The sequence below is a fragment of the Haloarcula litorea genome, assembly GCF_029338195.1.
In the GTDB taxonomy this organism is placed as follows: Archaea; Halobacteriota; Halobacteria; order Halobacteriales; family Haloarculaceae; genus Haloarcula; species Haloarcula litorea.
The window spans coordinates 1,758,707-2,629,647 of sequence record NZ_CP119779.1; the positions used below are offsets into that span (position 1 = coordinate 1,758,707).

The window sequence follows — 870,941 nt, forward strand, 5'->3', positions numbered from 1 at the left end:
CGAGGCCGTGCGCCACCACCTCCACGAGGCCGAGCGCGACGACCTGTTCCAGTTCTTCTAAACGACCTTTTTCTGCGTCGGGTTCGAGTCGCGGCTTCGCCGCGCTCGAACCGCTCCTTGAAAAACGTCGATGAAAAAGGCCGGACTCGCCGCGCCGCGGCGAGTCCGGGGAAACGGCGCTCGCTCCGCTCGCGCCGTATGCTGGCTGTTCTTACCGTCCTGCTCCCACACTGCACCGCACCGCTACCTCACCCACCACATCGCCTCAGTCCCTGGAGTCCTCGTACTCGTCGAACAGCGCCGTGACTCGGCCCTCGATGTCGTCGCGGATGCGCCGGACCTCCTCGACGGACTGGTTGTGGGGGTCGTCGAGGTCCCAGTCGCGGACTTCCACGTCGGCGTCGAGTTCGAGAGTCGAACAGCCCATCGTCGCGACGACCGTCGCGCTGTCGAGTTCGGCCCGGGAGACCTCGCGCGGGACCCGGTCCGAGAGGTCGACGTCGAGTTCGGCCATCGCCTCGACGACCTCGGGGTGGACCTCGTCGGCCGGGTGGGTCCCGCCGGTGACGATCGCGACGCTGTCGGTCAGTCCGCGCCGCTCACGTTCCCGTTCCGCGAACGCGGTCGCCATCTGACTCCGCCCGGCGTTCTGGACGCAGACGAAGCCGAACGTGGTTGGCTCGTCGCTCATACCCCGGCGGATGCGGGGTCGACGGATAACCGTGTCTAAGTGAGCTATATAGCCGTCCGTACCCGGGCTGGTGGCGACGCTCTTTGCCCGTCTCAGTCGGCGGCGACGTCGCCGTGTCCGGTCGCGCCCGTCACGCCGGGCAGGGTGTGGAGGTAGTCGTCGAGGTCGAGCGCGAAGTCGGCGTCGGTCGGCAGGTCGATCCAGGCGAACTCGAACTCGGCCCCGCGTTCCTCACCCGATCCCGTGACGGTGTGGGTCCAGGCGTCCCGGGACTCGTGGACCGGGAGGTGGTAGAACGCCCTGACGTACCGCTTGGGCGGGGACTCGTAGCGGGTCCACACGTCGGTGACGAGGTGCCGCAGGTCCGTGAACGTCGCCAGTCCGCTCTCCTCGACGACCTCCCGACAGGTCGCCGCACGCAGGTCTTCACCCCGCTCGACCGTCCCCTTGGGCACCTGGAGGTCGTCGTGTCCCGGTCCCTCGAACACCAGCAGTTCCGATCCGTTCCGGGTGATGTACGCGCAGACTTTCTCGACGTGCGTGATGTTCTGTTCCACGGTATTGGTTGATCGAACGACCGGACGTATAGTAGTGGGCAAATAGCTCCCTCTAGGAATAATAAGTGGACATACGCTCTCGGACACCGGCGGGGGCGGCGGTCGGGGACCACCTCGCACCGCAAACAGGGTACTTACACGACCACGCACACAACGACCGACAACCGCTGTCCAACCGTGACCGCACAAGCCAACGATTCCACCGAGGACCGGCAGGCGACGGGCGACGAACAGACCGGCGACGACGGCGGCGAGACCAACCCCGAGTACGCACCGGTCTCACAGGAGGCCGCCCTCCGGACGCAGCTGGCGCTGGGTCGGGAGGAACTCGACCGGCCGACCCGCGGCCTGGCGCTGTCGGGGCTCTCCGCCGGATTGGATATCGGCTTCGGCCCGCTGTTCATGCTCGTGCTCCTGAGCGTCGCGGCCGGCGTCTGGGGCGAGCCGACCCTGCGGCTCGTCACGGGTGCCATCTACTCCGTCGGGTTCGTGTTCGTCGTCCTCAGCGGGACGGAACTGTTCACCGAGCACACCACGCTCGCGGTCCTCCCGGTGCTGAACGGTGACGCCGGCGTCGCCGACCTCGGCCGGCTCTGGGGTGTCGTCTACGCGACCAACATCGTCGGCGGGATGGCCTTCGCCGTCGGGATGGTGGTGTTCGGCCCGGCCTACGGCATCATCGAGCCCTCGGCGTTCGCCCGCCTGGCCCGTCCGCTGGTGTCCCACTCCGCGCTGCCGACGTTCTTCGCGGCGGTGCTGGCCGGCTGGCTGATGGGGCTGCTCTCGTGGATGGTCACGTCCGTCGAGGGGTCGATGGCCCGCATCGCGCTGGTCGTCGCCGTCACGACCATCATCGGCTTCGGCCACCTGCCACACTCCATCGCCGGCAACGTCGAGGTGTTCGCGGGGCTGGTGGCCTCCTCGGCGATCACCGTCCCGGACTACGTTCGCTTCCTCGGGCTCGCGACGGTCGGGAACGTCGTCGGCGGCACCATCTTCGTCGCGCTGCTGAAGTACGGCTACGTCACGAGCGGGCTCACGGAGTGACCGCCCGCCACGCCCGCCGCGACTGTCGGCACTGGCGAGCCGACTACCGCAGAACCGTCAGGGGAGGAGATCAGGCGACGTTGAAGCCCTTGTCGCGGAGGAAGTCCTCGACGCGACCGGTGTGGTTGCCCTGGAGCTCGATCTGTCCGTCCTCGACCGTCCCGCCGCAGGCGAACTTGGACTTCAGGTCCGACGACAGCGAGTCCATGTCGACGTCCTTCGGGTCGAACCCCTCGATGATCGTTACCTCCTTACCGTAGCGGCGCTCGTCGATGCGGATGTTGATCTCCTGAGACTCCTTGGCGACGTCCTCGCAGACGCAGAGCTCCTCAGGCAGCCCGCACGTCGAGCAGACTTCCGACATTACAACACGGGCGTACGAAACCTTCGTATTAAACACTGTCGGGCGAAAGCGCCGCCTACCGGTTCGAGACGACGTCGTCGGCGATTCCGACGGCCTCGTCGGCCAGCTCGGCGGACACCTCGCCGCCGTAGCGCAGGCGCTCCCGGAGGTCTGCCACCCGGCGGACCTCGTCCGGGGCGTCGATGGCGTCGAGGTACGCCCGGACCGTCTCACCGGCCTCCCGCTGGCGGTGTTCCTGCCCCATCACGTACAGCACGCGCTGGAACGCCCGCTCGACGTCCGTCTCGGGGTCCTCGCGGCGCTGGTAGCGGAGCCAGATCGCCCGCTGGACGCGGTCGGTCACGCCCGCCCGCCGCAGCCCCGCGGCCGTCCCCAGCAGTGCCACGAGGCCGAGCGTGGCCTCCTCCCGGGAGGGCAGTTCCGGCAGCGAGAGCCCGCCACTCTCCGTCGCGCCCCCGCCGCCACCGCCGGCCGTCAGCGGCGTCGGCGTCTCGCCGGTCTCGGTCGTGTTGTTGGCGGCCGGCGTGGCGGTCGTCCCGTTGGCCTCGGTCAGCGGTGGCGGCGTGGGGGTCGTCTCGGTGAACCCCGAGCCGTTGCCCGTCTCGTCCGTGTCCACGAACCCCTCGCCCGACTCGCGGGCTTCCTCCAGGCGGGCCCGCTCGGCGGCGTTCCGGGGGTCGCTGGGGGTCGGGTCGAACTCGATCCAGCCGTGGTCCGGGAAGAACACCTCGACCCAGGCGTGGGAGTCCAGGCCGCGGACGACCCACCGGTTCTCGTCGACGCGCTCGCCGGGCGTGTAGCCGACGGCCATCCGCGCGGGGACGCCCTGCGTCCGCAGCATCACGGCCATCGTCGTCGCGAAGTAGACGCAGTACCCCTCGTTCATCGCGTGCAGGAACCGGTCGGCGACGTCGCGCTCGGGCCGGTCCACGTCCAGCGAGTAGCCCCGGTTGTTCCGGAGCCACTGCTGGACGACCAGCGCCGTCTCGTAGGGGTCGTCGGCGTTGGCCGTCAGCGTCGCCGTGGTCTCGCCGACCCGGTCGGGCGTGCTCTCGGGTAGCTGGAGGTAGCTGTCGGCGATCCGGTCCGGGTAGGCGGTGCCGGCCGCCCGGAGCTGTCGGGGCGTCGTCACCGGGACCTCGCTGATCACGTCGTAGCTGTCCCCCGAGGAGACGCCGACGGTCGGCTGGAGCCCCCCGTGTGAGGTGACTTCGACGGCCGGGTCGCCGTTGTAGCGGACCGGCCTCCAGGCGGCCGGGACGGTCCCGATGTCGGTCTCGGCTTCGAAGGACTGCCGGAGCGTCCGGCTGTCGCCCGGCGGGCCGGCGAGGCGACCGCCCTCGTACTCCCGAGTGTTGCCCGTCCGGACCCAGCCGTCGCCGGTGTAGCGGTCGTAGGCGGCGACCCGCCAGTAGCGTGGCTCCTCGCTCCGGACCGTGTACCGGACCGTCGGCGTCAGCGAGATGTCGCCCTGGATCGTCACCGCCTCGTCGGCGTTCACGAGGCTCCCCTCGACGGTCGGACCGTCGGCCTCGGCGAACGACAGCGAGGTCCCGCTCACCGACGGGGTCCGGGAGAGCAGCGACGGGATCACGACGATGGCCGCCAGCTGTTCGAGGACCGCCCGGCGGCCCGAGTCCACGCCCGCGTCTGCGTCCGTGGCCGTCCGCTCCGTCGTCGTCCCGTCGCCGTCCGGTCGCGCCGCCGTCCCGCTCTCGATCCGGTCCAGCGTCCCGAACCCGACGGCCGCGACGGCCCCGACCACGCCCAGCAGCGTCGTCACCACGCCGGCGTCGGTCGTCAGGACGAAGAAGGCCAGCGTCGTCCCCGCGGCCAGGGTCGCCGTGACGTACCACCGCCGGAGCGCGAAGTACGCCGTCAGGAACACCGGGGCCGGCGTGAACGAGATGACCCACAGCCGGACGTTCGCGATCTGGAGCAGGCGGCGGCCGGTCAGCAGCGCCACCGTGTCCCGGATCAGCGCACCGAACTGGGGGTCCGTCGAGAGGTTCGCGACGTACCACCCGAGGCCGGCGAGGAAGAGGACCGCGCCGACGGCGATCGCCAGCGTCGGCCGGAGCGCCCGCGCCAGGACGACGGCCGCCGCCAGCGCGCCGGCGACGACGACCAGGAACAGGTCGGGCGAGCCGACGACGTCGATGAGGTGGAACATCGTCCGCAGCGGTGCCCCGAGCGCCAGCGCGACCGCGAGCAGCGCCAGCGACCGCGACTGGGACGGGAGGCGCGCCCGCGCCCCGTCGGCGAGGCTCACGCGCCGACCTCCCCCGCCAGTGGGTTGTCCCGGCTGGCGGTGACGGCCCCGAACTCCCGCTCGCGGCCCTCGACGGTGACGGTGACGCCGGTGGCGTCGGCTCGGACGTACACGTCGGCGTCGCGCTCCCGACCGGTCTCGCCGCCCGGGGTGCGGGCGAGCGCTTCGAGCAGCCGCGTCCGGTGGGTGTCGCCGTAGCCCGGGCCGACGGACTCGCCGGGCGTGACGAGTTCGACGGCGAGCCCGCTCTCCAGTGCGCCCATCGCGACCGTCGCCGCGGCGGCCGCCATCTCGTCGGCGTGGTCGTCGGTCCCCTCCGCGACGACGAGCAGGCCGCGCTCGCTGTCGCGGTCGGCGAACTCCTTGACCAGCAGGTCCTCGCGCTTGGCGCTGGACTTCCAGTGGACGTCCCGCAGGGAGTCCCCGGGGACGTACTCCCGGAGCCGGTCGAACGCCTGCCGGTCCTCGGCGTCCGGGACCAGCGTCCGCACGAACGTCTCCGGCCCGCCGACGCGGTAGACCTCGGGGTAGACCAGCACCGTCTCGGTCGCCTCGACCGTGGCCGTCGAGACCACCAGCCCCAGCGCGTCGGTCACGCGGACCTCGACCGGCCCGAACGTCTGCTCGCCGCGGCGCTCGTAGGTCACGTCGTACCGGACCGTCGCCGGCAGCGACCGGGTGGCGGTCCCGTCGCCGTCGACGCCCGCCGGCAGGCGGTCGGCGATCCGAGCGACGCCGCTGCCCTCGACGCGGAGTTCGACGGTGCGGCGCTCGCCGGGGAAGCCCCGCCGGGGCTTCGACCGCTCGATCGTCGGCGTCCCCGCCAGGTACACCTGGGCGGCGGCGACGACGAACGCCACCAGCAGCGGACCGGCGACGGCCGCGAGCGCCTGCTGGCCGAACTGCGAGGCGACGGCGACGGCTCCGGCGGCGATCACCAGGACGCCGGCACCGCGACGGGTCGGTCTCATTCGACGGCGACGGTGTCCAGCGCCTCTGCGACGAGGGCGTCGGCGGTCTGTTCGCTGGTCTCGGTCCGGATGCGGTGGGGGAGGACGACGGGGGCCTCCCGCTGGACGTCGTCGGGGACGACGTACTCACGCCCCTCCAGGACCGCGCGGGCCTGTGCCGCCCGCAACAGCGAGATGCTCCCGCGCGGGCTGACGCCCAGCTGTGCGTGCTCGCGCGTGTACCCGGCCAGCCGCGTCGCGTACGCGCGGATGGGTTCCTCGACGGTCACCTCGGCGGTCGTCTCGCGGGCGGCCCGGAGGTCCTCCAGCGTCGCCACCGGCGACAGCTCCTCGATGGGGTGTTGTCCGACGACCTCGCCGAGCATCGCCGTCTCCTCGTCGGCGTCGGGGTACCCCAGGTGGAGCTTCGACATGAAGCGGTCGAGCTCGGCCATCGGGAGGTCGTAGGCCTTGTTTCGCTCGACGGTGTTCTGGGTCGCGATGACGGTGAAGGGGTCGGGGACGTCGTAGGTGGTGCCGTCGACGGTGACCTGGCCCTCCTCCATCGCCTCCAGCAGCGCCGACTGGGTCTTGGGCGGCGCGCGGTTGATCTCGTCGCCCAGCACGACGTTGCCGAAGATGGGGCCGCGCTGGAACTCGAACGTCTGTGTCTTCTGGTTGTAGACGTTGACGCCGGTCACGTCCGTCGGCAACAGGTCCGGCGTGAACTGGATCCGCTTGAACTCCCCGTCGAAGGAGGCCGCGACCGACCGGGCGAGCATCGTCTTCCCGACGCCGGGGACGTCCTCCAGCAGGATGTGGCCCCGTCCCAGCAGGGCGGTGACGATGTGTTCGATCTCGTCGTGGTGGCCGACGATGACCTCCTCGACGTTCTCGATCACCTGTGTCGCGACGCGGCTCGCGTCGCGGAGGGCGCTGTCCGACTGTCGACCGCGAGTGGTGTCCGTGTCAGTCATGTATGGCGGGTCCGCACGACGGGCGTCCGGGACGGATGGGTGGTCCTGACCCACCCTCGAACAAGTGTCTTCTGCCCGCTACAGTCCGCTTCCTGCATTCCGTGCCCGGAGCGTTGGTGGCGGATACACGTAACTCTGCTGGGTGTGTTCCCCAGTGGCACGCGGCCGTCAGCGGTCCCAGTCCTTGCAGTCAGGACAGACGAGCGAGCCGTCCTGCTCCCACCGCCGACTCGCCACGGTCCCGCACTCGGCACACGCCTCGCCGTCGGGCGACCACGCGTACGTGGTCGCGGCCGGTTCGACGCTCCCGTCGCTCGCAGTCGGGGTGTCGTCCCCGTCCGAGGCGGCTGCCGCGTCGGCACCGCTCGCGGTCGCGTCGCCTCCCTCCGTCTCCGTGTCGCCGCCGGCGTCGCGGAACTCGTCGAGCGACGCGTCTTCCGTCATACCCGCCTCTGGAGCGTCCAGCGGGAAATAGCTGTCCGCGGCCAAGCGAGCGCAAGCGGGAAGTGGGGGCACCGCAAACGGCGTGATATGCAAGGCCTGCTCACGGAACTCGTCCAGAGTGTCATCGACGCCCCCGGGAAGTTCGTGGACATAATGCTGTTCGATCCGCTGTCGGCGGTCCTCGTCCTGATCGGAGCCCTGCTGGTGGGCGTCTCCTCGGCGATCTTCGGCTACCTCTCGCTGGGTGCCGCCGCGTCGCTGTTCACTCGCGGCGGCGGTCGGTCGCCACCGTCCCGAGCAGATCGATAGCCGACTCGACGTCCGGCCCGAGCGGCGAGGCGTAGACGACGCTGTCCGCGTGTTCTTCCAGCGCCTCGGTCCGCTCGCGTACCTCCGCCGGGGTGCCGGCGATACAGAAGGCGTCGAGCATCGCGTCGGTCACCAGCCCGAACGCCGTCTCGAACTCGCCGGCGGAGATGGCGTCGCCGATCTCCGCGGCGGTCCCGCGGTCGATGTCGTGGCGGTCCAGGACGGGCGGCGGCGAGCCGGCCGCGACGTACGCGACGGGTGGCCGGGCGGCCTCGCGGGCCGCCTCGCGGTCCTCGGCGACGGAGACGCTGGCGTAGGCCGCCAGGTCGAACTCGGCGTCGGCGACGCGGTCGTCGGCCATCTCGTCGACCCGTTCGCGGGCCCACGCGAGGTCCTTCGGGTGCGAGCCGTTGTACAGCGCGCCGTCGGCGTGTTTCGCCGCCATCTTCGTCATGTGGGGACCCTGTGCGCCGACGTACACCGGGATCTCGCCGGCCTCGTAGTTCAGGCCGGCGTCGTCGGCCCGGAAGGTGCCGTCGTGGTCGACCCGCTCGCCGTCCCACAGTCGCTGGGCCACCTTGAACGCCTCCAGGGTCCGCCGGAGCGCGTCGTCGTGGTCGAACCCGAGGTTCCGGATGGTCGACTTGTCGCCCGGCCCGACGCCGAAGACGGCGCGGCCGTCGCTGAGTTCCGAGAGGGTCGCCACCCGCGAGGCCAGCGTCACCGGGTGGGTCTCGTAGGGGTTGGCGATCCCCGGCCCCAACAACAGATCGTCGGTCCGGGCGGCCATCCGGGTCAGCGCCATAAACTGGTCGCGGTTGTTGTAGTGGTGGCTGGCGAAGACGGCGTCGAAACCGCTGTCTTCGGCCGCGGCGGCGAACGATGCGAGCTGGTCGACCGGATGTTCCGGGGTGAGTTCAATCGCGTACATAGCTCCACTCTCTGAGCGCCTGCCGGACGACGTCGTTCTCGGGGTCGCGGTAGAGGGCGTCGCGCTCCCCGTGGTCGCCGAACTCGAAGCCGCGGACGACGGCGGCCGGGGTCCCGCCGTCGCCCTCGCCGGTGACGAGGTTGGCGGCGGCCGCGAGCTCGTCGACGACTGCCTGGACCGTCACGCCGAGCTCGCGGCCGTCGCGGTCGCGTTCGCCCCGCCAGTCGCGGGCGGCGGCGACGCCGGCCCAGCCCAGCGCGACGCCGCGCTGGCCGAGCCGGAACGGCCGGCCGGACGTGTCGGTGACGATCACGGCCACGTCCCCGCCCGTCCGCTCGCGCAGGCCCGCTCGGATCGCCTCGGCCTCGGCGGTCGGGGCCTCCGGCAGTAACAGCAGGTCGGCGTCGGGGACGTTCGAGCGGTCGATGCCCGCGTTGACCGTGATGTGGCCGAACCGCGTCACCGCGAGGATAAAGGGCGACTCCGTCAGCAGTTCCTCGCTCTCTTCGAGGACCGCCTGCGCGAACCGGGGGTCCTTCTCCTCGCCGGTGACCTCCCCGATGCGGGCGGCGATGCGCTCCGCTCGCTCGTCCGCCGGGAAGTCCGCGAGATCGGCCTGCCGGCCGGCCGCCTTCGAGACGACGGTGCTGGCGACACAGACCACGTCGCCGTCCCGCAGGTCGGTCTGCCCGGCGATGAGTCCGGCAACGTCGTCGCCCGGGCGCACCTCCGGGAGTCCCTCCACCGCGAAGACGTCCATACCCGCCCTCCGGCCTCCGCGGGAAAAAGGCCGCCGTTAGGTGCAAGCCCCGCCATCTCCGGCAACTGCTGCCGCGTCCCGACGGTCCCGTCTCCCTGCGGGCGCTGTGGCCGCGAACCGAAACGACCGAGAGCCAGCGTCGTGACCACCGACCGTGACCGAGGACTTCGCCACCGTCGCCCGGACCGCCGCGGAGGCAGCCGGGGGGTTCCTCCGCGAGCGGTTCACCGACGGCACGACCGACGCCGACTACCGGACGACCGACGTGAAGGCCCACGCCGACGAGGAGGCCGAACGGCTCGTCGTCGAGACGATCCGGGAACACTACCCCGACCACCCGATCACGGCCGAAGAGGCCGGCCACCTCGACGGCGACGGCGACCACCGCTGGGTGGTCGACGCGCTGGACGGCACCAACAACTTCGTCGCCGGCCTCCCGACCTTCGGCGCGGCCGTCACCGTCGTCGACGACGCGGACGACCCGGTCGCGGCGGCGGTCTCGGTGCCCGCCGTCGACGACCTCTACGTCGCCCGGCGGGGGGACGGGGTCCGGTACAACGGCCGTCCGGTGCGGGCCGACGACGGCGAGACGCCGCCCGTCGAAGCGGGAACGGTCGCGTTCGTCATCGGTTCGCCGGTCGTCTACGACGGTCCCGGACGGGAGAACGCGGACGAGATCCGCTGGGAACTGGGGCAGACCGCGAAACGGTGTATCCAGACCTGGGCTCCGGTGGTCCACTGGGGGCTGCTCGCCCGCGGCGCGATGGACGGCTACGTCTGTCTCCACCCCGACGAGCGCGAGCAACTGGCCGGCGCACTGCTCGCGACCGAGGCCGGCTGTGCCGTCCGCCGCGAGGGGCCGCTGTCGGCGTTCGCCCCGACCCAGGACGCCGCCGACGCCCTGTTCGAGACGGCGGCTACAGTTCGTGAACCGATACGCTGAGGTCGCCGTCGCCGACCGTCGCGGTCAGCATCGTCGCCCGTTCGGCCGGCGACGCGCCGGTCGCGCTGCCGGGGTTGAGCAGCCGGACGCCGCCGTGGACCGTGTCGACGACCTCGTGTGTGTGACCGGCGACGCCGACGGCGTCCCCCTCGGCTTCCTCGCGGACGACGGTCGCAACGCGGTCGTGCCACCCGGCGTGCGAGCCCGTGCCGTGGGTGACGACGAACGTCACCCCACCCAGTTCGACGGTGGCCGTGTCGGGCAGGCCGATCCGCGGGTCCGTGTTGCCCGCGACGCCGGTGAACCGCGCGCTCATCGCCCGGACGTTCGACAGTGTCCCCTCGCTGTCGAAGTCGCCGGCGTGGATCACGTGGTCGGCCGTCTCGATACGCTCCCGGAACGGCGCGGGGATGTCGGTGGCCCGCGACGGAACGTGCGTGTCGCTGACGAGTGCGACGTCCATACGGCGCGTTCGACCAGGCCGGGGAAAACGGTTCGGCTACTCGGGGGTCTCGGGCGTCGGTGCCAGCCCCTTCAGGTCGTCGAGCCGATCGACCAGCTCGTCGATGCCGTCGTTGATGTCGGCGACCCGCTGGTCGATGTCGTCGGCCGGGATCGCTCCCTGGGGCGTCGGGTCGATCAGTTCGTCGTCCTCCAGCATCCGCAGCGAGTACCGCACCTTGTGCTCGGGGATGCCGGTCTCCTCGGAGAGCTTGACGATGCCGATGGGGCCCTGGTCGATGACGACGTCGAGGATCGCGAGGTCGCGACTCTCCTTCTCTACCTGGTTTCGCAGTCTCTCGATGCCCATAATCGTACCCGACCGTATCGGCCGACGCCACATAAACGCTCCAGTTGTGGCACGGGCCGGTCGGCCGCCCGACAGGTCATACCGGTGGCCGTAACAGACTGACGTAATTCGCCACTCCGGGGTGGCGAATACCCTCACGCACCGACAGCCACCAGTATCAGTCCTCGACCGGCGTCCGGCGCAGTTCGTCGAGCTGGTCCCGGAGCCGCGACAGCTCCGTCTCCAGCTCCTCCCGCCGGTCGATGAGCGTCGAGAGCTCCTCGGTGTTGACCGAGAAGTCGTTCTCCAGGGCCACGTCCAGCGCGTCGGTGGTCGCCGCCGCCAGGTCCGTCGACACCCGGAGCACCTCGCTGGGGGTCCCCCGGGACTCGTACAGCTCCTGGTCGCCCGACTGCGGGCTGTAGGTGATCATCGGCGACTCCACGCCGTGGTGGTACGTCACCGTGTAGCTGGTGTCGGTGACGGGGTTCAGCCGGTTCTCCGCCCGCTCCGTGCGGACGATGTTGAACGGCTCGGCCAGCGACGGGTACGTCTCCGCCAGGTCCCGCAGCCGGTCGGCCGCCGTGACGTCTAGCTGGGCCTCCACGTCGCCGAAGAACTGCCGGGAGTTGGTGAGGCTGAACGCGACGGTGTAGAAGACGGACTCGTCGCTGTCGGCGAGGTTCCGGACCCGCTCGCGGACCGCCTCGTGTCGCCCCTCGATGGTCAGCTTCTCCAGTTCCTCCAGCAGGGCGCGGACGCCCTCCTCGCGCTCGAGGAACGCCTCGACGATGGCCCCCGGCATCTCCTCGCCCTCGACGTCGTCCATACCCCCCGTTCGCACACGGCGACTAAACAGTCTGTCGACCCACCACCTTTTTCCCGGGAGGGTTTCCTCACTCGCTCCGCTCGCTGCGGGAACCCTCCCGGCAAAAACGTGGGTGAAAAAGGCCGACGGCTCGGCCTCCGGCCTCGCCGTCGGGGGAACCGCGCTCGCTCCGCTCGCGCGGATGCTCCATTAGATTCACCACTTTTTCAGACACCTGCCAATTTCGGTAACGAAACACACTGCTTGTCGAGTTAGATTCGAAGAAGCGCCCGGAGCGGGATTTGAACCCGCGTCACGACCGTGACAGGGTCGTATGATGGGCCACTACACCATCCGGGCGCGCTGCCTCGCTGCACTCGTTCGTATCCCGGTGGCAGTATTAAGGCTTTCCAAAGGAGGCGGCCCTGTGACGGGTCCCCGTGACAGACCCAAACTTCTATATCCAATCTCGCCGAACCGAGTGGTACGCGAGTTCGTCCCACGGGCGGGACGAGTAGCTACAGCAGGCCTACTTAGTAAGTGTTATACAGGTGCCGCCAATAACGACCTGTAGTATCTCGTGACAGCCACCTTCTCCAGCAGCAGGCCCCACGCACACCCATGGTAGATGTAAGCCAACACGAACTCGTCCCAGACCACAGCGTCGTCGACGAGGCAGACATCGACGCGGTACTCGAGGAGTACGACATCAAGAAGACCGATCTCCCGAAGATCAAGCGGACCGACCCGGCCCTCCCCGAGGAGGCAGAGGTCGGTGACGTCATCCGGATCGAACGCGACTCACGGACGACCGACACGGCGGTCGTCTACCGACTGGTGGTAGAATAATGGACACACAGGACCGACGAGAGATCTCGCGCGAGTACTTCGGCAAGGAACGGCTCGCAGAACACCACTTCCGCTCGTTCAACGCGTTCCTCGATCGGGGAATGCAGCAGGTCGTCGACGAGAAGGAGACGATCGACACGGACATCGGCGACAAGGAGGGTCAGGAGCCGGTGTGGGTCGAACTCGGCGACGTCCGGGTCGTCACCCCCCGGGTCCGCGAGGCCGACGGCAGCGAGGAGCTGCTCTACCCCCAGGAGGCCCGCCTCCGGAACATCACCTACTCCGCGCCGGTGTTCATGGAGATGGCCATCGTCCGCGGCGGCGAGGAGGAGCCCGAGGAGGTCGTCGACCAGACCGAGACCAAGATCGGCCGGATGCCGATCATGGTCGGCTCCGACAAGTGCAACATCGCCGGCTTCTCCGACGAGGAGCTCATCGACATCGGCGAGGACCCCGCCGACCCCGGCGGCTACTTCTGTGTCAACGGCTCCGAGCGGGTCCTGATGACCAGCGAGGACCTCGCGCCCAACAAGATCCTCGCGGAGTACGACACCAAGTACGGCGACGAGGTCCAGGTCGCCAAGACGTTCTCCCAGCGGCGGGGCTACCGCGCGCTGGTGCTGTGTGAGCGGACCCGCGACGGGCTGCTCGAAGTGTCTTTCCCCTCCGTCTCCGGCAGCATCGACTTCGTGACCCTGGTCCGGGCGCTCGGGCTGGAGTCCGACGAGGAGATCGTCCACCGGGTGAGCGAGGACCCGGAGATCGTGAAGTTCATGCTGGAGAACTTAGAGGAGGCCGACGTCCAGACGACCGAGGAGGCCATCGAGACGCTCGGTCAGCGCGTCGCCTCCGGACAGGGCAAGAACTACCAGCTCAAGCGGGCCAACTACGTCATCGACCGGTACCTCCTGCCGCACCTCCACGAGGACGGGGTCGACGAGGAGGAGGTCCGGATCAACAAGGCCTACTACCTCTGTCGGATGGCCGAGGCCTGCTTCGAGCTGGCGCTGGACCGCCGCGAGGCCGACGACAAGGACCACTACGCCAACAAGCGGCTGAAGGTCAGCGGCGACCTGATGACCGACCTGTTCCGGACGGCGCTGAACAAGCTCGCCCGGGACGTGAAGTACCAGCTCGAACGCGCGAACATGCGGAACCGCCAACTGTCTGTCTCCACGGTGGTCCGCTCGGACGTGCTGACCGAACGGCTGGAACACCCCATCGCGACGGGGAACTGGGTCGGCGGCCGCTCCGGCGTGAGCCAGCTGGTCGACCGGACCGACTTTATGGGGGTGCTCAGCCACCTCCGCCGGCTGCGCTCGCCGCTCAGCCGCTCGCAGCCCCACTTCGAGGCGCGTGACCTCCACGCGACCCAGTGGGGACGCATCTGTCCCTCCGAGACGCCGGAGGGGCCCAACTGTGGGCTGGTGAAGAACTTCGCCCAGGCGATGGAGCTGTCACAGGACGTCGCGGACGACCAGGAACTGAAGCAGGAACTCGCGGACATGGGGGTTCAGGGCATCCCCGGGATCGAGTCGATCGAACAGCAGCCCGCGGACGACTAACATGAGTCAGGGACGCGAAGCCAAGGTATACGTCAACGGTAGTCTGGTCGGGACACACCCCGACCCGGAACAGCTCGCAGAACAGGTCCGACAGGCGCGCCGACGGGGGGACGTCTCCGAGATGGTCAACGTCTCGGTCAAGGACCGGACCGACGAGGTCATCATCAACGCCGACGCCGGCCGCGCCAGGCGACCGCTGCTCGTCGTCGAGGACGGCGAGCCGCTCATCTCCGAGGAGGAGGTCGAGGCGGTCAAGGACGGCGACCTCGAGTTCGAGGAACTGGTCGAGCGCGGCGTCGTCGAGTTCATCGACGCCGAGGAGGAGGAGGACATCCTCGTCGGCGTCGACGAGGAGGAACTCACCGAGAACCACACCCACCTCGAGGTCGACCCCCAGCTGATGTTCGGCATCGGCGCGGGGATGATCCCCTACCCCGAGCACAACGCCAGCCCGCGGATCACGATGGGCTCGGGGATGATCAAGCAGTCGCTGGGCCTGCCGAGCGCGAACTACCGCATCCGCCCGGACACCCGCCAGCACCTGCTGCACTACCCCCAGCTCTCGATGGTCAAGACCCAGACCACCGAGCAGATCGGCTACGACGACCGCCCGGCCGCGCAGAACTTCGTCGTCGCCGTGATGAGCTACGAGGGGTTCAACATCGAGGACGCGCTGGTCATGAACAAGGGGTCGGTCGACCGCGCGCTGGCCCGCTCGCACTTCTTCCGCACCTACGAGGGCGAGGAGCGGCGCTACCCCGGCGGTCAGGAGGACCGCTTCGAGATCCCCGACGACGAGGTCCGGGGCGCTCGCGGCGAGGAGGCGTACACCCACCTCGACGACGACGGGCTCGTGAACCCGGAGACGCAGGTCGGCGAGAACGCCGTCCTGCTGGGCAAGACCTCCCCGCCCCGCTTCCTCGAGGAACCGGACGACATGGGTGGACTCAGCCCCCAGAAGCGCCGGGAGACCAGCGTGACGATGCGCTCGGGCGAGTCCGGCGTCGTCGACACGGTCACCCTGATGGAGGGCGAGGACGGCTCGAAGCTCTCGAAGGTCTCGGTGCGCGACGAGCGCATCCCGGAACTGGGCGACAAGTTCGCCAGCCGGCACGGCCAGAAGGGCGTCGTCGGCCACATCGCGCCCCAGGAGGACATGCCCTTCACCGAGGAGGGCGTCGTCCCGGACCTCATCATCAACCCCCACGCGCTCCCCTCCCGGATGACCGTGGGCCACATCCTTGAGATGATCGGCGGCAAGGTCGGGGCCTTGGAGGGTCGCCGCGTCGACGGGACCGCCTTCACCGGCGAGGACGAGGACGAGCTCCGCGAGGCGCTGGAGGACCACGGCTTCGACTCCTCCGCCAAGGAGGTCATGTACTCCGGCGTCACCGGCGAGAAGATCGAGGCCGACATCTTCGTCGGGGACATCTTCTACCAGAAGCTCTACCACATGGTCTCGAACAAGCTGCACGCCCGCTCGCGCGGGCCGGTGCAGGTGCTGACCCGCCAGCCCACCGAGGGCCGCGCCCGCGAGGGCGGCCTGCGGATCGGGACGATGGAGCGGGACTGTTTCATCGGCCACGGGGCCGCGATGGCGCTCAAGGAACGGCTGCTCGACGAGTCCGACCGCGAGTGGATCAACGTCTGTGGCGTCTGCGGGATGACCGCCGTCGAGAACGTAGAGCAGCGCCGTGTCTACTGCCCCAACTGCGACGAGGAGACGGAGGTCCACGAGATCGAGATGTCCTACGCCTTCAAGCTGCTCTTGGACGAGATGAAGGCCCTCGGTATCGCCCCCCGACTCGAACTGGAGGACGCTGTCTAACATGAGTGCACAATCGACACCCAAGGAGATCAACGCCATCACCTTCGGGCTGATGGACCCCGAGGAGTACCGCGACATGTCGGCCACGAAGGTCATCACGGCCGACACCTACGACGACGACGGCTTCCCCATCGACATGGGGCTGATGGACCCGCGGCTGGGGGTCATCGACCCCGGGCTGGAGTGCAAGACCTGCGGCAAGCACTCCGGGTCCTGTAACGGCCACTTCGGCCACATCGAGCTGGCCGCGCCCGTCATCCACGTCGGGTTCGCGAAGCTCATCCGCCGCCTCCTGCGGGGCACCTGCCGGGAGTGTTCCCGGCTCTGTCTCGACGAGACCGAGCGCGAGGAGTTCGAGGGCCGCCTCGACCGGACCCGGGAGCTCGGGCTCGACCTCAACGACGTGACCAAGGCCGCCATCCGGCAGGCCCGCAAGAAGGACCGCTGCCCGTTCTGCGGCGAGAAGCAGTACGACATCAAACACGAGAAGCCCACCACCTACTACGAGGTCCAGCAGGTGCTCGCCTCCGATTACCCGGATCGGCTCGCGGCCGCGATGGAGGAGGCCGAGGACCCCATCTCGCCGCCGGAGCTGGCCGACGAGACGGGCATCGAGGGCAGCCGCGTCCAGCAGATCCTCAGCGGCGAGTTCCGACCGCGCAAGGAGGACCGCAAGGCCCTCGAGAAGGCGCTGTCGGTGGACCTGACCGAGGAGGACATGAACAAGCTGATGCCCTCCGACATCCGGGACTGGTTCGAGGACATCCCGGACGAGGACATCGAGGTGCTCGGGATGAACCCCGACCGCTCCCGGCCCGAGTGGATGATCCTGACGGTGCTGCCGGTGCCGCCGGTCACCGCACGTCCCTCGATCACGCTGGACAACGGCCAGCGCAGCGAGGACGACCTGACCCACAAGCTGGTCGACATCATCCGCATCAACCAGCGGTTCATGGAGAACCGCGAGGCCGGCGCGCCCCAGCTCATCATCGAGGACCTCTGGGAACTGCTCCAGTACCACGTCACGACCTTCATGGACAACGAGATCTCGGGGACGCCGCCGGCTCGGCACCGCTCCGGCCGCCCCCTCAAAACGCTCTCGCAGCGCCTGAAGGGCAAGGAGGGCCGCTTCCGTGGCTCCCTGTCCGGGAAGCGCGTGAACTTCTCCGCCCGGACGGTGATCTCGCCGGACCCGACCCTCTCGCTGAACGAGGTCGGGGTCCCCGAACGGGTCGCCCGCGAGATGACCCAGACGATGAACGTCAACGAGCGGAACTTAGAGGAGGCACGCCGCTACGTCACCAACGGGCCGGAGGGCCACCCCGGAGCCAACTACGTCCGGCGACCGGACGGCCGCCGGCTGAAGGTCACCGAGAAGAACTGCGAGGAGCTGGCCGAGAAGGTCGAGCCCGGCTGGGAGGTCTCCCGGCACCTCGTCGACGGCGACATCGTCATCTTCAATCGACAGCCGTCGCTGCACCGGATGTCGATCATGGCCCACGAGGTGGTCGTGATGCCGTACAAGACGTTCCGGCTGAACACCACCGTCTGCCCGCCGTACAACGCCGACTTCGACGGCGACGAGATGAATATGCACGCCCTCCAGAACGAGGAGGCGCGCGCGGAGGCCCGCGTCCTGATGCGCGTCCAGGAGCAGATGCTCTCCCCGCGGTTCGGCGAGAACATCATCGGCGCGATCCAGGACCACATCTCCGGGACATACCTGCTGACCCACACCAATCCGAAGTTCAACGAGACGCAGGCGCTGGACCTGCTGCGGGCGACCCGGATCGACGAACTGCCTGACCCGGACGGCGTCGACGAGAGCGGCGACGACTACTGGACCGGGCGGACGCTGTTCTCGCAGCTGCTGCCCGACGATCTGGACCTGGAGTTCACCTCCTCGGCCGGCGACACCGTCGTCGTCGAGGACGGCGAGATGACCGAGGGGACCATCGACGAGGACGCCGTCGGTGCCTTCGGCGGCGAGGTCGTCGACACCATCGCAAAGGACTACTCGAAGACCCGCGCCCGCATCCTCGTCAACGAGGTGTCGGCGCTGGCGATGCGGTCGATCATGCACTTCGGGTTCTCGATCGGGATCGACGACGAGTCCATCCCCCGGGAGGCCGAGGAGCAGATCAACGACGCCATCGACAACGCCTACGACCGCGTCGAGGAGCTCATCGACACCTACGAGCGGGGCGAACTCGAGTCCCTGCCCGGCCGGACCGTCGACGAGACCCTCGAGATGAAGATCATGCAGACGCTGGGCAAGGCCCGGGACTCCGCAGGCGACATCGCCGAGGACCACTTCGACGACGACAACCCGGCGGTCATCATGGCCGAGTCCGGTGCCCGTGGGTCGATGCTGAACCTGACCCAGATGGCCGGCTGCGTCGGTCAGCAGGCGGTCCGGGGCGAGCGGATCAACCGCGGCTACGAGGGGCGGACCCTCTCGCACTTCGAGGAGGGCGACCTCTCGGCGGACGCCCACGGCTTCGTGGAGGCCTCCTACCGCTCGGGGCTGGGACCAAAGGAGTTCTTCTTCCACGCGATGGGGGGCCGCGAGGGGCTGGTCGACACCGCGGTCCGGACCTCCAAGTCCGGTTACCTCCAGCGCCGCCTCATCAACGCCCTCTCGGAACTGGAGACCCAGTACGACGGCACCGTCCGCGACACCACGGACACCATCGTCCAGTTCGAGTTCGGCGAGGACGGCACCTCGCCCGTCGAGGTCTCCTCGGGCGACGACGAGCCCGGCGTCGACGTCGACAGCATCGCCGACGCCGTCCTCGACGAGGAGTTCGAGAGCGAGCAGCAGAAACAGAGTTTCCTCGGACAGCGCACCGAGCGGACCAACCTCTCGGAACACGCCGACGACTGGTGGATGGCCGAGGGTGACGACTAACCATGACAGCACACGACGTCTCCGAAGACATCGAGGCCGTCGTCGAGGACACCGAGCTCCCCCGGCGGCTGAAAGACGAGGTGTACAGCACCGTCGAGGACCGTGCCCTCGGCGTCGAGGACGCCGACCGCGTGGCACAGGCCGTCGAGTCCCGCTACCTCGACACCCGCGTCGACCCGCTTGACCCGGTCGGGACCGTCTCGGCCCAGTCCATCGGCGAACCCGGGACCCAGATGACGATGAACACCTTCCACTACGCGGGGGTCGCGGAGATCGACGTCACGCAGGGGCTCCCCCGGCTCATCGAGCTGGTCGACGCCCGGAAGACCCCGGACACGCCGATGATGACGGTCCACCTCGAAGACGAGTACGCGACCGATCGCGAGCGCGCCCACGAGGTCGTCTGGAACATCGAGGCGACGCGCATCCTCGCGCTGGGGGACATCTCGACGAACGTCGCGGACATGCTCGTCCAGATCGACCTCAACGAGGAGACCCTTCAGGAGCGGTGGCCGACCGTCGGCGACACCGAGGAGATCGCCGAGCGCATCGCCGAGACCATCGAGTCGAACCTCGGCGTCCAGACCCAGCAGGTCGGGACCGTCGTCGAGTTCGGGCCGGAGGAGCCGTCCTACCGGGACCTCCTCCAGCTGGTCGAGGAGCTGCGCGACATCGTGTTCAAGGGGATCGAGGAGATCTCCCGGGTCGTCATCCGCAAGGAGGAGACCGACGAGGGCGAGGAGTTCGTCCTCTACACGGAGGGGTCGGACTTCGGCGAGGTGCTGGACATCGAGGGCGTCGACGCCTCCCGCACCACCTGTAACAACATCCACGAGATCCACCGCAGCCTCGGCGTCGAGGCGGCCCGCGAGACGCTCATCAACGAGACGATGAACACCCTCGAGGAGCAGGGGCTTGACGACGTGAACGTCCGGCACCTGATGCTGGTCGCGGACATCATGACCAACGAGGGGACCATCGAGTCCATCGGCCGCCACGGGATCTCCGGGTCGAAAGACTCCGTGCTCGCGCGGGCGGCCTTCGAGGTGACGGTGAACCACCTGCTCGACGCCGCCATCCACGCCGAGGTCGACGAACTCGACGGCGTCGCCGAGAACGTCATCGTCGGCAAGCCGATCAAGCTCGGGACCGGCGACGTGGACCTCCGGATGGGCGCGAGTCAGGACTGACACTGATGGCCATCGAACTCTCGGACGAGGAACGCCAGCTGGTCGCCCTGTTCGAGGACGAGGCCGGCGTGACCGTCCGGGACTGCGTCGTCGACGAGTCCCACGACCAGGTCGTCTACCTGATCAAGCGCGGTGAGATCGCCGACGCGATCGGCCCGGGCGGGCAGACGGTCGCGGCCGTCGAGGAGCGGCTGGGCCGGGACGTGAAACTCGTCGAGGACGCCGACACGGCCGAGAACTTCGTGGCCAACGCCCTGGCACCGGCGGCGGTGTACAACGTCACCGTCTCCGAGAACGACGACACCGTCGCCTACGTCGAGGTGGCCCAGGAGGACCGCGGCGCGGCCATCGGCCGCGAGGGGCGCAACATCGACGCCGCCCGCGCGCTGGCCGAGCGCCACCACGACATCGACGGCATCGAGCTGACCTGACCGGAGGTAGTTTTACCCGGTCGCCGGTCGCAGTCCCGCGCTGTCCCGATGAGCGACCCGCTGGAGTACCACGAGCAGGCGGCCCGACAGGAGGAGCGCATCTATCGGACGTCGGCGGCCGCGGCCCGTCGACAGCGGGTCCGGGACCTGCTAGAGCCGACGGCCGGCGAGACGGTCCTCTCGGTCGGCTGTGGCCCGGGGTTCGAGCCGGTCGAACTCGCCCCGTCGGTCGGCGACGACGGGTGCGTCCTCGGCGTCGATCGGAGCGAGGCGATGCTCGCGCTGGCGGCCGACCGCTGTGACGGGCACGAACGGGTGTCGCTCGCGGCGGCCGACGCCGCCGCGCTCCCGGTCGCGGACGGGGCGGTCGACGCGGCGACGGCCGTCCAGGTCTACGAGTACGTGCCGGACGTCGCCGCGGCGCTGTCGGAGCTTCACCGGGCCCTCGCTCCGGCCGGCCGGGCCGTGATCTGTGACGCCGACTGGGACGCGACGGTCTGGCGATCGCCCGACACCGAGCGGACGGCCCGCGTGCTCGACGCGTTCGACGACCACTGCCCGCACCCGCGACTCGGATCGCGGCTGGCTCCCGAACTCCGGGCCGCGGGCTTCCGGATCGAGTCGGTCGTGCCCCACACGATCGTCGAGATGAGCCTCGACGAGGACGCCTTCGTCACCCACCTGCTGCCCGCGGTCAGGGAGTTCGCGGCGGCCCACGCGGCCGTCGGGCCCGACGAGGCCGAGGCGTGGGCCGACGACCTCCGGGAACAGGACCGGCGGGGCGAGACGTTCTTCAGCTACACGCAGTACTGCTATCTCGTCCGGCCGGCGCAGTGACTGGACCGCGACGGGAGTGGCACCGTCTCACGTGCGGGAGACCGCCACGTGCGGGCGGTTCGGCGACGACGAAAGAGGAGTCTTAAGTAGCTCGGCAGGATAGCCGGACGTACTATGGCAAACGGCAAATACGCCGCGCGCAAGCTCAAGAAGGACCGCCAGCAACACCGGTGGTCCGACTCTGACTACGCGCGCCGCGAACGCGGGCTGGGCAAGAAGTCCGACCCGCTCGAAGGCGCGCCCCAGGGTCGTGGGATCGTCCTCGAGAAGGTCGGCATCGAGGCCAAACAGCCCAACTCCGCCATCCGGAAGTGCGTCCGCGTCCAGCTCATCAAGAACGGCAAGCAGGTCACCGCGTTCTGCCCCGGTGACGGCGCTATCTCCTTTATCGACGAACACGACGAGGTCACCATCGCCGGCATCGGCGGGGCCAAGGGTCGTGCGATGGGCGACCTCTCCGGCGTGAACTACAAGGTCGAGAAGGTCAACGGCGTCTCGCTCATCGAACTGGTTCGCGGCAACGCGGAGAAGCCGGTCCGATAACCATGAGTGCCGAAGACCAACCCGAACCCGACGCGCCGGCCGGTAGCGACGACGAGGGCGCTCGCGCCCAGCTGTTCGGCGAGTGGGACGTCACCGACATCGAGTACACCGACCCCTCGACGGAGCGGTACATCACGGTCACGCCCATCGCCCACACGCAGGGCCGTCACTCGGACAAGCAGTTCAAGAAGTCCGAGATCAGCATCGTCGAGCGGCTGATCAACCGCCTGATGCAGACCGACGAGAACACGGGCAAGAAGCAGCTCGCCACCTCCATCGTCCAGGACGCGTTCGACATCGTCCACGAGCGCACCGAGGACAACCCGGTGCAGGTGCTCGTCAGCGCCGTCGAGAACAGCGCCCCCCGCGAGGAGACCGTCCGCCTGAAGTACGGTGGCATCTCCGTCCCGAAGGCCGTCGACGTCGCGCCCCAGCGCCGCGTCGACCAGGCCCTGAAGTTCCTCGCCGAGGGCGTCTACGGCGACTCGTTCAAGACGACCACCAGCGCCGAGGAGGCGCTCGCCCAGCAGCTCATCGGTGCCGCGCGGGACGACGTCCAGACCTACGCCGTCAACCAGAAAGAAGAGAAAGAGCGCGTCGCGGCCGCCGCTCGCTGACGCTCGCCACCCGTCTCGCCGCCCGTGGACCGGGCGGCACCCACACGGCAGTGGAGACCTTTTTCCTGCCGACCGCCGTGGAGTCGGTATGACCGACGAGCGAACCACCTGGGAGTACGAGACGCTGCGACCGGTGCGTGGCTCGACGAAGAAGGAGCCGGTCGACCCGGCGGAGGAACTGAACGAGCTCGGGAGCGAGGGGTGGGAGCTGGTCGACACCGTCGACTACGTCGGCGGCGGGACGAAGTTCCTCGTGTTCAGGCGGCCCGCGGAGGACGAGGGATGAGCGCCGGCGCGAACAGCGAGGTCGACGCCGACGCCGAGTCCGACACGGAGATCGAGACCAGCGGGGACACCGACATCAGCACCGCCAACACGATGCGCGAGCGGGCCGGCGAGAGCCGGCTGAAGCTCTGGGTGATGCTCAGCGCCGACCGGCTGGTCATCACGGGCGCGCTGGCGGTACTGGTGTTCGGGGCGTTCGTCCTCGGGGGGGCGGTCCTCTTCCCGGAGGTGAGCGCGAACCTCAACAGCGGCGACACGAAGTCGACGATCTTCTCGACGATGCTGGGGGCCATCATCACCGGCACCACCCTGATCGTCACCATCAGCCAACTGGTGATCTCACAGGAGAACGGGCCGCTTGGCGACCAGCACGAGCGGATGAGCAACACCCTCGACTTCAGGGACTACGTCGGGGACCTCTACGACGAGCCGACGCCGGTCGATCCCTCGGCGTTCCTCCGGAAGATCGTCGCGGAGAGCCAGCGCCGGGCGAAGGCGCTGCGGGACTCGGTCTCCGAACACGACGACGACGACCTCCGCGAGGAGGTCGACGAGTTCACCGACAGCCTCACCGGCAACGCCGACGAGGTGACCGACCAGCTGGAGGGGGAGGCCTTCGGCTCCTTCGACGTGCTCTTCGCCGCGTTGAACTTCAACTACGGCTGGAAGATCTTCCAGGTCGAACGGATCGGTCACGACTACGCCGACGCCATCGACGACGAGACCGAGACCCTGCTGGGCGAACTGAAGACGACGCTGTCGATGTTCGGCCCGGCCCGGGAACACATCAAGACGCTGTACTTCCAGTGGGCGCTGATCGACCTCTCGCAGCTCATCCTCTACGCGGCGCTGCCCGGCCTGCTGGTCGCGGGTTCGATGATCGGGTTCTTCGGGAGCGGTCCGATCCCGGGGACGACGGCCGGCGTCTCGAACGTCCTCTGGGTGGTCGGGGCGGCGTTCACGGTGACGCTGGTGCCGTTCCTGTTGCTGGTGTCGTACATCGCCCGCATCGCCACCATCGCCAAGCGGACGCTGGCGATCGGCCCGCTCATCCTCAGGGACTCCCAGCGGTAGCGCGTGAACCGTCGGTTATATTCCGGTTGACGCGGGAGGTGACGGTATGTCACAGCAACACGAGTCCGTCGACTTGGTCGGCGACGAGACGGCCGGGTACTTCGCGCGTGCGGTCCTGATCGCGGCGCTGACGGCCGCGCTCGCACAGGTGTCGATCCCGCTGCCGGGGACGCTGCCGCCGTTCTCCCTGCAACCGTTCGGGATGTTCTTCGCCGGCCTCCTGTTGGGTCCCCTGTGGGGCGGGCTGGCGCTGGCGCTGTACGTCCTCGTCGGCGTCGCCGGCGCGCCGGTGTTCTCGAACGGGAACGCCGGGCCGGGGTACGTCCTCGTCGGGCAGGGGACCGGCGGGTTCCTGATCGGCTTCCTCGTCGGGGCGGTCGTCTCGGGCGCGGTCGTCCACAGGGGGGTCGAACCGCGCGACCTCGGCGACGCGTCGGTCCCGGTCCAGATCGCGGGGCTGTTCGCCGCGGTGGTCGTCGTCTACGCGATCGGCGTCCCGTGGCTCTCGGCCGTCACGGGACTGCCGCTCCCGCGGGCCGCCGCGGTGATGGCACCGTACGTGCCGCTCGACCTCCTGAAACTCGGCGTCGCGGTCGCGATCGTCGAGGGCGGCCACCTCGTCCGGGGATGATCGCCGCCGCGGACCTCGTCTTCCGCTACGACGGCGAGCGGGTCCTCGACGGGCTCTCGCTGTCGCTCCCCGACGGCGAGTTCTGCCTCCTGGTCGGCCCCAACGGCAGCGGCAAGACGACGCTCGTCCGGCAGTTCAACGGCCTGCTGACCCCCGACGAGGGGACCGTCACCGTCGACGGGACGGACGTCAGCGAGTCGCCGGTCGCCGCCCGGACCAGCGTCGGGATGGTGTTCCAGCACCCCCGCGACCAGTTCGTCGCCGAGACCGTCGGCGCGGACGTGGCCTTCGGCCCCGAGAACCTCGGGCTGGACCGTGACGAGATCGACCGCCGGGTCGAGGCGGCGCTGTCGGCGGTCGGGCTGGACGGCCGGGCGGACGAGCGGCTGACGGCCCTCTCGGGCGGCGAGCAGGCACGGGCGGCGATCGCCGGCGCGCTGGCGATGGAACCGGACCACCTGGTGCTGGACGAACCGCTGGCCGGCCTGGACTGGCCGGCCCGGCAGCGGGTCCTCGCACACCTCGACGACCTGCACGCCGACGGGACGGGCGTGGTCGTCGTCACCCACGACCTGCGGGACCTCCACGAGCGGGCCGACCGCGTCGTCGGCCTGCGAGACGGGCGGGTGGCGGTCGACGGCGACCCGCCGGCGGTGCTGGACGACGTGGCCGCCCTCGGCGTGCGGGACCCGCGATGCTGAGCTACCGGCCCGGCGACACGCTCGCCCACCGGCTGGACCCGCGCTCGAAGCTCCTGGTCCAGTTCGGGCTGGCCGTCGCCGTGGTCGGCTACTCCTCCTGGGCCGGGCTCGCCGGCGCGACGGCGGTCGGGCTGCTCGCGGTCGGGACGGCCCGGCTGTCGCCGCTCGCAGTCCTGCGATCGTACCGCGTGGTACTGGGCGTGCTCGCGCTCGCGCCGCTGGTGGCGGGGGGCGCGCTCGGCCCGCCGTGGTTCCGGGTCGAGCCCGCCGTCCGCTCGGCGCGGCTGTCGGCCCGTGTCGTCCCCGTCTTGCTCGTCAGCGCCGCCTACCTCACCAGCACGCCGGTCCGGGAGACGCGGGCGGCCGTCCAGCGGACGGTGCCGGGCAAGCCCGGGCAGCTGCTCGGGGTCGGGATGGCCCTGGTGGTCCGGCTGTTCCCGGTGGTCCTCGAGGACGTGCGGGAGGTCCGCGACGCGATCCGAGCCAGGGGCGGCGAGCGTCGCCCGGCCCGGACCCGGGCGCGGCTGCTCACGGTGCGGTCGCTGGCGCGGGCGCTCGACCGCTCGGACCGGCTCGCGGTCGCGCTCCGGGCGCGCTGTTTCGCGTGGAACCCGACGCTGCCCCCGCTGTCGTTCGCGCGTCGCGACTACCCGGTGCTGGCCGTCGGCGTCGCGCTGACGCTGTCGCCGCTGCTCTAGTCCGCGGCCGACGAGCGGCCGCCGCTGGCGTAGGCCCGCGTCACGTCGACCAGCGCCTTCCGGAACTCCGACTCGTCGGGGTCCGGCGCGAGCGACTCGAAGTGGCGCTTGAACTCCGCGAGGTCGACGTCGGCGGCGTCGTGGGCGGCGACGTGTGCGAGGTCGTACAGCCGGTGGTCGGGGGTCACGAGGTCGTGGCGCTCACACAGCGCCAGCGCGAAGGCGGCGTTGACCGCGGTGATGTCGGGGTCCGACGCCGGCGTCAGCCGCTCCCAGCCCGGCGTCTCGGTCGGGTGGTCGGCGACCGCCGCCGCAAGGCTCGCCTCCAGGAAGGCGACGAGCTTGTCACCCGGGGCCAGCGCCATCCACACGTCGTCCGCGTAGACGTCTTTCATGTGGTTCGCGATCTGGTAGCAGTGGGTGAGCTTCCGGCGCTCGACCGACCGGCCCGCGAGCGCGAGGTAGATCGCCTCTTCCGTCGACTGCGTGTGCGAGGGGTGCCCGCGCTCGTGGTGGTGCATGTGCGCGTACTCGTGGAGAGCGAGTTCGCGGGCCATCGCGGAAGTGGCGGCCTGCCGCGAGATCGTCAGCCGGTGCCCGTCGTCGTCGTGGCTGACGCGGGTCCGCTCGTCGGGGTCCGCCCGTATCCGGACCTCGACGGGGCGGTCGAGGTCGTACTCCGTCTCGAAGACGTCCCGTGCGCCGAGAAACGGTTCCGCCGGCCCCGGACCGTCGACACCAACGTCCATGTGTGTCCGTACCACGCGGTTGGCGCGTAATACTCTTGTGCCGGTCACTGCAGCGTCACGTACGCCAGGAAGGTGATGGCGAGGAACTGCAGCGTCCGCATCACCAGCACCACCTGTCCGACCAGCGGGTCCGCGGCGTACAGCATCGTCATACTGTCGAAGAAGAAGTACACCGCGACCAGGTTCTCGAGCAGGAGGACGGCGCTGAACGCCACCAGGCCGAGCACCATGTTCGAGCGGAACTGCCGGTAGTTCCGCAGCCAGACCCCGCCGACCACGAGCAGCAGGACGCTGTTGACTACCGCGAGCGCGGTCCCGGCGACGGCGAGGGGTCCCATCGCCATCTCAGTCCACCTCCTCGCTGATCTCCTCGAACGTCTCCCAGTGGCGCTCGAACCGGTCGGTCAAGAAGTACAGCCGTCCGTAGTCGTTCCCGCCGGGTTCGACGACGTCGTGCTCCTGTAACATATCGAGGTGGTGGGTGATGGTGTTGTAGTCGAGGTCCAGCCGCTCCGCGAGCTCGTTCGCGTTCCGTGGTCTGTCCGCCAGGTCGCGAACGATGCGTACCCGGTTGGTCCCGCCGCGGCTACCGGCGAACAGGTACCAGAGGGCCTTCTCCATCCGTGTCCCCCTGCTCGCGGCCCCGTGAAAGACGTTCCGCTACCGTGCGCGCCGGTTACCGGGGCGTGACCGACACCGCGATCACCTCGTCGGTGTCGGGGTAGTCGTAGCCGTCGGTCACTTCGCGGACGACCCCCTCCGGGGTGCCGGTGTCGGGACCGGACTGGCGGGGGGCCTGGTTCGGCCCCTCGCCGGGGGGCTCGTTGACCTCGGTGCCCGCGTCCCAGAGGCGGAGCGCGTCCGTCAGCTCGCCCTCGACGGGATCGCCGTCGTCGAACAGGGGAATCCCGTCGGACGGGGGCGCGTAGAAGAGGTCGTTGGACTGGACGAACATCGTCGCCAGCGAGAGGCGGGCGTCCGCGTCCCGGTCGGCGGTGAACTCGAACCGGTAGCGGTCGCCCGGGCCGATGGGGGCCGGTCCGTCGGCCATCTGCGGCGTGGTGAACGCGCCACCGTCGAGCACGGGGTCCATCCCGCCCAGCGACCGAGCGAGCGCCGTCGGCGTCCCGTCCTCGGCGATGTCTTCCAGCCCATCGCTGGCCGGTTCCCCGGCGGTGAAAAGCGACACGTCCGGCGTGTGGACCGCGTACGCGCCGGGCGACAGCGGAACCGCCGTCGACCCCATCGACGTCGAGAGGGTCTCCCCGTCGGAGGCGTTCTCGACCGTCGCGGCGAAGGTCACGGCCTCCATCCCGCGCTCGACCACCGACAGCGAGAGCGAGACGACGTCCGCGGTGTCGGGGTAGTCGTAGCCGTCGGTCACTTCGCGGACGACCCCCTCCGGGGTGCCGGTGTCGGGGCCGGACTGGCGGGGAGCCTGGTTCGGTCCCTCGCCCGGGGGTTCGTTGACCTCGGTGCCCGCGTCCCAGAGCCGCAGGTCGCCGGTCACGTCGCGGTCGACGGGGTCGCCGTCGTCGAACAGGGGAATCCCGTCGGACGGGGGCGCGTAGAAGAGGTCGTTGGACTGGACGAACATCGTCGCCAGCGAGAGGCGGGCGTCCGCGTCGGGGCCCGCAGTCACCTCGAACGAGTAGCTGTCTCCGGGCGTCAGCGGGGCGGGGCCGTCGGCACCGTCGGGCGTGGTGAACGCGCCACCGTCGAGCACGGGGTCCATCCCGCCCAGCGACTGAGCGAGCTCCGTGGGCGTCCCGTCCTCTGCGACGGCCTCGAGGCCGTCGCTGGCGGGCTCCATCGGCGTGAACAGCGACACGTCGGCCGTGTGGACCGCGTACGCGCCGGGCGAGAGCGGGACCGCCACCGATCCCATCGACGTCGAGAGTGTCTCCCCGTCGGAGACGTTCTCGACGACCACCTCGAAGGTGGTCTGGCCCATCGTCGCTTCGGTCATCGACTCGTCGGTGGGCGTCTCGGTCATCGATCCCGTCATCTCGCTCTCGGTGGTGTCGGTTCCGCCGCCGCTGCCGCCGTCGCTGCCGCCACAGCCCGCCAGCGACGCGACTGCGACGCTTCCGGCACCGGTCAGGAACTGCCGCCTCGTTCGTCGGTCTGACATACGGACGGTGCCTGACCGGCGGCAGAAAAGTAGGTTTTTCAACAACCGGCCGGCGTTCACCCGGCGTTGCGTCGGAGTGTGGTCCGTCTCCGTCCAAACTTCGACCGGTCTCGCGTCGCTCTCCCGTGGCCCGCCCTCACACGGGTTCCAGCCGCTCGCGGCCCCGTCGCCGTCGGGAAACACTATCCTTTTGACCCTGCTGTCGATACGTCTCTGTATAATGGGCCGACGCAAAAAGATCGTACAAGAGTGTGAGACACTGATGGACGACCCGGAGCACATCCGGAACATCGCCATCGCCGCTCACGTCGACCACGGCAAGACGACCCTGACGGACAACCTCCTGGCCGGTGCGGGCATGATCTCCGACGACACCGCCGGCGAGCAGCTCGCGATGGACACGGAGGAAGACGAGCAGGAACGCGGGATCACCATCGACGCCGCGAACGTCTCGATGACCCACGAGTACGAGGACCAGAACCACCTCATCAACCTCATCGACACCCCCGGCCACGTCGACTTCGGCGGGGACGTGACCCGCGCGATGCGGGCCGTCGACGGGGCGCTCGTGGTCGTCGACGCCGTCGAGGGCGCGATGCCCCAGACCGAGACGGTGCTGCGCCAGGCGCTGCGCGAGGGCGTCAAGCCCACGCTGTTCATCAACAAGGTCGACCGCCTCATCTCCGAGCTCCAGGAAGGACCCGAGGAGATGCAACAGCGCCTGCTGGCCGTGATCCAGGACGTCAACGACCTCATCCGCGGGATGACCGAGGAGATGGACGACGTCGAGGACTGGACGGTCTCCGTCGAGGACGGCACCGTCGGCTTCGGCTCGGCGCTGTACAAGTGGGGCGTCTCGATGCCCTCGATGCAGCGGACGGGGATGGACTTCGGCGACATCATGGAGCTCGAACGCAACGACAAGCGCCAGGAGCTCCACGAGCGGACGCCGCTCTCGGACGTCGTGCTCGACATGGTCTGTGAGCACTTCCCCAACCCCGTCGAGGCCCAGCCCCGTCGTATCCCGCGCATCTGGCGCGGCGACGACGAGTCCGAGCTGGCCGAGGGGATGCGACTGGTCGACGAGGACGGCGAGGTCGTCTTCATGGTCACCGACATCGGGATCGACCCCCACGCCGGCGAGATCGCCGCGGGCCGCGTCTTCTCCGGCACGCTGGAGAAGGGCCAGGAGCTGTACGTCTCCGGGACCGCCGGCAAGAACCGCATCCAGAGCGTCGGCATCTACATGGGTGGCGAGCGCGAGGAGGTCGAGCGCGTCCCCGCCGGCAACATCGCCGCCGTGACCGGTCTCAAGGACGCCATCGCCGGCTCGACCGTCTCCAGCGTCGAGATGACGCCCTTCGAGTCCATCGAGCACATCTCGGAGCCGGTCATCACGAAGTCCGTCGAGGCACAGAACATGGACGACCTGCCGAAGCTCATCGAGACGCTCCAGCAGGTCGCCAAGGAGGACCCCACCATCCAGGTCGAGATCAACGAGGACACCGGCGAGCACCTCATCTCCGGGCAGGGCGAGCTCCACCTCGAAGTGATCGGCCAGCGCATCGAGCGCAACCAGGGCATCCCGATCAACACCGGCGAACCGATCGTCGTCTACCGGGAGGCACCCCAGAGCGAGTCCCGCGAGATCGAGGGGCGCTCGCCGAACAACCACAACCGGTTCTACATCACCATCGAACCGCTCGGCGAGGACATCGTCGAGGCGATCAAGCTCGGCGAGGCGTCGATGGACATGCCCGAACTGGAGCGCCGCGAGGCCCTCCAGGAGGCCGGGATGGACAAGGACACGTCCCAGAACGTCGAGCACATCCACGGGACGAACGTCCTCATCGACGACACGAAGGGGATCCAGCACCTCAACGAGACGATGGAGCTGGTCATCGAGGGGCTCGAGGAGGCCCTCGACGACGGGCCGCTGGCGGCCGAGCCGGTCCAGGGCTCGCTGATCCGCCTCCACGACGCCCGCCTCCACGAGGACGCCATCCACCGCGGGCCGGCACAGGTCATCCCCGCGGTGCGCGAGGCCGTCCACAACGCGCTCATCGACGCCGACATCAAGCTGCTGGAGCCGATCCAGGAGGTCCGCATCGACGTGCCCAACGACCACATGGGTGCGGCCTCGGGCGAGATCCAGGGTCGCCGTGGCCGCGTCGACGACATGTACCAGGAGGGCGACCTGATGGTCGTCGAGGGCGTCGCCCCGGTCGACGAGATGATCGGCTTCTCCAGTGACATCCGGAGCGCCACCGAGGGTCGCGCCTCCTGGAACACGGAGAACGCCGGCTTCCAGGTGATGGCCGACAACCTCCAGCCCGAGAAGATCACCGAGATCCGCGAGCGCAAGGGGATGAAGACCGAGCTGCCGGAAGCGATCGACTACTTCTAACCACCCCGCTTTTCCTGTCGCGCCGCGCGCCCGTCTGCTCGGGCCCACACGCTTAGGCCGCTGCGTGGCCAAGCGGGGCCATGACCCGTCGTCTCCACCAGCTCGTCGACCTGCTCGTCGCGGCGCTCATCGCGGGCACGTCGACGGTCCTCTGGGGGCTCGTCGCCCCGCCGGTCGTCGCCGTGTGGCTCGCGTCGCTGTTCGCCGCCATCTACTACTTCTCCCGGAACCCGTGGGGATCGCCCCGCGGCGAGCGGTACAACGAGTTCATCGACGACCTCTACGACCGGTACCTGCCCTGAGACGGTTCGCTGTAGCGATCGACCGGTACCCGGGATCGGCGCTGCCCGGGAGCAGTCCAGGACAGTCCGTGCGAGGCCCGGGCCGCGAACGGACGGTTTCTTATACGTCCCACGTCTGGTGGTCGGTAATGAGCGGTTGTACTCCACAGGAGGTGAGCGGGCGATGAGCGACTCGACCGACGAGGTTCGGTCCTACACAGTTCGGCTCGAACTGGTCGACGAACCGGGCGAGCTGTTGCGGGCGCTCGAACCCATCGCCGACAACGGCGGGAACCTCCTCTCTATCTTCCACGAGCGGGGGAACGTCACGCCCCGCGGCCACATCCCCGTGGAGGTCGACCTCGAGGCGACCCCCGAGCGGTTCGACGGCATCGTCGAGGCGCTGCGAGCGGCCGGCATCAACGTCATCCAGGCGGGTGCCGAGCGCTACACCGAGACGCTGACCGTCGTCATCTCCGGGCACCTCATCGACTCGGACCTCTCGGACACTCTCTCCCGGATCCAGGAGTCGACGAACGCGACGGTGACGGACCTCTCGCTGTCGGCCCCCGAGGGGACCGAGGACGCCTCCAGCGCGCGCATCCGACTGGCGACCGAGCAGGGGGCCGCCGAGGGCGTGATGCACACGATCCAGGGGATCGCAGACGACAAGGACCTGCGCGTCATCGAACCCCTGGCCGCGGGGGGTGACCTATGAGACTCGCCGTGCTGGGTGCCGGCGCGGTCGGCTCGTCGGTCGTCGAACTCGCGGGCGACTACGGTCACACCGTGACGGCGTTCGCGGACTCACGCAGCGCCGTCGTCGACCCCGGCGGGATCGACCGCGAGGCCGCGCTGGCGCGCAAGGAACGCGACGGGATCGTCGGCGACGACGACCCCGACGAGGCCGTGACCGCCGACTACGACGCCCTCGTCGAGGCGACGCCGACGACGCTGGGCGACGCCGAGCCCGGCTTCGGCCACGTCGAGGCCGCGCTGGCCCGGGACAGCCACGTCGTCCTCGCGAACAAGGGGCCCGTCGCCGAGCGGTACGCCGACGTGCGAGCCCTGGAGGCCGAGAGCGAGGGGTCGGTGCTGTTCGAGGCGACCGTCGGCGGCGCGATGCCGGTGCTGTCGACCATCGCCGACTTCGACCCCGAGCACATCACCGCCGTCCGCGGCGTGCTCAACGGCACCGCGAACTTCATCCTCTCGCGGATGGCCGCCGAGGGGCTCGGCTACGAACACGTCCTCGCCGAGGCCCAGGACCTGGGCGTGGCGGAGGCCGACCCAACGTTCGACGTCGACGGCACCGACGCCGCGCTCAAGGGTGTCATCGTCGCCAACGTCCTGGCCGGCGAGGGCCGCGAGTACACGCTCGCCGACGCCGACGTGGCGGGCATCCAGGACATCGAGGGCAGCGCCATCGAGCTCGCCACCGAGGACGGGCGGACGGTCCGGCTCATCGCGGAGGTGGCCGACGGCGAGGTCCGGGTCGGGCCGCGGCTCGTCCCCGAGAACGCCCCGCTCGCGCCGACGGGCACCCGCAACATCGTCCAGCTGGAGACCGAACACGCCGGCCGGCTCAACATCTCGGGCCGCGGCGCGGGCGGCCCGGAGACGGCCAGTGCCGTCCTCGCGGACGTGGGTCGACTGCCCGAACTGTAAGCCGGCGATCCCGGATCGCCGCCGTGGTGTGGTTCCGGCCCGTGCCACCGCGTCCCAAATCGCCGGACAGCGACGGTGTGCCCGGCGAGGACTTTCGAAATCGTTTTATGAAACACCGGCCAAAGACTCCGATATAGCGCCCCTGCGCGTGAGACAATAATGAGCGACGAACAACATCAGAACCTGGCCATCATCGGCCACGTTGACCACGGGAAGAGCACGCTCGTCGGCCGACTCCTGTACGAGACAGGATCGGTACCGGAGCACGTCATCGAACAGCACAAGGAAGAGGCCGAGGAGAAGGGCAAGGGCGGCTTCGAGTTCGCCTACGTGATGGACAACCTCGCCGAGGAGCGGGAACGCGGTGTCACCATCGACATCGCCCACCAGGAGTTCAGTACCGACGAGTACGACTTCACCATCGTCGACTGTCCTGGTCACCGCGACTTCGTGAAGAACATGATCACCGGCGCGAGCCAGGCCGACAACGCCGTGCTCGTCGTCGCCGCGGACGACGGCGTCCAGCCGCAGACCCAGGAACACGTCTTCCTGGCCCGCACGCTGGGCATCGGCGAGCTCATCGTCGGCGTCAACAAGATGGACCTCGTCGACTACGGCGAGTCCGAGTACAAGCAGGTCGTCGAGGAGGTCAAGGACCTGCTCAACCAGGTCCGCTTCGACACGGAGAACGCGAAGTTCATCCCGGTCTCCGCGTTCGAGGGTGACAACATCGCCGAGCGCTCGGACAACACGTCCTGGTACGACGGCGACATCCTCATCGAGGCCCTGAACGACCTGCCGGCTCCGGAGCCGCCGACGGACGCGCCGCTCCGCCTGCCGATCCAGGACGTCTACACGATCTCCGGCATCGGGACCGTCCCGGTGGGCCGCGTCGAGACCGGCACCCTGAACACGGGCGACAACGTCTCGTTCCAGCCCTCGGACGTCGGTGGCGAGGTCAAGACCATCGAGATGCACCACGAGGAGGTCCCCAAGGCCGCCCCCGGTGACAACGTCGGGTTCAACGTCCGCGGCATCGGCAAGGACGACATCCGCCGTGGCGACGTCTGTGGTCCGGCCGAGGACCCGCCGTCGGTCGCCGAGACCTTCCAGGCCCAGATCGTCGTGATGCAGCACCCGAGTGTCATCACGGAGGGGTACACCCCGGTCTTCCACGCCCACACGGCACAGGTCGCCTGTACGGTCGAGTCCCTCGACCAGAAGATCGACCCGTCCTCGGGCGAGGTCGCCGAGGAGAACCCCGACTTCATCCAGAACGGGGACGCCGCCGTCGTCACGGTCCGACCCCAGAAGCCGCTCAGCATCGAGCCGTCCTCCGAGATCCCGGAGCTCGGTTCGTTCGCCATCCGCGACATGGGTCAGACCATCGCCGCCGGCAAGGTCCTCAGCGTCGACGAGCGATAACACATGTCCCAGCAGGCACGCGTTCGGCTGGCGGGCACGAGCCCCGACGACCTCGACGACATCTGCGCCGACGTGCGGGAGATCGCCGAGAAGACCGGCGTCGAGCTCTCGGGGCCGGTCCCGCTCCCCACGAAGACGCTGGAGGTCCCCACGCGGAAGTCCCCCGACGGTGAGGGGACCGCGACGTGGGAACACTGGGAGATGCGGGTCCACAAGCGGCTCATCGACATCGACGCCGACGAACGGGCACTGCGCCAGCTGATGCGCATCCAGGTGCCCAACGACGTCTCCATCGAGATCGTCCTCGAGGACTGAGCGGGCACGCGAGTTCCGCGACGGCCGCCGCTCCCGCCGTCCGGAACCGAGCGGCACCGACCGCTCGCCTCGGGTCGTCGCTGCCGATCCGCCCCGAATCGCACGCCGGGACACACACCACACATCGTGTGAATCGCTATCGGAGGTCGCCCTCACGCGCAGGGTTTTTACGACCCCGCGTTCGAGAGGGATGCACGCGGGCTCGTAGATCAGCGGCAGATCGCTTCCTTCGCAAGGAAGAGGCCCCGGGTTCAAATCCCGGCGAGTCCACTCCCGGGTCGCGCGGTGTGCGACCACGTTCGTTCCCTCGCCGACTGCCCGTTCGCTTCGCTCACGGGAATCCCGGCGAAGTAGCTTCTGACTGTCCCGTCCACTGTCCACTTCTTCAGAGCTCCAGGACGAGCTAGTGGCCGTCGTGTTCGTCCCTCGGTGAGCGCCGGCGCACCCGCCAGGTGATAGATCACAGCCTCTGAGACGCCACAGACGGACGTTCGGTGACCGTGCTACAGTGCCGCTCCCGGTGACGGGTACGTCGGCCGATCTCTGGCACCGTCACGGGACCTCACTCCGCCCGTTCGTCCCCGTCCTCCGTCAGGGACGAGACGACGAGTCGCTTGATCCCGCGTCGAAGGAGCCCACTGGCCGCAGGCTGGGAGATCCCCAGGTCGGCGGCGACTTCACTGAGGGTCGCGTTCCGCGGCTCTTCGAAGTAGCCCCTCTCGACTGCGACGAGGAGCGCCTCCCGCTGGCTGTCGGTCAACCCGGCGTCCGTGTCGCCCAAACTGGCGTACTCGTTCACCCGAAGTAGGTCGATCTCGATCCCGTGCTGTCGTGCGTGGTCCCACAGATTCGCCAGCCCCGCTCGCTCGGACATCCAGACGGTCAGGATCCACGCGTCTCCCTCGTTCTCCATATCGAGGACGACGCCGTTCGCGGTCGAGACGACCGGCGAGAGGACCTTCGCCTGCTCCGTGTACTCGAAGCTGTAGATCGCCTCTCCGTCTCCGGTCTCGATCACTCGCTCGAACTCGCCGACGGTGTCGTCGCGCCGCAGCCCCTCCTCGAACCGGCGGAAGTCAGCCGACGCTATGTGATAGAAGAACTTCCCCGAGGTCGGGTCAGTACCCGCCTCCGACACCGACCTGACCGTCGAACTTCCGTCGTGGGCGACCGTCTCCGTGAGGACGATGTCGGGATGTCTGACCCGTACGGTGGCTTTAATATCGCTCATTGTCTGGCTGTCCGGTGGCCTGCGTCGTCGCGACGCTCGCACCGAGTGGTGTTCGGGCTGCTCGACCGGGGGTCCGTGACACCACTCGGGACCACCACTCTGACACTGGTCGCGTGGTGGGATACAGTACTCGGTCGTCGGGGGCTCCGAACACGCCGACGTCACCCAAGTACTCACTTCTCACACGTGCGGGTCGGACCTGGCGAGACACGCGGAACCGCCGCGACCCGATCGAAACGACTGTCTCGGTGTCGCCGTCCGAAGCTATCTCGACGTGTTGATGCCGTGACTGAACAGCGTCGTCCAGACCCCCTCCAGCCGACTGGTCAGGGACGAGGGGTCGGACCCTGCCGGCAGGTAAAACTTCGAGTGAGTCGTACTGGTCTGCTCGTCGGAACGGTCTCGCTGTGGCATACAGTCGAACGGAGGACCCGTGGCAGTATCGGCTCCTGGCTTAACCGTATAACCGGTTTATATGGCGTCCGGAAACTCTGGGCGGGGTCGGTGTGGTTGCCGCCGTTTCTCGTCCCGTCCCATCGCGCTAGTCGTGTGCGTATCGCTCTGAGACCATTCAACACCGAAGCACGAGCAGCGCTCCCGAGAGGGCCGCGAGGCCGACACGCTCCAGCCGGTCCCGACCGATCTGTGCGAGCGGTGTTGGGACCCGGTTCGCACGGCTGGGGACGCTGACGGTCACCACGTCGACGACGCTCCGCGCCGACCGGACTGCTTCCGACAGTCGTCGGCGGACTTCCTGCGGGACGCGGTCGAACACGGCGACCTACCTCGGCGGGCCGCTGGGACGCTCCGGCCTCGCCGTGGTCGTCGGTCTCTCGGCGGTTGCGAGCGTCACGCTCCTCGTCCGTCGACGGTGAATCGTGGGCACGACGGGGGTTCGACCGTCGGGTCGGCAGTGACCCGCGCCGCTCGGCAGCGGCACGTGGCTGCGAGCGAGTCAGTGACTGCTGGCTCCCGTACTCGCTGGCGAAGAAACGACCGTTGCGGGGTTATCGTCGGTCCGACTCGGGGTTGTGCTTCCGTCGGTAGGTTCCCACCATCTTCCAGATCGTGTCGTCGATCTCGTCGCCGTCGGCTTCCTGCTCGAGTTGGCGGTACAGGTTCTCCGAGACTTCGATGCGAGGCATCGGGTGTGGATAACGGCCGGCAGTACATAAAATCTCGCTGACACGGAACCGAGTAAACGCTTCGTGTCGGGCGATTCACTCGTCGTAGAGTAGTCGTGCGCCGGCGGCGACGAACCACGCCATCCAGACGCAGAAGACGACCAGCCACGCGCCGTACTGGACGGTGCGGTCGGGGACGAGGACGTACCCGACGAACAGGGCGAGCACCGCGGTCCCGAGGGCGGCGGCCTCGGTCCGAGTCGGCGCGGGCAGACGCCCCATCTCACTCGGCGATGCCGTACGTGTCGCCGGTCCAGTCCCGCGCCGGGTGGTCGTAGACGGGCTGGTGGCGGTCGATGTCGTCGATGCGCCGTCTGTCTTCCGCGGCCAGCTCCCAGCCGAACAGGTCGCAGTTGGCGCGGACGTGCTCGGGCGAGGTGGACTTGGGCAGCGGGACGACGCCGTTCTCGACGGCCCACTTGAGGACGATCTGAGCGGGCGAGCGGGCGTACTCGTCGGCGACGGCCCGGACGGTCTCGTCCTCGAACACCTCGGTCCGGCCCAGCGGCGCGGCGGCCTCGACGACGGTGTCGGTCTCGCGGCAGTAGTCGACCACCTCGTCCTGGGTGTTCCAGGGGTGGTACTCGATCTGGTTGACGGCGATGGGGACGTCGCTGACGTGGCGGGCACAGCTGAGCTGGTAGGCGCTGAAGTTCGAGACGCCGACGTTGCGGACCAGTCCCTCGTCGCGGAGGTGGGCCATCGCGTCCATCGTCTCCCGCAGGGAGATCGCGGGGTTGGGCCAGTGGACGAGATAGAGGTCCAGGTAGTCGGTGCCGAGCCGGTCCAGCGACGCCTCGCAGGACTCGATCACCGACTCGTAGTCGAGGTGCTTCGGGAGCACCTTCGAGGTGAGGAACACGTCCTCGCGGTCGTAGTCGGCCAGCGCCTCGCCGATGGCGGCCTCGTTGCGGTACCCCTCGGCGGTGTCGACGTGGCCGTAGCCGGCGTCGAGGCCGGCCCGGACGCTCTCGCCGGGGTCGTCGAGGTTCCACGTTCCGAGACCGACCATCGGGAGCTCGTCGCCGCCGGGCAGCGTCGTCGTGGGGACGGACATAGGCGACCGCAGGCCCGCCGCGGCAAAAACGGTTTGGCCGGCACCGCCGATCGGGGTCCGCTCGCGTCCCGCCGCCGGCGGTCCGGCGACGCTCAAAGTCGGGTTGTAGCCTCCGCCGCGGCTTTTGTCCGGGGACCGGTAGCCGACGCTATGGACGCCCGACTCGCCGTCGGACTCGGGCTCCTCGTCGTGCTCGGCGGTACCGCGACCGCCGTGGGGGCGACGACGGAGCTTCCCTTCGCCACCGAGGAACCGGCCTTCGAACAGACGTCGCTGCGCTCGGTCGAGACGTTCGGGCCGCGCTGTGCGAACCGGTCCGAGATCGGCCAGTCGACCGTCAGCCGCCCGGTCGACGGCGGCCGCCTGCTCTCGTGGAACGACACGATCGCGGTCGACAGCCACGACACGACCGTCGCGGTGTCGCTCCGGCAGTTCGGTCCCGCCCGGTTCGTCCTCGACGTCGACCGCGATCCCGGCGTTGCCGACGTCGACTGTGACGCCCGGCTGCGGTACAACGCCACGCTGAACGTCTCGACGCCCGAGGACTTCACGCTCGTCGTCACCCACGACGACCGCCTCGTCGGGAGCTACTACAGCGACGAGTCCGGGAGCGGCGGCGCTGCGAGCGCCGGCGCGAGCGGGGCGCGTCCCGGCGGCGGGACCGCCGGGACGTCGAGCGAGGCCGGTGACGGCGGGGCCGCGACCGACGGCGAGGGCTGAGTGACCGCCCGCGCGCGTCGCCCGGGCCGGGCACGGGCCGATCTCGGCGGCCGCCGACGGATTTCGGTGCTTTCCACGAACTGGAAATCGGATACATCCCTATTTGCACTCGCCGTGATCACTCGGGTGCCCTCCACGATGACCGAGAGCGAACCCGAGACCGACGACGAACCGCGACCGGACGGTGGCATCGTCGCCCCCGACGGCGACGCGCCGACGTGGTCCGAGCGCAAACAGCGAGCGCAGGGACTCCCGCGGCTCACCTACGAGTACTTCGAGCGGTCCCGCCGCGAGGACCAGGACCTGCGCCGGCAGTCCGACTACGTCGAGCGCGACGTGCTGGGGTTCCCGGCCTGGCCCCACGAGACCGTGCGAAACCTCGCCATCACGACCTTCTTCGTCGGGATGGTCCTGTTCGTGGCGGCCGCGCTCCCGCCGGAGTTGCCCAACCCCGCGAACTCGACGGTGACGCCGGCGATCATCTTGCCGGACTGGTACCTCTACTGGTCGTTCGGCCTGCTGAAACTGGGGCCGCTCAACCCCGAACTGGGCGTCCTGGGCGGTCAGAAACTGATGAAAGACCGCCCGTACGGCGTGCTGGCGAACGTCGCCGTCGTCGGGGCCGTCACCGTCGTCCCGTTCCTCAACAAGGGGTCGGCCCGTCGCCCGGTCGAACAGCCCTTCTGGGCGGCCGTCGGCGTCGCCGGCGTGGTCTTCAGTCTGACCATCGCGGCACTGGCGATCAAACCCCTCGTGCCGATGGACTCGCACCTGCTGTTCGACCTGACGTTCCTCGTCCCCGTCGTCAGCGCCACGGTCACCTACGCGGTGTTGAAGACGATGCGCGAGGGGTACATGTTCGACCTCAACCGCCGGTACTACCGGCTCCGGCCGCCGAAGTGAGCGGTCCCGGACGGCACGCCCGGCGGTTCACTGGCCGGGCACGTCGACCGGAGCGCCGCGGTCGGCGCTCCGTGCCAGCGCGTCGAGTGCCCGCATGTTCCCGAGCGTCTCCGCGCGGTCGACGCGCGGGGGCTCGCCGGCGGCGACGGCGTCGGCGAACGCCTCGACCTGCAGGGTGTACTGGTCGACGGGGTCGAACGTCTCCGTGACCTCGCGGCCGTCGACGGCGTAGGTCAGCGAGACCGACTCGTCGGGGGCCGGACCGAACGGCGTCCGGGCCTCCAGCCACCCGTCGGTCGTCTCGACGCGGTAGCGCTCGAACTCGGGGGTGTCGAAGCCACAGGCCACCCGGGCGGTGGGGCCGTCGTCGTAGGCCAGCACGCCCGCGAGGTCCGTGTCGACGCCGGTCCCCCGCGGGTCGGTGGCCCGGGCGAACGCGCGGTCGGGCTCGCCGAGGAAGCCCCGCACCGCGCTGACGGCGTAACAGCCCACGTCCAGCAGGCTGCCGCCGCCCAGCTCCGGGTCCAGCCGGATGTCGCCCTCGTCGTCCAGCCGGAACTTGAACGACGCGTCGACGGCGCGGACCTCGCCCAGTTCCTCGGCGACGATCTCGCGGGCGCGCTCGGTCCGCGGGTGGAACTGGTACATGAACGCCTCCATCAGCGTCACGCCGCGGTCCTCGACGTAGTCGAACAGGTCCGCCGCGGCGGCGGCGTCGAGGGTCAGCGGCTTCTCACAGAGGACGTGCAGGCCGGCGTCGGCGGCCCGCTCGGTCCACTCGGCGTGGGCGGCGTTGGGCAGCGGGTTGTAGACGGCGTCGACGTCAGCCGCCGAGAGCAGCGTCTCGTAGCCCTCGTAGGCCGCGGGGATGCCGAGGGCGTCGGCCGCCGCGCGCGCCCGCTCGCCGTCGCGGGACGCGATGGCGACGACCTCGTGGTCGCTCTTCTCGATGGCCGGAATCACGCTCTCGCGCCCGATTCGCGCCGTCGATAGCACACCGAATCGCATAGCCGGACCGACGACCAGCGCGGGCAAAAACACCACGGTCACTGGACCGAGCGCACCGCTCGTCGGCCGGGTGTCGACGGGTCACCGGAGTCAGTAGGCCCGGGTCTCCTCGACGGACTGCCGCCGCGGCGCGCTGCTCGACAGGTCGGCGACGCACTCCCGACAGAACTGGTAGGTCCGGTCGTTGCGCGTCCCACAGTACGCACACTCCACGGTCCCACCGCCGTCGTCGCCCCCGGTGCCCCCCCTCGTCTCCGGATCCGACTGGGTCGGGGCGCTGGCCGGCTCGCTGCGCCTGTTGTAGGCGTACAGCATCGTCAGGACGTGGAGCCCCACGAGCAAGGCGATGGCCCCGTACAGCCATTCGCTCCCCAGCATATCTGATAGTACGGTGACGCGACACTTGAGGGTTGTGGGTAGTTCACACGGGGCGCTCTCGGAGCGGAGGGACCGTCCGGTCCGGCTCGCCGGCGAGTCGCGCGGGGACAGCGCGACGGACGTGTCACCGAGTCCGTCCAATAGTTTATGCGCAGGTGGTCGAGAGAGGGTGTATGGGGTTCTCTGGGGACCGCGGCCGCCTCCTCGACTGTGCCCGGGACAAGGTCGCGGTCGTCGCGGCCGACGGCGAGATCACGTTCGTCAACGACGCGGTCGAGCGCATCCTCGGATACGAGCCGGCCGACTTCGTCGGCGAGAACGCCTTCGAGTACATCCACCCGGCCGATCGGGCGGAGACGGTCGCGGCGTTCGAGCGGACCGTCGCCGCGGAGACCGAACAGTTCGAGACGATCACGTACCGCCACTTCACCGCCGACGGGTCGTGGGTGTGGCTGGAGAGCCGCTTCTCGAACCGGACCGACGACGAAGTCGACGGGTACGTCGTCTCCTCGCGCGACATCACGCCCCGCATCGAGGCGCGCCGGGAGCGGGACCGGACCGAGGGACACCTCCTCCAACTCGCCCGGACGGTCGACGAGGTCCTCTGGCTGTTCGACCGCGACTGGACGGAACTGCTGTTCATCAACGACGCCTACGAGGAGATCTACGGCCAGCCGGCCGGCCGGCTCGAAGCGGAGCCGACCGCGTTCCTCGACACCGTCCACCCCGACGACCGGACGGACGTGCGGGCGGCGATGGACCGGCTCTCGGCTGGGGACCCGGTCGACATCGAGTACCGAGTGAACGCGCGCCGCGACTACGGCGTCTGGGTCTGGGTTCAGGGGACGCCGGTGTTCGAGGGCGGCGAGGTGGTCCGCATCGCGGGGTTCTCGCGGGACATCACGGACCGGCGTCGTCGCGAGCGCCACCTCGCCGTGATGGAGCGACTGCTGCGGCACAACCTCCGCAACGACATGACGACCCTCCTGGGGAACCTCGACATCCTCCGCGGGGGCGTCGGGGACGACCTCGCCGCCCGCGTCGAGACGATCGAGCGAGTGGCGACGGACCTCGTCGCGACGGCCGACAAACAACGCGAGATCGTCGGGCTGCTGACCGACACGGACCGACCGACGACCGTCGACGTCGTGGCCGCCGTCGACGACGCGCTGGACGACGTGCGAGCGGCCGGGTCGTCGGCGTCGATCGAGGTCGACCGCCCGGCGCGAGCGACGGCACGCGCGGTCCCGCAGATCCGTCACGCCGTCCGGGAGCTCGTCGAGAACGCGGTCGAACACGCGCCCGGCGACGACCCGACGGTCCGCGTCGAGGTGCGGGCGTTGGAACACGGCGTCGAACTCCGCGTCCGCGACGAGTGTCCGCCGATCCCCGAGTCCGAGGTGGCGGTCCTGACCGGCGACCGGGAGATGGACGACGTGTACCACACGACGGGGTTGGGCCTGTGGCTGGTCTACTGGACCGTCGACCTCTCCGGCGGGATCGTCGAGTTCGAACGGACGAGCGACGACGGAAACACGGTGACGGTCCTGCTGCCCAGCGAGTCGTAGCCCCAGCGTTCAAGTGCGGAGACGCGCCCAGCCCGTGCCATGTCCTCCGACGACGGTGGTCGCTGATGGGGCGGCGCACGCTGATCGCCGCCGCACGCGCCGACGGCCGGTTCGACTGCCGTGTCGCCCACTGGGGGTCTGACCCGGGCCGGCGGGCCGACGCCCGGCCGCTCGAGACCGGTCTCGCAGCGACGGCGGTGCTGGCCGAACTCGACGCTACCTACGACCTCCTGGTCGTCACCGACGGCCGCGAGCGGCGGTACTGCGTCTGCTGGCTGGACCCCGACCTCGACGACGTCGACGACGTGGCGTTCGCGCGGACGGACGACCCCGACACGCTCCGTGACTGGTGGACCCAGGCGAAGAGCCGGGCCTGTGACGCCCGCGCCCGCGGCGTCGACGCCCGGACGGTGCGAGCGAGTCTGCTGGCCGCGCTCCGTCGGCGAGCCGACGCCGTCCACGTCGACGACGCGTCCTTTTTACGCGCCGACCGCTAACCGCCGTGCGTGACCGCCGACAGCGCCGTCGAGACGCTCTCCTATCCCGGGCCAGCCACCGCGCTGGATCTCGTCGAACGGGCCATCGACCGCGGGGCGATGGTGACGCTGTTCGGCCCCTGCACCGTCGAGTACGAGGGGCGGGCGGCCAGTTCGCTCGGCCCCGGCGACCGACACGTCACGCTGAAGCCCGACGGCGCGGCGCTGGTCCACACCGACGAGGGCCAGCAGCCGGTGAACTGGCAGCCGCCGGGCTGTGAGCACGCGGCCGCCGTCGCCGACGGCTCGCTTGTCGTCCGCTCGGAGCGGACCAACCCCGACGAGGAGCTGGAGGTCGCGTTCGAGACGGTGGCTCACGCCGCCGCCTTCGACGTGAGCGACCCCGAGGAACTGGCCGTCACGGGCACGGAGGCGGACCTGAAAGAGCGGATCCTCGATCAGCCGGACCTCGTCGAGTCCGGCTTCACGCCGCTGGCGACCGAGCGGGAGACCCCCGCGGGTGCCGTCGACATCTACGGGGAGGACGCGGCGGGCCGGACGGTCGTCGTCGAACTCAAGCGCCGGCGGGTCGGACCCGACGCCGTCGGCCAACTGGACCGCTACGTCACCGCCCTGCGGCGCGACCTCCACGCGGACACGGAGGTACGGGGCATCCTCGTCGCGCCGTCGGTGACCGACCGCGCGCGCCAACTCCTCGCCGAGAAGGGGTTGGCGTTCGTCTCGCTGGAGCCGCCGAGTCAGTAGACGGCCACCCCGCCGTCGGCGTCGACGACGACGCGGTGTCCGCTGTAGGTGAAGGCGACGTGTCCGCTGGCGTCCGACGAGAACAGGGCGTCGACGGCGTCGGGATCGACGGACTCCGTCAGCGGCGGGAGGGCCGCGATCCGCTCGTCGTCGACGGCGGCGACGGCCCTGACGATCGTCGCGGCGAGGGGCTCTGATGGGTCGGCCGTGACGGAGACGAGCGGCGAGTCGGGGGCTGTGTCCGTAGCTGGAGTCATAACCGACGAACGAACGTGACAGATAAAATGGTGTTGCCAAACTAGTTAGTGGCTTTACCTCTCTACGCGCCGTCCAGCCGCTCTTGCAGGTCCGCGAGCGTGTTCATCGCCTCCAGCGGCGTCATCGTCGCCACGTCGGCCTCGCGGAGCGTGCGTGCCACACCGTCGGGCAGTCCGTCGGTCGCCGATCGGTCCTCGGGACCGTGGCCGTCGGTCGCGTGACCCGCCGCGCTCTCTGCGGGGTCGCGGTCGTCCGTCGCCGCGTGGTCGCCGGCGTCGCCGTCCGCCCGGTGTGCGGCCAGCAGGTCCCGCGACCGGTCGACGACCGACTCGGGGACGCCGGCCATCTCGGCCACCTCGACGCCGTAGGAGGCCGCGGCGGCACCGGGCGCGAGTTCGTGGTCGAACACCACCTGCCCGTCCTCGCGGCTGGTCTCGAAGTGGCGGTTCGTCACGCCGGGCAGGTCCGCGGCGGCGTCGGTCAGATCGTGGTGGTGGGTCGCGAACAGGGTGTACGCGCCCACCTCGTCGTGGAGGTGTTCCGTGACCGCGCGGGCGATGGCCAGCCCGTCGGCCGTCGAGGTGCCACGGCCCACCTCGTCCAGCAACACGAGGGAGTCGGCGGTGGCCTCCGAGAGGATCGTCGCCAGCTCCGTCATCTCGATCATGAACGTCGAGCGCCCGCCGGCGATGTCGTCGCTGGCCCCGACCCGCGTGAACACCCGGTCCAGGACCGGCAGGTCGGCCGCGTCGGCCGGGACGAAACTGCCGGCCTGCGCGAGCAGACAGACGAGCGCGACCTGTCGCATGTAGGTCGACTTCCCGCTCATGTTCGGCCCGGTCAGGACCGCGAAGAAGGGGGCCGGTGCGTCGCCGTCATCGGCCTCGCTGGCCGTCACCTCCCCGTCGCCGACCGGTCCGCTCCCCAGGCGGGTGTCGTTTGGCACGAACGCCTCTTCGGTGCGCTCGACGACCGGGTGCCGCCCCGCCGTCACGTCGATGCCGTCGCCGCCGACCGTCGGTCGGCAGTAGTCGTGGCGGGCCGCCACCTCGGCGAACGAGACCAGCACGTCCAGCCGGGCGAGCCGGTCGGCCAGCGCCTGCACCCGCTCGGCCTCGTCGGCGACGGCGTCGCGCACCTCGCAGAACAGGTCGTACTCCAGGTCGTCGGCCTCGCTCTCCGCTCGGAGGATCTCCTCTTCGCGCTCCTTCAGCTCGGGCGTGTAGAACCGCTCGCTGTTCTTCAGGGTCTGGCGGCGCTGGTAGTCGTCGGGGACCGAGTCGAGGTTGGCGTTGGTCACCTCGATGTAGTAGCCGTGGACGGCGTTGTGGCCGACCTTCAGCGAGTCGATGCCGGTCCGCTCGCGCTCCTGCCGTTCGAGGTCGTCGATCCACTCCTTGCCGGACCGCTCGGTCGAGCGCAGTTCGTCCAGGTCGTCGTCGTACCCCTCGCGGATCACGCCGCCCTCCGTCACCTCCTGGGGCGGGTCCGGGCGGACGGCCGCCTCGATCTCCTCGCGCGTCTCGGTCAGGGGGTCCAGCGTCGCGTGCAGGTCCGCGAGCAGGCGGGCGTCGGCGTCGGCGACGGCCTCGCGCACGTCCGGCACGACCGACAGCGTCGCCGCCAGCGAGCGCAGGTCCCGGGCGTTGGCCCGGCCGCGGGAGACCCGGGAGATCAGCCGCTCCAGGTCGTACACCTCCGACAGCAGGTCGTGCAGCCGCTCGCGGGTCGCGGGGTCCCGTTTCAACTCCGCGACGGCCTCGTGGCGAGCGGCGATGCGGTCCTCGTCAAGCAGCGGCCGGCGGAGCCAGTCGGTCAGCTCCCGCCGGCCCAGCGCACAGGCGGTCTCGTCCAGCGTGTCCACCAGCGTCAGGTTCTCGTGGCCCCGCACGGCCCGTCGCTCGAACAGTTCGAGGCTCTCGACGGCGACGGCGTCCAACAGCATGTACTCGCGGGGGTCGTAGCGGGTGAGGTGGTTGAGGTAGTCCAGCGTCCCCTCCGGGTCGACGTCGGGGTCGACCGGCTCGCCGTCGGGGCCGACCGCGCCCGCGCTCCCGCGGGTGTACTCCGCGTAGGCCAGCAGCGCGCCACAGGCCCGTCGCTCGGCCGTCCCGGCCAGCAGCCGCTCGGGCGGGCCGAAGTACCGCTCGATGCGCTCGTCCGCTCGCTCCCGGTCGAAGGCCTCGGGGTCGTACTCGCTGACGAGACACGCCGGGCCGAACACGGCCTCCTCGTCGACGTCGGCGTCGGGGCCGACGATGGCCTCGGCCGGCCCGAACCGGCTCAGCTCGTCCGCCGCCGCCGTCTCGCCGGCGACGCTCGTGGCGTAGCAGTCGCCGGTCGAGACGTCCACCAGGGCGAGCCCGTACTCGCCGTCGCCGGCCGCCAGCGCGGCCACGTAGTTGTTGTCAGCGCCGCCCAGCAGCTCGTCCTCCGTCAGGGTCCCGGGCGTGACGATCCGGGTGACGGCCCGCTCGACGACGCCGCTGACCTCGTCGGGGTCCTCCACCTGGTCGGCGACGGCGACCCGGTAGCCGGCGTCCAGCAGCGTCTCGATGTAGGACTCGGCGTTGTCGATCGGGATGCCCGCCATCGGGTACTCCCCCGTCGAGTCCTCCCGCTGGGTGAGCGTGATCTCACAGAGGCGGGCGACCCGCTCGGCGGCCGCACAGAAGGCCTCGTAGAAGTCCCCCACCTGGAACAGGACGAGCGCATCGTCGTAGCGCTCACAGAGCTCGAAGTACTGCGCCATCATCGGCGTCAGGTCGTCGTCGACCTCGGCCATCTGCTCCGGGGGGCCGAGTGCTGCGTCCATACCCGTCACGCCGGCGCGGCCGCCCAAATACTCCACGGTCGCCGTTCTCGGTGGCGGTCACGGCTCCGTCTCGTCGTCGGAACCGTCCGCCGACGCGCCGTCGCCACCGTCCGCCGGCTCCCCGTCGGCGAACAGCCCGTCCTCGGCTGCCGGCACCGTTCCGTCGTCCTCGCCCGCGTCGGCGGGAACCGCCTCGTCGCCGGTGTCGTCGCCCGCGCGGTCGGCCAGCGCACTCGCCCCTCCGGCGTCGTCGCGTCCGACCCGTGGCTCGGGCGGGGGCTCGTACCGGTACCACTGGTGCTCCCGGAGGACGAGGCAGGCCCCGCGTCGCTCGTCTTCCACGACGCGCTCGTCGGTGTCGATGGCCACGTCGACGAGGCCGGCCAGCGAGTCAACGTCGACGACCGGCGGCCCCTCGGCCTCGGGCGGGACCCGGCCCGCCGTGATCCAGTCGTCGAACTCCGCCCGCGTCCGCCGGTAGTCGAGCCACCGACGCTCGGCCTCGGTGACCGGCGGTGCCGTCCGGCGGTGGTAGCCGACCGCGCCGAGCCCGAGCAGGCCGACCAGCAGGAGTGCCGGGCCCCCCACCGCCCGGAGCCGACCGGGCTCGGCCGGCACGGTGACCCGTTCAGTCCGGGTATCCGACGCCGTGACCCGACCAGGATCGGCGACGCGGTAGAGGTTCCCGTCGACCGACACGGGGAGCCGGTAGGTCCGCGTCCGGTCGATCGGCCGGCCGTTCCGGGTCCCCGAGAGGTCCACCCGGACCGCGACGAGTAGCCGCTTCTCGCCGGGGGTACCGCCGAACTGCTCGTCGATGCGCTGGAGCCGCTGGTCGGCCGCGGTCACGTTCAGCGAGAACGGCACGCGGACCCGTTCGCCCGGGCCGACGCCGGCCGCGCTGGCCGACGCCAGCCGACGACTGGTCCGCCAGTACACCGTCGGCGTCCCCTCCTCGGACTCGGCCGGCTGGACGGACTGGAAGACGAGCGCGACCCGCGTCTCCACGGAGAGGTTGCCGCCGTCGCTGGCCGCGTATCCGTAGTCGAAGGTTCCACTGAGTCGTGGCGCGATCGCTCGGAAGTACGCCGAGCGGTTGCGCAGGACGCTCCCCCGCTCGTACACCTCGGTCCCGTTCTGGACCGTCGCCTGGTGGGTGAACGACCCGGTCGACTCCCAGGCCGACACCTGTCGCTGCTCGGTCGTCGTCCCGGGGGCGACGTGGGCGGTATAGGCGAGGAACCCGCCCGCCGCGGTCACCACCAGCAGGACGGCGATCAGCTCCGTGGCGTTGTCCGCCAGCAGCGTCCGTATCCGGTGGCGGCGCTCGTTCATCGGTCCGGCCTCCGATGGTCGCGTCGCTGTCCCGCTGCGCTCGGTCCCGCCGTCTCGTCGGTCACGGTCGTGTTCATCTGTCTCCTGCGTCGCTCGTCCGGCTGTCGCCGCCGGTCCGTGGTACCGGGGGTCCGATCCGGCTCGCTCGCCTCGTCTGTTCTGGTTAGCCCGTGGTAATTATTTGGGTCGTAACACTACCTGACACGCGACAGCAGTCGGTCGAGCCGGGACGGGCCGGACCGCGAGCGCGACCGGACCCGACCGGTGTCGATCAGCGCCATCCCGAGCACGTAGAACGACCCGCCCAGCAGCGCGTCGATGGCGACGACGGGCAGCCACGGGTGGACCCGGTAGAGGCCCCGTATCGTCGACTGCGGCAGGACGTGGAGGTACCGGTGCTCGGCGACGAAGTAGCGGTAGTAGCCCGTCTCCGGCGGTGCGGTGATCGTCAGCGTCGCGTTGACCGTCGACTGTCCGGGCACCACCGTCTCCCGGGGCGTGATCGACACGCCCTCCGTGGCCGGCTCGAAGTACGTCACGACCGGGACGTAGCCGCCGTTGCCCAGCAGGTACCGCGTCGACTCGGTCGTCCCCTGCTCGATCACCCGGATCCCCGGCGCGTCGCTCTCGGCGCTGACGACGCCGAACTCCTCGGTACCGGCGGGGACGACCATCGTCGCCGTCGCCGACAGCACCACCGCCGCCGCGAAGATCCCGACCAGCAGACGGACGCTCGTCCCGGTGTCGCGGTCCCGGTCACGGCTCTCGCGCTCGCGACCGCCGTTGCGCAGGACGTCGACGGCGTACGCCAGGATCGAGACGGCCCCCAACAGGTAGCCCAGTCCCTGCGGACCCAGCAGCGACCGGGTGCCCAGCGTGGCGGCCAGCCGCCGCTGGACCTCGCTCAGGGCGTCCTGCGTGCCCGTGACGAACAGCCCGACGCCCGGGATCGCCAGCACCTGTCCGCCCGGTTGCCACGCGACGGCGACGATTTGGGCCTCGGTGACGGGGGGCTCGTCGCCGTCCTGGTCGGTGAAGGGGTTGTTGTCCCCCTTCGTGACGTACCCCCGCTCGGTCTCGCCGACGATCCGGTGGGTGGTCAGGCCGCCGCCCTGGATCTCCTCGGCGCGGAACGTGACCACGTCGCCCTCCTCGACGGGGCCGGCGACGGCCGTCGGGATCGCGACGAAGCCGTCGCCGGGGTCCAGCGTCGGCTGCATGCTCCCCGTCGTCACGAACCCCAACAGCACGGGCTGACCGAGCGCCTGCCCGACGACCATCGCGATCACGAACAGCAGGAGCGCCGCCTCCGCCCCCACCGTCGCCCACCGCCGCAGTGACATCACTCGTCGTTCGTGGTGCCGCCGTAAAAACAGTTGCCGTGCTGATACCAACTCGGCGTGCGTGGGTCAGCCCCCGACCGGGCCGAACAGTCGCGACTCCACGACGACCGTCGCGTAGCTGCCGATGAACCCCAGCGCGTAGCCGACCAGGTGGACGTAGAGGTTCAGGACGCCGCCGTCGACGACGGGGTCGGTGGGGAACGTGGCGAACGGCACCGTCAGGAACAGGACGAGCCCGACGGCCGCCACCTCGAACTCCCCGGTCCTGTCGGCGGCCGCCCGGACGTCCGCGGCGACCCCCCGCCAGCCGTGGTCCGTCGAGAACGCGTACAGCGCGACGACGAGCGCCAGCGCCACGACCAGCTCGGCCAGCGCCGCCACCAGCACGCCCGTCACCGGGACGACGACGCCCCGGACGGGCACCCGAACCGGGTTGGCGACGACGGCCGCGAGCGTCAGCACGGTCACCAGCGCGAGCCCCACGAAGAACAGCAGCGGCGCTGTCTGTCGGTGGCGGCCGATGCCGAACGCCGCCTCGGCGTGGGTCGCGAGCGCGAGCGGCAGGTAGCCGTACAGCGCCAGCAACACCCCCGAGAAGCCGACGCTGGTCCCGCCGCGGGCGATTGCGAGGTTCAGGTACGGGAGCACGAGCGGACAGACCACCAGCAGCGAGACGAACACGACGCGAAAGCGGCGGCGGTGCCCGCTCAGGACGCTCAGGAGGTACGCCACCGGGACCACGAGCGCGTAGACGGCGAGGTTGACCGCGAGGTGGGTCGGGCCGAGGTGGACGAACTGCGAGAGCACCGCCGTCGTCGGCGTCGGCGCGGCGTAGTCGAACGCCAGCGACGCCCGCACCCCCGCGGGCAGCGACCAGAGCGCAAGCAGCGCCGCCGGCACCGACAGGAGCAACGCGGCGTCGGCGAGGCTCGCTCGGCTCGCCAGCCTGTCTCGGAGGCCGTGGTCGGCCGGGGTCAGTTCGTCGCTACGGGACATCTGTCGTCGGGGGACTCTCGACCTGCGACCAAATAACTCACTCCCGCTCCGCCGAACGCGCCGCGGCCGGCCGGTGCCGGCGTCACTGGCCCAGGCGGAACCCGGCGAGCCCGAACAGTAGGACCACGAGCCCGCCGCCGACGATCGCCAGCTGGCCGAGGCCGAGCCCGCCCAGTTCCGTCGGCTCGTCCGCTGCCGTGGTGCTCGTTGACGCGGTCTCCGTCTCCGCTTCGGTGTCGGTGTCCGTCGCCGTGGGCGCGGTCGTCGGCGTCGCCGTCGCCGATTCGACTCGTCGCTCCGCGGTCGTCTCGGTGTCGCCGCCCGCCGCCGACGGCTCGGTCTGTTGTTCCGTCTCGTTCGGCGTCGGGGTGCTGGTCTCCGTTGCGGTGTCGGTCGCCGTCGGCGTCTCGGTCCCGTCGTCGGGCTCGACGAAACTGTCGACGCTGTTCGACCCACCGCTCGAGCCGTCGTCGGGCCCCTCCGCGTGGATCGTGAACGTCTCTGCCTGTTCGACGTCGTGCTCGCCCCGAGTGTCGATGCGGACCCCGACGGCGACCTGCTGGCCGCCCGCGAGGACGACGCTGTTCGCCCGTCCTTCGAGGCTGTCGTCGGGATCGTCACCGTGGAAGAACCGCACGTCCGCGGCGTCGTCGGTCAGCCACACCTCGGCGGCCCCGTCGCCGGTGTAAGTCATCGTGAACACGCGGGGAATCGGCGTCACGGCGTCGGGGTTGATCCCCTCCCCATCGACGTACGGGTTCGCGCCCGTGAGCAGCAGTTCGATCTCGTCGTCCCCGTTCAGGATCGCGTAGTCGCCGTTCGGACCGTCCGCTGGTCGGACGACGAGGTCGTCCTCGATCGTGTCCGCTCCGGTGGCCTCGAAGGGCACTGCGCCCGTCGGGACCAGCACCGCGGCGGCGGCGAGCGCAGCGACGAGGAGTAGGAGTGTTCTGTTCACGGGTAGGTACTGTTCAAACGCTGTCTCGCTGCCACTACAACGGGTTCAAACCTTGTATTTCGGTTATTGAACCGTTTCAACGTCTCTTATCAGACTTCAATAACTACTGTGCTGTCGAATCACGCTACAAAAAATGTGATAACGGGGTAATCAAGTCGATGTTTCGACTGCGTTGATCGAGAGTGTTACCTCGTACTCCTCGGTCCGAACGTCGACACCCTGTGTGTCGATCTCCAGCCCACAGGGGATTTGATTCCCTACACTCAGCGGATCTGAACGGGACATCTCAGTAAGCAGTGAGCCGCTGCTCACGTTGAATATCCGAACCGTTGGGACTCCGGCAGTCGTGTCCTGACTACCGAAGATCTCGACGGGATCGGTTCCCTGGTTTTCGATCGCGAACAGTCCCTGCTCGTCGCTAGCTGCGTCGGACGCGAACCGGTAGACGGAATCACGGCCGAGTCCTTCGGGATCCGTTCCCCCGTACTCGTCATCGTCCGGTCCGGGGATATCGAAGCCGATCGTGTTTCCGTCGAAGTAGGAGCGCCGACCAGACCCGCGTTGCGTGAGACGCAGATATGCCTGGTCGTCCTCCGCGACGGCCACCGCGACGTCGCGGTTCGCGCTGACGGTATCGAAGGCACCGGAACCGACGACGCCGCTGAGCCCCAGGGTCGCTCCGAGACCGACGAGGTATGTTCGTCGTTTCATTTGTTCTATTCCCCCGATAGGTCGGGAGTGGCCCGTCTATCTACGATTAGACGTCGTCGGTACTAAGATCGTCATCCGAGTGCCCCTGGAGACCGCTATCGCTGTAGTCTCCAGCCACAGGTGCACTCGTGTCGGCATTAATTTGCCACTCCTTGTACCACGTTTCGGGATCAGAGTCGTTGACGAAGAAATTGATGTCGACGCTGGTGGATTCACCAGCGTTGAGGTAAACGTACCCGCCGGGCGTCCGCGACGGACCGTTCGAGCTGATTTCCGCGCCCGATGAGCCTGCTCCATCGGGGTAACTGATGTCGACTTCCGAATTGTCTCCCTGCGAGGTACCGACATTCCCTTCATCCCCAGCGACAGTTTCAACTGAAGTCGCACCTCCCGCATTATAGTCGTTCGTAGCGATCCAGACGTAGACCCCGTTCGTCCCTTGATTCGTGATCGTGAACACGTCCTCAACGCCCGTCTCGGCGGCCGTGTTCAGACCGCTGCCATTCTGGTCGCCGTAGGCTCCCGTGAAATCAAGAGCGAGTTCGCCTTGGTCGCCCTCAGCAGTACTGGTGATGTTCGCCGCGTACGCACTGGTGGCGTCGAGTGCGAGATACGCACTCTGGTCACCAGCAACACTGACGGCGACGTCACGGTTCGCACTCACGCTCGAGAACGCACCGGTACCCGTTGCGGCGGCCGTGCCGGCCGCGAGCGATCCCATTCCGATGAGGAACTTGCGTCGTTGCATAGTTGTCCTACGTCCACCCCCAGAGGGTCGGACGCACCTGAGACCAGAACCCCTTCCCCCGTTGTAGTCAGCCGTTTGAAACCGGTACTCGGGTCGTTTGAACCGGCGAACAGAGTGTTTGAACCCGGTTCCGGGCCGCTGTCACGAACCGGGAAACCCGGTCGTCCGGGGCTAGGAACGACTGATCCGCAGTATCGAACTGATCGCTCCCGATCTGGTAACGAAATAACGGACCTCTCAGATCAAAATGAAATACAGTCGGTAGATTTATGATAGCGTTGGCTTTACAACACAAGTACGACGCCGTCGTCTCGAACGGGGGTTCGAAACGACGGACTGCGGCCCTCCGGGGTGTGGAAGTACATGAGCAAGGCACGATCAGGCGGTTTGACCGAGGAGTCGCCACGGCCGACCACGGAACAGGACCAGAGCGAGGAGACGCTGTCGCGGGACGAGACCTTCGAGATGCTGAGCAACCGCCGGCGGCGGTACGCCCTGCACTGCCTGCAGGACACCGCCGAGCCGGTGACGCTCTCGGACCTGGCCGAGCAGGTCGCCGCGTGGGAGAACGACTCGACGGTCGCGGAGCTGTCGGCCAGCGAGCGCAAGACCGTCTATACCTCCCTCCAGCAGTTCCACCTGCCGAAGATGGACGACACCGGCGTCGTCGAGTTCGACGACCGCGCGGGCGAGGTGGCGCTGACCGACGCCGCCGCGGACCTGGACATCTACCTGGAGGTCGTCGAGCGCTACGACATCCCCTGGAGCTTCTACTACATCGGCTTCAGCGCCATCGGCGTGACGCTGGTCACGCTGTCGTGGCTCGGCGTCGGCCCGTTCGCGGCCGTTCCCTACGTCGGCTGGACCGTCTTCCTGCTGGCGGCGCTTTTGGTCTCGTCGGTGTCGCACTACCTGCTGACCCGGCGGATGCGACTGGGGCGGGGCGACACCCCGCCGGAGGTGCGTGATGGATAGGCGCGCAGCCGCCCTCCTCGGCCTCGCAGCGGTCCTCGCGCTGGCCATCGGGAGCGGTGGGTACAGCTCCGTCTCCGCCGACCGGCAGGTGACCGTCGAGGTCGTCGGCGACGAGGACGCGTATATGTCGCTGGAGTATCGGGAGACCGGCGAGGTTGAGGAGGGGTCGGTCCTGACCGTCACCAACCGCTTCGCCGAGACCGTGGATCTCACCGTCTGGTACAGAGTCGAGGACCAGCAAACCGATCCCAGCGAGAGCGGAACGATGGAGAGCTTCGACGGGATCGGGCCAGGTGATAGTGTCATCCTGACCTGTGCCGACATCGGGGACTCGGAGGGGATCGCGTCGTTCGATGTCGCGGCCGAGGGGAGCTCTGTGTCCGCTCAGACGACCGATTCGCGGACCGTCGAGATCGAGTGCGAGGAGACTGAAGAGCCGGAAGACGAGGAGACTGAAGAGACTGAAGAGCCGGAAGACGAGGAGACTGAAGAGACTGAAGAGCCGGAAGACGAGGAGACTGAAGAGCCGGAAGACGAGGAGACTGAAGAGACTGAAGAGCCCGAAGAGTCGGAGGACGAAGAGACTGAAGAGCCCGAAGAGTCGGAGGACGACTGACCTTCGGTTCTGTTACTCCGATTGAGTCGGGCAGTCTCCAGCCTCTGTGGCTATTGCATATTACTCCAGTCGTGAGCTACTCTCTTGATGTCGTCGGCGACGAGGACGCGTCTATATCGCTGAGGACTCCGAGACGATCGATACTGACGGTTGCGTGACTGTCACGTCACCCTTCACCACCAACTACTTTTCCAGCCCGTCGACTTTACTGTCGGCTACGAGGCTGGCGATAATACCGTTCCGACTCGAACACCCGGACGTACGCTGATGACTCTGTCGAGCTTGTTGATGAATTCATATCTGCTGTGGCGCTGGGTGTGGGGGAAATACGATCGGACGCGCGTCGTTTCGCTTGATATTGAAGAGAAGAGACAGTGACAACCGTATCCTGGAGAGTTAAGATCTACACGGGCTATGTTCCGGGGATGACGATCGAGTGAGCCATACATAAAACATACAAACCGGCTGATGGATCTCTGCTTAGCTACGCACCGTAATAAAAAACAAGTAGTCTTAAAGCGTGCCTGTCGGCCATCACCGCCGCGATCAACGCCGGTGAACCGGTCTAATTCGCTTCTGCCCGCACAGTGATTTCGTCGGAAATGACATCGCCGACATCGTTTCCTCGGAATTGCAGGTCAAGGCCAACAACGATAGTCTCACCGACATCAATAGTGGTTCCATCAACACTTCCGCGGGTCGCCCCGTCACCACCACCGTTCTCGTTGACCCACTTCAGCCGTTTGCCAGCGTCTGCGCTGGTTGCGCCGTCTATATAGACGGTAACGGGCTGAGACCCGTGGTTCGAGATCTTGAATAGGTCTTTGATCCGGAAATTGGCCTCTTGGTTCAGGCCGTTACCAGGACCATCTGAATCAGCGTCGAGGTTCAGGCCGAGCGTCCCGCCGGAGTAATCGACATACTTGTGTGCGTTCGGGCCGTCACACGGTGCGAGCTTCAAGAATGCACCAGCGTCACCAGCCGTGACGATATCGGCATTTCGCTCCGCGCTCGCACTCGTGAACGCGCCGGTACCCGTTGCAGCGGCCGAGCCGGCCGCGAGCGATCCCAGTCCGATCAGGAACTTGCGTCGTTGCATAGTTGGTTCGTCGTGTTGGCACGCCCCACCCCATAGGTCGGACGCGCTACCAGATGCAAGACGCCGTATCTGTATTGTAGTAATCTCTTAGATAATTTCGAATATGCTACCTGAAAATCGCAGAAGGTTGCTAACCGAGCGCTCCGGGCTGGTAGACGGCTCCTGATATATTCGCGCTCGAACGACGATAGGGGTATAGACCGTATAACGGCGATCAAGCCGGTGCCCTCGGGAAAGACACGTTTCACCCACGGGACGTGGGTCGTCTCCGATCGCCGACGTAGATAGTCGCTAATTATTGGAGAATGGACATACTTATGAAACAGTCGGGTATAGGACACGACGAACGGGGCACATCGCAGGACTGCCGAAGGGCCCGGGGGTGAGGAGATATGTACACGACCGAGATCGAGACCGAGGGGTACCGTGCGACCGACGGCGTCCGCCGACGCCGGCCGACGCGGGGTGAGCACTGATGCGCAGTCACCTGGCCGTTGCACTCGCGGTCGTCGCGGCCGTCCTCGTCGTCGGGAGCGGTGGGTTCACCGCCGTCTCGGCCGACCGAGCCGTCACCGTCGAAGTGGTCGGCGACGCGAACGCCTACATGGCACTGGAGTACGCCGACACGGAGGTTCCCACAGACGGCGGCGCGACCGAGTTCGTGACGGTCCGCAATCAGTTCGCACAGCCGGTCGACGCCACGGTCACCTACTCCGTCGACGCGGGGAGTGGGCTGTCGGTCCCCGACGGCGAGCAGACGGCCGCCCGCGACGGGCTCGGCGTCGGCGACGCGGCCACCGTCTCGACGACACTGACCTGTACGTCGCCGGGGACCCACGACGCGACGGTCTCGTTCCACGCGACCGCCGACGGCGAGGGCGTCTACGCCGAGACGACCGCGCCGCGGACGGTCGAGTTCGCCGTCGACTGTCGGCCGGCGGTCACCGTCCGCTTCCAGGGGAACGGCGGGAACGCACGCGTCGACGGTGTCCAGTCGCTCGACGACACGACCGCGACGGTGTGGCTGCTCGACGACGGCACCCTCACCTCGGAGGCCGTCGCCGTCACCGCGAAGGGCGGCGAGAACGTCCGCCCCGTCGTCGACGGCCAGGGAGCGATCGTCGCCGTCTCGCTCGCCGGGACCGGCCGCACCTACGTGCATCCCGACCTAGAGCGGCGCGGGGGATCGCTCGCGCTCGCGCCGCCGGCACGGGGTGGCTCGAACGACCCCGCCGACCCGGTCTGTGAGGGCCGCGTCGACCCCTCGACGCTCCCGACCGACGACGGGGACCTCGCGTGCCCGGCGTAGCCCGGCGAACCCATATCCCGCTCGGCCCCCTACCGCCGGTATGCCCGCGACAGAGCCCGACGGCGTGACGACCGTCACGACCCGCGCGGCCCTCGACGACGTACTGGCGGCACACGACCGCGTACTGGTGATGGTCCGGACCGAGGGCTGTACGATCTGCCAGTCGATGGCACCGGTCCTGGACAACGTCGCGCGGGCCACCGACGCCGCCGTCGCCGTCTTCAACCCCCGCGAGGACCTCGACGCCGTCGCCGCCTTCGACGTGCGCAGCGTCCCGACGTTCCTGCTGTTCGACGACGAGGAGCTGGTCGACCGCCGGGCCGACGGGTTCGTCCCGACCGCCGCCCTCGTCGAGTTCGTCCGGCGGTGACACACGGGCCGGGGTTTTTTACTCGCGATCGGACAACCCTGACTCGATGGCCCTCCAGATCGGTGCTGCCCTGCGTGATGCGGGGTCGCGACTCGTCAGTCGAACCGGCGCGATACTGCTCGGGACGTACCTGCTCCTCCTGCTCGGCCTCCAGTCGATGCTGAACTCCCTGCTGGCGACGGTGTACGCCAGGATGGGACTCGGCGCGGCGGTGGAGGCGTTACCCCTCGTCGTCGACGTCCCGGTCGCCGTCGCCGGCGGTGGCGTCCTGTTGGCGATACTGCTCACGACCTACCACTCCATCGTCTCGACGCGGACGTTCGTCGCCGACGCCCGGGACCGGTTCCCCGGCGACGCGTTGACTCGGAACGTGCCGCTGGCGATCCTGAACGTCTTCGTCGGCGGTTTCGTCTACGGTCTGCTCGTGTTCCTTGGCTCGCTCCTGCTGCTCGTTCCCGGTCTCATCGCGTACGTCGCGTTCCTGTTTCTGGTCCCCTACGTCGCCGTGGAGGACCGGAACTTCGTCGACGCGCTCGGGGCGAGCTACCGGCTCGGCAAGGGCAACTGGCTCCAGCTGTTCGTCCTGGTCCTCGTCGCCGTCGGCGGCGCGTCGGTCGTCGGTGCCGTCGTCGGTGTCGTCGGCTCGCTGCTGCTCCCGCCGGCGGCGGCGCAGCTGGCGATCATCGTCGTCCAGCCACCGGTGGCGCTGTACACGCTGGCGCTGATCGCCGTCGCGTTCGACCAGCTCCGCGACGCGACTGACGGCGACCGGCCGGACACGGCCGCGGACGTCGGCACGTCGCCGACCGCCTGACGACCGCCGGTCCCGTCGCTGTTCGCCGGCTGTGTCACGAGAAGGGACGACGCGTTACTCCTGCCGCCCGGTGCGCGCCTCGACGCGCATCTCGACGTATCGACTCGACCACGTCTGGGTGTGGCGTCGGAGCGCGTCTACGATGCTGGCGATGAGTCCGTCCGTCGGGGCGGGGTCGGCCGCGTCGCGACTGTCGTCAAGACTGGACTGCTCGTTCTTCCGTGGCCCCTCTGGAAAACTCATTACGTCACACTGTACCACCTCCGGTACAATAAACGTTAAGGATTATGTGTTCGCACGCTCGCGCACACGCCTACCCGCGACAAAACCCGAAGTAGAGGAGGCCGAACTTGCACAAATAATGGACGGAACTCGCCGCAGACGACAACGCACTTATGCCCCTCTCGATAAAGGTGGGTTCACGACTCAATGACGACGCCCCAATCGTCCCGGAGCCTCCAGAAGACGTTTCTGAAGTATCAGCACGTCTTCGTGTTCCTCGCGCCCCTGCTGTTCGTCGTCGGCGTCTACACGCTCGCGCCGACGCCGACCGACGCGGGGACCGGCTACTGGCTGGAGTACTGGTGGCTGTTCATCGCCTTCATCATCGGCGCGACGATCGTCAACACCGTCGGGATCAGCGGCTCGGCGCTGTTCGTCCCGTTCCTGATCTTCGTGTTCCCGGTCATCGCCGGGGAGTCGCTGACCCCGGAGACGCTGGTGAAGATCGGCCTCATCAGCGAGTCGTTCGGTCTGTCGAGTTCGGCGCTGGCGTTCATCCAGTACGGACTGGTCGACCGCCGGCTGGCGGCGACGCTCGTGCTCGGGGGGATCCCGTTCGTCGTCGCGGGCGCGCTGCTGTCGTTCGTCATCCCCGCCTCGCTGTTCCACGCGCTCCTGGGCGTCGCGCTCATCGCGGCCTCGGTCCTGCTGTTCAAGGCCGACCTCAGTCACGAGGAGCCCGGTGGGACCGACGACGAGGCTGGCGTCTCGGCCGACGGGGGGACCGGTGCAACCCTCCCGAACGACGACGACAAGCTCGGCCCCGCGGGCGTCGAGAAGGCCGACGACGGGACCGTCACCCGCGTCGACCGCGACGGCAACGACTACACCTACTCCCACGGGGGCTACCTCGAGCGGTTCGCCAACTACAGCGTCGGCGGCGTGTTCCAGGGCCTGGCCGGCTTCGGCATCGGGGAGCTCGGCATCATCTCGATGCTGCGGACGAACGTCCCCGTCCGGGTCGCCATCGGGACGAACCACATCGTCGTCGCGACCACGGCCATCCTCGCATCGGTGGTCCACGTCTTCGGCGGCGGCCTCGTGCCCGGCGGGCACAGCCTGAACCTCGCCTCGACGCCGTGGAACATGGTCGTCTGGACGGTGCCCGCGACGGCGACCGGCGGGCAGATCGCCCCCTACGTCTCGGCGGCACTCGACACCACGGTGATCAAGAAGGGCGTCGGGGTCCTGTTCGCGGTCATCTCCGTCGCGCTGTTCCTGATGGCCGCCGGCGTCGTGTAGGCCGGCGGTTTTTACCCGGGGGGCGTCAACCGCCGTCCATGTACGACGACATCCTCCTGCCGACCGACGGGAGCGACGGCATCGCCGCGGCCGCAGAGCACGCCACGAACTTCGCACAGGCGTTCGACGCGACGGTCCACGTCGTCTCGGTCGCCGACACGCGAAACCGCTTCGAGAGCCCGACCTCGGGGCTCTCTGCGGAGGCGTGGTCCGACGCCGAGCACGAGCGGGCCGAGGAGGCCGTCGCGGCGACGGTCGACGCGCTCCCCGACGACGTGCCCGTCGAGACCAGCGTCGTCGAGGGCGTCCCGCGGAGCGAGATCCTGCGCTACGTCGAGGACGAGGGGATGGACCTCGTCGTGATGGGCACGCACGGCCGCACCGGGCTGGACCACTACCTCATCGGCAGCGTCGCCGAGAAGGTGGTCCGGCGCTCGCCGGTGCCCGTGACGACGGTCCGATTGGGGGAGGAGTAGCGAAGCGCGACGGGCCCGCTCCCGCCGAAACGCCTAACAGCGCGCCGGTCGCTCCACCGGCTATGGAGATCGAGCGCATCGCGGTCCACGAGTCGGTCGGGACGGTGTGTCCGCTGGACGCCGTCGTCGAGTCGCTGTCCGCCGCCCCGGTCCCCGTGGAGACGGTCGGCGACGACGATCCACTGTCCGAGACGGACTGCGTGGTGACGTTCGGCCCCCGCGAGGCGTTCTACGACGCGGCGTGGGTCCACGGCGTCCGGGCCGGCTACGACGACTTCGACACCGACGCCTACGCCGCCAGCGACACGGCGCTGACCAACTCCACGGGCATCCACGGCGACACCGTCCCCGAGACGGTCGTGGGCTACCTGACGGCCTTCGCCCGCCGGCTGCACGTCTACCGCGACCGGCAGGCCGACCGGGCGTGGACCCACGAGCCCTACGACGCGCCGTTCACGCTGACCGGCGAGCGCGTCTGCGTGGTCGGCCTGGGCACCATCGGTCAGGGGGTCGTCGACCGGGTGACGGCGCTGGGGATGGACGCGGTCGGGGTCAGGCGGTCGGGCGACCCGGCTCCGGGCGTCGAGCGGGTGTACACGCCCGACGACGTCGAGGCGGCCGTCGCCGACGCCCGCTTCGTCGTGCTTGCGGTGCCCCTGACCGACGGGACCGAGGGACTGATCGACGCCGCGGTGCTGGCGGCGATGCCCGACGACGGCTACCTCGTCAACGTCGCCCGCGGCGACGTGGTCGTCGAGGACGCGCTGCTGTCGGCGCTGGAGGAGGGGACGATCGCCGGGGCGGCGGTCGACGCCTACTGGGAGGAGCCGCTCCCGGAGGAGCACCCGCTGTGGGCTTACGAGAACGCCATTCTGACGCCCCACTGTGCGGCCGCGACGAACCGCTACCACGAGGACGTCGCCGAGCTGGTCCGCGAGAACGTCGCTCGCGTCCGGCGGGGCGAGCCGCTGGCGAACCGCGTCGCCTGAGTCGCCGGCCGGGGCTGTGGCCGCGTTCAGACGCCCTCGACGAGCCGTTCGAGGTGTTCGGGCGGGACGGCCCCGCGGGCGGCGTGGCCGTCGTAGACGAACGTCGGGACGCCCGTGATCCCCTGGCGCTGTGCCTCGGTGAACAGCTCCCGGACCTCCGTTCGCAGGGCGTCGTCGTCCAGCGCCGATCGGACCTCCTCGGCGGGGACGCCGGCCTCCTCGGCCAGTTCGACCAGCACCTCGGTGTCACCGATGTCTCGGCTGTCCTGCCAGAGCGCGTCGAAGACGGCCTCGTCGAAGGCCAGCCAGGTCCCGTAGTCGTAGTGCTCGGCGACGTAGTAGGAGACGACCTGTGCCGGCAGCGAGTCGACGTCGGTGGCGATGTCCAGCTCCATCTCGACGCCGAACTGCTCCTGGAGGCGGCGCACGCCCTGCTTGGCCTGCTCGTAGTAGTCCTCGTCTTTCCCGTCGTCGACGGCGTGGTCGATGCTCCCGTCGGGGTTGCGCTTCTGGCTCCGCAGGTCGTAGGGGTGCCAGTCGATCCGCAGGTCGTCCTCGCGGGTCGCCTGGTACTGCGACAGCGACTCGCGCCCGAGGTAACAGAACGGGCAGACGTAGTCGGAGAAGACGGTGATCGCGTCCGTGGCCTGTGTCTCGCTCATACCGGCCGTACTCAGTCGCCGGACAAGAGGCGGCCCCGGACGTGTGTCGAGCGCGCACGACCACGCGACGACGCGACCGCGGGGCCGCCGCCCGGGCCGGGTTTCCTGTGCCGGCAGAGCGGTTATCCGTCGCGGCCGTGGACTGTCAACTGCTATGACAGACGACCGCGTCATCGAACTGCTGCGCAGGGCCTACGGCGACGAGATCGAGACGGTGATGAACTACCAGACCAACGCCATCGTCCTCGACGGGGTCCGCGCCGAGGAGATCAAGGAGAGCCTCCAGGCCGACATCCAGGAGGAACTCGGCCACGCGGAGATGCTCGGCCAGCGCCTGAAGCAACTGGACGCCCAGCCGCCGGGCTCCGGAGAGTTCACGGCCCGGCAGGACTCGCTCCAGCCGCCCGCGGACTCGACGGACGTGCTCTCGGTCATCGAGGGCGTGCTGGACGCCGAGAACGACGCCATCGAGACGTACCGCGACCTCGTCGACGCCGCCGAGGAGGCGAGCGACCCGGTCACGGAGGACCTCGCGGTCACGATCCTCGCCGACGAGGAGGCCCACCGGACGGAGTTCCGCGGCTTCCGGAAGGAGTACAAGAAGGACTGAGCCGACGGGGATCGCTTCCCTCGCCCGCGTCCCGACTACTCGCCGTCTTCGACGGCCTCCAGCAGCGCCGTGGCCCGGCCGACGAGGGTCTCGGGGTCCCGGGCCAGCAGGACGACGCCGCCGGCGACGCCCATCTCGCCGCGGTCGACGACGGCGATCGGCGACTCCGCGCCGGTCTCGAAGGCCTGGCCGACGCCCCAGGCGGCGGTGCCGTCCCGGGGGACCGTCGCCGGCCGCTCGGCCGAGTCGTAGTCGCCGACGGAGCCCCCGAGGTCGTCGAGGGCCGCCTCGACGGCGTCGGTCAGGCGGACGTTCGCGGCAAAGCGCACCGCCGGGTCGTGTTCGCGGGCGGCGATCAGGGTCCGGGCGACGGTCGTCGACGCGCCGAACCGGACCCCGCGGTTGGCGCGGACGCCGTCGACGACGCGGGCGATGCGACCCTCGACGGCCGCCACCTCGTCGGGCGTCTCCGCGTAGGGGGTCGCGCCCGCCACCGTCGTCCCGCCGGCCGGCACCAGCGGCCGGACCCCGCGGTCGGTCAGCGCCGCGACGACCCCCTCGACGGCCTCGCTGGTGTCGTAGCGGGCCGCCTCGTTGCGCGCCTCGACCGCGTGGTGGACCGCGCCCGACCCCTCGCCCACGTCGAGGTTGTACCGGACCGCCCGCGCCAGCAGGTCGACGCCGGCCGCGACGGCGTCCTGCAGCTCGTCGCCGTGGGCCAGGCGCGTGGCGACGGCCGAGGAGAGCGTACACCCCGAGCCGTGGGTCGCGTCGGTCTCGACCCGCTCGTGGCGGAACGTCGTCACCGTCTCGTCGGTGACGAGCGTGTCGACCACCTCGTCGCCGGCGACGTGCCCGCCCTTCACGAGCGCGGCGTCCGCCCCCATCCCGACGATGTCGTGGCCGGCGGCCTCCGCGTCCGCGGGGGTCTCGACCGGCCGGCCTGTCAGCACCTCGGCCTCGTCGGCGTTGGGCGTGACCAGCGCGCTCTCGGCGATCAGGGCCTCGTAGGCGCTCTCGGCCTCGGGTTCCAGCAGCCGGTCGCCCGACGCCGCGACCATCACCGGGTCGACGACGAGGTCGTCGGCGTCGCCGGCCTCGGCGACCACGAGGTCGATCACCTCGCTCGTCGCGAGGATCCCCGTCTTGACCGCGGCCACGTCGAAGTCCTCTCTGACCGCCTCGATCTGGGCCGCGATCTCCTCGATCGGCAGGAGGTGCTGGCCCTGCACGCCCCGCGTGTTCTGTGCCGTCACGCTCGTGACGGCGCTGGTCCCGAACGCGCCGCCGGCCTCGATGGTCTTCAGGTCCGCCTGGATGCCCGCCCCGCCGCCCGAGTCGCTGCCCGCGACGGTCAGCACCACCGGTAGCTCGACCGGAGCCTCCGTCCGTGTCATGCCCGGGGACTGGAGCGGCGGCCCCAAAGCGGTGCTGGTCTCCCCGGAACCGACGGACGCACCGTCCTAGTATGCTAATAATACTTCTTATCATACCCGGGAAACGCTTATGTGTGTGAATCGTCCCCATTCGACGTACGACGATGGAACCGACCGAAGACGATTCGAACGCGAACGACCCCAGCGACTCCGAGCGGTACGGCACCTTCACCACCGGCGGCGGCGACGTCGTCGTCTACGACACCGACAACCCCGCGGCGTGGCTCCAGTCCGACTACGCCGTCGAGGTGGGTGGCGGGGCCGACCGACAGCGCGCCTAGCCGCTCATTTCTGTTCTGTCGCCCTCGCCGACGTGCCTGCCAGCGACCGCGGGAATCAGAAAGCCCGCGCGCTCCGGTCGAGGGGCTCGCTGTGCGCGCTCGCTTCGCTCGCGTGCTTGTGATCTGCAGATCGCAGACCGCGATTTTCGTCATCCCGAAAGAGCGCGATCCGCTCTTTCGAGGACGTCGCCCGTCTTCCCGGAGCGTGGGCGGTCGGCTCCGCCGACCGCCTTGTGACGTGGCGGCGAAGCCGCCACGCTGACGGCCCCTTTCATACGGATCGCTCTAAGTCATTACCGCACCGACCGCCCGACTGCGGACGGTCGGTGCGGTAAACAGTTAGAGCGATCCGTATCAGTCCCGCCCCGTCGGCTGGTCGATGCGCTGCGTCGGGTGGAAAGCGGCGGCAGGTGACACCACCCTCGACTGCCGTCTGCGCTACGCCTGCAGTCTCTCCATATACTCCTCGAAGGTGCTCCAGAAGGGGTCGACGCCGGGGTGGTCGGTGGGCTCGCCGTCGACGACCAGCCCCGACCCCTCGACCACCTCGCCGGCGTCGGCGGCGGGGATGCCCTCGGACTCGAGGGCGGCCAGCACGTCGTCGACGCCGTCGGGGTCGACGGCGGCCAGCAGCGTCCCCTCGCTGATGGCGATCCACGGGTCGATGCCGAAGAACTCGCAGGCCTCCCGGACGCCCGGCTGGACCGGGACGCGGTGGGTCTCCAGTTCGACGCCGACGCCGGCGGCGCGGGCCATCTCGTAGAGGCCGCCGTAGACACCGCACTCCGTCGCGTCGTGCATCGCGTGGACCGGGCCGGCCGCCGCCGCGGTCAGGGCGTCCCGGACCGGACTCATGTCGTAGAAGCGGTCGGTGGCGTCCGCGACCTCGCTCTCGCTCAGTTCCTCGGCGAGCAGCGACTCGAACTGGATCGAGAGCAGCCCCGTCGCCTCGATGGCCGGGCCCTTCGTGACGACCACGCGGTCGCCGACCTCGGCCCCGTCAGGGCGCACCAGGTCGTCGAACTCGCCGACCGAGAGGGCCGTGCCGCCGCCGACCATCGGGTAGTTACAGCCGGCGTAGCGGCCGGTGTGACCGGTGGCGATCGAGACGCCGAGGTCGGTCGCCTCCCGGTCGAACGTCTCCCAGACGGTGGCGAACTCGTCGTCGGTCAGCTCCGGCGGGAGGTTCAGGTCCACGGCGAGGTGGGTCGGCGGGATGCCGGCGACGGCCACGTCGCTCATAAGGATGTGGAACGCGAACCACGCCGCCCGCTCGAAGCCCAGCGACGGCATCACGAACACGGGGTCGGTCGCCATCGCGACCGCCGTCCCGCCCACGTCGATCACGCCGAAGTCGACGCCGTGCTGTGGCCCGAGCGTCACGTCCTCGCGGTCCGCGCCGAGGTTCGGATAGATGTACTCGTCGAAGAACTCGCGGTCGACCTTGCCGAGGTCTGCCATACGAGTCGTCATCACCGGGTCGTACAAATCGGTGGCTATCGACGACCGACTACCGGCGGTCGCGGCGTGCCAGCAACGTCGCAAACAGGAGTGCCACCACCGCCGCCGCGGCGGTGAACCCCGCTCCGTCGGCCGCCGTCGTCCCTGTCTCGGTACCGGTCGCCGTCGTCCGGGTCGCAGTCACCGTCGTCGTGTCGTTCGCGGGCGTCACGCTGACCAGCACCGGCTCGACCCCGCCGGCGGAGACGAGGACGGTCCCCGGTTCCGGAACGGCGACGCCGCTGGAGACGGTGGCGGTCGTCCGCGGCGGCAGGGTGACCTCGCGGGTCGCGACGGCCTGGTAGTCCCGCGTGAACACGACGGTCCCCTCGGCCGGCACGTCGGCGTCGTTGACCACCGTCGCGGTCACGACGACGCCGCCGCCCTGGACCACGCTGTCGGAGCTGACCGAGACGTCCGTCACCCTGGCTCGTGCGGGCCGCTCGACGACGACGAGGGCGTGGTCGCCGTCGACGCTGACGTTGTAGACGCCGGGCGTCGCGAAGGTGTGAGACAGGGGGACGACGGTCCGGTTCCCGGGACCGACGCGGCCCTGCTTCGTCGCCACCACTGTCCCGTTGATGTCGAGCGTCGCGTTGTAGCTCCCCGCGGTGCCGCCGGCGTTGGTGACGACTGCCTCGACGGTCAGCGTCTCGCCGGTGGCGAGCCGGAGCGGCGGCGTCCCGGCGACGTCGGTCCTCCGATACGGGCCGGCGACCCGGTAGCTACCCGGTGACCCGTCGGTCGGGAGCGCGTAGCTGATGCGGGCGGGCAACTGGCCGAACACCCGCGCGTGGGTCGTCTCGTTCCACATCGTCACGGCCTCGCTGGTCGTCGTGTACTCCCCGGCCGACGCCCGGACGTCGTCGCCGGCGGTCCGCTCGACGGCGGTCAGGAACTCCGACTGCGTCACCGGTCCGCGCTGGCCGTTCAGCACCCGGAGCGTCCCCTGGAACGTCGCCTCTCGATCCGTCTCGCGGCGGGTCGCCTCGTCGATGCGGCCGGCGACCAGCGGCCCCTTGACGTAGTTGGCGTTGCGCCGCCAGGTCGCCGGCTCGGCCAGGACGACGTCGTCGTACGCCTGCTGGCTCCCCTCGGCGAGGTAGCTCCGGAAGGTCTCGAAGTCGATCCGGTCCTGCTCCAGCGTCAGCAGGGCGGCGTAGTACACCGCCGTCGCCTCGGTGAGCCACCGCGTCTCCGCGGTGGTCCGGAACGACTGGCGCGTGTGGACGTACTCGTGGAGCCAGACGTTGCGCGGGTCGTCCAGCCGCGCGTCGCCCCGCACCCACATATCGGACCCGCCCGTCTCGAGCCCCTTGACCGCCCAGTCCACGTCGCCGGTGGGGGCGGCGACGACGAACACCGCGTCGTCGCGGTCGCCGATCCGGAGGGACTCGCCCGCGGCCGACAGCGAGTCCAGCACCGCGTCCGGCGACTCGGCGAGCTCCGTCCGCTCGGGGACGACGAGCCGGAGCCGCTGGCCGCTGGCGTCGCGCTCGTAGGTGGTGACGTTCCCGAGATAGACGAGCTGGTCGCCGGCCGCGCCCGGGCCGACGGTCGTCAGGTCCTGGCTGAACCGGACCGGGGGGCTGCCGGTGTAGCGCCACCGGGTCGGCGTCTGGGCCCGGCTGATCAGCGCCCACTCGCCCGCGTCGACGGTGACGTAGCTCCCGTTCCCGTGGTCGAAGCGACCGTCGATGGACCGGTTCGTCGGGAGCGTCAGGTCGATGGTCGCCGTCCCGCTGGTCCCGTCCCACTCGTAGGTGGTGTCGTTGGCCCGCGCGAAGCCGTCGGCGTCGGTCACCGTCGCGTTGTCGGGCATAGTCGTCTCCAGCGAGACCACTCGGTCGGGGATCTCGTAGCGCAGCGTCACCGCCACCTCTCCGGGCGTCTCGGGCGTGAGGCTGTACCGCTGTGTCTGTCGGATGGTGTCCTCGTCGGCCAGTTGTGCCGTCGGCGCGTCGCCGACTGCCGCGAGAGTCGCCCGTCGGACCGACGGCTCCGCCGCCTCGACGTCGGACTCGCCCGTCGTCGCGCCGACGGCGGCCGCCGCTCCGAGCGCCGGCGCGACGGGCGAGAGCACGAGCAGAACCGCGCAGACGACGACCGCCCACCCACGGTGGCCCACGCGCATTGTGACCCTGTACCGCCTCCCGGTTGATATAGTTGCCCGCCGTTTCGGCTCGTGCGGCCGCAACTGTCCGTCCGCCGACCGTTTCCGCGTCGCCGCGCTCCCGCAATCCTTACGCCGGAGAGACGCCCACATCGGCGTATGACAGAGGCGACGGGCATCGTCGGGGAGTTCCTCGCGCTCAAGGAGGAGACCGACGCGGACCTGCTGGCGATGCAGTGTGGCGACTTCTACGAGTTCTTCGCGGACGACGCCGAGACGGTCGCCGACGAACTCGACCTGAAGGTCTCCCAGAAGTCCTCGCACGGGTCGTCGTACCCGATGGCCGGCGTCCCGGTCGACGACCTCACGCCGTACGTCTCCGCGCTGGTCGAGCGTGGCTACCGCGTCGCCGTCGCCGACCAGCACGAGACGGCCGACGGCCACGCTCGCGAGATCACGCGGGTGGTGACCCCGGGGACGCACCTGGAGACGACCGACGCCGACGCCCAGTACCTCGCGGCCGTGGTCCGACAGTCCGGCCGGGCCGGCGACAGCTACGGGCTGGCCTTCGCGGACGTGACCACCGGCCGCTTCCAGGTGACACAGCTGGACGACGCCGACCCCGGGGCGGCCCTCTCGGAGCTGTACACGTTCGCGCCCGCCGAGGTCCTCCCCGGGCCGGAGCTGCGGAACGACGACGCGTTCCTCGACCGCCTGCGCGAGCGGTCCGACGCCGCGCTGACGCTGCACGACACCGCCGCCTTCGAGCCCGGGCGAGCCCGCCACCGCGTGCGCGAGCAGTTCGGGGCCGAGACCCTGGACAGCGTCGGCGTCGCCGACGACGAGGCCGCCGTCGCCGCCGCCGGCGCGGCCCTCTCGTACGTCGACGACACCGGCGTCGGGACGCTCGCGGCGGTCACGCGCCTGCGGGCCTACGGCGCGCGCGAGCACGTCGGGCTCGACGCCACCACCCAGCGCAACCTCGAACTCACGGAGACGATGCAGGGCGACAGCTCGGGGTCGCTGTTCGACACCCTCGACCACACCGTGACCGCCGCCGGGAGCCGCCTGCTCCAGCGCTGGCTCCAGCGGCCCCGCCGGGACCGCGGGGAACTCCACCGCCGGCAGTCGGCCGTCGCCGCGCTCGCGCGGGCGGCGATGGCCCGCGAGAGCATCCGGGAGACGCTCGCCGACGGCTACGACCTCGAACGGCTGGCCTCCCGAGCCACCTCGGGTAGCGCCGACGCCCGCGACCTCCGGGCCGTCGAGGAGACGCTGTCGCTGCTGCCGGCGGTCGCCGACGCCGTCGCGAACACCGAGCGACTGGCGGAGTCGCCGCTGACGGAGGTCCTGTCGGGGGCCGACCGCGAGGCCGCCGAGTCGCTGGCCGCGGACCTCGACGCCGCGCTGGTCGAGGACCCGCCGGGCACCGTCACGCAGGGAGGCCTGTTCCGGCAGGGGTACGACGAGGAACTGGACGAGATCGTCGAGGAACACGAGGCCGCCCTGGAGTGGCTGGAGACGCTGCCGGAGCGGGAGAAGGAACGCACCGGCATCACCCACCTCTCGGTCGACCGCAACAAGACCGACGGCTACTACATCCAGGTCGGGAAGTCAGAGACCGACCGGGTGCCCGACGAGTACGAGGAGATCAAGACGCTGAAAAACTCCAAGCGGTACACCATCCCCGAACTCGACGAGAAGGAGCGGGCCGTCCTCCGGCTGGAGGAGCGTCGCCACGACGCGGAGTACGAGCTGTTCGAGGAGCTGCGCGCGCGGGTCGCCGACCACGCGACGCTCCTGCAGGACGTCGGCCGGACGCTGGCGGAGGCCGACGTCCTGGTCTCGCTGGCCACCCACGCCGTCGAGAACGACTGGACCCGCCCGGAGGTGACCGACGGCGACGAACTCGCCATCGAGGCCGGTCGCCACCCCGTCGTCGAGCAGACCACCGAGTTCGTCCCCAACGACCTCTATCTCGACCGCGAGCGGCAGTTCCTGATCGTGACGGGGCCGAATATGAGCGGGAAGTCGACGTACATGCGCCAGGCGGCGCTGATCACGCTGCTGGCCCAGGCCGGCAGTTTCGTCCCGGCGCGCTCGGCGACGGTGGGGCTGGTCGACGGCATCTTCACCCGCGTCGGCGCGCTCGACGAACTCGCACAGGGGCGCTCGACGTTTATGGTCGAGATGCAGGAGCTGTCGAACATCCTCCACTCCGCGACCGATGACTCGCTGGTCATCCTCGACGAGGTGGGGCGCGGGACCGCGACCTTCGACGGCATCTCCATCGCGTGGGCGGCGACGGAGTACCTCCACAACGAGGTGGGGGCCAAGACCCTCTTCGCCACCCACTACCACGAACTGACGACGCTTGCGGACCACCTCGACCGCGTCGAGAACGTCCACGTCGCCGTCGCGGGCGAACCCGAGTCCGCCGGCGAGGACGGCGTCACGTTCCTGCGGACGGTCCGGGACGGCCCGACGGACCGCTCCTACGGCATCCACGTCGCCGATATGGCCGGCGTCCCCGGTCCCGTGGTCGACCGCGCACAGGGCGTGCTGGACCGCCTGCGCGAGGAGAAGGCCATCGAGGCAAAGGGCGGCGGCAGCGGGAGCGGCGACACCACGCAGGCCGTCTTCGACCTCTCCTCGGGGTCGTTCGCGGGCAGCGGAGGCGAGGCCCCGACGAGCGCCGACGGCGGTGGGACGGCCGGGACCGACGAGGCGGACGACACGATCGCCGACCGCTACGGGGAGGACGCCGAGACCGTCCTGGCCTCGCTGGCCGACCTCGACGTCGACGAGACGCCGCCGGTCGAACTGATGGCGAGGGTCCAGGAGTGGCAGGCCGATCTCGACACCGAGGAGTGAGGGATCAGTCCGTCCGGTAGCCTCGCTCTTCGAGCAGGTCGCGGACGCGGTCCGCGTGGTCGCCCTGGAGTTCGATGCGGCCGTCCTTGACGGTCCCGCCCGTCCCGAGCGCGGACTTCAGCTCCGAGGCGAGATCGGCGAGTCCGGCCTCGTCGTCGAAGCCCTCGATCAGGACCATCTGCTTGCCGTAGCGGCGTTCGTCGGTCCGGACGGTGAGCTCCTGTGTCGCGCGGTCGAGGTCGGCGGTCGGGTCGTCTGGGACGCCGAGGTCGTCGAATGGGTCGTCTGACACTACGCGCTCCACTGGGCGGCCCGGGCTGATGAGGCTTCCTGCGGGACGGCACCGCGTCACCCGCGGCGCAGTTCCTGCCGGACCAGAATCGCGCCGCCGACCGCGATACCGCCGGCGAACCCGCCGTAGAGGAGCCACTGGAGCGGACTGAACGGTGCCGTCCGCAGCGATCGGGTCCGCTGGCGTCGGTACTCAGCGTACGTGGTGTTCCGACAGGCCCGGACGTGGCTCTCGTTCAGCGTCACCCGCCGCCAGCCCAGCCCCGCGTCGACGAGGCGGGTCTCGCCGGCGAGGGCCGCGCAGTCCCCCCGGTACTCCGCGAAGTCGGCCCGCGAGACGTCCGCCGTCGCGTCCGCGTACACCAGGCCCGCGAGCGACGCGAGACCGAGGAGCGCGACGCCGGCGGCGACGGCCAGGGTCGCTCGGTTCGAGTCGCCGTCGGCCGACATACGCGTCGCTACGCGCCCCAGGCGCTTACCGCTGTGGCCGCCCGCGACCGCACGCGTTATGTCCGCCGGGTCGCTACCCCGACCGTGACCGACTGGCCGCCAGCCGACCCCGCCGACGCGTCGACGGTCGCCGACCGCCGCGACGAACTCGTCGCCGCCGTTCGGGACCACGCCGGACAGGTCGCCTACCACCTCGCCCGCCTCCAGGGCGGCGACTACGGGCAGGCCGACGTCGAGACCGACCGCGGCGTCTGGACGGTCAAGTACGAGGGCGGCGACCTGGAGTACCTCCGGTTCGACCCCGACCGCGGCGACGAGGTGTACGTCGTCTCGACCAAGCGGGACCCGGAGCCCGGCCCGCTGGCCGACGCGCTCGCCGACTACGACGCCTTCGTCGCCGGCTTCGCCGACTACGTCGACTCGCTGTCGGGCGTCCTCGACGACGTGTCGACCGACTTCCCCGCGGTCGAAAGCACCGAGGGCGTCGTCGCCGAGCGCGACCGGGTGCTTGATCGAGTGCGGGAGGTCTGTGACCGCATCGCCGCCGAACTCCACCGCTACGAGGGCGGCGACTACGGCACCTTCGCCACCAGGGTCGACGGCACCCGCTGGGAACTGAAGTGGGACCGCGACGGGGCCGCCTACCTCCGGGCCGGCGGGTCGAACGGCGTCTACCTCCTCTCGCAGTACGAACCGCCCTCCGCGGCCGACATCCGCGAGTACGCGCCCCGCTTCGCGGGCTTCGTCGACGCCTACAACGACCACGTCGAGGACCTGGAGTCGGACCTGGCGACGGTCGAACTCTGAGACGGCCGTCCCGGCAGACATATACGCGCGCCCCGCGGCTATCGAACGTGGATTCTCACGACGTCCGGCAGGCGTGGGCGGACCGCTCCGGCGAGTACTCGCCGACCTACTACGCCCACTACGGCCCGGACGAGACGAGCGAGCAGGTGCGGTCGGTCCTCGACGAGCACGTCGGCCGCGACGCGAGCGTGCTGGAGGTCGGCTGTGGCCCCGGGCGACACCTCGCGGAACTGCACGACGCCGGCTACACCGACCTGACCGGCGTCGACGTCAACGGCGAGGCGCTGACGGTCCTCGCGGAGACCTACCCCGACCTCGACGCGGCGGGCCGGTTCCACGAGACCGCCGTCGAGGAGTACGTCGCCGACCTCGCGGACGGGGCGTTCGACGCCGTCTTCTCGGTCGAGACGCTCCAGCACGTCCACCCCGACGAGGCGTGGGTGTTCGACGACCTCGCGCGGATCACCGGCGAGGTGCTGGTCACCGTCGAGAACGAGAGCGGCGAGCCCGGCACCGTCAACCACGTCGACGAGGGGCTGCCGCTGTACTACCGGGACTGGCGGGCCGAGTTCACGGACCGCGGGCTGGAGGCGGTCGCAGCCGTCGAGCGGAAGCGCGACACGCTGCGGGTGTTCCGGACGCCGGAGTGAGTCCAGCCCCGGTCGCCCCCGCGCCCGCTCAGAGCCCCTCGCCGAGGTCGTCGTCCTCGTAGTCGAACGTTTCCTCGGGGGCGTCGTCGGCGAAGAAGCCGAACGTCTCGTCGTCGCGCTGGAGGTAGTCGTTCTCCAGCGTCTCCGTGACGACCCGGCCGAGGTCGTCCAGTTCGGTCTCGATCTCGTCGGCGTCGCCCGTGCCGAGGTCGGCGCGCACGTCGTCGGGCAGCGTGGGCGACTGGTAGCCCACGTCGTCGGTCGAGGGGTCCCAGTAGAAGTCGAACCCCTGGATCAGGTCCGCGTCGGTCACCACCTCGAACTCCGCCTCCGTCAGGGCGGTGTGGGCCGCCCACTCGTCGAAGGCGTCGTACCAGCCGCCGGCGGCCAGGACCTCGGCGAGTTCCTCGCGCCGGTAGTCGTCGCCGGGGTCGGCCTCGGGGGCGTCGACCGACTGGTAGGCGTCTCTGGACTGTGGCCCGTCGAGTGCGGGCGGGTCCGGGACGGGAACGTCGAGTGCCATACCCGACGGTTCGCCGTCCAGGCTGATAAGCGTCCGGCGAGCGCCGCCCGCGTCAGGCCTTCGCGCCGGCGACGCCGCCCCCGATGGCGGCCCCACACTCCCCGCAGGCGACGACGTAGAACCGCTTGGAGGCGGCGAAGAAGCCGGTCTCGGCGTCCATCTCGACGAACTCAACGTCCTGCTGCTGGTCGAGGTCGCTGTCACATTCAGGGCAGTGGACCATAGCGGTGGCTTGCGCGGGTCGTGGTATATGCTTTCCTCCTACACGGCACCGCCACCGCCGGCCTTCGCGCCGGCGACGCCGCTGCCGATGGTCGAGCCACACTCGGCACACTCCGCGACGTAGAACCGCTTGGAGGCCGCGAGGATGCCCGTCGTCGCGTCCATCTCGACGAACGCGACGTCGTCGGCGCTCTGGAGGGTCGCCTCGCAGTCGGGACAGTGGACCATACCGGCGTCTCTCCCGGCCGGAATAAATGTCTTGTCCGGGTCCGCGGGCGAGGTTTTTATGCCCCCGCCCCACTCACCCGGAGGCGTGCGGCTCGTGCAACTCGCGGTCCCGCGTGGCAAGCGCGAGGCGGCGCTGGCCGTCCTCGACGACGAGGGGATCGACTACGTCGTCAGCGAGGAGACCAGCGGCCGGGACGTCGCCGTCGTCGTCTCGTTCCCGCTCCCGACCAACGCCCTCGAACCGGTGCTGGCGGACCTCCGGGAGGTGGGGATCGACGACAACGCCTACACGGTCGTCGTCGACGCCAGCACCGTCATCTCCCGGCAGTTCGACGACCTGGAGGAGCGCTACGCGGAGGAGAAAGACGAGGACCGAATCGCCCGCGAGGAACTGACCGCGAAGGCCGAGGCGCTGGCCCCGACGCTGCCGACCTACGCCGTCATGACCGTCATCAGCGCGGTCATCGCCACCGCCGGCCTGCTGCTCGACTCGCCGGCCGTCGTCGTCGGGTCGATGGTCATCGCCCCGCTCATCGGGCCGGCGATGACCGCCAACGTCGGCACCGTCGTCGACGATCGCGAGCTGTTCGTCCGCGGCGTGAAACTGCAGGTGATCGGCCTCCTGCTCGCCGTCGCGAGCGCGACCGTGTTCGCGGTCCTCGTCAGGACGGCCAACGTCATCCCGCCGCTGGCCGACGTCACCAGCGTCGAGCAGGTCCGCGAGCGGATCGCGCCGGACTTCCTCTCGCTCGTGGTCGCGCTGGGCGCGGGCGCGGCCGGCGTCATCAGCCTCACCTCCGGGGTCTCGACGGCGCTGGTCGGCGTGATGATCGCCGTCGCCCTGATCCCGCCCGCGGCGACGGTCGGCATCGGGATCGCCTGGGGGGAACCGCTGGTCAGCCTCGGCTCGGGCGTCCTGCTGCTGGTGAACGTCCTCTCGATCAACCTCGCCGTGCTGGCGGGCCTGTGGTACCAGGGGTACCGCCCCGAGCACTGGTTCCGCGAGGGGAACGCACGAGCGGCGACGCTCAAGCGGGTCGGCGTCCTCGTGGTCGCCATCCTCGTGCTGTCGACGTTCCTGGGCGGGGTGACGCTGGACTCCTTCCAGCGGGCGACGACCGCGGCCGAGATCGAGCGGGCCGTCGAGGGGGAGATCGACGGACAGGCCCGCCTGCTGGACGTGACCATCGAGCAGACGAACACCGTCATCTTCCAGGAGCCCCGGCGGGTCGTCGTCACCGTCGGCATCCCGCCGGGGTCCGAGCCGCCTGATCTCGTCGGGCGACTCGACCGAGTGGCCGACGAGGCGGCCGGTCGGGACGTGCAGACCTCGGTCCACTACGTCGCCGTCGAGGAGAGCGCGTGACGAGGTCCGCCGTAGTCTGGCGGTACTACCGGTACGGGGTCGGTAACGCTCAAAGACGATCTTGAACGTCCGATGCGGTAAATACCTCCGGCAGCGTCCGGACACGTATGGTCTCCAGACCACTCGCAGTCGCAGGCGTATTGGCCCTCCTGCTGGCCGGCGGTGCCGGCTTCGCGGTCGCGAACAACGGCGGCGTCCCACAGGACGCCGAGAACGCGACCGTCGGCGTCAGCGCCGACGCCACGGTCGAACGCAGCGCGGACCGAGCCGTACTGAGCGTCGCCGCGGTCGGCCGCGGTGAGACCGCCGCGGCCGCCCGCGACAACGTCTCCGCGGACGCGGTCGCCGTCCAGGAGGCGCTCGACGAGGCGGGCGCGAACGTCACCTCGTCGAGTTTCCGCATCCACCCGGAGTACGAGCGCACCGAGGACGGCCGTGAACAGGTCGGCTACGTCGCCGTCCAGACGATCGAGGCCGAGACCGGGGACGTCGACGCCGTCGGCGACCTCATCGACGTCGCCGTCGACGCCGGCGCGGACCGCGTCGAGGGCATCCGCTACGAACTGAGCGAGGAGACGCGACAGGCCGCCCGCGAGGAGGCGCTCACCACGGCGATGGAGCGAGCGCGCGCCGACGCCGAGACGGTCGCGGCCGCCGAAGGCCGCGACGTCGCGGGCGTGTTGACGATCCAGACCAGCGATAGCGGCCCGTACGTGGTCCGCGCCGAGATGGCCGCCGCCGGCGACGCCGGCGGGACCAGCCTCTCGCCCGGCCCCGTCACGGTCGACGCCTCGGTCAGCGTCACCTACGAACTGGACTGAGAAACCACCCTTCTCCGGCTACTCGTCGTCGAACGGGAGTTCGAGCTCGTAGCCGACGGCGTCGATGGCCGCCTGCAACACGGCCTCGACGTTGTCGTCCTCGGTGACGCTCATGTAGTGGTCGGCCTCGACGTCGGTCGAGCGGTCGCTCTTGTTCGCGACGGTCAGGACGGGCGCGTCGAACCGCCCCTCGATGTCGTCCCGTAAGTCCAGTTGCTGGGCGAGCGGGTAGCCACACGCCTCGCTGGGGTCGACGAGGACGAGGACGGCGTCGGCGAGGTGTTCCAGCGCGCTGACGGCCTGGGACTCGATCCGGTTGCGCTCCTCGGGTGGCCGGTCGAGCAGTCCGGGCGTGTCGACCAGTTGGTAGCGGATGCGCTGGTGTTCGACGTGGCCCACGCGGATCTGGGTCGTCGTGAAGGGGTAGGCGGCGATCTCGTTGTCCGCGCGGGTGACGCGGTTGACGAACGACGACTTCCCGACGTTGGGGTAGCCGGCGACGACGATTGCCGGCTCGTCGGGGCGGATGTCCGGCAGCCCCTTCAGCGCCTCGCGGGCCGTCGCGACGGCCGCGAGGTCGTCTTCGACCTCCTCGGTCACGTCGGCGATGCGGGCGAAGGCCTGCTTGCGGAGCTTCCGCGCGGTGTCCTCGTCGCCCCGCACCACGCGGCTCTCGTACTCCTGGCGGATCTCCTTGGCCTTCCGGCCGGCCCAGGACACCTCCGAGAGGTGCTGTCTCAGCGCGTCGATACCGCCCTTCTCGTCGGGGTAGGCGTCGCTCAGCACGGCGTCGGCGAGTTCGACGTAGAAGGGGTCCAGTCGGTCGATGGTCGGCCACGAGGTGGCGACGTTCTCGAGGTTGTCGGAGACGATGTTCGAGGCCGTCATCAGCATCGACTGCTGGGCCTCGGTCCCCTCCTTCGCCCCGCCCGCCCGCGACGCCCGGGAGAAGGCCTTGTCCAGGACCTCCTCGGCTCTCGGCGTGGTCGGGAGGTTCTCGAAGGGTTGACTCATTACGGCCTCTTTTGCCGCCAGCACATAAAAGGGCGTCCAATCGGGGGAGACGGCTCCGACGCGGGGGCGGCGACCACACCGAATATTACCGTCGGGGCTCACGTCCACGTCGAATGCGCGGGGACACGGCGGTGGCGGCGGCCGGGACCGAGGTGAGGCCACATCGATGAGCCGGCTGTCCTGGCTCCGCTTCGAGAGCGAACTGCTGGGCAACGATCCCCGGGAGTGGTTCGTCCTGACCGGCGACCGACGGCTGGTGACCGTCCTGCAGGTCATCGGGCTCGCGGGGACGCTGGCCGTGGTGTTCGCCGTCGGACTGGTACCGCTGCGTGCCGACACGCCGGTCCTGTTCCTCCTGTTCGCGCTGATCGCGGGGAACTTCACGCTGATCGCCATCGTCACCTCGCTCAGCCAGTTCGTCCTCAGCCGCCGCCTGGAGTCCCCGGGGGACGTCCGCTCGGAGATCGACGACACCGTCGCCTACCGCCAGGACGTGGGCGAGACCACCGGGCAGTCGCTGATGCCGGTCAAGCCCGACGCCTTCTTCCGGCTGCTGTTCCGGAGCGCGCGCGACGACATCGAGCGCCTCGCGACCGTGACCGAGGAGACCCGGACCAGGCGGACCCGCGAGGAACTCGAGACGCTGGTCGCGGGGCTGGAGACCCACGTCGACTACGTCGTCGGCCTGCTGGAACGCGAGGAGAGCGAGATGAAACACGCGCTGTTCGCCTCGGTCACGACCGACTACGAGAACTACGTCCACCGGACGTGGTACCTCCAGACGGAGTACGCCGACGAGTACACCGACGCGGTGACGGAGCCGCTCGGTCGCCTGACCGAGACGCTGGAACACATCGTCGTCGCCAAGCGGCTGTTCAAGACGACGTTCATCGAGGCCGAGATCTCCGAGCTCTCGCGGTACCTGCTGTACGTCGGCCTCCCCGCACAGATCTCGGCCGTGCTGGTGACGCTGCTGTACACCACGAGCGGAGTCGCGCCGTCGGTGTCGCCGCCGGTGACGCGGGTGCTCGTCCCGGCAGTCCTCACGGCCGGGTTCACCCCCTTCTTCCTGCTGAGTTCCTACGTCGTCCGCCTGTCGGTGATGGCCCGTCGGACCGCCGAGCAGTTCCCGTTCAGCTCCCAGCTGGAGAGCGCGATGGCCGACCGCGACGAGTTCACGCGGGACGACTGAGCCCCCGCCACACGCTTTTCAGCCTCCCGTCCCCACAGCCGGTATGGCACACATCGACGCCGGCGAGGTCCTCCCCAACGAGCACGTCCAGCGGATGGCCGCCGACGGGACGATCACGCAGATGCACCGCGGCCACCGCTACGCCGACGAGGGCGACACCTTCGAGATCGACGGGACCACCTTCGAGGTGACCGACGTGACCGAGCGGACGCTGGGGGACCTGACCGACGAGGACGCTCGCCGGGAGGGCTCCGAAGACCTCGACGCGTACCGGGAGCGACTTCGTCGGGTCCACGACGAGTTCGAGTGGGACGACGACAGCGAGGTCGTCCGGCATCGGTTCCGCCCGATCGGGGAGTGAGGCGGTCGGTGGCGTCCCGGGGACCGGCACAAGACCTTTTCCGATCTGTGTGGTAGTCCCTGACGTGCCGCCCTCCAGACGAGCGACCCTCGCGGCGATCGGCGCGACGGCCGTCGCGCTGACGGCCGGCTGTTCGTCCCTCGACGCCGGTGGGGGTGCGACCGAGACGACCGCCGACGCGGCGTTCGTGGTCCGTCTCAGCGGCCCGGAGACGGACCGCGTCCTGTTCGACGGGGGCGACGTCGCGACCGTCGGGGAGGTAAAGACCGGCGGGAGCGCGGCCCGCCTCCCGCTGACCCTGACCGACGCGGCGACAGCCGACGTCGTCGAGACCTTCGAGACAGCCGGCGTCGACGAGACGCCCGAGGAGTACGCGATCCTGCAGTTCCACGAGGGCGAGGCGGTCGGTCGGTTCGGCGTCGCCCCCTCGCTGGCCGAGGCCGTCGCCGACGGCGAGTGGGACGGCCGCCTGTCGCTGACCTTCCCGGACCGCGAGCGAGCCGGCGAGGTCCGTTCGACCCTCGCCGACGGAAGCGGGTGAGCCGACCGCTCAGAAGCCGCCGTACCGCAGGTACACCATGTCCAGGATGAGCAGCAGCTGGAACAGTCCCTGGACCCCGCCCAGCATCGCGTTCTGCTTGCCGATGGCCGAGATGACGCCGGCGTCGGGCGCGGCGGAGGTCATCTCCTTGTAGATGCGGATCTCGCCGGGCATCAGGAAGCCAAAGCCCTGCACCGACAGCAGCGTCACCAGCACCAGCGCGACGGCGATGGCCGGCGACGTCATCTGGAACTGGCCGATCGTGGTTGCGACCCACGCCAGCGATCCGACGGTCCCGACGGCGAAGGGGACCTGCCAGCGCCAGTCCGACCAGGCGTTCAGCCGCCACCCCAGAAGCAGCAGGATGGGGATCACGTTCGCCGCGGTGAACAGCGCCAGCCACGGCGTCGCGTGCGGGAAGACGCCGAGCCGGAGCGCCAGCGTGATGCCGCCGGCGATGGTCACCAGCGCCATCGACGGCAGGAAGAACGCGGTCTTGGGCGTCAGCCGCTCGAAGACGGCCGCGCTCTGTTCCTCCTCCAGCCCGCCGATGACCGGGCCGAGGATCGCACCGAGGAAGATGTCGGTGCCGGTCCACAGCAGCCCGGCCATCACGTGGATGTACGTGTGTTGCTGGACCGTCGCGACGGTGGTCGCGTACGCCAGCGCCAGCACCGAGACGAGGACGACCCCCGTCGCGAACGCCGGATTCGCCCGCTGCCCCATCCCCGAGATCGTCCCGCGAACTGTCGACGTACTCATAGGAGACAGCTATCTACTCACCGACTTAATACCACCGGGTAGCTCGACGACTGATCCCCGGCACGGCCCCGACGCAGCCGGTGGCGTGGCTCCTGGCCGTCCGTTTGCGCTCCGCTCGCGCCCCTCGCTACCGCCGCTCGGCCAGCTCCGCCCGCAGGTCTTCGACGTCCATCCCCTTCATCGACAGCAACACCAGCAGGTGGTAGACGATGTCGGCGGCCTCGTGGGCGAGTTCCTCGCGGTCGTCGTCTTTCGCCGCGAGGAGCAGTTCAGTGGTCTCCTCGCCGAGCTTCTCCAGGACGGCGTTCTCGCCTTTCTCGTGGGTGAACAGCGAGGCGGTGTAGGAGTCCTCCGGCAGCGTCTCTTTGCGGTCCTCGATGACCGCGAACAGCTCGTCGACGATGTCCGCGTCGGCGTCGCTCATACCCGTGGGTGGCCGGCCAGCGCCTTCAGACCGTCGCTACGCCTGTACCGAGTCGAAAAAGGCCAGGTCGTGGACGCGGGAGTCGTCGGTCAGTTCCGGATGAAAGGAGGTGCCCACGACGGGGCCGTCCCGGACCGCGACCGGGCGGTCGTCCCACGACGCCAGCACCTCGACGCCGTCGCCGACGTAGTCGATGATCGGGGCGCGGATGAACACCGCCGGGAACGGCTCGTCCAGGCCCGCGACGTCCAGCGGGGCCTCGAAACTGTCCTTCTGCCGGCCGAAGGCGTTGCGCTCGATGGTCGCGTCGATCAGGTTCAGCGTCTCCACGCGGTCGTCCTGGGCGTCGGTGGCGGCGACGATGAGCCCCGCACAGGTCGCCAGGACCGGTTTGCCGTCGTCGACGTGTGCCTGGATCTCCGCGTCGATGCCCTCCCGACTGACCAGCCGCGAGATGGTCGTCGACTCCCCGCCGGGCAGCAGCAGGGCGTCGCAGTCGGGGACGATACCGGACTCGCGTATCTCGACGACCTCCGCCGTCTCGTCGTGGGCGGCCGCGGCCCGCTCGATGGCCGCGGCGTGTTCCGAGACGTCGCCCTGGACGGCGAGGACGCCAGCCCGCAGTGTCATACCGCGGGGTAGGCGACGGAGTAGCAAAACCCTCTCGTCTTCCGCAGCGCTCGCGAGCCGGCCAAACCGTTAGGAGTCGGCAGTCCCGAGAGTCGGTATGCCCGATCGACCCGAGGACCCGGTGGCGGCGGACGCCGACGAGTCGACCGACCTCTACGGCGTCGCCGACTGGGAGGTCCGGTCGCGGTTCGACTGGCTCGTCGTCGCGGTCTACCGGGTCGGGGTCTGGAGTCTGCGGGCGCTGGTCGTGGTTGCGGCGCTCGCGATCCTCGCGCTCCAGCTCGCCTTCGGGAGCCTCGGCGTGCTGGGCGTCCAGCCGCTGTTCGCGGTGCTTGCCGCGCTGTCGGCGGTGCCGGCGCTCCTGCTGGCGGCGTACATCTGGTACGCCGACGTGACGACCTCCGAGCCGCTGACGCTGCTGGTCGGGACGTTCCTGCTGGGCGTGCTGTTCGCCGGCTTCGCGGGGCTGCTGAACGTCGTCATCGGCGGGCCGGTCCAGGCCATCGGCTCCGGGTTCGGCCTGTTCGAGCCGGCGGGGCTGGTCGTGTTCTTCTTCCTCGTCGTCGGCCCCGTCGAGGAGGGCGTGAAACTGCTGGCGGTGCGCCTGTACGCCTACCGCGACGACCGGTTCGACGCGGTCGTCGACGGCGCGGTGTACGGTGCCGCGGCGGGGCTGGGCTTCGCCACCATCGAGAACGCGCTGTACATCGTCCAGAACACGGAGATGGTCGCCGGCACGGCCCAGGCGTTCGGTGCCGGAAGCGACGTTGCGGCGGTGCGGGCGCTGGCCGGCCCGGGCCACGTCATCTACTCCGCGTTCGCGGGCTACTACCTCGGCCTGGCGAAGTTCAACCCCGACGACGCCGGCCCCATCGTCCTGAAGGGGCTGGTCATCGCGTCGCTGGTCCACGCGACGTACAACACGCTGTCCGGTCCGGTGACGGTCGTGCTGGCGGAGGTGTACGGCGTCGGCCAGTTCGTCGCGTTCGTCGCGTTCGTCGCCGTCTACGACGGGATCTTCGTGGCGCTGCTGTTGCGGAAGCTCGCCGCCTATCGACAGGCCTACCGGCGGGCCAACGGTTCCGACCACGACCCGCCCGAGGGGGTCGACCTGACCGAGTTCGACCCCTAACAGAGCTGTTCGACGTACTTGGCGATCACGTCGACCTCCAGGTGGACGGGGTCGCCGACGGACTTCTCCGAGAGGGTCGTCTCCGCGTAGGTGGTCGGGATGATCGCCACGTCGAAGGCGTCCCCGCGTCGGTCGGCGACGGTGAGGCTGATGCCGTCGACGGTGATCGACCCCTTCTCGACGAGGTAGTCCCGCTGGGCGTCGGGCAGCGAGAAGGTGAACGTCCAGTCTTCCCCCTCCCGCTCGATACCGACCACCTGCGCGGTGGCGTCGACGTGGCCCTGGACGACGTGGCCGTCGAACCGGCCGTCGGCCGGCATCGCCCGTTCGAGGTTCACCCGGTCGCCCTCGGTCAGCGCGTCGAAGTACGTGCGATCGAGCGTCTCGCGGGCGAGGAACACCTCGACCCACTCGCCGTCGGCGTGGTCCTCGACCGTGAGACAGGCCCCGGAGACGCTGATCGACTGGCCGTGTCGCAGGCCCTCGAAGGGGGTCCCGATCCGCACCCGCCGGCCCCCCTCGTCGTCGACCACTCGCTGCACCTCGCCCGTCGCCTCGACGATCCCGGTGAACATACGCGACCGTAGGCCGCTCGGCGGGAAAGCACTTCGGCTCCGACCGTGTCGACTTCGAACTGGTCGACAGAGCCCGGTAGCCGTCGCCTACTCCGCCGGTCGCAGTCGCGGGATCGAACCCTTTACTCGGAACCGAGTGACTTATTTGCGAAACGTTGGAGAAGAAATTTAATGGGGACGCGCCTACCGACGGGTATGCCCGAGACGGCATCCCGACAGCGAGACGACGGAGACGACTGGGCGGCCAGACACGGACGCGTCCGCGGCCGGCCCGAGAAACGCCCGGTCGTCGTCACCGACGTCGAGGACGACTGGAAGGCACGCCACGCGGAGACGGACCGGGCCGCCTAGCGCTGCAGCACTTCCACGCCGATCAGTTCCGCGCCCGTCAGCGCGCGGATGTACGCGCCGCCGGCGATGGAGACGTGGCCGAACTCCGCTTCCTCCATCCCGTACATCTCGATGGCCCGAGAGGTGTCGCCGCCGCCGACGACGGAGAAGCAGTCGGTCTCGGCGATGGCCTCCAGCACGCCCGCGGTGCCGACGGAGAACCGCTCGTCCTCGAACATCCCCAGCGCCCCCTTCACGAACACGGCCTCGGAGTCCCTGATGATCGGGGAGTACTCCATCACCGTCTCGCTGCCGACGTCGAGGTAGGAGACGGTCTTCTCGTCGATGTCGTCGACGGACTGCTCGGCGCGGTCGCCGTCGTCGTCCTCGTAGGCGAGGTCGACGGCCAGCGTGATCTGGTCGCGGTGCTCCTCGAGCATCGACTCGATCTTCTCGCTGTTTTGCTCCCACTGCTCGTCGTAGAGGTCCGCGTCGTCGATGTCGTAGCCGACGGGGTAGCCGGCCGCGCGCAGGAACAGTTCGCCGGCGATCCCGCCCAGCAGGAAGTCGTCGACCTTCTCGTCTAAGTGGGTCATCACGTCGATGACGTCGGTGGCCTTGGTGCCGCCGACGACCATCGTCACCTGCCCGTCGAACTCCTTCTCGGCGATGGCGGTGTTGGCCTCGTACTCCGTCTCCATCACGCGGCCGGCGTAGGCGTCCATCACCAGCGGGAAGCCGACCAGCGAGGCGTGCGAGCGGTGGGCCGCCGAGTAGGCGTCGTTGACGTACGCGTCGAACTCCGGCTGGAGGGTCTTGACGAACTCCGTGTCGGCCTTGATCTCCGGGTCCTCCTCGGGCAGTTCGCCGTCGCACATCCGCGTGTTCTCCAGGACGAGCACGTCGCCCCCGGTCAGCCCGTCGATGGCGTCCAGCGCCTCGTCGCCGAAGGTGTCGGGGACGAAGTCGACCGGCGTCCCGACGTGGGCCTCGAGGATGTCGGCGTGCTGTTCCAGCGAGACGAAGTCGTCGCGGCCGGGGCGACCCTGGTGGGCCAGCACCGCGACCTCGAAGTCGCGGTCGACGAGTTCGCGGATCGTCTCGGCGTGGCGTCCGAACCGGCGGTTGTCCTGGACCTCGCCGTCCTCGATCGGTGAGTTCAGGTCGAGGCGCACGAGGACGCGCTGTCCGTCCGCGAGGTCGTCGAGCGTCTGGAAGGTCATCAGGCGGGAGAACGCCCGCCCGGCGTATAGTCGTTTCCGAGTCGGGAGCCGACACCAGACGGTGGTTCGGATGGTGGGGCTGCGGTGGCGAGCAGGGGAAGACGGGGCGTGCTAGAGCCTGCGACGCGACGGGAGAGTACCTACCGGTCCGCGATGTAGTCGGCCACGTCGAGCATCCGGTTCGAGAAGCCGTACTCGTTGTCGTACCACGTCAGGACCTTCGTCAGGCCGTTGACGACGTTCGTCGAGCCCAGGTCGACCTGCGAGGAGTAGGGGTCGCCGACGATGTCCGAGGAGACCACCGACTCGTCGGTGACGCCCAGCACGCCCGCCAGCTCGCCGCTGGCGGCGTCCTCGAAGGCCGCGTTCACGTCGCTCTCCGTGACGTCGGCCTCCAGGTCGGTGACGAACTCCGTGATGGAGCCGTTGGGGACTGGGACCCGGATGGCCATCCCGTCGAGCTTGCCCTCGAGTTCGGGCAGGACCTCGGTGGTGGCCTGTGCGGCCCCCGTCGAGGTGGGGATGATGTTCTCGGCGGCGGCCCGGCGGCGACGGGGCTTGCTGTTGGGACCGTCCATCAGGTTCTGGGAGCCGGTGTAGGCGTGGACGGTCGTCAGCTGGCCCGAGCGGATGCCGAACTCGTCGTCCAGCACCTTCGCGACCGGCGAGATGGAGTTCGTGGTACAGGAGGCGTTCGAGACGACGTCCTCGCCGTCGTACTCGTCGTGGTTGACGCCGTAGACGAGCTGCTTGACCGGCTTCTCGCCTTTCGGCGGGGCCGAGATGAGTACCTTGTCGGCACCCGCGTCGAGGTGCTGGCTGGCGTCGTCGTAGTTGCGGAAGATGCCGGTCGCCTCGAAGGCGACGTCGACGTCGAGGTCGTCCCAGGGCAGTTCCGAGGGGTCGGTCTCGTGGAAGACACCGGCCTCGAAGTCGGTGTCGTCGACGGAGAGGACGCCGTCCTCGACGCCGGCACCGTCGAGGGTGCCCATCACGGTGTCGTACTGGGCGAAGTAGTCGATCTCCTCGTCGTCCATCACGTCGTTGACGCCGACGATCTCGACGTCGTCGTTCTCTAGCGAGGCGCGGAACACGTTGCGGCCGATGCGGCCGAAGCCGTTGAGGCCGACGCGGACTGGGTCGCTCATACCGCCTAGAAAACCTCAGGTAGCGAGTAAAGTGTTTTCGGAGTTGTTGTGTGCGTGTTTGTTTACGCGCGGTGAGTTCCGAATGGATGATGAACACAGACACGGTGCCCGGTGGACGGACGGCCGACCGGCCGCGCCGTCGAGTCGTGTGCCCGACAGAAGGCTTTTGAGACGCACCCGCATAGCGGGTACCGATGAGACGGGATGACGACGACGACCCGTTCGACGAGTTCTTCCGGGAGATAGAGCGGATGATGGACGAGATGATGGGGTCGGAGGGGGACGTCCACATCGACCGAAACGGGCCCACAGAGGGGGCCGACCTGCACGTCGACGTCCACGAGACGGACGACGAGATCCGGGTCGTCGCGGACATCCCCGGGGCCGAGAAAGACGCGATCGATCTGAAGTGCGACGGGACCGTCCTCACCATCGACGCCGGTACCGCCACCAAGGAGTACCACGAGCGTCTCACGCTCCCCTCTCGGGTCGACGAACACTCGGCGTCGGCCACGTACAACAACGGCATCCTCGAGGTCACGTTCGACCGCGAGGAGGACTCCGCGGACATCGAGCTGTAGGCCGCTCCGTTTCTACTCCGCCGTCTCGCGGATCAGCTCGGCGATCCGGTCCCAGAAGTCGGGCTCGTACTTCGTCGCCGCGTCGATGGTCGGGCGCGCGTTGGTCTCGTTGACGACCGCCCGGTCGTCGGCGACCAGCAGGTCCACGCCCAGGTAGGGGATCTCCAGCACGTCGGCCGCCCGCTCGGCCAGGGCGCGCAGCTCGCTCGGCAGGTCGACCCCCTCGGCCTCGGCCCCGCGGTGGACGTTGTGTTTCCAGCGCCCGCGTGCACGGGCGTCCGCGGGCAGACGCCGCTCGACCGCGCCGACGTAGGTCCCGTCGACGACCATCGCGCGGTAGTCCCGGGCGTCGTCGATGCGCTCCTGGACGAGGAACGAGCGGTCGCCGGTCGCGCGGTAGTCGTGGACCAGGTCGAGGTAGTCCGCGATCCCCAGAAACGAGTCGAGGTCGTGAGCGGTCGTCACGCCGACGCCCCGCGTCGTGGAGTTGGGCTTGACCACGACGGGCGGCTCCAGTCGCTCGAAGGCGGCCACGAGGTCGGCCTCGTCGACGGGGTTCGAGACCAGCACGGTCTCGGGGACGGGAACGTCCGCCCGCCCGAGCCGCGCAAGCGTGTCGGCCTTGTTGCGCGAGCGGAGGATCGCCTCGCGGTCGTTGACCCAGGGCACGGAGAGCAGCGCGTCGGCGACCCCGCCCTCCATCAGCCGCGAGGGGTAGACGAACCCGACGTCGAACTCGTCGAACGGCGACGCGTCGAGCGGGACGGCCCGCTCGCTCGTCGCGACGTGGCCCACCTCGATGCCGCGCTCGGCGAGTGGTGCCCGCATCCGCTCGTAGGTCTCGGCCCGGGTGGCGACGGCGAGTCTCAGCATCTACCCGGAGGTAGGCCGGCGACCACATAGATGGTGTGCCCGCGTCGCTCCCTCCCGGTACAAAAAACCCGAGGGTCGGTCGCAGTCGGCCGCGACGGACCCGCCCGGTTCTTTACTTCGGGGGCCGTTCCTCCGGACACGACGATGTCACACGGACCGCCCGAGCCCTCCACCCGAACCGACCTGTCCCGCCGCGAGGCCCTCCGGCGCGGAGCCGCCGCCCTTGCCACCGGTACCGCGGTCGGCACCGCCGGCTGTCTCTCCAGCCTCCCGCCGCTCGGCGGCTCGCTCAGCTACGGCCGTCTGGACGTGCCGCCCGCCGACGAGCCGGCCTACCGGCGGTGGCTGCCGACCCCCGAGGCCTTCGACACCCGCTACGACGACGGGTACGCGTTCGCCTACGCGGAGCCCGGGCCGTACGTCGCCCGCGCACCCCGAACGTTCCGCGCCCGCCGCGCCTACGGCATCCGGGCGCTGGACTACTTCGGCGTCGGCTACGAGAACTTCGACCGACTGGTGTCTTGCGACCTCGGGACGGTGCTGGAAGGCGAGTTCGACCGCGACACGGTGACGGCGACGCTGGCAGACAGCGGCTACGCGTCCGAGGGGTCCTACCGCGGCTTCGACCTGTACGGCCGCCGCGACACCCGGCGGCGGGCCGCCGTCGGCGACGGCGTCCTCGTCTGGACCAGTGAGCGAACCGACGACCACCCCGACCTCGAACTGCTCGTCGACACCGGTGCCGGCGACCGCCGGCGCTACCACGAGGGCAGCGAGGCGTTCGCCGCGGTCAGCGAGGCCGCCGGCGCGAGCCGCCAGCTCGTCGCGGGCCCGTACAGTATGGACCCCCGCGACTACTCGGAGTTCGGGATCGACGCCGTCCGGCTCGGCGAGGACGCGGCCTACCAGGTGCTCGTGATGCGCTTCGCCGACGGTCGGACCCCGTCCAAGGGCGCGCTCGAATCCGCGTTCCGGGAGAGCCACCGCCTGACCGAGGCCCGGGACGGGACCGAGGTGACCGTCGACGGGCAGCTCGCGACGGTCGCGGCCCGCGCGCCGTTCGCGAGTCCCGTCGACCCGACACCGCCCGAGGACCCGCCTCAGGTGACGTGGGGCGCGGACTACGACGCCGACGCCGAGGCGCTGACGCTCCGGCACGAGGCCGGCGACCCCGTCCCGGGGTCGTGGCTCCAGCTCGACTTCGCCGACGAGCCCAACCCCAACGAGGTAGAGCACGTCCCGGTCTGGGAGGGGGTCGACCGGGTCGAACCCGGCGACACCGCGACCGTCGACCTCGCTGATCGACCGACGGCGACGGCGGTCAGCCTGCTGCTGTCGGACGGCGACTCGGGGATCGCGACGCTGTTCCGCTACGAACTACCACGGTGAGCCGACGATGCCCGGACTCTGTCAGCCGGCCGGCTCGGCCGGCCTCGCGATCCGTGCCCGCACCGACAGCTATTATCACGGGATGACAGACGGAACTGTGTCCGAGGCGTCCGAGCTGTCCTCGCTCGTCGCGGCGCTGGACGACGAGCACGTCAGGACGATCCTCGCCGCGACGAGCGACGAGCCGCGGTCGGCCAACGAGCTGAGCGAGCTGTGTGACGTGTCGGTCTCGACGGTCTACCGCCGCGTCGAGCGCCTGACCGAGCTCGACCTGCTGGCCGAGCAGACCCGCCCGCGGGCCGACGGCCACCACGACACCGTCTACGCCGCCACCCTGGAGCGGTTCGAGCTCACGGTCTCGGACGGCGAACTCGACTGGAGCGTCGACCGCCGCGGCGAGGACGTCGCCGACCAACTGAGCCGGCTGTGGGGGAACTTCTGAGATGCTGTCGCTCGGTTCCCCGCTCGGTCTGCTGGCCGGTGCCGCCGCGACCGCCTCCGCCGTCGTCGGGCTCTACATCGGCTACCACGCCTACCGGGGCCTCCGTCGCAACGACGACCCCTCGATGCGGTACCTCTCGGTCGGGATGTTGCTCCTGTTCGGGCTGGCGTACCTGCTGGCGGTCGGCGGACAGGGGCTCGTCGCCTTCCGGATCGTCCCCATCCGCTACCAGTCGGCGATCAGGCTGGTCGTCCGACTCGTCCAGCTCGTCGGCCTGCTGTGTATCGCCTACTCGCTGCGGATCGCGACCCGGAGCGCGGGGCCGGCGCGGGCGGACTGACTCATACGGTCTGTCGTAGCGATTTACCGGGACGCGCCGACCCCCGGGCCGGCGGTATCCGGAAATAATCTACAACGACCCGTGTCAGGCCTCGTCCCCGCCGCCGCTCCCCGCCTTTCGTCCGCGGGTCAGCGCCCACAGCACGAGGACGGCACCCTCGACCCGCGCTGCGGTGTACACCCACGGCCGGAGTTCGACGTCGTCTTCCGGGGTCGCCAGGCCCATCCAGAAGTCGACCACCCGGCGGGGCGCGAGCAGTTCGAGCAGTCCGAGCGCGAGGAGTAGCAGTCGGAGTACCATACCCGGAGCTACGACCTGTCGGCTGAATACGATTTCGGCGACGTGGCTGCGCCGACCCGACGCCGGCCAGACGAGCGGCGGGCGAGGTGGGCGGCCACCGCTCTCCCCGGAAGCGCGCCGGAGGCGCGCCTTCCGGAAGTTTTCGTACTAAATTTTTGCGAGGAGGGGTGCCCGCAGCGGCGCGAAGCGCCGCGAGGACACCCGACGACGTGAAAATTTAGGCGATGAGCAGTTCTTCGCCCCGCTCGACCTTCACGCGACAGGACGGGGTGATCTTGTTGTAGGCACGGCGGAACGCCTCCTTGACGGCGGGGGCGTCCTCGACGTTGCAGTAGGCGGTGAAGAGGGCCTCGCCGGCCTGGATGCGGGCGGCGGTGCCGACGATCTTCCCGAACGCCTGGCGCATCCCGTCGGAGACACGGTCGGCCCCGGCCCCGGTCGCCTGCTTGTTCTCGCGCAGGACCTGGTGGGGGAACTTCCGGAGGCGCATCTTGTAGTCGCCGTCCTCGCCCAGCTCCTTGATGAGGTGGCGGTTGGCCGACAGCCGCGAGGCCTCCAGGGAGCCGTGGCGGATCTGGACCGTCTCCTCGACGATGAGGCTGATCTGGACGTCGTACTCGTCGGCGTCCTTCTGCTTCTGGCCCATCTCGTGCTGTGCGATCTTCGACCCGGGGATGCCCGTGATGTACTCGCGTCGGGTGTACGCGGGCTTGTCGATGTCCCGGTACATCGAGGCAGGTTTCTCCGACATAGGTACTCTTGGCGAATACGTGGCCGAGCGACTTCAAAAGGGCTTCGAAGGACGGCGGTCGGCGTGGTGGGCCGTCACACGCCGGAGGGTGACCGCGTCCGACGGGTAGCATCCGTGTAACCTCGCCGGTTATACGTCTTCGCCGTCTATCCACAGTCGTTATGAATATGCTCGTCGACGGCGAGTGGCGGACCGACGCCTACGAGACCACCAACGAGGACGGGGAGTTCGACCGACAGGACACGACGTTCCGGGACCGCATCGAGGACGACCCGGACGCGCGGTTCCAGCCCGAGGCGGGGCGGTACCACCTCTACGTCTCCTACGCCTGCCCGTGGGCCCATCGGACGCTCCTCGTTCGCGCGCTGAAGGGGCTCGAAGACGCCATCAGCGTCGACGTCGTCGACCCCTTCCGCGACGAGGACGGCTGGCAGTTCACCCCCGAGAAGGCGGGCTGTGACGCCGACTCGCTGTACGACGCCGACTACCTCCGGGAGCTGTACGTGGAGGCCGACCCCGACGCGACCTGCCGGGTGACGGTGCCGGTGCTGTGGGACAAGCGGGAGGAGACCATCGTCAACAACGAGTCCGAGGAGATCCTCCGGATGCTCGACACCGAGTTCGACGAGGTCGCCGAACGCGACGTGGACCTCTACCCCGAGGGGTACCGGGACGAGGTCGACCGCATCATCGACGACATCTACGAGCCGATCAACAACGGCGTCTACCGGGCCGGGTTCGCGAAGTCACAGAGCGCCTACGACGAGGCCGTCACCGAGCTGTTCGACGCGCTGGACCACTGGGACGAGGTGCTGGCCGACCAGCGCTACCTCGCCGGCGACCGCCTGACGGAGGCGGACATCTGTATGTTCACGACGCTGGTCCGCTTCGACCAGGTGTACCACACCCACTTCATGTGCAATCACCAGTACATCCGCGAGTACGACAACCTCTGGCCGTACCTGCGGGACCTCTACCAGACCCCCGGCGTCGCCGAGACCGTGAACATGGACCACATCAAGGAACACTACTACACGACCCACCCCGACGTCACCCCGAGTCGGATCGTCGCGATGGGGCCGGACCTCGACTTCGCGGCGGCCCACGACCGCGACGAACTGCCCGGCGAGCCGCCGGCGGCGCTGTTCCAGACCGCCTGACTGGGCCGGCGACACCACCGATACCGGGCGGCGGGACGCTCAACCGGGGGACTCTTCGGCCCGGGTGACGCGACGAGCCGACTGGTCTGGGAACAACGCCGCGGCGGGGGCGCACGTCGTCTCCCGGTGGCCGGATCGCGCCGACGGACTATGGTTCCGAGAGCGTGACCTCGGTCGTCTCGTAGTCCTCGAGGAACGAGCCGGCACCGCCGATCGAGACCACTTCGTCGCCGGTGTCGACGACCATCGTGTGTTCGATGGGGTAGGAGTTCGTCTTCGGTTCGATCAGCCCCTGCCGGGTGTCGACGACGGTCCCCTCGATCCGGTCGCGCTGGTCGTCGGCCCTGACGGACTGGACGGGGGCGTCGATCGCGACGGCGTCGTCGTTCCGCAGGCGTAACGTCGCCTGGAACACCGCCGCCCGGAAGTTCCCGAAGGTCCGGGGCAGCGACTGCGGCTCGTTGACGTAGCACTGTTCGGCCATCGGCCAGTAGTTCCCGAGGAACGACCCGGAGATGATCGGGACCACCTGTGGCTGGCCGAACGCGATGGCCCGCTGCTCGGAGTTCGACCGGACGATCATCTCCGCGGGGACGACGACGCCGAAGGTGCCGTCGATGGTGAGGATGATCGGCATCTCCGGCTCGTGTGCGCGCACGACGGAGGCACAGCCGGCGATGGTCTCGCGGTCGACGTCGCCGGTGGAGCTGACGATGAGCAGGACCATCACGCCCCGGTCGACGGCGGCCGCGAGTTCGTCGGTCAGTTCCGAGAGGTACTGCTGGGGCACCGACAGCATCACCTCCTCCTCGGCGTCGCCGATGTACTCCCGGATGCGCTTGACGACCGTCACCCGGGACTTGATGACGTCGAACTGCTGGACGGTCCGCTCGGTGTCGGCGTAGCGGTCGTCGAGCGCCGTCTCCATCTCCGTGAGCTGGTTCGTCAGCGACTCGATGACCTCCGAGGGCGGCCGTGCCCGGATGGTCGTCGGGACGAGGTGGTCGTTGACCTCGACGAACCCGCGCTCCTCGAGGGACGCGCTGATGCTGTAGACGTACCGCTTCGAGACGCCCGTGTCGTCCGCGATCTCGCTGGCCTTTGCCTCCCCGTTTCGGAGGATCGAGAGGTAGGTGTCGACCTCCTTCTCGGAGAGCCCCAGTTGCCCCAGTCTGTCCGCGAGCGTCGTGTCGTCCATACTCACTGGTCGTCTCCCGCACGGCAAATAGTTTCGTTTCGCCGTCTGTGGGCTGGGATCACGGACCCCACAGGGGAGTTGTAATCGTTCGTTACGCTTTGAGAAACCATTAAGGTACTGGTCGAATAGGCCTTCGTATGACACAGGACCAGCGTCCGACCGACAGCGCCGACGCGACCTGGACCGTCGGCGAGAAGTTCGGGTTCGGGACCGTCTGTGACCACGACGACCCCGACCCCTCCCGCGTCTGGTACACGCTGACCGCCGGGGCCGTCACCGAGGTCCGGTTCCCCCGCGTCGACGTGATGAACGTCCGCGAGCTCGACTTCCTCGTGACCGACGGCGACGGGTACGCCGCCCGGACGTTCCGGGAGCGTCGTGACCTGCCAACGGCCGTCGAGCGATCGACCACGGCCGCGAGCGAGGACGCGCTGCTCTTCCGGCAGACGGCCCGCCCGACCGACGACCACGACTGGGAACTGACCGTCGAACACGTCGCTCACCCCGACGAGGACGCGCTCCTGCTGGACGTGACCTTCGAGGGCGAGGGGTACGACTGTCACGTCGTCGTCGACCCGGCCCTCTCGGCCCACGCCGATCACGACGTGGCCACCGCACGCGACGACGCGCTGTTGGCCCGCCACGACCAGCCCGCGGACGCCGACCCCGCGTTCCTGACCGAGGACGGCGACCCGATCGACGTGGCGCTGGGCGTCGCCAGCGCGGACGGGTTCGACTGGACGACCGCGGACGTCCGAGAGGGCGACGTGGAGGCGGCGCTGCTTTCGTCGGGGTCGACCGACGAACGCCACGAGACGGCGCGGGGCAACGTCGTGCTGGCGGGGACGCTCGCCGGTCACGACACGACGCTCTCGCTGGGCTTCGCCGAGGACGCCGACGACGAGGCGGCGCTGGCGACCGCCGAGACGGCGCTCGACGACGCCGTCGAGGACGTCCGGGCGGCCTACGTCGACTCCTGGACTGACTACCTCGACGAGGTGGCCGTCCCCGACAGCGTCGCCGGCGATCCGGACCTGCTGGCCCAGTACAAGACCGCGGTGATGGTGATGAAGGCCGCCGACTCCAAGGAGTTCCCGGGCGCGGGCATCGCCAGCCCGTCGGTGCCGTGGGGCGACGCCGTCGACGCCAACGACCCCCAGGACTACGGCTACAACTACGTCTGGCCCCGCGACCTCTACCAGGCCTACACCGCCTTCGACGCGATCGGCGACGCCGAGAGCGCCATCGACGCCACCGAGTACCTCTACGAGTACCAGCAGCGCGAGGACGGGTTCTTCCCGCAGAACACGTTCCTCGACGGGCGGACTCGCTGGGGCGGCGAGCAGATGGACGAGATCGCGTTCCCGCAGGTGATGGCCCAGCAGCTCAAGGAGCGGTACGGCTACGACCTCGACGAGGCGGGCTACGGCTACGAGAACGTGCGCCTGTCCAGCGACTACGTGGTCGGGACCGGCCCCCACACCCAGCAGGAGCGCTGGGAGGAGGAGAGCGGCTACTCCCCGTCGACGACGGCCGCGGAGATCGCGGGACTGGTCTGTGCCGCGGACCTCGCGCTGGACGCCGGCGAGACGGCCGACGCCATCGCCTACCTCGGCGTCGCGGACCACTGGGTCCGGCACCTGGAGGATTGGCACGCCACGACGACCGGCACGGCGAAACACGAGCACACGCCCTACTACGTCCGCATCACCGAGGAGGGCAACCCCGACGACGGGGAACTGCGAACTCACAACAACGGCGGCGGGACCCTCGACGAGCGCAACATCATCGACGGGGGCTTCCTCGAACTCGTCCGGCTCGGGATCCTCCCGGCCGACGACGAGACCGTCCGCAACACCGCCCGCGAGTACGACGACGACATCATGGTCGAGACGCCCCACGGGCCGGGCTGGTACCGCTACACCGGCGACGGCTACGGGGAGAAGCGGGTCCAGCCCGGCGCGCCGTGGCAGCCCGACGAGACGGGCGTGGGTCGCCTCTGGCCCTTCTTCACCGGCGAACGCGGCGAGTACGAACTGCTGCTCGACGAGCCGGACTTCGACCCCGAGAGCCTGTTGGGGACGCTGTCGGACTTCGCCAACGACGGCCGGATGCTCCCCGAGCAGGTGTGGGACGAACCGGGCGACAACGACTTCGACTGGGCCTTCGGCGAGGGGACCTCCAGCGCGACGCCGCTGTCCTGGACCAACGCCCAGTTCGTCCGGCTGGCCTGGAGTATCGACGCCGGCCGGCCCGTCGAGACCCCCGCGGTCGTCGAGGCGCGCTACGGCGGCGACCCGCCGGCCGAGGGGCCGGCGCTGGACGTCACCGTCGAACGCGACGGCGACGCGGCCCGCGTCACCGGCCACACCGACGGCGGGGACCTCGTGGTCAAGACCCGGACGGAGACGGTCCGCGTCGACGGCGGCGACGTCGACGTGTCCGTCGCAGCCGAGGACGGCGCTCGCGTCACCGTCGTCGCGGCGACCGGCGACCTCCCGGACGTGGCGACAACCGTGACCCACGAGACCGTCTGACACGGCTGCGAGCCGGCCGTGTAGAAGGACGAAAAATAATTACACCAAATTTTATGGTACGCCGCGTGTTGCGTAGTGGCAATGACGCTCCGGACGGCTCTGAACGACTACAAGCGCAATCGGGACGCCGACAGGGCGTTCCCGGGCGAACTCCGCTCTACGACCGGTGTCTTCTCCGGCCACGGTGACCGGCTCGTCTACGTCGACGACGACGGCTCGCTGCGGGACTACTCGTACCCGCTCTCGGGACTGGCCGGCGTCGACCGCTCGCGGTTCGGCGTCGGCGGCGAGTGGTTCGACGGCGGCGCGACCCAGCGGTACCCCGACGACGGGGCCGTCGTCGAGACGGTTCACGAACGCGACGGCTACCGCGTCGTCCAGCGCGACCTCACCCTCGGGCGGCTCCACGTCACCCGGTTCGACTGTGAGGGCGACGCGCCGGCCGACCTCGAACTCCAGGCCTACGTCGACTTCGCGCCCGACGGCCGCGAGGGACAGACGAGCCTCCTCGTCCACGAGGCGGCCGTCGAGGCGTACCACCGCCGCGAACACGACTACGTCGGCGTCTCGGCCGACTCGCCCGAGGTCCACGGGCAGATCCCCGAGCGGTTCGACGAACTGATCGGGGAGGAGCCCGTCGAGTTCCCCCGGACGACCGAGCAGGAGGCCTACGAGGACGAGGTGATGACCGCCGGCGTGCTGGTGACGGCCCCCTTCGAGGCGGGCGGCGTCACGCTGGTCACGCTGCTGGCCGAGCGCGGCGAGACCGACCGCGGGGCGGCGCTCTCGGCGGTCGCCGACGCCACCGACGAGTACGACGGCCCGGCGGCGCTCGCACGCGCGGCCGAGGAGGCTCGCGAGTGGCCCGCCCCCGAGGCGGCTCCCCACCGGGAGACGGTCGTCCACGACCTCCGGGTCGTCTCGCTGCTGTCCGCCGCGGACGGCGGCCGCATCGCCGGCCCGGACTTCGACCCCTTCTACGTGGAGTCGGGGGGCTACGGCTACACCTGGTTCCGTGACGACGCCGAGATCTCGCGGTTCCTGCTCGACGGGAGCGAGGCCCTCGACGTCGACCTGGACGACTGGCACCAGCGGTCGGCGGACTTCTACTGCCGCAGCCAACTCGAGGACGGGAGCTGGCCCCACCGGGTCTGGCCGGGCGACGAGACCCTCGCCCCGGGGTGGGCCAACGCCCGCATCGAGGCCGGCGAGGACACCGACTACCAGGCCGACCAGAGCGGGAGCGTCGCCGGCTTCCTCGCGGACTACCTCCGGACCGGCGACCCCGCCGACCCGGAGCGCGTCGAGACCGCCATCGCGCAGGCCGTCGAGAGCCTCGACGACACGCTGGCGGACGACGGCCTCCCCGTCGCCTGTCAGAACGCCTGGGAGAACATGCAGGGGCGGTTCGTCCACACCGCCGCGACGTTCCTGCACGCCTACGCCAGCGTCGCCCGCGCGCCGGTCTCGGCGGCCCTCCGGGACCACGCTCGCGACCAGGCCGACGCCGTCCTCGAAGGGCTGGACCGCCTCTGGACCGGCGAGTTCTACGCGCTGCGGGAACACGAGGGCGAGCTCGACGAGCGGCTCGACTCCGGCTCGCTGGCCCTGCCGGCGGCGGTGCGTGCCTACGCCGCGGTCGCCGACCTCGACGACGCGACGCTGGACCGGCTGGTGACACACGTCGAGGCGACGCTGGACGGCCTCGAACGGGAGACCGACGCCGTCCGCGGCCTCGTCCGGTTCGAGGGCGACGAGTGGCGCACCGGACCGCAGGCCGACGAGAAGGTCTGGACCGTCTCGACGGCGTGGGGGGCAAACGCCGCCGCCGAACTGGGCTCCCTGCTCGACGAGCGCGGCGACGACCGCTCGGCCGACGCCTTCGCCCGCTCGCGGGATCTGCTGACCGAGCTCCTGCCCGGCGGCTCGCTCGTTCGGGACTGTGGCTACCTCCCCGAGCAGCGGTTCGACGACGGGACGCCCGACTCGGCGACGCCGCTGGGGTGGCCCCACGCGCTCCGGCTGGCGACGGTGGCCCACCTCGCCGAGGCCGGCGAACTCGACCGGTCGACTGCGGCCCCGGAGGCCGCCGAGTAGCGCGGCCCGGCGGGTCGGCTCGGGACCTCGATCGGAGAGAGCGGTCTCCGACGGTCGCCGTGTCGCTCCTCGTGACCGTCCGGAGAACGCAGCGAGAACGGACCGGCTACTGTGCGGGCGCGACGACCTCTTCCTGGAAGCCGACGGCGTCGCCGGTCGCGGCGTCGAACAGGTGGACGGAGTCCTCGTCGAACGAGATGTCGATCACGTCGCCGGTGTCGGGTTCGACGTCGGCCGGGACGCGGGCGATGAAGTCCGGCGCGTCCTCGGTGTCGAACTCGCGGCTGCCCGACCCCAGGTCCAGGTAGAGGTAGTTGTCGCTCCCGACCGGTTCGACGACGTCGACCGTCGCCGGGATGGAGTCGGACGCGGTCCCGTCGTCGACGGAGACGTGTTCGGGTCGGATCCCCAGTACGTAGTCGGTGCCGGCGATGTCGCCGAAGTGCTCGGCCCGGCCCGCGGTGAGGTCGTAGGAGAAGTCACCGCTCGCGCCGGTCAGGCGGACGCCGCCGTCGAAGGACTCGGCGGCCACGTCGACGAAGTTCATCGACGGCGAGCCGATGAAGCCGGCGACGAACTGGTTGACCGGGTTCTCGTAGACGTCGGTCGGCTTGCCCACCTGCTGGAGCTCGCCGTCGTCGAGGATGACGATGCGGTCGCCCATCGTCATCGCCTCCTCCTGGTCGTGGGTGACGTAGACGGAGGTGATGCCCAGCTCCTCCTGGAGGCGCTGGATCTCGGTCCGCATCGTCGTCCGGAGCTTCGCGTCGAGGTTCGAGAGCGGCTCGTCGAACAGGAACACCTCGGGTTCGCGGACGATGGCCCGTCCCAGCGCGACCCGCTGTTTCTGCCCGCCGGAGAGCTCGTCCGGCGTGTCGTCGAGCAGGTCCTCGATGCCCATCATCTCGGCGGCCTCGTAGACGCGCTGCTCGCGCTCCTCCGCGGACATGTCCGTGCTCATCCGCAGGCCGAAGCCCATGTTCTGTTCGATCGTCTTGTGGGGGTACAGCGCGTAGTTCTGGAACACCATCGCCACGTCGCGGTGGCGCGCGTGGACGTCGGTGACGTCGTTGCCGCCCAGCAGGACCCGGCCGCTGGTGGGGCGTTCCAGCCCCGCGACCATCCGCAGGGTCGTCGACTTCCCACAGCCCGACGGACCGACTACCGTGACGAATTCGCCGTCCTCGATGGTGAGGTCCAGATCGTCGACCGCGACGATGGATCCGCCATCGAACTCCTTGCGCAGTGATTGCAGTTCGAGCGTCGCCATTACTGCTTGTGTTCCTTTCCCGAATGATAAATGTTCCCCATCAGACGGAATCTGTGAGGGAAAATTTCGTAGGTGATTTGCACGACCGGAACGTGTGGCCGGTAATGGTTCGTGGCTGGCACGCACACCGGAGGTATCGATGAGGCGACGACGCGAGTTCCTGCGGGCGACGGCGGGCGCGGGGCTGGCCGGGTTGGCCGGCTGTCCCGGGCAGTCCGGCTCCGGGGACACTCCCACGGCGGCGGGCACCGACGAGACGGCGGCGGACGGCACCGCGACCGAGGGAGCCATCGAGGCACCGGCTCCGCGCTGGACGACCGGGCGGAAGTTCGGGGTCGCGACGGTCCCCGACCACGGGAGCGACGACCCCTCGCGCGTGTGGGCGACGTTCACCGAGGGGGCCGTCACGGAGGTCCGGTTCCCGCGGCTCGACCTGCTGAACCTCCGGACCCTGGAGTTCCTGGTCGTCGAACGCGACGGCGACCGGGCCTGGCGCACCCACGACGCCGATCGGACGGCCGACGACGGCGTCGAGCGGGCGACGACGCTCGCCGTCGACGACGCCCTGCTGTACGAACAGACCGCGACGGCCGCCGACGCCGACTGGTCGGTGACGACGGCGTGGGCCCCCGACCCCGAGCGGGAGGCGCTGGTCGGCGACGTGACCTTCGAGGGCGACGGGTTCGATCTCTACGCGGTCGCCCGCACCGCCAGCACGCAGAGCGCCGGCGCGGACCGCGGCGAGCGCGCCGGCGAGGCGGGCGCGCACTCGCTGGCCGCGTGGGACACCGAGGCCAACGACGACCTCCACGTCGTCCTCGACGACGGCGAACCGTACGGCGTGGCGCTGGGCCTGGCCGCGGCCGACGGCTTCGACCGCGCGAGCGCACTCTCGGACGACCAGGGCCAGCGGCTCCTCGAACGCGGCGAGTGGACCGACAGCGCCGAGACCGAGGGCGTGGTCACGCTGGCCGGCCGCCTGCTCGCTGGGAGCGGCGAGACGCGGGTCGCGCTGGGGTTCGCCACGGACCGCGACGACGCCGCGGCCCGCGAGACGGCGACGGCCGCCGCGGAGGCCGACTTCGCGGCGACCCGGCGCGCCTACCGCGAGGCCTGGGCCGCCTTCCTCGAGGAGGTGGCCGTCCCCGACAGCGTCGCCGGCGACGACGCCCTGCGGACCCAGTACGACGTGGCCGCGATGACGCTGGCCGCCGTCGAGGACAAGACCTACCGCGGCGCGGGCGTCGCCAGCCCCTCGGTCCCGTGGGGGTCGGCCGTCGGCGCGGCCACTCCCGGCGACTACGGCTACAACTTCGTCTGGGCGCGGGACCTCTACCAGTCCTTTACCGCGCTGCGGGCGATGGGGGACGTGGCGGGCGCTCGGCGCGCGCTGGAGTACGTCTTCGAGTACCAGCAGGACGACGACGGGTTCGTCCCCCAGAACACGTTCCTCGACGGGCGGACCCGCTGGGGCGGCGAGCAGATGGACGAGATGGCGTTCCCGCTCGTGATGGCCTACCAGCTGTGGGACCGCCACGGCGTCGACTTCGACGACGCCGGCTACGGCTACGGGAACGTCCGGGCGTCGGCGGACTACGTCGCGGGCAGCGGCCCCGCCACCGAACAGGAGCGCTGGGAGGAGGAGAGCGGCTACTCCCCGTCGACGATCGCCGCCGAGATCGCGGGCCTGACCGCCGCCGCCGCACTCGCCGCCGACCGGGGCGAGCGGGCCGACGCCCTGCGCTGGCTCGCGACGGCCGACGACTGGGCGCGCAGCGTTGAGGACTGGTGTGCGACGACGACCGGGACCGACGAGCACACGCGGACGCCGTACTACTTCCGGATCAACGACGACACCGATCCCGACGACGGGGCCGAGCGCGACCTCGCCAACGGCGGGCCGACGCTTGACGAACGGGACGTGATCGACGCCGGCTTCCTCGAACTCGTCCGGCTCGGGATCGTCCCGGCCGACGACCCCACGATCGAGAACTCCGTGGCCGTCGTCGACGACACCATCCGGGTGGACACGCCAAACGGCCCGGCGTGGTACCGCTACAACGGCGACGGCTACGGCGAACCCGAGAGCGGCGAGCCCTGGACCAGCGACGGCCAGGGCCGCCTGTGGCCCATCTTCACCGGCGAGCGCGCGGAGTACGAGCTCCGGCGCTCCGACGGTCCCGACGATCTCGCACCGTCCGCACTGCTGGAGACGATGGCGAACTTCGCGAACAGCGGGCTGATGATCCCCGAGCAGGTCTGGGACCGCGAGGAACCCACCGACTACGGCTGGGCGTTCGGCGAGGGCACCGGCTCCGCGACGCCGCTCTCGTGGTCGATGGCCCAGTACGTCCGGCTGGCCCACGGGATCGACGCGGGCGAACCCGTCGAGACGCCAGCCGCCGTCGCCGACCGGTTCGCGGGCGACCACCGCCAGCCGTCGCTGTCGGTCGCGGACCTCCCGACCCGGACCGAGGACTCGTCCCTGCCGGTCGAGGTCGAGACCGACGCCAGCGAGGTGCTGGTCACCGTCGCCGGCGAGACCCGCACTGCCGAAGTCACCGACGGGACGACGACCGTCGAGGTGCCGCTGTCCGGTATCAGGAACACCGTCACCGTCGTCGCCGCCGACCCCGCCGAGGACCTGCTGGACTCCGCTGTCACCGTCGACCGCCAGGTCGTCACGTACTCCGGGGGCTGAGGCCGCCGAACAGCCGACGGTATCGGCCGGCGATCCGACCACCCGGGTGGACCGAAAGGGGGACTCTCCGGCGACGAGTGACGGAAGGGCCCGCCGTTTCAGTACGCGGAGCGTCCGATCAGAGCCGCCAGCCGCGCAGGAAGGCCACGGCGACGCCGCCGGCAGAGAGCGCGAACGGGAGCGCGAGGGTGCGGACGACCAGCACCGGCGCGGCGGTCGCGGCCGCGGGCACCCCGACCACCAGCGCGAGCGCGCCGGCGAGCAACACGTCGTAGGCACCGAGGCTGGCGGGGATCGGGACGGCGCTGGCGGCCTGCGGGAGCGGGACCAGCGCGACGATCGGGAGCAGCGGGACCGTCGTCCCGGTCCCAGCCAGCGCGGCCCACAGCGCCGCCGCGGTCAGCGTCTGCTCGACGACCCCGCCCGCGGCGACGAGCGCGAGCAGGCCGGGCCGGTCGCGGAAGCGGACGACGCGGGTCCAGAACCGCTCGACGGCGGCGGCGACGGTCGCGCGGTCGTGCCCCTCCGCGCGGTAGAGGCCCGAGACGATCCGGACCACGGGCGCGAGGGCGGCCACCAGCGCGCGCGAGGTGGCCTCGCGGGACCACAGCAGGGCGACGCCGACCGCGAGCAGACCGGCCAGCGCCACGCCCAGGGTGGTGACGACGACCCGAGCCTCCGGCGTGCCGACCAGGAGCACCAGCGCCAGCACCGTCGAGACGGCCAGCTGCGCGCCCGACTTGACGTACTTGGCGACGCCGCGGACGCCCAGCGCCTCGCTGTAGGTCGTCCCCGTCGCCGCACCGACGAACTTCGCCATGATCGGCTCCGAGGAGACCGGCCCGGCGGGGCTGAGCGTGTCGAAGAAGTCGCCCGCGAGCGCGAACTGGACAGCCTGGCCCGGCGAGAGCCCCTCGCCCAGCGGTCGGACGGAGGCCCAGACGCCGATGCCGTCGGCGAGCCCCTCGAGGACGACCAGCAGGGCGACGACCGCGACGGCCCAGCCGGCCGTCCGCGTGGCCCGCTCGACCACGCTGTCGAGGCCGACCCACCAGAGGTACGCGCCCAGCGCCGCCCCGCCGAGGGCGACACCGGCGAGAAAGCGCAACAGGGCCCGCCGCGGTGCGCTCATACGGGCGAGACACGACGTGTGGCTGTTACCGGTTTCGGTCCGTGGCGGGCCACGGCGTGGCGGACGACCGGCGCGTCGTTACTCGACGCGAGTCACGACGGCGTCGGCGACCCGGAGCCCGTCGGCGGCCGCCGCGGCCGCCCCGGAGAGCAGGTCCTCGCCGTCGACGGCGGCGTCCAGCGCAACCGTCGCGGGCTCGCTCCCGAAGTTCAGCACGACCGCGAGGGTCTCGTCGCCGTCCGAGCGCGTGTACGCGACGACGCGGTCGTCGTCGCCCGAGACGACGGTCGGGTCGAGGGGGCCGACGCCGCGGGCGCGGAGCGCCGAGTGCTCGCCCCGGAGCGAGACGAGTCGGCGGTGGAAGTCGGTGAGGTCGGCGTCGCCGTCGTGCCAGCGCATCGTGCCGCGCTGCTCCTCGACGCCCCGCTCCTGGCCCGCGTAGATCATCGGCGCGCCGGGGAGCGTGAACGTCGCGGCGGCGGCCGCCCGCAGCGCGTCCTCGCCGCAGTCCGCGATGTAGCGGGACTCGTCGTGGTTGTCGACGTAGCGCATGTGGACGGCCCGCTCGGGGTACCCCCGGCGGGGCGACTCCGCGAGCGCGTCGAACAGCGCCGTCGCCGGTTCCTCGCCCTGGCCGATCTCCCGGAGGGTCTCGTAGCAGTCCGTGTCGTAGTGGACGTCGAACTCGTTCTCGCGGAAGGCGGCGTCACGGGGGACCGTCTCGTCCAGCAGGAGGAACGCCTCGTCGTCTGCCTTCAGGTCCTCGCGGACCTCCTTCCAGAAGCCGTGGGGAACGCCCCAGGCCACGTCACAGCGGTAGCCGTCGACGACGTCCGACCACTCCTCGACGACGTCGAGCATCCACCGGCGGACCTCCAGGGAGTCGTAGTTGACGTTGGGGATGCGCGTCCAGTTGAAGTAGATGCCCGCCGCGTCGTCGCCCGCCCAGTCGACGTCGGTCACGTCCTCGGACTCGGGGACCCGCTCGTAGTGGTCCTCGTAGCCCGGGACGCCCGAGCGGTGGAACTGGAAGTACGGGTGGTCCCGCGAGGTGTGGTTGACGACGAGGTCGAAGATGACCTTCATCCCGTGGTCGCGGATGGTCTCGACCAGCGACTCGAACTCCGCGCGGGTCCCGAGGTCGTCGGCGGTGTCGAACAGGTCGGTGATGTGGTAGCCGTGCCGGGTCGGGCTCTGGACGACCGGCGTGAACCAGACCACGTCGACGCCCAGCGACTCGATGTAGGGGACCCGGCGCTCGATCTCCGCGAAGGAGGTCTCGGCGATGTCGCCGACGAACTCCCGGACGAAGATCTCGTAGATGGTGGCGTCGGCGGCCCACTCGGGGGCGTCGGCCGGCCGGTCGACCGTGAGGCCGTCGCCGTCGGCCCGGAGTTCGAGCGTGTCGGCGACGCTGTGCTGTTCGGCGACCGCGACGGCGTGGACCCGCGCGAGGTCGGGCAGGGCGTCGACCGGGACCCGCAGCTCCGGGCCCTCGACGGTCACGTCGGCCTCGGCCAGCGCGTCGCGGGTGTCGAGGTGGAACTCCACCTCCGGGTCGCTCCCGTCGGGTGCCGCCCGGGCGTCGGCGGTGACGACCGCCGACTCGCCGTCGCGCTCGGCCGCCAGTTCGATCCGGGGGCGGCCCGCGCCCGCGACGGTCACTTCGTCGGTGGCGAACGGGTCGAACTCCCCGTCGAAGGCGAAGATGGCCTCGTGGGTGCCGGGCGGGAGTTCGGTCTCGATGGTCCACTCGCCGTCCCGCTCGGTGGCCCAGTGTGACCCCATCGTGAAGTCGTTGAACCGCCCCATCACCACGCACTCCTCGGCGTCGGCGACGTCGTCGGGGTCCCCCTCCGCGACGTCGGTCTCGTCGACGCTGAACCGGACCGTCTCGCGTGCCCGCGCGGGGAACGCCCGGACCACCTGCTCGTGGGTCCCGTCCGGAGCCGTCAGTTCCGCGCGGTAGGTCCCCGCGGCGTCGGGTTCGAGGTGGACGACCGGGGCGTCGTCGAGGGCGACGTCGCTGTCGGTGGGCGAGTCCACCAGCCGCCACGCGAACTCGGCGTCGGGGTCCGGGCTGCGCGGTGCCAGTTCGACCGACTCGCCGACGGTACAGAACCGCGGAGGGCCTGGGTGGTGCATACCGGCAGGCTTGGCAGGGCGGTATTTGACTGTTCCCCTCGCGCCGTCCCCGAGACGTGCGCGCGACCCGAACGTCGCGGAAAGATGAGGTAGGATTTCGTAGCACTTTTACGGAGCGCGGTCGGACCTTCGTGTGAGTGGCTGGCAGGGGTCGTCGCGGACCGCGTGCCAGCGCCGTTCTCGGGGCTCTGTAGCTGCTGCAGCCGGTACGTATGTGCTAAACGTTTGTGACTATCCGAATGATTTAAGTTGTGAAAGACTATTTCATCCATTATCCATCCATGACAATGGATCGCAGAAACGTGATCAAGCGGATCGGTGGCGCGGGTGTCGCGGCGACCCTCGCCGGGTGTAGTGTTCAGGAAAGCGGTGACGGTGGCTCCGGGGACGGCAGCTCCGGCGACGGCGGTGACGGGAGCTCCGGGGACGGCAGCTCCGGAACCGAGCAAGAGCCCGCCGGGACGGCGACCGCGTGGTACTCGCTCTCCGAGAGCGAACTCGCGACGCGCAAGGAGATCATCAGCGCGTTCAACGAGGAGAGCCGCCACACGATCGACGGGGCGGACATCTCGGACCTACAGCAGAAGACGTCGAGCGCCATCCCCGCCGGCGAGGGGCCACAGACGTTCGACTGGGCCCACGACTGGGCCGGCAACACCTTCGAGCAGGGGTTCATCGTCGACCAGAGCGACAAGGTGTCGGTCGAGCTCTCGCAGTTCACCGAGGCCGCACAGACCGCCGTCCAGTACGACGGCAACCTCATCGGCCTGCCCTACGCCGCGGAGACGGTGACGCCGATCGCCAACATGGACATCGTCGACTCCGCGCCGAGCAGCGTCTCGGAGATGGTGAGTATGATGGAGGAGCACCACGACCCGGACAACGGTCAGTACGGGCTCGCGTACCCCATCAACTCCTACTTCACCAGCGCGTGGCTGCAGGCGTTCGGCGGCTACTTCTTCGAGCTCGGCGGCGACCCCGAGCTGGGCGTCGCACAGGACGAGTTCATCCGCGGGCTGGAGTTCCTGATGGAGAACCTCCGTCCGTACATGCCCAACGACCCCGGCTACTCGCCCCAGGCCGCGACGTTCCAGGAGGGGAACGCCGCCTTCACGATCAACGGCCCGTGGTCGCTGACCGCGATGGACGACAACGACATCAACTACCAAGTGCTCCCGTTCCCGTCGATGGAGAGCGGCCAGCCGACCCCGTACACGGGGATCCAGACGTGGTACTTCGCCAAGCCGATGGGCACCGAGGGTCCCGCCGCGAAGGCCGCGCGGAGCTTCATCGAGTGGTTCGTCACCAACGACGACCACCTGCGCACCCTCGCTCAGGAACAGGGGTCCATCCCGGTCAAGAAGAGCATCCTCGAGGAGGGCGACCTGCCGGACGTGGTCAGCGCCTTCGGCGCGTCCGCCGAGCAGGGCCGACCGATGCCCGCCGCACCGCGGATGGGCGACGTCTGGGGGCCGGTCGACAGCGCTCTCGTCAAGGTGTTCAACGGCGACGCGAGCGCGGAGCAGGCACTCACCACCGCCGCCGAGCAGATCCGGAGCAACTGGTAGGCGCGTAGAGTATGAGCACGGCCACACGAGTCGCCAACCGCGTCGAGAACATCCCGTTTCTGGGCCGCGAAGATGCATCGCTGCTGCTCGTGTTGCCGGGACTGTTCCTCTTCTCCGCGTTCATGCTGTTCCCGGTGGTCTACCTCATCGGGATCTCCTTCACGAACGCCGAACCGGCGAACCTCTTCGCCGGGGAGGGGATCATCTCGGTGCTCACCTTCGGCGACGCCACCTTCGTCGGCATCAGAAACTACGTCGACGTCCTGACGGACCCGCAGTTCTGGAACTCGTTCGGCGTCACGTGGGCGTTCGTCGCCACGAGCGTCACGCTGAAGGTGATCCTCAGCCTCTCGATCGCACTGGTGGTGACGAGCGACTTCGTCCGCGGCAAGCGGTTCATGCGTTCGTTCATCATCTTCCCGATGGGGCTGCCGCCGATCTTCACCATCACGGTGTGGCGCGGTATCTTCAGCTCGGCGCAGTTCGGCCTGATGAACCAGTTCCTGACGAACTTCGGGTTCGATCCGGTCGCCTGGCTGTCGGGGCGCTGGACCGCCTTCTTCGCGTACAACATCACGGAGGCGTGGCTGGCGTACCCCTTTATGGTGATCATCACGGTCAGCGCACTCCAGGACGTCTCCGAGGAGCTCCACGAGGCCGCCGTCGTCGACGGGGCCGGCTTCTTCTCCCGGTTCGTCCACATCACGCTGCCGTCGATCAAGCGCCCGGTGCTGTTCGCGACGATCCTGACCTCCGCGGCGTCGTTCCAGCAGTTCCTCATCCCCTTCGTGTTCAACGAGGGCGGTCCCGCACGCGCGAACGAGCTGCTGATCGTCTACGGCTACCGCGAGGCGCTGCAGTTCCAGGAGTACGGTCGCGGTGCCGCCATCAGCATCGTCACGCTGGTGTTCATCGGCGCGTTCATGTGGCTGAACGTCAAGAAGGGACGGCTCGCTGACGGGGTGAGCGACTGATGGGACTCATCGACAACGTCGGGCGGAAGCTCAAGGAGGACGTCGAGAACGTCCTGCTGACTCCCGTCGAGACGGTTCAGAGCTGGCGAAACACCGTCGACGCCGTCCAGCGGGGCGAGGTGCCCGCGTCGGAGGTCGTCAAGGTGATCCTCGCGACGCTGGCGTCGCTGGCGATGGTGCTCGCCCTGCTCTTCCCGATCTACTGGATCCTGACGGCGGCGATCGCCGGCAGCGGCTCGTCGCTGTACACCTCCGAGAGCATCCGGCTGTTCCCCCAGAACCCGACGCTGAGGCCGTTCATCTGGGTGGTCGGTGACCTCATCGTCCCGAGCTACACCGTCTCCGTTGGCGTCCCGCTGACCGACCTCGCGGTCGTCACGCAGACGCCGTCGCTGACGCTGCTGGACGCCTCGAACTACGGGGTCGAGAGCCCCTCGGCGTTCAAGCAGTACCTCTGGAACAGCATCACCGTCGCCATCCCGACCGTGCTGATCGCGATGTCGCTGATCATCCCGGCCTCCTACGCGCTCTCGCGCAAGGAGTTCATCTACCGCCGGAAGGTCCTGTTCCTCTACGTCCTGCTGACGCAGGTCGGCGGGGGGCTCGGCGTCGCCCTGCTCATCGGGATGTACGCCATCTACGTCCAGTTCGGCATCAACAACAGCAAGCTGGCGCTGGCGGTGTTCTACGCCGCGACGGCCGTGCCGTTCAACACGTGGCTGCTGAAGACCTATATGGACGGCATCCCGGTCTCCTACGAGGAGGCCGCGGTCGTCGACGGCGCGCCGCCGTGGCGGGTCGTCACGGAGGTCATCCTCCCGATGTCCGCCGCCGGCCTCGCGACCATCTTCATCTTCATCTTCCTGACCGGGTGGACCGAGTTCGTCGTCGCCCAGACGCTGCTTGGCACGGAGAACTACACCCTGCCGGTCGGGCTCTACTCGCTGGTCGGCGAGTACTCCATCCCGTGGGCGCGCTTCTCCGCGTTCGCGCTCACCTTCGCCTTCCCGATTATGCTGGTGTACCTGTTCGCACAGCGGTACATCGAGGGCGGGCTGTCGTTCAGCGGGATGGAAGGGTAACCGACCACTCGCCGTTCTTTCTCTCTCTCTCGCTTCTACCCCGTCAGCTACTGCGGTCAGTGATGCCGTCTTGCCCCGAGGACCACGCCGTCATACCGGTCGGAGAGCCAGCGGCGGAAAAAGCCGGACGGCCCCGTCGGTCGCCGCCGTGGCCGGCACCCGCAACCGACAGGGTTTCACGGCCCCCGTCCTTGGAGACGCCATAGATGAGCAAGGACGTCATCGAGGTCAGGGGTGCCGAGGAACACAACCTCAAGGACGTCGACGTGGAGATCCCCCGGGAGGAGCTCACCGTCGTGACTGGACTGTCCGGGTCCGGGAAGTCGTCGCTGGCCTTCGAGACGGTGTACGCCGAGGGGCAGCGGCGCTACATCGAGTCGCTGTCGGCCTACGCCCGGAACTTCCTGGGGCAGATGGACAAGCCACAGGTCGAGAACGTCGAGGGGCTCTCGCCCGCGATCTCCATCGACCAGAAGAACGCCGCCAACAACCCCCGCTCGACGGTCGGGACCGTCACCGAACTCCACGACTACCTCCGCCTGCTGTACGCCCGCATCGGCGTGCCACACTGTCCGGAGTGTGGCCGCGAGGTCGGCGAGCAGTCCGCCCAGAACATGGTCACGCGCATCCTCGAACTGCCCGAAGGGACCCGCGTCAAACTGTGTGCGCCGGTCGTCCGCGACCAGAAGGGGGCCTTCGAGGACCTGTTCGACGACCTCGTGGGCGACGGCTACTCGCGGGTGGAAGTCGACGGGGAGTCGTACGACCTCACCATCGACCGGCCGGACCTCGACGAGAACTACGACCACACGATCGACGTGGTCGTCGACCGCGTGACGGTCAGCGACGAGGCTCGCTCGCGAATCACCGACTCCGTCGAGACCGCGTTAGCGGAGGCCGACGGGACGCTGAAGGTCGTCCTGCCGGACCCGCCTGAGGGGGCCGAGGAGGACCTCGGCGGGTCGACCGCGCGCTCGACCGGCGACATCGCCGGGGCCGGCGAGTCCGAAGACCACAGCGACCGCGACCGACTGGTCGTCGAGCTCTCCGAGGACCTCGCCTGTACCCACTGTGGCATCGACATCAGCGAGGTCGAGACCCGCTCCTTTTCGTTCAACTCTCCCCACGGTGCCTGCCCGGAGTGTGAGGGGCTGGGCGAGACCAAGGAGGTCAGCGAGGACCTCGTGATCCAGGACCCCTCGAAGCCGCTCAAGCACGTCTTCGAGCCCTGGAGCTACGACCGGACCTACTACTCGCGCCAGCTCGACAACGTCGCCGAGCACTTCGGCGTCTCCCTGGAGACGCCCTTCGAGGAGCTGGACGAGGAGATCCGGCGGCAGTTCATCTACGGGACCGACGACCTGGTCCACTTCCAGTGGACGACCAAGAACGGCACCCGGGAGAAGACCGAGCGCTTCGAGGGGGTCATCCCGAACCTGGAGCGCCGCCACGTCGAGACGGACTCCGACCGCGCGCGCGAACACATCGAGGAGTACATGGCGACGACGACCTGTCCGGTCTGTGGCGGGACGCGCCTGAAGTCCGAGTCCCGCGCGGTGCTGGTCGACGGCACCGCGATCACCGAGGTCAACGAGATGTCCATCGGCGACGCGCTGGCGCACTTCGAGGGGCTCGAAGCGAACCTCTCGGCCCGGGACACCAAGATCGCCGAGGAGATCCTCAAGGAGATCCGCGCCCGGCTGGGCTTCATGGAGGAGGTCGGGCTGGAGTACCTCACCCTGGACCGCGAGGCGGCCACCCTCTCGGGCGGCGAGAGCCAGCGCATCCGGCTGGCGACCCAGATCGGCTCGGGTCTGGTCGGCGTGCTGTACGTGCTCGACGAGCCCTCCATCGGGCTCCACCAGCGGGACAACGACCGGCTGCTGAACACCCTGGAGGAGCTCCGGGACCTGGGCAACACCCTACTCGTGGTCGAGCACGACACCGAGACGATGCGGCGGGCCGACAACGTCATCGACATGGGGCCGGAGCCGGGCAAGCGCGGCGGCGAGATCGTCGTCAACGGCCCCCAGGAGGCGCTGATGGACGCCGAGGAGTCGATCACCGGCGACTACCTCGCCGGCGAGCGCGCCATCCCGGTGCCCGACGAGCGCCGCGACGGCGACGGCCACCTCACCGTCCGGGGGGCCCGCCAGCACAACCTCGCGGACCTCGACGTGGCGTTCCCGCTCGGGACGTTCACCGCCATCACGGGGGTCTCCGGCTCCGGGAAGTCGACGCTGATGCACGACGTCCTCTACAAGGGGCTGGTGCGCCGGATGAACGACACCGACGTCAACCCCGGCGAGCACGACGACATCGAGGGCATCGACCAGATCGAGACGGTCCGACTGATCGACCAGTCGCCCATCGGCCGCACGCCCCGCTCGAACCCCGCGACCTACACCAACGTCTTCGACCACATCCGGGAGCTGTTCGCAGAGACCTCGCTGGCGAAACAGCGGGGCTACGAGAAGGGTCGCTTCTCGTTCAACGTCAAGGGCGGGCGCTGCGAGGCCTGTGGCGGCCAGGGCACCGTCACCATCGATATGAACTTCCTCTCTGACGTGCAGGTCCCCTGCGAGGAGTGCGACGGCGCGCGGTACAACGACGAGACGCTCGACGTCGAGTACAGGGGCGCGACCATCGCCGACGTCCTGGAGATGACCGTCGAGGAGGCCCACGAGTTCTTCGAGAGCCACTCGGGCATCCGCCGGCGGCTCCAGCTCCTGAAGGACGTCGGGCTCGACTATATGAAGCTCGGCCAGCCCTCGACGACGCTCTCCGGCGGGGAGGCCCAGCGCATCAAGCTCGCGGAGGAGCTGGGCAAGCAAGACTCCGGCGAGACGCTGTATCTCCTCGACGAGCCGACCACCGGGCTCCACCCGGAGGACGAGCGCAAGCTCATCGACGTGCTCCACCGGCTGACAGACGACGGCAACACCGTGGTCGTCATCGAGCACGAGCTGGACCTCGTGAAGAACGCCGATCACATCCTCGATCTCGGGCCGGAGGGCGGCGAACACGGCGGCCGGCTGGTCGCCGAGGGGACCCCGGAGGAGGTGGCGGCCGACGGGGACTCACACACCGGCCGGTACCTCCGCGACCTCCTGCCCGACGTCGATCTGGCGGGACCGCGTGCGGACCGCGAGGGCGACGAGATGGCCGCGAAGGCCGACGACGACTGACGACTCGGCCGCCTTCTGTTAACAGAACTACTAACTGACTGCCGGCCAACGATTCGCAAGCTATGGCCGACCCTGACGCCGACGACGTACTCGAATCGCTGGCGGAGCTCCCGACACTCGCCCACCCGACGGCGTCGCCGGACGGGTCGAAGGTGGCGTACTACCACGACGTCACCGGTCGCAACGAACTCCACGTGCTGGACGTCGAGACCGGCGAGACCGAGCAGTGGAGCGACGGCGAGGTGCCCCGCAACGCCCGGTGGCACGTCGAGTGGGACGCCGACGGCGAGCGGGTGTTCTTCCACCTCGACGACTCCGGCGACGAGCAGAACGACGTGTACGCCATCGACGCCGAGGGGACGGTCGAACCCGTCGTCGAGATGGACGGGCAGGTGGCCGTCCACGACGTGAGCGAGGACGGCGAGACGCTGCTGGTGGGGTCGACCCGGGACGGGCAGATGAACCTCTACGCCCACGACCTCGCGAGCGGCGAGACGACGAAGCTCACCGACTACGACCGGGCCGTCTGGACCGGCCTGTTCTCGCCCGACGGCGACCGCATCGCCTACGTCACCAACGAGTCCGACGACTTCGACAATATGGACGTCTACGTCGCCGACGCGGACGGCTCGAACCCCCGGAACCTCGCCGTCGGCGAGACCGGCGCGGAGGCCGGCCCGGCCGACTGGGGGCCGGACGGCCAGCGCCTGCTCGTCTCGGACAACAGCACCGACCTCGGGCGGTCGGGCGTCTACCACCTCGACAGCGGCGAGGTCGAGTGGTTCGAGAGCGAGTTCGAGGAGCAACCCCACTGCTTCACGGCCGACGGCGAGGGCTTCGTCGCGATCCGGACCCGCGAGGCCGCGAAGATGCCGGTCGTCTACGACCTCGACAGCGGCGAGGGCCGCGAACTCGCCCTCCCGGAGGGCGTCGCCAGCCCCGCCGGCGAGTCCCACCTGGCCGACGATCGCCTCCTGTTGACCCACACCACGCCGACCCGGCGGCCGGACCTGCTGGCCTACGACCTCGAAAGCGACGAGACGGAGACGCTGATCGAGGCCGAGTACGGGCCGTTCTCGCCCGCGGAGTTCGCCGACGCCGAGTACGTCACCTTCGAGTCCGACGGCGTCCCCGAGACCCGCCAGGCCGCCGTCGAACACGACCCCTACGACACGCTGGAGATCGGCGGCCTGCTGTACGACTCCGGCGAGCGCCCGTCGCCGCTGATCGTCAACCCCCACGGCGGCCCGCGGGCGATGGACACCAAGTCCTTCGACCTCTACACGCAGTTCCTCGTCGCGCAGGGGTACTCGGTGCTGCAGGTGAACTACCGCGGCTCGACCGGCCGCGGCCGGTCGTTCGTCCGCGAACTGTACGACGACTGGGGCGGTGCCGAACAGGGCGACGTGGCGGTCGGGGCCGAACACGTCCTGGCCGAGTACGACTGGCTGGACGAGGACCGCGTCACGGTCTTCGGGGGCTCCTACGGCGGCTACTCGGCGTACTGGCAGCTGGTCCAGTACCCCGACCTCTACGCCGCCGGCATCGCCTGGATCGGACTCACCGACCTCGACGACCAGTACGAGAACACGATGCCCCACTTCCGGACGGAGCTGATGGAGAAGAACATCGGGACGCCGGCGGAGAACCCCGAGTTCTACCGCGAGCGCTCCCCCGTCGAGTACGTCGAGAACCTCTCGGCACCGCTGTTCGTCCTCCACGGCGTCAACGACCGCCGGGTCCCGGTCTCGCAGGCCCGGCTGTTCCGCGAGGCGCTGGACGAGTACGGCTACACCGAGGGCGAGGACGCGGACTACGAGTACGAGGAACTGGGCGAGGAGGGCCACGCCTCCTCGGACATCGACCAGAAGATCCGGCTGTTCCGCCTGCTCGCGGACTTCCTCGACCGCCGCGTCGGCGTCGAGGCCGCGGCCGCGGACGACTAGAGCGACGTCGAGCGGTGGGGGCCGCTCGGAACCGCCGACGGTCGGGCGGGGGAGCGCGGCCCCCGGCAGTGGGCGGCCGTCGGCCGCGAGCGGCCCGGGCGGCACGCTGGCAGTTCTCGCGCCCGTCGATACCTTTCTCCCGGTGCCGTGCGTACGGGTGGCATGGACACCTGCTACGCCGCGCTGGACGACCGCCTGCTCGTCGGCGACGGCGAGTGGCGCGAGCGTCTGCGCGGGTACGACCTCGAGTGCGTCGCCGCCGACCGGCGGGTCCCCGACCGGGCCTTCGTCGGGACCGTCGACGCGGGACTGGTGCGGACCGGCGACGGCGGCCGCCGCTGGGACCCGGTCCTCTCGCCCCACAGCGCCGGCGCACCGGACCGCGTGACCAGCGTCACCGTCAGCCCCCACGACCCCGACGTGGTCTGGGCCGGGACCGAGCCGAGCGCCGTCTACCGGTCGACCGACGGGGGCGAGACGTGGGCCGAGCGCGAGGGGCTGACCGACCTCGACTCCGCCGGCCGGTGGTCGTTCCCGCCGCGGCCCCACACGCACCACGTCCGCTGGCTCGCCGTCGCGCCGGACGATCCCGACACCGTCTACGTCGCCGTCGAGGCCGGGGCGTTCGTCCGCAGCACCGACGGGGGCGAGACGTGGCTCGACCACCCGGCGGGGGCTCGGCGCGACAACCACACGCTGGCGGTCCACCCCGCCGCTCCCGACCGCGTCTACACCGCCGCCGGCGACGGCTACGCCCGGTCCGAGGACCGCGGCGAGACCTGGACCTACCCGCAGTCCGGACTCGACCACCGCTACGTCTGGGGGCTCGCCGTCCACCCCGACGACCCCGAGTGCGTCGTCGTCTCGGCGGCCAGCGGCGCGTTCGCGGCCCACGACACGGACGGCGAGAGCTACGTCTACCGGCGGACCGACGACGGCTGGACGACGGCGATGGCCGGCCTCCCGGAGCCGAACGGCCTCGCGCGGGCGGTGCTCGCGACCGACGAGACGGGGTTCCACGCGCTGACGAACCACGGGCTCTTCCGCTCGCCCGAGGGACGCGAGTGGACCCGCCTCGGCGCGTGGGACGACCGGTACGACCAGGTCCCTCGGGGGCTCGCGGTCGTCTAGACCGCGCCCAGCAGGGCGGTCAGCGTCCCGACGGTCACCAGGGTCAAACCGAGCGCGTAGCCAAGCAGTGCGATCGCCCGTCTGCGGTCGGCCCGGACCGCCTCGCGGTCGCTGGCACGGCCGCCCGCGCCACCGGACCCCGAGAGGTCGTAGCGGGCCAGCGCCGCGAACGCCACGCAGAAGCGGAACCGGTCCTGGAGGACGCCGAGCCACCCGCCGAAGACGAACGGGGCGGCGGCCCAGACCGTCGCCGCCGGTGCGAGGCCGAACAGCCGCGCCCCGACCAGCGCACCGGCGGCGAGAAACGACCCGACGCCGGCGGCCAGTCGCAGCCGTCGCTGCGTGCGCCCGATGTTGCAGACGCCGGGCTGGTAGTCGGCCATACCCGCGTTACGTGGTCGACAGGAATAAGCGGTGCTCGTCTCCGGCGTTCGGACCCAGAAACACTACCCGGAGATTGACGTACCACCCGGAACAAGCGCCGGCTATGTCGCCCACCTGGCCCCCCTCCGTCCTCCGCGACGACACCTGGCGGTACGGGATCGTCGCCGGGCTCGCCGTCGTCCCGTTCACCGCCGCGAGCTACTGGCAGACCGGCTCCGAGATGTCCCTCGGCGTCGTGTTCTGGGCCGGCGTCGTCGCCGGCTACCTCGTGAAACGTCGGGGGCTGGACGGCACCGCCGTCGGGTTCCGCGCGGGACTGGTCGGGGCGCTGCCGGGGCTGTGGATGGCCGCCGACCTGACCGCGTTCGTGCTCGGGCTCGGCGGCGGGTGGTTCCGGCTCCTCCAGCTCCTCGTGGTCGCCGTCGTGGTGTCGCTCCTGTTCCTGTTCGCGAGCGTCACCGGCGCGCTCGGCGGTCGCCTCGGCGGCTGGCTCGCCGAGCGGGGCGGCCACCCACGAGAGACCGGAAGCGGCGCGTGACCGCCCGGAATCGGGAACATACTTTTCCGCCGCCCCCCAGAGTGACGGGTATGTACGATGTCGTCGTCGTCGGCGTCGGTCCCGCGGGCGCTCGCTACGCCCGCCGCGCGGCCCAGCGGGGGCTGGACGTCATCGCCTTCGAGCAGGGCGAGGTTGGCGACCCGCTGGCCTGTTCGGGCCACGTCAGCACCGACGTCTGGGACTACACCGAGGACGCGCGCGGCGACCTCCTCCAGAACGAGGTCTCGGGTGCCCGGTTCCACACCGGCGGCCCGGGCAGCGAGGCCCATCCGTTCCACAAGGACGAGGTGATCTCGAACGTCATCGACCGCGTCGGCCTGGACCGCCACCTCGCGGACCTGGCCCGCGAGGCCGGGGCCGACGTGCGGGAACACCACACCGTCGTGGGCGTGACGGAGGACGGCGACGGTGTCACCGTCGAGGCGAAGGGACCGGACGGCGTCGCGACCCACCGCGCCCGGATGGTCGCGGGCTGTGACGGCCCCAAGAGCCGGGTCCGGCGGGAACTCGACCTCCCGGAACCGGGGGAACTCCTCCACGGCGTGCTCGGCTTCGACGAGACGCCCGACCACGGCGACTTCGTCGACGTCCACCTGACGGTCCCGCGGTTCTTCGCGTGGCGCATCCCCCGCGGCGAGGCCGGCGTCGAGTACGGACTCGCGGTGCCGCCGGGCGACGACGCGCCGGCCCGCTTCGACGAGTTCACCGCGGCCTACGACGCGGCCGTGAGCCGGCGCTGTTCCGGCCTCATCCCGGTCGGCCCGCCGAAACGGGTCACCGGAAGCCGGTCGTTCCTGATCGGCGACGCCGCCGCACAGACCAAGCCCTTCACCGGCGGGGGCATCCTCTACGGGATGACCGCCGCCGACCACGCCGCCCGCGAGATCGACCCGACCGAGCCGGCGACGCTGGGCGACTACGAGCGGGCCTGGCGCGACGACCTCCGCGGGGACATCCGCCTGGGCCACGCCGTCCGCGCGGGCTACTCGGTCCCCGAACCGATCCAGAAGGCCGGGATGAAGCTGTTCGAGGGCGAGATCGGCGTCCACATGGACCGGCCGTCGACGCTGTTCTCCCGCGAGCAGCTGGCCGCGCTGTTCTCGCGGTCCTGAGTCAGCCCGCGACGGTCGCCCGGAGCCCGGGGAGGACCCGCTTGTACCCCAGCAGGTAGACGCCGGCGTAGAGGAGGAGCGTTCCCATCCACAGTTCCCAGAGGCCGACGACCGACTGCCCGGCCAGCAGGTCGGCGACGCCGGCGTTCTCGGTCAGTACGCCGACGACGGTCAGCAGGCCCGACAGCAGCGCCGACCCGACCAGCCCGAGCAGTTCCAGCAGCGATTCGGAGAGGCTCATCGGCCGGTCGTATGCGAGAGGGGGTTGTAGTCCTTTCGTAGGAAGCGCAAGACGTTAGTCCCGCGGTACGGAGGTGGGCCGTACGGGACGGTACGGAAACCTCGACTACGGGACGATGGCGAAACGCGGCTTCCTGCTCGGGGCGGGCCTGTTCGCGTTGGGTGCGCTCGGTGAACTCGCGGCACACACACTCCTCGGCCCGCTTCCGGGATGGGGAGACCTGCTGCTGACCGATATGGAGGCGCTGGGTATCCTCATAGCGCTGTTCGCGCCGCTCGTGTTCGGGATCGTGCTCCCCCCCTGACCGAGTGAGTCACGCCTCGCCGGCGAGTTCGAGCGTCCCGCGGTCCGAAACCCGGACTGTCCGACCGAACCACCCGGGACGGCCGACCTGCAGGGTGAACGAACAGGCCACCCGTTCGGGCAGCGGATCACTGTCGAACGGGACGAGAAAGACGGGTACCCCGATCGTCCCCTCCGTCTCGATGCCGCGCAGTTCGACGACCAGTTCCCGGCGACCGCCGCGGTAGTCGGAGTACGCGGCGAACCCCTCCCACTGCCCGGGCGGCTGGACGCGGTACGCGAAGCCCCGTCGCTGGGTGTAGGCCGCCGGCGGCCCCAGCCGGAACCGGAACCAGTCGTGTCGGTAGCCGCGGTGTGACTCGCCGGCCGCGATGTCGCCGACGGTGGCGCTGAGCACGAACGGCAGCGTCGGCGAGCCGGCGTCGGCGTCCCGGAGGCCGTCGTAGTCGACCGAGGCGTAGCCGATCCCGTCGGCGTCGCCCTCGGTCGGCGGGTACCGCCAGGCCACCCGGTCCGGCCGGTCGGTCACGAGCTCGGCGTCGACCTCGTCGGGACCGGTCCCGGGCAGAGAGCCGACGCAGCCGGCCAGCGCGGTCGTGGCGGCCGTGCCGGCCGCGGCGAGGAACCGGCGGCGGTCGCGGTCGGCGGGCGGGTCGTCGGACCGTTCGCTGATGGAGGGGATCGGCGGCACACCCGGACGGTCGGACGGGGGAGGACGTAACCCCTGTGGCCGCGGCCACGCTTTTCAGCGAGAGGCCCGTTGGCACGGGATATGGAAGCGTCGCGGTTCACGAGGGCGGCGGCCGTCGTCGCCCTGCTCGGCTGCCTGGTCACGTTCGTCGGCCCGCTGGCGCTGGGTGCGGCCCCCGGCGTCCGCGGCAGCGTCACCCTCTCGGCGGTCGTCGGTGCCGTCTTCGCCGGGAAGAACGTCCTGACCGTCCGCGAGCGGGGCCGGCCCCGACTGGCCGCGGGCGTGATGGCGACCGTGCTGGGGCTGTGGCTCGTCGTCGCGCCGCTGCAGTACGAGTCGGTCGGCGCGGCCCTGACCGCCGTCACGCAGTTCGGCGGGATGTGCCTCGCGGCCTTCTCCGCGTACACGGCGCTCGTGGCCGTCGAGTACTACCTGGGGGAGCGGGACGTGCTGACCGACGACACCGGCTACTCGTAAGTCGGGAGGCGCGCGGAGGTCGCCGACCCCTCGACGAACGGCAGGTCGACCCGCTCGGCGGCGGCGTCGTCGCCGTCGACGCGGACCGTCAGCGACCCCGTCGGCAGGTCCCAGTCCACCGCCGCCAGTGCGATTGGCGACTCACGCATCGGACTGTCGACGGCTCGGGTGACGCTGCCGACGTGTTCGTCGCCGGCGAAGACGGCCGCGTCGGCCTCGGGCAGCGCGTCGACGGTCAGGCCGACCAGCCGCGTCGAGGGGTGGCCGCGGTTCTCGATCCGGGAGACGACCTCCTGACCGACGTAACACCCCTTCTCGAAGTCCAGGGCGTTGCGCAGGCCGAGGTCGTTCGGGAGCGCGCCCTCGATCTCGGTGTCGAACAGGGGCGTCCCGGCCTCCAGCGTCAGCCGCTCCCAGACGTCGTAGCCGAAGGGGACGGCGTTGAGCCCGCGGTTGACCAGCGTGTCGAAGACGGCCTCGGCGTCGTCGGCCGCACAGACCACGTCGTAGCTCTCCTCGCCGGCGAGGTCGTCGGTCCGGATCACGGAGACGCCGGCGTCGCCCAGCTCGCCGCGGTCGAACGACAGCGGCTCGTCGGGGGCGGCGGCCTGGTGGAGGACGCTGGCGATCTTCTCGGTGGCCTTCGGACCGTGGACGCCGAAGGTGGCGAAGTCGTCGGTGGCGACGCGGACGTCGACGTCCTGGATGAACGTCTTCTCGGCCCACTCCTCGGCCAGCGGTTCGGCCCGCTGGGGCGGCGTGAACACGAGCAGGCGCTCGCCGGCGTTGTAGACGTACATGTCCGTCTCGACGTGGCCGTCCGGACCGAGCAAGAGCGCGTAACAGCCCCGCCCGTCCTCGCTCGGCACGCGGTTCGAGACGGCGTTGTCGACGTAGTCGACGCGGTCCGCGCCCGTGACGACGACGACGCCGTAGGCGAACTCACAGACGCCGACGACGTTGCGGACCGCGCGCTGGGTCCGCTCGGGGCGGCCGTAGTCGCCGACGACCCGCCGGCCGCCGACCGCCCGGAAGGTCGCGCCGTGCGCGTCGTGGACGTCTTCGAGGACAGTCATTACCGTCGAGTGGGGGCCTCCCGCGGAAAAGCGTCCCGCTACCGACGGCGGGCGAGCAGCGCGGCGAGTGCGAGCGCGAGCAGCGCCGTCACGACGCCGAAGCCGGGACCGCTCCCGGGCAGCACCGACTCCGACTCGGTGGGCGTGGCCGTCTCGGTCGCCGTCGCGGTCGCCGTGTCCGTCGCCGTCTCCGTCGCGGTCCCCGCCGCGGCCTCGACGCCCTCGACGGTCGCGGTCCCGGAGAGCCCGTCTGTCGTCGCGGTGAACGTCAGCGAGCCGGCCGCCGTGACGTCGGCGACGACGACGCCCGCCGCGTCGGTCGTCCCGACCCGCTCGCCGCCGCGAGTGACGGTGGCGTTCGCGACGGGCTCGCCGTACTCGTCGGTCACTCGCAGACGGACCGTCTCGCCGACGACCACGCGACGGTTGTCCGGCGTCACCGTCAGCGCGGGGGTCCGCCGGACGGTGACGTTTACGTCGGTACCGGTCTCGCGGACGAGGACGCGGCGCTCGACCCGCTCGTAGCCGTCCTTCGTCACGACGAGGTCGTAGTCGTCGTTGACCGGGACCGCGATGGTAGCCTCGCCGTCCGAGAGGGTCTGGACGGTGCCGACCGACGGCACCCGGACGGTGGCGTTTCTGACCGGCCGGGGCGGGTCGAAGCGGTCGTCGGTCACGGCGACGGTGATCAGTGCCGACCCCTCGACGAGGCGGACCGTGGCCTCCGTCCGCCCCTCGACCGCCACCTCCGTCCGGTTGCGCAGGTAGCCGTCCTTGCCGACGATGACCCGGTAGCTCCCCCGCTCGATGCGGGGCGTCGTCACCGTCCCGTCTGCGTCGGTCCGCTGGTCCGTGACGAACTGACCCCCGGTGTAGAACTGGACGCGGGCGTCCTCGACCGGATCGCCGTCGCCGTCGACGACCGACAGCGTCGCGCGGCCCGACCGGCTGATGGGGACCTCGACGCTCCGCGTGCTCGCGTTCTCGGCGACGAACGGGTGGTTCCGGACGTACCGGTCGTCGTCGATGCGGACGGTCACGTCCGCCCCCTCGGGCACGTCAAGCAGCACCTGCCCGTTGGCCCGCGTCGTCTCGTTGACCGGGCCGCCGGCCCCGTCGTCCCAGGTCGCCGAGACGGCCACGTTGCTGACTGGATCGCCGTCGCTGTCGACGACGGTCACGGTCAGCGTGACCTGCTGCTCCTGTGCGGTGACCGCCGCCGGGGCGACGGCGGCGCAGGCGAGCGCGAGCACGCAGAGGACGACCGGCGTCCGGGCGGGAGACATACCGGTCGCTTCTGTCCCTCGGTACAACAGTATAGTGAGCTTACGCGGCCGGATGGATCGCGGGACGGGTCAGCGGCCCCGGTCGTCCTGGTCGGCGACGAGTCGGTCGACCTCAGCGGCCTCGATCGGGGTCAGCGGTCCCGGCATCGTCCGTGCGAGCGCGGCCGCGGCGGCCCCGTAGGCCAGCGCCTCGTCGGTCGCGGCCCCGTCGGCCAGCCGTTCGAGGACGGCTCCGACGAGGGCAGCGTGCTGACCGGCGGCGTCGGTCCCGTCGGTGTCGAAGGCGTCCTGCTCGTGGATGACGTTGTCGTGGTAGCCGACGACGCCTCGCTCGCTGCGGGTGAGCACGACCCGCGAGAAGCCGAACTCCGAGGCGATGGTGTGGACCAGTTCGCGGGCCGAGCCGGTGCGGTCGAAGACGGTCTTGGCCTGCTCCTCGCTGGCGAACAGCAGGTCCACCGCGTCGAAGAGGTCGCCGAAGGTCGCCCGGGCGGTCTCGACGTCCCAGAGGTCCGGGTGGAAGTCCAGGTCCAACGCCCGGATCCCGGGTGCCGACTGGAGCACCGTCCGGGTGGTGTCGGCCGCCGTCTCCGAGAGCGCCGCCGTCGAACCCGCCGCGAACACCGCGTCGGCGTCCTGGACGCGGTCGAGCGGGAGATCGGCCGGCGTCACCGTCCCCATCGCGGTGTCGGCCCGGTCCTGCAGGAGGCGGTCCGCGCGGGGATCGGCGGCCGACTCGTGGAAGGTCAGCCCCTGCCGCCCCTCGTCGGCCCAGACGACCTCCGTCTCCAGCCCGAACTCCCCGAGCTCGGCGACGACGCGCCGCCCCAGGGGCGTGTCCGGCACCTTCGAGCACCAGACGGCGTCGCCGCCGAGTCGGCTGGCCGTCGCCGCGGCGTTGCTCGCCATCCCGTCGACGCGCAGCTCGACTTCCCGGGCCGTCTCGAAGCGTCGTCCGTCCGGCGGTGCGAACCGGAGGGCCGTCTCGCCGAATGTCACCACCGTCATACCACGTCCATCGGGGGACGGGGGCTTAGTTCACCCGGCTGGGTCGACCGGCTTTCGACCGGTCGGTCACTCCCGCCGGCCCTGATGCCCGGGGTAGTCCCGCTCGAACCGGTCCTCGAGTTCGCCGCGGTCGATCTCGACGACCGTCGGCCGGCCGTGCGGGCAGGCGTAGGGGTTCTCGCAGTCGTCAAGCGCCGCCAGCAGGTCCCGGACCGACCCCTCCGTCAGCGACGTGTTGCCCGTCACCGACGGGTAACAGGCCAGGTCGCCGAGCAGCTCGTCGGCGGCGGCCTCGACGGTGGCGGCGGCCTCGTCGGCCCCCGCGACGAACGACGAGAGCAGGTCCCGGACGAGGTCGGGGCCGGCGGCGTCGGCGACCACGCCCGGCAGGGTCCTGACCTCGACGGTCCGCTCGCCGGTCCGGGCGGTGTGAAAGCCCAGGCTCGCCAGCGCGTCGGTCCGCTCGGCCAACACCGCGGCCTCGCGGGCGGTGAGCTCCAGCTCGACGGGGTCGGCCAGCGCCTGCGTCGTCGTCTCGCCGGCGAACTCCGCCTTGAGTCGCTCGTAGTTGACCCGCTCGTCGGCCGCGTGCTGGTCGATCAGCACCAGCCCGTCGTCGGTCTCGGCCACGACGTACGTCTCGTGCAGTTGGCCCAGCACCCGCATCGACGGCAGGCTGTCGTGGTCGGTCTCGGGGACGCCCGCGTCGCCCAGCCGGTCCTGCTCGTGACCGCCGCCGAACTTCCGGCCGTCGGTCGCGGTCGCGCCGCCGTCGCCGGGCTCGTCGGCCGGTGCTGTCCCGCCGCCCGCGCCGGTCGTCGTCGGGTCGGTCCCCGGCTCCCCGTCGCTGTCGCCCTCGCGGGTGCCGGTCCGGCCATCGTCATCCGGGTCGGTTCGACCCGAAGCGGCGGTGTCCGGCGGGCGGGCCGACCCGTCTGCCGCGTCGCTCGCGCCGGTTCGACCCGAACTCGGGGTCTCCCCGGACCCGCTCACGCCGTCGCCCGCACGTTCGGTCCCCGCCTCGTCGAGGTCGGCCCGGTCGCCACGCTCGCCGCTCGGGCTCCCCGGCGAGATCTCGGTCTGCTCGGGCTGGGAGCGGCCACGCGGGGCCGACGAGCGGAGCAGCCCCTCGTCGAGCAGCGCGTCCTCGACGGCGGTGCGGACCTGCTCGCGGACCCCCTCCTCGTCGGCGAACCGGACCTCCATCTTCCGCGGGTGGACGTTCACGTCCACGTCGCCGGCGGGCACGTCCAGGAAGAGGACCGCGAAGGGGTAGCGGTCCGGTGCCAGCTGGGTCCCGTAGGCGTCCACGACGGCGTCCTGGGCGGTCTTGGCCCGGACGTACCGGCCGTTGACGTACGTCGAGAGGTACTCGCGGCCGGCGCGGGTGGTCTCGGGGTGCGAGACCAGGCCGGAGACCCCCTCCAGCGGGCCGTCGGGGAGTGTCGCACCCTCGATTGGGACCATCGACTCCGCCACCTCCCGGCCGTAGACGGACAGCACCGTCCCGCGCAGGTCGCCCTGGCCCGTCGTGGCGAACGTCTCCGTGCCGTCGTGGGTCAGCGAGACGGCAACGTCCGGGTTCGCCAGCGCGTAGCTCGTGACGACGGTGTTGACGTGGGCGAACTCCGTCGTCGGCTGCTTGAGGTACTTCCGACGGGCGGGGACGTTGTAGAACAGGTCCTCGACCTCGATGGTCGTGCCCTCCGGACAGCCGGCGGGGCCGACGGACGTGACCTCCCCGCCCTCGACGACGAGTTCGGTCCCCACGTCCCCGCCCCGCGGTCGAGTGGTGATCGTCAGCCGCGAGACGGCCCCGATGGCGTGTAGCGCCTCCCCCCGGAACCCCAGGGTCCCGACGCCGCCCTCCAGGTCCCCGATGTCGCGGATCTTCGAGGTGGTGTGTTCCTCGACGGCCCGCTTCACGGCCTCGCGGTCCATTCCGATCCCGTCGTCGGTCACGCGGACCCCGTCGATGCCGCCCTCCTCCACGCTCACCTCGATCCGGTCGGCGTCGGCGTCGACGGCGTTCTCGACGAGTTCCTTGACGACCGAGGCCGGGCGCTCGACCACCTCGCCGGCCGCGATCCGTTCCACCGTCCGTTCGTCGAGCCGCCGGATGTCCGTCATCGCCTGCGGGTAACGGTCCCGCCGACTTGAGGCTGTCTGCCCGCGACCGGGACAACAGTTAACACACAGCAGTCCCGAGCCCCGACCGGGTGAGACCCGATGTGTCACCACCGCGGCGACGTACCCGACTGGGACAGCGCGTTCGAGGAGTTCGCGGAACACGACGACGACGAGGCCGACGGCGAGGACGAACTGCCGAGTTTCCTCAACGAGGCGGGCAGCGAGGACGCCGAGGTACTGACCGACGGCGGCGACGAGGCGTAGCGACCAGCCGTTTTTTCGGGGCCCCGACCGGGCGAACCGACCGCGAGCGTCAAGTGGGAGGGCGGCGACCGCTCCGGTAGAGACGCAGATGGAGCAGTACGACCAGCTGTACCGCCTCTACGAGGCGGCCGACACGGAGACGCTGCGGGCCTACCAGGAGTTCGTCGACCTTATGCCCCCGCTGCGCTCGCGCGTGGCGCTGGACCAGTGGGAGGACGCCCGCGAGGAACTCGACGACCGCAAGGACGCCATCGCCGACCAGTTCCCCGCGACCGGAGAGACCTACGCCGAACTGGCGGCCCACCTGACACGCGAGGAGGCCTTCACCGCGCTGGACCTCCAGTCCAAGTACGGCCGGGCGGTCAACGTCCTCGTGCTGGACGTCGACGAGACGCTCCGGTCGGCCGGCGACACGGACAACGAGATCCCCCGCGAGACGCTGCACCTCCTGACGGAGTTCCACGAGCGCGGGGTGCCCATCGTGGTCTGTACCGGCCAGACCCTGGAGAACGTCAAGGGCTTTGCCATCCAGGGGCTTGGCAACGCCGTCGTCTCCTCCGGGGACGTGAGCATCGTCTACGAGTCGGGAAACGGCGTGTTCACGCCGAAACACGGCCCGGAGACCAAGCGGCTGCTGTACGAGCGCCTGGACGACGAGGTGGTCGAACTGTTCGACGCCGTCCGCGGCCGGGCGCTCTCGGCGGCCCCCGAGCGGGTCCGGCACGGCTGTCACCTCCAGGGCAACGAGTTCAACGTCACGCTCAAGCCCAACGCCGAGGTGGGGTCGGCGACGGCCGTCGAGGTCGTCGACGAGGCCCTCTGTTACCTCTGTGGGATCGTCGGCGAGTCGGTCGCGGCCGGGGTCGACGCCCCCGTCGACGAGCCGGCCGCCCTCGCCCGGACCCACTTCGCGCGGGACCCCGAGATCGAGGGGGTACTCGCCGACGCGGGCCTGTCGACCGACGCCGCCCTCGACGCCGCGCCCGACGCGTTCCGCGACGTGCTGGACCGCGTCGACGTGGGCTACTACGAGGGCGACGCCGCCGAACTGGTCAGCCTCGAACTCGACAAGTCGGCGGGCGTCGAGGCCGCCCTCGACGTGCTGGGCGTCGAGGACCCGTTCGCGCTGGTGATGGGCGACAGCAAGAGCGACCTCCGGGTGATGGAGTGGGTCGCCGAGCACGAGGCCGGCGTCGCCGCCGCCCCGGACCACGCCTCCGCGGCCGTCCTCGACCACGTCCGGGACCGCGACGACCTCGTCTACGAGGCCGGCGAGGCCAGCAGCGTCCTGCGGACGGTGTACGGGCTGGCACTGCTTGTCGAACTGGCCGAGCGGCGGTCCTGAGCCGTCGGCGCACACGGGCGTGTGGGGCGTCAACACACAACAGTTAGACGGCCCGGGTCCCAACGCCCGCTATGTCGCTCGAACAGGCGTTCGATCGGGTGCCGGACCCGGGCTCGTACTCGTTCCCCGACTACTCGCTGCCACAGGGCGACCCCGTCCGCCCCGTCGCCGTGACCGCCGCCGAACTAGACGCGCTGCTCTCGCTGTACGAGCGCTTCGCCGCCGTCGACCCCAGCGGGGTGGAGGCGAATCCGTTCCTGCGGGCCACAAGCGAGTTCCTCCAGCAGACGTTCGGGACCACGCTGCAGCGCCCGGACGAGCGGCTCCACGACGACGTCGCCGCGATGCTCAACGACTTCTCGGACGACCTCGGCGGGGCCGACATCGGGGTCGTCGACGCGACGCCGGCCCACCACCGGACGCTGTACTTCTTCCTCACGGCCTGCAAGGCCTATCACCTCGCGCCCCACGTCCGCTTCGCGCCGGACCCGGCGGCCGTCGAGACGCTGTCTGACCTGTTCGAGCGGGTCGCGGACCAGGAGTTCTACCTCAAGCGGCCGCAGTCGGTCCTGGAGTGAGGTCGGTCGTCACCGCTCGACCATCGGCGTCGAGCAGCGCAGACACAGCGTCGACTCGCCGGTCCAGTTCACGTCCGTCGCCTCGCAGTTCGGACACCGGAAGCCGGCGTTGTCGTACGCCGTCGTCCCGCGCGGGGCCGCCAGGTGGCCCGCCTCGAGGGCCCGCGCGACCAGGCTCGGGAACCGCTGGCGCTTGAACGCCGCGCGGTGGCCGAGGAACCGACCGGGGTCGTCGGGGTCCGGGCCGTGCAGGTCCGCCCACGACACCGCGATCTCGCCGTCGTCCAGCCCGCGGGCGACCTGCTTCAGGGGGTCGGCGGCGGCCTCGAACAGCGTCGTCGTCGCCAGCGTCTGCGCGTCCGAGACGTCGGCCGCGGCGTCCGCGTAGGCGGCCTCTGCGTCCCCGTAGGCCTCGCCCGCGCCGTCGAGTCTGCCGGCGACCCGGAAGTCCGCGACGAACTCCCGGAGGCAGGCCCGCTGGCCCGGTGCCGCCAGCGCGTTCTCCAGGTCCCGCGCGACGGCGACGCCCTCGACACCGCGGCGGGTCGCCCGCTCGTCCAGCCCCGCCACGCGATACGCGAGCGCGGCACAGACGAGCCACTGGAGTCCGCGCCCGACCCACCCCCGCTCGTCGGCGTCGAACGGCGACCGCCCCTCCCGTGGGTCGGCCAGCCGCGCCCACCCCGCCCGCGTGTAGGCGTCGCCCGCCGCCGGGTAGTCGCGCTCGGCCAGCGCCGCCACCGCCGCGGCTCGATGGTCGTCGACCATGGCCGGGCGAGGGGCTCTACCGACACAAGCGTTCGGTCGCCGGCAGCGCGCGAGGACTCTTGCCGCCCGCGGCCCAACGTGTGGTATGGACCCCAACGAGGTGCGCCGCGCCTGGGACGCCCTCTCGGAGACGTACGCGCGGCGGCGGGACCCCGACGGCTCGGACGCCGACCTGATCGACGACCTGCTGGCGGCCCTGCCGGCCGACCCGACCGTCCTCGACGTCGGCTGTGGCGACGGCGCGCGGACGCTGGCGAACCTCCCGCCGGGCAGCGTCGGGCTGGACGTCTCGCGGCGCGGGCTCGAACTGGCCGCCGAGACCGTCCCCGAGGCCCGCCTGATCCAGGGCGAGATGAGCCGGCTCCCAGTCGCCGACGACAGCGTGGACGGGATCACCGCCTACCACTCCGTCTTCCACGTCGCCCGCGAGCGCCACCCCGAGGTGTACGCCGAGTTCGCCCGCGTCCTCCGGCCGGGCGGCCTCGCGCTGTTGACGCTGCCCGGCGGCCGCTTCGAGACGGTCCGGCGGGGCTGGATGGGCGGGCGGATGTTCTTCTCGGCTCCGGGCCGCGAGGCGACGCTGGCCCAGCTCCGGGACGCCGGCTTCGACGAGGTGTGGACGACGACGGCCGACGACCCGCTCGGGAGTTCGACGGCGTTCGCGTTCGCCCGGCTGCGGGCGTAGGTACGACCAAGACTTGATGGGTCACGCGGCTGTTGGCCCGTGCGGGATGAGCGTCATCGTGACGATAACCGTCCCGGCGGCGGACTTCGCGCTCGGCGGGACGCTCCCGGTGGACAGCGAGACGACGGTCCGACTGGAGCGTGTCGTCCCGATGAGCGGGGCGTTCGCCCCCTACGTCTGGATCACCGGGGCGACGCCGGCGACGGTCGAGGAGGCACTGACCGACGACGAGGCCGTCGCTTCCTTCGAACGACTGGACGAGGTCGACGGCGAGCGGCTCTACCGGCTCACCTGGACCCACTCGCCCAGCGGCGTGGTCGACGCGCTCGGGGACCACGGGGGTGAGGTCGTCGAGGCCAGCGCCCAGCGGGGGTCCTGGACCCTGCGCCTGCGGTTCGCAGACCGGGACGACCTGACCGGGTTCTACCGCTCGTGTCGGTCCAGCGGCGTCGACGTCGACGTGACCGCCGTCCACGACCCCGAGTCGAGTCCGGACTCGGAACTCGGCCTCACGGCGACCCAGTACGAGACGCTCCGCGCCGCACTGGAGGCGGGCTACTTCGAGGTCCCGCGTCGCACCAGCCTGACCGACCTGGCGGCGGAGCTGGGCGTCTCGGACTCGGCCGTGTCCCAGCGCCTCCGCCGGGGCGTCGGGACGCTCCTGCTCGCGACTGTGGCGGACGACGACTGACGGCGTCTGCTTGACCACCGAAGGAATTTAACTGTCACCGCCGCCTAGACGAAGTATGGAGACGTTCGAGGAGCCGCCCAGCGTCTGTGTCGTCCGGGCCGTGGCGGCGGACCACGGCGTCGACGTGGCTGCCCTCCCCCCGCTGTCCGAGGTCACCGACACGGACGCCCTCGACACCCTGTTCACCGACGCCGCACAGACAGCGCCCGACGGGTCCACGGACGCCCCGGTCGCGCGGTTCCGCTACGCCGACCGGCTCGTCGTCGTCCGCGGCGACGGCACCGTCGACGTGCGAGCCCCCGAGTGAGCGATCCGGCCGTCAGTCCCCGACCAGCGGTTCACGCTCCGTCCCCTCCCGGAGGGTCGCGGTGAGCAGCGTCGTCAGCCCACGTCTGAGTCGCTGGGACACGGCCGAGTCCGAGACCCCGAGGTCGGCGGCGAGGTCCTGGAGCGTGGCCCGCCGCGGGACGTCGAAGTAGCCCGCGTCCAGCGCGGTCAGGATGGCCTCTCGCTGGGGGCCGGTCAGCACGGAGTCGGCGACCCGCGACGCCCCGTCGACCTCGTCGACCGTCGCCGACACGCCGGCGTCCCGGCACGTGCGGTAGAACGTCGAGAGCGTGTCCCGGTTCGGGAACCGCGCCCGGAACGACCAGCCCTCCGCGTCGCCGATCGCGGCCAGCAGGACGCCCGAGGCCTCCGCCAGTATCGACAGCACGCCGTCGCGGGGCTCTCGCCAGCCGACGCGACAGAGCACCTCGCCGTCGACCTCGTCGACGGGAGTGACCGACTCGACGGCCGGGTGGTCGGGTCCGACCGACTCGACGGCGGCGGCCGTCGTCCCCGACACCCAGGCGTACGGTGCCGGGCCGTGGTCGACCGGGATCAGCGATTCGAGCCGCACCTGCACCTCCGTCCCGAGCGCCAGCAGCGACCGGAGCGGGAACTCGGCCGCCGGGAGCGTGAAACACGCGACGACGCTCATCGCTCCGGCGGTGTAGTCAGCGACGGTTCGGCAGCGACACAGTGACTCGAGCTCCGACGAGGCGGCATTAGCCTCCCGTACTGTACTCAGCACAATAGGGGACCGGCTGCGGTGTCGAAGTCATTTATACCCGGCGGCGGCGCTCGCCCTCGTTCCCGGCGCTCGGGAACGCCGCTGACGATTATGTGTGTCCAGTCCGTTCCGACAGCTATGCCGCGCATAGTCGCCAGCGACGACCCGATGATAGACGTCGACCTGCTCCGCGGGGAACTCGACGCCGAGGTGGTGGTGGCCGACACCAGCGACCCGGCCGCACTCGTCGACGCCGCGCGCGGGGCCGACGCGCTCGTCCTCGACGTGAACTCCCGGGTCACCGCCGGCGTCCTCGCCGCCCTCCCCGATCTGCGACTCGTCGCTCGCGCCGGCGTCGGCATCGACACCATCGACGTCGCGGCCGCCGCCGACCACGGCGTGACGGTGACGAACGTCCCGGAGTACTGCACCGACGAGGTGGCGACCCACACCGTCGCGCTCCTGCTCGACTGCGTCCGGACCGTCGCCGAGTACGACCGCGACGTGAAGGCGGGGACGTGGGACTGGACCAGCACCAGGGACATCCACCGGACGCGGGACCGCACCCTCGGCCTCGTCTCCTTCGGCCCGATCGCTCGCCGCGTCCGCGAGCAGGTCCGTGGGTTCGACTTCGACGTGATCGCCTACGATCCCTACGTCGACGCCGAGGAGACGGCCGCCGCCGACGTGGCGAAGGTCGCCCTCGACGAGCTGTACGAGCGGGCCGACTACGTCTCCCTGCACGCGCCGCTGACCGAGGAGACCGAGGGGCTGGTCGACGCCGACGCACTCGCCCGGATGCGGGACCACGCGATCCTCGTCAACACGGGTCGGGGCGGCCTGATCGACGAGGACGCGCTGGCGACGGCGCTGCGCGAGGGGACGATCGGGGGTGCCGGCCTCGACGTCCTCCGCGAGGAACCGCCCGGCGAGGACCACCCGCTCGTCGAACTGGACAACTGCGTCGTCACGCCCCACGCCGCCTGGCGGTCCGTCGAGGCCCGCCGCGACCTCAACGAGACCGTCGCGGCGAACGTCGGGGCGGTCCTGGCCGGCGAGACGCCGCCGGACCGCGTCGACCCCGACACCGACTGGCTGTAGTCAGCAGCGGGCGAACGCCCGGCGGGCGCTGCCGAGGGCGCTCTCGCCGGCGACCGTACCCCGGACGTCCCGCGCGAGGTTCCGGAGGTACGCCGCCGGTCCGGGATCACAGGTCCCCGCCCGACGGGCCTGCCGGTAGTCGCAGTACAGCGCCACCGGCAGCGTCGGCGCGACGAGGACGGCGGCGACGCCGACGCCGACGGACAGCGGGTGGCCCGCGGGGACCGCGAGCGCCGCCACACCGAGGAGCGCGAGCGCGGCCGCACCGTGGACGACGGTCGGTCGCCAGTTGTGCGTCGGCGTCGTCCGCTCGGTCGCCGATCCCACGGATTGATCGCCGGGCGTCGGGTCCGTGTGGCTCGATGGGTGCGACATACGCGTCGGTACGCACCCTACCCGGATCACCGACCGGTTGGCGTGCGCCGAATCACACGGGAAGTATATGTGGCTTCGTGTCGTACCACGGCGTACGCGTGCGAGAGTTCATCTTCACGATCGACTACGACCCCGGGGTCGACCCCCTGATGGACGTGTTCATGGACCATCCGGAGACCCACTCCCGGACGATCGCCTGCAACGTCGCCGAGGACGGGATGTGGCGGCTGGAGCGGATCGCCGGCAGCGAGACGGCACTCCAGGAGCTGGACGAGGTGTTCGACGACCCGGTCCAGTGTACCGAGTGTATCGGCTTCCACGACTGCGACACGGAGTGGTACTACGAGGTCATCGCCGAGGCCGAGGGCCAGCGGACCGTCTACAGCTACCGGTCGGAGGCCGGGGACTGCCACTCCGTCCCGCGGCTGGCGATCGAACACGTCGGCCACGGCGTCCTCTGTGAGACCGAGCGGCGCGGCAGCCGCTGCGAGTGGCGGCTGCTGCTGTGCAACGACCGCGGCGTCGACGACCTGTTCAGCGAACTCGAGGACGAACTCCGGCCCGGCCTGACCATCGAGTTCCGACAGCTGGGCGACCCCTCCTACTGGACCGACGAGGCGGTGACGCTGGCGGAACTCCCGCCCGAGCAGCAGGCCGCCGTCGAGGCGGCCGTCGACCACGGCTACTACCGGACGCCACGGGCCGTCTCGCTGTCCGACCTCGCCGACCGGCTGGACGTCTCCCGGTCGACCCTCCAGTACCGGCTCCAGCGGGCCGAGGCCTGGATCGTCCGCTCGTTCGTCACGCGCTCGATGGGTCCCGTCGAGGCGGAGGAGTCCGTCGCCGAGGGGAGTCGGCTTCGGGTCGCCGACGACTAGCGAGGGGCACGAGCGAAGCGAGTGGCCCTCGAAAGGCGCAGCGGCGAACGGTGGCGAGCCGCGAGCAGGCTGACGGTACGAGCGAAGCGAGTGGCCCGGGAGGGCCGCGGTGGTGCGACGATCCGCGAACCGCGGTCGAGACGACACCCCCGCAGTCTGGCGGTTCTCTCGCCCGACCCAAATATTTGGCATATGCCAAGGCAGTCCTGATACCCGATGCGTCCCTCCTAGGGAGTACACGCGGGCAGTCCCCCGACCGCTCGCAACCCTCTCATCTATGAACACACGAACGTCCCACGCCAAGGAGCGCGGTCGCACCGGAGAAGAGACAGCCACGCAGGGCGACGAGCGCGTCTGTCCCGACTGCGGCGGTCGGCTCACCCACGACGACGCACGCGGCGAGACCGTCTGTGGGGACTGCGGGCTGGTCGTCGACGAGGGGGCCATCGACCACGGCCCGGAGTGGCGCGCCTTCGACTCCGCCGAGCGCGACCAGAAGTCCCGCGTCGGGGCTCCGACCACGAAGATGATGCACGACGAGGGGCTCTCGACCAACATCGGCTGGCAGAACAAGGACGCCAACGGCAACGCCCTCTCGGCCAGCCAGCGCGAGACGATGCAGCGCCTGCGCACCTGGAACGAGCGGTTCCGCACCCGGGACCACAGCGAGCGCAACCTCAAGCAGGCGCTGGGCGAGATCGACCGGATGGGGTCGGCGCTGGGCGTCCCGGAGAACGTCCGCGAGACGGCCAGCGTCGTCTACCGCCGGGCGCTCGACGAGGGGCTGCTGCCCGGCCGCTCCATCGAGGCCATCGCCACCGCGTCGCTGTACGCCGCCATCCGCCAGGCGAACCTCCCCCAGACCATCGACGAGATGGTGATGGTCTCGCGGGTCGACGAGCAGGAGTTCACCCGCGGCTACCGGTACATCAACCGCGAGCTCTCGCTGGAGATCGGCCCGCCGGACCCCGTCGACTACCTCACGAAGTTCGTCTCCGAGCTCGACGCCAGCGACGAGCTCGCCCGCCGCGCCCGCGACCTCATCGAGACGGGCAAGGAGGAGAACGTCCACAGCGGCAAGAGCCCCGTCGGCCTCGCCGCGGCGGCCATCTACGCCGCCGGCCTGCTGGTCAACGAGGAGTACACCCAACAGGAGGTCGGCGACGCGACCGACGTGAGCACGGTCACGATCCGCGACCGCTACCGGGAGCTGCTGGAGGCCGCCGCGGGCCGGGACGCCGTCGACCGGACCGCCACCGCCGAGCGCAACGCCAGCGCCTGAGGACTGCTCGCCCCCTCGCCGCACCCGCTTTTGCACTCGCCGGGATCACACCTAAATCGCTGGCCCGTCACCCCCGAGACAGTGATGCAGGGACTCGTCGGCCGACTCGAACAGCTCGCAGCGCCAGCCCGCGACCTGCTCCAGCCCGTGCTCTCGGACCCGCGGGTCATCGCCGCCTGGGCGGTCGTCGTCGTCGCCGCCCTCGCCGTCCTCTGGTGGGACATCCGCGCACGGAACCAGGCGCTCCCGTCGCTGATGAAGGGCGTCTGGACGCTCGTCGTCCTCTACTCCGGCCCGTTCGGGCTGGGGATCTACTGGGTCGCGGGCCGGACCCAGATCGACCACGACTCGGTCTGGCGTCGCGGGCTCCGCTCGACGGCCCACTGCTACTCCGGCTGTGGGGCCGGGGAGGTGGTCGGGATCGTCCTCGCACAGGGGATCCTCGGGCTCGCGGTCGGCTGGGTCGCGGCGGCCACCTTCGGGTTCGCGTACCTCTTCGGCTTCTCGCTGACGGTCGGCCCGCTCGTACAGGAGGGCGTCGGCCTCCGGGAGGCCGTCGTCGACGCGCTGTACAGCGAGACGCCTTCGATCACCGTGATGGAGATCGTCGCCATCGGCACGGACCTCCTGCTGGCCGCCGAGGCGGCCATCACGGACGTGCTGTTCTGGTCGGGACTGATATTCTCGCTCTCGCTCGGATTCCTCGCCGCGTACCCGGTCAACGTCGCCCTGGTCCACGTCGGCGTCAAGGAGGGGATGGACAACCCCGCGGAGATGGAAGGTCAGGCCGCTGACTGACCGGCCCTACCACTCATCGGCCGTAAAGAAAGCTTAGCAGCGGTATATTCGGACTTCGACGCTGAACTAGTCGGTAGGTTGAAACGGGATACGCTCCAAGACGGTGCTATGCAGATTCCCACAACGGTTCTGCTGCAACAACCCGATCCGATCCCCGGATCCCTGACCGAGCTGCTGGCACAGTACGGTGCGCTCGTCGGCAAGGCCGTGGCCTTCGTCGTCGGACTGATCGCCGTCCTCGTGATCGGTCGGATCGTCGTCCGACCGGTGGTGATGCAGGTCCTCGACCGAGGGGGCCACGACGCGTCGGTCAAGAGCCTCGCGAGCAGTCTGCTCGGACCGGTGATCTGGGTGCTGGCGCTGGCCGTCGCGTTCACCGTCGCCGGCTTCGGGAGCGTCATCGCGGCGCTTGGCGTCTTCGCCAGCGCGGTCGCGCTGGCCGTCGGGTTCGCCGCACAGGACCTGTTGGGGAACTTCGTGGCCGGCGTGTTCATCCTCAAAGACGAGCCCTTCGAGGTCGGCGACTGGATCGAGGTCGGCGACATCACCGGGACCGTCGAGGACATCGACCTCCGGGTCTCCCGGATCAGGACCTTCGACAACGAGCGCATCACCGTCCCCAACGGGACCCTCGCCAACAACGCGGTCACCAACCCCGTGGCGTACGAGAAACTCCGTCAGAAGTTCGTCTTCGGCATCGGCTACGACGACGACATCGACCACGCCAAGGAGGTCATCCTCGACGAGGCCGCCAAGAACGACGGCATCCTCGACGACCCCGAGACCTCCATCCGCGTGACGGAACTGGCCGACTCCTACGTCGGGCTCCAGACCCGGTTCTGGATCGACGAACCCGCGCGGTCGGACTTCGTGAAGACCCGCTCGGAGTTCGTCCAGGCCGTCAAGGAGCGGTGTGACGCCGAGACGATCGACATGCCCTACCCCGTGCGGGACATCACCGGCGAGATCGCGGTCGACGGCGAGGTCGCCTGACCCGAGCGCGATCGTCGCGCGGGACGCGTCTGACCCCCCCTCCGCACGGACAGAGATCGGCGACGCCCGCCACGCGCGGTTCCGACGTTCCGCGCGCTCACGAGGACTGCTCCACGGCGACACCGGCCGGTCACGGACGGCCGACGCGGAGACGGAGCGTCGGGTCGACCCGCTTCGATAGCTCCACCGGATACGCGACTCGGTTCGCTATCGCGTATACTGATTTATCCGTGTGGCGAGTGCCGGCTATCGGACCGTCGCTCCCGGTCGCGGCGGTTCGAAGTCGGCGGATCGAACGGTTCCCGGCCGCTCAGTGTCCGCGGATCCGATCTCCGTCTGGGGGTCTCGGAGCCCCTCCCGCGCGAGCGCACGTGCAAGGCAAGCGACAATCCGCGACGCGGGAGACGGTGCCACTCCGGGTGTGACTGGCCCGGGCAACTATGAAGGTAGGCATCGAGATGGAGTTCTGGACCGTCGACGAACAGGGGCGACTCTGTGACGGCCAGCCGCTCACGGAGACGGCCGCACCGCTCGAACCGGAGTTCATCGAACCACTCGTGGAGGTCCGGACGGCACCACACGAGCAGGGTGTCGACCTGCGACGCGACCTGCGGAGTCGTCTCCGGGCGGCACTGGGAGCGGCTCACGACGCCGGGATGCACCTCGTCCCGCTCGGGACACCGCTCACGGGATCGGCGGCGGCCGTCACGTCCGACCGGGGCGAGCTGTTCGAGAGGATATACGGCGACCACATCACGAGCGCGAAGAACTGCGCGGGGACGCACGTCCACTTCGAGAAGGTGGCACCGGTCCGGCAGTTGAACCTCCTGACGGCGCTTGACCCGGCGCTGGCGCTCGTCAACTCCTCGCCGTACTACCTCGGGGAGCGTCTGCAACAGTCCTCGCGCGCACAGGCGTACCGACAGCGATCCGGCGGGGAGTTCGCGGAGTACTGCGACCTCTGGTCGTACACCGACAGCGTCGCGGAGTGGGACGACCGCGTGGCGGCGTCGTTCCAGGGGTTCCAGGACGTCGCGGCCGACCGCGGCGTCGACCCGTCGACGGTGGCCGACTACTTCAGCCCGGAGGACGCGGTGCTCAACCCCGTCCGGCTCCGGGATACACTCCCGACGGTGGAGTGGCGAGCCCCGGACACAGGGCTGCCGAGTCAGACCGTCGACCTCGCCCTCGATATGGCGGCCGTGGTCGAGCGGACGGCCGAGGAGTCGCTCGCCGTCGGGGACCCCTACCCCGATGCCGACGAGATCGCGATCCCGACGTTCGACGAGCTCCGTGAGATCACCGACGCCGCGATACGGGAGGGACTCGCGTCCCCGGAAGTGTGTCGGTACCTCCTGAAGATGGGGTTCGATCCCGGCTCGTATCACCCGCTCGCCTCGCAGCTCGCCGGCCCGGAGACGCTGACGGCCGAAGCGGGGAGGCGACTCAGACTCGACGCCGCCGGGACGCTCCGGCACGACGTGCGCACGATGGGGTCCGCGACGCCCGAGAGCCGTGTCAGTCCGTGAGCTGTCCGACCAGGATGGTGTCCTCGACGAGGGCCTCCGTGGCCCGCCGGAGCCGCTCGGAGAGCGCCTGGTGGGAGACGTCCATCTCCTCGGCCAGTTCCTCCAGGGACGTCTCCCGCGGGACGTCGTAGTAGCCGGCCTTCGCCGCCGCGACGAGGGCCTCGTGTTGTTCGACGGTCAGCCCGTACCGACCGGCGGGCTCCCCGTCCATCTCCCGGATCGCCTCGATGTCGAACTGCATATCTCTGTCTTCGACGAACCGATGGGTCTTCGAGAACAGGTCCCGGGTCGGGTACATCGCCCGGATCTGCCAGGCGTCGCCCCGACCGAACGCGCTCAGAATCGTCGCCTCCGAGTTGGTCAGCATCTGGACCACCAGCTGGACCTTGTTGATCCACTCCATCCAGTACAGCGACTCGTTGTCGAAGTTCCCGACGAGATCCACCTTGTCGACCGTCGGGTCGTCTTTCAGTACCGGCGTGATCTCTTCCGGTGACTCGTCGCGGACCCACAGCATCGGCATCACCGTCTCGCTCCCGCTGTCGACGATGCGTTCGACCTCGAACTCCGCCCCCGGGAACTCACGAAGCGTCCGTGACAGCGCGAACTCCTCCGCCGGGACCGATCCCTTCACGATCGTGACCATCGTTGCTACCCGACTCGACTGGCAGCGTTGTACGTATTACGGTCCACCACCCGCTCCAAAGGTGCGACCACCACGGGCTTGTCCGGTCGGCTCGTCGTCCCGGGTGAATTTGATATCGCGAGATGTGGTTTACGAGCGGCGACCGAGTCACGCCCGATCGCCGGTCGCGTGCCGGTCCCACCCCACTCAGCCCTGGAACGGGGCCACGGAGTCGAAGTCGTCCCCGGCGACGCGCTCCGCGACGCCGTCCGTGTCGACGTCGGCCACCTCGCCGGGGTACTTCCGCTGGAAGTAGCCCACGATGTTCTCCACGTCACGGGTCAACAGCTCGCGCGCGTTCTCGTGGTCGGTGGGGACCGCCTGCGGCCAGTCGAAGACGACGACGCCCTCCCGCGTGACGAAGACGTTGTACTCGCTCATGTCCGCGTGGACGAACCCCTCGCGGTAGGCCGTCTGCATCTCTTCGAGGACGAGTTCGAGGACGGGGACGACCTGCTCGGGTTCGAGGCCGGTCCGGGACAGCTCGACGCCGTCGACCTTCTCCATCACGATGGCGTGGCGGTTCGCGTCGACGGGCTGGGGGACCGACACGTCGGGATACAGCGTCTCCAGGGCCTCGTACTCGCGTTCCGCCGCCTTCCGTGCCGTGTAGAGCCAGGAGACGTGGTCGCGGTCGGCGGTGTACTCCCGTTCGCGCATCACCTCGCGGAAGTTGGTGTACCCCTCGCGGTGGTACTTCAGCGCCATCGGCTTGTAGGACTGGACCTCGTAGACGTCGCTCTCCTTGCCCACCCCCAGCGGCGCGCCGAACCCCTCGATCGTGCCCCGCTCGACGAGCGTGTGCAGGGCGAGCGCGTCGTACCCCTCGAAGGTGAGCTTGAACCCCTCGTACTGGATCGTCTTGCGCTCGACCAGTCCCCGATCCTCGCAGCGGTCCAGGCGGTAGTCGACGTCCTCTGCGGTCAACCGGGCGAACTCCGTCAGCTTGTCGCGGTCGACGTACTCGGAGAAGCGCATCCCCTGCTCGACGCCGGAGAGGAGGTGGAAGTCCTCCTCCTCCAGTTCCGGCAGCACGGACGCCACGTTCTGGACCATCAGCCGCCGTTACTCGCCCGAATCGTAAAAGCTCCGCGTGTCGGGACCCGAACGGCAGTAAATCAGATACCGCTATATCGAATCGCCGTGGGACGGGGGCCGCCCTCGACTCGAAGCAGTGCCGTGGATGCGACAGCCGACACGCCTCCGCCGGCGTTCCGCCCGGCGACGGCCCGGTGCCGGCGACACACTCAGGTGTGTCCGACCCCGAGACGGGGTCGATGATCGATCGCGTGGCCCCGACGCACTCGACCGCGGTGACGGCCGGGGGTCCCCGAGGAGTGGTCGCGTGAGCCACCAGCGCGCCCGGATCGACCGGTACGTCACGGCCAATCCGGGGGTCCACTTCAACGCGCTCGTGCGCTCGCTGGACCTCGCGCCCGGACAGGTGCAGTACCACCTCAAGCGGCTCCGCCGTGCGGAGGACGTCCGCGAGGAGACGCTGTACGGCCGGACCCACTACTACCCGCCCGAGTACGACGCCTGGGAGCGCGGGTCGCTCGCGATGCTGCGCCGCGAGACGGCCCGGGACGTCCTCGTCCACCTGCTCTCGGAGGGACCGAGCGAGCCGAGCGCAGTGGCCGCGGACCTGGACATCGCCCGGAGCACCCTGGAGTGGCACCTCGACCACCTCGTCGAGCAGGACCTCGTCGCGAAGGACCGCGACGCGGGCAACCGCGTCACGCTCGTGGTGTGCCGGCCGGCCGAGACGGCCGAGCTGCTCCGGCTCGTCGACCCCTCGGTGACGGACCGGGTCGTCGACCGGTTCACGCGGCTGGTCGACGACCTGCTCGCCGGCGAGCGCCCGGGCGGTGAGGACGGCGACGACCGATGACCGCGGCGCGTTCGAGAACCGAACCACAATCCCCGTTTGGCTCGACCACCGACTGTAGCTAACCATGGACTCCCTCGACAGCGACCTCCCGCGGCGGCAGTTCCTCAAGGCGGCCGTGGCCGTCGGGAGCGCGAGCGCCCTGAGCGCCTGTCTGGAGCGCACGGAGCCGGTGCCGACCGGCGACCCGTCGGCCAAGCCCGCGCGCCAGCACGCCTGGGGCGACTACGTCCGGCGGGACGAGCACGGCAACGCGAAGCTCCCGCGTCACCAGGTGCTCCTGTACGTGAACCTCGACGAGTCCGGGCCGCCGTCGGCCGACGCCCGGACGACCGTGGCCGATGCGCTGGGCGTCCTCGACCGGGCCTACGAGTGGAGCCACGAGGGACTGCTCCACTCGATCGCCTACTCCCGGTCGTACTTCGACCGGTTCGACGACCCCCTGCCCGAGAACGTCGACCTCCCGCAACCCCGGGCGCTCTCGCCGTTCGAGTCCCCGACCCTGGACACCCAGGACGCCGTCGTCCACCTCGCGAGCGACCGCGCCGACGCCGTCCTCGAGGCCGAGCGAGCCCTCCGGGGCGAGCGCGAGGAGGCCAACGGCGAGGCCGTCGAGACGGCGCTGACCGACGCCGTGACGGTCGCCTCCCGACGGACCGGCTTCGTCGGCGCGGGCCTGCCGGCGAAACACCAGGACGCTGCGGGCATCCCGGGCTCGAAGCCGGTGCCCGAGGCCTCGCCGCTGTTCATGGGCTTCGAGGCCGGCTTCCGGGGGAACCAGGCCAGCGAGGACTACGTCACCGTCCAGTCCGGGCCGCTCGCGGGGTCGACCACGAAGGCCATCGCCAACATCCGCCAGCGCCTCGAGGACTGGTACGGCGAGCAGTCCTACGAGCAGCGGGTCGCAGAGATGTTCAGCCCGAGCCACGCCGAGCAGGGCCTCGTCGAGGGGGTCGGCTCGAACCTGGGCGACGACAGCGGCGTCGACCGGTTCCTCGACGACGTCGCGGCCGAGGCGCGAGAGCACGGCCGCGTCGGCCACGCCCAGAAGGCCGCCCGCGCGAACCGGGACGCGGACGGGAACGTCCGGCTGCTGCGCCGGCACTTCGAGTCGACCGACGACATCGGCTCGGACCAGGAGGTGGCGAGCCTCCACTTCCCGTCGCTCCAGCGCCGGATCACCGCCTTCGAGGAGGTCCGCCGGGCGATGAACGGCACCGACCTGACCGAGGTGACGCCGGCCATCCGCCAGCGGGTCAACAACGGCATCCTCGAGTACATCTTCGTCCGCCGGCGCGGGTACTTCCTCGTCCCGCCGCGGCGACACCGCTCGCTGCCGACCCCGCGGCCCGAGTCGTAGCCGGGTTTCGAGAGCCGGACCAGAACCCCCTTTTGCGGCGCGACCGACCCTCGGATATGGACCGACGGACCCTGCTGCGGACCGGGGCCGGACTCGCCGGGTCGCTGGCGCTGGCCGGCTGCCTGGGCGGGCTCGAGACGCAGTCGACGCGCGCCCCGCCGCTCGTCGAGGACCGCCCGGACGGGGTGTACGTCCCGAGCCACGTCGAGGGGATGGAGATGGCGGGGACGAACACGGGCGGCGACTTCGCCTTCGGGCTGATGTACAGCTACCCCCACCGGTTCTGGACCGTCACGGGCGACACCGTCGAGCGGACCGACATCGCCGCCGAGGACGACCTCCACCTGATGACCAGCGTCTGGGACCCGGAGACGGGGACGGTCATCCCGGACACCGGGCTCTCGGTCGAGATCTACCGGGACGGCTCGCTGGTCTCACAGGAGGTCATCTACCCGATGCTCTCCCAGCCGATGGGGTTCCACTACGGGGCGAACTTCGGGCTCGAGGGCGACGGCGACTACACCGTGCGGCTGAGCGTCGGCGCGCTCTCGACCCGCCGGACCGGCTCGTTCCGCGACCGGTTCACCGAGCCAGCGAGCGTCGACGTCCCCCTCGCGTACAGCCAGGCGGCCACGGAGGAGATATCCTACGAGCGGCTGACAGAGCGAGCGGGGGAACGCGGTGCCGTCGACCCGATGTCGATGGAGATGCTGCCCGGTTCCGTCGCCCCCTCGGCGTCGGAGCTACCCGGGACCGTCCTCGGCTCCGCACGGAGCGACGACGCCGACCTGCTCGTGACCGTCCTCGACAGCCCGCCGGCGGGGATCGACGCCGACGGGCAGTACCTCGCCGTCTCGGCGCGGACGCGGTACAACCGGATGCTGATCCCCTCGATGGCGCTCTCGGGAACCCTCTCGCGGGACGGCGAGCCGGTGTTCGACGGGGAGTTCGTCCGGACGCTCGACCCCGACCTGCGGTACCACTACGGGGCGGTCGTCGACGGCGTCGAGTCCGGCGACGAGCTGACGCTGCGCCCGACCGTCCAGCCACAGACCGCGCGCCACGAGGGGTACGAGACGGCCTTCGGCGGGCTCGGGGGCGGGATGCCCGAGGTGTCCCTGTCCGTCGAGTAGGTCGCCGCGAGCGATGCCTTCACCCGGCGCAGATCCCTACGCTGCGGTATGTCACGAGTCGGTATCGTCGGTGCGGGCGCGGGCGCGGCGGCGCTGACCCACGTCGTCGACGGTGCGGTCCCCGACGCCGAGGTGACGGTCCTGGAGAAGTCCGGCGGCGTCTGCGGCCGGGTGGCCACCCGCCGGCGCGGGGACTGCACCTACGACTACGGCGCGAACTACCTGAAAGACGAGGACGAGCGGGTGACCGAACTGGTCCGGGAGACGCTCGACGCCGACGGCTTGGTCGACACCGAGGGCCCGGTGTACACGTTCGACAGCGACGGGACGGTCTCGGAGGGCCGCGACGCCGACGACCACAAGTGGAGCTACGAGGCGGGCCTGACCCAGCTCGCAAAGCGGCTGTTCGACGGGACCGACGCGACGGTCCACCGGCGTACCCGCGTCGAGACCGTCCGCCGGGACGCCGACGCGGCGACGTGGACGCTCGTCGACAGCGACGGGGAGACGTGGGGCCCCTTCGACGCGCTGGTCCTGAACCCGCCGGCCCCACAGACGGCGGCGCTCCTCCGGGACGCCGCGTGGGATCGCGAGATCCGAGAGACGCTGGCGGGGGCCGCCGCGGCGGTCGACTACCGCACTATCTGGACGGCGGTGTTGCACTACCCGTTCGAACTCGACCGACCCTACTACGCGCTGGTCAACACGGACGAGGACCACGAGGTGGGGTGGATCTCCCGCGAGGAGTGCAAGCCCGGCCACGTCCCCGACGGCGAGAGCCTACTGATCGTGCAGGCGAGCCCCGAGTGGTCGGTCGAGCGCTACGACGATCCAGCAGCGGACAACGTCGCCGACCTCGCGGCCCTGACCGCGGACGTGGTCGGCGACGAGCGCCTGACCGACCCCGACTGGACCGACCACCAGGGCTGGCGCTACGCGCTCCCGGAGGGCGCGGTCGCCGAGGGACCGGTCGACTCCGCGGCCGACCACGGGCTGTACTGCGTGGGCGACTGGGTCGCCGGCGAGGCCCGCCTCCACGCCGCCCTGCGGAACGGGCTGGAGACGGGCGAGCGGCTGGCCTACGCGCTCTGACCGGACTGGAACCGACGAGTAATCGACACGAACGCCGAAGTAGTCGCCACCCGTCGCTCCGGTGTGCGCGTCCACGAGACCGACCTCCCGGGCGTGGGACGGCGCTACGTCGTCTCGCTGCCGGACGGCGGCCGCCTGACCGTCCTCGTCCACAACGACGGGAACAGGGAGACCTACTGGAGCGGGGACGCGGCCGGCGACAGCGAGCGGCTGTTCTCGCTGTCGGCACGCGAGGCCCGGAAGCTCGCGGAGATCTACGACGGGACCTACTTCGAGCCGGTACCCGAGGACGCCGACGAAGTCCCCGGAGACGCCCGCCTCCGCTGGGTCGCGGTCGACGAGGACAGCCCCGTGGCCGGACGGACGCTCGGCGAGAGCGACCTCGGCTCGGCGACGGGCGTCCTCGTGCTGGCGGTCCAGCGCGACGAGACGACGCTGTCGAGTCCGGACGCCGACACCCGGATCGAGGCCGGCGACGTGCTCGTCGTCACCGGGAGCGACGCGGCCCACGGGGCGCTCCGGGACCTGCTCGGGTAGCGCGGGACGGACGGCACCGTCGCGGGAACGGACCGGGAGAACTCAGACCACACCCGCGACGAGCCGGTCGACCGCCGCGATCTCCTCGTCGTTGATAGCGTGGCCCAGCCCCTCGAACACTCGCTCGGTCACGTCGGCGTCCAGCCGTCGGAGCGCGGTCGCCGTCGCCCGTATCCGCTCGGCGTCGACGCGGGGGTCGGCCGCGCCGCAGGCGACGAACGCCGGCGTCCCGTCGAGCGCCCCATCGCGCTCGACGGCGGCGGGATCGGGGCCGAGCAGCCCGCCGGCGAGCATCGCCAGGCCACCGTACCGCGCGGGGCGGCCGACGACGTACTCGCCCGCGAGGCTCGCGCCCTGCGAGAACCCCAGGAGGACGGTCCGCTCGGGCGGGACGCCGGCGTCGGCGGCGATCCCCACGGTGCGCTCGACCAGCCCGAACGCCGACGACAGCCACGGCTCCCGGTCGGCGTCGGGCGCGTCGGCTGGCCCGGGGAACCACGCCTTCCCGGCGGCCTCGGGCGCGAGGTACATCGCGCCGTGGTGGTGGAACTCCTCCACGAGCCTGAGGAAGTGCGACGCCGAGTCCCCCCGGCCGTGGAGCGCGACGACGGCGGCAGTGGCGGCCTGGGGCGGCGCGCCGGCGGTGACGATCTCGCCGTCGGCGTGGGGGTCGGCGTCTGCCACCGTCACCACTCCGGTATCGACAGCGGCGGGAGGTGGTCGGTGATCATCCCGCGGTCGGCCTCTAGCGAGGAGGGGAGCCGGAGGTCGTCGGCGGGCGCGTCGTCCTCGGGGTCGACCTCGAACCCCGGCGACTCCGTCGCCAGCTCGAACAGGATGCCCCCGGGGTCCCGGACGTACAGCGAGTGGAAGAAGTGGCGGTCCTTCACGCGGGAGGGGTCGAAGCCGCGGTCGGCCAGCAGGTCCCGCCACTCGTGGAGCGCGGCCTCGCTCTCGACGCTGAAGGCGACGTGGTGGATCGACCCGGTCCCCTCGCGGGCGTACTCCGTCTCCTCGGTCAGGATGTCGACTGTCGACCCGCGACCAGCGGCCCGGTAGCGGACGGCGTCGTCGGTCTCGGCGACGAGGTCGAAGCCGAACGTGTCAAGCAGGCTCGCGGTGACGTACGGGCTCGTCGACCGGACCGAGACGCCCCGGACGCCCCGGACCGCCCGCTCCTCGGGGACCGGGCCGCCGCCGACCGGCCGGCCGTGGTCGCCGTCGGCGACGAGTTCGAGGTGGGTCCCGTCGGGATCGGTCGCCGGCAGGACGCGCTCGCCGAACCGCTCGCGGACCGTCCCGACCGTGGCCCCGTGGTCGGCCAGCCGGTCGGTCCAGTACGACAGCGACCCCTCGGGGACCGCCAGCCCGACCGCGTGGATGCTGGGCCGGCCGTCGCGGCCCTCGACCTCGTGGGGGTACGGGAAGAACGTCAGCACCGAGCCCGGCGCGCCGGCCGCGTCCCCGTAGTAGAGGTGGTAGGTGAACGGCTCCTCGAAGTTGACCGTCCGCACGACCGGGCGCAGGCCCAGCGCCCGGACGTAGAACTCGGCGTTCCGCTGTGGGTCCCCGGCGATGGCCGAGACGTGGTGGACGCCGGGCGTGTCGGCGAGCGTCACAGCCCCTCGAACTGCGCGATGGCCTCGCGCCAGTCGTCGGGGATCGCCCGGGGCGCGCCGGCGTCGCGGTCGTAGGTGACGACGGTCGTCTCGGCGGTCGCGGCCACGTGGTCGCCGTCGCGGACCTCGTACTCGAACGGGAAGCTCTTGGTGCCCAGGCGGGGGACCCGGACGCCGACGGCGACGCTGTCGGCCGACCGGACCGGCCGCTCGTAGTCGAGTTCGAGGTTCGCGATGACGATGCCGGTCCCGTCGCCGGTCGCCGAGAGGAAGTCGCTGTCGCCGCGGCCGACCACGTCCGCGAGGTAGTCGATGCGGGCCTCCTCGAGGTAGGTGCCGTAGCGGACGTTGTTGACGTGGCCGTAGGTGTCGAGGTCGTCGTAGCGCAGGTCGACCGTCGTCGTGTACTCGAAGCTCATCCGAGCAGCTCCGCGTGTTTCTCCCGCAGCTTGTCCAGCTTGGGCGGGATCGTCATCGAGCAGTACGCCTGGTTGGAGTTCTTCTCGAAGTAGTCCTGGTGGTACTCCTCGGCCGGGTAGAACGTCTCCAGGGGTTCGACCTCGGTGACGATGTCGTCGTCGTAGCCGGGCTGGACCTCCTCGATGAACCGCTCGACGGTCTCGCGTTGCTCGTCGTCGTGGTAGAACACCGCGGAGCGGTACTGCGTGCCCACGTCGTTGCCCTGGCGGTTCAGCGTGGTGGGGTCGTGGGTCGTGAAGTGGACCGCCAGCAGGTCCTCGTAGCTCACGACGTCGGGGTCGTACTCGATCTGGACGCACTCGGCGTGGCCGGTCTCCTCGCGGCAGACCGCCTCGTAGCTGGGGTCCGCGACGTGGCCGCCGGCGTAGCCGGAGGTGACGCCGACGACGCCGTCGACCTCCTCGAAGACCGCCTCCGTGCACCAGAAGCAGCCGCCGGCGAACGTCGCTGTCTCGGTCTCGGTCATCGGCCACTCGTAGGCGTGGCAGCTACAAAAGGGACCGGCCACGGCCGGCCCGTTCCGTGGCGTTTCCGCCCGTGCCTTCACAGCCCTCCCCGGCCGCCGTCAGTCGCTCCCCGAGGGCGACGGTGCCGCCGTCGCGCCCGGGGTCGCGTCGTCGCTGCCACTCGCCCCGTCCCCGAGCGGGCGCGCGGAGTTGCCGACGACCAGCAGGCTGCTGGCGGTCATCGCCAGCGCGGCGAACAGGGGGTTCAGCAGGCCAAGCAGGGCCAGCGGGAGCGCGACGGCGTTGTAGCAGAACGCCCACGCGAGGTTCTGCCGGATGCGCCGCCGGGCCGCGGTCGTGATCGCGAACGCCCGCGGGACTGCACGGAGGTCGCCGGCGATCACGACGGCGTCGGCGGCCTCGGCGGCCAGCGCGGTCCCGCCGGCCAGCGAGATCCCCAGGTCGGCGGTGCCGAGCGCCGGTGCGTCGTTGGTACCGTCCCCGACCATCGCGACCGTCCCGCGGGCCCGCAGGCGCTCGACCACCTCGGCCTTGGCCTCGGGCGGGACGCCGGCGAACACCTCGTCGACGGCGTCGTGCTCGCGGAACCGCGCGGCCGCCGCGTGGCTGTCCCCGGTCAGGACGACGACCTCGCGGTCCCGCGAGAGGTCGGTCACGACCCCGGCCCAGGACTCGCGTGGCTCGTCGCCGCCGACCAGCAAGTCCCGGGCGCGCCCGTCCCAGCCGACCAGCGCCGGCACGTCGCCGGCCGCGTCCGCCCGTTCGTAGCGGGCCAGCAGGTCGTCCGGCACTGTCATTCCCCGGTCGGCCAGCAGCGCGGGCGTCCCGACGACGACCCGCTCGCCGTCGACGGTCGCGCTGACGCCGCGGCCGGGGTGGGTCTCGAAGCCGTCGACGGCGGCGTCCGGCGGGGGCGTGGCCCCGGTGACGGCGTCGGCCAGCGGGTGGTCGGCGAACTGCTCGACGGCCGCGGCTCGGCGCATCGCCGCCTCGCCGGCCCGCTCGCGCAGCGCCATCTCGCCGGTGGTGAGCGTCCCGGTCTTGTCGACGGCGACCACGTCGACGTCGGCGGCCGTCTCGAAGGCCGACGCGTCGGTGACGACGACGCCCTGCTTCAGGGCCGCCCGGACGCCGGCGGCCGTCGCAAGCGGCGTCGCCAGCCCCAGCGCGCAGGGACAGGAGACCACGAGCACCGCCAGCCCGGTCAGCAGGGCGTCGGTCGGAGCCGCGCCGGCCGCGAGGTGCGCGAGGAAGGCCAGCGCGGCCAGGACGACGACGACCGGGACGAAGACGGCCGCGATCCGGTCGACGAGCCGCCCGACGCCGCCGCGGTCGCTCTGGACGCGCCACAGCAGCTCGGTCAGCCGGTCGACGGTGCTCTCGGCGTCGTCGCCGACGGCGACGACCAGCCCGCCCTCCCTGACCAGCGAGCCGCCGACGACCGCGTCGCCCTCGGCCGTCCGCACCGGGCGGGACTCGCCGGTGACCAGCGACTCGTCGACGGCGGCGGTCCCCTCGGCGACGGTGCCGTCCACGGGGACCCGTTCGCCGCTCCGGACGACCACCTCGTCGCCGGGGGTCAGATCGTCGAGCGGGACGGTCTCCGTGCCGTCGGCGGTCCGCCGGCGGGCCGCGTCGGCCCGCTGCTCGGTGAGGTCTGTCAGCCGGCCCGCGGCGGCCCGGCGGACCCGCTCGCGGTAGTAGTCGCCGACGGAGACCGCCAGCACGACGACCGTCGCCACGTCGAAGTACACCTCGGTCTCGCCCAGCAGGAGCGCCAGCACGCTGTAGCCGAAGGCGGTCGTCGCCGCCAGCGCCACCAGCAGGTCCATATTCGGCCGCCGGGCACGGAGGCTGACGGCCGCGCCGCGCAGCAGCGGCCAGCCGGTGTAGCCGACGACGACGCCGGTCATCACGGCGACGTTCCAGAGGAGGTAGCTGCCGGCCGGGCCTCCGAGGTCGACCAGCCGGAACGCGGGGCCCAGGCCGACGTACGCGGGGTAGAGGAAGAGGACGTACCACAGCATCGTCATCATCCCGAAGAAGCCGCCGACCAGCAGCCGGCCGGTCCGCTCGTGGTCGTCGGCCCCGCCGGCGTCCCGGCGGGCGGCGTCGTAGCCGGTCCCCGAGACCAGGTCGGGCAGCGCCGCCGCGTCGACCCGCTCGGGGTCGTACGTGACCCGCATCGTCCCGGTGGCGTAGCTGGCGGCCGCCCCCGTGACCCCCTCGTGGTCGGTCGCGCGGGCCTCGAGGAACGCCTCGCAGGTCGCGCAGTGCATACCCTCGACGGCGAGGAAGGCGGTCTCGCCGTCGGCCTCGTCGGGGTCGGGGCCGGTCTCGGCCGCGCCGGCGTCCGCCCCGGCGGGATCGTCCAGCGTCCGGGCGACCTCCAGACAGCCCCGACAGCAGAACGACCCCTCGACGTCCGCGTCGGCGACCGGCGACTCGGTCGGGAGGCCACAGAGCGTGCAGTCGGTCATCTCAGGTCCAGGGCATCGGGAGCGGCGGCTTCGGGACCACGATCCCGAACACCGCCAGGCCGTTCGACAGCGGGACGAGCGCGAGCGCGAGGAAGACGACTCCCAGCACCCGGTGCAGCGACTCGCGGCGGCTCGGCGAGAGGCTCCCGAACGCGGTCCCGTAGGCGAACACCAGCGGGATGGTGCCGGCCCCGAGCGCCGAAAGCGACAGCGCGCCGGTCAGCGCCGATCCCGTCGCGAAGGCGTAGAGGAAGGTCGGGTACAGCAGCGGACACGGCAGCAGGCCGTGCATCGCGCCCAGCGCGACCATCCCCGGGCCGTCGACGAGGCCGTCGATGCGGGCGACCATCGCGCCGGAGACCCGCCGGAACAGGCCGCCGACGAGCGGGAGCGAGCCCGCAACGTCGACGGCGTTGCCCCGCGTGAGGTAACCGACGCCGACCGCGAGGATGAACACGCCGACGGCGACGCCGGTGACGCCGCGGACCGCCGACCCGAGGCGTGCGAGGCCGGCGGCGTCGTACAGCAACCCCCCGGCCGCACCGAACAGCGCGCCCAGCAGCGTGTAGCTCAGCGCCCGCCCGACGTTGAACAGCGCCTGCTGGCGGATCTCGTGTGTCGTGACCGGGCCGCCGTCGTCGAGTCGCTCGGCGTAGGTGGTCACCAGCGGACCACACATCCCGAGACAGTGGACGCTCCCGACGAGGCCGAGGCTGGCGAACGCCACCAGCCCGGCCGTCTGTCCGGGTGTCAGGCCCGCTGGGACGGCGGCCATCTCAGGCCGGGTGGGCGTCGGCGTCCCCGGTCATCAGGAACAGGCTCCCGAAGATGACGAGGATGCTGACGAGCGAGAGCGCGACGACGGTCCGCCCGGTGCCCAGCAGGTAGTACCCCACCGGTGCCAGCCCGAGCAGGGCCAGCAGGGTGACGAGTCTGACGCGGAGTGCCATACCCGGGCGTTCGCGCCCCAGCCGATAAAAAGCCGCGGGGGCGTTCCAGACTCGTTGGAACGCCGGGCTCCATTTAAGCGTGTCAGCGTGCCTCGACTCCGTATGAAGCGCGGAGGCACTGACAGACGGAGGCGTGCGGCGACCGGACCGGGGGGCCGGCGATGACGCTCGGACGGCGACAGTTCGTCCGGAGCGCCGTCGGCACCGCGGCGCTGGGCGCGGTCGGCACGGCCACGGCACAGTCCGAACCCGACTACGGCGGCTGGTTCGAGAACGTCTCGAACTACGACGGCACCGTCGACAGGCGCGGTCAGGACACGGTCGAGATCACCGTCGGGGCACAGGGCAACAACGGCGCGTTCGCCTTCTCGCCGGCGGCGGTGATGGTCTCTCCCGGGACGGAGGTGGTCTGGACGTGGACCGGCGAGGGCGGCGGTCACAACGTCGTCTCCGAGGGCGACGGACCGCTGGACTCGGGGTCGCCGGTCTCGGAGGCCGACACCACGTACAGCCACACCTTCGAGAGCGAGGGGATCTACAAGTACGTCTGTACCCCCCACGAGTCCCTCGGGATGAAGGGGGCCGTCGTCGTCAGGCCCGGCGGCTCGGGCGGCGGCAGCGGTCGGCAGGGACCGCCCGCGAACCCCGACTACGGCGGCTGGTTCGACGGCGTCTCGAACTTCGACGGCACCGTCGACCGGACCGGCCAGGACTCCGTCGAGGTCGCCGTCGGCGCGCAGGGCAACAACGGCGCGTTCGCCTACTCGCCCGCCGCGGTCCGCGTCTCCCCCGGGACGGAGGTGGTCTGGACGTGGACCGGCGAGGGCGGCGGTCACAACGTCGTCTCCGAGGGCGACGGACCGCTGGACTCGGGGTCGCCGGTCTCGGAGGCCGGGACGACCTACAGCTACACCTTCGAGGAGCCGGGGATCTACGAGTACTACTGTACCCCTCACGAGTCCCTCGGGATGAAGGGGGCCGTCGTCGTCGGGGGCGGCTCCGGCGACCAGGGCGGTGGCGGCGGTGGCCGCGCCCAGCCCTCGGGGCCGATGTGGCTCCTCAACGGCTCGGTACTGCTGGCCTTCTTCGCCCCGCTGATCGGGGCCGTGGCGCTCCGCTACCGGCGCTCGACCGCGCCGGCGCGGACGGGCGAACCGACCGCCGTCACCGAGGCGGCCGAGACGGACACCGCGGTCGAACTGGATCACGAGGAGTACGACCCCTACGGGACGGCGGCGCTGGTGGCGTTCTACTTCGTCCTCGTCGCCCTGCTGTGGGTGTTCATGTACTTCGTGGAGTTCCTCGGCCGCGTCTCGGTGATGGGGTGACACTGCTATGCACGTTCACAGGTTCGAGAAGGTCTGGCTCGGCGCAGCGCTCCTGCTCATCGTGGGCTTCATCGCGACGATCGCGTACGGCACGGTCGGCGTCGGCGTCGCGATGGTCGACGACTCGGGCGGCACCATCGACGCACAGGCGGTCGCGAACGGCGAGACGGGGACCGGCTTCGACGACCCCGGCGTGGTCCGGCAGAGCGAGGACCACTACGTCGTCTACGTCGTCGCCCGGCAGTTCCAGTTCGTCCCCGGGAGCGGGGACGACCCGATCCGCATCCCGGCGGACACGCGCGTGACCTTCCGCGTGACGAGCGCGGACGTGATGCACGGCTTCTCCGTCGCGGGTACGAACATCAACACGATGGTCATCCCCGGCCAGGTCGCCGAGTTGACCACGCGGTTCGACGAGCCCGGCACCTACGGGCTGGTCTGTCACGAGTACTGCGGCGCGGCCCACCACACGATGGGCGGCTCCATCGAGGTGGTGCCACAGTCCGAGTACGACTACGAGGAGGTGACTAACTGATGGTGTTCGTCGACGCGTTCCCGAAGACGTCGAAGCTCGTCCGGAGCCAGTTCCTCGTCGCGTTCGTCGCGCTGGCGCTTGGCGCGCTCTTTGGCATCGTTCAGGCGCTGCACCGCACCGGCGTCCTTCGGGTCATCAGCTCCGCGGACTACTACACGATCCTGACCGGCCACGGCGTCCTGCTGGCGCTGGTGTTCACGACGTTCTTCATCGCCGGGCTGTTCGCCTGGGCGGTGACCGACAGCCTGGAGCGGGAACTGCCTCAGCGACTCGCCTGGGGCGCGTTCTGGACGATGCTCGTCGGGACGGTGCTCGCGGCCGTCGCCATCGTCGGCGGCCTGATCGGCGCGCCGTCGATCCTCGGCCACGCGCTGAAGGCCGACGTCCTGTTCACCTTCTACCCGCCGATGAAGGCCCACCCGCTGTTCTACGTCGGGGCGGCGCTGATCATCGTCGGCTCCTGGGTCGCGGGCGCGGCCTACTTCAAGTCGCTGTGGCGCTGGCGCTCGGACAACCCCGACAGCCGCATCCCGCTGCGGACCTTTATGGTCGTGACGACGATGCTGATGTGGTACGTCTCCACCGTCGGCGTCGCCGTCGAGGTGGTCGCGTTCCTCATCCCGTGGTCGCTGGGGCTCGTCAGCGAGGTGGACCCGCTGTTGACCCGGACGCTGTTCTGGTACTTCGGCCACCCGGTGGTGTACTTCTGGCTGATGCCGGCGTACCTGGTCTGGTACACCGTCCTGCCGAAACTGGCCGGCGGGCGGCTGCTCAGCGACCCGCTGGCGCGGGTCGTGTTCGTCCTGTTCCTGCTCCTGTCGACGCCGGTCGGCTTCCACCACCAGTACGTCGACCCCGGCATCCCGGAGGGGTTCAAGTTCATCGCGATGACGAACACGATGTTCCTGCTGCTCCCGTCGCTGCTGACGGCCTTCACGGTCGTCGCCTCGATGGAACACGGGGCCCGCCAGCGCGGCGGTGAGGGGTACTTCGGCTGGCTCCGCTCGCTCCCGTGGGGGAACCCCGCCTTCGCCGGCTGTGCGCTGGCGGGGCTGATGTTCGCCGCCGGCGGCTTCTCGGGGATGATCAACGCCGGGATGAACATCAACTACCTCATCCACAACACGCTGTGGGTGCCCGGCCACTTCCACCTCACCGTCGGCACCGCGTTCGCGCTGACGGCGATGGCGATCAGCTACTGGCTGGTGCCACAGCTGACGGGGACGCGCCTGCGCCAGCGGACGACGGCGGTCGCCCAGCCGTACGTCTGGTTCGTCGGGATGGCGCTGATGTCCAACGCGATGCACCGCGCCGGCCTGGCGGGCATCCCGCGCCGGACCGCCGAGCCGACCTACGACGAGTTCGCCTTCCGGGCGGTCGGGGGCTCGGTCGCCGAGATGCGGCTCCAGATCGCCGTCGGCGGCCTCCTGCTGTTCGTCGGCGCGGCGATGTTCCTCTGGGTGATGGCGGCGACGTGGCTGGCCCACCGCGGCGGGCAGCTGTCGGTCAACAGCGACATCCCCGAGCCGCTGTCCGGCCCCGAACACAGCCCGCGGGTGCTGGACAACTACCGGCTCTGGACGGCCATCGCGCTGCTGCTCATCGTCATCGCCTACGGCCCGCCGCTGCTCGGGATGATCCAGAACGGCCTGTTCGCACCGGGGAGCCCGCCGATCCCGGTCTGACCACCGATGTTCGACGACGAGGGGCCGGACGAGGGCGATCTGGTGCGGGTGCTGGTGGTCCTGGCCATCGCGATCCCGATCGTCATCGAGGTGTTCACGTTCGGGAGCCTGTTGAGCCACTACGTCGTCGGCGGCGGCGACGGCGGGGCGGCGACGGAGACCCCGGCGGTCGACGGCGCGACCGAGGGCGAGGAGATCCTCGCCGCCACCGCGCCGGTCGAGCGGATCGAGCGGGCCAGCGTGGTCACCGGCGACGAGGGCTGGACGTTCACGCTCCGCGTCGCAGTCGAGAACACCGGCGACGAGGCCTACGAACTCCGGCTGGGCGTCGCGACGACGCGCGCGGGCCGGACGGTCGCCGGCCCCGACGCGACCACCGGGTCCCTCGCGCCGGGGGCGACCGGGAGCGTCACTGGATCGTGGCTCCTCCCACAGGGCCAGCGCCCGGCCAGCGTCACCGTGACGACGGTCCGGGGCGAGGGTGCGGCCGCGACGACCGAGACCCACGACGTTCCGATCGGCGACGTCCCGGTCTCGTCCTGACCACTCAGCGGTCGACCTCGCCCATGATCGTGTCGAGGCTCCCCAGCGTCGCCACGAGGTCGGGGACGAACTCGCCCTCGGCCATCTCGCCCAGCGCCTGGACGTGGGAGAAGGAGGGGCCGCGGATCTTGAAGCGAGCGGGCGTGTCCGTGCCGTCGGAGCGGATGTAGATACCGAGCTCGCCCTTCGCGGCCTCGACCGCCCGGTAGATCTCGGTGTCGGGATCGGGCCGCAGGGTCCGGGGGACGTTGGCCTGGATCTCGCGGTCGTCCTCGGGCCACTCCGCCAGCAGGTCCGCACACTGCTCGATGATCTTCGCGGACTCCTCGACCTCGCGCAGCCGGACGAGGACGCGACTGAAGTTGTCACAGCCGTCCTCGGTGACGACGTTCCAGTCGAGCTCGTCGTAGTAGCCGTAGGGGTCGTCCCGCCGGAGGTCGTAGTCGACGCCCGAGCCGCGGGCCACGGGGCCGGTACAGCCGTAGGCCTTCGCGGCCTCCGGATCGAAGTGGCCGGTGTCGACGGTGCGCATCTGGAAGGTCTCGTTGCTCGTCAGCAGCGTGTGGTACTCCTCGAGCTTGTGGGGCAGGTCGTCGAGGAACGCGTAGATCTTCTCGAAGAACGCCTCGCGGGGTTCGGGCAGGTCCCAGGCGACCCCGCCCAGCCGGTAGTAGTTGAACATCAGCCGCTGGCCGGTGAGGTCCTCGACGATGTCCATCACCACCTCGCGGTCGCGGACGCCCCACTGGAAGACGGGGGTGAACTCCCCGACCACGTCCAGCGCGTAGGTCGCGAGCGCGAGCATGTGCGAGAGGATTCGGGAGAGTTCGGCACACATCGTCCGGATGACCTGGGCGTACTCGGGCACCTCGATGTCGGCGAGGTCCTCGGCGACGCGGGCGTAGGCCCACTCGTTGAGCAGGCCGCCGCCGCCCCAGTCCCAGCGGTCGGGGTAGGGCATAATCTGGTGGCGGTAGGTGCCGGACTCGCACATCTGTTCCTCGCAGCGGTGGATGTAGCCGATGTCGGGGTCGACGGCGGCGACCGTCTCCCCGTCGAGTTCGACGTTGACGTGGAGGACGCCGTGGGTCGAGGGGTGGTGTGGCCCGACGTTGAGGTGCATCGTGTCCTGGCCCTCGCGGGTGTCCTCCAGCAGGTGGGCGTGTTCCCGCAACGGGACGATCTGTGGCTCGTCGCCGTCGAAGTCCCGCGAGAGCGGGTGGCCTTGCCAGGTCTCGGGCAGGAGGATGCGCCGGAGGTCGGGGTGGTCCTCGTACTCGACGCCGACGAGGTCGTAGGCCTCGCGCTCGTGCCACTCGGCGGTGGGATACACCGGCGCGGCGGACTCGCTGGTGGGGTCGTCCGAGGGGAGGGGGACGACCACCGACAGTTCGCGGGTCGGGTCGTCGTAGCTCCGCAGGTGGTAGATCGACTCGTAGCGGTCGGCGTACTCCTGGGCGGTGACGCAGGCGCAGTGGTCCAGGCCCGACTCGGTCTTCAGCGCCGACAGCACCGCCTGGACCTCGTCGGCCCGGACGACGATCGCCGGGGCGTTCAGATGTGTCTCGGTGTCGAGGACGTGCTCGCTGACCGGGGCGGCGAGGTCGGGGACCTCGCCCTCCGCGGTCGCGACAGCGTGTGCCATAGGTGCCCCATCGACCGCCACTCCCGTCGTCTTGCTGCCACACACACGAGGGACCTTTATATCGGGAACCGCAACGAGTGCGTCGTGAAGTACGTCCGCCTCTCGCTTTCGATGGGGCCGGCCAAGCGCCACCCGATGCACCAGTTCGTCGTCGAGACCGACGGCTACGACGCCAGCTACCTGCTGCGGGGCAACGACGTCGGGAGCGAGGTCCAGACGCTCCTCTTCCACGTCGACGGCTGGCCGCCCGACCCCTACCGGGCGGCCCTAGAGGCGACGGACGAGGTCGCGGAGTACGCCATCTCGACGTGTCCCGACGAGACGTTCTACCTCTACGTCCGGGACCGGCCCTCCGACGTGGGGGCCGGCCTCGTCGACGCGATGCGGCGCTCGCGGCTCTGTCCGGCCTCGCCGGTGGGCTACCACGCCGACGGCACCGTCCGCCTGACGCTGGTCGGCCCCGGCGAGGCTGTCCAGGCGGCCACGGAGTCGGTTCCGACGGGCATCTCGGTCGACGTGCTGTCGGTCGGCGAGTACGACAGCCGGCGGCTGGACACCGCCGCGGGCCTGACAGACCGGCAGTTCGCGGCGGTGGCGGCGGCCGTCGACTGCGGCTACTACGAGAGCCCCCGCGAGGGGACCACCGCCGACGTGGCCGACCGGCTGGACTGCTCGCCCGGCACCGCCGCCGAACACCTACGCAAGGCCGAACGCCACGTTATGGCGAGCGTCCTCGACCAGCACGACGGCCCGGCGTCGCGCCGCAACCCATAATCTCCTGCCCCCCCAAGCGCCGGCGATGACGCTCGCGGACCTCGACTGGCGGGTCGTCGGCCCCGAACGCCACCCCGGCCCGCTGACGATGGCCCTGGAGGAGGTGGCCGCGGAGACGGCCGCGGCCGGCGGCCCCGCGACGGTACGAGTGTACACCTGGCCCGACGCGCTCTCGCTGGGGTACAACCAGGACCCCGACAGCGTCGACTGGACGTTCTGCGAGCGCGAGGGGATCGGCGTCACGCGCCGCCCCACCGGCGGCGGCGCGATCTACCACGACGGTCACGCCGACCTCTCCTACGGGATCGTCGCGCCCGCCGAGGCCGTCCCGGGGGACCTGCTGGACTGCTACGAGCTGTTCTGCGGGCCGATCCTCGATACCCTCGAAGGTATCGGGATCGACGCGGCGTTCGTGAGCGGGGAGCGCGAGGCCGTCCACCAGCCGGCCTGCTACCTGCGGGCGCTACACCCGGCCCACGACGTCGTCGGCCCGGACGGCCGCAAGCTCGCGGGCAACGCCCAGTACCGACAGCGGGACGCCGTCGTCCAGCACGGCTCGCTGTCGGTGTCGCTGCGGCCCGAGCGACACTGCGGCTGTTTCGCCGGCGAGCCCGACCCCGTCGCCTTCCGCGAGCGGGTGGGCGCGATCGACGAGTACGTCGACGTCCGGCGGAGCGAGGTGGTCGAGACGCTCACCGAGACGCTGACGGAGTGGGTCGACGCCGAGGCGGGCGCGTGGACCGACGACGAACTCGCCCGCGCCCGCGAGCTGGCCGACGAGAAGTACGCCGCCGACGAGTGGGTCCGCCGGTCGCCCTGACCGGCGTGAGGCCTTTGGGGCGGCCCGTCGAACGCCCGGTTATGGCCCCCGATTCAGACGACCCCTCCAGCCACGAACCGGACGGCGGCTACGCCGAGCGGACCGACGCGGAACTGTACGAGATCGTCAGGCGAGCGGTCGAGGACGCCATCCTGGGCGCGGTCGGCACCGTGTTGCTCGTCGGGGTCGGCGTCGCCGTCGGCGGCATCGGACTCTCGCTCCTCGTTGGGGGCCTCGACCTGGTCCGAGTCGCGGTGGGCGTCGTCTGCCTCGCCTTCGGCGCGTACCTCGTCGCGGCGACGCTGGGCGTCGTCCCGCCGGCCCGGGAGTGGGTCTGAGGGGCCGACGACCTGTCGGCTCCGCCGCCTTCGCCGCCTCCGGAACGGCTTTGCCCCGCCGCGCCCGACCCAGTCGTATGCTCAAGGTCGGAGCCCACACCTCCATCGCCGGCGGCGCGTACAACGCCGTCGAGGAGCAGGTCGAGTACGGCGGCAACTGCGGACAGATCTTCTCGCACTCGCCGCAGGTCTGGCAGGACCCCAACATCGAGGACGCGGAGGCCGAGCGGTTCCGCGAGCTGAGCGAGGATCACGACGTCGGCCCGTGGGTGATCCACTCCTCGTACCTCGTCAATCTCTGTACGCCGAAGGCGGACCTCCGCGAGAAGTCCGTCGACTCGATGCAGAAGGAGGTCGAGGCCGCCGACAAGCTCGGCGTCGAGTACGTCAACGTCCACCTCGGCGCTCACACCGGCGCGGGCGTCGACGGCGGGCTGGACAACGCCGCCTCGGCGCTGGACGAGCTCGACGTCCCCGACGGTGTCACCGTCCTCGTCGAGTCCGACGCCGGCAGCGGGACGAAACTCGGCGATCAGTTCGACCACCTCGCGACCGTCCGCGAGCGGACCGACCAGGAGATCGAGTTCTGTCTGGACACCGCCCACCTGTTCGCGGCGGGCTACGACCTCTCGACGCCCGCGGCCGTCGACGAGACGCTCGCGGCGTTCGACGACGTGGTCGGGTTCGGGGACCTCGCCTGCGTCCACCTCAACGACTCGAAACACGAGTGCGGGACGAACAAGGACGAACACGCCCACGTCGGCGAGGGCGAGATCGGCGTCGAGGGGATGCGGGCGTTCGTCAACCACGAGGCCATCCGTGACGTGCCGCTGGTGCTGGAGACCCCCACCGAGGACGGCAAGAGCTTCGCGTGGAACGTCGACCGCGTCCACGAACTGCGCGAGGCGTGAGTCGGGCGTCCCGGGCGAGCGGTCGTCGCTGACCGACCCGTTTTTGTCGCCGCTGCCCCATCGTCCGGTGTGCGCAGGTTCTCCGCCGACTACCTCGACGCGACCCGCACGGGGATGTGGGCCGACTCCCGGGAGGCGCTGGCCGACCTCGCGCTCGCCGACTGCGAGCGCGCGCTCGACGTGGGGTGTGGTACCGGCGAACTCACCCGCGTCCTCCGCGAGGAGTGTCCCGGCGAGGTGGTCGGCCTGGACGCCGACGCGGACCTGCTGTCTGCGGTCGACGGGCCGGTCGTGCGGGGCGACGCCACGCGGCTCCCGTTCGCCGACGACGCGTTCGACCTCGTCGTCTGCCAGGCGCTGCTCATCAACCTCCCCGACCCCGCCGCCGCCGTGCGGGAGTTCGCCCGCGTCGCCGGCGACCGGGTGGCGGCCGTCGAACCGAACAACGCCGCCGTCACCGTCGAGTCCACCGTCGACGCCGAACCGCCGCTGGCCCGGCGCGCCCGCCGGTACTTCCTCGACGGCGTCGAGACGGACGTGGCGCTGGGGGCCGACGCCGCGGACCTGTTCGAGGCGGCGGGACTCGACGTGGTCTCGACGCGGCGCTACGACCAGCAGCGGACCGTCGAGCCGCCCTACGGCGACGGCGCGGTGCGGGCCGCCCGGCGGAAGGCGACGGGGGAGTCGCTGGCCAGCGACCGCGAGACGATCCTCAACGGCGGGACCACGGTCGAGGAGTACGACGCCCTGCGGGAGCGCTGGCGGGCGATGGGGCGGGACGTCGTCGCCCAGATGCGGGCCGAGGAGTACGAGCGGCGCGAGACCGTCCCATTCTTCGTCACGGTCGGTCGGGTGTAGCCGGGGGCGCACCCTCGCGTTCGGCGGGGGCCGGCACGACCGCCCCGGCGACCCGGAACAGCGCCAGGTCGACGAGGCCGAGCAGCAGCCCGACGACGCTCCCGACGACGGCGGCGACGCCGCTGCCGACGAGCGCGATCAGGGCGACCGAGAGCGGTTCGATGCCGCCGGTCAGCACCGACGGGACGACGGCGACGCCGACGACCGCGAGGACGGTCCCGATCCCCGCGACGCCGCCGGCGGCGACGCCACGTGCCGCGAGCGTCCCGAGCGACGACTCGGCCAGCGAGGCGTCGGCCAGCACCCACCGGACGGCGACGACGAACAGCCCCCACAGCAGCAGGAAGGCGACGACGCCGACGAGCGTGTTCAGGCCGGCGAGCAGGCCCGCGAGCGCGCCGGTCGCGTGCGCGGCGAGGACGGCGACGAGGACGAACACCGCGGCGTCGAGCGTCGCCAGCGTCCACGCCAGCAGCGACGGTCGCCGACCGGCGAGCACGTCAGCCATGGGCCAGCACCTCCGCGAGGACGACGAGCGCGGCGAGCGCGCCGGCCGTCGCGCCGTAGGCCCGGGCGAACGGTCCCGGGTGGCCGGCCTCGGGACGGAGGGCCGACCCGTCGGCGGTACGGACCACCGCCAGCGTGCGCACAGCCGACCCCAGCACCACCGCGAGGACGACGAGCAGTTTCAGGAGCAGCGTCCGCCCCCAGTCGGTGCCCGGTCCCGGCGGCCCGAGCGCGCCGAGGTTGCCGACGCCGGTGAGGACGACGACCCCGAGCGCGCCCCAGAACAGCCACTCGTAGGTGCGCGCCGGGGCCAGCGTCGAGAGCGCCCCCGACCGGTAGCCGTACCAGAGGGCAGCGGTCCCGCCGACCAGCACGGCGACGGCGAGGACGTGGAGGGTCCGTACCGCGAGGGAGACCAGTTGAGCCATCGGCGGCGATACGCGGCGCTCGACAAAAGAACTGGGTCGTCGCTCAGTCGTCGTCCGCCGACTCGCCGTCGGCTGGCGGCCCGAGACGGTCCGCTGCCGTCTCCCGGTCGCCGGTGGCGGGCACGAGGTCCGTCGCGGCTCCGAGACCGAACGGCGGCATGTTGACGTAGACGGACTCGTGGTCGTCGGGCCGTACGCGGTACGTCTCGTGCCAGATGCCCACGTCCCCGCTCTGCCCGACCTCGCTGCTGAACCGTTGCCACGCCGGGAGGTGTTCCGCGTCGGCGTCGTGGGCGTACTCGTGGAGATCCTCGAAGGACCGCCAGAACTGCGTCAGCGTGGCGTTCCTCAGCCCGAAACTGGTCCGGTAACGCAACAGCCCGCTGTCGGGATCGGACTCCAGTTCCCGCAGCATCCGCGGCATCGCGAGGAAGACGGGGAGCCACCTGTGGACCTTCCAGAGCTTGTTGATACGGATGCCGATGCGGAACACCACGAAGTCGTCGTCGACGTCGGCGGTCATCCGCCGGGGGATCGGGTCGCTCATACGGGACGACGAACACTACCGTCGGCTCACATATGTCAATTGATGCTACTGATCGGGCAGGGTCACACCACGTCGCCCCGCACCGTCGTCCCGTCCTGTCGCTCGCGGTAGGCCCGCACGGCGTCGGCGGCCTCGTCGGCCTCCCCCTCGTCCATCCCGAGCATCTCCAGCGCGCCCGACAGCGTCGGCAGGACGAAGTCGCCGTTCCGGAGCTTCTCGAAGGCCTCCGCCGAGCGGGTCCCCTCCACCCACAGGCAGGCCCCGCGCGGGTCGAGGATCTGCTCGTAGTCCTCGCGTGCCATCGCGCCCTGCAGCCGCTGGGTGACGTTGTCGTCGAAGGAGGCGTTACACACTTCCAGATGGATCGGCTCGTCGGTGTCGGGCAGGAGGTGGGCGGCGAGACACTTCTCGGGGGCGGCGTGGCCCCCCGCGTTGGCCCGCAGGTACTCGGGGTGCTCGTCGGCCCACTCGGCCCGGACAGTCTTGCCGACGCCGTCGACGCCGTGGCTTCGCTGGAACTCCTCGGCCCGCTCGGGTGCGTCCTTGAACAGGATGTCCTTGGTGACGTAGACGTCGAGCCGCTCGACGGGGTCCAGGCCCAGCGCCACGTCGCCGTACACCCACACCTCGCGCACGGGGACCGGCATCGTCTCCTCCTCGACGGTCGCGACGATCTCCTCGACGCGCTCGACGGCCGCGGCGCGGTCTAGCCCCTCGCTCATCGCGTGTCGGTAGCGGCTCGGCGGGCAAAGCGCTGACGCTCCGCGCTCACTCGCCGTCGGCCTCGCGGGCCGCGGCGACGTGCTCGCGGGCCTCCTCGCGCGTCATCCCGCGGACGCCACAGGCACACGAGAACAGCTCCGGGTCGGCGAGGTCGTCGACCTGCTCGCGCTCGGCCCGCGACAGGCCGTCGGCGTCCGGGTCGTAGTCGAACGTCACCCGGTAGCTGACCTGCGTGACCCCCTCGATGCGGTGGGTCTCGTCGGGGGCCGGGTTCGCGATGGCCTCGGCGTGTTCGGCCTGCATCGCCTCCTGCCACTGTTCGAGGTTCGCCTCGGGGTCGCGCTCGTCGTCGCTCACGGCAGACGCGACGGGGCCGCCGGGTAAAAAGTCGGCCGTCCGACGGTCACACCTTTTGCCCCCGGTCTCGTCAGCCCCGGCCATGAACGTCCGCGTCTACGACGAGGGCCACGAGCGGGACTGTCTGCTCGTGCTGGGGTGGGGGAACCGCTGCCGTCACGAGCACGTCCAGTGGCTCGTCGACCGGGTGGCCGAGCGCTACACCGTCCACGCCGTCGAACTGCCGACGCACATCACCGACTACCGGCGCGAGTGGGTCGGGCCGGTCGAGCGGTACGCGACCGACCTCGACGACGTCCCCGTGCTGGCTCACAGCGCAGGCGGACTGACGGCGGCCCACGCGGACCTCCCGGGCGCGACGAACCGCGTCTACCTCAGCCCGTGGTGGGGCAGCGACTTCCCGCTGCCCGAGTTCGCGGTCAGGGCCATCACGAGCCTCCCGGTGTCGCGGCCGGTGATCCCGACGGGGAGCCTCGAACCCGAGGCCATCGGCGACCTGGCGACCGACGAACAGCTCGCGGACGGCCCGGACGCCGGCTCCCCGGCGTTCTTCCGGACCGTCCGCGAGGCCCACGCCGCCCTGCCGCCGGCCCGCGAGGACGCCGTCGCCTTCTGTACGCTCACCGATCGGGTGGTGGACCCCCGCGCCGTCGGCGAGCGCCTGCCCGCCGACCGGATCAGGCTGTACGACGGCGGCCACGAGCTGTTCAGCTCCAGCGCCCGCGACCGGCACGTCGGCACCGTGCTGGACGCGCTCGAACGGGGCCCGTCGGCGCTCTGAGCGGGGCCCGTCGGGGTCGCCGACGGCCGAGGCCGAGACGAAACCCTCACCACCACGGCCGCGTAGGCTCAGGTGATGGAGTGCGACAAGTGCGGCGCGGACGCCGTCCTGCACGCGGCCTACTCGGGGTTGCACCTCTGTGAGCACCACCTCTGCCGGTCGGTGGAGACGCGGGTCCGCCGCCGGGTCCGCGAGGACGGCCTGGTGCCCGACGACGCCACGCCCGAGGACCCGGACACGTGGGTGATCGGGCTCTCGGGCGGCAAGGACAGCGTCGTGCTCACGCAGATCCTCCACGAGACCTTCGAGCAGGACCCCCGCATCGAACTCGTCGCCCTCTCGATCCACGAGGGGATCGAGGGGTATCGGGACGAGAGTCTCGACGCCAGTGTGGAACTGACCGACGACCTGGGCATCCGCCACGAGGTGGTCTCCTACGACGACGAGTTCGACGTGCGGATGGACGACGTCGTCGAGGACGACCCCGAGGGGATGGCCGCCTGCGCGTACTGCGGCGTGTTCCGTCGGGATATCCTCTCGCGGTACGCCGAGGAGCTGGACGCGGACAAACTGCTGACCGGCCACAACCTCGACGACGAGGCCGAGACGGCCCTGATGAACTTCCTGGAGGGCGACGTCCAGCAGATGGCCCAGCACTTCGACGCCTCGCTGGGGCCGTTCGACGCCGACGACGCGGCGACCGACCGCACGCGCGAGACCCAGGACCACCACGTCCCCCGGGCCAAGCCCCTGCGGGACGTTCCCGAGAAGGAGGTGGCGTTGTACGCCCGCTTCGCCGAGCTGCCGGCCCACATCACCGAGTGCCCCCACGCCGAGGAGGCCTACCGCGGCGAGATCCAGGACGTGCTGCTCGGCCTGGAGGAGAACCACCCCGGGACGCGCCACTCGATCATGGCCGGCTACGAGAAGCTGGCGGCGCTCGCGGCCGCGGCACAGGACGGCGACGGCGAGACCGACTTCGGGGAGTGCGACGACTGCGGCGCGCCGACCGCGCGGGACCGCTGCCGGAAGTGCAGTCTGCTGGATGCCCTGGAAGCCGCGTGAGCCGTTTCGAGGTCTGAGGCGGAGGGAAGACCTTTGCCCCTCCGGACGACAACGCCGACAGACCCTGATGTCCCACGAGCCAGCCGATCCGCGCGCCCTCTCGCCGGTGGTCGGGACGGTCCTGTTGCTGGCGATCGTCCTGCTGCTGGTCGCGGTGTCGAGTTCGCTCATCTTCGGCCTGACTGAGCAACAGGACCCCGCACCGCAGGCCAAGCTCGACCTGGTGGCGACCGACACGCCGGGGGAGTACCGTCTGGTCCACGAGGCCGGCGACACCATCGACGGCGAACAGCTGACGCTCCGGGGCGTCGCGGACCCCGACGCCCTCGCCGGCCGGGAGCTGGCCGCCGGCGAGTCGGTCGTCGTCGACGCCGAACGGGAGACCGTCCGGGTCGTCTGGACCGAACGGGAGGGTGCGCCGTCGTCGTACGTCCTCTCGGCGTTCGAGGTGTCGGGGGCCGTCGCCGGCGGGTTCGCCGGCGGGACCGTCTTCACCGGGTCGGCGGGCGGCGTGGTCGCCGTCGCCGGCGACGGCGGGAGCGTCACGACGGTGTCGAACACGAGCGACGTCGCGGCGCTCGGTCCGCTGGGGACCGACGTCACCGGCGACGGGACGGCCGACGTCCCGTACGTGACCACCGGCGAGTCGGTGAAGGTCGTCGACAGCACTGGCGACGTGACGACCGTCGCCGACAGCGGCGACATCTCGGGCAGCGTCGAGACGAGCAAGACACGGCTCGCGATCGGCAGCTGGGACGGCAGTCCCGCGTCCGTGTTCTTCGTCAACCAGAACCACGACACGCTCTACCGCGCGACGCCCGGGGGCGCTCCACAGACGGTGGCGACGCCGGGCAACGGAGTGCAGGCGGTCGTCGGGATCGGCGACGTCGACGCCGACGGGACCGACGACCTCGTCTTCGCCGACGGGAGCCAGCAGCTCCGCTACGTCGACGGTCCCAGCGGACCGATCCGGAACGTCAACAACGGACAGACCGGTTCGAACAACGGGATCGGTGCCGGCTCGCTGGCGGACATCGACGGTGACGGGACGCCGGCGATCGTCGCCATCGACGGCAGCAACGACCTGAAGATCAACCGCGAGCCAAGCGGCGGCGGCACGACGACCGTCTCCGCGGTCGACGCCGCCAAGTCGCCGGTCGCGGTCGCCGACGTCGACGGCGACGGTGCCGCGGAGGTGGTGTACGTCGGCCTGTCCTCGGGCGACGTCAAGTACGTCGACGACGTGTTCGGAGCCAACACCGTCCGACTCCTCGAGGACGACGGCGGTACGGCGGTCCCCGGCTCGGACGAGTCGGGGGTCGTCTGAGCGCCGCTCGTCGGTCGCGAATCGCGGAAAACGTCGGAGAGAGGCGAGAGGTCGAACGCTACTCGCCGCTGGTGCGGACGACGTCGAGGCCGTTGTTCTTCTCGCGCTTGTCACGGCCGCCGTCGGTCTCGCCGTAGCCGCTGTGGCCGCCGGCGTTGTGCCCGTTCGCGGTGCCGTGGCTCTGCCCGCCGCCGTTGCCGGCGCTGGCCTCGAAGTTCTCGGAGGCGTCGAAGGAGGTGTCGTCGTCGACCTCCTGGATCGCCTCGCGGGACTTGTTGGCCTGCTTCTGGGTGGTCGGCCCCAGCACCTGCGCGGACTGGACGCCGGTCATGATGGCCATGACGCGGACCTTGCCCTTATACTCCTCCTGGATGCGAGCGCCCCAGATGACGTTGGCGTCGGCCTCCAGGCGCTCGGTGATGTTCTGGGCGATCCCCTCGGCCTCCTTCAGCGTGAGGTCCGGACCGCCCGTGATGTGGACCAGGCCGCCGCTCGCGCCGCGGTAGTCCACGTCAAGCAGCGGGTGGCTCATCGCGTCCTTGACGACCTCCTCGGTCTTGTTCTTGTCCTGGGTCTCCCCGACCAGCATCACCGCCACGCCGCCCTGGTTCATGATCGAGGTCATGTCGGCGTAGTCGAGGTTGATGAGGCTGGGCTGGGTGATCGTCTCGGAGATCCCCTTGACCGTCTCGGCGATGATCTGGTCCATCACCGAGAACGCCTTGCCGATCGGCAGGTTCGGGACGTAGTCCAGCAGGCGGTTGTTGTCCAGCACGATGATGGAGTCGGCCTCGTTGCGGAGCTTCTCCAGCCCCTCCTCGGCTTTCACCGTGCGGGCCCGCTCGACGTTGAACGGCGTCGAGACCATCCCGACGACGATCGCGCCCTGTTCCTTGGCGATCTTCGAGACGACGGGCGCGGCACCGGTCCCGGTCCCGCCGCCCATCCCGGCGGTGACGAACACGAGGTCCGCGTCGCCCAGCACTTCCTTGATGGTCCCCTGGGCCATCTCGGTCGCGCGCTCGCCCATCGAGGGGTCGCCGCCCGCGCCCAGGCCGTTGGTGAGGGACTTGCCGACCAGGATCTTCGTGTCGGCCTCGATCATCTTGAGGTGCTGCTTGTCCGTGTTGACAGCGATGGTGTCGGCACCCTCGACGCCGATGTTGTACAGGCGGTTGACCGTGTTGTTGCCGGCCCCGCCGCAGCCGACGATGACGATCCGCGGGTCCCCGAACCCGTCGACGTCCTCGTCGGACAGCTGCTTCTGTTCCTGCTCGTCGCGTTCGAGGGCCTCGTTGACGATGTCCTGCATCGTCAGGCCCTCGCCCACGTGCGCTTCTTGCGCTTGCTCTTCTCGGAGGCACGCTCGGAGCCCTCCTGCTCGGCGAGCATCTCCCGGACGGCCGACCGGATCGCCTCGCTCCGGTTGGGGTACTCCCCCGTCTCGACCATCTGTTCGACCTCTTCGATCTGCTGCTTCGGAATCCGTAGTGTCACACGCTCCATTGTTCTGATCCCCTGTTGGGTAAGACGGCCCGAACGGCCCGTGTTTACGGCCCGTTCCCCTGTTTTACACGGCGGAACCGCCCGACAGCGCCGCCATCGGCACCGGGGCGGCCGACGTGTAAGACGACCGTCTTACGCACGAAGTACCACAGACTGGGGGATATTAAAACTATCGCCGAGTGTATGACAAAGCACCGTTTACGGTGTCTCGGACCATCTACCTCTCGTTTGCGCCACTTCGGGGCTGATCGAGCACGTCGGCAGCGGGGGTGCGACGGCCACACCCCGGGCAGAAGCTCCAGTCGGACCGGAGCTCGTCGCCGCAGTCACAGAACACGCGCCGGGACGCCTTCTCACCACAGTTCGGGCAGTAGACGTGGTCTGCGGACAGTGTGTCGCCACACTGGGCACACGTCTTACGCGCGTCCGCGTCGCTGTTTTCGCGTCCGCCGGGGTCTGTCTTACGGCGCTCGGAGCCGTGTGACACGTCCGCCGACTCCCCGTCAGACACGTCCCGGGCCGGCTCCGGGTCGTCGACCTGATCGGCCTCGACAGCCCCGCTCGCGCCGTCGAGCGTGATGTTTACATTCACGTCCTGCGGGCTCGACCGCGGCGTGTACGTCTCCAGCCGGTCCGCGATCATCGCGTCGACGCGGTCGGCGACGAGGTCGTCGATCGTCTCGGCGTCGGCGGCGTCGGACGACCCGCTGGTCGTCGTGTCGCCCTCGTCGAGGTACGACCGGAGGGCCTCGCGCAAGACCTCGCTCTTGGAGGCGTCGAACTCCTCCAGGCGGTCGATGAGGTCGTCGTCGGCCCGGAACGTGATCTTGCTCATCCGACTCGTGTGAGACGTTGTCGGCCGGGTATTTCAACTTTCCTGCTGTGTCAGACACGTGTCTGTCGTCGGCGTCTCACTCCCGCGGGTCGAACCCGACGCTCCAGCACCCGCCGCAGTTCGGGCAGTCGACCGCGTAGGTGTTCGAACGGAGGAAGTGAGACTCCTCAGCGACGCTGAACTCGCCGGCCTCGCGCGCACAGGGAACGTGGAACCCCTCGTCGCACTGGTCGCAGGTCAGCGACTGGAGCTCGTTGGTCAGCCGGTCGCCACAGTAGATGCAGTCGCTGAGCACGTGCCACCGAGTACGACGACCTCCGGTTTACGTGTTGCGCGCCCCGCCCTGTGACCCTCCCGCGAACGCCCGCCGAATAATAACCCTTAAGTCCGAACCGCGGGGTAATTTCGGGTACGGCCCGCCCTTAGCTCAGACTGGTAGAGCAGTCGACTGTAGATCGACTTGTCCCCCGTTCAAATCGGGGAGGGCGGATACTTCTCGCGGCGCTCAATCTCGAGCGCCGCGTGTGGATTCTCACCCGACCCGATTTGAGCAGACGAGTCACAGCCCGCGAGCGGAGCGGGCGGGACCGTCTCTCACCTGTTCAGACCGGGGTGGGCGGACTTCTCGTGACCGCCAGTGACGAGTCTCCCCGGCGACGCTACAGCGCGTCGCTCGTCGCCGCCAGCCCGGCGTCGACGTCCACGTCGGCTCCTTGCTCGGTGAGCGCGTCGCCGAGGGCGGTCAGGAGGTAGCTGACGTTCTTCGGGCGCGCGGAGTGACCCATACAGCCGATGCGCCAGATGTCGCCCTCCAGCGCGCCGAGGCCGCTGGCGATCTCGAGGTCGAACTCGTCCAGCAGGTACTGGATGACCGCGCCGTCGTCGACGCCGTCGGGGACGCGGACGGTGTTGAGGCTCGGGAGCCAGTACTCCTCGGGGGCGTTCATCTCCAGGCCCATCGCCTCGACGCCGGCCTTCAGCGCGCTCGCGACCTCGCGGTGGCGGGCCCATCGATCTTCGATGCCCTCCTCGGCGACGAGGCGCAGCGCCTCCCGGAGCGCGTAGACGTTGGTGATGGGGGCGGTGTGGTGGTAGGCCCGCTCGTCGCCCCAGTACCCCTCCAGCAGGGAGAGGTCGAGGTACCACGAGCGCGGCTCCGAGTCCCGCGCGAGCACCTTGTCCATCGCGTCGTCGTTCAGCGTCAGCGGGCTCGCGCCCGGCGGACAGGAGAGGCACTTCTGGGGGCCGGCGTAGGCCACGTCGACGTCCCACTCGTCGGCCCGGAACTCGACGCCGCCCAGCGAGGTGACGGTGTCGGCGACCACCAGGGCGTCGTTCGCGTGGGCGATGCTGGTCAGCTCGGGGACCGACGGCTGGAGGACGCCCGTGCTCGTCTCGGCGTGGACGAACCCGAACACGTCCGGGCTGTGTTCGTCGAAGGCCCTCTCTACGTCGACGGGATCCAGCGGCTCGCCCCAGGGCGCGTCGACGGTGACGACCTCGCCGCCGGCGCGTTCGGCCATGCTCGCCATCCGGTCGCCGAAGTAGCCGTTCGTCGGGACGAGCATCGTGTCGCCGGGTTCGACGAGGTTGCCGACGGCGGCCTCCATCGACGCCGATCCGGTCCCCGAGACGGGGATGGTCCACTTGTTGTCCGTCCGGAAGGTGTACCGGAGCAGGTCCTGGACCTCGTTCATAATCTCGATGAACGAGGGGTCCAGGTGCCCGACGAGGGGGGTGCTCATCGCGCGCAGGACCCGCGGGTGGACGTCGCTCGGCCCCGGACCCATCAGTGTCCGGTCCGGGGGCGTGAGTTCCTCGACCGTTGGCTTCTCGACCATACTCGTGTGATCCGGCCGAATTTTCATTAACAGTTGGGTTCCAGCAGTCCGGACACCCCGTCGGACGCAGGGCCGCTCACGAGCCGGACTCCGTCCGCCGCGCGCGACCGTCCTCGCCGGGCGCTCGCGTCCACACCGTTCCCATCACGAATCCGGGAACCACCGGACAGCAGCGGATGGAGCGGCGTGAACTATCCTCGCTCTTTTTAGCGGTGACGGTCCAACAGACGGATGGTCGTCGATGGGAGTCTTTGACAAAGCACGCGACGTTTCCCTGCTCGCGGAGCAACCGCAACGTCCATATCTCTGTTTGAGATGTGAGGCGTCGTTCGAGGTCCAACACCACGCCTGTCCGGCCTGTGGGTGGTACGACATCCGCCGGGCAGAGTGGGTGGAGTAGCCATCGACGCCCGCCGGCACGTCCCTGCAACGCTATCGGGCGACACGCCACATTTTTCCGTCGGCTGCCGCCGTCCACAGCCACAAGTGACTGCGACGGCTACGTCAGGTATGCACCGACGACGGCTCGGTACGACAGGGATCGACGTGACGGAGGTCGGGTTCGGCACCTGGAACATCGGCGGGGACTGGGGTGACGTCTCCGAGGAGGCGGGCCGCGAGGCGGTCCGGACCGCACTCGACGCCGGCATCGACTTCGTCGACACGGCCGACGTCTACGGCGACGGCTTCAGCGAACAGCGGATCGCGGAGGTGCTCGACGAGCGCGGCGTCCGCGACGAGGTGACCGTCGCCACGAAGGCGGGCCGCCGGCTCGACCCGCACACGGCCGACCGCTACGACTACGAGAACCTCTCGCGGTTCGTCGACCGCTCGCGGGAGTACCTCGGCGAGGACACGCTGGACCTGGTCCAGCTGCACTGCCCGCCGACGGAGGCCTACTACCAGCCCGAGACGTTCGACGCGCTCGCGCGGCTCCGCGAGGAGGGGAAGATCGATCACTACGGCGTCAGCGTCGAGAAGGTCGAACAGGCGCTGAAGGCCATCGAGTACCCCGGGGTCGAGACGGTCCAGATCATCTTCAACATGTTCCGCCAGCGGCCGGCGGAGCTGTTCTTCGAGGCGGCCAAGCGCCGCGACGTCGGCGTCATCGTCCGGGTGCCGCTGGCGTCGGGACTGCTGACGGGCGAGCTCTCGCGGGAGACGGAGTTCCCCGAGAACGACCACCGCAACTTCAACATCGAGGGGGAGGCCTTCGACCGCGGCGAGACGTTCGCCGGCCTGCCGGTCGAGGACGGCTTCGACGCCGTCGACGCCCTGCGCGAACACGTCCCGGAGGGGGCGACGATGGCCCAGATGGCGCTGCGCTGGATCCTCGACCACGAGGCCGTCTCGACGGTCATCCCCGGATCGACCACGCCCGAGCACATCCGGGCCAACGCCGCGGCCAGCGACCTCGCGCCGCTCACCCACCAGACCCACGGCGCGGTCAGGGACGTCTACGAGGAGTTCGTCGCGGACGCGGTCCACCACCGCTGGTGACGACCTCTCGGTTTACGTACCGGTATACGGACCCGAAGACGCCGTGAGCCACGGCCGGGAAACGACGAGAGGGAAGCTCGGACAGCCCGTCCGCGTCCGGTGGAAAACATACGAAAACTGATCGTTAGGGGGTCGGAGATATATAAGAAATGGGACTTTTTATGCCCTCGGAAATATAAAGAAACGGATAGTCGGTTCCGGGCGGTCCGAACGTCTCCCGGACCCACCGCTTGCCAGCGCAGGCGAACCGCCCTTCCCTTCCCCGTCGACGCGGCGGTCCGGCCGATCCCCGGACCCCGACAGCCGCGGCCCGGCGGCGGTGGTCGGGCCGACGGCGTCGACGCCGCGCGCGAGACAGCGCGACGCGGCGTCGCCCGCGGCTGCACTCGCAAGCACCACGACGGAGAGGGAGGCCCCGGTAGCAGCAGGCGCGATGTCGACCACACAGATCTCGGAGGACGACGTCGGCAAGGACGTCGTCTCGGCGGACGGAGACAGCGTCGGAATCGTCAGCGGCTACCGCCACGGGACGGCACGGGTGGACCCCGACCCGGGGCTCGCCACGAAGCTCAAGACGGCCCTCGGCTGGAACGAGACGGACGAGGAGGACTACCCGCTGCAGGAGGAGCGGGTCGCGGAGGTCACCGACGAGGAGATCCGCCTGCGAGCGGACCTGTAGCCGCCGCAGCACCGGGCCGGCGTGACGCCGCTCGTCCGATCGGCCCCGAGCCACCGCACAGTTCAAGTGCGCTTGCAGTAACTACACGGTCGTGGCAGTCTCGTACGACCTCTTCGGGACGCTGGTCGACGCCGACCGGCCCGCCGCGCCGTGGGACGCCGTCGCCGACAGCCTCGCCGAGCGCGGCGTCCGCGTGCCCGAGGACTGGGAGGCGGCCTACCGTTCTTCGCACCGCGAGTACGACCGGGGACGGGCGGCACCGCTCGACGAGCACGTCCGCCTCGCGCTGGCCAGTCGCGGCGTCGAGGTGAGCGACGCCACCGCTCGGGCGGTCGTCCTGTCGGCGTTCGACGCGCCAGTGACCGTCCGCGAGGGCGCTCGGGACGCCGTGGCCGCGGCGGCCGGCCGTGGTCCCGTCGCCGTCTGCTCGAACTGCAGCGTCCCCGGCCTCGTCGAGCGGACGCTCGAACGGGCAGGCCTCGACGGCTCGTTCGACGCCGTCGTCGCCAGCGTCGACTGCGGATGGCGGAAACCGCGCCGGGAGCTGTTCGAAGCGACGGCGGCGGAACTCGGCGTCGCCCTGGACGCTCTCGTCCACGTCGGCGACGACGCCCGCACCGACGGCGGGGCGGGCCGCGTCGGTGCCACGTCGGTCCTGCTCGAGGACACGCCGCTGCCCGAGGTGGCCGTGCGGCTCCGGGAGGGGGCGCTGTGCTGACCGCGCTGGCGACCGCCGCACTGCTGGAGGCGGCCGTCGGCGAGCCACCCGACGGGCTCCACCCGGTCGCGTGGTTCGGCAGCGCCGTCGCGCCGCTGGACCGTACCTGGGACCGCCCGCTGGCCGTCGGCGCGCTCGGCGCGGTGGCGCTCCCGGTCGGTGCCGCACTGGTCGTCGCGCTGGCCGTGACGGCCGCCGGCGCGATCGCGCCGCTCGCGGCGGCCGTCGCCGCCGGCCTCGCGCTGTTTCTCACGACGAGCCTGCGCCGCCTGCTCTCGGCCGCTCGGTCGGTGATCGACGACTCCGAGAACGACCTCGCCGCCGCGCGCGAGGGGCTGCTCGCGCTGGCGGGCCGGGACGCCGACGCACTCTCGGCGGGTCAGGTCCGCAGCGCCGCCGTCGAGAGCGCCGCCGAGAACCTCGCCGACGGCCTCGTCGCCTCGCTTGGCGCGTTCGTCCTCGCGGGGACCGTCGCCCCGCTGGCCGGCCTGCCGGCGCTCCCGGTCGCCGCCGGTGCCGCCGCCTGGGTCAAGGCCGTCAACACGATGGACTCGATGCTGGGCTACCGGGCGAAACGCGTCGGGACGCCGGCCGCTCGGCTCGACGACGCCGTGATGTGGCTCCCCGCCCGCGCGAGCGCCCTGCTGCTCGCGGCGGCGTTCGCGGCCCCGCGCTCGCCGGTGCGTGCCCGCCGGTGGCTCGACCGGGTCCCCTCGCCGAACTCCGGGTGGCCGATGGGCGTCGCCGCGGCGGCGCTCGGGACGCGCCTGGAGAAGCCCGACGTCTACGTCCTCGGTGCCGACACGGCCCTCCCGAGCGTCGAGACGGCACGGCTGGGCGTCCACAGAGTGGGGGTCGCGGGCCTGCTCGCCTACGCGCTCGCGGGGGTGATCGCGTGGTTCTGACCGCCGTCCGCGGCGCGCTGGGCTTCCTCTCGCGGCTCCCCGTCGGCCACAGCGAGGCCGCGTGGGACGCCTTCACCGCGACGCCGGCCGCCTTCCCGCTGGCCGGCTACGCCGTCGGCGCGCTGGTCGCCGCCCCGTTCCTCGCCGCCGGGGCCGTGCCCCCGCCGGTGGTCGCCGCCGCCTACCTCGCCGGGGTCGTCCTCGTCGCGGGCGTCAACCACGCGGACGGGCTGGCGGACCTCGGCGACGCGGCGGCCGTCCACGGGGACGCCGCCGAGCGCCGCGAGGTGATGCGGGACACCACCGTCGGCGTCGGCGCGGTGCTGGCGCTCGGCACCGCGATCGCCGGCCTCGCGCTGGGGGCGCTGGCGGTCGCCGGACTGCCGCCGCTGGTCGCCGTCCCCGTCGTCCTCGCGGCGGAGGTGGGCGCGAAGGGCGCGATGGCGACGCTGGCCTGCCTCGGCGAGCCGAGCCACGACGGGTTCGGCGCGACGGTCCTCGACGGGAACGCGCCCCGCGACCTCGCGCTCCCCGCCGTCGCCGCGCTCCCGGCCGCACTGCTCGCGCCGCCGGCGACGCTCGCGGCCGTCGTCGCCGGCCCGCTCGTCGCCGTCGCGCTCGACCGCTGGGCGGGCCGGCGACTCGGGGGCGTCGGCGGCGACGTCTTCGGCGCGGCCAACGAGCTGGGCCGCGCCCTCGCGCTGCACGCGGCGGTCCTCGCGTGGACGCTGCTGGACTGGGGGGTGCTCGCGTGGACGCGCTGGTGATGTGCGGGGGGCGGGGCACCCGCCTCGACACCGACCGCGAGAAGCCGCTGTTCCGGGTCGACGGGGTCCCGATGGTCGACCGCGTTGTCGGGGCGCTCCGGTCGAGTCCCGCCGAAGGAATCTACGCCGCGACCTCGCCGAACGCGCCGGAGACGGCGGCCCACCTCGACGTTCCCACGGTCGAGACCCCGGGCGATGGGTACGTCGCGGACCTCGACGCGGCGCTGGCCGACGACCGACTGGCGACGCCCGTGTTGACCGTGGCCGCCGACCTCCCGCTGCTGGACGGTGCGGTCCTCGACCGCGTGCTGGGGGCCCACGACGGCGGCTCGCTGTCCGTGTTCGTCCCGGCGGCTCGGAAGCGAGCCCTCGGCGTCAGCGACGACACCACCTTCGAACGCGACGGCCGCGAACTGGCCCCGACCGGCGTCAACGTCGTCGGCGACGACGGCGACGACGCGCGGGTGATCGACGACGAGCGGCTGGCGGTCAACGTCAACACGCTCGCCGACGGCCGCGTCGCCGAGGCGCTCCTGTAGCGGGAGCTTTTCGTCGCCGGCCGCCCACCGACGTCTATGGACCCAGACAGCGTCGCCGGACTCCGCGGCGACGGGGTGGACCCGAAGATCGGCCCGGACGGTCGGGTCCCCCACGGCAGCAGCGACGATCCGGACCTGCTGGACTTCAGCGCGAACACGAACCCCCGTGTCCCGCCCGGCGTCGAGGAAGTGTACCGCGGGGCCTTCGACGCCGCGCGCTCGTACCCCGACGACGGCTACCCCGCCTTCCGCCGGGCTGCCGCCGAGTTCGTCGGCTGCGATCCCGGCCAGGTGCTCCCGACCGCGGGCGGGCTGGAAGCCATCCGGCTGGCGATACAGACGACGGTCGACCGCGGGGACGGCGTGCTCGTCCCGACGCCGAGCTTCGGCGAGTACGTCCGGGAGATCCGACTCCAGGGCGGCGAGCCGACTTTGGTCGCCCACGACGAGATCCTGGCCGCCGACCCCGGTCCCCACGCGCTCGCCGTCGTCTGCAACCCCAACAACCCGACCGGGGACTGCGCCGACGCCGACGCGCTGCGGGCGTTCGCCGACCGCTGTCGCGCGGCCGACACCACGCTGCTGGTCGACGAGGCGTTCCTCGGGTTCACCGACGAGCCGTCGCTCGCGGGGGCCGAGGGCGTCGTGGTCGCCCGCTCGCTGACGAAGCTGTTCGGCCTCCCCGGCGTCCGGATGGGCCACGCCGTCGCGACCGGCGAGCGCCGGGACCGGTTGGCGACGGCCCGCCGCGCGTGGTCGATGGGCGGCCCCGCGGCGGCCGTCGGCGCGCACTGCTACCGGCAGGACGAGTTCGTCCGCGAGACCCGCCAGCGGGTCGCGAGCGAGCGCACCCGGATGCGCGAGCGCCTGGCCGAGCGGTTCGACGTGGCCCCCTCGGACGCCCCGTTCCTGCTGTTCGAGGTGGGCGAGACGGGCGTCGACGCGCTGCTCGCCGACGCCCGCGAGGCGGGGATCGCCCTGCGGGACGCACGGACCTTCCGCGGGCTGGACGGCCACGTCCGGGTCGCCGTCCGCACGCCCGCCGAGAACGACCGGCTGCTGGCGGCGCTCGATGTTTGAGACCACCCGCCGCGACGGCGTCGCCCAGTGTCGCCGCGAGGGCGCGCGCTGGCTCTCGACGGCGTGGGACGGCGGCTACCGACCGGCCGACGCCGTCTACGACGTCACCGTCCCGACCGGGTTCGAGCGGACCGACCTCGACGCCTACCGCGCGGAGCGGCTCGGCGACGCCGGGTTCCCGGTCGGCCCGACGCTGCTGACCGGCGTCGACGTGGCCCACGCCCGGGTCGCCCGGGACGGCCCGGTGGCGGCGCTGGCGACGGTCGGTCTCTCGAACCCCGCGGCGCTCCCGATGCCGGACGAACCCGAGGAGTCCCCGGGTCGTTCGGCCGCCGACGCCCCCGACTGGCGACCCGGCACCGTGAACCTCGTCGTCGGCGTCGAGCGGGCGCTGGCCGACGGCGCGCTCGCGACGCTGCTGGGGACGGCGGTCGAGGCGAAGGCGGCGACGCTGGCCCGCGCCGTCGGCGTCCCGGGGACCACCTCCGACGCCGCCCTCGTCGGCTGTGTCCCCGACGCCGAGCCCGCGCCGTTCGCCGGCAGCGCCACCGAGGTCGGGGACGCGGCGCGGGCCTGCGTCCGCGACGCCGTGCTGGCGAGCCTGGACGCCCGTTACGACGACGGCGACCCCCCGACGGTCGAGGCGGCGTCGTTCGGCGTCGTCACCGACCGTCAGACCGATGTTCGCCAGCCCTGAATTGCGAGTATGGCAGACAACACCGCCGGCCCGACCGCCGAGCCCATCGAACCGAGCACGCCCGAGGAGTTCGGCCTCGTCCAGGTCTGGTGGGGCGACGGCAAGGGGAAGACGACGGCTTCGCTGGGGATGGCGACCCGCGCCGTCGGCCACGGCTACCGCGTCCACCTCCTGCAGTTCATGAAGGGCGGCACCGGGACCGTCGAGGACGTCCGCGGCGAGTACAACGCGATCGCGGCGCTGCCGGGATTCTCCTACGAGAACGCCGGACACTACGGCTGGCACGGCTTCCTCGACGGGAGCGACGACGACGAGCACGCGGCCCGCGCACAGGGCGCGCTCGAACGCGCCCGGGAGGTCCTCGACGCCAGCGCGGACCGGGCGGCCGACGAGCCACTTCCCGCCGAGGGCGACCCCGAAGACGGGGTCGATATGCTCGTCCTCGACGAGGTGCTGTACGCCGCCAACCGGGGGCTGCTCGACCCGGAGGACGTCGTCGACCTGATCGAGTCGAAACCCGACCACGTCGAACTCGTCCTCACCGGCGGCCACGAGCGCCCCGACTACGTCCTCGACCACGCGGACCTCGTCAGCGAGGTCCGCAAGGAGAAACACCCGCTGGAGGCGGGTCACTCGGCCCGGAAGGGGACCGAGTACTGAGCCACGCCGCCGCGCTCAGCCCTCGCCGTCGGCGAGGAGGTCCCCGACCAGCGCCTCGGCCGCGGCGACGTGTTCGTCGGCCACCTCGTCGCCGGTCTCGCCGACCTCGTCGAGTAGCTCCCGCACCTGTTCGACGCGCTCCCGTCGCACCTCGGGGGCGACTCCGGCGGCGGCCGCGTCGCGGGCGACGGCCTCGGCCTCGCCCAGCCAGCGGCTGGCGGTCCGCTCGACGGGGCGCTCGCCGGTCGCCGCGAGGTGGTCGCGGAGCCGTCGGAGTTCGTCGTCGTCCACGGTCGAGCGTCGGCGGCGGGGGACAAAAGCCCGCCGGCGAACCACTCTTGTCGCCGGCGCGCCCACCGTCGCGTGATGGCGGAGACGATCCTGGTCGCCGGAACGGCGTCCCACGTCGGCAAGAGCACGGTCGCGGCCGGCCTCTGTCGCCTGCTGGCCGACCGCGGCGTCTCGGTCGCGCCGTTCAAGGCCCAGAACATGAGCAACAACGCGCGGGCCACGCCCGGGGGAGAGGTCGGCGTCTCCCAGTTCGTCCAGGCCCGGGCCGCCCGCGTCCCGCCCGCGACCGACCACAACCCGGTGCTGCTGAAACCCCGGGGCGAGGGAGAGTCCCAGCTGGTCGTCGACGGCGAGGCGGTCGGTCACTACGCGGCCGGGCGGTACTACGACGACCACTGGGACGACGCCCTCGCCGCGGCCCGCCGCGCCCACGAGCGCCTCGCGGCCGACCACGAGCTGATCGTCGCGGAGGGCGCGGGCTCGATCGCCGAGATCAACCTCCACGACCGGGACCTGGCGAACGTCGAGACGGCCCGCTTCGCCGACGCCGACGTGGTGCTGGTGGCCGACATCGAGCGCGGCGGCGTGTTCGCGTCGCTGGTCGGCACGCTCGAACTGGTCCCCGACGACGTCCGGGAGCAGGTCGTCGGTGCCGTGGTCACGAAGTTCCGCGGGGACCGATCGCTGCTCGCCCCCGGGATCGACGAGTTCGAAGACCGCACGGGGGTCCCGGTGCTGGGCGTCCTCCCGTACGACGACCCCGGCCTCCCCGAGGAGGACAGCGTCGCGCTGCCGGCCGTCGGCGAGCGCGCGGTCCGGGGAGCCGACGACGGCGTGCCCGACGACCGCAGCGTCACGGTCGCGGTCCCACGGCTCCCGCGGATCTCGAACTTCACCGACCTCGGGCCGCTGGCCGCCGAGCCGGGGGTCCGGGTCGCGTACGTCCCGCCCGAGACGTCGCTGCGCGAGGCGGACGCCGTCGTCCTGCCGGGGAGCAAGAACACGGTCGACGACCTGCTGGCGCTGCGCGAGGCCGGGTTCGACGACGCGCTCGCGGCGTTCGACGGTCCGGTGGTTGGGCTCTGTGGCGGCTACCAGCTGCTCGGCGAGCGAATCCTGAACGCTGCCGTCGAGGGAACCGGCGACGAACAGCGGGTGACTGGACTGGGGCTGCTCCCCGTCGAGACGACGTTCTCCCGCGAGAAGACGGTCGAGCGCGTCGAGCGGCGACTCGACGGTGTCGGCCCGCTGGCCGGAGCCGCGGGGACCGTCGCCGGCTACGAGATCCATATGGGCGACACGACGCCGACCGGACCGGTGGCGCGGCCGTTCGACGGTCGGGGGGCGGCGACCGAGCGGGTCCTCGGGACCTACCTCCACGACCTGTTCGCCGACGCCGAGGCGCGCGATGCCTTCGTGAGAAACACGTACGAGGAAGCGGGACTGGAGCCGCCAGCGGCTCGCGACGCCGAGCGAGCCGACCCCTACGAGCGGGCGGCGACGCTCGTCGCGGACCACGTCGACCCGGGACCGCTGCCGGTCTCCTGGTGAATATTTCGAGCCGAGATCCGCGAAGTTTATACCGGATCGGACGGACACACCCGACGATGGTCGAAGCGTTCGCCGTCGCCAGCGGCAAGGGGGGGACCGGCAAGACCACCAGCACCGTCGCACTGGGGATGGCGCTGGCCGAACGGTACGACGTGACCGTCGTCGACGCCGACACCGGGATGGCGAACCTCCTCTTCCACGCCGGCCTCTCGGACGCCGAGACGACGCTACACGACGTGCTGGCCGACGACGCGCCGGTGGCCGACGCGGCCTACGAGCGGTTCGGGATGACCGTCGTCCCCTGTGGCACCGGGCTGGAGGGGTTCCGGGACGCCGACCCGACGCGCCTGCGCGAGGTGGTCGCGACGCTGGCGGCCGACACCGAGGTGTTGTTGCTGGACTCGCCGCCGGCCCTGGACAGCCGGGCCGCGGTGCTCCCGGTCGTCCTCGCGGACCGCGTTGTCGTCGTCCTCCAGCCGACGATCCCCGCCATCTCGGACGGGCTGAAGGTCCAGGAGTACGCCACCACCTACGACACGGGGGTCGCCGGCCTGCTGTTCAACAAGGTCCGGGACGGGATCGACGACGTCGCCGAGAAGACCGAGCGGTACTTCGACGGCCCGACGCTGGCGGCGGTCCCCGAGTCCGAGCGCGCCCGCGAGGCCCGCCGAGCGGGTCGCCCCCTCCTGGCCCACGCCCCCGACTCCGAGGCGGCGACCGCCTACCGCCGGGCCGCGGCGGCGCTGGACCCCCGGGACGGCGAGTCCGGCGACGTGGCCGACCGGTTCCGTAGCGCGGTCGTGCCGGAGCCGCCATGAGGCTGCCCGAGGGCCGACTCAGGAAGGCGCGGGTCGTCACCGATCCCCGGGACCCGCTGGCGGAGGTGCTCGACACCGAACTCACCGGCTACGCAGTCTTCGAGTCCCAGGAGGCGCTCCTGCTTGACGCCGACGGCCGCGGCGTCGTCACCTTCGAGGCCGGGGTCCCGGTGCTGGCCTACCACACCGGGACCGACCGCGGCGGGCCGCCGGCGCTGGCGGACCTGGCCGTGCCCGGTCCGTACCACGTCTCGGTGTACGAACTCGACGCGGCGGACCTCCGGCCGGTCCACGAGGTCGCGGAGCTGCGCGTCCCGCCGGGGATGCCCGCCGAGCGACTGGCCGGCGATCCGGCGCTGGCCGACAGCACGCGCCGGGCCGCACCCGCGGAGCGGTGCGGCGACGGCCCGGAGTCCCGGACGGGAAGCAGCGCCGTCGAGGCGTTCCTCGACGACGAGGAGAAGATCGAGGCAATCCGGCGACAGGCTCGGGAGGAAGCACAGGCCCGCGCCGAGGAGTGGGACTTCTGAGAACGCGCCGGCGTCCGTGACCGGGCTCCCGGTGGCGCTCTGCCGCGGCGACCGGTCGTCCCGTCGGGGTCGGCTCTCCCGCGTGGGTTCCGCCGCAGCCGTGCCGTCTCGGGGACGCGGTTCCCGGGGCTCCCCACCCCGAACCTCGACCGTCTAGCTCGTCCGCACCGGGATCCACCAGACCCGGGAGCGACCGCCGACCTTCTTGCTCGTGATGTCCGTCTCCTCGGCGAGGCTGTGGAGTTTGTTGAGCGCGGTCCGACGGGAACAGCCCAGTCTGTCGGCGACCTCCGAGGCGGTCAGGGGTTCCGCGTAGTCGTCCCTGTCTTTGAACACCTCGATCACGTCCGATTCGGTGTACTGGACCTCTCGTCCGGGCGGTGACATATATCGGACCACGGCGGCCGGGCACTTAACTATCGCCCGAGCACTCGCGGTAGTGGTCGCTCGCGCACGAGCCGGGGGCGGACATCCCGGTCAGTCGGGCAGGCCGCCCGTCTCGAACTCGAACCGCGCGCCGCCGTCGGCGCTCTCGACGAGGCTCACCGACCAGCCGTGGGCCTCCGCGATCTGTTCGACGATCGCCAGTCCCAACCCGGTCCCGGCGTCGGTCGTCGTGTGTCCGTACTCGAAGACGGTCCCGCGTTCGGACTGTGGGACGCCCGGGCCGTCGTCGGCGACGTAGAACCCCGTTCGGTCCCCGAGCGCGTCGACCTCGACGGTCACCTCGTGGCCGCCGTGTTCTGCCGCGTTCCGGAGGAGGTTCTCCAGGAGCGCCCGCAGCCGCTCGTCGTCGGCCTCGACCGTCGGGGGGTCGCCGACGACGAGCGTCGCCGTCTCCGGGGTGTCGACCGTCGACCACGCCGTCTCGACGAGCGGTGCCAGGTCGAACGGGCGGGTCGTCCCGGTGGCCTTCCCCTGCTTGGCCAGCAGCAACACGTCCTCGATGAGTTCCTCCATCCGGTCGTGGACGGCCTGGAGTTCGTCGAGCTTCTCGCTGTCACACTCCCGTTTGGCGAGGCGGACCTTCGCCATCGCGGTGTTCAGCGGGTCCCGGAGGTCGTGTGAGATGACGCTCGCGAACTGTTCGAGCTGTTCGACCTGCCGCTCCAGTTCCCGCTGCTGTCGCTCGCGGCCGGTGACGTCACGGAAGATACCGATCCGCTCTGTCACGTCGCCGAGTTCCTCCACGACGTCGACGTTGAGCTCCGTCACGTAGTGGTCGCCGTCGCGCGACCTGATCTCGACGGTCCGTTCGCTCCCGTCCTCGAACTGGTCGCCGGTCCCGTCGATGCGCAACAGCAGGCGCTCGACGGACTCGTCCGGGCTCGCCTCGATGGTCCCCAGCGCCGAGCCGACGATGTCCTCGCGGTCGGCGTCGAACATCCCGACGAACGACTCGTTGACCTCTGTCACGGTGCCGTCGTCGGTGACGACCACGATGGGGTCGGGCGTCGACTCGAACAGCGTCCGGAACCGCCGCTCGGTGAACTCCTTGCGACGGTTGAGCTCCAGCGAGAGGTCCCGTCGCTCGACGAGGTTGTCGACCCGGTTCCGCAGTTCGGCCGGGTCGACCGGGGCGTCGATGACCTCGTCGACGCGCTCCCAGACGGCCTCCGAGACCCGGTCGGGGTCCCGGTCGCCCAGCACCAGCAGGTACGGGACGAAGACCGGCGAGACCGCGGCCTTGCGGTCGGCGAGCCAGTCGCGGTGGGTGCGAAACGCCGCGGTGTCCAGCAGACAGAGGTCGAACTCCACGTCCGAGAGGTCCTCGTCCGCCCCGACCCCGGCCACGACGTCGTGGTCCTCGGACAGCGCCTCGGTCAGCAGCGACCGGTTGCGTCGGTTCTCGACGAGCAGCTGTATCGTCGCCATCCGATCAGTCGTCCGCCCTGTCGTCGATCCACTCGGGCGTACCCCGGAGGATCCCGCGGAGGTTCGTCATCGGCTCGCCGATCTTGATCCCGTGGGTCGTGATCTCGAACGCCCGGAGCGTCCGCTGGAAGTCGCTGGTCCGCTTCTTGAGGACGCCGATGACCTTCCGGAGCTCGCCGGACATCTCGACGTGCCGGAGGAACAGGATGTTGTCGGCGATGTAGCTGATGTCGCCCTCCGTCACCTGGAACTCGCCCGTGACCGACGAGACCTCGTCGACGAGGATGACGGTGACGCCGACGTTTTTCAGGTACCGACAGAGGGCGTGGAGCTTCCGCCGGAGCTCGTCCTCGCCGCCCCTGATCGAGAGGCCGTAGCCGTTGATGCCGTCGATCATCACGAGTTCGGTCCCCTCCTCCTCGACGTCCCGCCGGACCCGCGCGGCGAACTCCTGTGGCGAGAGGTCCAGCGCCTCGATCTCCTCGACGGTGAGCGTCCCGCGGTCGCGCATCCGGTCGACGGGGATGTTGACCGAGGTACAGCGCTCGAAGAACGTCCGTTCGGTCTCCTCGAACATATAGATGGCCGACCGCTCGCCCCGGCCCGCCGCCTCCTTCACGAACTGCGCGCCGGTGGTCGTCTTGCCGACGCCGGTCGGCCCGGAGACGATGGTCACGGTCCCGCGCTCGATCCCGCCGTTGAGCTGGTCGTCCAGCTCGGGGACGCCCGAAGGGATCGACTCGATCTCGTAGTCCGTCGTGTGCTCGCCCGGCTCCAGCTCGGGATAGACGTACATCCCGTCGTCGTCGATCCGCATCGCGTGGTCGCCGCTCCGGGTCCCGGAGCCGCGGAACTTCGGCACGTCGACGGTCCGCCCGCTCTCCGTGTCGGCCAGTTCGACCACGCCGTCGGCCATGAACTGGAGGTCGTCGTCGGGCGTCCGCTCGCCGGCCTGGGAGGTGAAAAGCAGCGTCGCGCCGCTCTGTCCGAAAAAGCGGGTCAGCGACAGCACCTGCTTGCGGAACTGGTACTGGTCGGGCGAGAGGTACCGGAGCTGGGTCATCGGGTCGACGAACACCCGGTCCGGCTCCGTCTCGCGGACCCGCTCGGTGATGGTCCCGGTCACGGACTCGCCTTCCACCTCGTCGGGGCTGAACACGTCGTAGGTGTCGGCCTCGGTGAACGCCTCGGACTCGGGGGTCAGGTCGAGGAACTCCACGCCGTCGACCTCGATGTCCAGCGACGCGGCGTTCGCCCGGATGTCCTCGGTCGCCTCCTCCAGGTTCACGTACAGCGCGGTCTCGTCGCGCTCGACGCCGGCGGTGAGAAAGTGGAGGCCGAGGATGGACTTGCCCGTCCCCGGGCGACCCCGGACCATGTAACTCCGCTCGGGAAGCAGCCCCCCGCCGAGTATCTCGTCCAGTCCATCGACGCCCGTCTGCACTCGTGTCCGGGGGCCAGAAGTCATAGATACAACTGGCTACTCGCCCGTTTATCACTGACGACTCCGGAAGTGGATGCTGATTCCGGCTACCCGTCGTGGAACTCCGAGAGCACCCGGTCGAACGTCTCGGGCTCCATCTCGCCGACCGTCTCGGTAGCCGCCGCGTCCAGTTCCGCGGCCCGGTCCCGGAGGTCTGCGTAGTCGTCGCTGTTCGAGAGCTCGTGGGCCGTCTTCTCGGCCTCCAGCGCCGCGAGCTTCTCCGCGACGGCGAACAGCTCCCGGGTCTGGTCGTCGTGGGCCGACAGCGAGACCAGCCGCGAGACGGTCGATCGGAGCTCCTCGTCGTCGACGGGCTTGGTGACGTACCCGTCGAACGGCATCGTGGCGATGTCGAAGTCCGGATCGACGGCCGTCACCATCGCCACCCGAACGTCCGCCTCCCGGTCGCGGATCTCCGCCAACACGTCGCGGCCGGAGGGGCCGGGCATCCGACGGTCCAGGAGCACCACGTCGACCGTGTCGTCGAGCAGGGAGAGCGCCTCCTCGCCGTCCAGGGCCTTCACGATCTCGTAGGTGCCCCCAAGCGCGAGCGCGTACACGTCGACGACGTCCTCGTCGTCGTCCACGATGAGTACCGTCGGGGTCTCGTCGGTCATCTCTCTACACCTGGATTCCCGATCCGGATAGACCTTGTCTCTGACCACGCCGTGTCACTCCGGCGACGTGCCGTCGGCGTGTTCCAGCGCGTTCTCGACGGACGGCGGTTCGTACGGACAGACGGCGAAGTCGACCCGTGTCGCAGTCCACTCGCGCTCGACCCGGCCGGAGCGTCGCGGCGGCCAGGATGTTACAGGGGCTGTAACATATATCAGCAGGTAAGTATAGACTCCATCAGCGGCATCGGGATGGTGGGGAGAAACCCTCCACAGCCAGCGAGCGTTCCCAGGCACGCTGGCTCCCGCTTCGGCCCCCACCCGATGCCGATCGGCTGCACGCCCTACCGAATCCCGTCTGCGACGGCCGTGAGCGGGTCGGCGCGGTCACGCCGCCGCTCGTAGAGCCGTCGTACCCACTCGTAGACGGCGTCGTCCTCCGACTCCAGTACCGCCCTGATGTTGTTGCCGTCGTCGTACGCCGCCAGACAGCACCGTCCCTCGTCGACGACCAGCCCCAGCGACAGCGGCTCGGGGTGGACGTAGATGTCGATCCGGTCGTCGTCGAGCCCGCGCTCGAAGGAGTCCTCGTACTCCGACCTGGAGCGTTCGAGCACGCTGGCGTCGATGACGAACTCGATGGTCGTCCCGTCGTCCAGCAGCTCCGCGCCGATGTCGTTGAAGGGTTCGGCGACGATCGGCGAGACCGCGCGCACGTCGCCCTGTGCGGCCCGGAACCACTCCGTGAACCGACTGACCGCCGCCAGCGGGTTCCCCGACGTGCTGACCGTCAGCTCTCCGTCCTCCAGTGCCGCGGTCGGCAGGTCCTCCGTGACGTGTCCGAGGTTGCTCGCGAGGGGCCCGAACTCGCGGGCGCGTTCGGCCTCCGCCAACAGCGCCCGATAGCGGTCGTGGATCCGCCGGCCCGTGACCGTCAGCCCGTACCGCCCGTCTTCCTTCCGTACCCACTCGCGTTCGCGGAACCCCGCGAGGATGCGCTGGATCGTCGTCCGCGTCGCGTCGACGGACTCACACAGGTCACGGGGTCGGGCCGGCGACTCGTGCAGCGCCGACAGCAGGTGCCACCGCTGCGCCGAGCCGGTGAGGAACTGCACGTCGCCGAGCGCCGATTCGTCGATGTCCATCGCTGTTAGACGGGGGTTTGTGGCGGCGGTGTTGTTAGTCTCCCGGTCCCGCGGGTCGAACGACGATCGTCACCGCCGTCTCGCCGCGGTCGGTGGTCGCCGTCACGGTGATCGCCACCGCGAGGACGTGGGTCCGGCCGAGGCGGTCCTGGACGACGACCCCGCGGTCGGCGACACAGTCCCCGAACTGCCTGTCCGGGCCACCGGGACAGTTCGTGCTCGCCCACGCGGCCGCCGTGGGACGGTCGTACTCGATCCGGACCGCCGTCCCCCGCTCGACGCGGGCCGACTCCAGCCGGCTCACGCGCGGTGCCAGTTCCGTCCGCAGGTGAGTCACGGCCGCGCCCCGTTCGGCCCACGCGTACTCGCCCGGAATCCCGGCCGACTCCGACGCGACGGCGCGTTCCAGCGATCGGACGGTCGGCCCCGTCGCGCCGCCGTAGTCCGCGGTCGCGCGCACGTCGTCGTGATACCCCAACTGGAGGAACGCGAGGACGAGCGGTGCCAGCGCGACGGCCACGAGCGCCGCGGCGACGAGGACGAGCTGGCCGCGCCGTCTCACGCGTACCACACCTCGATGCTGACCGGTCCGGCCGGGGTCGACACCGTCGCCGTCCCGACGGTCGTCGCCCGCGGGACGCCGGTCCCGACCGAGCCGTGGGGCGTCTCGACGTGGAACAACACGTTCGCCGGGAGGATGCGGGTCACGCGGCGTTCGAGAGCGCCCCGCTCCCGCCGGAAGGCGGTCTCGCTGTCGACCACCTCGCGGAGCCGCGTCGTTTCGCCGTGCCGGGGCGGTTCGCTCGTCAGCAGCGTCGCGGTGTCCTCGGCGTACGCGGAGAGCTGCGGGTCGGCGGCCGGGGGTGCGGGCGTCCCGAGCGCGAACCCCAGCGACACGCCCAGTACGAGGATGGCACCCAGCGCGACCTCAAGCAGCGACAGCGGCAGTTGCGCCCTACTCATCGACGGTCACCGCCAGCGTGGCCTTGGTCGTCCGCGGGGACGCGTACTCGACTTCCACCGCGCCGCGGGCGAACCCGCCCGCCGTGTCGAACCGGAGCCGCGTGGTCCGGGTCCGGCGGAGCGACACCTCGAAGGTCCCCCCGAGGCCGCTGTCGTTGTGCAACAGCACGCGGTCGCCGGCCCGCACCGTCCACACCGTGGTCCCGGCCGACGGGTCGATGCGGAGCGTCACGCCGTCGACCCGCCGGGGGAGCGTGACGCGTCGCCCGTCGGGGACGACGGTCTCCCGGGTCGCGTTCGTGAGCAGGACGAGGCGACGGACCGTCCGCCCGGCGCTCGCGTCGCCGGTGGCGGCGACCCGTCGCCCGCCGACGGTGACGGCGACGTCGGCTTCCCTGGCCGCCGGCACGGCCCGCCGGAGCGCCGCGTCGTCGAACCGCTCCACTCGCGTCCGGTTCAGCACGTTCGCCCGGTCGGCGAGCGGCCCGTCCGCGTCGACGAGGAGGGCCGCCGTCGCCGCCGCGGTCCGTCGTTCCCCCGGCTGACGGTCCGCCCCGGCGATGGCGGTGTCGGCCATCGCGACGCCGAGCGCGGTGACGACGGTCAGCAGGACGAGCGCGATCCCCAGCGCCGGCAGCGTCGTCTGCCCCCGTCCCGACGACGTTTTCTCCGCGCCGGTGTTCCCTCCCCACGTGCGCACTCTCGATCCGAGCGACCTCCTGTTCGTCGGCGGGTTCGTCGCCGCGCTCTGCCTGTGCATCGCGGGGCTCGTGACCGTCGCAGCGCCGGCGGGACTCCCCGGGTTCGTCGACGCGCTGGCCGGCGTGTTCCTGCTGTTCGGTGCCGTCTTTCTGGCCCTGGGCGTCCTCGGTGCGGCGCTCGTCGCGCTCTTCGGTGACTGAGTCACGACGTCTCCTCCAGCCGGACGGTCACGCGACTCCCGTTCCCGGTCACGGCGACGACGGTCCGACCGCCGCTCTCCCAGGTTCCCGTCAGCGACCGTACCCGGGACGGGAACACCGGTCGCGCCCGCCCGCCGACGTCGGGGTCGGGGTGGACCAGCACGAGCGCGTCCCCGTCCGCGCGGATCTCGTAGGCCGCGCCCTCGATGGTCGCCGGGAGGTCGACCCGCGAGGTCGCCCGGACCGACCGGCCCGCCGGCGGGACTGCCTGCTCGACCCGCGCGGTCGCCTCGGTCAGCGTCCGCTCGCCCAGCTCCGCCCCGACGGCACCCCGATACTCCGGGAGCACGCCGCCGTACAGCGCCGTCGTCAGCAGCGTCAGGTAGAGCAACACGATCCCGAGCGAGAGCACCTTCTCCACGACGGTGCTGAGGCCGCGGCTACCCATCCGCCACCTCCGCGCCGACGGCGTGGACGACCAGTTCGACCCGCTGTCGGCCCTCGACGGACGCGACGACGCTCGGGACGCCGTCCCCGTCGAGGTCCACCGTCCGGGTGTCGGCACCCACCCGATCGAAGTGGCGCGCGACCGGCCCCGGCGTCGCGGTCTCCAGCGCCACCCGGTAGTCCCGTCGCGGGAGCCGGCGGTGGTGGTGTGTCACGTTCGTCCGCACGGTGACGGTCACGCCCCCGCTCCCGGCGACCGCGACGCCGCTCTCGTTGAGGGCGACCGCACCGACGACGAGTGCATCCTCGTCGCGGGTCACCGTGACCGGCGGGCCGCGGACCAGCCACGCGTTCCCCGGCCGACCGCGGACGACGGCACCGCCGACGGCGGCGACTCTGGTCGACCCGGACCCGTAGACGAGCGCGCCGACCGGGACGCGCTCGACCACGCCGCTCGGCGCGAGGAGCCTGAGGTCCCGCTGGACCGTCTCGACGCGCCCCTCGCTGAACCGCAGGCGGACACGTCCCGGTCCGGTCTGCTGGGTAGGGCGGAGTTCGTCGTCGAGCGCGCTGGCGACCCGCGCTCCGTCGGCGGCCTCGGTCTGCGCGTCGACGACACTGCCCACGAGGGCAGTCAGTCCGCCGAGGGCGACGGCGGTGATACCCAGCAGGAGGACGACGCCGACGACGTGGGACTGCGCGCGGCTGTCGGTCCTCGGTCCCCTCGAATCGCTCACAGCAGGCCCACCCCCGCGTAGACGACGTAGCCGACCAACACCAGCCCGCTGGAGTGCAACAGCGCCTCGTAGACGCCCCGGCTCGCGGTGCCGGCGAACCACCCGCAGGCCAGCATCGTCGCCTGCGTGACGACGTAGAAGCGGTACCGCGCCCGTTCGGGGTCGACGACCGAGGGGTCGAACGCCGTCGCCTGGCTCCCCGCGACGGTCGAGAGCTGTGCGAACTCCGCGAGCACGTAGACGTTGACCGTGACGGTGATGCCGGCCACCAGCAGCGCCGTCGTCCACCCGACGGCGACGTACACCAGCAGTGCAGACCGGAGCGCCTTCCGTCGGTGGTAGAGTTTCCCCACCTCCGTCTGTAGCGTCTCGAAGACGTCCTCGGCGTCACTGCCGGCGTCCAGCGCGCCGACGACCAACCCGATGGTCTGTCGCGCCATCGGCGTCCCGACGCCGTCGACGAACTGGTCCAGCGCGGCCGCCCGGCGGTCGGCCGCCTCGTCGGTCGGGCTGTCGCCCAGCGAGAGGGTGAACGCGAGCGCGTCCACGTCCGCCGCCAGCGCACCGAGTCGCACGTCGTCTGCCACGCGCCGGACGGCCTCGGGGAACGGCCGGCCCAGCGCGACGTGGCCGGCGACGGCGTGGACGAAGTCCTGGAGCTCCCGGTCTTTCGCGTCGTCGCGGCGCGCCCGTCCGACCGCGACCGCGCCGACCGGGAGCCCGACGGCGGCGTACGACAGCAGCAGGACGTTCACCGGCCGATAGCCGAGCAGCCAGCAGCCGACGGCGAACCCTCCCCCGAGCGGCAGCAGACAGGCCAGCGCGCTGGCGGGGTTCGTCGGAGCGGTCCGCAGCGTCGCGAGCACGCCCGTCGGACGCTCGTACTCCGGCGCGGTCGTGTTGTGGGGGCGCAGCGTCGCGACGACGAACGCGGCGAGCAGGCCGGCCGCGACGACGAACGCGGCGCTCCCGTAGACGATCCCGGCCCTGACCGACACCGGTCCCAGCGGCGTGGCGACCGGGCGAGAGAGTTCCGGCGCGAGGACGCCCATCACGGTCACGATGAGGACGATCAGTGCCGGCACCACGAGCAGGACGACGAACAGTTCCGCCAGCAGTTCGAGGTAACCGGTCGCCCGCTCGTGGCGGCGGCTCTGCTCGTGTGAGAGCAGCCGCCCCTCCATCTCCAGGTACCCCTCCAGGGCCTCGGCGCTCTGGTTGGCGTGTTCGCGGAACTTCAACAGGAACGGGGCCAGCAGGTCCCGCGAGGGGGTCTCGCTGGCGACTCGCTCCAGGCCGGCGTCGAGGCTCCCGGTGAGCGTGCCCCGGTTGAGCGCGCGCCGCATCGCAACCGCCGTCTCGCCGTAGGCGTCCTGCTCGGCCACCGCCGACAGCATCGCCCGCCGGTCGTGGGTGCCCGAGGCCAGCACCCGGAGGTACCGCACCGCCCCGGGCAGGGTCGCGGCGATGTCTGCCCGGCGGGCGGACGCGGCCCACGCGAGGTACTGGCTCCCGAGCGCGAACGCGGTCGTCCGGCACGCGAGCCCCACCACGGTGGCGGCCAGTGCCGCCACGACGGGCCGGGGCAGCGCCGGGAGCGACAGGCGGTTCACCACCGGGAGGCTCTGCCCGACGACGGACGCGATTCCCTCGACAGTCCCCGCCGGCAGCGAGAGCGCCAGCGTCCCCGCGAGCGCGCCGCCGGCCAGGAACGCGACCCACGCCAGTCCGTACACCCGCGCGAGGTAGGTACCGAAGCCGACCGCCGGGTGGGCCGCCCGGTACCGCTCCCGGGTGGTCGCGTGCCGGTCGTCGTCGGCGTGGTGGGCGAACAGCGCGTACAGCCCGCGGTCCAGCAGGCCGAGCCGGCCGTCAGTCGTCATCGCTCCCCACCTCGACGTGGAGCGGACCGGTCTCCCCGGCCCGTCGTCGCAGCCGCTCGACGGTCGCGGCCTCGTTGGTCCGGAGGTCCGCCAGCACGCCGAACAGGTCCTCGAAGTCGGTCAGGCCCTCGCGGACGAGGTACCTGACGTAGCGGTGCCGACGGTGGAACGCGGCCTCCACGTCCTCGACGGGCTCGTCCCGGAGCGTCGCCAGCCGGTCGAAGACGCCGGTCTCGACGCGCCGCGCGTCGTCGCCCAGTTGCGGGTGGTCGTAGGCGAACGCGAACTCCCCGTCCGGTCGCCGCCGGCAGACGACGTTGTAGTGGATCGTCTCGCCGTCCTTCTCGATGGTCCCGCCCCGCCCGCCGGGGACCGGCTCGTCGACGAACTCGACGACCTCGCCGACGTAGCGCTCGCCGTCGACGTGGCGCGGGAACACCACGAGATCGACCTCCGGCAGCAGGTAGGTCGGGACGCCCTTCTCGATGACGCGGTTGACGAGCGTCTCGACGTCGGCGGCGTGGGTGGTCCCCAACACTCCGTGGCCTGTGTTGAGCGTCTCCGCGAAGGTCTCGAAGGAGGCCGGCGTGTTGATCTCCGCGATGACCTCGACGTCGGGGTTCAGGTAGTTGCACTGTGTCATCAGGTCGGCCATCGTCACCCGCCGGTGGTCGCGCTCGTGTTCCCGGGTCGTCAGCGAGACGCCGGTCTCGTGTGGGATGCGGACCTCGCGTGACCCCTCGTCGATGCTGATGGGGCGGTCCCGGTAGGGGATGAAGGGCATGTGGGCGTTCAGCAGCGTCGTCTTGCCGGCCCCGGTCGGCCCCGAGAACAGGACGACGCCGTGGGCCTCGTAGAACAGCCACAGCAGGGCGACCAGTTCCGTCGGGAGCGAGTCCGACTCGACGAGGTCGACCGGCGTCATCGCGTCGGCGGACTGCTTGCGGATGGAGATGTGGGGGCCGTCCTCGCTGATGGTCGGGAGCGCGACCGCACAGCGGATGGTCTCCTCGGCGTCGTAGAGGTCCGCGCCGGCGGGATCGACGTTGACCTTCGCGCTCGGGTTGGAGGCGTTGAGCTCGGTGCCGTCGTCGGCCGCGAGCTGGGTGACGACGTTGACGAACTCGCTCTCCGTGGCGAAAGAGAGGTTCGTCGGCACCCGACCGTCGTGGCCCAGGTCCGCCCGCGGGAGGACCTTCACGCGCTCGCCGACGCGGTTGGCCTCGATGTCCTCCAGCGTGGGGTCCCGGATCGGGACGGTGAGCTTCCCGTGGCCCACGAGGTCACGCAGGACGTAGTACAGCAGGTCGTCCAGCCGGTCGTCGGCGAAGCGGTGGTCGACCGGCGGCACGGCGAGGTCCAGCTCTGCGAGCGCGGACCGGAGCCGATACCGCGTGGCCTTCACCCACTCCGTCGTGTTGCGGACGGTCAGCTGCCGGGACAGCAGCGACCGGGCGCGCTCGCGGACGAACGTCACGCGGTCCTCGACCAGGCCGTCGACGCTGGTCTCCCAGACCCGCTCCTTGCAGGCGTCGATGAGCGCCTCGTCGCCGGGTAGCAGATCCGGTTCCCGGACGGCGTACTTCGTCGTGAACGGGTCCGAGCCCAGCAGGTGCTCGCGGTAGACGACGACCGGCACCTCGAACTCGTGGAAGGTGACGGTGTGGCGACCGACCCGCTCGCTGGCGAAGCGGTCGATGTACGCCGGATCGTCCCCCAGCTCGGTCTCCGCGGGGGCGTACCGGTCGGTGTGGACCACCAGCCCGTCGTCGGTCACGTCGGCCACGTCGATGCGGTCGTCGAGCGCGTACGGCGTCAGGTCGCCCAGACACGCGAGCGAACACAGCGCGTGGTAGGCCACCCGCCGACGGGACGCCGGCGAGCAGTCGACCAGCCGGTCGATCACTCGCCGGTGTTTCGGGTCGAACCCACGTTCCATCCGCTCGACGGCACCCTCACGCGTGCGCGGTCGCTCGATGTTCGCCCCGTCGAAGTACGCCTCGACGGTCGCCAGCCGCTCGCGCTCGCGGGCGTCGAGCGGTGGCTCGCGGACCTCGTACCGGAACCCGTCGGCGCGGCGGACGGTGACGACGACGCCGGGGTGGATCTCGTCCTGTTCGCGCACGTCCGGCGCGTACCACGCCGCCCCGTCGTCCGGCGGCACCGGAGCCGGCACGTCCCGCACTCCTCCGCTGTGGTTCATGGTCGGGGCTGGACGAGGCAACGAATATAAAATTTAGCAATTAGAGAGAAAATTTTACGAGGGTATCGACACTCGATCGGGCGGTACGACCGGTCACCAGCTCGGCGAGTGTTTCGGGGCTCGCATCTCCGGCTCGGTATGGGCCGGATCGGTGTGGCACTCGGGGTCTCGCACGACCCGCGGTGGACCGACACGCTTCGCGGCCGTGGTGAATCTCCCCCCTCCGAGCGGCCCCAGTCTGTCTCGTCACTGGCGAGCCGCAACGATCACCGCATCACGAGAGGCACAAACATAAGAAATAAATTTATAACATAAATTTTATACTAATGGAGTACGTCACCGTACGATAGTCAACGGTAGTCCGGACGGCCACAGACGCGGTAAAAGAATTAAAGAAAAATAGGAATAAAGTTTAAAATACTTTTTAAACAGAAATAAAGTGAAAATATATTAAAAATACAGTTATATAAATAAAATCGAAAAGCTACGGCGAGACCGAATACACTCTCTCAGACATACACGGGCAACTAGAAATCACAAATGTCTGTCTTATCTGTCTTAATACGCTAGAAACGACATTAATGGCGGTTCCCGACGAGTCGTCCGCGTGGTGGTGAGTCGTCGGGTACCCACCACTCCGTGGACGACGGTCCGGGAGCGTGTCGAGTGAAGCCCGGTTCGACTGCCGACTACAGCTCCGGTTCGTCGATGTTCACGTACACTGTCTTCGTCTGCTGGTAGTGATCCACCGCGGCCTCGCCGAGGTCACGGCCGATACCCGACTGTTTGAACCCGCCGTACGGTCCCTCCGGCCTGATCGGACCGTACGCGTTCACGTAGATGATCCCCGCGTCGATGTCCCGGACGGCGGCGTGAACCCGGTCTGTCGACTCCGTCACGATCCCGCCCGCGAGGCCGTAGTCGGTCGCGTTCGCGAGCGCGATCGCCTCGTCGTAGGACTCGAACGCCTGCACCGTCTGGACCGGTCCGAAGATCTCCTCCTGCGCGATCCGCATCTCGTTCTCGACGTCGGTGAACACGGCGGGTTCGACGAAGTACCCGTCGGCCAGCGCGCCCTCGTCGGGAACACCGCCGCCAGTGGCCAGCGTCGCCCCTTGGTTCCGTCCGATCTCCACGTACTCGGTGACGGTCTCGAGCTGCTGGGCGTTCGTCAGCGGACCGAGTGTCGTCCCCTCGACCAGCGGGTCGCCGAGCGTGTACGACTCCGCACGGGAGACGAGCCGATCGACGAACTCGTCGTGGACGTCCTCGTGGACGATCACCCGAGACAGCGCATCGCAGATCTCGCCCGTGCTGTAGTAGACACCGTTGGCCGCGGCGGCCACGGCGGTGTCGATGTCCGCGTCCGGGAACACGATGAGGGGGGACTTCCCGCCCAGTTCGAGCGTGACGGGCGCGATCCGTTCCGCCGCCGCCCGCATCACTTCGCTTCCGACCTCCCCACTGCCGGTGAACGAGAGCTTCCTGACGTCGTCGTGCTCTGTCAGTGCTGCCCCCGTCTTTCGACCCGTCCCGGTGACGACGTTTATCACCCCGTCGGGGAAGATCTCGGTCGCCAACTGCGCCATCCTGACCGTCGTGAGTGGAGCGTGTGCCGACGGCTTCAGCACCGAGCAGTTACCGGCCGCCAGTGCCGGTCCGAGCTTCCACGCCGCGGCCCAGGAGGGGAAGTTCCAGGGCGTGACCTGCCCGACGACGCCGAACGGCTCCATCCGGGTGTACATGTGCAGGTCGTTCCCGGCGGGGATCTGCTGTCCGCTCTGTGTCCGTGCGACCGACGCGTAGTACTCCAGCGTACTGATCGCCCCGTCGACTTCCGCTTGGGCCTCCGCCCGGGGCTTTCCGGTGTCCAGACACTCCAACAGCGAGAGCTCGTCGCGGTGGGCCTCCAGCGTCTCGACCCAGTCTGCCAGTCGCTGTGCCCGATCCGTCGGCGTCGTCTCGGCCCACGTCCGTTCGAACGCCTCCCACGCGGTCTCGACGGCCCGGTCCACCATCGCACTGTCACAGACGGACACCGTCGTGATCGGCTCGCCGACGACAGGATCGACGGTCGGCGTCGACTCCTCGGCGGAGACCGATTCGCCGCCGATCCAGGGCTCGATCTCGACGCCGTCGAGCGCGTCGCTGTGTGCTTTGGAGTGGCGGTCCCGGACCGAGTCTCGGGTTTCGGGTGCGCTCATCGCTCAGGCGAACTCGTTCACAACGGGGATGCCGACGGTCTCGTAGTCGGTCATCGCCGCCAGTTCGTCGTTGACCCCTTCGAGATCGATCCGGTCCGTGATGACCGCCCCGGGATCGAGCTTCCCGTTCTCGACCATCCGGAACATCTCCCCGTACTTCGACGGCGGCAGCCCGCTCGACCCGTTGACCTGGATCTCGTTCATGACGATCGTGTCGGTCGGGAGGGGGTTGTATCCCCGCTGCTCTTTCGTCGTCAGCCCGATCTGGACGTGACGGCCCCGGGTCCGAAGCGACTCGATCGCGTTCTGACAGGTCTCCTCGATCCCGAGCGCGTCCAGCGAGACGTGTGCCCCGCCGTTCGTGATGTCCCGGACTTCCGCGACCGGATCGTCGACCTCGGACGCGTTGACGGTCTCGATGGCTCCCAGCTCCTCTGCCATCTCCAGCTTCTCGTCCATCAGGTCGACGCCGATGACGTTGCCACCCAGTGCGTCGGCGATGTGGACCGCCGAGAGTCCGATGCCGCCGAGTCCCTGGACGACGACGTACTCGCCTCGACTCACGTCCGCCTGGTGGGCCATCCCCCGATACGATGTCATGAAGCGGCACCCCATCCCGGCGACTTCGACGGGATCGACGCTGTCCGGGAGCTTCACGGCGTTGATGTCGGCGTTCGGAATGGGGACCTCCTCCGCGAAGGCTCCCGGCGCGCCCTTCTGGAAGCCCAACCCGAGGTGGTTCTCACACAGGTTCTCGTAGCCGACGCGGCACTCGTGACAGTGTCCGCAGGCGAAGTTGAACGGGATCGCCACCCGGTCGCCCTCCGTGACGGTCTCGACGTCGTCGCCGACCTCGATGACGGTCCCGGACGGTTCGTGTCCGAGAATGTGACCCTTGGGTGGCCTGTAGTCGAACCACTCCCAGTTGCCGACCCAGCCGTGCCAGTCGCTCCGACAGACGCCGCACGCGTCGACGCTGGCGACGACCCCGTCGGCGTCCGGCTCGGGACGGTCCACGTCTTCGATCGCCAGCGGCTCCTCGTACTCCTCGAGCACTGCTGCTCTCATAACGTATCCGCTGATGGAGGCAGGTGATAAAATGTTTTCGCCGGTGAACGCGGGCAGTGGTGGGTGCCTGCCGGCCGGTCGTCGGCCCCGCTCCCGTTCCGGACGCTCGGCCGACGGCGGCGGATCCCGGGCCGCTCACTCGAGTTTGGCCTCCAGGTCCGCGGCGACCTCCGTGAGCGTGCGCGGGATCTCCTCCTCCAGGACCGCACCGTCCATCCGATAGATCGGGCCGGACACGCTGAGTGCCCCGATCACGCTGCCGTCCGGTCTCCGGACCGTCTTCCCGATGCTGCGCATCCCCTCCGCGTACCCCCGCGAATCGACCGCGTAGCCTCGCTCCCGGATCTCGGCGAGTTCGTCGTAGAGCGCGTCGCGGCTCGTGATCGTGTACTCGGTCCGGGCCGGAAGCCCCCAGCGATCGATGATCTCTTCGACACGGGACCGCGGGTACGTCGCCAGGATCGCCAGGCCGGACGCGGTCGCGTGCATCCGGTAGTACGAACCGATCCGGGCCCGGTACTCCTTCGAGGGACCGCTCGAAGCGGTGTCGTCGTACTTCGCCCACTTGTGGTAGGACTCCGCGATGGTGATGATTCGGCCCCGATCCGGGGCCACGAAGTCGCACTCCTCCTGTGTCTGCTCGGCCAGCGTCGCGATCGCACTCTTGATGTGTGGGTGGCCGGGCCAGCGGCTCCGCGCGTGTTCCCCGAGGTTCAACAGCGCCAGCCCGACGTGGTACGTCTCCCCCTGTTTCGTCAGTAGCCCACGCTCCCGCAGCGTCGTCAGGTGCTTGTACGCGGTACTCTTCGCGACGTCGAACTCGGTGCTCACGTCCCGCAACGTCACTCCGTCGCGATCGGCGGCGAGTTCGAGGACGTCGAGCGACTGTTGTGTCGTCTCGATAGTGTGATCGGTTTCTGATCGGGTCATACCGGAACCGAGTGTCCAAGCGATCATAATGGTTTCGTAGAACCGAACCCACCTCGAGGGCGAGGCCACCAGACCAGCCACCCACGTTCCAGCGCACCGCTCCGTCGATCGTAGTTTCCCTATGCGAAACTCGACCGGGCCAGAGGCGTCACCGCGACCCGAATATATCAAAAGTACGTCTGTTATATTCCGGCCCGAAACGCGATATCTTAAATAATCGATAATTATGTACACCGCCCTCCGTGTGAACCGTTACCGGGACAGACTACCCGATCGACACTTATCGGTTCGGGTGAGCGAAACCGAGCTGCGGGGCTGACGGTTCTGCCCGGGAGATATCCGTCCTGTCGAGGTACACAAAATTTATCAGTTCTTGTTTCACAACTCGACACGTAATCCCGTCGTACATCCGCTGTACAGCGGAATCGCCACCGTCGACTACCCAGTTTCGATCCGGGACCGGATGACCCAGTTCACTGTCAGCCCGCACGTCACGGACCTGTTCGTCGCGGCCGCGTTAGGGCTGTTGCTCGGGTTGGAACGGGAGTGGTCGGAGAAGTCAGCCGGGATCAGGACGTTCACACTGACGAGCCTGATCGGCGCTGGTGCGGCTTCGATCGGTAGCACCGGCCTGCTCGTCCTCGGTGGCGGTCTCGTGTTGGTTCAGAGCCTTCTGCTCGGGACCCGCGGCCTGCTCTCGACGATCGACTCGACCGGCCCGAGCGACGGCCTCGCTCTGACGACGTCGACGTCGCTTCTGGTCGCATACACCGCCGGAATCGTGGTCGGACGCGGACGTCTCCTGCTCGGGGTCGTCATCGCGATCACGGGATCGTTCCTGCTGGTCCTCCGGCGAGAACTCCACAGTTTCGCACAGGAGCTCTCACACGAGGAGATCAGGAGCGCGGCGGAGTTCGCTATCATCGCCTTCGTCGTCTATCCGCTGTTGCCCACCGACAGCTACGGCCCGTGGGGCGCTGTCGACCTCCGACTGATCTGGACGCTCGTCATCGCCGTCAGCGCTATGGGGTTCGTGAACTACGTGCTGATGCAGCGGTACGGAGGCCGGGGGCTCGTCCTGACCGGGTTCTTCGGTGGCCTCGTGAACTCGACGGCAGTGATCGGCGAGATCGCGGGTCGCGTCGAGCGCCACCCCGGGCTATCCGGTGTCGCCGTCGGTACGATACTGCTCGCCGACGCGGCGATGGCCGTTCGGAACGCTATCATCGTGCTCCTGTTCCTGCCGGACGCGTTCGTCAGTGCCCTCCTTCCGCTGGGGTGTATCGCGGTCGGTGGCACCGGTATCGCGCTGGCTGGCGGGGGCTGGCAGCGCGAACTCGACGTCGACTTCGATTCGCCGTTCAGCACCGCGAACGCACTCAAGTTCGGACTTCTGTTCGTCGTCGTCCTCGTGTTGTCAGCCGGTGCACAGGCCGAATTTGGGACCGCGGGCTTCCTCCTGACGAGTTTCCTGAGCGGGGTCGTCTCGAGCGGGACGACCACGACGACGGCGGTGACACTCGCGACGACGGGCCAGGTATCCCCGACGGTCGCGGTCCAGGGAGTCCTGATCGGAACGTTCGCCAGCATCCTCGTCAAGGTCGGTCTCGCCGCCAGCATCGACCGGGCACTACTCAGGCCCGTCTTCGTCCGGTCGCTCTGTCTCGTCGCCTTCGGGGCCGCCGGGATCGCCGTCAGTCTCTCCGTGTTCTGAAGCGGTCGCCGACCGGTTCCCACGCCGCTCGGGGAGGTCCGACCGCGACAGACTCCGTCGGTGCAACGACGCTCACTCGTCGGTCGTCCGCACGGCGGTCTGGACGACGTCGTCCCCGTTGGAGTGGTACACGCTCTCACCGGTCTCCGGGTGGAACAGGTGGAGCTTTCCGGGCGCAGCCGCCAGCGACAGCTGATCGCCCTTCCTCGTCTCCGTGTGCGGTTCGACCTGTACGACCACCTCCCGGTCGGCCAGCGAGCCGTATATGAGCATCACGTCGCCGAGCGGCTCGGTCATCTCGACGTCGAGTTCGATCGGCGTCGTGTGTGTGTGGTCGATACTGTCGACCGGGTGGAGATCCTCGGGCCGAACCCCCAGCACGAACCGGTCGGTAGTTCCCGTATCGAGGTCGCGGTCGGGGAGTACGATCCCGAACGTCTCGCGACTGTCGACCGGACCCCGAGCGACCTGCTCGCCGTCCTCCGATCGAACGGTGACCGGCAGGAAGTTCATCTGCGGGCTCCCGATGAACTCCGCGACGAACTGGTTCTGCGGGAGGTCGTACAGCCGCTGTGGGGGGTCCACCTGCTGTAGCTCTCCGTCGTCGAGTACCACGACCCTGTCGCCGAGGGTCATCGCCTCCGTCTGATCGTGGGTCACGTAGACGGTCGTCGTCTGCACCTCGTCGTGCAACGCCGCCAGCTCCGCCCGCATCTCGACCCGGAGCTTCGCGTCCAGATTGGAGAGCGGCTCGTCCAGCAGGAGCACGTCCGGGTCCCTGACCAGCGCCCGCCCGATCGCGACCCGCTGTCGCTCGCCGCCGGAAAGCTGTCCCGGTTTTCGCTCGAGGTAGTCCGAGATACCCAGTGTCTCGGCGGCCTCTTCGACGCGGCGCTCGATCTCGGCGTCGGAGTAGTCGCCGGCGGAGTTCATCCCGAAACTCATGTTCCGGGCGACGCTCATGTGCGGGTAGAGCGCGTAGTTCTGGAACACCATCGCTACGTTTCGGTCCTTCGGCTCTACCCCGTTCATCCGGTCACCGTCGAACCGCAACTCACCGCCGGTTATGTCTTCGAGCCCCGCGATCATTCGCAGCGTCGTGCTCTTTCCGCACCCGCTCGGCCCGACGATGACCAGAAACTCACCGGGTTCGATCTCCAGATCGAGATCCTCGACGGCGGTGAGGTCGTCGTACCGCTTCTGTAGCCCGTCGAGCGTGATCGGTTTCGGTTCCTCGTCAGCGCTCATGGTCGGTAGACTCTGGCGATGTACATTTATTTGTATCGCCCGAGCGCCGCGAGACCGCCGCGCGATACGAACTGCATCGAGGGTGTACTCCCGTCGCATCCCTCGTGTGAACACACAGTTAGCGGGGGCTTCCGGAGCCGACAGGGCGTCCCGTGGCGAGCCGACACCTCCGTCCCGCGGCCCGGGACGCGGTGTTCCGCTCGGACACCGGTTCTATCGAACCGTCTATACCTATCCGCAGTGGTATGTACACCTACCGAAAACTATGATAAAAGTTTAATAACTTGCCTCCGCTCGAAGGGAACGTATGGTGAGAGATACCTATCGACGCGACTTTATTCGGGGTGCCGGAGCGGCAACAATTATCGGCCTCGCCGGCTGCGGAGGTGACGGATCGGCCGGTGACGGTGGTGGTGGGGACGGTGAGAGCACCAGCGGCGACGGTGGCGGTTCGACCGGCGGTACGACGAGCGGAACCACCACGATCGAGTTCTGGCCGGCGTGGGGCAGCTACTACGAGGAGACGTTCAACGAGATGGTCAGCGACTTCGAGTCGAACCACGACGTCGAAGTCGAGATGTCGCTCCAGGGCAACTACGTCGACGCCCAGAAGGCGGTCTTCTCCGCTGCGAAGGCGGGGAACGCTCCCGACATCGCTCACCTGGGAAAGAACAGCACGATCATCGCCCGCGACACGGGCTACTTCAAGCCGATCGGGGACCTCATGCCCGATCTGGACACGAGTCAGTACCTCGGACCAGCGATCGGCTGGAGCACCGTCGAGGGGAAGCTCTGGTCCCTGCCGTTCAACAACTCACAGATCATCCTGTACTACAACAAGAACCACTTCAGGGAGGCCGGACTCGACCCGGAGCAGCCACCTCGGACCTTCCAAGAGGTCAAGGAGTACTCACAGCAGATCGTCGACGCCGGGGTCGCTGACAAGGGGATCACGTGGCCGAACGTGGCGTGGTGGACGATGAGCTGGCTGTCGGAGCAAAACCAGCTGTTCTGCGACCAAGAGAACGGCCTCTCCGGGGAGCCGACAGAGACGTTCCTGGCCAGCGACGCCGCCGAGACGATGTTCGACTGGTGGGTCAACGATATGTCGGACCTCTACCACTACCCCGGGAAGGACGACTGGGGAGCCTCGGAGGCGGCGTTCACCGACGGCACGGCGTCGATGCACATGAACTCCTCGGGCGGGTTGGCGTACCTGCTTAGCGGCTTCCGAGAGAAGGGGATCGACGTGGGCGTCGGCCGTATCCCGACGCCGAATATGGAACACGGTGGCCACAGCACCGGCGGGGCCGCGGTCTGGGTGACCGATCAGGACCGGAGCGATGCCAAGCAGGCCGCGATCAGGGAGTTCCTGAAGAGTATGACCGGTCCGGAGAAACAGTCCCTGTACTTCAAGAACACCGGCTACTTCCCCTCACACGAGGGGTCGATCACACAGCTCAACGAGGAGGGCTTCTTCGAGGACAACCCCCTCTACGACACGGCCTTCAATCAGCTCCAGCAGTGGGAGCCGTCCCCGGCGACCAAGGGAATCTTTATGGGCACGCTCCCCCGTACGACGGACGTGATCATCAACCAGACGGATCGTATGTGGCAGGGGAAATCGGTGAGCCAGGGGCTCGCCGATATGAAATCGGAGGCCGACCAGATGCTGGAGTCGTACGAGCGAGTCTCGTACTGACACGTGATTCACACGGGTCGTATTATGTGGGTTCCAACGGCGGAGGCCTGACGGATGCAAGTCTATCAGAACCGACTCCAGGGCACGCTGCTGTTGCTGCCGACGATCGTCGTCAGCATCGCGTTCTTCTACTGGCCGGCCTGGAAGACGTTCCGACTGAGCCGTGTCAGGACGATCGGTGGCGTCCAGAAGATCCCCAACGGCTGGGAACACTTCACGTCACTCGCCACCAGCGGCGCGTTCCACTACTCCGTGGCAGCCAGCTTCGCGTTCGCGATCATCGTCGTTGTCGGATCTATGATAATTGGACTGTATCTGTCATATCTCATCTACGAAGTGTCTACCGGACAGACGGTGTACCTGGTCGCCGCGATATTCACCTACGCGCTCTCGTTCGCGGTGGCCGCGAACATCATGGACGTGCTGTTCAATCCGACGGTCGGGCTGTTCAAGGAGTTTCTCGTGGGAGTGACCGGGCTCGTCGGGGTCGACTTCACGTTCGATTACACCACGAACCCGGTCTGGGCCTGGATGTTCGCAACCGGGGCGACGATGTGGAAGATGATCGGCTACAACGTGATCTTCATGATCGCCGCTCTCAGCGGCATCCCCGAGTCGATCAACGAGACCGCGAGGCTGGACGGCGTCGGTACCCTGCGGATGGTCACGCGCGTCTACGTCCCGATGATATCGCCGACGCTCGGCTTCCTCGCGATCGTCAACACCGTGAACGCCTTCTTCCTCCCGTTCCCGGTCATCCAGGAGATCTCCGGCGGTCCCAGAAATACACTCAATATTATGATTTACGACATCTGGCAGACGTACAACAACAGCGTCATCGGGCTCGCCTCGGCGAAGTCGCTCGTGCTGTTCGCCATCATCGGACTACTCACGGCGCTCCAGCTGTGGCTGTCCGACCGATTCGCCCACTACGGGGGGACCTGAGATGGCCGGCAGCGAACGATCTCTCGGGGAGTGGGTCGATCGCTCCCTGGACGTCGAGTCGTACAAACGGGGCGTCTTCCGGCGACCCCTGTTGCACGGTGCGCTGATCGGTTCGCTCCTCGTGATGCTCCTGCCGGTCGTCATGACGCTGTTGATGAGCACGCAGCCGAGCGTTCAGATCAGCAGTAGCACGCTCACCGGCGTCGGGTCCGAGGGCCTCAGCAACTACGAGGCCGTCCTCTTCGAGGAGAACTTCGCGACGTACCTAGTCAACTCCTTCGTCATGGCCCTCGCCGTCGCCGTCGGGAAAGTCGGCATCGCCCTGCTGGCCGCCCTGGCCCTGGTGTACTACGATCTGCCGTTCAAACGGCTGATCCTGCTGTTCATCCTGTTCACGCTGGCACTCCCCGTCCCGGTCCGTATCGTCCCGATGTACGAGATTATGGTCTCTCTCGACTGGGAGAACTCGATGCTGGGACTGGTCACGCCGTACTTCGCCAGCGCGACCTCCGTGCTCCTGTTGCGGCAACACTTCCGATCCATCTCGGCGTCGATGGTCGAAAGCGCGAAACTGGACGGCGTCGGTCCGCTGAAGTTCCTGGTCTACGTGCTGATCCCGATGTCGAGAAGTATGATCGCGGGGCTGTTCGCGATCGCGTTCATCTGGGGCTGGAATCAGTACCTGTGGCCGCTGATCATCATCAACGACCAGTCCAAGCAGGTCCTCCAAGTCGGGCTCGCACAGCTCAATCCCCAGGCCGGTGAGGCCCTCTGGGGGCTGATTATGGCGGGCGCGGTGATCACCCTCCTCGTGCCCCTGCTGCTGATGATCACGCTCCGCGAACCGCTCCTCGACACCGTCAGTATGCAGACCAAGTGAGAGCGGGTCGACACACCCCCGCTCTCGTTTCTCTCCCGGACAGCGACACCGCGGCGCGGTCGCGTCCGGTGGCGTCCCGGCTCGGCGTGACAGGCCGAACGACTGTAAAAAGTAAAGAAAACGGTAGGAGTAGAGAAATATAAGAATAGTGCTATAAAAACGAGGAGCTCGCTCACGAACGAGTCTGAATCGACGGTCTGCCGTGATAACGCGAGCAAATCAAACGTCTGACTGAGAAGCGGGTCGATACCGAACACGACGAAGTGAAAATAGCTCATCAGGTGAAATACGGAAGTACCACCAGAGCCGCTGGCGGGGTCGCCCCTCCAGCGTTTCCTACGCTACCAGCCGTCAGTATATGCGACACGTCGGGCGCGAGTGCCGTAGACGCCGGCCGTTCGCCGTCCCGCTTCGGAGAGCAGGTCTGCCTGCGAGAAGTATAATTAAGTCTACTGTATAATAAATTCTATATATCGGGGTCTACTGGCACTTGCACCGGCGCACCGGGGACGCGCTCGGAGCGGTGAGCCGTGACGAACGCGTCTCCCCGACGCCGACGACTGCCGCCCGGAGCGAGCGCACTCACCCCTCCGTGGGAGTCCGAGCGGGGGTTCCGACGGGCGGCCGTAGAGCCGGGCCGCCAGCACCGACCAGAGAGGGGTTCTTCAGACCCTGGTCGGCGACCCGGCGCTCCGGCGGCCACTCACCAGTCGCCGGTCCGCTCTGGAAGCGGGTCGACGGTCCCGGCCATCCGGTCGGCGAGCGTCCCCAGCAGTCGCGTCTTCGCCTCGGCGTACTCCGGGTCCCCCCAGCGGTTCTGTCGCTCCGCGGGGTCGGCGTCGAGGTCGTACAGCTCGCCGTCGTCGGTGCCGTGGTGGGCGACGAGCTTGTACCGGTCGGTCCGGGCCATCGTCGCGTGGACGGGCGGATCGGTGTGACGCTGTGAGGCGTCGTAGAACTCGCAGTAGACGGAGTCGCGGTGCGCCCCGGCGTCCCCGTCCGCCCGGAGGCGCGGCCACAGCGAGCGGCCCTGCATCCCCGTGGTCCGCTCCAGCCCGGCCGCGTCCGCGAGCGTCGGCGCGAGGTCGGCCAGCTCCACCAGGTCGTCGACGACGGCCCCCTCGCGGACGGTCCCGGGCTGGGAGACGAGCAGCGGCACCCGAACCGCCGGCTCGTAGAAGTACGGCCCCTTCTTGTAGATCCCGTGGTCGCCCAGCATCTCGCCGTGGTCGGAGGTGAACACGACGAGGGTGTCCTCGCGCTGGCCGGTCGCGTCGAGCTCGGCCAGGAGCCGGCCCACTTGGTCGTCGACGAAGTCGATCATCGCGTAGTAGGCGGCCCGGACGAGGCGGTGCTCGTCGTCGTCCATCGTCGCTCCCTCCAGCCGGCCGGTGTGAGCGGCCTCGCGTTGGACGCCGGGCTTGTCGTCGAGTTCGCCGCGCTCGTAGTTCGGCAGCGCGAGGTCGTCCAGCCGGCCGACGTACTTCTCCAGGTACGCCGCCGGCGGGTCGAACGGGTGGTGGGGGTCGAAGTAGTTCAGCGAGAACAGCCACGGGTGGTCGGCCTCGGCCCCGGTCCGGACGTACTCGATCGCGCGGTCGGTACACCACGTCGTCTGGTGGCTGTCGGGCGGCATCGACGTCTCGACGTAGGAGGACCCCTCGAAGGGGGTCCGCTCGAAGGACTCGCCCCGGCCCCGGAGCCACTGGCGGTACTGGTTGTCCGGCGAGTCGTCGCCGGGCATCGGCGACCAGTGGACGGTGCCGTAGCCGTCGTCGAGCCGGCGGGCGGGCTCGCGGGCGGTGGCGTCGGTCTCGTCCTCGGGGTTGGTCGGCGAGAGGTGGAGTTTCCCGGCCAGGCCACAGCGGTAGCCGGATGTGGCGAGCCGACTCGTCACGAGCGGCTCGTCGCGGGGCATCGGCTGGCCGTTCTGCCGGCAGCCGGTCGTCCGCGGGTACCGCCCGGTCAGCATACTGGCGCGACTGGGCGTACAGACCGGGGACTGGCAGTAGGTCCGCTCGAAGCGGACGCCGTCGCTCGCCAGCGCGTCGAGGTGAGGCGTGTCGATATGGGCCGCCCCGTAACAGCCCAGCGTGTCCCAGCGCTGCTGGTCGGTACAGATCCAGAGGACGTTCGGCGGCTGGTCGGCGGGCACGAGTCACCGCGCCTCCCGCCGCCACCTTGGACACTGGCCGGGCTCGGGGAGCCGGTCGACGGTGTGCATAGCGGCGTGTCGAGCGGGACCGGCCTAAGCGTTGGTCCACGGCGGCGCGTGGTTCGCGGCAGGGTCTCGACCGGCGTGTGCCGGCCCCAGTGGCGCTCTCGGGCCGCTCGCGCTCGCGTGAGCCACGCGCTAGCGTGGACCAAGCTATTTGCCCCGTCCGCGTGACCCCCGACACTGTGAGCGACGACAGTCCGCCCAACGTCCTCGTCGTCCTGACCGACCAGCAGCGCTGGGACACCGTCGGGGCCTACGGCAACCCGATGGAGCTGACTCCGACCGTCGACGGGATGGCCGACGAGGGGACGCTGTTCGAACAGGCGATCTCCCCGCAACCGCTGTGTGCGCCGGCCCGCGCGTCGATCCAGACGGGGCAGTACGCCACCGAGCACGGCGTCTGGAAGAACGGCATCGAACTCCCCGACGTGGACCACCTGCTCGGCCGGCAGTTCGCCGACGCCGGCTACGACACCGGCTACGTCGGCAAGTGGCACCTCGCCACGACGGGGACCGACCCGATCCCGCCCGAGCAGCAGGCCGGCTACGACTACTGGCGGGCCGCCGACCTGCTGGAGTTCACCTCCCACCCCGAGGAGGGGTACGTCTACGACGGCGACGGCGAGCGCGTCGACTTCGAGGGGTACCGCGTCGACGCGACGACCGAGCACGCGAAAGCCTTCCTCGAACGCGACCGGGACCGCCCGTTCTTCTGTTTCCTCTCCTACCTGGAGCCCCACCACCAGAACGATCTGGAGGCCTACGTCGCACCGGAGGGGTACGCCGACCGCTACGCCAACCCCTGGGTCCCGCCCGACCTGGAGGGGGTCCCGGGCGACTGGTACGAGTCGCTGCCGGACTACTACGGGATCTGCCGGCGCATCGACGAGTGCGTGGGCGACCTGCTGGCCACGCTCGAAGAGCAGGGGGTCCGCGAGGACACCGTCGTGGTGTTCGCCTCCGACCACGGCTCGCACTTCCGGACCCGCAACGAGGAGTACAAGCGGAGCTGTCACGAGTCGTCGGTCCGCGTCCCGCTGGTGGCGACCGGGCCGGGCTTCGAGGACGGCGGCCGCGTCCGGGAACTGGCGAGTCTGCTCGACCTCCCGCCGACCCTGCTTGACGCGGCCGGTGTCGACCCCCCGGACCCGATGGCCGGGCGGAGCCTGCTGGAGGCGGTCGACGGCGACCCCGACGAGTGGCGCGACGAGGTGTTCGTCCAGGTCAGCGAGTCCGCGCTCGGGCGGGCGCTGCGGACCGATCGCTGGACCTACGGCGTCTACGACCCCGACGCCGAGGGGACCGAGCGGGCGGCCGGCGACAGCTACCGCGAGCGGTACCTCTACGACCTGCGGGCGGACCCCTACCAGCGGGTGAACCTCGCGGGTCACGACGACTACGCCGACGTCGCGGCCAACCTGCGGGCGCGGCTGGCCGACCGGATCGCGGCCGTCGAGGGCGAGCGGCCGACGATCGAGCCGGCAGCCCACCAGCACTTCTGAGCGCGGGGCCGGCGGAGCCGACGCGCGTCGGCTCAGCGGACCTTGCTCTCGCGCTCGAAGGCCTCGACCTCGGCGAGGGTCGGGACGCCGCGTCGCGCCCCGTCGCGCCGGGTCGAGAGGGCCGCGGCGACGGCGGCGGTCTCTATGGCCGCCCGCAGCGACGCGCCCGCCGCGAGCCGCGCGCCGAGGTAGCCGTTCAGCACGTCGCCGGCCCCGGTCGTGTCCACCGGCGTCACGGCCGGCGGCGTCACGGTGAAGCCGCCGTGGTCCCCGTCGCCCTCGACGGTGATCGCGTCCCCACCTCGGGTCCGGACGACCGTCCCCTCGAACGCGTCGAGCGCGTCCCCCAGCGCCGCGGCCTCCCGTTCGTTGGGGACGAGGTAGTCGACCGCGTCGCGGGACAGCAGCGACGCGACCCCCTCGACCGGCGCGGGGTCGAGGATCACCGTCGGCCGCGACGGTTCGTCGGCGAGCGCGTCGAGCAGCCAGCGGACCGGCTCGACCGGGATCTCGTTCTGGAGGAGGAGGCAGTCGGCGGCGACGACGTGCTCGTAGCGCGCCCGGACGTAGGCCTCGTCGACGGCCCCGTTCGCGCCGGGGCGGACCAGAATCCAGCTGTCGCCGGCCGCGTCGACGAACACGTACGCGGTGCCGGTCGGCTCGGCGACGGTCTCGACGTGGCCCACGCCGACGCCGGCACCGACGAGTTCCTCCCGGACCCCGAACCGGTCCTCGTCGGTCCCGACCCGGCCCAGCAGCGTCGCCTCGGCGTCGGCCCTCGCGGCGGCGACCGCCTGGTTGGCCCCCTTCCCGCCGTGCTCGATCCGGTCGACGGCGTCGTCGAACGCGTCCGGGACGGTGTCGACCCGGACCGTCTCACCCCGCTCGGGGAACCACTCGTGTCGGTCCCGGAGCGCGGCGATCTCCTCGCCGGTGACGCTCCGCACGCGGTCGACGTTGACGCTCCCGAGGCTGACGACGTGTCCCATCTGAACGTACTCCTGTCCGCGTGTGTGTGGGCCCTGGGCGTTGTAGCTTCCGCTTCCGGTCGAGCGTCGAAACCACACTCACTCGGATGGGTCCGTAACGGTCACCCCGAGTTCGGTCGCGTCCCCGCGTCCCACGAGGTAGTCGTACGCGCCGACGGGCGTGGTCCCGACGACCGGGTCCCCGGCCACGCCGTCGACCCCGACTGTCCCCGAGGTGAAGTTCGTCACGAAGCAGTGGTCGCCGCGCTGGACCACCCTGACGCCGTCGGGCAGCGGCGTGTCTCTGTGGGGGAGACCGGCCGCCGACAGCAGGTCCGCACAGAGGGCGTCGGCCAGCCGCGGCTCCGGCCAGACGCCCGCGTAGGTCACCGAACCGTCGCCGACCCGATTCCTCGTGACCGCGGCCTCGCCGGCCCCGACGCCGCCGACGTGGCTCCCGACGACCGTCGCCTCGTCGGGGGCGAGCCACTCGCCCCACGTCCGGTAGCCGTGGGCCTCGCCGCGGTAGTCGACGGTGGTGTCGACGGCCTCGGGGACCGTCTCGTGCTCCGCGACGGTCGCGCCGACCAGCGACCGCAGTGGGCCCGGCCGCGGGGTCTCGTGGACCCGGTTGTGCGGGTCCTTGAACCCCGACCGGATCGTCAACAGGAGCCGCCCGCCGTCACGGACGTACGATTCGAGGTGGGCGGCCCGCTCCTCGCCGACGAGGTACGGCGTCGGCGCGACGGCGGCGTCGTAGCCGTCGAGGGGGTCGTCGGGGTGGCACACGTCGACGGCGACGCCGCGGGCCCGGAGCGCGTCGAAGTACGTCCGCAGGTGCGTCCAGTAGTCGAAGTCCGGCGCGTGGGGCTGCTCCCGGAGCGCCCAGCAGTTCTCGTAGTCGTGGAGGACGGCGACGCTCGCCTCGGGCCGGGGGAGGTCGGGCAGCGCCGCCATATCGTCGGCGGCCGCGGCGGCGTCGCGGTAGCCGCGGTCGGGCCGACCGGCGTGGTCCAGCAGGCCGCTGTGGTACTGCTCCTGGCCCTGCGAGCAGGCCCGCCAGCGGAAGTACGCGACCGTGTCGGCCCCGTGGGCCGTCGCGTGCAGCGCCCACAGCGCCATCGCGCCCTCGCCGGGCTGGGGGTTCGTCGGCGACCAGTTGATGTCGCCGGGCTGCTGTTCCATCACCCAGAACGGCCCGGCGGCGGCCCCCCGACAGACGGCGTGGTTCAGGGCGAGCTCGTCCGGGTCGCCGGCCCGGAGCTCGTCGACCGTCGCGGGGTCGCCCTCGCGCGTCTGGACGAACCCGGTCGGGTAGGAGTCCCACGAGAGGAAGTCGACGGTCTCGCCGAGCGCGTGGAGGTCCAGGTCCTCGAACTGGCCCATCGTGTTGTGGGTCAGCGTCCAGTCGGCGTTCGCCTCGCGCAGCAGTTCGGCCTGCAGGGCGTTGTACTCGACGACGCTCCGGCTGGCGAAGCGGGCGTACGCAAGCAACAGGGACGGGTGGTGGGCCGAGGGGGTGGGTCGGGGCGGTTCGACGGCGGCGATGTCTTCGTACTGCTGGCTCCAGAACGCCGTCCCCCACGCCTCGTTGAGCGTCGCCGCGTCGCCGTAGCGCTCCCGGAGGTACGCACGGAAGGCCTCGGCGCACTCGTCGCAGTAACAGCGGACGGTCCCGTGACAGCCGTACTCGTTGTCGATCTGCCAGCCGCTGACGACGTCGCGGTCGGCGTACCGCTCGGCGAGGCGACCGACGATCCGTTCGGTCTCCTCGCGGTAGGCGGCGCTGTTGAAACAGTACTCCCGCCGGCTGCCGTACCCCTCGACGGTGCCGTCGGCGGCCACTCTCCTGACCGACGGGCGCTCGTCGACGAGCCACTTCGGGGGCGTCGCCGTCGGGGTACACAGCAGCGCCTCCCTGTCGTGGTCGGCCAGCAGGTCCAGCACCGTGTCGAGCCACGCGAGGTCGAACGCGCCGCGCTCGGGTTCGAGGCGGCCCCACGCGAACTCGCCGAGCCTGACGGTCTCGACGCCGGCGGCGACCATCCGCTCGACCGCGCGCTCCCACGTCGACTCGTCCCAGTGTTCGGGGAAGTAACAGACGCCGACGGTCACAGTCGCGTCACCTCCACGCCCTCGGCGGCGACGTCCTCGATGGTGGCCTTCCACCCGCCGACGGTGACGGTGCCGTCGTCGGTCGCGAGCGTCAGCGACGCCTCCTGTGGCACCGCGACGCTGTAGTCGACCTCCGTCGGGCCGGCGATCTCGTAGTCGACGATCTCCCCCTCCCAGGACCCCTGGCGGTGCCGTTCCGTGTGGGTCCCCCGGACCGTGGCGTACAGGTCGGTGCCGGCCTCGAACTCCGGTTCGAGGTCGTTGATGGCGTGCCACGGGTCGAGGTAGCGCCGCGCCCCCTCGCTGCCCCGCTGGACGACCGTCGAGGCGGGCCAGATCTGCTCGCTGTAGTTCTGGAACAGGAGGACGAGGTTGCGCTCCTGTGTGATGATGTACGGCTGTCCCGAGCGGGCGGGGTGTTTGCTGCTGAAGACGCCGTAGCTCCGGTCGGCCGCGATGAAGGTGTCGGCCGTCGCCCGGTGGCGCACCCGCAGGCGCTCGTCGAAGTCCGTCCCGGCCACGATCGTCTCGTCGCCGAGCAACAGCAGCCTGACCGTGACGTTCCGGTCGAGCGCCTCCTCGATGTCCGAGCGGAGGTCGGGGTAGCTGGTCGCGTCGACCGAGAGCGTGAGCCACCACTCGGCGTCGGCGATGGCCTGCCGGGCGTGGCGCATCGCCGAGTCCTCGCGCTCGACCATCGTGACGAAGGCGTCGGGGTTCTCCTCCGTCCGGTGGTAGAGCCCCTCCAGCTCCGAGACGGCCGTCGACACGGTCTCCGAGAGGTCCTCGATCCGGCGGCGTTTCAGCTGGTTCAGCACCGTCTGTGGCGACGGCGCGGTGACCTCCTTGCCGCGGGCCTGGGAGTGGACCTCGACCAACCCCTCGCTCTGCAGGTCGTCGATGACGTCGTAGATGCGGGCCTGCGGGACCCCGGACTCGTCGGCGAGGTCGGTCGGCCGGGCGCGGCCGAGTTTCACCGCCGCGAGGTAGGCGCGGGACTGGTACTCCGTCAGGCCGAGCCCCTGCAACTCCTCGATGACCAGCGACTCACTCATCGGTCAGGGGGGCGCGGCGGAGCTCGAAGGCTCCGTCCCCGCGGGCGACCTCGTAGTACGCTTCCTGCCCGTCGGCGGTCGACGCGACGTCCAGGTACCGCAGGGTCGCGAAGCCGTCGACGCCGGTGGCGGTCCCGGCCGTCGGCGAGGCGTACCGGGGGCCGTCGGGGGTGGTGTCGACCACGTCCCCGAGTCGCTGGGCGGTCGCCACCCCCGTCCGGAGGTTCCACGTCTCGCCGTGGTCGGTGTGGCTGCTGCCCTCGTAGAACACCTGCCAGACGGGCGCGTCGGGTGCGGGCCGCACGCAGGCGACGCGCGTGTGGTGGTCGTGCCAGTACTGACGGCCCAGCACCGGGTTCTCGGGGACGCGCTCGAACGTCTCGCCGTCGACGCTGGTCGCGAGGTGGGCCTGCTCGGAGACGCCGTCGTGGCCCGCGTAGAACATGTAGTAGCGCCCGCCGACGGTCAGCACGTATGGGTCTTTCACCGTCACCGCGTCCGTCGTCCCGGCCGACGGCGTCAGCACGTCCCGGGCGGTCCCGGGGTCGAGGTCCGCCGGCCGACCGACGGCGTCCAGCCGCCGGATCGTCCACTGGTTCGCACCGTGGTCGACGGGGACGTACAGCACGAGCCGCCCGGTGCCGGGAGCCGTCGCCAGCGCCGGCCGCTCGACGCTGACCACGCCCAGTTCGTCGGCGGTCACCGACCACAGTTCGGTCAGCGTGTCCCCCACGCGGTAGAGCCGGAGCGCGCGGCCCCGCTCGTCGGGGGTCCGCTCGCGAACGGCCAGCAGCTGCGTGCCGTCGTACTCGTGGACACAGGGCGCGCCGATCCAGTTGCCCGCGCCGTCGCCGGGCGGGTCCAGCACCGTCTCGGCCGCCGACTGGTCTATCGTCGGGTGTGTCGCGTACGTACCCATACCACCACGCTACTCACATCAGCAAGATTAGTCTTGGGGAGTTTACAACCACTGAAAATAGTTGTTACACCCCATTACTAAGTGGGGAGCCGTCGTTAGTACATAATGAATTATGGCAGACTCCAGTCCACGCACGGACCTGAAGCGACGCCAGTTCATCGAGGCGGCCGGTGCGACCGGTGTGACCGCCCTCCTCGCGGGTTGTGGCGGCGACGGCGGGGGCGGGACGCCGACCGACGGCGACGGCGGTAGCGACGGGAGCGGCGGCGGCACCACGACCGACACGAAGACCTCGGAGTCGTTCACGCTGGAGTACGTCGACGTCGACGGCGACCGGGCGAAGAAACACTTCACCCCGGTCATCGAGGAGCTGAACGGCAAGTACGACGCCGACATCTCGCTGAGGTTCCGCGAGATCCCCTACGGGAATATGAAGAAACAGCTCCTCACGCGCGTTGGGGGCGGCAACGCGCCGGACGTGGCGGCCATCGACCAGATCTGGTTGGGCTCGTTCTACGAGAGCGGGAAGCTGATGTCGTTCAGCGATATGAAGAGCGAGGTCAACTTCGAGGACTACTTCGCCGGCTTCAAGCCCGCGGTCCAGCAGGAGGGGAACCTCGTCGGCTTCCCGATCACGACCGACGTCCGCGGGATGTACTGGCACAAGGATATGGTCGAGGAGGCGGGATTCGATCCGGCGAGCCCGCCCGAGACCTGGTCGGAGTTCTACGAACTGGGGAAACAGGTCCACAACCCACCGGAGACGTACGGGACCGGGATCATCGTCGCGTCCGGTATCTGGAGCGTCCCGCTCTTTAGCACCGGGGGGCAGTTCCTCAGTGCCGACGGGACGACGCCGAAGTTCAACAGCGAGGCCGGCTACCAGGCGGCGTCGTTCTACGACGCCATCTACAACACGGAGGACTTCGGGCCTCCGGAGCCGATCTTCGGGGACCACAGTATGCCCCGAGAGTTCATCAAGGGGACCTACGCGACGACGCCGGTGTACGGGTCCTGGCTGGACTTCTTCGCCCGTCAGGAGGGGATGTCCAACGAGGAGATCAAACAGCAGTTCGGCTTCGGCCTCACGCCCCATCCCGAGGGCGGCCAACCGGCGACGATGAACGGCGGGTTCGCGTGGGCGGCGTTCAACACCACCGAGCGGCCCGACATCGTCCGGGACTTCATGAAGCGCATCAGCACGAAGGAGTTCAACCGCAAGATCGCCAAGGTCAGCGGGCGCATCCCGACCAGGCAGTCCCTGCTGGACGCCAGCGACGTCTGGGAGAACATCCTCTGGTCGGACACGATCAAGGGGATGCTCGAACACGGCGGCACCCGACCGGTCAACAACTGGTCGACGGTCAGTTCGGCGCTCAACCCCGAACTCCAGCGGGTCGCCTTCGATCGGGCCGAGCCCGAACAGGCGCTGCAGAACGCCGCCGAGAAGTTCAACAGTCAGGTGTGAACTCCCTCGGACATGTCTGACTCCGAACCGACGTATCTCTCCGAGTTCGACACCGGGAGCCGCGCCACGGAGGAGCTCACCCGTGCCGAGCGGCTCTACGAGGCCGTCGACGCGCGCCTGCCGTACATCATGATCGCCCCGGTGTTCGTCATCGTCTTCGGGCTGATCCTCTACCCGGCGGTCTGGGCGTTCAAGCTCAGCCTCTACGAGGTGAAGATCTACAACCTCGACCAGCAGACGTACGTCGGCCTCCAGAACTACGTCGAGATCTTCAACAACCCGCTGTTCTACAAGGTGATGAAAAACAGCGTCGCCTTCGTCGGCGCGAGCGTCGTCGGGCAGGTCGGCATCGGCGTCGTGCTGGCGATCCTGCTGGACCGCTCGTGGCTTGGCGACCGGCTCTCGCGGTTCTTCCGGGCGACGTACATCCTGCCGTGGGCGACGACGGCGGTCATCGTCGGCTACTCCTGGCAGTTCCTGCTGAACTCCCGGGTCGGACTCGTGAACCAGTTCCTGATGTGGCTGGGGTGGGCGAACCCGCCCGCCTGGCTCAACAGCATCAAGTTCGCGATGGTCGGGATCGTCGTGATGAACATCTGGCGGGGGACGCCGTTCTCGCTGATCTTCCAGACCAGCGGCCTCCAGAGCATCCAGGAGTCGTTCTACGAGGCCGCCCGCGTCGGCGGAGCCTCGCGGTTGCAGACGGTCCGGAACGTGACGCTCCCGCTGCTTCGGCCCTTCATCCTGATGAACCTCATCCTGGTGACGCTGTTTACCTTCAACGTCTTCGGGATGATCCTCGTGATGACCGGGGGCGGCCCGCTGAACGCGACGGAGGTGCTGGCGCTGCACATGTACGAGACGGCGTTCAGCGTCGGCAACTTCGGGAAAGCCAGCGCGCTCGCGGTGTTGCTGTTCCTGTTCAACCTCTGTACAGTGGCGTTCTACCTGAAGGCGTTCGGCGGCATCGACCAGGCGATCTGAACGATGAGTGTCCAGCAAAAACTCCTCGAATCCCGGTACCGGGTCCGGAACGGCGTCGAGTACGCGAAGAAACACCCCGAGAACGCGCTCCTGCGGGGCGTCGCGGTCGCCGTCCTCGTGAGCGCCGCGATCTACTTCGTTATCCCGCTGTACTGGCTGTTCGTCGCGGCGTTCAAGCCGCCCAACACCATCGGGTTCCCGCCCGACATCGTCCCCTCGACGGTGTCGCTGACGAACTTCGAGACGATCCTGGCACAGACGCAGTTCGTCGGCCAGTACCTCGTCAACAGCGTCATCGTCGCTGGCGGCTCGGCGGTCCTGGTGCTCGCGATCGCGACGCCGGCGGGCTACGCCTTCTCCCGGTACGACATCAGGTACAAGAACTACCTGATGATCGCCATCCTGTTCGTCCAGATGATCCCGTTCCTGGCGATGATCATCCCGCTGTACCGCATCTTCTCGATCGTCGGCCTGCTGGACACGCTGTTGGTCATCGTCATCGTCGCCTCGGCCAACACCATCCCCGTCGGGACGTGGCTCATCAAGGGGTACTTCGATACCGTTCCCGAGGGGCTGGAGGAGGCCGCCCGCGTCGGCGGTGCCTCGCGGTTCCAGGCGTTCCGGGTCATCATCCCGCTGGCCAAGCCGGCCCTGGGCGCGGTCACCATCTACGCGTTCGTCGGCGCGTGGAACCAGTTCGTCATCCCGCTGACGTTCACCAACAGCGAGGCCAAGTGGGTGTACCCGGTCGCGCTCTACCGGTTCATCTCCCGACAGGGGGTCGTCAACTGGGGACTGTTGGGGGCGGCCAGCCTCATCGCGATGCTGCCGATCCTCGTGTTGTTCGTGACGTTCCAGAAGCAGTTCGTCGCCGGGCTCACCGGCGCGGAGTACAAAGGGTGATCCTATGAGTACGATCAGACTCGACAACGTGACCAAGGAGTTCAGTGACGTAACGGCCGTCGACGACGTCGACTTCGAGATCGAGGACAGCGAACTGCTGGTCCTCGTCGGGCCCAGCGGCTGCGGGAAGACCACGCTGTTGCGGACCATCACCGGGCTGGAGACCCCCACCGAGGGCGAGGTCTACATCGACGACAACCGCGTGACCGACATCCCGGCCCGCAAGCGGGACGTGGCGCTCGTCTTCCAGAACTTCGCGCTGTTCCCGCATATGAGCGTCTTCGAGAACATCTCGTTCAACCTCCGGATGCAGGGCGACCTCGACGGCGAGGAGATCGAGGCCCGCGTCGAGGACATCGCGGAGATGCTCGACATCGGCGAGCTGCTGGAGCGGGACATCAGCGAGCTCTCGGGCGGGCAGAAACAGCGCGTCTCGCTGGGCCGGGCCATCGTCACCAACCCCGCAGCCTTCATGCTCGACGAGCCGCTTGCGAACCTCGACGCCAACCTCCGGGACCAGATGGAGACGGAGATCGTCCGGCTCCAGAAGCGGCTGGGGATCACCACCGTCCACGTCACCCACAACCAGAGCGAGGCGATGACGATGGGCGACCGCATCGCGGTGATGAACGACGGCGAGATCCAGCAGCTGGGCACCCCGGAGACGGTGTTCTACGAGCCGGCGAACCTCTTCGTCGCCCGGTTCATCGGCAGCCCGACGATGAACCTCGTCGACGCCACCGTCGAGAGCGACGTGGTCCGCGTCGGCGGGTTCGGCGACGCCAGCCTCGCCGTGCCGGTCGACACCGACGCTGTCGGCGAGCGGGACGTCGTCCTCGGGGCGCGCCCGGAACACGTCGAGGTCAGGCAGGACGATCCCGGGGGGAGCGAGTGGCTGTCGATGGAGGTGGCCTTCGAGGAGTTCCACGGGGCGAACCGCTACCTGTTCTTCGAACCGCCCGGCGTCGAGGAGTTCGTCGCACAGGTCGACTCCAGCGAGGACTTCGGCACCGGCGACCGGGTCAGCGTCCGGCTCGTCCCCGACCAGGTCCACCTCTTCGATCCGGCGTCCGGCGAGCGCGTCAACGAGGCGACGATCGAGGGGCCGAGCACGCCAGTCCCGGAGTCGCACAAGGGCGACGATGACTGAGGAGGTGCTCGTCGACGGCCACACGTTCCTCGTCACCGACGAGGCGTTCGCGCTCGACGGGACCGGCGGCCTGTTCCACCGGGACACGCGCTACCTCTCGGACCTGTCTGTCTCCGTCGAGGGAACCGACCTCGCACCGGTGGGCAGCACCCTCCAGTCGCCGTGGCGACGGCGGGTGACGTACGCCGACGCCGCCTCGACGGTGAACAAGATCGACGAGTCCGAGGAACAGAAACACACGACGCTGGCGCTGACGCGGGACCAGGTCGTCGCCGAGGGCCTCGGCCTCGTCGAGCGCGTACACGTCACCAACCACGCGCGGTCGGCGACGACGGTCCAGCTGTCGGTCGACGTCGACGCCGACTTCGAGAACCTCTTCGAGGTGCGGGACCTCTCGACGGGGATCGACCGCGAGATCGAACGCTCCGCGGGGGACGACCGGATCGGGTGGCGCTACGACCCGGCGGACGCGGGCGGCGCGGCGACGACCGTGTGGTTCGACCGCGCGCCGGAGACGCTGACCTCCCGGGGCGCGACCTGCCGGCTCCCGCTGGCCTCGCAGGCGTCCGAGACGGTGACCGTGGCGGCGCTCCCCGGCGGGACCGACGGCCCGGTCGAGGCGTCGCTGTTCGACCGCGCGGTCGAGGCGGCCGGCGGTCCCGAACTCGGCGTCGACGCCGCCGCCCTCGCGGGGAGCCGCTACGGGACGCTGTTCGAGCGCGCCGTGGCGGACCTGCGGGCGCTGGTGACGGCCACCGACCACGGCCCGGTGCCGCTGGCCGGGGTCCCGTGGTTCGCGACCGTGTTCGGCCGCGACGCGCTGCTGACGGCGTACAACGCCGTCCCGGTCGCGCCGACGCTGGCGGCCGGGACGCTCCGATACCTCGCCGCCCACCAGGGGACCGGCGAGGACCCCTACCGCGAGGAGGCACCGGGCAAGATCTTCCACGAGATCCGACAGGGCGAACTCGCCGAGCGGGGGGAGATCCCGCATACGCCGTACTACGGCACCGTCGACGCGACGCCGCTGTGGCTGGTCGTCCTCGACGAGACGCGGCGCTGGACCGGGGACGAGTCGCTCGTCGACGACCTCTGGGCGGCCGCCCAGCGCGCCGTCGACTGGCTCGACCGCGCGACCGACCGGGGCCGGGAGGACCCCTTCCTCTACTACCGCGAGGCCGACAGCGCCGGGCTGGTCCACAAGGCCTGGCGGGACACGGAACGCAGCGTCCAGTTCGCCGACGGGCGGCCGGCCGACGCGCCGCTGGCCAGCGCCGAGGTGCAGGGGTACGTCTACGACGCCTACCGGCGGACCGCGGCGATGGCTCGCGAGCGCGACCAGTACGCCGACGCCCGCGAGTACGAGCGCCGCGCCGAGCGCCTCGCCGAGCGGTTCGACGCCGAGTTCTGGCTCCCGGAACGGGAGTACTACGGGACGGCCCTGACCGGCGACGGGCGGGTGGTCGACTCGACGACCTCCAACGTCGGCCACTGCCTCTGGTCGGGGCTCGTCCCCGACGAGCGGGCGGGGGCGGTCGTCGACACGCTGCTGGACGACGGGCTGAACTCCGGCTGGGGCGTGCGGACGATGAGCAGCGAGGACGCGGGCTACAGCCCCGTCTCCTACCACGTGGGGAGCGTCTGGCCCCACGACAACGCCCTCGTCGCGCTGGGGACCGCCGACTACGGCTTCCACGAGGCGGCCGAGCGCGTCGCGACCGGCGTACTCGAGGCCTGCCGGAACCTCGACCGGCAGCGGGTCCCGGAGCTGTACTGCGGGTTCGCCGACGAGACGCCGTACCCGTACCCCTCCGCCTGCGAGCCGCAGGCGTGGGGCGCGTCGACCCCGGTCGCGCTCCTGCGCGCCCTGTTCGGGCTCGACCCCGACGAGGGGGTCACGAGGACCCCGTCGTCGCTCGACGTCGAGCGCGACGCCGTCGCCGCCCTCGTCGACGGGGCCGACGCGACCGTCGCCGCCGGCGGTGACGCGCCGTGAGGGTCCTCCTCGTCGACGTGGATTCGCTGCGGCCGGACCACCTCGGCTGCTACGGCTACGACCGCCCGACCTCGCCGACCGTCGACGCGCTGGCGGCCGACGGCGTCCGGTTCACGCGGGCGTACGCCTCCGACACGCCCTGTCTCCCGAGCCGGACGGCGCTGGCCGCGGGCCGGTTCGGCGCGCGGACCGGGGTCGTCACCCACTTCGGCGAGGGCCAGTGGTACGACCACGGCGCGAGCGGCCACGAGGCCGACGCGGACGCGCCGCTGGCGTTCCGACACCTCTCGCGCCACGGCGTGCGGACCGCGACGGTCAGCAGCTTCGGCAGCCACCACGCGGCGTACCACTTCAGCGGCTCGTTCACGGACGCGATCCAGCCCACGCCCCGGAAGGACACCGAGACGGCCGCCGACGTGACCCGCGAGGCGACCGCCTGGCTCGACCGCCACGCGGCCGACGACGACTGGCTGTTGCACGTCCAGTACTGGGGCGTCCACCACCCGTACCACGACGTGACCGACGACGTCGAGACGCTCCGGGACGACGACTGGACCCCCGACTGGCCAGACGGCGAGGCCCTCGCCGCCCAGCGGGGGACGACCGGGCCCCGGACCGCCGACCTCTGGCCGACGCCCGACGCCGTCGGCGAGCCGGACTACGAGGCCCAGTACGCCGACTGGCCGATGCCGGACCGCTTCGAGACGCCCGAGGACGTCGCCCACCTCGTCGACGGCTACGACGCCAGCGTCCGTCGGATCGATCGCCACGTCGATCGACTGCTGACGGCGCTCGACGACGCCGGCGTCCGCGAGGAGGTCACCGTCGTCGTCACCGCCGACCACGGCGAGGCGCTGGGCGAACACGGCCTCTACGCCGAACACGGCCTCGCGCACCCGCCCACGCAGCGGGTCCCGCTCGTCGTCGCCGGGCCGGCCGTCGACGATCCCGACCGCGCCGTCGACGCGCAGGTCTACCAGTTCGACCTGACGGCGACGCTCTGTGACCTCTTCGACGCCCCCGTCCCGGACGGCTGGGACGCCGCGCCGCTGACCGACGCCCTCCGCGGCCGGTCGTTCGACGGCCGTGACGCGCTGGTCTGTGGCCACGGCATCTTCACGTTCAGCCGCGCGGTCTACGAGGACGAGTGGGCGTACATCCGGATCCTCCACCCCGGCGTGTTCTCGCACCCGGCGCTGTTCAACGCGCCCGACGCCGAGGGGCCGGCCGCCGGCCTCGAACTGCTCCACGACCGCGAGGCGGACCCGCACATGACGGAGAACGTCGTCGCCGACCACCCTGACGTCGCCGATCGGTTGCGCCGCCGGCTGGCCGACTGGCGGGACGAGATGCTCGCCACCGCCGACGCCGGCGGCACCGACCCGCTCGCGCGGATGGCCGTCGACTCCGGCCCCTTCTACTACGTCGACCCCGAAGAACTGGCGGCGTACTACCGTGAGACCGACCGCAGCGACCGACAGGTCCGGGCCGTCGAGCGGGCGCGGTCGTTCCCGACGGACCGATGAGACGGGCGTCCCGTCGCGCGGGCGACCAGGCGGGGTCCCCCGCTGCGGCGAAACGACTTCGTGTGTCCCGCGGTGACACCCGACTATGACCGACGAGGACCCGGCCTGCTGTGGGCCCGACCGCGGGTCCGACGAGCGCCCGGCCCGCGCGGGCGGCGACCGGCGAGGCACCGACGCCGCGCGACGGGCGACCGAACCGGCGGGCGGCGACGACGACCGGACCGAGGGGATGGTCCGCCTCGACGGCGGGACGTTCACGATGGGGACCGACTCCGACGAGGGCTTCCCCCAGGACGGTGAGGGGCCGACTCGCGAGGTCACGCTGTCGCCGTTCCACGTCGACCGCCACGCGGTGACCGTCGCGGAGTTCCTGACGTTCGTCCGCGAGACCGGCCACACCACCGACGCCGAGCGGTACGGCTGGTCGTTCGTCTTCGAGGACTTCGTGGCCGACGCCGACCGCGAGCACGTCCGCCAGCGCGTCGACGCCGCCCCCTGGTGGGTCGCCGTCGCGGACGCGACGTGGCTCCGGCCCGACGGCCCCAGTTCGAGCGTCCTGGACGACCGCGAGCGGTTGAAACATCCCGTGACACACGTCTCGTGGCGCGACGCCCGCGCCTACGCCGAGTGGGCCGGCAAGCGACTCCCGACCGAGGCCGAGTGGGAGTACGCCGCCCGCGGGGGACTCGACGGGAAACGCTTCCCGTGGGGCGACGACCTGCGACCCGGCGGCGAGCACCGCTGCAACGTCTGGCAAGGGGAGTTCCCCGACCACGACACGGCGGCGGACGGCTACCACGGCACGGCTCCCGTCGACGCCTACGAGCCCAACGGCCACGGCCTCTACAACGTCTCGGGCAACGTCTGGGAGTGGTGTGCCGACTGGTTCAGCCCGGACCACCACGCGACCGACGACTACAGCCACGTCGACCCCACCGGTCCCGCGGACGGCACCCAGCGCGTGATGCGCGGTGGCTCGTACCTCTGTCACCGGTCGTGGTGCAACCGCTACCGCGTCGCCGCCCGCTCGAAGAACACGCCCGACAGCTCGACCGGCAACATCGGCTTCCGGTGTGTGGTCGACGCGGCGGACTGACGCCGCCGTTCGGAACGGCGGGCGGAGGTGTGTGCGTTGTATTACTGTGTATTCGCCCCACCGGGCGCGCACACGTCGGACCGACGGGCATTTGCTCCGCCCGACCGGAGGATGGCTGTGTCGCCGATCGACGACAGTCCGGCCCCGTCACTGCTGCTGTACTTCGACGCCAGCGTCCACTACGGGGCCGACAACGCCAGTCCCACCTCGGCGGCCGTCGGCTACCACGTCGACGACGGGGCCGAGACCGTCGTCGAGGGGTCGGAGCGCGTCGACGCCTTCGTCTCCAGTGCCCACCTGGAGTTCCGGGCGCTGCTGGAGGCGGTCCGTGCCGTCGAGGGGCTCGGGACGCGCGTGGCCTCGCTGCACGTCCACGGCGACGCCGACGCAGTCGTCCGGGCCGTCGACCCCGAGGAGTCGGCCACCCCGTCGGACCGGATCACGCGCCGGCGCGTCGAGCGCATCCGCGACGCCGTCGCGGACGTGCCGGTCGTGACCTACCGGGCGGTCGGGCGAGGGGAGAACGAGCGCGCACACGCGCTGGCGCGAGCGGCCCACCGCTGAGGCTCAGTCGCGACAGCCCTCACACCTGACCGCGCCGGGGAGTGTCGGCCCGCCGCAGCGACGACAGCGGTCGGTGCCGGTCGAGCCGGTTCGCATCGCCCGTTTGATTCTCCCCAGCATCGCTTGACACGTAGTACCACAGCGACTTATTTCTACCGGGTATCGAAAGTTCCACTGGGAATAAGAGAGCATACGTATCACTCTCACCGCGTATCTGTGACAAACCGCACCAGCGGCCGGGCAACGGTAGCTTTTACTCGCCACCGTCGTCAGGCAGTGGTATGTCTTCACCAGGCGAGTTCGAGGAGTTCGGTGGTCGACACGTCCCGGAACCGCTCGAGGAACCGCTCGCGGAGCTCGCGGCGGCTTTCGAGGAGCTCCGGGACGACCAGGCGTTCGTCGAGGAACTGGACTCCCTCCGGGAGCACTTCGGTGGCCGGCCGACGCCGGTGTTCCACGCCGAGACGCTCAGCGAGCGCTACGACGCGAACATCTACTTCAAGCACGAGGACCTGCTCCACGGCGGGGCTCACAAGCTGAACAACACGCTCGGGCAGGCGCTGCTGGCGAAGAAGGCGGGGAAAGAGCGGCTCATCGCGGAGACCGGCGCGGGCCAGCACGGCACCGCGACGGCGATGGTCGGCGCGCTGCTGGACATGGACACGACCGTCTACATGGGTCGGCACGACATGCAGCGCCAGGAGATGAACGTCTTCCGGATGCGGCTGATGGGGGCCGACGTCGAGCCAGTCGAGCGGGGCAACGAGGGGCTCGCGGAGGCCGTCGACGCCGCGATGGAGGACCTCGTCGAGAACACCGAGGAGACCCACTACCTCGTCGGCAGCGCCGTCGGGCCGGACCCGTTCCCGCGGATGGTCCGGGAGTTCCAGTCGGTCATCGGCCGCGAGGCCCGCGAGCAGATCCAGGACCTCCACGGCGACCTGCCCGACGCCTGCGTGGCCTGCGTCGGCGGCGGCTCGAACGCGATCGGCCTGTTCCACGCGTTCAAGGACGACGACGTTGCCCTCTACGGGGCCGAGCCGGCCGGCAAGGGGCTGGACTCCGGGCAACACTCCGCGCCGCTGTCGGCGACGGAGAACGAGGACCCGCAGATCTTCCAGGGGATGAAGACGCGGGTCATCGACGACGACACGGAGAACCACTCGGTCAGCGCCGGCCTCGACTACCCGGCGGTCGGCCCGGAACACGCCGCGCTCCAGTCGCTCGGTCGCGCCGAGTACCACGGGATCACCGACGAGGAGGCGCTGGCGGCGTTCCGGGAACTGAGCGAGGCCGAGGGGATCATCCCGGCGCTTGAGCCCAGCCACGCCATCGCGCTGGCGATCAAGCTCGCCGAGGAAGACCGCCACGACACCATCCTCGTCAACCTCTGTGGGCGCGGGGACAAGGACATGCAGACCGCCGCCGAGAAGTTCGACCTGTCGTAGGCGGGCCGCTCGACGTCCGGAGAACTGTTCGCGGGCGGCTCAGAACGGCGGCGAGTAGTCCTCGTACTCGTCCATCTCCTCCATCTCGTCGGTCTTGGAGGGCATCACGGCCGCCTGCGGACCGCCGGTGCGGACGACCTCGACGTCGGCGAGCTCGTCGACCGCGTCGGGCAGCTGGCGCTCGATGGCCTTCATCGTCATCGGGGCGATGCCACAGCCCGAACAGGCACCGCCGATGGCGACCGTCGCGGTGCCGGCCGCCTCGTCGACGTCACGGACTTCGAAGTTCCCGCCGTGGTCCTGGATCTGGGGGACGTTGTTGCTGAGGTAGTTCCGCGTCTTGCGTTCGAGGCCTTCGGCGCTCATACGCGACGTGCTTGGGACGCCACGGGGATATAATTAACCGATTAGCTCGCCCTAAAGTAACTTTAGGCGGAGCTAAAGGAGCTCTGTGGCGTGCGGAGAAGGTCGGTGACGAGAGAGAAGGCTTTAATCGGCCGGTCCGACAGTCGACTGACGATGGACGAGAGCGAATCCCCCGCCGACGGGCTCGCTGAGACCCTCCACACCGGCGACGCGGCCGCCGCGGAGGCGCATCTCGAACGCCTGCGCGATCGGGACCCCGAGACCGCGAAGGCCGCGCTCCGGGACGCCCGCTCCGTTCTCGCCGACGACGGGGGAACCGTCGAGGGCGTCGCCCAGCAGTTGGCGGCGTTCCTCGCGGCCGAGGACCGGTCGCTGCGGCTCACGGCCGCGAAGACGCTCGTCGCCGCGGCCGACGCCGATCCGGAGGGATGCCGCCCGGCGGCGGCTGCGCTGGCCGACCGGCTCGCCGACGAGACGGAGTTCTACTACGTCCGCGCTCGCTGTGCGGAGGCACTGGGCTATCTGGCGCTGGCCGCGCCCGACGAAGTGGGGACCCCCGAGCGGCTGGCCGACCTCCGGGTCGGGCTGGCCTTCGACGAACCCGAGGTGCGGGAGAAGCTCGCGAAGGCGCTGGAGTGCGTCGCGCTCGCCGACCCCGACCGGCTCACGCACCTGGTCGGGAGCCTCTCGGATCACCTCGACGACGACCGCGACCTCGTCCGCTACCACCTCTGTACGATGCTGGTCGCGACCGGCGACCGCGATCCCGCGGCGCTGGCGGACGCGCGGGACGCGCTGGCGGGTCGCCTCGACGATGAGGTTCCGCAGGTGCGGGGGCGCGCCGCGGAGGCGCTGGGTGTCCTGGCGCGTACCGACGCCGACGGGGTGCCGATCGGCGGACTGCGGAGCCTGCGGAGCGACGACGAGCAGTTCGTCGCCGATCGGGCCGCCTTCGCGCTCGACGCCGCCGACAGCGACGCCGCGGGCGACGAGCCGTTCGGCGACGTGGAGGCCCTGCGGGGAACCACCGACGAGATGGCCTCGGAGATCACCGCCGCGCCTGAGGGTGAGTGCCCCCACTGCGGGTTCGAACTGCCGCCGGACGGGCCGCCGATGTGTCCGCGGTGTGGCGGGCCACGGTGACACACGGGCGCACGGCGGTTTAGGCCTACCAAAAGATGAGAACGCTTTTAAATCGTTAGGCTGGCCTAAATCCTATGGGAGACGGTCCGAGCGAGACACCGACGCGCAGAGAGTGGCTGAAGTACGGCGGCGCGGCGGTCGGCGGGACGCTGCTGGCCGGCTGCTCGGAGGGCAGCGGCGACTCGTCGTCCGAACCGACCGAGACGGACACGGAGGCGACGACGGAGACCGAGACGGTGAGCGACTCGTCGTATTCGGTGACGATGGAGCCGATGGGCGAGGTCACCTTCGACGAGGTCCCCTCGTCGTGGTCGGCCTACTTCAGCACGTACGGCGATATGGGTATCGCGCTCGGCCAGCTGGACGATCTGCGGGGGCTACTCTTCACCGAGAACTGGCCCCTGGAGTACTTTGACTACCTGCCGGGCGTCGACGCCTCCTTCGACGGCGTCACCCAGCTGATGGGCGATGGCGGGCTCGGCAAGGAGGCGTTCTACGAGCTGGACAGCGACGTCCACCTCTTCGACCCGAACTTCGTCCAGCTGCTGGACGACACCTGGACCGACGACGACTTCGCGGAGATCGCCACGAGCGTCGGCCCGATCGTCGGCAACTCCATCCGCCGTCGCGGTTCGGACTGGCACGACTACCGGTACTACTCGCTGTACGAAGCCTTCGGGAAGATCGCCGAGGTCTTCCAAGAACAGGAGCGATACGAGGCGCTGAAGGCGGTCCACGACGACCTGCTGGCGACCATCGAGGCGGAGCTCCCGCCGGCCGAGGAGCGCCCCACCGTCGGCCTGCTGTCGGTCAACTCCGACTTCGAGGAGGGCGCGTTCTACGCGTACCCGGTCAACGATGGCAACGGTCACAAGCAGTACCGCGACCTGGGGATGCAGGGGGCCTTCGACGAGCACATCGAGGGCGGCTACGCGAAGTGGGACTACGAGCAGCTGCTGGAGGTCGACCCAGACGCGCTCCTCTTCCAGTACGGGTTCTCTCACGTCTCCGCCGAGACCTTCGAGCAGCGGATGGAGCGGATGCGGTCGGACCCGGTCGGGGGCCAGCTGTCGGCGGTCCAGAACGACCGGCTCTACCGCGGGGGCACCTCCTATCAGGGACCACTTATCAACCTCTTCCAGACGGAGATCGCGGCCAAGCAGTTCTATCCGGAAGTGTTCGGGGAGTGGGACGGCCTGGCGACGCTGGCCGACGCGGAGGCTCAGTTGTTCGACCACGAACGGGTCGCCGACGTCATCACGGGCGACCACTGAGACGGGACTGGCGGTCGTCCACAGTCTCGCAGACCCCCCGAGAGATGGAAACCCTTTTGCGTATTTAGGCGGGCCTAAAAATATGCACGGCGACGAATCCGGCGACCGAACACGTCGAAGTTACCTCAAGTACGGCGGCGGACTCCTCGCGAGCGGACTGCTCGCGGGCTGTTCCGAGGGGGCGGGCGACGAGGGCGAAGCGACGGAGCGGACGGGTACCGGGAGCAAGTCCTACACCGTCTCGATGGCCCCCGTCGGCGACGTGACCTTCGAGTCGGTCCCCGAGCGGTGGGAGTCGTACTTCCCGGGCTACGCCGATATGGGCGTCGCGCTCGGCCAGGCCGACGGCCTGACGGCGGTCGGAGTCAAGTCCCGCTACCACACGGAGTACTACGAGGAACTCGACGGCGTCTCCGTCGACGAGGATAGCGTCACGGAGCTGTACGACGAGGGAATCGACAGGGAACTGTACTTCGAGCTGGACAACGACGTCCACCTCACCGACCCGCAGTGGCTGCTGCAGAACTCCTTCTTCGGACTGGAGGAGGCCGACGTCGAGTCGATCACCGACACCGTCGGCCCGTTCGTCGGCAACACGGTCTTCCGCCGGACGGACCCGTGGCACGACTACCGCTACTACGACATGTACGGGGCCTTCCGGAAGGTCGCGCAGGTCTTCGGGCGCGAAGAGCAGTACGCGGCGTTCGAGTCCTTCCACGACGACTTCCTCGCCCGCGTACAGGCGGACCTCCCCGCGGCGGACGACCGGCCCGCCGGCCTGCTCTGTTTCGCCGGGTCGGCCGAACCGGAGAAGTTCTCGCCGTACCGCATCACCGACAAGGGCACCAACAAGAAGCAGTTCCACGACCTCGGGGTCTCCGACGCGCTGGCGGGGACCGGCATCGAGGGACTGTCCACGGACGACCGGGGGCGGATCGACTACGAGACGATGCTGGAGGTCGACCCGCCGGCGCTGTTCGTCCGCGGCCACGAGGACAAGAGCCGCGAGGAGTTCGTCGACACGGTGCTCTCCTATATGACGGAACACAGCGTCGCAAGCGAACTCACCGCGGTCGAGAACGACGACGTCTACCGCGGCGGTCCGATCTACCAGGGACCCATCCAGAACCTCTTCCTGACCGAGCGGTTCGCGACGCTGCTGTACCCCGACACGTACAGCGGTGAGCTGTTCGACCGGGGCCGGCTCTCGGCGATCGTCACCGGCGACGACTGAGCCGGTCGACCGACCGGCTCGGTCGCCGGGTGTGCCCGTTTCGAAACTCCTTTAGCTATTTAGGGTGGCCTAAAAGATATGGACGACGAGACACGCGTCGCCGAGCGGACGACGGGGGAGGTGTGGCCGTAGCGATGGCGAGTGGGACGGCGAACGGCACCGGGACGGCGTCGGGGGAAGCGGGCTGGTTCGACTGGGTGGACGGCCCGCTGGTGACGCTCTGCCTGGGGAGCCTCGCCGCCGTCGTCGCGGGCGGGCTCGTGCAGGTGAGTTTCGGGACGTTCTCGATGACGATCGTCGACGCGTGGCAGGCCGTGTTCAACCCGGCCGTCCTGTTCGACCGCCGCGTCTGGGAGTCGTTCCTGCTGGGCTCGGAACTGCCCGAGATGAACAAGCGCAGTCTGATCGTCTGGAGCATCCGCCTGCCGCGGGTCCTCGTGGGGGTACTCGTCGGGATGAACCTCGCCGTCTCCGGCGCGATCTTCCAGGCGGTCACGCGCAACGAACTCGCGAGCCCGTTCATCCTCGGCGTCTCCTCGGGGGCGGGGCTGACGATCCTGCTGACACTGGTCGTCTTCTCGGGTGCGACGCTCGTGATCCCGCTGGTGGTCGGGACCCTCGTCTTGGGGATCGGCTCGCTGCTGCCGATCGTCGCCGCCGTCGGGGGTATCGTCGCCTTCCTGATCGTCTACGCCATCGCCTGGAAGAACGGCACCTCGCCGGTCCGGCTCGTCCTCGCCGGGGTCATCGTCAGCACGATCTTCGGGAGCCTCCAGACGGGGCTGTTCTTCTTCGCCGACAGCATCGGCGTCGTCCAGTCGGCCATCGCCTGGACGACCGGCTCGCTGACCGGCACCGACTGGGAACAGGTCCGGATGGCGCTGCCGTGGACGGTGCTCTCGCTGGGGCTCGCGCTGGTCAGCGCCCGGCAGCTGAACGTCCTCCTGCTGGGCGAGAGCACGGCGAAGTCCCTGGGGATGGACGTCGAGAAGGTCCGCTTCGCCCTCTCGGGGGTGGCGGTGCTGGCGGCGGCGGCCAGCATCGCCGTCGCGGGCATCGTCGGCTTCGTCGGGCTCATCGTCCCGCACATGGTCCGCAACATCGTCGGCAGCGACTACAAGCAGCTCGTCGTGGGCTGTCTGTTCGCCGGGCCGGCGCTGATGGTCGTCGCCGACGTGGGGGCACGCCTCGCGCTGAACCCGGTCCAGATCCCCGTCGGCATCGTGACCGGCCTCGTCGGCGGGCCGTACTTCCTCTACCTGATGCGCCGGCAGGAACGGCTGGGTGAGATCTGATGTCGGGACAGCACCACCGCGAGCGAGCGGACGACGACGCGCCGACCGAGCCCGACGCCGGCGGCCCCGACCACGCCGGCGACGCCAGCGAGTTCGCCGGCGAGGACATCGTCGTCGGCTACCCGACGACAGACGAGCCGGTCGTCGACGGGGAGTCGGTACGGGTCCCGCCCGGCGAGGTGACGGCCCTGGTCGGCCCCAACGGCAGCGGCAAGAGCACGCTGCTGAAGGCCCTGGCCGACCAGCTCGACCGCGAGGGCGGCACCGTCCGCATCGACGGTGCCGACGTCGACGGCCTCGACCAGAAGACGCTGGCCCGGAAGCTCGGGCTGCTCTCCCAGGAGAACGTCGCCCCGGACTCGATCACCGTCGAGAAGCTCGTCGAACACGGTCGGTACCCACACCGCGGGTTCTTCGAGTCGCTGACCGACGCCGACCGCGCGGCCATCGACCGGGCCATCGAGCTGGCCGGCGTCGACCACCTCCGCGACCGACAGGTCGGGAGCCTCAGCGGCGGTCAGAAGCAACTGGTCTGGGTCGCCGTCGTCCTCGCACAGGAGACGGACGTGCTGCTGCTGGACGAACCGACGACGTTCCTCGACCTCCGGCACCAGTTGCAGGTGATGGACATCGTCGAGACGCTCCGGGACGAGAGCGACATCACGGTGTTGCTGGTCCTGCACGACCTGGAGCAGGCGGCCCGCTACGCGGACCACGTGGTCGCGCTCGACGGCGGCGAGGTCTACGCCCGCGGCCCGCCCGAGGACGTGGTCACGGAGGAGCTGCTCGCCGACGTCTTCGGGGTCGAGGCCGACGTCGAGTCGACCGAGACGGGGCCGCGAGTCACGCCGCTGTCGGCACTGCCGGAGCAGGGAACGGACCAGGACTGATGGCGGCCGACGAGGAGAACCCCTTCGACGCCCACCGCGCGGACGTCGACCGGCCGCTGGTCCGACTGTTCCGGGAGTACGGTCGCCCCGAGTGGGAGTGGTTCGTCGTCGGCATCCTCGCCAACGTCGTCGGCCGGGCGGCGACGCTGGTCCCGCCGCTGGTCTTCGGCGCGGCCATCGACGGCGTGTTCTCGGAGACGACGGCGTTCACCCTCCCGCTGGTCCCACAGTCCCGCATCCCCGAGGGACAGGTCGCGCAACTGGAGTTCGCCGTCGGGCTCATCGTCGCGGCGTTCCTCGTCGGCGCGGTGTTCACCTGGCTCTGGGGCGTGACGATGAACACCTTCGCCCACCGCGTCCAGCACGCCGTCCGGACGGACACGTTCGCGAAGATGCAGACGCTGGACATGGCCTTCTTCGACGACAAGCAGACCGGCGAGGTGATGAGCGTCCTCGACAACGACGCCTCGAACCTGGAGACGTTCCTCGACAACGCGCTGTCGGACGCCGTCCGCATCGCCGTCCGGGTGCTGGGCATCGCGGCCATCCTCGTCTACCTGAACCCGCAGCTGGCAGCCGTCTCGCTGGTGGGGGTCCCCGCCATCGTCCTCTTCACGTGGGGGTTCGCGCGGCTGGTCGAACCCCGGTACGAGGCGGTCCGCTCCAGCGTCGGCGACCTGAACACCCGGCTGGAGAACAGCCTCGGCGGCATCGGCCTCGTCAAGGCCGCCGGCACCGAGGCCTACGAGACCGAGCGCGTCACCGACGCCTCCCGCGAGTACTACGAGGCGAATATGGCGGTGTTGCGGCTGAGCTACTTCTACCGCCCGGGGATGGAGGCGCTGGCGGGGCTGACCTTCGCCGCGACCTTCCTCGTGGGCGGGTACTGGCTGGTCGCCGGGCCGCCGCTGTTCTTCTCTGGCGAGCTGACGCTGGGGTCGTTCACCGTCTTCGTTCTCCTCATCCGCTGGATCGTCGGCCCGCTCGCACAGATCGGCAACATCGTCGACTGGTACGAGAACGCCAAGGCCTCCGGCGGGCGCGTGTTCGGCCTGATGGACATCCCGCCGGACGTGGCCGACGCCGACGACGCCGTCGAGCTGACCGACGTCGAGGGCCGCGTCGAGTACGACGACGTCACCTTCGCCTACGACGAGGAGACGATCCTCGAAGAGGTCTCCTTCACCGCCGAGCCCGGGGAGACGGTCGCGCTGGTCGGGCCGACCGGGGCGGGCAAGTCCACCGCGGTCGAACTGCTCCTGCGGCTCTACGATGTCGACGGGGGCGCGGTCCGGGTCGACGGTCACGACGTGCGCGACGTGACGGCCGCGAGCCTGCGGGGCTCGATCGGCTACGTCCGCCAGGAGACGTTCCTCTTCGACGGCACCATCGCCGACAACGTCCGCTACGGCCGGTTCGACGCCGACCGCGACGCCGTCGTCGAGGCGGCGAAGGCCGCCGAGGCCCACGAGTTCGTCACGGACCTCCCGGACGGGTACGACACCCGCGTCGGCGAGCGCGGGGTGAAGCTCTCGGGCGGCCAGCGCCAGCGCATCGCCCTCGCCCGGACGGTCCTCCAGGACCCCGCGATGCTCGTGTTGGACGAGGCCACCAGCGCCGTCGACACCCAGACCGAGTACCGCATCCAGGCGTCGCTGGACCGGGTGGCCGCGGACCGGACGACGCTGGTCGTCGCCCACCGCCTCTCGACGATCAAGGACGCCGACACCGTCCTCGTGCTCGACGGCGGCGAGATCGCCGAGCGCGGGAGCCACGGGGACCTGCTCGCGGCCGACGGCCTCTACGCGACGCTGTGGCGAGCACAGGCCGGCGAGATCGAGTCCCTCCCCGAGGGGTTCCTCGACCGCCCCGACGAGTCCGACACCGAGTGACGTTTTCGGCTCGCCTAAAGACCGGAACCGTTTTACTGTTTTAGGCTAGCCGAAAAATATGGCGAACGGCACCCGCGACGGCGACGCACCGACCCACAGAGACTACCTGAAGTACGGCGGCGCGCTCCTGGGGACGGGGTTCGCCGCCGGCTGTTCCGGCGGCGACGCCGCGAGCGAGGGCGGTGCCACGAGCACGGACGCGCCCGCGACTGCCGACGGCGGCGGCGACGGGTCGACGACCGAGACCGGGTCGAGCTACACGGCCTCGATCGTCCCCGCGGGCGAGGTGACGTTCGAGGCCGTGCCCGAGTCCTGGCTCGTCTACAACGGCGCGTGGGCGGACATGGCCTTCGCGCTGGGCCAGCGCGACGGCTTCCTGACGGCGGGCAATATGATCCCCGGGTTCTTCTTCGATCCGTTCGACCTCGACGTGCCGGCGGCGGACGAACTCACGCCGCTCGCGGAGTGGGACGGCGGCGGCTGGTCGAAGGAGGTGTTCTACGAACTCGATCCGGACGTGATCCTGATGGACCCGAACTACATGCACGGGACCGGCTGGGACAGCGACTGGGGCGAGGGGGACACCGAGGAGATCCGGCGACGCGTCGCCCCCTTCTTCGGGAACAACTGTCGCCGCCGTCGGGAGTTCCACGACTACAAGCTCTACTCGCTGTACGGCGCGTTCGAGAAGCTCTCCCACGCGTTCCAGGAGCGGGAGCGCTACGAGGCCTTCGCGGCGCTGCACGACGAGGTCCAGTCCGAGATCGCGTCACGGACGCCCGACGAGCGGCCGACCATCGGGCTGATCAACGGCGGCTCCAACCCCGCGAAGGGGACGTTCTACCCGCTGCACACCCAGGACGAGGGCTACGAGATGAAGCCCTACCGCGACCTGAACGTCGCCAGCGCCTTCCCGGAGTCGATGGAAGGTGGCACCATCGACTACGAGCAGCTGCTGGCGGTCGACCCCGAGATCATCGTCGTCCACTGGGGCATCGGCACCACCGGCGACACGGACAGCTTCTCCGCCGAGGCGTTCCGCGAGCAGTACGTCCGTCCGATGGAGGAAGACTCCGTGGGCCAGCAGCTCACCGCCGTCGAGGAGGGCCGCGTCTACCCCGGTCAGTACGGCGAGCAGGGCCCCATCGTGAACCTCCTCCAGACGGAGATGGTCGCCCAGCAGCTCTACCCCGAGGAGTTCGGCGCGTTCGACCCACAGTCGTTCCCCGAGGTGCCAGCGGAGAAGCAGCTGTTCGACCGCCAGCGAGTCGCGGACATCGTCGCGGGGGAGTTCTGAGCGATGGCCGGGACCGACACCGTCGGCGAGACCCTGGCCGCCCGCCCCGACTCGCCGCTCGACCACGACGTCTGCGTGGTCGGCGGCGGTGCGGCGGGGCTGTCGGCGGCGACGTTCCTCGCGCGGTACGGCTTGGACACGCTCGTCTTGGCCCGCGGGAACTCCGCCATCGGGCAGTGTGCCTGCCTGGAGAACTACCTGGGGTTCCCGGGCGGGATCGCGCCCGACCGGTTCCTGGCGCTGGGCGAGACGCAGGTCGCCCACGAGGGCGGGACCGTCCGCGAGGAGGCCGTCGAACGCGTCGACCGGGTCGAACTCGGCGAGCGGTCGACCGGCGCGATCGGCGACCCGCCGGGGCGCGGGGGCTTCCGCGTCGAGAGCGACGCGGGCGAGTACCGCGTCCGGTACGTCCTCGCGGCCACTGCCTACGACGGCGAGATGTTCGCACCGTTCGAGGACGAAGTCGAGACCGACGGGGAGTTCGGGACGGTCGACAGCGACGGCGGCCGGACGCCGGTCGAGGGACTGTACGCCGCCGGCTGGATGACCACCGAGACGGTCCACCAGGCGGTCGTCGGCGCGGGCCACGGCGCGCGAGCGGCCGTCTCGCTGATCCGCGACGACGTGGCGGCGCGGTTCTGGCCGGCCGTCGGCGACCACTACGTCGACTGGGTGGTCCGCGAGGGCCGCTACGGCGGCGACGACTGGGACGAACACACCCGCGAGTGGTTCGAGGACGAGGTGCTCGTCGACGACGTCGACGACGACCTCGCCGCGGCCGCCCTCGCCCACCTGCGATCGGAGTTCCGCGCCCGCGAGATCGACGCCGACGAACGCGAACGGCGGGACCGCGAGGGCCAGCGACGGCTGCTCGAACGCCTCGACGACGACGTCGTCCGCGAGCACGCGGCGACGCTCGACGGCACGGAGACCCCCTGAGAGCCACGGATGATCGGGACGACGCTGGGCGACATCCGCGACCACATCGAATCGCTCGCCACCCGCGACGGGGAGTACTACCTCGTCTGTGGCCGCTCGGGCGACCGCCCGGTTCCGGCCGCGGGACTCCGGTTCGACAGCCGCGCGACGGCTCGGGCCGCCGCGCGGGCGACCGAGCAGTACCGGGCGACGCTGCGGCGCTACGACCCGCGGCTCCCCTACTACGACGTGGTCGTCTGCCAGGCCGACGACGCCGCGCCCGGTCGGGCGGGGCCACGCCGTGAGCCCTCGGCGGCCGCCGCCGAACCGGAGCGACGGGACAGAGTCGAGTTCTGCCACCGCGTCGCGGCCGCCGTCTTCGAGGCGCTCTCGACCCGCGGTCACGACGCCGTCGAGTCGGCGGTGCTGGACGCCTACTTCGACCTCGCCGAGCGCCTGTCGGACCCGGACGACCTCTGTCTCTGCCTGCTGGAGGCCACCGCGGCGGAGCTCGACGCCGCCCTCGCGCCCGGCGAACAGGCGGCGGTCGTCTCGACCGCCGCGTCGCACCTGTCGGCCCCGGCCGACGACGCGCTCCCGGTCGACGCGACGCTGTCCCACCTGCGGACGAACGGCGTCCTCGGGGCCTACGAGCGCCGGGGCGGGACGGGCGGGTGGACCGGAGAGAGCCGGACGGTCACCGTCGCGCTGTCGGACTACGCCCTCTCCCCCCGGGACGGCCGGCTCCCGGTCCTCCCGCTGGCGGTGGACCTCTCGCGGCGGCCGTTCGCGCTCGCGTTCGAGGCCGTCACGGTCGCCGACCGCTCGGACGGCTGGCGGCTCTCGCTGTCGTTCGCGCGCGACCCGACCCCGCGGGGCCTGGTGAGCGCGCCGATCCGCACGGCGGTGACCTGACGGCGGCCCCGAGAGGCGAGAGCGCCGCGACGCCGGCCGATCGAGACACCGCCGGTTCGCAACCGACAACCGTCTCCGGGCCGTGTCCCGACGGGATGAGCGACCTCCACCTCAGGCGGTACGACGACCGCGACGCCGACGCGGTCTGGGCGCTTCACGAGTGGGCGATGCGGGCGGCCGGCACCGACCCCTCGGACATCCCCGGGACCGAGGACCTGCGGGACGTCGAGGCCGCGTACCTGGACGCCGGCGGGGAGTTCCTCGTGGGCGTGCTGGCGGATACCGACGGCGCGGTCGCGGGCGACGCCGACCGCGCGCCCCCCGAGACGTTCGACGGTCCCGTCGTCGCCGTGGGCGGGCTGCTCCCAAACGAGGCCGGGCACGCGGACGAACGGACGGTCGCCGGCGCGGCGGAACTCCACCGGATGCGGGTCGCGCCGACCCACCAGCGGCGGGGGTACGGCCGGCGACTGCTGGCGCGACTGGAGGCCCGCGCGGCAGACCTCGGCTACGACCCGCTGCTGGCCACGACGGCGCTGGAACAGCCGGCGGCGGTCGACTTCTACCGGGCGGCCGGCTACGAGGAGGTCGGCCGGTCGACCGAGGCCGGCTACGAACTCGTCCACTTCGAGAAACCGCTGTAGGCGGCCGGTCGCCCCGCGATCACTCGGAGAGGCGCGACAGGATCGCGTCCCGTGCTTCCTCGGCGCAGGCGCGGCCGCTCCGGGTGAAGTGCAGCGTGTTCTCGTCGACCGGGTCGCTCAACAGCCCGCCCTCGTCGGCGTCGACGCCCCGCTGCTCGAGCTGGATGTAGCCGACGGTGATGCCGCCGGCGTAGTCGACGCCGCGGAGGTCGGCCATCGGGATCGTCTTGCCGGCGAACTTCGAGCGCGGGACCCGCTCGATGACGACTTCGTCCTCGTGGACCACCAGCGTCCCGTCCTGGAACGAACAGACGACGACGGCGTCCGGGTGCTCCGGGTCCGCGTGGTCGCCGCCCGTCTCGCCGCCGCGCCAGGGGAAGTTCACCATCCGGTAGCGCGTACGGTCGCCCGTGCAAAAGCGTTGGTCCCTGCTCGGGACGGTCGCTCGCGGCCCGCCCTCGACCTGAGCGCGGGCGGCCGACCCGGACGCCGGCGGGGCCGCAGCACCGCCCCTCGTCCGACGACGCTCTCCGACGGACCGTCCCACGAGCAGGACGCGAACGTTCACGTACGATCGGGCGGCGAGCGGACCCGTGACCGATCCAGACCGAGCGAGAGCGGCACTGGCGGGGCTGGCGACCGGGGAGTTCGCGACGCAGGCGGAGCCCGAGCCGCCGTCGGGGGCGGCCGATCGACCGACGGACGCCCAGCCGACGGGCGGCCAGTCGACGGGCGACTACCGCGCCGTCGTCGAGCGGGCGGCGGCCGCGACGGAAGAGCTGTCGGCCGCCGCGGCGTTCGTCGAGGAGGTGGGCCTCGACGACCTGGAGCGGGCGGTGGAGCGGGCCGAGCGGGAGGTCAGCGGCGTCGCCGCCGACGGCCGGCGGGCGCTGGACGCGTTCCGGCGGTACCGCGAGGTGGCCGGCGAGCGCGGCGAGAGGTGACCGACTACGGACGGATCGTGTTCGCCTCGACGCCCCGCGGGAAGTTGGTCAGGGTCTCGGTCCCGTCCTCGGTGACGGCGACGGTGTCGGAGTGTCGGTAGCCGAACTCGTCGGTGTAGACCCCCGGCTCGATGGTGTAGACGTGGCCGGCCTCCATCTCCGCGTCGTCGGCGTCGACGTGGTCGTAGTCGCTCCAGCCGCGGTCGATGTAGGGCGGCTCGTGTGCGCCCAGGCCGATGTTGTGGCCGACGTGGTGCTGGGCGAGGTCGGCGATCCCCTGCTCGACGAAGAAGTCGTGGACGAGTTCGTCGACGTGGGCCACCTCGACGCCGGGGCCGAGCGCGTCGATGGCGATGTCCTGCGCCTCCAGCATCAGCTCGAAGTAGTGCCGCTGCTCGTCGTCCGGGTCGCCGACGAACATCGTCCGTTCGAGTTCGGAGTGGTAGCCGTCGACGTTGGCCGTCGCGCCGGTCACGAGCACGTCGCCCTCGGAGAGCCGCTCGTTGGGCGTGTGGCCGTGGGGGAGGGCGGTCTCGGACCCGGAGATGTAGCCGGCGTGGACCGGTCCGTCGCCCCGCACGCGTTCGGCGTACCGGTCGCCCAGCGTGTCCAGCATCGCCCGCGAGGCGTCGGTCGAGGCCCGCTGGGAGACGGTCGCCGGGTGCGCGCCGACCTCGGTGTAGTCGGCGAGGTAGCGGTGGCCGAGGTTGGCCCACTTCGCGGACTCCCGGATGAGGTCCACCTCGGCGTCGCTTTTCGCCCAGCGCAGCCGGTCGACCCACGACTGGGTCTCGACGTCGACGAACTCCGAGAGGGGCGGCCCCTCGTAGCCCATCACGCCCGGCGCGCCGTCGGCGTCGGCGACGACCGCGTCGACGCCGAGGCCGTCGAGCATCCCGGCGGCCGTCTCGATGGGCCGGCCCTGCGGGTAGTCGAAGTAGTGGTGGACGGCGTCGATCCGGTCGTTGGGTTCGACGCGCTCGACCTCCAGCCGGGGGACCGTGATCTCGATGCGGTCCCGGGTCAGCGCCAGCGCGACCGGCCGCTCGGTCTGGATGTGCGCGAAGCCGGTGACGTACTCGATACTCGTCGCGCCGAACCAGACGGCCGCGTCGGCGGCCGTGTCGGCCAGGTACTGTCGCAGGAGCTCGATGCGACCCTCGTACTCCGATGCCGGGAGTCGTGTCGCCATAGTTCCCCCTGCGGGCGGCGGCCCAAAAGCGCCGGGGCGCTTCAGTTCCACCGCGGTCACGACACCTCTTTAGGCGACGCTGGCATACCGCCCGACAGATGACACGGGTGATACACACCGGCGACACGCACGTCGGGTACCAGCAGTACCACGTGCCCGAGCGCCGGCAGGACTTCCTCGACGCCTTCCGCCAGGTCGTCCACGACGCGATCGAGGACGACGTGGCGGCGGTCGTCCACGCGGGGGACCTGTTCCACGACCGGCGGCCGACGCTCTCTGATATTATGGGGACGCTCTCGGTGCTGGAGGAGCTCGCGGCCGCCGACGTCCCGTTCCTCGCCGTCGTGGGCAACCACGAGGCCAAGCGGGACGCCCAGTGGCTCGACCTCTACGAGTCGCTGGGGCTGGCGACGCGGCTCGGCGACGAGCCGACCGTCGTGGGCGACACCGCCTTCTACGGACTCGACTTCGTCCCCCGCTCGCGGCGGGACGACCTCGACTACGAGTTCGCGCCCCACGACGCCGACCACGCGGCGCTCGTGACCCACGGCCTGTTCCAGCCGTTCGACTACGGCGACTGGGACGCGGCAGAGGTCCTCGACGAGGCCACCGTCGACTTCGACGCGATGTTACTGGGGGACAACCACGACCCCGGGAAGGCGGAGGTCGACGGGACGTGGGTCACCTACTGCGGGTCGACCGAGCGCGCGAGCGCCAGCGAGCGCGAGGACCGCGGTTACAACATCGTCGAGTTCGACGGCGACGCCCGCGTCACCCGGCGGGGGCTCGACACCCGCGAGTTCGTCTTCGTCGACGTCGAGCTCGGCCCGGAGGAGGGCGTCGAGCGGGTCCGGTCCCGCGTGGGCGAGTACGACCTCGCCGACGCCGTCGTCATCGTCTCGATCGACGGCGACGGCGAGCCGATCCCGCCGGCCAGCGTCGAGGAGTACGCGCTCGACGAGGGGGCGCTGGTCGCCCGCGTCACCGACCACCGGGAGCTGGCGGCCGAGGGCCGCGAGACGAGCGTCTCCTTCGCGGACCCGGACGACGCCGTCGCCGAGCGGGTCCGCGACCTCGGACTGAGCGAGGCGGCCCGCGAGATCGACGAGACGGTGCGAGCGTCGAAGGTGGCCGACGCCAACGTCGCCGACACCGTCGAGGACCGGGTCCGCGAGGTCGTCGAGGAGGACCCCGGCGCGCTCGTGGCCGCGGGCGACGACGGCGGGACCGAGGGGAGCGACGGTGCGGACGGCGCGGACGCGACCGGCGACAGGGCCGGAGCGGATTCGCCGGCCGAGAGGACGGCCGCCGAGGCCGACGGCGGCGTGGACGCGGCCGAGAGGACCGACGACGAGGCCGACCCAGCAGCGGACTGCGGGGACGGCGCGGCCGCGGACGGGGAAGACCAGTCCAGTATGGAGGAGTTCCTGTGAAGGGGGTCGACCGATGAGGTTCCAGCGCGTCCGCCTCGACCAGTTCAAGTGCTACGACGACGCCGACGTGCGACTCGACCCCGGCGTGACGGTCATCCACGGCCTGAACGGCAGCGGGAAGTCCTCGCTGCTGGAGGCCTGCTTCTTCGCGCTGTACGGCTCGAAGGCCCTCGAGGAGACCCTCGACGAGGTCGTCACCATCGGAGCCGAGGAGTGTGTCGTCGAGTTGTGGTTCGCCCACGCCGGCGGCGACTACCACGTGAAGCGCCGCGTCCGAGACACCGGGGAGCGTGCCTCCCACGCCGAGTGCGTGCTGGAGACGCCCGACGACACCTTCGAGGGAGCCCGGGCGGTCCGTCGCCGGGTGACCGAGCTCCTCCGGATGGACAGCGAGGCGTTCGTCAACTGCGCGTACGTCCGCCAGGGCGAGGTGAACAAGCTCATCAACGCCACCCCGGGCGAGCGACAGGACATGCTCGACGACCTCCTCCAGCTCGGGAAACTGGAGGAGTACCGCGAGCGGGCCAGCGACGCCCGCGTCGGCGTCAAGCGGGTCCGCGACGGGAAGCGCGAGCGCCTCGAACAGCTGACCGAGCAGGTCGAAGCCAAGGAGGAGAAGGACCTCCACGAGCGGCTGAACTCGCTGCGGTCGCGGCTGGGCGACACGCAGTCAGAGATCGAGCGCATCGAGGAGCAACGCGAGACGGCCCGCGAGACCCGCGAGGACGCCCAGCGCGTCCTCGACGAGTACGAGGAGCGCCGCGAGACCCTGGCGGAGCTGGAGGACGACATCGACGAACTGGAGGCCGCCATCACCGAGACCGAGCGCGAACGGGAGCGGCGCAAGGAAGCCATCGCCGAGACGAAGGAGCGCAGGGACTCTCTGGAGAGCGACGTCGCGGAGACGCTGGCCGAGACCGCCCTCGACGAGGCCGACCCCGACGCCGCGAGGTCCCGTATCGAGGCGCTGGAGGACGAGGCCGAGGACCTCCGCTCGCGCATCGAGGACCGGAAGGTCGAGGCCCAGAAGCACAGCAGCGAGGCGGAGTCGCTCGCGTCCGAGGCCGCGGACCTCGAAGAGCGAGCCGAGGCCAAGCGCCAAGAGGCCACGGACCTCGAGTCGGACGTCGAGGAGGCGCGCGAGTCGATCGCCCAGCGCCGCGAGAAACTGGCCGACCTCGACGCGGAGATCGAGCGACTGGAGTCGACCCTCGCCGACAGCGAGACGACCCGCGAGGACGCCGACGATCACCGCGACGCCGTCGCCGAGGACCTCGACGAGGCCAAGGAGCGCGTGGCCCAGTTGGAGGCCGACCTCCGGACCGCACGCGAGTCCGTCTCGGCGGCCGAGGAACTCCTCGACGAGGGGAAGTGCCCCGAGTGCGGGCAGGACGTCGAGGGCGCGCCCCACGTCGAGTCGATCGAGGACGACCGCGAGCGGGTCGCAGAGCTGGAGGCCGACCTCGCCGACGCCCGGGACCGCGTCGAGGAACTGACGGCCGACCTCGACCGTGCCGAGGGACTCGTGGACGCGGCGGACCGGCTCGACACGCTGGCGGAGCAGCGCTCGACGGTCGCCCAACTGGTCGAGGAGAAGGCCGCGGGGCTGGAGGCCGACGAGGAGCGCGTCGAGACGCTCCGCGAGGACGCCGCCGACCTCGAAGCCGAAGCCGAGGAGAAGCGAGCGGACGCCGAGCGAGCCAGCGAGCGGGCCGCCGAGGCCCGCTCGGTCATCGGCGAGTGCAACCAAGAACGGCAGGCGGTCAAGGCCGACGTCGAGCGGCTGGAACGGCTCGCGGACCTGCTCGACGAGGTCGCGGACTGCGAGGACCGTCTCGACCAGCTCCGCGACGAGCGCGAGCGGCTGGCCGAGACCAACGACGAGCGCCGGCAGCGGCTCGCGGAGAAGCGCGAGCGCGAGGCGGAGATCGCCGACCAGGTCGACGAGGACCGGGTCGAGGAGGCCCGCTCGGAGAAGGAACGCGCCGAGGAGTACATCCAGCAGGCCGACGCGAAGCTCGACGAGCTGCGGGAGCGCCGCGACGAGCTGCAGGGGTCGGTCGGGGCCGTCGAGAACGAGATCGAGGAACTGGAGTCGCTGCGCGAGCAGCGCGAGGAGCTGGCGGAGACGGTGTCGAAGCTCGACTCGCTGTACGACGAGGCCGAGGACCTCCAGGAGATGTACGGCACGCTCCGGGCGGAGCTGCGCCAGCGCAACGTCGAGACCTTAGAGCGGATGCTCAACGAGACGTTCTCGCTGGTGTACCAGAACGACTCCTACTCCCACATCGAACTCGACGGGCAGTACCGGCTGACGGTGTACCAGAAGGACGGCGAGCCGCTGGAGCCCGAGCAGCTCTCGGGCGGCGAGCGGGCGCTGTTCAACCTCAGCCTGCGGTGTGCCATCTACCGCCTGCTCGCGGAGGGGATCGAGGGGGCCGCGCCGATGCCGCCGCTGATCCTCGACGAGCCGACCGTCTTCCTTGACGCCGGCCACGTCACGCAGCTGCTCGATCTCGTGGAGTACATGCGCGACGAGGTCGGCGTCGAGCAGATCCTCGTCGTCAGCCACGACGAGGAACTGGTCGGAGCGGCCGACGACCTCGTCCGGGTCGAGAAGGACGCGACGACGAACCGGTCGCACGTCGAGCGGGTCGACCGGATCGAGGAACAGGTCGCCGAACTGGCGTGACCTACGGCTCGTCGGCGGAGAGGAACGCGACGGCCTCGCTCGCCGTCTCGGTCGTGTCGTAGCCCCGCCGGCCCCGGACCTCGACCTCCGTCAGCAGGCCGGCGGCGCGGAACTCCGCGAGCAGGCCGTGGAGGTCGCTCTCACAGAGGTCCGTCCCGTCGAGGAGCTCGTGGACCGACAGCGGGCCGCGGGCATCGAGGTCGACCAGCAGCCCCAGCGCGCGCTCGTCGCGTGTCGCCGTCAGCACCGTCCGGACCGGCGCGGGGACCGCGCGGGCGGCGGTCGCCAGCGCTGATTCGCCGTCGACGGGCTCGAGGTCGGCGTTCGGGACGTGTCGCTGCTCGCCGGTCTCGGGGTCCCGCACGAGGCTCGACTCCCCGGACCGCTTCAGGAGAACGTACCGCGTGCCCGACGCGTCGCGGACGGTGCGCATACGTCGGCTTGCCGACGGCCGCGGTTAGCCGTTGTGGTCGCTCTCGGCGCTGGGCGACTCGCCCGCGCTCCCCTCGGCTCCCGGGGCGTCGGGGTCGCCTTCGTCGCTCTCACCGTCACGGTCCCGCCGGAACCGGACGTACCGGTAGGTCCCGTAGCCGAACGCGAGGACGCCGACCAGGAACACCCGGACGCCGAGGTCGACGCGCCCGTCGAGGAAGGCGAGCATCGGCCCGAGCGCAAGCGCCAGCAGCGCGACGTTGAACACGACGACGAGTTTCCAGAACAGTCCGGCGACGGCGTCGTCGGGCGTCCCGGACGGCGGACTCGGTGCCTCCGGCACGTCGGGGCCGAGGCTGTCGGGGTCGAACTCCTCGGGCTCGTGGGGGCTCTTCTCGGAGAGCACGCCACCGCCCTCGTCCGGATCGACGTCGTCGAGACCGTCGGTCACGTCCGGAGCGTAGGACCGCCGCGGCAAAAGGACTTCTCAGTCAGGCCACCTCGTCCAGGGACATCGTCGTGTCCGTCTGGACCCACGCGAGGGGGTTCTGTGCGTCGTAGAACACTGTCCCCTCGTCGGTCTCGTAGGTCTCCGTGGTCTGGACCGCGTCCGGGAGCGCGGGCTCGGAACGCAGGTCGTCAGCCCTGTCCGACTCGCCCGTCGTGGAACCGTGGTGCGACATAGGGACACCGACAGGTATGTCACTCCTTACCATATACCTTGTGTCCGCGACAAACGCCGCCGACCGCCGACGTTTTTATGCGGCGTCTCGAAGCGGTGGCAAGAATGAGCGAGGAGAGTCAGAGCGCTCTCGGCGACTTCGGGGCCGACGAGGGCGAGGGCCAGGAGGCCCGGCCGGTCGCCGACGAGGCCGCCGCCGTCGCCGGCAACGGGAGCGGCGGGGCCAGCGTGGTCGACATCGACGAGCGGCAGTTCCCCGAGACCGAGGAGACCGTGGCGTTCGTCGTCACGCAGGTCGACTACACCGTCGAAGGACGGGGCGACGAGGAGTTCCCCGTGGTCCACGTGTTCGGCCGGACCGAGGACAACGACCCGGTCCACGCCCGCGTCCTGGAGTTCAGACCGTACTTCTACGCGCCCGCCGCCAACGTCGACGAGGACCGGCTGCGGGGGTACGACCGCATCACGGGCTGGGAGGAGGTCGACGCCGACGGCGAGCCCTACGAGTCCATCCGGGGCGAGCGCCTGGTCAAGATCTTCGGGCAGACCCCGCGGGACGTCGGACAGATCCGGGACGACTTCGACCACTACGAGGCTGACATCCTCTTTCCCAACCGGCTGCTCATCGACAAGGACATCACCAGCGGCGTCCGCGTCCCCGCCCGCGAACTCGACGACGGCAGCCTGAAGGTCCACCACGAGGAAATCGTGCCGACCGAGGCCAGCGCCGACCTGCGGGTCAACACCTTCGACATCGAGGTCGACGACCGGTCGGGCTTCCCCGAGGAGGGCGAGGAGACGATCATCTGTCTCACCTCCCACGACTCCTACCGCGACGAGTACGTCGTCTGGCTCTACGAGTCCCCCGACGGCATCGACGGCCCCGAGGCGCTCGCGGAGTACGACCCCATCGGCGACGAGCACTTCGAGGCGGACGTACGGATCTTCGAGGAGGAAGAGCGGATGCTGGAGGCGTTCGTCGACTACATCGAGCGGACGAACCCGGACGTGCTGACCGGGTGGAACTTCGACGACTTCGACGCGCCGTACCTGCTCGACCGCATCGAGGAGCTCCAGAGTCCGGCCCACGACTACGACCTGAACGCCGACCGCCTCTCGCGGGTCGACGAGGTGTGGCGCAGCGACTGGCAAGGGCCGGACATCAAGGGTCGGGTGGTCTTCGACCTCCTCTACGCCTACAAGCGCACGCAGTTCACCGAACTGGAGTCCTACCGGCTCGACGCCGTCGGCGAACAGGAGCTCGGCGTCGGCAAGGAGCGCTACACCGGCGACATCGGCGACCTCTGGGAGGACGACCCCGAGCGCCTGCTGGAGTACAACCTCCGGGACGTCGAGCTCTGTGTCGAACTCGACCGCGAGCAGGACATCGTCGACTTCTGGGACGAGGTCCGCACGTTCGTCGGCTGCAAGCTGGAAGACGCCACGACGCCCGGCGACGCCGTCGACATGTACGTCCTCCACAAGCTCTACGGCGAGTACGCGCTGCCATCGAAGGGCCAACAGGCCAGCGAGGACTACGAGGGCGGGGCGGTCTTCGACCCGATCACAGGCGTCCGCGAGAACGTCACGGTGCTGGACCTGAAGTCGCTATATCCGATGTGTATGGTGACGACCAACGCCAGCCCCGAGACGAAAGTCGACCCCGAGGAGTACGACGGCGACACGTACGTCGCGCCCAACGGGACCCACTTCCGGAAGGAGCCGGACGGCGTCATCCGGGAGATGGTCGACGAACTCCTGACAGAACGAGAAGAGAAGAAGGAGCAACGGAACAGCCACGATCCCGAGAATCCGGAGTACGAGCGCTACGACCGGCAGCAAGCAGCTGTCAAGGTAATTATGAATTCGCTCTACGGCGTTCTTGGATGGGACCGGTTTCGCCTCTACGACAAGGAGATGGGTGCCGCTGTCACCGCCACGGGTCGGGAGGTAATCGAGTTCACCGAGTCCGCTGCCAACGAGATCGGTCACCAGGTCATCTACGGTGACACCGACAGCGTTATGTTAGAACTCGGACAGGATATGGCGAAGGACGCGGCCATCGAGCAGTCATTCGAGATCGAGGAACACATCAACGCCGCCTACGACGACTTCGCCCGCGAGGAACTGAACGTCGACGTCGACGGTGACGAGGGACACCGCTTCCAGATCGAGTTCGAGAAGCTCTACCGGCGGTTCTTCCAGGCCGGCAAGAAGAAACGCTACGCCGGCCACATCGTCTGGAAGGAGGGGAAAGACGTCGACGATATCGACATCACCGGCTTCGAGTACCAGCGCTCTGACATCGCGCCCATCACCAAGCGGGTCCAGAAGCGGGTCATCGAGCTCATCGTCAAGGAGGGCGACGTCGAGGGCGTCAAGGAGTACGTCGGCGACGTCATCGAGGACTACCAGGCCGGGAACGTCGACTACGACGACGTGGGCATCCCCGGCGGCATCGGGAAGAAGCTGGACAACTACGACACCGACACCGCCCAGGTCCGGGGTGCGAAGTACGCGAACCTCCTGCTGGGGACGAACTTCCAGAGCGGGTCGAAACCCAAGCGGTTGTACGTCGACCGGGTCCACTCGGACTTCTTCGAGCGCGTCGAGGCGGAGCAGGGGTTAGACCCCGCACAGGACCCGCTGTACGGGGAGTTCCGTCGGGACCCCGACGTCATCTGCTTCGAGTACGCCGACCAGGTGCCCGAGGAGTTCGAGATCGACTGGGACAAGATGCTCGACAAGACGCTAAAAGGCCCCATCGCTCGCATCCTGGAGGCACTCGACGTCTCCTGGGACGAGGTCGAGTCCGGTCAGGAGCAGACCGGCCTCGGCAACTTTATGTGAGCGGTACGGGTCGCCATCCGCTCGCACGCCACTCGCCAACTGTCGATCGTCGCGCAGAACCGGTTCCCTCCGCCGGCTCTTTCGAATCTGTGAAGATATTTTCCCATCTCTGAAAGTGTGTCGACGAATCCCGAAACTATTATCAGCGGCAGCACCGTGTTTTAGGATGACCGAATACATGGCAGTACTCGAGATCAACAACCTCCATGCACGAGTCGCTGAAGAGGGCGGTGAGACGATCCTTCGCGGCGTCGACCTCGAAGTCGAGTCCGGCGAGATCCACGCGCTTATGGGTCCCAACGGCTCGGGGAAGTCGACGACGGCGAAGATCATCGCCGGCCACCCGGCCTACGAAGTGACCGACGGCGAGGTCCTCATCCACCTCGAGGACGACGAGTTCGGCGAGGACTTCGAGATCCCCGAGGATCTGCGGACGTGGGACCTGCTCGACCTCGAACCCAACGAGCGGGCCGCGCTCGGCGTCTTCCTGGGCTTCCAGTACCCCGCAGAGATCGAGGGGGTCACGATGGTGAACTTCCTCCGGACCGCGCTCAACGCCAAGCTCGAAGAGCGCGAGGAGCTGTTCGAGGACGAGGAAGAAGCGGAAGCCGAGGGCGAGGACACCAACGAGGACGCCGCCGGCTACGACACCTCCCCGATGGAGGGGCCCGCCGACGAGGGCGAGATCGGCGTCGCCGAGTTCCAGGAGATCCTCCAGGAGAAGATGGAGCAGCTGGACATGGACGAGAAGTTCGCCTCCCGCTACCTCAACGCCGGCTTCTCCGGCGGCGAGAAGAAGCAAAACGAGGTCCTCCAGGCCGCCATCCTCGAGCCCTCCATCGCCGTGCTCGACGAGATCGACTCCGGCCTGGACATCGACCGCCTGCAGGACGTCTCGAACGGGATCAACGCGCTCCGCGACGAGCAGGGCGCGGGGATCCTCCAGATCACCCACTACCAGCGCATCCTCGACTACGTCGAGCCCGACCACGTCCACGTGATGCTCGACGGCGAGATCGCCAAGTCCGGCGACGCCTCGCTGGCCGAGGAACTCGAGGACCACGGGTACGACTGGGTCCGCGAGGAAGTCTACGAGGCCGCGTAACGCCCTTCCGTCCACGACACCAACACCGATACAATAATGAGCTCAGACCAAGACCATCTCAAAGAGACCGACACCGAGGCTCGCTTCGAGTTCAAGAAGGAGGAGAACTCCGCCTTCGAGACCGAGAAGGGCCTCACCGAGGAGACCGTCCGGGTCATCTCGGAAGACAAGGACGAACCCGAGTGGATGCTCGAGCGTCGCCTGCGCGCGCTGGAGCAGTTCCAGGAGATGCCGATGCCGACCGACTGGCCCGGCCAGCCCGACCTCTCGGAGGTCGACATCGGGAACATCGTCCCCTACATCCGCCCGGACATCGAGACCCGCGGCGGCGCGGAGTCCTGGGAGGACCTCCCCGAGGAGATCCAGGACACCTTCGACAAGCTCGGCATCCCAGAGGCCGAGAAGAACGCCCTCTCGGGCGTCGGTGCCCAGTACGAGTCGGAGATCGTCTACCAGAACATGCAGGAGCGCTGGGAGGAGAAAGGCGTCATCTTCTGCGACATGGACAAGGCGGTCCAGGAGCACGAAGAGCTCGTCCGCGAGCACTTCATGACGAAGTGCGTTCCCCCGAGCGACAACAAGTTCGCCGCGCTCCACGGCGCGGTCTGGTCCGGCGGGTCGTTCGTCTACGTCCCCGAAGACACCACCGTCGAGATGCCCGTCCAGGCGTACTTCCGGATGAACTCCGAGGGGATGGGCCAGTTCGAGCACACGCTCATCATCGCCGAGGACAACTCCGAGGTCCACTACATCGAGGGCTGTTCCGCCCCGAAGTACTCGGAGTTCAACCTCCACAGCGGGGGCGTCGAGGTGTTCGTCGGCGAGGACGCCCACGTCCAGTACTCGACGGTGCAGAACTGGTCGAAGAACACGTACAACCTCAACACCAAGCGCGCCATCTGCGAGGCCGACGGCACGATGGAGTGGGTCTCCGGGTCGATGGGCTCGAAGGCCACGATGCTGTACCCGTCGACGGTCCTCAAGGGCCCCGGCGCGACGGACAACCACATCACCATCGCCTTCGCGGGCGAGGGCCAGGACATCGACACCGGCGCGAAGGTCTACCACAACGCGCCCGAGACGAAGTCCACCATCGAGTCTAAGTCCATCAGCAAGGACGGCGGCCGCACGAACTACCGCGGGCTGGTCCACATCGCCGACGGCGCGGAGAACGCCTCCACCTCCGTCGAGTGTGACGCGCTGATGTTCGACAACGAGTCCACCTCCGACACGATGCCGTACATGGAGATCCAGGAGAACAAGGTGGACGTCGCCCACGAGGCGACCGTCGGCAAGATCGGCGACGAGGACGTCTTCTACCTCCAGTCGCGGGGACTGGACGACGACGACGCCAAGCAGATGATCGTCGCCGGCTTCATCGAGCCGATCACGGAGGAACTGCCCATCGAGTACGCCGTCGAGCTGAACCGCCTCATCGAACTCGAGATGGAGGGGTCGCTCGGGTAACCCCGGGAGTGACAATGAGTACACAGGTACACGCCAACCTCACGGAGGAGCAGGTAGCCCAGATCTCCGCGGACCTCGACGAGCCCGACTGGCTGCTCGACGTCCGCAAGGAGGCCCTCGCGGCACTCGAGGACCTCGATATGCCGGACGTCATCCAGACCCCCGGCCGCACGTGGACGAACCTCGACGCGCTGGACTACGAGAGCCTCGTCGACCCGCTGGAGTACGCCCAGGAGAAAGACCGCGTGGACGCCGAGGGCGTCGACGTGCTCTCCTGGAGCGAGGCGCTGGACGAGCACGAGGAACTGATCCGGGAGCACTTCGGCAGCGTCGTCGACCCACAGCGTGACTACCTCACCGCGCTGTCGACGGCGCTGTTCTCGGCCGGCACCGTCGTCTACGTCCCCGAGGGCGTCGACGCCGAGGACGTGAAGATCCGGACGCGGATGAACAGCCAGTCGCTGTTCAACTACACGCTGGTCGTCGCCGAGGAGTCGTCGTCGGTCACCATCCTCGAACGCCAGACCACCGGCGACGACGTCTCCGGCGACCGGTACTACTCCGGCGTCGTCGAGGCCGTCGCCGGCGAGAACGCCTACGTCCAGTACGGCTCGCTCCAGACCCTCTCGGAGGAGACGTACAACTACCAGGTCAAGCGCGGCCACGCCGACACCTACGGCACGGTCAACTGGATCGAGGGCAATATGGGCTCGCGCCTGACCAAGACCAGCGTCGAGTCCCGCCTGCTGGGCGACTCCTCGGAGTCGAAGATCGTCGGCGCGTTCTTCGGCCACGAGGACCAGCACTTCGACCTCGGCTCCCGCGTCTGGCACGAGGCCGAACACACGACCGCCGACCTCGTGACCCGCGGCGTCCTCGACGACGAGGCGCGCTCGGTGTACGAGGGGGTCCAGGACGTCGGCCGCGAGGCCTGGGACACTTCCTCCTACCAGCGGGAGAACACGCTGATGCTCAGCGACGAGTCCGAGGCCGACGCGTCGCCGAAGCTCATCATCAACAACCACGACACCGAGGCCTCCCACTCGGCTACGGTCGGGCAGGTCGACGAGCAGGACCTGTTCTACATGACCTCCCGCGGCGTCGACCCCGAGTCGGCGAAGAACATGCTCGTCGAGGGCTTCTTCGTCCCCGTCCTCGAGGAGGTCGAGGTCGACGAGCTCCGCGAGGACCTCGACGATCTGATCTACGAGCGTCTCCGCGAGTGAGCCGGTAGGCTCACGAGGGGAGGCTCGAAAGAACTCGTTCTTTCGGCGTCTTCGGGAGTAATCCACGGGAGTAGCGAGCGGCGCGCCTCGCGCGGCCCACCGGCCGAGGGCGTGGCGCGCTTCTCCGCCGGCGACAAGACTTTCACCGGATCGGGAACATCCCCAACTATGTCCAGTCACGGACTGGCCCTCCTGGTCTTCGCTCTCCTCTGGGGAATGATCGCCTTCGCCGTCGCCATCGACGCGGGCAGACGGGGCCGCTCCGGCGGCGTCTGGGGCGTGGTGACGTTCCTCGGGGGGATCTTCGGTCTCGCGGTCTACGGCATCGTCCTCCTGACGACCGACGACCCGGGCGACGACGACTCGGGGACCGACACCGACGGGGTCCGTATCTGCCCGGAGTGTGGCGAGCACCACGACGACGCACCGAACTTCTGCGGCGAGTGTGGTGCCGAACTGGGTCCCGAGGACGACCACGTGGAAGCCCGGATCCTCAAGACCGGGTCGAGACGCTACTGCGGCAACTGCAAGTCCCGGATCGGCCGGGACGCGGACGCCTGTCCCGAGTGCCCTGCCGTGTTCTGAGTGGCGTGCCCTACTCGGCCCGCGTCCGGGGCCGTCCGAGGCGGAGCCAGCAGTAGTCGTACGGTCCGAGTTCGATCGAGAGGGTGTCGCTGTCCAGCGAGTAGCCACCGGGGCCGAGCAGGTGGGTCGCCACGTCGTCGGGGGCGTCGAGCGTCACCGTCTCGGTGCCGTCGCCGAGGTTGTGGGCGGTCACGAGCGTCGTCTCGCGCCAGTCGCTCCGGTGGACGAACACCGGCCCGTCGGCGGCGACGACCGTCTGGTCGCCCCGGGAGAGCTCGGGGCAGGCCTTCCGGGTCGCGACGACTCGCTTGACCCGGTTCAGCAGGGAGTCGGGGTCGGCCTGCTGGTCGGCGACGTTGATGGACTCGGGGCCGTACTCGCCGCTGACGACCGGGCGGAACAGCGCGTCCGGATCGCCCGCCGAGAAGCCGCCGCCGGCTTCTCCCGTCCACTGCATCGGGGTCCGGACGGCGTCCCGGCCGGACAGGGAGAGCTCGTCGCCCATCCCGATCTCGTCGCCGGCGACGACGATGGGGGTCCCCGGGAGGGCAAACGAGAGGCTGGTCGCACAGGCGATGCGGTCGTGGTCGCCCCCGAGGATGGGAGCCAGCCGCCGACGGACGCCGCGGCCGAAGATCCGCGTCTCCCGGTCCGCACCGATCTCGTCGATGGCCCGCTCGAACTCCTCGAAGGGGAGCGGACCGAGGTTCAGCTCGTCGAAGTTCCGCAGGAAGTTGGCCCACTGGCCGTTCTCGACGACGGTGTCGTAGGCGGGGAGGGTGTCGAAGGCGTCCGCGAGGTGGCCGGCGTCCTCGTCGGCCAGCGCCCAGACGAGGTGGGCGTTCGTCACGAACGACAGCAGCAGGTCGAACTCGTCGCCGTCGCCGAAGTACCGGCGGAGTTCGGCGGGCTCGTCGTCGGCCTCGGCCAGCAACACCGCGTCCTCGTCGACGTCGGTGACGGCGGCTTTCATCCGCTTGAACAGCGAGTGTGGTTCGTCGACGGCCGGCTCCGTCTCGGTCCCCTTCGGCCCGATCATCGGCGTCGCGGCGTCGATGCGGAACCCGTCGACGCCCTGCTCGGTCCAGAACCGCAGGACGCGTTCGATCTCCGCCTGCACGTCGGGGTTCGCGACGTTCAGGTCCGGCTGGAAGCCGTAGAACTGGTGGAAGTAGTGGGCGTCCGCGACCTCGTCGTAGCTCCAGACGCCGTCCTCCTCCTCGGGGAAGATGTTCTCGCGGTCCGGGGCGGCGTCGGGGTCGTCGGTCCAGACGTAGTAGTCGCGGAACCGCTCGTCGCCCTCGCGAGCGCGCTGGAACCACGGGTGTTCGGTCGAGGTGTGGTTGAAGACGGCGTCGGCCAGGACGCGCATCCCGCGGTCGTGGGCGGCGTCGACGAACCGACGGAAGTCGCCCATCGTCCCGAGCCGGTCGTCGATGCTGTAGTAGTCCGCGACGTCGTAGCCGTTGTCACGCCAGGGGCTGTCGTAGAACGGCAACAGCCACAGGCAGGTCACACCGAGGTCGTCGAGGTAGTCCAGTCTGTCCCGCAGTCCGACGAAGTCGCCGATGCCGTCGCCGTCCCCGTCCGCGAACGTCTTCACGTCCAGCGAGTAGACGACGGCGTCCCGGTACCACGATTGGTTGGCCGTCATAGCGCGCTCGCTCGAGTCAACGTGGCTCTCCGGGCTAAAACTACCGGGCCGACACAGGGAACGGCTTAAGTTTCGCCCTCTCCGACGTTCGGCTATGACCGCACCGCGACACGCACGCCGGGAGGTGGTCGCGTGAGCCTGACACAGCCGGTCGGTTCGGACCACCAGCTCGCGCGCCTCCTCCAGATCGGGATCGTCCTCGAAGAGGTCGTCGAGGCCCGGGCGACGAAACACGCGGAGGCGACCGGCACCGACCTGGACCCGGCCGTCGGGGAACTGCTCGAACACGCCTCCACGGAGTCCGCCGAGCACCGCCGCCGGCTGGAGGCCCTCGTCGACGACCTGGAGGCCGAGACGGTCCCCTTCGAGGAGATACAGATGCTCGTCGAGGCACAGTACGAGGCCGACGAGGACTTCGACGGCGTCCTGTACGACCAGCTCTGCAACGAGGAGACCGCGTACAAGTTCTACGACGACCTCATCGCCGCCGTCGAGGCCTCCGACACCACCTTCGGTATCGACCGCGACCGGCTGTTGAGCGTCCTCCGCGAGATCCGCGAGGAGGAAGCCGAGGGCGTCGAGGACGTGACCGACCTGATGGAGGAACGACAATGAACACGCAGGCCCAGTATCTCAAGGCGATCTACCTGACACAGCAACAGGCCGACGGCCCCGCATCGACCGGCGACATCGCCGACCTGCTGGACGTGAGTCCGGCCAGCGCCAACGAGATGATCGGGAAACTGGAGGATCGGGGCCTGCTCGAACACGAGAAGTACAAGGGCGTCGACCTCACCGACGACGGCATCCACCAGGCCCGCGAGGCGCTCCAGAACTACTGCATCATCGAGCGGTTCCTCGTCGAGGTCCTCGAGGTCGAGGAGTTCCGGGCCGAGGCCCGCCAGCTGGAGGGGGTCATCGACGAGACGGTCGCCGAGCGCCTCGACACCATCATCGATCGCGAACCGCAGTGTCCCGACTGCTTCGACGCCGAGGACGACGTCTGTGCGCTGCTCGACGTCGAGGCGGAGGCCACGAGCGACTGACTCTCGAAGCGTTCAAGTGCGCTCCGGCGGTGCGTACTGACACGCGGCGAGCGAAGTCCCGTGGTGTAGTGGCCAATCATAAGGGCCTTTGGAGCCCTTGACGGCGGTTCGAATCCGCCCGGGACTACTCCTGTGACCCGTTCCCAGGCGGCTGGAACACTGGCTTCGCTTTTTGAGTGATGCGTGTGAACACACGGATATGAACGGAATCCTGTCATCCCTCGGCGCATCGGCATTCGGTCACCTCGTCGGCGGGTCAGTGATCGCGGAGACGCTGCTGGGGGTCGTCGTCGCGCTCGTCCTGTTCGCGCTGTACTACGCGTTCGTTCTCAGACGGGCGAGGCGGAGTCCAGAACACCGTTCGCCGGACGAACGGGGGCCGCGCAACGGCACCTAGAGGTAGGCGGCGTCCCAGCGGATGGGCTTGCGGACGTTGCCACAGGAGTCACACTCGATGCGCCCCATCGAGTCCATCGCGTTGGCGAGCGTCTCGCAGTTGCTGCAGAAGTAGCCGTACCGCTCCTCGCCCTCCATATCGACGTGGACGACGTGGAACGGGGCGACGGAGCCGCGTTCGTGGTTGTCGTGGTCGATGTAGACGGTGCGACCGTCCTCGGTCTCGACCGGTTCCCGGCCCTGCTGTTGGGCCTCGCTGTAGAGGTTCTCGACGTAGCTCCGCCCGGCGATCTCGACGTTCTCGGTGCCGACCTGTTCGAACCCCCGGTCCTCGTAGAAACTGTTCCCCTCGGTGTTGTCGGCCAGTACCCGCCCCTCCAGGTGGGCGACGCCGCGCTCTTCGAGACGGTTCCGGGTCCGCTCGAACAGGTCGTCGGCGATGCCCTTCCCGCGGTGCGCGGGGTCGACGTGGAGCCACAGGAGCGTCCCCGTGTCCTCGGTGGCCTCGACGCTCTCGGAGAACGCCACGACCTGGCCCGCCTCCTCCGCGACGAGGAGGAGCCGGTCCTCGTCGGCCAGGGTCTCCTCCAGACGGTCCTCGTCGTACCACTCCTCGATGGCGCTGGTGATCGCTTGCGGACCGAGCGAGTACGAGGCCTGTAGCGACCGGCGAGCGACGTCCCTGATTGCGGGTCTGTCGGCCGGCGTGGCTGGTCGGATTTCCATATCGCTATTCTGTGTGGGGACGGTCATAAACGTACAGCACGCGTGTAATGGTCGCCCCGTCGGCGGCGACCAGGAGCCGAACGGCCGGCAGATATTGCCTGTCCAAGAAAAGCTTATCAGAGTTTGCGTACGTATGGTAATACTACCGGAGGTGACCGAAAAACACAATATAAGACGAGTTTGTGTCCGAACACAATTGTCGCCTCAGCCAGATCGTCGTGCTGGCTCCGTCGGGACGGCCGCGCGCACACCGGCGGCCGACGGACCGGTGACCGGTCCACGGTCGCCGATCGCGCACGCTCGACTATGTCCGCCGCCCCGACACTTTTCGTTCAGTCGCCGTCTCACCGCTGTCGACTCCCGTCGCGAGGGCGTTCGCCCTGTCGTAACGCCTAAGAGTCGAACGGACCTTCGTGTCTGTAAGATGAATATCGGAACCACTCGCCGGAGGTGTTGCCGTGGGCGTCGAGATTAGGGAGTCACCAGTCTCGGACGAGGAGTTCGAAGCGATGCGGGAGTTCGTCCACGACTACCTGGCTGCCAGCGTCGAGAACGAGGACGAGGGAGGCCGAATGCGGTGGTACCCCTGGCATTCGGCAGAGTACCGGTTCAACCACATCCTCAACGTCGTCGACATCGCGGAGAAGATCGCTCGCGAGGAGGGTGCGAACGTCGACGTCACTCGCGTCGCCGCGCTGTTCCACGACATCGCGAAGCTGGAGGCCGAGCAGGACGTCCACGCGGAGGCCGGTGCCCGCATCGCTCACGAGTACCTCACGACCCACGGTGACTACCCCGAGTCGTTCGTCGAACAGGTCTGTCGCGCGGTCGAGGACCACTCCTACCAGGGCGACCTCTCGGACCTCGCACTGGAGACGCGCTGTCTCATCGAGGCCGACATCCTCGACAAGGTCGGTGCAAACGGGACGGCCCTGATGCTGCTGCGGATGGGGTACGAGTCCCGGACACACATGGACGCCGCCGAGATGGTCGGGCGTGTCATCGAGCGCGGCGAGGACGCGAAAGACCGCGTCGTCACGGACACCGCCGAGTCGATCGTCCACCAGCGCGTCAAGCGCGTCCGCTGGTTCCAGGAGTGGCTGGAGGCCGAGGTCGCGGATATGGACGTCGACGACACCCCGGACGACGTCCCGACCGACGTCGGCGGCTCCTGAGGGGATCGGTCCGACCGCGCCGCTCAGACCGACCCCGCGGCCCGGAGGAGGAAGAGCAGTCCCGACCCCGCGAGGACGGCCGCGCTCGCCCACGCGACCGCGGGGGCCAGCCGTTCGACGCGCCGCCGCGCGGCGACGATCGCCGCCGGGAACCCCGTGATCCAGAGTGCGATCCCGCCGAACAGCCCCGCGAGCAGGACCGGGTGGCCGGTCCGGACGACGAGCAGCCCGGCGGCGTCGGCCCCGACGACCGGGAGCTCCGACAGCACGTCCACCCGACCGGGGCGTAGCAGGCCGACGCCGACGGTCAGCCAGAACAGGACCTGGTAGGGGTTCGTGAGCGCGAGCACCAGCGCCTTCCTGAAGCCGCGGCTCGCGTCGTCGACGTCGCCGGCCTCGACCGTCGACAGCGCGTTCGCGTCCGCGACGGCCCCGTAGGCGAACCACAGCATCAGCAGGCCGCCGACGGCCAACATCCCCCGTTCGAGGGTCGGGGTCTCCCGGACGACGGCCGTGACGCCGACCAGCGACAGGACGAAGAAGCAGGCGTCGGCGGTCATCGCCCCCAGGCCCGCCGCGAAGCCGGCGTCCCAGCCCCGGAGGGCGCTCTCTTCCGCGATGACGGCGTTCATCGGGCCGGGCGGGGCCGCGAGTGCGAGCCCGAACACGACCCCGCCGACCGCCGTCGGGAGGAGCGCGAGCCAGCCGCCGGCCGCGAGTACCGGTCCGAACGGGAGCCAGTGATGCATCTGTTGTGGATGCGAAAACAGTGAGAAACGCGTCAGACTACAGCTTGCCGGCCTTCTGCAGCTTCATCAGGTCCTCGGTGTCGAGGGTCTCGCCTTCCTTGAACTTCTGGTAGATCTCCTCGGCCTCCTCGCGGGCGGCCTCCTGCTTCTCCTCGCGCTGGCTGCGCTCTTCCTGCTCTTCCTTCTTGTCCAGTTCGCGCAGGCGCTTCTGGACGCGCACGAAGTCCTCGTGGTGCTGGTCGGCGGCCTCCTGAGCCTCCACGAACTTCTCGTGCATCTCGTCGGCCTCGTCGCGGATCTCGTCGGCTTCGCGGTAGGCCTCGATCATCTGGTTGTGGTGCTTCTGGGCCTCGTCCGCGAGCTCGGTGACCTTCTGGTGGTGCTTCGAAGCCTCCGAGCGGACCTCCTCGGCCTCCTCCTTGAGCTCCTCCAGATCGTCACTCTGGTCGAGTTTCTCCTTCTTCTCCTGGAGCTTCTCGCGCTTGGTCTCGATCTTCTCGATGAGCTCCTGCTCGTCCTCGGAGGAGAGGACCTCGGTCTGCTGTTTGAACTCCAGGTCCTCGATCTCGTCTTTGAGCTCGTCGACGGACTTGCCCTCGTCGAGTTCGAGGTCGTTCTTGACGTTGTCGACCTTGTCGAACAGCTCGTTGGCCTTCGCGTTGAGCTCGTTTCGCTTGTCCTTGTGCTCCTGGACCTGCTCGTTGAGCTCGTCGCGCTTCTCGCGGTGTTCCTGGGCCTCGTCGACCTTCTCGCGGGTCTTCGCGTTCAGGTCGTCGCGCTCGGAGGCGCGCTCGGAGGCCATCTGGTTCAGCTCGTTGCGGCGGTCGCGGAGCTGGCCGGCGAGCTTGATGAGCTCGCCCTTGGACTTGTTTTCGAGTTCTTCGTCTGTTACGGAAACGTTCTTTGACTGGTCTATCGAGTCTGCCATGGTTAAACCTCTATGCCATCACCGCTCTCACGTGGACGGCCGCGTCGCTCTGTGGGGGCTGACGCCAATAACAAGGGTTCCCTCTCATGTTGGGCACGGAGCGATGCTGCCTGAACGCGGGAGCGTTCTGGTACTTGCTATTACCGGGGGATGCAATTTAAATATTCTGGTGGACGGAATAACGTGGTGAACTCTCACACACCGGTTCTCGGGCGCGTGAAGCCCTACCACGACTTCGGGATCGTTTATATATCCTCGTCGATCGTGTACTCGTTGGTCACCACGTCGCCGTCGACGGCGACCGCCAGGGTCACCTCGTCACCCGCCGCGAGCGAGAGGCTGCCGACGGTGACGCGGCCGAACGCACTGACCGTGTGCTCCGTCTGCTCCCGATCGCCGTCGTGGTCCCACTCGACGGTGACCGTCGCCCGCGCGGGGCGGTCGTGGAGCAGGCACACGTCGCTCTCGCCGGGCGTGGGATCGGCGAGGACTACCTGCGTGGGTTCGTAACTGGCGGCGAGGGCCTCGTAGGCCGGCCTGGGGCTCCCGTCCGCCGCGATGACTCCGATCGCGTCGTCGCCCGCGTCCCGCAGACTGTCCAGTGTGGCGACGGCCGTCTCCCGGCGGCGGAGCCGCTCGGCGACGGCCTTGACGACGCGGGCCTGGTGGGACTGGCCGGCGTCGTCGGCACCGGCGGCAGCGCCGTACCCTCCGACGACGTCGCCGACGCCGTAGTGGTCACAGAGCCACGCGAGGTCGTCGACCCCGCCGTAGCGCCACCCCGGGTAGAGGGTGACGGCGTCGGGGCCGACGCCGGGCGGTCCGACGACCGGGAACGTCGGGACGGCGTCGACGGCCTCGGCGACCCGCTCGGCGTCGCCGGCGTCGTAGCTCGCACGCCACGCCCGCCAACGGAACCGCAGGCGGTCGAGCAGGCCCGACCCCAGTCCGTCGGCGTAGGGGTCGACCGGCTCGTCGTGGACGCCCACGGCCGCGAAACTCGGGTGACCGGCCAGCGCGTCGACGAGGGCCGTGGCCATCGCTCGGCCGCGGTCGGCGTCGAAGTTCCCGGGACCGGTCAGCGGCAGGTCGGCCCACAGCAGGAGGCCGTGTTCGTCGCAGGCCTCGACCACCGCCGGCGGGACGCCCTGTGCCCGGACGCGGACGAGGTTGGCGTTGGCCTCGGCGGCCCGCTCGACGTCCGCCGGCGTCGGGTCCAGCAGCGTGACGCCGCGGGCCGGCACGCGCTCGCCGTTGACCCGGAGCGCGTCGTCGTGGGACACCGACCGGATGCCGGTCGTCGTCGACGCCGCGTCCTCGCCCAGCTTCGCCCGGACGACGTAGCGCGCCTGCTCGCCCCGGTCGCGAGGCCACCACAGCGCCGGCTCCGGCACGTCGACGGCGTGGTCGACCGTCGCCCGCCCGGACTCGGTCGCGACCCGCGGCCGGTCCATCGTTCCGCCGCCGCGACGCGACCCCTCCGGTCGGAGCGAGATGGTCAGCCGATCGTCGAGGTCGTCGTCGGCGACCACCGTGGCGGTCACGTCGACCGTCGCGCCGTCGTCGGTCACGCGCGGCCGCGCCCGCAGCGTCCGGACGTACGGGTCCGGGTGCGTCCGGAGCTCGGCCCCCCACCAGATCCCGGGGACGCACCGCTCGGCCGGGAGGGCGTCGGTGGCGTGGAGGCCGCCGAACCGGTCGGTCGGCGCGCGGCACTCGACGACGACGCGGTAGTCCTCGGCGTCGGGCAGCTCGACCCGGAGCGGCGCGACGTAGCTGTCGCTCGCCGCGACCCGTTCGCCGTTACACCAGACTCGCGTGTGCGCGTACGCACCCTCCAGAACCAGTTCGACGTGTTCCTCGTCGCCGTCTCTGGGGTCGTCGAACGCCGTCTCGTAGGCGACGGCCTCCGCCCCGGCGAACGCCGCCGGCCGACCGGGGACGGTGACTGGCTCCCACGACTCGGGAGCGGGCATCTCGTCGTTCGGCGCGACCGCCGCGCCGCGCCACTCCAGCGACATACCGCGACCACCGTCCCCTGGGGGCATATCACTTACCCACCGTGGCCGTGCTCCGTCCCCGCTCCGGCGACACCCCACACGCCCGCCGTCCGCTACTTTCACTTTCACTCCGGGGATGGCTCGCCTTGACGTGGGTGGCCCCCCTACGGCCTGTATGTTCCACGACCTCCGCGACGAGTCGGTCCCGACCTGCGACGCCGACGACTGCGACCGGCCGCTCGGCGACCCCGCCATCGTCTTCGAGACGGCGGCCGGCCGTCGGGAGGCCCACGAGTGCGCCTGCGGTACGGTGACGATCACCGTCGCGCGGTCCGAGTCGTCCCGCTGAAGTGTGCCGGGCCGGTACGGCGGGTATGACACGCGAAGCCGTCGTCGCCGCCGAAGGCCACGAGCACGTCAGTGCCGAGCACGCGAGCACGCTCGAGGTCACCGGCGACGACTTCCTCACGCCGGCCGGCGACTGCATCCTCGGGATCGAGGCCGACACCGTCCCCGCCGACCTCGACGCGGCGTTCGTCGACGCCTGCCGGGACGCCGAGGCGACCGTCACCGCGACGCTGGAAGCCGGCGGCCACACCGTGACCGTCGAGGGGTCGGGCCACCCCGACCTGACCTTCGAGAGCGACCGGAGCCACGTCCTGCGGACGAGCGACTACGTCGACGACCGCACGGTGATGGTCGACGCCGACGCCGCGGCGGGCGACGTTGACCGGGACCTCGTCGCCGCGCTGGCCGACGGCGCTGACCTGGAGTTCACGCTGACGGTCGACCCCGCCTGACCGATCAGGCCTCCCGCCGCAGTTCCGCCGCCTCGTCCTCGAAGAACTCCCGGACGCTCCGCGGTTCGCGGTCCAGCAATCGTTCCGCGTCGTCCGTGACCCGCCCCGCCAGCCCCAGGCGCGCGGTCGTGTAGATGCCGGCCATCACGAGCGCGAACGCCGGCGGCCGGCCCTGCCGCACCTCGTCGAAGACGAACCGCGGCAGCGACGGGTCGGTGTACTCGACGGGCCACCCGAGGGCCTCGGTCGCGATCCGGGCCACCTCGGCGTAGGTCAGCGCCGCCGGCCCGGTCACGTCGTAGGCCGCCCCGGCGTGACCGGACTCCGTCAGCGCGACGGCGGCGACCTCGCCCACGTCGCGCGCGTCGACGAAGCTCGTCGCGCCGTCACCGGCTGGGACGGGGAGCTCGCCGGCGAGCAGCGCGTCCCGGTGGACCTCGGTGAGGTTCTGCGCGAAGAAGGACGGCCGCAGGAACGTCCGGGCCATCCGGGTGGCCGCGACGCGGCGCTCGATGCGCCGATGGGGGAGCAGCGGGTTCCGGTCGGCCCCGAGCACCGACAGGACGACGCAGTGCTCGACCCCCACTCTGTCCGCTGCCGCGACGAACTCGCCGATCCTGCGGACGTCCGAAGCGTCCGGCGGGCGGAGCAGGAACAGCGCGTCCACGCCGCTCAGTGCTTCGCCCCACGTCTCCGGTCGGCCGAAGTCGAAGGCCACCCACTCGTCCGCCGGGCCGTCGCCGGGCGGGGACCGCGCGGCCGCCCGGACCGTCACGTCTCGGTCGGCGAGGGATTCGCGGAGCGGCGTCCCGACGGTGCCGGTCGCGCCGGTCACCAGGACCGTTCGTGTCATAGACGGCCGTACGCTCCCCGTCGGCAAAGGCGCTCGCTACGATTCCCCGAAGCGACTCCGTCCGGTCGTACCCACTCCGTTCGGTGAAGAGGTTTTGCCGCTCCCCGCCCTGGAGACGGTATGAGCGATCCGGAGCCAGAGGAGAACATCAGCGGCGGCGAGGCGGGCGGGGGCCGGGCCGCGACCTTCGACCCGGAGACGGCGGCGACCCGCGCCGAGGCCGTCGTCGATCGGCTCGGCGAGCTGTACTGGACGAAGACCTACGGCGGGCGGGACGCCTTCGAGTGTCTGGTCCGGACGATCCTCAGCCAGAACACCTCCGACAAGGCGAGCCAGCCGGCCCACGACGCGCTGCTGGAGCGGTACGCCGGGGGCGGGGACCTGGCCGAGACGCTCGCGGACGCAGACCAGCAGGCGCTCGCCGAGACCATCTCGTCGGCGGGCCTGTACAACCAGAAGCCCTCAGTAAAGTAAAGAAACATTATTTACGCCAGCGCCTCAGCTTTCCGCCGCAGCGATGGCGGAAACAACCCAAGTGAACGTCAAAGTCCCAGTCTCGATGAAACAGGACTGGGAGGAGTACATCGAGGAACACGAGGAAGCTACATCGCTATCCCACCTGATCCGACTGTCGGTGCAGCGCGAGGTCAGCGACGAGCGCGGAGCGAACGTCGACATCGACCCCGAGGACGTTGAACTCGACGTCGACGTTGATTTCACGCAGTTGGAATCGAAGATCGACAACATCGACTCGAAGTTGGACGAGCTGCGGAGCGCGGTACACTCCCTTGAGGCCGCCGAGTTGACCGACACGGAAGATGTGCAGGAGATTGCGGACAAGATATACGACACGATGCCGCGTCGGTCGGCGGAGACGGAGAGCAGAGAGCGCGACCTGTCGCCGCGTGAGATTGCGCAGATGAAGATCATCGAGGACGTTGAGATGCGGATGGATCGCGGACAGTCCCTGAAGGACTTCGCGGAGCAAGAGAACTTCTACGGACTGGTTGAGGCGTACAAATTGTACTTCGAGGCGGATGACTACACGATGCAACGCGCCTTGGAACGCGTGCAGGAGTACAGCAGCCGCGTCCACGTCGTAAACGATCTCGAATACAAGGTTGTCTTCGAACAGGAGTGATCCACGCATGAAGAACGTCACACGGGACAAGTTCGATCACAAGATTAACTACGAGTTCTGCGTCGCGCACCGAAACAAGGTCGAAGAGGGCACCTTGACGGGGTATCGATGGACGGTCAAGAGCTTCTTGGAGCACATCGAGGGAGAGGGAGTTGACCTTGAAAACATCGACTGGACGGATATCGACTCGTTCATCGATTCGATGGTCGAGGAGTACTCGCAGTCCACAACGAAGACGAGGTACAACCACCTCAGGTCGTTCATCAAGTGGCTGCGTGCCCGGAAGGGGTACTACACCGACTCCGAGCAGCTACCTATCGACTCGCGCCATCTCGAAATCAAGGAGTACATCGACAGAGGGGAGACAAAAAAGGGGAACGAGGCATCATCAAAGGAAGGAGTCGTTTTCGTCGAGGCAAGCGAGTACGAACTGTTGAAAGAGAACGTGCCGGCGCCGAAATTCAGGAATGAGCTGATTCTGAAAATGCTGTGGCATCTCGGGCTCAGACGGATGGAAGTGACCGAGATGCAGATCACGCCGGAGATGCCGCACAAGGACGAGTACGGCAACATCGACTTCGGTGACAACGAGATCACCGTCCCGGATGTCAAGGGTGGCGGACGTGAGCTTTGGTTCCGTGACTCGCTGGCCGCGCCGCTGCGGCGGTGGATCGAGTCGGAGCGTCAGGCCGTCTACTACGCCGACGAATCCCAGTACCTGTTCCCATCGCGGAACAGCGAGCAACTCACCCCAAAGCGGGTCACGTCGATGGTCGATCAGGCCGCGCAGAACGCTGGAATACAGTCCACGGTCTATGTCGATGCCAACGGCAACGAGCGACGGCGGATCACACCACACGCTCTCCGACACGGATATGGCGTCAGACACGTGCGGAACGGTACTGACGTGCGGACTCTCCAGCAGCTAATGGGGCATCACGACATCAGCGTCACGCAACACTACCTACAGTTTAAAACAGAGGCGAGAAAGCGAGCACAGCACCGGAACGCACCCGAAGTGTAGTCATTAGTCGTTTGTCTAATCGGTGTACGTCTACGCCTGCGACCTTGACAAGTTTATACCCGCTCAAGCCAGTCCGCCGCGCCCTGCATCTGATAGTCCCCACCGTCTGGCGTCGCGGTTAGACTCGCTTCCTCAACCACGTCCTCGTAATACCTCTCCGTCACGCTGAGATGCTCGAATCCATCCACATCGACGTGGATGTTGAGCGTCCCCATATCACCATCATCCGAGCTGATGTGGGTCTTCGTCTCCACCTCGCCACGAACCTCACGCCGAACCTCACTATCATTCGATGCCGCATCCACGTCACCGAGCAGACCAGTCACAACCCCGCGCACCAGCACCTCGTCGCCTTCCTCAACGTCCTGCAGCACCTCGTACACGTCCTCGGGATTCCAAACCGTCGATCGCACGTCCACGTCCGCAACCCTGCCGATCACGTCCCCGTCATCCTCGACTCGATGACCGCCGAACACGCTTCGCAGCGTGATGAGCTTTTCACTGCGGAACGGCACGTCCAGCGCCATCATTCCATCTTCGGGGAACACGTCACGGATCACTCCCGAGAACTCGCTGCCGTCTTCCAGTTCGATGTCCGTGACATCTCCGCGGTCGGCACTCCCAAGTTCAGAGACGTTCACCGACATAACGGGCGGTGATATGGCGTCATCCCAGTTAAAAGTGAATCAACCGATAACGAGGGAGCGCAGCCACCCCAAAGCGCCGCCGAGGCGGCCCGGGGCGAATCTACGCGGTCACGGGACTGGCCTCGCAACCGTGATCTTGTTCCCACGTCTCAACAGGGCCAACAGGATCACCTACGTAAACGAACTGACAAACACAGGACAGCACTTCCCGCCCGTCCAACTCACCGCGAACAACGCGAGCGTGACAGTCCGAGCAGACGAGATCAGTCATCTCCTCACTTAAAGATGGGAGAGAGACAGTTATAAACCCCTCGTCTGAACGGCATTTATCCCCGTTTCGTCTATTTCGAGTATGATCTAACAATACGGTTAACAAGCGATTCCACCGCTGCCACTGGCTGATAACGTCGAGATCGGTGGAATCGGATTTGACTCCCAAGATCGTGTGTGAGGCGTGAAAGGTGGCGGTGGTTTGGAGAGAGAAGGCGTTGTCAAACCCCTTAACAAGCGAACATCGACGTTTGAGGCGGGTGAAAACGCCAAGGAAGACGTTTCCGTTTGTCGCCTTCAAAACCGTGTGTGAGACGTGGAGAGTAGGGGTGGCGTGCGGGTCGTCGCCGCGGGCAAGGGATGTTTGCTCTGACTGCTCAGTCTAACTTTCCTCTCATTGAAAGTACAATGGAGAGGAACGGTTGGACTAGTATTCACAGGCGAAAGTGTTTTTAGCCTTACACACTTACTCTATCCCGAGAGGTTGTTCAAAAGCGAAGGGAAGGAAACAACGTCCCTTCCCGAGCGAGGCGCGGGGGCACCCCACCTTCCGACTCTCACACACGGTTTGAAAATCGATTTCTTAATCCCGGTATTTCTCGGGCGAGAGCGTCTGAACAGCCGAGGAATGCTTGTAAAGCAGTCTAACAAGCGGCGTGAATCCGGGCCAGTCCCGTCCATCCCGGTACTCTCGGCGCTTCACACACGGTTTTGTGACGAAAGGTTGAAACCGCCGATTCTGGCATTGATAGGGCCTAAATCGACGGAAATTGCTTGTTAAACGATTTGCCAAATTTAACTCGAAATAGACGAAATAACGCGAAACATAATTTATCAAACCTGTCAAATCTTGGTAGGTCTTTTAACCAAGGCGACATTACAACCTATTGCCGAAATGGGAAGTGGACTCAACGTCCCGGTCAACGACGACAACAGGAGGGAGCGACTCGAAGAATTGTTGGCCGCATCGAGTACGAGCACAAACACCGACTTCGGCCGCCATCTCATCGACGCGGCTCACGAGATCTGGGAGCAGTCCGACGCCGATGATCCCATCGAGGCTCTTCGAGACGCGGACGTGAATGGTGACGGTGGCATCGACTACGATCCCGACGAGCGCCGCTCAGAGAAGCTCGATGTGGAGACGATTCGGCGCATCCTTGACGAGCGCACCGAGCCGGCGATCAACCCGCTTCACATCCCCGATGGCGCCGTCAACGAGCTGTACAACCTTGACGAGCGCATCGATCTGTGTATGGCGGCGGCCCGGGCGAAGTACGAGACGTTCGGGCGGGCGAGTGCGGAAACCATCGTAGTCCGCGTGCTTGGCCGGGGAAGCAACGATTACTACATCGACCCCGACCGTGCTGACGTTCCGGGAGAGATGGTTAACCGCGGGTTCAGCGAGCCGCGACTGCCGACGGTTGAGCAGGATAAGGCGACGTACACGTCGTCTTCGGCGTATCTTCGGACGTGGGTTTCGCTGGTGAATCAGGTGTTGGAGTTGGACTTGGGTGATCTTAGTGACATCCAACTCGCCCGGTACTTCGGCGAGTCGGGGCAGAGTGCCGTTGAGATTCTCATCGAGCAGGGTGAGCGGCTCTTGATTCTGCGGGATGGTGCGGAGGATATGATCCGTGACCTTATCGAGTCGCTGGAGCAGTTCAAGCGAGAGGTGGATGAGGAGGCGTTCAAGCGTGCGCAGGAACAGGCCAGTCGTGAGTACGAGAGTGCCGCTTCCCGTCTCGAAGTTGAGGAGGCCGAGGAGTAGGCCGTTTGAAACGCTTCTAACGTTCCGCACGTCTCTCACGTTCCGCACGTCTGAAACCACGACTGGCTCGTTCGCGTGCGTCCGCACCTCGCCGCACATACAGAACGGAGCAGCGACTCCTTCCTGCTCTGTGGCCAACTTACCGTGCCCGTCGTTGGTAACCGATCTGCGCGTCCAGCAGCCGCCCAGACGAGGCGATCTGAGACTTGCACGTTTGCATAATGCACGGCCGCGGGAGAGCGTTTTCCGCGCGGCGGCACACGCCGTGACGTCCGCTGCTCGTCCTGTGGTTGGTAAGTGGGCCACCAGTTGTTATGAGTCTCCTTCACGTGTTCGTCAGTAATGCGCGACGGCATCGCTCCTGCAGAAGACCCGTTTGAACCGGGCGATATTGTCCATATGTCACCCACCGTGGATGTGGATGGCCATCCCCATCGCTACGCGTGCGAGGTCGAAGAAGTTCACTCGGGAGACAGTCTTGATAAGTACTCCTACAGCGTGCGTTCCGTGGTGCAGGAGCGGACATTACACCCTCGGTTCGGACACTACGACCTGATCCCCTCCCCCCGCGGCTACGAGAACATCGACGCTCTCCTCGGCAGCCGTCACGTCGACGGCGAGCGACTCCTCGGCAAGTTCAAGCGCCCGGATCTAGAGAAGATCAATGCCTGCCTGTCGGTGGTCGACCCCGACGAAGACCCGACGAAGGACTGGTTGAACGAGTTGGAGAAGAATGATGTTGACCGCATCAACTCGATCTTCGCCGAGCTGATCCTGCTGTATCATCTTCGGACGACCTACGGGCGAGATCAGGTGGTGATGAATGCTCGCATCGATGGCAAGGGATCGAAGGACTTCGACCTGCGTGTGCTGACCGAGGATGAAGACGTGTGGATTGAGGTCGTGAAGCCGGATTACGCGGCCAGTCTGCCCGACGGGGGTGGGTTCATCAGCGGTGATAAGACGGGGAACTCTATCAACAACAAGCTGAAGAAGAAATTCGAGGACGCGCGTGATCACGCGCCGGATGGCGCCGTGCTGGTTCTCGCCGCGTACCTCGAGGAGCAGATCACGCAGGGACTGGAGATCAGTCAATGGTTGGACGAGGACTACTACGATGTCGGGGAGTTCTGTGATGGTTGGCTGACTTACACGCACCTGACTGAAACAGAGATCGGGTATCAGTCCTTCACAGATGCCGGTGAGCGATGTCGGGCTCTGTTTGACCGGATGGTTGCGGAGTGAGACCTAGATCCCCAGCTCGGTTATCCCGGCGGCGATGAACGCGGCACCGTAGTTCTCCCCGTTGATGCGCCGGCGGACGATGGCGCCTTCCGGCAGACAGTCGTGAATGGTGAACTCGTCGGTGCTGTACCTTCCCTTCCCATTCAATGCCCTGACGCCTCCTTCGAGAATCACTGGAGTGAGCGTGGTTTCCCGCCCTTGCTCGTCGCCCGGCCCTGTCGGTGCTTCAAGGTCGCTGAAGTCCTTGTAGTAGTCCGGGACGGCGATCTTGCCCCGGGACTGTCGCTCGATGAAGTCGTCGACGCGGGTCGGCGGTGACGTGACCAGTCCGATGGTGCGCGGCTTGTCGGTGGCCTCGGTCTCGCCACCGGTGTTCATTCTGACCGTCAGCGCCGGCGTGAGATTGTCCAGCGTTGTCGGTTCTGACCAGTCGATGTTGTCGTGGGGCAGTTCCTCGCTCCACGCGGTGTGCATATCCGGGTGCTGTTCCGCGGTTTTGATAGGTGCTGTGCTCCCCCCGGTCGTTGGTAAGTCCTTCGCGGGGTGCTGACCCCTTTCCATCATGGGGGCAGACGCCCTGAGGTTTTCTCCCGGGTGCTGTATTTTCGATATATGTTGTGTTTTTGAGGATTCGGGTTCTCGCGGTGTCGCGCCGCCGCAGTCCCTCTCGCGGTTGATCCGGTTGGCCTTGGAATGGACGGATTTCCCGTTTCCCGTGACGCGTAGTGACATTTCGTAGTTTCGTCACGGGATTTTTCGCGCGTTGGTAAACCCGCTCTCCGTGACGGTCACCAGACTGTCAAGTTCTTTATACGTTGGCGGAACGTACCCGTACAGTAAGATGATTGATGAATTCAACGGAGTGCATTTGAAGGCCCCCCGCGATGGCCGAGTGCTGGACTCGGTGCTGCGCGTCGTTGAGTCCGGGGGTACAGCAACGACAAGTACGGTTCTCGAGGATGTGCGCATCCTTGACGACAATAAGCAGGTGCTGCGGGCCTTCGACCGTCTCGAAGATGCGGGTTTGATCGAGATTGTGGAGGATGCGGACATCGAGTGGGACAGGAAGGTGCCGGCGCCGACGGTTGTCCAACCGACCGATTATGCTCACCAGTTCAAGGATGATCTTCGCGTGCCGGCGGAGGAGATTGAGGAGGAGATGGACGAGAAGCAACTGCGCGAGTTGGCTCGAGAGGTGCGCGAGGAGTTGGAAAAGCAGCGGAAGATCAACGAGCAGTTGCGTGCGCGTCTGGGTGAGATCGAGGAGTTCATCGACGCCCTTGCCGAGGAGGTCGAGGACGTGTCCGAGACTGCCGAGGAAGCCGACGAGAGGAGCAAGGCAAATAAAGACCGGCTGCGAGACCCCGATTTCGGCTTCGAGTTCGATTGACTGGCCGCTATTGCTCGTTCAGTCGGTGGAATTGAGTGACGGCTTCCGCCTTGAATCGGTTGTACAACCCTCGCTCGTCCCACTCTTTTGCGTCGTGGATGCGGTAGTCGTCGCGACCCACTCGGATGGCCACCGCGCGGTCGATGTTGAGCGCGTCAAGATGTTTCTGCGCGACTGTCTGCATTCGCGCCCCGTTGGTAATTCGCCGGCTGGTTTTCAGCTCGACCGCGATGATCTCCTCAGTCTCGGGGTGTAGCAGGATGATGTCGATCCGGCCACCGAACCCGGCCTCACCGTGTTCGTGCTCGGCGTTCAACAGATTCGCTATCAGCGGATGTTCGCACCGCACGACCTGAAAGCGCACCTCGCTCACCGCATCGACGCCGAGAAGGTCGCGCAGAGCTTCTTCGACGCTCGACCGCAGCGACTGGGCATCTCTGGCTGCCTGTTTTGACAGGTCGTCTCGGATGTACCGGCCGGGATAGTAATCACGTAGTGTGGCCACGATCTGGGCTTGCGTTCCCGTGTCGGGGCCGAGGAGCTTCGTCTGTATCTCGTCCCGCTTGTGGGTGCTGCGGTAGTCGGTGAGCCATTCGCGGACGCGAACGTGCGTTAATTCGCCCACGCGTCGCGCGTATTCGCGGACGTGTTCGGGATGTTCGATGGCCGCGCGGTCGTAGTTTTCGAGCGGAAACATCGGTTCGTGGAGGTCGCCTTCAGCGGGATTAGTGAAGTCGATGTTGTCGATGATCGCGTTGACCGTGGGGTAGTATGTCCTGTTGCGTTTGAACGCCCACGTGTCATCCTTCTCGACGACAGTCAACTCGTTGTTGGGGAACGAGTGATCTCGATGGAACTCGACGCTGGCCATGTATCGCAGAACGTCGCGGGATGATATATCACTTTCCTGAACAGAGTTCGTCCCCACACACTTGGTACTTCAGTTATCCACGGTCTGGAGATGGCCACCACGCGCCTCGATCTCCACGGTTTGTCCGTCCCGGGTATCGATTTTGACCGTGGTTCCATCGTCTCGCGCGTGGATTTGGATGTTGAGGTCGTTCGCGCCGAGCGAAAGCAGATCGAGGTCATCGTCCGAGTACCGTCCACCGTTGGTGATTCGGTCGAGCGGTTCGAGGAACATTCTGGTCTCGAGTGCGCTGTTCCTGATTTAAATGGATGTGCCCCGGGCAGCATCCGGGGCGGTGGAAAAGCCGAGCTCGGGGTCGGAGGCTGGCGGGGGCCAGCTGAAGTGAGTCGAGACGATGACTCCACGATGATAATATATGTATTTTTATAAAATTCACTCGCGTAGGAGTGTGCAGCTCACGCCTCGGACTGACAGGTGCAGGTCGCATTCCCGGATAGAAACTCGATGATGTCGTGTCGCCGGCGGCAGTTTCCACACCTGATCTTGAATGAGACGGTGACTGACGGGTCTTCGATGTGCGCGACATCTTCCCGCGAAAGTCGTGCCAGCGAACCCTCGATGACGTTGGTAACTCTTTGTCGCATCTTTTTGATTTGCTGCAGATCAGCCCCCGGGTCTGGATTGTAGTCCCGACTGGTGTCGATATCGAGGCATTCGTTCAGATGCTTGCGGACGGTCTGGTAGCTAACGAAGTTGCTTTCCACTTCGTCCACGTCCACGCTGGCGTCGCGGAGTTCGCCCCGGGCCTCTCGCCGCGCCGAGTCCAGCACCTCGTCGTTGGTAAGCAACCGATAGTAGTTGCGCTCTTCGCCGTCCAGCACTGTCATTCCGGCTTTCTCCATTGCCCGTTCCAAGATTTGACAGTTGATCCAATCCTCAAGCTGACGGACGCCCTCGTCCGTTGAGCGGTATCTGTGTTCCAGCCGGGCATCGAGGTTGTACAGGTCGTACTTGTCTCGCACTCGGTCGACTTTGCAAGTCATCGCGTTACCGGATCGGGCCCGCTCGTGCGTGTTAAATGCTGCACGCGGGGGCTGCTGTTTTTCTCGGTTGGAGCCCCCCCCTGTGTCGTGCGATGTGCGTGGCCGATTCTCGTGACGTTGATGTTCTGGTGGAGGTTAACGGCGATCTCGCCACGTGCATCGAGTGCAAATAGTGAATCATTATTAGCAGAGCTCTTTTCACTTATTCAATAGATGGCATCTAGTCTGATGAGATGACCGTTGATCTTGCCGATCATCGGCTCTATCTCAAATTGATGACGACGGTGATTGTCTGGAATGCGGCGGTGATGTGGTGCAGTTCGGAGGGGACGAGTTGGCCTGTTCTGAGAGCGGTCTCGGGCTCGGCGAGGCGTTGATGAGCCGCGGCCCCGGGTGGGAGACTTCGACGCTGAAGACCGCGAGAAGCATCGGGCATCGCGCGGGAAGGTGGTGCAATGAGATTGAGATGGGCAGGAGAGGAAGACGTTCGATGCGCACGACTTGGAGGAGACGTACGCTGTTCCGAAGACGATGACGAACACGGGACATCGGCAGACGCTGATTCTCTCCAAGTGGCGGCTGCACTACCGCATTCGCGACGAGATGCACAGGAAGCAGTCGAACACGGTTCTCGGCGGCGGTCTCGGGGCGAAGTCGCTCGGCCTCGGCTTCCTGCAGCGTCGGTTGAATGATTGTCTTCTGATATTTGGGTTGGTGGTGGTTTATTCAATCTTAGGTTTGTGCTCTCCATCCACCGATTAGACTTTCTTATATTGGATATAATACAGGTCACTCACACGATACATATATAAGTCCTTACCCCCTACCACAGAGTGAGAAGGTATCAGAAGCAAGTCAGGTGAATCGGCCACGGGACAGCCGGTCAACGTCCCGTAACAGCAACCCTAAAAGTATGAGCGAAACTGCTCAGAGCACTCTCGAAGTGCTCACGGAAATCGCACGATCTCTCAACAACGGCGAGACCGTAACTCTTGACGACGATCTCAAGCGCGATCTCGGCTTCCCGGTTGACGACGACTACGATCACAAGGAACCCGTCGTGAGCGGCTCCAATGGGGCCGATCCCATCACGCACCGCATCTACGACATCGACGGCTACTGGCTGTACGTGAAGACAGTACAGGACAAGCCGCGCGGCACGACGACGTACGTCAAGCACGTTGGCCGTCCCCGGTTCAACCCCATCGGTCTCGACGAAGGCGAGTTCCGCGAGGTGTACGAGGCACACCGCCAGCGCGGACTTGATGCGTTGGACAAGGACGAGGTGGCACCGGAGTACAGCAAAGACATCTTCGCGGCCGCCGACGAGTACCAGCGCAATACGGCGGAGGCAGATGCGGGCCACATCGGTGATGGTGTTGCCGCAGTTACCGACGGAACGCGCATCTGGATGGAGCACACTCACGCCAGTCGGTTCGTTGACCTCGATCACTACTTCGACGTGGAACTCAACGAGGACGGCAAGAAGGCGGTGAAGGAGGCCATTCGCACGTCCACGGCGCACTCGGCACCCGGGCACATCGCGAGTGGCCTGATCGTGGAGTACGCCGTGGAAGTCGAGTACGACGCCGATCCGCTCCTCGAAGGTTGAGATAGTATCGTCTTCCAAGTGATGTGACGCGCCCGGTGGCCGTCCCCTGACGGGGGCGTGGGGGTTCGACTCCCTCGGCGTCTTTCTGTTGGGTGTAGACGGGTTTGGAAGCGCCCGACGGGCAGGCGAAAAACGCCCGCAACAAATCGATTCAAACTATGACAGCAAACACATCCACCGAGTCTGAATCGGTTACGGACACAGTTCCGGTTTGGAGATTTGACCGCACGTCGAACAACGAGCACGTCATCATCTACTCCGACGGAGAAGATCAGGTCATCCAGCACGAGTACGATGGCCTCCCCGCTCGGGGAACAGTTCGATACGACGTCGAGGACTTCGAGATTGCCGATGCGGAGTTCTACGAGGATCACGGCGGGAAGTCCGACGAGGAAGTTCTCGAGATGTTTCGTGCGGACATTAGAGAATACGTTGAGGCGGCGTTGTTCAGTCACGATGACCGAGGAGCGTGGGTCAGCTTGGTTGACTCACACGAGCTGAAGGTAGAGATGGAGGGGGACGAGTACATCGTTGAACTCATCACGAGCAACAAGCGTCGAGTCGAGTGACATCTTTCCAAGATTCCAAAACTATGACCCTCGAGCAGTCAGAAATCGAGAGCGAGGTTGAGGACAGAGCCGAGTGGCTTCACGAGCACACGTCGCTGCATCGGGAGCAGGCCCGGGTGGTGGCGGCTCGTGAGGCTGGGTTGTCGCAGACGGAGGCTGCGAAACTGCTTGACAAGGAGGTGAAGACGGTGCGGCAGTTGTGGCGGCAGGCCCGAGAGCAGCACGAGGACTCGCGGCGGCTAACCGACGTGTACGGAGCGTACTTCTTCTCGGACTGGCGGGCATAAGCGGTCAATCCTTTTTCGGCACCAAGTCACGGTGCCTGAACCACACGTTGATCAAGTCTTCTTCAGTTTCGATGCGGTAACTGTAGGAATCCAGCTTTCGCTCGGTTTCCTTTCCAAGTGAATCCTCGAGGACGTCGATAATCTTCCCGACCGTCCCGTGATGGTGCGAGTCCGAGTCGTCCGGGCCGAGGTAGACCCTCACTTCGTCGCCCACCTCGTAGGGTTCGTCCGCAGGCTTCGGAACGTCTTGATTGTCACCCACGATATCGCGGGCAAGTTCCTGTAGGCTGGTGTCCTTGTTTTCCCATCGCACCTCTTTCGGGACTACCTTGGTGAAGAGTCAGTACCTCACAAAGCATCGCCGGTTAACCCGACCTGAGCCATCTGTTCTGTTGTGATGAGTCGTCCGTAGTGGTTGAACAGCGCTGATCGAAGACGGAGCTGTCGCTGTCGGCGGCGGTCAGCCGCCGACGCGACAGCGTAGCCACTCACGAGGCGGCGTTCCCGGTCGGTGACTACCGGTGGAACCGGTCGTCTGGTGGCCGGTTGGCGGGGACGGCCCGACGCACTGCGAGGGCCGTCCACGCGGCCCGTCGAACCATATTGATGAACTCCTTGTACGGCCACCACCAGAGGCGACGCCCGCCCCGGCGGGGCGTCGCCACGTATTCGTAGTGGAGATACCGCCACGCATTCTGCAAGAGGAGACTCACCACGACGTACAGCAGTCTCACCGTCGCGTCTCGCGTTGTTGTCGTCGCTATCGCTTGCTCAGACAAGCGGTAGCTCGACTCGATACCGAAGCGTTTGCTGTAGTGGTATCGAGCCTGGCGTGGAGTCTCGATGAACGGCGCGTCAGCGGCGTAGCCGTGACGCGCCACACCGTTCTCGTCGTATCGTCCGTTCAGGTACGTACAGTCGATGTAGACGGGAAACTCGACGGTCCAGCTGTGGCCGTCGAGTTTCCCTGTCAAATCGTGGTTAATGACGCGGCTCCACCCTTCCGCGAGTTCCTGCTGAATCGTCCCACCCCATCTGATGATCGGCATCACGTAAGCGTAGTTGTGCGCTTGAAGCAGCGTGAGACACTTGCTGTCGTAGAATCCGCGATCGAGATAGACGGCCTTGATTTCGGCGTCAAGGCCGTCGAGTACACCAAGAAACTCGGCGAGGACGCTACTGGCGGTGTCGCCGTCTTCGAGACGGCGCACCGCCAGCGTGTGCCGTTTATTCTTCACACGCGCGTAGAGTGTGGCGTAGGCGTGGAACGCGGTGGTTCCGCGCTTGGCCTCGGAGTGGTAGAGGCCGTCTGTGTCGTCTTCGTCACCGTAGTAGGGTCGCAGGTGGAGGTCTGCGCAGACCTCCACCTGCTCGGGGAGGAGTTCGACGATATCCCGTCGAAGGAGCGTGTTGGCGACTCGTTCGAGCCGTTCCGGCTCGAACTTCGTCCGCAGATGGTAGAGAATCGCGTTTGCTGACGGAGAGTCTTCACTGGAGTTGCACAGCGTCGAGATTGAGGTCCCGTCGGCGGTCGCGCCGACGAGGACCTCGTAGATGTCCTCAGCGTCGATTTCAGCAGTAGCGCCGAGATCAAGAGCGATCTCCTCGGTGAGCGTGTTGACGAGAAAGTTAAGGAGCTGGTCTTCGTGGATTTCACTGTCTGCTTGCTTCTTGGAGTGCACATCCTCAGCAAGCAGACGTTCTAACTAACCGGCTTTGTGAGGTACTGAGAGTCGTTTTCGTCGCCTCGTGAGTGTTTTCAGCTTCCCGATGCCGAACATCCTGTTCAGCGTATGGATGTTGTCTGCTTCCTGCATCGCGTGGGCCGGATAGGTGGGGTGATTCTCGGTGTGCGTTATTGGCGTCACGTCCTCTTCCAGCAGTTCTTCCATTCTCTCGAAGCGGCTGTCATCGTTCCACGGGACGAGTTCGTGTCCGTTGTGTTCGTCAGTCTCGTACCGCCCGCGATCAATTGCGTCTTTCTTGGTGCTGAAAGCGACGATGGCCCTCCATCCCCACTCTCCGTCCTCGTAGGAGAGCAGGAGGTCTACCTCTTCCATTCCCACGTCTTGACCGTGCCACGTCCCGAGGTAGTCCACAGCGATTCCGACGGGATGGCCATCCGTTTCCAGCGTGATGATGGTGGGCCAACCGCCGTCGGTCTCGTCGTGAATCTCGATGTTGTCTCCGTGGATTTGGAGCACTGAGTTGGCCAGCACCGTGTTCTGCGGGACTTCCGTTCCGATCGGGAGTGGGATTGAGTCATCGAAATCCATCTTCAATCACTTGTACTCCATAAAGAGAGGTTCAAGTGAAAGTTTTCTGCTGGTGAAAATGCGGAACCATATTCGGTATCCTGTTCGTCCAACCCTCCGCTCTGAACATATCGCAGGCTTCGTGAATTCGCTCTCTGTTTTGCCGCTGGGATGGGGGTTAGACGAGGGTGGTTTGGCGGTGTTCTCCGAGTTCGCTAGGAACGGGGAGTTCCTTCAATACCTTGGACTGCATACGGTAGTAGTCATTGTGTGCCTTTTGTGAGTGCTGCTCCAGCCACGCCTGTGCTTTCGGGCTGTTAAGGTATTCGAGGAGGTCTTCGAGGGCGACACCGTTTTCGGGGATGATGTAGTAAACGCTGTGGCGGGGAACGACTGTGCCTTCGCGGTCTGCCCAGAATTCAGGGTGTTCGCAGACATCCTTGGTGAGGATTTTGGGTACGTCATACAAGTCTTGCATCGGCGGGTTCTCGTGCCACGAATACCAGACTTTGCCCTTCTCGACGCAACTCCGCGACTCAAGTTCGTCACGGTGCAATTCCGCCCATTCGCCGTAGGCACCGAGTTCGTCCTCGGGGGCGAGGTTGCCGTGTTCGTCGTACGGGCAGATGATTACTTGGCCAGAACGCGGCCCGTCGTTGATGCTCAACTGTTTCCCCGACGTGGTGGGATACGTCCATCCTTCTTCGACGAGTTGGTCAAGAACATCGTTCTCGTCTTGGACGAAGATTTTGTCCCTGCCCGTGGCGAGGCCACAGCTGACCCTCTGTGTCACGTCGTCGAGAGTGACCCCAGTCGAGTAGTCGTGGGTATCCGTATCCCCTGAACGAACGTATGAGGCCCAACTGGAGCCGTCTCGGGGTAATTCCACGTCGTCCTCCGTGGCGTCGCGGCGGACGACACGCGTCTCGGTGGCGTCGCGGTCGTGGATCGTGGTGATGCAGGGGTAGGTGACTTTCCCGCTGAAAGCATTCTCAGGGACGTGTTCGATGCGTTCGACGTGGTAGCTGGCCATCAGGCGGCGAAGTTCCGACGTGGTGTGGGTGTACTCAAATTTCTCGGGTGTGATGAACACGAGTCGGCCATCCGGGGCGAGGAGATCGAGAGACTGCTCGAAGAACAAGATATAGAGGTCGAACCGCTGCTCGGCGGTCTTGAAGTTGTTCTTGTACTGCCGCTTCTCGGCCTCGCTGAGGCCCTCGATGGGGACGTACGGGGGGTTGCCGATCACGTAGTCGAACTGTCCAATGTCGTCAGTGTTGAGGTCGAGGAAGTCGGCTTCGAGGAACTCGACGGGCTTGTCGGCGTGTCGGTCGCGAGCCTCCCCGAGGAGGTCGGGAGCGCTGTCGACGGCTACGCCCTCGGGCATGTGGAGGTCGTGTTCGTGGCAGTACCGGGAGACGGCGGCGATGAACGGCCCGTCACCGACACCGGGATAGAGGATGCGGTCGTCGTCGGATGGATGCTCGTCAAACAGTTCCTTGACCATTTTGCCAGCGATCTCGGGCGGCGTGGGAACATGCCCCTTCATCTAATTCCGACCGAGTCGTTCTGCCTACTTAAAATTATATAATACTCGAGTACGCTAGCCGGAGTCAATCGGTCAGTTCAGTTTGCTCGGTGGGCTTGCGGTCGACACCCCACTCCTCGAGTTGCTCGATGAACTCATCCATCTCGTCCGGGAAGAACACGGCGTCGATCTTGTCGTTGATACTGCGTACCTCGGTACGGAGCGTTTCCCGGTTGTTATCTACCTGATTCTGTGGGAATTTCGCCACGACGACGAACTTTGAGTCGGGGTAGTTTTGTTTGGCTTTGGTAGCCTCGCTGTCAAAGTTCTTGTTGCGTTTGCGGAAGTCAGATCGATGGAGGGCGCGAACTTCTCCGATCACCTTGTACGGCGGTGATTTTGGGATGGCGAGGTCGGGCTGGCCGGGAATGGACTCATCTTTCTTTACCGAGAGGCCCTGATCCTCGAGGTACTCGCGGACGGTGATCTCGTAGTCGCTCCGTTGGTGGCGCCGTTGGTCGTTCTCCCACATCAGATAGAAGGTGTAGAGTGCGGTTTCGAGGTACATCTCCTCAGGGAGAAGATCGTCGACGGCGTCTGCGAGTTCTTGGCCGCGCATACTTTCGCGGAGGTCTTTCTGGCTCCACGTCTTGATGCGGTCGACTTGTTCGATGCCGTAGACGCGCTCGAATTCGCGGGTGGGGAGGCCGGTGATTTTCTGGAAGAACGGCACCATTACCTCGCTGTCGGCATGCATCGCCTCTAAGAAGTCCTGCTCGGTAGCTTCGTCCCAGAGGATCACTTCGGTATCGCCGCGTTCCTCGATAGTGAACTCGTCTCGAAGGACGGTTTCGACGCGTTTGACGTGTTCGTCAAGGAGGTCGTAGACACCGGGGAGGATTCCCTCAGAGGCTTTTGGATATTGGATAGGCATACGGGCAGTGCATGCTGGGGAAAGATATCATTTCCGGATATGTTACAGAGCTCCTACCTGTGATGCCGGCGATTTAAGTGTCTGTTGACATCCATAATATGACCGAGCCGCTTGACAGTCTTCTCGGTGACGTGGAGGACTAGCCGTTCCCGTCCGACGAGGTTGTGAACTAACCCGACGACTACACTCTCGGGGAGCATATCTCTCATGTCCTTCGCAACGAGTTCCCGCGATGGTATTCGTTGGAGTGGTTGGCGGCGGTTTCTGTCACCGAGAGGAAACAGGGGCGGAGCATCGTTCGGTCGCGGTGATCGCCCCGTAACTCGGTCATCTCGTGTAACAGGGGTTCACGTGTCGTCGTGGGGCCGCTCGTCAAGTAGGTGCTGCAATTCCCGCCGTGGTTACGCCCGAATCAGACTCGACTTGAGAGTGATGAAGGCAGACTTGGCGTGCCCGTATAGTTCTTTCATCGTCGTGATAAACAGCTTTGAGAACTCAATAAATATGGAAGTCGAATGCGTTGGCAGCGCGGGATGCGTGTGATATGATTTCTGATTAGACATGAGGCCGTGTCGTTATACGGGGATACTTGTTGCGGGAAGTAAACCGACTGTCTAAAAATCTCAGTCTACGTAGTCACCGATCTCGGTCTGCTCCAGTTCGGCCTGCACGTCCTCAACGAACTCGTCCACCTTCCGCTGAAGCGCCTGAAGCGACTTCGAGACGGCCTTCCACTCATCCTTGTTCCCGGCCTGCACCTTCTCGATGTGCTCGTTCAGCCCCTTCTGCTGGTACTTGTTGATGACCTTCTCGGTGTGAGCGCGGAGTTCCTTCTTCATCTCCTCGTCGAGGTCTACCCACAGCGGGTGCGCGTCCTCGAGCAGGTCATCGGCGTCGAACGTGTCCTGTTCGAGGGCGACGTGGACGGTGGACTGGAGGATCGAGATGGTGAACTGCTGGTAGTCGTCATCGCCCGTCCCCACATCGAACGGGAAGTAGTCCGTCGGAAGCCGCCGCGTCCCCGTCCGGATCGGAAACTGTGCCTGCAGCTCATCGAGGTTGAACTCGTAGTCCTCGAGGGTGCGGATGGTGAACTGCTTGGCGTCCTCGTCGAAGTGGACGACCGCGAAATCATTCTCGGGGAGGAATGGGTTGACCGAGAGATCGGCGAAGGACGAGTAGGCGAACTCGGCGTCGTAGTCCTCGCCCGCCTCGGCGGACGAGACGACGCCACGCGTGAGCAGGAACTCGGGCGAGTGGTGGATGGCCTCGTACTTCTCGTTCTGCTCCTCTTTCAAGGTCTTCGACTTGCAATCGATGACGATGGAGTGGTTGTGGCCGCGGCTGGTAAGAATCAGGTCAGGGTTCACCGCGTCGCCGTCGTGGAAGAAGTGGGGATCGATGATGTCGACGGTGTAGCCGAGGCGGCGAAGCGAGTCGGGGAACATCCTGTCGATCTGGCAGAGGGCGATCCAAGCGTTGATCTGCTGGGTGTGATCGGAGACGTTTTGCATCACTCCAGCACCTCCATCACGGCGTTCGAGTCGTAGTGACGCTGGAGGTTGGCGTAGATTCGCAGGGCCGTGTTCCCGCATGCCTCCTCATCGAGGTATAGGCGAATCCATTCCGGACAAATCTCCATCGTGTACTTGTCGTTGTTGTGGAGATCGATTCCCTTCACCTTCCAGTACTGGTCGTCCAACTTCGTCTTCGCACCCCACAGGCGGAGCGGGTTCTTCGAGGTGATGATGTTCTCGATGAACTCCCGGACGTCCTCAATTTCGTTATCCAATTCGATGACGAGTGGCGTGCCGTCGATTCCGGTGCCGTGTTCCTTCGACTCGTAGGAGATGCGGTGGTGTTCCTCGATTCGCTGGAGGAGGTTGGCATACCGGTTCTTGATCTCTTCCACCGTGTCGATATGGAGTTGAATGGAGTCGCCGCCCGACGTGGTGAAGCGACCGTTGTGTGTGACGCGCTCCAAGACGAACGAGCCGCTGATTTCGCGCTTGATGCCGACCGCCGAGAGGGAGAGAAATGAGGATAGCTCCTCTTGACTGTCGAGGATATCGAACAGGGTGCTGGTTCCGCGACCGCTGCTCTGGACGGAGAGGTCTCCGAAATCGAGCCTGTCCTCGATGTAGTCCGAGGAGAACACCTCGTCGGCCTCGTAGCTGACGCCAACGTCGCGGAACTCCCCCATCTCCATAATGTCGCGCTGTTGCTCGACGGGCATCCACGTGTAATCAAGGCCGTTGCGGACGCCGCTCACCATATCCTTCACGACCGCCTTCGCATCGTCCGACTCCTCAAGGGTGTAGAGCGTCCAAAATCGCGAGTCGCTGGAGTCGAGGAAGAAGGTGTGATCGTTGCCGTTGCGGCGGATGACGAGTTCGTGGAGATCAAAGTCCACTTCGCGTGCCTCGGCGATGTCCACTCGCTCTCGGAGTTGCTCGGGGGTGACGTTCGACTCGATGAGGAACGTCTTGAGCATCGTCTGTCCGGGCTGCAATTCCTGATCGTCCACCAGCTCGTCGTACGTGCCCTCGATGGTGTACTCGAGGTGCTCGAAAAGGTCACGTCGGCTTTGGATGCTGGTGGTGGACATTCTTCCGAGGTTCTTGTTCCGATTTAGTGGTTCGTGTGCCCAGTATGTTAATAATTACCAGATCGGGGTGAAAGTGGTTTCTCGTCGCGTGATCCGAGATTCTGACAGGAGGGTCTTATTCGTGATGGTGTTCTTGAGGGTGGTGGAATGAGCGTGTGACTGTCTAAACGGGGCCGTGCCACCTCCCCGACTGTTCATTTTGACTTTTAATAAGTGTGCGATATGAGAAAGTAGTATGTTGGACAGACGCCAGATGGTGTTCATCGACGGACAGAACATCTTCTACAGCGCGAAAGACTACTTCGGCGAGGAGGTCAGAATAGACCTGCCGAGACTGATCGATCACTTCGCCATCGGTGATCTGAAGGAGACGTACTTCTTCGATTCGCACTTGAGAGATCAGGACAAGAGCGGTTTCTACAATTTTTTGCGGGAGAACGGCTTCGTCGTGGAGTCAAGCACCACTCGGTACCGCGATCACGGCCCGGAGGCCGTCGGGATCGATGTCGGCATCTCCACGGAGATGGTTGGCCGGGCGCATATGGACGAGTACGACGAGGCGCTGCTGTACTCGGCGGACACGGACTTCATTCCCGCGATGGAGCACGTGCAGGAACACGTGGGGAAGGACGTGGCGGTGGTGCAGTTTGAGGACGATGTCCGCGAGCGGATGGAGGATGCCGCCGACCGCTTCATCACGCTTGACGACGAGGTGGAGGACTTCGTGTACGATTTTCCGGAGCGGTGACTGGCGGTGTAGTTGCGGAAGGAAGTATTTTGCAGGCTGAACTCCGCCTCACCGATCCGATGCGAACTTGTTCAGTTCGCGGATCGTGTCAGGGAGACGGCGCCGGTTCCCACCCGGCTACCTGCGGGGAAGTATTGCACTTGAACGTATCCACGCGATTTTCATAAAACTTGCTGACTCCGTGTTGCGCTTCAAAAATGAGAAGGTGCATATTTACATGGATAGCGGAAGTGCAGTACTTGTTCTACAGTCAGACTACCGGGTACAGATAGTGAAGACGTTGCGCTGAACATCCAGATGAAGGAATCGCAGCCTCGACAAATTCCCCCGGGTGAGTACGACGAGTTCGAGCGTCCGCCGAAATCAGAGCGTCGAGACCCTTCGCGGACTCCAAACCCCACACTTGTCGGCTTCGTGAGCGCGTCCACGAAATGATCGCGCGAAATGTGCGCGAGATAGAGCGCGGACGCCCCGGGCACAGAGTTCTGATGGACTGGCCGTTTGAATCGGAGATCGAAGTTACCGTGGCCGAGCAGTAGCTGATTGACACTGTGACTCGTTGTGCGGCGGTTGGTGAACTCCCGACCGAGCTGGAACTGCTCGTCGAGGCGTCGAAAAAGATTTCAGCCAAAGAATGACCCTGACGTACCCGAACCCCGACGTTGAGGAGATGGTGTTGGACGAGGTGTCTCACAGGGATGTGAGCGATCCGGTTCCCGCCTTGGGCGTGTTGGAAAGGGCGTATATCGGTGATTTTTCGGTGGCGGTCAAGCGGCGCGGGGAAGAGATCGAGCTGCACCTGTGGGGCGATGACGGCGTGTGTGAGACGGCGCGGGAGGTGATGCGGCGGTGCGACTACACCCGGATGGAGCGGGACGGGAACGTGGAGACGTGGCGGTTGGAGTGATCCTCTCACTCCCCGCCGAGTGCCTTCTTCAGGTTGGTCAGGTCAACGGTCAGTATGTCTTCGCTGTCGTCCCACCTGCAGGCGTACCGCCCACGCGCTCGATCGCTCAGTATCGCCTCAACGGGTTCGTGTGCTCCGATGTGGATCGCACCGTCCTCAGGGTGTTGCACTGCGTATCGTTTTTTCGGGTTCGACTCCTTCTCGCTGAACTCGATCCCGATCGCCTCGATGGGGCGGTCTTCATCGACATATATAACCGCCGAGTTGATCCGCTCGACGTCGATGTCGTCCGGGAGTTCTTCTCGGACTGCGCCCGCTGATACGCGGATGCGTCCGTAGCCGATCGTCACGTACGACATCCCTATCTTGTGTTTTGCGGTGATGAGGTGAATCCGTTTTGCTTTCGATCGGGTTGTACCTTATGCGTCAAAAAGGTGTGAAAATCAACTGATGGAAGACAGGCATCCGCACGTCCTGTACGATGGCGTCGAGGTGACGGTTGATGAGGAAAACGACGAACTTGAAGAGTTACAGAAATGAATGTGGATGTATCACACTTACTGACAGCTCTAAGTCAACACTTGATTAAACTCTACTCGTTGGTAAGCACCTCAACATTATCGGTGCGGAAGTCGGCATCGCTCACTCCCCACGAGATGATTTGGTCGTCTCGACTCGAGGAGAGGTGCTCGATGAAGATCGGGTCTTCATCCTCTTCGACGCTCACAGACCATCGGGCGTAGTCGTGATCGCCATCGTCGATGGCCTGCTCCACGAAGTACACGGATTGCTTGTCATCAGTACCAAAGTCGGCTATCGTTATCTCTGTTTCTGCCTCCGTGATGGACACAACCTCGCCCTCGACTTCTCCCACTCGGAGATGGTCGCCCTCATCGATCCTTTCGAGTGTCCGGGCAAGTTCCTCGTCCACGTCGTACAGGACTCCGATTTTCTCTTCCTTCACACTATCAAGCAACTCGTCAAGGCGCTCATCGTCAATCACGTCTTCCAACACGTCCACCGCATCGTTATCGTATGCTCTACTGACCAGTTCACGCTCCGTCACATCGGTGTGATCGAGCAATGCCTCGCAGGCGTTGATGTCTCCCTTGAAACAGGCCTCCTGCACGCGACTCTCGTCAACAACATCGTGGCCGGGGCCCGTCCCCTCACCTAACGTTTCAAGATCGCCCCACACTCCAGCGGTGCTCAAGGTCTGTCGGTGCTCGTCAACGGTTAGCTCGGGATCAAAGTACCCTGTCCAATCGCGCACGCCCTTCCGCATCGCTAAGGACTTGACCCACATCGCCTTGAACCGGTCTTGCGGGGCGTTGTACCCCGCCTTGTTCCTGATACGTTCCACTTCATGATCCGCCAGCTTTGTCTTCATCAGCGGCTCATAGTCATCACTCTCCGCTTCGATCATTTCCATGCGCTCCACCTGCACGTCGTCGACCAGCTGCGGATAGAATTCGATGGTCTTCTCCCGCCTGTCATCATCCGATGTGAGCGCGTAATTCGGTATCTTATCGCGCCAGTCGTTGGCCCTCTCCCGACGTCCCAGTTCGACTCTCCGCGTTTTCAAATCAACGCCTTCCTCGTTGTCCTCCATCCACCCCACGGCGTGCTCAAGTGTTCCCCAAAACTCGCCGGACGTGATGACCACCCCTTGGTTGGGTTCGCCGGCGTAAACGTCGTCGCGATCCACGAGCTTGAAGATGTACTGGCCGTCTTCAGGCCTGATGGCGGCTCTCGTCTCGGTTCCTCCATCGTCAACCCAGTGCAAAACAGGACGGTGTCCACCGTCAACTCGCGTGTAAGTGCCGACATCGTGTTCCCACGCGCCGATGTCCGTCGCATACTCCTCGCTCTCGACCGCCGGCCCGGACTCCCGTCTTTCCAGCCATTCCATGGTTTCCTGCAGCACCGCCGTCCACTCCCCCTGAGTTTCCCAGACGGTGATGTCCTCGGCCGGCTTCGAGTAGATGACCTGCGCCGTCGCGGGACTGGTCTCGTCTGCCGGCGATACGGTGACGGTGTGGTCGCCGTAAGACCACTCCATGTCCAGATCATCCCCGAGTTCCGCATCCAATTCCCAGACGCCGATGCTCTCCAGCCCTGCTTCACGGAAAACATCGTCCGCCATTTTCACCCGGGGCGTACACGCGCGAATATCTTTAACTTCAGGTTGCACCGTCGTCCTCTGAAGGAAAACGCGAAAAAGCCAAGGCACCCTCCCAAAGGCGCCACGCGAGGAAACCGAGGTGAGCAGCAAGCCCGACGTGTTCTGTGTCGGACTCATCTCGTTGGTAACACAGGTTGAATAAAAAGGCTGGCACGGCAGCACTCTGGCGCGACCGGTCATTAGCCCCCGTTCTAAGTCGCTCGAAGTCAGACAGACGGGTATGACCGTCGTTGAGCGACTGCAATCGAACTGGTCGGAGGAACTGCCGCACGGAGTGATGGAGTGGGAGGGGAACGTTAACGAGGTGGCCGGTCTGGAAACCCTGCCGAATCGATCCGGGGACGTGGACGGAATGCAGCTGGGGGTGCCATCCACGGGAAACTTGGGTCTCGTTCTGTCTTCACCGGAGCTGGTGGACGAGTACGTGGAAACGCACGCGGATGGAAACATCGACGTGCCGCAGTACTACTCTGGGTTCCCGGAGCGCGACGAGCTTGTTGTGGAGCGTGGTGGGGATGGTCTTCGATCGGATGTGGTTGAGGCGGGCATTCGGGTGTTGAACGGTGGTGACAGGTACGATGAGTCTGAGTTCACCTTGTATGACTGTCTGCAGGGTGACGACGTGATGCCCTGTCCGCTCGTCAGAGAGGGTCACGGGTGCGTGCTTCTCACGCCGGCGCTCAAACCGGAGTGATTCTACACGTCGAGGAATGGGTGCGGCTGGTGTCCGCTGTTCTTGACGATTCGGCGGACGTTGAGGCGCATCTTGTGGCTTGACGTGTGACATCCCTGCATTCTTGCACGGCGGACGAGTTCGAACAACACGTTCCGGAGTGACATCTAACAGGCTGGAATGCGGTACTGAAGTGTATGAGGCATCAGCTGGACGACGCCGGACGCATCGTCTTGGCTGACGATCTGGCCAGCAGTTGCGTGGTCACCGGTGAGGCGTTATCTAGTGGAGACATCCACTTCCGCATCTGGATACATCTCCCCGACGAATGGGATGCACCCACGTTCATCGATATGTCCGCTCAGAAGGTGAAGGACTGCATTTCGCGTCTGAGGACAGGTGAGGGGATGGAGACATTTGCGACGTGGACGAAGAGCGGTGGGCCGGGTTTCGAGTGTCCGGTGTGTTTGACTGATCGGTACGAGCCGGGGGTGGATAACTTGGGGGTGGATTTGTGTCATCGTTCGGACGGAGAGTTGCGTGCCGCTGATGGGAAACCGTTCCTGCACGCCGACTGTGTTGATGATTTCTGCGACGTGCTGGAGTCGGTGTTTGACCAGTATCCGAAAGTGATGCTCGAGTTCGTGTGAGTGCAAGCGGTGTGGTGGTTCGGCGTTGTGCGGAATCTCCTACCGTCTCGCGGTAGTACGGGTTTTCAGCCGTGTGGCTCAACTATGATCCAGACGCGGAGGCGTCAGGTCAGCAGACGTTTGACGGGTTTTGACTTCCTTCGGGCGTTCGTGTTTTACCGGCCGGGGGCGGAGTTCCGAGCGATACAGACACGCTTGCCGCTGCGTTGAGAGCCGAACAACGGTAACGTTGGCATCTGACCACCTGTGAGGGGGTGGGCGGAGAATGGAGCGTGTGACACTTCCCGCCCACGACCGACTCGCCTCGCCACCCACATAGTGGCTAAATTTCTGAAAGCCAAAGTCATTCGCCGTGGAATCCCCGGGACGCGTATGTCGGACGACGCCATCGAGCGACTGCACTCGAATTGGTCGGACGAACTGCCCCGGGGATGGTGCGAGTGGAAAAAGCGAGTCGACATCGAAGGTATTGACGTGTTGATGAACCAAATGTGCGACATCCCGAATCTGGATTCGGTTCACAGCCGTCGGGTTGGCCACCTGCTGGGACTCGTCGTCTCACCTAAGGAAGATGTGAGGGCGTACGTGGACGAACATGGAAACGGAACATTCGAGCTACCGCGATACTACTCGGACTTCGGGGACGAGTGGAAGGATGCGCTGTATTCGGTCGAGGACGGTCACTCACTGCGCTCTCCAGTGGTGGAAGCCGCGCTGAGGCTGTTGAACGGAGGCGGTCGATACAGCCGGGACGAGTACACGCTGTACAACTGTCTGGCCGCTGACGATGAGCCGCTGCCCTGTCCGTTGATCCGTGAAGACGTGGGGTGCGTGATGATATCTCCAGTCATCAGCGCGGGGGACGATTGAAGGTGCGAGGAAGGACATGAGCAGCGAGTCCACCTGTCCCGGGCGGACTCACCTCTTGGTAACAGAGGGTGGGATAAAAAGGCCGGCACGGCGGGGCTGCCCCGTCCGCAGCCCCGGGCCGGCATTCAAGTACGAACACCACCTCATTCAGAAGTGCGTCCCGCAGGGCACGGGGCGACTCGGTGTTGGTGCTCTTGGGAGGGTGCCACCGCTTTCCGCCATCCTTTCTCTTCCTCGTCGGGTAACAGGACAACACCGACACGGTGCAACTGCACCGCCACTCGTCGTAGGGCGGATGTGTGACTCCGAAGTCAAACGTCTCGAAGTCCATCGGATCGCCAACGCGATACCCTTCACCAGTCCACATCAAGGGCGCACGATTCCCTTCATCGCCCTCGATTGTTGCGATGCCTTCTTCGACCGCCACAACCTCGGCCCACATCCCGTCCAGCGGAAAATGCACGCGGTCGCCGGGACTGAGATTGTTGATGCCGTGCTCGGAGCGCGGTTCGCCTTCTGCGATGAAGGGTTCTGTTCTGAACTCGTCGTCGGTCGCTGGAGTCCCTTCGTCGTCACGCTTGTCTGCCATATCCCCTGCTGACTCGCCGCCGACCGGCCCCAAGTAATCCCAGTGATGCTCACCGTCGTCGTAGGTAACGCGGTAAGCATACGGGCCGTGATCCTCGATCATTTGCGAACGATTGCCATCTGCAAACGTTGGTAGGTGTTAGAAAGTTTAGTTTTTGTTGCGGCGGGGGTCGTCAGCGTTGGTAACTCACTCGTCGCGGGTCGCGGTCTTCAGCGACTGTTCCAGACGTTCACGAATCTGTTCCATCTCTTCCTCGTGTTCGTCGTGGTACGCGAGTGCGGCTTCAACCTGTTCGTGGTCGAGCGACCACATTTCGACTACTTCCTTGACGGATTTTGCTTCAACAGCGTCGTACACGTTGAGCACCGTGAGGCGCGGCTCGTCTTCAAGGACGGGAGTGTCGCCGGATGTGTCGATGTGATCCGACATATGCGTTGGTAGTGCATCCGCGGTTGTATGTGCTCTCCCGGTGCGGGTCGTTGGTAAGTGAGGAACCCGCTTTGGCTTTCAACTATTAGAAAGCAAACAGATACACGACACGGGGACGTACAACGACTTGATGAGTGACAGCTTCGATAGTGTGCGCGAAGCACTCGAAGCGTTGAAACGCGGCGAAATCACCGCCGGGGAAGTCCGAGAGAAGTTCGGCCACGTCGACGGTATCGAGCGTAGCATCTCGGTGGCGATAGCAAAGTGGAATCAGGATATGACGCAGGAGGAGTTTGAGGACTCGTTCTCCGCCGAGTTCTCCCTCGATGAGGAGTGTCCGACTCTGACCGAGGTACGGGAGATGGACTAGCCAGTCAATTGGGACGACGCCGACCGCTTGACGTCCGTGGTCTATGGGTTGCGGCAGCCCCGGCAAACGGAGTGGATCGCGGAGCGTACCAACGTGGATGAAGAACGTGCGGAAGAGGTCTTAGCGGGGCTCGACTGGGTGTCGTCCCTTGTCGGCGACAGAGAGTGGTGGTATCCGTGCAGCATCAAGGAGCGCGTTGAGGAGTTCGAGAATGTTATCGGTGGCGAGGAAGACGGCTACACGACCGACGAGGTGGCCGAATTGTTCGACGTTGACGTGCAAGACGAGTACCGCGACAAGCGGTGTTCTGGGCGCTGATTTCGTCGGATTTACATTCAAGACGTGGGGTGATTGGTGAGTCAGTTCCCGTTGCACTCGCTCTGTTGCGAGATGATGTGTTGCCCCAGTCTGCGTGCGACTTCCGCCGTCTCGTCTCTGACATCATTTGCCGAGACCTCATCTTCCGACTCCCAAGCGATCCACTCCCCGTCGCGGTACGTCTCGCCGGGGACGTGATCGTCAACCTTGTCGACGAGATGTTCCGTGCATTCGGGCGGTTTCACGAGCCCTCGAAGCCCGGTATCTGTCCGCTCAATGCGACAGTCCATCCCTGACTCGCACCACTCACCAACGACAACATCGGCCAGCACGGTGACTTCTTCGGTCGACGCGTGTACGCGATATCCGGCGTAGTCGAAACTGACCTCAACATCACTCTCGCTGTTGAGCAATTGATTCAGCGCATCCGGATCGACGACAGCGTGGAGGCTCGGGAGTTCGTCGGGTGGCGTGTTGGAGGCGGCGGCGACTGCTTCGATGATGGCCTGTGCCGGCTTGGCGTCTTCGAGCGGGATACTGACTGCCGTGGTCATTTGTTTGTCCGTACGTTTAATTGAGTTCGAGTCATCGTTCGACATGGGTCGATAAACCCCGGCTGGGGGTTTTGAGACCCACCCGGCGGCGCGGGATAGGGCCCGCGCTGCCCTCTCACAGGACGCAGCCCGGCGGGTCGTTGCCGTGTTTTGTCGCGTCGTACTTAACTGTCTGACAAACGCGATATTCTGCAGCCTGTGACTGTTCCACACGAAGTCAAGGGGGTCTCTCGTCGTTGGTAAGGAGTTTCGTGGCTAGCCATCCGCAGATGGCAACAACCCCGATCTTCTGCTGGTCGCGGCGGATGCGTCCCCAGTAGTCCAGATATGCTATGTCGGCGAGTTGGGACAGGCACTCATGAGCTGCCGTGCCGGCGTTTAAATATATCTGGCGTATCCGCGGATCGTGCTATGCCCGACGACAGTAACGACAACGACGGTGAGGGAATGAACGTGGTTGACCCAGAGGAGATCGATCACGCGATCGACCGTCTGGATCAGAAGCGACTGGCGATCGATCTGCTGGCCGCGCAGCGAGACATCGCGGGATCGCTGGTGGGTGTGCCTGTGTGCGAGGATCAGGAGGAGTTGGTGTTTGGCGTGTTGCACGATCTCGAGGAGGCTGCGGAAGCGGTGTGGCCCGGCGATGATATGCCCGATGTCGGTGAGATTGCAGGCGGCGACTGGGATGATGAGGAAGAGAGCGAGGGTGAAGACGAGTCGGACGAAGAGGAAGAAGACGGGGAGGAGTAAACCCCGTTGTATCTGCGGGATGCTCGCCTACCACTTGCGTCCCGCAGTTGACCTCTGTGTCGGATGCTGTGGTCGGTTGGATCAAGGCCGTGTTCCGCGGACTGCCTGACGAGCAGGCATCGTACAGTTGTATCTATTTTCTTATATGTGTCTCGCAGACTGGGGTACACCAAACCGTCACGCAAACCTAAGTGACAGGCACCAAGACAACTGATATGGTGTTCGCAAGCGCCCTCAAAGAGAACCTCTACGACCTGTGGATGTGCTGGGAGTGTGGCACCGTCCGTGCCATCGAAATCTCCGAGAGAAACGCCAACGCTCCGATCCGCGACCAGAAACTCGAAGACCACGGACTGGAGTGTCCCGCGTGTGGAAACAAGGGTGCCGAGAAAATTGTCCCGGAAGAAGACGTGCCGAACTGGGATTGACACTCCGGCGTGATCAACTCAGGCCGACGCGCTTGATCTCGTCCGCGACAACATCGTCGGAGGGCGTCTTGATGTAGTCCTCCATGGCTCCGAGTGACGACCAACCTCCGATGGCCATCACGGTGTGTGGGTTCATCTCCTTCCGCACGAGTCGATCCTGCGCGAAGAACCGACGGAGGTCGTGAGCGGACAGCTTCTCCCAGTCCGCACTCCGACCCGGGACATCATCGCCCCGGGCGGCCATCTCGTCACCAAGCTCGTGAACGATGTCTCGGACGCGACTCTTCGTGACGCCGAGAAGCAACTCGTCTTCCTCAACGCCCAGCTTGTGCCGATTCTCCAGCAACTCCACGTACGCGTCCTGTGGGATGTGGGCGTCGCGGAGCTTCCCACCGCTTCCGGTGGTATCCTTCCCCGCCTCTTCGTGGACGCGGAGCCAGTACAGACCGTCGTCGGCGTACATGTCCTCGGGTCGGACGGCCGCCATCTCCTGCGCTCGAAGTCCGACGGAGCCGCCGAGCAGCGCGACGGAGTGATGCTTGTGTGATCTGTCCTCTGCAACGTCGCATAGGGCCTCGTACTCTTCGGGCTTCAGCCAGAGCTTGTATTCGGAGTCTCCGGCTGTTGACTTGACTCGCATCGACGTGACGAAAGTATGAGTTTCCGGCAAATAAGTGCCGGCCGGCTGGGGGTGTTCGGTTTGGCTGCTGTGTTGAAACGGCTGATTTTGCGGGTTAGAGAGGGTCGGGATGGTTCGCGGTGCCGATAATTACAAGAAATCGTCACCTGCCCTCGCTGCTGAACCGAACAGGGGTGGGGTTGCTCTCGACGTGAGCCGGTCGACGAACAGGACTCGTTAGAAAGTCAGCTCGATCTCCCAGCCGCCCAAGTCTACTCGTCGCTGGTCGGATGATGCTCGACTGCTTCACCGCGAACCACATCGCCCGTATCGATGTGATCACGTCGTCGGCAGTCGTCGCATCCGACGCTGACACCCGTCCCGGGAAAGCTGATGGAGATCGTCACGTCGGCACTCCCGCAGGCTGGACATCGCAACCATGGGGAAAGAAGTTCGATAACAGACTCCATCTCATTCGATCCCCTCGAGCAACTCCTGCAACTCGGCCCGCTTCTGCTCCAGCATCCAGTCCACGTCTTCCACCGCTTCACCGGCAAATCGGTGCGAGTGAGCGACCAGCGTGTTGACCGCAGATAGGTAGTTCGCCAGCGCGGTCTGCTTCTCCACCTCGCCGTCAGCATTTTTGTATTCGGCCAGCGTTTGCTCCACGATGCTGAGCGTCGTGTCAAGGTCGTGATCTTCAGTCATATCTCGAGGACGTCCCGTACTCTCGCATATATGCCGGCCTCGCTGCTGCTTCGCTGGCTCCCATTCATCCCATCTCTCAAGTGCGTTTTCACCCCGGTCAAGCCCTTCGAGAGCGTGAGCAGCGTCGATACTGGCGGTCAGCGGCGGACCTCGTCCGCTGTCGCCCTCCTCGAGCACTTCTTCCAGCACATCGCGCAGAATTGGAATGCACTCTCTTGCTTGCTCGGTTTTTGTTTTTTCGCTCATACCGATTGTATCGGCGTATCGGCGTATCGGCCCCTAAATATTGGCTTTCCGATAATAGAATGCGATTTCACTCAAGACGTTGGGTGTTGCGCTCGTTGGTAAGCAGCGACTCGTCAAGTCAGATTCCACGCGAACTCGGAGTACGCGACGAACACCGTGTAGAACACCCACAGCACGCTGACGAAGACGAACGTTGGATACGCGATATCCTTGAAGTGACGCCACGTGTACCACGAGTACTTCGGATCTTTCCGCTCTGGATCGATAGACTCGGGGAGATAGTCGCATACTTCGTCGGCGTGACTGTCTCCAACGACCGCAACAACACAACCGTCCTCTTCGGCTGCATTGGCAATCTTGTTGGCCATCAATTCGTTCCGACTCTCCGAAGATCGCGTGGATTCATGGAGGCGGAGGACAAGCGGAGGAAGCATCGCGCTGAGAATCAGTAGAGAGACACCGTAGAAGTGAACGCCAGCAATGCCGAACAGAGCTGCTCCGAAGAACAATACGAGAAACAACACGGCGGCGAACACTCGGACGAGGATGTGCGAGTTTTCGAGGATGGCCGCGTCGGACTCTCGGGTCTTCACCACCTCGGCATCCTGTGCCTTGGCGATGTCTTCAAGGACGGAGCTGTCGGTGTAGAAGACGCGGAAGAACAGGTACTCGGTGAGCAGCATCGCAAAGGCGTACCACTGCTGAAAGAGGCCGTACTCGGCATCTTCCTCGGGCCCTTCCAGAACGAGGTGATCGACTCCCTCAGTGAGAATCTCCCGCTCGTGGGCTTGGTCGCCACGTGAACTGTGATATTCTCCCTTGACGATTACCTCTCCCTCGGACATTACGGTGGCCTGACTCTTCACATCTCCTTAACGCTTCCTCGCCCGTTGGTGAAGATTGGATCACGCGGCAGAACAGCCGGGGGTATTTCAGAACGTCAGCCGCTCCTCAACAGAATAGCGACGAGTGATTAAAGTAGGTGAAAATCAGCTCTCGGATGCGCGGGGGATCAATCTCATCGACGAACATCCAAATCCCTATCCAACTCCTTGGTCAATCCCTCTAAGTCATTCACCATCTCCTGTATCACTCAACAACCACATCCGAGTCGATCAGATCACCCGTTGCCGGAGAGGACAGATCTGCAAAACAGTCCGGGCATTCCTACCCACAATAGTCTCGTTGACTGTTACCCTAATTAACGCAATTGTGCCGCCACGTCTTCTACTGCGCTTTTAACTGCCTTCTCTTCCATCCCTGGCTGTAGCAGTACCCGACTCGAAGCATCTCGTTGCTTGCCGTTCTTGTGTCCACTCACTCTCACCTTTGCCTTCGGCAGAAATGATGTCCGCCGTTTTACCTCGAACTCCCCGTCTCTGAACGAGGCATCGATAGTTAGCTTTCTGAATAGAAAGGGACTGTTGTAGGTGAGGTTGAGCACTTCGAATCCGACATCGTACTCCCGAGCCAAATTCTGAGCCCGCTCGCTGGCCTCCTCTCGGGCAGAATCAATAGAGGTGAAGGAAGTGCCGATCCCCTCTGCAACGTTCCCCTCTCGGTCGCGTGCCGTTGCCTTCACGATGTACGGTCGCTTTTCGTGTACGTAGACGGTGTTTTCAACCTCCACCTGGTCGCGATTAGATACGTTCTCGTGTTGGGCCATTTCAGCCAATACCTCGGCAAGAACAGCGGAGTAATTAATGGGCTTAACACTTGTTCACTTGTTGAACGAATGAGGATCAGAAAGTATCTAATTCAGCTCAGGCTGGCCCGTACACGGTAAGGTCGTCACCCAACGTGTACAGACGGTTGCCGACAACTGTTGGGATGACGCCACCGGTATCCGTAATTCGCCCTGTTTGTTGTCCATCTTCCGTATTCAGTATGCTAATATTGCCATTACCGAGTCCGACATACATCGACTCACTTCCGATAGCAACGGGTGTCCTCGTGTACGATAGCGTCGATATCTGGTTTGTCAGCGGGGCTTCCCACTGCTTTGACCCATCAGAGGCTGAGTATGCGAGAATAGACTGAGGCCGAACAAGGTAAACAGATGATTCGTCTGCTATCGCTGCTCTAACCGCTGTGCCGTTGTAGATCTCGGTATTGCTCCATCGCAACTCGCCCGCATTCAAGTCGTACGCGAATAGCCCATCCGGTGTCGAATGAAGATACAGCATATCGCCGACTGCCGCGATGGTCGTCTTGTACACCTCAATTGAGGAAACACCAAGAGAGATGGTTGCTTGTTTCGAGAGGTCGTTCAAATCAAGCACGGTGGAGGGGCTCCCGTAGGAGATCAGTCGATCGCCCACCAGCGTACCAGTCAGATCAGTGAAAATGCCAGTCGTCTCTCCCGATACAGTCGTTCTGTTGACGACGTTGCCTTCTTGAGCGTTGACGGCCGCGATGGTCTCTTCTGAAGATGCAGCTTCGCTCGCCCGATAGTACAGGGTTTGCCCATCAATCACCGGCATGTACGTTCTCGATCCTTCGAGGTCTGGTGTACTATGAAGGAACTGTCGACTGCCATCGGCGGTGGAGAGGCCAATTATCTCATTTCCGTCTGCACCGATGAGTGTTTCTTCGCTGGCAGGATACAGGTCGTAATTGAGATCGCGTTCCCAGAGTCTGTCCCCGGTACCGTCGAAGCTTCGCATTCCCGTGCCTTCGCTCGGAGTCTGTCCGCTAATCGTGACTTGACCGTTATAGGCGACAAGCGATTGCGGATTGCCATACGAACTTATACTCGCCGTCCACAACTCGGTCGCGTCCGAACCCGGGCCGCTGTATTCGGCAGTATACTTGTTCGAGTTCCCATCAAGGTGGCCGGGAATGATACCGATATCGTTCTGATAGGGGGCTGGCGGTTCATCTGATCCCTCGGTGGTCGTATCTGTCCCAGACGATGCCGTATCGGTCGAATTTTCTTCCGAGTCAGGCGAACTCGTCTCCGGGCTATCGCCTTGGCCACCTGTAGATGAACAACCGGCGAGCCCTACGAGGCTGGCTGCCGTTGCAGAAAGAACCATCCGTCGATACCAGCGTCGTTGCTGCGTGTCTTCCGACATGTCGTTTCAAAATGCCGGGCACCTACGAGAGTAATTAATGGGCTTAACACCTGTTCACGCCGTGAACAGGCCGCTTGCTGTTAGGAAGATTCCGACTCCAGAGCATCTTCGGGGACGTGCTCCTCCAACGGATCGGCAGCCACGAAGTAGTCCCTAAATACGGCTTCTGCCCAGCGGATCGCCGGCTGTGATTCCGCCTCGAAATGGCCGAGATACTCCGATTGGTCCCCGTGAACGAGCAGATACACGATTCCATCCGCTGGAGATGGCCCCTCATCAGCGACGTACATTCCATACGGAATCGATTCACACACGCGAATGTCAGCGTAGTCGCTTTTGACCAGATTCACCATCCAGTCGATATGGCGGTTTACGAGCGACTCCATCACGTGCTTCTCGAGGACGAGATCGAGTTGCAACTCCTCTTTTTCCACGCTCTGGTCGTAGATGGTCTGCGCGAACTTCGTGCTGTTGTCGGCAACGCCAAGTCCACAGAGACGGTCAGCGTCTTTGATCCGTCTGATAGCCTTCTCCACATTCGCTTCCATCGACGGCGGTTGTACCGGAACTGCCTCCGCATCGCGGAAGAACACGGGATCAAGAGGCGCCTCGTCCGGAAAGTGCTCAATCAACCGATTTCCGGATTCAATCGTCTCAGTAGCGGCTGTCGCTCCTCTCACTGCGTCCAGTATAAGTTCACCCTCTCGGGTAATCTCGTATGTGCCGTTCTGTTTTTCCACCAACCCTTTCTCGTCAAGCTCTTCGGTCGCACGGTGAACCGTCGGGCGCGAGTCTCCAACTGAGTCCACGAGGTCACTGCGCCGCTGTGGTTGTTTGGCCAGCTGTTCCAGGTACTGCTGTCGCTGAAGAACAAGTTGGACAACATCTGCGGCCCCCATCGTACAGCGTTATATATGTGAATTACAGGAAAAAGACTAATCCTGAATTCGAGTATTGCCTGGAATTGGGTCCAGGTTACACCATTTGTGTCGGCCGGATATGATCCTCTCCACGGGGAGTAACCAGAAACCACCACAGGTTATGACAGATACTTTCGAGAAGGCTGTATCGGACTGTACTCCGGTCGGCGAAATACGAAGGTGTGTGTCAGTCTCTTCGCCAAATGTCCTCAAGCACCTGCCGATCTCGTGACTGCCGGTACTCGTCAATCGCATCTCCCAACGCTCCGGGAACGAAATCCGTGGCAACCTGATCGCGGTGTTGGTCCACGATCTCGATCAGCGAGTCCGCACACGCCTGCCGGAGAGCGTCCTCGGACACGCGTTCGGCGGCGTTCAGCCCAGCCCCGACGCTCAACCGCGTCTGTGCGGCCGCTTCCCTGATCCGTTCACTCGACGTCATCGGCGACGATCCGAGCCGAATCGGAAGGACGAACGGGTGGGACTGCGGCACGAGTGTCGTGTTCTCGTCCACCCGGAATGTCAAGCAGTGCTCTGGCGTCTGGATGAGCCGCCGTGGAGCCTCGTCGTCGTCCACCTCATCCTTGTCGAATTCGTCCACAGCCATCGTGTGCAACTCGTACAGCCATCGGTGATAGTCGCCGACGACCGTGCGAACGAGGTCGTCGGAGAGCCATCCCTGCTGGAAGTCGGTGATTGTCCGAACGGGGTCGCCATCCTCGACATACTCCATCAGGTCTGCGGCTCTCGTGGGGAGCCCGTCGGCGTCATACACGTCCATCTCCACATGATCGCGCCACGGCCGAATCACGTCGGGATACGTCCATGTCAGCCAGTACGCGTTCACGTCTCCGTCGGCAACCACGTACAGAACTTCGAACTGGAGAAGGTCGTCCGCAAGCAGCAACGCCTCCTGTCGAACGTTCGTCGCTATAGGCCGCGGTTCCACGATGTTCCCGGTGTCGCCGGATTCCACCCTGTATCTCGACTCGCTTGCGTGCTCTATCTGCTTGGCGGCTTCGGGAATCGTCTCTCCGGTCAACGCCTCGAAATCGACGCGACCGTGAACGTTCAGCGACTCGCGCAGTTCGTCAAGGAGTTGGATATCTTCTGCTCCGTTCCGAGAGTGATAGAGGTTGAATCGCTCATTTGGTTGTCTCTCTGCTACTATTGCTCTATGACTCATTCCGCATTTGATGATTGTCGGATGTCACTTTTGTACCCCTCGACTGCGGGTGTGTGGTAGTAACAAACACACCTGGTATCCACTATTGGCTTTCTGACCAATCGTTATCTGGTATTGGTTACTTTGCCACCGTAACCTCCGAGGAGTTGGTGCGGGTTTGCAGCCGAACCTCGTGGAAAATCTGCCACGACGGGGCAACAGTACCAGTTGATTCTTGGCCCAGTCGCTGCCGAAGTCCAAACCCTCTCGCCCGACGAACACAAATACCCATACAATCCTACATATCGATGCATCGTGTCAGAACACCCCTGTCCACAGTGCCGCTCTGATGAATATATTGAATCCAACACGACGAATTACGCCGCCATCTACTACTGCTCGAACTGCAACCAACCCTTCGACCCGCCCGCGTGGGTGTGCCCGAGTTGCCAGGAGACGTCACCCGTTTCCCAGAGTCCGCTCGATGACCCGTGGGAGTATTACTGCTATGACTGCGATCTTGCGTTCAATCGCCTTGGACCTGACACGCAGATAGCCGAGTCCGAAACGGAAATCGATGACGCTGAAGACTCGACAAACTCCTTGATGCTGACCTCTGAGAAAGACGACGACGCGCCACGTGGAGCGCACGCGTACACGATCACACTGCGAAACGTCGGAACCGATTCGATCCGAACACAAGGCCGCCAGCCGATCGCACTCCAGTATCGGGTTGATGAAAGTAGGTGGTGGACGATCTACGGCAACCCCGAGCGATTCACGCCGCCGGAAACCGTCGTTCTGGAGCCACAGCAACAACTCCAGTGGCAGATCACAATCCATCCACACGGGGTCTCGGGATCGGACTTTTCAATCACTCACGACCCGCTCCCCTCGGGCACGTATCGGTTTGCCTATTGGGGCACACCCGCCGACGACGTCGCAATCGGCATTCATCTGCCGGTTGATTTCGAGAACGGGTGGTGAGTTCCAGGTGGGTCACCGCCTCCGAATCGAGCCTTGAGGCAATTGTCCTCCTCAACACGGGCGTGGTGGCACGTGCAAACCCAACACGCCTTTACTGTCAAGAGGATTAAGTTCGGTGATGGCTGTCAACCAGGCTCGTTTGACTCACTATGCGAGCGACGACTCTGATGTGATTGATGAAGAGATCTGGATGGACTATCTGACGCTGAGGCGGCTTGGACGACTCTTGGAGAAGTTGAAGGCACGGTGCGCAGAGAATGCCGACCCTCAGGAGACCATCCGGCATCTGCTCTTGGAAATGGAGCAAACCGATCCTGACTGCCTCCGGTCGTGGCTGCACGAGATCGATTCCGAGATGGAGCTGGAGCCGGCCACGTTTGCGGACGATGATTCGACTCTCGGCTTTCGCGTGTCGCCAGATTGGGAACGAGCAGAGGTCGAAATCTCCCCAACTGTACACGAGCTTCGACTGCATCCGACGCCGCGAGACCACGATCCTGAACCGGATCCTGATCCGAGTTGGGAAGTCGAACTGCGGGTGGCCATTTTTGAGCGGGATATGGTTGACTATGCTGACTGGTGGCTGCAGGCCCAACTTGAGGAGGCAGTATCGGTTAAACCTTAATTCGTTTTAGATTTTATTCCGAGCTGTGGTCTGCCAGCGAGAGCAACTAACTTCCATTCCTGTCGGTTGTCCGGAACTTCGTCGGACGACGTCCTCTGAGAGTGAGCAGACTCTCGAACAGCATCTCGATGATCTCCCGATGCTAACTGAAGAATATTTTAATTGCCTCGATAAAGTTGCAATTGACGCTCGTAACTCGGATAGAGAGGTTGTACTTGGAGTGTCTGATCTATTGCGCAGACGGCCTGATGGAAGTCACACGTTGCATCCACGCGTGATGCAGTTACTCTCTCCAAGTGCTGTTGATACCACTCTATCCCGTATTACGAAGTACATTAACAAACGTATTGACTACGCAGCATACCAGTATCCGACCTACCTCGTTGAACACCGTGAAGAGGGTAGTCAGGGATTGCCACTCTGTCCGAGTGACTACAGTATCGACGTGCTTGATGCTCTCCGCGACCTCCGAGCGAACGATGTTTTAGTTTCGCTTCGTCGACGAGGTGAATCCCCGCCAGACAAATCCACTCTCGAAGGGCGAATCGATGGAATGAAAAACGATGGAGAGATCGTGGAAGGAGTCGTCGTAGTCACTTGCGGCGACGAAGAAAAGACATCTGCACGACCTTCCGTGATTATCGAAGACCGAGAGCCCTTGGCCGGGAGACGATCATGTGACGAGCTCGCCGATCTTTGCGAGACAGTGAAACAGCGCTTCAATGCACTCATCTCCATTCGTGTCGCATCTGAGTGCGATTTCTATACCGGTAACTGAGAGAAGCGGTTGTCATCCTGTTGCCGGCTCACTTGTTTCGCAGGCGCTGGGACACGGCGGTAACCTGTTCCCAGAGGAATTCAGCATCGACGCCTCTCTTCGTCGTCACTACTGGTGTCTCTCGAAGATAGTCGTCTCTCTCGACGATCTGAAGCAAAAAATCAGCGACATCGGCACGAGAGATGGGGCCAGCAGTTGCGTCAACGTCAACACCTTGTACGTACTCGTCGGTATGGGGGCCATCCGTGAGCCCACCGGGGCGGACGATAGTCCAGTCGAGATCACTTCCCATTACAATCTCCTCCTGTCTGGCCTTGTCTGCCATCAGGTCGTGAAGAATGGTTACGTTCGCTATGCGGACGTACCAGGGTACTTGCCGGACACTCGCGCCAAGTCCCATCGAGGTGAGTACGGCTAGCCGCTTGACACCCTGCTTGTTCATCGAGTCGACGATGTTCTCTGTACCGCGGGATACTACGTTTTCGGGGTTGTTGGGGGTCCGGCCAAGGAGGCAGACGACCACGTCTGCACCATCAACAGTAGCCGAGACGGTATCCGATTCGAGTACGTTCCCTTGGATGGCCGTGACCGAATCGTTCGGTGGGAGCTTCTGCGGCGACCGAGTGAGTGCCTGAATCTCGTGACCCGCTGCAGTCGCTTGTTTCGTCAGTTCGCGACCTGTTCCGCCCGTCGCACCGAAGATTGCCAGTTTCATATCGACACCTGGGTAGTTATGTCACTCTACGCTCCTCTCTTTCCAGTGAATTTCTCTTAAGAATCGAAAGTAGGACTAAACATTCGAGATGAGTTCTCGGTCAACAATACGAAGCCGGAATTCGACAATACCGGGAATAGGGATAAGGAAACCAACTACTCCACCTTTGAACCATAAATCCAGCTATGCCGATACACCGGTATTTAAACCGAAATTGCAGTCAAAAGGGATGCTGTAATTGTTCCTGTCCGTATGATAGAGTCCCCGATTCCAGTCATCGGACGAGTAGCAAGCCAATTCGAATTGACGTGGCATCTCCATACAAATCAACGGAGGAAGTGACACGATGGCGGAGAAGATCTCTGCGCATCAATCCGGACTCGTGTTCGGTGCCATTTTTGCAGCGTCGCACGCTGCGTGGATCGGATTCGTCGTGTCGGGGGTCTCTGAATCAACAGTCGACATCGTCGCACGGACGAATTTCGTCGAACCAGAGGACACTGTCGACTTCGATCTCTCTCTGACTGGTGCTGGCCTCACAATCGCGTTCGTTGCTGGATATCTAATGGGCGGGCTGTTCGCCTTGCTCTGGAACCGGAACGAGACAAAAAATGACCGATAAACGGGCTCGTTCAACAGTCTCTCGCGGCTGGATACCATCGCGGCCAGTTGCGCCTGTACGAGAGTCTGCTCGGGGTCTACCCGCAGAGATCAGGGTTTGGATCCGTTTGTAGCGGACCGACAGTGTGCGTCGTAGATAGCGGGAAGCCCCAGCGGTAACGCGAGCACGCCGAAGACGGCTTCCGTAGCGACAGCGAGCGACGAGCGCCGAACAAGGAGGCCAAACGCGATCACCCCGATGGCCGCGACACCGTACGCAAGGTTGCTCCAGAGTGGCTCATACGTTGAACAGTACGCCCAGCAGACGAACGTGTACGCGGGCGCGTTCCACGTCGCGGGCGACGGCTTCGGCCAGAAGAACCGGCAGTACGTGGTCAGACCGACCATCGCTAGGGTCGGAAGCCCGACCAGCCACGCACTCGGCCTGAGCCCCCAACGGTTTCCGAACTTCGTGTAGCCTCGGAGGAACAGGGCGGGTGCCGCGAAGATCCACAGCCAGATGGCGACTGTGTAACTGACTGGCCAGTGCTCGATGCGCGGCTGGGTGAACGGCAACCGAAACCGCGCAGGCAGCGAGAACCACGGGAACGACGGGTCGGGAACCGGGTTCGTGAACAGCGCGAACAACCCGAGGATTATCCCGAGAACAAGCCCATAGAGGCCGTACTTTGTGTAGATCTCCAGCCAGCGGGGGAGCGTCTGTCTGTCGCCTCTATGCCTCGTCCGTTCGGTGACGGTTCGGGCCATCATTCTGTCGTGGCAACGGCAGGTCAGTGAACATTTCCGGAGCAGCCCGTCTCGCTCGTTCTGGGTTCACTCGGGCGACCACTCACACGCGTCACCTGCGGTGAGGTCGTTCTCGTCGACGTAAGCCGAGAGACAGGCGTAGTTGCAGAAGTACGTGGGCGAGCCGCAGTCCTCGGTGCAGTCGCGCACGCAGATGGGGTCGTGGTCGAATATCTGTGAGTCGCAGTATGCACAGGTCTCGTCTGCATCGGGAATCGCAACGGTTGTTGACATACTCCTATCTTGGGAGACTGGACAAGAAATCATTTCGGCATCCAATATCCAGAACGGCTCACTTCTCCCGCTGGAGCCGCGACCGCCGCTCCTCGAACTCCTCTTCCGAGAGGTCACCGCGGGCGTACGCCATCCGGAGCTCCTCCAACGCCGGGTCCGCGACCGCATCCGTCCGTACTCGGCTGACAAGTCCCCGGTACAGGAGATACCCGATTCCCAGCAGTACGATCAACCAGACGAGCATCATGCCGATTCCCCACATCGGAGAGAGACCACCCGCCATACCGTCGCCCCACCACCAACCCATCATTCCCATCATCGGCATCGCGAACACCATCATCAACAGCGGGAAGAGTATGAGTACACCCAGAATGATGAGGACGATCCGGAGCAAACCGTCATTCGATTCTCTCGAAGCCATCGCTCTGTCTTTTCGCCGACGCCACGTTATCTTTTGCCATAAAATTGTGTATACACTGTACGGATCAAATTCCCCCCTCCATCGGCACTGAACGAGACTGTCTCGGCGTTGTCGCCCAATTTTCGAGACACCCATCAGAGGCGACTACAACGGAACCTTTGGATTGTCTCCCCTTATCGAGCGGAGAAGAGGATCAGCTCTCTGACTGCTGCGGAAATGCGATCGGTACCGAACTCACATCTGACCAGAGGAGACCCTCACAGAGATTAGAATACACCAACGATGAACCCGATCCCCATGATAATCAGGATCGCGGCGGAGAGGGTCGGAAGGTACGGCGTGTAGCGTTCGACCGTCTCTTCGTAGCGGTGATAGCCGCCGATCAGTAGCATCGTCAACCCGACAATCCCCATGACGACCGTAATCGCGTACGCAGTCATGAGCTCGAGGCAATAAGCGGAGCCGGTACAGAGTGCGATGATCTCGAACTCCTCCTCGTGAGCGAATCCGAGGAGAAACGCAAACCAGGCGATACCCAGGAGGCCACGATCGGCGGCATCGGTGTCGGCGTGGCGATCCCCGTCGCCGAACGGCAAGAACCCTTTCAGGCGGGCGACGATGCCGCCCGATCCGTGGTCGTGTGTATGATCGTGATCCCCTTCGGCGGTGTGTCCGTGTCCTTGGCCATGTCCGTGTTCTTCCTCGTGGCTCCCGTGAGCATGACTGTGGCCGTGGCGATACTCCCGGATACCGAGGAGAACAAGCAAGACGCCAGCGACGAGACTAACCGGCCCGCCGATCTGGATTCCGTTGAACAGCGTGATGGGTTCGTTGATCCGGGTTAGATTGAAGTATCCCTTCACATAGAAGAACGCGACGACCATCGCGATACTGCTGACGAGGTGGCCGATCCCGATGATGAAACTTGCCGCGAACCCGTATAGCCACTTGTTCGATTGATCGAGTGCATACGAGGCGGCGATGGGCCAGCCGTGACCCGGTTCGATGCCGTGAACGGCCCCGAGGAGAACGGCCCCAACCAGCAATCCAAAAGCCTCACCGTGCAACATCGTCGTACGTCCGTCTCGGTGAAGTGGGTGAATAACGGTTGTTAATACCGAAGCGGGTGTCTCGTCATACTCACCTTCCTTATGTGGGCGTGACCAATGATCGGGCTATGCGAACCAGTTTCAACATCCCTGACGAGGTCGTCGAGGAATTCGACCGGGTCTGGCAGGATCAGGGGCTCGACAACCGGTCGCGAGCGGTACGCGAGGCGATGCAGGAGTACGTCGAGGCCCATTCTCAGTACCTCACAAAGCATCGCCGGTTAACCCGACCTGAGCCATCTGTTCTGTTGTGATGAGTCGTCCGTAGTGGTTGAACAGCGCTGATCGAAGACGGAGCTGTCGCTGTCGGCGGCGGTCAGCCGCCGACGCGACAGCGTAGCCACTCACGAGGCGGCGTTCCCGGTCGGTGACTACCGGTGGAACCGGTCGTCTGGTGGCCGGTTGGCGGGGACGGCCCGACGCACTGCGAGGGCCGTCCACGCGGCCCGTCGAACCATATTGATGAACTCCTTGTACGGCCACCACCAGAGGCGACGCCCGCCCCGGCGGGGCGTCGCCACGTATTCGTAGTGGAGATACCGCCACGCATTCTGCAAGAGGAGACTCACCACGACGTACAGCAGTCTCACCGTCGCGTCTCGCGTTGTTGTCGTCGCTATCGCTTGCTCAGACAAGCGGTAGCTCGACTCGATACCGAAGCGTTTGCTGTAGTGGTATCGAGCCTGGCGTGGAGTCTCGATGAACGGCGCGTCAGCGGCGTAGCCGTGACGCGCCACACCGTTCTCGTCGTATCGTCCGTTCAGGTACGTACAGTCGATGTAGACGGGAAACTCGACGGTCCAGCTGTGGCCGTCGAGTTTCCCTGTCAAATCGTGGTTAATGACGCGGCTCCACCCTTCCGCGAGTTCCTGCTGAATCGTCCCACCCCATCTGATGATCGGCATCACGTAAGCGTAGTTGTGCGCTTGAAGCAGCGTGAGACACTTGCTGTCGTAGAATCCGCGATCGAGATAGACGGCCTTGATTTCGGCGTCAAGGCCGTCGAGTACACCAAGAAACTCGGCGAGGACGCTACTGGCGGTGTCGCCGTCTTCGAGACGGCGCACCGCCAGCGTGTGCCGTTTATTCTTCACACGCGCGTAGAGTGTGGCGTAGGCGTGGAACGCGGTGGTTCCGCGCTTGGCCTCGGAGTGGTAGAGGCCGTCTGTGTCGTCTTCGTCACCGTAGTAGGGTCGCAGGTGGAGGTCTGCGCAGACCTCCACCTGCTCGGGGAGGAGTTCGACGATATCCCGTCGAAGGAGCGTGTTGGCGACTCGTTCGAGCCGTTCCGGCTCGAACTTCGTCCGCAGATGGTAGAGAATCGCGTTTGCTGACGGAGAGTCTTCACTGGAGTTGCACAGCGTCGAGATTGAGGTCCCGTCGGCGGTCGCGCCGACGAGGACCTCGTAGATGTCCTCAGCGTCGATTTCAGCAGTAGCGCCGAGATCAAGAGCGATCTCCTCGGTGAGCGTGTTGACGAGAAAGTTAAGGAGCTGGTCTTCGTGGATTTCACTGTCTGCTTGCTTCTTGGAGTGCACATCCTCAGCAAGCAGACGTTCTAACTAACCGGCTTTGTGAGGTACTGATTCTCGGCTCGACGATCTAACCGGCGAGGTGGTCGCGCTGGTCGCCTTCGACTATCGACACCATGACGTCATCGGGGATCTTCACGCAGTCCAGCACGAGTATCAGGACGTGATCCTCAACACGAGCCACACGCACCAGGGCGAGTGGTGTCTCGAATCGCTCTTTTGCCGGGGACGGGTTGGCCGCGTTCGGGAGCTGAGCAACCGACTTCGAGACTTCGACGGCGTACGGCGAGTGAAGATTATGGTCATCCGCGACGGTGAACCCTGACGGGGTCGCAGAGAGAAGTTACCGCTAGTCCGCGGGTTGGGCATCCGTGGTCGGCGAAACGTCCGGAAGGCTCGGCACGGAGAGGTCGACGCGGCGGAGCAACTGCGCGTTGATCGCAACGATCACCGTGCTCAGCGACATCAACAATGCACCCACGGCCGGTGAAAGGAGAATTCCAATCGGCGCCAGCACCCCTGCGGCCAGCGGGATGGCGAACACGTTGTACCCTGCCGCCCAGACGATATTCTCCTGCATCTTCCGGTAACTCGCCTTGCTCAGTTTGACCAGTCGGACGACGTCCATCGGGTTGTTCTGGACCAGGATGACGTCCGCCGACTGGACCGCAACGTCGGTACCGCTCCCGATTGCGATGCCGACGTCCGACCGGGTGAGCGCCGGCGCATCGTTGACGCCGTCACCAACCATTCCCACGAGCTTGCCCTGATCCTGGAGCTCCTGAACCTTCTTGTCCTTGTCCTCGGGGAGAACCTCCGCGAACACCGTGTCGATACCCAGTTCCGCTGCGACCGCATTCGCCACATCCTCGCTATCGCCAGTCAGCATCGCCACCTCGATATCGAGATCGTGTAGCGCCTCGACGACCCGATAGCTCTCGTCACGGATCACGTCTGCCATGGCGAAGGCCGCGATTAGGTCACCCTCGCGGACGAGATACACGACAGTCCGTGCGTTCTCACCCGCCTCCTCCGCGAACGACTGGAGATCTGACGGGACCTCGCTATCGAGATGGTTCAGGAGGTTCGGTCCGCCGACGAACACCTCGTCTCCGTCGACGAATGCTCGGACGCCACGGCCCTTCATCGCCTCGAAATCGTCTGCAGCAGGTGCTTCAACTCCCTGTTCGTCGGCAGCCTCGCGGATGGCGCGAGCGATCATGTGCTCGGAATCACCCTCGACGGCCGCGGCCAGTGCCAAAGCCTCGTCCTCATCGACGCCAGCGACGGTTTCCATACCGACGACCCCATGTTCACCCTCGGTGAGAGTCCCCGTCTTGTCGAAGATGATCGCGTCTAAATTCCGGGCCTCTTCCATGGCGATCCGGTCACGAACGAGCATACCGTTCCGTGCCGCGAGTGACGTATTGATCGCGACGACGAGCGGAATCGCGAGTCCGAGTGCATGGGGGCACGCGATGACCAACACGGTCACGACGCGTTCGATCACCTCGGCGTTGAATGAGACCGCGACTGTCCACGCAATGCCTGTCACGACCGCCGCAGCCAGGGCGACGTAGAACAACCAGCCCGCCGCGCGGTCCGCGAGCGCCTGCGTCCGGGACTTGCTCTCCTGGGCCTCCTCGACTAGCCGCATGATCCCAGCGAGTGTCGTCTCCTCGCCTGTCGCGTCGATCCGAACACGGAGGCTCCCATCACCGTTGACAGTCCCACCGATGACCTCGTCGCCGGGTTCCTTGGACACGGGTTTGGACTCCCCGGTGATCATTGCCTCGTTCACGTCGGAGTCCCCCTCCTCAACGACGCCATCTGCAGGCACGCTTGCGCCTGGCCGGACGAGCACGAGGTCCCCTTCGGTGAGTTCACTAACGGGGACTTCCTCGGTGTCGCCATTATCGGTGATTCGCTCGGCCGTATCGGGCATCAACTTCGCCAACTCGTCAACGGCACTGGACGCCCGCCGCACGCTTCGCATCTCGATCCAGTGGCCCAGCAGCATGATGTCGATCAGGGTGACGAGTTCCCAGAAGAACGCCGACTGCGTCGGGAAAATCACGCTCGCGAGGCTGTAGACGAACGCAACCGAGATAGCCATCGAGATAAGCGTCATCATTCCCGGTGCCCGGTCTTTCAGTTCCGGCACCGCCATCTGGAGGAACGGAACCCCACCGTACCCGAAGACGACTACCGCGAAGACGGGGTTTATCCACTCGCTCCCCGGGAACGCGGGGACGGAGAAGCCGAGCCAACTCTGCAGCGTTTCGCTGTACAGGAGGACGGGGATCGACAGGAGAGTCGAGACGAAAAAGCGCCGGCGGAACATCTGCTCGTGGCCCTCGTGCATTCCACCGTGGCCGTCATGGCCATCGTGCCCATCGTGCTGACTGTGTGGGCCGTGGTCAGCTTTGTCGGGGGACTGCGGTTCAGCCTCCGTTTCGAGGAGCGATTGTTCACTCCGTCCCTCCGTATGTGACTCGTCGTGCTCACTATGTGCGTCCTCGTCGTGATGCGTATGGTCTGTTTCGTCGGCCTCCCTTTGGGATTCATCGTCCATTACCGAGCAATTGAATCCGAGGGTGCTTCAACATGGAGGCTACTGTGAATTGATACGTCCTCTGAACAGGCTGGCTCCTACCCTACCGGACAACCGAGAGGCTGAAGCGGTCGGAGATGCACTTACGTCCCCTTGCTGCGATCTCTATACGCTTTGGCTGCCAGAAAAACGTATACCGCACCGATAACCCGTACACTTGTCGTGAATCGCTCGTCCCATTCGACAGCAGCTGGGTGCTCATAGAGAAATGTGGACGCAAATTTACGATACAGGTCGGGGAACACGAGGACAATTGCGCCGAACACCCCAGTGAGATTCATCATCCACGCATACGATCGGCTGCCAAGTAAGGAGATCACGGCTACCAGCATCCCTTCTGATCGTATCGCTGGGTTCACCCATTCTCTTAGGGCACCTTCCTCAGGATTAGTGATCGCAAGTGTCTCAAATAGCGCAACGATTTTTCCCGGGAACACTGCTGTAACAGCTCCGAGGACGCCGATGAGTTTCCGTAGCATATGCTACTGTACGACCTATTCTGATTTAATGTTCTTCACAAACCCCTACGCCCGAGAATTGAGTCAGAACGTAACAGTTTAGAGTCTCAATCAAGCCGACCTCAGACCGTTCACTGCAGATACGACACCGTCTTGGAGCTCAGGGGTTTGGGGCATAGAGGGCGTACAGGATGGATAGCATTCCCGCAGCGGTGACGAGTGCTGCCACGAGTCCGGCGTCGAAGATTGACACTTGAAGGACCTCGAAGAGCATACCCTCGAGAAGGCCGCCAAGCCCAACGAGCGCGAAGCCGACCGCGACGTACAGGAGTAACTGCGTGCTATGCCGCTGGTACCCGCGATAGGCCTGATAGGCGATGACCAGCGCTAGCGCGGTGGTGAACAGTTTCGCGATGACGAATAGCGTGTGTTCCATGAATCAGTCTCCCCGCATTTCCTCGAAGATGGTCGTGATCCGGTCGGCGGGGTCCGGCCGGACGTCGATCTGGACGTCGAATCCTTCCGCCTGGAGGAGCACTTCGATGCGTTCGAGGCGAGCCTCGTACTCGCTGTAGTGCCGGCCGCCGGGATCGACGTGCGTGTATTCTTCGAGGAGGCCTTGCTCGACGAGTCGGCTGACGCGGCGCGAGACAGTTGGACGTGACATATCGCATTCCTCACTGAGTTCTTTCGCTGACAGCCGCTCGGTTTTCGTCGCCACGAGAATGTCGCGGGCGTACTCGTCGTCAAGCGTGGCGAAGATGTCTGACGGGTCAGGCTCCTCGGTCACACGTTTCTACTCGCGGCAGTAGGGTAATATAGCCCGCCGGTTTTCTGACTCAGAACGCCGGCTCGCTACTATATCGTCTCTGCCCTCGTACTGATAGTTGAAGGTGAAATAATCATGTCTACACTCGACTCCGGTATGAACCAGCTTGAGAGCAAGGTCGGCGGCCTGACGGTCGGTGGGAAAGTCCACAGCCTCAGCGCGTGGTTCGTGCTCGCGCTCCGGCTCATGATGGGGTACGCGTTCGCGTACTCCGGGTTCACGAAGATCACCGGCGAGTTCGCCGCCGGCGGCTACCTCAACAACGTCGCCGCGACGAACGGCAACCCGCTCGCGGGTATGTTCGCGTGGATGGGCTCGACGCCGTGGTTCGTCGAGTTCGCGAATGTCGCCGTTCCGTGGGGCGAGCTGTTCATCGGCCTCGGCCTGCTGGTCGGTGCGCTGGTTCGCCTCGCGGCGTTCTTTGGTGCGCTCATGATGCTCATGTTCTACTTCGGCAACTGGGACATGAGTCACGGGTTCATCAACGGGGACTTCGCGTACATGCTCGTGTTCCTCGCGGTCGCCGCGTTCGCAGCGGGCCGCATCCTCGGGCTCGACCAGTACATCGAACAGTACGAGATCGGTGGACAGGCGCTCGTCGAGCGCTACCCCCGCCTCGAATACATCCTCGGCTAACCACGCCGAACTCTTTGGGAGTACAACAATGCAAAATCCAATTCAAGCACGCGGGATTCGTTCTCTGGGACTCATCGTCATCGGAGCACTGACGCTAGCCGTCATCGCTGGAATGACTCTGACGCACGCTGCTATTCCAGACACAGTGATGTGGGACTGGCACGATGGGATGTGGAATGATGGTCATATGGCCGGATGGGGGATATGGAGCTGGGGGATGATGTTGATCGGTCTGCTGTGGATGGCACTTCTGATCGCCCTTCCCGTCTACGTCGTCTACTGGTTGACAACACGATCCTCAACGGACAGCCCCGCCGAGGATAGCGCACTCGCTGTCCTCCAGGAACGGTACGCTCGCGGCGAAATCGACGACGAGGAATTCGACCGCCGCCGCGCCCGCCTCGCGTCCGACGACGACCGATCCTGACCGAGTTGTCGTTACTGTCTGAGGAGGCGTCTGAGGACGTAGTGAAGGATGCCCCCGTGTTCGATATAGGTCACGGCGGCCGGCGTACCGACTTGTGCCGTGACCGGGAACTCGACAGTCGAACCATCTGCACGCTCGGCGATGACGGTCAGTTCGTCCATCACGTCGAGCCCGTCATCAAGGCCGTGGATCGTGAAGACCTCCGACCCATCCAGACCGAGGGATTCCCACGAGTCGCCATCATCGAACTGCAGGGGGAGCACACCCATGCCGACGAGATTGTCGCGATAGATGCGCTCATAACTCTCGGCGATGGTTGCGCGAACACCGAGCAGGTCCGTTCCTTTCGCCGCCCAGTCCCGGCTGGAGCCGGTACCGAACTCCTCGCCAGCCATCACGACGAGCGGTATCCCCTCGTCCCGATAGCGTCGACTGGCTTCGAACACCGTGGTTTGTTCGTCGGTCGGGTGGTGGATTGTATAGCCGCCCTCGACGTCGTCGAGCATCTCGTTCTCGATGCGGACGTTGGCGAACGTCCCCCGCATCATCACCTCATGATTGCCCCGACGTGCGCCGTAGGTGTTGAACTCATATGGCTCGACGCCGTGATCGAGCAGCCACTGACCCGCGGGGAGATCAGGCCCGAACGGGCCGGCTGGACTGATGTGGTCGGTCGTAACGGTATCCCCCAGTGTCAGTAGACAGCGTGCGTCCTCGATATCGGCGACGCCGGGCTTCTCTACCGGGAAGTCCTTGAAGAACGGCGGTTCACGGATGTACGTCGAGTCCTCGTCCCACTCGTAGACGTCACCAGTGGGCGCGTCGAGAGCAGCCCATCGCTCATCGCCCTCGAACACGGAGGCGTACTTCTCCTCGAACATCTCAGGAGAGACGTTCTCAAGGATTGCTGCCTGGACGTCCGCTGCGTCCGGCCAGATGTCCGCCAAATAGACTGGGTCACCCTCAGCGTCAGTACCCAGCGGCTCGTGTTCGAGATCGATGTCCATCCGTCCTGCGAGTCCGTAGGCGACGACGAGTGGCGGGCTCGCGAGGTAGTTCGCGCGGATCTTCGGGTGGATACGCGCCTCGAAGTTCCGGTTCCCGGAGAGAACGCTCGTCGTCCAGAGGTCGTGGTCGTCGATGGCCTGTTCGATCGGGTCGGGAAGTGGTCCGGCGTTGCCGATACAGGTGGTACAGCCGTAGCCGACGACGGCGTACCCGAGCTCTTCGAGATACGGAAGCAGCCCCGATTCTTCGAGATACTGCGTGACGACGCGGCTACCCGGTGCGAGACTCGTCTTGACGTACGGCGGGACGTCCAGGCCTTTCTCGACGGCGTTCTGGGCGAGCAGTCCAGCAGCGATCATCACCGACGGGTTCGACGTGTTCGTACAGCTCGTAATGGCGCTGACGAGGACGTCTCCGTGTCCAATTTCGACCGTTTCACCGTCGAGGTCGACCTCGACGCGTTTGGTTAACGGGTGCAGTTCCGATTCGGGTTCGACCTGAACGCCGCCGTCGGTCTCCGCATCAGCTGCACCACCCTCACCGAGCCACCGCTGCAAGGCGTCCTCGTCGACATCATCGAGGTCGTCCTCGAACTCCCCGTGGAGAAGTCCCCGGAAGCTCTGTTTCACGTCCCCCATCGGAATCCGATCCTGTGGCCGCTTGTGTCCGGCCAGACTCGGTTCGACTGTCGAGAGGTCGAACTCGACGACCTCAGTATATTCTGGTTCCTGTTCTCCGAACAACCCTTGGGCTTCGAGGTACTCGCGAACGAGGTCGACGTGGTCGGGATCACGCCCGGTGAGTTCGAGATACTCGAGGGTCTGCTCGTCGACCGGGAACATACTGATCGTCGAACCCTGTTCGGGCGCCATATTGGCAATCGTGGCCCGGTCGGGGACTGTGAGATTCTCCACACCGGGACCGAAGAACTCCACGAACCGGTCGACGACGCCGACCTCGCGGAGTCGTTCAGTGATGTGGAGCACGAGATCCGTAGCCGTCGCGCCCTCGGGTAATTCGCCTTCGAGACGGACGCCGACGACCTCGGGGAGTTTCATCGTGACCGGCTGACCGAGCATCGCCGCTTCCGCTTCGATGCCGCCGACGCCCCAACCGACCACACCGATGCCACCGATCATCGGGGTGTGGCTGTCCGTGCCGACGAGCGTGTCCGGTAGGAGCCAGTTCTCGCCGTCTTGCTCGCGGGCGTGGACGACCCGACCCAGATGCTCGAGATTCACCTGGTGGACGATACCGGTTCCCGGCGGGACAACGTTGAAGTTCTCGAAGGCGTTCTGCGCCCACTTGATCGCGCGATACCGTTCGGCGTTTCGCTCGTACTCCAGTTCGACGTTCTTCTCGTAGGCGTCCTCGGAGTCGAAGTAGTCAACCTGGACGCTGTGGTCGATCACGAGATCAATAGGAATCTCCGGTTCGACCAGGGTGGGATCCCGGTCTTTGCGGTCGACCTCGGATCGAAGGGCCGCCAGGTCGACGACTGCAGGCACACCGGTGAGATCCTGCAGGACGACTCGTGATGGAGAGAACGGAACCTCCGCGTCCGGTACGTCTGGCTCCCAGCCAGCAGCATTCCTGACGTCTGCCGCAGTAACAGTTTCGCCGTCGGCGTTCCGGAGCACCGATTCGAGCAGAATTCGGATGCTCACCGGGAGTGTGTCGAGGTCACAGAGCCCCTGTTCTTCGAGTGCTCGAAGATCGGCCATCTTGTACGTCGTCCCGTCGACGTCGAGTTCACGGACGGCATCGAACGGAAGTGTATCAGTCATAGTATCGATACCTTGGATTGGCAGTAGTATCAATCCCTCTCCGAATCCGATTCGACGGGAATCGGGATTTGTTACGCGGAGGCATCGTATCCAGCGTCTTCGACCGCAGTCACGAGTTCATCCCGTTCAGCGGACCCTTCGACCGTCGCGGATTCTGAGTCGCGATCCGCAGTTGCGGAAGTAACCCCCGCAACTTCTTCGAGTGCCTCTTCGACGGTCTGCTCGCAATGTTCACAGGTCATTCCTTCGACGGTGATTGTCTGAGTCATATCCATTCGTAGATAGGGGCGAGTATTCTATGTGGTTTTCTGCTTGGAATCCAATGTTATCACAGCCCTGGATCACCGATTTCGAAGGTGAATCGTGGACAACAATAATGTATCCTGCGAGACGAAGCGGTCGTATGCGCAATCTAGACGAAACCGACTTGGAAATTCTCTCGTTACTCGCCGATGACGCCCGCCGCCCGTTCAGCGACATCGGCGAGGAAGTCGGTCTGTCGGGGCCGGCTGTTTCCGACCGGGTCAATCGATTACAGGAAGCTGGCATCATTAACAACTTCACGATTGACGTCAACCGAGCCCATCTGCGGGCTGGCGTTCCGGTATTTATTCAGGCCGAAATCGGCTCAGCATCGCTGGAGACCGCCCGCAATCAAGTTCGGGAATCCGATGGTGTTGAACATGTCTTCACGACCTCAGAAGGGGATCTTTGGTTCTATGCCCGTGTCGAAGCCCAGAACGTTCGTCAGTGGGTAGATGGGCTCTTCAACGAGGTCGATGTAGCGGATTACACCGTCACGCTCATCGACGAGATCGAATGGACGCCGTCCGTCGATGGCGTCGAATTTGCGCTCACCTGTGCCGAATGTAACAACACCGTCGATAATGAGGGTGAGACGACGCGAATCGACGGCGAGATCTATCACTTCTGTTGTCCATCCTGTCTTGCGCGGTTCGAAGACAGGTATCAGCGACTCGAAGAGGGAGCATAACGCGCTCTTTGGAATCCAAATTTTCCCGCGGTCGAAAACCCACCCCTCGAAGCAGCAAATCGCCTAAACCTAGACCCCGTATAGTAGACTAAGTATGACAAGCCAGACAATCCATCTCGATATCACGGGGATGTCCTGCGCCAACTGTTCGGCGACGATCCAGGACACCCTGGAATCCCTCGACGGGGTATCGGAGGCGGACGCGAACTTCGCCACCGACGAGGGGTCTGTCACCTACGATCCCGACGAGGTATCGCTCAAAGAAATCTACGACGCGATCGACGAGGCTGGCTACGGTGCCGTCTCGGAGACGGTGACGATCACCATCTCCGATATGACATGTGCCAACTGCGCCGAGACGAACGAAACAGCCCTCGAGGAGACAGCAGGCGTCATCAACGCCGAGGTCAACTACGCGACCGACGAGGCACAGGTCACCTACAATCCGGCAGAGGTGTCGATCGATGTGCTGTACGATGCCATAGAGGACGCTGGCTACTCTCCTGTTCGCGAAGAGGATACCGACGAGGACTCGGGCCAGGACGCACGTGATGCTGCCCGGCAGGCCGAGATCCGGAAACAGCTCCGACTCACCCTGTTCGGCGCGGTGCTGTCCGCCCCCTTGCTGTTCTTCCTCGTCGAGAAGTTCCTCCTCGGCGGCGGACTCATCCCCGAGAGCGTCTTTGGTATTGAGTTCGGCTGGGTTGAGTTCCTGCTGGCGACGCCCGTCCAGGCCGTGCTCGGCTGGCCGTTCTACAAGAACTCGTATAAGGCGATCGTGAAGAACGGCCGCGCCAATATGGACGTCCTCATCGCGCTGGGTTCGACCACTGCGTACGTCTACTCCGTTGCCGTCCTCTCCGGGCTAATCGCGGGCGGCCTGTACTTCGACACGGCCGCGCTCATCCTCGTGTTCATCACGCTCGGTAACTATCTCGAGGCCCGCTCGAAGGGCCAGGCCGGCGAGGCGCTCCGCAAGCTGCTGGAGATGGAAGCCGAGACAGCCACCGTCGTCGACGAGGAGGGCAACGAGGAGGAGATTCCTCTCGAAGACGTTGAGGTCGGCGACCGGATGAAAGTCCGCCCTGGCGAGCAGATCCCGACTGACGGCGTGGTCGTCGACGGCCAGTCCGCGGTGGACGAGTCGATGGTCACCGGTGAGTCCGTCCCCGTCGAGAAGAGCGAGGGTGACGAGGTTGTCGGCTCGACGATCAACGAGAACGGGGTCCTCGTCGTCGAGGCGACGAAGGTCGGAAAGGACACGGCGCTCCAGCAGATCGTCCAGACGGTCAAGGAAGCTCAGTCCCGTCAGCCCGACATCCAAAACCTCGCGGATCGCATCTCGGCGTACTTCGTTCCGGCGGTCATCGCGAACGCCCTCCTGTGGAGCGTCGTCTGGTTCCTGTTCCCAGAAGCGCTCGCCGGCTTCGTCGACTGGCTCCCGGTGTGGGGCCTCGTCGCTGACGGACCCGTCGCCGCCGGCGGGGTCTCTGTCTTCGAGTTTGCGATCATCGTCTTCGCGTCGGCGGTGCTCATCGCCTGTCCCTGTGCGCTCGGGCTCGCCACCCCGGCTGCCACGATGGTCGGAACCACGATCGGTGCCCAGAACGGAGTACTGTTCAAGGGCGGCGACATCCTCGAACGCGCGAAGGATGTCGACACGGTCGTCTTCGACAAGACGGGCACGCTCACGAAAGGCGAAATGGAGCTGACCGATGTGGTCGTATTCGACGGTGATGGGCAACCTATGGCAGACGGCGGTGACACCGCTGCCGATGGCGGACAGCTGACTGCCCGCGACCGTCTCAGCGAAGACGACGTATTGCGGCTCGCAGCGACGGCCGAGAGCGGGAGCGAACACCCGCTTGCTCGGGCTATCGTGAAAGGAGCCCAAGACCGTGGGCTTGACGTGACCGATCCCGACGACTTCGAGAACGTGCCCGGACACGGCATCAAAGCGACCGTCGGTGACAGCGAGGTGCTGGTCGGTAATCGGAAGCTCCTGCGTGACAACGGGATCGATCCCTCGCCCGCCGAAGAGACGATGGAGCGTCTCGAGAAGGAAGGGAAAACAGCGATGCTCGTCGCGTACGAGGATGAACTAGTTGGCGTGGTCGCTGATGCCGACACGATCAAAGAGAGCGCGAAGGACGCCGTGAGTCAACTGCAGGAGCGCGGCGTCGACGTGATGATGATCACCGGCGACAACGAGCGGACGGCCCGCGCAGTCGCCGACCAAGTCGGTATCGACCCGAACAACGTCCGCGCGGAAGTCCTCCCCGAGGACAAATCAGATGCCGTGGAGTCCATCCAGGACGAAGGGCGGCAGGCGATGATGGTCGGGGACGGCGTCAACGACGCCCCTGCACTCGCGGTCGCCTACGTTGGGACTGCCATCGGCTCCGGAACGGACGTCGCTATCGAGGCCGCGGACGTCACGCTGATGCGGGACGATCCCGTCGACGTCGTGAAGGCGATCCGCATCTCGGACGCGACGCTCCAGAAGATCAAGCAGAACCTCGTGTGGGCGCTCGGCTACAACACGTCGATGATTCCGCTGGCGTCGCTCGGCCTCCTGCAGCCGGTGCTGGCCGCCGCTGCGATGGCCTTCTCCAGCGTATCGGTGCTATCGAACAGCCTGCTGTTCCGCCGGTACACACCTGATCACGACTACAAGCTCCTCGGCCGCCTCCGCTGAACGTTACCCTCATCCGATGTCCAAGATTTCCCGTAGAACTGTTCGGAAGTATCTCGTCAAGACAGCCAGTACCGAACCAACATACCTCCGGGCTCGCGAGATTACTGGCGGCCTCAACGGCTCCCCGAAGGCCGTCGCGCAGTACCTCAGCCATCTCCAATACGGGCTCTCGGTCGTCTCACTCGAACAATGGGGACACTCGCAGAGCATGACGTGGCGACTGGAGGTGAACGACTCGTGAGTACTGTCACTCGACGCGTCGAGACCGTCCTTCCGGAAACCGGCTCTCGCGAGTGGTGGGCGCTGTATCTGCTCGCCCCGATCGTTCTCATCGGTGCGGGCCTCCTCGCATTCCCCACGCTGGTCTACGACTGGTTCATTTGGCAGTACCTCTGGGGACCAGTCGTCGCCGACGCGGCTGGTCACCCAGTCACACACGAGGGTATTCGCGCTGTCCAGGGTTACAACGCTGTGAATACGGTGACATACCTCGCGGCAGTCGTATACAGTCTCCCTGGAATACGAGTGTATCTCGACCAGTTGGATGTCACGTTCGATGCACGCCTTGCGTACGGGTTCGCTCCAATCATTATCGCCGGCGGCGCCATGCGAGCTCTTGAGGATATCGGCCTGCTCGGCGACTATGCGGTGTGGTTCATCACGCCATCGATATACTTCGTCATCACCGGTGTCACCGTCATTGTGCTCGGCGTCGGCGCAGTCGCGCGTGACCGGCATATCGGTTCTATCCCGTCAACGGTCGGCCTCGTCGGGTCGGTGTGGGCTTTCGGTGCCGTAGGGTGGGCGGTTTGGCATGGTCTCTCGACAGCGACACCGCTCCGCCTGTGGGTCCCTGTGGCAACGACGGGAATTGCTCTCGGAGTGACTGGTTTCTACTACTGGGGAGCGAATTTCGTCACCATCGCACCCCTTCAGCATCCGATAGTCCTGCTTGCCGTCTTCGGACAAATGTGGGACGCTGCGCAGAACCTCATCGGTGTGACGTTCTTCGGCTACTCCCCGAAATTAGTCGTGACTAACTTCGTGTACCAAGCCACAAACTTCTCCGGATCGACGTTCGTCCTCAAACTACTCGTGACTCTCGGCATCGTGTGGTATCTCGCTGATGCGAAAGAGGAGATGAATCATACCTGGTGGTGGATGATAGCGTTCTTCATCGGGGCTATCGGGCTTCCGATGGGTGTCAGAGGGTCACTCCGAATGATGCTTGGTGTCTAACTTAGGACTGCATCGCAGCTGTCAGTGCTCGGTCAAGGTCTGCGCGGAGGTCTGCCACGTCTTCGAGACCGACACTCACACGGATGAGCCCGTCGGTGATTCCTGCTTCCTGTCGCACTTCACGTGGGACCGACGCGTGGGTCATCGTTGCGGGCTGTTCGATGAGACTCTCTACGCCTCCGAGGCTTTCCGCCAGCGTGAATACCTCGGTCGCGGAAACGAGTGTCTCCGCCATCTCCAGGGTACCGTCAAGTTCGAAGCTCAACATCCCCCCGAAGTCGTCCATCTGCGTAGCGGCGAGGTCGTGTTGCGGATGGGAATCCAACCCCGGATAGTACACTCGGTCGATAGCCGGATGATCGTTGAGCCACGCCGCCAGGTCGCGGGCGTTCTCACTGTGTCGGTTCATCCGGACGGAGAGAGTCTTCGTTCCGCGCAGGACGAGGAAGCACGCGAACGGATCCGGCGTCGCCCCTACGCTGTTCTGGTAGAACCCCAACTGCTCGTCCAGACCCTCGTCGTCGGTTACGAGCGCACCGCCGACAACATCAGAGTGGCCGCCGAGGTACTTCGTCAGCGAGTGAGCAACGATATCCGCGCCCAACTCTAAGGGGCGCTGGAGATACGGCGTTGCGAACGTGTTGTCCACAGCACAGAGAGCGCCACGATCGTGGGCAATTTCCGCGATGTCCGCTATATCGACGACCTGCATTAGTGGATTCGTGGGCGTCTCGAGCCACACGAGTTCAGTCTCCGGAGAAACTGCCTCTACGACTGCATCGTGGTCGGTCGTGTCGATGAAGTCGAACGCGAGGTCGTAATCCTCGTAGACCTGCGTGAATAGCCGATGGGTCCCGCCGTAGACGTCTTCGCCGACCACGACGTGATCGCCTGCTTCGAGCAGATTCAGGACCGTATTGATCGCGGCCATCCCGCTGGCGAACGCCCGCCCGTACGCTCCGCTTTCGAGGCTGGCGAGGTTCGCTTCCAGTGCCGCCCGCGTCGGGTTGTCGGTCCGTGAGTACTCGTAGCCACGGTGATCGCCGGGCGCGTCCTGGGCGAACGTCGAGGAGGCGTAGATGGGCGTCATGACTGCGCCGGTATCCGGATCCGGGCGCTGGCCTGCGTGGATCGCCCGCGTGTCGAACCGGCCAGCGTCGTGCATCTCGTTTCGCTGGTCGTCGCTCATGCTTTCCCCTCCCAGGCCTCGAAGGAACCGTAGATATTCTTCGAGAGGTACCGTTCGCTGCCATCGGGAAACACCGTAACGACAGCCGGTGCCGAGAGATCGAGTTCATCAGCCGCGGCCTCTTCGGCAACCTCGCGTGCAGCGACGCTCGCCGCACCCGAACTGGAGCCGACGAGATGTCCCTCCTCAGCGGCGAGTCGGTTCACTTCGGCATGTGCGTCCCGGTCGCTCACCGTCCGAATGTCGTCGATCGCATCTGGATCGAGCAGCTCGGTCACGTCCGGGTCGTGTGTGCCGATGCCTTCGGTCTTGTATGGTGCCTCTTCGCGTTCTCGGTCCAGGAGTTCGCCAAACGTCGAACCCTCCGGTTCGACGGCTACGACATGGACATCGGGGACGCGCTCACGCACGGCCCGGGTAATGCCCATCAGCGTCCCGCCGGAACCGACGCCCGCAACAATTGCGCCCACATGCTCGCCGAGCGTATCGAGGATCTCCTGGCCAGTTGTCTCGTAGTGGGCCTCGACATTCAACGGCGTCGCAAACTGCTGCGGGACGACGGCGTCGTCGCGCCGGTCGGCGATCTCGTGGGCAGTTTCGGCAGCCTCGCTCATCCCCGCATCACCGGAGACGTGAACGATTTCCGCACCGAGCGCGGCCATCAGTCGTTCTTTCTCCTCGCTGAATCCGCGGGGAACGACGAAGACCGTCTCGAGGCCGAATCGAGTAGCGGCGATCGCCATTCCGATGCCGGTGTTTCCGGCTGTTGGTTCGACGATCGTGCCGCCGGACGGAACGTCGCCGCGTTTGAGGAGTCGTTCGAGGATGTGCTTGCCGATTCGGTCTTTCACGCTCCCGCCGGGATTGAACGTCTCCAGTTTCGCGTAGACGGAAACGTCGGTGGGCGTCGCGTCGAGTTCGACGATCGGTGTATTACCGATCGTTTCGAGGAGCGATGCGTCGGAGTCGGTGTGACGAGTCATATCTCTGGGTCATGTGGGGCAATCTGTGGCCGGTACGTTCGCTGACGGCAATCCGTCAACAACAGCGACGGCCCGAAGACCCAGCGCAGAAACAGTCCGCGAGGATAGTAGTGCGAGAGTGCAGTCGCTGTGTCACCCGCCGCTGCCGGCGGGACGCCGAGCCGTGGTCGTGGGCACGCCGTGATGGGACCGACACGGCGGTCCCCTCGACCGATGGGGCTCGCCTCATACGAAGGACTATGAGACGCTGTCTTTTGTGGTTTCCTCTTTGGAACTGAAAGTCAGCACCGCCGTCGTGCCCGAATCCGTTCTCAATACGCAGGAAAGGTCGACGTACAATAGATACCCCCGCCCCAAGTGACGAACATATGGAACGGGCCGTAACTCGTCGCGGACTACTACGGGTCGGTGCCACGACAGTCGCACTCGGAATCGCCGGCTGTTTAGGATCATCGAGTGAGGACGAGTGGGATATCGAGGGAACGCTGGCAGTGACGAACGCTCAGCAATACAGTTCACCAGGCTGTAGCTGTTGTGGACGATATGCGTCGTATCTTCGGGACCATCTCGACACGACCCTCGGGGAAACCGAAACCGAGGACGTAACGGCTCTCAAGCGCCAACACGGTATCCCATCGGATTTACAGAGCTGTCACACACTCGTCCTCGACGAGTACGTCGTCGAAGGACACGTCCCTGTCGAGATTATCGCGACAATGCTCGATGAAGAGCCGGCAGTCGACGGCATCGCGTTGCCCGGGATGCCGGCCGGTTCGCCGGGGATGGGCGGGACGAAGTCCGACACATTCACCGTCTACAAACTCGGCGGCGGAAAGACAGGTGACGTGTACACCGAAATCTGAGAGTGGTCTCAATTCAAGGTTTGAAAGCTAATCAGGGCAGACTATGAGAAAGAAGCGGCAACTGATAGTAGCCGCGTACAAAAGATCGAGGATAGCTCCAGTGAACAGGCATAGCAATCCATCAACTCGAGTAGGAGGTACCACTATTCTTGACATCCCAGCGGAGAACACTGCTACATGAATAGTTTAGAACTGGCGCTTCGCCTGAGCGCCGGCCTCTTGCTCATTCTCGCGAATGGATTCTTCGTTGCGATCGAATTCGCTCTGACCCGTGTTCGACAGTATCCACAGTCTGAATTCGACGTCCCGGGCCTCCAGCGGGCCTGGGAAATGACACAGGACCTCGAAATCTATCTCACGAGTTGCCAGGTCGGCATCTCTGCGACCAGTATTGCTGTCGGCATCGTCGCAGAACCGGCGTTGGCTGCGTTGATCGATCCAGTCTTCGAGAATACACTTCTGACATCGATCGGGGCAGGTGGTATCGTCGCGTTCGTAATCATCAACCTGCTCCATCTGACCCACGGCGAACAGACGCCCACGTATCTCGGGGTCGAACGGACGAAATTCGTCGCTCGATACGGTGCGACCCCCCTCTACTGGTTTGCCAAGCTGCTTTACCCGGTAATCGTGATCGGAGACAGCGTCGCTAAATGGACGCTTGGACTTTTCGGCGTTGAAATGACCGGTGCCTGGCTCGAAACCGAAACCGACCGGGTCGAATCGCGGGCAGACCTCCGACACCGACTCGGATCCTTGCTTGACCGTGGAGGCCTCTCCGAAGAGCGCAAAGAAGAGGTCATCAACGCCTTCACTGTTGGCGAACGACCCGTCAACGAGATTATGACCGATTATGAAGACGTTATTTTCCTCTCGACAGCCGTCTCTGTGCAGAAAAACCTCGATCGAATCGGAACGAGTCCCCACACGCGATTTCCTCTTATCGGTGACGGCCCCACCGATTACAGGGGTATCGTCTATGCCCCTGCAGTTGTCGATCGGATCAACGAACTCCAACGTGGCGAGGTCACGTTTGAAGACATCGCTGCCCCACCGATGACGCTTCAAGCAGATACCCTCATCAGCGATGCCGTCAACCAGTTTCAGGACGAACACCAGGAGCTCGCACTCGTGTATGATGAGGACGAAGAGAACGTCGTCGGACTGATCACTGCGACGGACGCTCTCGAAGCGGTGATGGGTGAGATCAGAGATCCCCTCGATATCAGACTCCAGGAATGACGAACCATTCACAGTGAAACGGTCTGACCGCGTGAGTCGATCCTTGTTTGCTGGATGACTCCTGCTATGAGATGCGCACTCTGCATCCTGTCTGTCTCCAATAAATATAGTTGACAACCGACAATCTATCGAGCGAATTAGGACTCGGAACTTCATGATTGATAGATCACTGGGAGTGAACACCTGGTCAAGATACTTTGGGATGCCAGTCGACAGCCTGAACGATGATTCGACGACTCCTCCACGACCTCGGATATACGCTCGCGTATGTCCTTTTCCTCGGCGCGAATACGCCGGAATCGGTTGTCACCCGCCTTCGCGTTGCGTATCGCCTCGTCGGTGTCCGGATCGTCGAGACGCCACAGGTCGATTCGGTCGAACGGACGATCTTCCTGTGTCCGTACCGAAATCTGGGCGCCACCTGGTTCGGGGAGAAGTGGATCTGTCACGACATCCTGGACCGCGTTGACGACGGCTACGTGACGTATCTCCGACGGCACAAGGGAATCGACTACCAGCGTCCTCGCGGGTGTGCCGACCTCGTGTACTGCGACGAATCCGAGTACTGCTATTCGGAGGTTTCCGAGCTCGAGTAGGTGGCCGATGGACCAGAGTACGCTCCGCGATCGAATCACCGACCAGTTCTCCTACCGCGGCGAGCGAGCCGATATCTGGCGGGCCTTCGATATCCTGCTCGACACTGACGAGTTCCTCAATCTCGGTTACTCGGAGTGGTACCAGCCACATATTATCGGCTCGAGTCAGCGCCGCCTCGTCACAGAAGTCGGCTCGACAGTCGCGTCGTACCTACCCGCAACGGACGGAGTGCGACTTCTCGATGTCGGCTGCGGTCGAGGTGGTCCAGCACTCCACCTCTCCGATCGGTTCGGCTTCCACGTCACTGGTGTCGACCTCGTTCCGTACAACATCCGGATGGCAACCGAGAACGCACGCGATACGCACCTCGATTCAGAGTTCGTCGTCGGTGACGCGACACAACTCCCGTTCACGAGGGACTCGTTTGCCGCGTGTACGGCAATCGATGCGCTCGTATACCTCCCCGACCGGAATCGCGTTTTCGCTACAGCCGCAGATACCCTCGAATCCGAGGGGGTTCTCGTAGTCTCCGATCTTGTGATGCAATCCGATGTGACTGAAACGGAACGGAGATTGGTCGATTCATTTGCGGATGCATGGGATATGCCGTCCTTGGGTACTGTTGAAGGATACAAAGCCGCTCTCGACGAGGCGAGTTTTGAGCTCAAAGCGGTCGAAGATATCACGAAACACAGCGTCGGACGCTTCCGAAAGTGGACAACGCTGTACCTCCGGCTACTCACGAGCCCGCTCCGGGCTCTCATTGAACGACTGTTGGGAGCGTATGATCTCGATCCCGCAGTGATTACTGAGCAGGTGAGGAAGGCTCACCACGCGCTGCCGTTCCTGCGGCACGTTATTTTCGTTGCGGAAATAGAGGCCACTTGACTGCTACTCACACGGCGCGAGAAAGAATCGAATCGTCATGTCGACGCTTGAGCATCCACGGACTTGGATGGACCTGTGGGATCTTCACTGCCCGTGATTGTCGTGTGTTGGATCGTGACCCATAGATTTAGAATTGGTCCAGACTCTAGCATTTATAGAGGATACAGATAGGAATCCGTTGGTATGCTCGAACGATAGTTCGATATTGTGAGGTACTAATCCTTGATTCCGGGGTCGGGCAAGCCAAACCATGCAGCACGGCTCAAATCGCTCAGTATCTCGACTTTGGATTACTAAGAACAAATTGCTTGTTTCAGGCCCTCGTACGTATGATGTGGGGTGAAACTAAATGGCAACTGACCCAGTCTGTGGAATGGATGTCGATGAAAAGGATGCGGTAGCCACAGCTGAGTACGACGGTCAGACGTACTACTTCTGTGCCGAGGGCTGCAAGGAGACGTTTACCTCGACACCGGAGGAGTACGTCTAACCGTCACACCCCACACCTGCGTCATAGCTCCCCCCACGCCCACCCCGTTCCCCCGATCCCTTACCCCCATTCCACCTTTCGATGGCCCAATCAGAAATTGACGACACGGATCGCGAAATCCTTCGTTTCTTAGCGGAGAACGCGAGACGACCATACAGCACTATTGCTGAGGCAGTAAATCTTTCAGCCCCGTCCGTTTCAGCACGCGTCCGTCAACTGGAGCAAGAAGGTGTCATTCGTCGATTCAGCGTCGATCTCGACCTCACACAGTACGAAAACCGGATACACGTCATGGTGCGGCTCCAGTCTGAACTCGGGAAGACAGATTCACTTCGAGAATCGATCCTCGAGACCTCATACGTCGAACACGTATTCACAACTGCTGAGGGCGAGATCGTGGTTGTTGCGACACCGCCACGGACTTCGATCGGAAACTGGGTGCAGCAAAGTCTACCACTGAGTGACGTGCGGAGTTACGACGTGCAACTGCTGTCGAGCGCCACCCGTTCAGCCTATTCCAACGGAACTGAATCCGTACTTACGTGCGCACACTGTGGAACCACTGTCGGCGAAGATGGACTAGCTACCCGCGTTGGTGGGTCACTCCAGCAGTTCTGTTGCAAAGGCTGCGAGACCGCGTTCAAAGGAGAGCACGAGAAGCCCCAAGAAAAGTAGAATCACAGATCAATGCCTGTTGACCCCGTCTGTGGGATGGAAGTCTCACAGGAAACCGCCGAACCGACTATCGAACACGACGACGAAGTGTATCACTTCTGCTCGGAAGACTGTCGAGCGTTGTTTGAAGAAGTTCCTGAGAAGTACACCGAAACGCCACATCCGCATCTCGTTGAATCGGGAGGAATGACGCTCCCCCGAGTGCCATACGGTCGAGCCACTGGAGAGTTCGATCTCTCGATTACCGACCCGTCTTCACTTAGCACGGGAGATAGCGTTCGCTTTTCGAAGACGATCACAGACGAGGATGTCAGGAAATTCGCAGAGGCGACCGGGGATACAAACGCGGTCCACCTCAACGAAACATTCGCTGAAAAGACCCGGTTTGGCCACCGTATCGCTCATGGAACGCTCGTCTCGGGAATGATTAGTGCTGCACTCGCGTGTTTCCCCGGAGTCACGATATATGTTTCACAGAGCTTGGAGTTTCGCCGACCAGTCAGCATTGATGACACCCTGACGGCCCGATGTGAAATCACCGACGTTCTCGACACCGACCGATACGAACTTCTAACACAGATCGAAAATCAGAGTGGGAAAGCTGTTCTCGATGGGTCGGCTACGGTACTGATCGATCCGCTACCGGGCTGAATCCATCGAAGTTGTGCTGTAGATCACGGCGATATTATCGGCACTATCGTTTGACATCAGCTTTAGAATAACCTGAAGTACCCCTCTTATTAGAGGACTGTCTAGTTCAATAAGCCCGAAAATCGCGGCTATCACAGGGGTAATGCGAATGAAATACTACTATCCAGTGTCGCGTTGACAGTGTCGTTTTGGATTTGAAAGAGTAATCGCGGTGAATTAAGAGCGTGTACATTTAGCTGACTATGGGAGCATCCACAACTACTACGCCAGAAGGGAACGGTAGTGAGGTACTCGTCCGTGCTGAGGGAATCGAAAAAACGTACGGGTCAACACTACCATTCACACGATCTGTGACCGTCCTGACCGGTGCCGACCTCGAAATTCGGACGGGAGAAATCGTCGGGATCGTCGGCGCGAACGGGTCGGGCAAATCCACGCTCATGAATATCCTCGTTGGCGTCCTTGACCAAGATGCTGGAACAGTCGAACGGACGGGAACAGTCGGCTGGTGTCCGCAGGAACCACTGCTTTACGACCGCCTGACAGTCGCAGAGACGTTCCGACTGTTCGGTGCCGGATACGGAATGACCGCCGAAGAAATCGACGAGGCCAAACACCGCTTCGCATCGAAACTCGAGTTCGAGCAGTACCTTGACTACCGAATCGACCAACTTAGCGGTGGGAACCGGCAGAAAATCAATCTCAGCATTGCCCTGATGCACGACCCCGACGTCCTCATGCTGGACGAGCCCTACACCGGGTTCGACTGGGAGACGTATCTCACGTTCTGGGATCTCGCCGAGGAACTCGCTGCCGGCGGAACAGCTGTCACGATGATTTCACACCTGATCGAGGAGCAAAGTCGTCTCGACCGCATCTACGAGGTTCGTGACGGACACGTCTACGACGTGACTGACCAGGAGAGCAAGACCGAAGCGACGACCGGTGAACGGGGGGAGAAGACCGATGAATAGGGTTCAAACTGGAATCCGGGCGAACGTCTCCACCTTCCTCAGAACCCCCCTGAATGTTGTCCTGGCACTCCTCCTTCCGGTTGTCGTTATCGAAGGCTGGGGACAAGCGATGGCAGGACTGCCGACCATGCCGACGGTCGAGGCGATTCCCATAGATCTAGGTCGCCTCCTCGGAGCGATATTCGGGGTCGCCATCATCGCCGGCCTGATGGGACTCGCCCAGATGATTAGTGCGCGGGCAGCCGATCGCCGACTCGTTCAGACAGGTTATCCACCCCGAACACTGCTTGCAACTCGATTAGCGACGCTTGGAGGTGTGACCGTTGTCGTGGCTGCCGTAAACTACGGCGTTCTCTGGCTGACGAGTTCACCGGAAGCCCCTGTCCTGACGTTCGTATTCCTCGTACTTGCCGGCCTCGTCTATGCGTTTCTCGGCGCACTCGTCGGGGCGCTCCTTCCGCGACTGTTCGAAGGCTCGCTTGTCGTGGTGTTCCTGGCGATGATGGATGCGTTCCTCAGTGGCGACAGCCCGTTGGCCGCCGACGTTCCCGAGTTCGTGGAATACTTCCCGCTCTATCATCCGAAGGAACTCCTTCAGGAGGCGATGTTCCAAGGTACATATACGATGGGTGATCTCGGCTTCGTTGCCGGATACCTGCTAGTCTTGCTCGTGCTCGTCACCGCAGTGTTCGGAATGACAATGCGCACCAGTGGTGGGTGGTCCGCATGAACCGTACGACAACGGCGTTCACAATCGGCATCAAAGAACAGGCGCGAAACTACGTCCTCGTCGCTCTACTGGTCGTCTTACCGGTCTCGTTCATCACGTTGGCGTTCGCAGTCACCCAGGATGTCGAGATGCCGGTTCGGACGCTCATCGACGATGAGACGGTGACGGTGATGCGGGGAATGCCGGAGGTCCACGGCGTAATTATGACGCCGATCACGAGCGCCCTCATCGCTGGACTCGCCGGGTTGTTCCTGATGCGAGAAGCCAGGGACACGGACGGTCGTCTGGCAGTCGCCGGCTATCGTGCACGACAGGTCATCGCTGCGCGGTTTGGGGTCCTCACAGCAATCACCCTCATCGTCACCGGCGTCTCAGTCGGTGTGATGCTCGTCGATTTCCAGCCCGAGCATCTCTGGTGGTTCGTCGCAGCGATGCTCATCGTCTCGGTCACGTATGGTCTTATCGGGATGCTCGTGGGCGCCGTCTTCGACCGCCTAGCCGGGATGTGGCTGATGTTGATTCTCCCGATGCTCGATATCGGACTCTTTCAGGATCCACTGTTCATCCAGTCCGAGCCCGAATGGTGGATGAAACTGTTCCCCGGCTATTGGCCCGTCCGCGTGATGGTCGATACCGGACTCACAGCGGACGTAGATACGGCTCTCTCGTTAGTGTGGGCTACTGGATATCTCCTCCTCGTCGCCGTCCTCACAATCGGCGTGTACTACCGGGCCACACGGGCGAAGTGATTGCAGGAAAAGTCATTCATCTGGAGTAGGCCAGTATCACAGGGTCGTTCGGAACTAGCAGAAGTCGGTGATAACGAGAGTTACCAATCCGTGAATCGCTTGACTCCGCTCCGCTCACCCTCTCTTGGTGGCAATCAATTGGAGACGTCCTCATCAGACGCGTCCAGTCGCTCACGGCGACGTCTATATTCCTCCTCGTCAATTTCACCTCTGGCATAGCGATTCTGTAGCATCTCTTTAGCTGAGTGGTCAGTACTCGACTGAGGGGAACTTCGATTTCCGAGCCAGTAGAGTGTCCCGCCGAGAATGCCCAGCATTCCGAGCGCCCCACCAACGACTGGAAGTCCCCCAACTCCCCCTCCATTACGGCCGTTCATCATCCCGTGGCCGCCCGACCCCATCATTTCACCCCCAGTATTTCCGCTCCCACCACTGTTCGAGCCGTAGGCGATTGTTCCTTCCTCAACAATTGCCTCACTCGATGGAACCTCGCCATTCGGAATCGGACTCTCCTCCGCTGGCCCGCCAGCACTCCCAACAACGATCCGTCCGACCATTCCGAGCGACTTGTGTGGGGTACAGTAGTAGTCATACGTTCCTGGCGTTTCGAACGTGTGTTCGAAGCTCCCTTCCGAGATCGTACCACTATCGAATGTAGAAGCGCTGGCCGGAATACGATCCGAGTACGCCGTGGCGGAATGTGCGCCGGCTACAAGTTCAAACCGAACGGTTGTCCCGGGATCGACTCGCAAACCGATTGGGTCGAAGTAATTATTTCCCATCTCCACGACGGGTGTCTCCTGTGCGTTCGCTGACTGAGTGGAGCCTGTGCTGGCGACTGCGCCAGCACTGACAAGTCCTAAAAATTGACGTCGGCTGTGGTGTGTCATGATGACTGAATCATTCTGGAGTCGTTAGCTAGGCGTGATACCGGTGCGAAGACTCCGTACGTAATCCAATACGTGCTTGTCGTTTACCCCCATTACTACTCATAACCATCTGCTGGGGCAGGGGTTGTCTCTTTGATTCGAAGGATATTTGCTGACGATTGTTTGGCTTCGATACTCCCCATTCGATGAGGGGGTGTCCAAACAGGTGAATCCGGGTTTAGGGGATAGTCAGCTTGATTGTTCGAGCCTCTCGCGGCGGGCTTCGAACTCTTCGTCAGTGAGGTCGCCACGAGCGTATGCGGTGCGAAGTTCCTCCATCGCCGGATCCCGAGATGTTTGCGTTTCGCTCGTGCGCTGGAAGACGAGGTAGCCACTACCGAGAAGGAAAAGGAGGAAGATGAGCGGGACGAGCATCCCGACCAACGGCAACCACCCACCAGTACCGCCATATCCCATCATGCCACCGTAGCCCATCATCCCGCCGAAGCCTATCCCCATCGTGAGCAAGGGCAAGACGATGATTGCCCCGAGGATGAGGAGGATGATGGTCGTGGTATCGAGCTGGTCCGACGAAGACATCGAAGATCAGGCCTCCGACGTGGATTCGTATTCGTCGCCGACAGCAGAGAGAACACGCTCGAAGCGTTCGGTGACTTCGGTCGCGATGGAGTCAAGCGCATCGTTGTCTGCGATACCGACTAATTGCTGTGGATCGACGGCACTCAGGACGATATCGCCGTCGTCCGTCTCGTAGACGATGACGTTACACGGGAGGAGTGCGCCGAGTTCGATTTCTTCGGTCAGTCCCTCGTATGCCAGCGGGGGGTTGCAGGCACCAAGAATGCGATACTGGCGAAATTCTTCGCCGAGTTTCTCTTTGAGCGTCGCCTGGATGTCGATGTCACAGAGGACGCCAAATCCTTCGTCTTCGAGCGCAGCGATCGTCGTGTCGACGATGTCGTCGAATTCGCCGGTTACTGCTGTTTGTATTGTGTAGTTCATGAATTACATACCCCGTCCACGGGGTTAACGGTTGGGTGCCGCAATGGCGGGCGTAGGGAGTGTGATGTATCGACTGGAACAGCAACGGATCCGGTCATCCGGAACATTCGAGCTGATTTCGCCGTCGATCGAATTCGTCGTCCGAGAGGTCACCGCGGGCGTAGCGCTCGCGGAGAACCGACAGCGACTGTTCCTCGTTTCTGTCGGATCCTCGATCGCGGAGCGCATGGACGATATAGAGGGGGACGGAGATGAGGGGCCCCATCCAGAGGAGTCCCCAGAGCCCCATCGCTCCGCCGAAGAGGCCCCAGTCGCTCCCGCCCATCATGCCGCCGCTGTAGCTCCCACTACCGTGGGCAGCAACCGTTCCAGTCGCCGCGATCAGCAGCAGGACGGCGAGCATCGCGAGTCGACGAGCAGTGCGTCCGATGTGAGTGGTGAGTTGCGTCATTACCTTGCGTTGGTGAGTTGTGGTGGTCGGTTGGAGCGAGCGAAACGAGCGGGGCCGTCAGCAGTGGCCCTGCCCGTATATCCCGCCGTGGGACTCGTCGTCGGCCCCGTTGTGGTATTCCTCGTCAGCCATGACTTGGGCCATCTCGTCGACGGTCACACCCATGTGCGACTCCATCCACTCGACAGCACCCGAACCCATGTGGTCGGTCATCTGCGCCTCCATCCAGGTGGCCCACTCATCTGCGGTAGCATTGTCCGTGGGCGCGTCGTCAGCGGTCGTGTCGTTGCCGTGTGCACTGACAACGGGCGCGGCAAACGCGAGTCCGACGATCGCGAGCGCCACGAGCAGCCAGCGGCCGAGTTTGACGTTGGTCATTGTCTTTCTCCTCGGTTACTCGTAGGACTGCTCAGGAGTTATCGGCGTGGGTGTGAATCCACACAAGAGAACGTTCGAGAGCGTGTATAGAGTGTTCTAATCGTTTCTCAGAGATACGACCGTTCACAAGTGCCGAATTCGACGGTGTCGGGGGGAGCGGCTCCACGCGGCTACTGTAGACGTTCGCGTGTGCCCTCACGGACGAGTTCCCAGTGATGCGAGGATTGCACGACCCACGCGGGAGAGGCCCCACGCGAGAAGGACGAGGAAGCCGAGCGCGATGACGTGCGCTCTGAGACGAGGGGTGAAGGACGTGTGGACGACCACGACGCCGAGACCGGGGACGCGTTCGGTGAAGTGAGCGCTTCCGAGGAGCGTCTCGACGACGCCCATTACCACTAGTCCGAGGAGGACGAGACCAAGACCGGTGGCAAGCACTGCGTCGTCGAGACAGCTGTAGTCCGAGTGTGGCGGTGTCGTGTCCATCATCTCCTCAGCCGAGCAGGTACCGCAGCCACGGTCTGTTTCGCACGAAATCGGTCGTCTCCAGATAGGAGTCGACGCCCCAGACACGCCCGGCACCGAAGACGACGATCGTCACGAACAGGACAAGCCCCATCAACTCGCCGTTGACGAGCCCGCGGCGCCAGTGTTCGGACCCGAAGTAGAAGAAAAAGAGCATGAACGTGCCGAAAAACGCGGCCGTTCGCGTCAGAAGAGCGAGAATCAGCCCGAGACCGATCAACACCTCGCCGGCCGGGACGACGAGTTCAACGGCGGCTTCCGTCGCGCCGCCTGCGAACGCGTTGAGAACGGGCGAAACCACCGTGCCCGTTTTTTCCAGAAACCAGCCAGCCCGGAACCGACCCGGGGCGACGTACTTGTTCAACCCCTCGTGGAGGAACCACCAGCCCACGAGCAACCGGAGAAAGATGAGCCAGTAGCCCGTCAGCGTCCCCGAGAGCTTGAGCGTGTACTCTCGGCCGAGGACAGTCGTCTGAAGCTGTTGTATCACGGGTGAGGGGGTTGCTGGGGAGGCGCACTCCGAGTTGGTGGGTGGTCTCGCTCCGAACCTCCGCGAGTTCCGTCGGGCCTACGCTTCGGTGTGCGTCTCCTCTTCGTGACTGTGGCCGTCGTCGGTATGGGTCTCCTCTTCGGTGTGGGTCTCTTCTTCGTGCCCGTGCCCGTCCTCGGTGTGGGCTTCTTCCTCCTCGTGGCCCTCACCCATGATCTCCCGGACCATGGTGTTGAGTTCCTCAAGTTTCCCATGCACTTCCTCGGGTTTGTTCTCCGGCATCGTCTGGAGCGCCCGCTGGTCTTCGAGGTGCGGCTCCCCGACGATGACTGTGGCTATCATTCCGAACTGTTCGTGGGGCGTACAGAGGTAGTGGTAGACGCCCTCGGTCTCGAAGGTGTGTTCGAACGTCTCACCTTCCTCTGACATCGTTCCGCTGTCCCAGGCGTCCGTTCCCTCGGGAACGAGCCGGGGTTGGTCGTTGCCAGGGTGGTACGCGGTTGCGGTGTGCGTGCCGCTCTCGAGTCGCCACGTGACCGTTCCGCCAGGCTCGACCCAGGTGACGTGGGGGTCGAAGTGATACTCGGTCGATCCCTCGGTTCGCGCCGTGTTCACTGCCACCTCCCGGGACGCCTTGGGTTCGCTCACCGTGTCGTGACCGTGGGCCTCTTGTCCATGGCCGGGTTGATCGTCTCCCCCGGATGCTCCGCCCGCTGTGGGAGTATCCCCTGCTGCCTGTTGCCCCGACCCGCTCGGAGCGCCGGTACAGCCGGCCAGCCCAGCAACAGCTAAACCGGCGGTTCCTTCGAGCAGTCGCCGTCGTGTGAGTCGTGGATGGCTCATAGCACCGGTCACCGTACAGTTCGAGATAGGAGGGGCGGGGAAATAGGGGGGCTTCCTGTTTTGCACGCGACGCAAAACTGTTCCTCATTTAAGCACCTCCGAGTAAGTACCTCGTATTGCGAGGAACAGCCGTGTCCACTGACGACCGCTCCGACGAGCTCCTGGAACTGCTCGGTCAGGAGCGCGTCCGGCAGATTCTGGCCGCGACGAGCCGCGCTCCCAAGTCGGCGAAGGAACTCAGCGAGGAGTGTGATGTCGCCCTCTCGACCATCTATCGTCGAGTCGAAGACATGATTGCAAGCGACCTGCTCGTCGAGCGGACACGGATCGAATCAGACGGAAGCCATCACAGCGTCTACGAGGCGAACGTCGACCACCTCGACGTCGATATCGAGGACGGAACCATCGACGTCAGCGTCCACGTTCGTGAGGACGCCGCCCAGAGGTTCTCGCGCATCTGGAACGACATCCGGGAGAGTTGAACAAACCATGCACATCGAACTCGTCATCGCGAAACTCGTCACGGTCGGATTGGGGCTGTTGATAACGTACCAGGCGTACAAGGGGTATCGAACGTACGGCAGCGAGCCGATGCTCTACGTCGCCATCGGGTTCCTGTTCATAAGTATCGGATCCGTCATCGAGGGCGTCCTGTTCGATGTCGTCGGCCTGTCGATTTTCCTGGCGGGGACCATCCAGACGGCCATCGTCGCAGTCGGGATGCTCGTCATTCTGTATTCGCTGTACGGTCGAATCCCACAGCAAGCGAAGGGGGAGGGAGGTCCATGACCAGTCACTGGGACCTCGCCTTAGTCGCTATTCGTGTCCTCTTACTCCTGATAGGGCTTGCGACGACTGCGATCAGTTTCCGCGCCTACCGCCGAGACAGAACCCGATACCTCCGTGACGCGACGATCGGATTCGGATTTATCACGCTTGGTGTTCTCATTGAGGGATTCCTCTACCAGTACACTGGATTGACACTCACGCAAGTCCATATTGCTGAATCCGTGGCTCTTGTCTTCGGGCTCGGTGTGCTTCTCCGCTCGTTTCTCGATTAGCCCGGCAGTCAGCGATCGATGTGCCGCCTAGTTCATCTCTCGTCACTCACGAAGATGGTGTTTCAGGCGACGATTCGGTGAGTTCCGCGGCTTCGACGACCGAAATACCTGTTGACCACTCGTCAGAACCCCAGTCAAGACGGATAGTTGCTTCCTCGTCCTTCCCCACAATCTCGGTCGAGGCAGAAATCTCACGACGTGCCCCGCTGTCGAGTGTTGCAGTCACCGTATTCGATCCTGAGACGAAGTTCCCTTTGAGACTGGCACCGAAAGTCCCACGCCCGTCACCGGTATTCGCGAGATCGAACTGAATGGTCGCCGTTTCCTTTTTTCCAGCCTGAATCTCGGATGGAGAGGCAGATATATTCGAAAGCTCGAACACAGGTGGGTTGTTCAGACGACTGATTGTCGATTCTGAGAGTGGGCGGAGCTCTGAATGCTTGAACACGATTCGTCCCCGTTCGAATGTCTCGGTTTTCGGGACAGCAAACGCGAGATCGACAGTATCGTGTTTCCAGGGGACTGGCTGTCGTTCGGCTAGCGGGAGGGGTTCCTCGTCGAGCGTCAGCGCGAGTCGGTTTCGGACCGTGTCTATCGATTTCGGCGTTGTTTGCCGAACGATTATGTACTGCGTGTGTGCTCGGCTATAGACGTGGGGATGGGTACCCGCGAGTGGATACAGCACGAAATCGGCGACATCTATGGCCCTGACGCTCGGTTCGTCGTCATCATTCGACTCGGTGTGCGTCGTACCAGTCGTCGGTGACCGTCCTGACGAATTCGTCGATGGACCTGACGACCTGGGCTGGGATAGACAGCCTGCGATTCCGATGAGTGCGATGGGACTCGCTCTCAATATACGGCGGCGGGAGAGCTTTGTGGAGGGCATAGTCCTCTTTTTTCCGTCATAGGGTATAGGCCTCGTGGTGAGGACAAGGTACGTGGTATCGCTCGTCTTGAGTGCAGCATCCACGGCCACGATTCCAAACAGTTCTCGTGGTTTGTCCCGATCGTTAGTGCGCCTGGTTCTGCTGCAAATTGTCACTCGGATAGATCCGATACGTTCGTCCTTGGCGCTCGCGGTACAACAGCCCACGTTTCTCGAGTGAACTCACGGTCTGGCTCACCTTGCTCTTCGAAAAATCGGACCGATCCCGGAGTTCGATTTGCGTGATTCCGGGGGAGTTCAGGACGGGTTCGAGGACGCGTCGTTCATCATCCGGTAAGAGATCGAGAACCCGCCCCTGTGGGTCCGATTCAGGATTGATAGACGTCGCCGGCGATGCTTCATCGTCCACCGACGTAGCCGTTGCCGCCGATGTCTGTGCGGGATCGTCAGGCGCCGTTGTGTCGACCACTTCTGGATCGGTGAGCTCTCCCCGGACCACGTAATAGACGCCACCGATTACACCTGCGACCAGCAGGGTGCCAACCACGTACCAGAGCGGGTCTGGGCCGTGCATCGTTCCCATGGATGAATCCATCATCGACCCCATCGATTGCTCGATAGCCCGACGCTGTTGATAGGCCCGCCAGCTGAGTGCCCCGCCGGCCAGGAGAACGAATCCAAGAAGCACACCGACGACAGTATCTGCTCGACGGCGATTCATATTACAGCCCCGAATTGTGAGATTTGACTATTCATACCGTCTATTTGGGCGCGTCAGGTGTGACAATTCCGGATTGAAACCGTGATGATGAACCCCTTCACAGCGGATGAATCACCGTGCGATCATCAGTGGTCATGGTCGTGATCGTGGCTCGATATCTGTGGGCTTTGATCGGCAAACTCCGTTGGTTCTTCTTCGAACGTACGCTTGCAGGTCTTCGAGCAAAAATAGTACGTCGTTCCATCGTGGGACGCGCTCGGGCCCTCATCGTCGGTTCGCATCCCGCACACCGGATCACGATACTGACCCGGTGCGCCGAGTCCCCGCCGGTAGACATACAGAAGGAACCCGGAGAGCGCGAAGGCGATAATATTGAGGTAGAACGTGTAGTTCAGCTCGAAGTACGTCTGCTCGGTCGCCGTCTCGCCACCCGCGAGGTCTGGGACGATGCCGAAGGCGTCGAACAGCAGTTCCATGAGGAAGCCGGTGAACGCCATCGTGACAAAGAAGACGCCGAGGATGTACAGCATGATCTTCCAGCCGTAGTACTTCCGGTAGACGTTCAACACGGGAATCGTGATGAGGTCGGCGTAGACGAACGCGATGACACCCGCGAAGCTGATGCCGCCGCCCCAGAGCGCGACGGCGAACGGGACGTTACCCATGCTGCCGACGAAGCTGATGACGGCGATGGCGACACCCATAATCGCGTTCTCGGCGGTCACGAGCAAGCCATCGCCCTGGATGAACAGCGTGTTCCAGACCCACTGAGGGACGAAGACGATGACAAACCCCGAGATGAGGAAGCCCGCGATGACGTCCTTCCAGATCATCGACCACTCCTTGCGGTACTGGTTTCCAACCTTGTACCAGCCGCCCCACGACAGCAACTCGTCGCGCCAGCCACCGTGGCTGGACGCCTCCTGCAGGTACGTCTCCATACACCCCTCTGAGCAGAACTCCAGCGTCTCACCACCGTCAGTGGTGAGAGTGTACTCGTCTTTGCCTTCCATTCCGCAGGTCGGGTCTTCGGTGACGCCGGCCTCACGGTCGCGCTCGTTGAGCGTCTCCCGGACCTCGTCGAAGAGATTCTCGGGGAGCGTGAGGTGGACGAGGACTGCCATCACGGCGATGAGGATAAGGCCGCCCAGCAGTTCTGCGAGGAGGAACTCCCAGCCCAGTAGGATGAGAATCATCAACCCGAGTTCGACGATGAGATTCGTTGACGCGAACATGAATGCCAGAAAATTCACCGCGTGTGCCCCTTTCTTGAACAATCCTTTTCCGATAGCGACGGCGCCGAAACTACACCCACTGCTCGCTGCTCCGAATACAGTCGCTTTGGTGAGGCCACTCAGATCGCCGTCACCGAGAACTTTCGCCATGCGCTCCTTGGAGACGTAGACCTGGACGAGACTCGTGACCGTGAGGCCCATGATGATCGCCCACGCCGCCGTCCAGAGGAATCCGACGCCGATGCGGAGAGATTCGAGAACGCCGTCAATAATTGTCGCCTGCATAGTTGATTCATCGTAGGGATCATCTTTTGCAATTGTCCTTAGAAAACACCCGATTTCGGGGTGTCCAAACTATTGATGCAAAAGTGTGCTCCAACTAGATCCCGCGAAAAGAGGGTGAAAATCGAACTGTCGCCACTTTCGCAAACGGAGTACGTGATTAGTGAAAATGAGTCCCGTCTTTAACTTTCGATGCCATCGAGTTGTGTTTGCAAGAACTGGATCAGTTCGTCGATGTTGTCCTCTGGGAATTCTTTCTGTTGGAACACACCTTTGAACGAGTCCGCGAACTCGTCACTTTCGAGTTCTGCCAGCACGCGTTCGATCTGTTCGGCCAACTGGTTTGAATCCCCTCGATGGATGTGTTTCTCGATACGGTCGGGGTCTGACTCGGAACCGACGATCACCAGGTCTCGCGCATCCGCGAGCCGACCGCTGTGGAGTTTGAGCGCGAACAGCAGCGCTGGTTCTGGGATGCGGGCCGTCAGATCTTCTGCCACTTCGAGAGATTCGATGATGCTGTGCTCGTGGAGATAGCGGTACGACCATTCCGCGTCGGTCTGACGGCAACGGAGTGCGCCGACGAGGGCGTCGAATTCGACCGCGTTGTCGCCGACGGATTTTTCGTACCGGACGATACGACCCTCGTAGACGTTCGCCACGTCGTTGTCGAACTCTTTGCTGTACCCCAACTCGGTGAGCAGGGCATCGTACTTATCGAGTTCTGTTTCCGGGATTACCATATCGACGTCAGTAGTGAACCGGGTTTGAAACGCCGATATTGCCCATCCACCGACGAGAACGTACGAGAGTCCCTCGTCTTGAACGGCGCGGTGGGTGTCGATGAGTTCAGTTTGGCGCTCTTGGAGGCTCATTGTCAAATCTTTCAGTCCGCCGTCATCTCGTCGTGATGGTTAGCGTCGATGTCCACGTCATGCTCGTTGGCGATCATCTCCAACGCCGGTTCGTATGCCGGCCGGGTCTCCATCATCTGACTGACCGCGCCATCCAACGGAATCACGGGATTGCCGTCGACCCACTCGATGTCGATGCCCTCCGTCTGCGGGAACAAGACGTAGTGGACGCTCCCGTCAACATCGGCCGCGTCCGGGCGGTCACCCACGGTCGTGTCGACCCCGAACCGCTCGAAGAACTCGATCCACTGGTCGACATCGCGCTCGTGAACCTGGATAAATACGGGATAATCGTCGTGACTTCGGGCGATCTGGAATCCACCGTGCGTCCAGACGTAGGCGGCATCAATCTCTGTGTAGGCGAACTCCATTCCGGCGAAGTGGGGGATCACGTACGCCTCTTCCTGTGAAACTTCGTCGCGGATGTACAACGTTCCCATCATCTCCTCGTAGCGCCGTCGCATCTCGTAGTCACGAACTCGAATTCCGTTATCTGTATTTGAGATGATTTCTGCGTCGTCCAATCGATTGATCCAGTCGTAGACCCACGAGTACGATGTCCCGATCTTACTCGAGATCCGGTTGATAGAATCCCCACGCTGTGCCGCCAAAACGATCTTCGCAGCGGTGGGATTCATCAGGTCGGTCGTCGCCATCGTCCATCTAGTTATCTCGAACGAGATGACGGTTGATGAATCTATCGGAGAGGTCAGATCGAAGCACGAGGGCCGGTGATGGCGGCACAGTTGTAGGCTTCGAGACCGAATTGAGGAATATGGGACGGAATATGCTCGTCGACGGCGAGTGGAAGACGGATCTCGAACCGTACACCGACGAGGATGGCGCGTTCGACCGGGTCGAAACCTCGTTCCGCGACTGGATTCGTGGCGCGTACCGTAGTCCAAACAACGTGGCCGCCGAGGGGTCAGAACCCGAGGCCGATCGGTACCACCTCTACATCGCGCGGAACTGCCCGTGGGCCCACGGCGCCGCGCTCACGCGCCAGTTAGCTGGGCTCACCGACGCCGTCTCGAGGAATATTGTTGATCCCGTTCGCAAGGACGAGGGTTGGGAGTTCACACCGGGAAGGACGGCTGCACACCCGATACCGTCAACGGCGCCGACTACCTCCGCGAGGTATACGCCGCGGCCGACCCCGAGTACACGGGACGCGTGACCGTGCCCGTGCTGTGGGACACGCAGGAAGACACCATCGTCAACAACGAGTCGATCGAGATCATGCGGATGTTCGCCACCGCGTTCGACGATATCGGTGACGAGGGGTTCGACCTGTATCCCGAGGGCTACCGCGAGGAGATCGATCGCATCATCGACGCCATCTACGACCCCATCAACAACGGCGTGTACCGCGCCGGCTTCGCGGAGTCACAAGAAGCCTACGACGAGGCAGTCACCGATGTGTTCGACGCGCTCGACCACTGGGACGAGGTGCTCGCCGACCAGCGGTACCTCGCCGGCAACCGGTTGACTCTCGCGGACGTCCGGATGTTCCCGACGCTTATCCGCTTCGACCACTGCTATCACACGGCCTTCAAGTGCGACAGGCAGTACCTCCACCAGTACGAGCACCTCTGGCCGTACCTGCGCGACTGCTACCAGACGCCGGGTGTTGCGGAGACGGTGCGGATGGATCACATCAAGGATCAGGGCTACTATCAGGGCGAAATCACGCCCATCGGCCCGGATATCGACTTCGACGCACCGCACGACCGAGACGAACTCACGGACGACCAGCCAACGATGCCCCACGTAGACTGATCCTGCACTTCCACGTCATCACGACACGTTCGTCCGCAGGTTTTGTTGAGAGTGAGAACAATACGGCGGCCGTGGGTGCGTAGTTCAGTCCGGCAGAACGCTCGGATTGAGGCCGGGACGCCGGGGGCGTGAGTCCGCGCGGCACGCCCCGCGCCATCGGCAGCGGCCCGGCCGTCCGGGAGGCCCGGGGTTCGAGTCCCCGCGTACACACTCAGCTCGTCCGTCAGAAGCTGCAATTCGAGTGAGCGACTTCGGTACTGCTCCTAAGAGTGTCTATCCCCACGCGAATATTCAAGACCGGCCATAGCCTATCATCCATTCCCGAGTGATGGATCGCGACCAGTTCCACGTAGAAACCGAGACGGTCGAGGAACCAGCCACCGCTGAGCCGGCGGAGCATCCGGCACTCTGGATCCACTTTGATGGCTCGCGCGACCGTCTGCAACAGGGGCTGTCCGAACAACTCCGCGACGATATCGCTGTCGAAGAGATCGATATCTCGTTTCGCCATCTATCGTCGGATGGCGAACCAGCTGAAGGCATACTCGCGCTCAGCGACCGCGTCACGGGACGATACATCGTCGAAGTCAAGACAACTGTCGATCTGGTGCGCGAGTTCGTTCAGACCGTGCGCGAGTCCGCGGATCAAATGAGTCACGACGCGCGGTATCGCGTCGAGATTCGAGCAGAGGGCGAGACAGTCACAACGTTCAAGAAGGATCTGTTGGTCGTCTACGATGCAAGCGGGACACTCCTCCGTGATCCCAGCCTCATCCCCACCGGTGTCGAGCTATGACATCAGTCTCCCATTCGTTCACATAGCACACCCCCGATCGCAACTGACTATGCCTCCGACAGCCCCAGCACGCATCCGTGCTTCCCCTCGACTTGGCATATGAACCTCTCCACCGAACAAATCCGCGATCTCTGCACAAGCGAGGTGTTCGATCGCGCCCGCAGCTACCGCGACGAGGAGCGCATAGAGCGCATCGACCGCTTCGACGAGACCGTAAGCGCCGCCGTGCAGGGCTCCCAACCCGAACCCTACGAGGTCGAGATCCAGTTCGTGGATGGCGCTGCCGAGCCCGAAACCGTCGACGCCACCTGCACGTGTCCGTACGACTGGGGCGGGTACTGCAAGCACATCATCGCGGTGCTGCTGGAACTCGCCGAAGGCGACGTCGAACTCGAAGACGAACGCGAAGCCGTCGAACGCGTCCTCTCGGACGCGCATCCCGAGGAACTTCGGGAATTCCTGCTTGACGAGTCCGAGCGCGATGCCGATCTGCGCCGGCGACTGCTGACACGCTTCGAGGAGCAGGACACGCAGAGCCTCTACGATTACAAGAAGGAGATGAGCCAGCAGTACCGCGGCCCCTACACATACCAGTACGAAGGCCCCGACTTCTCGGAGTTTCACGACCTCGCGGAGACCCACCGTGAGCAGGGCAATCCGCTGGAGGCGGCCACCATCTACCGGGCGATGACCGAGGTTCGGATCGAGAATATGGACATGGTGCAGGACTACTACGGCGAAGACTTCGAGACGGAACTCGACGCGTTCGTCGAGTGCATCCACGAGGCCGACCTCGACCACGAGGAGAAACGCGAATACATCGACTACCTCTTCGAACGGTGGGGAAGCGACGATTCGGCCGTCGGCACGTTCTCGGGCCAGTACGAGGACGCACTCTGGGATCTTTGCACCGACGACGCGGATCTACAGTACTGGCGCGATCTCCTCGAAGACGATCTCCCGACCGAGATTCCCGAGCCGAGCGAGCCCGACGACGGGATCGGATCGTTCGATACGCGCCGCTACGAGGCCGAACGACGCATCCAAATGCACGCGGACGTGCTGGACGCACTCGGCGATACCGAGGCACTTCGGGAGGTGTACGAGGAACAGTACCTCGACATCCGGGAGTTCTGTGTGCGGTATGCCCGTCTACTCGCAGCCGAAGGCGAGGGCGACCGGGCAATCGAGGTCGCGGAGGAGGGACTGGACGCGTTCTCGAATGTCGGAGAGCTTCGACGCTTTCTGATCGACGCGTACGCCGACCGCGACCCGGAGCGACACAAGGAACTCCTCCGGGAGCAGTTCCTCCAGTCGGGGGACTGGGAGTACTACGAGCAACTGCGGTCACGCTGCTCGGATGACGAGTGGGAGGAGATGGTCGCGAACTTCGAAGCGCGATTCGAGGACTCGAACGTGCATCGCTTGATCGACCTCTATCTGCGCGAGGAGCGCACGGCAGACGCGTTCGAGACGGTCATCGAGGCGGCTCGCGAGGAACCGGACGATGCATTGCAACGTGCAGTCGGTGATAACGGTCTCGCGATTCTGAGCGAATACCGCGATGACGTCGCGGATTACGACCCGGAGACCTACTACGAGGTCTACGAGGAACGTCTCGAACCGTTCCTTGCGGACACGACGGGCCGCGATCACTATCAGACGGTCGTGGAGTACCTCGAAGAGATGCGGGAATTGGGTTTCGACGACGAATTCGAGGCGTTCGTCGCACACCTGAAAGAGAAACACTCGAATCGACCCGCCTTCCTCGACGAAATGGAGACGCTCGAAACCGGAGAGGTGTGATAGAACCGGGAAATGAGGGATCAATCTGCACGATTAACTCCGGTGATCTCCACACGCGTTCCCCCTGAATCGCTGTCCGTGAGTGTAATCTCCCACTCGTGGGCATCGACGATTTCTTTGACAATCGCCAGTCCAAATCCAGTTCCCTCCTGTGCTGTCGAGTATCCGGTCTCGAACACGTCGTCACGTTCCTCGGCTGGAATCCCGACGCCATCGTCTTCGACATAGAATCCTGCTGACTCGTCCAGCGCACCGACGCGGATCGTCACGTCGCTCCCACCGTGGTCGACGGCATTGCGAAAGAGGTTTTCGAACAGTTGCTGAAGACGCGCTTCATCTGCTGTGAAGGTGAGGTCGTCTTCGAGGACGATCTCGGCATCGGGGGCGTCAACCATCCCCCAACACTGTCTGGCGATCGTCGACAGTGAGACCAATTCGGTATCATCTATCGGCTGGCCGTGACGGGCGAGTTCCAGCACATCCTCAATCAGTTGTGTCATCCGATCCAAGGCGTTCTCTGCCGTTGCGAGATTCTCATCGTCGTACTCGTCGTTGGCCATCTCGACGCGAGCCATTGCCACATTGAGTGGATTCCGTAGATCGTGGCTGATCATACTCGCGAACTGTTCCAGCCGCTCGTTTTGCCGCTCTAACTCCCGTCGATACCGTTCTCTGTCGGTGATGTCAGCGAATACCAGCAACCGACCCAGATCCGCCTGTCGGGCAGTGAACGGGCTTTCCGAAACCCGATAGTGTCGTATCTCACCATCGCGGTCGCGTTCGATGATCGACCGGTCACGGTCAAGCGCCTCGGTAACAGTGGGGAGCACCGACCAGAGCGGCTCACCAAGAGCCGATTTGTCCGCCAATACCGGAAAGAGGTCGCTTGCGCGGTCATTGTAGTCGCGGATTCGGTCGTCGGCGCTCACGAGGATGACCGGTTCATCGTGTCCGCCTGCGAGCTGGATCGCCTGAAACGTGTCGAGGTAGACGAACGCGACGCCGACAGCGAAGATAGCGACGCCAACTGGCTCGTAAGTGATGTCGATCAGGTAGGGTGTGGTGAAGCCGATGATGTCAAATACGATGGGAAGACCTGTGATACCGACCAACCCCAGTACTGGCGTTGTCTTGTATTGAACCTGCGTGAAGTGTTCGATCAGCATAAAATAGCCAACTAGTGAGAGAGCGTACGAGAGCCCCATCACGAGCCAGTGCGCGAGTTGATGGGTGACCGAGAGGTGAGGAAACGGGGTCGTCACGAACTCTGCTGTGAAATAGAGATTGTGAAGCGGGTTCGTGAGTTTCACGGCGATAATGACGAGGAACACACCAACTGCGACCCGTCGATATATCGGCTGGCGGTGCAGTGAGCGGTTGGTGTAAGCGGAACAGAAATACAGCCACGCACCGACAGCACTGAGTCCAACGACGAGCCCGATCAGGTAGAATGCGTGCTTGAGCGATTCAGAAGGGGCAAGCAGGAACGCGACGTGTGCCGTTGCCCAGCCGCTACTGGTGAGGAGAAGTGCAACCAATCCGCGCCGCGTGTCGGGGTCATCGATTCGAGTAAGACGTGTCGCGCTCACGAGACAGGCAACTGCAGCCCCTCCAAACACCAACAAATACGCAACAAAGGAAATTCCAGCACTCGAAAGAAGCTCTACCATCAGAGACCAGTATTTATCGGCGAGAGCGTGTTAATATCTCCGATGAAAGACTGGAGGGGGGAATAGACCTCAACTACGAAGCACTGGACGGATGATGCCAACCGATAGCACCCCTCCACTTGTCGTCACCAGTCCAAGCCTGATAACGATTCAGGTGGGGATTGATCGTGTCCGATTCGAAGCCAGTTGTCTACGCCCTCTACCGGATGTGGAACGGTCGTTAGTCGTCGTCGGCTGACCGCCGACAGCGATAGTTCCGTCTTTGATCAGCGTTGCTTACCCGTTACCGACGGCTCATCACAACAGAACTACTGAATCTTGGCGAGATCAAGACCGAGGTCAAAACACGCCACAAGCGCGTGTGGACGACCTCGCGGCTGCCTAGGTAGAAACCAGTTGGGACGTCAGAACGCGGTACCCTGCTCGGCGTGGTACGTTCCGACGAGCTGGGTGGTGGCCAGCACCTCCGCATTCATCGCGATTGCCGAGCCGACGCGCGTCTTTCTCGTCTCGGCCGGGACGCCGAGTTCGGTATCAAGGGCGATCAGCTTGAATCGATAGTCATGACTGCCCTCCGGCGGCGATGGGCCGCCGTAGCCCTGTTCGATGTAGTCGTTGTACCCCTCGGTCACATCGGTACCGTCCCAATCGCGCGGAATCGTCCCGATACGGGGATCAATATCCCACGCGACCCAGTGATCCCACGTGTGGCCCGCGACCGGCTGGGCATCCGGATCGTCGACGACCAGCACCAGCGACGCCGCGTCGTCAGGGATGTTCGAAATCGCCAGTTCCGGATTCTCGTTCTCGTTTGCATAGCCAGTCCAGTCCGGCAACTGTTCGCCGTCGCTGAACTGGGGACTGGACAGCGACAGTTCGCCCTGTTGTTCAAGGTTGCCGTTGAGAATCGTCGAGGGCATAGCTCTCCATCAGAGTCGAGTGTGCGATCACCCTATTTGTTTTTGATTTGTGGTGAGGGCAGACGGTGATCCGTCTCCCTACGAGAGTGTCTCCAGCCAAGTGAGCGGAGGAGAAATCTGTTCAGCTTTCGTTCACAGATCGAGTTCTGTCGCTGACTCGACATCGAACCGCAGAATCTCGGGTTCGCCGTCGAGCAGATCGGGGAGCGCGGCCTCGAACTCTTGGAAGTGGTCGGTCTGGGTGTGTGCCTCGAAGGCGGCTTCGTCCTCATACTGCTCGAAGAACCGCACTACGTTCGGATCGTTGACATCGGTCGTCGCCCGGTAGTCGATCATACCTTCTTCGGCTTGAGACTGTTCGACGAGATCCTCGATCAGGTCGAGTGCTTCCTCGCGCTTGTCTGGGTCAATCGGGAATGAAGCATGCAGGACGATCATCGCGTCTCGGCCCACGAATGGATCTCTGAAAAAGCCTCACGATGTCGGATACGAGTCCGATAACAGAACGATCGGTATCGAGAGACTCACTCCGCACTTGACTGGGTGTGATACTCCCGTCCCGTTTTGAATTCGGTCAACTCCTCGATCCGGCTCTCCAACTCCTCGATCTCCTCTCGGAGTTCCTCGGCCTCGGGGTCGTCGCTCGTGGCGAGTCGGTCTTTCAGCCCCTGCAGTCGGGTTTCTCGCTGTTCCTCGTCGACCTCGGCCTTCCGGACGTACTCCGTCTCCTCGATATCGTACACGTCTGATTCGGAGAGTTCTGTCACGTCGAGGGCGTCGTCGACCTTGTCGCGGTCGACGCTCAACACGCGCTCGCGGTCGATGCCTGCATCCTCCAGCGCGGCCAGCACCTCGTCGTCGTCCCGGAGGTCTCGGTTGCGCCGCGTCGTTCGTTGCACGGAGCCGAACTGGCCGTGGACGGGCTGGTCGTGGTGCAGCCGATCGAGCAACACGTCGGTCACGGTCTGACGCAGGTCGTTGGCATCGCGCTGGATGTCCGAGAGCAGGGTATAGAGATTGATGAGGACGGGCGTGTCCAACACCTCCAGCGAGGAGAGGTCGTTCCGCTCCAGCGCGTCGATAAGAAGGAGCGCATCGCTGTAGACATCCACGTCGGGTTCCGTGCGCTCGGTGGCACCTTCGTCCGAGTCCTCGTCGTCTGTTCCCGTGATGATCTGGCTTCCGGTCGGTTCGTCGGTTTCGCGGATCACGCCCGCGCTCTCGTCGACCTCGAATCGTGGGTGCAGACTCAACACGGCGGGATACGGATCAGCGTCGGGTGGGAGCCGCGAGAGATCGAATCCATCGACGGCGTTACTGATGCGCTCGTGGAGCGTCTCGAACTGGTCGCGCTGGAGCGGCCGCGTCTCGTCCACGTCGCGGTCGAGAAACTCGACAACGATTCGATGTTCCTGCACGTCGTTGATCCGGAAGCGACTTTGAGAGAGTGGCGTGAGCAGAGTCGCATCCTCGGCGAGATCCTCGCATTCGTCGAGGAGCGTGTGCCATGTGACGCTGAACGGCATTACTGGGGAGTATCGTCGGAAGACAGGTAAAGCGTGAGGGTGGTTCGCTCAGACGCCGAGGTCGCGGAACGTCCAGTCGTTCGGCAGGTCGGCGCCGAATCCAGTCTCTTCGACGAGTTCACGGATGCGCTGCTCGACCGTTTCGTCCAGTTCGAACGTGTAGTCGAATTCCTCGTGCCAGTCGTAGTATCGCGGCATCCCCGGCCAGTGGTCGTCCGTCTGCAGCCCGTAGACGCAGTCGAGCAGGTAGCGACGATACGGCATATCGTCACGGGTGACTCGTGGAAGCGTCCCGTCGATCGACTCGTCTCTCACCAGCTCTTCGAGCAGATCGACCGCTGCGTACTGGTCGGCGTAGAACGCGTGTTCGAGTGTCGGGTTAACCGAGAAGATGTCCTCCGAGGCGCGGACGCGGAGACGGTCGGCGATCGAGTGAGCGGGATGGCCGATTCCCCACCCGTACGCGTGGACTTCCTCCCGCGCGGTATCGGCCGTATCGGGAGCATTGACTGCGATGTTATCGAGGTATTCGAGCGCCGCAACTGGAATCGCCGACACATCCTCGGTCAACCGCGTGCGGATCAGATTCCGTCCCACAGCATTCGCAACCGTGGGCGTCACGAGCGGAATCTCGTCGTCGGCAGTGGGATCGTAAGCGTCGATCACCTCGACAAGTAGACTCCATCCCTCTGATCGCGTTGCCTCATCAAGAGTGTCACTGACGCGCTCGTGGTACGGCCAGAACACGTCCCGGTATGTGTCGCCACTGTTGTCTCCTTCGAGGGCGGCCGAGAGCGCGGACTCGAACGACGCCACTGCCCCGTGGATTGCAGTTATATCGCCCGTAGAGGCTTGATCGAGCAGGTCATCGAGGTCGGTGACGGACGTGTTTCGTTCATCTGTAGGAGAGGGAGATGTCGACTCGTCGGTGCTGGAAGCGGTGGCAACAGTCTCTGACTGAACGTCGCCACAGTCGTGGAGCCGAAGACGTGTGAGAGTCTCGAACGACTCTCCGCAATCATCGCACTCGTGGGCCATACTCTAACTACAGGTATCTGGAGGAAATGAATTCTCTCTTCAGATTAGACTCACTTTGCCGCGCCCGGCCCCCGACCATGCGTAGGAAGCTGGTGTTCAAGACGAGGATCGAAGGCAGTGGGCTGATGTCTCCGCTCATCAGTCGCGGATGTACGGTGCTTCGGCGAGGGCCTGCTCGTGTATTTCGACCTCGAAGGCAGACATATCGATCGTGGGATCACCGGGGCCGACCACGCCGATAATTCGTTCGACAGCCTGTGAGATAGCGACTCCTTCGACAGCGTGAACATCGAGCGCGTCGGCCACACCGCGGCGCGTCTGGCGCCCCTCGAGGTAGTGTATGGTTTCCACGATGGCCGCCGGAAGCAAGGCCTCGCCGTGGCGGTCGGTGAACATCTCGATGTCTTCGTCGATAGTTTGGGCGCCAAACACGGCGAACACTGTCGGGCCAACCTCGAATGTGGCGGTGCCGTGCCAGACGCCGTCGATGGGTGTCGCTTCCCAGACTGCCGCCCCATCTCGGTGTTCGTCTGACGATTCTGCGATTCCCATCTCAGCAAGTTCGTTCGAGTACTTGTGGGCGGTTGACTTCTCCATATCCAGCCGCTCTCGAGCCTCGGGAATCGTGGTGGGCGAGTTGATCAGCAGGTCGGTATAGAACCGGGCGAGGCGGGGCCGGGCAAGCAGTTTCTGTGTGGTGAAGAAGTCGCTTCCCGCGGAGGCCGCCCCGTCTGCCGCGTTCGGCGTTCCCGGCATCGTAGTCGATAATCGATGGACTATGAAATAAATCCTTCCGGTGGGGTAGTTGGCACAGCGGCAGTTGATCGTACGAGCTGTAGATCGCAACTCAGCTTGGAAATGGAAGTCGGAACAACACTCAAATATTCTCACTTCTCCGATTCAGATATGAGTAGAAGGGTACGAACAGACGAACGTGGTCGTGTGACGATTCCGAAGGAGATACGCGACCGCTACGGCGAGAAGTTCCGCCTCGTTGAGCTGGACAGCGGTATCAAGCTGGTGCCGATCCCCGACGATCCAGTGGAGGCGTTGCGAGCGGCGGCTTCCGACGAGCTTCGCGAGGCGTCTCTCGAGGATCTCGAAGAGGCGGCTCAAGAAGAGGCACGCGAACAGTCTGTCGAGCAGATCCGCTGATATCAACTTCTGGCTGGCGCTACTGGAAGACGATGACCGGCTGACCGTCCGTGATATGGTGTATCTCCATCGTCCTGATTTCGATTTCCCTGCCCGTCGGAGGACGCCTCATCTGTCAACCTTCTGTATGCCGATTTACCCACTTTTTTGTGTGCCACCTCTGTTCACTCGCCAGTAAGAGCAATATTGTATGTCACTAGCTGATGCGCACAGACCGACGAACACGCGCGAGCGGTATCGCTTGATGACTGACGCGGCCTCCCGACCGTTTGCGGTCGGCGCCGTCGCCGTTCCCTTGGTACTGCCCGCCTTGGGCTACCTCTCGGGCGATGTCCGAATCATGTTCACTGTCCACCTCTTCCTCGGTGCATTCTGGTTCGGAACTGCGGTACTCGGCGCGGTCGTGCTCGGCCCCGTCATGGGGAATCTCTCCGAGGAAGCCAACGTCGAGTTCGCTGAAGGCTTCGTCCCGAAGATGAACCTGCTGATGGAACCGGTCTCGGTCGGTGTGGTCGGCTCGGGGATTGGGCTCGCCAGTATGATGGGGCTGTGGGCATCTCCGACCCCATCGCTGTGGGCGGCACTCGTCCTTGCGATTGCGCTGCTCGTTCTCGGGTTCGGCCCACTTCACAAATTCACGGCAGGCATGTTCGACGAGATTGCCGCCGACGATACTGACCACGAGCGCCTCGCCTCCCTGAACAAGAAGTACGGGATGCTGAGTCTGGTCGAACTCGTCCTGATGATCGCCATCGTCGCCACGATGTCCGGCCTCCGCTGGGGCTTCTAACACCGAATTTCCGCCGGACAGCACCCGTTTTTCGCTCCGCTCCATCCCTCGAACACTGTCTTCTCGGGGTAGTACCGACAACTTTGACGCGGCTGCCGCTTCAGGACAGACATATGGCTGTTGACATCGCTATCTCTGATGCGCTTGTTCTCACGGTCGACGAGCGGAACCGTCTATACGAGCGTGGGGCGGTGCTTATCGACGACGGTCGCATCGCGGAGGTGCGAACATCCGAGGACGGCGATGGGGAGATCGAAGCCAAGCACACGATCGACGGCGACGGAAAACTGGTGATGCCGGGGCTGGTCAACGCCCACACCCACCTCGAACTGACGCCGCTGATCGGTGCGTTCAGTGACCTCGATCTGCTGGAGATGATGGGCAGTATGACAGCCATCTACGGCCGTCTCGGCGAGGGTGACTACGACTATCTGGTCGAGGCTGGGTACGAGCTTGCCGCCTTGAATTTCCTCCTCGGGGGCGTCACGACGATCAACTCGATGGATGTCCGGCCGAGTGCGGGCGCGGAGACGTTCGATGAAGCGGGACTCCGCGGCTTCTTCGGCCCGACTATCACGGATCTGTTCTGGGACGTCCCCGTCGACGAGCAGTTCGACCGGGCTAGGGCGTTCATCGACGAGTATCACGACACCTACGACGGGCGGATCCGGGCGACGATCTGCCCGCACGACGACTGGTCGTGTACGCGTGAGTTGTGGGAGCGCACGGCTGATCTCGCGGCTGAATATCCCGACCTGCTCGTCCACACCCACTTGCTGGAACTCGAAGAGAGCAACACGATGGCGCGAGCGAACGACGGCGAGGATTCGCTCGATCTGCTCGATGACGTCGGATTGCTCAACGACCGACTGGTTGCAGCGCACTTCCGCGTCGCCGATGAAGCCGACATTGAGCGTACTGCCGAGGCGGACGCGTCCGTGGCACACTGCCCGTCGGTGTTCTGCTACTGGAACCCGGACGCCGAGATGCAGTGGACGCCCGTCCCGGAACTGCGAGAAGCGGATGTCGATGTCGGGCTGGGGATTGACGACCACTACTGGCACGACTCCTACAGCATGTTCGGCGAGGCCCGACAGGCCCGCCTCGCGGCCAACGTCAAGCGGACGACCGGCCAGTTCTCCTCGATGGAACTGGTGCGGATGCTGACGATCGACGGGGCTCGTGCGCTGAGTGTCGGCGACGAGATCGGGAGCATCGAACCGGGCAAGCGGGCAGACATTATCCTCCTCGACGTGAACAAGCCGAAGTTCACGCCGCTGACCAACGTGCCTGCCCACGTCGTGAACAACGCCGCACCAGCCGATGTGGAGACGGTCATCGTTGACGGAGACATCGTGATGCAAGGTGGAACACCGATGACGATGGACGCTGACGCGGTACAGGAGCGCGTGGAGGTGGCAGTCGAACGCTTTGCCGACGAGACAGGGTGGGAACTGGATATTGGAGGCGGTGAACCGGCGGGGTCGGTCGAGACGATTCGAGACCTCCCCAAGCGTGGGCCCGCCCGCCTGCTCTCTCGGCTCGCCCTCCAATCGGCGCGTGACAAGTTCCCCTTCTGATCGACTATGTCCACGTCACCGTTTCCTTCCGGGTACATCCGGTTCGATGACGTCCGAACCTCGATGCCAGAACCCAGTCGGGTGCAGGTATCCGAATCAGTCGCATTAGAGACGATACACGTGGATGGGTCGGATCCAGCAATCGTGTTCGTCCACGGTGGCCTCGGTTCGCTGTGGAACCCGTATCCGCAACTGGACGCGTTCGAGGGCGAGCGGGAACTGGTGACGTATTCGCTGGCCGGAAACGGCAACTCCACGGCGCGTCCCGAACAGTCGCTCACCGGGCACGTCACCGACCTCCGGAATCTGCTCGACGCGCTCGACATCGACCGACCGATCGTCCACGGCCACAGTTACGGCACCGCCATCGCGCTCGAATACGCCAAACGCCATCCGACGGCTGGCCTCGTGCTCCACGCAGGGGGCGATCACGACCTCACGCCGGCGTGGGAGAAACCGCTGTTACGGCTGTTCCTCGCGCTGCGGCTGTATCACCTGCCTGCGAACGACGCGCTCATCCGTCAGCTGGCCTACAGCGTCGGCTTTCACGAGGAGACGGCCGAAGCCGTCGTCGAGGATTTCCTCCAATCAAACCCTCTGCCTCGCCGCCGCTCGGCGTGGACGACCGTGACCGAGGCGTTCTGGGGCTACGACGGACGCTACGATACCGAGCAGGTCGACGTGCCCGCGCTCGTCATCCACGGCCCTGCCGATGGGATCGTCCCGGCCGATGCGGCACGCGGGACTGCGCGTCGGCTTCCTAACGGCGTGTTCTGCCGGATGGAGCGCACCGGTCACGTCGCGATGATCGAACGGCCGGCTGTATACAATCGGCTCCTCCGGGCACTCCTCGCGGCAATCGAAAACGAGCGCAATCTCGAACCGGCGGTTCGAGACCAGCTTGGTGAGTACAACGGGTAGTTGATCCTCCCCCACGAACACGTTGTCTCTCCGCTCACTCGGAACTTCTACGAGAACGAGGTAGCTGGCTTGGCGTAATGATCGTCCGCAATCAAGCGTGTTCGGTTCCAGAAATCTCGAAGCGTGCCCCACCAGCCTCGCTTTCTGTGATAGTGATATTCCATCCGTGGGCGTCAACGATCTGCTTGACGATGCTCAGACCGAAACCCGTCCCGTCATCTGCCGTCGAGTATCCTGCATCGAACACCGAATCGCGTTCGTCGGCTGGAATCCCCGGGCCGTCATCCGCAACGTAGAACCCGTCTTCGATGTCTCCAACCGTCACTGTAACGTCATCACCACCGTGTTCGACGGCATTGCGAATGAGATTCTCTATTAGCTGCTGGAGACGGCTTCGATCGGCTCGGATCGTTGTGTCGGTCGTGATCTTGAGGGTCGCCTCGACCGTTTCAACGTGTTGCCAGCACGCATCGCAGACATCTCCGAGATCGACATCTTCCATCTCGCTCACTCTATCGCCCTCGCGAGCTAACGTCAGGATATCCTCGATCAGCGCATCCATTCGGTCGAGGGCTCGTTCGATGGGTGCTACCTGTTCGGTTTCACAGTCCTCTTTCAAAAGTTCCAGTCGTCCCTCGGCCACCCGCAGTGGATTCCGCAGATCGTGGGAGACGACGCTGGCGAACTCCTCCAAGCGTTCGTTTTGACGCGTCAGCTCCGCCTCACGAGCGCGTATCTCTACAGTCCGCTCGACCTGTTCGAGTGCCGCTGTAATGTTGCTGGCCAAGATCTCCGCGAGGACGCGATCCTCATCGTCGAAGGTTGCCGCTGTCGGTGAGCTGGCGATCAAAATCCCCGCGTCACCGAGTGGAAGGATGAGTTCACTCCGGACTGGGGAGTCCGGATTGTAGATCTCCGGATTATCGTGGACATCCTCGATTGCGCGTCCCTCGCCCTGTTCGTAGACGCGCCACGCGATGCTGTCCTCGCCCGTGAACGCCGGTGGCTCACCGATGAGATCGTGTCCAGCATCGGTCTGCGCGACAGGAACGAGCCCGTCCTGCTCATCGTACAGATGAATCGCACTCGCCTCCAACTCCAGCACGTCGGCAGCCGCCTCAACGCCAATCTCGGCGACATCCGTCCGCGTCTCAGCGGCCATCAGTTCCGGCGTCGTTTCGTTGAGGGTTGCAAGGCGCGTCTCGCGCGTCTTTCTCGCGGTGATATCACGGTAGACCCACAGATGCCCGTCACCTTCCGAGAGTTCGATTGGATGGTAGCTCCGTGCATAGGTCTGCCCGTCAGCAAGTTCCAGTTCTTCGTTGTACACCGGCTCCTGCCCAGCGATCAGCTCGTCGATCCGGTCGACGAACGCCTCGGAGTCAGCGAACGTGTCACTGACATCCGCCGCGAGTTGGGCACAGTCCGTGCCGCGAATCTCGTCGGGGGAACCCGGCAGGTCGAACAGCTCGAACATCTGTTCGTTGACAGCGACGACGTTACGTTGTTCGTCTTCGGCTAACACGCCGACCGGTAGTGTATCGAATAACGTCGACAGGAGCGCGTTTGTTTGTTCGAGTTCCCGCTCGTACTCCTTCTGTTCTGTAATCTCGCGGTCTGAGATGATGAGCGAGACCACGTCATCCTCCTCATCGCGGACAGGTCTGAAGACTCCCTCGACCGTGTATTGCTCACCTCCGGGCTGGACAAGGTCGGTCTCAAACTCCACGTATTCACCATCTGCCGCCCGCTCGATCCAGCCTTTCACGTCTTCCTGGAGGCTCTCCGAATAATTGAACCACGGCGTCTCCCAGAACGGTTCGCCCGTCACGTCCTCCCGTGTGGCGTCAACGTAGTTCATCGCCGTCTCGTTGATTTCGAGAACCGTCCCGTCCGTGTCGATCAGCCCGACGAGGATGTTCGGATCGTCGAAGATCGCTTGATAGCGGCGTTCCTTTTGCTTGAGTTCGTGCTCTCGCTCCTTGTACTCGGTAATCTCGCGAGCGATACCGATTACTTGGCGTGACTCACCACTGGATTCATTCTGGACAGAGACGGTATCCCGAATCCAGCGTACCTCACCCATCTCGGGTGTTGTCCGGTACTCTAATTGGCCGCCATCCCTCTCACCGTCGACCAGTTGTTGATAGAAATGCTGGAATTGGTCGCGGTCGTCTGGGTGTACCGCCTGCGCGAGATGGGCTTCCCACGTCGGCACCTCGTCTGCCGACAGCTCGAAAAACTCGTTGTAGGCCCCGTGTCGAACGACTTCGTCTGTGTTGCAGTCGATTTCGAAGATTACCGAGTTCGTGTGTTCGAGCGCGAGTTGCATCCGCTCGCGCGTGCGTTCGAGTGTGCGCTCGTGTGTCTTGCGCTCGGTGACATCCGCTGCGATACCGAGGACGGCCTGATCGTCGACATCGCTGAACTCGTACGGCTGTAATCGCGGTTCGAAGATGTGTGTCTCACCGTTTGGATCGGCAATCTCAACCTCGGGAACCCGCTGTGTCGCCTCGGCTTCAAGTACTTCGTCCAGATGTCGTCGAAATTGGTCAGCAGCTGACGCGTCAAGAACCTCCGCGATATTCGATCCTTCAATATCTTCAACAGTCGTGTCGTGGAACGTCGCGAGTGCTTCATTCGCCAGCAGGTAGTTCCCATCCTCGTCAACCACGTAGAGAAGATGTGGAAGGACATCGACGATCTCGCGCAACCGTTGCTCGCTTCGCTCGACTCGCTCCTGTGCCCGGTGGTGTTCGACAGCGTTTGTGATGCGGTTCGCAAGTACCGTGTACTGGTCGGTGCCGCCTTCCTTCTGGAGGTAGTCGGTCACGCCGGCGGAGATGGCATCGCTGGCAACCTCCTCTGATCCCTTGCCAGTGAAGAGGATGAACGGCAGTTCGGGATGGTGCTCCCGGACGGACTGGAGGAACTCAATCCCGTTCTGTCCGGGCATCTCATAATCCGATACCACACAGTCGAATTCGTTCTGTTCGAGTTCGTCTTTTCCATCACTTGCACTGGTGGCTGTTTCGACGGCAAACCGGTCGTCCTCACGTTCAAGGAAAGTAGCGGTCAGATCAGCGAAATCAGGTTCGTCGTCGACGTGAAGAACCTGAATGGAGTCTGGAGAGCTGTTGCTCATTACATACAGCGTGATTGAGACAACGAATAACGGTTGGGACGTGAGTATCGAGACTGAGTTCGCTCACCTGCATTTCACCCCCTGATTGCTCAACACCGTTGGAGTGGTCAATCAGGTGTCTATGACACGCTCGCGCACTAGGTGAATTGTAATGCCTACTGCGACGATAGCCGCAATCACGCCGATTGCCAGCGGTACCGGTTGGCTCGGGAACCATCCCCACTGCCAGTCGAAGAGAATGGAACCACCAAGAGCGATAACGACCATGATGAGTCCAACGAGCGTGCCGAGGCTTGAATCGCGGGTGGGGAGCATACAAAATACTACCAACCCACGGGATAAACAGCCTCTGCACGACTCCAAGACTTGGAACTGCGGGTTTCCCCTTATCAAACTGGGTGGAGAAAAGTGCATGGAACGAGTGAATGAGGACGTACGTGAGATTAGCGGGCTGCTGGCCGACGAGACCACCCAGCGAATTCTCATCGAAACAACCGATGAACCAATGTCCGCAGACGAACTGAGCGATGCATGTGGTGTGTCACCACAAACCGTGTACCGGCGACTAGAACGTCTACAGGAATATGATATGGTTACTGAAGCTGTCGAAATGGACGATGACGGCCATCACCACAAGGTGTATACTGCAACACTTGATCGAGTCACCATCAAGTTGACTTCGGATGGATTCAGGTTCGATTTATCCCTCCGTGAGCGTATGGCTGCTCGCTTTACGCAGTTCGTTAGTGAGGTGCGTGACCGATGAGTCTGCTCCAGTTGAGTCCGGCGATCCAGTCACAGATCGCATTCGTACTCACGGTCATATCGACGATTCTGGGACTTGCGGTTGGCTATCTCGCGCTGCGTGGCTACTGGCAGAGTCGGAACCGACCGATGTTGTTCATCGCTGTTGGGTTCTTCCTCGTGTTCTGGACGCCAGTGTTGCTTGTTATCGGGCCATATCTCACTCCCCTCGTTGGTTCCTTCGTGTACGGAATGTTGGGAGAAATCAGTCGCATTATCGGACTGCTCTCTATTCTGTACGGATTGCGGATGCCCTATCTACAGCGCAAATCGGAGTAGCTCCGCTTGGACACTGCGTTAGATCGTAGCGATGGGAATCGTATCCGGCTCGAACCGGATGAGAACGAGGATTCTGTGACCTAAACCCGGTAGTGAGCAGGTAGAGAGCAACATATCAGAAACCCGTTTGGCAAACTCCGTTTCAGGCACCTATGAACGAACACACGGTGCAAAACATCGGAAGTGGGGATTCTTGTCGCGTCCTCGGCGAGAGTCTCGCACTCGTCGAGGAGCGTGTGCCACTTGCTGCTGAAGGACATAGCGGTCTGTTTGCTGCTCCTCGCGATAAAGTGTGCTGACCCTTCACGTGGAGCGGCGCTTCAACGCTGTATGTGAGGGTGTCCCTCCTCTCAAAAACACTAACCTACCTCCCTTGCACCTCCACGTATGACCAACAACCCGTTCTGGGACGCGGCGGAGGACGCCCTCCGCGGTGAACGCGTCCGCGTCCACACGACCGACGGAACGTACACCGGTCTTCTCACCCTGTTTCACTATCAAGACCACGCGGTGTTGCTGAGGGACGTCACGACGCCCGACGGCGACGCGACACCGGCCACACTTGTCGAGAATCCCCGCACCATCGAACAGCAACCGGAGACGGCCAGCCGGGAGGTCGTCACCGTCGACGTGGACGCGATTGCATCACAGCCGTACAGCGTCCGCGAGTACGACTCCCCGGACTTCGCGGCGTTCGTGCGACAGGTGCGCCACGATGGTGGCCTCACGAATCTCCCGCTACTTCGCCCGCTCGATGGCGACCACGATGCAACGCATCAGGTGGTCTCCGGCCACCGACGCGTCGAGACGCTTCGCCGCGCCGGCATCGATGAACATCCCGTCGAGGTTGAGTCGTTCACCGACTGGGCGGCCACGAGACGGTTCATCGACGAACACTTCCCCGTCACCGACTCGGAGCGAGAGAGCTGCACGGACTCGAGGAGTGGGTGGTATCCACCAGAGCTGATGCAGGAATCGTATGAGCGGCTTCGAGAGGAGTGGGGGCGAGAGAAACTCCTCGGGCATCCGGCTATCAGGGCGAACGAGGCGATTCTCGAAGCGGCCGACGGCACGGCAGCGGACGTTCACGACGTGTTGACCGAGGCCAGCTCTGAAGAGGGTGGTGCGGATGAGTCCACCGAGGACAGTGATACACCCGAGATTGATGATGTGGTGGCGGACTTGGCGGCTGCTTCTGATGCCGGTGAAGAGCGGATCAGAGACGATGTGACGACGCTTCGAGAGCACGAGGTGCCGCTCGATGCGGTCAAGGGCGCTCTCCGTCGAAAATACGCTGGCGAGTAGATCGGCTCGACGAGCGCAACGAGAGCAGGAGAGGTCGCCTGCTGTTCATCGAAGCAATGTTTCGCCGTCGAGTTCCACCTCATCGTGTGCGATCGGATCACCGGTCTGCACGGCATCAAGCATCTCGTTCACCGCATCTGGCCTGTTCTCCTCGGAAACGTTCGCGATCACGTTGATTAACAGCCACGCCATCCCATCCACCTTGTCCTCCAAGTGGTACGCGCTTGACGAGACCGCGCCGCGACTCACGTCATCGAGTTGATCGGCCATCTCGGCGTGCGAGTCGATTCCGTGCAGGTAGCACGCCAGAATCTCCGACTCTCTGGTTCCGATCGGGCTGTTCTCGTCGATCAGCTCCGCCAACTCGTCGATGCTTCGCGTCGGTTGTTCCTCGATCTCCTGCGGGTCTTGTCCCTCGAGCAGCAGGTCGATGTCGCTTGCATCCAGTTCCCTTGCACGCCACGCAACGCGGGCGGCCTCGCCACTTTCGTCCACTTCATCGAAGACGGCGACGAACTCCTCCAACTCGGGATACAGCCACGAATCATTCAGTTTGGCGGCCCTGCTCCACACGCCGCGGGATTCGAGAAATCGCTTCGTTCGCCGTCGCCCGATGGGAATGAACCGTTCCTCGGGCGGTTCCTCGGCGTAGTAAACCGTCTGCTCGGTCACCTCCGCCTGCACTCGCTTGACCCTCTCTCGCTCCAACTCGGAGCAGAACGTCACCTCCCATCCCTCGCTCTCCGCCACCTCGACCGCCGCCTCCGGAGCGTCGTCTTCGACGGCCAAGAGGAACGGCTCGTCTGCGGCTTCCCAACATCGATACGTCTCCATCTCGTCGGCCTCGTCGGGGACGTCAGTCGCAACCAGCACGTGGTCGTGGTCTTTCTCGCTCGATACCTCGTTCAGCTCGAACTCTGTGAACACCTCCAACAAACAGTACGTTATCTGACAATAAATGTCATTTCGTGGTGGCGTGACGAGGGGTCAGACGACGATGGGATGTTTCGGAATCCCGGACGGTACGGTCCCCCGTCCATTTATTCGGCGTCGAAGCGGTCGGTGACCTGATCGGCAAACTCGCCCTCTTCCACGTCAAGGTAGCCGACCTGCCGTCCGTCAACATACACGTGGCCCTCGAAGTCGTACAGTTCGATCTCGCAATCTCCCAGCGTAAAGCAGACTCCCGGGGGGCGGCCCCACGACTCCTCGGTGGGGTACTCCGCGCTTCGCCACTCCACGTCCTCCACACATTTGTCTACCCAATCCTCGACGCGATCTGGCTCGTCGTGAGCGCACTCGATAAGCCACGCCACGGGCGGCGTATCGTCTGGCACATCCCGTGATGCGCGTTCCACGACCGAGTCGACGGCGAGCGCAAGCGAAGCCATCGCTTTCTGATGTGCTGTGTCCATATTCGTGGCTATCGTGGTGGGACTGATAAGAACACCGTCAGAACAGGCGACAGTCCCATGGCATCTCAAAACACCACCTACAGGGCTATCTGAACTTCTTGAGCGTGACCCTCAACATCGACGACCCATTCGACTTGGCTTCCTGAAACGATACGAGGCAACCGCGAGGAGGCGTGGCGACAGTTGGAGCGATCTTTCGACCGACCTGCCTCAAACGCGCGAAAAAGAAAGGGGGTTGGCAGTCAGTCGATGCGCTCGATCTCGTCAACGACGCCGAGCGTCTCGTACGGTGCCCTACCCTTCTCCTCGTCGTACTCCGGCTGGTGCGACACCGTTGCGTTTGTCCATCCAGACCGCTTCCGGTAGGCCGAGACCGGCACCGAGTGGTACACGGTGTCGATGCGCTTGGCGGTGTCCTCGTCGATGGCGACGGTGACTGTGACCTCGCGGTGATGCTTCGGTCTCACGTGCAGCATCACATCCGTGCATTCAACGACGCCATCGAACTCGATTCCGTTCTTCAACTCGACGCGAACTTCCTCTCCATCTTCCAACGACGCTAGCGTGTTAATGACATCTGGTACTGCCACTGCACTAGGTATTAGGCACTAGAGTGACATAACTCCGTTGTCTCGGAACCCGTCGATTTCACGGTTTTCGACGCCTGTACTCGACTCGACTCGTTTCTCGTCTCGTTTTATCGACTTGTTTTCGACACCTCAGGTACACGAGTACCGGCGTTTTCTCAGGTACCAAGGTACCAAGGTACCAAGGGTTTCGCCTAGAGTCAGTTTATGGAGAAGTCGGCCTGCCATTCGTCCTCGAAGTCCTCGTCCGCATCCTGCTCCCGTTTGGCGAGCGCGACTGAGATGGATCGCTCGATTCCGTCGATGTGCGAGTACTTCTCCAGCACCTCGTCTGGTTCGGCCTCGCCGCGCTTGATTTTGTCCAGCGCGTTTCGCACCTCGTTCACGTCCGGTTGTACGTCACGCATCCCTTTGAAAACCCGCTTTCCAGAGTCTGAAAGCCGGGATACTAATTTCCCGCCCGGGTGCATACCTGCGGGCGTGAACAGCGAGGACATCCGCCTGCTCCAGCAACTACTCGCCAACCGCCACGGTTCGCTAACGCTGGCGGAACTGTCAGCCCGCAACCGGGAGGATGAGACCACGCTTGCGGAGCACCTCGACGGTTTGCGAGAGAACGGTCTCGTGGCGACGCTTGGAGACTCGGGGAAGTACTACACGGTCACCGAGTGTGGGATACAGGTGTTGAAGCAGATCGGGCATTACGAGCAGATCGGCATCCTGCACGATATGTACTCGGCGGCGGAGACGGACGTGGAGGCTGGAGACCGGCCGCGGCCGGAGTGGCTGTAGCCGTGCCCGAAGACAAGGTGAGAAAGGTTGGTCTCGCTCTCCGTGTTGGTAGCAGTGCGAGCGTGGAGGAGGTGGCCGAGGAACACGAGGTAAGTGAGGCAGACGTCCGTGATGCGGTGGAGTGGGCTGCCGAACACCCTGCCGAGGTGCGGGAGATCATCGAGGAGCGTGCGGAGTCGCTCGCCGACTTGGAGCGGGAGTACCCCGGCGGGGTTGATCCGCCCCGGGAACAGTCCGCGGCGGATTATAGGGAGCGGCAACTGGAGGCGTTGGAAAGCGTTGTCAGGCGGTTCAGTTAGACAGCATCTCGTCCACCCACTCCTCGAAGTCGCCGCCTCTCACCACACGTCCGTCTAGATCCTCGACCGCCCCGTCCCGTCTGTGCCACCGTTTCTCTCGGTAGTCGCGCTCGTCCATACCCGAATCTCTCCTACTATCGACTTGAAAATGTACTTTGGAAAGACAGAAAGTCTGCTACTCGATGCCCAATAGTTCGTCTGCGTTCCTCCAGTCAGTAATGTCACCCCACCTGTCAACCGCCTCATCGACTGGAACCTCGTCAGTCCAGTCAAATTCGAGATCATCGACGTTGGTTTTCATAACGCCGACGCGGACGCTCCACTCCCGCTCGTCGTCGCAGCGGAAGTCGTACGCGAAACTGGCCAATCGTGCCTCGTACTCCTCCTCCGTCATAATCTCGTAACTGCTGGCGAACGCGGCCTCGATCTCGTCCTCGTAGTCGCGGTAAGGGCAGTGAGGGGAGCGTGCGCCGACGGCGACGAGCAGGCCGGCGAGACCCGGCGGATGCGGGCTGTTGCCGGTGCGGCTTTCCAGTCGCTCAATGATGTCGTGGACGTGGTTGAGCACGATGCGGGGGTAGCCATCTAGTTGACGCCAAACCAACTCCTCGCCGTCATCGTCTGCAAATCGCATCTTTGCCTTGGTTCCCATTCTCTGCAGTTGATGTTTAGAGGGGGTCTCAGAAAAGGGAACTGTCTCGGGGTGTACCGATTGAATTCAAAGTTTGAAGTGGGTGGTGTGGTGGTGTATTAGTCGGATTGACGAGGTGTTTAAAAGTATCAGAATCCTAATATTAGGTGATGGCAGGTGATACAACCGAGCCAGATGAGAAGGTGCAAACGACGGTCTACATCACCCGCGAGCAGCGGGAATGGCTTGACCGGCACGACGTGTTGACGCTCTCCAGCATCGTGCGCAAGCAGATTGACGAGCTGATGGATGCGGATGGAATCGTCGCCACGGTTGATGCCGACGAATTCGAGTTCGACACCGAGTCCTCACACACCAATGCGGAGGAGTCGTCGTGATTCGCAGGCTGGTTCTCTCTTTGCTGCTGTGGCTGGCGGGCACGGCGGTGTTGGCCGTCTCACTTGCCCCGGGTGTTGTCTCACCCGCACTAGTGTTTGCGGGAATGCAGTTGTTGCCGCCTCCAAGCGATCTCGTCGTGGGGAAGTGAAGAATGAAGGACGCGAGGAAACGAAAGACGTGAGCAGCGTCGGTGGCACCCTCCCAAAGGAGCCAGCCTTGCTACGCCCCGGTTCGCCGGGACGCACCTCATACTCGGGGTTGATTTGTATTAAACGCCGGCGTGCAGCCGGCTGCAGAAGGTCAACAAAAAAGTCACTTGTCGTTGGCCAGCTCGTAGAGTCCGGTGTTGACCTTCTCCACGAGACCGGCCAGTCGCAGCTCCTTCAGATGGTGCTGGACGGCGTGCTTGCTGTCGATGCTGGTGTTCTCCTTGATGTGGTTCGGCGTCGCTCGGCCTTCTCGAAGGACTTCGATCACTTCTTCCTGAGTCGGAGTGGGTTGCTGTTCCGCACTCATCTACGTGTAGTGATACGTTATAGTGCTACTTAGTAGTTCTGAGTGTTGGATTCTCGCAGCTTCTACCACCTACTTAGTACGTTTGCTTAACCTTGTGGTGCTACCCCGTAACCCTTTTATGTCAAACCAGGTAAGTATGAGGTGAAGTCAGAAAGAGAACACGAGCGAGGTGACACTAAATGGGACTTGGAAGTTCGGAGGTGAATCAGACTCAAACAACGATGGAATGAGCCAAGGAGCGCGGTAGTATCGGCACGCCGCCCCGGGATGCAGCCGAAGTCTGCACCTGACCGGGGCGAACCGGCCGAGAACAGCCCTCGTCTCTCCCGATTTCGGGTGTTTCGAGGGTGAACGGACTACAAGGGCCGTGAAACACGCGCTGGACGGCACTCAGTTCCCGTCTGGCCCCGGAAGGGGAAGCAAGCCCGGGAACGCGCGTGGGCAAGGTGTAACCACTCACCGAACCCACGTGCGCACTATGTTGGTTTACTCAGCCCGCGTGCCCGCAAGGCCGCGCGGGTAGGCAGGTCTGGTGACCCCGCCCTCGTGGTGGGACAGGCGTTCGATTCCCTGTCTGCCCCTGCTGGTTCTGGAGGTGATTTTCGACGTTCTGCGACACTAACTACCATTCAACTATGTCCGACAGCATTCACTCCACGGACAGTATCGACACCGAAGAAACACCTGACGAGATCGCGGCGCACAGCGAGGATGGAACCACGATCTACGTCGCCGCCACGGACTACGGCTACTCGTCGCAGAACAGCGACTACCCGACACCGGACAACCCGTGTCCAGCCGCGTACATCGACGAGACGCGGCACGGCGGTTACGTTGTCTGCATCGGCGTGTACGAAGGGCAGTACAAGTGGGACATCACGGACGACATCGCGCACTACGACGAGTTCGATGTCGCGCTTGACCGGGTGGCCGACGAACTTGCCGACGGCTGAACTCACGACCGCCTTCACTTTCCACCGCGTGAACGTTGACTCGCCTCACAGGCGGGGCGCGGCCTCACGAGTCAGATGCTTCTGCGGCGACTCTGGAGGTGATACAACCGATTCTCAAACTATGTCCGACAACAGCAATTCCGACACGGATAGCACAGACACGAAGACACTCGTCATCGATGCAGACGAGCTGGCGCGAGCGCACGTGAAGAATATGCGTCAGCGCGAAGACCGCGACGTGAAGATGATGGTGCGGTGGAAGATGGAATGGGAGGGCGAGCAGCACGCGAAGATCGACTGGTACGACACCAGCCTGTACACGAAGTCGCACCGCCGCGCGAAACCCCGCGCCTTCCTCGACAGCAGCGTCAATCCCGTCAACGCGCCGGACGAGAACGAGGTTGTCCGCCGGTACGCCGAGGAGCACGGCATCGAGTACAACGATCTGATGGAGATTTGGAAGAAGGCGGATGAAGAGGAGATTCGGGAGTGGATCGACGAGTGTTGGGAGGTGTATGAAGACGGCGTTCGCGGCGCTATCGTTGAGGACGAGGAGAGACTGCGCAGGTGGAATCGGCGGTTGGAGGATGTTGACGAGGTTCGCTTCGAGTAGAGTTCAACTTCCCCCACGGCCAACCGCGTTGACCGGCCCTCACTCGCATCGAAGCGGGGACGCGGTCTCAGTTGCTCAGGAGGTGATATCGACGCTCGACAGACGGCAAACCGATTCAACACAGTTCCAACTATGACACGACAATACACCGACATCGAGTCAGCATCGATCACGACAGACGCAGAGCCATCACGCGATCTCGCCGACTTCGCGAAGACGCAAAACATCAGCGACGCCGAGACAGTCATCGAGGTGGGAGACGGGGATGAGGCTTACTGCATCATCTCGGTCTACGGCGGCGAGTCATCCGCAGTCGTGCTGTACGACTACGTTGCCGGTGCCGGCGTTGGGGATGTGGCGTACTGCGCTGATGTGGGCGAGGTTTACGAGGGCCTACAGCGGCTCCTGAACCACGACGAAACGGCGACGGTAGAAGAGGACATCACGGGGTTGCTCGACTAACTCACGACCCCTTTCCTCGCGGCCAACCGCGCGAACGTTCTTGACTCGGGTGCAAGACCCGGGGCGCGGCCTCACGAGTCAGATGCCTGCCGACGATCTGGAGGTGATACTACTATCGACAAACTATGTCCGACAACAACATCGACATCGAGAGCGAGAACAGCATCCAACCGACGCTGCTCGAAGAAGGCGACGAGATTTGCATCGAGAGCATACCCACCGACGAGGAAGTCGTGACGACGGTGAGCAGCGTTGAACACGCCCGCGACGAGCAGAAGCTCACTACCGTCCACCTCGAAGATATCGACCGGCGGCTGTTCCACGATGATGAGTGGCGGTGCGAACACGTCGAGTGCCGCGTTCGGCGCACCGGTCTGCCAACCACTGAGGAAATCATCGAATCCCTGAAGAGCAGCGAGCGACAGCCGGATGAAGCCGACGAGTACGTCGCCATCGAGGGCGACATAGAAGCCTATCACGAGGCCGCCGACGGCCGCGTGATTCTGCGCTACGTCCTGCAGATGGGTTGGGATATGGACGGCTCCCACGAGGGCGAGATGCTCGCCGACGAGGAGGTGCAGGAGATGACGCCCCACGACGTGACCGGCGATTGAGAATCACGACCGCTTTCTCACAGGCCAGCCGCGCTCGGCGCCACCCTTGCGGGTGCGGCGGTTCGACTCCGCCGGCGGCCCTCGACTTGGATGTCAGTAGGCGACTGGAGGTGATCCAATCAATCCACTGTAAAAATATGTCCGATAACACATCTGATTCCGATCCGGACAGTATCGACATAGAAGCCATCGAAGACGGCGATGTGCTGCACATCGAGAACAAGGTTGGCGACGAGGAGGAAATGTTGCAAGTGGAGTACTGCGGGCACGAGATGGTTTGGCTGGAGAACGACAAGCGGCTGTTCCACGAGAACAGGAGTGAGAAGTGGACGTACGAAGGCATCGCCGCGAAAGTGACTCGGGTACACGGGGGGAGCGAAAGCCCGGAGAGCGACTTGACCGACGATGGCTGCGACACGCCGTCGGATAGCAGATGACGATAGAGTACCTGTGCCCGCAGTGCTTCACCCGAGCCGTCACGGCAGACGTTCATCAGTACGAGTGCGAGGCCTGCGGCCAGTCGTGGGACAGTCTCCGAGAGTTGGCGGAGACCAAACCGAAGACCGAGATGGAACAGCAGACCTTGGCCTCGGTAGCCAGTCCGGGAGATGCTGAATGACCTTCGAGGAGACGTGGATCGCAGGGAGCGACGAGGACAGGTTGATCGTGAAGACGAACCCACGACATCAGGACGTGCATCTATATGAGTTCCATCGCAGAGGAGAGGCTTGGGTGCCAAGCGGTGTTGTGACGGGACACGTCATCGAGTACGCGCGAAACAACGTTGAGGAACCCGTTTTGAATCGCCGTCTCGGCGATGGTCAGCTCCAGCTCTCGGACTTCTTGGAGAGCGTCGAGAGCCGATCCGAGGTCATCGCCGTCGGCTGAAGGCGGAGACCAATTCTATTTCAGACAATACAGATTACCGCGCCATACAGCGTTTTTCTAGCGGGGTATCAGACATTGCACTTTTCTGACCGACGGCCCAAGTATGACGTGTAGTCGTGGCAGAGACAGAAGACCAGTCCGAATCAGGCAGCGACATCAACCGAATCGGTTTGGCGACGAGATGGAAGGTCATCGACGATCTCGGAGAGCTAGACGACCACGAGATGTACGGGTTGGGTATGGCCACCGGGTACCTCGAGTCCCGATGGAGCAACCTGCGTCCCGGTGACATCGAGCGGGTCTCCGACGAAATCATCCGCGATCCCCTCCACGTTCCTGAGGAGCCGAACGACGTGGAGCGCGAGTTCATCGAGCGGCGTGACCTGCTCGCGGAGGCGCTGGCAGATATGAAGTTCGAGGGCAGACTCTGATGCCGCAGTTCACTTAACTTTCTCATAACAGTATTTCACGCTGCAGTACCGCGCTTTTCCGGCGGGGTATCAAGCAGTGTACTTATCTGAGGGACAGCCCTAATTCCGATGCAGTCGTGTCGAAGCAGTCTGCAGACGTGGACTCGACTTGGATGCACGCAGACGGATTCCATCGGGAATCGCCTTCCGAAGAACGACTCGCATTTGTCCACGAGGAGATCGTCATCAAGTGGGCAGACGAGCACCCCGAGTGGCTGGATGACATCCGCCCGCGGATGCTCGAAGACCCGGAGAGCTGGCCGTCCGATCTCAACGAGGCGGAGCGTCGGTTCATCAGTCAGAAGCAGGCCGCCCTCGCGGTGGGTGATGACGAGTGATCCGAATCGATGCACCGCGCCGGTTCGCGCACGGGCAGGCGCTCGGTAGACTGGAGCAGAAAGAGGATGAGCAGGTTGACGCCGACGACGAGAGGATCGACGAGATGCTGCAGGCACCAGTTGAGGACGTGGAGTTGGAGCAGTACGAGTACAGCAGCTCACACGTGCAGTCGGAGCCAACCGCCGGTGAGCAAGTTGCCGTCGTGGAGAACAGAGAGGGCATCAGGTGGCACGTCTCCCACCGCAACATCGACAGCGAAAATGTGCCGGAACACGTCCGCCGCGCCGCCCGGCTGGCGCTAGACTGAGGATTAAGCCGCTTTCACCGTTTTCTTTCCACAGTTCACCACAGACTGCCATACAACGACCCTTTACACTTCACCTTCGAACACTTCAACAGGAATGGTCGAGCCGGAGCTGGACAACTTGGTACTCGGCGTCGAGTCAGTAGAAAGTCTGAAAGCCGTCGACATCGCCACGGACGCCGTTCTCGCCCACGCCGACAAATGCAACTCATCAAAATCTGCATACGAAATCAGGAGTGCGTGTCAACATCTCACAGAAGATGACGGCGAACCTCTTCAAGATGATTCCCCGCTCGCCGTCTCCGTTGTTAGAACGGCTGATTGAGGACGCACAGAAAATCCATCAGCAACGACCCATACTGCAAGAAACTCTCGCTACCGCTACGCAACCGAGGTGTGAGGGACAACTAAAGACGAATGCTCGCTGTTGATGCGTTCCTCGTCCTCCTCGATGAGAGCGTAATTGATCGTCATAGTGGCACGGTAGGCTGGCCGGCATCTAAGTGCTCCCAACCGCTCGTTGGTAATCGCGACTGCGAATCGGCGCATCGAATATGCTCGAATCCTCGAAATCGGATATGGAAGATCGCATCAGCGATATTCACGGCGCACTCGTTAACCTCCACGGCGAACCGGAGCCACCTCGGGATATGCATCCGATTGACTCCGTGATCCACACAATCCTGAGTCAGAACACAAGCGACGAGAACAGAGACAACGCGTGGGACGATCTTGTCTCCGAATTCGGGCATAATTACGAGGCCATCGAGAACGCCGACCACGACGAACTGGCCGATGCCATCAGAACCGCCGGACTCGCAAATCAGAAGGCCTCGCGTATTCAGGATTCTCTCCGTACTATCCGCGAACACACCGGTGGCGAATACTCCCTTGAGTTCATCAAAGAGATGGACGTGGACGAGGCGCAGTCGTGGTTGACGAATATCAAGGGGATCGGAGACAAGACCGCCGGTATCATCTTGCTCTTCCGGTTCGGTATGGACTACTTCCCCGTCGACACGCACTGTGAGCGGTTGGCAAAGCGGTTCGACTTGATCCCTGAAGACGCCAGCTACGCTCGTGCGCACGAGTTGCTCACTGAGCACGTGCCATCCGACATCAAGTACAGCTTCCACCGGCTGTTGATCGACCACGGCCGCGCCTACTGCACCGCCCGGGATGCGGACTGCAGCAACCCGGTGTGCGAGCAGTTCTGCGACTGCGAGTACTGCTAGTATGTATAAATCTTATTTACGCGATTTTGTTTACAACCAGAAGTCCGAACGGATCGTCGCGCTCGCGGGCGAGATATGCGCGGAGTTCGGCGGCGCGGCCGGCTTCGACGAGTTCGTGAAGGGCGGCGACCCCGACGCGGTGCGGGACCGCCTGCTGGAGATGAACGGCGTCGGCCCCAAGACGGCCGACTGCGTCCTCCTGTTCGCCGGCGGCCGGGGCGGTGTCTTTCCGGTGGACACCCACGTCCACCGCATCGCCCGCCGGATGGGGCTCGCGCCGGCCGACGCCGACCACGAGACGGTGCGCGAGCATCTGGAGCGGGACGTCCCCGCCGAGAAGTGCGGCTTCGGTCACACGGCGATGATCCAGTTCGGCCGGGAGTACTGCTCGGCCCGCAAGCCGGCGTGCCTGGACGACCCCGAGGCCTGTCCGCTGGCCGACCGGTGTGACCAGGTCGGGGTCACGCCGGCGACGGGAGAGGTGGTCGACCCCGCAGAGGCCGTCGACTGATCCCGGTCACGAGTCGGGTAGCAACGCGACGGAGCCCCCCTCCACGCGGACGCGGTAGCCGGCGTAGTCGAAGCGGACACAGACGTCCGCGGTCCCGTCACACAGCGTGTCGAGGGCCTCCGGATCGATCGTCTCGGCCAGCGGCGGCAGCTCCGGTATTGCCCGTCGGCTCCGGGTGCCGACCAGTTCGAGGATCGCCAGCGTCGGCGTCGCCTCGCCGTCGAACTCCGCGACCGTCACTCCGCTGTCGAGGTCGGTCCGGGTACGGCCGAGCGAACCGGTGTCGAGCACCGGGTCCGCCGTGTCGTCGAGTGCCGTCGGTGGTCGCTCATCGTCCATCGCTACCACGCACTCCAGCCCGCGTGATAGGGTGGCGGATTGACTATGTAACGTGTTGATGTGTTACCGCTCCGCCGCGACGACGTGCGCGGCGATCAGCGCCCGGTGCCCGCGACGCAGCCGGCTGGCGAGCGCCTGCCGCGAGATGTCGAGGTCGACCGCGATCTCCTCGAGGGTCGCTCGCCGCGGCTCGTCGAAGTAGCCCCGGTCGTACGCCAGCGCGAGCGCCTCCCGCTGTGGCTCGGTCAGCGCGTCCGCTCCGCCCCCCTCCCGGCCGGGTTCCAGCTCCCACAGCGTCGGGACGACGCCCCGTGCCCGACACGCCTCGTCGAACGCCGCGACCGCCCGTCGCTCGTCCCCGCGAACCTGGATCGTCCAGCCGTCCGCGGTCCCCGTCGCCGAGAGCATCGTCGCGCCGCTCTCGGCGACGGCGTCGAGGAGCCGCCCCGGGTCGGCGTACCGACAGCGCAGGAGCGTCCGGTCGCCGACGGCGTCGACGAGCACCACGGACTCGACGGCCGCGCTGTCCGACAGTGCCGCCGCGACGGCCTCGCCGTCGGCCCCCTCGACCCAGAGGTACGGCATCACTCCGTCTCCGGTCGGCACCACCCGCTCGACCTCGACGGTCGCGTCCGGGAACGCCTCGAACAGCGAGCCGAGGCCCAGTGCGTCCGCCGGGACGGTGAACTCGGCGATCGCTACCATCGTCCGGACTGAACAGCGCCGCCGTCGAGAAGGTGTCGGTGGTCGCGCCGGGGGACCGACCCGCGTCGGCGTCGACCGCCCGCGGCGTCGCGGCGGTGGCGATCCGGGCCCGGTTCAGCCTCGCGCCCACGCGGCCGTCACGGCTACGCCGACGAGGAAGAACGCCAGCAGCGAGAGGTTCGGGACCGTCAGCCCGAGGACCCGGTACTGGACGGTTGCACAGCTCACGACCCCGACGCGACAGGTGGTCCGGCTCGCCTGCAGCCACGAGTGATAGGCGGCCAGCGACGCGCCCAGCCCAGCCAGCGGCAGCGCGGTGCGGGCGACCCCCGGCCGCGCCTCGAGGGCCGCGACGCCGAGGACGATCACGAGCGGGTACATCAGGATCCGCTGGTACCAGCAGAGCCGACAGGGGACGAGCCCGAGCCCCAGCGAGAGCCAGAGGCTCCCCGCGGTGGCGACGAGCGCGATCACCGACGCGCCGGCCAACAGCGGGCGGGGAGCGACGACACGATCGAGCGGGCGGCGCACGCCCGTGGCTGGGGGTGGCGGTCGCAAAAGGGTTGCTAGAGCGGCGGTCGCCGACGGTCTCCCGCCGCGCGGTCGCGGTCCGCGGGGCGGTGGCCGCGCCGGCCGCTCGTGGCCGGCGAACGGGGGAGGGCAGGCCGACGGGAGCATCCGCGGCGCTGTGCGCCGCGGTTCTCCGGAATCGGGGGCGGAGCCCGAGAGTCCGGCCATTTCTGCAAGCGGGGGTTCCCGCGACGCGTGAATCCCCCGCAGTAAAAACCGTCGCTAGACGAACCGGAACGTCTCCAGGTTCTCGGGCGAGAACGTCCGGAGGTTGTAGTCGTGGTACAGCGACGAGGACAGGTCCTGCGTGGGGGAGGACTCCCCGTGGACACAGAGGACCTTGTCCGGGCGGGGGTGCATCGTCTTCACGAAGTTCTCCAGGCCCTGCCGGTCGGCGTGGCCCGAGAAGCCGTCGACGGTCTCGACGCGGGCCTCGACGGGGACCGTCTCGCCGTCGACGCGGACCTCGTTTGCCCCCCGCTGGACGCGCTCGCCCAGCGTCCCCTGGGCCTGGTGGTCCGGGAAGACGATCGTCGTGTCGGCGTCGGGCGCGAGGTGGGCGAGCCACTCCCGGGACGGGCCGTCGGTGAGCATGTGCGGCGGTGCGAGGACGACGCTGCCCTCGTCGCGGGCGGCGATGGCCTCGCGGTCGTCGCCGGACTCGACCGGGGTGAACTGGTCGGCGAGGAAGGGGTTGTCCTCGCGGTCCCGGACCCGGTCGCGGACGCCGCGCTTGAGGTAGTCGGGGTAGGTGGTGTGCAGCGCCGTCGCCTCCCAGATCATCCCGTCGAGGTACACCGGCAGCTCCGGCACGTCGCCCTCGCGCATCGCCTCCTCGAGGACGAGCAGGAGTTCCTGTGCGCGGCTGGCCGCGTGGACCGGGAGGAAGACGGTCCCGTCCCGGTCGGCGGCCCCCTGGAGGAGGTTCCGGAGTTTCCGCTCGGCGTCGTCCTGGTCGGTCTGGTAGTCGTTGCGGCCGCCGTAGGTGGACTCCAGGACGAGCGTCTCCACCCGCGGGAACTCGTTGACCGCGCCGTCGAACAGCCGGGTGCTGTCGTAGCGGATGTCCCCCGAGAACGCGACGTTGTAGAGCCCGTCGCCGATGTGGAAGTGGACGACGGAGCTCCCGAGGGCGTGACCGGCGTCGTGCAGCGTGAGCTTCACGTCGGGCGCGATGTCGGTCACGTCGCCGTACTCCAGCGTGATACAGTGTTTGACCGCCTCCCGGACCATCTCCGTGCCGTAGGGGGGATCGGTGCGGTCGGCGTGGTCCAGCGTCAGCAGGGCCAGCAGGTCCCGCGTCGGCTCGGTGCAGTAGACCGGGCCGTCGTAGCCACGCTCGAACAGCATCGGCACCAGCGCCGAGTGGTCGAGGTGGGCGTGGGTGAGGACGACGGCGTCAAGCGACGTCGCGCCGCTCCCGATGGCCTCGGGCACGTCGAGGTACGGCTGTTCGGTGCGGTCGCCGGGCTTGTCGCCGCAGTCGACGAGGACGCGCGTGTCGGCCGTCGAGACGACGAACGCCGAGCGCCCGGTCTCGTGACAGCCGCCCAGGGTCGACACGCGGACCCACTCCTCGTCGGACATCGGGTCGCGGTGGATCTGCCGGCCGACGCGTTCGAGGATGTCCCGGCGGTCGTCCCGCTCCTGTGTGAGGAACCGCCGGACGTTCGAGACGGTGGGGGACTCGATCGGCGGCGTGCGTCGCACCTCCGGCGACCAGCCGACGGTGCGGGTGATCTCCTGGAGCGTCTCGCCCCCGCGACCGATGACCTGTCCGGGGTTCTCGGCCTCGACGAGCACCTCGCCGGTGTCTCGCAGGAACTGGATGTCGCTGACGCCGGCGTCGTCCGGGAGGAGTTCCCTGATCTGTTCCTCGGCCTGCTCGGGGCGTGTCAGCACGTCCGGGTCCGCCCGGACGGTGATGCGCTTGCGGAGCTTCGAGGCGAGCCGTCTGACCAGATCGCCGTCGGCGAACGCCTTGGGGTCCCGGGTGTAGATGACGAGTTCGGGCCCCTCGTAGGTGACCTCCGAGACGGTGATGTGTCGCGGTACCTCTTCGTCGATCGTCGCGCGGACGTCTTCGAGTTGCTTCTCTACAGTGCTCATAGCTTCGAGCGGGTGGGGGCTCGGCGGCCGAGCGAGCCGGCGCGGAGCGACCCGGACCCAGTGTGTCGTGCGGTCATACAGTTGTCCGTCGTTCGGTGAGTTCCCTCCGGACGCGGGGACTGCCCGGAAAACCGATCGTAGTAGGCTCTACCCCGCTCGAATTATTAAAGACTTCGCACTGACCGCCAGCGGGAATACACTCCCGACCGTCCCCCGACCTATGCACGTCACGCCAGCAGTCGTCGCCGACGAGTACGAGTGGGTCCGGGCCCGGGCCGACGCGGTCGTCCCGCTGGTCAACGACACCCGCACCCACCTCGGGGACCTGTTCGAGACGGCGGTCCCGCCGATCGACGAGGCGGCCTACCACGAGGCCGTCGACGCCGTCTTCGCCGACGGCGACCGGGCGGTCAACGTCGCGGCGCTGGTCCGACTCCTGCGGTCCCTCGACGTCGAGGGCGACTATCCCGGCTTCGTCGTCGACGAGCTGCTCGGCCGCGAACTGGCGGCGATGATCGCCGGCGACCAGCCCCTGCGACTCCTGGCGGAGGCGACGTTCCACGTGGCCGACGTGCGGACACACGGGGAGAGCGACGAGCCCGCGGGCGCGGACGACCTGGACGCGGCGCTGGCGGCCGGCGTCCAGACGCGGCTCCCGGGGTGGTCGTGGCGGGACGGGGCGAGCCCGTTCGCGGTCGACCGGGAGTGACGCGGACCCGCCGGTGTGCGAGCGACGCGTCTCACTCGTCGGCGGCCTCGGTGTCGGGTTCGTCGCTCTCGTCGTCCAGCCGGCGCTCCACCTGGCGGGCGTAGTAGACCGCGCCGACGACGAGGGTCACGACGACGGCGTCGACGACGTGTTCCAGGGTGTGATGGACCGGCGAGCTGACGATACCGGCCATCGAGAGGGCGGCAAGCAGCGGGCGGGCGGCGAGCACACAGAGCGCGAGCGCGACGAAGAGGTACGCCCGGGTCCGCCTGCGGCGGTAGGCCGCGACGCCGACCGCGCCAAGGACGAGGGTCGCCACCGCCGAGACGGCGACGACGACGGCGAAGTCCAGGTGGAGGTCGGCGACGTGGCCTCCGACGTGGGCCGGCGGTAGCATACGCCGGTCTTGCCGGCGGAGCCACGTGAGTCGCTCGGTCTGCCCGACCTTTTTGTCACGTCCCTTCGACCCCGGGATATGGACACGATCGGCTTCGTCGGGGAGCCCGACCACGCCGTCTTCTGGCCGGTAGCCGAGCGGCTGTCGGCGCGGGGGTTCGACGTGACGTTCCACCGCCCGACCGATCCGATCCGTGGGGACGAGGTGGCCGACCTGGACGCGCTCGTCAACGGCGTCGTCCACCCGGAGGCGCTGGCCGCGCTCCGCCACGCCGACCGGGCGGGGGTGCCGACGTGGAACGGGTTCGCCGCGACGACGGCGCTCGCGTCCCGCCTCGTGACCCTCGACGCGCTCGCGACCGTCGGCTGCCGCGTCCCCGACGTCCGCTTCGACGGCCCGGCCGAGGGGTACGACCCGGGCTCCCGGTTCGCGTGGGACGGCGGGCCGACGCTGGACCGGTCCGCGCCGTTCTACGTCGAGCGGGTCCGCTCGGAGCCGGTCGACCACCGCTACTACGCCGTCGACGACGGGCGCGAGACGCACATGCGGGCGCTGCAGATCCGGACCGCCGTGGCCGACGACGACCCGCTCGTGACCGACACGGACGTGAACGTCCGGCTGGCCGCACGCGTCCGGGAACTGCTCGACGGCCTGTCGGCGCGCGCGGTGGGCGTCGACTTCACCCGGGCGGACGACGGCGAGTTCTACGCCGTCCGTGCGACCCCGGTCCCCTCGTTCGCCGGCGCGAACATGCACCGCCGGGTCGCCGACTCCGTCGCCTCGCTGACCACCATCGGGGCGTGAACCCGTGACGGCCCTTCGGGGAGTTTAATACCGGCCTGGGCCACCGTCCTGGCATGAGCGGCGAGCAGGAACTCGGCATCACCGAGAGCAAGGAGCATTCGCCCGGCGAGTGGTACGCCGAGGTCGTCCAGAAGGCCGGCCTCGCGGACTACGCGCCGATGGGCGGATTCATCGTCACGCGTCCCCGCGGGTACGCGATCTGGGAGCGCCTCCAGAACCACCTCGACGGCTGGTTCAAGGACACCGGCGTCCAGAACGCCTACTTCCCGCTGTTCATCCCCGAGAGCTATCTCGAACGGGAGAAAGACGTCGTCGAGGGGTTCGACCCCGAAGTGGCGTGGGTGACACAGGGCGGCCACGAACAGCTGGAGGAGCGGCTGGCCGTCCGGCCCACGAGCGAGTCCATCATCGCGCCGTTCATGGCCCAGTGGACGCGCTCGCACCGCGACCTCCCGATGCGGCTGAACCAGTGGTGTTCCGTGGTCAGGTGGGAGGCCACCGAGACCAAGCCGTTCTTCCGCACCAAGGAGTTCCTCTGGCAGGAGGGCCACACCGCCCACGAGGACGAGGACGGCGCGTGGGAGGAGACGATGACCCGCCTCGACCAGTACGCGCGCCTCTACGAGGAGGTGATGGCGATGCCGCCGCTGAAGGGCCGCAAGCCCCCCCACGACAAGTTCCCCGGCGCACACACCACGACGACGATCGAGACGCTGATGCCCGACGGCAAGAGCGTCCAAGCCGCCACCTCCCACTACTTGGGGACGTCCTTCGCCGACGCCTTCGACATCACCTACGCGGCCGGCGACGACGAGGAGCACACGGCCCACACCACGTCGTGGGGGATCTCCTGGCGCGCGATGGGCGCGCTCATCATGACCCACTCCGACGACCAGGGGCTCGTCATCCCGCCCGCGCTCGCGCCCGATCAGGTCGTCGTCGTCCCCATCTGGCAGGAGGACAACAAGGACGAGGTCGTCGACTACGCCGCCGACCTGGCCGCCGAACTCGACGCGGCGGGCGTCCGCGTCGAACTCGACGATCGGGAACACCGCAACCCCGGGTTCAAGTTCAACGAACACGAGCTCAACGGCGTCCCGCTGCGGATCGAGATCGGTCCCCACGAGGTTGAGGACGCCGAGGCGACGCTGGTCCACCGCCCCGACGGCGCGGAGGAGACCGTCGACCGCGAGGGGATCGCCGAGACGGTCCGGGACCACCTCGACACCGTCCACGCCAAGCTGTACGCCGACGCCGAGGCGACCCTGGAGGGCGAGATCCGCGAGGCGGCGTCCCGCGAGGAGATCCTCGGCACCATCGGCCAGCACGGCGGCTACGTCAAGTGTGGCTGGTGTGGCGACGAGGACTGTGAGGACCCGATCAAGGAGGCCATCGCCGCCGAGATCGTGATGGTCCCGCTGGACCGCGACGAGGAGCCGATCCACGACGACTGCGCGATCTGTGGCGAGGAGGCCGAGGAGACGGCGTACTTCGCGAAGAGCTACTGACCTCGGTCCGCGCGCCGGACCACCGGGTCGTCGGCGGGCCTGACGATCACGCGTTCGTCCGCGTACGCGGTCACCTCGTAACCGTGGTACCGGAACGTGACGTGCCCGTCCGTCCCGGGAGAGAACAGCGCGTCCAGCGCCTCCGGATCGACGGCGTCATAGAGGGGCGTGAGTCCGTCGGGTTCGGGGACGGCGGTCGGGTCCGCGCCCACCACTGCGGCGACGGCGGCGACGACGCCGTCGCTGAGCCGTTCGTGACGGTCCAGATCGTAGTGATAGGGGAGCGACACGCCCGAGTCGCCAGTGTCGGTCATCGACGACGGTTGGGCTCTCGTGGAGAAGAGTGCGCACCTTGCCCGTGTAAGGTATTTAAGAAGACGAGCGGACCCGCTCCGGAAGCGCGGCCGCGACGGTGGCCAGCGATCGTCTCGCCACCCGCCGCGAAAACCGGCTGCGCCCACCGCCGGCGTCGCCACGTGACACTCGAAGAAGTGGGGCCGAGGGAGCGTGTGACTTTCTCCGTGCCCCCGTGGGGGAGTCCCGACCGATGATATATAAAGTACCGTCAGACTCGGGGCTGACGAACGGCAGACTGCGACCGACTCCCGTCGTGTGTGAACCGCGACGGCGTCCCCCCGCCCGCGCCGTCGTGACTATCGGCAACGTTCGTGATGTATATATATGCCCTTATGTGCGTTATAGGAACACTAACCTCTTGATGAACATCCTCTTATGGGAGTGTTCGCTAGGGCCGTATACACATGGTCGAGCGACACACCAGTGACCAGTCTGCGGGCGAGGGCGGGCTCGCAGACCCCGCGGACGCACGGTCGAACTGCGGCGTCGGGGTCGTGATGGACCTCGACGGCGGCAGCGACCACGACACGGTATCGGACGGTCTCGATTTGCTCGAGAATCTGGAACACAGGGGTACGACGGGGGCCGAGCAGAACACCGGCGACGGGGCCGGGATTATGCTGCAGATCCCCCACGAGTTCTTCGCCGACGAACTGGACGCGGACCTGCCCGCGCCGGGCGAGTACGCCATCGGGACGCTCTTTCTACCACGCGAGGAAGACGACGCCGCGGCACTGATGGACCTCGTCGAGACGGAACTGGCCGGCGAGGGCCTGGACGTGTTGGAGTGGCGCGACGTCCCCACGGACAACAGCGGCCTCGGACAGACCGCCCTCGACTCCGAGCCCCGCGTCGTCCAGTTTGCCGTCACCTCCGACGAGGGCCTGACCGGCGAGGCGTTCGAGACCCAACTGTACGTCGGTCGCCGCGTCGTCGAGAACACCGTCGAGGACGAACAGCCGGCGGGCCACGAGCGCTTCTACGTCGTCTCGCTGGCGAACGACACCGTCGTCTACAAGGGCCTGCTGAAAGCCGAGCAACTGCCGGAGTACTACCCCGACCTCGGCGACGAGCGCCTCGAATCGACCTTCGCGATGGTCCACGCGCGCTTCTCGACGAACACGCTGGGCGCGTGGCACCTCGCACACCCCTACCGGCGGATCATCCACAACGGCGAGTTCAACACCATCCAGGGCAACATCAACTGGATGCGCGCCCGGGAGACGGACATCCAGAGCGACCGCTTCGGGTCGGACATCGAGAAGGTCAAGCCCATCATCGACGACCCCGAGCAGTCAGACACCGCAAGCGTCGACAACGCGCTCGAACTGCTGCTCCAGGGCGGCCGCGACCTGCCCCACGCGCTGCGGATGCTCATCCCCGAGGCGTGGCGCGGCGAGATGAACGACGTGACCGGCGACCGGCGGGAGTTCTACGACTACCACGCCTCGCTGGTCGAACCGTGGGACGGCCCCGCGCTGGTGGCCGCCACCGACGGCGAGCGCATCGGTGCGGTACTGGACCGCAACGGACTGCGCCCCTGTCGCTACGACGTCCTGCGGAACAACACGCTGGTCATGTCCTCCGAGGCCGGTGCGCTCGACCACGACCCGAGCGAGATCGCCGAGCGCGGCCGCCTCCAGCCCGGCCAGTGTTTCCTCGCCGACCCCCAGGAGGGCAGGGTCATCCCCGACGCCGAAGTGTTCGAGGACATCGCCGACGAGAAGTACGGCGAGTGGGTCGCCGAGGAGCAGGTCGACATCGCCGACATCGCGCCCCGCGAGGACAACACGCCACACCACGACGTGAGCGCCCTGCGGAGCCACCAGGCGATGTACGGCTACACGTACGACGAGGTCGACCACCTCATCGAACCGATGGCCGAGAAGGGGAAAGACCCCGTCGGCTCGATGGGCGACGACACGCCGCTGTCGGTGCTCTCGCAGTTCAACCGCCCGCTGTTCACCTACTTCAAGCAGCTGTTCGCACAGGTGACGAACCCGCCCCTGGACTACATCCGCGAGGAACTGGTCACCTCGCTGGAGTCGCGGTTGGGCTTCCAGCGGAACCTGCTCGACGAGTCACGCGACCACGCCCGCCAGCTCGTGCTTGACTCGCCGATCCTCACCGACGAGGAGACGACGGCGATCAAGGAGATCGACGAGAACGGGATGTCGACGAAGGTGGTCGACATCACCTACGAGCGGGGTACCGACCTCCGCGAGGCCGTCGAGGACGCCCGCGCGGAGGCCGACGCGGCCGCGAAGGAACACGACATCATCGTCCTCTCGGACAAGGCCGCCGGCGAGGACCGGGTCCCGATCCCCTCGCTGCTGGCCGTCGGTGGCATCCACCACCACCTCGTCCGCAACGGCCTGCGCAACCACGTCGGGCTCGTGCTGGAGTCGGGCGACCCGCGTGCGGTCCACCACTTCGCGACGCTCATCGGCTACGGCGCGGGCGCGGTCAACCCCTACCTGGCCTACCAGACCATCGAGGACCTGGTCGCCGGCCCCGACGGCGCGGACCTCCCCGAGGCGATCGACGCCTACATCACGGCCGTCGAGGACGGCCTGCTGAAGACGATGGCCAAGATGGGCATCTCGACGGTGGAGTCCTACCAGGGCGCGCAGATCTTCGAAGCCGTGGGCCTCTCGTCGGACTTCATCGCCGAGTACTTCGAGGGCACGACCTGCCGCACCGAGGGCATCGGCATCGAGGAGGTCGAGGACGACCTGCTCCAGCGCCACGACGTGGCCTGGAGCGAGGACGAACCGCAGATGCCCCGCCAGGGCGAGTACGAGTTCCGCTCGGACGGCATCCACCACCAGTGGAACCCGAACACGGTCGGCAAGATCCAGCAGGCCGTCCGGACCGGCGACTACGAGACCTACAAGGAGTTCGCGGAGCTCATCAACGACCAGAACGAGCAGCTCCAGACCCTGCGGGGCCTGCTGGAGTTCGACTCCGACCGCGAGTCGATCCCGGTCGAGGAGGTCGAACCCGTCGACGACATCGTCGAGCGCTTCGAGACGGCCGCGATGTCGCTCGGTTCGCTCTCCCCGGAGATGCACGAGAACAACGCCATCGCGATGAACCGGCTGGGCTCGAACGCCAACACCGGCGAGGGCGGCGAACCGCCCGAGCGGTTCGGCACCGAGAAGGAGTGCAAGACCAAGCAGGTCGCCTCCGGCCGCTTCGGCGTCACATCGAACTACCTCGCCGAGGCCGAGGAGATCCAGATCAAGATGGCCCAGGGCTCCAAGCCCGGCGAGGGCGGGCACCTGCCCGGCAAGAAGGTCAACGAGATGATCGCGCACGTCCGGTACGCGACCCCCGGCGTGGGGCTCATCTCGCCGCCGCCGCTGCACGACATCTACTCCATCGAGGACCTGAAACAGCTCATCCACGACCTGAAGGCGGCCAACCCCGAGGCGGACATCAACGTCAAGCTGGTCGCCGAGGACGGCATCGGCACCGTCGCGGCCGGCGTCGCGAAGGCCAACGCCGACGTGGTCCACATCTCGGGCCACGACGGCGGCACCGGCGCGTCGCCCAAGACCTCGATCAAGAACGCCGGCCTCCCGTGGGAGCTCGGCGTCGCCGAGGCCAACCAGATGCTGCGCGCGACCGGCCTGCGCTCGCGCATCCGGATCAACGCCGACGGCGGGATGAAGACCGGCCGCGACGTGGCCGTCGGAGCGCTGCTCGGCGCGGAGGGCTTCGCCTTCGGCACCGCGTCGATGGTCACCTCCGGCTGCGTGATGGCCCGGCAGTGCCACGAGAACACCTGCCCGGTCGGCGTCGCGACCCAGAACGAGAACCTGCGCGAGCGCTTCCCCGGCGAGCCACAGCACGTCATCAACTACATGACGTTCGTGGCCCAGGAGCTGCGCGAGATCATGGCCGAGCTGGGCTTCGCGTCCGTCGAGGAGATGATCGGACGGCCGACCGTCCTCTCACAGCGCGAGGACGTCGAACAGGAGAAGGCCCGCAAGCTCGACCTCTCGTCGGTCATCGCGGAGCCGGCCGACAACGACGGCCGCTACAAGCAACGCGAGCAGGACCACGACGTCGACGAGCAACTCGACTGGGACCTCCTCGACGCCGCAGCGGGGGCCATCGAGGACGGCGACCCGGTCGCCATCGACACGGAGATCGACAACGTCCACCGGGCGGTCGGCGCGACGCTGTCGAACCGGGTCTCGACCACGTACGGCGGCGACGGCCTGGCCGACGACACCGTCCGCGTCGACTTCGACGGGACCGCGGGCCAGTCCTTCGGTGCGTTCCTCGCACAGGGCGTGACGATGGACCTCACCGGGACGGCCAACGACTACGTCGGCAAGGGGCTCTCGGGGGGCAAACTCGTCGTCAACACGCCGCCGGACGCGGCCTACGAGGCCGACGAGAACATCGTCGTCGGCAACGTCGCGCTGTACGGCGCGACCCAGGGCGAGGCCTACATCAACGGCCGGGCCGGCGAACGCTTCGCCGTCCGCAACTCCGGGGTCAAAGGCGTCGTCGAGGGCGTCGGCGACCACGGCTGTGAGTACATGACCGGCGGAGCCATCGTCGTGCTGGGCGAGACGGGCAAGAACTTCGCGGCCGGGATGTCCGGCGGCGTCGCCTACGTCTACGACCCCGACGGCACCTTCGCCGAGAAGGCCAACACCGGGATGGTGTCCATCGAGGAGAGCCTGGAGGCCAAGGACCGACAGATGATCACGCGGCTGGTCGAGAACCACGAGACCTACACGGACTCCGACCGCGCCGCCGAACTCCTCGACGACTGGGACGCGGAACTGGAGCAGTTCACGAAGGTGATGCCCGACGCCTACGCGGAGGTCATCTCCGACCGCGAGCGCGACGACGTGCGCAACGAACCGCCCGCCGCCGCCGAACCGGCCGCGGACGTCTCCGAGACGGACTTCGCCGCCTCGACGGACGACTGAGAGCCGCGTTCGCGCGCTCACATACCCTCGCCGACAGGTAACATAATACGTTTCTGTCACTATCCCGTTGGTTGCCCCATGGCCACCGACGAACCCGAACGCGTCGCCGAGTTCCTCGAAGCCGAAGTCGGCGACGCACTCCGGAGTGTCATCTACTACGCCGAGGACACTTTCGAGGTGGTGTACGCCCGCGGGGACGTCCGCGAACAGTACGACGACGAGGACCTGGAGCGGGTCCGGCAGGAGCTGGGCGTCACCTCCTTCGGCAAGCCCGCGATGGAGGAGCTCTACGTCCACGGCGAACTGCGGTGTACGGTCCACTGCTTCGAGGACGCCATCGAGATGCAGTTCGTCGCCAGCGACACGGAGGGCATCGCGGTCGCGCTCGACCCGGCGGCGTTCGTCACACAGCGGACCTTCATCGCCCGCTGTATGGCGGAGGCGGGCTTCGGATACGAGGGCGCGTAGCGGGTTCCCCTACCCCACCCGTTTTGTCGGCCCCGCTCCAGTCGCCGGTATGGACAGTGTGCTCGTCGTCGGCGGGACGCGTTTCATCGGCCGCTACACGGTCGAGGCGTTCCGCGACGCCGGCTACGACGTGACGATGCTCAACCGCGGGAGCCACGACGACCCCTTCGCCGACGACCCGGACGTGGCCCACGTCCAGGGGGACCGCCGGGACCGGGCGACGCTCGAATCGGCCCGCGACGAGGTCGAGCCCGACGCCGTCGTCGACTGCGTCGCCTACTTCCCCGCGGACGTGCGCGAGGCGACGGACGTCTTCGCGGACGCGGAGGCGTACGTCTACGTCTCCAGCGGGGCCTCCTACGGCGAGGAGCGGGTCCCCAAACGCGAGGGCGACACCGCCCTGAAGTCCTGCTCGGAGGAGGAGGCGACCACCGACAGCGCAGAGACCTACGGCGCGCGGAAGGCCGAGGGCGACCGGGCGGTCTTCGCCGCCGCCGAGGACGGCGTGCGGGCGATGGCGGTCCGGCCGACCGTCGTCTACGGCCCCCACGACTACACCGAGCGGTTCGCCTACTGGGTCGACCGCGTCGACGTCGAGGACCGCGTCGTCGTCCCCGGCGACGGGCTCTCGCTGTGGCAGATGGCCTACGTCGAGGACGTGGCCTCGGCGCTGCGGATCGTCGCCGAGGAGGGCACGGCCGGCGAGGCGTACAACGTCGGCGACGAGCACGCCCCGACGCTGGGCGGGTGGATCGACCTGCTGGCCGAGACCTGCGAGACGGGCGTCGAGACGGTCGGCGCGACGGCGCGGGACCTCGCTCGCGAGGGGCTGGAGCCCCAGGACTTCCCGATGTACCGCGGGTCACCCCACGTGCTGGACGTGACGAAGCTGCGGGACCTCGGGTGGTCCTCGACCCCCCACCGGGTCGCGCTCCAGCGGACCGTCGACGAGCACCGCGCGAACGACCGGACGGGCCGCAAGTACGGTCCCGATCGGGAGCGGGAGGCGGCCCTGCTGGCGACGCTGACGGAGTGAGGCGACGACGAGCCGACTACAGCGGGCGCAGCGTCACCTGCTTGGCCTCGTAGTCTTCCAGGAACGCGCCGTACCCGCCGACGCTGACCGTCCCGTCGCCGAAGTCGACCCGAACGGAGTTCTCGAAACCGAAGTCGCTGTTGCTCGGCGAGACGAGGTTCTGCCGGACACCGACGACCTCGCCCCGGCGGGTCCGGAACGACTCGTCGGTTCCGATCTCCCGGACGTAGCATTCGATCCCGAGCGACCTGCCGGCGCGGAGGTAGAGGGTCGTCGCCAACACGACGGGACGCAACATCTCGAACGTCCGGGGGAGGTCCGGTGGCCGAGAGACGACCAGCTCGGTGCCCAGCGGCCAGTAGTTGCCCAGATACGAGCCGACGAGGACGGCGGCGACGTCTGACTGCGTGAACGTGATCGCGCGGGTCTCGTCGTGGTCCCACCCAAGCATCGTGGCGGGGCAGATGAACCCGCGGCGCTGATCGACCGACAGCAGCGACGGCATCCCCGGCCGCGCGAGGCGGACGACGCTGGCGATGCTGTCCAGCCGCGTCTCGACGCTCAGCGCCGCGTCCGGGTCGACGGCGTTCTCGTCGCACAGGGAGAGGAGGACGAGGACCCCACGCTCGCGGGCCGCCCGGAGCGCGTCCGCCACGTCCGGGAGGCGGCGTGCGGGCAACTGGAGGACAACCTCGGACTCGGCAGCCTCGATGTACGACCGTAGTCGCTTGACGATGGTCGGCCGGGACTTCACCACCTCCAGGGCCTCCTCGTCGTCCTCGGCACGCTGGTAGCGCTCGCTGACGGCCGATTCGAGGCTGTCGATGTCGCTCCGCAGCGATTCGAACGCTCGCTCCGGCGGGACCGCACGGAGGACCGTCGGCGTCCGGTGGTCCTCGACGGCGACGAAGCCGTCGGCCTCCAGTTCGTCACAGACGTCGTAGACGTAACTCGTCGAGATACCGGCTGCCTCCGCCACGGTACTGACCGTGGCCGACCCGCGCTCGACGACCGACAGATACGTCTCCGCGGCCGCCTCGGAGAAGCCGTACTGTTGGAGCAGTCGGGTGATCCTCGGTTCGTCGGGCATCTCTGGGCGAGCGGGACGACGTTTGGTTCCGAACCGTTTAGCCTTTGACGGATCGACCGGCCTCACCGCCGGGTCGCCAGGAGCGACGCCGCGACGGCGGCGAGCGCCGCGACGCCGACGGTGAAGCCCGGACCGCTGCTCCCCGTCGTCTCGCTCGCGACCGTGGTCGTGGCGGCGGTCTCGACGCCCACCGTCCCGTTCTCGGCCCGGGCGGCCAGTCGGCTTCCGTTGTCCGACTGGAGCCCCTCGATCGCCGTGACGGCGAGGCTGGTCTCGCCGGCCGTCTCGCCCCGGACGGTGACGGTCGCGAGCCTGACGTCGGTGTCACCGTCGGCCACCGCGTCGGTGCCGTCGACTCCGGCCACGCGGACGACGGATCCGTCGCCGCCGACCGAGACGTTCGCCACGTCGTCGACGGGAGAGCCGACGGTCGCGTTCGTGACGCTCGCGACGCTGCCGTCGGTGACGGTCAGACGCACGTCGAACCCCGAGAGCCCACCGGGGGCTCGACTGAGGACGACCGGAACGCTCGCCGTCTCGCCGGGCGCGACCGTGGCGTCCCCGACGGATATCGTGGCGTCGTGGCCGGACGCGAGGGCTGCCCCGGGGGCGAGCGCTGCGACGGCGACGAGGGCGGTCAGCACTGCCGCTCCCCGTCGGGTACGTGTCGCTGCCATCTCAGGACTCCCTGACCGCGCGGAACAGCTCGACGACGTCGGCGTAGGTCGCCTCGTCGTCGTTGTCGATGTCGTACCGGCCGGGCACCGGGAGGCCGTCGCCGACGCTCGCCGTCTCGTTGACCGTCAGCGTCGTCGTCGGACCGTCCTGTCCGACGGTGAGCTCGTAGTCGGCGGCCTCGACGACCTTCGGCATGACGCCGAGCACGTCGCCCGGGACGACCTCTAGCGCGCTCAGGTCCAGCGGCACGTCGACCGTCGTGCTCTCGCCGGCGGCCAGCGAGACGCGCTCGTAGCCCAGCAGTCGGCGGATCGGCTGGAGCACCGAACCGTACGACTGGGTGTTGAAGACCTCGACGACGTGCTCACCGGCCGTGTCACCGGTGTTGGACACCTCGACGCTGAGGACCACCTCGGCGGTCGTCGAGGCGTCGATGATGCTGGACTTCGAGAGCGACACGTCGCCGTACTCGAAGTTCGTGTAGCTCAGCCCGTGGCCGAACTCGTACAGCGGTGTGTTGTCCGTCGCCCCCGTCGACGTCGGCGGGTAGCGGTTCAGGGGGACAGGGGTCGTCCCGACCGGAGTGCCGGGGTTGCGCGGCCAGCTGAAGGCGAGCTTGCCCGAGGGGTTGTACTCGCCCACGAGGGTGTCGGCGACTGCGACGCCGGCGTCGCTGCCGGGCTCGCCCGCGAACAGCAGGGCGTCGAGCTGTCCGAACGTCTCGGCGGAGCCGCGAGGACTCCCCGCGTACATCACCCCGACGACGGGCGTCGAGTCGCTCGTGGCCTCGTCGACCACGTCGACCAGTCGCCGCTGGGACTCGTCGAGGACGAGTTCGTCGCGGTCGCCGAACCCCTCGTTGTGAGGCCCCTCACCGAGGACGATCACGACGGCATCGGCGTCCGGGGCGGCGCTGCGAACCGCCGTCTCCTGCCGATCGGTGAACTCGAACTCGCCGTTCTCGTCGCTCTGTTGGTTCCCCTCGTCGCCCTGACCGGCCCACCAGGTCCCGTTGCTGAACGACGTCGGGACGTGGGTGAGCGAGCCCACACGGCTCCGAAGTTCGTCGACGAGCAGGTTCTGTCGCGGGAACGGGCCGCCGGCCGAGGGGCCCTGCCAGCCCAGCGTCCAACCGCCGTGTTGCATCAGCGCGCGGGTGTCGTTGCCGTCGCTGTCGACGCCCGGGCCGGTCAGCAGGACGTTCTCGGACCCCGAGAGCGGCAACGCGTCGCCGTCGTTTTTCAGGAGCACCAGCGACTCCTTGGCCAACTGCTCCGAGGCCGCCTGTGCGCCGCCGAGAGCGCTCTGGATGCGGGACTCGTCGACGGTCGGTTGCTCGAACAGGCCGAGGTCCGCCTTGAGTTCGAGGATGTTGCGGACCGCCTCGTCGATGCGCTCCATCGGGATCTCGCCGTCCTCGACGAGGCTGACCAGCGTGTCGATGTACTGAACCGGACCGGGAGCGCTCCCACCGTTCCCGATCATGTACATATCGACGCCGGCGTTGATGGCCTTCTTCGTTGCCGTCCGGAAGTCCTCGACGAAGTCGTGGTTCGTGATGAGGCGGTCGAGGTCGTCGTAGTCGGAGAGGACGACACCCTCGAAGCCGTACCGCTCCCTGAGCACGTCGGTCAGTAGCCAGTGGGAGGCGTGGGCCGGCTTGCCGTTGACGGCTCCGCTGTTGACCATCACCGTCCCGGGGTCCGATTCGAGCGCCTCCCGGTAGGGAGGGAGGAGGTCGGTCCGGAGATCGCGGAGCGACGTGGCGGCCGGTGCCCGGTCGTTGCCGTTGTTCGGTATCGAGTAGGCGGCGAAGTGTTTGACACAGGCCGTCATCCGCTCGTCGTCCTCCAGGGCGCGGGCACGCACTCGCGAGATGTCGCCTTCCAGCAGCGGGTCCTCGCTGATGCCCTCGTAGAAGCGGCCCCACCGCGGGTCTCGCTGGAGGTCCGTCGTCGGTGCGAACGTCCAGTGGGCACCCATCGCCGCCACCGAGTGACTCGTGTGGCGCTCGGCCTCCTCGACCAGATCCGGGTCCCGAGCCGACCCCATGTTCATCCGCTGCGGGAGCGCCGTCGCGCCCTCCAGCAGGTCGTTCCCGTGTGTCGCGTCCACGCCGTAGAGGAACGGGATGCCGTTGGGAGCGTTCCGGACGTTGTACTCCTGGAGGGCGTTGACTCCCTGTACCACCTCGGTCCCGTCGAAGCTCGGCGGGGCCGCCCCACCCGAGAGGACCGACCCGACGCCGAGTTCGGTGAACAGTTCGCCGACGGTGTCGACGCCGAAGTTCTCCGGGACGTTCGACCCGTCGGGCTCGGGCTCGAAGGAACTGATCGCCACCTGGGTCATCTGTCCGGCCTTCTGCCGGAGCGACATCCCCTCGATCAGCCCGTCGATATCCGAGTCAGTCTGTGCAGCTGCGCTGTTCGCACCGCTTCCCACCGCCGCCGCGGCCGTCGCCGCGCCGGTGGCCTTCACGAACGTCCGTCGGGACGTCTCGGCCATTCCGTCCGTCGCCGCGTCTGGATTGTCTGCCATCGCGTCCCAAGCGAACCGGAGATGTAATTAATGATTTTTGATAATTTGTGTTGAGACGCTTGTCAAAACGTTTCCTCGGGCAGTGACACCGGCCCGAGCGATCGTCGCTCCGGAACTCAGACCCCCAGCGCCGGCACCCAGGCCGACCCCGGGAACACGCCGACGATGTACAGCAGGGCGACGGTGAACGTCGCGATGGTGATGGCGGCGGCCGGCGGGTCCCAGTGGGTGTCCCCGTGGGCGTAGAAGACCCGCTGCCACACCTCCCCGAGCAGTGCGCCGTAGATGCCGAACACCGTCGCCACGACGACGACGACCAGCCCGCTCGCCGCGGGGTCGCTCGCGACGACGGCCGCGCCCGCCGTCGATCCCGGTAACGTGATGTGGTGGGTGACGGGGATCTTCTCGACGCCGAGGTTCAGGAAGGTCAGAGACGCGGCGCTGATGCCGAACCCGAGGAAGTAGCTGCCCGTCTGCAGCCAGATGTACCCGCCGAGTGCGCCGCCGACGAGGCCGATGAGTGCGACGCCCGACCACTCGTACTGGTGGGGGAGCCACGGCTCGACGGCGAACCGCTCCTCGCCGGCCTTGTCGGCGTCCCCGGCGACGGTGCCCGCCTCGCGCTTCTCGCCCCGTTCGAAGGGACTCATGTCGAGGATGCCGTCGCCGGCGATCGGCCCGACGATCGAGTAACCGAGCACCACCCGGTGCAACAGCGCGCCCAGCGTGACGCTGACTGCGATCGGGTCCCACGGGAGCGCCAGCGCCGCCGAGAACTGCGTGATGAGCATCCCGACGACGCCGAACAGGCCGCCGACGACGAGGTGGCTCGGCTCCGTCCCGAGCGCGAACGTGATGGCCTTCGCGTTGTGGTAGTCGAAGCCCGCACCCATCTCGCTCTCCCTGGCGGCGTAGGCCGCGGCGGCCGCGCCGCCGGCGAAGGAGACGTGTGGGCCGAACACCGGGCCGAAGGCGACCGAGCCCGTGATGCTGCCGGCGAGTTCGGCCCCGGCGAAGGCCGCCGCCTCCCCGGCGATGACCATGAAGCCGGTGAAACAGAACGCCGGGAGCGCACCAAGCGCGGCCCCGAACGCGCCGCCCGCGAACGCCGCGATGACGAGGACGACGAACACGGACAGCGTGATGCCCAGCACCGGGAGCTGGAGCGTCTCGATCACCACGGTCGGCTCCTCCGGCGGCCGGTCGGGGCGGCCCTCCCCGTGCGTTCGTCGCGCTCCGCGCTCGTCTCGCCCAGCGATGCGTTCCGAACCGGTTCGACGGGTCTCACTGTCATACTGAATCTCCCGATCGGGCGGGACCGCCTGTCTCACGCCCGTTTCAGAAGATACCAGCAGCCCTCGCTTAGTTTGTGACACACTACCAGGGTAACGCCGACCGTGCCTCGATCGCCGAGGTCCGCGCCGGTCCGTCCGCCGGTCGCGCTCCGGATCCGCGGTTCTCCCCGCTTCGGAGCGGTAACCTCGGGTTACGCGTTCGGCGGCCACCGCGTGACACCGGGAGCGCGGGTCCTGCGAGGAGGAACCGTTTTCCCGGCGGGGAGTCGAGAGGGCGTATGTTCGACAAGTCGACGTGGATTCGACTCCCGCGGAACGTCGTCGTCGGGCACGGCGTGCTCGATCAGACGCTCGACGCCGTCGACGAACTCCACCTCTCGGGCCGGCCGCTGGTCGTCTCCAGCCCCACGCCTCACGAGGTGGCCGGGGAGCGCGTCGTCGCGCAGTTCGCCGACGCCGGCTACGACCCCGCCGAGATCGTCGTCGACGAGGCGAGCTTCGACGCCGTCCAGCGGGTCATCTCCCACGCCGAGGACGTCGAGGCCGGGTTCATGCTCGGCGTCGGCGGCGGGAAGGCCATCGACATCACGAAGATGGCCGCCGACGACCTGGGGATCGGCTTCGTCTCGGTCCCGACGGCGGCCAGCCACGACGGCATCGTCTCCGGCCGTGGCTCGGTCCCCGAGGGGGACACGCGCCACAGCGTCGCCGCCGAACCGCCGCTGGCGGTCGTCGCCGACACCGAGGTGCTGGCGGAGGCCCCGTGGCGGCTGACGACGGCCGGCTGTGCGGACATCATCTCGAACTACACCGCCGTCCGGGACTGGGAGCTTGCCCACCGGCTCCAGAACGTCACCTACTCCGAGTACGCGGGCGCGCTCTCACAGATGACCGCCGAGATGCTCGTCGACAACGCCGACTCCATCAAACAGGGGCTGGAGGAGTCGTCGTGGATCGTGGTGAAGGCGCTGGTCTCCTCCGGCGTCGCGATGTCGATCGCGGGCTCCTCCCGACCCGCCAGCGGCGCGGAACACCTCTTCTCGCACCAGCTTGACCGCATCGCGCCCGGGGCCGCGCTGCACGGCCACCAGGTCGGCGTCGGGGCGGTTATGACCGAGTACCTCCACAGCGGCCCGAAGGGGCGCTGGCGGGACGTCCGCGACGCGCTGGCGGCCATCGGCGCACCGACCACGGCCGACCAGCTGGGCATCGACGACGAGACGGTCATCGAGGCGCTGACGACGGCCCACGACATCCGCGACCGCTACACGATCCTCGGCGACGGGATGAGCGAGGCGGCGGCGATCGAGGCGGCGACGGTCACCGGCGTCGTCTAGACGACCTCGCTGACCGGGTCGCGGTCGGCGTCCCAGCGGACCGCCTCGCCGGGGGCGTCCGGCGACTCGATCAGCTCGACGGTGAACACGACGGCGAGCCGGTACACCGTCTCCGCGGACGCGTCGTCCCCGTTCCGGACCCCGGAGATGGTCGCCTTCACCGCGTCGGTCACCGTGCAGTCGGCACCGACGGCCTCGCTGACGACCCGCTCGGCCGCGTCGCCGGGCGACTCCTCCGGTCGGGTCTGCCCCCGCGGAAGCACCCACTCACCGTCCCCCTCGTGGAGTAGCACCGCCCCGTCCTCGTCCTCGACGAGGGCGTGGACGTCGAGTCGGCCCGCGGACGACTGCTCGACCGCGCGCTGGTAGTGTCCCGCGCCCACCTCGAAGGTCGTCTGCGAGACCGACAGCGAGCCGAACTCCGCCTCCAACTCCCTGATGTAGTCCTCGACGGCGGCTCGCGATCGATCGGCTGCGTCCATAGGCAGGCGCTCGGCCCGGACTCGGATAAAGCCAGTCACTCGTTCTCAGCGGCTGAATCGGCGGGAACCCGGGGACGGCGGCGGGCGCGTCGACCGCGTCGCTGCGTCCTCCGGCGGTCGCTACGCACCCGGTTCGACGGGGGTTCAAGTAGGCCCCGGCCGCGGCCGGCGACTGACCGACTCAGACGTGGTCGTCCAGGAAGTCGACGACCCGCGTGTAGGCCTCGATGCGGTTCTCGCGCTTGCTGATGCCGTGGCCCTCGTCGTCGAAGATCAGCTTCTCGACCGGGACGCCGCTGTCGGCCACCTCCGCGGCGATCTGCTCGGCCTCGCCGACGGGGACGCGGGGATCGTTCGCGCCGTGGAGGACGAACAGCGGCGCGCTGATCCGGTCCGCGCGGTTGATCGGCGAGATCGACTCCAGGAACTCGCGGTCCTCGGCCAGCGAGCCGTACTCCGCCTCCCGGAGTTCCCGCCGCCAGTCGCCGGTGTTCTCCAGGAAGGTGACGAAGTTGGCGATGCCGACCACGTCAACGCCGGCCGCCCAGAGGTCGGGGTACTCCGTCAGCGACGCGAGCACCATGAAGCCGCCGTAGGAGCCGCCCATCGCGACGATCCGGTCGGGGTCGACCGCCGGGTGGTCGTGGAGCCAGTCGACGCCGGCCCGGACGTCCCTCACGGAGTCCATCCGCTTCTCGACGTCGTCGAGGTGGGTGTAGGCCTTCCCGTAGCCCGTCGAGCCGCGGACGTTCGGCTCGAAGACCGCGTAGCCACGCGAGAGGAAGTACTGCGTGAGGCCGGCGAAGGAGGGCCGGCGCTGGCTCTCCGGCCCGCCGTGGATGTCCACCACGACCGGCGTGTCGCCGTCCGCGCCGGCGTCGGCGGGCACCGAGAACAGCGCCGGGATTTCCCGCCCGTCGAAGCTCTCGAACCGGACGACCTCGGGCTCGACGAACGATTCGGTGGGGATGCCCGCCGTCGAGGCCCGGGTCCAGCGCTCGCTCTCGCCGGTCTCGGTGTCGACGACGAAGACGTTCGTATTGACGGTGCGGCCGGTGACGCTGACGGCGAAGCGGTCGGCGTCGGGACCCCACGCTACCCCGCCGGCCAGGCCGCCGGGCAGGTCCGGCGTCGGGAACTCCTCGATCGTGGTCGGTCCGTCGAGTTCGCCGACGGTGAGGTCGGTGTAGCCGTCGACGTTCCGGGAGTAGGCCAGGCGGCCGGTGTCGCGGTCGACGCTCACGCCGTCGACGTTCCACCGGTCGTCCGAGCGGACGACCTCCAGCTCCCCGTCCAGCGAGAGCCGTGCGAGGTCAAGCGTGTCGCTGCGCTCGTCGGTGACGAGGTACAGCGCCTCTCCCTCGGGGCCCCACGAGACGCTCGTGTACCGGACGCTGCCCTCGTGGGGCGTCAGGTGGGTCGTCTCGCCGCTCTCGACGTCCAGGACGTAGACGTCCTGGTCGAAACTGGAGTGGGCCTCGCTGAGGACGAGGCGCTCGCCGTCGGGCGACCAGCCGCCGACGGTGAACCAGCCGTCGCCCTCGTAGACCAGATCGGCGTCGTCGCCGGTGGCGTCTCGCGATTGCACGTACACGTCGAAGACGGCCTCGTCGCGGCGGTTCGAGGCGAACGCGAACGCCTCGCCGTCGGGCCGCCAGCCGCCCCACCGGTGTTTCGCGTCGGGGTGGCCGGTCAGGTCGGTGACGTGGCCGTCCGGGTCCAGCCGGTAGAGCTGGGCGCGCTCGTTGCCCCCCTCGTCCATCCCGAAGACCAGTTCGGGCCGCTCGGGCGAGTAGTCGACGAAGCTCACGGGTTCGTCGTAGAAGGTCCGCTGTTCGGGCCAGCCGCCGGGCTCGTCGAGCGTCCAGACCTGCCCGACGCCGGTGGTGTCCATCAGGAAGGCGAGCCGCCCGTCCGGCCCGATAGAGGCTCCGTACGCGCTGCGGACGTTCAGGTACCGTTCGAGGTCGTACTCGGCCATAGCGGTCCGTCGGGCCTGGCGGTGAAAACCCCTTCGCGGCGAACGGGTGGATTTTTGCCGGCCCACGTCGAGTGACAGGGTATGCGTGTCGCGGTCGTCGCTATGGAGACGAGCCACCACCGGGACACGGCGGGCCGCACCCGGATCGAGCGGGTCGCCCGCGACCTCGCCGCCGCCGGCCACGAGGTGTCGGTCTTTTGCTCCCAGTGGTGGGGCGGGATGAACAAGCGGTTCGAGCCCGAGAACGTGACCTACCGCGCCGTCACCGTCTCCCCGACGCTCCCGTCGTTCCTGACCCGTCTGCCGGCCCTGCTGGCGAACTACCGGCCGGACGTGGTCCACGCCGTCCCGACGCCGCCCTCGGCCGTCCTCGCCGCGAACGTCGGCGCGACGCTGGCCCGGGCACCGCTGGTCGTCGAGTGGTACGGCGACGAGTCGCTGCCCGACTCCCGGGCGGCCGACTGGTCGCTGCGGGCACCCGACGCCTTCGTCGCGCCCTCCGAGCTCGTCGAGGCCACCCTCTGGGAGGCCGGCGCGTCCGAGGACCGGACCAGCGTCGTCCCGGACAGCATCGAGATGGACCGCGTCCGCGAGACCGAGCCGGCCGACGAGGTCGACGTGGTCTACGCCCACCCGCTTGACGAGAGCGCGAACGTCGAGTCCCTGTTCCTCGGACTCGCGGAACTCCGGCAGAAGGACTGGTCGGCGACGATAATCGGCGACGGGCCGGAACGGGACGCCTACGAGCAGGAGGCGGCCGACCTCCGCATCGACGACCGCGTGGCGTTCGTCGGGGCCTGTGATCGGGATCGGCGGCTCTCCATCTACAAGGGCGCACACGTCTTCGTCCAGACGGCGTTCCGCGAGTACTTCGCGACCGAACTGCTGTGGGCGCTGGCGTGTGGCTGTATCGGCATCGTCGAGTACCAGGCCGAGTCCAGCGCCCACGAGCTCGTCGAGCAGCGCGACCGCGCGTTCCGCGTGACGACGCCACAGGAGATCGCCGACACGATCGTCGAGTCGGCGGACCTAGAGCGCCGGAGCGTCGACGAGTCGCTGGCCGAGTTCGACCGCGCGGCCGTCCGCGGGCAGTACGAGTCCCGCTACGAGGACCTGGTGAGCGACTACGGCCTGTTCTGAGCCCGTCCCGCCGACCAGACGAAACCCGTTTGTCCCTCAGGCACCTCCCGTCGGTAGTGACAGCCGAGGAGCCAACCGACGCCGACATCGAACTCGACGCGGTGTACGACGCCATCGACGCCGTCGGGCGGCCCCACCTGACGGCGACGGAACTCTCCCGGAAGAGCGAGCTGACGCCCGACGAGGCCCGCGAGGCGCTGGACGCGCTCGCCGACGGCGATGACATCGAACGGCAGGACGCGAGCGAGGCCGACGCCGTCTACTACCCGACGGATCTCGCGGCGGTGACCGACCGCGAGCGGGTCGTGCTGTTCCCGGACCGCCGGGAGATCGTCGTCGAGCACCCAGACCAGTTCACGCGGGCACAGCTCTCGCAGTTCGCGCGCCTGCAGGACTCGAACCGCTCGGGCGGGTACGTCTACGAGATCCGCGAGGAGGACGTCTGGGCGGCCCCCCACGAGTCGCTTTCCGACCTGCTGGCGACGATGCGGGACGTGCTCGGGGAACGGTCGCCTCACCTGGAGGAGTGGGTGACGAGCCAGTGGGAGCGCGCCCGGAAGTTCCGGCTGTACACCCACGAGGACGGCTACGTGGTGCTGGAAGCCGAGAGCGACGACCTGATGGGCAACGTCGCCCGGCAGAAACTCGACGACGACCTGTTGCGGGCACCAATCTCCGACTCGGAGTCGTGGGTCGACGAGGAGCGGACCGCCGAGGTCAAGCGCACGCTCTACGAGGCCGGCTACCCGGTCCGTGACGACCGCGAACTGGAGACCGGCGACGACCTGGCGGTGGAGCTGCGCCTGCGCCTGCGGGACTACCAGGCCGACTGGGTCGAGCGGTTCGTCGAGCAGGGGTCGGGCGTGTTCGTCGGCCCGCCCGGCTCCGGAAAGACCGTCGCGGCGATGGGCGCGATGGCCGCGGTCGGCGGCGAGACGCTGATCCTCGTCCCCTCGCGGGAGCTGGCGACCCAGTGGCGCGACGAACTGGTCCGCCACACCAGCCTGACCGACGAGGACATCGGCGAGTACCACGGCGGCACCAAGGAGATCAGGCCCGTCACGATCGCCACCTACCGGACCGCCGGGATGGATCGCCACCGGAAGCTGTTCGACCAGCGCAAGTGGGGGCTGATCGTCTACGACGAGGTCCACCACGTCCCCAGCCCCATCCACCGCCGGAGCGCCGACCTCCAGACCAAACACCGCCTCGGGCTGACGGCGACGCCGACCCGCGAGAGCGACGACGAGGAGGAGATCTTCACGCTGGTCGGCCCGCCGATCGGCACCGACTGGGGGAAGCTCTTCGACGAGGGGTACGTCGCCGAGCCGGAACTGGAGATCCGGCTGGTCCCGTGGGGCGACGACGCCGAGCGGACCGAGTACGCCGCCACGTCGGGCCACGACCGTCGCCAGGCCGCCGCGGGCAACAGCGGCAAGGTCGAGGAGATCCGCTACACGCTGGCCCAGCACCCCCAGGCGAAGGCGCTGGTGTTCGTCGAGTACCTCGACCAGGGCGACGCCATCAGCGAGGCGCTGGACGCCCCCTTCATCAGCGGCGAGACGCGCCACGCCCGCCGGGAGAAACTGTTCGACCAGTTCCGCCGGGGCGAGCGGGACACGCTGGTCGTCTCGCGGGTCGGCGACGAGGGGATCGACCTGCCCGACGCCGAACTGGCGATCGTCGCCTCGGGGCTGGGCGGCTCGCGCCGCCAGGGCGCACAGCGGGCCGGCCGGACGATGCGGCCCGCCGGCGACGCGCGGATGGTGGTCCTCGCCACGCGGGGCACCACCGAGGAGGACTTCGTCCGCCGGCAGATGCGCCACCTCGCCTCGAAGGGCATCCGGGTGACCGAGACGGAGGCCGAGGCGGTCGAGCCGGCCGACGCCGACGACGATTAGAAGTCCGAGAGCTGTGACTGGAGGCCGGCGACGAGTTCCGACTTCCGGCGGAGCGCGCCGACGCTGACGGGCAGCTGGTCCGACACCGCCGACAGCGTCTCGTGGAACGTCTGTCCCACGCCGGGATCGCCGTCGAAGGCGTTGCGGACGCCCTCGCGGACCTGCCAGACGCCGACCGGAGCCCAGTAGTCGTCGGTGATCTCGCGCAACACGAGGCACTTCGCCTGCCGACCCCGCTCCTTGAGGTGTTCCAGCACCCCGAGGCGGGCGGCGTAGTAGGCCCCGGCGGTCTCGTCGACGTAGCCGGTGCGGCCCTCGTACCCCTCGTGCGCGCTCGCGAGGTAGTAGCCCCCGGTCCCGGGATTCCAGACGCTCTCGGGCGCTTTCATCTCGACGAGTTCGAACTCCCAGCGGCCCGGTGCCAGGACGACCCAGTAGCGGTTACCGATGTACTCGTTGTACCAAACCTCCGGTTTGTCGATGGTGTCGCTGTTCCGGAGCGTTCCGCGGACGTACTGGCCGACGGTGTCGTCGACGGCCGTGATCGACCACCGCGTGGGCACCAGCGACCGCTCGCTGGCCCGTCCCAGCGCGCCCGCCGAGAGGATCGTGTTGATGTCGTAGACGTCGAACCCCCGGCGGTAGAGGTACGCCATCGCACCCTCGGCCTGCCAGTCGTCGTCCGAGAGGGTCTTCTCGACGGGCCGGGGGACGTGGGGGTTCTCCGCGAGGTCCGCACCGGTCGCCTGCGCACGCGGGCCGGTCGGGGTCCCGACGTCGTCGAACTGCAGGTCGATCTCGGGGGTCCCGTCCAGTCCTACCTCCACGTCGACGGGGTGGTCGGCGATGGCGACCTCGCGCTGGACGCCGACGAAGCCGTTCCAGACGTCGTGGGCCCCGCCGGCGTCGTTCCCGCGGCCCGATTGCACGCTGTCGACGGCGGTCTGTCGCGTGGAGTTGAGCAGCCCCGTCCGGCGCTGGAGGACGTCCTCGATGTCGAAGCCGGCGTCGTACCAGTCGCCGCTGGTGGCGAAGGTCTCGGCGGCGGCGTCCCGGTCGACCGGCGAGAGCAGCCCCGTCGAGACGTCCGGGTAGCCCGACCGACCGACGAAGATCTCCGGGGCGGTCGAGCCGAACAGCGAGTCGCCCTGGACCGCCTGCTCGAACTGCCGCTCGACGTCGTCCAAGTGGTCGGTGATGGCGTAGGACTTCTCCTCGGCCAGCCGGCGCTTCTCGGCGGCCTGGTCGCGTTCGAAGTCCTCGATGAACTCGTCGAGGCGCATCTACTCCGGGTTGGACCCTCCCCGGTATGAACCTGTCCCCGCGGTTCTGCGTGAACAACTATTACGTAGCTGCGCTCAGTAACAACGGGTGATATAAACTATGGTCAACGCAGCGAAGTGGATCGGGCTGGCGGGCACCGTGTCGGCACTCGTACTCGTGTTCCTCTCGGGGATCTTCACGGTCCCCTACGAGGTGGCGCTGATGAACCTCCTCGCCGGCGAGATCGGCGCGATCGCGCTGGCCCACTCGACGTACCGAGTCAGTTCCGGCAAGCAGGCGAGCCCGGTCGGGGCGGTGCTGGGTGCCCTCTCGGGGCCGGTGATGATCCTGACGACGCTGTACTACTTCCCGCAGGACCCGACGCTGACGATCACGCTCCTCCTCGGCGTGCTCGCCACCCTCGGGGGGATCGCCGTCGGCGTCGACCGCATCCGCGGCGGGGAGGAGGGCCGCCAGTCCGGCGCACAGCGCATCGCCAACAGCGCCGCCGAGTGACGGCGTCGAGCCGACCGCAACGATTTTAGCGACCGCCCGGTCCCCTTCGAACGATGCCAGTCATCGAGTGCGACGAGAGCGAGGCCCGGGATCGCCTGCAGGCGGCCGGTGTGACGGTCGAGCCGGGGAACACGGACCACGAACGCTGGCGCGCCGAGCACGGGGGCGGGACGGCTGTCGCCTACGAGGGAAAGGTCGTGGTCCAGGGTCCGGAGACGGCGCGGCTCGAGGCGCTGCTCCGCGGTGAGAAGGGGGGCCGGGTCCACGCGTACTTCGACGGCGCGTCCCGGGGCAACCCCGGGCCGGCCGCGGTCGGCTACGTCCTGGTCGACGACAGCGGCATCGTCACCGAGGGCGGCGAGACCATCGGCCGCGCGACGAACAACCAGGCCGAGTACGACGCGCTCGTCACGGTGCTGGAGGTGGCCGCCGACCACGGCTTCGACGAGATCCACGTCCGTGGCGACTCGGAGCTCATCGTCAAGCAGGTCCGCGGGGAGTGGGACACCAACGATCCCGACCTCCGCGAGAAGCGAGTCCGGGTCCGGGAACTCCTGACGGGGTTCGACGAGTGGCAGATCGAGCACGTTCCGCGGGAGATAAACGACCGCGCCGACGAGTTGGCCAACGACGCACTCGATGACTGACCTGCCAGCCGAGACGGTCACGGAGGTCGAACGGCTCACCAGACTCGCGCGCGAGGCCGTCGACGAGGGCGCGGCGGCGGCCTACCGCGAGGAGCGGGCGAGCCTGCTCGCCGACCACGGCTACACCGCCCGCATCCGCGAGGGGGACACCGGCGACGTGCTGGTCTGCTACCCGACGGACTGGGTCGAGGACGGCGTGGTCCGGCCCGACCGCATCGACGACACCGACCGCGGCGTCGAGGTCCGACTCTCCGGCCCCGGCGACCCCGACGAGTGGGACGAGGTGGAGGAGCGCAACCGTGCGGTCGCCGAGCGAGTCGCCGCGGAACACGGTGACCCCCACGGTACCACGGCGCACGCCCTGGCGGACTTTATGGGGAACCACTACGGGAAGCCGATCGCGGAGGCGACCGAGGACGAGCTCGCGGAGTTCCGCGAGGAGTACTTCCCGCGCAACGCCTGGCCCACGGAGAGACAGCAGGCGCTGCTCGAGGAGTCGGTGCAGTTGACGGTCGAAGAAGCCGGGAGCCGCTTCCCGGGATAGCCGGTTACGCCTTGTCGTCGACGAGGTCGCGCAGTTCGTCGGCGCGGTCCTCACCGGTGACGAACTTCGAGAACTCCCAGCCCAGCTGGTCGAGGACGGCCTCCTTGCCGTCGTCGGTCAGCGAGTACTGGTTGGTTCGCTTGTCGAGTTCGCTCTTCTCGACCAGTCCCATCTCGACCAGGTCGTCGAGGTTGGGGTAGAGTCGACCGTGGTTGACCTCGTCGTCGTAGTACGACTCGAGTTCGCGCTTGATCGCGAGGCCGTAGCGGGGTTCCTCGGCGAGGATGACGAGGATGTTCTGCTGGAACGCGGTCAGGTCCTTCGCGATGCCCGGGCTGCCCGTGACGGATTGTGCCTCTGACATAGTTAGTAGAATGTCATCTACCTATTTAACACTTGTTAATTCCCACGTCCCACACAGAATCATCGAAAGACGGAGCCGTATCTCTCGGACGACCGCCAGTGTCCGAAGGCTGTCTGTTTTCACCTGTCTTCCTCGACCGGATGGTCGCCCCGGCTTCACCGGATCTCTGTGAGTGTCGAGTACCCCTAGTAAAAAATCTTGTGACCGAGTCCCCGTCGGTCGCCGTTACGAAAGGACTTTTTGCGGGCGCTGTGGAGTCGCGTGTGATGGCGAACCTCTGGGAAGACCTCGAGACAGGACCGAACCCGCCCGAAGAGATCTACGCCGTCGTCGAGTGCCTCAAGGGCGAGCGCAACAAGTACGAGTACGACAAGGACATCCCCGGCGTGGTCCTCGACCGGGTGCTGCACTCCAACGTCCACTACCCCTCGGACTACGGGTTCATCCCGCAGTCGTACTACGACGACGAGGACCCCTTCGACGTGCTCGTGCTCGTCGAGGACCAGACGTTCCCCGGCTGTGTCATCGAGGCCCGTCCCGTCGCGCTGATGAAGATGGACGACGACGGCGAGCAGGACGACAAGGTCATCGCCGTCCCCTCGGAGGACCCCCGGTACGACCACATCGAGGACCTGGAAGACATCCCCCAGCAGCAACTCGACGAGATCGACGAGTTCTTCGCGACCTACAAGAACCTCGAGGAGGGCAAGGAAGTCGAGACGCTGGGCTGGGAGGACAAGGCGGCGGCGAAGGACGCGATCGAGCACGCCCAGGACCTCTACGACGAGAAGTTCGCGTAACGCGACGCGCACTCCCGTTCTCGGACCCCGTACCCCGCCGCGTATTCCTCCCGATAATATCGGCAGACGTTGCCGATGTATTATGATTATGGGTAATCTTTTGACCGTCCCGATCCAACGTGTGTGCACGATGGCGACCGATCAATCGAACGCGACCCTCGATCACCCGACGGTCGAACCGGACCGAGAGACGCCGGAACCGCCGACGATCGCTCACCTGACCGTCGTGCCCGAGAACGCGGACCGGTCGTCGTAACCCCGCTCGCCTTGCCGCTTTCCGGGACGGAGTGGCGAAAAGAAGCTTCTTGTCCCCGACCACTCTAAGGCCGGTATGGGACTATTCGACCGTCTGAAAGGTGACGACGCGCCCCGCGTCGCCTTCTTCGGCATCGACGGTGTGCCGTACAGCCTCATCGACGAGCATCCCGACGTGTTCCCCAACCTCACCGAGCTCAAGAAGGAGGGTGCCGGTGGCCCCATCGACAGCATCGTCCCGCCGGAGTCGTCGGCCTGCTGGCCCGCCCTGACCACCGGCGTCAACCCCGGCGAGACGGGCGTCTACGGCTTCCAGGACCGGGAGGTCGGCTCCTACGATACCTACGTCCCGATGGGGCGGGACGTGCAGGCGACCCGCCTCTGGGACCGCGTGACAGACGAGGGACGGGACGCCACCGTCCTGAACGTCCCCGTCACGTTCCCGCCCCAGCGCAACGTCCAGCGGATGGTCTCCGGGTTCCTCTCGCCCGGCGTCGACAAGGCCGCCTACCCCGACGAACTCCGCGACCGCCTCGAATCGACCGACTACCGCATCGACGTCAACGCCAAGCTCGGCCACGACGAGGACAAGTCCGACTTCGTCGAGGACGCCCACGAGACCTTAGAGAAGCGCTACGAGACGTTCGCCCACTACGTCGAGGAGGACGACTGGGACCTCTTCTTCGGCGTCTTCATGACCACCGATCGGGTCAACCACTTCCTGTTCAAACACTACGAGGAGGACGGCGAGTACCAGGAGGAGTTCTTCGAGTTCTACCGCACGGTCGACGAGTACCTCGGGAAGCTCCGGGAGAAACTGGCCGACGACGTGACGATGGTCGTCGCCTCCGACCACGGCTTCACCTCGCTGGACCACGAGGTCCACTTCAACGAGTGGCTCGAACGGCAGGGGTGGCTCGAGTACGAGGACGACGACCACTCGGAACTGGGCGACATCAGCGCGGACACGCGGGCCTACTCGCTCATCCCGGGCCGCTTCTACATCAACACGGAGGGCCGCGAGCCGAAGGGTGCCGTCCCCGAGGACGAACACGAGGCCGTCCGGACAGAACTCAAGGAGAAACTCGAAGCCCTGGAGGGTCCCAACGGCCGGAAGGTCGCCGACCGCGTCGTCACGAAGGAGGACGCCTTCCGGGGCGACCACGACGACATCGCGCCGGACCTGGTGGTCATCCCGAACCACGGGTTCGACCTCAAGGCCGGCTTCAAGGGCAGTGACGAGGTGTTCGACGTCGGGCCGCGCAACGGGATGCACTCGTTCGACAACGCGACGCTGCTGGTCGACGACGCTGACACCCGCATCGACGACGCCGACCTCTACGACATCGCGCCGACGATCCTCGACCTCCTGGACCACGACTACGACCGCACCGAGTTCGACGGGTCGAGCCTGGCCTGATCACGTTTCCAGCGGGCGGGCCGCGGCGCGTCCTCCCCGAAGTAACGAACGGGCCTACAGAAGGTTGTCCAGGTCGTCGTTGGTGAACTCGTCGGGGTCGGTGGTGCCGCCCTGGGACTTGGCGGCCTCGTTGGCGCGCTCCATGAACTGGTCGACGCGCGCGGAGCGCTCGACGCCCGAGAGGACCACGAGCGCCGCGAGCTTGTCCGACCCGAGCGGGAAGTCCCCGCCCCGGACCTCCATGCTGCCGGTCTCGTCCTCGACCCAGCGGCGGGCGCGCTCGACGCCCTTCCGGGAGATGCGTTCGGGGTCGCCGGCGATCACGAGGAGCGCGGACTCGGCCTCGACGGCGTTGGGGAGGCTCATGCTCGTCAGGAGGGCGTTGCGGGTGACGCTGGTGATGGTGTTGACGTTCTCGCCGGGGTCCTCGCTGGCCTGTGCGCTGGCGTAGCCGATCGAGGAGATGCCGCCGCCACGTAGGGTGTTGATGATCTCCGAGGAGTCGACGACGCTCTCGCCGACGCCGTCGACGGCCTCGCCGGAGGCCAGCAGCAGCCCGACGCGCTGTGAGATGGCGTCGTTGATGCGCTCGTAGCCGGCGGCGACGCTGTCGCCGGAGCCTCGCCAGGCGTCGTTGTCGACGAGCAGGAGGGAGTCGGCCTCGCGAGCGGCGGTCTTGAGCGAGCGACCGGCGTTGGCCTGGTAGAGCCCGCCCTCGTCTTTCCCGGGGAGGACGCCGAGGACGTAGACGGGCTTCTCGTGGATGCGCTTGAGCTCGCGTGCCAGCATCGGCGCGCCGCCGGAGCCGGTGCCGCCGCCCAGCCCCGCCACGACGACGACGGCCTCCGCCTCGGTGGTGATGCGGCCGTCGAGTTCGTCGAGGATCTCGGTGGCGTTCTCCTGCATGATCTCGGCCCCGAGTTCGTTGTCCCCGCCGACGCCGTGGCCTTTCACCCGGTCCTGGCCGATGAGGACCGTGTCGATGTCGAGCTCTTGGAGGTCGGGCCGGGCGGTGTTGACGGCGAGGGCTCCCCTGACCGCCTCGAACCCCATCTCGTAGTCGAACTTGGCGAGCGACTGCGTGATCTTGCCGCCCGCCTGTCCGACCCCAATCAGGACGACTTTCATACCAAAGGTCTCTGTTCGGGAACTAATCAACGTTGCCCCGCGTGTCTCGCTCGCGGAGCTACTCCAGTGCGAGCGTGTAGATCCGCTTGCGCGCGTCGGCGAAGGAAAAGCGGGAGTCGACCGCCCCGACGTCTTCCAGCCGGTTCAGCGCGTACCGGACCGTCCGGGGCGGGAGCATCGTCTCCTCGGCGAGCTGGCTCTGAGTCAGTGCGTCGTTGTAGTCGAGCACTTTCGCGACGAGCTTCGCGCTCGGCGGCAGGTCACGGACGGCGTCCCAGCCGCCGGGCTCCCCGTCGTCGTGCTCGGCCCGCTGGACGTCGGATGCACTCATGTACTCCGGTCTACTGGATACAGGGTGATAATATTTCCTGTTTCGAATTATTTCTACAGTGCATCATTCGGCAGTTTCGGCCGGTGTCTGTCCGCCCGCCGCCCGAAAGTTTACGTCCGCGTCCCACCCCTACCTCCCGTGGACGAAGTCGAGGTCAGGACGGTGGTGTACGCGCCCCCCGAGGAGATGTACGAGTTCCTGCTGGACTTCCCGGGGTACGCCCGCTACTCGGAGTACATCGAGCGGGTGCGACAGGACGGCGACGGCGCTCCGGGGACCCACTACGACCTCGTCTTCTCCTGGTGGAAACTCACCTACACCGCCCGGTCGCAGGTGACCGGCGTCGATCCGCCCGACCGCATCGACTGGCGGATCGTCAAGGACATCGACGCGGCGGGGTACTGGCGCGTCGACGAGGTGCCCGAACAGGCACCCGAGGGGGTCGAGACCGCCTCGCGGGTCGTCCTCCACATCGAGTTCGACCCCTCGTCGGCGTCGTCGGACGCCGTCGACCTCCCGCGACTCGTCTCGCTGGACTGGGTCGTCGAGAAGGTCAAACCGCTCGTCGAGAAGGAGGCGACGAACATCGTCGAACGGGTCGTCCGGGACATCGAGGGGCAGCGTCGCGACGTCGACCTCGAGATAACGACGACGCCGGACTCCGTCTGAGTCCGCTACTCGACGTCGGGCGTCTCGTAGTTGCCGCCGTAGCGCATGAAGAAGTACGCCAGTCCCAGCGTCGCGACCATCACGAACGAGGTCGCGACGCCGAGCGTCTTCGCGCTGCCGGGGACTTCCGGAGCCCCCTCGGACCCGCCACCGCCGCCGCCACCGGTCGTCGGGTAGTCGGTGCCGACGACGACGGCACCCTTCATGTTGAGGCCCTGGTGGGGGGCGCAGTAGTAGGGGTAGATGCCGTCCTCTTCGAACGTGTACTCGTAGTTGACGCCGGAACTGGCGACGGCGCTGCCCGAGTCTAACGGTCCCTCGCCCTGCGAGACGACGTTGTGGCTGCCGCCCTCGCCGGTCCACTCGAACTGGACGGTCGCGCCGTTGTCGACGTGGATGGCCGGCGGGCCGAACCCGTAGGCACCGCCGCCTTGCTGGACGCCGACTTCGACGGTCGCCGTGTCCTGACCGGTCGCGTCGACGACGGTCCCGTCGAAGTTCGTGACCGGGTCGAGGAACCCGTCGAAGTCCGGGGTGCCACCGCCGCCACCGCCGCCACCGCCGCCACCGCCGCCGCTGCTACTGTTGTTCCCTTCCTGTGCGGTCGCGGTGCCCGCTGCGGCCGAGACTGCCGTGGCCCCCGCGGCGGTCCGCATGAAGGCCCGGCGTGACACGTCCGGACTACCCTCTGTCATACACGGGGATTGGTGGGTCCCCGTCCTGAATATGTCGGTTTGGACGCGGCCCAGGACCGCCGCTTCCACAACCCCTTTCGGCGTGACCCGCTTTCGCCCTCTGATGACCCAACGAGAGATCGAACCCGACAGCGTCGCGCGCGCCGACGGGATGCCGATGCTCGGCCTCGGAACGTGGCAGAACGACGACGCCGACCAGTGCGCGGAGACGGTCGAGACGGCCCTGGAGATGGGCTACCGTCACGTCGACACCGCACAGGCGTACGGCAACGAGGCCGCGGTCGGCGACGGCATCGCCGCCGCCGGCGTGGCCCGCGAGGACGTCTTCCTCGCGACGAAGGTGTGGAACTCCAACCTCGCCCACGACGACGTCCTCGAGACCGCAGAGCGGAGCCTCGACGACCTCGGCGTCGACGCGGTCGACCTGCTGTACGTCCACTGGCCGGCCGGCGAGTACGACCCCGAGGGGACCCTCTCGGCGTTCGACGAACTCTACGAGCAGGGCACGATCCGCAACGTCGGCGTCTCGAACTTCGAGCCCCACCACGTCGAGGAGGCGATGGAGATCCTCGACGCGCCGCTGTTTGCCAACCAGGTCGAGTGCCACCCCTTCCTCCCGCAGGACGAACTGCGTGCCCACGCCGAGGAGCACGGCTACGAACTCGTCGCCTACTCGCCGCTGGCCCGCGGCGAGGTGTTCGAGAGCGACGTGCTGACCGACATCGCCGACGACCACGGCGTCAGCGCCGCACAGGTCAGCCTCGCGTGGCTCCGCGAGAAGGGGGTCACGGCCATCCCGAAGGCGACCGGCGAGGACCACGTCGCCGACAACCTCGCCAGCACCGCCCTCTCGCTGTCCGACGAGGAGGTCGCCCGCATCGACGACATCGACCGGACCGACCGCCGGATCGACCCGGACTTCGGCCCCGACGCCTGGGACTGACCACGCTCGCGGTCGCCCGGACTCGGCCCGTCGCGACGCCGACACGCCGTCGGCCCGGGGACCGGGTTCGACGAGACCCCGATCCGATCGACGGTGGCGGCCGCTGGCCCCGTCACTACTCGACGGCGGCTCGCGCTGCCTCGACCTGTTCGGCGTAGGCCTCGGCCACCCGGTCGAGGATCGCCTCGCCGGCGGCCGCCGTCGCGTGGTTCGGGTCCCCGAGGACGCCGTTCTCCGTGATCGTCTCCATCCCTTCGCTCAGCAGGCGCGCCGTGCTGACCTCGCCCTCGGTCCCGACCTCGAAGCTGTCGGTGTCGACCAGGTCCTCGGCGACGGCCAGCAACACGGCCGTCTCGACGGCCCCGGCGTGGACGACCGGCTCCCGGTAGTCGACGCCGGCGTCGGCCAACCCCGCGTTCCCCAGCTCCATCAGCTCCTGTAGGTCCGCCAGCGCGACGACGTTCGTGTCCAGTTCCCGGCCCAGCTCCGGCGCGACGGTGTTGACCGGGGCGAAGTTCCCGCCGTGGGTCGGGACGAGGACGACGTGGGCGAAGCCGTGCTCGTCCAGCGACCGGCAGTAGGCCCGGATCTGGTCCATCAGGACCGCCGGCGGGACGGTGATCGTCCCCGGGAATGACATGTGGTGGCCCGAACAGCCGGGCCGGATCGTCGGCGCGACGACGGCGTCGCCCAGTTCGTCGGCGATCCGCTCCGCGATGGCGTCCCCGCGGAGTGTGTCGGTCAACAGCGGAAGGTGCGGGCCGTGTTGCTCGACGGCCCCGACGGCCACGATGGCCGTGTCGACGCCGTCGTCGAGGGCCGCCTCGACCTCCGTCCAGGTCATCTCTCCGAGTTCGACAGTGTCGGTCGACATAGCCACACGGTCGGCGGCGGCGGAGAAAAGCGCTGTGTCGGGGTGGGAACTCTCGGCACGCCGGGGTCGAGGCAATCCTTATCCCCCGCTCGGGTGTACGTTTCGTCCGATGCCCTCCGTCGTCGCGGACACCCTGTTCAGTGAGCCGTCCGGCCGACCCAACTCGCTGGCCCAGTTCGCGAGCGCGCTCGCTTTCACCGGGATCTACGTCTGGAGTGCCAGCAACGGTTCCCCGCAACCCTGGCTGCTCGTGATGGTCTTCGGGGCGACGCTCGCCGGGGTCGCCGAGTCTCTCCCGAAAGCCCGACGGCGGACGGCGGGCGTCCTCCGTCTGGTGGCGCTCCTCTCGTTGTGCTGTCTCGTCGCCGCGATTGTTCTCGTTCCAGAACTCGTCGTCTGGTAGCTCCGCTCTCGGGGGCCGACGCCCCCGTGGACCGGGGCTACTCTTCCAGTTTCTCGCGCAGTAGCCCGTTGACTTCGCCGGGGTCGGCGCTGCCGCCGGTCTTCCCCATCACCTGGCCGACGAGGAAGTTCAGCGCGCCGTCCTCGCCGCTGTGGTAGTCCTCCACGGCGTCGGGGCTCTCCGCGATGGCTTCCTCGACGGCCTGCTGGACCTCGTCGCCGGAGGTCTTGCCCAGCTCCTCACGCTCGACGATCTCGTCGGGCGCGTCGCCCTCGTCGAGCATCTCCCGGAGGACCGTCTCGCGGGCGTTCTTCGCCGTGATCTCGTCTTCGGCGACGAGTTCGACGAGCCGGGCCACCTCGTCCAGCCGGTGGTCGACGTCGGTGATCGCCATATCGCGGTAGTTCAGCTCGCCCAGGAGGTTGTCGGCGACCCACGTCGCCGCCAGGTCGGCGTCGAACTCCGCGGCCACGTCCTCGAAGAAGTCCGCGACCTGCTTCGTGCTCGTCAGCTTCGAGGCCGCCTCCCCGCTGAGGCCGTACTCGGCGACGAACCGCTCGCGGCGAGCGTCGGGCAGTTCGGGGATGTCGATGGCCTCCTTCCAGTCGGCCACCTCCAGGGGCGGCAGGTCGGCCTCGCGGAAGTAGCGGTAGTCCTTCTCCTCCTCCTTCGAGCGCATCGAGACGGTGTTGCCGTGAGTCTCGTTGAAGTGGCGGGTCTCCTGTTCGACCGCGCGCCCGGACTGGATGAGCTTGCGCTGCCGGGAGGCCTCGAACGAGAGGGCCTGCTCCGCGCCCTTGTGGCTGGAGATGTTCTTGACCTCCGTGCGGTTGGCGTCTTCCAGCACCGACTCGTCGATGCTGCCGTCCTCGCTCACCTCGCTCGCGTCGACCATCGAGAGGTTGGCGTCGATGCGGAGGCTGCCGTCGCGGGTGGCGTCGAAGACGCCCAGGTACTCCAGCACCTCCTCCAGCTTCTCCAGGAACGCCCGGACCTCCTTCGGCTCCCGGAAGTCCGGCTCGGTGACGACCTCCATCAGCGGCGTGCCGGCGCGGTTGTAGTCGATCAGCGTGTAGTCGGCGCGGTCGATCGAGCAGACCCGCGACTCCAGGGGACCGGTGCCCTCCCGGACGTGCTTGATCGAGCCGGGGTCTTCCTCCAGGTGAGCACGCCGGATCGTCACCGAGCGGCGCTGGCCCTCGACGGAGAACGCGAGGTCGCCGTCCTGACAGATGGGGGCGTCGTACTGCGTGATCTGGAAGTTCTTCGGCAGGTCGGGATAGTAGTAGTTCTTCCGGTGGAACGTGGTCTCGGCGGGGATGTCGGCGTCGATGGCCTTCCCGACCTTGACGGCGGCCTCGACGGCCCCCTCGTTGACGACCGGCAGCGCCCCCGGCAGGCCCAGACAGACCGGGCAGGTGTGGGTGTTGGGCTCGTCGTCGCCGACGTCGGTCGAGCAGCCACAGAAGATCTTCGTCTCCGTCTCGAGCTGGACGTGGACCTCCAGCCCGATGACGGCCGCGAGTTCGCGGGACTCGGCGGCTTGTGCAGTCATTACCCGCGGTTCGGTGGCCGCCGGCTAAAGGCTAACGACCCCGTGCGCGTTCGACCCGGCGACGCGACGGGTCCCGATCCGTCGGGGACCCGCCGAACGTATCAAGTTCACTTTGTATGTCTGACGTAAGTTTATGGCTATAGGGTGGTTCGTTGACGCGTATGTGTGGCAACCGTGTCGAGGAGTTAGAGGAGCGCGTCAAGGAACTCGAAGCCTCCGTCGAGGGACTCACCGACGAGCTCGTCGAGTGCAAGGTCCGCCTGCGTGAACTGGAGAACACCGTCGACGAAGAGAGCGGCTTCGGGGCGGACGCACGGCGCGACTCCGCAGAGTCGTCCGAGACCGAGCCCGACACGGAGGCCGAGCAGTCCGGCGAGTCCGACGACGGCGGCGACATCATCGTCCCCGAGACCGGGGCCGACACAACTAACACGCCGGGTCCCGAGGGAGCGGACAAGGAGGACGAGGCCGCGTCCGAGTCGGCGGAGTCCGAGACCGACGACGACTCCGGCTCCGACATCATCGTCGCGTAGGAGACGGCCCACCACCGTATGCACATCAAAGAGCTGGTCCTCGACAACTTCAAGAGCTTCGGCCGGAAGACCCGCATCCCGTTCTACGAAGACTTCACCACCATCAGCGGCCCGAACGGCTCTGGCAAGTCCAACATCATCGACGCGATCCTGTTCGCGCTGGGACTGGCCCGCACCTCGGGCATCCGCGCCGAGAAGCTGACCGATCTCATCTACAACCCCGGGCACGCCGACGAGGACGTCGACGTCTCGGGCGAGCGGCAGGCCAGCGTCGAGGTCATCCTCGACAACGAGGACCGGACCTTAGACCGAGCGCAGGTCGTCAACGCCGCCGGCACCGAGGATGTCGGCGACGTCGACGAGATCAGTATCAAGCGCCGGGTCAAGGAGACCGAGGACAACTACTACTCCTACTACTACATCAACGGTCGCTCGGTCAACCTCTCGGACATCCAGGACCTGCTCGCGCAGGCCGGCGTCACCCCCGAGGGGTACAACGTCGTGATGCAGGGCGACGTGACCGAGATCATCAACATGACGCCGGGCTCGCGTCGCGAGATCATCGACGAGATCGCCGGCGTCGCCCAGTTCGACGAGAAGAAGGCCGACGCCTTCGACGAGCTGGAGGTCGTCCAGGAGCGCATCGACGAGGCGGAACTCCGCATCGAGGAGAAACGGGACCGCCTCGACCAGCTCGAAGACGAGCGCGAGACGGCCCTGGAGTACCAGGAGCTCCGCGAGGAGAAAGAAGAGTACGAGGGCTACCGGAAGGCCGCCGAACTGGAGGACAAGCGCGAGGAACTGTCGGCCGTCGAGGACCGAATCGAGGACTTGGAGGACGAACTCCAGGACCTGCAACGCGAACTCGACGAGCGCCAGGGGAAAGTCGTCCGCCTGGAGGACGAGCTCCACGAGCTCAACAACGAGATCGAGCGCAAGGGCGAGGACGAACAGCTCGCGATCAAGCGGGAAATCGAGGAGATCAAGGGCGACATCTCCCGGCTGGAGGACAAGATCGAGACGGCCCGGCAAGCCGTCGAGGACGCCGAGAACGAGCGCCGGCAGGCGTTCGTCCAGATCGACCGCAAGCAGGAGACCATCGACGACCTGGAGAGCGACATCCGCGAGACCAAAGTCGAGAAGTCCAACGTCAAGGCCGAGATCGCCGAGAAGGAGACCGACCTCGCGGAGGTCCAGCAGCGCATCGACGACATCGGCGAGGAGTTCGAGGAGATCAAGGACGAACTCGATGCGAAACGCGACCGGCTGGAGGCGCTGAAAAGCGAGCGCAACGACCTCCAGCGCGAGCAGGACCGCCTCCTGGACGAGGCCCGCCGCCGCTCCAACGAGGAAGACGAGAAACGCGCCGCCATCGAGGACGCCGAGGCCGAGATCCCCGAACTGGAGGCGGACATCGAGGACCTCGAACGCGAACTGGAGAAGGCAGAGCAGAACAAGGAGACCATCGGCGAGGTGGTCGACGACCTGCGGGCCGAGAAGCGCGAGCTCCAGTCCGACCTCGACGAGCTGGAAGACGAGATCAGCGCGAAACAGCAGGAGTACGCCCAGCTCGAGGCCAAGGCCGGCGAGGACGGCGACTCCTCGTACGGGCGCGCGGTGACGGCGATCCTCAACGCCGACCGCGAGGGCGTCCACGGCACCGTCGGCCAGCTGGGCGGGGTCGACCCCGAGTACGCCACCGCCTGCGAGACGGCGGCGGGCGGGCGGCTGGCCCACGTGGTCGTCGACGACGACGGCGTCGGCCAGTCCTGCATCGAGTACCTCAAATCGCGCAACGCCGGCCGGGCGACGTTCCTGCCGATCACGCAGATGCAGGACCGCTCGCTGCCGTCGCTGCCGACCCACGACGGCGTCGTCGACTTCGCGGCGAACCTCGTCGACTACGACCGCGAGTACGCCGGCGTGTTCTCCTACGTCCTGGGCGACACCGTCGTCGTCGAGGACATGGACACCGCCCGGGACCTGATGGGCGACTGGCGGATGGTGACGCTGGAGGGCGACCTCGTCGAGAAGTCCGGCGCGATGACCGGGGGATCGTCCTCGGGGACGCGCTTCTCCTTCTCCGGCGGGGCCGGCAAGCTCGAACGGGTCGCCGAGCGCATCAACGAACTCGAAGACGAGCGCGCGGACGTGCGCGACGACCTCCGCGACGTCGAGGACCGCTTGGAGGACGCCCGCGAGCGCGAGGCCGACGCGACCGAGCAGGTGCGGGACATCGAGACGAAGATCGAGCGCAAAGAGAGCGCCCTCGAACAGACCCGCGAGCGCATCGACGACCTGGAGGACGACCTCGCGGAGATCGCCGACCAGCGGGAGTCGGTCGCCGACGAGATGGACGAGCTCGAAGCGGAGATCGAGACGAAACAGGAGGCCATCGACGGGCTCCAGGGCGAGATCGACGACCTCGAGGCGGAGGTCCAGGACTCCGAGCTCCCGGCCCTCACCGACGAACGGGAGGCCATCCGGGACGACATCGCCGACCTGGAGGACCGGATGGACGACCTCGACGCCGAGCTCAACGAGCTCCAGCTGGAGAAGCAGTACGCCGAGGAGGCCATCGAGGACCTCCACGACGACATCGAGGCCGCACAGAACCGCAAGGCCGAGAAGGAGGAGCGCATCGCCGACCTCGAATCCCGGATCGAGGACAAGCGCGATGAGAAAGCCGAGAAGGAGGCGGAGGTCGCGGAGCTGGAGGACGAGCTCGCGGAGCTCAAGGCGGAGCGCGAGTCCCTCCGCGAGGACCTCCAGGCCGCCAAGGAGGCCCGCGACGAGCAGCAGGCGAAGGTCACCGACGTCGAGCGGGACCTCGAAGACGAGCGCGAGGACCGCGACCGGCTGGAGTGGGAGGTCGACGAACTCGAGGCCCAGGTCGGCGACTACGACCCCGAGGACGTCCCCGACCACGACACCGTCGAGGCCGAGATCGAGCGGCTCGCCGACGAGATGGCGGCCCTGGAACCGGTCAACATGCGGGCCATCGAGGAGTACGACAGCGTCGCTGACGACCTGGCGGATCTGGAGGACCAGAAGGAGACGCTGGTCGAGGAGGCCGAGGGAATCCGGGACCGCATCGACACCTACGAGGCCCGCAAGAAGGAGACGTTCATGGAGTCCTTCGACGCCATCAACGAGCAGTTCGAGGACATCTTCGAGCGGCTCTCGAACGGCACGGGCCACCTCCACCTGGAGGACGAGGCCGACCCCTTCGAGGGCGGACTGACGATGAAGGCCCAGCCCGGCGACAAGCCGATCCAGCGCCTGGCCGCGATGTCGGGCGGCGAGAAGTCACTGACCGCGCTGGCGTTCATCTTCGCCATCCAGCGGCACAACCCCGCGCCGTTCTACGCGCTGGACGAGGTCGACGCCTTCCTCGACGCGGCCAACGCCGAACTCGTCGGGGAGATGGTCGACGAACTGGCCGGCGACGCGCAGTTCGTGGTCGTCTCGCACCGCTCGGCCCTGCTGGAGCGCTCGGAACGGGCCATCGGCGTGATGATGCAGGGCGACAACGTCTCGGCCGTCACCGGCATCGACCTCTCCGGGGACGGCCCCGACGAAGAGGAGGTGCCGGCGGACGACTGACCCATGACCGACGACGACATCCCACTGGACATCACCGGCCACGAGGACCGCGAGCGGCCGAGCCGCTCGGCGGAGTCGGCGACCCCGCCGGGCGACGGGGACGCCGCTCCCGAGGAGGACGTCGACCTCCTGACCGAGGGCGAACGCGCGGACGGCGAGGCCGACGACGAGGACGTCGAACCCGTCGAGGTCCTCGTCCAGCTGGCCGACGACGGCGAGATCGACCCGTGGGACATCGACGTGGTCCGGGTCACCGACAAGTTCCTCGCCCGCATCGACGAGGGCGACCTGCGGACCTCGGGCCGGGCGCTGTTCTACGCCTCCGTCCTCATCCGGATGAAGAGCGACGCGATGCTGGGCGAGGACGAGTCCGACGACGACGAGGTCGAGCCGTGGGAGCGGGCGATGCAGGCCGACGATCCGATCGAGGAGCCGGACCCGTTCTCGGCGCTGGAGTCGGAGATGGACCGCCGGCTGGAGCGCCGCCGCGCCCGCGGGATGCCCCAGACGCTTGATGAACTGGTCCGTGACCTCCGGGAGGCCGAGCGGGACTCGTGGTGGAAGGAGTCCCGGGAGTACGACACCAGCGACTCCCCGGGGGGCGACCAGCGGGGGCCACAGGAGCTGGACTACCGCGGCGCGGCCGATATGGGGATGGACCGCGCACCCTCGGCGACGGACGTGGCCGAGACCGCCCACGCCGAGGACATGGACGACATCATCGACGACGTCTACGCCGCCGTCCGCGAGCAGTACGAGCAGGGCCGCGATGAGGTGCTGTACCGGGAGGTACAGGAGGCCGGGGGCTCCCGCGTCGAGACGTTCCTCGGCCTGCTCTTTCTCGCCCACCGCGGTCGCGTCCGCCTCCAGCAGGACGACCTGTTCGGCGACCTCTGGGTCCAGGACCCGAGCGCGGTGAGCGGCTCCGAGGAAGCGGTCGCGGACTAGCGTCTGCCGCGGCCGTCCGAACCGTTTTGCTCGCCGAACCCCTGGAACTGGTGTGACAGACATCGCGGCGGTGGTGTTCGACCTCGACGGGACCCTCTGTGAGTCGACCCAGGACGAGGCCGCGCTGTACGCGGCGGCGTTCGAGCGGGTCGACCGCGAACCGTTCGGTGAGGTCGAGGAACTGTGGGCGGCCCTGACGGGGCCGCCCGACCCCCGCGACGAACGATCGTACCTCGCCGCTGGGTTCCGCCGCGTCGCCGCCCAACACGGCCACCGAACGGTCCCGGCCGACGACCTGGCCGCCGGGCTGCTCGACGCCGTCGACCGGCGGGCGGTCGCGTTCCGCGAGGGCGCGGAGACGGCGCTGTCGGCGGCCCGCGACCGCGGCCCGGTCGCGCTCCTGACGAACGGGCCGGCCGACCGCCAGCGCCCGAAGGTCGAGGCGCTCGCGCTTACCGAGCGGGTCGAGACGGTCTGTTACGCCGGCGACCTGCCCCGGCGCAAGCCGCACCCGGAGCCGTTCCACGACGTCTGCGAGACGCTGGGGGCCGCGCCCGAGCGGACGCTGTACGTCGGCGACTCGCTCGGTCACGACGTGGCGGGCGCACACGGGGCGGGCCTGCAGGCGGCGTGGTGTCCGCGAGAGCCCGGCGACACCGAAGGGTACCGGCCGGAGTACGTCCTCGGCGCGCCGTCGGACCTGGCCGCCGTCCTGGACCGTCAGCGCGCCCGGGAGGACCGTGGGTGACCGCCGCGGAGGCCGTCCTCGATCGGGTCGTCGGTGCCCCGCCGGACGCCCTCGAGCGGCCGCCACAGGGGAACCACAAGCGGACGGTCGTGGCCCGCTACCGCGACCGGCCGTCGCTGGTGGTCCAGACGGCAAACGACGCGGCGGCGCTCCGGACCGAAGCCGAGCTGCTGCGGGCCGTCGCCGACCGGACCGACGTCCCGGTCCCGGAACTCGTCGCGGCCGGCGAACTGGACGGGCGGGGCTACCTCGTCACGGAACACGTCGCCGGCGCGGACCTCCACGAGCGGTTCGTCGCGCTCCCGACCGACGACCGGGTGCGACTCGCGCGGCGGTTCGGCTCGATCCTGGGGACGCTCCACGACGCGTTCCCCTTCGACGGTGCGGGGGCGGTGAGCCTCGACGACGGCAGCCTCGTCGCGGCGGGCCGAACGAGCGCCGCCGTCGCCCGCGAGTACGCGGCCGACGCGCTCGCGGCACTCCCGCCGGCCTTCGACGACCTGCGGCCCGCGGTGGCCGCGGCCCCCGATCCGCCGACGGGGAACCGCCGACCCCGGCTGTTCCCGTGGGACCTGCGGCCCGGCAACGCGGTCGTCGCGGACGGCCGGCTGGCGGCGGTGCTGGACTGGGGCGGGCCGCGCGCCGCCGACCCGGCGCTGTCGGTCGCCAAGACCGAGCACGTGGTCGCCCGCTGGTACGGCGTCGACAGCGATCGGTTGGCTCCGGCGTTCCGCGAGGGGTACCGCTCGGTGCGGCCGTTGCCCGACGTGACGGCCGCCCACCGTCTCGCGGCCGTCGCGGCCGCCGCCGTCGACAGCGACGGCGTCGTGACCCGGCCGGGCTACCCCGAGCGCACCGGCACGGACGCGGTGACCGTCCACCGCGCGTGGCTGTCGGAGCGGCTGACCGCGGCCGAGTCCGAATAAACGGAGTTTAAGTCCGTCCCGGCAAACGGGCAGGTATGGACGACCGCACCTACACCGCGGACGCGGAGCCGGGCGAGACCGTCACGGTCGCCGGCTGGGTCCACGAGATACGGGACCTCGGTGGCATCGCCTTCCTCATCCTCCGGGACGCGACCGGGAAGATCCAGGTCAAGTTCGAGAAAGACGAGATGGACGACGACCTCGTGGAGACGGCGCTGGACGTCCACCGCGAGTCCGTCATCGCCGTGACCGGCGACGTGGAGGAGGAGCCGCGCGCCCCCACCGGCGTCGAGATCACGCCCGACTCGCTGGACGTGGTCGCCGAGGCCGACCCCGAACTGCCCCTTGACCCCTCCGGCAAGGTCGACGCCGAACTACCGACCCGGCTGGACAACCGGACGCTCGACCTCCGCAAGGACGAGGTCAAGGCCGTCTTCGAGATCCGCGCGGAGGTCCTGCGGGCCGCCCGCGAGGCGTTCCGCTCGCTCGGCTGTACGGAGATCAACACGCCGAAGATCGTCGCCACGGGCACCGAGGGCGGGACGGAGCTGTTCCCCATCACCTACTTCGGCCGCGAGGCGTTCATGAACCAGAGCCCGCAGCTGTTCAAGCAGCTGATGGTCGGCTCCGGCTTAGAGCGAGTCTTCGAGATCGGCCCCATCTTCCGCGCCGAGGAGCACAACACGCCCCGGCACCTCAACGAGGCGACCTCCATCGACTTCGAGTCGGCCTTCTACGACCACACCGAGGCGATGGACGCCTGCGAGCACGTCGTGAAGTCCGCCTACGAGGCCGTCGAAGAGAACTGTCAGGACCAGCTCGCGGCGCTGGGCCTCGACGAGACGTTCGAGGCCCCCAGCGGCGAGTTCCCGCGGCTGACCTACCAGGAGGCCCTCGACCGCATCAACGCCACGGGCGAACTCGACGAGCCGCTGGTGTGGGGCGACGACCTCTCGACGGAGGCCGAGCACGTCCTCGGTCAGGAGGTCGGCGAGCACTACTTCATCACCGACTGGCCCAGCGAGATCAAGCCGTTCTACATCAAGGACCACGACGACGACCCCGAGGTGTCGACCGGCTTCGACATGATGCACCCGTCGATGGAACTGGTCTCGGGCGGCCAGCGCGAGCACCGCCACGACCAGCTCGTCGCGGGCTTCGAGCAGCAGGGGCTGGACCCCGAGGCCTTCGAGTACTACACCAAGATGTTCCGCTACGGGATGCCCCCCCACGCAGGCTGGGGCCTCGGCGGCGAACGGCTCGTCATGACGATGCTCGGCCTGGAGAACATCCGGGAGGCCGTCCTCTTCCCGCGAGACCGGCAGCGCCTGTCGCCGTAGGCGACGGCGCGACCGTCGAGCGGGAGCTCGTCGGACGAGCGGCGCGAGTCCGACGGTGTTCCCGCGGGATCGTCAGCGTCTGAGCCCGTAGGGCGAAGACCTGAGAGCCAGCGAGACGAACGCAGTGAGTCTCGCCGGACCGGCAGCGCCTGTCGCCATAGGCGACGGCGGCGAGCGCGGGACGCGGCGTCCCGCGTGCCTCGTCGGATAGTGCCCGAGATTTTTGTTGCGGCAGTCGTCAGGCGGGGTATGGACCGCCAGCGACGCGTCACCGTCGAGGTGGCGGGGACGATCGTCGGGACGCACCTCCTGTACGCGTTCCTCGTCGACCCCGCCCTGGAGCGTATCGACCCGTCGCTCGCCCTCAGCGACGCCGAGCCGAGCCTCTACACGCCGTTCGGCCGGTTCGGGACGCTCCCGGTCGGGGGGACCGACTTCTCGCAGCCGGCCATCTACGTCTACCTCGCCACGATTTTCGCCGCGTTCGGGCTCTACGTGGCGCTCCGACGCGACACGCTGACACGGATCGGCGAGCGGTACGCCGTCGCCGACGACCTGGAGAACTGACGGGACCGGGCGAGCCGGTCCGTCGACGCGTGGGGCTCAGTCGTCGGCGAGGGCGGTGTCGCCGCCCGCCGTTCCGGCCGCGCCGCCGGCGACCGTCGACTGGTTGTTCGCGACCCAGCGCAACAGGAGGAACGCGAAGAGGTACTTCGCGCCGACGTCGAGCGCGGAGTAGCCCCACGAGGTCAGCCCGACCGACTGGACCAGCGCCAGCCCTTCGACGCCGACCGCCCAGATGATCGGGTAGCCGAGCCAGAGGACGACCGTCAGGACCCGCAGCGTCCCGAAGATCTCGTCGGTGCCGGCGGCCGCGGCGTTGCTGGGCCACTCGACGAGGATGGCATAGAGGACGACGAGGAAGAACGCACAGCTGATGCCGTAGAAGAACCACCGGAGGCCGTACGAGGAGGTGACGAGCGCGGCCGCGAGCCCCGTGACGCACATCCCGATGTCGGCCGCGATGACGGTGAAGAGGTCGGCCCGGTCGACGTCGGCGAGCAGGCCGAGCGCCAGCAGGATCATCGGCGTCGAGAGCGTCCAGGTGAGGTACCGGCCCCACTGGCTCATCACCTCCTGACCGGCGAGCGCGTGGCCAGCGGGCATCTCGATGAAGCCGACCGTCAGCCCCGAGACCAGCGCCGCGTAGCTCGATATCGAGACGAGCGGGACGAACAGCGTCGCCGCCCAGATGAACTTGGCCCGTGGGGTCGTCACCGTCCGCCCCATATAGACGAACAGCAGTATCGAGAGCCCGGCGAGCGCGATGTTCACCCAGAGCGACGAGGCCAGCAGCACGTCGTTCGCGATGGCCTCGGCCACCTCCGACTGTGTCGCCTGGAGCGGGACGGTCGACGCCGCTGATGCGAGTGCCATACACTGACCGTACGTAGCTATCGCATAAACGGACAGACCCGAATCGTATCGGTACGGCCGTGTCGGCGAGCCGTTACGGGGCCCGCTACTCGGGGAACAGCTCCGCCTCGCGTTCGATGGCCTCGATGCGGGCGACCTCGTCGTCGGTCAGGACCAGCTCCGCGGCCGCGAGGTTCGCCTCGAGGTGTGCGCGACTCGACGCCTTCGGGATCGTCACCACCGGGTCGTAGCTGGTCGCCCAGGCGATGCTGACCGCCGCCGGCGACGTGTCGTGGTCGTCGGCGATCGCGCGGATCGTCGGGTCGTCGAACACCGCGCCCCCCGCCAGCGGGGAGTACGCGACCAGCGGGTAGCCGCCCTCCCGGGCGTCGGCGAGCAGGTCCTCGGACCAGAAGAAGGGGTGGAACTCGACCTGGTGGGCGGCGACGGCGTCGAGGTGCTCGCGGGCCGTCGCCAGCTGGTCGGGTTCGAAGTTCGAGAGGCCGACGCGGTCGGTCAGGCCAGCCTCGCGGACCTCCTCGAGCGCGGGCAGCGTCGCCGCCGGATCGTAGTCGCCGCGGGGTCGGTGGACGTACAGCAGGTCAACTCGATCGAGTCCGAGCCGGTCGAGGCTGGCCTCGGTCCCCGGACGGACGTCGGCGCTCGCGAGGCTGTCGATCCAGAGCTTCGTCGCGACCGTCAGATCGCCGCGGTCGGCGTCGGCCGCGGCGACGCCGCTCCCGACCACGCCCTCGTTGTCGTAGATCTGTGCGGTGTCGAGGTGTCGGTAGCCGGCGTCGACGGCCGCCGTGACCGTCGCCGGGTCGTCGATCCCCATCGTTCCGAGTCCGACCGGTGGGAGGTGCACACCCGACAGAGGGCGGCGAGGGGAAAGGAGCTATCGATCAGAACTCGTCGCGTTCCGTGACCGCCGTGGCGTGGGTCGCCCACTTCTCGACGGTCGGCGACCCCCAGTACTTGACAGCGCCGCTCCGCTCGTCGAAGTCGAGGATGCCGAGGTCGTGCAGGAACGGCAAGTGCGTCTCGGTCAGCGCCGTCTCAACGGCCTCGACCGTCGTCTCCGACTCCGGTAGGTCGCTTTCCGCTCCCCGTCTCGCCACCGCCGTCGCCAGCGCGCGGACCTCGACGGCGGCGTCGTCGCTGGTGGAGAGGTGATAACAGACCGCTCGCCGCCGCCAGTCCGACAGGACGGTGAACGCGTCGTCGACGATCGGCGTCGTGAGCCCGCGGTCCTCCGGCGTCATCCCCTGCCACTCCTCCCGTTCCGGACCTGCTCGTGGCTGGTCGCTCATAGGCGACTAAGCCCTAGTGAGTGAGACACATCAACGTACCACCTAGAAAGCTAGGCGGACATCACCCGTCGAACAGGGCGTCGAGGAGGTTCCGCTGGGCGCGCCGGAGGTGCTGGTGGAGCGTCGGCGAGGAGATGTCAAGGGTCTCCGAGAGCTGTTCGGCCGTCGTGTCCCGGGGCCACTCGTAGTACCCCGCCAGGAACGCCGCGCGCAGGACCTCCTGCTGTCGGTCGGTGAGCCTGTCCCTGAGTGTCGACTCGTCGGGCGGGCCGATGGAGCCACGCTCGCGCTCCTGTTTCGCGGTCAGCGTGAACGACTCTCCCGCCTCGGCGAGCCGCTCGCGGATCGTCCGCGGTTCGGCATCGGTCGGTGCCTCGACGGTGACTGTGGTGCCCGTCTCGTCCGCCGTGACCTCGACGGGACGGGCCCCCACGTCGAGCAGGAGCGACTGGTAGGTCTCGGTCGTGCGGAGTTCGAGCGCCCCGCCGTCGTCGTCGCTCCTGACGACCCGCGCTTCCAGAACCTTCGCCCGGTCGCGGAGGTCGTCGACGACCCGCTCGGCCGGCGCGCCGCTCACGTCGAGGTACTGGAGCATCTGGTCGTCGACGGGGACGCAGCCGGTGGCCTCGAACCGACAGCCGTGGGCCTGTGCCACCGCGGCCAGGCAGGTCTCCGTGCCGTCGGCCGCGAACTCCAGTTCGAGCACGCGGTCCTCCGAGAGCAGTTGTCGCGTCTGGGTCGCACCGACGACGAACCCGACCGTCTCGCCCAGGACCTCGAAGCTCTCGACGACCCGATCGCCGAACGCGCCGGTCCGGGCGGCGTAGACGACGAGGATGCCGTGGACCGCCTCCTCGTGTCGGAGCGGGACGACCGCCGCCGACCGGAACCCTCGGTCCAGCGCCTCCGCGTGCCAGCCGGACATGGTCGACTCCGCTCTCACGTCGTCGACGACCTGTGTCTCGCCCGTCTCGAAGGCGCGCGCGCCGGGACCGTTGGCCCTCGTCTCCTCGTCCGCGCGGCTGTGGATGAGGTCGAGGTAGTCGGCCTCGCCGCCCGCGCTCGTCCGGACGGCGATCCGGTCGTCGGCACCGGTCGGTTCGCCGACCCAGGCGAACTCGAAGAGGTCCGACTCGACGAGCCGTTCACACAGCGTCGTCTCGATCTCGTCGCGGGTCGCCGCCGACCCCAGCGCCCGGATGACGTCCTGGATGAGCGACTGGACCCGCGCGAGCGTCGCGAGCTCGTCGCGCTGTGCCGCGACCTCGCGCTGGCGCTTCTTGCGCTCGGTGATGTCCTGGTGGATCCCGACCGCCCGGACCGGGTCGCCGTCCTCGTCGCGCTCGAAGACGCGACCGATGTCACGGATCCACTTGTAGTCGCCGTCTTTCGTCCGCAGCCGGTGATCGTTCTCGTAGATGTCGGTCCCGCCGTCGAGGTGCGTCTGGATGTCCGTCCACGTCCGGTCGATGTCGTCCGGGTGGACCAGGTCCTCCCAGGTCTCGACTCGCGCCGGGAGGTCGTCGAGGACGTATCCCAACATCCCCGCCCACCGCTCGTCGAAGGTCACCTCCCCGGTCTGGACGTTCCAGTCCCAGACGCCGAGTTCGGCCCCCTCGAGCGCGAGTTCGAGCCGTTCTTTCGTCTCCGAGAGCTCCCGCTTTTGCTGCTGGTAGGTCGTCACGTCGTGGGCGATCGTCAGCGCCGCCATCACCGTCCCCTCGTGGTCCCGCAGTGGGACCGTCCGGACCTCGTACTCGCGGCCCTCGAACTGCGTGTCGTACGTGTACGCCTCTCCGTCGAGTGCCGTCCGGTAGGCACGTTCGAGCCGCTCCGCCCGCGGTGGGTCGAACACTTCCCGCGGTGTCCGGCCGACGAGGTCCTCGGGGTCGATGCTGGCGTCCTCGAAGGCCGACCCGCCGGCGCTCGTGTACCGCATCGCCTCGTCGACGACGAACACCGCTCCCCCGGGGAACTCCTCGAGCAGCCCCTCCAGCAGTCGGGTGCGGGCGTTTCCGGGGTCGGCCCCGACCGCTCCGTGGCTGTCGGCGCTCCCGTCGTCGGCGACGGCGACCGCTCGCTCGGCCAGCGCCGCGCCGTCGGCGGCGTCGGTCGGGACCACCGTCGTCGCCGCCTCCGCGAGCGCTCCGTCGCCGGTCGGCGGCTCCTCGACGGCGAGGACGGTCGGGCAGTCGACGATCGACAGGAGCTCGGTCGGATCGCCGAGCTCCGCGGGCTGGACGACCACACAGTCCGGTGCCGTCGCCGCCGCGACGTCGGCCGCTGCCGCGGTCGAGCCCGCGGTCGAGACGGTCAGCTCCGGCCGTTCGCGCGTCATCGCGATTCGGTTCGTCTCGCGCGTCGCCGCGTCGCCACTGACGTACAACACGTCGAGTCGGTCCCCGACCGGGCCCGGCCGAAGGGGGGCAGGCCTCGACTCGCCGCTCGGTGGTCGTTCTGTCATCGTGAGCGTGTCTGTGAGATGTTGACGGGAATCACACGTCCCCCGGACAAGACACTGTCGGTCAGTTTCACGCCACAGCGGCGGTCAGTCGCCGCCGGCCGCCTCGGCGACCCCGATCAGCGAGCTCCAGGTGTTACAGCCGGCCCGCAGCGCCACCAGGTCGTCGGCCTCGACGGTCACTTCCAGGACGGCCCCGTCGCGGGCGAGCGCGGCCGTGGTGCGGTCGCCGTCGATCGCGCCGATCTCCGGGCGGACGCTGCGCTCGACGCGGCGAGCGCGCTCCGAACTCCCGTAGTCCAGCGTGAGAACGGTGCGGTGGGGCGGCGTCAATTGACGTCGATCTCTTTGACGTCGGGGGACCGCTCCTTGAGCAGGACGCGGTGGCCGCAGTACGGACAGCGGACGCCGCCGTACTCGTCGAGCGTCACGTCGCGCTTGCAGCGAGAACACTTGTAGCTCATAGCTGTAGGAAGTGACTGGAGCGGCTTCAGTCCTCTTCTTCGGAGAGGGCCGCGCGGATGGAGCGACGGACGGTCTTGCCGCCGGGGGTCTCGGGCGTGTAGCTGCCGCCGGTGTACTTGTAGCCACAGTAGCTGCACTCCCAGATGCCCGTGCCGGCGCGGTCGACGCGGTCCTCGCCGCACTCGGGACAGGTGTGGTCCTCGTTCATCTCCGACTCGATCTCTGCGACGCGGCGGCGGGCGACACGACCGTACCGAGCGCCGAATCGGCCGGCGCTCCCGGTTCGTCCCTGGTTCTCGGCCATAGTACTCTCTTGTCGGCCCAACGGCCACATAAGCCCTTCGAGACGGGGATGGGTGGGAGCGCCCCGCCGCCCTGCCACAGCACCTATCTGCCTGGATGTGAAAGCACAGGCTGCCATGGACGAAGTACTCGAAGTCGCGGACGTCGTCGCGGACTCCGGGTTCGAGGGCATCGTCACGTGGTTACTGCGCCTCGTCGGGCTGCTCGCGCTGCTCGCGGGGCTCGGACTGTGGCTGTTCACGGAGATGGGGCTGCTCTGGGTGCCGGCACTGCTCGTCGTCGCGGGCCTCGTGTTGCTCGTGGCACCGAGCGTCCTGCTGGCGCTCGCCGAGCTGGCCTGACAGCCCGACCGCTCGGGCCCGAACGGGCGGCCGATGGCCGCCGACGGGCTCCGGGCCGGACTCGACCGCGTCGCATCACCGACCAGCGGCCGCCTCGCGGAGCGGGAGGTCTTGCTCGCCGGCGTCGCCGACCGACTCACTCCTCCTGCAGCTCGGCCTCGACGAGCGCCTCGTTGAGGTCGGCCCGGACGTGCTCGCCCAGCTCGCGGTCGCCGGCCGTCGTCACGACGCGGTTCTCCTGGACGCTGGAGCCGTCGCGGATGAGCACCCGGACGTTGCCGTTGGCGTCGGCGCGGGTCGCCTTCGCCCGCACGCCGGTCCGGGAGCCCGAGCCGCCGGCGTCGATCGGCCCGGGGATGACCTTCTTGACGTGGGGGTGGCCGGCGACGGTCTGGACCGCCCGCTGGCCGGCGCGGCCGCCGATCAGCGTCGAGTGGCTCCCGCCCAGCTTCTCCGCGGGGGCGGCCTCGACCACCTCCAGGGCCGGCTCGCCCTGCCGGTCCAGCACGCGCTGGACGGGGGCCTCGCCCTCGACGCGGTAGAACTCGTTGTGCAGCTGGCCGCGGACGGCGTCGATGACCGCGCGCTCGCCGGTGACGTACACCTCGTCGGGTCGCTTGCGCCGGACCTCGTCGGCGATCAGGCCCGCGAAGTTCCGCAGTTCGACGACCGCGGCCTCGTCGCCGTCGCTCGCCCCGTCCTCGGGCGTGGTCGTGATCGTCCGCTCGCCGACGACCGCCTCGTCGGCGATACAGGTCACGGTCGCCCGCTCGCGGCCGAGTTCGAGGACGACGGCGTCGGCGTTGGCGGTGTGACACACCAGGCAGTAGTCGCCCGGGCGGTCGAGCGGTGTGGCACACTGCCGACACTCCATACGTGGCCGTACGGTCGCTGGCGCGGATAAGCGAGACGGTTCGGGCTCGCGCCCGTCGGCGTCACTCGTCGGGGTCGCCCTTCCGGAACTCCCGCAACACGACCGTCGCGTAACTGCCCTTCGGCAGCGCGAACGAGAAGGCCAGATCGTCGTCCTGACGGGCGACGCCGAGGTCGGTCCGCAGCAGGATCGCCCGCCGGGTCCCCGTGCTGTGGAACGCGCCGGGTAGGTCGAAGTCCGACGGAGCCAGTCCCACGTCGGCGAGCACCGCCCGCTCGATGTCGCCCTGCTCGCCGTCGGCCAGCTCGGTCTCGGTGCCGACCAGCGGCGCGGTGACGAACGCCCGGCCGCGCTCGCAGTGGCGCTCGACGGTCCGCAGACGCGACGCGTCGACCCGCTGGGTCCGGTCGGGGTCCGGCAGCGGGAGGTCGTCGGGTGCCTCGCTGTCGGAGAAGCACACCACGTCCCCCTCGACCGGCCGGTGGAAGGGCAGCCCGCGCGCCAGCCGTTCGGAGAGGACGCGGTTGAACACGTACGACTGGGCGGCGTTGACGAACAGCGTCTGGAGGTTCTCGGGGAGTTCCTCGATGGCCGCGCGGTAGTCCCCGGGGCCGTCGGCGGACTCGGCCAGCCGGTGACACATCGACCGCTCGAACCCCAGCGACCGGGGCAGGCGGTCCAGCGCGCCCGCCCAGTCGCGGGTCTCCTCGGCGTAGGCCCGGGCGTCCTGCGTGGCCTCGGGTTCTCGCTCGCTGGGGTTGCCGACGTAGGCCAGGACCGCCCCCTCCCAGTCCCCGCGGGCGATGGCGAGACCGACCTCGTGGGTGACGGGCCGTCGGGAGCCAAAGCGCTGCTGGCCGAAGTAGTTCGGGACGCCGACGGTCCGCTCGCCGTCCGGGAGCGTCGGAGTGGCGTCGCCGCCGTCGCCGTCCTCGCCGGCCGCGAACGCCCGGAGGTCGGCCAGGACGCTGGCGGCGTTCTCGGGCCGGTCGGCGTCCCGGACGCGGATCTCGAAGGCGTTGCCGGCGAGGTCCCCGAACAGGACCGGTCGGCCCGCGCGACCGACGACCTCGACGGTCGCGCCGTCGATCGCGGGCAGGTCGCCGGGGTCGATCCCCTTCACGGAGAACAGCTGTCGCGTGACGGCGCGCTTGTCCTTCGTGCCGGCCCAGGACACCCGCTCGCGGGAGACCCCCAGCCGGTCCGAGAGCTCGCTCGCGAAGTCGTTGGTGTCCCAGTTGCGGAGTTCGACCCGGAGGACCAGGTGCGGGTACCCGCCGGTGTCGGCGTCGACGGGCGCGGTGTCGAACGCCTCCAGTTCGGTCACGCGGAAGTCCTCCGGGGCGACCCGCAGGCGGCCGCCCACGCCGTCGGCGTCGCTGACGTAGTGTGCCATACCGACGGTCCGCTCGATGGGGTGGGCCTCGCGCATACCGGACGGTGGCCCGCGCCCGGGATCAGTGCTCCGGACCGAAGGCGTTAGCAGGCAGACGTATGAGGATCGAACCGGTAGACGCGAACGATGGGGCGCGACGACCGGGCGGCGACGCGACGACGCTTTCTCGCCAGCGCCGCTGCCGGGCTCGCCGGCGTCGCCGGCTGCGTCGGCCGCGGCCAGTCGCGGGTCCGCGTGCTCGTCGCCGGCAGCCTCCAGCAGGCCGCCGCGGAAACGCTGCAGGCCCGCACCGACCGCGAGCTGGCCGTCGAGGCCCACGGCTCGGTCCACGCGGCCCGGCTGGTCGCCCGCGGCGACCGCGACCCCGCCGTCGTCGCGCTGGCGGACCCGGCGCTGTTCTCGGGGGTCCTCGACCCGCCGTGGTACGCCGTCGTCGCCAGCAACGAACTCGTGGTCGCGTACACCGAGGCGACCGCGGGCGGCCGGCGGGTCCGGGACGCCGACCGCTGGTACGAGCCGCTGACCGGCGACGGCGTCGCGCTGGGCCGGACCGACCCGACGCTGGACCCGCTGGGCTACCGGACGCTGTTCGCGCTCCGGCTGGCGGCCGCCCGCTACGACCGGCCCGGCCTCCCCGAGGCCGTCCTCGGCCCGGAACAGACGTACCCGGAGACGCAACTGCTCGCGCAGTTCGAGACGGGCGGCATCGACGCCGCCGTCGTCTACCGCAGCATGGCCGTCGAGCGGGACTACCCCTTCAGGGAGCTCCCGCCGGCGATCAACCTCGGCGACCCGGCCCACGCCGAGGCCTACCGGCGGGTCAGCTACGACCTGCCCGACGGCGACGTGGTCCAGGGCGCGCCCATCGAGTACGCGGCGACGCGACGCCGCGACACCGACGCCGCGCGGGCGGTGTTCGACGCGATGCTCGCCGGTGACTGGCTCGACGAACACGGCTTTATCCGGTGGGAGACCTACCCACGGATGGAGGGCGATGTCCCGGACACTCCGACGTAGTCGGCTTGCGACGCCGGAGCTGGACCTGCGCCACGTCGTGACGCTGTTCGGCGCGGTCCTGCTGCTGTACTTCCTGGTCCCGGTAGCGGTGTTGTTCGTCACCTACTCGCCGACGGCGCTCGCCTCCGCGGTGACGGCCGGCTACGTCGTCGAGGCCGCGGCCACCTCGCTGGCGGGCGCGTCGGTCAGCACCGCCGTCGCGTTCGTCTTCGGACTGCCCCTCGCCTACTGGCTCTCGCGGGCGAGCGGGCCCGCGCCGACGGCGGCGCTCGGCGTCGTCGTCTTCCCGCTCGTGCTCCCGCCCGTGGTGTCGGGGATGCTCCTGCTGACCGTCGTCGGACCGGACGGGCTGGCCGCGGTGGCGGGCCTGGAACTCACTCGCTCGCTGGGCGGCGTCGTCGCCGCGCAGACGTTCGTCGCCGCGCCCTTCTTCGTCGTGACGGCGAAGGCGGCCTTCGACAGCGTCGACACGGAACTGGAGGAGGCCGCCCGCACGCTCGGGCGGGACTGGCCCGCGACGATGCGCGACGTGACGGTGCCGCTGGCCAAGCCCGGCATCGTCGCCGGCCTCGTCCTGACGTTCGCCCGCGCGATGGGGGAGTTCGGCGCGACGATGATGCTGGCGTACTACCCCCGGACGCTGCCGGTCCAGATCTGGACCTCGTTCATCTCGGAGGGGCTGGACGCGGCGCTGCCGGTCGCGGTCGTCCTGCTGAGCGTCGCCGTCGGGACGCTGCTGGTCGTCCACGCGCTGTGGACGCTCCCCTGGCGCTAGCGGTCGACGGACTTCTCGACGACCTCGACGCCCTCGATGGCCGTGGTCGGGTACTCGCCGTCCTCGTCCTTCTCGGCGGCCTTGACCATGTCCCAGACGACGTTCAGGCCGGTGGTCACGCCCTCCAGGGCCTCCATCTCGCAGCCGGTCTTGCCGACCGTCTCGACGGCGACCCGGCACGCGAGGCCGTCCTCCAGCAGGTCGAAGTCGACCGCGACGTCGGTGACCGGGATCTGGTGGCACATCGGGATCGTCTCCCAGGTGTGCTTGACGGCCTGGATCGCGCCGATGCGGGCCGTGGTCAGCACGTCCCCCTTCTCGACGGCGTCGTCCTCGACGGCCCGCAGCGTCGACTCCGTCAGGCGGATCTCGCCGCGCGCGACCGCGCGGCGCTGGCTGTCGTCCTTCTCGCCGACGTCGACCATCTGTGCGTCGCCCTCGTCGTCGACGTGCGTGAGGTCGTCGGTCATACGCCGTGGTACCGCGTCCGGAGGCAAAACCCTGTACCTTCGCCCTCAGCGCCGGACCAGCCCGAGCAGGTGCCCCACGGTCGGCGCGATCAGCTCCTCGGCCCCGAGGCGGGCGGCGGCCTCGCTGCCAGGGAGGCAGAACAGCAGGCCGTCGTCGACGACGCCCGCCGTCGCCCGCGAGGCCATCGCCATCGGCCCCACGTCCTCGTAGGAGAGGTAGCGGAACAGTTCGCCGAAGCCCGGGACCCGGCGGTCGAACAGGCCGCGGGCGGCCTCGGGGGTCACGTCGTCGGGCGTCAGCCCGGTCCCGCCCGTCGTGACCACCACGTCCGCGCCGGCGTCGTCGAACGCCGCCAGGGTCGCCGCCTCGATGGCCGCCGCCTCGTCCGGGACGGCGGCCCGCTGGACGGCCTCGTGGCCGGCGTCCTCGACGGCGGCGACGATGGCGTCGCCGGCGGGGTCGTCGTCGACGCTGCGGGTCGAGGAGACGGTCAGGACCGCGACCGCGACCCGGTCGGCGTCGTCGGCGTGGTGGTCGTCGCTGCCGGGTCCGTGGTCGCCGTCGTGAGGGTGGTCGTCGTGGTCGCCGTCGCGCGAGTGCTCGTGCCCGTGCTCGTCGCTCATACCGTGGCGTTCGCCCTCGGGTCGGAAAAGCGACCCCGATCAGTCGTCGGCGGAGATCGGCTGGCCCTCGGCGTCGGTCGGGGCGGGGCTGTCGCCGTCGTCGAAGGGGTACCACGACTGCTTGGCGTCGGTGAGACAGGGGTCCGCGTACCCCTCGACCTCGTGGGGTTCGGCCAGTTCGACGATGGTCTCGTGGCCGGTGGCGTCGACCCACTCGCGGAACGTCTGGCCCTCCGAGCGGAGGGCGGCGTAGGCCTCGACGACGTTCTTGATCATCCCCGGCACCTCGTCGGCGGGGACGCGCTGGCGCACCCACTCGACGAAGGTGGGCTCCTCGCCGACGCCGCCGCCGACGCCGACGTCCATCGCCTCGACCATCTCGCCGTCCTTCCGGGCGCGCATCCCCTGCAGGCCGATGTCGGCGGTCATCGCCTGCCCGCAGTCGGCCGTACAGCCCGAGAAGTGCATCTTGATGCGGTCGACGTCGTCCGGGACCGCGACGTTGTCGTCCAGCCACCGGAGCAGGCGGGCCATCCGCGCCTTCGTCTCGGTCAGGGCCAGCGAACAGAACTCCGTGCCCGTACAGGCCATCGCGCCCTGGACGAACGGACTGGGTTCCGGCGAGAGCGTCTCCAGCAGCGGCTCGGCCAGCAGCGCGTCGAGCTCCTCGTCGGGCACGTCCATGAGCAGCGGATTCTGTCGCCGGGAGAGGCGCACCTCGCCGGAGCCGTACTCGTCGGCCAGGTCCGCCAGCTCGATGGTCTCGGCCGCCGTGAGGCGGCCCACGGGCACCGAGAGGCCGACGTAGTTCTTCCCGTCGGCCTGGTCGTAGACGCCGACGTGGTCGTGGGCACCCCGCTCGCTCGGCCGGCCGGCGTTGTAGGTGTACTCGCCGCGGAAGTCCGTCCCGGCGGACTCGAACTCGAAGTCCAGCCGCTCGTCGAGTTCCTCGCGGATGGCGTCGGTCCCGTGCTCGTCGACGAAGAAGCGCGCGCGGTTCTTCGAGCGGTTCTCTCGGTTGCCGGCCTCGTGGTAGTACTCGACGAACGCCCGGACCGTCTCGACGGCGTGTTCCGGGCGGACGAACAGGTCCAGCGGCCGGGCCTCGCGGGGTTCGCGGCCGCCCAGCCCGCCACCGACGCGGACGTTGAACCCCCGGACTTCGTCGCCGTTGATGTACTTGTGGGCCGGTTCGAGCCCCACGTCGTTGATGCTGTCCTGGGCACACCCCTGCCGACAGCCCGAGACGGAGATGTTGAACTTCCGGGGCATGTTCGCGAGGTCGTCGTTCCCGCGGATGGTCTCCTGGATCTCGTCGAGGATCGGGCGGGACGCGACGTACTCCTCGGCCTTGCCGGCGACCGGACAGCCGGAGATGTTGCGCATCGTGTCCCCGCCGGCCGATCGGGAGGAGACGCCGACGGCCTCCAGCTTCTCCCAGATCTCGGGGATGTCCTCCAGCTTCAGCCAGTGCAACTGGACGGACTGGCGCGTCGTGAGGTCGATCCAGGCGTCGCCGAACTCCGGGTTCTCCACCGGGCCGCTCGCGTAGTCGCGGGCCACCTCGCCGATCGTCCGCAGCTGTTCGGGTTCGAGGACCCCGCCGCAGTTGGTCAGCCGCATCATGAAGTACGACTCCTGACCGCCGCGGTGGTGGAACACGCCCCAGAACTTGAACCGCGAGAACCACTCCTCGCGCTCGTCCTCGGGGATGGACTCCCACCCCCGCTCCGCGAACTCCTCGATCTTCTCGCGAACGGCGTCGCCGTACAGTTCGTCCTTGATAGCTTCCTTCTTGTGTGGCATCGTTAGGTTCGATCCATATCGAAAGTTCGTATTCTTTTACTACGTATTCGTGTTCGAACGTCCGCTAATTCACGTCTGATCCGTGTGTGCGAACGCCTAAAACAGTAACTGTTGAAAAAGTAAACAGCAGCGCAGTATCTCCGTACGGCCGTCCAGTATTAAACCGACTGAGAGGTGTTCTAGGTGTGAATATGCGGCCCGACTGGACGTGTCGGAACCACCGGACGGCGGCGGGTCGGTCCCGTTCGGGTCCGGGTACCCCTCGATCCCGGGCCGGCTCGGGAGCAGGCGGGTCGACGACCGTGGCGACGTCCGGGGGCGCGCGCCGGACTCGGGCCGAGCGGTCCCCGGCCGGGACGACCACCGAGAGCGCGCTCAGTCGCTCCCGCTGGTGACCGACTCCCGGTCGGCGGTGGCGACGAAGCCGGCCTCGTTGGCGACGCTCGCGATCTTCGGCTGGAACACCCACGCCGTCAGCAGGACGATTGGCACCATCGAGACGGCGACGATGGAGTAGCCGACGTGGAGGCTCGCCAGGAACGGAGCCGAGTAGACGAGCGGGTAGACGATCCCGCCGACGGTGCCGACCCCGCCCACGACCCCCGCGACCGCGCCGGAACTGTTCGGGAACATCGCCGGCACCTGCGCGAAGATCGAGCCCTCGGCCAGGGCACAGCCGACGCCGACCATGAAGCCGGCACCGACGGCGACCAGCACCTCGCCGGAGAGCCCCGCCAGGGTCATCCCGAACATCGTGAGGACGACGAAACACAGCGTGACGAACGTCCACTGCTCGCGGTAGCGGCCGGTGAACACCGGGAGGATGTCCCTCTCCTTGCGGGCCAGCAGGTCGCTCACGTAGCCACCGATGGGCCGAAGGAGCCCGGCCGCGACGGAGAACGTCGCCGCGAACGTCGAGGCGAGCACGAGGTTGTTCGTGTCGAACCCCTCGCGGTAGTAGGTCGCGAGCCAGCCGTTCATCGACAGTTCGAGGCCGAAGGTCATCACGTACGCCAGCGCGAGGACGACGGTCCCGTACCGCGTCGCGGTGTAGAACCACCCCTTGAAGCTCGCGCTCTCCTTGGTCGCCTGGCGCTTCTCCTCGCTTTTCGCCGCCTCGCCGAGCGAGTAGTACGCGACCGCGAGGACGATCGAGACCGCGCCGGTGTAGAAGAAGGCGGCCCGCCAGTTCGTCGAGAACAGCGGCCCGCTCCACCCGGTCGGGAAGACGCGGGGCAGCACGAGCGCGCCCCCCGCCGCGCCGGCGTTGCCGATGCCGGCGTAGATCCCCTCGGCGGTCCCCAGCTCCTCCTCGTCGAACCACTCGGAGACGTGCTGGATGCCGATGACGAACGTGATCCCGGCCGTGGCGACGATGAGCCGTTCGACGAAGAAGACGCCGTAGGACTGCGCGAACGCCGACGCCATCGAGAAGACGCCGACGTACGCCAGCACGATGGCGAAGACGGTCGGCGCGCCGAACTTGTCCGAGAGCCAGCCGGTCAGGATGCGGCCGAACGGCGCGAGCCAGATGGCGGCGCTGGCGAGGATGCCGATCTCGGCCAGCGAGAGGCCGAACTCCTCGGCCATCGGGCCGGTAAACGGCGCGAAGGAGAACCAGATGAGAAAGGAGAAGTTGAAGCCGATGGTCGCAAGCAGCAGCGTCCGGTACTTCGTCATCCGGATCAGTCCCATACGACGCCCACCTCCCCGAACGGACAGGCGGTTCTCCCCACCCGGAGCGTGCGTTCGTCCGACGATTCTGCATTATTTTGGATGTTCGGACACATCAGTACAGATTATTTGGATGGGACAGTGCGTAATAACGGTAATCGTTTACGAACACGCAGTTCGGGCGTGGGCCAGTGGACGGCCGACCAGTCTGGAAGTGTGTATTGTCCCCTTAAGGAGTCCGAACGTCCACCGAAACCGGCGCGAATCGGACGACCGTGGAGAATCGCGCCCGACCCGGCCGCGACGGTGTCAGCCGGGGGCGTCCACGGGCGACGGACGACGCGCGCGAGTCGCGCCGCTGTCGGGTCGGGAGACCGGAGGAGTGACCGGGACCTCAGTCGTCCGCGTCGGCGGGCGCGGCGGCCCTGTCCTCGGCGGCGTCGGTGGGCGCGACGAGCCGGGCGGCACACTGCTTGAAGTTCGGTTCCCTCGACTGCGGGTCCCGGTCCGAGAGCGTCAGGCGGTTCGTGGCCGGGTGGTGGATGGGGAGCCAGACCAGCCCCTCGGGGACGCCCTCGTCGGGGTCGACGCGGGCCGTCGCCGTCCCGCGTCGGGTGCCGACGGTGACCCGGTCGTCCGCGACGGCGTCGTCGTGGGCGGCCACCGTCGCGGGGTTGATGCGGGCCACGAGGGGACCCGAACGACCCCCGCGAGACCGGACGCCCGTGTTGTAGCCGTCGGCCTCGCGGGCGGTCGTCAGCGTCAGCGGGTAGTCGTCGTCGGTCGGTTCCGGGAGCGACGCCTGCCGACCGGTGGAGAACTGCGCCCGGCCGCTGGCCGTCGGGAACCGCCAGTCCTCGCCGGCCTCGCCGTCGTCGTGGTAGCGGTAGCCGCCGGCGCTGTCCGCGTCGGGGGCGGGCCAGCGGACCGCGTGGACGTCCTCGAGGCGGTCGTAGGTGATCCCCGAGCAGTCCGCGACCGTCCCCTCGGTCAGCGCGGCGAACTCCGCGAAGACCGATTCGGGGTCCGGCGAAGTGTCCCCGAACAGCCCCGGGAACAGCCGGTTCCCGATGGTCGCGACGATGTCGAGGTCCGGCCGGACCCCGCTCGGGACCTCGGTCGCCGCCCGGACCCGAGAGATCGTCCGCTCCATGTTCGTGGTCGTCCCCTCGGACTCGCCCCACGTCGCCGCCGGCAGGACCACGTCGGCCAGTTCGGTCGTCTCGGTGTGGAAGGCGTCCTGGGCGACGAGGAAGGCGTCGTCGAGCGTCTCGCGGACCGCGTCGGCCTCGGGCATCCCCGCGACGGGGTTGGTCGCGACCGTCCAGACGGCCGCCGGACCGTCCTCGACGACCCCGACGGGGCCGGGGCCGGTGTCGTTCGGCAGTCGCCCGACCGGCACGTCCCAGTGGTCGGCGACGGTCCGGCGGTGGTTCGGGTCCGCGAACGCCCGTTGGCCGGGCCAGCTGCCCTTCGAGGAGCAGATCCGGGTCCCCATCGAGTTGGCCTGTCCGGTCAGCGAGAACGGACCGCCGCCGGGTCGGAGGTTCCCGGTCGCCAGCGTCAGGTCGATCAGCGCACGCGCCGTCTCGGTACCCTGGACGTGTTGGTTGACACCCATCCCCCAGTAGACGAGCGCCCGGCGGTCCAGCGCGTCCGCGAGCAGGTCGACCCGCTCCATCCCGACGCCGGCCTCGGCGGCGGCCGTCGCGGCGTCGGGCAGCGCCGCCCGCAGGTCGTCGAACCCCTCGGTCGCCTCGTCGACGAACGCCTCGTCGACCCGGTCGGTCTCGACGACCCGGGCCAGCACGGCCCGGGCCAGCGCGAGGTCCTTCCCCGGCTCCGGCGCGACGTGGTGTTCGGCGTTCTCCGCCGTCTCCGAGCGCACCGGGTCGACGACGACTATCGCGACGCCCTCCTCGTCGGCCGCCTGTCGGAGCCAGCGGAACAGCACCGGGTGGGCGACGGCCGGGTTCGCGCCCCAGACGACGTGGCGGTCGGCCTCGCCGATGTCGGAGTACGTACACGGCGGGGCGTCGCTGCCGAACGCCTGGTAGTAGGCGGTGACGGCGCTGGCCATACACAGCGTCGTGTTGGCGTCGTAGTTGCGGGTCCCGAAGCCGCCGCGGGCGACCTTCCCCAGCGCGTAGGCGGCCTCGTTGGTCTGCTGACCGCTCCCGAGGACGGCCACCTCGTGGGGGTCCCGCTCGTGGGCGCGTCGGAGGCCCTCGACGGCCTTCGACAGCGCCACGTCCCACGTGGTCTGTCGGAGTTCGCCGTCGCTGCGGACCATCGGTCGCGTGAGCCAGTCCCCGTCGGGGTCCTGGCTCTCCCGGATGCCCCGCGCACAGGCGAGGCCCTGATTGACCGGGTGGGCGGCGTCCCCGCGCGTCCCCGCGATGCCGTAGCCGATGTCCGCGCCCTGCTGCACGTGGCCACAGCCGACCGCACAGCGCATACACGTCGTCGGCACCCAGTCGCTCACGCGACACCACCGGCGTCGGGTCCGCCCGTCCGTCCAACCCTCGGCTGCTTTTCCACACACTCTTCTATCATTTGGCTGTTTATGCGGACGCATTCGCGCTACAAAACAGTAACTCTTGGTGAAATTCTACTATAGCGGATCAAAAGTGGACGACCGTTCTGTCGGACGGTCAGTGGTCGGCGGTCGGCGCGTCGCGGTACTTCTCGTTGACAACCCACTCGCCGTCGCGCTCGACCATGTACTCCCCGTAGTACGGGACCCGTTCGGCGACGGTCTCCCGGAACGTCTCGCGGATCTCGTCGCGGCTCATCTCCCCCATCGGCCGGAGGTCGTCGTTGCGGTTCAGACACCCCTTGAGGTGGCCGTCGTGGGTGACCCGCACGCGGTGGCAGTTCGCGCAGAACTCCTCGTTGCCGACGGGGTCGACCACCTCGACCATCCCGCCGTCGACGAAGTACCGCGAGCGGCCGTGCATCTCGCGCTGTTCGATCCGGTCGGCCTGCTCGGCCAGCCACTCGTGCATCGCCTCCGTGTCGACCGCCCAGTCGTAGTTACCGACGAGTTCGGGCATGTACTCGATGAGCTGCAACTGGAGCCCCTCCGAGCTGGCGACGTGGTCGATCATCTCGGGGAGGTAGGGTTTGGTCCCCTGGAAGACGACCATGTTGAGCTTCACCGGGTCCAGCCCCGCGTCGAGCGCCGCCTCGACGCCGTCGATCACCTGCTCGTAGGCCCCGGACTGCGTGACGCGGGCGAAGTCGTCGGGGTCCAGCGCGTCCTGGGAGACGTTGACCCGTTCGAGGCCGGCGTCGACGAGCGCCTCGGCCCGGCCCGGCAGGAAGGTGCCGTTGGTCGTCATCGACACCTCCAGCTCGTCGGGCGTGCGCCGGATGATCTCCTCGACGTCCTCCCGGAGCATCGGCTCGCCGCCGGTGAACTTCACGGCGTCGACGTCGAACTCGACGGCGACCTCCAGGAAGCGGACCACCTCGTCGGCGGTCATCTCGTCGTCCTGTGGCTCCATCGGGCCGCGGGTGTCCCCCAGCCCCTCGTTGTGGCAGTAGACGCAGTCGAAGTTACACCGGTCGGTCAGCGAGACGCGGACGCCGGTGACCTCGCGGCCGAACTCGTCGGCGAGCATCCGTCCGTACTTCGAGTGCCGGCGGTGAAAAGCGTCGTGGTCGGTGGGGTTATTGTCGCGCCTCACTCACCGTCGGGTATGAGCGACCGGCACGACGCGGGCTTCCGGGACCACACGCCGCTGGCCGAGGCCCGGGACCGCCTCCGAGAGCAGGTGACGCCACACGGGCGAACGGAGTCGCTGGCGCTGGTCGACGCCGACGGCCGCCGGCTCGCCGCCGACGCGACGGCCCGGCGGGACGTCCCCGGCGAGGCACAGGCCGCGATGGACGGGGTCGCCGTCGTCGCCGCCGACACCCACGGGGCCAGCGAGCGCGCGCCCGTGACACTCGACCGCGCGGAGACCGCCGGCCGCGGCCGCGCCGTCCCGGTCCACACCGGGAGCGCGCTCCCCGAGGGGGCCGACGCCGTCGTGATGGTCGAGCGCACCGAGGACCGGGGGGACGACGTGGCGGTCGCGACGGCCGTCGCCGAGGGCGAGAACGTCGCGCCCGCCGGCGAGGACGTGGCCGCGGACCAGCACCTCTTCGACGCCGGCCACGAGCTGTCGCCCTCCGATCTGGCGGTGCTGAAGAGCACGGGCTACCGCGAGGTCGCGGTCGCGGAACGCCCCCGCGTCGCGGTCGTCCCGACGGGGAACGAACTCGTCGAGGCCGACCCCGGTCGCGGCGAGACCGTCGAGACGAACGCGCTGATGGTCTCGCGGCTCGCCGAGCGCTGGGGCGGGGCCGCGACCTACCGGGAGATCGTCCCCGACGACGAGGACGCACTCGCTGCGGCCGTCGAGCGGGACACCGACCACGACCTCGTCGTGACGACCGGCGGCTCCTCGGTCGGCGAGCGCGACCTGCTCCCGGAGGTCGTCGACGAGCGCGGCGAGCTGCTGGTCCACGGCGTCGGCATCAAGCCCGGCCACCCGCTGGGGTTCGGCGTCGTCGACGGGACGGTCGTGCTGGTGTTGCCGGGCTACCCCGTCTCCTGTCTCGTCGGCGCGGTGACGCTGCTGCGACCCGCCCTCGCGTGGCTCGCGGGCGGCGAGCCGGTGCCGCTCCCGTCGACCGAGGCGACGCTGACCGAGGGGATCCACAGCGATCTGGGGACCACGCAGTTCGTCCGGGTGACGACCGACGGCGGCGAGGCGGCCCCGCTCCGGGCGTCGGGTGCGGGCGTCCTCTCCAGCGCGACCGCGGCCGACGGGTGGGTCGTCGTGCCGCCGGAGACCGAGCTGCTCGACGCGGGTGCGACCGTGCGGGTCGAGCGCTGGGAGTGAGCGAGCGATCCCCGCCAGCGACCGAGGCCAGCGCTCGTGGTCAGTGCTCGTGCTCGTGGTGCTGGTGGGCCCAGAACTCCCCGTCGACGGTGACCTCCTTCTTGAACAGCGGGACCTCCGCCTTCAGCCGGTCGATGCCGTCCTCGACGGTCTCGAAGGCCTCGGCGCGGTGGCCCGCAAGCACCACGACGAACACGATGTCCGCACCGGCCTCGACGACGCCGGTGCGGTGGTGCAACAGGACTTCCTGGACGCCCTCGCGGGCCGCGAGTTCGTCCTCGATGGCGGCCATCTTCTCCTCGGCGACGCCGTCGTACTTCTCGAACTCCAGGTACTCCGTCGCCGGGTCCTCGGGGTCGTCGCGGGTCCGGACCCGGCCGGTGAAGGTGGCGACGGCCCCCGCGTACTCGGCCGCCGGCGACCGCTCGGCCTCGGCGACGAGCGAGTCCAGCGTCTCGAACGGCTCCGTCTCCTCGAGGGCGGCCACCAGCGCGTCGAGGTCGACCGAGTCGGCGTCGCGGGCGCGCTGGAGCGTCTCGCCGCCGTGTCCGTCGTCCCCGCCGAGCACGACCGTCGGCAGGTCGGCCTCGCGGTACCCCTCGACGAGACAGTAGTCGTACTCGGGCGCGAGGTCGGCGAGCAGGTCGTCCAGCGTCCGGTCCTCGCCGGTCGCGAACCACGACCCGTCGGTCGTCACCCCGTAGGTCTCGGCCGCGCCCGCCGCGCGGTGGCGCGCGGTGTCTTTCCCCTCGGTGTCGAGGTCCGGGTCGCAGTTGATGTGCTTGATCGTCGCGACCCGCCCCTCGGTCGCGAGGCGCTCGGTCAGCCGTTCGACGAGCGTCGTCTTCCCGCTGTCCGAGGGGCCGACCGCGCGAAGTACCTTCATGTCCGGACGCAGGAGCGCCGGGCCTATCAGTCCTCTCGTCCGGCCGGGCGAGGACGAGCCGTCGTCGGACGTCCGCGAGAGCGGGCCGGCCGACCGGCGGCGGGCCGCTCTCCGGCGGGCGGAGTGCCTCTGACACCCAGTCGGTCGTCGTCCGGGGGTGACATAAGACTACCGAGGTACTCGTGTGATATTACCGAGGGATGGACGGGCGGGGCGCGACCGACCGCGGTCCTCTGTGCTTTTGTCGCCCCGCGGCCAAGCCACCGGTATGAGCGACGACGCCCGCCGCGAGTTGGTGGACCTGTCGACGGCCCGCGAGACCGTCGACGAACTGGCCGTCGGAACCGGCGCGGAGTCGGTCCCGCTGTCGGAGGCTCGGGGCCGGACACTGGCCGAACCGGTCCGGGCCGGCGTCGACGTGCCGGGGTTCGACCGCGCCGCGATGGACGGCTACGCGGTCCGTGCGGCCGACACGCGGGGAGCCGACGAGGCGACCCCGGTCGCCCTTGACGTGGTGGCGGAACTCCAGGCCGGCGAGGCCCCGGAGAGGACCGTCGGAGCGGGGGAGGCCGTCGAGATCGCGACGGGGGCGGTCGTCCCCGCGGGAGCCGACGCCGTCGTCGTCGTCGAGCGGACCAGCCGCGACGCCGACACGGTGGCGGTCCGGGACGCGGTGCCGCCCGGCGAGAACGTCCTGCCCGCGGGGGCCGACGTGGCGGCGGGCGACCTCGCGCTGAGCGCCGGCACCCGCCTGACGCCCCGGACCGTCGGCCTGCTGTCGGCCGTCGGGGCGGCGACGGTCCCGGTCCGAGACCGGCCCGAGGTGGCCGTGGTCTCGACCGGCGACGAACTCGCGCCCGCCGAGGCCGACCTCGACCACGACCGGGGGGAGATCCACGACGTGAACACCCCGGCGCTGCGGGCGGCCGTCGCCGCCGCGGGCGGCGAGCCGGTCGGCTTCGAGCGGGTCCCGGACGACCGCGGGGCACTGACCGACGCGCTCTCGCGGGCGGCCGAGCGGGCCGACCTCGTGCTGACCTCGGGGTCGACCAGCGCCGGGAGCGCGGACCTGCTGGCCTCCCTGGTCGCCGAGCGCGCGGACACCGAACTGCTGGTCCACGGCGTCGACGTCCAGCCCGGGAAGCCGACCGTGATCGGCCGCATCGGGGACACCCCCTACGTCGGCCTGCCGGGCTACCCGGTCTCCGCGCTGTCGGTGTTCCGGGTGCTCGTCGCGCCGGCCGTCCGCGAGGCGAGCGGGACGCCCGCGACGACGATGGAACGGCGGGCGGAGCTCGCGACGCGGGTCCGCCACGACGGCGGTCGGCACCGGCTCGTCCCCGTCGGACTGGTCGCGGACGGCGACGGCGCGACGCTGGCCTACCCCGTCGACAAGGGCAGCGGCGCGACGACGAGCCTGGCCTACGCCGACGGCGTCGTCACCGTACCCGCGACCACGAACTACGTCCCCGCCGGCGAGGGTGTCACGGTCGAGCTGTTCGACGCCGACGAGCGGCCCCCGGACCTGCTGGCCGTCGGCGCGCGCGACCCGGCCGTCGGCGAGGCGTTCGCGGCCGTCGACCGTGTGCGCTTCCTCGCGCGGGGCACGCAGGCCGCCCGCCGGTGGCTCGACGACGGCGTCCCGGACGTGGCCGTCGTCACCGGCGATCCGCCCGACGGCGAGGTCCTGGCCGCGTGGGACCGGGAGTGGGGCCTGGCCGCGGGCTCGGACGTCGACTGCGACGGGCTGGCGTCGCTCGTCGACGGGGCGACGCTCGTCAACGCCGCCCGCGGGACCGGCCTCAGGGAGGCCCTGGACGACGCGCTCGCCGCGATGGGCGACGACCGCGACGAACCGGTCCGGGACTCGGTCGACGGCGTCACGGCCCACGGCCTCGACGGCCCGGCGCGACGGGTGCGGGCGGGCGAGGCCGACGTCGCGCCGGCCCTCCGTGCGACCGCCGAGGACCTGGGTCTGTCGTTCGTCACCCTGGGGACACAGCGGGTCTCGGTCGTCGTCGGTGCGGGCCGGGGGGACAAGCCCGGCGTGGCGGCGCTCCGGGCGGCGGCCGAGAACGGCGTCGGTGCGGCGCGCCCGGGCTACGAGCGGGTCGACGGGACGTGACGACCGCCCCTCCGGTTACACTCACCGGGTCCGTCCCGTCGACCCCACAACTTTCTTCTGACAAGATAACATTATGTTTTGATGTGAGTTACTTCCGACGAGTCGTGACAGTAGAGCGGCTGCTCTTGCTTTGCAGCCTCTCGTTCGTCGTCGTCGGCGTCGCGAACGCGCTCGGCGGGCGGGGGTCGGCGGCCGCCCGACTCGTCGAACTGACCGTCATCACCGGACTGGCGACCGGGCTGGCGGTCTCGGGCTACCTGATGTGTCGCCGCGTCGACGACCCGCGGTACGTCCTCTACTCGACGCTCGGACTCGGGCTGTTGACCGGCTCGCTCTCCCTGCTCGCCTCCTCCGTCCAGGTGCTGAAGGGATACACCCTGAACGAGCCGGTCTACTACGCCGTGGTGATGGCGGCCGGCGGGGCCGCGGTCGGCCCCTACCTGGGGTTCTACTACGCGCGCCTCCAGCGGAGCAACGAGGAGCTAAGCGAACGGTACCGGGACCTCTCGGCGCTGAACCAGCGGCTCGCCGTCGCGAACCGCGTCCTCCGGCACAACCTCCGGAACGACCTCACCGTCGTCGACGGCGTGGCGAAGGACCTCCAGCGGCGAGTCGGGGACGACGGGCCGACCGAGCACGTCGACCTGCTCAACCGCCGGACCGACAGCCTGCTGGAACTCTCCGAGACGATGGACGAGATCCGGGGCGTGTGGAACACCGACGAGCGAGTGGTCGTCGACCTCGCGACGGTCCTCCACGACCTGCTCGACGACCTCCGGACGACCTACCCCGAGGTGACGCTCCGCACAGAGGTCCCCGACAGCGCCCCGGTCGCCGCGCATCCGAAACTCGGGACCGCGGTCCGGGAGCTCCTGTCGAACGCGGTCACGCACAACGACCCGAGCGAGCTCACGCTCACCGTCACCGTCGAGGCGCGCCCCGAGTCGAACACCTGCCGGCTGGTGATCGCCGACGACGGCTGTGGGTTCGACGGCATCGAGCAGACGATGTTCTCGGACGCCGACCCCGACGTCTCGCCGCTCGAACACGGGGTCGGGCTGGGGCTGTGGCTCGTCTACTGGACCGTCGAGGAGTCCGAGGGAGCCTTCACGCTCACCAACGACGGCGGGGCGGTCGTCCGGGCCGATCTGCCGACGGCCGATCCGGCCGACGACGCGGTCGGCGTGGGGTCCGCACGTCCCCTCCGTGACAGGGGCGTCGCCGGTGCCGACGTCGGGTCTCCCACTCACTCGTAGGCCGCGAACTCCCGACCGAAGCGGAGGAAGTACACCACGCCGACGACGCCGACGGCCGTCGCGACGCCGAAGGCCAGTTCCGGGCCGGCCCGGAGGGTGGCCTGCGGGAGCGCGACCGGGCCGACCGCGTCGGGGGGCGAGACGGCCCACTCGCTGCCGTACAGCCACCCGCCCAGCGCCGCGGACGGGATGACGACGGTGTTTCGCACGAGGTAGTAGGTCCCGGTGACGCGGCCGCCGGCGTCCCGCTGGGCCGGGCCGACGATGAGCGCCTTGTGGGCCGGCAGGCCGGCGAAGCGCAGCCCCGAGTAGGCGAACAGCGCGACGAGGAGCCACTGGTCGGGCGGCGCGTAGATGAGCGCCAGCGGGAAGAGCGCGTACACCGAGAACCCCAGCGCGACGACGGGTTTCAGTCCGACCAGCTCCGAGAGCTTCGAGACTGGCACCATCGAGACGATGGCGACGACCATCTCGACGCCCAGCAGGACCCCGAAGAAGGCGTCGGGCCGGAGGGTGACGCCGAACCCGGTGAAGCCGGTCTCCAGGAACTCCGTCACGACGATGACGAAGAAGACGTACACCATCCCGTTGGCGAACCGCACCAGGGTGTCCGCCACGAGGAGGGGACGGAGGGTCGCCGGCATCTCCCGGAGGTCGGCGACGACCTGTGCGACCCCCTCGAAGGACTCGCCCAGGGAGTCCTCGCTGGCGTCGTAGAGGACGTGCTGGGCGACCGTGGCGACCGCACCGCAGGCGACGGCGACCAGCAGGATTCGCTGGAACCCGGCGACGAAGGTCGCCGTCGCCGCAAGCAGCGCGGCGGCCGCGAGCGGCCCCAGCAGGAAGCCGATGCGGCGGAACACCTCCGTGCTGGCAAAGCCCATCGCCAGCCGGTCGTCGGGGACGCTCTGCTTGACGACGGCGAAGGTCGCGCCCAGCCCGAACGACTTCCAGGCCTGCGCGAGAAAGAGGCCGACGAAGACGAACGCCCACGCCGGGACGGTCACGCCGCCGACGGCGACGTCGCCGACGACGCTGGCGAGGTACCAGACCCCGAAGCCGACGGTCGCGAGGACGGCGAAGGCCGTCAGCGCGACCCGCGAACCAACGCGGTCCGACAACGCCCCGCCCGGGTACGGGTAGACGGCGCTGATGAGGTTCCCGACGCTGCCGTACAGCCCGATGACGCCGGCGCTGGCCCCCAGGAGCCGCATGTACTCGGGCACGTAGCGACTCGTCATCTGGAAGGCCAGCGAGAACGCGAGCAGCGACAGCGACAGCACCAGCACGTCACGCTCCAGCGCGAAGAACTGTCGGAACGCGTCGAGCAGGTCGACGTCCTCGCGCTCGGAGGCCATACTCCGAGACTGTAGCCCGACCCACTTAACTGGGAATCCCGTCGGTTCGGGGCTATAGAGCGCTCCGTACCGCTCGGTAGTCGACGCCTGCCGTCGGGGGTAGCGGGACGATAACGAGGTGAGTGCTCGTCGATACACCACTCGGACCCGTGAGCGACCCCGAGCACCAGGGCGACGAGCCGAGCGAGCCCGGCGTGGCCCGACGGGACGGCGACGTGGAGATCACGGAGTTCGGCGGCCTGCGCGTCGCCCACCTCCCGGACGAGGACGACGCCTGGATCAGCGGCTGGGTGGACGTCCCGCGCTGAGAACTGTGCGAGTGTGCGGCCCGGTGGCCGCCGAGCGGCCTCACTCCTCGTCGGCGAGGCCGAACTCGGCCAGGCGCTGGGCGACGGCTTCCTCGGTGAGCGTGCCGAAGCGCTCGCTCTCGACGTCGATGGTGGCGACGTCGACGCCGGAGGCGTCCAGCCCCTCGTCGTTGACCGACGCGAGCGCGCGCAGCGCCAGTTCGATGCCGCCCTCGAGGTCCATCCCCTCCTCGTACTCGTCCTCGAGGAACGACTGGATCTCCTCGCGGGAGCCGCCGATGGCGACGGCCTGCCACTCGTAGGGCGTCCCCGAGGGGTCCGTCTCGAACAGCCGGGGCTCGCCGGCCTCGATGCCCGCCACCAGCAGCGCGACGCCGAACGGCCGCGCGCCGCCGGTCTGGGTGTACTGCTGGATGTAGTCGGTGATCTCCTTGGTCAGCGACTCGACGCCCGCGGGCTCGTCGTAGCGCAGGTGGTTCACCTGGGCCTGCTTGCGGGCGACGTCGATGAGCTGTCGGGCGTCGGCGACGTGGCCGGCGCTCGCGACGCCGACGTGGTCGTCGATCTGGTGGATCTTCTCGATGCTGTCCCGCTCGATGAGCGGCGACCGGGCGTGCCGGTCGGCCGCCAGCACGACGCCGTCCTCGGTGCGGACGCCCACGCTGGGGGTCCCTCGCTTGACGGCTTCGCGCGCGTACTCGACCTGATAGAGGCGTCCGTCCGGGGAGAAGATGGTGATCCCGCGGTCGTAGGCCTGCTGTTCGTTGCCTTGCATTGGTTGGTCCTTGACCTGAGGTTAGGGTCTCCGGGACATAACCGCGTCGTTCCCGGAGTCGCTGTCCTCAGTACAGCGAGAGGTCGCCCGTGACGCGGTCGACCAGGTCGTCCTCGGCCGGCCCCACCGCGAGCGCGGTGACGGTGCCGGGGTCGAGCTGGGTGTGACCCGCGTCCCTGACGACGGCATGCGGCAGACCCTCGCGCTCGGCGACGTCCGCCAGCTCGAAGAGGGCGGACTCGCCGTCGACCCGCAGGACGACCTTCTTCTGCCCCTCGGCCTTCCAGGCGGAGCGGGCCTTGCGGTCGGCGTCCTCGTAGGCCGACAGCGAGGCGTGGGCGACCTGCGCGGCGAGTTTCCCCTCGCCCATCCCGAGGTCGGCCCGGGCGGCGATGGCCTGCTTCATACCACAGGTATGGCCACCCGCACTTAAACAGCCGTCGGAGGGCGCGGGGGGTTGCACGTACCACAGGACACTTACCCCGTGGGCGAACACCCACCGGCGATGCCCTCCACCGCTCGTACCTTCCTCCTGCGACCCGGACAGTTCTTCGAGCGGCGTGTCGACGCGCTCGGCGGGGTCCGGGCCGCCGGCCTCGCCGGCCTCGTCAGCGTCCTGACGACCCTCGTCCTCGCCGCCGTGCTCAGGGCGTTCACCCAGCAGTTCGGCGGAACCGTGACGGTCGACAACCCCGCCTATCCGGGCGAGGTGTTCTGCGAGGACGGCGGCGTCGCCGGGACGACGCCCCGGGGGTGTTCGGAACCCGAGACTGTCCAGCGGGAGATCAGTGCGCTCCTGTGGCAGGCCGTCACCGACCTCCTGCCGTGGCTGGTGATCGGGCTGGTCGTCGTCTGGGTCGGGCTGGGCGTCGCACTCTACGTCGGCGCGTGGCTGGCCGGCGGCTCCGGCTCCGTCGGCGCGACGCTGGAGGTGACCGCGTGGGGGCTGGTGCCGACGCTGGTCAGCAGCGTGGTCGCCGGGGCCACACTCGTCGCGTTCGCGAGCGGCGCGGACCTCTCGGGGGGCGGCTCAGCGGCCCTGCTCAGCGAGGTTCGGGCGCTGCAAGCAGGCGTCTCGGGACTGGTTCTGCTCGCGATCCAGCTCGGCGGGGCGGCCTGGCAGGCCTACGTCTGGACGGGTGGCCTGCGGGTCGTCCACGGGCTCGGCCGCGGGACGGCCGCCGTGATCGCGGGACTGGTCGCGGTCGTCCCGGTGCTCCTGAGCTAGCGGACGACGCCGTCGGTCTCGACGAGCGTCTCGCCGTCGTGGTGGACGCTGGCCTCGAAGGTCGTTCCCGCCTCGACGTTCCCGAAGTCCATCTCGACGGCGAAGGTCCCGTCCTCGCCGACGGTCGCGGTCCGCTGGCGGAGGAACGGCGTCCCGGAGTTGCCGCTCTTGAGCCGAACCGTGACGTTCGTCCCCGGTTCGAGGTCGGTCGTCCCCGCGATCCGCTGGTCGGCCGCGGACTGGACGGTGACGTTCTCGCCGTCGTGTCGGAATCGAGTGTCGGCCTCGCCGGTCGTCCCCGCCTCGCCCGTGTCGGTTCCGGGGACGGACTCGATACGGGCGGTCCGGTTGGTCAGTTCCGTGTCGTCTGCGAGGACGGTGACCTTCGCGGTGGTGTTCGTCGCCACGCTCGAGAGGTCGACAGTCGCGGCGAAGGTCCCGTCCTCGCGGACGGTCGTCGTCCGCTGGACGAGGAACGCGCTCTGCCCGTCGCTGACGAGCCGGACGGTCAGGCTCGTCCCGGGCGCGCGGTCGGTGGTCCCGGTCACCGTCGCGTTCGCTCGCGTCTCCAGGACCAACGCTCCGTCGGTCGGGTGGACGGCGGTGCCGTTCGCCGTCTCGGCTCCGTCCTCGGCCGGTGTACCCGCCGGCGACGATCCGGAGAAGATCGGACCGCCGATCGCCGCACCGGTCGCCAGCAGGACGCCGACGACCGCGAGGCCGGCGATCGTCACGCGGCGTCTCACCGGACCACCCCCGGCGATCGGACTCGGTCGGGTGTGTGACGCGCGCGGTCGTGGCGGGCTGGGCGGCTCGGCTCCATACGCGTCGACGTACCGGTGCCGCGGATAAACCCCCGCCGGAAGCTAAAATCGAGCGTTGAACGGGCCGGCCCGTCGCCGAGACGGGACGCTTTAGGCACCGGCGCGCGGTACCTCGGCTAATGATACTCTCGGACGCCGACATCCTGCGTCGCCTGGAGGCGGGCGACCTGGTCGTCGAGCCCCTGGACGACCCCGACATCCAGATCCAGCCGGCGAGCATCGACCTCCGCCTCGGGCGGGAGTTCCTGGAGTTCCAGCACGCCAACATCCCCTGCATCCACCCCAACTCCGAGGACGAGGTGGCCGACTACGTCGAGGAGACCACCGTCCCCGAGGACGGCGAGTACATCCTCCACCCGGGCGACTTCGTGCTCGGGACGACCCACGAGCGGGTGGCGATCCCGGACGACCTGATCGCCCACGTCGAGGGGCGGTCGTCGCTCGGTCGGCTGGCGATCGTGGTGCACGCCACTGCGGGCCTGTGCGACCCCGGATACCAGGGACAGATCACCCTCGAACTGTCGAACCTCGGCACCGCACCCGTCGCCCTGACGCCGGGGATGCGTATCTCACAGCTGACGTTCACGGAGCTGAAGACCGCCGCCGACCGGCCCTACGGCAGCGAGCGCGGCTCGAAGTACCAGGGCCAGTCCGGGCCGCAGGCGAGCAAGATCCAGGGGGATCGGGAGTTCGGAGGCGACCAATGAGCGACGCTCGTGTCGCGGCGATGTCGGCGAGAAACGACGTGGAGTTCGGAGGCGACCAGTAATGCGGTTCATCGAGGAGGTCGTCGTCGACGAGTTCCTGCCGACGTTCCGCTCGCTGCTGGCCGAGGCCCTGCGGGAGCGGGACCTCACGCAGTCCGAGATCGCGGCGCTGCTCGGGATCAGTCAGAGCGCCGTCTCGAAGTACGTCCACGGCGACGTGGCGCGCAACGAGCAGTTACTCGACCACCGCGGCCTGCGGGAACTCGTCGATCGGCTCGCGGAGGGGCTGGCGAGCGGCGAGATGCGGCCGGTGCAGGCCCTGATCGAGGCCGAGGTGTTCGTCCGCGAACTCGAACAGGGCGGCCTGCTCGCACAGCTCCACGAGGAAGCCGTGCCGGAGCTTGCCGAGTACGAGGGGGAGTTCGCGGTCCACGACCCCGACTCGTCGCTGCGGGCCGCCGAGCGGACTCTCTCGGACGTGCGGCGGGGGCTGCGGGTCCTGGAGAACACGAGCGGGTTCGCGACGCTGATCCCCGCCGTCGGCTCGAACCTCGTACAGGTGCTGCCCGACGGGCGGGACGTCGAGGACGTGGCCGCGGTGCCGGGCCGCATCCTCGACGTGAAGGGGCGAGCGACGATCCCGGCGGACCCGGAGTTCGGCGTCAGCGAGCACGTCGCGACGGTGCTGCTGGCGGCCCGCGAGGCCGGCAGCGACGCGCGGGCGGCGCTGAACGTCCGTTACGACGAGTCGGTCGTGGCGCGGCTCGAGGACGCGGGGCTGACGACCGTCGAGTTCGACGCCGAGGCGTCGCTGGAGCCGGCGATCGCCGCGGCGCTGGCCGACGACCCCGACGCGGACGTGCTGTACCAGACCGGCGGGATGGGCGTCGAACCCGTCGTCTACCTGCTGGGCGGGGACGCGACGGTCGTCGCCGAGCGCGCCCGCGACCTGCTGTGACCGACGCCCAGTCGTTCTACGGCCGGTGGGCGACGCTGTACGACCGGCTGGCGAGCCTCCCCGGCGTGGACTCCTGGCGGGGGCGGGCCGCCGACGCGCTCGCGCTCTCGCCGGGCGACGCCGTCGTCGAGATGGGGTGTGGCTCCGGGGCGAACGTCCCCCACCTCCGCGAGCGGGTGGGGCCGACGGGTCGGGTGGTCGGCCTCGACGTGACCGGCGAGATGCTGGCCCGGGCGCGGACCCACTCCGACCGGACCGGTCCCGAGGTCGACTACCTCCGGGGCGACGCGACTCGCCCGCCGGTCGACGGCGTGGACGCGGTGCTGGCGACGTTCGTGGCCGGGATCTTCCCCGACCCCGCCGGAGCCGTCGACGCGTGGTGTGACTGTGTCGTCCCGGGCGGGCGGGTCGCCCTGTTGAACTTCCAGCGCAGCGACGCGGCGCTGGCCGCGCCGCTGAACGTCGCCTTCGAGGGGTTCGTCCGGCTGTCGGCACCCGGCGACCGGCTCTCCCGGGCGTCCCACGCCAGCGCCTTCGAGCGGCGCGTCCGGGTCGCCCGCGAGCGCCTGACCGAACGCACCGTCGACCGGCGGTACGAGGCGTTCGGCGGCGGCTACCTCGGGCTGGTCTCCGGTCGCGTGGTCTGACCCCGGTGCGGCGGGTCAGGGGCGATACCGCTCGGCGTGGGCCGGGCAGAACTCGGGGTCGCGGAGCTGTGCCCGCACCACGCCGGGCTGGCGGTGGGGGTTCGCGAGCCGACACCGCTCGTCGTCGCAGAACGCCTCGCCGGTCGCCAGGTAGTGGTACGCCTGCAGGACGTACCCCTTCAGCGCCTCGGTCGTCCGGGGGTCGTCGGCGACGAGGAACTCCCCGTCGACCTGTTCCTCCAGCACCTCGCGGGGCGGCGCGTCGCCGGACAGCAGGGCGTGGCGCTGCTGCTCCTCGTAGTACTGTTCGGGCTTGGCGGGGGCCTCGTACAGCCCCGGGACCGAGACCAGCGACGGCTGACCGAGGACGGTCACGCGCTTGTGCCAGCGGCCGTCGTGGTCGCCCCACGTCCCGACCACGCGGTCCACCAGCGGGACGTGGAGGTGGTCGAGGCCGCGTTCGTCGGCCGGCAGGCGCTCGTAGAGCGTCTCCTGGAGCGCCCGGCCGTCGTAGATGACGCCGCCGGCGCGCTCGGGGCGTTCGATGGCCCGCTCCTCGTAGCGGACGGTCCCCAGCATCGTGTTGCCGGTCTCCCGGTCGTCGGGGTCAAGCACCCGTCGGGCGGCGAGGTCCTCTGCCAGGTCGTCGTCGGCGACCCGGGCGAGGAAGCGGTCGCGGACCACGACCTCGGCCCCGACCCGCTCGCGCAGCCAGTCGGCGATGGCGTCGGCGTCCGCCTCGGTCGTCGGCGCGCGCGAGAGCGTGACCTGTTCGACCATACGACCGGGTGGTATCGGCGGGTGATACTGCTTGTGGTCCGATGGGACTACCGGGTGGCGAGACCGGGCAGTCGCTCGGGGTCGGTGACCGGGTCGCCGGGCTCGCCGTCGAGCGCCTCCAGGAACGCTCCGATCGTCCACGTCTGGTCGCCGTCCCGACAGGGGTAGACCGCGACGAGGTCGTCGCCGTCGTAGGCCGCAGCCAGCATCATCGGCGTGGTCAGCACCTCCTCGCTCGCGCCGACGAGCAGCGACGCCGTCCGGGTCTCGAACGGTGGCCGGAGCGTCACGTCGTTGTCCTCCGCCCACGCCTCGAACTCCTCGATGGTGTCGAGCAGGTCGCTGTGTTCGGTCCGCCCGGAGACGACGATCTCCTCGGGCCACGTGGTGATCGAGAAGTCCGCCAGCTTCCCCGCCGCGCGGAGACTGCTCAGCCGATCGATCACCGTCGTCCGGGGGCCACACACCGGCCGCCGCGTCCACAGGTCGACGGTCAGGCCGTCCGGCGACGCCGAGTCGGTGGGCTCGTCCTCGATCGAGTCCGTCTCGCGGCTCCGTTTCGTTCTGTTCGACATAGATTGGTAATCACTAGCGTTTGTCGTCTGAAGAAACATAATCGTTCGTGTGAATACTATATTAGTGGACATATACGGATTAATGGTGTCCGAGACGGAGTGCGCGCCGGCTTTTTGCCCCGCCCGGTCGCAGCGAGCGTATGGACGGCATCGTCTTCTTCGCGACCGAGCGCCACGACGACGTGGTCGGGTTCTACCGGGACCTCGGGGCCGAGGTGTGGCGCGAACAGCCCGACTGCACCATCCTCCGGGCCGGTGGGTTCCGCTTCGGGTTCTGCGCTCGGGACCGCGCCGACACCGAGGGAATCGTGACGTTCGTCTTCGAGGACCGCGAGGGCGTCGACGCGGCCCACGAGTCGCTGGCCGACCCGGGCGACCCGCCGTCGTTCAACGACACTTACGACATCTACCAGTGTTTCGCCGCCGACCCCGAGGGCCGGACGGTCGAGTTCCAGACGTTCGAGTAGGGCCTGGCGGGCACCGGGGCGGGGAGTCAGTCGTCGGCCGAGGCGGCGGCGTCGCGGCTCGTCAGGTCGACCTCGGGGGCGTCGACGTCGAGTTCGTCGAGCGCGACCTGCGCGGCGCGCTTACCGGAGACGAGCATCGCGCCGAAGGTCGGCCCCATCCGCGGGAGGCCGTAGGTGGTCGCCGTCGCCATCCCGGTGACGACGAGGCCGTCGTGGGCGAGCCCGGTGTGTTCGACGACGGCGTCCTCGCTCTCGCCGACCCACATCGAGTCGTGGCCGGGGGAGTCGTGGCCGGGCGCGCCGTAGGTGTCGTCGTCGGTCTGGTCCATCCCCGCGTCGCCGTCCTCGATGCCCGGCGCGTCCAGGACGCCCCGCTCGTCGAGTTTCTTGACCGCCATCGCGTCGTGGCCCGTCGCGTCGATGACCAGATCGGCCTCGACGGCGATGGGGTCGACGCAGGTGATCTCCCGGGGCAGCGCGTGGACCGGCGTCCAGTTCATCACGATGCCGCCGACGCGGTGGTCCTCGCGGATGACGATGTCAGTGAACTCCGTCATGTTCTGCATCTTCGCGCCGGCGTCACAGGCCGCCTTGATGAGGCCCGAACAGGCCTCCGGGCCGTTGGCGACGTACAGCCCCTCGCTGTCCTGGGACCGCTTGAAGTCCACGTCGAGGTCGTCCAGAACTCGCTGGGCCGGGTCCCGGACCGTCACCTTGTTCATCAGGAAGCCGCCGAGCCAGAAGCCGCCGCCGAGGTAGTTGTTCTTCTCGACGACCATGGTCTGGACGCCCCGCTCGGAGAGTTCCTTGGCCGCCATCAGGCCCGAGGGACCGCCGCCGACGACGATGACGTCGGAGTCCGAGAAGTCCATGAACTCGTCGGTCCACTCCTGGCCGATCGCGCGCGTCACTTCCGCCTCGCCCACGTCGCTGAACTGGTCGAAGTCGCTCATACCACCTAGTGATATTCTAGAGTGGTAATAGTCGTTGTGGTGTCCGCTGCCGTCGCTCTCGGCGAGGCGGCCGGCAGAACGTCGGTCGACCGGTCAGCCCCAGGCGTGCAGGCCGGCGGTGGTCAGCACGTTCCGCCCGCCGTCGGGCTGGCAGACCGCCCAGCGCGAGCGGTCGGCGTCCCCGGGGAACAGGTGTTCGGGGACCAGGGGCATCGGGACCGGCGCGTACCCCCCGCGGCGCATCGCCGTCGGCCCGGGGAACCGCTCGACGACCTCCTGGCCCTCCGTCACCTCGAACCGGCCGTCGTCGGCCCGCCGGTAGGCGTGCTGGACGGCGTGTCGGCCCGCGTCGGCCAGCGCGTCGACGTGTTCGAAGACGGCGACCACCTCGGTCCCGACGCTGAGTTCGAGTCGGGGGCGGCCCTCGTCGACCCGGACCTCCCGCCACTGGAGGTCCGCCGCCGGCGCGCGGGCACAGGCGTAGGTACCGTCCGACAGTGGGACCCGATCCGGCCCCTTGTAGAAGTGCCGCCCCTCGGGGCCGGCCTCGGCGACGCAGGCCGGCTCTCCGAGGACGGTGGCGACCACCTGCGTCAGCGTCGTCCCCGTCGACTCGGTGGAGGGGACGACGAACAGGCAGTCGCGGCCCTCGCGGAGCGCGTTCGCGAACCGCGGGACCAGTCCGGCCGGCCCCACGTCGGCCTCCGTCAACGGCTCGATGGCCACCGGCCGCGGGTCGCCGGCGTCGACCAGTCCGACCGCGTCCTCGCCGGGCGTCGCCAGCGCCGGCGGCCCTCGCAGGTCGTCGCGCACGGTCACGTCGTAGCCGGCCCGCTCGCACAGCGCCACGCCGTGGTCCCGGACCGAAGGGTAGACAGGCATTCGACCGATCTAGGGACCGAGCGGACAAGAGCGTCCCGGGGAGCGTCGGGCGCTCGTGTCCGTCTCAGCCCAGGTCGCCCTCGCGGATGGCACGCTCGGCGGCGGCCAGCGCCTCGTCGGCGTCGAACGAGTCGACGGCCTCGCGCTGGGCGTCCGGAGCGCCGGCGAGGTCGCGGGCGTGGTCGGTGACGTTGGGGATCGCCCGGACGATGTTGTCGACGATGGGCACCGTCGCGACCTGTGCCGACCGGCTCAGGGGGTTGAGGTCGACGACGAGCTCGGTCTTGCCCATCTCGCCCAGCGCCTCGGCGCGGTCCCCGTCCTCCAGCGGCACGAGCACCACGTCGGCGTCGCCGATGCCGTCGGCGTCGACCGTCGCGCGCTCGTGGTCCAGCCCGGGGATGCGCCCGTCCGCTTCCAGTCCTCGCACGTCCGTTGCGCCGTGCTCGCGGAGGTAGTCGGCGATGGCCCGCATCCGCTCCTCGGTGCGGTTGAACAGGTTCACCTCCAGGTCAGCGCCGGTCGCGTCGGCCAGTTCGACGAGTTCGCCCGGGACGAGTGCGGCGGCGTTGCCGTTGACCGAGATCACGGCGTGGTCGGCCAGCAGGAGGTGGGCGGCGGCGGCACGCGCGGCCCGGTCGGCGCTGTCGGTGGTCCGCTCGCCCAGCAGGTAGTCGTAGGCCTCGCCCCGACCCTGCGCGATGAGCCCCTGTCGGGAGGTGATCCCGCGGTCGACGCCGGCCTCGATGCGGTGACGGGTCAGCAGCGACTCGTAGCGGGGGTGGCTCTCCGGAACCTCGACCTCGTCGCTCATACACTCCGTAGGCGGGCCGACCGTCGAAAGGTCGTCGGTTCGGATAGGCTACGCCGACTCCGTCTCGACGGTCGCACCGGGGGGATGGATCTCGCAGACGCTGGCGTCGTAGCCGGCGTCGGTCAGCCCCGTCCCCAGCGCGACCACGGTCTCGCCCAGCATCGCCATCGTCGCGTCGCCGCCGGCCTCGGTGACGGCCTCGACGACGGCCCGCACGTCGTCGGTCAGGAGGCCGGCCTCCCGCGAGAACCGCCGCGAGGCCCGGAAGAACGTCGACAGGGTGGGCTCTCGCACCACCGCCGAGAGCGCTCGCTCGCCGGCCGCCGTCAGGTCGTCGGTGTCGTCGCCGACGACCGCGGCCGTCGAAAGTTCCCCCAGCGTGTGGTACTCGACGCGGGCGCGGGCGGGGACGGCGTCGACGTAGTTGTGTTCCGGCCCGCCGGGTTCGAGCCGGAGCGGGACGCCCCCGCGGGCCTGCCCGACCACGTCTCCGAGTCCGGTGCCGGCCTGGACCTCCGCGCCGTGGGCGACCGTGACGAGTTCGTTGTCCGAGAGCCCGCGGTCGAGGGCGGCGTTGGCCGCCAGCGCCGTCCCCAGCGCCATCGCCCCGGAGACGCCGAACCCAGAGCCCAGCGGGAGCGGCGTCTCGGCGGTCACCCGAGCGTCGGCCCGGAGCGCCCCCAGCACGCGCTCGACGGCCGCCATCTCGACGCGCTCGCCGTTCAGCTCGACCCGCGTCTCGCTCGCCGGGGCCACGGTGACCGCGACCCCGTCCGAGAGCGCCAGCCCCCCGCCCCGAGACCCCGTCTCCGTCGGGTCCTCGGCCCGGTCGACGGTGAAAAAGCCCGTGACGTGCCCGGGGACGAACGCGCGTGCCTCCTCGCTCATAGCCGTCCCTTCGGGCACGGGCCGGTTTAACCGTTGGCAGTCGCTCCGCTCACTCCGTCGCCGGTTCGCGCTCGCTCTCGTCGTCGCGGCTCCGTCGGACCGCGTCGCGGGCGTCGGCGACCGTCTCCGTCTCCAGCAGGCGCTCCAGCCGCCGCTCGAACTCGGCCTCGGTGAGCTCGCCGCGGGCGTAGCGGGCCCGGAGTTCGTCCAGCGCGTCCTGCTGGTCGTCGGGCGTGCCGTCCGTCGTCGCCGGAGTCCGCTGTGCCGACCGCTCGGCGTCGGCCTCGTACCACTTTGCCACCCCCTGGAACAGCGGGACCAGCCCGCCGATGAGGATAAACCCCACCCACCAGTAGGACACGTTCAGCGCCAGGAGCACCGCCGCCACGCCGAAGCCGACGACCATCGCCGCGCCGGCGGCGATGGATTCGAGCGGCGAGTCCTCGTCGGCCACCGCGTCGTCGGCGTCGTCCATATCCGTGGTCTGTACCCGATGCGACATATGTCCGACGGTAGCCTTATGTTTACGCAGTCTGCAAACGCATACCCGATGCCGACCATCAGCGCGCGACTCCCCGACGAGGAGAAGGCCGAACTGGACGACGTGGCCGAGCTGCTCTCCGAGGACCGCTCGACGACCATCCGGAAGGCTCTGCGCGAGGGCCTGGAGACGCTCCGCATCCGGGTGGCCGTCGAGCGGTACCAGTCCGGCGACATCTCCGCGGCCGAGGCCGCGCAGATCGCGGACCTCTCGGTCGCCGAGTGGCTAGATGTCGCCCGGGAGCGCAACCTGACCACGCAGCTGGAGCTGTCGGACCTCGAACTCGACGCCGACACGGCGACGGAGCTATGACCCGCATCTACGTCGGGCCGACGGCGCTGTACAACCTCGGTCAGGTGGGCGAGCTCTCCCTGCTGGACGCCTTCGACGGCGACGTCGTCATCCCCGACCCGGTGGTCGACGCCGTCCCGGTGGAACCGACCACGACCAACCTCGAGGACTACCTCGACGGCGGCGACGTGACCGCCGCCGTGGACGACGACCGCGTGGAACAGGCCCGGTCGCTGCTCGGCGCGAAGGACCTCGGTGCCGCCGAGACGGTGCTGGCCGGGGTGCTTGCCAACCGGGACCAGTCCGATCGTTCGGCGGTCGCGGTCGTCTCAGAGGACCGCACCGTCCGCCGGATGGCACAGGGCCTGGGCGCGGAGGTCACCAGCAGCTTCGGCGTCGTCGTCCGGGCCGCCATCGAGGACAAGTACCTCAGTCCGACACAGGCCAAGCGGATCGTCCGTCGGATCGATCAACACGGACTGCACCTGACCGGCGAACTGCGGGAGCGAGCCGTCGGAGAGATCGGCGACTGACTGACGGCCGCGAGCGTCAGCGAGCGGCCGCTTTTTAGCGTAGATTTTTCGGCGGAGCGGTGCCCGCAGCGACCGCAGGGAGCGAGGACACCCGAGGCTGAAAAAGGTACTCCGGCACGGACTGCACCTGACCGGCGAACTGCGGGAGCGAGCCGTCGGCGAGATCGGCGACTGACTGACGGCCGCGAGCCTGCGGCCCGGCGGCGTTCCGGAGCCGGCTGCCGCCGAAATCGACGGTTGAGCGCCGGACGGCCGCGAGCGGGGCGCTGTCCCCGTTCACGCGGCGGCGAGCTCCGAAAGCGTGGGTTTAACACGCCGGACACCAACCGTCGAGGTATGCAGGGTAATCTGCCGCCGGAAGCACAGGAGAAGCTCGAGGAACTGCAGGACCTCCAGGAGACGGCCCAGCAGGTCGCTGCCCAGAAGCAGCAGGCCGAGACGAACCTCCAGGAGTCCCGCACGGCTCTCGAGGAGCTCGAGGACGTCGACGAGGACACGACGATGTACCGCGAGGTCGGCGAGCTGCTCGTCAAGACGGAGTTCGACGAGGCCAAGGACGACCTCGAGGAGAAGGTCGACAGCCTCGAGGTCCGCGTCGAGACCCTCGAGAAGCAGGAGGAGCGCGTCCAGGAGCAGTTCGAGGACCTGCAGGGCGAACTCCAGCAGATGCTCGGTGGCGGCGGTCCCGGCGGTCCGGCCGGCGGTCCCGGTGCCGGCGGCGCGTAAGCGATGCCGACCGACGACGAGGTCGTAGAGACGGCCGCGACCGCGGCCGAAGACGTCGTCTTCTCGCGACTCGACCGCACCGAGGTCGAGGATCTGGACGTGACGGTCACGTTCGAGGACGGGATACTCGAGGTGGACGTGTACGTCAACGCACCGGAGAGCAGACTCGACGAGAAACGGGTGGCCGACGACGCCGCGCTGGCCGCGCGGGCCGCCGTCGACGACCTCCTCTCCTAGCCCGTCCGGTCCTCGGCGAACCCGGTCCTGAACGCGATCCAGCCGAGGACGCTGACGAACAGGATCGGCGGGAGGATCATGAACCCCCACAGCGGGTCCAGTCCCCACCCCAGCAGGAGCGCGAGGTCCAGCAGGCCGATGAACACGAACGGCGCGATGTACTTCGTGGCCCGCCAGCGGTCCATCCCGTCGACCCCGTCGTCGCTCGACAGCAGGTCCTCGGTGGTCCGCTCGGCCTCCTCGGCGCGGCCGTCGTCCATACTCGATCTCGGGGGCCGACGGGCAAAAAGACCGCGTTCCCGTCAGCGCTCCGCCTCGCCGAGCCTCTGCTGGCGGGCGTCGCCGGTCGGCTCCCGCCGCTGGCGCGGCGGCCGGCCGACCAGGTAGCCGTCGGCCCCGTCGTCGGCCCAGGCCGGCGCGTCCTGGACCCAGACCAGCGCCGACGGGCCGCGACAGGCACGCGCCCACTCGCGGGCCAGCGCCTTCGACGGGAACGTCCGGGCCGGCCCCCGGCGGTTGACCCACCGGCCGGCACGAGCGCTGACCCGGCGGGCGGACGGTTTGACCAGCAGGCGATAGGCGTCGTCGGCCACGACCGGGGGCTACGGGTCCCACGCCCGTAAATCGACCGCGGGGTAGCTTTTCATACCCGCGTGCCGAACCAGTGGGTATGGAACACGAGGCCACGGTCGAGGGCGTCGGCATCGGCGTCGGTGAGGACGGGAGCGAGACGCCGGTGGTGCTCGTCCGTGCGCGCGGGGAGATCGTCCCCATCTTCGTCAGCGCCGACCAGGCACAGTCGATGCAGCTGGCCATCAACGGCGAGCCCTTCGAGCGGCCGCTGACACACGACCTGCTGGTCGAGATGGTGGCCGAGTTCGGCGGGGCCATCGACCGGGTCCGCATCGACGACCTCGCCGACGGGACCTTCTACGCGAAGATCGACACCGAGCAGTACACGGAGGACCGCCGCAAGGAGATGGTGTTCGACGCCCGCCCCTCCGACGGTATCGCGGTCGCGCTCCGGGTCGACTGCCCGGTCGTCGTGACCGACGAGGTGGTCGACGCGGCCGGTCGCCCGCCCGAGGAGTTCGACGCCGGCGACGGGAGCCTGGACGCCGGCCGCTGACGGCGAGTCGGACCCGCAAGTTTCTCCACCGTTCGGTGCTCAGCACACGCTATGGGTTACGACGCCGTCATCTTCGACAACGACGGGGTCCTGCTGACGCCGACGAGCCAGCGGACCCACGTCGAGGGGGCGCGGGACGCCTTCGCCCGGGTCGGCGTGACCGACCCGCACCCGGACCACGTCGACGCGATGAGCATCGGCGTCGACGTCGCGGAACTGGAGCGGGTGTGTGAGGCCTACGGGCTCGACCCGTCGTCGTTCTGGTCGGTCCGCGACGCCGCCATCTCCGACGCACAGCGAAGCGATATGACCGACGGGGAGAAACACCCCTACGACGACCTCGACGCGCTGGCCGCGCTCTCGACGCCGCTCGGGGTCGTCTCCTCGAACCAGCGGGCGACCGTCGAGTTCGCCTTCGATCACTTCGGGCTCGCCGACCACTTCGAGACGGTCCACGCGCGAGAACCGACGATCGAGAGCCTCGAACGCAAGAAGCCCGCCCCCCACTACGTCGAGGCCGCACTCGCCGACCTCGGCGTCGACGACGCGCTGTTCGTCGGGGACAACGAGTCCGACGTGGTCGCCGCCGACCGCGCGGGCATCGACTCGGCGTTCATCCGCCGGCCCCACCGCGTCGACGCGGCCCTCTCGGTCACGCCCGACTACGAGGTCTGGGGGCTCGACGACATCGTCGACATCGCCGGCTGAGGCGAACTGGTACGTAGCTGGACACGGACCGTCACCAGCCGGACTCCACCTCGAAATCAGGCTTTCAGGTGCGAGGCGACGACGGGGCGGTATGGACCAGTCGGCGGGGGACCGACCCGGAGAGCAGCGCACACCAGCATCGGTCGACGAGCAACCGCGGGCCTTCCTCGATGCGCTCGTGACTCGGCTCCCGGAGCCGGCGTTGATCGCCGGGGTCGACGGGACCGTCCTGGCGGCCAACGACCACCTCCGGTCGCTCGTCGGGGCACGCCGCGGGACGCTGGTCGGGCGCGCGCTCGCCGACGTCTTCGAGGGGTTGGACCGGACGGACCTCGAACGAAACGCCGCCGCGGACGACGAGACCCTGACCGTCACGCCGGCGGAGCGGGAGCCGCGACGGTGGCTCGACCTCTCGTTCGAGCGCCGCGATACGGGTGGCGAGACCGTCTACCTCGGCGTCGGGCACGACGTGACCGAGCACCACCGGCGGGAGCACCGCCTCGCGGAGTACGAGCGCATCCTCGAGACGATCGAGGACGGCGTCTACACGCTCGACGAGTCGTTCACCATCGAGACGGTCAACAGCGCCGTCACCTCGATGACCGGCCACGACGAGTCCGAACTGATCGGTTCGCCGGCCACGGTCCTGGCCGCGGAGGACGCGCTGGACCAGGCGGCGGCGCTCACGCGGGAACTGCGGCAGGGCGATCGGGACGTGGCGACGCTGACGACCGACCTCGAGACGGCCGACGGGGAGACGCTCCCGATCGAGACCCGGTTCTCCACGTACGAGCGCGACGACGGGAGCTACCGGCACGTCGGTGTCGTCAGGGACGTCTCCGATCGGCGGCAGTTCGCTCGCACGCTGGCCGCACTGCACGACTCGACCCGGCGGCTCTTCGAGGCCGAGACGAAGGCCGAGGTCGCGGGGATCATCGCGGAGACGGCCGAGGAAGTCCTCGGCCTGCCGGGGGCCGCAGTCTACCGCTTCGACCAGACCGAGAACGTCCTGCGACCCGCGGCCACCGCCGGCGTCCTCGCGACGCCCGAGGCCGATCCCGCCGTCGTCGGCCCGGACGGCGGGATCGTGTGGGACGTCTTCGTCGACGACGAGCAGGTGTCCCTCGGGAGCGGCGACTCGTACCGCCCGCTGGGCGACCACGGGGTGCTCTACGCTCAGATCGACCGGGAGGAACGGGACGCGCGCACGCTCGAACTCCTCGAACTGCTCACGAACAGCGCGGAGGCCGCGCTGGCGCGGGTCGACCGGGAGACGGCCCTCCGGGAGCGCGAGTCCGAAATGCGGCGACAGAACGAGGAGCTCAGGCAACTGAAGCAGGTCAACGACATCCTCCGTCGGGTCGACCGCGCCCTGGTCCGTGCGGAGTCCGTCGAGGCCATCGAGCAGGCCGTCTGCGAGGAACTCATCGAGTCCGCCTGGTTCTCGTTCGTCTGGGTGGGCCGCGACGACGGTGCGACCATCGAGCCGCGGACGTGGGCCGGCGAGGCCCCGAGCTACCTGGACGCCGTCTCCCAGTCGATGGGCGGGACCGGCGGCCCGCCGGCGGTCCGGGCGGCACGGACCGGCGAGCCGGTGGTCGTCGACTCCGTCACCGACGACCTGCGGCAGGACCACTGGCGGGCGGAGGCCCTGTCGCGGGACTTCCGGTCGGCCATCAGCGTCCCACTCGAGTACGACGGGTTCCTCTACGGCGTCCTGACGGTGTTCGCCGATCGGACCGAACGCTTCGGGGACCAGCTGGCGTCCGTCTTCGCGGACCTCGGCGAGAGCATCGCCAACGCCATCCAGAAGCTGAACTCGCGGGAGCGCCGGGCCGCCGACAGCGTCGTCGAACTCGACCTCACCGTCGCCGCGCCGGACGCGCCGACGTTCACGATCGCCGAGCGACTCGGCACCGAGGTCGTCTGCGAGGGCGCGGTCCCGACGGCCGAGGGGACCCGACTGTTCCTCGGCGTCCGTGAGACCGATCCGGAAGCGGTGCGGGCGACCGTCGAGTCGATGCGCACGGTGGCGTCGACGTCCTCGGTGTCCGGCGGCGACGTCCACGAGGTGGTCGTCTCCGGGGCGTCGCTGGTCAGGCGGCTCGTCGACCACGGCGGCCGCGTCGTCGAGTTCCGGACCGACGGCGAGACCGCCGACGTGGTCGTCCACCTGGCGACGGGGACCGACGTGCGGACGTTCATCACGCACCTGGAGAGCCGATACGAGACCGTCCGACTGGACGCCCGCCGAGAGCGGGAGACCCACCTCCGGACCGAACAGGGCATCCGGAGCGCGCTGGACGACCGGCTCACGGACCGCCAGCAGGAGGTCCTGCGGACGGCGTACCTGAGCGGCTTCTTCGATTGGCCCCGCGAGACGACCGGCGAGGAGGTCGCCGAGATGCTCGACATCACGCAGCCGACGGTGAACCGCCACCTCCGCGTCGGCGAGCGGAAACTGCTCGATCTGATCCTCGACGAGTGACGGTGACGACTGTCCCGGGGGGCCGCTCTCGGGCAGTCGGTGCGGCTCGGCCACGCGGTAGCCGACACGGGACGGACTGCGATCGTCCGTCGAATCCCCGGTGACCGGCGGCGTCGGTGGCGATCTGGACCCGGTCACGATATGACTAGTGAGTCGGGCCGCCGGCCGTCGACCAGTATAGGCAGAATCAGCATCGCGGCGCGGGCCGTCGACCCAGTCGTCGACAGATGCCACGGAACCACCACGTCTATCCGACCGACGCCGCGGGCCCGCTCAGTCAGACCATCGTCTACGCCGCCGCCGACGCGACGGGGGTCGATCCGACGGAGTTCGACGAGACACTGGCCGACTGTCTCGACCCCGACGCACTCGACCGGGTGTTCGAGAGCGGCGGGCCGGGGACCACCGTCTCGTTCACGTTCGCGGACTGCCGGGTCGTCGTCGAGGACGGAGTGGTGACCGTCACTCCCGTCTCGGACGACCGGAACCCCGGGCGAGCGAGCGCGTAAGCCGTCCTTTCTCCGGCGTGTCGCGGTCTGGTGACCACTCCTCACCGGCGTCCGTCTCCCGGCGAAGGAGCTGCTTATCGAGGGTAGCCGCTCCCTTCCCGGCCGTTCAGCCGACGGGACCGACTGGTACATATCGGGTGTGTACCGGGCGTCGAAAACGACCGTCTCGACCACCAACCCGTCAGAACGCTTTATTGAGTAAGTTCCAGATACCGGAGTGTGATGCACGCACTCGGGGACGCGGCTTGGGGAAGCCGCGATGGACACGGGAGAGACGGCAGCGAAACAGCCGACGAACACCGGGGCGACGGACTCCTATGAGCGCCGGAACCGAGAGCACCGGGGTGGAGAGTCCCGAGGTCGAGCCGACCGAGTTCGTCGAACAGATCCGTAGGGTGACGTTACCGGACCGGATCGAACGCCTGGCCGACGAGTACGATCGGCTGTGTGGCGACCGGGACCGGTTCCTCTGGCGGTGGATCTACTCGCTGTTTCCGGAGTTCACCCTCACCTCGGTCCCCGACGAGCACGCGGCCCACGTCCGAGAGCAGAAGACGGTGCTGACGATGTACGTCACGGCGCTGGACGACCTCGTCGAACACCACGGCGACCGGGAGACCTTCGAGGCCGCACGACGGCTGGTCCGGGAGCCCGGTGCAGTCGATCCCGGGGCCGCCGTCGACGACGACTACTTCGCGTTCGTCGAACGGGCGTGGCGCTCGTTCGTCGACGGCCTCGCCGACGCGCCGCGGTTCGAGGAGTTCGTCGACGTGTTCCAGTACGACTGCCGGCAGACGCTGAACGCGATGGACTACAGCGCCGTCGTCAACGAGAACCCCCGCATCGCCAACCTCGGCGGGGCCGAACACTACGACACCCACAATATGGTGATGTTCCCGTACGCGGACGTGGACCTGATGTACTCACCGGGGTTCGACATCGCCGACTTCGGGACGCTCCGGGACCTGCTGTGGGACCTCCAGGAGATGGCCCGCATCGGGAACTGGCTCACCACCTGGGAACGGGAGGTCGCGGAGGGCGACTACACCGCCGGGATCGTCGTCCTGGCACTGCAGGAGGGCGTCGTCTCCCCCGACGAACTCGAAGGGGCCGAGGCGGACGGCGAGGTGGTCGGACGCATCAAGGCCGCCGACCTCGAACGGCGGTTCCGCGACCGCTGGGCCGAGCGGTACCGCTCCGTCCGGGACCGTGAGTTCGACACGGACAGCGTCGATCTGGACGCGCTGGTCGCGGGGATGGAGACGGTGTTCCAGTACCACGTGGCGAGCCGCGGCCACAAGTGACGGGCGCGCGATCGGCCGCTTAACGACCGCTCCGCGACGTATCGGCCGGCCGATCACCGGCCCGGCGCGTCCGGTCGCTATCTGTATAGCGTCTCAACTCAGGGGGAACTATCAGTGTAGTCAGAAGGGGCTTTGCGTCGGGACGGTATGGCCCGATAAGGGAGACCATTAATGCCAGCAACGGAGCGCGTATACACGACATCTCCGTCCGAACCGCTCAGTCAGACAGTCGTCTACGCCGTCGCGGACACGAGAGGCGTCGAGCCGACGGCCCTCGACGAGACGCTGTACGACTGTATCGACCCCGACGCGCTCGACACGCTGTTCGAGTCGACCGACCGCGTCCACGACGGTCGACTGACCTTCACCATGTGTGACTGTCGGGTCGAGGTCGACGGCAGTACCGGCACGGTCGTCGTGACCGACTGCCGCGACGAACCGATCACCGCCGAAATCACGGCCTGATTCTCCGGTACTCGACTGGCGTTTCCGATACTATCGGTTATGACGATGAAACGATCCTGCCGATCATACGGTCACAACATCCATCTGCTGGGGTAGGAATAACTCCCGGCTGACGGATGACGTTCAGTACGGTTCGCGCGTCGCTGACCGATCGGCCGGCTCATTCTGGCACTCGACGTACCGTTCAACCACGTTCTCCGCCCACTGACTACGGAACTGCGGCATAAACTCGCTACCGTCTTGATGACGGCGATCGACACGCTCCCAGGCATTTTCTGCCGCCGCCTGGACCGTTTCGGGCGAGAGAGACCTGAGTATCGATTCGGCCGCATCGCGCGCTTCGTCCCGGTTCCGATCGGGTTCACGTTCCAGTAACTCGTCTTCGATGGCACGCAACAAGCTCTCACAGCTCTCGAAATCGATGGTCTCCGCTGCGTGTCGGCTGCTGAAACGGGACTCTATACCGTCAGCTGAACGGCCCCGCGCGAGCCAGTCCATATCCGACGGGTCAGTCAGGTCAAGCCCCATATCCGTATGTATCAATCATCTCTCACACAATATAAAATCTTGGTGCACGCTTACTGTTCGGTACAAAGCCTCCGAAGATGTGAATCGAGTTCGTTAAGGGTTGAGACATCCGAGACTCCGATAATATCTCTGTATCTGTCGAACCAGTTCCAAACTCTCGATCGGGCTTCCGGGTTAGCTATCGTGGCCCCACTCTTAGCAGTGGTCGCGAGTAGCGTTGCAATTTCGTCGTGTTCGTCCCGCCCAAATCGGTAGGGATCAAGGAGGGGGGCGAACACTGGTTCGTTGCTACGCGGGAGGGTAACATTACGTCGATCCACCGTATCCGAAATGTCACCCCGAATCTGAACTTCGGCGTCTTTGAATCCGACGCTACCATCTTGGGTAAATTTCAGAATAAAATCTGGAGCAAACAATACCGACGATCGATCGACAACGGTCTCGAATACTGCCAAACCGTACTTCCGCGCGATTACCGGGTCAGTAGTGAAGTTACTGACACAATTGAGGGTGAGATCGAGGTGCCGATCGGATGGGTTCGTCACCACTTCACATACGAAATCAACTATAGCGTGGCGAAGCCCGCGGTACACTCGAATCGTCTCATCGAACTCGCGTTGGAGGAACTCCTGGGTCGCTTTGTAAAATCGAGCGACGAGCTGCTCGTCCTCCCTACAAGGATCAATACCAAGCAGATCGCCATTCCGGACGCCACACTCTATGTCGTGTGCTGCTTGCATCGCGAGCGAGTGGGACCGAGCGTAATTTCCGTAGCTTGAGCGCTTCCAGTCCCAGATACGTCCGAGGTGCAGACGGACACATCTGTCGTTGAAACACTCGTAGAGTCCGTCCACGAACTGTCTCTGTGCCGACTCACTAATCGCGGGGTATGGTTCGGCGGTCTGACCGTTGAAAGACAATTCGGGATCGACAGATTCCGTCTGCCAGTCAGAGATATTTTCAACCATACGATAAATATGAATTAGTAGTGGGTGACACACGGAGATTATAAAGATTATGGTCGGAGATGAGCGCTGTTTGGTTACGTGCTACCGGGGCCGCGAATCGCAGGACACCACAGTGTGGTGGCCGAGACACCAGTGAGCAGACAGCGAGCGCTGGCGGCGTCTTTTGAACTGGTCCCAAGTTCAATTGTGATCTCAGATTGCGTCAGTCCTAATCCCCGCTGAGTTAGTTCGACACTACGCGAGGGAACGACAATCAGACGAAAATACGGGCGAGGAAAGCTGGTCAGTCGTCGGCGACGAGCGTCTCGTCCCCGTCGACGACGAGGCGGTCCATCGCGTCGACCATCGCCCGGACCGAGGCCCGGGTGATGTCCGAGTCGCTGGCCGAGACGGTGACGTGGTCGTCGCCGCGGGACATCTCGATCTGGACGGTGACGATGGCGTCGGTCCCGCCCGTGATCGCGTCGACGTGGTAGTCCTCCAGCGTGGCGTCGGCGGCGTGAGACAGCGCCGTCTCGGTCGCGTTCATCGCGGCGTCGACCGGTCCCGAGCCGGTCGCGGCCTCCTTGCGCTCCTCGCCGTCGACCGACAGCCGGACGCTCGCGGTCGGCGTGTCCGCACCGGACATCGCGTTGAGTTCCAGCAGTTCGACCCGCCGCTCGCCGGCCTGGCCCGTCACCTCGTCGGCGATGGTCAGCAGGTCGGCGTCGGTGACCCGCTTGCCGCGGTCGCCGATCTCCTTGACCCGCGAGACGATCTCGGCGAGCTGGTCGTCGCTGACCTCGACGTCGTGCTCGTCGAGGGCCGCCTTCACGCCGGCGCGACCGGCGTGTTTCCCGAGCGCGAGGCGGCGCTCCCGACCCACCTTCTCCGGCGGGTACGGCTCGTACATCGCGTCGTCTTTCAGCGTGCCGTCGGTGTGGATACCCGACTCGTGGGTGAAGGCGTTCTGCCCGACGACGGCCTTGTTCGGGGCCAGCGGGATGCCGGTCCGGTTGGCGATGAGGTCCGCGAGGTCGTACACCTCGGGCAGTGCCATCGTCTCGACGCCGTAGCCGTGGTCTAACGCGATGGCGACCTCCTCCAGGGCGACGTTGCCGGCCCGCTCGCCGATGCCGTTGATGGTGCCGTGGACGAGGTCCGCGCCGGCGGCGATCGACACGAGGGCGTTCGTGACTGCGAGCCCGAGGTCGTCGTGGGTGTGCGTGCTCACGGGGCCGAGTTCCGAGAGCCGCGAGACGCACTCGAGCGCGCGGTCGGGCGTCGCGTGGCCGACGGTGTCGGCCCAGCAGACCCGGTCGGCCCCGGCGTCCAGCGCCGCCCCGAGCAGTTCGACGAGGTAGTCCAGGTCCGCCCGCGAGCCGTCCTCGCCGATGACCTCGATCCACAGCCCGTGGTCGACGGCGTACTCGACGAGCGAGACGGTGTTCTCGACGTTCTCCGCGCGGGAGGTGCCGACCTTCCGCTCGACGTGCCTGTCGCTTGCGGGGACGACGAGGTTGATCCCGTCGACGCCACACTCCAGCGCCAGGTCGATGTCGTTGCGGATGCCACGGCAGAAGCTCGTCACCGTCGCGTCGAGGTCGAGCCCGGCCACCCGGGAGATGGTCTCGCGCTCGCCCGGCCCCGTACAGGCGCTGCCGGCCTCGATCACGTCGATCTCGGCGGCGTCGAGCTTCCGGGCGATGTCGGCCTTGTCGCCGGGCGTCAGCGAGACGCCCGGGGCCTGCTCCCCGTCGCGCAGCGTCGTGTCGAGAAACTGTACCTCACCGACCTCGTCGAGGGGACGCGTCGCTGGGTGGTCCCCGAATAGCGTGTACTGGCTCACAGAAGGGTCACTTCCATCACTTCGCTGGACGAATTTCGCGCCCAGCCGCCTCGCGGCGACTTCCTCTATCCTCCGTCGGGTGTTCCGACATAGTGGTAGCTACTCCGACCCTCACCGTCTAAAGTGTGGCGGAAACCGTGCGAGAGCGTGGACGCCGCCGCGAGCGAGCGGCAGCCGCCTCCTGCCGGCGTGTGTACCCGCGGCTGCCGACGGGCCTGGACGGAAGATTTTCCTGGGGCTTCGTCGAGTCGGCCCGTGACCTCCGTCTCGAACAGCCGCTCGGTCCGTGACCTCCTGCTCGTCGTCGTGTTCCAACTGGGCGTCGGTCTCGTTCTGGTCGCCGACGCCGCGAACGCTGCCCGGGGCTACGGGACGTTGCTCGGGGACGTCGGCCAGCTAGTCGGCGGGCTGACGGCACTCGGTGCGCTCCTCGTGCTGGCCGCGGGGTCGGCACCGAGCGAGTCGGCCGAACCGGCGGAGTGACGCCAGCACGCGGTCAGCACCGAACCACGACCGTGTCTCCCTCCTCGACCCCGTCGGCGGCCCCGGCCGGGAGCTCCAGGAGCGTGTCCGCCCGCGCTCGCCCCGTGCCCGTCCACGCGGGGACGGTCTCGACGGCCTGGACCTCGTCGTCGACCAGCCAGACCGCGTCAAGCGGGAACGGGACGAACACCATGTGGATAAAGCGCGTGTCAGCGCCGTCGAACGGGAAGACGAGCGCGTAGTCGTCGGGGATCGACCGCCGGAACATCAGCCCGAGCCCCTGCCGGACGAGCGACTCCGCGACCTCGACGTCGCTCGCGAGCGTGCGGTCGCGGCCGTCGGGGTCGTGGACGACGCGCATACCGCCGCCGAGACCGCCGCCGGGCAAAAGCGTTCCGTCGGGACACCCGGCGTCCGTCGGTTCTGCCGGGGGCAGATTCACGTGGCTCCGACCCCCACCGACGGCTATGGAGAAGGCTCCGGGCGGCACGAGCGTCGGCGTCGACGACCCGTACGACCACGTCGACCGCTGTGACTTCGTCACCGACGAGGGGAAGTGCCGGTGGGCACGTGAGCACGGCCACCGGGACCCCGCGTTCGCCGACGCCCGCAGCGCCGAGGACTTCCGGTGTCCGGCCGCGGTGGGACCCGACGGCGACGCCGGCGAGACGCCGCGCGTCTCGGGACGGTCGAGCGGGGCACAGGGCGACCCGCGAGACGACGCCGAGTGGGACTGGGCCGACTGCCCCCACTTCCGCTGTCGCCAGCACGACCGCGAGTGCGCCCGCTGTGGCCTCGAAGAGCGGCGGATGGCCCACTCCGACGAGCGGCCGCTGTTGGAGGAGCACCACCTGTCCTACGACGACGCGGCCGACGCCGCCGGCGACGGCGACGATCCCGGCCACGAGATCACGGTCTACCTCTGCCGGTGGTGTCACGCGAAGGTCCACGAGTCGTGGGCGCGCGTCGACGACGACGCCAGTCCCGATCCGGAGGCAATCGCCGAGAAGGAGGGGCGGCGCTCGCGCGAGCAGTCCGAACTCGGTTTCGAGTCCGCCGCCGAGCGGTACGACGGCGAGTGACGTCGTGTCGCTCCCGCCCGCTCTCCTGTCGGCGACTGCGAGCCCCGTTTCAGGAGATATATACGCCGCCACGGCGTGACACTACCTAATGACTCACATCGCCGTCGTCGACAACCACGGCCAGTTCACCCACCTGGAGCAGCGCGCGCTCCGTGACATGGGCGTGGACGTCGAACTGATCGACAACACCACGCCGCCCGCGGAGATCGAGGCCGACGGGCTCGTCCTCTCCGGTGGGCCGGATATGGACGACATCGGGAACTGCCCCGACTACCTCGACCTGGACGTCCCCGTGCTGGGCATCTGCCTGGGGATGCAACTGATCGCCGACGAACTCGGCGGCCGCGTCGGGGGCGGGGAGTACGGCGGCTACGCCGACGTGACCGTCGAGATCCTCGACGACGAGGACCCGCTGGTCGGCTCGCTGGCCCCCGAGACCCGCGTCTGGGCCAGCCACGCCGACGAGGTCAAGGAAGTCCCCGAGGGGTTCGCGTGCACGGCCACCTCCGACGTCTGTGGCGTCGAGGCGATGAGCGACACCGAGCGCGACCTCTACGGCGTCCAGTGGCACCCGGAGGTCGCCCACACCGAGGAGGGCGAGGAAGTGTTCGAGAACTTCCTGGCCGTCTGCGAGCGCGCGGCCCCGACACAGTGATCGCCGGAGAGCGACGGGATTTATAAGCCGTCGCAGGGAGTGACTGACAAATGACTGCCACGCAGGGGAACCTCGCCGGGCTCTCCCGGTTCATCTTCAGAGCGCCCAACTGGTACTCCAGCCTGGCCTTCGCCCTGTTCATCGCGGCCCTCACCGGCGTCGCGGCCTTCGACTCGCGGTTCGTGCTGGACGACGCCTGGCAGGGCGTGTTCTTCATCGGGCTGCCGACGGTCATCGCCAGCGCCGTCACGCCGTGGGTCGACCGCCGGTTCGGCGGCCAGCTGACGCCCAACCGCGCGTCGCTGCTTGCGCTCATCTGCGAGCTCGTCACCATCTTCTTCCTGACGGTGGCCGGCGTCGTCGCGCTCGCGACGCCACAGCTCGGGCAGAACTTCGTCTTCGACGTGATGCTGGTGGCGCTGGCCTCGATCTTCGCCTTCCGCCTGCTCATCCTGATGGCCGTCTCCCGGCACTCGCTGCTGACGGCGGTCGTCCCGGCCAGCGTCCAGACCGTGGCCGCGGCCGGCCTGCTCGCGGTCTACAGCGGCGCGACTGCGTTCATCCTGGACAACCCGACGCTGCGGGAGACGCTGGCCCGCGCCGAGCGTGCCCCGCCGGAGATCCAGGGGTTCATCCCCGCGGACTTCGTCCTGCTCGCCGTCATCTGTGCGCTGTACGCCGGTGCCGTCTGGTTGTTCCTCGTCACCATCGACCGGCCGTGGCGCTCCTCGCTCGGCGTCTCGGCGCTCGACTTCCTCCGGGGGTTCATCGGCCACATCGCCGAGGGGACCGACGAACTGGAGGCCTTCTTCGAGGACATCGGCGAGGAAGCGATCGTCCCGGTGACGGTGCTGGCCGTCCGCCGTCCCGACGGCGAGGAGAAGGCCCGCTTCGTCCTGCCGATGATCCACCCCGGTCCGATGGGGGAGATCGGCGGCGGGAACCTCCCCAAGCGGGTCGCAGAGACCGCCGACGGCGTCGCCTTCCCGCCACACGCAACCGCGGGCCACGACTTCAACCTCGTGACCGAGAGCGAGGTCGACACCATCATCGACACCGCCGACCGCGCGTTCGCCGACATCGACTACAGCGCGACGGCGACGCCCAGCCACCGCATCGAGGAGGGCGAGGCCACCATCACGGGGCAGGCGTTCGGCGGCGACGCGCTCGCCGTCGCCACCTTCGCGCCCGGCTGTGCCGACGACGTGGACTACTCGGTGGGCCTCTCGGCGATGGCCGAGGCCCGCTCGGACGAGGTCGGGGACGTCCTGCTGGTCGACGCCCACAACTGCAACGACGGGCTGGAAGGGGAGGACCTCGGTCACGTCGTCCCCGGGAGCGAGCGCTCGTTCGACGTCATCAACGGCACCGGCCGGCTGGCCGACCTGGTGAGCGAGTCCGACGCCGGCGACCTCCAGTGTGGCGTCGCCTGGGACGAGACCCCTTGGGAGCCGGCGGACGGCATCGGCCCGCTGGGCATCCGGGCCTGCGTCTTCGCGGTCGACGGACAGCGGACCGCCTACGTCCTCGTCGACGGCAACAACATGGAGCCGGGGCTCCGCGAGGACATCCTCGACGCCGTCGACGGCGTCGACCGCCTGGAGGTGATGACCAGCGACACCCACATCGTCAACACCGTCGAGGCCGAGAACCAGGTCGGTCAGGCGATCCCCGACGACGATCTGATCGAGCTGATCGACGATCTGGTCGGGCGGGCGGTCGCCGACCTCGAACCCGTCGAGGCCGGGATGGCCAGCGACACCGCCGAGGTGACCGTCTTCGGCAACGACCGCACCGAGACGCTGGCCTCGACGGCCAACGCGATGGTGTCGCTGGGCGGCGCGCTGGCGGCCGCGTTCATCCTCGCCGTGATGGCCGTCAGCGTCCTCGTGTTCCTGCTGGCCGGCGTGTAGCCGGCCGGCGGAGACGGCGATCTCGCTCGGGAGTGTGTCGTCGCGAGAGGAAGCGCCGAGGAGGAGATTTGAACTCCTGAGTCCGTGAGGACAGTTGCTCTCGAAGCAACCGCCTTGGCCAGGCTAGGCTACCTCGGCTCACTCCAACGTATCGCGGTTCGCTCTTTAGGCGTTTCGATTCCGGCCGCCGTCCGTCGGGGGCGCGACGGTCACGCGCCGTCGCCGGCCGGGCCGAGCACCCGGGGGGCGGCGACCATCCCGGCGGCCGCGAGCGCCGTCCCCAGCAGCGTCACCGGCAGCGGCGGGGCCGTGACGTAGACGCCGACCCAGAGGGCGGCGAGCGGGACGCCGACGAGGACGGCCCGACGGGGCGGGAGGAGCCGCGCGGGACGGGCCAGCGACCAGCCGAGGGCGGCCCCGACGGACCCTCCGAGCCACTGGGCGGCCGACCAGACGGTCCCCGCGGCAGACGCGGCGCTCGCGGCGACGGCCAGCGCGCCGACGACGACCCCCAGCGCGAACACGCGGCGGGGTCGCCGGCGGCCGACGGCCGTGGCGACCGCCAACAGGCCGAAGCCCGCGAGACAACCGACGACGACGTCCACCAGGTAGTGGACGCCCAGCACGACCCGGGAGGCGGCCACCGCCGCGATACCGGTGACCGCGACCCCCCAGCGGCTCGCCGGCCGGCCGATCGCAAGCGTGGACGCGAGGGCGGCGAAGACGGCGCTCGTCCCGATGGCGTGGCCGCTGGGGAAGGCGTATCCAGTCCCGGTGGCGATGCTCCGGAACAGACCCGCCAGCGCGTCCGGGACCCACGGCGGGACGACGGCGGTGCCGGCACCCGGTGGCCGGGGTGCGCCGAGGACGTTCTTGAGGAGGTCGGTGAACGAGAACGCGGCGAGCGCGACGCCGAGGACGAACGCCCCGTCCCGCGAGTCGTGGCCGGTCACGTCGCCGAGGTCCGCCAGCGCGAGCGTCCCGGCGACGGCGAGCAGGAACCAGGGGTCGCCCAGCTGTGTGACGAGGCCGGCGAGGAAGACGACGACGCCGGCCTCCGCCGCGAGAACGTCGAAGACCCCGACCGATCGCTCTTCGAACGCGGGGGCGGCGCTCGCGACGGCGAGCGTCGCGACGACCAGCGCCGCCATCGCACCGCCTGCGACGGCGGTCCACCTCCGACGATGCATCCGTCCGTGTTGACAGTCGGGGTGGACGGAACAGTCTTGTGCCTGCCGTCGGCCCTCGGTGGTCCCGGTACACATATACCGGCCCCGTGACACGCGGGCGTATGGACGTCACTGAAGCCAGCGACGTCGCTGGGACGGTCCTCGACGAGGTGGCGAGCGCGGTCGTCGCCGACCGCGAGTTCTTCGAGACGGTGCTGCTGGGCGTGGTGGGACGGGGCCACGTCCTGCTGGAAGACGTCCCCGGCACCGGCAAGACCCTGACCGCACAGAGCGTCGCGGAGGCGCTCGGCCTCTCGTTCTCGCGGGTGCAGTTCACCCCCGACCTCCTGCCGGCCGACATCACCGGCACGCACGTGTTCAACGAGCAGTCCCGCGAGTTCGAGTTCCAGCGCGGCCCGATCTTCGCCAACGTCGTGCTGGCCGACGAGATCAACCGCGCGCCGCCCAAGACCCAGTCGGCGCTGCTGGAGGCGATGGAGGAGGGCCAGGTCACCGTCGACGGCGACACCTACGACCTCCCGCAGCCGTTCTTCGTGCTGGCGACCCAGAACCCCGTCGACATGGAGGGGACCTTCGAACTGCCGGAGGCGCAGGTCGACCGCTTCCTCGTCAAGAGCTCGATCGGCTATCCGGACGACGAGGGCGAGGTGGAACTCCTCCGGCGGCGGGCCGGCCGCACCGAGCAGAGCCCAAGCGTCGAGCCGATCCTCGACGCGGACCGCGTCGAGACGCTGCGGGCGGTCCCGGAGACGGTCACCGTCGACGAGGACCTGCTGGCGTACATGGCCGACGTGGCCCGGGCCACCCGCGAGGACTACCGCGTCGAGGTGGGCGTCTCCCCGCGGGGGACCCAGCGCCTGTTCGAGGCTAGTCGCGCACAGGCCGTCGTCGAGGGCCGGGAGTTCGTCGCGCCCGACGACATCAAGGGGGTCGCACAGTCCGTGCTGGCCCACCGGCTCGTACTGACGCCGGACGCCCGCGTCGAGGGGGTCCAGAAGCGCGACGTGCTCGCCGACGTGCTCGGCGAGGTACCGGTCCCGACGGTCTAGCGGACGCCGTACACCGTCAGCACGACGCCGACGAACAGCAGGAGGAGCGTGAGCCGGTCGACGGTCGGGACCGGGACGACCAGCGCCCCGAGCGCGACGACGGCGACTGTCAGCGCCGCCACGAACGTCCCACCGGCGACCCGCACCAGCTCCGCGCTGCGGGTCCGCGCGTCTGCGTTCGTCCCCTCGTCCAGCGTGACGGCGTACTGGCCGAAGTCCCAGGCGAGCACCACGCCCGCGGTCGCGACCAGCAGCGAGAGCGTCGTCGTCCCGACCGCGCCGGCCGCGAGGACGCCCGCGCCGGCGACGGCCGCACCGGCGGTGACGAGACGCCGTTCCGTGCGGGCGACGCCGGTCCCGACGACGACGGCCCCGAGCAGCGCGACCGGCCCGCCGAGCGTCGGGAGGACGGCCAGCGCGCCGAGGAGGCCGGCCGCGACCGCGGCCACGCCGACGAGCCGGAGGCGGCTCACGCCGCCCCCTCCCGCCGGTGGCGCTCGACGGCGACGGCCAGCGACTCGTCGTGGCCCCAGTCGACGACCGGGACGCCGTGTCGCCGGAGGTCCGAGACCCGGAAGAGCCGCCGGGCGGCCGCGACGGTCCCCTCGGCGCTGGGTCGCGTGCCGGGGTCGGGGCTGACGACGGTGACGTGGTGGCCGTACGCCGAGAGATAGCGGAGCGTCCGGACGACGTCGTCGTCGGTCAGCGGCGAGCAACAGACCACCTGCGCGTCGCCGGGCAGCTCGCGCCGGAGCCAGCGGAACGTCGGGCCGGGGAGGTACGACCCCTCCGGCGCGGTCGGCCCGAGCGCGTCGCTGTCGAGGGCCGCCGTCAGCCGGCTCCGGTGGGCCGGGCCGCTCCCGGGCGGCACCGACAGCCGGTCGACGGAAAGCGCCGCCAGCCCGACCCGGTCCTCGGCGGCCAGCCGGGCGTCCGCGACCGCGCGGGCGGCGACGACGCTCCGGTCGACGGTCCCGTCCAGGGTCGGGTCCGCCGGCGCGTGGTAGGCCGCCGGCCGCGCGTCCACCAGCACCACGACGGTCGCGGAGCGCTCCTCGCGGAACTCCAGGGTCGACAACTCCCGGGTGCCGGCGTAGCGGTTCCAGTCGATGCGGGAGAGGGGATCGCCGGGCCGGTACTCCCGGGTCGCGTAGAAGGCGATGCCCTCGCCGCCCTCGTCGGCGGCGATGCGGCCGCGCTGGCGCGTCGTCTGGGAGCGGACGGGGAAGTCGAGTTCCGACGGTCCCAGCCCGACCGACAGCGCCGCGTCCCCGGTGACCGACGGCTCGGTGACGGTCGCCGTCCGGCCGGCACCGTCGCCGACGACGGCGTGGGGGGTCTCGAAGGCGTGGTCGCCGCGGGTCGCGCGGACGGTGTACTCGACGGTGGCCGTCGCGCCCGGCCGGAGCGCCGTCGCCACCTGCGGCGACCCCTCGACGACCGCCAGCGCGTCCGGGACGCCGTCGCCGACACGGCAGTCCAGTAGCGTGTGGTCCCCCTCGTTGCGCACCGTGAGCCGAACGACGACCTCGTCGCCGTGGGTGGGGTCGGTCGCCTCGACCGCTCGCTCGACGGTCAAGTCCGGCTCGGGCGTCCGCGTCGCCGCGCTGACAGCCAGCGCGACCACCGGGACGGCAGCCGCCACCACGAGCCCGGGCTGGCGAGCGAGGATGCCGACGCCGACGAACGCAAGCGGCACCGCACGGAAACCCCGCCAGCGGTCCGTCTCGACGACGCCCGCGGCGGCCGCCGTCGGCGTCGGCTCCGGGTCCGCGTCGTCGGCCGACAGGCCCAGCAGGCCCCGCACCGCGGCGGCCGCGCGGTCGACGCGGTACGCGAGGCGGGATCGGCCGGCCCGCAACGCGCGCAGGCGGTCCCGGAGCTGACGGCCCCGGCCCACCTCGTCTGTGAACGCGGCCGCGGCGGCCCCGTCGTCCGTCCACGTGCCGGCGGCGAGCGCGTCCGCAGCCTCCGTGTCCGGTCGGTCCCGGAGGCCGCGCTCGACGATCTCGCGGAGGTCGCCCGCGAGCTGGTGGTGTCTGGTCCGCCGCCGCTGGCCGAACCCGTCCGTGGCGCGGTCCGGGGGCGTGACCGACCGGCCCGAGCGGTCGGCCAGCGCTGGGACGTCGTGCTCGCCGTCGCGGCCGCGGTACGCGCCGACCCCCGCCAGCGTCACCGCGAACACCCCGACGAAGACGACGACGCCGGGCCGCATCGGGAAGGCGAACGCGCCCGTCACCGCGCCCGCGACGCCGACGAGGGTGATCGTCACGCCCGCCGCGAGGACGACGAGCCGGCGGTAGCTCACGACTCGCCCCCCTCGATCGCCCGGAGCGCCGCCTCGGCGCGTGCCGCCCGCTCCTCGGTCACCGGGCGGTCGCCGTACCGCACCGCCTCGAACAGGGTCGTCAGCGTCTCGACGTGTCGGTCGTCGATACCCGCCTCGACGGCGGCGTCGGCGAACTCCCGCGGTGTGGCGCTGTCCGGGTCGGCGACGTCGAGGGCGTCCGTCATCTCGTGCCAGGCGCGGTAGACGGCGTTCTCCGGGTCGGCGTCGGCCGCGATGTCGTCGGCCGCCCGGCCGGCCGCGCGGGCGACGGCAGCCGTCTCCTCCGTCTCGACCGCATCCTCGTCGATGCCCTCGTCTCGCTCCCCGCCCGGCCAGCGCTCGTGGCCGGTCGACCGGAGGAGCACCACGGCCGCGAGCGTCGCGAGCAGCGCCGTCCCGCCGACGGCCGCCAGCGTCAGCGTCCCCGGTGTCGTCACGGCGCTGGCCGCCCCGCCCTGCGTCCCGTTGCCCCCGCTCCCCCCGAGGACCGCCGGTCCCGGTGCCGTCGCGTTCCACCCGAGGACGTTGACGACGAACGCGACGATGCCGAGCGCCGTCAGCGCGATTGCGGCGTCGCCCCACCCGAACTCGCGGAACACGTAGGCGACGGTACCCGCGGCGACCAGCAGGAAGGCGACGAGGGCGGCGTCCTGGAGCGGCGACGGGATCTCGACGCCCGACGCCGACGAGAAGCCGCGCCGCTCGCCGTCGCCGCTGCTCCCGCCGTCGTCGGACGGGAGTCCGGAGGACGGGTCGGTCTCCAGGGCGGGCGCGGCGAGGACGAGACCGGCGACGGCCAGGACCGCGACGAGGGTGGCGGCGGCGGGGCGTGTCACGCCCGCCGGTTGGAGACGGGTGCTGTTAAAGTCAGGCGTCCTCGATCCGTCGTGCCCGCGCGAAACCGCCCCTACTGCCACGTCCACCGGGCGTCCAGCACGTACCGGTACAGCCCGGTCAGGCCGATGGCGACCGCGTTGGCGGCGAGGTAGCCCGTCGTCGTCAGCGCCACCAGCGCGTAGAGGACGCCCACCTGTAGTGGGATAGCCGTCCCGCGGACGATGTTGGTCTTGCACATCCCGACGACGTACTCCCGGAGCGAGGTGTGGCGGGAGCGGTGGAAGGTCCAGACGTTGTTGAGGACGTACTGGAAGAGGATGGTCGCCTCGATGGCGACGACGGCCGCCAGCAGGTAGTTGACGCCGCCGATGTCGACGAACACCCAGAGCAGGACTAGCTGGACGGCCGCCGCAGTCAGGCCGACCAGGAAGAAGCGAACGAGCCGCCGTCGCCGCGGCGAGGTGGCGACAACAGACGACATAGCGGCCTACTTGTAACCGAGAGCCTTTAAACGTGCTGCAACGTCGTCAGACGCCCGTCTGCCGTCGTCGCCGTCCTCGCCCTCGCTGGCGGCCCGGAGGCGTCGGGCGTGGTCCGCGGCGGCCGCCGAGAGGCGGTCGAGGACCGCCGGGGGCGGCCGCTCGGGCGTCGCCTCGGCACAGAGGTCCCGCTGCTCCCCGGGGTCGTCGGCGCGGTCGTACAGTTCCCGGCGGTCCGACTCGGTGTGCTCGACGTACGTCCAGCGCTCGTCGCGGGCGCTGACGAGGAGTTCGCCGTCGTCGAGCCGGCGGGGGATTGGCTGGCTCGTGACCTGGTCCCCACGGACCGCCACCGAGACCACCGGTGCCTGTGACGGGATCGGGTCGCCGTCCAGCGCCGGCGCGAGGGAGTCGCCCGTCCACCCCTCGGCCGGGTCGACGCCCAGCAGGTCACACACCGTCGGCGGCACGGCGTCGAGGCCGACCGGTTCGCCGACGGTCCGGCCCTCGCCGTCGGGGTGGGCGACGAACAGGGGTACGTCGACGAGTTCGCCGTACAGCTTCGGGTAGTGCGCGAGGTGGCCGTGGTCGAGGAACTCCTCGCCGTGGTCGCCGGCGACGACGACCGCCGTCTCCTCGCGGACCCCCTCGGCGTCGAGGGTCGAGAGCAGCCGCCCGACGCTCTCGTCGACCTGTCTGACCGTCCCGTCGTACAGCGTCCGGAGGGTCCCGAGCGTCCGGTCGTCGACGTCCCACCCTAGGCCGGTGTGGACGTGTGCGCGGAGCATCCGTGCGACACCGAAGCCGCCGTCGGTCACTTCCCGGAGGTGCCGCGGTGCGGGGACGTAGGGCGTGTGGGTGTCCATGTAGTGGACCCAGAGGAAGAAGCGGTCGTCGGTCGAGCGGAGGAACGCGGTCGCCTCGTCCTCGAGGTCGCCCATCCGCGAGACGTCGGCGAACGGGCGCTCGTCGCCCCGACCTCGGAGGATCGAGGCCGCCCGGCGGAACGGCGAGGCCGCGAGCTGGACCCACGCCTGGACGGTCGGGTGGGCCGCGAGGTACTTCTTGTAGCCGGCGCTGTCGACGAACGGCTCGAAGTCGTCGAACCCGCGGTCGTACCCCCAGTGGTCCGTGAGGAAGCCGTTGGCCGCGTTGAACCCGCCGGTCCGGAGCCCGGCGTCGGACAGCCGCTCTGCGAGCGTCGGCGTCGACGCCACGCCGATGTCCGGTCCCTCGGCGAAGACCGGGCGCGAGCCGAGGATGCCCGGGAACGAGAACGGGGTCCAGTTCCCGTGCGCGAAGGCGTTCTCGAACACCGTGGCCCCCTCTCGCAGCCCGTCGAGGACGGGCGTGACGCCGTCGGGGCCGCCGACGGCATCGGTCCGGAGCGAGTCGACGGTGACCAGGACCACGCTGTCGACCGTTCCCGGCATTCAGCTCACATCCCCGACCGCGTTCGACCGAGCACCGGCCCGGGCAACGTCGTCTGTCTCGCCGCTGTGCATACACAGCGTAGCGGCCAGTCCGTACTGAATATTCTGGTCGGTCGTGGCCGCCGTCCGGGGAGCGACCGTCGCGGTTCAAACCTGCTTTTATCATCCAGCGGGGCTTTATCCCGAGGAACGGTAGGCAGACGTGTATGTCAGCCAACTCCCCTCCAGGTGTGGTCCGCGCCGACCGCACCGACACGTATCGCCCTCCGGCCCCCGACTGCGAGGTGGTCGGATGAGTCAGCGCCCGATCGCGCTGGTCGCCCTGCTCGTCGGGGCGGCCCTCGTCGGTGCCGGTCCCGGGCTCGCCGACGCGACGGCGACGGTCGACGACGACGGCCTCCCGCTCGCCTCCGCACAGCAGCAGGTCGTCACCGGCGAGACGAGCCTCGCGGCCGGCACCGAGCTGACGGTGCGGCTCCGGTCGGCGAACTCGGCCTCGCCGTTCCTCAAGCAACAGACCGCCCGCGTCGCCGAAGACGGCACGTTCGCGGCGGTGTTCGACATGAGTCGCGTCGCCGCCAACACCAGCTACGAGCTCACCGTCCACTACGACGGGACGACGCTGGTGGAGCGCTCCGGTCGCGTCGCCGCCTGTGACGGCGACTGTACCGACCCGGTGCCCGAGACGCCCACGCCGACCCCCGAACGACACGAGGGGACCGTCTTCCGCGTCGAACAGGGGGAAAACATCACCTTCGCCGTCCCGACCGACGACGGCGGACAGGCGACGTTCTCGCTCGGCGGCCCCGACGTGAACTACCTGCTCAACGTGACCGTCACGGACGGGAACGGCGACGGGGCGGTGCCGGTCCGGTTCGATACGTCCGCCGCCGGCACCGACGAGCCGACGCTGTCGGTCGTCTCTCCCGAGGACGACTCCCTGACCGTGACGAACCCCGAGCCCGAGCTCCCGTCGACGCTGGACGCCGCGGACTACGAGTACCGCGTCTACGACGGTGAGGGGACCGACGGGGAGCCCAGGAGCGTCGGCACCATCGTCGTCGAGGCCAACGACTCCGCCGAGGAGTCGTTCGCGGTCGACGACGAGCCGGCCGAGTTCGGCTTCGAGCGCGCCATCTACCGGACCCGAGCGGGCGAGACCGCCGCGATAAACGTCACGCTCGCCGGGGCCGATGCCGCCACCGTCTCCATCGGCGGCCCGGAGACCGGCTACGAGATCAACGCCACCGTCCGCGACGGCAACGGCGACGGCGTCGTGACGCTGCTGTTCGACACCGCCGCGGCCGGCCGCGAGGGCCGGACGCTCTCGACGGCGGCCACCGCCGACACCGTCGTCGTCGAGCCCGGTTCCGAGGTGGCACGCGACACGCGCATCGCCGCCGACGACTACCCGCTCTCGCTCTACCGCGGCGAGAGCGTGAGCGAGTCGAAGGCCGACATCGGGACGCTGGCCGTCCAGGCCGGCGACGCCGACTGGACGAGCACGCCGGCCGTCGAGTCGCTGACCGAGAGCGGGCAGCCGGCGAGCGCCGGTGGGCCGTCGTCGTCGCTCGGCCCCGGTGCGCTCGCGCTGGGCGTCGGCGGCCTGCTGGCCGCCGCCGGCATCGCCGTCGTCCTCCGCCCGCTGCGCTGACGCTCCGGCTCTCCGAGCCGACCGCACGCCGTCGTACGGTCGAGCACGGTGTTCTGTCGAACGGCGTCTGTCTCCGGCGGTGGCTCGAACGGCCAGTCTCTCCCCGCCAGCGTGGCGGCTTCTCCAGGTTGGACAGCAGCACCGACCGCCCACGTCCCGGCCGAGCGGATCGCTGTCCTCGGAGCCGCGGGGACGTCGTGGTCCCGAGGGAGCGACGCGCTCGCGGACGACCGGACGGGTGATCGACGACAGCCCGGCGACAGCCGGAGCGGTCCGGTGCCCGACGGCGGGCCAAACGAGACACGACCGCGTCCGGTGGGACCCACCGAACAGCCGCCGGGACAGTCAGTCCCGACCGGCGACGGTCGCGGCCACACCGAGGACGAGCAGACAGCCACAGAAGAAGAGCAGGCCCGGCTCCGCCACCTCGAAGACGAACCACGCCAGGGTCCCCGTCGGATCTGCCGCCGGGGCCGTCGGGCTGGCGGGACCGAGCGCGCCGCTGTCGAGCGCGGGTCGTGCGAGCTGCTCGGCCCCCCACTGGACGAGCAGGCTCGCGACCCCGAGGATGCCGAGGCCCGCGACCACGTCCGAGATGGACTGCTGGACGCGGGGTCGCAGGTCGTGGTTCCCGACGAAGACGAGCGGGTCGCTCGCCGGCCCGTACACCGTCATCTCGTTGCCCTTCTCCGAGTAGACCGTGTCGATCGGCTCGATGAGACCGGCCGCTTCGAGGTTCGAGACGTGGTAGTGGACGTTCTGGACGGAGGTGTCACACCGGTCGGCGATCTCCGAGGCGGTACCGGGCTGGTCGAACAGCGCGCGGTACAGCTCCCGACCGGTGTCCGACGCCAGCGCGTCCAGCACCTCGTCGGTGTCTTGCTCGTCGACGTCGAGCACCCGGGGCCGCTCGTCGGGCGAGGCCGTCCGCTCCTGTAGTCGGTCGATGAGTCCGGACATACGTCAGTAGGAACACGTTTCACCGCCACACGCATAGCCGTTCGGCTGGCTTAAAATCCCGTTTAACCGGCCGCTGTCGTGTTGTTGGTCGCCGCCGCCACGGCCGGTCCGGGCTGGACCAGGCCGTGGCCGGAGGCGTAGTCGACACCGCGTGGCCCCACGTCCCGGGCGGTCACCTCGAGCAACAGCTCGACGGTGGCCGGCGACAGCGATCCGTCGGCCGACAGCAGCAGCGCCGCCAGGCCGCCGACGTACGGCGTGGCGGCCGAGGAGCCGACGAACCCCCGCTCGGTCAGGCCGGCGAACCGCCGGTCGGGCGCGACCACGTCGACGCCGACACGACCGTCCGCGGTCGGGCCGCGGGAGCTGAACGGTTCGACGCGGTCGACCCGCGTGTCGTACGCGCCTACGGTGACGACACCGCTCGCCGTCGCGGGGGCGACGATGCTCCCCCGACCTCGGGCGTGTTCGAACTCGTGGGTCGGCGAGACCAGGCGGACCCGGGTCCCCGTCGGCTCGGCCGGCCCGCGGACCCGCAGGAAGTACCGACCCGGGGAGACCTCGGCGACGATGCGCTCGTTGGGCGTCTCGTCGGCGGTGTAGGGCTGTGAACGGGCGACCAGCCGCGTCGCGGTGCCGTTGGTCCAGTACAGTTCGGCGGTGTAGTCCTCGTCGGCGCTGTCCCGGGGCCAGGAGAGCCAGACCGTCACCTCGGTCCCGCCACGGATGGCCGTCCGGGTCTCGCCGTCGGCGAACGCGAGCGCGCCGTCTGCGGCGCTGTCGCCGTCGTAACGGCCGCGCCAGTGCCCCTCCGCGAGGTTGCCCGCCGGGGCGACGAACACCACGCCGTCGTCGCTGGCCCGCGCCGCCGCCCGGGCCGCCTCGCCGGAGCCGTCGCCTGGCTGACCGTAGAACGACACCGGGGCGACGACGACGTCGACGCCCGCCTCGCGGAGCCAGCGCACCGCCCGTCGGTAGCTGTCGGGGCCGTCGACGCGGGCGAGCGACAGCGTCGCGTCCGGTGCCGTCCGGGCGACCACCGTCGCCACCGCCGTCCCGTGGCCGCTGGGCGGTGCCGACACCGAGCCGGTTCCGAAGGCGCGTGCCGCGCGGACCCGGTCGTCGAGGACGGGCGCGTCCGTCTCGAAGCCGGTGACGTCGACGACCCCGACGGAGACGTTCGCACCGGTCACGCCGCTGGCGTGGAGGGCGGCGAACCCGGACGGGCTGCCGGACGCCGGGGTGGTCGCGGGCGGTTCGGCCGGCCGCTCGGCGGTCGGTCCCGTCGTGGTCGCGACGGCCCCGAACGCGCCGGTGAGTGCGAGGACGGCCAGCGCCGCGGCGACTGCGACCCGGCCCGGGTCAGCCATCGACTGCCCCCTCCAGCGAGCGGCCGTCGGCGACCCACGCGGGCCGGGGGACCGTGACGCCGCCGGTCCGGGCGACGCGGTAGCTGTACGACCGAACCACCGTCTGTCGGCCCCACTTGTTTCGCTCGACGGTGACGAGCGTTGCCGTCATCGCCGTCACGCGGCCGGCCGGAGTCACGATCGCACGGGCCTCGTACCGGGCGGTGTCGGCCTCCGACCGGCCGCCGTCGGGGTGGGCGTAGCCGGTCGCGACGAGGACGTAGCTCGACTCGGTCCGCCGGACCTCGTATGTCCCCGCGGCGAGCCAGCTGGCCAGCCTCCCGGTCCGGTAGCGCTCGCCGGGGTCGTCGACGCCCGCGACCGCCGTCGTCTCCCCGGTCTCGGCGACGTGTCTGAGGCCCGCCTCGCCGTCCTGCCACAGTTCGACTGCCCGTGTCTCCGAGGGGGCGTCGACGACGGTACGGACGAACCGGGTCCCGTTTCCGTCCGTCCGCACACGGGTCCGCCGACTCCGGTTGGTCTCGCCGGCGACCGTGCTCCGCACGCTCCGGGTCGTCACGAGGGCGACCGACACGCCGCGCAGGGACTGCTCGTGGGCGGCGACGAGTCGGGCGGCGTCGGCGACGCCGCCGTCGAGGCCCGGCGGTGACGAGTCGGTCGCGGTCGGGGCGGCCCCCTGTGGCGCGGCCAGCCGGGCGTCGCCGGGCCGCGGTCCCTCGCCGCCGAAGCCGCTACAGCCGGCTCCGAGGACGAGGAGCGCGACCAGGAGGCTACGGAGTCGCACGTACGGTGGCAGGACCGCCGGAACTTAATGCCCTGGCCTCGCTCAAAGCGCGCTTGTAGCGGGGTCGGAGAGTCGATAGCTTTACTCCGCCGGCCCACGAGCGGCAACCGATGCCCTCCGCCAGTCGTCGAGCCCTCCTCGCCGCGTCGGCGGGCGGTCTCGCCGCCCTCGCCGGCTGCGACCGACTCACCGGCGACCAGCGCCGCGTCGAGTACACGCTCGACCTCCGACGGCTCGACCGCCCGCTGGCCGAGGCGATCCGCTGGCAGCCCGCGTCGAACCCCGACGACCCACGTCGGGCCGTCCAGCGCGAGGCGTGGGCGGCCGCCACCGCCGGCGAGCCGTACCACACCTACGGTTACCCCGCGGTCCCCGACGGGACCTACACCGAGCGCGACGGGACCTACTACCGGCTCCAGGACGTGATCACCGGGAAGCGGACCGTCGAGCGGTCGGTGCTCCGACTGCGGTGGGTCGGACCGGCCGACGCCGAGGAGACGCCCGAGGCCGTCCCCCGGGAACAGTTACCGCCGCTGGACCAGCGGGCCGTTATGGGCGCGTACTTCGCCGCTCGTGCCCGCGAACACGGCGGCGACGCGCCCTGGGAACTGGTCGAGCGGGGCGGCTACGTCTACCGTCACCTCGACCGCGCCGAGAGCGCGCTGGCACCCGACCCCGAGCACCGGCACGTCTCGGTCCACGGGACCGTCCTCCGCGTCGAGGTGCGACGGGAGCGGCTGGTCGAGGCCGAACACACCCCCGCCGTGACCGAGGTAGCAGACGACGCCGACGCATTCGCCGCCGTCGCGGACGCCGCGGCCGTCGAAGCACGGCTCTCACCGTCCGAGGTCTCGCAGGCGGTCCGGACGACACTCACTCGCGCGCGCGGGTCCGACGGCTACACGGAGACGCTCCCGCTCTCGGAGCGCTTCGAGGACGCCCTGATCGCCGTCGAGATGCGGGAGGCGCTGTCCTGCTCGCCGGCGGAGTGTGACGCGAGAGTGGTGGAGACGGAGTACCTCGCCTACGACGGGGACTACTTCGACTGCCGGCTCTACGTCAACGTCTTCGAGTGACCGGTCGGCTCAGCCGGGGTCCGGTTCGTACCCCTCCGGGACCCGGAGGTCGAGCGTCCGCTCCTCCACCGACAGCGACAGGCTCTCGTGTTCGGCGACCTCGCCGTCGCGGCTGAAGCTCACCGGTCCGCCGTGGCCGTCGACGGTGATGTCGCGGGCGCGGACGTGCGTGACCCCCTCCGTGTCGGTCGCGAGCAGGCGGTGGCCGACGGCCTCGGCGACCAGGTTCCCGGTCGGCATCTGCTCGACGATGGCCACGTCCAACATCCCGTCGGCCATGTTCGCCTGGCCGCCCCGCTCGACGAACTTCCGGGCGTTGCCGACGAGCAGACAGGTGGCCTCGCCCGACCAGGTCACCGGACCGTCCGCGCCCGCCGCCTCGACGCTGATCTCCAGGCCGTCGAACTCGATGGCCTCCTGTGCGCCGGTCAGGACGAACGCGAGGACGCCGAACCGCTCCTTCAGGTCCCCCGAGGCGGCGAGGCTGGCGTCGGCCGGCAGCCCCGCGATACAGGAGACGAGGAACGGCTCGCCGTCGGCGAAGCCCACGTCGACGGTCCGGACCGCCCCGGTGTCGGCCACCTCGGCGGCGTGCTGTCGGTCCTCGACGCCCAGGATGCCCGCGAGCAGGTTCGCGGTCCCGACGGGGACGACGCTCAGCGTCACCTCGCCGAGGTGGCCGGCGTCGTGGAGGCCCCGGACGACCTCGTTGATCGTCCCGTCGCCGCCACAGACCGCCACCTCCGAGACGCCGTCCTCGCCCGCGGCCCGGCCCAGTTCGACGGCGTCGCCGGGGCCGCTCGTCTCCTCGACCGCGAACCCCCGCGCCCGCAGCAGCCGCTCGACGTACTCGGCGTGGTCGCCCTCCCCGCTGACGGGGTTGAGAATACACCGGCGGGAGCCGATCTGCATACCTCGACCGTGTGCCCTCTCGTACTTAGTTGGTCGGTCGTCGGACGACACGCCGACCGGTTCGTCCGAGCGTTCAAGTACCGGGAGGGGGCCACGCCCCGCCGTGACCGACATCGAGACACTCGACGAGCGGGTCAGGACTGTCGAGCGGGCCGTCACCGACGGCGACCACGAACTCCCGGCGGCGACGGACCTGGCCGAACTCGAGGAGCGCGTCGCGGCCGTCGAGGGGACGCTGGCGACGCTGGAGGACAGAACGTCGGAGCTGGAGGCCGCCACACAGGCGCTGCGCGGCTACGTGGGGAACGTCCGCTCGGTCAACGAGCGGGTCGAGCAGCGCGCCGACGCCGCCCTCGCGGCCACGGATCGACTGGAACGCCGACTCGACGGAGCCGCGGGCGACGCACGGAGCGACGGCGTCGGACCCGACCGAGAGCAGGGGGAGACGGGGACGGCGGAAACGGTCCCCGGCCGGGGGCGCGGTGAACGAACCGTCGGGGAGCGACCGTCACCGCGGGGTGACGAGACGGGCGAGCCGGCCGCGGCCGGCGCGGGAGCGGGAGTCGGTCGACGGGACCCGTCGGCGGTCGAGCAGCGAACGGACGGGGCGGACCCCGACGCGCAGCCGGCGACGGGATCGCTCGGGGCGACAGACGCGGACGACCGGGACGACGACGAGGCCGGCGTCCTCGAACGCGTCCGCGCGCTCCTATGATCGTCCGGCTCACGCTCGGCGTGGTGCTGGCCGGGGCGCTGCTGGCGGCGACGGCCCCCGCGCTGACCGCTGTTCGTGCCGACGCGGCCGACGCGGCGATGGAGCGCCAGCTCGGCTCGCTGGCCGACCGGCTCCGGTCGATGGCGGCCGTCGACGACGCGGTACGGGGCGGCGGTGCGCGCCGCGTCGCGACGCTCCGCCTGCCCGCGAGGTCGCCGACAACGGCGGGGATCGAGGCCGTTCGGTTCCGCCGGCGAGCGGGCGGTGCCGTCGCGACCTGGCGCACCGAGCGCGGGACCACGGGGACCGAACGGCTCGCCGACGTCCCGATCCGGCCGACGCAGGCGGCCCGCGTCCTCGCCGAACCGGGACCGCACCGACTCGTGTTCGCGCTGCGACGGGAAGCGGAGGGACCCCTCCTGACCGTCCGCCGGCCGGACGACCGCGAGACGGCCACCGCGGGGAGCTGACGATGCTGGAGCGGTTCACCGGCGACGACGCGTCGCCGGCCTGCCGGTGCGAGTTCGCCCGCGAGGGCGACAGGCTCGCCGGGGACGCCGCCGACTGTCCCGGCGACGGCCTGCTCCACGAGGAGGCGGACTGCCGGGCGGCGGCCGTCGCGGCGCTCGACGGGGCCGACGCGGACGCGGTCGTGACCCGCGCCGCCGGGCGCGAGCGGGCGTACCTCGACGGCGCGGCGGCGCTGCTGGTCGCCGCCGGTCGGTTCGCCGCCCGCACCGAACTCCTCGACGAGCGGCTGGCCGAGCGAGCGCGGCGCGCGCCGCTGGCCGCGGCCCGCGAGGCGACCGGGCGGGCCGACCGCGTGGCGGAAGTGGCAGCCGAGACGGGACTCGCCGTCGCGGCCGAGGGCGTGGACGGGGAGACGCCGCTCGCACCGCACGTCCGGCCGACGGTGAGCGACGCGTGGGTGGCCGCGACCCCGCCGGCCGACGGGACGCTCCGGGATCGCCGGTCAGTCGAGACAGGCGCGACGGTCCGGCGGTACGGGACGCCGGGGGACGGACTCGACGTCTACCATCTCCGGCCCCGCGAACACGAGTTCGACGACGCGACGACGGCGGCGCTGGCCGACGCGGTGGCCCGACTCGCCTCGGGGCCGCCCGGCGAGACGCCGTCGCCGGAGGCCGCGGCCGCCGCCGCGACGGCGGACGGGGAGGCCGCCACGGCCGTCGCTGCGGTGCTGCGGAAACACACGCAGGGGCTGGGCGTCGTCGAGGACCTGTTCGCCGACCCGCGAGTCTCGGACGTGTTCGCCACGGCACCGGTCGCGGCGACGCGGCTCCGAGTCCGCGCCGACGGCGAGACGCTCCGGACGAACGTCCGACTGAGCGAGAGGGGTGCGAGAGCACTCGCCTCGGCGTTCCGGCGGCGCAGCGGGCGTGCGTTCTCCCGTGCGAGTCCGACGCTGGACGCGACCGCGACCGTGGCCGGTCGGCGGGTCCGCGTCGCCGGCGTCACGGACCCGGTCAGCGACGGCGTCGCCTTCGCCTTCCGTGCCCACGACGAGCGCACCTGGCGGCTCGCCGATCTGGTCGCCAACGGGACCGTCCCGCCGCCGGTCGCCGGGCTGCTCTCCGTCGCCGTCGAGCGGGGCGCGGCCTGTCTGGTCGCCGGGCCGCGCGGCGCGGGCAAGACGACGACGCTCGGTGCCCTGCTGTGGGAACTGCCGCGGGCGGTCCGGACCGTCGTCATCGAGGACACGCCGGAGCTGCCGGTGAGCGACCTGCAGGGGGACGGGCGGGACGTGCAGGCGCTGCGGACGGCAAGCGGCGACGGGCCGGCCGTCGACGCGAGCGAGGCGCTCCGGACCGCGCTCCGCCTGGGCGAGGGGGCGCTCGTCGTCGGCGAGGTACGCGGCGGGGAGGCGGCGGTGCTGTACGAGGCGATGCGGGTCGGCGACGGGGACAGCGCCGTCCTCGGGACCATCCACGGGACGGGCGGGGACAGCGTCCGCGAGCGACTGGTCGCCGACCTCGGCGTGCCGCCGAGTTCCTTCGGCGCGACGGACCTGATCGCGACGCTCGCCCCGCCCTCGGCCGCCGGCGGCCGGGGGATCGCGAGCGTCGAGGAGGTGGTCGACGGCGACGACAGTCCCGGGTTCGCGGCCCTGTTCGAGCGGGACGGCGAGACGGCGACGGCCACCGGCCGCCTCCAGCGGGGGGCCAGCCACCTCGTCGAGTCGCTCGCCGACCCCGTGGAGTCCTACGCCGACGTGCTGGACGGTCTCGCCGACCGGACCGAACGGTTCGAGACGGTGGCGACGGAATCCGGGGCCGCGTCGTCTCCTCCAGGGGCCACAGGCCGATGACGGCGGCGTCGGACGAGCCGTCAGCGGTCCCCGATCCCCTCCGAGACCCCGTCGAACTCCCGGACGGGTACCGGACGGCGTGTCGGCGACTGGGAGTGGACGGCGACCCGAAGCGACTCCTCGTGGCCGGCTACACGCTCGCGCTCTGTTGCTGGCTCCTCGGGCTCGCGACCCTCTCGCTGGGCTCCGGTCCCGTCGGCGTCGCCGCCGGCCTGACCGCGCTGGTCGTGGCCGTCGCCGCCGCTCTCGCGGTCAGGTACGGGGTCCCGCTGGCGGCGCGTGCGAAGCGCGGCCGTGCGCTGGGTGCGGCCCCGTCGCTCGTCACCGCGCTCGTTCTGGGCGTGACGCTGTGGCCGACGGCCGAGCGGGCGGCCGCGTTCGCCGCCTCGGCCGGCGACGGACGGCTCGCCGCGCGACTGGCCGCCCACCGACGGCGGGCGGCCGGGACCCCGGAGAGCGGGCTCGGGGCCTTCGCCGCGGCGTGGCGCGACCGGTTCCCGGCGCTGGCCGAGGCCGTCACGCACGTCGAGCGAGCGGCCGCCACCCCCGCTTCCGAGCGCCCGGCAGTCCTCGGCGCGGCACGCCGACGGGTCCTCGACGGGACCCGCGACGAGATGGCGCGGTTCGCCGCCGACCTCCGCGGCCCGACGACGGGGCTGTACGCGTTCGGCGTCCTGCTCCCGCTGGCGTTCGTCTCGCTGCTCCCGGCCGCCGCGGCCGCGGGCGTCCCCGTGACGGCCGGCGTCCTGGTCGGCGTCTACGGCGTCGCGCTCCCCGCGGGGCTGGCCGTCGCGAGCGCGTGGCTGCTCGCCCGTCGTCCGCTCGCGTTCCCGCCGGCACCCGTGCCGCGGACGCACCCGGAGGTGCCGTCGAGACCGACGAACGCGGTCGCCGCGGCCGCCGTGGCCGCCGTCGGAGGCTGGATCGTCGGTGCGGCGCTGCGCCCGGGCTGGGGTGGGTCGTTCGCGGCGCTCGGCTTCGGGCCGGGGGTCGGCCTGTTCGTCCACTACCGGCCGGTCGTCGCGGTCCGCGAACACGTCGAGCGCGTCGAGGCCGCGCTCCCGGACGCGCTCACGGCGATCGGACGGCGAGTCGACCGCGGCACCGCCGTCGAGACGGCGCTGACGGAGGCCGCGTCCGTGACGACCGACCCGCTGGCGTCGCTGCTCGTCGCCACCGTCGACCGACAGCGGACGCTCGGGACCGACCTCGAATCGGCCTTCCGGGGCGACCACGGGACGCTCGCGACGGTCCCGAGCCCGCGGCTCCGGCGTGTCGCCACGCTCCTGTCGGCGGCCGCGGCGGTCGGTCCGCCCGCCGGCGCGAGCATCACGAGGATGGGCGAGCACCTCGAGGAACTCCGCCGCGTCGAGCGGGAGACCGAGCGCGACCTCGCGCAGGTGACGGGGACGCTGTCGAACACGGCGGCGCTGTTCGGGCCGCTCGTCGGCGGGGCGACGGTCGCCCTCGCCGGGTCGATGCGGGCCGGCGGTCCCATCGAGACCGTCGCCGTCGGGGTCCTCGGACCGGTGGTCGGCTGGTACTGCCTCGTCCTCGCCGCACTCTTGACGGCGCTCTCGACCGGCCTCTACCGCGGGTTCGACCGCGCGCTCGTGGGCTCCCGGGTCGGACTCGCGCTCTGCTCGGCGACAGCGACCTTCCTCGCGGCGCTGGTCGCGACCCGGCTGCTCGTCTGAACGTTGAAGTACGAACGGGCGGCCAGGGCCGCCGTGTTCGACACGCACGCACAGACGCTGTTCGTCTGGGTCGCACTCGCCGCGGTCGGCGTCGCGGTCCTCGGGACCGTCGTCTCGATGCCCACGACGGCACCGCCCGACGCAAGCGCGGCGGCGGCCACGGTCGACGAGGTCGCCACCAGCCCGCCGGGGTCGGTCGCCGTCCGCGACGTCCACGCCGACTCGTGGTCGCTGTCCGACCGGCAACTCGGACTCCGATCCGACGGCGGGACCAGCCACGCGACGCTGCTCCGGCCCGCCGTCCCGGCGCTCGGGGGTCGACTGGCGGCTGTCGCCCGGGGCCGACCCCCCGCGACGGCCTTCCGGTCGGTCCGGGGGTTCGAGCGCGCAGTCACGCACGCGCGAGAGCGGGGCGTCGGCTGGCGGCCCGCGCCGACGCGACTGACGGTCAGGCACGTCGCCTGGGGAGGGGTTGATGTCACGCTCGTCGGCTAGGGCCGCGACGGAGCCGCTGGCGGCGCTGGTCGCCGTCGCCGCGGTCACGACGGGGCTGACCCTCTACGCCGGCGTCCTCGACACCGCGTTCGGCGCGGGACCGGACCGGCGGAACGTCGCCGAACCGACCGCCGACGGGATCGAGCAGCGGCTGACGACCGCCGGTGTCGTCCACCCGGCGCGGGTCCGGGAGTCGTTGGCCGCCGTCCCCGCCGGCTACGAGGGGAACGTCACGATCAGCGGGCCCGGCCGCTGGAGCGCGGGCCCGGAGCCGCCGGCGGGAGCCGCGACCGAACGCCGGCCGGTCAGCGTCGCGATCGGACCGGCGACGGTCCGCCGCGGGACACTCGCCGTACGGGTGTGGCGATGACTCGGGCCACGAGTACCGTCCTCGACGCGACGCTGTGCCTGCTGCTGGTCGGCGCGGCGGCGACGGTCGTGGTCGACGGCGTCGACACCGCGCCGGCACCCGACCGCACAGCGGCCGTGGAGCGGGCGGACCTGCTCGCGTCGAGCACGGCGAGTGTCGAGTACCGGCTGCGGACGCGCGGCGAGCACCCGGACTGGGTCGCCAACGGGTCGGCCCGCCACCGCCGGACGGCACACGGCACGCTCGCGGCGCTGCTGGCCGACGCCGCGATGACGAACGTCAGCAGCCGCGGTCGTCGCCTCTCGACGGCGAGCGTCGGGTTCGAGCGCCGCGTCCGGGACGCCACGCGTGACCGGCTCGCGGGCCCCGACCACGCGAGCAGGATTCGCGTCCACTGGACCCCGTACCGCGGTGCGCCGCTGTCGGCGACGACCACGGTGGGTGAGCGGCCGCCGCCGTCGGCCGACGTACGCAGTGTCACGCTCGCCGTCGCGAGCCCGATGGAGCCCGCCGCGGAACGCGCCCGCCGAGCGGCCGCCGGTGGCGACTACCGCGCCGTCGCGGCCGTCGTCGCCCGGTCGACGGTCGGCGGGCTGTTCCCGCCGGAGCAGACCCGACTCGCGCTCCACGGCGACTACCCCGCCGACCGACTGATGGCGAACCGCTACCGTCGGGCGGCGGCCCTGACCGGTGCCGGACGGCTACCGGGAGACGGGAACGTCAGTACCAACAACGCACGGCTCGCGGCGGCGCTCACCGACCGGTTCGCCGCGGATATGCGTCGGCGGTTCGCGTCGCCGCCGGCGGCCGCGGACGCCGTCCGGACGGGGCGCGTGACCCTCGTGGTACGGACGTGGTCTCGATGAAGGCGGACGACCGCGCCCGGGTTCCGTTCGCGCTGCTTGGCGTCCTGTTGCTGGTGAGCAGCCTCGCGCTGGCACCCACGCTCGGGACGCGGCCGACGCCGGAGACGACGGCCGTCGAGCGCGCGCTCGATCGGGGGACGGCGGCGACACAGACGGCGGTCCGGGACGGCGTCGCGACCGCCGGCCGACGGGCCGCGGCGAACCCGGTGCTCGCGCCCGCGAACACGGCGGTCGGTCGGGCGCTGAACGACTCGACGCCGTTCCGCGACGCGCTCCGACTCCGGATCTACCTCCGCGTCCGCGAGCGCCTCCAACGAGTCGACGCGGAGACGGGCGGCGTCGCGGTGGCCGCCGGGCTGCCGACGGTCGACGACACGGCGGACTACCGGGCGGCCATCGAGCGGGTCACGGTCGAACGCGCCGGTCCGAACAGGACCGCGCTCCGGGCGACCGTCGAGGGCGTGGCGGTCCGGGTCAGCCGCGGGGACCGCGTCGTGACCCGGCGACGAGTCGCACCGACCGTGACAGTGACGACGCCGGTCCTGCTCCTACACGAGCAGGTCCGGACGTACGACCGGCGCGTGAACAGGGGACTCGGCGGACCGGGCCTCGGGCAGCGCCTCACCGCTCGCCTCTACCCCATCGCGTGGACCCGTGGGGCCGCGCAGTACGGCGGTGCCCCGATCGAGAACGTCGTCGCGAACCGCCACGTCAGTCTCGCGACCAACGGCGCGCTGCTGGGCGTCCAGCGATCGACGTTCGGCCGGAGCGACCCGGACGGCCGGCGGGCGCTGACGGAGGCGACGGCCGCGGTGGGCGTCGCCGACGTCCTCCGCGGGAGCCGGCCCAGTCCCCTGGTCGGTCACGCCCTCGACCGGGCAGAGTACCGTCCCGTCGGCGACGACATCGCGACCGCGCCCGGCGACGACCTGCCCGAGCGACCCCGCCCGAACGACACGATGCGGGTCGGGGTCGACGCGACGGCGGACGCGGCCTTCCGGGCCGTCGCCGCGCCGGCCAACCTGAGCGAGACGACCGCCGACGCATACACCGTCGAGGTGACGCTGGCCGCGAGCAGCCGTCACGTCGGCGGCGGACACCCCTCGACGCCGCCCGCGCCCGGCGAGAACTGGACGCTCGTCGGGACCGAGACGGCGACCCGAACCCGGGTGGTCGGAGACGCGGACCCGCGGCCGGCGGTCCCGCGCGGGTGGCACGAACTCGATCGCTTCGGGCGGCGGGTCGCGGTCGAGCGCGTCCATACCGGGGTGTGGGAGAACGGGAGCCGCCGGACGACGACCGCCGCGACGGCGACGGAGTACCGGGTCGCGACCGTCTCGCTGCTCGGTCGCCACGACGGCGGGTCGGCCGCACCGCGACGCGGCATCGCGACGGCACACGACGCCGCCGGGAGCCCGCTCGACGGCCCGAACCTCGCCGACGTGTCGTCCCGGGCTGAACGGGCACTCGTCGCGCGGCGGGGCGGCCGGGACGCCGTCGCGGCCGACGCCGCCGTCGGACCCGTCTCGGCTCCGACGGTCGAAGTGACCGGCGACCGACCCGACGGCCTGCGGGCGTGGGTGTACCGCGACCTCCGGCGGCTGCGCGAGGAGGTCCGGTCGACGAACGTGACCGTGGAGCGGGGAGCGGTCGGGACGTTCGAGACGAACCCCGCCCGCCGTCTCCGCGAGCGGGTCGCGAGCCGACGCGCGGCGCTGGTCGACGCGCCCGAGACCTACGCGAGCACCGCCCAGAAGGCCCGCGTGGCCGCCCGGGTGGCGTACCTCGACGCGGTCGAGCGACGGCTGGCGGCCCGGGCACGGCAGCGGTCGGAGGCGGGAGCGGCCGTCGACGACCGGCTCCGTGATCGGACGGGCGGTTCGCTCGCCGATCTGCGGCGGAGTCTGACCGCCCGCGAGACCCGCGTGGCCCGCGCTCGTCCCGCACCGGTGGGACCGGCCGGGCCTGTCCGGACCCGCGTCGACGCCCGCCCGCAGTACCTGACGCTCGCGTCGGTGTCCCGCGACCGGTACCCCGCGATGGACGGGACGGAGCACCCGCTCGTCGCCCGGAACGTCAACGTCTTCACCGTACCCTACGGCGACGCCGCCGACGCCGTCGTCGGGGGTCTCTTCTCCTCGGCCGATCGGGCGCGGCTGGGGACGGCAGCGGCGGCGCTCCGGGCGACCGAGACGACGGGAGACGCGGCGAGCAACGCGACGCTCGAACGCCGCGAGGACGGACTCCGTCGGCGGATCGAGCGGGCAAACGACGCCGTCGCGGCGGAACTCGCCGAGACGGTCGCCGCGGAGACGGACGCGAACGGGGCCGAGAGCCGCGCCGTCGTCCGGGCGGGGCTGTCGGAGTGGAACACGACGAGCGGCCGCGCGCAGGCGCTGGCGAACGGTCCGGCGGCGGTGCGCGTCGCGGACGCGGCCGCCCGGGAGCGTGACCTCTCCCGGGTCGAGCGCGACTGGCTCCGGGTCCGGCTGGCGGGCACCGTCGACGAGTCGCTCGCACGCCCGATCGCACGTCCCCGCCAGCCGGCGGTGGAGCGAGCGGCGACGACGGCACGCGCCGTCGCCCGAGACCGACTGAAATCGACGGTGGCCAACGCGACGCGGGAACGGGCCGAACGGTACGCGAAGAAGAAGCTCGGGACGAAGGCGCTGCCCGCTGGCCTGCCGCTCGCACCGCCGCTGACGCCGTGGTACGCCACCGCGAACGTCTGGTGGGTCACCGTCGAGGGCGAGTACGCCCGCTTCGCGGTGACGGCGGACCACGGGACGCCGACGACCCCGGGAGCGCGGACGACGTACGTCCGGGACGGCGACGCCGTCACGCTCGACGTCGACGGCGACGGGGAACCGGAGCGGCTGGGCCGGAGCAGCCGGCTCACGTTCCGCGCGAGCACGGGCGTCGTCGTCGTGGTCGGGCCGAACCCCCGCGGGGTCGGCGACAAGGACGGCGTCGCTGTCGAGACGTCCGCGGGGTGGCCCAGCGCCGGTCCGACGTGAGAGTGACACCCACAAGTACCCCCCGGGCCTACCGGGGGATATGCTCAGAGCGGAGTTCCCCGACGCCGGCGAGCAGTCGGCCGACGAGCTGCTGGCCGCGTACGGGTCGGTGCTCGCGGCGACGGTCGAGTCGGTCGGCGTCGACGGGGTCTCGACGGCGACCGGTCTCGACAGGGAGACGGTGGCGGCGGTCGCGGACGGCGAAGTGGCCGACCTGACGCTCGCGGAGGCGGCGGCCGTCCTCGCGACCGATCCGGACCGTCCCGACGCCGACGCCGTCCAGGCCGAGGCACAGGACATCCTCCTGATGGGGATGACGACGGCCGTGATGGACGTGGAGTCGCTTGCTTCCGGCATCGACGACGAGCTGGAGCCCAAGGAGATCCAGCAGAAAATCGAGGGGCGACACCCGATGACCCTCGCGGAGTACGCCCTGCTGCACAGCCACATCGAGGGCGAGCAGCGGTGACGATGCGGGTCGCCGTCCTCGGCTGTGGCTACGTCGGTCTGGAACTGGCCCGGCAGCTCGGCGACGACCACGAGGTGGTGGGCGTCCGCCGCTCCGACGGGGGCCTCGCGGCGGTCGAGGACGCGGGTGCCGAGGCGGTGCGGGCGGACGTGACCGACGCCGACTCGCTGGCGGCGGTGCCCGACGCCGACTGGCTCGTGTTCGCGGCCAGTTCCGGCGGTCGCGGAGCCGACGCCGCCCGTAAGGTGTACGTCGAGGGGCTGGAGACGGCGATCGACCACTTCTGGGCGCGCGACGACGCCCCCGACCGGCTGGTGTACACGTCGAGTACGGGGGTCTACGGCGACCACGGGGGCGACTGGGTCGACGAGGAGACGCCGCTGGACCCCCGGACGGAGAAGACCGAGGTGCTGGCCGAGGCCGAGCGGATCGCTCGTGAACGCCCAGTCGAGCACGGCGGTCACGGCACCGTGGCCCGCTTCGCCGGGCTCTACGGCCCCGACCGGTACCGGCTGGAGCGGTACCTGGATGGGCCGGTCACCGCCGGCTACCTGAACATGGTCCACCGCGACGACGCGGCCGGGGCGGTGCGGTTCCTGCTTGAGGGGGACCACCGCGAGGAGGTGGTGCTCGTCGTCGACGACGAGCCCGTCGAGAAGTGGGCCTTCGCCGACTGGCTGGCCGAGCACTGCGACGCACCGTTCCCGCCGAAACAGACCGTCGAGGAGCGCCTCGCGGACTCCGAGCTCTCCGAGACGGCGAAGCGACGGGTTCGGACGAGCAAGCGGTGTTCGAACGAGCGGCTGCGGTCGCTGGGCTACGAGTTCCGCCATCCGACGTTCAGATCGGGGTACCGGGCGGCAATCGAGGCTTACCGAGCCGACTAGCGGGGGGAACCTTCTTGTCGTATCACGAAGCAGATATGCGTATGACACAGGTGTCGGTCGGCGACCCGGGACAGCTCGTCCCCCGGGTGGTGGACTACGCCAGCGAGAACCCGCTGGTGGTCGCCGGTGCCGTCGCTGGCCTCTTCGTGGGCTGTCTGCTTCTCTTGGGCGCGTACCGGTACCTCGGGCGTGGGCCGGCCGCTCGGTTCAGGTCGGTACTCGCGGACTACGACGAGGTGGCGGTGCTGATGCACCCGAACCCCGACCCGGACGCGATGTCGGCCGCACTGGCCGTCGGCCAGCTCGCCGGTGCCGTCGACACCCGGACGACCCTCTACTATCCCGGGGAGATCCGTCGCCCGGAGAACCGAGCGTTCCAGACGGTGTTGGACCTGGATTTCACGCACGTCGAGTCGGAGAGCGACGTCCGCGAAGACGACGTCGTCCTCGTCGACCACAACGAACCGCGGGGGTTCCCGAACGCGGAGGCCATCGAGCCCGTCGCCGTCGTCGACCACCATCCGGGGGGCGGCACCGGGCGGCGGTTCACCGACGTACGGACGGACGCGGGGGCCTGCGCGACGCTGCTCGCGGAGTACTTCGACTCGCTGGACTGGTCCTTCTACGAGGTCGACACCGCGCTGTCCGACGGCGGCGTCGACACGGACGACGTGCCGCCGGACGCGCTCCCGAGCCACGTCGCGACGGGGCTGGTCTACGGCATCCAGTCGGACACCAGACAGCTGACCAACGGCTGTTCGGCGGCGGACTTCGACGCGGCGGCGTACCTCTACGAGGGGATGGACGGCGACCTGCTCAACCGCATCGCCAACCCCCAGGTCGACGCCGAGGTGCTGGAGGTGAAAGCGCGCGCGATCAACGACCGGGACGTCGAGGGGCCGTTCGCCTACGCCGACGTGGGGGAGGTGTCGAACACGGACGCCATCCCGCAGGCCGCCGACGAACTGGAGACGCTGGAGGGCGTCTCCGCGGTGGTGGTCGTCGGCGAGTCCGACGGGACGCTCCGGCTGGCCGGGCGCTCGCGGGACGACCGGGTCCACATCGGGCGCGCCATCGAGGCGGTCGTCGAGGACATCCCGATGGCGGAGGGCGGCGGCCACGCCCGGATGGGCGGCGGGCAGATCCCCGTCGAGTACATGGCCGGCATCGGCCCCAGCAGCGGGACGAGCCGGCAGGAGTTGCGCGAGCGCGTCTTCGAGGCGTTGAGCGGCGAGCGCTGAAACTCTGGGCTTTTGTCCGGCGGCCGCCAACACCGGGTATGGCAACACGGGAAGCGACCTGGGCGTACCGCGACGACCACGACGAGTTCGCCCGCACCTTCTACCGGCGGTTCGGCGACGGCATCGTCTCCAGCATCGGCGTCGGAACGTACCTCGGGGACCCGACCGACGAACGAGACGACCGGTACCACGACGCCATCACGACGTGTCTCGAATCGGGCGTCAACGTCCTCGACACGGCCATCAACTACCGCCACCAGCGGTCCGAGCGGGTGGTCGGGCGGGCGGTCGCCGACGCCGACGTGGACCGCGAGAGCGTCGTCGTCGCGACCAAGGGCGGGTTCGTCCCCTTCGACGGCGAGCGCCCAGACGACCCCGGCGCGTTCGTCCGGCGGGAGTACGTCGACACGGGGATCGCCGACCGCGACGACCTCGTCGGCGGGCAACACTGCATCGCGCCGGACTACATCGAGGAGCAACTGGACCGCTCGCTGTCGAACCTCGGACTGGACACGATCGACCTGTACTACGTCCACAACCCCGAGACGCAGCTCGCGGAGAACGACCGCGGGGCCGTCTACGACCAGCTCCAGGCGACCTTCGAGCGGCTGGAGGAGCGGGCCGCGGCCGGCGACGTCAAGCACTACGGCGTGGCGACCTGGGAGGGGCTGCGGGTGCCGCCGGACCACGAGAGCCACCTCTCGCTGCCCGAGATCGTCGAGCGGGCGCGGGCCGCCGCCGACGCCGTCGGCAACACGGCCACCCACTTCCGGGCGATCCAGCTCCCGTTCAACGTCCACATGGCCGACGCGTTCACGAGGGCCGCCCACGACGGGGCCGAGGGGCCGCAGTCGGCGCTGTGGTTCGCCCACGAGGCCGGGCTGGACGTGTTCACGAGCGCGTCGATCATGCAGGGGCGGCTGGCCGAGGAGGTTCCGGACGCGGTGGCGGCGAAGCTCGACGGCGAGACCAGCGCCCAGCGGGCGATCAACTTCGCCCGGAGCGCCCCCGGCGTGACCTGCGCGCTGGTCGGGACTGGCTCGGTCGAGCACGCACGGGAGAACGTGGCCGCGGGCCGGTACGAACCGCTCGGTGCCGACGCCTTCGACGCCGTCTTCGAGTAGTCAGCTCAGCTCCTTCCACTTGGAGCCACAGGACGGACACACCCGCACCTTCCCCACCTCGTCGGGGTCGTTCTCCGTCCCCAGCTCCTCGCCGCAGTCCGTACACGAGAGCCGCCCGTAGCTGTCCTTCTCCACGTCCCCGGAGCGGAGCGCCTTCCTGACTGAGTCCATAGCCGTCACTCCGACAGCCGCGGACAAAAAGGCCGCGGGCGATCCGGAACGCCCTTCGGGGTGAGCGTCCAACCCCGGCTGTGTCACGACGTCCGGTGTTCGGATCGCTGTTGGGACTGGTGTTCCTCATCAACCTCGCGAGAGTCGTCTTCGCGCCGCTCATCGAGCCGATCCGGGCGGCGACGGGGGCGAGCGACGCGACGCTCGGACTGCTCGCGACGCTGGTCTGGGTCGGCAGCGCCGTCCCCCGGCTCCCGACGGGCTACCTGCTGACCCGCTTCGACCGCTCGACGGTCGTCCTCGCCTCCGGCGTCGTCCTCACGCTCGGGACCGCGTTCACCGCGCTGGTCACCGACCCGACGCTGCTGCTGGTCGGCGCGTTCCTGATGGGACTGGCCAGCGGGGGCTACATCATCGCGGGCAACACCCTCGTCAGCGAGCTCTACCCGGCCAGTCCGGGGAAGGCGCTGGGCCGCCACGGCGTCGCCGCACAGCTGGCCGCCGTCGGCGCGCCGGCGCTGGTCTCGGCGGCGCTGCTGGTCGGGGACTGGCAGACGACGCTGCGGGCGATGGCCGTCGCCGCCGGCCTGACGGCGGTGGTGTTCGCCGTGGTCGCACGCCGCAGCGACCTCCCCGAGGCCGGCACCGAGGACCGGAACCTCGTCCGGGCGATCCGTTCGCAGTGGCGCATCGTCCTCACCACGGTCGTGGTGCTGGGCGTGACGACGTTCGTCTGGAACGGCCTGTTCAACTTCTACGTCACCTACCTGAAGACGCTGGGGTTCGCGGAGGGGACCGGGAGGCTCCTCCTGCAGGTGATCTTCGGAGCCGGCGTCCCGGCGTTCTACGTGAGCGGACGGTTGGCCGATCGACTCCCCGGAATCCAGTATCTGCTGGTGCTCGTCACGGCGTTCACCTGCTGTATCCTCGTGCTCCCCGCGGTCCGGGGGTTCTGGGCGTTCGTCGCGTTCAGCGCCGTCACGGGCTACGTCATCCACAGCGTCTTCCCGGCCGTCGACACGTACCTGCTCGGGACCCTCCCCGACCGCCACCGGGCCAGCGCCTACGCCGCCTACGGTGCCGGGATGATGGTCCTGCAGGCACCGGGGAGCCTCGTCGTCGGCGTCCTCCGGAGCCGGCAGGTCCCCTTCCCGGTGATCTTCGAGTGGATGGGCGGCGGCCTCGTCGCGCTGGTGGTCGTGTTGCTGGCGCTGCACGTCGGCGGGCGACTTCCACAGACGGCGGAGGCCTGAGCCGGTCTGCCGGGACACGCCGACCTCGGGTCGACGCTGTCCGGTACAACGGGTGGGAGAGGATCGGCTCAGAGTTATGTGCGAGCCGACAGGACGGTGTGTATGGACGTGGCCGATGGGGCCGAGCCCGACGCCGTCCTCGCCGACCTCGAACTGACGCGGGGCGTCGCGATCCAGATGACCGCCGTCGGGACCCTCGGGATGGTGGTCGCCTGGGCCGCCTTCAGCGCGCTGTACCAGGGCTGGACCGGACAGCCGGTCGGGCTCCGGTTCGCGCCGGCCGGCGTCGGCTGGTGGAACGAGGCGCTGAACCTCGCGGTTATCCTCCTGTTGGGCACCGCCTTCGTCGTCCCGCACGAGTGGCTGCACGGGCTGGCGATCCGGTACTACGGCGGCGAGGCCCGCTACGGCGTCGGCGTGGCCCACTTCGTCCTCCCGTACGCCTACGCGACGACGGACCACGAGTTCACCCGGAACCAGTTCGTCGTCGTGCTCCTGACCCCGCTCGTCGTGCTGACGCTCGTCGGCGTCCCGCTGATGATCGCGTGCCGGTGGGGGTGGCTGGTCGTGCCGCTCGCGCTGAACGCGGCCGGGTCCGTCGCCGACCTCTGGATGGCGTCGACGATGCTCGGCTACCCGCCACACGTCCGCGCCGTGGACCACGAGGACGGCGTCCGGATCGTCGGCCGGGAGCGGGACCGACGGGAGGGCGTCTCGGTGACGGCGCTCGTCTGGGACGCGCTCTCGGGCGCGGCCGTCGCGGCGTTCCTGACGCTCGTCTGTCTCGGCCTCGGCGGGCCGCTGGTGCTCTCGGCGCTCGGCGTCGAGTCGCTCACCGTCGGCACGCCCGGAACGGTGACGTACCTGTTCTCGTTCACCGCGAGCCCCGACGAACTGTCCTTCGGCGTCGGCCCGGGCGTCCTCGGCGTCGGCGGGCTGTTGGGCCTCGTCTACGCGTTCGGGCGGAGCTACCTGCGCGGGCGGCGCTCGGCCAGCGAGTGAGCGTCCGGCCCGGGGTCCGGAAACGCTGAAGCCCCTGCGGGTCGGGGACACGGTATGGACCTGACTCGCGACGAACTCGCCGGCGTGGTCGACGTGCTCGGTCCGGTGACCGTCGACGAGGTCGGGCGGGCCTGCTCGGAACTGGCGTTCAAGCGCGGCGAGGACGCCGACCCCGGTGGGTTCGCGGGGGACGTCGAGGACGCGCTGGACTCCTACCACCTGGTCCGAGTCGCCGACCACGAGGCCGACACGGAGGCACCCCTCCTCGTCGTCGGCCCGGCAGCGTTCCCCGAGATTCCCGAGGGCGCGGCGGACCTCCCCCACATCCTCGACCTGCCGGAACGCCGCGTCGACCGGGAGGGGGCCGCCCGCGCCGCCGAGGAGCGGTTCCGCGAGGACGCCGTCGTCGCGGTCCGGGCCGGTGACGACGAGCGTATCGCGGCCCTGTTGGACGTGAGTTACGAGCTCGAAGCCTGGGGGCCCGTCGATCTCGCGTCCGTCCGGGAACGCCTCGACGACGCCAGCGAGTGAGCCACGGACGTTAAGACCGTCCGCCCCCGAGCGGGGGTATGGAGTTCGACCGGCTGGCGGCCCACGACCCCGTCGTCGTCGACGACGAGGAGCGCCAGGCGGCCGTCATCGCGCCGGTCGTCACGCGCGAGGACGGGTTCGGCGTCCTGTTCACCAAACGGGCCGACCACCTGCCGGACCACCCCGGACAGATGTCGTTCCCCGGCGGCGGCCGCGAACCCGAGGACGCCGATCTGCTGGGGACCGCGCTCCGGGAGGCCAACGAGGAGATCGGGCTGGACCCCCAGGCCGTCCACGTCGTCGGCCGACTGGACGACATCCGGACGGTCTCGCAGTACTCCGTGCGGCCGTTCGTCGGCCGCGTCCCCGACCGGGAGTACCTCCCGAGCGACGAGGAGGTCGCGGAGGTGGTCGTCCTGCCGGTCGGCGCGCTGACCGACCTCGAGAACTACGAGTCCGAGCAGCGGGACCACCCCCACTACGGCGAGATCCGCCTCCACTTCTTCTACGTCGACAGCTACACCGTCTGGGGGGCGACGGCGCGGATGCTCGTCCAGTTGCTCGAACTCACGACCGACTGGCGACCCCCCGACGAGCCGGACCGCTACGCCGGACCCGACGACGACCTGCCCGAGCGTGTCCAGGACGAGGTACAGTGACGGGACAGCACGCTGCGGCCGGACAGGACGGACCGATGCGGAGTCGGTCGACGGCCACGCTCCGGCCGGCCGGCGTCGAGCGGGGCGTGGCCTCGCCGGTCCGTCGACCGGTCCCCCTGCTCGGATAGATGCGGGTCGGTGTCGTCGGCGGCGGCGCGGTCGGCCTGGTCACGGCGGGCGACCTGGCGGCCGCCGGAGCCGACGTGACGCTCTACGAACGCGACGCGCTCGGCAGCGGCGCGACCGGCCGCGCCGCGGGGATCTGTTACGACGCCTTCGCCGGGCGGATGGACGCCGCCGTCGCCGACCGCGCGCTCGCCCGCTACCGGGAGTGGGGGCTGTTGACGCCGCGGCCGTACGTCTGGGTCGCCCGCGAGGACGGCGACGGGACGGCCGTCCGGGGACAGGTCGCCGAGATGCAGCGCCGGGGCGTCGACGCCGAGACGGTGACGCCGGCGGAACTCGGCGAGCGGTACCCGCGCCTGCGGATCGACGCCGTCGTGGCCGCCGGCGTCGCCCGCGACGCCGGGACGGTCGACCCCGACGAGGTGGTCGCGTTCCTCGCCGAGCGTGCGCGGGACGCGGGTGCGACGCTCCGGACCGACACGCCCGTCTCGCTGGCGGCCCCGACGACGGTCGAGACGGCCGAAGGGACGGCTGCCTTCGACGCCGTCGTCGTCGCGGCTGGCCACGCGACGGCCCCGCTGGTCGAGCGCGTCGGCGTCTCGCTCGCCGTCGACACCTACCGGGCGCAGGCGCTCGTGACCGCCGCCGTCGAGGGGACGCTCCCGTCGCTGTACGACGCGACACGGGAGTTCTACTGGCGGCCGCGGGGCGCGGGACTGCTGGTCGGCGACGGCGCACATCCGGCGACCCCCGACGACTGGGACCGCGAGGCCGACGCGTCGTTCGTCGAGGCGACTCTCGACCGAGTGCGGGCGGCGACGACGCTGTCACCGGCCGTCGAGCGGTCGTGGGCGGGGCTCTGCACGGCGACGCCCGACCGCGACCCGCTGGTGGGCGAGGTCGCCGACGGGCTGTGGGTCGCGACGGGGTGGCAGGGCCACGGCCTGATGCGAGCGCCCGCCTTCGGCGAGTACGTCGCCCGGCGCGTCCGCGGCGCGCCGTCGCCGTTCGCGGTGCCGGTGGCCGAGCGGGTCGACCCGACGCGGTTCGACGGCGACGAGTCGTTCGATCCGCTGGGCGATCCGACCGCCGACTGGTGACGTATGCGTCGTAAAACTACGCAGACGGGCTACTCCTCGGCGTCGTCCTCGTCGTGGGACTCGACGACGGACTCGACATCGTCGCTCCCGGTCTCGTGGGCCTCACTCTCCCCCTCGTCGGCCGCTTCGGGTTCGTCGACCTTCGGGACCCGGACCTGGAGCGTGCCGTCGGCCTTCAGGGTCGCCGACGCCGCGGCGGGGTCGACGCGGGCGTCCTCGGGCAGGGTCGCCGACCCGTCGAGGGCGAGCCCGCGGCCGGGGTAGCGCATCTCGAAGCCCTCCCGGAAGTCGCGGAAGCGGTCGATCCGGACCTCCACCCGGTCGTCGACGTAGCGGACCTGCACGTCGCTGGCGGTGGCACCGGGGGCGTCGAAGACGACGAGGTAGGCGTCGTCGCTCTCGAGGAGGTCGGCCGGGAGCGGCTTGTTCTCCTGGACGCGGGCGGCGGCGCGGCCGATGTTCTCGAACACCGCGTCGCCGATGCTCTCCCCGATGCCGCGGATCATAGCTCGACGGCCTCCAGGGCTTGCCCTGACCCGCAGTACGGGCAGGTGAAGTCCTCGACGCCGGTGTCGTCGGGCATGTCGTACGTGTAGTGCAGCTCGAACATGTCGAGGGTGCAATCGTCGTCGGTACAGACGACTTCGAGCGTGGCTGGCATAGACGTCCGTTGGAGTCTGCGGGACAAACCCCTTACGGAGAGGGCAGCCACAACGGAGGTGGTACCGACGTGTGTGCGTGACTCTCTGTCGGCCCCGACGGCGGCACCATCGCGACCCGAACCGGCCGTCCAGCGGCGTCGGTCGGAATATTGATATGATCCCGGTCGGATACGGATGCTATGGGTTCCGGTGTCCTGGGAGTGGACTTCAGCGGCGCGAGCGAGGCCGGGGACTCGCTCTGGGTGACTGAAGCCACGCGAACGAGTGCGGGTCTGCGAGTCGACAGGTGTTATCGGGCGACCGACGAGTGGGGCCGCGGCCGCGAGAGCGCCCACGCGGGACTGGTCGAGCGCGTCACGGACGACGACGTGACGACGGTCGGCCTGGACTTCCCGTTCAGCCTCCCGCAGGCCGTCCTCGACGAGCTGTGCGGCGGCACGTGGCGGGGATTCCTGGAGTGGGTCGCCGGCGACGACGGCCCGGCCGACCCGAGCGCGTTCTCCGCTGCCTGCCGGGAGACGGCAGAGCGCGTCACCGGGTCCCGGGACGTCCGCCGGGAGACCGACGCCCGTCGCGGGGCGCTCTGCCCCTACACCAACCGCGTCCGCAGTATGACGTTCCACGGCGGCCGAGACGTGCTCGGGCGACTGGTCGACGCCGACGGCGTGGCCGTCGCGCCGATGCAGGGGACAGACGCCGACACCGTCGTCTCCGAGGTCTATCCCGCCGCCACGTTCGGCTGGCTCGGCTGTTACCGCGAGGGGTACAAGTCCACCGACGGTGCACGGGCGCGCCGAGCGTTCAACCTCGACGCCGTCGAGGCCTGCTCGGTGGCCCTCGACGACCACCGGGCGACCTACCTCGCGAACCACGACGCGCTGGACTCGCTCGCGGCCGCCGTCTCCGCGGGCCGGGTCGGCGACGGCGCGCGCCCGTCCCCCGCCGGCACCGACGCCGAGGGCCATATCTTCGTGTAGCCGAAGCCCTGCCTATTTCAGGCCGTACCCGTTAGGCGGGGTATGACCGACGAACACGGCGGGTTCGAGGGGGTCCGCGACAACGTCGACGGCCACCCGATGGTCAGCCTCGTCGGCTACGCCACCCCCTACTGGGTCCGGCTGCTGGCCGGCGTGCTGTCGGCGTTCCTGACCCGCTTCGCCCGTCTCGTCCCGCCCATCGTCGTCGCCGCCGCCATCGACAGGGTGGTCCTCAGCAGCGGCGAGCCCGGCCTGCTGACGGCCGTCGGTCTGCTCCCCCCGGGACGGATCGCCGGCGAGGCCGCGAAGCTCGCTCTCCTCCGCCGGCTGGTCGTCATCGCCGCCGTCGCCTACCTCGTCCGGTCGGTGACCCGCTTCACCTCGCGCTATCTCCTCCAGTCGACGGCCCAGAAGATCCAGCGGGACCTCCGGGACGACACCTACGACCACCTCCAGCACCTCTCGATGGACTTCTTCGCGAACCACCAGACCGGCGGGATGATGTCCATCCTCAACAGCGACATCAACCGCCTGGAGTCGTTTCTCAACACGGAGTTCCGGCAGCTGATCCGGGTCGTCGCCACCGTCGGCGGCATCGCCGTCGTGCTGTGGTGGCACTCCCCGAAACTGGCGCTGATCGCGCTCGCGCCGGTCCCGATCATCGGCGTCGCCAGCGGCTACTTCCTCTCCTGGATCGAGCCCCGGTACCGCTCGATCCGCCGGACCGTCTCGCGGCTCAACACCCGCCTGGAGAACAACCTCAGCGGCGCGCCGGTCATCAAGGCCTTCGACCGCTACGAGTTCGAGAACGAGCGGGTCCGCGAGCAGAGTCAGATCTACCACGACGAGAAGGTCGGCGCGCTGCGCATCCGACGGGCCTTCTTCGCCGGCCTGCGCCTGCTGACCGGCGTCGTCTTCGTCGGCATCCTCTACGTCGCCGGAATGGACTTCGTCACCAGCGCCGAGGGCGAGGCGGCCCTTCGGACCGGGACGTTCGCGCTGTTCTTCCTCTACCTCCGGCGGCTCTACTCGCCGATGCGCCGGGTCGGGAAGTCAGCGAACAAGTACCAGCTCGCCAAGTCCAGCGCCGAGCGGGTGTTCGGCCTGCTCGGTCGCGAGCCGACCGTCACCGACCCCGCGGACCCGTACGAGCCCGACGACGTCGAGGGGAGCGTCACCTTCGAGGGCGTGACCTTCGGCTACGGCGACGGGGAGACGGTCCTCGACGACGTGTCGCTGGACGTGCCCGCCGGCGCGACGGTCGGGCTGGCGGGGCCGACGGGGGCCGGGAAGTCGACGCTGCTGAAGCTCGTCCCGCGGTTCCACGACGTGGACGAGGGTCGGGTGGCGGTCGACGGGGTCGACGTTCGCGAGTACGGCCTCCAGTCGCTGCGGGACGACGTGGCCGTCGTCGAGCAACAGCCGTACCTCTTCTCCGGGACGGTCGCGGAGAACGTCGCCTACGGCGACCGCGACGTGCTGGACGGCGAGAAGCGCGGCGACGAGGCCGCCCGGGAGCGGGTCCGGGAGGCCGCCCGCGCCGCCGAGGCCCACGCATTCGTCGAGGACCTGCCCGAGGGCTACGACACCCAGATCGGCGAGCGCGGCATCAAGCTCTCGGGCGGCCAGCGCCAGCGGGTCGCCATCGCCCGCGCGCTGCTGAACGACCCCGAGATCATCATCTTCGACGAGGCCACCAGCGACGTCGACACCGAGACCGAGGAGCGCATCCAGGCCAGCATCGAGCAGCTGGTCGAGGACCGCACCGCCTTCGTCATCGCCCACCGGCTCTCGACCATCCGGGACGCCGACCGCATCGTCGTGCTGGACGACGGCAAGATCGCCGAGCGCGGCACTCACGAGGAGCTGGTCGCGGCCGGCGGCGACTACGCCGACCTCTGGGACGCGCAGGCCGACGAGCAGGCCGTCACGGCCGACGATTGACGGTCCCCGGGCTCGGCCCGCGGCGCGCAGGCCGGGGCCTTTTGCGGACGGGTCGCGTTCGGGACGTATGGAAGTCGACACCGACGCGCTCCCGGCCGACGCCGACGAGCGCGCCGTCGAACGGATACGGGTCGTCGCGACGGTGCTCGACGACGGCATCGAACTCCCCGGACTGGGGTTCAGGGTCGGTCTCGACCCGCTGGTCGGGCTGCTCCCGGTCGCGGGGGACCTGTTGACCGCGCTCTGCTCGCTGTACGTCGTCGTCGAGGCCTATCGGCTGGGCGTGTCGACGCCGACGCTGGCCCGGATGTGCCTCAACATCCTGTTGGACCTGTTCGCGGGGAGCGTCCCGCTGGTCGGGGACGCCTTCGACGCCGTCTGGAAGGCCAACGTCCGCAACGTCGACCTCGCGGTGGCCGAACTGGCCGCGGACTGAACGGGAGCGTTTTACGCGTCGGGCGGCAACCCCGGTCTATGACCGACCCCGAGACGCTCGACGTGACCATCGTCGACGGCTACGTCGACGAACCGGCCCACTTCGGGGTTCCGCCGTACGTCTCGACGTACCCGCGGTACGCCGCGGGCGCGCTGGTCGACGCCGGCGTCCCCCGCGAGCGGATCACCTACCACACTATCGACGGCCTCCGCGACGAGCGCCGCCGCTGGCGCGACGTCGAAGAGGCCGACCTCCTGGTGTACGTCGGCGGGATGACCGTCCCCGGCAAGTACGTCGGTGGAACCCCCGCCGAGCCCGACGAGGTGCGCGAACTCGCCTGGACCGCCGACGGCACCTCGCTGATGGGCGGGCCGGTCCGCTTCGGCGTCGGCGAGGCAAACGAGGGCGCGAGCGAGACGGCGCGGGACGACCTGGACTTCGACTTCCTCGCGATGGCCGACGTGGAAGCGGCCGTCTACGACCTCGTGGAGTCAGGGCTGGAGGGGTTCAACGACCGCTACCGCTCCGTCGAGGAGGAGACCCGCTGGGCGCGCCGCGGTGCCTTCGTCGTCGAACAGCACCCGAACCACCCGGACTACCTCATCTGCGAGCTGGAGACCTCCCGTGGCTGTCCGTACCGCTGTTCGTTCTGCACGGAGCCGATGTACGGCGACCCGGACTTCCGGCCGCCCGAGAGCGTCGTCGACGAGGTCGACGCCCTCTCGGACCGCGGCGTCGCCCACTTCCGGCTGGGCCGACAGGCCGACATCCTCGCCTACGGCGGCGACGGCGAGGCTCCGAACCCGGACGCCCTGCGCCGGCTCTACGGCGGCATCCGCGAGGTCGCGCCGGACCTGGAGACGCTGCACCTCGACAACATGAACCCAATCACGGTCGTGAAGTGGCCGGAGAAGGCCCGCGAGGGCATCCGGATCATCGCCGAGCACAACACGCCCGGCGACACGGCCGCGTTCGGGCTGGAGTCGGCAGACCCCGAGGTGATGAGCGACAACAACCTCAACGTCACCGCCGACGAGTGCTTCGAGGCGGTGAAGATCGTCAACGAGGTGGCTGGGTGGCGGCCCGGGGGCGACCGCGACACCGCTCCCAACTTCGGCGACGACGCCGCCCGACGGCTGCCGAAACTCCTGCCGGGCATCAACCTCGTCCACGGCCTGAAGGGCGAGCGCCGGGAGACCTTCGAGCACAACAAGCGGTTCCTCCAGCGCGTCTACGACGAGGGCCTGATGCTCCGGCGGGTGAACATCCGCCAGGTGATGGCCTTCGAGGGGACCGATATGGCCGAGACGGGGGCGGACATCGCGAAGGACCACAAGCAGCTGTTCAAGCAGTACAAGCGGGAGGTCCGCGAGGAGATCGACAACCCGATGCTCCAGCGGGTCGCGCCGCCCGGGACCGTCCTGCCGGACGTCCACCTAGAGTACCACCAGGACGGCAAGACGTTCGGCCGGCAGCTGGGGACCTACCCCCTGCTGGTGGGCATCCCCGGCGAGCGCGAACTCGGCCGGACCGTCGACGTCGCCGTCACCGACCACGGCTACCGCTCGGTGACCGGCGTCCCCTATCCGCTCGACGTGAACTCGGCGTCGATGGCCGAGCTCCAGGCCGTCCCGGGGATCGGCCGCTCGCGGGCCGGCGACATCCTGGTGGGACGACCGTACGAGTCGGCCGGCGAAGTGGGGGATGATCTCCGGCGGTTCGTGACCGCGAAGTCGGCAGAGAACGCGGACTGACGGCCGCCGTCACCGTGTCGGAGGCCGGTCACTCGACGACCGTGACCTCGCGGAACGCGTATCGGAACCCGCCCCGATCCGTCGAGGCGATGAGCACGTCCCACCCCAGGAGTTCCGCCGTCCGCCCGAGCGCGGGCGGGTCGGGAGGCGGCTCGATGCGATCCGGCTCCTCGGCCGGGTCGACGACGACCTCGAACCCCCCGTCGTCGGCACTGAGCGTCATCGACAGCGGCCGGTCCACCTCGGTCCACCCGCTCAGCAGTTGCGTGAACAGGGCGTCGACCGTCGCCGCGTTCGCGACGACCGTGATCGCCTCCCGCACGACCAGGTCGTCGTCGGAGCGGTCGTACTCGCTCCACGCTCGGCGACAGCGGGCCGCGAGGTCGACACGGCCGGCCTGTTCGCCCCCCTCGGCGGACGCCCGTGGCTGCTCGGCGATGTCCTGTCCGGCCGGCTGGACGACGCCGAGGACCGCCGGCTCGCCGTCGTAGGTGACCCGACTCCCGCTGACTTCGACGTCGAACCGCTCGCCGCTCTTCCGCTCGGCGGTGACGACGTAGTGGACCCGCTCGATCTCCTCGCTCTCGCGCGCCTCGATCGCCCGCCGGACGCGGTTCCGGTCCGACTCATCGATGAGATCCAGTACCGACACGCCGACGAGCTCTTCCGGCCGGTAGCCGAACAGCTGCGCGAACTTCGGGTTCACGTACTCGAAGACCCTGTCCTGCGAGAGCCCGATGCCGACGACGGACTGCTCGACGAGACACTCGTAGCGCTCCTGTATCAGTGCCTGCTGTCGGTCGGCACGGTAGCGGTCGGCGTACTCGCCGATGCGGTTCGCGAGGAGTTCGTAGTGTTCCCTCCCGGACCCCTTCTGGAGGTAGTCCGTGACGCCGGCGGAGATGGCCTCGCTGGCGATCTCCTCGCTTCCCTTGCCCGTGTAGAGGATGAACGGCAGGTCCGGGAACGACTCCCGGATCTCGTCGAGGACGTCGAGCCCGGTCCGGTGTGGCATATCGAAGTCACAGACGACACAGTCGTACTGGGTCCCCGACTCGAGGTGGGACAGCACCGCCGCCGAGTCGCCGACGCCGTCGACCGCCAGCCGATCGTCGACGCGTTCGAGCATGTCCGTCAGGAGCGCCCGGAGCGCGTCGTCGTCGTCGACACAGAGGACGTGCACTCCCTCTGACGGGCTTGACATACGATAGGTGTTTTTACCAAAACCATTTAGTTGGTATGGTAGAGTCCACACGAACATCGATTCCGATGCCGGAAAACCCCAGTGAGCAATCCGACGCCGTCCCCGCCTGGCGGTCACGACGGGCCGACCGGTTCTTCCTGGCCGACCGGGACGTCGGCTGGCTGACCGGGAGCGCCTCGCTGGCCGCGACCCAGATGAGCGCCGGGACGTTCGTCGGGACCGTCGGCATCCACTACGCCGTCGGGGTCAGTTTCTTCGCCATCTGGCCGGGCATCTGGCTCGGGTGGCTCGTCTCGCTGCTGTTCGTCGCGCCACACCTGCGGGAGTCGGGATCCGTGACGGTCCCGGATTACCTGGCGGCGCGGTTCGACGGCGACGGGGCGGGAGGCGACCGGACGCGAGCGATCGTCGGTTCGATCGTCGCCGTGGTCTACCTCGTGTACACCGCCGCACAGTACGTCGCCGGGGCCGTCGTCCTCGACGTGCTCCTGGGCGTCCCACAGGTCTGGGGAACCGTCTCCCTGGCGGCGCTCGCCGTCGGCTACACGGCGGTCGGCGGGATGCGGGCGAGCGTCCTCACGGACGCCGTCCAAGTGGTCCTGATGGTCGGCGGGGCCGTCGCCGGCGTCGCCGTCGGCCTGGTGCGAGTCGGCGGTCTCCGGACGCTCCTCCGCCGTGTGGAGGCCGTCGACGCCGGCCTGCTCGGGTGGGGGATGCCGGTCACGGACGTCGTCGGGTTCGCGCTCGCGTTCGGGCTCGGCATCGTCGTCGCCCCCTACGAGATGAACCGCGTGTACGCGATGTCCGACGGCGGGGCCGTCAGGCGAGCCATCGCCGGCTCCGTCGCCATCCAGGCCGTCGTGGCCGTCTCGGTCGTCGTGCTCGGCCTGCTGGCCCGCGTCACGCTCCCGGGGCTGGCCTCGCCGGACGCCGCCGTCGCGGAACTGGCGTCGGCACTCCTGGGACCGGTCGGCGGGACGCTCCTGCTCGTCGGCGTCCTCGCGGCGGTCCTCAGCACCATCGACTCCGTGTTGCTCGTCTCGGCGTCGGCCATCGCCTACGACCTCTACGCGGGGGTCGTCCGCCCGCCCGGGGGCGTCGACGCCCTCCGGCTGGTCGGTTCGGACGACGTGGTCGTCGTCGCGCGGACGGCGACGATCCTCGCGGCGGTGATCCCGCTGGGACTCGCGGTCCGGCCGGGACCGCTGGGCGGGTTCGTCCAACTGATCGTCGCGCTGTACTCCGCGCTCGTCGGCGGGACGCTGTTCGCACCCGTGTTGCTCGGGCTCTACTGGCGGTCGGCGACGACGGCGGGCGCGACCGGCGGCGTCGTCACCGGCGGCGTCGCAGTGGTCGCCTGGCACCTCCTGACCGACGCCGGGACGGCGCTCGGACCGCCGCTGTCGGCGCTGCCGCCGGTCCTCGTCGGCGTGGTCGTCAGTGCGGCCACCGTCGTCGCGCTCTCGGTGGGGCCGGTGTCCCGGGCGGGCTGAGGGTGTCACGGGGACGCTTCGACCGCGTCCGGAACGAACAGAAGGTACTTTTTGTTCCCCCGCTCACTCTCACCTAATGAGCGACGTCGAGGTGAGCGTCGTCCTCCCTGCGTACAACGAGGAGGACACCATCGAGGAGACGGTCTCCGTCACGCTCGAGACGCTCGCCTCGTTCCTGCCGGCCGGTGCGTTCGAGGTCGTCGTCGCCGAGGACGGCTGCGACGACCGCACGCCCGAGATCGCGAGTCGCCTCGCCGGCGAGGACGACCGGGTCAGACACGTCCACAGCGACGAGCGTCTCGGGCGCGGTGGTGCCCTGGAGTACGCCTTCGAGCGGGCCGACGGGGAGACGCTGGTGTACTTCGACACCGACCTGGCGACGGACATGCGCCACCTGGAGGAGCTGGTCGAGAGCGTCCGCTCGGGCGAGTACGACGTGGCGACCGGCTCGCGGTGGCTCCCCGAGAACCGCGCCGACCGGCCGGCCAAGCGCGGCGTCCCGAGTCTCGGGTACAACACGCTCGTCCGGGGCTTTCTCCGCTCGGACCTGCAGGATCACCAGTGCGGGTTCAAGGCCTTCGACCGCGACGCGCTGGAGACGCTGCTTCCGGAGGTCGCCGACGAACACTGGTTCTGGGACACCGAGCTGCTGGTGAAGGCCCAGCGCCGGGGCCTGCGGGTCAAGGAGTTCCCCGTCGACTGGGAGTCCAAGGGGGACTCGAAGGTCGACATCGTCCGCGACGTGTTCGGGATGGGGAGTCAGATCCTCCGGACGTGGTGGGAGCTGTCCGTCCAGCCCCGGATCACGCGGCGGGTGTCGCTGGGTGCGGGGACGCTGCTCGTGGCGGTCGCGCTCCTGTTGATGACCCAGTACCTGGACCCCCGGACCGTCCTCGACGAGATGGCGGGTGCCAGTGTCCCCCTCGTCGGAGTCAGCGTCCTCGTGTACGCGCTCTCGTGGCCGCTGCGGGGCGCGCGCTACCGCGACATCCTCGACACGATGGGGTACCACGAGCGGTGGGAGTTCCTCACCGGCGCGGTGTTCGTCAGTCAGACCGGGAACCTCGTGTTCCCGGCGCGGGCGGGCGACGCCGTCCGCGCGTACGTCGTGAAGGCCCGGCGCTCGATCCCGTACCCGACAGGGTTCGCGTCGCTGGCCGTCGAGCGCGTCTTCGACCTGCTGACGATCACGCTGCTGGCCGGCGTCGTCCTGATCGGACTCGCGGCCACCGGCTCGGCGGGGGACCTGCTGTCGGCGCTGACCGGCGGCACCGTCGGCGGGGACACCGCCGCGAGCGGACAGACCGCCGTCGCCGTCGCGGCCGGGGTCGGCGTCGCCGCGATCGGTGCCGTCCTGGCCATCGTCGCGAGCGCCCGCACCGACCGCAACTTCGTCCGGGCCGCGGTCGGGCGGCTGAGCGACGACTCCTACGCCGACTACGTCGCCGGCGTCGTCGAGCGGTTCGTCGCGGACATCCAGACCGTCACCGGAGACGGGCGGTCGTTCCTCCGCGTCGGCGGGACGAGCCTCGCCATCTGGGGGCTGGACGTGGTGACGGCGCTGGTCGTCTTCGCCGCGTTCGGCCACTCGCTGACGCCGTCGCTGATCGCGGTCGGCTTCTTCGCGGTCAGCGTCGGCAACCTCGCCAAGGTGCTGCCGCTCACCCCCGGCGGCGTCGGCCTCTACGAGGGGGCGTTCACCATCATCGTCGTCCCGCTGACGCCGCCGGGGATCGGGGTCGCCACCGCGCTGTCGGTCGCCATCGTCGACCACGCGGTCAAGAACGCCGTCACCGTGCTGGGCGGCGTCGGCTCGATGGCGTGGCTCAACGTCTCGCTGACCACCGCAGTCGAGGAGTCCCGGTCCGCGACCGACGTCGAGGCCGACGCGTAGTTCGTCGGAGCCGCCCGACGACGTGTGAGCCGAGACACACTTATGGGTCACGGTAACGTATAGCAAGGTAGTGAGCCACCGATGCAACCCAACGTCGGCGGGTACGACCGACTCGCACGGGCCGCGCTCGGACCGGTGGCGATCGTCGTCGGCGTCGCGCTCCTGATCGGCGCGGTCAGCCTCGACGCCGGAGGGCTGGGGGCCATCGTCGGAGTGCTCGCGCTGGTCGTCGGTGTCGTGTTCGTCGCGACCGCGGCCCTGCGATGGTGTCCGCTCAACGCGGTGACCGCCATCGACACGACGGCGGGAGGGACCGTCATCCTGCGGCCACCCGAGGAACCGGAGGGGGACCCACGGCGGGAGTGACGCCACGACCGCGCCGAAGGACCGCCCTACTGGCCGTCGTCGCGGAGGAACGGACCGAACGCCCCGGCCACGGCCGCGGCGAGCGCCTCGGCGCGGGTGGTCCGGCCGGCGGTGTAGACCCCGACAGCACCCTCCTGTTCGCTGACCGCCTCGCGGCCGAGCCGGTCGTCCAGGACCGGCCCCAGTTCCCCGCCGTCCCGGACGCGGTCCGCGACCGGCCCGGGCAGTCTGAGCGACGGCCCGCTCCCGAAAGCCGTCTCCGCCCCGTCGGTGACGGCCGCCCACATCACCAGCCACAGCCCCGGCGGGGTCTCCCGCTCGACGACGCCGCCCTCGATACCGACCCCGAAGTCGGCGTCGCCGGTCGCCAGCGCCGCCGCCGCGCGGTTCCGTGCCCCGGCGACCGTCTCCTCGCGACCGCGGGGCTGTTCGGCGACGCCGGAATCGACGGCGACCGGGTCGATCCGCGCGTCCGGGAGGACCGACTCGACGGCGGCGGCCTTGACGGGGTTCGTGCTCCCGACTGCCACGTACATACGGGACCCACGTCGGGGACGTCCATCACCGTTGTTGTTCGAACGCCGTCGGAGGCGACCGCGATCCCCGCGCTCGCAGTCCCGGCCGCAGATACCGGAACGGTTAAGTCACTTTCGGAGAGATCCAGTCTTACCGATTGCCGCCGGGGTTCTGTGGTTCGTCCCACCCGGTGAGCGCCCGCCCTCGCAATCTATGAGCGAACACACGAGAACACGACAGCGAACCGCAGAGGAAGAGACGACGGAATCGACCTCGACGGCCTGCCCGGAGTGTTCGGGCACGCTCGTTATGGACGACGAACACGGCGAGACGGTCTGTGAGGACTGCGGCCTCGTCGTCGAGTCCGACGAGATCGACCGCGGTCCCGAGTGGCGCGCCTTCGACGCCAGCGAGAAAGACGAGAAGTCCCGCGTCGGCGCGCCGACCACGAACATGATGCACGACAAGGGCCTCTCGACCAACATCGACTGGCGCGACCAGGACGCCTACGGCAACTCTCTGTCGGGCAAGCAGCGCCAGAAGATGCAGCGGCTCCGCAAGTGGAACGAGCGGTTCCGCACACGGGACTCCAAGGAGCGCAACCTCAAGCAGGCCCTGGGCGAGATCGACCGGATGGCCTCGGCGCTGGGCCTGCCCGAGAACGTCCGGGAGACGGCCTCGGTCATCTACCGCCGGGCGCTGGACGAGGACCTGCTGCCCGGTCGCTCTATCGAGGGTGTCTCGACGGCTTCGGTGTACGCCGCAGCCCGCCAGGCCGGCGTCCCGCGCTCGCTCGACGAGATCGACGACGTCTCCCGGGTCGAGAAGAGCGAGATCGCCCGGACCTACCGCTACGTCGTCCGGGAGCTCAGCCTCGAAGTGAAGCCCGCCGACCCCGAGAGCTACGTGCCCCGCTTCGCCTCCGACCTCGAACTCTCCGACGAGGCCGAACACCGCGCCCGCCAGCTGCTCCAGAACGCCAAGGAGGAGGGCGTCCACTCCGGGAAATCGCCCGTCGGTCTCGCGGCCGCGGCCGTCTACGCCGCCGCCCTGCTGACCAACGAGAAGACCACGCAGGCCGCCGTCAGCGAGGTGGCCGACATCTCCGAGGTCACGATCCGCAACCGCTACCACGAACTGCTGGAGGCCGAACAGAGCGTCCCGGTCGCCTGACGCCGGCCCCCGCTCGCCGGTAGCCCCCCGCCGGCAGTTATTTTCCGTCCCCGTCCGACGACCGAGTCGATGGCAGACGACACCTCCGCCCTCGTCACCGCCGCCGACGCCGTCTCCCAGTTACTGTACGGACTCGTGGGCTGGGCGATGATCGCGATGGGCGTCGTCGGGCTCCTCGCGGCGCTGCTTCGCCCCGATCGGCTGACGCCGGCGGCCACTGTCGCCGCCCTCTCGCTGCTGTTCGTCGCCTGTGGCTACTTCCTCAGACCGGCCGGACGGCGTCGCTGGGACCGCCGCCGGTCGATCAGCCGGTTCGGCCGGGACCGGACGGTCGAGGAACGGATCGTGCGCGGCGAGTCACACGTCTGCGTGGACTGCGACGACCGGATGGACGAGGGACTGGTCCGGCGGTACCGCGAGGAGGTACTCGTCGCCGGGGTGCCCGTGTACACGCGTTCGGAGGGGCGCAACCACTACTGCCCGGCGTGTGCGGCCGGCGAGTCGGGCGACCGGGCGGCACCGACACCGCAGGCGGCCACGGAGCGGCCGTCGACCGCGACCGAGCGGTCCTGACCCCGCGATGTAATCAGGGCTGATAACGACGGAGGTACGTTTATTCACCTGGCTTTCCCGGGGTGAAATATGGCCTCAGATTCGGGCGACGCAGGGCAGGGACTCGTGGGGACGGGTACGACCGACCGCGAGCTGGGCAGTGCGATCGACGAACTGTTGCAGACCTCCGAGAGCGTCTCCCAGAGCTCACAGGAGATCGCGGACCTCGCGAACGAGCAGTCCGAGAATATGCGCGAGGTCGCCGGCGAGGTGTCGAACCTCTCGGCGACCGTCGAGGAAGTCGCCTCCAGCGCGAGCCAGGTGCGGCAGGTCAGCGACCGGGCGCGGGACCTGGCCGCCGAGGGCCGGGAGGTCGCCGACGACGCCATCGACGCGATGGAGGCGGTCGACGACGCCAACGGCAACGTCTCCGAGGACGTCGAACAGCTCCGGGACCGCATCGACGAGATCGACGAGATCGTCGAGGTCATCAACGACATCGCCGACCAGACGAACATGCTGGCGCTGAACGCCTCCATCGAGGCCGCCCGCGCCGGCGAGGCCGGCGAGGGGTTCGCCGTCGTCGCCGACGAGGTCAAGTCCCTGGCCGAGGAGTCCCAGCAGAACGCGACCGAGATCGAACAGCTCGTCTCGAACATCAAGGCCGACACCGAGGAGACCGTCGAGAGCATCGACCACGCCAACGAGCAGGTCGAGGAGGGCATCGAGCAGGTGAACCGGACGGTAGAGATCCTGCGGGACATCGACGAGGCCGTCGAGGAGGCCGCACAGGGTGCCGAGGAGGTCGCCTCGGCGACCGACGAGCAGGCCGCCTCCACCGAGGAGGTCGCGAGTATGGTCGACGTGACCGCCGAGAACGCCGAGGAGGTCGCCGACGAGATCGAACAGATCGCCGCGGCCAACGAACAGCAGACCGCCAAGATCAACGAGATCCAGGGCCTGCTGGACGGCCGCTGAGGGACGCTCGGTCCCGCTCGTCCCGGACCGCCGGATGCCCGGACGTTTTAATCGCCGCCGTCGAACGCGGGGTATGGACTTCGGTTCGTTCACGCTGCTGGCCGCCGGCGACGACCTCGCGCGGGAACCACAGGCCCGCGACCACGCCGACGGCCTCGAACTCCGGATGGACCTCGCCGACGAGCCGCTGGCACAGCTCGACGCCTACGACGGCGAGCTCCCGGTCCTCGTGACCAACCGCGTCGACTGGGAGGGCGGCGAGGCCCCGGACACGGCCGAGCGGCTCGACGCCCTGGAACGGGCCGTCGACCACGACGCCGTCACGGCGGTCGACCTCGAACTGGCGGCCCTGACCGGCGCGGGCGACCACGACGCCGGCCGGGTCGCCGACCGCGCACGCGCACGGGGCGCGTCGATCGTCGTCTCTACCCACGACTTCGAGGCGACGCCGGATCGGGACGTGATCGTCGAGCGGCTCCGTCGGGCCTGCGAGCACGGCGACGTGGGGAAGTTCGCGACCACCGCCGGCTCCCCCGACGACGTGCTGGCGATGCTGTCGGCCACGCGGGAGCTCGACGCCGCCGGCGAGCGCGTCGCCACGATGTGTATGGGCGAGGCCGGTCGCCACTCCCGGGCGGTCGCGCCGCTGTACGGGTCACGGATCGGCTACGCGCCGGTCGACCCCGAGGCGGCGACCGCACCCGGTCAGTACGACCTCGCGACGCTGCGGTCGCTGGTCACGCAGCTGCGAAGCGACGGGTGAGAACTGTCCCGGCGGCTCAGCGACCGTAGGTGAGGCGGGTCGCCACCTCGTCGATGCGTCGCTTCACGCCGGCGAGCCACGCGCCGGGCGAGACGGCTCGGGCCTCCCGCTCGTCGACCTCGATGCGGTCGCCCGCGAACGGGTCGTCGGTCCCCTCCCCGGCGGCGTCGACGACGGTGGACATACTGCACCGGCCGCAGGACTCCGTGTCTTTGGCCATCGTATCCCGTGATATTTCTCGCCGCCCGGGAATAAGCGTTGCTGCTGTGTGTCCGCGGCGACAGACCGTCTGCGACCCGTCCGGCGGTCGAGTCCCGGGCGATCAGGCGACCGGATGCCGGAGCAGCGCGCCGACGCCCTCGAAGCCGTCGGCGAACCGCTCGCCGCGGTCGTACCCCGTCGGGACGACGACGGTGTCGGCCCCGGTCTCGGCGGCCCGCTGGGCGAGCGCCTGGGCCTCGGCGGCGTCGAGCGAGTCCGCGACCAGCAGCGTCTCGACCGCACCGGAATCGAGCGCGTCGCTCGTCGCCTCGTGTCCGTACAGCGCCTCGTCTCCCTCCTCCATCGCGGCGAAGAACTCGTCGAGGGTCTCGCGGACCTCGCCGACGTCCAGCGCGTCGGCGTCCTCCGCGGCGTCGACCAGTTCCCGGAGCCCCTGCTCGGAGGCGTACTCGACCTCGAAGGTGCCGGCGACCCGGTCGCCGAGGCGCTCGGGGAGGTGGTCGCCGTCGGTGAACTCGTCGACCATCACCTCGCTGCCGCCGACGACGACCCGGTCGACCGTCGCCGCCGGTTCGTCGGCGGCGGTGTCGGCCGCCGAGAGGAACACCCGCTCGGCGGCGTCGCCGACACGGTCGAAGAACTCCTCGGTGCGCTCCTCGCTGCGGCCCTGGAACCGGTCCTCGTCGCGTCCGGTCGCGGCCTGCTTGCTGGGTACGTCGGCCGTGATCTCGTCGACGAGTTCGACCTCCTCGGCGTCGTATCGGCCGAAGACAGCCGACTCCCGGGCGACCACGAGCAGTCCGTGAGTCGGCGCGTCGGCCGCGGGGTCGACGGTGGCGTCCAGCGGCGCGGTGACGAACTCGTTGCTCCGCTCGTAGACCCCCTCGGTCACGGGGACGGCGAGGTCGTCGAAGACGTGCGTGCGCATCTCGCCGTCGACGACGCCGGCGTAGACGACCAGTCCGTTCTCGGGGGTCGCGTCGTACTCGTGGAGGACCCGCCGGACCTCCTCCAGCGCGTCCCGGACCTGCGTCTGGGTGGTCTCGTCGGTGTCGAGGTAGTTCGCTTCCGCGTGGTCCTCCTCGACGCGCTCCAGCGTCTCGCCGAGCGCGTCGTCCGCGGGGACGGCGACCGTCAGCAGGCGGTCGGTGTCGGCCGAGGCGGTAGTTACGGAGTCGATACGATCGGTGAACTCGTCGGCAGTGGTTGCCTGAGTCATGTGCGCTGTCGGATTCGGCGGTCGGTCGTCGGCCCGGTGCGAACGGCGACGCGTCGAATCGCGAGGGGACGGCGCGACAGAGGTTTCGGTCGTTGCATTCGAGGGTAGAACGAGCCCGACTCAAAAAAGCCGTGACCTTGCACTCGACACGCGAGGCGTTGCCACGCCGTCAGAGGCCCCGACGGCCCGGTCCGCCGTACCGACGTTTTAGGTGGTTCGGGGACGAGACCACGCTATGGGATACCACCACATCGATATCGACGCCGTCGAGCCGACCCCGGACCGGCCGTCGACACAGCGATCCATCGACGAGGCGGCCGGCCTCGAGAGGGTGGCGGCGAACGTCTACGAGGTCGAGCCGGGCGAGCAGATCCCGCTGGCGTACCACTACCACGACGAGCAGGAGGAGGTGTTCTACGTCCTCTCGGGGACCCTGTCCGTCGAGACGCCGGAGGGAACCTACGAGGTCGGCCCCGACGAGGTGTTCGTCGTCGAACCGGACAGCCCGCAGCGGGCGTACAACCCGGAGTCGGCCGCCGAGACGGTCGAGACCTTCGTCGTCGGCGCGCCGGCCGTCGACGACGTCCACCCCTACGAGGACGGATGACCGCCGAGAGCGACGACGCCGACGCCGCGATCCCGGATGCCGATCCGCCCGGCGAGGAGCGACCGACCTGGGACGACGACTACCTCGACCGCGTCGCGGCCCGCCTCCAGTACAACTACGACCTCGAACGGGACGACACCGCGGGGGGCGAGCGGTTCGACATGTACGGGCGGCTCTACGTCGAGAGCCAGAAACAGGTCCTCCACCAGTCGATCAACTGGGCGAACTACGAGAACGTCGAACACCTGTTCGTCCGCCGGGCCGACGGCGTCTCGACGGCGGACCTCGACGCCCTGGTCGACCTCGGTCACGACCTCGCCGACGACTGGATCGACGCCGACGAGGAGCACCACGGCACCGAGTTCACGTTCGTGCTCGTCGTCCCCGACGTCCCCGCCGACGTGCGCTCGTACGTCGAGGGTTTCCGCGACCGGACGCTGCTGAAGTACGGCTACTACGGTGCCTACGAGGTGAACCTCGCCGTCGTCGCCCCCGACCGGGAGGACGCCGTCGCCAGCAGCGAGGCCGACGTGGCCGCGGCGTTCGAGCTGTGGCGTGACCTGGACGCGGCGGAGTCGCCGGGGCTGCTCGGCCGCCTCCGGTCGTGGCTGGGATGAACCGGCGCGCGCTCGCCGTCGTCCTCCTCGCCGTCGCGGTCGCCGGGTGTTCCGGCGGGCCATCGCGTGCCGTCGCCAGCGGGTCGCCGGCGACGGTCCAAGCGGGGACCCTCGACGGCACCGGCTACGAACACGCGGGCACCGAAAACCGCACGCTCAACACGACTGTCAGCGCCACCATCAGCGGCGACGTCGAGATGAGCGCAGACCGACCCGTGACGGCGACGACTCCGGTCGCGACGTACCGCCGGACGACCGACGCGGGCCCGGCGCTGATCCTCGTCGCGACCGCACCGGCGGTCCGACCCATCGAGAACCAACCGCTCGTCCGGAACCCGCTGACGACCCTGACTCCGGGTGCGCTGGTCGGCTACCTGCAGTCGACATACGCGGTCGACTCGCTCTCGGACGGCGAGAACACCACCGTCGAACTGCTTGGCAACGAGACGACGGCAGAGACCTTCGAGGGAACTGGGACGCTGTCGGGCGAGTCGGTCGCGGTTCGGGTGACGACGGCGTCGGTCCGCGACGGCGACGAGTTCGTCACCGTCGCTGCCGTACACCCGGCGTCCATCGAGGAGCGCGCCCGCGTCCGGCAGCTACTTGCCGGCGTCGAGCACTGAAGAAACGAGGGTCGCGAGCGCGGCGCTCAGTCGTCGGCCGGTGCGCCGCCGAAGTCCTCGCGGACCGTGCTGATGTTCTGGTAGCCGATCCAGACCAGCGACAGCGCCAGTCCGACCAGCACCAGCGCGAGGACGATCTGGACGGCCACCGAGATGCGCGCGAAGATGCCCGCGCCCTCGGCGAAGCCGCCCTGGATGAACTGCTGGTAGAGGTTCTGGTACAGCGAGAGGTACAGCAGCGCACAGACGGTGATGACGGTCATCAGCGCCATCGGGACGCCCGTGCTGATGAGCTGCTTGTCGTCGTCCCAGTTGGCCAGCCAGACGGTTGCGGTCAGCAGCGCCAGCGCGGCCAGCAGCTGGTTCGCGCCGCCGAACAGCGGCCAGAGGCTCGCCCAGGAGCCGCTCGCGACCAGCGCGTACGCGACGAGACACTGGATGGCGGCGTTGCTGTAGCGGTTGATGCCGACCGACTGCACCTGCCGGACCGCCGAACTGCTGGCGTCCGGCGTGCCGACGATCTCCTCGGCCATGTACCGGCCCAGGCGGACCGCCGTGTCCGTCGAGGTCAGCAGGAAGCTCACGAGCACCAACGCCATGAACGGCGCGCCGACGCTGGTGGGGATGCCGAAGCTGGTCAGCATCACGCTACCGCCGGTCGCGAAGTTCGGCAGCGCACGACCGATGCCGCCGCCGGCGGTGACGCCCGCGATGGCGACGGTACCGAGCGCGACCGTGGCGAGGAGACCCTCGCCGAGCATCCCGCCGTAGCCGATGGCGCGGGCGTCGGTCTCCTTGTTCAGTTGCTTGGCCGTGGTGCCCGAGGACACCAGCGAGTGGAACCCGCTGATGGTCCCGCAGGCGATGGTGACGAACAGCAGCGGGAACAGCGGCAGCCCCGCGGTCCCCATGAAGCCGTAGTACGGCTCCAGCGAGATGGTCAGCGGCTGTGCGGAGGTGCCCAGCAGCGTGCCGACGATGACCGCGAGCAGCGCCCCGCCGACGCCCGCGTACAGCAGGAACGACGACAGGAAGTCACGCGGCTGGAGCAGTGTCCACACCGGCAGCACCGACGCGATGGCCGCGTACAGCAGGATGACCGGGATCCAGCCCGCCGTGTTGGCCCCCAGCGTCCCCGCGGCGGGGACGATCGAGGCGAGTCCGGACCCGAACAGGACGACGGTGCCGGCCGGATAGGTGCCGGCCTCGGCCGCCGGGAACAGCGCGACTGGGAACTCGATACCGACGAAGACGCCGCCGAAGACGGCCAGGACGAACACCGCCGTCCCGGGCAGGAACGGCAGGTCGAGCTGGTACAGGTACACCCCGAAGATCAGCGCGAGGGCGATGTAGACGAAACTCGCCGTCGCGGCCTGCGGGAAGGCGTTGAACACGATGGCGACCACGAGCGCGAACACCGCCACCACGAGGATGATCGTCAGGAACGCGAACCACAGTAGCATCTTCTTGCCCCGCTCCCCGACGTACTCCCCGATGATGTAGCCGATCGACTTCCCCTCGTGTCGGAGACTGCCCGACAGCGAGACGAAGTCGTGGACGCTCCCCATCAGCGGGTTGCCGATGGCGATCCACAGCAGGGCCGGCACCCACCCCCAGACGACGCCGGCCGTGATCGGGCCGACGATGGGTGCTCCCCCCGCGATACTGGAGTAGTGGTGTCCGAGTAACACGGGCTTTTTCGAGGGGACGTACTCCTGTCCGTCCTCGTACTTGTGTGCCGGTGTCTCGTTGTCGTCACTCAGCTCCACGAACTGTGCGAGGTATCGCGAGTATCCGAGATACCCGATGCTGAACGTGGTAAGCGTCGCCAGTACCAGCCAGAGCACTTGTACCATGGTAATGAACCTCGTCGTATGCAACACCCAAAAAGTATTTAATTATTATGGGTGATTGTGGCCGGAATGGACAGCCGGCTTGGCCCCGCCGGGGGACGGCGGTGTCCCGGCCTCCGGCGAACCGGGTCAGGTCGGGGGCGGTGACGCCGCGACGTCGATGTCGAGTTCGCCGGTCACCTCGTCCAGCAGCGACCCCTTGACCTCGGAGACGCGCTGCTCGATGACGGCGACGACCGGCTGGTCGAACTCCGTCCGGATCCGATCGAGACGCGCCTGTTCGGTCTCGTGGCGCTCACGGAGATACGTCGCCCCCCGCCCGGTCTCCCCCGCCTCGGGTTCGGGGGCGACCTTGTTGACGACGAGTCCGCCGACGGTGAGGCCGGCGTCCCGCAGGTCCTCGACCGCCCGGTGTGACTCCTCGATCGACAGTTCGTCGGGGTTGAGAACGAGGTAGAACACGGCGTCGTCGTGGAGGGTGCGGCCGGCGAACTCGAAGTTCTCCTTGCGCTCGGTGAGCCGCTCGATGATCGGGTCCTCTTTGAGCTTCTCGCGGGCCTCCGCGTCGCCGATGGCGGCCTTCTCGAACAGGTCGACGCTCTCCTTGCGCTTCTGCGTGAGCCGCTCGATCCACGACTCCAGGAACTCCGGCAGCGCGAGCAGGCGGAGCGTCCCGCCGGTCGGCGAGGTGTCGAAGATGACGCGGTCGAAGTCGTCGCTGTCCCGCATCACGTCGATGAAGCGGTCGAACAGCGCCGCCTCGTAGGCCCCCGGCGTCCGGTGGGCGAGTTCGATCTGCCGGTCGATCTCGTTGACGATCGCGGGACTCACCTGGTCGCTCATCGCCCGCTTGATCGACTGCATGTGGCGCTTGACCTCCTCGTCGGGGTCCAGTTCCATCGCCCAGAGGTTCTCGTGGCCGTCGACCGCCGTCGGGTCGTCGTCGAACTGCTGGTCGAACACGTCGGAGGTGCTGTGGGCCGGGTCCGTCGAGACCAGCAGCGTCCGCAGGCCGTCGCGGGCACACTTCAGCCCGTAGGCGCTGGAGACGGTCGTCTTGCCGACGCCGCCCTTGCCACCGAAGAAGACGAACTTGTTCATCGGTCAGAAGTGGTACTGCTGGCCCTTGCGTTCGAGCAGCGACTGGCGGTCCCACATCCGCCGCTCCCACTCGACGAACTCCTCCGTGAGGTACGGCAGGAGTTCGGCGGTGTAGTAGGAGACGGGACTGGGGATCCCGAAGGCGTCGGCGAAGCAGGCGAACATGAAGACGTCGGCGGTGTCCTCGGCCTCCTTCTCGATCTTCTCGACGGAGGGGTGTTCGATCATCCCGTGGTAGAGTCCGTGCAGCCACTCCTCGACCGCGTCCAAGTACGACTCGATTCTGTCGGCGACCGTCATGTGGAGAAGTACCACGCCTCGCGTACTTACGTGTTCTGACGGGTCAACAGGCACACCCGGTGGTGCCGGTCGATCGCTCGAACCGCATCTCGTCGCCGCAGGTCGGGCAGTCCGGCGGGGCCTCTCCCTCCACGTCCACGTCGCGGACCCGTTCGCCACAGTCGTCACACCAGTACGCGCCCTTCGACTCCTCGTCGGTCACGTCGCCGCGGTTGGTCGACTGCGTGGAGGCCTGCAGGACCTCCCTGACCGTGCCGATGATACTCATACTCCGGCTTACTCCCGAACTACGCATAAACGTTCGTGCAGGTCTGTGTCGACGGCACACGACCGCACCGGTGCCGGCGGGTCAGTCGTGGGCCGTCGCGAGCGCGTCGAGGAGCCGGTCGAGTTCCCCGCTCCGCTTCCAGGCCGCGACCCGGTCGGTCACGCCGGGGAGGGGCAGTCCGAGACTCACCGTCGACCGCGCCGTCACCTCGCTGCCGTGGTCCCGCGGCTCGTAGGTCAACGTCGTCTCCATCGACTCGAAGGGTCCCTGCTCGCCGACCTGCCGGTAGCGGACGCCGTGCTCGCGGGCCGTGAACGCGAACACGACCTCGACGCCGCCGGCCCGGGCGACGACCCGGTGGCCGTCGTCGGTCGCCTCGGTCGACACGACCTCGAAGGTCCCCTCGTGGTCGATCACGGTCGCCGGGGCGAGCGCCCGGTCGAGTTCGGCGGGCGTCGCCGCGACGAACCGCGTCCGTTCCACCTCGCGCATAGACGGGTCGTCGCGGGCGGACGGCATAGGGCTACCGAACGAGCAACGGCAGCGCGAGCGCGGCGACGGCGAGGAAGCCGGCGACCATCCCGTAGAGCAGGCGACCCATCCGGGCCTCGGCCGGCACCTCACCGCGCAGGGTCGGATGCGCGGTCCAGACGTAGCGGTAGTAGGCGGCGGCGGCCGTCGCGACCGACACCACTCCGGCGACGACGAGCGACAGCGGCAGCGAGGCCCCGAGTTCCATCACGTAGATGGGGCCAAAGGAGAAGCTCACGGTGAACCCGAGGGCGCTGACGACGAGGAAGGGGACGGGGTCGACCGGGGTGCCCTCTCGGTTGTGGAGCATCGATGTGACGTACGGCCGCGACCGATATGAACCCCGTCGTTTCAGTTTGTTGCCAACGATCGACCCGTACAGATAAGCCGGTGGGTCGTGCAGGACCCGTATGGCATCCGATGGGGACATCCGCGTCCTGTTGGTCCTGGACCTGCTGCTGTCGCTTGCGTTCAGTACGGTCCTCGTCTGGGGACTGGACTTCGTCGGCCTCGCGGAGTTCACGGTCCGGAGCGTAGCGACGACGGCGATCGGTCTCGCGGTCCTGACGTACCTCCTCGTGTTGCGCTGAGGCTACTCGCGCAGCCAGTCGGGGTCCGGCCGCGGCGGGCTGAACACGTCGATCGCCAGCAGCGTCTCGTCCCCGCGGTTCTCCGCGGCGTGGACCTCGTGGCTCTCCAGCCAGTAGGACTCGCCCGGGCCGACGGTGACGGTGTCGTCGTCCAGCACGAACGTCTGCTCGCCCTGGTAGACGAACCCCACCTGCTCGTGGTGGTGGTCGTGTTCGGGGACGCGGCTCCCCGGCTCCATCCGGAGGTGCTGGATGCTCATCTCGTCGCCGGCGGCCAGCTGTGCGAGGTGGACGCCCGGTTCGACCTCGACCTCCTCGCCAGCCGGTGCGGTGGTGGTCTCCATACCGTCCGCAGGGTGTCCGACGGCAAAACTGTGTGGCCCGGCCGCGGCCTCGCCCCGCCGGGACCGGCGGCGTGACCGATCGCCGGCGGTTCACGAGTGTCGGAAGATATAGGGGCGTCCGTCCCGCACTCAGCGAATATGGCCGACACGGGTCGCAAGCGGCCGTGGCTCGCCGCCGCCCTCGCGTTCGTCTACCCCGGACTGGGGCACGTCTACCTGCGGGAGTGGTTCCGGGCCGTGCTGTGGTTCGGGCTGGTCATCAGCACGACCACGCTGCTGGTGGGCGACGAGGTCACCGAACCGCTGGACTCCGGCGTCACGCTGGACGCGCTGCGGGCGGTCTACCAGAACCTGCCGACGGTCGCGACCGTCGCGCTGCTGGCGCTGACCGTCCTCAGTATGGTCGACGCCTACTGGATGGCGACCCGCGAGAACCGGATGGCCGACATCGTCGAGGGGGACAAGTGCCCCAACTGCGGGAAGGAGCTCGACGAGGACCTGGCGTTCTGTCACTGGTGTACGACGGACCTCGAACAGTACCGCACCGAGCAGTGACGCCGTGACACGCGAGGACCGGCGGCGCTGGCTGCTCGTCGGCGTCGCCGCCGCGGTGATGGGTGCCGCCGGGACCTACCAGTTCGTCTGGACGACCGTCAGCGGTGTCGTCGGTGTCCGCACCGGGGCCTCGTCGGCCCAGTTGGGGACGGTCTTCACCGCGTTCGTGGTCGGACAGACGCTGGTCCAGCTCCCGGCCGGACGCGTTCGGGACCGGTACGGTCCCCGGCCGGTGATGGTGGCGGCCGCGGTCGGGCTGTTCGCCGGCTACGCCGGGCTCGCGCTCGCGGACGCGGTCGCGACCGCGACGCTGGCCTACGCCGTCGGCGGGCTGGGCAGCGGGAGCGCCTACACCGTCGCCGTCAACACGCCGGTCAAGTGGTTCGACGACCGGCGCGGGCTGGCGACGGGCGTCGTCACGATGGCCTTCGGCGGCGTCAGCGTCGTCGTCATCCCGGCCGTCGGCGGGCGGGTCGCCGGGGCGTACGGCGAGACCCTGCTGGCGCTCGGTGCCGTGGTCGGTGTCGCCGGCCTCCTGGGCGCGGCCCTGCTCCGGGACCCCGACGGCGAGACGGGTCCGAGCAGCGGAGCGGAGACGAGCGACGACGCTGTCGAGGCAGACGGTGGGGCCGCAGTCGGCTGGCGCACCGTCGTCGGCACGTGGCAGTTCTGGGTGTTCTTCGGCGTGATGACGCTCGTCAACGGCGTCGGCCTGATGCTCATCGGCCGGTCCGTCGGCTTCACGAGGGGGCTGGGCCTGTCGTCGGGGACCGCCACCACCGTCGCCTCCGCCGTCGCGCTGGCCGACGCCGCCGGCATCGTCCTGCTGGGCGGGCTCTCCGACCGCTTCGGCGGCGAACGGACCGTCGGCGCGTCGCTGCTGCTGTGTGGCGGGGCGCTGGGCGGGGCCGTCCTGCTCGGCGATCGCGGGTTCGCACTGCCCTTCGTCGTCCTCGTCGCGGCGACGGCGTTCTTCCGGAGTCCCGCCTTCGCCGTCGTCCCGTCGCTGGTCGGCGACTACTACGGTCGGGCACGCTCCTCCGAGAACTACGCGCTGGTGTACGCCGCGAAGGTGCCCGGCGGCGTCTTCGGCGGGACCGTCGCCGGCGTGCTGGTGGCCCGATACGGGTGGGTGCAGTCGTTCGCCCTCGGTGCGGCGCTGCTGGTCGTCGCCGGGGCCGCGTCGCTGACGTTGCGAGCGCCCGAGAACGTGGGTCGGTAGCCGCCGGGACCGCCCTACTTCTCGATGATGCTCTCCTCGATGCGCTCGCCGAAGTGCGTCGCCGTGTCCTCGTAGTGGACGAGGATCTCGTCGCCGGGTTCCAGGTCGGTGACGGCGGTCCGGCCGTCGCGGGTGTGGACCTTGATGGTCTCGGCGTTCTGCAGCAGCGTCTCGATGCGGTCGCCGCCGTCGGTCTCGGCCTGGACGCGGAACATCGGGCGCTTCTCGATCTTCGCGCGGCCGACGATGGCCTCCCGGGTGTGGCCCTGGTCGTCGACGACCTGGACCTCGTCGCCGGACTGCAGTTCCGAGAGGTACTTCGTGCCGCCGTCGGGCGTGCGGACGTAGGCGTGGACCGCGCCGGCGTTGACCCGGAACGGCCGGGAGGCGACGTAGGGCGACTCCGCGGTCTCGGCGTGGACGAAAAAGAGGCCGCGGGCCATCGACCCGACGAGCATCCCCTCGTCGTGTTCCATCAGGTTGCCGGTGTCGATACAGACCCGGTCGGCCGAGCCCGTCTGCTCGACCGCCGTGACCTCGGCGTACTCCAGGTCAAGCTGCTCGCGGCCCACGTCGTCGCGGACCTCGACGGTCTTGCGGATCTCGTCGACGTCGTCGGTGTCCAACAGGACCCCGTCGGCCCCCAACTCGAGCGTCTCGTAAGCCGTGCGTGCGTCCTCGGCGGTGCGGACGCCGGCGATGAGGTCCGTCTCGTCGCCGACGCGGGCGATGAGGTTCTCCAGCGGGATGATCTGCCAGTCCTCGGCGACGACGATCGTGTAGTCGGCCTCGGCCGCGACGGCCTCGGCGAAGGCCTCGTAGTCCTCGTCGTAGATGCGGATGTAGCCGCCGTCGGGACCGGCCCCGTTCTGCCGCAGGGCGGAGAGGTCAGCCGACCCGGAGAAGTCCGAGGGCAGGTCGACCGTGCCGTCGCCCTCGCCGTCCTTGCCGACGATGGTGGCGTCGGCGTCGGAGTCGTCGCCCTCGGCGTCCATCACGTGGACGTCGCCGTTCGAGAACGCGGCGACGTCGACCGCGCCGAGGTCCCGGACCCGCTCGACGTCGGCCTCGTCGACCAGGACCCAGTCGACGCCGGCCTCGAGGCCGGCGGTGATGCGCCGCTTCCGTGTCTCCCAGTCGCCGACCTCGCCGTCGGCTTTGAGCCACACGCTTCGTGTCATGGCCCCACGTCCGCGACGCCGGGGCTTGAACGTGGCGGAAGCCCGTCCCCGAGATTCAGTGATGAGAATTGCGCCGATAGAAATATCAACAGTACTGACAAACATCTCAACCACTACCGGGGAGGGCCTGATATGTCAACCACGACTGGACACGTGTTCGCAGTGGCCGGGGCAAAGGGCGGCGTCGGGAAGACGACGACCAGCATCAACTTGGGGGCCGTGTTCGCCGACACGGGACACTCGGCGGTGACCGTCGAGATGGACCTCGCGATGGCGAACCTCGTCGACTTCCTGGACGTCGACGTCGACGTGTCGTCGGCGACGACGATGCACGACGTGCTCGCCGGAACCGCAGACCCCGCGGCGGCGGTCTACGAGACCGGAACGGGACTCGACATCCTCCCCAGCGGGACGGAGCTCGCCGGGTACGCCGACACCGACCTCTCGAACCTCCCGGGCGTCGTCGAGGGGTTGCGTGCGCGCTACGACGTCGTGATCCTCGACACGCCCGCGGGCCTGAGCGAGGAGACGCTGCGCCCGCTCCAGCTCGCCGACGAGACGCTGCTGGTCTCGACCCCGCGGGTGGCCTCCATCCGGAACGTCCGGAACACGATGGAACTGGCCGACCGGGTGGGGACCGACGTCCGCGGGCTGGTGTTGACCAAGTCCGGGACCGGCGCGTCGCCCGGGGCCGACCGCATCGCCGAGTTCCTCGACGTCGAGCTGCTCGGCCACGTCCCGGAGGACGAGGCCGTCCCACACGCCCAGGACAGCGGCGACCCGGTCGTCGTGAACGCGCCCAACAGCGGCGCTGCCCACGCTTATCGGAAAGTCGCGGGAAAGCTCCGCGGCGAGGACGACCCGGGCGTCGAACCGGACGCCCGGACGGACGAGTCGGAGACGACGCGGACCTCGGCGACGGGCGAGTACCGACGGACGGACGGCCCGGTCGCGGAGACGCTCGGGGACCGCGGCCAGCCGCCCGGGGCGGAGGTGAGCGCGGAGACGGACGGTGGCCCCTCGCGGACGGTGTCGACTGCTGCCGGTGACGCCGCTTCGGGCGACCGGCGTCGCGACGGCCGACGCGAAGCCGACGACCGCGACGACGGCGGGTTCACCTGGGTCGGCGAGTCGAGTGTGGCGACGGACGACGTGGTCGACGACCCCCCGGGTACCGACGACGCGTCCGGGGACGGCCCCTCCCCGTCGGCGACCGCCGAAGCGGCGCGAGATGACCCCCCACCGGATGCCGGGAGGTCCGAACCGGGGGCTCACCCGAGCGAGAAGCGGCGAAGCGACGGCGAGCGGTCCGATGGCGAGGAGGCGGCGGCCGGGAACGAAGCCACCTCGCTCGGGGCGCGCGTGCGGTCGCTGTTCGGGTTCTAGACCTCGACGGCCAGCCCCGCGTCGTGCAGGGCCTCGTCGGCCTCGGCGTCGCCGTGGACGACGCTGGCGACGGCGTGAGCGATGGCCTCGGGGTCCTCGTGCTGGAAGATCGACCGACCCATCGAGACGCCGGCCGCGCCGGCGTCCATCGCGCCCCGGACCATCGAGAGCGTCTCCTCGTCGGTGCCTTTCGACCCGCCGGCGATGACCACCGGCAGCGAGGTGGACTCGACGACGTGCTGGAAGCTCTCGGCGTCGCCGGTGTAGGCCGTCTTGACGACGTCGGCCCCCAGTTCCTCGCCGAGCCGGACGGCGTGACCGACGTACTGCTCGAAGTCGTCGCCGTCGGGGTCGATGTCCGGCCCGCGAGCGTAGGTCATCGCCAGGACCGGCAGGCCGTACCGCTCGGCCTCGCTCGTGACCCGCGAGAGCCCCTCGATCTGCTCGCGCTCGTACTCGCTGCCGACGTTGATGTGGAAGGAGACGGCGTCGGCACCGGCCCGGATGGCGTCCTCGACGGTGCCGGTCGGTCGCTTGTCCTCCTCGTCCGGCCCGATGGTCGTCGAGCCGTTGATGTGGGCGATGTAGCCCGCGCCGTTCTTGTTCGGGTGGACGCGGTCGGCGATCCCGCGCTGGGTGAGTACCGAGTCCGCCCCGCCCCGCGTGACGGCGTCGATCGTCGATTCGATGTCTTTCAGTCCCGTCACCGCTCCCATCGTGATCCCGTGGTCCATCGGAACCACGACGTACTTCCCGTCTGTCCCGAGGCGTTCGAGCCGTGCGCGTGTCCCTGTGTTCATGATATGCGACTGTGTGGCAAGAACGATTATGGGCGTTCCGGTTCCGGCCGTTCTCCGGCCCCCCGGAGCGCGCCCTCCTTCAGTTCGCGGGCCTTCTCCTCGAGGCGGTCGGCGACGGCGTCGGCGGGGTCGTCGTTTTCCTCGCCCTCGGCGACGATGTCGACGAGCGCGGAGCCGACGATGATCCCGTCCGCGCCCGCGGCGACGATGCGCTCGGCGTGGTCGCCGGTCTTGATGCCGAAGCCGACGGCCTTGGGGACGTCCCAGTCGGCGACGCGGGCCAGCGACTCCTCGGTCGCGTCGTCGACGTCGTCCCGGGCACCCGTGACCCCGAGGCGGGACTGGACGTAGACGTAGCCCGACACCTGCTCGCGCATCCGGTCGAGCCGGTCGCCCGTGGTCGTCGGCGCGACGATGAACACCAGGTCCAGCCCGAACTCGTCGCAGGCCTCCCGCAGCGGCCCGGCCTCCTCGGCCGGCAAGTCGACGACGACGAACCCCTCGATGCCCTCCGCGGCGGCCCGCTCGACGAACGGCCGGGGGCCGGCCTCGTCGCCGTACTGGTAGACGAGGTTGTAGTAGGTCATACAGACCAGCGGCACGTCCACGTCGAGGTCCGAGACGAACTCGAAGTACCGCTCGACGGTCATCCCCGCGTCGAGCGCCCGGACGATGGCGCTCTGGATGGTCGTCCCCTCGGCGATCGGCTCGGAGAACGGGAGGCCGAGCTCGATGACGTCGGCCCCGCCGGCCGCCAGCGCCTCGACGTACTCCAGTGAGGTCTCGTAGTCCGGATCGCCGGCGGCGAGATAGGGGATGAACGCCGGCTCGTCGTCGAACACCCGCTCCAGGCCCATCAGAGGCCACCCCCACCGAAGCGGTTCAGGATAGACATGTCCGGCGCGATGTCCAGATCACGCTTGCTCGTCTCCTCGACGACCGTCTCCAGGTCCTTGTCGCCGCGGCCCGAGACGTTGACGACGAGGGTGTCGCCGAGCTCCTCGTAGTTCTCGTCTCGCGGCTCCGCCGCTCGACCGTCCGTGGCGGTTCCCGCCACGCTCTCCAGATAGCCGAACGCGTGAGCCGTCTCCAGGGCCGGGATGACGCCCTCGTCCTGCGAGAGGCGGTGGAACGCCTCGAGCGCCCTGTCGTCGTCGACGTTGACCGGCGTCACGCGGCCCTCGTCGACGAGGTGGGCAAGCTCCGGGCCGACGCCGGCGTAGTCCAGGCCCGCCGAGACGGAGTGGGACTCCATGATCTGGCCGTCGGAGTCCTGCAGGAGCTTCGTCCGCGCGCCGTGGAGCACCCCTTCGTCGCCCGTCGACAGCGTCGCGGAGTTGGGCGCGACGCCCTCCGCCTCGTCCACTGTCAGCGACGACCCCCCGGCCTCGACGGCAACGAGGTCGACCGACTCGTCGTCGACGAACTCCGCGAACGCCCCCATCGTGTTCGACCCCCCGCCGGCACAGGCCAGCACGGCGTCGGGGAGCCCGCCGGTCTGCTCGATGGCCTGCTCGCGGGCCTCCTCGGAGATGACCGACTGGAAGTCCCGGACCATCTTCGGGAACGGGTGCGGGCCGACGACGCTGCCGATGACGTAGTGGGTGTTCTCGACGGTGGTCGCCCAGTCCCGCATCGTCTCGGAGATGGCCTCCTTCAGGGTCCCGCGGCCGACCGTGACCGGGTTCACGTCCGCGCCGTTGATCTTCATCCGGAAGACGTTGGGCCGCTGGCGGGCGATGTCAGTCTCGCCCATGTATATCTCGCAGGGCATGTCCAGGTGGGCGGCGGCCATCGCCGTCGCGGTGCCGTGTTGCCCGGCACCCGTCTCCGCGATGATGCGCTCCTTGCCCATGTACTTCGCCAGCAGCACCTGTCCGAGGGCGTTGTTGAGCTTGTGAGCCCCGCCGTGGAGCAGGTCCTCGCGCTTGAGGTAGACGTCCCTGTCGTACCGCTCGGAGAGCTGCTCGGCGTACTGCAGCGGCGTCGGCCGCCCGCCGAAGTCCGCCAGCCGGTCCCGGAACTCGTCCATAAAGCCGTCTTCGTTGTGCAGGACGTACCGCTCGTAGGCGTCGGCCAGCTCCTCGATGGCCGGCATCAACGCCTCGGGCACGTACTGTCCGCCGTACTCGCCGAACTTGGGGTCGTGTGCGTCGTCAGTGCTCATGTCTCTGTGTCCGCAGTCGTCTCGGCGTCCACCAGTCGCCGGGTGTTCGCCGTCACGTTTGAGTCGCCGCCGTGGTCCATGATGGCCGAGCCGACCAGCAACGCGTCGGCACCGGCCGCCCGCATCCGCGCCACGTCGTCGGGTGTCTCTATGCCGCTCTCCGCAATGAGGGTGACGCTCTCCGGGGCCGCCGTCGCCGCCTCGGGGAACGTGTCCAGGTCGACCTCGAGTCTCGTCAGGTCGCGGTTGTTGATCCCGACGACGTCGGCACCCGCCGCGACCGCGCGCTCGACCTCGGCGGCCGTGTGGGCCTCGACCAGCACCTGGAAACCGCGCTCGCGGGCGGCCGCCACCAGGTCTCCGAGGTCGTCGGTCCCGTCCTCCGCCAGGAACCGGGCGATCAGCAGGACCACGTCGGCCGCGACCACGTCCAGCTGGGCCTCGTGGAGGACGAAGTCCTTCCGCAGGACCGGCACGTCCACCGCCTCTCTGATCCGTTCGAGCGCCGCGGCCGAACCGCCGAAGTGGTCGGGCTCGGTCAGGACCGACAGCGCCGCCGCGCCGCCGTCGACCATCCGCTCGGCCAGCTCGACCGGATCGTCGACGCGCTCGCCGTCGGCCGTCGGGCTGGTCGGCTTGACCTCCGCGATCACCGGCACTCGTCCGTCCGCCTCCGCGGCCGCGAACGCCGCCGGCAGCGAGCGGGCGTCGACCGAGACGCGCTCGCGGCCACCGCCGCGCTCGTGGGCCGCTTCGAGGATCGACTCGACCGCGTCCGCCATCCCCGTGTCCGATTCCATTACTGAACACTAACGTACAGAAGTGTACATAAGTGTTGTCGTCCGGACAGAGGAATCTTGAAGGGGCGACCCGCCGACTCACCCGTTATGGACACGCCCACGGCGGACGCGGGCATCTACGCGCGCGACTCGGCGTATCTCGACTGTCACGTGCAGTTCGGCGAGGCCGGCGACAGGATCATCTCTCTCTCGTTCCCCGACCAGCCCGACCCCGACAGCGGCGACGACCACCCGCTGTTGGACCGCATCGAGGACTACCTGGGCGGCGTCGAGGACGGCTTCGACGACGTGACCGTCGGGCTGACCGTCCCGACCGACCAGCGCCGGGTGCTCGAGGCGGTCCGGGAGATCCCCTACGGCGAGGAGGGGACGGTGGCGCAGGTCACGCGGATGGCCGACATGGACCCCGACGAGTCCGAGGACCTGACCGCCGTCCGGGAGGCGCTGGCGGCCAACCCCGTCCCGCTGTTGATCCCCGACCACCGTGTCCGGGACGGCCCCAGCGCCGCCCCGCCGCCCGTCGAGCAGAAACTCCGGGCCGTCGAGGGGCTCTAGAGCCGGTCGACGCCCAGCCCCTCGTGGACGACCAGTTCCAGCGCGTTCACGAGGTAGTGAGCGACGACGACGGCCAGCAGGCTGTCGGTCACGACGAACAGCGCGCCCAGCCCCGCGCCCAGCGCGCCGGTGACGACGATCCCGACCGTCCCCTGCGCGCCGTGGCCCAGGCCAAAGGCCACCGAGGCGACGACGACCATCGCCCACGCGGGCGCGCCCAGGCCCGCGACGGGGACGCCGATGGCGGCGGCGCGGAAGAGCAGTTCCTCCACGACGGCGATCAGCGGCAGGATCGCCCCGAGCAGGAGCAGCCAGCCGCCGGGCGAGTCCGGGGCGAGCAGCCCCCGCAGCGACTCGTCGAACGCGACGCCGAACCCCTCGGCCACCGAGGCCGCCGCCTCGTTGCCCAGCCAGAAGCCGACGCCCGCCCCGACCCCGACGGCGACGGCCGGCGGGCCCGTCGAGAGCGGCGTGGGTGCGACGCCGAGCGCGGCGGGCGGGATGGCGAAGTAGAACGCGCCGGCGACGACGAGGACGCCGAACAGCCCCTGCGTGAGCGCGACGTTGGCCAGCAGCGCGCCCGTCGAGAGGGCGTCCGGTTCGAGCTGGCGTTCGAGGTGCCGGCGGCGACGCGCGGCCTCGGCCGTCTCGAACCGGGGGATCGTCGGGTCGCCCGTGCCGCCGTCGCGCCGGAGTCGGTCCGCCTGTGTCGGCGACACCGACGGCCCGCGGTCGTCGGCCGAGAACTGCCGCTGGGAGAGGCGTGCGAGCGCGAGCAACGCCGTCAGAAGGAGTCCGGTCAGGCCGACGAACGCGGCCCACCGGGGCATCCGCTTACTGCGGGCTCGGACTGCCGCTGCCCTGACGACCGACCTCGTGGTCCAGCGCCTTGCCGGTGATGGACTTGAGGCGGTCGACCAGCGAGTCCTTCTCGGGCTCGCCGGCCAGGGCCACCTCGAGGACCTCCGAGATGTGCGAGACTGGCACGATCTCGATCATCTCCTCGTACTCCTCCTCGATCATCACGTCCTGCGTGTTGGCCTCGGGGATGATCACCGTGTCGAGGCCGGCCTTCGCGGCCGCCTCGATCTTGTGGGTGACGCCCCCGACCGGGAGCACGTCGCCCCGGACCGACAGCGAGCCGGTCATGGCGATGTTCTGCTCGACGGGGACGTTCTCCAGCGCGCTGATGACGGCGGTGGCGACCGTGATGGAGGCGGAGTCGCCGTCGACGCCGCCCTCGCCGGCCTGGACGAACTGGATGTGGACGTCCTTCTCGGAGATGTCCTCGTCGCTGAACTTCTTGATGATCGCCGAGACGTTCTGGACGGCCTCCTCGGCCATCTCCTTCAGTTGACCGGTGGCGATGACCTCGCCGGGGCCCTGCGAGGGCGTGACCTCCGCCATCACGGGGAGGACGATGCCGCTGTCCTCGCCCATCACGGCGAGGCCGTTGACGCGGCCGACGACGCCGCCCTCGTTGACGGTGAGCTCGTAGTCCTTCCGGCGCTCGATGTAGTTGTCCGCGAGCTGTTGCTCGATGGAGCGGGAGCGCCGCTTGGCCTGGAGCACGTCCTCACGCTCGGTGAACTCCTTGTCCTCGGCGCGGGCGATGTCGCCCGCGACCCGGACCAGGCCACCGAGGTCACGGAGCTTCAGCGTGAGGTGGCCCTTCCGGCCCGCGCGTCGGCGGGCCTCGAGGATGATCTCCTCGATGGCGTCCTCCGTGAAGTGTGGCAGGCGGCCGTCGTTGTCGACCTCCTGGGCGACGAACCGGGCGTACTTCCGGCGCATCTCCGGCTCGTCCTCGATGGTGTCGTCCATATACACCTCGTAGCCGTACCCCTTGATACGGCTCCGCAGCGCCGGGTGCATGTTCTCCATCGCGTCGAGGTTCCCGGCCGCGATCATGATGAAGTCACAGGGGACCGGCTCCGTCTGGACCATCGCGCCCGAGGAGCGCTCGGACTGGCCCGTGATGGAGAACTCGCCCTCCTGGATGGCCGTCATCAGCTTCTGCTGGCTGCGGATGTCGAGCGTGTTGATCTCGTCGACGAACAGCACGCCCTTGTTGGCCTTGTGGATCGCCCCGGGCTCGACGCGGTCGTGGCTGGGCGTCTCCATCCCGCCGGACTGGAACGGGTCGTGGCGGACGTCGCCCAGCAGCGCGCCGGCGTGAGCGCCGGTGGCGTCCTCGAAGGGGGCGACCTTCTGGTTCGCGTTGTTGACCAGCAGGTTCGGGATCATCGCGTCGCTGCCACGGGAGCCGTAGCGGAAGGCCAGGTAGATGACACCGGCCGCGAGGATGCCCAGCAGGATCTGCTGGACGATGATCAGCGAGTAGCCGATGACGATGGCGATGATGATCCACATCAGGAAGGTCCGCATCTGGTTGCGCTTGCGGGCCTCCTCCTTGTGTGCCTCGACGATCTGTTCGCCCTTCCCGCTGGGGACGGTCCGGACCTTCGGCTCGTTGCCGTCGTCGGGGTTGTGGTAGACGAGGACGTCTTGGAGTTCCTCGCGCGGGAGCAGCTGACTCATCGCCTTCGCCAGCATCGACTTGCCCGTCCCGGGCGAGCCGATCATCATCACGTGGCGGCGCTGCTTGGCCGCCTTCTTCACGACGTCGCGGGCGTGGTCCTGCCCGATGACCTGGTCGACCAGCCGCTCGGGCACCTCGATGTCGCCGGTGGAGTCGATGTCGAGGCCGCCGAGGATGTCCTCCTCCTCGTCCTCGATGTCCGAGTCGGTCTCGACCTCGACGTCGCTTCCGAGAGTCGTGTCCGACGAAGCTCCGTTGCCGGACGGTTCGTCGACCGAGGGCTGCTCCTCGGGCTCGCCGTGCCCGTCGGAGCCGGGGGACTCGTCCGCCGGGTCCTCCTCGGCGTCGGCCGCCTCCCGGCCCGCGTCGGGAGCCGCGTCAGGTTCGTTGTTGTCGCTCATACAAACGTTGCTAACAGTCTGTGGGAGGGACTGTCGACTGATATACTTTCTCCCCGCGTCCGGGCTTGCCACGCACCCGTAACCGCCCGATAGCGGGCGTGTCGTGACGTGGCGACCGCGGGCGAACCGCCCGTCGTCGGGTTTATCAAACGGCCAATCGCACACCCTGTATGCGCGGGTTCTACATCGGCCGCTTCCAGCCCTACCACGACGGCCACCACGCGATGGTCGAGCGCATCGCGGACGAGGTGGACGAACTGGTGTTGGGCATCGGCAGCGCAGACGACTCTCACACGACACACGACCCGTTCACGGCCGGCGAGCGTATCATGATGATCACGAAGGCCGTCTCCGAGTTCGACCTGACCACCTACGTCGTCCCGCTGGAGGACATCAACCGCAACGCCGTCTGGGTGAGCCACGTCGAGAGCATGTGTCCGGCCTTCGACGTCGCCTACTCGAACAACCCGCTCGTCGTCCGCCTGTTCGAGGAGGCCGGCATCGAGGTCCGACAGTCCCCGATGTTCGACCGCGACCGGCTGGAGGGCAGCGAGATCCGCGAGCGGATGATCCGGGACGCGTCCTGGCGGGACCGGGTGCCTGACCCGGTCGTCGAGACCATCGAGGAGATCCACGGCGTCCAGCGGCTCCAACACGTCGCCGAGAGCGACGCGATGGAGCGGTACGCCGCCGAGGGCGAGGAGATCGGCGACGCGACCGACGGCGAGGAGCCATGATCACGCTCAGTTCCGACTTCGGGTCGCCGTACCCCGCGGCGATGCGGGGCGTGATCCTCCAGCGGACCGACGCCCGCGTCGAGGACGTGGCCCACGACTTCCCCCGTCAGGACGTGCGGGCGGCGGCCTTCTGGCTCACCCAGACGCTGCCGTACTTCCCGCCGGCGGTCCACTGCGTCGTCGTCGACCCCGGCGTCGGCACCGACCGGGACGCACTGGTCGTCCGGGCCGGCGACCACGCGATCGTGGCACCGGACAACGGTGTCGCGCTCCCGGCCGCACGCGAACTGGCCGACGAGGTCGAGGCGTTCGTCTGGGACTACGAGGAGCCGGCGAGTACCACCTTCCACGGGCGCGACGTGTTCGCGCCCGCGGCCGCGGCCGTCCACGAGGCCGGCGTCGACGCCGTCGCGGGGATGGCCGGGACCGAGCGGACCGACGACCCGGTCGACCTGCGGTTCCCCGACCCGGAGGTGACCGGCGACGTCGCCCGGGGCGAGGTCCTGGTCGTCGACGACTTCGGCAACGCCGTCACCAACGTCCCGGGGTCGTTCCTCGACGGGGCGTTCGGCGACACCGTCGCGGTCGACGGCGAGAGGGTACCGGTCCGCCGGGCCTACGCCGCCGTCGACGCGGACGAGCGGCTCGTCACCGTCGGCAGCCACGGCAACGTCGAACTCGCGGTCAACCGCGGCCGGGGCGACGAGGCGTTCGGCGTGACGGCCGGCGACGGCGTCGAACTGACGCGCTGAGGTGACGACGTGGGCGGCGTGGCGGCCGCCGGAATGATTTAGGCAGTCCTAAAACCGACACGTTTTTGTGTTTTAGGGCTGCCTAAACACATAGACGCCGGGCGACCGACGGCGCACACGACAACGGAGGTGACACACAGGCCAACGGCGAGTCCCAGCATCGCTCGACCACTTCCGCGGCGGCGGCGACCGTGGGCGTCACCGGCCGGTCCGACCGGACCGGCCCCGCCGCCGCACCACGAGTCCCGACTCGTGTCTGTCCCTTCCTCGGCCCCGCACGGGGCCACTCATTCCGTTACCAGTTCGACGGCCAGTTCCTCGACCAGCAACAGGAGGTTGTAGGTGACCGTGACGAAGACGCCGACGGCGACGAACCCGACCAGCACTCGCTCGCCGGGCACGACCTCGATGAGCCGGTCCACGCCCAGCAGGGTCCCACCGGTGGCGACGATGTGGACCGTCGAGACGACGAGCGTCGACGGGCTGTCGGAGGGACTGACCTGCTCCGAGATCCCGCCGACGGCGAGGACGGCGAGCGTACCGAACCCCAGCAACGCCCCGCCGACGAACCCCATCGCCTGTCGCACGCCGGGGATGCCGAAGGCGTCGATCAACAGCGCTCCGCTCCCCCAGACTGCCAGAGTGTAGCCGTAGGCCTCCGACTCCGACGCGACGTTCGCAGCCAACCGCCTCCGCGGGTCCATCGAGCGGGGGTTCTCAACGGACCGGCTAAAAACCCCGTCCGACATCTGCCGGGCGAGCGCTGGTGGCTGTAAGTACGTACAGAGATTCGCCACCCCGGAGCGGCGAATTACTTCGGTTTGTTACAGCCACCAGTATCAGCCCAGGAGGCCGAGCAGTCCGAGCACCCACCGGACGACCTCGGAGCCGGCGAACAGCGCCCCCTCGGCGCGCGAGAGGACGCGCCCGGTCCACAGCGCGGCGACCATCAGGACAGAGACGGCAAGCAGCCACGCCAGCGTCTCCAGGGCCGCGCCGCCGACCGCGAGCGGGCGCACGACCGCCGCCACACCCAGGATCCCCGTGACGTTGAAGACGTTCGACCCGACGACGTTGCCGACCGAGACCCCGAGACTCCCCTGCCGGATCGCCACGAGCGAGACGGCGAACTCCGGTGTCGAGGTCCCCGCCGCGACGATGGTCCCCCCGATGACCCACTCCGAGACGCCGGCCCCACGAGCGAGCGCCGAGGCCGCGACGACCATCGCGTCCCCGCTCACGAGCACGACGGCGAGTCCGACGAGGAGGAAGACGACGTTGCGCCCCCGAAACGTCAGCCGGTCGAGTGCCGACGCGGCCGTTCCGCCGTCCGGAGTCGGCGGTGACTCCCCGGCTGCGGCCGGCCGGTTGGTCCGGAGCAACACCGCCGTGTAGCCGGCGAACAGCGCCGCGAGCGCGATCCCCTCGATCCGCGTGACTCGACCGTCTAGCAGGGTGAGCCCACCGACGACGGTGCTCGCGAGCAGCGCCACCCCGTCGCGGTGGACCAGCGACTTCGCGATCGGGACGACCCGCACCAGCGAGACGACCCCCAGGATGAACGCGAGGTTGTAGACGTTCGACCCGAGGACGTTGGCGACCGCGATGTCGCCCAGGCCCTTGAGGGCGGCGTCGACGGAGACGGCCAGCTCCGGCGTGGAGGTCCCCATCGCCACGATCGTCAGTCCGATCGTGAGCTCGGAGAGCCCGAACCGCCGGGCCAGGCGGACGGCGGCGTCCACCAGGAGTCGCGCGCCGATCCACAGCCCCAGCACCGACACGACGACGACCCCGACCTGGAGGACCGGTCCCTCTGTGACCATCGTTCACTCCGAGTGCGGTCAGCGTGTCAATCAAGCTTCGGGTCGAGGCGGTGCCGTCGCTGGCCGGGCGGGTCGAAAGAACGGGTGTTCGGGAACGGGACCGCTTACTCCGAGGAGATGACGTCGTCGATGCGGACGATCATCGTGGCGGCTTCGGTCGCGGAGTCGATGGCCTCCCGCTTCACGGCGGCGGGGTCGAGGATGCCGTACTCGACGGGGTCGGCGATCACGCCCGTCTGGCCCTCGCTGATGACGCCGGCGATCCCCTCGCGCTCGTGCTCGGAGCGGAGGTCGACCAGCGCGTCGATGGCGTCGAGGCCGGTGTTCTCGGCGAGCGTGCGGGGCAGCACGTCGACGGCGTCGGCGAAGGCCTCGACGGCCAGCTGCTTGCGGCCCTCGATGGAGGCCGCCTCCGAGCGGATGTGGTCCGCGATGGCGATCTCCGTCGCGCCGGCACCGGGGACGACGCCGCCCTCGTCGAGCGCGGCGACGACCACGTCCAGCGCGTCCGTCAGGGCGCGCTCGATCTCGTCGACGACGTGGTCGGTCGAGCCGCGGGCGAAGACGGTGACGCTCTTGGCGTCCTCGCCGCCCTGGATGAACGTGACCTCGTCGTCGCCGTGTTTCTCGACGCGCAGGCTCTCGACGGAGCCCAGCGCGTCCTCGGTCAGGTCGTCGACGGAGCCGACGCGGGTGGCCCCGGTCGTCTCGACGATGTCCTTCGCGGTCGAGGAGTCGACGCTCTCGAAGGCGAGCACGCCCTCCTTCGCGAGGTGGGAGGCGACGCGGTCCGCGATGTCCTCGGTGACGAAGACCACGTCGGCACCGGACTCGACGACGGCCTCGGCGTAGCCGCGCAGCTCCTGCTCCTCGGCGTCCAGCGCGGCGTTGAGCTGGTCGACGTTGGTGACGTTGTACTCGGCGTCGACGTTGCTCTCGCGGACGTCGAGTTCGGCGTCCAGCACGGCGACGCTGGCGTCCTCGACCGACCGAGGCATGTTGTCGTGGGCGGGCGTGTCGTCGACGATGACGCCCTCGACCAGTTCGGTCGCGGAGGTGGCCGCGCCGGTCTGGGTGTGGACCTCGATGTTGTCGCGGACGACGCCGGCGTCGGTGTTGGCGTGCCGGACCGCCTCGACGACGACGTCGGCCAGGCGCTCGGCGTCGACGTCGCCGGTGCCCTTGCCGGTCATCGAGGACTCGGCGACCTCGACGAGCGTGTCGTCGTCGAGGTCGACGTCCAGGACGGACTCGTCGATGGAGTCCTGGGCGAGCTCCGCGGCCCGGGCGTAGCCCTCGACGATGGTCGTCGGGTGCACGTCGTCGTCCAGGAGGTCCTCGGCCTTGGCGAGCAGTTCGCCGGCCAGGACCGAGGCCGTGGTCGTCCCGTCGCCGACCTCGTCCTCCTGGGTCTCCGCGACCTCGACGATCATCTGTGCGGCCGGGTGCTCGATGTCCATCTCCGAGAGGATGGTCGCGCCGTCGTTGGTGATGACGACGTCCCCGTCGTCGGAGACGAGCATCTTGTCCATACCGCGGGGACCGAGCGTCGTCCGTACGGACTCGCTGACGGCCTTTCCGGCGGAGATGTTCGACGACTGTGCGTCCTTACCCTGTGTGCGCTGGGCGTCCTCGTCGAGAATGAAGAGGGGCTGGCCGCCCATGCGTCGCTGGCCAGATGACATAGCTGTGTAACCTCACCTAAACCATCGTAAGCGGTTCTATATAAGTCTTTCTAACGGCGCGAGCCGCGCGCGGTCGATCACCCCGCCGGCGAGCGCTCGAAACCGCCAGCCGGAGGGGTCACGCCGCCGCCGATCGACCCGTGGGGCGTGTGACGCGATACCAGGCCTCGGCCGACCGGTTATACCGGACGGGACCGCGTGGACCCGCGGAGTCTTGTCGCTGCACCCGTAACCGGAGCCTATGGAGGAACGAACGGGTCGGTTCCGGGTCTATCGGGTGGTCGAGTCCGTCCCGCACCTGAACTTCTTCGACACGGACGCGACCCGGCTCTACACCGTCTACCAGTCCGGCTACGGCGACCGGCAGGACCGGATCGACGCCCTCCGGACGGGCGACCTCGTCGAGGCAACGCTGGCCGGCGACCCGGAGGACGCCGACGAGGCGTGGTCGATCCGCTCGCTGGAGCGGGTCGGCGGCGTCCGGATGCACTTCGCCGTCGACGCCGATCCGCCCGCAGTCGCCGCCGACCGCTGGGAGGCGGGGCTGCGCGAGCCCGCGGCGGCACCCATCGAGGCCGACGGCGAGGCGGTCGGCGTCGCCTGCGTCCAGCCGCGGGACCCGCTCCCCGGCGGCACCTTCGTCCCGAGCGTCCTCACCGGGCTGGTGCCGATGGAGGAGACGCTGGCGGACCTCCCGACCGTCGGCGGCGCGGCCGGCGACGCGCTGTTCGTCGACCCGGACCCGCCGGACGCCGACCACTTTTCCCGGCCCTACGGCGTCGCGCTCTTCTTCCGGGCCGACGCGCCCGGCGCGGACGCCGCGCTCGCGGAGTACCTCGACCGCTACGGCGTCGACCCCGACGGGGACTCCCGGCCCGACCACGACCCCTACGGCATCTAGGCGGTGAGCGCGACCGGCACGGGGACGAAACAGAGCAGCCCCAGCAGGAGCGTCACCGCCGCGACCGCCTGGCGGCGACGCCCGACCGAGCTGTCGTCCAGCGGCGTCGGCGAGCCGACGCGGCCGAAGGCGACCGTCAGGAGCCCCCAGAACGCCCACAGGGCCGCCGCCTGGCCGCCCTCGAAGACGTACAGGTAGCCCGCCAGCCCGAACAGCGCGACGGGGACCGCCACCTGGACGACCCGCATCCAGTCGCCCAGCAGCGACCGCGCGACGTGGGCCCCGTCGAGCTGGCCGACCGGCAGGAGGTTCAGGAAGGTGACGAACGCGCCGACCCACGCGCCGACGACGACGGGGTTGGCCATCAGCGTCGGGTCGGCGTAGGTCACCTGCTCGCCCACCAGCGCGGCGACCCCGCGCAGGAGCAGCGGGTAGCCCAGCTCGATCTGCGTCCCGACGCTGCCGGCCACCCGGACCGGCTCCAGGGTCACGCCGACGGCGGTGACGCCGACGGTGGCGACCAGCCCCGCCAGCGGCCCCGCGACGCCGATGTCGAACATCGCCCGCCGGCTCGGCATGTTGTCCCGCATCCGGATGACCGCCCCGAGCGTCCCGACGGCGTTGAACGGCAGCGGGATGAAGTACGGCAGGCTCGCCTGTACGCCGTGGTACCGGCTCAGCGCGTAGTGACCGAACTCGTGGACCGCGAGGATGCCCAGCACTGCGGCGGCGAAGGGCCACGCCCCCAGCAGGCTCGCGGGGTCCCGCAGGACCGGCAGGCCGTACCACCGGCTGCCGGCGAACAGCGTCGACAGCAGCGTCGCCGCCGCCAGGAGGATGTTCGTCCACGGGACGCCGTCGACGCCGAGCGACCGCTCCGTGGCGACGAGGACGTGCTCGCCCATCTGCTCCTGCAGGCGGACCCGGTAGCCCCGCTGCCGGAACGCCGGTGCCACGGCCCGGAGGACCGTCTCGCGGTCCCCCGCCGGCTCCCCGTAGTAGCGGACGCCGTCCTCGGTGTCGGTCTCCACCTCGTACACCCGGAAGGCGTCGGCGAGTCGCTCCGGGTCGGGCAGGTCGGCCGGAACTGACTGCTGGGCCATCACCCGAGTTTGGGGCTCCAGCCGTTTGAGTGCTACCCGCGCGGGAGCGCGGTCCCCCGCTCCGGCCGGGCGGCGACAGAAGGGTCGGGCGTGACTGGGCGTCGCTGTCGATCCGACGCGCTACTCCGGCGTCGTCGCGGCGTGGGCGTCCTGTGCGCCCTCGACGGTCTCGCGGACGGCGTCGACGCCCTCGTCGTGGACCAGGTCGCCGACGACGATGGTGTCGGCGTGTTCGGCCATCCGCCGGGCCGAGTCGTAGTCGTGGATGCCGCCGCCGTAGAACAGCGTCGCGTCGTCCAGCGCGTCGGCGGCTGCGCCGACCTTGGCCGTGTCCCCGAGCATCCCCGAGTACTCGACGTAGACGATCTCCTGGCCGAGCAGGTGTTCGGCGGCCTCGGCGTAGGCCGCGACCTCATCGGCGTCTAAGTCGCACCTGGCCTCTGTGTAGGCGGCGACGGAAGCCTCGGGGTTGAGGACGATGTAGGCCTCGGTGAAGGTTCGGGACCAGTCGATCTCGTCGTCGATGCGGATCCACTCCTTGTGGGCCCCGGTGATCCAGGTCACGTCGCCAGCGTTCATCACCACGGGGATGAGGTAGCCGTCGTGACGGTCGCTGTGGACGACGGAGGCGGGGTTGGAGGGCTCGATGTAGACCGGGATGTCGTGTTTCCCGCAGGCGTCGACGACCCGCTTCATCTTCTCCTCGGTCATCCCGGTGGTGCCGCCGACCTCGATCGCGTCGGTCCCGGTGGCGGCCACGTCCTCGAACGTCTCGCCGTCGACCAGCGTCTTGTCCGGGTCGATCTTGACGATGTGGTCCCAGTCCGCCCAGTCGCTCATACCGCACTCACTCTCCGCTGTCGGTATAACGGCTTCGGAAGGGGGCACGCGGGGGCCGTGGTCGGACGAAGTGCACGCTCGGGCACGGCCCGATGCCACGAAGCAGGGCGGCGCGGAGTCGCGCCCGAACACTCAACTATCGGGCGCTGGTACCCGACGCCGATGCACCAGCTCACGACCGTCGACGAGGTCCACGACGAGGGCTCGTACCTGTTCACGGTCACGGACCCCCACGGCGACCCCGAGGAGGTGATCGTGGTCCCCTGCGAGGACGGCGTCGAGGCCTGGATCAACCGCTGTACCCACGAGGACCAGCGGTTCGACACCGGCCGCGGCGTGCCGATGCGGGACGGTCAGATCATCTGTCCGCGCCACGGCTCCTTCTTCGACTCGTGTGACGGGGACTGCGACAACGGCGAGGCCGCCGGCACGACGCTGCCGGGCGTCGACCTCGCCGAGCGCCACGGCACGGTCTACCTCGTCGACGACGACTACGAGTTCGACCACGAGGGCGGCATCGACGACGGCGACGACGGGCCGAGTTCGACCTCGCACCTGCAACTGTGATCGCCGCCGACCGCGACACGCCGGAGGTCGCCGACCGGCTCCGTCGGCGGTCAGGCTTCCAGTTCGGACTGCCACTCCCGGACCTGACTCGCGCTCACGCCCTGGACCTCGGCGGCGACGCTCTCGGCGTCGGCCGCCCGTAGCGCGTCCAGCGACCCGACGCCGGCGGCGTCCAGCTTCTCGGCGGTGGCGCTGCCGACGCCGTCTAAGTCCTCTAAGTCCTCGACGGCGTTGCGGGCCTTGTACTCCTCGAAGTTGCAGATGGGACAGCCCAGCTCCCACGGGTCGTCGCTGTCGGGGTCGATCACCAGCTCGGGGAGGTCGTGCTCGTCGCAGACTTCGTCGGTCACCTCGATGTCGCCGTTGCGGGGCAGCGGCAGCGAGTAGTCGCAGTCGGGGTAGCGCGTACAGCCGACCAGCCGCGAGCCCGAACGGAGGTGTTTGATGGCGAGTTCGCCACCGTGTTCCTCACCGCAGTCCGGACACGGCCCGATGACCTCGTCCTCGCTCTCGTCGGCCTTCTCGGCCTCACAGCGGGGGCAGCCGTGGACGAAGGTGTCCCGGCCGGCCAGCATCTTCACGTGGTGCATGTCGTGGTCCTCGCAGGTCTCCTCCAGCACCAGCGGCTCGCCGGTGGAGGGCAGCGGCAGCGTGTTCCGGCAGTCGGGGTAACCGTCACAGCCGACGAAGTACGAGCCCTGCCGGGACCGCCGGACGAGCATCCGGTCGCCACACTCCGGACACGGGCCGAGCGTCTTGTCGGCCTTCAGCGACTCCTGGAGGTGCTCGCCGACCTCCTCGCGGGACTCCCGCAGCTCCTCGAACACCCGTTCGAGCATCTCGCGGGACTCCGCGGTCACGTCGTCCAGTGTCGCCTCGCCCTCGGCGATGGCGGTCATGTCCCGTTCCAGCTGGGCGGTCATCTCCTCGCTGACGACGTGGTCGGCGAACTCCTCGGCGGCCTCGACGACGGCCATCGCCAGTCGGGTCGGCCGGGGCGGGTCCCCCTCGATGTAGCCCCGGTCGTACAGCTTCTCGATGGAGTTGTGGCGCGTGCTCTTGGTCCCCAGGCCCAGGTCCTCCATCTTCTGGATGAGCCGCGACTGGCCGTACCGGCGGGGCGGCTGGGTCTCTTTCTCTTCCATCCGCACGTCGGACATCGCCAGCTCCTCGCCCTCCGCGACGTCGGGGACGTGGGTCTCGCCGGCGCTGGAGTAGGGGTAGACGGCGTGGTACCCCTCCTCGACGAGGCGCTTGCCGTTGGCCTTCAGCGACCGGCCGCCGGCCGCGGCGACGACCCGGAGGTGTTCCCAGGTCGCGGGCTCGGCGACGGTGGCGAAGAACCGCCGGACGACCAGTTCGTACAGCTCCCACTCGTCCTCGGAGAGGTCCTGCTTGGGCGGGAGCTCGCCGGTCGGGTGGATCGGCGGGTGGTCGGTGGTCTCCTCGTCTCCCTCCGTGGGGGCGATCTCGTCCTGTTCGAGCAGCGACTCCGCGGCCTCGCCGAAGGCCGCCGACCCGACGTAGGCGTCCAGCAGCGCGTCCTCTTCCAGGTCCTCAGGGTAGACGGTGTTGTCGGTGCGGGGGTAGGTGATGTAGCCGGCGGTGTACAGCTCCTCGGCGATGGACATCGCCCGCTGGGCGGAGTAGCCCAGCGAGCCGGCGGCGGAGATGAAGGCGGTGGTGTTGAACGGCGTCGGCGGGCTGTCGGTGCGGGTGCGCCGCCGGACGCTCGTGACCGTCGCCGCGCCGGCCCCCGAGAGGTCGGCGTAGGCGGCGTCGGCGGCGTCCTCGTCCCAGACGCGCTCGGCCTCGGTGCCGTCGTCGTCCTCGTAGAAGTACTGGGCCTCGAAGGTGGCGGCGTCTTTCGTCAGGTCGGCGAAGATCTCCCAGTAGTCCTCGGGGTCGAACGCCTCGATCTCGCGCTCGCGGTCGACGATGAGCTTCAGCGTCGGCGACTGGACCCGCCCGACAGAGATGAAGTCGTCGCCCAGCTGGCGGGCCGACAGCGAGAGGAAGCGGGTCAGCGCCGCCCCCCAGACGAGGTCGATGATCTGCCGGGCCTCCCCGGCGGCCGCCAGGTCGAAGTCCACGTCGTCCGGGTTGGCGAAGGCCTCGCGGACCTCCCGCTCGGTGATCGAGGAGAACCGCACCCGCGACACCGGGGCGTCGGTCTCCTCGCGGATGAGTTCGTAGGCCTCCTTGCCGATGAGTTCCCCCTCGCGGTCGTAGTCCGTCGCGATGACCGCCTCGTCGGCCTCGCGGGCCAGCGACCGCAGCGCCGCGACGATGTTCTCCTGGGTCGGGGACTTCGTCACCGGCGCGTCGATGAGCTCGACCGGTTCGACGTCGCGCCAGTCGTTGTACTCCGGCGGGAAGTCCACGCCCACGACGTGGCCCGACAGCCCGACACAGCGCTTGCCACCCCACTTGTAGACGTTGACGCCGTTGCGTCGCTCGGCGGTCGCACCCCCCTCCGAGAGGATGTCGGCGATGCGGCGGGCGGCGTTGTCCTTCTCCGTGATGATCAGCTCCATCGGCCACCTCCAGTGGTCATTAGCGGTGGCTACGCCCGGCGGCGTTCTAAAGACTTTCGCCGGAAATCGACGGACAGCGCGGGTGTGCGGGCGCTTGTGCGTGGCCGCAGGCGACCGCTCGCGCGCGTGCCGGCGCGCTCGCGGAGGTGACCCCACGTGCCCCTCTCCCCGGGTCGTCGTCCGGGCCGTCGCGTCGGCCGACCTATATCTCCGTCGCCGCCGTAGTCGGCGTATGGTGGCTCGAACTGTCGACACCGACGTCGCCGTCGTCGGCTGTGGCCCCGGCGGTGCCGTCCTCGCGTACCTGCTGGCCCGGAGCGGCGTCGCGGTGACGCTGCTGGAGCGGGCTTCGACCTTCCAGCGGGAGTACCGGGGCTTCGGCTGGAACCCGGGCGTCGTCCGGCTGTTCGACGAGATGGACCTGCTGGACGACGTCCTCGCTCTCGCCCACGAGACCGTCACCGAGGGCGCGTTCTCGCTCGGCGGTCGCCGGGTGCCGGTGCTGGCGTTCGACCGCCTGGCGACGGAGTACCCGTACGCGCTCCTGATGGAACAGCCCGCGATCCTCGAGGCGCTCGTCGACCACGCCGACGCCCACGAGACGTTCACGTTCCGTCCGGCGACGACCGTCACGGACCTGCTGGTCGAGGACGGGCGCGTCCGGGGCGTCCGGGCGACTGACCGCGAGGCGGACGCCGAGCTCGCCGTCGAGGCCCGCGTGGTCGTCGGCGCGGACGGCCGCTACTCCACCGTCAGGGAGCGGGCCGGGATCGACGCCGGGGCGTTCGACTCGCCCATCGACCTCGCGTGGTTCAAGCTCCCCGCGGGAGCCGTCGCTCCGGAGGCGCAGGGACGCATCGACCGCCACGGCGTCGTCCTCTACTTCGGCCTCGGCGGCGGCGACCTCCAGGCCGGCTCCCTCCTGCGGGACGGCGAGTGGGCGGGGATCAGGGACGCCGGCTTCGGGGCGTTCCGCGACCGGGTGGCGGCGGTCGATCCGGCGCTGGCCGCGGCCGTCGACGCCCACCTCGACGGCTTCCGGGACGTGACGCTGCTGGACGTGGCCCCCGGGATCGCACCCACCTGGACCGACGACGGCCTGCTCCTGCTGGGCGACGCCGCACACACCGCCAGCCCGATCGGCGCACAGGGCAATCCGCTCGCGGTCGAGGACGCCGTGGTCGCCCACGACGTCCTCGTCGGCGCGCTCGGGGGAGACGACGGCGTCCTGTCGGCGTCGTCACTCGCTCCCTTCGAGAACCGCCGGCGGGCGACCGTCGAGCGGGTCATCGCGCTGCAACGGCGCACCGCGCGGGGGCTGGCGGCGTGGCTCGACTACGGTCACTACGTCCCCTCGTGGGTACTCAGCGGCGCGGGGGCCGCCGTCGGCCTGCTCGCGCCCCGTTCCGGTCTGGTCGCCGGGGCCGTCGAGTCGTTCGCGCTCGGCGACCGGTCCGTCTCGGTCGCGCGACGGCACTTCGTCGACTGACGCCGACGGCCAGCGACGCCCGCAGCCGGCGGGTCGGCCCGCTGTCAGTCCCCGCCGAGCCGTTCGCCTCCGACCGTGTCGCGCTGGCGGGCGAAGCGGTAGCCGGCGACGCCGACCTCCGTCAGCAGCCAGCCCGCGGCCACGAGGCCGGCGAGGACGGCAAAGAGGAGGTCCCAGCCGTCCATCCAGACCGGGCGGAGCCACGGCGCGTAGTGGCCCCAGAGCCGCCCCAGTTCCTCGCCGACGCTGGACAGCGGCGTGCCGGCGACGGCGGCCTGGATGAACGAGCTGACCGACGTCCGCTGGCCGCTCCCGGCCCGGAGACCGGCGCTCCCGGTGATCTCGTAGCTCCCGGTGGCGTTCTGCTCGCGGATGGTCGGGCCGGTGGAACTGTCGCCGTGGGCGACCCGCTCGGCGTCGTAGGGGCCCCAGGTCGCGTAGTACTCCCAGACGATCTCGCCGGTCGGCGTCACCTCGATGACGCGGTGGTTCAGCGAGTCCGTGATGAGCGTGTTGCCGTTCGGGAGGCGGTCGGCGTCCCGGGGCCAGTTCAGCGACTCGGAGCCGACCGACCACGTCCGCGTCCAGGTGCCGTTCGTCTTGGCGTACTCGACGACGCGGTTGTTGCCCGAGTCGGCGACCAGCAGCGTCGGCGTCCCGTTTTCTCCCTCGAGGTAGTCGGGGTTGTGCTGCTCGTTGAGGACGCTGTGGTTGCCGTCCTCGCCCAGCCGCATATCGATCTCCTTGGTCGTTCGGTTGATGAGCAGCACCTGGTCGAAGTTCCGCGGCGAGACGAGGAACTGGTCGTCGCCGACGGCGTCGACGTCGTTGCTGTGGGTCCAGTCCGCCCCCATCCCGCCGTCGGTCGAGGCCGGGAAGTGGTTCCGGTAGCGCCACCGCCAGGTCACCTCGTCCTCGGTCCGGTCGTAGACGACGATCTCGTCGTTGGCGACCCCCGCCTCCTCGTCGTAGGCCCGCATGTGCGAGACGACGATGTGGGTGTCGTTGAGCTTGTCGGCGTCGTGGGTGTCCTCGTAGGGGAGCCGCTGCTCCCAGACGCGTTCCTTCGTCTCGGGGTCCAGCTCGTAGACCAGCGTCCGGCCCGAGCGCGGCGAGACGACCAGGAGGTTGCCGTTGGGCAGCGGGTCCACGTCGAAGAACCACGCGTCGGTCCCCCGCCGGCTCTCGTAGGTCCACGCGAGGTCGCCGCGCTCGCCGACGGCGACCAGCCGCGCGGGCTTCTTGGGGTTGGTGTTCCCCCGGAACGTGTACCCCTGCGTGCTGATGACGGTCGTGCCGTTGGCGGCGCTGGTGACGGTCCCGCGCTGGAGCGAGTCCCCGGTCTCGGTCGGTTCGTAGGTCACGGCCCCCAGTGCGGCCGGCGTCAGCAGCGCGAGGACCACCAGCGCGACGACACCGCGGGCGAGCGTACGACGGGAGGGGCGACCGAAGCGCACAGGCACCCTCCGAGGGTGGGACGATTAAACGCTTCGACAGGTCCCGCGTGGTCGCCCCGTCCGCCCGGCGGCCCGCGACGACGGGACGGGCGCGGGCGGCCTGAAAGCTTTAACGCGGGGAGGGGCAAACTCCCGCGTATGGCTGCCGGGAACGAGGGGGTCGTCGGCGGAATACGGCTCGACCTCAGACGAATGCACGAGACGTGGATGGAGCTCGTCTATCCGCGACAGCGTAACGCGGACGACACCGTACTGGGCACCTGGACGCCCGACTCCGACCTCGGGATGGCGCTGTACCGCCTGTGGTCGGCGGTCGGGGTCCCGGTCGTCGGGCTCGTCTACCCGCTGGTGTTGCTCGGCGCGTTCCTCCGCTTCCAGACCCGGCGCATCGACGGGACGGCGACCCGGCTCGGGCTCGTCGGCGTCGTCCTGCTCTCGCTGGTGGTCTGGGGGGCGCTGGCCGCCCTCGCTCGGTTCGAACTCGACCTGCTGGCCGGCGGGTTCGTCGCGATCGCCGTCGCCGGCGGGGTCGCGACGGTCTCGGCGGCGCTGGCCGTCGGTACCCGGGCCGTGGGCGGCCGCGGGACGACGGTCGCCCTGGCCTACCCGTTCGCGATGACCGCGCTCTTCCTCCCGCCGGTCGTCGCGGCGCTGTTCTCGAAGACGCTGGCCGACGTCGTGCTCCCGAGCAGCGTCGCGCTCGCGCGCTGGGTGCTCGCGAACGTCCTCGCGCCGGTGGGACTCGCGACGATGTTCTCCGAGACGTTCGCGCTCCAGGGCAAGGGTCTGAACTACGTCGTGATGTGGCTCGCCATCTCGTTCCCGCTGGGCTGGGTGCTGGGCCTGCTCGTCTCGCTGGCCGACCTCGTCCGCCCGACCGAGTAGCCGGACACGACGCTCCGGCTTCCGGCCGTCCGCGACCGTCCCGGACCGCTACGGACCGGCGCGGAACTCGCCGTGTTTCATCCCGAAGAAGAACGCGACGACCGAGAAGACGATCATCGAGGGCAGCACCATCGTGAACACCGTCGAGGGGGTCATCACGGCCGTGAGCGCGACCGCCGCGACGGCGACGATCGCGACGAGGGGGGCCACCGAGCGCGTGAAGTCGTATTCCATACTCCGCCGTTGTGGCCGAACCGACAAAACCGTTGAGAAAGCGGACTTACCGGACAGTCGATCGACTGGCGGCGGCGCGGAGCAACCGGTCTCGGAGCGTCACACGCGATCGCCGTGTCCGGGGCTCGGAACCGGGGGCGCACACGCCGAGTGAACCACGGCGGGGACCGCATCACACCGAGACGGCGTCCGGTCGGACCACCGTCTCTTCGGGCACCTCGTCCTCCGCAGCGACCGCGAGGTCCGCCGTGTCGTCCCCGCCCAGTCGGACGGTCGCGCCCGCCCGCATCGGCGCGAGCAGGCCGGCGACGATCGCTCCCGCCGAGGTCACCGGCGCGCGCAGCGCCACCGTCGTCGTCGCATCGACGCCGTACTCCTCGGCGACGCGGCCGCTCGCGGCCACGAGGTCGCCGTGGGTGTACGTCCGGCCGGCCGCGAGCGCGTCGTCGGTGGGGCCGACCTCTGCCGGCGGCGCGAGCGGGTTCTCGCTCCACAGCTCGCGCTCGAACTGCGCGACGGTCGCGTCGTCGCTGGGCCCGCCGTAGGCCAGCGCCTTCGTCCCCGGCGCGAGCTCGTAGCGGTCGAGCCACGCCGCCGGCGCGACGAGCGCCGCGGCGTCGACCGCACCCGGGGGGTCTATGTCGACGACTGCGCCGTCCTGTGTCGCGGCGAGGAACGCCAGCAGGGCGTCGGGGCCGTCCCGGAGCCGACCCGGCTCGTCGCCCTCGCCCGGGTCCTTGGGACCGGCGACGACGGCGACGCCGGTCCCCTCGCGGACGCCGTAGTGGCGCAGCAGGTTCCCGCCCTTCCAGACGTTCGTACAGAAGTCGCCGTAGCTGTACGGGGCGGTCCGTTCGGGCGCGGTGAACAGCACGCCGTCGCGCTCGCGGCCGGCAGCGACGATGTCCCCGAGTGTCTCCATACCCGCGGTTGGAGCCGACGGGGCAAAAGCCGGACGGAAACCGCAAGGCCGATTCGGGCGGCGACCGGACGGCCGCTATGGACGAACAGGACCGGGTCGCGGCGTTTCTCGCCGCCCACGAGCTCTCGACGCCGCCGGCGTACCGCGTGCTGGACCTCGCCTCCGAGCTGGGCGAGGTCGCAAAGGAGATCAACGAGTCCACCGGCTACGGGACCGATCCCGAGGCGGTCGCCGTCGCGGAGGACGAACTCGGCGACGCGCTGTTCGCGCTGCTGGCGCTCTGTGAAGCGGTCGACGTCGACGCCGACGCGGCGCTCGACACCGCGCTGGCGAAGTACGAGGACAGGCTCGACGACGCGGAGACGCCGGGCAGCGGGGAGTAGCGGCGGTCGGCGACCGGTCTACAGCGAGTTCTTCAGCTTCTCGAAGAACCCTTCCTCGACCTCGACCTCCTCGCCGCCGGCCTCGGCGAACTGCTCGAGGGCCTCCTTCTGCTCGGCGTTGAGGCTGTCGGGTGTGACGACCTGCACCTGGACGTAGAGGTCGCCGCTGCCGCGCCGGCGCAGGCGGGGCATCCCCTTGCCCTCCAGCCGGAACACCTCGCCGCTCTGGGTGCCGGCGGGCACGTCCATCTCCACGTCGCCGTCGAGCGTCGGGACGCTGACGGTGTCGCCGAAGACCGCCTGCGGGAAGGAGATGGGGTGCTGGTGGGTGAGGTCCGCGCCCTCGCGCTCGAAGTCGGGGTGGTCCCGGACCGACACCTGGATGAGGAGGTCGCCGTTGGGCCCGCCCCGTTCGCCGGGCGCGCCCTCGCGTTCCATCCGCAGGGTCTGTCCGTCCTCGATGCCGGCGGGGACCTCGACCTCCAGCGTCGCCTCGTTCTGGACGGTCCCGTTGCCGCCACAGGTCGAACAGGTCTCGTCGTACAGCGTCCCGTCGCCCTCACAGCGCCGACAGGTGGCGGTCTGCTGGACCCGGCCCATCGGCGTCTGCTGGACGCGGGTGGTCTGTCCCTGGCCGTTGCACTCGGGGCAGGTCCGGGAGTCGGCCCCCGGCGGGTGGCCCTTCCCGTCGCAGTCGTCGCAGCGCTCGGGTCGGGTGACCGTCAGGTTCTTCGTGACGCCCTCGTGGGCCTCGGCGAGGTCGATCTCCAGCCGGGTCTGGAGGTCCTGTCCCTGCTGGGGGCGGTTGCCGCCGCCGCGACGGCCCCCACCGCCGAAGAACTGGTCGAAGATGTCCTGCATGTCGAACCCGCCCGCACCGCCGAACGGGTCGCCGCCGGCCGCGCCGCCGCGGCCGCCGCCACCGCCGGCCCCGCCGCGCTTCTCGGCCTGCTCGAAGCGCTCGTGACCCATCTGGTCGTACATCTGGCGCTTCTCCTCGTCGGTCAGGACCTCCTTGGCCTTCTTCGCCTTCTTGAACTTCTCCTCTGCGTTCGGATCGTCGCTGACGTCCGGGTGGTACTCCCGGGCTTTCTCCCGGTAGGCCTCCTGGATCTCCTCCTCGGAGGCGTCCCGCGAGACACCCAGTATCTCGTAGAAATCCTGCGACATTCGTTGTGGGATGGATACTCGATTGAGCCACTTCAATAGAACGGGTTAGGGACTCCCCGGGCGGCGACCGGGGGGCTTATCTCCGTGCCGGTGGACCCTTCCGGTGATGGATACCGGTCGCCGCTCCGATGGCCGTGCGGTCGTCACCGTCGAGCGCGTCGCCGTCTGGGGACTGGCGGCCCTGGCCGTCGCGGGGCTCGTCGCGCTGGCGGTCGGCCCCGGTGCCACCCTCCGGACGGCCGCACCGGACGCGACGTTCGAGACCGCGTTCGACGCCGACGACGGCGCGGTCACGGTGACCCACACCGGTGGCGGGCGACTCGGCGCGGGCGCGACGGACGAACTCGCCGTCGTCGTCACCGACGCCGACCGGAACGCGACGACGACGGTCGTCTGGGCCGCCGGCCCCGACGAGTTCCCGGTCGCGGCGGGCGATTCGCTGACCGTCGACGACCCCAGCGTCGACGCGAACGGCGACGGGGACTACCTCGACGGGGACCGCTCGGTCGGGTTCTACCTCGACCGCGGCGACGAGGTCGCGGTCGTCTGGACGGGCCGCCTGCTGGGCGCGCCGGACACCCGGACTGCGACGCTGGACACGGCGACCCTCGGCGCGTCCGAGCAGTAGTGTAACGCGCAGAACACGAATTCGTTTCTGCGAATACTTACCACGGTCTGTGCCCTCGTCTCGCGTATGGCGACAGAGGACGCCTACGAGGAACTCGTCTCGCTCGACGCGCTCGCCGACGAGGGACCGCTGGTCGAACGGGTCGGCGGTCACACCGTCGCGCTGTTCCACCACGAGGGACAGGTGTACGCCGTCGACAACCGCTGTCCGCACATGGGATTCCCGCTCTCGAAGGGGACCGTCGACGACGGGCTGTTGACCTGTCACTGGCACCACGCGCGGTTCGAACTGGCCCGTGGCGACACGCTGGACCCGTGGGCCGACGACGTCCAGACGTTCCCCACCGAGGTCAGGGACGGGACGGTCTACGTCGATCCCGACCCCGAGCCCGACGTGTCGCCGGCGACCCACTGGCGGAACCGCCTGGCCGACTCGCTGCAGGAGAACATCGACCTCGTGGCCGCGAAGGCGGTCATCAACCTCGACGACCTCGGCGAGGGGTTCGCGACGCCGCTGGCGACGGCCGTCGACTTCGGGACGACCTACCGCGCGGACGGCTGGGGCCGCGGCCTGACGACGCTGGGCGCGATGGCGAACCTCTACGACGACGTGGCCCACGACGAGAGACTGCGGGCGATGTACGTCGGCGTCACCGAGGTCGCGGACAACTGCGCCGGCGAGCCGCCCCGGTTCGACCAGTACGAACTCAGCAACGACGCCCTCTCGAAGGACCGGCTGAAGTCGTGGTTCCGCGAGACCTGCGAGGTCCGGGACAGCGACGGGGCCGAGCGGTGTCTGCGGACGGCGGCGGCCGTCCTGCCGCCCGAGGACGTGGTCGAGATCCTGCTGGCCGCCGCCACCGACCACCTCTACCTGAACGCCAGCCACACGCTGGACTTCGTCAACAAGGCCGTCGAGACCCTCGACCACGTCGGCTGGGACAAGGCCGAGGACGTGCTCGCGTCGCTGGTCGAGTCCTTTACCGACGCCGCTCGCGCCGAGGAGCGCTCGGAGTGGCGACAGCCCGTCGACGTGGCGACGCTGTGTTTCGACGCCCACGAGGCCCTGCCGGACCTGGTCGCCGCCGGCGAGGGCCGCGACTGGGAGCGCCCCGACGGCTTCGTCGAGACGCTGCTGTCGGACGACCCCGAGGCCATCGTCGACACGATGCAGGAGGCCGTCCGCGAGGGCGCGACGGCCGAACAGCTCGCCCGCGCCGTCGCGCTGGCTGCGACCCGGCGGGTCGCCCAGTTCGCCACCAGCAACGAGTTCGCCGACTGGAACACGGTCCACCACACGTTCAGCTACGCCAACGCCGCCCACGCGCTGGCCGCCCGGACCGACGCCGTCGACGCGTACAGGCCCTGTTTCGACGGCGCGATGTCGGTCTACCTCGACCGCTTCCTCAACACGCCCGCCGCGCCGCTGCCCGACCCCGGGGACTCGGACCGCGACCCCGAGACGATCCGCGGGGACCTGCTCGCGGCCTTCGACGAGCAGGGCCGCGTCGACGAGGCGGGCGCGCTCGTCAGCGAGCACTTCGACGCCGGCGGCGACGTCGCCGACCTGAAGCGGACCCTGGGCGAGGGACTGCTCCGCGAGGACGCCGGTTTCCACGAACTCCAGAACGTCGAGGCCGCGTTCCGCCAGCACGAGTTCGGCACGACCGACGCCGAGCGCCGCCTCCCGCTGATCGCGACCGCTCGCTACCTCGCGGCGCACTTCCCGACCCGGCGCGCCCGCGAGCAGACGTTCACCATCGCCCACCGGCTGTTCCGCGGCGAGCAGATCCACGGCGAGGCGTAGCGGGGCTGGACGTCCGAGAAGGCTGAGAAAACCGCCGGTCTATCGAGCCGACCCCTCGCGTTACTCGTCGTCGTCCTCAGAAATCGAAGATTTCTGACGGGCTCAGGAAGACGACTCCTCGTCGTCGTCTTCCTGAACGTCCTCGAAGTCGGCGTCGACGTACTCCTCGCCCTGACCGGCAGCGCCGCCAGCGGCACCACCAGCGCCGGCGGCACCGCCCATCCCGCCGGGGCCAGCGCCCGCAGCGCCGCCGGCACCGCCGGCGGCCTGCTGGGCCTGCTCCTGGTACATCTGCTTGCCGATCTCTTGGAGCTCCTCGCTGAGCTCCTCGGTGACCTGCTCGTAGTCCTCCTTCTCGGCGTCCTCGTCCTCCAGCACTTCCTCGACGTCCTCGATCTTGCCCTCGATGGTCTCGCGGAGGTCGTCGTCGATCTCCTCCTCGTTCTCCTCCAGCAGGGTCTCCGCGCGGCGGACCGAGGCCTCGGCCTCGTTGCGTGCCTCGATGCGCTCGCGGCGCTGCTCGTCCTCCTCGGCGTGTTGCTCGGCCTCCTCCTGCATCTCTTCGATCTGCTCGTCGGAGAGACCGGCACCGCCCTCGATGGTGATGTCCTCCTTGTTGCCCGAGCCCTGGTCCTCGGCCTCGACGTTGACGATGCCGTTCTCGTCGATGTTGAACGTCACCTCGATCTGCGGGGTGCCCGCGGGGGCCGGCGGGATGCCCTGCAGCGAGAAGGCCCCGAGCAGTTCGTTCTCCTCGGCGATCTCGCGCTCGCCCTGGAAGACGCGGATCTGGACCTGCGTCTGGTTGTCCTGGGCGGTCGTGAAGATCTTGGACTCCTCGGTCGGGATGGTGGTGTTCTTCTCGATGAGCCGCTCGAACAGGCCGCCCTTGACCTCGACACCCAGCGACAGGGGCGTCACGTCCAGCAGGACGATGTCGTCGACGTCGCCGCTCAGGACGCCGCCCTGGATGGCCGCGCCCAGCGCGACGGCCTCGTCGGGGTTGACGTTCTTCTTGGGCTCCTGGCCGGTCATCTCCTCGACCTTCTCCTGGACCTGGGGCATCCGGGTGGAGCCGCCGACCAGCAGCACCTCGTCGATGTCGCCCTTGTCGTAGCCGGCGTCTTCGAGTGCCTGCTCGGTCGGGCCGACGGTGCGCTCGATGAGGTCCTCGGTCAGGGACTCGAACTTCGCGCGGGTGATCTTCTGTTCGAGGTCGAGGGGACCGTCGTCGGTCGTCGCGATGAACGGGAGGTTGACGCGGGTCTCCTTCCGGCTGGAGAGCTCGACCTTCGCCTCCTCGGCGGCCTCGGTCAGGCGCTGGAGGGCCTGGCGGTCCTCGCGGAGGTCGACGCCGTGTTCGGCCTCGAACTCGTCGGCGAGGTAGTCGATGATGGCCTGGTCCCAGTCGTCGCCCCCGAGGTCGTTGTCCCCGTTGGTGGCGACGACCTCGTAGACGCCCCCGCCCAGGTCGAGGATGGAGACGTCGAAGGTCCCCCCGCCGAGGTCGTAGACGAGGACGGTCTGGTCGGACTCGTCGTCCAGCCCGTAGGCCATCGCGGCGGCCGTCGGCTCGTTGACGATGCGCTCGACCTCGAAGCCGGCGATCTCGCCGGCGTCCTTGGTCGCCTGGCGCTGGCGGTCGTTGAAGTACGCGGGGACGGTGATGACGGCCTTCTCGATCTCGTCGCCGAGGTACTCCTCGGCGTCCCGCTTGATCTTCTGGAGGATCATCGCCGAGACCTGCTCGGGCGTGTACTCCTCGCCGTCGAGCTCGACGGAGTAGTCGTCCTCGCCCATGTGGCGCTTGATGGACTGGATCGTCTGGTCGGGGTTCTTGACGGCCTGGTTCTTCGCGGGCTTGCCGACGAGTCGCTCGCCGTCGTCGAACGCGACGACGGATGGCGTCGTCCGTTCGCCCTCGGCGTTGACGATGATCTCCGGGTCGCCACCTTCCATGACCGCGAACGCGCTGTTCGTGGTCCCGAGGTCGATACCCAGAATCTTGTTGCTCGTCATCTTACGCACTCGTAGCGGATTCGGCCGGTTAAAAGTTGCTAGATGCGGCCGAGAGCGAACCGAGGCGAGTGGCCGCCTGCGGTCGGTTTTCGGCGTTTCGATCGCGTGCGACCGGAGCGTATATCAAGCACCGCAATCAGACCGATGTCGGCCCGCCGTCGCCGGTCGTCACTCCTCGCTGACCGTCACCTGGGCCTCCCGCAGCACCTTGTCGGCCATCTCGTAGCCGGGCCGGTGGACGTCGGCGATGGTGCCGGGCTCGGCGTCGCTCTCGACGCGGGCCAGCACCTGGTGTTGGGTCGGGTCCACCTCGTCGCCGCTCGCGGGCTCGATGACCTCGACGTTCTCCGCGGCCAGCACGTCGTCCAGCTGTCGCAGCGTCGACTCGACGCCGCTGCGGATCTCGGCGTCCTCGTCCTGTTCCAAGGCCCGCTGGAGGTTGTCCCGCACGTCCAGCAGTCGGGTGACGAGGTCCTCGGTGGCGCGCTGTTTCTCCTGCTCGCGGCGCTCGTCCATCCGCTTCTTGTAGTTCTGGAACTCCGCCTGCTTGCGCTTGAGCTTCTCCTCCAGTTCCTCGGCGGTCGCCTCCGCCTCGGCCAGTTCGTCCGCCAGCGAGCGGACCTGTCCTTCGAGACCCGCGGTCCGCGTCCGCAGGCCGGCGACCTCGCGGGCGATCTCCTCGGGGTCGGACTCGGCGACCCGCTCGACGAGGTCGTCGTCCGGATCGGCCTCGACGTCGTCGAGGTCCGTCCCCGCCGCTGCGACGTCGTCGAGGTCGACGGCGTCCGGGTCGACACCCTCGGGGACCTCCTCGACGTCGACGGCCTCGCCCTCGGCCGCGTCGCCGCGCTCGTCGTCGGCTGCGTCCTGCTCGGTCATACACGGGCGAAGTCGTCACACGGGTAAAAGAATTCAGAAACGTCACGGGCCGACGGCGAAGGCGGTGGGGTCGAACGCGAGCGCCGCCCGCACGTCGGCCCACTCGCCGCTCTCTTCGAGCCGGTACCGGGCGAACGCGGGGTTGCGGGCGAGTTCCAGTTCGGCGAGGCGGCGCTGGACGGGCGCGTACAGGTCCGCCCAGTCGAGGTCCTGCATCGTCTCGCCCGCGTCGCTCTCGTCGGGGACGAACGTCGCGCCGTCGTCGTTCGGCTCGATTGTCCCGTACTGGAAGCGGGTCCAGACCGTGTACTCCCCGAACGGGACCGTCTCGGTGGGCGGCGGCTCGCGGCGGTACTGGGCCTTGAACCGCTGGTGTCGCTCCTCGCCGCCCCAGAGGACGCCCCGCGTCAGGAGCTTGACCCGCCGCTCGGCGTCGACCCCGCAGTTGTAGATGACCCGGGCGCGCTCGTACTCCCGCGAGCGGAACGTCTCCGCGACGCCGCCCTCGTGGAGGAGGTCGACCTCGTACTGGTAGGGGAGCGGCGTCGCGTCCGCTCGCTCCAGTACCGACCGGACACCGCCGCCCTCGACGGCCGCGCTCCCGCCCCAGGCCTCCGGGTCCGTCTCGTCGGGGTCGACCCACCTGTCCATACCCGTTCGTTCGCTCCCCGTTCACTTACCACTGTCCCGGACTGCGGGCGGTACGCTCCCCGTATCGTCGGTACGGTGGACATAGCTAACGGGGAACGCATCGGTGTGGGCCTATGGGAGGTCCGGATCGTCCCGAGTCGCTGTCGGCGGCGGGCCGTCGCGTCGTCGAGGCCGGGCGGTCCGTGGACGTCGGACTGGCGGCGGCCGCGCTCGCCTACTACGGCCTCGTCTCGCTGGTGCCGGCGGTGGTGCTCCTCGCCACGTTCGCGACGGCGGTCTGGGGCGAACGGGTGGCGGACTCGCTGCTCGCGGTCGCCGGCGACAGCCTCTCGCCCAGCGGCGAACGCCTCCTCCGGCAGTCGATCACGGAGACGACCGGGCGCTGGCGGGTCTCCCTGGGGAGCGCACTCGTCCTGCTGTGGGGGCTGTTGCGGCTGTTCCGGGGGCTGGACGCCGCCGTCGGTCGCGTCTACGGGACGGAGTCGACCGTGGGCGGACGGTTCGTCGACGGCGTCGCGGCGATGGTCGGCGTGGCCGGTGCCGTCACCGTCGTGCTCGGAGCGCGTGCGCTCGCGCTCCTGACCGGGACCCGACTCGTCGGGCCGGCGGTCGTGTTGAGCCGGGTCGCCGTCGTCGCGCTCCTGCTGTTCCCGCTGTACTACGCGCTGCCGAACGTCGAGACGTCCGCACGCGACGCGCTCCCGGGGACGGTCCTCGCGGCCGGCGGGTGGGAACTGCTCCGGGTCGCCTTCGACCTCTACCTCGCGGTCGGTGGGCGGACGCTCGGGGGGCTACTCGGGGCCGTCGTCCTGTTCGTCACGTGGCTGTTCTTCGGGAGCGCGCTGGTGGTCGTCGGCGCGTTGGTCAACGCCGTCGTCGCCGGCCACCGGTAGCTCGGTCGGTGGAACGATCCGGCAGTACTGCCGGCTCAGCACGGTCACGGTGTGGTCGGCGTAGGTGAACGTGACGGAGGGGTTCCCCCGGCCGGACCCGCCGAAGACCCGGTCGAGGGCGTCGGCGTCGACGACCTCGCCCAGCGGGGGGAGTTCCGACGGCGACCGCCCCGACAGGTGCGCGACCCCGAGACAGACGACGACCGCGAGCGGAACCGTCTCCGCCGTCCTGAGGTAGTACTCCTCCCGGCCGTCGACACTGAGCAGCGTGATCGCCGGCTGGCCGGAGAGTCGTGTCGACATCTCAGTTGGCGTGTCTGTCGTCCAGCGTCGCCGTCAGCTCCCGGAACCGGTCCAGCGTCGCCGTCAGCGAGCCGTCGGCCGAGCGGAGCGCCACCGTCTTCGCGTCCCTGTCCACGTCGATCAGTCCGCTCCCGGCGAGTTTCGGGAGGTGGACGTGCCAGAGCGACGCGACGACGGAGCTCTCGCGTCCCTCGCGCTCGCTTTCCTGCTCGGCGTCGCTGACCCGGTCCGCGAGTTCCGCGACGGGGACCGGACTGTCGCGTTTCCGGAGGTGGGCGAGGACGATACGCCGACGGGGGCTGTTCAGCGCTTGGATCAGGTCACTGATCGCCTCGTCGCTCGGATCCGTGGTGGTCATCTCGCTCGGAGAGTGACCGGCCGATAAAAAAGACGTTCTGACGGTCGTCTCGAACCGTCAGTCCTGGGCGGTCGCGCGCGTCCCGTCGACCGTGGCCGTCAGGACGTTGACGACTTCGCGCCCCGCCTCCTCGCGGGCGATCAGACCGTCGTCCGCGAGTCGCTGGAGGTGGTACGAGAGCGTGCTCTTCGAGAGGTCGAGCCGCTCGGACAGCTCCTCGCCCGTCGCTGCGCCCTGCTGGGCCAGCGAGTCGAGGATCGACCGTCGCGTCCCGTCCTCGACGGCCGGGGCCGGGCCGTCGTCGGACCCGGCCGGCGACAGGTGTGTCCGGCCGCGTTCGCTCCGGCGCTCGACCAGGCCTTCGTCGACGAGCACGCGAACGTGGTACCGCACCGTCGAGACGTGGGTGTCCGTCCGACGGGCGAGTTCGGCCACGTAGGTCCCGGGGTTCTCCGCGATCCGCTCGTGGAGCGACTCCCGTGTCTCGTGTTCGAGCGGATCGGTGTCGCCGAACCGCGAGTAGCCGACGACGACGGACCCGCTGGACGGACCGCCGGCCGCCGTCGCGACGACGTCACCGAACTCGGTGTCCTGTCGCGTCAACACGGTGATGTAGCTCTGACTGTCCGCCCCGTTCGACTCGACAGCTCGGTACGACGTGGCGCTGTCGTTCGTCGGTGATGCTGGCGCGACGCTCGCGGTCGCGGCGACCGGTGTGACGGTCAGGACACCCGCGACCACGAGCACGGCGAGCACCGCACGGTACGTTGCAGTCATCTCTGTGGCCTCCAGATGGTGCCGTGACCGTCCCGCGTGGCACCTATCGGTACAGTCCGACGGAGCCACATAACGACAGTTACCGATTGGGTCCGGCTGGGCTGACGATACCGGCAGTTACCCGCCGGGTACGTACCAGCCGCGGCGACGTGGTTGCGACGTACGGATCGATCGGCTGCGGGAAAGCGTTATGCGGGCGACCGGCCAACCGACGCCCGTGCTCACCCTGACGTTCGAGGCGGGGACCGTCCGACTCGACGGCGGCCCCGGCGACCTCGAACTGTCGGCGCTGCCGGGCGTCGAGTCCGACGCTCGCTCGGAGAGCGCACGCGCACCGGCCCACCGATACGCGGACCTGCTCGCCGCGCTCGACGACCGCGGGGTCGAGTACGAGGACCGCGTCCTCGACGCCCCCGAGCTGTCGCTCTCGACGGCCTACGAACTCCGCGACTACCAGCGTGCGGCCCTCGACGCCTGGCGGGCGGCCGACGACCGCGGCTGTCTCGAACTGCCGACCGGGAGCGGCAAGACGGTCATCGGCGTCGCCGCGATGGTCGCGCTGGGCGTCCCGTCGCTGGTGGTCGTCCCGACGATCGACCTGCTGGACCAGTGGCAGCGGGAACTCGAACGGGAGTTCGACCGGCCGATCGGCCGCCTCGGCGGCGGCGAGCAGCGCGTCGAGGCCGTCACCGTCGCCACCTACGACTCGGCGTACCTCCGGGCCGACGACCTCGGGGACCGGTTCGGCCTCGTCGTCTTCGACGAGGTCCACCACCTCGGGGGCGAGGGGTACCGCGACATCGCCCGCCTGCTGGCCGCGCCGGCCCGCCTGGGCCTGACCGCCACGTTCGAGCGGCCCGACGGCGCACACGAGGCCGTCGCCGACCTCGTCGGGCCGCTGGTCCAGGGGGTCGCCGTCGACGACCTGGCCGGCGACCACCTCGCCGACTACGACATCAAGCGGATCGAGGTCGCGCTCACCGACGAGGAGCGCGAGCGCTACGAGGACCACCAGGGGACCTTCACCGACTACCTGAAGCGGGCGGACATCCAGTTGCGCTCGGGCAGCGACTACCAGGAACTGGTCAAGCGCTCGGGCACCGACCCCGAGGCACGGGCGGCGCTGCTGGCCAAGCAGCGCGCCCGCGAGGTGATGATGAACGCCGAGCGGAAGGTTGACCGGCTGGCCGACATCCTCGACCGCCACCGCGACGACCGGGTCATCGTCTTCACGGCCCACACCGACCTCGTCTACCGCCTCTCCGAGCGGTTCCTCCTGCCGGCTATCACCCACGAGACGAGCGCGAGCGAACGCCGCGAGGTCCTGTCGCGGTTCCGCGAGGGCGACTACTCCCGCGTGGTGACGGCGAACGTCCTGGACGAGGGCGTCGACGTCCCCGACGCCAACGTCGCCGTCGTCCTCTCGGGCAGCGGCTCGGAGCGGGAGTTCACGCAGCGGTTGGGTCGGGTGCTCCGTCCCAAGGCGGACGGGTCGCGGGCGCTGCTGTACGAACTCGTCACCGCCGAGACGGCCGAGGAACGGGTCGCACGGCGGCGGCGGTAGTCGTCGACGCCCACTAGACGTATAGCTCGCGGCGTGCTATCGATACACATGTCACGTGTGAACGACATCCCCGACCCCGGCGAGGCCGAACGACAGGCGCTACACCGTGCCGAACTCGGCGTCGAGTGGCTCCGGCGCGCCCACGGGAGTCTCGTGGAGTTCCACCACGCGACGGGCCACGCGATGGACCACCTCCACGAGGCCGAGGCGACGCTGCGGGAGTGTGGGCACACCGACCTGGCGGACGAACTCCGGGACGAACTGCTGCCGAGCGGTGCCGTCGAGGACCGCTGGACCTACGACCTGCTGGAGTCGTTCGAGTCCGGACTGCTCGCGGACGTCACCGCCCACGAGCGCCGCGCCCGCGAGGAACTGGCCGACGGGGAGCGCCATATCACGGAGCGACGCCAGGAACGGGCCTGGAACGACCGCGCCGCCGACGAGTGACCGGCCCGGCCGCGACCCGCCCGGCCGTCGCTCAGATGCGGCCCCGACTGTCGAGATAGAGGTCCCGTACGTCCGCCATCCCCGCGACGTAGTCGTCGAGGTCGACCGTCCGAGCCTCGTGGGACTCCGTCCTGAGCCGCTCGTATATCCGCTCCCACTCCTCGACGTACCGGTGTTCGATGCCGTGGTCACGGACCCGCTCGATCACGGCCTCGTCCGGCGTCGCCGGGTCGGTCAGTTCCTCGACGCGGACCACGTCCTCGACCAGCGCGTCGACGAGGATGCCCGAGGTGGGGTCGGCCTCGGCAACCTCCCGCTCCCACGTCGCGACCCAGTTCGCGATGCGGGCGAGGCGCTGTGCCGGCCAGACGACGCGTCTGAGCGCCCGGAGGTCGCCTCTGTCGAACCCCGGCGAGTACATCAGGTCGAGGTCGGCGTAGCTGAACTGCGCCATGTTGTGGACGGCGTGGGCGTCGGTGCCCCGCCGGGTCGCCAGCTCCGGGGACTCGGTCACGAGGTAGCCGTAGTGCATCGCGTTCAGCACCTGCTGGAGGTCGAACCGGAACGTCGGATAGAACTCCTCGGCGCGGGGGGCCTCACCGAGCGTCTCGGTGACGGCGTCCCACGCCGCCGTCACGAACCGGAGGGCGTCGGTGTCGACCGCCGACCGGTCGAGGTCCGGCGTCGCCCCCGGGAGCGGGAGCTTCAGCGCCTCCAGGAACGTCGTGCCGTCGCCGTACGTGTCTGCGACGTCGTCTAGCGCCGTGTAGAACATCGTCAGGAGCAGCTTCTGTTCCCGGACGACCGACCCGTGGGCCGACGCGACCGAGGACAGCCGGTACCGGGGGAACGTCGCGTAGAGCCACTTCCAGAGGTAGTCGGGTCGGCGGTCGATACACTCCTCGTAACGCTCGCACAGCCGTCGTGCCCCCTCGGGGAGTTCGAGCGCCTCGATCTCGTCGGGCGAGGGGCGCGCGGAGCGGTCTACCACAGCCGACGCACCTCACATTTCAGGCCGCCGTGAGTTAGTACTGTGGATTTCGCTCCGCTCACCACACGGAGGCGGGGCCCGAGCCCAGCGGCCGCGACAGACGGTCACAGGAGCGACGCCGACGGGACCGGGTCGGTGTCCTCGAGGACCTCGTCGAACAACTCGCGGCCCCAGGCCACGGCGTCGGGGTCCCGACTGGTCACCGACCCGACGATGCCGCCGTCCTCGTGGACCGTGATCCCGACCGCGTCCGACTCCGCCCCGCGCATCAGGTACAGCATAAAGGGCAAGTCCCGTTCGGTCCGGTACAGCGAGAACGAGTCGGCGGCCAGCAGCGACTCGACGACCCCCGTCACTTCCGCGAGCGAGGCCAGCGACTCGGTCGCGCCGCCTTCGAGGACCAGCGTCGCCTCCAGCCCGCGCTCGGCGACCTCCTCGTAGACCGGCCTGACGTAGTTGGACTTCACGACCGGCGAGAACACGAACAGCTCCTGTGCCGCCTCGAGTTCCCTCACGGCCTCGGTGATGGCGCTCTCCGGGGCGTGTGGCTCGGCGATCCGGACGGTCCCCGTCTCGACGAGGCGACGGTCGACGCTCACGTCGCCGGGGAGCCCGGCCAGCACCGGGCCGGCCGCCGCGAGCGCGTCCGTCCGCTCGACGTACTCCTCGTACGTCGTGAGTGCGAGCCGACCCTGTTCGGTCACGTGATAGCGCCCGTCCCGCCGCCGGATCAACCCCGCCTCGACGAGCGAGTCGACCGCGCGATCGACCGTCGACCGCGAGACGCCGACCCGATCGACGAGGGCTGGCTTGTCCGCCGGACCGGCCGCGAGGCTGTCGAGGACGTCCGACCGCTTCCGGACGATGTCTCGCAGCACCGGTCCCGAAAAAGTGTCACCAGCCATACGTTCACCCGTATATAGGTCAGGACACGGTTATATCTCACCCTCTGCGGATATCGGCAGGGGCTGATCCGCTCCGTGCCGGCCGACGACCGCTCACAGCGCTGCACGCGACGGCGAGAAGTGAGGTAATGTCGGTGGTGGCCGTACGCTCAGGTGTCGTCAGTTGGTGATACGATGCAGGACTGCACGAACGCGACCCGACGGACAGTGCTCAAGTCGCTCGGCGGAGCCGCGGCGGCCGGCCTCGCGGTCGGCGGCGTCGGCACGGCGGCGGCCACCGGCTGGGAGTCGGTCGAGACCCCCATCGACCGCGACGTCAACGACGTCGTCTACTCCGCGGCCGGGGCCTACGCCGTCGCCGGCGGCGGCATCATCGTCGAGCGGACCGACGAGGGCTGGCAGACGGTCCTCCGGGGCGGTGTCGGTGGCAACGGCAACGGACTCACCGGCGCGAGCGTGACCGACGACGGCGAGCGTCTCTGGGTCGTCGGCAAGAGCGGAGCCATCGGCGAGTACGACGTCAGCACCGGCTCGCTGAACGACTTCTCGGCCCCCAACGACGTGACCAACAACTTCAACGGCGTCGCCGTCACCGGCGAGGCCGGCGAGGCCAACGTCTACGTCGCCGGCGACTCCGGGAAGATCTACTACTCCTTCGACAACGGCGAGACGTTCGACCAGGTCACGCCGGGCTCGGGCTCCGAGATCAACGCCATCGACTTCTACGGCCCCCGTGCTGGCCACGCCGTGGACGGCAATCAGGTCGTCTTCGAGACGGATGACGGCAGCAGCTACGATCGCATCGGCCTCCAGGACGCGAACGTGAACCTCTACGGCGTCGACGCCGACGGCGCGGACGACGTGTGGGTCGCCGGCGGTGGCGGGATGGTGTTCCACTACGACGGTGCCGGGTGGACGCCGGCCGACACCGGCGACGCCGACCTGCGCGACGTCGAAGTCGACGACGGTGCCGGCTACACGGTCGGCGGCGGCGGGAAGGTGTACGCGCTCTCGGGCGGCGTCTGGAGCCCCCAACAGACGCCGACCGGCGCGAACCTCGAAGCCGTCGCCATCGGCCCGGTCGACGTCGCCGTCGGCGCGAGCGGCGTCGTCCTGGAGAAGTAACCTATCCAGTCAGAGGCACTTCCCCCTTCTTCGCCTCCCCCACACCCCCCTTCTTGCTCAGCGGGGAACGATCGTCCCCGGACCCGACACCGTGAGCACCCGGGACGTCCGGCCCCGCGAGGGTAAGCCACGGATAAATATCCGACCGCGCGGGATCGGTCGTGGTGATGGAGACCGTGGCAGGTGACGAGACGACCGGCGGCGGGGGGCGACGACCGTGCGGCTGATCCAGCTCCGGGTCCCCGACCCGGACCTCGACGACGTTCGGGAGGTCCTGGACGGCAGAGACGTCTCTTACGTCCGGTCGACGGAGGAGAGCGGCGAGGACACGGCGTGGCTCGTCCAGTTCCCGCTCCCGCCGGAGGCAGTCGACGAGGTGTTCGAGGCCCTGGAGGCCGCCGGGCTGGACCCCGATCGGTACGCCGTGGTCGCGACCGCCGAGACGGCCCGGATGGAAGGGAACGTCGAGGCGCGTGACCACGAGGACCGGATCTCTCACGACGAACTCCGTGGCCGGGCGGTCGGGATGAATCCCGGTGCCGTCACCTACTACGGGATGACGCTGTTGAGCGCCGTCGTGGCCACCGCCGGGTTGCTGCTCGACTCGCCGGCCGTCGTCGTCGGATCGATGGTCATCGCCCCGCAGGTGGGGTCGGCCCTGACCGCCAGCGTCGGCACGGCCCTGAACGACCGCACGCTCCTCGTCGAGGGGTACCGGGACCAGATCCTGGGACTGCTGACGGCGGTCCTCGGGGCCACCCTCTTCGGTCTCGTCGTCCGCTACGCCGGGTTCGTCCCCGCGCAGTTGCGCGTCGGGACCGTCCAGCAGATCTCACAGCGGATCTCGCCCGGGTTCCTCTCGATGGCCGTCGGCATCTGTGCCGGCGCGGCCGGGGCCGTCGGCCTCGCGACGGCGTTGCCGGTCTCGCTGGTCGGCGTGATGATCGCGGCGGCGCTCATCCCGGCCGCGGCGGCGGTCGGCGTCGGGATCGCCTGGGGACTCCCCGCCGTCGCGCTCGGCGCGGGCATCCTCCTGCTGGTCAACGCGGCGTCGATCAACCTCACCGGCTTCATCGTCCTCTGGGCGCTCGGCTTTCGCCCGTCCGACTGGCCGGACGGGCCGCCGGACTCGGCGACCGTTCGACGGTACGGGCCGACGATCGTGGCCGTCCTCGCGCTCACGACGGCGTTCGTCGGGGCCAGCGCGGTCACCGGCCAGCAGATGCGGGTCGAGACGCAGGTCAACGACGCCGTCTCCGAGGTCCTCGACCGTCCGATCTACGAGGACCTCCGACTGCTCTCGGTACAGACGCGCTTCGGCGGCGTCTCGGTCTACCGGCTCGACCGCGAGGTGGCCGTCGAGGTGAGCCGGCCCGACGACACCGCCTATCCGCAGCTGACGCTCCGCCTGGCAGACGCCGTGAGCGCGGCCATCGAGGAGGCGGTCGCCGTGGAGGTGTCGTTCGTGGACCGGCAGAGCACCGCGGCGTAGCCGGCGGACGCTACGATCCGCGTCGAAGCCTCGGGCACCGTTTAGGTGCTCGCCACCGAACTCCGACCGATGCCGCCCACCCGTCGCACCCTCCTCCGCGGCACCGCCCTCGCGACCGCCGCGCTCGCCGGCTGTACCGACGTGCTCGGCGACAGCGGGACAGGCGAGCAGACGGCGACGACGGCCGGTTCGACAGGGTCTCCGACCGACCGCCCGTGTCCTCCCGACGGCCTGCCCGGCGATGTCTGCGCCCACGGCGCGACTCGACACGGCGTCTCGCTCGCCGTCGAGTCCGGGGACGCGGCGACGCTCGTCCTCGAGAACGCCGGCAGTGACCCCCTCGTCTTCAACGCCGCGACGTGGGACCTCTACCGCCGGGCCGACGGCTGGGACCGACTCGACGAGTCCCGGAGCGGGTCCAACCGCACGGAGCTGGCTCCCGGCGAGACGTTCCGGAAGCCGGTGCCCGCCGTCGCCGACGACGTCGGCGTCGACCTGTCTGGAAGCGGCCGATACGCGGCGACTAACGGCGTCGCACTCGGCGACGATACCCTCGGCTGTCTGTGGGTGTTCGCCGTCGGTGACGGCTGAACCGGACGCTTTTGTCCGTCGCCGTCGGACCCTCGACCGTGCTGACGAAGGACCTCCTGCGGGTCTCGCGGGCCGGCGGCGGCTACCACCCGCAGTTCGCCGACGACGGCGACGAGCGGCTGGCGGCCCGCGTCCTCGGGATCTACCAGGGCCACGTCGGCGAGACACGGGGAGACCTCCGGGACGCGCTGACCGACCTGGAGCGGGAGGCCGACGACTTCAAACTCGTCCGGGGGTTCGCGAAACTCCTAGAGCGGGCGGCCACCGTCGAGACCCGGGCCGAGATCCCGCCCGAGCGCGCCCGCAAGCGGGTGTTCGAGGCCGCGGAGGCCGTCGGCGTCGTCACCGAGGCCGAGCGGGCCGACGCGCTCGACCGGGCCGCTGACCGACTCGGGATCGACACAGCGGCCGTCGAACACGCCCTCTACGCCGATCTCGACGACCGACAGGTGCTGGCCGACGTGGACGCGCGCTGGTCGCCCGCCGGGCTCGTGACCCAGTACAACCTCTCGCTGGCCCAGACGGCGCTGTTCGACGCCACCGAGGTCCGGGTGCGCTCCTCGGACCCGGCGACGCTGCTCTCGACGGTCAAGCGGCTCCGGCTGATGTACGAGATCCGGCGGACCGACGAGGGACGCGAGGTGGTCGTCACCGGCCCGGCCGCGCCGTTCTCGAACACTCGCCGCTACGGGACCCGGTTCGCCCGCCTGCTCCGGACCGTCGCCCGCGCCGAGGAGTGGGACCTGACGGCGACCGTCGCCGACCGGGGGACCGAGCGGGAACTGCACCTCTCGACGGGGGACGTGGCGGTGCCCGACGCCGACCCCGTGGTCGAGGTGAGCTACGACAGCGGCGTCGAGGCCGACTTCGCCGCCCGGTTCGCGGCGCTGGACCTCGACTGGCGGCTGGTCCGCGAGCCGGAGCCGCTGGCGGCCGGCGAGCACGTCGTCGTCCCGGACTTCGCCTTCGAGTGGGCTCCCGGGGACACCGACGGCGTCCGGAACACGGCCGACCCCGCCGCCGCTCGCGTCTTCTTCGAGGTGATGGGGTTCTGGACGCCCGAGTACGTCCAGAAGAAGCTGTCCCGGCTGGCCGATCTGGAGGACGTCGAGATGCTGGTCGCCGTCGACGAGTCGCTGGGCGTCGGCGAGGAGCTGGCGACCGGCGACCACCGCGTCGTCACCTACTCCGGCACCGTCCGCGTGAAGGACGTCCGGGACGCTCTCCGGCCCTACGAGACCGACCTGGTGGCCGAGAGCGCCGCCGAACTGCCCGAGGAACTGCGGCCCGAGGCCGACGCCGTCTCGCTGTCGGCGCTGGCAGACGACCACGGCGTCAGCGAGGACGCGCTCGCCGACAAGTCGTTCCCGGCGCACGAACTGGTGGGCCGGACGCTCGTGCGCCCGGCGGTCCTCGACGCCCTGGCCGACGAAGTGGAGCCGGGGATGACCCTCGACGACGTGGAGGCTCTGCTGGCCGAGTACGACGTCGACGACGCCAGCGCCGTCCTCTCGCGGCTTGGCTACCGCGTCGCCTGGGACGGCCTCAGCGGCGGCACGGTCCGTGAGAAGCGCGACTCATAGCTCCCGACGCCGCCCCTTCGGCACCTGCGAGCGGAGTTCGCCGTAGACGTACAGCCCGACGCCGATCGGTTCCCGCTCGCCCGCTACCTCGTGTGTCACGACGAGGTAGCCCCAGTCGCCGTCCCAGTCCAGTTCCTGGTCGTCGCCGGCGGCGAACCGGCGGGCGGCCTCGGCGTCGAGGTGGAGCACGTTCTCCCTGGCGCGGTCGCCGAACCGCTGGACCGCCTCCAGCGTCGGCTTCCAGTGTTCCTGTCGCGTCCGCAGGAACGCCATCCCCAGGCCCTCGACGTCGACGGGCGAGGGCGGCTCGCCCGTGTAGGCCCAGACCTTGCCCGACCCCCGTTCCCAGAAGGTGTGGTCGTCGAAGGTTTCCGAGGGCACGCCGAACCGCTCTCTCCAGAAGTCCAGCACCTCCTCGCGGGTCGGCCGGTCGGGGTCCTCGCGCTCGGCGTCGGTGGCCGGCAGTCGCGTGAAGACGGTGCTGTCGTTGCCGTCGCCGCTCATCCCGTCACCTCCAGTTTCGCACAGAAGAACCCGCCCGTGTCGTTGTGGTGGGGGTAGATGCGCTTGGCCTTCCGGACGCTCGGGTCGAACTCGTCGTCCTGCCACTCGGTGACGCCCTCGCGGTGGTCGAGCCCGAGGTCGTAGTCGACCAGTTCGCAGCCCTCGGCGTCCAGCACGTGGTCCAGCACGGCCTCGTTCTCCTCCGGGGCGAACGTACACGTCGAGTAGACGACCGTGCCGCCGGGCTCGGTCACCTGTATCGCCCGGGTCAGGATGCCCTTCTGGACGCCGGCGACGCCCTCGACGTGGGAGAGCGACCAGTCGTCGAAGGCGTCTGGGTTCTTGCGGATGGTGCCCTCGCAGGAGCAGGGCACGTCGACCAGCGCCCGGTCGTAGGTCGCGCCGCCGAAGGGTTTCAGCGAGTGGTTCCGGCCGTCCTCGTGGGTGACGGCGACGCTGGTCGCGCCCAGCCGCTCGGCGTTGCTGCGCAGCGCCGAGATGCGCCCGAGGTTGTTGTCCGTCGCCACCACCTCGCCCTCGTCGGCCATCAGCGCCGCGAGCTGGGTGGTCTTGGTCCCCGGCGCGGCGCAGGCGTCCCAGACCCGCTCGCCGGGGTCCGGGTCGAGGACGGTGGCGGGCACGGCAGAGACCTCCTCCTGGCCGTGGAGCCAGCCGTGGAAGTACGGCCAGTTCGCGCCCGGCGAGTCCTCGGGCAGGACGAACAGGCCGTCGTGCCAGTCGACGCGCTCGTAGGCGACGCCGGCCTCGGACAGCGCCGCGCTCGCCGCGTCGACGGTGGTCTTGATGGTGTTGACCCGGACCGCCGACGGGAGCGGCCGCTCGCAGGCCGCCCGGAACGCCGCGAAGTCGTCGACGATGGGCCGGTACCGCTCCAGTGGTTCCATTAGCGGCGCGTTCGCCGGCGGCGGCTTTGTGGGTTTCGAAGCGTCGGGTGCCGGCCGCTGGCTCACTCGCCGGTCGTCTTCCGGGGCAGGTCACCGTACACCTCGCGGTTCATCAGGTCGACGACGAACTGCCGGACCGCGGTCACCAGTTCGTCCTCGTCGGCGTAGGCGACGACCCGCGCGTCCCACCGCTGGCCGACGCTGCGTATCATCGCGCTGCTGACGGCCTCCTCGTGGGCGAACAGCACCCGCTCGCGGTCGGTGTCGTCCAGGTCCGCGAGCACCGACCCCACCTCGATGCCGACGCCGAGCTTGTCCCCCAGCGCGGGGACGACGAACAGCGTCGCGTTGCTGACGCGGGCGAACCGGATGCTCTGTGTGGCGGCGTCCATCTCCGAGAGCGGGATCTCGGGGTCGACGGCGAGGAAGGGGTTGACGCCGGGGTCCTCGCGCAGGCGGCCCTGGACGCGGCGCAGCGTCGCCAGCATCTCGTCGAGGGCGTCGTCGTCCGCGCGGGCCGCGGGCAGCGACACGTCGTCGGCGTCGACGCCCTCGGGAACCACGTCGGCCACGTCGAAGGAGGTGTACGGTCCCATCAGGTACACGAGGAAGTCGGCGTATGCCACGTCGCCGAGGGCCGACTTGAGACGCGCTCGCATACCGTTCCCCCACACTCGGCTAGTACTTAAAATACCGGAATAGTCGACGGTCGCTGACTCGACAACCGTTAAGTCGCGTCGGCGGCGACCACTAGGTAGACAGATGAGCATCGAGACTCCCGACGACGGGGCCGGTCCCGCCGAGCCCGCCGACCTGCTGCCCGAGCACAGCGTCCTCTCCTTCGAGGAGTATATGGCGATGCAGCGGGCCGTCGGCAACGAGACCCGGTTCCGGGTCCTCTACCGGCTGAAGCGGGACGGGGAGCTGAGCGCCAAGGGGCTCCGGGAGGCGCTGGACCTGCGGGGCAACACGCTCCACCACCACCTCGACACGCTCGTCGACGTGGGACTGGTCGAGAACCGCAAGCGCAAGGAACCCGACAGCGAGGGGCTCTCGTCGTACTACCGGGCGACGGCGCTGGGCGAGGCGCTGCTGGACCACGGCGTCGAGGAGCTGCTGCGCCGGGAGCAGGTGTTCGCCGAGACCTACCGGTAGCTACTCCTCCCAGAACACCATAATCTCGTCCTCTCGAACTCTGACGAAGTGGTTCGACCCCATCCGGACGTCGTACGAGCCGATGGCGAGCGTCTGGGTCGTCTCCGGCCCGTTCTCGACGTCGACGACCAGCTCGTAGTCGCCCGGCGAGGCGATGCCGCTGTCGAACTCGCGGGACTCGCCGGCCCCGAGCGTCACGGACTCGTCGACGTACGTCTCCTCGGGGCCGGTCAGCGACAGCGCGACCGTCTGCTCGGCCGCCGTCTCGTTGCTGAGGACGAACAGGATCGGGTCGTCCGGGTCGGGCGTGACCGTGTCGGTCTCGGTCGGCTCGGGAGGCGGGGTGTGTGGTGCCGTCTCGGTGTCGGGCGTGTCGGAGTCGGCGGGCTCGGACCCGGTGGAGCCGGGCCCGGCACAGCCGGCGAGCGACGCGACGGAGAGGGCGGCCGCGAGGACCTGACGGCGGCGCATATCGCGGGCTTCCCGGCCGGTCGGTAAGTGCTTTCCCTTACTCCGCGCCCTGCCGGACCTTCACCGCCATCCCGGTGTCGAAGTCGGCCATCCCCGCGCCGGGGAGTTCCGCGCGACCGACCGCCAGCAGGTCGCCGTCGGCGTGGACTACGAGCGCCTCGTCGCCCGGCCGGAGCCCGGGGTCGGCCCGCCGGACGAACTTCGCGAAGGCGTTGCGGCCCTCGCGGACGAACGGTTCGCTCTCGTCGCCGACGACGACGCGGTGTCGCGGGGCATCGAACGCGTCCTGCAGCCGGCGGCCGCCGGCGAGTCCCAGCCGGTAGCGACCGTCCGTCTCGTAGGTCGCGAGCCGGCCGTCATCGGCGTGGGCCTGCCGCGGCCGGCCGGAGCTGGTGTGTGTGATCTCGACGGCGTCGGCCGCCGGGAACAGCGCCGCGCCCGCGCCGCGGCCGAACTGGTAGTCGGCCGCCCGGCGGAGGCTGTCGAACTCGTCGGTCATCGACGGCAGTCGGCGCGCGACGGGGAACCTCCTTTCGGTCCGCGGCGGGGGCAGTGGACGACGGGTCGATCCCCTGCGCGTGCCGCGTGTGACCGCGTGTCGCACTCCCGTCGGGCGTTTTGGGGGAATTTATATCGGATGAACCGATAGGAGTCGGTATAATGGCTACCGACACGCGGAAAGTGATGCTCGGCGCGCTGCTGTTGCTCGTCAGTACGGTCCTGATACTCGGCCCGCTGGGGCTCCCGGTCCCGACCGTGGCGGCCGGCGTCGCGGCGCTCGGGCTGGCCGCGGGCGCGCTGCTCGTGGGCACCTCCGAGGACGGCCGCCCGGTCTGAACCGGCCGCTCCCTCCTCTCACGAACCGACGCGCCAGCGACCGCTACAGCAGGAACCGGTCCCGCTCTTCGCTCATGTCGACGAAGCCGTCGGCGGCGTCCCTGAGCTCCTCGGCGGTGGACTGCTCGAACCCCATCGCCTCGACGCGACAGCCCTCGTGACGCAGGTACCGACAGAGCCGCGCGAAGTCGCCGTCGCCGGTACAGAGGACGACGGCGTCGTTGTGGGCCGCCAGCGTCACCGCGTCGAGGCTCATCCCCACGTCCCAGTCGGCCTTCTTCGAGCCGTCGCCGAACGTCTTGATCTCCTTGATGCGGGTCTCGAACCCGATGTCGACCAGCGCCTCGAAGAACGACTCCTCCTCGGGGGAGTCCGCGCGGATGACGTAGGCGATCGCGCGGCTCAGTTCCCGGCCGGAGACGGCCTCCTCCAGCAGCGCGGAGTAGTCGATGTTCCGAGAGTAGAGGCTCTGAGCGGTGTGGTAGAGGTTCTGCGCGTCCGCCAGGACGGCGACGCGCTGGCCCGGGTGTGCGACAGTCATAGCGTGAGTTGGCCCCGCCTGCTGGATAGGTTTTCGGGCTCGGAGCGCAAGGGCTAAGTCCCTCACGCGCGGTGACACGACTATGTCGCGACGCCGCGTGACCTGCGGTCGGCCCGCCGACAGCGGTGCGCGCGTCGTGCCCAAGCGCAAGCGTGCGTAGCGACGGCTCGCGGCGGGCGTAGCGCCCCCGTCCCGGGCCACCTTCTCCCGCACCGCTCGCAACCGGACCACATATCCCGCAGCCACGACACACCACACAGTAATGACGGACATCGACTTCCGCGGCGTGTACCCCGCGATGTGCACGCCGTTCCACGACGACGCGGACCGCAGCATCGACTTCGAGACACTCCGAGCCGACGCCCAGCGCCTCGAATCGGCGGGCGTCGACGGCCTCGTGCCGGTCGGGTCGACCGGCGAGTCGGCCACGATGACCCACGACGAGCACGTCGAGGTCGTCGAGGCGGTCGTCGACGCCGTCGACGACGTGCCGGTCATCGCCGGCACCGGGTCGAACAACACCCGCGAGGCGCTGTCGCTCTCGCGGCGCGCGGCCGACGCCGGCGCGGACGCCCTGTTGCTCATCTCGCCGTACTACAACAAGCCCGAACAGCAGGGGCTAGTGGACCACTACACGGCCATCGCGGACGAGATCGACGTGCCCCAGATCGTCTACAACGTCCCCTCGCGGACGGGTCGCAACATCGAACCCGACACCGCCGTCGAGCTGGCGAGCCACGAGAACGTCGCGGCGTACAAGGCCGCCAGCGGCGACATGAACCAGATCTCGGAGATCATCGAGCGCACCCGCGACGAGGCGTTCGCGGTGCTGTCGGGCGACGACGGGATGACCCTGCCGATGCTGTCGGTCGGCGGGCACGGCTGTATCTCCGTCGCCGCCAACGTCGAACCCGAACGCACCTGTGCGATGGTCGGGGCCGCCCTCTCGGAGGACTACGAGCGCGCCCGCGCCATCCACCACGAGCTCGGCCCGCTGTTCCGCGCGCTGTTCAGCGAGACCAACCCCATCCCGGTCAAGGAGGCGATGCGCATCCGCGGCTACGGCCCGGCCTACGTGCGCTCGCCGCTGACGCGCCTCTCCGAGGAGCACACGGACCACCTGGAGCAGGTGCTCCGCTCGCTGGAGACCGAGGACCTCGAAGACGAGTACGCGGAGGCCGAGCGATGACGCGGGTCGCGGTCAACGGGATCACCGGCCGGATGGGCGGCGCGGTCGCCGAGACGGCCGCGGACCGCGACTGCGAGGTCGTCGTCGGCTTCGCGACCAGCGACGTGGCCGAGGTCGCGGGCGTCCCGGTCGTCCACCCCGACGAGGCCGCCGACGCGCTCGCGGAGTACGACGTCGACGCCGTCGTCGACTTCGCGGTCCCCGAGGGCGCGCTGACCGTCGCCGACGCCTGCGCCGCGACGGGGACGGCGATGGTCGTCGGGACGACGGGCTTCGACGAGGCGGGACTGGACCGACTCGACGCCGTCGCCGCCGAGGTCCCGCTCCTGAAGGCCGCGAACTTCTCGCCGGGCATCCAGGTGCTCCAGCGTACCGTCCGGGAGGCGGTGCGTGCGCTGGACGACTACGACCTCGAACTCCTCGAATCGCACCACAACGGCAAGGTCGACGCGCCCTCCGGCACCGCAAACAGCATCCTCGACACCGTCCGGGAGGAGCGCGACGTGGAACCGGTCTACGGCCGCGAGGGTCACGCGCCCCGCGAGGACGACGAGATCGGCGTCTTCGCCCGGCGGGCCGGCGACATCCGCGGCGAGCACGAACTGCTCCTGGCGGGCAACGACGAGGTCCTCTCGCTGTCCCACCGCGCGGAGGACCGCGCCGTCTTCGCCGCGGGCGCGCTCGACGCCGCCGTCTGGCTCGCCGACCGAGAGCCCGGCCGCTACGAGTTCAGCGCGGTCGTCGACGCGTAACTCTCCGCCGGCACCAGCTGTCGCCCGTCCGAATCCCTGTTGATTTAGTTCCCCGGCCGGTAGCGGCGGGTATGCTCGGACAAGACTTAGAGGAGAACATCGGTCACCTCTGGACGGCCTACGAGGACGGCGCGACGATCGAGGAGATCGAGCCGCCGCAACTGGACACGCTCGACGAGTTCCTGACGGCGCTGGAGAACGGCGACGTGCGCGCCGCCGAGCAGGTCGACGGCGAGTGGGTCGTCAACGAGTGGGTCAAGCGGGGCATCCTGCTGAACTTCGCGTTCCGGGAGACATACGAGCGCGAGTACGGCGACGTGGCCTACCACGACGTGCTGCCGCTGCGTGACACGCAGGACCTCGGCGAGCGCGGCACCCGCAACACCCCCGACGGCACGACGATCCGCCGCGGGGCGTACCTCGGCGAGGACTGCATCATGATGTCGCCCTCGTTCGTCAACATCGGAGCCCACGTCGGCGACGGGACGCTGGTCGACTCCTGTGACGTGGTCGGCTCCTGCGCCCAGATCGGCGAGAACGTCAAGATCGGCGCGAACACGCTCATCGGCGGCGTCCTCGAACCGGTCGAGAGCAACCCCGTCATCGTCGAGGACGACGTCTCGCTGGGCGCGGGCTGTCGGGTCACCAGCGGCTTCGTCGTCGGCGAGGGCTCGGTCGTCGGCGAGAACACGCTGCTGACGCCGCGGATCCCGGTCTACGACCTCGTCGAGGAGGAGGTCATCTACGGCGAACTGCCGCCCGAGCGCCGGGCGTTCCAGCGGTTCGTCGACTCGTCGGTGGGCGAACACGACCTGTTCGACGGCGGCGCGTACAAGCCCGCCGTGGTCGCCACCGACGTCGAGGAGGAGACGCTGGAGGCGACGGAGCGGGAGGACGCGCTTCGGGACTAGCGAGAGTCCGAGCGGAGCGAGGACTCTCGAAACGCGAACGGCGAGCGACAGCGAACCGTGAGCAGCGTGGTTCCGAGCGGAGCGAGGACTCTCGAAACGCGAACGGCGACCGCGCGAAGCGCAACCCTTGTTAGCGGGCGACGCCGTCGTTCGTGGTATGAGCCACGACTCGCCCCCGGTCCGCCGCCTCGCGGACTGGGACCACGACCGACTGGGTCGGCTGGCGGCCGACCACGGGACGCCGCTGTACGTGCTGGACCTCGACCGCGTCGCCGCGAACTACGAGCGGTTCGCGGCGGCCTTCCCCGACGCCCACGTGATGTACGCGGCGAAGGCCCACACCGGCGGGGCCGTCCTCTCGAAGCTGCTGGCGACCGGCGCGGACATCGAGTGTGCCGCGTGGGGCGAACTCCACCGGGCCATCGAGGCCGGCGCGGACCCGAACACGCTCCAGTACACCGCGGTCAATCCGCCGGACCGGGACCTCGACTACGCCGTCGACCTCGCGGCGGACAATCCGGGCCTGACCGTCACCGGCGGGGCGCGGGACACCTTCGACCGGCTGGCGGCACGGGGCTACGACGGCCGCGTCGCCGTCCGCGTCAACCCCGGCATCGGGACGGGCCACCACGAGAAGGTGGCGACGGGCAAGGACGCGAAATTCGGCATCCCGTACGACGAGGTGGCCGACCTGGCCGCGGACCTGGCCGATCGCTTCGACCTCGTGGGCCTGCACGCCCACGCCGGCAGCGGCGTCCTCCACGACGACCTCGACGACCACTGCCGGGCCATCGGGAAGGTCGCGGACCTCGGCCGGCGGGTCGAGCGCGAGATCACCGACCTGGAGTTCGTCGACTTCGGCGGCGGGTTCGGCGTCCCCTACCGCGAGGACGAGGAGCCACTCGATATGGGGGTCGTCGGCGAGAGGGTCCGCGAGGCCGTCGGGGAGCTGGACGCCCAGATCAAGCTCGAACCCGGGCGCTACGTCGTCGCCGACGCCGAGCTGATCCTGACCGAGGTGAACACGGTCAAGGAGACGCCCGCCGCCACCGTCGTCGGCGTCGACGCCTCGCTGGCGACGCTGATCCGGCCGGCGATGTTCGGCTCCTACCACCCCATCCGGAACGTCTCCGCGCCCGACCGCGACCCGGAACCCGTCTCGGTCGGCGGCCCCTGCTGTACGAGCGCGGACGTGTTCTGTACCGACCGGCCGATCGCGGAGCCACGGCGCGAGGACCTGCTGGCCGTCGGCAACGCCGGCGCGTACGGCTACGAACTCGCGAACCAGTTTCACTCCCAGCCACGGCCCGCCGAGGTGGCCGTCGAGGACGGCGCGGCACGGGTCGTCCGGGAACGCGAGACCATCGACGACGTGACCCGCGTGGAGCGATGAACGGGGCATACGACATCGACGCGTTCCACCGCGCGGCCGTCGAGACGCCCTCCCACGAGTCGGTCGAGGAGATGCGGTCCCTGCTGGTCGAGACGCTCGACGACGAGGGGTTCGACCCGACCGTCGACGACCGCGGGAGCGTCCTCGCCACCGCCGGCGCGGGGGACCACGAGGCCGCGGCCGACGCCGACACGCACCTCCTGCTCAACACGCACATCGACACCGTCCCGCCGCACGTCCCCTACGAGCGGCGGGCGGAGCCGCCCGGCGACGGCGGCGACGCGCGTCCCGGCTCGGAACAGTCGAGCGGCCGGCGTCCGCGAGACGGCGCTGAGGGGGAAGGAGACGTGGTCTGCGGTCGCGGGGCCTGCGACGCGAAGGGGCCGCTCGCCGCGCTGCTGGACGCCTTCCTCACCGTCGATCCCCGCGACGGCGCGGTGACGCTCGCGGTCTCGACGGACGAGGAGACGACCCAGACCGGCGGCGCACACCTCGCCGAGACGATCGACGCGGACGCCGCGATCGTCGGCGAGCCGACGGGGCTGGACGTCTGTACGGCCGCCAAGGGGCAGTTCGAGGGGACGGTGACGATCCGCGGCGAGAGCGCCCACGCCGCCGACCCCGAGAGCGGCCTGAACGCGATCCGGGCGGCGGCCCCCATCCTGCAGGCGATGGAGACGTTCGACGAGGGCGAGACCCGGGGGGCCTCGGAGTCCGCCAGCGGTGACCGGACGGAACCGCGAGCGCGCGGACCGGGCGAACACGACCGGCTCGGCCGGCCCGTCCTCACCGCGTCGATGATCGAGGGCGGCGAGGCGACGAACCAGGTGCCGGCGGAGTGTACCATCACGTTCGATCGGCGGTCGGTGCCGCCGGAGACCAGCGCCACGTTCTGTACGGAACTGGAGGCCCACCTCGCCCAGTGGCTCCCGACCGGGATGGACCTCGAGGTGAGCCTCCTCCGGCCCGACACGCCGTTCCCGGAGGCGTTCGCGACCGACCCCGACGCGACCCTCGTGCGGACCTTGCAGGAGGCAAGCGGCGGGGCCACGCGGCCGTTCGGTGCGGCCACCGAGGCGTCGTACTTCGCGGAACACTGCCCGACGGTCGTCTTCGGCCCCGGCGACCTGACCGACGGGGTGGGCGCGGTGGCTCACTCCGACCGGGAGTACGTCCGCCTCTCCGAGGTCCGGACGGCCGCCCGCGCGGTCCGGGAGACGCTCGAGCGCCTACTCCAGTAGCGCCATCGCGTCCTCGTCGCTGACCTGCCCGAACTCCCGGTAGTACCGGCCGACGGCACCGAACCCGGGCGGCTCCTCGAGGGCGACGACGCGGTCGGCCTGACTGGCGAGTTCGCGCGCCGACTGGGGGCTGGCGACGGGGACCGCGACGACGACACTCGCGGCCCCGGCGTCCCGGACACGCCGGACGCAGGCACGCATCGTCGCCCCGGTCGCGAGGCCGTCGTCGACGATCACCACGCGCTCGCCCGCGAGGTCGAGCGCCGGCCTGTCGCCCCTGTACCGCCGGAACTTCTCGGCGGCCGCCTCGTGCTCGCGGGCCGTCTCCCGTTCGAGGTACGCCTCGTCGAGGTCGAGCGAGGCGATGATCGCCTCGTTGCGCCACGTCGTCCCGTCGTCGGCGACGGCGGCGACGGCCAGTTCGGGGTTGTCCGGCGCGCCGACCTTCCGCGCGACGACCACGTCCAGCGGGACGCCGAGCGCGTCCGCGACCGGCCGCGCGACCGGGAGCCCGCCCCGGGGGATCGCCAGCACGACGTCCGCCTCGATGCCCCGCTCCCGGAGTCCGGCGGCGACTCGCTCCCCCGCTTCCGTGCGGTTCGTGAACATACCTCTCGCTACGGTCGCCGGTACCAAAGCCTCCCGCCCGGCCGAGGAGGCCCAACGACTAAGCGAGCGACGGGCGAACCCGCTCTTATGGACTCCCTCCTCCTGTTCCCCGGTCTCCCGGGTGGCCCCGAACTCCTGCTCGTCCTGATTATGATGGCGATGTTCGCGGTCGTCCCGCTGGCCCTCGTCGTGGCCGCCTACCTGTTCGGAAAGCGACGCGGACGGGACGAAGCCACCGACGGCACGGACCGCGAGCGTGTCGAGTAGCGGACACTGCTCGGGCGGCTCAGGGACGCTGCGACCCGAACCGACTGGTTTAACCGTGACAACCTCCGAGACGGGTTCGTGTCACCAGAGCCAGCAGTTCCGACGGGTCCGGCGGAGCTGACCAGTCGGGCGTACCACCTCACCGTCGACGACGGCCGCGACTCGTTCTACGCGCTGAGTATCGAGGCTCCCGACGCCGACGGCGCGTGGCTCGCGTCGGACACGGTCCGCTCGCTCGAGAATATGCGGTAGTCAGAAAGGCGTTTCAGCCGGGGTGCTGTAGCCGGGCGTATGGTACTGTTGCAGGGCGTCCCGGTGGGGATGGCGGTCTTCGTCGTGCTGTTGCTCGTCGCGATGACGCTGCCGGTGGTCGTCGTCCTCGCCATCGCGCTGTGGGTCACCCGCGACCAGTGGGGCGACAGGAAAGACTACGCCGACGGCGCGGGACCGCCCGGTGACGAGGCCGACGACGCCGGTCCGGGCGACCGGAACGGCTGAGCCGTCACTCGGTCGGGACCGGCCCCGTGCCGACGACCTCGCGGACCGCGTCCTCGAACTCGTGGCGGTCGGCGAAGTACGGCTCGTCGACCTCGCCGAGCACGTCCGCGAGTTCTCTGGGGCCGTCGGGCGTGCGGACGACGGTGTCGCCCTCGCGGTCGACGACCGTGCTGTGTTCGATCCCCCAGGTCAACCGCGCGCTGACGCGGGCCAGCGGCGCGCCCTCGACGTCCGGCCCATCGCCGAGTTCGACGGCCGGTTCCGCCTCTTCCTCGCTGTCGTCGTCGCTCATACCTCTAGGCTCCCGGCCGGTCCGATTAGTGCTTTCGGAACGCGAGCGCCGCCGCCTCGCAGTCGCTCGCGCGTCGTGCGCGCGTCTGACGTGGTGTTTTGGTGATGGATACCGTCCAGACGCGTATGACCAGCCTGACGGACGTCTACGAGGGGGAGGTGGGACGTGTCGCGTCGCGCCGCCAGCAGGTCGCCGGGACGGCGCTCGTCGGTGCCGGGCTCGGGGCGCTCGTCGCCGCCATCGCGCTGGCGACGACGGACGTGGGGGCGGTAGTCGGGCTCGGCGACTACGCAGCCCGGGAGGTAGCGGGGATCGTCGCCGGGGTCGGTCTCCCCGCCGTCGTGTTCGGGGTGTTCGCCGTCCTGCCGGCCAGTCGCCGGGTCCGTGCGACGGCCCTCGTCGGTGTGGCCCTCTCGCTGCTGGGGGTCGCGGCCTTCCGCAGCGTCTACCCGAACAGCTGGATGGCCAACGACCCGCTGCTGGCGCTGGGGGTCAGCGCCGTCTACCTCGCCGGGGTGTTGACGACGTTCTGGTGTCTGTTCGCCGCCCTGGCGACCTTCGAGACGCGCAAGGCACCGGGCGGCACCGCGCGGATGCGCATCACCGAGGCCGGCACTATCGAACTCGTCGAGGAGGCCCGCCCGATCCCGGGGCTGGGCGGCGTCGGGCTGCTCGGGAGCGACCCCGACGGCGGCGTCGAGACCCAGACGAACCGCAGCGACGCCGGCCGGGGCACCGTCAGCGACGGCGGCGAGGGCGAGGTCCTCGGCGCACCGTCCACCGGGTCGACCGATGGGGGGTCGGACGCAGCCGGTGGCGCGGGCGGGACCGACGCCGGCACTCGTGACGCCGGAGCGGGCGACCGCCAGGCCGTGGCCCGAGCGGACTCGTCCGGGTCGACGACACCGAGCGGTCCCTCGGAGCGTGAGGTCGACGCCGACGTCGCCACCGCCGGTCCGGAGGCGTCGAACGGGGGGACGACGACCCAACCGACCGGCCACGACCCGATCACGGAGACGGCCGCCCACCGCGGCGAGCCGGACAGCTACTGTGGCAACTGCCGGCACTTCCAGTACGTGATGGCCGACGGCGACATCCAGCCCCACTGTACCTTCCACGGGGAGGCGCTCGACGATATGGAGGCCTGCTCGGCGTGGGTCGAGAACGACTGACCCGAATCCGGGCGTTTAACACGGGCGGCACGCGTAGCCCTGGCTAACATGGAGTTCTGCGACGACTGCGGTTCGATGATGAAGACAGAGGGCGACAAGTGGGTCTGCGGGAGCTGCGGGAACGAGACGCTCCGCGACGAGGCCGCCGAGCAGGAGATGGCCGTCACCACGCAGGGCCAGGAGGAGTCCGAGGTGGTCGACACCTCCGAGGTCGACGCCGGCGACATGGGGCCGACGACGAACGAGCGGTGCCCGGAGTGTGGCAACGACAGGGCCTTCTACGAGATGAAGCAGATCCGGGCGGCAGACGAGTCAGAGACCCGATTCTTCACCTGTACCGAGTGCGAGCACAAGTGGCGCGAGGACGACCACTGAGAGCGTGTCCGACGACGCCTCGTTCCCGGCGGTGCCGACCGACGCCCTCGACGAGGGCGGCTGGGCGCTGGCCGACGAGAGCGTCGAGACGGTGTTCAAGTTGCCGACGGCCAGCGTCGTCGGCGCGACCCGGGTCTACGACGACGAGCGGACCCGGGAAGCGGCCCAACGGGCTGCCGGCGTCGACCAGCAGTGGCGCTTCTTCTTCGCGACCGCGCTGACGTTCACCCCGCCGCTCGCGCCCGGGATCGGACCGGCGATGATCCTCTCGACCGTCCGCTCGGAGGCGGAGTCGACGTTCGCCGACGAACTCCGGGACCGTGGGTTCGAGCGCGTCGAGCGCGGCCGCCGGGAGCGCGTCCGCACGGACAGCGGCGACCGCGCCCGCCTGCGGACCTACTCCGGTGAACTCGCCCTCCCGGCGGCCGACGCGGCGCTCTCGATAACGGGGTGGGTCGGGGTCTGGCACGGCGACGGGTTCCGCATCGCCGCCGGCGCGTACCCGGACCGGCCGGTGGCGGACGTGCTGGCGCTCGACGACCCGCCGACCGAACTGCGGCGCGGGCCGCGGGACTACCGCGAGGAACTGCTGGCGCTCATCCGCGCCGTCGAGTGAGCGCCAGTAACGCCCCCTCGGGGACGAGTTCGACGGGGCCGAGCCCCAGCAGCCGAGCGACCCTGCCCGGGGCGGCGTCTGCGCCGATCCGGCCGACCGGGACACCACGGACCCGGACCTCGACGGTCAGGTCGACGGAGGCCAGCGCCGCCGCCGCGTCCGTCGGGTCCGCGGGGCTCGACCGCCGGAGCGTGAGCGCCGCCGGCAGCGAGGGGAGGTCGACGGCGACGAGGTCCCCGTACCCGACCACGCGTCCCTCCGCGCCGTCGACGGCGACGGTGAGGTCGGCGTCGACGCCCAGCGGCGGCCGGTCCTCCAGGGCGTCCAGCAGCTCGGCGAGCGTCGTCGCGGGCTCGCGCTCGTCGGCGGCCGTCCGCGTACTCACTCTCGCTCGCGGGTCGTGATGGTGAGCGCGCCGTCGAGTCGCCAGTGGGCGTAGTCGGCGTCCTCGCCGGTCTTGCTCGGGACGTCGACCTCCATGTCCTCGAACTCGTACGTGATCTCGGCGTTGCGCCCGGTGAGTCGGTCGTACAGGCCGATCGCCAGCTCCGGCCACGTCGTGGTCTCGTCGGGTGTCTCTGCGTCGCTCATACGAACCGGTATACGTGACGACAGGTCTTGAAAGCACACCCAAACGGGCGGGACCGCTCCGCTCAGGGTCGGCGGGCGAACGTCAGGTAGCCCGTGTGGCCGACGCCGCCCGTCGACGGGCGGGAGCCGCGGTGGTCGAAGTCCATCTCGCGCTGGATGGTGTCGAGCGTCTCCACGTCGGTCAGGCCGGCCGACTCGGCGGCGTCGACGGCCGCCCGGGTGTTCTCGACGAACGGCGAGTACACCGCCAGCGACCCGCCGCGGTCGAGCAGCGTCGGCGTCCGCTCGACGACGGTCGGTGCGTCCTCGGTGTCCAGCGTCACCACGTCGAACCCCGAGAGCGTGTCCAGGTCGTCGGTCACGTCGCCGGTCCGCACCTCGACGGCGTCGGCCACGCCCGCCGTCGCCATGTTCTCGCGGGCCACCTCGGCGAACTCCGGGTCGATCTCGTAGGTCACCACGTCGGCCCCCAGCCGACCCAGGTAGGCGCTGAGGATACCCGTCCCGGTGCCGGCGTCGAGCACGCGGTCGCCCGCCGCGACGCCGGTCTTGCCGACCACCAGCCCCACGTCGCGGGGCATCATCGGCGCGCCGGTGCGTTCGAGGTGGGTGAACAGGTCCGGGCCGCGCAGCCGGCGGACGGTGAAGCCGGTCCCGAGATGGGTCTCGACGACGTCGCCGGGCTCGACGTCCTCGGGGACTTCCAGAATGCCCAGATCCGACTCGAAGCGCTCGCCGCGGTCCAGCAGGTACTCGCGGTCCTCGTGGACGAAGAGGTAGGCCACGCTACTCCAGCTGGTCGACGGCGTCCGCGAGGTCGCCGTCGTTGTCCTCGAGCGCCTCGCGGGCGGTGTCCTCGTCGACGCCGGCCCGCATCGCGACCAGTTCCACGTCGTCGGCGTCGACGGCGGTGCCGTCGTCGCCGTCACCGTCGCCGTCGTCCTCGGCGGCCGCGTCGTCGGTCTCGCCGCGCTCCCGGGACTCGGGGTCGCCGACGACCTGGTAGGTCTTCTGTCCCTGGGCCTCCATCAGCTGGACCTCCGCGTCCGTGAAGACCAGTTCCTCGTCGGGGGTCCGGATGATCACCTCTTCGGCGTCGATGTCCTCCATGTCGATGCCCATCTGTTCCATCATCTGCTTCATCTTGCGAGGGTTCATCCCCCCGCCGCCTCCGCCGAACATACCTCGGAGTGCGCGTTACTGGGGGAAAAGTGTCACGACCCGTCCCGTGAGGGTCCGGGGACGGTCGCCTCCGGGCGGCCCTTCACTTTCAAGCCGCAGGCACCCCAACGTCGCGCTATGGCACACGTAGCGGTCCACCGCGACGACGTCGAGCTGGACGAGCCGACGCTGGTCGAGGGGCTGCCCGGCGTCGGCCTGGTCGGGAAGATCGCCGCAGACCACCTGGTCGACGCCTACGGGATGGCCCACTACGCGACGGCGTACTGTGAGGGGCTGCCGGAGATCGCGGTCTACGCCGAGGGCGACCCCGAGGTGCGGGGGCCGGTCCGCATCCACGCGGACCCCGACCACGATCTCCTCGTCCTCCAGAGCGACGCGCCGGTCTCTCCACAGGCCGCCGACGAGTTCGCGAGCTGTCTCAGCGCCTGGTTCGAGAGCCAGAACGCGACGCCGATCTTCCTCAGCGGGATGCCGGCCGAGAAAGGCGACAGCCCGCCGTCGGTGTACGGCGTCGCGACGGGCGAGGGGGCGGCGCTGCTCGACGAGGCCGGCGTCGACCCGCCGACGGAGTCGGGTGCGGTCACCGGCCCGACGGGCGCGCTCGTCCACGAGGCTCAGCGGCGGGGCCTGACGGGTGTCGCGCTCGTCGTCGAGGCCGACCCGCAGTTCCCCGACCCGGAGGCGGCGCGGGCGCTGCTGAACACCGCCATCGGCCCGCTGGGCGAGTTCGAGGTCGACACCGACGCGCTGGTCGAACAGGCCGAAGAGATCAGCGAGGCCAAGGAGCGGCTGGCCCAGCAGATGGGCGAGGCCGAGGACGAGAGCACGAGCGCACGGCCGCTCGGGATGTACCAGTGAGCGTCGACGCCGAGGCGGTCGCCAGGCTCGTCATCCTGGCGGTCGCCGTGGTCGTCGTCGGTGCGCTGGCGTGGTTCCTGTTCCTCGCCGTCCCCGGCGACCTCGCGGGGCTGCTCGGCGTCCTGCTGGTGCTGGGGGCGGTCGGCCTGGCGGCGCGGATCGCGAGCAACGTCGCGGGCTCGCTGATCCCGGCGCACAACGTCGCCGAGGTCGCCGTCGAGGGACCGATCACCCGCGACGGCGGCGGCGGGCTCGCCTCGCCGCCGACCGGTGCCAGCGCCGACGACGTCGTCGAGCAGATCGAGCGGGCCGACGAGGACCGCGGGAGCGAGGCGCTCCTGCTGAAGCTCAACACGCCCGGCGGCGAGATCGTCCCCAGCGAAGACATCCGGCTGGCCGCCGAGCGCTTCGACGGCCCGACGGTCGCGTACGCCACCGACACCTGCGCCAGCGGCGGCTACGACATCGCCGCCGGCTGTGACGAGCTCTGGGCGCGGGAGGGGTCGATCGTCGGTTCCATCGGCGTCATCGGCTCCCGGATCAACGCCAAGGAACTGGCCGACGAACTCGGGCTCTCCTACGAGCAACTCACCGCCGGCGAGTACAAGGACGCCGGCCTCCCGCTGAAGGAGATGCGGGAGGCGGAACGCGAGTACCTCCAGGGCATCGTCGACGACTACTACGACCAGTTCGTCGAGACGGTGGCCGAGGGCCGGGAGATGGACGCCGACGAACTCCGGGCCACCGAGGCCCGCGTCTACCTCGGGAGCGAGGCCGCCGAGCTGGGGCTGGTCGACGAGCTCGGCACCCGCGAGGACGTCGAGGACCGCCTCGAAGACCGGCTGGGCGAGCCGGTCACCGTCCGTGAGTTCGAGCCCGAGCGACCGCTCCCCGCCCGGCTGCTGGGCGGCGCACAGGCGACCGCGTTCGCGTTCGGTGCCGGCGTCGCGAGCGTCTTCGACGGCGACGTGGACGGGCTCTCCTTCCGTCGTTGACCGCGCGAGGGTTTTTTATTCCGCGCCCGTCTCTGATCCACCGTGACCACGCTGGTGGTGTGTATCGACCGGGACAGCCCGGTTGCGGGCGAGTGTCCGGTCGTCGGTCGGGACGCCGTCGAGTCGCTCATCACGGAGACGGGCGTCGTCGACCCCGAGGACAGCCGCGTCAACTGTCTGCTGGAGGGGCTGCGGGTCGCCGACGACCTCGACGCCGACGGTGACGACCCGGTCGTCGCCGTCGTCGGGAGCGGCGGCGACGCCGTCGGTGCCGACCGCGACATCGCCGCTCAGACCGAGGAGCTGGTCGAGACACACGACCCCGACTCGGCGGTGGTCGTCGTCGACAGCGCCGAGGACGAGCGCCTCGTCCCCATCGTCGAGAGCAGGGTCCGCGTCGACGCCGTCGACCGCGTCGTCGTCCGGCAGGCCCGGGACATCGAGTCCACCTACTACCTCCTCAAGCAGTTCCTCGCCGACGAGGAGCTCCGGACCACCGTCCTCGTGCCGCTTGGGATCGCCCTGCTGGCCTTCCCGATCCTGCTGATCGTCGCCGACAGCACCACCATCGCCGTCGGGGCCATCGCGGCCGCGCTCGGCGTGTTCCTCATCTACAAGGGCCTGGGGATCGACACGTACCTCTCGCGGCTCCCCGGGCAGATCCAGGAGGCCCTGTACTCCGGCCAGGTGTCGCTCGTGACCTACGTCGTCGCCGGCGGCCTCTCCGTGGTCGGCGTGTTCGCCGGCGCGCTGGAGGTGTCGCCCGTCGGTTCCACCGGCCCGTTCATCGTCGCCAACACGTTCCTCTTCGAGTCGGTCCCGTGGCTGACCGCGGCGGCGCTGGCGGCGTCGCTCGGACGGTTGCTGGACGAACTCCTCGAACGGGACGGGCTCCGCAGCGCGTACGTGAACCTCCCGTTCGGCGCGGTCGCGGTCGGCCTCGTCGTCCGCGGGTTCTCGGCGTACTTCCTCGAACGGGCCGGCGTCTTCGAGGCCTTCCGGGTCCCGACGATGTCGTTCGGTATCGTCGAGATCAACGGCTTCCCGATGGAGGCCGGTACCCGCCTCGCGCTGTTCATCCTCGCGGGCATCCTCATCAGCCTCGTCGGCGTCCGCGTCGCCGCCTACGTCAACGAGAGCGACATCGAGCAGGAACTGGTCGAATAGGGGAGCGACGGCGATCGCACACCCGTCCTTCGCGCTCTCGATCCGGTCGGTACAGCGAGGCCCCTCCGACGACATCGGTGTGTCTGCCGTTCGGCTACTCCGACAGGTGGGCGGTGATGTCGGTCGAGGAGACCATCCCGACGTAATCGTCGTCGACGACCGGGAGGTGTTTGATACCGTACGTGGTCATCATCGCGGCGACCTCTTCCATGTAGAGGTCCGGGGAAGCGGTCTCGATGTTGGTCGTCATCACGTCCGCCACCTGTAACTCCGAGACGTTTCGTCCGTCGGCGATCGCGTCGAGCACGTCGGTACTGCTGACGATGGCCCGCGGCGTGGTCTCGACGAGGAGTGCGTTGATGTCTTTCTCTCTCATCCGCTGCGTGGCTTCGACCACCGTCGCCTCCTCCGAGACCGTCTCCACGGGGGTGGACATCACGTCTCGGACAGTCGTTCTCTCGTCAGAACTCATACTACCAGGGACTGGCGCGAGTAGTAAATGTGTGTTCCTGTCGTAGCGACCAGATCACCGTCTCGTCGCCGGCAGCATACGGGCAGCCACTCCCGGGAGGGCGGGGGCGGACGTACCGTCGACACTGGGCGGATGCGTCCCCTCGACGGCCGTGAACCGCGGCCTCGTGAACCGTCCTCTCACACTCGCGGATAGACAGCGATTTACCCCGTCGTCGGCTACGCCCGCGTATGTCCGACGGTGCGTGGGTCTCGCTGTTCTCCGGCGGCAAGGACTCCTCGTGGGCGTTGTACCGGGCGCTGGAATCCGGCCGTGCCGTCGAGCGGCTGGTGACCGTCCACCCGGAGGGCGACTCCTACATGTACCACGTCCCGGCCACCCGGCTGGCCCGACTGGCCGCCGAGAGCGTCGGCATCCCGCTCGTGGAGGTCGAACCCGACGACTTCGACGCCGACGAGGTCGTCGACTCGGGCGCACAGGGCGACGCCGAACTGGAGCCGCTGGAGGCCGCGCTCCGGGCACTGGACGACGACCTCGACGGCGGCATCGCCGGCGTCACGGCCGGGGCCGTCGAGAGCGAGTACCAGACCTCCCGCATCGAGGCGATGGCCGACCGACTGGAGGTGAACGTCTTCGCGCCCCTCTGGCAGGAGGACCCACGGGCGCTGGCGGAGGCGATGCTCGACGCCGGCTTCGAGATCCGCATCGTCCGCGTCGCGGCATACGGCCTCGACGAGTCGTGGTTGGGCCGCCGGCTCGACGCCGACGCGCTGGACGAACTGGCGGCGCTCAACGACGAGTACGGCGTCCACGTGCTCGGGGAGGGCGGCGAGTTCGAGACGCTGGTGACCGACGGGCCGCACATGGACCGTCGCATCGAGCTGGACTACGACACGGAGTGGGACGGGACGCGAGGGACGATTCGGGTCGAGGACGCGCGGCTGGCGGAGTGATGGACGGTCGGGAGCGAGCGTGTTCTAACTGTCTCTGCCCCGCGCCCACTCCAGCACCGGCTGGAGCCGGTCGGCCAGTTCCTCGCCCTCCTCGGTCAGTTCGTACTCGACGCGGGGCGGGATCTCGTCGTACTGCTCCCGGGCGATCAGGCCCTCGTCCTCGAGGTCGTCCAGCCGGGCCGACAGCGTCGAGGTGCTCGCGTCGGGGACGTGGTCCTCGAGCGTACCGAACCGGACGGAGCCGTGGACCGCGAGCACGCAGACGACGTCCATCACGTACCTCCGGCCAAGCAGGTCCAGCACGTCCGAGAGCAGGCAGTAACACCGCGGGTCGTCGGTCGCACAGTCGAACTCGCGCATAGCTTCGAATCCTCGGACTCGGTCCAGCACTTTGGACTTCACAGCTTAATAACTTCGGATAGCAAAGCGAAAGCGTATGACGGACAGAGAGGCTGTCGACGACAGTATCGGGCCGACGACCGACCTCGAAGCCGTTCGGTTCCCGGACGACCTCGCCGAGCGGTTCGGCGTGCTGTACGGCACCGATCCGCTGCGGGACGGTAGGGAGTGGGTCGCGGCGATCCGGGCGGCACAGCGTGACCTCGCCGGCCGTGCGCCGACCGCCGAGGACCTCTGTACCACCGACGACGGCGCACACGCGTTCGTCACCGACGACGGGAGTCAGGACTACGTCTGCGTGCTGGACCCGCTGGTGGTGCCGTTCCTGCGGGACGAGGCGGGGACCGTCCGGTCGACGACGCCGGTCCGCGGCGAGACGGTCGAGACGCGGGTCGACGGCGACGGCGTCTCGGTGTCACACCCCGACGCGGTCGTCTCGCTGGGGCTCTCGGACCACGTCGACGCCGACACCGAGCCGACGCTGGCGACCGTCTACCGGCAGGTGTGTGGCTACGTCCACGTCTTCGCCGACGAGGCCGAGTACGAGACCTGGGCGGCGGAGGCCGAGGCGACGACGACAGCGGTCCCGATCGAGAGGGGCGTCGGGATCGCGGAGGAGCTGGCGGGCGAACTGTTCGGGGAGGCGGCGTAGCGACGTCAGTTGCCGTTCGTCAGCTGCGTGTGTGCGCCGATGAGCGCGCCGGCGAGGTCGAGGCTCTCGACGTGGGTGTCCTTGTCGATGATGGAGTCGCGGATGTCGGCGTCGACGATGGTGGCGTCGGGGAAGACGACGGTGTTGTCGAGGCTGGAGTTGACGACCTCGGCCCCGTCGAGGACGTGGACGTTGTCGCCCAGCGTCGTGTTCTCGACGACGGCGTCCTCGGCGACGACGTTCTCGCCCTCCAGCTCCCAGGCGACGGCTTCGAGGTAGCTCTCCGGCGTCCCGATGTCGTACCACGCGCCGTCGAAGGAAAAGGATCGGACGGTGTCCTGGTCGACGAGCCACTGGATGAACCAGCCCGGTTCGTCGGGGTTGTTGCCGCCCGAGAGGTACTCGTCGAAGCGGATGGCGTCGCTCGGGAACGCGTAGCAGGCGATCGAGACCAGCGTGCTCTTGGGGTTGTCGGGCTTCTCCTGGAAGTCGACGACCTCGCCGCCCTCGGTCTCGATGAGGCCGTAGGACTTCGCCCTCTCCAGGGAGCCCACGTCGTAGGCGGCCAGCGTCGGATCGCCGTGGGACTCGAACGCGTCGAGGAACTCCGCGACGTCGAAGCTGATGAGGTTGTCGCCGGCCACGACCAGCAGGTCCTCGTCGCCGAGGCCCTCCCGGTCGACCAGCTGGGCCAGCGCCCCGACGACGCCGAACTTCTCGTCCTCCTCCGTGGTCTCCTCGACGGTCAGGGAGACCTTCTCGTAGCCCGAATCCGCGACGTGGTCGCGGAAGTCGTCCGCGAACCGCTCGTTCGTGCTGACGAACACGTCGGAGATCCGGTCGTCGGCTTCGAGTTCGCCGAGGATGCGGTCGATGACGGTCGAGTCACCGACCGGGAGCAGCATCTTCGGTCGGTGTTTCGTGACCGGCCAGAGTCGCGTCGCGTACCCGCCGGCGAGGACGATCGCCTTCATACCGGTGCCCTCGCTGGCGACTGATAAGTTCCTTTTGTCTCCGGGCCGGCGGTCGGACGGGCGGCTGACGCCCGCGGAGGCCCCGCATCGGTCCATTTATCGGACTCCGGGGGCAGGACCCACTTATGACAGGGGACGACGGTGCGGACGAGCCCGGTGGCGAGGCGGCGGCCCCGACGGCGTCGGACGACGCACCGCCGGCGGACGCGGACGTATCAGGGGAGACGAACGACGACCCCGAGACGAACGTCATCGACAGGATCAACGAGATCAACGTCGAACAGAAGCTCCAGGACCTCGGGGCGGAGTTCGACGACGTGGACGTCACGGTCGAGGAGTTCGAGCTCGGGGCCGGCGCGTACGCCGACGTCTTCGCCGCCACCGACCGGACCGGCTACGACGGCAACAGCGTCGTCTTCCTGACTCGCGACGGGGCAGACCTCCCGCCGCTCAGCGACGCGCTGCCCGAGCAGGCCGAGCGTGACACCCGCGACCGCGTGCTGATGGTGCTGGGTCGGGGCGCGGACCTGTGGGCGCTGCCCGGCGGCGGGCAGAGCCAGGAGTACGAGTCGATGCAGGGGACGACGCTGCGCCGTGTCAACGAGCAGACCGGCGTCCGCTGTACCATCGCGGACATCGAGGAGGTGTTCCACCGCAAGTACTACCCGGAGACCGACGCGGAGGGGTCGGTCCACACGCTGGACGTCTACTTCCGCGGGGAGTACGCCAGCGGCTCCATCGACGTCGACGAGTCCGAACTCGTCGGCGCGGCGTGGTTCGCCGACCCGCCCGAGCGGATGACCGAGGGCGCGAAACGGATCTGGGAGTCGTTCCTCGCCGAGCGGGGCCGCGCGGACGAACTCGACGGCGTGACCACCGACGCCGACCTCGAGGTCGGGGACCCGAGCGGCGACTGAGCCGCCCGCGATCGCGCAGTCCCCCGACCGTCGCCGGTCAGTGCTCGACGAACTCCAGCAGCACGCCGCCGGTCGATCCCGGGTGGAGGAAGGCCACCTCGTGGCCCCACGCTCCGGGTCTCGGTTCGTCGTCGAGCGCGTCCCGGATGTCCCGGGTTTCGAGCGCGAGGTGGTGGATGCCCGGACCGTGGCTGTCGAGGTAGTCGGGAATCGCGCCCTCGGCGTCGGGCAGCGGCTCCAGGAGTTCGAAGTAGCCGTTCCCGAGGTCGAGGAAGGCCACCCGGAGGTCGCCGAACGTCTCCTCGTGGGCGACCGGCGCGTCGAGTGCCGCCCCGTACAGGTCCGCGAGCGCGTCGGCGTCGTCGGTCGCGACGCCGGCGTGGTCGAACTGCATACCGGCGCGTCGCCCGCGGCGGTGAAAAAACCGGCCGCCGGCCCTACATCGAGCCGCCGGGCTGGTACTCGCCGAAGACGTCCCGCAGCACGTCGCAGATCTCGCCCGTGGTCGCGTAGGTCTTGACGGCGTCGACCAGGTAGGGCATCAGGTTCTCGTCGCCGCGGGCCGCCGCCTCCAGGTCGGCCAGCGCCGACTCGACGGCGTCTCCGTCGCGCTCCTCGCGGATGGCGGCGACGCGCTCCTGTTGGGCCTGCTCCAGCTCCGGGTCGACCTCTTCGATGTCTTTCTCCTCCTCCTCGTCGATCTCGAACTCGTTGACGCCGACGATGATCCGCTCGCCGGCCTCCTGTTCGCGCTGGCGCTCGTAGGCCACGTCCTGGATCTGTCGCTGGACCCACTGGTCCTCGATGGCCTGGGCCATCCCGCCGCGCTCGTCGGCCTCGGCGATGATCTCGCGGGCCTCCGCCTCCAGGTCGTCGGTCAGGGACTCGACGTAGTAGCTCCCGGCCAGCGGGTCGATCGTGTCGGCCGCGCCGGACTCGTGAGCGAGGATCTGCTGGGTGCGCAGGGCGGTGCGGACGGACTCCTCGGTCGGCAGTCCGATGGCCTCGTCCTTGCCGTTGGTGTGGAGGCTCTGGGTCCCGCCCAGCACCGCCGCGAGGGCCTGGTAGGCCACCCGGACGACGTTGTTCTCGATCTGCTGGGCGGTCAGCGTCGACCCGGCGGTCTGTGTGTGGAACTTCAGCTGCTTGGACTTGGGGTCCTCGGCGTCGAAGCGTTCGTCCATGATGTCGGCCCAGAGCCGCCGCGCGGCCCGGAACTTCGCCACCTCCTCGAGGATGTTGTTGTAGGAGGCGAAGAAGAAGGACAGTTGCGGGGCGAACTCGTCGACGTCCAGTCCGGCGTCCAGCGCCGCCTGCACGTACTCGATACCGTCGCCCAGCGTGAACGCGATCTCTTGGGCGGCCGTCGAACCGGCCTCGCGGATGTGGTAGCCCGAGATCGAGATCGTGTTGAACTTCGGCGTCTCCGCGGCGCAGAACTCGAAGATGTCGGTGATGAGCCGCATCGACGGCTCCGGCGGGAAGATGAACGTGTTGCGGGCGATGTACTCCTTGAGCACGTCGTTCTGGATGGTCCCCCGGAGCTGCTCGCGGTCGACGCCCTGCTGGTCGCCGACGGCGATGTACATCGCCAGCAGGACGCTGGCGGGCGCGTTGATGGTCATCGAGGTCGAGACCTCGTCCAGCGGGATGCCCTCGAAGACCCGCTCCATGTCACGCAGCGAGTCGATGGCGACGCCGGTCTTGCCGACCTCGCCGGCGGCCATCGCGTCGTCGGAGTCGTACCCCATCTGGGTCGGGAGGTCGAACGCCATCGAGAGGCCGGTCTGGCCCTCCTCTAACAGGTAGTGGAACCGCTCGTTGGTCTCGGCGGCGGTCCCCATCCCGGCGTACTGTCGCATCGTCCACAGGCGGCCGCGGTAGCCGGTCGAGTAGACGCCGCGCGTGTAGGGTTCCTGCCCGGGGAAGCCCAGGTCCGCCTCGTAGTCGAGGTCGGCAACGTCGGCCGGCGTGTACAGGCGTTCTACCTCGTGCCCCTCGGTGTCCGTCGTGAACGTCTCCTCGCGTTCGCCGAAGCGGTCGACGGTCGGCTGGACCTCCTCCGCCTCCCACTCGGCTTTCGCCTCGCGGATGCGGTCCAGCTCGTCGGGGTCGAACATACGGCAACCGTGAGCGGGCGCGGGCTTAAGCGTTCGCGAATCCTTCCCGATCCTTCACGCCCCAGAGGGTCGGGGACCGAACGAGGTCGAGCCGTGGGCGGGGGGTTTATCCTGTCGGTCCCCGCACGTTCGCGTATGCCGATCGAACCCGGTGACGGCGTCACTATCCACTACGTCGGTCGCTTCGAGGGCGGGAGCGTCTTCGACACCTCGCGGGCCGACGTGGCCCGCGAGCACGGGCTGTTGGAGGCACAGGGGACCGACGAGAGCGACTACCGGCCGCTGGCGTTCACCGTCGGTGCCGGCGACATCATCGAGGGCCTCGACGAGGCCGTCGTCGGGCTGACCGCGGGCGAGACGGCGACGGTGACGGTCCCGCCGGAGAAGGCCTACGGCGAGGCAGACGAGTCGAAGGTCCGCGAGTACGACCACGGGACGTTCGAGTCGATGGTCGGGACGGAACCGGAGGTCGGGCTCCACGTCGAGGCCGAGAACGGCCTCCACGGGGACGTGACCGCGGTCCGCGAGGGGAGCGTCGAAGTGGACTTCAACCACGAACTCGCGGGCGAGACGCTGGTCTTCGAGATCGAGGTCGTCGAGGTCCGCTGACGGCGGTCAGTCGCCGGTGTCGTACTTGTAGGTCGCCTCGTCGGGGTCGATACCGAAGTCCTCCGCGCTCTCCTCGGGGTCGTCCTCGCCCGACTCGGGGGACTCGCGGACGGAGGCGTTCTTGAACCGCTCGCGGAACCGCTCGGGCATCCGGAACCGGTCGACCTGCAGGCGCAGCGGCGCGGCGTCGGGCTGGATGTTCTCCCGCTTCGTCGCCAGCCGGTCGTCCAGCGGTTCGGGGAGCTGCTCGGGATCGATGCGCTCGAAGCCGAACTGCTCGAGGTAGGAGGCCGCCCCCGTCAGCGAGTACACCACGTCGAACCCCTCGTCGCTGGCGTACTCGACCAGTCGCTCGATGATGTGCGCCCCGACCCCCTGGTCGCGCCAGGCGTCCAGCACGCCGATGCTCGTCAGCTCACAGACCGGGTCGCCGTCGTCGGGCTTGTGGATGCGGATGCGCCCGAACCCGGCCTTCTCGTGGGTGTGCTGGTCGATCGCGATGACGTAGTCGCGGGAGCGGAAGGCCGTCTCGTCCAGCCCCATCTCCTCGATGTGGTCCAACAACCAGACTTCCTCTCGGTTTTTCGCGTCCCGGACGTACATACTGGCCCGTTCGCCACGCGGGAGGAAAAGGGTTTGCGAGCCGTGCGCGTGTCTCCCGCCCGTCGCCCCACGCAAACACTTAGTCGGTTGTCAGCGAAGCCCACGGTATGCCTTCGGACTCGCTAGAAGACCTCGACCGCGTCGTCCACGAACCCGACGAGGAGTTCGTCGAGTCGACGAACGTCTGGCAGTTCATGCAGACCTACGGCATCGACGACTACGGGGAACTGATCCGCCGGACGACGACCGAGCTCGAGGGCGTCGCGGAGAGCGGCGTCGACTGGTTCTGGGACGAACTCGTCGACTACCTCGGCATCGAGTTCTTCGAGGCGTACGACACCGTCCGCGACGACAGCGAGGGGCCGCAGTTCACCGACTGGTACCCCGGCGGGGAGATAAACGCCGCCCACAACGCCGTCGACAGGCACGCCGCCCGGGACAACGGCGCACGGAACCACGTCGCGCTGATCTGGGAGGGCGAACCCGGCGACGTCCGCCAACTCACCTTCCACGACCTCTACCGGCAGAGCAACCGCGTCGCGAACTACCTCGAGTCCGTCGGCGTCGGGACCGGCGACACCGTCGGGCTCTACATGCCGATGGTCCCCGAGGTGGCGAGCATCCTCTACGGCTGTCTGAAGGTCGGGGCCATCGCGGTCCCCATCTTCTCGGGGTTCGGCGTCGACGCGACGGCGACCCGGATCGACGACGCCGAGTGTTCCGTGCTGTTCACCGGCGACGGCTTCTACCGCCGGGGGTCGACCGTCCACCTCAAGGACACCGCCGACGACGCCGTCCGGGAGGCCGGCCACGTCGAACACACCGTCGTCTACGACCGGGCCGGCATCGCGGACGACCCCGACGACACGCTGACGTGGACGAGCCGCGACGACTGGTGGACTGAGGTCGTCGAGACACAGTCCGACAGCTACGAGACGAAGTCCCTGCCGAGCGACCAGGAGTCGATGCTGCTGTACTCCTCGGGGACGACGGGCGAACCGAAGGGCATCGTCCACACTCACGCCGGCGCGCTCCTGCAGGCGGCCAAGGAGATCTACTTCGGCTTCGACCACCAGCCCGGCGACCGCTTCTTCTGGGTCAGCGACATCGGCTGGATGATGGGGCCGTGGACGCTGCTGGGCAACCACGCCCTCGGCGGCACCGTCTTCATGTACGAGGGCGCGCCGGACCACCCCGACCCCGACCGCTTCTGGGAGATGATCGACCGGCACGACCTCACCGTCTTCGGCGTGTCGCCGACGGCGGTGCGGGCGCTTCGAAAGCGCGGCGACGAGTGGCTCGAGGGCCACGACCTCTCCTCGCTGCGCCTCCTGGGATCGACCGGCGAGCCCTGGGACCCCGAGAGCTGGCAGTGGTTCTACGAGGAAGTCGGCGGCGGCGAGTGCCCGATCATCAACATCTCCGGCGGCACGGAGATCATGGGCTGCTTTCTCATGCCGATGCCCATCCAGTCGCTGAAGCCGACGACGCTGGGCGGACCGGGGCTGGGGATGGACATCGACATCGTGAACGACGCCGGCGAGTCCATCGCCGACAGCCACGAGCGGGGGTACCTGGTCGCGCGGGACTCCTGCCCGTCGATGACGAAGTCGCTGTGGCGCGGGGACGAGCGCTACCTCGAGGAGTACTGGTCGACGTGGCCGGACCTCTGGGACCACGGCGACTGGGCGCGCAAGGACGAGGACGGGCTCTGGTTCCTCCACGGCCGGGCCGACGACGCGCTCAACGTCGCCGGCCGGAAGGTCGGCCCGGCGGAGGTCGAGGGGGCGGCGATGGAACACGGGGCGGTGAACCAGGCCGCCGCCGTCGGCGCGCCCGACGACACGACGGGTACCGCGGTCGTCCTGTACGTCGTCCTCGAGGGCGGGCAGGAGCCGAGCGACGCGCTCCGGGAGGAGATCAGGGAGACGGTCGGCGCGGAACTGGGCAAGCCGTTCCGGCCCCGCGAGGTGCTGTTCGTCGACGCCTTCCCGAAGACCCAGAGCGGGAAGATCGTCCGCCGGGCGATCGAGGCGACCTACCGCGGGGAGGAGCTGGGCGACCTCTCCAGCATCGAGAACCCCGAGGTGCTGGACGACATCGCCGAGCGGTCGTAGAGTCAGTCGGCGGGGCGGCCACGCTCGCCGGCGTCGAGGGTCAGGAGCTTCGGTAACGTCGCGAGCGCGACGAGTAGTTGGCCGCTGCCGGTGACGACGAAGGCGGCGAGGTACCCCACGTCGCCGGCGACGGTACCGCCGACGAGGATGCCCGCGAGGAAGCCGACGCTGCCGACGGCGTTGAACCCCGCCATCGCCGTCCCCCGGTCGGACTCGCCCGCGAGGTCGGTCACCAGCGCCATCGTCGCCGGCGACATCAGCGCGCCGAGGACGCCCACGAGGACCATCCCAGCCCCCGCCAGCAGGACCGTCGGGGCGAGACCGACACCGACCACCGCGACCCCGTACAGCGTCGACCCGGCGACGACGGGGAGCGTGCGACCGACGCGGTCCGAGAGGACACCGAAGGGGTACTGCAGGAGCGCGAACGGGACGAAAAAGAGCGCCAGCATCACGCCGCGCTCGGGCGGGGCCAGCCCGAAGGCGTCGGCGAAGTACAGCGTCCCGACCAGCGCGAAGAAGCCCGCCGAGAGCCGGTCGACGAAGCCGAAGGCGTACGGGACCGTCAGCGACGGGGTCGCCCTGAACGTCTCGACGGCCCGCCGGAGCCGCCCCGCGCGTCCGCTCGGAGCGCGATCGGGCACGAACGCCGCGAGGCCGGCGACGGCGAGCAAGAGGACGCTCGCGGCGTACAGCGGGAGCGTCGGCGAGACGGCCGAGAGCTGGCCGCCCAGCGGCGCGCCGATCGCCGTCCCCGACCCGATGGCGATGCCGGCCGCGCCCATGTTCCGCCCGTGGCCGCCCTCGACGTCCATCAGCATCGTCATCGCCAGCGAGAACGGTGCGATGGTCGCCGCGCCCTGAGCGGCCCGGAGCAGGAGGACCGTCTCGAAGGAGACGGCCGCCACCGCCGGCAGCCACGCCATCGCGGCGTACAGCGTCGCACCGACGACGGCCCCGCCGACGACGAGCGGGACCCGCCGCCCGGTCGCGTCGCTCAGCGCGCCCCAGACGCCCGCGAAGGCGACGAAGGCGGCGAACTCGCTGGCGAGGAACCACATACTCGCGTCGAGGTCCGTCGTCGCGCCGAGCGCGCCGACGAGTCTGTCGACGCCCGGGTACAGCAGGACCTGCGCGACGAGGACCGCGAAGACGACGGCGGCGAGGAGCCGGCGCTGCCGACTGGCGTGCACGTCGACGCGTACGCTCGGCGGGCGAAAATACGTGTCGACCCCGTCGCTCACTCCGGCAGCAGGCCGCGAGCGAGGGCACCGAACGGGCCGGCGACCAGCGGCGTCGCGACGGCGACGGCCGTCAGCACTCCCATCCCCAGGACGCCCGCGAGCGACCCGGCGAGGACCATCTGCACGAGGAAGCCGAGGACGGCGACGACGCCGAAGCCCAGTCCGGCGACGAGGGCCGAGCGGAGCGACGGCCAGCAGCACCCGACGAGCGCGCCGCCGGCGACGAGGCCGAGCCAGTGGACGCCGGCCAGGCCGAGGCCGACGAGGGCGGCCCCGAGCGTCGCGGCCCACCGCTTGCGGGGCGAGCGCTGGATCTGCCGGAGGGCGGCGAGCGGGCTACGCACCGTCGTCACCCCCGTCCGCTCCGACGAACTCCACGTCCGCCGGGCCGTCGGTGGTCGCCGTCTGCTCGAAGTACTCGCCGTCGGCCCACGCGCGCAGCTGGTCGTCGTAGTGCTCCGAGAACGGACTGCCGGCGTTCCCGCCCGGGATCACCGACTGCGACGGCTCGCCGTCGAAGCGGGCCAGCAGGCGGTAGCTGCTGCCGACGCCCGACTCGACGCGGACGTTGCGCACCGTCGCCGGCGACCCGTCGGTCGGGTACCGCGGGTAGTTCAGGAACGACTGGTCGAAGGGGTGGTCGATGACGGTGCGGTTGCGGTCGCCGTAGACCTCGTGGCCCGCGTCCTCGACCGTCGCGAGCGCGTCGGCCATCGCCAGCGCCACCGTCTCGGTCCTGGTCCGGGCCTCGCCGCCCGGCGGGTCCGTGAACCACCGGCTCTCCGCCGGGAGCGTGAGCAGGACCCAGTCGTTCGGGTGGAAGCGGTCGTCCAGCCCCCGCGCCTCGAAGGACGGGCCGAACACCCGCGTCCGGTAGGCGTCGACGAACGAGGCGAAGAGGAGCGCGGCCCGGGAGTCCCGGTCCATCCGGTAGTCCCAGTCGACGAACGCCTCGGCCGCCTCGCTGGCTTCCGGCGTCATCTCGCTCCGTGCGTCTAGGATCGTCGGGACGAACAGCGCCGCCCGCTCGTCGCGGACGTCTCGCTGGACGCGGCGCAGAAACTCGAAGTCCATCGGCTCGTCGCCCGCGGCGCGTTCGTCCAGCAGATCGTAGATGCGCTTGCCGCGCCAGGGGGCGCTGTAGGCCTCGGCGAGGTAGTAGTCGAGCTCGCTGTCGGCGACGATACGCTGGTTCGCCGTCGCCAGGTAGTCGGGGTCGCGTTCTTGCGGTTTCCGCTCGCTCGCGACGAAGGCGTCGTAGTCGGGGACGCCGTAGGGTTCGTAGCCGGGCCACTCGCCCTCGCGTGCGCTGCCGTCGAAGATCCGGTCGCCCCGGACCCGCTCGCCGTCGGTCACGCGGTACGGGACGAGGCCGGTCATGTAGTACTGCGTGTTCCCCGCGCGGTCGGCGTAGACGGCGTTCTGCGTCGGGTGGTCGAACCGCGACAGCGCGGCCATCGCCTCGTCGCGGCCGTCGCTGTAGTTCAGTTCCCTGACGGCGGCGGCCGTGCGGTTGGCCTGGAGGCCGACCCACGCGACCCCGACCCGCTGGCCGAACCGCTCCAGTACGGGGCCGTGGACGGACTTGCGGACCGTCACCTCGCGGTCCTCGCCGCCGGAGACCGCGACGGTCTCGGTCCGGGTCTCGAACTCGCGGGTCTCGTCGCCGTAGCGGTACCGCTCGCCGTCGGCGTCGTAGCGGTAGAAGTCGATGCTGTCGGCCCCGGCGTTGGTGAACCCCCACGCGCCGGCGTCGTTCTCGCCGATGACGACGAACGGGACGCCGGGGAAGGCGACGCCGCCGACCCGGAGATCCGGCGCGCGGAGGTGCTGGCGGTACCACAGCGGCGGCGCGAGCAAGGTGAGGTGAGGGTCGTTCGCCAGCAGCGGCTCGCCGCTGTCGGTGTGCTCGCCGGAGACGACCCAGGAGTTCGAGCCGACGCCGTCGGGCGACTCGAAGTTCGACGCCCAGCGGGCGAACGCGGGGTCGACGGTCCGCTCCGCGCCGGTCCCGTCGGCCGAGCCCCGCCGTTCGAACGACGCCGTCGGTCGCAGGATGGGGGAGTCGTGGTCCAGTCGGGCCGGGAACAGGTCGGCCGCGGCTTCCTCGCCGAGGGCCTCCCGCGCCGCGGCCCGCCGCAGGGTCCGGAAACTGCCGGTCAGTCCCCACCCGATCTGTTTCTGTATCAGGAGGGTGTCGACGGGCGACCACTCGCGGGGCTCGTAGTCCAGCAACTGGAACTCCGCCGCCAGCGGGCCGTCGCTCGTCGCCGCCCGCACCCCCTCGGCGAAGGCCGACAGGCTCGCGCCGGTCTCGGTGTCCGAGAGGGCCGTCCAGTTGGCCTCGGCGGCGGCCGTGAAGTCCATCTGCCGGTGGAAGCGGTCGGACTCGACGCCCTGCTCGCCGACGGCGGCGGCCAGCTCGCCGCGCATCCGCCGGACGAACAGGTCCATCTGGAAGCGGCGGTCGGTCGCCTGCGTGTGGCCCAGCGCGTAGGCGAGCGCCCGCTCGGAGTCGGCCGAGACCGTCGGCACGCGGTGGTCGTCGTACCGCACCGTCGCCGGGCCGTACGGGCTCTCGACCGTCGCGGGAGCCGACGACGCGGCGGGCTCCCAGTAGTCGCCCGACAGCGCCGCGAAGCGGTCGAGGAAGCCGGCTGCCGGCGAGAGCAGCGACCCCGCCACGCCACCGCCGAGGACGGCCGCGAGGACGGCTCTGCGACTGCGGTCCATAGCCAATCGGCGTGCCGAGCAACACTAAACGTTTGGTCGGTTGGCTCCTCCGAGTGGTACCGGAGCGCCGTCTTGCACATCCGGCGTACATTTATCAGTCGCAACGGCCCACACACGGCTATGACGGACGTACTCGTGGTCGGCGGCGGTCCCGCCGGCCTGAGCGCCGCACTGTTCACGAGCAAGAACGGGCTGGACACCGTGGTCTACGACACCGACGAGACGTGGATGCACAAGGCCCACCTGTTCAACTACCTCGGGGTCGAGTCCGAGGACGGCACCGAGTTCGTCGAGGACGCCCGCGACCAGGTCGAGTCGTTCGGCGCGACCCTCCGCGATGGCGAGGTCACCAGCGTCGAGGCCTCCGGCGACGGCTTCGTCGCGACGGTCGACGACGAGGAGGTCGAGGCGTCGTACCTGATCCTCGCGACGGGGGCCGACCGCGGGCTGGCCGAGGACCTCGGGGTCGAGTTCGACGGCGACGTGGTCGACGTGACCGTCTCGATGGAGACCAGCGTCGACGACGCCTACGCCACCGGCGCGATGGTCCGCGACCAGGAGTGGCAGGCGATCATCTCCGCCGGCGACGGCGGCGCGGCCGCGCTGGACGTCCTCTCGAAGGAGGAGGGCGAACACTTCCACGACTTCGACACGCCGGCCGACGCGGAGTGACGTGGGCTGTCGTAAGCCGTTTCCGGACGCCGGCACACGGTTCCGACAGTCCGTATGAGCGACCCCGAGGTCGACCCGAGGGTCGCGCTCGTCGTGGCCGTCCTCGCGGTGAGCACGAGCGCCGTCCTCGTCCGCGCCAGCGACGCGCCCGCCAGCGTCGCGGCCGCCTACCGGGTCGCCCTGACCACCGTCGTCGTCGCGCCGCTGGCGCTGGGCCACGACCCCGACGCCTTCCGCCGGCTCGCCGGCCGTGACCTGCTGGCGGCCGGCCTGACCGGCGTCGCGCTGGCGGTCCACTTCGCCGCGTGGTTCGAGAGCCTCGCCTGGACCAGCGTCGCCGCCTCGGTGACGCTCGTCCAGGCCCAGCCGCTGTTCGTCGCCGTCGGCGCGTGGGCGCTGCTGGACGAGCGGGTGACCCGCGGGACGACGGCGGGCATCCTCGTCGCCGTGGCCGGGATCGCCGCGATGTCGGTCGGCGAACTCGTCGGCGGGACCGCCGTCGGCCCGCGGCCGCTGTACGGCAACGCGCTCGCACTCGTCGGAGCGGTGATGGCCGCCGCCTACGTCCTCGCGGGGCGGTCGCTCCGCCAGCGGTTCCCGATCCTGCCGTACGTCACCGTCGTCTACGCGGTCGCGGCCGGCTGCCTGTTCGCCTTCGTCGTCGCCGAGGGTCACCCGGTCGTCGACTACGCGCCCCGCGAGTGGCTCCTGTTCTCGCTGATGGCGCTGGGTCCGGGCGTGTTCGGCCACACGGTCCTCAACTGGTCGCTGGGCCACGTCGAGTCCAGTCTCGTCAGCGTCTCCCTGCTTGGCGAACCGGTCGGGAGCGCGGTGCTGGCGCTGCTGTTGCTGAGCGAGGTGCCGGGCCGGTGGACTCTGATCGGCGGCGTCGTGGTGCTGGCCGGGATCGCCGTGACCGCGCGGTCGCGGGCGGCGGAGCCGACCGAGCCGAACCCCGACCGTCGGCCTCAGTCGTCGGGTTCGGACAGTTCGAGGTAGTAGTCGAAGTAGCGGTCACCGTACAGCAGGAGCCGGCGGAACTGCCGATCGACGCCGGCGTCCTTTGAGACGTTCCCGTCGACGTAGGCCCGGTGGCCCAGCTTCCGCAGGAGCGACCGCAGCGGCGGCGAGAACGGGTGTGTCTGGACGACGGTCTCGGCGCGAGCCCGGCGGAACAGGTCCAGTTCCGCCGCCGAGAGCGCGTCCGGGGCGAGGCGGGCGTCCAGGAGTTCGGCCCGCAGGATCTCCTCCAACTGTGCGGGAGAGTCTGTGACCGGCGTCACTGTCGCCCGGTAGACTGCCTCGTGGAACTCCTCGGTCGTGGTCTCGACCCGATAGATCCGGTCGCGGTACTCGACGTGGGCGTCGGACGCGCCGACGAGGGTACTCCGCTCGGCCGCCGACTCCCGACGGTAGACGAAGCCGCCGCGCTGGACCAGGCCCCACGGCACGCCGCCGACGTCGCCCCGGGCGCGAGCCGCCTTGTGCGCGATTTCGACCGCGATCCTGTCGACCTGAGGGAGCGACTCGTGGGCCGTGTGCTCCGGGACGTCGTCGAGTTCTTCGGGGCTGCCGACCTCGTAGAGCCGCAACACCGGGTGCGAGACCGTGACCTCGTCGACGACCACGCTGCCCAGACGGTAGTAGGTTCCCTCGTGACGGGCGTAGGCGGGGTCGTCCTCGCCGACCATCGGGAACGGCCGGCGGTACTGCGAGCGGTAGGTGCCGCCCTCGACGGTCGTCCGGAAGGCGTCCTCGACACCCGGGACGGAGCTGTCGGCGAGGTCGTGGACGCGGTCCCCCCGGAGCGAGCCGTCGCGCTCGTGGACGTCGAGCGTCAGTCGAGCCGTTCGGTCGTCCGCGGGTGAGAGGGCACTGCAGCCGGCCGCCGAGACGGCACCGAACGACCCGAGCGCCGCGAGTAACCGCCGTCGGGGGAGTGTATCGGAGGGCACGTCCGGAGTCCCGGACCGGTCGGTCAAAGCCTTTCTGTCCCGGGTCCCGCCTCAGCCGGCCCGCTGCTCGACGGCTCCGCGGATCGAGGCGGCGTCGAAGTCGTGGTCCGGGCGGATGTTGACGAAGTCGAGGAACTCCTCGGCGGCCAGCAGTTCCCCGGCCGTGTAGTGCTCGCTCGCGGCCCGGACGGCGACCTTCGCGCCGACGAGCGGTTCGAGCGCCCCGAGCGCACAGGCGAGGTCGTAGGCGCGCGCGTCGGCGATTGCTTCCTCGCGGACGCTGGTCGCGTCGATGAAGTACACCTCCCCGTCGGCGACGAGGACGTTCTCGCTGCGGAAGTCGCCGTGTGCCAGGCCGTCCTCGTGCATCCTGTGGAGGTAGTCGAAGACCGTCGGCGCGTGGGACTCGACCCGCTCCCGCGGGAGCGCGTCCAGCGGTTCGAACTCCCGCAGGTACTCGAAGACGAGGACTCCCATCCCCTCGTACTCGAAGGCCTCGACGGGTTCGGGGGCGTTGACGCCGAGTTCCCGCATCCGCTCCGTGGCCTCGAGTTCGTGTTCGGCCATCTGCGCCGGCGTCCCGAAGTGCTCGAAGAAGCCCTCCGTCCCCGAGGAGAACGCTCCGAGGTTCCGGCCGGTCGTCAGCAGCGCGTGGACGAGCGAGTTCTGTCGCGTGATGACCTTCACGAACCAGCGGTCCTCGACGACGAAGGGGGTCGAGAGCCAGTTGTCCGCGTCCAGGAAGACCACGCGTGCCGACGACTCGCCGTAGCGGTCGAGCACGGCCCGGGCGACCCCCTCCAGTTGGTCCCACGGGACCGTCCCTCGGAGGAGGCGGCGAAACGCCATCCCCTGAACCGAGGGGTGGCGGCGGCATATGGCTTGTGTCGTCCCATATGGTATTTGATGGCAGACGACGTAGCGGGCGGTATGGAGTTCGACCTGCCGGACGAACACCGGATGATGCGGGAGTCCGTACGGGAGTTCTGCGAGAACGAGATCGCACCCATCGCCCAGGAGATCGAGGACGAACACCGGTTCCCCGCCGAGGTGTTCGACGAGCTCGCGCGGCTGGACGTGCTGGGGGTCCCCATCGACGAGGAGTACGGCGGGCTGGGCGGCGACCAGCTGATGTACGCGCTGGTCTGTGAGGAACTCGGCCGCGTCTCCGGCTCGATCGGTCTCTCCTACGCCGCCCACGTCTCGCTGGGCTCGAAACCCATCGAACTGTTCGGGACCGAGGCCCAGAAGGAGCGGTGGCTGGAGCCGCTGGCCCGCGGCGAGGCGCTGGGGTCGTGGGCGCTGACCGAACCCGGGAGCGGCAGCGACGCCAGCGGGATGTCCACCACCGCCGAGAAAGACGGCGACGAGTACGTCCTCAACGGGACCAAGCAGTTCATCACGAACGCCACCGTGGCCGGCAGCGTCCTCGTGAAGGCGGTCACCGAACCCGGTGCGGGCACGGACGGTATCTCGACGTTCGTCGTCGCGCCCGAGGACGACGGCTGGGAGGTGACGACCGTCTGGGACAAGATGGGGCTGAACGCCTCCCCGACCTGCGAGCTGCAGTTCGACGACTGCCGGGTCCCCGAGGACCGCCTGCTCGGCGAGGAGGGCGAGGGCTGGGAACAGACGCTGAAGACGCTCGACGGCGGGCGCATCTCCATCGCCGCCCTCTCGGTCGGGCTGGCCCAGGGGGCCTACGAGGCAGCGAAGTCCTACGCCACCGAGCGCGAGCAGTTCGGTCAGCCCATCTCGGAGTTCGACGCCGTCCGGGACAAGGTCGTCGAGATGGACCGCAAGATCGAGCGGGCGCGGCTGCTGACTCACAAGGCCGCGACGATGTACGACGCCGGCGAGGACGTCGCCCGGATGTCCTCGCTCGCCAAACTCGACGCGTCCGAGATCTGTCGGGAGGTCGCAGAGGACGCCGTGCAGGTGCTGGGCGGCTACGGCTACACCACCGATTTCGCCCCGCAGCGGTTCTACCGCGACGCCAAGCTGATGGAGATCGGCGAGGGGACGAGCGAGATACAGCGGTTGGTGCTTGGCCGCGAACTGGGCCTGTAGTCGTCGTCGGTAACACAGACTTACTGTCCGGGTTGTTGCGTTCGGATGCGAGTAGGTTCTCACAAGAGGAAAGGCTATAATCGACGCTGCGCGGGACGGTCGTATGGCTCCGGACTGGCTCCCACGCGCGGACACGCTTGACCAACTCGCAGGGTTCACCGGCGTCGGCTGGACGACGTCGCTGCTCGGCTTCCTCACCACCCTCGTCGGCTACGGCAACAGCATCGTCTCCCGATTTATCGCCGATTCACAGTCGCTGCTGTACCTCGGTCTCGTCTTCTTCCTGGCGACGCTGGGGCTGGACAGGCTCGCGAACTCGCTTGCCGAGGAGGCGGGCGAACCGCGTCGGTAACCGGGAGTTACTCGCCGCTGTCGGGGACGATCGTCACCGGCACCGTCGCCTCGTCCGCGACGACGAACGCGGCGTCGCCCGAGGAGAGTCGGCCGGTCAGGCCCTTCGGCTCGTGGCCCATCACGATGTGCGAGACGTCGACGTCCGACGCGAGCTCCAGGAGCTCCTCGCCGATCCGCGGCCCCGAGCGCGACCCCGACCGGCCGACGTGTTCCAGCGACACCGTCGCGACGACCGACTCGCCCGCCAGCCGCTCCCGGAGGTCGTCCCGAACCCGTCGGGACTGTGCGTCGGCCACCTCGTCGTCCAGCAGGTGGACGACGGCCAGTTCCTCGCCGAACGCCTCTCCGAGTTCGACCGCGGTGTCGACGACGGCGGCCGAGACGGCGTCGTTGGCGACTGCCACGAGGATGGTCATGGTCTCACCAAGGGCCGAACCGAAATATCTGTTTTCGCCGATCCGGCAGTAAGACACCCCTAATCCGTGGATTTGAGGTTGTGGACCGGGTCCAGCCAGTCCACCACCTCGGCGGTGGGGGCCAGCGCGTCGACGATGCGCTCGGCGTCCTTGTAGGCCATCGGTGCCTCGTCCCGGACAGCCTCGACGACCGACTCGGAGTAGACGCCGGCCATCGCGTCGGCGAACTCGTCCATATCGACCGTGTCGTGGGCCGCCCGCCGGCTCATCACCCGGCCCGCCCCGTGGGGTGCGGTCCGGTGGTACTCCTCGTTCCCCTTCCCGCGTGCGATCACGGAGCCCTCGGCCATGTTGAACGGTACGACCAGTCGCTGGCCCTCGCGGGCCGGCGTCGCGCCCTTCCGGATCGTGAGGTCCCGGAAGTCGATGTAGTTGTGGACGCTCTGGAAGCGGTCGACGGGCTCGACGCCCAGCGCATCGCAGACGGCGTCGCTCATCAGCGTCCGGTTCCACCGGGCGTACTGCTGGGCGAACAGCATGTCGACGTAGTAGCCGTGGGCCTCGCGCCCCTCGAGCCAGTCGAGTTCGTCGTCGCGGTCGCCGTCGTCGTCGTGGACCGCCCGCTGGAGCCGGCCGAGAGCGTCGAACGCCTCTTCGATCTCACCGCCGTCGAGTTCGCGGCGGAGCCGCTCCTTCTCGATGTGGGACTCGCCCTTGCCGCCGGTGACCCACTCGTAGAGGTCCCGGGACTCGACGGTCTCGGGGTCGAACTTCAGGTAGTCGGCGTACGCCTCGGGGATCTCCTCGCGGAGCCGCCCGATCGTCCGGCGGTCGGTGGCCGTCGACTGCCAGTACTCGGCGACGGACTTGCCCAGGTACCGGGAGCCGCTGTGGACGACGAGCCAGTAGTCGCCGCTCTCGCGGGCGCGGGCGAACTCGACGAAGTGGTTGCCGCCCCCGAGCGTGCCGGCGCTGCGGATGACGTAGCCCATCCCCTGGCGCTGGGCGGCCAGCACGCGGTCACACAGCCCCTCGAAGTAGTCGCCGTCGTAGCCGTCGAAGTCGAACTCGACGGGATCGATGCGCTCGCCGAACCGCTCGGCGAAGGCGTCGTCGAACGACTCGAAGACCCGGTTCGCGCGGTCGAACGGGAACTCCTCGACCAGATGGGGGGCGTCGTCGTAGTCGTGGACGGACCGGCCCATCGGGACGGCCTCGCGGACGCGGCGCTCGCGCTCGGGGCCGTCCAGGGGCAGGTCGTCCCCGAGGTTCGTCGCCGCCATCCCACACCCCACGTCGACGCCGACGATGTTTGGGACGATCCGGTCGGCCAGCGGCATCGTGAAGCCGATGGGCGCGCCGGCCCCCCAGTGTGCGTCGGGCATCACCCGGACGGGTTCGGTGAACGCCGGGTGGTCGACGAGCCGCTGGATCTGGTCGAGACAGCCCTGTTCGACGAGCGACTCGTCGTCGACCATCACGCGCGCCGTGGTGTGTTCGCCGGCCAGTTCGATCGGCATACCCGCCGGTAGTCGGGAGCGGGGTTTGAACCTCACGGTGGGCCGGGGCGGGAGAACGTACATATAAAATAACTGGCGAACGCCCTGTCCGGCGGCGAATGGGGAGAAGTGCACGTAGCGCCCTTCAAGAGCATATTTTCAGCCGATGGGAACGCGCTCCGGTTTATATGTGCTCTCTCCCCGCACATCCAGATGTGAGGTGACGAGGATGTCCTACCAAGCCACCAACCCGCTGGCCGACGACTTCGAGTTCGAGCTCGGCGGGACGACGACGGCGTACTGGATCGGCCTCCTGCGTGTGATCACCGGCTGGTGGTTCTTCCACGCCGGCGTCACGAAGATCATCGAGAGCGGGCTGAACTTCGGGTACGGGCCGGCCTACATGCAGCAGATGACCGGCACCGCGCTGGGGCCGATCCCGGTCTGGATGGGCAACAACCTCGCGTGGCTCATCAAGCCCGGCGTCCCGCTGTTCGAGACGCTCATCGGCCTGGCGCTGATGGTCGGCGTGCTGACTCGGCTGGCCGCCGTGGGCGGGACGGTCTTTATGACCCTGTTCTGGGTCGGGAACGCCGGCTTCGGCCACGGCCTCGTCAACAGCGACCTGATGGGGCTGCTGCTGTTCGTGACGGTGCTGGTGCTGGGCGCAGGGCGGTACTACGGACTGGACGCGATCATCGAGAAGACGGAGTTCGTCCGGCAGCGGCCGCGGCTCCGCTACCTGCTCGGCTAACAGAGGTGACCAAGATATGACCACCACCATCGACAAGGCGGCACAGGCACTGAGCGGCGGACTGATACTGCTGGGTATCGTCGGCCTGGGGCTCGTCGAGACGCTGGCCGGCAAGCCCTTCGCACCGGTTCCGCTGACCAACGACGCGGGCGAGGTGATCGCACAGCCGATGTTCGGCCCCGAACTGCGGACCGGACTGGTGCTGGCCGGCCTCCTCGTCCTCGCGCTGTACGGCGGCTACAAGCTTGCGACGCCGGTCGAACCCACCGAGGGCGCGACCGGTCACGAGACCGTCGCCGACTGAGCACCGCGCGGGAACCGTTCCGACCCGCCGTCTCTTCTCCCCGCTTCCGCGACCGCCCAGCGGTCGCTCCCGAACGCCCGGCCTTTTGTCGATCCCGCCCGTCCGACCGGTATGCTCGACGAGGGCGCACCCGCGCCGGACTTCGACCTCGAGGGGACCGACGGCGACGCCGTCGGCGCGTATCGCCTCTCCGCGGCCGCGTCGCGCGCTCCGGTTCTGGTGGCGTTCTACACTGAAGACGGCGGCGCGGCCTGCCGGACGTACCTGGAAGCACTCCGGGACACGGACTGGGGGGCGCTCACGGACGGCATCGCCGTCTTCGGCGTCGCGCCGGGCACGATGGACGATCACCGGCGGTTCGCCGCCGACCTCGACCTGCCCTTCCCGCTGCTGGTCGACCACGCGGGCGTCGACGGGCAGTTCGGCGTCCAGCGACCGGACGGGACCACGCGTCGGACGGCGTTCCTCGTCGACGGCCGGTGTCGCGTGCGGTGCTCGTGGGCCGACGACCCCGACCGGGACCCGGCGACGCGGCCGGACCTCTCGGCCGTCCACGACGCCGTGGCGCGGCGCTGACTATCGGCCGTCCCACTCGTCGGCCAGCAGGCCGTAGACGTGGACGTCCTCGTGGGAGCCGCGGCGGTACCAGTGGTCCCGCAGCGTCCCCTCCCGCTCGAAGCCGACCTTCGCCAGCACGCGCTGTGAACCCTCGTTGTCCTCGAACGCCTTCGCGTACACCCGGTGGAGGCGGAGTTCGCCGAACGCGTGGTCGACGAGGGTTCGGGCCGCGTCGGTGGCGTAGCCGTTGCCCCACGCGTCCTCGGCGAGGTAGTAGCCGAGCTCGGCGTGGCCGTTGGTCGCGGCGACGCCGTTCAGGCCGACGGTCCCGACCGGGTCGCCGTCGACGCAGATCAGCAGGTGGACCTCGTCGCTGTCGCGCTCGCCGACGGACTCGACCCACTCCCGCTCGGCCTGTTCGCTCAGCGGGCGGCCGATGGACAGGCCGTCCCGGACCGCCGGGTCGTTGACCGTCTCGTGGAGGAAGGGCACGTCCTCCGCTTCGATGGTGTGCAACGCGACCGTCTCGCCGTGGAGGAAGGCGGGGCCAGGCATACGCGAGGCGTCGGCCGACGGGCGAATCAAGCTTGCCCCGGTGTGTGACCGTCACTCACTGCGCCACTCCTCGGCCAGCAGGCCGAACGACAGCAGGTCGACGTGCTCGCCGTCGACGAAGGCGTGGGCGCGTCGCCGCCCCTCCCGCCGGAAGCCGACCTTCTCCAGCACCCGGGCCGACGCGGGGTTGCTCGCGTAGACGTCGGCTCCGAGTTTGTGCAGGCGGCGCTCGGTGAACGCGTAGCGGGCGAGGCAGTCGACGGCGTCGGTGGCGTAGCCGTTGCCCCAGTGGTCCGGGAGGACGGCGTAGCCGACCTCGCCGTAGCCCCAGGGGTGGTCGTCCTCGTGGAGGACGCAGTTGCCGACGGGCTCGCCGTCGACCCGGATCACGAACGCGGGGTCGTCGCGGGACTCGCGTCGCGCCTCGACGTCGGCGGGCGTCGTCGGTTCGCTCCCGCCGACGCCGGTGCGGACCCGCGGATCGTTGCGGAGTCGCACCGCGAGGCCGACGTCCTCGTCGGTCATCGGGTGGAGCGCGACGCTGTCGCCTTCGAGGAAGGCGGGGTCTGGCATAGGGAACGGGACGACCGCCAAGTGAAAGAGCGTTACCGGAGCGTGTGAAGCGATAGCACAGTACTGCGCCTGCCGCGAGCGATAGGCCGAAGTCGGCGCGGCCCGGCCACGGGGTATGGGCACGCCGCTGGAGCCACGCCAGGCACAGGCCGAGGCGGTCGTCGACCGCCTCCGCGAGGAGTACCCCGACTCGACCATCTCGCTGAACTACGCGAACCGGTTGGAGTTGCTGGTCGCCGTCGTCCTCTCGGCGCAGTGTACCGACGATCGGGTCAACGAGGTCACGGCGGACCTCTTCGAGACGTACGAGACGGCAGAGGACTACGCCGCGGCCAGCGAGGAGCAGCTGGCCGAGGACATCTACGGCATCACGTTCCACAACAACAAGGGCGGCTACCTGAAGGGGATCGGCGAGCAGCTCGTCGCGGAACACGACGGCGAGGTGCCCGACACGATGGCGGCGCTGACGGACCTCCCCGGCGTCGGGCGGAAGACGGCCAACGTCGTCCTCCAGCACGGCCACGACATCGTCGAGGGCATCGTCGTCGACACGCACGTCCAGCGGCTCTCGCGCCGGCTCGGTCTGACCGCGGAAGAGCGCCCCGAGGCCATCGAGGACGACCTCGTCGACGTGGTCCCCGAGAGCGAGTGGCAGGGGTTCACTCACCTGCTCATCGACCACGGGCGGGCCGTCTGTGGCGCGCGCTCGGCCGACTGCGCCGACTGTGTCCTGGCCGACATCTGTCCGTCCGAGCGGGGCGACAGCGACGTCGACCTCGCGACCGGCGAGCGGTGGAGCTGACCGCCTACCCTTCAGTCGCCGTCTCGTCGCTCGCTGCCTCCTCGTCGTCCAGTCGCACGGTCAACACCGGCGCGTCGGCCGTGCGGACCACCTTCTCGGTGACGCTCCCAAGCAGGAAGCGGTCCACTCCCCGCCGGCCGTGGGTCGGCATCACGACGAGGTCGATCCCGTTGTCCGCCGCGTAGTCGACGATGGCGCGGTAGGGGGTTCCCCGCCGGACCGACGTCACCGCGTCGAGGCCGCGCTCGGCGAGCCACTCCGCGACGCCGTCGACGAGCTGTTCGCCGGCGGCCTCGGCCCGTCCCATCACGTCGTCGCCGGTCTCGGTCATCCCCGACTGGCGCTCGATCTCGTCGGGCTTGACCATCCCCGAGAAGCCGGTGTCGTCGTCGCGCATCACCAGGTGGGACGGCTCGTTCTCCCTGTCGGCCACGTAGAGGACGTGGACCGTCGCGTCGCACAGCGACGCGAGGTCGGCGACGTGCTCCATCGCCGTCTCAGAGCCCGGGCTCCCGTCCGTCGGAAAGAGGACGCTCTCGTACATCACCCGTTAGTGTAGACGGGGAGTTATTATCAATCTAGGCGAACTTCTTTACGCGCGGTCCTCAGACCACGTACCGGAGGACGTACCGCGAGACGCCGACGACGTAGGCGAGCAGCCAGAAGATGACGTAGCCGAACACGCCGATGCGCAGTCGCGACCGCCAGTGGTCCATCCGCTCGCCGCCGATCTCGTCGAGCAACACGTCCTCGTCGTAGTCGTTGTAGAGGTCGTGCTGGCGCTTCGCCCGGAAGATGCGGACGATGCCGGTCCCGCCGAAGGCCAGCAGCGCGTACGCCTGCAGGCCGAGGTAGGCGTGGACCGCCGAGAGCCCGCCCAACTGCTGGGGGAGCCGCGGGGCCATCCACAGCAGCATCGGGGCCGTCGTCAGCGCCAGCCCCGTGACGACGAACTTCAGGTGGTGCATCAGCACGTCCCACGTCACCGGCTCCGTCTCGATGATGTAGTACGCGCCGTAGACGAAACAGGGGAAACTCAGCGTCACCATCAGGAGGACGACGGACGCGACAAGCCCCTCGGAGACCATGGCCGGGCGTTGGGAAAGGACCCGCTAAAGGATGCCGGATGGACGCCGGGCGATCCCCGCGGTCGACCGTCACTCTAAGGAGTTCCCCGCCCGTAGTGGGACACGATGAGCGAATCGTCGGACGAGGACCGCGGCCGAGAGGGGCCACCGAGCGACCGGGCCGACGAGTCGGACCTCGACGCCCTCCGCCAGCAGGTCGAAGAGAAGTACGACTTCGAGGAGTTCGGTCCGGCGGACATGGCCGAGATGAGCGCCGAGGAGTGGGAGGCCGCCTTCGATCCGGACACCTGGATCACCGACGACGAGCTGCTGGACCGCGTCCACCGGGACCTCCTGAACCGCGTCGCCACGCGGGACGTCTTCGCCCGGGTCGAGCGCCACGCCGACCCGCCGCGCGTGCTGGCCTACTCCGACGAGGGGTACGCCATCGTCTACCCCGACGGCACCGTCGAGGGCGAGGGGACGGTGCTCCGGGACGTGAAACCCACCGTCGCGCTCTGCTCGATGGACTCCTACGACCCGCCCGAGGAGGTCCCCGACAGGCCGCTGCCCGAACCCGACGACGTGCCCGAGGGCGGCGGCGAGCTCGGCAACCGGATGCTCCAGGTCATCGCCGGCGCGCAGTTGCTCGCGGGCCTGGCGCTGTTCGGCGGCGGCCTGCTGGCTGCGGCGGGCCTGTTCGGCGGGGCCGGCATCAACACCGTCCTCCTCGTGGTCGTCGGCCTCGCGTTCGTCGCCGTCGCGCTGGTCCTCTTTTTCACGGTCGCCAACGCCCGCCTCTCGGACAAGTTCCGGGCCGAGGAGTACCGCGACAGGCTCCGAGCGGTCGGGCTCGAAGACGGGGAGCGACCCGACTTCGTCCCCGAGCTCGAACCCCGAGAGAGCGGCCAGGACGGCGAGAGCGAGGAGACCGGCGAAGTCGGAGCGTAGCGGTTCCTGCGGGCGGTATCCGGTGGGTTTATACAAACACAATCCTGACCCTAGGACGTAATGAAGAGACGGGAGTTCGTCCGCACTGCCGGGGGTGCCGCCGGGACAGCGGCCGCCCTCAGCGCCGCCGGTCCCGCGGCCGCCCAGGAAGAGGGCGGCGGCGGCGCACAGACAGTGCCGGACTACGGCGGCTGGCTCGACCCAGTCACAAACTTCGACGGCCCCGGAAGTACCGTCGACGCGACCGGTCAGGACACGGCGACCGTCGAAGTCGGCGTCCAGCAAGGCGGCGGTGCCTACGGGTTCGGCCCGCCGGCCATCCACGTCGACAACGGCGCGACCGTCCAGTTCGAGTGGACCGGCGAGGGCGGCAGCCACAACGTCGTCTCGCAGGGCGAGGGGCCGCTGGACTCGGGCAGCGCCGTCGCCAGTTCCGGCGTCAACTACGAGTACACGTTCGAAGAGGACGGCATCTACCCCTACTACTGCGCCCCCCACCAGGGCCTCAACATGAGGGGTGCCGTCGTCGTCGGCGAGGACTACGCGACACAGACCATCGGCGGCGGCGGTCCACAGGAGGTCGACCCCCACTACGCGGGCGTCCCCATCCAGCCCCACTTCGTCGGTTTCGGGGCCGGCCTCGCCGTCGTCATCCCCCTCGTCTTCACCTTCTTCCTGCTGAAGTACGGTGAATCGCCCCACACCAGCGGAGGGAACAACTGATGGCCTCGGAAGGCTCTACCTACGGCGACATCCACCGGTACGAACCGCCGCGCGAGAGCACCGCCGCCGCCGTCGGTATCGTCCTGCTGACGGTCATCCAGATCGTCCTCGTCGGACTGTTCACCTACGGGATGCTCGCGGGGTGGGCGTCCGGTATCGGGACGTCGCTGACGGTCCGGCTCATCGAGGCCAACATGTTCCTCGGGGGCGTGCTGACCGCCATCTTCATCGACCTGGCGTTCATTATGCTCCTCTACCGGAAGGAGTTCCTCCCCGACGTGATGATCGTGAAGAAGCGCCGCCGGAAGTGGGAGGACCTCTACATCCGACAGGAGGACGTCGACGGCGAGTCGCTGGCCGACGAGGAGCAGTTCGTAGAGACAATCAAGCGCGCTGTCTACCCCTACTACAAGAAATAATGCCTCTGGACGAAGACAAGTACCCAGCCGAGACGGGCCGACGTCGCTTCGTGAAAGGCGTCGTCGGCAGCGCCGCCCTCTCCAGCATCGGCGTCGGTGGCGCTGCCGCCGTCGACGCCACGACCGACGCCGCCGGCGAAGGCGGCGGGACGACGGAGTTCGTCGCGGTCGAGAACACGGACGGCCCCGCCCCGCGCGGGATGCCGATCATCCCCATCACCATCGAGGGCGGGGAACTGAGGGGCGTCTGGCCGGAGTACGACCCCGAAGCGGGCGTCGCAATCGCACGGGACTTCGGCGGCAGCGGCATCGACTACTCCTCCGCCTGGTTCCAGTACTGCGGGATGCAGACCGCAGCGGGGCTGTACCCGCAGGTCGAACAGGACAACACTCTCCGCAGCAGTCCGGGCTCCTACGCCTGGCAGAGCGACGTCGAGGCCGGAGCGCCGCTCACGGTGGACATGTTCAGCGACTACCAGGAGTGGGGCAACGGCATCGGGACGGCCGGGCTCGGCAAGCCCGCGAGCGCCAACTGGCGCTCCGAGGGCGACGTCAAGACGATCCCGGTCCAGCTGATCCGCTCCGTCGAGATCGAGAAGATGGCCAACGGGGAGGGGAAGTACAGCAGCCTCCCCAGCGACGTCCAGCAGTTCATCTCGGCGGCGACCGAGGAGGGGTTCATCGCGTGGATGAACAAGTGCACCCACTTCTGCTGTGTCCCCGGGTTCAAGACGCTGGCCGGCAGCGCCAACTTCGGGGCGGCGAACCGCATCTACTGCCAGTGCCACCAGTCGGTGTACAACCCGTTCAGCCCGGTGAAAAAGCAGTTCGTGGCGCTGCCACGCCCCCCGCGGACCGAATAGCACAATGAGTCTGGAACGCAAAGACGAACACGACCACGGCGGTTGGATGGAGAAGCGGGAGCTGAGCCCGCTCGAATCGATATACCTGACCACGCTCATCTGGCTCGACAAGCGTCTGCGCATCGTCGACTACCTCGAGATCCTCGAGGACCTGTACTACAAGGTCAACATGCAGATGCCCAAGAGCCACACCGAGCAGTACAACCTCGACAACAAGTTCTGGTACTGGTACCCACTGTACGCGCTCGGGTCCTTCTCGACGGTCGCGTATCTGGTCGCGGCACTCTCGGGTGCGTTGTTGGGGTTCTACTACGCCCCCGCGGCGGCCGGTGCCAGCGGCCAACCGACGGTCGCCTACGACTCGGTGCTCATCATTATGGGCCAGCTCAATCTGGGTTACTTCCTGCGGTCGGTCCACCGCTGGGCCGCACAGATTATGGTCGCGGCGGTCTTCCTCCACATGCTCCGGGTCTACTTCACCGGGGCGTACAAGGAACCCCGCGAGCTGAACTGGCTCATCGGGATCGTCCTGATCTCGCTGACCCTGGTGTTCGGGTACACCGGCTACCTACTGCCCTGGAGCCAGCTCTCCTACTGGGCCGGACAGATCGGCGTCGAGATGTCCCTGTCCATCCCGCTCATCGGCGAGTGGGTGGCCCAGCTACTGTTCGGCGGCTTCACGCTCTCCCAGTCGACGCTCGTGCGGATGTACATCCTGCACGTGTTCGTCCTGCCGTTCGTGACGACCGGCCTCATCGCCGTCCACATCGGCATCGTCTGGATGCAGGGCATCGCGGAACCACACTGATACCATGAGCGACAACGACTCCACCGACGACGAGGTTCGCACCGACGGCTCGGGCGGCGGCGGCATCGTCGCACCCGACGACGAGACGCCGACCTGGTCCGAGCGCAAGCAGCGTTCCCAGGGGCTCTCGCGGCTCACCTACGAGTACTTCGAGCGGTCCCGCCGCGAGGACCAGGACCTGCGCCAGCAGTCGGACTACGTCGAGCGGGACGTGCTGGCGTTCCCGGCCTGGCCCCACGAGATGATCCGGAACCTGGCGCTGACGAGCTTCTTCGTCGGGATGATCCTGTTCGTGGCGGCCGCGCTCCCGCCGGAGATGCCGAACCCGGCGAACTCCAGCGTGACGCCGGCGATCATCCTGCCGGACTGGTACCTCTACTGGTCGTTCGGCCTGCTGAAGCTGGGCCCGCTCAACCCCAACCTGAGCATCCTCGGCGGGTCGAAACTGATGGCCGACCGGACCTACGGCGTCATCGCGAACGTCGTCGTGGTCGGGTTCGTCGCCATCGTGCCGTTCATCAACAAGGGATCGGCGCGCCGCCCCGTCGAGCAGCCGTTCTGGGCCGCCGTCGGGATGTCCGGCGTCGTGTTCAGCCTCACCATCGCTGCGCTGTCCATCAAGAACCTCATCCCGATGGACTCGCACCTGATCTTCGACCTGACGTTCCTCGTGCCCATCGTCAGCGCCACCATCACCTACGCGGTGCTGAAGACGATGCGCGAGGGGTACATGTTCGACCTCAACCGCCGGTACTACCGGCTCCGGCCGCCGAAGTAGCGGCTCGGCTCCCGTTTCTCTCGACTCGCGCGTCCATCGCGTCTGCTCCGTGCGAGCGACGCGGCCTCGTCGGGGGCCCGACTCGGACGGGGTTCAGACCGGTCTCGCCGGGGCTAAGTAGCTCCCGACCCTAGCGGGGACGATGACAGCAGACCAGTCGGGGGTCGCCGACGACGGGAACGAGCGCCGGGACGTCGAGGTCCCGCTGCGGGTCTACAAGGCCGTGACGGTGTTCTCGACACTCTTTGCCGTCGCGAGCGTCGTCGTCGGGTTCGTCCTCGTCGACACGGCGACACAGCGGGCGTCGGTGCCGGCCTCGGAGATCGACGTGCCCCTGGCCATCGCGGGCGTGCTCTCGATACTCGCCGGCAGCGCCGTCTACGCGTTTTCGACGCGCTTCCGGACCGCGGAGATGGGAAAGTCTAAAGACGACGCTGACTAACCTTCGGATAATGGCTGACGAGTTTATGAAAGGGTTCGGTGCCCTGATGGTCGGGGGCCTCGGCTGGATGACCATCGCGGGCTGGTACCGGACGCCGAGCTTCGAGGGCGCACAGCTCATCGGTGAGCTCCCACCCGTCGAGAGCCGCACCGTGTTCGACAGCATCGCCATCGCGCTGATGGACGTGTTCTTCTGGTTCGCCGTCTTCGGCGCGCTCACCTTCTGGGTCGTCATCCCGGCCATCAGCCAGGCCCGGGACTACCTCGACGACCGCTCGGCGTAACCGGTCGTTCTCGCCGTCACACAGTCGTCGCCCCGTCGTCGAGCGACCCCGTCCCGCCACCGGCGAGAGGCCCCTTCTCGATCACGAGCGGCGACGCACGGCTCCTCGGTCCGGCGAACGCGGAGAAGCGGTGGCCCCGTTCAGACGACCGCCGACCACGGCGCTTCGATGACCCAGAACAGCGCCTGGAAGCCGGCGTAGAGGAACACCACGACGGCCGCGACGAGCGATCCCTTCGGCCGTTCGAGGTCCAGGTCCCGGCGGGCCTCGACCTTCCGGGACTCGAACTCGAAGAAGTCGGTGATGACCAGGCCGAGCACGAGCGTCGACATGACCATCCCGCCGTGCTGTGCGAGCGTCGTGTAGAAGAACGAGACGACGACCAGCAGGACGTTCATCGCCTCGTGGGGGAGGTAGCGACTGACCGACTCAGCGCCGCCGTCCTCGTACTCCGAGACGTGGTTGCGGTGGGCGAGCGCCCGCGTCGCGAAGTTAGCCAACACCAGCGCGAACAGGACGTACTCGACCAGGAGCACCCCACCCGGGGCGGTGCTCCCCAGAATCGTGTCCAGCGGCCCGAAGAGCGTCACGGATGGCTGCATACGCGGAGATGTGTGCGACTGGCATTAGTGTCTTTCCAAACGCGGGAGTCAGTCCCCCGCCTCACCCGAACCGCGACTCGCTCGCGCCGACGACGGCGACCCGGAGCGTCCCGGCCCGACCGAACGTCACCGCTCCGCCACAGGGGACCGCCGTGGCCGCCTCGCCGTCGAGGTAGCAGTCGACCGGGGCCTCGTCCCGGAGGACCGTCACCGAGAGGTCGTCGGCGGGCACCACCCAGTGGTCTGGGTTGGTGGCGAACGGGGCGATCGGCGCGACGACGCAGGCGTCGGACAGGGGTGCCAGCACCGGTGCGCCGACCCGGCGCGCGTAGCCGGGGGAGCCGGCCGGCGTCGCCACGGTGACGCCGTCGGCGCGGAGCCGTGCGACGGGATCGGTCGGCGTCTCGACGGCGTACTCGGAGATGCGAGCGGCGTCGTCGGTCACGAGCGTCACGTCCCAGACGGCGGTCCCGGCGGTCGACCCGTCGACGGCGACCGAGAGGACCGGGTGGCGCTCGACGCGCGCGTCGTCGAGGTCGGCGACGGCCGAGGCCACCGCGTCGTCGGGGACCGACCGGACGCCGCGACCGGCCGCCACCGGGAGGACCAGCGGGTCGTCCTCGGCGGCGGCGATCCGTGAGAGAGCCGTCTGTCCGACGGCGACCACTCGATCGGTCGCGGGGACGGCGTCACCGGTGCCGTGGGCGACGGACAGGCCCGCCTTGCGCAGTCGCTCCGCGACGGCGTCGTCGCCGACCACGCCGATGCGCTCGCTCATCACCGGGTACGTTCGAGCGCCCCGAAAAAAGGCTGCCGCACTTCCCCTCACTCGGCGATGCGCTGGCGAGCGTACTTCGCCAGCAGCGGCAGGTCCGAGAGGTGGAACAGCTGCCGGAAGGCGGCGCGGTTGCCGTTGTTGATCTCGGTCAGGACGTCGTCGTCGGTCTGCCGGAGGTCGGCCATCAGCCGGTCGTACCGCTCGTTGGGCGCGAGATAGAGGAGTTCGGTCATCATCAGCCGCGTCTTCTGTTTGGGCGCGACCTGACTGTGCCAGAGCTGGTCGTAGACGGACAGCGCCTCGGCGGAGGTGTCGGGCTCGTCGGGCGTGAGCGCGGCGTCGACCGTCGCCGCGGCGGCGCGGGCGGACTTCATCCCCTTGTGGATGCCCTCGCCCCAGAGCGGGTCGATGGTCGGGACGGTGTCGCCGATGGCCATGAAGTTGTCGGTGCTCAGCGAACCGGGGGGCTGGATGTGTGCCGACCCCCGGTGAGCCTGTGTCCCCTCGATCCGCTCGGCGTCGGCGAAGCGGGGGTCTTTCTCCAGCCAGTAGTCGAGGTAGTCGTCGATCCCCATCCCCTCCTTGGCGTAGTCGTGGTGGGCCTCGTTCTGGATGTAACAGAGGCCGACCTTCGCGGTGTCCGCGCCGGTGTGGAAGATCCACGAGTAGCCCCCGGGCGCGAGGTCGTGGTCCAGCCGGAGCATCATCGCGTCGTGGAGGTCGGCGTAGCCCTCGTGATCGACGTCGACGCCCTCGAACTCGTACTCGATGCCGATGGCTTGCTTCTCGCGCTTGAGGTCGACCACGCCGAGCTTCTTCGCCAGCGGCGCGGCGGGGCCGGTAGCGTCGACGACCACGTCGGCGTACACCTCCTCGTCGCCGTCGTAGCGCACCCCGACCACCTCGCCGTCGTCCGTGATCGGGGCCGAAACACGCGAGTCGAAGCGGTAGGTCGCGCCCTTCTCGCGGCCGTCCGCGACGAGGAAGCGCTTGAACTCCGCGAACTCCAGCACCGCGCCGGTCTGCGTGCGGACGTAGTGGTCGTTGGGCGACTCCAGGACGACTGAGTCGGTGTACTGCATCACGACGTCGTCGGGGATGCCGAACGACGTCATCATCGACGGGAAGGTGCCCGCCGTCGACTTGTTGCTCTGACGTGGGAACTCGTCTTCGGGCTCCGTCTCCAACACGAGCACGTCGTAGCCGCGTTCGGCCAGGTCCCGCGCACACTGCCCGCCAGCGGGACCGGCCCCGGCGATAACCACGTCAAAGCGGTCGCGCATACCGTGAGGGTACGCCGTTTTCCTAATCAGTCTTGCCTTCCCGCCCGAGGCGGCTCTCGAAAGGGTAAAGACGCCGCCAGTCACAGCAGTTCCCAGACCGAAGGATGGTGCTCAAGACTGGAGCGGGCGTGCTCGCCGACAGTTCGCGGCTCCCGACCGCTCTGCGGTCGGTGCTCGGCTACTACGCGGACACCGGCGTGTTCGACTACGACAGCCTCGCGCTGAAGTCCGAGATCGATGACCGGACCGAGCGGATGGTCGAGGACGTCTACGACCGCGTGGAGGCCGCGCTCGCCGATGAGTTCGGCCGTCCCGTGTCGTTCAGCTACGACACGAAGCTCATCCTGCCCGCGCAGTTGACGCTGGGGTACGTCTACCGGGCGGCCCGGCGCGACGCCGACGGCGACCCGGTCGACGACGAGATCGCGACGGGCGTCCCGCCCGCCGACGCCGCGTCGCTCGGTGACGGGACGCCGGACCTCTCGCCGCGCGAGCGCGTCGTGCGCGCCGAGCAGATGACCCGCCTCTCGATCGAGGCGCTGATCGACGGGGATATGCGCGACGCGATCAACGACGACGAGTTCGAGGACTTCGAGACCGACGCCGACCTCGACCCCCGCCGCGTGGCGGAGACGGCCCAGGCCGCGCTCCAGTCCCACCTCCAGGGCCTGCTGGACGAGATGCCGCCGGTCGTCGAGGACGCCTACCAGTGGGCGGTCGACTACTCCGAGGCCCACCAGGAGCGCGACGAGCACTTCCGCGAGCTGATGGAGCGGGCCGAGGCCGGCGACGGGGAGGCCGTCGACGCCATCCGCGAGGAGTACAAGCTCGCGGACTACGAGGAGGAGCCGGCGACTTTCGAGCGCGCCGAGAAGGACCTGCCCTACAGCAAGACCCAGTACGCCCGCGTCGGCGTACTGTACGACGGGATGCTCGACCTCTACCGGCTGGCGGGGTTAGACATCGACGACGAGTTCGCGCGGGCCATCGTCCTCGCGATCATCGGCGCGCAGGTGTGGCTCGACGACGTCGACGACTACGCCGACGACCGCGCGGAGGGACAGCTGACGCCCGTGACCGCCGAGTACCTGCTGGCCCCGGACGAGCGGGCGGCCTACAACCGCGTGGTCGACGTGACCGAGCAGTACCTCGACGCCGCCAAGGGGTACGCGACTGCGGCCGACTCGCCGCTGACGGGCGTGGCCGTGGAGTACATCTATCGGTCGGGGGACCCGAGCGTGCTGCCGGGGCACCACTGAGCGGGTCTTCGCGAGAGCGTCTCCCTGGGCTGCTCGCCGCCGCTATCGCTTTCCGAGCGCCCGCTCGAACACCCGCTGGGCGCGCTCGTAGGCGGCGTCCCGGTCGACGATCGGATGGTGGTAGTCGGGTGCCAGCTCCGCCCGTTCCCCGTCCGAGAGTGTCGGCCAGTCGACGATCTTCGACGGCGGCACGCCCCGGAGTTCGGGGACGTACTCGGTGACGTAGTCGGCCCCGCCGTCGTACTTGCTCATCTGGGCGACGGGGTCGAAGATGCGCACGTCCACCGAGTCGGTCCCCGTCGAGGCGGTCCACTGCCAGTTCCCGTAGTTCGAGGCGGGGTCGTGGTCGACCAGCTGCTTCGCGAAGTACCGCGCCCCCTCCCGCCAGTCGGTCAGCAGGTGCTTGGTCAGGAACGAGGCGACGTTCTGTCGCGGGCGGTTGTGGACGTATCCCTCCTCGTTCAGCTGGCGCATCCCGGCGTCGACCAGCGGGTAGCCGGTCTCGCCGCGCGTCCACGCCTCGAAGTGGTCGGGGTCGTTCTCCCACTCGATGGGGTTGGGGAAGGACGTGTAGTTCGCCGTCAGCAGGTCGGGGTTGTAGTACAGCAGGTGGTAGTTCTGCTCGCGCCAGGAGAGCTCGTAGCGGTACTTCTGGACGTTTCGCCGGGCGTCGCCACCGACCGCGGCGTGGCGCTCGCTGGCGTCGCGCCACAGTTCGCGGATTCCGATCATCCCGGCGGCGATGTACGGGGACATCCGGGAGACGGCCCCGACGGGACGCTCCACGGCGGCCGTCATGTCGTCGCGGGTGTCGCTGTAGGTCTCGATGCCGTCGGCGAGGAACCGCTCCCAGCGCTCGCGGGCCGCCTCGTACCCCGCGGCCGGGAGGTCGATGTCGGCGTCGACGATGGGGACGGGCGCGTCGTCGATCACGTCGGCGAGGTCGCCGTCGACCACCTCGACCGGCGGCAGCTTGTGGTGGGCCTGCCAGTCGTCGTAGAAGCGGCTGTGGTTCTCGTAGCGCCGGTCCAGCCCGTCGGGGTCGACGAGCAGGAGGTCGACCGAAGACTCCGTCGGGACCGCCTCGTCTACCCGGCGCTGTCGGTTGCGGCGGGCGGGCCGGTAGTGCTCGTTGTAGACCACGCGGTCGGCGTCGAACTCGGCGACGACCTCGGCCAGCACCTCGTCGGCCGCCCCCGTGCGGACGAGCAGGTCGCTCCCCCGGCGGCGGTAGGCCCGCTTGAGTTCCCGCACGCCCGCGAGGAAGAACGCTCGTTGTCGTTTCCCGACCGTGCCAAGCACGTCGGGGTCGACGACGTACACCGGGAGGACCGACCCGTCGCTCGCGGCGGCCGAGAGCCCGCGGTTGTCGGGGACGCGGAGGTCGCGCTGGTGCCAGAAGACGTCCATACCAGACGGTGGGTCCCCGAACGTATGACTCGGCCCCCAATCCAGTTGTGTATGCGAGCGGGGGGCACAGTCAGCCGCCCCGGTGTGCCTCGACTACGTCGAGGGTCTCGTCGACCCGGAGCGTCAGCGTCGCGCCGTCGTGGTCGAAGGTGAACCGCGCGTCCAGCGGGTCGGTCGCCAGGATCTCCTCCTCGTAGGCCTCGTGGACGGCCTCCACCACGCCCGTGTCCGCCGGGGCGAGCGGGTCCAGGCCGTTGTCGAGCAGGAACCGGAGCACGGACGGGTGGTTGACGACCGCCAGCGACGCCGCGCCGCCGGTCACGAAGATACAGTTGGTACACTCGAAGCCGACGGTGACGGCGTGGTGACTGTCACAGGTGGGACAGCGGCCCGCGCTGGCGTCGTGGGACTCGCAGACGCCGACGCTCCGCTCGACGGTCGCGGAACAGCGCGGACAGATGCCGCTGGCCATCGCGAACACCTCGAGGATGGTCCAGGTCCAGGCGGCCCGCACCGTCTCGTCCATGTCCCGCCCGCGGAGGCCCGCGGGCGGCAACAGGTGTCGGCCGAGGTAGCCCGCCTCGGCCGCGCCCCCCTTCGGCTCGCCCCCGCGTGTCCGTCCCCACTTGCCGTCACACTGGGTGCAGTAGAGTTCGACGCTCCCCTCCGTCCAGGCCGCCTCCACCGGTCCCCCACAGAGCGAGCAGGTGCGGTCGACCGGTGTCCGCTCCGTCCCCGGCGTCTCCGTCACTGCTCCCGCGAGCACCGCCTCGACCACGCGCCGGCCGGCCCGTTCGAGCGCGTACCCGTCGTCGTCCTTCCGGACGAAGTGGCCCACCACCTTGTCGAGGTGGTAGTTGAACTGACCGGAGTCGTCGACGTCGACGCGGTCGTACAGCGTCGAGAACGGGAGCGGTTCGTCGGCCTCGCCGAGGGTCCGCAGGATCGCCAGCCGCGTCTCGTTGCCGAGGACGCCGAACGCCTCGTCTGGCGACAGCGTCCCGTCGTCGTCGGACATACCTGCCGGTACGCACTCGAAGTCCCTAAATCGCAGCCACGGCGGGCTGAAACGTACGCGCTCGTTACAGAAGGAAACTTCGGCAAACTCGCTTACAGAAGTATCGTTCAGATTATACTTTTGCCGGGTGAGGTACTACGAACGGGTATGCGACAGTCCCCGAACCCCGACCGCCCGCGGACGACGCACACCCTCCCGACGGCTCGCGGCAGCGTCGCGCTCGTCGCCGTCCTCGCGGCCGCTCTGGTGGCGCTGAGCTACCCGGCCGCGACGGCGGCCCTGTGTCTCGCCGGCGTGGCCGCCGCGGCGGCCGTCCGCGTCGGCCGCCGACTGCTCCGTCGCCGACGCGCACGGTCGGCCGACGGCACCGCGCAGCGTTCGGACCCGTCCCGGTCACGGTCGAGCCGGTCCGACTGATCGTGACGAGCAGGGAAACGTAGCGTGCGTTCAGTAGAACTCGCGGACGAGGTCCATCGCGCCCTCGGGCGCACCGTCGGGGATCTCGGCCATCGAGCCCTCGACCCCCTCGCGCTCCTCGAAGGGGACGGAGTCCTCGTCCTGGTAGAGGACGCCCATGTACTCCTTGTCGCTCTCCAGGATCTTGTCCTTGGCCTGGTCGCGGTTGTCGGCGTCGTGGTCCGTCTCCGCGAGGTCAACGATGGTGTCCCGGAAGTAGTCGTACGTGTCGACGTCGTTGAACGTCACGCACGGCGAGTAGACGTTGACGAAGCCGAACCCGTCGTGTTCGATCGCCTGCTGGACGATCTCGGCGTGGCGCTGGGAGTTCGACGAGAACGACTGGGCGATGAACGTCGCGCCCGAGGCCAGCGCCAGCGCCTTGGGGTTGACCGGGGGCTGTTTCGGCCCCTCGGGCGTGGTCGCCGTCTCGAAGTCCTTGCGGGAGGTCGGGGAGGCCTGGCCCTTGGTCAGCCCGTAGATCCGGTTGTCCATCACGACGTAGCTCATGTCGACGTTCCGGCGGACGGCGTGGATGAAGTGGCCGGCCCCGATGGAGTAGCCGTCGCCGTCGCCGCCGGCGACCATCACTTCCAGGTCGGGGTTGGCCATCTTCACGCCGATGCCCACCGGCAGCGCGCGACCGTGGACGCCGTGCAGCGCGTAGCTGTGCATGTACGTCCCGATCTTGCCGGAACAGCCGATCCCGGCGACCACGAACGTGTTGTCCGGGTCGTTGCCGGTCTCGGCCAGGGCCTTCATCATCCCGTTCATCGTCCCGAAGTCGCCGCATCCGGGACACCACGTCGGCTGCTTGTCTGACTTGAAGTCTGTGAATCGAACGTCGGAACTCATTCTGCCTCGACCTCCTGTGTGCCGGCGTCGCCGGCGAGATGTTCTTTCACGTCCGCGGCGAGTTCGTCCGCCTTGAACCGGACGCCGTTGTACTTGTTGATGCGGTCGACCCGCTCTAAGACGTCGTGCTCGATGACGTCCGCGAACTGGCCGGTGGCGTTACACTCGACGACGATGACGTCTTCGGCCGCCTGGACCTCCTCGGTCAGGTCCGGCCGCGGGAAGATGTACGGGACCGAGATGAACCGCACGTCGTGGCCCTCCTCGGCCAGCAGGTCCAGGCCCTCGCGCATCGCGCCCTCGTTCGAGCCCCAGGAGATGACCAGCGTGTCGGCGTCGGGGTCGCCGAACTCCCGGTAGTCGAACTCCTCCTGCTCGCGGGCGGTGTCGACCTTCCGCTGGCGCTTGTCGACCTGCTCGATGCGGACGTCGGTGTCCTCGGTCCGACGACCGAGTTCGTCGTGTTCGAGCCCGGTCGTCATGTGCGCGCCGTCGGTCGTCCCGGGGAACGCCCGCGGGGAGACGCCGTCGGCGGTCGCGAAGTGGGCCTGGAAGCGGCCCTGCTCGTCGAGCCACGCGTCGACCTCGTCCTCGTCGACGACCTTCCCGCGCTCGACCTCGACCTCGTCCATGTCGAAGGTGTCCGGCGAGAACGTCTGTTCGGTGACTGCGAGCGCGAGGTCAGAGACCAGGAAGACCGGCGTCTGGTACTTCTCGGCGAGGTTGAACGCCTCGACGGTCTTCCAGAAGCACTCGGAGATGTTGGTCGGCGCGACGACGAACCGGGGGATCTCCCCGTGGCCGCCGTACAGCGTCATGTCGAGGTCGCCCTGCTCCTGCTTGGTCGGCATCCCCGTCGAGGGGCCCGAGCGCATCACGTCACAGATGACCAGCGGCGTCTCGCTCGTCGCCACGAGGCCGAACGTCTCGGTCATCAGGTCGATGCCCGGTCCGGAGGTGGCGGTCATCGAGCGCGCGCCGGCGCGAGCCGCGCCCAGCGCCATGTTGATGGCCGCGAGTTCGTCCTCGGCCTGGACGACCTTCCCGCCGAACTGGTCGATGCGGCCGGTGAGATACTCCATGATATCCGTCGCGGGCGTGATCGGGTAGCCGGCGTAGAACCGACAGCCGGCCGCGAGCGCGCCCATCCCGATGGCCTCGTCGCCGTTCAGCAGGACGTAGTCCGCGTCGGTCGTCTCCAGGTCGTAGCCGAAGTCGTCGGTCTCGAACTCCTCTTGGACGTACTCCTGGCCCTTGCGAGCGGCGGTCTTGTTGTTCTCGACGATGGCCTCGCCCTTGTCGCCGAAGCGCTTCTGGAGGCTCTCGTCTAAGTTCTCGATGGGGAAGTTCGTCACCTCGCAGGCCGCGCCCAGGGCGACGACGTTGAGCATAATGGCCCCGCCGGCGTCCTCGGCCAGTCGCTTGAGCGGGACCTCCAGTGCGGTGGCACCGTGGGGGACCTCGACGTCCTGCATCGTCGAGCGCTCCCCGTCGTAGATGACCACCGAGTCCTCGTGGAGCTCGTCCTCGTTCTCGTGGATGGTCCGCTCGGTCAGCGCGATGAGGATGTCCAGTCGGTCGACCACGCTCTCGACGCGGTCGACGGCGGTCCGGACCTTGTAGGCGGTGTACCCGCCTCGGATCCGTGACGCGAAGTCCTTGGAGGTGAAGACGTGTCGACCGGCCCGGGACAGCGCCTGTGCGAAGATCTTCCCGGTCGAGTCGATGCCATCGCCGGCCTCCCCGCCGATGGCCCAGTTGAGGTCCTCTGGCATTCTACCACGCGAGTAGCCTGCCGGGGCTGAAAAGCGTTCCGTGTGTGCCCGCGCGCGGGCTACTCGAATCCGAAACAAGATCTCCGACAGGCGGCAGAATCGACCGAAATCCCCTTCACTGGGCGTCGCTACCTCGCGGATATGGACGAACGTCCACTCACCGTCGCCGCCGTGCGTTCGGTCGGTCCCGACGCCATCGCGATCGACTTCGAGACGCCGGCCTCGTTCGACGCCCAGCCCGGTCAGTTCGTCAAGCTCACGCTCTCCGTCGACGGCGCGGAGGAGTCGCGGTTCTACACCATCTCCTCGCCGGACGTGACCGAGACGTTCGAGGTCACCGTCGGCATCGACCCCGAGGGCGACGTCGCGCCCGTGCTGGCCGACCTCGCGGCCGGCGACGAGGTCCGCGCCACCGGGCCGTTCGGCTCGGACTACTACGAGGGCGAGCCCCGCGCCGTGCTCCTGACCGGCGGGCCGGGTATCGGTCCCGGCATCGGGATCGCCGAGCGCGCGCTCGACGAGGGCAACGAGGCCGTCCTCGTCTACCGGGACGACGAGCCGATCCACGAGGACCGACTCGCCGCGCTCCGCGAGCGGGGTGCGACGGTCCACGTCCTCGGGGACGACGACCCGCTGGGGGCGGTCGTCGACGAGGTGACCGCCGACGGCGGGCAACTGTTCATCTACGGCTTCGCCGACTTCATCGACGCCGCCACGGGCGCGCTGGAGGCCGCCGGCGTCGGTACCGAGGACGCGAAGATCGAGAACTTCGGCTGAGGGGCGGGTCTCCGCTCGGCCGTCGACCGGAGCCCGCTGGCGGTCAGAGCCCCACTCCGTCCGGTAGCTCTCCGTCGAGGCGGCGCGCGACCGGTTCGGTCAGTCTCGCCGCGGTGAGCCGCCCGGTCTCCGGGTCGTATCCGACGGTTTCCGTGTCGGCGAGCACCGGGAGGTCGATATGGTGCAGCGTCGAGACGAGGGGCCGCCGGTCTCGGGGGTAGGTGGTCCGGCCGGGCACCCCCCGGTCCCGGAGGCTGTCTGCGAGGTCGTCGACGGTCAGCGCACGCTCGCGCGTCGCGACGATCGCCACCACCGCTCGCCTCCGTGGTCGGACGAGCAGCCGACTGATCGGCTCCCAGACCGGGTCCGCCGGGTCGCGGAGGTCCGGGAGCGACAGCCCCGTGTCGGCCAGCGGCCACGGCTTCGTCGCGACGACGCGGTCCTCCTCCCGCCGGACCCACTCGCCCGCCGACAGCGCCGGCAGACACCGGTGTTCGAGGTCGACCACCGCCGCGATCCTGTCCGCGTCGGGCACGTCGGCGGGGTCGATCCCCCGCTCGCGAGCGACGACGCGAGTGCCGATCTCGCGGACGGTCATCGGCCGAGTGCGGTCGGCGAACAGCGAGAGGACCCGTCGCTGTCGACGGTTCCGGAGGACCGCGAACCGCTCGGCGTCCCCGCCCGTCCGTCTCGACGACGTCCGCTCCCCACTCATACTACGATCAAGCCGTCCGAGGTGCATAGTTCGCCGCACTCAAATTTGAGCCCCCGCGACGGTGGCGGCTCACCGCTCGGTCAGGACGGCCTCGAAGAGCTTCCGTTCGGCCTTGCGGACGTGCTGGTGGAACGTCGACGCCCGGATCCCGAGCGACGCCGCGATCTCCGCCCCGGACTGCTGCCGGGGCGTGTCGAAGTAGCCCCCGAAGTAGCCCGCCTCGATGGCCGCTCGCTGTCGCTCGGTCAGGTCGAGGGTGTCGGCGACGCGTCTCGACGGGGTGGCGTCGCGACGCAGCTGCTGCTGGCGGGTGACGGTCGCGTCCGGGTAGGTCTCCCTGACGAGCTCGACGACCCACCGGACGTCGGTTTCCGGCGGCAGCTGGACCGTCGTCGTGATGCCGCCGTCGGTTATCGACCCGCGGACGAAGTACCCCCCGTGGTCGGCGACGACGGATGCGACCGGCGCGTCCGCCAGGCGCTGCTCGAACCGCATCTCGTCGCCGTCCTCGCCGAGCGTCCGGACCGGCCCCCAGTTTTCCAGTTCCTCGTGGAGCCGCTCCAGGACCGCCAGCCCGTCGGGGCCCGCCCGGCCGAACAGGAGGTACTCACCGTCACCGAGCGGGGTCAGTCGGTCCATCTCGACGCTGTCGTCGGTCACGTCGCCGGCGGCCGGGACGGGGAGGTCCGGCAGCCGGAGGTCCAGTTCGACGACCTCGTCGCTCACGAGCGCCCGCTTCCGGTCGACGGCGGCGATCGCGTGCCCGACCACGTCGCCCAGCTGTCCGACGACGGCCCGCTCCGCCTCGGCGAACGCGTCCGGTCGCTCCGAGACCACGCCGAGCGCGCCGTAGACGACGCCCTGATGCGTGACGGGAATGACCGCGAGCGAGCGGTAACCGTGCTCGCGCGCGTGCTCGCGGATCGACGCCGTCTCGGGCTCCTGCTGGGCGTTCCGGCGGACCTGCATCTCGCCCGACTGGATCGCACGCGTCGTCGGGTTCTCGTCGGTCGGGAGCGTCGCGAACGGCGTCTCGCTCTCTCGCCGGTCCTCCGCTGCCGCGACCCGCGTGGTGAGCTGTCCGTCCGTGTCGGCCGTGGCGACCCAGGCGAACCGGTAGGAGTCCGACTCGGCGAGCCTGTCACAGACCGTCTGCTCGATCTCCGCCCGCGTCGACTGCTCGATGACCGCCTCCGTGATGCCGCGGACGACGCTGTTCAGTTCGTCCAGCGCGGCCAGCTGCTCCCGCCGGGTCTCGAGTTCCCGCTCGTACTGCCTGCGCTCGGAGATGTCGGTCGCCATCAGGATCGCGCCGTCGAACTCCCCGTCGCGGTACACCGGGACCGCGCGGCCGGTGAAGTACGCCCGTTTCCCGTAGATGGACTCGAACGGGAAGTCGAACTCGACGGTCTCGCCCTCCCGGAGGGCGTCGAACTTCTCGGCCTGTCCCGTCTCGACGACCGGCGGCAGGTCGCTGAACCTGACACCGATCGCGTCGGACTGTTCTTTCTCCTCGAGCAGGCCGATGATCTCCTCGGCGCGGGGGTTCTCGTAGGTGATGCGAAGCTCCTCGTCGAGACGGAACATCCCGAACGGCGCGTTCTCGACCAGCTCCTCGTTGAAGTGCCGCGCCTCCCTGACCTGGCGCTCGGTCTCCTTGCGGTCGGTGATGTCCCGGACGACACAGACCAGCCCCCCGTCGTCGGTCGCGGTCAGCGAGAGCTCCTGCGGGAACGTCGTGCCGTCCGCGCGCTTCCCCGTCGCCTCTCCCCGCCACCCGCCGCGCTCGCGGACGCTCGGGAAGATCTCGTCCTCGAACCGGGCGAGTGCGGCCTCGGTGTAGCACATCTCCCAGTGTTCACCGACGAACTCCGCCGGGCGCTCGTACCCGTACACCCTCGCGTGCTGCTCGTTGACGTACTGGTAGATCCCGTCGGGATCGACGAAGCCGACGCCGTCGGTCAGCGTCGCCAGCGCGCGCGACTGCCGCTCGGGGGTCCACGCCGAGGCGTCCGTCGCGCCGTCGGGTGTCCGCCACCAGACCCTCGCGTTCGAACCGGTCTCCTTGGTCGCGAGTTCGCCGCGCTCGGCCAGTTTCGACAGTCGCTTGTGGACCGTCCGGCGCTGGGCGTCCAGCGCGTCGGCGACCTCCGGCGTCGTCAGCGGCTCGTACTGGTCGTCCCGGCGGTCGAACACCGACAGCGTCTCCGCGTAAATGTCGTCGGAATGACCCGAGCCCATACTGTGCCTCTAGTTGTCATTACCCAAAGTTCCGTCGATGGAACCGCAGTCTCGGTAGACGCCGCGTTTCGCCTCCGAAGAGCCGGCGTACGTCCTCGTCGTCGACGCCCGCGAGCGGTCACTCCCCTACCGTGAGGGCGACGGGGCGGCGCAACAAGGCCTATTACCGCCTACCGCGATAGCACCCCTATGCGCGAGGCAAGTCGGACGACGCGCCAGCGCATCGCCGACCGACTGCGGGACCGACCGATGGCCGCCGGGTCGATCGCCAACGACTTCGACATCAGGACCAGTACGGCGCTGACACACGTGGAACACATAGCTCGGTCTCTCGACGGCACCGACGAGCAGCTGCTCGTCGCGCCGCCGGAGTGCGAGGAGTGTGGGTTCAGCGACTTCGACGACCTGACCAACCGGCCGAGCCGGTGCCCGGAGTGCAAGGCCGAGAGCGTCAGCGAACCGGCCTACCGGATCGGGTGACGCGGCCGCCGACGGCGGCGCTACTGCCCCGAGAAGCCGATGCGCCCGCCCGAGGAGAGGTCGTGGTCGCCCGACGGCCCCTGCTGTTCGAACTCGTAGCGGTCGTCGGTCAGGTACACCGCGCCGTCGGCGACGGTGACGTCGAGTTCCTCCAGCACCGCCCCCTCACAGGGGCCGTACGTACAGGCCCCCGTGTCCGACTCGAAGGTGGCACCGTGTTTCTCACAGACCAGTTCGTCGCCGCGGCGCGTCGCCCCGCTGCCCTTGTCGAGGCGGATGTCCCGCCAGTGGGGGCAGTAGTTCTCGAAGGCGACGACGCCGTCGGCGAGGCGTACGAGGATCGCCTCCTCGGTGTCGAACCCGTCCCGAACGGTAAACAGGAAACTGCCGTCGGCCGGCACGTCCTCGACGGCCGCGATGCGGCTGTCCTCGTCCATCGTGGGGCCGGCTACGGGGGAGCGCGGTTTGAAAGCCCCGATCGGAAACGAACCACGCGCCAAACGTTTATCGGAGCGCACGGAGAACGCCAGGCCATGGGCGAGTTCGTCATCTACGGGTCGTACGGCTACACGGGGAACCTGATCGCCGAGGCGGCCGTCGAGCGGGGGATGGACCCGGTGCTCGCCGGCCGGAACCGCGAGAAGGTCGGGCGACAGGCCGCGGACCTGGGCTGTGAGTCCGAGGTGGTGTCGCTCGACGAACCGCAGGTGCTCGATGCGCTCCTCGAGGACGCGACGGCGGTCCTGCACTGTGCCGGCCCGTTCTCGCGGACGTGGGAGCCGATGGTCGACGCCTGTCTGCGGACCGGGACGCACTACCTCGACATCACGGGCGAACTGGGCGTCTTCGAGGCCATCCACGACCGCGACGACGAGGCCGAGGACGCGGGCGTGATGCTGCTACCCGGCGTCGGGTTCGACGTGGTCCCGACCGACTGTGTCGCGGCCCACCTCGCGGATCGGCTCCCCGACGCGGACTCGCTGGAGCTGGCGTTCCACGCGGAGATGGGCGTCTCACGGGGGACCGCCAAGACGATGATCGAACACGTCGACGAGGGCGGGGCGGTCCGGCGCGACGGCCGCATCGAGCGGGTCGGCCCCGCCCACGAGTCCCGGACGGTCGACTTCGGCTGGGGTCTCGACGGGATGCACGCCGCCGCCATTCCGTGGGGCGACGTGTCGACGGCCTACCACACCACGGGGGTCCCGAACGTCACGGTCTACATGTCGATGCCGCCGAGCGCGGCCCGCCAGCAGCGCATCGCCGGCCTGTTCTCGCCCGTGCTGGGACTGCCACCGGTGAAGGCCGCGCTGCAGTGGTACGTCGAGCGGACGACCGAGGGGCCGGACGCCGAGGAACGCGCCGGCGAGCGGAGCCACGTCTGGGGCGAGGCCCGGACGGCCGACGGCGAGCGCGCCGTCACGCGCCTGCGGGGGCCACACACGTACACGCTGACCGTCCGGACGGCGCTTGCGACGCTCGGCCGCGTCCTCGACGGCGACACACCGGTCGGCTTCCAGACGCCCGCGGGTGCCTACGGCGCGGACCTCGTGCTCGACGTCGAGGGCGTCGAGCGCGAGGACGTGGTCTGAGGCCCCGTAGTCGGTACATCTCATAGAAATTACCGTCGGATATTTTGAACGTCTGCGGCCTCCGGGGCCGTCCGGCCGAGGTCCACGGCCGTGAGTCCCGTTCGTCGGCGACCAGGGCCGTCGTGTCCCCGACGCTATATCTACGGTCGGCGATATATCGTCGATGAACGATGTCCATAGATTTATTGTGAAGTAGGATTTCATCGCTTCTCGTGGTGTGAGTGTGACGGTCACGCACACTGCAGGCGGAAACTGACTGGGAACCACGCAGATGACACGGAACTTCGACGGGGGGAGCGCGGGCTTCTCCCGACGTGACGTACTCAGGGGAATGGGTGCACTCGGCGCGGCGGCGACGGGTGCGGCGGCTGCGACGGGCAGTGCGAGCGCGCTCGGCGACAGCGCCGTCTATCAGTACTACCACACCGACTGGACGACGGTCGAGAGCGACCTCGGGACCATCGCGGACCAGGGGTACGACGCCATCCAGGTGCCGCCGGCACAGTACAGCCGACTGGACCGGAGCCACCAGAAGAGCGTCACCGACCCGCCGCTGGGCTACCAGCCGATCGATCTCAAGAACTTCAACAGCGTGTTCGGCACGGAAGCCGAGTACCAGAGCATGGTCGAGGAGGCCCACGCACAGGGCCTGGACGTCGTCGCCGACGCCGTCGTCAACCACATGGCGGCCAACGACGACTTCCGTGGCGCGGAGGGGGTCACCTTCGCGGACCTGCCGTACTTCAGCGAGCGGGACTTCCACCCGCAGGACCCCATCGACTACTCGGACCCGAAGTCGGTCGAGAACGACTGGCTCGTCGGGCTCAAGGACCTGAAACAGGAGTCGTCGTACGTCCGCGGGCAGCTGTACGACTACGTCGAGAAGTACGCGAACCTCGGGGTCGACGGCATCCGGTGGGACGCCGTCAAGCACGTCCCCGAGTGGTTCTTCGACGACTACGCGAACCAGTGGGCCGACGACCTCGGGCTCTGGACGGTGGGCGAGTGTCTCGACGGCTCGGTCCCGTACTGTCAGGGGTACGCCGACACCGGGATGTCGGTGACGGACTACCCGCTGCACTACGCGCTGAAAGAGGCCTGTAAACCGTACGGTGACATGCGGGCGCTGGAGGGGGCCGGCGTCGTCGACCAGTCGCCGTTCCAGGCGCTGACGTTCGTCTCGAACCACGACAGCGCCCCGCCGAAACTGGAGAAGCTCGCGTACGCCTACATCCTCACCTACGAGGGGTACCCGCGGGTCTACAGCAACCGCATCGGCGTCGGCGACGACGACATCCGGAACCTCCTGTGGATCCGGAACAACCTCGCGGGCGGACAGGCCTACCAGCGCCACGCCTCCGGGCCGCTGTACGTCTTCGAGCGGTACAACAACCTCCTCGTGGGCCTGAACCACACCGGCAGCTGGCGGTCGGCCCGCGTCTACACGTCGTGGACGAACACGACGCTCAAGGACTACGCGGGCAACGCGAACGACATCACCACCGACGGCAGCGGCTACGTCGACGTCTGGGTCCCGCCCGAGGGCTGGGTCTGCCACGCGCCGTACTGAGACCGCCCGCCGCGGTCGAACCACCAGCCGTCGCCCGGTCCGTGACTGTCATCGCGGGGCCGGGGCCTTCTCGCGGTCGCGCCGCTCGGCGGTCAGTAGTGGCGTTCCTCGACGCGTTCGTCGTAGAGCCGGCGGAGCAGTTTCGTCATCGGGCCGGTGCCGACGTCGATGCCGTCGACGCTCTCGACGGGGCGGAGCTCCCACGTCGAGTTCGTCAGGAACGCCTCGTCGGCCCCGCGCACGTCCTCCAGCGAGTAGTGGCCCGTCTCGACGGGAAAGCCCTCGTCGCGCGCGAGTTCCATCACCACGTCGCGGGTGATCCCCGGCAGGAGGTCCAGGTCCTCGCTGGGGGTCCGGAGGGCGTTCTCCGCGACGAAGAAGAGGTTGCTCGACGCGCCCTCGGCGACGGTGCCGTCGACGTCCCGGAGGAGACACTCGTCGGCGGGGTCGCCGTCGGCCGCGGACCGACGGAGTTCCAGCTTCCCGAGGACGCTGTTCAGGTAGTTGTGGGTCTTCGTGTCCGCGGGGATCGACTCGCCGGGGACCTTCCGCGTGCGGACGGTCTGGACCGTCGCGGGCCCGTCCCAGACCGGGTCGCCGTCGCGACCGCCCCTGGGGAGGGGCTTGCAGTAGACCACCACCGTCGGGTCCACCTCGGGATCGGGCGTCAGCTTGCCGGGTTGGACGCCCCGCGAGACGGACACCTTGACGTAGGCGTCCGGGCAGTCGTTGGCCGCGAGCGTCTCGTCGACCCGCTCGCGCAGGTCGTCGGGGACGGCGTCGGCGAACCCGAGCACCTCCGCGGTGTGCTGGAGGCGCTCTCGGTGAGCGTCCCACTCGAAGGGCTCCCCGCCGTAGGCCCGCAGCGTCTCGAAGGCCGCGTCGCCGTACATGAAGCCCCGGTCCCGGACCGACACCGTCGCCTCGTCGGCGTCGACGAGGTCGCCGTCTACGTGATACTGCATAGTTGACAGAAGTTCTGGATCATCGTCTTCCCGTGGTCGGTGAGGATGCTCTCGGGGTGGAACTGGACCCCGACGTGGGGGCGGTCCCGGTGGCGCACCCCCATCACGATCTCGCGTTCGTCCTCGGTGTAGGCCGTCTCTTCGAGGGCGTCCGGCAGGTCGGGCCGCCGGACCGCAAGCGAGTGGTACCGGCCCACCTCGACGGGGTCGGGGACCCCCTCGAAGACCCCCTCGCCGTCGTGGGTGACCAGCGAGGACTTGCCGTGGACCACCTCGTCGGCGTGGCTCACGTCGCCGCCGCTTGCGGCACACAGCGCCTGGTGACCGAGACAGACCCCGAGCGTCGGGTACCGGAGGTCGGCGAACGTCGGCATCGAGACGCCCGCCTCGTCGGGGGTGCCCGGTCCCGGCGAGACGACGACCCCGTCGGGGTCGAGCTCGCGGATCGCGTCGAGGTCGACGGCGTCGTTGCGACGGACGACCACGTCGTCCTCGCTCCCGCCCAGCCGGAGGACCACCTCGCCGACGTACTGGACGAGGTTGTACGCGAACGAGTCGTAGTTGTCCACGACCAGTATCGTGGGCGCGAGGTCGTCGCTGGGCGGCGCACCGCCACCGGAGCGGGGACGGTCGCTCATCGAGACCCCTCCACGGAGAGGTCGGCCCGCCGGCCCAGCGCCTCGTCGACGGCGGTCACGAGCGCCCGGCCCTTGTCTAGCGTCTCCTCGTACTCGCTGTCGGGGTCGGAGTCGTGGACGACGCCGGCCCCCACCCGGAGGTGGTACTCGTCGGCGTACCGGACCAGCGTCCGGATGACGATGTTCAGCGTCGCCCGGCCGTCGAAGCCGAAGATCCCGATCGAGCCGGTGTAGGGGCCGCGCCGCGTCGCCTCGACCTCGTCGATGATCTCCATCGTCCGGGGCTTCGGTGCGCCGGTGATGGTACCGCCGGGGAAGACCGCCGCGACGGCGTCCCGCAGGCTCGCGTCGTCGCGCAGGTCCCCCGTCACCTCGGAGACGAGGTGCATCACCTCGGAGTAGCGGTCGACCCGGCGGTAGTCGGTCACGTCGACGCTGCCGAAGCGGCTCACCTTCCCCAGGTCGTTGCGCTCCAGGTCGACCAGCATCGCGTGTTCGGCCCGCTCCTTCTCGTCGGCCAGCAGGTCCGTCGCCAGGTCGTCGTCGGTCTCGGGCGTCTCGCCCCGTGGGCGGGTGCCGGCGATCGGTTCGGTGACGATCCGGTCGCCGTCGACGTCGAGCAGGAGTTCGGGGCTGGCGCTGACGAGGTCGACGCCGGGGAACTCGATAAGTGCGGAGTAGGGTGCGGGGTTCACCGCCCGGAGCGCGTCGAACGCCTCGACGGGGTGGACCGCCGCCGGGGCGGTCAGCCGCTGGGAGACGTTGGCCTGGAAGGTGTCGCCCTCGCGGACGTACCGCTTGACCGTCCGGACGCGCTCGGCGAACGCCTCGCGCGTGCAGTCCCCCTCGAAGGCGGCGGTGTCGGCCTCGACCGGTGGTGCTTCGACCCCGGGGTCTCCCTCGATCGCCGCCCGTGCGAGGTCCAGCGCGTGCTGCTTACCGAACTCGTAGGCCAGCCCCACGGACTCGAACTCGTCGAGTCGCGGGCAGGCGGTGACGGTGAGCGTCACCGGACCGTCGCCCCGCGGCTCCTCCCACGCGGCGAGCCGGTCGTAGGTGGCGACCTGGAGCCGCGGCAGCGCCCGGTCGTCGACGGCGCTCTCGGGCAGCGCCTCCAGTTCGCGGGCCACGTCGTAGGAGAGCCAGCCGACGGCCCCGCAGGGGTAGGGCACCTCGCAGTCGCCCCGGGCGAGATCGTCGGCGTCGACAACGTCGGCGAGCGCCGCGAGCGCCGACCCGTCGTCGGCTCCGACCTCGCGGAAGTCGGCCGGTGCCGTCCCGAAGTACCCCCACCCGGACTGGCCCCCGGTCGTCGCGAGGTAGACGCCCCCGACGCCCTCGCGCGCACGCCGGTACGCGACGAAGGGGTCGTCGACGGCCACCTCGACGGCGACGGGGACGCGGGCGGCCCCGTCGGCGTCGGCGTCGGCCGCCACCCGCGCGAACGATTCCCGGTCGGTCACCACCGATGACATCAGCTTCAGAGAACGGGGCTGCGCGTAACTCGCTTGCGGTTCCGGCGGTCAGTACGTCTCGGCCTGCTCGATCCAGCCGGAGACGCGGCTCTCCGAGAGGTCGGTCTCCGAGGCGATCTCCCCCGCGTCCGCCCCGGCGAGGTCACCGACGGTGTCGATGCCGATCCCCTGGAGACGCTTGGCGTAGGCCGGCCCGATCCCCTTGATCTCGGTGACGGGGTCGTCGCTCCCCTCGTCCGGTTCGGCTTCGGGGATGTCCGGCTCCGCGTCGGTCTCGGCGTCGATGTCCGCGTCGTCCGTCGGCACCGGTTCGGCCTCGCCGGCGTCGGCCTCGCCGACGTCTTCGGAGGTGTCGTCGGCGGCTGTCGCCTCGCCGTCGCTCTCGTCGGTCGCGGTGTCGGTCCCTTTGACGGCGTCCTCGTCGTCGGTAGACGGCTCGCGCTCGACCGTGACGTCCACGTCCCCGGCCGAGCCGTCGGACGCGGACTCGGTCCCGTCGAGACCGAGCGCGGATTTCAGTTTCTCCAGCAGACCCATACGCGGAGCTACTGGTCCCCGACACTAATCTCTTGCTGGTACCGGCTCAGAGCTCGGCCCGCAGCGCCTCGTTCATCGCGGCGACCGGTGCGTCCGAACCGGTCCACAGCTCGAACGCCGCCACGCCCTGGTAGAGGAGCATCCACGCGCCGTCGACGGTCGTCGCGCCGGCGTCGGCCGCGTCCCGCAGCAGGCGCGTCTCGATCGGCGAGTAGACGGCGTCCAGCACCGCGAGGTCGGCGTGGAGCGCCTCGGCGGGGACCGGCGACGCGTCCTCGTCCATCCCGACGCTCGTGCAGTTGACGAGCAGGTCGGCGTCGGCCAGCAGGTCGGGGAGCTCGTCCAGCCCGTGGCCGGTCGCGTCCGGCACCTCGGCGGCGAGGTCGTGGGCCGTCGACTCGGTCCGGTTGGCGATCCCGACCGTCACGCCCTCGTCGGCGAGGCCGAACGCCACCGCCCGACCCGCGCCGCCCGCGCCGACGACGACGGCCGTCCCCGACAGGTCGACGCCGTGGTGCTCGAACGCCCGGACCGCCCCGACCGCGTCCGTGTTGTACCCCCTCGGGGTCTCGCCCGAGAAGTCGACGGTGTTGACCGCGCCGATGCGCTCGGCCAGCGGGGCCGGGTCGACGGCGGCGAGCACGTCCCGCTTGAACGGGATGGTGACGTTCAGCCCGGCGACGCCGAGCGTCTCGGCGGCCTCGACGGCCGCCTCGCCCGCGTCTGCGGGCGGTTCGAACGTGACGTACCGCGCGTCCAGCCCCAGCGCCTCGTAGCCGGCCTCGTGCATCGGCGGCGACAGCGAGTGTCCGACCGGGTTCCCGACGAGTCCGTAGACGTCCATGTCCCACCGGGGGGCCGCCGCCGTTATCAACACCACGCTCTCGCGCGGGTCGGCGGCGGTTTCGCAAACTTTTCCACCCCGACCGCAATCCGTTCAGGTAGTGAGCCGTCTCCGTCACCCCCTCGTCCAGGTCGGCATCGCCGTGCTCCTGACCGCGGGCTGGGTCTTCGTCTCCCTCCGCGGCGTCGACCTCGGCGTCTTCGCGACCGTCGGGATCACCGGGCTCGCGGTGCTCGGATCGTCGTTCCTGCTGGCGTGGGCCGCGGAGACGGCGGAGGAGGACGTCCCGCGGGCGTTCGCCATCGCCGTCCTCGCCATCCTCGCCGTCGCCCCCGAGTACGCCGTCGACGCGCTGTTCGCCTGGCAGGCCGGGGCCGGCGGGGCCACCATCGAGGCCTGCGGCCAGCTCACCGCCGCACAGATCGAGGCCGGCGAGACGCCACTCGCCAGGGCCTGTCACTCGGCGAACCTCGCTATCGCCAACATGACCGGTGCCAACCGCATCCTCATCGGCATCGGGTGGGCCGGCATCGCCCTCTTCACCGTCTGGCGGTCCGCGTCGACGAACGACCCGTCGGTGACCAGCCGGGACGGCCTCCTCGCCGACGTGGTCGAGCTCGACAAGGGCATCTCGACGGAGATCGCGTTCCTGTTCGCCGCGACGCTGTGGGCCTTCTTCGTCCCGCTCGGCGGCGGCATCGGCGGGCTCGACACCCTGCTGCTCGTCGGGCTGTACGTCAGTTACATCGTCCTCGTCCTCAAGTCCGACAAGGACACCGAGGAGCCGACCGTCGGCGTCCCGAAGTACTTCCAGGACTGGTCGCTGCCCTGGCGACCGCTGGTCGTTATCCTGCTGTTCCTGTACTCCGGGCTGATGATCTTCACGGCCGTCGAGCCGTTCGCCCACGGCCTGGAGGAGATCGGGCTGCAGATCGGGGTGCCCTCCTTCTTCATGATCCAGTGGATCGCGCCGCTGGCCAGCGAGTCACCGGAGCTCATCGTGGTCGCCGTCCTCGTCAACAAGGCCCGCTCGACGGCCGGCTTCAACGCGCTCATCTCCTCGAAGCTGAACCAGTGGACGCTGCTGATCGGCACCATCGCGGTCATCTACTCCATCGCGCTGGGTGCCTACGGCGTGTTGCCCTTCGACGCGCGCCAGTCCGCCGAGATCTGGATCACCGCAGGCCAGTCCTTTTTCGCGCTGGCGATCCTCTGTAACTTCGAGATCTCGCTGCGGGAGGCCCTGGTGCTGTTCCTCCTGTTCATCTCGCAGGTCCTGCTGGAGTTCGCGCTCATCCAGGAGTATCTCACCCTGCCGATCGGAAGTCACGACCTGCTGCTGGTCTACACGGCCGTCTACATCGCCGCCGGCGTCGCGCTGTTTGCCGTCCGCCGCGAGTCGCTCCGGGAGCTGATCGAGAGGGCCACGGACACGTTCCGAACGGCCGTCGGCCGCGACCCGGTCTACCCCGACCGGGCCGACTGATGCTCGGCGTCGTCGTCTCCCGGGCGGACGAGGCCTCCGCACACGTCGGCGAGCGACTGCTCGACCGCGCCGCGTGGACCCAGACGACCGACGACAGCCGACCGGACGGCGAGGGCGGCGGCACCGTCTACCGGACCGACGGCGCGGTGCTCCGCGAGTTCGACGCGCTCCACCTGGACATCGAGCGCGCGGCCGACGCCTTCGACGACCCGGACCTGCTCGTCTTCGCCTCCCGGCACGCCGGGGAGACGGGGCCGCTCCTGACCGCCCACCACACCGGGAACTTTGGCGCGGCCGACTTCGGCGGCGACCCCGGATCGTTCGCCCGCGCCTGCCCGAACGCCCACCGGGCGGTCGTGACCGCACTCGCCGAGCACGCACCCGACGGCTACGAGGTCGGGATGGAGTGTACCCACCACGGCCCGACCGAGGTCGGCGCGCCCTCGATGTTCGTCGAGGTCGGCAGCGACGAGGCGCAGTGGCGCGACCCAGACGCGGCCGACGCCGTCGCCCGTGCGATCCTCTCGCTCCGTGGCGTCGCCTCCGATGCGGGCGAGACGATCGGACCCGAGCGACACCTGGTCGGCCTCGGCGGCGGCCACTACGCGCCCCGCTTCGAGCGCGTGCTCCGCGAGACGGACTGGGCGGTCGGCCACGTCGCCGCGGACTGGTCGCTTGACGCCCTCGACGAGTGGGCAGACGGCGCGGCCGACCGCGAGGCGGTCCTCGACCGCGCGTTCGCGGCCAGCGCCGCCGAGTTCGCGCTGCTTGACGCCGACCGGCCCGCGCTCGAATCGACCGTCGAGGGGCTGGGCTATCGGGTCGTCGACGAGACGTTCGTCCGGACGACCAGCGGCGTCCCGCTCTCGCTCGTCGCGGAACTGGAGTCGGCGGTCGGGAGCGTCGACGAGGGGTTGCGGTTCGGCGACGCCGCGACCGGCGGGGTCGAGTCCTGGGCGGTCGTCGACGTGCCCGCGGACCTGCTGGCCGAGGCACGGGGCGTCGATCCCGAGGCGGTCCGGTCGTGGGTCGAGAGCGAGACCGTCGCCTTCGGCACCGAACAGAACGGGACGGTGGTCGCCGGTCCGGTCGTCGTTTCCGCTGGAGATGGCCGCGACGACGTGGTCGACGTCCTCGCCGACGCGCTCCGCTCGCGCTACGATTCGGTCGAGCGCGACGGGGGCGAGGTGGTGGCCCGCGAGCGGACCTTCGACCCCGAACTCGCGCGCGAGGCTGGCGTGCCCGAAGGCCCGGCGTTCGGCCGCCTCTCGGCGGGAGAGCCCGTCGAGGTCGACGGCGAAGAGATACGGCCGGAGAGCGTACGAAGCGAACGTATACGTCGATTTACGCTGTAATTACCGGGCGGTGTCCTGACACGGAGCTGACGGGCAACACGTCAGCCGTGCGTCAGACACAGGGGGAAAACTAATGTGAGTTCGTCTGTAACGGGGATTTAAATATGGACTCGATTATCGACGACGCCATCGACGAGGCCGAGGAGGAGCGAGACGAGGCTCCGACCGAGCCCGAGGGCCAGTCCCAGACCGGCTCGTCGCCGGGCCGAGAGGAGATGTCGACTTCCGGTGAGATGACCGACGACGAGCTCGCGAGCGTCGTCAAAGATCTCGAGACGAAGATCACCGTCGTCGGCTGTGGCGGGGCCGGCGGCAACACCGTCACCCGGATGATGGAGGAGGGCATCCACGGCGCGAAGCTCGTGGCGGCCAACACGGACGCACAGCACCTCGCCGACGAGGTCGAGGCCGACACGAAGATCCTCATCGGCCGCAAGCGCACCGGCGGGCGCGGCGCGGGCTCGGTCCCGAAGATCGGCGAGGAGGCCGCCCAGGAGGACCTCGAAGACATCCAGAAGTCCATCGACGGCTCCGATATGGTGTTCGTCACCGCGGGGCTGGGCGGCGGGACCGGGACCGGTGCCGCCCCGGTGGTCGCACAGGCCGCCCAGGAGTCGGGCGCGCTCACGATCTCCATCGTCACGATCCCCTTCACCGCGGAGGGCGAGCGCCGGCGTGCCAACGCCGACGCCGGCCTCGAACGCCTGCGCGCGGTGTCGGACACCGTCATCGTCGTCCCGAACGACCGCCTGCTGGACTACGCGCCCAGCATGCCCCTGCAGGACGCGTTCAAGATCTGCGACCGCGTCCTGATGCGCTCGGTCAAGGGGATGACCGAACTCATCACCAAGCCCGGCCTCGTCAACGTCGACTTCGCCGACGTCCGCACCATCATGGAGAACGGCGGCGTGGCGATGATCGGGCTCGGCGAGTCCGACTCCGAGAACAAGGCCCAGGACTCCATCCGGTCGGCGCTGCGCTCGCCGCTGCTGGACGTGGAGTTCGACGGGGCCAACTCCGCGCTGGTCAACGTCGTCGGCGGCCCGGACATGTCCATCGAGGAGGCCGAGGGCGTCGTCGAGGAGATCTACGACCGCATCGACCCCGACGCCCGCATCATCTGGGGCGCGTCGGTCAACAACGAGTTCGAGGGCAAGATGGAGACGATGATCGTCGTCACCGGCGTCGAGAGCCCGCAGATCTACGGACAGAGCGAGGCCGAGCAGGAGAAGGCCGCCCAACAGCTCGGCGAGGACATCGACTACGTCGACTGACAGGTCTCTCCGCCGCACCGTCGTTCCGCCACTCACTCTCCTTCTCGAACGGACGACAGCGGCGGCTGTGGCCCAGCGAGCCTCTTCCGGTCCGGTCAGGCCGACTCGACCCGGGTCGTGTCACACGAGCACAATAAACGTTATACGACCGTCTATGAGTTGTTGTTTCATATGCGAAGCGAGGACCGGTCAACAGCTCCCGACAGCGAGACGACCACGGACGGAGGCACGGTGGTCGACCCCGTCGAGTCAGCCGACGAACTCCACTACCGGATGATCCTGGACCGCGTCGACACACCGATCTTCGTGCTCGACGCCGACGGCGACATCGCCCACTGGAACAGCTCACTGGCGGCTCTGACCGGGGAGTCCGAGGCCGGCGCGATCGAACTCGCGGAGGAACACGGTGTCGTCGGTCCGGCGTTCTACCACGACGGCCGGCGGTCGATGACCCTCGCCGAGAAGGTCATCGAGGCCCCGGAGAACTGTGACGAGGAGTACGACGTGCCACGCGTCGACGACGTCGACTACACGCTGTACGCCGACGAGAGCGTGATGAAAGACGCCCGCGGCGAGGACCGGCACATCCGGTTCAGCGCCGCTCCGATGTACGACGGCGACGGCGAACTGACCGGGGTCGTCGAGATGATACAGGACCGCACCGAGGACGCGAAGCGCCAGGACCAGCTCCGGGGGATGGTCGCCGAACTCCAGTCCACGATGGCCGACATCGAGGCCGGCCAGCTCCAGTCTCGGGCGTCCGTCGAGGAGACCGAGTACGTCGACGACGAACTGCTCGACGTCGTCGACTCGCTCAACCAGATGGCGGCGCGACTCGACGACATCGTCTCGGACGTCGCCGGCCGGACCGACGACCTCCACGACTCCGTGGAGTCGGTCGCCGAGAGCAGCCAGCGGGTCTCGAACCTCTCCGACGAGCAGTCCGAGGCGCTCGCGAGCGTCAGCCAGGAGGTGGAGTCGCTCTCGGCGACCATCGAGGAGATCGCCTCCACGAGCGATCAGGTGGCCTCGACCGCCCGCAGCGCCGACGAGGCCGCCTCGGAGGTCCAGGAGACCGCCGAGGAGACCGAGCGCGTGATGCAGGACGTCGGCGAGTCCGCCGCCGAGGTGACCGAGGACGTCACCTCGCTGCGGGACCGGATGGACGAGATCGACGAGATCGTCGAGGTCATCGACGACATCGCCGACGAGACGAATATGCTGGCGCTGAACGCCTCCATCGAGGCCGCCCGCGCCGGCGAGGCCGGCGAGGGGTTCGCCGTCGTCGCCGACGAGGTGAAGAACCTCGCCGAGGAGTCCCAGGAACGCGCCTCCCAGATCGAGGAGATGGTCGGTCGCATCAAGACCGACACCCAGGCGACCGTCGAGAACCTCGAAGAGACGACCGAACAGGTCGAACGGGGCATCGATCAGGTCGAGGACGCCACCGAGGCCCTGACCGACATCGTCACCGCCATCGAGGAGACGGCCGAGGGCATCGAACAGGTCTCGGCGGCGACGGACGACCAGGCCGCGAGCACCGAGGAGATCGCGAGTATGCTCGACGAGGTCGTCCAGCGGGCCGAAGACATCTCCGCGGAGATGCAGGCCGCCGCGGAGAACACGCAGGAACAGACCCGGCAGGTCGACGAGATCAACGCCACCGTCAGCCGCCTGTCCGGTGGCGGCGACGGTCGCTGAGCACCACGTGCTAACTAGTTAGGGTGTATCCACACCCACCTCCGGTCCCTCGTCTGTCGTATGGACGCAGGCACGACGACGGACGACTCTGACGTGGGCAGCGCGCTCTCGCGGCTCGGGGACTCGATGGCGGACCTCAGCACCAGCACGACCGGCCTCGGCGACGCGGTCGAGCAGTTGCGGGCGTCCACACAGCGCCTGAGCGACCAACAGGCGGCGGTCTCCGAACAGATGTCGGAGACGGCACGAGCGCTCGACCGGGACTCGGCGGAGCCGAACGCGACAGTCACGCCGGGCGGCGCGGCCCCGACCCCCGTCGCCGACGACTGAGACGCGCCAGCCGCCGCGAGCGCGCACCACAATATAGAAAAGCGCCGGGCGGATACGACCCCGTATGGACGTTCCGTACGACATCACCTCCTACGTTCGCGTACTCAAACTGGCGAGTACGCCCTCCTGGGAGGAGTTCTCCCAGATCGCGAAGATCGCCGGCGCGGGCATCGCGCTGGTCGGACTGCTCGGGTTCCTCATCTTCGCCGTGATGAGCTTCATCCCCGGTAGCAAGCCGGTGTAATCTATGGGGATCTACGCTGTCAAGACCACGGCCAGTCAGGAACGCACCGTCGCGGACATGATCATCAGCCGCGAGGAGGAGGAGGTCCACGCCGCGCTCGCGCCGGACTCGCTGACCAGCTACGTGATGGTCGAGGCCGACGACGCGGCGGTCTTCGACCGCATCCTCGACGAGATCCCCCACGCCAACGGCGTCGTCCAGGGGGAGTCCTCGATGGCGGAGGTCGAGCACTTCCTCTCGCCGAAACCCGACGTCGAAGGCATCGCGGAGGGCGACATCGTCGAACTCATCGCCGGCCCGTTCAAGGGCGAGAAGGCACAGGTCCAGCGCATCGACGAGGGCAAGGACCAGGTGACCGTCGAGCTGTACGAGGCGACGGTCCCGATTCCCGTGACAGTGCGCGGGGACCAGATCCGAGTTCTCGACTCCGAAGAGCGGTAACGCCTCGGACGAGGTCGCCGGTTTCCCGCGGACGAGCACACTCGTTCGCGGTGCTCGCACGGACACAAAAACGCGTCGACGGCGGGAACCCGGTCGCAGTGAACGGCGGCTCCGCTAGTTCTCGATCCGGTCGATGACCTCGTTCATGTCGGCCGCGGCCTCGATGGACTCCTTGATCTTCTCGCGGCGGCGGACCTCGGCGGCGGAGGCGTCGTAGGCGCGGACGTACTCGGCCCGCGAGTGCTCGTCGAAGGCGTGTTTGATGGCGAAGTAGCCGTCGGGGACGACGGTGCCACAGACCTTGCAGGCGATTCGGTCGTGGTCCGTCGACTGGTGGACGATGAGGTCCTCGACGCGGTCGAACCGGCTGTCGTCGCCCTCGATGGCGCACTCCCAGCGTGGCATTACCGGAAGCAGACCGTGCGCGACCAAAAGCGTTCCCACGACCGACGAATGGAAACCCCTAATTGGCAGACTGAGATACCCACACGCGTGACGAGTGAGGGGTTCAACGTCGACCTGCACGTGAAGGTGCTCGACGACCGGGTCGTCCAGCGGGCCAAAGACCGGGGACTGGACGCGCTGGTCTACGCCCCCCACTTCACGCGGCTGCCGGAGATCCGGGAGCGGGCCGAACGCTTCTCCGACGACGAGCTGACGGTCTTTCCGGCCCGGGAGCTGTTCACCGAGAGCTGGCAGCGCCGGCGACACGTCCTCGGGGTCGGGCTCTCGGAGCCGATCCCGGACTTCCTCACCCTGGAGGCGACGATGGCGGAGCTCCGGCGACAGGACGCGGCGGTCCTCGTCCCGCACCCGGGCTTTCTCAGCGTCTCGCTGGGTCGGGCGGAGATCGAGGCCTACGACGACGCCATCGACGCGATCGAGGTGTACAACCCCAAGCACCTGCCACACCACAACCGCCGGGCCCGCGAGTGGGCGCGCGAGACCGGCCAGGGGACGTTCACGTCGTCGTACGCCCACCTGCGGGGCACCGTCGGCGAGGCGTGGGTGTCCTTCGACCGCTCGTTCGAGACGGCGGCGGACCTGGCGGCCGCGCTCCGGGGCGGCGAACCGCGGCGCATCTTCCACCGGAACGGGGTTCGTCACGGCGTCCGCCGGGCGCTGGAGTTCGCCCACCTGGGTTACGAGAACAGCTGGGAGAAGTTCGACCGGGTGATGTTACAGGGGACCGCGCCGACCCACCCCGACCACGTCGCCTACGACGGCGCGTTCGACGACGTGAAGGTCTACTAGGCGATGCTCGCGGTGCCCTCGACGATGTACTGGGAGAGCCCCGTCGGGAGGTACTGCGGGAGGACGTGGACGAGGACGGCGACGATGCCCAGTTCGACGACGGTGATGACGACGGTGACGATCTCGGCGTGGTCGCTGGAGGTGGTGACCCCCGACGGGAAGCCGAACTCCCTGTCCCAGACCGGGTAGAACAGCGCGATCCCGCGCTTGGAGCCGAGATAGTCCAGAGCGTAGTGCGTGAGGACGCCGAGCCACACCCACTGGAGGTTGCCGCCGTGGTAGATCGGGTGCGCCAGGAAGATCACGAGCACCGGGATGTTGTGGAGCGTCTTCCGGTGTTTCCCGAAGGCGGTGTCCACGTCGGGGAACAGCGCCCCCAGGACGACGGGGAGGAACACCTCGGCGATGGTGGCGAAGGTCGTCACGTCCCCCGAGGGGTCCAGGACGTACCCGAGACCGATGCTCAGCAGAACCGCGTTCAACACGTGCCCGCGTTTGTCCATCCACACGGGGCCAGGACGGGCCGGGCGAAAGGTCTTACCCCTCGGCCGTCTCGCGGCCCGCGTCCCGCACGGCGGCCAGCAGGTCCGTCAGGGCCTGCCGGGCGATCCGATCTTTCACTTGGGTCCGTGAGCCGTCGAACTCGTAGCGGCGGACCGTGCAGTCCGACGCGCCGCTCTCCCACGGCGCGGCGTTCGCGACGCCGACGTAGACGGTGCCGACGGGCGTCTCCGCGGTGCCGCCGTCGGGGCCGGCGACGCCCGTCGTCGCCAGGCCCCAGTCGGTGCCGGCCGTGTCCCGGACCGCTCGGGCCATCTCCCGGGCGACCGGTTCGGAGACGGCACCGTGGGCGTCCAGCGCCTCCCGCGAGACGGCCAGCAGGTCCTGTTTCGCGGCGTAGGAGTAGCTGACCACCGAGCGGTCGAAGTAGTCGCTGGAGCCCGGGACGTCCGTCAGGAGCGACCCGACCAGTCCGCCGGTACAGGACTCGGCGACGGCCACCGTCGCCCCGGTGGCCCTGAGCGCCTCGCCGACCCGCTCCTCGACGGCGTCGTCGGAGTCCGTCCGACCGCTCGCGGAATCGTGCGCCACGGCGTCCTCGGTCATAGCCGGCGGTTGGTCCCGTCGGGGGAAAAGCGTTCACTCGCCGGGCGGAGACCTATGGGTGTGGAGCCGCAACGTCTCGTATGGCCTACCAGACCACGCTCGGCTGGTCGCTCGTCTCCTCCGGTGTCGTGACGCTCCTGCTCGGCGTCCTCCCGGGGTCGGACCTCCTCTGGGGCGTCCTCCTGCTCGCGGCGGGGATCGTGACGCTGTACGTCCGCCAGTAGAAAGACAGACGGGCAACGCGGCCACAGCGGAGGTATGGACTACGAGACGCCCCAGTTCTTCCGGGTGATGCAGTACGCCGCCCGGGCCGACCGGGACGTGGTCGACATGGTGTCTGGCAACCCCGACTGGGACCCGCCCGCGGCCCTCCGGGACGGCCTGCGGGAGTTCGCCGACCTGCCGGCCGACGACTTCCAGTACCCGCCCAGCGTCGGCCTCCGATCGCTCCGTGAGGCCATCGCCGCCCGGCGGGACGTCCCCAGAGGACGGGTCCTCGTCACGAACGGGGCCGGCGAGGCGAACCACCTCGCGATGACCGGCGGACTCGACCACTTCCCCGGGAACGAGATCCTGCTGACCGACCCGGTCTACCCCTACTACGCCGGCCGCGCGAACTTCGTCGGGGCCGAGACCACCTACGTCCCCGTCGCCGACGACGGCCACCTTCGACCCGCGGACGTGCGGGCGGCCGCCGGCGAGGAGACGGCCGTGATCGTCGTCACGTCGCCGAACAACCCCACGGGCGCGGTGTACGACGCCGACGCGATGGCCGAGTTCGCGGCGATCGCCGAGGCCCACGACGCCCTGCTCGTGGCCGACGAGGTGTACGACCACTTCGACTTCTCGGGGCGGTTCGCCTCGGCGCTGGCGACGGACTCGCCCAACGTCGTCGCGACCAACTCCTTCTCGAAGTCGATGGCCGTCACGGGCCTGCGGGTCGGCTACGCCGTGTTCCCGTCCGAGGACGGCCCGAACGGCGACCTGCTGGACCGCGCCCGGACCCGACATATGTTGACCAACGTCACCGGGAGCCGCCCGGCCCAGTACGCCGTCGAGCGAGCGTTCCGGGAGACCGACCCCGACTACTACGCCGCCGCCCGCGAGCGCCTGACCGACCGCATCGACGCGATCTGTGGGGCGCTCGACGCCGTCGGTGCGGAGTACGACCGGCCCGAGGGCGGCTTCTACGTGATGGCGCGGTTCCCCGGCTTCCCGGGGAGCCTGGCGAACGTGCAGGAACTGATCGACGAGGGCGGCGTCGCGGGGATGCCCGGCGAGGCCTTCGGCGAGTCCCGGGCCGACTGGCTCCGCTTCTCGCTGACGACCGACCGGGTCGAGACCGCTGCCGACCGGCTGGTCGACTTCTTCGGCTGACTCACACCGCCTCGACGCGGCGGAACAGCGCCGCGCCGAGCAGGACGGTCACGGCGGCGGCGACGGCCAGCGCCCCGACGTCGACGGCGACCGGCCGGACCGAGTAGCCCACCAGCGCGCCCCGGAGGCCGTCGACCCCGTAGGTCAGCGGGTTCAGGTAGCCGACGACCCGGAGCGGCACCGGGAGGTTCGACAGGGGGTAGAACGCCCCCGAGAGGAAGGCAAGCGGGAACAGGACGAAGTTGATCAGGAGGTTGTACCCCTGCGTGTCCTTGAACTGCGAGGCCAGCGCGAGGCCCAGTCCGATGAACGTCGCGGCGACGAGCGCGAGGATGCCGGCCGCGACGGCGACGCCGACCAGCGAGACCGGTCGGAACCCAAGCGGGAGCGCGAGCACGAGGATGAGCAGCGCCTGGAGCATCGTCGTGGTCGCGCCGCCGGCGATGCGGCCGACCACGATCCCCGTCCGGCTGACGGGCGCGACGAGGATCTCCTTCAGGAACCCCACCTCGCGGTCCGACAGCACCGCGAGGCCGGTGAACGACGCGGCAAAGAGCATCGTGAACCCGAGGATGCCGGGGACGAGGTACTCCAGGTAGGTCAGCGACGGCGGCACCGCGCCGAACCGCGCCCCCCGGAAGCCGAACCCGAAGAACACGAGGATGAAGAAGGGCCCGAGCAGGAGGCCGACGACGCGGCTCTTGGCCCGCCAGAACCGGACGACGTCGCGCTTCCAGAGGCCGTAGACCGCGACGGCCTCGCGAGCGAGTCTCCCGCGGTCGCTCTCCGCTCCGATATCGCCGTCAGTCATCGTCCTCGCCCCCTGTGGGGGCCGTCGCGGTCGCCTCGGTCCCGTCTCCGGTCGGTTCGGCGGCGTCCTCGACGGTTCGGCCGGTCAGCGAGAGGAACACCCGCTCCAGCGTCGGTCGGTCGACGGAGACGGTCCGGACCTCCGCGACCACGCTCGCGCTCGTCACCAGCGCGGCCACTCGACGTGCCCCGTCGTCGACACCGACGTCGACGCCGTCCCCGGTCGCCGTCACCGAGCGGACCCAGGGTTCGCCCTCGACGGCGGCGGCGACGGCGCTCGGATCGTCGGTGCCCAGTCGGACCACGTCGCCGCCGAGGTCGGCCTTCAGCGTCTCCGGGTCGTCGAGCGCGACCACCGAGCCGTCGTCGACGATCGCCACGCGGTCACAGAGCGCGTCGGCCTCCTCCATATAGTGGGTCGTCAGGACGACGGTGACGCCGGCCTCGCGGTTCAGGCGGGCGACGTAGTCCCGGGCGGTCTTGCGGGTCCCCGCGTCCAGCCCGACCGTCGGCTCGTCGAGGAAGAGCACGTCGGGTTCGTGGAGCAGCCCCCGGGCCAGTTCGAGCCGGCGGGCCATCCCGCCGGAGTACTCGCCGACGGGCTTGTCGGCGTCGTCGCCGAGGTCGACGAGGTCCAGGACGGTCCGTGTCCGTTCCCGGCGACGATCCGCCCGGATGCCGTACAGCCGCGCGTGAAACCGGAGGTTCTCCGTGCCGGTCAGTTCGTCGTCCAGCGCGGGCTCCTGGAACACGACGCCGATGCGCTGCCGGACCGCACCCGGTGCGGCGACCACGTCGTGGCCCGCGACGCGGGCGGTCCCCTCGCTGGGGGAAAGCAGGGTACAGAGCGTGTTCACGAGCGTCGACTTGCCCGCGCCGTTGGGCCCGAGCAGCCCGAGGATCTCGCCGGTCTCGACGGTGAGAGAGACGTCGTCGACGGCGACGAGGTCGCCGTAGCGGCGCGTGAGTCCCTCGACCTCGATAGCTGCCATCGGGATGAGAAGGGGCCGGACGGGCTTGAGGGTTGGTACGCGCGAGTCGGGACCGCCGCCGCTCGGCCCGACTCAGTTGAACGCAAGCGCCACGTCGCGGGCGCGGGCCAGCAGGTCCTCGTCGTAGTACGCCGTCGTCTGCTGTGGGTGGACCGCGTCGATGGCCCGGACCTGCCACACGGTGTTGGCGAAGTTCTTGTAGGTCGCCTCGTCGACCATCTGGCCGTCGACGACGACCGCGCCGGTCCCCTCGCGCTTGGCGTCGTTGAACGCCTCGATCTTCGAGACGTCCCGCTCCAGTTCCTCGGTGCTCGGCATGTGGATGCGGTTGGCCTGTGCGGTCTGCTTGGGGTGGAGCGACCACGAGCCGTCGATGCCGACGGTGGCCTCCCGCTCGACCTGGTCGGCGTACCCCTCGGCGTTGTAGTAGGTGACGCCGGCCCGCTCGTGGAACAGCTGGTCGAACGGGCCGCCGACGGCGGCGATGTCGGCCGCGCTGGTCTCGTTGGAGAGCGCCTCCAGGAGGCCGTCCCAGCGGGGCCGCTCGCCGTCCAGCGCCCGCCCGCCGAGTTCGGCGGTGTAGTCGACGGGACCGAAGACGATCGCTTCCAGCCGCGAGTCGGTGGCGAACCGACAGATCTCTCGGAGGTCCGACCGGGCCGCCGCCGTCTCCAGGATGATCGCCATGTCCAGCGCGCCGTCGGCGAGGCCCGCGTCGCGTTCGGCTTCGGCGATGACGTTCGCCGCGTCGCGCACGTCCGCCAGCCGGCCGACCTTCGGGACGACGACGCCGTCGAGGTGCTCGCCGACCTCGCTCGCGAGCCGCCGGACCTGGTCGGTGCCGCGCTCGCGGAACTGTTGGCCGTCGTAGGCCCACTCGACCCGCGGGAGGATCTCGCCGGCGAAGTCGGGGGCGTGGTCGGGCAGGCGCTCGACGACGTTGTCGACGGCCTCGGCCTTCATCGAGGGGGCGGTGCCGTCCTCGATGTCGGGCACGAGCCAGTCGGGGGTCTGGAACCCCTCGCTGGTGAGGCCGGAGGTGAGGAACTTCGCGCTGTCGTCCCGGGGGACGGCAGCGGGCGCGGTCTGGAACGTGCGGCAGAGCCGTGTGTCGTTGGTCGTCATCGTGAGTCTCGCTCGACGAGGGAAGTTCGCCGGCCGGAGTAGACCGGGGTGTCGTGCTGATTGAACGCGACGTGTTCGAAGGTGACCGCGCCCGTCCGGTCGGGGCCGGCCGCCCCGTCGCAGTCGAGGACGCGCGTGAAGCCGTAGACCGTGTCGCCCAGCGTCACGAAGTCGTGGAACCGCTCGTCCTCGAAACGGCGCTCGCGGTAGGTCGCCTCGTCCGAGCGGGCGTGAGCCAACGAGATCGACCGGGTCACGTCGCCGTAGGCGACGATATCGCCCGACGGCGAGTCGGCCATCTCGTCGCGGTTGTGGTGCTGGCGGGCGGTGTTCAGCGTCGCCAGCGGCAGGCCGGCCACGAGGTGGTCGTCCATCGTCCGCCCCCGCTCGTGGCGGTAGGCGACCGCGGCCTGCGCCCCGCGAGCGCGGTCGAGCGCGTCCCTGAACGCCTCGAACGTCTCGCCGTCGGGCGTCAGGAGCGCGTCGGGGAGGGCGGGACCGTCGCCGGCATCGTCGGGCGGTGTCTCTGGGCCGCTCCCGCCGCCGTCTGTCGCCGCGGGGTCGCGTCGCGGGACCATGTTCGTCCGCTCGTAGGAGACCAGCCGCTCGCCGGTCTCGCGGTCGCGCCCGACCGTCTCCCACGTGACGATGCCGTAGGCCGGCCGCGACGACGAGGTGCGCGTGTCCCGCACCGTCGAGGTGACGGCCAGCTCCGTGCCGGGATAGACGGGCCGGTGGAACTCGACGTCCGTCCGGCCCAGGAAGTAGCCGCCCTTCTCCGAGAGGTCCTCGACCGTGATCCCCATCACGCAGGCCAGCAGGTAGTCGGGGTGGACCGGGACGCCGTCGAACCCGCGCTCGCGGGCCGCGTCGGAGCGCCAGTAGGCGGGATCGTGGTTCAGCGTCGTGCCCATCCACTCCTCGCTGCCGTGCCGGGAGAGGCGGAGGCCGGGGTCGTGGACGAGTTCGTCGCCCTCGGCGAAGAACTCGAAGTGGTGGCCCTTCTCGCGAGTCGCCGCGCGGTCCAGCAGCGCCTCGAAGGTGTCCGGATCGCCGGTGTCGACGGCGTCGGGATCGGTCCAGTCAGTCATCGGCGCGCGCCTCCCGGGCGTCGCGCCGGCGACGCCCGAGCGTCCGCCGCATCTCGTTGGTCACGACCATGAACCCCTCGTCGAAGCCCATCCCGGGCTTGGCGAGGACCTGCGCGGCGTCGGTCGCCAGCGCGACGTGCGCACACGCCCGCGCGGACGTGACCGTCTCGTTGCAGGTGCCGCCGAGGTAGGCGCGGGTGTCGGTCCCGTCGCAGTACAGCACCGCCTCGGCCGACCGCTGGACGCCGCCGAGGTCCGGGGTCTTGACCTGGACCAGGTCGGCCGCGCCCGCGTCGACGAACGCCCGCACGTCGTCGAACGTGTTGCACCACTCGTCGGCGACGATATCCACGGCGACGCCGGCGTCGGCCAGGCCGTCGCGGAGGTCGGCCATCTGCCGGATCTGCTCGCTGCGGCCGCCGGCGTCCATCGGCCCCTCGACCTGGAGGGGGTGGGGCGCGGCCGCCGCCCGCAGCGTCTCGAAGTAGTCGACGACCTCGGCGCGGTCGTACGGCGGGCCGAACACCTCCCCGAGGATGCCGTAGACGTCGACGTGGAAGCGGGGCGCGTATTTCTCCGGTCCCAACTCGTCGGCGCGGTCGGCCAACCACGCGAGGTACTCGCGCAGGCCCTCGCCGTCCGCGCCGACCTTCTCGACGCTGTTGAACAGGCCGTGGGGCAGGACCGGGACGCCCTTTATCATCATCTTCTCGGCGTTGGTCCGGCGCTCGTCGCCCGACTGGCCGAACACCGGGACCGGTTCGGTGGCGGGGTCGGTGTCGTAGGCGTCGTCCAGCACGTCGGTCCGCGTCCCGCGGCGTGCGCGGGCCGCCGCGTCCAGCAGCGCCTGCGAGACACCGTACCTGACCGCGGTGTGCAGGCGCTCGCCGCCCGATCGTTCGGGAGCCAGCTCCTCGACCCGCTCGGCGTTCTCCCGGAACGCGGCGGGGTCGCGGCCCCGGAGTTCGTCGGCCACCGGGCCCTCGACGACGGGGCGGTACTCCGCCGCGCGGAACAGCGGGTCCCGGCCGCCCGCGCCGGAGTACTGGACGGCCGCGCAGTCGCCGGTGGCGACCGTCCCGTCGGACAGTTCCAGTTCGACGACGAGGCACTCGCCGGCCTCGCGGACCCGCTCGAACCCCTCGGTCACCGGGTCGCCGTCGTAGGCGAACCCCCGCTGGGTCGCGCCCTGCTTGATCGCGCGCTGGTCGTCGAAGAAGAAGCCAGACAGGCCCGGCACCGCCCGGACCGACTCAATCCGCATCGCTGGCACCCCCGGTGGGGTCGCCGCCGTTCGGACGGCCGATGAGCCGCCCCTCGCTGATGGCGTCGACGTCGTCGGCGACCATCCGGAACGACTGGTCGCGCCCCTCCGTGCGGGCGCGTTCGCCCAGCAGGGCCGCGTGAGTCTCGCGGATCTCGTCGGGGAGCGCGAGGTCGCCGAACTCGAAGATGCGCACGCGGCCGTCGTCGTCCCGGGCGGGTAGCACCGCGCCCTCGGCCGCGTCGCTCGGGGCGAAGGGCACGTCCATCGTCCCCGCGTCGAACGCCCGGACGATTCCCCGGGCCACGTCGCCGTCCCCGGCGTCGTAGATCGCGTCCATCAGGGCGCGGGTCGCCCGCTCGATCAGTCGCCGCTCCTCCTCGATCCCGTTGAGGTCGATGTCCTGCTCGATCATCATGTCGATGAGCTGCCTCGTGGTGCGCAGGCCCGCGGCGTTGGCCTCCTTGGTCGGGACCCCCTGGAACTCCTGGGGCGACTTCGTGATGACCTTGTCGGGCCGTGCGACCGCCGCCGTCGCGCCGCCGAGGCTGATGACGCCGTTGGCGCGGGCCTCGTCGGGCGGAAACCCGCCCATCCACTCGTGGAAGACGGTCGTGACCGTCACCTCGTCGGGGAGGTACTCCTCGCCAAGCGCCCGCAGCGCCCGCAGCGCGGCCACGTCCTGGACGAGGTTGCCGACCTGGCCGTAGCCCAGCGTGAGCGAGCGCACGCCCTGGGTGGCCGCGAGCTGGCCCTCGACGAGCATCACCGCGATGGCGATACACGGCGGGACGAGGGTCCCGGTCAGCGGGCCGAACGGCTCGCGGTTGATCGTGACGCCCCGCTCGGTGTAGGCCCCACAGAGCCGGTCGACGAACTGCCAGTGCTCGATCGTCGTCGCGAGGTCGTGGCGCTTGGTGTAGGGGATGTTGTACGAGATGGGACCGCCCTCGAAGGACTGGAACCCCCCCGCGAGGGTGACCATCGCCAGCAGGCGGGCGTCGGGCGTCCCGTGGCGCACCTCGATGGGGGCGTCCAGCGCCCGAACGAGGCGGCGACAGTCCTCGACGCCGTGGTTGACCGCCGGGAAGCCGTTGAGCTCGTCCGCCGCGCCGTTGCGCGAGGCCGCCAGGCCCTCCTCGGCCTTCTCGTACTCGTTGTCCCGCGTGTACGAGTCGATGGTCGTCGGGAGGAGGTCCGCGCCGCCCTCCTCCTGCAGGTACCGCAGGAGGTCGATCTGGTCCTCCAGGCAGGGGACGCCGGCCCGCGGCTGGAGCAGCGGGCGGTCGGCCGACTCCAGGACCGGCGCGAACCGCTTCTCGCGCGGGAGGGACTCGTGGAAGTCGACGGCCTCCTCGAAATCCACCGCTCGTCCGGTCGGCCAGTCGTCCCGCAGGTCGTTCGCGATGCGCTGTAGCTGGTCGGGCGAGAGCGTGCTGTCTGTCGGCATCGTCACCCGTCGACCCTGACCTGCTCGGGCTCGGTCGCGGTGATCTCGAGGTCGCGCCGGAGGTCCGCGATGGCCTCCTCGGGGTCGGTCTCCGCGTCGAAGACGCGGTCGAACCCCATCTCGCGGAACCGCTCGCGCGTGGCCTCGAAGTCGTCCTGGCCGACGGCGAGGTTACCGCCGACGTAGGTCAGGACGTCCAGACCCGCCGCCTCCAGCCGGTCGTGGAACCCCTCGCAGTCCTGCCGGGCGTGCCCGTACAGCGAGGAGACCAGTACCGCCTCGGCGTCCGTGGCTTTCGCCGCGTCGACGAACTCGGCCTGCGAGGTCTGGACGCCGAGGTTCTCCACCTCGAAGCCAGCGGCCGAGAGCGCCTGCTCGAGAATCGTGATACCGACGACGTGCGCGTCGGAGCCGATCACGCCGAGGACGACGGTTCGGGGCATGTACAGTAAGGGGAATCGCGGGAGGTGAATAAAGTTAATGGTCTATAATGATAATAGGTCCTAATACAGATTATAATGGTTTATCATTAACTACTTGTGTCGGCCCCTGCTGGCCGCGTGTATGGGTGCGCTCGACGACCTGCGGGTCCTCGACCTGACACAGGTCCTCGCCGGACCGTACTGCACGATGCTGCTCGCGGACATGGGCGCGGACGTAGTGAAGGTCGAGCGCCCCGGCGGGGACATGATCCGCTCGAACCCGCCGTACGTCGCGGACAGCGACGACGAGGCCTACGGCGGCTACTTCCAGAGCGTCAACCGCGGCAAGCGGTCGCTGGAGCTGGACCTCCGGACCGACGAGGACCGCGCGGCGTTCCTCTCGCTCGTCGAGCGCGCGGACGTGGTGGTCGAGAACTTCAAGGCCGGCACGATGGAGCGGTTCGACTGCGGCTACGAGACGCTCCGGGAGCACAACCCACAGTTGATCTACTCCTCCATCCGCGGGTTCGGCGACCCGCGGACCGGCGAGACCGAGCGACAGGGCCAGCCCTCCTTCGACCTCATCGCGCAGGCGCTGGGCGGCGTGATGGAGATCACCGGCCCCGAGGACGGGCCGCCGACGAAGGTCGGCCCCGGCGTCGGCGACATCTTCACCGCGGCGCTGAACGCCGTCGGCGTCCTCGCGGCGGTCCACCACCGCGAGCGGACCGGCGAGGGCCAGTACGTCGACACCGCGATGTACGACGCGATGGTGTCGCTGGCCGAGCGGTCGATCTACCAGTACTCCTGTGACGGCGAGGCCCCGACGCGCCAGGGCAACTCCCACCCGACGCTGTTCCCCTACGACGCCTTCGAGACGGCGGACGGCCACGCCGTCGTCGCGGCGTTCAACGACCGCCACTGGGAGACGCTGTGTGCGGCGATGGACCGCCCGGGCCTCGCCGCCGACTACCCGGACGCGGCGGCGCGACTCGACGACCGCGAGCGCCTGCGCGCCGAGATCGCCGACTGGACGCGCGACCAGACCACGGCGGAACTCGTCGAGCGACTCGACGGCCGCGTCCCGGCCGCGCCCGTTCAGGACGCGAGCGACGTCTTCGAGGACCCCCACGTCCACGGGCGGGAGATGCTCGCGGACGTGGCCCAGCCGGGCGCGGCCGAGCCGATGACCGTCGCCGGCAGCCCAATCAAGATGACCGAGACGAACCCCCGGCCGCGTGGCCGCGCGCCGCTGCTGGACGAACACCGCGAGGAGATCCTCGGCGAGGGCGAGACGGAGACCGACGCGGGACGGACCGGCGCGGAGAGCGACTGAGGACGTGAGGGACCGAAGTGGTCCCGAGAGTCGACAGCTCCGGCCGGGGTCGGGGCGGCCACTGCCGGCGAACCCGGCGGTTCAAATACGGGGCCGCCCAACCCTGGCCCGATGCGGGACACGGCCACCGGCGACGCGGCCTGGCGCGAGTACTTCGGGTTCCCGGAACCGTACGAGAACCAGGCCGACGCCGTCGAGCGCGCCATCGAGGCCGGGAAGGCGCGGGGCTTCCTCGCGATGGAGGGCCCCTGCGGGACCGGCAAGACGATGGCGGCCCTGACCGCCGGCGCACACCTCGTCCGGGACACGGACCTCTACGACCGGATCGTCGTCGTCACCCCGGTCAAACAGCAGCTCCAGCAGTTCGTCGACGACCTCCGGACGCTGAACGCCGGCGTCGACGAGCCCTTCGACGGCATCGCGCTCGTCGGGAAACGGGACCTCTGTCCGTACGGCCGCGAGGGGAAGTTCCCGGCGGACGCGAGCACCCACGAGCGCTGTGACGACCTGCGGGAAGCCACCGCGCGCCTCGTCGAGGACGACGGGAAGTCGAGCGGCGCTGCGGCCGTCGCCGAGGCGGCCGTCGGCGGCGACCCCGACGACGAGGACCAGTGGTGGGACCCCCGGAAGGCACAGGACCTGACGGCGGCAGCCCGGCCCGACGCGACTGCACAGACGACTATCGGCGACGACACGCTCTCCTCGGGCGGCGCGGACTCGCCGTACCGCCCGAGCCAGCCGACCGCACCGGAGTCGATGGCGGAGGGCGACGACCCGCCGCTGTACTGCCCGTTCGAGGCCGACTGGTACGCCCGGAACAAGGGCTCGCCCGTCGGCTTCGACGCCGGGCCGAACAACGTCGTCACGACGGCCGACTACTACCCCGCCGCCGTCGAACGGGGCACCTGTCCCCACCGGGCGATGAGCACGATGCTGCAGGGGGCCGACGTGGTGATCGGCAACTACAACCACCTGTTCGACCCCGGCTCGCGGCCGCTGCTCGCCGGGATCCTCGACGAGAACACCTTCGTCGTCGTCGACGAGGCCCACCGACTGGAGGAGCGGGTCCGCGACCTGCTCTCGGATCGGCTCGGCAGGCAGACGATCAAGCAGGCGCGCAACGACTGCGAACTGCTCGTCCAGCGCGCCCGGCAGAGCGCCGACCACAAGCGGCAGGTCCGGGAGGTGCTGTCGGCCCGCGAGATACCCTTGGAGGCCGTCGACGGGGCCCGCGAGTTCTACGACGACCTGCTGGGCTGGCTCGACGACCGCGTCGAGTCGTTCCTCGACGCCGAACACGAGGGGTGGCGCGCCCGGCCCGAGCGCCTCCCGGAACGGGACCGGGAGATCCCGCTGCGGGACCCGGACACCGTCGAGGTAGACGAGCTGACGGAGTGGGCCGAGCGGGAGGGGTACGACGGGAAACTGTGGCGGACGCTGCCGCAGGTCGGCGCGGCCGTCGAGGACGCCGTCGACCAGCTGGGGCTGACCCGCCAGCCGGTGTGTGCCGCCGTCGGCGTGCTGGCCGCGCAGTGGTGGGAGCGCGACCACTCGACGTTCCTCCGGGAGATCGAACTCGAACACTCCCCGGCCGAGAACCGGCAGGTCGACGCCGACTACGAGGCCGTCTACACGCCGGGACTGCTCTGCTACAACTGTATGCCCGCGACGGCGCTGCGGGAGGTCTTCGACGAACTCGGCGGCGGCGTGCTGATGAGCGCGACGCTGGAGCCCCTGGACGTGTTCACCCGCGTCTCCGGGCTGGACGCGCTGGCCGAGGGCGGCGGTGGGAGTTCGGGGAACGTGAGCGGCGACGACGGGAGCGGCTCCGACGACCCGACCGAGGGCGAGCGCGTCGTCCGGACGACGACCTACGACCTCCCGTTTCCGCCGGAGAACCGCGCCTCCTACCTCGTGGACGTGCGGCCGTTCACCGCCCGGAACCGCGGGAACCCCGAGGCGATGGAGCCGCTGGGCGAGGAGTGGAACGCGACCCGCGACGAGTACGCCCACGCGCTGCGGGCGCTCGCGCGCTCGCCGGGCAACGTCCTGATCGCGATGCCGAACTACCGGGAGGCCCGCTGGGCGGGGGCCTACCTCGACGGCGCGGTCGACAAGCCCGTGCTGGTCGACGAGTCCTCGAGCAACGAGGAGACCGAGCGGCGCAAGCAAGCGTTCTTCCGGGGCGAGGGGAAAGTCCTCGTGACCTCCGCCCGCGGGACGCTGACGGAGGGCGTCGACTACGACGGCGCGAAACTGTCGACCTGTGCCGTCGTCGGCGTGCCGCTGGTCAACATCGGCTCGCCCCGCGTCCGGGCCGTCCAGCGGGCCTACGGCGACGCCTTCGGCGAGGACAACGCCTTCGAGTACGCGCTGACGGTCCCGGCGGTCCGACGCGCTCGCCAGGCCATCGGTCGGGTCATCCGCGGCACCGACGAGGTGGGCGTCCGCGCGTTCGTCGGCGGTCGGTACGCGCCCGACGCCCGCCACTCGGTCTCGCCGTATCTCCCCGCGGGCGTCCGCGAGGAGTTCACCCGAATGACCCCCGACTTCCTGGCCGATCAGCTGTCCGCGTTCTGGCGGGGTCGGCGATGACGGCCGCGAGACCGGGCACAGCGGGTTCGTAACCGGACGTTTTCGTGGGCAACAAAAGACATATACTACGTCGTTCGAGTGTTTCAGGGGATGCCCGAGTGTCAGAACTGCGGTTCGTTCGTAACTGAGCAGTACGTACGGGTGTTCACACCGGAAACGTACGAGTCGGCCGGGCCGCGGGTCTGCCCGAACTGCGAGGACAAACTGCGTGACGGTGCGGACGTCCGCGAGGCGCGTTCCTCCCGCCAGTAAGGTCGCCCCTTTTCGGGAAGTACTCAAGTCGCGAGGCGTAGCATCGGGTATGAGCGACATCGACGTCGAGGCCGTCGAGGAGATCGACACACCGGCGGGCGTCGACGCGCCCGACTACGTGCTCTACGGCGGGAAGGGCGGCGTCGGCAAGACGACCTGTGCCGCGGCGACGGGGCTGGCCTCAGCGCGCGACGGGACGGCGACGCTCGTCGTCTCGACGGACCCGGCCCACTCGCTGTCGGACACGCTGGAGACCGAGATCCCGGCCGAACCAGCCCGCGTCCGGGAGGATGTCCCCCTGTTCGCCGCCGAGATCGACCCCGAGGCCGCCGTCGGGGAGGGACCGCTCGGGATGGAGGAGGACGCCCTGGGCGGCCTCGGCGGCCTGCTCGGCGGCGACGGCGGCCCGATGGGTGGTGCCGGCGGCCCTACGGGGTCGGCACCGAACGCGGCCGGCGACACCGACGACCCGGTGCTGGGCGAGGACGGCCTGCTGGGCGGGTCGATGCCCGGCGCGGACGAGGCCGCGGCGATGCGGCTCCTGCTGGACTACGTCGACGACGACCGGTTCGACCGCGTCGTCGTCGACACCGCGCCGACGGGCCACACCCTCCGCCTGCTCGAACTGCCCGAGACGATGGACTCGATGGTCGGCCGCATCCTCCAGCTTCGCGAGCGGTTCTCCGGGATGCTGGGCAACCTCTCCGGGATGTTCGGCGGGGACGCCGACGACGTGGACCCCGAGGAGGGGATCGAGGACCTGCGGGAACTGAGCGACCGCATCGAACACCTCCGATCGATCCTCCGTGACCCAGCGAAGACCGACTTCCGCGTCGTGATGGTCCCGGAGGAGCTGTCGGTCGTCGAGTCCGAGCGCCTGCTGGGCCAGCTCCGGGAGTTCGACATCCCGGTCGGGACCGTCGTCGTCAACCGCGTGATGCAGGACCCCAGCGAGGTGCTGGACCGCGAGGTCGACATCGCCGGCCCGAACCACGACGACTGCGAGTTCTGCGCCCGCCGCTGGCAGGTCCAGCAGGACGCGCTGGCCCGCGCACAGGACCTCTTCCGGGGCCACGACGTGCGCCGCGTGCCGCTGTTCGCCGAGGAGGTCCACGGCGAGCGGCTCCTGTCCGTCGTCGCCGCCTGCCTCGACTAGTCGACGAACCGCCGCGCGACCGAGACCGCGGCGTCGCGCCACCGCGCCGGCAGCCGCGCCGCCAGCAGCAGGTACTTCGCCGGTTCGCCCACCGGGTAGCGGGGCTCGGGATCGCTGGCGTTGGCGGCGTCACGGACCGTCAGCGCGACGGCGCGGGGCGTGACCGAGACCGCGTCGGCCAGCCCGGTCAGCCGCGAGTCCTCGTGGGCGCTGTAGAGCCAGTCGTACGGTCCCGAACCGCCGTCGGGCGTCGCCGCGGCCGCGGGTTCGTCGGCGGCCGCCGCCCCGCTCTCGGGCTCGCCCGGCAGGTCGAGCGGCCCCGGCTCGACGAGTACGACGTCGACGCCGAACTCGGCGGCCTCGACGCGGAGCGCGTCGTGCAGCCCGCCGAGTGCGGCCTGGGCCGCGGCGGTGCTCCCCTGCCCGGGGAGCGTCAGCCGCCCGGCGACGCCGCCGACGCTGACGATCGCGCCGTCGCCCCGGTCGCGCATGTGGGGCAGGACCTCGCGGACGAGCCGGTGGGCACCCAGCACCGCCCCGTCGAGGCGCGCCTCCAGGTCGACCGTCGACGTGTCCTCGACGGCGGCGACGCGTCCCCGGCCCCCGTCGTGGACCAGGCAGTCGATCCGTCCGGCCTCGTCGACGACGGTCTCGACGGCCCGCTCGCACTCCCGGGCGTTCGTCACGTCGAGTTCGACCGTCCGGCAGCCGTCGGCCTCGAGGTCGTCGACGAGTTCGGGATCGGCTGCGCCGGCCCACACGTCCCAGTCGTCCTCGCGGAACGCCTCGGCCGTCGCCCGGCCGACCGGCGACGCGGCGTCGCTTATCAGCACCGTCTTGGTCATACCCGCCCCGACACGCGCCGGACAATTAAGCTCCCCCGGTCCCGTCGACGGGGCACCTACACCTCGGCCTTCACCTCGTCGGCGTGGGCGTCGGCCCGCCGGGTCGGCTCGGGGAGCTTGTACCCCTCGGTCGTCGCCAGCACGAGGTCCGTCGCCGTCCCGGCGCTCACGCGGTGGCCGGGGCTGACCAACAGCGGATTGATGTGCCGGTCCCCGGAGTCGTACTGCCGGGTCTGGACCGCGTCGCCGATGTGTGTCCCGTTCGCCGCCGTCTCGACCTCGTCGTCGGCCTCGACCGCGACTCGCGTCCCGGTCGGGAGCTTCCGATCCAGCGACTCTCGGGGTCGACCACAGAGCAGGTTCTTGGCGACGCCGACGGTCGGCACGTCGACGGTGACGCCGACGTGTGTCGCCAGCCCCGCCTCGCGGTAGTGGATGCGGCCGCTGCCGTCGACGAACAGCACGTCCGGTTCGCGGGTCAGTTCCGCCAGCGCGGCGAGGACGGCACCGCCCTCGCGAAAGGAGAGCAGGCCCGGGACGTAGGGGATCTCCGTCCGTTCGACGGCGTGGACGCGCTCGACGACCTCGCCCCCGCGGCTGACGACGACGGCCGAGACGGCGCGGTCGCCGACGAACGCCTGGTCGACGCCGGCGACGAGCGGCGGTTCGGTCTCGCCACCCGCCAGCGTCGACTGCGCAGCGTCGGTTCCGACCGCCGCCGGCTCGAACGACAGGTCGTCGTCGAACACCGCTCGGTCGGCGATGTCTCGCTGGAGCGCCGCCATCTCCTCGCGGGAGAGCGCGGGATCCGGGACGAACTCGGGACGGCTGACCGCCATCTCAGAACGGTCCCCGACCGCCGCCGCGGCCGCCGGGTCCGCCCGGACCGCCGCCGCGTCCGAACTGCAGTTCGCCCGGCACCCTGGACCGGCCCTTGAACCGGTTGCCGTACCAGAGGCCGATGAGCAGCCCGATGAGGTGCGCGGCGTGGGCGACGTTGCCGGCCAGCAGGCCGGCCGCACCCGGCGACAGCGCGCCGACGATGCTGAGCAGCGCGTAGAAGCCGGTGATCGCCCAGATCGGCACCGGGATCAGGAAGTAGAGGTAGACGGTGAGGTCGGGTTTCAGCACCGTCAGGAACGCGAGGATGGCCAGCGCCGCGCCGCTTGCCCCGAGGACGCCGTAGCCACCGCCGGACTGGAGCCACTGGAGCGCGATCTGCCCCAGTCCCGCGAGCATCCCGGAGACGACGAAGAAGATCGCGAACCGCTTCGAGCCGAGTTGCTGCTCGACGATACGGCCGAAGAAGTAGATGACGATGCCGTTGCCGACGATGTGGAAGAACCCGGCCGGCGAGTGGGCGAAGATCGACGTGACCCACGTCCAGACGTACTCCGGGTTCTGGGGACTGAGGACGAAGATAGAGCGCCAGAGCGGCGACTGCGAGTAGAGGGCCGGGTTCGTGATCCCCAGTAACTGCCCGACGACGTGCTCCGCGACGAAGACGACCGCCATCAGCGCGAGGAACACGTAGGTCATGTTCCCGCGGAAGTAGCCGAACGCCCCGCCAGGCCCCGTGTCGATACCGATGCGGTCGGCCAGCCCACTCGACTCGGTGGATCGGCCCGTGTTCACGCTGTCGTCGAAGCCGCTGTCGAACACCCCGCCCGGATCGTTCCAGTTGTCGAGGCCGGGACAGTCGTGGGCCTCCGGGAGCCGGTGCTCCGAGCAGAAGGTCCCGCCGCAGTGCCCACACTGATAGGGCATGTTCTCGCTCTTGCCACAGACGTCGCAGTCCGACATTACCGACTGTTTGGGTGCGCGGTGCAAATGGATTGTGCTTGTCCCCCCGCGGGCACGAGCGTCGCTACTCGTCGGTCGTCCTGAGGACGCCGATCCAGGCCGATGCACCGTCGTAGTCGACCGGACCCCCGGACACCTCGACCTCGACCTCACGGCCGTCCGCTCGGATGCCGGTAAACGCCGCGTCGAACGACTCCAGATCGCCGTGGTCGTCCGACTCGACGATGTCTATGACCGTCTCCCGTTCCCCCTCCGCCGCGAGGTGGGCCGGCGACTCGCCGATGAGGTCCGGCTGGTCGTACCCGAACGTCTCCGCGAGGCGTTCGTTGACGTAGACGAACTCCCGGTCCTGGATGATACAGACCCCGGCGAGGCCCTGCTCGACGAGCCGCTGGTACCACGACAGCGCGTTCCAGAACTGCTGTTCGGTCCGGTGTTGCTCGACCGCGTTCTCGACGCGGTTCGCGAGCACCTCGTACTGGTCGGTCCCGGTCTCCTTCTGCATGTAGTCGGTGACGCCGGCGGCGATAGCCTCGCTCGCGATCTCCTCGCTGCCCTGGCCGGTGAAGAGGATGAACGGCATGTCGGGGTAGCGCTCCCGGACGATCTCCAGTAGCTCCAGCCCGTCGGTGTTGGGCATCTGGTAGTCGCTGACGACACAGTCGAACTCGCCGTCGGTGAGTCGATCCAGCGCTTCGACGGCGCTGTGGGCGGTCACGACGGTGAAGTCGTCCCCGTTTCGTTCCAGGAAGGTCTCGACGAGGTCACAGATCTGTGGGTTGTCGTCGACGTGGAGGACCCGTACCTCGTCGGTCCCGTCGACGCCGGCCAGCGGCACCGGGACCTCCGCCTGCAGCTCCTCCGGGCACCCGTCCGACTCCGACCGGATGAGCGGCGTGTTCCGGTCCGCCACACGGGGACTCCCCCGTATCGCGGTCCGCGAGAGTTCGACCTGCCCGCTGCCCTGACAGCCGTCCGGCGTCATCCGCGCTCCCCCGCAGGACCGCGGCCGGACGTGACGTTCGTGAAACCTATCATTTTTCTGGGCGTACCGGAGCCGTCCGGTTCCTTTCGACTTCCCCGTTCCGAATCGAACGATGGCAGCCGTCCGGACCCGGGTGCTCCGGGTACTCTGATCGTTACCCACTTATTTAGTGTCCGGTCATAAAACGATACTGATAGTGGGGGTAGTGACCACGTAACAAACAACCGGACGCCGGATATGCCGGCGTAGCCGTGGGACCGTGGGGCCACGTGGGGACCGCCACTTCCGACCGATCGGATCGCGACGGGCGCGACCACACCGACGAGGGACGACTTCTGACTTCGGTTAATACGACTTAATATATGTAAGAACTTTTCAAATATTTTTAATATACAACGGGGTGATTAGTCGAGTGCACTATGTCCGATTCCAAGATGCGCGAGTACATCGCAGAGCACCCACGAATGGCCGGCGCACTGTTCACCGTCCTGCTGCTGCTGACGCAGGCTGGGAGTGTAGCGGCAGGCAATAACGCTACGATCGCTGGCCCGTAAGCTCCGTTAAGTTCTCTGCAAGTAACATACTGCTCCAATAAAGTTCGTCATCAGCCCGGACTGGAACTTCTTCCATCATCAAAAAGTCTTTTAGCTGCTGTTTATCCACCTCGAAACCGCCAATATTCCCTGAAATCAGATAGTACTGTTTATTTTTTCCGATGAATGGGACGGTAATACTTCCCATTCCCTTTTGATCTGTAGCGTAGCTGACTATATTGACATTAAACCTATTTTCTTTCTGTTGGATATAGAGGAGATTCGGCGATCCACCCGCTGCTTGTGTCACTGTAATCCCCCCATCGCCCACCACGATGTACTGTCCGCCGAGGATACTCTCGTCGCGGGCGATCGTGAGCGCGGCCCGGAGCGGGAACCCGCTGTTGAGCAGGCGGGCGATGGTCTCGCCCATCGTGACGGCCCCCTCGTTCAGGATCTCGCTGAGGGTGACGATGCCGCCGATGGCACCGGCTTCGACCAGCCCCAGGCCCTGATCGTAGGAGGTACAGGCGTTCAACAGGAAGGTGTCGACGCCGACGGCGTCGATCTCGCGCACGTCGACGCTCCCGTCGGTGCAGGCGAACCCGTCGTCGTCGATGTGGCCGATGTAGTGGAAGAAGTCGCTGCGGTCGGTCAGAGCGTCGGTGAGCTCGGCGGTCGTCAGGTTCTCGTGGACGGTGACGTCGAACGGGAGGTCCTCGCGGTCGCCGTACACCTCGCCGGCGATGCGCCGCTCTTCCTCCATCCGGGCGTCGTTCTGGACCACGGTGATGGTGATATCGCCCTCCGTCGTCTCCCGGTCGAGGCGGTTCTGGAACGCGGCGGCGGTGAGCTTGCTCGCGCCGATGGGGACGCCCTCGCCGAGCCAGGCCTGTTCGAGGGTGTCGGTGGCCGCGGGCTCGACGTAGTCGACGCGTTCGGTCCGGGTGTCGGTCGCGCGGGCGAGCCCGTCGGCGCTGGCGCTGCGGGTGAAATCGCCCGTCCCGGACCGGGTGAACTCCCGCTCCGTCGCCGTCGCGGCGCTCCGGTCCGCGCCGCCGGGGGTGTGGGTCCGGACGATGGCGAGGTCGTCGACGACGAACGGCAACAGCTCTGCGTTGTCGGCCGTCGGCTGGACGTGGGCGGTGAGCCGCCAGTCGGGGACGTGGTCGGCGAGCACCGCGTAGGGGACGTCGAGGTACGCCGCGACCTGTTCGGCCAGCGGCCGGTCGTACAGCGCCGCGAAGTCGAGGTCGACGTGTGGCTCGACGACGTTGCGCTCGTGGAGGTCGATCTCGTAGTACCCCTCTGTCCGGGTCAGGCAGTCGAGGAAGAACAGGTGCTTGAGCGTCCGCTCGACCGCGCGCTCGTAGCCGTCGGGGCCGGTGAGGGCGTACTCGAAGCCGGCGTCCGTGACCAGCCGCGGGGCGGGTCCCGGTTCGACGGCTGCCCCGAGGTAGTACGCCAGCGGCGCGGCGACGTAGATCGACCCGAGGTCCGGCGGCAGTTCGAGGGTGACGCCGGTGTCGGGGCGGTCGACGGTCGACGGCACGTCGAGCTCGTCGCCGAGCGCCAGCGCCGGCGGGTGGCCCCGGAGCGTCGGGTACGACCGCTCCGGGTCGGTGGTCTGCAGCGCCGACCCGAACGTCTCGACGGCGGCCATCACGTCCAGCGGGTCGGTCGTCGTCGTCACGGTCGCGGCGGGCCGGTCGTGTCGAGAGCGGGCACCGACGCGAACATCCGTCGGCTCGTCGAAGGAGATCCGTGTCTGCTCCATATCGACGCTGACATCGAAGCCCGTGTCGACCCGGAGGTAGGTCTTGATGCGGGTACAGAGGTCGAGGCTGTAGGCCCCGTCGGGGACCGACTCGCGCTCGAACTGCGTCACCTCGGCGACCATGTCGCCGTCAGCGGTGCGGACGTAGACGGGGACGACGGTCGGCAGGACGAGCTCGCTCGTCCGGACCGCCACCGCAGCGCCGACCGGGAAGTGGAAGTCGTCCGGGTCGACGGGCGTCGGCGAGACGGGATCGGCCGCGTGGAAGCGGTACCGTTGCCGCTCTAGCCGGTCGACGACCTCGACACCGTGGCGATCCGTGAGCGAGGCGAACGTGATTGGCATCGTGAGTCCGTTCCACTGGCAGCGGTATACGTCCACCACGGCGTGAGAGAGGGAAAAGGTGTCGCCGCCGACTGCGGCGAGCGAAGCGGGTAAGACCCCCTGGGCCGAACGGGCCGATAGTGCAAGAGTTCGAGCGCAAACAACTGCTGGAGCGCATCGAACGGGACGGTGCGACCATCGGAGCCGAGATCCCCGACGAGATCACCGTCCAGGGCGAGGAGATCGACCTCCGGTCGTTCGTCTTCGAGATCAAGCGCCGAGACACCGTCCCGCCCGGCGAACGCGAACGCGTCGAGACTGCGAAGAAGAACCTCCGACGCGAGCGCCGCGAACGCAGGGACCTGCTGGAGGAGGGGGCGGTCAGCTACGAGCGCGGCCAGGAACTGGCGACGGCCATCATCGGTATCGACCGGGCGCTGAACGCGCTGGAACAGCTCGGGGCGGCGAATATCGAACAGGAGGCTCAGGCACAGGAGGCCGCCGACAAGAAGCGCTGGATGAAGTTCCTGCGGAAGGCGTTGGGCCACGAAGACGCGGACTCGGGCACCGGCCGGGCCGGACGGGGGCGACGATGAGCCGGAACGACGAGATCGCCGACCGACTGGAGGAGTTCGCGGACCTCCTGGAGGCGAACGGCGTCGAGTACAAGCCCCGTGCCTACCGGCGGGCCGCCGAGAACATCCGCGAGTACCCCGGCGCGATCGAGGGGCTGGCCGCCGAGGGCGAGGACGCCGTCGGCGAGATCGACCGGGTCGGCGACGCCATCTCGGCGAAGGTCGTCGAGTACGTCGAGACGGGCGAGATCGCGGAGCTCGACGAACTCCGTTCGGAGCTTCCGGTCGAGATGGACGCCCTGACCGCCGTCGAGGGGGTCGGCCCCAAGACGGTCGGGACGCTGTACGAGGAACTCGGGATCACCACGCTGGACGAACTGGAGGCCGCGGCCGAGGCCGGCGAGATACGGGAGGTGAAGGGCTTCGGCCCCAAGACCGAGGAGAACATCCTCGACAACGTCGACTTCGCACGCGAGGCTCATGCACGCTCACTGCTGGGCGAGGCCCGGCCCTACGGCGAGCAGGTCGAGGCGTACCTTCGGGACGTCGGGGCCGTCGAGCGCGCGGCGCTCGGCGGCTCCATCCGCCGCTGGAAGCCCACCATCGGCGACGTGGACGTGCTGGCCGCCAGCGACGAGGACGAGGCCGTCGTCGAGGCCTTCACCGACTGGCCCGAGGTCGACCGGGTGATCGAGGCCGGCGAGACGAAGGCCAGCGTCTACGCGGGCGACGTGCGCGTGGACCTGCGCGTGGTCGTCCCCGAGGAGTTCGGGGCGGCGCTGCAGTACTTCACCGGCAGCAAGGAGCACAACGTCGCGGTCCGGAACCGCGCCATCGAGCGGGACCTGAAGGTCAACGAGTACGGGGTGTTCGACGTCTCCGAGGGCGAGGACGACGACCAGCGGGCCGGCGAGCGAGTGGCCGGCGAGACGGAGGAGAGCGTCTACGACGCGCTCGATATGACGTGGGTGCCGCCGGAGCTCCGCGAGGACCGCGGCGAGGTGGCCGCCGCCGCCGAGGGGACCCTCCCGGACCTGCTCGGGGAGGACGACGTGCGCGGCGACCTCCACACCCACACGGAGTGGTCCGACGGGAGCAACACCGTCGCGGAGATGGTCGAGGGGGCAGCCGCGTTCGGCCACGACTACCTCGCGATCACCGATCACGCGACCGGGCCCGGGATGGTCGGCGGGGTCGGGGTCACCGACGACGACCTGCGCGAGCAGATCGACGAGGTCCGGGCGGTCGCCGCGGACGCCGAGATCGAGGTGTTCACCGGCGTCGAGGCCAACGTCGCCGCGGACGGGAGCGTCTCGGTCGACGACGACCTGCTCGCCGAACTCGACCTCGTCGTCGCCTCGCCCCACGCGGCCCTGGACGGCGACGGCACTGACCGACTCGTCGCGGCCGCCGAACACCCACACGTCGACGTCATCGGCCACCCGACCGGGCGGTTCCTGAACCGACGGCCGGGGCTGGACGTCGACGTCGAGCGACTGGCCGAGGTCGCGGCCGACCACGGGACGGCGCTGGAGGTCAACGCGAGCCCGCAGCGGCTCGACCTCTCCGGTGCGGCGGTCAAACAGGCCGTCGCGGCCGGCGCGACCGTCGCGATCGACACCGACGCCCACAGCCCCGGGAGCTTCGACCAGATCCGCTTCGGCGTCCACACCGCCCGCCGCGGCTGGGCCGAGGCTGGAGACGTCCTGAACACGCGGGACCCAGAGGGCGTCCGGGAGTTCCTCGATGACTGAGTCACGCCCGCCGCTCCTGCTGGACACGATGCTCGGGAAGCTGGCGACGTACCTCCGGATGTGCGGGTACGACGCCGCCTACGCGATGGACCGTGGGGCCGAATCCGACGAGGACCTGCTGGCGCTGTCAAACACCGAGGGCCGCCGCCTCGTCACCCGCGACGAGCGACTGGCACGGACTGCCGAGGACGCCGTCCTGCTGACCGAGCGTGAGGTGGAGGACCAGCTCCGGGAACTGGCCGCCGCCGGGTTCCCGCTGACCCTCGCGGAGGAGCCGAGCCGGTGTGGCACCTGCAACGCGCCCGTCGAGCGCGTCGACCGCACCGAGCCGACGCCGGACTACGCGCCCGACCCCGCCGAGGAGACGGTCTGGCGGTGTCGGGACTGCGGCCAGCACTTCTGGCGGGGGAGCCACTGGGACGACGTTGCCGACACGGTCGCGGATCTGTGACCGCCGGAGCCGGGGTTATTTGTTCCGGCCGGCCGAGGTCCGACCCGTATGTCCGTCCTGTCGACAGCCGACGAGGGGAAGTTCCTGATGGATCAGGAGGGCGAACAGATCGGCATCGTGACCGAGGTCGACCCCGACGAGCAGGTCGCCTACGTCGAACCCGAGCCGGACGTGGCCGAGGCCGTCGTCCAGGGGCTGGGCTACGGCGACGCGGACGACGACGACATCGAGGTCCCCGCCAACGCCGTCGAGACCGTCACCGACTCGGAACTGCGGGTCGCCCGCGACCTCTAGCCCCGTAGCGCCTCCACGGGCGGCTCCCAAGCGGCCCGGTAGGCCGGGTAGAGACCGCCGACCAGGGCGACGAGGACGCCGAACCCGAACGCGCCCAGCGGCACGACGGCGTTGCCCGGCAGCAACACCGCCGACAGCGGCAGCTCCGTCTGCGTCGCGACGATCACGACGGTCGCGGTACCGAGGAGCGCGCCCAGCGCACCGCCGACGACGCCGAGCAGCGTCGCCTCGACGAGCAGCGTCCGCAGGACCTGCTTGCGGTGGACGCCGACCGCTCGGAGGACGCCGATCTCGCCGCGCCGCTCGGAGACGGTCATCAGCATCACGTTGAAGATGCTGACGCCGGCGACGACCAGCGAGACGCCGGCGACGGCCAGCAGGAACCCGTTCAGGAGGTCGAAGAACTCGCTGATCTGGTCGAGGACGCTCGTCAGCGAGAAGACGCTGACCCGCTGTTGGCGGACGTTGAGCCGCCGGTCGACGCCGTCGGCCACCGCCCGGGCGTCGGCCGCGGAGTCGGCCTGGACGACCACCTGTGAGTAGCCGGTCGTGGCGAACTCGTCGGGCGGGAGGATCACCGCCGAGTCGGCCTGGAGCGGCGAGATGGCGTCGATCTCCGGGAGGACGGTGAACACCCGGTACTCGTTGCCTTCGACGGTGATCCGGCTGCCGGACCGCAGGGAGAGGGACTCGGCGACCTCGGCACCGACGATCGCTCCCTGGCGGTGGACGGCCGGGACGGTCCCGTTGCCCGAGCCGAACAGCGCCCGCGGCCGGTCGGTGCCGTACACCTGCGCGACCGTCTGTCCGCCGTCGGCGCTGACCGACGCCCCGGTGGTCTTCAGCGGGACGACGGTGCCCCGCCCGTCGGCCGCCCGCTGGACGGCCGCGAGGTCCCGGGAGTCCAGGGTCTCGTCCCCGCTGCCCTCGGCCGGGCTGACGATGACCTGATTGCCGAGCCCGCCCAGCTCCTCCGCCGCGGCGACGCTCAGTGCGTTGCCCAGCAGCCCGAGCGTCACGACGGCGAAGACGCCGATGACGATACCGAGTGCCGCAAGCGCCGCCCGCAGTCGCTGGCGCGTGAGGTTCCGGCGGGCCAGCGACAGCGCGGGGAACTGCCTACTCACGGCGGATCACCCCGTCGACGAGTTCGACGGTGCGGTCGGCGTACTCCGTCACGAGGTCGTCGTGCGTGACCGCGACGACGCCGACCCCGTCCTCGTCGGCGATGCGGCGGAACTCGTCGAGGATCCGCCGGCCGGTGTCCCGATCGAGGTTCCCGGTCGGCTCGTCGGCCAGCAGGACCGCGGGCTCGTTTATCAGGGCGCGGGCGACGGCGACGCGCTGTTTCTGCCCGCCGGAGAGCTCGTCGGGCGTGTGGTCGGTTCGGTCGCCGAGGCCGACCCGCGTCAGCAAGCTCTCGGCCCGCTCGGTGGCGTCAGTCGGCAGGAACGCCGTCGGCAGGCGGACGTTCTCCAGGGCCGTCAGCGTCGGCAGCAGGTGGAAGTCCTGGAAGACGAACCCCAGCGACTCCCTGCGGGCGTCGGTCCGCTCGCGCTCGGTCAGGCCGACGGTTGGCCGTCCCCGGAGGTCGACCCGCCCCTCCGTCGGGTCGTCGAGCAGGCCCAGGAGGTTCAGCATCGTGCTCTTGCCGCTGCCGCTGGGGCCGACGACGGCGACGACCTCCCCGGGCGCGACGGCGAAGTCGACGTGCGAGAGCGCGGTCACCCGGCCGCCGCCCCCGTCGTACCGCTTGGTCACGTCGACGAGCCGCAGCGGCGGCACGGCCCGCTCCGCGCGCGGTTGCGTCGCGGTCATCGTCTGCGTCGATACACCGTGACGGCCGCAGTGGCGACCAGGCCGAGGGTCAGCACCAGCGCGACGCCCAGCGACTGCGTCGGGCTCCCGCGGTCGGTCCCGTCCGCGGCCGGCAGGGGGACCGTGACGGTGTCGACGACGCGCTCGCCCCCGTCGCTGTAGGTCAGCCGGACCGTGAGTTCGGTCGCGTTCGCCGCGTCGGCCTGCGCCGTCAGCTCGAACGGCGCGAACTCGCTGGCGGCGACGGAGCCGACGAAGTACGTCCGCTGGGGGTACGCGGGGCTGACGAACTCCGTCGGCGCGACCGCGACGACGGCGCTCCCGACCTCGCCGTCGCCGGTGTTGGCGAGGTTGCCGTCGACGGTGACGCGGCCCTCGTCGTCGACGCGCACGTCGAGTCCGGTCAGCGTGGCGTTCCCGCGGGCCGCGCTGTAGCCGTACAGCGTCGCGTTCGTCGCCCGGCCCGACGGCTCGTCGTAAGCCGCTACGAACCGGACGCCGTCGGTCGCGGACACGCGCGAGAGGTCGACGGTCACGGTCCCGGACTCGCCCGGTTCGAGGGCGTCGGCCACGGACAGCCGGCCGACGGCGTCCAGTGGCTCCCCGTCGGGCGTCTCCCCGCGGACGACGACGTCCTCGACGGGGACGTTCCCGAAGTTCGTCACCGTCACGTCGACGCGGGACTCGCGGGCGCTCCGCTCGTCGTCACTGGACTGCGATTGCAGCGCGCTCGCACCGCCCCCGACGAGTCCCGAGAGCCCGCCCGCGACCTGGTCGGTGTCGTCCTGCTGTGCGGGACCGGCCCTGACGCCCACGTCCGTCGTCGGCGGATCGACGGTGACGTTCTTGCCGAAGGCCGCGGTCCGCTCGACGCCGACCGGCGTGGTGTAGGTCGTCCTGACGGCCAGGGTCCCCTCGCCCGCCTCGGCCGGCCGGACCGAGAGGTTCAGCGTCTCCGACGCGCCGGCGGCGAGGCTCGCGACCGTCCGGCGGGTCCGCTCGCCGGTCTCGGGGTCGGTGACGACGACCTCGATCCCGCGGAGCGGCCCGGTCGTCGGGTTCGAGACGACCGCCGTCACGGGGGAGTCGGCACCCGCGACCAGCCGCTCGGCCCGCAGCTCGACCTGCGGCGCGCCGCGCTCGACGCCGACCGTCAGCGGCCGTGTCGCCCGGACCGTGTCGCCGTCGCTGTCGGTGCCGACGACGACCAGTTCGAGGTCGTACACTCGCGGCGCGTCGACGGTGAACGTCACCGGCACCGTCAGCGTCTCGCCGGGCGAGAGGGTCCCGAGGTCGGTCGCGTTGCCGAGGACCCGCGGCTCCGTGCCGGCGGCCGGCCGGACGACGCGGACGCTGTCGAGGGCGAGCGACGTGTTGCTCCCCGCCGAGAGCCGCACCGTCGGCTCGGCGGTGATCGGTGCGCCGGTCGTGGGGGTCCCGGGCGTGACCGTCGCGTCGGTCAGCGTCAGGCGAGCGTCGGCGGCCGCGGCCGGGCCGACAGCGGTCAGCGGTGCGACGGCGACGACGACGAGGGCGGCCACGAGGACGGGACCGAGCCGGGAACGGGACATCTACACGCGCAAGGGGTTGGAGAGAGAAATACCTTCGCTGGTCGTCCATTCCAGAACGCTTGTAACACCCACCGCGCTAGGGTCGAGCGATGACCCTCTCGGAGGAGGCCCGCGAGCGACTGGCCGACGTCGTCGCCCACCAGCCGACGAAGAACGGCGAACTCCAGGAGCTGTGGGGGATGGACAGCGGGAGCGAGGTCCACCAGTACCTCGAGTCCGAGCTGAAGGAGTACTACTACCGCGACGAGGACAGCCTCATCTGTGCGACGCCGGAGGCGACGGAGCTGGTCGACGGCGAGGGGTCCGACCGGGTCCAGACGGTGACGGTCTCGCCGCTGCAGGCCCGCGTGACGGAGGTGATCGCGGGGCCGGACGCGGAGAGTCAGAGCGTCGTCTCGGTGCTGCACGCGCTGCGCGAGGCCGGCGAGGACCCCGAGGTCGACGAGGTGCGATCGGCGCTCCGCAGCCTCGCGGACAAGGGGATCGTCGAGGTGGTCCAGAAGACGGTCCCGACGTTCCGGCTGGCGGTCGCGCGCGAGGACGTCGACGTCGAAGTCGTCGAGGACTGACTACTCCTCCAGCCCGGGCCGGCGACGGCGGCGGCGGCGCGCCAGCAGTCGCTTGATCGCGCTCCCCGGGCCGCCCTCGATCGGCCACCCCTCCGCCCGCCAGGCCGGGGGTTCCGGCTCGAACGCCGGACAGCCGCCGCGACACTCGCTCTGTGTCGGCGTCTTCTCCTTGGCCCCACAGCGTGGGTAGACCCCGCTCTCCGCTCGTTCGAGTGCGAAGTGCCGGCAGTCGGGTCGCATCGTGTCCGCGTAGGCACGCCACCCGCGGGCGTAGGCGCGCTCGGCGATCACGCGGCGCTTCTCGGCCTTCCACTCGGGGTCGGCGTACTCGAAGCGGGCCGCGCTCCGGCCGTCCTCGGGCCGGTCGAGGACGCGGGTCCCCGGCTCGGACGGGTCGAGCGAGCGCGGCTGCCACACGGCCTCGGCGGTCCCCTCGTCCGTGTCGACGGTCAGGACGCCGGCCCCCGAGGGAAGGTCGGCGAGCAGGATCGGCTCGACGCGCTCGTCGGTCGACGCGGTCGCGACCCACACCTCGTCGGCCAGTCCCAGGGCCACGTCGCGTTCGAGCTGGTCGGCCAGGTCGCGGGCGGCGCTCGCCGAGAGGTCCGGCTTGTTCTCGACGGCGACGATCCGCCGGGCCCAGTCGGGGTAGCGGTGGCGACGCCGGATCTCGATCCGGTTGCCGCGCTTGCGCGACTCGACGGCGTCGCAGTCGGCCGCCGCGTGGATCGCCTCCCGGACGTACCGCCACGGGTAGCCGGGGTCCGGCAGTGCGTCGCGGTAGTAGCTCCACTCCGCGGGGGCGTGGCGGACGACGTGCAACAGGTCCGAGTCCAGCGCCTCTGGACCGAACGCGGCCCGCCGGCGCAGGCCCGCGGGATCACACTCTATGACGACGGTGTCCCAGCGGCGGCGTCTGGTGCCCAGCTGGCGGGCGACCAGCACCGCGGAGTCGGCTCGCTCGGGCTCCCACGACCGCTCGGCCCACTGGCAGACACGCAGTTCGAAGGCGAACTCGGAGTCGGCACGGTCCACACTACCGGTTGGCCGGCAGACGTTAAAAACGACGACGGTGGCGTCGCCTCAGACCGTCGCGGTCGTGCCGGTCGCGCCACCGCTCGATCCGTCCGTCTGGTTCGCGAACGCCAGGCCGAACATCCGGAAGACGGCGACCTGTCCGTAGAAGGTGATGAAAGGCACCAGCAGCAGTCCGACGATGGTGATCGCGAGCACCTGCGTGACGATGTTGACCGCGATACCGACGACGATGGGCATCAGGACCGCGACGAGGTAATCGGCGGTGAACACGACGTCTTTCAGCAGATTGAGGTCGAACGCCGCCCCGAGGGACCCCTCGACGGCCATGTTCGCCAGCGCGGCCGGGACGAGCAGGTAGATGAGGAAGAACACCGGGATGGCGAGCAGGACCGTCAACAGCCCGAAGCCGGCGAGGATGCCGCCTCCGTCACCGCCGGCGGCGCTGCCCGCGCCGAGCAGTACGACCCCGATCCCGCCGATGACGGCGATGGGGATGATCGAGTAGACGAACGCGACGACCGTCGCCTTCAGGCCGTCGACGACGAGGCCGCCCCAGTCGTCCCACTCCGGGGGCTCGCTCTCACCGCGGACCGTATCGCCCAGGACCCGCAGCAGGTAGCCCTGGAAGATGAATATCGGGACGACGAGAAACGAGAGGAACAGCAGTACGCCGCCGATCAGTATCCGCGCGATCCAGCTGTCGCCTTCCATCGGGTACGAGAGTCCGTCTTCGAGCATCTTTGGAACCTCTGTGTAAGGCTCACCCCAATATCACATAAATTTGACGACAATAGTGTCGGGTAGAGGAAAGTAAACGAGAGCGTATATTTCGGTGTATCCGACAGCACCCGGCCGGCGGGCTGCGCACGGCACCCTCGGCGACCGCGGCTCAGTCCTCGTTGAGGTAGGCCCCGATGACGCCGCCGATGGTGTACCCGACGGGCGAGAAGAACACGAGTCCGACGAGGTTGGTCAGCGCGCCGAACCCGGCCATCATCGCCATCCCCGCAGCGCCTTCGGTTCCGCCGGTCGCGCTGAGGAGGCCCCCGAGCACGAACTGCGCGGGGATGTAGACGAGGTTGAACAGGACGGCGGCGATCATCCCGGTGACGAGGGCGAACTTGATCCCCTCGGTGGTGTCCGCGATACTCGTGAACATCGCGACGACGACCGCCCCGAGGGCGATCTCTTTCATCGTGGGGACGAGCCGGATCAGGTCGCCGATGATCGGGACGAATCCGACTAACAGGAGGACGGCGAAGACGACACCGACCGATTTCTTGAACGCGTCCTCGTCGAACCCGAGTATCATATCTAATTTGTGGGTCTACGGATTCACACAAAAAGATTCCGGGGAGACAGCGTATCCACTCGACGCCGGCGATACCGACCGGCTGCGGCGCTCACTCCTCGGCTTCCTCTTCGAGCTTCTCGTCGAGGAACTCGTGGGCCTCCTCCAGTATCTCGCGGGGGCCGTCCTGGGTGACGGTGTTGACGGCCTGCTCGTAGTCGCGCCACTGCAGGTCCCGGTGTTCGGTCGACAGTTCGGCCGACGCCTCGAAGGACCGGGCGATGAACAGGTGGACCGTCTTGTGGATGGTGTTGCCGTTCGCCTCGAACACGTAGTCGTAGTCTTCGCGGAAACCGTCCAAGAGCCGGAAGTCGTCGATCCCGGCCTCCTCTTTCACTTCGCGGATGGCGGTCTGCTGGAGTTCCTCCTGACCCTCGACGCCGCCCTTGGGAAACTCCCAGTCGCCGGGGCGGCTCTTGAGCAGCAGGTACTCCCGCCGGCCACGCGTATCGCGAAAGAGGATGGCTCCCGCGCTCGTGGCCTCTATCATTACTCCTTTTTACAACGGCGGGACTTAAGTGAATATCGGAGCACGCGGCAGGGCCGTCCCGCCGAGCGCTCCCTCACACGCCGAGGAGCCGGCCCCGTGACCCGGCCGGCGGGAGTGGTGGCGAGCGAAGCGGAGAGCCTTTTACTCCGCGCGGGCGACAACCCGACCAGATGCCGTTCGTCACGACTCTCACCCTGACCAGTGGGGACCGACACCGCCTCGACGACGTCGTGGCGGACATCAAAGAGCGCGCCGAGCGCCGCGGCGTCGAACTGGAGGGGCCACAGCAGGAACCGGTCACGAAGCTCCGAGTTCCACAGTCCAAGACGCTTGGTCCCGACGGCGGCTCCTTCGAGCCGTGGAGCTACACCGTCTACGAGCGGGTCCTCAACATCGTCGGCCACGACGAGTTCGCCCGCGAGGTGACCGCCGAACAGCTCCCGCCGGGCATCCGCGTCCAGGTCGAGGTCGAGCGCCGCACGCCGCCGGGGAGCGGGGCATAAGTCCCCCCGGGTCCTTCGGCCGGTATGGACGAGGCCCGACACGACCGACTCGTCGCGCTCCGCAGAGCCCTCCACAGCCACCCCGAGCCCGCGTGGTGCGAGTTCTACACGACCAGCCGCATCGTCGAGGAAGTCGAGCGGATCGGCGTCGACGACCTGCGCGTCGGCCCCGAGATCCTCGACGACGAGGCGCGGATGGCCGTCCCCGACGACGAGACGCTCGCGGACTGGCACGAACGCGCCCGCGAGGCCGGTGCCCGGGAGGACGTGCTCGATCAGTGCGTCGGCGGACTCACGGGCGCGCTCGCGACGATCGAGCGCGGCGAGGGACCGACCGTCGCGCTGCGGGTCGACATCGACGCCCTCCCGATCACCGAGTCCGACGAGACGAGCCACGTCCCCGCCGACGCGGGCTTTCGCTCGGACAACGAGGGGTATATGCACGCCTGCGGCCACGACGCCCACGCGGCCATCGGCGTCGGCGTCCTCGAAGCCGTCGCCGAGAGCGACTTCGCGGGGACGTTCCACGTCCTGTTCCAGCCCGCCGAGGAGGTCATCGGCGGGGGGAAGGCCGTCGCCGAGAGCGGCGTGCTGGACGACGTGGACCGCCTCTACGCCGTCCACGTCGGGCTGGACCACCCGACCGGCGAGGTGGTCGCCGGCGTCGGGGGGTTCCTCTCCGTGCGGCAGTTCGAGGTGACGTTCACCGGCGAGACGGCCCACGCCGGCGGCCACCCCGCGCAGGGCCGAGACGCCGTCCAGGCGCTGGCGACCGCGGTCCAGAACATGCACGCCATCCGCCGGCACGGCGACGGCGACACGCGGGTCAACGCCGGCGTCGTCGAGGGCGGGACCGCGACCAACATCGTCCCCGAGTCCGCCCGCATCGAGGGGGAGGTCCGGGGCGAGACGACCCACCTCAAGGAGTACATGAGCGACCGCGTCGACACCGTCGTCCACAGCGCCGCCGAGATGCACGACTGCGAGGCCGAGATCCGGACGACCGCGGAGGCCCCGAGCGCCGAGAGCGACGACGAACTCGCCGAGTACGTCTACGAGGCCGCCGGCGGGACGACCGGCGTCACGTCGCGACTGCGGACCGACGAACTCGGCGGCAGCGAAGACGCCACCTACCTGATGGCCCGCGTCCAGGAGCGCGGCGGGCTGGCCTGCTACGTGGGCGTCGGCACCGACCACCCCGGCGGTCACCACACGCCGACGTTCGACGTGGACGAGCGGACCCTCGCCGTCGGCGTCGACACCCTGGCGGGGGCCGTCGACCGCTGCTGGTAGTCAGCCCCGGGGGCCGGTCCAACTCGATAGCGTGACCGTCCGCCGATCGTTGGGCGCGTGCCACACGACGGCGACGGTCGCTCCGCTCAGATCGAGGTCCGAGACGCCGATCGGCGTCGCCCCGGTGACGGTCACGCCGTGGCCGGCGGCGACGGCCGCGCTCGCGCCGAGTGAGCCGAACTGCTCGAACGGGTACCGACCGTTCGGGTCCCCCGCCGCCGTCGCGTCGCGTACGACCACCGACAGCCGCCCCGCCGTCACGGTGTCGCCGCTTGCGTGCGTGATCGCCAGCGCGTCGGCCCCGCTCGCGTCGTAGTCGAAGTCGAACGCCGCCTGTGGCGTGGCCCGCTCGCGCGCGTCCTCGCCGAGGCCGAACAGGACCGTCGCCGTCGTCGCCGCGAGCAGCATCGTGATCCCGATCAGCAGGACGACGCCGACGACCGGCGACAGCCCTCGCTGCCCGGGCAGGTGGCTCTGTCCCTGCATCGTTTCCCCCACACCCCGCACTCGCGGCTCCCGTCGATCCGCCCGACCCCTCGTCACGCCCCCGCGTGCGGCGCGTCTACCATAACACTCTGTCAGTATCCGGTATAAACGTTTGTACCGATTGACAACAAGGTGGACGGCGAGTCGTTCACGACGAGCAGCGCCGAACCGCTCAGTACTTGGCGTCCGCCCCGGTGACCTCGTAGACGTCGTCCATGATGGCGTCGCGCTCGTCCTGCCACCGGCCGAACTCCGCGGGGTCCTCGGGGTAGTCCTCGTAGTGGTCGAGCAGGCGGTCGGCCAGGTTCTTCGTCTGGTAGAGGTCGTAGATCGTGCCCCAGTGGCCGACGCTCTTGACGGCCGTCTTGATCTTCAGGCCCAGCCCCACGTCCGTCGAGCCGGAGTACAGCGCCTCGGCGAGGTTCGTCGCCGGCAGCGCGGCCAGCAGCCCCATCAGGTCGTCGACGTCGTAGGCCGTCGTGAAGATGTTGTAGACGTCCAGGGCGGCGTAGCGAGCGCCGAAGTGGTCCATCACGTTGACGTTGTACTCCCAGAGCGCGGCCTCGTCGTCCGCGCGCCCGTCCTCGATGGCCTCGATGGCCTGCTCGGCGGCGTACTTGCCGGCGTAGGCCGCCCCGGCGATGCCGCCGCCGGTGGTGGGGTTGACGTGGCCCGCCGCGTCGCCGACGGCCAGGTAGCCCGGTGCGACCGCCGAGTCGTAGGGTCGGCGGGTCGGCAGCGCCGCGCCGAGCTTGTCCGTGACGTCAGCGCCGTCGAACTCCTCGCGACCCTGGAGGTCGGCCTTCAGGTCGTCGACCAGCTCCATCGGCTCCTCGTTCATCTGGAAGCCCAGGCCGGCGTTGATCTCCGTGTCGGTCCGCGGGAAGTACCAGAGGTAGCCCGCCGACCGGTCGGTGGGCTTGAACACGAGGGCGTCGTCCCACTCGACCGGCTCCTCGACCTCGATGATCTCCCGGTAGGCCGAGCAGAACTGCGAGTACTGGACGTTGGTGTCGAAGGTGCTCCCGTCGAAGTCGACCTTGTCCTGCAGGAGCGACAGCGCCCCGGCGGCGTCGACGACCAGTTCGGACTCGTAGGTGACCGGCTCGCCCTTCCGCGTCGCATCGACGCCGGTCACGGTGCCGTCGTCGGCCTGTCGCACGTTCTGGACGACCGTGTCGTAGTGGAACTCCGCGCCGGCGTCTTCCGCCCCCTCGATGAGACAGCGGCCGTACTCCCAGCGGTCGATGACGGCGAGTTCGCCGGGCACCGGGATCTCGAGGACGGTGTCCTCCTGGGGGATCTCGAAGCGGCCGTGGTCGACGCCGGTGTTGGTGAACGCCGGCTCCAGCTGGGACTTCGGGATGGCCTCGGGGAAGTCGCTGGCCCCCTTCAGCGCGTCTCCGCAGGCGATGTGGCCCGCCTCCTCCGCGTCTTTCCGCTCGACGACGACGACGTCGTAGCCGGCGTCGGCCAGCGTCGCCGCGGCGTAACAGCCCGACGTGCCCGCCCCGACGACGGTCACGTCGTACTCGCGTGTGGTCATGCTCGCCCGTCCTAACCCCAGAGAGAAAATCGTTCCGACTGCCGGAACGCGGGGTCGCGACGGGAATAAAGAGTTTTGCCGGGGGGTTCCGAACGCGGGGGTATGACCGACTACACCGTCGAGTTCGTCGGGACGGGCGAGACGATCACCGTCTCCGACAAGGACACGATCCTGTCGCGGTGCATCGAGGAGGGCATCGCCCAGGAGTACTCCTGTCGGGTGGGGATGTGTCTCGCCTGCTCGGCCGAGATCGTCGAGGGCGAGGTCGTCCAGCCGGCCGCTCGCGGACTCACCGAACGGGAGCGGGAGGAGTACGCCCTGACGTGTATGGCCCGCCCGGCGTCGGACCTGCGGCTCGACCGCGGCGAGTACCCCCCGAGCATCGAGTCGGAGGGCCGGGGCGATCCCGCCGCGGCGGACGACTGACCGGCGATCCGCTCCCGAGAGCGGCGTAATTTTCCGCTCGAGGGACTGGCCGCCGCGAACGAGCCCGCAGCGACCGCCATCGGGCCGAAGGGCAGACCATATATGTCGGTGGGTCCTATATGGGGTGACGACAGCGTCAGCGGAGGGCCGTCGACGACACACTTCCCAACCATGACCAGCCGTGTATACAGACTCCACTCGACACTCGAACTGCCACTGGAAGACGCGTACGACTTCTTCGAAGACCCCGACCTCCCACCCGAGATCGCTGACGTGGACATCACCCGCCGGAACAACACGCTCATCGTCAGCGCCGTCGCCGAGGACGACAGCATCAGCAAGTACACCCCGACAGCCCAACTGAAGGCCAGCGTCACGGAGAACCGGGTGTACGAGGAGGACCCCGACGAGATGGGGCCGCCCGGTGCGGCCAGCGTCGGATCGTCGGGCGGTGGCCCGCAGTGGGGCGCGCTCGAAGAGGAAGAGGAGGAGATCGAGTCAGAACTCGTCGAGTACGCCTGCTTCAAGGGCGACCGCGAGACCGTCCTCCAGAACACCGCCCTCCAGTACGAGATGTTCGAGGTGCTCTGCGAGGTCGCGAAGATCGCCGAGAAGGGGACGCTGACCGCCATCGCCTCCGTCGACGAGTCCCTCGAGGCCGTCCGCATCGTCGACGGCGAGGAACGGCCCGCCTCCATCAACGTCGTCGAGGACCCCGCCGACGAGGACGAGGAAGACGGCGTCAACTGGCGCGACAACGAGTTCATCAGCTGAACCCCGCCGCCACCGCTTCTCCGCGCAGTCTCAGACGGTCAGTTCACCGCCGGCGACCCGATCGGCCAGTTCCAGCGTCACCGTCGCCTCGACGTAGGCGGCGACGAGTATCAGCACCGCGGCGACGGCGACCAGCCACCCGGCCTCCCGGAGGTCCCGCCGCGTCACGAGTTCCTCCTCCAGCCCTCTGAGGTATCGGACCGTCAAGCGGGCGAACCGGAGGCCGACGGCCGCGACGACCAGCAGCGCCGGGATCTCGATGACCCCGTGAGGGACCAGCAGCGCCAGTACCACCACCGGCGACAGCTCCTGAACCGCCAGCGCCACGACGACGCCGATCAGCAGGCCGTTCAGGACGAGGCCGAAGACCGTGACGATGCCGATCGACACCGCGCCGAGCAGCATCACCAGCATCGCGCGGAGGTTGTTGACCGCGATGGAGACGGTGGTGAGCCGGTCCGGGAAGAAGGGGTTCGAGCCGCCCGCCTCGGGCGTCGGGAGCGACTCGATCGGGATCGCGCTCCCCAGCAGGAAGCCGGCGAGCGTACTCGCGCCGAACACCAGGGCGGCGACGGGGACGTAGAGGGCGAGCCACCGCCGGCAGACGGTCGCCGCGGCGGCGAGTCGGTCGTGCATCGTTCACCACGAGGGCCGAGACCGTGAAAAAGGGTGCCGACCGGTCGCCGACGGGGCGGTGTGTGCGATCCTCTCCCAAACCTGTCGACTGTCCAAAAAGTACTTACAACAGCTAATTATATCTCATTACACGATGTCCGACGAGTTCCCCGACTACCTCGACGTCGACTACACCGACGGCGAGGGCGAAGAGCCCGAGGAGTACCCCACGGTCAACCACAAGATCGAGAAGGCCATCGAGGTCACGAAGCAGGGCCTCGAAGAGTACGAGAACCCGGTCGTGATGTGGACCGGCGGCAAGGACTCGACGCTGACGCTGTACTTCGTCAAGGAGGTCGCCGACCGGTTCGACCTGGAGGTCCCGCCGGTCGTGTTCATCGACCACTACCAGCACTTCGACGAGCTCATCGACTTCACGAAACACTGGGCCGACGAGTGGGACCTCGACGTCATCTGGGCGCGCAACGAGGACGTCGGCGACGTCGTCGACGAGCAGGGGCTCGAACCCGGCGACGAGATCGCCATCGACGACCTCTCGGAGCACAACCAGCACCACGTCCGCAACATCCTCGAGTACGAGGAGGACACCTTCCCGTTCCTCCTCGATACGTACGTCGGCAACCACCTCCTGAAGACGGTGGCGCTCAACGACGCCATCGAGGAGTACGACGTCGACGGCATCCTCTCGGGGATCCGCTGGGACGAGCAGGAGTCCCGCGCCGACGAGACGTTCTTCTCGCCGCGCCACGACCCCGACATCTACCCGCCCCACGACCGCATCCAGCCGATCCTCCAGTTCAAGGAGGCCGACGTCTGGGAGGCGTTCTGGAACTTCGTCGTCCCGGACACCGTCGAGGGCTACCCCGACGAGGGCTACGTCCCGCAGGGGCAGGACGACCTGCCCGAGGGCATCGAGAAGGAGGACGTGCCCGTCTCGCCGAAGTACTTCGCCGGGTTCCGCTCGCTGGGCAGCGAGGTCTCGACGGACAAGTCCGCCGAGGAGCCCGCCTGGCTGCAGGACATGGAGAACACGACCGAGCGCGCCGGCCGCGCCCAGGACAAGGAGGACCTGATGGAGCGCCTGCGCGACCTCGGCTATATGTGATCGCCGACGGCTGACACGCCTCCACTCTTCCCTTTCTCACCGCTCGCTCAGCGACAGCGCCACGGCCAGGCAGAGCGCGGCGACGACCAGTAGCACCGGCGCGGTGACGGGCCGCCGGCCGACCTGGACCTGGTAGGCCAGGTAGCCGACGGTCGCCGTCGCGGTGCCCACGAGCGTCGTCGCCCCGGCGTGGACGAGTTCGAGCCGCCGGCTGTCGGCGTCCGCGCCCAGTTGCACGCCGAGGTCGACCGCGGTCCCGCCCACGTCCCACGCGACGAGGGCCGCGACTCCGGCGGCCAGCGCCAGCCAGGCCGGCGTGCCCGCGACGCCGGCCGCGAGGACGCCGACGGTCTGGACCGCGGCCCCGACGGTCACCGCCCGCCGGGACCCGACCACGACGCCGACAGCGAGCGTACAGACGCCGCCGAGCGTACAGGCGAGCGCGAGCCAGCCGTAGGCACCGGCCAGCCCGACGGGGACCAGTCCCGCCACCACCGAGAGCGCGAGGCTGGTGCGCGGCGGCGCGTAGCGAGTCACCCGGACCGCCCCCCGACGAGCCGGTCGGTCGCGACCGCGAGCGGTTCGTCCCAGTCCCAGTCCGCGACCGGGACGCCAGCGGCTCTGAGGTCCGAACACCGGAACCCACGCAACACGGCCGCCAGTCGGGTCGCCGGCGTCCGACCGCTCGTCGGGGCCGGACTGACGACGGTGACGGGGTGACCGTGGGCGTCGAGCCGTCTGACCGCCGCGGCGACGCCCCGCTCCAGCAGCGGCGAGACCACGACCACCTGCGCCCCGGCGGGGAGTCGCCCGCGGAGCCAGTCGAGGTCGAGGTCGGTCAGGCGGTCGTGGTCGCCCGTGGCCGCCGACAGCGCCGGGTCCGTGGCCAGCAGTTCACGGGCGCGGGCGCGGTGGTCGTCGCCGCTGCCGGGCGGGAGCCAGCAGTCCGGGGCCGTCAGCGCCGCGAGGCCGACGCGGTGGCCGGCCCCGAGCCCGGCTGCCAGCAGCTCCCCCGCGGCCGCCACCGAGCGGTCGAGGGCCGTCACCCCGTCGGCCTCCGGCCCGACGACCGCCCGCGGCGTCGTGTCGACGAGGACGACCACCGGCGCGGTCCGCTCCGTCCGGAACTCCACCGTCGCGAGGTCGCCGGTCTTGGCGCGGTGGTGCCAGTCCACCCGGCCCAGCGGGTCGCCGGCGCGGTACTCCCGGGTGGCGAAGAACTCCGTCCCCGCCCCGCCGTCGCTGGTGGCGACGCGGCCGGTCCGGCGGGTGTCGGGCTCGCGCAGCGGGAGCGTCACGCCGGGTGCCCGCACGGTCGGCCGACAGGCGATCGTCGTCGGCGTCGCCGCGTCGACCCGGACCGAGACCGCCGTCGCCCCGGCGACGTCGCGGACGAGCGCGTGGACCGGGCCGAACTCGTGGCGGCCGCGGCGGGCCGTGACGGTGTACTCGACGGTCGCCGTCTCGCCGGGCCGGAGCGCCGTCCCGTGGCGCGGCGTCCCGTCGGTCACCGCGAGGCCCGGCGGGACGCCGTCGACGACGCGGAGGTCCGGCAGCGTCGTCGCCCCGTCGTTGGTGACGGCGAGTTCGACGGTGACGGGGTCGCCCGGCCGCGGCTCGGTCTCCGAGAGCGACCGCTCGACGGTGAGCGTCGGGTCCGGCGGGGACCGGGAGCGGGCGTAGGCGGCGTAGCCGACGCCGACCACGCCCAGCAGCATCGCCGCCGGCTGGCGGGTCAGCACGCCGACGCCGAGGGCGGCGAGCGCCGCCGCCCCGACGCCCAGCCAGTGGTCGGTCGAGCGCGTCGTCGGTGCCTCCCGCCGCATCGCCTCCTCGGGCGGTGCCCGGTCGACGTGCTCGACCCGCGCCCGGAGCCGCTCGCGGACGGACGGTTCGGCGTCGTCTCCGCCGCCGTCGAAGTCGTGTCCGGCCCGCGCCGCGACGGCGTCGACGGCGGCCCCGAGCCGCGTCTCGTAGCTCGGCTCGCCGCCGACGAGTCCGCGCAGGCCGGCCGGGGACCGCTCGTCGGCCGCGTCCCCCCGCGCGAGAAACGCCGCCGCGGTCCGGTCGTCGGTCCACGTGCCGCGCTCGACCCGCTCGCGGGCGCTCGCCCGGTCGGCCCCGTCCCGCACGAGCGCCTCGACGGCGACCCGCCTGAGCCGTCCCTGCTGGCGAGTCCCCTCGCCGAGGAGGTAGCCCTCGGTGCCGTCGGCCGCGAACACCTCGTCGAGCGCGCCCCCGGGGGGCGGCGTCTCCGGCCGCCGCTCCACGTCGGCGGTCCGCGCCCGCTCGACCGGCCGCAGGTACCGGACGCGGAGCCGCCGGCCCGCGAGGGCGAGCGCGGTGACGCCCAGGACCGCGACGGCGACGCGGTCCACCGACAGCGGGAGACTCGCGGGGCTGACGAGCGCGACCGTCCCCAGCGCGAACGCCGCGAGACCGACCGCGACGGCGAGGCCCCGGCGCATCAGTCCCGGTCCTCCGCGTGGGTCGCCTCGACGCGCCGCAGCAGCTCGACCGCGCGCTCGGCGTCGACCGGGTCCCGATCGGCACCCCCGTATCGGACCCGCTCGAACAGCGCCGTGAGCTCGTCGACGGCGTCGGGGTCCATCCCCGCATCGACGGCCGCCGCCCGGAACTCCCCCGGCGTCGTCGACGGGTCCGAGACGTCGAGCAACGCGGTCATCTCGTGCCACGCGCGGTACACCTCGTTGTCGAGCGTCGCGCCGTCGGCGACCCGGTCGGCCGCCCGGCCCGCGGCGGCCCCGACCGCCTCGGCCGTCGTCCCGCCCGTGTCCCCCCGCTCGGCCACCGGCTCGTCGTCGTCCGCGTCGGTGGAGTGCCACTCCCGGGCGACCAGCGCCAGCCCGACGGCGAGCGGGACCAGCGCGAGCACCAGGAGGGCGGACGGCGCGACGGTCCCGGTGCTGCCGACGGTCTCGCTCCCGCCCAGCGAGACGTTGCCGCCGAGGGGCCGACCGGGCACGCGCCCGCTCCCGCCCCTGCCCAGGAGGGCGGCGGCGAGCCACAGCCCGCCGACCACGGTGGCGACGACGGCGACGACCCTCGCGAGGCCGCGGCGGTCCCACAGCAGGGAGCCGACGGTGACGGCGACGGCGGCGGCCAGCAGGAGCGCCATCAGGTCGGTGACCCACGGGAGCGGCGGGAGCACCGATCGGCTGTCGTCGGCCGTCGGCGGTGCCAGTCCGCCGTCGCCGCTGCCGCCGCCCGGGGCACCGGACCCCGAGCCGGCACCCAGCGAGGGGTCGACCGCCGACGGGAGCGTGACGGCCGCGAGGGCGACCGCCAGGACCGCGATCAGCGTGAGCGTCGCAGTGGTGGAGGGCTGCCGAGTCACGTCCGATTGGACGGCGATAGCCCACAAAACACCACCGCTCGGCGGGACGGACGCGGAGCGTTTTTTGCCCGCGGCGGCGACCCCTCGCGTATGTCCACGGACCACGACTGGCTCGCGCTGGACGACGACGAGGAGGTCGTCTGGTCGGGCCAGCCCGCCACCGAGTCGCTCTACGGGGCCTACCTCGTCGGCGTCCCGCTGATACTGCTGCTCGGACTCGGACTGGTGATCGTCGTCTCGGCGTACCTCCGGCAGTCCAACACGGACTACGTCATCACGACCAAGGGCGTCTACAAGAAGACGGGCGTGTTCAGCCGGGCCGTCACCGAGATCGAGTTCGACAAGATCCAGAACACCTCCTTCTCGGCGGGTGCCGTCGGCCGCTACTTCGGCTACGGCGACGTGATGATCAGCACCGCCGGCGGCTCCGGCGTCGAGATGACCCTCGACGGCGTCGCGGACCCGCAGTCGGTCCAGAAGCGACTCTCCCGACGGGTCACCGCCGCTCAGGGAGAGTCGACCGGGGAGGGCGAGCGGTCGACCGACGACGTGCTGGCCGACATCCTCGGCGAACTGCGAGCGATCCGCCGGACCCTCGACGGGGACGGGCACACGACGGACGAGTCCGAGGACGCCGGCGGCGTCGACGCCCACGACGAGGACCGAGCGCGATGAGCGCCACCGACGGGGTCCCGGTCGACGGGGAGCGCGTCGTCTGGGCCGGCCAGCCCCGCCGACGCGTCGTCCTGCAGGGCCTGGCGGCGGGGCTCCCGCTCGGGCTGATCGTGGGGCTGGTCGCGGCGCTCGTGGCGACCGGATCGCCGCTTCCGACGGCCGCCGTGGTCGCCGCCGGCGGCCTGCTGACGCTCGTCGCGGTGGCCCTGCCGGTGGTCGGCGTGTGGCTCTGGCGGCGGACCACCGGCTACGTCCTGACCGAGCGAGCGCTGTACCACCGGACCGGGCTCCTCCGGGTGACGGTGACGGAACTGCCGCTCCGACACGTCCAGAACACCTCGTTCTCCCAGGGGGTTCTCGGGACCCTGTTCGACCACGGGACCGTCGCCGTCGACACGGCCGGGAGCGCGGGGGCGGAGCTGCGGCTGCGCGCGCTCGACGACCCCGCGGCGGTCCACCGGCGGATCGCCGAGCGGGCCGCGAGCGTCCGGGGCGACCGCGACGACGACCTGCCCGGGACCCCGGAACAGTGGCGGGCCGTCCTGGACGAGGTCCGCGGACTCCGCCGGTCCCTCGCGGGCGAGTGACTACGCCGGCGGGCGGTAGCGGTCGCCGGCCTTCTCCAGTCGGCCCTCGGCGACGGCGCGTCGCAGCGCCCGGTCGACCTCCCGTTTGTCGACCGTCGTCGCGCCCATCAGCGAGTCCACCTGCGCCCGGGAGCACCAGCCGTCCTCGCCGGCCACGTCCCGGACTGTCTCGACGACGCGGGTCGTGATGTCCGTCGGCATAGGTCCAGGAGCGACCGGCCGACACTTCCCTCTGTCGGGGACGTGACGGCGACGCTCTCGGGCGACGACCGGCCACGCTGGCGGTATCCTTTTGGTGACAGTGGCAGACGGCTAGGCTATGTCCGACGAGGTGAACCCGTTCGAGAGTCTGCAGGAGCAGATCGAGGACGCCGCCGAGTACCTCGAGTACTCGACGGACGTGCTCGAACGGCTGAAACACCCCGAACGGGTGCTGGAGACGACCCTGTCGGTGGAGATGGACGACGGCTCCATCGAGGTGTTCAAGGGCTTCCGCTCGCAGTTCAACGGCGACCGCGGCCCGTACAAGGGCGGCATCCGCTACCACCCGCAGGTCTCCCGCGACGAGGTCAAGGCCCTCTCCGGCTGGATGGTGTACAAGTGCGCCGCCGTCAACATCCCCTACGGCGGCGGCAAGGGCGGCATCAAGGTCGACCCGCGGAACTACTCTGCCGACGAGATGGAGCGCCTGACACGCTCGTTCGCGAAAGAGCTCCGCCCGATCATCGGCGAGGACCGGGACATCCCCGCGCCGGACGTCAACACCGGCCAGCGGGAGATGAACTGGATCAAGGACACCTACGAGACCCTGGAGAACACCACCGAACCGGGCGTCATCACCGGCAAGGCCATCGAGTCCGGCGGCAGCGAGGGCCGGACCGAGGCGACCGGCCGGTCCGTGATGCTGACGACGCGGGAGGCGTTCGACTACCTGGGCCGGGACATCGAGGAGGCGACCGTCGCGGTCCAGGGGTACGGCAACGCCGGGTCGGTCGCCGCCCGGCTCATCGACGAACTGGGCGCGAGCGTCGTCGCCGTCTCCGACTCCTCGGGGGCGGTGTACAACGGGGACGGGCTGGACGCGGAGGCGGTCAAGGACCACAAGCGCGAGACCGGGTCCGTCACCGGCTACGAGGGGGCCGACGAGGAGTTCGGCAACCGCGATCTGCTGACGATGGACGTCGACCTGCTGGTGCCGGCGGCCCTGGAGAACGCCATCGACGCCGACATCGCCGAAGACGTGCGGGCGGACATCATCGTCGAGGCGGCCAACGGTCCGCTGACGCCGGCCGCCGACGACGTGATGGCCGAGCGGGACGTCTACGTCTTCCCGGACATCCTCGCCAACGCCGGCGGCGTCACCGTCTCGTACTTCGAGTGGGTCCAGAACCGCCAGCGGTTCTACTGGGACGAGGAGCGCGTCAACGACGAACTCGAACGAGTCATCACGAACGCCTTCCGGGACCTGGTCGACGCCTACGAGAGTACCGACGCCGAGACGTTCCGGACCGCGATGTACGTCGTCGCCATCGAGCGCGTCGTCGACGCCGCCGAAGAGGCGGGTATCTGGCCCTGAGAGCGACGCTGGCCCCCGACCGGGTCGCCGCGACCACCGACGTTTTCCCTGCGCCGCGCCCACGCTCGGTATGGACACCTACGAGCGTCGGGTCCGGGTGGCGGCACCGCTGTCGGAGGTCTGGGCGTTCCACGCCTCGGGCGACGGCCTGGTCGCGCTGACGCCGGACTGGATGCACCTCCGTATCGAGGAGAGCCGCGGCCCGGACGGCGAACCGGACCCCGAGGTGCTGGAGGACGGATCGACGGTGGTCTCCTCGATCAGGCCCTTCGGCGTCGGGCCGCGCCAGCGCTGGGTCTCGGAGATCGTCGCCCGCGAGGAGGGCGACGGCGAGGCGATGTTCCGGGACGTGATGCGGGAGGGGCCGTTCCCCCACTGGGAACACACCCACCGCTTCTACGCCGACGGCGACGAGACGGTCGTCGAGGACCACGTCGAGTACGAACTCCCCGGCGGGCCGCTCGGCCGGGCCGTCGGGCCACTGGGCGTCGTCGGCTTCGAGCCGATGTTCCGCCACCGGCACCGGACGACGAGGGAACTGCTCGAGGGGTGACCGTCCGAGCCAAGGTTTTTATCCGGCAGTTCCTTTTGTCCTCGTAGAGACAACGTATGTCTGCAGACGATCCACGGGAGGACGACGACCGGAGCGACGTGCGCGACCGCATCGAGCAGGAGGCCGACCGCGCCGTCGAGCAGTTCGACGAGGGCATCGTCGACCTGCTGTCGTGGCTCCTCGACACGGAGACGCGGGCCCGAATCTACGTCAGCCTCCGCCAGCACCCCCGGAGCACGAGCGACGAGGTGTCGGAGGCGACGGGGCTGTACCCGAGTACCGTCCGGGAGGCGCTGGCGGCGCTCCACGAGGAGGGGACGGTGACGCGGCGCAAGCGCGAGAGCGACGGCGCGGGCAACAACCCCTACGAGTACAGCGCCATCCCGCCCAGCGAACTCGTCGAGAACGTCGTCGGCGACGTCCAGGCGGAGCTGAACGCCGTCTTCAACCTCGACGACCACCTGGGGGACGGCGACGACGACTTCGAGACCGACGACCCCGTCACCATCTCCGTCGAGGACGACGACGAGGAGTGAGCGAGCCCCGCTCACCCGTGTGAGGAACCCACGAATAGTGGGCAAGACGACACCACTAAACCGGGTCACGCCGTTGGCCGGGGTATGAGAGTCGCGCTGGGGGGTACCTTCGACCCCATCCACGACGGGCACCGCGCGCTGTTCGAGCGCGCGTTCGAACTCGGGGACGTGACGGTCGGGCTCACCAGCGACGACCTCGCGCCGAAGACGCGCCACGACGACCGCTACGTCCGGCCGTTCGACGAACGCCGGGCCGCCCTCGCCGAGGAGCTGTCCGTCCTCGCCGAGGGGTACGACCGCGAGTGGAGCATCCGCGAACTGTCGGAGCCGACCGGTATCGCCACCGAACCGCAGTTCGACGTCCTCGTGGTGTCGCCCGAGACCGAGACCGGCGGCAAGCGCATCAACGAGCTCCGCCGCGAGGAGGGTCGGGACCCGCTGGAGATCGAGGTCGTCCCCCACGTCCGGGCCGACGACGGCGAGGTCATCTCCTCGACGCGGATCGTCAAAGGCGAGATCGACGAACACGGCAACCTCACGCCCGAGCGCGAGGGCCGCGGCCAGCCCTCGTAGCTACCAGTCGGGCGCTTCCAGTCCCGCCGCCTCCAGAATCCCCTTCCAGCGCTGTTGGATCGTCAGCCGAGAGACGTCCGTCGCGTCGGCGACGGCCGTCTGGGACCGCTCCTCGCCGGCGACCAGCGCCCCGACGTAGACGCTCGCCGCCATCGTCGCCCGCTTCGACCGGTTCTCCTCGGGCAGCGTCGAGAGGAACAGGTCGACCGCCCGCGAGCGGGCGTCCGAGCCCAGGTCGAGGGCCTCCCCGGCCTGCTCGATCTCCGCGATCCACTCCTCGTGTTCGACCCGGTCGCTGGCGCGGTACACGGACTCGGGTTCGAGCCGCCGGTACGTAAACCCTCGTCGCCACCAAGCGAAGGGTTCTTGACCACCTCGCCGGTAGCCGGGACTGCGCGCGGGTTGCCGAGCCAGGCCAAAGGCGCAGCGCTTAGGACGCTGTCCCGTAGGGGTCCGCCGGTTCGAATCCGGTCCCGCGCACTGGACGGCGAAGCGACGAAAGAGCAGGTACGGACTCGAAACCCCGTGAGTCGCAGCGCGAACGGACGTGAGCGACCCTCTCGCTCCGGTTCGAATCCGGTCCCCCGTAGTCCTCACGTCACCCCCGTGCCGCGAGTTCGTCGGCGACGTGCCGTGCCAGTTCGGGGTCGTCCGTCCAGACGCCGTCGTAGCCGTCGTCGGTCTCGCGGGCGACGAGCGCGCAACTGAACTGGTCGCGAACGGGGCCGATGAAGACGAGCACCCAGTAGGGAGCGAGGACGCCGTCCTCGTCGGTGTGGACGGTGAGGCCAGGGACGGCCGGCGGCGTCCAGTCGACGGGGAGGTAGACGTCGATGTCGAGCGCCGTCTCGGCGGCGAGGTGGCGGTAGACGTCGACCTGGGCCTCGAAGGCGGCTCTCGTCTGGAAGGAGACGCCGAGGGCCCCCTGCTCGACGCGGGCGGCGCGGTCCTCGATCTCCCGGGTGACGACGAGGAGTTGGCGGCGGGTCAACGCGGTGTAGACGGTCTCGTCGAGGACCTCGAACAGCGCGCGGTAGCCCGGCGATACCTCGTCCGGGTCGGCCGGGCGGACGACAGGGGGTTCGAGGAGCACGTCGAGGTCGGCCAGCGGGATCGCCCCGGCGAACTCCCCGTCGTCCTCGATGACGACGAACGGAGCGGGCCCGTCCGGCGGGAGCGGTCTGTGGTCGACGGTGACGCTGTGGGTCGCGAACTGGGACGTGAGGTCCGTGTCCTCGGCCGCGTAGACGACGAACCGCTTCCGCGACTCGCTGGCCGCCGAACGGATCGACTCGAACATCGTCACTGGTCGCGTCGATCCGCGACAGCGTCGCGGACGAGGGCCGCGACGGGCTCCGGGATCGGTTCGAGGGTGACGGTCCCGGTCTCGGGGTCGAAGTCGATCAGCCCGCTGTCGGCGAGGATCGGGAGATCGGCGTGTCGCAGCCCGATGCGGACGTCGTTGTAGTCGTCGGGGGTCGCCATCCCACCGGTCGTCGCCTCCCAGCCGGTCAGTATCGCGGCGAGCTCCTCGACCGTGCGGTCGTGGTCGGGGTCGGCGAGCAAGACGTACAGCAGGCGGCGTCGGCGCGTCGACGCCAGGGCGCGATACAACCGGTCGTCGGCCAGTCCCGCTACGTCGCCCGATCCGCCGCCGGAACACGTCTGTCCGGACCGCTTCTCGGGGTCGGTCATACGTACGGGCCTCGCCGCCCGGTAGCATAAGTATGACGAATAACTAACTATTACTCCACCGGACCGCCACGGATCGGTGACCACGTCACACGGACCGAGGAAACGACGGGTACACTTACGTATCGGCAAAAACATCTTTACTGGCGAAGGTCGACAGGCCGTCACAGCCCGGAGGGGGAGACCGTGAGCACGACACAGCCGACGGGGCCGTCGTCACAGGCAGTCGCCGGCAGCCACGGCTACCGGGTCGTCCGCCCGTCGTCGCGGCGCGGTCTCAGAACGGCGGTCTGTGGGGCGGCCGACCTGGTGGTGGTCGACCCGGCAGCGTTCCCCGGCGACGCGGCCCGGGACCTCAGGTGGGCCGACCGGATGACGACCGGGTTCGGCGTCGCGGTCGTCGGCGAGCCGCCCGAGGGGGCAGAGAGGGCGGTCGACGTCGTCGTCGACCGCCCCGCGACTGACGACCGTGTCGAGGCTGCTGTCGAGCGTATCCAGACGGCCGAGCGGTACCGGGAAGCGCTCCGGCGGTACTACCGGGCGGTCGCCGAGGGGGACCGGCGGCGAATCGAGCGCGAGGGTGCGCGCGCCCGTGACCTGCGTGAGGCCGTCGATCCGTCGCTGCTGCCGGGGCTGCTCGACGCTACTTGTGGGTGAACAGCACCACGTCGCCGTCGTGGATCGTCGTACAGAGGTCCATCTCGAAGTCCAGTTCCAGCGAGGTGAACTCCCGCTTGCAGACGACCATGTCGTCGAACGGCGTCTCGCAGGCCGGGCAGGCGACGGCCGTCGTGTTCTGGTAGGACTTGATGGCCTCGTTGTCCTCGCGGGGCGTCAGCGACGAGACGAGTTCGTCGAACTCCTCCATACCGGCCCCTCGGCGGCCAGCGAGTAAAACGTGTGGCCGGGAGCGAGGGTCGCCGGTCACCGACGAATTAAAGTGAGGTTGCAGTACACCAATCGGTAATGGAACGTACGTCGCGCGGGCGTCGGTTCGTCCTCGTCGCGGGCACGACCGAGACGGCACGGCGGGACGGCATCAGCGCCGCCGGGGCGGACCCGGACCTGCTGACGACGACGCCGTCGGCCGACGCCGAACTGGTCACGTACGGCGCGCCGGTGCGGACCGACACCGTCCCGGTGAGTCCCACCGGCTGTCCCACGCCGGCGCTGGTCACGCGAGCCGTCCGCGAGCTGCTGGGGACGGAGGTGACCGTCGTCGACGGCGGCCTCGCGGAACCGACGGCGGCTCCGACGGTCACCGTCGGTGCGAGCCCCGGTCGGGATATCGGCGAGGCGGATCCGGTCCCGACGGCCCACGGCGGGTTCGAGGCGGCACGGGCGTTCGGCCGCGAGCTCCCGGCCGACGAGCTGTGGCTCGGGGAGACGATCCCGGGCGGCACGACGACGGCGCTGGGGGTCCTGCGGGCGCTCGGCGAGGACGCGATGGTCTCGTCGTCGCTGCCGGACAACCCCGTCGAGCGCAAGGAGCGGGCCGTCGAGGCGGGGCTCGCGGCCAGTTCGCTCGCGGTCGGCGACGCCGCCGGCGACCCGAAGCGGGCGGTCCGGCGGATGGGCGACCCCGTGCTGGCGACGCTCGCGGGCCTGACCGTCGGCGCGGTCGAGACTGACACGGCGGTGACGCTGGCGGGCGGGACCCAGCAGGTCGCCGCCGCCGCCCTCGTTCGACACGCGGGCTACGAGGGCCGGCTCGGGCTGGCGACCACGAGCTACGTCGCCGACGACGGGACGGCCGACCTCCGGGCGAGCGCCGACAGCCTCGACCTCGATCTGACCGTCACGGACCCCGGCTTCGAGGAGCGCGACCACGTCGCGATGGAGCGGTTCGTCGCCGGCGAGGCCAAGGAGGGGGTCGGGATGGGCGGCGCGCTGGCGCTGGCCGACCGCGCGGGGGTCCCGATGGCGGAGGTCCGAGAGCGGTTCGCCGCGGTGTACGACGACCTGCTGGGAGCTCCCGCGGACGACCGGCGGGCGGTGGAGGGTGGATGAACGGCGTCGTCCTCGCCGGCACGGCCTCGGGCGTCGGCAAGACGGTGGCGACGCTGGCGGTCCTGCGGGCGCTCGACGAGGCCGGCTACGACCCCCAGCCGGCGAAGGCGGGGCCGGACTACATCGACCCGAGCCACCACGAGGCCGTCACCGGCAAGGACTCGCGGTCGCTGGACCCGTGGCTGGCCGGCGAGGACGGCGTCCGGCGGACCTACTGGCGCGGCGAGGGCGACGTCTGCGTCGTCGAGGGGATGATGGGACTGTACGACGGGAGCGAGGTGTCGACGGCGCGCGTCGCCGCGGCGCTGGACCTCCCCGTGGTCCTCGTCGTCGACGCGAGCGCCGGGATGCAGAGCGTCGGCGCGACGGCGCTCGGTTTCCGGCGGTACGCCGACGAGGTCGGTGTCGACGTCGACGTCGTCGGCGTCCTCGCACAGCGAGCCCACGGCGGCCGCCACGCCGAGGGGATCCGCGAGGCGCTCCCCGACGGGCTGGACTACTTCGGGCGGGTCCCGCCGACAGACGACCTGGAGATCCCGGACCGGCACCTCGGACTGGAGATGGGCGGCGAGTCGGCCCTGTCCGACGACGCCGTCGACGCCGCGGCCGACGACGTCCGCGCCGAGCGGCTCGCCGCCGTCGCCCGCGAGCCGCCGGCCGCCGCTCCAGTCGAGGCCGAGCCGACGGGCCGGACCGTCGCCGTCGCAGACGACGCGGCCTTCTGTTTCACCTACCCCACGACGGTCGCGCGGCTACGCGAGCGGGGGACGGTCGAGCCGTTCTCGCCGCTGGCCGGCGACCCGCTCCCCGACGCCGACGCCGTCTACCTCCCCGGCGGCTACCCGGAACTCCACGCGGCCGACCTGGCGGCCTCGCCGACGCTCGACGCGGTGGCCGAGCGGGCCGCCGACGGCCTGCCGGTGTACGGGGAGTGCGGGGGGCTGATGGCGCTGTCGGAGTCGCTGACGACCACCGATGGGACGACCCACGGGATGGCGGGCGTCCTGCCGGCGGCCGTCGAGATGCGCGAGCGCTACCAGGCGCTCGACCACGTCGAACTGACCGCGACCCGCGAGACCGCGGTGGCGGCCGAGGGCGACCGCCGGCGCGGCCACGAGTTCCACTACTCGTCGGCAACCGTCGACGGCGACGCCCGCTTCGCCTTCGACGTGGTCCGCGGAGAGGGGATCGACGGCGACCACGACGGCCTGACCGAGTATCGCACCGTCGGCACGTACTGTCACGCCCACGGGGCGAGCGGTGCCTTCGACGGACTGCTGACCGGCACAGCCCACCGGTGAACGGACGAGAGGGCGTCTGACGGGCAGCGCACGGACGACGGACGCCCACAAACCTTTTTCCTGCCCTCCGTCGTGGTACGGATAATGACCGAGTTGCGCGACCTGCTGTCGGACGTGGTCGCAGACGCCGATGCCGTGTTCCTGTTCTCTCCGACGACCGCCCTGTTCGAGCGGTTCGCCGAGAGCGAGACGCCGATCGCGGTCGTCGGGGCCGACAACGCCGTCGACGCCGACACCTTCGTCGAACTGCCGCTGGACTTCACCGACCTGGAGGGCCGCCTCCGGTTCGGTATCGAGGGCGCACTGGAACAGGAGATCGTCGAGGACGGCGACGAGGTCGTCTGCGTCTCGGACTTCATGGGTGGCTCGGCGAACACCGTCGCACGCGTGGAGACGACCGACTTCTCGCCGTCCGGCGTCTACGATCTGTTCGTCAACTCCCGTGCCGAGCCCGGGGTGGTCAGGGACGTGTTGGAGGTCGCGGTCGAGCTCGGCAAGAAGGGCCAGAAGGGCAAGCCCGTCGGCGCGCTGTTCGTCGTCGGCGACGCCGGCAAGGTGATGAACAAGTCCCGGCCGCTGTCGTACAACCCCTTCGAGAAGTCCCACGTCCACGTCGGCGACCCGATCGTCAACGTGATGCTCAAGGAGTTCTCGCGGCTGGACGGCGCGTTCGTCATCAGCGACGCCGGCAAGATCGTCTCGGCGTACCGCTACCTCGAACCCTCCGCGGAGGGGGTCGACATCCCGAAGGGGCTCGGCGCGCGGCATATGGCCGGCGGGGCGATCACCCGTGACACGAACGCGACGGCGATCGTCCTCTCGGAGAGCGACGGCCTGGTCCGGGCGTTCAAAGGCGGGGAGCTCGTCCTCGAGATCGACCCCGAGGAGTACTGACGATGCAGGTGAACTTCGAGTGGCCGCAGGTCATCCGCTACCTGTTCTCGCCGGAGGGGACGCTGATCCTCTCGCTGATCGTCCTCGTCTTCGGACTGGTCGTCGGGTTCGTCGTCTGGAAGTGGACCAGGCAGTTCCTCTCGGAGGTCGGGGTCCCCGACCTCGTCGAGGGGACGCCGTTCGAGCGGACCGCCAGGAGCCTCGGGACGTCGACGGTCGGGATCGTCTCCAACCTCGCGGCGCTGTTCGTCTACGTCGTCGCCATCACCGTCGCGCTGAACATCGCCCGCCTGGTCAACCCCGAGGCGTACTGGACCCGCGTCACCGAGTTCCTCCCGGACCTGTTCATCGCCGCCTTCGCGCTCATCATCGGTCTCATCGCCGGCGACAAGGCGCGGCTGGTCGTCTCCGAGCGGCTCCGTAGCGTGAAGCTCCCGGAGGCGACGATCCTCCCGGAGATCGTCAAGTACAGCATCTTCTTCCTCGCGATCCTGATCGCGCTCGGCCAGCTCGGGGTCGACATCATCGCCCTGCTGGTCCTGCTCGGGGCGTACTCGTTCGGCCTGGTCTTTCTCACCGGGCTCGCGCTGAAAGACCTGCTCGCGGCCAGCGCCGCCGGGCTCTACCTCCTGCTGACGGAGCCGTACAGCATCGGCGACGAGGTCATCATCGACGACCGGCAGGGGATCGTCCAGGAGGTCGACGTGTTCGTCACCCACGTCGAGAGCGACGGCAAGGAGTTCGTCATCCCGAACCAGATCGTGATGCGGTCGGGGATCGTCCGCGTCCGCGACTAACCCATCTCCCCGACCGGTTCGGCGGGCACCCCGGCGACCGTCGTCTCGGGCGGGACGTCCGTCGTGACCAGCGAGTTCGCCGCGACCTGGGCGTCGGCCCCGATCTCGACCCCCGGGAGGACGACCGCGCCCGCGCCGATCATCGCCCGCTCGCCGACGACGACCTCGCCGGTCCGGTACTCCGTCTGGAGGAACTCGTGACAGAGCAGCGTCGCGCTGTAGCCGACGATGGCGTCCTCGCGGACCGTGATCAGCTCCGGCCAGAACACGTCCGGCGTCGCCTCCAGCCCCCACGCGACGCCGGTCTCGACGGTCATCCCGAGCCGGCGCAACAGCCAGTTCTTCAGGCGCAGACTCGGCGAGATCCGACAGAGGAGGATGACGGCGTAGTTCACCATCACCCGCAGCGGGTGCTTGGCGTCGGTCCAGGAGAACAGGGAGTTCCGGGGACCGGGCGTCGGGTGCCGGCGCAGGTCGTCGTGTCGTGGGCCACTCACGGCTCGGGGTTACGGTCCCGTCGTATTCAAACCACTCGGCCCGGAGCCGGCTACCGGCTCCGCCAGAACGTCGGCGTCAGCATCACCAGCACCGGCAGGATCTCGATGCGTCCGACCCACATCAGCAGGACCATCAGGAGCTTGCTGGACCGGGCGAACCCCTCGTAGGTGCCGTAGGGGCCGGCCCGGCCGAACGCGGGGCCGATGTTGAAGAACGTCGACGCGGCGGCAGACAGCGCCTCGAACTCGGTGATCGGCCGGCCGGCCCGCTCGCCGTCGGCGACCAGCAGGACGGTCCCGACGATGAAGAACACGAGCGCGACCAGCGTGTAGGCGTAGACGTCCCGGATGGTGTCCTCGTCGACCACGTCGCCCCCCAGCCGCACCGGCCGGACGCTCCGGGGCTGTGCGGCGACGTTGAGGTCCCGCCAGAAGGACTTGACGACGACGACCCAGCGGAGCGTCTTGATCGAGCAGGTCGTGCTGCCGGCCATCCCGCCGACGAACATCCCGACGAACAGGACGTTCTTCGCGGCCGCCGACCACGTGTTGAAGTCGGTCGACGCGAACCCCGTCGTGGTCACGATCGAGACCGTCTGGAAGGCGGCGTGGCGCACCGTCGTCTCGACGCCGGCGTCGACCGCCGAACTGACGGTCAGCAGTCCGACCAGCATCGCCGTCCCGCCGGCGAGGATGGCCAGGTAGAACCGGAACTCCTCGCTCTCGCGCAGCCGGTCGGTCTCGCCTCTGACCAGCGCGTAGATGAGGACGAAGTTCGTCGCGCCGACGACCATGAACGCGGTGACGGCCCACTGGACGGCCGGCGAGAACGCCCCGACGCTCTCGGCCCGCGGCGAGAAGCCGGCCGTGGCGATGCTGGTGAACGCGTGGGCCAGGGCGTCGAAGGCGGTCATCTCCGGCGCGACTCCGACGACGCCGAGCAGCCCCAGGACGGCCGCAGCGCCGGCTGTCAGGGCGAGGTACAGCGCGACCAGGAGCTTCGCCGTCTGCTCGATCCCCGGCGTGAGCTTCGTCACGTCCTCCGTGCGGCTCTCGGTCTCCATCAGCTGCGCGCCGGCGACCGAGAGCCGCGAGAGCACCGCCGTCGCCAGCAACAGCACTCCCAGGCCGCCGAGCCACTGGAGGACCTGTCGCCACATCAGCAGCGCCTGCGAGTGGGCCTCGAAGTCCCGGACGACCGTCGCACCGGTCGTCGTGATCCCGCTCATCCCCTCGAACAGGGCGTTGACCGGGCTGGCGAACACGCCGGTGCCTTCGAGGTACATCGGGATCGCGCCGACGACGGCGATTGCGCCCCAGGCCAGCGCCACGGTCAGGAACGCCTCCCGCTCGTGGATGCGGTGTCGCTCCAGCCGTGAGAGGGCCGTCCCGACCGCGAGCGTCCCGGCGACGGTCAGGAGGTACGGCGTCGGCGACTCCCCGTAGACGATGGCGACCGCGACCGGGACCGCGAGGGGCACGGCGAGCCACTGGAGGATCGCACCGAGCACCTGTAGCGACGAGCGGACGTCGACCGTCGTCAGCGCCACGGCTCGTCACCGACCTCCGTCGGTCTGGGCTGCACGGACACGCCCACCGGTACAGGCCCCTGGGGCTTCAACGCTCGGGGTCGCGCCCCCGACGACACGGGCTCTCGGACAGCCTCGGACCCGCCGACCGGGCCGGCGCTCAGTCGCCGCGGAGTTCGTCCACGTGGTCGATCCGCTGCTGGACCAGTTCGGCCGTGCCGATGTCGTGGCGGACGCGCAGGCCCTCGGTGCCCGCGCGTTCGAGGGCGCTCTCGGCGATCTCCTCGGCCTCGGCGATGCTGTCGGCGACGCCGACCACCGCGTACGACCGCGAGGTGGTCGTGTAGATGCCGTCCTCGCGCTGGTCGACGCTGGCGTAGTAGAGGATGGCGTCGCCGGCGTTCTCGGCGTCGATCGTCACCTTCGCGCCGGCCTCGGGGTCGGTGGGGTACCCCTCGGGAACGGCGTACTTGCAGACGGTCGCCTTCGGCCGGAAGGACAGCTGCGGCAGCGGAACGTCGTCGCGGGCCGCCGTCAACACGTCGAGGAAGTCGGTGTTCAGGATCGGCAGCGTGTTCATCGCCTCTGGGTCGCCGAAGCGGGCGTTGAACTCCACGACCTTCGGCCCCTCGTCGGTCAGCATAAACTGCCCGTAGAGGACGCCCTTGTAGCCGTCCAGCGCCTCGACGGTGGCCCTGAGGACGTCGACGGCGTCGTCGTAGTCGTCCTCGTCCATGAAGGGCAGCGCGAGGCTGGCGTCGGAGTAGCTGCCCATCCCGCCGGTGTTGGGCCCCTCGTCGCCCTCGTAGGCGCGCTTGTGGTCCTGGACGGCCGGGGTCACGCGGAGTTGGCCGTTGGCGACGAACGCCTGGACGGTGAACTCCTCGCCGACGAGGCGTTCCTCCAGCACGACGCGGTCGTAGTCCGACGCGCGGAGGTACTCCTTGGCCTCATCGGCGGTGCACTGGTCGCCGATGACGCGGACGCCCTTGCCGCCGGTGAGCCCCGCCGGCTTGACCGCCAGGTCGCCGTCGTACTCGTCGATGTACTCGCAGGCGGCGTCCATGTCCTCGAAGGTCTCGAAGTCCGGGCAGCCGGGGATGTCGTGTTCCCGCATGAACCGGCGCTGGAACGCCTTGTCCGTCTCGATGCGGGCCTCGGCCTCCCGCGGGCCGAAGGCGTAGACGCCGGCGTCGTCCAGCGCGTCGGCGACCCCGGCCGCCAGCGGGGCCTCCGGACCGACGACGGCCAGGGTCGCGTCTACCTCGCGGGCGTAGGTGGTCACGGCCGCCGGGTTGGTCGTGTCCAGCGTCTCGACGCCCTCGGCGACCGCGGCGATGCCCGGGTTGCGGTTGCTCGCACAGGCGTAGAGGTCCGCGTCCGAGTCGGCGAGCGCCCGCGCGATCGCGTGCTCGCGGCCGCCCCCGCCCACCAGCAGCACTGTCTCTGACATACCCGAAGGCCCGATGGGGTCGGACGTAAGGGTTACTCTTCCCCAGTGTGGTGGTCGGAGTGACCGCCGCGTCCCTTTTCAGGTCGGGTCCCGGATCACCGGGTATGACCGACGACGCGGCCCCGACCGAGCGGAACCGACTCGACGAGGCCGAGAGCCCGTACCTCCGCCAGCACGCGGACAACCCCGTGAACTGGCAGCCGTGGGACGAGCAGGCACTCGCCGCCGCGAAGGAGCGGGACGTGCCCATCTTCCTCTCGATCGGCTACGCGGCCTGCCACTGGTGTCACGTGATGGAGTCGGAGAGCTTCCAGGACGAGGCGGTCGCGGAGACGCTCAACGAGAACTTCGTCCCGATCAAGGTCGACCGCGAGGAGCGGCCGGACCTCGACTCGGTGTACATGAGCATCTGCCAGCAGGTGACCGGTCGCGGGGGGTGGCCGCTGTCCGCCTGGCTCACGCCGGCGGGGAAGCCCTTCTACGTGGGGACGTACTTCCCGCCCGAGGAGAAGCGCGGGACGCCGGGCTTTCACGACCTGCTGCGGGACCTCTCGAACTCGTGGACCGACCCCGAGCAGCGGTCGGAGATGGAGAGCCGCGCCCAGCAGTGGACCGACGCCATCGAGTCCGACCTCGAGGCGACCGGCCAGCCCTCCGAACCCGACGACGACCTGATCCAGACGGCCGCGACCGTCGCCCACCGCGGGGCCGACCGGGACGACGGCGGCTGGGGCTCGGGCGGGCCGAAGTTCCCCCAGACCGGACGGCTGCACGCGCTGTTGCGGGCCCAGGCCGACGGCGACGACGGCATCCACGACGACTACCTCGCCGTCGTTGAGGAGACGCTGAACGCGATGGCCGACCGGGGCCTGTACGACCACGTCGGCGGCGGCTTCCACCGCTACTCGACGGACCCCCAGTGGGCGGTCCCCCACTTCGAGAAGATGCTGTACGACAACGCCGAGATCCCCCGTGCGCTGCTGGCGGGGTACCAGGCGCTGGGCAACGAGCGGTACGCCGCCGTCGTCCGGGAGACGTTCGCGTTCGTCCAGCGGGAGCTCCAGCACGAGGACGGCGGCTTCTTCAGCACGCTGGACGCCCAGAGCGCGCCACCCGAGAGTCCCGACGGCGAGCACGAGGAGGGCGCGTTCTACGCCTGGACGCCCGAACAGGTCCACGCGGCCGTCGACGACGAGGCGGCCGCCGAGGTCTTCTGCGAGTACTACGGGGTCACCGAACGCGGCAACTTCGAGGGGGCGACGGTGCTGGCGGTCCGCAAGCCCCTGCACGTCATCGCGGAGGAGCGGGGCCTGACGGAGGCCGAGGCCACGGAGAAGCTCCAGCGGGCGCTGGACGAGGCGTTCGCGGCCCGCGAGGAGCGGCCCCGTCCGGCCCGCGACGAGAAGATCCTCGCCGGGTGGAACGGGCTGATGATCCGGGCGCTCGCCGAGGGGGCGGTCGTGCTGGACGACGAGTACGCCGACGCGGCCGAAGACGCCCTCTCGTTCGTCCGCGAGCACCTCTGGGACGTCGACGCCGGCCGGCTCGCCCGGCGGTACAAGGACGGCGACGTGGCCATCGACGGCTACCTGGAGGACTACGCGTTCCTCGGTCGCGGCGCGCTGGCGCTGTTCGAGGCGACCGGCGACGTCGACCACCTCGCGTTCGCGATGGCCCTCGCGGAGACGATCACCGAGGCGTTCTGGGACGACGACGCCGAGACGCTGTACTTCACGCCGACCGGCGGCGAGTCGCTGGTCGCGCGGCCACAGGAGCTGACCGACCAGTCGACCCCCTCCAGCACGGGCGTCGCCGTCGACCTGCTGCTGGCGCTGGACGCCTTCCGGAGCGACGACCGGCTGGGCGAGGTGGCCGAGCGGGTCGTCCGGACCCACGCCGACCGCGTGAACGCGAACCCGCTGGAACACGCGTCGCTGACGCTGGCGACGGACGTCTACGAACAGGGGGCACTCGAACTGACGCTCGTGTGTGACCCGACGGACCCGCCGGAAGACTGGGCGGGGACGCTCGCGGACACCTACCTCCCGCGCCGGCAGGTGGCGTGGCGGCCCGCCGACGGCGCGACGTTCGACGCGTGGCTCGACCGGCTCGGGGCCGACGAGGCCCCGCCGATCTGGGCCGGTCGCGAGGGCCGCGACGGCGAGCCGACCGCCTACGTCTGCCGGCACTTCGCCTGCTCGCCGCCGTCCCACGACCTCGGGGAGGCGCTGGACTGGGACGGGGCGTAGCGGTTCGCCGACGGACGCTCAGCCCTCGGCCGCCTCGATCTCCTTCGCGAGGAAGACGGCGATCGGCACCGGCTCCTCCTCGACGAAGCGGGCGATCTCCTCGCCGTCGCGCTCGACGACGACGGTGGGGATCAACTCGATCCCGTACTCCTCGACCTTCGGGCCGGTCTTGGAGCCGTCGTCCAGTTTCTCGACGGGGTAGTGGTTGATCTTCGCCGCCGGGACGCCAGCGGCCTCCAGCGCCGCCCCGAAGTCCGGCAGCTGTGCCCGGCAGTCCTTGCACCAGTCCCCGCCCCAGATGTGGTAGGTCAGGTCGCGGGCGTGGCGACTCAGCGTCGCGACCGTGTCGCTGTAGGCGTCCTCGACCCACACGGGGTTCGGTTCCATCGTCTCGAGTGACCCGCTCTCGCTCATACCACTACGTACAGAGCGAACCGGCTTGAACGTCCCGGCTGTCAGCCCCCGTCCAGCCGGCCGCGGAGGCGGTCCTGCAGGATCGTCCGGTGGCACCGCTTGCCGTCGCCCTCGAAACAGACCAGCACGACGGTCTCCCCGTCACGGACGCGGTCACACAGGTCCCGCATCGCGGCCGCGGCGTCGTCGCTCTCCTCGAGGTGAGCCCGGTAGCGGTCGGCGAAGTCCGTCTCGGCCCAGGCGGCGTTGTGCGCGCCCTCCTCGCACAGCCCCTGCATCTTCAGGTCCTCGGTCCGCCGCTTCGTCTCGTCGAGCAGGGCCGACGGCGGTCCGAGAGCCGGTCGGTTCTCGTCGACGGCGGCGCGGAACCACCCCGTCGGCTCCCGGACGACGCCGACGAGCGACTCGCCGCCGTCGAGGTCGGCGAGGTCGTGTTGCAGCGCCGCGACGTAGGTCTCGCGGACGGCACCCGGCATAGTCGACAGGTGACACAGCCGGCGGAAAAGCCTGCCGACGACGCGGACCCCCGTCAGATCCGTCGGGGTCCAGCAGGGGTTTTAAGCGACGGTGGCGTACGCCGCGCCTATGCACGAGACGATGCACGACTCCGTCGTCGACACCGTCGGGTCGCCGCTGGTGTCCGTCCGGGCACCCGAGGGCGCGACGGTGGCGGCGAAAGTCGAGTCGTTCAACCCCGGGGGCTCCGCGAAGGACCGGCCGGCGAAGTTCATGATCGAGCGGGCCGAGCGCGAGGGCGTCCTCGAACCTGGCGACACGCTCGTCGAACCGACCAGCGGCAACACCGGCATCGGGATGGCGATGGTCGGGGCCGCGAAGGGCTACGACGTGGTGCTGGTGATGCCATCCTCGAAGTCCCCCGAGCGCCGACAGATCATGCGGGCCTACGGCGCGGAGATCGAGCTCGTCGAGGGCGACATCTCCGACGCGAAAGACCGCGCCGACGAGCTCACCGACCGGGGCGACTACGTCCAGCTGCGGCAGTTCGAGAACCCGGCGAACCCGCAGGCCCACTACGAGACGACCGGCCCGGAGATCGTCGAGCAGGTGGGCGACCGGACCGTCGACGCCCTCGTCGCGGGGGTCGGCACCGGCGGGACGATCACGGGGACCGGCCGCCGCCTGCGCGAGGCGTTTCCTGATGTCGACGTCGTCGCCGTCGAACCCGCCGACAACGCCGTCCTCTCGGGGATGGAGCCGGGCACCGGCGAGGACAGCTTCCAGGGGATGGGGCCGGGGTTCGTCAGCGACAACCTCGACGTGGACCTGCTGGACGACGTCCGGACCGTCGAGCTCGACGACGCCGAGGACGAGTGCCGGCGACTCGCCCGCGAGGAGGGCATCCTCGTCGGGCAGTCCTCCGGCGCGTCGAACCTCGCGGCCCGCGACGTGGCCGAGGAACTGCTGGCCGACGGGGTCGCGGACCCGCTGGTCGTGACCGTCTACTGGGACAGCGGCGAGCGGTACATGTCGACCGGCCTCTTCGACTGAGCGGGCCCCGACCGCGCGACCGGCCGACTACCCGAGCGGCTCCGCGTCCCGCTTGAACGTCTCGTACGACTCGCGTGCCCACTCGACCATCGCGTCGCTGTCGTTGTTGACGACCCCGACGATGCCGTCGTCGCTGTAGACGACGATCCCGGCCACCGTCTCCCCGGGCTTCTCGGCCACCCAGACCGCGTAGGGCATCGTCGAGTCGGTGACGAACAGGTCGAGGTTCTCCGCGTCGGTCAGTCCGGCGAACTCCTCGGCGTAGGCCGTCGAAGCCGCCTCGACGACGGCCTCGGTCAGGACCAGTTCCGTCTCCGTCCCGCCGGCCACGAGGCCGGTCACTTCCTCGATGTACTGCGGGATGACGGCCGGCCCGGTCCCGTGGAACGCCGTCGCGCCGTCGACCCGCGCAGCGTTCGCCTCGATCGGGGCGGTCGGCGCGGCCATCGTGGACTCGACGACCTCGGCACCCTCCAGAACTGCGGGGTCGACGGCCACGTCCGGCGGGAGTTCCCCGAGGACCGGCTGTGCCGCCGACAGCGCGTCGACCCGATCGAGGAACCGGTCGTAGGCAGTCACCGCCTCCCGGCCCGCGAACGTCGCCACGTATCGGCTCCCGCGCTGCTCGACGAGGCGCTCGTCGAGTAGCGCGTCGATCGCCCGGTCGACCGTCGAACGGGAGCGGCCGAGCTCCTCGACGAGCGCGGGCTTCGACAGCGGCTCGGTGAGCGCCCGCAGTACGTCCCGTCGCTTCGCGACAACGTCGGCGGTGTCCGGCACCGAAACCATACGATGGCGTCGTTGTGCGCTTCGTCACTTTCGTCTTTCGGTACTGACCAATCTTTCGGGCCGAGGCCAGTCGCCCGGGGAGCGGTAGTTCTCACGGGGGTTCGGTATATGTGATCGGACTTCCACCAGTGGGGTGTGGGACGCCTGCCACGGAGCGCCCCACGGAGTGTCCACCCGGTCGCGGGACCGTGCCTCTGACATCCGACACTCCTCCGAACTTCCGTGCCGATCAGGCTCCGAACTCCGACTCCGTGACCCGAACGAGGAGCGTGTCCTCGACCTCCCGCAGGTCGTACTCCGGGATGGTGTCGCCGGTTCTGGTGACGAGCATCGGCTCGACGAGCTCCGGTGGACGCTCCCGGTCCGGCGTCGACGCGGCCGCTTCGTCCTCGTCGGCCTGTCCGTCGTCGTCGGACTCGTCGACGACGCCGTACACCTTCAGGAAGCGGCCGCTGTCCTCGGGGGCCACCTCGTCGTTGCGCACCGCCGCCGCGAGGTCCCGGGAGAGCCACTCCGTCTCGCTGATCGAGGGGTCCCTGACGAAGGCGGCGTCGGCGAACCGCACGAGGTACCAGTTCAGGTCGTTCAGCAGCGCCACCGCCGCCCCCAGACTCACCGTCTCGACCTGCACGGTGTTGGCGAACGGCTCCCGCAGGTCGTAGGTCGCCAGCGCGTTCCGGGCGGTCTCACGGGAGAGCAGTTCGTACCGGAGGTTCACGTCGTCGCTCCCGACGAGACAGACCTGCGCCATGGCTCGTCCGTGGCCCGCCCCGGAGATTTACCTTTCGATGGGGACGGTCTCGCGCTCGGCCGCCCGCTCGCGGGCCCGCTCCAGCAGGTCCTCGGGCTCGCTCGCTCGGACCTGTTCCAGCGAGGCGTCGGTCTCGGGCAGTTCGGGCGCGACGCGGTCGCAGCCAGCGTCGACCGTCGCCGTCTCGAAGGTCCCGATGTCGCGGGCGCGCTGGGTGATCTCGTGTTTGTCCAGCGTGAGCGTCGGCCGGTGGACCGGGAGCCGCGTCGCGGCGTCGGTCACGGCCAGGTTGGCGCTGGTCTGACTGGACTTCTGCCCGACGGCCTCGCCGGTGGCGACGCCGACCGCCCCCTCGTCCTCGGCGACGGCCTCGGCGGCCGCGAGCATGAACCGCCGGAGCGACAGCATCCGGCAGTCGTCCGTCGTCGCCGCGAGGTCGGCCACGGCGTCGCCGCCGTCGACGACGTGGAGCGTCCAGGACTCGCTGGGGGCGTACTCGACCAGTCGCTCGACGGTGGCGACGGCCCGGGCGCGGTGGTCGACGCCGCCGTAGTCGCCGAGGTCGACGTAGACCGGGACCACGGGACAGCCACGTCGGAGCAACCGCCACGCCGCGACCGGGGAGTCGATGCCCCCGCTGACGAGGGCGACGACCGGCCGCTGTGTCCCGACTGGCAGCCCGCCCGGCCCCGCTCGGCGCTCCAGGAAGACGTAGGCGTCGTCGGGCCGGCACTCCACGAACAGCTCGAAGTCTGGGTCGTCGAGGTCGACCGCGGGGTCGCCGCCCGCCCGCTCGACGGCGTCCCAGACCGCCGCGCCGCCCTCGGACTCGATGTCCGTGCTGGCGAACGGGTGGGCGTCGCTGGGCCCGGCGCGGCGGGCGTCGACGGCGAAGGAACCCCCGTCGTGGCACGCCTCGGTGGCCGCGACGAGCGCCGCCTCGATGGCGTCCAGGGTCGGCTCGACGCGGACGGCCGGCGAGGCCGACGCGACGCCGAAGGTGTCCGCCGCGGCGGCGGTCGCGCCCTCGGGGTCGTCGGTGTGAACGAACAGGCGGTTCCGGCGGCGCTCGATGTCGCCGGCGACTCCACGGTCGGCCAGCGTCGAGCGGAGGTTGTCGCCCAGTCGCCCCTCCATCTTCCGGCGGACCTGCTCGCTCTTGACGCCGAGCTCGCCGTGGCGGACGAGGACGGTGTCGGCGTCGGGCGGGTGCATACCCGCCCTTGCCGAATCGAGAATAAAGGGGTGTCGCTCGCGCTCAGAACGTCGTCACGTCGCCCTCGATGACCTTCCGGGTCACGTCGGTGACGTTCGCCAGTTCGTCGTCGATGGCCGCCCGGACCGCCGCCTCGATATCGCCGACGGCGACGCCGTCCTCGGTGACGAGCTTGGCGTCGGCGACCTGGGGCTGGTCGATCGGCGACCCGATCTGCGAGAGCAGGCGCAGCTGGAGCTGGCGGACGCCGTCGACCTCCGCCACCACCGACTGTGCGACCTCCGTCGAGAGGACGTTGTAGATCTTCCCGATGTGGTTGACGGGGTTCTTGCCGGAGGTGGCCTCCATACTCATCGGGCGGTTCGGCGTGATGAGGCCGTTCGCGCGGTTGCCCCGGCCGACGGAGCCGTCGTCGCCCTGCTCGGCGCTGGTACCAGTCGTCGTCAGGTAGATCGAGCCCTCGTCGTAGTCGTCGGCGGTGTTGACGTGGATGTTCACGTCGCGGTCGGTGTACTCGGTCGCGAGGTCGGCGACGTACTCGCGGACGTCCTCGACGGCCGCCCGGTAGTCGGCGAGGCCGTCGACGTGCTCGTCGACCATCGCCACGGCGACGGTGACGTCGACGTGGTCGCCCTCGCGCTTGCCCATCACCTTCACGTCCTGGCCGACGACGGGGTTGTCGGCGGCGTACTCGCCGGTCAGCCGTCGCTCCGTGTTGTAGACGATCTGCTCGGTCTCGGAGAGGGGCGCGTGGCCGACCCCGTAGCTCGTGTCGTTTGCCATCGGGACCGACCCCTCCTCGCCGAAGACGGTCTGGAGGTCGCCCGACCCCTCGCCCAGTTCCACGTCGACGACGATGTCCGTCCCGACGTCCAGATACGGGAAGTGCTCGTCGAGGTACTCCCGGGCGGCCCGGATCGCGATGGTCTCGGCGGGGAACCGCTCGCCCTCGTAGCTCTTGGTCGCGCGGCCGACGATGAGGAGGTAGATGGGGTCCAGCATCTCGCCGCCGCCGTAGGCGGGCGCGGCGGTGCCGGCGACCAGCTGAGTCTCGTCGGTGTTGTAGTGCAGCACCCGGCCGAACCGGTCGATGTACTCCTGGGCCAGCGCGCGGGCGACGTTCTCGGCGACCCCGTCGCAGATCGAGTCCGGGTGGCCGATCCCCTTGCGCTCGACGATCTCGATGTGCTGGTCCTCGACTGCGAGGCCCGTCTCCGGCTCGACGTGGATGTTCCGCTCGGTCATTACACCGACCTTGACCGTACCGGGTTCTATAACTTACGGGAACAGTCCGTCGGCGAAAGATTACTCGCTCGCATCACCGAGCAGCAGACCGAGGTAGGAGGTCCGGGTCTGGTCCTCGGGGTCCAGCCCGAGTTCGCGCAGGACCTCGAACGCGCCCTCGCGGGCCGCCTCGACGCCGTCTTCGTCGGTCTCGGTCTCGACCTCGACGAACTGGCCCACGTCCTCGACGTCGTCCAGCGTGACCGTGTAGCCGTCGTGGCGGTAGAACCGCCGACGCTTCCGGACCGTCGCGGCCGGCTCGAACCCCAGGCCGTCGAAGACGGCGGCCGCCGTCTCGCCGTCCCCGACGGCGGTCTCGAACTCCTCGCGGGTCTTGGACTCGGCCTCGACCAGCGGCCCCTTGTACGTGATGCGGGCCTCCGTGTCGCCGTCGGCCGTCTCCCGGCGCACCCGCAGGGCCTCGTCCGTCTCGGCGAAGTCCCGGTGGGGCGCGTCGTAGTAGGTGTCGACCTGCTCGACCCGTCCGACGAACTCCGCGCCGAGTTCGTCGAGGCGCTCGGTGACACGCGCCAGGTCGGCGGCGACCTTCACTTCGACCTCGTACATACGCGAGCGTGCGCGACGGCCCCGGAAAGGGGTTTGGTTCGGGTCGGTGTCGGCGGCCGACCAGCTGGCGGTGTCGGCCAATCGTCCATCCGGCGTTCGCGCCTCCGTACCCGTCCGAACGGGTGGGACTTTCGGGTCTCGGAACCGACGGTCAGAGGATTCGATGATACTGCTAGCCGGGACCGCGAGTTTTAGTGTCCCCGAGTGCGGTGACGGAGTATGGACGGTCGCTACGAACCAGTCGAGTCCCCCGACGAGACGACCGTCTTCCCGTACCACGACCTGACGCCGCCCACGACCGCCGACGTCATCCGGGCCCGCGACGTCGTCGACCGGCACCTCCCCCGGACGCCACTGGTCCGCAGCGAGGTGCTGTCGGCGGAACTCGACGCCGACGTCTACCTCAAGCGCGAGGACACGCTCCCGACGGGCGCGTTCAAGGTCCGCGGCGGGGTCAACCTCGTCTCGTCGCTGCCCGAGGAGTTCCGCGAGCGCGGGCTCATCACCGCGAGTTCCGGGAACCACGGCCAGTCGATCGCGTGGGCCGGCCGGGCGTTCGACGTGCCCGTGACCATCGGCGTCCCGGAGGCGGCCAACGACGGGAAGGTGGCCGCGATGGAGCGGCTCGGCGCGGACGTGATCCGCCACGGCCCCGACTACGACGCGGCCCGCGAGCGCGTCGAGGAGATCGCCGTCGAGGAGGGCCAGCGGTACGTCCACTCGGGGAACGAACCGAAGCTGCTGGCCGGCGTCGGCACCGCCGGGCTGGAGGTCGTCGACGAACTGCCCGAGATCGACCGGCTGTACTGTCCGGTCGGCGGCGGCACCTCCGCAGTCGGCTACTCGCTGACGGTCGGCGAACTCACCGACGCCGAGGTGATCGGCGTCCAGAGCGAGGCCGCGCCGGCGATGCACCGGGCGTACCACGAGGGGACGCTCGCTCCCCACGACCGGATGGAGACGACGGCGGAGGGCGTCGCCACCCGGGTCCCGTTCGCGCTGACGATGGACCTGCTGGCAGACGGCCTCGCCGACTTCGAACTCGTCTCCGAGGCGGCCATCCGCGAGAACGTCGCGAAGCTGTTCTGCGACGAGCGGATCGTGATGGAGGGCGCGTGTGCGACCGCCGTCGCCGCGCTCCGCCGTGCCGACGACGTGGCCGGGAAGACCGTCGTCGTCCCGGTCTCCGGCCGGAACATCGAACGGGAGAAACTGGACCGGTTCCTCGCGGAGTACGACGGCGACGCCGGGTCGGCGTGAGCCGCGACCGGGGCCCCTCCGGAGCGGCCGGGAAACGTTGTCCTTAAGAGTGGCACGACTGACCAACACGGTATGAGCAACGAGTCCGAGGCCGAGACAGAGGACGTCGAGGAAGAAGTCGAGGAGTCGACGGCCGACGAGGAGACCGAGAGCGGCCTGCAGGAGGGCGACGTCGTCAAGCTCGCCTACACCGCCCGCACCGTCGAGGAGGGACAGCTCGTCGACACGACCGACGAGGAGGTCGCCGAGGACGAGGGCGTCGACACCGAGCAGCAGGAGTTCGGCCCCCGAACCATCGTGCTGGGCGAGAACCACATCTTCCCCGACGTCGAGGAGGACATCTACGGGAAGGCGGTCGGCGACGAGGGCCACGTCACGATCGCCGCCGCCGACGCCTTCGGCGAGTACGACGAGGAGCAGGTCCGGACCGTCTCCAAGGACAAGATCCCCGAGGACGACCGCTACCCCGGCGCACACGTCGACGTCGACGGCGAGCACGGCCACGTCGAGACCATCATCGGCGGCCGCGCCCGCGTGGACTTCAACCACCCGCTGGCCGGCGAGGACGTCGAGTACGACTACGAGATCCTCGAAGAGGTCACCGACCGCGAGGAGAAGGCCCAGGGCATCATCCAGATGATGCTCGATATGGAGCTTGACCTCTGGTTCGAGACCGACACCGTCGAGGAGGAACAGCTCGTCGAGAGCGACGACGAGGACGACGAGGACGCCGAACCCGAGTACGAGACCGTCGAGGTCGAGAAGGAGACGCTGTACATCGAGGCGACGCCCCAGCTGACGATGAACCAGCAGTGGATGATGGGCAAACAGCAGATCGCCCAGCAGCTCACCCAGCTGCTCGACGTCGACCGGATCATCGTCCAGGAGGAGCTGGGCGGTGGCGGGATGGGGATGCCCGGGATGATGGGCGGGATGGGCGGTGCCGGCGGCGGCGACATCGAGGAGGCCCTCGAAGACGCCGACGTCGACGCCGAGGAGATCGTCGACGAGATCGAAGGCGCAGAAGAGTAACGTCACGCCCGGCTTCTCCGCGTTCCCCGTCGCCGAGCGGCTGCGCCGCCGCTTCTCGGTGGGACGGTCCGAGACGAGCGGTTCCGAGCCGTCGGCTCACGCGGGAGGTCGACGAAGTGATAGCGGCTACGCGATGTCCCGACTCGTGTCGATGCTGACCTCCTCGACGAGGTCGAGCTTGATGATGTCGTTGGGGGCGCGGCCGCCGCGGAACTTCGGGATCGCGAGGCGGTTCTCCACCTCGTCGCCGGTCGTCGTCGTCTTCAGCTCGAACACCACGTCGGCGAAGTGCTCGGTGGTGTCCCGCAGCGGCGGGGTCGAGCGGCCGTCGAGGCAGTGGAGGATGCCGAGGCTGCCGGTGTTGACGATGTGGTTCTGGAGGTCGTTCATGAACGCCCGGAACCGGGAGGGCGGCTCCTGGGCCTCCAGGACGTCCAGCGGATCGACGATGAGGTTCGACGTCTCGGGCAGCGCGGAGACGAGCTTGCCGGCGTTGTCCAGCGGGGCCTCCCCGGAGATGTGTCGGACCGTCGGATCGCCGGTGTTGGCCGGCGTCTGTTCGATGCTGGCGACGACGGACTCGGCGGTCCGGTCGAGCGAGAGCCAGAGCGTGCCGCGGGTGGCGGTGAGTTCGTAGAGGAACAGCTCCGCCTGGCTGGCCGGCTGGGCGGAGAGCGCGACGATACTCCCGGCCGGAATCCCCCCGTCGAGCTTCCGGTCGAGCACGTCGATCCCCGTTCGCAGCCGGTTCACCATCCTACCGTGGGACAAGCGGACCCATCCGATTAAGTATTCCGCTCGAAGAGGGTTTTCACGCAGTGTGCGTACCGAGACACCGATTCCTCGGTTTCGAGTGGAGGTTCCGAGAGCTCCGGGACGTGGGCCACGGTCGGACAGTCGAACAGCGCGGTCGGGTCGGCGGTGCCCTCGCTGCGGACCAGCACGAGCGCGGCGGGGGGTGCGTCGAGTTCGCGGGCCATCGCCGCCGTCTTGACGGTGTCTCTGAGGCTCCGCTCGGTCGGCGTCGAGACGAGGACGGTCCGGTCGGCGGCACGGAGCGGCGCGACGGCGTCGGGACCGGCCCCGGCGGGACAGTCCAGCAGGACCGGTCGGCCCGACCGTCCGAGCCGGTCGAAGGCGGTGGCCGCGACGCCGCCGTCGGCGTCGCCACACGGGAGCACGTCGACGCCCTGGAACCGGGCGGAGCGTTGCGCGACGGCGTCGACCGGCGTCCCGTCCGCGACGGCGGACAGGCCAGCCCGGCGAGAGACGCCGGCCCGGTAGTGGAGATCGGGCATGTCCCGGTCGGCGTCCGCGACGAGCGGTGCCTGCCCGCGGTCGGCGAGCGCACGCGCCAGTCCCAGTGCCGTCGTCGTCTTGCCGCAGCCACCCTTACCGCCGGCGATCGCGAGCATAGCGTCGCTGGCCGCGGAATCGCACTTGAACGTTCGGTCGTGTCGGGAGATTCAAGAGCGTCGGGGGCGGGGTACCGGGTAGGATGCGGCACGACCACATCATCAGCGCCAAACAACTGTCGCGGGCCGACATCGAGACGGTGCTCGACCACGCGGCCGACATCGCGGCGGACCCGGGCGCGTACGCGGGTCGCCACGAGGGGACCCTGCTCGGGCTCTGTTTCTTCGAGCCGAGTACGCGCACCAAGATGAGCTTCACGACGGCGATGAAGCGGCTGGGTGGCGACATCGTCGATATGGGGCCGGTCGACTCCTCCAGCGTGAAGAAAGGAGAGTCGCTTGCCGACACCGTCCGCGTCGTCGAGGGGTACGCGGACGCGCTGGTGCTGCGCCACCCGATGGAGGGGTCGGCGAAGATGGCCAGCGAGTTCGTCGACGCGCCGCTGGTCAACGCCGGCGACGGGGCCGGCCAACACCCCACACAGACACTGCTCGATCTCTACACGATCCGCGAGAACGCCGGCTTCGAGGACCTCACCGTCGGCATCATGGGCGACCTGAAGTACGGCCGCACCGTCCACTCGCTGGCCCACGCGCTGACCAACGTCGACGCCCGTCAGCACTTCATCAGTCCCGAGTCGCTGCGCCTGCCCCGCTCGGTCCGGTACGACCTCCACCAGGAGGGGGCGGAGGTCCGGGAGCACACCGACCTCGACGAGATCCTTCCGGAACTGGACGTGCTGTACGTCACGCGCATCCAGCGCGAGCGGTTCCCCGACGAGAGCGAGTACCGCGCGGTCGCGGGCCAGTACCAGATCGACAGCGAGACGCTCTCGCAGGCGAAAGACGACCTGACGGTGATGCACCCCCTGCCCCGCGTCGACGAGATCGACTACGACGTCGACGACACCGACCACGCGGCGTACTTCCAGCAGGCCCACAACGGGGTCCCGGTACGGATGGCGCTGCTGGACCTGATGCTCGGAGGTGAGCGCGAATGAGCGACCAACAACTCCGCGTCTCCAAGATCCGCAACGGCACCGTCATCGACCACATCGCCGGCGGCCAGTCGCTGAACGTCCTCGCAATCCTCGGCATCGACGGGACCAGCGGCGACTCCGTCTCCGTCGCGATGAACATGCCCTCCGACCGGCTGGGCAAGAAAGACATCGTGAAAGTCGAGGGCCGAGAGCTCTCCCAGGACGAGGTGGACGTGCTCTCGCTCATCGCGCCCGCGGCCTCCATCAACATCATCCGGGAGTACGACGTGGTCGAGAAACACCGCGTCGAACGCCCCGAGGTGGTCGAGGGCGTGCTGGAGTGTCCGAACCGCGGCTGCATCACGACCGAGGACGAGCCCGTCGACTCCCGGTTCGCGGTCGTCGACGACGGCGTCCGGTGTGAGTACTGCGACACCATCATCCGGGACGACATCGCCGAACACATCGTCGCCGAGTGACGCGTCGGCGTCTCAGAACCGTTCTCGCTCGCGTTCCAACGCTGCCTGCGTGTCCACGCTGCGAAGGCCTGCCGCGTCGAGATCCGCCTCGCCGACGTCGAGCCAGCGCACGTCCAGCCGTGTCAGCAGTGCCCGGAGGCTCCGACTCCCGTCGTCGAGCGCCGCTCGTGCCGCCCCGAGCGCCGGTGCGGTCCGGTAGGCCGCACACAGCGGCTCGGGCCCGCCGTCGGTCCGCGGCACGGCGGCCTCGGCGTCCGGGCGCTCACCGATCCCGTCCAGTAACGCACCGAAGAGTTCGGGCGTGACGAGTGGCATATCGCAGGCGACGACGACAGCGACTTCCGTCTCGACGGCCGCGAGTCCGGCGGCCAGGCCGGACAGGGGTCCCTCGTCGGGCCGCTCGTCGACGGCGAACCGGACCGGGACCTCGAGATCCGACAGCGCTGCCTCGAACGGGCCGCGCTGGTCGGCCCGGCAGTTGACGACCACTTCGCCCGTCACATCGCCCACCGCGGCGACGACGTGCCGGAGCATCGGCTCGCCCCCGAGCGTCGCCAGCGCCTTCTCGCGGTCGCCGAAGCGGGTCGACCGCCCGCCGGCGACGACGACGCCCGTGGCCGACGGCCGGCTCACGGGACCACCGTCTCAAGCACCCAGGCGTCGGGCGTCGCCCGGCGCACCTCGAAGGGGTCGAACGCCTCGCGGGGTGCCTCGGCGAGCTGGCCGAGGAACGGCCCGACCGGAGACGGGTCGCGGTCGCTCACGACGGCGAATGCCTCCCCGCTGTCGCGGTCGGTGAACGCCTCGCGGACGCGGTCCTTGCGTTCTCCGGGCGGCAGGTCACGGATGTCGACGGCGTGGTCCGGGACCGACACCTCGCCGGCGGTCTCGAGCGCGTCGGCCACGGCGTCGCCGAGATCGGCCATCGCCCTCGGAACGCCGCCGGGTTCGGGCGTCCCCTGCAGGTCGCGGTCGAAGGGGAGTCGCGCCAGCACGTCGGCGTCGAGGCCGTCGGTCGCGTCGCCGTCGAACAGGTCGTTCGGTTCGCCACAGCAGTCACAGACGTACTCGGCCATATTGACGACTGTGCCCAGCACGGGGACGCCGTTGTCCCGGAACAGCTCGACGGTCCGGCTCGTGTCGCTGACGCTGGCGTGGAACGGCGTCGTCACGACGACCACGCCGTCGACGGGCACCTCCTGGAGCGTCGTCAGCACGACGTCGCCGGTGCCGGGCGGGAGGTCGACCACCAGCACGTCGTCGTTGCGCCAGGCGGTGTTGGCGAACAGGTCGTCGACGGCGTCGTGGGCCATCGCGCCGCGCCAGGCCAGCGGCGCGCCGTCCTCCATCAGCCCGACGCTCATCACCTCCAGCCCGCCCCGCCGGACCGGCAGCGGGTCGCCCTCCTCGCTGGAGTGGATGGGGCCGGTCACGTCCAGCAGGTCGGGGGCGTTCGGGCCGTGGATGTCGGCGTCGAACAGCGCCACCTCGCGGTCGGCGGCCAGCGCGCAGGCGAGGTGGGCCGCCGTCGTGGACTTGCCGACGCCGCCTTTCGCGCTGGCGACGGCGACGACGTGGTCGAACGACTCGACGGAGGACCGGCCCTCCGTGGTCGGCGTCGCGCCCTCGACGTGGACGCTCTCGACGCCGTCGACGTCGTCGACGGCCCGCAGGATCGCCTCGACGACGCCCTGGCTGGTCTCGCCGTCCAGCGCCGTCAGGTCCGTCTCGACGGTCACCTCGCCGTCGTCGACGTCGACGTTCTCGACGAGGCCGGCCTCGAACACGGAGAGGTCGGCCTGCGGGTCGCGGACGGCGCGTAACTGTGCCTCGACGCGGTCGGTGAGTGTGGTGGCGTCGCTCATCTGTCAGAGGTCGGGCATCCGGTTGAGCCGGTCCTCGCCCGGGAGGAGCCGGCCGTCGGCCTCCAGCGCGCCGCCGAACTGCCGACGGAAGCGGCCGGGGTCGGCCTCCAGCGACCGCTCGGCGGTCTGTCGCACGACGCTGGCCGGATCGTCGGCCATCGCTTCGAGTCGGTCGCGGGCGGCGTCGGAGTCGACGCCCGCGAGCATGCGGGCGGCCCACTCTCGGAGGCGCTCGCTGTCGGCGCGGCTCAGTTCGAGCAGCTCGTCGGCCATCGCCTCGCCGCGGAGCTTGAACAGCGAGATGGCGGCGTTTCGCCGGACTGCGTGGTGGTCGTCCCGTTCCAGCGCGGCGGCGATCTCGTCCTCGTGGGCCTCCCGGTCGAGGTTGTCGAGCGCGACCAGGGCCTCGGCGCGGACCCAGGGATCGGGGTCGTCGAGCAGTTCGACGGCGACGGCGGCGGCTCGCTCGTCGCCGTGGGCGGTCAGCGCCTCGACGGCGAACTGCCGCACGTCGCCGTCCCCGTCCGTCGTCGCGGCCTGCGCCAGTCCGGCCACGACGGCGTCGGTCGTCGCGTGGTCCTGCAGGGCGAGAGCGGCCCGCCGGCGGTCGGTCGCGCCCCCCTCGCGGAGGTCCGCGAGCAGGTCCGCGGTCGCGTCGTCCTCGACGGGCTCGGTGTCGGCGGCCGCCAGCTCCTCCGGCGTCGCCTCGCCGATGGTCACGTCGGCGCGGCTCACCTCGATGTCCTCCAGGGCCTCGATGTCGGTGTGCATCCCCGGGCTCTTCGCGGGGTCGAGCTGGGGGTCCGGGTCCTCTCGGAGGTGTCGCTCGAACTCCTCGTCCCCGCAACCACCGTCGCCGCAGCCACAGTCGTCGCTCATCGGCCCACCTCCAGGGAGACCAGCGCGAGGACCCCGAGCGCGAACGGGACGGCCCGCGGCAGCGTCGCCGGGACGCCGGCGACGGCGAGGAGGACGACGCCGGCGAGCAGCGGAAAGCGCCGCGTCCGAGCGGCGGCGCTTCCGGTCGTGACGGCTCCGGCGGCGGCGAACGCGAGCACCGGGAGCGACGCGCCGACCGCGCCGGTCCCCGCGAGCGTCGCCGCGCCGGTCACGAACGGCAGCCCGAGCCCGAACGCGACGACGGCACCGAAGGCGGCGACGCCCCAGCCCAGTGCGGGCCCGTCGGTGGCACGGGCGGCGAACGCGGGCGTGAGGCCCACGCCGACGAGCGCGAGCGTCGACCCGGTGCCCCTGAGCGCCGCGACCCCGCCCACGCCGGCCGCGAGGTTGACCGCGAGCGCGCCGACGAACACCGCGGCGGCGGCCCCCCGCCAGCGGCCGAGCGCGTCCCGGTGGGCGGCCACGACCAGGGCGAGGCCGGCGACGACCGCGACCGCGGCCGGCGTCGCCGCGGCGGCGGCCAGCAGCGACAGCGCGCCGAAGACGCCGACGAACAGCGCGCCGACGCCCGCGGTCGGCCGCCGTTCGGTGACGCCGACGACGACCGCAGCGCCGGCGGCGACGACGACGGCGGCCGTCGAGAGCGCCCCGAGCGGTGCGGCGGCGGGCCCACCGGGGACGGCCACGACGAGCGTCGCGAGGAAACGCGCGGCGACGGCCAGGGCCGCGACGCCGGTCGCCAGGACGGCCAGCGAGCGCCCGTCGACGTCCGTCTCCCCGGCCAGCGCTGCGCCGAGGACGCTCCGCGTGCTCATCGCTGCCCCTCCAGTCGGTCGGCGAGGTCGTTCCGGTCCGCGCGGACGAACCCCTCCAGCAGGTCGCCCAGCGGGCCGTAGACGCCGGTCCCGGGCTCGTCGGCGAGCCGGTCGGCGACGCCGGCGGCCGCGTGGCCGAGGTGCCGATCGTGGAAGTCCAGGCGCGCGGCCGCGGCGTCGTCCCCGACGGCGGCCTCGCGGCGGGCCAGATAGCCCGCGAACTCCAGTTCGTAGGCCAGCGCGTCGTGGTTGTCCCGCTGGTCCTGGTCGATCTCCAGGCCGTAGTGGCTGTACGCCCGCGCGAGGTCGAGGTTCACGTCGTTCCAGGACTGGTCGGGCCGGTACTTCGACTCGTACAGCGGGACCGGCGGCCCCTCGGCGTCGAGCGAGCCGTCGGTCCGGTCGGTGTACTCGCTGTAGCCGAGTTCGAACACGTCGTTGTACCGCGCGGCCAGCGTCTCGTAGTCGTCGTCGGTGGTCAGGTCCGGTACCGCCACGTCGAGCGGCGTCCGGTCGAGACAGGCACGGAGGTCGCGGGCAAGCGAGCCGTCGGCGGCCGCGGCGTGGAAGTCCTCGTCGGGGTAACGGAACGCCTCGGCCAGCGCGCGGTAGACGGTCCCGCGGGCCGCGGCGTCGGGGTCGAGGTCGCCGGCGGGGCCGCTCGTCGTCGCCATCAGCGCATCCCCCCTCGTGCGCGGTGGACGCCGAAGGCGGTCACGGCGACGACGCCGACGATGGCGACGCCGGCGACGCTCCACAGCAGCGCCTGGTAGGGCGGTCCCTCGGGACCTCCGCTGAACGGGAAGTAGTGCCACTCGCTGACGGCCTTCTGCCCGGAGCGCTCGCCGTTCGAGCCGTTCCAGACGGCGAAGGCCACGTCGAGGTCGCGCGTCTCCGGGACCGTCGTCCGGTTCTCGCCCGCGGCGTCCAGTTCACGGGTGTAGACGACCGTCCACGTGGCGTTCGCGCCGCTGCCCCGGTGGACCGCGCTGGCGTTCACCGACGACTCGGGGAACGACGTGGTCGATCCGGCACCGCCGGCGAGCAGCTCCTCGGTCCCCGTCGGCGGACTCCAGTACCAGACGTTGACCCGGTTGTCCGGGCCACCCATCGCGATGGGCGGGCGCGAACTCGCGTTGACCGGGAACTGGACCGCGACGGAGTCGGCGAACTCCCGGGGGTCGTCGGCGCTCACGTCACGGGTGGCGTCCTGCCACTGCAGCCGGAGGTAGAGCCTGCCGTCCCCGCGAGCGGCCTGGACGTGGACCCGCTCGACGCTGGTCTGATCGGCGTTGGGCACGCTGCTGGGGGCGCTGGCCAGCGCCACGGTGGCCGCCGGCACGTCGTCCCAGCCGTCGGCCGTCGGCTCGCCGAGGTCGCCCGTCGCCGGCGAGACCGGGATCTCGTGGGCGGGGCGGGCGCTGGCCATCGGTGCGGCGACGGCCGACAGCGTCACGAGCAGGGTGACGGCGGCCGCCGCGAGGACGGTGCGCCGGTGGTCCCGGTCAGCCATCCTCGAACACCTCCAACCGGTACTGCTTCGCCGGGTTCTTGTGCTGGAGCAGTTCCATCAGTTCGCTGTCGTCGCCCTGTCGGGCGCGCTGTTTCTCGCGCTTGATAGTGTCCAGTGCGTCGTCGACGCGGTCGCCGAACAGCTCCCGGAGGTACTGTCGCGGGATGCGCTCGACGTCGACCGTCTCCCCGTCCTCGGTGTGCTGGGGCGGGGCGTAGGGCGGGATGTAGTAGACGTTGGGCTGGGTCCGGAACTCCGGGTGCAGCGGCAGCGCCACCTCGTACTCCTCGACGAGCTTGTAGATGGGGCCGTCCTCGTCGTCGAGGAAGCCGACCAGCCGGAGCTGGGGCGGACACTCCTCGGCACAGGCCGGCGCGAACGTCTCGCCCTCCGGGCCCTCGCCCTCGATGCGGGGGTAACAGAAGATGCACTTCTCGGACTTTTTCGAGACGGTGTTGTAGTACACCTTCTTGTAGGGACAGCCCTCGACGCAGTAGCGGTAGCCCCGACAGCGGTCCTGGTCGACCAGCACGATGCCGTCCTCCTCGCGCTTGTAGATGGCCGAGCGCGGGCAGGCCTCGACACAGGAGGGGTGCGTGCAGTGGTTGCAGATCCGCGGGAGGTAGAAGTAGTAGCTGTTGGGGTACTCGCCGGCCCCCTGGTCCTCGTCCCAGTTCGGCCCCCACTCCGCGCCCTCGCGGGGGCGCAGGGGCTCGTCGCTGCCCTCGTACATGATCTCGGAGTGGTTGAACTCCCACGGGCGGCCGTAGTCCTCCTGCGACGGGATCTCGCCGGGCTGGCGCTCCGAGTGGTCCTCGGACTGCCAGCCGCCGCCGGAGTCCTCCCAGCCCCGCGGGTACCCCTCGCCGGGCTTGGTCTCGACGTTGTTCCAGTACATGTACTCGCTGCCGCCGTCCTCCGTCCAGAGGGACTTGCAGGCGATGGTGCAGGTCTGACAGCCGATGCACTTGTTGAGGTCCATCACCATCGCGACCTGGTGGTCGATGCCGTCGGCGACGTTGACGTGCGTGTCGCCGTCCTCCTGCTGGCTGCTCATTAGCTGTCACCTCCCGCCGGCCGCACGTCCACGTTGACGTCGCTGTTGACGCCGGTCGGCCCCCAGTAGTTCGGGAAGAAGTAGAGGTGCTCGCCGGTGTCCTCGGGGTACTGGACGAGCTGGGTCGGCTTCATGTACATCGGGACGAGCGTGTTGAAGTTGTCCCCGTCCGGGTACTGGAATTTCTCCCAGGCGAAGTACTGCCGGGCGGTCCCGGGCTCGCTGGAGGGGTAGATCTTCGCCTGCACCTCGACGCTGCCGAGGTCGTTGAACACCTCGACGGTGTCGCCGTCCTCGATGCCCCGCTCTTCGGCGTCCTCGGGGTTGAGGTAGACGACGGGTTCGCCCCGCTGGAGGCGCAGCATCTTCGTGCTGTCGCGCCACGTCGAGTGGATGGACCACCGGCCGTGGGGCGTGTTGTACGACAGGGGGTAGTCCCCGCCGGTGTCCTGCGGGCCGCGCTTGAACGTCGGCAGCTCCTCGCCGAGTTCGAGGAACCAGTCGTGGTCGACGTAGTACTGCTGGCGGCCGGTGAAGGTCGGCCAGGGCTCCTTGTCCCGGACGTAGCTCTGCCAGGGGACGTAGGCCTCGCCGTCCTCGATGTCCGAGGACCAGTGGCTCCCCGCAGTCAGGAGTCGCCGGGGCTGTTCCTCGGTGTCGGCGAAGGTGATCCGCTCGTCGGAGTCGCTGGGGTTGGACTCCTCGCTGTGTTCGAGGATGAACTCCGCGGCGGCCCGGTCCTCGACCAGCGCCTCCTCCTCGCCGGTCTCCCAGTCCCGGACGAAGTCGTCGTGGATCGTCGTGAGGTCGATGGTGCGGTCGAACTTCCGGTCCTCGACCGGCTCGACGCCCCGCTCGCGGGACCGCTGCTGGATCTTGGCCGCGAGCAGGCGGAAGATCTCCCAGTCGGTCTTTGCCTCGCCCAGCGGCTCGACGGCGGGCGTGAACGGGTGCACGTAGGTGTGCATGTCCGTCATGTTGAGGTCGTGTTTCTCGTAGTGGCTCGCGGCCGGGAGCACGATGTCGGAGTACATCGCCGTCGAGTCCATCCGGAAGTTGATGTCGACGACGAGGTCCAGTTTGGGCCAGAGCTGCTCCTCGACGGCGACGTTGCCCTTGGCCTGGTTGAAGTAGTTGCCCCGCCAGACGAACATCGTCGAGGGGTCCGGCCGCGAGCCGTCCTCGCGTTCCTCGGGGTAGACCGGCATCCACCCCTTCTCGATGGACTCCCGGATCTTCTCGGCCGTGTCGGGGTCGGTGTTGTCGAGGATGCCGCTGTGGAAGTAGGTCCACAGCGTCGTCGGCACGCCGCGGACGTTCCCGGTCGGGAACGACAGCACCTGCCAGCCGTGGAACGTCCAGATCTTCTCCTGGCCGACGTAGTGGTCCAGGCCGGTGCCCGGCTCGCCGAGGTTGCCGGTCAGGGTGACCAGCAGCTGGATGGCGCGGTTGCCCAGGTCGTTGTGGTACCAGTCGTTGACGCCCTTCCCGTGGATGATCTTCGCGGCGTCGGCCTCGGCGAACTCGCGGGCGACCCGCTGGTAGGTGTCCTCGCCGACGCCGGTGGTCTCGTGGACGGCCTCGGGCGTGTACTGGGCGAGTTCGTCCCGGAGGTTCGCCCAGACCGAGCGCACCGAGACCTCGCCCTCGTCGGTCTGGACGGTCCGCTCGACGTCGAGTCGGGGGTCGAAGTCGAGTTCGATGCTGGCCTCGGGGTCGTGCTGGCCGTCCCGCTCGCCCAGCGACCCGGGCGCGCGCCGGAGGGTCCCCTCGGAATCGACCAGCACGAACACCTTCTCGGGGTCGTCGGCGTCCTCGGCGAGCCCGACCTCGCTGGCCCGGAGGAACTTCCCGGTGTCCTCGCGGACCAGCAGCGGCATATCGGTCTGCTCTTTCAGGTGGGCCTCGTCGTACAGCCCCTCGTCGACGATAGTCTGGGCCATCCCCAGGGCGAGCGCGGTGTCGGTCCCGCCCTCCGGCGAGAGCCACTCGTCGGTGTGGATGGCTGTCTGGGAGTAGTCGGTGAAGATCCCGACGCGTTTCGCGCCCTCGTAGCCGGCGTCGAGGAAGTACTTCGCGTCGGGGATGCGCGTGACGTTGATGTTCGACCCCCAGGCGACGATGTAGTCCGAGTTGTGCCAGTCGGCGGACTCGGCGTTGTCCGTCTGGGTGCCCCAGGTGATCGGCTGGCCGGGCGGCAGGTCGGAGTACCAGTCGTAGAACGAGTGGGAGACGCCGCCCAGCAGATTGACGAGTCGGGAGCCGCTGGCGAAGGAGACGGGGGACATCGCCGGGATCGGCGTGAAGCCGGAGATGGCGTCGTACCGGCCCGCCTGCACCTCGTCGATCACGTGGTCGGCGATCTCGGTCAGGGCCTCGTCCCAGGAGATGCGCTCCCACTGGCCCTCGCCGCGCTCGCCGGTCCGGCGCAGCGGGTGGAGGACGCGCTGGTCGGCGTTGACGTAGTCGGTGTAGCAGGCCCCCTTCTGACAGCCCCGCGGGTTGGGGTCCGGGAGGCTCTCGTCGAAGGTCGGGTAGTCGCCGGCCTGCTCCTCGCGCCAGACCTGGCCGTCCTTGACGTAGACGTTCCACGAGCAGGAGCCGGTACAGTTGACGCTGTGGGTCGAGCGGGCGACCGAATCCCAGTCCCACTCCTCGCGGTAGAGGTCCTCCCAGTCCCTGTAGGGGTAGTCGCCGATGGGGTCGTCGACCGCCTCCAACCCGGTCATCCCGTCGTCGGCGAACGAGAGCCCGGTCGCCCCCAACAGCGACGCGGCACCGAGGCCGCGAACGAAGTCTCGTCTGCTGATTCCCGAACTGTCCGTCGTCTCGTCGGTGGGGTCGTGTCTACTCATACTGTAGGAACACCGTTGCGGTCGCACAGGCGACGCCGGCGACGGCGAGCACGAGACCTGGGAGCGTCGATCCGCCGGCCTCCAGGCCGGCGGCGACCAGCGCGACGCCACAGAGCTTGCTCGCCGCGTCTAACAGGCGGTACTGTCGTTCCGACAGCGGGGCGATCTCAGTCATCGGACGCACCTCCCTCGGGGTCGGCGACGCCGTCCGGGTTCTCGTCGGACGGCGCGGTGCCGCCGTCGTCCCGTAACAGCAGGTACGTGATGCCGCCGAAGAGCGGCGGCACGAGCAACAGCGCCGCCGTCAGGACGGGGTTGACGACGCCGGTGGTCGTCCCCAGCACCTTGTCCGCGAGGATGTTGTTCATCCCCGCGATGGAGGCGATCATCACGAACGCGACGGCGGCGACGCCGACGCCGGTCTGCCAGGGCCGGTCGAGCGGGTCCGCGGTGAAGTGCGTCGGCTCCGGGGTGCGGTCGATGAACGGCCACGCGGCGATGGCGAGGAACACGAGGCCGGGAGCGACGATGCCGCCCAGGAACTCCCCGCTGACGTGGACGCCGGCGACGGTGAAGCTCGCCCACGTCGGAAGGAGCTTCAGGAAGCCGTACACCCACATCAGGAACCAGTCGGGCATAATGAGCGCCGGCGTGCTCGCGGGGTCGTTCGGGCCGTAGTGGGCGATGTTGTGGACCGGAAGGAACCCCGCGAGCGCCGACAGCGTCGCCGCCGTCAGGAAGAAGACGACGGCGGAGACGGCCGCCTGGTTCGGGAAGGCGGGCAGGCCGACGATGACGCTGTCGTCGTCCTCCTCGACGGTCCGGTCGGCCGTCCGGACGTCCTCGTCCCGCGGGGCCTCGGTGTGTTTCTGTCGTATCAGGATGGCCATGTGCAGGGCCAGTCCGCCCGCGATGAGCGCCGGGATCACCAGGACGTGCAGGAAGTACAGCCGCGGGATGGTCGCGCTGGAGGGGAACTGCCCGCCGAACACCACCTGCCCGAGGAAGTCCCCGACCAGCGGCACGGAGATGGTGAGGTTGTAGCCGATGCTTGTCGCCGTCGCGGCGAACTCGTCGAACGGCAGGGCGTAGCCGGTGTACGCCGCGCCCATCGCCAGCGCCGCCAGCCCGGTGCCGACGATCCAGTTCGGCTCCCGGGGGTTGCGGTACGCGCCGGTGAAGAACACCCGCAGCATATGCAACCCGATGGATGCGACGAACAGATGGGCCGCCCAGTGGTGGAGCCGGCGGATGAACATCCCGAACGGCACGTCGTAGGTGATGTGCAGCACCGAGACGAACGCCTCGGGCATCTCCTCGCCCTGGAACTTCTGGACGCTGCCGTCGTACTCCACCGCGGAGGTGGAGGGCTCGAAGAACATCCCGAGGAAGATGCCCGACAGCACCAGCAGGACGAAACAGAACAGCGCCACCTCCCCCAGCAGGAACGAGTCCTCGGCGGGGAACGCCTTCCCGAGGAAGGTCCGGGCGTCGTCTAGATCCAGCCGGGTGTCGGCCCAGTCGTAGAGCTGCTTCGCGCGGCTCATCTCACCCACCTCCCGGACCGATCGGCCCCTCGAAGTCGCCGGTCGCGACCAGGTAGCCGTCGCTGGTCAGCGTGATCGGGAGCTGCGGGAGCGGGCGACCCGGCGGGCCGTCCGTGACGCTCCCGCCGGTGAGCGGGTCGAACTTCCCGTAGTGACAGGGACAGACCAGCAGGTCGCCGTCGCGGTTCCCGACCATACAGCCGGCGTGGGTACACACCTTCGAGAAGGCGGCGTAGCCGCTGACGGTGAACCCCATCTCGATCCCGCCGCCGTAGTCGGACTCGGGGTACCGCACCAGCAGCGTCGGCGCGTCCTCGATACCGGGTCGGGGCTCCGGGAACACCGTCATCACCTCGCCCTCCGAGAGCCGCCCCTCCGCGATCCGCTCGCCGTCGCCGTCGACGAGGTGGACGCCGTCGGAGTAGACCGGCCCCTCGTAGCTGCGCTCGAACACCTGCGTGGTGCTGGCTAGCGGGGCCGTGAGGCTGGCGACGGCGGTGAGGCCGCCGACGCTGGCGAGGAACTTCGCGAAGTCCCGCCGGCGCAGTTCGGCCCGGGCGTCCTCGTACAGCGTCGGCGAGGACCCGAGCGCGTCGGTACACGCACACGTCTCGGTGCCGTCTCCCTCCGTACTGTCCTCGTCGTTCTCGTCCGGTTTCGGGTAGTCCATATTAGTGTCCCCTGATCTCCGCGACCTCGATGTGTGGCATGAACCACGCGTAGTAGGCGACGGTCAGCAGCGCGAGCGAGAGGAACATCCCCGTCGCGTACAGGCCGAAGTACTGGGTCCGGGCCAGCGTCAGGTACTCCCCGGTGAACAGCGTCGCGAACACGATGGAAAGCACCGTCAGCCCGCCCATCGCGACCAGTCCCTCGATGGCGTCGGAGGCGTCGTGGTACTCGACGACCCACCGGGTGTCGGTGTCGAGCCACGGGAGCGAGACCGTCCCGCCGTCGGTGACCGGCTGGACGTCGTCGGGCGGTCGCACCGCGCGGTTCATGAACTGGTGGACCGCCGCCAGCGTCCCGACCAGCGCGAACAGCGCCACCCAGACGATGACGCCGACCTGGCTCGGCGAGAGCTTGTTCGGCGTGTCGACGAGTCCAGCCAGCGGCCGCGTCTCCGTGACGCTCTCGTCGATGGCGATCTCCTCGGACGGCGGCTCCCCGTGGAGGGCGACGTACCACATCGGGAGCAACACCGCCACGACCAGCAGGCCGATGAGTATCGTGTTGCGTCGCATAGTTGATCCGGGCCCCGAGCGCCGACCGGAGCGGGGCGTGTACTCGGAGCTACCCCGACGAACTCCCTGAACTACCGGCCTGAGATCTTTGGTCTTTTATAAGCGACTGCCGCCCGAATATGTTCGGGGGAACGCTCACCGCGCGGTCGCCCTTAGGCGAATCCGTGACCGACTGCGTCCTCGCCGAGGTGGAGGTGTTCGATCCCCCCTCGTGTCACGTCTCACACTACGCGGACGAGGAGTGGGACGTGTGTGACGTCTCCCGGAGCGCGCTGAGCGGCGTCGACGGGGACGTGGTCGAGGAGTTCACGCTCACCGGCGACCCGGACGCGACACCACCGTCGGTCGAGGACAGCGACCACGTCGAGCAGGTGTTCTCCTACGACGACGAGCACGTCTACCGGCTCTCACGGCCGGCCGACCAGGGCTGTGTCTGTGAACGGATCGAGCGGTCCGGCTGTGTCGTCCAGGACCTGTCCGCCGTCGAGGACTCCGTCATCGTGACGTTCCTCGTCGAGGACGTCGAGACGCTCCGGGACGTCGTCGGGGACCTCCGGGAGACCGGCGACACCGTGAGCCTGCGCCGCCTCGTCGAGAGCGCGAACAGCCCGAGCAGAGCCAGACCGGCCGTCCTCGACCGCGAGGCGCTCACCGAGCGTCAGGAGGAGGTACTGGAACGCGCCTACGAGATGGGCTACTTCGAGCACCCGCGGGACGCGACGGCCGGCGAAGTGGCCGACGCGCTCGGCATCGCCACCGCGACGTTCACCGAACACCTCGCGGCGGCCCAGCGGAAACTGCTGGACGACCTGCTGGAGCCGTGTTGACTCGGCGGTCTATTCACCTGCCCGATAACTCTTTACGAGACGCGACCGAACGGCGAAACGATGTCCAAGAAGCTACTCGCAGTCGTGGCCGTCGTCGCCCTCGCCCTCGTGTACGTCGCGAAGAAGTGAGGCCGTCGCGGCAGTGGTACCGCCTCCGACCACCCTTTTCAGAACCCTTACCAGCGTCAGCGGCCTACCCCGGCGTATGTACGGCGTCGTCACGCGCAACGAGGCGGAGACCGAGTGGTCGGAGTTCGACCGGGCCTTCTACGAGGTCAAGGACGTCACCGGTCGCGCGGTCGAGCCCATCGAGGGGGCGGTGAACATGGTCTCCTGTTTCGGGGACAACGCCGTCGAGGGCGAGGAAGAACTGCTGGCCTTCGACGACGAGGGGACCGCCGCCACCCGGAACGAACCCTACTTCGACTGGACGTACGTCTGCCCGACCCACGAGCGGTACCGCGAGGGGTTGCTGGACATCGTCGAGGAGGCCGCCGAAGTCGAACCGGACGTCCGGCTGGACGACGTGGGCTTCCCCCGCGAGGAGTACTGCCACTGCGACCGCTGTGAGCGCCGCTTCGCCGAGAGCGACTTCGAGGACTGGGGCGCGTGGCGCACCGACGTCATCGCCTCCTTCGTCGCCGAGGCCCGCGAGCGCGTCCCCGGCGACCTCTATCTGACGCTGTACCCCGACCCCTATCCCGGCCACCTCGAAGCTCGGTCGGGCGTCGATCCCGACGCCGTCGCCGAGCACGTCGACGAGTTCGTCGTCCCCATCTACGACATGGCCTACTCGACGACCTACTGGCTGGAGATCCTCGCCAAGGGCTTTCGCGACCGTCTCGACACGCCGTTCAGCGTCGAACTGTACGCCGTCGACGTCGACATCGACGACCTCGCGAAGGCCGCCGAGGTCGCCGCGGAGTACGCCCGCTCGGTGCTGTTCGGCTACGACGCCAGCAACGCCCGGGCGACGGTCCGGCGGATGGACGCCGACGCGCGAGCGGGGCGGTCGTTCGGGCCGGAGTGAGGACCGTCGGGCGCACTTTTATCAGTCTCTCCGTCGACCGTCCGAGTATGCGAGAGAAAGTCGACCGAGCGATTCGACGGGCGAAGTACGCGGCGATCGGCGCGGCGATCGGCGGCGGGATCGGCGGACTGCTCAGCCGGAGCGCCGCCAGCACCTTCGCGAGCGTCGGCGCGCTGGCCGGGGCGATCGTCGGGGAGACGTCGGCGGACGCGGCACCGACCATCCGGAAGCTCAAGGACAGGACACAGCGGACGGCAGAGGACTGACGTTCCGTCAGCCGAACCGGCGGTCCCGCCAACGCAGTATCTCCTCGCGGTCCCGGGTGTCCTCGGGCAGTTCGTCGAACCACCGAGCGGCGCTGATCTCGTGGTCGGGGTCCTCGACGCTCGGGTCGGTCGTCGTCGCGCGGGCCTCGTACACCGGGAGGACGCCCCACGTCCGGTTCCCGTCACAGTGGAACTCCACGCGTCCGAGCAGGCCGAGGCCCTCGATGGTCGCGTCGATGCCGCCCTCCTCGCGGAGTTCCCGCAGGGCGGCCTCGCGGAACGACTCGCCGCCGTCGAGTTCGCCACCCGGCAGGACCCACTTGTCGACGCCCTCGTGGCGGACCAGCAGGAGGTCGCCCGACGGGCGGTAGGCGAGGGTGTGCGAACCGAAGGGCGCGCCGTGGTCGCGGGCGGCCTCGGCGACGCGGCGGAACCGGGGGCGCGTGACCCGCCGGTGGCGCGTGAACTCCACCGCGGCGTCGTGTCGGTCCCGCAGGTCGTGGTAGCGTTGCTCGGCCTGCTGGCTCGCCACGTCGGCGAGGTACCACAGGTCGTCGACGGTCGTCATCGACCCGGGCGAGAGCCGGTCCGACTGCCGTGCGACGACGAGCGCGTGGAGGGCGAGCTGCGATCGATCATACCACCACGTAGAGGTGAGAATCACTATAACCCTTCGACGGGGGCGAATCAGTCCCTTTTTCATCGGCGGCCCAGTAGCGACCCCTATGGCATTCGAAGAGGACGACCGCGTCATCCTCCACGACGAGCACAGCGACTACGACGGCGAAGAAGGGACCGTGACACAGGTCGTCGAGACGATGTTCGGCGACGCCAACTACACCGTCTCCTTCGAGGACGGCCAGGAGCAGGGCGTCCCCGAGGACAACCTCGAAGCCGCCGAGGAGTAAGGCCCGATGTCGTCGGTCCCGTTCCACTACGTCGACCTCCGGACCTTCTGTTACGCCACGGAGGACGACAAGCGCGTCGAGCAGGCCCTGCGGACCTTCCTGCCCGAGGAGACCGAGGTGGAGCGGGCCGAGAGCGAGGGCCACTACGGCGACCGCATCGTCGTCCTCTCGGCACGCGTCGAGAACGCCGACGAGATCAGACACGTCCTCTCGCGGGTCGCGAGCCTCGACGACATCGACGACGTCCGCGCGGAACTGGACGACCGGGTCGACGACAACTGTTCGTTCTTCCTCACGTTCGACAAGCAGGCCGCCTTCCGGGGCGAGGTCCGACGCGGCGACGGGATCACGCTGCGGGCGAAGGTCGAGGCCTACCCCGCGAAGCGGGAGAAGGCGGTCGCGAACGCCCGCGAACTGCTGGACGACCTCTGATGTACGAGGCCGTCTACGCCCACCCCGACGGCGACAGCACCGTCGCCCGGCAGGCGCTGACGGCCGCCGACCACGGGTTCGAGGGGATCGTCGTCCGGAACCACGGCGACGAGGCGGCCGACTACGACGGCGAAGCGATCGCCGACGAGTACGGCGTGGACGTGGTCGACGGGATCGAACTCCGCCCCGACGACCGCGGCCGGGCCGGCGGCCTCGTCGGCAACTACCGCTCGAAGCGAACGATCGTCGCCGTCCGCGGCGGGGACCGGAGCATCAATCGATTCGCCGTCGAGCATCCGGCGGTCGACGTCCTCGCACACCCGATGCGCGGCGACGGCGACTTCAACCACGTCCTGGCGAAGGCCGCCGCCGAGAACGGCGTCCGCGTCGAGTTCGCCCTCGGCCGCGTCCTGCGGGACAGCGGCGGCAGCCGGGTCCGCGCGCTCCAGGACCTGCGCAAGCTCCGGGAACTGGTCGCGGACGCCGACGCCCCCTTCGTGGTCAGTGCCGGGCCGACGACTCACCTCCAGCTACGGGCCCCGCGCGAACTCGTCGCGCTCGGCGAGCAGATCGGGTTCGCGGCGGAGACGGTCGGCGAGGGGCTCCGCGAGTGGGGCCGCCTCGCGGAGCGCAACCGCCGGCGGACGAGCGAGTCGTTCGTCGAGCCCGGGGTCCGTATCGAGGACGAAAACGACGCTTGAAACCCGACGCAACCGCGAACGAACACCCACATTTATGCGACAAGCCGGTGGTCGTCTCAACTATGACCGAGGAGCAGCAGACGTTCGACGCGCTCGTGCTCGCCTCGCTCGCGGGCGTCGTCGGCAGCAAGTACCTGCTCGGTGGGGCGCTCGCGGTGATGACCGGATCGGTGAACGGCTCGACGCTCGTGCTCGGGTCCGTCCCGCTGACGCTCGTCGTCGGCGTCGCCCTCGCCGTCGTCGCGGGCGGGTTCGTCGACCGTGCGTCGTGGGCTCGAGCACTCGGCCTCCTCACGTTCCTGACGGTCGTCGGACTGAGCGTCCCCGCGGTCCTCGCCCCCGACCTCGTCATCACCGTCGAGGCCTTCGGACTCGTGCTCGCCGCCAGCTACCTCCTCGTCCGGAACCCGGTCGCGAGCGGCGACGACCCGGAGATCGACGAGGACGACAGCGCCCACCGCGTCGGATCGACGCTGCGCTGAGCGACACCGCACCGTTCTTGACCGGCCAGTTCCAACGTCGGGTGTGACACCGACGACGGAGGCGTACCCGTGAAACACCTCCCCAAGCACCTGCGCCCGCGCTGGCGCTACCTCGCGGTCCGCGTCGAGACGTGGCTGGACGCGGACCTCGGCCGCCGTGCGTTCCAGCGCGAGGTGTGGTACGCGGCACAGAACTTGCTCGGTGACCCCGGGAGCGCCGACGCCGATCTGACGGTCGTCGACTTCGACCACGACGAGGGGACCGGCCACGCGGTCGTGCGCGTCCGCCGGGGCGAGACCGACGCGGCGCGGGCCGCGCTGGCCTGCGTCGACGCCGTCGACGGCGAGCCGGTCGGGCTCCGGGTCGCGGGGACGAGCGGGACGCTCCGAGCCTGTGAAGAAAAGTATATACGCGGCCCGTCGGAATCAGCGGACCAGAGACAGGTCGTGTTCGGGAACGCCAGTCGGCGCGCCGTCAGCCGCGGAGAGCGGTCCGACGTCCGCACCGACGACGCGTTCGTGGGCGCGACGGACCTCGATTTCCGATAACTATGCAGGGTCAAAACCAACAGCAGGCGTACGACCGCGGCATCACCATCTTCTCCCCGGACGGGCGGCTCTACCAGGTCGAGTACGCTCGCGAGGCCGTCAAGCGCGGCACCGCGAGCATCGGCGTCCGGACGAGCGACGGCGTCGTCCTCGCGGTGGACAAGCGGGTGCGGTCCCCGCTGATGGAGCGCTCCTCCGTCGAGAAGATCCACAAGGCCGACGACCACATCGGCATCGCGAGCGCCGGTCACGTCGCCGACGCCCGCCAGCTCATCGACGTGGCCCGCCGGCAGGCGCGGGTCAATCAGCTCCGCTACGACGAGCCGATGGGCGTCGAGACGCTGACCAAGGAGATCACCGACTACATCCAGCAGTACACCCAGGTCGGCGGCGCGCGACCGTTCGGCGTCGCGCTCATCATCGCCGGCATCGCCGACGGCGAACCCCGCCTCTACGAGACGGACCCCTCGGGGACCCCCTACGAGTGGAAGGCACTGGCCATCGGGGCCGACCGCGGGGACATCCGTGACTACCTGGAAGAGCACTACGACGAGGGGATGGATCTCGACGCGGGGATCGACCTCGCGCTCTCGTCGCTCGCGTCGGTCACCGAGGACGGCCTCTCGCCGGAGGGGATCGGCGTCGCCGTCATCGACGTCGACACCGAGCAGTTCCGCGAGCTCTCCGACGAGGAGAAAGAAGAACACCTCGCCGGTGCCGACATCCTCGCGAGCGACGAGGCGGACGCCGCCGACGAGGACACCGAGGAGTAACGCCGCCGCACCACCGACCCGTCGGTCGGTCCGCGTTCGACCGACGCAGTAAGGACTTTAACTGGGCCACCGTTACCCGCTGGTATGATATCGCTTGACGAGGCAGTGACGGCACGCCTCGAGTCCCACGGCCAGCGGTTCGAGGTGCTCGTCGACCCGGACGCGGCGCTCGCGATCAAGCGGGGGGAGTTCGACGGCGACCTGGAGGAGGTCATCGCCGCCGAGGACGTCTTCGAGGACGCCTCGCGGGGCGACCGACCGCCGGAGAACATGCTCGAAGAGGTGTTCGACACCACCGACCCGATGGCCATCATCCCGGAGGTCATCAAGCAGGGCGAGATCCAGATCACGGCCGAACAGCGCCGGGAGATGCAGGAACAGAAGCACAAACAGCTCGTCAACAAGATCGCGCGCAACGCCGTCAACCCCCAGATGGACGACGCCCCCCACCCGCCCGAGCGCATCGAGTCGGCGCTGGAGGAGACGGACTTCCGGGTCGATCCGATGGAGCCGGTCGAGGGCCAGGTCGACGAGGCGCTCGACGCCCTGCGTCCGGTCATTCCCATCCGGTTCGACGAGGTCACGGTCGCGGTGCAGGTCCCGGCCGACTACGCGGGGAGCGCGCAGGCCCAGATCCGGCAGTTCGGGGACCTCGAACGCGAGGAGTGGCAGTCCGACGGCTCGTGGGTCGGCGTGCTGACGTTCCCCGCGGGGATGCAGAACGACTTCTACGACCTCGTCAACGAACACACCAGCGGCGAGGCCGAGACCCGGATCATCAGGGACGAGGACGACATCAGCACGCGAGGCTGAGAGCGAGCGAACCCCAGAAGCGAGTTTCCGAACCGCGACCGCGGTTATCCCTTCTTGAAGCCGACGAGGAACCCGCCGGTGAAGCCCGCGCTGACCGGCAGCGCGGAGAGCAGCGACGTGACCCAGCCCGGGGGCTGGCCGGCGGCGGTCTGTGTCCCGGTCGCCGTCGCGTCCTGGGCCGCGCCCCCGATGGCCTGCCAGTTCACTTCGAGGATGCCACGCGTCTCGAGGAACTTGAACAGCGCCAGCTCCATCCCGACCAGGATGGCGATGATCTTCGCGACCTTCTTGGCGGCGAAGCCGATGACCCCGCCGATGAGGCCGCCAGCGCCGAACTCGAGCCCCATCTGCTGGAGGCCGAGTCCGTCCAGTTGGAGTGTGAACGGTTCCATACTGATACCCTGATTATCACACAGTAAATCCTTTGTGCTAACACGCCCGGCGGTGAGCGGCCGATCCGGGAGCCACCGGCGGGGCGTCGGCCCGCACCACCCGGCAGATTATATAATCGGCCGCCGTAGGTGGAGACGAGTGACGGCGACACACACCACCGAGCGTGCGGTACTCGCGAAGCGTGTCGACAGCGGGACCGCCGACACCGAGGAGATCCGCGATCTCGCGAGAGCGGCGGGCTACGACGTGGTCGGGGAGATCACACAGACCAGGACGGAGGACCCGGCCTACCACCTCGGCGAGGGGAAGGTGACCCGACTGGCGAACGCGGTCGCCCGCGAGGAGGCGACGGCGGTCGTCTTCGACAACCAACTGGGGCCGTACCAGACGTACAACATCGGGAACGAACTCCCGAAGGGGGTCCGGGTCATCGACCGGTTCCGTCTCATCCTGGAGATCTTCGGCCAGCGCGCCCAGACCCGGAAGGCACAGCTCCAGGTCGAACTCGCGGAGCTGCGGTACGAACTGCCCCGGGCCGAGGCGAAGGCCAGCCTCGCGAAACGCGACGAACGGCCCGGCTTCATCGGGCTGGGCGAGTACGACGAGTCCCGCGAGGAGGACATCAAGAAGCAGATCTCGAACATCCGGGACGAGCTGGCGTCCATCGAGGAGACCGAGCAACACCGGCGGGAACAGCGCCGGGAGTCCGGGTTCGACCTCGTGGCGCTGGCGGGCTACACCAACGCCGGGAAGTCCACGCTGTTGCGCCGGCTGGCCGAGGACCTCGACATCGACGAGAACGAGGACCGCCACCCCGACCTCGACACCACCGCCGAGAGCGAGGACCGGCTGTTCACGACGCTGGGGACGACCACTCGGCGAGCGGAGGTCGGCAAGCGCGAGGTGCTGGTGACCGACACCGTCGGCTTCATCCAGGACCTCCCCCACTGGCTCGTCGAGTCGTTCAAGTCGACGCTGGACTCGGTCTACCGGGCGGACCTCGTCCTGCTGGTCGTCGACGTCTCCGAGTCCGTCGCGGAGATCCGGGAGAAACTCGTGACGAGCCACGACACTCTCTACGAGCGCAACGAGGCACCCATCGTCACCGTGCTCAACAAGACCGACAAGGTCGACGACGAGGAGCTCCGGCGCAAGCGCGACGCGCTCTCGAAGCTCGCGCCCAACCCCGTCGCCGTCAGTGCCAAGGAGGGGCTGAACGTCGACGCGCTGGCCGAGCGCATCGACGACGAACTGCCGGACTACGAGCGCGAGCGGCTCGTCCTCCCGATGACCGACGAGACGATGAGCGTCGTCTCGTGGATCCACGACCACGCCAACGTCGAGGACGTCGACTACGGCGATCAGGTCGTCATCGAGTTCGAGGCCCGGCCGGCCGTCGTCGAGCAGTCCCGCGCGAAGGCCGGCGACCTCGTCGGCGCGTCGGCCTGACTCGGGGTCCCTCGCTCAGTTCTCGCCCCACAGCGCCGTCGGAACCGCCTCCAGGAGGTCCGTCGCCACGAGCCCGTAGCCGCGCTCCTCGACGACCGCGTCGCCGGCGTCGCCGACCGCGTGAGCGGCGATGGCCGCGGCGTGCCGCGGGTCCTGGACGGCTGCCAGCGCGCCCGTGACGCCGGCGAGCACGTCCCCGGTGCCGCCGACGGTCATCCCCGGATTCCCGGTGCGGTTGACCCGCGTCCGGTCGCCGTCGGAGACCACGTCGTACGGCCCCTTGACCAGCAGCGTGTGGCCGATGTCGGCCGCGAACGACTCGACGAGGGCGGCCCGTTCGCGCCAGTCGTCGCTGGTCTCGCCGCCCATCTTTCGGAGCTCGCCCTGGTGTGGCGTACAGACCAGCGTCGCGTCGGTGTCGACGCCGGGGACGACCTGCAGGGCGTCGGCGTCGACGACGGCGGTCCCGTCGAGCGATCCGAGGAGGTCCTCGACGGCCGCCAGCGTCTCGTCGGCACCGCCCAGGCCCGGCCCGAGGACGACGGTGTCGTGGGCGGCCGCCCGGTCCGCGATGGCCGGGACGTGATCGGGCGCGAGGTGGTCGCCGTCGTAGGCCTCGACGATCAGGTTCTCGGAGTAGCCCTGGATCTCGCGGGCGACGGTCTCGGGTGCCGCCACGCGGACGAGGTCCGCGCCGGCCCGGAGCGCCGCCTGCGCGGAGAGGGCCGGCGCGCCGGTGTAGGGGCCGCCGCCGACCACCAGCACCTCGCCGTTGTCGCCCTTGTGGCTCGCGGGGTCCCGCGCGAGCCGCTGGAGGTCGCCCCGCTCGACGAACAGCTCGGCGGCGTCGGGGATGCCGATGTCGGCGACGGTCACCTCCGCGTCGAGGGCGTCCAGCCCCGGCTTGGTGTCGTGGAAAGTGACGACGCGGTCGGCGTCGACGGCGTCGTCGGCCAGGGTGCCGTCCTCGGCGTCTAGGCCGGAGGGGACGTCCACCGAGAGGACCGGCGCGTCGGCCTCGTCCATCGCCGCGGCGGCCGTCGCGGCGGGTTCCCGCAACGCCCCGCTGATCCCGGTCCCGAGCATCGCGTCGACGACGAGGTCCGGATCGCCGAGGTCGACGGCCGTCGAGTCGCGGACCTGTTCGGTGTCGTACTCGCTCTGTCGGAGCGCCGCCCAGTTCTCGCGCGCGATGTCGGTGGCGATCGTCTCCGGGCGGCCGAGCAACAGCACGCGGGGGTCGTAGTCGTCGAGGAAGCGGGCGGCGACCAGCGCGTCCCCGCCGTTGTTGCCCCGGCCGGCGACGATCGTCACGCTGTCGCCGGGGGCGACGAGGTCCCGGACCGCGCGGGCGACGGCGTTGCCCGAGGACTCCATCAACTGCTTGCGCGGCACGCCCAGCGCCGCCGCGTTCTCGTCGACGACGGCCATCTCGGAGCCAGTGAGCATACGCGGGAGTAGCGCCGCCGTCCCCTAAAAGTGCGCCCCGGCACTCACCACCGGACGTCGAACCCGTCCAGCCCCTCCGGGTCCTCCTCGCGGACCTCGACGTCGGTGACGTCGGCCCGCGAACTCCCCTCGTGACAGAACTCGATCATCGCGTCAACGTCGTCGGGCTCGCCCTCGAAGACGGCCTCGACCCGGCCGTCGTCGAGGTTCCGGACCCAGCCGTCGACCCCCGCCTCGCGGGCGGTGTCCCGCGTCGTCGCCCGGAAGTAGACGCCCTGCACGCGGCCGCTGACGTAGACGTGTGCGCGCTCTCGTGACATATCGTGGCGTGTGTCCGCCGCCGACAAAAATCGTCCGTCGGTCGCGGCCGGCGCGTCTCACTCCCCGCCCGACCGGAGGTAGTGGAAGAGGTACGTCTGCGTGTAGCCGGCGTACTCGCCGCCCAGCGTCTCCCGGATGGCCCGCGAGGTGTCGGCGTAGTTCCCCCGGTCGCAGTCCGGGTAGTACTCCTCGATGGTGGTCCTGATCCAGGTGTCAAGCGGCACCGCCTGCAGGTAGCCCAGCGAGAACAGGAGGACGCAGTCGGCCACCTTCTCGCCGACGCCGACGAACTGCGTGAGGTACTCGCGGGCGGCCTCGTACTCCCGGCCCCGAGCCTCGTCGGGGTGGGCCGCCCCGTCGGCGACCAGCTCCGCCGACCGCTGGACGTAGGGGGCGCGGTAGCCCAGGTTCAGGTCCCGCAGGTCGGCCTCGCTGGCGTCGGCCAGCGCCTCGGGGGTCGGGAACGCGTGGTAGGTCCGGCCGTCGAAGGTCACCCGCTCGCCGTACTCCCGTCGGAGGGCCTGTTGCATCCCGTGGATGCGGCCGACGCGCATCTGTGCCGAGCAGATGAACGCGATCAGCGTCGGGAACGGCGGGTCCCGGACGATCCGCATCCCCCAGTAGGCGTCGTAGGCCGACCGGACGACGTCGTCGGCCGGTGCCGTCTCGCGGATGGCCGGCAGGTCGTCGCCCAGCCCCAGCAGCCGACGGAGGATCGGCTCCGCGTCGACCGACCCGTCCCAGTGGAGTCGCCCGTCGGCCTGGCGAGCGCGGATCACCTCGGGCTCGCCGTCGATCCGGACGGTGGTCCAGTACCACGCGTCGCCGCCGCTGGCGGCCGTCCGCTCGTACATCTCGCCGTCCTCGCGGTCCCAGAGGTACGACTGGCCGCTCTCGACCGTCGCCTGGAGGTCCAGCGGACCCGGCAGTTCCGCCACGTCGATGGTGCCCCGGGGCATCACCGTCCCGAACGGAGCCGAGCCCTTTCCGGGTTTCCATCGCCGACGGCCGTCTGAGCGGGGGCGGACGCCGGCGGTCGGATTCGGGTCCGCTATTGAGTGCTCCGGACCGCTATTATCAAGCGCTTTACCGGGGGACGGGCAAGATCCGCCGTCCACACCCGCCACAGCCACCCGTCACCCACTGTCGTGGTGTCTCGCGATCCGCCCCCGTGTGTGGACACGCTCTGTGGAGCCCTGCCTCGCTCCGCTCCCCATCTCTCCCCGCCGCTCAGGCCTCGCCGTACACCGGCACGGCCGCGCCGCTGGTGACCGACGCGGCGTCCGAACAGAGGAACAGCATCACGGCCGCGATGTCCCGCGGGTCGACCCACTCGTCGAAGTCGGCGTCGGGCATCATCTCGCGGTTCATCGGCGTGTCGATGACGCTCGGCATCACGCTGTTGGCCCGCACGGTCCCGAGGTTCTCCTCGGCGACGGTCTCGGTCAGCAGGCGGACCCCCGCCTTCGTCGCGCGGTAGATGCCGTCGCCCTCGCCGCCCTCCAGCGACGAGCGGGCGGACACCGAGACGACGGCCCCCTCGGTCTCCCGGAGGTGTGGCAGCGCGTGTTTCGAGGCGAGGAACATCGTCTTGAGGTTCACGTCGAACAGGAAGTCGAAGGTGTCGGCCTCCGTCTCGTCGAGGGGGTCGCCGCCGCGCCAGGTGCCCGCGATGTTGAGCAGGTAGTCCAGCCGACCGTGGTCGTCGACCACCGACTCGACCACGTCGGCGACGTCGTCCTCGTCGGTGAAGTCCCCCTGGTAGAAGTCGATGCGGTCGGGGTCCGACAGCTGGAAGTCCTCGCTGTCGGGCTCGACGACGTCGGCCCCGCAGACCGTCGCGCCGGCCTCCTCGAAGGCGTTGGCGACGGAACTCCCGAGCGCGCCGCCGACGCCCGTGACGAGTGCGACCTCACCGTCCATATCGAAGCTGACAGACATACCGGACGGCAGGGCCGGCAGGCGGATAAAGGCTCAGGGCGTGACGACCAGCTTCCCGAGGAAGCTGTCGTCGAGCACCGCCCGCTGGGCGTCCCCGACCTCGGCGAGCCTGTACGTCTCGGCGACCTCGGCGGTGAGTTCGCCGTCGGCCAGCAGCGTCCCCAGGCTCTCCAGCACGGCCCCGAAGTCCGGCGTGTTGAACATCGAGACGTGGTGGACGGTGAGGTCCTTCGCCCGGCAGGCTGGCACGTCGTCGAAGGTCGCCGCGGGGTCCGTGTTACCGATGGCCCCGATCCGGGCGCTCTCGGCGGCCACGTCGGCGTCGAACGAGAGGTAGTCGTCCAGGCGGTGGTCGAGGACGGCGTCGGGACGGCCAGCCTCGACCACGGCGTCGGCGAGGTCGTCCCGCCGGTAGTCGAGGACGTCGTCGGCTCCGAGGTCTCGCAGCCGGTCGTGGTACGTCGGCGAGGCGGTGGTCGTCACGCGCGCGCCGGCGGCGTCCGCCACCTGGACCGCGACGTGGCCGACCCCGCCGCTCCCGCCGTGGACCAGCGCCCGCTCGGCGGGGTCGAGCGAGCAGGCGTCGACGAGCGTCTGCCACGCCGTGACGCCGACCAGCGCGACGGCCGCGCCCGTCTCGAAGTCGACGCCGTCGGGGAGGTGTGCGAGGTGGTCCTGGGGGACGACGGCGTACGCCGCGCAGGTCCCCTGCAGCCAGTTCCCCAGCCCGGTGGCGAACACGCGGTCGCCGTCCTCGTAGTCGGCCACTCCGGCCCCGGTCTCGGCGACGGTGCCCGCGCAGTCGCTCCCGGGCACCCAGGGGAGTTCGGCCGGCTCGTAGCCGCCCTCGCGGAAGTACGTGTCCACGGGGTTGACGGCCGCGGCCGCCACCTCGACCAGCACCTCGTCCGCGCCCGGCTCGGGCCGGGGGACCTCGTCGACCGTGAGTACCTCCGGCCCGCCGTGCTCGTGGAATCTGACTGCTCGCATACCCGACCAGAGACGGCCCACCGGCAAAAGCGCCCGGCCCGCCGCTACAGGCTGGCCAGGTTCTGCCTGAGCTTGATCGTCGCCGTCATCAGCGTCGTCGCCGTCATGATGACGAACACGACCTGGACGTGGAGGACGACCACGCGGTCGAGGCCGACGAGGACCGCCAGGTCGACGGCCAACACGAGCGCCGCGAACAGCAGGACCGGCAGGAGGTGCCGCAGGAGCGTGTCGACGACGGTCCCCTGGACGCGGGTCTCGACCGCCCCTCGGCGGCCGTAGGCGACCCCCGCGCCGGCGAACGTCAGCGCGCTCACGCCCAGCAGCGCGAGCAGTGCCGGGTGGCGACCGACCAGCGCCATCCCGAGGACGACGACGGCGACGGCCACCGCGGCCGCCCGCGTGGCGAGGCGCTCGCGCCCGCCCCCGCCGTCCGTCGCCGTCGGCACGACGCTGTCGTAGAGGATCCGCATCGTCACCGCGAGCAGGAGGACGTGGCCCAGCAACAGGCCGCTCTTGAACGGGAGGCGGACGCTGGTGACGATCTCGGCGAGGCCAAGCAGCGCGAACCCGACGGCGAGCAGGCCGACGGCCGCGAGGTAGTCCCACAGCCGGTGTTCGGTCACGAGCTCCGTCGCCCGCCGGTTCAGGTGGGCGTAGTAGGAGAAGCGCAGCCCCAGCGCCACGAGCAGCGTCAGCGCGACGAAGAAGATGAACGTGAGGTTGGGGTTGTTCGGCGCGAAGGGCAGCCCGACGTCGACGACGCTACCGGCCATCGTCCGCTCCTGGCGTCGCCAGCCCACGTAGCTCTTGCGTTAGGTGCGCAGCGGTCTCGTAGCGGGCGAGCTTGCCCGTCGCCATCGCCTTCCCGACGATGTCGTCGACCGCCGGGGGCACGTCGGCCACGTCGCTGGGCGTCGGTGGCTCCGCGTCGACGACCTGCTCCCTGACCGCCCCGAAGGTCCCGGTGTAGGGGTGCCGGCCGGTGAACAGCCGGTGACAGACCGCACCGAGCCCGTAGATGTCGGTCGCGTGGTCGACCTGCCCGAACCGCCGCTCGAAGTACTCCGGCGCGGCGTAGCGCGGGTCGAGAAACAGCGACGGGTCGAAGTACCGGCGGTAGACGTGCAGCAGGCCGACGTTGTCAAGCAGCGGCGGCTGGCGCTCCCCCTCCCGGAGGACGTTGCCGTAGTAGGCGACCGACTCGGGGTCGATCCCGGCGTGGACGAGTCCCCGTTCGTGGAGTGTCGCTACGGCCTCGGCCAGCCGCGCGGCGTGCCAGGCGGCCTCGGCGGGCTCGAACCGGTCGCGCTCGGCCAGGGTCGTCTCGGTGTACTCCGTCGCCGCCCACAGCTGGGGGTCGGCGTGCCAGTCGTAGACCGAGACGACGTTGTCCACGTCCCCGACCGACACCCAGTCGGAGAGCCGCGAGCGGAGGTCCCGATCGAAGGCCGGCACGTCGGCGTCGCCGCCCCTGAGCAGCCGGAGCGCGACGGCGCGTTCCTCGTTGTTGACGACCCCGAGCGTCCGGTAGGTGTCGGCGTAGCGTCGTCGGTTCCGCGGCGCGAGGACGGTGAGACGGTCGAACTCGCTCTCGTACTCGACGAGCGAGAGCCACTCGCTCTCGTTTGCCCGGGGGCGCTGGCCGATCGTCCGCCCCTCGTCGTCGTCCGGGGCCGCGTCCGGAGCCGTGCCGTCCTCGTCGTCCTCGTCGGTGTAGACCCGCCGGCCGCCCGCGGGACCGGACCCCGCGACCGACGTGCGTCCGATGTCCCGGTTCCCGAGGCCGTGCCTGGTCGGTCCGGACCGCTCCAGTCGATGCCCGTCGCCCCTGTCGGTGGTGGAGTCGTCGACAGCGCTCTCGACGGTCTCGGGGTACCGGGCGGCGAGGTACTCCAGCGCGAGCCCCGCGGCGAGGCCGTCCCCGTCGCCGGTCCGGTCTGCGAGGCGACCGGCGACGTGGCCGGCGGCGTCGGGGTGGGACTCCGCGACGACACACAGCGCCGTCGCCGCGCCCAGGCGGACCTGCCGGTCGCCCTCGTCGAGCAGGCCCAGCAGCGCCGGAATCCGGTCGCGAGAGACGGACTCGGCGGTGATGACCGCCGCCACCAGTTCGGCGGGGCCGGGCGACGACCGGGAGTCACGTGTCATCTGCGCGTTAGCAAACGTCTCTCGTGAAGAGATATCACGCTTTTGGTGAGTCTCTGGGATCTACTCGGCGACGAGAGTCAGTCTATCAGGTGTGAGAATCGCGAGGGAACGCTTTAATCCGAAATTTCCGTAGCCGAGAGCGATGACAAGCGACAGGGACTCCGCGGTGCCCGGGATCGTCGGCGACAGCTACGCCGCGCGGCTGGGGACCGCACTCGCGTTCGCCGTCGTCGTCATCGTCGCCTTCGGCGCGCTCGTGAGCGTGCAAGCGTCCGCGACACTGGAGGAGGACGTGGCCGGCGACCTGACGGCGCTGTCGGACACGCAGGCGGCACAGGTGGACGCCTGGCTGGAGACGGTCCGCCGGGACGTCAGGACGACCTCGGCACAGCCGGTGTTCAGCGAGGGGTCGGACTCGGAGATCCAGGCGCGTCTCGACGGGATGGTCGCCGACGACCGCGTGCCGCCGGACGTGGTCGCCGTTCACTACGTGAACACCGCGAACGGGGAGATCCTGGCGAGTTCGGACGAACAGTTCGTCGGCGTCGACGCCGCCGAGCAGGGCGCGCCGTTCGCGACGGACCCGCCGGAGTTCGGCGGCCCCGACGACACCCACGTCACGGAGCCGTTCAGGGTCTCCGTCGTCGACCACCCGATCGTCGCCGTCGTCTCGCCGGTCCCCGGCGCGGAGGACCGCGCGATGGTGTACATGACCGACCTCGAATCGAAGGCCCGCTCCGTCTCGAACCAGCGGGCCGGGTCGTTCACGACTGTCGTCGACACCGACGGCACGTTCGTCGCCCATCCGAACGTCTCGAAGATCGGGACGACCGCACCCGTCGCCGACCGCGAGGGGTCGCCCCTGGCCTCGCTCGCGCCGGGCGACAGCACGTTCGTCGAGACGGAGATGATGCTGATGGGGCTCTCGCGGCTGGACTCGCAGGACTGGGTGGTGATGGTCCACGCGAACCCCGACCGGGCGTACGCCCTGAGCGACCAGATCAACGCCGACCTCGTCGGACTCATCCTGCTGGCCGTGATCAACCTCGGGCTGGTCGGCGTGACCATCGGCGGCAACACCATCGCCTCGCTCCGCCGCCTCTCGGCGAAGGCCGAGGCGATGGCCGACGGCGATCTCGACGTGGAGCTGTCGACGCCCCGACGCGACGAGTTCGGGACGCTGTACGACGCCTTCGACAACATGCGGGCGAACCTCCGCGAGCAGATCGCCGAGGCGGAGGCCGCCCGGGAGGAGGCCGAGCGGGCGAAGGAGGAGGCCGAGGCGGCCAAAGCCGACGTCGAGGAGGAGCGCAACGAGATGCAGGCGCTCTCGGGCCACCTCGAACTGAAGGCCGAGGAGTACAGCGACGCCCTGGAGGCAGCCGCCGACGGCGACCTGACCGCCCGGGTCGACGAGGAGAGTATGAGCGACGCGATGGCAGACGTGGGCAGCGAGATCAACGCCGCCCTGGCCGCGCTCGAAGACACGATCGCCGACACGAAGGCCTTCGCAGCGAACGTGTTGCAGTCGAGCGACCGGGTCGGCTCCAACACCGAGCGCGTCGACCGGGCCGGCGAGCAGGTGTCTCGCTCGATCCAGGAGATCTTCGAGGGGACGACCGAGCAGAGCGACCGCCTCCAGGACGCCTCCGAGGAGATGGACAACCTCTCGGCGACCGCCGAGGAGGTCGCAGCCTCCGCACAGCAGGTCGCCGACACCTCCCAGTCGGCGGCCGAGGTCGGCGAGGACGGCCGCGAGGCCGCACAGCAGGCCATCGACGAGATGAACGCCATCGAGGCCGAGACCGAGGAGACGGTCGCGGAGATCAACGCCCTCGACGAGGAACTCGACGAGATCGGGGAGATCGTCGGCGTCATCACCGACATCGTCGAGCAGACGAACATGCTCGCGCTGAACGCCTCCATCGAGGCCGCCCACGCCGACGGCGACGGGGCCGGCTTCGCCGTCGTCGCGGACGAGATCAAGGGCCTCGCCGAGGAGACGAAAGACGCCGCCGGCGACATCGAGGACCGCATCGAGCGCATCCAGTCCCAGGCCGGCGACACCGTCGCGACGATGGAGGCCACGAGCGAGCGGATCACCGAGGGCGTCTCGACGGTCGAGGAGACCGTCGACGCCCTGGAGACGATCGTCGAGTACACCGAGGAGGTCGACACCGGCATCCAGGAGATCGACCGCGCCACGGAGGAACAGGCCCGGACCGCACAGGAGGTGATGGGGACCATCGAGGACCTCTCCTCGATCTCCCAGCAGACGGCCGCGGAGGCCGACACCGTCGCCGGTGCCGCCGAGGACCAGGCGGCCTCGATCGCGGAGGTGGCCGACTCCGCCGACGAACTCCGCCGACGGGCCGACGAACTCGAATCGCTGCTGGACCGCTTCGAGGTCGACACCGCCGCCGACGGCGGCGCGGGCGGTGCGACCGCTGCCACTGACGACTGACCATGGACACGATCACACTCTGGTTCGGACTCGGACTGCTGGGCGAACTGCTCGGGACGACCGTGCTCGCGTACGGCTACACGCTCGTCCCCGAGGCGACGCGACGGCGGTACCTGCTGCTCGTCGCCATCCCCGGGATCGCCGTCGTCGCGTACGTGCTGCTGTTCCTCGGTGTCGGGACTATCTCGGTCGGCGATCACACCGTCTACGCCGTCCGGTACGCCGACTGGCTGTTGACGACGCCGATCAACGTCCTCTACCTCGGGCTGCTCGCGGGGGCGACCCGATCGGACCTCGGGAAACTGGTCGGCCTGCAGGCGCTGACGATCGTCTTCGGGTTCGCGGGGGCGCTCGTTCCCGGCCCGCTCGGCTACGGCCTGTTCGCGCTGGGCGCGGCCTGCTTCGGCGGCGTCGTCCGGCTGCTGTACCGGGGCGTGGCCGACGCGGCCGCCGCGACGCTGTCCGACCTCGAACTCAGCCTCTACCGGACGCTGCGGAACTTCGTCGTCGTCCTCTGGCTGGTCTACCCGGTCGTCTGGGTACTCGGTGCGTCCGGCGTCGGTCTGATGGACGTCGAGACCGCCTCGCTGGTCATCGTCTACCTCGACGTGGTGACGAAGGTCGGCTTCGGCGTCATCGCGCTGAACGCGTGGACGACGATCGAGGAGGTGACCGACCCGAGCGAGGCCGACGGCCTCGCGGCGGACTGAAGAACGGACGAGTTAGCGGGCGGTACGGCGACGCCGGGGCGACGGGGTCCCGGTCAGTGGATGCCCATCGCCTCGATCTGTTCCTGGTAGCGGTTCCGGATTGTGACCTCCGTCACCTGCGCCACGTCGGCGACCTCGCGCTGGGTCTTCTTCTCGTTGCAGAGCAGCGAGGCCGCGTAGATGGCGGCGGCGGCGTAGCCGGTGGGGGACTTGCCAGAGAGCAGCCCCTGTTCGGCCGTGGTGTCGATGATCTCGTTGGCCTTGGACTGGACCTCCTCCGAGAGGTCCAGCTCCGAGGCGAAGCGGGGGACGTACTGCTTGGGGTCGACCGGCTCCATCTTGAGCTCCAGCTCCTGGGCGACGTAGCGGTAGGTGCGCCCGATCTCCTTCTGCTCGACGCGGGAGACGTCCGAGACCTCCTCGAGGCTCCGGGGGATCCCCTCCTGTCGGCAGGCGGCGTACAGGCAGGCCGTCGCCACGCCCTCGATGGAGCGCCCGCGGATGAGGTCCTCGTCCAGCGCCCGTCGGTAGATCACCGAGGCGACCTCCCGGACCGAGCGCGGGACCCCCAGCGCCGAGGCCATGCGGTCGATCTCCGAGAGCGCGAACTGGAGGTTCCGCTCGCCGGCGTCCTTCGTTCGGATGCGCTCCTGCCACTTGCGCAGGCGGTGCATCTGGGAGCGCTTCTCCGAGGAGAGGGACCGGCCGTAGGCGTCCTTGTCCTTCCAGTCGATCTGGGTGGTCAGCCCCTTGTCGTGCATCGTCTGTGTCGTGGGGGCCCCGACGCGGGACTTGGACTGGCGCTCCGAGTGGTTGAACGCCCGCCACTCCGGCCCGCGGTCGATGTTCTCGTCCTCGATGACCAGGCCACAGTCCTCGCAGACGAGTTCACCACCGCCGTCGCTGGAGATGTTCTCCGACTCACACTCGGGACAGGTCTGTTGACCCGTGCTCTCGGACTCGCTCTCCTGCTGCTGCTGGTCCGTATCCCGCTGGCGCGTCGGCCGTTCCATATGTTCTTTTAGGGAGAACATCCTATTACGTATAAATGTTTTGCCGGTTCCGCGGGTCGGGAGCCGCCTGAGCCCGCCCCCTACCCCGACTCGCGGGTGAGGGAAGGCTTAACGTCGGGGCGGACGGTGATCCCGGTATGAACGTTGCCGTGCTGGGGGCCGGTGCGCGCGGGCGAGCGATCGCCCGCTCGTGTGTGCGCGCCGGACACGAGGTTCGACTCCACGACACCGGAGTCGAGACGGTGATGGACGGGGTGGACGCCGTCGAACGGGCGGTCGGCGACGACGCGGGCACGCGGGTCGACGGGACGACCGACCGTCAGGGGGCCGTCAACGGTGCCGACGTCCTCGTGGACGCCACCGACGGGTCGGTCGCATCGCGGCGGGAACTCCTCGCGGACGCCGAGCCGCTGCTGGCGACGGACCCGCTCGTGGTCACCGGCGACCCGCGGACGTCCGTGACCGGCGTCGCCGCGGGGCTGCAGGCACCGGGCCGAGCGGTCGGGCTCTCCCTCGTCGATCCCGAGGAGAGCGCCCTCGTCGAGGTCGTCCTGGCCGACCAGACGACCGCCGCGACTCGCGCGGACGCGGTGGCGTTCGTCGAGGGCCTGGACCGCGTCCCTATCGTCGTCCGGGACGCGCCGGGGTTCGCCGCCGCTCGCCTCGAACTCGCCCGCATCGCGGAGGCGATCCGGCTGGTCGAGGCGGGCGTGACGACGGTCGAGGGTGCCGACAGAGCGGCCACGCGGACGACGGACGAACGCGGCCCGCTCGCCCGCGCGGACGAACTGGGCCTCGACGCCGTCCTCGGCGGACTCGACGACCTCCACGAGCGCCTCGGCGATCGGTTCGAGCCACCGAGTCTCCTCCGCGAGGCGGTCGAGGCGGGGACCCTCGGCAAGCGGACCGGCGAGGGGTTCTACACGTGGTCGAACGGCGAACCCGCGGGTCCCGGCGACCTGGGCTCCGAACCGTCCGCCCGCGAGGGCACCGAGGGACGCCCCGACCGACCATGAGTTCCGGAGACGGGTCGGCCGACGGCCCACCGGAGGTCGACGACGACGGCATCGCCGACCTGTTCGACGAGCTCGAGGAACTGGCGGAGATCGTCGACAGCGAGTCCGAGCGCGAACAGGTCAGGGAGGCGATGCGGGCGGCCGTCGAGGCACAGGACGCCGACCCGGCGGTGTTCGGCCGCGTCGTCTGGGGGTTCGATCGGGAGGACTTCGCCGAGGCGGTCCTCGGATCGCTGCTGTTCGGCATCCCGATGGCGGTCGAGGGCGGGACCCGGGACGCGGGACTGCACATCGCCGGCCACCCCCTGTACTTCCTCGGGACGCTCGCGACCGCCGTCGGCCTGGTGTTCGGCATCCTCTACGTCGCGGACTTCCAGGACGTCCGCGTCGCCCGGCGCTTCTTCGGGCTCGTCCCCCGGCGGCTTGCCGTCGTCACGCTGACCGCCTTCGGGACGGCGGTCGCCCTGCTGACCGCGTGGGGGATGGTCACGTGGTCGACCGATCCCGGACTCGTCTGGGAGTCGCTCTGTATCTGTAGCGTGGCGTTCGTCCCGATGGCGATCGGCGGCGCGCTGGGCGACATCCTCCCGGGAAGCTGACCGCTCTCGCGGGACCGTGCCACGGGCTCTCGCTCGCGGCGGCGTTTGGCAACCGTTAAAAGCCGCGGTCGGATACGGAGTGGTATGAGCGAGAGCCAGCAGAAGCGAGCGCAGAAGTGCGTCTCGTGTGGCATCAACATCGCCGGCACGAGCGCCGCCGCGTTCAAGTGCCCGGACTGCGGGCACCAGATCTACCGGTGCTCGACCTGCCGGAAGCAGAGCAACCTCTACAAGTGTCCCGACTGCGGTTTCACCGGTCCGTAACGATGGGGAAGGTAGCCGCCAAGATCAAGGTCATGCCGCAGAGCCCGGAAGTCGACCTCGACGACCTGCAGGAGCGACTCGAGGGGTCCCTTCCCGAGGGAGCGAAGATCAAGGGCTTCGAGCGCGACGACGTCGCGTTCGGGCTGGTCGCGCTGCTGCCGACGGTCATCGTCCCCGACGACGCCGGCGGGACCGAGGCCGTCGAGGAGGCCTTCGCCGACGTCGACGGCGTCGAGTCCGTCGAGGTCGACAGCGTCGGTCGCCTGTAGGACTGGCTCCCGCTTCTCGACGTTCTCGCGCCCGGAGCGGCCGCCACGGCCACGTCCCGGCGGTCGTGGAACGCACGTTTTATTAGGGCGACCGGACAAGCGGAGGGCAAGAATGCCTAGTTCGAACGGCCCCCTCGAAGGAACCCGCGACAAGCTCAAGAACGACCCCCGAGACAGCGGCACGTCGCCGCCCCAGCGCGCAGTCACGGAGTTCGAGGAGGGCGAGAAGGTCCACCTCAAGATCGACCCGTCGGTCCCCGACGGCCGCTTCCACCCCCGCTTCGACGGCCAGACCGGCACGGTCACCGGCGAACAGGGCGAGGCGTACAAGATCGAGATCGTCGACGGCGGCAAGCCCAAGACGGTCATCGCCAAGCCCACGCACCTCCGCCGGCAGGACAACTGAGCGATGACGATATTCAAAGAGAAAGTCGACGAGGAGTACCTCACCCTCGCCGAGACCAAGGACATCCTCGAGGACCTCGAGATGGAGCGGGCGGCCGACGAGGACCGCGAGATGCGCTACGAGCTCAAACGGGCCATCGAGCACGTCAACCGCTTCACGCTGCTGGAGCCCGAGGAGTCCCGCGAGTTCGTCGAGAAGCTCCGGGAACTGGAGAAGGTCGACGAGCCGACGGCGTACAAGATCGCGAACCTCCGGCCGCTGGACCGGGACGAGCTCCGCGCCGTCTTCGCACAGGAGCGGTACTCGCTGTCCGGCGACGAGCTCGACGAGGTTCTCGACGTCGTCAGGCAGTACGCCTGATCCGGACCGTCGGAGAGCAGCGCCGACTGGTACCGACCTCGCCGCGTACCGGTAGACCGCGGCGACGTGCCGTCTACATCGGTCGGTCCACCTACCACCGACATTAAGTGTGTTCTCGTCGTATCGCCTGACATGAGTAGCACGGAGCGCGGCGGCGATCAGATGGTGGCGGCGGTGCTCGACGTCCTCCCCCACGGGCGGAGCGACGACGACCGCCCACAGCACCAGAAGGAGCCGCTCGCGTACGCCTTGGGTCTCGACGAGTTCACCGTCTACGAACTCACGCTCGACGACGGCGACGACATCGCCTTCGGGGATCGAATCGATCTGACGGAGTTCGGGCGCGTGACGCAGGTGGCCTTCGAGGACCTCCCCAGCGGTGCCCGCTCGGAGCTGGAGTACGCCGTCGAGGAGATCGTGGAGGCGGACCACGACCGGTTCGTCGACTTCTACAACGACGCCCAGCCCATCACGCTGCGGCTCCACCAGCTGAACCTCCTGCCGGGGATCGGGAAGAAACTCCGGAACTCGATCCTCGACGAGCGCAAGCGCGAGCCGTTCGCGGGCTTCGACGACCTCGAGGATCGTGTCAGCGGCCTCCACAACCCCAAGGAGGTCCTCATCGAGCGGATCTTGGAGGAGCTCCGCGAGGACGACCTCAAGTACCGGCTGTTCGTCCGGCGGAGCGAGCAGGGGGAGTAGGAACGCTGCGGTCCGAGTAGGCGACCTTTTCACGACCCACCGTCTACGCCGGCGTGATGACAGACACTGCGACCGGGGAGCGCGATCCCGACGCGCTGGTCCGGCGGGCCGGGAAGCGGGCCGACACCCGCCAGGACCAGCACTTCCTCGTCGACGATCGGGTGCTGGACCGCATCCCGGGGTACGCCGTTGAGGCCGGGATGGACCTCGACCACGTCCTCGAGATCGGCGGTGGTCCGGGGGCGCTCACCGACCGGCTGCTGGCGACCGCCGAGCGCGTGACCGTCGTCGAGCGCGACCCCGAGTTCGCCGCCCACCTGCGCGAGGAGTTCGCCGGCGAGATCGGGGCCGACCGGCTGACCGTCGTCGAGGGGGACGCGCTGGCCGTCGACCTGCCGGAGTTCACCGCCAGCATCTCGAACCTCCCCTACGGCGCGTCCTCGGAGATCGCCTTCCGGCTGTTGCCCGAGGGACGACCGCTGGTGTTGATGTTCCAGCGGGAGTTCGCCGACCGGATGGCCGCCGGCCCCGGGAGCGACGACTACGGCCGGCTGTCCGTCGCGGCGGGCCACTACGCCGACGTCGAGGTGGTCGAGACGGTCCCCAAGGAGGCGTTCGACCCACAACCGCGCGTGACGAGCGCGCTCGTCCGGACGACGCCCCGCGAGCCGGACTACTCCGTCCCCGGCGACGAGTTCTTCCTGCGGTTCCTCAAGGCCGTGTTCACCCAGCGCCGGAAGACGATGCGCAACGCCGTCCGCAACACGGCCCACATCTCGGGGCTGGGCGACCCCGACGCCGTCGTCGAGGCGGCCGACGAGGACCTGCTGAGCGCCCGCGCCGGGGACCTGACGCCGGCCGACTTCGCCGCCCTCGCGACGCTGGCCCACGAGGTCGGGAACCCGGAGGACTGAGCGATGGGCGACGAAGACGGGAGCGACGCGGGGGACGAGACCGACGACGGCCGACCGGCGCTGGCCGACCAGCGCGGCGTCGAGACGGTGTACCAGCCGGCCGAGGACTCCGACCTGCTCGCCCGGACCGTCCGCGAGCGGGCGGGACCGGGCGAGCGCGTCCTCGACGTGGGGACGGGATCGGGATACGTCGCGGTCGCGGCGGGCGAGGTCGGGGCGGACGCCGTGGGCGTCGACCTCAGTCCCCTGGCCTGCCGCGAGGCTCGGGACAACGGCGTCGCGGTCGTCCGCGGGGACCTCGTCGACCCCTTCTGCGACGACGCGTTCGACCTCGTGGCGTTCAACCCACCGTACCTGCCCACGCCGGACGACGCCGAGTGGGACGACTGGATGGAACACGCGCTGTCGGGCGGCGAGGACGGCCGCCGGCTGGTCGACCCGTTCCTCGACTCGGTCGAGCGGGTCCTCGCACCCGACGGCGAGGTCCTGCTGCTCGTCAGTAGCCTCACCGACCCCGACGCCGTCCGGGCGTACGCCCGCGAACGGGGGCTCGCGAGCGAGCGTGTCGCCAGCGAGAGACACCCCTACGAGGAACTCGTCGTCCTGCGGTTCGTCCGGTCCTGATTACTATAGGGAATATTCTCGAATAGGAAATATTAAAGCCCGTCATTTCGTAGCCGCGGCTAATGACGCAAGTAGTCGCGACGACTCCAGGCCTGTTCCCGCTGCCGGACTGGGCCAAAGACGAGTTGGCAGACCTGAAGGGCCACCAGAAGTCGGACCTCGTCTCCGGCGACGAGGGTCCCGAGGTCGAGGCCGCGTACGACAGCGCCCGCGAGGAAGTCATCGCCGGCCAGCGGGACGCCGGACTCGACCGCGTGGTCGAGGGACAGCTGCGCTGGGACGACATGCTCGCGCACCCGCTCGCCGTCCACGACAACGTCGACACCCGCGGCATCGTCCGCTACTACGACAACAACAACTTCTACCGGGAGCCGGTGGTCGAGGGCGACCTCTCGGCCGACGGCGGCGACGTGGCCGCCGAACTCGGTGCGGCCGCGGACCTCGTCGACGACGGCCTCCAAGCCGTCCTCCCCGGCCCGTACTCGCTCGCGGACCTGGCGACCGACGACCACTACGGCGACGAGGCCGCGTTCCTCGACGCCGTGGCCGACTTCCTCGTCGAGGAGGTCCGGGAGTTCCCCGAGGTCGAGACGCTGTTCCTGCTGGAGCCGTCGCTGGTCGAGAACCCGCCCGCGGACGGCGAGGACGAGCGCGCGAGCGAGGCCGTCGACGCCGTCGCCGAGGCGGCCGACGCCGACGTGATCGCCCACACCTACTGGGGGGCCATCGAGGAGAAGACCTACGCGCACCTGATGGACGCCGGCGTCGACGCCGTCGGCTTCGACCTGGTGAGCGACCACGACCAGAACGTCTACAACGTCCAGGAGTACGGGACGAAAGACGACGTGGCGCTGGGCGTCGTCGACGGGCAGAACACGCTCGTCGAGGCCCCGGAGACCATCCGGGACCGCATCGACTGGTTCGAACAGCAGACCAACACCGCCTACGACACCGTCTACGCGACGGCGAACACGGAGCTGTTCTACCTGCCCGTCAACAAGTTCGAGGACAAACTGGACGCGCTGGCGAACGCCGCGGACCTCGAGGAGGTCGAAGCATGACCGGACCGAGAGAGCAATTCCGACCGGAGAACCACCCCAACGATCACTTCCTGCTGACGACCGTCGTCGGCTCCTACCCCAAGCCCAAGTGGCACGACCGCGCCCGCGAGCTGTTCGAAGACGAGGACGCCGACTTCGGCACCGAAGAGTGGGCGGAGTCGAAAGACGACGCCTCGCGGCTCATCACGCACGAACACGAGCGGGCGGGCCTCGACGTCGTGGTCGACGGCGAGATGCGCCGCAACGAGATGGTGGAGTACTTCGCCCACCGCATCGACGGCTACGAGTTCAACGGCCGCGTGAAGGTGTGGGGCCACAACTACTTCGACAAGCCCTCGGTCGCCGACGAGGTCAGCTACGGCGAGCAGTGGCTCGTCGACGAGTTCGAGTTCACCGACGAGGTGGCCGAACGGCCGGTCAAGGTGCCCATCACCGGCCCGTACACGCTGGCGAACTGGTCGTTCAACGAGGTCTACGACAGCGAGGAGCAGCTGGCCTACGAACTGGCCGACCTCGTCAACGAGGAGATCGAGGCCCTGGTCGACGCCGGCGCGCGCTACATCCAGATCGACGAGCCGGCGCTGGCGACGACCCCGGACGACCACGCCATCGTCGGCGAGTGTCTCGAACGGATCGTCGACGAGATCCCCGAGGACGTGCGCCTGGGCCTCCACGTCTGTTACGGCGACTACTCGCGCATCTACCCGGAGATCCTCGACTACCCGGTCCACGAGTACGACCTCGAGCTCGCCAACGGCGACTACGAGCAGCTCGACGTGTTCAAAGACCACGAGTTCACGAAGGACTTCGCGATGGGCGTCGTCGACGCCCACGTCGCCGAGGTCGAGCCCGTCGAGGAGATCAAGGAGAACATCAAGAAAGGGCTGGAGGTCGTCCCGCCGGAACGGCTCACCGTCTCGCCGGACTGCGGCGTGAAGCTCCTCCCCCGCGAGGTCGCCTACGGCAAGATGGAGAACATGGTCCAGGCGGCCCGCGAGATCGAGCGGGAACTCGACGCCGGCGAGATCGATGTCGTCGCCGGCGGTGCGGAAGCGAGCGCCGACGACTGATCGCCGACCCGGTCTCCGCTGTTCTCGCCGTCGTCGACAGCGACCGACGAGTACGTTGATTCCTACGTGGGAATAGATATGCAGTGAGACCTGTCGCCACTCCCGACCCGTCGAAGTCCAGTGCTGACTTCGACGAAAGACGAACCGCTACTCGACCAGCGCAGAAAATATGACGTAAACCAACTTATATTAGATAATGAATATATTTCCCTCGAAAGTGCCGAATATAGAATACTAAGTTCCTTTGTGGTGTGTTTCTCTCGTGGGTAATTGAGGACAAAAGTGACAACAGCCGTAGAAAAGAGTTTAGTCGGTCTCGGTAATTGACTCGGACAGGAACGATGACGGGGAACACACAGCTCCGAGCCGAACTGTATCTGCGCGGCGACACCTACGGCACCTTCGACGCCCAGCAACAGGTGCTCAACAGGGTCAAGCGTCTGGAGGCAAACGGCGTGTTCAGCGAGTCGATGGTGGCCGGCGAGTGGCAGCGCATCCGGACGATGGCCGAGGACAAGCGCTCGGGCGCGCTCGCGACCTACGAGGAGTTCCGCGACTGGGCCGAGCGCAACGGTCACTCGCTGGAACCGGCCTTCGAGCGACGGACCCGGAGCTACGTCGGGCTGGACCGCGTCGACGACGTTGTGGTGTTCCCGGTCGTCTCGCTGGCCGTCTACGACGAGACGCAGCTGCAGGCCGTCTTCCCGTGTACCGACGGGGAACACGTGTTCACGGTCGGCGACGCGCTCGACGCCTTCGAGCGGGGCGACGAGGACTGGCTCGCGCAGTTCGACACGGTCACCGTCGGCCGGACGGAACCGTGGCTCGAACCTGGCGTCGAGGCCCCCTAGCCGCGCAACGCCTCGACCGGTTCTTCGCTGGCGGCCTTCCACGCCGGGTAGAGGCCGCTCAGGATGCTCGTCACGACGCCGAACCCGAACGCCGAGACGAGGTACCACGCGTTCGCCACCCGGAAGACCGCGGTCGCGTCGCCGACCGTGTAGTGGTTGATGGCGAGTCCAGCGGCCAGGCTCAGGAGGACGCCCGCGAGGCCGCCGGCGACGCCAAGCAGCGTCGCTTCCGTCAGCATCACCTTCAGCACGTCCCGCTTCTGGTAGCCGACCGCCCGGAGGACGCCGATCTCCTCGCGGCGCTCGACGGTCGACATCAGCATCACGTTCAGGATGGAGATGCCGGCGACCAGCAGGGAGATGGACGCGATGCCGACGAGGACGGTGTTGATGATCTGGAACTGCTGCTGGATGGTGTTGACCAGCTGCCCGTACTCCGTGATCGTGACGCGCTCCTCCCGGTCGTTGAGCGCGGTCCTGATCTCACGGGCGGTCGCGTTGGCCGCCGCTCCCGACTCCGCGGTGACGATGACCTGTGCGTACCCCCGTTCCCTGAAGGTACTCGCGGGTAGCACGAGGCGGTTGTCGGGGTTCAGCGGCGAGAAGGCGTCCCCGGACGCGAGGACGGCGCGCACCCGGACGGTGCTCCCGTTGACCGCGATGGTGCTGCCGGGGTGGAGGTCGTGTTCCTCGGCCAGGGACTGGCCGACGAGCGCGCCCGAGCGGAACGGCTGGGGGATGCGCCCCTCCGAGGCGTTGTACACCTCCGCCGGGTCGGCGAACCCGTACACGAACTCGGTCGTGTTCGTCCCCCGCTCGTAGGCGACGGGTTCGATGCCCTGCTTGACCGGCGAGACGGTCGCGTCGGGACCCGCGACGCGACGGATCTCGCGGACGTCACGCTCCGTGAGCTGTTCGACGCCGGCGTCGGCGTTGGGCGACACCGACAGCGTGTTCCCGATCCCGCCGAGGTTCTGCGTGAACGAGTACTGGAGGGCGACGCCGAACATCCCCAGCGAGGCGATGGCGATGACGCCGATGACGATGCCCAGCGACGCCAGCAGCGACCGCATCTTCGTCCGGGTGAGGTTCCGTCGTGCCATCAGCACCGCCGGGAAGCGGCGGTAGATCGGCTCAAGCATCGATCTCCTCCCGGCCGACGGTGCCGTCGACGAGGTTGACCGTCCGGTCGACGTACTCGTTGACCAGCTCGTCGTGGGTGACCGCGACGATGGCGACCTCGTCCTCGTCGGCGATGCGGCGGAACTCGTCGAGGATCTGCCGGCCGGTGTCCCGGTCGAGGTTGCCCGTCGGCTCGTCGGCCAGCACGATGCTGGGGCCGTTGATGAGCGAGCGGGCGATGGCGACCCGCTGTTTCTGCCCGCCCGAGAGCTGGTCCGGCCGGTGGTCGAGCCGGTCGCCCAGCCCCATCCGCGAGAGCAGATCGACCGCCCGGTCGCGGCGGCCGGGGTCGCGGTCGAACAGGCTCGGGACCTCGACGTTCTCGACGGCGTTCAGCGTCGGCAGGAGGTAGAAGTGCTGGAAGACGAAGCCGATGGTGCGCTTGCGCATCGTCGTCCGCTTGCGGTCGCCGAGGTCGGTCACGTCCCGGCCGTTCAGCACTACCCGCCCCTCCGTCGGGGTGTCCAGCAGACCGAGGATGTTCAGCAGCGTGGTCTTGCCGCTCCCGCTGGGCCCCATGATCGAGACGAACTCGCCGGCCGACAGCGAGAAGTCGATGCCGCCCAGCGCCTCCAGCGTCTCCCCGCCGCTGCGGTACCGCTTGACGAGGCCGGTTGCGTCGAGGACCGTCATAGGTCCGCGTCGTCGCCGTCGTCCCGGCGGTACCAGCGCACGAGGATGCCGACCACGACGAGGAGAGCGACGCCGGCGACGGCGACGACCGGGAGGAGGCCGAGACCGTCGCCACTGCTGGACGGCGTCTCCCTGTCGGGGGCGTCGCTCGCGACGTCGACCCTGAACGTCTGGCGCTTGCGGTCGCCGTCGACGAGGTACGACACCTCGACGGGCACCGCCGAGACGTCGCCGTCGGTGCGGGCGTAGACGTCGAACGAGACGAAGTCGCTCGCCGGCACCGTCCCGACGAAGTAGTCCTTGTTGGGGGCGACCGGCGTGACGCCGTCGGTGGGGACGACGCCGACGACGACGCTGTTGGCGGTCGTCATCCCGACGTTGCTCGCGCTCCCGGTGATCTGGAGCCGCCCGCCCTCGCGGGTCACGGTGAGGCCGGTGAGGTCGATCGTCCCGGGCACCGACCGGAGCTCGGCGGTCGCCGACGCGGACCGCTCGGCCGTCCCGATCTCGTAGGTGGCCTCGACGGCCACGTCGGCGCGTGGCTCGGTCAGCGTGGTGTTGAGCCGGACCTCAGTGGCGTTACCCGGGCCGACCTCCCGGACGATGGCCCGCCGGAACGTCGCGTTCTCGGAGGTGGCGGTGACGACCACGTCCTGTATCGGGGCGTTCCCCTGGTTGATGACGTCGACGGCCAGCGCGCGGTTCTGCCCGCTGCCGACCCCGGAGGCGTCGAGGACGACGCCTTCGCGGAGCTCCTCGGTCCGGATGGTCTCGGTGCGTCTGACCGTCCGGTCGGTTCCGCTGGCGATGGTGTACGACAGCGTCGCCGTCAGCTCGTGCGGCCCGCTGGACTCGGGGCGGAACCGGAAGGGAGCGGTCGCGGTCTCGCCCGCCGCGAGCGACGCGAAGACCGTCCGGCCGTCGAGCATCTCGACGCCGTCGCCGTCGACCGACACTTCGACGTTGGAGATGCTGGTGTTGAGCCCGTTCGCGACCGTCACGTGTCCGCTGGAGTCGACCCCGGCGATGGAGTCGTTCGTCTCGATCGCCAGCTGCGGGTGCCGCTCCCGGACCGACACCGTGACCGGGTAGCGCAGCTGGACCGAATCACCGGTGTTCGGGTTGTACGCGTAGACGAACACGCGGAGGTCCCGGGTGACGGTGTTGTCGAAGGCGTGGGTCAGCGGGACCGAGATGTCGGCCCCGGGCGAGATGGTGCCGACGCTCTCGACGCGGGTGTACTCGGTGAGCCCGCCCGACGCGCGTCGCAGAGCGATGGCGCGGATCCGGAGCGGGTCGTCGCTGCTCTGGAGGTTCCGGACCGTCGGGGTGAACGTGATGGTCTCGCCGGGCGCGGGTGCCCCGGGCGAGACGTCGACGTCGGTGATCGTCGCGTTGACGCCAGCGCCGGCGACGGTCGCGGGGACCACCGTCGCCAGGACCACCAGCGCGACGATCAGCCGCCGCATCGGTACCCTCCGCCCGTCCGAACGTTCGTTTGACCGCCGGCGAACGACTGTCGCTGTCGACTGGGGACCAATCGCATCGGGGACACCTCCGTCCAGGCGGAGATTAAAGCTACTGCATCCGCCCCTCGACATCGGGGGCTCCGCGACCCTCAGTCCGGGAGCTCCCCCAGCAGCCGCTCGAACTGCTGTCGGTACTGGGCCTCCGCGCGGGCGCGGACGAGTCCCGACTCGTCGGCGAAGGCGGCGTCGAAACCGGCCATCCGCCAGAGCAGCGTCGAGAGCTGGTAGAGCGGCCGACGCTTCTCGTACCCGTCCCCGAAGTCCATCGCGCGGTGCTGGCGGTAGCCGTCGCGGAACGCCGACCGTAGCTGCTCGCGGACCTCGGGGTCCTGGAACGAGGAGTCGACGAAGAGGAACTCCGTCTGTGCGAGGTTGTACTCCGGGAGCGCCGCCAGCACGTCCTGCCAGTCGAGGACGGCCGTGATGGGGGCCTCGGCCTCGGGGTCGAACAGGAGGTTCGCCGGCCGGAAGTCGTCGTGGACGAGCCGCGGGACGCCGTCCTCGGGGACGATGTCCAGCGCCGGTTCGATCCGCTCCTGTGCCCGGTCGGCGACGTCCGCGAAGGGGGTGCCGTCGAGCCGGGAGACGTGTAGCCGCGTGAGCCGCTCGAAGTACTCCCGCCAGCTCCCCATCCAGTCCTGGACGATGAGCCGGCCGTCGTGGAGGGCCAGCCGTCCGAACGCCTCGAACCCGATCTCCGAGTGCATATCGCCGAGGACGCCGCCCGCCTGGCGGAGGATGCGCCCCCGGGTCTCCAGGTCCAGCGTCCCGAACCCCGCCGCGAGGTTGTCGCCGCGGACCCGCTCGGTGACGAAGTAGGGCCGCACGTCCACCGCCGGGTCCCGCTTGAACACGAGGATCCGCGGCACGGGCACCTCCGACCGCTCGGCGACGTACTCGTGGAGCTTCGGCTCGACGTCGAAGGGCACGTCCTCCTCGGGCTTGAACTTCACCACCACCTCGTAGGACTCGCCCCGGTGCTGGAGAGTCACCAGGTAGACGTCGCTCTGGTGGCCGCCTCCGGGGACCTCGTAGGAGAACCCCTCGTAGTCCGGCCCGGACTCGTCGAGGACCGCCCTGATGTCCTGCTCCGGCGTCGACACTGCCGGCGGCTACGCGGGACGGTCTGATAAATCTGTCAGTCGCGTCGACGGCAGCGATTTCCGTCACCGGTTCCCAGCGTGCGTATGCCCGAACTCTCCCTGGTCGCCGGCGTGGCCCGGACCGGAGCCATCGGCGACGGCGAGACGATCCCCTGGCACTACGAGGCCGACGAGCGACAGTACAAGGAGCGCGTCGCCGGCCACCCGGTCGTCGTCGGCCGCAAGACGTGGGCCGGGATGACCGACGTCGAGGGCACCCACCCCGTGGTGTTCACGAGCAGTCCCGACGAGTACGACGCCGAGGACGCGACGTTCGTCGGCAGCGTCCCCGAGGCCGTCGCGGCGGTCGCCGAGCGCGACGACGCCGGCTACGTCATCGGCGGCCAGTCCGTCTACGCGACGATGCTCCCCTACGCCGACCGGGCCTTCGTCTCCGAACTCCCCGAGTACGAGATCGGATCGAAGGTGTTCCCGTACCTCGGGACCGACTGGACGGTCGTCGGACGCGAGGCGTACGACGAGTTCGACGTCGTCGAGTACCGCCACGAGAACCCCCGGCCGGTGGCGGCCGCCGAGGACTGAGCCGCCGGGATCGACAACCCTTATCCGACGTAGTCCTTTGGGCCGGTATGCGTACCGTCGACGCGGCCGGCCTCCGCATCGGTGACGACCACCCGCCGCGTATTATGGGGGTGCTGAACGTCAGCAAGGAGTCGCCCTACGACCCCTCGGTCTACGACGACCCCGGCGAGGCGGCCACCTACGTCGACGAGGAACTCGTCGGCGAGGGTGCCGACATCGTCGACGTGGGGCTGGAGTCGGCGAACAAGCGCCTGGACGTCCTCTCGGCCGAGCAGGAGCTCGAACGGCTCGACACGGCCGTCGAGACGATGCACTCCGTCGGCGGCGACGCCGTCTTCTCCATCGAGACGCGCTACGCCGAGGTGGCCGAGGCCGCCCTCGACGCCGGCTTCGACATGGTCAACGACATCTGCGGGTTCGCCGACCCCGAGATGCCGGAGGTCTGTGCGGAGTACGACGTGGCCGTCGGCAAGATGGCCAGCCCGCCGGATCTGGAACGGCCGGGTGCCGTCGACGACGTGGACTGGGCGACCGCCCGCTCGCCCGAGTGGGCCGCCGCGGCCGACTACGTCGACAAGGTGTACGAGGCGCTCGGACAGAACGGCTTCACCGACAAGACCATCGTCGACCCGGCCTTCGGCGGCTGGAGCGAGCGCAAGACGCTCGACCACGACCGAGAGACGTTCCGCCGCCTGCGGGAGTTCCGGGGGCTCGGCTACCCCGTCCTCGTCTCGATCAACCGCAAGAACTTCCTCCGGGCCATCGCCGACCGGTCGACCGAGGAGGCCCTGCCGGTGAGCCTCGCGGCCACGTCGATGGCCGTCGAGCGCGGCGCACACGTCGTCCGGACCCACGACGTGGCCGAGACGCTGGACGCGGCCCGCATCGGCGACGCGTTCACCGAGCGGGGCGTGACCGTCGACGGGGACGTGAGCGTGGCCGAGCTCGACGTGCGCGCCGCCGGCGACGCCGCCCGCCACCTCGCCCGCATCGGTGCCGACGACACCGACGGCGACCCGTTCGTCGGCCGGGTCTTCGAGGTGACGGGGCTGTCGCCGGCGGCGGCCGAGCGGCTGGCCGGGACCGCCGCGGAGACCGGTGTCGCCGTCCGGACCGGCGACGCCGGCCTGCTGGTCGGCGGCCGACTGGACGCCCTGGACTCGCTCGCCGACCGCCTCGCCGACGACCCCGAGCTGGCCGCGGTCGTCGACACGATCGGGTCCTGACGATGGACTACCTCCAGGAGCGGGTCACGACGTTCCACGACCTCACCGACCCGACGCCCGACGCGCCGGTCGGCGACAGCGCCGTCGTCGTCCCCATCGCCGGCGAGTCGATCGAGGCCGTGACGCCGGCGTACATCTTCGACCCGCTGGAGCGGGTCGGTCCGGCCGAGGTCGTCGTCCCGCTACGGACCCCTGCGGGCGTCGCCGGGGCGTTCCGCGAGTGGGTCGCCGACTACGACCTGTCGGTGACGACGCTGTGGTGTGACGCCCCCGCCCTGTCCGATCTGCTCGCAAGCCGCGGCCTCGGCGGCGACACCGGCAAGGGCCGCGACGTGTGGCTGGGCCTCGGCGTCGCCGCCGACCGGGCCGACCACGTCGCGGTCCACGACGCCGACGCGCTGACCTACTCCGCCGCCCACGTCCCCCGCTTGCTCGCGCCGCTCGCGATGGGCCACGAGTTCGTCAAGGGCTACTACGCCCGCGTCGAGGATCGACGGCTGTACGGCCGGCTCGTCCGCCTGTTCGTCGCGCCGGTCCTGCGGGCGCTCTCGGACCGGCACGACGCCGCCGTCCTCGACTACCTCTCGGCGTTCCGCTACCCCCTGGCGGGGGAGTTCGCGATGACCGCCGACCTCGCCCGCCGGGTCCGCGCACAGCGGGCGTGGGGCCTGGAGATCGGGCTGCTCGGCGAGGCGTTCGACCTGGCCGGCGAGACGGGGTCGGCGCAGGTCGACCTCGGCGTCCACCGCCACGACCACAAGCCCGTCTCGGGTCGGGGCGGCCTCTCCTCGATGGCCGAGCAGGTGGGTTCGGCGCTGTTCCGCGTCGTCGAGTCCGGCGGCGTCGAACCGGACTACGGGACCCTGCCCGACGCCTGCCGCGCCGCGGGCGAGCGCCTCGTCGAGCAGTACGCCGCCGACGCGGCGTTCAACGGACTCGACTACGACCCGGAACGGGAGCGCGAACAGGTCGACGCCTACGCCTCGGGGGTCAGACCACCGGGGCCCGACACGCGCCTGCCGGCGTGGGCCGAGACGGACCTCGACCCCCTGGCGGTCGTCGAGGCGACGGACGCCTCCGACGCCCCGACGGCCGACAACTGACCGCGCTCAGTCCGCCAGCTCCTCGACGAGGTCGTGGAAGGACCCGATCGTCAGGTCCGGTTGGCCGGCGAACTCGTCCCACGGGCCGCCGTCGCGGTTCACCCACACGCCCTGCATCCCCGCGTGCATCGCGCCGTAGACGTCGAAGTAGCCCGCCGTGACGTGGGCGATCTCGTCGATTGGCGTTCCCGTGCGCGCGGCGGCGTGGCGGTACAGTTCGGCGTCGGGCTTGAACGTCTGGATCTCGTCGGCGCTGATCGTGTCTGCGACGAGGCCGCCGATGCCGGCGTGGTCGACCATCGAGTCCAACATCTCCGGGTTGCCGTTCGAGACGACGTAGCAGTCGTAGCCGGCGTCGTGGAGTCGGTCCATCCCGTCGCGCACGTCCTCGAACACGTCGAGTTCGTGGTAGACCGCGAGGATCTCGTCCCGTTCCTCGGGCGTGAGGTCGACGTCGTGGACCGCCAGCGCGTAGGTCAGCGCGTCGCGGTTCATCTCGTAGAACGGCTTGTACGCGTCGACGGCGTTGGCGACGAACGTGTACGCGAGCGACCGCGAGCGCCAGAGCCGCGACACCGGCTCGGGGTCGGGCACGCGCTCGCGGAGCGCCCGCTCGGCCGCCTCCACGTCGACGATGGTGCTGTACGAGTCGAACGTGACCGTCGTGACGCGTTCGGGGTCGAACGGCATACCCGGCGGTACGCCGCCCGGCCTGAAAGAACCGCCGGCGGGTTCAACGCCGTTCCCACCCCGGGCCTCCGGTACGCCTGTGGGTTTATGCCACACCCAGCCCCACTCCGGCCTATGTCTGACAGGTTCAGTGTCGACGGGCCGGCGGTGGTGACCGGCGCGTCCCGGGGGATCGGCCGGGCGGTCGCCGACCAGTTCGCCGCAGACGGTGCGGACGTGGCCGTCTGCTCGCGCGACGAGGACGAGATCACCGAGGCCGCCGCCGAGATCACGGCGGCCCACCCGGGCGACGCGATCGGCGTGGAGTGCGACGTGCGCGACCGCGACGCGGTCGGGGCGCTGGTCGAGGCCGCAGTCGCGGAGTTCGGCGACCTCTCGGTCCTCGTGAACAACGCCGGCGCGTCCTTTATGGCCTCCTTCGAGGACATCTCCGAGAACGGCTGGCAGTCGGTCGTCGACGTCAACCTCACGGGCACGGTCAACTGTTCGCAGGCGGCCGCCGACCACCTCGCCGGTGGCGGCAGCGTCGTCAACGTCGCCAGCGTCGCCGGCCTCGACGGCGCACCCTACATGAGCCACTACGCCGCCTCGAAGGCCGCCATCGTCAACCTCACGCGGACGCTGAGCTACGAGTGGGCGGGCGACGACGTGCGCGTCAACTGCGTGGCACCGGGCTACGTCGCCACCCCGGGGCTCGAATCGCAGATGGGCATCAGCGCCGAGCAGGTCGACCGCGACCGGGTCGACCGCAACGTCGGGGTCAGCGCGGAGATCGCCGACGTGGTCCGGTTCCTCGCCAGCGACGCGGCCTCGTTCGTCACCGGGCAGACGCTGACGCCCCGCGGCGTCCCGCCCATCGAGGAGACGCCGGACCTCTGAGCGACGATCCGATCGACGGCGGTCAGGACGCGCCGCCGATCGGGTCGATGTCGTCGCGCCGCCCGTCCAGCACCGCGAACCGCTCGCCACGGCGGCGTTCCAGCCAGTGGAGGAGCCGCTCGGCCCAGACGAGTTTCCGTCGCTTCTCCGCGTCCACGGACTGGTCGTCGAAGTCCCAGCCGACGAACTCGATGCGGTCGGCCCCGAAGTGGTCGGCGACGAAGGCCGCTCGGTCGCCGTCCGTGAAGCCGCCGAAGTTCCGGACCGTCGCGGTCGGCGCGGCCTGCGTGGTCGGGACGACGAACCCGGCGGCGAAGGTCGGGACGTGCTCCTCGACGGCCGGGACGTTGTCGCCGTGGGCGTGGACGAACACCGGCGTCCCCGACTCGGTGAGCCGCCTGCTCGTCGCCGGGGTCTTGTCGAGGTCCGTCACCATCGCGTCGACCGCGACGCCGACCTCGGCGAGCCGGTCGGCGGCCGTCGAGGCCGCCAGCACGGCGTCCGCAGCGGCCGCACGACCGGCCTCGTCTTCCAGCGACGGGCCGGCCCCGGCGACGGCGACCGTCGCTCCCGACAGGTCGAGCGCCGCCGGATCGTACGTCCCGACGCCGGCGAGCAGCTGATCGAGCCGGTCACGGGCCCGCTCGTCCCCGCTACGGGGGTAGCCGAAGGCGTCGAGGAGCCGCTGGTAGACGGGCTCCCAGGTCTCGAAGTCCATGGTTGTCACTGTGAGGTTGCTCTCAGATAAACCGGATTGAGCCGAAATGGCACGTCCGTGTACCCCTACCCGGGTGCCCTTTCGGCTTTCACCCGAGCTTTCTGACCCCTTCGGTATAAGCTTTCTCTTACTGCCACCTCGCTGACGGGCCCTCCTCAGATGGTTACCACCCGCGACGACAGTCTGATAGCCCCACGCGTGCTATCCGTTCCCGTGACACGCTCGGCGGACGGATCGACCGGAGGGTCGCTGGTCGTCGTCTCCAACCGGGAGCCGTACAGCCACGAGTGGGTCGGCGACGCAGTCGCGGACCCCGACGAGTCGGACACCAGGGTCACCGCCGCGACCGGCGGCCTCACGAGCGCGCTCGATCCGATCCTGCGGTCGCGGGGCGGGACCTGGGTCGCCTGGGCCAGCGGCGGGGCCGATATGGCCGTGGCGGACGACGGCGAGGTCGGGGTCCCGCCCGACGAGGAACGCTACACGCTCCGTCGGGTCCCGCTGTCCGAGTCCGCCGTCGAGGGGTACTACGACGGCTACGCGAACCAGGTGCTCTGGCCGCTCTGTCACGAGGACACCGGCCGGATCTGGGCGGCACCGTCGTTCTGGACGCAGTACCGCGCGGTCAACGAGCGGTTCGCAGAGGCCGTCGTCGACGTGACCGAGGCCGACCAGCGCGTGTGGTTCCAGGACTACCACCTCGCGCTGGCACCGCGGCGGGTCCGGGAGGCCCGACCCGACGCGACCCTGCACCACTTCTGGCACATCCCCTGGCCGGCCCCGGGCGTGTTCGCGCACTGCCCGCACGGTGGGGACGTCCTCGACGGCCTGTTGGCCTGTGACGCCGTCGGCTTCCACACCGCCGAGTACGCGGCGGAGTTCTGTCGCACCGCCGACGCGACGTTCCCCGACGCCACCGTCGACGTCGACTCGGGCGTCGTCCGGCGGGACGGCCACGAGACCCGCGCGGTCGCGAACCCGCTCGGCATCGAAGCCGATGGGGTCCGACGCCGTGCCGGGGCGGCCGACACCGACGCGGTCCGACGGGACGTGCTCGGCGACGCGCTCCCCGACCCCTCGATACCGCTCGTCCTCGGCGTGGAGCGGCTCGACTACACGAAGGGCATCCTCGAACGCTTCGCGGCGCTGGAACACCTCTGGGAGACCCACCCGGAGCGGCGGGGGACGTTCACATACGTCCAGAAGGCCAGTCGCACCCGGGAGTCGATCCCCGCCTACAGCGACTACCGGGCGGCCGTCCACGACGCCGTCGACCGGCTCGCCGAGCGGTTCGGAACCGACGACTGGCGGCCGGTGGTGCTGACAGAGCGACGACTCGATCGCGACACGCTAGCCGGCCTCTACCGGGCGGCCGACGTCGCGCTCGTGACGCCCCACCGCGACGGGATGAACCTCGTCGCACACGAGTACCCCGTCGCCTGCGTCGACGGTGAGGGGGTGCTCGTCCTGAGCGAACTGGCCGGCGCGGCGACCACTCTCGACGGTGCGCTCACGGTCAATCCCCACGACGTCGAGGCGATCGCCGGGGCGATCGACCGGGCGTTGGGGCTGGACGACGACGAACGCCGCGCGCGCCTCGACAGGCTGTGCGCCACCGTCGACGACCTCGCCGGCGACGGCTGGGTCGAGCGACAGTTCGACGCGGAAGAACGTGCTTAGCGGGCTTTACCCTCCCCCTACGTACCTGTCGGACGGCGAACTAACATCCGGTATTAATTGCCGATAGCACCTCACTCAGCCCTATGAGTACCACACAGACGCTCCAGACGGAGATCCTCGGACAGAACGTCAGGTTCGACTACTCGGAGACCTGGGTCGGCTACTCGCTGTTCCTGCTGCGGGTCGTGATGGGCTGGACGCTGTTCCAGGGCGGGGTCACGAAGCTCATCACCTACTTCGACGCCAACCCGGAGAACGACTGGACCGCGGCCGGGTTCCTGCTGAACGGCATCCCCGAGGGCAACCCGTTCACCGGGCTGTTCGCGGCGATGGCCGGGAACCCGGTCGTCGACTGGCTGAACATCCTCGGCCTGACCCTCGCCGGGCTCGCGATGCTGATCGGTGCGTTCGTCCGGCTGGCCGCACTCGGCGGCGCTCTGATGATGCTCCTCTACTGGATGGCCTCGCTGACCGGCGGCCTGATGGCGGGGCTTCCGGTCGCCCACGGCTGGGTCGTGGACGATCACATCGTCTACGCCGTACTGCTGTTCGGCCTCGGCGCGTTCGGTGCGGGTCGCATCCTCGGACTCGACAGCTACATCGAGGACCGCTCGGTCGTCGAGAACAACCGCTGGCTCCGCCTGTTGCTGGGCTAGGCGGCCCACACCGCGCTCTTTTAGTCCGGCAGTCGACTACGCCGGCGTATGGGCAAGGTCAACATCGGGCTGCGGGGCTGGCGGTTCGACGAGGACGTACTGGACGAGGACGGGCGGATCCGGCCGCTGGCCAATATGGAACCGGACACCCGACAGCGCCTCCTCGTGCTGGCGAACCGGGTCGTCGATCCCTGTGACGCCTGCTGGCTGATCCACGGCGAGGACGACATCGAGCAGTGCAACGTCGCCGAGGTCATCTACGGCGAGCCACGCGGCGAGGTCGTCCTCTGTCCGGAGCACGAACCGGACTTCCTCTACTGGTTCCGCGAGGCCGGCGGCGACGACTACGCCGGCGACCTCGAACTCCAGGAGGCGTTCGCCGAGTGGTTCGCCGACGGCAACCGCGCGCCCGACGGCTACGGCGGTCTGGACCACGTCGAGGAGGACCCGACGGCGCTGCCCGAGGCCCCGGACCGCTCGGACGCCATCCCCGGGCTGGAGGAGGAGGTCGACCAGCTCGACGAGGAGGACCTCGACGCCGTCGACCTGAACCTCGACGACCTCGACGTATGATCTCGGTCGCCGTCGTCGACGCCGAGACCCCGGGCAACGTCGGCACCATCGCCCGGTCGATGAAGAACTTCGGCCTCTCGGAGCTGCTGCTCGTCGACCCGCCGGAACTCGACCCCGACGGGGAGGCCTACGGCTTCGCCGGGCAGGCCCGCGAGGACGTCCTCCCGAACGCCCGCGAGGTGAGCTTCGACCACCTCGCCGAGAGCTACTACACCGTCGCCTGCACGGCGACCACCAACGAGGACGCCTCCAGCCACGTCCGGTACCCGGCGAAGACGCCCGCCGAACTGGCCGACTCGCTCGCCGGCGTCGAGGCAGACGTCTGTGTCGTCTTCGGCCGCGAGCGGGTCGGCCTGACCAACGACGAACTCGCCCGGCTGGACGAGGTCTGTTCCATCCCGGCGAACGCGGACTACCCCGTCCTGAACCTCGGGCAGGCCGCGACGATCGTCCTGTACGAGCTGCGCGACCTGACCGTCGAGCGCGACCAGCACCCTGCGGACCTCCACGAGCGCGCCGACGAGCGCGCCGTCGAGGGGCTCCACGAGGAGTTCGGGAGCTTCCTGACCGCCATCGGCCACCCCGAGGAGAAGCGGCCGAAGGCCCGTCGGATGTTCCGTCGCCTGCTCGGACGCGCCCACCCGACCGGCCGCGAGACCCGGACGATGCGGGGGCTGTTCCGGCGGGCGCGCCAGCGCGTCGAGCGTATCGAGGACGGCGAGAACTGACCGCCGGGACCGGTTCAGGCCCGCTGCTGGATCTCCTCGCGGAGTACCTCGCTGACCGTGTCGCCGTCCGCCTTCCCGCGGAGCGCGCCCATACACTCGCCCATCAGGGCCGAGAACGCGCCCATCCCCTGCTCCCGGACCTGGTCGGCGTTGCGCTCGACCACCTCGACGACGGCCTCGCGGACCTCGGACTCGTCGACGCCGCCGAGGTCCTCCCGCTCGACGGCCGCCTCGGCCGACAGCGAGGGGTCCTCGGCCAGCGCCGTCAGCAGGTCCTCGATCCCCTCCCGGGGCACGTCGCCGCCGTCGACGAGCAGGACGCTCTCGCGGAGGTGCGTGTCGGTCAAGTTCTCGACCGGCACGCCCTCGCGGCGCAGTTCCGTCAGCGTCGACTCCAGCGTGCCCGCGACCAGCGTCGGGTCGGCACCGTCGTCCTCGACCAGCGTCTCGAACAGCGGCCACCGCTGGCCGTAGGCCACCTGCTCGGCCAGGCCCGCGTCGAGTCCGTACTCGCCCTCGTAGCGGGCGACCTTCTCGGTCAGCAGCTCCGGCGTCTCGACCTCCGTCACGTCCGGCTCGACCGGGGGGACGTCCGTCTCGGGGTACATCCGGGCGGCACCGGGCAGCGGCCGGAGGTAGCGGGAGGTGCCGTCCTCGTTGGCGTCGCGGGTCTCCTCGGGGACGCCGTCGAGGGCCGTCTCCGCGCGCTCGGCGACCGCCTCGATGGCGCGCTCTGCGGTCTCGGGGTCGTCGGCGACGATGGCGACGGCGTCGTCGTCGCCGGCTCCGACGGCCTCTCGCAGCGCCGCCACCTCCTCGGCGGTGACGCCGTAGGCCGGCAGCTCGTCCGTGTGGAAGATGCCGCCCGCGCCGTGGCGCTTGGCGTGGTCGGACAGCTCGGTCCCGAGCCGGCGGTCGGGCTGGATCTCCCGGCCGACGAGGCCGTCGAAGCCCGACAGCAGGACGGCCCGGACCTCGCCGCCGCCGTCGAGCGCGCCCCGGACGACGCCGGAGTCGGTGTCGGCGAACACCTCCGTCACGTCCCGTGGCTCGCCGACGTCGGCGTCCCGTTCGGCGAGTTCGTCGGCGATGTCCAGCAGCTCGACCTGCCGGCGGACCTCGTTGCGGACGATGTCGTCGATGTCGTCGAGGCTCTGGACCCCCTTCAGCTCGATACGCGCGCCGTCGGCGATCGAGACGTTGACGTCCTGCCGGATGGTGCCCAGCCCGCGCTTGACCTTCCCGGTCGAGCGCAGCAACATCCCGATGCGCTCGGCGGCCTCGCGGGCCTGTTCGGGCGAGCGGATGTCCGGGCGCGTCCCGATCTCGACCAGCGGGATGCCCAGCCGGTCCAGCGAGAACCGCACGCCGTCGTCGGTCTCTGCGACCCGCTGGCAGGACTCCTCCTCCAACAGCATGTCCTCGACGCCGACCGGCCCCTCGCTGGTCTCGATCTCGCCGTCGCCGGCGACCAGCATCGACCGCTGGAACCCCGTGGTGTTGGAGCCGTCGACGACGATCTTCCGCATCACGTTCACCTGGTCGACGACGCTCGTGTCGAGGAGCTGGGCGATCTCCAGGGCCGTCTCCATCGCCTCGCGGTCGACGCGGTGGGGCGGCTCGTCGTCCTCCTCGACGAGGCAGGTGGTGTCGTAGGCGAGGTACTCGAACTCGCGGTCGACGACGCTCTCCTCGAGGGCGGCCTCGTCGATCTCGCCGAGTTCGCTCTTGGTCGGGTGGAGGTAGCGGGTGAACGTCCGGGTCGACGCCTCGGGCTCGCGCAGCGCCGTCGGACAGTCACAGAACAGCTTGGTCTCGGTGTCCAGCTGCTGGTGGATCTCCAGCCCGGCCACGAGTCCCAGGTCGTCGTAGTCGAAGTCGGCGGCGGTCATTACCGGCGACTCCGTGACCGTGGGCAAAAAAACGCACCCTTCCGCCCCTCGGGCTTTTGCCCCTCGCGCCCCTCGTCACCGTGTGCGACGTCGCCTCGTCGTCCTCGTGGCGCTGCTGGCGACCACCGCCGGGTGTGCCGGTCTCCCCTCGCTCGGGGACGGCGACACCGGCTCCGACACCGTCACTCCGGCACCGATCCCCGAGGTGACGACCACCGAGCGGCAGCTCGATCCGCCGCCGGGGCTCGCCCCGGACGGCATCGAGCACGCGGGGACGCTGGCGTTCACTCACCGGCGGCTCCTCCAGCAGCAGTCCTACACCTTCCACGAACAGTTCCGTCGCACCGTCGAGACCGGCGACGGCGGCTACACCGTGGTCCGCAACGAGACGACGACGGTGGTCGACGCCGGCCGCTACCGCCACCGACTCGAACGCGTCCGCCACCGTCCGAACGGCACGCGGACGACCTACGCCGCGGAGGCGTTCGCGGGCGGCGGTCGGTGGTACGACCGCAGCGACCCCGGCGACGGCCCCGCCAGCTACGACAGCGGCGAGCTCGTCGCCGAGACCGACCAGTTCGCCGCCGAGTCGGAGTTCTACCTCGACAGGTACGTCACCGTGACCGAGAGCCGCGTCGAGCTCGTCCGCTGGCGCGGCCGGCCGTTCTACCGGGTCACCGGCTGGAACGGGACGACGCCGCTGGGCCAGCGGGCCGACCGCTACCGTGTCGCACTGATCGTCGACCGGCGCGGGCTCGTCCACCGGTTCGACGTCTCCTACCGGACCGAGACCGAACGACTGAGCTACAGTTTCCGGTACGAGCGCCTCGGCGAGACACGCGTCGTCGCGCCGGACTGGGTCGAGGAGCGGCGGACGGACCGCACCGCAGGATGAGGATAGCTCCGTTCGCGCCCCCGCCGCTCACGGCTCGCTTCGCTCGCCGCTGCGCTTTTCGGAGAGACCGCACTCCGTTCGGTTCCCCCTACTCCTCGCCGAGGATCCCGCGCTCGGTCATCTTCGCGGGGTCGAGCACCTCGTCGACCTCGTCCTCGTCGAGGTATCCCTCTTCGAGGACGACCTCCCGGATGGTCTTGCCCTCGTCGAGGGCCTTCTTCGCGACCTTGCTGGCCTTGTCGTAGCCGATGGCCGGGTTCAGTGCCGTCGCCAGCGCCATGCTCTGCTGGACGCGCTCTTCGCAGTGCTCCGCGTCGGCCTCCAGCTTGGCGACGAACTTCTCGGCGAACACCTCGCTGCCGTTGGCGATCAGCCGCGCCGACTGGAGGAAGTTCGAGGCCAGAACGGGCTTGTAGAGGTTCAGGTCGATCTGTCCCTCGGCGGCACCGGCCGAGACGGCGGCGTCGTTGCCGACGACCTGCTTGTGGACCTGATTGACGGCCTCGGCGACGACCGGGTTGATCTTCCCGGGCATGATCGAGGAGCCGGGCTGGTTCTCCGGCTGGTCGATCTCGCCGAGCCCGTTGCGCGGGCCGGAGGCCAGCAGCCGGAGGTCGTTGGCGATCTTGTTCAGCGAGCCGGCGACCGTCCGCAGCGCGCCGTGGGCCTCCGACATCGCGTCGTGGGCGGCCTGGGCCTCGAAGTGGTTGTCGGCCTCGCGGAAGTCGACGCCGGTCTCCTCGCTGATGTACTCTGCGGCCTTCTCGGGGAACTCCGGGTGGGTGTTCAGCCCCGTCCCGACGGCGGTACCGCCCAGCGCGAGCTCCGAGAGGTGCTCCCGCGTGCCGCGCACGCGGTCGAGGCCCTTCTCGACCTGCGTCCGGTAGCCCGAGAACTCCTGGCCGAGCGTGATCGGCGTCGCGTCCTGGAGGTGGGTCCGTCCGGTCTTGACGACGTTCTCGAACTCGTCTTCCTTGGCCGCCAGCGCGTCGCGCAGCGACTCCAGCGCCGGGACGACGTCCTTCCGGACGGCCTCCAGCGACGCGACGTGCATCGCCGTCGGGATCACGTCGTTCGAGGACTGACCGAAGTTGACGTGGTCGTTGGGGTGGATCTCGCGTGTCCCGACCTCGCCGCCGTAGAGCTCGGTTGCGCGGTTCGAGATGACCTCGTTGGCGTTCATGTTCGAGGAGGTCCCCGACCCCGTCTGGAACACGTCGACGGGGAACTGATCGTCGTGGTCGCCCGCGATGACCTCGTCGGCGGCCTCGACGATACAGTCGGCCTTGTCCTCGGGGATCGTCCCGAGGTCGCGGTTGGCCTGTGCGGCCGCCTTCTTGACGACGCCGAGCGCGCGCACGAACCGGCGGCCGAACGTCACCTGACTGATGGGGAAGTTCTCGATCGCCCGCTGGGTCTGAGCCCCCCAGTACGCGTCGGCGGGCACCTGCATCTCCCCGAGGCTGTCCTGTTCGGTCCTGAACTCGTCGCTCATACGTGGTGGCGTCCGGTCGGTCGGCGGTAAAAGCCACCGATACCACACCCGCGTCGCCTGTTGAGTTGGGAAAACTTTGAGATAGTACTACAACACTAATTTCCACACCTCCAGTCGAAACAGGGGTTGTGTCTCCGGTCCGGTTTCCGGCACAACCGCCGCGTCCGAGGAACGACCGGGTCAGAGATGAATCCCACGAAGGATATTCGACTGAGATCTGCTTTCGAGGGCCGAGAGAGCCAAACCTCTTGGTGTGTTGGTGGGTGCCACGATCCGCTTCGCTTCAGTAATGATCTTTGCTCATATAGAGCTGAAACGGCCCAATACGGCCGTCTCAGTAGCTCTGTGTTATGCATAAATATTCGGAAGCATTAAGTGTCGGGTCTATCCAGTTAGGATGAGTTCGACTCCGCGGTGACAGCTATGACTGACGACCCCAATCGACACCTGTCACGAACCGGGACTGTCCGTGGACGGGCAGGGGCAGGTGACGCCACCGACGGCCGTGGTGGACGGCCGCGTCGTTCCGGTGGCGGCCCGGTGGGTGGCATCGCGACTCCGGAGGTCCGGGCGGCGGGCACTCGATCGGGTCGTGCTGTCGAGGAACTCACGTCCGCGTACGACTGACACAACTATGCGCAGGATACTCAACAGACTCAGAACCGCCGGAGGACGGCTCCGGTCGGCGGTATCGAGCGACGGATCGAACGAGCGGGAAGTGGCGACAGACGGTGGGGCGACGGCGGCGGTGGGAGACCGGCGACGCGACACCATCCGGGACTCGCTCCCGGTCGAGTGGGAGCTCATCGAGTCGGCACCGTTCTGGCTCCCGCCGGTGTTGCTGGCCGGCTTCTTCGTCTACGGCGCGATCTTCTGGAACGCCATCATCTCGCTGACGGACTTCAACGGGCTGGGCGAACCCAGTTACGGGAGCCTCGACTTCTCGATGTACGCCCGGATGGCAAGCGACGGCGCGTTCTGGCACGCGGCCCAGAACACCGTCGTCTTGCTGGTAGTGTTCACGGTGTTCTGTCTCGCGCTCGGGCTGCTCGTCGCCATCCTGATCGACCAGAACATCCGGTTCGAGAACACGTTCCGGACCGTCTACCTGCTCCCGATGAGCCTCTCGTTCGTCGTGACGGCGACGATGTGGGCCTGGGTGTACAACGCCTCCAACGGGGTGTTCAATCAGCTCCTCCGAGCGCTGAACCTCGAGGGACTGGTCATCACGCTGCTCAAGCCCGCAGCGGTCAACGCGTCGACCGTCCAGTGGCTGTCGTGGCACACGACGGCCCTGGGGGCGGTCATCTTCGCGCTCATCTGGCAGTTCAGCGGCTACGCGATGGTCGTCTTCCTCGCGGGCCTGCGGGCGATCCCGACCGAACACTACGAGGCCGCCCGCGTCGACGGCGCGTCGACCGTCCGGATGTACCTCCGGGTCATCATCCCGCAACTGCGGGCCTCCGCCGTCTCCGCGTCGGTGGTCCTGATGGTGTTCGCGCTGAAGGCGTTCGACTTCATCTTCGCGCTGCGTGGCGACCAGCCGGGGGCGAACCTCGACATCCTCGCCACGATGATGTACCGGATGGCGTTCAGCAGTCTCGAGTGGGCTTACGGCTCGGCCATCGCCATCGTGCTGTTCGTCCTGGCACTGCTGGTCATCGGGCCGTACCTCTACAGCGAGTACCAGCGAGGTGAACTATGAGTACCGAGTCACGCAACCCGATCGACACGCTACAGCGGATGGAGAACAGCCGTATCGGGCTCTACGTCGTCCTCCTGTTCGGCCTCGTCTTCTACCTCTTCCCGGTGGAGACGGCCTTCATGACGATGTTCAAGACCCAGACGTCGTTCGCGACGACGGTGCCGTTCGCGCCGCCCAGCGCCGACGGGTTCACGCTCGCGGCGCTGACCGAGGCTTGGAACACGCTCCGGCCCGGGCTCGTCAACTCGCTCATCATGGCCGTTCCGGCCACGCTCCTGTCGGCGCTGTTCGGCAGCCTGACGGCCTACGGACTGACCACGCTCGACTGGCGCGGTCAGATCGCCGTGGTCGTCCTCATCATCGCCGGGATCTTCATCCCCTACCAGGCGGTGCTCGTGCCGCTCTCGCAGTTCTGGTACCAGATCCTGCCGGGGCTGGCCAACGGCTTCGTCAACACGCTGTTCGGGTTCTACACGAACGGCAACTGGGTGTATCCGAGCCGGAACGGCTACGTCCAACTGTTCCAGCTGTCGGTCACGCACGCGGCCTACGGGATCCCGATCTGTACGCTGCTGTTCCGCTCGTACTACCAGTCCATCTCCTCGGAGATGATCGAGGCCGCGCGCCTCGACGGGGCGACGGCGTTCAGCATCTACAAGAACATCATCCTGCCGCTGTCGCTGCCGATGTTCGCGGTGACGCTCATCTACCAGTTCACGCAGGTGTACAACGACCTGCTGTTCGCGCTGGTGCTGGTGAACTCGCCGGGCTCGCAGGTCGCGACCCAGAAGCTCGCGGCCCTGACCGGCGGCGTCATCCAGTCGTTCAACACGACGATGGCCGGCGCGATCGTCGCCGCGCTGCCGACGCTGCTGGTGTACATCTTCTTCGGCGAACAGTTCGCGAAAGGCGTCGCGGGGGAGACGTAGGAGGACTCACAGATGGCACAACTCACACTCGACGAGGTAACGAAGATCTTCCACGACGACGACGAGGGCGAGATCGTCGCCGTCGACGAGGTATCGGTCGACATCCGGGACGGCGAGTTCCTCTGTGTCGTCGGCCCCTCGGGCTGCGGGAAGTCGACGACGCTGCGGATGATCGCCGGACTGGAGGACATCACCGACGGCGAGATCCGACTCGGCGACCGGATCATCAACGACCAGCCGCCCGCCCAGCGCGACGTGGCGATGGTGTTCCAGTCCTACGCGCTGTACCCGCACATGTCCATCCGGGACAACATGGCGTTCGGACTAGAGCAGTCCACGGACATGCCCGACGACGAGATCGACGAGCGGGTCACCGACGCGGCACAACTGCTCGGGATCGAGGAGCTGCTGGAGCGCAAGCCCGGCGAACTCTCGGGCGGCCAGCAACAGCGCGTGGCGCTGGGGCGGGCCATCGTCCGGGACCCCGAGGTCTTCCTCATGGACGAGCCGCTGGCCAACCTCGACGCCAAGCTCCGCGCCGAGATGCGCACCGAGCTCCAGCACCTCCAGGAGGACCTCGACGTCACCACCGTCTACGTCACCCACGACCAGACGGAGGCGATGACGATGTCCGACCGGATCGCCATCCTCGACGACGGCGAGCTCCAGCAGGCCGCGACGCCCCTGGAGTGTTACCACGAGCCCAACAACCTGTTCGTCGCCGGCTTCATCGGCGAGCCCTCGATGAACTTCTTCCCGGTCGAGCGGCGGGGGTCGACGCTCGTGGCCGACGACTTCGAGTACGACCTCTCGGAGCGGACGGCGGAGGCCCTCGGCGACGCGACCGATCTGACACTGGGCATCCGGCCCGAGGACGTCGAGGTCGTCGAGGGTGGCTCCGGCCGCCACACCTACGACGCGGGCGTCGACGTGGTCGAGCCGCGCGGCAACGAGAACACCGTCCACCTGATGTTCGATCGGGAGGACAGCACGCAGTTCGTCGCGACGGTCGACGGGATGCGGAACCTCGACTGGGGCCAGCAGGTCAGCGTCCGGTTCCCGGAGGAGGCGATCCACGTCTTCGACGCGGCGACCGGCGAGGCCGTCAAGAACCGCGAACTCGACTCCGTCGAGAAAGTCGAGTCGATCGCCTGACGCGGTCTACGACCAGCGGTCCAGCCCCGTCTGGACCACCGACTCCTCGATCCGCTCGAACCCCCGAGCGACCTCGTCGGCGTCGACCTCCCACTCCCCGGTGACGAACCGCCGGGCGGCGTCGACGTCGGGTTCGAGATCCGTCCGCACCTCGTAGTCGTCGGTCACCGCGGGGTCGAGGAACAGTCGCTGGATACGATCGGCGTGTTCGATGTGCTCGCCGCGAGCGTCGAGGACCGCAGCGAGGGTCCCGTGTTCCCGGATCTCCGTCACGGCGGTCTTCGGCCCGATGCCGGCGATCCCCTCGTTGAAGTCCGTCCCCATCAGGATGGCCGCGTCGACCAGTTGCTCCCAGGTCAGGTCGTGGTCTGCGAGCGTCGCTTCGAAGTCCATCAGCTCCGGGTCGCCCTTCGAGGTGAGTTGGCGCAGCGTGAAGGGCGCGCCGAACAGCAGCGCGTCGTAGTCCTCGGTCCCGACGTAGTCGACGTCGCCCTGCCGGGCCATATAGGACGCCTGCCCCTCCCCCTCGGCCGGCGCGTCGACGACGGGAACGTCGAGCAGCCCCAGCAGTTCCCGGGTCGTCTCGACGATGGTGTCGGTGAGTCGCTGGGTCCGGGAGTCGAGCTTCGCGGCGCGGACCGAGTCGCCGGCCTCCCGGGCTTCCTCTAGTTCCGCCTCGTAGCGCTCGCGCTGTTCGCGGCGCTTTTCGACCTCGTCGTCCTTGAGGTCCGTCACTGCGCCGTCGAAGACGAACACCGGCGTCAGATCGTGCTCGAAGAACTTCGGCAGCCCCTGGACGACGCCGACGAGGTTCGCCACCTCCTCGCCGTCGCTCGTGGTGTACTTCCCGTCGGCGGTGAACTTGACCGTCGTCGTCAGGTACCGGTACAGCCAGTTGTGGGCGTCGACGGCGACGACGCTGCCCTCGAGGTCCTCGAAGGCCACGTCCTCGATGGCCGCCAGCGAGCGGAGGTCTGCGTTACCCATCGGTCGCAGTTGGGGGCTGGACGGTTTGAATCCCCCGGGACGGCTCAGACCGGGAGATCGACCACGGGCGGCGGCGACGCGTCCCGCTTCTCGGCGAGGAACGACTCCTCGGCCGGCGAGAGATCGCGGTCCCGGAAGACGTCCAGTCCGGCCCGGTACCGCTCCGGACGCCGGTCGCCGGGCCAGGCGAGGGTCAGTTCGGCCATCCCCCGCTGGTCGCCCGTGTAGCGAAAGCCCGCCCGGTACGCGGCCTGGTAGGAGAAGGGGTTGTTGACGCCGATGGTCACGCGGTCGTAGCCCCGCTCGGCCGCCCGGTCGCGGACGAACCGCAAGAGTCGGGCCCCGATCCGCTCGCCCTGTCTGTCCCGACGGACGGTGACGTAGCGGACGACCAGCGTGTCGGGGTCCGTCCGGTCGGCGTCGAAGGCGGCCGCCGCGACCACGCCGTCGTCGCCCACCACCGCCTTCCCCGTCGACGTCATCACGAACTTCCCCGCGTAGGCGAACTGCTCGTGGTCGAGCCGGAGACGGTGGCCGTCCTCGGGCCAGCCCAGCAGGGCGAACTCCATACCCCCACTCGGTCGGCCGGGATGTTGTAGCCTGCGGGACCGGCCACCGACAACGGTTAGCCGGCCGGCCGCGAACCCCATCCGTGCACGACATCGGCTCCTTCGACCGGTTCGCGGCGGTGTACGACCGCGTGATGCCGCCGGCGCGGACGGGCAAGCTCCGTGCCGGGCTGGCCCTCGCCCGGCGACCCGTCGACCGCCTCGTCGACCTGGGCGGCGGACCGGGCCGTGCCAGCCGACGGCTGGGGGTCCCGGAGACGATCGTCCTCGACGCGGCCCCCGGGATGCTCGCTCGGGCGCGGAAACACGAACTGGCAGCGGTCGCAGGCGACGCCGCCCGGCTGCCGCTCGCGACCGACAGCGTCGACGCGGTGCTGGTCGTCGACGCGCTCCACCACATACGGGACCTCGACGGGATACTGCGGGAGGTCGAGCGGGTCCTGCGCCCCGGTGGCGTGCTGGTGGTCCGGGACTTCGACCCCGGGACCGTTCGCGGTCGTGCGCTCGCCGCCGGCGAACACCTCGTCGGGTTCGACTCGCGGTTCCTCGGGCCGTGGGCGCTGGTCCGGGCGGTGAACGAGGCGGGGCTCGACGGACGGGTGGTGGAGTCGGGCTTCGGTTACACCGTCGCCGGCGTCGCCGGAAGCGGGACAGGGAAGTGACCGGCCGCCGTAGCCGCCCGTATGAGCGTCTCCGCTATCGGTCGGGAGCGCGTCGAACTGTCGACGAGGAGCGCCGTCCTGGCGGCGGGTGATCTGGTCGCGATCCTGCTGTTCGTCGGTGCCGGCGAACTCCAGCACGGGTACAACCCGGTCGTGGACACCGGTCGCTACGCCGGGACGTTGGCACCGTTTCTCGTCGGGTGGGTGCTGGCCGCCACTCTCGTCGGTGCCTACCGCGCGGACGTCCTCTCGAACCCGTTCCGGCTCGTCGGACTGACGGTCGGCGGGTGGGTAGTCGCGGTCGTCATCGCCCAGGCGCTGCGTGCGACGGCGCTGTTCCACGGGGGCGCGGCGCTCACCTTCGCGTTAGTCTCCATCGGCGTCGGCGGGGTCCTACTGACGCTGTGGCGCGTCGTCGCGCTGCTGCTCTTGCGGTGAGGCGGCGGGAGAAAGGACCGCTGTCGGCGGTAGATCACCGACCGGACGCCACGGTTATCGGAGCTCGTCTACGTCGAGGGAGACTGTCGACTGGATCCACGCCTGGTGGTTCTCGCGGTCGTAGATGACGAACTCCTCGTCACCGATGTTCAGCTCGGCGTAGCGCTCTGCCGATTCGTCCGTCGCGGCGTCGTCCGTGGCGTTCGTGCTCATTATCACGTGGGGAGTTCGCTGAGGGGTGCTCCCGTATCCTCCACCCGTCGGTATTCGAGGGGCGATAATAAGCACTCCCCCCCAGTTATCAGAGGAAAAAACCGGGGTGACCGATCGGCCGACGCCACGCCTCGAGTTCTCGTACCTGAAAACGATGGGTCGCCCGGCGTCTCCGCCGCCGTCCACGGAGCCGGTCGATCCCAGTCAGTTGGGTCCCCGACAAGTCTCGGGATCGGGTACGGTACTCCGGTCGTCGCCCGGGACGACTACAATCCTACTATGACGGTGTAGACGGCCTCTAGTGCCGTATCTGTGAATCACTCGCCACTCATAAGTTATAGAAAACCACTGCTAACTCACTGACCAATCCACCAAATAGATACTCAGAATTTTATGCAGACGTTCTGGGAAACACTTTTGTACCTATACCCCGAACCAATAATCGTACTTATGACGGGTTACTACGACATCGTCCTCGGTCTCATCCCGCTCGCGATGGCTGGAATCACGGGTGTCCTCTCGATCTCCGGGTTCGCACTGACGACTGCGATCCCGATGGCGTCGGTCGTCGCCGTCGGCCTCATCGGCCACGCGATGTTCGTCCGCGCGCCGGTCGACCCCACCCCCGAGGTCCCCGGCCACGACGACTCGGTCCAGTCCGATACCATCCAGACCGCCGACTGACGCCCTCACCCGTCACTTCTCGCGGTCGCGGTCCGCGCCACGAAGGTTAAGGCCCGGACGGTCGAACGCCGTCGTATGTCGACCGACGCGACCGCGCTGTTCCTCACGAGCGACGAGATCACAGCACTGGCCGACCACGACGACTACATCGCGCCGGTCAGGGACGGCTACCGCCAGCGCGGCGAAGGAGCGCCCGCGGAGCCACGGACGACGCTGTTCAGCGAAGCGCCCGCGGGGATGCTCACGGGCTATCTCGCCATCCTCCCGGAGACGGGGGCGATGGGCGGATACACCTACGCGGCCGGCTTCGAGGGCCGGGACGCACACTTTATGCTACCGCTGTTCGACGCCGACTCCGGCGAGCCGCTGGCGCTGCTGGACGGCGCGAGCCTGAACCCGCTGAAGACGGGCGCTGCGGGCGCGGTCGGCGTCGACGCGCTCGCTCGCGAGGACGTCGAGGACCTCGCCGTCATCGGCAGCGGCACGCAGGCCCGCGGGCAGGTGCGGGCGACCGCGGCCGTGCGGGACTTCGAGCGCGTCGAGGTGTACTCGCCGACCCAGGACCACCGGGAGTCGTTCGCCGCCGAGATGAACGAGGCGCTGGACGCCACCGTCGCCGCCGTCGCCTCCTCGGCCGCGGCCGTCGAGGGGGCCGACGTGGTGGTGACCGCGACGAACGCGAGCGAACCGGTGTTCGACGGCGACCTGCTCGAACCCGGGACACACGTCACCGCGATGGGCCAGTACCACCCGGCGAAACGGGAGCTCGACCCGACCACGATCGCGCGGTCGAAGTACGTTCCGGACCTCCGCGACCGGGCGACGACCGACGCCGGGTCGTTCATCCACGCGCTTGAGGAGGGCGTCGTCGACGAGGACCACGTCCACGCCGAACTCGGCGAGGTGGTCGCCGCGACGGCCCCCGGCCGCGAGAACGACGACGACATCACGGTCTTCGACTCCGGCGGCACGGCCATCGAGACGGTCGCCGCCGGCCATATGCTGTACGAGCGAGCCACCGAGGAGGGCGTCGGCGAGGAGATCCCGTTCGCACCCGCCAGTCGCGCGATGGACTAGAGGTACGGCCCGAGCCCGAGCGCGTCGACCAGAGCGATCCCGGCCGCCAGCGACCCGACGAGATAGCCGGCGATGGTGCCGCCGTTCAGCAGCGGCAGGCCCGCGTGTGCGCGCCCCTTCAGCACCATCCAGAGGAGCGCCGCGAGGCCGGCGAACGTCCCGACCATCGCCGTCACGGCGGGCAGCGGCGTCCCGAGCACCGTCGCCACGCTCTCGGGCGCGAAGAAGGCCGCGCTGGCGACCAGCACGGTCGGGATGACCGCGTCGCCGAGGCCGATGAACAGCGCGTCCCGCTCCAGGGGAGTGGAGTCGGTGGCGTCCGCTTGTTCGTCGCCGTCCCCGCCGTCGGCGTCCGTGGCCCGGTCGCCCTCGTCCGTCGCTGGCCCGCCGCCGTCGGCCGCCGCCTCCCCGGCCCCGCCGTCGTCGAGGAACGAGTACGACAGCGAGAGCGGGATCACGAGGACGACGGGCACCTTCAGATCCATCACGCCGGAGGCCAGCGTCAGCATGTGTTCGGTCCCGTAGACGCTGATGGCGTCGTAGACGGCCAGCACCGTCAGCAGCACCAGCGCCGGGAGCAGACCGAAGCTGATCCCGAACAGCCCCGCGCCGGCGGCACCCATCACCGCCCCCGCGGCGTCGACGACGTACCACTCGGGGTGGACGAGCAGGCCCACGCCGAGCGCGACCGCCAGTCCGACCGCGACGATGTTGATCCCCTGTACGGTCACCAGCGGCGGAACGACCACCTGGAAGACGTACAGGGCGAGCCACGACCCGGAGAGGACGATCAGTCCCCTGATGAGCTGGTCGGCGTCGTACTTGAACGCCAGCAGCATCACCGCCGTCGCGACCAGAATGCCCAGGACGTAGACGACGCTGTTGGTCGGGTCTGAAGGGTCCTCGACCGCCTGGTAGCCGGCGGCCTTGAACGGCTGGACGAGCGCGAGTGCGCCGAGCTGGACGACGAGGAAGATGACCGCGACGAGCCCACAGCCCGCGGCGACGCGCCATCGTTGGTCCATACGTTCACGTCCGACAGGGCTCGGTTTGAGGGTTACGGACGGGCGAGCGGCTCAGCGCTCGTACAGCGTCGCGCCGACGAGGCCCGGGAGGTGGACCCCGTCGACCGGGGAGACCGCGACGTAGGGACGTTCCACCGGGCCGAACACGTCGACCACCGAGCCGACGGTCGACAGCTGCTCGTCGACGACGTCCGCACCCGTCGCGGGGTGGGCGTCGTCGGGCGACCGGACGACCGCCAGCCCCTGTGCGACCCGCACCACGTCCCCGACGCGTCTCATTCTCGGAGCGCCTGGAGGTAGGCGGCGACGGCACCCAGCAGGTCGGTCTTCGTCGCGTCGTCGGCGTTCTTCACGAGGACGCGACCGCGGGGCTCGTACTCGCGGGGATAGGTCTTGTCCCGCTCGATGACCGCGTCGTACCCCACCTGCTGGACCGCCTTCGCGATCTCGTCGACCGTCGGCTCCTCGATGGCGAGGTCAAGCGGCACTCGCCGCCCCTCGCTTCGCGACCGCTCGGCGTCGACGGCAGCCGGCCAGATGACGTTCTCGACCATACGCGGAGTCGCTCCCGCGGGCTAATCAGCCTTTCCGACCGGGCCCGTCGTGGCCGCCCGCGAACCGACGGCCGGGCCGGGGCGCTCACCGACGCTGCCACAGCACCTGTCCGACCATCGACAGCACCGTCTCGTCGGCCTCGGTCGTCGTGGTGATCTCCGTCGCCACGCGGCCCCGGTCCTCGTCCCAGGGCTCGGTCTCGACGACCTCCGTCCGGACCGAGAGCACGTCGCCCGGTCGGACCGGGGCCGGCCACCGGAGCGAGTCGACGCCGAGCGCGCCCATCGCACCGGAGTCCGAGAGCTGGTGGTCCACGAGCAGCCGCATCGTCATCGCGGCGGTGTGCCACCCGCTGGCGACGAGGCCGCCGAACATCGACGCCGACGCGGCCGCCTCGTCCGTGTGGAACGGCTGTGGATCGTACTGCCCGGCGAAGGTCGTTATCTCGTCGGCGGTGACCTCGTACGCGCCGAACGAGTCCGTGTCGCCGACGGCGACGTCCTCGAAGTACTCCATAGGTCGGGGGAGACGCCCTCGGACCCTAACGGTACCGGAGAGAAGAGACGGCGGTCAGCTCGCGGACGCGTTCTGCTGCTCGGATCGCCACTGTTCGTACTCGTCCTGTGGCATCACGACGACCTCACCGAGCATCTGCGAGTGGCCGGAACCGCAGTACTCCGCACAGTACAGCTGGTAGGTCCCCGTCTCCGTCGCCCGTGTCTGGAGCCGGTTGTACTGCCCCGGGAAGGCGTCGCTCTTCAGGCCGAGGGCGGGGACGTGGAAGGCGTGGAGCCAGTCACGCGAGGTGACCCGCAACACTACGTCCTGATTGGCCGGAAGCCGCAGTGTCGTCGTCGAACTCACCTGGGCGTCGTTCTGGAAGCTCGTCCCGTTGTAGTAGAACGACCAGCCGTACCGGTAGGCCTGCACCTCGATGTGTTCGGTGTCGTCGCCCTGCAGCTCCGCCTGGTCGGCGGCCTCGGCGGTGACGTACGGGCTCGCCATCACCTGGTAGGAGGCGACGCCGACGAACAGGAGGATGATCGCCGTCGCGACGGTCCAGGTGATCTCCAGCCGACGGTTCTCCTTCGTCGGCTTCGGTTCGTCCTGGTTGCGGAACCGCCACACCGTGTAGATCAGGATCCCCTCGACCAGGATGGTGATGGGGATCGCGACGTACAGGAGGTTCAGGTTCAGGTCCCAGATCTGCTCGACCGTCGTCGAGGCCGACGGCTGTGCTGTGGCCGGTTCGACGGCCAGCGCGAGGAGCGCGGCCCCGAACAGCGCCACGAGCCCGGCGCGTCTCCGTGTCATAATCGCGGCTTGGGATTTGGGAGATAAATAACTGCTGTCTTGGTGTTCGCCGGCTCGATCCGGCCCCGACAGACCGCCCTCGTCACCCGCGGTCGTCCGCGGCACCGCTCGCGGAAGCGAGGAGTCTAAGTGGCCGCTCCCCAAGAGTCCAGTAATGGCATCGAGTCGGACGTTCACCGGGCTGCTGGCGGCCACCGCCGTCGGCGTCTACCTGCTCGTCATCGCCGGGGCCACGGCGTCGATCACGGACGCCGTCGCGGCCTGCACGACGTGGCCCCTCTGTGAAGGGCCGGTGACGCTCGCCGACCTCGACCTGCAGATCGCTCGCGCACACCGGCTCGTCGCCGCCGTCGTCGGCGTCCTCGCGCTCGCGACCGTCGGCCTGTCGGTGCGCGTCGCGGAGCGTCGCCGCGTCACGGCCGCCCTCGCCGCCGGCGTCGCGCTGTACCCGGCCCAGATCGCGCTCGGCGCGTTCGTCGCCACGACGGGCGGTGCGGGCCACCTGCCCGCGGCCCACCTCGCCGCCGGGATGGCCATCTTCGGGGCGTTCGTCGTCGCGCTGGCGTGGCACCTCGAACACGAGACCGGGAGCACCGACGAGACCGTCGTCAGCGACCCGTCGCCGGCCCCGATGCCCGACGACGGGGCCGACGACGCCCCGACCCCCTCGCTGTCGACCCGCGAGCGGGCGGTCGCGACGGCCTTCGCGTACTTCCGGCTGACGAAGCCGCGGCTGATGTGGCTGCTGTGTCTCGTCGCCGCCGCGGGGATGGCGCTGAAGGCCGGCCCGTCGCTGACCGTCCGGACGATCCTCCTGACGATGGGCGGGGGCGTCCTCGCCATCGGCGCGTCGGGGACGTTCAACCACGTCCTCGAACGGGACATCGACAAGCGGATGGACCGGACCTCGGACAGGCCGATCGCCACCCACGAGATCCCCGTCCGCAACGCCGTCGCGTTCGGCCTGACGCTGGCAGTCGCCGCGCTGGCGCTGTTCTGGCAGGTGAACCTGCTGGCCGCGCTGCTGGGCCTGACGGCGATCCTGTTCTACAGCGTCGTCTACACGCTCCTGCTGAAGCCCAACACCGTCCAGAACACGGTCATCGGCGGGGCGGCCGGCGCGCTACCGGCGCTCATCGGCTGGGCGGCCGTCGAGGGGACCATCGACCTCCCCGGGCTGGTGCTGGCGGCGGTCATCTTCCTGTGGACGCCCGCGCACTTCTACAACCTCGCGCTGGCCTACCGCGACGACTACGAGGCCGGCGGCTTCCCGATGATGCCCGTGGTCCGCGGCGAGACCGAGACCCGCAAGCACATCGTCTACTACCTCGGGGCGACGCTGGTGGCCGCGGTGGCGCTGGCGGCGCTGACCTCGCTGGGCTGGCTGTACGCGCTCACGTCGACGGCGCTGGGGGCGGTGTTCCTCTGGGCCGTCGTGCGGCTCCACCGCGAACAGACCGAGGCCGCCGCGTTCCGCGCGTTCCACGCCTCGAACGCCTACCTCGGCCTCCTGCTGGTGGCCATCGTCGTCGACGCCCTCGCACTATGAGCACCACGACCGCGGGACTCGCCGAGCGCCTGCCCGACAGCGAGTCACTGGCTCGCTGGGGGATCGTCCTCAACACGGAGGCGCTGCTGGTCCTGCTCTACGTGTTGCTCGCGGACGGGCCGACGACCGACCCCCTCGTGCTGGCGTTCCCGTTCGTCTGGCTCAACGTCGCGGCGCTCGTGTTCCTGACCGTCCGGACGCCACGGGCCTCGTCGCGTCGCCGGTACGCCGCGCTCGCGGTCGCCGTCGGCTACGCGCTCGTGCTCGCCTACGTCGGGGGCGTCGTCGGGACCGGCGGCCAGGGGACGGGGTTCCGGTGGCTCCTCGTCGCGCCGCCGGGGTTCTCGCCGGGACTCATCTACAGCGGCGCGACGGTGGCGGCCGTCTTCCTGCCCTGGAAGGTCGCCGGCTACCTCTCGCTCGCCTACCTGGTCTACGTCACGGTGCTGGACGCGAGTGGTGGGCTGGCCGGCGGCGTCGTCGGGCTGTTCTCCTGCGTGAGCTGTGTCCTCCCCATCGTCGCCTCCGTCGTCGGCGGCGTCCTCGGTGCCGGCGGCGCGCTCTACGAGGTGGCGATGGCACAGTCCTACGGCACGTCGACCGTGGTCTACGTGGTGTCCGTGGGGTTGCTGTACGCGGCCCACCGGGCGGACGCGACGCTGGTGAGCCGCCTCCGGAACTGAAAGCGGTTTTGTGACTCGGCCGTCTACCCCGTGGTATGAGCGAGGTCAGCATCGAGTACTGCGTGCCGTGTGGGTTCCGCGAGCGAGCGCTCGACGTCGAACGGGCCGTCCTCAACGCCCTGGAGGGGGACCTCGACCGGGTCAGCCTGGTGATGGGCGACCACGGCGTGTTCCGGGTGTCGCTCGACGGCGAGACGGTCTACGACAAGGACGAGGACGACTACGACGTCGACGACATCGTCCGGGCGATCCGGGACCGCCTGTAACCACAGAGCGGAACGGCTTTCGGGGCCGGTTCCCGACGGCAACGTATGGACGAGGTACTCGTCGCCGAGGACGTGCGCCGGGCCTACGGCGACACGGTCGCCCTCGACGGCGTCTCGCTGTCGGCCGCGGCGGGCGAGGTGCTGGCGCTGGTCGGCCCCAACGGGGCCGGGAAGACGACGCTCGTGCGCGCGCTCACCGGGACGACCGACGCGGAGGGTCGGGTGGAACTGTTCGGCCGGGCCCCGACGGCCGTCGACCGGGACCGAATCGGGCTGCTCCCGCAGTCGTTCTCGCCCCACGAGCGCCTGACGGCGCGCGAGCTGCTTGACTACTACGCCGGCCTCTACGACGAGACGCGACCGGTCGCGGACCTGCTCGCGGACGTGGGGCTCGCCGACGACGCCGACACGCACTACGAGGACCTCTCGGGCGGCCAGCAGCGCCGGACCTGCGTGGCGACGGCGCTTGTCAACGACCCCGACCTCCTCGTGCTTGACGAACCGACGACCGGCATCGACCCCGCCGGCCGGCAGGCGCTGTGGCGCGTCCTGGAGGGGCTGTCCGACCGCGGCGTCACCATCGTCGTCACCACCCACTACATGGCCGAGGCCGAGCGGCTCGCCGACCGCGTCGGCCTCCTGGCCGACGGCCGGCTGGTGGCACTCGATACCCCGCAGGCGCTCGTGGCCGACCACGCGGGCGACAGCCGGCTCCTCGTCGACGGCAACTTCGACGCGGCCGCCGTCGAGGCGATCGACTACCCCGCGGAGACGACGCTCCGGGACGGCGCGCTCGTCGTCCACGGGGTCCGCCCGCAGTCCATCGGGACCGTCGTCGCCGAGCTGGAGGCCGCCGGTCTCGACTACGAGGGGCTGACGTGGCGCGAACCGACCCTCGAGGACGTCTACCTCGAACTGACCGGTACCGGCGTCGGCCGTGAGGGACAGCCGCGTGACGCGTCGACGGCAGAGCCCGTCGGAAGCGTCGCCGCGGAGGGAACACGATGAGCCGGCTCGGCCGGCTCCGCGCGGAGTCCCGGGTCGCCGCGCTCGCCTTCCTCCGCCGGCGGACCGCCGTCTTCTTCACGTTCTTCTTCCCGCTCATCATCGTCGTCATCTTCGGCGTCCTCGTCGAGACCCAGCCCGGCGGGGGCGGCCTGTTCACCGAGCCGCCGGCGTACTACGCGCCGGGCTACCTCGCCGTCGTGGTCCTGTTCACGCCGCTGTCGCGGGTCGGCAGCGAGGTGGCCCGCCACCGGGACGGCAACCGCTTCGAGAAGCTGGCGACGACGCCGCTGACCCGTCCGGAGTGGCTCCTCGCTCAGACGCTCGTCAACGTCGCCATCATCGGCCTCGCCGGCGTCGTCCTGCTCGGCCTGATGGTCGTGCTCACCGGCGCGTCCATCCGGCCGTCGCCGCTCCTGGTCCCCTTCGTGGCCCTCGGCGTCGGGCTGTTTTGCGGCGTCGGCGCGATGATCGGTGCGCTGGCGGACTCACAGGACGGGGTCATCTCCGCCAGCAACGGCATCGCGCTCCCGCTGCTCTTCCTCTCGGAGACGTTCGTCCCGCCGTCGATGCTCCCAGCGTGGCTGCCGACGGGGCTGTCGCCGCTGACGTACTTCTCGCGGGGGGTCCGAGCCGCGACGACCGGTGGGGAGGGTGCCCTCTGGTCGCTGGCCGTCCTGGCCGGCTGTGCCGTCGTCGGGTTCCTCTTCGGGGCGGCACTGCTGCCACGGACTGACTGAGTGGTCGGCGGGTCGACGGAACCGTCGTCGTCATCGCCCGTTGTTCCCGTCGACTCGCCACACCGAGCCCGTGGGAGCACCGTCCACACTCACACGTGGCGGCTCGGCATCGGCGGTGCGGATCGCGACGTGTCGGCGTGGGCGTAGTGTGTCACTCTCGACAAGTGACTCTTGTTTGAGCACGCGAGCGTGATAATTCTCTGCCAGGAGTACCGTTGGATTTATAATCGACAACGCCGCTTACCGGGATGGAAATGGCTGGTAAACAATCACAACAAACACTCAACCGGCTCGGACGCCGGGACTTCTTGGGTGGTGTGGCGTCACTGGTGGCCGCGGCAGCGTACACCAGCGACGTCCCCGAAGAGGTGACAGCGCAGGTCACGTCGGGTGACGACAGCGACACGCAGACGGTGACGTCACCGGACGGCAGCATCGAGGTCGGAGTGGACGTCTCTGGTGGGACGCCCTCCTACAGCGTCACGTTCGACGGGACGACCTACATCGACTCCTCGACGCTCGGGTTCGACTTCCAGAATCAGCCGACGTTCGGCGCGTCGGCCGACGGCACGACCGGTGTGGACATCACGGTCACGGGGACCGAGAGCGGGACGAAGACCGAGAACTGGACGCCGGAGTGGGGCAGCTACGACGCCGTCTCACGGGACTACAACTACCTCCGGGTGGGTCTGGAGGAGACCGCGAGTCCCGGGCGGTCCGGGAACCTCGAGATCCGCGTGTTCGACGACGGGCTCGGCTTCCGGTTCGCCTTCGACTCCGAGTTCAACCCCGGTACCGGGAACCCGTTCGTCATCAGTTCGGAGAACACCCAGTTCAACTTCGCCGGGGACTACACGGCGTGGTGGATCCGGAACGCCTTCGTCAATCCCCGGTTCGAACAGGAGTACTCCGAGGACAAGCTCAGTGCGATTCCGGCCGGGCCGAGCGACTCGGCCGACGAGTACGACATCGGTCTGGACCAGGTTCGGAAGGGCGTGCACACGCCGCTGACGGTGAAGGCGGGCGAGAACGCGTACCTGAGTGTCCACGAGTCCAACCTCGAGGACTACTCCACGATGTCGCTGGCAGCGACGAACGACAGCGGCGGGACGAACTTCGCCGCCGAACTCGCGCCGAAACCCGACGGCACGCGGGTCTCGACCACCGCCCCGAACACGACGCCGTGGCGGACGATCCAGGTCACGACGTCGCCCGGCGAACTGATCGAGTCACAGCTCGTCCCGCTGCTGGCCCCCGAACGGGACGACTCCGTGCTGCCGACGGACGGCGACGGGAACCCCGACACGTCCTGGATCGTCCCCAAGAAGTACATCGGCATCTGGTGGACGATGATCGCCGGGAACGCGAAGTGGCAGTACAAGACCGACGACGAGGTCCGGAACACGAACCCGGACGACGGGATCACCGATCCCCGGAAGTACATCCACGGAGCCCGCACCGAGCGGATGAAGCGGTACATGCACTTCGCGAGCGAGAACGACATCGACAGCGTCCTCGCGGAGGGGTGGAACCAGGGCTGGGACTCCTACGGCTCCGGTGCCGACACCGAAGGCGAGACGCTCAAGATGGGCGTCGACGACTCGTACCCGGACTTCGACGTGACCGAGGTGACGAACTACGGATCGGGGCTCTCGAACCCGGTCGAGTTCACCATCCACAACGAGACGTCCGGCAACATCCCGAACTACGAGGACGAGATCCTGAACAACGACATCTTCCAGGGGTACGAGGACGCCGGCATCCGCTCGATCAAGAACGGCTACGTCTCGGACCCGGGACTGTTCGGGGACAACCAGACGACGCCGAGCCACACCCAGCACTCGCAGTTGGCCGTCGACCACCACCGGACCGTCATCGAGGAGGCGGCCGCGGACCGGCAGTTGCTGGAGATCCACGAGGGCATCAAGCCCACCGGCGAGGTCCGGACCTACCCGAACGTCGCCGCTCGGGAGGTCGTCAAGGCCCAGGAGTACGACGGCTTCGGGGCCCTCGGTTCGAACGTCGGGCAGGACCACCACGTGAAGCTCCCGTTCACGCGGATGCTCGCGGGGCCGACGAGTTACCAGCCCGGCATCTTCGACCTCACGTTCAACGACGGCACGGGCGGGCAGGTCCAGACGACGCGAGCGAAACAGCTCGCGATGTACCCGAACTACCTCGGCGGCATCCAGATGGCCGCCGACCGCGTCGAGGCCTACATCAACGACGAACTCGAGGTGGGCGAGTACGTCCCCGCCGTGAGCGGGACCCTCGACGGCCTCACGACGGCCGACACTTGGCGGAACGCCATCGGGACGAACTACGTCGAGTTCGACCCGACGAAACACAGTTCGGGCTCTGCGGTCGAGTTCACGGTCAAGAACGTCCCGTCGGACGGGACCTACGAACTGCACATCCGGTACGCCAGCGACGACCAGGAGAACGCACAGCGGGTCATCGACGCCGGCGGCCCGCAGCTCACCCTGAACGTCGACGGCTCGACGTCGAAGATCAACCCCGGCTACAGCGACGACTGGGACGAGTTCGCCGTCTTCAGCACGGAGGTCGACCTCACGCAGGGGTCGAACACGGTCCGGCTGGAGCTGAACTACACCACCGACTCCAGCGGGAACTTCGCCAGCGGCGACGTGGCCGGCCTGACGGTCAACGCCGTCGGCGTCAGCGAGGTCGGTGCCGGCTCCCCCGTCCCCGCGGACTACAGCGGACTGACGGACGGTGTCATCGCGAACGAGAACGTCGAGTCAGTCGAGGAGTTCGGCTACATCGAGGACGTCCCCGCGTCCGGTTGGGACGAGACGCGGGTCGTCGACGCCGCCATCGGCGACTACGTCGTGACGGCCCGGCGCAAGGGCGACACCTGGTACGTCGGTGCGATGACCGACGAGACCAGCCGGGGCATCGACGTGACGACGGACTTCCTCTCGTCGCAGGCCAACGGCTGGAAGATGGAGATGTACACCGACGCCGCCGGAACCGACGTCGGGTCGGACCCGACGGCGACCCACCGGACGGAGTCCATCGTCTCCAGCGGCGACACGGTGCTCGCGTCGATGGGTGAGAGCGGCGGTGTCGCGATGAAGCTCACGCCCGCAACGTCGAGCGAGGCATCGACCCTCCCGGCGTACGCGAAGCCCTCGCAGACGATCACGGCCAGCATCGACGACACGACGGAGATCTCGTCGTCGTTCATCCAGGTGACCGGCTCCAACGACAGTTCGAACTTCGTCGGCTGGTCGGACCTGGAGATCCTCGTCGACGGGACCTCCGAGGCGATCAAGGCCGCGCGCCTCGAACCGGGGGCGAGTGACTCGACCGTCCCGGTCAGCGTGACCCTGAACACGCCCGGGACGTACACGGTGACGGTCAGGGACCCCGACGAGGGGACGAAGATCGCGGAGAAGGACGTCACCGTCGAGGCACCGCGGACCGTCGCGGAGTTCACCGACCCCGACGGCGACGACGTCGGACCCGGCGGCTACACCTATCCGAAGGCCGACGCGTTCGCGGAGAACGCGTTCAACCTCCAGCGGTTCACCATCGAGGAGACCTCGAGCCTCTATCGGTTCACCTGGGAGGTCGAGAACCTGAACAACGGGTTCGGCAGCGGCCGCGGCTTCTCGCCGCACATGTTCGCGCTCTGGGTGAGCAACCCGAACAGCGCGTCGGGGACGACGACGCCGCTCGACGGCGGCTCCGCCATCGGTCCGAACGTCACGTTCGGCTCGGGGTGGGACTACCGGCTGCGCGTCGACGGGTTCAACGTCGACGCCGTCGACTCCACCGGCTCCGGACTCTCGGACGCCGACGGCAACCCGGTCAACCCGAACATCGCCGTCGACAGCGACGCCGGGACCGTCACGTACGCCATCTCGAAGGGTGCCTTCGGTGGGGTCGACATCTTCGACCTCGAGATCCTACCGGTCGTCGGCTCGGAGGACTTCGGCGGGTTCCGGAACGTCCAGGAGACCGCGAGCGACTACCAGTTCGGCGGTGCGAAGGCCGGCGCGGCCGATACGGCTCCGAACATCATCGATATGGTCGCGCCTCAGGACACGACCCAGTCCGAGGCGCTCGCCTACTCCGCCGACGAGCGGGCACAGGTCCCGTTCACGCCGGTGTACGCCGCGGCAGTGGGTGACGTATCCAGAGTCGGTGAGATCGACGATCCGTCCGGCGACGACGACGGGTGGGGCGACATCGACTATCCCACGGATGGATTCCACGCCGACCCGGGGAGCTTAGACCTGACGCGTCTCGAGATATACGAGGACAGCGACAGGTACTACTTCGGGGCGCGCTTCGCCGAGAAGGTCGACAACCCCAAGGACAAGGCCGTCGGCTTCACTCGACACCATCTCCAGCTGTACGTTCGTGACCCCTCTCAGAGCGGGGCAACGTCGACGTCCGTGACGAACGTCCACGCCTACGACAGCTCTTACCCCCTGTTCGAGGAGGAAGGGTGGCACAACGTCGTGTTCGTCCATCCGAATTACCAGGCAGTGCAGGACACCGGGTTCAGTCAGACGACCGGCGACGTAAACGCCAGCGTCGTGCGGGAGGACACGGTCCTGTTCGACCTGCCGAAGTCCTCGCTCCCGAACGACGTTCCCGAACTCGATCTCACGCTGCACGTCCTTCCGTGGGAGGATACGGTCGACGCGATCTACAAGGTCGAATCCGACGGGAACGCCGGCTCGAAACAGTTCAGCGGTGCCCCCTCGAACTACCACCACACGAACATCATCGATATGACTGTTCCCGACGGCGAGGACCAGTCCACCATTCTCGACCCCAGTGGACGGGATTCCAGCAACAACTTCGCCTCGTACTCCCTCCCGCTGCTCTCTATGTCGGACAAGACCAACTCCATCCGGGAGGCGGTCGCCGGGCAGGGACCGGTCACCGAGTCCCACTTCGAGGAGGTGAAGTCCGCCTACGAGTCCGACAGCGCCGTCGAGGGGACGGGCGGGCTGGTCCCGGACTACACCGACGTCCGCGAGCTCGCGAAGGAGGTCGGTAACTGATGAGCGACGCGCCCAGACGGGGACTCGTCGCGCTCACGCTCGCGGTCCTGACGGTGACGGCCGTTCCCGTCGGGGTCTTCGCGCCCATCGGTATCGGTGCCGCGGGCAACGCCGGCAACACAGCCGGCAACACGGTCGACTGGACGGGGTTCCAGGCCGATCAGCGCAACTCCGGCAACGCGCCGGCGGCACCCGACTATAGTTCGGTCTCGAAGGCCGGCAACACGCCGGCGAGCCAGGGGACGGACATCGCGTCCGGCCCGACCGTCGGCGGGGACGCCGTCTTCGTCGGCGACGGGAGCACGGTGAAGTCGTACGCCCGGAGCGACAGGTCGACGGACTGGGAGACCAGCGTCGACGGGGCGGTCCTCGGCTCCCCGGCTTACGTGGACGGGAGCGTCTACGTGGCGACCGACGCGGGGACGGTCTACGGCATCGACGCCGACACGGGAACGGTCAACTGGCACCTGAGCAAGAACAGCGACGACGAGGCCTTCGCGGCGTTCCACGGCTCCGTCACCGCCGACGGTGACGGTTCGCTGTACGTCGCCAGCGACGACGGGATGGTCTACAAGATCGCCAGCGACGGCTCACAGGTCAGCACGGCCTACGATATGGGGAGCCCGGCCGGATCGATGACGCCCGCGGTCTACGACAACCGCGTGTACGTCGGCGACCGGAGCGGGACGCTCCACATGCTCTCCAGCGGCGACCTCAGCGCACAGAGCACCGTCGACGTTGCCGGCGGTGCCCTGTCTTCGCCCGCCGTGACCGAGGACGGCCAGCGGATCGTCGTCGCGGCGACGGACGGGACCGTCGCGGCTTACGACACCGACGGCAACGAGCAGTGGAGAGACACCGCCACCTACGAGGAGGTCTGGTCCAGCCCGGTCCTTCACGCCGGGACCGTCGTCGTCGGTGGTAGCGACGGCGTGGTCGCCGCCCACGACCTCGACGGCGGCGGATCGGTGGTCTGGGAGACCGAGGTCGACACGAAGGAGACGCTCGGTGCGGCCCTCTCGGCGGCCAACGGGACCGTCTTCGTCGGAACCGACAGTGGGACCCTCGCAGTGCTCGACGCCGATGACGGCTCGTCGAAGTTCACCGCGACGGTCGCCGACTCGCCGCTCCTGACGGCACCGACGGTCGCGTACGACTCGCTGTACGTCGGGACCAGCGACGGCGAGCTGTACGAGTACGTCGACGCCGACGCCGCCTTCAGCGTGACTGCGCTGGACGCGCCGGGTTCGGTGACGGAGGGTGACACCGCGACCATCGCGGCGACCGTGTCGAACTCCGGTGACGCGGACGGCACGTACACCGCGACCCTGCTGGTCGACGGGGAGACCAGCGACCAGAAGCAGGTGAGCGTCTCGGCCGACTCGTCGAAGGAGGTGACCTTCCAGTACTCCTTCGACACGACCGGCGAGCGGTCGGTGTCTGTCGGTTCGCTGTCGAAGACCGTCACGGTCGACGCCGAGTCGACACAGGGGTCCGGCGGCGGTGGCGGCGGTGACGACACGCCAGACCCCACGGCGACGCCCGAGAACGAGACTGCGACGCCGGACAACACCACGGCGACGCCCGAGAACGGGACCGCGACGCCGGACAACACCACGGCGACGCCTACCCAGACAGACGTACCGGAGACGGAGACCGAAACCGCCGAACCGGATACAGCGACCGAGACGGACGCCGACACGGCGACCGGGACGGACGCCGACACGGCCACCGAGACGGAAGCGGCCGACGACGGCGGTGACGACGACGCGGACGGCGGCTCCGGTGAGCAGGCTACCAGTGGCAGTGGCCCCGGCTTCACGGCCGTCGTCGCGCTCGTCGCGCTCGTCGCCGCGGCGCTGCTCGCGGTCAGACGCGACGAATAGCGGGACCGGCCCGCCTCCCGACTACCCGACGCTCTTTCGACGCAGGGCGGATCGGTAACGCGGTCGCGAAGGAGGTGTTCCGGTCCGGAACAGCTCGTGTACGGACCGGGTTCCGCGGCGACGTGTCTGTCGGTTACCGCCGAACAGACCCGTACGACGGACTACTCGCGCCCGAGATACGGCCCGACGACGGCCAGCAGCAGCGCCGCCTCGCCTCCGCGGGGGTTCCACCCGTAGACGTGGTTCAGCATCACGTAGGTCACCAGCCCGAGGAAGAGGCTGAGGCCCCAGGCGGCGACGGCGATCCGACCGACGCGGGCGTGGTTCGTCTCCCGGAGCTCTGGGACGGAGTGGGACAGTCCCAGCACCACGGCGTGGACGACGACGGGGACGGAGACGGCCGACAGGAGGATGTGGACCGCGAGCATCGCGATGTACGCGCCCCACACCAGTCCGGCGGCCCGGATCTCCTTCTCGAAGCCGCCGCCGACCTTCAGCAGGTACAACACTAGGAAAGCGAGGATGAGCGTGAACGCGGTGAGCATCGCCGCCCGGTGTTTCCGGACCTCGTCGTTCCTGATGAAGTAGACGCCGGCGACGATGGCGAGCAGCGCGCCGGCGTTGACGACGGCGATGGCATCCGAGAGGAGGACGACGGTCCGGTCACTGATGGACGGGAACGGCAAGACGCCCCCGAAGGTCCCGAAGACGAGCGCGTAGCCGACCAGCGAGACGGCGGCGGTGACGACTCGTGGGCGCGCGCGTGCCTGCGACTGGAGTTCGTCTGCGACGGCCATGTCCGACAGTCGGGGAGCGAGCGGCTTCCGTGTTCTGGAAGCGCGCGAGAAGTGGGTGGCCCGCGGTCCGCGTCAGGCGAAGGTGCGGGAGACGTCCTCGTCTTCCTCGTCGTCCTGCTGGATCTTCTCCCAGGCGTTCCGGAAGTCGGCCATCGTGACCTCGGTACGGTCGTCGCGGATGGCGAACATCCCGGCCTCGGTACAGATCGCCTTCACGTCGGCCCCCGAGGCGTCCTCGATGTCCTCCGCCAGCGCCGCGAACTCGACGTCGTCGGCGACGTTCATCCCGCGGGTGTGGATCTGGAAGATCTGCTTGCGGCCCTCGACGTCGGGATTGGGAACCTCGATGAGGCGGTCGAACCGGCCCGGCCGGAGGATCGCGCGGTCGAGCATGTCGAAGCGGTTGGTGGCCGCGATGATGCGGATCTCGCCGCGGTCGTCGAACCCGTCCATCTCCGAGAGCAACTGCATCATCGTCCGCTGGACCTCCGCGTCGCCGGAGGTCTTGGAGTCGGTCCGCTTGGCCGCGATGGCGTCGATCTCGTCGATGAAGACGACCGCGGGCTCCTCCTGGCGGGCGAGTTCGAAGAGGTCGCGGACGAGCTTCGCGCCCTCGCCGATGAACTTGTGGACCAGCTCGGAGCCGGCCATCTTGATGAAGGTGGCGTCGGTCTCGTTGGCGACGGCCTTCGCGAGCATCGTCTTGCCGGTGCCGGGCGGCCCGTGCAACAGGACGCCGCTGGGCGGGTCGATGCCGACGTCGTCGAACATCCCGGGGTTGTTCAGGGGCATCTCGACGGTCTCGCGGACCTCCTCGATCTGGTCCTCGATGCCGCCGATGTCGGTGAAGGAGACGTCGGGAGACTGGTCGACCTGCATCACGCGGGCGCGAACGTCGGTCTCGTCGTCGAGTTGCTTGACGACCGACAGGGAGTTGTTGACGGCCACGCGGTCGTCCGGCTCCAGCCCGTCGCGCATCTCGTCGGTGACCTCGGTCAGGGCCTCCTGGTTGTTGCCGTGTTGCTTGATGATGACGCCGTCGTCGGTGACCTCCTGGACGGTGGCGACGAACAGCGGCGACTGCTTGAGCTTCTTGTTCTCGTGGGTGAGGCGTTCGAGCTTCTGCTGGTACTTGTTGTTCTCGGCGTTGGCGTCCAGCAGCTTGTCCCGCATCTCCTCGTTCTGGTCTTCGAGCACCTCGAGCCGCTCCTGCAACGCCTCGATCTTCTTCTGCTGTGAGGCGTCCTCGTCGTAGGGCAGGTCCACCTCGTCGACGGTGTCGGTCATTACGCCACTTCTAGCAGGTGGGCCATTATGAGGCTTCGGGTAGTGCCAGCTGACGATACCGGGGGTAGCGGGGCCGTACCCGCCGGTCTGGTGGGTCGCCGGCTCGGGGGAAACCGGCAGATTTCTGTCGGGGGGCGGGCAACGGCGGCGTATGTCACAGGAACCCGAGTCCGTCCTGGTCGTCGGCGGCGGCGTCGCCGGACTCTCGGCGGCGATCTACACCGCCCGTGCGGGGCTCTCGACCCGGATCGTCTCGACGGGGGAGTCGATCCTGAACCGGAACGCACACCTGGAGAACTATCCCGGCTTCCCGGCTGGCGTCAATCCGCGGCTCCTGCTCGAACTCGTCCGTGCCCAGGCGCGCCGGGCGGGGGCGTGGTTCACCGACGGCCGCGTCCAACGGGTGAGCGAGGCCGAGGGCGGCGGGGGGTTCGAGGTGCTGGTCGCGGACGGTGAGACGTACGAGCCGGACTACGTGATCGCGGCGTCGTGGGCCGACTCGACGTATCTGGAGGGGCTCGACGTCGACTTCGTCGACCGCGGGAGCAAGCAGTTCGTCGGGGCCGACGACGCCGGTCGGACCGACGTCGAGGGGCTGTACGCGGCCGGCCGCCTGTCCGAGCAGCACCACCAGGCCATCGTCGCGGCGGGCCACGGCGCACAGGTGGGGCTGACGCTGATCCGGGACAGCGACGTCGACTTCTACCACGACTGGACCGCGCCCGAGGGGTACTTCACCGACCGTGGCCGCGAGGTGCCCCCGGGCTGTGAGGAGATCGACGAGGCCGAGCGACAGCGCCGCGAGGAGGAGTCGCTGGAGGTGATGCGCCGGTACTTCGAGGAGCCGATGCCGGGCGAGCCGTCGACGCACCCGAGCCTCGTCGACGACGAGTAGCGGCCGACGCGGGCGGGATCAGAGGTCCCCCGCGAGGGCGGCGAGGCGCTCGACCCGCTCCTCGGTCGGGGGGTGGGAACGGGGATCGAGACGGTACGGGTCCCGGTCCTCGCCGCGGTCGAACCCGTGGGGGAGGAAACAGAGGCCCCGGACGCCGGCTGCCGCCTCCCGGGCGTCCGTCTCCGGAGTCGGCGTCGCGTCCCCGTCGAGCGTCTCCAGCGCCCCGACGAGCGCGGCGGGGTCGCCGGTGAGCCGTGCCGCGCTCCGGTCGGCGACGAACTCGCGACTCCGGGAGAGCGATCGGGCGAGCGCGACGACGGGAGCGGTGAGCACGCCCAGCACGACGCCGCCCAGCAGGACGGTCAACGCGACGAGCGCGAGGAAGGCGACGGTGAAGGCCGGCGAGCCAAGCGGCGCGTCGATGACGCTCGCGGCGAGCAGGTAGCCGACGCCGACGGCCACGGCCCCCGCGAGGAGCCGGCGTCTCGGCGACGCCGGCAGCGGGTCGTACTCGCCGTTGGCGAGCGCCGGCAGGAACCCGGCCAGCGTCATCACGGCGGCGTCGCGGTTCTTGACGTGCATCAGCTCGTGGGCCAGGACCGCGTCGAGCTCGGCACCGGAGAGCTCGTCGAGCAGCCCCTCGCTGACGACCAGCGTCGCGGAGCCGGGCGTGCCGACGGTGAAGCTGTTGGGCACGTCGCTGTCGGTCACCGCGACCGTCGGGACGGCCAGGTCCGCCTGCTGGCAGCGCCGCTCGACGCGGGCGTGGAGGTCCGGGTACGTCGCCGGCGAGACGGGCGCTGCGTCGACGCGAGCGAGCGTGTTGGCCCGCGTGAACCGCGCCTGTGCCCACGCGAACGCCAGCGTCGCGGGCGCGACGACGGCGAGCCACCACGCCGCCGTCGGACCGACCGGGAGGACGGCCGCGACGGCGTCCCGGACCGGCCCGAGCCACGGCGTCAGGAGCGACGCCGCGGCGGCGACGACGAGGAGGTCCAGGGCCAGCAGGAGGGCGAGCGTCAGGGCGATGCGGCGGGTGAAGGTCCCCATACGCTAGTCCAGTGTTTCCGTCAGCGGGGCAAAGAGCTTCTGGTGACTGAAACCGCGCTCTGACTGAGGACAATATTTTAGACTGACTGGCCGGAACGTCCGAACAGTGCCTTCCAGCCTCGCCCGCGCCGCCCTGACCCTGCTCGGCGTCGCCGCCGTGGTTCTCGGGACCGCGCTGTTCCCGGCAGCGCTGGACGTCCCCCTCCAGCCCAGTGGTCCCGCGTCCACCCCGACGCCGACGGCGACGGCGTCGCCGACGCCCACGCCGACACCGACACCGACACCGACGGCCACGCCCGCCGAGACGGACGCGGCCCCCGCCGACACCTCGTGGCCGACGCCGCCCGACCTCTCGTCGCTGCCGCTCCTGGTGACCGGGCTCGGCCTCGTCGCCGTCGCCGCCGTGGTCCTCTCGCGGGCCCGCGGTATCGACTGGGACGAGGTCGACGGCGGCGGGCTCGCGGCGGCGTTGCTGGCTCGTGTCCCGTTCGCCGGTCGTCTCCGACGCATCCCGCAGTTCACGACCGCCGTCCTGCTCACCGGCGCGACGGCCCTGGCCGGCGTCGCCGGCGGCGTCGGCCGGGTGGCCGGCAGCGTCGCGGCCGGGCTCTCCTCGGGCGTCCGCCCGCTCGCCCGGATGGCCGGCCGCGCGCTCCTCGCCGCTCCGGGCGGCGTCGCGGTCCTCCTGACCGCGCCGGTCGGCGCGCTGTCGACCCTCCGCCGGGGCGAGGTCCCGTCCCTCCGTGGCCTGTTCGACCGCCCCGACGCCCTCGGACCGGACGAGCCGACCGACACCGACGCCCGTGTCGCCGACGACACGGGCGACGACGTGGCGCGGAGCGATCCAGCTCCGCCGTCGCTCCGCGAGGCCTGGCAACGGCTGACCGCGGCGGTTCCGGTCCCGAACCCCGCGGCGACGACGCCGGGAGAGTACGCCCGCCGAGCCGTCGCCGCCGGGCTCCCCGCCGAGCCGGTGTGGCGACTCACGAGGGCGGTCCGCGCCGTCGCGTACGGCGGCGAGTCAGCGTCCGACGGTCGGACCGAGACGGCACGGCGGGCGCTCGCGGCCATCTTCGAGGACGGGGGTGACGGGGAGTGAGCCGGACCGAGACCGTCGCTCGGGCCGACGAGGGCACGGCGGTCGGGGACGCCGACGCCGCGGTCGACGCCGGGGACGACGCGGCCACCGACGAGCGGACCCGCGTCGCGCGGGCGACCCTCGACGGCCGCCCCGAGCCCGCGGACGGCGGTCTCGGCTGGCGGCTCGCCGCGACGGTCGGGCTGCTCGCGCTCGCGGGCAGCGTCGCCGTCGCGCTCGTACCCGGTCTCGTCGCCGTCCCGGGCGACCAGTCGGCGGCCGCGATGCTCCGGGGCGCACTCCCGGTCGTCGCGGCCGCCGTCGCGTTGCTGGGCCTGTCCGCCGCGCTCGGCACCGACGGGCACGCGGCGGCCGACGCCCGCGTCACGTTCCCCGACGAGCCCGAGGCCGTCGACGGGGAGGACCGAGAGCTGGTCGGCGGCGAGCTGGACGAGCGGCTCGCCGCGATCGGTGGCCGCGTCGACCGGTACGACCCGCTGGAGGCCGGCTACGCCGGCGACGTGCGGGACCGACTCCGGGAGACGGCGGAGCGAACGCTCGCCGAGTCGGCCGGCTACGACGCCGACGGGGCGGCCGAGGCCGTCGAGCACGGGACCTGGACCGACGACCCGCGGGCCGCCGCCTTCCTCGGCGGTGGGTCGGTGCCGGACCCGCCGCTGCGCGTCCAGCTCCGGGACTGGGCCAGCGGCGAGGCGTTCGACCGACGGGTCGCGGCGACGCTGGCCGAGATCCGACGCCACCGGGACGGTGATGCCCGATGACCGACCGGCGACGCCCCCGGCGGGCGGGGGCGCTGGGGACGGCGCTGGTCACCGGCGCGGTCGGGCTCGCCGCCGGCAACGCCGCGGTCTTCGTCGCGGCGACGGTGCCGCTGGTGTACGCCGCCTACGCCGCGGCGACGAGCGACCCGACGCCGCGGCTGACCGTCGAGCGGTCGGTGTCGCCGGCCGCGCCGCTGCCCGGCGAGGACGTAACGGTGACGGTCACGGTGACCAACGACGGCCGTGACTACCTCCCGGACGTCCGCGTGGTCGACGGCGTCCCGGACTCGCTGTCGGTGGTCGAGGGGACCCCCCGGCTCGGGACGGCGCTGGACGCCGGCGAGTCGGCCGCCGTCGAGTACACGGTCGTCGCCCGCCGCGGCGAACACGCCTTCGGCGGGACGACCGTCGCCTGTCGCGACCTCGCGGGCACCACCGAGGTCCGCGAGCGCGTCGCCGCCGACTCGCTCGTCGAGTGCGGGACCAGCGCCGCCTCGCCGGCGCTGTCTGCCGACTCGCTGCCTCGTGCCGGGCGCGTGCCGACCAGCGCCGGGGGCGAGGGCGTCGCCTTCTACGGCATCCGCGAGTACCAGTCGACGGACTCGATGCGCCGGATCGACTGGAACCGCTTCGCCCGGACCAGCGAGCTTGCGACCGTCGAGTACCGCGAGACGACGAGCGCGACGGTCGTGGTCCTCGTCGACACGCGCCACCCGGTCGCGGCGAGCGCGGCCACGCCGACCGCCGTCGAACTCTGCCGGGACGCCGCACAGCGCCTGGCCGCCGAGCGCCTCGACGAGGACGACCGGGTGGGCGCGGCGACGTTCGACGGCCTCGCGACGCTCCGGCCGCGGGCCGACCGGGGCCAGTACCGCCGGATCCGCGCGTTTCTCGACGACGCCGTGGGGACCGACGCCGCGTCGACGGATCGGTCGACCGGTCGACAGACGGCACCGACCACCCGGTTCGCGGCACGCGACCACCTCCAGACGGGCGAGACGGTGGCGGACGGCGGTGAGCCGAGCGTGGCGAGGCGATCCTCGTCAGACCGCGGCTCTGACGGCGGTGAGCCGAGCGTGGCGAGGCGATCCTCGTCGGAACCGCGGTCCGACGGCGGGAGACTGGTCGAGGGTCTCGACCGGCGACTGCCCGACGGCGCGCAGGTCCTGTTCTGTACGCCGCTGCTGGACGACGCGGCGGGCGACGCCGCCGAGCGACTCGTCGCGCGGGGCCACGCCGTCACCGTCGTCAGCCCCGACGTGACGAACGAGGCGACGCCCGGCGGGACGCTGGCGGCGCTCGACCGCACGCGCCGGGTGTCGCGACTCAGGGGGACGCTCCCGGTCGTCGACTGGGACCCCGACGAACCCCTCGCGACGGCGGTCCTCCGCAGGGCCGAGGCCGCGGGGTGGTCGGCGTGAGCACCGACACCCGACCGGCACGGGCGACGGCGACGCTGGCGGGCGCGGTCGCCGTCGTCACGGCGCTGCTGGTCGGATTCGGCGTCGCCGGGCCGGTACCGGTCGTCGGGGCGGTCGCCGGCGGACTGTCGGTCGCGGCCGGCGCGTGGCTGCTCGACGGGGCGACGAACGCGCGCCTCGCCGGGGGGAGCGTCACGCTCGTCGCCGGCGTCGTGGCGGTCGGGACGGCCCCGCTGCTGGCGACCGGTGCCGGCACGGCGGTCGCGCTCGCGCTCGGCCTGGGCGTCACCGCGGTCGCGACCGACCTCGTGGTCGGGGTCGACGGCTACGGCTCGCTCCATCGCGGCCTCGTCGAGAGCGGGAACGTGGTCCTCGTCGGCCTCGTCGCCGCGGTCGGACTCACGATCGCGGTCCGGTTCGGGGTCGTGACGGCGGTGTTGCTCGTCCCCCTGGCCGCCTCCGTGGTGAACCCGCTGGTCGGGTTCGTCACGCTCCAGGCGTACGCGCTGGCCGTCCTCGCGCTGCTGCACCGGGCCGGCGACACCGTCGCCGGCTGGCTCCCCGACCGGGAGGGGCGGCGGCTCGACCGGCTGACCGACCTCGGCGTCCCGGTCCGGGAGGTACCACGGGCCGTCTGGGCCGTCCTCGGCGTCGAGTGTCTCCTCGCGCTCTCCGGGCGCGCCGTCGCCCTGTTCTCGCTGTTCGTCGACGCCGTCCCCGGCGGGCTGCTCGGCGCGGCGCTGTCTGGTCCGCTCCACGCCGTCCTCGGACTCGTCGGGCTCGCGCTCCTGGGAGTGCTCGCCGCGGACGCGCTCCACAACTGGGTCGCCGACTGGCTCGGCGACGACCCGCCGCGGGCGCTGTCGTTCCAGGCCGGCGGCCTCGTCGCGGTGGCGCTCGCGCTCACGGTCGTCCCGGTCCTGTCCGCCCTCGGCCTCCCCTTCGTCGGTGGGGTTCCGGGGCCATCTGGAACCGTGGCCGGCCCGGCCGGCGTCGCCCTCGGGGCGGTTCTGCTGTGTCTGGTGACGGTCGGGATCGGCCTGCGAGCGATCTCGGTGGTCGCCGGACGGGGACTGGTCGCCCGCGGGGCCGCCGGCGTCGCGGTCGGGAGCGGGCTCCTGCTCGTCGGCACGCTCGGGGCGGCGGAGCTCGGCCTGTGGACGCCGCTGGTCGTCGTCGGCGTCGCCGGAGCCCTGCTGGCGTGGGACGTCGGAAGCCACGCCGCGAGCGTCGGTGCGCAGCTGGGTCGCGCCGCCGAGACGACCGACGCCCAGTTCGTCCACGTCACGGGCAGCATCCTCGTCGTCCTCGCTGGCGTCGGGATCGCCCTCGCGGGGCGGTACCTGGTCGTCCCCGCGGTGGCACCGCCGGCGACGGCCGACACAGCACTGCGGGCGGGCGTCGCGCTGGGGCTCGCGGTCGTCGCGCTCGTGGCGTTCGCCATCGCGGGCTCGCTCCGGGACCGTCGGACCGTCGAGGAGTGACGGCCGGCCGAGCGCCGACGGGCGGACTTTTCACCCGGGCCGGCCAAGGGCGGGCTATGTTGCAGGGAGTCAACGTCGTGCTCGGGGTCTCGGGCTCCATCGCCGCTGTCAAGACGGTCGAACTGGCCCACGAACTCCGCCGGCGGGGAGCCAGCGTCCGGGCCGTGATGACCGACAGCGCGACCGGGATCGTCCACCCCTGGTCGCTGGCGTACGCGACCGACGCCGACGTGGTGACGGAACTCACCGGCGCGGTCGAGCACGTCGACCTCTGCGGGGTCGACGGCTGGGGGGACGTCCTCCTGCTCGCGCCGGCGACGGCCAACACCGTCGGGAAGGTCGCGGCGGCGGTCGACGACACCCCGGTGACGACGTGCGCGACGACGGCGCTGGGCGCGGGGCTGCCCGTCGTCGTCGCGCCGGCGATGCACGAGCCGATGTACGACCACCCCGGCGTGCTCGACGCCATCGAGCGCGTCGAGTCCTGGGGCGTCGAGTTCGTCGACCCGCGCGTCGAGGAGGGGAAGGCGAAGATCGCCACCGAGGCGGCCATCGTGACCGAGGTGGCCCGCGCCGCGGGCGACCGGCCACTCGCCGGCCGGCACGTCGTCGTCACCGCGGGCGCGACCACGGAGTCCGTCGATCCCGTGCGGACCCTCTCGAACCGCGCGTCCGGGCGGACCGGGCGCGCCGTCGCACGGGCCTGTTACGTCGACGGAGCCGACGTGACGCTGGTCCACGACGGGCCGGACGTGCCATACGCCACCGTCGAGCGCGTCGAGTCCGCGGCGGAGATGACCGCCGCCGTCACCGAGGCGGCCGAGGACGCCGACGCGCTCGTCTCGGCGGCCGCCATCTCCGACTACACGGTCGAGCGGGCCGACGAGAAGATCCGGAGCGGGCAGTCGGGGCTGACGCTGGACCTCGAACCCACGCCGAAGCTCATCGACACGGTCCGCGAGGCCCGCCCCGACCTCACTATCGTCGGGTTCAAGGTGGAGTCGGCCGGCGACGACGACGCGCTCGTCGAGCGTGCCCGCGACCTGCGAGAGCGGGCCGACCTCGCGTTCGTCGTCGCCAACGACGCGAGCGTGATGGGCGGGGACGACACCCGCGCGCTCGTCGTCAGGGCCGACGACGCGGGGGAGTACGCGGGCGACAAGGCCGGCCTCGGCCGCCGCGTCGCGGCGGAACTGGCGACAGAACTGGCCGAGGAGTAGCTGATCCCGAAATTGTTTTGCGTATCCCGTTGCTCGCATCCGGTAGTAGCCGACACGCTGTCTCACACCATGGATACCGAAGAACGACGCGCCGACGACCGCCTGCTCGTCCCGGTCGACGACACCGTGACGATGCGAAACACCGTCGCGTACGTCGTCGACGAGGTCTCGGACGCGGCCGGCCCGGTCGAACTGCACTTCGTCGTCGTGGCGGAGACGCGGTCGGTCGACCCGGACGCGCAGGCCGAACTCGGCGAGGCGACGGACCTCCTGGATCGCGTCGACGCGTGGCTCGACGACGACTTCGGCGAGGAGCGCCCCGAGGGACTGACCGTCGAGACGGCGGTGCTGGGCACGGATCGCTACCTGTTCAGCCCCGGCGACTACGCCGACGAGATACGGGACTACGCCGAGGCGAACGACGTCACCCGCGTCGTGCTCGATCCGGAGTACAGCCCCGGCGGGTCGACGCCGATGTTGCGGCCGCTGGAACGGGAGCTCTCGCGGCGGGACCTCTCCGTCGACCGCGCTCCGGTCGAGCGCCGCGCCGAGCGGACCGTCGTCACGCGCGCGGCGTCGCTCTCGAAGTACCTCACCGTCTTCGGCGTCTCGTACCTGTTCTACCTGCTGTTGAGCGCCTGGAAGCCGCTCGACTTCCTGACCGGGTTCGTCACGGCGGCGCTGGTGGCGGTGTTGCTCGCCCCCGTCGCGTTCAGCGAGCAGCCCTCGGTCGGTCGCGTCGGCAAGCAGTTCGCCCGCCTGCTCGTCTACGCCCCCTACCTGCTGAAGGAGATCGCCGTCGCGAACCTCCAGATCGCCTACGTGGTCCTCCACCCCGACCTCCCGATCGAGCCGAAGATAGTGGAGCTGCGGGCCGCAGTGTGGGGCGACGCCGCGGTGACGACGCTCGCGAACTCCATCACGCTCACGCCGGGGACGCTGACCGTCAGCGTCTCGAACCGCGCGTTCGACATCCACTGCCTGACGGTCAGTACCCGTGAGGCGCTCTTCGACGGCGGCCTGGAGCGAGCGGTTCGGTTCGTCTTCTACGGCCGCGAGGCCGCCGCCATCGCGTCGCCCCGCGAACGCGGGGACGACGGGGAGGGCCAGGATGGTTGAGTTCGCACAGGCCCTGCTGGCCGTCGCGGGAGCGTTCGTCCTCTTCGCGCTCGTGGCGCTGTACCGCGCCTTCGTCGGCCCGACCATCCACGACCGGGTCATCGCGGTCAACGTGATGGGGACCAACACCGTCATCGCCATCGCGCTCGTGGCGGCCGCGTTCCAGGAGTCGGTGTTCCTCGACGTGGCGCTGGTGTACGCCCTGCTGAACTTCCTGCTGTCGATCGCGTTCTCGAAGTTCAACGTCGAGCACGGGGGTGTGCTATGACACCGATCGAGTGGGCCGTCGTCGGCGTCGCGCTGCTGGGGGCCTTCTTCGGAGGCGTCGCCGCGCTCGGCATCCTCCGGCTCCCGGACGTGTACACGCGCGCACACGCGGCGTCCAAGAGCGACACGCTCGGGGCCGTGCTGACCGTGGGAGCCGCCGCGCTCGCCCTCCAGAGCGACATTTCGACCGTGAAGGCCGTCTTCCTCCTGACCTTCCTGTTCATCACGAACCCGACGGCGGCCCACGCCATCGCCCGCGCCGCACAGGACCAGGGGATCGAACCGTGGACGCTGGACGACGAGGAGGGAGAGGCGTGACGCTGACGCTGCTCGAAGGCGCGCTGCTGGTGTTCGTCGTCGGGTGCGCGCTGGGCGCGGCCCTGCTCCGCGAGACGCTGGCGGCGCTGATGGCCTTCGCCGCTTACAGTCTCGGGATCTCCATCATCTGGCTCATCCTGCAGGCTCCCGACGTGGGACTGACGGAGGCCGCCGTCGGGGCGGGCATCATGACCTTGCTCTTCCTGCTGGCGCTGGCCAACACCGTCTCGCCCGACGAGGAGCACCTGCTGGAATCCGTCGACTGGGGCGCGCTGGCGCTCGTCGCCGTCTTCGTCCTCGTCGTGGGCGCGACCGTCCCGGCGCTGCCGGCCATCGGCGCGCCCGACGCCCCGGTCGTCGGCGGCGACGTCAGCCAGTACTACATCGAAAACGCGAAGGGAGAGACACAGGTGAAAAACGCCGTGACCGCCGTGCTCGCGGCCTACCGCGGGTTCGACACGCTCGGGGAAGCGGTCGTCGTCTTCTCCGCCGGGGTGGCCGCGCTGGTGGTCCTGCGGAAGGAGGTGTTCGTATGAGCTTCGACGAACAGGGCCTGTACGTCGAGAGTACGATCATCATGACCACCGTCCGAGTCGTCTCGCCGCTGGTGTTGACCTTCGCGCTGTTCGTGATGTTCCACGGCGCGGACTCGCCGGGCGGGGGGTTCCAGGGCGGCGTCATCGCCGGCTCCGTCGTGATGATGATCGCTTTCGCGTACGGCATCGAATCGACGCGTCAGTGGGTCGACGGGCGGGTGCTGGCGGCGCTCGCCGTCGGCGGCGTCCTGAACTTCGCGGCGATCGGGCTGGGCACGCTCCCCCTCGGAGGGAACTTCCTCCAGTACGGGGTGTACAACCGGTTCTACTACGAGGCGACGAAATACGGCATCGAACTCGTGGAGCTGGGTATCGGTGCCATCGTCGCCAGCGTCGCCGTCGGCCTGTTCTTCCTGCTGGCCGCCGGCTTCACCCAGGCGGCGGAGGGGGGTGAGGAGTCGTGATCCCGCTGCAGCTCGACCTGCTGACGAGCCACTACAACTACTACGCCGTCGTCGTCCTGCTGGGGATCGGTCTGTACACGCTGGTGTCCTCGCCGAACCTCGTGAAGAAGGTCATCGGGATGAACGTCTTCCAGACGGGCATCTTCCTCTTCTTCATCACGCTCGCGTACCGCCGGGGCGGCAATCCGCCGGTCATCACCGAGGGCGGCGGGCCGTACGTCAGCCCGCTGCCCCACGTCCTCATCCTGACGGCCATCGTCGTCGGGGTGAGTCTGACCGCCGTCGCGCTGGCGCTCATCGTCCGCATCTACTCGGAGTACGGCACGCTCGACGAAGCGACCCTGGAGGACCTCTACTATGATTGAACACCTGCCCGTCCTGCTCGTGGCGTTGCCCATCGTCGGCGGCGCGGTCCCGCTGGTGGCGAGTCTGTTCACCGACCGGGTCGGCTGGACGGTCGCGACGCTGACGATGGCGGTCCACGTCGCCCTGTCGGCGCTGCTGGGTTGGCGGGTCTGGACGACCGGCACCGTCGACTACGCCGTCGGCGGCTTCGAGATCCCCTACGGCATCGAACTCGTCGTCGACGGGCTCTCGGCGATCGTGGTGCTCCTGATCGGCGTCGTCGCGCTCGGCGTGCTCGCGTACGCGCGCCGGGCCGGCCCGCGATCGAACGCCACCTACGCGCTCTACCTCCTGCTGGTGACCGGCCTGACGGGGATGACCGTCACCGGCGACGTGTTCAATCTGTACGTCTTCCTGGAGATCACGGGGCTCGCGGCCTACGGCCTGGTCGCCAGCGGCCGGGAGGCCCCGGCGGCCGTCGCCGCGCTGAAGTACCTCGTCATCGGCACCGTCGGCGCGTCCCTGTACCTGCTCGGGGTCGGCTACGCCCTGGCCGCGACGGGGACGCTGAACATGGCCGACCTGGCGACGGAACTGGCCGCCGTCGGCTACGACTCGACGCTGGTCCTGACGGCGTTCGGACTGATGATCGGCGGCCTGACGGTGAAGGTGGCGCTGTTCCCGCTGCACACCTGGCAGCCCGACGCCTACGCGAACGCCCCGGACTCGATCAGCGCACTCATCTCGGCGCTGGTCTCGACGGTGTCGGCCTACGCCATCGGCCGGCTGCTGTTCTCCGTGTTCACCGTCGACTTCTTCCGGGCCGTCCCCGAGGCTCGGGTGGCCTTGCTGGCGCTGGCCTGTGTCAGCGTCGTCGCCGGCAGCACGCTGGCGGTCACACAGACCAACGTCCAGCGGATGCTCGCGTACTCCTCGGTGTCGCAGTTCGGCCTCGTCGTCGCCGGCTTCGCCCTCGCGACGCCGATGGCCGTCGTCGGCGCGACGGTCCACCTCGTCGGCCACGCCGTGATGAAGGGCGGGCTGTTCGCGGCGTCGGGCGTCATCGAGCGAGAGACGGGTGCGACGACGCTGGGCGGCTACGCCGGCCTCGGTGGCCGCGTCCCCGCGGGGGCCGGCTCCTTCGCCGTGCTCGCGCTGGGGATGGTCGGCGTCCCGCCGGCGATCGGCTTCGTCGGCAAGTGGTTCATCGTCGTCGGTGCCGTCGAGGCCGGCCTGTGGCCGGTCGTGGTCGTCCTGCTGGCGAGCACGCTGCTGACGCTGGCGTACTTCGCGCGTCTCGTCGAGCGGCTCTACTTCGCCGAGCCGACCATCCGCGACGAGGCGGCCGTCGCCGACGGCGGTGACCGACCGGTCTCGCTCGGGATGACCGCCGTCGTCGTCGGTGCCGCCGTCCTCGCCGTCGCGCTGACCGCCGCCGTCCCCGCGATCGAACAGGTGCTGCTGGAGACACTGCCGCCACTGCTGGAACCATGACCGACGTCGCCTCACTCAGACCGCTGCTGGCCGTGCTCGTGTCGGCGCTCGCGATTCCCGTCGTCCTCTCGCTGGAGTCGCGACCGAACGTCCGCGAAGGCGTGACGCTGACCGTCGCCGCGGCGAAGTTCGCCATCGTCGCGAGTATGGTCCCCGGCGTGCTGTCGGGGACCGTCTACGTCACGTCGCTGGCCGACCTGGGCGCGGGCCTGAGCATCTCGCTGCGGGCGGACCCGCTGGGGATCCTCTTCGCTCTGCTGGCCAGCCTGCTGTGGATCGTGACCAGCTTCTACAGCATCGGCTACATGCGCGGGCTGGACGAACACGCACAGACGCGGTACTTCGCCGCGTTCGCGGCCAGCCTCGCCTCGGCGGTCGGGGTCGCCTTCGGCGCGAACCTCCTGACGCTGTTCGTCTTCTACGAGCTGCTGACGGTGTCGACGTACCCGCTGGTCACCCACGACGAGACCGACGAGGCCCGCGCCGCCGGCCGGAAGTACCTCGCGTACACCTTCGGCGGCGGCGTCGCCGTCCTCGGCGGGACCGTCCTCGTCTACGTCCTGACCGGGACGACGGCGTTCACGCCCGGCGGGATCGCCGACCTGGCGACGGCCGACCCGGCGCTGGTCCGGGCGGCCTTCGCCCTGCTGACGGCGGGCTTCGGCGTGAAGGCGGCGCTGATGCCGGTCCACTCCTGGCTGCCCGACGCGATGGTCGCGCCGACGCCGGTCTCGGGACTGCTCCACGCCGTCGCCGTCGTCAAGAGCGGCGTGTTCGGCGTCGCCCGCGTCGTGCTGGACGTGTACGGCCCGGACCTGCTTGGCGAACTGGGGCTCGCGCTCCCGCTGGCGGCCGTCGCGGCGTTCACGCTGCTGGCGGCGAGTGTCATCGCCATCCGGCAGGACAACCTCAAGCGCCGGCTGGCGTACTCGACGATCAGCCAGCTCTCGTACATCGTGCTCGGCCTCGCGCTGCTGGAGGGGCCGGCGCTCGTCGGCGGCCTGCTCCACATCCCCGCACACGCCTTCATGAAGCTCACCCTGTTCTTCTGTGCCGGCGCGATCCACGTCGAGACCCACACCGACGACATCAGCGATATGGCCGGCATCGGGACGCGGATGCCGCTGACGATGACCGCCTTCGGCGTCGCGGCGGCCGGGATGGCGGGCATCCCGCTGGTCGCCGGGTTCGTCAGCAAGTGGTACCTCGTCATCGGCGCGCTGGACGGCGGCGGCCTCGTCTTCGCTGCCGCCCTGCTGGTCTCGGGCGTGCTCAACATCGCGTACTTCTGGCCGATCGTCTACCAGGCGTTCTTCGAGTCCCCGGAGGGCCACGACGAGAAGCCGCTGATCGCCGGGCCGTTCGGGGGCCGCGAGTCCGTCCGGCCCGACGGCGGCGACGCCGCGGAGGCGGTCGAAGACGGAACCGCTCCCGGGGACGACGAAGGGGCCGAGACCGACGGAGAGATACCGGAACCGGAACACGTCGACCACCTCGGCAAGGACCGCGAGGACCACGAACACCACGGCGGCCCGCCGGCCGGCGGCTGGGACCGCCGGGGCTGGCTCGGCGGCGAGTCGACGTGGTTTATGCTCGGGCCGATCCTGACCGCGGCGACGCTGTCGCTGCTGCTCGGAATCGTGCCCAATACGGTCGTCTTCCTCCGCATCGTCGAGACGATCGTCGGTAACATCCCGGGGGTGGTGCTCTGATGGTCGACCCGCTGACCGCGGTGCCGCCGGTGGTCGTCCTGCTCGCGGTGGCGATCCTCGTGGCCGTGCTCCCCCGGCTGGCGGGCCACGCGCTGGGCGTCACCGCCTCGGTCGCGGCGGTCGCGTGGGCGTGGGTCGTCCCCGCGGGCGCGCACCTGCAGGTGACGTTCCTCGGGTTCGAGGCCGTCCTGCTCAACGTCGACGAGTTCTCGCGGCTGATGGGGCTCATCTTCGGGCTCATCGCGGCCGTCGCCGTCCTCTACTCCTACGCCAGCGAGGCCGACGGCGTCCAGACCGGCTTTGCCCTCTCGTACGTCGCGACGAGCTTCGGGGCCGTCTTCGCCGGCGACTGGCTCTCCCTGCTGTTCTTCTGGGAGCTGATGGCCGTCACCAGCACGCTCCTCGTCTGGTACTGGGGCGGCCAGGCGGTGCGGGCGGGCTTCCGCTACGCGATCTTCCACGGCATCGGTGGGACGCTGCTGATGGCCGCCATCCTCCAGACGTACGTCGTCAAGGGCACCTTCCTGTTCGCGTCGGTCCCCGGCGGCCCGGAGACGGCGGGGATCGTCGCCGGGCTCCCGGCCGCGCTGGCGGCCGTCGGCATCGGCGTCAACGTCGGGTTCATCGGCCTGCACGCGTGGCTCCCCGACACCTACCCGCGCCCGCACATCGCCGCGAGCGTCTTCCTCTGCGTGTTCACGACCAAGACGGGCGTCTACGGGATGTACCGCGCGTTCCCCGACGGCCACGTCGCCATCGCGTATATGGGCGGCGGGATGGCCGTCTTCGGGGCGACGTTCGCGCTGTTCCAGAACGATATGCGCCGCCTGCTCTCCTACCACATCCAGTCGCAGGTCGGCTATATGGTCGCCGGCGTCGGCATCGGCTCGGCGCTGGCCCAGGCCGGCGCGTTCGCCCACGTCTTCAACCACATCCTCTACAAGGCGCTACTCTTTATGACGGCCGGCGTCGTCGTCTACCGCACCGGCGAGGAGAACCTCAAGAAGCTCGGCGGGCTGGCCCGCGAGATGCCGCTGACGGCGGCCGCCTTCTCCGTCGCGGCGCTGTCGATCGCCGGCTTCCCCGGCTTCAACGGCTTCGTCAGCAAGGGGATCGTCATCGCCGGCAGTCACTACGACTTCGCGAAGGGGCCCCTGTATCTCCAGGGCCGGACGACGCTGGAGTGGCTCCTCCTCATCGGGGGCGTCGGGACCTTTATGTCGTTCATCAAGTTCGGCTACTACGCGTTCTTCCACGGCGAGTACGAGGGCTCCGTGCCCGACGCCAACCGCGGCCAGTCGGTCGCGATGGTCGCGGTAGCCGTCCTCTGTGTGGCCTACGGGCTGCTTCCGGGCGCGCTGTTCGGCCTGCTCCCGTTCGACGTGACCGACGGGGCCGTCGTCTCGCACGTCTACGTGACCTACACGGTCGACCACCTCGTCGAGGGGCTGGCGCTGGCCGTCGCCGGCCTCGTCGGCTTCGCCGTCGTCAAGAAGCCGCTCTCGAAACTCGGCCGCGTCCCCGACGTCGACCGGCTGACCAACCCCGCGGTGTTCTACGGCACCCGAGGGCTCGTCGTCGGCCTCACCGAGACCTACGCCGCCGTCGACCGCGCGGCCGTCGCCGGGAGTCAGGCGTTCGTCGACACGGTGCGAAACCCGAACGACGTCTACCGACGGGCCGTCGGCGACGGGGAGACGGCCCACCCGCTCAGGGCCGGCATCGGCGTCAGCATCCTCGTGCTGGCGGCGTTCGTCACCGTGACGATCGTCGTCCTGACGTGATCCAGCGGGGGGTGTTTTCACAGCAGATAATCGGTGACGTGAGTTTATATGCGTGGGTGGCATTCGGCCTGTAAGGACACTCCGACGGCACGTTCACGGGTCCCCGTGCGTGTCCACGTGTGTCACAGGTGAGACAAAAATGGAACTCAAACGATTCTTCGACGACGACGACGCTGTGTCGCCGGTCATCGGGGTCATCCTGATGGTCGCGATCACGGTCATCCTGGCCGCGGTCATCGCCACGTTCGTGCTCGGACTCGGTGAACAGGTCGGCAACACGGCTCCGCAGGCGAGCTTTAGCTTCGATTATGATGAAGCTACGACTGATACCCTGACTATCGTCCACGACGGTGGTGATACTATCGATAACACTGAACTATCGGTGACTGCAACAGATAGTTTCCATCAAGAAGGGGGGTCTGGTGATTACACCTCAAGAACGTTCGATGAGCTCGGTTCTTCTACTGAGGTCTCTGCGGGTGTCTCAGTGACAATCGAAGAAGACTCTACGAACAGTAATGGATTTTCTGACGACACTGTCCGCGTCGTCTTCAAATCCGAAGAAGGCGGTAGCTCCGCTACCCTCGGCGAGTGGGACGGCCCCGACGCCTGATCGGCCACCCGTCTTGCGCTCGTCGGACGCCAGCACAAACGATTAATACTCTTCTCCGGACTACGTGAACGTATGAGACGGTCGGCGTTGTGTCGCGGTGTGATCGGCGATGAGTAGCCAGGTGGCACAGTCGTCGGCAGGATCGACCACCGCGCTCTCGAAGGGGGAGATCTTCGACGTGCTCCAGAACGAGCGCCGCCGCTACGTGCTCCAGTATCTCCGACAGAACGGCGGCCCGGTCGAACTCGGTGATCTCGCGTCCCACGTCGCCTCGATGGAGTACGACTGTGACTCGTCGGACGTCTCCAGCGCGCAGCGCAAACGCGTCTACACCACGCTCCAGCAGACTCACCTCCCGCGGATGGACGAGACCGGGATCGTCGACTACGACGACGAGGACGGCGTCATCGCCACCACGGAACAGACCGAGGAGCTGACGGTGTACCTGGAGATCGTCCCCGGGAGCGAGTTCCCGTGGCGCGAGTACTACCTCTCGTTCAGTGCGGTCAGTCTCGCCGTCGTCGTCGTCCTCTGGGTGGGCGTCTACCCCTTCACCCTCGTCCCGCCGCTCGTGTGGGCGACGGTGATGGCGGTCGTCCTCGCCGGGTCGGCGCTGTACCACAACGTCGCCGGCCGCGAGATGACCTTGACCGAGTACGTCGACGAGCAGGCCGAGGAGTGAGCCGACGCGATCCGCTATCACCGTTGATAATCTGAAACTTTGTATTGAGTTCTGAGTTAACTTCTAAGACGGCCGATTTCGGCGTTACAAGCCCGGCTTGAAGCAATTCTGGGCTGCGATTTGGCACTGAAAGGTAGTTAGGGTATAAGTACTCGGTTCCCATTACGGGAGACACAGCACACCAGTGCGAGCAGCCCGGTGGGAGTAAGGACGGGTTACGGCTCGTGACACAGCGGTGTGCGTGGACACGATACAACTATGGATCTGAAACAGCTCTTCGACGACGACGACGCTGTGTCGCCGGTCATCGGGGTCATCCTGATGGTCGCGATCACGGTCATCCTGGCGGCGGTCATCGCGTCGTTCGTCCTCGGACTCGGCGATCAGGCACAGCAGACAACTCCCCAGGCGAGCTTCTCGTTTGATTACGACGAGAGTTTCGGCGACTCCGGCGAAGGTGTACTAGAAATCACACACGATGGCGGAGACACCATTAGCGGATCGAGCCTGTATATCCGCGGGAGTGGTTGGGTAGATGCTAGTTCGGGGACAGATTTCTCGAGTGACGTTGATATCGATAGCACTAACAGCGATGATACTTGGGATGATGCAGCTTCTGAAACTGAGGTAAGCGCCGGTGAATCAATTGCTGCAGGCGTTGGTGATGGTTACGAAATCCGAGTTATCTACGAGACACAAGAAGGCGACAACTCCGCAACCCTCGCTCAGGACTCCGGTCCGGACGCGTAACTGACCACTTCCCTCCTCTATTTTATCCGTTCGCCAGCCACAGCACTCCCGCGATATTTTTATCCCACTCTCCCGACTGCCCGATAACGATGGATTACCCGCGTGCCGCTACCTTCGCCGTCGCCGGCGTCGTCGTCGCGGCGGCGCTGGTCTCGGGTCCGCTGGTCCCCGGTGTGACGCTGACCAGCGAGCGGGACGTGACCTACGGGGGCGGCAACGCGACGGTCGCCTCGGTCTCGCTGCCCGATCGGGCCACGCTCGACAGCGGGTCGTACGGCCAGGACGGCTACTACCTCGCCGTGCCCCCCGCGACGGTCCGCTTCGCCGCGCTCGACGGGTCGCCCTCGGTGACCTACCGACTGCAGATCCCCGACCTCGGCTACGCCCGGTCGACGGTCCACTTCCTCACCGGCGACGTGGGCGGCAGCTACGAGGCGACGTTACGGCCCGACAACCTCGCGACTGAGACGGTCCGACGGGACCGCTACGAGGGGACGGTCAGCGTGGTCGTCGAGGACGACGCGGGGCGGCGACGGGTCGCCGCCGGGAACGTCACCGTCGAGGTGATCGAATGAGCACGGAGACGGACGGGATCGGGGTCCGCGCGACCGCGCGGACCGGCGACTCGTTGGCGACGGTCCGGCGGGTCGCGTTCGGCGACCGCGTCGGGCTCTCGATATTCCTCGCCTCGCTCTGTCTGTTCGGCCTGCTCTGGCAGGCGCGGATCTTCATCACCGACACGTACGCGCTCGCGAACGGACTGCACGCGCTCGCCCGCGGGCAGATCCACATGACCGAGGCCGCCTACGGGCCGAATCTCCTCACCCCGGGTGCGAAGCGCTACGGTGGGGGGATCATCTCGCGCAACTACGGCGTCCTCGTCCTCTCGCTGCCCTTCCTCGGCCTGGTGGAGCTCCTGGCCGCCACCACGTCGCTGCGGATCGGGTTCGTCGCGCTCTGGTCGCTGACGCTGCTGGCGCTCGTCCGACAGGTCGGGACGCTCTCGGATCGACGGTGGGTCGTCACCGCCGGGTCGGTCGCGGTCCTCGGGCTGTTCCTGTCGAACGTCGCCGTAGCGACCCCGGTGGAAGCACGGCCGGAGTACTACGCGCTCCAGCTGTTCCACGCGACGATCGCGGCGCTGGCCCCGGTGCTCCTGTACCGACTCGCGTCGCGCATCCACACGCGCCGGATCGGGCTGGGGGCCGCGACGCTGTTGGCACTCGGAACGCCGCTGGCGCTGTGGGCGACGGTCCCGAAACGCCACGTCGTCACGGCGACGGTGGTCCTGGCCGCCGCGTACTGTCTGTATCGGAGCCGCAGTCCTGGGACCGCGGACGCCGCCGCCACACCGCGAACCTTCCGTGCGAGTGCGTACGCGGCGATCGGCCTCTACGCCTGGGTCCACGCCCCCGAGGCGCTGCTGTTCTGCTGTGTCCTCGCGATCGTCGACGTTCCGACGGCCGACGACAACAGCCCGACGGCGCTGGCCTACGTGGCCGTCGCCTTCGGGCTCTCGCTGCTCCCCTTCTTCGTGACGAACTGGCTCACGACGGGGTCCCCGGTTCTCCCGTCCAGGATGGTGCGAACGGTCCCCGAGCAGGCCGCCGGTGTCGGCGGCGAAGGCACTAGCGGAGTCGGTGGTGGATCGAGCGACGAGTCCGTCGGTTTGCTCCGTGTCCTGCTCGCCCCGCTGGCGGACCTCGTCGGGTCCGTCCTGGAGCCAGTTTTGCTCCTCGGGGGGCTCATCGCGGATGGGGCCGTCGCGGTTCTCGCGGAGCCGGGCGACGTCTACGTCACCCTCTTTCGATCGAGCGCGTACTCGCCGTCGGCACACGCCGACGGGCGGGCGGTGAACCTCGCTCTGTTCGAGTCCGCACCGGTACTCGGCGGACTGGCTGCCGCAGTCCCGGCGGTCCGACGAACGCTGGGCTCGACGGCCGGACGCGCCCGGGCGGCCGCACTCTCACCGGCTCGAACGGTCGACCTCTTCTGTGTGGGGTCGGCAGTCGGGGTGCTGCTGTTGTACACCACCCGGCTGCCGATCCACGCGCAGGTGACGGTCAGATACATCTTCCCGCTGTTCCCCCTGGGGATCTACTGTCTCGTTCGGCTTCCCGCGGTTCGGACTGTCTTCGCGGACCACTGGCGCGCGTTCGTCTGGGCCGTCGGCGGCGGCGTCCTGGTCGGCGGCCAACTCCTCGTGGTCGCCGTCGCGGCCGGCGTCGCCGGCGTCGGCGAGGCGTTCCAGCTCCACGCGCTCGTCGCGCTGGGTGTCGCCGTGCCCCTCGCGCTCTGGGGCGTGCTCGGTCGAACGGACGACACGTGGGGCCGGGCCGGTGCCGCGTTGCTCGGTCTCGGGACGGCGGCGACGCTCGTGTTCTGCCTGTTGACCGTCCTCGAGTACTACTCGCTGGGCAACAGCCACGCGCTCCCGCTGGTCCGGGTCGCCGCCGACCTCGTCGACGTGGTGTGACTCGGTGACGACGAACTTTAGTGATCCCTCGAAGTACCGTCGGCATGGACCGACTCAAGGAATCGTTGCTCGAGGCCCCGATCATCGAGAAGGACGGCTACCACTACTTCGTCCACCCCATCAGCGACGGCGTCCCGATGCTGCGGCCCGAACTCCTGCGGGAGATCGTCATCAAGATCATCCGCAAGGCCGAACTGGAGAACGTCGACAAGATCGTCACGCCGGCCGCGATGGGCATCCACCTCTCGACGGCCGTCTCGCTGATGACCGACATCCCGCTGGTGGTCGTCCGCAAGCGACAGTACGGGCTCGACGGCGAGGTGGCCCTCTCGCAGGTCACCGGCTACTCCGAGAACGAGATGTACGTCAACGACGTCTACGAGGGGGACCGCGTCCTCGTCCTCGACGACGTGCTCTCGACGGGCGGTACCCTCGCGGCGCTGACCGGCGCGCTCGAGGACATCGGGGCCGACATCTGCGACATCGTCTGTGTCATCAAGAAGGCCGACGGGGAGAACAAGCTCGACGAGGCCGGCTACGACGCCAAGACGCTCATCAACGTCACCGTCGAGGACGGCGAGGTCGTCATCGCCGACGAGCACGGCGACGGCTGAGCTTCGTAGGTCTGTTCCGCGTCGACCGCCCGAAGACGGGCGGTGGTAGCGGGGTTGCGACGATCACTATCAACAGGCGTACCACGGCTCGATACCGTCCGCGCGCACCCAGAACCCGACGTCCGGCCCCTCGCAGGACAGCTCGGGCGCGTACTCCCAGGTCTCTGCCACCCCGCCGTCGGTGAAGGCGTGGACCGTCGCGGGTTCGGTGTCGACGCCAGCCGACTCGTCGGAGTGTCCGGGGGCGAGGTCGTACACGCGGCTGAAGATCGGCGTCCCCTCGCCGTCTTCGACCCTGACGGCGACGGTCACCGATTCGTCCGTGTCGTTGGTCGGGATGATCTCCACCGTATCGCCTTCGCCGCCGTCGTTCGACGCGAGGCCGGCACAGCCGGCCGTGATCGAGACGGCTCCGGCACCGACCGTGGCCAGGAAGCTCCTGCGGGTCCGGGACTGGAGGGTGCTCTCGATCGGGGCCATCGTTCGACCGACTCATCGTAACGCCGCGACGTGAGTGTTCCGGCCCGGTCCGCGCTTCGGGTTTCTCTCGGCCGTTCAAATCTACGTCGCGACAACTCACTCACGTGTCGCTCGGCGATGAAACGCCTTGCGAGGTGAGTTCGTGAGAAGTAGCGGGAGGTAGATTTGAACTACCGATCTGCGGGTTATGAGCCCGCCGGAATCTCCTGGCTATCCCATCCCGCTACCCGTTCGTATCCGGTCCCGGTCATTAAGGGTTGTGATTCGGACGCCGTCCGTGAATTCCCCACGCGGGTCACTCGGCCTGGACCTGCCAGGTGAACAGGCTCTCGAAGACGTAGTTGACCAGCATCGCCACCCCGATGGCGATGGGGCTGGCCGCGAGGAACCACAGGTCAGTCCCGGCGACGACCAGCGTCACCGCCAGCTGCTGTGTGAGCAGCCAGTAGACGACAAGCTGGATCGAGACACCGCCCGAGCGGACGAGGTGGGATTTCACCAGCCGTCGGAGGAACGGCCACCGACCGGCGTCGCCGGCCTCTGCGAAGGTCCAGTGCTCGTTGACCAGGAACATCACGAGGATCGCCGTCTCGATGCCGGCGGCCTTCGCCCAGAGCTCGGGGACGCCGAAGCCGAGCCGGGCGACGGCGAGGACCGTGTTGTCGCTGATCGCGCCGACGACGCCGACGGAGACGAACTGGCCGAACCGGACACCGGAGACCAGCGACTCGAACCGGTCGGGGACGAACTCCTGGAGGCGGTCCGTCGGCGGCGTCATCGGTCGCGCTCGACGAGCGCCGTCGGCTCCTCGCGTCTGGACGCGATGGCGGTGTGCAGGCGGTCGTCGCGGAGTCGCTTGGCCCGGTGGCGGGCCGACAGCAGGGCTCGCAGCAGCGCGACGGAGTCCCTGACCGGCGACACCGTCGATCCCGGGCGGTCCTCCCAGACGATCGGGACCTCCGTCACCCGGAGGTCGAGCGCGCCGGCGACGGCGACCAGCTCCACGTCCCAGGCGAATCCCGGTTCGTACAGGTGGGCCCGGACCTCCTCCCAGGCGTCGGCGTCGATGGCCTTCGCCCCGCACTGGTAGTCGAACAGCGACACCGAGAGGAGGCGACCGGCGAGCCACGCGAAGCCGTCGCCGAGGAACCGACGGGCGAAGGTCTGGTGGCTCAGCACCTCGGCGTCGGGGTGGCGACGGGAGCCGACCCCGAGGTCGGCGTCGCCGTCGCGGACCGGGTCGACCACCTCGGCCAGCGCGTCCGCGGGTGTCGACCCGTCGGCGTCCGCGAACGCCAGCACGTCCGTCGACAGCGACTCGAACCCGCCGGTGACCGCAGCGCCTTTCCCCCGGCGGTAGGGAACCGTCTCGACCCGACCGGGCAGGTCCGCGAGCTGCTCGGGCACGCCCGGTTCCGGCGCGTCGAGTTCGACGACGACTTCGTCGGGTTCGAGGGTCGTGGCGACGTCCTCGACGTAGGAGCGGAGTCGCGCCACGTCGGGTCGGTAGGCGGGGACCACCACGCCCAGCGATGGCGACATCGTCCCGTTCTCCTGGGCCGGCGACCAAAAGCGATTCGGAGACGCGCTGCCGGCCCGCGGGAGTGGGAAAGACGTATAGGGACGGGTCGCAGTCTCTCGGGTGATGGAGTACGGTCTCGTCGCCCTCTGGCTCGCCCTCTATCTGCTGCTCGGCTACGTCGGTGCGACCGTCGCCGCGGCGCTGTTCCCCCGCTTCGCCGACCGCGGCGTGGCCTTCGGCGTCCCGGTCGCGCTGGTGGTGCTCTGGCTGGCCACGTACCTCCTCGGCCGAGTGTCGATCACGGCCGGCGTCTGGGTGGGCGTGGCGCTCCTGGTCGTGGCCGCGTGGCTCACAGCGGACCGCTTCGGGACCGTCGACGGGCGGGCGTACGCAGAGGTGGCGGCGGTGTTCACCGTCGCGTTCCTGCTCGTCGTCTGGATCCGGGCGCTGGACCCCGCCATCGTCCCGATCGGCGGCGAGAAGTTCCTCGACTACGGCCTGCTGAAGTCGCTCCTGCGGGCCGACAGCCTGCCGCCGGAAGACATGTGGTTCGCCGGTGAGCCGGTGGCGTACTACTACGGCGGGCACCTCCTGGCGGCCATCCTGACGCGGCTCACCGGCACCGCCGGGCAGTACGCCTACAACCTCGCGCTGGCGGGGTTCTACGCGATTCTGGTGACCGCCGCCTACGGACTGGCCGGAGCCGTCGCCGCCGACCGGGGCGTCCCCCGACGGCTGGCCGCGGGACTGGCCGCCTTCTTCGTCGGCGTGGCGAGCAACCTCTCGACGCCGGTGAAGTTCCTCGTCTGGGTGCTCCCCTCCGGGCTGTCCCGGTCGCTGGCGGACGCCGCGGGCTACGAGGTCGGCGGGCTGGCGGCCGGCCCGGACCGGTTCAGCTACTGGAGCGCGAGTCGGGTCATCACCGACGAGGCGGGCGACTTCGCGACCTACGAGCCGTCGGCGGCGCTCGTCATCGACGAGTTCCCGCTGTTCGCCTGGCTCAACGGCGATCTGCACGCCCACATGATGAGCACGGGCTTTCTCCTGCTGGCGGCGGCGCTGTGTTTCAGCTACTACCAGACGCCGGCCGTCGAGTGGCGGCGTCGACTCGCCCTGCTGTTCGGTGCGCTCCCGGCGCTCGCGGGGTTCGTCGCCGTCACGAACACCTGGTCGTTCCCCTCGGTCGCGGGGCTGGCGATGCTGACCGTCGCCGCCGCGCCCGCCGACCCGCGGACGCTGTTGCCGACGGGCGTGGCGGGCCGGCTGCGGATCGACGGGGTGACCGGCGAGGGCATCCGCGTCGGGCTGGCCGTCGCCGTCGCGGTCTGTATCCTCGCCCTCGGGCTGCTGTGGTCGCTCCCGTTCTGGCTCGGTGCGGCGAGCGGCCGCGAGGTGGCGGTCCTCCCCGACCGGACGAACCTCGCGGAGTTCCTCGCCGTCCACGGCGCGTTCGTCGTCCCGTTCTGGCTGTACTTCTACGCACAGACCGGGCGGGCAGTCGGGACGCGGGAGGCCCGTATCGTCGGCCTGGCCGCCGTCGCGTTCGCGGCCCTCGCCGCGACCGCGGACCTCGTCGCCGTCGGCGTCCTGCTCCCGCTGCTGGTCGGGGCGTGGCTGTTCGCCCGGTCGCCGACGCTGAGCCGGTCGATCGACGCCCTCCCGGCGCTGGCCGACGGCGGGGATCGGCCGGTGGAGTTCGAGGCCGTCCTCGTGATGGCGGGGGCCGGGCTCGCGCTGCTCGTGGAGTTCGTCTTCGTCCGGGAGAACGTCGGCCGGATGAACACCGTGTTCAAGACGTACATGCAGGTGTGGATCCTCTGGGGCGTCGCGGTCGGCCCGGTGCTGGCGTGGCTGGTCACGCGCTGGCGGCCCGCGGCCGAGCGTCGTCGCGCGTGGACGACCCACGGCACCCGCGCGCTGCTGGCCGTCCTCGTCGTCTCGACCTCGCTGTACGGCGTCTTCGCGCTCTCGGCACACGCCGACGCGGCCGGCGAGCCGACGCTCAACGGCACGGCCTACCTCGACCGGACCCACCCCGAGGAAGCCGAGGCCATCCGGTGGCTCGACCGGCGCGAGGGCCGACCGACCCTCGTCACCGCCGCGCCGGCCGGCTACGAGTGGGAGACCGCGGAGGGGAAGGGGGCGAGTGCGCCGGCGAGTCTGACCGGTCTGCCGACCGTCGCCGGGTGGTTCCACGAGGCCCAGTACCGCAACGACTCGGTCTATCAGCGGCGGGTGGAAGACGTGGCGATCATCTACTCGGGTCCCGCCGCCGAGCAGCGCCGGCTACTGGAGCGGTACGACGTGCAGTACGTCTACGTCGGCCCGGCGGAGCGGAGTCGCTACGAGCGGGTGACGGTCGATCGGTTGGCCGGCGTGAGCGTCGCCGCGAGGGGCGGTGACGTGGTGATCTACCGCGTCGACCAGTCGGAACTCTAGAAGGGTCAGGCCTCGGCTTCCGCGTCGGGCTCGCCCCGCTCGCGGACGACGGTGACGGCCTCGGCGTCGACGTTCTCGGTGTCGAGGTGGATCGGGATGTAGTCCTGCTTGTCGAAGGTCTCCTGCTCGTCCTCCGAGCCGACCGTACACCACAGCTGGGGCTCGTCGGGGCCGTGCCACTCGCCCTGCCGGGCGACGGCGAACACCTCGTACTCCTCGCCGTCGTACTCGATGCGGCCACCCTTCCGGAAGCCGGCGTCCCCGTGTACGATGAGCTTCTTCATACCCGCTCCTTGGCCAACGCCGTACTTAGTGACTTCGAAGGCGCGCCCGGGCGACGACGTCGCCGGCACTCACGACGCGTGACCGCCCCACATACGCACGAGGGCGGGCGCGGGCGAACCAAACGGGTTTTAAGCAGCCATAACGAACCGGGCCGTAAGGTCGATATCTATGGAGATGCCACGCCGGTTCAACACGTACTGTCCGCACTGTCACTCCCACCACGAACACGAGGTGGAGAAGGTCCGCTCCGGTCGCGAGACCGGGATGAAGTGGATCGACCGCCAGCGCGAGCGCAACTCCGGCATCGGGAACGACGGGAAGTTCTCGAAGGTCCCCGGTGGGGACAAGCCCACCAAGAAGACGGACCTCAAGTACCGCTGCTCGGAGTGTGGCAAGGCCCACCTCCGCGAGGGATGGCGCGCCGGCCGACTGGAGTTCCAGGAATAATGCCCGGGAGCTTCGTCACCGTCGCCTGTCCGGACTGCGAGAACGAACAGACCCTCTTCGAGAAGGCCGCCACCGACGTCGCCTGTGCGGTCTGTGGCCACACGCTGGCCCGCCCCACCGGCGGGAAGGCCGACATCGAGGGCGAAGTGACCGACGTCGTCGAGGCCCGATAGGATGAAGTACAGCGGCTGGCCCGAACCGAGCGAACTCGTCGTCGGCAAAGTCGACGAGATCGAGGACTTCGGCGTGTTCGTCGACCTCGAGGAGTACGAGGGCAAGCGTGGCCTCTGTCACATCTCCGAGGTCGCCAGCGGCTGGATCAAGAACGTCCGCGACCACGTCAACGAGGGCCAGACGGTCGTCGCCAAGGTGCTCGACGTCGACGAGAGCGCCCAGCAGATCGACCTCTCGATCAAGGACGTCAACGACCACCAGCGCAAGGAGAAGATCCAGGAGTGGAAAAACGAGCAGAAGGCCGACAACTGGATGGAACTGGCCTTCGGCGAGGACATCGACGACGAGACCTACGGTGCCATCGCCAACGCCCTGCTCGCGGAGTTCGGCTCGCTGTACGACGGCTTCGAGGCCGCGGCCATCCACGGCGAGGAGGCACTCGAAGACACGGACCTCGACGACGACGAGATCGAGGCCATCGTCGAGACGGCCCGTTCGAACGTCTCGGTGCCCTACGTCAACGTCACGGGCTACGTCGACCTGACCTGTCCCGAGAGCGACGGCGTCGACATCATCAAGGAGGCCCTGCAGGCCGCCGAGGGCGACGGCGACGTGCCCGACGAGATCGAGCTCGAGGTCACCTACGTCGGCTCGCCCGAGTACCGCATCCAGGTCCGCGCGCCCGACTACAAGACCGCGGAGGGCGAACTCGAAGAGAGCGCCGACCGCGCCCGCGCGGTCGTCGAGGACCACGGCGGCACCGCCCACTTCCACCGCGACCGCAACGAAGACGACGAGTAGTCGTGAAGTCGGACATCCTGGTCTGTTCGGACTGGGAGGCCGAACACGACCGCCCCGTCTACACGCTCTCCGACGCCTGTCCTCGCTGTGGGGCCGACGCCGTCAACAGCGCCCCCGCGCCGTTCGACCCGACCGACCCCCACGGCGAGTATCGACGTTCACTTAAGCGCCGACGCCGCGAATAGGCCGTATGGACGAATACGACATCGACGCTATCGCCGACCCGGAGCTCGACGAGCCGGTGCTGGTCGAGGGGCTCCCCGGCGTCGGCCACGTCGGAAAGCTCGCCGCCGAGCACCTGCTGGAGGAGCTCGACAGCGAACTCGTCCGCCGGGTGTACTCGACGCACTTCCCGCCGCAGGTGACCGTCGACGAGGGCCGGACGGAACTGGCCTGTGCGGAGTTCCACGCCGTCACGCCCGAGGACGGGCGGGATATGCTCGTCCTCTCGGGCGACCACCAGGCACAGGACAGCGAGGGTCACTACGGGCTGACCGACGCGTTCCTCGACGTGGCGGCCGACTTCGGCGTCGGGGAAGTGTTCGCGCTCGGCGGGGTCCCCACCGGCGAACTCATCGAGGAGTACGACGTGCTGGGTGCCTCGACCACCGACGAGACGGTCGCGGTCTTAGAGGACGCCGGCGTGGAGTTCCGCGACGACGAGCCGGCCGGCGGGATCGTCGGCGTCTCCGGCCTGCTGCTCGGTCTCGGTGAACGCCGCGGGTTCGACGCCGCCTGCCTGATGGGCGAGACCTCGGGCTACCTCGTCGACCCTAAGAGCGCACAGGCGGTTCTGGAGGTACTGGAGACGGTCGTCGGCTTCGAGGTCGACTTCGAGTCCCTGGAGGAGCGGGCCGACGAGATGGAGGAGGTCGTCCGGAAGATCCAGGAGATGGAACAGCAGAACGGGCCGGCCCCCTCCGACGAGGACCTGCGCTACATCGGGTAGAGCGAGCCTTTCTTGTCGGTCCGCGCCGTACGGCGGCGTGTGCAGGCAGCCGGTACGGTCCCAGAGTGGCTCCTCCTCGGCGTGGTAATCGGTGTCGCCGGGAGTCTGCTCGTCGCCGTCGTGTTCCTCGTGACCGCCCGCCTGTTCCCCGCCGAGCAGCGGGCCCGGCGTGCGCGGACGGTCGGCGACGGCGGCGAGGAGCGCCGCCGCGGCGAACTCAGGGAGTACCTCAGGGCGATCGAGGAACCGTTCGCGGAGAACCACTTCGTCGAGGGGCAACACGTCGCTTTCTACCTCCCCAAGCGGGACGTGGCGATCACGTTCGACGCCCAGGCGTACTACCGGATCGAGCGCTCGGGGACGACGCCGGTCCTGGTCGAACACGAGATGCCGGGGGTCCACCTCGGCGCGCGGCTCCCGTTCGAGACGCCGGAGGTGTCGCTCGGTCCCGACCCGGAACCGGTCAACCCCGCCGTCCAGGCGTTCGACGAACTCGGGCTCCCGCGCTCGGCCTCGCGGGCCGAGGTGAAGTCGGCCTACCGCGAGCGGGTCAAGGAGGTCCACCCGGACCACGGCGGCGACGAGGAGGCGTTCCGCCGGGTCCGGGAGGCGTACACGCTGGCCAAACAACACGCCTCGTAGGCCGGTCGGCCGCTCTACTCACCGCTTTGCTCGGCGTCTCGCTCCCGCTCGTACAGGTGGACCATCTCCGCGACGAACCAGAACTTCAGCGCCATCGACAGCGTCGTCGCCAGCGCGGTCTCCGCGGGGCGGCGTCGGACGGCGGCGAACAGAGCGTACAGGCCGGCGGCCGCGTTGCCGTAGTTCAGCACCTCGGGGTAGCCCCACCGGTCGTAGTCCCCGGCCGTCCAGAGGCGCTCGCCGTAGACGCCTTTCGTCATCCAGTCCGCGTCGCTCTCGGGCGGCGCGAAGAGGAAGGGATTGGCGACGACGAAGGCGAGAACGAGCGCGAGCCCGCGCCAGTCCCGCCGGTAGATGCAGGCCATCAGCAGCGGCATCGTCGCGGCACGGGTCCACCCGCTCTTGGGGTTGGCGTGGCGGGCCCAGAAGTAGCGGTCGAGGGCGGAGCCGTCGGGGTCGGGGCGGGGACTGGTCGCCATACCGGAGAGTCGCCCGCCCGCGAGAAAACCGTATCGCCCTCAGAGCCCCTGGCTCATCAGGTGCGACCGGAGGAGGTCCCCCTCCTTGCTGCCGGCGACGGGATTGACCAGGACGACGTCGTCGCCGGCCCCGAGCGCCCCGGCCGCGGCGAGCGCGCGCCCGCCGGCGACGGCGGTGCCACCGGTCGCGCCGACCTCCGGCCCCATCTCGCAGCCGTCGACGGCTCCCTGGAGGACGTCGTCGTCGTCGACGGTCGCTCCGGTGCCATCGGTGGCGCGGACGGCCGCGATCGCGGCCGCGCCGGCCGCGGGCTCGGGCACCTCCAGCGGCCCGACGATGGTGTCCGGGTGGTCGACGGCGGCGGGCGTCGACGCGCCCGACCGGACGGCGTCGGCGATGGGTGCGGCGCTGTCGGGCTGGACGGCGTAGATCCGGGGTACGGATTCGACGAGGCCGGCCTCGGCGGCGAGGGTGAAGCCGCGTTCGAGGCCGACGAGGACCTCGCCGTGGCTCGCCGGGTGGACGACGGCGTCGGGCACGCGATCGGCGAGCAGTTCGACCGCGAGGGCCATCCCGCCGGCGACGCGGAACGGGTGGCCGGGCGCGACGCCGGTGAACGACTCGTCGCTGTCGGCGAACGCGGCGACGGCGTCGTCGTAGCGCCCCTCGACGACCCGCATATCGCCGCCGTGGACGTTCACCATCGCCTTGTTGACGAACGGACACCGGGAGGGGACGAACCCCTTGGACTCGATCCCCGCCCGGGCGGCCAGCGCCGCGGCGGCCTGCGCGCCGTTGCCAGTCGAGGGGGTTCCGATCCGCTCGGCCCCCTGCTGGACGGCGGCGGTGACGGCCGGCGCGAGCACCCGGTCGGCCAGCGAGCCGGTCGGATTGCGGCCCTCGTCGGCGACCGCGATCCTGTCCACGCCGAGTTCCGCGGCCAGCGACGGGACCGACACGCGGGGCGTCCCGCCGGTCTCGATGCTCACCGCGACGTCTTCCGGGAACGGGCGGACCTCGTCGAGCGACGCGACGGCGTCGGGGTCGTAGTCGGGCGCGAGGACGCCGCCACAGTCGGGACAGCGGGTCGCGTCGGGATCGGCGGACTCGCCACACGCGGTACACCGGAGGCCGCGAAGCGCCGGGGTCGTCTCCATATCCGCCACTGGGGTCGGCACTCCCAAGTGTCGTGCGGTCTCCAGCACGCTCTTTGCGGACGCATCCGTACGCCGGGTAATGACAGACGCCGTGGTCGTCGGTGGCGGCCTCGCGGGACTCGTGGCGGCCCGCCACCTCGCCGAGTCGGGACGGGACGTGACCGTGTTCGAGGCCAGCGACCGGGTGGGTGGTCGGGTCCGGACGGTCCACGAGGACGGGTACACCTTCGACCGGGGGTTCCAGGTGCTGTTCTCGTCGTACCCGGCGGTCGAGCGCGAACTCGACGTCGAGGCGCTCGACCCCCGTCCGTTCACGCCCGGCGCGACCATCGCCCGGCCGAACCACCGCTCGGTGGTCGCCGATCCGTTCCGGTCGCCGACCGCGCTCCCGCAGACGGCGCTGAACCGCGACCTGACGCTGGGCGACAAGCTGCGGGTCGTCAAGCTCCAGCGCGACCTCGCCCGCGTCGACCCGGCGACGCTGCTGGACCGCGGCGGCTCGACGATCGCCGACTACCTCGCCGACTACGGCTTCTCCCGGAAGTTCGTCGAGCGCTTCGCCGCGCCGTTCTACGGCGGCATCACCCTCGACCGGGACCTGGGGACCGACAGCGGCGTCTTCGAGTACACGTTCAAGATGCTCAGCGACGGGGAGATATTCGTCCCCGCGAGGGGGATGCAGGCGATGCCAGAGCAGCTGGCCGACCGCGCCGTCGAGGCCGGTGCGAGCATCGAGACGGGCCGCGAGGTGACGGCCGTCGACGCCGACGGCGGCGCGGTCGCGGTAGAGGTCGACGGCGAGACCGTGACCGCGGACGGTGCCGTCGTCGCGACCGATCCGGCGACCGCGCAGGCGCTCACCGGCGTCGCGGCGATCCCCACCGAGACGCTGGGTTGTGTCACCCAGTACTTCGCGCTCCCGACGAAGAAGGCCCCCTCGATGGGTACGCGGATCGTGCTCAACGCGGCGGACGACCGGCCGAACACCGTCGCGCCGATGTCCGCCGTCGCCCCGGAGTACGCGCCCGAGGGGATGGAGCTGTACAGCGCGACGTTCCTCGGGGTCCCCGACGACGACGACGCCCTCGCCGCCGACGTACGCGAGGCACTGGGGTCGTGGTACCCTGCCGGGGGGTTCTCGGACCTCGAACTGCTCCGGACCGACCGGGTACCGCTCGCCCAGTTCGCCCAGCCGCCGGGGTTCCGCGCCGACCTCCCCGACCCGGCGGCACCCGAGGGACCGGTCGTGCTGGCGGGTGACTACACCCGGTGGTCCTCGATCCAGGGCGCGCTGGAGAGCGGTCGTGTCGCGGCAGAACTGCTCGGGTAGCGGCGGACGGCGGCTTACGCGGCCGGCCCGCCGCTACTCCTGTTTCCCTCGTGCTCGTCCTCCTCGTCGACACGCAGCACGTCGCCGACGTACTTCACCGTCGCGAAGTAGATCAGCGCTAGCGACAGCAACGTGATGGCGATGAGTGCGAGTGCAGCACCTGTCTGGACCATACCGGCGTTTCCACCGCCGCGGCTCAAATACCTACCGCTATCCGTCGCGGTTCACCGGTCACGGCCGCGTTCGCGGCCGTCTCCCGCTGTCGTCGGCCGCGTCGAGGGCCGCTCCCTTCGGTCGCGCCCCTCGCTCACAACATCCGCCGGAACTCACCGAGCTGCGGGAACGAGACCGTCTCGCGTGCGTCCTCGTCCCAGACGACGGGTTCGAGGCGATCGGCGTCCGTGACCAGCGGCGACTGGAAGTCCGCCGCCGACATCCGGTTGACCTCGACGCCGGCGTTCAGGCGGTTGAACGACGGCAGCATCACGACGTCGCCGCCGCGGTACTGGTCGCGGCCGACGAGATAGCAGGGTCGGCGCTGTCCCTCGATGTCGATGGTCGGGTGGTCGTGACCGACGACGTAGCGGTCGGCCTCTTCCTCGGGCGGCTCGTGGCCGTGGAGGACGAGGGTGTCGCCGACTCGGTGCTCGGCCGCGGTCGGTCCGTCCCACACCGAATCGAGCATCGTGTCGTGGTTGCCCGGCGTGACGAGCGGGCGAGCGCCGGCGTCCCGGCAGACCGACCGCAGGCCGGCGACGGTGTCCTCGACGGTCCGTGGCACCGTCCGGAAGGAGTGCAGGAGATCGCCGGCGACGACCGCCTCGTCGGGGTCGTGGCGTTCGACGAGGTCCCGGAACCGCTCGACCACGTCCGTCCCGGAACCGACCGGGAACGCGAGGTTCCCGCCGGTGCCGCGGCCGACGTGGAGGTCCGCGACGACGAGGGTGTCCCCGAGGACGAGCGCCCGGTCGTCGTAGGTCGGGTCCATCGCCTCCCCGTCGGGTCCACGGGCACAAATCGCTGACGACCGCGAGGGGCGGGTATTTTAACCCGCGACTCCCCACCAGAGGGTATGGTCGACCTCCTCGAGAACAAGCGGGCCGCGACGCGCTTTCGCATCCTCGTGGAGATCGCGGAGCGCCAGCCCGCGGTCAGCCAGGGGGAGATAGCGGAGGCCGTCGGCGTGACGAGTCAGGCGGTCAGCGAGTACATCCGGGAGCTGGTCGACGAGGGCCTCGTCGAGAAGGAGGGGCGGTCCCGGTACCGCGTGACCAAGGAGGGCGTCGACTGGGTGTTCCAGTCGGCGACGGATATGCGTCGCTTCGTCGAACGCGTCACCGACGACGTGCTCGGCAGCGTCCAGGAGGACGCGGCCATCGCCGAGGCCGACCTCGACGAGGGCGAGACCGTCACGCTGTCGCTCAGGGACGGGCTCCTCCACGCCAGGCCCGGGACCTCCGGCGCGACGGGCGTGACGACGACGAGCGCGGCCGACGGCGAGGTGGTCGGCGTCACCGGCTTCGAGGGCGTCATCGACCTCGACCCCGGCCACGTCAGCGTGTTGCAGGTCCCGGCGGTCCGGTCGGGTCCCGTGGAGGACACGGCGGCCATCGCCGACGCCTGCGAGGGCGTCCCCATCGTCACGGCCGCCGGCGTCGAGGCCGTCGTGGCCCTCCGAGACGCGGGCGTCGACCCGACGACGCACTTCGCGCCCGGGGAGGTCGCGGCCGACGCCGCGTCGCGGGGGCTCGACGCCGTCGTGGTCGCCACGCAGGACGCCATCGGCCGCGTCACCGACGCCCTGCGGGACGCGAACGTCGGCTACGACGTGACGCAGTGAGCAGGCTTTTCGACCCGGGGAGTCTGGACCCGGTATGGTCGACGACACAGACCTCGTCACGGCCGTCGAGGCGTTCCTCGACGAGGCCGACGCGGCGTACAGCGAGTACGAGAACGGCTACACGGACGCCGACGCCGTCCTCCGCCGGCTGGAGCCGGAGATCGAGCGGCTCCGGGACGCCGCAGGGGACTGAGCGGCGGGGCGGTCCGACCGGGGGAACAGTATTGTAGGCTCGGCGTCACTTCTCGGCCATGACCGACGTGGTCCTGGTCGACGGCGCGCGCACCGCACACGGCAAGCTCCTCGGCGCACTCGCGGACCGCTCGGCGGTCGACCTCGGCCGCGCGGCCGTCGAGGGGCTGCTCGACAGGACCGGCGTCACCACCGATCTCGTCGACTGGGTGTGTCTCGGCGAGGCCGTCCAGGCCGGCGTCGGACAGGTGCCGGCCCGACAGGTCGTCGTCGAGTCGCCGCTGCCCGACGACTGTCCCGCGACGACGGTCAACGAGGCCTCGGGCTCGGGCCTCCGCGCGATCACGAGCGCCGTCGACCGCGTCGAGGCCGGCCGGGCGTCGGTCTGTCTCGCCGGCGGGATGGAGTCGATGTCGAACGCGCCGTACCTCGTGCGGGAGCTGCGGGAGGGCCGCCGGCACGGCGACGTGACGCTCGTCGACGCGATGATCCACGACTCGCTGTGGGACGGCCAGTACGACGCCCACATGGGGACGCTGACCGAGCGCATCGCAGAGCGCTTCGACGTCTCCCGGGAGGCCCAGGACGAGTACGCGGCGCGGAGCAACCGCCGGGCCGCCGAGGCCGTCGCGACGGGGGCGTTCGACCGCGAGATCGTCCCCGTCGAGGCCAGCGTTGCGTCGAAGACGCAACGAGCGGACGGCGAAGCCGTCGACGGCGACGGCCTCGTCACCGAGGACGAGGGGCCACGCCCCGACACCACCGTCCAGGACCTCGCCACGCTCCCGCCGGCGTTCGTGGAGGGTGGCACCATCACGGCTGGCAACGCCTCGAAGCTCTCCGACGGTGCGGGCGGGGTCGTCGTCGCCGACGCCGAGACGGTCGACGAGGCGGGGGTGGGGCCGATGGCCCACGTCGAGGACTACGCCGTCGCCTACCGGGACCCCGCGGAGTTCTCGCTCGCGGTCTGTGACGCCGTCTCGGACCTGTTGGAGCGCAACGACCTCGCAGTCGCCGACGTCGACTACTTCGAACTGAACGAGGCCTTCGCCGCCCAGATGGTGTACGTCGCCGACGAACTGGGGATCCCGCCCGAGAAGCACAATCCGCTGGGCGGCGCGGTCGCGCTCGGGCATCCGATCGGGGCCAGCGGCGGCATCCTCACGACGACGCTGCTGTACGCGATGGAGCGGGCGGATCACGACAGGGGCGTGGTGGGGATGAGCGTCGGCGGCGGGGGCGCGATGGCGATGTCGGTGGTGCGCTGAGTCCGCCCGGCGGCGGCTCCCGACGCCCTCTCCGGGTCGACTCCCGGTGCGAATATGTATTCACGCGGTACCGGACCGGCCACAATACAGCGACCCATCACCTTGAGGCACGCGGCGGGGAAACCGTGGAGTGCGGTGTCAGAGGCAGGTCCCGACCCTCGGCCCGGCGCGCCCCGGCTCAGGGGGGCCGTCAGAGACAGCGGGGCCACGCTCCGGCAGTCGGGGAGTTCGACACCCCGTTCCTTCCGACCGAAGCCGCGTCCGCCTGTCGAGCCGGCGTGAGTCGGCACTGCGCTTATTGCATCGCTAACAGTAGGTTCGAGTGGGATGTCACAGCAAGTCACACAGGAGCTTGAGGTCGACGAGTACACGCTGGGACTGGTCGGCCCCGATCAGGAGTGGGCGGGGACCGTCGCGGACGGCGGCACCGTCCGGACTCACACGCCGCCGGCCTGCTGGGGGCCGATGATCACCCCGGAGTTCCGCGGCGGCCACGAGGTGACAAAGCCCATCGCCGTCGAGGGGGCCGAGGTGGGCGACGCCGTCGCCATCCACATCGAGGACGTCGAGGTGACGAGCATCGCGACCAGCACCGGGTCGATGGACGAGCGCGAGGGGGCGTTCGGCGACGACCCGTTCGTCGATCACGTCTGTCCCGAGTGCGGTGCGGCGTGGCCCGAGAGCGTCGTCGAGGGCACCGGCGAGGAGTCGATCCGGTGTGCGGAGTGCGGTGCCAACGCCTCCTCGTTCGCCTTCGAGTTCGGCGTCACGGCCGTCTTCGACGAGGACTACGAGATCGGACTGACCGTCGACGGCGAGGCGGCCCACGACCTCGCCGAGCGGGCTCACGAGGCGATGGCGCTGCCCGAGAACTCCCGGCAACACCCGATTCTGCTGTACGAACCGTCCGAGATGCCCGGGACGATGGGCCACCTCCGGCCGTTCCTCGGGAACATCGGGACGACGCCGCCGGTCGAACTGCCTGACTCCCACAACGCCGGGGACTTCGGTCAGTTCCTGATCGGTGCCGACCACGACTGGGGGCTCGACGACGAGGCCGACCTGGCCGAGCGCACCGACGGCCATATGGACATCAACGCCGTCCGCGAGGGAGCGACCCTGATCTGTCCGGTGAAGGTCGACGGCGGCGGGATCTACGTCGGCGATATGCACGCGAACCAGGGCGACGGGGAGCTCGCCCTGCACACGACTGACGTGAGCGGGTTCACGGAGTTCAGCGTCGAGGTCATCGAGGGGCTGGACATCGACGGGCCGGTGCTGTTGCCCAACGGCGAGGACCTGCCCCACATCGCGAAGCCGTTCACCGACGCGGACGTCGAACGCGGCGAGGCGCTCGGCGAGGAGTACGGCGTGGACGTCCAGACCGACGTGGGGCCGATCCAGGTCGTCGGGAGCGGTGCGACGGTCAACGACGCGACGGAGAACGCCTTCGACAGGGCCGGCGACCTGCTGGACATGAGCGAGGGCGAGGTCCGAACCCGGTGTACGTTCAGCGGCGGCGTCGAGATCGGGCGGCTCCCCGGCGTAGTCCAGCTGACGATGCTCGCGCCGATGGACCGACTCGCGGACCGCGGCCTCGCCGGCCTCGTGCGCGACCAGTACGCCCTCTGACCGCGCTCAGCCGCCCTGCATCGCCGGGTGGATGCTGAGTGTGGCGTCGGGCGGACAGTCGTCGTCGGGTGTCGCGGACGCCCCGTCGACCGCGAGTCGCACGCTGCTCGCGAGCCCGTCCCCGTCGACGAGGTGCCGCTTTGCCCGCGGATAGGCCGCGACGAAGGCGTCGACCGCGTCGGCGACCGTCCCGCCGTCGAAGTCGACGTCGACCGTCTTCTCGCCGGTGGCGCTCCGCAACTGCCCGTACACCGTGACCTCCATACGTCCGCACACGGCTGCGGGTCGTATGATTGCACCGCCGGCCCGACGTGGGAAATTCAAGGCCGAGACACCGGCGACCACGCTCCGTCCTCGCTCGACAGTGTCGGTCAAAGCGGGACCGAAGCGTCCGGAACTGATACCCCCTGACCGGACGATCGGACGGACGAGATGCCGACCACGAGACGAACCGCGCTCTCGGCCGTCCTGGCGCTCTGTGTCGTCCTCGCCGGTGTGGCTGCGGTGTGGGGGGCGGAGCAGCGGGCACTCGCCGCCGAGGCCGACCACGTCCGGGACCGGCTGGACGGCGCGACCTGCCTGACCGATGGTGGCGTGAACGAAGGTGCCGGCCCGAGCCGCTCGGCGCGCGTGACGGGGGTATCGCCCGGCGGGCTTCGCGTCTCGGTGACGCTCCCGTACGCGTACACGGTCGGAGCTGGCGACGACAGGGTGTTCGCGGACACCGCCTCGGAGGCGGTCTACGAGGTCGGCCCGCTCGGGGTCCGCCGCGTCCGCGGGACCGAGATCGACCCCTGTTGAGGGCCCCGACCGGCCGTCGGGCGGCTGAATCGGGAAGAATTATCGGCCTCGCACCCGGTGACGTAGGTGATGACAGCATTCTCCAGTCGCGTCGAGCAGGTCTCCATCTCGGGGATCCGCGAGGTCTTCGAAGCAGCCGGCGAGGACGCGATCAACCTCGGGCTCGGGCAGCCGGACTTCCCGACCCCGGACCACGCCCGCGAGGCGGCCGTCGAGGCCATCCGCGCCGGGAAGGCCGACGGCTACACGTCGAACAAAGGGACCCGCGAACTGCGGGAGGCCATCGCCGCGAAACACGCCCGTGACAACGACTTCGCGGTCGATCCCGAGGACGTCATCGCCACCTCCGGCGGCAGCGAGGCGCTGCACGTCGCGCTCGAAGCGCACGTCGACGAGGGCGAGGAAGTGATCTTCCCGGACCCCGGGTTCGTCTCCTACGACGCGCTGACGAAACTCGCCGGCGGGACGCCGAGGCCGGTCCCGCTCCGTGACGACCTGACCCTCGCGCCCGAGACCGTCGAGGAGGCGATCACCGACGAGACGGCCGCCTTCGTCGTCAACTCGCCCGCCAACCCCACGGGGGCGGTCCAGTCCCCAGAAGATATGCGCGAGTTCGCCCGCATCGCCGCCGACCACGACGTGCTCTGTGTCTCCGACGAGGTGTACGAACAGCAGGTGTTCGAGGGCGAGCACCGCTCCCCGGCGGCGTTCGACGACACCGGCAACGTCGCCGTCGTCAACGCCTGCTCGAAGGCCTACTCGATGACGGGCTGGCGGCTGGGCTGGGTGACGGCGACGAACGAACGGATCGAGCGGATGCTCCGGGTCCACCAGTACGCCCAGGCGTGTGCCTCCGCACCCGCACAGTACGCCGCCGAGGCCGCTCTGACCGGGCCACAGGAGCCGGTCGCCGAGATGCGCGCGGCCTTCGAGGAGCGCCGGGACGTCCTGCTGGAGGGGCTCGAGGAGATGGGGCTGGACTGTCCGACGCCGAAGGGCGCGTTCTACGCGATGCCGGAGGTGCCCGACGGCTGGGTCGACGAGGTCATCGAGCGCGGCGTCGTGGTCGTCCCCGGCGAGGCGTTCGGCGACCACGGCGCGGGCTACGCACGGATCTCCTACGCGACTGATATGGACTCGCTGAAGGAGGCCATCGGGATCATGGCCGAGGCGACCGAGGCCGTCCGCGACTGACCGCCCCCCGCAACACGCGCGCCGAAGGGTCATACCGGTCCAGCCCCTACGGGTGTCCGATGGACCACCTCACACCGTCGAACGTGCCGGTGTACACCACCTACGACGAGCAACAGGCCGTCTGGGACCGCTGTGTCGACCGCGGCCAGCCAGTCGTCGCCGTCCGTGCCGCGACCCGCGGCTACATCGTCCGGTACGACCTCCAGCACCTCGACTACCGCCTGACCGACGACACCGTCCAGCGCCTGCGGGACCGCGTCCGCTCGCGTCGGCCGTACCCGACCGGGACCGACCCCATCTCCGAGACGGAGGGGCTGGGCGGCGACGCCGGGCCGGTCTCCGGCGAACTCCACGCACCCAGCGAGGACGCGGCCCGCGACCTGGCCTCGCACCTCTCGGGGTTCGTCCTCGACCGGGCCAACTGGCGCGCCGACTGACCCCGTACGAGTCTTTTTGCTCCCGGCGGCCTCACTCCCGGTATGGCAGTCGCCCGACACGAGACGGGGGCGCTCGCGGCCGGCCGCGCGCTCGCCTCGCAGGTCCACCCCGTCTTCATGCTCCCGCCGCTGGCGACGTCGCTGTTCGGTGCCGTCCTCGCGGGCCGGTTCTCGCCGGCCGTCGCGGGCCTCCACGCCGCGGCGATGTTCTTCGCCGTCTACACCGCACACGTCAAGGACGGCTACGTCGACTTCCACGTCCGCGGCGAGGACGACGACCACCCGCTGACCGTCGGCGGGTGCCGGGCCGCGCTGGTCGGGGCGGCGATCGGGTTCGCGGCCTGTACGGTGGGACTGTGGCTGCTTGTCGGCCTCCGCGCGGCCCTGCTGACCGTCCCGACGTGGGTCATCGGCTACACCCACGCGCCACAGCTGGACCTGAACCCCGTCGGCGCGACGATGGGCTATCCCACGGGGATCGCGCTGGCGCTGCTGGGGGGCTACTACGCACAGGCCGCGGCGCTCGCGCCCCGCGTGCTCGGCCTCGCCGGCGTCTTCCTCGTCCTCCTGACGGGCATCAAGATCATCGACGACGAGAAGGACTACGACTACGACCGGTCGATCGACAAGCGGACCGTCGCCGTCGTCCTCGGGCCGGCGTCGGCGCGGTGGCTCGCCGTCGGCCTGCTCGTGGCGGCGATGGTCGGCGTCGTCGTCCTGACCGTCCTGTTGCCGGGGATTCCCCCGTCGGCCGCCGGCGCGGCGGTCGTGTTCGGCGTCGTCGCGGGCGTGGCCGTCCGCGCCGAGTCCGAACTGGCGACGATGCTGCTCGTGCGCGGCTCGTACCTGTTCCTCGCGGCGCTGGTGGCGGCGGTGTGGTTCCGGCCGCTGACCTGAGTCGCGCGGCCGGTCACACGCACTCGACGGTCACGTCCCGCTCCAGTTCGACCCTGACGCTGCCCCCGTCGGCGATGAGGTCGAACGTGTACCGCTCCGAGGCCGTCGAGTTCCCACAGGAGACGATCACCGTCACCGGCGCACGTTCGGCACTCTCCAGGACGTCACCGCTTCCGAGCCGGTCCGGTCCGCCCCAGGATTCGATGGACGGCGGTTCGCCGGGCTCACTCTCGGTGAGATCGTAGAACATCTCGACGTTCGTCTCGAACCGGTTCGTGAGTGTCAACAGCGTCACCTCGCTCTCGTTGCCCGAGACCGTCACCGGCTCCGCGCGGTCGATGCCCAGGTAGGCGTCCGGGTCCTCGGCGACGGCGACCTCGACCGATCGGTCGACGCTGGCGGCGCTGAATCCGGCGGTCTGGAACGGCAGCGACGCGACGATCAGTAGTGTGGCGGCGAGGAGGGCGACCGCCCGGACGGTCACCGCTCTCCCACCTCCGGCGGGTCAGCGGTGCTGCCCAGTCGGAGCTGTGCGTGGTTGAGGTAGGTGTGGACGCCGGCGGAGACGAGAAAGGCCACGACCAGGAAGAGCGCACAGGCGATGTCGGGCACGCCCGCGGCCGGCCCCAGATCGAAGCTCACGCAGGCAAGCGCGAGCAGTCCCAGCCCAGAGAGCCCGAGGTAGTAGAGGCTCCAGGGCACGTCGCCACCGGGCACCACGTCGAGGTAGACCTCCAGGTCGGAGACGGCGTCGGCCAGGGCGACGGTCTCGCGCTGGCGGTCGTACTCGACGAACCCCTGCGCGTCCATCTTGGGCAGGTGGTGCTGGTGGAGCGCGGTCTTGACGCGCTTGGCCTCGGCGGAGCTGAGCTGGTCGACGGGCTTCTCGTTCTCCCAGGCGGCGACGTGCTCCGCGAGCTCGCGGAGGTAGACGCGCCGGTCGCGCTGCTTGAGGTAGTGGAAGACGAACCGCCGGCGGTCGTTGCTCAGTATCTCGAAGACCGTGGTTTCGGAGGGTGGTTCGCTGCTACTGTTCGCCCCGTCCCCGGATACTTCGGCGGCGGTTTGACTCATAATCTACTGATCGGCTGCTTCCCCCGACGAGGTGTGGCACACACTCCCGATATAAAGTTAATAAGGCTACATATCTTCGAACCTTCTACTTACTCTATTGTCATTTCTTCCGAGCCCTCGGAGCAATCCGGTACGACCGGATTATCGGTGTGAAAAGGTCCTCTGCGAACCGCAACCGCCTGTTTCGTCGGCGCAGAGACGTGTTGCCACTGGCCGCTCGTCTATACAAAAGGGGTGATAGCACGTGGCATAGTATGAGCACACCCCGGCCGTGGTGTCGGGCGCGTGACTGGTCGTACGGGTGTGCAAACGGAGACTACAACGATGCAACGACGCAAGTTCCTGATCGGAATGGGATCGCTTGCCGCCGGCTCGGCGGCTGTAATGGGTACTGGTGCGTTTGGTGACGTGGATGCTGAGCGCAATATGTCTGGAGGTATTGTTGATGATGGGAGCGCATACTTGAGTCTCACCAGCCCCAGCAAATATTCAGAGGTTGCAAGCGATGGCGAAATCGAAATAACTCTTGATCGACTTAATGACGAGGCTGAGAATAGTTTCGATTCGGTGCTTAATGTGACGAATAATGGCACCGATCAAGTCTACGTCTGGATTGATGTGACTGCAAATGGTGACTCCGGTAATATTTACTTCTACCCCGACGGCGACGAGAACAGTAAAATATCGACAAACGCTTTTACCGCAAATAACGGCGATGTTGGTGGTTCACCGGGTAATGAGGGAGCATTTGCACTCCCTGTCGGCAATCAGCTGACTGTTGGTCTCTTCTTCGATACCAGACCTTCCTCCGGTGGTGCATTCGCAGCCGACCCCGCTTTCACTATTCACGCTGATGACACCAGTGCAAATTCCACAATTGGGACTCTGTAAAAGAATTAAAATATAATCTATTTAATATTAATAGCGTTTCGTATCTTTAACGCGATGATTGAGTTTCCCAAATTTCTTCTCGTTCGTATCTGCTAATTACGATAGCAGAGTGAGCCTGAGAAACACTTGCCTTCGGCATCGCGACTCGGCTGTGCTGTGCCCGAAGTCACGGTTGCCGACTAATCACTTGATTCTTCTGACCGGTGTGCAGTTGTTTCACCTCTCCTTCTGCACCAGTTTATTATATTTTAATATATAATATAGAATATATTATTGAATATAAATACAGTAATAATTGATCCCATTATATGACTGTGGGTACAGTAGACCGCCAATCAGCGGACGAGCAACTAGACCTGGCCCTTGACGAGTGGGCGATCGAACACTACAGCGAGAATTTCGACGTTGTGAAGACGATGTGAATCACGGGAAAGCCTGGATACCGTTTCAATCAAAATAGACTCCGGTCCGTTCCGTATCGGCGGTAACCTCCACCAACCGAAGAGTACGGTATAAATAACAATTTTTTAATAGGATGCGAAAGAGGTAATGCCGAGACGCTGGCTCCGGCTGCGCTCGTTCTTCGACAAGCAGTTCGAAACTGTCCTTGTCGGACTACTGATCCTCGCACTCCTGGGTGGCTGGCTCACCTACGGCGCTCACGTCGATCCGGGGACGACGACGGAAGAACGGGTCGCGGCCTCGTGGTCGATGTCTGCCGACTACGAGCACCAAGCGACGGTGACCGAACCGAACCCGATCTACGACACGGGGTCGAAACTGACGAACCGGTCGGTGTATCTCGCGTTCGCCGCGCCGGTGTTGAACGGGAGTTTCGTCTTCGACTACAACGCGAGTGACGGTGGCACGCTCGACGTAGCGGTCGTGGAACAGGCGGTGATGCGTTCGGTTGAACAGGATCGGGAGCGGACTACCGAAGTGTGGCGGCGGACGCGTACGCTCACGGCCGAGCGCGCCGATTCGCTCTCACCGGACGGCACGATGCGAGTCCCGTTCAGCGTCGACGTCAACCGAACGATGAACCGGACCGAACGGATCGAGGAACAACTGGGTCGACCACCCGGCGATCCGCGGATGGAGATCGTCTCGCTCGTACGCATCACCGGCACCGTCAACGGCCAGCCCGTGAACCGGACGATGGAGTACGTGCTCCCAATCGCCTTCGAATCAGCAGCCTACCGCGTCAACGCCACGGCCAGCACGCAGGAGTTCCAGAGGACGGAGACCGTCGAAGTCCCGCGCGAGCCGAGCACCCTTGAAGCCGTCGGCGGGCCCGCGCTCTTCGGCGTTGCGTTCGTCGCCCTCGCCGCGCTCGTAGTCGCGCGGACGCGCAACGACCTCGGGCTGACCGACGCCGAGCGGGAACGGCTCGTCTACGAGGACGACCGCACGGAGTTCGACGACTGGATCAACAGCATCGAGCTGCCGCCCGACGCCCGCGACCTGCCGGAGGCGCGAGCGGCGTCGCTGGGCGACCTCGTGGACTTCGCGATCGACACCGACAGCGCCGTCGTCGAGACGCCCGACGGCGAGTCGTACCACGTGGTCCACGATGGGTATCTGTACACCTACGAGCCGCCGGTGGTCCCGACGGAGCCGTCGGCCGACGACCCCGAGGTGGCCGAATCAGCGGACGGCGCGGCCGACGAGTCCGGGGGCCCCGACGACGAACCGGAGCAGTCGGGGCTGTTCGCCGGCGACGACGAGTAGCCGCCTCACCGACCGGTGACCCGACAACTGTAGGCCGCGCCCGTGGCGAACACCAGCATCCCCGCACCGACGCCGTAGAGGCTGACGCCCAGGGGCGCGTGGAGTTTCGCCGGCACGTCCCACTGGTTCGGGTACGTGGCGAGGAACAGCAGGACGGCCCCGACGCAGACCGCGGTGCCGGCGAGCGAGAGTGCGGTCATCCGGTCGCTGCCCAGCGTCATCGTCACGACGCCGAGCAGGAACAGCGGCAGGCCAAGGCCGGCCACGACGATCGCGACCTCGCGGACGGTGTAGAAGCCGCTGGTCCCGTAGGCCGCCATCGTCTCGTTCCAGAGAAACGCCAGCCAGCCGGCCACCGACAGCGCGACGCCGCCCATCGTCAGCCCCATCCCGAACACCACGTCGACCTCGGAGACCTCCTCGATGCTGCCGATGTACCGGCGGTAACAGTCCAGCATCATCCCCTTGGGATTCCCGGTCGCCATACTACCGGGACAGAAAGCCGGCTGATTTGTTATTTCGATAGTACTGACACGAAAGCTGAACGTGTCTCGTGCTACCGTGGCACACGCCATCGGTAATCCGGGCGTATCCGGCCCGCTCCGTGCTCAGTTGTCGCTGACGATCTTGACCACGGCCCCCTCCTCCAGTTCCGTCTCGTCGCTGATGCGGCGGTTCGCACGGGCGTCGACGGCGTGGATGTAGCCGTCGCCGATGTCCGAGTGGACGGCGTACGCGAGGTCCTGCGGCGTCGACCCGCGGGGCAGCAGGTGGGCGTCGGGGAGGACGTTCCCCTGCCCGTCGGTCCACTTCGTGTCGTTCTGGACGGGGTAGGCCGTGACGTGGTCCAGCAGGTCGTAGACGGCGGTGTCCATCGCGGTCTGGACGCCGGTGCCGCCGTAGTCGGCCATCACCTCGCGGATGCGTTCCAGGCCCTCGCGCTGCTGGTCGCTGACCTCGCCGACGATCTCGAAGTCGGGGTCGCCGGGGTCGTAGTCGACGACGCCGGCCTCGGCGGCCTTCCGCAGGGCGAGTTCGCCGTCGGCGGTGGCGGGGACGACCACCTCGGCGGCCTCGCGCAGGCGCTCGACGTTGCCCTCGGGGGCGATGTCGGCCTTGTTCGCGACGACGACGATCGGCTTGGTTCGCCGGCGGATCTGCTGGGCCAGCGCCTCGCGGTGCTCGTCGGTCCAGGAGATGGGGTCCTCGGGGTAGTCCAGCTCACGGAGGGTGCGGGCCACGTCCAGTTCCGTCGCGCCGACGCCGGTCAGCATGTCGACGAGCGCCTCGTCGAGGTCGAAATCGGGCGACCGGGAGGCGCGCTCGACGGACTCCCAGTTGCGGTCGACGATGCTGGCCAGCCAGAGGTCCATCTCCTCCTCGACGAAGTGGACGTCCTCGACGGGGTCGTGTTGGCCGACCTCGACGGGTTCGCCCTCCTCGTCGGTGCCGCCGGAGGCGTCGACCACGTTCAGGATGACGTCGGCGTTGGTGAGTTCGTCGAGGAACTGGTTCCCGAGACCGCGGCCCTCGTGAGCCCCGGGGACCAGGCCGGCCACGTCGATGAGCTCGACGGGGACGTAGCGCTTGCCGTCCCGGCAGTGTTCGTCGCCACAGCGCGCCTCCCGGTCGAGACAGGGACACTCCGTGCGGACGTGGCTGACGCCGCGGTTGGCGTCGATGGTGGTGAACGGGTAGTTCCCCACGTCCACGTCGGCCATCGTCGCCGCCTTGTAGAAGGTAGACTTCCCGGCGTTGGGCTTGCCGGCGAGTGCGAGCGAGAGCATGCCAGCCGATACCAGTGACGCGGGAAAGGCGGTTTCGGTTCGGGCGCAGTTTGAGCGACCCCGGACGTTTTGTCGATCGCGTGTCCAGTGGCCCGTATGTCCGTCCGGTCCCGCACGATCGACCGAATCGCCCTCTCCGACCTCGTCGCGGTCGCGATCGCCCTCGCGATCGCCGCCAAACTCCGCTCGGTCTCGCCGCTCCCGACGTGGCTCTACGTCGGGCCGGTGACGATCGACACGACCAGTCTGCTCGCGATCGCGCTGGGGTCCGTCGTCGCCGGCGACTGGCTCCGACGGCGGGTCGACGGTGGGGCCGACGACGCGGCCAGCGTCGCCGTCGGCCTGCTCGGCGTGCTGACCGCCCTCGCCGGCGTGTACGCGCAGGTCGCGCTGAACACCGGGTCCGGCGGTGTCTTCTTCGCCGCGGTGCCCGCGCTCGTGCTGGCCGGACTGACGGTGGTCGCCGTACTGGCACGGGCGAGCTACAGAACGGTCGTCGTCGGTCGGGGACGGGGCACGGACAGCTGAGCGTCAGTCGGACGCCTCGGCGGCGTCGCCCTCGCCCTCGCCGTCGCTCGCCGCGTCGTCGGTCGCGTCCTCGGGACCGTCGTCGGCAGCCTCGTCCGTGTCGGCTCCCGCGTCCTCCTCGGCGTCGGCTTCCGCAGCCGCGTCGTCCCCCTCGCCCTCCAGTTCCTCGGCCATCGCCGCCATCGCGGCGGCGTCCTCGTCGGGCCGGTCCAGCACCTCCTGGGTGTGCATCCGCATCTCCTCGCGTGCACGGATCGTTCCATCGACGGTGGCGTTCTCGTGGAGTTCGACCGTCTTCGCCGAGATGTCGCCCCACACCTTCGCGCCGGGACCGACCCGGACGGTGCCGCCGCGGGTGGTCACGTCGCCCTTGATCTCGGTCCCCTTCCCGACGGTGACGTCCTCGCGGGCGCGCAAGCTGCCGAAGACGACCGTGTCGCGGCCGACCTCGACGGACTCGGCGCGGATGTTGCCGTGGAGGCGGCAGTCGTCGCCGACGGTCGCCGGGGTCGAGACGCGCCAGGCGTCGTCGGAGACGTTGGCTCCGCGTGGGATGAGCACCGGGTCCGTGTCGTCGGCGTCCTCGCCCAGCATCGACTCGACCACGTCCTCGGCGGCCTCGTCCTCGCCGATGCGCAGCAGGTGCGAGAGGTAGACGAACAGGAAGACGACGGTCGGCATCGGGTTCCGGATGACGATCCAGCCGTTGGCCTCGAAGCCGTCCTCGATGTCGACGTCGTCGCCCACGTCGAGGTCGCCGGCGACCCGCAGCTCGCCGCCGATGTGGACGCGCTCGCCGATGTAGGCGTCCTCGCCGACGAGGACGTTGTCCGCGACGTCACACCACATGTCGAGGCGGCAGTCGCCCTCCGCCTCGATGTGGCCGCCGAACCGGACTCGCTCGTCCGCGATGACGGACCGACCGCGCACCCCGAACTCGACGGTGCTCTGCCCGCCGACGATGACGTCCCCGTCGGTCACGAGGTCGTGTTCCTCCACGTGGGTCCCGTCGGGGATCGCGAGTTCGGAGAGCGGGTCGGAGCCGAGTGGCACGTGCCTAATAGTGATTTCGACGGTATTAAACCCTGAGGGACCGCACGACGGGCGTCTGACGGGCGTCTGACGACGCCGCGAGCGACCGGCGTGTGATCGTCTCTCGAACGGCTCGCGAGAGCGCAGGCTTTTGGTCGCGACCCGCCTACCGCGAGTATGACCGTTCTCTCGTTCGACGAACAAGGGGTCGACGTCGTCTACGACGGCACGGAGTTCCGGCTCGAGAAGGAACTCATCGAGGACGCCGTCCAGAAGTCCTACCCGGACGTGACCGACCACGAGGTCCTGCAGATCGTCGAACCCGAGCCGTCGCTCTCCGGCGAGCCACGCCGGATCGGCGAGATCGTGGACTGACGGCGAGCTGTCACGACACGCGACGGTCGTGAACCCGTGCCGCCCTCCGATTCCTTCGAGGGTCCCACAGCCGTCGTGAGAACAGTTCAGTCGGTGGATAAGAGTACCGCAGTCCCGCGGTCTCGAACCGCGAGAATCGTGGCAAGACCACACAGTGTCGGCAGGCATTTAAGTGTCAAACTTCCACTGTGAGGTAATGTCAGACCCACGTATCGCAGGGGCCGGCGTCACGAAGTTCGGGGAACACCCCGAGCGCACCGGTCGCGACCTCTTCGCCGAGGCCGGACTGGAGGCGCTGGACGCCTCCGGCGTCGACCGCGGTGACGTCGACGCGCTCTACTACGGCAACTTTATGGGCGAACTCGCAGAGCACCAGGGCCACCAGGGGCCGCTGATGGCCGAGACGATCGGACTGGAAGCACCTGCCACGCGGTTCGAGGCGGCGTGTGCCTCAGCCGGGGCGGCCGTGCGAGAGGCCGTCACGACGCTGCGCAACGGCGAGGCGGAGGTGATCGTCGTCGGCGGGGCCGAGCGGATGACCAACATCGGCACCGCCGCGGCGACGGACGCGCTGGCCATCGCCGCCGACGACCTCTTCGAAGTCCGGGCCGGGATGACCTTCCCCGGCGCGTACGCGCTGATGGCCCGATCGTACTTCGACCAGTACGGCGGCACGCACGAGGACCTCGCCCACGTCGCCGTCAAGAACCACGAGCACGCGCTCGTCAACGATCACGCCCAGATCCAGAAGGAGATCGCCGTCGAGGACGCCCTCGAAGCGCCGACCATCGCCAGCCCGCTGGGGCTGTACGACTCCTGTCCGATCACCGACGGTGCGGCCGCCGCCGTGCTGACCACCGCCGAGTACGCCGCCGAGCACGACCTGGACGCGCCCGTAGCGATCACGGGCACCGGCCAGGGCGGCGACAACCTCGCGCTCCAGGACCGGCCTCACCTCGCACAGACCCCCGCCGCCGACAAGGCCGCCGAGGAGGCCTACGGCGACGCCGGCGTCGGTCCCGACGACGTGGACGTGGCGGAGGTCCACGACTGCTTCACCATCGCCGAGGTGCTTGCCACCGAGTCGCTGGGCTTCTTCGAGCGCGGCGAGGGGATCACCGCCGCCCGGGAGGGGATCACCGACCGCCGCGGGGAGCTGCCGGTCAACCTCTCGGGCGGGCTGAAGGCCAAGGGCCACCCGGTCGGTGCCACCGGCGTCGCACAGCTGGCGACGCTCGCGTGGCTCCTCGACGGGAGCCACCCGCGGGCCGACGACGTCTCCGACGCCACCGTCGGCGTCGCACACAACGCCGGCGGGACGGTCGCCTCCACGACCGTCCACGTGCTGGAGGTGGCAGAATGACCGAGAGCGCCCGCGACGGCGAGTACGACGACTGGCTCGACGCGATCGCGGACGGCGGGGGGTACTATCTGGAGTGTGGCAACGGCCACGGCTGGCTCCCGCCCCGACGGGTCTGTCCGAAGTGCGGCGACCGCGACCTCGCCGAGGAGCCGCTGCCCGACGGCGGCGAGATCGCCTCCCACACCACGATCACCGTCCCCACGCCGCAGTTCGAGGACGACGCCCCCTACGTGACCGCCGTCGTCGACTTCGGTCCCGTCTCGGCGACCGGGATGGTCCGCGGCGTCGACCCGGAGGACGTGGCGATCGGTTCGGTCGTCGGGGTCGAGGTCGGCGAGCGCGAGACCACCGGCGACCGCGCGGTCGTGTTCCGGCCGCGCTGAGGGTCAGTCGTCGTTCTCGACGCGGACCCGGACGGTCTCGCCCCGCACCACGTCGACAAACTCCTCGGGGTGCTCGACGTGGGGCAGGAGCAGCGAGTCGCTGAACACCACCAGCGTCGCGTCGGCCTCGTCCGCGAGATCGCGGCCCCGCGACAGCGGGGTGATGTCGGCGTCCTCGCCCCAGACGAGCGTCACGGGGACGTCCAGCGAGGAGAGCGTCTCGCCGAGGTCGCCCTCGGGATCGAGGAAGCCCGAGACGAACGACGCCGGCGCGAACCGCGCGCCCGGCTGGTGGGCGCTCTGCCACTCGTAGTCGACCACCTCGTCGCTGAGGTTGGCCATGTCGTAGTAGCCGTGGTCGTCGTGGAAGTGGCGGATGGAGGCCCTGGAGCCGATGAGGTTGAAGATCGCCTGCCCGACGACGGGGGCGCGCAGCAGCGAGCGGAGCCAGACGTTCCGGTTCCCCATCGAGGTGTCCGTGGGACAGACGAGGATCAGTTCCGCGACGTCCACCTCGCGGGCCGCCTCGGCGGCGTAGGCGGCCGTCAGCGAGGAGGCGACGACGGTCGGGTTCTCCGCCTCGTCCGCGAGGAAGTCCCGCACGAACGTCGTGAGCAGCGACGCCGAGTACAGCAGCGGCGGCCGGTCGGAGTGGCCAAAGCCCGGCAGGTCCGGGGCGACGACGTGGTAGTCCTCGGCCAGCGCCTCGAAGACGGTGTGGAACTCGTGGCTGGACCCGGCGGCGTTGATCCCGTGCAACAGGACCAGGTCCGGGTCCTCGGGGTCGCCGGCTTCCGTGTAGGCCACGTCGAACCCACGCCAGCGATAGGTCCGCTGTGTGCCGGCGAGGAACGGCTCGAACTCGTCGGGACGCGACTGGAGGACGCGGTTGGCGACTGCCGTCGCGCCGACGGCACCGACGGCGGCACCGAGGGCTTTGCGCAATCTCATATGCCTCCGTACGGCGCGTCGACGCTTATACGTGGGGGCGGAATCCGCAGGCGCGCCCGTCCCCCGTACCAGGAGTTATCGCCGGCGGTGGTGAGCGCGGAACAGACGCCGCGTGTCGGCGCTGGGCCGTCGACTGCGTGGACTCGCACCGGGTCGCCTCACGGGGCGTCTTCCCGCTCCTCGAGGCACGCACGGAGCGGCGCGAGTACCTCGTCGACGACGCCGTAGGGATCGGTCTCCTTCGCCATCACGGCGTCGACGTAGCTCTCGATCCCGCCGCGCCGCTCCAGCTCCGCGGCCAGCAGGTCGTTGGCGTCCTCGCGCAGCAGCGTCCGGATCTCGGCGGCGTAGCGCTCGCGGGCCTGTCGCTCGCGCTTCCCGGTCCGGTCGAGGTAGTCGCCGTGCTCGGCCAGGGTCTCGATGAACTCCGTGACCCCCTCGCCCCGGTTGGCGACCGTCTCGACGATGGGCGGGTCCCACTGTTCGCCCTCGCCGGGACCGTCGGTGTCGCCGTCCGCCCGCGCCGTCGCCGCCGCGCCGTGGTGCCCGGTGTCGGGCCGCCCGTCGCGGTTCCCCAGCATCTCCCGCAACTGCTGGACCGTTCGATCGGCACCGTCGAGGTCGGCCTTGTTCACGACGAAGACGTCGCCGATCTCGAGGATGCCCGCCTTCAGCATCTGGACGTCGTCGCCGCTGCCCGGCGGGACGAGGACGGCGACGGTGTCGGCGGTCCGGACGATGTCGACCTCGTTCTGGCCCGCCCCGACCGTCTCGACGACGATCTTGTCCTTGCCGAAGGCGTCCAGCGCCGTCACCGCGTCCGTCGTGGCAGTCGACAGGCCGCCCAGGGACCCGCGGGCCGACATCGAGCGGAAGAACACGTCCATGTCGCCGGCGTTGGAGGCCATCCGGATCCGATCCCCGAGCACCGCGCCGCCGGAGAACGGCGAGGAGGGATCGATGGCGATGACGCCGACGGTCAGCCCCTCCTCGCGGTACGCGGCGGCCACCTTGTCGACGAGCGTGGACTTGCCCGCGCCGGGGCTCCCGGTGACGCCGATCACGTCGGCGTGGCCGGTGTGGGCGTGCAGGTCCGAGACGAGGTCCCGGTACCCCGCCGAGCGGTTCTCGATCTTCGTGATGACCCGCGCGAGCGCGCTGTGTTTGCCCGCGACGAGGTCCTCGACCAGGTCGCTCATCGCTCGGGCGCGTGCTCGCGGATGTAGGCGATCATCTCCTCCATCGACGCGCCCGGACCGAAGATCTCGTCGACGCCCTGCTCGCGGAGTTCGGCCTCGTCGTCGTCGGGGACGATGCCCCCGACCAGGACGAGCCGATCGTCGAAGGCGTCGTACTCCCGCAGGCCGTCGAGGATCTTGGGCACCAGCGTGTTGTGCGCCCCCGAGAGGATGGAGATACCGACCACGTCGACGTCCTCTTGGACCGCCGCCTGCACGACCTCGTCGGGCGAGCGGTGCAGGCCGGAGTAGATGACCTCGAAACCGGCGTCCCGGAGCGCCCGGGCGATGACGTGTGCCCCCCGGTCGTGCCCGTCGAGGCCGACCTTGGCGACCAGACACCTGATGGTCCGCTCGGTCTGCTCCTGCTCGACACTCATATCATCATCTACCGTGGGGGTTCGTTTTACTCTTGCCCCGCCGGGCCGCCCGTCCTGGGCCACAGACTACGCGGGGAAGAGCAGGTACGGGACGACGAACAGCAGGAGGAACAGGAACAGCAGGACGAGGCCGTACCCCGCGAGCGTCCCGGCTGCGGTCAGCCACGCCGGGTGGTCGAACCGGTCGGTGAGCGTCGTCATACCGGCCGGTGGGACCGGCGCACAATAGCTCTTTGGCGGGCTACATCCCCATATCGGCGGCGGCATCGGGGACCGGGAGGTCGGTCGGCGAGACGCCGAGCAGTTCGGCGGCGTGGTCCAGCGCCATATCGAACCCGTAGTAGCGTTCGAGCTCGTCGCCGTCGGCGCTTGGCCGGACCTTCAGCATCGCGTACCCCTCGACGTTCTGGGCGACGGCAGCGGTCCCGGTCGCACTCTCGAAGGTGAGCAGCCGTTCGCCGTCTCGCTCGGTGTAGCGGGCGGTGATTCCGTCGGCCGACGCCTCGTTCGCCTGCTCGGAGTCTGCCATCGCCCCGTCGTTGGGACTGGCCCTACTGAACCCTGTCGGTGGCGGCGGGGTGGAAGACTTATGTCCGCGACCGCGTCACTCGCTGACGTGACCGACCGCTCCCTCCGCACGTGGCTCCGCCGCCGTGCCGCCGTCGACAGCCGCGGGCTCGCCGCCTTCCGCGTCGCGCTGGGGCTGGTCCTCCTGGTCGACCTGGCGTGGCGGCTGCCGGAGCTGCGGGCCCACTACACGGACGCGGGCGCTCTGCCCCGCTCGGTGCTGGGCGCGCTGTACCCCGGCTGGGACGCGCTGTCGCTGCACGCGCTCTCGGGGGCGCTGTGGGCACAGGCGGCCCTGTTCGGCCTCGCCGCCGTCGCCGCCGCGGCCCTGGTCGTCGGCTACCGGACCCGCCTCGCGACGGCCGCGTCGCTGGTCCTGCTGGTCTCGCTGCAGATCCGGAACCCGTTCGTGCTCAACGGGGGCGACATCCTGCTCCGGCGGCTGCTGTTCTGGGGGCTGTTCCTCCCGCTCGGGGCGCGCTGGGCGGTCGACGCGCCGTCCGCCCGCGACGGCGCGGACGGCGACGCGCGTGCCCCCACCGACACCGTCGCCGGCGTCGCCACGGTGGGGCTGCTCGCACAGGTCGTCGCCGTCTACGTGACCAACGCCGCGGTGAAGCTCCGTGCGGACATCTGGCTGGCCGGCGACGCCGTCCGGCACGTCTTCCAGCTGGACCAGTTCACCGTCCTGCTCGGGGACGTCCTCGCCGGCACCGGCCTGCTGCTGTCGGTCGCGGGCTGGCTCTGGCTCGGACTGCTGCTCGTCTCGCCGCTGTTGCTCCTCCTGACCGGCCGGCGGCGCGGTCTCCTCGCGGCGGCGTTCGTCGTCGCGCACTTCGGGATGCTCCTGACGCTCCAGATCGGCGTGTTCCCGCTGGTCTCGATGACGGCCCTGCTCCCGTTCCTGCCGTCTGCGCTGTGGGACCGCGTGGAGCGCCGGGCCGAGGCGTGGGACGGCCCGGCGCTCCCGAGCAGCCCCCGCGAACCGCTCGCGGCCCGGCTGCCGGCGCTCTCGACGGCCGCCCGCTCGCTCGCGGCCGTCTGCCTCGCCGTCCTGATCGTCGTCAACGCCGTCGCGCTCGGCGTCGTCGCCGCGCCGGCGGGCACGCCCGAGCGCGTCGAGTCCCGGTCGTGGGACATGTTCGCCCCGTCGCCGCCGCTGGGGACGTGGTGGTACGCCGCGCCGGCGACGCTCGCGTCCGGCGAGCGGGTGAACCTCCTGACCGACCACGACCCCGACGGGAGCAAGCCGCCGGAGGTCAGCTCGCTGTACGACGAGCGCTGGCGGAAGCTGCTGGGCGACGCGGCCGGCGAACCGCTGCTCCGGCAGTCGCTGGCGGACTCCCTCTGTGCCCGCTGGAACGCCCGGCACTCGGACGACGCGGTGAACGTCACCCTCGTCCGGTACCGGGAGCCGACGGTGTTCGACGGCCCCGAGTCGATCGAGCGGGAGCCGCTCGGCCGCTACCAGTGTGGTTCGGACTGACCGGACCGCAAGCGACAAGCCCCGCTCGCACCCCCTTGCTGGTATGGCGAAGTGGTTCCAGAGCGGGCGGCGGCGCGACATCTGCGTCCTGCTGGCGGGTGCCGAGGACGGCTCGCTGACCGGCCAGCGGCTCAAGACGCGGCTGGAGGACCGCTACGACACGCGCATCGACCCCCAGAGCTTCTACGGCGCGCTGGAGGCGATGGAAGACGCCGGCTTCCTCGAGCACTCCGTCGAGGGGATCGCCGACACGTACGCCCTGACCGACGCCGGGGAGCGCCGCCTGCGCGAGCAGTTCGAGTGGATGGCCGAGCACCTCGACTAGACGGTCCACTCCATCGTCTCGACGTGGTAGACGCCGTCGTCGAGTTCGACCAGCCACGAGTAGCCAAACGGCGGCGGGAGCGTCGCGTCCTCGGAGAGCGTCTCGCGCAGCGACGCCATCGCGTCCGACACCGGCGCACACTCCCTGTGCTGGTCGGCGGCGGCCGCACGGAGTATCTCCCGCTCACCGGCGTCGAACCGCGAACGCGCGAGGAGGTACGTCTCCCGGACGTGGCTGCGGAAGGCCTCGTCGGTGTCGGCGACCGCCTCGACGCCCACGCGGTAGGTGTACCGGTCTTTCGTCGTCCGGCCGTCACTCCAGACCTCCCACTCGCGGTCCTTCCACCGGACCCAGACGCTCCCGTCGGCCGCCGCGAACCGCGACGCCCCGACGCCGTCCGGATAGGGAACGGGCCGCTGCGAGGCCGAGAGGCCCCGCGATGGGAGTTCCTGTCGTTCCGGACCGCCGCCGAAGACGACGTACCGGAGCGCGGCCCGGTCGGCCTCGGGGAGCGACTCGAAGTCGACGACGTCGGTCCCGTCGGGCGCGGTCCGCCCCTTCCGCCACTCGACGCCCATCACGAGCGCGGGCACCTCGGAGCTGTCCGTCCGATCGGCCCGCAGTCGGTAGTAGCGCCCGTCGACGGCGACGTACGCGCCGGAGGGCACCGGCGGTTCGTGATGGTAGCTCGTCGCCTCTGCACCGCCGTCCCGCACGGCCGCCTCGACGAGGGTCCGGTCCTCGCCCGCCGGCGCGAGCGGCAACTGCTCGACGGGGTCGAAGCGGTTCGCGTTGACGATCGTCCCCTCCTGGCAATCGGGGCCCTCGGTGTGGTCGTCCAGCGAGTCGGTCCCGGTGTCCGTCTCGCTCGACCCGTCGGTCGCCGTCTCGCGGGGCTGTTGCTCTGTCGGTGGGTCGGCGGGGCCGTCGGTTCCGTCGCTCACCTGTCCGCAGCCGGCGAACAGGGCCGCGACGCCGGTGAGTATCGCCCGCCGTGTCCGTCGCATATCTGGGCTGAGCGCCGACACCGGAAAGGGTCTTCTGGACGATCAAACAGCGACTGAGCGATCAGTCGAGGAGTTCGTCGGCGATGGTGTTGCGAAGCACCTCGCTGGTCCCCTCGTAGATCTCGTTGAGCTTGGCGTCCCGGTAGAACCGCTCGACCGGGAAGTCCTTCGTGTAGCCGTAGCCGCCGTGGATCTGGATGCCCTCGTTGGCGACCTCCCGGGAGACCTCCGAGGCGTACAGTTTGGCCTGTGCGGCCTCCTTGACGAACGGCTCGCCGCGCTCTTTGAGGTCCGCGGCTCTGTGCATCAGCAGTCGGGCGGCCTCGGTCTTGGTGTCCATGTCCGCCAGCTTGTGCTGGATGGCCTGGAACTCCGAGATGGGCTGGCCGAACTGCTCGCGGTCCTGGGCGTACCGCAGCGCCTCGTCCAGCGCCGCCTGCGCGATGCCGACGCCGCGGGCGGCGATGGTGATGCGGCCGCCGTTGAGCGTCTTCAGCGCGTGGACGAACCCGCGGCCCTCCTCGCCGAGCCGGCGGTTTTCGGGGAGGTACATGTCGTCGAACCGGAGCTCGGCGGTCGGACAGCCCTTGTCGCCCAGCTTGTCTTCGGTCCCCTCGACGACGAACCCGTCGTCTGCCTCGGGTCGGACGACGAACGAGGAGATGCCCTTGTTGCCGGCGTCGGGATCGGTCTTGGCGAACAGGACGACCGTGTCGGCGACCGAGCCGTTCGAGATCCAGAGCTTGCCGCCGTCGACGACGTAGCCGTCGCCGTCTCTCTCGGCGGTCGTCTCCATCGCCGGTACGTCGCTCCCGGCCTGTGGCTCCGAGAGCGCGAACGCGCCGACGTCCTCGCCCTCGGCCAGCGGCGTCAGGTACCGCTCCTTCTGCGTCTCGTCGCCGAACTCGGAGACCATATTGCAGGCCAGCGAGATGTGGGCGGCGACGATGGTCCCGAGGCCGCCGCTCCCGCGGGAGATCTCCTCCAGCGCCATCGCGTAACTGTGGTAGTCCAGGCCCGCCCCGCCGTACTCCTCGGCGATGGGCATCCCCATCAGCCCCAGGTCGGCCATCTGGTCGACGAGGTCTCGGGGGAACTCGTCGGTCTCGTCGATCTCTGGGGCACGGGGGACCACCTCCTCGTCGACGAACTCGGCGACCATGTCGCGGATCTGGCGTTGCTCGGCGGACGGGCTGAAGTCCATGGGGATAGCTACCGTCCCCCAGTCCTTTACTGTTCGGCAACGAGAGTTCCGTTGTCGGGCGTTCGTCCGGCGGGACGGTCCGGTGGAACCGATCGGGGCAGCGCCGTTCAGTCGTACTCGTAGAAGCCCTTGCCGGTCTTTTTCCCCAGGTCGCCGGCGTCGACCTTGCGCTTGAGGAGGTACGCCGGCGTGTACCGGTCGCCCAGTTCCCGGTGGAGCGTCTCCGAGGCGTCCAGCACCACGTCGAGGCCGATGTGGTCGGCCAGCTCCAGCGGCCCCATCGGGACGTTCGTGCCCAGCGTCATCCCGCGGTCGATGTCGGCCTTCTCGGCGACGCCCTCGTCGTAGGCGCGGACCCCCTCGTTGATCCAGGGCATCAGGATGCGGTTGGTGACGAAGCCGGGCTTGTCGTCGGCCTCCCAGGTCTCCTTGCCGAGCTCCTCCGCGAAGGCGTGGCCCAGCGCCACCGTCTCCTCGCTGGTCTTCTCGCCGACGACGAGTTCCACCCCCTTCATCACCGGGACGGGGTTCATGAAGTGGAGCCCGAGCACGCGCTCGGGCCGGTCGATCACGCTCGCGATGGTGGTGATCGAGAGGGTGCTGGTGTTGGTCGCGAGGACGGTCCCCTCGTCGACGACGTCCGCGAGGTCCTCGAAGACGGACTGCTTGACGTCCATCTCCTCGACGACGGCCTCGATCACGAGGTCACAGGGTGCCAGGTCGCCGCGGGTCGTCGTCCCCTCGATCCGGTCCCTGGCCGCCGCCGTCTCGTCGCCGGTGAGGTCACCGGACGCGACCTTCCGGTCGAGGCTCTCCTCGATCCGGTCGAAGCCCGCGTCGACGAACTGCCGTTCGATGTCCTGCATCACCACGTCGTAGCCGGCGACGGCCGCGACCTGGGCGATGCCCGCGCCCATCGTGCCCGCGCCAACGACGCCGACGGTGTCGATGTCGTCGAGCTCCATACCGCCGGCTTCGTCCGGCCACCGTGTAAGCCTGCCGCCGGACCCAGAAAAATCAGATCCCGTATACGTTTAGATAGACACAGCCTAAAGATTCGAACAATCGACTTACTGCGCCCGGTCTGAACCATTCACTCGGTCCGTAGTAAATGTCAGAAGAAAAGTACTTATGCGACCCGACGGAACGGACGACTGTCGTGACCAACACCGGCGACGACACCTACCGATCCCCAGAGATGAGCAAATCACTCGACGCTCCGGCCACGGAGGCCGACCGAACGGTCGCACAGGTCATCGACGCGATCACCGACACCACCACAGACGTCCGGACGGCCATCGCGACCGAGCGCGAACACCACGGGACGGTCAACCCCAGCGGCGACGAGCAGCTCGCCGCCGACGTGCGCGCCGACGAACTGTTCGAGCAGCGCGTCCTGGGCGTCGACGGTGTCGCCACCTACGCCAGCGAGGAGCGCGAGGAGGTCGCGACCGCCGACGGCCGACTCCACGTCGCGATGGACCCCCTCGACGGCTCCTCGAACCTCGAACCCAACAGCGGGATGGGCACCATCTTCGGCGTCTACAGCGAGCGCCCGCCCACCTCGGGCCGGAACCTCCTGGCCGCCGGCTTCGTCATCTACGGCCCCGTCACCTCGATGGTCGTCGCCCGCGACGGCCGCGTCCGCGAGTACGTCGTCGAGGACGGCGACCGCCGCCTCGTCGACGACGACGTGACGGTCCCCGAGGACCCGACGGTCTTCGGCTTCGGGGGCGGCGTCGACAGCTGGACCGACGACTTCCAGGGGTACGCCGCCGAGATCCGGCAGGAACTCAAGCTCCGCTACGGCGGCGCGATGATCGCCGACATCAATCAGGTGTTGACCTACGGCGGCGTGTTCGCCTACCCGGCGTTGCAGTCCCGGCCGGAGGGCAAACTCCGGGTCCAGTTCGAGGGCCAGCCGATGGCGTACATCGTCGAGGCCGCCGGCGGCCGCTCCTCCGACGGCAGCGGGTCACTGCTGGACACCGACCCCGACGAACTCCACGCGCGGACGCCGCTGCACCTCGGCAACCCCGACCTGATCGACCGGCTGGAAGCACAGCTACGGTAACGCGGCGCGACCGTCTCCCCCCACGACCGACGGTAGCGCTAAGTATCAGCTGAGCGAACGCTCGTCTATGGAGTACGACATCTCCCACAGACCCTCCTACGCACAGCTCGACCTGACGCTCGACCAGGGGGAGTCCGTCCGCGCCGAGGCCGGCGCGATGGTCAGCCAGTCGACCGGGATCGAGGTCGAGACGAAGGCCGAGGGCGGCCTGCTGAAGTCGCTCTCGCGGTCGGTGCTGGGCGGCGAGTCCTTTTTCCTGAACACCTTCACCGCGACCGAACCGGGGACGCTGAAGCTCGCGCCGGCGCTGTCGGGCGACGTCGACCACCACGAACTCGACAGCGAGACGCTGTACGTCCAGTCGACGTCCTTTCTCGCCTCGCACCCGGACATCGAGGTCGACACGGAGTTCGGGGGCGGCAAGACGTTCTTCGGCGGCGAGGGGCTGTTCCTCCTGCGGATGAGCGGATCGGGCCCGGCGTTCGTCGCCAGCTACGGGGCCATCGACGAGCTGACCGTCGAGCCCGGCGAGTCCGTCGTGGTCGATACGGGTCACGTCGTGGCGTTCGAGGAGACGCTGGACTTCGACGTGCGCCGCGTCGGCGGGCTCAAGTCCACGCTGTTCAGCGGCGAGGGGCTGGTCTGCGAGTTCTCCGGCGAGGGCACCGTCTGGACCCAGACCCGGAGCCCCGACGCCTTCCTCTCGTGGCTCGTCCCGAAGCTCCCCACACAGAGCAGCGGTCAGTAACCCAGGTAGATCGCCAGCGCCTTCAGGACGCCGTAGACGGCGACCACGAGACCGACGAACGCACCGAGGACCGTCCCGACGACGCCGTCGGGCCACAGCGCCAGCGGGTTCGGCAGTCCCGGGAGGAGTCCACTCCCGGAGCCGACCGTCGCGACTCGCTCGCCGTCCACCGCCAGCGGGCCCGCCGCCGTCAGGTTCGCCGTGAGCGTCACGGTTCGGGTCTCGCCGGCGGGCACGCTCACCTCCCGAGAGGTGAGCGCACTCTCGTCGAGAAAGACCGTGACCAGCGCCTTGCCCGCGGCGGTCCCGCCGTTCGCGACCGTCACCGAGAGGGTCACCCGATCGCCGACCGACGGGGAGGAGGCGTTCAGCGAGGCGTTGGCGACGGTCACGTTCGCCGACCCGGTCGGGGTGGGAGCGGCCGTCGGCGTCGGGGCAGGTGCGGCCGTCGCGCCGGCGCTCGCGTTCCCGCCGGACGGGTCACCGCTCGTGTCCGCGTCCGACGTGTCGGGCGACGGTGTGGCGGTCGCCGTCGGGGTCCCGGTTTCCGTCGGCTCCCCGGCCGCCACGACGAACCGGGAGAGGCCCGGCGAGACGGCGCGGTAGGTCAGGTTCGCTCCGGCCCCGTTCACCAGCGTCGTGTCGAGGCGGGTCCAGTTCCCGCCGTCGCGGTACAGCGCCACCGCGTCGGGGTCGGCACCGGCCGCCTCCAGCGCGGCGCGGGCCACGGTGAACCGGAACGTCGTCCGCCCCACCGAACTGTCCCCGTGGGCGACGCGGACGGTCCCCAGCCCGGTCGCGGTCCTCGGCGGCGCGAACGAGTCCGGGGTCCCGTCCCGCGCCCGCACCGTGAGTGTCGTGGTCCGGTCAGCCGGGAACACCGCTCGCAGGTGCGTCACCGAGACGTTCCGGCCGTGAGTCAGGGGGCCGTCGTCGGCGCGTACGGTCTGTGGGAAACCCGTGCCCGAGACCGTCGCCCGCGCGGCGCTGGCGTTCGGGCGCGAGACGGTCACCGACCGGGAGGTCGTCTCGGCCGCCGAGACGTTCACCGTCCGGGTGACGACGGCGGCGTTGCCGGCGGGGTCGGTCACTCTGACCGCGATCTCGCGGGTCCCCGGCGTGCCGAATGCCACCCGGACGGACGGCCCGAGCAGGATGGTGTCGCTCCCGACGCGCCAGCGGTAGCCCGCGACCCGGTGGTCGTCCGTCGAGTTCGCCGCGCTGAACTGCAGCGTCTCGCCGACGGTCGCGGTCCGTGGCCCCGACACGGAGACGTTCGGCGGCGTCGCGTCGTAGCGGACCGTCCGGAGTTCGGCGAACTTGACCGTGTTGCCGCCCTCGTCGGTCGCGTTCAGCCACAGGAACACGTGTTCCCCCTCCTCGTCGACCGTGTATCGGGCGGTGTAGACGGCCGTCTCGGCGACCGTCTCCGTGAAGTCCGAGCGGTTCAGCCTGTCCGTCGACGCCCCGCCGACGGAGACGCGGAGCCGTGACAGTGGCTCGCGGGTCTCGGCCCGGACCAGCATCGTCGACCCGTTCACCCGCCGGACGCCGAACGCGACGTACTGCGGGGGGATCGCGTCCATCCCCGTCGCGGTCACCGTCCCGTCTTCGAGTTCGTTCCCGGCGGCGTCGTCGATGCTGGCACCGCTGGACAGGCCGACGGTGACGTTCTCCTCGCCCACCCGCCGCTCCAGCGCCAGCACGACGCGGGCTCCGGTCCGGTTCCCGCGCTCGATCGAGGCGACGGAGACGTCCTCGACGGACCCCGCCGTGAGGACGAACTGATCCGTCGTCAGGCCGCCCGTCTCCACCCCGCTCCCGTCGTCGAACACCGTCACCGCGATGGCGGTCCCGTTGACCCTCGTCGCGTTGCCCCACTCCGGGGGCGTCGTGTCGGCGGCAGCGGCGGGTCCCGACACCAGCAGGAGGACCGCGGCGGCCGCCGCTACCGCGACCGCCGGCACCAGCAGCCGACGGCCCCGTCCGGGGGACGGGGCGGAACGCGCGCTCTCGCCGGTGACTGTGGGCATCTGCTCGCAGTTCCCCGGCGGCAGTTATCAAACGAACGCCGCGAGTACGAGCGATGATAATCGGGGCCGCCGAGGGGTAACTACTGTCACCCCGGGGGTCGTGGGGTGTGGTATGAAGGTCCGTATCGCCGCCGAGGCGAGTCGGGACGAGGCCTCCGCCATCGCCGCCGCCGTCGCCGAACACGTCGGCCGGACGGTCGAGGTCTACGTCGGCGACAGCGAGGAGCCGACGCTCGTCCGAGAGGTGACGACCGACGGGAACGACGGGAGCGACTCGGACGGTTCGGGCGACGGGGACCTCGGGCCGACCGACCGCGAGCAGCGACTCCGCGAGGAGATCGCCGACATCGAGCGCGGCGGCCCCGAGAAGTACCGGGAGCGCCTCGCCGACCAGGGCAAACTGTTCGTCCGGGACCGCCTCGAACTGTGGTTCGGCGAGGACGGCCTGGACTTCGAGGACGGCCGGTTCGCCGGCTTCGACGACTGGCACGGGAACAGTCCCGACGTCGAGGAGTACGACGAGGGGACGCGGCTCCCGGCCGACGGCCTGCTGACCGGCGCGGCGACCTTCGAGGGCCGGAAGCTCCACGTGATGGCCAACGACTTCACCGTCAAGGCCGGCTCGATGGCCGCCAAGGGCGTCGAGAAGTTCCTCCGCCTCCAGGAGCGGGCGCTCAAGACCGGCAGGCCAGCGCTCTACCTCGTCGACTCCTCGGGCGGGCGCATCGACCAACAGCGGGGCTTCTTCGCCAACCGCGAGGGGATCGGGAAGTTCTACTTCAACCACTCGCGGCTCTCGGGGGCCGTCCCCCAGATCTGTGTCCTCTACGGTCCGTGTATCGCCGGCGCGGCCTACACGCCCGTCTTCTCCGACTTCACGGTGATGGTCCGCGGGATGAGCGCGCTCGCGATCGCCTCCCCCCGGATGGTCGAGATGGTCACCGGCGAGGACATCGACCTGGAGACGCTTGGCGGGCCGGACATGCACGCCCGCCACTCCGGGAGCGCCGATCTCGTCGCCGACGACGAGGAACACGCCCGCGAACTCGTCGCCCAACTGCTCTCGTACCTCCCGGACAACTGCGAGGAGCGACCGCCGAGCGCGGAGCCGTCCCCGCCCGCGGAGCCCACCGAGGGACTGGACGGCGTCGTCCCGCAGGAGCCGAACAAGGGGTACGATATGCACCGGGTGATCGACCGCGTCGTCGACGGGGACTCCTTCTTCGAACTCCAGTCACAGTACGGCCCGGAGATCCTCACCGGCTTCGCCCGCGTCGACGGCCGGGCGATCGGCGTCGTCGCGAACCAACCCAGCCAGCGAGCCGGGGCCATCTTCCCCGACGCCGCGCGCAAGGCCGCCGAGTTCGTCTGGAAGTGCGACGCGTTCAACGTCCCGCTGCTGTACCTCTGTGACACGCCGGGCTTCATGGCCGGCTCTAGCGTCGAGAAGGAGGGCATCCTCGAGGCGGGCAAGAAGATGATCTACGCCACCTCGGAGGCCACCGTCCCCAAGCAGTGCGTGGTCGTCCGGAAGGCCTACGGCGCGGGCATCTACGCGATGTCGGGGCCGGCCTACGACCCCGAGTCGACCCTGGCGCTCCCCAGCGGCGAGATCGCCATCATGGGGCCGGAGGCGGCGATCAACGCCGTCTACGCGAACAAGCTCGACGCCATCGACGACCCCGAGGAGCGCGCAGAGCGCGAGCGGGAACTCCGCGAGGAGTACCGCCGCGACATCGACGCCCGGCGGATGGGCAGCGAGGTCGTCATCGACGAGATCGTCCCGCCCAGCGACCTCCGGGCGGAACTGGCCGCTCGCTTCGAGCTGTACGAGACCGTCGAGAAGGACCGCCCCGAGAAGAAACACGGGAGCATCCTCTAGGCAGCCGGCGGGCCGACCTCGCCGTCGGCCGTCGCCGTCTCACGGTCGACGTCGACGCCGCGGAGCTCGAAGCGGGCACCACCGGACTCGCTGTCGTCGACCGACACCGACCAGCCGTGTGCGTCCGCGACCTCGCGGACGATGTGGAGCCCGAAGCCGGTGCCGTCCTCGTCGGTCGAGTAGCCGGGGTCGAACACGTCGTCGCGCTCGGCGGGCGGGATGCCGGGGCCGTCGTCCGCGACGGCGAACCCGTCCGGGCCGACCCCGACCCGGACGGTCAGTGACGTCCCGCTCCCGTCGGCACCCTCGTCGGGCCGATCCGCCGTGGCGTGTTGGGCGCTGTTCCGGACGAGGTTCTCGAGGAGCTGCCGGAGGTAGTCGGGGTCCGCCCGGACCGTCGTTCCCTCCGGGACGTCGACGCGCAGCGATCCCGCGTCCGGGTCGACGCTGTCCCAGGCGTCCCGAGCGATCGCCCCGAGCGCGACCGGCTCCGGCTCGACGGCGTCGGGTCCCACCCTCGCCAGCGCCAGCACGTCGTCGACGAGCGCCCCCATCCGTTCGTGTGCCTCCTCGACCCGGTCGAGGTGTGCGGGCTCCCCGTTCTGCCGGTACAGTTCCAGGTGGCCGGCGGCGACGCTCAGGGGGTTCTGGAGGTCGTGGCTGACGATGCCGGCGAACGTGTCGAGGCGCTCGTTCTGCCGGTCGAGTCGATCGCGCTGGCCGCGGAGCACCTCCTCGTGGCGCTTCCGGACGGTCGCCCACCGCCCGATCCCGACCATCAGCAGGCCCACGCCGACGATCATCGACCCGTCCTCGAGGAGCGTGTGCAGGGAGATCGGATACCGCAGGAACTCGTCGAGGAGGTCCGTCGTGCCGGTGAGCAGGAACAGCCCGAGGGCGGTGACGACCGGGGGATAGACGTCCGCCGCACCCGATTCGTCCCGGGATAGACCGGCCAGCTGGCGGGCCGTGGCGACGTACGCGAGGCTCCCGAGGACGACGAGGAGGAACGTCGACTCGGCCACCACCGCGACGGACAACGGCGTCGCTCGACGCGGGAGGACGACGAGCTGAGCGGCGGCGGCGACGCCGACGAGTCCCACGAGGACGAGCGGCACGACGCGTCGCCAGCGGTCTGCTCTCACTGTCAGCTTGTCCCACTACCGATGTAAACAAGTGGTACCTAACTCGATAGGGTCCGGCGGCCCGAGCGGCGCGTCGTGGGTTCGGCTCCGCCGGTCGGCCCGTCGGAGCGGTTCGTCCGGGACCGACGGCGGGGTTCGCCACGTCGGTATCAGCCGCCCAGGTCGCCCGATCCAGGTCCGGATCGGCGACCGTCGCCAGCAGGACCGCAGCGAGCCCGAACGCCGCCGCGCCGGCGAGAGCGACGAACGTCTCGCGGAACCGACCGGGACGGGTGGTGTCGGGGGTGGGCATCGACACTAGTCTCACACGCGATCGGTCGGAAATCCACGTCCCGGGACCGTAACCCTCCTACCGCTCGCCGCGGGTCTCCCCGTGTGGACGAGACTCGTCGCATCGTGCTGACCTACTACCTCTACCGGGCGACGCTCTCGGAGGGGTTCATCTACCCCGTCGTGACGCTGTTCCTGCTCGCGCGGGACCTCACCGTCGCGGAGGTGGGCCTGGTCAACGGCGTCTTCTTCGGGGCGGTCGTCCTCGCGGAGATCCCGACGGGCTACGTCGGCGACCGCATCGGCCGCCGCGACAGCCTGGTCGTGAGCACGCTGGTCATCACGGCCGCGATCCTCGGGTTCACCGTCGCCGAGTCGCTGGCGGGGTTCGTCGCCGTCTACGCGGTCTGGGGGGTCGGACTGACGCTGCGGTCGGGCAGCGGGTCCGCGTGGCTCTACGACACGCTGGACGAGCGGCTCGACACCGACGAGTTCGCCCGCATCAGCGGCCGCGGCACGGCCGCCTTCCTCGTCGCCTCCGGCGCGATGGCCGTCGCCGGGAGCTACGTCTACCAGTTCGACCGGGAACTCCCCTTCTTCGCGACGGCCGCGGTGACCGCCAGCGGCGCGCTGGTCCTCCTGACGGTGCCCGAGACCGACGCCTACGCCGAGGGGGAGACCCCGACGCTGACGCTAGCGGACGTCCGCGAGACGGTGACCGAGCGGTTCGCCGCGCCGCCGCTCCGGGCGTTCATCCCCTTCACCGCCGTCCTGCTTGCGGTGCCGGAGTTCGTCGACCTCTACGTCCAGCCGATCAGCGTCGCCGTCGGCGTCCCCGAGGCCCGGCTCGGGTACCTCTACGCCGCCTTCATGCTCGTCACCGGCGTCGCGAGCTACTTCGTCGACCGCGTGCGGGCGGCGGTCGGCATCTGCGGGTGGTTCCGGGTCGCGCCGCCGCTGCTGGGGCTCGGGCTCGCGGCGACGGGACTGCTGCCCGTGCTGGCGATCCCGGCGTTCGTCCTGCTGCGGGCGGTCAAGAACGTCTCCTACGCCTTCCGCGGGCAGTACCTCAACGACCACCTGCCGTCGCTGGGGCGGGCGACGGTGCTCAGCACGGCGTCGATGGTGTACGGCCTCGCGTTCCTGCTGGCCCGGGTCGCCGGCGGCGCGCTGGCCGACGCCGTCGGCGCTCGCGAGTCGGTCGCCGTCGTCGGCCTGACGCTGGCCGTCGTCGCGAGCGGGTGGTGGCTGGTCGCCCCGCCGGTCGCCGAGTAGTCACGCCCCGTCGGGCGCTCGCTCGACCAGCGCCGTCCGCTCGAACGAACAGACGAGCGTGTCGTCGCCCTTGTACACCTCCACGCCCATCGTCACGACCCCGCGGTCCTCGTCGCTGGTCAGGCGCTTGTTCAGGACCGTCGTCTCCGCCCGCAGCGTGTCGCCGTGAAAGACCGGGGCCGGGTGTTCCACGTCGTCGTACGAGAGGTTCGCGACGATGGTGCCGTCTGTGGTGTCCGGGATCGTCAGCCCGACCGCGAGCGACATCGTGTAGAGGCCGTTGACGAGCCGCTCGCCGAACTGCGTGTCGGCGGCGAACTCGGCGTCGAGGTGGAGCGGCTGCTGGTTCATCGTCAGGTCGCAGAACCGCTGATTGTCGCTCTCGCTGACTGTCCGGCGCTTGTCGTGTTCGATCGTCTCGCCCACGGTGAACTCCTCGTAGTACAGTCCGGGCATACGTCGGCCAACATCCGCCGTCGCCTTAGCGGTGGGGGAGCCGACACTTACGGGGGTCGGTGTCGAAGCAGCCGGTATGCCACGCCGAAGCATCCTCTTCTCGCCGGGGGACGACCCCGAGAAACTGCGGAAAGCGCCGAGGAGCGACGCCGACGTGGTCGTGTTCGACCTCGAAGACGCCGTCGCGCCCGCCGACAAGCCGGCGGCCCGCGAGACGGTCCGGGACGCGCTCGCGGCGGTGTCGCCGGCCGATCCGGAGGTCTGCGTCCGCGTCAACCCGATCGACGAGGGGGCGACGGCAGACCTCGACGCCATCCTGTCGGGCGTCGTCCCGGACAGCCTGATGCTACCCAAGGTGGCCGACGCCGAGGCGGTGGAGCGACTCGCCGCGATGGTGGCCGAGCGGTCCGACGGCTCGCTGCCGGTACTGGCGCTCGTCGAGTCCGCCGCGGGCGTCCTCCACGCCGAGGCCATCGCGGCCGCCGACCCGACGGACGCGCTCCTGTTCGGGGCCGAGGACCTCGCCGGCGACGTCGGCGCGACCCGGACCGACGAGGGCCGGGAGGTCGAGCACGCGCGCCAGCACGTCGTCCTCGCCGCGCGGGCCGCCGGCGTCTCGCCGATCGACACGCACTTCCCCGCGTTCGGCGACGAGGCCGGCCTCCGCCGGGACGCCCAGCAGGCGCTGGAGCTGGGCTACGACGGCAAGCTCGCCATCCACCCGGCACAGGCGACGGTCATCAACGACGTGTTCACGCCGAGCGAGGAGCGGATCGCCTGGGCTCGGCGGATTCTCGCCGCCCGCGACGAGGCCGACGGCGGCGTCTTCGTCGTCGAGGGGGAGATGATCGACGCGCCGCAGGTCCGCCAGGCGGAACGGATCCTCGCCCGCGCCGGCGTGGCCGACCACTGAGTCACCGTCGACCGGTCCCGAGCGCGGACAGACGGGACCGACCACGACCGTCGGGCCACGCCGCCCGTCTCCGCGCCGCGACCTACTTAAAGACGGCCCGAAACGGCCGGCAGATATCGTCCGTGAGAGTGACCGGCGGGTATTTGTGCCCCTCGGCATTACATCTCACCGTCGCGACGTGTGGTCGATTAATCGTGACCGACCGCACACGGCCCGCGACTGGACCGTTGCCGGCCGCGTCCGTGCGGCGGCGACCCGTCCGACTGGGGGGTCGGAACGAAACGGTGGCACCCGCATCGCCCACTACCCGGGGCGGTTCTCGGATTCAGTACCGCAGCAACAGCGCGTCCGCGAGCGCCGCGACGCCCTCCTCCCGACGGACCCGGCGCTGGGTCTCGGCACCGCTCTCGGCGTCCAGTAGGCTCCGGAGCCGGTCGACGCCGAGGCGGTCGCACTCCCGGGCGACGGCCTCCGACAGCGACAGCGTCGTCTCGCCGTCCCGGCCCAGGAGGCTCGCCGCCTGTCCGTCGCGGATCGCGCGCCACTTGTTCTCGTCCAGCAGCTCCCGGCGGAGCGTCGGGCGCGACTCGCCGTCGTCGTACCGCTCGCTCAGGTCCTCGACGAGCGCGTGGACGTACTCGACGAACGCCAGGACCCGCTCGGGGTCGGCCTGTCCGTCGGGCGCGCGCACCTCGACGGTGCCGTGGCCGGAGTGGGGGCGCACGTCGAACCACAGCTCGCCCCTGTCGTCGATGCTCCCGTTCTCGACCATCCGGCGTTCGAACCGCTCGAAGGACGCGTAGTCCTCGAACGCGGTCGGGATCCCGGTGTTGGGCAGCGCCTCGAAGATCTTCGCCCGCGCGGACTGGAGCCCGGTGTCGAACCCGTTCCAGTACGGCGAGTTCGCCGAGACGGCCAGCAGCAGGGGGACGTGCCAGCGCACGCGGTTGGCGATCCAGACGGCCTTGTCCGGATCGTCGACCCCGACGTGGACGTGCAGGCCCGCCGTCGTGTTCCGGTGTTGCGGGTACTGGATGCGGTCCAGCTGCGAGCGGTAGCGGGGCTTCTCGGCGTGTTCGAGCTCCCGCCACTTCGCCAGCGGGTGCAGGCCCGCCCCCGCGATCCCGTAGCCGTGTGCCGTCGCGTGGTCGGCCAGCGCCTCCCGGACCGCCCGCAGGTGGTCGCCGGCCGCGCTCGGGTCGTCGATGCGCGGCGTCTGCGTCTCGATGACGCACTTGAACAGTTCGTGGTCCAGCCGCCCGTCCAGCAGTTCGGGCGGGTCGGTCTCGTAGACCAGTTCGTCCGTCCCCGACGTGGGACGGCCGTGCCCGTCGACGACGTAGAACTCCTCCTCGATCCCGAGGGTACCCATCCGGTCGAAGTGTTCGGGAGACCCCGTCTCGTCCATCGCCCGGTACGTCGGAACCGACGCGCTAAAGCCTTCCGTCACCGGGCGCGGGCCGCTCACTCCCGCCGCGGTCGCGCGACGACGCCGAGGTGCGCGTCGTGGTACGGGTCGAGCCGCTCGGTCGCGAGCACCTCGTACTCGTCCTCGACGGCCGCCAGCACGTCCGCGAAGACGGCGTCGGCGTCGGCGGTCACGTCCTCGCTGCGTGCCTTGATCGCCGCCAGCAGGCGACCGTCCGGCCGGAGGAACCGCTCGTTCAGCGCCGCGACGCGGCCCTGTCCGCGGGTGGCCACGTCCTGGACGACGACGTCGACGGGCTCGACGACGTGGGCGTAGGTCGCCGGCTCGCGCGCGTCCTTCAGCAGCGGGAAGAGGTTCCCCCGGTGATCGGCCACGTCCAGTAAGTCCCGGGTGGGCCGGGGCGCGAACTCGACGGCGTAGGTCGGGCCGGCGAAGTCCGCGACGTGACTGGCCGTCGTCCCGGCGGCCGCCCCGAGGTACAGCACGGTCTCGCCGCCCTCCAGCCCCGTGTCCAGCCCGAGTTCCAGCATCGCGCCGAGCTTCGACCGGTGGGGGTCCCAGCGCCGCCACTCGCCGTCGGTCCGCTCGCCGTACTCCGGGTGCCCGCGGGTCGCCAGGCCGGTCTCGCCGTCGAAGTCGCGGCGCTCGACGCCGTCGGGGAGGCTCACTGTCCGTCACCCCCCTGCGAGCGCGTCCGGATGCGCTCGATGCGCTCGTCGAGTTCCCGCTCTAGGTCGGGCCGCCGGTCGCCGCTGTAGTGGTCGATGCGGGACGCGATGGCCAGTTTGCCCGCCAGCGCCCGCGCCGCAGAGCCCCGCTCCTCGGGGCGGGTCCCGCTGACGTACTCGTGGGTGTAGATCACGCCGTGCTTGGGGGAGGGTGCGTTCCCCTGGAGGTGCGCAAACAGCGCGTCCTCAGCGCCGAGGACCTGCACGGTTCCGCTGGGCTGTTTCGCGAGCGACTCCAGGCTCCCGGCCAGCGAGAGCAGGCGGGCCGCGAGCACCGGGCCGGCCAGCGCCGAGAGGTTCGGCGCGACGGCGGGGGCGGTGCGCTCGATGGTCGCCCGCAGCGCCGCGGCCTCCTCGGCCAGGTCGAGGGTCCGCTCGGCCAGCGACCGCAGGGCGCGGTCGCTCTCGTCGTCTTCGGGGCCCCGGGCCGCCACCTCGCGGGCGTAGTCGACGCCGGCCCCGTCGTCGCCGTAGCGGCTCCCGCCCCACTCGGCGACCCGCTCGGCCAGCTCGTTGGCCGTCCGCTCGCAGTCGGCCATCGCCCGCACCGCGTGGACGAGCTGCTGGTCGTCGGCCCGCTCGCGCTCCCGGACCGCCTCGCGCGTGGCCCGCGTCGTCGCCGCGTGGAGCCGCTCGTAGTAGTCGTCGGCGTCGTCGGCGAAGCCCGCCTCGACGGCGAGGGCGGGCCAGTCGGCGGTGTGGTCGGCCGACCCCTCCGTGACGGCGGCCGCGGCCCCGGCCTCGTCCTCGGGGTCGAGGCCCGCGAACCAGGCGGCTGTCTCGTCGGTCATATCAGTGGTCCAGCGGCCGACGAGGTATAGCTATCCCGGAAGCGCGACGAGCCGACGGAACTCACCGGGTCACTCCCCCGTCGCTCGCCAGTACAGCACTGCGTGGATGCCCACCCCGGCGGCGAGCAGCCCCCAGTTGGCCCAGGGATTGTTGTACCAGACGACGTCGAAGCCGAGGCTCTGTCTGTAGACGGGCCAGAACGGCTCGACGGCTTGTGCGATGTCGGGTGCCGAGAGCATGTCGGCGAAGACGTGTGCGAGGCCGGCGACCCAGACGACCACGCTGCCGACCCGCGCCGACCGGGCGGCGACCGGTGGCGAGAGCCAGCGGTCGTCCAGCCCGCGGGCCAGCGCCCGCCCGAGGAGGGGGCCGACGAGGACGGCGGCGACGGTCACGGCGAGGACCGTGTGGAAGACGCCGTGGTGCTGGACCGTCGGGAACACGCGCCGCAGGTACAGGTCCACGTCCGGGAGCATCCCGAACGGAGCGGCGGCCGCGACGACGGCGACCGTCGTCCGCGGGTCGTCGATGTAGCGCCAGGTGGGCGCGAGCCAGAGCAACGCCATCCCGATGTGCCCGGCGACGTCGACCATACGGTCGCCGACGGCCCCGCGGGATTAGAGCGCTACGGCTCGCGGTCGCCGGGCGGCACGCGGCCGGCAGTGTGCTGTCACGTGTCCATACTGCTTTATCTCCTCTCTCGGCGTATCTCTGTCTGTGATGAGAGAACGACAGTACCCCTTCGACGCGATGGAACAGTTCTTCGACCAGATGCGCCGCGAGATGTTCACCGGTCGACGAGGCACGGGCATCCGAGCGAGCGACGAACACGGCGAGGCCGACTGGGACGCCGGCGTCTCCATCGAGGGGACCGACGACGGCTTCGTGGTGCTCGCGGACCTCCCGGGGTTCGAGCGGGAGGAGCTCTCCCTGACGCTCCGCGGCGACGAACTTCGCCTCTCGGGCGAACACGCGGTGGAGAACGGCAGCGGCTACCGTCGCCGGACGGTCTCCGAACGCATCACCCTCCCGATGGACGTCGACCCCGAGGACGCCGACGCCACCTACCGCAACGGCGTCCTCGAGGTCCGCTTCGTCGTCGACGAGGCGTCCACCGACGGCGACAGCATCGACATCGAGTGAGCCGCCGGTGGGGCGGATGGGTCGTTTTCTACGACGGAAACTCCCGACAACGGGGAGAGTGTGAACTTCCCGCACGTATTTCACACCGCCCGCTATACGGGGTCGTATGGCCGAGAGACCGAGCTGGCGGGACGCCGAGGCCGACTACACCGACGAGGTGATCGGCGACGACACGCTGGGGGAGCTGTTCGCCGCGAGCGCCGAGCGGAACGCGGACTCGACGGCGCAACTGTACAAGGGTGGTGTCTACGACCGGTCGCTGACCGACGGCGTCGTCCCCGAAGCGCCGGCGGGCGGCTACGGGTCTATCAGCTACGCGCGGATGCACGACGCGGTGAAACACCTCGCGGCGGGGTTCCGGGACCTCGGCGTCGAGCCGGACGACCGGGTGGGGATCTTCGCCGACACGCGGATGGAGTGGGCGCTCTCGGACTTCGCGCTGCTGTCGGCGGGCGCGGTCGTGACGACGGTCTACACGGAGTCCTCGCCCGACCAGCTCCGGTATCTGCTCGACGACCCCGACGCCGCGGCCGTCGTCGTCGAGGACGAGGCCCTGCTCGACCGGGTCCTCGAGGTCGAAGACGACCTCGACCTCTCCTTTGTCGTCGTGATGGACGACCACGGCGTCGACCGCGAGGACGTGTACACGCTCGCGGAGGTCCACGACCGCGGTGCCGACGGCTTCGACGAGGACGCCTACCGCTCGTGGCTCGACGACCGCGACCCGGGGGACCTCGCGAGCCTGATCTACACCTCCGGGACCACCGGCCGACCGAAGGGCGTCCGGCTGACACACCGGAACTTCCGGGCCAACGTCAATCAGGTGCGCAAGCGCCTCGCACCGCGGCCCGACAAACACCCCGACCTCCCGACGGTCACGCCCGAGACCACCTCGATCGCCTTCCTCCCGCTGGCACACGTCTTCGAGCGCCTGTCGGGGCACTTCTTCATGTTCGGGTCGGGCGCGACCGTCGGCTACGTGGAGAACCCGGACACGCTGGCCGACGACATCGAGCAGATCAGGCCGAACACGGGCGCGAGCGTCCCGCGGGTCTACGAGCGCATCTTCGGTCGGATGCGCGAGCAGGCCAGCGAGTCCCCCGTCAAGAAGCGCATCTTCGACTGGGCGCTGGACGTCGCCCGCGACTACGCCCGCGCGGACGACCCCGGGGCGGTGCTTGCACTCAAGCACTCGCTCGCCGACCGGCTGGTCTACAGCACCGTCAAGGAGAACCTCGGCGGGAACATCGAGTTTATGGTCAGCGGCGGCGGCAGCCTCTCGAAGCGGCTCTGTGAGACGTTCCTCGGGATGGGCCTGACCATCGTCGAGGGGTACGGGCTGACGGAGACGGCCCCGGTCGTCTCGGTCAATCCGCCCGAGGACGTGCGGCCCGGGACGCTCGGCGTTCCGGTCCACGAGATGGACGTCCGCATCGACGAGAGCGTGGTCGACCCCTCGGAGTTCGAGGACGTCACGGGGACGCTCGGGGAACTGCTCGTCGCCGGCCCGAACGTCACCGCGGGGTACTGGCAACAGCCGGGCGCGACGGAACGGGCCTTCACGGAGAGCGACGGCCGCCGGTGGTTCCGCACCGGCGACGTCATCGAGCGGACCGACGACGACTTCCTCGTCTACCACGACCGGTTGAAGGAACTGCTGGTCCTCTCGACCGGGAAGAACGTCGCGCCCCAGCCCATCGAGGACCGGTTCTCGACGAGCGACCGCGTCGAGCAGGTGATGGTCGTCGGCGACGACCAGAAGTTCGTCGGCGCGCTCGTCGTCCCGAACTTCGAGGAACTGGAGCGGTGGGCCGACGCCGAGGGGATCGACCTCCCGGACGGCGACGCCGCGAAGTGCGACGACGAGCGCGTCCGGGCGTGGGTCCAGGCGGCCGTCGACGAGACCAACGCCGAACTGGAGAAGATCGAGCGCATCAAGGAGTTCGCGCTGGTGCCCGCCGAGTGGACCGCCGAGAACGACCTGCTCACGCCATCGATGAAGAAGAAGCGGCGCAACATCCGCAGCGAGTACGAGGCGAAGCTCCGCGAGATCTACGGCGAGGACTACAACGCCGGCGAGTGAGCGCCGCTCCGGTCGGACGCGGCAGCGGCGGTTCTGCCCCGATCTGGACAACCCAGTGACATACCTAACGACGTCTGCATCCCATTTTTGTAGTCGCTCCGTCTACAGACGTGTAATGGCCACCCGTCCCCTCCGTGTTCTCTACGTATCGGTGACGGCGGACGGGTGCGTGCCCGCGTCGCTGGCCGGACTCGACGACGTCGAGGCGACGGCGGTCGAGGCCGGAGCGCTCGCGGACGCGATCGATCCGTCGACGGTCGACTGCGTCGTCGCGCCGGCGTCGCTGCCGGACTGCGACGGCGTGACCCTCTACGAGCGCTTCGTCGCCGGGACTGGAGTCCCGTACGTCCTCCTGGCCGACGACGGCGACGAGCGGCTCGCGGCGGACGCGCTCAACGCCGGCGTCGACGGCTACGTCGCCGCCGAGGCGACCGACGACCGGCTGGCCGAGGTCGTCCGCGACCGGGCGGGCGCTTCGGAGGAGAGCCGCGTCGACGCGATCGACTGGGCGCTCCTCTCGTCGTTCCCGGACCCGGCGGTCGTCGCGTCGGTCGACGGCGGCGACCCGACGATCCGCCGCGCGAACGAGGCCTTCGAGACCCTGTTCGGCTACGACGCCGCGTCGGTGGTCGGGACCGGCGTCTCCGACCTGCTGGTGCCGTCGGACGACCACTCGACCGCGACGGCGATGGCCGAGGCGGTCGCCCGCGGCGAGACCGTCGGCCGCGAGGTCGAGCGCGAGACGGCCGACGGCGACCGCCGGACGTTCCTGTTCCGCGGGCTCCCGGTCCGTGGCGGGGGTGAGGCGACGCTTGCGGTCGGGTTCTACCTCGACATCACCGACCGAACGGCCCACCACGACCAGATGACCGCGCTCCACGAGACCGCCCGGCGGCTGATGCAGTCGTCCTCGACGGACGAGGTCCTCTCGACGGGGCTGGCGGCCGCCCGTGACGTCCTCGACCACGAGATCAACGCGATCCACCGCTACGACGCCGATGCGGGGGGACTGGTGCCGGTCGCCACGACCGACAGAACGGAGGCCGTCCTGGGCGACCCGCCGACGTTCCCCGCGGGCGACAGCATCGCGTGGCGCGCCTACGAACGGGGGGAGCCGATCCTCCGGGACGACGTCCGGGACGACCCGGACGTCCTCAACCCGTCGACGCCGATCCGGTCGGAGATGGTCCTCCCGCTGGCCGACTACGGCGTCCTCGTCGCGGCCTCGACCGCCCGGAACGGGTTCGACGAGGGGGACCTCTCGCTCGGGCGCGTGCTGGCCACCACCGTCGAGTCCGCGCTGGCGCAGGTCGAGCGCGAAGAGACGCTGCGGGCTCGGGAACAGTCGCTGGCGAGACAGAACGAACGGCTCGACGAGTTCGCCTCCATCGTCTCCCACGACCTGCGGACGCCGCTCGATCTGGCGAACGTCCACCTGGAGCTCGTCCGGGAGGGACAGGGCGACACCGAAGAACACATCGAGCGCGTCGAGGCCGCACACGCCCGGATGACGGACATCATCGACGACGTGTTGACCTGGGCTCGGGACGGCGACGAGATTACCGACACCGAACGGGTGCCGCTGGCGACCCTGATCGAGAACTCCTGGGACACCGTCGCCGACGGGGACGCGACGCTGGATGTGACGACGACACGGACCGTCGACTGCGACCCCGACCGCCTGCGACGGGTCTTCGAGAACCTCTTCCGGAACGCGGTCGCCCACGGGGGTGAGGCCCCGACGATCCGGGTCGGCGACACCACCGACGAACCGGGCGTCTACGTCGCCGACGACGGCCCCGGGATCCCGCAGGCCCGTCGCGACGACGTGTTCGACTCCGGCGTCTCGACGGCCGAGGACGGGACCGGGCTGGGGCT

General features: G+C 68.9%; 948 protein-coding genes, 8 tRNA genes and 6 pseudogenes (2 of these 962 running past the window's edge). 513 read left to right on the plus strand and 449 right to left on the minus strand.

Annotation, left to right across the window (positions count from 1 at the left end):
* Positions 1–61: the final stretch of a GTP-binding protein EngB gene (gene engB, locus P0592_RS09425; RefSeq protein ID WP_276270631.1), read on the plus strand. It extends 557 nt beyond the left edge of the window; only the last 61 of its 618 coding nucleotides appear in the window; its start codon lies beyond the left edge, outside the window; it ends in the stop codon at positions 59–61.
* 204 nt (positions 62–265) lie between these two features.
* On the opposite strand, the gene P0592_RS09430 is transcribed toward engB, so the two are convergent.
* A complete protein-coding gene (locus P0592_RS09430) occupies positions 266–691 on the minus strand; it encodes an arsenate-mycothiol transferase ArsC (protein ID WP_276270632.1) in 426 nt (141 codons plus the stop codon).
* A 92-nt stretch (positions 692–783) separates the two neighbouring features.
* Complete coding sequence (locus P0592_RS09435) at positions 784–1,248, minus strand: NUDIX hydrolase (protein WP_276270633.1); 465 nt, start codon at positions 1,246–1,248, stop codon at positions 784–786.
* A gap of 306 nt (positions 1,249–1,554) precedes the next feature.
* Between P0592_RS09435 and P0592_RS09440 the strand changes: the two genes are divergently transcribed.
* A complete protein-coding gene (locus P0592_RS09440; RefSeq protein WP_419181132.1) occupies positions 1,555–2,295 on the plus strand; it encodes a formate/nitrite transporter family protein in 741 nt (246 codons plus the stop codon).
* Positions 2,296–2,365: 70 nt separating this feature from the next.
* Here the strand turns inward: P0592_RS09440 and yciH are convergent, their stop codons facing one another.
* The 5 genes from yciH to P0592_RS09465 all read right to left on the minus strand — a co-directional run bounded on the left by yciH (position 2,366) and on the right by P0592_RS09465 (position 7,302).
* Positions 2,366–2,659, minus strand: coding sequence for a stress response translation initiation inhibitor YciH (gene yciH / locus P0592_RS09445; RefSeq protein WP_004516073.1), 294 nt, complete (start codon positions 2,657–2,659; stop codon positions 2,366–2,368).
* A gap of 55 nt (positions 2,660–2,714) precedes the next feature.
* The gene (locus P0592_RS09450) at positions 2,715–4,931 is read right to left on the minus strand and encodes a transglutaminase TgpA family protein (protein WP_419181095.1); all 2,217 of its coding nucleotides are present in this window, start codon (positions 4,929–4,931) and stop codon (positions 2,715–2,717) included.
* Positions 4,928–5,902 carry a DUF58 domain-containing protein gene (locus P0592_RS09455; protein ID WP_276270635.1) on the minus strand — a complete coding sequence of 325 codons (975 nt, stop codon included), beginning with the start codon at positions 5,900–5,902 and terminating at the stop codon, positions 4,928–4,930. Before P0592_RS09455 ends, P0592_RS09450 begins: the two co-directional genes overlap by 4 nt.
* A complete protein-coding gene (locus tag P0592_RS09460) occupies positions 5,899–6,858 on the minus strand; it encodes an AAA family ATPase (RefSeq protein WP_276270636.1) in 960 nt (319 codons plus the stop codon). The genes P0592_RS09455 and P0592_RS09460 overlap by 4 nt, the downstream gene beginning before the upstream one ends.
* Before the next feature lie 168 nt (positions 6,859–7,026).
* Complete coding sequence (locus P0592_RS09465) at positions 7,027–7,302, minus strand: DUF7573 domain-containing protein (RefSeq protein WP_276270637.1); 276 nt, start codon at positions 7,300–7,302, stop codon at positions 7,027–7,029.
* Positions 7,303–7,389: 87 nt separating this feature from the next.
* On the opposite strand from P0592_RS09465, the gene P0592_RS09470 reads away from it, so the two are divergent.
* The gene (locus P0592_RS09470) at positions 7,390–7,611 is read left to right on the plus strand and encodes a DUF8024 family protein (protein WP_276270638.1); all 222 of its coding nucleotides are present in this window, start codon (positions 7,390–7,392) and stop codon (positions 7,609–7,611) included.
* On the opposite strand, the gene P0592_RS09475 is transcribed toward P0592_RS09470, so the two are convergent.
* Positions 7,565–8,542, minus strand: a complete 978-nt coding sequence (locus P0592_RS09475; protein ID WP_276270639.1) for a 5,10-methylenetetrahydromethanopterin reductase — start codon at positions 8,540–8,542, stop codon at positions 7,565–7,567. The two genes, P0592_RS09470 and P0592_RS09475, sit on opposite strands and share 47 nt — an antisense overlap.
* Complete coding sequence (locus P0592_RS09480; RefSeq protein ID WP_276270640.1) at positions 8,529–9,302, minus strand: coenzyme F420-0:L-glutamate ligase; 774 nt, start codon at positions 9,300–9,302, stop codon at positions 8,529–8,531. Before P0592_RS09480 ends, P0592_RS09475 begins: the two co-directional genes overlap by 14 nt.
* A 154-nt stretch (positions 9,303–9,456) precedes the next feature.
* On the opposite strand from P0592_RS09480, the gene P0592_RS09485 reads away from it, so the two are divergent.
* A complete protein-coding gene (locus tag P0592_RS09485) occupies positions 9,457–10,245 on the plus strand; it encodes an inositol monophosphatase family protein (RefSeq protein WP_276270641.1) in 789 nt (262 codons plus the stop codon).
* Here P0592_RS09485 and P0592_RS09490 read toward each other — a convergent pair.
* The 4 genes from P0592_RS09490 to P0592_RS09505 all read right to left on the minus strand — a co-directional run bounded on the left by P0592_RS09490 (position 10,220) and on the right by P0592_RS09505 (position 12,203).
* Positions 10,220–10,708, minus strand: coding sequence for a metallophosphoesterase family protein (locus P0592_RS09490; RefSeq protein WP_276270642.1), 489 nt, complete (start codon positions 10,706–10,708; stop codon positions 10,220–10,222). The two genes, P0592_RS09485 and P0592_RS09490, sit on opposite strands and share 26 nt — an antisense overlap.
* Positions 10,709–10,744: 36 nt before the next feature.
* Positions 10,745–11,056 (minus strand): winged helix-turn-helix transcriptional regulator, encoded by a 312-nt coding sequence (locus tag P0592_RS09495; RefSeq protein ID WP_276270643.1) that lies wholly within the window; start codon positions 11,054–11,056, stop codon positions 10,745–10,747.
* A gap of 157 nt (positions 11,057–11,213) precedes the next feature.
* On the minus strand, positions 11,214–11,864 hold the full coding sequence (locus tag P0592_RS09500) for a hypothetical protein (protein ID WP_276270644.1): 651 nt from the start codon (positions 11,862–11,864) through the stop codon (positions 11,214–11,216).
* A 266-nt stretch (positions 11,865–12,130) separates the two neighbouring features.
* Positions 12,131–12,203 (minus strand) — tRNA-Asp (locus P0592_RS09505).
* Positions 12,204–12,464: 261 nt separating this feature from the next.
* Here P0592_RS09505 and P0592_RS09510 point away from each other — a divergent pair.
* From P0592_RS09510 to P0592_RS09575, 14 genes are all read left to right on the plus strand, one after another.
* Entirely contained in the window at positions 12,465–12,692 is a 228-nt protein-coding gene (locus tag P0592_RS09510) for a DNA-directed RNA polymerase subunit H (RefSeq protein ID WP_276270645.1), read from the plus strand.
* Positions 12,692–14,257 carry a DNA-directed RNA polymerase subunit B'' gene (locus P0592_RS09515; protein ID WP_276270646.1) on the plus strand — a complete coding sequence of 522 codons (1,566 nt, stop codon included), beginning with the start codon at positions 12,692–12,694 and terminating at the stop codon, positions 14,255–14,257. Before P0592_RS09510 ends, P0592_RS09515 begins: the two co-directional genes overlap by 1 nt.
* Before the next feature lies 1 nt (position 14,258).
* Entirely contained in the window at positions 14,259–16,085 is a 1,827-nt protein-coding gene (gene rpoB, locus P0592_RS09520) for a DNA-directed RNA polymerase subunit B (RefSeq protein ID WP_276270647.1), read from the plus strand.
* Position 16,086: 1 nt separating this feature from the next.
* Positions 16,087–18,996 (plus strand): DNA-directed RNA polymerase subunit A', encoded by a 2,910-nt coding sequence (locus P0592_RS09525; RefSeq protein WP_276270648.1) that lies wholly within the window; start codon positions 16,087–16,089, stop codon positions 18,994–18,996.
* Positions 18,997–18,998: 2 nt separating this feature from the next.
* Positions 18,999–20,186: a DNA-directed RNA polymerase subunit A'' gene (gene rpoA2, locus P0592_RS09530; RefSeq protein WP_276270649.1), complete on the plus strand. Its 1,188-nt coding sequence runs from the start codon at positions 18,999–19,001 to the stop codon at positions 20,184–20,186.
* Between the two features lie 5 nt (positions 20,187–20,191).
* Positions 20,192–20,617, plus strand: a complete 426-nt coding sequence (locus P0592_RS09535; RefSeq protein ID WP_276270650.1) for a NusA-like transcription termination signal-binding factor — start codon at positions 20,192–20,194, stop codon at positions 20,615–20,617.
* A 48-nt stretch (positions 20,618–20,665) separates the two neighbouring features.
* Entirely contained in the window at positions 20,666–21,454 is a 789-nt protein-coding gene (locus P0592_RS09540) for a methyltransferase domain-containing protein (RefSeq protein ID WP_276270651.1), read from the plus strand.
* 114 nt (positions 21,455–21,568) lie between these two features.
* Positions 21,569–21,997 (plus strand): 30S ribosomal protein S12, encoded by a 429-nt coding sequence (locus P0592_RS09545; RefSeq protein WP_276270652.1) that lies wholly within the window; start codon positions 21,569–21,571, stop codon positions 21,995–21,997.
* A gap of 2 nt (positions 21,998–21,999) precedes the next feature.
* Complete coding sequence (locus tag P0592_RS09550; RefSeq protein WP_276270653.1) at positions 22,000–22,614, plus strand: 30S ribosomal protein S7; 615 nt, start codon at positions 22,000–22,002, stop codon at positions 22,612–22,614.
* An 88-nt stretch (positions 22,615–22,702) separates the two neighbouring features.
* A complete protein-coding gene (locus P0592_RS09555; protein WP_276270654.1) occupies positions 22,703–22,900 on the plus strand; it encodes a Sp36 family protein in 198 nt (65 codons plus the stop codon).
* The gene (locus tag P0592_RS09560) at positions 22,897–23,973 is read left to right on the plus strand and encodes a DUF7972 family membrane protein (protein ID WP_276270655.1); all 1,077 of its coding nucleotides are present in this window, start codon (positions 22,897–22,899) and stop codon (positions 23,971–23,973) included. Before P0592_RS09555 ends, P0592_RS09560 begins: the two co-directional genes overlap by 4 nt.
* 46 nt (positions 23,974–24,019) lie before the next feature.
* A complete protein-coding gene (locus P0592_RS09565) occupies positions 24,020–24,604 on the plus strand; it encodes a biotin transporter BioY (RefSeq protein ID WP_276270656.1) in 585 nt (194 codons plus the stop codon).
* The gene (locus P0592_RS09570) at positions 24,601–25,305 is read left to right on the plus strand and encodes an energy-coupling factor ABC transporter ATP-binding protein (protein WP_276270657.1); all 705 of its coding nucleotides are present in this window, start codon (positions 24,601–24,603) and stop codon (positions 25,303–25,305) included. Before P0592_RS09565 ends, P0592_RS09570 begins: the two co-directional genes overlap by 4 nt.
* Positions 25,299–26,003, plus strand: a complete 705-nt coding sequence (locus P0592_RS09575; protein WP_276270658.1) for an energy-coupling factor transporter transmembrane component T family protein — start codon at positions 25,299–25,301, stop codon at positions 26,001–26,003. The genes P0592_RS09570 and P0592_RS09575 overlap by 7 nt, the downstream gene beginning before the upstream one ends.
* Here the strand turns inward: P0592_RS09575 and P0592_RS09580 are convergent.
* The 4 genes from P0592_RS09580 to P0592_RS09595 are packed head-to-tail and all read right to left on the minus strand — an operon-like array spanning position 26,000 to position 28,886.
* Complete coding sequence (locus tag P0592_RS09580) at positions 26,000–26,752, minus strand: DUF5781 family protein (RefSeq protein ID WP_276270659.1); 753 nt, start codon at positions 26,750–26,752, stop codon at positions 26,000–26,002. The genes P0592_RS09575 and P0592_RS09580 overlap by 4 nt on opposite strands.
* A 44-nt stretch (positions 26,753–26,796) precedes the next feature.
* Positions 26,797–27,096, minus strand: a complete 300-nt coding sequence (locus tag P0592_RS09585; protein ID WP_276270660.1) for a DUF8036 family membrane protein — start codon at positions 27,094–27,096, stop codon at positions 26,797–26,799.
* Position 27,097: 1 nt separating this feature from the next.
* A complete protein-coding gene (locus P0592_RS09590) occupies positions 27,098–27,373 on the minus strand; it encodes a winged helix-turn-helix domain-containing protein (protein ID WP_276270661.1) in 276 nt (91 codons plus the stop codon).
* Positions 27,374–27,428: 55 nt separating this feature from the next.
* Positions 27,429–28,886, minus strand: coding sequence for a spondin domain-containing protein (locus tag P0592_RS09595; protein ID WP_276270662.1), 1,458 nt, complete (start codon positions 28,884–28,886; stop codon positions 27,429–27,431).
* 220 nt (positions 28,887–29,106) lie between these two features.
* On the opposite strand from P0592_RS09595, the gene P0592_RS09600 reads away from it, so the two are divergent.
* The 7 genes from P0592_RS09600 (at position 29,107) to P0592_RS09630 (ending at position 35,252) form a co-directional block, all read left to right on the plus strand.
* On the plus strand, positions 29,107–31,293 hold the full coding sequence (locus P0592_RS09600) for an elongation factor EF-2 (protein ID WP_276270663.1): 2,187 nt from the start codon (positions 29,107–29,109) through the stop codon (positions 31,291–31,293).
* Between the two features lie 80 nt (positions 31,294–31,373).
* Entirely contained in the window at positions 31,374–31,595 is a 222-nt protein-coding gene (locus P0592_RS09605; RefSeq protein WP_276270664.1) for a hypothetical protein, read from the plus strand.
* A gap of 163 nt (positions 31,596–31,758) precedes the next feature.
* Positions 31,759–32,292, plus strand: a complete 534-nt coding sequence (locus P0592_RS09610) for an amino acid-binding protein (protein WP_276270665.1) — start codon at positions 31,759–31,761, stop codon at positions 32,290–32,292.
* A complete protein-coding gene (locus P0592_RS09615) occupies positions 32,289–33,242 on the plus strand; it encodes a homoserine dehydrogenase (RefSeq protein ID WP_276270666.1) in 954 nt (317 codons plus the stop codon). The genes P0592_RS09610 and P0592_RS09615 overlap by 4 nt, the downstream gene beginning before the upstream one ends.
* 159 nt (positions 33,243–33,401) lie before the next feature.
* Positions 33,402–34,667: a translation elongation factor EF-1 subunit alpha gene (tuf, locus tag P0592_RS09620; RefSeq protein WP_276270667.1), complete on the plus strand. Its 1,266-nt coding sequence runs from the start codon at positions 33,402–33,404 to the stop codon at positions 34,665–34,667.
* A gap of 3 nt (positions 34,668–34,670) precedes the next feature.
* On the plus strand, positions 34,671–34,982 hold the full coding sequence (gene rpsJ / locus P0592_RS09625; RefSeq protein ID WP_276270668.1) for a 30S ribosomal protein S10: 312 nt from the start codon (positions 34,671–34,673) through the stop codon (positions 34,980–34,982).
* A gap of 198 nt (positions 34,983–35,180) precedes the next feature.
* Positions 35,181–35,252 (plus strand) — tRNA-Ala (locus P0592_RS09630).
* A gap of 292 nt (positions 35,253–35,544) precedes the next feature.
* On the opposite strand, the gene P0592_RS09635 is transcribed toward P0592_RS09630, so the two are convergent.
* The 5 genes from P0592_RS09635 to P0592_RS09655 all read right to left on the minus strand — a co-directional run bounded on the left by P0592_RS09635 (position 35,545) and on the right by P0592_RS09655 (position 38,454).
* On the minus strand, positions 35,545–36,213 hold the full coding sequence (locus P0592_RS09635; protein WP_276270669.1) for a helix-turn-helix domain-containing protein: 669 nt from the start codon (positions 36,211–36,213) through the stop codon (positions 35,545–35,547).
* A 571-nt stretch (positions 36,214–36,784) separates the two neighbouring features.
* Positions 36,785–36,988: a hypothetical protein gene (locus P0592_RS09640; RefSeq protein ID WP_276270670.1), complete on the minus strand. Its 204-nt coding sequence runs from the start codon at positions 36,986–36,988 to the stop codon at positions 36,785–36,787.
* Positions 36,989–37,220: 232 nt separating this feature from the next.
* Positions 37,221–37,358 (minus strand): hypothetical protein, encoded by a 138-nt coding sequence (locus P0592_RS09645; protein ID WP_276270671.1) that lies wholly within the window; start codon positions 37,356–37,358, stop codon positions 37,221–37,223.
* Between the two features lie 75 nt (positions 37,359–37,433).
* Positions 37,434–37,619, minus strand: a complete 186-nt coding sequence (locus P0592_RS09650) for a hypothetical protein (protein WP_276270672.1) — start codon at positions 37,617–37,619, stop codon at positions 37,434–37,436.
* Between the two features lies 1 nt (position 37,620).
* Positions 37,621–38,454 (minus strand): aldo/keto reductase, encoded by an 834-nt coding sequence (locus P0592_RS09655; protein WP_276270673.1) that lies wholly within the window; start codon positions 38,452–38,454, stop codon positions 37,621–37,623.
* A gap of 150 nt (positions 38,455–38,604) precedes the next feature.
* Here P0592_RS09655 and P0592_RS09660 point away from each other — a divergent pair, with 150 nt between their 5' ends.
* Both P0592_RS09660 and P0592_RS09665 read left to right on the plus strand, forming a co-directional pair.
* The gene (locus P0592_RS09660; RefSeq protein WP_276270674.1) at positions 38,605–39,174 is read left to right on the plus strand and encodes a hypothetical protein; all 570 of its coding nucleotides are present in this window, start codon (positions 38,605–38,607) and stop codon (positions 39,172–39,174) included.
* A 138-nt stretch (positions 39,175–39,312) separates the two neighbouring features.
* Positions 39,313–40,077, plus strand: a complete 765-nt coding sequence (locus P0592_RS09665; RefSeq protein ID WP_276270675.1) for a cytochrome b family protein — start codon at positions 39,313–39,315, stop codon at positions 40,075–40,077.
* 27 nt (positions 40,078–40,104) lie between these two features.
* Here P0592_RS09665 and P0592_RS09670 read toward each other — a convergent pair whose 3' ends face one another.
* On the minus strand, positions 40,105–41,085 hold the full coding sequence (locus tag P0592_RS09670; RefSeq protein WP_276270676.1) for a Gfo/Idh/MocA family protein: 981 nt from the start codon (positions 41,083–41,085) through the stop codon (positions 40,105–40,107).
* A 90-nt stretch (positions 41,086–41,175) separates the two neighbouring features.
* Positions 41,176–41,463, minus strand: a complete 288-nt coding sequence (locus tag P0592_RS09675) for a DUF7577 domain-containing protein (RefSeq protein ID WP_276270677.1) — start codon at positions 41,461–41,463, stop codon at positions 41,176–41,178.
* A 173-nt stretch (positions 41,464–41,636) separates the two neighbouring features.
* Between P0592_RS09675 and P0592_RS09680 the strand changes: the two genes are divergently transcribed.
* The 3 genes from P0592_RS09680 to nucS all read left to right on the plus strand — a co-directional run bounded on the left by P0592_RS09680 (position 41,637) and on the right by nucS (position 44,272).
* Positions 41,637–43,031 (plus strand): PAS domain S-box protein, encoded by a 1,395-nt coding sequence (locus P0592_RS09680; protein WP_276270678.1) that lies wholly within the window; start codon positions 41,637–41,639, stop codon positions 43,029–43,031.
* Between the two features lie 65 nt (positions 43,032–43,096).
* On the plus strand, positions 43,097–43,528 hold the full coding sequence (locus P0592_RS09685) for a hypothetical protein (protein WP_276270679.1): 432 nt from the start codon (positions 43,097–43,099) through the stop codon (positions 43,526–43,528).
* Positions 43,529–43,537: 9 nt separating this feature from the next.
* Positions 43,538–44,272 (plus strand): endonuclease NucS, encoded by a 735-nt coding sequence (nucS, locus tag P0592_RS09690; RefSeq protein ID WP_276270680.1) that lies wholly within the window; start codon positions 43,538–43,540, stop codon positions 44,270–44,272.
* On the opposite strand, the gene P0592_RS09695 is transcribed toward nucS, so the two are convergent.
* The 8 genes from P0592_RS09695 to P0592_RS09730 all read right to left on the minus strand — a co-directional run bounded on the left by P0592_RS09695 (position 44,266) and on the right by P0592_RS09730 (position 53,436).
* The gene (locus tag P0592_RS09695) at positions 44,266–44,529 is read right to left on the minus strand and encodes a HalOD1 output domain-containing protein (protein WP_276270681.1); all 264 of its coding nucleotides are present in this window, start codon (positions 44,527–44,529) and stop codon (positions 44,266–44,268) included. The genes nucS and P0592_RS09695 overlap by 7 nt on opposite strands.
* A gap of 62 nt (positions 44,530–44,591) precedes the next feature.
* Complete coding sequence (mutS, locus tag P0592_RS09700) at positions 44,592–47,345, minus strand: DNA mismatch repair protein MutS (RefSeq protein ID WP_276270682.1); 2,754 nt, start codon at positions 47,343–47,345, stop codon at positions 44,592–44,594.
* A gap of 57 nt (positions 47,346–47,402) precedes the next feature.
* Positions 47,403–48,680 (minus strand): DUF5305 domain-containing protein, encoded by a 1,278-nt coding sequence (locus tag P0592_RS09705; protein WP_276270683.1) that lies wholly within the window; start codon positions 48,678–48,680, stop codon positions 47,403–47,405.
* A gap of 194 nt (positions 48,681–48,874) precedes the next feature.
* Entirely contained in the window at positions 48,875–50,023 is a 1,149-nt protein-coding gene (locus P0592_RS09710) for a signal peptidase I (protein ID WP_276270684.1), read from the minus strand.
* 66 nt (positions 50,024–50,089) lie between these two features.
* A complete protein-coding gene (locus P0592_RS09715) occupies positions 50,090–51,019 on the minus strand; it encodes a hypothetical protein (RefSeq protein WP_276270685.1) in 930 nt (309 codons plus the stop codon).
* Between the two features lie 82 nt (positions 51,020–51,101).
* The gene (locus tag P0592_RS09720) at positions 51,102–51,977 is read right to left on the minus strand and encodes a hypothetical protein (protein WP_276270686.1); all 876 of its coding nucleotides are present in this window, start codon (positions 51,975–51,977) and stop codon (positions 51,102–51,104) included.
* 150 nt (positions 51,978–52,127) lie between these two features.
* Positions 52,128–52,688 carry a hypothetical protein gene (locus tag P0592_RS09725; RefSeq protein ID WP_276270687.1) on the minus strand — a complete coding sequence of 187 codons (561 nt, stop codon included), beginning with the start codon at positions 52,686–52,688 and terminating at the stop codon, positions 52,128–52,130.
* A 46-nt stretch (positions 52,689–52,734) separates the two neighbouring features.
* Positions 52,735–53,436 carry a hypothetical protein gene (locus tag P0592_RS09730; protein ID WP_276270688.1) on the minus strand — a complete coding sequence of 234 codons (702 nt, stop codon included), beginning with the start codon at positions 53,434–53,436 and terminating at the stop codon, positions 52,735–52,737.
* A 363-nt stretch (positions 53,437–53,799) separates the two neighbouring features.
* On the opposite strand from P0592_RS09730, the gene P0592_RS09735 reads away from it, so the two are divergent.
* Together P0592_RS09735 and P0592_RS09740 are read left to right on the plus strand one after the other, a co-directional pair.
* On the plus strand, positions 53,800–54,411 hold the full coding sequence (locus P0592_RS09735) for a DUF7344 domain-containing protein (RefSeq protein ID WP_276270689.1): 612 nt from the start codon (positions 53,800–53,802) through the stop codon (positions 54,409–54,411).
* Positions 54,404–55,027: a hypothetical protein gene (locus tag P0592_RS09740; RefSeq protein ID WP_276270690.1), complete on the plus strand. Its 624-nt coding sequence runs from the start codon at positions 54,404–54,406 to the stop codon at positions 55,025–55,027. The genes P0592_RS09735 and P0592_RS09740 overlap by 8 nt, the downstream gene beginning before the upstream one ends.
* A 565-nt stretch (positions 55,028–55,592) precedes the next feature.
* Here P0592_RS09740 and P0592_RS09745 read toward each other — a convergent pair.
* Positions 55,593–56,126: a hypothetical protein gene (locus tag P0592_RS09745; protein WP_276270691.1), complete on the minus strand. Its 534-nt coding sequence runs from the start codon at positions 56,124–56,126 to the stop codon at positions 55,593–55,595.
* 475 nt (positions 56,127–56,601) lie between these two features.
* Here P0592_RS09745 and P0592_RS09750 point away from each other — a divergent pair, with 475 nt between their 5' ends.
* The 3 genes from P0592_RS09750 to P0592_RS09760 are packed head-to-tail and all read left to right on the plus strand — an operon-like array spanning position 56,602 to position 58,619.
* Positions 56,602–57,435 (plus strand): hypothetical protein, encoded by an 834-nt coding sequence (locus tag P0592_RS09750; protein WP_276270692.1) that lies wholly within the window; start codon positions 56,602–56,604, stop codon positions 57,433–57,435.
* Positions 57,436–57,475: 40 nt separating this feature from the next.
* The gene (locus P0592_RS09755) at positions 57,476–57,805 is read left to right on the plus strand and encodes a thioredoxin family protein (RefSeq protein ID WP_276270693.1); all 330 of its coding nucleotides are present in this window, start codon (positions 57,476–57,478) and stop codon (positions 57,803–57,805) included.
* A 46-nt stretch (positions 57,806–57,851) separates the two neighbouring features.
* On the plus strand, positions 57,852–58,619 hold the full coding sequence (locus P0592_RS09760) for a DUF7847 domain-containing protein (protein WP_276270694.1): 768 nt from the start codon (positions 57,852–57,854) through the stop codon (positions 58,617–58,619).
* 54 nt (positions 58,620–58,673) lie between these two features.
* Here P0592_RS09760 and P0592_RS09765 read toward each other — a convergent pair whose 3' ends face one another.
* Entirely contained in the window at positions 58,674–58,862 is a 189-nt protein-coding gene (locus P0592_RS09765) for a hypothetical protein (protein ID WP_276270695.1), read from the minus strand.
* A gap of 186 nt (positions 58,863–59,048) precedes the next feature.
* On the opposite strand from P0592_RS09765, the gene P0592_RS09770 reads away from it, so the two are divergent.
* From P0592_RS09770 to ddh, 3 genes are all read left to right on the plus strand, one after another.
* Positions 59,049–60,143 (plus strand): sulfite exporter TauE/SafE family protein, encoded by a 1,095-nt coding sequence (locus tag P0592_RS09770; RefSeq protein ID WP_276270696.1) that lies wholly within the window; start codon positions 59,049–59,051, stop codon positions 60,141–60,143.
* Positions 60,144–60,181: 38 nt separating this feature from the next.
* Positions 60,182–60,619 (plus strand): universal stress protein, encoded by a 438-nt coding sequence (locus tag P0592_RS09775; RefSeq protein WP_276270698.1) that lies wholly within the window; start codon positions 60,182–60,184, stop codon positions 60,617–60,619.
* 62 nt (positions 60,620–60,681) lie between these two features.
* Positions 60,682–61,608, plus strand: coding sequence for a D-2-hydroxyacid dehydrogenase (gene ddh, locus P0592_RS09780; protein WP_276270699.1), 927 nt, complete (start codon positions 60,682–60,684; stop codon positions 61,606–61,608).
* Positions 61,609–61,634: 26 nt separating this feature from the next.
* Here the strand turns inward: ddh and P0592_RS09785 are convergent, their stop codons facing one another.
* A complete protein-coding gene (locus P0592_RS09785; protein ID WP_276270700.1) occupies positions 61,635–62,270 on the minus strand; it encodes a DsbA family oxidoreductase in 636 nt (211 codons plus the stop codon).
* A gap of 154 nt (positions 62,271–62,424) precedes the next feature.
* Between P0592_RS09785 and P0592_RS09790 the strand changes: the two genes are divergently transcribed.
* Positions 62,425–62,880, plus strand: coding sequence for a ferritin-like domain-containing protein (locus P0592_RS09790; protein ID WP_276270701.1), 456 nt, complete (start codon positions 62,425–62,427; stop codon positions 62,878–62,880).
* Positions 62,881–62,915: 35 nt separating this feature from the next.
* On the opposite strand, the gene thiD is transcribed toward P0592_RS09790, so the two are convergent.
* Complete coding sequence (thiD, locus tag P0592_RS09795; protein WP_276270702.1) at positions 62,916–64,277, minus strand: bifunctional hydroxymethylpyrimidine kinase/phosphomethylpyrimidine kinase; 1,362 nt, start codon at positions 64,275–64,277, stop codon at positions 62,916–62,918.
* Positions 64,278–64,420: 143 nt separating this feature from the next.
* Between thiD and P0592_RS09800 the strand changes: the two genes are divergently transcribed.
* Positions 64,421–64,597, plus strand: a complete 177-nt coding sequence (locus P0592_RS09800; protein WP_276270703.1) for a DUF7331 family protein — start codon at positions 64,421–64,423, stop codon at positions 64,595–64,597.
* Positions 64,598–65,035: 438 nt separating this feature from the next.
* On the opposite strand, the gene P0592_RS09805 is transcribed toward P0592_RS09800, so the two are convergent.
* Both P0592_RS09805 and P0592_RS09810 read right to left on the minus strand, forming a co-directional pair.
* A complete protein-coding gene (locus tag P0592_RS09805; protein WP_276270704.1) occupies positions 65,036–66,058 on the minus strand; it encodes an AIR synthase family protein in 1,023 nt (340 codons plus the stop codon).
* A 49-nt stretch (positions 66,059–66,107) separates the two neighbouring features.
* Positions 66,108–68,231, minus strand: coding sequence for a peptidase (locus tag P0592_RS09810; RefSeq protein ID WP_276270705.1), 2,124 nt, complete (start codon positions 68,229–68,231; stop codon positions 66,108–66,110).
* Between the two features lie 138 nt (positions 68,232–68,369).
* Between P0592_RS09810 and mutS (P0592_RS09815) the strand changes: the two genes are divergently transcribed.
* A complete protein-coding gene (gene mutS / locus P0592_RS09815; RefSeq protein ID WP_276270706.1) occupies positions 68,370–71,084 on the plus strand; it encodes a DNA mismatch repair protein MutS in 2,715 nt (904 codons plus the stop codon).
* 4 nt (positions 71,085–71,088) lie between these two features.
* Here mutS (P0592_RS09815) and P0592_RS09820 read toward each other — a convergent pair whose 3' ends face one another.
* Both P0592_RS09820 and P0592_RS09825 read right to left on the minus strand, forming a co-directional pair.
* A complete protein-coding gene (locus P0592_RS09820) occupies positions 71,089–71,376 on the minus strand; it encodes an SUI1 family translation initiation factor (RefSeq protein WP_276270707.1) in 288 nt (95 codons plus the stop codon).
* Between the two features lie 56 nt (positions 71,377–71,432).
* Positions 71,433–71,825 (minus strand): hypothetical protein, encoded by a 393-nt coding sequence (locus P0592_RS09825; protein WP_276270708.1) that lies wholly within the window; start codon positions 71,823–71,825, stop codon positions 71,433–71,435.
* An 84-nt stretch (positions 71,826–71,909) separates the two neighbouring features.
* Here P0592_RS09825 and P0592_RS09830 point away from each other — a divergent pair, with 84 nt between their 5' ends.
* Together P0592_RS09830 and P0592_RS09835 are read left to right on the plus strand one after the other, a co-directional pair.
* The gene (locus tag P0592_RS09830; RefSeq protein ID WP_276270709.1) at positions 71,910–72,632 is read left to right on the plus strand and encodes a profilin-fold protein; all 723 of its coding nucleotides are present in this window, start codon (positions 71,910–71,912) and stop codon (positions 72,630–72,632) included.
* Between the two features lie 47 nt (positions 72,633–72,679).
* The gene (locus P0592_RS09835) at positions 72,680–73,282 is read left to right on the plus strand and encodes a class I SAM-dependent methyltransferase (RefSeq protein WP_276270710.1); all 603 of its coding nucleotides are present in this window, start codon (positions 72,680–72,682) and stop codon (positions 73,280–73,282) included.
* A gap of 28 nt (positions 73,283–73,310) precedes the next feature.
* Here P0592_RS09835 and P0592_RS09840 read toward each other — a convergent pair whose 3' ends face one another.
* From P0592_RS09840 to P0592_RS09850, 3 genes are read right to left on the minus strand one after another with little or no spacing between them, the layout of a single operon-like run.
* On the minus strand, positions 73,311–73,805 hold the full coding sequence (locus P0592_RS09840; RefSeq protein WP_276270711.1) for a DUF7992 family protein: 495 nt from the start codon (positions 73,803–73,805) through the stop codon (positions 73,311–73,313).
* 52 nt (positions 73,806–73,857) lie between these two features.
* On the minus strand, positions 73,858–74,028 hold the full coding sequence (locus P0592_RS09845) for a hypothetical protein (RefSeq protein ID WP_276270712.1): 171 nt from the start codon (positions 74,026–74,028) through the stop codon (positions 73,858–73,860).
* A 38-nt stretch (positions 74,029–74,066) separates the two neighbouring features.
* A complete protein-coding gene (locus tag P0592_RS09850) occupies positions 74,067–74,255 on the minus strand; it encodes a hypothetical protein (RefSeq protein ID WP_276270713.1) in 189 nt (62 codons plus the stop codon).
* An 85-nt stretch (positions 74,256–74,340) separates the two neighbouring features.
* Between P0592_RS09850 and P0592_RS09855 the strand changes: the two genes are divergently transcribed.
* Positions 74,341–75,621: a TIGR00341 family protein gene (locus P0592_RS09855; protein WP_276270714.1), complete on the plus strand. Its 1,281-nt coding sequence runs from the start codon at positions 74,341–74,343 to the stop codon at positions 75,619–75,621.
* 107 nt (positions 75,622–75,728) lie between these two features.
* On the plus strand, positions 75,729–76,442 hold the full coding sequence (locus tag P0592_RS09860; RefSeq protein WP_276270715.1) for an SIMPL domain-containing protein: 714 nt from the start codon (positions 75,729–75,731) through the stop codon (positions 76,440–76,442).
* 18 nt (positions 76,443–76,460) lie between these two features.
* Here the strand turns inward: P0592_RS09860 and P0592_RS09865 are convergent, their stop codons facing one another.
* A complete protein-coding gene (locus P0592_RS09865; protein WP_276270716.1) occupies positions 76,461–77,456 on the minus strand; it encodes an NOG1 family protein in 996 nt (331 codons plus the stop codon).
* A 166-nt stretch (positions 77,457–77,622) separates the two neighbouring features.
* Here P0592_RS09865 and P0592_RS09870 point away from each other — a divergent pair, with 166 nt between their 5' ends.
* The 3 genes from P0592_RS09870 (at position 77,623) to P0592_RS09880 (ending at position 79,550) form a co-directional block, all read left to right on the plus strand.
* Complete coding sequence (locus P0592_RS09870; RefSeq protein WP_276270717.1) at positions 77,623–78,648, plus strand: DUF7972 family membrane protein; 1,026 nt, start codon at positions 77,623–77,625, stop codon at positions 78,646–78,648.
* A 43-nt stretch (positions 78,649–78,691) separates the two neighbouring features.
* The gene (locus P0592_RS09875) at positions 78,692–79,009 is read left to right on the plus strand and encodes an ASCH domain-containing protein (RefSeq protein ID WP_276270718.1); all 318 of its coding nucleotides are present in this window, start codon (positions 78,692–78,694) and stop codon (positions 79,007–79,009) included.
* 64 nt (positions 79,010–79,073) lie between these two features.
* Positions 79,074–79,550 carry a preprotein translocase subunit SecD family protein gene (locus tag P0592_RS09880; RefSeq protein WP_276270719.1) on the plus strand — a complete coding sequence of 159 codons (477 nt, stop codon included), beginning with the start codon at positions 79,074–79,076 and terminating at the stop codon, positions 79,548–79,550.
* A gap of 9 nt (positions 79,551–79,559) precedes the next feature.
* Here P0592_RS09880 and P0592_RS09885 read toward each other — a convergent pair whose 3' ends face one another.
* The 3 genes from P0592_RS09885 to pdxT form a co-directional block, all read right to left on the minus strand.
* Positions 79,560–80,276: a hypothetical protein gene (locus tag P0592_RS09885; RefSeq protein WP_419181133.1), complete on the minus strand. Its 717-nt coding sequence runs from the start codon at positions 80,274–80,276 to the stop codon at positions 79,560–79,562.
* Between the two features lie 163 nt (positions 80,277–80,439).
* Positions 80,440–80,736, minus strand: coding sequence for a phosphoribosyl-ATP diphosphatase (gene hisE, locus P0592_RS09890; RefSeq protein WP_276270721.1), 297 nt, complete (start codon positions 80,734–80,736; stop codon positions 80,440–80,442).
* 36 nt (positions 80,737–80,772) lie between these two features.
* Positions 80,773–81,366 (minus strand): pyridoxal 5'-phosphate synthase glutaminase subunit PdxT, encoded by a 594-nt coding sequence (pdxT, locus tag P0592_RS09895; protein ID WP_276270722.1) that lies wholly within the window; start codon positions 81,364–81,366, stop codon positions 80,773–80,775.
* 97 nt (positions 81,367–81,463) lie between these two features.
* Here pdxT and P0592_RS09900 point away from each other — a divergent pair, with 97 nt between their 5' ends.
* Positions 81,464–82,498, plus strand: a complete 1,035-nt coding sequence (locus tag P0592_RS09900; RefSeq protein WP_276270723.1) for a PrsW family intramembrane metalloprotease — start codon at positions 81,464–81,466, stop codon at positions 82,496–82,498.
* On the opposite strand, the gene P0592_RS09905 is transcribed toward P0592_RS09900, so the two are convergent.
* Positions 82,495–83,073 (minus strand): riboflavin synthase, encoded by a 579-nt coding sequence (locus P0592_RS09905; RefSeq protein ID WP_276270724.1) that lies wholly within the window; start codon positions 83,071–83,073, stop codon positions 82,495–82,497. The genes P0592_RS09900 and P0592_RS09905 overlap by 4 nt on opposite strands.
* Positions 83,074–83,268: 195 nt before the next feature.
* Between P0592_RS09905 and P0592_RS09910 the strand changes: the two genes are divergently transcribed.
* Positions 83,269–83,424, plus strand: coding sequence for a hypothetical protein (locus P0592_RS09910; RefSeq protein ID WP_276270725.1), 156 nt, complete (start codon positions 83,269–83,271; stop codon positions 83,422–83,424).
* On the opposite strand, the gene P0592_RS09915 is transcribed toward P0592_RS09910, so the two are convergent.
* Together P0592_RS09915 and gap are read right to left on the minus strand one after the other, a co-directional pair.
* Positions 83,421–84,626 carry a phosphoglycerate kinase gene (locus tag P0592_RS09915; protein WP_276270726.1) on the minus strand — a complete coding sequence of 402 codons (1,206 nt, stop codon included), beginning with the start codon at positions 84,624–84,626 and terminating at the stop codon, positions 83,421–83,423. The genes P0592_RS09910 and P0592_RS09915 overlap by 4 nt on opposite strands.
* 140 nt (positions 84,627–84,766) lie before the next feature.
* Positions 84,767–85,774: a type I glyceraldehyde-3-phosphate dehydrogenase gene (gap, locus tag P0592_RS09920; RefSeq protein WP_276270727.1), complete on the minus strand. Its 1,008-nt coding sequence runs from the start codon at positions 85,772–85,774 to the stop codon at positions 84,767–84,769.
* Positions 85,775–85,968: 194 nt separating this feature from the next.
* Between gap and P0592_RS09925 the strand changes: the two genes are divergently transcribed.
* Complete coding sequence (locus tag P0592_RS09925) at positions 85,969–86,355, plus strand: Hsp20/alpha crystallin family protein (protein ID WP_276270728.1); 387 nt, start codon at positions 85,969–85,971, stop codon at positions 86,353–86,355.
* A gap of 12 nt (positions 86,356–86,367) precedes the next feature.
* Here P0592_RS09925 and P0592_RS09930 read toward each other — a convergent pair whose 3' ends face one another.
* Entirely contained in the window at positions 86,368–87,228 is an 861-nt protein-coding gene (locus tag P0592_RS09930) for an ATP-grasp domain-containing protein (RefSeq protein ID WP_276270729.1), read from the minus strand.
* 144 nt (positions 87,229–87,372) lie between these two features.
* Here P0592_RS09930 and P0592_RS09935 point away from each other — a divergent pair, with 144 nt between their 5' ends.
* From P0592_RS09935 to P0592_RS09945, 3 genes are all read left to right on the plus strand, one after another.
* The gene (locus tag P0592_RS09935; protein ID WP_276270730.1) at positions 87,373–88,617 is read left to right on the plus strand and encodes a hypothetical protein; all 1,245 of its coding nucleotides are present in this window, start codon (positions 87,373–87,375) and stop codon (positions 88,615–88,617) included.
* 82 nt (positions 88,618–88,699) lie between these two features.
* On the plus strand, positions 88,700–89,059 hold the full coding sequence (locus P0592_RS09940) for an ArsR/SmtB family transcription factor (protein ID WP_419181134.1): 360 nt from the start codon (positions 88,700–88,702) through the stop codon (positions 89,057–89,059).
* A 1-nt stretch (position 89,060) separates the two neighbouring features.
* Positions 89,061–89,399 carry a DUF7521 family protein gene (locus P0592_RS09945; RefSeq protein WP_276270732.1) on the plus strand — a complete coding sequence of 113 codons (339 nt, stop codon included), beginning with the start codon at positions 89,061–89,063 and terminating at the stop codon, positions 89,397–89,399.
* An 84-nt stretch (positions 89,400–89,483) separates the two neighbouring features.
* Here P0592_RS09945 and P0592_RS09950 read toward each other — a convergent pair whose 3' ends face one another.
* Positions 89,484–89,699, minus strand: a complete 216-nt coding sequence (locus P0592_RS09950) for a hypothetical protein (protein ID WP_276270733.1) — start codon at positions 89,697–89,699, stop codon at positions 89,484–89,486.
* A gap of 217 nt (positions 89,700–89,916) precedes the next feature.
* Complete coding sequence (locus P0592_RS09955) at positions 89,917–90,450, minus strand: 50S ribosomal protein L16 (RefSeq protein WP_276270734.1); 534 nt, start codon at positions 90,448–90,450, stop codon at positions 89,917–89,919.
* 161 nt (positions 90,451–90,611) lie between these two features.
* On the opposite strand from P0592_RS09955, the gene P0592_RS09960 reads away from it, so the two are divergent.
* Positions 90,612–91,610, plus strand: coding sequence for a glutathione S-transferase family protein (locus P0592_RS09960; protein WP_276270735.1), 999 nt, complete (start codon positions 90,612–90,614; stop codon positions 91,608–91,610).
* 148 nt (positions 91,611–91,758) lie between these two features.
* Here P0592_RS09960 and P0592_RS09965 read toward each other — a convergent pair whose 3' ends face one another.
* A complete protein-coding gene (locus P0592_RS09965; protein ID WP_276270736.1) occupies positions 91,759–92,808 on the minus strand; it encodes a TrmB family transcriptional regulator in 1,050 nt (349 codons plus the stop codon).
* A gap of 137 nt (positions 92,809–92,945) precedes the next feature.
* Between P0592_RS09965 and P0592_RS09970 the strand changes: the two genes are divergently transcribed.
* Positions 92,946–95,345 (plus strand): glycoside hydrolase family 15 protein, encoded by a 2,400-nt coding sequence (locus P0592_RS09970; RefSeq protein ID WP_276270737.1) that lies wholly within the window; start codon positions 92,946–92,948, stop codon positions 95,343–95,345.
* Between the two features lie 81 nt (positions 95,346–95,426).
* Entirely contained in the window at positions 95,427–97,442 is a 2,016-nt protein-coding gene (locus P0592_RS09975; RefSeq protein WP_276270738.1) for a DUF7997 domain-containing protein, read from the plus strand.
* A 106-nt stretch (positions 97,443–97,548) separates the two neighbouring features.
* Here the strand turns inward: P0592_RS09975 and P0592_RS09980 are convergent, their stop codons facing one another.
* The gene (locus P0592_RS09980; protein ID WP_276270739.1) at positions 97,549–98,712 is read right to left on the minus strand and encodes an ABC transporter ATP-binding protein; all 1,164 of its coding nucleotides are present in this window, start codon (positions 98,710–98,712) and stop codon (positions 97,549–97,551) included.
* Positions 98,713–98,851: 139 nt separating this feature from the next.
* On the opposite strand from P0592_RS09980, the gene P0592_RS09985 reads away from it, so the two are divergent.
* Positions 98,852–101,413, plus strand: a complete 2,562-nt coding sequence (locus tag P0592_RS09985; RefSeq protein WP_276270740.1) for a glycoside hydrolase family 15 protein — start codon at positions 98,852–98,854, stop codon at positions 101,411–101,413.
* A 118-nt stretch (positions 101,414–101,531) separates the two neighbouring features.
* On the opposite strand, the gene P0592_RS09990 is transcribed toward P0592_RS09985, so the two are convergent.
* Positions 101,532–102,545 (minus strand): lysylphosphatidylglycerol synthase domain-containing protein, encoded by a 1,014-nt coding sequence (locus P0592_RS09990; RefSeq protein WP_276270741.1) that lies wholly within the window; start codon positions 102,543–102,545, stop codon positions 101,532–101,534.
* 78 nt (positions 102,546–102,623) lie between these two features.
* A complete protein-coding gene (locus tag P0592_RS09995) occupies positions 102,624–104,690 on the minus strand; it encodes an alpha-amylase family glycosyl hydrolase (RefSeq protein ID WP_276270742.1) in 2,067 nt (688 codons plus the stop codon).
* Positions 104,691–104,971: 281 nt separating this feature from the next.
* Here P0592_RS09995 and P0592_RS10000 point away from each other — a divergent pair, with 281 nt between their 5' ends.
* From P0592_RS10000 to P0592_RS10025, 6 genes are all read left to right on the plus strand, one after another.
* Positions 104,972–106,258, plus strand: coding sequence for an extracellular solute-binding protein (locus P0592_RS10000; protein WP_276270743.1), 1,287 nt, complete (start codon positions 104,972–104,974; stop codon positions 106,256–106,258).
* Positions 106,259–106,269: 11 nt separating this feature from the next.
* On the plus strand, positions 106,270–107,232 hold the full coding sequence (locus tag P0592_RS10005; protein WP_276270744.1) for a carbohydrate ABC transporter permease: 963 nt from the start codon (positions 106,270–106,272) through the stop codon (positions 107,230–107,232).
* The gene (locus P0592_RS10010) at positions 107,232–108,314 is read left to right on the plus strand and encodes a sugar ABC transporter permease (RefSeq protein WP_276270745.1); all 1,083 of its coding nucleotides are present in this window, start codon (positions 107,232–107,234) and stop codon (positions 108,312–108,314) included. The genes P0592_RS10005 and P0592_RS10010 overlap by 1 nt, the downstream gene beginning before the upstream one ends.
* A 206-nt stretch (positions 108,315–108,520) precedes the next feature.
* The gene (uvrA, locus tag P0592_RS10015; protein WP_276270746.1) at positions 108,521–111,502 is read left to right on the plus strand and encodes an excinuclease ABC subunit UvrA; all 2,982 of its coding nucleotides are present in this window, start codon (positions 108,521–108,523) and stop codon (positions 111,500–111,502) included.
* Positions 111,503–111,564: 62 nt separating this feature from the next.
* A complete protein-coding gene (locus P0592_RS10020) occupies positions 111,565–113,448 on the plus strand; it encodes a S9 family peptidase (RefSeq protein WP_276270747.1) in 1,884 nt (627 codons plus the stop codon).
* Between the two features lie 162 nt (positions 113,449–113,610).
* The gene (locus P0592_RS10025) at positions 113,611–114,579 is read left to right on the plus strand and encodes a WD40/YVTN/BNR-like repeat-containing protein (protein ID WP_276270748.1); all 969 of its coding nucleotides are present in this window, start codon (positions 113,611–113,613) and stop codon (positions 114,577–114,579) included.
* Here P0592_RS10025 and P0592_RS10030 read toward each other — a convergent pair.
* Positions 114,576–114,962, minus strand: a complete 387-nt coding sequence (locus P0592_RS10030; RefSeq protein WP_276270749.1) for a hypothetical protein — start codon at positions 114,960–114,962, stop codon at positions 114,576–114,578. The two genes, P0592_RS10025 and P0592_RS10030, sit on opposite strands and share 4 nt — an antisense overlap.
* 104 nt (positions 114,963–115,066) lie before the next feature.
* Between P0592_RS10030 and P0592_RS10035 the strand changes: the two genes are divergently transcribed.
* Together P0592_RS10035 and P0592_RS10040 are read left to right on the plus strand one after the other, a co-directional pair.
* Positions 115,067–115,501 carry a DUF5518 domain-containing protein gene (locus P0592_RS10035; RefSeq protein WP_276270750.1) on the plus strand — a complete coding sequence of 145 codons (435 nt, stop codon included), beginning with the start codon at positions 115,067–115,069 and terminating at the stop codon, positions 115,499–115,501.
* A gap of 50 nt (positions 115,502–115,551) precedes the next feature.
* The gene (locus tag P0592_RS10040) at positions 115,552–116,634 is read left to right on the plus strand and encodes a geranylgeranyl reductase family protein (protein WP_276270751.1); all 1,083 of its coding nucleotides are present in this window, start codon (positions 115,552–115,554) and stop codon (positions 116,632–116,634) included.
* Between the two features lies 1 nt (position 116,635).
* On the opposite strand, the gene P0592_RS10045 is transcribed toward P0592_RS10040, so the two are convergent.
* Positions 116,636–116,875, minus strand: coding sequence for a DUF8151 family protein (locus P0592_RS10045; RefSeq protein ID WP_276270752.1), 240 nt, complete (start codon positions 116,873–116,875; stop codon positions 116,636–116,638).
* A gap of 73 nt (positions 116,876–116,948) precedes the next feature.
* On the opposite strand from P0592_RS10045, the gene P0592_RS10050 reads away from it, so the two are divergent.
* Entirely contained in the window at positions 116,949–117,179 is a 231-nt protein-coding gene (locus P0592_RS10050) for a DUF7860 family protein (protein WP_419181096.1), read from the plus strand.
* Between the two features lie 9 nt (positions 117,180–117,188).
* Here the strand turns inward: P0592_RS10050 and P0592_RS10055 are convergent, their stop codons facing one another.
* Positions 117,189–117,869 (minus strand): hypothetical protein, encoded by a 681-nt coding sequence (locus P0592_RS10055; RefSeq protein WP_276270753.1) that lies wholly within the window; start codon positions 117,867–117,869, stop codon positions 117,189–117,191.
* 81 nt (positions 117,870–117,950) lie between these two features.
* Between P0592_RS10055 and P0592_RS10060 the strand changes: the two genes are divergently transcribed.
* Entirely contained in the window at positions 117,951–118,346 is a 396-nt protein-coding gene (locus P0592_RS10060) for a hypothetical protein (protein WP_276270754.1), read from the plus strand.
* Here the strand turns inward: P0592_RS10060 and ygfZ are convergent.
* From ygfZ to mutL, 4 genes are all read right to left on the minus strand, one after another.
* Positions 118,337–119,422, minus strand: a complete 1,086-nt coding sequence (ygfZ, locus tag P0592_RS10065) for a CAF17-like 4Fe-4S cluster assembly/insertion protein YgfZ (RefSeq protein WP_276270755.1) — start codon at positions 119,420–119,422, stop codon at positions 118,337–118,339. The genes P0592_RS10060 and ygfZ overlap by 10 nt on opposite strands.
* Before the next feature lie 38 nt (positions 119,423–119,460).
* A complete protein-coding gene (locus tag P0592_RS10070) occupies positions 119,461–120,708 on the minus strand; it encodes an Ig-like domain-containing protein (RefSeq protein WP_276270756.1) in 1,248 nt (415 codons plus the stop codon).
* Between the two features lie 69 nt (positions 120,709–120,777).
* Positions 120,778–121,716, minus strand: a complete 939-nt coding sequence (locus P0592_RS10075) for a PfkB family carbohydrate kinase (RefSeq protein ID WP_276270757.1) — start codon at positions 121,714–121,716, stop codon at positions 120,778–120,780.
* A gap of 66 nt (positions 121,717–121,782) precedes the next feature.
* Positions 121,783–123,846: a DNA mismatch repair endonuclease MutL gene (gene mutL, locus P0592_RS10080; RefSeq protein WP_276270758.1), complete on the minus strand. Its 2,064-nt coding sequence runs from the start codon at positions 123,844–123,846 to the stop codon at positions 121,783–121,785.
* Between the two features lie 99 nt (positions 123,847–123,945).
* Here mutL and P0592_RS10085 point away from each other — a divergent pair, with 99 nt between their 5' ends.
* From P0592_RS10085 to P0592_RS10095, 3 genes are all read left to right on the plus strand, one after another.
* The gene (locus P0592_RS10085) at positions 123,946–124,110 is read left to right on the plus strand and encodes a hypothetical protein (RefSeq protein ID WP_276270759.1); all 165 of its coding nucleotides are present in this window, start codon (positions 123,946–123,948) and stop codon (positions 124,108–124,110) included.
* An 88-nt stretch (positions 124,111–124,198) separates the two neighbouring features.
* Positions 124,199–125,455 (plus strand): HAD family hydrolase, encoded by a 1,257-nt coding sequence (locus tag P0592_RS10090; protein WP_276270760.1) that lies wholly within the window; start codon positions 124,199–124,201, stop codon positions 125,453–125,455.
* A 71-nt stretch (positions 125,456–125,526) separates the two neighbouring features.
* Complete coding sequence (locus P0592_RS10095; protein WP_276270761.1) at positions 125,527–126,033, plus strand: hypothetical protein; 507 nt, start codon at positions 125,527–125,529, stop codon at positions 126,031–126,033.
* A 9-nt stretch (positions 126,034–126,042) separates the two neighbouring features.
* Here P0592_RS10095 and P0592_RS10100 read toward each other — a convergent pair whose 3' ends face one another.
* The gene (locus tag P0592_RS10100) at positions 126,043–126,801 is read right to left on the minus strand and encodes a hypothetical protein (RefSeq protein WP_276270762.1); all 759 of its coding nucleotides are present in this window, start codon (positions 126,799–126,801) and stop codon (positions 126,043–126,045) included.
* 85 nt (positions 126,802–126,886) lie between these two features.
* Here P0592_RS10100 and P0592_RS10105 point away from each other — a divergent pair, with 85 nt between their 5' ends.
* Genes P0592_RS10105 through P0592_RS10115 form a run of 3 tightly spaced genes read left to right on the plus strand, consistent with a single transcriptional unit; the run spans position 126,887 to position 128,484 of the window.
* Complete coding sequence (locus tag P0592_RS10105; RefSeq protein WP_276270763.1) at positions 126,887–127,486, plus strand: class I SAM-dependent methyltransferase; 600 nt, start codon at positions 126,887–126,889, stop codon at positions 127,484–127,486.
* Positions 127,487–127,532: 46 nt separating this feature from the next.
* A complete protein-coding gene (locus P0592_RS10110; protein WP_276270764.1) occupies positions 127,533–128,177 on the plus strand; it encodes a helix-turn-helix domain-containing protein in 645 nt (214 codons plus the stop codon).
* 55 nt (positions 128,178–128,232) lie between these two features.
* The gene (locus tag P0592_RS10115) at positions 128,233–128,484 is read left to right on the plus strand and encodes a HalOD1 output domain-containing protein (RefSeq protein ID WP_276270765.1); all 252 of its coding nucleotides are present in this window, start codon (positions 128,233–128,235) and stop codon (positions 128,482–128,484) included.
* Positions 128,485–128,496: 12 nt separating this feature from the next.
* Here P0592_RS10115 and P0592_RS10120 read toward each other — a convergent pair whose 3' ends face one another.
* Positions 128,497–129,159, minus strand: coding sequence for a helix-turn-helix domain-containing protein (locus P0592_RS10120; RefSeq protein WP_276270766.1), 663 nt, complete (start codon positions 129,157–129,159; stop codon positions 128,497–128,499).
* A gap of 210 nt (positions 129,160–129,369) precedes the next feature.
* Here P0592_RS10120 and P0592_RS10125 point away from each other — a divergent pair, with 210 nt between their 5' ends.
* Positions 129,370–130,332, plus strand: coding sequence for a C-terminal binding protein (locus P0592_RS10125; RefSeq protein WP_276270767.1), 963 nt, complete (start codon positions 129,370–129,372; stop codon positions 130,330–130,332).
* On the opposite strand, the gene P0592_RS10130 is transcribed toward P0592_RS10125, so the two are convergent.
* The gene (locus tag P0592_RS10130) at positions 130,333–130,707 is read right to left on the minus strand and encodes a hypothetical protein (protein WP_276270768.1); all 375 of its coding nucleotides are present in this window, start codon (positions 130,705–130,707) and stop codon (positions 130,333–130,335) included.
* A gap of 98 nt (positions 130,708–130,805) precedes the next feature.
* Between P0592_RS10130 and P0592_RS10135 the strand changes: the two genes are divergently transcribed.
* From P0592_RS10135 to P0592_RS10155, 5 genes are all read left to right on the plus strand, one after another.
* A complete protein-coding gene (locus P0592_RS10135) occupies positions 130,806–131,585 on the plus strand; it encodes a helix-turn-helix domain-containing protein (RefSeq protein WP_276270769.1) in 780 nt (259 codons plus the stop codon).
* 277 nt (positions 131,586–131,862) lie between these two features.
* Positions 131,863–132,867 (plus strand): transcription initiation factor IIB, encoded by a 1,005-nt coding sequence (locus P0592_RS10140; protein ID WP_276270770.1) that lies wholly within the window; start codon positions 131,863–131,865, stop codon positions 132,865–132,867.
* Between the two features lie 84 nt (positions 132,868–132,951).
* Positions 132,952–133,665 (plus strand): DUF4396 domain-containing protein, encoded by a 714-nt coding sequence (locus tag P0592_RS10145; protein WP_276270771.1) that lies wholly within the window; start codon positions 132,952–132,954, stop codon positions 133,663–133,665.
* Positions 133,666–133,773: 108 nt separating this feature from the next.
* Positions 133,774–134,658, plus strand: a complete 885-nt coding sequence (locus P0592_RS10150; RefSeq protein WP_276270772.1) for a mechanosensitive ion channel family protein — start codon at positions 133,774–133,776, stop codon at positions 134,656–134,658.
* Positions 134,659–135,098: 440 nt separating this feature from the next.
* A complete protein-coding gene (locus P0592_RS10155; protein ID WP_276270773.1) occupies positions 135,099–136,187 on the plus strand; it encodes a glutamate-cysteine ligase family protein in 1,089 nt (362 codons plus the stop codon).
* On the opposite strand, the gene P0592_RS10160 is transcribed toward P0592_RS10155, so the two are convergent.
* Positions 136,177–136,833 (minus strand): helix-turn-helix domain-containing protein, encoded by a 657-nt coding sequence (locus P0592_RS10160; RefSeq protein ID WP_276270774.1) that lies wholly within the window; start codon positions 136,831–136,833, stop codon positions 136,177–136,179. The genes P0592_RS10155 and P0592_RS10160 overlap by 11 nt on opposite strands.
* Positions 136,834–137,019: 186 nt before the next feature.
* Positions 137,020–137,928: a serine/threonine-protein kinase RIO2 gene (locus tag P0592_RS10165; RefSeq protein ID WP_276270775.1), complete on the minus strand. Its 909-nt coding sequence runs from the start codon at positions 137,926–137,928 to the stop codon at positions 137,020–137,022.
* Between the two features lie 289 nt (positions 137,929–138,217).
* Here P0592_RS10165 and P0592_RS10170 point away from each other — a divergent pair, with 289 nt between their 5' ends.
* The 5 genes from P0592_RS10170 to P0592_RS10190 all read left to right on the plus strand — a co-directional run bounded on the left by P0592_RS10170 (position 138,218) and on the right by P0592_RS10190 (position 142,882).
* Positions 138,218–138,763: a winged helix-turn-helix transcriptional regulator gene (locus P0592_RS10170; RefSeq protein WP_276270776.1), complete on the plus strand. Its 546-nt coding sequence runs from the start codon at positions 138,218–138,220 to the stop codon at positions 138,761–138,763.
* Positions 138,764–138,827: 64 nt separating this feature from the next.
* The gene (locus P0592_RS10175) at positions 138,828–140,120 is read left to right on the plus strand and encodes a DUF7405 family protein (RefSeq protein ID WP_276270777.1); all 1,293 of its coding nucleotides are present in this window, start codon (positions 138,828–138,830) and stop codon (positions 140,118–140,120) included.
* A gap of 56 nt (positions 140,121–140,176) precedes the next feature.
* Positions 140,177–141,253 (plus strand): iron transporter, encoded by a 1,077-nt coding sequence (locus tag P0592_RS10180; protein ID WP_276270778.1) that lies wholly within the window; start codon positions 140,177–140,179, stop codon positions 141,251–141,253.
* Positions 141,254–141,301: 48 nt separating this feature from the next.
* Positions 141,302–142,345 (plus strand): NAD(P)/FAD-dependent oxidoreductase, encoded by a 1,044-nt coding sequence (locus tag P0592_RS10185; RefSeq protein ID WP_276270779.1) that lies wholly within the window; start codon positions 141,302–141,304, stop codon positions 142,343–142,345.
* 63 nt (positions 142,346–142,408) lie between these two features.
* Positions 142,409–142,882, plus strand: coding sequence for a cation:proton antiporter regulatory subunit (locus P0592_RS10190; RefSeq protein WP_276270780.1), 474 nt, complete (start codon positions 142,409–142,411; stop codon positions 142,880–142,882).
* Between the two features lie 42 nt (positions 142,883–142,924).
* Here the strand turns inward: P0592_RS10190 and P0592_RS10195 are convergent, their stop codons facing one another.
* From P0592_RS10195 to P0592_RS10225, 7 genes are all read right to left on the minus strand, one after another.
* Positions 142,925–143,566: an alpha/beta hydrolase gene (locus P0592_RS10195; protein WP_276270781.1), complete on the minus strand. Its 642-nt coding sequence runs from the start codon at positions 143,564–143,566 to the stop codon at positions 142,925–142,927.
* A gap of 2 nt (positions 143,567–143,568) precedes the next feature.
* Complete coding sequence (locus P0592_RS10200) at positions 143,569–144,501, minus strand: VOC family protein (RefSeq protein ID WP_276270783.1); 933 nt, start codon at positions 144,499–144,501, stop codon at positions 143,569–143,571.
* Entirely contained in the window at positions 144,498–144,920 is a 423-nt protein-coding gene (locus tag P0592_RS10205; RefSeq protein ID WP_276270784.1) for an acyl-CoA thioesterase, read from the minus strand. Before P0592_RS10205 ends, P0592_RS10200 begins: the two co-directional genes overlap by 4 nt.
* The gene (msrA, locus tag P0592_RS10210; RefSeq protein WP_276270785.1) at positions 144,917–145,447 is read right to left on the minus strand and encodes a peptide-methionine (S)-S-oxide reductase MsrA; all 531 of its coding nucleotides are present in this window, start codon (positions 145,445–145,447) and stop codon (positions 144,917–144,919) included. The genes P0592_RS10205 and msrA overlap by 4 nt, the downstream gene beginning before the upstream one ends.
* A gap of 99 nt (positions 145,448–145,546) precedes the next feature.
* Positions 145,547–147,928: a heavy metal translocating P-type ATPase gene (locus P0592_RS10215; protein ID WP_276270786.1), complete on the minus strand. Its 2,382-nt coding sequence runs from the start codon at positions 147,926–147,928 to the stop codon at positions 145,547–145,549.
* Position 147,929: 1 nt separating this feature from the next.
* On the minus strand, positions 147,930–148,703 hold the full coding sequence (locus P0592_RS10220; RefSeq protein WP_276270787.1) for a sulfite exporter TauE/SafE family protein: 774 nt from the start codon (positions 148,701–148,703) through the stop codon (positions 147,930–147,932).
* 1 nt (position 148,704) lies between these two features.
* On the minus strand, positions 148,705–148,878 hold the full coding sequence (locus P0592_RS10225) for a DUF8131 family protein (RefSeq protein WP_276270788.1): 174 nt from the start codon (positions 148,876–148,878) through the stop codon (positions 148,705–148,707).
* A gap of 161 nt (positions 148,879–149,039) precedes the next feature.
* On the opposite strand from P0592_RS10225, the gene P0592_RS10230 reads away from it, so the two are divergent.
* From P0592_RS10230 to P0592_RS10245, 4 genes are read left to right on the plus strand one after another with little or no spacing between them, the layout of a single operon-like run.
* Complete coding sequence (locus tag P0592_RS10230) at positions 149,040–150,206, plus strand: halocyanin domain-containing protein (RefSeq protein ID WP_276270789.1); 1,167 nt, start codon at positions 149,040–149,042, stop codon at positions 150,204–150,206.
* A 7-nt stretch (positions 150,207–150,213) separates the two neighbouring features.
* Complete coding sequence (locus tag P0592_RS10235; protein WP_276270790.1) at positions 150,214–150,741, plus strand: cytochrome c oxidase subunit II; 528 nt, start codon at positions 150,214–150,216, stop codon at positions 150,739–150,741.
* The gene (locus P0592_RS10240) at positions 150,741–152,426 is read left to right on the plus strand and encodes a b(o/a)3-type cytochrome-c oxidase subunit 1 (RefSeq protein WP_276270791.1); all 1,686 of its coding nucleotides are present in this window, start codon (positions 150,741–150,743) and stop codon (positions 152,424–152,426) included. The genes P0592_RS10235 and P0592_RS10240 overlap by 1 nt, the downstream gene beginning before the upstream one ends.
* A gap of 6 nt (positions 152,427–152,432) precedes the next feature.
* On the plus strand, positions 152,433–152,969 hold the full coding sequence (locus tag P0592_RS10245) for a hypothetical protein (RefSeq protein WP_276270792.1): 537 nt from the start codon (positions 152,433–152,435) through the stop codon (positions 152,967–152,969).
* 4 nt (positions 152,970–152,973) lie between these two features.
* Here the strand turns inward: P0592_RS10245 and P0592_RS10250 are convergent, their stop codons facing one another.
* A complete protein-coding gene (locus tag P0592_RS10250) occupies positions 152,974–154,614 on the minus strand; it encodes an NADH-quinone oxidoreductase subunit D (RefSeq protein WP_276270793.1) in 1,641 nt (546 codons plus the stop codon).
* 84 nt (positions 154,615–154,698) lie between these two features.
* On the opposite strand from P0592_RS10250, the gene P0592_RS10255 reads away from it, so the two are divergent.
* The 5 genes from P0592_RS10255 to P0592_RS10275 all read left to right on the plus strand — a co-directional run bounded on the left by P0592_RS10255 (position 154,699) and on the right by P0592_RS10275 (position 158,315).
* The gene (locus P0592_RS10255) at positions 154,699–155,388 is read left to right on the plus strand and encodes a helix-turn-helix domain-containing protein (protein WP_276270794.1); all 690 of its coding nucleotides are present in this window, start codon (positions 154,699–154,701) and stop codon (positions 155,386–155,388) included.
* Between the two features lie 25 nt (positions 155,389–155,413).
* Positions 155,414–156,208 carry a lipoate--protein ligase family protein gene (locus P0592_RS10260; protein ID WP_276270795.1) on the plus strand — a complete coding sequence of 265 codons (795 nt, stop codon included), beginning with the start codon at positions 155,414–155,416 and terminating at the stop codon, positions 156,206–156,208.
* Positions 156,209–156,249: 41 nt separating this feature from the next.
* A complete protein-coding gene (locus P0592_RS10265) occupies positions 156,250–156,546 on the plus strand; it encodes a hypothetical protein (RefSeq protein ID WP_276270797.1) in 297 nt (98 codons plus the stop codon).
* A gap of 77 nt (positions 156,547–156,623) precedes the next feature.
* Complete coding sequence (locus P0592_RS10270; RefSeq protein ID WP_276270798.1) at positions 156,624–157,457, plus strand: deoxyribonuclease IV; 834 nt, start codon at positions 156,624–156,626, stop codon at positions 157,455–157,457.
* Between the two features lie 114 nt (positions 157,458–157,571).
* Positions 157,572–158,315 carry a class I SAM-dependent methyltransferase gene (locus P0592_RS10275; RefSeq protein ID WP_276273927.1) on the plus strand — a complete coding sequence of 248 codons (744 nt, stop codon included), beginning with the start codon at positions 157,572–157,574 and terminating at the stop codon, positions 158,313–158,315.
* Here P0592_RS10275 and P0592_RS10280 read toward each other — a convergent pair.
* From P0592_RS10280 to P0592_RS10300, 5 genes are all read right to left on the minus strand, one after another.
* Entirely contained in the window at positions 158,296–158,823 is a 528-nt protein-coding gene (locus tag P0592_RS10280) for a DUF7965 family protein (protein ID WP_276270799.1), read from the minus strand. The genes P0592_RS10275 and P0592_RS10280 overlap by 20 nt on opposite strands.
* Complete coding sequence (locus P0592_RS10285; RefSeq protein WP_276270800.1) at positions 158,816–159,250, minus strand: CopD family protein; 435 nt, start codon at positions 159,248–159,250, stop codon at positions 158,816–158,818. Before P0592_RS10285 ends, P0592_RS10280 begins: the two co-directional genes overlap by 8 nt.
* Before the next feature lie 43 nt (positions 159,251–159,293).
* Positions 159,294–159,797 (minus strand): DUF4188 domain-containing protein, encoded by a 504-nt coding sequence (locus P0592_RS10290; protein WP_276270801.1) that lies wholly within the window; start codon positions 159,795–159,797, stop codon positions 159,294–159,296.
* Positions 159,798–159,859: 62 nt separating this feature from the next.
* A complete protein-coding gene (locus P0592_RS10295) occupies positions 159,860–160,519 on the minus strand; it encodes a DUF7095 family protein (RefSeq protein WP_276270802.1) in 660 nt (219 codons plus the stop codon).
* A gap of 46 nt (positions 160,520–160,565) precedes the next feature.
* A complete protein-coding gene (locus tag P0592_RS10300; RefSeq protein ID WP_276273928.1) occupies positions 160,566–160,823 on the minus strand; it encodes a hypothetical protein in 258 nt (85 codons plus the stop codon).
* Positions 160,824–160,959: 136 nt separating this feature from the next.
* On the opposite strand from P0592_RS10300, the gene P0592_RS10305 reads away from it, so the two are divergent.
* The 3 genes from P0592_RS10305 (at position 160,960) to P0592_RS10315 (ending at position 164,050) form a co-directional block, all read left to right on the plus strand.
* A complete protein-coding gene (locus tag P0592_RS10305) occupies positions 160,960–161,658 on the plus strand; it encodes an alpha/beta fold hydrolase (RefSeq protein ID WP_276270803.1) in 699 nt (232 codons plus the stop codon).
* A gap of 75 nt (positions 161,659–161,733) precedes the next feature.
* Positions 161,734–162,723, plus strand: a complete 990-nt coding sequence (ncsA, locus tag P0592_RS10310; RefSeq protein WP_276270804.1) for a tRNA 2-thiolation protein NcsA — start codon at positions 161,734–161,736, stop codon at positions 162,721–162,723.
* 67 nt (positions 162,724–162,790) lie between these two features.
* Entirely contained in the window at positions 162,791–164,050 is a 1,260-nt protein-coding gene (locus P0592_RS10315) for an FG-GAP repeat domain-containing protein (RefSeq protein ID WP_276270805.1), read from the plus strand.
* A 58-nt stretch (positions 164,051–164,108) separates the two neighbouring features.
* On the opposite strand, the gene ftsZ (P0592_RS10320) is transcribed toward P0592_RS10315, so the two are convergent.
* The 4 genes from ftsZ (P0592_RS10320) to P0592_RS10335 all read right to left on the minus strand — a co-directional run bounded on the left by ftsZ (P0592_RS10320) (position 164,109) and on the right by P0592_RS10335 (position 166,686).
* Complete coding sequence (gene ftsZ / locus P0592_RS10320) at positions 164,109–165,362, minus strand: cell division protein FtsZ (RefSeq protein ID WP_276270806.1); 1,254 nt, start codon at positions 165,360–165,362, stop codon at positions 164,109–164,111.
* 2 nt (positions 165,363–165,364) lie between these two features.
* Positions 165,365–165,556, minus strand: a complete 192-nt coding sequence (locus P0592_RS10325; RefSeq protein ID WP_276270807.1) for a ribbon-helix-helix domain-containing protein — start codon at positions 165,554–165,556, stop codon at positions 165,365–165,367.
* Between the two features lie 217 nt (positions 165,557–165,773).
* A complete protein-coding gene (locus tag P0592_RS10330) occupies positions 165,774–166,391 on the minus strand; it encodes a double zinc ribbon domain-containing protein (RefSeq protein WP_276270808.1) in 618 nt (205 codons plus the stop codon).
* Positions 166,392–166,467: 76 nt separating this feature from the next.
* Positions 166,468–166,686: a hypothetical protein gene (locus P0592_RS10335; RefSeq protein ID WP_276270809.1), complete on the minus strand. Its 219-nt coding sequence runs from the start codon at positions 166,684–166,686 to the stop codon at positions 166,468–166,470.
* Positions 166,687–166,807: 121 nt separating this feature from the next.
* Here P0592_RS10335 and P0592_RS10340 point away from each other — a divergent pair.
* Positions 166,808–166,881, plus strand: a tRNA-Tyr gene (locus P0592_RS10340).
* Between the two features lie 169 nt (positions 166,882–167,050).
* Here the strand turns inward: P0592_RS10340 and P0592_RS10345 are convergent.
* The gene (locus P0592_RS10345) at positions 167,051–168,232 is read right to left on the minus strand and encodes a pyridoxal-phosphate-dependent aminotransferase family protein (RefSeq protein ID WP_276270810.1); all 1,182 of its coding nucleotides are present in this window, start codon (positions 168,230–168,232) and stop codon (positions 167,051–167,053) included.
* Positions 168,233–168,742: 510 nt separating this feature from the next.
* On the opposite strand from P0592_RS10345, the gene P0592_RS10350 reads away from it, so the two are divergent.
* The 9 genes from P0592_RS10350 (at position 168,743) to P0592_RS10390 (ending at position 175,777) form a co-directional block, all read left to right on the plus strand.
* Complete coding sequence (locus P0592_RS10350; RefSeq protein WP_276270811.1) at positions 168,743–169,732, plus strand: aldo/keto reductase; 990 nt, start codon at positions 168,743–168,745, stop codon at positions 169,730–169,732.
* Between the two features lie 433 nt (positions 169,733–170,165).
* Complete coding sequence (locus P0592_RS10355) at positions 170,166–170,411, plus strand: PRC-barrel domain containing protein (protein ID WP_276270812.1); 246 nt, start codon at positions 170,166–170,168, stop codon at positions 170,409–170,411.
* A gap of 91 nt (positions 170,412–170,502) precedes the next feature.
* On the plus strand, positions 170,503–171,129 hold the full coding sequence (locus P0592_RS10360) for an HAD family hydrolase (RefSeq protein WP_276270813.1): 627 nt from the start codon (positions 170,503–170,505) through the stop codon (positions 171,127–171,129).
* Entirely contained in the window at positions 171,123–172,034 is a 912-nt protein-coding gene (gene cbiB / locus P0592_RS10365; protein WP_276270814.1) for an adenosylcobinamide-phosphate synthase CbiB, read from the plus strand. Before P0592_RS10360 ends, cbiB begins: the two co-directional genes overlap by 7 nt.
* Entirely contained in the window at positions 172,025–172,801 is a 777-nt protein-coding gene (gene cobS, locus P0592_RS10370; RefSeq protein WP_276270815.1) for an adenosylcobinamide-GDP ribazoletransferase, read from the plus strand. The genes cbiB and cobS overlap by 10 nt, the downstream gene beginning before the upstream one ends.
* Positions 172,801–173,340, plus strand: coding sequence for an NTP transferase domain-containing protein (locus P0592_RS10375; RefSeq protein ID WP_276273929.1), 540 nt, complete (start codon positions 172,801–172,803; stop codon positions 173,338–173,340). The genes cobS and P0592_RS10375 overlap by 1 nt, the downstream gene beginning before the upstream one ends.
* Positions 173,341–173,376: 36 nt before the next feature.
* Positions 173,377–174,420: a threonine-phosphate decarboxylase CobD gene (gene cobD / locus P0592_RS10380; protein ID WP_276270816.1), complete on the plus strand. Its 1,044-nt coding sequence runs from the start codon at positions 173,377–173,379 to the stop codon at positions 174,418–174,420.
* Positions 174,413–175,117, plus strand: coding sequence for an adenosylcobinamide amidohydrolase (locus tag P0592_RS10385; RefSeq protein WP_276270817.1), 705 nt, complete (start codon positions 174,413–174,415; stop codon positions 175,115–175,117). The genes cobD and P0592_RS10385 overlap by 8 nt, the downstream gene beginning before the upstream one ends.
* 9 nt (positions 175,118–175,126) lie before the next feature.
* Entirely contained in the window at positions 175,127–175,777 is a 651-nt protein-coding gene (locus tag P0592_RS10390; RefSeq protein WP_276270818.1) for a cob(I)yrinic acid a,c-diamide adenosyltransferase, read from the plus strand.
* 15 nt (positions 175,778–175,792) lie between these two features.
* Here P0592_RS10390 and P0592_RS10395 read toward each other — a convergent pair whose 3' ends face one another.
* The gene (locus tag P0592_RS10395; RefSeq protein WP_276270819.1) at positions 175,793–176,068 is read right to left on the minus strand and encodes a DUF8152 family protein; all 276 of its coding nucleotides are present in this window, start codon (positions 176,066–176,068) and stop codon (positions 175,793–175,795) included.
* A 75-nt stretch (positions 176,069–176,143) separates the two neighbouring features.
* On the opposite strand from P0592_RS10395, the gene P0592_RS10400 reads away from it, so the two are divergent.
* Genes P0592_RS10400 through P0592_RS10410 form a run of 3 tightly spaced genes read left to right on the plus strand, consistent with a single transcriptional unit; the run spans position 176,144 to position 178,967 of the window.
* A complete protein-coding gene (locus P0592_RS10400; protein ID WP_276270820.1) occupies positions 176,144–177,619 on the plus strand; it encodes a cobyric acid synthase in 1,476 nt (491 codons plus the stop codon).
* Positions 177,620–177,675: 56 nt separating this feature from the next.
* Positions 177,676–178,437 (plus strand): nucleotide-binding protein, encoded by a 762-nt coding sequence (locus P0592_RS10405; protein WP_276270821.1) that lies wholly within the window; start codon positions 177,676–177,678, stop codon positions 178,435–178,437.
* Positions 178,434–178,967, plus strand: coding sequence for a DUF8054 family protein (locus P0592_RS10410; protein ID WP_276270822.1), 534 nt, complete (start codon positions 178,434–178,436; stop codon positions 178,965–178,967). The genes P0592_RS10405 and P0592_RS10410 overlap by 4 nt, the downstream gene beginning before the upstream one ends.
* 153 nt (positions 178,968–179,120) lie before the next feature.
* On the opposite strand, the gene P0592_RS10415 is transcribed toward P0592_RS10410, so the two are convergent.
* From P0592_RS10415 to P0592_RS10450, 8 genes are all read right to left on the minus strand, one after another.
* Positions 179,121–179,354, minus strand: coding sequence for an HTH domain-containing protein (locus P0592_RS10415; RefSeq protein ID WP_276270823.1), 234 nt, complete (start codon positions 179,352–179,354; stop codon positions 179,121–179,123).
* Between the two features lie 90 nt (positions 179,355–179,444).
* Positions 179,445–180,842, minus strand: a complete 1,398-nt coding sequence (locus tag P0592_RS10420; RefSeq protein ID WP_276270824.1) for an ATP-binding protein — start codon at positions 180,840–180,842, stop codon at positions 179,445–179,447.
* Between the two features lie 4 nt (positions 180,843–180,846).
* Positions 180,847–182,310, minus strand: coding sequence for an ATPase domain-containing protein (locus tag P0592_RS10425; protein WP_276270825.1), 1,464 nt, complete (start codon positions 182,308–182,310; stop codon positions 180,847–180,849).
* A 62-nt stretch (positions 182,311–182,372) separates the two neighbouring features.
* On the minus strand, positions 182,373–182,942 hold the full coding sequence (locus P0592_RS10430; RefSeq protein WP_276270826.1) for a response regulator: 570 nt from the start codon (positions 182,940–182,942) through the stop codon (positions 182,373–182,375).
* A gap of 341 nt (positions 182,943–183,283) precedes the next feature.
* Positions 183,284–184,084 (minus strand): helix-turn-helix transcriptional regulator, encoded by an 801-nt coding sequence (locus tag P0592_RS10435; RefSeq protein WP_276270827.1) that lies wholly within the window; start codon positions 184,082–184,084, stop codon positions 183,284–183,286.
* A gap of 34 nt (positions 184,085–184,118) precedes the next feature.
* Positions 184,119–184,646, minus strand: a complete 528-nt coding sequence (locus P0592_RS10440; protein WP_276273930.1) for a DUF7261 family protein — start codon at positions 184,644–184,646, stop codon at positions 184,119–184,121.
* The gene (locus tag P0592_RS10445) at positions 184,643–185,047 is read right to left on the minus strand and encodes a DUF7262 family protein (protein ID WP_276270828.1); all 405 of its coding nucleotides are present in this window, start codon (positions 185,045–185,047) and stop codon (positions 184,643–184,645) included. Before P0592_RS10445 ends, P0592_RS10440 begins: the two co-directional genes overlap by 4 nt.
* Entirely contained in the window at positions 185,040–185,747 is a 708-nt protein-coding gene (locus P0592_RS10450) for a DUF7263 family protein (protein WP_276270829.1), read from the minus strand. The genes P0592_RS10445 and P0592_RS10450 overlap by 8 nt, the downstream gene beginning before the upstream one ends.
* Between P0592_RS10450 and P0592_RS10455 the strand changes: the two genes are divergently transcribed.
* A complete protein-coding gene (locus P0592_RS10455) occupies positions 185,740–185,949 on the plus strand; it encodes a hypothetical protein (RefSeq protein ID WP_276270830.1) in 210 nt (69 codons plus the stop codon). The two genes, P0592_RS10450 and P0592_RS10455, sit on opposite strands and share 8 nt — an antisense overlap.
* 1 nt (position 185,950) lies before the next feature.
* On the opposite strand, the gene P0592_RS10460 is transcribed toward P0592_RS10455, so the two are convergent.
* The 7 genes from P0592_RS10460 to P0592_RS10490 all read right to left on the minus strand — a co-directional run bounded on the left by P0592_RS10460 (position 185,951) and on the right by P0592_RS10490 (position 195,421).
* Positions 185,951–186,397 carry a DUF7266 family protein gene (locus P0592_RS10460; RefSeq protein WP_276270831.1) on the minus strand — a complete coding sequence of 149 codons (447 nt, stop codon included), beginning with the start codon at positions 186,395–186,397 and terminating at the stop codon, positions 185,951–185,953.
* Positions 186,390–187,133, minus strand: coding sequence for a DUF7289 family protein (locus P0592_RS10465; protein WP_276270832.1), 744 nt, complete (start codon positions 187,131–187,133; stop codon positions 186,390–186,392). The genes P0592_RS10460 and P0592_RS10465 overlap by 8 nt, the downstream gene beginning before the upstream one ends.
* Positions 187,130–189,016: a type II secretion system F family protein gene (locus P0592_RS10470; protein WP_276270833.1), complete on the minus strand. Its 1,887-nt coding sequence runs from the start codon at positions 189,014–189,016 to the stop codon at positions 187,130–187,132. The genes P0592_RS10465 and P0592_RS10470 overlap by 4 nt, the downstream gene beginning before the upstream one ends.
* Positions 189,006–191,219, minus strand: coding sequence for a type II/IV secretion system ATPase subunit (locus P0592_RS10475; RefSeq protein WP_276270834.1), 2,214 nt, complete (start codon positions 191,217–191,219; stop codon positions 189,006–189,008). The genes P0592_RS10470 and P0592_RS10475 overlap by 11 nt, the downstream gene beginning before the upstream one ends.
* Positions 191,220–191,908: 689 nt before the next feature.
* Positions 191,909–193,423 carry an aldehyde dehydrogenase family protein gene (locus tag P0592_RS10480; protein ID WP_276270835.1) on the minus strand — a complete coding sequence of 505 codons (1,515 nt, stop codon included), beginning with the start codon at positions 193,421–193,423 and terminating at the stop codon, positions 191,909–191,911.
* A 3-nt stretch (positions 193,424–193,426) separates the two neighbouring features.
* The gene (locus P0592_RS10485; protein ID WP_276270836.1) at positions 193,427–194,491 is read right to left on the minus strand and encodes a zinc-dependent alcohol dehydrogenase family protein; all 1,065 of its coding nucleotides are present in this window, start codon (positions 194,489–194,491) and stop codon (positions 193,427–193,429) included.
* Between the two features lie 135 nt (positions 194,492–194,626).
* The gene (locus tag P0592_RS10490; RefSeq protein ID WP_276270837.1) at positions 194,627–195,421 is read right to left on the minus strand and encodes an IclR family transcriptional regulator; all 795 of its coding nucleotides are present in this window, start codon (positions 195,419–195,421) and stop codon (positions 194,627–194,629) included.
* Positions 195,422–195,884: 463 nt separating this feature from the next.
* Between P0592_RS10490 and P0592_RS10495 the strand changes: the two genes are divergently transcribed.
* Positions 195,885–197,135, plus strand: a complete 1,251-nt coding sequence (locus P0592_RS10495) for an MgtC/SapB family protein (RefSeq protein WP_276270838.1) — start codon at positions 195,885–195,887, stop codon at positions 197,133–197,135.
* Positions 197,136–197,207: 72 nt separating this feature from the next.
* On the opposite strand, the gene P0592_RS10500 is transcribed toward P0592_RS10495, so the two are convergent.
* Entirely contained in the window at positions 197,208–198,383 is a 1,176-nt protein-coding gene (locus tag P0592_RS10500) for an ABC transporter ATP-binding protein (RefSeq protein WP_276273931.1), read from the minus strand.
* Positions 198,384–198,690: 307 nt separating this feature from the next.
* On the opposite strand from P0592_RS10500, the gene P0592_RS10505 reads away from it, so the two are divergent.
* From P0592_RS10505 to P0592_RS10515, 3 genes are read left to right on the plus strand one after another with little or no spacing between them, the layout of a single operon-like run.
* On the plus strand, positions 198,691–200,085 hold the full coding sequence (locus P0592_RS10505) for an ABC transporter substrate-binding protein (protein ID WP_276270840.1): 1,395 nt from the start codon (positions 198,691–198,693) through the stop codon (positions 200,083–200,085).
* A gap of 54 nt (positions 200,086–200,139) precedes the next feature.
* Positions 200,140–201,030 (plus strand): carbohydrate ABC transporter permease, encoded by an 891-nt coding sequence (locus P0592_RS10510; protein WP_276270841.1) that lies wholly within the window; start codon positions 200,140–200,142, stop codon positions 201,028–201,030.
* Position 201,031: 1 nt separating this feature from the next.
* On the plus strand, positions 201,032–201,910 hold the full coding sequence (locus tag P0592_RS10515; RefSeq protein WP_276270842.1) for a carbohydrate ABC transporter permease: 879 nt from the start codon (positions 201,032–201,034) through the stop codon (positions 201,908–201,910).
* 703 nt (positions 201,911–202,613) lie between these two features.
* On the opposite strand, the gene P0592_RS10520 is transcribed toward P0592_RS10515, so the two are convergent.
* Positions 202,614–204,065: a sulfatase family protein gene (locus P0592_RS10520; protein WP_276270843.1), complete on the minus strand. Its 1,452-nt coding sequence runs from the start codon at positions 204,063–204,065 to the stop codon at positions 202,614–202,616.
* 245 nt (positions 204,066–204,310) lie between these two features.
* On the opposite strand from P0592_RS10520, the gene P0592_RS10525 reads away from it, so the two are divergent.
* Complete coding sequence (locus tag P0592_RS10525; protein WP_276270844.1) at positions 204,311–205,630, plus strand: sulfatase family protein; 1,320 nt, start codon at positions 204,311–204,313, stop codon at positions 205,628–205,630.
* A 32-nt stretch (positions 205,631–205,662) separates the two neighbouring features.
* On the opposite strand, the gene P0592_RS10530 is transcribed toward P0592_RS10525, so the two are convergent.
* The 4 genes from P0592_RS10530 to P0592_RS10545 form a co-directional block, all read right to left on the minus strand.
* The gene (locus tag P0592_RS10530) at positions 205,663–206,619 is read right to left on the minus strand and encodes a PfkB family carbohydrate kinase (RefSeq protein ID WP_276270845.1); all 957 of its coding nucleotides are present in this window, start codon (positions 206,617–206,619) and stop codon (positions 205,663–205,665) included.
* Positions 206,620–206,697: 78 nt separating this feature from the next.
* A complete protein-coding gene (locus P0592_RS10535; RefSeq protein ID WP_276270846.1) occupies positions 206,698–208,713 on the minus strand; it encodes a beta-galactosidase in 2,016 nt (671 codons plus the stop codon).
* Positions 208,710–209,768 (minus strand): TrmB family transcriptional regulator, encoded by a 1,059-nt coding sequence (locus P0592_RS10540; RefSeq protein ID WP_276270847.1) that lies wholly within the window; start codon positions 209,766–209,768, stop codon positions 208,710–208,712. Before P0592_RS10540 ends, P0592_RS10535 begins: the two co-directional genes overlap by 4 nt.
* On the minus strand, positions 209,761–210,687 hold the full coding sequence (locus tag P0592_RS10545) for a hypothetical protein (protein ID WP_276270848.1): 927 nt from the start codon (positions 210,685–210,687) through the stop codon (positions 209,761–209,763). Before P0592_RS10545 ends, P0592_RS10540 begins: the two co-directional genes overlap by 8 nt.
* A gap of 112 nt (positions 210,688–210,799) precedes the next feature.
* Between P0592_RS10545 and P0592_RS10550 the strand changes: the two genes are divergently transcribed.
* The 9 genes from P0592_RS10550 (at position 210,800) to trpB (P0592_RS10590) (ending at position 221,822) form a co-directional block, all read left to right on the plus strand.
* Positions 210,800–212,155 carry an extracellular solute-binding protein gene (locus tag P0592_RS10550; RefSeq protein ID WP_276270849.1) on the plus strand — a complete coding sequence of 452 codons (1,356 nt, stop codon included), beginning with the start codon at positions 210,800–210,802 and terminating at the stop codon, positions 212,153–212,155.
* Between the two features lie 12 nt (positions 212,156–212,167).
* On the plus strand, positions 212,168–213,139 hold the full coding sequence (locus P0592_RS10555; RefSeq protein WP_276270850.1) for a carbohydrate ABC transporter permease: 972 nt from the start codon (positions 212,168–212,170) through the stop codon (positions 213,137–213,139).
* A 3-nt stretch (positions 213,140–213,142) separates the two neighbouring features.
* On the plus strand, positions 213,143–214,042 hold the full coding sequence (locus P0592_RS10560; protein ID WP_276270851.1) for a carbohydrate ABC transporter permease: 900 nt from the start codon (positions 213,143–213,145) through the stop codon (positions 214,040–214,042).
* A gap of 4 nt (positions 214,043–214,046) precedes the next feature.
* Positions 214,047–215,192 (plus strand): ABC transporter ATP-binding protein, encoded by a 1,146-nt coding sequence (locus tag P0592_RS10565; protein ID WP_276270852.1) that lies wholly within the window; start codon positions 214,047–214,049, stop codon positions 215,190–215,192.
* On the plus strand, positions 215,185–217,188 hold the full coding sequence (locus tag P0592_RS10570; protein WP_276270853.1) for an amylo-alpha-1,6-glucosidase: 2,004 nt from the start codon (positions 215,185–215,187) through the stop codon (positions 217,186–217,188). The genes P0592_RS10565 and P0592_RS10570 overlap by 8 nt, the downstream gene beginning before the upstream one ends.
* Positions 217,185–218,714: a sulfatase family protein gene (locus P0592_RS10575; protein ID WP_276270854.1), complete on the plus strand. Its 1,530-nt coding sequence runs from the start codon at positions 217,185–217,187 to the stop codon at positions 218,712–218,714. The genes P0592_RS10570 and P0592_RS10575 overlap by 4 nt, the downstream gene beginning before the upstream one ends.
* A gap of 85 nt (positions 218,715–218,799) precedes the next feature.
* A complete protein-coding gene (locus tag P0592_RS10580) occupies positions 218,800–219,810 on the plus strand; it encodes a formylglycine-generating enzyme family protein (protein WP_276270855.1) in 1,011 nt (336 codons plus the stop codon).
* A 117-nt stretch (positions 219,811–219,927) separates the two neighbouring features.
* Positions 219,928–220,374 (plus strand): reverse transcriptase-like protein, encoded by a 447-nt coding sequence (locus P0592_RS10585; protein WP_276270856.1) that lies wholly within the window; start codon positions 219,928–219,930, stop codon positions 220,372–220,374.
* Between the two features lie 281 nt (positions 220,375–220,655).
* Positions 220,656–221,822 (plus strand): tryptophan synthase subunit beta, encoded by a 1,167-nt coding sequence (gene trpB, locus P0592_RS10590; protein WP_276270857.1) that lies wholly within the window; start codon positions 220,656–220,658, stop codon positions 221,820–221,822.
* 39 nt (positions 221,823–221,861) lie between these two features.
* Here the strand turns inward: trpB (P0592_RS10590) and P0592_RS10595 are convergent, their stop codons facing one another.
* Positions 221,862–222,188: a NifU family protein gene (locus P0592_RS10595; RefSeq protein WP_276270858.1), complete on the minus strand. Its 327-nt coding sequence runs from the start codon at positions 222,186–222,188 to the stop codon at positions 221,862–221,864.
* A gap of 153 nt (positions 222,189–222,341) precedes the next feature.
* On the opposite strand from P0592_RS10595, the gene P0592_RS10600 reads away from it, so the two are divergent.
* The 10 genes from P0592_RS10600 (at position 222,342) to P0592_RS10645 (ending at position 233,690) form a co-directional block, all read left to right on the plus strand.
* Entirely contained in the window at positions 222,342–223,331 is a 990-nt protein-coding gene (locus P0592_RS10600) for a HEAT repeat domain-containing protein (protein ID WP_276270859.1), read from the plus strand.
* 74 nt (positions 223,332–223,405) lie between these two features.
* Positions 223,406–224,605 (plus strand): ABC transporter substrate-binding protein, encoded by a 1,200-nt coding sequence (locus tag P0592_RS10605; RefSeq protein WP_276270860.1) that lies wholly within the window; start codon positions 223,406–223,408, stop codon positions 224,603–224,605.
* 82 nt (positions 224,606–224,687) lie between these two features.
* On the plus strand, positions 224,688–225,839 hold the full coding sequence (locus tag P0592_RS10610) for an ABC transporter substrate-binding protein (protein ID WP_276270861.1): 1,152 nt from the start codon (positions 224,688–224,690) through the stop codon (positions 225,837–225,839).
* Positions 225,840–225,973: 134 nt separating this feature from the next.
* Positions 225,974–227,134, plus strand: coding sequence for a FecCD family ABC transporter permease (locus P0592_RS10615; protein WP_276270862.1), 1,161 nt, complete (start codon positions 225,974–225,976; stop codon positions 227,132–227,134).
* The gene (locus P0592_RS10620) at positions 227,134–228,024 is read left to right on the plus strand and encodes an ABC transporter ATP-binding protein (protein WP_276270863.1); all 891 of its coding nucleotides are present in this window, start codon (positions 227,134–227,136) and stop codon (positions 228,022–228,024) included. The genes P0592_RS10615 and P0592_RS10620 overlap by 1 nt, the downstream gene beginning before the upstream one ends.
* The gene (locus tag P0592_RS10625; protein ID WP_276270864.1) at positions 228,024–229,916 is read left to right on the plus strand and encodes an ABC transporter ATP-binding protein; all 1,893 of its coding nucleotides are present in this window, start codon (positions 228,024–228,026) and stop codon (positions 229,914–229,916) included. The genes P0592_RS10620 and P0592_RS10625 overlap by 1 nt, the downstream gene beginning before the upstream one ends.
* 58 nt (positions 229,917–229,974) lie before the next feature.
* Positions 229,975–231,213: an ABC transporter substrate-binding protein gene (locus P0592_RS10630; protein ID WP_276270865.1), complete on the plus strand. Its 1,239-nt coding sequence runs from the start codon at positions 229,975–229,977 to the stop codon at positions 231,211–231,213.
* 3 nt (positions 231,214–231,216) lie between these two features.
* Positions 231,217–232,152 carry an FAD-dependent oxidoreductase gene (locus P0592_RS10635; RefSeq protein WP_276270866.1) on the plus strand — a complete coding sequence of 312 codons (936 nt, stop codon included), beginning with the start codon at positions 231,217–231,219 and terminating at the stop codon, positions 232,150–232,152.
* Between the two features lie 9 nt (positions 232,153–232,161).
* Positions 232,162–233,046, plus strand: coding sequence for a DUF7551 domain-containing protein (locus P0592_RS10640; RefSeq protein ID WP_276270867.1), 885 nt, complete (start codon positions 232,162–232,164; stop codon positions 233,044–233,046).
* Positions 233,047–233,141: 95 nt separating this feature from the next.
* Complete coding sequence (locus P0592_RS10645) at positions 233,142–233,690, plus strand: GNAT family N-acetyltransferase (RefSeq protein WP_276270868.1); 549 nt, start codon at positions 233,142–233,144, stop codon at positions 233,688–233,690.
* A 19-nt stretch (positions 233,691–233,709) separates the two neighbouring features.
* Here the strand turns inward: P0592_RS10645 and P0592_RS10650 are convergent, their stop codons facing one another.
* Positions 233,710–234,078 carry a hypothetical protein gene (locus P0592_RS10650; protein ID WP_276270869.1) on the minus strand — a complete coding sequence of 123 codons (369 nt, stop codon included), beginning with the start codon at positions 234,076–234,078 and terminating at the stop codon, positions 233,710–233,712.
* A gap of 205 nt (positions 234,079–234,283) precedes the next feature.
* Between P0592_RS10650 and P0592_RS10655 the strand changes: the two genes are divergently transcribed.
* Positions 234,284–234,634, plus strand: a complete 351-nt coding sequence (locus P0592_RS10655; RefSeq protein ID WP_276270870.1) for a DUF7966 family protein — start codon at positions 234,284–234,286, stop codon at positions 234,632–234,634.
* 4 nt (positions 234,635–234,638) lie between these two features.
* On the opposite strand, the gene P0592_RS10660 is transcribed toward P0592_RS10655, so the two are convergent.
* Positions 234,639–235,826, minus strand: a complete 1,188-nt coding sequence (locus P0592_RS10660; RefSeq protein ID WP_276270871.1) for a M24 family metallopeptidase — start codon at positions 235,824–235,826, stop codon at positions 234,639–234,641.
* A gap of 98 nt (positions 235,827–235,924) precedes the next feature.
* On the opposite strand from P0592_RS10660, the gene mre11 reads away from it, so the two are divergent.
* On the plus strand, positions 235,925–237,259 hold the full coding sequence (gene mre11 / locus P0592_RS10665) for a DNA double-strand break repair protein Mre11 (protein WP_276270872.1): 1,335 nt from the start codon (positions 235,925–235,927) through the stop codon (positions 237,257–237,259).
* A 13-nt stretch (positions 237,260–237,272) separates the two neighbouring features.
* Positions 237,273–239,951: a DNA double-strand break repair ATPase Rad50 gene (gene rad50 / locus P0592_RS10670; RefSeq protein WP_276270873.1), complete on the plus strand. Its 2,679-nt coding sequence runs from the start codon at positions 237,273–237,275 to the stop codon at positions 239,949–239,951.
* A gap of 1 nt (position 239,952) precedes the next feature.
* Here rad50 and P0592_RS10675 read toward each other — a convergent pair whose 3' ends face one another.
* The 3 genes from P0592_RS10675 to P0592_RS10685 are packed head-to-tail and all read right to left on the minus strand — an operon-like array spanning position 239,953 to position 241,066.
* On the minus strand, positions 239,953–240,384 hold the full coding sequence (locus tag P0592_RS10675) for a DUF7346 family protein (RefSeq protein ID WP_276270874.1): 432 nt from the start codon (positions 240,382–240,384) through the stop codon (positions 239,953–239,955).
* Between the two features lie 24 nt (positions 240,385–240,408).
* Positions 240,409–240,834 carry a DUF7322 domain-containing protein gene (locus tag P0592_RS10680; RefSeq protein WP_276270875.1) on the minus strand — a complete coding sequence of 142 codons (426 nt, stop codon included), beginning with the start codon at positions 240,832–240,834 and terminating at the stop codon, positions 240,409–240,411.
* Between the two features lie 40 nt (positions 240,835–240,874).
* Positions 240,875–241,066, minus strand: a complete 192-nt coding sequence (locus tag P0592_RS10685; protein ID WP_276270876.1) for a DUF7331 family protein — start codon at positions 241,064–241,066, stop codon at positions 240,875–240,877.
* A 104-nt stretch (positions 241,067–241,170) separates the two neighbouring features.
* Here P0592_RS10685 and P0592_RS10690 point away from each other — a divergent pair, with 104 nt between their 5' ends.
* From P0592_RS10690 to P0592_RS10710, 5 genes are all read left to right on the plus strand, one after another.
* A complete protein-coding gene (locus P0592_RS10690; RefSeq protein WP_276270877.1) occupies positions 241,171–243,915 on the plus strand; it encodes a DNA-directed DNA polymerase in 2,745 nt (914 codons plus the stop codon).
* A 178-nt stretch (positions 243,916–244,093) separates the two neighbouring features.
* Complete coding sequence (locus tag P0592_RS10695; protein ID WP_276273932.1) at positions 244,094–245,020, plus strand: ABC transporter ATP-binding protein; 927 nt, start codon at positions 244,094–244,096, stop codon at positions 245,018–245,020.
* A 36-nt stretch (positions 245,021–245,056) separates the two neighbouring features.
* Positions 245,057–246,487, plus strand: coding sequence for a Fe-S cluster assembly protein SufB (sufB, locus tag P0592_RS10700; protein ID WP_276270878.1), 1,431 nt, complete (start codon positions 245,057–245,059; stop codon positions 246,485–246,487).
* 14 nt (positions 246,488–246,501) lie between these two features.
* Positions 246,502–247,713, plus strand: coding sequence for a Fe-S cluster assembly protein SufD (sufD, locus tag P0592_RS10705; protein ID WP_276270879.1), 1,212 nt, complete (start codon positions 246,502–246,504; stop codon positions 247,711–247,713).
* A 168-nt stretch (positions 247,714–247,881) separates the two neighbouring features.
* Entirely contained in the window at positions 247,882–248,298 is a 417-nt protein-coding gene (locus P0592_RS10710; protein ID WP_276270880.1) for a zinc ribbon domain-containing protein, read from the plus strand.
* Between the two features lie 10 nt (positions 248,299–248,308).
* Here the strand turns inward: P0592_RS10710 and P0592_RS10715 are convergent, their stop codons facing one another.
* A complete protein-coding gene (locus tag P0592_RS10715; protein ID WP_276270881.1) occupies positions 248,309–249,952 on the minus strand; it encodes an alpha-amylase family protein in 1,644 nt (547 codons plus the stop codon).
* Positions 249,953–250,084: 132 nt separating this feature from the next.
* On the opposite strand from P0592_RS10715, the gene P0592_RS10720 reads away from it, so the two are divergent.
* The 4 genes from P0592_RS10720 to P0592_RS10735 all read left to right on the plus strand — a co-directional run bounded on the left by P0592_RS10720 (position 250,085) and on the right by P0592_RS10735 (position 251,395).
* A complete protein-coding gene (locus tag P0592_RS10720; protein WP_276270882.1) occupies positions 250,085–250,567 on the plus strand; it encodes a ferritin-like domain-containing protein in 483 nt (160 codons plus the stop codon).
* The gene (locus P0592_RS10725; RefSeq protein WP_276270883.1) at positions 250,564–250,998 is read left to right on the plus strand and encodes a metal-dependent transcriptional regulator; all 435 of its coding nucleotides are present in this window, start codon (positions 250,564–250,566) and stop codon (positions 250,996–250,998) included. Before P0592_RS10720 ends, P0592_RS10725 begins: the two co-directional genes overlap by 4 nt.
* Before the next feature lie 54 nt (positions 250,999–251,052).
* Positions 251,053–251,125, plus strand: a tRNA-Gln gene (locus tag P0592_RS10730).
* Positions 251,126–251,197: 72 nt separating this feature from the next.
* Positions 251,198–251,395 carry a hypothetical protein gene (locus P0592_RS10735; protein WP_276270884.1) on the plus strand — a complete coding sequence of 66 codons (198 nt, stop codon included), beginning with the start codon at positions 251,198–251,200 and terminating at the stop codon, positions 251,393–251,395.
* Here P0592_RS10735 and P0592_RS10740 read toward each other — a convergent pair.
* A complete protein-coding gene (locus P0592_RS10740; RefSeq protein WP_276270885.1) occupies positions 251,392–252,120 on the minus strand; it encodes a GNAT family N-acetyltransferase in 729 nt (242 codons plus the stop codon). The genes P0592_RS10735 and P0592_RS10740 overlap by 4 nt on opposite strands.
* A gap of 458 nt (positions 252,121–252,578) precedes the next feature.
* On the opposite strand from P0592_RS10740, the gene P0592_RS10745 reads away from it, so the two are divergent.
* A complete protein-coding gene (locus P0592_RS10745) occupies positions 252,579–253,295 on the plus strand; it encodes an HD domain-containing protein (protein WP_276270886.1) in 717 nt (238 codons plus the stop codon).
* A gap of 23 nt (positions 253,296–253,318) precedes the next feature.
* On the opposite strand, the gene P0592_RS10750 is transcribed toward P0592_RS10745, so the two are convergent.
* From P0592_RS10750 to P0592_RS10760, 3 genes are all read right to left on the minus strand, one after another.
* The gene (locus tag P0592_RS10750; protein WP_276270887.1) at positions 253,319–254,044 is read right to left on the minus strand and encodes a LysE family translocator; all 726 of its coding nucleotides are present in this window, start codon (positions 254,042–254,044) and stop codon (positions 253,319–253,321) included.
* Between the two features lie 37 nt (positions 254,045–254,081).
* Positions 254,082–254,972: a coiled-coil protein gene (locus P0592_RS10755; RefSeq protein WP_276270888.1), complete on the minus strand. Its 891-nt coding sequence runs from the start codon at positions 254,970–254,972 to the stop codon at positions 254,082–254,084.
* Between the two features lie 245 nt (positions 254,973–255,217).
* A complete protein-coding gene (locus P0592_RS10760) occupies positions 255,218–256,993 on the minus strand; it encodes a glycoside hydrolase family 2 protein (protein ID WP_276270889.1) in 1,776 nt (591 codons plus the stop codon).
* A gap of 154 nt (positions 256,994–257,147) precedes the next feature.
* On the opposite strand from P0592_RS10760, the gene P0592_RS10765 reads away from it, so the two are divergent.
* Together P0592_RS10765 and P0592_RS10770 are read left to right on the plus strand one after the other, a co-directional pair.
* The gene (locus P0592_RS10765) at positions 257,148–257,321 is read left to right on the plus strand and encodes a hypothetical protein (RefSeq protein WP_276270890.1); all 174 of its coding nucleotides are present in this window, start codon (positions 257,148–257,150) and stop codon (positions 257,319–257,321) included.
* Positions 257,322–257,346: 25 nt separating this feature from the next.
* Positions 257,347–257,772 carry a DUF371 domain-containing protein gene (locus P0592_RS10770; RefSeq protein ID WP_276270891.1) on the plus strand — a complete coding sequence of 142 codons (426 nt, stop codon included), beginning with the start codon at positions 257,347–257,349 and terminating at the stop codon, positions 257,770–257,772.
* A gap of 4 nt (positions 257,773–257,776) precedes the next feature.
* On the opposite strand, the gene P0592_RS10775 is transcribed toward P0592_RS10770, so the two are convergent.
* Positions 257,777–258,625, minus strand: a complete 849-nt coding sequence (locus tag P0592_RS10775) for an SDR family oxidoreductase (protein WP_276270892.1) — start codon at positions 258,623–258,625, stop codon at positions 257,777–257,779.
* Between the two features lie 120 nt (positions 258,626–258,745).
* Here P0592_RS10775 and P0592_RS10780 point away from each other — a divergent pair.
* The 3 genes and pseudogenes from P0592_RS10780 to P0592_RS10790 all read left to right on the plus strand — a co-directional run.
* Positions 258,746–259,084, plus strand: a pseudogene (locus P0592_RS10780) (endonuclease III domain-containing protein); the annotation flags it as partial.
* Positions 259,085–259,142: 58 nt separating this feature from the next.
* Positions 259,143–259,766 carry a hypothetical protein gene (locus P0592_RS10785; protein WP_276270893.1) on the plus strand — a complete coding sequence of 208 codons (624 nt, stop codon included), beginning with the start codon at positions 259,143–259,145 and terminating at the stop codon, positions 259,764–259,766.
* A gap of 7 nt (positions 259,767–259,773) precedes the next feature.
* Positions 259,774–260,790 carry a tyrosine-type recombinase/integrase gene (locus P0592_RS10790; RefSeq protein WP_276270894.1) on the plus strand — a complete coding sequence of 339 codons (1,017 nt, stop codon included), beginning with the start codon at positions 259,774–259,776 and terminating at the stop codon, positions 260,788–260,790.
* A gap of 53 nt (positions 260,791–260,843) precedes the next feature.
* On the opposite strand, the gene P0592_RS10795 is transcribed toward P0592_RS10790, so the two are convergent.
* On the minus strand, positions 260,844–261,437 hold the full coding sequence (locus tag P0592_RS10795; RefSeq protein ID WP_097008560.1) for a hypothetical protein: 594 nt from the start codon (positions 261,435–261,437) through the stop codon (positions 260,844–260,846).
* Positions 261,438–262,602: 1,165 nt separating this feature from the next.
* On the opposite strand from P0592_RS10795, the gene P0592_RS10800 reads away from it, so the two are divergent.
* Together P0592_RS10800 and P0592_RS10805 are read left to right on the plus strand one after the other, a co-directional pair.
* A complete protein-coding gene (locus tag P0592_RS10800) occupies positions 262,603–263,478 on the plus strand; it encodes a hypothetical protein (protein WP_276270895.1) in 876 nt (291 codons plus the stop codon).
* 342 nt (positions 263,479–263,820) lie between these two features.
* Positions 263,821–264,723, plus strand: coding sequence for a hypothetical protein (locus P0592_RS10805; protein WP_276270896.1), 903 nt, complete (start codon positions 263,821–263,823; stop codon positions 264,721–264,723).
* 3 nt (positions 264,724–264,726) lie between these two features.
* Here the strand turns inward: P0592_RS10805 and P0592_RS10810 are convergent, their stop codons facing one another.
* On the minus strand, positions 264,727–265,455 hold the full coding sequence (locus P0592_RS10810) for a hypothetical protein (RefSeq protein ID WP_276270897.1): 729 nt from the start codon (positions 265,453–265,455) through the stop codon (positions 264,727–264,729).
* Positions 265,456–265,564: 109 nt separating this feature from the next.
* On the opposite strand from P0592_RS10810, the gene P0592_RS10815 reads away from it, so the two are divergent.
* Positions 265,565–266,113, plus strand: coding sequence for a hypothetical protein (locus P0592_RS10815; RefSeq protein WP_276270898.1), 549 nt, complete (start codon positions 265,565–265,567; stop codon positions 266,111–266,113).
* Between the two features lie 7 nt (positions 266,114–266,120).
* Here the strand turns inward: P0592_RS10815 and P0592_RS10820 are convergent, their stop codons facing one another.
* The 3 genes from P0592_RS10820 to rdfA all read right to left on the minus strand — a co-directional run bounded on the left by P0592_RS10820 (position 266,121) and on the right by rdfA (position 268,027).
* On the minus strand, positions 266,121–266,984 hold the full coding sequence (locus P0592_RS10820) for a hypothetical protein (RefSeq protein ID WP_276270899.1): 864 nt from the start codon (positions 266,982–266,984) through the stop codon (positions 266,121–266,123).
* Positions 266,985–267,053: 69 nt separating this feature from the next.
* A complete protein-coding gene (locus tag P0592_RS10825) occupies positions 267,054–267,257 on the minus strand; it encodes a hypothetical protein (RefSeq protein WP_276270901.1) in 204 nt (67 codons plus the stop codon).
* A 182-nt stretch (positions 267,258–267,439) separates the two neighbouring features.
* The gene (gene rdfA, locus P0592_RS10830; RefSeq protein WP_336406634.1) at positions 267,440–268,027 is read right to left on the minus strand and encodes a rod-determining factor RdfA; all 588 of its coding nucleotides are present in this window, start codon (positions 268,025–268,027) and stop codon (positions 267,440–267,442) included.
* 913 nt (positions 268,028–268,940) lie between these two features.
* On the opposite strand from rdfA, the gene P0592_RS10835 reads away from it, so the two are divergent.
* The 3 genes from P0592_RS10835 to P0592_RS10845 all read left to right on the plus strand — a co-directional run bounded on the left by P0592_RS10835 (position 268,941) and on the right by P0592_RS10845 (position 270,495).
* Positions 268,941–269,639, plus strand: a complete 699-nt coding sequence (locus tag P0592_RS10835; RefSeq protein ID WP_276270903.1) for a hypothetical protein — start codon at positions 268,941–268,943, stop codon at positions 269,637–269,639.
* Positions 269,640–269,797: 158 nt separating this feature from the next.
* Positions 269,798–270,208, plus strand: coding sequence for a hypothetical protein (locus tag P0592_RS10840; RefSeq protein WP_276270904.1), 411 nt, complete (start codon positions 269,798–269,800; stop codon positions 270,206–270,208).
* 23 nt (positions 270,209–270,231) lie between these two features.
* Complete coding sequence (locus P0592_RS10845; RefSeq protein ID WP_276270905.1) at positions 270,232–270,495, plus strand: ECF-type sigma factor; 264 nt, start codon at positions 270,232–270,234, stop codon at positions 270,493–270,495.
* A 4-nt stretch (positions 270,496–270,499) separates the two neighbouring features.
* Here the strand turns inward: P0592_RS10845 and P0592_RS10850 are convergent, their stop codons facing one another.
* The 7 genes from P0592_RS10850 to P0592_RS10880 form a co-directional block, all read right to left on the minus strand.
* On the minus strand, positions 270,500–270,808 hold the full coding sequence (locus P0592_RS10850; protein WP_276270906.1) for a DUF8139 family protein: 309 nt from the start codon (positions 270,806–270,808) through the stop codon (positions 270,500–270,502).
* Positions 270,809–271,010: 202 nt separating this feature from the next.
* Complete coding sequence (locus P0592_RS10855) at positions 271,011–272,177, minus strand: ISH3 family transposase (RefSeq protein WP_276270907.1); 1,167 nt, start codon at positions 272,175–272,177, stop codon at positions 271,011–271,013.
* A gap of 24 nt (positions 272,178–272,201) precedes the next feature.
* Positions 272,202–272,771, minus strand: coding sequence for a hypothetical protein (locus P0592_RS10860; RefSeq protein ID WP_276270908.1), 570 nt, complete (start codon positions 272,769–272,771; stop codon positions 272,202–272,204).
* Between the two features lie 157 nt (positions 272,772–272,928).
* On the minus strand, positions 272,929–274,299 hold the full coding sequence (locus P0592_RS10865) for an Eco57I restriction-modification methylase domain-containing protein (protein ID WP_276270909.1): 1,371 nt from the start codon (positions 274,297–274,299) through the stop codon (positions 272,929–272,931).
* A gap of 64 nt (positions 274,300–274,363) precedes the next feature.
* Positions 274,364–275,212: a hypothetical protein gene (locus P0592_RS10870; protein ID WP_276270911.1), complete on the minus strand. Its 849-nt coding sequence runs from the start codon at positions 275,210–275,212 to the stop codon at positions 274,364–274,366.
* A gap of 623 nt (positions 275,213–275,835) precedes the next feature.
* Positions 275,836–276,726 carry a hypothetical protein gene (locus P0592_RS10875; protein WP_276270912.1) on the minus strand — a complete coding sequence of 297 codons (891 nt, stop codon included), beginning with the start codon at positions 276,724–276,726 and terminating at the stop codon, positions 275,836–275,838.
* Complete coding sequence (locus tag P0592_RS10880) at positions 276,726–277,820, minus strand: hypothetical protein (protein ID WP_276270913.1); 1,095 nt, start codon at positions 277,818–277,820, stop codon at positions 276,726–276,728. The genes P0592_RS10875 and P0592_RS10880 overlap by 1 nt, the downstream gene beginning before the upstream one ends.
* Positions 277,821–278,055: 235 nt before the next feature.
* Between P0592_RS10880 and P0592_RS10885 the strand changes: the two genes are divergently transcribed.
* Both P0592_RS10885 and P0592_RS10890 read left to right on the plus strand, forming a co-directional pair.
* Positions 278,056–278,568, plus strand: coding sequence for an NYN domain-containing protein (locus tag P0592_RS10885; protein ID WP_276270914.1), 513 nt, complete (start codon positions 278,056–278,058; stop codon positions 278,566–278,568).
* Positions 278,569–279,202: 634 nt separating this feature from the next.
* Positions 279,203–279,475, plus strand: a complete 273-nt coding sequence (locus P0592_RS10890; protein WP_276270915.1) for a hypothetical protein — start codon at positions 279,203–279,205, stop codon at positions 279,473–279,475.
* A gap of 5 nt (positions 279,476–279,480) precedes the next feature.
* Here P0592_RS10890 and P0592_RS10895 read toward each other — a convergent pair whose 3' ends face one another.
* Positions 279,481–279,834 carry a hypothetical protein gene (locus tag P0592_RS10895; protein WP_276270916.1) on the minus strand — a complete coding sequence of 118 codons (354 nt, stop codon included), beginning with the start codon at positions 279,832–279,834 and terminating at the stop codon, positions 279,481–279,483.
* A 233-nt stretch (positions 279,835–280,067) separates the two neighbouring features.
* Positions 280,068–281,621 carry a hypothetical protein gene (locus P0592_RS10900; protein ID WP_276270917.1) on the minus strand — a complete coding sequence of 518 codons (1,554 nt, stop codon included), beginning with the start codon at positions 281,619–281,621 and terminating at the stop codon, positions 280,068–280,070.
* Positions 281,622–281,880: 259 nt separating this feature from the next.
* Between P0592_RS10900 and P0592_RS10905 the strand changes: the two genes are divergently transcribed.
* From P0592_RS10905 to P0592_RS10915, 3 genes are all read left to right on the plus strand, one after another.
* On the plus strand, positions 281,881–282,354 hold the full coding sequence (locus P0592_RS10905) for a hypothetical protein (RefSeq protein WP_276270918.1): 474 nt from the start codon (positions 281,881–281,883) through the stop codon (positions 282,352–282,354).
* Positions 282,355–282,530: 176 nt separating this feature from the next.
* On the plus strand, positions 282,531–282,983 hold the full coding sequence (locus P0592_RS10910) for a hypothetical protein (RefSeq protein ID WP_276270919.1): 453 nt from the start codon (positions 282,531–282,533) through the stop codon (positions 282,981–282,983).
* Between the two features lie 372 nt (positions 282,984–283,355).
* The gene (locus tag P0592_RS10915; protein ID WP_276270920.1) at positions 283,356–283,853 is read left to right on the plus strand and encodes a hypothetical protein; all 498 of its coding nucleotides are present in this window, start codon (positions 283,356–283,358) and stop codon (positions 283,851–283,853) included.
* Here the strand turns inward: P0592_RS10915 and P0592_RS10920 are convergent.
* Positions 283,834–284,544, minus strand: coding sequence for a hypothetical protein (locus P0592_RS10920; RefSeq protein ID WP_276270921.1), 711 nt, complete (start codon positions 284,542–284,544; stop codon positions 283,834–283,836). The genes P0592_RS10915 and P0592_RS10920 overlap by 20 nt on opposite strands.
* A gap of 84 nt (positions 284,545–284,628) precedes the next feature.
* Positions 284,629–284,871, minus strand: a complete 243-nt coding sequence (locus P0592_RS10925; RefSeq protein ID WP_276270922.1) for a DUF433 domain-containing protein — start codon at positions 284,869–284,871, stop codon at positions 284,629–284,631.
* Positions 284,872–285,001: 130 nt separating this feature from the next.
* Between P0592_RS10925 and P0592_RS10930 the strand changes: the two genes are divergently transcribed.
* Both P0592_RS10930 and P0592_RS10935 read left to right on the plus strand, forming a co-directional pair.
* Positions 285,002–285,241, plus strand: coding sequence for a hypothetical protein (locus tag P0592_RS10930; protein WP_276270923.1), 240 nt, complete (start codon positions 285,002–285,004; stop codon positions 285,239–285,241).
* 93 nt (positions 285,242–285,334) lie between these two features.
* Positions 285,335–285,559, plus strand: a complete 225-nt coding sequence (locus P0592_RS10935) for a hypothetical protein (RefSeq protein WP_276270924.1) — start codon at positions 285,335–285,337, stop codon at positions 285,557–285,559.
* 41 nt (positions 285,560–285,600) lie between these two features.
* On the opposite strand, the gene P0592_RS10940 is transcribed toward P0592_RS10935, so the two are convergent.
* Positions 285,601–286,113, minus strand: a complete 513-nt coding sequence (locus P0592_RS10940) for a HalOD1 output domain-containing protein (protein WP_276270925.1) — start codon at positions 286,111–286,113, stop codon at positions 285,601–285,603.
* 411 nt (positions 286,114–286,524) lie between these two features.
* Between P0592_RS10940 and P0592_RS10945 the strand changes: the two genes are divergently transcribed.
* Both P0592_RS10945 and P0592_RS10950 read left to right on the plus strand, forming a co-directional pair.
* Positions 286,525–286,866, plus strand: a complete 342-nt coding sequence (locus P0592_RS10945) for a hypothetical protein (RefSeq protein WP_276270926.1) — start codon at positions 286,525–286,527, stop codon at positions 286,864–286,866.
* Between the two features lie 215 nt (positions 286,867–287,081).
* Entirely contained in the window at positions 287,082–287,294 is a 213-nt protein-coding gene (locus tag P0592_RS10950) for a hypothetical protein (protein WP_097008592.1), read from the plus strand.
* Positions 287,295–287,307: 13 nt separating this feature from the next.
* Here P0592_RS10950 and P0592_RS10955 read toward each other — a convergent pair whose 3' ends face one another.
* From P0592_RS10955 to P0592_RS10985, 7 genes are all read right to left on the minus strand, one after another.
* A complete protein-coding gene (locus P0592_RS10955; protein ID WP_121821059.1) occupies positions 287,308–287,934 on the minus strand; it encodes a site-specific integrase in 627 nt (208 codons plus the stop codon).
* 450 nt (positions 287,935–288,384) lie between these two features.
* Positions 288,385–288,867, minus strand: a complete 483-nt coding sequence (locus P0592_RS10960) for a hypothetical protein (protein WP_276270927.1) — start codon at positions 288,865–288,867, stop codon at positions 288,385–288,387.
* A 113-nt stretch (positions 288,868–288,980) separates the two neighbouring features.
* Positions 288,981–289,712: a hypothetical protein gene (locus P0592_RS10965; protein ID WP_276270928.1), complete on the minus strand. Its 732-nt coding sequence runs from the start codon at positions 289,710–289,712 to the stop codon at positions 288,981–288,983.
* A gap of 356 nt (positions 289,713–290,068) precedes the next feature.
* Positions 290,069–290,533 carry a hypothetical protein gene (locus P0592_RS10970; protein WP_276270929.1) on the minus strand — a complete coding sequence of 155 codons (465 nt, stop codon included), beginning with the start codon at positions 290,531–290,533 and terminating at the stop codon, positions 290,069–290,071.
* Positions 290,534–290,630: 97 nt separating this feature from the next.
* Positions 290,631–291,944: an outer membrane protein assembly factor BamB family protein gene (locus P0592_RS10975; RefSeq protein WP_276270930.1), complete on the minus strand. Its 1,314-nt coding sequence runs from the start codon at positions 291,942–291,944 to the stop codon at positions 290,631–290,633.
* Between the two features lie 80 nt (positions 291,945–292,024).
* Positions 292,025–292,843 carry a helix-turn-helix transcriptional regulator gene (locus P0592_RS10980; protein WP_276270931.1) on the minus strand — a complete coding sequence of 273 codons (819 nt, stop codon included), beginning with the start codon at positions 292,841–292,843 and terminating at the stop codon, positions 292,025–292,027.
* Between the two features lie 208 nt (positions 292,844–293,051).
* Positions 293,052–294,050 (minus strand): DUF6735 family protein, encoded by a 999-nt coding sequence (locus tag P0592_RS10985; protein WP_276270932.1) that lies wholly within the window; start codon positions 294,048–294,050, stop codon positions 293,052–293,054.
* A gap of 294 nt (positions 294,051–294,344) precedes the next feature.
* Between P0592_RS10985 and P0592_RS10990 the strand changes: the two genes are divergently transcribed.
* The 3 genes from P0592_RS10990 (at position 294,345) to P0592_RS11000 (ending at position 296,419) form a co-directional block, all read left to right on the plus strand.
* Positions 294,345–295,016 (plus strand): hypothetical protein, encoded by a 672-nt coding sequence (locus tag P0592_RS10990; RefSeq protein WP_276270933.1) that lies wholly within the window; start codon positions 294,345–294,347, stop codon positions 295,014–295,016.
* Between the two features lie 118 nt (positions 295,017–295,134).
* Positions 295,135–295,641 carry a hypothetical protein gene (locus tag P0592_RS10995; RefSeq protein ID WP_276270934.1) on the plus strand — a complete coding sequence of 169 codons (507 nt, stop codon included), beginning with the start codon at positions 295,135–295,137 and terminating at the stop codon, positions 295,639–295,641.
* A gap of 139 nt (positions 295,642–295,780) precedes the next feature.
* A complete protein-coding gene (locus P0592_RS11000) occupies positions 295,781–296,419 on the plus strand; it encodes a hypothetical protein (RefSeq protein ID WP_276270935.1) in 639 nt (212 codons plus the stop codon).
* A gap of 28 nt (positions 296,420–296,447) precedes the next feature.
* Here P0592_RS11000 and P0592_RS11005 read toward each other — a convergent pair whose 3' ends face one another.
* Entirely contained in the window at positions 296,448–297,134 is a 687-nt protein-coding gene (locus tag P0592_RS11005) for an NAD(P)-dependent oxidoreductase (protein ID WP_276270936.1), read from the minus strand.
* A 346-nt stretch (positions 297,135–297,480) separates the two neighbouring features.
* Between P0592_RS11005 and P0592_RS11010 the strand changes: the two genes are divergently transcribed.
* Positions 297,481–297,756 carry a hypothetical protein gene (locus P0592_RS11010; protein ID WP_276270937.1) on the plus strand — a complete coding sequence of 92 codons (276 nt, stop codon included), beginning with the start codon at positions 297,481–297,483 and terminating at the stop codon, positions 297,754–297,756.
* 89 nt (positions 297,757–297,845) lie between these two features.
* On the opposite strand, the gene P0592_RS11015 is transcribed toward P0592_RS11010, so the two are convergent.
* The 4 genes from P0592_RS11015 to P0592_RS11030 all read right to left on the minus strand — a co-directional run bounded on the left by P0592_RS11015 (position 297,846) and on the right by P0592_RS11030 (position 300,266).
* Entirely contained in the window at positions 297,846–298,505 is a 660-nt protein-coding gene (locus tag P0592_RS11015; RefSeq protein ID WP_276270938.1) for a hypothetical protein, read from the minus strand.
* Between the two features lie 63 nt (positions 298,506–298,568).
* Positions 298,569–298,775, minus strand: a complete 207-nt coding sequence (locus P0592_RS11020; protein WP_276270939.1) for a hypothetical protein — start codon at positions 298,773–298,775, stop codon at positions 298,569–298,571.
* 58 nt (positions 298,776–298,833) lie between these two features.
* Positions 298,834–299,196, minus strand: coding sequence for an SHOCT domain-containing protein (locus P0592_RS11025; protein WP_276270940.1), 363 nt, complete (start codon positions 299,194–299,196; stop codon positions 298,834–298,836).
* Between the two features lie 266 nt (positions 299,197–299,462).
* Complete coding sequence (locus P0592_RS11030; protein WP_276270941.1) at positions 299,463–300,266, minus strand: HoxN/HupN/NixA family nickel/cobalt transporter; 804 nt, start codon at positions 300,264–300,266, stop codon at positions 299,463–299,465.
* 107 nt (positions 300,267–300,373) lie between these two features.
* Between P0592_RS11030 and P0592_RS11035 the strand changes: the two are divergent.
* Positions 300,374–300,505: pseudogene (locus tag P0592_RS11035) on the plus strand (CopG family ribbon-helix-helix protein); the annotation flags it as partial.
* 171 nt (positions 300,506–300,676) lie between these two features.
* Here the strand turns inward: P0592_RS11035 and P0592_RS11040 are convergent.
* Positions 300,677–301,843 carry an ISH3 family transposase gene (locus tag P0592_RS11040; protein ID WP_276270907.1) on the minus strand — a complete coding sequence of 389 codons (1,167 nt, stop codon included), beginning with the start codon at positions 301,841–301,843 and terminating at the stop codon, positions 300,677–300,679.
* Positions 301,844–301,892: 49 nt separating this feature from the next.
* Here P0592_RS11040 and P0592_RS11045 point away from each other — a divergent pair.
* Positions 301,893–302,162 (plus strand): annotated as a pseudogene (locus P0592_RS11045) (CopG family ribbon-helix-helix protein); the annotation flags it as partial.
* 24 nt (positions 302,163–302,186) lie between these two features.
* Here P0592_RS11045 and P0592_RS11050 read toward each other — a convergent pair.
* The 4 genes from P0592_RS11050 to P0592_RS11065 form a co-directional block, all read right to left on the minus strand.
* Entirely contained in the window at positions 302,187–304,202 is a 2,016-nt protein-coding gene (locus P0592_RS11050) for a copper-translocating P-type ATPase (protein ID WP_336406674.1), read from the minus strand.
* Between the two features lie 332 nt (positions 304,203–304,534).
* Positions 304,535–304,930 carry a hypothetical protein gene (locus tag P0592_RS11055; RefSeq protein ID WP_276270944.1) on the minus strand — a complete coding sequence of 132 codons (396 nt, stop codon included), beginning with the start codon at positions 304,928–304,930 and terminating at the stop codon, positions 304,535–304,537.
* A gap of 139 nt (positions 304,931–305,069) precedes the next feature.
* A complete protein-coding gene (locus tag P0592_RS11060; protein ID WP_276270945.1) occupies positions 305,070–305,345 on the minus strand; it encodes a DUF7521 family protein in 276 nt (91 codons plus the stop codon).
* Between the two features lie 3 nt (positions 305,346–305,348).
* Positions 305,349–305,699 carry an ArsR/SmtB family transcription factor gene (locus P0592_RS11065; RefSeq protein WP_276270946.1) on the minus strand — a complete coding sequence of 117 codons (351 nt, stop codon included), beginning with the start codon at positions 305,697–305,699 and terminating at the stop codon, positions 305,349–305,351.
* A 114-nt stretch (positions 305,700–305,813) separates the two neighbouring features.
* On the opposite strand from P0592_RS11065, the gene P0592_RS11070 reads away from it, so the two are divergent.
* Positions 305,814–306,374, plus strand: coding sequence for a DoxX family protein (locus P0592_RS11070; protein WP_276270947.1), 561 nt, complete (start codon positions 305,814–305,816; stop codon positions 306,372–306,374).
* A gap of 148 nt (positions 306,375–306,522) precedes the next feature.
* Complete coding sequence (locus tag P0592_RS11075; RefSeq protein ID WP_276270948.1) at positions 306,523–306,801, plus strand: SHOCT domain-containing protein; 279 nt, start codon at positions 306,523–306,525, stop codon at positions 306,799–306,801.
* A gap of 11 nt (positions 306,802–306,812) precedes the next feature.
* Here P0592_RS11075 and acnA read toward each other — a convergent pair whose 3' ends face one another.
* Together acnA and P0592_RS11085 are read right to left on the minus strand one after the other, a co-directional pair.
* On the minus strand, positions 306,813–309,596 hold the full coding sequence (acnA, locus tag P0592_RS11080) for an aconitate hydratase AcnA (RefSeq protein ID WP_276270949.1): 2,784 nt from the start codon (positions 309,594–309,596) through the stop codon (positions 306,813–306,815).
* 71 nt (positions 309,597–309,667) lie between these two features.
* Positions 309,668–309,865: a heavy-metal-associated domain-containing protein gene (locus P0592_RS11085; protein WP_276270950.1), complete on the minus strand. Its 198-nt coding sequence runs from the start codon at positions 309,863–309,865 to the stop codon at positions 309,668–309,670.
* Between the two features lie 134 nt (positions 309,866–309,999).
* On the opposite strand from P0592_RS11085, the gene P0592_RS11090 reads away from it, so the two are divergent.
* The 4 genes from P0592_RS11090 (at position 310,000) to P0592_RS11100 (ending at position 314,527) form a co-directional block, all read left to right on the plus strand.
* On the plus strand, positions 310,000–310,590 hold the full coding sequence (locus tag P0592_RS11090; RefSeq protein ID WP_276270951.1) for an AsnC family transcriptional regulator: 591 nt from the start codon (positions 310,000–310,002) through the stop codon (positions 310,588–310,590).
* Between the two features lie 94 nt (positions 310,591–310,684).
* Complete coding sequence (locus P0592_RS11095; RefSeq protein ID WP_276270952.1) at positions 310,685–313,288, plus strand: heavy metal translocating P-type ATPase; 2,604 nt, start codon at positions 310,685–310,687, stop codon at positions 313,286–313,288.
* Positions 313,289–313,304: 16 nt separating this feature from the next.
* Positions 313,305–313,529: a DUF7123 family protein gene (locus P0592_RS20285; RefSeq protein WP_473092226.1), complete on the plus strand. Its 225-nt coding sequence runs from the start codon at positions 313,305–313,307 to the stop codon at positions 313,527–313,529.
* Complete coding sequence (locus tag P0592_RS11100; protein WP_276270953.1) at positions 313,526–314,527, plus strand: DUF63 family protein; 1,002 nt, start codon at positions 313,526–313,528, stop codon at positions 314,525–314,527. Before P0592_RS20285 ends, P0592_RS11100 begins: the two co-directional genes overlap by 4 nt.
* A gap of 1 nt (position 314,528) precedes the next feature.
* Here P0592_RS11100 and P0592_RS11105 read toward each other — a convergent pair whose 3' ends face one another.
* Both P0592_RS11105 and P0592_RS11110 read right to left on the minus strand, forming a co-directional pair.
* Positions 314,529–315,716 (minus strand): cystathionine gamma-synthase, encoded by a 1,188-nt coding sequence (locus P0592_RS11105; protein ID WP_276270954.1) that lies wholly within the window; start codon positions 315,714–315,716, stop codon positions 314,529–314,531.
* Entirely contained in the window at positions 315,713–316,699 is a 987-nt protein-coding gene (locus P0592_RS11110) for a PLP-dependent cysteine synthase family protein (RefSeq protein WP_276270955.1), read from the minus strand. Before P0592_RS11110 ends, P0592_RS11105 begins: the two co-directional genes overlap by 4 nt.
* A 368-nt stretch (positions 316,700–317,067) precedes the next feature.
* Between P0592_RS11110 and P0592_RS11115 the strand changes: the two genes are divergently transcribed.
* The 10 genes and pseudogenes from P0592_RS11115 (at position 317,068) to P0592_RS11160 (ending at position 324,558) form a co-directional block, all read left to right on the plus strand.
* Positions 317,068–317,562: a DUF411 domain-containing protein gene (locus tag P0592_RS11115; RefSeq protein ID WP_276270956.1), complete on the plus strand. Its 495-nt coding sequence runs from the start codon at positions 317,068–317,070 to the stop codon at positions 317,560–317,562.
* A gap of 177 nt (positions 317,563–317,739) precedes the next feature.
* Entirely contained in the window at positions 317,740–318,804 is a 1,065-nt protein-coding gene (locus tag P0592_RS11120; RefSeq protein WP_276270957.1) for a CNNM domain-containing protein, read from the plus strand.
* A 233-nt stretch (positions 318,805–319,037) separates the two neighbouring features.
* Positions 319,038–319,400 (plus strand): annotated as a pseudogene (locus P0592_RS11125) (hypothetical protein); the annotation flags it as partial.
* A gap of 7 nt (positions 319,401–319,407) precedes the next feature.
* Positions 319,408–320,289, plus strand: coding sequence for a class I SAM-dependent methyltransferase (locus P0592_RS11130; RefSeq protein WP_276270959.1), 882 nt, complete (start codon positions 319,408–319,410; stop codon positions 320,287–320,289).
* A 349-nt stretch (positions 320,290–320,638) separates the two neighbouring features.
* Positions 320,639–320,779 (plus strand): YHS domain-containing protein, encoded by a 141-nt coding sequence (locus tag P0592_RS11135; protein ID WP_276270960.1) that lies wholly within the window; start codon positions 320,639–320,641, stop codon positions 320,777–320,779.
* An 81-nt stretch (positions 320,780–320,860) separates the two neighbouring features.
* Positions 320,861–321,454 carry an AsnC family transcriptional regulator gene (locus P0592_RS11140; protein ID WP_276270961.1) on the plus strand — a complete coding sequence of 198 codons (594 nt, stop codon included), beginning with the start codon at positions 320,861–320,863 and terminating at the stop codon, positions 321,452–321,454.
* A gap of 12 nt (positions 321,455–321,466) precedes the next feature.
* Positions 321,467–322,105, plus strand: a complete 639-nt coding sequence (locus tag P0592_RS11145; protein ID WP_276270962.1) for a MaoC/PaaZ C-terminal domain-containing protein — start codon at positions 321,467–321,469, stop codon at positions 322,103–322,105.
* Between the two features lie 350 nt (positions 322,106–322,455).
* Positions 322,456–323,079, plus strand: a complete 624-nt coding sequence (locus tag P0592_RS11150; protein WP_276270963.1) for an ATP-binding cassette domain-containing protein — start codon at positions 322,456–322,458, stop codon at positions 323,077–323,079.
* A gap of 127 nt (positions 323,080–323,206) precedes the next feature.
* Positions 323,207–323,809: an ABC transporter permease gene (locus P0592_RS11155; protein ID WP_276270964.1), complete on the plus strand. Its 603-nt coding sequence runs from the start codon at positions 323,207–323,209 to the stop codon at positions 323,807–323,809.
* Positions 323,806–324,558 carry an ABC transporter permease gene (locus P0592_RS11160; RefSeq protein ID WP_276270965.1) on the plus strand — a complete coding sequence of 251 codons (753 nt, stop codon included), beginning with the start codon at positions 323,806–323,808 and terminating at the stop codon, positions 324,556–324,558. The genes P0592_RS11155 and P0592_RS11160 overlap by 4 nt, the downstream gene beginning before the upstream one ends.
* 134 nt (positions 324,559–324,692) lie before the next feature.
* On the opposite strand, the gene P0592_RS11165 is transcribed toward P0592_RS11160, so the two are convergent.
* From P0592_RS11165 to P0592_RS11200, 8 genes are all read right to left on the minus strand, one after another.
* Positions 324,693–325,448: a plastocyanin/azurin family copper-binding protein gene (locus tag P0592_RS11165; protein ID WP_336406636.1), complete on the minus strand. Its 756-nt coding sequence runs from the start codon at positions 325,446–325,448 to the stop codon at positions 324,693–324,695.
* A 228-nt stretch (positions 325,449–325,676) separates the two neighbouring features.
* On the minus strand, positions 325,677–326,027 hold the full coding sequence (locus P0592_RS11170; RefSeq protein ID WP_276270967.1) for an SHOCT domain-containing protein: 351 nt from the start codon (positions 326,025–326,027) through the stop codon (positions 325,677–325,679).
* 6 nt (positions 326,028–326,033) lie between these two features.
* Positions 326,034–326,450 (minus strand): DUF302 domain-containing protein, encoded by a 417-nt coding sequence (locus tag P0592_RS11175; RefSeq protein ID WP_276270968.1) that lies wholly within the window; start codon positions 326,448–326,450, stop codon positions 326,034–326,036.
* Positions 326,451–326,544: 94 nt separating this feature from the next.
* Positions 326,545–326,901 (minus strand): SHOCT domain-containing protein, encoded by a 357-nt coding sequence (locus P0592_RS11180; RefSeq protein ID WP_276270969.1) that lies wholly within the window; start codon positions 326,899–326,901, stop codon positions 326,545–326,547.
* Between the two features lie 57 nt (positions 326,902–326,958).
* Complete coding sequence (locus tag P0592_RS11185; RefSeq protein ID WP_276270970.1) at positions 326,959–327,279, minus strand: hypothetical protein; 321 nt, start codon at positions 327,277–327,279, stop codon at positions 326,959–326,961.
* 195 nt (positions 327,280–327,474) lie between these two features.
* On the minus strand, positions 327,475–327,768 hold the full coding sequence (locus P0592_RS11190) for a hypothetical protein (RefSeq protein ID WP_276270971.1): 294 nt from the start codon (positions 327,766–327,768) through the stop codon (positions 327,475–327,477).
* A gap of 4 nt (positions 327,769–327,772) precedes the next feature.
* Positions 327,773–328,294: a DoxX family membrane protein gene (locus tag P0592_RS11195; protein ID WP_276270972.1), complete on the minus strand. Its 522-nt coding sequence runs from the start codon at positions 328,292–328,294 to the stop codon at positions 327,773–327,775.
* Between the two features lie 78 nt (positions 328,295–328,372).
* A complete protein-coding gene (locus P0592_RS11200; protein ID WP_276270973.1) occupies positions 328,373–328,942 on the minus strand; it encodes a cupredoxin domain-containing protein in 570 nt (189 codons plus the stop codon).
* A 326-nt stretch (positions 328,943–329,268) separates the two neighbouring features.
* Between P0592_RS11200 and P0592_RS11205 the strand changes: the two genes are divergently transcribed.
* The 3 genes from P0592_RS11205 to P0592_RS11215 are packed head-to-tail and all read left to right on the plus strand — an operon-like array spanning position 329,269 to position 330,198.
* Positions 329,269–329,619 carry an ArsR/SmtB family transcription factor gene (locus tag P0592_RS11205; RefSeq protein WP_276270974.1) on the plus strand — a complete coding sequence of 117 codons (351 nt, stop codon included), beginning with the start codon at positions 329,269–329,271 and terminating at the stop codon, positions 329,617–329,619.
* A 7-nt stretch (positions 329,620–329,626) separates the two neighbouring features.
* A complete protein-coding gene (locus P0592_RS11210; protein ID WP_276270975.1) occupies positions 329,627–329,926 on the plus strand; it encodes a DUF7521 family protein in 300 nt (99 codons plus the stop codon).
* The gene (locus P0592_RS11215) at positions 329,923–330,198 is read left to right on the plus strand and encodes a DUF7521 family protein (RefSeq protein ID WP_276270976.1); all 276 of its coding nucleotides are present in this window, start codon (positions 329,923–329,925) and stop codon (positions 330,196–330,198) included. Before P0592_RS11210 ends, P0592_RS11215 begins: the two co-directional genes overlap by 4 nt.
* Before the next feature lie 46 nt (positions 330,199–330,244).
* Here P0592_RS11215 and P0592_RS11220 read toward each other — a convergent pair whose 3' ends face one another.
* From P0592_RS11220 to P0592_RS11240, 5 genes are all read right to left on the minus strand, one after another.
* Positions 330,245–331,087, minus strand: coding sequence for a hypothetical protein (locus tag P0592_RS11220; protein ID WP_276270977.1), 843 nt, complete (start codon positions 331,085–331,087; stop codon positions 330,245–330,247).
* A 124-nt stretch (positions 331,088–331,211) separates the two neighbouring features.
* The gene (locus tag P0592_RS11225; protein ID WP_276270978.1) at positions 331,212–331,808 is read right to left on the minus strand and encodes a helix-turn-helix transcriptional regulator; all 597 of its coding nucleotides are present in this window, start codon (positions 331,806–331,808) and stop codon (positions 331,212–331,214) included.
* A gap of 125 nt (positions 331,809–331,933) precedes the next feature.
* Complete coding sequence (locus P0592_RS11230; RefSeq protein ID WP_276270979.1) at positions 331,934–333,328, minus strand: permease; 1,395 nt, start codon at positions 333,326–333,328, stop codon at positions 331,934–331,936.
* Between the two features lie 179 nt (positions 333,329–333,507).
* On the minus strand, positions 333,508–334,200 hold the full coding sequence (locus P0592_RS11235) for a hypothetical protein (protein ID WP_276270980.1): 693 nt from the start codon (positions 334,198–334,200) through the stop codon (positions 333,508–333,510).
* Positions 334,201–334,211: 11 nt separating this feature from the next.
* On the minus strand, positions 334,212–334,877 hold the full coding sequence (locus P0592_RS11240) for a helix-turn-helix domain-containing protein (RefSeq protein WP_419181135.1): 666 nt from the start codon (positions 334,875–334,877) through the stop codon (positions 334,212–334,214).
* 137 nt (positions 334,878–335,014) lie between these two features.
* On the opposite strand from P0592_RS11240, the pseudogene P0592_RS11245 reads away from it, so the two are divergent.
* From P0592_RS11245 to P0592_RS11260, 4 genes and pseudogenes are all read left to right on the plus strand, one after another.
* Positions 335,015–336,018: pseudogene (locus P0592_RS11245) on the plus strand (glutathione S-transferase family protein).
* Between the two features lie 73 nt (positions 336,019–336,091).
* A tRNA-Ser gene (locus P0592_RS11250) sits at positions 336,092–336,232 on the plus strand.
* A 114-nt stretch (positions 336,233–336,346) separates the two neighbouring features.
* The gene (locus P0592_RS11255) at positions 336,347–336,814 is read left to right on the plus strand and encodes a DUF5793 family protein (RefSeq protein WP_276270982.1); all 468 of its coding nucleotides are present in this window, start codon (positions 336,347–336,349) and stop codon (positions 336,812–336,814) included.
* A 99-nt stretch (positions 336,815–336,913) separates the two neighbouring features.
* The gene (locus P0592_RS11260; RefSeq protein WP_276270983.1) at positions 336,914–338,620 is read left to right on the plus strand and encodes an SWIM zinc finger family protein; all 1,707 of its coding nucleotides are present in this window, start codon (positions 336,914–336,916) and stop codon (positions 338,618–338,620) included.
* A gap of 20 nt (positions 338,621–338,640) precedes the next feature.
* Here the strand turns inward: P0592_RS11260 and P0592_RS11265 are convergent, their stop codons facing one another.
* The 6 genes from P0592_RS11265 to P0592_RS11290 all read right to left on the minus strand — a co-directional run bounded on the left by P0592_RS11265 (position 338,641) and on the right by P0592_RS11290 (position 344,530).
* On the minus strand, positions 338,641–340,290 hold the full coding sequence (locus P0592_RS11265; protein WP_276270984.1) for a sensor histidine kinase: 1,650 nt from the start codon (positions 340,288–340,290) through the stop codon (positions 338,641–338,643).
* A gap of 404 nt (positions 340,291–340,694) precedes the next feature.
* The gene (locus P0592_RS11270; RefSeq protein ID WP_276270985.1) at positions 340,695–341,210 is read right to left on the minus strand and encodes a YbhB/YbcL family Raf kinase inhibitor-like protein; all 516 of its coding nucleotides are present in this window, start codon (positions 341,208–341,210) and stop codon (positions 340,695–340,697) included.
* A 132-nt stretch (positions 341,211–341,342) separates the two neighbouring features.
* Positions 341,343–341,648 carry a putative quinol monooxygenase gene (locus tag P0592_RS11275; protein WP_276270986.1) on the minus strand — a complete coding sequence of 102 codons (306 nt, stop codon included), beginning with the start codon at positions 341,646–341,648 and terminating at the stop codon, positions 341,343–341,345.
* A gap of 86 nt (positions 341,649–341,734) precedes the next feature.
* Positions 341,735–342,736, minus strand: a complete 1,002-nt coding sequence (locus tag P0592_RS11280; protein WP_276270987.1) for a DUF7983 family protein — start codon at positions 342,734–342,736, stop codon at positions 341,735–341,737.
* Between the two features lie 48 nt (positions 342,737–342,784).
* Positions 342,785–343,774, minus strand: coding sequence for a DUF8137 family protein (locus tag P0592_RS11285; RefSeq protein WP_276270988.1), 990 nt, complete (start codon positions 343,772–343,774; stop codon positions 342,785–342,787).
* Positions 343,775–343,912: 138 nt separating this feature from the next.
* Complete coding sequence (locus tag P0592_RS11290; RefSeq protein WP_276270989.1) at positions 343,913–344,530, minus strand: DUF7437 domain-containing protein; 618 nt, start codon at positions 344,528–344,530, stop codon at positions 343,913–343,915.
* 150 nt (positions 344,531–344,680) lie between these two features.
* Here P0592_RS11290 and P0592_RS11295 point away from each other — a divergent pair, with 150 nt between their 5' ends.
* From P0592_RS11295 to P0592_RS11310, 4 genes are all read left to right on the plus strand, one after another.
* Complete coding sequence (locus tag P0592_RS11295; RefSeq protein WP_276270991.1) at positions 344,681–344,929, plus strand: AbrB/MazE/SpoVT family DNA-binding domain-containing protein; 249 nt, start codon at positions 344,681–344,683, stop codon at positions 344,927–344,929.
* A gap of 244 nt (positions 344,930–345,173) precedes the next feature.
* Positions 345,174–345,719, plus strand: a complete 546-nt coding sequence (locus tag P0592_RS11300; RefSeq protein ID WP_276270992.1) for a hypothetical protein — start codon at positions 345,174–345,176, stop codon at positions 345,717–345,719.
* A 113-nt stretch (positions 345,720–345,832) separates the two neighbouring features.
* Entirely contained in the window at positions 345,833–347,299 is a 1,467-nt protein-coding gene (locus P0592_RS11305) for an amidohydrolase family protein (RefSeq protein WP_276270993.1), read from the plus strand.
* 63 nt (positions 347,300–347,362) lie between these two features.
* Positions 347,363–348,220, plus strand: a complete 858-nt coding sequence (locus tag P0592_RS11310; RefSeq protein ID WP_276270994.1) for an alpha/beta fold hydrolase — start codon at positions 347,363–347,365, stop codon at positions 348,218–348,220.
* A 91-nt stretch (positions 348,221–348,311) separates the two neighbouring features.
* On the opposite strand, the gene P0592_RS11315 is transcribed toward P0592_RS11310, so the two are convergent.
* Positions 348,312–351,365, minus strand: a complete 3,054-nt coding sequence (locus P0592_RS11315; RefSeq protein ID WP_276270995.1) for a hybrid sensor histidine kinase/response regulator — start codon at positions 351,363–351,365, stop codon at positions 348,312–348,314.
* Between the two features lie 111 nt (positions 351,366–351,476).
* Positions 351,477–351,680 (minus strand): multidrug transporter, encoded by a 204-nt coding sequence (locus P0592_RS11320; RefSeq protein ID WP_276270996.1) that lies wholly within the window; start codon positions 351,678–351,680, stop codon positions 351,477–351,479.
* Between the two features lie 97 nt (positions 351,681–351,777).
* Between P0592_RS11320 and P0592_RS11325 the strand changes: the two genes are divergently transcribed.
* The 3 genes from P0592_RS11325 to P0592_RS11335 all read left to right on the plus strand — a co-directional run bounded on the left by P0592_RS11325 (position 351,778) and on the right by P0592_RS11335 (position 353,753).
* Positions 351,778–352,131, plus strand: coding sequence for an ArsR/SmtB family transcription factor (locus P0592_RS11325; protein WP_276270997.1), 354 nt, complete (start codon positions 351,778–351,780; stop codon positions 352,129–352,131).
* Positions 352,128–352,448 carry a DUF7521 family protein gene (locus tag P0592_RS11330; RefSeq protein ID WP_276270998.1) on the plus strand — a complete coding sequence of 107 codons (321 nt, stop codon included), beginning with the start codon at positions 352,128–352,130 and terminating at the stop codon, positions 352,446–352,448. Before P0592_RS11325 ends, P0592_RS11330 begins: the two co-directional genes overlap by 4 nt.
* Positions 352,449–352,835: 387 nt before the next feature.
* Positions 352,836–353,753, plus strand: coding sequence for a ParB N-terminal domain-containing protein (locus P0592_RS11335; RefSeq protein WP_276270999.1), 918 nt, complete (start codon positions 352,836–352,838; stop codon positions 353,751–353,753).
* Positions 353,754–353,798: 45 nt separating this feature from the next.
* Here the strand turns inward: P0592_RS11335 and P0592_RS11340 are convergent, their stop codons facing one another.
* The 4 genes from P0592_RS11340 to P0592_RS11355 all read right to left on the minus strand — a co-directional run bounded on the left by P0592_RS11340 (position 353,799) and on the right by P0592_RS11355 (position 356,162).
* Positions 353,799–354,680, minus strand: coding sequence for a hypothetical protein (locus tag P0592_RS11340; protein ID WP_276271000.1), 882 nt, complete (start codon positions 354,678–354,680; stop codon positions 353,799–353,801).
* A gap of 113 nt (positions 354,681–354,793) precedes the next feature.
* Positions 354,794–355,168 (minus strand): hypothetical protein, encoded by a 375-nt coding sequence (locus P0592_RS11345; RefSeq protein WP_276271001.1) that lies wholly within the window; start codon positions 355,166–355,168, stop codon positions 354,794–354,796.
* A gap of 242 nt (positions 355,169–355,410) precedes the next feature.
* The gene (locus P0592_RS11350; RefSeq protein ID WP_276271002.1) at positions 355,411–355,758 is read right to left on the minus strand and encodes a hypothetical protein; all 348 of its coding nucleotides are present in this window, start codon (positions 355,756–355,758) and stop codon (positions 355,411–355,413) included.
* 197 nt (positions 355,759–355,955) lie between these two features.
* Positions 355,956–356,162, minus strand: a complete 207-nt coding sequence (locus tag P0592_RS11355; RefSeq protein ID WP_097008602.1) for a hypothetical protein — start codon at positions 356,160–356,162, stop codon at positions 355,956–355,958.
* A 73-nt stretch (positions 356,163–356,235) separates the two neighbouring features.
* On the opposite strand from P0592_RS11355, the gene P0592_RS11360 reads away from it, so the two are divergent.
* Both P0592_RS11360 and P0592_RS11365 read left to right on the plus strand, forming a co-directional pair.
* Positions 356,236–356,547: a hypothetical protein gene (locus tag P0592_RS11360; protein ID WP_276271003.1), complete on the plus strand. Its 312-nt coding sequence runs from the start codon at positions 356,236–356,238 to the stop codon at positions 356,545–356,547.
* A gap of 2 nt (positions 356,548–356,549) precedes the next feature.
* Entirely contained in the window at positions 356,550–356,846 is a 297-nt protein-coding gene (locus tag P0592_RS11365; protein WP_276271004.1) for a hypothetical protein, read from the plus strand.
* Here the strand turns inward: P0592_RS11365 and P0592_RS11370 are convergent.
* Together P0592_RS11370 and P0592_RS11375 are read right to left on the minus strand one after the other, a co-directional pair.
* Entirely contained in the window at positions 356,839–356,964 is a 126-nt protein-coding gene (locus P0592_RS11370) for a hypothetical protein (protein WP_276271005.1), read from the minus strand. The genes P0592_RS11365 and P0592_RS11370 overlap by 8 nt on opposite strands.
* A gap of 57 nt (positions 356,965–357,021) precedes the next feature.
* Entirely contained in the window at positions 357,022–357,498 is a 477-nt protein-coding gene (locus P0592_RS11375; RefSeq protein ID WP_276271006.1) for a hypothetical protein, read from the minus strand.
* A gap of 149 nt (positions 357,499–357,647) precedes the next feature.
* Between P0592_RS11375 and P0592_RS11380 the strand changes: the two genes are divergently transcribed.
* On the plus strand, positions 357,648–357,875 hold the full coding sequence (locus tag P0592_RS11380; protein ID WP_276271007.1) for a hypothetical protein: 228 nt from the start codon (positions 357,648–357,650) through the stop codon (positions 357,873–357,875).
* Positions 357,876–358,188: 313 nt separating this feature from the next.
* On the opposite strand, the gene P0592_RS11385 is transcribed toward P0592_RS11380, so the two are convergent.
* Complete coding sequence (locus tag P0592_RS11385; protein ID WP_276271008.1) at positions 358,189–358,392, minus strand: winged helix-turn-helix domain-containing protein; 204 nt, start codon at positions 358,390–358,392, stop codon at positions 358,189–358,191.
* A gap of 635 nt (positions 358,393–359,027) precedes the next feature.
* Between P0592_RS11385 and P0592_RS11390 the strand changes: the two genes are divergently transcribed.
* From P0592_RS11390 to P0592_RS11445, 12 genes and pseudogenes are all read left to right on the plus strand, one after another.
* Positions 359,028–359,345, plus strand: coding sequence for a hypothetical protein (locus P0592_RS11390; RefSeq protein WP_276271009.1), 318 nt, complete (start codon positions 359,028–359,030; stop codon positions 359,343–359,345).
* Between the two features lie 121 nt (positions 359,346–359,466).
* Complete coding sequence (locus tag P0592_RS11395) at positions 359,467–359,958, plus strand: hypothetical protein (protein ID WP_276271010.1); 492 nt, start codon at positions 359,467–359,469, stop codon at positions 359,956–359,958.
* 132 nt (positions 359,959–360,090) lie between these two features.
* A complete protein-coding gene (locus P0592_RS11400; protein ID WP_276271011.1) occupies positions 360,091–360,420 on the plus strand; it encodes a hypothetical protein in 330 nt (109 codons plus the stop codon).
* A gap of 125 nt (positions 360,421–360,545) precedes the next feature.
* Positions 360,546–361,034 carry a hypothetical protein gene (locus P0592_RS11405; protein WP_276271012.1) on the plus strand — a complete coding sequence of 163 codons (489 nt, stop codon included), beginning with the start codon at positions 360,546–360,548 and terminating at the stop codon, positions 361,032–361,034.
* Between the two features lie 137 nt (positions 361,035–361,171).
* Entirely contained in the window at positions 361,172–361,471 is a 300-nt protein-coding gene (locus P0592_RS11410) for a hypothetical protein (protein WP_097008612.1), read from the plus strand.
* A gap of 178 nt (positions 361,472–361,649) precedes the next feature.
* The gene (locus P0592_RS11415; protein ID WP_097008614.1) at positions 361,650–361,922 is read left to right on the plus strand and encodes a hypothetical protein; all 273 of its coding nucleotides are present in this window, start codon (positions 361,650–361,652) and stop codon (positions 361,920–361,922) included.
* A gap of 116 nt (positions 361,923–362,038) precedes the next feature.
* Positions 362,039–362,353, plus strand: coding sequence for a hypothetical protein (locus P0592_RS11420; RefSeq protein WP_276271013.1), 315 nt, complete (start codon positions 362,039–362,041; stop codon positions 362,351–362,353).
* A gap of 152 nt (positions 362,354–362,505) precedes the next feature.
* Entirely contained in the window at positions 362,506–362,730 is a 225-nt protein-coding gene (locus tag P0592_RS11425; RefSeq protein ID WP_276271014.1) for a hypothetical protein, read from the plus strand.
* On the plus strand, positions 362,727–363,038 hold the full coding sequence (locus tag P0592_RS11430) for a hypothetical protein (protein ID WP_276271015.1): 312 nt from the start codon (positions 362,727–362,729) through the stop codon (positions 363,036–363,038). The genes P0592_RS11425 and P0592_RS11430 overlap by 4 nt, the downstream gene beginning before the upstream one ends.
* Before the next feature lie 94 nt (positions 363,039–363,132).
* Positions 363,133–363,360 (plus strand): hypothetical protein, encoded by a 228-nt coding sequence (locus P0592_RS11435; protein ID WP_276273961.1) that lies wholly within the window; start codon positions 363,133–363,135, stop codon positions 363,358–363,360.
* Between the two features lie 253 nt (positions 363,361–363,613).
* A complete protein-coding gene (locus P0592_RS11440; protein WP_276271016.1) occupies positions 363,614–364,270 on the plus strand; it encodes an endonuclease III domain-containing protein in 657 nt (218 codons plus the stop codon).
* Positions 364,271–364,298: 28 nt separating this feature from the next.
* Positions 364,299–364,781: pseudogene (locus tag P0592_RS11445) on the plus strand (endonuclease III domain-containing protein); the annotation flags it as partial.
* Between the two features lie 6 nt (positions 364,782–364,787).
* On the opposite strand, the gene P0592_RS11450 reads toward P0592_RS11445, so the two are convergent.
* The 4 genes from P0592_RS11450 to P0592_RS11465 all read right to left on the minus strand — a co-directional run bounded on the left by P0592_RS11450 (position 364,788) and on the right by P0592_RS11465 (position 368,504).
* Complete coding sequence (locus P0592_RS11450; protein WP_276271017.1) at positions 364,788–365,120, minus strand: HalOD1 output domain-containing protein; 333 nt, start codon at positions 365,118–365,120, stop codon at positions 364,788–364,790.
* Between the two features lie 63 nt (positions 365,121–365,183).
* Positions 365,184–365,825: a helix-turn-helix domain-containing protein gene (locus P0592_RS11455; RefSeq protein WP_276271018.1), complete on the minus strand. Its 642-nt coding sequence runs from the start codon at positions 365,823–365,825 to the stop codon at positions 365,184–365,186.
* 114 nt (positions 365,826–365,939) lie between these two features.
* A complete protein-coding gene (locus tag P0592_RS11460) occupies positions 365,940–366,356 on the minus strand; it encodes a disulfide bond formation protein B (RefSeq protein WP_276271019.1) in 417 nt (138 codons plus the stop codon).
* 261 nt (positions 366,357–366,617) lie between these two features.
* Positions 366,618–368,504, minus strand: a complete 1,887-nt coding sequence (locus P0592_RS11465; protein WP_276271020.1) for a beta-CASP ribonuclease aCPSF1 — start codon at positions 368,502–368,504, stop codon at positions 366,618–366,620.
* Positions 368,505–368,724: 220 nt separating this feature from the next.
* Here P0592_RS11465 and P0592_RS11470 point away from each other — a divergent pair, with 220 nt between their 5' ends.
* Entirely contained in the window at positions 368,725–369,213 is a 489-nt protein-coding gene (locus tag P0592_RS11470; RefSeq protein WP_276271021.1) for a DUF7984 family protein, read from the plus strand.
* Positions 369,214–369,244: 31 nt separating this feature from the next.
* Here P0592_RS11470 and P0592_RS11475 read toward each other — a convergent pair whose 3' ends face one another.
* Complete coding sequence (locus P0592_RS11475; RefSeq protein ID WP_276271022.1) at positions 369,245–369,610, minus strand: DUF7471 family protein; 366 nt, start codon at positions 369,608–369,610, stop codon at positions 369,245–369,247.
* 78 nt (positions 369,611–369,688) lie between these two features.
* Between P0592_RS11475 and P0592_RS11480 the strand changes: the two genes are divergently transcribed.
* Both P0592_RS11480 and proS read left to right on the plus strand, forming a co-directional pair.
* Positions 369,689–370,414 carry an ATP-grasp domain-containing protein gene (locus P0592_RS11480; RefSeq protein WP_276271023.1) on the plus strand — a complete coding sequence of 242 codons (726 nt, stop codon included), beginning with the start codon at positions 369,689–369,691 and terminating at the stop codon, positions 370,412–370,414.
* Positions 370,415–370,467: 53 nt separating this feature from the next.
* Positions 370,468–371,922, plus strand: a complete 1,455-nt coding sequence (proS, locus tag P0592_RS11485; protein ID WP_276271024.1) for a proline--tRNA ligase — start codon at positions 370,468–370,470, stop codon at positions 371,920–371,922.
* Here the strand turns inward: proS and P0592_RS11490 are convergent.
* Positions 371,916–372,236: a HalOD1 output domain-containing protein gene (locus tag P0592_RS11490; RefSeq protein WP_276271025.1), complete on the minus strand. Its 321-nt coding sequence runs from the start codon at positions 372,234–372,236 to the stop codon at positions 371,916–371,918. The genes proS and P0592_RS11490 overlap by 7 nt on opposite strands.
* Positions 372,237–372,683: 447 nt before the next feature.
* Between P0592_RS11490 and gltB the strand changes: the two genes are divergently transcribed.
* The 3 genes from gltB (at position 372,684) to P0592_RS11505 (ending at position 378,738) form a co-directional block, all read left to right on the plus strand.
* The gene (gltB, locus tag P0592_RS11495; protein ID WP_276271026.1) at positions 372,684–377,234 is read left to right on the plus strand and encodes a glutamate synthase large subunit; all 4,551 of its coding nucleotides are present in this window, start codon (positions 372,684–372,686) and stop codon (positions 377,232–377,234) included.
* 78 nt (positions 377,235–377,312) lie between these two features.
* A complete protein-coding gene (locus P0592_RS11500) occupies positions 377,313–377,702 on the plus strand; it encodes a DUF7522 family protein (protein ID WP_276271027.1) in 390 nt (129 codons plus the stop codon).
* A gap of 49 nt (positions 377,703–377,751) precedes the next feature.
* Positions 377,752–378,738, plus strand: a complete 987-nt coding sequence (locus tag P0592_RS11505) for an NAD-dependent epimerase/dehydratase family protein (protein WP_276271028.1) — start codon at positions 377,752–377,754, stop codon at positions 378,736–378,738.
* A gap of 16 nt (positions 378,739–378,754) precedes the next feature.
* On the opposite strand, the gene P0592_RS11510 is transcribed toward P0592_RS11505, so the two are convergent.
* The 4 genes from P0592_RS11510 to P0592_RS11525 all read right to left on the minus strand — a co-directional run bounded on the left by P0592_RS11510 (position 378,755) and on the right by P0592_RS11525 (position 384,222).
* Complete coding sequence (locus tag P0592_RS11510; protein ID WP_276271029.1) at positions 378,755–379,828, minus strand: TrmB family transcriptional regulator; 1,074 nt, start codon at positions 379,826–379,828, stop codon at positions 378,755–378,757.
* Positions 379,829–379,890: 62 nt separating this feature from the next.
* Positions 379,891–380,505 carry a hypothetical protein gene (locus P0592_RS11515; protein WP_276271030.1) on the minus strand — a complete coding sequence of 205 codons (615 nt, stop codon included), beginning with the start codon at positions 380,503–380,505 and terminating at the stop codon, positions 379,891–379,893.
* A gap of 1 nt (position 380,506) precedes the next feature.
* Positions 380,507–383,044, minus strand: coding sequence for a beta-glucosidase family protein (locus P0592_RS11520; RefSeq protein WP_276271031.1), 2,538 nt, complete (start codon positions 383,042–383,044; stop codon positions 380,507–380,509).
* 116 nt (positions 383,045–383,160) lie between these two features.
* Complete coding sequence (locus P0592_RS11525; protein WP_419181136.1) at positions 383,161–384,222, minus strand: DUF7973 family transport facilitator; 1,062 nt, start codon at positions 384,220–384,222, stop codon at positions 383,161–383,163.
* Positions 384,223–384,617: 395 nt separating this feature from the next.
* Here P0592_RS11525 and P0592_RS11530 point away from each other — a divergent pair, with 395 nt between their 5' ends.
* Positions 384,618–385,676, plus strand: coding sequence for an NAD(P)-dependent glycerol-1-phosphate dehydrogenase (locus P0592_RS11530; protein WP_276271033.1), 1,059 nt, complete (start codon positions 384,618–384,620; stop codon positions 385,674–385,676).
* Here P0592_RS11530 and P0592_RS11535 read toward each other — a convergent pair.
* On the minus strand, positions 385,673–386,158 hold the full coding sequence (locus P0592_RS11535) for an NUDIX hydrolase (RefSeq protein ID WP_276271034.1): 486 nt from the start codon (positions 386,156–386,158) through the stop codon (positions 385,673–385,675). The genes P0592_RS11530 and P0592_RS11535 overlap by 4 nt on opposite strands.
* 181 nt (positions 386,159–386,339) lie before the next feature.
* Positions 386,340–388,139 carry a S9 family peptidase gene (locus P0592_RS11540; protein WP_276271035.1) on the minus strand — a complete coding sequence of 600 codons (1,800 nt, stop codon included), beginning with the start codon at positions 388,137–388,139 and terminating at the stop codon, positions 386,340–386,342.
* An 81-nt stretch (positions 388,140–388,220) separates the two neighbouring features.
* Between P0592_RS11540 and P0592_RS11545 the strand changes: the two genes are divergently transcribed.
* Positions 388,221–389,279 carry a glycosyltransferase gene (locus P0592_RS11545; protein WP_276271036.1) on the plus strand — a complete coding sequence of 353 codons (1,059 nt, stop codon included), beginning with the start codon at positions 388,221–388,223 and terminating at the stop codon, positions 389,277–389,279.
* Between the two features lie 56 nt (positions 389,280–389,335).
* Positions 389,336–391,180, plus strand: a complete 1,845-nt coding sequence (locus P0592_RS11550; protein WP_276271037.1) for a DEAD/DEAH box helicase — start codon at positions 389,336–389,338, stop codon at positions 391,178–391,180.
* Here the strand turns inward: P0592_RS11550 and nreA are convergent.
* A complete protein-coding gene (gene nreA / locus P0592_RS11555) occupies positions 391,177–392,463 on the minus strand; it encodes a DNA repair protein NreA (protein WP_276271038.1) in 1,287 nt (428 codons plus the stop codon). The two genes, P0592_RS11550 and nreA, sit on opposite strands and share 4 nt — an antisense overlap.
* A 100-nt stretch (positions 392,464–392,563) precedes the next feature.
* Between nreA and P0592_RS11560 the strand changes: the two genes are divergently transcribed.
* Genes P0592_RS11560 through P0592_RS11570 form a run of 3 tightly spaced genes read left to right on the plus strand, consistent with a single transcriptional unit; the run spans position 392,564 to position 394,150 of the window.
* Positions 392,564–392,959, plus strand: a complete 396-nt coding sequence (locus P0592_RS11560; protein ID WP_276271039.1) for a hypothetical protein — start codon at positions 392,564–392,566, stop codon at positions 392,957–392,959.
* 53 nt (positions 392,960–393,012) lie between these two features.
* On the plus strand, positions 393,013–393,606 hold the full coding sequence (gene rnhA / locus P0592_RS11565; protein WP_276271040.1) for a ribonuclease HI: 594 nt from the start codon (positions 393,013–393,015) through the stop codon (positions 393,604–393,606).
* The gene (locus P0592_RS11570; RefSeq protein WP_276271041.1) at positions 393,599–394,150 is read left to right on the plus strand and encodes a DUF7108 family protein; all 552 of its coding nucleotides are present in this window, start codon (positions 393,599–393,601) and stop codon (positions 394,148–394,150) included. The genes rnhA and P0592_RS11570 overlap by 8 nt, the downstream gene beginning before the upstream one ends.
* Before the next feature lie 4 nt (positions 394,151–394,154).
* Here the strand turns inward: P0592_RS11570 and P0592_RS11575 are convergent, their stop codons facing one another.
* Positions 394,155–394,514, minus strand: a complete 360-nt coding sequence (locus P0592_RS11575) for a PadR family transcriptional regulator (RefSeq protein ID WP_276271042.1) — start codon at positions 394,512–394,514, stop codon at positions 394,155–394,157.
* Between the two features lie 266 nt (positions 394,515–394,780).
* On the opposite strand from P0592_RS11575, the gene P0592_RS11580 reads away from it, so the two are divergent.
* The 3 genes from P0592_RS11580 (at position 394,781) to P0592_RS11590 (ending at position 396,989) form a co-directional block, all read left to right on the plus strand.
* A complete protein-coding gene (locus P0592_RS11580) occupies positions 394,781–395,314 on the plus strand; it encodes an inorganic diphosphatase (protein WP_276271043.1) in 534 nt (177 codons plus the stop codon).
* A gap of 130 nt (positions 395,315–395,444) precedes the next feature.
* Complete coding sequence (locus tag P0592_RS11585) at positions 395,445–395,570, plus strand: hypothetical protein (RefSeq protein ID WP_276271044.1); 126 nt, start codon at positions 395,445–395,447, stop codon at positions 395,568–395,570.
* A 75-nt stretch (positions 395,571–395,645) separates the two neighbouring features.
* On the plus strand, positions 395,646–396,989 hold the full coding sequence (locus P0592_RS11590; protein ID WP_276271045.1) for an alkaline phosphatase family protein: 1,344 nt from the start codon (positions 395,646–395,648) through the stop codon (positions 396,987–396,989).
* A gap of 54 nt (positions 396,990–397,043) precedes the next feature.
* Here the strand turns inward: P0592_RS11590 and P0592_RS11595 are convergent, their stop codons facing one another.
* Positions 397,044–398,117 (minus strand): tubulin/FtsZ family protein, encoded by a 1,074-nt coding sequence (locus P0592_RS11595; protein ID WP_276271046.1) that lies wholly within the window; start codon positions 398,115–398,117, stop codon positions 397,044–397,046.
* A gap of 58 nt (positions 398,118–398,175) precedes the next feature.
* Complete coding sequence (locus tag P0592_RS11600; protein ID WP_276271047.1) at positions 398,176–398,448, minus strand: MarR family transcriptional regulator; 273 nt, start codon at positions 398,446–398,448, stop codon at positions 398,176–398,178.
* Positions 398,449–398,586: 138 nt separating this feature from the next.
* Here P0592_RS11600 and P0592_RS11605 point away from each other — a divergent pair, with 138 nt between their 5' ends.
* Positions 398,587–399,117 (plus strand): type II toxin-antitoxin system RatA family toxin, encoded by a 531-nt coding sequence (locus P0592_RS11605; protein ID WP_276271048.1) that lies wholly within the window; start codon positions 398,587–398,589, stop codon positions 399,115–399,117.
* 5 nt (positions 399,118–399,122) lie between these two features.
* On the opposite strand, the gene P0592_RS11610 is transcribed toward P0592_RS11605, so the two are convergent.
* A complete protein-coding gene (locus P0592_RS11610; protein WP_276271049.1) occupies positions 399,123–399,812 on the minus strand; it encodes a halocyanin domain-containing protein in 690 nt (229 codons plus the stop codon).
* 151 nt (positions 399,813–399,963) lie between these two features.
* Between P0592_RS11610 and P0592_RS11615 the strand changes: the two genes are divergently transcribed.
* The gene (locus P0592_RS11615; protein WP_276273933.1) at positions 399,964–400,755 is read left to right on the plus strand and encodes an aldo/keto reductase; all 792 of its coding nucleotides are present in this window, start codon (positions 399,964–399,966) and stop codon (positions 400,753–400,755) included.
* Between the two features lie 115 nt (positions 400,756–400,870).
* Here P0592_RS11615 and P0592_RS11620 read toward each other — a convergent pair whose 3' ends face one another.
* The gene (locus P0592_RS11620) at positions 400,871–401,629 is read right to left on the minus strand and encodes a creatininase family protein (RefSeq protein ID WP_276271050.1); all 759 of its coding nucleotides are present in this window, start codon (positions 401,627–401,629) and stop codon (positions 400,871–400,873) included.
* A 109-nt stretch (positions 401,630–401,738) separates the two neighbouring features.
* On the opposite strand from P0592_RS11620, the gene P0592_RS11625 reads away from it, so the two are divergent.
* Complete coding sequence (locus tag P0592_RS11625) at positions 401,739–402,032, plus strand: DUF8011 family protein (RefSeq protein WP_276271051.1); 294 nt, start codon at positions 401,739–401,741, stop codon at positions 402,030–402,032.
* Between the two features lie 37 nt (positions 402,033–402,069).
* On the opposite strand, the gene gatB is transcribed toward P0592_RS11625, so the two are convergent.
* Positions 402,070–403,587, minus strand: coding sequence for an Asp-tRNA(Asn)/Glu-tRNA(Gln) amidotransferase subunit GatB (gatB, locus tag P0592_RS11630; protein ID WP_276271052.1), 1,518 nt, complete (start codon positions 403,585–403,587; stop codon positions 402,070–402,072).
* A gap of 161 nt (positions 403,588–403,748) precedes the next feature.
* Between gatB and P0592_RS11635 the strand changes: the two genes are divergently transcribed.
* The 7 genes from P0592_RS11635 to P0592_RS11665 all read left to right on the plus strand — a co-directional run bounded on the left by P0592_RS11635 (position 403,749) and on the right by P0592_RS11665 (position 412,255).
* Positions 403,749–404,120, plus strand: a complete 372-nt coding sequence (locus P0592_RS11635) for a DUF7518 family protein (RefSeq protein ID WP_276271053.1) — start codon at positions 403,749–403,751, stop codon at positions 404,118–404,120.
* A gap of 18 nt (positions 404,121–404,138) precedes the next feature.
* The gene (gene smc / locus P0592_RS11640) at positions 404,139–407,726 is read left to right on the plus strand and encodes a chromosome segregation protein SMC (protein WP_276271054.1); all 3,588 of its coding nucleotides are present in this window, start codon (positions 404,139–404,141) and stop codon (positions 407,724–407,726) included.
* Positions 407,727–407,729: 3 nt separating this feature from the next.
* Positions 407,730–408,674 carry a segregation/condensation protein A gene (locus P0592_RS11645; RefSeq protein ID WP_276271055.1) on the plus strand — a complete coding sequence of 315 codons (945 nt, stop codon included), beginning with the start codon at positions 407,730–407,732 and terminating at the stop codon, positions 408,672–408,674.
* Positions 408,675–408,726: 52 nt separating this feature from the next.
* The gene (locus tag P0592_RS11650; protein WP_276271056.1) at positions 408,727–409,422 is read left to right on the plus strand and encodes an HAD family hydrolase; all 696 of its coding nucleotides are present in this window, start codon (positions 408,727–408,729) and stop codon (positions 409,420–409,422) included.
* A complete protein-coding gene (locus P0592_RS11655) occupies positions 409,419–410,348 on the plus strand; it encodes a phosphotransferase family protein (RefSeq protein ID WP_276271057.1) in 930 nt (309 codons plus the stop codon). Before P0592_RS11650 ends, P0592_RS11655 begins: the two co-directional genes overlap by 4 nt.
* A gap of 35 nt (positions 410,349–410,383) precedes the next feature.
* A complete protein-coding gene (aspS, locus tag P0592_RS11660) occupies positions 410,384–411,688 on the plus strand; it encodes an aspartate--tRNA(Asn) ligase (RefSeq protein WP_276271058.1) in 1,305 nt (434 codons plus the stop codon).
* Between the two features lie 249 nt (positions 411,689–411,937).
* Positions 411,938–412,255 carry a hypothetical protein gene (locus P0592_RS11665; protein WP_276271059.1) on the plus strand — a complete coding sequence of 106 codons (318 nt, stop codon included), beginning with the start codon at positions 411,938–411,940 and terminating at the stop codon, positions 412,253–412,255.
* Between the two features lie 36 nt (positions 412,256–412,291).
* Here P0592_RS11665 and P0592_RS11670 read toward each other — a convergent pair whose 3' ends face one another.
* The 7 genes from P0592_RS11670 to P0592_RS11700 all read right to left on the minus strand — a co-directional run bounded on the left by P0592_RS11670 (position 412,292) and on the right by P0592_RS11700 (position 417,677).
* Positions 412,292–413,125 carry a bacteriorhodopsin gene (locus P0592_RS11670; RefSeq protein WP_276271060.1) on the minus strand — a complete coding sequence of 278 codons (834 nt, stop codon included), beginning with the start codon at positions 413,123–413,125 and terminating at the stop codon, positions 412,292–412,294.
* Between the two features lie 85 nt (positions 413,126–413,210).
* Entirely contained in the window at positions 413,211–413,972 is a 762-nt protein-coding gene (locus tag P0592_RS11675) for an aldo/keto reductase (protein WP_276271061.1), read from the minus strand.
* 37 nt (positions 413,973–414,009) lie between these two features.
* Complete coding sequence (locus P0592_RS11680) at positions 414,010–414,417, minus strand: DUF7344 domain-containing protein (protein WP_276271062.1); 408 nt, start codon at positions 414,415–414,417, stop codon at positions 414,010–414,012.
* A 61-nt stretch (positions 414,418–414,478) separates the two neighbouring features.
* Positions 414,479–416,806, minus strand: a complete 2,328-nt coding sequence (locus P0592_RS11685; protein WP_276271063.1) for a bacterio-opsin activator domain-containing protein — start codon at positions 416,804–416,806, stop codon at positions 414,479–414,481.
* 159 nt (positions 416,807–416,965) lie between these two features.
* On the minus strand, positions 416,966–417,211 hold the full coding sequence (locus P0592_RS11690) for a KEOPS complex subunit Pcc1 (protein WP_276271064.1): 246 nt from the start codon (positions 417,209–417,211) through the stop codon (positions 416,966–416,968).
* Positions 417,208–417,342, minus strand: a complete 135-nt coding sequence (locus P0592_RS11695; RefSeq protein WP_162316872.1) for a DNA-directed RNA polymerase subunit P — start codon at positions 417,340–417,342, stop codon at positions 417,208–417,210. Before P0592_RS11695 ends, P0592_RS11690 begins: the two co-directional genes overlap by 4 nt.
* A 26-nt stretch (positions 417,343–417,368) precedes the next feature.
* On the minus strand, positions 417,369–417,677 hold the full coding sequence (locus tag P0592_RS11700; RefSeq protein ID WP_419181097.1) for a 50S ribosomal protein L37ae: 309 nt from the start codon (positions 417,675–417,677) through the stop codon (positions 417,369–417,371).
* 85 nt (positions 417,678–417,762) lie between these two features.
* Here P0592_RS11700 and P0592_RS11705 point away from each other — a divergent pair, with 85 nt between their 5' ends.
* Positions 417,763–417,987 (plus strand): hypothetical protein, encoded by a 225-nt coding sequence (locus P0592_RS11705; protein ID WP_276271066.1) that lies wholly within the window; start codon positions 417,763–417,765, stop codon positions 417,985–417,987.
* A 136-nt stretch (positions 417,988–418,123) separates the two neighbouring features.
* Here P0592_RS11705 and P0592_RS11710 read toward each other — a convergent pair whose 3' ends face one another.
* A complete protein-coding gene (locus P0592_RS11710) occupies positions 418,124–418,861 on the minus strand; it encodes a DUF2103 domain-containing protein (RefSeq protein ID WP_276271067.1) in 738 nt (245 codons plus the stop codon).
* 61 nt (positions 418,862–418,922) lie between these two features.
* Positions 418,923–420,293, minus strand: a complete 1,371-nt coding sequence (gene truD / locus P0592_RS11715; protein WP_276271068.1) for a tRNA pseudouridine(13) synthase TruD — start codon at positions 420,291–420,293, stop codon at positions 418,923–418,925.
* Between the two features lie 90 nt (positions 420,294–420,383).
* Between truD and P0592_RS11720 the strand changes: the two genes are divergently transcribed.
* Together P0592_RS11720 and P0592_RS11725 are read left to right on the plus strand one after the other, a co-directional pair.
* Positions 420,384–421,274, plus strand: coding sequence for an extracellular solute-binding protein (locus P0592_RS11720; RefSeq protein ID WP_276271069.1), 891 nt, complete (start codon positions 420,384–420,386; stop codon positions 421,272–421,274).
* Entirely contained in the window at positions 421,252–422,049 is a 798-nt protein-coding gene (locus P0592_RS11725; protein ID WP_276271070.1) for a molybdate ABC transporter permease subunit, read from the plus strand. Before P0592_RS11720 ends, P0592_RS11725 begins: the two co-directional genes overlap by 23 nt.
* Here the strand turns inward: P0592_RS11725 and moaC are convergent.
* The 6 genes from moaC to moaA all read right to left on the minus strand — a co-directional run bounded on the left by moaC (position 422,046) and on the right by moaA (position 430,249).
* Complete coding sequence (gene moaC, locus P0592_RS11730) at positions 422,046–422,519, minus strand: cyclic pyranopterin monophosphate synthase MoaC (RefSeq protein ID WP_276271071.1); 474 nt, start codon at positions 422,517–422,519, stop codon at positions 422,046–422,048. The genes P0592_RS11725 and moaC overlap by 4 nt on opposite strands.
* A gap of 45 nt (positions 422,520–422,564) precedes the next feature.
* A complete protein-coding gene (locus tag P0592_RS11735; protein ID WP_276271072.1) occupies positions 422,565–423,143 on the minus strand; it encodes a MogA/MoaB family molybdenum cofactor biosynthesis protein in 579 nt (192 codons plus the stop codon).
* Positions 423,144–423,182: 39 nt separating this feature from the next.
* Positions 423,183–424,949: a nitrite/sulfite reductase gene (locus tag P0592_RS11740; protein WP_276271073.1), complete on the minus strand. Its 1,767-nt coding sequence runs from the start codon at positions 424,947–424,949 to the stop codon at positions 423,183–423,185.
* Positions 424,950–425,324: 375 nt separating this feature from the next.
* The gene (locus tag P0592_RS11745; protein WP_276271074.1) at positions 425,325–426,644 is read right to left on the minus strand and encodes an MFS transporter; all 1,320 of its coding nucleotides are present in this window, start codon (positions 426,642–426,644) and stop codon (positions 425,325–425,327) included.
* A 373-nt stretch (positions 426,645–427,017) separates the two neighbouring features.
* Positions 427,018–429,201 (minus strand): assimilatory nitrate reductase NasA, encoded by a 2,184-nt coding sequence (gene nasA, locus P0592_RS11750; protein ID WP_419181098.1) that lies wholly within the window; start codon positions 429,199–429,201, stop codon positions 427,018–427,020.
* A 76-nt stretch (positions 429,202–429,277) separates the two neighbouring features.
* Entirely contained in the window at positions 429,278–430,249 is a 972-nt protein-coding gene (gene moaA, locus P0592_RS11755) for a GTP 3',8-cyclase MoaA (RefSeq protein ID WP_276271076.1), read from the minus strand.
* A 78-nt stretch (positions 430,250–430,327) separates the two neighbouring features.
* On the opposite strand from moaA, the gene P0592_RS11760 reads away from it, so the two are divergent.
* Positions 430,328–431,518 carry a molybdopterin molybdotransferase MoeA gene (locus P0592_RS11760; protein ID WP_276271077.1) on the plus strand — a complete coding sequence of 397 codons (1,191 nt, stop codon included), beginning with the start codon at positions 430,328–430,330 and terminating at the stop codon, positions 431,516–431,518.
* Positions 431,519–431,558: 40 nt separating this feature from the next.
* Here P0592_RS11760 and P0592_RS11765 read toward each other — a convergent pair whose 3' ends face one another.
* The gene (locus P0592_RS11765; protein WP_276271078.1) at positions 431,559–432,404 is read right to left on the minus strand and encodes a molybdopterin synthase; all 846 of its coding nucleotides are present in this window, start codon (positions 432,402–432,404) and stop codon (positions 431,559–431,561) included.
* A 268-nt stretch (positions 432,405–432,672) separates the two neighbouring features.
* Between P0592_RS11765 and P0592_RS11770 the strand changes: the two genes are divergently transcribed.
* Together P0592_RS11770 and P0592_RS11775 are read left to right on the plus strand one after the other, a co-directional pair.
* Positions 432,673–434,529, plus strand: a complete 1,857-nt coding sequence (locus P0592_RS11770; protein ID WP_276271079.1) for a molybdopterin biosynthesis protein — start codon at positions 432,673–432,675, stop codon at positions 434,527–434,529.
* 83 nt (positions 434,530–434,612) lie between these two features.
* A complete protein-coding gene (locus P0592_RS11775; RefSeq protein ID WP_276271080.1) occupies positions 434,613–435,785 on the plus strand; it encodes a sensor histidine kinase in 1,173 nt (390 codons plus the stop codon).
* Here P0592_RS11775 and P0592_RS11780 read toward each other — a convergent pair.
* On the minus strand, positions 435,776–437,143 hold the full coding sequence (locus tag P0592_RS11780) for an MFS transporter (RefSeq protein WP_276271081.1): 1,368 nt from the start codon (positions 437,141–437,143) through the stop codon (positions 435,776–435,778). The two genes, P0592_RS11775 and P0592_RS11780, sit on opposite strands and share 10 nt — an antisense overlap.
* A 149-nt stretch (positions 437,144–437,292) precedes the next feature.
* Between P0592_RS11780 and P0592_RS11785 the strand changes: the two genes are divergently transcribed.
* Complete coding sequence (locus P0592_RS11785) at positions 437,293–437,451, plus strand: hypothetical protein (RefSeq protein ID WP_276271082.1); 159 nt, start codon at positions 437,293–437,295, stop codon at positions 437,449–437,451.
* A 40-nt stretch (positions 437,452–437,491) separates the two neighbouring features.
* Here the strand turns inward: P0592_RS11785 and psmA (P0592_RS11790) are convergent, their stop codons facing one another.
* Together psmA (P0592_RS11790) and pth2 are read right to left on the minus strand one after the other, a co-directional pair.
* Entirely contained in the window at positions 437,492–438,226 is a 735-nt protein-coding gene (gene psmA, locus P0592_RS11790; protein WP_276271083.1) for an archaeal proteasome endopeptidase complex subunit alpha, read from the minus strand.
* 67 nt (positions 438,227–438,293) lie between these two features.
* Entirely contained in the window at positions 438,294–438,632 is a 339-nt protein-coding gene (gene pth2, locus P0592_RS11795; RefSeq protein WP_276271084.1) for a peptidyl-tRNA hydrolase Pth2, read from the minus strand.
* Between the two features lie 99 nt (positions 438,633–438,731).
* Between pth2 and P0592_RS11800 the strand changes: the two genes are divergently transcribed.
* The gene (locus tag P0592_RS11800; RefSeq protein ID WP_276271085.1) at positions 438,732–439,454 is read left to right on the plus strand and encodes a YIP1 family protein; all 723 of its coding nucleotides are present in this window, start codon (positions 438,732–438,734) and stop codon (positions 439,452–439,454) included.
* Here P0592_RS11800 and P0592_RS11805 read toward each other — a convergent pair.
* The gene (locus tag P0592_RS11805) at positions 439,451–440,200 is read right to left on the minus strand and encodes a BGTF surface domain-containing protein (RefSeq protein ID WP_276271086.1); all 750 of its coding nucleotides are present in this window, start codon (positions 440,198–440,200) and stop codon (positions 439,451–439,453) included. The two genes, P0592_RS11800 and P0592_RS11805, sit on opposite strands and share 4 nt — an antisense overlap.
* Before the next feature lie 197 nt (positions 440,201–440,397).
* On the opposite strand from P0592_RS11805, the gene dcd reads away from it, so the two are divergent.
* The 3 genes from dcd to P0592_RS11820 all read left to right on the plus strand — a co-directional run bounded on the left by dcd (position 440,398) and on the right by P0592_RS11820 (position 442,590).
* On the plus strand, positions 440,398–440,985 hold the full coding sequence (gene dcd, locus P0592_RS11810; RefSeq protein WP_276271087.1) for a dCTP deaminase: 588 nt from the start codon (positions 440,398–440,400) through the stop codon (positions 440,983–440,985).
* Between the two features lie 61 nt (positions 440,986–441,046).
* Positions 441,047–441,943, plus strand: coding sequence for a thiamine-phosphate synthase family protein (locus P0592_RS11815; RefSeq protein WP_276271088.1), 897 nt, complete (start codon positions 441,047–441,049; stop codon positions 441,941–441,943).
* Positions 441,940–442,590 carry a class I SAM-dependent methyltransferase gene (locus P0592_RS11820; RefSeq protein ID WP_276271089.1) on the plus strand — a complete coding sequence of 217 codons (651 nt, stop codon included), beginning with the start codon at positions 441,940–441,942 and terminating at the stop codon, positions 442,588–442,590. The genes P0592_RS11815 and P0592_RS11820 overlap by 4 nt, the downstream gene beginning before the upstream one ends.
* Positions 442,591–442,605: 15 nt before the next feature.
* Here P0592_RS11820 and P0592_RS11825 read toward each other — a convergent pair whose 3' ends face one another.
* Positions 442,606–443,370, minus strand: coding sequence for a DUF7001 family protein (locus tag P0592_RS11825; RefSeq protein WP_276271090.1), 765 nt, complete (start codon positions 443,368–443,370; stop codon positions 442,606–442,608).
* A gap of 47 nt (positions 443,371–443,417) precedes the next feature.
* Entirely contained in the window at positions 443,418–443,945 is a 528-nt protein-coding gene (locus P0592_RS11830) for an HTH domain-containing protein (RefSeq protein ID WP_276271091.1), read from the minus strand.
* A gap of 140 nt (positions 443,946–444,085) precedes the next feature.
* Here P0592_RS11830 and P0592_RS11835 point away from each other — a divergent pair, with 140 nt between their 5' ends.
* Positions 444,086–444,412 (plus strand): VOC family protein, encoded by a 327-nt coding sequence (locus tag P0592_RS11835; RefSeq protein ID WP_276271092.1) that lies wholly within the window; start codon positions 444,086–444,088, stop codon positions 444,410–444,412.
* 26 nt (positions 444,413–444,438) lie between these two features.
* Here P0592_RS11835 and P0592_RS11840 read toward each other — a convergent pair whose 3' ends face one another.
* The 5 genes from P0592_RS11840 to P0592_RS11860 form a co-directional block, all read right to left on the minus strand.
* Complete coding sequence (locus P0592_RS11840) at positions 444,439–445,365, minus strand: sulfide-dependent adenosine diphosphate thiazole synthase (protein ID WP_276271093.1); 927 nt, start codon at positions 445,363–445,365, stop codon at positions 444,439–444,441.
* A gap of 93 nt (positions 445,366–445,458) precedes the next feature.
* On the minus strand, positions 445,459–446,247 hold the full coding sequence (locus tag P0592_RS11845) for a hypothetical protein (protein WP_276271094.1): 789 nt from the start codon (positions 446,245–446,247) through the stop codon (positions 445,459–445,461).
* Between the two features lie 64 nt (positions 446,248–446,311).
* Positions 446,312–447,061 carry a 4-phosphopantoate--beta-alanine ligase gene (locus tag P0592_RS11850; RefSeq protein ID WP_276271095.1) on the minus strand — a complete coding sequence of 250 codons (750 nt, stop codon included), beginning with the start codon at positions 447,059–447,061 and terminating at the stop codon, positions 446,312–446,314.
* Positions 447,062–447,109: 48 nt separating this feature from the next.
* The gene (locus P0592_RS11855) at positions 447,110–447,949 is read right to left on the minus strand and encodes a pantoate kinase (RefSeq protein WP_276271096.1); all 840 of its coding nucleotides are present in this window, start codon (positions 447,947–447,949) and stop codon (positions 447,110–447,112) included.
* Between the two features lie 49 nt (positions 447,950–447,998).
* Complete coding sequence (locus tag P0592_RS11860; RefSeq protein WP_276271097.1) at positions 447,999–448,424, minus strand: SHOCT domain-containing protein; 426 nt, start codon at positions 448,422–448,424, stop codon at positions 447,999–448,001.
* A 75-nt stretch (positions 448,425–448,499) separates the two neighbouring features.
* Here P0592_RS11860 and P0592_RS11865 point away from each other — a divergent pair, with 75 nt between their 5' ends.
* The 4 genes from P0592_RS11865 (at position 448,500) to P0592_RS11880 (ending at position 450,277) form a co-directional block, all read left to right on the plus strand.
* Positions 448,500–448,802 (plus strand): UPF0175 family protein, encoded by a 303-nt coding sequence (locus tag P0592_RS11865; RefSeq protein WP_276271098.1) that lies wholly within the window; start codon positions 448,500–448,502, stop codon positions 448,800–448,802.
* Positions 448,799–449,314, plus strand: a complete 516-nt coding sequence (locus tag P0592_RS11870; RefSeq protein WP_276271099.1) for a PIN domain-containing protein — start codon at positions 448,799–448,801, stop codon at positions 449,312–449,314. Before P0592_RS11865 ends, P0592_RS11870 begins: the two co-directional genes overlap by 4 nt.
* Before the next feature lie 336 nt (positions 449,315–449,650).
* Positions 449,651–450,040, plus strand: a complete 390-nt coding sequence (locus tag P0592_RS11875) for a prefoldin subunit beta (protein ID WP_276271100.1) — start codon at positions 449,651–449,653, stop codon at positions 450,038–450,040.
* 3 nt (positions 450,041–450,043) lie between these two features.
* Entirely contained in the window at positions 450,044–450,277 is a 234-nt protein-coding gene (locus P0592_RS11880) for a DUF3194 domain-containing protein (RefSeq protein ID WP_276271101.1), read from the plus strand.
* On the opposite strand, the gene P0592_RS11885 is transcribed toward P0592_RS11880, so the two are convergent.
* Both P0592_RS11885 and P0592_RS11890 read right to left on the minus strand, forming a co-directional pair.
* Positions 450,274–450,537 (minus strand): DUF8142 family protein, encoded by a 264-nt coding sequence (locus tag P0592_RS11885; RefSeq protein WP_419181099.1) that lies wholly within the window; start codon positions 450,535–450,537, stop codon positions 450,274–450,276. The genes P0592_RS11880 and P0592_RS11885 overlap by 4 nt on opposite strands.
* 42 nt (positions 450,538–450,579) lie before the next feature.
* Positions 450,580–450,870 carry a DUF8081 domain-containing protein gene (locus P0592_RS11890; RefSeq protein WP_276271102.1) on the minus strand — a complete coding sequence of 97 codons (291 nt, stop codon included), beginning with the start codon at positions 450,868–450,870 and terminating at the stop codon, positions 450,580–450,582.
* 77 nt (positions 450,871–450,947) lie between these two features.
* On the opposite strand from P0592_RS11890, the gene P0592_RS11895 reads away from it, so the two are divergent.
* From P0592_RS11895 to P0592_RS11920, 6 genes are all read left to right on the plus strand, one after another.
* A complete protein-coding gene (locus P0592_RS11895) occupies positions 450,948–451,406 on the plus strand; it encodes a bifunctional nuclease family protein (RefSeq protein WP_276271103.1) in 459 nt (152 codons plus the stop codon).
* Between the two features lie 51 nt (positions 451,407–451,457).
* Complete coding sequence (locus P0592_RS11900; RefSeq protein ID WP_276271104.1) at positions 451,458–452,114, plus strand: HAD family hydrolase; 657 nt, start codon at positions 451,458–451,460, stop codon at positions 452,112–452,114.
* A 91-nt stretch (positions 452,115–452,205) separates the two neighbouring features.
* Complete coding sequence (locus tag P0592_RS11905) at positions 452,206–454,602, plus strand: bacterio-opsin activator domain-containing protein (protein ID WP_276271105.1); 2,397 nt, start codon at positions 452,206–452,208, stop codon at positions 454,600–454,602.
* Between the two features lie 227 nt (positions 454,603–454,829).
* On the plus strand, positions 454,830–455,111 hold the full coding sequence (locus tag P0592_RS11910; protein ID WP_276271106.1) for a HalOD1 output domain-containing protein: 282 nt from the start codon (positions 454,830–454,832) through the stop codon (positions 455,109–455,111).
* Positions 455,112–455,428: 317 nt separating this feature from the next.
* Entirely contained in the window at positions 455,429–456,415 is a 987-nt protein-coding gene (locus tag P0592_RS11915; protein ID WP_276271107.1) for a terpene synthase family protein, read from the plus strand.
* 171 nt (positions 456,416–456,586) lie between these two features.
* Positions 456,587–456,880 (plus strand): HalOD1 output domain-containing protein, encoded by a 294-nt coding sequence (locus P0592_RS11920; RefSeq protein WP_276271108.1) that lies wholly within the window; start codon positions 456,587–456,589, stop codon positions 456,878–456,880.
* Between the two features lie 123 nt (positions 456,881–457,003).
* Here the strand turns inward: P0592_RS11920 and P0592_RS11925 are convergent, their stop codons facing one another.
* From P0592_RS11925 to P0592_RS11935, 3 genes are all read right to left on the minus strand, one after another.
* On the minus strand, positions 457,004–457,408 hold the full coding sequence (locus P0592_RS11925; RefSeq protein WP_276271109.1) for a hypothetical protein: 405 nt from the start codon (positions 457,406–457,408) through the stop codon (positions 457,004–457,006).
* Between the two features lie 50 nt (positions 457,409–457,458).
* A complete protein-coding gene (locus P0592_RS11930; protein ID WP_276271110.1) occupies positions 457,459–458,148 on the minus strand; it encodes an NAD(+)--dinitrogen-reductase ADP-D-ribosyltransferase in 690 nt (229 codons plus the stop codon).
* A gap of 511 nt (positions 458,149–458,659) precedes the next feature.
* Positions 458,660–460,204 (minus strand): (R)-citramalate synthase, encoded by a 1,545-nt coding sequence (locus P0592_RS11935; RefSeq protein ID WP_276271111.1) that lies wholly within the window; start codon positions 460,202–460,204, stop codon positions 458,660–458,662.
* Positions 460,205–460,459: 255 nt separating this feature from the next.
* Between P0592_RS11935 and P0592_RS11940 the strand changes: the two genes are divergently transcribed.
* Positions 460,460–460,687 (plus strand): hypothetical protein, encoded by a 228-nt coding sequence (locus P0592_RS11940; RefSeq protein ID WP_276271112.1) that lies wholly within the window; start codon positions 460,460–460,462, stop codon positions 460,685–460,687.
* Between the two features lie 13 nt (positions 460,688–460,700).
* On the opposite strand, the gene P0592_RS11945 is transcribed toward P0592_RS11940, so the two are convergent.
* Positions 460,701–461,048, minus strand: a complete 348-nt coding sequence (locus P0592_RS11945; RefSeq protein ID WP_276271113.1) for a DUF192 domain-containing protein — start codon at positions 461,046–461,048, stop codon at positions 460,701–460,703.
* Between the two features lie 106 nt (positions 461,049–461,154).
* Here P0592_RS11945 and P0592_RS11950 point away from each other — a divergent pair, with 106 nt between their 5' ends.
* The 3 genes from P0592_RS11950 (at position 461,155) to P0592_RS11960 (ending at position 464,337) form a co-directional block, all read left to right on the plus strand.
* Positions 461,155–461,769 carry a DUF7097 family protein gene (locus tag P0592_RS11950; protein ID WP_276271115.1) on the plus strand — a complete coding sequence of 205 codons (615 nt, stop codon included), beginning with the start codon at positions 461,155–461,157 and terminating at the stop codon, positions 461,767–461,769.
* A gap of 88 nt (positions 461,770–461,857) precedes the next feature.
* Positions 461,858–462,424, plus strand: coding sequence for a GMP synthase subunit A (locus P0592_RS11955; protein WP_276271116.1), 567 nt, complete (start codon positions 461,858–461,860; stop codon positions 462,422–462,424).
* A gap of 50 nt (positions 462,425–462,474) precedes the next feature.
* Complete coding sequence (locus P0592_RS11960; RefSeq protein WP_276271117.1) at positions 462,475–464,337, plus strand: DUF2070 family protein; 1,863 nt, start codon at positions 462,475–462,477, stop codon at positions 464,335–464,337.
* Between the two features lie 53 nt (positions 464,338–464,390).
* On the opposite strand, the gene P0592_RS11965 is transcribed toward P0592_RS11960, so the two are convergent.
* Both P0592_RS11965 and P0592_RS11970 read right to left on the minus strand, forming a co-directional pair.
* Positions 464,391–464,475: transfer RNA gene (locus tag P0592_RS11965), tRNA-Ser, on the minus strand.
* A 71-nt stretch (positions 464,476–464,546) separates the two neighbouring features.
* On the minus strand, positions 464,547–465,527 hold the full coding sequence (locus tag P0592_RS11970; protein ID WP_276271118.1) for a phosphatase PAP2 family protein: 981 nt from the start codon (positions 465,525–465,527) through the stop codon (positions 464,547–464,549).
* A gap of 101 nt (positions 465,528–465,628) precedes the next feature.
* On the opposite strand from P0592_RS11970, the gene P0592_RS11975 reads away from it, so the two are divergent.
* The gene (locus P0592_RS11975; protein WP_276271119.1) at positions 465,629–466,576 is read left to right on the plus strand and encodes an AAA family ATPase; all 948 of its coding nucleotides are present in this window, start codon (positions 465,629–465,631) and stop codon (positions 466,574–466,576) included.
* Here P0592_RS11975 and P0592_RS11980 read toward each other — a convergent pair.
* From P0592_RS11980 to P0592_RS12000, 5 genes are all read right to left on the minus strand, one after another.
* Positions 466,573–467,049 (minus strand): DUF7519 family protein, encoded by a 477-nt coding sequence (locus P0592_RS11980; RefSeq protein ID WP_276271120.1) that lies wholly within the window; start codon positions 467,047–467,049, stop codon positions 466,573–466,575. The two genes, P0592_RS11975 and P0592_RS11980, sit on opposite strands and share 4 nt — an antisense overlap.
* Positions 467,046–468,884: a DUF58 domain-containing protein gene (locus P0592_RS11985; protein WP_276271121.1), complete on the minus strand. Its 1,839-nt coding sequence runs from the start codon at positions 468,882–468,884 to the stop codon at positions 467,046–467,048. Before P0592_RS11985 ends, P0592_RS11980 begins: the two co-directional genes overlap by 4 nt.
* Positions 468,881–469,741, minus strand: coding sequence for a DUF4129 domain-containing protein (locus P0592_RS11990; protein ID WP_276271122.1), 861 nt, complete (start codon positions 469,739–469,741; stop codon positions 468,881–468,883). The genes P0592_RS11985 and P0592_RS11990 overlap by 4 nt, the downstream gene beginning before the upstream one ends.
* Before the next feature lie 71 nt (positions 469,742–469,812).
* On the minus strand, positions 469,813–470,223 hold the full coding sequence (locus P0592_RS11995; protein WP_276271123.1) for a GtrA family protein: 411 nt from the start codon (positions 470,221–470,223) through the stop codon (positions 469,813–469,815).
* A gap of 6 nt (positions 470,224–470,229) precedes the next feature.
* Positions 470,230–471,654, minus strand: a complete 1,425-nt coding sequence (locus tag P0592_RS12000; RefSeq protein WP_276271124.1) for a sulfatase — start codon at positions 471,652–471,654, stop codon at positions 470,230–470,232.
* 292 nt (positions 471,655–471,946) lie between these two features.
* Between P0592_RS12000 and P0592_RS12005 the strand changes: the two genes are divergently transcribed.
* Positions 471,947–473,308, plus strand: a complete 1,362-nt coding sequence (locus P0592_RS12005; protein ID WP_276271125.1) for a DUF7827 domain-containing protein — start codon at positions 471,947–471,949, stop codon at positions 473,306–473,308.
* A gap of 345 nt (positions 473,309–473,653) precedes the next feature.
* Here the strand turns inward: P0592_RS12005 and P0592_RS12010 are convergent, their stop codons facing one another.
* From P0592_RS12010 to P0592_RS12020, 3 genes are all read right to left on the minus strand, one after another.
* Entirely contained in the window at positions 473,654–474,268 is a 615-nt protein-coding gene (locus P0592_RS12010) for an ArsR/SmtB family transcription factor (RefSeq protein ID WP_276271126.1), read from the minus strand.
* 62 nt (positions 474,269–474,330) lie between these two features.
* Positions 474,331–475,638: a S8 family serine peptidase gene (locus P0592_RS12015; RefSeq protein WP_276271127.1), complete on the minus strand. Its 1,308-nt coding sequence runs from the start codon at positions 475,636–475,638 to the stop codon at positions 474,331–474,333.
* On the minus strand, positions 475,631–476,422 hold the full coding sequence (locus P0592_RS12020) for a hypothetical protein (RefSeq protein WP_276271128.1): 792 nt from the start codon (positions 476,420–476,422) through the stop codon (positions 475,631–475,633). The genes P0592_RS12015 and P0592_RS12020 overlap by 8 nt, the downstream gene beginning before the upstream one ends.
* A 110-nt stretch (positions 476,423–476,532) precedes the next feature.
* On the opposite strand from P0592_RS12020, the gene P0592_RS12025 reads away from it, so the two are divergent.
* Positions 476,533–477,498: a hypothetical protein gene (locus P0592_RS12025; protein WP_276271129.1), complete on the plus strand. Its 966-nt coding sequence runs from the start codon at positions 476,533–476,535 to the stop codon at positions 477,496–477,498.
* Positions 477,499–477,507: 9 nt separating this feature from the next.
* Here P0592_RS12025 and P0592_RS12030 read toward each other — a convergent pair whose 3' ends face one another.
* Positions 477,508–478,410, minus strand: a complete 903-nt coding sequence (locus P0592_RS12030; RefSeq protein ID WP_276271130.1) for a diacylglycerol/lipid kinase family protein — start codon at positions 478,408–478,410, stop codon at positions 477,508–477,510.
* A 103-nt stretch (positions 478,411–478,513) separates the two neighbouring features.
* Between P0592_RS12030 and P0592_RS12035 the strand changes: the two genes are divergently transcribed.
* The 12 genes from P0592_RS12035 to P0592_RS12090 are packed head-to-tail and all read left to right on the plus strand — an operon-like array spanning position 478,514 to position 491,620.
* Entirely contained in the window at positions 478,514–479,125 is a 612-nt protein-coding gene (locus P0592_RS12035; protein WP_276271131.1) for a DUF7310 family coiled-coil domain-containing protein, read from the plus strand.
* Complete coding sequence (locus tag P0592_RS12040) at positions 479,122–479,595, plus strand: DUF7311 family protein (protein ID WP_276271132.1); 474 nt, start codon at positions 479,122–479,124, stop codon at positions 479,593–479,595. The genes P0592_RS12035 and P0592_RS12040 overlap by 4 nt, the downstream gene beginning before the upstream one ends.
* Before the next feature lie 2 nt (positions 479,596–479,597).
* Positions 479,598–481,454, plus strand: a complete 1,857-nt coding sequence (locus P0592_RS12045) for an ATPase, T2SS/T4P/T4SS family (protein WP_276271133.1) — start codon at positions 479,598–479,600, stop codon at positions 481,452–481,454.
* Positions 481,451–483,151 carry a type II secretion system F family protein gene (locus tag P0592_RS12050; protein ID WP_276271134.1) on the plus strand — a complete coding sequence of 567 codons (1,701 nt, stop codon included), beginning with the start codon at positions 481,451–481,453 and terminating at the stop codon, positions 483,149–483,151. The genes P0592_RS12045 and P0592_RS12050 overlap by 4 nt, the downstream gene beginning before the upstream one ends.
* A 33-nt stretch (positions 483,152–483,184) precedes the next feature.
* On the plus strand, positions 483,185–483,646 hold the full coding sequence (locus tag P0592_RS12055; RefSeq protein ID WP_276271135.1) for a DUF7283 family protein: 462 nt from the start codon (positions 483,185–483,187) through the stop codon (positions 483,644–483,646).
* Positions 483,627–484,016 carry a DUF7285 family protein gene (locus P0592_RS12060; RefSeq protein WP_276271136.1) on the plus strand — a complete coding sequence of 130 codons (390 nt, stop codon included), beginning with the start codon at positions 483,627–483,629 and terminating at the stop codon, positions 484,014–484,016. The genes P0592_RS12055 and P0592_RS12060 overlap by 20 nt, the downstream gene beginning before the upstream one ends.
* On the plus strand, positions 484,013–484,882 hold the full coding sequence (locus tag P0592_RS12065; RefSeq protein ID WP_276271138.1) for a DUF7284 family protein: 870 nt from the start codon (positions 484,013–484,015) through the stop codon (positions 484,880–484,882). The genes P0592_RS12060 and P0592_RS12065 overlap by 4 nt, the downstream gene beginning before the upstream one ends.
* Positions 484,879–487,899 (plus strand): DUF7286 family protein, encoded by a 3,021-nt coding sequence (locus tag P0592_RS12070; RefSeq protein WP_276271139.1) that lies wholly within the window; start codon positions 484,879–484,881, stop codon positions 487,897–487,899. Before P0592_RS12065 ends, P0592_RS12070 begins: the two co-directional genes overlap by 4 nt.
* Before the next feature lie 40 nt (positions 487,900–487,939).
* On the plus strand, positions 487,940–488,368 hold the full coding sequence (locus tag P0592_RS12075; protein WP_276271141.1) for a DUF5791 family protein: 429 nt from the start codon (positions 487,940–487,942) through the stop codon (positions 488,366–488,368).
* A 2-nt stretch (positions 488,369–488,370) separates the two neighbouring features.
* Positions 488,371–489,255: an SDR family oxidoreductase gene (locus P0592_RS12080; RefSeq protein ID WP_419181100.1), complete on the plus strand. Its 885-nt coding sequence runs from the start codon at positions 488,371–488,373 to the stop codon at positions 489,253–489,255.
* Positions 489,256–489,296: 41 nt separating this feature from the next.
* A complete protein-coding gene (locus P0592_RS12085) occupies positions 489,297–490,496 on the plus strand; it encodes a DHH family phosphoesterase (protein ID WP_276271144.1) in 1,200 nt (399 codons plus the stop codon).
* Positions 490,497–490,534: 38 nt separating this feature from the next.
* Positions 490,535–491,620, plus strand: coding sequence for an aldo/keto reductase (locus tag P0592_RS12090; RefSeq protein ID WP_276271145.1), 1,086 nt, complete (start codon positions 490,535–490,537; stop codon positions 491,618–491,620).
* Here P0592_RS12090 and P0592_RS12095 read toward each other — a convergent pair whose 3' ends face one another.
* Entirely contained in the window at positions 491,621–491,791 is a 171-nt protein-coding gene (locus tag P0592_RS12095) for an HVO_0758 family zinc finger protein (RefSeq protein WP_276271146.1), read from the minus strand. It lies immediately after the preceding gene.
* A 116-nt stretch (positions 491,792–491,907) separates the two neighbouring features.
* Here P0592_RS12095 and P0592_RS12100 point away from each other — a divergent pair, with 116 nt between their 5' ends.
* The 6 genes from P0592_RS12100 (at position 491,908) to P0592_RS12125 (ending at position 496,462) form a co-directional block, all read left to right on the plus strand.
* A complete protein-coding gene (locus tag P0592_RS12100) occupies positions 491,908–493,044 on the plus strand; it encodes an MFS transporter (RefSeq protein ID WP_276273935.1) in 1,137 nt (378 codons plus the stop codon).
* Between the two features lie 102 nt (positions 493,045–493,146).
* Positions 493,147–494,046: a DUF3267 domain-containing protein gene (locus P0592_RS12105; RefSeq protein WP_276271147.1), complete on the plus strand. Its 900-nt coding sequence runs from the start codon at positions 493,147–493,149 to the stop codon at positions 494,044–494,046.
* A gap of 54 nt (positions 494,047–494,100) precedes the next feature.
* Positions 494,101–494,577 carry a DUF7109 family protein gene (locus P0592_RS12110; RefSeq protein WP_276271148.1) on the plus strand — a complete coding sequence of 159 codons (477 nt, stop codon included), beginning with the start codon at positions 494,101–494,103 and terminating at the stop codon, positions 494,575–494,577.
* Between the two features lie 38 nt (positions 494,578–494,615).
* Positions 494,616–495,236 (plus strand): NUDIX hydrolase, encoded by a 621-nt coding sequence (locus tag P0592_RS12115; protein WP_276271150.1) that lies wholly within the window; start codon positions 494,616–494,618, stop codon positions 495,234–495,236.
* Positions 495,233–495,364 (plus strand): hypothetical protein, encoded by a 132-nt coding sequence (locus tag P0592_RS12120; protein ID WP_276271151.1) that lies wholly within the window; start codon positions 495,233–495,235, stop codon positions 495,362–495,364. Before P0592_RS12115 ends, P0592_RS12120 begins: the two co-directional genes overlap by 4 nt.
* Positions 495,365–496,462, plus strand: a complete 1,098-nt coding sequence (locus P0592_RS12125; protein ID WP_276271152.1) for an NAD(P)/FAD-dependent oxidoreductase — start codon at positions 495,365–495,367, stop codon at positions 496,460–496,462. It abuts the gene before it with no gap.
* A 29-nt stretch (positions 496,463–496,491) separates the two neighbouring features.
* On the opposite strand, the gene P0592_RS12130 is transcribed toward P0592_RS12125, so the two are convergent.
* Together P0592_RS12130 and P0592_RS12135 are read right to left on the minus strand one after the other, a co-directional pair.
* Positions 496,492–496,968, minus strand: a complete 477-nt coding sequence (locus P0592_RS12130; protein ID WP_276271153.1) for an Hsp20/alpha crystallin family protein — start codon at positions 496,966–496,968, stop codon at positions 496,492–496,494.
* On the minus strand, positions 496,965–497,123 hold the full coding sequence (locus tag P0592_RS12135) for a DUF7559 family protein (RefSeq protein WP_276271154.1): 159 nt from the start codon (positions 497,121–497,123) through the stop codon (positions 496,965–496,967). Before P0592_RS12135 ends, P0592_RS12130 begins: the two co-directional genes overlap by 4 nt.
* 180 nt (positions 497,124–497,303) lie before the next feature.
* On the opposite strand from P0592_RS12135, the gene P0592_RS12140 reads away from it, so the two are divergent.
* From P0592_RS12140 to P0592_RS12155, 4 genes are all read left to right on the plus strand, one after another.
* Positions 497,304–498,101, plus strand: coding sequence for a DUF429 domain-containing protein (locus P0592_RS12140; protein ID WP_276271156.1), 798 nt, complete (start codon positions 497,304–497,306; stop codon positions 498,099–498,101).
* A 42-nt stretch (positions 498,102–498,143) separates the two neighbouring features.
* Positions 498,144–500,045 carry an ABC transporter ATP-binding protein gene (locus P0592_RS12145; RefSeq protein ID WP_276271157.1) on the plus strand — a complete coding sequence of 634 codons (1,902 nt, stop codon included), beginning with the start codon at positions 498,144–498,146 and terminating at the stop codon, positions 500,043–500,045.
* A 67-nt stretch (positions 500,046–500,112) separates the two neighbouring features.
* The gene (locus P0592_RS12150) at positions 500,113–500,481 is read left to right on the plus strand and encodes a DUF4112 domain-containing protein (RefSeq protein WP_276271158.1); all 369 of its coding nucleotides are present in this window, start codon (positions 500,113–500,115) and stop codon (positions 500,479–500,481) included.
* A gap of 38 nt (positions 500,482–500,519) precedes the next feature.
* A complete protein-coding gene (locus P0592_RS12155) occupies positions 500,520–502,235 on the plus strand; it encodes a radical SAM protein (RefSeq protein ID WP_276271159.1) in 1,716 nt (571 codons plus the stop codon).
* Positions 502,236–502,263: 28 nt separating this feature from the next.
* On the opposite strand, the gene P0592_RS12160 is transcribed toward P0592_RS12155, so the two are convergent.
* Complete coding sequence (locus P0592_RS12160) at positions 502,264–503,439, minus strand: response regulator (RefSeq protein WP_276271160.1); 1,176 nt, start codon at positions 503,437–503,439, stop codon at positions 502,264–502,266.
* A gap of 35 nt (positions 503,440–503,474) precedes the next feature.
* On the opposite strand from P0592_RS12160, the gene P0592_RS12165 reads away from it, so the two are divergent.
* The 3 genes from P0592_RS12165 (at position 503,475) to P0592_RS12175 (ending at position 507,192) form a co-directional block, all read left to right on the plus strand.
* A complete protein-coding gene (locus P0592_RS12165) occupies positions 503,475–504,932 on the plus strand; it encodes a sodium:solute symporter family protein (protein ID WP_276271161.1) in 1,458 nt (485 codons plus the stop codon).
* A gap of 76 nt (positions 504,933–505,008) precedes the next feature.
* Positions 505,009–506,826, plus strand: a complete 1,818-nt coding sequence (locus P0592_RS12170) for a flippase-like domain-containing protein (protein ID WP_276271162.1) — start codon at positions 505,009–505,011, stop codon at positions 506,824–506,826.
* A gap of 81 nt (positions 506,827–506,907) precedes the next feature.
* Positions 506,908–507,192, plus strand: coding sequence for a YgaP family membrane protein (locus P0592_RS12175; protein WP_276271163.1), 285 nt, complete (start codon positions 506,908–506,910; stop codon positions 507,190–507,192).
* 26 nt (positions 507,193–507,218) lie between these two features.
* On the opposite strand, the gene P0592_RS12180 is transcribed toward P0592_RS12175, so the two are convergent.
* Entirely contained in the window at positions 507,219–507,728 is a 510-nt protein-coding gene (locus P0592_RS12180; RefSeq protein WP_276271164.1) for an inosine/xanthosine triphosphatase, read from the minus strand.
* A 193-nt stretch (positions 507,729–507,921) separates the two neighbouring features.
* On the opposite strand from P0592_RS12180, the gene P0592_RS12185 reads away from it, so the two are divergent.
* From P0592_RS12185 to P0592_RS12200, 4 genes are all read left to right on the plus strand, one after another.
* On the plus strand, positions 507,922–508,881 hold the full coding sequence (locus P0592_RS12185; protein WP_276271165.1) for a transcription initiation factor IIB: 960 nt from the start codon (positions 507,922–507,924) through the stop codon (positions 508,879–508,881).
* Between the two features lie 69 nt (positions 508,882–508,950).
* A complete protein-coding gene (locus P0592_RS12190) occupies positions 508,951–509,454 on the plus strand; it encodes a DUF8108 domain-containing protein (RefSeq protein ID WP_276271166.1) in 504 nt (167 codons plus the stop codon).
* Between the two features lie 69 nt (positions 509,455–509,523).
* A complete protein-coding gene (locus tag P0592_RS12195; protein WP_276271167.1) occupies positions 509,524–510,411 on the plus strand; it encodes a methyl-accepting chemotaxis protein in 888 nt (295 codons plus the stop codon).
* Between the two features lie 73 nt (positions 510,412–510,484).
* Positions 510,485–511,174, plus strand: a complete 690-nt coding sequence (locus tag P0592_RS12200; RefSeq protein WP_276271168.1) for a type I 3-dehydroquinate dehydratase — start codon at positions 510,485–510,487, stop codon at positions 511,172–511,174.
* A gap of 16 nt (positions 511,175–511,190) precedes the next feature.
* Here P0592_RS12200 and P0592_RS12205 read toward each other — a convergent pair whose 3' ends face one another.
* Together P0592_RS12205 and P0592_RS12210 are read right to left on the minus strand one after the other, a co-directional pair.
* A complete protein-coding gene (locus P0592_RS12205; RefSeq protein WP_276271169.1) occupies positions 511,191–511,394 on the minus strand; it encodes a DUF8007 family protein in 204 nt (67 codons plus the stop codon).
* Positions 511,395–511,496: 102 nt separating this feature from the next.
* A complete protein-coding gene (locus P0592_RS12210) occupies positions 511,497–512,615 on the minus strand; it encodes a baeRF10 domain-containing protein (protein WP_276271170.1) in 1,119 nt (372 codons plus the stop codon).
* A gap of 235 nt (positions 512,616–512,850) precedes the next feature.
* Between P0592_RS12210 and P0592_RS12215 the strand changes: the two genes are divergently transcribed.
* Genes P0592_RS12215 through P0592_RS12225 form a run of 3 tightly spaced genes read left to right on the plus strand, consistent with a single transcriptional unit; the run spans position 512,851 to position 514,462 of the window.
* Positions 512,851–513,222 (plus strand): cupin domain-containing protein, encoded by a 372-nt coding sequence (locus P0592_RS12215; RefSeq protein WP_276271171.1) that lies wholly within the window; start codon positions 512,851–512,853, stop codon positions 513,220–513,222.
* Complete coding sequence (locus P0592_RS12220) at positions 513,219–513,839, plus strand: DUF8052 family protein (RefSeq protein ID WP_276271172.1); 621 nt, start codon at positions 513,219–513,221, stop codon at positions 513,837–513,839. Before P0592_RS12215 ends, P0592_RS12220 begins: the two co-directional genes overlap by 4 nt.
* On the plus strand, positions 513,836–514,462 hold the full coding sequence (locus P0592_RS12225) for a DUF6517 family protein (protein WP_276271173.1): 627 nt from the start codon (positions 513,836–513,838) through the stop codon (positions 514,460–514,462). Before P0592_RS12220 ends, P0592_RS12225 begins: the two co-directional genes overlap by 4 nt.
* Positions 514,463–514,488: 26 nt before the next feature.
* Here the strand turns inward: P0592_RS12225 and P0592_RS12230 are convergent, their stop codons facing one another.
* The 6 genes from P0592_RS12230 to P0592_RS12255 all read right to left on the minus strand — a co-directional run bounded on the left by P0592_RS12230 (position 514,489) and on the right by P0592_RS12255 (position 518,825).
* Positions 514,489–516,318 (minus strand): carbon starvation CstA family protein, encoded by a 1,830-nt coding sequence (locus P0592_RS12230; RefSeq protein ID WP_276271174.1) that lies wholly within the window; start codon positions 516,316–516,318, stop codon positions 514,489–514,491.
* Positions 516,319–516,444: 126 nt separating this feature from the next.
* Positions 516,445–517,416 carry an ArsA family ATPase gene (locus tag P0592_RS12235; protein WP_276271175.1) on the minus strand — a complete coding sequence of 324 codons (972 nt, stop codon included), beginning with the start codon at positions 517,414–517,416 and terminating at the stop codon, positions 516,445–516,447.
* 3 nt (positions 517,417–517,419) lie between these two features.
* Positions 517,420–517,716, minus strand: coding sequence for a DUF7990 family protein (locus P0592_RS12240; RefSeq protein WP_276271176.1), 297 nt, complete (start codon positions 517,714–517,716; stop codon positions 517,420–517,422).
* 43 nt (positions 517,717–517,759) lie between these two features.
* Positions 517,760–517,984 (minus strand): hypothetical protein, encoded by a 225-nt coding sequence (locus P0592_RS12245; protein WP_276271177.1) that lies wholly within the window; start codon positions 517,982–517,984, stop codon positions 517,760–517,762.
* Between the two features lie 81 nt (positions 517,985–518,065).
* Positions 518,066–518,476 carry an SRPBCC family protein gene (locus tag P0592_RS12250; protein WP_276271178.1) on the minus strand — a complete coding sequence of 137 codons (411 nt, stop codon included), beginning with the start codon at positions 518,474–518,476 and terminating at the stop codon, positions 518,066–518,068.
* 31 nt (positions 518,477–518,507) lie between these two features.
* Entirely contained in the window at positions 518,508–518,825 is a 318-nt protein-coding gene (locus tag P0592_RS12255; RefSeq protein WP_276271179.1) for a hypothetical protein, read from the minus strand.
* 100 nt (positions 518,826–518,925) lie between these two features.
* On the opposite strand from P0592_RS12255, the gene P0592_RS12260 reads away from it, so the two are divergent.
* Positions 518,926–519,105, plus strand: coding sequence for a DUF8107 family protein (locus tag P0592_RS12260; protein ID WP_276271180.1), 180 nt, complete (start codon positions 518,926–518,928; stop codon positions 519,103–519,105).
* Between the two features lie 2 nt (positions 519,106–519,107).
* On the opposite strand, the gene P0592_RS12265 is transcribed toward P0592_RS12260, so the two are convergent.
* Positions 519,108–519,449 carry a cupin domain-containing protein gene (locus tag P0592_RS12265; protein WP_276271181.1) on the minus strand — a complete coding sequence of 114 codons (342 nt, stop codon included), beginning with the start codon at positions 519,447–519,449 and terminating at the stop codon, positions 519,108–519,110.
* 138 nt (positions 519,450–519,587) lie between these two features.
* Between P0592_RS12265 and P0592_RS12270 the strand changes: the two genes are divergently transcribed.
* A complete protein-coding gene (locus tag P0592_RS12270) occupies positions 519,588–520,004 on the plus strand; it encodes a DUF7575 domain-containing protein (RefSeq protein WP_276271182.1) in 417 nt (138 codons plus the stop codon).
* 4 nt (positions 520,005–520,008) lie between these two features.
* On the plus strand, positions 520,009–521,226 hold the full coding sequence (locus tag P0592_RS12275) for an MFS transporter (RefSeq protein ID WP_276271183.1): 1,218 nt from the start codon (positions 520,009–520,011) through the stop codon (positions 521,224–521,226).
* Positions 521,227–521,240: 14 nt separating this feature from the next.
* Here P0592_RS12275 and P0592_RS12280 read toward each other — a convergent pair whose 3' ends face one another.
* Complete coding sequence (locus P0592_RS12280; protein WP_276271184.1) at positions 521,241–522,407, minus strand: 3-dehydroquinate synthase II; 1,167 nt, start codon at positions 522,405–522,407, stop codon at positions 521,241–521,243.
* A gap of 132 nt (positions 522,408–522,539) precedes the next feature.
* Between P0592_RS12280 and P0592_RS12285 the strand changes: the two genes are divergently transcribed.
* Positions 522,540–523,793 (plus strand): P-loop NTPase, encoded by a 1,254-nt coding sequence (locus P0592_RS12285; RefSeq protein WP_276271185.1) that lies wholly within the window; start codon positions 522,540–522,542, stop codon positions 523,791–523,793.
* Here P0592_RS12285 and P0592_RS12290 read toward each other — a convergent pair.
* Genes P0592_RS12290 through trpC form a run of 4 tightly spaced genes read right to left on the minus strand, consistent with a single transcriptional unit; the run spans position 523,790 to position 527,560 of the window.
* A complete protein-coding gene (locus P0592_RS12290) occupies positions 523,790–524,593 on the minus strand; it encodes a 2-amino-3,7-dideoxy-D-threo-hept-6-ulosonate synthase (protein WP_276271186.1) in 804 nt (267 codons plus the stop codon). The two genes, P0592_RS12285 and P0592_RS12290, sit on opposite strands and share 4 nt — an antisense overlap.
* Before the next feature lie 26 nt (positions 524,594–524,619).
* Positions 524,620–525,450 (minus strand): tryptophan synthase subunit alpha, encoded by an 831-nt coding sequence (trpA, locus tag P0592_RS12295; RefSeq protein WP_276271187.1) that lies wholly within the window; start codon positions 525,448–525,450, stop codon positions 524,620–524,622.
* Entirely contained in the window at positions 525,450–526,760 is a 1,311-nt protein-coding gene (gene trpB / locus P0592_RS12300) for a tryptophan synthase subunit beta (protein WP_276271188.1), read from the minus strand. The genes trpA and trpB (P0592_RS12300) overlap by 1 nt, the downstream gene beginning before the upstream one ends.
* Positions 526,757–527,560, minus strand: coding sequence for an indole-3-glycerol phosphate synthase (trpC, locus tag P0592_RS12305; protein WP_276271189.1), 804 nt, complete (start codon positions 527,558–527,560; stop codon positions 526,757–526,759). Before trpC ends, trpB (P0592_RS12300) begins: the two co-directional genes overlap by 4 nt.
* A gap of 87 nt (positions 527,561–527,647) precedes the next feature.
* Here trpC and P0592_RS12310 point away from each other — a divergent pair, with 87 nt between their 5' ends.
* Positions 527,648–528,115 (plus strand): methylated-DNA--[protein]-cysteine S-methyltransferase, encoded by a 468-nt coding sequence (locus P0592_RS12310; RefSeq protein ID WP_276271190.1) that lies wholly within the window; start codon positions 527,648–527,650, stop codon positions 528,113–528,115.
* Here the strand turns inward: P0592_RS12310 and P0592_RS12315 are convergent.
* Both P0592_RS12315 and lonB read right to left on the minus strand, forming a co-directional pair.
* Positions 528,112–528,945, minus strand: coding sequence for a CPBP family intramembrane glutamic endopeptidase (locus tag P0592_RS12315; RefSeq protein WP_276271191.1), 834 nt, complete (start codon positions 528,943–528,945; stop codon positions 528,112–528,114). The genes P0592_RS12310 and P0592_RS12315 overlap by 4 nt on opposite strands.
* A gap of 4 nt (positions 528,946–528,949) precedes the next feature.
* A complete protein-coding gene (gene lonB, locus P0592_RS12320; RefSeq protein WP_276271192.1) occupies positions 528,950–531,058 on the minus strand; it encodes an ATP-dependent protease LonB in 2,109 nt (702 codons plus the stop codon).
* A 170-nt stretch (positions 531,059–531,228) separates the two neighbouring features.
* On the opposite strand from lonB, the gene P0592_RS12325 reads away from it, so the two are divergent.
* Together P0592_RS12325 and P0592_RS12330 are read left to right on the plus strand one after the other, a co-directional pair.
* Positions 531,229–531,795, plus strand: coding sequence for a nicotinamide-nucleotide adenylyltransferase (locus P0592_RS12325; RefSeq protein WP_276271193.1), 567 nt, complete (start codon positions 531,229–531,231; stop codon positions 531,793–531,795).
* The gene (locus P0592_RS12330; RefSeq protein WP_276271194.1) at positions 531,792–532,547 is read left to right on the plus strand and encodes an SAM hydrolase/SAM-dependent halogenase family protein; all 756 of its coding nucleotides are present in this window, start codon (positions 531,792–531,794) and stop codon (positions 532,545–532,547) included. Before P0592_RS12325 ends, P0592_RS12330 begins: the two co-directional genes overlap by 4 nt.
* A 287-nt stretch (positions 532,548–532,834) precedes the next feature.
* On the opposite strand, the gene P0592_RS12335 is transcribed toward P0592_RS12330, so the two are convergent.
* The 3 genes from P0592_RS12335 to thsA all read right to left on the minus strand — a co-directional run bounded on the left by P0592_RS12335 (position 532,835) and on the right by thsA (position 536,034).
* The gene (locus P0592_RS12335) at positions 532,835–533,251 is read right to left on the minus strand and encodes a hypothetical protein (RefSeq protein WP_276271195.1); all 417 of its coding nucleotides are present in this window, start codon (positions 533,249–533,251) and stop codon (positions 532,835–532,837) included.
* A 135-nt stretch (positions 533,252–533,386) separates the two neighbouring features.
* Entirely contained in the window at positions 533,387–534,370 is a 984-nt protein-coding gene (locus P0592_RS12340) for a calcium/sodium antiporter (protein ID WP_276271196.1), read from the minus strand.
* Positions 534,371–534,474: 104 nt separating this feature from the next.
* Entirely contained in the window at positions 534,475–536,034 is a 1,560-nt protein-coding gene (gene thsA / locus P0592_RS12345; protein ID WP_276273936.1) for a thermosome subunit alpha, read from the minus strand.
* 262 nt (positions 536,035–536,296) lie between these two features.
* Between thsA and P0592_RS12350 the strand changes: the two genes are divergently transcribed.
* Positions 536,297–536,956 (plus strand): hypothetical protein, encoded by a 660-nt coding sequence (locus P0592_RS12350; RefSeq protein ID WP_276271197.1) that lies wholly within the window; start codon positions 536,297–536,299, stop codon positions 536,954–536,956.
* Here the strand turns inward: P0592_RS12350 and P0592_RS12355 are convergent.
* Positions 536,953–538,059 (minus strand): site-2 protease family protein, encoded by a 1,107-nt coding sequence (locus tag P0592_RS12355; protein ID WP_276271198.1) that lies wholly within the window; start codon positions 538,057–538,059, stop codon positions 536,953–536,955. The genes P0592_RS12350 and P0592_RS12355 overlap by 4 nt on opposite strands.
* Before the next feature lie 120 nt (positions 538,060–538,179).
* Positions 538,180–538,899: a phosphoglycerol geranylgeranyltransferase gene (locus P0592_RS12360; RefSeq protein WP_276271199.1), complete on the minus strand. Its 720-nt coding sequence runs from the start codon at positions 538,897–538,899 to the stop codon at positions 538,180–538,182.
* Positions 538,900–539,061: 162 nt separating this feature from the next.
* Between P0592_RS12360 and P0592_RS12365 the strand changes: the two genes are divergently transcribed.
* Positions 539,062–539,466 (plus strand): Rieske (2Fe-2S) protein, encoded by a 405-nt coding sequence (locus P0592_RS12365; protein ID WP_276271200.1) that lies wholly within the window; start codon positions 539,062–539,064, stop codon positions 539,464–539,466.
* Positions 539,467–539,516: 50 nt separating this feature from the next.
* Here P0592_RS12365 and P0592_RS12370 read toward each other — a convergent pair whose 3' ends face one another.
* Complete coding sequence (locus tag P0592_RS12370; protein ID WP_276271201.1) at positions 539,517–542,003, minus strand: DNA topoisomerase I; 2,487 nt, start codon at positions 542,001–542,003, stop codon at positions 539,517–539,519.
* A 232-nt stretch (positions 542,004–542,235) separates the two neighbouring features.
* On the opposite strand from P0592_RS12370, the gene P0592_RS12375 reads away from it, so the two are divergent.
* Positions 542,236–543,492, plus strand: coding sequence for an FAD-dependent monooxygenase (locus tag P0592_RS12375; protein ID WP_276271202.1), 1,257 nt, complete (start codon positions 542,236–542,238; stop codon positions 543,490–543,492).
* 44 nt (positions 543,493–543,536) lie between these two features.
* Here P0592_RS12375 and P0592_RS12380 read toward each other — a convergent pair whose 3' ends face one another.
* Positions 543,537–544,949, minus strand: a complete 1,413-nt coding sequence (locus tag P0592_RS12380) for an aryl-sulfate sulfotransferase (protein ID WP_276271203.1) — start codon at positions 544,947–544,949, stop codon at positions 543,537–543,539.
* Positions 544,950–545,087: 138 nt separating this feature from the next.
* On the opposite strand from P0592_RS12380, the gene P0592_RS12385 reads away from it, so the two are divergent.
* Positions 545,088–545,834 (plus strand): hypothetical protein, encoded by a 747-nt coding sequence (locus P0592_RS12385; RefSeq protein WP_276271204.1) that lies wholly within the window; start codon positions 545,088–545,090, stop codon positions 545,832–545,834.
* Between the two features lie 48 nt (positions 545,835–545,882).
* On the opposite strand, the gene P0592_RS12390 is transcribed toward P0592_RS12385, so the two are convergent.
* Both P0592_RS12390 and P0592_RS12395 read right to left on the minus strand, forming a co-directional pair.
* Positions 545,883–546,068, minus strand: coding sequence for a DUF7333 family protein (locus P0592_RS12390; protein ID WP_276271205.1), 186 nt, complete (start codon positions 546,066–546,068; stop codon positions 545,883–545,885).
* A gap of 172 nt (positions 546,069–546,240) precedes the next feature.
* On the minus strand, positions 546,241–546,990 hold the full coding sequence (locus P0592_RS12395) for a hypothetical protein (protein ID WP_276271206.1): 750 nt from the start codon (positions 546,988–546,990) through the stop codon (positions 546,241–546,243).
* A gap of 77 nt (positions 546,991–547,067) precedes the next feature.
* Here P0592_RS12395 and P0592_RS12400 point away from each other — a divergent pair, with 77 nt between their 5' ends.
* Entirely contained in the window at positions 547,068–547,373 is a 306-nt protein-coding gene (locus tag P0592_RS12400; RefSeq protein WP_276271207.1) for a MazG-like family protein, read from the plus strand.
* Positions 547,374–547,391: 18 nt separating this feature from the next.
* Here P0592_RS12400 and dnaJ read toward each other — a convergent pair whose 3' ends face one another.
* Entirely contained in the window at positions 547,392–548,543 is a 1,152-nt protein-coding gene (gene dnaJ, locus P0592_RS12405) for a molecular chaperone DnaJ (protein WP_276271208.1), read from the minus strand.
* A 106-nt stretch (positions 548,544–548,649) separates the two neighbouring features.
* Here dnaJ and P0592_RS12410 point away from each other — a divergent pair, with 106 nt between their 5' ends.
* Both P0592_RS12410 and P0592_RS12415 read left to right on the plus strand, forming a co-directional pair.
* On the plus strand, positions 548,650–549,171 hold the full coding sequence (locus P0592_RS12410; RefSeq protein WP_276271209.1) for a hypothetical protein: 522 nt from the start codon (positions 548,650–548,652) through the stop codon (positions 549,169–549,171).
* A 66-nt stretch (positions 549,172–549,237) separates the two neighbouring features.
* Entirely contained in the window at positions 549,238–550,977 is a 1,740-nt protein-coding gene (locus P0592_RS12415; RefSeq protein WP_276271210.1) for a Rieske (2Fe-2S) protein, read from the plus strand.
* Positions 550,978–551,079: 102 nt separating this feature from the next.
* On the opposite strand, the gene dnaK is transcribed toward P0592_RS12415, so the two are convergent.
* The 3 genes from dnaK to P0592_RS12430 all read right to left on the minus strand — a co-directional run bounded on the left by dnaK (position 551,080) and on the right by P0592_RS12430 (position 554,526).
* Positions 551,080–552,996 (minus strand): molecular chaperone DnaK, encoded by a 1,917-nt coding sequence (gene dnaK / locus P0592_RS12420; RefSeq protein WP_276271211.1) that lies wholly within the window; start codon positions 552,994–552,996, stop codon positions 551,080–551,082.
* A 168-nt stretch (positions 552,997–553,164) separates the two neighbouring features.
* Entirely contained in the window at positions 553,165–553,875 is a 711-nt protein-coding gene (locus P0592_RS12425) for a nucleotide exchange factor GrpE (protein WP_276271212.1), read from the minus strand.
* Positions 553,876–553,917: 42 nt separating this feature from the next.
* Complete coding sequence (locus P0592_RS12430; protein ID WP_276271213.1) at positions 553,918–554,526, minus strand: hypothetical protein; 609 nt, start codon at positions 554,524–554,526, stop codon at positions 553,918–553,920.
* A gap of 113 nt (positions 554,527–554,639) precedes the next feature.
* Here P0592_RS12430 and P0592_RS12435 point away from each other — a divergent pair, with 113 nt between their 5' ends.
* Complete coding sequence (locus P0592_RS12435; protein ID WP_276271214.1) at positions 554,640–555,419, plus strand: YhjD/YihY/BrkB family envelope integrity protein; 780 nt, start codon at positions 554,640–554,642, stop codon at positions 555,417–555,419.
* Here P0592_RS12435 and P0592_RS12440 read toward each other — a convergent pair.
* From P0592_RS12440 to P0592_RS12450, 3 genes are read right to left on the minus strand one after another with little or no spacing between them, the layout of a single operon-like run.
* Complete coding sequence (locus P0592_RS12440; RefSeq protein WP_276271215.1) at positions 555,318–555,722, minus strand: HalOD1 output domain-containing protein; 405 nt, start codon at positions 555,720–555,722, stop codon at positions 555,318–555,320. The two genes, P0592_RS12435 and P0592_RS12440, sit on opposite strands and share 102 nt — an antisense overlap.
* Before the next feature lies 1 nt (position 555,723).
* A complete protein-coding gene (locus P0592_RS12445; protein ID WP_276271216.1) occupies positions 555,724–556,080 on the minus strand; it encodes a DUF7344 domain-containing protein in 357 nt (118 codons plus the stop codon).
* Between the two features lie 57 nt (positions 556,081–556,137).
* Positions 556,138–556,857, minus strand: a complete 720-nt coding sequence (locus P0592_RS12450) for a winged helix-turn-helix transcriptional regulator (protein ID WP_276271217.1) — start codon at positions 556,855–556,857, stop codon at positions 556,138–556,140.
* Between the two features lie 217 nt (positions 556,858–557,074).
* Here P0592_RS12450 and P0592_RS12455 point away from each other — a divergent pair, with 217 nt between their 5' ends.
* Together P0592_RS12455 and P0592_RS12460 are read left to right on the plus strand one after the other, a co-directional pair.
* Positions 557,075–558,421: a DEAD/DEAH box helicase family protein gene (locus P0592_RS12455; protein WP_276271218.1), complete on the plus strand. Its 1,347-nt coding sequence runs from the start codon at positions 557,075–557,077 to the stop codon at positions 558,419–558,421.
* Positions 558,422–558,469: 48 nt separating this feature from the next.
* Complete coding sequence (locus P0592_RS12460) at positions 558,470–558,868, plus strand: hypothetical protein (RefSeq protein ID WP_276271219.1); 399 nt, start codon at positions 558,470–558,472, stop codon at positions 558,866–558,868.
* 31 nt (positions 558,869–558,899) lie between these two features.
* On the opposite strand, the gene P0592_RS12465 is transcribed toward P0592_RS12460, so the two are convergent.
* Positions 558,900–559,859: a hypothetical protein gene (locus tag P0592_RS12465; protein ID WP_276271220.1), complete on the minus strand. Its 960-nt coding sequence runs from the start codon at positions 559,857–559,859 to the stop codon at positions 558,900–558,902.
* A gap of 104 nt (positions 559,860–559,963) precedes the next feature.
* Positions 559,964–560,764 carry a helix-turn-helix transcriptional regulator gene (locus tag P0592_RS12470; RefSeq protein WP_276271221.1) on the minus strand — a complete coding sequence of 267 codons (801 nt, stop codon included), beginning with the start codon at positions 560,762–560,764 and terminating at the stop codon, positions 559,964–559,966.
* Between the two features lie 174 nt (positions 560,765–560,938).
* On the opposite strand from P0592_RS12470, the gene P0592_RS12475 reads away from it, so the two are divergent.
* The 4 genes from P0592_RS12475 (at position 560,939) to P0592_RS12490 (ending at position 565,555) form a co-directional block, all read left to right on the plus strand.
* Positions 560,939–561,889 carry a WD40/YVTN/BNR-like repeat-containing protein gene (locus P0592_RS12475; RefSeq protein WP_276271222.1) on the plus strand — a complete coding sequence of 317 codons (951 nt, stop codon included), beginning with the start codon at positions 560,939–560,941 and terminating at the stop codon, positions 561,887–561,889.
* A 217-nt stretch (positions 561,890–562,106) separates the two neighbouring features.
* On the plus strand, positions 562,107–563,381 hold the full coding sequence (locus P0592_RS12480) for a DUF389 domain-containing protein (RefSeq protein ID WP_276271223.1): 1,275 nt from the start codon (positions 562,107–562,109) through the stop codon (positions 563,379–563,381).
* Between the two features lie 69 nt (positions 563,382–563,450).
* Positions 563,451–563,972, plus strand: a complete 522-nt coding sequence (locus P0592_RS12485) for a hypothetical protein (protein WP_276271224.1) — start codon at positions 563,451–563,453, stop codon at positions 563,970–563,972.
* A 38-nt stretch (positions 563,973–564,010) separates the two neighbouring features.
* Positions 564,011–565,555 carry a DUF790 family protein gene (locus tag P0592_RS12490; protein ID WP_276271225.1) on the plus strand — a complete coding sequence of 515 codons (1,545 nt, stop codon included), beginning with the start codon at positions 564,011–564,013 and terminating at the stop codon, positions 565,553–565,555.
* Here the strand turns inward: P0592_RS12490 and P0592_RS12495 are convergent.
* The 3 genes from P0592_RS12495 to P0592_RS12505 all read right to left on the minus strand — a co-directional run bounded on the left by P0592_RS12495 (position 565,550) and on the right by P0592_RS12505 (position 567,623).
* The gene (locus tag P0592_RS12495; protein WP_276271226.1) at positions 565,550–566,059 is read right to left on the minus strand and encodes a DUF7122 family protein; all 510 of its coding nucleotides are present in this window, start codon (positions 566,057–566,059) and stop codon (positions 565,550–565,552) included. The genes P0592_RS12490 and P0592_RS12495 overlap by 6 nt on opposite strands.
* The gene (locus tag P0592_RS12500; protein WP_276271227.1) at positions 566,056–566,964 is read right to left on the minus strand and encodes an RsmB/NOP family class I SAM-dependent RNA methyltransferase; all 909 of its coding nucleotides are present in this window, start codon (positions 566,962–566,964) and stop codon (positions 566,056–566,058) included. The genes P0592_RS12495 and P0592_RS12500 overlap by 4 nt, the downstream gene beginning before the upstream one ends.
* Positions 566,965–567,026: 62 nt before the next feature.
* Positions 567,027–567,623 carry a DUF7509 family protein gene (locus P0592_RS12505; RefSeq protein WP_276271228.1) on the minus strand — a complete coding sequence of 199 codons (597 nt, stop codon included), beginning with the start codon at positions 567,621–567,623 and terminating at the stop codon, positions 567,027–567,029.
* Between the two features lie 103 nt (positions 567,624–567,726).
* On the opposite strand from P0592_RS12505, the gene P0592_RS12510 reads away from it, so the two are divergent.
* Complete coding sequence (locus P0592_RS12510; protein WP_276271229.1) at positions 567,727–568,119, plus strand: helix-turn-helix domain-containing protein; 393 nt, start codon at positions 567,727–567,729, stop codon at positions 568,117–568,119.
* On the opposite strand, the gene P0592_RS12515 is transcribed toward P0592_RS12510, so the two are convergent.
* Positions 568,120–568,590: an Ig-like domain-containing protein gene (locus P0592_RS12515; protein WP_276271230.1), complete on the minus strand. Its 471-nt coding sequence runs from the start codon at positions 568,588–568,590 to the stop codon at positions 568,120–568,122. It lies immediately after the preceding gene.
* 37 nt (positions 568,591–568,627) lie between these two features.
* Positions 568,628–569,089, minus strand: a complete 462-nt coding sequence (locus P0592_RS12520; protein WP_276271231.1) for a PUA domain-containing protein — start codon at positions 569,087–569,089, stop codon at positions 568,628–568,630.
* A 161-nt stretch (positions 569,090–569,250) separates the two neighbouring features.
* Here P0592_RS12520 and P0592_RS12525 point away from each other — a divergent pair, with 161 nt between their 5' ends.
* Entirely contained in the window at positions 569,251–569,427 is a 177-nt protein-coding gene (locus P0592_RS12525; protein WP_276271232.1) for a DUF8178 family membrane protein, read from the plus strand.
* Positions 569,428–569,470: 43 nt separating this feature from the next.
* Here P0592_RS12525 and P0592_RS12530 read toward each other — a convergent pair whose 3' ends face one another.
* A complete protein-coding gene (locus tag P0592_RS12530) occupies positions 569,471–569,968 on the minus strand; it encodes a LabA-like NYN domain-containing protein (protein WP_276271233.1) in 498 nt (165 codons plus the stop codon).
* 262 nt (positions 569,969–570,230) lie between these two features.
* Here P0592_RS12530 and dapA point away from each other — a divergent pair, with 262 nt between their 5' ends.
* The 5 genes from dapA (at position 570,231) to P0592_RS12555 (ending at position 575,454) form a co-directional block, all read left to right on the plus strand.
* On the plus strand, positions 570,231–571,157 hold the full coding sequence (gene dapA, locus P0592_RS12535) for a 4-hydroxy-tetrahydrodipicolinate synthase (protein ID WP_276271234.1): 927 nt from the start codon (positions 570,231–570,233) through the stop codon (positions 571,155–571,157).
* Entirely contained in the window at positions 571,154–571,909 is a 756-nt protein-coding gene (dapB, locus tag P0592_RS12540) for a 4-hydroxy-tetrahydrodipicolinate reductase (protein ID WP_276271235.1), read from the plus strand. Before dapA ends, dapB begins: the two co-directional genes overlap by 4 nt.
* A 71-nt stretch (positions 571,910–571,980) precedes the next feature.
* The gene (locus tag P0592_RS12545; RefSeq protein ID WP_276271236.1) at positions 571,981–572,820 is read left to right on the plus strand and encodes a 2,3,4,5-tetrahydropyridine-2,6-dicarboxylate N-succinyltransferase; all 840 of its coding nucleotides are present in this window, start codon (positions 571,981–571,983) and stop codon (positions 572,818–572,820) included.
* Between the two features lie 157 nt (positions 572,821–572,977).
* Positions 572,978–574,213 carry a diaminopimelate decarboxylase gene (gene lysA / locus P0592_RS12550; protein WP_276271237.1) on the plus strand — a complete coding sequence of 412 codons (1,236 nt, stop codon included), beginning with the start codon at positions 572,978–572,980 and terminating at the stop codon, positions 574,211–574,213.
* Positions 574,210–575,454, plus strand: a complete 1,245-nt coding sequence (locus P0592_RS12555; RefSeq protein ID WP_276271238.1) for a M20 family metallopeptidase — start codon at positions 574,210–574,212, stop codon at positions 575,452–575,454. Before lysA ends, P0592_RS12555 begins: the two co-directional genes overlap by 4 nt.
* Here P0592_RS12555 and P0592_RS12560 read toward each other — a convergent pair.
* Complete coding sequence (locus P0592_RS12560; protein WP_276271239.1) at positions 575,443–576,063, minus strand: phosphoribosyltransferase; 621 nt, start codon at positions 576,061–576,063, stop codon at positions 575,443–575,445. The genes P0592_RS12555 and P0592_RS12560 overlap by 12 nt on opposite strands.
* An 87-nt stretch (positions 576,064–576,150) precedes the next feature.
* Here P0592_RS12560 and P0592_RS12565 point away from each other — a divergent pair, with 87 nt between their 5' ends.
* The 3 genes from P0592_RS12565 (at position 576,151) to P0592_RS12575 (ending at position 576,828) form a co-directional block, all read left to right on the plus strand.
* Positions 576,151–576,330 (plus strand): hypothetical protein, encoded by a 180-nt coding sequence (locus tag P0592_RS12565; protein ID WP_276271240.1) that lies wholly within the window; start codon positions 576,151–576,153, stop codon positions 576,328–576,330.
* 78 nt (positions 576,331–576,408) lie between these two features.
* A complete protein-coding gene (locus P0592_RS12570; protein ID WP_276271241.1) occupies positions 576,409–576,582 on the plus strand; it encodes a hypothetical protein in 174 nt (57 codons plus the stop codon).
* 39 nt (positions 576,583–576,621) lie between these two features.
* On the plus strand, positions 576,622–576,828 hold the full coding sequence (locus P0592_RS12575) for a hypothetical protein (RefSeq protein ID WP_276271242.1): 207 nt from the start codon (positions 576,622–576,624) through the stop codon (positions 576,826–576,828).
* A gap of 4 nt (positions 576,829–576,832) precedes the next feature.
* Here the strand turns inward: P0592_RS12575 and P0592_RS12580 are convergent, their stop codons facing one another.
* Positions 576,833–577,120 carry a DUF5789 family protein gene (locus P0592_RS12580; protein WP_276271243.1) on the minus strand — a complete coding sequence of 96 codons (288 nt, stop codon included), beginning with the start codon at positions 577,118–577,120 and terminating at the stop codon, positions 576,833–576,835.
* A 125-nt stretch (positions 577,121–577,245) separates the two neighbouring features.
* On the opposite strand from P0592_RS12580, the gene P0592_RS12585 reads away from it, so the two are divergent.
* From P0592_RS12585 to P0592_RS12595, 3 genes are read left to right on the plus strand one after another with little or no spacing between them, the layout of a single operon-like run.
* Positions 577,246–578,292 carry a cell division protein CdpA domain-containing protein gene (locus P0592_RS12585; RefSeq protein WP_276271244.1) on the plus strand — a complete coding sequence of 349 codons (1,047 nt, stop codon included), beginning with the start codon at positions 577,246–577,248 and terminating at the stop codon, positions 578,290–578,292.
* A 48-nt stretch (positions 578,293–578,340) separates the two neighbouring features.
* On the plus strand, positions 578,341–578,667 hold the full coding sequence (locus P0592_RS12590; protein ID WP_276271245.1) for a transcription factor S: 327 nt from the start codon (positions 578,341–578,343) through the stop codon (positions 578,665–578,667).
* A 4-nt stretch (positions 578,668–578,671) separates the two neighbouring features.
* The gene (locus P0592_RS12595) at positions 578,672–579,283 is read left to right on the plus strand and encodes a DUF6517 family protein (RefSeq protein ID WP_276271246.1); all 612 of its coding nucleotides are present in this window, start codon (positions 578,672–578,674) and stop codon (positions 579,281–579,283) included.
* On the opposite strand, the gene P0592_RS12600 is transcribed toward P0592_RS12595, so the two are convergent.
* From P0592_RS12600 to P0592_RS12615, 4 genes are all read right to left on the minus strand, one after another.
* Positions 579,264–579,668 (minus strand): hypothetical protein, encoded by a 405-nt coding sequence (locus P0592_RS12600; protein ID WP_276271247.1) that lies wholly within the window; start codon positions 579,666–579,668, stop codon positions 579,264–579,266. The genes P0592_RS12595 and P0592_RS12600 overlap by 20 nt on opposite strands.
* On the minus strand, positions 579,665–579,874 hold the full coding sequence (locus tag P0592_RS12605) for a hypothetical protein (protein ID WP_276271248.1): 210 nt from the start codon (positions 579,872–579,874) through the stop codon (positions 579,665–579,667). The genes P0592_RS12600 and P0592_RS12605 overlap by 4 nt, the downstream gene beginning before the upstream one ends.
* Before the next feature lie 62 nt (positions 579,875–579,936).
* Complete coding sequence (locus P0592_RS12610; protein WP_276271249.1) at positions 579,937–580,659, minus strand: methyltransferase domain-containing protein; 723 nt, start codon at positions 580,657–580,659, stop codon at positions 579,937–579,939.
* Position 580,660: 1 nt separating this feature from the next.
* Entirely contained in the window at positions 580,661–581,056 is a 396-nt protein-coding gene (locus P0592_RS12615; protein WP_276271250.1) for a nascent polypeptide-associated complex protein, read from the minus strand.
* A 117-nt stretch (positions 581,057–581,173) separates the two neighbouring features.
* Between P0592_RS12615 and P0592_RS12620 the strand changes: the two genes are divergently transcribed.
* From P0592_RS12620 to P0592_RS12630, 3 genes are read left to right on the plus strand one after another with little or no spacing between them, the layout of a single operon-like run.
* Positions 581,174–581,914 carry a proteasome assembly chaperone family protein gene (locus P0592_RS12620; protein ID WP_276271251.1) on the plus strand — a complete coding sequence of 247 codons (741 nt, stop codon included), beginning with the start codon at positions 581,174–581,176 and terminating at the stop codon, positions 581,912–581,914.
* A complete protein-coding gene (sppA, locus tag P0592_RS12625; RefSeq protein ID WP_276271252.1) occupies positions 581,911–582,909 on the plus strand; it encodes a signal peptide peptidase SppA in 999 nt (332 codons plus the stop codon). Before P0592_RS12620 ends, sppA begins: the two co-directional genes overlap by 4 nt.
* A 42-nt stretch (positions 582,910–582,951) precedes the next feature.
* Entirely contained in the window at positions 582,952–584,076 is a 1,125-nt protein-coding gene (locus P0592_RS12630) for a DUF373 family protein (protein WP_276271253.1), read from the plus strand.
* 94 nt (positions 584,077–584,170) lie between these two features.
* Here P0592_RS12630 and P0592_RS12635 read toward each other — a convergent pair whose 3' ends face one another.
* Complete coding sequence (locus P0592_RS12635; RefSeq protein WP_276271254.1) at positions 584,171–584,548, minus strand: CBS domain-containing protein; 378 nt, start codon at positions 584,546–584,548, stop codon at positions 584,171–584,173.
* A gap of 230 nt (positions 584,549–584,778) precedes the next feature.
* Between P0592_RS12635 and P0592_RS12640 the strand changes: the two genes are divergently transcribed.
* A complete protein-coding gene (locus tag P0592_RS12640; RefSeq protein WP_276271255.1) occupies positions 584,779–585,501 on the plus strand; it encodes a diphthine--ammonia ligase in 723 nt (240 codons plus the stop codon).
* A 24-nt stretch (positions 585,502–585,525) separates the two neighbouring features.
* Here the strand turns inward: P0592_RS12640 and P0592_RS12645 are convergent, their stop codons facing one another.
* Positions 585,526–585,861, minus strand: coding sequence for a winged helix-turn-helix transcriptional regulator (locus tag P0592_RS12645; RefSeq protein ID WP_276271256.1), 336 nt, complete (start codon positions 585,859–585,861; stop codon positions 585,526–585,528).
* Positions 585,862–585,937: 76 nt separating this feature from the next.
* On the opposite strand from P0592_RS12645, the gene merB reads away from it, so the two are divergent.
* Positions 585,938–586,552 carry an organomercurial lyase gene (gene merB, locus P0592_RS12650; protein WP_276271257.1) on the plus strand — a complete coding sequence of 205 codons (615 nt, stop codon included), beginning with the start codon at positions 585,938–585,940 and terminating at the stop codon, positions 586,550–586,552.
* Positions 586,553–586,557: 5 nt separating this feature from the next.
* Here the strand turns inward: merB and P0592_RS12655 are convergent, their stop codons facing one another.
* Entirely contained in the window at positions 586,558–587,526 is a 969-nt protein-coding gene (locus P0592_RS12655; protein ID WP_276271258.1) for a nucleotidyltransferase family protein, read from the minus strand.
* A 125-nt stretch (positions 587,527–587,651) separates the two neighbouring features.
* Here P0592_RS12655 and P0592_RS12660 point away from each other — a divergent pair, with 125 nt between their 5' ends.
* Positions 587,652–588,443, plus strand: coding sequence for an NUDIX domain-containing protein (locus P0592_RS12660; protein WP_276271259.1), 792 nt, complete (start codon positions 587,652–587,654; stop codon positions 588,441–588,443).
* 37 nt (positions 588,444–588,480) lie between these two features.
* On the opposite strand, the gene P0592_RS12665 is transcribed toward P0592_RS12660, so the two are convergent.
* Together P0592_RS12665 and P0592_RS12670 are read right to left on the minus strand one after the other, a co-directional pair.
* Complete coding sequence (locus tag P0592_RS12665) at positions 588,481–588,837, minus strand: VOC family protein (RefSeq protein WP_276271260.1); 357 nt, start codon at positions 588,835–588,837, stop codon at positions 588,481–588,483.
* Positions 588,838–588,880: 43 nt separating this feature from the next.
* Complete coding sequence (locus P0592_RS12670) at positions 588,881–590,563, minus strand: acyl-CoA mutase large subunit family protein (protein ID WP_276271261.1); 1,683 nt, start codon at positions 590,561–590,563, stop codon at positions 588,881–588,883.
* A 135-nt stretch (positions 590,564–590,698) separates the two neighbouring features.
* Between P0592_RS12670 and P0592_RS12675 the strand changes: the two genes are divergently transcribed.
* Positions 590,699–591,172, plus strand: a complete 474-nt coding sequence (locus tag P0592_RS12675; protein WP_276271262.1) for an FKBP-type peptidyl-prolyl cis-trans isomerase — start codon at positions 590,699–590,701, stop codon at positions 591,170–591,172.
* Between the two features lie 6 nt (positions 591,173–591,178).
* On the opposite strand, the gene P0592_RS12680 is transcribed toward P0592_RS12675, so the two are convergent.
* On the minus strand, positions 591,179–591,775 hold the full coding sequence (locus P0592_RS12680) for a GNAT family N-acetyltransferase (RefSeq protein ID WP_276271263.1): 597 nt from the start codon (positions 591,773–591,775) through the stop codon (positions 591,179–591,181).
* Between the two features lie 107 nt (positions 591,776–591,882).
* Here P0592_RS12680 and P0592_RS12685 point away from each other — a divergent pair, with 107 nt between their 5' ends.
* Positions 591,883–593,892, plus strand: a complete 2,010-nt coding sequence (locus P0592_RS12685; protein WP_276271264.1) for an AMP-binding protein — start codon at positions 591,883–591,885, stop codon at positions 593,890–593,892.
* A 2-nt stretch (positions 593,893–593,894) separates the two neighbouring features.
* On the opposite strand, the gene P0592_RS12690 is transcribed toward P0592_RS12685, so the two are convergent.
* Genes P0592_RS12690 through P0592_RS12700 form a run of 3 tightly spaced genes read right to left on the minus strand, consistent with a single transcriptional unit; the run spans position 593,895 to position 597,869 of the window.
* Complete coding sequence (locus P0592_RS12690; protein ID WP_276271265.1) at positions 593,895–595,085, minus strand: MFS transporter; 1,191 nt, start codon at positions 595,083–595,085, stop codon at positions 593,895–593,897.
* A gap of 47 nt (positions 595,086–595,132) precedes the next feature.
* Positions 595,133–595,480, minus strand: a complete 348-nt coding sequence (locus P0592_RS12695; RefSeq protein ID WP_276271266.1) for a hypothetical protein — start codon at positions 595,478–595,480, stop codon at positions 595,133–595,135.
* Positions 595,473–597,869 (minus strand): penicillin acylase family protein, encoded by a 2,397-nt coding sequence (locus P0592_RS12700; protein WP_276271267.1) that lies wholly within the window; start codon positions 597,867–597,869, stop codon positions 595,473–595,475. Before P0592_RS12700 ends, P0592_RS12695 begins: the two co-directional genes overlap by 8 nt.
* A gap of 120 nt (positions 597,870–597,989) precedes the next feature.
* On the opposite strand from P0592_RS12700, the gene P0592_RS12705 reads away from it, so the two are divergent.
* Positions 597,990–598,541, plus strand: a complete 552-nt coding sequence (locus tag P0592_RS12705) for an NAD(P)/FAD-dependent oxidoreductase (protein WP_276271268.1) — start codon at positions 597,990–597,992, stop codon at positions 598,539–598,541.
* Between the two features lie 54 nt (positions 598,542–598,595).
* Positions 598,596–599,540 (plus strand): DMT family transporter, encoded by a 945-nt coding sequence (locus P0592_RS12710; protein WP_276271269.1) that lies wholly within the window; start codon positions 598,596–598,598, stop codon positions 599,538–599,540.
* Here P0592_RS12710 and P0592_RS12715 read toward each other — a convergent pair.
* A complete protein-coding gene (locus P0592_RS12715) occupies positions 599,510–600,496 on the minus strand; it encodes a hypothetical protein (RefSeq protein WP_276271270.1) in 987 nt (328 codons plus the stop codon). The genes P0592_RS12710 and P0592_RS12715 overlap by 31 nt on opposite strands.
* 51 nt (positions 600,497–600,547) lie before the next feature.
* A complete protein-coding gene (locus tag P0592_RS12720; RefSeq protein WP_276271271.1) occupies positions 600,548–601,345 on the minus strand; it encodes an RIO1 family regulatory kinase/ATPase domain-containing protein in 798 nt (265 codons plus the stop codon).
* 81 nt (positions 601,346–601,426) lie between these two features.
* Between P0592_RS12720 and P0592_RS12725 the strand changes: the two genes are divergently transcribed.
* Both P0592_RS12725 and P0592_RS12730 read left to right on the plus strand, forming a co-directional pair.
* Positions 601,427–602,566, plus strand: a complete 1,140-nt coding sequence (locus P0592_RS12725) for an acyl-CoA dehydrogenase family protein (RefSeq protein WP_276273937.1) — start codon at positions 601,427–601,429, stop codon at positions 602,564–602,566.
* 103 nt (positions 602,567–602,669) lie between these two features.
* Complete coding sequence (locus P0592_RS12730) at positions 602,670–602,918, plus strand: hypothetical protein (protein WP_276271272.1); 249 nt, start codon at positions 602,670–602,672, stop codon at positions 602,916–602,918.
* A 7-nt stretch (positions 602,919–602,925) separates the two neighbouring features.
* On the opposite strand, the gene P0592_RS12735 is transcribed toward P0592_RS12730, so the two are convergent.
* Together P0592_RS12735 and P0592_RS12740 are read right to left on the minus strand one after the other, a co-directional pair.
* Entirely contained in the window at positions 602,926–603,336 is a 411-nt protein-coding gene (locus P0592_RS12735) for a universal stress protein (RefSeq protein WP_276271273.1), read from the minus strand.
* 59 nt (positions 603,337–603,395) lie between these two features.
* A complete protein-coding gene (locus P0592_RS12740; protein WP_276271274.1) occupies positions 603,396–604,856 on the minus strand; it encodes an RtcB family protein in 1,461 nt (486 codons plus the stop codon).
* Positions 604,857–605,064: 208 nt separating this feature from the next.
* Between P0592_RS12740 and P0592_RS12745 the strand changes: the two genes are divergently transcribed.
* The 3 genes from P0592_RS12745 to P0592_RS12755 all read left to right on the plus strand — a co-directional run bounded on the left by P0592_RS12745 (position 605,065) and on the right by P0592_RS12755 (position 606,469).
* Positions 605,065–605,589 (plus strand): DoxX family protein, encoded by a 525-nt coding sequence (locus tag P0592_RS12745; protein WP_276271275.1) that lies wholly within the window; start codon positions 605,065–605,067, stop codon positions 605,587–605,589.
* A 16-nt stretch (positions 605,590–605,605) separates the two neighbouring features.
* The gene (locus tag P0592_RS12750; RefSeq protein WP_276271276.1) at positions 605,606–605,893 is read left to right on the plus strand and encodes a hypothetical protein; all 288 of its coding nucleotides are present in this window, start codon (positions 605,606–605,608) and stop codon (positions 605,891–605,893) included.
* A 111-nt stretch (positions 605,894–606,004) separates the two neighbouring features.
* On the plus strand, positions 606,005–606,469 hold the full coding sequence (locus P0592_RS12755) for a redoxin domain-containing protein (protein WP_276271277.1): 465 nt from the start codon (positions 606,005–606,007) through the stop codon (positions 606,467–606,469).
* Here the strand turns inward: P0592_RS12755 and P0592_RS12760 are convergent, their stop codons facing one another.
* Complete coding sequence (locus P0592_RS12760; protein ID WP_276271278.1) at positions 606,470–607,006, minus strand: GNAT family N-acetyltransferase; 537 nt, start codon at positions 607,004–607,006, stop codon at positions 606,470–606,472.
* A gap of 51 nt (positions 607,007–607,057) precedes the next feature.
* Entirely contained in the window at positions 607,058–607,579 is a 522-nt protein-coding gene (locus tag P0592_RS12765) for a GNAT family N-acetyltransferase (RefSeq protein WP_276271279.1), read from the minus strand.
* A 115-nt stretch (positions 607,580–607,694) separates the two neighbouring features.
* Here P0592_RS12765 and nth point away from each other — a divergent pair, with 115 nt between their 5' ends.
* A complete protein-coding gene (gene nth, locus P0592_RS12770) occupies positions 607,695–608,381 on the plus strand; it encodes an endonuclease III (protein ID WP_276271280.1) in 687 nt (228 codons plus the stop codon).
* A 4-nt stretch (positions 608,382–608,385) separates the two neighbouring features.
* Here nth and P0592_RS12775 read toward each other — a convergent pair whose 3' ends face one another.
* Both P0592_RS12775 and P0592_RS12780 read right to left on the minus strand, forming a co-directional pair.
* On the minus strand, positions 608,386–608,925 hold the full coding sequence (locus tag P0592_RS12775) for a universal stress protein (protein ID WP_276271281.1): 540 nt from the start codon (positions 608,923–608,925) through the stop codon (positions 608,386–608,388).
* Positions 608,926–608,986: 61 nt separating this feature from the next.
* Complete coding sequence (locus tag P0592_RS12780; RefSeq protein ID WP_276271282.1) at positions 608,987–609,469, minus strand: DUF7321 family protein; 483 nt, start codon at positions 609,467–609,469, stop codon at positions 608,987–608,989.
* 105 nt (positions 609,470–609,574) lie between these two features.
* On the opposite strand from P0592_RS12780, the gene P0592_RS12785 reads away from it, so the two are divergent.
* The 8 genes from P0592_RS12785 (at position 609,575) to P0592_RS12820 (ending at position 614,715) form a co-directional block, all read left to right on the plus strand.
* Positions 609,575–610,399: a DUF7319 domain-containing protein gene (locus P0592_RS12785; protein ID WP_276271283.1), complete on the plus strand. Its 825-nt coding sequence runs from the start codon at positions 609,575–609,577 to the stop codon at positions 610,397–610,399.
* A gap of 60 nt (positions 610,400–610,459) precedes the next feature.
* Entirely contained in the window at positions 610,460–611,122 is a 663-nt protein-coding gene (locus P0592_RS12790; protein WP_276271284.1) for a halocyanin domain-containing protein, read from the plus strand.
* Positions 611,122–611,541, plus strand: a complete 420-nt coding sequence (locus P0592_RS12795) for a DUF7318 family protein (RefSeq protein ID WP_276271285.1) — start codon at positions 611,122–611,124, stop codon at positions 611,539–611,541. The genes P0592_RS12790 and P0592_RS12795 overlap by 1 nt, the downstream gene beginning before the upstream one ends.
* Positions 611,541–612,404 (plus strand): ubiquinol-cytochrome c reductase iron-sulfur subunit, encoded by an 864-nt coding sequence (locus P0592_RS12800; protein WP_276271286.1) that lies wholly within the window; start codon positions 611,541–611,543, stop codon positions 612,402–612,404. Before P0592_RS12795 ends, P0592_RS12800 begins: the two co-directional genes overlap by 1 nt.
* Before the next feature lie 4 nt (positions 612,405–612,408).
* The gene (locus P0592_RS12805; RefSeq protein WP_276271287.1) at positions 612,409–613,212 is read left to right on the plus strand and encodes a cytochrome b; all 804 of its coding nucleotides are present in this window, start codon (positions 612,409–612,411) and stop codon (positions 613,210–613,212) included.
* A 4-nt stretch (positions 613,213–613,216) separates the two neighbouring features.
* Positions 613,217–613,990: a cytochrome b family protein gene (locus tag P0592_RS12810; RefSeq protein ID WP_276271288.1), complete on the plus strand. Its 774-nt coding sequence runs from the start codon at positions 613,217–613,219 to the stop codon at positions 613,988–613,990.
* A 142-nt stretch (positions 613,991–614,132) separates the two neighbouring features.
* Entirely contained in the window at positions 614,133–614,432 is a 300-nt protein-coding gene (locus P0592_RS12815; RefSeq protein WP_276271289.1) for a DUF7315 family membrane protein, read from the plus strand.
* Between the two features lie 10 nt (positions 614,433–614,442).
* A complete protein-coding gene (locus P0592_RS12820; RefSeq protein ID WP_276271290.1) occupies positions 614,443–614,715 on the plus strand; it encodes a DUF7314 family protein in 273 nt (90 codons plus the stop codon).
* A 140-nt stretch (positions 614,716–614,855) separates the two neighbouring features.
* Here P0592_RS12820 and P0592_RS12825 read toward each other — a convergent pair whose 3' ends face one another.
* The 3 genes from P0592_RS12825 to P0592_RS12835 form a co-directional block, all read right to left on the minus strand.
* Positions 614,856–615,317 (minus strand): DUF7313 family protein, encoded by a 462-nt coding sequence (locus tag P0592_RS12825; RefSeq protein ID WP_276271291.1) that lies wholly within the window; start codon positions 615,315–615,317, stop codon positions 614,856–614,858.
* Positions 615,318–615,378: 61 nt separating this feature from the next.
* Positions 615,379–616,095 (minus strand): NAD(+)/NADH kinase, encoded by a 717-nt coding sequence (locus P0592_RS12830; protein ID WP_276271292.1) that lies wholly within the window; start codon positions 616,093–616,095, stop codon positions 615,379–615,381.
* Positions 616,096–616,142: 47 nt separating this feature from the next.
* Positions 616,143–617,378 carry a digeranylgeranylglycerophospholipid reductase gene (locus tag P0592_RS12835; RefSeq protein WP_276271293.1) on the minus strand — a complete coding sequence of 412 codons (1,236 nt, stop codon included), beginning with the start codon at positions 617,376–617,378 and terminating at the stop codon, positions 616,143–616,145.
* A gap of 104 nt (positions 617,379–617,482) precedes the next feature.
* Between P0592_RS12835 and P0592_RS12840 the strand changes: the two genes are divergently transcribed.
* Positions 617,483–618,637, plus strand: a complete 1,155-nt coding sequence (locus P0592_RS12840) for a hypothetical protein (protein ID WP_276271294.1) — start codon at positions 617,483–617,485, stop codon at positions 618,635–618,637.
* A gap of 42 nt (positions 618,638–618,679) precedes the next feature.
* Here P0592_RS12840 and P0592_RS12845 read toward each other — a convergent pair whose 3' ends face one another.
* Positions 618,680–620,047 (minus strand): cryptochrome/photolyase family protein, encoded by a 1,368-nt coding sequence (locus tag P0592_RS12845; protein WP_276271295.1) that lies wholly within the window; start codon positions 620,045–620,047, stop codon positions 618,680–618,682.
* Positions 620,048–620,117: 70 nt separating this feature from the next.
* Complete coding sequence (locus P0592_RS12850; RefSeq protein WP_276271296.1) at positions 620,118–621,065, minus strand: winged helix-turn-helix domain-containing protein; 948 nt, start codon at positions 621,063–621,065, stop codon at positions 620,118–620,120.
* A 147-nt stretch (positions 621,066–621,212) separates the two neighbouring features.
* On the opposite strand from P0592_RS12850, the gene P0592_RS12855 reads away from it, so the two are divergent.
* Positions 621,213–621,482 (plus strand): hypothetical protein, encoded by a 270-nt coding sequence (locus P0592_RS12855; RefSeq protein ID WP_276271297.1) that lies wholly within the window; start codon positions 621,213–621,215, stop codon positions 621,480–621,482.
* Between the two features lie 30 nt (positions 621,483–621,512).
* Here the strand turns inward: P0592_RS12855 and P0592_RS12860 are convergent, their stop codons facing one another.
* Together P0592_RS12860 and P0592_RS12865 are read right to left on the minus strand one after the other, a co-directional pair.
* A complete protein-coding gene (locus P0592_RS12860; protein ID WP_276271298.1) occupies positions 621,513–622,376 on the minus strand; it encodes a 2-oxoacid:ferredoxin oxidoreductase subunit beta in 864 nt (287 codons plus the stop codon).
* Complete coding sequence (locus P0592_RS12865; protein WP_276271299.1) at positions 622,373–624,151, minus strand: 2-oxoacid:acceptor oxidoreductase subunit alpha; 1,779 nt, start codon at positions 624,149–624,151, stop codon at positions 622,373–622,375. The genes P0592_RS12860 and P0592_RS12865 overlap by 4 nt, the downstream gene beginning before the upstream one ends.
* A 141-nt stretch (positions 624,152–624,292) precedes the next feature.
* Between P0592_RS12865 and P0592_RS12870 the strand changes: the two genes are divergently transcribed.
* A complete protein-coding gene (locus P0592_RS12870; protein WP_276271300.1) occupies positions 624,293–624,928 on the plus strand; it encodes an FAD-dependent oxidoreductase in 636 nt (211 codons plus the stop codon).
* A 43-nt stretch (positions 624,929–624,971) separates the two neighbouring features.
* Here the strand turns inward: P0592_RS12870 and P0592_RS12875 are convergent, their stop codons facing one another.
* Together P0592_RS12875 and P0592_RS12880 are read right to left on the minus strand one after the other, a co-directional pair.
* Positions 624,972–625,643: a DUF7344 domain-containing protein gene (locus P0592_RS12875; RefSeq protein WP_276271301.1), complete on the minus strand. Its 672-nt coding sequence runs from the start codon at positions 625,641–625,643 to the stop codon at positions 624,972–624,974.
* A gap of 69 nt (positions 625,644–625,712) precedes the next feature.
* A complete protein-coding gene (locus tag P0592_RS12880) occupies positions 625,713–627,884 on the minus strand; it encodes a bacterio-opsin activator domain-containing protein (protein ID WP_276271302.1) in 2,172 nt (723 codons plus the stop codon).
* Between the two features lie 189 nt (positions 627,885–628,073).
* Between P0592_RS12880 and P0592_RS12885 the strand changes: the two genes are divergently transcribed.
* Positions 628,074–628,364 carry a transcriptional regulator gene (locus P0592_RS12885; RefSeq protein WP_276271303.1) on the plus strand — a complete coding sequence of 97 codons (291 nt, stop codon included), beginning with the start codon at positions 628,074–628,076 and terminating at the stop codon, positions 628,362–628,364.
* A gap of 20 nt (positions 628,365–628,384) precedes the next feature.
* On the opposite strand, the gene P0592_RS12890 is transcribed toward P0592_RS12885, so the two are convergent.
* Entirely contained in the window at positions 628,385–628,801 is a 417-nt protein-coding gene (locus P0592_RS12890; RefSeq protein ID WP_276271304.1) for a Rieske (2Fe-2S) protein, read from the minus strand.
* Positions 628,802–628,897: 96 nt separating this feature from the next.
* Here P0592_RS12890 and P0592_RS12895 point away from each other — a divergent pair, with 96 nt between their 5' ends.
* Positions 628,898–629,956 (plus strand): saccharopine dehydrogenase family protein, encoded by a 1,059-nt coding sequence (locus P0592_RS12895; RefSeq protein ID WP_276271305.1) that lies wholly within the window; start codon positions 628,898–628,900, stop codon positions 629,954–629,956.
* Positions 629,957–630,227: 271 nt separating this feature from the next.
* Positions 630,228–631,526 carry an alpha-amylase domain-containing protein gene (locus P0592_RS12900; protein WP_276271306.1) on the plus strand — a complete coding sequence of 433 codons (1,299 nt, stop codon included), beginning with the start codon at positions 630,228–630,230 and terminating at the stop codon, positions 631,524–631,526.
* Between the two features lie 92 nt (positions 631,527–631,618).
* On the opposite strand, the gene P0592_RS12905 is transcribed toward P0592_RS12900, so the two are convergent.
* The 5 genes from P0592_RS12905 to P0592_RS12925 are packed head-to-tail and all read right to left on the minus strand — an operon-like array spanning position 631,619 to position 635,985.
* Entirely contained in the window at positions 631,619–632,491 is an 873-nt protein-coding gene (locus P0592_RS12905; RefSeq protein ID WP_276271307.1) for an aminotransferase class IV, read from the minus strand.
* The gene (locus P0592_RS12910) at positions 632,476–633,129 is read right to left on the minus strand and encodes an anthranilate synthase component II (protein ID WP_276271308.1); all 654 of its coding nucleotides are present in this window, start codon (positions 633,127–633,129) and stop codon (positions 632,476–632,478) included. Before P0592_RS12910 ends, P0592_RS12905 begins: the two co-directional genes overlap by 16 nt.
* Positions 633,126–634,604, minus strand: coding sequence for an aminodeoxychorismate synthase, component I (pabB, locus tag P0592_RS12915; protein ID WP_276271309.1), 1,479 nt, complete (start codon positions 634,602–634,604; stop codon positions 633,126–633,128). The genes P0592_RS12910 and pabB overlap by 4 nt, the downstream gene beginning before the upstream one ends.
* A gap of 48 nt (positions 634,605–634,652) precedes the next feature.
* Entirely contained in the window at positions 634,653–635,141 is a 489-nt protein-coding gene (locus P0592_RS12920; protein ID WP_276271310.1) for a helix-hairpin-helix domain-containing protein, read from the minus strand.
* A 46-nt stretch (positions 635,142–635,187) separates the two neighbouring features.
* Positions 635,188–635,985 (minus strand): shikimate dehydrogenase, encoded by a 798-nt coding sequence (locus P0592_RS12925; protein WP_276271311.1) that lies wholly within the window; start codon positions 635,983–635,985, stop codon positions 635,188–635,190.
* A gap of 100 nt (positions 635,986–636,085) precedes the next feature.
* Between P0592_RS12925 and P0592_RS12930 the strand changes: the two genes are divergently transcribed.
* The 7 genes from P0592_RS12930 (at position 636,086) to P0592_RS12960 (ending at position 642,816) form a co-directional block, all read left to right on the plus strand.
* Complete coding sequence (locus P0592_RS12930) at positions 636,086–637,471, plus strand: sodium:calcium antiporter (protein WP_276271312.1); 1,386 nt, start codon at positions 636,086–636,088, stop codon at positions 637,469–637,471.
* Positions 637,471–638,826: a D-aminoacyl-tRNA deacylase gene (locus P0592_RS12935; RefSeq protein WP_276271313.1), complete on the plus strand. Its 1,356-nt coding sequence runs from the start codon at positions 637,471–637,473 to the stop codon at positions 638,824–638,826. Before P0592_RS12930 ends, P0592_RS12935 begins: the two co-directional genes overlap by 1 nt.
* Before the next feature lie 104 nt (positions 638,827–638,930).
* Positions 638,931–640,100: a cell division protein FtsZ gene (ftsZ, locus tag P0592_RS12940; protein ID WP_276271314.1), complete on the plus strand. Its 1,170-nt coding sequence runs from the start codon at positions 638,931–638,933 to the stop codon at positions 640,098–640,100.
* 171 nt (positions 640,101–640,271) lie between these two features.
* The gene (locus tag P0592_RS12945; RefSeq protein ID WP_276271315.1) at positions 640,272–641,801 is read left to right on the plus strand and encodes a methyl-accepting chemotaxis protein; all 1,530 of its coding nucleotides are present in this window, start codon (positions 640,272–640,274) and stop codon (positions 641,799–641,801) included.
* A 60-nt stretch (positions 641,802–641,861) separates the two neighbouring features.
* Positions 641,862–642,131 carry a hypothetical protein gene (locus P0592_RS12950; protein WP_276271316.1) on the plus strand — a complete coding sequence of 90 codons (270 nt, stop codon included), beginning with the start codon at positions 641,862–641,864 and terminating at the stop codon, positions 642,129–642,131.
* A gap of 64 nt (positions 642,132–642,195) precedes the next feature.
* Complete coding sequence (locus tag P0592_RS12955; protein ID WP_276271317.1) at positions 642,196–642,375, plus strand: protein translocase SEC61 complex subunit gamma; 180 nt, start codon at positions 642,196–642,198, stop codon at positions 642,373–642,375.
* A 3-nt stretch (positions 642,376–642,378) separates the two neighbouring features.
* The gene (locus P0592_RS12960) at positions 642,379–642,816 is read left to right on the plus strand and encodes a transcription elongation factor Spt5 (RefSeq protein WP_276271318.1); all 438 of its coding nucleotides are present in this window, start codon (positions 642,379–642,381) and stop codon (positions 642,814–642,816) included.
* A 114-nt stretch (positions 642,817–642,930) separates the two neighbouring features.
* On the opposite strand, the gene P0592_RS12965 is transcribed toward P0592_RS12960, so the two are convergent.
* Positions 642,931–643,221 carry a DUF7565 family protein gene (locus P0592_RS12965; protein WP_276271319.1) on the minus strand — a complete coding sequence of 97 codons (291 nt, stop codon included), beginning with the start codon at positions 643,219–643,221 and terminating at the stop codon, positions 642,931–642,933.
* A gap of 48 nt (positions 643,222–643,269) precedes the next feature.
* Between P0592_RS12965 and P0592_RS12970 the strand changes: the two genes are divergently transcribed.
* The gene (locus P0592_RS12970) at positions 643,270–644,070 is read left to right on the plus strand and encodes a PHP-associated domain-containing protein (RefSeq protein WP_419181101.1); all 801 of its coding nucleotides are present in this window, start codon (positions 643,270–643,272) and stop codon (positions 644,068–644,070) included.
* Here P0592_RS12970 and P0592_RS12975 read toward each other — a convergent pair.
* Together P0592_RS12975 and P0592_RS12980 are read right to left on the minus strand one after the other, a co-directional pair.
* Positions 644,067–644,573, minus strand: coding sequence for a metal-dependent hydrolase (locus P0592_RS12975; RefSeq protein WP_276271321.1), 507 nt, complete (start codon positions 644,571–644,573; stop codon positions 644,067–644,069). The genes P0592_RS12970 and P0592_RS12975 overlap by 4 nt on opposite strands.
* 34 nt (positions 644,574–644,607) lie before the next feature.
* Complete coding sequence (locus P0592_RS12980) at positions 644,608–645,177, minus strand: CinA family protein (RefSeq protein WP_276271322.1); 570 nt, start codon at positions 645,175–645,177, stop codon at positions 644,608–644,610.
* Positions 645,178–645,257: 80 nt separating this feature from the next.
* Here P0592_RS12980 and P0592_RS12985 point away from each other — a divergent pair, with 80 nt between their 5' ends.
* Positions 645,258–645,401, plus strand: coding sequence for a hypothetical protein (locus P0592_RS12985; protein ID WP_276271323.1), 144 nt, complete (start codon positions 645,258–645,260; stop codon positions 645,399–645,401).
* Between the two features lie 34 nt (positions 645,402–645,435).
* Positions 645,436–646,554 (plus strand): pyridoxal phosphate-dependent aminotransferase, encoded by a 1,119-nt coding sequence (locus P0592_RS12990; RefSeq protein WP_276271324.1) that lies wholly within the window; start codon positions 645,436–645,438, stop codon positions 646,552–646,554.
* 1 nt (position 646,555) lies between these two features.
* On the opposite strand, the gene P0592_RS12995 is transcribed toward P0592_RS12990, so the two are convergent.
* The 7 genes from P0592_RS12995 to glmS all read right to left on the minus strand — a co-directional run bounded on the left by P0592_RS12995 (position 646,556) and on the right by glmS (position 653,729).
* Positions 646,556–647,365, minus strand: a complete 810-nt coding sequence (locus tag P0592_RS12995; RefSeq protein ID WP_276271325.1) for an ABC transporter permease — start codon at positions 647,363–647,365, stop codon at positions 646,556–646,558.
* Complete coding sequence (locus P0592_RS13000; protein WP_276271326.1) at positions 647,358–648,356, minus strand: ABC transporter ATP-binding protein; 999 nt, start codon at positions 648,354–648,356, stop codon at positions 647,358–647,360. The genes P0592_RS12995 and P0592_RS13000 overlap by 8 nt, the downstream gene beginning before the upstream one ends.
* Before the next feature lie 72 nt (positions 648,357–648,428).
* On the minus strand, positions 648,429–649,481 hold the full coding sequence (gene citE / locus P0592_RS13005) for an L-malyl-CoA/beta-methylmalyl-CoA lyase (RefSeq protein WP_276271327.1): 1,053 nt from the start codon (positions 649,479–649,481) through the stop codon (positions 648,429–648,431).
* Positions 649,478–650,572, minus strand: a complete 1,095-nt coding sequence (mch, locus tag P0592_RS13010) for a 2-methylfumaryl-CoA hydratase (protein ID WP_276271328.1) — start codon at positions 650,570–650,572, stop codon at positions 649,478–649,480. Before mch ends, citE begins: the two co-directional genes overlap by 4 nt.
* Positions 650,565–651,836 carry a methylaspartate ammonia-lyase gene (locus tag P0592_RS13015; RefSeq protein ID WP_276271329.1) on the minus strand — a complete coding sequence of 424 codons (1,272 nt, stop codon included), beginning with the start codon at positions 651,834–651,836 and terminating at the stop codon, positions 650,565–650,567. Before P0592_RS13015 ends, mch begins: the two co-directional genes overlap by 8 nt.
* Positions 651,826–653,286, minus strand: coding sequence for a methylaspartate mutase subunit E (locus P0592_RS13020; protein WP_276271330.1), 1,461 nt, complete (start codon positions 653,284–653,286; stop codon positions 651,826–651,828). Before P0592_RS13020 ends, P0592_RS13015 begins: the two co-directional genes overlap by 11 nt.
* A gap of 2 nt (positions 653,287–653,288) precedes the next feature.
* Positions 653,289–653,729, minus strand: a complete 441-nt coding sequence (gene glmS / locus P0592_RS13025) for a methylaspartate mutase subunit S (protein ID WP_276271331.1) — start codon at positions 653,727–653,729, stop codon at positions 653,289–653,291.
* 121 nt (positions 653,730–653,850) lie between these two features.
* On the opposite strand from glmS, the gene mct reads away from it, so the two are divergent.
* From mct to P0592_RS13040, 4 genes are all read left to right on the plus strand, one after another.
* The gene (gene mct, locus P0592_RS13030) at positions 653,851–655,044 is read left to right on the plus strand and encodes a succinyl-CoA:mesaconate CoA-transferase (protein WP_276271332.1); all 1,194 of its coding nucleotides are present in this window, start codon (positions 653,851–653,853) and stop codon (positions 655,042–655,044) included.
* A gap of 111 nt (positions 655,045–655,155) precedes the next feature.
* Positions 655,156–657,639, plus strand: coding sequence for an ATP-dependent DNA helicase (locus P0592_RS13035; protein ID WP_276271333.1), 2,484 nt, complete (start codon positions 655,156–655,158; stop codon positions 657,637–657,639).
* Between the two features lie 90 nt (positions 657,640–657,729).
* Positions 657,730–657,891, plus strand: a complete 162-nt coding sequence (locus P0592_RS20240; RefSeq protein WP_419181102.1) for a DUF7563 family protein — start codon at positions 657,730–657,732, stop codon at positions 657,889–657,891.
* Between the two features lie 49 nt (positions 657,892–657,940).
* On the plus strand, positions 657,941–659,047 hold the full coding sequence (locus tag P0592_RS13040) for an ArsA family ATPase (RefSeq protein WP_276271334.1): 1,107 nt from the start codon (positions 657,941–657,943) through the stop codon (positions 659,045–659,047).
* Here P0592_RS13040 and P0592_RS13045 read toward each other — a convergent pair.
* From P0592_RS13045 to P0592_RS13060, 4 genes are all read right to left on the minus strand, one after another.
* Complete coding sequence (locus tag P0592_RS13045; protein ID WP_276271335.1) at positions 659,044–659,892, minus strand: SDR family NAD(P)-dependent oxidoreductase; 849 nt, start codon at positions 659,890–659,892, stop codon at positions 659,044–659,046. The genes P0592_RS13040 and P0592_RS13045 overlap by 4 nt on opposite strands.
* Before the next feature lie 56 nt (positions 659,893–659,948).
* Entirely contained in the window at positions 659,949–660,731 is a 783-nt protein-coding gene (locus tag P0592_RS13050; protein ID WP_276271336.1) for an endonuclease V, read from the minus strand.
* A 1-nt stretch (position 660,732) separates the two neighbouring features.
* Positions 660,733–661,695 carry a rhomboid family intramembrane serine protease gene (locus P0592_RS13055; protein ID WP_276271337.1) on the minus strand — a complete coding sequence of 321 codons (963 nt, stop codon included), beginning with the start codon at positions 661,693–661,695 and terminating at the stop codon, positions 660,733–660,735.
* Positions 661,696–661,759: 64 nt separating this feature from the next.
* Positions 661,760–662,680, minus strand: coding sequence for a response regulator (locus P0592_RS13060; RefSeq protein WP_276271338.1), 921 nt, complete (start codon positions 662,678–662,680; stop codon positions 661,760–661,762).
* 419 nt (positions 662,681–663,099) lie between these two features.
* On the opposite strand from P0592_RS13060, the gene P0592_RS20245 reads away from it, so the two are divergent.
* Positions 663,100–663,234 carry a DUF7503 family protein gene (locus P0592_RS20245; RefSeq protein WP_419181103.1) on the plus strand — a complete coding sequence of 45 codons (135 nt, stop codon included), beginning with the start codon at positions 663,100–663,102 and terminating at the stop codon, positions 663,232–663,234.
* Here the strand turns inward: P0592_RS20245 and P0592_RS13065 are convergent.
* Positions 663,215–665,335 carry a hypothetical protein gene (locus P0592_RS13065; RefSeq protein ID WP_276271339.1) on the minus strand — a complete coding sequence of 707 codons (2,121 nt, stop codon included), beginning with the start codon at positions 665,333–665,335 and terminating at the stop codon, positions 663,215–663,217. The two genes, P0592_RS20245 and P0592_RS13065, sit on opposite strands and share 20 nt — an antisense overlap.
* Before the next feature lie 119 nt (positions 665,336–665,454).
* On the opposite strand from P0592_RS13065, the gene P0592_RS13070 reads away from it, so the two are divergent.
* The 4 genes from P0592_RS13070 to P0592_RS13085 are packed head-to-tail and all read left to right on the plus strand — an operon-like array spanning position 665,455 to position 668,388.
* Positions 665,455–665,910 (plus strand): DUF5788 family protein, encoded by a 456-nt coding sequence (locus P0592_RS13070; protein ID WP_276271340.1) that lies wholly within the window; start codon positions 665,455–665,457, stop codon positions 665,908–665,910.
* Positions 665,907–667,643, plus strand: coding sequence for a DNA polymerase/3'-5' exonuclease PolX (gene polX, locus P0592_RS13075; protein ID WP_276271341.1), 1,737 nt, complete (start codon positions 665,907–665,909; stop codon positions 667,641–667,643). Before P0592_RS13070 ends, polX begins: the two co-directional genes overlap by 4 nt.
* Positions 667,636–668,094 (plus strand): Mut7-C RNAse domain-containing protein, encoded by a 459-nt coding sequence (locus P0592_RS13080; RefSeq protein ID WP_276271342.1) that lies wholly within the window; start codon positions 667,636–667,638, stop codon positions 668,092–668,094. Before polX ends, P0592_RS13080 begins: the two co-directional genes overlap by 8 nt.
* Positions 668,095–668,142: 48 nt before the next feature.
* Entirely contained in the window at positions 668,143–668,388 is a 246-nt protein-coding gene (locus tag P0592_RS13085; RefSeq protein WP_276271343.1) for a hypothetical protein, read from the plus strand.
* On the opposite strand, the gene P0592_RS13090 is transcribed toward P0592_RS13085, so the two are convergent.
* From P0592_RS13090 to P0592_RS13100, 3 genes are read right to left on the minus strand one after another with little or no spacing between them, the layout of a single operon-like run.
* On the minus strand, positions 668,385–669,515 hold the full coding sequence (locus tag P0592_RS13090) for an ABC transporter permease (RefSeq protein WP_276271344.1): 1,131 nt from the start codon (positions 669,513–669,515) through the stop codon (positions 668,385–668,387). The genes P0592_RS13085 and P0592_RS13090 overlap by 4 nt on opposite strands.
* Positions 669,508–670,206 carry an ABC transporter ATP-binding protein gene (locus P0592_RS13095; protein WP_419181104.1) on the minus strand — a complete coding sequence of 233 codons (699 nt, stop codon included), beginning with the start codon at positions 670,204–670,206 and terminating at the stop codon, positions 669,508–669,510. Before P0592_RS13095 ends, P0592_RS13090 begins: the two co-directional genes overlap by 8 nt.
* Positions 670,203–671,777: a COG1361 family protein gene (locus P0592_RS13100; RefSeq protein WP_276271345.1), complete on the minus strand. Its 1,575-nt coding sequence runs from the start codon at positions 671,775–671,777 to the stop codon at positions 670,203–670,205. The genes P0592_RS13095 and P0592_RS13100 overlap by 4 nt, the downstream gene beginning before the upstream one ends.
* Before the next feature lie 89 nt (positions 671,778–671,866).
* Here P0592_RS13100 and P0592_RS13105 point away from each other — a divergent pair, with 89 nt between their 5' ends.
* The gene (locus tag P0592_RS13105) at positions 671,867–672,346 is read left to right on the plus strand and encodes a DUF5797 family protein (protein ID WP_276271346.1); all 480 of its coding nucleotides are present in this window, start codon (positions 671,867–671,869) and stop codon (positions 672,344–672,346) included.
* On the opposite strand, the gene P0592_RS13110 is transcribed toward P0592_RS13105, so the two are convergent.
* The 4 genes from P0592_RS13110 to P0592_RS13125 all read right to left on the minus strand — a co-directional run bounded on the left by P0592_RS13110 (position 672,347) and on the right by P0592_RS13125 (position 675,225).
* Positions 672,347–673,381, minus strand: coding sequence for a DUF5787 family protein (locus P0592_RS13110; RefSeq protein WP_276271347.1), 1,035 nt, complete (start codon positions 673,379–673,381; stop codon positions 672,347–672,349). It abuts the gene before it with no gap.
* Positions 673,382–673,429: 48 nt separating this feature from the next.
* Complete coding sequence (locus P0592_RS13115) at positions 673,430–674,122, minus strand: DUF4013 domain-containing protein (protein WP_276271348.1); 693 nt, start codon at positions 674,120–674,122, stop codon at positions 673,430–673,432.
* Positions 674,123–674,273: 151 nt separating this feature from the next.
* Entirely contained in the window at positions 674,274–674,696 is a 423-nt protein-coding gene (locus P0592_RS13120) for a hypothetical protein (RefSeq protein WP_276271349.1), read from the minus strand.
* A gap of 91 nt (positions 674,697–674,787) precedes the next feature.
* Positions 674,788–675,225 carry a bis(5'-nucleosyl)-tetraphosphatase gene (locus tag P0592_RS13125; RefSeq protein ID WP_276271350.1) on the minus strand — a complete coding sequence of 146 codons (438 nt, stop codon included), beginning with the start codon at positions 675,223–675,225 and terminating at the stop codon, positions 674,788–674,790.
* A 170-nt stretch (positions 675,226–675,395) separates the two neighbouring features.
* On the opposite strand from P0592_RS13125, the gene P0592_RS13130 reads away from it, so the two are divergent.
* On the plus strand, positions 675,396–675,728 hold the full coding sequence (locus P0592_RS13130) for an uS10/mL48 family ribosomal protein (protein ID WP_276271351.1): 333 nt from the start codon (positions 675,396–675,398) through the stop codon (positions 675,726–675,728).
* Positions 675,729–675,752: 24 nt separating this feature from the next.
* Positions 675,753–677,021 (plus strand): amidohydrolase, encoded by a 1,269-nt coding sequence (locus P0592_RS13135; protein ID WP_276271352.1) that lies wholly within the window; start codon positions 675,753–675,755, stop codon positions 677,019–677,021.
* Here P0592_RS13135 and P0592_RS13140 read toward each other — a convergent pair whose 3' ends face one another.
* Both P0592_RS13140 and P0592_RS13145 read right to left on the minus strand, forming a co-directional pair.
* Positions 677,022–677,507, minus strand: a complete 486-nt coding sequence (locus P0592_RS13140; protein WP_276271353.1) for a type IV pilin domain-containing protein — start codon at positions 677,505–677,507, stop codon at positions 677,022–677,024.
* A gap of 172 nt (positions 677,508–677,679) precedes the next feature.
* Positions 677,680–679,053 (minus strand): geranylgeranyl reductase family protein, encoded by a 1,374-nt coding sequence (locus P0592_RS13145; RefSeq protein WP_276271354.1) that lies wholly within the window; start codon positions 679,051–679,053, stop codon positions 677,680–677,682.
* A gap of 102 nt (positions 679,054–679,155) precedes the next feature.
* On the opposite strand from P0592_RS13145, the gene P0592_RS13150 reads away from it, so the two are divergent.
* Positions 679,156–679,479, plus strand: a complete 324-nt coding sequence (locus P0592_RS13150; protein WP_276271355.1) for a 2Fe-2S iron-sulfur cluster-binding protein — start codon at positions 679,156–679,158, stop codon at positions 679,477–679,479.
* 171 nt (positions 679,480–679,650) lie between these two features.
* Positions 679,651–680,253 carry a DUF7110 family protein gene (locus tag P0592_RS13155; RefSeq protein WP_276271356.1) on the plus strand — a complete coding sequence of 201 codons (603 nt, stop codon included), beginning with the start codon at positions 679,651–679,653 and terminating at the stop codon, positions 680,251–680,253.
* Positions 680,254–680,283: 30 nt separating this feature from the next.
* Here P0592_RS13155 and P0592_RS13160 read toward each other — a convergent pair whose 3' ends face one another.
* A complete protein-coding gene (locus P0592_RS13160) occupies positions 680,284–680,889 on the minus strand; it encodes a stage II sporulation protein M (RefSeq protein ID WP_276271357.1) in 606 nt (201 codons plus the stop codon).
* A gap of 133 nt (positions 680,890–681,022) precedes the next feature.
* On the opposite strand from P0592_RS13160, the gene P0592_RS13165 reads away from it, so the two are divergent.
* Complete coding sequence (locus P0592_RS13165) at positions 681,023–681,994, plus strand: phosphoadenosine phosphosulfate reductase family protein (RefSeq protein ID WP_276271358.1); 972 nt, start codon at positions 681,023–681,025, stop codon at positions 681,992–681,994.
* A gap of 36 nt (positions 681,995–682,030) precedes the next feature.
* Here the strand turns inward: P0592_RS13165 and P0592_RS13170 are convergent, their stop codons facing one another.
* From P0592_RS13170 to P0592_RS13180, 3 genes are read right to left on the minus strand one after another with little or no spacing between them, the layout of a single operon-like run.
* Positions 682,031–682,531: a DUF7519 family protein gene (locus tag P0592_RS13170; protein ID WP_276271359.1), complete on the minus strand. Its 501-nt coding sequence runs from the start codon at positions 682,529–682,531 to the stop codon at positions 682,031–682,033.
* Positions 682,528–684,462: a DUF58 domain-containing protein gene (locus P0592_RS13175; RefSeq protein WP_276271360.1), complete on the minus strand. Its 1,935-nt coding sequence runs from the start codon at positions 684,460–684,462 to the stop codon at positions 682,528–682,530. Before P0592_RS13175 ends, P0592_RS13170 begins: the two co-directional genes overlap by 4 nt.
* Positions 684,462–685,352, minus strand: a complete 891-nt coding sequence (locus P0592_RS13180; RefSeq protein ID WP_276271361.1) for a DUF4129 domain-containing protein — start codon at positions 685,350–685,352, stop codon at positions 684,462–684,464. The genes P0592_RS13175 and P0592_RS13180 overlap by 1 nt, the downstream gene beginning before the upstream one ends.
* A 90-nt stretch (positions 685,353–685,442) precedes the next feature.
* On the opposite strand from P0592_RS13180, the gene P0592_RS13185 reads away from it, so the two are divergent.
* Positions 685,443–686,027, plus strand: a complete 585-nt coding sequence (locus tag P0592_RS13185) for a PH domain-containing protein (RefSeq protein ID WP_276271362.1) — start codon at positions 685,443–685,445, stop codon at positions 686,025–686,027.
* Entirely contained in the window at positions 686,024–686,614 is a 591-nt protein-coding gene (locus P0592_RS13190) for a PH domain-containing protein (protein ID WP_276271363.1), read from the plus strand. The genes P0592_RS13185 and P0592_RS13190 overlap by 4 nt, the downstream gene beginning before the upstream one ends.
* Here the strand turns inward: P0592_RS13190 and P0592_RS13195 are convergent, their stop codons facing one another.
* Entirely contained in the window at positions 686,615–686,815 is a 201-nt protein-coding gene (locus P0592_RS13195) for a hypothetical protein (RefSeq protein WP_276271364.1), read from the minus strand.
* Positions 686,816–686,933: 118 nt separating this feature from the next.
* On the opposite strand from P0592_RS13195, the gene P0592_RS13200 reads away from it, so the two are divergent.
* From P0592_RS13200 to P0592_RS13215, 4 genes are all read left to right on the plus strand, one after another.
* Entirely contained in the window at positions 686,934–688,190 is a 1,257-nt protein-coding gene (locus P0592_RS13200; protein ID WP_276271365.1) for a Glu/Leu/Phe/Val family dehydrogenase, read from the plus strand.
* 70 nt (positions 688,191–688,260) lie between these two features.
* Complete coding sequence (locus tag P0592_RS13205; RefSeq protein WP_276271366.1) at positions 688,261–688,743, plus strand: SRPBCC family protein; 483 nt, start codon at positions 688,261–688,263, stop codon at positions 688,741–688,743.
* A gap of 56 nt (positions 688,744–688,799) precedes the next feature.
* The gene (locus tag P0592_RS13210; protein ID WP_276271367.1) at positions 688,800–689,279 is read left to right on the plus strand and encodes a helix-turn-helix domain-containing protein; all 480 of its coding nucleotides are present in this window, start codon (positions 688,800–688,802) and stop codon (positions 689,277–689,279) included.
* Between the two features lie 84 nt (positions 689,280–689,363).
* A complete protein-coding gene (locus P0592_RS13215) occupies positions 689,364–689,852 on the plus strand; it encodes a phosphopantetheine adenylyltransferase (protein ID WP_276271368.1) in 489 nt (162 codons plus the stop codon).
* Here P0592_RS13215 and P0592_RS13220 read toward each other — a convergent pair whose 3' ends face one another.
* The gene (locus P0592_RS13220; protein WP_276271369.1) at positions 689,853–690,161 is read right to left on the minus strand and encodes a cyclin family protein; all 309 of its coding nucleotides are present in this window, start codon (positions 690,159–690,161) and stop codon (positions 689,853–689,855) included. It abuts the gene before it with no gap.
* A gap of 86 nt (positions 690,162–690,247) precedes the next feature.
* Here P0592_RS13220 and P0592_RS13225 point away from each other — a divergent pair.
* Positions 690,248–690,332 (plus strand) — tRNA-Leu (locus tag P0592_RS13225).
* A gap of 118 nt (positions 690,333–690,450) precedes the next feature.
* Here P0592_RS13225 and P0592_RS13230 read toward each other — a convergent pair.
* Positions 690,451–691,152, minus strand: coding sequence for a DICT sensory domain-containing protein (locus P0592_RS13230; RefSeq protein ID WP_276271370.1), 702 nt, complete (start codon positions 691,150–691,152; stop codon positions 690,451–690,453).
* 2 nt (positions 691,153–691,154) lie between these two features.
* Positions 691,155–691,547: a DUF7344 domain-containing protein gene (locus tag P0592_RS13235; protein WP_276271371.1), complete on the minus strand. Its 393-nt coding sequence runs from the start codon at positions 691,545–691,547 to the stop codon at positions 691,155–691,157.
* Positions 691,548–691,730: 183 nt separating this feature from the next.
* On the opposite strand from P0592_RS13235, the gene P0592_RS13240 reads away from it, so the two are divergent.
* The gene (locus P0592_RS13240; RefSeq protein ID WP_276271372.1) at positions 691,731–692,201 is read left to right on the plus strand and encodes an SPFH domain-containing protein; all 471 of its coding nucleotides are present in this window, start codon (positions 691,731–691,733) and stop codon (positions 692,199–692,201) included.
* Here P0592_RS13240 and P0592_RS13245 read toward each other — a convergent pair.
* Positions 692,188–692,412, minus strand: coding sequence for a DUF7385 family protein (locus P0592_RS13245; protein ID WP_276271373.1), 225 nt, complete (start codon positions 692,410–692,412; stop codon positions 692,188–692,190). The genes P0592_RS13240 and P0592_RS13245 overlap by 14 nt on opposite strands.
* Positions 692,413–692,510: 98 nt before the next feature.
* On the opposite strand from P0592_RS13245, the gene cobT reads away from it, so the two are divergent.
* From cobT to P0592_RS13265, 4 genes are all read left to right on the plus strand, one after another.
* On the plus strand, positions 692,511–693,554 hold the full coding sequence (gene cobT / locus P0592_RS13250; protein WP_276271374.1) for a nicotinate mononucleotide-dependent phosphoribosyltransferase CobT: 1,044 nt from the start codon (positions 692,511–692,513) through the stop codon (positions 693,552–693,554).
* Positions 693,551–694,855, plus strand: coding sequence for a cobyrinic acid a,c-diamide synthase (locus P0592_RS13255; RefSeq protein ID WP_276271375.1), 1,305 nt, complete (start codon positions 693,551–693,553; stop codon positions 694,853–694,855). The genes cobT and P0592_RS13255 overlap by 4 nt, the downstream gene beginning before the upstream one ends.
* An 84-nt stretch (positions 694,856–694,939) precedes the next feature.
* Entirely contained in the window at positions 694,940–695,749 is an 810-nt protein-coding gene (gene dacZ / locus P0592_RS13260) for a diadenylate cyclase DacZ (RefSeq protein WP_276271376.1), read from the plus strand.
* Positions 695,750–695,751: 2 nt separating this feature from the next.
* Positions 695,752–696,546 (plus strand): mechanosensitive ion channel domain-containing protein, encoded by a 795-nt coding sequence (locus tag P0592_RS13265; RefSeq protein ID WP_276271377.1) that lies wholly within the window; start codon positions 695,752–695,754, stop codon positions 696,544–696,546.
* Here P0592_RS13265 and P0592_RS13270 read toward each other — a convergent pair.
* From P0592_RS13270 to purD, 3 genes are all read right to left on the minus strand, one after another.
* The gene (locus tag P0592_RS13270) at positions 696,543–697,043 is read right to left on the minus strand and encodes an acyltransferase (RefSeq protein ID WP_276271378.1); all 501 of its coding nucleotides are present in this window, start codon (positions 697,041–697,043) and stop codon (positions 696,543–696,545) included. The genes P0592_RS13265 and P0592_RS13270 overlap by 4 nt on opposite strands.
* 50 nt (positions 697,044–697,093) lie before the next feature.
* Complete coding sequence (locus P0592_RS13275; RefSeq protein ID WP_276271379.1) at positions 697,094–698,593, minus strand: TrkH family potassium uptake protein; 1,500 nt, start codon at positions 698,591–698,593, stop codon at positions 697,094–697,096.
* A 139-nt stretch (positions 698,594–698,732) separates the two neighbouring features.
* On the minus strand, positions 698,733–700,025 hold the full coding sequence (gene purD, locus P0592_RS13280; protein WP_276271380.1) for a phosphoribosylamine--glycine ligase: 1,293 nt from the start codon (positions 700,023–700,025) through the stop codon (positions 698,733–698,735).
* A gap of 104 nt (positions 700,026–700,129) precedes the next feature.
* Between purD and P0592_RS13285 the strand changes: the two genes are divergently transcribed.
* A complete protein-coding gene (locus tag P0592_RS13285; protein ID WP_276271381.1) occupies positions 700,130–702,274 on the plus strand; it encodes a thioredoxin domain-containing protein in 2,145 nt (714 codons plus the stop codon).
* Positions 702,275–702,292: 18 nt separating this feature from the next.
* Here the strand turns inward: P0592_RS13285 and P0592_RS13290 are convergent, their stop codons facing one another.
* Positions 702,293–702,688: a thioredoxin family protein gene (locus P0592_RS13290; RefSeq protein ID WP_276271382.1), complete on the minus strand. Its 396-nt coding sequence runs from the start codon at positions 702,686–702,688 to the stop codon at positions 702,293–702,295.
* Between the two features lie 41 nt (positions 702,689–702,729).
* Positions 702,730–703,164, minus strand: coding sequence for a DUF488 domain-containing protein (locus tag P0592_RS13295; RefSeq protein WP_276271383.1), 435 nt, complete (start codon positions 703,162–703,164; stop codon positions 702,730–702,732).
* 121 nt (positions 703,165–703,285) lie between these two features.
* On the opposite strand from P0592_RS13295, the gene P0592_RS13300 reads away from it, so the two are divergent.
* Positions 703,286–704,197, plus strand: a complete 912-nt coding sequence (locus tag P0592_RS13300) for a PLP-dependent cysteine synthase family protein (protein WP_276273939.1) — start codon at positions 703,286–703,288, stop codon at positions 704,195–704,197.
* Positions 704,198–704,224: 27 nt separating this feature from the next.
* On the opposite strand, the gene P0592_RS13305 is transcribed toward P0592_RS13300, so the two are convergent.
* The 5 genes from P0592_RS13305 to cyaB form a co-directional block, all read right to left on the minus strand.
* The gene (locus P0592_RS13305; RefSeq protein WP_276271384.1) at positions 704,225–704,986 is read right to left on the minus strand and encodes a helix-turn-helix transcriptional regulator; all 762 of its coding nucleotides are present in this window, start codon (positions 704,984–704,986) and stop codon (positions 704,225–704,227) included.
* 229 nt (positions 704,987–705,215) lie between these two features.
* Entirely contained in the window at positions 705,216–705,737 is a 522-nt protein-coding gene (locus P0592_RS13310) for a DUF5804 family protein (protein ID WP_276271385.1), read from the minus strand.
* 27 nt (positions 705,738–705,764) lie between these two features.
* A complete protein-coding gene (locus P0592_RS13315; RefSeq protein WP_276271386.1) occupies positions 705,765–706,952 on the minus strand; it encodes a tRNA sulfurtransferase in 1,188 nt (395 codons plus the stop codon).
* 43 nt (positions 706,953–706,995) lie between these two features.
* On the minus strand, positions 706,996–708,198 hold the full coding sequence (locus tag P0592_RS13320) for a methionine adenosyltransferase (RefSeq protein WP_276271387.1): 1,203 nt from the start codon (positions 708,196–708,198) through the stop codon (positions 706,996–706,998).
* 60 nt (positions 708,199–708,258) lie between these two features.
* Entirely contained in the window at positions 708,259–708,804 is a 546-nt protein-coding gene (cyaB, locus tag P0592_RS13325) for a class IV adenylate cyclase (protein WP_276271388.1), read from the minus strand.
* Between the two features lie 219 nt (positions 708,805–709,023).
* Between cyaB and P0592_RS13330 the strand changes: the two genes are divergently transcribed.
* The gene (locus P0592_RS13330) at positions 709,024–710,064 is read left to right on the plus strand and encodes a threonine ammonia-lyase (protein WP_276271389.1); all 1,041 of its coding nucleotides are present in this window, start codon (positions 709,024–709,026) and stop codon (positions 710,062–710,064) included.
* A 72-nt stretch (positions 710,065–710,136) separates the two neighbouring features.
* Positions 710,137–711,096 (plus strand): FKBP-type peptidyl-prolyl cis-trans isomerase, encoded by a 960-nt coding sequence (locus P0592_RS13335; RefSeq protein ID WP_276271390.1) that lies wholly within the window; start codon positions 710,137–710,139, stop codon positions 711,094–711,096.
* 126 nt (positions 711,097–711,222) lie between these two features.
* Here the strand turns inward: P0592_RS13335 and P0592_RS13340 are convergent, their stop codons facing one another.
* Positions 711,223–711,852: an RAD55 family ATPase gene (locus P0592_RS13340; RefSeq protein WP_276271391.1), complete on the minus strand. Its 630-nt coding sequence runs from the start codon at positions 711,850–711,852 to the stop codon at positions 711,223–711,225.
* Positions 711,853–711,881: 29 nt separating this feature from the next.
* On the minus strand, positions 711,882–712,511 hold the full coding sequence (locus P0592_RS13345; RefSeq protein ID WP_276271392.1) for a MinD/ParA family ATP-binding protein: 630 nt from the start codon (positions 712,509–712,511) through the stop codon (positions 711,882–711,884).
* A gap of 83 nt (positions 712,512–712,594) precedes the next feature.
* Here P0592_RS13345 and pyrB point away from each other — a divergent pair, with 83 nt between their 5' ends.
* The gene (pyrB, locus tag P0592_RS13350; protein ID WP_276271393.1) at positions 712,595–713,512 is read left to right on the plus strand and encodes an aspartate carbamoyltransferase; all 918 of its coding nucleotides are present in this window, start codon (positions 712,595–712,597) and stop codon (positions 713,510–713,512) included.
* Entirely contained in the window at positions 713,509–713,970 is a 462-nt protein-coding gene (gene pyrI / locus P0592_RS13355) for an aspartate carbamoyltransferase regulatory subunit (RefSeq protein ID WP_276271394.1), read from the plus strand. Before pyrB ends, pyrI begins: the two co-directional genes overlap by 4 nt.
* Positions 713,971–713,982: 12 nt before the next feature.
* On the opposite strand, the gene mobA is transcribed toward pyrI, so the two are convergent.
* Genes mobA through P0592_RS13415 form a run of 12 tightly spaced genes read right to left on the minus strand, consistent with a single transcriptional unit; the run spans position 713,983 to position 725,766 of the window.
* A complete protein-coding gene (gene mobA, locus P0592_RS13360) occupies positions 713,983–714,603 on the minus strand; it encodes a molybdenum cofactor guanylyltransferase (protein WP_276271395.1) in 621 nt (206 codons plus the stop codon).
* Positions 714,600–715,835, minus strand: a complete 1,236-nt coding sequence (locus P0592_RS13365) for a P-loop NTPase (RefSeq protein ID WP_276271396.1) — start codon at positions 715,833–715,835, stop codon at positions 714,600–714,602. Before P0592_RS13365 ends, mobA begins: the two co-directional genes overlap by 4 nt.
* 3 nt (positions 715,836–715,838) lie before the next feature.
* A complete protein-coding gene (locus P0592_RS13370; RefSeq protein WP_276271397.1) occupies positions 715,839–716,714 on the minus strand; it encodes a HEAT repeat domain-containing protein in 876 nt (291 codons plus the stop codon).
* Complete coding sequence (locus P0592_RS13375) at positions 716,711–717,550, minus strand: DUF8068 family protein (RefSeq protein ID WP_276271398.1); 840 nt, start codon at positions 717,548–717,550, stop codon at positions 716,711–716,713. The genes P0592_RS13370 and P0592_RS13375 overlap by 4 nt, the downstream gene beginning before the upstream one ends.
* Positions 717,547–718,224: a molecular chaperone TorD family protein gene (locus P0592_RS13380; RefSeq protein WP_276271399.1), complete on the minus strand. Its 678-nt coding sequence runs from the start codon at positions 718,222–718,224 to the stop codon at positions 717,547–717,549. The genes P0592_RS13375 and P0592_RS13380 overlap by 4 nt, the downstream gene beginning before the upstream one ends.
* Entirely contained in the window at positions 718,224–719,063 is an 840-nt protein-coding gene (locus P0592_RS13385) for an ethylbenzene dehydrogenase-related protein (RefSeq protein WP_276271400.1), read from the minus strand. Before P0592_RS13385 ends, P0592_RS13380 begins: the two co-directional genes overlap by 1 nt.
* Positions 719,056–720,120, minus strand: a complete 1,065-nt coding sequence (gene narH / locus P0592_RS13390; RefSeq protein ID WP_276271401.1) for a nitrate reductase subunit beta — start codon at positions 720,118–720,120, stop codon at positions 719,056–719,058. Before narH ends, P0592_RS13385 begins: the two co-directional genes overlap by 8 nt.
* Positions 720,120–722,975: a nitrate reductase subunit alpha gene (gene narG, locus P0592_RS13395; RefSeq protein ID WP_276271402.1), complete on the minus strand. Its 2,856-nt coding sequence runs from the start codon at positions 722,973–722,975 to the stop codon at positions 720,120–720,122. The genes narH and narG overlap by 1 nt, the downstream gene beginning before the upstream one ends.
* Complete coding sequence (locus P0592_RS13400) at positions 722,968–723,150, minus strand: DUF8120 family protein (RefSeq protein ID WP_276271403.1); 183 nt, start codon at positions 723,148–723,150, stop codon at positions 722,968–722,970. Before P0592_RS13400 ends, narG begins: the two co-directional genes overlap by 8 nt.
* Positions 723,143–724,522: a cytochrome b gene (locus tag P0592_RS13405; RefSeq protein WP_276271404.1), complete on the minus strand. Its 1,380-nt coding sequence runs from the start codon at positions 724,520–724,522 to the stop codon at positions 723,143–723,145. Before P0592_RS13405 ends, P0592_RS13400 begins: the two co-directional genes overlap by 8 nt.
* Position 724,523: 1 nt before the next feature.
* Entirely contained in the window at positions 724,524–725,192 is a 669-nt protein-coding gene (locus tag P0592_RS13410) for a QcrA and Rieske domain-containing protein (protein ID WP_276271405.1), read from the minus strand.
* 1 nt (position 725,193) lies between these two features.
* Entirely contained in the window at positions 725,194–725,766 is a 573-nt protein-coding gene (locus P0592_RS13415; RefSeq protein WP_276271406.1) for a hypothetical protein, read from the minus strand.
* Between the two features lie 164 nt (positions 725,767–725,930).
* On the opposite strand from P0592_RS13415, the gene P0592_RS13420 reads away from it, so the two are divergent.
* The 3 genes from P0592_RS13420 to P0592_RS13430 all read left to right on the plus strand — a co-directional run bounded on the left by P0592_RS13420 (position 725,931) and on the right by P0592_RS13430 (position 727,889).
* A complete protein-coding gene (locus tag P0592_RS13420; RefSeq protein ID WP_276271407.1) occupies positions 725,931–726,593 on the plus strand; it encodes a helix-turn-helix domain-containing protein in 663 nt (220 codons plus the stop codon).
* 205 nt (positions 726,594–726,798) lie between these two features.
* A complete protein-coding gene (locus tag P0592_RS13425) occupies positions 726,799–727,623 on the plus strand; it encodes an alpha-amylase family protein (RefSeq protein ID WP_276271408.1) in 825 nt (274 codons plus the stop codon).
* A gap of 47 nt (positions 727,624–727,670) precedes the next feature.
* The gene (locus P0592_RS13430) at positions 727,671–727,889 is read left to right on the plus strand and encodes a hypothetical protein (RefSeq protein ID WP_276271409.1); all 219 of its coding nucleotides are present in this window, start codon (positions 727,671–727,673) and stop codon (positions 727,887–727,889) included.
* A 7-nt stretch (positions 727,890–727,896) separates the two neighbouring features.
* On the opposite strand, the gene P0592_RS13435 is transcribed toward P0592_RS13430, so the two are convergent.
* Positions 727,897–728,457 (minus strand): NUDIX hydrolase, encoded by a 561-nt coding sequence (locus tag P0592_RS13435; protein ID WP_276273940.1) that lies wholly within the window; start codon positions 728,455–728,457, stop codon positions 727,897–727,899.
* Between the two features lie 157 nt (positions 728,458–728,614).
* Here P0592_RS13435 and P0592_RS13440 point away from each other — a divergent pair, with 157 nt between their 5' ends.
* The 7 genes from P0592_RS13440 (at position 728,615) to P0592_RS13470 (ending at position 732,547) form a co-directional block, all read left to right on the plus strand.
* Positions 728,615–728,797 carry a DUF1918 domain-containing protein gene (locus P0592_RS13440; RefSeq protein ID WP_276271410.1) on the plus strand — a complete coding sequence of 61 codons (183 nt, stop codon included), beginning with the start codon at positions 728,615–728,617 and terminating at the stop codon, positions 728,795–728,797.
* Positions 728,798–728,803: 6 nt separating this feature from the next.
* The gene (locus tag P0592_RS13445; protein WP_276271411.1) at positions 728,804–729,229 is read left to right on the plus strand and encodes an RNA-binding protein; all 426 of its coding nucleotides are present in this window, start codon (positions 728,804–728,806) and stop codon (positions 729,227–729,229) included.
* Positions 729,229–729,930, plus strand: a complete 702-nt coding sequence (locus P0592_RS13450; RefSeq protein WP_276271412.1) for an RNase P subunit p30 family protein — start codon at positions 729,229–729,231, stop codon at positions 729,928–729,930. Before P0592_RS13445 ends, P0592_RS13450 begins: the two co-directional genes overlap by 1 nt.
* Positions 729,931–729,992: 62 nt before the next feature.
* Positions 729,993–730,412 carry a hypothetical protein gene (locus P0592_RS13455; protein WP_276271413.1) on the plus strand — a complete coding sequence of 140 codons (420 nt, stop codon included), beginning with the start codon at positions 729,993–729,995 and terminating at the stop codon, positions 730,410–730,412.
* Positions 730,413–730,481: 69 nt separating this feature from the next.
* A complete protein-coding gene (locus P0592_RS13460) occupies positions 730,482–730,961 on the plus strand; it encodes an Rpp14/Pop5 family protein (protein WP_276271414.1) in 480 nt (159 codons plus the stop codon).
* 2 nt (positions 730,962–730,963) lie between these two features.
* Positions 730,964–731,734 (plus strand): archaeal proteasome endopeptidase complex subunit alpha, encoded by a 771-nt coding sequence (gene psmA / locus P0592_RS13465; RefSeq protein WP_276271415.1) that lies wholly within the window; start codon positions 730,964–730,966, stop codon positions 731,732–731,734.
* An 84-nt stretch (positions 731,735–731,818) separates the two neighbouring features.
* Positions 731,819–732,547, plus strand: coding sequence for a ribosome assembly factor SBDS (locus tag P0592_RS13470; protein ID WP_276271416.1), 729 nt, complete (start codon positions 731,819–731,821; stop codon positions 732,545–732,547).
* Between the two features lie 44 nt (positions 732,548–732,591).
* Here P0592_RS13470 and P0592_RS13475 read toward each other — a convergent pair whose 3' ends face one another.
* On the minus strand, positions 732,592–732,939 hold the full coding sequence (locus P0592_RS13475; protein WP_276271417.1) for an FUN14 domain-containing protein: 348 nt from the start codon (positions 732,937–732,939) through the stop codon (positions 732,592–732,594).
* Between the two features lie 139 nt (positions 732,940–733,078).
* Between P0592_RS13475 and hflX the strand changes: the two genes are divergently transcribed.
* Positions 733,079–734,389 carry a GTPase HflX gene (gene hflX, locus P0592_RS13480; protein WP_276271418.1) on the plus strand — a complete coding sequence of 437 codons (1,311 nt, stop codon included), beginning with the start codon at positions 733,079–733,081 and terminating at the stop codon, positions 734,387–734,389.
* A 15-nt stretch (positions 734,390–734,404) separates the two neighbouring features.
* On the opposite strand, the gene P0592_RS13485 is transcribed toward hflX, so the two are convergent.
* From P0592_RS13485 to P0592_RS13515, 7 genes are all read right to left on the minus strand, one after another.
* Complete coding sequence (locus P0592_RS13485; protein ID WP_276271419.1) at positions 734,405–735,838, minus strand: NAD(P)H-hydrate dehydratase; 1,434 nt, start codon at positions 735,836–735,838, stop codon at positions 734,405–734,407.
* 44 nt (positions 735,839–735,882) lie between these two features.
* Positions 735,883–736,158, minus strand: coding sequence for an acylphosphatase (locus tag P0592_RS13490; protein ID WP_276271420.1), 276 nt, complete (start codon positions 736,156–736,158; stop codon positions 735,883–735,885).
* Positions 736,159–736,215: 57 nt separating this feature from the next.
* Entirely contained in the window at positions 736,216–737,118 is a 903-nt protein-coding gene (locus P0592_RS13495; RefSeq protein WP_276271421.1) for a DNA-3-methyladenine glycosylase family protein, read from the minus strand.
* Between the two features lie 271 nt (positions 737,119–737,389).
* Positions 737,390–738,100, minus strand: coding sequence for an SDR family oxidoreductase (locus tag P0592_RS13500; RefSeq protein WP_276271422.1), 711 nt, complete (start codon positions 738,098–738,100; stop codon positions 737,390–737,392).
* Between the two features lie 33 nt (positions 738,101–738,133).
* The gene (locus P0592_RS13505; RefSeq protein WP_276271423.1) at positions 738,134–739,090 is read right to left on the minus strand and encodes an NADPH:quinone reductase; all 957 of its coding nucleotides are present in this window, start codon (positions 739,088–739,090) and stop codon (positions 738,134–738,136) included.
* 44 nt (positions 739,091–739,134) lie between these two features.
* Complete coding sequence (locus P0592_RS13510; RefSeq protein ID WP_276271424.1) at positions 739,135–739,866, minus strand: hypothetical protein; 732 nt, start codon at positions 739,864–739,866, stop codon at positions 739,135–739,137.
* Complete coding sequence (locus tag P0592_RS13515) at positions 739,856–741,241, minus strand: protein kinase domain-containing protein (protein ID WP_276271425.1); 1,386 nt, start codon at positions 741,239–741,241, stop codon at positions 739,856–739,858. The genes P0592_RS13510 and P0592_RS13515 overlap by 11 nt, the downstream gene beginning before the upstream one ends.
* Before the next feature lie 142 nt (positions 741,242–741,383).
* Here P0592_RS13515 and P0592_RS13520 point away from each other — a divergent pair, with 142 nt between their 5' ends.
* The gene (locus tag P0592_RS13520; RefSeq protein ID WP_276271426.1) at positions 741,384–743,705 is read left to right on the plus strand and encodes a methyl-accepting chemotaxis protein; all 2,322 of its coding nucleotides are present in this window, start codon (positions 741,384–741,386) and stop codon (positions 743,703–743,705) included.
* Positions 743,706–743,707: 2 nt separating this feature from the next.
* Positions 743,708–744,415, plus strand: a complete 708-nt coding sequence (locus tag P0592_RS13525) for a bacteriorhodopsin (protein ID WP_276271427.1) — start codon at positions 743,708–743,710, stop codon at positions 744,413–744,415.
* Between the two features lie 53 nt (positions 744,416–744,468).
* Here P0592_RS13525 and P0592_RS13530 read toward each other — a convergent pair whose 3' ends face one another.
* Positions 744,469–745,428 carry a transcription initiation factor IIB gene (locus P0592_RS13530; RefSeq protein WP_276271428.1) on the minus strand — a complete coding sequence of 320 codons (960 nt, stop codon included), beginning with the start codon at positions 745,426–745,428 and terminating at the stop codon, positions 744,469–744,471.
* 137 nt (positions 745,429–745,565) lie between these two features.
* Here P0592_RS13530 and P0592_RS13535 point away from each other — a divergent pair, with 137 nt between their 5' ends.
* From P0592_RS13535 to P0592_RS13590, 12 genes are all read left to right on the plus strand, one after another.
* Positions 745,566–746,444 carry a 3-hydroxyacyl-CoA dehydrogenase family protein gene (locus P0592_RS13535; RefSeq protein ID WP_276271429.1) on the plus strand — a complete coding sequence of 293 codons (879 nt, stop codon included), beginning with the start codon at positions 745,566–745,568 and terminating at the stop codon, positions 746,442–746,444.
* A complete protein-coding gene (locus P0592_RS13540) occupies positions 746,441–747,043 on the plus strand; it encodes a DUF2391 domain-containing protein (RefSeq protein WP_276271430.1) in 603 nt (200 codons plus the stop codon). Before P0592_RS13535 ends, P0592_RS13540 begins: the two co-directional genes overlap by 4 nt.
* Positions 747,044–747,127: 84 nt before the next feature.
* Positions 747,128–747,307, plus strand: a complete 180-nt coding sequence (locus P0592_RS13545; protein ID WP_276271431.1) for an HVO_2753 family zinc finger protein — start codon at positions 747,128–747,130, stop codon at positions 747,305–747,307.
* A 2-nt stretch (positions 747,308–747,309) separates the two neighbouring features.
* The gene (locus P0592_RS13550) at positions 747,310–747,576 is read left to right on the plus strand and encodes an elongation factor 1-beta (protein WP_276271432.1); all 267 of its coding nucleotides are present in this window, start codon (positions 747,310–747,312) and stop codon (positions 747,574–747,576) included.
* Positions 747,577–747,688: 112 nt separating this feature from the next.
* On the plus strand, positions 747,689–747,982 hold the full coding sequence (locus tag P0592_RS13555) for a 50S ribosomal protein L21e (RefSeq protein WP_276271433.1): 294 nt from the start codon (positions 747,689–747,691) through the stop codon (positions 747,980–747,982).
* A 3-nt stretch (positions 747,983–747,985) separates the two neighbouring features.
* Complete coding sequence (locus tag P0592_RS13560) at positions 747,986–748,342, plus strand: RNA polymerase Rpb4 family protein (RefSeq protein ID WP_276271434.1); 357 nt, start codon at positions 747,986–747,988, stop codon at positions 748,340–748,342.
* Between the two features lie 132 nt (positions 748,343–748,474).
* The gene (locus P0592_RS13565; RefSeq protein WP_276271435.1) at positions 748,475–749,044 is read left to right on the plus strand and encodes a DUF655 domain-containing protein; all 570 of its coding nucleotides are present in this window, start codon (positions 748,475–748,477) and stop codon (positions 749,042–749,044) included.
* 56 nt (positions 749,045–749,100) lie between these two features.
* Positions 749,101–749,958, plus strand: coding sequence for a 16S ribosomal RNA methyltransferase A (locus tag P0592_RS13570; RefSeq protein WP_276271436.1), 858 nt, complete (start codon positions 749,101–749,103; stop codon positions 749,956–749,958).
* Positions 749,959–749,961: 3 nt separating this feature from the next.
* Positions 749,962–750,582 carry a HemK2/MTQ2 family protein methyltransferase gene (locus P0592_RS13575; RefSeq protein ID WP_276271437.1) on the plus strand — a complete coding sequence of 207 codons (621 nt, stop codon included), beginning with the start codon at positions 749,962–749,964 and terminating at the stop codon, positions 750,580–750,582.
* 62 nt (positions 750,583–750,644) lie between these two features.
* Positions 750,645–751,643: a 5-methyltetrahydropteroyltriglutamate--homocysteine methyltransferase gene (locus tag P0592_RS13580; RefSeq protein WP_276271438.1), complete on the plus strand. Its 999-nt coding sequence runs from the start codon at positions 750,645–750,647 to the stop codon at positions 751,641–751,643.
* Entirely contained in the window at positions 751,640–752,713 is a 1,074-nt protein-coding gene (locus P0592_RS13585; RefSeq protein ID WP_276271439.1) for a methionine synthase, read from the plus strand. Before P0592_RS13580 ends, P0592_RS13585 begins: the two co-directional genes overlap by 4 nt.
* A 341-nt stretch (positions 752,714–753,054) precedes the next feature.
* Entirely contained in the window at positions 753,055–753,564 is a 510-nt protein-coding gene (locus P0592_RS13590) for an HTH domain-containing protein (protein ID WP_276271440.1), read from the plus strand.
* Here the strand turns inward: P0592_RS13590 and P0592_RS13595 are convergent.
* The 4 genes from P0592_RS13595 to P0592_RS13610 form a co-directional block, all read right to left on the minus strand.
* A complete protein-coding gene (locus tag P0592_RS13595; RefSeq protein ID WP_276271441.1) occupies positions 753,561–754,706 on the minus strand; it encodes an ABC transporter permease in 1,146 nt (381 codons plus the stop codon). The genes P0592_RS13590 and P0592_RS13595 overlap by 4 nt on opposite strands.
* Complete coding sequence (locus P0592_RS13600) at positions 754,699–755,379, minus strand: ABC transporter ATP-binding protein (RefSeq protein ID WP_276271442.1); 681 nt, start codon at positions 755,377–755,379, stop codon at positions 754,699–754,701. The genes P0592_RS13595 and P0592_RS13600 overlap by 8 nt, the downstream gene beginning before the upstream one ends.
* Positions 755,376–756,848 (minus strand): COG1361 family protein, encoded by a 1,473-nt coding sequence (locus P0592_RS13605; protein ID WP_276271443.1) that lies wholly within the window; start codon positions 756,846–756,848, stop codon positions 755,376–755,378. Before P0592_RS13605 ends, P0592_RS13600 begins: the two co-directional genes overlap by 4 nt.
* A 149-nt stretch (positions 756,849–756,997) precedes the next feature.
* A complete protein-coding gene (locus tag P0592_RS13610; protein ID WP_276271444.1) occupies positions 756,998–758,011 on the minus strand; it encodes a phosphotransferase family protein in 1,014 nt (337 codons plus the stop codon).
* 84 nt (positions 758,012–758,095) lie between these two features.
* On the opposite strand from P0592_RS13610, the gene P0592_RS13615 reads away from it, so the two are divergent.
* Genes P0592_RS13615 through P0592_RS13625 form a run of 3 tightly spaced genes read left to right on the plus strand, consistent with a single transcriptional unit; the run spans position 758,096 to position 760,922 of the window.
* Positions 758,096–758,593 carry a dihydrofolate reductase gene (locus P0592_RS13615; protein WP_276271445.1) on the plus strand — a complete coding sequence of 166 codons (498 nt, stop codon included), beginning with the start codon at positions 758,096–758,098 and terminating at the stop codon, positions 758,591–758,593.
* 47 nt (positions 758,594–758,640) lie between these two features.
* Positions 758,641–759,819 carry a dihydropteroate synthase gene (gene folP, locus P0592_RS13620; protein ID WP_276271446.1) on the plus strand — a complete coding sequence of 393 codons (1,179 nt, stop codon included), beginning with the start codon at positions 758,641–758,643 and terminating at the stop codon, positions 759,817–759,819.
* A 2-nt stretch (positions 759,820–759,821) separates the two neighbouring features.
* Positions 759,822–760,922: a glycosyltransferase family protein gene (locus P0592_RS13625; RefSeq protein ID WP_276271447.1), complete on the plus strand. Its 1,101-nt coding sequence runs from the start codon at positions 759,822–759,824 to the stop codon at positions 760,920–760,922.
* 6 nt (positions 760,923–760,928) lie between these two features.
* Here P0592_RS13625 and P0592_RS13630 read toward each other — a convergent pair whose 3' ends face one another.
* Complete coding sequence (locus P0592_RS13630; RefSeq protein WP_276271448.1) at positions 760,929–761,612, minus strand: haloacid dehalogenase type II; 684 nt, start codon at positions 761,610–761,612, stop codon at positions 760,929–760,931.
* Between the two features lie 114 nt (positions 761,613–761,726).
* Between P0592_RS13630 and P0592_RS13635 the strand changes: the two genes are divergently transcribed.
* Complete coding sequence (locus P0592_RS13635) at positions 761,727–762,491, plus strand: SDR family NAD(P)-dependent oxidoreductase (RefSeq protein WP_276271449.1); 765 nt, start codon at positions 761,727–761,729, stop codon at positions 762,489–762,491.
* A 22-nt stretch (positions 762,492–762,513) separates the two neighbouring features.
* On the opposite strand, the gene P0592_RS13640 is transcribed toward P0592_RS13635, so the two are convergent.
* A complete protein-coding gene (locus P0592_RS13640; RefSeq protein ID WP_276271450.1) occupies positions 762,514–763,209 on the minus strand; it encodes a 6-hydroxymethylpterin diphosphokinase MptE-like protein in 696 nt (231 codons plus the stop codon).
* 159 nt (positions 763,210–763,368) lie between these two features.
* Between P0592_RS13640 and P0592_RS13645 the strand changes: the two genes are divergently transcribed.
* The 4 genes from P0592_RS13645 to P0592_RS13660 all read left to right on the plus strand — a co-directional run bounded on the left by P0592_RS13645 (position 763,369) and on the right by P0592_RS13660 (position 766,846).
* Positions 763,369–764,889, plus strand: a complete 1,521-nt coding sequence (locus P0592_RS13645) for an alpha,alpha-trehalose-phosphate synthase (UDP-forming) (RefSeq protein ID WP_276271451.1) — start codon at positions 763,369–763,371, stop codon at positions 764,887–764,889.
* An 83-nt stretch (positions 764,890–764,972) separates the two neighbouring features.
* Positions 764,973–765,545, plus strand: a complete 573-nt coding sequence (locus P0592_RS13650) for a DoxX family protein (protein WP_276271452.1) — start codon at positions 764,973–764,975, stop codon at positions 765,543–765,545.
* Positions 765,546–765,593: 48 nt separating this feature from the next.
* On the plus strand, positions 765,594–766,118 hold the full coding sequence (locus tag P0592_RS13655; protein ID WP_276271453.1) for a DUF8114 family protein: 525 nt from the start codon (positions 765,594–765,596) through the stop codon (positions 766,116–766,118).
* Positions 766,115–766,846, plus strand: coding sequence for an RNA methyltransferase (locus P0592_RS13660; protein ID WP_276271454.1), 732 nt, complete (start codon positions 766,115–766,117; stop codon positions 766,844–766,846). Before P0592_RS13655 ends, P0592_RS13660 begins: the two co-directional genes overlap by 4 nt.
* A gap of 14 nt (positions 766,847–766,860) precedes the next feature.
* Here the strand turns inward: P0592_RS13660 and gatE are convergent, their stop codons facing one another.
* Positions 766,861–768,738 (minus strand): Glu-tRNA(Gln) amidotransferase subunit GatE, encoded by a 1,878-nt coding sequence (gatE, locus tag P0592_RS13665; protein WP_276271455.1) that lies wholly within the window; start codon positions 768,736–768,738, stop codon positions 766,861–766,863.
* 82 nt (positions 768,739–768,820) lie between these two features.
* Between gatE and P0592_RS13670 the strand changes: the two genes are divergently transcribed.
* Positions 768,821–769,633, plus strand: coding sequence for a hypothetical protein (locus P0592_RS13670; RefSeq protein WP_276271456.1), 813 nt, complete (start codon positions 768,821–768,823; stop codon positions 769,631–769,633).
* 88 nt (positions 769,634–769,721) lie between these two features.
* Here P0592_RS13670 and P0592_RS13675 read toward each other — a convergent pair whose 3' ends face one another.
* Positions 769,722–771,128 (minus strand): class II fumarate hydratase, encoded by a 1,407-nt coding sequence (locus P0592_RS13675; RefSeq protein ID WP_276271457.1) that lies wholly within the window; start codon positions 771,126–771,128, stop codon positions 769,722–769,724.
* A 634-nt stretch (positions 771,129–771,762) separates the two neighbouring features.
* On the opposite strand from P0592_RS13675, the gene P0592_RS13680 reads away from it, so the two are divergent.
* From P0592_RS13680 to P0592_RS13690, 3 genes are read left to right on the plus strand one after another with little or no spacing between them, the layout of a single operon-like run.
* Positions 771,763–772,833 carry a carbohydrate ABC transporter permease gene (locus P0592_RS13680; protein WP_276271458.1) on the plus strand — a complete coding sequence of 357 codons (1,071 nt, stop codon included), beginning with the start codon at positions 771,763–771,765 and terminating at the stop codon, positions 772,831–772,833.
* Positions 772,830–773,762, plus strand: a complete 933-nt coding sequence (locus P0592_RS13685; protein WP_276271459.1) for a carbohydrate ABC transporter permease — start codon at positions 772,830–772,832, stop codon at positions 773,760–773,762. Before P0592_RS13680 ends, P0592_RS13685 begins: the two co-directional genes overlap by 4 nt.
* Before the next feature lie 12 nt (positions 773,763–773,774).
* On the plus strand, positions 773,775–774,917 hold the full coding sequence (locus P0592_RS13690; RefSeq protein ID WP_276271460.1) for an ABC transporter ATP-binding protein: 1,143 nt from the start codon (positions 773,775–773,777) through the stop codon (positions 774,915–774,917).
* 6 nt (positions 774,918–774,923) lie between these two features.
* Here P0592_RS13690 and fen read toward each other — a convergent pair whose 3' ends face one another.
* Together fen and P0592_RS13700 are read right to left on the minus strand one after the other, a co-directional pair.
* On the minus strand, positions 774,924–775,904 hold the full coding sequence (fen, locus tag P0592_RS13695; protein WP_276271461.1) for a flap endonuclease-1: 981 nt from the start codon (positions 775,902–775,904) through the stop codon (positions 774,924–774,926).
* A 44-nt stretch (positions 775,905–775,948) separates the two neighbouring features.
* Positions 775,949–776,473, minus strand: coding sequence for a GNAT family N-acetyltransferase (locus P0592_RS13700; protein WP_276271462.1), 525 nt, complete (start codon positions 776,471–776,473; stop codon positions 775,949–775,951).
* A 134-nt stretch (positions 776,474–776,607) separates the two neighbouring features.
* Here P0592_RS13700 and P0592_RS13705 point away from each other — a divergent pair, with 134 nt between their 5' ends.
* A complete protein-coding gene (locus P0592_RS13705) occupies positions 776,608–777,135 on the plus strand; it encodes a class I SAM-dependent methyltransferase (protein WP_419181137.1) in 528 nt (175 codons plus the stop codon).
* A 21-nt stretch (positions 777,136–777,156) separates the two neighbouring features.
* Positions 777,157–777,573 (plus strand): DUF3054 domain-containing protein, encoded by a 417-nt coding sequence (locus tag P0592_RS13710; RefSeq protein WP_276271464.1) that lies wholly within the window; start codon positions 777,157–777,159, stop codon positions 777,571–777,573.
* 54 nt (positions 777,574–777,627) lie between these two features.
* Here P0592_RS13710 and P0592_RS13715 read toward each other — a convergent pair whose 3' ends face one another.
* Positions 777,628–777,786, minus strand: a complete 159-nt coding sequence (locus tag P0592_RS13715; RefSeq protein WP_276271465.1) for a DUF7331 family protein — start codon at positions 777,784–777,786, stop codon at positions 777,628–777,630.
* A 450-nt stretch (positions 777,787–778,236) separates the two neighbouring features.
* On the opposite strand from P0592_RS13715, the gene P0592_RS13720 reads away from it, so the two are divergent.
* Entirely contained in the window at positions 778,237–778,470 is a 234-nt protein-coding gene (locus P0592_RS13720; RefSeq protein WP_276271466.1) for a DUF8015 family protein, read from the plus strand.
* A 75-nt stretch (positions 778,471–778,545) separates the two neighbouring features.
* Positions 778,546–779,547 (plus strand): ornithine cyclodeaminase family protein, encoded by a 1,002-nt coding sequence (locus P0592_RS13725; RefSeq protein WP_276271467.1) that lies wholly within the window; start codon positions 778,546–778,548, stop codon positions 779,545–779,547.
* Here P0592_RS13725 and P0592_RS13730 read toward each other — a convergent pair.
* The 5 genes from P0592_RS13730 to coxB form a co-directional block, all read right to left on the minus strand.
* Entirely contained in the window at positions 779,544–780,572 is a 1,029-nt protein-coding gene (locus P0592_RS13730; protein ID WP_276271468.1) for a presenilin family intramembrane aspartyl protease PSH, read from the minus strand. The two genes, P0592_RS13725 and P0592_RS13730, sit on opposite strands and share 4 nt — an antisense overlap.
* A 51-nt stretch (positions 780,573–780,623) precedes the next feature.
* Positions 780,624–780,851: an H/ACA ribonucleoprotein complex subunit GAR1 gene (locus P0592_RS13735; RefSeq protein ID WP_276271469.1), complete on the minus strand. Its 228-nt coding sequence runs from the start codon at positions 780,849–780,851 to the stop codon at positions 780,624–780,626.
* A complete protein-coding gene (gene srp19, locus P0592_RS13740) occupies positions 780,848–781,126 on the minus strand; it encodes a signal recognition particle subunit SRP19 (protein WP_276271470.1) in 279 nt (92 codons plus the stop codon). The genes P0592_RS13735 and srp19 overlap by 4 nt, the downstream gene beginning before the upstream one ends.
* An 85-nt stretch (positions 781,127–781,211) precedes the next feature.
* A complete protein-coding gene (locus tag P0592_RS13745) occupies positions 781,212–781,643 on the minus strand; it encodes a MaoC/PaaZ C-terminal domain-containing protein (RefSeq protein ID WP_276271471.1) in 432 nt (143 codons plus the stop codon).
* Between the two features lie 54 nt (positions 781,644–781,697).
* Positions 781,698–782,441, minus strand: a complete 744-nt coding sequence (coxB, locus tag P0592_RS13750) for a cytochrome c oxidase subunit II (RefSeq protein WP_276271472.1) — start codon at positions 782,439–782,441, stop codon at positions 781,698–781,700.
* Between the two features lie 154 nt (positions 782,442–782,595).
* Between coxB and P0592_RS13755 the strand changes: the two genes are divergently transcribed.
* The 7 genes from P0592_RS13755 (at position 782,596) to P0592_RS13785 (ending at position 793,615) form a co-directional block, all read left to right on the plus strand.
* Positions 782,596–783,990, plus strand: a complete 1,395-nt coding sequence (locus P0592_RS13755; RefSeq protein ID WP_276271473.1) for a heme o synthase — start codon at positions 782,596–782,598, stop codon at positions 783,988–783,990.
* Positions 783,987–784,673 (plus strand): DUF7546 family protein, encoded by a 687-nt coding sequence (locus tag P0592_RS13760; protein ID WP_276271474.1) that lies wholly within the window; start codon positions 783,987–783,989, stop codon positions 784,671–784,673. Before P0592_RS13755 ends, P0592_RS13760 begins: the two co-directional genes overlap by 4 nt.
* 35 nt (positions 784,674–784,708) lie before the next feature.
* Complete coding sequence (locus P0592_RS13765) at positions 784,709–784,939, plus strand: Rdx family protein (RefSeq protein ID WP_276271475.1); 231 nt, start codon at positions 784,709–784,711, stop codon at positions 784,937–784,939.
* A gap of 45 nt (positions 784,940–784,984) precedes the next feature.
* On the plus strand, positions 784,985–785,947 hold the full coding sequence (locus tag P0592_RS13770) for an ABC transporter ATP-binding protein (protein ID WP_276271476.1): 963 nt from the start codon (positions 784,985–784,987) through the stop codon (positions 785,945–785,947).
* Positions 785,944–786,684: an ABC transporter permease gene (locus P0592_RS13775; RefSeq protein ID WP_276271477.1), complete on the plus strand. Its 741-nt coding sequence runs from the start codon at positions 785,944–785,946 to the stop codon at positions 786,682–786,684. Before P0592_RS13770 ends, P0592_RS13775 begins: the two co-directional genes overlap by 4 nt.
* A 317-nt stretch (positions 786,685–787,001) precedes the next feature.
* Positions 787,002–791,729 (plus strand): glucodextranase DOMON-like domain-containing protein, encoded by a 4,728-nt coding sequence (locus P0592_RS13780; protein WP_336406647.1) that lies wholly within the window; start codon positions 787,002–787,004, stop codon positions 791,727–791,729.
* Positions 791,729–793,615 (plus strand): outer membrane protein assembly factor BamB family protein, encoded by a 1,887-nt coding sequence (locus P0592_RS13785; protein ID WP_276271479.1) that lies wholly within the window; start codon positions 791,729–791,731, stop codon positions 793,613–793,615. The genes P0592_RS13780 and P0592_RS13785 overlap by 1 nt, the downstream gene beginning before the upstream one ends.
* 161 nt (positions 793,616–793,776) lie before the next feature.
* On the opposite strand, the gene P0592_RS13790 is transcribed toward P0592_RS13785, so the two are convergent.
* Together P0592_RS13790 and pan1 are read right to left on the minus strand one after the other, a co-directional pair.
* A complete protein-coding gene (locus tag P0592_RS13790; RefSeq protein WP_276271480.1) occupies positions 793,777–794,412 on the minus strand; it encodes a DUF420 domain-containing protein in 636 nt (211 codons plus the stop codon).
* A gap of 72 nt (positions 794,413–794,484) precedes the next feature.
* Positions 794,485–795,699 (minus strand): proteasome-activating nucleotidase Pan1, encoded by a 1,215-nt coding sequence (gene pan1 / locus P0592_RS13795; protein ID WP_276271481.1) that lies wholly within the window; start codon positions 795,697–795,699, stop codon positions 794,485–794,487.
* A gap of 151 nt (positions 795,700–795,850) precedes the next feature.
* On the opposite strand from pan1, the gene P0592_RS13800 reads away from it, so the two are divergent.
* Positions 795,851–796,594: an FAD-binding protein gene (locus P0592_RS13800; RefSeq protein ID WP_276271482.1), complete on the plus strand. Its 744-nt coding sequence runs from the start codon at positions 795,851–795,853 to the stop codon at positions 796,592–796,594.
* An 18-nt stretch (positions 796,595–796,612) separates the two neighbouring features.
* Here P0592_RS13800 and P0592_RS13805 read toward each other — a convergent pair whose 3' ends face one another.
* Positions 796,613–797,644, minus strand: a complete 1,032-nt coding sequence (locus tag P0592_RS13805) for a M48 family metalloprotease (RefSeq protein WP_276271483.1) — start codon at positions 797,642–797,644, stop codon at positions 796,613–796,615.
* Positions 797,645–797,750: 106 nt separating this feature from the next.
* On the opposite strand from P0592_RS13805, the gene P0592_RS13810 reads away from it, so the two are divergent.
* The 20 genes from P0592_RS13810 to hpt all read left to right on the plus strand — a co-directional run bounded on the left by P0592_RS13810 (position 797,751) and on the right by hpt (position 816,803).
* On the plus strand, positions 797,751–798,743 hold the full coding sequence (locus P0592_RS13810) for a DUF4129 domain-containing protein (RefSeq protein WP_276271484.1): 993 nt from the start codon (positions 797,751–797,753) through the stop codon (positions 798,741–798,743).
* On the plus strand, positions 798,740–799,504 hold the full coding sequence (locus tag P0592_RS13815; RefSeq protein WP_276271486.1) for a DUF7269 family protein: 765 nt from the start codon (positions 798,740–798,742) through the stop codon (positions 799,502–799,504). Before P0592_RS13810 ends, P0592_RS13815 begins: the two co-directional genes overlap by 4 nt.
* Positions 799,501–800,925: a DUF58 domain-containing protein gene (locus tag P0592_RS13820; protein ID WP_276271487.1), complete on the plus strand. Its 1,425-nt coding sequence runs from the start codon at positions 799,501–799,503 to the stop codon at positions 800,923–800,925. The genes P0592_RS13815 and P0592_RS13820 overlap by 4 nt, the downstream gene beginning before the upstream one ends.
* Entirely contained in the window at positions 800,922–802,409 is a 1,488-nt protein-coding gene (locus P0592_RS13825) for a DUF7519 family protein (protein WP_276271488.1), read from the plus strand. Before P0592_RS13820 ends, P0592_RS13825 begins: the two co-directional genes overlap by 4 nt.
* A gap of 56 nt (positions 802,410–802,465) precedes the next feature.
* On the plus strand, positions 802,466–803,629 hold the full coding sequence (gene coaBC / locus P0592_RS13830; protein WP_276271489.1) for a bifunctional phosphopantothenoylcysteine decarboxylase/phosphopantothenate--cysteine ligase CoaBC: 1,164 nt from the start codon (positions 802,466–802,468) through the stop codon (positions 803,627–803,629).
* A gap of 69 nt (positions 803,630–803,698) precedes the next feature.
* Positions 803,699–804,748, plus strand: a complete 1,050-nt coding sequence (locus P0592_RS13835) for a monovalent cation/H+ antiporter subunit E (RefSeq protein ID WP_276271490.1) — start codon at positions 803,699–803,701, stop codon at positions 804,746–804,748.
* Complete coding sequence (locus tag P0592_RS13840; protein ID WP_276271491.1) at positions 804,741–805,016, plus strand: cation:proton antiporter; 276 nt, start codon at positions 804,741–804,743, stop codon at positions 805,014–805,016. The genes P0592_RS13835 and P0592_RS13840 overlap by 8 nt, the downstream gene beginning before the upstream one ends.
* Complete coding sequence (gene mnhG, locus P0592_RS13845) at positions 805,013–805,333, plus strand: monovalent cation/H(+) antiporter subunit G (protein ID WP_276271492.1); 321 nt, start codon at positions 805,013–805,015, stop codon at positions 805,331–805,333. Before P0592_RS13840 ends, mnhG begins: the two co-directional genes overlap by 4 nt.
* On the plus strand, positions 805,330–805,869 hold the full coding sequence (locus P0592_RS13850; RefSeq protein WP_276271493.1) for a DUF4040 domain-containing protein: 540 nt from the start codon (positions 805,330–805,332) through the stop codon (positions 805,867–805,869). The genes mnhG and P0592_RS13850 overlap by 4 nt, the downstream gene beginning before the upstream one ends.
* A complete protein-coding gene (locus tag P0592_RS13855; RefSeq protein WP_276271494.1) occupies positions 805,866–806,333 on the plus strand; it encodes a Na(+)/H(+) antiporter subunit B in 468 nt (155 codons plus the stop codon). The genes P0592_RS13850 and P0592_RS13855 overlap by 4 nt, the downstream gene beginning before the upstream one ends.
* A 5-nt stretch (positions 806,334–806,338) precedes the next feature.
* On the plus strand, positions 806,339–806,698 hold the full coding sequence (locus P0592_RS13860; protein ID WP_419181138.1) for a cation:proton antiporter subunit C: 360 nt from the start codon (positions 806,339–806,341) through the stop codon (positions 806,696–806,698).
* Complete coding sequence (locus P0592_RS13865; RefSeq protein WP_276271496.1) at positions 806,691–808,172, plus strand: monovalent cation/H+ antiporter subunit D family protein; 1,482 nt, start codon at positions 806,691–806,693, stop codon at positions 808,170–808,172. Before P0592_RS13860 ends, P0592_RS13865 begins: the two co-directional genes overlap by 8 nt.
* Positions 808,169–809,884, plus strand: coding sequence for a cation:proton antiporter (locus P0592_RS13870; RefSeq protein ID WP_276271497.1), 1,716 nt, complete (start codon positions 808,169–808,171; stop codon positions 809,882–809,884). Before P0592_RS13865 ends, P0592_RS13870 begins: the two co-directional genes overlap by 4 nt.
* Entirely contained in the window at positions 809,884–811,668 is a 1,785-nt protein-coding gene (locus P0592_RS13875) for a Na(+)/H(+) antiporter subunit D (RefSeq protein WP_276271498.1), read from the plus strand. Before P0592_RS13870 ends, P0592_RS13875 begins: the two co-directional genes overlap by 1 nt.
* Before the next feature lie 139 nt (positions 811,669–811,807).
* Entirely contained in the window at positions 811,808–812,281 is a 474-nt protein-coding gene (locus tag P0592_RS13880; RefSeq protein WP_276271499.1) for a type IV pilin N-terminal domain-containing protein, read from the plus strand.
* A gap of 109 nt (positions 812,282–812,390) precedes the next feature.
* A complete protein-coding gene (locus P0592_RS13885) occupies positions 812,391–812,963 on the plus strand; it encodes a DUF7344 domain-containing protein (protein WP_276271500.1) in 573 nt (190 codons plus the stop codon).
* A 258-nt stretch (positions 812,964–813,221) separates the two neighbouring features.
* Positions 813,222–813,713, plus strand: a complete 492-nt coding sequence (locus tag P0592_RS13890; RefSeq protein WP_276271501.1) for a type IV pilin N-terminal domain-containing protein — start codon at positions 813,222–813,224, stop codon at positions 813,711–813,713.
* A gap of 89 nt (positions 813,714–813,802) precedes the next feature.
* Entirely contained in the window at positions 813,803–814,288 is a 486-nt protein-coding gene (locus P0592_RS13895; protein WP_276271502.1) for a hypothetical protein, read from the plus strand.
* Entirely contained in the window at positions 814,285–816,189 is a 1,905-nt protein-coding gene (locus tag P0592_RS13900) for a hypothetical protein (protein ID WP_276271503.1), read from the plus strand. Before P0592_RS13895 ends, P0592_RS13900 begins: the two co-directional genes overlap by 4 nt.
* A gap of 44 nt (positions 816,190–816,233) precedes the next feature.
* Entirely contained in the window at positions 816,234–816,803 is a 570-nt protein-coding gene (hpt, locus tag P0592_RS13905) for a hypoxanthine/guanine phosphoribosyltransferase (protein ID WP_276271504.1), read from the plus strand.
* 69 nt (positions 816,804–816,872) lie between these two features.
* Here hpt and P0592_RS13910 read toward each other — a convergent pair whose 3' ends face one another.
* From P0592_RS13910 to P0592_RS13925, 4 genes are all read right to left on the minus strand, one after another.
* Complete coding sequence (locus P0592_RS13910; protein ID WP_276271505.1) at positions 816,873–817,283, minus strand: hypothetical protein; 411 nt, start codon at positions 817,281–817,283, stop codon at positions 816,873–816,875.
* Positions 817,284–817,433: 150 nt separating this feature from the next.
* A tRNA-Met gene (locus P0592_RS13915) sits at positions 817,434–817,508 on the minus strand.
* Between the two features lie 70 nt (positions 817,509–817,578).
* Positions 817,579–818,061, minus strand: a complete 483-nt coding sequence (locus P0592_RS13920) for a GtrA family protein (RefSeq protein WP_276271506.1) — start codon at positions 818,059–818,061, stop codon at positions 817,579–817,581.
* Complete coding sequence (locus P0592_RS13925; RefSeq protein ID WP_276271507.1) at positions 818,058–818,825, minus strand: glycosyltransferase; 768 nt, start codon at positions 818,823–818,825, stop codon at positions 818,058–818,060. Before P0592_RS13925 ends, P0592_RS13920 begins: the two co-directional genes overlap by 4 nt.
* Positions 818,826–818,928: 103 nt before the next feature.
* On the opposite strand from P0592_RS13925, the gene P0592_RS13930 reads away from it, so the two are divergent.
* Positions 818,929–821,244, plus strand: a complete 2,316-nt coding sequence (locus tag P0592_RS13930; RefSeq protein ID WP_276271508.1) for a DUF2298 domain-containing protein — start codon at positions 818,929–818,931, stop codon at positions 821,242–821,244.
* A gap of 5 nt (positions 821,245–821,249) precedes the next feature.
* Here the strand turns inward: P0592_RS13930 and P0592_RS13935 are convergent, their stop codons facing one another.
* Positions 821,250–821,528 (minus strand): HAH_0734 family protein, encoded by a 279-nt coding sequence (locus P0592_RS13935; protein WP_276271509.1) that lies wholly within the window; start codon positions 821,526–821,528, stop codon positions 821,250–821,252.
* A gap of 169 nt (positions 821,529–821,697) precedes the next feature.
* On the opposite strand from P0592_RS13935, the gene P0592_RS13940 reads away from it, so the two are divergent.
* Genes P0592_RS13940 through P0592_RS13965 form a run of 6 tightly spaced genes read left to right on the plus strand, consistent with a single transcriptional unit; the run spans position 821,698 to position 824,542 of the window.
* A complete protein-coding gene (locus P0592_RS13940) occupies positions 821,698–821,976 on the plus strand; it encodes a 50S ribosomal protein L44e (protein ID WP_276271510.1) in 279 nt (92 codons plus the stop codon).
* Positions 821,976–822,149: a 30S ribosomal protein S27e gene (locus P0592_RS13945; protein WP_276271511.1), complete on the plus strand. Its 174-nt coding sequence runs from the start codon at positions 821,976–821,978 to the stop codon at positions 822,147–822,149. The genes P0592_RS13940 and P0592_RS13945 overlap by 1 nt, the downstream gene beginning before the upstream one ends.
* Position 822,150: 1 nt before the next feature.
* Positions 822,151–822,951 (plus strand): translation initiation factor IF-2 subunit alpha, encoded by an 801-nt coding sequence (locus P0592_RS13950; RefSeq protein ID WP_276271512.1) that lies wholly within the window; start codon positions 822,151–822,153, stop codon positions 822,949–822,951.
* A 2-nt stretch (positions 822,952–822,953) separates the two neighbouring features.
* Positions 822,954–823,136 (plus strand): RNA-protein complex protein Nop10, encoded by a 183-nt coding sequence (locus tag P0592_RS13955; protein WP_276271513.1) that lies wholly within the window; start codon positions 822,954–822,956, stop codon positions 823,134–823,136.
* 5 nt (positions 823,137–823,141) lie between these two features.
* The gene (locus P0592_RS13960; RefSeq protein ID WP_276271514.1) at positions 823,142–823,900 is read left to right on the plus strand and encodes a proteasome assembly chaperone family protein; all 759 of its coding nucleotides are present in this window, start codon (positions 823,142–823,144) and stop codon (positions 823,898–823,900) included.
* Positions 823,901–823,939: 39 nt separating this feature from the next.
* Positions 823,940–824,542 carry a J domain-containing protein gene (locus tag P0592_RS13965; RefSeq protein ID WP_276271515.1) on the plus strand — a complete coding sequence of 201 codons (603 nt, stop codon included), beginning with the start codon at positions 823,940–823,942 and terminating at the stop codon, positions 824,540–824,542.
* Positions 824,543–824,556: 14 nt separating this feature from the next.
* Here the strand turns inward: P0592_RS13965 and P0592_RS13970 are convergent, their stop codons facing one another.
* Together P0592_RS13970 and P0592_RS13975 are read right to left on the minus strand one after the other, a co-directional pair.
* Positions 824,557–825,021, minus strand: a complete 465-nt coding sequence (locus tag P0592_RS13970) for a DUF6653 family protein (protein ID WP_276271516.1) — start codon at positions 825,019–825,021, stop codon at positions 824,557–824,559.
* A gap of 39 nt (positions 825,022–825,060) precedes the next feature.
* Positions 825,061–826,179: a threonine synthase gene (locus P0592_RS13975; RefSeq protein WP_276271517.1), complete on the minus strand. Its 1,119-nt coding sequence runs from the start codon at positions 826,177–826,179 to the stop codon at positions 825,061–825,063.
* Between the two features lie 79 nt (positions 826,180–826,258).
* Here P0592_RS13975 and P0592_RS13980 point away from each other — a divergent pair, with 79 nt between their 5' ends.
* Positions 826,259–827,509: an NAD(P)/FAD-dependent oxidoreductase gene (locus tag P0592_RS13980; protein ID WP_276271518.1), complete on the plus strand. Its 1,251-nt coding sequence runs from the start codon at positions 826,259–826,261 to the stop codon at positions 827,507–827,509.
* A 14-nt stretch (positions 827,510–827,523) separates the two neighbouring features.
* On the opposite strand, the gene P0592_RS13985 is transcribed toward P0592_RS13980, so the two are convergent.
* Together P0592_RS13985 and P0592_RS13990 are read right to left on the minus strand one after the other, a co-directional pair.
* The gene (locus tag P0592_RS13985) at positions 827,524–827,682 is read right to left on the minus strand and encodes a hypothetical protein (protein ID WP_276271519.1); all 159 of its coding nucleotides are present in this window, start codon (positions 827,680–827,682) and stop codon (positions 827,524–827,526) included.
* 134 nt (positions 827,683–827,816) lie between these two features.
* Positions 827,817–828,497 carry a metallophosphoesterase gene (locus tag P0592_RS13990; RefSeq protein ID WP_276271520.1) on the minus strand — a complete coding sequence of 227 codons (681 nt, stop codon included), beginning with the start codon at positions 828,495–828,497 and terminating at the stop codon, positions 827,817–827,819.
* 84 nt (positions 828,498–828,581) lie between these two features.
* Here P0592_RS13990 and P0592_RS13995 point away from each other — a divergent pair, with 84 nt between their 5' ends.
* From P0592_RS13995 to P0592_RS14010, 4 genes are all read left to right on the plus strand, one after another.
* The gene (locus tag P0592_RS13995) at positions 828,582–829,349 is read left to right on the plus strand and encodes a DUF7839 domain-containing protein (RefSeq protein ID WP_276271521.1); all 768 of its coding nucleotides are present in this window, start codon (positions 828,582–828,584) and stop codon (positions 829,347–829,349) included.
* 34 nt (positions 829,350–829,383) lie between these two features.
* Positions 829,384–829,542: a hypothetical protein gene (locus P0592_RS14000; RefSeq protein WP_276271522.1), complete on the plus strand. Its 159-nt coding sequence runs from the start codon at positions 829,384–829,386 to the stop codon at positions 829,540–829,542.
* A 58-nt stretch (positions 829,543–829,600) separates the two neighbouring features.
* On the plus strand, positions 829,601–830,809 hold the full coding sequence (locus P0592_RS14005; RefSeq protein ID WP_276271523.1) for a thiolase family protein: 1,209 nt from the start codon (positions 829,601–829,603) through the stop codon (positions 830,807–830,809).
* 327 nt (positions 830,810–831,136) lie between these two features.
* Positions 831,137–832,441 carry an acetamidase/formamidase family protein gene (locus P0592_RS14010; RefSeq protein ID WP_276271524.1) on the plus strand — a complete coding sequence of 435 codons (1,305 nt, stop codon included), beginning with the start codon at positions 831,137–831,139 and terminating at the stop codon, positions 832,439–832,441.
* A 6-nt stretch (positions 832,442–832,447) separates the two neighbouring features.
* Here P0592_RS14010 and P0592_RS14015 read toward each other — a convergent pair whose 3' ends face one another.
* On the minus strand, positions 832,448–832,705 hold the full coding sequence (locus P0592_RS14015) for a MoaD/ThiS family protein (protein ID WP_276271525.1): 258 nt from the start codon (positions 832,703–832,705) through the stop codon (positions 832,448–832,450).
* A gap of 168 nt (positions 832,706–832,873) precedes the next feature.
* On the opposite strand from P0592_RS14015, the gene P0592_RS14020 reads away from it, so the two are divergent.
* The 4 genes from P0592_RS14020 (at position 832,874) to P0592_RS14035 (ending at position 835,770) form a co-directional block, all read left to right on the plus strand.
* Positions 832,874–833,242, plus strand: coding sequence for a hypothetical protein (locus tag P0592_RS14020; protein WP_276271526.1), 369 nt, complete (start codon positions 832,874–832,876; stop codon positions 833,240–833,242).
* 69 nt (positions 833,243–833,311) lie between these two features.
* Positions 833,312–834,436: a pyridoxal phosphate-dependent aminotransferase gene (locus P0592_RS14025; RefSeq protein WP_276271527.1), complete on the plus strand. Its 1,125-nt coding sequence runs from the start codon at positions 833,312–833,314 to the stop codon at positions 834,434–834,436.
* A 59-nt stretch (positions 834,437–834,495) separates the two neighbouring features.
* Entirely contained in the window at positions 834,496–834,873 is a 378-nt protein-coding gene (locus tag P0592_RS14030) for a hypothetical protein (protein ID WP_276271528.1), read from the plus strand.
* A 42-nt stretch (positions 834,874–834,915) separates the two neighbouring features.
* A complete protein-coding gene (locus P0592_RS14035) occupies positions 834,916–835,770 on the plus strand; it encodes a UbiA family prenyltransferase (RefSeq protein ID WP_276271529.1) in 855 nt (284 codons plus the stop codon).
* A 13-nt stretch (positions 835,771–835,783) separates the two neighbouring features.
* On the opposite strand, the gene P0592_RS14040 is transcribed toward P0592_RS14035, so the two are convergent.
* Together P0592_RS14040 and P0592_RS14045 are read right to left on the minus strand one after the other, a co-directional pair.
* Positions 835,784–836,254: a hypothetical protein gene (locus P0592_RS14040; protein ID WP_276271530.1), complete on the minus strand. Its 471-nt coding sequence runs from the start codon at positions 836,252–836,254 to the stop codon at positions 835,784–835,786.
* A complete protein-coding gene (locus P0592_RS14045) occupies positions 836,251–836,844 on the minus strand; it encodes a DUF7344 domain-containing protein (protein WP_276271531.1) in 594 nt (197 codons plus the stop codon). The genes P0592_RS14040 and P0592_RS14045 overlap by 4 nt, the downstream gene beginning before the upstream one ends.
* Before the next feature lie 324 nt (positions 836,845–837,168).
* Here P0592_RS14045 and P0592_RS14050 point away from each other — a divergent pair, with 324 nt between their 5' ends.
* Positions 837,169–837,735 carry a hypothetical protein gene (locus P0592_RS14050; protein ID WP_276271532.1) on the plus strand — a complete coding sequence of 189 codons (567 nt, stop codon included), beginning with the start codon at positions 837,169–837,171 and terminating at the stop codon, positions 837,733–837,735.
* Positions 837,736–838,284: 549 nt separating this feature from the next.
* The gene (locus P0592_RS14055) at positions 838,285–839,466 is read left to right on the plus strand and encodes a DUF5305 domain-containing protein (protein WP_276271533.1); all 1,182 of its coding nucleotides are present in this window, start codon (positions 838,285–838,287) and stop codon (positions 839,464–839,466) included.
* 5 nt (positions 839,467–839,471) lie between these two features.
* Here the strand turns inward: P0592_RS14055 and P0592_RS14060 are convergent, their stop codons facing one another.
* Entirely contained in the window at positions 839,472–839,951 is a 480-nt protein-coding gene (locus tag P0592_RS14060) for a cell division protein CdpA domain-containing protein (RefSeq protein ID WP_276271534.1), read from the minus strand.
* 123 nt (positions 839,952–840,074) lie between these two features.
* On the minus strand, positions 840,075–841,253 hold the full coding sequence (locus P0592_RS14065) for a redox-regulated ATPase YchF (protein ID WP_276271535.1): 1,179 nt from the start codon (positions 841,251–841,253) through the stop codon (positions 840,075–840,077).
* A 96-nt stretch (positions 841,254–841,349) separates the two neighbouring features.
* Here P0592_RS14065 and P0592_RS14070 point away from each other — a divergent pair, with 96 nt between their 5' ends.
* Positions 841,350–841,781: a hypothetical protein gene (locus tag P0592_RS14070; protein WP_276271536.1), complete on the plus strand. Its 432-nt coding sequence runs from the start codon at positions 841,350–841,352 to the stop codon at positions 841,779–841,781.
* Between the two features lie 3 nt (positions 841,782–841,784).
* On the opposite strand, the gene P0592_RS14075 is transcribed toward P0592_RS14070, so the two are convergent.
* Positions 841,785–842,834 (minus strand): polymer-forming cytoskeletal protein, encoded by a 1,050-nt coding sequence (locus P0592_RS14075; protein WP_276271537.1) that lies wholly within the window; start codon positions 842,832–842,834, stop codon positions 841,785–841,787.
* 156 nt (positions 842,835–842,990) lie between these two features.
* Here P0592_RS14075 and P0592_RS14080 point away from each other — a divergent pair, with 156 nt between their 5' ends.
* The 3 genes from P0592_RS14080 to P0592_RS14090 all read left to right on the plus strand — a co-directional run bounded on the left by P0592_RS14080 (position 842,991) and on the right by P0592_RS14090 (position 844,934).
* Positions 842,991–843,188 carry a DUF5800 family protein gene (locus P0592_RS14080; RefSeq protein WP_276271538.1) on the plus strand — a complete coding sequence of 66 codons (198 nt, stop codon included), beginning with the start codon at positions 842,991–842,993 and terminating at the stop codon, positions 843,186–843,188.
* 196 nt (positions 843,189–843,384) lie between these two features.
* Positions 843,385–844,551 (plus strand): thiolase domain-containing protein, encoded by a 1,167-nt coding sequence (locus P0592_RS14085; RefSeq protein ID WP_276271539.1) that lies wholly within the window; start codon positions 843,385–843,387, stop codon positions 844,549–844,551.
* A complete protein-coding gene (locus tag P0592_RS14090) occupies positions 844,548–844,934 on the plus strand; it encodes a Zn-ribbon domain-containing OB-fold protein (RefSeq protein ID WP_276271540.1) in 387 nt (128 codons plus the stop codon). The genes P0592_RS14085 and P0592_RS14090 overlap by 4 nt, the downstream gene beginning before the upstream one ends.
* A gap of 3 nt (positions 844,935–844,937) precedes the next feature.
* On the opposite strand, the gene P0592_RS14095 is transcribed toward P0592_RS14090, so the two are convergent.
* The 5 genes from P0592_RS14095 to P0592_RS14115 form a co-directional block, all read right to left on the minus strand.
* Positions 844,938–845,885 (minus strand): alpha/beta fold hydrolase, encoded by a 948-nt coding sequence (locus P0592_RS14095; RefSeq protein ID WP_276271541.1) that lies wholly within the window; start codon positions 845,883–845,885, stop codon positions 844,938–844,940.
* A gap of 158 nt (positions 845,886–846,043) precedes the next feature.
* Complete coding sequence (gene meaB, locus P0592_RS14100) at positions 846,044–847,084, minus strand: methylmalonyl Co-A mutase-associated GTPase MeaB (protein WP_276271542.1); 1,041 nt, start codon at positions 847,082–847,084, stop codon at positions 846,044–846,046.
* Positions 847,081–847,503 carry a cobalamin B12-binding domain-containing protein gene (locus tag P0592_RS14105; protein ID WP_276271543.1) on the minus strand — a complete coding sequence of 141 codons (423 nt, stop codon included), beginning with the start codon at positions 847,501–847,503 and terminating at the stop codon, positions 847,081–847,083. The genes meaB and P0592_RS14105 overlap by 4 nt, the downstream gene beginning before the upstream one ends.
* A gap of 66 nt (positions 847,504–847,569) precedes the next feature.
* A complete protein-coding gene (locus tag P0592_RS14110) occupies positions 847,570–847,704 on the minus strand; it encodes a hypothetical protein (RefSeq protein ID WP_276271544.1) in 135 nt (44 codons plus the stop codon).
* A gap of 40 nt (positions 847,705–847,744) precedes the next feature.
* Complete coding sequence (locus P0592_RS14115) at positions 847,745–848,032, minus strand: DUF7111 family protein (RefSeq protein WP_276271545.1); 288 nt, start codon at positions 848,030–848,032, stop codon at positions 847,745–847,747.
* Positions 848,033–848,119: 87 nt separating this feature from the next.
* Here P0592_RS14115 and P0592_RS14120 point away from each other — a divergent pair, with 87 nt between their 5' ends.
* Together P0592_RS14120 and P0592_RS14125 are read left to right on the plus strand one after the other, a co-directional pair.
* On the plus strand, positions 848,120–849,556 hold the full coding sequence (locus P0592_RS14120) for an HTTM domain-containing protein (protein ID WP_276271546.1): 1,437 nt from the start codon (positions 848,120–848,122) through the stop codon (positions 849,554–849,556).
* A gap of 43 nt (positions 849,557–849,599) precedes the next feature.
* A complete protein-coding gene (locus P0592_RS14125; RefSeq protein WP_276271547.1) occupies positions 849,600–849,881 on the plus strand; it encodes a PadR family transcriptional regulator in 282 nt (93 codons plus the stop codon).
* On the opposite strand, the gene P0592_RS14130 is transcribed toward P0592_RS14125, so the two are convergent.
* The 3 genes from P0592_RS14130 to P0592_RS14140 all read right to left on the minus strand — a co-directional run bounded on the left by P0592_RS14130 (position 849,878) and on the right by P0592_RS14140 (position 853,057).
* Positions 849,878–850,888, minus strand: a complete 1,011-nt coding sequence (locus tag P0592_RS14130; protein ID WP_276271548.1) for a hypothetical protein — start codon at positions 850,886–850,888, stop codon at positions 849,878–849,880. The genes P0592_RS14125 and P0592_RS14130 overlap by 4 nt on opposite strands.
* A 61-nt stretch (positions 850,889–850,949) precedes the next feature.
* Positions 850,950–852,092 (minus strand): acyl-CoA dehydrogenase, encoded by a 1,143-nt coding sequence (locus P0592_RS14135; protein ID WP_276271549.1) that lies wholly within the window; start codon positions 852,090–852,092, stop codon positions 850,950–850,952.
* 107 nt (positions 852,093–852,199) lie between these two features.
* Entirely contained in the window at positions 852,200–853,057 is an 858-nt protein-coding gene (locus P0592_RS14140) for a 3-hydroxyacyl-CoA dehydrogenase family protein (RefSeq protein ID WP_276271550.1), read from the minus strand.
* Between the two features lie 233 nt (positions 853,058–853,290).
* On the opposite strand from P0592_RS14140, the gene P0592_RS14145 reads away from it, so the two are divergent.
* Together P0592_RS14145 and P0592_RS14150 are read left to right on the plus strand one after the other, a co-directional pair.
* A complete protein-coding gene (locus P0592_RS14145) occupies positions 853,291–854,166 on the plus strand; it encodes a class 1 fructose-bisphosphatase (protein ID WP_276271551.1) in 876 nt (291 codons plus the stop codon).
* Between the two features lie 67 nt (positions 854,167–854,233).
* The gene (locus P0592_RS14150) at positions 854,234–854,914 is read left to right on the plus strand and encodes a TIGR00266 family protein (protein ID WP_276271552.1); all 681 of its coding nucleotides are present in this window, start codon (positions 854,234–854,236) and stop codon (positions 854,912–854,914) included.
* Here the strand turns inward: P0592_RS14150 and P0592_RS14155 are convergent.
* Positions 854,908–856,947 (minus strand): PKD domain-containing protein, encoded by a 2,040-nt coding sequence (locus P0592_RS14155; protein ID WP_276271553.1) that lies wholly within the window; start codon positions 856,945–856,947, stop codon positions 854,908–854,910. The two genes, P0592_RS14150 and P0592_RS14155, sit on opposite strands and share 7 nt — an antisense overlap.
* A 112-nt stretch (positions 856,948–857,059) precedes the next feature.
* On the opposite strand from P0592_RS14155, the gene P0592_RS14160 reads away from it, so the two are divergent.
* Positions 857,060–858,829: an acyl-CoA carboxylase subunit beta gene (locus P0592_RS14160; RefSeq protein WP_276271554.1), complete on the plus strand. Its 1,770-nt coding sequence runs from the start codon at positions 857,060–857,062 to the stop codon at positions 858,827–858,829.
* Here P0592_RS14160 and P0592_RS14165 read toward each other — a convergent pair.
* Complete coding sequence (locus P0592_RS14165) at positions 858,826–859,974, minus strand: sensor histidine kinase (RefSeq protein WP_276271555.1); 1,149 nt, start codon at positions 859,972–859,974, stop codon at positions 858,826–858,828. The genes P0592_RS14160 and P0592_RS14165 overlap by 4 nt on opposite strands.
* Positions 859,975–860,349: 375 nt before the next feature.
* Between P0592_RS14165 and P0592_RS14170 the strand changes: the two genes are divergently transcribed.
* Entirely contained in the window at positions 860,350–861,519 is a 1,170-nt protein-coding gene (locus P0592_RS14170; protein ID WP_276271556.1) for an MFS transporter, read from the plus strand.
* On the opposite strand, the gene P0592_RS14175 is transcribed toward P0592_RS14170, so the two are convergent.
* Positions 861,520–861,975, minus strand: a complete 456-nt coding sequence (locus tag P0592_RS14175; protein ID WP_276271557.1) for a MaoC family dehydratase — start codon at positions 861,973–861,975, stop codon at positions 861,520–861,522.
* Between the two features lie 76 nt (positions 861,976–862,051).
* Between P0592_RS14175 and P0592_RS14180 the strand changes: the two genes are divergently transcribed.
* On the plus strand, positions 862,052–862,888 hold the full coding sequence (locus P0592_RS14180) for an HpcH/HpaI aldolase/citrate lyase family protein (RefSeq protein ID WP_276271558.1): 837 nt from the start codon (positions 862,052–862,054) through the stop codon (positions 862,886–862,888).
* A gap of 325 nt (positions 862,889–863,213) precedes the next feature.
* On the opposite strand, the gene P0592_RS14185 is transcribed toward P0592_RS14180, so the two are convergent.
* From P0592_RS14185 to P0592_RS14200, 4 genes are all read right to left on the minus strand, one after another.
* Positions 863,214–864,296: a glutamate--cysteine ligase gene (locus P0592_RS14185; RefSeq protein ID WP_276271559.1), complete on the minus strand. Its 1,083-nt coding sequence runs from the start codon at positions 864,294–864,296 to the stop codon at positions 863,214–863,216.
* 56 nt (positions 864,297–864,352) lie between these two features.
* The gene (locus P0592_RS14190) at positions 864,353–864,985 is read right to left on the minus strand and encodes a fibrillarin-like rRNA/tRNA 2'-O-methyltransferase (RefSeq protein ID WP_276271560.1); all 633 of its coding nucleotides are present in this window, start codon (positions 864,983–864,985) and stop codon (positions 864,353–864,355) included.
* Positions 864,982–865,836, minus strand: coding sequence for an NOP5/NOP56 family protein (locus tag P0592_RS14195; RefSeq protein WP_276271561.1), 855 nt, complete (start codon positions 865,834–865,836; stop codon positions 864,982–864,984). The genes P0592_RS14190 and P0592_RS14195 overlap by 4 nt, the downstream gene beginning before the upstream one ends.
* 69 nt (positions 865,837–865,905) lie before the next feature.
* Positions 865,906–866,430, minus strand: coding sequence for a metal-dependent hydrolase (locus P0592_RS14200; protein ID WP_276271562.1), 525 nt, complete (start codon positions 866,428–866,430; stop codon positions 865,906–865,908).
* Positions 866,431–866,557: 127 nt separating this feature from the next.
* Between P0592_RS14200 and P0592_RS14205 the strand changes: the two genes are divergently transcribed.
* The 3 genes from P0592_RS14205 to P0592_RS14215 form a co-directional block, all read left to right on the plus strand.
* Positions 866,558–866,980 carry an Hsp20/alpha crystallin family protein gene (locus P0592_RS14205; RefSeq protein ID WP_276271563.1) on the plus strand — a complete coding sequence of 141 codons (423 nt, stop codon included), beginning with the start codon at positions 866,558–866,560 and terminating at the stop codon, positions 866,978–866,980.
* Positions 866,981–867,086: 106 nt separating this feature from the next.
* On the plus strand, positions 867,087–869,063 hold the full coding sequence (locus P0592_RS14210; RefSeq protein WP_276271564.1) for an AMP-dependent synthetase/ligase: 1,977 nt from the start codon (positions 867,087–867,089) through the stop codon (positions 869,061–869,063).
* A 115-nt stretch (positions 869,064–869,178) separates the two neighbouring features.
* Positions 869,179–870,941, plus strand: the 5' portion of a protein-coding gene (locus P0592_RS14215) for a receiver/sensor box histidine kinase (RefSeq protein WP_276271565.1). It continues 103 nt past the right edge of the window; only the first 1,763 of its 1,866 coding nucleotides appear in the window; the start codon lies at positions 869,179–869,181; its stop codon lies off the right edge, out of view.

Excerpts from the sequence above, each read along its gene's own strand:
- P0592_RS12865 (WP_276271299.1), bottom strand. The coding sequence starts at position 624,151 with ATGCCAGAGGACCTCAACTGGGCCATCGGCGGGGAGGCCGGCGATGGC.
- P0592_RS11915 (WP_276271107.1), top strand. The coding sequence starts at position 455,429 with ATGAGCGCCGGAACCGAGAGCACCGGGGTGGAGAGTCCCGAGGTCGAG.
- P0592_RS11475 (WP_276271022.1), bottom strand. The coding sequence starts at position 369,610 with ATGCTACCGCCGGCCCACGTCGGAGGCCACGTCGCCGACCTCCACCTG.
- P0592_RS13805 (WP_276271483.1), bottom strand. The coding sequence starts at position 797,644 with ATGGGGACCTTCACCCGCCGCATCGCCCTGACGCTCGCCCTCCTGCTG.
- P0592_RS10965 (WP_276270928.1), bottom strand. The coding sequence starts at position 289,712 with ATGTCCGAGGGAGAGGTAATCGTCAAGGGAGAATATCACAGTTCACGT.
- P0592_RS13175 (WP_276271360.1), bottom strand. The coding sequence starts at position 684,462 with ATGCGCCGGGGCCTCGCCGTCGCGGTCGGTCTCGCGGCGTTCGCGCTG.
- P0592_RS09645 (WP_276270671.1), bottom strand. The coding sequence starts at position 37,358 with ATGCCTCGCATCGAAGTCTCGGAGAACCTGTACCGCCAACTCGAGCAG.
- P0592_RS11165 (WP_336406636.1), bottom strand. The coding sequence starts at position 325,448 with ATGACACACCACAGCCGACGTCAATTTTTAGGACTTGTCAGTGCTGGC.
- P0592_RS13365 (WP_276271396.1), bottom strand. The coding sequence starts at position 715,835 with ATGAGCGACGCCACCACACTCACCGACCGCGTCGAGGCACAGTTACGC.
- P0592_RS12070 (WP_276271139.1), top strand. The coding sequence starts at position 484,879 with ATGAAGGCGGACGACCGCGCCCGGGTTCCGTTCGCGCTGCTTGGCGTC.
- P0592_RS12180 (WP_276271164.1), bottom strand. The coding sequence starts at position 507,728 with ATGTACGTGGCAGTCGGGAGCACGAACCCCGTCAAGGCCGCCGCCGTC.
- P0592_RS13335 (WP_276271390.1), top strand. The coding sequence starts at position 710,137 with ATGAGCAACGAGTCCGAGGCCGAGACAGAGGACGTCGAGGAAGAAGTC.
- P0592_RS11140 (WP_276270961.1), top strand. The coding sequence starts at position 320,861 with ATGGCCCAATCAGAAATTGACGACACGGATCGCGAAATCCTTCGTTTC.
- P0592_RS13130 (WP_276271351.1), top strand. The coding sequence starts at position 675,396 with ATGCCGTTCGTCACGACTCTCACCCTGACCAGTGGGGACCGACACCGC.
- pdxT (WP_276270722.1), bottom strand. The coding sequence starts at position 81,366 with ATGACACTGCGGGCTGGCGTCCTCGCCGTCCAGGGCGACGTCTCGGAA.
- P0592_RS12775 (WP_276271281.1), bottom strand. The coding sequence starts at position 608,925 with ATGTACGAGAGCGTCCTCTTTCCGACGGACGGGAGCCCGGGCTCTGAG.
- P0592_RS13020 (WP_276271330.1), bottom strand. The coding sequence starts at position 653,286 with ATGCCGACAGACAGCACGCTCTCGCCCGACCAGCTACAGCGCATCGCG.
- P0592_RS11235 (WP_276270980.1), bottom strand. The coding sequence starts at position 334,200 with ATGAGCCTCCAAGAGCGCCAAACTGAACTCATCGACACCCACCGCGCC.
- P0592_RS11225 (WP_276270978.1), bottom strand. The coding sequence starts at position 331,808 with ATGAATCGCCGTCGAGCAGATACTGTCGTCGGTGTGCTTCTTGGATTC.
- P0592_RS09605 (WP_276270664.1), top strand. The coding sequence starts at position 31,374 with ATGACCCGTCGTCTCCACCAGCTCGTCGACCTGCTCGTCGCGGCGCTC.
- P0592_RS10070 (WP_276270756.1), bottom strand. The coding sequence starts at position 120,708 with ATGTCTCCCGCCCGGACGCCGGTCGTCCTCTGCGTGCTCGCGCTCGCC.
- P0592_RS13970 (WP_276271516.1), bottom strand. The coding sequence starts at position 825,021 with ATGGCGACCAGTCCCCGCCCCGACCCCGACGGCTCCGCCCTCGACCGC.
- P0592_RS11175 (WP_276270968.1), bottom strand. The coding sequence starts at position 326,450 with ATGAACTACACAATACAAACAGCAGTAACCGGCGAATTCGACGACATC.
- P0592_RS09610 (WP_276270665.1), top strand. The coding sequence starts at position 31,759 with ATGAGCGACTCGACCGACGAGGTTCGGTCCTACACAGTTCGGCTCGAA.
- P0592_RS10010 (WP_276270745.1), top strand. The coding sequence starts at position 107,232 with ATGGGACTCATCGACAACGTCGGGCGGAAGCTCAAGGAGGACGTCGAG.
- P0592_RS12910 (WP_276271308.1), bottom strand. The coding sequence starts at position 633,129 with ATGAGCGACCGTCCCCGCTCCGGTGGCGGTGCGCCGCCCAGCGACGAC.
- P0592_RS13330 (WP_276271389.1), top strand. The coding sequence starts at position 709,024 with ATGGACGGTCGCTACGAACCAGTCGAGTCCCCCGACGAGACGACCGTC.
- yciH (WP_004516073.1), bottom strand. The coding sequence starts at position 2,659 with ATGTCGGAAGTCTGCTCGACGTGCGGGCTGCCTGAGGAGCTCTGCGTC.
- P0592_RS11800 (WP_276271085.1), top strand. The coding sequence starts at position 438,732 with ATGCCCTCCACCGCTCGTACCTTCCTCCTGCGACCCGGACAGTTCTTC.
- P0592_RS09565 (WP_276270656.1), top strand. The coding sequence starts at position 24,020 with ATGTCACAGCAACACGAGTCCGTCGACTTGGTCGGCGACGAGACGGCC.
- P0592_RS13160 (WP_276271357.1), bottom strand. The coding sequence starts at position 680,889 with ATGCACGACCGACTCGCCGCCGCGGCGACCGTCTGCCGGCGGTGGCTC.
- P0592_RS12945 (WP_276271315.1), top strand. The coding sequence starts at position 640,272 with ATGCGAAGCGAGGACCGGTCAACAGCTCCCGACAGCGAGACGACCACG.
- P0592_RS09525 (WP_276270648.1), top strand. The coding sequence starts at position 16,087 with ATGAGTGCACAATCGACACCCAAGGAGATCAACGCCATCACCTTCGGG.
- P0592_RS12255 (WP_276271179.1), bottom strand. The coding sequence starts at position 518,825 with ATGCTCCACAACCGAGAGGGCACCCCGGTCGACCCCGTCCCCTTCCTC.
- P0592_RS10695 (WP_276273932.1), top strand. The coding sequence starts at position 244,094 with ATGGCAGTACTCGAGATCAACAACCTCCATGCACGAGTCGCTGAAGAG.
- mre11 (WP_276270872.1), top strand. The coding sequence starts at position 235,925 with ATGACACGGGTGATACACACCGGCGACACGCACGTCGGGTACCAGCAG.
- psmA (WP_276271083.1), bottom strand. The coding sequence starts at position 438,226 with ATGCAAGGCAACGAACAGCAGGCCTACGACCGCGGGATCACCATCTTC.
- P0592_RS09885 (WP_419181133.1), bottom strand. The coding sequence starts at position 80,276 with ATGGGGCAGCGGGCGAATCCGGCGTTCGCGACGGGGGTCGTCCTCGTC.
- P0592_RS11090 (WP_276270951.1), top strand. The coding sequence starts at position 310,000 with ATGCGCAATCTAGACGAAACCGACTTGGAAATTCTCTCGTTACTCGCC.
- P0592_RS13230 (WP_276271370.1), bottom strand. The coding sequence starts at position 691,152 with ATGTTCGAGTCGATCCGTTCGGCGGCCAGCGAGTCGCGGAAGCGGTTC.
- P0592_RS14050 (WP_276271532.1), top strand. The coding sequence starts at position 837,169 with ATGCAACGACGCAAGTTCCTGATCGGAATGGGATCGCTTGCCGCCGGC.
- P0592_RS10405 (WP_276270821.1), top strand. The coding sequence starts at position 177,676 with ATGGTCGAAGCGTTCGCCGTCGCCAGCGGCAAGGGGGGGACCGGCAAG.
- P0592_RS10970 (WP_276270929.1), bottom strand. The coding sequence starts at position 290,533 with ATGGCCCAACACGAGAACGTATCTAATCGCGACCAGGTGGAGGTTGAA.
- P0592_RS11995 (WP_276271123.1), bottom strand. The coding sequence starts at position 470,223 with ATGTCGTCTGTTGTCGCCACCTCGCCGCGGCGACGGCGGCTCGTTCGC.
- P0592_RS09535 (WP_276270650.1), top strand. The coding sequence starts at position 20,192 with ATGGCCATCGAACTCTCGGACGAGGAACGCCAGCTGGTCGCCCTGTTC.
- P0592_RS11440 (WP_276271016.1), top strand. The coding sequence starts at position 363,614 with ATGGAAGATCGCATCAGCGATATTCACGGCGCACTCGTTAACCTCCAC.
- P0592_RS10000 (WP_276270743.1), top strand. The coding sequence starts at position 104,972 with ATGACAATGGATCGCAGAAACGTGATCAAGCGGATCGGTGGCGCGGGT.
- P0592_RS10490 (WP_276270837.1), bottom strand. The coding sequence starts at position 195,421 with ATGACCCGATCAGAAACCGATCACACTATCGAGACGACACAACAGTCG.
- polX (WP_276271341.1), top strand. The coding sequence starts at position 665,907 with ATGAGCCGGAACGACGAGATCGCCGACCGACTGGAGGAGTTCGCGGAC.
- P0592_RS10740 (WP_276270885.1), bottom strand. The coding sequence starts at position 252,120 with ATGGAAATCCGACCAGCCACGCCGGCCGACAGACCCGCAATCAGGGAC.
- P0592_RS12110 (WP_276271148.1), top strand. The coding sequence starts at position 494,101 with ATGGACCTGACTCGCGACGAACTCGCCGGCGTGGTCGACGTGCTCGGT.
- P0592_RS13445 (WP_276271411.1), top strand. The coding sequence starts at position 728,804 with ATGTCGTCGGTCCCGTTCCACTACGTCGACCTCCGGACCTTCTGTTAC.
- P0592_RS12150 (WP_276271158.1), top strand. The coding sequence starts at position 500,113 with ATGGAAGTCGACACCGACGCGCTCCCGGCCGACGCCGACGAGCGCGCC.
- P0592_RS13875 (WP_276271498.1), top strand. The coding sequence starts at position 809,884 with ATGGTCGACCCGCTGACCGCGGTGCCGCCGGTGGTCGTCCTGCTCGCG.
- P0592_RS12560 (WP_276271239.1), bottom strand. The coding sequence starts at position 576,063 with ATGTTCACGAACCGCACGGAAGCGGGGGAGCGAGTCGCCGCCGGACTC.
- narG (WP_276271402.1), bottom strand. The coding sequence starts at position 722,975 with ATGAGTAGACACGACCCCACCGACGAGACGACGGACAGTTCGGGAATC.
- P0592_RS09715 (WP_276270685.1), bottom strand. The coding sequence starts at position 51,019 with ATGTCCCGTAGCGACGAACTGACCCCGGCCGACCACGGCCTCCGAGAC.
- P0592_RS11190 (WP_276270971.1), bottom strand. The coding sequence starts at position 327,768 with ATGATGGACACGACACCGCCACACTCGGACTACAGCTGTCTCGACGAC.
- P0592_RS10060 (WP_276270754.1), top strand. The coding sequence starts at position 117,951 with ATGGAAGCGTCGCGGTTCACGAGGGCGGCGGCCGTCGTCGCCCTGCTC.
- P0592_RS09725 (WP_276270687.1), bottom strand. The coding sequence starts at position 52,688 with ATGAAACGACGAACATACCTCGTCGGTCTCGGAGCGACCCTGGGGCTC.
- P0592_RS13760 (WP_276271474.1), top strand. The coding sequence starts at position 783,987 with ATGAGCACCACGACCGCGGGACTCGCCGAGCGCCTGCCCGACAGCGAG.
- P0592_RS09730 (WP_276270688.1), bottom strand. The coding sequence starts at position 53,436 with ATGCAACGACGCAAGTTCCTCATCGGAATGGGATCGCTCGCGGCCGGC.
- P0592_RS12820 (WP_276271290.1), top strand. The coding sequence starts at position 614,443 with ATGGCTGACGAGTTTATGAAAGGGTTCGGTGCCCTGATGGTCGGGGGC.
- msrA (WP_276270785.1), bottom strand. The coding sequence starts at position 145,447 with ATGACCGAGACCGAGACAGCGACGTTCGCCGGCGGCTGCTTCTGGTGC.
- P0592_RS14010 (WP_276271524.1), top strand. The coding sequence starts at position 831,137 with ATGTCACAGCAAGTCACACAGGAGCTTGAGGTCGACGAGTACACGCTG.
- P0592_RS13745 (WP_276271471.1), bottom strand. The coding sequence starts at position 781,643 with ATGGAGTACTTCGAGGACGTCGCCGTCGGCGACACGGACTCGTTCGGC.
- fen (WP_276271461.1), bottom strand. The coding sequence starts at position 775,904 with ATGGGTAACGCAGACCTCCGCTCGCTGGCGGCCATCGAGGACGTGGCC.
- P0592_RS14210 (WP_276271564.1), top strand. The coding sequence starts at position 867,087 with ATGGCCGAGAGACCGAGCTGGCGGGACGCCGAGGCCGACTACACCGAC.
- P0592_RS12685 (WP_276271264.1), top strand. The coding sequence starts at position 591,883 with ATGCCTTCGGACTCGCTAGAAGACCTCGACCGCGTCGTCCACGAACCC.
- P0592_RS12920 (WP_276271310.1), bottom strand. The coding sequence starts at position 635,141 with ATGGGTCTGCTGGAGAAACTGAAATCCGCGCTCGGTCTCGACGGGACC.
- P0592_RS10075 (WP_276270757.1), bottom strand. The coding sequence starts at position 121,716 with ATGACGGTGGTGACATTCGGCGAGACGGCCCTCCGGTTCGCACCGCCG.
- P0592_RS11180 (WP_276270969.1), bottom strand. The coding sequence starts at position 326,901 with ATGACGCAACTCACCACTCACATCGGACGCACTGCTCGTCGACTCGCG.
- P0592_RS11380 (WP_276271007.1), top strand. The coding sequence starts at position 357,648 with ATGGCAGGTGATACAACCGAGCCAGATGAGAAGGTGCAAACGACGGTC.
- P0592_RS11325 (WP_276270997.1), top strand. The coding sequence starts at position 351,778 with ATGGAACGAGTGAATGAGGACGTACGTGAGATTAGCGGGCTGCTGGCC.
- P0592_RS11865 (WP_276271098.1), top strand. The coding sequence starts at position 448,500 with ATGCCGACCATCAGCGCGCGACTCCCCGACGAGGAGAAGGCCGAACTG.
- P0592_RS10795 (WP_097008560.1), bottom strand. The coding sequence starts at position 261,437 with ATGTCGGTGAACGTCTCTGAACTTGGGAGTGCCGACCGCGGAGATGTC.
- P0592_RS10550 (WP_276270849.1), top strand. The coding sequence starts at position 210,800 with ATGGCAGACTCCAGTCCACGCACGGACCTGAAGCGACGCCAGTTCATC.
- P0592_RS13725 (WP_276271467.1), top strand. The coding sequence starts at position 778,546 with ATGTCGACCGACGCGACCGCGCTGTTCCTCACGAGCGACGAGATCACA.
- P0592_RS11645 (WP_276271055.1), top strand. The coding sequence starts at position 407,730 with ATGACCGACGACGACATCCCACTGGACATCACCGGCCACGAGGACCGC.
- P0592_RS13080 (WP_276271342.1), top strand. The coding sequence starts at position 667,636 with ATGACTGAGTCACGCCCGCCGCTCCTGCTGGACACGATGCTCGGGAAG.
- P0592_RS10330 (WP_276270808.1), bottom strand. The coding sequence starts at position 166,391 with ATGAGCAAGATCACGTTCCGGGCCGACGACGACCTCATCGACCGCCTG.
- P0592_RS10825 (WP_276270901.1), bottom strand. The coding sequence starts at position 267,257 with ATGTTCCTCGAACCGCTCGACCGAATCACCAACGGTGGACGGTACTCG.
- P0592_RS09985 (WP_276270740.1), top strand. The coding sequence starts at position 98,852 with ATGAGGCGACGACGCGAGTTCCTGCGGGCGACGGCGGGCGCGGGGCTG.
- P0592_RS10345 (WP_276270810.1), bottom strand. The coding sequence starts at position 168,232 with ATGGTCGAGAAGCCAACGGTCGAGGAACTCACGCCCCCGGACCGGACA.
- P0592_RS13585 (WP_276271439.1), top strand. The coding sequence starts at position 751,640 with ATGACCGGACCGAGAGAGCAATTCCGACCGGAGAACCACCCCAACGAT.
- P0592_RS11060 (WP_276270945.1), bottom strand. The coding sequence starts at position 305,345 with ATGGAACACACGCTATTCGTCATCGCGAAACTGTTCACCACCGCGCTA.
- P0592_RS09790 (WP_276270701.1), top strand. The coding sequence starts at position 62,425 with ATGACAGACGACCGCGTCATCGAACTGCTGCGCAGGGCCTACGGCGAC.
- P0592_RS12785 (WP_276271283.1), top strand. The coding sequence starts at position 609,575 with ATGAGCGAATCGTCGGACGAGGACCGCGGCCGAGAGGGGCCACCGAGC.
- P0592_RS13755 (WP_276271473.1), top strand. The coding sequence starts at position 782,596 with ATGGCATCGAGTCGGACGTTCACCGGGCTGCTGGCGGCCACCGCCGTC.
- P0592_RS11855 (WP_276271096.1), bottom strand. The coding sequence starts at position 447,949 with ATGAGCGAGGAGGCACGCGCGTTCGTCCCCGGGCACGTCACGGGCTTT.
- P0592_RS13065 (WP_276271339.1), bottom strand. The coding sequence starts at position 665,335 with ATGCCAATCACGTTCGCCTCGCTCACGGATCGCCACGGTGTCGAGGTC.
- P0592_RS09770 (WP_276270696.1), top strand. The coding sequence starts at position 59,049 with ATGACGACGCCCCAATCGTCCCGGAGCCTCCAGAAGACGTTTCTGAAG.
- P0592_RS11560 (WP_276271039.1), top strand. The coding sequence starts at position 392,564 with ATGGTCAACGCAGCGAAGTGGATCGGGCTGGCGGGCACCGTGTCGGCA.
- P0592_RS13920 (WP_276271506.1), bottom strand. The coding sequence starts at position 818,061 with ATGACGCCGCCGACGGACCGCCTCCAGGAGTTCGTCCCCGACCGGTTC.
- P0592_RS10085 (WP_276270759.1), top strand. The coding sequence starts at position 123,946 with ATGTGTCACCACCGCGGCGACGTACCCGACTGGGACAGCGCGTTCGAG.
- P0592_RS11505 (WP_276271028.1), top strand. The coding sequence starts at position 377,752 with ATGGACAGTGTGCTCGTCGTCGGCGGGACGCGTTTCATCGGCCGCTAC.
- narH (WP_276271401.1), bottom strand. The coding sequence starts at position 720,120 with ATGAGCAGCCAGCAGGAGGACGGCGACACGCACGTCAACGTCGCCGAC.
- P0592_RS10090 (WP_276270760.1), top strand. The coding sequence starts at position 124,199 with ATGGAGCAGTACGACCAGCTGTACCGCCTCTACGAGGCGGCCGACACG.
- P0592_RS11400 (WP_276271011.1), top strand. The coding sequence starts at position 360,091 with ATGACACGACAATACACCGACATCGAGTCAGCATCGATCACGACAGAC.
- P0592_RS14145 (WP_276271551.1), top strand. The coding sequence starts at position 853,291 with ATGAGCAAATCACTCGACGCTCCGGCCACGGAGGCCGACCGAACGGTC.
- P0592_RS10355 (WP_276270812.1), top strand. The coding sequence starts at position 170,166 with ATGTCGACCACACAGATCTCGGAGGACGACGTCGGCAAGGACGTCGTC.
- P0592_RS12415 (WP_276271210.1), top strand. The coding sequence starts at position 549,238 with ATGGCGACAGAGGACGCCTACGAGGAACTCGTCTCGCTCGACGCGCTC.
- P0592_RS12605 (WP_276271248.1), bottom strand. The coding sequence starts at position 579,874 with ATGAGCGACGCAGAGACACCCGACGAGACCACGACGTGGCCGGAGCTG.
- P0592_RS10815 (WP_276270898.1), top strand. The coding sequence starts at position 265,565 with ATGATTGATGAATTCAACGGAGTGCATTTGAAGGCCCCCCGCGATGGC.
- P0592_RS10620 (WP_276270863.1), top strand. The coding sequence starts at position 227,134 with ATGTCGGGACAGCACCACCGCGAGCGAGCGGACGACGACGCGCCGACC.
- P0592_RS12470 (WP_276271221.1), bottom strand. The coding sequence starts at position 560,764 with ATGGCTGGTGACACTTTTTCGGGACCGGTGCTGCGAGACATCGTCCGG.
- P0592_RS10860 (WP_276270908.1), bottom strand. The coding sequence starts at position 272,771 with ATGGATTTCGATGACTCAATCCCACTCCCGATCGGAACGGAAGTCCCG.
- P0592_RS10865 (WP_276270909.1), bottom strand. The coding sequence starts at position 274,299 with ATGAAGGGGCATGTTCCCACGCCGCCCGAGATCGCTGGCAAAATGGTC.
- pyrI (WP_276271394.1), top strand. The coding sequence starts at position 713,509 with ATGAGCGACCAACAACTCCGCGTCTCCAAGATCCGCAACGGCACCGTC.
- P0592_RS11390 (WP_276271009.1), top strand. The coding sequence starts at position 359,028 with ATGTCCGACAGCATTCACTCCACGGACAGTATCGACACCGAAGAAACA.
- P0592_RS09510 (WP_276270645.1), top strand. The coding sequence starts at position 12,465 with ATGGTAGATGTAAGCCAACACGAACTCGTCCCAGACCACAGCGTCGTC.
- P0592_RS14015 (WP_276271525.1), bottom strand. The coding sequence starts at position 832,705 with ATGGAGGTCACGGTGTACGGGCAGTTGCGGAGCGCCACCGGCGAGAAG.
- P0592_RS11860 (WP_276271097.1), bottom strand. The coding sequence starts at position 448,424 with ATGGACGACGCCGACGACGCGGTGGCCGACGAGGACTCGCCGCTCGAA.
- P0592_RS14080 (WP_276271538.1), top strand. The coding sequence starts at position 842,991 with ATGACCGTTCTCTCGTTCGACGAACAAGGGGTCGACGTCGTCTACGAC.
- P0592_RS10650 (WP_276270869.1), bottom strand. The coding sequence starts at position 234,078 with ATGGTGAACTTCCCCTGGCGCGGCGGCGAGACGGGCGGCGACCACGCG.
- P0592_RS13675 (WP_276271457.1), bottom strand. The coding sequence starts at position 771,128 with ATGAGCGACGAGTTCAGGACCGAACAGGACAGCCTCGGGGAGATGCAG.
- P0592_RS10285 (WP_276270800.1), bottom strand. The coding sequence starts at position 159,250 with ATGGCTCAACTGGTCTCCCTCGCGGTACGGACCCTCCACGTCCTCGCC.
- P0592_RS10430 (WP_276270826.1), bottom strand. The coding sequence starts at position 182,942 with ATGACCGACGAGACCCCGACGGTACTCATCGTGGACGACGACGAGGAC.
- P0592_RS10800 (WP_276270895.1), top strand. The coding sequence starts at position 262,603 with ATGGGAAGTGGACTCAACGTCCCGGTCAACGACGACAACAGGAGGGAG.
- P0592_RS12520 (WP_276271231.1), bottom strand. The coding sequence starts at position 569,089 with ATGACCGACGAGTTCGACAGCCTCCGCCGGGCGGCCGACTACCAGTTC.
- P0592_RS13770 (WP_276271476.1), top strand. The coding sequence starts at position 784,985 with ATGGACGAGGTACTCGTCGCCGAGGACGTGCGCCGGGCCTACGGCGAC.
- P0592_RS09775 (WP_276270698.1), top strand. The coding sequence starts at position 60,182 with ATGTACGACGACATCCTCCTGCCGACCGACGGGAGCGACGGCATCGCC.
- P0592_RS12355 (WP_276271198.1), bottom strand. The coding sequence starts at position 538,059 with ATGGCCCAGCAGTCAGTTCCGGCCGACCTGCCCGACCCGGAGCGACTC.
- P0592_RS09930 (WP_276270729.1), bottom strand. The coding sequence starts at position 87,228 with ATGCTGAGACTCGCCGTCGCCACCCGGGCCGAGACCTACGAGCGGATG.
- P0592_RS13340 (WP_276271391.1), bottom strand. The coding sequence starts at position 711,852 with ATGGTGAACCGGCTGCGAACGGGGATCGACGTGCTCGACCGGAAGCTC.
- P0592_RS12760 (WP_276271278.1), bottom strand. The coding sequence starts at position 607,006 with ATGCCTGGCCCCGCCTTCCTCCACGGCGAGACGGTCGCGTTGCACACC.
- P0592_RS10515 (WP_276270842.1), top strand. The coding sequence starts at position 201,032 with ATGGCCGGCAGCGAACGATCTCTCGGGGAGTGGGTCGATCGCTCCCTG.
- P0592_RS13045 (WP_276271335.1), bottom strand. The coding sequence starts at position 659,892 with ATGACCAAGACGGTGCTGATAAGCGACGCCGCGTCGCCGGTCGGCCGG.
- P0592_RS11815 (WP_276271088.1), top strand. The coding sequence starts at position 441,047 with ATGCGGTTCATCGAGGAGGTCGTCGTCGACGAGTTCCTGCCGACGTTC.
- P0592_RS12210 (WP_276271170.1), bottom strand. The coding sequence starts at position 512,615 with ATGACTCAGGCAACCACTGCCGACGAGTTCACCGATCGTATCGACTCC.
- P0592_RS12525 (WP_276271232.1), top strand. The coding sequence starts at position 569,251 with ATGGCTACCGACACGCGGAAAGTGATGCTCGGCGCGCTGCTGTTGCTC.
- P0592_RS12435 (WP_276271214.1), top strand. The coding sequence starts at position 554,640 with ATGGGAGGTCCGGATCGTCCCGAGTCGCTGTCGGCGGCGGGCCGTCGC.
- dacZ (WP_276271376.1), top strand. The coding sequence starts at position 694,940 with ATGACCGAGTTGCGCGACCTGCTGTCGGACGTGGTCGCAGACGCCGAT.
- P0592_RS13685 (WP_276271459.1), top strand. The coding sequence starts at position 772,830 with ATGAGTACCGAGTCACGCAACCCGATCGACACGCTACAGCGGATGGAG.
- P0592_RS10975 (WP_276270930.1), bottom strand. The coding sequence starts at position 291,944 with ATGTCGGAAGACACGCAGCAACGACGCTGGTATCGACGGATGGTTCTT.
- P0592_RS12965 (WP_276271319.1), bottom strand. The coding sequence starts at position 643,221 with ATGCCACGCTGGGAGTGCGCCATCGAGGGCGACGACAGCCGGTTCGAC.
- P0592_RS09545 (WP_276270652.1), top strand. The coding sequence starts at position 21,569 with ATGGCAAACGGCAAATACGCCGCGCGCAAGCTCAAGAAGGACCGCCAG.
- P0592_RS09555 (WP_276270654.1), top strand. The coding sequence starts at position 22,703 with ATGACCGACGAGCGAACCACCTGGGAGTACGAGACGCTGCGACCGGTG.
- P0592_RS12475 (WP_276271222.1), top strand. The coding sequence starts at position 560,939 with ATGCAGGACTGCACGAACGCGACCCGACGGACAGTGCTCAAGTCGCTC.
- P0592_RS09600 (WP_276270663.1), top strand. The coding sequence starts at position 29,107 with ATGGGCCGACGCAAAAAGATCGTACAAGAGTGTGAGACACTGATGGAC.
- P0592_RS09750 (WP_276270692.1), top strand. The coding sequence starts at position 56,602 with ATGCGCAGTCACCTGGCCGTTGCACTCGCGGTCGTCGCGGCCGTCCTC.
- P0592_RS12950 (WP_276271316.1), top strand. The coding sequence starts at position 641,862 with ATGGACGCAGGCACGACGACGGACGACTCTGACGTGGGCAGCGCGCTC.
- rpsJ (WP_276270668.1), top strand. The coding sequence starts at position 34,671 with ATGTCCCAGCAGGCACGCGTTCGGCTGGCGGGCACGAGCCCCGACGAC.
- P0592_RS11720 (WP_276271069.1), top strand. The coding sequence starts at position 420,384 with ATGGGGCGCGACGACCGGGCGGCGACGCGACGACGCTTTCTCGCCAGC.
- P0592_RS12925 (WP_276271311.1), bottom strand. The coding sequence starts at position 635,985 with ATGGACGTCTACGGACTCGTCGGGAACCCGGTCGGACACTCGCTGTCG.
- P0592_RS12225 (WP_276271173.1), top strand. The coding sequence starts at position 513,836 with ATGAACCGGCGCGCGCTCGCCGTCGTCCTCCTCGCCGTCGCGGTCGCC.
- P0592_RS10435 (WP_276270827.1), bottom strand. The coding sequence starts at position 184,084 with ATGGACATCGACGAATCGGCGCTCGGCGACGTGCAGTTCCTCACCGGC.
- merB (WP_276271257.1), top strand. The coding sequence starts at position 585,938 with ATGACGGACAGAGAGGCTGTCGACGACAGTATCGGGCCGACGACCGAC.
- P0592_RS13595 (WP_276271441.1), bottom strand. The coding sequence starts at position 754,706 with ATGCTTGAGCCGATCTACCGCCGCTTCCCGGCGGTGCTGATGGCACGA.
- P0592_RS10630 (WP_276270865.1), top strand. The coding sequence starts at position 229,975 with ATGGCGAACGGCACCCGCGACGGCGACGCACCGACCCACAGAGACTAC.
- P0592_RS11570 (WP_276271041.1), top strand. The coding sequence starts at position 393,599 with ATGACTGACCTGCCAGCCGAGACGGTCACGGAGGTCGAACGGCTCACC.
- P0592_RS12895 (WP_276271305.1), top strand. The coding sequence starts at position 628,898 with ATGGGCGAGTTCGTCATCTACGGGTCGTACGGCTACACGGGGAACCTG.
- P0592_RS10930 (WP_276270923.1), top strand. The coding sequence starts at position 285,002 with ATGAGTGACAGCTTCGATAGTGTGCGCGAAGCACTCGAAGCGTTGAAA.
- P0592_RS11410 (WP_097008612.1), top strand. The coding sequence starts at position 361,172 with ATGTCCGATAACACATCTGATTCCGATCCGGACAGTATCGACATAGAA.
- ncsA (WP_276270804.1), top strand. The coding sequence starts at position 161,734 with ATGGAGTGCGACAAGTGCGGCGCGGACGCCGTCCTGCACGCGGCCTAC.
- P0592_RS11135 (WP_276270960.1), top strand. The coding sequence starts at position 320,639 with ATGGCAACTGACCCAGTCTGTGGAATGGATGTCGATGAAAAGGATGCG.
- P0592_RS12265 (WP_276271181.1), bottom strand. The coding sequence starts at position 519,449 with ATGGAGACCACCACCGCACCGGCTGGCGAGGAGGTCGAGGTCGAACCG.
- P0592_RS12990 (WP_276271324.1), top strand. The coding sequence starts at position 645,436 with ATGGACTACGAGACGCCCCAGTTCTTCCGGGTGATGCAGTACGCCGCC.
- P0592_RS09875 (WP_276270718.1), top strand. The coding sequence starts at position 78,692 with ATGGCACACATCGACGCCGGCGAGGTCCTCCCCAACGAGCACGTCCAG.
- P0592_RS13315 (WP_276271386.1), bottom strand. The coding sequence starts at position 706,952 with ATGCACCCGCCCGACGCCGACACCGTCCTCGTCCGCCACGGCGAGCTC.
- P0592_RS10165 (WP_276270775.1), bottom strand. The coding sequence starts at position 137,928 with ATGGTCCAGAACGTGGCGTCCGTGCTGCCGGAACTGGAGGAGGAGGAC.
- P0592_RS11435 (WP_276273961.1), top strand. The coding sequence starts at position 363,133 with ATGGTCGAGCCGGAGCTGGACAACTTGGTACTCGGCGTCGAGTCAGTA.
- P0592_RS11945 (WP_276271113.1), bottom strand. The coding sequence starts at position 461,048 with ATGCGCGTCGTCCACGACCCCGACGGCCGCGACCGCACGCTCGCGAGC.
- P0592_RS13215 (WP_276271368.1), top strand. The coding sequence starts at position 689,364 with ATGAGAGTCGCGCTGGGGGGTACCTTCGACCCCATCCACGACGGGCAC.
- P0592_RS09500 (WP_276270644.1), bottom strand. The coding sequence starts at position 11,864 with ATGGACGACGTCGAGGGCGAGGAGATGCCGGGGGCCATCGTCGAGGCG.
- P0592_RS09845 (WP_276270712.1), bottom strand. The coding sequence starts at position 74,028 with ATGGTCCACTGCCCTGAATGTGACAGCGACCTCGACCAGCAGCAGGAC.
- P0592_RS13565 (WP_276271435.1), top strand. The coding sequence starts at position 748,475 with ATGAGTAGCACGGAGCGCGGCGGCGATCAGATGGTGGCGGCGGTGCTC.
- P0592_RS11395 (WP_276271010.1), top strand. The coding sequence starts at position 359,467 with ATGTCCGACAACAGCAATTCCGACACGGATAGCACAGACACGAAGACA.
- P0592_RS10725 (WP_276270883.1), top strand. The coding sequence starts at position 250,564 with ATGAACACGCAGGCCCAGTATCTCAAGGCGATCTACCTGACACAGCAA.
- P0592_RS12105 (WP_276271147.1), top strand. The coding sequence starts at position 493,147 with ATGGACGTGGCCGATGGGGCCGAGCCCGACGCCGTCCTCGCCGACCTC.
- rdfA (WP_336406634.1), bottom strand. The coding sequence starts at position 268,027 with ATGACTTGCAAAGTCGACCGAGTGCGAGACAAGTACGACCTGTACAAC.
- P0592_RS11050 (WP_336406674.1), bottom strand. The coding sequence starts at position 304,202 with ATGCACGAGGGCCACGAGCAGATGTTCCGCCGGCGCTTTTTCGTCTCG.
- P0592_RS10690 (WP_276270877.1), top strand. The coding sequence starts at position 241,171 with ATGAGCGAGGAGAGTCAGAGCGCTCTCGGCGACTTCGGGGCCGACGAG.
- P0592_RS10610 (WP_276270861.1), top strand. The coding sequence starts at position 224,688 with ATGCACGGCGACGAATCCGGCGACCGAACACGTCGAAGTTACCTCAAG.
- P0592_RS11275 (WP_276270986.1), bottom strand. The coding sequence starts at position 341,648 with ATGATCGTCCTGCATGCTTCATTCCCGATTGACCCAGACAAGCGCGAG.
- P0592_RS12500 (WP_276271227.1), bottom strand. The coding sequence starts at position 566,964 with ATGGAACCACTGGAGCGGTACCGGCCCATCGTCGACGACTTCGCGGCG.
- P0592_RS12430 (WP_276271213.1), bottom strand. The coding sequence starts at position 554,526 with ATGGACAGGTGGGTCGACCCCGACGAGACGGACCCGGAGGCCTGGGGC.
- P0592_RS10660 (WP_276270871.1), bottom strand. The coding sequence starts at position 235,826 with ATGGCGACACGACTCCCGGCATCGGAGTACGAGGGTCGCATCGAGCTC.
- P0592_RS12580 (WP_276271243.1), bottom strand. The coding sequence starts at position 577,120 with ATGAGCGACGACGACAGCGAGGAAGAGGCGGAACCGGCCGTCGAACTC.
- P0592_RS13680 (WP_276271458.1), top strand. The coding sequence starts at position 771,763 with ATGCGCAGGATACTCAACAGACTCAGAACCGCCGGAGGACGGCTCCGG.
- P0592_RS13855 (WP_276271494.1), top strand. The coding sequence starts at position 805,866 with ATGAGCTTCGACGAACAGGGCCTGTACGTCGAGAGTACGATCATCATG.
- pth2 (WP_276271084.1), bottom strand. The coding sequence starts at position 438,632 with ATGAAGCAGGCCATCGCCGCCCGGGCCGACCTCGGGATGGGCGAGGGG.
- thiD (WP_276270702.1), bottom strand. The coding sequence starts at position 64,277 with ATGACACGGACGGAGGCTCCGGTCGAGCTACCGGTGGTGCTGACCGTC.
- P0592_RS11530 (WP_276271033.1), top strand. The coding sequence starts at position 384,618 with ATGTTCGACAAGTCGACGTGGATTCGACTCCCGCGGAACGTCGTCGTC.
- P0592_RS13990 (WP_276271520.1), bottom strand. The coding sequence starts at position 828,497 with ATGGACCCGACCTACGACGACCGGGCGCTCGTCCTCGGGGACACCCTC.
- P0592_RS10770 (WP_276270891.1), top strand. The coding sequence starts at position 257,347 with ATGACACGCGAAGCCGTCGTCGCCGCCGAAGGCCACGAGCACGTCAGT.
- P0592_RS10460 (WP_276270831.1), bottom strand. The coding sequence starts at position 186,397 with ATGGGTAGCCGCGGCCTCAGCACCGTCGTGGAGAAGGTGCTCTCGCTC.
- hpt (WP_276271504.1), top strand. The coding sequence starts at position 816,234 with ATGGACCGACTCAAGGAATCGTTGCTCGAGGCCCCGATCATCGAGAAG.
- P0592_RS11510 (WP_276271029.1), bottom strand. The coding sequence starts at position 379,828 with ATGCCCGACGAACCGAGGATCACCCGACTGCTCCAACAGTACGGCTTC.
- P0592_RS13535 (WP_276271429.1), top strand. The coding sequence starts at position 745,566 with ATGAACGTTGCCGTGCTGGGGGCCGGTGCGCGCGGGCGAGCGATCGCC.
- P0592_RS11925 (WP_276271109.1), bottom strand. The coding sequence starts at position 457,408 with ATGGGGCTTGACCTGACTGACCCGTCGGATATGGACTGGCTCGCGCGG.
- P0592_RS12590 (WP_276271245.1), top strand. The coding sequence starts at position 578,341 with ATGGAGTTCTGCGACGACTGCGGTTCGATGATGAAGACAGAGGGCGAC.
- P0592_RS14025 (WP_276271527.1), top strand. The coding sequence starts at position 833,312 with ATGACAGCATTCTCCAGTCGCGTCGAGCAGGTCTCCATCTCGGGGATC.
- P0592_RS10180 (WP_276270778.1), top strand. The coding sequence starts at position 140,177 with ATGGACCGACGGACCCTGCTGCGGACCGGGGCCGGACTCGCCGGGTCG.
- P0592_RS13995 (WP_276271521.1), top strand. The coding sequence starts at position 828,582 with ATGGTCGACCTCCTCGAGAACAAGCGGGCCGCGACGCGCTTTCGCATC.
- folP (WP_276271446.1), top strand. The coding sequence starts at position 758,641 with ATGCGTACCGTCGACGCGGCCGGCCTCCGCATCGGTGACGACCACCCG.
- P0592_RS13985 (WP_276271519.1), bottom strand. The coding sequence starts at position 827,682 with ATGGTCCAGACAGGTGCTGCACTCGCACTCATCGCCATCACGTTGCTG.
- P0592_RS13410 (WP_276271405.1), bottom strand. The coding sequence starts at position 725,192 with ATGGACTACCCGAAACCGGACGAGAACGACGAGGACAGTACGGAGGGA.
- P0592_RS13510 (WP_276271424.1), bottom strand. The coding sequence starts at position 739,866 with ATGGCCGGTAGCGTCGTCGACGTCGGGCTGCCCTTCGCGCCGAACAAC.
- P0592_RS09970 (WP_276270737.1), top strand. The coding sequence starts at position 92,946 with ATGACACAGGACCAGCGTCCGACCGACAGCGCCGACGCGACCTGGACC.
- P0592_RS12280 (WP_276271184.1), bottom strand. The coding sequence starts at position 522,407 with ATGACACGAAGCGTGTGGCTCAAAGCCGACGGCGAGGTCGGCGACTGG.
- P0592_RS10375 (WP_276273929.1), top strand. The coding sequence starts at position 172,801 with ATGTGCGGGGGGCGGGGCACCCGCCTCGACACCGACCGCGAGAAGCCG.
- P0592_RS13705 (WP_419181137.1), top strand. The coding sequence starts at position 776,608 with ATGCCGCCGGCGCGGACGGGCAAGCTCCGTGCCGGGCTGGCCCTCGCC.
- P0592_RS13945 (WP_276271511.1), top strand. The coding sequence starts at position 821,976 with ATGCCCGGGAGCTTCGTCACCGTCGCCTGTCCGGACTGCGAGAACGAA.
- pyrB (WP_276271393.1), top strand. The coding sequence starts at position 712,595 with ATGCGGCACGACCACATCATCAGCGCCAAACAACTGTCGCGGGCCGAC.
- P0592_RS13615 (WP_276271445.1), top strand. The coding sequence starts at position 758,096 with ATGCCCGAACTCTCCCTGGTCGCCGGCGTGGCCCGGACCGGAGCCATC.
- P0592_RS12050 (WP_276271134.1), top strand. The coding sequence starts at position 481,451 with ATGACGGCGGCGTCGGACGAGCCGTCAGCGGTCCCCGATCCCCTCCGA.
- P0592_RS13185 (WP_276271362.1), top strand. The coding sequence starts at position 685,443 with ATGTCCACGGACCACGACTGGCTCGCGCTGGACGACGACGAGGAGGTC.
- P0592_RS13720 (WP_276271466.1), top strand. The coding sequence starts at position 778,237 with ATGACGGGTTACTACGACATCGTCCTCGGTCTCATCCCGCTCGCGATG.
- P0592_RS10510 (WP_276270841.1), top strand. The coding sequence starts at position 200,140 with ATGCAAGTCTATCAGAACCGACTCCAGGGCACGCTGCTGTTGCTGCCG.
- P0592_RS10765 (WP_276270890.1), top strand. The coding sequence starts at position 257,148 with ATGTTCCACGACCTCCGCGACGAGTCGGTCCCGACCTGCGACGCCGAC.
- P0592_RS10715 (WP_276270881.1), bottom strand. The coding sequence starts at position 249,952 with ATGACGGCCAACCAATCGTGGTACCGGGACGCCGTCGTCTACTCGCTG.
- P0592_RS11005 (WP_276270936.1), bottom strand. The coding sequence starts at position 297,134 with ATGAAACTGGCAATCTTCGGTGCGACGGGCGGAACAGGTCGCGAACTG.
- P0592_RS09670 (WP_276270676.1), bottom strand. The coding sequence starts at position 41,085 with ATGCGATTCGGTGTGCTATCGACGGCGCGAATCGGGCGCGAGAGCGTG.
- P0592_RS09615 (WP_276270666.1), top strand. The coding sequence starts at position 32,289 with ATGAGACTCGCCGTGCTGGGTGCCGGCGCGGTCGGCTCGTCGGTCGTC.
- P0592_RS10100 (WP_276270762.1), bottom strand. The coding sequence starts at position 126,801 with ATGGTCGACGACCATCGAGCCGCGGCGGTGGCGGCGCTGGCCGAGCGC.
- trpB (WP_276271188.1), bottom strand. The coding sequence starts at position 526,760 with ATGAGCACTGACGACGCACACGACCCCAAGTTCGGCGAGTACGGCGGA.
- P0592_RS09935 (WP_276270730.1), top strand. The coding sequence starts at position 87,373 with ATGTCACACGGACCGCCCGAGCCCTCCACCCGAACCGACCTGTCCCGC.
- P0592_RS14095 (WP_276271541.1), bottom strand. The coding sequence starts at position 845,885 with ATGAGATTGCGCAAAGCCCTCGGTGCCGCCGTCGGTGCCGTCGGCGCG.
- P0592_RS10910 (WP_276270919.1), top strand. The coding sequence starts at position 282,531 with ATGAGGCATCAGCTGGACGACGCCGGACGCATCGTCTTGGCTGACGAT.
- sufD (WP_276270879.1), top strand. The coding sequence starts at position 246,502 with ATGAGTACACAGGTACACGCCAACCTCACGGAGGAGCAGGTAGCCCAG.
- P0592_RS13415 (WP_276271406.1), bottom strand. The coding sequence starts at position 725,766 with ATGCGACGCAACACGATACTCATCGGCCTGCTGGTCGTGGCGGTGTTG.
- P0592_RS12290 (WP_276271186.1), bottom strand. The coding sequence starts at position 524,593 with ATGAACACAGGGACACGCGCACGGCTCGAACGCCTCGGGACAGACGGG.
- P0592_RS12080 (WP_419181100.1), top strand. The coding sequence starts at position 488,371 with ATGCGGGTCGCCGTCCTCGGCTGTGGCTACGTCGGTCTGGAACTGGCC.
- P0592_RS11950 (WP_276271115.1), top strand. The coding sequence starts at position 461,155 with ATGGAGAAGGCTCCGGGCGGCACGAGCGTCGGCGTCGACGACCCGTAC.
- P0592_RS09680 (WP_276270678.1), top strand. The coding sequence starts at position 41,637 with ATGGGGTTCTCTGGGGACCGCGGCCGCCTCCTCGACTGTGCCCGGGAC.
- P0592_RS13155 (WP_276271356.1), top strand. The coding sequence starts at position 679,651 with ATGACCAGCCGTGTATACAGACTCCACTCGACACTCGAACTGCCACTG.
- P0592_RS14175 (WP_276271557.1), bottom strand. The coding sequence starts at position 861,975 with ATGCCCGGACTGTACTACGAGGAGTTCACCGTGGGCGAGACGATCGAA.
- P0592_RS12040 (WP_276271132.1), top strand. The coding sequence starts at position 479,122 with ATGATCGTCCGGCTCACGCTCGGCGTGGTGCTGGCCGGGGCGCTGCTG.
- P0592_RS13560 (WP_276271434.1), top strand. The coding sequence starts at position 747,986 with ATGACGATATTCAAAGAGAAAGTCGACGAGGAGTACCTCACCCTCGCC.
- P0592_RS13910 (WP_276271505.1), bottom strand. The coding sequence starts at position 817,283 with ATGGCCCCGATCGAGAGCACCCTCCAGTCCCGGACCCGCAGGAGCTTC.
- P0592_RS11020 (WP_276270939.1), bottom strand. The coding sequence starts at position 298,775 with ATGTCAACAACCGTTGCGATTCCCGATGCAGACGAGACCTGTGCATAC.
- P0592_RS12800 (WP_276271286.1), top strand. The coding sequence starts at position 611,541 with ATGCCTCTGGACGAAGACAAGTACCCAGCCGAGACGGGCCGACGTCGC.
- P0592_RS14055 (WP_276271533.1), top strand. The coding sequence starts at position 838,285 with ATGCCGAGACGCTGGCTCCGGCTGCGCTCGTTCTTCGACAAGCAGTTC.
- P0592_RS13730 (WP_276271468.1), bottom strand. The coding sequence starts at position 780,572 with ATGGACCAACGATGGCGCGTCGCCGCGGGCTGTGGGCTCGTCGCGGTC.
- P0592_RS10885 (WP_276270914.1), top strand. The coding sequence starts at position 278,056 with ATGTTGGACAGACGCCAGATGGTGTTCATCGACGGACAGAACATCTTC.
- P0592_RS13050 (WP_276271336.1), bottom strand. The coding sequence starts at position 660,731 with ATGGCGGTCAGCCGTCCCGAGTTCGTCCCGGATCCCGCGCTCTCCCGC.
- P0592_RS12165 (WP_276271161.1), top strand. The coding sequence starts at position 503,475 with ATGGTAGAGTCCACACGAACATCGATTCCGATGCCGGAAAACCCCAGT.
- trpB (WP_276270857.1), top strand. The coding sequence starts at position 220,656 with ATGTCTTCACCAGGCGAGTTCGAGGAGTTCGGTGGTCGACACGTCCCG.
- P0592_RS13940 (WP_276271510.1), top strand. The coding sequence starts at position 821,698 with ATGGAGATGCCACGCCGGTTCAACACGTACTGTCCGCACTGTCACTCC.
- P0592_RS09980 (WP_276270739.1), bottom strand. The coding sequence starts at position 98,712 with ATGGCGACGCTCGAACTGCAATCACTGCGCAAGGAGTTCGATGGCGGA.
- gltB (WP_276271026.1), top strand. The coding sequence starts at position 372,684 with ATGGTCGAGCGACACACCAGTGACCAGTCTGCGGGCGAGGGCGGGCTC.
- P0592_RS10545 (WP_276270848.1), bottom strand. The coding sequence starts at position 210,687 with ATGGGTACGTACGCGACACACCCGACGATAGACCAGTCGGCGGCCGAG.
- P0592_RS10160 (WP_276270774.1), bottom strand. The coding sequence starts at position 136,833 with ATGGTCACGATCGTGAAGGGATCGGTCCCGGCGGAGGAGTTCGCGCTG.
- P0592_RS11850 (WP_276271095.1), bottom strand. The coding sequence starts at position 447,061 with ATGAGCGACGAGGTCGAGGTTCCGGAGAGCCACCCCCGCTACGAGTCG.
- P0592_RS12155 (WP_276271159.1), top strand. The coding sequence starts at position 500,520 with ATGACCGACCCCGAGACGCTCGACGTGACCATCGTCGACGGCTACGTC.
- P0592_RS10155 (WP_276270773.1), top strand. The coding sequence starts at position 135,099 with ATGAAGGTAGGCATCGAGATGGAGTTCTGGACCGTCGACGAACAGGGG.
- P0592_RS10900 (WP_276270917.1), bottom strand. The coding sequence starts at position 281,621 with ATGGCGGACGATGTTTTCCGTGAAGCAGGGCTGGAGAGCATCGGCGTC.
- P0592_RS13885 (WP_276271500.1), top strand. The coding sequence starts at position 812,391 with ATGAGTAGCCAGGTGGCACAGTCGTCGGCAGGATCGACCACCGCGCTC.
- P0592_RS12200 (WP_276271168.1), top strand. The coding sequence starts at position 510,485 with ATGGACTTCGGTTCGTTCACGCTGCTGGCCGCCGGCGACGACCTCGCG.
- P0592_RS11595 (WP_276271046.1), bottom strand. The coding sequence starts at position 398,117 with ATGAAAGTCGTCCTGATTGGGGTCGGACAGGCGGGCGGCAAGATCACG.
- P0592_RS11210 (WP_276270975.1), top strand. The coding sequence starts at position 329,627 with ATGCACATCGAACTCGTCATCGCGAAACTCGTCACGGTCGGATTGGGG.
- P0592_RS12725 (WP_276273937.1), top strand. The coding sequence starts at position 601,427 with ATGGAGTTCGACCTGCCGGACGAACACCGGATGATGCGGGAGTCCGTA.
- P0592_RS13140 (WP_276271353.1), bottom strand. The coding sequence starts at position 677,507 with ATGCAGGGACAGAGCCACCTGCCCGGGCAGCGAGGGCTGTCGCCGGTC.
- P0592_RS13485 (WP_276271419.1), bottom strand. The coding sequence starts at position 735,838 with ATGCTCACTGGCTCCGAGATGGCCGTCGTCGACGAGAACGCGGCGGCG.
- P0592_RS11465 (WP_276271020.1), bottom strand. The coding sequence starts at position 368,504 with ATGAGCACTGTAGAGAAGCAACTCGAAGACGTCCGCGCGACGATCGAC.
- P0592_RS12505 (WP_276271228.1), bottom strand. The coding sequence starts at position 567,623 with ATGCGAGCGCGTCTCAAGTCGGCCCTCGGCGACGTGGCATACGCCGAC.
- P0592_RS12515 (WP_276271230.1), bottom strand. The coding sequence starts at position 568,590 with ATGCGCCGCCGTCAGGTCCTCGCGGCCGCCCTCTCCGTCGCGTCGCTC.
- P0592_RS12030 (WP_276271130.1), bottom strand. The coding sequence starts at position 478,410 with ATGCAGATCGGCTCCCGCCGGTGTATTCTCAACCCCGTCAGCGGGGAG.
- P0592_RS13300 (WP_276273939.1), top strand. The coding sequence starts at position 703,286 with ATGCACGACTCCGTCGTCGACACCGTCGGGTCGCCGCTGGTGTCCGTC.
- P0592_RS11830 (WP_276271091.1), bottom strand. The coding sequence starts at position 443,945 with ATGTCGAACAGAACGAAACGGAGCCGCGAGACGGACTCGATCGAGGAC.
- P0592_RS10775 (WP_276270892.1), bottom strand. The coding sequence starts at position 258,625 with ATGACACGAACGGTCCTGGTGACCGGCGCGACCGGCACCGTCGGGACG.
- P0592_RS12015 (WP_276271127.1), bottom strand. The coding sequence starts at position 475,638 with ATGGCTGACCCGGGCCGGGTCGCAGTCGCCGCGGCGCTGGCCGTCCTC.
- ddh (WP_276270699.1), top strand. The coding sequence starts at position 60,682 with ATGGAGATCGAGCGCATCGCGGTCCACGAGTCGGTCGGGACGGTGTGT.
- P0592_RS13435 (WP_276273940.1), bottom strand. The coding sequence starts at position 728,457 with ATGACGACCGTCGACGACCTGTGGTACCTCGCCGACGTGGCGAGCCAG.
- citE (WP_276271327.1), bottom strand. The coding sequence starts at position 649,481 with ATGACGACCAACGACACACGGCTCTGCCGCACGTTCCAGACCGCGCCC.
- P0592_RS10820 (WP_276270899.1), bottom strand. The coding sequence starts at position 266,984 with ATGGCCAGCGTCGAGTTCCATCGAGATCACTCGTTCCCCAACAACGAG.
- P0592_RS10150 (WP_276270772.1), top strand. The coding sequence starts at position 133,774 with ATGCAGATTCCCACAACGGTTCTGCTGCAACAACCCGATCCGATCCCC.
- P0592_RS12325 (WP_276271193.1), top strand. The coding sequence starts at position 531,229 with ATGCGCGGGTTCTACATCGGCCGCTTCCAGCCCTACCACGACGGCCAC.
- P0592_RS12245 (WP_276271177.1), bottom strand. The coding sequence starts at position 517,984 with ATGAGTATCATCGGCACGGTCAGGGAGGTCCTGCAGGCCTCCACGCAG.
- tuf (WP_276270667.1), top strand. The coding sequence starts at position 33,402 with ATGAGCGACGAACAACATCAGAACCTGGCCATCATCGGCCACGTTGAC.
- P0592_RS12270 (WP_276271182.1), top strand. The coding sequence starts at position 519,588 with ATGGCCGACACGGGTCGCAAGCGGCCGTGGCTCGCCGCCGCCCTCGCG.
- P0592_RS11580 (WP_276271043.1), top strand. The coding sequence starts at position 394,781 with ATGGCGAACCTCTGGGAAGACCTCGAGACAGGACCGAACCCGCCCGAA.
- P0592_RS09695 (WP_276270681.1), bottom strand. The coding sequence starts at position 44,529 with ATGACTCCAGCTACGGACACAGCCCCCGACTCGCCGCTCGTCTCCGTC.
- P0592_RS13655 (WP_276271453.1), top strand. The coding sequence starts at position 765,594 with ATGGGCAAGGTCAACATCGGGCTGCGGGGCTGGCGGTTCGACGAGGAC.
- P0592_RS12565 (WP_276271240.1), top strand. The coding sequence starts at position 576,151 with ATGGACTCCCTCCTCCTGTTCCCCGGTCTCCCGGGTGGCCCCGAACTC.
- P0592_RS20240 (WP_419181102.1), top strand. The coding sequence starts at position 657,730 with ATGCCCGAGTGTCAGAACTGCGGTTCGTTCGTAACTGAGCAGTACGTA.
- P0592_RS13055 (WP_276271337.1), bottom strand. The coding sequence starts at position 661,695 with ATGTCGGACTGCGACGTCTGTGGCAAGAGCGAGAACATGCCCTATCAG.
- P0592_RS12365 (WP_276271200.1), top strand. The coding sequence starts at position 539,062 with ATGCACCAGCTCACGACCGTCGACGAGGTCCACGACGAGGGCTCGTAC.
- P0592_RS10890 (WP_276270915.1), top strand. The coding sequence starts at position 279,203 with ATGACCCTGACGTACCCGAACCCCGACGTTGAGGAGATGGTGTTGGAC.
- P0592_RS11010 (WP_276270937.1), top strand. The coding sequence starts at position 297,481 with ATGGCGGAGAAGATCTCTGCGCATCAATCCGGACTCGTGTTCGGTGCC.
- P0592_RS13150 (WP_276271355.1), top strand. The coding sequence starts at position 679,156 with ATGACCGACTACACCGTCGAGTTCGTCGGGACGGGCGAGACGATCACC.
- P0592_RS12870 (WP_276271300.1), top strand. The coding sequence starts at position 624,293 with ATGGACGAACGTCCACTCACCGTCGCCGCCGTGCGTTCGGTCGGTCCC.
- P0592_RS12360 (WP_276271199.1), bottom strand. The coding sequence starts at position 538,899 with ATGAGCGACTGGGCGGACTGGGACCACATCGTCAAGATCGACCCGGAC.
- P0592_RS10480 (WP_276270835.1), bottom strand. The coding sequence starts at position 193,423 with ATGAGCGCACCCGAAACCCGAGACTCGGTCCGGGACCGCCACTCCAAA.
- P0592_RS13890 (WP_276271501.1), top strand. The coding sequence starts at position 813,222 with ATGGATCTGAAACAGCTCTTCGACGACGACGACGCTGTGTCGCCGGTC.
- P0592_RS11355 (WP_097008602.1), bottom strand. The coding sequence starts at position 356,162 with ATGCGTGACGTACAACCGGACGTGAACGAGGTGCGAAACGCGCTGGAC.
- P0592_RS09925 (WP_276270728.1), top strand. The coding sequence starts at position 85,969 with ATGAGACGGGATGACGACGACGACCCGTTCGACGAGTTCTTCCGGGAG.
- dapA (WP_276271234.1), top strand. The coding sequence starts at position 570,231 with ATGACGGACATCGACTTCCGCGGCGTGTACCCCGCGATGTGCACGCCG.
- P0592_RS13310 (WP_276271385.1), bottom strand. The coding sequence starts at position 705,737 with ATGGCGCAGGTCTGTCTCGTCGGGAGCGACGACGTGAACCTCCGGTAC.
- cyaB (WP_276271388.1), bottom strand. The coding sequence starts at position 708,804 with ATGTACGAGGTCGAAGTGAAGGTCGCCGCCGACCTGGCGCGTGTCACC.
- P0592_RS11315 (WP_276270995.1), bottom strand. The coding sequence starts at position 351,365 with ATGAGCAACAGCTCTCCAGACTCCATTCAGGTTCTTCACGTCGACGAC.
- P0592_RS10220 (WP_276270787.1), bottom strand. The coding sequence starts at position 148,703 with ATGGCCGCCGTCCCAGCGGGCCTGACACCCGGACAGACGGCCGGGCTG.
- P0592_RS13095 (WP_419181104.1), bottom strand. The coding sequence starts at position 670,206 with ATGACCGCGACGCAACCGCGCGCGGAGCGGGCCGTGCCGCCGCTGCGG.
- P0592_RS13790 (WP_276271480.1), bottom strand. The coding sequence starts at position 794,412 with ATGGCCGTCGCAGACGAACTCCAGTCGCAGGCACGCGCGCGCCCACGA.
- P0592_RS13500 (WP_276271422.1), bottom strand. The coding sequence starts at position 738,100 with ATGTCTGTCAGCTTCGATATGGACGGTGAGGTCGCACTCGTCACGGGC.
- P0592_RS13285 (WP_276271381.1), top strand. The coding sequence starts at position 700,130 with ATGACCGACGACGCGGCCCCGACCGAGCGGAACCGACTCGACGAGGCC.
- P0592_RS09765 (WP_276270695.1), bottom strand. The coding sequence starts at position 58,862 with ATGAGTTTTCCAGAGGGGCCACGGAAGAACGAGCAGTCCAGTCTTGAC.
- P0592_RS09850 (WP_276270713.1), bottom strand. The coding sequence starts at position 74,255 with ATGGTCCACTGTCCCGACTGCGAGGCGACCCTCCAGAGCGCCGACGAC.
- P0592_RS11285 (WP_276270988.1), bottom strand. The coding sequence starts at position 343,774 with ATGGCCCACGAGTGCGATGATTGCGGAGAGTCGTTCGAGACTCTCACA.
- P0592_RS13660 (WP_276271454.1), top strand. The coding sequence starts at position 766,115 with ATGATCTCGGTCGCCGTCGTCGACGCCGAGACCCCGGGCAACGTCGGC.
- gatB (WP_276271052.1), bottom strand. The coding sequence starts at position 403,587 with ATGACTGCACAAGCCGCCGAGTCCCGCGAACTCGCGGCCGTCATCGGG.
- P0592_RS12005 (WP_276271125.1), top strand. The coding sequence starts at position 471,947 with ATGAGTCAGCGCCCGATCGCGCTGGTCGCCCTGCTCGTCGGGGCGGCC.
- nasA (WP_419181098.1), bottom strand. The coding sequence starts at position 429,201 with ATGCGTCCGCATAAACAGCCAAATGATAGAAGAGTGTGTGGAAAAGCA.
- P0592_RS14180 (WP_276271558.1), top strand. The coding sequence starts at position 862,052 with ATGCCACGCCGAAGCATCCTCTTCTCGCCGGGGGACGACCCCGAGAAA.
- P0592_RS13425 (WP_276271408.1), top strand. The coding sequence starts at position 726,799 with ATGTACGGCGTCGTCACGCGCAACGAGGCGGAGACCGAGTGGTCGGAG.
- mutS (WP_276270682.1), bottom strand. The coding sequence starts at position 47,345 with ATGGACGCAGCACTCGGCCCCCCGGAGCAGATGGCCGAGGTCGACGAC.
- P0592_RS11290 (WP_276270989.1), bottom strand. The coding sequence starts at position 344,530 with ATGCCGGGAACGCCGAACGCGGCAGACGGGGCGGCCTCCGCGGGAAGC.
- P0592_RS12735 (WP_276271273.1), bottom strand. The coding sequence starts at position 603,336 with ATGACCATCCTCGTGGCAGTCGCCAACGACGCCGTCTCGGCCGCCGTC.
- P0592_RS10540 (WP_276270847.1), bottom strand. The coding sequence starts at position 209,768 with ATGAGTGAGTCGCTGGTCATCGAGGAGTTGCAGGGGCTCGGCCTGACG.
- P0592_RS13320 (WP_276271387.1), bottom strand. The coding sequence starts at position 708,198 with ATGACCGAGCGGAACATCCACGTCGAGCCGGAGACGGGCCTCGCAGTC.
- P0592_RS13400 (WP_276271403.1), bottom strand. The coding sequence starts at position 723,150 with ATGACTGAGATCGCCCCGCTGTCGGAACGACAGTACCGCCTGTTAGAC.
- P0592_RS12835 (WP_276271293.1), bottom strand. The coding sequence starts at position 617,378 with ATGCGCGACCGCTTTGACGTGGTTATCGCCGGGGCCGGTCCCGCTGGC.
- P0592_RS11455 (WP_276271018.1), bottom strand. The coding sequence starts at position 365,825 with ATGGTAGCGATCGCCGAGTTCACCGTCCCGGCGGACGCACTGGGCCTC.
- P0592_RS13960 (WP_276271514.1), top strand. The coding sequence starts at position 823,142 with ATGGACGAATACGACATCGACGCTATCGCCGACCCGGAGCTCGACGAG.
- P0592_RS13205 (WP_276271366.1), top strand. The coding sequence starts at position 688,261 with ATGGACACCTACGAGCGTCGGGTCCGGGTGGCGGCACCGCTGTCGGAG.
- P0592_RS09570 (WP_276270657.1), top strand. The coding sequence starts at position 24,601 with ATGATCGCCGCCGCGGACCTCGTCTTCCGCTACGACGGCGAGCGGGTC.
- P0592_RS13450 (WP_276271412.1), top strand. The coding sequence starts at position 729,229 with ATGTACGAGGCCGTCTACGCCCACCCCGACGGCGACAGCACCGTCGCC.
- P0592_RS12230 (WP_276271174.1), bottom strand. The coding sequence starts at position 516,318 with ATGGTACAAGTGCTCTGGCTGGTACTGGCGACGCTTACCACGTTCAGC.
- P0592_RS10905 (WP_276270918.1), top strand. The coding sequence starts at position 281,881 with ATGACCGTCGTTGAGCGACTGCAATCGAACTGGTCGGAGGAACTGCCG.
- P0592_RS11610 (WP_276271049.1), bottom strand. The coding sequence starts at position 399,812 with ATGACAGAGGGTAGTCCGGACGTGTCACGCCGGGCCTTCATGCGGACC.
- P0592_RS10175 (WP_276270777.1), top strand. The coding sequence starts at position 138,828 with ATGGACTCCCTCGACAGCGACCTCCCGCGGCGGCAGTTCCTCAAGGCG.
- P0592_RS11000 (WP_276270935.1), top strand. The coding sequence starts at position 295,781 with ATGCTAACTGAAGAATATTTTAATTGCCTCGATAAAGTTGCAATTGAC.
- P0592_RS10290 (WP_276270801.1), bottom strand. The coding sequence starts at position 159,797 with ATGAGCGACCCGATCCCCCGGCGGATGACCGCCGACGTCGACGACGAC.
- P0592_RS13085 (WP_276271343.1), top strand. The coding sequence starts at position 668,143 with ATGTCCGTCCTGTCGACAGCCGACGAGGGGAAGTTCCTGATGGATCAG.
- P0592_RS11625 (WP_276271051.1), top strand. The coding sequence starts at position 401,739 with ATGCCCTCCGTCGTCGCGGACACCCTGTTCAGTGAGCCGTCCGGCCGA.
- P0592_RS12235 (WP_276271175.1), bottom strand. The coding sequence starts at position 517,416 with ATGAACAAGTTCGTCTTCTTCGGTGGCAAGGGCGGCGTCGGCAAGACG.
- P0592_RS10275 (WP_276273927.1), top strand. The coding sequence starts at position 157,572 with ATGTGGGCCGACTCCCGGGAGGCGCTGGCCGACCTCGCGCTCGCCGAC.
- P0592_RS10980 (WP_276270931.1), bottom strand. The coding sequence starts at position 292,843 with ATGGGGGCCGCAGATGTTGTCCAACTTGTTCTTCAGCGACAGCAGTAC.
- P0592_RS11310 (WP_276270994.1), top strand. The coding sequence starts at position 347,363 with ATGCCAGAACCCAGTCGGGTGCAGGTATCCGAATCAGTCGCATTAGAG.
- P0592_RS13640 (WP_276271450.1), bottom strand. The coding sequence starts at position 763,209 with ATGGACTTCGAGACCTGGGAGCCCGTCTACCAGCGGCTCCTCGACGCC.
- P0592_RS11265 (WP_276270984.1), bottom strand. The coding sequence starts at position 340,290 with ATGGTAGAGCTTCTTTCGAGTGCTGGAATTTCCTTTGTTGCGTATTTG.
- P0592_RS12025 (WP_276271129.1), top strand. The coding sequence starts at position 476,533 with ATGCCCTCCGCCAGTCGTCGAGCCCTCCTCGCCGCGTCGGCGGGCGGT.
- mutL (WP_276270758.1), bottom strand. The coding sequence starts at position 123,846 with ATGACGGACATCCGGCGGCTCGACGAACGGACGGTGGAACGGATCGCG.
- P0592_RS13060 (WP_276271338.1), bottom strand. The coding sequence starts at position 662,680 with ATGACGCCGGACGGCTGTCAGGGCAGCGGGCAGGTCGAACTCTCGCGG.
- P0592_RS13880 (WP_276271499.1), top strand. The coding sequence starts at position 811,808 with ATGGAACTCAAACGATTCTTCGACGACGACGACGCTGTGTCGCCGGTC.
- P0592_RS09785 (WP_276270700.1), bottom strand. The coding sequence starts at position 62,270 with ATGAGCGAGACACAGGCCACGGACGCGATCACCGTCTTCTCCGACTAC.
- lysA (WP_276271237.1), top strand. The coding sequence starts at position 572,978 with ATGAGCCACGACTCGCCCCCGGTCCGCCGCCTCGCGGACTGGGACCAC.
- P0592_RS13490 (WP_276271420.1), bottom strand. The coding sequence starts at position 736,158 with ATGTCACGAGAGCGCGCACACGTCTACGTCAGCGGCCGCGTGCAGGGC.
- P0592_RS13550 (WP_276271432.1), top strand. The coding sequence starts at position 747,310 with ATGGGGAAGGTAGCCGCCAAGATCAAGGTCATGCCGCAGAGCCCGGAA.
- P0592_RS13540 (WP_276271430.1), top strand. The coding sequence starts at position 746,441 with ATGAGTTCCGGAGACGGGTCGGCCGACGGCCCACCGGAGGTCGACGAC.
- P0592_RS12285 (WP_276271185.1), top strand. The coding sequence starts at position 522,540 with ATGTCAACCACGACTGGACACGTGTTCGCAGTGGCCGGGGCAAAGGGC.
- moaA (WP_276271076.1), bottom strand. The coding sequence starts at position 430,249 with ATGCTCGCCGACGAGTTCGGCCGCGAGGTCACCGGCGTCCGCGTCTCG.
- P0592_RS13305 (WP_276271384.1), bottom strand. The coding sequence starts at position 704,986 with ATGGTTTCGGTGCCGGACACCGCCGACGTTGTCGCGAAGCGACGGGAC.
- gatE (WP_276271455.1), bottom strand. The coding sequence starts at position 768,738 with ATGACCGCCGCCGACTTCGACTACGACGACCTGGGACTCGTGGCCGGG.
- P0592_RS11385 (WP_276271008.1), bottom strand. The coding sequence starts at position 358,392 with ATGAGTGCGGAACAGCAACCCACTCCGACTCAGGAAGAAGTGATCGAA.
- glmS (WP_276271331.1), bottom strand. The coding sequence starts at position 653,729 with ATGCCCCGAACCGTCGTCCTCGGCGTGATCGGCTCCGACGCGCACGTC.
- smc (WP_276271054.1), top strand. The coding sequence starts at position 404,139 with ATGCACATCAAAGAGCTGGTCCTCGACAACTTCAAGAGCTTCGGCCGG.
- P0592_RS12645 (WP_276271256.1), bottom strand. The coding sequence starts at position 585,861 with ATGCGCGAGTTCGACTGTGCGACCGACGACCCGCGGTGTTACTGCCTG.
- P0592_RS11590 (WP_276271045.1), top strand. The coding sequence starts at position 395,646 with ATGGGACTATTCGACCGTCTGAAAGGTGACGACGCGCCCCGCGTCGCC.
- P0592_RS10920 (WP_276270921.1), bottom strand. The coding sequence starts at position 284,544 with ATGATCGAGGATCACGGCCCGTATGCTTACCGCGTTACCTACGACGAC.
- P0592_RS13590 (WP_276271440.1), top strand. The coding sequence starts at position 753,055 with ATGACGGGGAACACACAGCTCCGAGCCGAACTGTATCTGCGCGGCGAC.
- P0592_RS10870 (WP_276270911.1), bottom strand. The coding sequence starts at position 275,212 with ATGCCTATCCAATATCCAAAAGCCTCTGAGGGAATCCTCCCCGGTGTC.
- P0592_RS12545 (WP_276271236.1), top strand. The coding sequence starts at position 571,981 with ATGCTCGGACAAGACTTAGAGGAGAACATCGGTCACCTCTGGACGGCC.
- thsA (WP_276273936.1), bottom strand. The coding sequence starts at position 536,034 with ATGGGCGGCCAGCCCCTCTTCATTCTCGACGAGGACGCCCAGCGCACA.
- P0592_RS14200 (WP_276271562.1), bottom strand. The coding sequence starts at position 866,430 with ATGGTCGACGTCGCCGGGCACATCGGGATGGCGTTGCTCTGGCTCGCG.
- P0592_RS11705 (WP_276271066.1), top strand. The coding sequence starts at position 417,763 with ATGGACGAAGTACTCGAAGTCGCGGACGTCGTCGCGGACTCCGGGTTC.
- P0592_RS12615 (WP_276271250.1), bottom strand. The coding sequence starts at position 581,056 with ATGTTCGGCGGAGGCGGCGGGGGGATGAACCCTCGCAAGATGAAGCAG.
- P0592_RS10125 (WP_276270767.1), top strand. The coding sequence starts at position 129,370 with ATGCCGCGCATAGTCGCCAGCGACGACCCGATGATAGACGTCGACCTG.
- P0592_RS09915 (WP_276270726.1), bottom strand. The coding sequence starts at position 84,626 with ATGACCTTCCAGACGCTCGACGACCTCGCGGACGGACAGCGCGTCCTC.
- P0592_RS11215 (WP_276270976.1), top strand. The coding sequence starts at position 329,923 with ATGACCAGTCACTGGGACCTCGCCTTAGTCGCTATTCGTGTCCTCTTA.
- P0592_RS14090 (WP_276271540.1), top strand. The coding sequence starts at position 844,548 with ATGACCGAGAGCGCCCGCGACGGCGAGTACGACGACTGGCTCGACGCG.
- P0592_RS09960 (WP_276270735.1), top strand. The coding sequence starts at position 90,612 with ATGAATATGCTCGTCGACGGCGAGTGGCGGACCGACGCCTACGAGACC.
- P0592_RS10485 (WP_276270836.1), bottom strand. The coding sequence starts at position 194,491 with ATGAGAGCAGCAGTGCTCGAGGAGTACGAGGAGCCGCTGGCGATCGAA.
- P0592_RS11220 (WP_276270977.1), bottom strand. The coding sequence starts at position 331,087 with ATGCCCTCCACAAAGCTCTCCCGCCGCCGTATATTGAGAGCGAGTCCC.
- P0592_RS10145 (WP_276270771.1), top strand. The coding sequence starts at position 132,952 with ATGCAGGGACTCGTCGGCCGACTCGAACAGCTCGCAGCGCCAGCCCGC.
- P0592_RS12885 (WP_276271303.1), top strand. The coding sequence starts at position 628,074 with ATGCGCGAGGCAAGTCGGACGACGCGCCAGCGCATCGCCGACCGACTG.
- P0592_RS10415 (WP_276270823.1), bottom strand. The coding sequence starts at position 179,354 with ATGTCACCGCCCGGACGAGAGGTCCAGTACACCGAATCGGACGTGATC.
- P0592_RS10470 (WP_276270833.1), bottom strand. The coding sequence starts at position 189,016 with ATGACGACTGACGGCCGGCTCGGCCTGCTGGACCGCGGGCTGTACGCG.
- P0592_RS12185 (WP_276271165.1), top strand. The coding sequence starts at position 507,922 with ATGAGCGAACACACGAGAACACGACAGCGAACCGCAGAGGAAGAGACG.
- P0592_RS10110 (WP_276270764.1), top strand. The coding sequence starts at position 127,533 with ATGAGCGTCATCGTGACGATAACCGTCCCGGCGGCGGACTTCGCGCTC.
- P0592_RS11955 (WP_276271116.1), top strand. The coding sequence starts at position 461,858 with ATGACTCACATCGCCGTCGTCGACAACCACGGCCAGTTCACCCACCTG.
- uvrA (WP_276270746.1), top strand. The coding sequence starts at position 108,521 with ATGAGCAAGGACGTCATCGAGGTCAGGGGTGCCGAGGAACACAACCTC.
- P0592_RS13715 (WP_276271465.1), bottom strand. The coding sequence starts at position 777,786 with ATGAGCACGAACGCCACGGACGACGCCGCGACGGACGAATCGGCAGAG.
- P0592_RS14185 (WP_276271559.1), bottom strand. The coding sequence starts at position 864,296 with ATGGACGAGACGGGGTCTCCCGAACACTTCGACCGGATGGGTACCCTC.
- P0592_RS11295 (WP_276270991.1), top strand. The coding sequence starts at position 344,681 with ATGAGTAGAAGGGTACGAACAGACGAACGTGGTCGTGTGACGATTCCG.
- P0592_RS13265 (WP_276271377.1), top strand. The coding sequence starts at position 695,752 with ATGCAGGTGAACTTCGAGTGGCCGCAGGTCATCCGCTACCTGTTCTCG.
- P0592_RS11240 (WP_419181135.1), bottom strand. The coding sequence starts at position 334,877 with ATGAATCCCACCGCTGCGAAGATCGTTTTGGCGGCACAGCGTGGGGAT.
- P0592_RS12975 (WP_276271321.1), bottom strand. The coding sequence starts at position 644,573 with ATGGACAAACGCGGGCACGTGTTGAACGCGGTTCTGCTGAGCATCGGT.
- P0592_RS11480 (WP_276271023.1), top strand. The coding sequence starts at position 369,689 with ATGGACACGATCGGCTTCGTCGGGGAGCCCGACCACGCCGTCTTCTGG.
- P0592_RS12445 (WP_276271216.1), bottom strand. The coding sequence starts at position 556,080 with ATGACCACCACGGATCCGAGCGACGAGGCGATCAGTGACCTGATCCAA.
- P0592_RS12400 (WP_276271207.1), top strand. The coding sequence starts at position 547,068 with ATGGACGAACAGGACCGGGTCGCGGCGTTTCTCGCCGCCCACGAGCTC.
- P0592_RS12450 (WP_276271217.1), bottom strand. The coding sequence starts at position 556,857 with ATGACTGCAACGTACCGTGCGGTGCTCGCCGTGCTCGTGGTCGCGGGT.
- P0592_RS10805 (WP_276270896.1), top strand. The coding sequence starts at position 263,821 with ATGCGCGACGGCATCGCTCCTGCAGAAGACCCGTTTGAACCGGGCGAT.
- P0592_RS10570 (WP_276270853.1), top strand. The coding sequence starts at position 215,185 with ATGACTGAGGAGGTGCTCGTCGACGGCCACACGTTCCTCGTCACCGAC.
- P0592_RS12310 (WP_276271190.1), top strand. The coding sequence starts at position 527,648 with ATGGACACGCCCACGGCGGACGCGGGCATCTACGCGCGCGACTCGGCG.
- P0592_RS13835 (WP_276271490.1), top strand. The coding sequence starts at position 803,699 with ATGGATACCGAAGAACGACGCGCCGACGACCGCCTGCTCGTCCCGGTC.
- P0592_RS11695 (WP_162316872.1), bottom strand. The coding sequence starts at position 417,342 with ATGAGCTACAAGTGTTCTCGCTGCAAGCGCGACGTGACGCTCGACGAG.
- P0592_RS13950 (WP_276271512.1), top strand. The coding sequence starts at position 822,151 with ATGAAGTACAGCGGCTGGCCCGAACCGAGCGAACTCGTCGTCGGCAAA.
- P0592_RS10115 (WP_276270765.1), top strand. The coding sequence starts at position 128,233 with ATGGAGACGTTCGAGGAGCCGCCCAGCGTCTGTGTCGTCCGGGCCGTG.
- P0592_RS10950 (WP_097008592.1), top strand. The coding sequence starts at position 287,082 with ATGGTGTTCGCAAGCGCCCTCAAAGAGAACCTCTACGACCTGTGGATG.
- P0592_RS13515 (WP_276271425.1), bottom strand. The coding sequence starts at position 741,241 with ATGACACGTGACTCCCGGTCGTCGCCCGGCCCCGCCGAACTGGTGGCG.
- P0592_RS10270 (WP_276270798.1), top strand. The coding sequence starts at position 156,624 with ATGCTCAAGGTCGGAGCCCACACCTCCATCGCCGGCGGCGCGTACAAC.
- P0592_RS12790 (WP_276271284.1), top strand. The coding sequence starts at position 610,460 with ATGAAGAGACGGGAGTTCGTCCGCACTGCCGGGGGTGCCGCCGGGACA.
- P0592_RS09580 (WP_276270659.1), bottom strand. The coding sequence starts at position 26,752 with ATGGACGTTGGTGTCGACGGTCCGGGGCCGGCGGAACCGTTTCTCGGC.
- P0592_RS10130 (WP_276270768.1), bottom strand. The coding sequence starts at position 130,707 with ATGTCGCACCCATCGAGCCACACGGACCCGACGCCCGGCGATCAATCC.
- P0592_RS11370 (WP_276271005.1), bottom strand. The coding sequence starts at position 356,964 with ATGGACGAGCGCGACTACCGAGAGAAACGGTGGCACAGACGGGACGGG.
- P0592_RS13245 (WP_276271373.1), bottom strand. The coding sequence starts at position 692,412 with ATGGAGGAGTTCGACGAACTCGTCTCGTCGCTGACGCCCCGCGAGGAC.
- P0592_RS11905 (WP_276271105.1), top strand. The coding sequence starts at position 452,206 with ATGGACCAGTCGGCGGGGGACCGACCCGGAGAGCAGCGCACACCAGCA.
- P0592_RS10985 (WP_276270932.1), bottom strand. The coding sequence starts at position 294,050 with ATGAGTCATAGAGCAATAGTAGCAGAGAGACAACCAAATGAGCGATTC.
- P0592_RS11030 (WP_276270941.1), bottom strand. The coding sequence starts at position 300,266 with ATGTTGCACGGTGAGGCTTTTGGATTGCTGGTTGGGGCCGTTCTCCTC.
- P0592_RS09865 (WP_276270716.1), bottom strand. The coding sequence starts at position 77,456 with ATGAGTCAACCCTTCGAGAACCTCCCGACCACGCCGAGAGCCGAGGAG.
- dcd (WP_276271087.1), top strand. The coding sequence starts at position 440,398 with ATGATACTCTCGGACGCCGACATCCTGCGTCGCCTGGAGGCGGGCGAC.
- P0592_RS09490 (WP_276270642.1), bottom strand. The coding sequence starts at position 10,708 with ATGGACGTCGCACTCGTCAGCGACACGCACGTTCCGTCGCGGGCCACC.
- P0592_RS14105 (WP_276271543.1), bottom strand. The coding sequence starts at position 847,503 with ATGAGTGTCGAGCAGGAGCAGACCGAGCGGACCATCAGGTGTCTGGTC.
- P0592_RS10790 (WP_276270894.1), top strand. The coding sequence starts at position 259,774 with ATGAAGAACGTCACACGGGACAAGTTCGATCACAAGATTAACTACGAG.
- P0592_RS13380 (WP_276271399.1), bottom strand. The coding sequence starts at position 718,224 with ATGGCGACGACGAGCGGCCCCGCCGGCGACCTCGACCCCGACGCCGCG.
- cobT (WP_276271374.1), top strand. The coding sequence starts at position 692,511 with ATGGAACGTACGTCGCGCGGGCGTCGGTTCGTCCTCGTCGCGGGCACG.
- P0592_RS12995 (WP_276271325.1), bottom strand. The coding sequence starts at position 647,365 with ATGACTGACGGCGATATCGGAGCGGAGAGCGACCGCGGGAGACTCGCT.
- P0592_RS11375 (WP_276271006.1), bottom strand. The coding sequence starts at position 357,498 with ATGGGAACCAAGGCAAAGATGCGATTTGCAGACGATGACGGCGAGGAG.
- P0592_RS12215 (WP_276271171.1), top strand. The coding sequence starts at position 512,851 with ATGGGATACCACCACATCGATATCGACGCCGTCGAGCCGACCCCGGAC.
- P0592_RS10120 (WP_276270766.1), bottom strand. The coding sequence starts at position 129,159 with ATGAGCGTCGTCGCGTGTTTCACGCTCCCGGCGGCCGAGTTCCCGCTC.
- P0592_RS12900 (WP_276271306.1), top strand. The coding sequence starts at position 630,228 with ATGACACGGAACTTCGACGGGGGGAGCGCGGGCTTCTCCCGACGTGAC.
- P0592_RS12045 (WP_276271133.1), top strand. The coding sequence starts at position 479,598 with ATGCTGGAGCGGTTCACCGGCGACGACGCGTCGCCGGCCTGCCGGTGC.
- P0592_RS09755 (WP_276270693.1), top strand. The coding sequence starts at position 57,476 with ATGCCCGCGACAGAGCCCGACGGCGTGACGACCGTCACGACCCGCGCG.
- P0592_RS12860 (WP_276271298.1), bottom strand. The coding sequence starts at position 622,376 with ATGAGTTCCGACGTTCGATTCACAGACTTCAAGTCAGACAAGCAGCCG.
- cobD (WP_276270816.1), top strand. The coding sequence starts at position 173,377 with ATGGACCCAGACAGCGTCGCCGGACTCCGCGGCGACGGGGTGGACCCG.
- P0592_RS10410 (WP_276270822.1), top strand. The coding sequence starts at position 178,434 with ATGAGGCTGCCCGAGGGCCGACTCAGGAAGGCGCGGGTCGTCACCGAT.
- P0592_RS09840 (WP_276270711.1), bottom strand. The coding sequence starts at position 73,805 with ATGGCACTCGACGTTCCCGTCCCGGACCCGCCCGCACTCGACGGGCCA.
- P0592_RS10300 (WP_276273928.1), bottom strand. The coding sequence starts at position 160,823 with ATGCAGGCCGAACACGCCGAGGCCATCGCGAACCCGGCCCCCGACGAG.
- P0592_RS13255 (WP_276271375.1), top strand. The coding sequence starts at position 693,551 with ATGAACGGCGTCGTCCTCGCCGGCACGGCCTCGGGCGTCGGCAAGACG.
- P0592_RS12135 (WP_276271154.1), bottom strand. The coding sequence starts at position 497,123 with ATGCCAGCCACGCTCGAAGTCGTCTGTACCGACGACGATTGCACCCTC.
- P0592_RS11535 (WP_276271034.1), bottom strand. The coding sequence starts at position 386,158 with ATGGACGCAGCCGATCGATCGCGAGCCGCCGTCGAGGACTACATCAGG.
- P0592_RS11115 (WP_276270956.1), top strand. The coding sequence starts at position 317,068 with ATGGAACGGGCCGTAACTCGTCGCGGACTACTACGGGTCGGTGCCACG.
- P0592_RS10030 (WP_276270749.1), bottom strand. The coding sequence starts at position 114,962 with ATGGCCGACTACCAGCCCGGCGTCTGCAACATCGGGCGCACGCAGCGA.
- mutS (WP_276270706.1), top strand. The coding sequence starts at position 68,370 with ATGACAGAGGCGACGGGCATCGTCGGGGAGTTCCTCGCGCTCAAGGAG.
- P0592_RS14135 (WP_276271549.1), bottom strand. The coding sequence starts at position 852,092 with ATGGACTTCAGCCCGTCCGCCGAGCAACGCCAGATCCGCGACATGGTC.
- P0592_RS13600 (WP_276271442.1), bottom strand. The coding sequence starts at position 755,379 with ATGACGGTCCTCGACGCAACCGGCCTCGTCAAGCGGTACCGCAGCGGC.
- P0592_RS11670 (WP_276271060.1), bottom strand. The coding sequence starts at position 413,125 with ATGGCACTCGCATCAGCGGCGTCGACCGTCCCGCTCCAGGCGACACAG.
- P0592_RS11330 (WP_276270998.1), top strand. The coding sequence starts at position 352,128 with ATGAGTCTGCTCCAGTTGAGTCCGGCGATCCAGTCACAGATCGCATTC.
- P0592_RS12880 (WP_276271302.1), bottom strand. The coding sequence starts at position 627,884 with ATGGGCTCGGGTCATTCCGACGACATTTACGCGGAGACGCTGTCGGTG.
- P0592_RS13575 (WP_276271437.1), top strand. The coding sequence starts at position 749,962 with ATGGGCGACGAAGACGGGAGCGACGCGGGGGACGAGACCGACGACGGC.
- P0592_RS11725 (WP_276271070.1), top strand. The coding sequence starts at position 421,252 with ATGTCCCGGACACTCCGACGTAGTCGGCTTGCGACGCCGGAGCTGGAC.
- P0592_RS09955 (WP_276270734.1), bottom strand. The coding sequence starts at position 90,450 with ATGTCGGAGAAACCTGCCTCGATGTACCGGGACATCGACAAGCCCGCG.
- P0592_RS10260 (WP_276270795.1), top strand. The coding sequence starts at position 155,414 with ATGACGCTCGCGGACCTCGACTGGCGGGTCGTCGGCCCCGAACGCCAC.
- P0592_RS11740 (WP_276271073.1), bottom strand. The coding sequence starts at position 424,949 with ATGCCACACAAGAAGGAAGCTATCAAGGACGAACTGTACGGCGACGCC.
- P0592_RS14155 (WP_276271553.1), bottom strand. The coding sequence starts at position 856,947 with ATGCCCACAGTCACCGGCGAGAGCGCGCGTTCCGCCCCGTCCCCCGGA.
- P0592_RS09655 (WP_276270673.1), bottom strand. The coding sequence starts at position 38,454 with ATGTCCGTCCCCACGACGACGCTGCCCGGCGGCGACGAGCTCCCGATG.
- P0592_RS12555 (WP_276271238.1), top strand. The coding sequence starts at position 574,210 with ATGAACGGGGCATACGACATCGACGCGTTCCACCGCGCGGCCGTCGAG.
- P0592_RS13895 (WP_276271502.1), top strand. The coding sequence starts at position 813,803 with ATGGATTACCCGCGTGCCGCTACCTTCGCCGTCGCCGGCGTCGTCGTC.
- P0592_RS11075 (WP_276270948.1), top strand. The coding sequence starts at position 306,523 with ATGTGGGACTGGCACGATGGGATGTGGAATGATGGTCATATGGCCGGA.
- P0592_RS10445 (WP_276270828.1), bottom strand. The coding sequence starts at position 185,047 with ATGAGTAGGGCGCAACTGCCGCTGTCGCTGCTTGAGGTCGCGCTGGGT.
- P0592_RS12765 (WP_276271279.1), bottom strand. The coding sequence starts at position 607,579 with ATGCCAGACCCCGCCTTCCTCGAAGGCGACAGCGTCGCGCTCCACCCG.
- P0592_RS09480 (WP_276270640.1), bottom strand. The coding sequence starts at position 9,302 with ATGGACGTCTTCGCGGTGGAGGGACTCCCGGAGGTGCGCCCGGGCGAC.
- psmA (WP_276271415.1), top strand. The coding sequence starts at position 730,964 with ATGCAGGGTCAAAACCAACAGCAGGCGTACGACCGCGGCATCACCATC.
- P0592_RS13700 (WP_276271462.1), bottom strand. The coding sequence starts at position 776,473 with ATGGAGTTCGCCCTGCTGGGCTGGCCCGAGGACGGCCACCGTCTCCGG.
- P0592_RS10895 (WP_276270916.1), bottom strand. The coding sequence starts at position 279,834 with ATGTCGTACGTGACGATCGGCTACGGACGCATCCGCGTATCAGCGGGC.
- P0592_RS12825 (WP_276271291.1), bottom strand. The coding sequence starts at position 615,317 with ATGCAGCCATCCGTGACGCTCTTCGGGCCGCTGGACACGATTCTGGGG.
- P0592_RS10845 (WP_276270905.1), top strand. The coding sequence starts at position 270,232 with ATGACCCTCGAGCAGTCAGAAATCGAGAGCGAGGTTGAGGACAGAGCC.
- P0592_RS12440 (WP_276271215.1), bottom strand. The coding sequence starts at position 555,722 with ATGTCGACACGACTCTCCGGCCAGCCGGCGATCACGCTGCTCAGTGTC.
- P0592_RS13980 (WP_276271518.1), top strand. The coding sequence starts at position 826,259 with ATGACAGACGCCGTGGTCGTCGGTGGCGGCCTCGCGGGACTCGTGGCG.
- P0592_RS12855 (WP_276271297.1), top strand. The coding sequence starts at position 621,213 with ATGCGACAGTCCCCGAACCCCGACCGCCCGCGGACGACGCACACCCTC.
- rnhA (WP_276271040.1), top strand. The coding sequence starts at position 393,013 with ATGCCAGTCATCGAGTGCGACGAGAGCGAGGCCCGGGATCGCCTGCAG.
- P0592_RS13430 (WP_276271409.1), top strand. The coding sequence starts at position 727,671 with ATGCGAGAGAAAGTCGACCGAGCGATTCGACGGGCGAAGTACGCGGCG.
- dapB (WP_276271235.1), top strand. The coding sequence starts at position 571,154 with ATGACGCGGGTCGCGGTCAACGGGATCACCGGCCGGATGGGCGGCGCG.
- P0592_RS10215 (WP_276270786.1), bottom strand. The coding sequence starts at position 147,928 with ATGACCGACTGCACGCTCTGTGGCCTCCCGACCGAGTCGCCGGTCGCC.
- P0592_RS12085 (WP_276271144.1), top strand. The coding sequence starts at position 489,297 with ATGACACAGGTGTCGGTCGGCGACCCGGGACAGCTCGTCCCCCGGGTG.
- P0592_RS13040 (WP_276271334.1), top strand. The coding sequence starts at position 657,941 with ATGAGCGACATCGACGTCGAGGCCGTCGAGGAGATCGACACACCGGCG.
- P0592_RS12065 (WP_276271138.1), top strand. The coding sequence starts at position 484,013 with ATGACTCGGGCCACGAGTACCGTCCTCGACGCGACGCTGTGCCTGCTG.
- P0592_RS11620 (WP_276271050.1), bottom strand. The coding sequence starts at position 401,629 with ATGTCGACCGACACTGTCGAACTCGGAGAGATGACCTGGACGGAGGTC.
- P0592_RS13650 (WP_276271452.1), top strand. The coding sequence starts at position 764,973 with ATGAGTACCACACAGACGCTCCAGACGGAGATCCTCGGACAGAACGTC.
- P0592_RS12510 (WP_276271229.1), top strand. The coding sequence starts at position 567,727 with ATGAGCATCGAGACTCCCGACGACGGGGCCGGTCCCGCCGAGCCCGCC.
- P0592_RS14195 (WP_276271561.1), bottom strand. The coding sequence starts at position 865,836 with ATGACCGACGAGACAGCCGCCTGGTTCGCGGGCCTCGACCCCGAGGAC.
- P0592_RS11335 (WP_276270999.1), top strand. The coding sequence starts at position 352,836 with ATGACCAACAACCCGTTCTGGGACGCGGCGGAGGACGCCCTCCGCGGT.
- P0592_RS13295 (WP_276271383.1), bottom strand. The coding sequence starts at position 703,164 with ATGCCGGGTGCCGTCCGCGAGACCTACGTCGCGGCGCTGCAACACGAC.
- P0592_RS12710 (WP_276271269.1), top strand. The coding sequence starts at position 598,596 with ATGAGCGACCCCGAGGTCGACCCGAGGGTCGCGCTCGTCGTGGCCGTC.
- P0592_RS13210 (WP_276271367.1), top strand. The coding sequence starts at position 688,800 with ATGTCTGCAGACGATCCACGGGAGGACGACGACCGGAGCGACGTGCGC.
- P0592_RS11415 (WP_097008614.1), top strand. The coding sequence starts at position 361,650 with ATGACCTTCGAGGAGACGTGGATCGCAGGGAGCGACGAGGACAGGTTG.
- P0592_RS12815 (WP_276271289.1), top strand. The coding sequence starts at position 614,133 with ATGACAGCAGACCAGTCGGGGGTCGCCGACGACGGGAACGAGCGCCGG.
- P0592_RS10420 (WP_276270824.1), bottom strand. The coding sequence starts at position 180,842 with ATGGCGACGATACAGCTGCTCGTCGAGAACCGACGCAACCGGTCGCTG.
- P0592_RS12395 (WP_276271206.1), bottom strand. The coding sequence starts at position 546,990 with ATGGAGACACTCGGGGACATCGTCGCTGCCGGCCGCGAGCGCGACGGC.
- P0592_RS10645 (WP_276270868.1), top strand. The coding sequence starts at position 233,142 with ATGAGCGACCTCCACCTCAGGCGGTACGACGACCGCGACGCCGACGCG.
- P0592_RS12575 (WP_276271242.1), top strand. The coding sequence starts at position 576,622 with ATGGTACTGTTGCAGGGCGTCCCGGTGGGGATGGCGGTCTTCGTCGTG.
- P0592_RS13190 (WP_276271363.1), top strand. The coding sequence starts at position 686,024 with ATGAGCGCCACCGACGGGGTCCCGGTCGACGGGGAGCGCGTCGTCTGG.
- P0592_RS11545 (WP_276271036.1), top strand. The coding sequence starts at position 388,221 with ATGCGTGTCGCGGTCGTCGCTATGGAGACGAGCCACCACCGGGACACG.
- P0592_RS09430 (WP_276270632.1), bottom strand. The coding sequence starts at position 691 with ATGAGCGACGAGCCAACCACGTTCGGCTTCGTCTGCGTCCAGAACGCC.
- P0592_RS10915 (WP_276270920.1), top strand. The coding sequence starts at position 283,356 with ATGTCGGACGACGCCATCGAGCGACTGCACTCGAATTGGTCGGACGAA.
- P0592_RS10385 (WP_276270817.1), top strand. The coding sequence starts at position 174,413 with ATGTTTGAGACCACCCGCCGCGACGGCGTCGCCCAGTGTCGCCGCGAG.
- P0592_RS11085 (WP_276270950.1), bottom strand. The coding sequence starts at position 309,865 with ATGACTCAGACAATCACCGTCGAAGGAATGACCTGTGAACATTGCGAG.
- P0592_RS20245 (WP_419181103.1), top strand. The coding sequence starts at position 663,100 with ATGTCCGATTCCAAGATGCGCGAGTACATCGCAGAGCACCCACGAATG.
- P0592_RS10530 (WP_276270845.1), bottom strand. The coding sequence starts at position 206,619 with ATGGGACACGTCGTCAGCCTCGGGAGCGTCAACGTCGACCGCGTGCGG.
- P0592_RS13125 (WP_276271350.1), bottom strand. The coding sequence starts at position 675,225 with ATGATAGAGGCCACGAGCGCGGGAGCCATCCTCTTTCGCGATACGCGT.
- P0592_RS09575 (WP_276270658.1), top strand. The coding sequence starts at position 25,299 with ATGCTGAGCTACCGGCCCGGCGACACGCTCGCCCACCGGCTGGACCCG.
- P0592_RS13165 (WP_276271358.1), top strand. The coding sequence starts at position 681,023 with ATGTCCGACGAGTTCCCCGACTACCTCGACGTCGACTACACCGACGGC.
- P0592_RS11300 (WP_276270992.1), top strand. The coding sequence starts at position 345,174 with ATGACTGACGCGGCCTCCCGACCGTTTGCGGTCGGCGCCGTCGCCGTT.
- P0592_RS09460 (WP_276270636.1), bottom strand. The coding sequence starts at position 6,858 with ATGACTGACACGGACACCACTCGCGGTCGACAGTCGGACAGCGCCCTC.
- P0592_RS11635 (WP_276271053.1), top strand. The coding sequence starts at position 403,749 with ATGTGTGGCAACCGTGTCGAGGAGTTAGAGGAGCGCGTCAAGGAACTC.
- P0592_RS13785 (WP_276271479.1), top strand. The coding sequence starts at position 791,729 with ATGAGCGACGCGCCCAGACGGGGACTCGTCGCGCTCACGCTCGCGGTC.
- P0592_RS13035 (WP_276271333.1), top strand. The coding sequence starts at position 655,156 with ATGCGGGACACGGCCACCGGCGACGCGGCCTGGCGCGAGTACTTCGGG.
- P0592_RS13630 (WP_276271448.1), bottom strand. The coding sequence starts at position 761,612 with ATGCCGTTCGACCCCGAACGCGTCACGACGGTCACGTTCGACTCGTAC.
- P0592_RS13975 (WP_276271517.1), bottom strand. The coding sequence starts at position 826,179 with ATGGAGACGACCCCGGCGCTTCGCGGCCTCCGGTGTACCGCGTGTGGC.
- P0592_RS13765 (WP_276271475.1), top strand. The coding sequence starts at position 784,709 with ATGAGCGAGGTCAGCATCGAGTACTGCGTGCCGTGTGGGTTCCGCGAG.
- P0592_RS12635 (WP_276271254.1), bottom strand. The coding sequence starts at position 584,548 with ATGAGTTCTGACGAGAGAACGACTGTCCGAGACGTGATGTCCACCCCC.
- P0592_RS14140 (WP_276271550.1), bottom strand. The coding sequence starts at position 853,057 with ATGGAGCTCGACGACATCGACACCGTCGGCGTCGTTGGCGCGGGCACG.
- nreA (WP_276271038.1), bottom strand. The coding sequence starts at position 392,463 with ATGCGCCTCGACGAGTTCATCGAGGACTTCGAACGCGACCAGGCCGCC.
- P0592_RS12740 (WP_276271274.1), bottom strand. The coding sequence starts at position 604,856 with ATGCCGATCGAACTGGCCGGCGAACACACCACGGCGCGCGTGATGGTC.
- P0592_RS12805 (WP_276271287.1), top strand. The coding sequence starts at position 612,409 with ATGAGTCTGGAACGCAAAGACGAACACGACCACGGCGGTTGGATGGAG.
- P0592_RS12620 (WP_276271251.1), top strand. The coding sequence starts at position 581,174 with ATGGCACACGTAGCGGTCCACCGCGACGACGTCGAGCTGGACGAGCCG.
- P0592_RS13820 (WP_276271487.1), top strand. The coding sequence starts at position 799,501 with ATGACCGACCGGCGACGCCCCCGGCGGGCGGGGGCGCTGGGGACGGCG.
- P0592_RS11120 (WP_276270957.1), top strand. The coding sequence starts at position 317,740 with ATGAATAGTTTAGAACTGGCGCTTCGCCTGAGCGCCGGCCTCTTGCTC.
- P0592_RS13100 (WP_276271345.1), bottom strand. The coding sequence starts at position 671,777 with ATGTCCCGTTCCCGGCTCGGTCCCGTCCTCGTGGCCGCCCTCGTCGTC.
- P0592_RS12905 (WP_276271307.1), bottom strand. The coding sequence starts at position 632,491 with ATGCAGTATCACGTAGACGGCGACCTCGTCGACGCCGACGAGGCGACG.
- P0592_RS12640 (WP_276271255.1), top strand. The coding sequence starts at position 584,779 with ATGTCCGACGGTGCGTGGGTCTCGCTGTTCTCCGGCGGCAAGGACTCC.
- P0592_RS10600 (WP_276270859.1), top strand. The coding sequence starts at position 222,342 with ATGGACGAGAGCGAATCCCCCGCCGACGGGCTCGCTGAGACCCTCCAC.
- P0592_RS13525 (WP_276271427.1), top strand. The coding sequence starts at position 743,708 with ATGGACACGATCACACTCTGGTTCGGACTCGGACTGCTGGGCGAACTG.
- P0592_RS10315 (WP_276270805.1), top strand. The coding sequence starts at position 162,791 with ATGTCCCACGAGCCAGCCGATCCGCGCGCCCTCTCGCCGGTGGTCGGG.
- P0592_RS11745 (WP_276271074.1), bottom strand. The coding sequence starts at position 426,644 with ATGGGACTGATCCGGATGACGAAGTACCGGACGCTGCTGCTTGCGACC.
- P0592_RS11760 (WP_276271077.1), top strand. The coding sequence starts at position 430,328 with ATGAGCGACCGGCACGACGCGGGCTTCCGGGACCACACGCCGCTGGCC.
- P0592_RS14005 (WP_276271523.1), top strand. The coding sequence starts at position 829,601 with ATGACCGACGTGGTCCTGGTCGACGGCGCGCGCACCGCACACGGCAAG.
- P0592_RS11070 (WP_276270947.1), top strand. The coding sequence starts at position 305,814 with ATGTCTACACTCGACTCCGGTATGAACCAGCTTGAGAGCAAGGTCGGC.
- P0592_RS11015 (WP_276270938.1), bottom strand. The coding sequence starts at position 298,505 with ATGATGGCCCGAACCGTCACCGAACGGACGAGGCATAGAGGCGACAGA.
- P0592_RS12795 (WP_276271285.1), top strand. The coding sequence starts at position 611,122 with ATGGCCTCGGAAGGCTCTACCTACGGCGACATCCACCGGTACGAACCG.
- P0592_RS13925 (WP_276271507.1), bottom strand. The coding sequence starts at position 818,825 with ATGTCGCCATCGCTGGGCGTGGTGGTCCCCGCCTACCGACCCGACGTG.
- P0592_RS11870 (WP_276271099.1), top strand. The coding sequence starts at position 448,799 with ATGACCCGCATCTACGTCGGGCCGACGGCGCTGTACAACCTCGGTCAG.
- P0592_RS14020 (WP_276271526.1), top strand. The coding sequence starts at position 832,874 with ATGCCGACCACGAGACGAACCGCGCTCTCGGCCGTCCTGGCGCTCTGT.
- P0592_RS13195 (WP_276271364.1), bottom strand. The coding sequence starts at position 686,815 with ATGCCGACGGACATCACGACCCGCGTCGTCGAGACAGTCCGGGACGTG.
- P0592_RS10565 (WP_276270852.1), top strand. The coding sequence starts at position 214,047 with ATGAGTACGATCAGACTCGACAACGTGACCAAGGAGTTCAGTGACGTA.
- P0592_RS11575 (WP_276271042.1), bottom strand. The coding sequence starts at position 394,514 with ATGTCAGAGGCACAATCCGTCACGGGCAGCCCGGGCATCGCGAAGGAC.
- P0592_RS10840 (WP_276270904.1), top strand. The coding sequence starts at position 269,798 with ATGACAGCAAACACATCCACCGAGTCTGAATCGGTTACGGACACAGTT.
- P0592_RS12680 (WP_276271263.1), bottom strand. The coding sequence starts at position 591,775 with ATGTACGTCCGGGACGCGAAAAACCGAGAGGAAGTCTGGTTGTTGGAC.
- P0592_RS11105 (WP_276270954.1), bottom strand. The coding sequence starts at position 315,716 with ATGAGCGACGACCAGCGAAACGAGATGCACGACGCTGGCCGGTTCGAC.
- P0592_RS09995 (WP_276270742.1), bottom strand. The coding sequence starts at position 104,690 with ATGCACCACCCAGGCCCTCCGCGGTTCTGTACCGTCGGCGAGTCGGTC.
- P0592_RS13935 (WP_276271509.1), bottom strand. The coding sequence starts at position 821,528 with ATGAAGAAGCTCATCGTACACGGGGACGCCGGCTTCCGGAAGGGTGGC.
- P0592_RS12700 (WP_276271267.1), bottom strand. The coding sequence starts at position 597,869 with ATGGACCGCAGTCGCAGAGCCGTCCTCGCGGCCGTCCTCGGCGGTGGC.
- P0592_RS11920 (WP_276271108.1), top strand. The coding sequence starts at position 456,587 with ATGCCAGCAACGGAGCGCGTATACACGACATCTCCGTCCGAACCGCTC.
- P0592_RS10230 (WP_276270789.1), top strand. The coding sequence starts at position 149,040 with ATGACGCTCGGACGGCGACAGTTCGTCCGGAGCGCCGTCGGCACCGCG.
- P0592_RS11875 (WP_276271100.1), top strand. The coding sequence starts at position 449,651 with ATGCAGGGTAATCTGCCGCCGGAAGCACAGGAGAAGCTCGAGGAACTG.
- P0592_RS12810 (WP_276271288.1), top strand. The coding sequence starts at position 613,217 with ATGAGCGACAACGACTCCACCGACGACGAGGTTCGCACCGACGGCTCG.
- P0592_RS10735 (WP_276270884.1), top strand. The coding sequence starts at position 251,198 with ATGAACGGAATCCTGTCATCCCTCGGCGCATCGGCATTCGGTCACCTC.
- P0592_RS11145 (WP_276270962.1), top strand. The coding sequence starts at position 321,467 with ATGCCTGTTGACCCCGTCTGTGGGATGGAAGTCTCACAGGAAACCGCC.
- P0592_RS14070 (WP_276271536.1), top strand. The coding sequence starts at position 841,350 with ATGTCCGTCCGGTCCCGCACGATCGACCGAATCGCCCTCTCCGACCTC.
- P0592_RS13385 (WP_276271400.1), bottom strand. The coding sequence starts at position 719,063 with ATGGCTGACCGGGACCACCGGCGCACCGTCCTCGCGGCGGCCGCCGTC.
- P0592_RS10750 (WP_276270887.1), bottom strand. The coding sequence starts at position 254,044 with ATGCATCACTGGCTCCCGTTCGGACCGGTACTCGCGGCCGGCGGCTGG.
- hisE (WP_276270721.1), bottom strand. The coding sequence starts at position 80,736 with ATGAGCGACGCCGACGCGGACATCGTCGACGAGCTGTTCGCGGTCATC.
- P0592_RS12260 (WP_276271180.1), top strand. The coding sequence starts at position 518,926 with ATGGCATCCGATGGGGACATCCGCGTCCTGTTGGTCCTGGACCTGCTG.
- P0592_RS09870 (WP_276270717.1), top strand. The coding sequence starts at position 77,623 with ATGAGCCGGCTGTCCTGGCTCCGCTTCGAGAGCGAACTGCTGGGCAAC.
- P0592_RS11110 (WP_276270955.1), bottom strand. The coding sequence starts at position 316,699 with ATGACTCGTCACACCGACTCCGACGCATCGCTCCTCGAAACGATCGGT.
- P0592_RS09945 (WP_276270732.1), top strand. The coding sequence starts at position 89,061 with ATGCTGTCGCTCGGTTCCCCGCTCGGTCTGCTGGCCGGTGCCGCCGCG.
- P0592_RS12250 (WP_276271178.1), bottom strand. The coding sequence starts at position 518,476 with ATGCGCGAGGTGGAACGGACGCGGTTCGTCGCGGCGACGCCCGCCGAA.
- P0592_RS09540 (WP_276270651.1), top strand. The coding sequence starts at position 20,666 with ATGAGCGACCCGCTGGAGTACCACGAGCAGGCGGCCCGACAGGAGGAG.
- P0592_RS13570 (WP_276271436.1), top strand. The coding sequence starts at position 749,101 with ATGACAGACACTGCGACCGGGGAGCGCGATCCCGACGCGCTGGTCCGG.
- P0592_RS12335 (WP_276271195.1), bottom strand. The coding sequence starts at position 533,251 with ATGGACCCGCGGAGGCGGTTGGCTGCGAACGTCGCGTCGGAGTCGGAG.
- P0592_RS12830 (WP_276271292.1), bottom strand. The coding sequence starts at position 616,095 with ATGAGCGAGCGCATCGGCGTGGTCGGCGACGACGCCGTCGCGGAGCGA.
- P0592_RS11520 (WP_276271031.1), bottom strand. The coding sequence starts at position 383,044 with ATGGCAGACAATCCAGACGCGGCGACGGACGGAATGGCCGAGACGTCC.
- P0592_RS13870 (WP_276271497.1), top strand. The coding sequence starts at position 808,169 with ATGACCGACGTCGCCTCACTCAGACCGCTGCTGGCCGTGCTCGTGTCG.
- mct (WP_276271332.1), top strand. The coding sequence starts at position 653,851 with ATGGGTGCGCTCGACGACCTGCGGGTCCTCGACCTGACACAGGTCCTC.
- P0592_RS12330 (WP_276271194.1), top strand. The coding sequence starts at position 531,792 with ATGATCACGCTCAGTTCCGACTTCGGGTCGCCGTACCCCGCGGCGATG.
- dnaJ (WP_276271208.1), bottom strand. The coding sequence starts at position 548,543 with ATGTCGCAGGATTTCTACGAGATACTGGGTGTCTCGCGGGACGCCTCC.
- P0592_RS12730 (WP_276271272.1), top strand. The coding sequence starts at position 602,670 with ATGGCTCCGGACTGGCTCCCACGCGCGGACACGCTTGACCAACTCGCA.
- acnA (WP_276270949.1), bottom strand. The coding sequence starts at position 309,596 with ATGACTGATACACTTCCGTTCGATGCCGTCCGTGAACTCGACGTCGAC.
- pan1 (WP_276271481.1), bottom strand. The coding sequence starts at position 795,699 with ATGACCGACACCGTCGACGAGGTGGACCTGCCCTACGACGAGGACGCC.
- P0592_RS10595 (WP_276270858.1), bottom strand. The coding sequence starts at position 222,188 with ATGAGCGCCGAAGGCCTCGAACGCAAGACGCGGAACTACCTCAGCAAC.
- P0592_RS10640 (WP_276270867.1), top strand. The coding sequence starts at position 232,162 with ATGATCGGGACGACGCTGGGCGACATCCGCGACCACATCGAATCGCTC.
- pabB (WP_276271309.1), bottom strand. The coding sequence starts at position 634,604 with ATGTCATCGGTGGTGACCGACCGGGAATCGTTCGCGCGGGTGGCGGCC.
- P0592_RS12010 (WP_276271126.1), bottom strand. The coding sequence starts at position 474,268 with ATGTCCGGACTCATCGACCGACTACAGGAGCGGACGGCCTCGCCCGAC.
- rpoB (WP_276270647.1), top strand. The coding sequence starts at position 14,259 with ATGAGTCAGGGACGCGAAGCCAAGGTATACGTCAACGGTAGTCTGGTC.
- ftsZ (WP_276270806.1), bottom strand. The coding sequence starts at position 165,362 with ATGCAGGACATCGTCAACGAGGCCCTCGAACGCGACGAGCAGGAACAG.
- P0592_RS11835 (WP_276271092.1), top strand. The coding sequence starts at position 444,086 with ATGGACGGCATCGTCTTCTTCGCGACCGAGCGCCACGACGACGTGGTC.
- P0592_RS12840 (WP_276271294.1), top strand. The coding sequence starts at position 617,483 with ATGGTGCTCAAGACTGGAGCGGGCGTGCTCGCCGACAGTTCGCGGCTC.
- P0592_RS12875 (WP_276271301.1), bottom strand. The coding sequence starts at position 625,643 with ATGAGTGGGGAGCGGACGTCGTCGAGACGGACGGGCGGGGACGCCGAG.
- P0592_RS12970 (WP_419181101.1), top strand. The coding sequence starts at position 643,270 with ATGGAAACCCCTAATTGGCAGACTGAGATACCCACACGCGTGACGAGT.
- P0592_RS09685 (WP_276270679.1), top strand. The coding sequence starts at position 43,097 with ATGGGGCGGCGCACGCTGATCGCCGCCGCACGCGCCGACGGCCGGTTC.
- P0592_RS09740 (WP_276270690.1), top strand. The coding sequence starts at position 54,404 with ATGGATAGGCGCGCAGCCGCCCTCCTCGGCCTCGCAGCGGTCCTCGCG.
- P0592_RS13105 (WP_276271346.1), top strand. The coding sequence starts at position 671,867 with ATGACCCTCTCGGAGGAGGCCCGCGAGCGACTGGCCGACGTCGTCGCC.
- P0592_RS11450 (WP_276271017.1), bottom strand. The coding sequence starts at position 365,120 with ATGGACGATGAGCGACCACCGACGGCACTCGACGACACGGCGGACCCG.
- P0592_RS11230 (WP_276270979.1), bottom strand. The coding sequence starts at position 333,328 with ATGCAGGCGACAATTATTGACGGCGTTCTCGAATCTCTCCGCATCGGC.
- P0592_RS12385 (WP_276271204.1), top strand. The coding sequence starts at position 545,088 with ATGGCTGCCGGGAACGAGGGGGTCGTCGGCGGAATACGGCTCGACCTC.
- P0592_RS10475 (WP_276270834.1), bottom strand. The coding sequence starts at position 191,219 with ATGAACCACAGCGGAGGAGTGCGGGACGTGCCGGCTCCGGTGCCGCCG.
- P0592_RS12985 (WP_276271323.1), top strand. The coding sequence starts at position 645,258 with ATGGCCTACCAGACCACGCTCGGCTGGTCGCTCGTCTCCTCCGGTGTC.
- P0592_RS14065 (WP_276271535.1), bottom strand. The coding sequence starts at position 841,253 with ATGCTCTCGCTCGCACTCGCCGGCAAGCCCAACGCCGGGAAGTCTACC.
- P0592_RS12060 (WP_276271136.1), top strand. The coding sequence starts at position 483,627 with ATGTCACGCTCGTCGGCTAGGGCCGCGACGGAGCCGCTGGCGGCGCTG.
- trpC (WP_276271189.1), bottom strand. The coding sequence starts at position 527,560 with ATGGAATCGGACACGGGGATGGCGGACGCGGTCGAGTCGATCCTCGAA.
- P0592_RS11160 (WP_276270965.1), top strand. The coding sequence starts at position 323,806 with ATGAACCGTACGACAACGGCGTTCACAATCGGCATCAAAGAACAGGCG.
- P0592_RS14130 (WP_276271548.1), bottom strand. The coding sequence starts at position 850,888 with ATGCGACGGACACGGCGGGCGATACTCACCGGCGTCGCGGCCCTGTTC.
- P0592_RS12390 (WP_276271205.1), bottom strand. The coding sequence starts at position 546,068 with ATGGAATACGACTTCACGCGCTCGGTGGCCCCCCTCGTCGCGATCGTC.
- P0592_RS13710 (WP_276271464.1), top strand. The coding sequence starts at position 777,157 with ATGAGCGTCTCCGCTATCGGTCGGGAGCGCGTCGAACTGTCGACGAGG.
- P0592_RS11900 (WP_276271104.1), top strand. The coding sequence starts at position 451,458 with ATGGGTTACGACGCCGTCATCTTCGACAACGACGGGGTCCTGCTGACG.
- P0592_RS10025 (WP_276270748.1), top strand. The coding sequence starts at position 113,611 with ATGGACACCTGCTACGCCGCGCTGGACGACCGCCTGCTCGTCGGCGAC.
- P0592_RS13530 (WP_276271428.1), bottom strand. The coding sequence starts at position 745,428 with ATGGAACGGCCGACGCGCCAGCGGGATACGGACCAGCAGCAGCAGGAG.
- gap (WP_276270727.1), bottom strand. The coding sequence starts at position 85,774 with ATGAGCGACCCAGTCCGCGTCGGCCTCAACGGCTTCGGCCGCATCGGC.
- P0592_RS12980 (WP_276271322.1), bottom strand. The coding sequence starts at position 645,177 with ATGACCGAGGACGCCGTGGCGCACGATTCCGCGAGCGGTCGGACGGAC.
- P0592_RS10185 (WP_276270779.1), top strand. The coding sequence starts at position 141,302 with ATGTCACGAGTCGGTATCGTCGGTGCGGGCGCGGGCGCGGCGGCGCTG.
- srp19 (WP_276271470.1), bottom strand. The coding sequence starts at position 781,126 with ATGGTCGAGAACGTCATCTGGCCGGCTGCCGTCGACGCCGAGCGGTCG.
- P0592_RS10785 (WP_276270893.1), top strand. The coding sequence starts at position 259,143 with ATGGCGGAAACAACCCAAGTGAACGTCAAAGTCCCAGTCTCGATGAAA.
- P0592_RS12195 (WP_276271167.1), top strand. The coding sequence starts at position 509,524 with ATGGCCTCAGATTCGGGCGACGCAGGGCAGGGACTCGTGGGGACGGGT.
- rpoA2 (WP_276270649.1), top strand. The coding sequence starts at position 18,999 with ATGACAGCACACGACGTCTCCGAAGACATCGAGGCCGTCGTCGAGGAC.
- P0592_RS09675 (WP_276270677.1), bottom strand. The coding sequence starts at position 41,463 with ATGCTGGGGAGCGAATGGCTGTACGGGGCCATCGCCTTGCTCGTGGGG.
- P0592_RS09745 (WP_276270691.1), bottom strand. The coding sequence starts at position 56,126 with ATGCAACGACGCAAGTTCCTGATCGGACTGGGATCGCTCGCGGCCGGC.
- P0592_RS13120 (WP_276271349.1), bottom strand. The coding sequence starts at position 674,696 with ATGATACTCGGGTTCGACGAGGACGCGTTCAAGAAATCGGTCGGTGTC.
- P0592_RS12140 (WP_276271156.1), top strand. The coding sequence starts at position 497,304 with ATGGGTTCCGGTGTCCTGGGAGTGGACTTCAGCGGCGCGAGCGAGGCC.
- P0592_RS10240 (WP_276270791.1), top strand. The coding sequence starts at position 150,741 with ATGGTGTTCGTCGACGCGTTCCCGAAGACGTCGAAGCTCGTCCGGAGC.
- P0592_RS13865 (WP_276271496.1), top strand. The coding sequence starts at position 806,691 with ATGATTGAACACCTGCCCGTCCTGCTCGTGGCGTTGCCCATCGTCGGC.
- P0592_RS13900 (WP_276271503.1), top strand. The coding sequence starts at position 814,285 with ATGAGCACGGAGACGGACGGGATCGGGGTCCGCGCGACCGCGCGGACC.
- P0592_RS12660 (WP_276271259.1), top strand. The coding sequence starts at position 587,652 with ATGACAGGGGACGACGGTGCGGACGAGCCCGGTGGCGAGGCGGCGGCC.
- P0592_RS10500 (WP_276273931.1), bottom strand. The coding sequence starts at position 198,383 with ATGAGCGCTGACGAGGAACCGAAACCGATCACGCTCGACGGGCTACAG.
- P0592_RS11910 (WP_276271106.1), top strand. The coding sequence starts at position 454,830 with ATGCCACGGAACCACCACGTCTATCCGACCGACGCCGCGGGCCCGCTC.
- P0592_RS13370 (WP_276271397.1), bottom strand. The coding sequence starts at position 716,714 with ATGAGCGACGACTGTGGCTGCGGCGACGGTGGTTGCGGGGACGAGGAG.
- P0592_RS13145 (WP_276271354.1), bottom strand. The coding sequence starts at position 679,053 with ATGACCACACGCGAGTACGACGTGACCGTCGTCGGGGCGGGCACGTCG.
- P0592_RS13405 (WP_276271404.1), bottom strand. The coding sequence starts at position 724,522 with ATGAGCCGCGCGAAGCAGCTCTACGACTGGGCCGACACCCGGCTGGAT.
- P0592_RS09910 (WP_276270725.1), top strand. The coding sequence starts at position 83,269 with ATGCCCGAGACGGCATCCCGACAGCGAGACGACGGAGACGACTGGGCG.
- P0592_RS11845 (WP_276271094.1), bottom strand. The coding sequence starts at position 446,247 with ATGCCTGTCTACCCTTCGGTCCGGGACCACGGCGTGGCGCTGTGCGAG.
- P0592_RS10945 (WP_276270926.1), top strand. The coding sequence starts at position 286,525 with ATGCCCGACGACAGTAACGACAACGACGGTGAGGGAATGAACGTGGTT.
- P0592_RS12960 (WP_276271318.1), top strand. The coding sequence starts at position 642,379 with ATGGGGATCTACGCTGTCAAGACCACGGCCAGTCAGGAACGCACCGTC.
- P0592_RS10810 (WP_276270897.1), bottom strand. The coding sequence starts at position 265,455 with ATGTCACTACGCGTCACGGGAAACGGGAAATCCGTCCATTCCAAGGCC.
- P0592_RS10755 (WP_276270888.1), bottom strand. The coding sequence starts at position 254,972 with ATGGCAGACTCGATAGACCAGTCAAAGAACGTTTCCGTAACAGACGAA.
- P0592_RS12160 (WP_276271160.1), bottom strand. The coding sequence starts at position 503,439 with ATGTCAAGCCCGTCAGAGGGAGTGCACGTCCTCTGTGTCGACGACGAC.
- P0592_RS10295 (WP_276270802.1), bottom strand. The coding sequence starts at position 160,519 with ATGAGCGAGGGGCTAGACCGCGCCGCGGCCGTCGAGCGCGTCGAGGAG.
- P0592_RS11170 (WP_276270967.1), bottom strand. The coding sequence starts at position 326,027 with ATGTCTTCGTCGGACCAGCTCGATACCACGACCATCATCCTCCTCATC.
- P0592_RS13605 (WP_276271443.1), bottom strand. The coding sequence starts at position 756,848 with ATGCGGCGGCTGATCGTCGCGCTGGTGGTCCTGGCGACGGTGGTCCCC.
- P0592_RS13345 (WP_276271392.1), bottom strand. The coding sequence starts at position 712,511 with ATGCTCGCGATCGCCGGCGGTAAGGGTGGCTGCGGCAAGACGACGACG.
- P0592_RS10925 (WP_276270922.1), bottom strand. The coding sequence starts at position 284,871 with ATGTCGGATCACATCGACACATCCGGCGACACTCCCGTCCTTGAAGAC.
- P0592_RS13475 (WP_276271417.1), bottom strand. The coding sequence starts at position 732,939 with ATGGAACCGTTCACACTCCAACTGGACGGACTCGGCCTCCAGCAGATG.
- P0592_RS12090 (WP_276271145.1), top strand. The coding sequence starts at position 490,535 with ATGGCAACACGGGAAGCGACCTGGGCGTACCGCGACGACCACGACGAG.
- P0592_RS12655 (WP_276271258.1), bottom strand. The coding sequence starts at position 587,526 with ATGAAGGCGATCGTCCTCGCCGGCGGGTACGCGACGCGACTCTGGCCG.
- meaB (WP_276271542.1), bottom strand. The coding sequence starts at position 847,084 with ATGAGCGACCTGGTCGAGGACCTCGTCGCGGGCAAACACAGCGCGCTC.
- purD (WP_276271380.1), bottom strand. The coding sequence starts at position 700,025 with ATGTCAGAGACAGTGCTGCTGGTGGGCGGGGGCGGCCGCGAGCACGCG.
- P0592_RS09965 (WP_276270736.1), bottom strand. The coding sequence starts at position 92,808 with ATGGACGACACGACGCTCGCGGACAGACTGGGGCAACTGGGGCTCTCC.
- P0592_RS13115 (WP_276271348.1), bottom strand. The coding sequence starts at position 674,122 with ATGCTCGAAGACGGACTCTCGTACCCGATGGAAGGCGACAGCTGGATC.
- P0592_RS10710 (WP_276270880.1), top strand. The coding sequence starts at position 247,882 with ATGTCCAGTCACGGACTGGCCCTCCTGGTCTTCGCTCTCCTCTGGGGA.
- P0592_RS14030 (WP_276271528.1), top strand. The coding sequence starts at position 834,496 with ATGGACCACCTCACACCGTCGAACGTGCCGGTGTACACCACCTACGAC.
- P0592_RS10390 (WP_276270818.1), top strand. The coding sequence starts at position 175,127 with ATGGCAGACAACACCGCCGGCCCGACCGCCGAGCCCATCGAACCGAGC.
- P0592_RS09455 (WP_276270635.1), bottom strand. The coding sequence starts at position 5,902 with ATGAGACCGACCCGTCGCGGTGCCGGCGTCCTGGTGATCGCCGCCGGA.
- P0592_RS10250 (WP_276270793.1), bottom strand. The coding sequence starts at position 154,614 with ATGGCACACGCTGTCGCGACCGCGGAGGGCGAGGTCCCCGACCTCGCC.
- P0592_RS10425 (WP_276270825.1), bottom strand. The coding sequence starts at position 182,310 with ATGACTTCTGGCCCCCGGACACGAGTGCAGACGGGCGTCGATGGACTG.
- P0592_RS13015 (WP_276271329.1), bottom strand. The coding sequence starts at position 651,836 with ATGCGGATTGAGTCGGTCCGGGCGGTGCCGGGCCTGTCTGGCTTCTTC.
- P0592_RS14205 (WP_276271563.1), top strand. The coding sequence starts at position 866,558 with ATGAGAGAACGACAGTACCCCTTCGACGCGATGGAACAGTTCTTCGAC.
- P0592_RS10045 (WP_276270752.1), bottom strand. The coding sequence starts at position 116,875 with ATGAGCCTCTCCGAATCGCTGCTGGAACTGCTCGGGCTGGTCGGGTCG.
- P0592_RS10615 (WP_276270862.1), top strand. The coding sequence starts at position 225,974 with ATGGCGAGTGGGACGGCGAACGGCACCGGGACGGCGTCGGGGGAAGCG.
- P0592_RS13470 (WP_276271416.1), top strand. The coding sequence starts at position 731,819 with ATGATATCGCTTGACGAGGCAGTGACGGCACGCCTCGAGTCCCACGGC.
- P0592_RS09465 (WP_276270637.1), bottom strand. The coding sequence starts at position 7,302 with ATGACGGAAGACGCGTCGCTCGACGAGTTCCGCGACGCCGGCGGCGAC.
- P0592_RS12315 (WP_276271191.1), bottom strand. The coding sequence starts at position 528,945 with ATGCCCCGGTGGGCCGCGTTCGTCGGCCTGACCGGACTCCTTCTGACG.
- P0592_RS11960 (WP_276271117.1), top strand. The coding sequence starts at position 462,475 with ATGACTGCCACGCAGGGGAACCTCGCCGGGCTCTCCCGGTTCATCTTC.
- P0592_RS11585 (WP_276271044.1), top strand. The coding sequence starts at position 395,445 with ATGGCGACCGATCAATCGAACGCGACCCTCGATCACCCGACGGTCGAA.
- P0592_RS11185 (WP_276270970.1), bottom strand. The coding sequence starts at position 327,279 with ATGACCAACGTCAAACTCGGCCGCTGGCTGCTCGTGGCGCTCGCGATC.
- P0592_RS11500 (WP_276271027.1), top strand. The coding sequence starts at position 377,313 with ATGGCCACCGACGAACCCGAACGCGTCGCCGAGTTCCTCGAAGCCGAA.
- P0592_RS09550 (WP_276270653.1), top strand. The coding sequence starts at position 22,000 with ATGAGTGCCGAAGACCAACCCGAACCCGACGCGCCGGCCGGTAGCGAC.
- P0592_RS12485 (WP_276271224.1), top strand. The coding sequence starts at position 563,451 with ATGCCGCCCACCCGTCGCACCCTCCTCCGCGGCACCGCCCTCGCGACC.
- P0592_RS11405 (WP_276271012.1), top strand. The coding sequence starts at position 360,546 with ATGTCCGACAACAACATCGACATCGAGAGCGAGAACAGCATCCAACCG.
- P0592_RS09900 (WP_276270723.1), top strand. The coding sequence starts at position 81,464 with ATGCCCGATCGACCCGAGGACCCGGTGGCGGCGGACGCCGACGAGTCG.
- P0592_RS13580 (WP_276271438.1), top strand. The coding sequence starts at position 750,645 with ATGACGCAAGTAGTCGCGACGACTCCAGGCCTGTTCCCGCTGCCGGAC.
- P0592_RS11770 (WP_276271079.1), top strand. The coding sequence starts at position 432,673 with ATGAGCGACGACGCCCGCCGCGAGTTGGTGGACCTGTCGACGGCCCGC.
- P0592_RS11615 (WP_276273933.1), top strand. The coding sequence starts at position 399,964 with ATGCCGATGCTCGGCCTCGGAACGTGGCAGAACGACGACGCCGACCAG.
- P0592_RS13520 (WP_276271426.1), top strand. The coding sequence starts at position 741,384 with ATGACAAGCGACAGGGACTCCGCGGTGCCCGGGATCGTCGGCGACAGC.
- P0592_RS11970 (WP_276271118.1), bottom strand. The coding sequence starts at position 465,527 with ATGCATCGTCGGAGGTGGACCGCCGTCGCAGGCGGTGCGATGGCGGCG.
- P0592_RS09800 (WP_276270703.1), top strand. The coding sequence starts at position 64,421 with ATGGAACCGACCGAAGACGATTCGAACGCGAACGACCCCAGCGACTCC.
- P0592_RS13800 (WP_276271482.1), top strand. The coding sequence starts at position 795,851 with ATGTCACAGGAACCCGAGTCCGTCCTGGTCGTCGGCGGCGGCGTCGCC.
- P0592_RS11665 (WP_276271059.1), top strand. The coding sequence starts at position 411,938 with ATGGACCGCCAGCGACGCGTCACCGTCGAGGTGGCGGGGACGATCGTC.
- P0592_RS10505 (WP_276270840.1), top strand. The coding sequence starts at position 198,691 with ATGGTGAGAGATACCTATCGACGCGACTTTATTCGGGGTGCCGGAGCG.
- P0592_RS10245 (WP_276270792.1), top strand. The coding sequence starts at position 152,433 with ATGTTCGACGACGAGGGGCCGGACGAGGGCGATCTGGTGCGGGTGCTG.
- P0592_RS12350 (WP_276271197.1), top strand. The coding sequence starts at position 536,297 with ATGGAGGAACGAACGGGTCGGTTCCGGGTCTATCGGGTGGTCGAGTCC.
- P0592_RS13930 (WP_276271508.1), top strand. The coding sequence starts at position 818,929 with ATGGAGTACGGTCTCGTCGCCCTCTGGCTCGCCCTCTATCTGCTGCTC.
- sufB (WP_276270878.1), top strand. The coding sequence starts at position 245,057 with ATGAGCTCAGACCAAGACCATCTCAAAGAGACCGACACCGAGGCTCGC.
- P0592_RS10305 (WP_276270803.1), top strand. The coding sequence starts at position 160,960 with ATGAACGTCCGCGTCTACGACGAGGGCCACGAGCGGGACTGTCTGCTC.
- P0592_RS09660 (WP_276270674.1), top strand. The coding sequence starts at position 38,605 with ATGGACGCCCGACTCGCCGTCGGACTCGGGCTCCTCGTCGTGCTCGGC.
- moaC (WP_276271071.1), bottom strand. The coding sequence starts at position 422,519 with ATGACCGACGACCTCACGCACGTCGACGACGAGGGCGACGCACAGATG.
- P0592_RS09940 (WP_419181134.1), top strand. The coding sequence starts at position 88,700 with ATGACAGACGGAACTGTGTCCGAGGCGTCCGAGCTGTCCTCGCTCGTC.
- P0592_RS12845 (WP_276271295.1), bottom strand. The coding sequence starts at position 620,047 with ATGGACGTCTTCTGGCACCAGCGCGACCTCCGCGTCCCCGACAACCGC.
- P0592_RS09665 (WP_276270675.1), top strand. The coding sequence starts at position 39,313 with ATGACCGAGAGCGAACCCGAGACCGACGACGAACCGCGACCGGACGGT.
- P0592_RS10675 (WP_276270874.1), bottom strand. The coding sequence starts at position 240,384 with ATGCGCACCGTCCGCGACGCGTCGGGCACGCGGTACGTTCTCCTGAAG.
- P0592_RS13505 (WP_276271423.1), bottom strand. The coding sequence starts at position 739,090 with ATGCGAGCAGTCAGATTCCACGAGCACGGCGGGCCGGAGGTACTCACG.
- P0592_RS12780 (WP_276271282.1), bottom strand. The coding sequence starts at position 609,469 with ATGGTCTCCGAGGGGCTTGTCGCGTCCGTCGTCCTCCTGATGGTGACG.
- P0592_RS13545 (WP_276271431.1), top strand. The coding sequence starts at position 747,128 with ATGAGCGAGAGCCAGCAGAAGCGAGCGCAGAAGTGCGTCTCGTGTGGC.
- P0592_RS11490 (WP_276271025.1), bottom strand. The coding sequence starts at position 372,236 with ATGACCGACACTGGCGACTCGGGCGTGTCGCTCCCCTATCACTACGAT.
- P0592_RS09860 (WP_276270715.1), top strand. The coding sequence starts at position 75,729 with ATGGTCTCCAGACCACTCGCAGTCGCAGGCGTATTGGCCCTCCTGCTG.
- P0592_RS11260 (WP_276270983.1), top strand. The coding sequence starts at position 336,914 with ATGAACCTCTCCACCGAACAAATCCGCGATCTCTGCACAAGCGAGGTG.
- P0592_RS12240 (WP_276271176.1), bottom strand. The coding sequence starts at position 517,716 with ATGACGGTCGCCGACAGAATCGAGTCGTACTTGGACGCGGTCGAGGAG.
- P0592_RS20285 (WP_473092226.1), top strand. The coding sequence starts at position 313,305 with ATGTCCAAGATTTCCCGTAGAACTGTTCGGAAGTATCTCGTCAAGACA.
- P0592_RS10495 (WP_276270838.1), top strand. The coding sequence starts at position 195,885 with ATGACCCAGTTCACTGTCAGCCCGCACGTCACGGACCTGTTCGTCGCG.
- P0592_RS12125 (WP_276271152.1), top strand. The coding sequence starts at position 495,365 with ATGCGGGTCGGTGTCGTCGGCGGCGGCGCGGTCGGCCTGGTCACGGCG.
- ftsZ (WP_276271314.1), top strand. The coding sequence starts at position 638,931 with ATGGACTCGATTATCGACGACGCCATCGACGAGGCCGAGGAGGAGCGA.
- P0592_RS10635 (WP_276270866.1), top strand. The coding sequence starts at position 231,217 with ATGGCCGGGACCGACACCGTCGGCGAGACCCTGGCCGCCCGCCCCGAC.
- P0592_RS09650 (WP_276270672.1), bottom strand. The coding sequence starts at position 37,619 with ATGGGGCGTCTGCCCGCGCCGACTCGGACCGAGGCCGCCGCCCTCGGG.
- P0592_RS11885 (WP_419181099.1), bottom strand. The coding sequence starts at position 450,537 with ATGGACGACGGCCGCGCCGAGGAGGCCGAGCGGACCACCGAGGACCTG.
- P0592_RS09560 (WP_276270655.1), top strand. The coding sequence starts at position 22,897 with ATGAGCGCCGGCGCGAACAGCGAGGTCGACGCCGACGCCGAGTCCGAC.
- P0592_RS11305 (WP_276270993.1), top strand. The coding sequence starts at position 345,833 with ATGGCTGTTGACATCGCTATCTCTGATGCGCTTGTTCTCACGGTCGAC.
- P0592_RS10020 (WP_276270747.1), top strand. The coding sequence starts at position 111,565 with ATGGCCGACCCTGACGCCGACGACGTACTCGAATCGCTGGCGGAGCTC.
- P0592_RS10140 (WP_276270770.1), top strand. The coding sequence starts at position 131,863 with ATGAACACACGAACGTCCCACGCCAAGGAGCGCGGTCGCACCGGAGAA.
- mch (WP_276271328.1), bottom strand. The coding sequence starts at position 650,572 with ATGACTGACTGGACCGATCCCGACGCCGTCGACACCGGCGATCCGGAC.
- P0592_RS10555 (WP_276270850.1), top strand. The coding sequence starts at position 212,168 with ATGTCTGACTCCGAACCGACGTATCTCTCCGAGTTCGACACCGGGAGC.
- P0592_RS12220 (WP_276271172.1), top strand. The coding sequence starts at position 513,219 with ATGACCGCCGAGAGCGACGACGCCGACGCCGCGATCCCGGATGCCGAT.
- P0592_RS11025 (WP_276270940.1), bottom strand. The coding sequence starts at position 299,196 with ATGGCTTCGAGAGAATCGAATGACGGTTTGCTCCGGATCGTCCTCATC.
- P0592_RS10040 (WP_276270751.1), top strand. The coding sequence starts at position 115,552 with ATGTACGATGTCGTCGTCGTCGGCGTCGGTCCCGCGGGCGCTCGCTAC.
- P0592_RS10940 (WP_276270925.1), bottom strand. The coding sequence starts at position 286,113 with ATGACCACGGCAGTCAGTATCCCGCTCGAAGACGCCAAGCCGGCACAG.
- P0592_RS12175 (WP_276271163.1), top strand. The coding sequence starts at position 506,908 with ATGCAACCCAACGTCGGCGGGTACGACCGACTCGCACGGGCCGCGCTC.
- P0592_RS12410 (WP_276271209.1), top strand. The coding sequence starts at position 548,650 with ATGGATACCGGTCGCCGCTCCGATGGCCGTGCGGTCGTCACCGTCGAG.
- P0592_RS10350 (WP_276270811.1), top strand. The coding sequence starts at position 168,743 with ATGCACCGACGACGGCTCGGTACGACAGGGATCGACGTGACGGAGGTC.
- P0592_RS12720 (WP_276271271.1), bottom strand. The coding sequence starts at position 601,345 with ATGGCGTTTCGCCGCCTCCTCCGAGGGACGGTCCCGTGGGACCAACTG.
- P0592_RS09735 (WP_276270689.1), top strand. The coding sequence starts at position 53,800 with ATGAGCAAGGCACGATCAGGCGGTTTGACCGAGGAGTCGCCACGGCCG.
- P0592_RS11130 (WP_276270959.1), top strand. The coding sequence starts at position 319,408 with ATGGACCAGAGTACGCTCCGCGATCGAATCACCGACCAGTTCTCCTAC.
- P0592_RS11930 (WP_276271110.1), bottom strand. The coding sequence starts at position 458,148 with ATGCAAGCAGCACACGACATAGAGTGTGGCGTCCGGAATGGCGATCTG.
- P0592_RS10560 (WP_276270851.1), top strand. The coding sequence starts at position 213,143 with ATGAGTGTCCAGCAAAAACTCCTCGAATCCCGGTACCGGGTCCGGAAC.
- P0592_RS13135 (WP_276271352.1), top strand. The coding sequence starts at position 675,753 with ATGGACGAGGCCCGACACGACCGACTCGTCGCGCTCCGCAGAGCCCTC.
- P0592_RS14115 (WP_276271545.1), bottom strand. The coding sequence starts at position 848,032 with ATGGCAGACTCCGAGCAGGCGAACGAGGCGTCGGCCGACGGAATCACC.
- P0592_RS11470 (WP_276271021.1), top strand. The coding sequence starts at position 368,725 with ATGCACGTCACGCCAGCAGTCGTCGCCGACGAGTACGAGTGGGTCCGG.
- P0592_RS11320 (WP_276270996.1), bottom strand. The coding sequence starts at position 351,680 with ATGCTCCCCACCCGCGATTCAAGCCTCGGCACGCTCGTTGGACTCATC.
- P0592_RS12170 (WP_276271162.1), top strand. The coding sequence starts at position 505,009 with ATGAGCGACGTCGAGGTGAGCGTCGTCCTCCCTGCGTACAACGAGGAG.
- P0592_RS13200 (WP_276271365.1), top strand. The coding sequence starts at position 686,934 with ATGTCCGACGAGGTGAACCCGTTCGAGAGTCTGCAGGAGCAGATCGAG.
- P0592_RS12755 (WP_276271277.1), top strand. The coding sequence starts at position 606,005 with ATGCTCGACGAGGGCGCACCCGCGCCGGACTTCGACCTCGAGGGGACC.
- P0592_RS13625 (WP_276271447.1), top strand. The coding sequence starts at position 759,822 with ATGGACTACCTCCAGGAGCGGGTCACGACGTTCCACGACCTCACCGAC.
- P0592_RS11095 (WP_276270952.1), top strand. The coding sequence starts at position 310,685 with ATGACAAGCCAGACAATCCATCTCGATATCACGGGGATGTCCTGCGCC.
- P0592_RS11975 (WP_276271119.1), top strand. The coding sequence starts at position 465,629 with ATGGACGTCACTGAAGCCAGCGACGTCGCTGGGACGGTCCTCGACGAG.
- P0592_RS09590 (WP_276270661.1), bottom strand. The coding sequence starts at position 27,373 with ATGGAGAAGGCCCTCTGGTACCTGTTCGCCGGTAGCCGCGGCGGGACC.
- P0592_RS10995 (WP_276270934.1), top strand. The coding sequence starts at position 295,135 with ATGGCTGTCAACCAGGCTCGTTTGACTCACTATGCGAGCGACGACTCT.
- P0592_RS11255 (WP_276270982.1), top strand. The coding sequence starts at position 336,347 with ATGGATCGCGACCAGTTCCACGTAGAAACCGAGACGGTCGAGGAACCA.
- P0592_RS12705 (WP_276271268.1), top strand. The coding sequence starts at position 597,990 with ATGACGGACGTACTCGTGGTCGGCGGCGGTCCCGCCGGCCTGAGCGCC.
- P0592_RS12890 (WP_276271304.1), bottom strand. The coding sequence starts at position 628,801 with ATGGACGAGGACAGCCGCATCGCGGCCGTCGAGGACGTGCCGGCCGAC.
- P0592_RS12850 (WP_276271296.1), bottom strand. The coding sequence starts at position 621,065 with ATGTCCGACGACGACGGGACGCTGTCGCCAGACGAGGCGTTCGGCGTC.
- P0592_RS10265 (WP_276270797.1), top strand. The coding sequence starts at position 156,250 with ATGGCCCCCGATTCAGACGACCCCTCCAGCCACGAACCGGACGGCGGC.
- P0592_RS09710 (WP_276270684.1), bottom strand. The coding sequence starts at position 50,023 with ATGTCACTGCGGCGGTGGGCGACGGTGGGGGCGGAGGCGGCGCTCCTG.
- P0592_RS10005 (WP_276270744.1), top strand. The coding sequence starts at position 106,270 with ATGAGCACGGCCACACGAGTCGCCAACCGCGTCGAGAACATCCCGTTT.
- P0592_RS11680 (WP_276271062.1), bottom strand. The coding sequence starts at position 414,417 with ATGAGCGACCAGCCACGAGCAGGTCCGGAACGGGAGGAGTGGCAGGGG.
- P0592_RS09495 (WP_276270643.1), bottom strand. The coding sequence starts at position 11,056 with ATGGGCATCGAGAGACTGCGAAACCAGGTAGAGAAGGAGAGTCGCGAC.
- P0592_RS10835 (WP_276270903.1), top strand. The coding sequence starts at position 268,941 with ATGAGCGAAACTGCTCAGAGCACTCTCGAAGTGCTCACGGAAATCGCA.
- rad50 (WP_276270873.1), top strand. The coding sequence starts at position 237,273 with ATGAGGTTCCAGCGCGTCCGCCTCGACCAGTTCAAGTGCTACGACGAC.
- P0592_RS14110 (WP_276271544.1), bottom strand. The coding sequence starts at position 847,704 with ATGACGACGCTCACCGACCGGTTCGACCACCCGGCGTGGCTGACCGCA.
- P0592_RS12000 (WP_276271124.1), bottom strand. The coding sequence starts at position 471,654 with ATGCCGGGAACGGTCGACAGCGTGGTCCTGGTCACCGTCGACTCGCTC.
- P0592_RS10960 (WP_276270927.1), bottom strand. The coding sequence starts at position 288,867 with ATGAGCGAAAAAACAAAAACCGAGCAAGCAAGAGAGTGCATTCCAATT.
- P0592_RS13235 (WP_276271371.1), bottom strand. The coding sequence starts at position 691,547 with ATGACCGACCCCGAGAAGCGGTCCGGACAGACGTGTTCCGGCGGCGGA.
- P0592_RS13440 (WP_276271410.1), top strand. The coding sequence starts at position 728,615 with ATGGCATTCGAAGAGGACGACCGCGTCATCCTCCACGACGAGCACAGC.
- aspS (WP_276271058.1), top strand. The coding sequence starts at position 410,384 with ATGGACGACCGCACCTACACCGCGGACGCGGAGCCGGGCGAGACCGTC.
- P0592_RS12115 (WP_276271150.1), top strand. The coding sequence starts at position 494,616 with ATGGAGTTCGACCGGCTGGCGGCCCACGACCCCGTCGTCGTCGACGAC.
- P0592_RS12750 (WP_276271276.1), top strand. The coding sequence starts at position 605,606 with ATGACCACCACCATCGACAAGGCGGCACAGGCACTGAGCGGCGGACTG.
- P0592_RS11155 (WP_276270964.1), top strand. The coding sequence starts at position 323,207 with ATGCCGACGGTCGAGGCGATTCCCATAGATCTAGGTCGCCTCCTCGGA.
- P0592_RS10105 (WP_276270763.1), top strand. The coding sequence starts at position 126,887 with ATGGACCCCAACGAGGTGCGCCGCGCCTGGGACGCCCTCTCGGAGACG.
- P0592_RS10605 (WP_276270860.1), top strand. The coding sequence starts at position 223,406 with ATGGGAGACGGTCCGAGCGAGACACCGACGCGCAGAGAGTGGCTGAAG.
- P0592_RS14150 (WP_276271552.1), top strand. The coding sequence starts at position 854,234 with ATGGAGTACGACATCTCCCACAGACCCTCCTACGCACAGCTCGACCTG.
- P0592_RS14000 (WP_276271522.1), top strand. The coding sequence starts at position 829,384 with ATGGTCGACGACACAGACCTCGTCACGGCCGTCGAGGCGTTCCTCGAC.
- P0592_RS09805 (WP_276270704.1), bottom strand. The coding sequence starts at position 66,058 with ATGGCAGACCTCGGCAAGGTCGACCGCGAGTTCTTCGACGAGTACATC.
- P0592_RS09635 (WP_276270669.1), bottom strand. The coding sequence starts at position 36,213 with ATGAGCGATATTAAAGCCACCGTACGGGTCAGACATCCCGACATCGTC.
- mnhG (WP_276271492.1), top strand. The coding sequence starts at position 805,013 with ATGACACCGATCGAGTGGGCCGTCGTCGGCGTCGCGCTGCTGGGGGCC.
- P0592_RS12495 (WP_276271226.1), bottom strand. The coding sequence starts at position 566,059 with ATGAGCGGCGACGGCAACGACAGCACCGTCTTCACGCGACTGCCGGCC.
- P0592_RS09475 (WP_276270639.1), bottom strand. The coding sequence starts at position 8,542 with ATGTACGCGATTGAACTCACCCCGGAACATCCGGTCGACCAGCTCGCA.
- P0592_RS09705 (WP_276270683.1), bottom strand. The coding sequence starts at position 48,680 with ATGAACGAGCGCCGCCACCGGATACGGACGCTGCTGGCGGACAACGCC.
- P0592_RS14160 (WP_276271554.1), top strand. The coding sequence starts at position 857,060 with ATGAAGGTCCGTATCGCCGCCGAGGCGAGTCGGGACGAGGCCTCCGCC.
- P0592_RS10880 (WP_276270913.1), bottom strand. The coding sequence starts at position 277,820 with ATGTCCACCACCAGCATCCAAAGCCGACGTGACCTTTTCGAGCACCTC.
- P0592_RS11710 (WP_276271067.1), bottom strand. The coding sequence starts at position 418,861 with ATGGAGTGTCGGCAGTGTGCCACACCGCTCGACCGCCCGGGCGACTAC.
- P0592_RS11600 (WP_276271047.1), bottom strand. The coding sequence starts at position 398,448 with ATGAGTGCATCCGACGTCCAGCGGGCCGAGCACGACGACGGGGAGCCC.
- P0592_RS13555 (WP_276271433.1), top strand. The coding sequence starts at position 747,689 with ATGCCTAGTTCGAACGGCCCCCTCGAAGGAACCCGCGACAAGCTCAAG.
- P0592_RS11735 (WP_276271072.1), bottom strand. The coding sequence starts at position 423,143 with ATGAGCGACGAGCACGGGCACGAGCACTCGCGCGACGGCGACCACGAC.
- P0592_RS14085 (WP_276271539.1), top strand. The coding sequence starts at position 843,385 with ATGTCAGACCCACGTATCGCAGGGGCCGGCGTCACGAAGTTCGGGGAA.
- P0592_RS11895 (WP_276271103.1), top strand. The coding sequence starts at position 450,948 with ATGGAACACGAGGCCACGGTCGAGGGCGTCGGCATCGGCGTCGGTGAG.
- P0592_RS10280 (WP_276270799.1), bottom strand. The coding sequence starts at position 158,823 with ATGGCTGACGTGCTCGCCGGTCGGCGACCGTCGCTGCTGGCGTGGACG.
- P0592_RS12130 (WP_276271153.1), bottom strand. The coding sequence starts at position 496,968 with ATGATCCGCGGCATCGGGGAGAGCATCGGCGACGCGGTGTTCGAGAAC.
- P0592_RS13375 (WP_276271398.1), bottom strand. The coding sequence starts at position 717,550 with ATGAGCACGCGGAGCGTCCTCGGCGCAGCGCTGGCCGGGGAGACGGAC.
- P0592_RS13645 (WP_276271451.1), top strand. The coding sequence starts at position 763,369 with ATGGTTACCACCCGCGACGACAGTCTGATAGCCCCACGCGTGCTATCC.
- P0592_RS10235 (WP_276270790.1), top strand. The coding sequence starts at position 150,214 with ATGCACGTTCACAGGTTCGAGAAGGTCTGGCTCGGCGCAGCGCTCCTG.
- P0592_RS09585 (WP_276270660.1), bottom strand. The coding sequence starts at position 27,096 with ATGGCGATGGGACCCCTCGCCGTCGCCGGGACCGCGCTCGCGGTAGTC.
- truD (WP_276271068.1), bottom strand. The coding sequence starts at position 420,293 with ATGCGCGAGGCCCACCCCATCGAGCGGACCGTCGGTATGGCACACTAC.
- P0592_RS09760 (WP_276270694.1), top strand. The coding sequence starts at position 57,852 with ATGGCCCTCCAGATCGGTGCTGCCCTGCGTGATGCGGGGTCGCGACTC.
- P0592_RS09975 (WP_276270738.1), top strand. The coding sequence starts at position 95,427 with ATGACGCTCCGGACGGCTCTGAACGACTACAAGCGCAATCGGGACGCC.
- P0592_RS12745 (WP_276271275.1), top strand. The coding sequence starts at position 605,065 with ATGTCCTACCAAGCCACCAACCCGCTGGCCGACGACTTCGAGTTCGAG.
- P0592_RS09470 (WP_276270638.1), top strand. The coding sequence starts at position 7,390 with ATGCAAGGCCTGCTCACGGAACTCGTCCAGAGTGTCATCGACGCCCCC.
- proS (WP_276271024.1), top strand. The coding sequence starts at position 370,468 with ATGAGCGGCGAGCAGGAACTCGGCATCACCGAGAGCAAGGAGCATTCG.
- P0592_RS12375 (WP_276271202.1), top strand. The coding sequence starts at position 542,236 with ATGGTGGCTCGAACTGTCGACACCGACGTCGCCGTCGTCGGCTGTGGC.
- P0592_RS12935 (WP_276271313.1), top strand. The coding sequence starts at position 637,471 with ATGCTCGGCGTCGTCGTCTCCCGGGCGGACGAGGCCTCCGCACACGTC.
- P0592_RS11780 (WP_276271081.1), bottom strand. The coding sequence starts at position 437,143 with ATGGCCTCCGAGCGCGAGGACGTCGACCTGCTCGACGCGTTCCGACAG.
- P0592_RS10325 (WP_276270807.1), bottom strand. The coding sequence starts at position 165,556 with ATGGAGCGTGTGACACTACGGATTCCGAAGCAGCAGATCGAAGAGGTC.
- trpA (WP_276271187.1), bottom strand. The coding sequence starts at position 525,450 with ATGGGCCTGGAGCGGGTGTTCGACGACGAGCCGGCGTTCATCCCCTAT.
- P0592_RS11700 (WP_419181097.1), bottom strand. The coding sequence starts at position 417,677 with ATGTGGCCGTTGGGCCGACAAGAGAGTACTATGGCCGAGAACCAGGGA.
- P0592_RS10035 (WP_276270750.1), top strand. The coding sequence starts at position 115,067 with ATGTCGCCCACCTGGCCCCCCTCCGTCCTCCGCGACGACACCTGGCGG.
- P0592_RS14035 (WP_276271529.1), top strand. The coding sequence starts at position 834,916 with ATGGCAGTCGCCCGACACGAGACGGGGGCGCTCGCGGCCGGCCGCGCG.
- P0592_RS12675 (WP_276271262.1), top strand. The coding sequence starts at position 590,699 with ATGCCGATCGAACCCGGTGACGGCGTCACTATCCACTACGTCGGTCGC.
- P0592_RS10400 (WP_276270820.1), top strand. The coding sequence starts at position 176,144 with ATGGCGGAGACGATCCTGGTCGCCGGAACGGCGTCCCACGTCGGCAAG.
- coaBC (WP_276271489.1), top strand. The coding sequence starts at position 802,466 with ATGTTGCAGGGAGTCAACGTCGTGCTCGGGGTCTCGGGCTCCATCGCC.
- P0592_RS12095 (WP_276271146.1), bottom strand. The coding sequence starts at position 491,791 with ATGGACTCAGTCAGGAAGGCGCTCCGCTCCGGGGACGTGGAGAAGGAC.
- P0592_RS11840 (WP_276271093.1), bottom strand. The coding sequence starts at position 445,365 with ATGAGCGACTTCGACCAGTTCAGCGACGTGGGCGAGGCGGAAGTGACG.
- P0592_RS13840 (WP_276271491.1), top strand. The coding sequence starts at position 804,741 with ATGGTTGAGTTCGCACAGGCCCTGCTGGCCGTCGCGGGAGCGTTCGTC.
- P0592_RS11280 (WP_276270987.1), bottom strand. The coding sequence starts at position 342,736 with ATGCCGTTCAGCGTCACATGGCACACGCTCCTCGACGAATGCGAGGAT.
- P0592_RS09595 (WP_276270662.1), bottom strand. The coding sequence starts at position 28,886 with ATGTCAGACCGACGAACGAGGCGGCAGTTCCTGACCGGTGCCGGAAGC.
- P0592_RS09515 (WP_276270646.1), top strand. The coding sequence starts at position 12,692 with ATGGACACACAGGACCGACGAGAGATCTCGCGCGAGTACTTCGGCAAG.
- P0592_RS09825 (WP_276270708.1), bottom strand. The coding sequence starts at position 71,825 with ATGTCGGCCGACGGCGACTCGAACCGAGCGACCCTGGCCGTCGCCGCC.
- P0592_RS11425 (WP_276271014.1), top strand. The coding sequence starts at position 362,506 with ATGCACGCAGACGGATTCCATCGGGAATCGCCTTCCGAAGAACGACTC.
- P0592_RS12425 (WP_276271212.1), bottom strand. The coding sequence starts at position 553,875 with ATGACCGAGCAGGACGCAGCCGACGACGAGCGCGGCGACGCGGCCGAG.
- P0592_RS10095 (WP_276270761.1), top strand. The coding sequence starts at position 125,527 with ATGTCGCTCGAACAGGCGTTCGATCGGGTGCCGGACCCGGGCTCGTAC.
- P0592_RS10685 (WP_276270876.1), bottom strand. The coding sequence starts at position 241,066 with ATGTCGCACCACGGTTCCACGACGGGCGAGTCGGACAGGGCTGACGAC.
- P0592_RS11880 (WP_276271101.1), top strand. The coding sequence starts at position 450,044 with ATGCCGACCGACGACGAGGTCGTAGAGACGGCCGCGACCGCGGCCGAA.
- P0592_RS12075 (WP_276271141.1), top strand. The coding sequence starts at position 487,940 with ATGCTCAGAGCGGAGTTCCCCGACGCCGGCGAGCAGTCGGCCGACGAG.
- P0592_RS13690 (WP_276271460.1), top strand. The coding sequence starts at position 773,775 with ATGGCACAACTCACACTCGACGAGGTAACGAAGATCTTCCACGACGAC.
- P0592_RS13455 (WP_276271413.1), top strand. The coding sequence starts at position 729,993 with ATGACCGAGGAGCAGCAGACGTTCGACGCGCTCGTGCTCGCCTCGCTC.
- P0592_RS11345 (WP_276271001.1), bottom strand. The coding sequence starts at position 355,168 with ATGGACACAGCACATCAGAAAGCGATGGCTTCGCTTGCGCTCGCCGTC.
- P0592_RS12340 (WP_276271196.1), bottom strand. The coding sequence starts at position 534,370 with ATGGTCACAGAGGGACCGGTCCTCCAGGTCGGGGTCGTCGTCGTGTCG.
- P0592_RS09990 (WP_276270741.1), bottom strand. The coding sequence starts at position 102,545 with ATGAGCGCACCGCGGCGGGCCCTGTTGCGCTTTCTCGCCGGTGTCGCC.
- P0592_RS12585 (WP_276271244.1), top strand. The coding sequence starts at position 577,246 with ATGACCAGCCTGACGGACGTCTACGAGGGGGAGGTGGGACGTGTCGCG.
- nth (WP_276271280.1), top strand. The coding sequence starts at position 607,695 with ATGGGCACGCCGCTGGAGCCACGCCAGGCACAGGCCGAGGCGGTCGTC.
- dnaK (WP_276271211.1), bottom strand. The coding sequence starts at position 552,996 with ATGACGAGCAACAAGATTCTGGGTATCGACCTCGGGACCACGAACAGC.
- P0592_RS09905 (WP_276270724.1), bottom strand. The coding sequence starts at position 83,073 with ATGTTCACCGGGATCGTCGAGGCGACGGGCGAGGTGCAGCGAGTGGTC.
- P0592_RS10625 (WP_276270864.1), top strand. The coding sequence starts at position 228,024 with ATGGCGGCCGACGAGGAGAACCCCTTCGACGCCCACCGCGCGGACGTC.
- P0592_RS09950 (WP_276270733.1), bottom strand. The coding sequence starts at position 89,699 with ATGGTACTCCGACTGCTACTCCTCGCGCTCGGACTGCTCGAACTGCTC.
- P0592_RS13000 (WP_276271326.1), bottom strand. The coding sequence starts at position 648,356 with ATGGCAGCTATCGAGGTCGAGGGACTCACGCGCCGCTACGGCGACCTC.
- P0592_RS12665 (WP_276271260.1), bottom strand. The coding sequence starts at position 588,837 with ATGCAGTTCGACCACGCCGGCGTCGCGACCGACGACGCCGACGCGCTC.
- lonB (WP_276271192.1), bottom strand. The coding sequence starts at position 531,058 with ATGAGCGACAACAACGAACCTGACGCGGCTCCCGACGCGGGCCGGGAG.
- P0592_RS11765 (WP_276271078.1), bottom strand. The coding sequence starts at position 432,404 with ATGAAGGTACTTCGCGCGGTCGGCCCCTCGGACAGCGGGAAGACGACG.
- P0592_RS12460 (WP_276271219.1), top strand. The coding sequence starts at position 558,470 with ATGTCACGTGTGAACGACATCCCCGACCCCGGCGAGGCCGAACGACAG.
- ygfZ (WP_276270755.1), bottom strand. The coding sequence starts at position 119,422 with ATGACTGTCCTCGAAGACGTCCACGACGCGCACGGCGCGACCTTCCGG.
- P0592_RS12145 (WP_276271157.1), top strand. The coding sequence starts at position 498,144 with ATGACCGACGAACACGGCGGGTTCGAGGGGGTCCGCGACAACGTCGAC.
- P0592_RS13495 (WP_276271421.1), bottom strand. The coding sequence starts at position 737,118 with ATGCCCCGGGGCACCATCGACGTGGCGGAACTGCCGGGTCCGCTGGAC.
- P0592_RS10955 (WP_121821059.1), bottom strand. The coding sequence starts at position 287,934 with ATGCGAGTCAAGTCAACAGCCGGAGACTCCGAATACAAGCTCTGGCTG.
- coxB (WP_276271472.1), bottom strand. The coding sequence starts at position 782,441 with ATGACACGGAGACGCGCCGGGCTCGTGGCGCTGTTCGGGGCCGCGCTC.
- P0592_RS14045 (WP_276271531.1), bottom strand. The coding sequence starts at position 836,844 with ATGAGTCAAACCGCCGCCGAAGTATCCGGGGACGGGGCGAACAGTAGC.
- P0592_RS12955 (WP_276271317.1), top strand. The coding sequence starts at position 642,196 with ATGGACGTTCCGTACGACATCACCTCCTACGTTCGCGTACTCAAACTG.
- P0592_RS10875 (WP_276270912.1), bottom strand. The coding sequence starts at position 276,726 with ATGCAAAACGTCTCCGATCACACCCAGCAGATCAACGCTTGGATCGCC.
- P0592_RS12190 (WP_276271166.1), top strand. The coding sequence starts at position 508,951 with ATGGCAGACGACACCTCCGCCCTCGTCACCGCCGCCGACGCCGTCTCC.
- P0592_RS14125 (WP_276271547.1), top strand. The coding sequence starts at position 849,600 with ATGGCGAAGTGGTTCCAGAGCGGGCGGCGGCGCGACATCTGCGTCCTG.
- P0592_RS14060 (WP_276271534.1), bottom strand. The coding sequence starts at position 839,951 with ATGGCGACCGGGAATCCCAAGGGGATGATGCTGGACTGTTACCGCCGG.
- P0592_RS13290 (WP_276271382.1), bottom strand. The coding sequence starts at position 702,688 with ATGAGCGAGAGCGGGTCACTCGAGACGATGGAACCGAACCCCGTGTGG.
- P0592_RS10225 (WP_276270788.1), bottom strand. The coding sequence starts at position 148,878 with ATGGCACTCCGCGTCAGACTCGTCACCCTGCTGGCCCTGCTCGGGCTG.
- P0592_RS10205 (WP_276270784.1), bottom strand. The coding sequence starts at position 144,920 with ATGAGCTTCGAGTACACGACGACGGTCGACCTGCGCTACGACGACCTC.
- P0592_RS12205 (WP_276271169.1), bottom strand. The coding sequence starts at position 511,394 with ATGGCCAAAGACACGGAGTCCTGCGGCCGGTGCAGTATGTCCACCGTC.
- P0592_RS11540 (WP_276271035.1), bottom strand. The coding sequence starts at position 388,139 with ATGGCCGAGTACGACCTCGAACGGTACCTGAACGTCCGCAGCGCGTAC.
- P0592_RS12670 (WP_276271261.1), bottom strand. The coding sequence starts at position 590,563 with ATGTTCGACCCCGACGAGCTGGACCGCATCCGCGAGGCGAAAGCCGAG.
- P0592_RS11515 (WP_276271030.1), bottom strand. The coding sequence starts at position 380,505 with ATGGCAGCGACACGTACCCGACGGGGAGCGGCAGTGCTGACCGCCCTC.
- P0592_RS11825 (WP_276271090.1), bottom strand. The coding sequence starts at position 443,370 with ATGGTCGAACAGGTCACGCTCTCGCGCGCGCCGACGACCGAGGCGGAC.
- P0592_RS12370 (WP_276271201.1), bottom strand. The coding sequence starts at position 542,003 with ATGGAGCTGATCATCACGGAGAAGGACAACGCCGCCCGCCGCATCGCC.
- P0592_RS12530 (WP_276271233.1), bottom strand. The coding sequence starts at position 569,968 with ATGACTGTCGCACACCCGGGCCAGCGCGTCGCCGTCCTGGCGGACGCG.
- P0592_RS11270 (WP_276270985.1), bottom strand. The coding sequence starts at position 341,210 with ATGCCCTCGACGATTCTCAACGGCAACCTTGAACAACAGGGCGAACTG.
- P0592_RS13635 (WP_276271449.1), top strand. The coding sequence starts at position 761,727 with ATGTCTGACAGGTTCAGTGTCGACGGGCCGGCGGTGGTGACCGGCGCG.
- P0592_RS10580 (WP_276270855.1), top strand. The coding sequence starts at position 218,800 with ATGACCGACGAGGACCCGGCCTGCTGTGGGCCCGACCGCGGGTCCGAC.
- P0592_RS13735 (WP_276271469.1), bottom strand. The coding sequence starts at position 780,851 with ATGAGACGCGTCGGGGACGTGGTGCGGGTCGCACAGGGGCTGGCGGTC.
- P0592_RS13775 (WP_276271477.1), top strand. The coding sequence starts at position 785,944 with ATGAGCCGGCTCGGCCGGCTCCGCGCGGAGTCCCGGGTCGCCGCGCTC.
- P0592_RS11055 (WP_276270944.1), bottom strand. The coding sequence starts at position 304,930 with ATGCTACGGAAACTCATCGGCGTCCTCGGAGCTGTTACAGCAGTGTTC.
- P0592_RS10760 (WP_276270889.1), bottom strand. The coding sequence starts at position 256,993 with ATGTCGCTGGAGTGGCGCGGCGCGGCGGTCGCGCCGAACGACGAGATG.
- P0592_RS09810 (WP_276270705.1), bottom strand. The coding sequence starts at position 68,231 with ATGCGCGTGGGCCACCGTGGGTGGGCGGTCGTCGTCTGCGCGGTTCTG.